The organism is Stenotrophomonas sp. GL_101, from assembly GCF_057835675.1.
Map to the genome: position 1 here is coordinate 1,243,803 of NZ_CM174432.1, position 908,617 is coordinate 2,152,419.

The window sequence follows — 908,617 nt, forward strand, 5'->3', positions numbered from 1 at the left end:
GGCGTGCCCGGGTGCGGGGCATCCAGGTCGAGGCGTTCGCCCATGCCCGGTGTGGCCAGTGCGATCGCACGTTGCGCAGCCAGCGCGCTGACCCGCTCGAACGGCTCGTCCCACTGATGCAGGGCCAGGTCGAAGGTGCCGTTGTGGATCGGCAGCAGCCAGTGGCCGCGCAGGTCCTGGTGCGCCTGTACGGTCTGCTCCGGCTGCATGTGCACGAACGGCCACTTGGCATCGTAGGCGCCGGTTTCGATGAAAGTGACGTCAAACGGGCCGTAGCGCTCGCCAATCTGCCGGAAGCCGTCGAAATAGCCGGTGTCGCCACTGAAGAACAGACGCAGGTCGCGGTCCAGGATCACCCACGATGCCCACAGCGTGCGGTTGCCATCGCGCAAGCCACGGCCGGAGAAATGCTGGGCCGGTGTTGCGGCAAAGCGCACGCCATCCACCTCGGTTTCCTGCCACCAGTCCAGCTGGCGGACGCGGTCGCGGGGGACGCCCCAGGCGATCAGCCGGTCGCCAACGCCCAACGGGGTGAGGAACACATCGGCGCGGGTGGCCAGGTATTTGACGGTGGCGCGATCGAGGTGATCGTAGTGGTCGTGCGACAGCAGCACGCCGCGGATCGGCGGCAGCTCGTGCAGGGCGATCGGCGGCGCGTGGAAACGCTTCGGGCCCATCCACTGCACCGGTGAGGCGCGTTTGGAGAACACCGGGTCGGTCAGCCACCAGCCACCGGCCAGCTTGATCAGCAGGGTGGAATGCCCGAGCCGGTAGAGGCTGTGCTCGGGGGCGTCGGCCAGTTCGGCGGCGCTGATCGACCGGACCGGCGGTGCCTGTGGCGGGGTTGTGCCGGCTGGGCGGTCGAACAGGAATTCCCACAGCAGCTTGAGCGTGCCGGTCACGGTTTCCTTGGGCTTGGGCGCAACGTTGCTGAAGTGGCCGGCACGCATCTGCGGCGATTGGTCATGGGGGGCGATGTTCACGGTGAAGGTCATCTCGAGAAGGGCGGTGAGGGCGAAGGCAGCGACAAGCAGGGGCAGGGCTCGCATGGGGGTGCCTTGGGTTGGTGAGTGTGTAGGCACTCATTTATAGGGGGAAAGAAAACGCTCAACGTTGGATCCCTTTCCAGAACAGGTCGAACCCGGCCTGCTGCAGCATCGGGCGCTGCGCTGGCTGGGCGACAATGGCTTCCAGCGTGGTTTCCAGCAGGTTGATCAGCACCGGGCCCAGGTAGAACGGCAGGCGCTCGCTGTCGATGTGCCCGGCCAGGCCGGTTTCCAGGCTGCGCAACATGCTGCCGAACAGGTCCGCGCACTCGGCGCGGGTCTGTGCGTCGATGCGTTCGCAGACCTTGAGCTGGCGCAGCGCCAAGCGGTCCACCGGATACGTGGTGCCCCAGGCGATCAGCGCGTTCCAGACGTACTGCAGCTGGCCGCGGGCATCGGCGTCGGCAGGGAAGTCGCTGGCGATGGCCCGCGACAGGCGCTGCTCCAGACGCACGAACACGGCGTTGAGCAGCGCGTCCTTGGTCTGGAAATAGGTGAACACCGTGCCTTCGGCCACCTTGGCCGCCCGCGCGATCTGTGCGGTCGAAGTGCCCACGCCCTGGACGGCCACCAGTTGGGCGGCGGCATCGAGGATCGCAGTGCGCTTCTGTTCGCTGAGGGGGCGGGCCATGAAAGTAGATAAGTGAGTGCTTGCTCATTTATAGGCGGATGGTAGCGCCGAGGCAAGTGCCGGGCCGCACCGCCACGGCTGCGGTTCAGCCAAGCCAGATGCCCGCGCCCGGCTTGCTCCGGCAGCCGTGCAGGCGTGACCATGCGGACCTGTTCCCGTTGGACTGCGCACATGCCTACCGCCGCCCCGGTCACGCTGCACACCCCGCGCCTGTGGCTGCGCGCACAGACGATCGCCGATTTCCCCGCCTACGCGGCCTTCCTGGCATCGCCGCGCGCGGCCGGCCTGGGCGGGCCGTTCAACCTGCGCGCCGCCTGGGGCATGTTCTGCCATGACCAGGCCTGCTGGCATTTCTTCGGCCACGGGGCGTTGATGATCGAGCTGGCCGACAGCGGCGAGTGCATCGGCCAGGTGGGGATCAACGACGGCCCGCTGTTTCCGGAGAAGGAGCTGGGGTGGCTGCTCTACGACGGCCACGAGGGACGGGGCCTGGCGACCGAAGCGGCCGCGGCGATGCGCGCGTGGGCGATGACCACGCTTGGCCTGGATACCCTGGTCAGCTACATGGCTGCCGACAATGCCCGCTCGGCGCGGGTCGCCCAGCGGCTCGGCGGTCAGCTGGATCCTGCGGCGGCGCGCAGCGATCCCGATGATCAGGTGTACCGCTACCGGCGTTGAGTCGCCAGCAGCATTCCATCGGCACGGTGGCATGCGCAACAGGATTGGGCAAAGATGCAAGGCTGCATGGCGGACGCAAGGCCGCCTTGCCGGCTTCCCCTTTGAAACTGGATCTGCCTGTGCTGAGTGTTGTGGGTGTGTTGCTTGCGCTGTATGTCGTGTGGCGTTTGATCTGGCCGTTGCAGGTGTCGCTGTCCCTGCGCGGTCCACTGGGCCTGCTGGTGATGGCGCTGGCGCTGCACCACCGGATCGTGGCCCGTTTCGCCGGCACCATGGCGTCGCCGGAGATTCCCACCGTCGCGCTGGTGATCCTTGCGACCGGCTTTACCGCCGTGCTGCTGTGCGGCTTGATGCTGGTGCTGCTGGACGTGTTGCTGCTGGACGTGTTGCTGCTCGGTGCACGGGTGCTGCGGTGTCCACGTGCGACGGCGGCACTTCGCGCTGCGTGGTTGCGTCCTGCCGCGATGGGCGTGGCGTTGCTGCTGTCCGCGTATGGCATCTGGCAAGGGATGGCGGTGCCACAGACCCGGCAGATCGAGGTGGCGATCAAGGACCTGCCGGCGCAGTTCGATGGCTATCGCGTGCTGCAGTTGACCGACCTCCACGCCAGCCGGCTGTTGACCGGGCGCTGGGTGGCCAAGGTGGTGGCCAACGGCAATGCGCTGCATCCAGACCTGGTGGTGATCACCGGCGACCTGGTCGACGGCACCGTTGCGGCGCGCGTGGCCGAGGTGGCGCCGTTGGCCCAACTGCACGCGCCTGACGGGGTGATTGCGATCACCGGCAACCATGAGTACTACGCGCAGTACGCCGCGTGGATGCAGGCCTTCCGTGAGCAGGGCATGCAGGTGCTGGAAAACCGCCATGTCCAGCTCACCCGCAACGGTGCCGTGCTGACCATCGCCGGTGTCACCGACCCGGTCGCGGCCCGCTACGGGCTGCCGCTGCCGGACCTGACGGCGGCCTTGGCCGGTGCCGATCCGCAGGCGCCGGTGATCCTGCTCGATCACCGGCCGGGTGCGGCGCGTTCCAATGCCGCGCACGGCGTCGCGCTGCAATTGTCCGGGCACACCCACGGTGGCCACATCGTGGGCATGGACCAGTTGGTGAAGTACGCCAACGGCGGGTATGTCTCCGGCCGCTACGACGTCGATGGCATGGCGTTGTACGTGAGCAATGGTGCCGGCCTGTGGCCGGGCTTTGCCGCACGCATCGGCGTGCCGTCGGAGATCACCCTGATCACCCTGCGCCGGGAGGCACCCTGAATGGTGCCGGTGGCAGCGGTCGCCAGCGTGGTGCTGGCCGATACCGACGCGTGGAGCGTGCAGGATCCGCTCGGGCGCGATTACCCGGTATGGGTCGCGCTGCCGGCCGGGTATGCCGACCAGCCGCATCGCCGGTATCCGGTGCTGTACCTCACCGATGCGCTGTATACCTTCCCGCTGGCACGCAGCGTGCGCGACCTGGTCGGGCTGGGCGGCGCCAACCTGGAGGATGTCATCCTGGTCGGGCTGCCGCCGCAGCAGGGCCTGAGTTCGCGGCAGAGCCGGTCACGCGATTACACCCCGAGCACGCCCGTGCGCGCGCCTGGCGACGCCTACAGCAATGAGGTCAGCTACGGGGGCGCGGCACATTACCGCGACTTCCTCGCGGATGGGGTGCTACCCGCCGTGGACGCGCGCTATCGCACCGATCCGGCGCGGCGTGCCTTTGCCGGGCATTCCTACGGAGGGCTGTTGGGCACTTACATGCTGCTGACCCGTCCGGCAATGTTCCAGACCTACCTGCTGTCCAGCCCTTCGCTGTGGTTCGATCACCACATCATCGACCAGCTCGAGCAGACCTTCGCGCAGCAGCACCGTGCACTGCACGCGCAGGTGCTGTTTGCCGTGGGTGGCAAGGAAACCATCGCTCCCGGTGCCGTGGACGCACCGCGCAACGACCTGCTGCGCGATACCCGGCAGTTTGTCGAGCGGCTGCGCCAGCGCGGTTACGAAGGCCTGCAGCTGGACAACCAGGTGATCGATGGCGAGGACCACCTGACGGTGTTTCCCGGCATGCTGACCCGCGCGCTGTTGCAGTTCTTTCCAGGGAGTGGCAGGCGCTAGGCCAGCGCCGCATCCTTCTGCATTGCAGGCGTTGCCAGCTCCAGCTCCAGCTCCAGCTCCAGCTTCGGTGCCAGTGCATGGGCCACCGCCATGCGCAGCAGGGTGGGAGTGACGTGGCGGTGGTGCACGCCGCGGATGGCGGCCAGGTAGCACCGCCCGAAGCGATTGTGGGTACGCACCCGCGTACCCAGTGCAATCGTGGCCGTCCCGTCCTCGCGCATCTGTACCCGCACGCAGGAACGGAACTGCAGGTGGCGATCGTCCGCGCCGAGCAGCACTTCGGCACTGCGATCGGCGGCATCCACCGCCTGGGCATGGACCGGGAAGCGCTGCGCGAACACTTCGCGCCGATCCTGCGACAGCAGCGAGGATACCGGGCAGCCCAAAGTCGAGGTACGCAGCCGCAAAGGGGCCACCAGGACGTTGCGCAGGGCCATCAGCCGGCCCACGCTGCGCGGTGGATTCAGCACGAACCCGTCCAGCACCGCTTCCAGCAGGGCGCGCGCGGAACGGCCGACGATGCGTTGCGCAGGCAAGGTGAGCGTCGCGTAGTCCTGGTGCTCGAAGCCGTCGGCAAGCGCCTGCTGCAACAGGGAGTCGAGCGGCACGGCCGGTTCGGCATGCACCGGGTAGACCGCCGGGCGATGCCCGACGTATCCCTGCGCGGGGCGCAACCGCGCCAGCCCCGTACGTAACCGCCCCATCCACTCGCGGCTGCGTGTGCACACCCGTGCCAGTATCGATGGCGAGGGCACGTGCAACGACAGGGCGACCACCGGCAGCTGGGCCAGGTCGGCCTGGTCCAGCAGCAACTGCAGCGCCGGCGGCAGGCTGTCGGTGAGGCTGGGGATATCGGCGGTGCCGGCCTCCACGCGCGCGCGCTGTGCCTGGCTCAATGCACCGCCGTGCTCGTTGGGATGGCAGGACAACGCGAACAGCGCCGGGTGGCGGTGATGCCGGGGAACGAACTGATGCCAGGTACCGTTGCCGAAGCGCACCGTGAACAGGCAGTCCGGCGGGATGTCCACGCAGTGCAGGGCGTGCAGGAACGCGGCAGGATCCTGCTGCAGCTGGGCATCAGAGGCCGTGCAGAAACGCAGCTGTGCACCGCCGCTGCCGGAGATCGCAGTGAACATGCGCGGCCCGGCATGGCGGTGGAAGCGGTGGCCGCGCCGGCCGACCGAAAACGAGTACAGCGAAGACGCATCCCCCTGCGCCAGGTGCATGCCGCCCAGGCGGGCCGAGGGCTCGTCCAGCGCATCGATGAAGTGCGGGTGTGCGGCCTGGCGGATCCCGGCGTCATGTACCAGCCGGTCACCGGCGCCGACCCCGAGCTGGGCAATCAGCGCCACTTCGACCGGACTGCCACCGCTATGGGAGGGCAGGCTGACGCTGGGAAACGAACCACTCGCGCGGGTAATGCCGATCATGCCGGTCTCCTTGACGTACGGCAGAACGAATCAGGTAGCAGGCTTGCGCCGCGCACGGGCGCGGCTTTCGCGTTGCAGCGGGCCACCCACCGGGCAGACTTCCGCCGCCCAGGCAAACAGCGTGTTGGTCAGTTTGTCCGGCACCTGGCGGAAGTACACGAACTGGCCGCGTTTCTCGCGCTCGATCAGCCCGGCATCCTCCAGGATGCGCAGGTGGCTGGACAGCGCCGGCTTGCTGAAGTCGAAACGCTCGCCCAGCTCGCCCGCGCTCAACTGGCCACCATTGAGGTAGGCCAGGATCTGGCGGCGTGCGGTGGAGGCGAGGGCTTCGAAGATGCGGTCCATGGTGGTTAGTTAACTAATTCGTTAACTGATGGTGTTCCCGTCCGGGCTGCTTGTCAAGCGCCGAGGGTGCAGCGGCATCGCGCCCGATCACCGGGCGCCGGTGCAGCCACTCGCTGCGGCGCACGTCCTGCACGGCGGCCGGTCGTGACGCCGCGTGCAGATCCGCTGACGTACGCTCGCCCACTGGATGAGCGCAAGCAGCGGATACACACAGATGCCAGACCCCACCCCCTTCGCCGTGCTGGGCCGATGCCACGTGCAGCGAGAGCGTCAACGATGACGGTGCAGGCGGTGCCACCGCGCACCCGGTCGATGATCGTCGCCGGGCTGTCCACGGTGGTGGAGTGGTACGACTTCACCCTGTACCTGTACCTGGCCACGGTGTTGTCGCGGGTGTTCTTCGGCGGTGGCGAGAATGCGCTGCTGGCGACCCTGGCTGGATTTGCGGTGTCCTACCTGATGCGTCCGTTGGGTGCGTTGTGCTTTGGCCATCTGGGCGATCGCTTCGGCCGGCGCTACATGCTGCTGGCCTCGATGCTGCTGATGACTCTGGCGATGCTGGCCACCGCGCTGTTGCCCACCTTCGACAGCATCGGTGCCACGGCCGGCGTGCTGTTGCTGTTGCTGCGCTGCGTGATGGCGTTCTCGGTGGGGGGCGAGTACACCGGCGTGGTGGCCTACCTGCTGGAAACCGCGCCCACGCGCCGGCGCGGGCTGGTCACCTCGCTGGCATCGGCGGCGAGCGAAGTGGGCGCCTTGTTGGCGGTGGCGCTCTCGGCGCTGACGGTGGCCTTGTTGAGCACCGCGCAGCTGGATGGATGGGGCTGGCGGATTCCGTTCTTCGTCGGTGCGGCGCTGGCAGCGGCGATCCTGCTGGCGCGTTCGACCATGCATGAATCGCCGGAGTTCGAGCGGCAGAAGGCCGCCGGCACGGTGCCGGTGGCGCCCATCCGCGACACCTGGCGGTATCACCGTGGCGCGGTGGCGCGCACGTTCGCGATCTCCGCGCTGGGCTCGATCACCTACTACGTCGGCATCACCTATGTACCGGCGTTCCTGGGCTCGGCCGGCGAAGTGGGGGAGTCCGAAGCGTTGTGGTTGTCCACGTTGGCCGCGGTGGCGGTGATCGCGGTGACCCCGCTGGCCGGTGCGTTGTCCGACCGGGTCGGGCGGCGCCCGGTGCTGATCGTGCTGGCGCTGCTGTGCGCGTTGCTGCCGCTGAGCATGTTCGCGCTGATGGCCGGTGGCAGCACGCTGCAGATCGGCGCGGCGGCGGTGGTGCTGGCCTGCCTGGCCGGTGGGGTCAGTGCAGTGGCCGCGCCGGCCACCGCCGAGCAGTTTCCCGGCGAAGGGCGTCTCAGCGGGCTGGCACTGGGCGTGACCATGGCGACCGCGTTCTTCGGCGGGGCCACGCCCCTGTTGGCCGAACTGCTGGTGCGCCACACCGGCTGGTCGGCGGTGCCCGGCGCGATGATCGCGGTCGTGGCGGTGTTGGTGCTGCCGGTCATGTGGACCCTGCGCGAGACACGCCCCATCGAAGACGGCACCGGGTAGGCGGCGATCCCTTGCTTCAGCGCCCGCCTTCGGTGGGCAGCGGCGCGGGCACGTTCAGCAGGCCGCCGGCGGCGACGTAGGCGGCCAGCGCCTGGCCCTGGCTGAGCAGATGCCCTTCCATGGTGCGCTCGGCACCCAGCGCATCGCGACGGCGGAAGCAGTCCATCAGTTGCCGGTGCTCGGCCAGCGACTGCGCGGTGCGCCCGGGGGTCAACAACTGGCGGCCGCGATGCATCTTCAGAATGCGGTGCAGGTCGTGGGTGATGCGGATCAACCAGGGGTTGCCGGCGTAATGCTGCACGGTTTCGTGGATGAGATAGTTGTTGCGGTAGTACTCGGCGATGTTGCCGTCGGCGGCGGCCGCTTCCATGGCTGCATGCAGGGCTTCCAGCTGTTGCACGCCGGCATCGTCGATGTGCGTCACCGCTTCGTGCGCACAGCGGCCTTCCAGCATCGCCATCACCGGGAACAGCTGGTTCAGGTCTTCCAGCGTCAACCGGGTCACCCGGCAGCCGCGACCGGCATCGATCTGGACCAGGCCTTCGGCGGCAAGCAGCTTCAGCGCTTCACGCAGCGGCGTGCGGCTGATACCCAGTTCCTCGCACAGGGCCGGCTCATCGATCCATTCACCCGGTGGCAGCCGGTAATCGTAGATCCGCTCGCGCACGTGGTCGGCCACTTCTTCGTACAGCGGCGCGCGCTTCTTCGGTGATCGGGCGGCGGGAGCAATGGCCATGCAGCGATTGTAGTCGTTCTGTTGGGTGACAGGTCCTGACGGGATGCTTGCGGGGGAAACCGCCCCCTGAGCCAGGGGGCGACCGCAACGCGGCCCTTACATCCAGCCGGGCACCACGAACACCAGCCAGGCCAGCAGTGGTCCGAACGCCACCACCAGGCCGCTGTAGATCAGGAACTGGCGGAACAGCGATTCCCGCTCTTCCTTCGCCGCCGAGGCCACCACCAATGCACCGTTGGTGGAGAACGGGCTGACATCCACGATCGTGGAGGACACCGCCAGCGCGCAGATCACGCCGGCCGCACTGAGATGACCCTGCATCAGGAACGGCACCGCCAGTGGAATGGTGGCACCGAGCACGGCGGCCGATGACGCGAACGCCGACACGATGCCACCCACGTAGCAGACCAGCAGCGCACCCAGCAGCGGGATGCCGATTTCCGAGACGCCATTGCCGATGAAGTCGACCGCGCCGGCCTGCTGCAGGACACCGATGTAGGTCACCACGCCGCAGATCAGCAGCACGGTGGACCAGCTGATCCCGTCCACCGCGCCCTTCTGGCCTTTCGGTGCCAGCAGCGCCAGGGCCACCGCGACGGTGATGGACACCAGGCCCACGTTGAGGTTGTAGATCAGCGCCGCCACGCCCAGGCCGAGCAGGCCAACCAGGGTGAACAGCCGTTCGCGGGTCAACCCGACCGCTTCCAGTGCGTCGGGATCGGTGGACAGCGTGCCGCCACCGGCCGAGACCAGTGCGCCATGGCCCTCAATGGAGAACTGCCGCGACGAGGCCTGCTGGCCGCCGGCCAGCGCCATCTCCGCAGTGGCCACGCCACCGCCCACCGCTACCGCGCCGCGACGCAGCAGGGCCACGCCACCGAAGGCGAAGAAGCAGATCACCGCCATCATGAAGTTGAAGCCCAGGCTGGTCAGGAACACCGCCATCTCGGTGACTTCCAGCCCCGCCTTCTGGACGACGCCGTTGGTGATGCTGCCGTACACGCTGATCGGCGAAAAACCACCGGCCTGCGCACCGTGGATCACCAGCAGGCCCATCAGCAGCGGGTTGATCTTGTACTGCTTGGCGAACCGCAAGGCCACCGGGCCGATGATCGCCACCGCCGCCGGGCCCAATGCGCCGAACGCGGTGAGCACGGCGGTGATGATGAACATCACCCAGGGAATGGCCACGATGCGCCCGCGCACGGCACGCACGGCCCAATGCACCAGCAGGTCGATGGTGCCGTTCTTCTGTGCGATGGCGAACAGATAGGTGATGCCGACCAGGGTCAGGAACAGATCCCCCGGGAAGCCGGCAAGGACCTCCTTGCCATCCATGCCGACGTACACCGCGCCGATGATGAACGCCAGTGCGAAGGCCACCGCGCCCATGTTGATCGGCATGGCGGTGGCGACGATGAACATGATCACCAGACCGATGATCGTTGCAATTTGTGGACTCATGCGCCCTCCCAGACACGTGCTTCGCTTACGGCTCGGATGGAAACCCGCCATCCCGGGTTACGGCGTGGTGCGGTATCGCTTGGGTTACGTCAACGCATCCGCTGCAGGGCGGCGTTGACCCACGCGGCCGCCCCATCCAGATGCTGGAATTCTTCAACCGCGCGTACCTCGCAGCAGGGATAGGCACCGGCCCCCATGCGTGCCAGCGCGTTGCCCGGGCCCAGCTGCAGGAACACCCGCGCACCGCGCTCGAATGCCTGTCGCATCACCTGTGCCCATTCGATGGTCTGCGCCAGTTGTGCCGACAACGTGTGCACGGTGGCCGCGCGATCGCGTACCGGGCGCGCATCGATGCCGGCCAGCACCGTCAACGATGGGCGTTGCCATGCGATGGCGTCCACGGCGGCGGCGAAGGCCGGCACGGCAGCGGCCAGCAACGGCGTATGCGCCGGAACATGCACCGGCAGCAGGCGCGTCTCCGCGCGCTGGGCGCGGGCGTCGCGGGCCAGCGCCTGTAGGGCCGTCAGCGCACCGCCGACGATGAAGTGATCGTGGCCATTGGCGATGGCCACATGCACGCCGTGCGCCGCACACAGCGGCTGCAGCTGCGTGCGATCCAGCCCGAGCACGGCCTGCATGCCGGCATTGGCAGGACTGGCGGCATCCATGAACGCGGCGCGCTGCGCCGACAGTGTCAGGCAGGTGCCCGCATCGAGACTGCCGGCGATGGCATGCGCGGCCAGCTCGCCGATGCTGTAGCCGGCAACCACTGCGGGCAGGGGCAGCGCCGCGCGCAGGGCCTGCCAGTGCGCCAGGCTGGCCGCGCACAGCAGCGGTTGCGCCTGCGCGTTGTCGAAGCGATCGTCGGCGGCGGCTGCGGCCAGCACGTCGCGGCCGAGTACCGCGCTGGCCGTCTGCAGCAGCGTGCGTGCGTCGGCGCTGTCGCGCACGCGGTCGAACATCGCCGGGTGCTGCGCGCCTTGGCCGGGGCAGAGCAGGGCCAGGCTCATGCCGCCTCCTGTTGCAGCAAGAACCAGCTGCACGCGAGCAGGTCGGCACTGCCACCAGGACTGAGCCGGCGCGCGACGAAGGCCGCGCCAAGCGCCTGCAGCCGCGTGCGCCAGTGCGGTGCGAAGACGCCGCCCTCGGCGATGAACGCGGTCGCCTGCGCACGGGCCCAGGCCAGGCCGGGGGCGCCGCCGCGATGCAGCAGGTTGAGGTCGTCCACCTGCGCGACCAGCTGCATCAGCGTATGGCACAGCGCGGCCTCGCGCGGCAGGCCGGCGCGCATCGCCTGGCGCAGCGCGGGCAGTGCCACCTCACGCAGCAGCGGGTAGCCGGCCATCGCCTGCTCACGCACACCGGCCACCCCGTAGCGCGCCCGGGCGCGCTGGCCCGGGCTGTTGGAATCCAACGGCGCCTGCTGCAGGGCCGGGGCCCAGCGCTGTACCGCCAGGCAGACCTGTTCGGCGCGGCCCGGGTGGCCCAGGTTGCGTTGGCAGGCGGCAGCGGCGGCCACCAGCAGCCCCAGGCTGAAAATCGCCCCGCGATGGGTGTTGACGCCAGCGGTGGCGCGCAGCATCGCCGCCTCGGCCGCCATGCCATGCGTGCGCAGCACCACGAAGGAGGCATCGTCGGCGCCGGCCCGGGCCATGTCGAGGAAGTAGTGGCGCAGTGCAAACAGGCTGCGCAGAAACAGTGCCGCATCCATGTCGTGGTGGCTGCCGCTGTCAACCGGGGTCACCAGCCCAGGCTTCGGCGCACAGGCCAGCTCGGCATGCAGGCTGGCAATGGCCAGCCGACCCAGGCGCATGCCATCGATGCGCACGGCATGCGGTGGGCAGGGCTGCAACACGGCGTTCATGCGACCGCGCCTGGCAGGGCGAACAAATTTTCGCGCGCTTCCAGCAGCGCACCGTCGATACGCTTGACCAGCACCTGTCGCGCGCGGCCGGCGTACTCGCGCCAGTTCACCGCGCTGCCACTGGCCAGGCACAGCTCGCCATCCACGCGGCGGTCGAATTGCGCTTCCCATGCCAGCAGCCGGGCGGCCAGCGCGTCGGCCTGCGCTGCGCTGTGGACCGACCAGAGCAGGTCGATGTCCGAGCGCGCGTGCACATAGTCCATGCCGGTCAAGGCCTGCCACGCGAACGCACCGTACACGCGGGCCGGTGCGAGCGCCGACAATGCCTGCAGCGGCGTCCGCCAGTCCGCCGGAATCCGCGCGGCCGGGGTGTCCAGCAGCGGCGCCAGCGGCAAGGGCGGCTGGCGCCGGGCCAGGTGCTGCACGGGCACCCGCAGGCCCAGCCGCTGCTTGCCTTCGCAGGGCGGCAACGGCACGCCCAGGCGCACGCGCACATCCGGATCGTCGGCGGCACGACGTGCGACCACGGCAGGCCAGCCCTGGGCAAACCATGTGGCAAGACGCGGGTCCTGTGCGGCCACGTCGGCGCGCCAGTCGGCTTGTGCCGACAACCAGACCAGCGTGTGGCGGGCCAGCTGCTCAGCCATTGCCGGCCGCCACCGCCGCAGCTACCGAAGCGGCCAGGGTACGGCCGCCACGCGCTGCGCCGAGCAGCGCGCGGCGATCGCCGTCGGCCGGGGTGCGCAGTGCCAGCAGCAACGCCTGCGCGAGGTCGCCGTCCCACAGCGATTGCACCGCCCCCATGGCCACGTAGTTCTCCACGCCGGGGGCGAACACCGGCGAGGTTTCGCTGAGCGCCTGCAGTTTCTCCAGCGGCTGCTTGATCACCCGGGCCATCGCCCGCAGGTCCATCACCCGTACCTGCGCCTCGGGCAGGGCATGGATATGGTCGGCCATCAGCCCGAAGGACAGGAAGCCGCCGCTGACCGATTCGCCGTACACCAGCGTGACCAGGCGCGCACCACGGCGGCGGGCCAGGTCCAGGCTCTGCGCCAGATGCGCGAAGTAGCCGTTGATGCCCAGCAGTTCATCGCGGCGGGACAGGCGCTGGCCAGCGGTATCGACCAGCATCACGATCGCCCGATGCGGGTGCGCAGCGGTGCTGGCCAGCACGGTCTCGGCCAGTGCCAGCGCGTGGTCCACCCCGACTTCGAGCTTGTCGGTGGTGCCGATCACGGTTACCTCGCCGTCGTCGGTGCTGGCGCTGCCGGTCAGTACACCCTCGCGTACCGCGATGGCATGGCCACGGGGGAACAGCGCTTCCAGCAGGGTGTTCAGCGGAACGGTCATGGCAGGCTCCGTTGCGCGGTGGCGGCAAGGAAGGCATCGGTTTCCAGCAGCGGCAGGCGCTGTGGATCGGCGATGCCCAGGCGGGCCCAGATTTCCAGGCCATCGCGACAATCGCCCCACGCGGTGGCGCGTGCTTTCAAGGCTGCATGCCGGGCCTGCAGCGCGGCCAGCGCGGTGTCGGGATCGGTGCTGGCGGTGTCCGGCTGCAGCGCGTCGAAGGCGGCCTGCGCAAACGCACTGATCGCATCGGGGACCAGTACCTGCGCCTGGTCGATCAGGTAGCGGTGTTTGCCACCGGTCACCCGCCAGACCAGCGCACGGTCGCGCGCATCGAACTCTTCCACGCCGCGCACGGTTTCGATCACTTCCGGGCCGGACAGCGACAGCCGGCCTTCTTCGGACATGATCACCGTGCTGCAGCAGCGCGCCACGATGCCCATGCCGCCGAACGCGCCGTTGCCGCTGCCGATCAGCGCCAGCACCGGCACGCCGGCTGCACGCGTGGCCAGCGTGGCACGCATGATTTCGGAGATGGCGATCAGCCCGGCGTTGGCTTCGTGCAGGCGCACGCCGCCGGTGTCGAGCAGCAGCAACACGCCTGCCGGTGCGGTCTGCGCGGCACGCCGCAGCAGCCCGGTGAGCTTGGCACCGTGCACTTCGCCAACACCGCCGCCCATGAAGGCCCCCTGTTGCGCGGCCACCAGCACCTGCGTGCCCCGTAGCAGGCCTTGGCCAACCACGATGCCGTCGTCGAAGGCGGACGGTTGATCCAGCTGCGCCAGGTGCGGGCTCATCGCGCGCTGGGCCGGGCCCATCCATTCGTTGAAGCTGCCTGCATCGAGCAGCGCGGCGATGCGTTCGCGCGCATCGGCTTCGTAGTAACTGTGGCGCGGGGCGATGCTCATGCGTTGTCTCCGGCATGCAAGGTTTCCACTGCCTGGTCCAAGCGCAGGCTGACCACGGCAGGCGTTGCCCCGGCGTCGTTGATCGACACGCGGACATCGCGCAGCGGATGGCGCAGGGCAAAATCGCCGATCACCGCCTGCCAGATGCCGCCAAAGCCACTGGCGGCGGTGACGATGCGCACCGTCATCGCGCCATCCAGCGCGGCCGGCTCCAGCAGGATTTCCAGGTTGCCCGACGCCAACACGCCGACCAGCACCGCAGCGCCGCCGAAGCGCACGGGGGTGGTGCCGTCGAATCGATACTCGAGGGTTTCCATTGTCGTTCCCTTACCAGTTGCGGAAGCGCTTGGGCGGGTCGTACAGACCGCCGGACCAGCGCACCAGGTCTTTCACCGAACGGGCGGCGAGCAGGTCACGGCTGGCGTCGCGCACGTTGATGCCGAGGTCGTCCGGGCGCTGGATCACGCCGCGGTCGCGCAGGTTTTCCACCATCGCCCGGTCGCGTCCCAGCCCGACGGCGGTGTAGCCGGCCACGCCGCGGATCGCCTGTTCGCGTTCTTCGGCGGTGCGGCACAACAGCAGGTTGGCGATGCCTTCTTCGGTCAGCACATGGCTGACATCGTCGCCGTAGATCATCACCGGCGGCAGCGGCATGTTGGCGCGCTCGGCCAGGTCCCAGGCGTCGAGGCGGTCGACGAAGGCCGGCGCCATGTGCTCGCGGAACGTCTCCACCATCTGCACCACCAGCTTGCGCCCGCGCGGCATGTCGCCGGGCCGCGCGGCCTGCTGCCCGGCCTTGATCCAGGCCGCGCTGGCATGCCGGCGTCCGCGTGCATCCGAGCCCATGTTGGGCGCGCCACCGAAGCCGGTGATGCGGTCGCGGGTGGCGGTGGAACTGTTGCCCTGCAGGTCGATCTGCAGCGTGGAGCCGATGAACATGTCGCAGGCGTACAGGCCGGCGGTCTGCGAGAACGCGCGATTGGAGCGCATCGAGCCGTCGGCACCGGTGAAGAACACATCCCCGCGCGCGGCGATGTACTTCTCCATGCCCAGTTCCGAGCCGAAGGAGTGCACCGATTTGACGAAGCCCGACTCGATCGCCGGGATCAGCGCCGGGTGCGGGTTGAGTGCCCAGTGCTGGCAGATCCTGCCCTTCAGCCCGAGCGATTCGGCGTAGGTGGGCAGCAGCAGTTCGATGGCGGCGGTGTCAAAGCCGATGCCATGGTTGAGCCGGTTGACGCCGTACTCGGCGTAGATGCCCTTGATGGCCATCATCGCCATCAGTACCTGAATTTCGGAGATCTGCGCCGGGTCGCGGGTGAACAGCGGCTCGATGTGGTTGGGTTGTGGTGCCTTCACCACGAAGTTGACCCAGTCGGCGGGGATGTCCACGCGCGGCAGGGTGTCGACGATCTCGTTGACCTGGGCGATGACGATGCCACCGCCGAATGCGGTGGCCTCCACGATCACCGGGGTGTCTTCGGTGTTGGGGCCGGTGTAGAGATTGCCGTGGCGGTCGGCGGCGTGCGCGGCCACCAGCGCCACGCGCGGGGTGAGGTCGATGAAGTAGCGGCCGAACAGTTCCAGGTAGGTGTGGATCGCCCCGATCTGGATGCGCCCCTCGGCGACCAGGTTGGCCAGCCGCACCGACTGCGGGCCGGAGAAGGAGAAATCCAGCCGCGAAGCAATCCCGCGCTCGAACACGTCCAGGTGCGAGGGCAGCGACAACACCGACTGCACCATGTGCAGGTCGTGGATGCGGGCAGGGTCCAGCTCGGCCAGGCACTGGGCCAGGAAATCGGCCTGCTTCTGGTTGTTGCCCTCCAGGCAGACCTTGTCGCCCGGTTCCAGCAGCGCGTGCAGCAGCGCGGTGACATCGGCGGCGGCAACCTCACGCCCATGCGCCCAGGGCCCCGCCCGTTCCAGCCGCGCCTGGCGATCGCGCTCCACGGTGTCCCAACTGGGGTTCATTGACTGGCCTCCGACGCTCGTTTCGATAATTACGCCATAATTATGACGTGGGCCGCAACTCGCAGTGCAGCAAAAAGAAGGGCCCGCGCAAGGCGGGCCCATTCAGGTTGAAGCGCGGCGGGCGACCCGTCGAGGCGGCTCGAACCGGTCAGAACTTCCAGCGCAGGCTGGCCGACACGAAGCGCGGTTCGCCGTAGTTGTTGTAGTCCAGGTTGGCCCAGTAGGTCTTGTCCAGCGCGTTGCGCACGCTCAGCGTGGCCATCCAGTTGTCGCTGATGCGGTAGTTGGCGTTGAAATTCACCAGCAGGTAGGCGGGCTGATTCACGGTGACGCTGCCGCCGGGGGGATAGGGAATGTTGAAGCCCTGCACCTTGCTCTGCCACGAGAAGCCGCCGCCGATGCTCAAACGCTCCAACGCACCGGGCAACTGCACGCTGGTGTTGAGCTGCAGGAAATCTTCGGGCAGGTTGGCATAGATCAGGTCGGTGGCCGCGCGCGTGACCTTGACGTGGGTGTAGCCGGCGTTGACGGTCCAGCCCGGGCGGATCTCGCCATTGATGTCCAGCTCCCAGCCGCGTGACTTGGTGCCGTTGACGCCGATATAGGCCGAGCTGCCATCGCTGAGCGAACCGTCCGGCAGGCTCATGTCGCGCACCGCGTAGTTGTCCTGCTTGGCTTCGAAGATCGCCGCGTTGGCGGTCAGGCGGCCCTCGAACCACTGCGACTTGATGCCCGCTTCCAGGTTGGAGCCTTCGACCGGGGCGAGCAGGTTCTCGTTGCGATCCTTGTAGTTCTGCGGATTGAAGATCTCGGTGTAGCTGGCGTACACCGAGAAGTCCGGCACGATGTCATACACCACGCCCACATACGGGGTGAGCGCGTCGGTGACTTTGTACTGACCGCTGGTGGCGGTGTATGCGCCCTGCGTGTTGTAGGCGCGGGTCATGGTTTCCCAGCGGCTCAGGCGCGCGCCGGCAATCAACGACAGCGGCTCGGCCAGGCGCAGGCGGGTGGAGGCGTACACGCCGCTCTGGCGGGTGCGGGCGATGCGGCGCGCACCGGTACGGGGGGCGGTCAGCTCCGGAATGTCGCCATCCCAGGCATGGATGTCGGGAATGTCATAGCGCCAGCTGTTGACCGGGGTCAGCGTCCAGGTGGTGGCTTCCACGTCCGACCAGCTGCCGCCCACGACCACATCGTGTTGCTGGCCGAACAGCGGGAAGGTGCCCGACAGAAACACGTCCACGCCGTTGCGGGTGTCTTCGGCATCGCCGGCACCGGCCAGCAGGTACACGCCCGCGCCGGTCACCGGATCGGGGTTGCCGCTGCCGTAAACGCGTATGTTCTGCACGTTGCCGCGGGTGTGCGCGGCATTGACCTTCAGCAGCCAGTCCTCGCCGAAGCGCTGCTCCAGGTTGGCGAATGCGGTGCTGGTCTCACGTTGCCAGTAGCTCCACCTGGGGGCCATGTTGGTGGAGCGCGGCAGGTGCGCGAAGGTGCCATCGCTGTTGAAGAAGGGCACCGTGCCCCAGGTCGAGCCGACCGGGTTGTTGTCCTGGCGCTGGTAGCCCACGGTGACCGTGGTGGAATCGGTGAGGTCGCCTTCCAGCACCGCCATGCCCGACATTTTGTCTTCGGTATAGCGGTCGTAGTAGTAATCGCGGTCCTGGTAGGCGGCGACCACGCGGCTGCGGAAGCGGCCATCGCGGGTCAGCGGGGCATTGACGTCCATCTCCATGCGGCGGAAATCCCAGCTGCCGGCACTGACCGCGAACGAGGCGTCGAAATCACGCCCTGCGCGCTTGCGCAGCAGGTTGACCGTGGCCGAGGGAATGCCGGCGCCGCTGAGCAGGCCATTGGCACCGCGGATGACTTCGACGCGGTCATAGAAGGCGGTGTCGTACTCCTGGTTGGTCGAGCCGCTGTAGGTGGGCAGGCCATCCACCTGGAAATCGGTGATGGTGAAACCGCGCGCGTAGTACAGCGGGCGCTGGGTGTCGTAGAAGGAGACGTTGACGCCGGTGATGTTGCGCATCACGTCGTTGATGCTGAACAGCGATTCGTTCTGCAGCCGCTGCAGGCCCAGCACGCTGGTGGACTGCGGGGTTTCCTGCAGGGTGATCGGCAGGCGGGTGCTGCTGGACGGCGCGGCGCGCGCGCCGACCACGCTGACCTTGTCCAGGGTCTTGGCGTCCGTGTTGGCCACCTCGGCGGCGGCAGTGCCGGCCAGCGCCAGTGCAGACAGCAGGGCCAGGCTCAGCGGGGCGCGGCGGAGGGAGCGGGGCGGAGCATCGCGGAAGGACATGCGCAGGTCTCGAATCGGTGTGGAGGGGGGCGGCAAGTGAGCAGGCACAACAGGCCGGACGCGGACGCCTGGCGGTCAGTTCCTTTTGGGAGGCGAGCCACATCAACGGTGGCTGCCATCGCGGCTGGCCGGTACACCCGCAGGCCCGGCGGCAACTCCTTGCGCACGTCCGGGCCCGCGCCGGCAGCGCAGGGTCGTAAATGTAAATCGTTCTCACTCGCTTTACAATTACTGAATGCGCCGGAAGCGACAGGCTCCCCTTCGGGGTCGCGGTGTGCGCCTTGTCGCGTTTCCTTTCACGCCACTGCGGCCCAGCCTGGGAGCCGATGACAAAAGCTGCTTGTGCCTTTCCCCGATTACCGCGAAGAACAAAAAAAATCCGGCCCCCGCGAAGGGGCCGGATTTTTCGGGCACTACGGCTGACGCCGTCGGCCGTCGGCCGTCGGCCATCGGACTTACAGCGCCTGCAGTTCCTCTTCGGCGTTGCGCGTCTTCCGCGCCGGCACGGGGGCCGGCGGCGGGGTCAGCATCACCGCCGGGGAAGTCTCCACCGGCACGTCCAGGTACGGCAGCTTCAGCGTATCGCTGGTCTGGCGACGGACTTCGTTGGTCAGCGCCGGGCTGTCGTTGAGCTTGCGTCCGTAGGACGGCACGATCTGCTTGAGCTGCGCCTCCCAGCCGGCGGCCATCTGCTGCGGGAATGCCTTCTTCAGCAGGTCCAACATGATTGGCGGCGAGGTCGATGCCCCCGGCGAAGCGCCCAGCAGCGCGGCGAGGGTGTGGTCCTGATCGGTCACGATCTCCGTGCCGAACTGCAGGATCGGGCCCTTTTCCGGGTCGCGCTTGATGATCTGCACGCGCTGCCCGGCAGTGACCAGCGTCCAGTCCTCGCGCTTGGCCTTGGGGAAGTACTTGACCAGCTCGGCCTGGCGGTCGGCGTCGTCCAGGCGTGCCTGGCCCATCAGGTACTTCACCAGGTCCAGGTTTTCCACGCCCACGTCCAGCATGCCCACCACGTTGTTGTGGTTGACCGAGGAGTACAGGTCGAACCACGAGCCGTGCTTGAGGAACTTGGTGCTGTACAGCGCGAACGGTCCGAACAACACCACCGGCTTGCCATCCAGCTTGCGCGCATCCAGGTGCGGCACCGACATCGGCGGCGAGCCGGTTTCGGCCATGCCGTAAGCCTTCACCGAATGGCGTCCGGCGATCTGCGGCGACTGGAACGCCAGGAACTGGCCTCCGACCGGGAAGCCGGCATAGTTCTTCGATTCCGGAATGCCTGACAGCTGCAGCAGCTTGAGCGCGGCGCCACCGGCACCGATGAACACAAAGCGCGACTTGATCGTGGACTCGTTGCCGGACTGGAGGTCCTTGACGGTCACGTTCCAGGTCTTGTCTTCGTTCTGGCGCAGCGCGCCCACTTCATGCTTCAGGTGCAGCTGGAAGTTGGGGCTGCGCTGCAGGCCGTGGGTCAGCTGCCGGGTGATGACGCCGAAATTGACGTCGGTACCCAGCGGCATCCAGGTGGCGGCCACCTTCTGCTTCGGGTCGCGACCCTCCATCAGCAGCGGTGCCCACTGTGCGATCTGCGCGGCATCCTCGGAGTACTCCATGCCATAGAACAGCGGGTTCTTCACCAACGCCTGCTGGCGCTTGTGCAGGTAGGCGATGTTGTCATCGCCCCAGACAAAGCTCATGTGCGGGGTGGGATTGATGAAATCCGACGGCTGGCTGAGCCGGCCTTCCTTCACCTGGTGCGACCAGAACTGCCGCGAAATCTCAAACTGCTCGGCGATGCCGACCGCGCGCTTGGTCTCGATGCTGCCATCGGGCAGTTCCGGGGTGTAGTTCAGCTCGGCGAACGCGGAGTGGCCGGTGCCGGCGTTGTTCCAGCCGTCCGAGCTTTCCAGTGCAACGCCATCCAGGCGTTCGTACAGCTGGATGTTCCAGTCCGGCTGCAGTTCCTGCAGGAAGGTGGCGAGGGTAATGCTCATGATGCCGCCGCCGACCAGCACGACGTCGACGGGCTTGTCGTTGCCGGCCGCCGGGACCGAGCGCTGGTGCAGCGGCCAGTACAGGAACACCGCCGCTGCCAGCAGCAACAGCACGAGCAGGCCGAGGACGACCTTGGCGAATTTTTTCATGGGGATCTCGGAGGGGGGAGATGTGAACAGGATGCCGACGCGACGGGGAGCGCCTGTGAAGACAGGGCGCGTAGCGGCTCCTTGCGACGAATTCTAGCCCTTTCCGGTACGGATTTGGTGCAACGCAGCATCCGACGGGGTGTCGGTATCGGCCTGCACCCGATAAACTGAATGCGCAAAGCCGCTCTCGAACGCAAAGGTAAGTAATGGCAAGGATGCTGGTCGTGGTCGGTGACCACCTTCATCTGGGGGGCACGGTCGTCGCCGGCTCGCCCTTCACCGATATCGACGGACGCGCCGTCGCCCGTATCAACGACCCCGTGGTGTGCAAGGTGCACGGCCCCGGGGTGATCGCCAGCGGCGACAGCACGCTCATCATCGACGGCAACCCGGTCGCCCGCCACGGTGACAAGGCCAGCTGCGGCTGCACGCTGCTGGCTGGCCAGCAGGCCACGGTCAGCGTGGAAGCCGGCGGTGGCGGCGGATCAAAAAGCGGCGGCGGAGCAGGCAACGCCGCTGCGGTGATCGCCGCGGCCGTGTCCCTCGCCGGGGCGCTGCTGAAAAAGCCGGAAAGTCCCGTCTCGCCGCCCGCCGACGCCCCCGCGCCGCCGCAGTGCTGGGTACGCGACCACCAGGCGCAGATCGCGGTGGATGCCGATGGCCGCTACTTTGAAACCCTCGACCCGCACGGCAGCAAGTACGAAGGTCCGTTCCCGGTGTCGTATCACATCGCCGTGCCGGCTCAGTCCGGTGGCGACGTGGTGGTGTCGATCAAGGCCCGGGTCACCGCGCTGGCCGGGGTGACCCCCGGCGATGTCACCGGCGCCAAGCTGCGCATGATGGAAGGCGTGGCCGGCCACTGGAACGGCAAGTTCACCCTGGCGGTGAACGACCCGCAGTGCGGCACGCGTTCCTTCCCGATCCGCTACGAGATCCACTGGGTCGATGCCGGGCAGGATTACACGCTGCTGCTGCACAAGGACTACGATCGCGAGATGGTCGATCCGCCCACGGTCTACGTGGCCACCACCACCGATGGATGGACCTACGCGCACGAGTTCGCCCACTGCCTGGGCTTGCCCGATGAGTACTCCGAGAACGAGGACGACGCGCCGGACACCGTCCGCTATGTCCGCCCGGATGGCAGTTTCGATCCGGCCACGGTGGAGGCGCTGGCGTTCCGCGACAGCACCGATCCGCTGGCCACCATCATGTCCACCTACCATGGCACCGGCACCCATCCCAGGCATGCCTGGAACATCGCTCGCGAGGTGCAGGAACTGCTCAGTCGCGACCTTGGCCGGGAGATAACATGTACCGTTTCCTGAGTGTGTTGATTAGCCTGTTTGCCGCGTCACCCACGTTTGCCCAGAATCCGGAACCTGCCCCCATGATCGAACTCCACGCCCGCTGCATCGACGATGCCCAATGCCGTTTCCTTGGGGAAGACGTCCGCGTCGAGCTGGAACTGCGCAATGGCGGCCGCACCGCGGTGGCGCTGCCGGTGGCCTTCCTGCGCAAGCGCGGGCCGGCCGTGCGCCTGGTGGATCGCCATTCGGGCAAGGAAAAGCAGCTGCGCCGCAATCCGGTCGACGGCCTGATGCTCAAGGACCTGCAGACCCTGGCGCCGGGCCAGTCGGTGCGTTTCACCTGGCCGATCACACCGAAGGAAATCACCGATTTCGCGCTGCGCCCGGTGGATCTGGATGCGGTGTTCGGCTTGAACATCACCCCTGAACGCAAGGGAGCCGAGGCCACCATCGTGCGCGCCAAGCTGCATATCGTGGACGGCCGGGTGGGCGACGGCGCCCGCTGATCGGCGCTACGCGCGCTTCTTGCGCACCAGCGTCGCCGACGCCGCCAGCACCGCGCGGGTCAGCAGCGCCATCGTCTGGACATCGCCTTTCCAGTGCTGCCAGTACAGCGGCACGTCTTCCCAGGCGCGTTGCTTCATGTGTACCAGCCGGCCGGCGTCCAGGTGCCGTTTGACCAGCGGCAGCGGGTTCATGGTCCAGCCCAGCCCGCCCAGGTTGGCCTGCACGAAGGCGCGGGTCGAGGGAATCCACCAGGTCGGCGCGGTCAGCGGCAGGTCGTTGCCGGCCAGGCGGCGGGCGAAACGCGCCTGCATGTCATCCTTGCGGTTGAATACCAGCACCGGCGCCTGCGCCAGCGACTGCGCGTTGACCCCCTTGGCGAAGTGCTGCTCATGGAAGGCCGGGGTGCAGGTGGCGGCGTAGCGGATGCTGCCCAGCGCGTGGATCTGGCAGCCCTGCACCGGTTCGTCCAGGGTGGTCACCGCACCCAGCACCGCGCCCTGGCGCAACAGCGCCACGGTGTGGTCCTGGTCTTCCGAACGCAGGTCCAGGGTGGTACCGGTCTGCCGGGCGAACTGCAACGCCGCCTCGGGGAACCAGGTTTCCAGGCTGTCGTGGTTGACCGCCACCGGGATGCTGGCGTGCGGCAGGTCCTCGTCGGCAATGCCCATCCGGTGCAGGGCATCGTGCTCGAGCAGCGCGGTCTGCTCGGCCAGCTGCACCAGCACCTGGCCCTCGGGGGTGGCCACGGCCGGCGAGGAGCGCTTGACCAGCAGCCGCCCGATCCGGTCCTCCAGCGCCTTGATCCGCTGTGAGACCGCCGACGCGGTGACGTTGAGCGATTGCGCGGCCCGCTCGAAGCTGCCTTCGCGGACCACCGCGGCCAGGGCGCGGAGCTGGGCATGGTCGATACGCATCGTCTTAAGTCCTGCTAAAGATGGTTAAGTAAGTTTAGCTCTACTTTTTAATGCTGCAGCGCGACAATACACGCCATCCGGTGCTGTACGCCTTGGCGAGGCACCGCTCCCCCAGTATTACAAGGCGGTACCCCATGTTCTCCATCATCTCCGGCGGCCCCGGTCTGGCCGCATGGTTCAGTGGCGCGGCGGCTGGCATCGGCCTGTTCGCGGTGGTCGGTGCGCAGAGCGCCTTCATCCTGCGCCAGGGCATCCTGCGCAAGCACATCGTGCCGGTGGTGGCCACCTGCGCGGCGATCGACGCCATCTTCATCTTCGCCAGCGTGGCCGGCCTGAGCACCCTCACCAAGGCGCTGCCGTGGTTGACCACCGTGGTGCTGTGGAGCGGCGTCACCTTCCTGGTCTGGTACGCCTGGCAGTCGGCGCGACGCGCACTGGCGGGGGGCGGCGGCATGCAGGTGGACGACAACGACACCAGCTCGCGGCGCGCGGTGCTGACCGCTGCGGTCGGCTTCTCGCTGATCAACCCGCATTTCTGGCTGGACATGATGGTGATTGGTTCGATCGCCGAAAACTTCGGCAACGAGCGCATGGCCTTCGCGGCCGGTGTTGTCACCGCCAGCTGCCTGTGGCTGACCGCGCAGGGCCTGGGCGCGCGCATGCTGGCCCCGTTGTTCACCAAACCCAAGACCTGGCGGATCCTGGACGGCACCATTGCGGTGATCCTCTCGATCCTGGCCCTCAGCCTGGCGTTCCGCGGCGTGCATTGATCTCTCTCTCCATCAATGCATTCCTTAAATGGCACCGTTCGCGGTGCCATTTTTCTTTCTGTCGCGTGCCACTGGCAGCCCGCTCCTGCTTCTGTCTAGAATCGCGCAGCCGGACAAGGTGTCTGGAGAACGGGGGGAAGGATGCGCAAGTCAGCATGGATGGCGATGATCGCCATGGGGTTGGTGGCCGGTCAGGCCGCAGCAGTGGATCTGGAGCGCTATCTCAAGCGCGATGATTTCACCGATATCAAGATTTCACCGGACGGCAGGTACTTCGCCGCCACGGTTCCGTTGGAGGACCGCACCGGGCTGGCCATCCTGCGCCGCTCGGACAGCAAGGTCATCGGTTCCTTCGTGCCACCGGCGAAGAACCATGCGTCGGATTTCAACTGGGTCAACAACGAGCGGGTGCTGATCGGGCTGTCGGAGAAGATCGGCACGCTGGACATGCCGCGCCCGACCGGCGAGCTGTATGGCATCAACGCCGATGGCGGCCGCGGTGAGCTGCTGGTGGGCTACCGGGTGCAGGGCAATGGGCCGGGCACGCGCATCCAGCCCAAGAAGGTCGAGGCGGTGGCCGCTTTCATGTTCGACGACCTGCCGCAGGACGACCGCACCGTACTGGTGTCGGTCTGGCCGTTCCAGGACGATCCGTTCACCCGCGTCGACCGCCTCGACGTGATGAGTGGCCGCCGCCAGTCCATCGCCATGTCGCCGGTGCGTCGTGCCGATTTTGTCAGCGACAACAACGGCCAGGTGCGCTTCGCCCATGGCGCCGGCACCGACAACGTCAACAAGCTCTACTATCGCCAGGGCAGCGGCGACAACTGGAAGCTGGTCAACGATGAAGCCCTCAATGGCCGGATCGAACAGGCCATCGGCTTCTCGGCCGACAACACCCTGGCTTACCTCATTTCCGAGCAGCCGCAGGGACCGGATGCGATCGTGTCGTGGGATCCGGCCACCGGCCAGCGCGCCACCGTATTGCGTGACCCGCAGGTCGACCTCAACCGGGTGATCGTGCGCCCGGGCACCGCAATCCCGGTGGGTGCGCTGTACCTGGGCGACAAGCCGCGCACGCGCTTCTTCGACGAAACCTCGGCCGATGCGCGCCTGTACCGCAGCCTGGAAGCGGCATTCGGTGGCGATGCGATCTTCATCACCTCCAGCACCCGCGACGGCAAGCAGCTGCTGATCCAGGCCTGGTCGGGGCAGAATCCCGGCGATTTCTACCTCTTCGACACCGAGTCCAAGAAGGCCGACCACGTCATCAGCCGCAGCAGCTGGGTCGATGCACGCGCAGCGGCCAAGGTGCTGCCGGTGGCGGTAAAAGCACGCGATGGGCTGGACCTGCAGGGTTTCCTCACGGTTCCGGCCGGTCGTGACGCGCGCAAGCTGCCGATGGTGGTGATGCCCCATGGCGGTCCGTTCGGGGTGTTCGACGAAGGCAGCTACGACACCGAAACCCAGTTGCTGGCGGCGGCCGGCTACGCCGTGCTGCAGGTCAATTTCCGCGGTTCGGGCAACTACGGCCGTGCCTTCCACCAGGCCGGCGCGCAGCAGTGGGGCGCGGCCATGCAGGATGACATCACCGATGCCACCCGCTGGGCGATCGCCCAGGGCCACGCCGACCCGTCGCGCATCTGCATCTACGGCGCCAGCTACGGTGCCTATGCCGCACTGATGGGCGCGGCCCGGGAGCCCGGCCTGTACAAGTGCGCCGCCGGTTATGTTGGCGTTTACGACCTGCCGCTGATGTTCACCACCGGTGACATCCAGCGCCGCGGTTCGGGCGAAACCTACCTGAAGGAATGGATCGGCGATCCACAGAAGCTTGCCGCGGTGTCGCCGGTGAACCTGGCATCGCAGATCAAGGTGCCGGTGTTCCTGGCCGCCGGTGGCGAGGACGAACGCGCCCCGATCAAGCACACCCAGCGCATGGAAGCGGCCTTGAAGAAGGCCGGCGTACCGGTCCAGTCGCTGTATTACCCCACCGAGGGCCACGGCTTCTACACCGATCCGCATCGCCGTGAGTACTACACCCAGTTGCTGGCCTTCCTTTCCCGCAGCCTGGGCGGGCAGACCGCCTCGGCCACTGCCGCCAGCACGGGCGACAAAGCGCCATAAGCGGGCAGGGGCCCCCGCCAAGGGGCCCCGATGGTCCGGCAGCATGGCTGCCGGGCTCTACTTCACCCCGTGCATCATCTTCTTCAGCAGCGGCGAACAGGCCAGGGCCACCGCCGCGCAACCCAGGCCGATCCACATCAGCAGCCAGAACAGGTGCTCGTAGCTGGCCGCTGCAGCGGCGATGTTCATCGTCTCGCCCTCGGGCACCTCGATGGCTGCCAGCTTGCCGAACAGCGCGGCCAGGGTTTCCGAGAACGCCGTAGCCAGGAACCAGGTGCCCATCATCAGGCTGACCACGCGCGGCGCGGCCAGCTGGGTCACCGCCGACAGGCCCACCGGCGACAGGCACATCTCGCCGATCTCCAGGATCAGGTAGGCCAGCACCAGCCACCACACGCTGGCCATCTGCCCGGTCGCGCCCACGTGCTGGGCGGCCAGGGCCAACGGCACGAACGACAGCGCGGCGAAGATCAGCCCGAACGAGGACTTCAGCGGTTTGGACGGGTCCAGCCGGCGCTTGTCCAGCCACGCCCACAGCACCGCGAACAGGGGAGCCAGCACCACCAGGAACAGGCCGCCCAGGTAGGTCAGCGAGCCGGCGGTCTGCGGAATCACCAGGCAGTCGCGCACCAGCATCACCAGCATCAGCGCGACGATGGCGATGAACAGGTTGCGCGGCGCCGACGAGGCCGGGTTGCGTTCGGACAGGCGCGCGGCCACCACGAAGCCCAGCGGTGCCAGCAGCAGCGAGGCGATCGACCACGGCAACGGCGTACCGCCCCGGATCACCAGTGACGGCACCAGGTCCTTGGTCAACAGGCGGTCGGTGAAGGTCACCCACGAGCCGTAGGTCTGCTCGTACAGGGTGAAGAACACCAGCGCCATGAAGATCAACGCCATCAGCGCGATCATCTGCTGGCGCTGCACCGGCGTGCAGCGGGTGCCGGTGAACCAGGCAAACCACACCAGCACGCCGCCCAGCACCACGATCATCAGCATCAACGCCAGGCTGATTTCGCCGCCCAGCGCGAACGCGCCATTGGCCGCGGCCCACATCAGCGCGGCGACCGGAATCACGCCCAGCACGGCCACGACATAGATCAACCATTCGCGGCGCATCCCGATTACCCGCTGGCGCAGGGCCGGCGCGTCGGACGGTTCGGCGTGGCCCTGCAGGTACTTCTGGCCCCACAGGAACATCGCCAGGCCGATCACCATGCCGATGCCCGCCGCGCCGAAACCGTACTTCCAGCCGTAGGCTTCGCCGAGGAAACCGCACACCAGCGAGGCGAACAGCGCGCCCAGGTTGATGCCGGCATAGAACAGCGAAAAGCCCGAATCGCGGCGCGGATCGTTTTCCGGATAGAGCTTGCCGACGATGGTGGAGATATTGGGCTTGAGGAAGCCCACGCCCATGATGATCAGCGCCAGCGACAGATAGGTGATGCCCAGCGCGGCGTCATCGCGCACGATCTCACCGTTGATACGGGTCGCCGCATGGCCTTCGAACGCCATGCCCAGATGGCCCAGCACCAGCAGCACGCCGCCGAACACCACCGCCTTGCGCATGCCCAGCCAGCGGTCGGCCAGCAGCCCGCCGAACACCGGGATGCAGTACACCAGGCCACCGTAGGCGCCGAGCAGGTCCAGCCCGGCCTTGTCGCCGAACAGGTGGTACTTGGTGAGGTACAGCAACAGCAGGGCCTTCATCCCGTAGAACGAGAACCGCTCCCACATCTCGGTGAAGAAACAGACGTAGACGCCTTTGGGATGGCCGAGGAAATCGTCGGTGGCGGTCGAAGCAGGGGCGGGCAGGGCGGCTGCGGTCATCGGAGTCTGGGCCGGCGGACAAGGCCGGCAGTATAGGCGCGTCCTATGGCCCCGGCCTTGCCGGACAGGGCGGAACGGATGCCTTCGGGTAGGTCACGACCGTTGGTCGTGACGATCCCGGCAGGTCACGACAGACGGTCGTGACACCCGCTACCAATAACGCAACCACGCCACGTCCCGCCGCCGCGCCTTCAACCGCGCAAACGCGCGGGTGGGCCAATACAACGCCAGCGCCAGCACGGCGGTGATCGCCCACAGCGTGGCCACCTGATTCACCGCGAAGTACCCGCCATGGGGGGCCCCCCACGTTGTCTCGGCCAGTACATACAGCAGCTTCGACACATACAGGTGCAGCAGGTAGAAGAACATCGGCGCCGCGCCGATGGTGGCCAGTGGCGCCAACGCGCGCGCCACGCCGGGATGCTCGTACAGACGCAGCAGCAACAGCCCGATGCCCAGGGTCAGCAGCAGGAACAGCAGCGACGGCGGGTACTTGGTGACGTTGAGGAAGCTCATCAGCGTCTGTCCGCCGCTGCCCATCGCCTGCCAGGCGGTGTCGCCATACACGTTGGCCGCACGCAGCAGCACGAAACCCAGCACCGCCGCGCTACCGGCCAGCAGCAACCGCCGCTGCCGGGCCGCCGCGGCGCCCGCGCGCGCGAACCACGGCCCGATCACCCAGCCCAGGGCGATCACACCTATCCACGGCAGCACCGGGTAGGAAGTGCGCAGGCGCAGGGCGCCGCCGATCTCGATCCAGTCGCGCTGGTGCAGCACTTTCCACAGCACCGCCAGCGGAGCATTGCCATCCACGCGCACGCCATCGAGCAGGTTGTGCCCGGCGATCAACGCCAGCGCCAGTGCCGCCAGCACGCCGCGCGGCAGCCACAGCAGGCCGGCCAGGGCGATCATGCTCAGCCCGATCGCCCAGATCACCTGCAGGTAGACCACGCTCGGTGGGAACTGCAGGGTCCAGGCAAAGTTGACCACCAGCAGTTCCAGCAGCACCAGGAACAGGCCGCGCTTGAGCAGGAACGCCGACGCCGCGCGGCGTCCATCCGGCTGGCCGCTGGCATACAACCACGCCGACAGCCCGGTCAGCAGCACGAACACTGGCGCGCACAGATGCGCCAGCAGGCGGCTGGCGAACAGCGCCGGTTCGGTCTGGTCCACCAGCATCGGATCCGGCACCTGCTGGTGCATGTAGAAGGTCTCGCGCACGTGGTCGAGCAGCATCAGCACCATCACGGTGCCGCGTAGCTGGTCGATGGAGGTCAGGCGGGGAAGCGTCGCAGCCACGGGCGGCCCTGTGCGTAATATGATGAGATATAACATAACAGTTTAGGCTGCGAGAAGATGCGCAGCCGATGGGTTTGCCGAAGACGGCGGTACGCGTGCAGTGATGCCCGGGGGCGCGCGCAGCGCCCGGTTGCCGGGTAGAACCCGGCACTACCTGCACTGGACTTGCCTGGACATGAACGCTAGCGTGAGGGGGATTTTTTGCCAGCAGGGGCTTTCATGAACAACGACGCTGCGCCACGCCAGCTCACTTTCCGCGCGGTGGTGCTTGCCATCGTGCTGGCGGTGATTCTGTCGGCCGCCAACGCCTACCTCGGTCTGTTCGCAGGCCTGACCATCGCCACCGCGATTCCCGCGGCGGTCATTTCCATGGGGGTGCTGCGCCTGCTTGGCGGCGGCACCATCCTGGAAAACAACATCGTGCAGACCGGTGCCTCGGCCGGCTCGTCGATCGCCGCCGGTGTGATCTTCACCATCCCCGCGCTGGTGATCATGGGCTACTGGCCGGACTTCAAGTACTGGTGGGTGCTGGGCATTGCCGGCCTCGGTGGCCTGCTGGGTGTGTTGTTCTCGGTGCCGCTGCGGCGCTCGATGATCGTCGAAGACCCGCTTCCCTTCCCCGAAGGCAAGGCCGCCGCCGAAGTGCTCAAGGCCGGTGAGAACCCCGGTCCGGGCCTGAAGATCCTGGCCGTGTCGGCGGTGATCGGTGCGTTCGTCAAGCTTGCCGCCGAAAGCGGCCTGCGGCTGATCCCCGATGCGTGGGCCACCTCGGCCTACGTGGGCAGCTCCAAGATCACCGCCTTCATCGGCACCAACCTGTCGCCGGCACTGCTGGGCGTGGGCTACATCGTCGGCCTGAATGTCGGCATCGTGGTGGTGTCCGGCTCGATCCTCACCTGGCACATCGCCATTCCGCTGTACCAGGCGTTCTTCATGAACACCGATCCGGCGCTGGCCGCCTCGCTCGCCACGGTGTCGTCCACCGAAGCCGCGTTCGCCATCTGGGGCGCGAAAATGCGCTACCTGGGCGTCGGCGCGATGCTGATCGGCGGTGTGTGGACGCTGATTTCGCTGCGCAAGTCGCTGCTGAGCGGGGTCAAGAGCGGCTTCGCCGCCGCGCGCAAGAGCGGCGGCCCGGCGCTGGCGCACACCGAACGCGACCTGCCGATGAAGTGGATGCTGGTGGCGCTGGTGGTGTTCACCCTGCCGCTGCTGGCGCTGTACCAGGCCATCGTCGGCCAGTGGCACGTGTCGATCCCGATGACGCTGATCATGATCGTCGCCGGCTTCCTGTTCGTGTCGGTGTCGGCGTACCTTGCCGGCCTGATCGGCTCGTCCAACAACCCGGTGTCGGGCATCACCATCTCCACCATCCTGTTCGCCTCGGCGGTGCTGGTGGTGTTGCTGGGCGCCGACGGCCTCAAGCCGGTCGGCGTTGGCGGTGCCCCGTTGGGCGCGGTCGCGGCGATCATGATCGGCGCGGTGGTGTGCTGCGCGGCGGCGGTGGGTGGCGACAACCTGCAGGATCTCAAGGCCGGCTACATCGTCGGTGCCACGCCGTGGAAGCAGCAGCTGATGCTGGGCATCGGTGCGTTCTCGTGCGCACTGATCATGGCCCCGGTGCTGAACCTGCTGGCCACCGCCTATGGCATCGGCGTCAAGACCGACCTGCATCCCAACGCGCTGGCCGCACCGCAGGCCAACCTGATGGCGTCGGTGGCCAAGGGCCTGTTCGGCGGTGAGCTGCCGTGGACCTTCATCGGCATCGGCGCGGTGGTGGGCGCGGCGATCATCGCGTTCGACAGCTGGCTGAAGTCGCGCAACGCGCGCTTCCGCGTGCCGGTCCTGGCCGCGGCCATCGGTATCTACCTGCCGCTGGAACTGATGGTGCCGATCTTCCTCGGTGGCCTGATTTCCTACCTGGTGGAGCGCTTCCACAAGGTGCGCGCCGATGACGAAGAAGGCCGCGACCGCGTGCACAAGCCGGGCGTGCTGTTCGCCGCCGGCCTGATTACCGGCGAGGCGCTGATGGGCATCGCGATCGCGGTACCGATCGTGGTCAGCAGCCGCGCCGACGTGCTGGCCCTGCCGTTCCACCTGCCGGCCGCGCAGTGGATCGGCCTGGCCGTGCTGTCCGTGGTGGGCTGGCTGATCTACCGCACCGGCAAGCATTCGGGCGGCAAGGTCTGATCGGGGGAGCGCTTCCCTGAAAGACTACGCTTTGGCGTAATGCTGTCCACGTAAGAAGAACGCCGCGATTCCGTTGAGGATCGCGGCATTTTTTTTGGTTCTTTCCCCCGTTGAGGGAAGCGGTTCACTGCAACGGGCGATAGCCGCGGGCGTGTGCGGCTTCGTTTGGTTGCAACGCGAGCTTGCGGGGCCCCTTGGCGGCCGGCAGGCCCTTGCGCAAATGTCCCCCGGCCGACGCCTGCGGCGACGACCTCCTCCTTTATTTTGCCAAGGACCCGCCGGCCGCGAAGGGGCCCCAACGCTCGCGGCACACCCCAACGACGCCGCCCGACCTCCCCATCCGACCATGACCCATGGCCTTTGCACCGGCCACCCCTGCGGCCCTACCATCGGCGTTTTGCCGTCCTGCGGAGACCCCGATGAAACTTCGTTACGCCCTGCTGCCGTTGTGCCTGCTGACCGCGCTGCCGTCGCTGGCCGCCACGCGTGGCCTGGATGTGCGCGACATGATCGCGCTGGATCGGGTCTCGGCCCCGCTGCTCACCGCCGACGGCGGCAACGTGATCTTCGCCAAGCGCGTGGTCGGTGCCGACAGCAAGGCCAGCACCGGCCTGTTCATCCGCAACCTGCTCACCCGCGATGCCGCACCGCCCAAGCCGCTTACCCCGGCTGGCTGGAACGTCAACTCGGCCGCGCTGTCGGCCGATGGCCAGACCGTCTACTTCCTCAGCGCCAAGGCCGGCAGCCAGCAGCTGTATGCGATGCCGGTCGCCGGTGGCGCACCGCGCCAGCTGACGGACTTCCCGGTTGATGTGGACAGCTTCCACGTCGCCCCACAGGGCGACCGCGTGGCTTTCAGCAGCGGCGTGTTCCAGGACTGCGGTTCGGACCTGGCCTGCACCAGCCGGAAGCTGGACGCACACAAGGCGCGCAAGAACACCGGTGAGGTGTTCGACAACCTGTTCGTGCGCCATTGGGATACCTGGAACGATGGCCGCCGCAACACCCTGTTCGTCGCCCCGCTGCCGGCGGCCAAGGCCGGCGCGGTGAAGGGCGCCTCGGCCATCAGCGCCACGCTGGCCGGCGATGCGCCGTCCAAGCCGTTCGGCGGCAATGACGATTTCACCTGGTCGCCCGATGGCAAGACCGTGGTCGCCGCGATCCGCGTGGCCGGCAAGCAGGAGCCGTGGTCGACCAACTTCGACCTGTACCAGCTTGATGCCGAGGGCAAGCAGGCGCCGCGCAACCTGACCGCGTCCAACCCGGCCTGGGATGCCGGCCCGGTGTTCAGCGCCGATGGCAAGACCCTGTACTACCGCGCGATGAAGCGCCCGGGCTTCGAAGCCGACCGCTACGGCGTGATGGCGCTGGACCTGGCCACCGGCAAGACCCACGAGATCGCCCCGACATGGGATCGTTCGGCCGGCGAGATCGTGCTGTCCGACGACGGCAAGAGCTTCTTCACCGGCGCCGATGACCTGGGCGAGCACCGCCTGTTCAACATCGACATCGCCACCGGCAAGGCCACGGTCGTGGCCGAAGGCGGCAGCATCGGTTCGCCGGTCATCGCCGGTACCACCCTGGCCTACACGAAGAACAGCCTCAAGAGCGGCGACCAGATCGTGGTGGCCAGCGCCGACGGCAGCAGCCCGCGCGAGATCACCCCGAGCGCCTCGCAGATGCTGCCCGACGTGGCCTTCGGTGATTACGAACAGTTCGAGTTCAAGGGCTGGAACAACGACACCGTGCACGGTTACGTGGTCAAGCCGTACAACTACCAGGAAGGCAAGACCTACCCGGTCGCCTTCCTGATCCACGGTGGCCCGCAGGGCAGCTTCGGCAATGGCTGGAGCTACCGCTGGAATCCGCAGACCTACGCCGGCCAGGGCTACGCGGTGGTGATGATCGACTTCCACGGCTCCACCGGTTACGGCCAGGCATTCACCGACGCGATCAGCCAGCACTGGGGCGACCGCCCGCTGGAAGACCTGCAGAAGGGCTGGGCCGCCGCGCAGAAGCAGTATTCCTTCCTCAACGGTGAGAAGGCCTGCGCACTGGGTGCCAGCTACGGCGGCTTCATGGTCAACTGGATCGCCGGCAACTGGAACCAGCCGTGGAAGTGCCTGGTCAACCATGACGGTGTGTTCGACCAGCGCATGATGGGCTACGCCACCGAAGAGCTGTGGTTCACCGAGTGGGAGCAGGGCGGCACGCCGTACGACAAGGCGGCCAACTTCGAGAAATTCAACCCGGTCAACCATGTGTCCGACTGGAAGAAGCCGATCCTGGTGATCCACGGCCAGCTTGATTACCGCATCCCGGTCGAGCAGGGCCTGGCCGCGTTCACCGCCGCCCAGCGCCAGGGCATCGAGTCCAAGTTCCTGTACTTCCCGGACGAAAACCACTGGGTGCTCAAGCCGCAGAACAGCGTGCAGTGGCATGACACCGTCAACGGCTGGCTGAAGCAGCACATCGGGGAATAAGTCCGATGATGACGCCGCCCTACGGGGCGGCGTTTTGTCATCGCCTTTCCTCGTAGAGCCGACCGTTGGTCGGCTGCCCGTCGAACCAACCGCTGCTCGGCTGCTCCACCGCCCCCGGAGTGCACCGATGCGGCGGTGTTCCGGTAGCCGACCAACGGTCGGCTCTACGGCGCGTTGCGACCGTCCGTTCCACGCCCCCACTCCAGGCATTCCCTTCTCGTGAAAGCACCCGCCCTGATCCAGAACGACATCGTCGTCTTCGGCCTGATCGCCGCCACCCTGGGCGCCGTGTTCTGGACCGCTTCACGCCAGCAGGGGCTGTGGAAGCGCTTCTACTCGGTCGTGCCGGCGCTGCTGCTGTGTTACCTGATCCCGGGCATCTACAACACGTTCGGGTTGATCGACGGGCAGAACACGCACCTGTACAACCCGGTCGCGCGCGACATCCTGTTGCCGGCCGCGCTGGTGCTGCTGACCCTGGCCGTGGACATCAAGGGCATCCTGCGGCTCGGCCCGAAGTTGATCCTGATGTACCTCGGTGCTTCCTTCAGCATCATGCTGGGGGCGGTGGTGGCCTTCCAGTTGATGAAGTGGCTGCACCCGGAAACGGTGGCCGGCGATACCTGGGCGGGCATGGCGGCGTTGGCCGGCAGCTGGATCGGCGGCGGCGCCAACATGCTGGCGATGCGCGAGGTGTTCGACGTCAACGCCACCACCTTCGGCCAGTTCGCGGTGGTCGATGTGGGGGTGGGGTATGTGTGGATGGCGGCCTTGATCTTCCTGGCCGGGCGCTCGGCGAAGATCGACGCACGCAGCGGTGCCGATACGTCGGGCATCGATGCGTTGAAAGCGCGCATCGAGAAGTTCCAGAGCGAACATGAGCGCGTGGCCAGCCTGACCGACCTGATGCTGATCGTGGCGGTGGCGTTTGGCACGGTGGGGCTGTCGCACGCGATTGCCGGACCGGTATCGGCGTGGTTCAAGGGGCACGTGGCGTGGGCGTCGCAGTTCAGCCTGGATGCGCCGTTCGTATGGGTGGTGGTGATTTCCACGACGTGCGGGCTGGCGTTGAGTTTCACCCGGGCGCGCACGCTGGAAGGGGCCGGGGCATCCAAGCTGGGCTCGCTGCTGCTTTACTTCCTGATTGCCTGCATCGGCATGCAGATGGATCTGCTGGCGCTGCTGGATCGGCCGTGGTTGTTCCTGCTGGGCATCATCTGGATCGCGGTGCACATCGTGCTGCTGTGGGCGTTGGCGCGGGTGTTGAAGGTGCCGTTCTTCTATTTCGCCATTGGTTCGCAGAGCAACATCGGTGGGCCGGCGTCGGCGCCGGTGGTGGCCGCTGCGTTCCATCCTTCGCTGGCCCCGGTGGGGGTGTTGCTGGGGACGATGGGGTATGCGACGGGAACCTATCTGGCTTACATCGTGGGGATTACGTTGCGGGCGATGGCTGGGCAGTGATTTATTTTTCTGCGTCTCTTTTTAGCGTTTTGTTGCTGAGGGACGTGGTGCGGGACGGCAGGGGGCAGCGGGGCACGCGTAAATCCGTCCGTGGAGCTCGTCGCAGCATCCATGCTGCTCAAGGCCCCGCTGCCCCCTGCCGTCCCGCACCCAGACAGGTCGACGCGGGCGGTGGGAAGGGTAGAGCAGGAGCAGGTGGCGCTTGGTCGCGCGCTGCATGCAGACAGGTGGTGTGAGCCGTTTTGCTTGGCTCTCTTTCTCTTATTGAGAACACACAGCGCATGCATGTAGCGTCTTTCAACGCGTCGGCGGTAGCGCAATACGCGCTGTTGCTCTTCTTTGCTCTTGAGTGTTCTGCTCTGTGCTTATCGATCCGGTCGCAGCAGAGAACAGGGGCGCGAGGGAGGGGTATCCCCCGGCGGGACCATGAGCAGCATGGATGCTGCGATGAGCCCCATGGATGGGTTCACGCGTGTCCCGCCGGGGGATACCCCTCCCTCGCGCCTCAAGCAGACGGCGAACAGAAGCGCTTCAAAAGGCTCTTAAGCGGCCAACAACCCACGCTCGATCAACCAGGCGCGCGCATCTTCTGCGTCCTGCTCGAACCACGCGCGCGTGGAGCCCAGGCGGTAGGTATAGCCCCACGCATCCATGTCCAGCATCAGACGATCGCTGCCCATGCCCGGCAACTGCCCGGCCAGCACGATCTGCAGGTAACAGGTTGCGTCTTCTTCGGGCACCGAATCGGTCGCATCGGTATGCACCAGTGCGCGTCGCTCCGGCGGCAGCACGATCAGGTGGCAGGCCTCGTGCAGCATCGAATGCACCGGCGTGTCATCGCGCACGTACACATCGCTGCCGATGATCCCCGCCTCCGGCTCGCCCCAGTAGCTGCCTGGAATCGGCGCGCCATCGGCCACGCGGTGCAGGCGCAACGCATGGGACGCCAGCAGGGCCAGCGCATCCTCGAAATGGATATCGCCAACGCAGGTCACCTGCGCGTCGGCGTGGGAAACATCAGTGGTCATGCATGCGCTTCTTTCTTGCATCGCCCCCTCCCGACAGGAAGGGGCGATGACGGCTTTACTGCTGCGGGCCTTCCGGCAAGGCTACGGAAATATCGAGCACATCGTGCTCCCCGTCCTTCACCAGATCCACCCTGACGGCGTCCGCATCGATGTTCACGTACTTCTTGATCACTTCCAGCAGCTCACGCTGCAGCAGCGGCAGGTAATCCGGGCCGCCACGATGACTGCGTTCCTGCGCGATGATGATCTGCAGGCGGTTCTTGGCCGTTTCGGCAGTGGTCTTCTTCCGGTTCAGGAAATCGAACAGTCCCATGCTTACCCTCCGAACAGCTTGCTGAAGAAGCCTTTCTTCTCCACGGTGGTGAAGCGCATCGGACGCTCTTCGCCAAGAATACGGCCTACCGCATCCTCGTAAGCCTGGCCCGCCGCCGATTCTGGATCCAGGATCACCGGCTCGCCCTTGTTGGACGCATTGAGCACATCGCCCGACTCCGGTACCACGCCGATCGCCTTCAGGCCCAACACCTCTTCCACGTCGGTGATGCTAAGCATCTCCCCGCTCTCAACCCGCACCGGGCTGTAGCGCGTCAGCAGCAGGAAAGCCGGCACGTTCTTGCCCGCCTCGGCCTTGTGCGTCTTCGAATCCAGCAGCCCGATGATGCGGTCCGAATCGCGGACCGAGGACACTTCCGGATTCACCACCACCACGGCGCGGTCGGCGTAATACATCGCCAGGAACGCACCCTTCTCGATGCCTGCCGGCGAATCACAGATGATGTACTCAAAGCCATCGGCGGCCAGATCGTCCAGCACCTTGCGCACGCCTTCCTGGGTCAGCGCATCCTTGTCGCGCGTCTGCGATGCCGCCAGCACGTACAGGTTGTCGAAACGCTTGTCCTTGATCAGCGACTGCTTGAGCGTCGCCTCACCGTGCACCACGTTCACGAAGTCGTACACCACGCGGCGTTCGCAACCCATGATCAGGTCGAGGTTGCGCAGGCCGACGTCGAAGTCGATCACGGCCACCTTCTTGCCACGCCGCGCCAGGCCGCACGCCAGGCTGGCGCTGCTGGTGGTCTTGCCCACGCCGCCCTTGCCGGAGGTGACTACGATGATTTCAGCCAAAGGACTTCTCCTGGTTCTAATTTTTTAGGGGCTGGATCAATCCAGCGCCGCGATCTTGATCTGGTCCTGTTCCAGCCACACCTGCACGGCCTTGCCGCGCAGGGTGTCCGGGACATCGTCCAGTACCTTGTAGTGGCCGGCAATTGCGACCAGTTCAGCGTGGAATTCACGGCAGAAAATGCGCGCCGTGGTGTTGCCTTGGGCACCTGCCAGGGCACGGCCCCGCAGCGTACCGTAAATGTGGATGCTGCCGTCGGCGATGACTTCAGCGCCCGCGCCAACCGTGGCCATCACTGTCAGGTCGCAGTTTTCGGCATACAGCTGCTGGCCCGACCGCACGTTGCTGGTCTGCATGCGGCCCGGCTGCGGTGGCTTGGCCGGGTCGACCGATGCCGCAGCGGCCGGCGCCGGCGCGGCAGCGCGCGCACGGCGGGCCGGCGGCTCTGGTGCGGCCGGCGGCGGTGGCGGGGCGGCCTGCACGGCCTCCAGCTCGGCGCGCTCGTACTGCGCGCGGAACTTGGCCAACAGCGGCAGGCCCAGCTGCTGGGACAGCAGCTCGGTTTCGGTGGTGCCGTAGGCCAGTGCCACCGGCAGCACGCCGGCGCCGCGCAGCCCATCCAGCAAGGCCCGTGCGGTGGCCACGTCGGGAATCTGGCTGAGGCCGCCGAAATCCAGGATCACCGCCGCGCGCCCGAACAGCTTCGGCGCACGCGCCACGCGGTCGTGCATTTCACGGGTGAGGCGTTCCACGTCCAGGGTGCGGATACGCAGGTTGGCAATGCCCACCTGGCCGATCTTCAGCTCACCGGCCTGCTCGAAATCCATGTTCGCCGCCACCTCAGGTCCCCGTCGGTCGATGCGCGCGCAGCGGCTCGCGACGATGGCCCACCCAGGGCACGTCCGGCAACTGGTCGCCGTAGGTGTCATGCACCCACTGGTAACTGCACAGGTCCTTGAGCAGCATGCTGGCACGCACGTCCACGTGGGCCATGTTGTTCTGCCCGACCTCGCGGAAGCCGAAGCTGCCATGGAACAGCAGCGCCGCGTCGGCACCGTGGTCCAGGAATACCTCGCAGGTCATCTGCGGGTAACGCAGCTCGGCGTAACTCTGCGCATCGGCATAGAACGCACGGCCGACGCCACCGCCGCGGCGGCGGCTGGCCACCACGATGCGGTCGATATAGAAGAATTTGCTGTGCAACTGCTGCTGGAACCAGGCGAAGTTGCTGCTGTCGTGCTGGCTGTCGCTGCCAAAGCCGATCAGGAAGCCGGCCAGGTTGCCGTCGCGCTCGGCGACGCGGAAATACTCAGCGGTTTCATAGAACAGGCGCAGGCGGGCGGCATCCAGCGGCAGGATGGCCAGACCGGCATTGTTGTTCAGGGCCAGGACGGAATCGAGCTCGTGCTCGCGCACGTCGCGGATGACAATCGACATTGTGACTCCGTGGGGTAACGCGGTTGGCCCAACCAGGGGCCCTGGGGCCGATTATTGCATGGGTGGCCGACGCGGGCACGTCCGGGCCCATTACTTATGTCCGAGTGCAGGGGCGCAGGTTCAGCCTAAGATGCGTCCATGCTGGGATACCTGAGCCAAACCCGAGTACTGCGACTGGCCGGCCTGTTCACCTGGGTCATGGTCGGCCTGCCCGTGGTCTACACCCAATACGAGTCGTTGCTGCGCCGCGGCGGCGACGGCGTCGATCGCTGGGCGTTGTGGCTGTTCGCGGCCTACCTGGCCTTCGGCGGCTGCTACTTCTGGCTGACCCGTGGCCTGCGCGATGGCGGCCATTCGGCCTGGTACGACCGCGCCATCCTGCTGGTGCTGACCGTCTGCGCGCTGGCGGTGAGCTTCCTCAGCGGCTCGGGCCTGGGCAGCATCCTGATGATGGTGGCCGCCGGGGTCATTCCCTGGTTGCTGCAGGTGCGCAGTGGCGTGATCTGGCTGTTGCTGAGCCAGCTGGCGGTACTGCCGGTCTACTACCTGATCCTCAACATGCCGTTGTTCGAGGCGGCCATGCAGTCGCTGCTGTACGGCGGCTTCTCCATGTTCATCTTCGTGACCAGCCTGGTCGCGCGCCAGCAGACCGACGCCCGCGAGGAGCAGCGCCGGCTCAACACCGAACTGCGCGCCACCCGCGTGCTGCTGGCCGAAAGCGCCCGGGTCAACGAGCGCACCCGCATCTCGCGCGAGCTGCACGACCTGCTGGGCCACCACCTCACCGCGCTCAGCCTGAACCTGGAAGTGGCCGGGCACATCACCGAGGGCCAGGCCCAGGAACACGTGCACCAGGCCCATACCCTGGCCAAGCTGCTGCTCACCGATGTCCGCGAGGCGGTCAGCCAGCTGCGCGACAGCGGCGCCATCGACCTGGCCGCCGCGCTGCGCCCGCTGACCGCGCAGGTGCCCTCGCTGGATATCCACCTGGACATCGAAGAACCGCTGAACGTGGAAGACCCCGAGCGCGCCCACGTGCTGCTGCGCTGCACCCAGGAAATCATCACCAATGCGGTGCGCCATGCCAACGCGCGCAACCTGTGGATCCAGGTCCGGCGCGAAAGCGAGGGCGAAGTGGTCATCCAGGCGCATGATGACGGGGTGGGCGCCGATGCCATCGTGGTCGGCAATGGCCTGCGCGGCATGCGTGAACGCCTGTTCCAGTGCGGCGGCGAGCTGCAGATTGAAACCCGTCGGGGCCAGGGCTTCCGCCTGCGCGCCTCGGTTCCCGGTGTCCCAGTGCTGATGCTGGCCACCCTTTGAAGGAGTGCGTTGATGATTCGCGTCTGCCTGGTCGACGACCAAACCCTGGTGCGGCAGGGAATCCGCTCGCTGCTGGCGCTCGACGCCGGCATCGAAGTGGTGGCCGAAGCCGCCGATGGCCGCCAGGCGGTCGAGGTGGTGCCCCAGGTACGCCCGGACGTGGTGCTGATGGACATGCGCATGCCGGTGATGTCCGGGCTGGAGGCGCTGCAGATGCTGTCGCGGCTGGGCCAGCTGCCGCCGACCATCATCCTCACCACCTTCGATGACGACCAGCTGGTGCTGGCCGGGCTGAAGGCCGGCGCAAAGGGCTACCTGCTCAAGGACGTCACCCTGGACCAGCTGGTCGGCGCGATCCGCACCGTGGCCGACGGCGGCTCGCTGGTGCAGCCGGCGGTGACCCAGCGCCTGCTGTCCGGGCTGGAGCACATGCGCAACGAGTTCGTCAGCCTGGACCGGCCGGACCCGTTGACCGACCGCGAGACCGAGATCCTGCGGCTGATGGCCAGCGGCTTCTCCAACAAGGAGATCGCCAATTCGCTGGGCGTGGCCGAAGGCACCATCAAGAACCACGTTTCCAACATCCTGTCCAAGCTCGGCGTGCGCGACCGTACCCGCGCGGTCCTGAAGGCATTCGAGCTGCAACTGGTCTGAGGCGCGCCGGGGCGCTCGGCGGCACGGTTACCGGGCGCCTTTCGGCGATAATCTGAATATCTGCGAAATCCCTTGTGCGACAAGGGATGTGACGGGTAGAGGAGGGCGTCTGGCCGAATTCGGCAAAGAAATATTGCCTATCCGCTACGTGCTGACACGCGCGATACGTTATCGTTCCGCTCCTTGTCTATGCAAAACCGCAGCTGGCATGGAAACCGGTGCGCCAATCCTGATCAACAACACCCGCGAAGCCTGCTAGGATTGGCGCTTCGCTTCAATCAACCCGGCCGTGGGATCGGCCCCGGAGACTTCTGAATGACCCGTATTATCGAGTTCCTGATCGCCTTTGGGATCGTGGCTGGCCTGTTCGTCATCATTGGCGTATGTCTGCCGGGCGAGCGCCATATTTCCGAAAGCATCGAGACCAACCGCAAGATGACGATCGTGTACGACACGGTCAGCAGCCTGCGCCGCTTCAAGGACTGGAACCCGCTCTTGCTGCGCGATCCCGCCGTTGAACTGAAGCTCTCCGGCCCGGCCACCGGTGTCGGTGCCCGTCTGGACTACAGCTCCAAGGACAGTTCGCTGGCCCAGGGTAGCTGGGTGATTACCGACGCCGAGCAGAACAAGCGCGTGGCGATCGACATCGAGGACGCCACCAAGGGTCACGACAAGAAGACCAGCTTCACCCTCGAGCCGACCGGCAAGGGTGGCCGCAACGTCAAGATCACCCAGGACTACAGCGTCAAGTACGGGTTCAACCTGTTCGGTCGCTACGCGGGCCTGTATGTCAGCCGTCACATCGGCGACGACCTGAAGCTGGGTCTGTCGCGCATGGCCAACATGCTGGCGACCGTGCCGAACATCGACTACCGCACTGCCGAAGCCCCGCTGACCGACCTGGCCATCGTGGATGTCCCGGTCGAAGACCTGCTGGTGGTCACCGCCGGCAACGTGGACCGCGGCCAGGACACCATCACCAAGTCCATCAAGGACAACCAGGAGTGGGTCAAGCGCATCATGGAGGCCAACAACCTCGAAGCCGCCGGTCCGTTCCGCATCATCACCACCGATTTCGGTGCTGAGAAGTACGCCTTCGACGTGGCCCAGCCGGTCAGGAAGAAGGGTACCGAAGGTGCGTCGACCGAGGCCTTGACGGTGAAGATCGACGGAGGTGCCCCGGTCAAGTACGTGCACGTTGCGCCGCATCGTTCGGCCCATGCCGCCTTCACCGGCCATATGGCCGGCCTGGATATCGCCCGCAACGCCCTGCGTGCGTGGGCGGTGACCAACGGCAACGAAGTGATCGACCGTCCGTACGAGTCCTGGAAGGATGGCGTGGACAAGTCGTTCACTGCCGACGGCACGTACGACATCTACTGGGCCGTCAAGTAAGCCGACGGCTGCCGTGATGTAACGCACGACTGAAAACGCGCCGCTTCCTGCGGCGCGTTTTTTTTTGCTCCGCCTGCGGAGCACACTCTCCGAAGGATGCACGCATGCTCAACCTGGAACGACGCGCACGCAAACCCTCCCTTCTGGCCTGCCTGGGCGGCCTGCTGGCGGCGACCGCCGTCGGTCTGTCGGCCTACGCCTCGCATGGCATCGCCGACCCGCTGGCCCAGTCGCACGTCAACACTGCCGCGATGTATGCGTTCGGCCATGGCGTGGCGCTGGCCGTGCTCGGCCCGACCCAGCAGAACAGCGTGGGCAAGTTGTCGCTGTACGTGCTGCTGCTGGGTACGCTGCTGTTCTCCGGCAGCCTGGTGGCCGGTGCCCTCTGGCAGCGCAGTACCGGGCTGGCGCCGGTCGGCGGCACGGCGTTGATGCTGGGCTGGCTGGCGTACGGCTTCAACGCGCTGCGGCGCTGACATGCCACGCTTCCGACGCGGCTTCGATGTGCAGGAGGCCCACGACTGGCTGAGCCGTCGTGATCGGCGGCTGGGCACCTGGATGAAGCGGCTGGGGCCGATCGATGCGCCGCCGGGCTGGGCCCGGTCGTTCGATCCGGTGGATGCGCTGGCGCGCGCGATCCTGTTCCAGCAGCTCAGTGGCAAGGCGGCGTCGACGATCGTGGGGCGGGTGGAGGTGGCGATCGGCAGTGCCCGCCTGCATACCGATACGCTGGGTCGCATCGACGATGCGGCGCTGCGCATCTGTGGTGTGTCGGGAAACAAGGCACTGGCGCTGCGCGACCTGGCCCGGCGCGAAGCGGCCGGCGAGATCCCGGACCTGCGCCGGATGTCGGTGATGGAGCACGACGCCATCATCGAGGCACTGGTACCGATCCGCGGCATCGGCCGCTGGACGGTGGAGATGATGCTGATGTTCCGCCTGGGCCGGCCGGACATCCTGCCCATCGACGACCTGGGCATCCGCAAGGGCGCCCAGCGCGTGGACAAGGCCGAGGTCATGCCCACGCCGAAGGAGCTGCATGCCCGCGGCGAGAAGTGGGGCCCGTTCCGGACCTACGCCAGCCTGTACCTGTGGCGGATCGCCGATTTCAGCGCGGACGCCAAAGAAACAACCAACCGCTCGCAGGACTGATCAGCCGTATGCCGGGCTCTGCCCGGCAGCTTCATGCCAGCCAAGAGCAGCCGGGCAGAGCCCGGCGCTACGGGGTTCAGCGCATCGCGGTCCCGGCGCGCCAGCACCAGTGCCAAGGCTCGTAGACGATGCCGTGCGGGTTGTCGCGCGGGTAGCTCAGCTGGAAGCCGAACCGCCCGGCATTGTCTTGCAGCCACGCAAACGCCGCGGTGTGTTCGAAACTCTCTTCGGCCGGCGGTTCGCCGGGCGTGCCGATATCCAGCGCGAAGCCGCTGTGGTGTTCGCTGTAGCCGGGGGCGGCATTGACCTGGAGGATGTCGGCCACGGCCAGCCCGCGCGCGCGCTTGCGCTCGAAAATGCCCAACTGGTAGGCATGGCTGCGGTAGCCGGAAATCGCATCCAGCGCGACGCCTTCGGTGGCGGCCGCCAACTGCAGGCGTTGCCAGCCGCGTGCGGCGGACCGGCGCAACCACAGGGGACGCCGGTAGCGATCGAACCCGGCCAGCTGCAGCTGCGCCGGTTCGGCCTCCAGCGCCAGCCCGGTGGCGTCTTCATAGCCGTGTGCATCGATGCCCAGCTGCGCCAGCCGTTGCTGCAGGCCGCTCAGTGGCAGCAGCGTGCTGTCGGCCACCGCGCTGCGGCCATGGGCCAGCGTGTGATGGTCCAGCGCGTCGAGCGCGGCTTCAATCCCGTCCTCGCGCATCAGCCGCGGTAGCAGTGGCAGCACGCCGTGCGCGGTGGCCACGGCCAGGTAACGGCCATCGCGCTTGCGCCGCAGCACCCAGTGCGCCTGGGCCAGCGCGCGCGCGTCGGCATTGCTGCGCGCGCGCAGCAGGCCGCCGGGCCACAGCTCGATGTCGGCGGTGTTGATCAACAGGGCAGGGGATCGGCGCATGCGCCCAGCTTAGTGCGTGCCGTGGGATGCGGCCAGCGCCTGCAGGGCGTGCAGCAGGGCGCGTGGCTGTTCCGGGCTGAGCACCAGCGCGCTGCCGTCGCGCAGCGGCAGGTACAGCACGCGGCTGGCGTCGGTGAGCAGGCAGAAGGCTTTGCTGCGATCACGCATCCGATAGTGGCCGGACTGGAAACCGGGCATGCCGTAGCCGTTGCTCTTGACCAGCGGCTTGAGGCTGCCGTGTTCGGCCAGGTCGACCACGCGCGCCTCGTCCAGGCGCATGTCCTGCACCGGCACGCGTTTGCGGTAGAACGTGCTCACCACGTCCAGCGTGCCGTCGTGCAACTGCAGGCGGCGGCGGAAGAACGCCCCGCTCAGTGCGGCGCCTACCAGCAGCACGAAGGGCAGCGTCAGCCACAGTTCGTGCGGGGTGCGCTGCGCGGCCTGCAGCGTGGTGAGGGCGATGCAGGCCATGACCAGCAGCAGCGGCACCCACAGCCACAGCAGGCGCCAGAGGGGAGCCGGGGCCACGGCGAAGTCCTTCGCCGACGCAGAGGCAGTGCTCATCGTTGCGCCTCGATCCAGGGGGCCATCTCAGGCCTCCTTCTTGAACACCAGCACCGCCGGGTGCATGGGGCCGGGCACGGTAACGGTGACCAGCTCCCATCCCAGCTGGCCCTGGCGGGTCAGCTCGGTCTGGATGTCGTCGGTCTTCATGGCGCCGCCCCAGCTGCACTTCACTTCGATGGCCAGGTAATTCCAACGGGTGCTCATCAGTTGCGCTCCTTGCTTGACTCGGATTTGGGCATGCGCCCGGCTTTGCGCAGTGCATCGCGCAGTACGTATTCGATCTGTGCGTTGGCGCTGCGCAGTTCGTCATCGGCCCAGCGCTGCAGAGCCGCAAGTACGTCGGCGTTGATGCGCAGCGGATAGGCTTTCTTCTCGGCCATGGCTCAGTACAGCGAACCGGCGTTGATCACCGGCTGGGTGCCGCGGTCCGAGCACAGCACGGTGAGCAGGTTGCTCACCATGTGCGCCTTGCGCTCTTCATCCAGCTGCACCACGCCGTTCTTCTGCAGTTCGGCCAGGGCCATTTCAACCATGCCCACCGCACCGGCCACGATCCGGGTGCGCGCGGCGATGACCGCGTTGGCCTGCTGGCGCTGCAGCATCGCCTGGGCGATTTCCGGTGCGTAGGCGAGGTGGCTGATGCGTGCATCCAGCACCTGTACGCCGGCATCGGCCAGGCGTTCGGCCAGCTCGTCCTTGAGGTGCTGGGAGATCTCGCTGGCATGGCTGCGCAGCGAACGCTGCCCCTCCTCATGCTGGTCGTAGGGGTAGCTGGTGGCCATCGCACGCAGCGCCGATTCGGACTGGATGTGCACGAAGCTCTCGTAGTCGTCCACGTTGTAGACGGCCTCGGAGGCATCCACCACCTGCCAGACGATCACCGCGGCGATCTCGATCGGGCTGCCGTCCAGTTCGTTGACCTTGAGCTTGCCGCTTTCGAAGTTGCGCACGCGCTGGCTGACTTTCCGTTTGCTGAAGAACGGGTTGTTCCAGCGCAGGCCGTTGTCCTTGACCGTGCCGACGTACTTGCCGAACAGGCTCAGCACCACCGCCTGGTTGGGTTGCACGGTGTACAGGCCGGTCAGGCTGAGCAGGGCCAGGAAGGCCAGCAACAGGCCACCGACGATCAGCGCCGGATTGGGGTTGCCGCGCTGCACCCCGGCCACGAACAGCCAGATCGCCAGCGCGGTCAGGGCCAGCACCAGCAGCAGGAAGGGCAGGCCGGACAGCGAGCGGAGAGGCTTCTCTTTCATGGCAGGGCGTCCTTGGGTGGTTTTCATTGAAGATATCAAACTGATATCAGTCCGCAAGTGCCGCCAAGCCACGCGTCGCCGCCAGGCCGTAAAATGCCCCCCCGCCCCTGATGCCCGGAAATCGCCATGACCACGCTCGGCACGCCGCTGTCTCCCTCCGCCACCCGCGTCCTGCTGCTGGGCTCGGGCGAACTGGGCAAGGAGGTCGCCATCGAGCTGCAGCGACTGGGCGTGGAGGTGATCGCCGCGGACCGCTACGCCGATGCCCCGGCCATGCAGGTCGCGCACCGTTCGCATGTGATCGACATGCTCGATGCGATGGCGCTGCGTGCATTGATCGCCCAGGAACAGCCGCACCTGATCGTGCCGGAGATCGAGGCCATCCACACCGAAACCCTGGTCCAGCTGGAGCAGGAAACCGGGCAGCGGGTGATCCCGACCGCCCGTGCCGCGCGCCTGACCATGGACCGCGAGGGCATCCGCCGGCTCGCGGCGGAAACGCTGGGTCTACCCACCTCGCCGTACCGTTTCGTGGATACCGAGGCGGAGTACCGCGCGGCGGTGGCGGCCATTGGCCTGCCGTGCGTGGTCAAGCCGGTGATGTCCTCCTCGGGCAAGGGCCAGAGCACGCTGCGCAGCGAAGCGGACGTCGCCCCGGCCTGGGAGTACGCGCAGACCGGTGGCCGTGCCGGCGCCGGGCGCTGCATCGTGGAAGGCTTCATCGACTTCGAGTACGAAATCACCCTGCTGACCGTGCGGCATGCGGCCGGCACCGCGTTCTGCGCACCGATCGGGCACTGGCAGAAGGACGGCGACTACCGCGAAAGCTGGCAGCCGCAGCCGATGTTGCCGCGCGCGCTGGCCCGCGCCGAGGAAATCTCGCAGGCGATCACCGACGATCTAGGCGGGTGGGGCCTGTTCGGCGTGGAGTTGTTCGTGAAGGGCGAAGAGGTATGGTTCAGCGAAGTGTCGCCGCGTCCGCACGATACCGGCCTGGTGACGTTGGCCTCGCAGGAGCTGAGCGAGTTTGCCCTGCACGCGCGCGCCATCCTCGGCCTGCCGATCCCGCTGATCCGCCAGAACGGCCCGTCGGCATCGTGCGCCATGCTGGCCCATGGCGAAGGCGTGCCGTTCTTCAGCAATGTCGCCGAGGCGTTGGTGCACCCCGATTCGGCGCTGCGCCTGTTCGGCAAGCCCAGCGTGCACGGCCACCGCCGCGTGGGGGTGACCCTGGCACGCGCGGAAGACATCGATACGGCGCGCAAGATCGCGCGTGAGGCCGCGGAAGCGATCGGGATCGAGCTGCGCTCCTGAGCCATGACAACGGCGGGCAATGTCCGCCGTTTCCGGGCCTGCGACGGGGCCATCGCCATACGTCCACGTCCACGTCCACGTCCACACGACCAACGGTCGTGTGCTACCGGGTTCGCGCATGCCCTACCGACGTTGACGCGGCGCGCCCGGTAGGTGCCGACCGTTGGTCGGCACGTTGGTAACCGAGGTCAGCGCACGTCCACCCACACCAGGTGGTGGTCGCTGCCGTCGGCGATCTTCGCTTCCGGGCTGTTGTTGTCCGGCCAGAACACGCCGCTGCCGACATACTCAAACCCGGTGGAGGGCAGCACGTAATCCAGTCGCATCGTGCCCGATTTCGGGCCGAAATCACCGGTGGCGTGGAATGGCGCCCCGCGCCGCACGATGCCCTTTTCCGCATACGCCAGGCTGGTCTGCTCGGCGCCCACGCTGCGCGGGGTCGGGTAGCGCAGCACGCGCGGGTTCTCGATCAGTTCCACGATCGCCTCGTGGCGGCCATCGCCGTCGACCGGGTCGTTGTTGAGGTCGCCCAGGATCACGAAGCGGGCGTCCTGCTGCAGGCCACCACACTGGCCCTTGTCGTCACACAGCCAGGGTTTGCTGCCGGCCGCCAGGTATTCCTGCCACAGCCGCAGTTCGTCGTGGTTGCGCGCGGCGTTGCGCTTCTCCGGGCCGTCGAACACCGGCGGGGTGGGGTGGGACACCAGCGCATGCACCACGCCGTTGGGCGTGGTCACCGGTACGTCCCAATGCGACTTGGACGACAGTCGCAGCTTCGACCAGACGTGGTCGTTGTAGAAGGACTTTCCAGTGCGCGGGTCGATCGGGCGCAGCGCGCCGGGCAGCGTGCTCCACTCCAGCAGCTGGAAGCTGCGCACCTTGGCTTCGTCGATGGGATAGCGCGACAGCACCAGCATGCCGTACTGACCCGGGTGCAGGCCGTAGCCCCACGCATCGTTGCCACGCGCGCGGCCGTCGCCGCCGATCTGCCCGTTGTTGTCCAGGTCCAGCCCGCTCTGCACGCCGGTGTTGACCGGGGCCAGGTAACGGTAGGCGTAGTGCAGCGGTTTGCCGCCGCCGGGTTGGGCGGTTTCCAGGTAGCGCTGCTGGAACAGGTCGGCGGCGCGGTGCGCGTCGTCGTAGTCGAACTCGTTGAGCAGCACCAGGTCCGGGCGGACCTGCTGCAGCACTGCGGCGATCTTGCGGGCGTGTTCGCTGTCGCCTTCCAGCTCGGCAATCAGCCCGCCGGTCTCGTCGCTGTACAGCGAGGTGTTGTAAGTGGCGATCCGCAGCGGCGCGGGGGCAGCTTCCTGCATGGCGGTCTTGGCGGGGGTCTGGGCGCAGGCGCTGCACAGCAGGGCCAGGGCAAGGATCAGGGGATGGGCTTTCATGCGCCTATTCTGCACCCAAGCCGGTGTCAGGGATGCGTCAGCCCCGACTTGTAACCAGAAATGTGCTGGACAGGATCCCACCCGGCCATACTATCCTCCGAGACGGGCTGTCGCTCGAATCGCCCATTCTTCAGGATATAGCGGCGATGCAATTCGGGGGGCCGCGCGCGGGTGTATTCCAGAACATTGCCCGCGCGATCCCGACGCTCTGGGTGGATGTTTGCATAGGCGACAGTCAGTCCCATGTCGTCCAGCGTCGCATCTTCCAGCCAAAGGCTGCTCTCATTCGTCAGGTAGAGCGAGATCTGAGGAACGTAATCCGATACACGGCCTTCCGTGTTGAACATAACGGCTGATACCGCCACCACATATTCTCCCGCGAGGGAGCTTTCGATCATCCGATGCGCGTACAGCACCAGGAAGTTGCCGGTCTTCAGACGAAGGGCGCGTATGGGATGCAGGTCGCCGGGCTTGGCCGTCCTGCGCCTGATGTCACCCTCCGCGTCGCGTTCATAGACGTCGAATGTGAAGGCAGCGACGGCAAGCAGTCCGGCGAAATGTTCACCCGGTGCAACCGCCGCACATCGACGGCATCAAAGTCTTGGGCGTCGTGCAGAGCGCCTGGACGTGGCGGATAGGCATTGAACATGCGGAATATGCTGACGGTCTCCCGCACCCGCGGCGCCCGTGCATGCGCCTTCAGCGAGGCAAGGCACGCCTTGGTATCGGTCACGGCCAAGGCCTGGACAGGCGACGGTTCGGCCGCCGGGACGATGGCCGGATCGACGTCGACAGGTTCGGGAATGGCCGCAGGGCTGGCGACCGTGGCTTCGGTGGGCGCAATCGAGGCAGAATCGCCATCATTGCCGCCGCCGCTACCACAACCACTCAACAACAGCAGCGCGGATGCTGCCAGATACGGTACTCGCTGCATGGTGTTAGCCGGTGCGGTAAATGCTGCCCACTTTGCCCAGCCAAGGCGTGTGGGCCAAGGCTGGATGCGACAGCTGCTGCACCTGCAGGTCGTCGCGTTCATGCAGGGCGGCGTCAGCGCCCTTCCCGGGCGTCGTCGAATTCGTGCCAGCGGCGCCCGTCGTAGGCCTCCAGTGGGCGGAACCGGCGCTTGTAATCCATCTTGCGGTGGTCGCGGATCCAGTAGCCCAGGTACAGGTGCGGCAGCTGCTCGCGCCGGGCCCAGGCAATCTGCTGCAGGATCGCGAACGTGCCCAGGCTGCGGTGGGCGTGCTCGGGGTCGAAGAAGGTGTACACCGCCGACAGCCCCTGCGGGGTGACATCGGTGACCGCGACTCCGAGCAGCTCGCCGCGCCTGCCGGCCTGGCCGGGCGCGCGCAGTTCCATGAAGCGGCCCTGCGCCCACTGCCCGATCAGGAACTGGTCGAATTCGTGCGGGCCGTGCCCGTCCATGCCGCCCTGCGCGTGGCGGTGGGTGAGGTAGCGGTGGTAGAGCGCGAACTGCTCTTCGGTCTGCTCGGCCGCCACGATCCGCACTTCAAGATCAGCGTTGCGGGCCAGGCAGCGGCGCTGGCTGCGGTCCGGGGCGAAGCGTGCCACCGGAATGCGCACCGACACGCAGGCGTGGCAGTTGGCACAGTGCGGCCGGTACACCAGGTCGCCCGAGCGCCGGAAACCCCAGCTCAACGCCATCGGGTACAGCGTGCCCAGCCGCGTGTCCTGCGGGTCCAGCACCAGGTCGCGCGCGGCCCGTTCCGGCCAGTAACCACAGGGGTGGTCACCGGTCTGGAACAGTCGCAGCTCGTCGTCGCGGTCGCCATGAATTGCCATGCCCACAGCATAGCGCCGGGGCGTCGCAGCGGGCGCGACTGTCCGCCAGATGAACATGGCCGGCCCGGCTGTCAACGCCGCCGCCGACAGCGCGTTGTTGTAGGCGTGGGTGCCGATGCACCGCACGCCGATTTCCCCTACCGGAGTGACCCATGCGCAATCGCAAACCCCTTCTGCTGCTGGCCCTGCTGCTGTCCACCGGCGGCGCCGGCCTGGCCATGGCCGCCGACGTGCCGCCCCCGGCCGGCGCACCGCCCCGCGCCAAGCTGGACACCAATGGCGATGGCGTCATCGACCGTGCCGAAGCCGCCAAGGCCCCGCGCCTGGCCGCGCAGTTCGACACGCTGGACAAGAACAAGGACGGCAAGCTCTCGCGCGACGAACTGCCGCGTTGGCACGGCGCACGCCATGGTCGCGGCCCGGGTGGCCGTGGCGAGATGATGGCCAAGCTGGATACCAACAAGGACGGCCGCATCAGCCGCGAGGAAGCCAAGGCCGACCCGCGCCTGGCCGCGCGCTTCGACCAGATGGACGTCAACAAGGACGGCTACCTGGACAAGGCCGACCGCGAGCTGGGCCGCAAGCAGCACCGCGATGCGTGGTTCGCCGCGGCCGACACCAACAAGGACGGCCAGCTGACCAAGGCCGAGTTCGATGCGGCCAAGGGGCCGGTCGGCGGCCCGCGTGGTGGCCACCGCGATGGCAAGCCGCCGATGCCGCCGAAGGCACCGGCCGCAAAGTAAGCCCTCGCCGTACTACCCACGGGCGCCGGTCATCGACCGGCGCCCGTGTCGTTCAGAGCCGCCCGGTGCGCACCAGGCTGTACAGCACCAGCGCGGCCACGCCCAGGGTGACCAGCACCACCGCCCAACGGCCGTACATCAGCTGGAAGGTCCAGCTTGGCCCGCTGCGGCCATGGCGCGCCGCATCGCGTGCCAGCATCGGCGCCATCACCTTCTGCAGCGGGAACAGGCACTGGTAGTTGACCGCGGCCATGCCAAGCGCCATCGCCGACAACAGCATCCAGACCGGCGCTTGCAGCACGCTCAGCATCAGCACCGACACGCACATCACCATCGCGGTGACGCTGCTCAGCACCACGAACCGGCGGATCTGCTCCCGTTCGCCGGACGATTCGGCATACGACAGCAGGTAGCGCCCGCCGAGATAGCTGCCCAGCATGCCGCCGACCAGGCCGCCGATGACCGCGCCCAGGCTCAGCATCTGGTCCGGGGTCGCGTTCTGGCTGAGCGCCGCGCTGAGCGAGCCCAACGCCGTGCCGCCTGAGACCGTGGCCCCGCCCAGGCCGAGCTTGCCGGTGCCCAGCCCGGTGCCGAGCAGGATCGCGGCACTGGCGGTGCCGGGGGCGGCGACCATCAGCACCGAGGCAATGGTGGTGGCGAACGCGGCGCTGGGGGCGCTGCTGCGCGCGAAATCGCCGAAACGGCGCAGCATTTCCTCACGCACGCTGGCGCGGGCGCGCGACAGGCGCTTGCGCACGGCGGCATCGCTGAGCCCAAGCAGGTCGGCCACCTGCTGTGAGCGCTGGCCCTCGCGGTAGTACAGCAGCAGGGTTTCGCGGGCGTCTTCGGGCAGGGCCGAAATGATCTCTTCGGCCGCCAGTTCCTCTTCCACCCGCTGCAGCCGCTCGGGTGCGGTCGGGCCGGGATCGGCGGCCATGCTGATCGCGATCTCGGCTGCTTCGCCGGACAGCGGGCGGCCGCGGTTGGCGCGCAGCCAGTCGCGGGCCAGGTTGCGGGTGATCTGGCGCAGCCACGGCAGGAAGCTGGACGGATTGCTCAGCTGGTTGAGCTGCTGCCAGGCCTTGATGAAGGCCTCCTGCGCGATGTCCTCGCTGGCCTGCACGTCGCGGGTGATTGCCAGGGCGATCGCAGTGACGGTGTTCTGGCAGGCCAGCACGATGCGCCCGTAGGACTGGGTGCAACCAGAGGCAGCCGCGGGCAGTTCGCGTTCCAGGGTGGCAGTCAGCTGGGGCGTCATGGCGTCGTTTCCGGAGGTGATCCGAGTATGACGAGGGCCGCGAAAGAATGTGACCGGGTGGGGGTCGGCCGGTCGCCTGTGACCGGGTAGTGCCGGCCGCTGGCCGGCTCTGCATGGATCTGGCCGCAGGAGCAGCCGGGCAGCCGGGCAGCCGGGCAGAGCCCGGCTCTACGGGATCGGGGTGCGAGCCGGGCAGAGCCGGGCGTTATGGGATCGGGCCGGGCAGCGCCCGGCAGGGCCGGTTACTTCGCCGGTTGGATCCGGACCCGCACTTCTTCGTCTTCCGGGGGCGCGGGCTGGGCCGGGGCTGCGGCCGGGGCCTGCTGTATGGCGGGAGCCGGGGCCACGGGCGGGGCGCTGCGGTGGCGCATCACCACCACCATCGCCACGGCCGCAATCACCAGCAGCAGGCCGATACGGATGCGCCAGGCCCAGTTGCGGCGCGGGGCCACTTCGCCCACCTGGTCGCGGAAGGCGAACTCGGCGGTGGGGTGGTCGCGCCGGGTGGTTTCCAGCAGGCGCGCGTCGCGCAGGATCTCGCGCGCACGCGGCTGGTCATTGGCGTGCACCACCCACAGCGTGGGATGGGTGGTGGCCTTGCTGGTATCCAGGTAGCTGAACTGGCTGCCTCGCTTGCTGTGGTACGAGCGGCCGTTGGTGATGCGCACCTCGATACCGGCCTCGCGCAGCAGCTGGGCCACGCCTTCCACGGTTTCCACGCGCTGGCTGTTGAAAATCTGTCTCATGTCAGTCCTTGGCCGGTACGGCGGCGGCCGCGGCACTGTCGGGTACCACGCGGATCAGGCCTTCCTGGGCGGTGCTCGCCACCAGCAGGCCATCGCGGGTGAAGAACTGGCCCCGGGCCAGTCCGCGGGAATCCTGCGCGCTGGGGCTGTCCAGCGAGTACAGCAGCCAGTCGTCGGCGCGGAACGGGCGATGGAACCAGATCGCGTGGTCGAGCGAGGCCATCTGTACGTGCGGCTGGTAGTAGCTGATGCCGTGCGGGAAGGTCGCCGTGCCCAGCAGGTGGAAGTCCGAGGCATAGGCCAGCAGCGCCTGGTGCAGCTCCGGCGCGTCGCCGACGCGCTCGTTCAAGCGCAACCAGACCTGGTGGTAAGGCGGGCGCTTGGGCGGGTGGAGTTCATCGCGCGGGTAGACGTGGCGGAATTCGAACGGACCACCGCGCGAGAGCCAACGCTGCACCTTGATCGGCAGCCGTTCCAGCACCTCTGGCGGCAGCGGGCGGCTGGGCTCGATGTCTTCGGGCTGCGGCACCTCGGGCATCTTGTGCTGGTGCTCGGCACCGCTTTCGGCCTGCTGGAACGAGGCCGCGCAGAAGAAGATCACCTTGCCATGCTGGATCGCGGTGACCCGGCGGACCGAGAAGCTGCCGCCGTCGCGGGTGCGGTCCACGTCGTAGACGATCGGGTGGTCGATGTTGCCGGCGCGCAGGAAATAGGCATGCAGCGAGTGCACATGCCGACCGTTCTCGACGGTGGCCTGCGCGGCCGACAGGGCCTGGCCCAGCACCTGGCCGCCGAACACGTACTTGGTACCGATATCGCGGCTCTGGCCGCGGAACAGGTTGTCTTCCAGGCGTTCAAGCGTGAGCAGGTCGATCAGCTCGGAGACGACGGGTTCGTGCGTGTCGGACAAGGGAAGCAACCGGCAGGGGGCGGACCCGAATTATATCGTTCATCGCCTGGTTGCCGGCCAGCGGCCGGCACTACCGCCCCGTTGGCGTTTACCGGGCTTCAGCCCTTGCCGAGCCTGGCCACCAGCGTGTGCAGCGCCTGCTGTGCATCCGGGGCGTACCAGGCCTCGATGAAGCGGTCGAGGTGGATCAGGTCCGGGTGCAGGGCCTCATGCAGGTCGGCGCGGGCGGCGGCGCGGGTCAACAGCATCGGCTGGCGCGGCAGCTTGAGCAGGCGCTGCAGCCAGGCCACCGCACGCGGCACCACCTGGGCGGCGTCGGCCAGTTCATCCACCAGCCCGATCTCCAGGGCGCGCTCGGCCGGCACCATTTCACCGCCCACCAGCAGCAGCGAGGCGCGATGGTGGCCGACCACGCGCCGCATCAGGCGCTGGATGCCTTCCGGTGCCACCAGCCCCACCTGGACCTCATTCAGGCCGATCACCGTGGGCTGGGCGGGGTCCGGGCTGCGCGCCAGGATCCGGTAATCGCAGCACAGCGCCAGCACGCAGCCACCGGCCGGGGCGTGCCCGGTCAGCGCGGCCACCACCGGCACCCGGCATTCGGCCAGGGTGCGCACCGCGCCGAAGAACGCCTGCCAGCTGTCCAGCAGCTTGTGCTGGTCATCGCCGTGGCCGAGCAGGTGCGGCACGTCCATGCCGGCGCTGAAGATGCGCTCGCTGCCCGACAGCACGATGCCGTGCACGTCGTCGGCCATGGCCTGGTTGAGCGCGTGGATCAGGTGGCGGCACAGCTCGGTGTCGAGCGCATTGACCGGGGGCCGCGCCAGGCGCAGTTCGCGGATGGGGCCGTGGTTGATCAGCTCGATAAGCGTCGTCATGCTGCGATCTCGTTGCGGGCAGGGAACGGAGACGATGATAACCAAACCATTCGTGTGCGTATTGTTGGGGTTGTGTGCGTTCGCAACATCGGCTGCCGCGGCCGAGCCGGCATGCGTGAGCGTGCGCGACGGCTGGGTACGGCTGCCGCCGGGTGCGATGCCGATGGCGGCCGGTTACGGCCAGATACGCAACGACTGTCGCGTCGGCGTGGTGGTGGTGGGCGCGGGCAGCAAGGCGTTTGGCGAGGTGTCGCTGCATGAAACCACGCTGGTGAACGGGGTCAGCCGCATGCGCGCGGTGGAGCGTTTGCCGATCGCGGCCGGTGCCAGCGTGACGCTCAAGCCCGGCGGCCTGCACTTGATGCTGATGCAGCCGGAGGTGGCGTTGAAGGAAGGTGCCGCGCTGCCGTTGCGGCTCAGCCTGGAAGACGGGCGCAAGGTGGATGGCACGCTGCAGGTACGCAAGGCGGCGCGTTGATGTGGCGTGCGATGCTGACGCTGGTCGCTGCCCTGGCGCCCACAACCGAACTGCCCTTGCTGCCCGCGCAGGCGTCCGGTCGGATCGAGCCTCTGATGTTCAATCGCGGTCCCGTAGGAGGCGACATACCCGCCGGATGCATGCCACTGGCGCTACAGGTGGACGCGCAGGGCAGGGTGGTCCGTGTGCGGATTCTGCAGTCAACGCGCATGCGGGAGATCGACAGCGCGATCATGCGTGGCGTCTCCCTCCACCGGTTCGACCCTGCGCTGCGGCTGGCCTCCGTGGAGCAATGGCAGGCATTCGCAAACTGGTCGATGAATGGTCGCCATGCGGGGTTGGCGGATCGATGCGCCCCGATGACGGATGTTCCGGCGTAGCGACCTCCGCCAAGGGCGTGTTCGGGACGCCTGCACCTGGTGATGGCCGGCTGGGCGTTGGGCGGGGTTGCCTGCGCCGGCGGGTGGTGCAGTCAGGTCCAGTCGTAGGAAAACAGCACGGTGCGGCTGTGCGGTTCGTAGAACATCAGGATCGCATCGGCGCCGGCGGCGCACCAATGGTAAGCGGCGACGCAGGCGACCGGGAAAAACGGCTGGCCGTCGCGGCTGATGCGGATGCCGTCATCGGGCAGATCATCGCTGTCGTTGCGGATGCTCAACCGGCCGCGCCGGGTGTAGCCGGCCAGGTCTTCAAACAGCAATCCGGACGGCAGCGGCTCGTACTCGGTCCAGTTACCGTACCAGAACGGCCCACCGAGGCTATCCAGGAACGGTTCCCCGATCATGTCGTCCACGTCGTCCATGCCGGCGCACAGCCGACCATGCTGCAGGAATGCCGCGCGGGCCTGGGTATGGCTGTCGCGCATTTCCGTGGCGTGTTCGCGCAGGTCCGCATCCAGTCCCTGCGTGGCGACGTTCTGCGGCGCGCGCTGGAAGTAGCGCTCGTTGCCGAGAAATCGCAGCCGATTGTCCTCGGTGAGTTCAAAAGACAGCCAGTTGCGACTGGTAAAGGCGGTGTGGTGCGCCTCGGTGCCCTCGCCCAGACAGCCTTCATACGGCTCGATCGGGCACAGCATCGTGGCCACGGTGCCGGCCAGTTCTGGTCGCAGCAGGCCCAGGTCGATGCTGATCAACGGCAGCAGGTGGTCGGCCAGCCAAGGCTGGTCGGGTGTGAACACATCGGCCGGAAAGGGGGTGAGGCCCGGTTGCAGCGTGCGGATATCGGTCTGGTGGAACATGGCCATCCTTTGCAGAAAAACGCTGATGCCGGCCGCTGGCCAGTAACAATTACGGTAGTGCCGGCCGCTGGCCGGCAACCATGAACATCCGTCCGGCGTCATGGGGTTGCCGGCCAGAGGCCGGCATCACCCTCAGCTGGACGCGTTGCGGATCGCGTCCGGCAACGGCGCACTCCTGCCGGTCTGCGTGTCCATCCACACCACCACCACGTTGCCATCGGAATACAGCTTGGTATCGTCGTTCTGGTCCACGATGCGGTGGCCGATGGTCACGCTGCTGTTGCCCAGTCGCTCCACGAACAGCTCCACCAGCACGTCGTTGGGCCAAACGATCGGCAGCCGGTAGTTGACGTTGGTGGCAGCCACCACCGGGGCGATGCGGTCGCTCATCGACACCCCTTCCACGCCCAGCATCCAGCGCACGCGCGCTTCTTCCAGGTAGGAAATGTACTTGGCGTTGTTGACGTGGCCCATGCTGTCCATGTCGCGCCAGCGCACGCTGATCGGTACGCGGGCGAGGATCTTGTGGTCGGCACCCATCAGGCGTCCTTCTTCTTGCTGGCTGCGCCGGTCTTGCTGGGCTTGGCCGGGCTCTTGGCGGCCGCCGCCTTGCGGGCCGGCTTCTCCGGCTTCACCTTGCGTGGCGGGCGTGCGTCGGGCTTGTTGGCTACCGCCGCAGGTTGTTCCGGACGTGCGTGGGTAGAGGGCAGCATCTTGGCCAGGAACTGGCCGGTGTACGAGGTCGGGCACGCGGCCACGTCTTCGGGCGTGCCGGTGACCAGGATGGTGCCACCGCGATGGCCGCCTTCCGGACCCAGGTCGACGATCCAGTCGGCGGTCTTGATCACGTCCAGGTTGTGCTCGATCACCACCACCGTGTTGCCCTCGTCGCGCAGCTTGTGCAGCACGCCGAGCAGCGCTTCGATGTCGTGGAAGTGCAGCCCGGTGGTCGGCTCGTCGAGGATGTACAAGGTGCGCCCGGTATCGCGGCGCGACAGTTCCTTGGACAGCTTCACGCGCTGCGCCTCACCGCCGGACAGCGTGGTCGCGCTCTGGCCCAGCTTGATGTAGCTCAGGCCCACGTCGACCAGCGTTTCCAGCTTGCGCGCGATGCTCGGTACCGGCTCGAACAGCTTCAGCGCGTCTTCGACGGTCATCTGCAGTACGTCGCTGATGTTGTAGCCCTTGTACAGGATCTCCAGCGTCTCGCGGTTGTAGCGCTTGCCGTGGCAGACATCGCACGGCACGTACACGTCGGGCAGGAAGTGCATCTCGACCTTGATCAGGCCATCGCCCTGGCACGCTTCGCAACGGCCGCCACGCACGTTGAAACTGAAACGGCCCGGCGAATAGCCGCGCGCGCGCGCTTCGGGAACCTGCGCGTACAGCTCGCGCAGCGGCGTGAACAGACCGGTGTAGGTGGCCGGGTTCGAGCGCGGCGTGCGGCCGATCGGCGACTGGTCGATGTCCACCACCTTGTCGAACAGGTCCAGCCCGACCACTTCCTTGTACGGCGCGATCGGGTGCGAGGCACCGTTGATCTCGTTGGCCGCCAGCGAGAACAGGGTGTCGTTGATCAGGGTCGACTTGCCCGAGCCGGAGACACCGGTGATGCAGGTCAGCAGGCCCGACGGAATATCCAGGTCCACGCCCTTGAGGTTGTTGCCGCTGGCCCCGCGCAGGTGCAGGGTCATCTTCGGGTTGGGCTTGTGCCGGCGCGCCGGGATCTTGATGGCACGCTTGCCCGACAGGTACTGGCCGGTGAGCGAACGCGGCGCATCCAGGATGTCCTGCAGCGTGCCCTGGCCGACGATCTCGCCGCCATGCACGCCCGCGCCCGGGCCGATGTCCAGCACGTAGTCGGCCAGCCGGATCGCGTCTTCGTCATGCTCGACCACGATCACCGTGTTGCCCAGGTCGCGCAGGCGGGTGAGGGTGCCGAGCAGGCGCTCGTTGTCGCGCTGGTGCAGGCCGATGGACGGTTCGTCGAGTACGTACATCACCCCGACCAGGCCCGCACCGATCTGCGAGGCCAGGCGGATGCGCTGCGCTTCGCCACCGGAGAGGGTGTCGGCCTTGCGCTCCAGGGTGAGGTAATCCAGGCCCACATCGACCAGGAAGCCGAGGCGTTCGCCGATCTCCTTGACGATCTTGGTGGCAATCTCGCCGCGCCAGCCGGGCAGGGTCATGCTGCTGAAGAACTTCAGCGCTTCGTCGATCGGCAGCACCACCAGTTCCGGCAGTGCGCGATCGGCCACGAACACATTGCGCGCGGCCTTGTTCAGGCGCTGGCCGTGGCATTCGGGGCAGTCGCGTTCGCTGATGTACTTGGCCAGCTCTTCGCGCACCGCCGACGATTCGGTTTCCTTGTAGCGCCGCTCCAGGTTCGGAATGATGCCCTCGAACCGATGCTTGCGCTGGGTGCGGCCACCGGCTTCGGTGAAGTAGGTGAAGGTGATGGCTTCTTCGCCGCTGCCATACAGCACCGCCTGGCGCACGTCCTCGGGCAGGGTCTGCCAGACCGCGTCCACGTCGAACTTGTAGTGCTTGGCCAGCGAGGCGATCAGCTGGAAGTAATAGGCATTGCGACGGTCCCAGCCACGCACCGCACCGGCCGACAGCGACAGCTCGGGGTGCACCACCACGCGCGAGGGATCGAAGAACTCGGCCATGCCCAGCCCGTCGCAGCCCGGGCAGGCGCCGACCGGCGAATTGAACGAGAACAGGCGCGGTTCCAGCTCGGGCAGCGAGTAATCGCAGACCGGGCAGCTGTACTTGGACGAGAACAGGTGGGCGGGCGCATCCTCCGCATCCAGCGACTGCACCGACACCATGCCATCGCCCAGCTTCAGCGCGGTTTCAAAACTCTCGGCCAGGCGCTGCTTGATGTCTTCGCGCGGGCGGAAGCGGTCGATCACCGCTTCGATGGTGTGCTTCTGGCGCAACGCCAGCGGCGGCACCGCGTCGATTTCGTACAGCGCACCGTCCACCCGCACGCGCACGAACCCCTGCGCGCGCAGCTGGTCGAAGACCTGGGCGTGTTCGCCCTTGCGCTCGCGGATCACCGGGGCCAGCAGCATGTAGCGCTGTTCCTGGTCCAGGGAAAGCACGTGGTCGACCATCTGGCTGACCGTCTGCGCTTCCAGCGGGTAGCCGTGGTCGGGGCAGCGCGGGCTGCCGACGCGGGCGTAGAGCAGGCGCAGGTAATCGTAGATTTCGGTGATGGTGCCCACGGTCGAGCGCGGGTTGTGCGAGGTCGATTTCTGCTCGATCGAAATGGCCGGGGACAGGCCCTCGATGTGGTCCAGGTCCGGCTTTTCCATCACGCTCAGGAACTGCCGGGCATAGGCCGACAGCGATTCCACGTAGCGGCGCTGGCCTTCAGCGTAAATGGTGTCGAACGCCAGCGACGACTTGCCCGACCCGGACAGGCCGGTGATGACAATGAGCTTGTCGCGGGGCAGGTCGAGATCGATGTTCTTGAGATTGTGCGTCCGCGCGCCGCGGATGCGGATGAAGTCCATCGCCATGGGGGGATCCGTTGTGAGGCTTCGACCGGGTGGGGGTCGGCAAGCGGGTGGGGCAAGCGGAGACGCCAATCGGTCAGCCTACCGAGCTTGGGATTTGGGGGCAATCGCGCACATTGCCAGCCCCGGATCTCACCCTTTGAGACCTGCCAGGGGCTTACCTGAACAGGATTCAGGTCCAGGCGGGGCAAGCCGAGGGGTGGGTTGACCCGGCCCGGGGGCGCCCTTTAAAATCCCGCTTCTGTCTGCCCTCGATGGCAGCAGCCCATAGACCACAATAACTACAAAGGAAGTCTGGTCATGTACGCAGTACTGGTAACCGGCGGTAAGCAATACCGCGTGGCGCAGGGCGAAAAGCTCCGCGTTGAAAAGCTCGAAGTCGAAGTCGGCAACGAGATCAAGTTTGACAACATCCTGATGCTGGGTGACAGCGATGGCATCAAGATCGGCGACGCACTCAGCGGCGCTTCGGTCACCGCCACGGTTCTGTCCCAGGGGCGTGCTGACAAGGTCCGGATCATCAAGTTCCGTCGCCGCAAGCACAGCATGAAGCGTCAGGGTCACCGTCAGTACTACACCGAAATCGAGATCACCGGCATCGCCGGTGGCAGCAAGTAATCAGGAGAAGCAGTCATGGCACATAAGAAGGGCGTAGGCTCATCGCGCAACGGTCGCGACTCCAACCCGAAATACCTCGGCGTCAAGATCTTCGGTGGCCAGGCCATCGATGCCGGCAACATCATCATCCGTCAGCGTGGCACCCAGTTCCATCCGGGTACCGGCGTTGGCCTCGGTCGTGACCACACCCTGTTCGCGCTGGTCGACGGCAAGGTGGAGTTCTCGGTCAAGGGTCCCAAGAAGCGTCGCACCGTCAGCGTCGTCGCCGAAGCCTGATCTTCGCGATACGCAGGCGCCCACGCCTAGGCGTGGGGCCGCTGACGAAAGCCCCGCTTCGGCGGGGTTTTTGTTTTTATTGAACCACTATCGGGCGGGATCTTTCCCGCCACCGTCCCGGGATCGCACCGGGGACGTTAGACTCTGCGGTCGGGCGCATTCGCGGCCCATCGCCTCCAGTTGGCATCCAGAATCATGAAACTTGTAGACGAAGCAGAAATCCAGGTCACCGCCGGCAATGGCGGCAACGGCTGCGTCGGCTTCCGTCGCGAGAAGTTCATTCCGCTGGGTGGCCCGGACGGTGGTGACGGCGGCAATGGCGGCAACGTGTGGATCCGTGCCGACGCCAACCTCAATACCCTGGTCGACTTCCGCCATGACCGCATCTTCAAGGCGCAGCGTGGCGAGAACGGCATGGGCCGGCAGGCCTATGGCAAGGGCGGCGAAGACCTGGTCATCACCGTGCCGGTGGGCACGGTCATCATGAACGTAGCCACCGATGAAGTGATCGGCGACCTGACCCAGCACGACGACCGCCTGCTGGTGGCCAAGGGCGGCCGCGGCGGCCTGGGCAACATGCATTTCAAGAGCTCCACCAACCGCTCGCCGCGCCAGGCACTGCCGGGCGAAGAGGGTGAAGAGCGCCTGCTCAAGCTGGAGCTGAAGCTGCTGGCCGACGTCGGCCTGCTGGGCTTCCCCAATGCCGGCAAGAGCACGCTGATCCGCGCGGTGTCCGCCGCCACCCCGAAGGTGGCCGATTACCCGTTCACCACGCTGTACCCGAACCTGGGTGTGGTGCGCGTTGAAAATTACCGCAGCTTCGTGATTGCCGACATTCCCGGCCTGATCGAAGGTGCCGCCGACGGTGCCGGGCTGGGCGCGCAGTTCCTGCGCCACCTGCAGCGCACCCGCCTGTTGCTGCATCTGGTGGACATCTCGCCGATGGAAGGTGGCGTGGAAGACGTGTCGCCGATCGAGCAGGTCCGTGCGATCGAGCGCGAGCTGGAGAAGCATGATCCGGAGCTGTTGAACAAGCCGCGCTGGCTGGTGCTGAACAAGGCCGACCTGATGTTCGAGGACGAGGCCAAGGTCGCTGCCGAGAAGATCATCGCCGAGCTGGGCTGGACCCAGCCGTGGTACCTGGTCTCGGCGCTGGGCCGTGAAGGCACCTGGCCGATCATGACCAACATCATGGCCTTCTTCGACCGCCAGAAAGAAGACGAGGCGCAAGCGCGCGATGCGTACTGAGGCAGCTGCCTCGACGCTCAGAAACCCGGCTCCGGCCGGGTTTTTCTGTGGGGTGCTCGCGCGGCGTGGGCAACGCGTCGTAGAGCCGGGCTCTGCCCGGCTTGCGTCCGACGTGCAGGGTGCCGCCGCGAAGGGCCGCCGGGCAGGGCCCGGCGCTACGGTTCCGGGGTTTTTGCGCCCAACAAAAAACCCAGCCAGGGCCGGGTTTTTCTGTGTTGCCTGGTCGAAGCCACGCAGGGCGTGGCTCCACCGCAACCGCTTCGCCGTATCAGGCGGCCTTGATGGCCTTGATGCGCGCGGTCAGGCGGCTCTTGTGGCGAGCAGCCTTGTTCTTGTGGATCAGACCACGCGAGCTGAAACGGTCGAGGATCGGCTGGGCAACAGCGAAGGCTGCCTCGGCGCCGGCGGCGTCATTGGCATCCAGAGCCTTGATCACCTTCTTGACAGCGGTGCGCAGCATCGAACGCTGAGCCGTATTGCGCGCGTTGCGCACGACGGTCTGCTTGGCGCGCTTCTTGGCGGACTTGATATTGGCCACAGTGGTGGTTTCCTGAAAAATCGGTGTAATGGGAACAGCAAGCTGGAAAGTATGATGGCTGGGAAAATGTACGTCAAGTCAATTGTCAAGAGGGAACACGGGTGAGTTCACCAAGGATGTTGCGGGGCCTGCTGTCGTTCAGCAGTATGACCATGATTTCGCGGGTGCTGGGGCTGGTTCGCGACCTGGTCATTACCACTACCTTCGGCACCAACGCGGTGACCGATGCCTTCTGGGTGGCCTTCCGGGTGCCCAACTTCCTGCGCCGCCTGTTCGCCGAGGGCTCGTTTGCCACCGCGTTCGTGCCGGTGTTCACCGAAGTGAAGGAAACCCGTTCGCACGCCGAACTGCGCGAACTGATGGCGCGAGTGGCCGGCACCCTGGGCGGGGTGCTGCTGCTGGTCACCGCGCTGGCACTGATCTTCGCCCCGCAGCTGGCCACGCTGTTCGCCAGCGGGGTGGACACCGACCCGGCCAAGCACGGGCTACTGGTGGATCTGTTCCGGCTGACCTTCCCGTTCCTGCTGTTCGTATCGCTCACCGCGCTGGCGGGCGGGGCGTTGAACAGTTTCCAGAAATTCGCGATGCCGGCGCTGACCCCGGTGATCCTCAACCTGTGCATGATCGCCGGCGCGCTGTGGCTGGCCCCGCGGCTGGGTGGCACCCCGGAGAAGCAGATCCTGGCGCTGGGCTGGGCGGTGCTGGCTGCCGGCCTGTTGCAGCTGCTGTTCCAGCTGCCCTCGCTGAAAGGCATCAACCTGCTCACCCTGCCGCGGTGGGGCTGGACCCACCCGGGCGTGCGCAAGGTACTGACCCTGATGGTGCCGACCCTGTTCGGCTCGTCGGTGGCGCAGATCAACCTGCTGCTGGATACGGTGATCGCCGCCAAGCTGACCGACGGCTCGCAGTCGTGGCTGTCGCTGGCCGACCGCTTCCTGGAACTGCCGCTGGGCGTGTTCGGGGTGGCGCTGGGCACGGTGATCCTGCCGGCGCTGGCCCGCCACCACGTCAGCACCGACAAGGCCGGGTTCTCCAGCGCGCTGGACTGGGGGCTGCGGACCACGCTGCTGATCGCCGTGCCGGCCATGCTGGGCCTGATGCTGCTGGCCGAGCCGCTGATCGCCACGGTGTTCCAGCACGGGCAGTTCACCGCGTTCGATACCCGCATGACCGCCTTGTCGGTGTATGGCCTGAGCTTCGCGCTGCCGGCGTTCGCGCTGCTCAAGGTGGTGCTGCCGGCGTTCTACGCCCGCCAGGACACCCGCACCCCGGTGCGCGCCGGCCTGATCGCCCTGGTGGCCAACATGGTCTTCAACTTCGCCCTGCTGGCGGTGCTGTACCACGTGATGGTGCCCGAGGCGCTCAAGGCACAGGGCGTGTGGGTGGCGCTGGGCAAGCAGCCCGGCCTGCACCTGGCGCTGGGCATTGCCAGTGCGCTGTCCAGTTACCTGAACCTGGGCCTGCTCTGGTACTGGCTGGGCAAGACCGATGTTTACCAGCCCAAGCCCGGCTGGGCCGGCTATGCCACCCGGCTGGGCCTGGCCTGCGTGGCGATGGTGGCGGTGCTGCTGGGCCTGCTGCACGGGATGTCCGGCTTCACCGCGATGGACAAGTGGCACCGCATCGGCAACCTGGCGCTGCTGGTCGGCGGCGGTGGCCTGACCTACCTGGTGGCCCTGGTGGCGATGGGCTTCCGCCCGCGTCACCTGCGCGAGCATTGATCCTTGGACACCCCGGCTATACTTCATGGCTATCCCCTGCAACACATCGGTCCTGGTGGGCCGGACTCCCAGTTGATGAGCACGTTGTTTAGAAACATCGAAGGCGGGCCGCTGTTCCCGCACGGAAGCGTGGTCTGCATCGGCGCGTTCGACGGCCTGCACCTGGGCCATCGCGCCCTGGTGCGGCATGCGGTGGCGCGTGCGCGCGCGCTGGGCGTGGCGGCCGTGGCCGTCGCGTTCGAGCCGTTGCCGCGTGAGTATTTCGCCCAGGGCGAGCCGCCGCCGCGGTTGACCCTGGCCCGCGACAAGGTCGCCATCCTGCGCGAACTGGGCGTGGATGCCGTGGGCCTGCTGCGCTTCGATGCGCGCATGGCCGCGATGCAGCCGGAAGACTTCGTCCAGCAGCTGCTGGTACAGCGCCTGAGCGCGCGCGAGGTCTGGATCGGCCCGGAGTTCTGCTTCGGCAACCGCCGTCGCGGCGACCTGGCCCTGCTGCAGTCGATGGGCGCGGCGCTGGGTTTTTCCGCGGGCGAGATCGAGCCGGTGGACCTGCATGGCGAGCGCATCTCCAGCACCCGCATCCGCCAGCTGCTGCGCGCCGGCGACTTCGCCCATGCCAACGACCTGCTCGGCCGGCCCTACGCGATCGGTGGCAGGGTCGTGCGTGGGCGCCAGCTCGGCCGTACGCTGGGCTTCCCGACGGCCAACCTGCGTTTCCCCAAGACTCCGCCGTTGTCGGGCATCTACGCCACCTGGGTGCACGGGGTGTTCGACCAGCCCTGGCCGTCGGTGTCCAGCTTCGGCACCCGCCCCACCGTGGACGGGGTGGAGCCGCTGCTGGAAGCGCACCTGTTCGATTTCCAGGGCGACCTGTACGGTCGCCACATTGAAGTGGAATTTGTCGCCAAGTTGCGCGATGAAGAGAAGTTCCAAGATCTGGCCGCCTTGACCGACCAGATGCACCGTGACGCCGACCAAGCGCGCCACATCCTTTCCGAACACAGATTGCGAGCCACTGCGTGAGCCAGGACTACAAAGCCACCCTTCATCTGCCGGCAACACAATTCCCGATGCGCGGCGACCTGCCCAAGCGCGAGCCGGGCATTCTGTCGCGCTGGGAAGACCAGGGCCTGTACGCCCGCCTGCGCGAGAACGCGCAGGGCCGCCCGCTGTTCGTGCTGCACGACGGCCCGCCGTACGCCAACGGCCAGATCCACCTGGGCCATGCGGTCAACAAGATCCTCAAGGACATCATCGTCAAGTCGCGCTACCTGGCCGGCTTCGATGCGCCCTACGTGCCGGGCTGGGATTGCCATGGCCTGCCGATCGAGATCGCGGTCGAGAAGAAGTGGGGCAAGGTCGGGGTCAAGCTCGATGCCGCGCAGTTCCGCCAGAAGTGCCGTGAATTCGCCGAAGAGCAGATCGAACTGCAGCGCCGCGATTTCAAGCGCCTGGGCGTGATCGGCGACTGGGACAACCCGTACAAGACGTTGAGCTTCGATTTTGAAGCCAACGAAATCCGCGCGTTGTCCAAGGTGTTTGCCAACGGCCACATCGTGCGCGGCGCCAAGCCGGTGCATTGGTGCTTCGATTGCGGCTCGGCCTTGGCCGAGGCGGAAATCGAGTACCAGGACAAGACCTCGCCGGCGATCGACGTGGCCTACGTTGCGCGTGATTCGGCGCAGCTGGCGTCGCGCTTCGGCGTGACCCTGCCGGCCGATGTCGAGGTGGCCGTGCCGATCTGGACCACCACCCCCTGGACGATGCCGGCCTCGCTGGCGGTGTCGCTGGGCGCGGACATCCAGTACTCGCTGGTCGAAGGCCCGGCGCACAATGGCACGCGCCGCTGGCTGGTGGTGGCCGCCACGCTGGCCGAGCGCGCGCTGCGCCGCTACGGCGTTGAAGAGGTGGTGGCGCATGGCCACGCCGCCGGTGCGGCGCTGGAAAACCTGCTGCTGGCCCACCCGTTCTACCCCACCCGCGACATCCCGCTGCTCAACGGCGCGCATGTCTCCGACGAAGACGGTACCGGTGCGGTGCATACCGCCCCCGGCCACGGCCAGGAAGATTTCGTGGTCAGCCAGCAGTACGGGCTGATGGACAACTACAACGCCGGCCAGATCAATCCGGTCGACGGCCGTGGCGTGTACCTGCCGTCGACCCCGCCGGCAGGCGATGTCGAACTGGCCGGTGTGCACCTGTGGAAGGCGCAGCCGTTGATCGTCGATGTACTGCGCGCCAGTGGCGCGCTGCTGGCCTTCGTCGAGATCGTGCACAGCTACCCGCACTGCTGGCGGCACAAGACCCCGGTGGTGTTCCGCGCCACCCCGCAGTGGTTCATCTCGATGGACAAGGCCAACCTGCGCAACGACGCGATGACCGCGATCGACAACGTCGGCTGGTTCCCGAGCTGGGGCAAGGCGCGTATCGGCAGCATGGTCGATGGTCGCCCGGATTGGTGCATCAGCCGCCAGCGTACCTGGGGCGTGCCGATCGCGCTGTTCACCCACCGCGAAACCGGCGAGCCGCACCCGCGCACGGTGGAACTGATGCAGCAGGTGGCCGACCGCGTCGAAGCCGAGGGCATCGACGTGTGGTATTCGCTGGACAGCGCCGAGCTGCTCGGCGATGAAGCGCCGCATTACGAGAAGGTCACCGACATCCTGGATGTGTGGTTCGACTCGGGCGTCACCCATGAAGGCGTGCTGCTGGCCCGTGGCTTCGGCAAGCCGGCCGACCTGTACCTGGAAGGCTCGGACCAGCACCGCGGCTGGTTCCAGTCCTCGCTGCTGACCGGCGTGGCGATCGACAAGCATGCCCCGTACAAGCAGTGCCTCACCCACGGTTTCACCGTGGATGAGAAGGGCCGCAAGATGTCCAAGTCGCTGGGCAACGGCATCGAGCCGCAGGACATCATGAAGACCCTGGGCGCGGACATCCTGCGCCTGTGGATCGCCTCGGCCGACTACAGCAACGAGATGTCGCTGTCGCAGGAAATCCTCAAGCGCAACGCCGACGCCTACCGGCGCCTGCGCAACACCGCGCGCTTCCTGCTCGGCAACCTGGACGGCTTCGACCCGGCCCAGCACCTGGTGGCCCCGGCCGACATGGTCGCGCTGGACCGCTGGATCGTGCATCGCGCCCATGAAGTGCAGGAGAAGATCAAGGCGGCCTACACCGGCTACACCATGGCCGAGATCGTGCAGCTGCTGCTGAATTTCTGCAGCGTCGACCTGGGCTCGCTGTACCTGGACGTCACCAAGGACCGGCTGTACACCATGCCGGTGGACTCGCGTGGCCGGCGTTCGGCGCAGACCGCGATGTACCACATCGCCGAAGCATTCACCCGCTGGATTGCCCCGATCCTGAGCTTCACCGCCGACGAGCTGTGGGACTACCTGCCGGGTGAGCGCAAGGACAACGTGCTGATGGCCACCTGGTACGAAGGCCTGGCCCCGCTGCCGGCCGATGCACCCCTCAATGCGGCCGATTTCGATCAGCTGCTGGCGCTGCGCGAGCAGGTAGCCAAGGTGCTCGAGCCGATGCGTGCCAACGGCGCGATCGGTGCCGCGCTGGAGGCCGAGATCACCGTGGCCGCCAACGAGGAGACCGCCGCACGCTGGCAACCGCTGGCCGAGGAACTGCGTTTCCTGCTGATCAGCGGCGATGTGCAGGTGCGCCCGGCGACCACCGACGAGGTGTTCGTCAGCGCCCAGCCCACTGAAAAGACCAAGTGCGTGCGCTGCTGGCACTACCGCGCCGATGTGGGCAGCGTGGCCGCCCATCCCGAGCTGTGCGGCCGTTGCGTGACCAACATCGACGGGGCCGGCGAAGACCGGCGGTGGTTCTGATGGCCGCCGCCCGCCCGCGCCCGAGCGCGCTGATCTGGCTGCTGCTGTCGGCGGCGATCATCGGCCTGGACCAGTGGAGCAAGGCATGGGTGCTGTCCAGCCTGCCCGAGTACCAGCCGGTGGTGGTCATCGAGGGCTTCTGGAACTGGTTCCGCACCTACAACACCGGTGCGGCCTTCAGCTTCCTGAGCGACGCCGGGGGCTGGCAGCTGTGGTTCTTCACCGCGCTGGCGGTGGGCATCAGCGGCCTGATGGCGTTCTGGCTGTCGCGCACCGCACGCGGCCACTGGCGCAGCGCCGTGCCCTATGCACTGGTCATTGGCGGGGCGATCGGCAACGTGATTGACCGGTTGATGCACGGCCATGTGGTGGATTTCATCCAGTGGTACGTCGGCGAGCACTACTGGCCCTCGTTCAACATCGCCGACGCGGCGATCGTGTGCGGGGCGGTCGGCATCGCCCTGTTCGGGCTGTTTGACGGCAAGGCCCAGAAAAAAGCGGGATAATTCCCCCCTGTTACCAGCACTGAACCGGCGTTGCGCCGGCCGGAGTATCTGATCGATGGACGTGTTGCTCGCCAATCCGCGTGGTTTTTGTGCCGGTGTCGATCGTGCGATCGAGATCGTCAAGCGCGCGATCGAAACCCTGGGGGCGCCGATCTATGTGCGTCACGAGGTGGTGCACAACCGTTTCGTGGTCGATGACCTGAAGCGGCGCGGTGCGATCTTCGTCGAGGAACTCGATGAAGTGCCCGATGACAATACGGTGATCTTCAGCGCCCACGGCGTCTCCCAGGCGGTGCGCCAGGAAGCCGAGCGCCGCGGCCTGAAGGTGTTCGATGCGACCTGCCCACTGGTCACCAAGGTCCACCTGGAAGTGGCGCGGCATTGCCGCGCTGGCCGTGACGTGGTGTTGATCGGCCACGCCGGGCACCCGGAAGTGGAAGGCACCATGGGCCAGTGGAGCCGCGAGCGCGGCACCGGCCGCATCTACCTGGTGGAGGACGTTGAAGACGTCGCCACGCTGGAGATCGACCAGCCCGAGAACTTCGCCTACACCACCCAGACCACGCTGTCGGTGGATGACACCCGCGGCATCATCGAGGCCATGCGCGCCCGCTTCCCGGCGATGCAGGGCCCGAAGAACGATGACATCTGCTACGCCACGCAGAACCGCCAGGACGCCGTGCGCGACCTGGCCAAGCGCTGCGATCTGGTGCTGGTGGTGGGCTCGCCGAACAGTTCCAACTCCAACCGGCTCAGCGAGCTGGCGCGTCGGGAAGGCGTGGAGTCGTATCTGATCGACGGTGCCGACGAGATCGACCCGGCCTGGGTGCTCGGCAAGCAGCACATCGGCCTGACCGCCGGCGCCTCGGCACCGCAGGTGCTGGTCGACGGGGTGATCGCACGGTTGAAGGAGCTCGGTGCCAGCGGCATCGGCGAACTCGACGGCGAGCCGGAATCAATGGTGTTCGCCCTGCCCAAGGAACTGCGGCTGCGCCTGATCAGCTGATCGGGCGCGACGACCAACGGTCGTCGCCTACCGGCGTTTCGTGGCAATGGCCGCGTCGGTTTCCGCCGGATGCCGTGTCCATCCCCGGGTCCGATTCCGACGGATGCCGCGTCCATCCCTGCGTCGGTTTCCGACGGACACCGTATCCATCCCCGCGTCGGTTTCTGACGGACACCGCGTCCATCCCGGCGTCGGTTTCCGACGGACACCGTGTCTATCCCCCGCGTCGGATTCCGACGGACGCCGCATCTATCCGCGCGTCGGTTTCCGACGGACGCCGCGTCCATCCCCGCGTCGGTTTCCGGCGGACACCGCATCCATCCCCGGGTCCGATTCCCACGGACACCCTGTCCACCCGGTAGGTACCGACCGTTGGTCGGTACAAATGCATCACCGCCCGACGACTGTCCAACGCCACCACCGCACGCGTGGCAACGCTTTGCCGTTTCTGTCCACATCCCCACGCATGACCTTTGGCCATGGGGCAGGGCAGGAGCGAGGTCTAGCATCGGATGTTTCACCGTTGGAGCCTTGCCGATGAACATGCGTGCCACCGTCCTGTCCGTGCTGCTGGCGTTGACGGCCACCAGCGTGCAGGCACAGACCCCGCCCCCTCAGGATGTTGCATGGCCGGGCGTGCTGCGCATCGATGTGGACGCGCGCGATATCGGTCGGCGCATCTTCAAGGTCAAGGTGGCCCTGCCGGCCAAGCCCGGCCCGCTGACCCTGCTGTACCCGCAGTGGTTGCCCGGTGCGCATTCGCCCAGTGGCCCGATCGACAAGCTGGCCGGGCTGGTGGTGTCGGCCAACGGCAAACCGCTGCAGTGGACCCGCGATCCCTACGACGTGTACGCCTTCGGCGTGGTGGTGCCGCAGGGGGCCAGCACGGTGGTGGCCGAGTTCAAGTTCCTGTCCTCTCAGGGTGGCAGCCAGGGCCGCGTGGTGATGACGCCGGACATGCTCAACCTGCAGTGGAACGCCAACTCGCTGTACCCGGCCGGCGTGGTCACCCGCAACCTGCAGGCCCAGGCCAGCGTGACCCTGCCTGCCGGCTGGGAGTACGCCACGGCATTGGAGACCGAGCGCCGCGAGGGCGACACCGTCGTGTTCAAGCCGATCAGCTACGACCACCTGGTGGATTCGCCGCTGTTCGCCGGCCGCTATTACAAGCAGTTCGACCTGGACCCGGGTGCCAAGGTGCCGGTGCATCTGAACGTGTTCGCCGACGATGCCAAATCGCTGGTCGCCACGCCCGCGCAGCTGCAGGCGCACCGCGCGCTGGTGCAGCAGATCTATAAGCTTTACGGCGCACGCCACTTCGACCATTACCAGTTCCTGCTCGCACTGACCAGCAAGCTGGGCGGCATCGGCCTGGAACACCAGCGCTCCAGTGAAAACAGCGCCGAGACCGGCTACTTCACCGACTGGGACAAGACCTGGCTGGGTCGCGACCTGCTGCCGCACGAATTCAACCACTCCTGGAACGGCAAGTACCGCCGCGGTGCCGACCTGAGCACGCCCAACTTCAACGTGCCCATGGGCGACAGCCTGCTATGGGTGTATGAAGGCCAGACCCAGTTCTGGGGCCAGGTGCTGGCCGCGCGCTCGGGCCTGTGGAGCGTGCAGCAGACCCGCGAAACCCTGGCCAATGTGGCGGCCACCTACGATCGCGGTCGCCCGGGCCTGGCCTGGCGCAACCTGCAGGACACCACCAACGATCCGACCATCGCCCAACGCCGCGCCTTGCCATTCCGCAACTACCAGATGAGCGAGGACTACTACTCCGGCGGCCAGATGGTGTGGCTGGAGGTGGAAGGCAAGCTGCGTGCGCTGACCGGCAACAAGCGCAGCCTGGATGATTTCGCCAAGGCTTTTTTCGGCATGAACGATGGCGACTGGAACGTCAATCCGTACACGTTCGACGACGTCGTGAGCACCTTGAACGGCATCGCGCCGTTCGATTGGGCTACCTTCCTGCGCCAGCGCCTGGACGGGAAGGGGCCGTTGACCGGCGGCCTCGACGCGGCCGGCTGGAAGCTGGTCTACACCGATACCCCGAGTGAGACGGTCAAGGCGCAGGAGACCCGTGGCAACAACGCCAACCTGGTGTACTCGTTGGGCGTGACCGTGGCCAACAGCGGTGCACTCACCGACGTGCTGTGGGACAGCCCGGCCTTCAATGCCGGTCTTACCCCGGGCATGACCGTGCTGGCGGTCAATGGCCGCGTTTACAAGGCCGACGCACTCAAGGACGCGGTCACCGCCGCCAAGACCGACAAGGCCCCCATCAGCCTGCTGGTGCGCAGCTTCGATCGCATCGATACGGTGACCCTGGAATACCACGGCGGCCTGCTGTATCCCTCGCTGGAGCGGATTGCCGGCAAGCCCGATCGCCTGGCCGAACTGTGGAAGGCGCGATGACCTCGCGCCGCTGATCACGCGGCATCTGTCGCCGCGCTGAGAGGGCGGCCCGCATTGGCGCGGGCCGCCGCGTGCTCAGGTCTGGTCGTCGGTGGTAGCGGTGGGACCATTGGTCTTCACCGACTGGATGCCGGTCTCGCGCGCGGTCACCGAGGAGTACGCCTCGCTGGTGCCGATGCGTTCGCCATTGGCGGCCTTGAGGTTGAACATCGGTTTGCCACTGGAGGTGTCCTTGCGTTCGTATCGGGTATCCAGCGGCGCGTTGGTCTTGACCGATTCGATGCCGTTCAACGCGCTCTGCCGGGTGGTGTAGCTCTCGCTGGTGAGAATGGTTTCGTTGTTTCCGGCCTTCAACACAAACCGGTACTGACTTCCTGCGCCACTCAGTACATAACGTGCTGCCATATCGGAATTCCCCTGGTTGATGGGTAGGGTGCCCGGGTGGGCGCAATGAGCCTTTTCCGACAGCGAGTAAATTGGTATCAGGAAATGTCCTGCTGGGCTGTAGGGAAAAGCCTCAATGCACCTGCAAGGTCAGCAGGAAGTACCGGCCCAACGGGTCATCCAGGCCCAATGCCAGGCCGCCGTTGCCGCTCAGGTAGTTGACCGGTTGTGCGTCGCGCAGGTTGTGCACGTCCAGCGCCACGCTTAGCCGTGCCCCCAGTTGCCGGCCCAGGTGCAGGTTCCAGCGCAGCTGGTCGGGGTTGCTGCAGCGATCCTGGTCGCGCTGCAGGGTCGGGCAGGATTCGCCGGGCAGCCAGGCGCGGGTACTGCCCACGTAGTTGGCGCGCAGTGCAATGTCCCAGCGCTCGTTCTGCCATTGCGTGGTGAGTACCGCGGCCAGCGAGGGCGTCGCATGCCCGCGCAGGTCCACCGCCTCGCCATGGCGGCGGAAACGACGCAGTTCCTGCTGTTTCAGGGTATCCAGCGCCAGCCGCCATTGTCCGTGCGCACGCGTCTCGTAGTGGTAGTCGCCGCGCAGCACCCAGTTGCGCGACCGGGTCCGCCCGATGTTGTCGAACGACAGGTGCAGTGCCTGGAGATTGCCGGCGGGGTCAAGCTCGCGGGTATCGCGGTTCCACAAGGCATCTTCGGGGCGCAGGGCGAGGATCTCGTTGCGCAGCTCGATGATGTGGTGGGTGAGCGACCAGGACAACGCCCCGGTGGGCGACCAGGTCACGCCCAGCGAGTGGCTGCGCGTGGTTTCGGCCTTCAACGTGGTGTTTTCCTGCACATGCACGTCCACCACGCAGCCGCCCTGCGTGGTGGGGAAGGCACAAGGAGGCAGCAGCGAGGACGGTGGCAGCGTTACCGGCTCGAAATAACCGGGGGGACGGCGACGTTCAAACAGGCTTGGCGCGCGGTAGCCGCGGCCGCTGGAGAACAGCAGCGACCAGTGCGGTGACGGATTCCAGCGCAGGCCGGCGCGGGGAGAAAACGCGGTATCGCCGCCATCGCGATCCCAGCGGGCGGCAAGATCCATCCGCAGGCTGGGCGCCAGCGGCAGGCCCAACTCGCTGTACACCGCGCCGGACGCCTGCGACAGCCGGCGTCGTTCCATCGGCAATCCCAGCGCCAGTTCGCCTTCGCCCAGCAATGGGTCGGGATGGGAGGTCCAGGCTTCGTGGCGCAGGTCGGCGCCGCTGGCCAGCTGCACCGCACCGCCGGGCAGGCTCCACAGATTGCGTTGCACGCCCCACCACGCCTGCCACTGATCGGTGCGGCCGCGATTGCGGATGGAAGGGAACAGCTCTGCGGCCAGCGTCGGCTGCAACGCGGTGAAGCCGGGCAGGAAGCCCCTGCGGGTTGCGTCGAACAAGCGCTGCGTACGCACCGCACCTTCGGTGGTCAGCGACACCGCGCTGCGCTGGCCGCTGATCCCCAGCTCCCAGCTATGGCCAGGAAGGTCGCGGCCGGTGCCGGCACTGGCGTCGAACTCGGTTGCCCGCACCCGTGGGCGCACCACCCCGCCTTCCTGGAACACGTGGTTGATCAACAACCCGCCGCCGAGCGGCACCGCAGCAGCGGTGGAGCCGAGTTCGAAACGCTGGCGGGTCTGGTTGCTGCGCACCTCGGCGTAGGCATAGCGACCCTGGCCCAGGTCACGTCGATAACGCGCATAGGCGGCGAGGGTCGAGGCCGCCGGCTGCAGCGAGCGCGGGCGGGAACTGTCATACCAGCAGCCGTCCTCGTCGCGCTGCAGCGGTGCCGGGCACAGCCAGGCGGGCAGGTACTGGCCGTCGTCGGTGAGCAGCCCGATCTGGTAGCGCTGCTGCTCGCCGTGCCAGGCACGGCTGTCGCCGGCCACATGCTGGGTACGCTGCAGATCCAGGCCGGTGAACCAGCGGTCGCCATTGTCGCGCGTACCGCCGCCGGCCAGCTGCAGCCGCTGCTGGTCACCGTCGCCACGGCTGCTCACCCCCGACTGCAGCATCGCTTCGGGGCCGTCGGCCTGGTCGCGCAGGATGATGTTGACCACCCCGGACATCGCATCGGCACCATAGATGGCCGATGCGCCGCCGCGGACCATTTCGATACGCTCGACAAAACTCAGCGGGATGCCGCCCAGGTCGGTCAACGCGCCTTGTTCCAGCGACACCATCGGGTAGCGCGGCAGCCGCCGGCCATTGACCAGGAACAGCGTGGCGCGCGGTCCCATGCCGTCCAGGCTGGTGGTGGCCGCCGCGCCCACCGGCAGGTACAGCGAATCGCCACCGCGTGAGGTCGACAGCGGCGAGTGGCCGTTCATGCCGGGCAGGTGGCGCAGCAGGTCGAACAACGACCCGTAGCCACTGCGCAGGATTTCGTCGCGCTCGATGACCGTGACCGGCAGGGTGGCCTGCACCGAGCTGCGGGGCAGGCGGCTGCCGGTGACATGCACCGGGGCCAGGTCCACCTGGGCGACGGGGGCAGGCAGCAACGGTTCGGGCGTGTGTGCCGTTGCGCGCACGCGCCTGGACGGCGGTGCCGCGCGGCGCGCCACGAACACACCGGGTGAGGTCTGCAGGATCCGCACCGGCAGGTCCTGGACCAGTCGCTGCAGCGCGGCGGCCGATGCCAGCCGACCGTCGACGCCGGGCGAACGCAACCCGGCCAGCTCGTCGGCATCGAACAACAGGGTCTGCCTGCTCTGGCGTGCCCACTGCCGCAACGCATCGGCCAAGGGGCCGTGCTCGATGCGGTAGATTGCCGTGGCAGGCGGGTCGCGCGGTGCTGCCAGTGCCGGTGGCACCGGCAGCGCCAGTGCAAACCCCAGCGCGGTCCTGCGCAACCACATCAGCAGCGAATCAGCCCCCGGTATGGACATCGCATTCAGTGCAGGCGGTGCAGTTCCAGCGCACCATCCTTGCCTTGCCGCGCGCTGATCGACCAGCCCTGGTGCAATGCCGACAGCAGCGCATCGGCGTCGCCGGCCTGGAAGGTGCCGCTGACCGCCAACGACGCGAGCGCCGGATCACTGATCACCATCGGGATCGTGCCGTAGCGGTTCATCCGCTCCACCACCGCCTGCAACGGGGTGGCATCGAACACCAGCTGGCCGTGCAGCCAGCCTTCTGCCGCCGGTCGCGACAGCGCCGGGCCGGGCTGGATCTGCCCGGACGGTTGCACCTGCAGTTGCTGCCCTGGTTGCAGGGTGTGCCGGTTGGCGCTCGGCCCGGTACTGGTGACTTCCACCAGGCCGTCGAGCAGGGCGACGTCGACCCGGCCATCGTCCCGGCGTTCCACCTGGAAGGTGGTGCCGATGTCGCGGATGCTGCTGTTGCCAGCTTGTACGCGCAGCGTCCTGGACGAAGGCGCTACCTGCAGCTGGATGCGGCCGCGCTCCAGCGCGATGCGGCGCCCACGCCAGCCAAAGCGGGTGGCCACTGCCGCGCCGGCATCCAGCGTGACGGTGCTGCCGTCGTCCAGCACGCGCTGCTGCGGCAGGCCACTGGTATTGGCGTAATGGCGTGGCACTGGATTGCCATCGATGGCGACCATCCAGCCGCTGCCCAAGGCAAGGCAGAGTGCGGCGGCGGTTGCCACGCGCGGCCACCATCGCCGGGCGGGTACCCGCGCAATGCGGGCGGTACTGGCCCGCACCCAGGCGTCATCGGCCAGCTGTCGGGTCTGCTGGTGCAGGGTTTCGGCCCGTGCCCAGGCATGCACGTGTGCGGGGTCTTCGGCGAGCCAGTCTTCAAATGCATCGCGCTCCTCGCCGGTGCAGTCTGCCGCCTCCAATCGTGCGATCCATTCGCTCGCGCGCTGGAATGCCGTCTCGGCGGCAACGTGCTTGGCAGCACTCATCATGATTCTCCGTCCTTGCCGAAGGTATCCGGGTCCAGTTCCTTGCGCAGTCCCTGCAGGGCACGGGCGATGTGTTTTTCCACCGTCTTGGCGGTGATGCCGCAATGTTGGGCGATCTGTGCATAGCTCATGCCGCTGATGCGGTTGAGCAGGTATACCTCGCGGCAGCGGTCAGGCAGCTTGAACAGCGCCTGCCGCAACATCGCCAGCATCTGTCCGGATTCGGCCTGGCGCAGCGGACCGGCGGTGGTGGAGGACGGCTCGCTGCCGGCCGCGTCATCCAGCAGCGGCACATGCGCGCCCGCTTGTGGCGAACGCCCGCGGTCGGCCAGGCGATTGCGCGCGATCCGGTACAGCAGCAGGCGCAGTTCGTCGGTGGAATGGGCTTGGTAACGGATCAGGCGTTCCATGCAGTCCTGGGCGATGTCCTCGGCGTCTTCGCTACTCACGCCACGGGTGCGCAGGAACGCGCACAACGGCCCGCGCTCGCCACGTACGAACGCAGTGAAGGTCTCCGGCGCCGGAAGTGGATCCGGTGCGCTGCAGATCAGGGGAGACGGGACGGACAGAGCAGTACCTCGAACGGCATGGGGCAACGGACGATCGAGTATTGCGCGACGTTGACAGGATAAGGAAGAGCGCATGTCAGCTCCGGTCAAAACTGAATGCATTTAGATTTCCATCCGGGCGTGGATGGGGGAGGTGGGCGCCCTGCACCGTTTTGTTTCGGGTCCCGCGTACTGCGGGGGCAGACCCTTTCTGGAGAGAGAGCTAATGAAGTATTCGGTGTTGAGTGTGGCGCTGGCAGGTGTACTGGGCGTGGCAGCGATGGGGGCGGCCGGTGACGCCGCCGCGATGAACTACCACCTGCAGGGCGATCGCATTTTCCTCAGCGGCGGGGTGACCTACGCCGACGTGGTGTCGTTGCCGGCGCTGCTGGCCAAGGCGCAGGCCGAAGGCCGTCCGATCCGCGAGGTGGTGCTGCGCACCTCCAATGGCGGCGCGCTGATCGCCGGTGAGTGGCTGCAGGGTATCATCCGCACTGCCGGGCTGAACACCATCGTGTCCGGCCACTGCATCTCCTCCTGCTCGATCATGCAGTCCGGCGGCGTGGAGCGTTACCTCGCCGGCGATCTGCCGATCGTGGATTCGGTGCAGATCCATGCCGCCAGCAGTGGCGGCACGGTGATCTACACGCCGTCGCCGCGCATGACCCAGATCTACACCGGCAACTACGGCGGCGGCATGGACCCGGCGCTGCTGCACAAGGCGATGTACGAAGTGGTCGAGTCCAATGGCCTGCTCGCGTTCGCTGATCCGGCACGCACCCGTGGCAACTCGGTCAGCTTCGATCCCGATGGCAGCGGCAGCAAGCGCGAAACCTTCGCCGGCCAGGACATCTACACCAACAACATCGTGACCGCAGCGGGCTACCGCGATCCCGGCGACACCTTGAATGTGACCGCCAATGTCAGCGGTGATATCAATGCCGGCTACCTGCGTACCGGCCGCCAGCTGCAGACCTTCGTCGATGACGATTTCGCGCGCTGGAACACCAACATGCAGTCCACCTACATCAGCCTGGCGCAGGGCATCTACAACGCCTCCAGCCGCGGCCTGCAGGGCATCGGCACCTACTCGGTGCAGGACTACCTCAACGACGCGGGCTACCAGGCCGACCTGTTGTCCAGGCTGCGTCTGGGTGATCTGGCGGCATCCACGCTGGACGATTCCATGGGGGTGATCCGCGTGGCCAACGGTGCCACCTGGCGCACTGCGGCCACCACCGGTGCGGACTTCATGCTGGTCGAGAACGGCACCATCGCTCTGGAGGGCGGTGCGCTGCGTGCCTCCGAAGTGCGCGTGCTGGGCGCCGGCATGCTGGTGGGCCACGGCGACGTGGCCGGCACCGCGATGGACCGGGACGCGCTCTTCGACGGCAGCGGCCCCTCCTGGCGCGAAGACGGCTTCAACCGCCTGCGCGTGTACGGCACGCTGATGCCGCGCGGGGGCGACCTGGTCACCCACGGCTACGTCAACATCATGCCGGGCGGCAAGGTGTTGTTCGATGTGACCGAGAACGGAGGCGCCGCGAGTGGCCGGTTGCGCGTGGGCACCTTCTTCGATAACCAGCAGTCCGACGGCGCGCTGGTGATCTCCACCGGCGCCTACCTGGAATTGAACGTGGCCAAGGGCTTCTACGGCCAGGAATTCCGCCGCGATCTCGTCGAAGGTCCGATCTACCAGCAGGGCTTCCAGGATGCAGTGCGGCTGGGCGACACCGGCTACACCGCCAGCATCGCGGACGGTGAGGTGTTCCGCCCGCGGCACAACTCGTTGCTGAGCTTCAACCTCACGCAGACCGCCGATGGCCTGTGGCTGACCGCCAATCCCGGCTTCGATCAGCTCGGCCTGTTTGCCAATGCAGGCGCCGGCGACGGCCTCGGCCGCGCGCTGGCCAGCGCCGCCAGCGGCAACAACGCCGCGCTGAAACCCCTGTTGGCATCGCTGCAGTTCGCCGACCGCGACGTGATCCAGCAGCAGGCCGGCAGCCTGCGCGGCGATGCACATGCCACCCAGCGACTGGCCGATACCGCCCTGGTGGGCAGCATCGGCAACGTCGTCCAGCAACATCAGTTCGCCATGCGCAGCGGCGGCGGAGATGCCGACGGCCTGGCGGCACAGGCCGCGCAGTCGGCCTCGGCGCAGCCGGGCGTGACCAACGGCAGCCTGTTCAACCAGCTGGCGATGCACCTGGTGCAGCCGGGCAATGACGGCATGGGTGCCACCACCGACAGCAGTGGCCGCAATGCGGGCGTGTGGGGCAGGGGCTTTGGCAGCCAGGGGCGGATCGAGGGCGCCAACGGCGTCGCCGGGATGACCCACACCACCGGCGGCATCGTGCTGGGTGCCGACACCCGCCTCGCCGACGACCGCGTCACCCTGGGCGTGAGCGTGGCCGCCGCCGACATGTCGACCAAGGCGCGCGACGGGGCGGCCTTCACCGGCGATGTGCGTGCCCTGGATGTGGGCGGCTACCTGGATGCCACCTACGCGCGCGGCTTCCTGGCGTTCTCGGCCCGCTACACCGACCTGCGCCACGACACCCGGCGCAGCATCAGTGGTATCGAGGGGCTGGAAGCGCCGCTGAAAGCCAAGTACAGCAACAACGCCGTGTCGGCCCGCCTGGAGCATGGCTTCTCGTTCACCACCGCCGCCGGCGTGGTCATCCAGCCGCTGCTGCCGGTGGTCGATTACGCCCGCACCTCGGCCACCCGCTTCGACGAAGGGCAGGGCGCTGGCGCGCTGCTTGGCCGCAGCGGCAGCCTGGAAAGCATCCGCGTGGGTGCCGGCCTGCAGCTGTACAAGACCTTCAACGGACGCAACGGCGAGAAGATCACCCCGCACGCCCGCGTGGTCTGGCAGAAGGAGCTGGGCGATACCCAGGCGCAGTACAGCAACGCGTTCAGCGCGGCCCCGGACCTGGTCTTCGGCGCCGCCAGCCAGCAGGTCGGTGAGCGCGTGTTGACCTGGAACGTGGGCGTCACCAGCCGCGCCAGCGAGCACCTGTCGATCATGGTGGACTACGTGGGTGAGCGTCGCGATGGGCAGGACCAGAACGGGGTGATGCTGGGCCTGGGCTACCGGTTCTGAGGGAAGGGGCGGCCCCGGCCCGGTAGCACCGGCCGGAGCACCGTCCTGCGGCGCGCTGCCCGGAATTGACCATTCCGGTCGCCGCCCCGTAGAATTGCCTGCTCAGCCGGAATAGCTCAGTTGGTAGAGCGGCGCATTCGTAATGCGTAGGTCGTAGGTTCGATTCCTATTTCCGGCACCAGATACAGCAAAAAGCCCCGGCCTTGGTCGGGGCTTTTTGTTTGGTGGCTGACCCGTCCTGAATTGAGTTGACACCTTTTCCCACAGGAAGAGGAATGTTCAATGAATTCAACAATCAGGCGCAGCCAGCGGGATTACTCGCTGGCCTTCAAGTTGTCGGTGGTGGACCAGGTCGAGCGTGGGGAGCTGACCTACAAGCAGGCCCAGGAGCGCTACGGAATCCAAGGACGGAGCACCGTGCTGTCGTGGCTTCGGCGACATGGTCGGCAAGACTGGTCAGGTGGGGCATCATCTGCCCCCATGACCACAGCTCCCAAGTCCGGAACGGCCAAGCCGCTGACACCGGAACAACAGATCAAAGTCCTGCAGGTTCAGCTGCGGGAGGCGACCGAGAAGGCGCAGCTTTTCGAGGCCATCGTGGATGTGCTCAAGGAAGACTACGGGGTGCGCATCGTAAAAAAGCCTTCCGGCAAGTCCTCACGCAAAGGCGCCTCCAAGGCGTAAGCGTGGCAAGGGCTTGCCGGCATTTTGGTATCAGTCGCCAAGCGTACTATCAGGCAGGCCATCGTCAGCAGCGGCAATTGGCCGACGGTGCTCGGGCGCTCGCGCTGGTAGGTGGCTATCGAGCGCGCCAGCCGCGCATCGGCACGCGCAAGCTGCATCATCTGATTGGACCGACGCTTCAAGCATCGGGAGTGGCAATGGGGCGCGACCGTCTGTTTGGCGTCCTTCGTGATGCCCGGCTGCTGGTCCCCATGCGGCGGGCGTACCACAAGACGACCGACAGCCATCACCGCTTCCGGCGGCACCCCAATCTTCTCAAGCCCGGCGAAGGGCGCGTGGTACCGACCGGCAGTGAGCAGGTCTGGGTAGCCGACATTACCTACCTGCCCACGCAGGGGAAATTTGTATACCTGAGCCTGATTACCGATGTGTGGTCGCGCAGGATCGTGGGCTGGAGCGTGCACGACACCCTGCAGACCGAACAGGTCGCCCAAGCACTGCAGATGGCGCTGAAGGAACGAAAAACGCGGCAGCAGCTGATCCATCACTCCGACCGGGGTATCCAGTACTGCTCGGACTACTACCAGAAGATCCACGCCAGGCATGGGGTGACCTGCTCGATGACCGATGGCTACGACTGCTACCAGAATGCGCTGGCCGAACGGGTCAATGGAATTTTGAAGGGCGAGTTCCTGCTGCACCGGCCTCGGGACCTGCTGCAGGCACGCCAGATGGTCGCCGAGTCGGTGGGGATCTATAACGCCGAGCGGCCGCACCTGTCGCTTAAAATGCAAACGCCCGATGCGGTGCATCGGGCGTCTCTGGCCGCCTGACGGCGGCCAGATCATCCGCCACAGGTGTCAACCTATGGCAGGACGGGTCAGGCTCGCTTGGTGGTAGTGCCGGCCGCTGGCCCGCTGCTTCAGTAGGGCCGGGCGATGCCCGGCTGCTTTATATGGTGGTTCTCCGTAGCCGGCTCTGGATGGATGCCAGCTTCAGTCACGCTTGGCGCCCAATTTGGGCCGACAGGAGGTGGCGTAGTTAGCTTGAATGCCTGCCTGGCATTCCCCGGTGCTGGCTACCGTGCTATGAATGCCAAGCCTTGCTTCAAGGCTCTTTCAGGGATTGGAAGGATGCGCAGGTTTGGGAGAACTGCAGGCGGTGGGTCTACCCGTCTCAAGGGATCTACAAAGAGTTTCAGGAAGCTGAGTGGCTTGAGCGCTTGGCTCTGCTGCATGCTGCTGATCGGTCTGTCGTCAGTCTCGCCTGCAGGTGCGCAGGAAACAGTCACCTACATGCACACCGATGCCTTGGGCTCGGTAGTGGCCGAGTCTGCTACGAACGGCAACGTGATCAAGCGGTTCGACTATGAGCCCTATGGTGCGGTGGTCGGCGGACAGGTTGCGGATGGTCCGGGCTACACGGGGCATGTGAGCGATGCGGCGACTGGGCTGAGCTACATGCAGCAGCGGTATATGGATCCGCAGTTGGGTGTGTTTCTCTCCGTTGACCCGGTGACGGCGTACGCGCAGCCGGTGGGGCAGTTCAATCGGTATCGGTATGCGAACGGGAATCCGTATAAGTTCACAGATCCAGATGGGCGGGCCGTTACGTGCGATGAGAATCGGTGTTCTGGTGAGGTCAAAACCATAGGGGATGCTTTAGCGCTCCCGATCATTCTAACGGTACATTACGGGGGTCGGTTGCTGTCAAACGCAATCGATTCGGCTCAGCGAAACGAGGAGGTTGATCCGTCCGACTCTGCGGCAAGACCCAGTAGCGCCACCCCCCCCGGCCTTGCCAACAGAATTGGTCGGTGATCAGAGTAGCCCCTTGGCAGGGACGAGCAAGAATGGGACGCGGCATACGAGCGGCAATCTAAAGCCGGAGTTCGGTGGAACGGGGAGCTATGGCGACGATCTCAAAACGCTCGCTGGAGACACAAGACCTGCGGTTCGTGGAGACAGCGCCCCTCCTGGGGCACAGATCGGAGAGAATGGCGTCTTTGGTCGCCAGACAAACAGCTCAGGTGGCAAGAGTATCGACATTCCTGCAAACGATGGTAAGCCGCATGAAACCCTACACTATGATTGAACAGCTTTCTGGCGGTGTGCGCTATCTGCCGATGCAATTTGAAGGTACGCAGCCGAACAGACTTGCCGCGTTACTCAAAGGGTGTCAGCTGCTCACTTGTAAAGTTCCCCGGCTGCAAGTAGGAAGAGCGGTGTGGCAGGCCATCTTGAGTTTTGACTCAGATATCACCCTTGAACTGACGTGCTCCAGCACCCTTGCGTATGGGTGGGACGAATTTGGAACGATCAACGTCGAATTATTATCCGGGGGCGCGTCAGAGCCGACTTGTGAATGGCGCAATTTGGAGCTGCCGGAAGGACTTGAGGTTGCTGGGGTCGAGATCATTCGTTGGCAAGGCAATGGCTTGATGGTTGATGCGGGATTAGGTTTGCATTTCGCCGATGGTAGAAATTTCTCTGCTGTGGCGTTGGATGTGCCAGGCACATTTCTCCTGACCGTGCCGGGAGAGGCTGCTTCAAGTGCTTGGCAGTTCCCGGTAGGTGAATATTCTTTCGTGGAGATTGAATAGGGGAGGTCCGTTCGCCAATCCTGGAAGGCCCTGGCTGTTTCAGGCAGCCATCAATTGCGTAGGTCGTAGGTTCGACTCCTATTTCCGGCACCAGATGCAGCGAAAAGCCCCCGCCTTGGGTGCCGGCTTCAGTCACGCTTGGCGCCAAGTTTCGAGGCGGCAGAAGGTGGCGTAGTTGACTTGAATGCCTGCCTGGCATTCCCTGCTGGTGGCTGCTGTGTTATGAATGCCAAGCCTTGCTTCAAGGCTCTTTCAGGGATTGGAAGGATGCGCAGGTTTGGGAGAACTGCAGGCGGTGGGTCTGCCCGTCTCAAAGGATCTAAAAAGAGTTTCAGGAAGCTGAGCGGCTTGAGCGCTTGGCTCTGCTGCATGCTGCTGATCGGTCTGTCGTCAGTCTCGCCCGCAGGTGCACAGGAAACAGTCACCTACATGCACACCGATGCCTTGGGCTCGGTGGTGGCAAAGAGCGATGCCAACGGCAATGTGATCGAGCGCATCACTTACGAGCCCTATGGCGCTGTCGTAGGTGCGCCGCTTGCTGATGGCCCGGGGTATACGGGACATGTGAGCGACTCGGCCACCGGGCTGAGTTACATGCAGCAACGGTACATGGATCCGCAACTGGGGACGTTCCTCTCGGTGGATCCGGTGACGGCGGATGGCGGCGATTCGAGACACTTTAATCGCTACTCATACGCGTACAACAATCCATACCGTTTCACTGATCCGGATGGTCGCTGCCCCGTTTGTCCTGTAATTGTCTTCTTCGTTGTAGCCATGACGCACTCCGAGTCGGCGAATGCACCAGCTCCTGGCGAGGCGGTTCAACGTGCACCAGTAGGCGATGCATTCGATGCTATTCCGGGTGGTGGTGCGGCGGTCCGGGGCGTCAGGACGACCGCTAACATGGTCGATAAGACGTATACGACCTACACCCGTGACCATCCGGCCAAGCCTACATACTCGGGAAAAACGAGCGGGACGGGGACACCTGAGCAGCAGGTGGCAAAGCGTACAGCTCAGCCAGATCATCAAGCCAAAACTGCAGATGGGTACCGTCCCGCCACGGTGGACAAAAACTCTTCAAATCCTGATGCAATCGCCGGACGCGAGCAGCGCCTGATTGAAAGTAATGGTGGGGCGCAGTCCCAAGGAGGGGCGTCAGCCAACAAGATCAATGCGAGCTCTCCCAGCAATCCAAGACACGAGGCCCGAATGGAGGCGTGCAATAGGGAGTTCGGGTGTTAGCCGTCAGAAAAAAGAGGCGCGACTGGTGTGCCTTGCCCGACCAACGGACGCACTGAACATTGAACCCAAGTGCATGAATTGGCAATTGGGGCTCAATGTACGGTATGGCTAGTTAAAGCGAGAAGGCTGTACTAGTAGGTCCAGCTCCGGCTTCGCCAATATCCAGTCGACATCGTACTCCATCTGATATTCCCACTCGCGCAGACCATCTGACGTGGAAATCAGACGTTGCAATATCTCATTCGCCTTTTCGGGCTCATTCACTCGATATAGGAGTACGCGTTCTCCACGGGCCGTAATTCGAGCGAGAAAAATAGCATTGTGATCAACCTCAAGTGCGGGCGCAATTTTTTCCTCCAGCCGGGCAAGGGCTTCAATCTCTTCCTTGGTCGGCATGCCGTTCACGCCTTGCAGCTTGCAATTTACTCCAATCCTCAGGTGCCACGGAAAGGCATCACGTCCCGTAAAAGTCAGCAACGTGGAATTGACAACTATGATAGCCGGATCGCTACCGATGGAAGTCTCAATCAAGCTATAGCAGGGAACAGGGAAATCTCTCATCCGTCTATCCATCTGGCGCCGGTGTAAATTCTAGCACTTCGCTGGTTAGGAGCCTCGGGCTCGGTAGTGGTCAAGAGGGTCCTGCCCCGAAATTACGGACGGTTGTGAACGGGTTGAGTACTTAAAATCGCGCCTGGCGATCCTTCGTCGCATCCGGCGGTTGCGGAAATGCTCGATGGATTCAAGCACATCGGCCTTTGCTGCATCGAATGTTGGTTAGCTCATCCGATGTATCCGCTTGCGCTTGAGCATCCCGAAGAAGCCTTTACATGCAGCATTGTCACCGCAATGTCCGACTGCGCTCATCGAGCACACCAACGCATTGGCTTTCAGGTCGCTCTGTAAGTTGCCACTTCGGAATTGGCTGCCACGATCGGAGTGCAGGGTTACCAGATGGTGGCGTTAACGCGGCTAGGCAGCCATTTGCACCGCTCGAATCACCATCTGCCGCTCTTGGCGGTGATGCATCGACCAGCCCACGACACGTTGGTCGAACAGATCCAGGACGACACACAGATACAGCTTGTTCCGCTGCGTCTTGATCTCGGTGATATCGGTGACCCACTTGGTTTCCGGCTCCAACGCAGTGAAGTCCCGCTCCAACCAGTTAGGCGCGCCCGGGGGCGTCAGCGTGGCCCAGCTGCGCTGGTCGCGACGCTTGAACCGCGGCCAACCCTGCAGGCCATTGCCTGCCATCAACCTAGCCATGCGATCAAGGCTGGCAGTTTCAACATCATCGACCAAGTCTCCCGCATCCAGCCTGCGCCCAGCAGGCCAAGGCTGTCTTCGTGCGGTTCACGGATGTGACCGGGCAAACGCTCGTTGTCGAGCTGGCGGGCGCTGGTCAGGCGCTTACTCCAATCGTAATGGCCGCCGACTGATACCTGCAGGCACCGGCACATCAGTCGAACCGGAAACGCATCGCGACAACGTTCGATCACCTGATACCTCAGGATGATTCCTTGGAAAAGAACGTCGCCGCTTCTCGCAAAAAATCCCGTTCCTTCTTCACCTGAGCCAGCTAGCGCTTGAGGTGGGCCAGCTCTTCGTCCCCGGGGCGTACCCGTACCTGCAAAGGCCACTGAACCCTGGCTCTGAGCCTCACGCTTCCAGCGGGTCAGCTGAGTGTCCCGAATCCCCAACTCCCGAGCAAACTAGGCACTACTGACGCCCGGATGGTTAGCCTGTTCAACCGCACCGCGCTTGAACTCTGCACTGAACTTCCTTCACTTCGACATGAACGCTCCTCAAGGCCTCGGTCGGCCTTCTCGTAAGTGTCCGTGAAAACGGGGGATGAATAGGTTGTGCGGCTTGAGCGTTTGGCTCTGTTGGCGTTGCTGATCGGGCTGTCGTCGATCTCGCCTGCAGGCGCCCAGAAAACTGTCACCTACATGCACACCGATGTCTTCGGTTCGGTAGTGGCCGGGTCCGATCCGAACGGCAACGTGATCAAGCGCTGCGACTATGAGCCCTATGGCGCGGTGGTCGGCGGAAAGGCTTCCAATGGCCCGGGCTATACGGGGAATGTGAGTAATGCGACCACTGGGCTGAGCAACATGCAGCAGGGGCCGAAAATTGCGTGTGATCGGGAATGCTATGGTCAGATTTTTCTGACAGGCGCCTGCGAGTTGTTCGTGATAAGTTCGCCTGCAGTATCGTCGGCCAAGGTGATTGTGGTTCGACGAAGGGGCAGGGATGGTGCAATGCCAGTCCTGAGGAAGCTGTAGCTATCTACAAAGGAATGCGTAGTGATCGGTGCATTGTTGCGTCATGGATCCATGCGTTGGCTCATCCTGTTTGTCAGTTTGGCAGGTGTGATGTGTGCTGCTCCGGTGCTGGCGCAGTCGGTAGCCGATGGCATTCATCCTTACTTGGAGTACCAGAAGCGGATCAAATCCGCCGAATCGCTCTCGGCGCTGGACACCGGCCTGTTCGGTGAAGCTGTCAGCTTGTATGACGGCAGTACGCAGTTCCGGGTCGTCGAGATTGACCTGCCCGGAAACAATGCTCTTCCTGTGCAGCTCGCTCGCAGACTGAGTGTCCAGCTGCAACCGCAGGGCTCCATTCGGGACCACGACGCCAGGCTGCTCGGATTGGGCAACTGGGACGTGGAGGTTCCCTATGTGGCGGCGACCTATGCAAGTTCGACTGGTCTTCCTGCGCGGGTTTGCACACAGGGAAGCGTGCCGAGTGGCGGAGCCTTCAGTGTCCGCGAATTTTGGAGCGGGTTGAATGTGCATCTGCCGGCACGCGGCGACACGGCCATGCTTTCCATCGTTTCGGGCACACCGCTTCCAACAAGTGGAGCTGGTGCCCGACTGACGACCAAGGAACGAGATGCTATCGATTGCATTGGCATGGGCGACGGCAGTCGCGACGGATTCCGGCTGACGACGACCAACGGTGAACGCTACTATTTCAACCAGCTTGCCACCCGACCGGAAGCGCCTCTGCAGAAGATGGTGCCGACCAATGACGGGAACCCACCGATCAGCATGATTCTTGAGCGCACCCGCTACTATCTGCTGGCGACCCGCATCGAGGACAGGTTCGGCAACACGGTTCAGTTTTCGTACAACGCCGATGGTCATCCCACCCGAATTTGGAGCAACGACGGTCGCGAGATCACCATTGTCTACAGTCAGGGACGTATGACCAGCGCCACAGCCAATGGAAGAACCTGGGGATTTGATTACCAGGCGCTCTTTCCTGATGTTCAGCTGACAGCGGTGACCCGTCCGGATGGGAGCTCTTGGCGTTATGCGTACTCGGGCACGCTTCTTCCGTCCGCGCCGTTGGACACCGATGCACTCCCGGCACTTCCCTGGTGCAGGAGCGCACAGATACCTCTTTCTGCAGGGTATGCCATTACCGCGACTCATCCTGCCGGCGCCGTGGGCGCGTTTTCCTTCTCAAATCGGCGTCACTGGCGACATGGCGTCCATCAGACCGAGTGTCATCAGAAGGGTCCTTCGCTGGATCCGGAGTACGTGCTCGATGTGCCTCACTACTTCGATGTGCTGAGTATCGTGGCCAAGTCGATCTCCGGCCCCGGACTGCAGGTGATGCAATGGAAGTACGACTTTGGCGGATCTCCGTCAACGTTCTGGGGTACCCAGAACGAGGCTGCAAACTACCCTTGCACAACTTGCACACAGACCAAGTTGGTGCAGGTCCAACGCCCGGACGCGACGTCCCAGCGCCTGACGTTCGGCAATGTCTACATGCTCAATGATGGTCGCGAGCTTCGTGAGGAAGTGGTGGACGCACAGGGCAGCGTCGCGCAGACCCGGTCCAGCGACTATCTCGCCGACACCGCAGTTTCCGGTCAGCCCTTCCTTGGCGAGTACGGTGGCATTCTCGGCGGCCTGAGCGATCCTGCGACGGTTCGTATTCGACCGATCATCCAGACTCTGTTGCAGCAGGATGGCACGAACTATATCTGGCAGGCCGCTGCATTCGATCGCTTTGCCCGGCCCACGGAGCGGGTGCGTACCGGCCCCAGTGGTGCGGTGCGTGAGCGGCTTGACTATCACGACAGTACAGATCGGTGGGTGCTGGGGCAGCTGTCCCGTGTAACCGATGTAGGTAGTGGTGTGGTTGTTGCTGAGGCTGCATTCGACGCAAATGCCATGCCGGTGCAGACCTTTGCATTCGGAAGGCGCACACAGGCCCGGACCTATAACGCCGACGGCACTGTAGCCACGCTCAGCGATGGGAACGGCAATATCACCACGCTATTGGAGTGGAAGCGTGGCATTCCTGGAATGGTGCGGAACCCAGATGCGACCACATCCCGAGTTGGAATCGATAACAACGGTTGGATTCTCGACGCCACAGATGAGAACGGATTCACAACGAGCTATGGCTACGACGCACTCGGTCGTGTCTCCAGTGTCACCTATCCAGCTAGCGATACCACCGCTTGGACGCCGCTATCCCGTTCGTTCCAGCAGATATCGGTGGATGAGTACGGCGTGCAGCCGGGACACTGGCGACAAGCAGTAGCAACGGGCAACGGACGCACGGAGACCGTCTACGATGCCCTGTGGCGTCCCATTGTTACGCGTGAGTATGACAGCGGCAGCGTGGCCGGGACGCAGCGGATGCAGCGCTTTGCTTACGACCATGAGGGGAGGCAGTTGTTCGCTTCCTATCCAGGCAGCAGTGCCAATCTGACGACCGGTACCTGGAGTGAGTACGATGCCCTTGGCCGGAACACCGCGACGGCCCAGGACAGTGAGTTGGGTTCGCTCATCGCGATCACCGACTATCTGTCTGGGTCCAGGACTCGGGTCACCGACCCCCGGGGTAAGCAGACTGTCACTGCCTATCAATCATTCGATCAGCCTGAGTACTCGGCGCCTACGCTCATACAGCGGCCGGCGAATGTCGTTCTGGATATTCCCCGTAACGTGTTTGGCCGACCCCTGAGCATCACCCAGCGCAGTGCCGACGGTACAGTCTCGCTGACACGTCGCTATGTCTACGATGCGCACCAGCGACTGTGCAAGAGCATCGAGCCGGAGGTAGGGGCGACTGTCCTTGCCTATGACGGTGCGGATAACACCATCTGGACCGCGGCTGGCCTGGCGTTGCCAGCAGTTGGATCGTGTGATGCCACGGGCGCCTATTCCTCCGGTCGGCGTGTGGATCGGACCTATGACGCTCGCAACCGTTTGAAGGCCTTGGTATTTCCAGATGGAAACGGCGATCAGACATGGGCCTATGCGCCGGATGGCTTACCTGCGCAGGTATCGACAAAGAACGCGATTAGCCCCATTCCAGTCGTCAATACATATGCTTACAACAAGCGGCGTCTGATGACGAGCGAGGGCAGTGCGCTCGAGGGCACGTTCAGTTGGGCACTGGGCTATGGGTACGACGCCAGAGGAGTGCTGGCCAGCATCCAGTATCCGAGTGGCCTCCCGGTGGACCTGGCACCCAACGGACTCGGGCAAGCCACGCGCGTGAGCGCATACGCCCTCGGTGTGGCCTACCACCCCAACGGGGCCATGCGCCAGTTCACGTATGGCAATGGGGTTGCCCATACCATGTCCCAGAATGCACGTCAGTTGCCGACGCGAGTGGTGGATACCCGAGGCGCGCTGGATAATACGTATAGCTACGATGCAAGTGGCAACGTTACGGCCATCGGTGATGCGCTCGATACTACGCGTAACCGGTCGATGCAGTATGACGACCTTGACCGTCTGACCCGGGCAACCTCGCCGGCATTTCGCGGCGATGGCGTTGTCAATTACAGCTACGACGCACTGGATAATCTGCGCACGGCACGATTGGCTGGCATCAAGGATCACAGCTACTCGTACGACAACAGCAATCGGCTGACGAACGTACGGGCTTCGGACGGCTCTACCACCATGGGCCTGGCTTATGACGTGCAGGGTAATCTTGCGACCCGCAATGGTCAGCCGTTCCGTTTTGATTTTGGCAATCGATTGCGTGAGGTCGACGGTGTAGAGAAGTATGCCTACGATGCGCATGGGCGTCGCGTGGTCAGTCAGTCTCAGGGCGGCGATATTCTCTCGCTGTATGACAACCAAGGCGTGTTGCGTCGGCAGGAGAGCCAGCGCACTGGTGAGAATACCGAGTACGTGCATCTCAATGGCAGCTTGTTGGCCAAGCTGGTTACAACAGTGGCTCCGGGCGTGCCAGTCATCCAGGTGCCTTCGTTCAGCAGCAACGGAAGCTACACGGTGACTTGGTCAGCGGTCTCTGGCGCAACGTCCTATGAGCTTCAGCAGCAGGCAGGGCAGGGCAGCTGGGCATCAGCGTACTCAGGGGCCTCACTATCCTGGTCTGCCAGCGGCCGACCGTCCGGCGCCCATGGTCATCGGGTCCGCGCCTGCCGGGCGGCCCTGTGCGGCAGTTGGAGTGCGACGGCAAGTGTGGTGGTGGAGCTTGCTCCGGGCAGTGCACCAACCATCAGCGCTCCTGCCATCGCCGCAGGCGGCAATTACGCGGTGACCTGGACGGTGGTCACAGGTGCGACTTCCTACCGGCTTGAGGAGCGCAAGGGAACCGCTGCATGGGTGGAGCTGCAGAATGGCGCGGGCCGTAGCAGATCCTTCACCTCGGCACCGGTAGGTACGTACGGCTATCGTGTTCGTGGCTGCAACGCCAGTGGTTGCGGACCATACTCCGCCGCTGGCAACGTTGAGGTTGTTTACGTGCCGACGGCTGCTCCTGGTCTGACCGCCCCGGCGAAGTCTCTCGGTCCCGCCTATAGCCTGAGTTGGACTGGGGTAGGCAATGCGGCTTCGTATCAACTGGAAGAGCGCGTCAATGGCGGAGCCTGGGGGGCGATATCCACTGGCGCGTCGTTAAGCTTGGCCATTTCCGGGCGGACATACGCGGCATACGAGTATCGAGTGCGTGGCTGTGCATCGGTGGGCTGTGGCCCTTACTCCGTTGTTTCGCGAGTGGAGGTCATTCTTGCGCCCACCGGCGTCCCGGCGTTGAATGCACCGGCGGCGAGCAACACGGGCAGCTTCACCGTGAGTTGGACAGCCGTTGCATGGGCAAATAGGTATCTGCTGCAGGAGCAGGTCAACGGCGGTGGATGGGCGAACATCCAGAACGATGGCTCCAGTCAGCGCGCTATCGCAGGCAAAGGCAATGCAAGCTATGGCTACCGGGTGGCGGCCTGCAATGAAGCTGGTTGCGGAGGGTACTCGGGAACAGTCACGACGGTGGTGAATGTGCCGCCGCCGGTGCCGGCGGCTCCACAGCTGCGGGAAGCTTGGTACTACTACTCGGAAGGCGATACTACCTACCGGGGGGGCTGGACAGCGGTAGCTGGCGCGACACGCTATGAGTTCAGCGGCTCGACAAGCTGCACAACGACTCTGCTGTTCTGCTCCGCCATTGCCAGAGGTCAGCCGAAGATCACAGCATTCCGCGTGTATGCCTGCAACGCCAGTGGCTGTTCGGTTCCCTCCAATGCGTTGGTGGTGCAGGACGGGTTCGAGCGATGAAGGGAGTCATGCAGGCGAGATGGAAGACGCTGCAAATGCGAGAGGGGAAATCGATGAGCGCGGGAAGGAGCATTGCCAGGCTGATAGGTGTGGTCGCTCTCTTGATGTGCTGCTTCGGCACCAACGCGCAGGTGGTCACCTATGTCCATACGGATGCTTTGGGCTCGGTGGTGGCTGAGTCGGATGCTAGCGGTGCTGTGATCAAGCGATATATCTACGAGCCCTACGGGGCCGTAGTCGGTGGCGTTGTCACTGATGGTCCGGGCTATACAGGGCATGTCAGTGATGCGGCAACTGGGCTGAGCTACATGCAGCAGCGCTACATGGATCCACAGTTGGGGAGGTTCCTGTCCGTGGATCCGGTTGGAGTGAGTCCGATCAGCGGGCTTAATTTCAACCGTTATTGGTACGCTTCAAACAAACCATACAAAAATACTGATCCAGATGGGCGCTGTGATGGCCCTTCGACGTGCGCGATTGATCGTGATATAGCCGCTATGAATAGTGGTGAGATGACAACGGATCAGTTCAATGAGCGATCAGAAGCCCGCGCCACCGGTGCTGTCATTGGAGCTGTAGCCGGCCCCTTCATTTTAGTGACCGGGGGGCGCATTCTTCCCGCAACCGCTAGATTGCTCAGAATCGCTGAGAGGCGTGAGCTCAGTCAGGAGTCAAGGAGGGGGGTTGCTTCATTGGAGAAGAGGATCGCGGAGCATCAGAAGAAGATGCAAGATTTCAAAGACAATCCTACCGTCAGGCCTGGAATGGAGAAGTTGCCGAGGGAAGTCATCCAGCGGCAACAGCAGCGTCGTGTTGAACATTTGGAGCAAGAGATAAAGGCTTTCAGGGGCAATATAGAGAAGCTCAAAAACCCTCCTCCTCCCCCTCCCCCTCCGAGTCCCGTGTGATGATTATTGAATTTGATGGTCGAGTAATATTGGTGGGCGGCCTTGGGGTGGTTCAGGAAACATTGGATTTTATCAAGGGTCGGCAGTTTGCTCTATTGTTGCCTGCTTATACGATTTCCGAAAGAGAATCATCTTTTAGAATGGCAGTCTCATTGACGGCTGCTGGATGTAGAGAGGTTTGCTGCGTGGGTCAACTGTCGATGGAGCTGGAGGACGCTCTGGATTCGGCATTGGAGCTGGATAACAATATCGATGTCGTAACGACTTCGTTCTGCGATGGTGACGAGGCTGTCGAGTATTTTTTATTTGCGGCCGGAGGTGCCACAAGAGACCTTGGCCTGATTGCAGCGATCGAGGCTCACGTTGATCTGAAGCGTTCGCTCATCTCATTCACTAGCTAGAGGTGCCCAGCTAGCGTAAGTCACGCGTTCTCAACACAATGATGAGGGTGACAGTCGCAGCGGAAAAGGTACCCACACCGGTTTGGAGCCAAATCCCCATAACTCCACTTCTTAGGTCACCGCAAGGAACGAGCCCACAACCTGGCGCGCACGCTTCCCGGCATCAAACATCGAGACACTGCCGCACGTCGCCGAGACCGGCGCCTCGTCCTGCAGAACATCCCAATGCTCGGCCAGCAACCCCTGCTGGATCCGGAACAGATCGACCACTACCTGCGGTGCATCCGCCCAACCGCGGATGGCGACGAATTCGCCCTCGGCGACCATCAGGCCGGGCTCGTAGTAGACGTCCTTCGGCAGCTCGGCGACCAGCGCGTGCAGCGCATCGCGACCTTGCGACGTCCCCCCAAAATGGGGTGTTCCGGTTCAACGGTGTGTCTTCTCCTGTGGAACAGATCGGGAAGTAATATGAAAGCAAAAAGCATGATCTCCTTGGTAGTTCTGTGCGGCCTCCCTCTTCTCATCAGCGCTGGATGTAGTCAGCGCGACCAGGTTGGATCCATAGATTTCGAGCCTCTAGACGCATGCTATTACCGAATCAAGGGTTCAGATCGGTGCAACACCAGCTTTCAGCGGCTGATGGCGAACCCCGTGTCTGCTGTGGATAGGCAGGTAACGCTTGTTGGGTTCTTGGCGCCGAGGAATGGCGTGGTTCTGCTCTTTCCCGGCGAGCAGGACTACCTTCACGATGTCGTAGTCAACGCGATCGCGTTAAGTGGGGGCGATTTGTCCCTCCTTGAAGACAAGTGGTACCAAGTCGTCAGGGTCCGGGCAGAGTTTGGTCTAGCGAAGGACTCCATTGCCCCATGGTTTGGAGTCATGAGTTCGCTGGCAGCGGTTGACGTAGTGGTGGCTGTAGAAAAGGTGGGGCCAGTGGTTATTCATGACGAGGTGGGCGTGGCTTCAGATCACAAGGAATAGAGGGTCTCGGGGCGACCTCCATGCTCTGCTGGCGAATTCCTGGACGATGCCAACGGGAAGTGCAGCGGCTTTCAGTTGAGGCGGGTACTGTGAAGGCTGCTGGGCAGGTGGATGGCGGTGGAAGACCCGGAATTCAGAACGAAGGAAAGACCAGGGGTGATTTCAAGCCAAATGGAGAGTGATGAGTAAATCTGACGAAGAGTATCGTGTGCTGAAGGCGGCCAGGCTGATGGCTGGTCAGGCTCGTGAGCAGTTGGCCCTTCGTCAGCGTTACGCGCCTGATTTCGTTGCGGCGGTTAACGATAGTATGCAATTGAACCTGTCCTTATCTGATTTCATAACCAGTTATGACTGTCAGCAGGTCGTGTGGCCAAAGGACATTAGGTCGGCTCCGGGTCTCGTATCCGCATACATTGATCGCAAGGCCGCAGAGAAGATCGTTGCGTGCATCGATAGCATTGTTGGGCGAGTCGACGGCTTCATTCACTTAGACGGAAAGCACTATCTAGGTGGCGCGAAGGTGCACGATGTAAAGGTCAGTGGATTGCTTGGTCTGGCTGCCAAAACGGAGGGCTCGCCGGTTTTTTCAGTGAATGATCCCGCCGGCCTTGTGATGGTTGACTGCTACCTGATGGGCTCCGTTCCTCAGTTCACTGTATTGGTCCAAGGAGCCGTACTGGTTGACCAGCTCGGGGATTGTTTTGGCTAGTAAAAAAGACGCTCTAGGGACGCTGGCCTGCATGTGGCTTCGTGATGCTTAGTGCGTGGGGCGTGGGTTCGATTCCCATTTCCGGCGACGTCCCCAAAGATGGAGCAGCGCACCGGTTTGGAGCCACCCCCCAAAGCCCCACCTCTTGAAGGCCAGGTCACGGCAAAGTACGAGCATCCACAACCTGGCACGCACGCTCCCCGGCATCAAACATCGAGACACCGCCGCCAGTCGCCGAGACCGGCGCCTCGTCCTGCAGAACATCCCAATGCTCGGCCAATAGCCCCTGCTCGATCCGGAACAGATCGACCACTACCTGCGGTGCATCCGCCCAGCCGCGGATGCGGCCGTGGATGGCGACGAAATCGCCCTCGGCGACCATCAGGCCAGGCTCGTAGTAGACATCCTTCGGCAGCTCGGCGACCAGCGCGTGCAGCGCATCGCGACCTTGCGCAATGCCGGGATTGTGCTGGATGTAGTTGGCTGCGTAGAGGCGCTCCACGGCGCTGGCATCATGGCGTTGGAACAGGGCGGTCATCGCGTCGAGTACCAGCGCCTTGTTGCGCTGCGGGCGATCATCGATGGCACGTGCAGCAGGCCGGGTTATCGCCATCGTCCCGCCCATGCGCAGGAAGCGGCCATCGGGCAGCGTTGCGAAGGAATGAACCTGGCCGCGATCGTAATCCTGGAGATTGGTGACGGTAGCGCCATCGTGCTCCTGCCAGCTCGACGTCCCCCCGGCTTGAGTAGTGGGCGGGTTTAGAGTCCGGTGCTGATGTTATCTTTCTTCGCCGCCAACTGGGCGGCGTACTGGACGGGTGTTAGACCGCCAAGCGCTCTTTTGGGTCTTTCTTCGTTGTAGTCGCGCCGCCAGCTTTCGATACTGGTACGGGCATGAAGCAACGTCGGGAACCAGTGCTCGTTGAGGCATTCGTCGCGCAGCCGTCCGTTGAAGGACTCGACGTACGCATTCTGGTTCGGCTTGCCCGGTTCGATCAGACGCAGGGCAACATCCTTTTCGTGAGCCCAGGCCACCATCGCCTTACCGCAAAACTCCTTGCCGTTGTCTGTCCTGATCACTCGTGGCAAGCCGCGCTGCATGGCCAGTCTGTCCAGTACCCTGGACACGCCTTGCCCGGAAATTGCCCGCTCCACTTCGATGGCCACAGCCTCGTGGGTGGCGTCGTCGACGATGGTCAGGCACTTGATCACCCGGCCTTCCGCGGTGCGGTCGAACACGAAGTCCATCGACCACACCTCATTGGCAGCGGACGGCCGCAGGAGAGGCTGGCGCTCGCCTATCGGCACCTTCTTACGCTTTCTGCGACGCACCTGCAGGCCCGCTTCCTGATACAGGCGCTCCACTCGTTTGTAGTTCACGACAAGCCCTTTCTGCCGCAGTTTCAAATGGATCATGCCCACCCCGTAGCGTCTGTGCCGATGCGCCAGCGCAGCGATCTGCTCGCGCAGCTCAACGTTGCGGTCGGCCCGAGGCTCATAGCGCAGCGCGCTGGCGCTCATCCGCACCACCGTCAGCGCTCGCCGCTCGCTCAACCCCTTCTCGACCATGCTCCGCACCAGCAGCCTGCGCGCCGGGGCGGTCACCACTTTTTTCGCAACGCATCCTTGATGACGTCGTTCTCGAAAACCTGCTCTGCCAGTAGTTTCTTCAGGCGCGTGCTCTCAGCCTCCAGGTCCTTGAGCCGCTTGGCGTCGGGCACACTCATGCCACCGAACTTGCTGCGCCACAGGTAGTACGAAGCCTCGCTGAAGCCGTGCTGACGGCACAGGTCCTTGATGGGCATGCCGGCCTCTGCTTCGCGCAGGAAGCCGATGATCTGTTCTTCGGAAAAGCGTTTCTTCACGTCCAATCTCCTTGTCACTGAGGATTGGACTCCAAACAGCTGCGCTACTCAATCTTGGGGGGACGTCGAGCTGACCGCGTACAAGCTGTTACCCAGCGGCACGATCTGGATATCGACAACCTCGGTACGGGCGAACGGTCCTTCCTTGATCTCGAATTTCAACTGCGTAGTGGACAACAGCGTGAGGCTGACCTGGAAGCTCGGGTAGCAGACATCCATCTCCAGCCCGACGGGAAAACGATCCAGTGAGATTTTCATGGTTCCTTCAAATGGTCAGATGGCTCGCAGCAGCTCGCAGCCCAGGCCTGGCACCTCCCTTGAGAGGGGGAGGCCGGGCCGGGCCAAGGGAAGCGCCCGCACGACTGCTCGCGGGGGCGCCAAATCATCCCTGCCTGGGATCAGGCTGCCGGGCCCGGTGCCGGCGTGTTGAGCAACTGCTGCTCCCACAGGTAGGCGATGCCGCTCCCTGCGGCGTGGTACTTGATCACTTCATTGAGCGCGGCGATGTGTTCAGAACGCGCCCAGTCCCGTTGCCATTCGGACGCCAACGCCAGCCAGGTCATCATGTTGGCACCCGCGGCGATCATCCGCTGGATGGCAACCTGGTGGGCTTCCACCGACGTGGCACCGGACGCATCGGTAATCACGGTCACGTCCCAGCCTTCGCCAAGCGCTTGTATCACCGGCATTGCCACGCAGATTTCGGTCCACAGGCCGGCGATGATCAGCTGCTTGCGGCCGGTGGCCTTGACCGCGTCCACCACCTTGTTGTCTTCCCAGGTGTTGATGAACGTGCGGTCGATCACCTCCTGCCCGGGGAACACATCGGTGATCTGCGGGAAGATGAGACCCCCGCGGCTGGCAATCACGCTGGTCAGGATGGTGGGAACGCCAAACACGTGGGCGGTCTTTGCCAGCGCAGTGGTGTTGTTGACCACGGCCTGCGGGTCGTGGCTGTTCAGGTTGGCGAGCTGGTACGGCTGGTGATCGATCAGAACGAGAACCGAGTCCTCGGGGCGAAGCAGCGAATCAAGGCCGTTACGGAAGGTCATGGCTACATCCTCATGGTGCAGGGGTGGGTGATCAGGTCTGCGCCTGCGGGCATGGAATTCCGCGTGCAGCGCTGGGTACAGACCTTGTCATTCCGCCCGGCGAGGCGGTAGTAGCGGCTCCGGCCACGCTGTGTCGCACAACGGGGAACGCCGGGTCCGAAACGGTTATGGCAAGCTGTGTCGCGAAGAGGGGCGCGCAACAGCAGGAGGGCCGGGATGGATATCGAGGAACTGCGGACATTCGTGGAAGTCGCCGACGCGGGCGGCGTCTCTCCTGCGGCGCGCCGCCTGGGCGTGTCCAAATCGATCGTCAGCCGGCGGCTCGGCCGGCTGGAAGCGGAGCTGGGTATCCAGTTGCTTGCGCGCACCACCCGTGGCGCCGCGCTCACCGAGGCCGGGGTTACGTTTCGGGAACATGCGAGCAAGGCCTGCAACGAAATCGATGTGGCCCGGGAAACCCTGCTGCCGGCCGGCGAGCTGTGTGGCCGGTTGCGGGTTGCCGCGCCGCTGTCCTTCGGTCCCGATCAGTTCGCACCGGTCCTTGCAGAAATGGCGCGACGCCACCCGAAGCTGCATATCCACACCTGCTACAGCGATACCTTCGTCGACCTCATTTCGGAAGGATTCGATTGTGCGATCCGGGTAGGGTATCTACAGACCTCCAATCTGATTGCACGGCGCGTCGGGCCGCTGTTTGGAAAGCTCGTCGCAAGTCCCGGCTATGTCAGGTTGCACGGTTCCCCCGAAACACCCGCCGACCTTGCCCAGCATGAGGCGCTCATGCAGGGAACCGAAGCCTGGCAGTTCATGGACAACAGCGAGATCGTCACCGTGCATCCGCGAGGCCGCTTCAAGGCCGACAATGCAGGCGCGCTCGCGGCGGCGGCCCTTGCCGGGCTCGGTGTGGCCTGGTTGCCCGATTACATCACCGATGCGCATGTCACCTCCGGCGCCCTCGTGCCGCTCATGACGCGCTATCCGCCCCCGCCTGCGGGCATCTACGTCATCCGCCCGCCCAGCCAGCACCCGGTGCGGAAAGTGCGGGTACTCACCGATCTGTTGATCGAGTGCTTTGAGCAGGTGCCGGCGCTGACGCTGGCCAGTGGTTCCCCCGCGTAGCGGCCGACCTCGGTGATACCCGCGCGGCGAACCAGGCCCGGCATGGCGGGAGCATCCCGGGCTTTCAAGGTATCGTCGCAGCAGATTTCTCCGAGGCAGCTCACATGCAGATCGCCGTTTTCAGCGCACGCCCCTACGACCGTCGCTTCCTGGACGAAGCAAACCTGGTTGTCGGCCAGTCTGCCGGGGCGGGGCAGGGGATCGAGTTCGCCTACTTCGATGCGGCCCTGGATGTGTACACCGCAGCGCTCGCCCAAGGCTGCGAGGCGGTCTGCGTGTTCGTCAATGACCGCCTCGACGCGCCCGTCCTGCAGGCGTTGCATGGCCTGGGGGTAGACGCGGTGCTGCTGCGTTGCGCGGGCTTCAACAATGTGGACCTCGCCGTCGCCCAGCAGCTGGGCCTGTTCGTCGCGCGGGTGCCGGCCTATTCGCCCGAAGCCGTCGCCGAGCACACGCTCGCGCTGGTGATGACCCTCAACCGGCATACCCATCGGGCCTACAACCGGGTGCGCGAAGGCAACTTCATGCTCGACGGCCTGTTGGGGCGCACCCTGCATGGCTGCACGGTCGGTATCGTGGGAACCGGCAGGATCGGCCTGGCCACCGCGCGGATCTTCAGGGGCATGGGCTGCACCGTGCTGGGTTACGACCCGTATCCGTCCCCGGATTTCCTGGCGCTCGGTGAAGCGGTCGCGCTGGACGCGCTGCTGGCCCGGTCCGATATCGTCTCGCTGCATTGCCCGCTGACCGAGCAGACCCACCACCTGGTCAACGATGCCTCGCTGGCCCGGATGAAGCCCGGCGCGATGCTGGTCAACACGTCGCGGGGTGGGCTGGTGGATACCCACGCAGTCATCGGCGCGCTCAAGTCGCGGCAATTGGGCCATCTGGCCATCGATGTCTACGAACAGGAAAGCGCGCTGTTCTTCCAGGACCGGTCCGGGGAGATCATCGACGACGATGCGTTCCAGCGCCTGATGACCTTCCCCAATGTGCTGGTCACCGGGCACCAGGGCTTCTTCACGGTGGAGGCGCTGCGCGAGATCTCCGCCATCACGCTGCGCAATCTGGCCGATTTCACCACCGGTGCCGCCTGCCCGAACCGGGTGCCGGCCGCCTGACCCGTTCATGTCTATACAAGAGCGCGTTCATCTTGCCGATCCGGGCGTCTTGCCCGCAGTGCGACAACGTGTCGCAGCCCAAAACAGGCCTTTCCTGCGTCGGATCATTGTCAATGCCTTTCTTAAATGGTGCGTGACGGCATAAAATTAGAGGGCTGACATGATCGTCTCGTATACCTGTCCCCTGGGCCGGTACAACCGGCCTTGGCCGGGACGGGACGCGCTTGACCTGGCATTCCCTACGCAATTGGATCGACCGATGATTCCGTTGAACCCCCTTGGACGCTTTTTGCGTCCGGGTCTGCTGTTTGCGTTGTCCGTGTTCCTCACGGGCTGCAATTCGGCCATCCTCAACCCCAAGGGCCAGATCGGCCACGATGAGAAGACGCTGCTGATCACGGCTACCGTGCTGATGCTGCTGGTCGTCGTGCCGGTCATCGTCATGACCCTTGCCTTCGCGTGGAAGTACCGTGCGACCAACACCAAGGCCCGTTATGAGCCGAAGTGGTCGCACTCCACCGCGATCGAAGTGGTGGTGTGGTCGATCCCGTGCATGATCGTGCTGGTGCTGGCCGTGCTGACCTGGCGTTCCTCGCACGCGCTGGACCCGTACCGTCCGCTGGAGTCGGACAAGCAGCCGGTGGTGATCCAGGCCATCTCGCTCGACTGGAAGTGGCTGTTCATCTATCCGGAAGAGAAGATCGCCACGGTCAACGAGATCACCTTCCCGGTCGATACCCCGCTGAACTTCAAGATCACCTCCGATTCGGTGATGAATGCATTCTTCATCCCGCACCTGGGCAGCATGATCTACTCGATGACGGCCATGGAGACCAAACTCCACCTGATCGCCAACGAGACCGGTGAGTTCCCGGGCATGTCCTCGCACTACAGCGGCGCGGGCTTCAGCAAGATGCATTTCACCGCGCACTCGGTGACCGACGAGCAGTACCAGCAGTGGCTGGCCAAGGTCCGCGGCGACGCGGCGACCCTGGACAAGACCGCCTTCAATGCGCTGGTGGCCGAGAAGAACCACGACTGGCACCCGGTGACCTACTACGGCACCACCGAAGCCGGCCTGTTCGACTGGGTCATCGCCAAGCACATGGGCGACAACCAGCACTACGGCATGAAGCACGACCACAACGCGATGGGCCATGACGGCGCCGCGGGCGAAAGCCACGCCGGCCACGACATGCCTGCCGCTGCAGGTCCTGCCCCGGCGGACGTGCACGCCGACGACACGCATGCGGCGCACGCCGCAGATGCTGCCGCCGAGCACGCCGAACACACTGCAGACGAGCACGCCGCCGCCGGTCACGCCGGTCACGCAGGCTCGGGAGAATAAGCATGAATCTGTTGGGTAAACTGACATTTGCCGACATCCCGCATGACCCGATCATCATCACCACGTTGATCGGTGCGGGTATCGGTGGCCTGCTGGTAATGGCCCTGGTCACCAAGTTCAAGCTGTGGGGCTATCTCTGGAAAGAGTGGTTCACCTCGGTCGACCACAAGAAGATCGGCGTGATGTACCTCATCATCGCCTTCGTCATGCTGCTGCGCGGCTTCGCCGACGCGATCATGATGCGCGTGCAGCAGGCCATGGCTGCCGGGGGCAACGAGGGCATCCTGCCGCCCCATCACTACGACCAGATCTTCACCGCCCATGGCGTGATCATGATCTTCTTCGTGGCGATGCCGCTGATCACCGGCCTGATGAACGTGGTGGTGCCGCTGCAGATCGGCGCACGCGACGTGGCCTTCCCGTTCGTCAACTCGCTCAGCTTCTGGCTGTTCGTGGCGGGCGCGGGCCTGGTGATGATCTCGCTGGGCGTGGGTGAGTTCGCGCAGACCGGTTGGCTGGCCTTCCCGCCGTTGTCGGGCAAGGAATACAGTCCCGGGGTCGGTGTCGATTACTACATCTGGGGCCTGCAGGTCGCCGGCCTGGGTACAACGCTGAGCGGTATCAACTTCTTCATTACCATCCTGAAGATGCGTACCCCCGGCATGAAGCTGATGCAGATGCCGATCTTCACCTGGACCGCGCTGGTCACCAACGTGCTGATCATCGCCGCCTTCCCGGTGCTGACCGTCACCCTGGTGCTGCTGACCCTGGACCGTTACCTGGGCACGCACTTCTTCACCAATGACGGTGGCGGCAACGCCATGCTGTACATCAACCTGATCTGGATCTGGGGTCACCCGGAAGTCTATATCCTGGTGCTGCCGGCCTTCGGCGTGTTCTCCGAAGTGATCGCCACGTTCTCGCGAAAGGCGCTGTTCGGCTACAAGGGCATGGTCTACGCCACCGCCTGCATCGGCGTGTTGTCGTTCCTGGTGTGGCTGCACCACTTCTTCACCATGGGCTCGGGTGCCAACGTCAATGCCTTCTTCGGCATCACGACGATGATCATCTCGATCCCGACCGGCGTGAAGATCTTCAACTGGCTGTTCACCATGTTCCGCGGTCGCGTGCAGTTCACCACCCCGGTGCTGTGGACGATCGGCTTCATGGTCACCTTCACCATCGGCGGCATGACCGGCGTGATGCTGGCGATCCCGGCCATCGACTTCGTGCTGCATAACAGCCTGTTCCTGATCGCCCACTTCCATAACGTCATCATCGGCGGCGTGGTGTTCGGCATGTTCGCCGGCATCAGCTACTGGTGGCCGAAGATGTTCGGCTTCCGCCTCAACGAAACCTGGGGCAAGCGCGCGTTCTGGTGCTGGTTCATCGGCTTCTACGTGGCCTTCATGCCGCTGTACATCCTGGGCTTCATGGGCATGACCCGCCGCATGCAGAGCTACCCGAACATGGAATATCAGCCGCTGCTGATCATCGCCATGTTCGGTGCCTTCATCATCGGCGCCGGCATCCTCTGCCAGGTGATCCAGATCGCCGTGTCGATCCGCGACCGCAAGAAGACCGCCGACCTGACCGGCGACCCGTGGGACGCCCGTACGCTGGAGTGGGAAACCTCTTCGCCGCCGTCGTTCTACAACTTCGGCATGCTGCCCAAGGTCAACGAGCTGGACGAGTTCTGGGAGCGCAAGCAGCGTGGTGAGGCGTGGGAACGCCCGGCCAAGTACAGCGACATCCACATGCCGCGCAACACCGGCACGGGCGTGGTGATCGGTGCGTTCAGCCTGGTGCTGGGCTTTGCGATGATCTGGCACATCTGGTGGCTGGCCATCGTCGGCATTGTCGGCATGATCGGTACCTTCATCTGGCGCACCTTCGACAAGGACACCGATTACTACGTGCCCGCCGCCGAAGTGGAGCGGATCGAAAATGAGCACCGTCGCCATCTCGTGGCGCAGGGCCTGGTGAAAGCGGAGCTGAAGGCATGAGCAGCGATATCTCCAACACCATGAACCATGGGCACGCCGCGCACGCGGCGGCCCACGGCCATGACGAGCACGAGCACCACGACACCGGCGGCAACACCGTCTTCGGTTTCTGGGTGTACCTGATGAGCGACTGCCTCATCTTCGCCAGCCTGTTTGCCACCTACATCGTGTTGTCCGGTGGCACCAACGGCGGCCCCGGCCCGAAGGACCTGTTCGACCTGTCCTTCGTGGCATGGGAAACCACGCTGCTGCTGGTGTCCTCGCTGACCTTCGGGCTGGGCATGATTGCCCTGCACAAGCACAAGGTTGGCCAGATGTACCTGTGGCTGGGCCTGACCTGGCTGTTGGGCTTCGGTTTCATGGTCATGGAAGTGTGGGAGTTCAACCACCTCATCCATGAGGGCTATGGTCCGGACCACAGTGCGTTCCTGTCGGCGTTCTTCGCGCTGGTCGGCACCCACGGCCTGCACGTGAGTGCCGGCCTGCTGTGGCTGCTGATCATGTTCATCCAGATCAAGCAGAACGGCCTGACCCCGACCAACAAGACCCGCATGGCGTGCCTGAGCCTGTTCTGGCACTTCCTGGATCTCATCTGGATCGGCGTGTTCTCGGTCGTCTACCTGAAGGGAGCGCTGTAATGTCCGCACACGACAACCATGCCCACGACCACGGTGCCGGCGGCGAAAGCCACGGCAGCGTCAAGTCCTACCTGGTCGGCTTCCTGTTGGCGGCCGTGCTGACCATCATCCCGTTCTGGCTGGTGATGCACGGCAACCTGCCGACCTTCACCACCGGGGTCATCATCGTGATCGCCGCGGTGCTGCAGATCCTGGTGCACCTGGTGTTCTTCCTGCATCTGAACCGCTCCTCCGAGCAGCGCTGGAACGTCAGCGCGGCAGCCTTCACCGTGGTGGTGATCGGCATCATCGTGGCCGGTTCGCTGTGGGTGATGCACAACATGAACGTGCACATGATGCACTGACGTCCAAGGACGTTGCTGCATACGGAAAGGCCGCCTTCGGGCGGCCTTTTTCGTTGTCCGATTGCTGTTGGACGTAGCGCCGCCCGGCGGCAGCAGTGCGGTTTACTGCAACGCGTGGTCACAGCGAGGGTGTGCGTCTTCGCTTGGCTACTGTGCGAGCGTCCGGTGCCCCTGGGCGGCCGGCACGCCCTTGCGCAAATGTCCCCCGGCCGCCTGCGGCGACCTCCTCCTTTATTTTGCCAAGGACATGCCGGCCGCCAAGGGGCTCGGCTTTCGGTGGGCGGTAGGTCACCACCGTTGGTGGTGACGCTGTCGCGGGGCCCAACGCTTGCGGCATGTCCAAACGACACCGCGGCCGTTCAAGGGAATGCCGCTACGCAGTCGCCGAAGGCGTTACGGCGCCTGCGCCATGCGCAGGAACTCCTCCGCGCCCACCGGCCGGCCCAGGTGGTAGCCCTGCAACAGGTCGCACCCCAGGTCGCTCAAGTACTGGCGCTGGCCTGCGGTTTCCACCCCTTCGGCGACGATCTGCAGCTGCAGCGAACGGCCCAGCGCGATGATCGAGGAGACGATCGCCGCGTCCTCGGCGTTGTCTTCCAGGTCGCGTACGAAGGCCCGGTCGATCTTCAGCTCGGTGGCCGGCATGCGCTTGAGGTAGAGCAGGCTGGAATAGCCCGTACCGAAATCATCGATGGAGATGTTCACCCCCATTGCGGTCAGGCCGTGCAGGATCAGCAGGCTGGCCTCCACATCCTTCATCGCGGTGGTCTCGGTCACTTCCAGGGTCAGGCAGCGGGGATCCAGCCCATGCCGCTCCAGCGTGCCGCGCACGGTATCAAGCAGGGTGCTTGAGCCGAACTGCAGCGGCGACAGGTTCACCGCCATCGACCAGCCCGGGTTGCCCGCGTCGTGCCACTGGCGCAGCTGCGCGCAGGCCTGGTCCAGTACCCAGTCGCCGATCTGCAGGATCAACCCGCTGCGCTCGGCCAGTGGAATGAAGGCATCCGGGCCAAGCAGGCCCAGTTCGGGATGTTGCCAGCGCACCAGTGCTTCCGCGCCGATCAGCGGCGGGCCGCTGGCCGGGAACTTGGGCTGGTAGTGCAGCACCAGTTCCTTGCGGATCACCGCCTTGCGCAGCTCCTGCAGCAGCTTCAACTGGCGGTTGGCGCTGACATTGAGCGAGGGCGTGAAGAAGGTATAGCTGTTCCGCCCCGATTCCTTGGTGTGGTACATCGCCGCGTCGGCGTGCGCCATCAGTTCGCGCTCGCTGGTGGCGTCGGCCGGGTACAGGGCGATGCCGATGCTCGCGCTGACCTGCAGTTCCAGCGCATCGACCATGAACGCCTCGGACACCGTGGCCAGGATGCGCTCTGCGACCACGGCGGCATCCTCCGGCGCTTCCACCTGGAACACGATCACGAACTCATCGCCGCCCAACCGCGCGAAGGTGTCCTGCGCGCGCAGCAGCGCCAGTACCCGTTCGCTCATCTGGATCAGCAGCTGGTCGCCGATCTGGTGGCCGTAGGCGTCATTGATGGCCTTGAAGCCGTCCAGGTCGCAGAACATCACCGCGAACGTGATCTGATGCCGCCGAGCCTTCTCGATGGCCTGTTCGATCCGGTCCTGCAGCAGCATGCGGTTGGGCAGTTGGGTCAGCGGATCGTGCAGGGCCGCCTGCATCAGTTTTTCATTGGCCTGGGCCAGCGAGTCGGCGAGCATCCCGGTACGGGTGCGCATCTGCCGGTCGAACACCGAGGCGATCAGCGCGATGCCCAGGGTGGCCAGCGTGGTGACGATCACCAGCACCGCCAGCCACTTGCTGTCGATGCCCTGGCCGTACGCCGCGCCGCAGATGGCACCGGCGGGGAAGCGGGCGGCGGCCATGCCGGTGTAGTGCATGCCGACGATGGCCAGGCCCATCACCAATGAGGCCAGCCCGCGCAGCAGGTACGGGTGACGCTGCTCCAGCCGCAGCCGGAAGGCGATCCACAGCGCTGCGCCGGCCGCGCCGATGGCGATCAGGATCGAGGCGGTGAACCACAGCGGGTCGTAGTCGATGCCGGGCTGCATGCGCATCGCGCTCATGCCCAGGTAATGCATGGCCGCGATGCCCAGGCCCATCAGCATTGCGCCGGCAACCAGTCGCTGCCAGGGCAGCGCGGCACGCGACACCAGCCACAGCGCGTAGGCCGAAGCGCCCACCGATACCGCCAGCGAGTAAAGGGTCAAGGCCAGGTCGTAGCCGATCGGGATGGGCAGGTCGAAGGCGAGCATGCCGATGAAGTGCATGGACCAGATCCCCAGGCCCATCGCGCCTGCGCCGCCGGCCAGCCACCAACGCGCCACGCGGCCCCGGGTGCTGGCCAGCCGCCCGGCCATGTCCAGCGCCGTATAGGAAGCGAGGATGGCGACCAGCAGCGAGAATACGACAAGACTCTGGCTGTAGGTGCCGGTCATGGAAATGCCTGGGGGAGGGGAGGGGAAAGCGCGGTGGCCCGCCGCAGTATCGGCGACCGCGCGACAATCTTGAGGATATGGACGGGCACATGTCTCCGCTGCTGCGACCCGGCTCGGCTATCCTGCCCGACAGTCGATGAAGTGGAACGGGACATGGCCAAGCGGCTTACCGCGTACGTCTGCAGTGAATGTGGCGCTGAATATGGCAAGTGGCAGGGGCAGTGCAACGAGTGCGGCGTCTGGAACGTGCTTAGCGAGATCACGCTGGAAAGCGCGACCCCCACCAAGACGTCGCCGGCCGCCCGCCGCTCGGGCTGGGCCGGCAAGGTCGACGCGCCAAAGATCATGGCGCTCAAGGATGTCCAGCAGACCGAACACCTGCGGGTCAGTACCGGCATCGGCGAGTTCGACCGGGTGTTGGGCGGCGGCCTGGTCGAAGGGGCGGTGGTGCTGGTGGGCGGCGACCCGGGCATCGGCAAGTCCACCCTGCTGCTGCAGGCGGTGGCCAAGATGGCCGCGGCGCTGCCGGTGCTGTACATCACCGGCGAAGAATCGCTGTCGCAGGTGGCCGGCCGCGCGGTGCGGCTGGACCTGCCGCTGGACAACGTCAACGCGCTGGCTGAAACCCAGGTCGAGGCGATCCTGCAGCACGCCAGCGTGGCCAGGCCGAAGCTGATCGTGGCCGATTCGGTGCAGACCCTGTGGACCGAGTCGCTGACCGCCGCACCCGGTTCGGTCAGCCAGGTCCGCGAGAGCGCTGCGCGCCTGGTGCGCTTCGCCAAGGAAACCGGCACGGCGGTGTTCCTGGTCGGTCACGTCACCAAGGAGGGCGGCATTGCCGGCCCGCGCGTGCTGGAGCACATGGTCGATGCGGTGCTGTATTTCGAAGGCGAGAGCGGTAGCCGTTTCCGCCTGCTGCGCGCGTTCAAGAACCGCTTCGGCGCGGTCAACGAGCTGGGGGTGTTCGCGATGGGCGAGAAGGGGCTCAAGGAAGTCTCCAACCCGTCGGCGATTTTCCTCTCCGGGGGCAGCACCCGGCAACCGGGCAGCTGCGTGATGGTCACCCGCGAGGGCACCCGGCCGCTGCTGGTGGAAGTGCAGGCGCTGGTGGATGCCTCGCCGCTGTCCAATCCGCGCCGGGTCGCGGTGGGCCTGGAACAGAACCGGCTGGCGATGCTGCTGGCGGTGCTGCATCGCCATGGTGGCGTGCTGGTCGGCGACCAGGACGTGTTCGTCAATGTGGTCGGTGGCATCCGCGTGCAGGAAACCGCGGTGGACCTGCCGGTGCTGCTGGCGGTGCTGTCTTCGCTGCAGGACCGGCCGCTGGCCGAGAAGACCATTGCCTTTGGCGAGGTCGGCCTGTCCGGCGAGATCCGGCCGGTGCCCAATGGCGAGGACCGGCTGCGCGAAGCGGCCACGCATGGTTTCAAGCGCGCCATCGTACCCAAGGCCAATGCGCCCAAGACCGGCAGCGTGAAGGGCATGGAGGTGATCGCGGTGGAGCGGTTGTCCGAGGCGATCGACGCGATCTGAACCCGGCGCAGGCACATGTCACCGTGCCTGTGCTAATTTTTCCTGCTGCCCCCTCGTTCCAGCCCGTGTCTCCCCGGAGCCACGCACGCCAGAGAAAACGATTACATGCACGACACGACCCTCGACGCCAGCGGCGCCACTGAAATCCGCCGCGCCGGCGTCGATCTCAACGGATTGATGACGGTCCTTGGCAAGCACCTGTATTCCACCCCGGTGGTGGCACTGCGCGAACTGGTCCAGAACGCGCACGACTCGCTGGTCCGGCGTCGCCTCGAACAGCCCGGCTGGAGCGAGCCCGGCCGCATCGAAGTGCACGGCGAGGTCGGCAGCGGCATCGTCCGCATCGTCGATACCGGGGCCGGCCTGACCCAGCAGGAAATCCACGATTACCTGGCGACCGTCGGAGTCGGCTACACCCGCGGCCTGCGCCAGGCCGGCGAGGATGACGAAGGCCTGATCGGCATGTTCGGGCTGGGCTTCCTGTCGGCGTTCGTGCTGGCCAAGCGGGTCACCGTACGCACCACCTCCTATCAGAATCCTGCGCTCGGCCATTGCTATGTATCCAGCAATGCCGAGCAGTACACGGTGTCGCCGATGCCCGCGCGTGCGGTCGGCACCGAAGTGCTGCTGGAACTGCACACCGATTTCCAGCACCTGGCCCAGGAGGCGAACCTGCGCGACATCCTCGGCCGCTACTGCGCACTGCTGGGCGAGCCGATCCACATCGGTCGCGATGCGCAGGCGATCAATCCCGAGCCGCCGCCGTGGCGTCCGCGCGATGGCGTGCTGCTGCATCCGCTGCAGGCGCAGCGACGCGCGGTGGAGTTCGCAGCCCGCTTCGAGCCTCATTTCGAGCCGATCTGTGCGGTGCCGGTGCGTGCGGCCGCCGGCAGCGATGCGGTCGGCCTGCTCTGGGTGCAGGACGGCGCCACCTATGGCACCAGCGACAACCGCAACCTGTCGGTGTTCGTGCGCGGCATGCTGCTCGACGATGACGCCCGCGACCTGCTGCCGCCGTGGGCCGGTTTCATCGGCGGGGTGATCGAATCGAACCGCCTGACTCCCACCGCCAGCCGCGAGGACCTTCAGCGCGATGAGGCCTATGCATCGGTCCAGCATGCCTTGGGCGAGGCGCTCATCGACGGCCTGGCCGAGGTGGCGCGCCAGCAACCGGAAGCCTGGCGGCGTGTGCTGGTGCGGCACAACGAAGCGCTGCTCGGTGCGGCGCTGTGCGATGACCGGCTGTTCCAGCTGCTGATGGACCACGTGCGCCTGCCCACCTCGCAGGGCGACATGAAAGCCAGCGAGCTGCCGGCGCGTGGCGCGGTGCATGTGATCCTGGACAGCGGTGGTGGTTTTGAGGAAATGCTGTTCCGCGCGATGGGCATACCGGTCGCGCACGGCAACCGCTACGCGGTGGTGCCGTTCCTGCGTCGCTGGGCCCAGGCCCGGGGCATGCGCCTGGTCGAGCTGGGCACCGAGCAGGGCAACCGCGCGCTGTTCCAGACCGATACGCTGCCGGCCGAAGACCTTGCCTGGCTGGAGCAGCACCTGGGCGATGGCGAACAACTGCTGCCTGCGCATTTCAATCCGGTCGAGCTGCCGGTGGTGGTGGTGCCCGATCGCGAGGCCGAACTGAAGCAGCGGCTGGAGAGCGATGACAACGACAAGCGCGTGTCGATGGCCGCGCTGCGTCTGGCGCGGCAGTTCACCGCACGCATCCCGGTGCGGCCAACCTCGCGCCTGTATCTCAACCTGGACAACCCGGCCGTGCAGGCACTGCTTGCCGCCCGGCGCGCCGACAACCCGCAGGCGGTGGCAGCCGCGCGCCTGCTGCGCTCGCTCAAGGTCATTGTCGGTGCGCAGGCGCGCGGCCAGGACGGTCGCGACGCCAGCGCCGACCTCAACCGCGCCTTCGGTGACATTGCCGCCGCCCTGCAGCAGATGCTGCAGGCACCGCGCTGAGCTCTTCTCTTTCAACTCGCTTCAACAGGACAGTACGAACCGCATGGATATCTGGAATTGGGTGGGAAAACTGCAGGATGACCTGGGCCAGGCCGGCCAGCCGCAGAGTGCGGAGCTGCTGACGCGGCTGACCGATGAAGTCTGCGAACTGCGCATGGATCGCGTCGATGCCCTGTTGCCTGAGGCGCGTGCGCTCGGCAAGACGCTGGCCAATCCGTGGCTGGAGGTGTTCGTCGGCCATTGGGAAATGCGCAACCGGGTCGGCAACCGGCTCGAAGGCGAGGCCGCACTGGGCGATGCCGTGGCACTGTTCGAGCGCGCGCACCGCGCCGATGCGGCTGAGTGCCCGCAGAGCATCTGCGTCACCCAGGACCTGGCCGCGTGCTACGGCAACATCGATGGTCCCGGCTGGGTGCCTGAGCGCGTGGAGGTCTGCGATGAAACCTTGGCGCGGATCGATCCGAGCTGGGCGTGCTACCAGTGCCTGAGCTGCGAGAAGGCCGATGCGCTGCTCGACGATGGTCGCAGCAATGACGCGCTGGCCTATCTGGAGACCCAGGCCGAGACCGTGTTGGCGCACGGCGGCAAGGTGTACGACAGCTTCCCGGAAATGCGCATCAAGATTCTGCTGGCCAGCGGCCGTGCGCAGGAGGCGTTGGCGCTGATCGGGCAGCGCGAGGCCGAGGTGGCCGCCGAAGGCGATTACGAGCCGGCCAACTGCACCATTCCGCGCAAGCTCTCCAAGGCCTGGGCGCTGGCCCAGCTCGGTCGCGACGACGAGGCGATGGCCTCGATGGTGCCTTTCGCCCAGCTCTCGCCAAACTACCGGCGCATGTGGGCGCATGTGGTGGCGCTACTGGTGCGCAACGCGCCGGAGAGCAACAGCTGGGACCTGGGCCGCCGTCTCAACGTGACCCTGGCGCATTTCGCCGAGGTCGGCGCGCACCGCTTTGTGATCGAGATCGCCGGGCTGTGCGTGGACATGGCCCTGCAGCGCGGGGCGGTGTGGATGGCGCGCCGTCACCTGGCGCTGGCCCAGCGCCACCTGGGGCAGCTGCGGCAGGACCGCGGCGCCAGCGGACAGGTCGCGCAGATGGCCGCGCGTATCGATGGCGCGCCGGCGCAGGCGGCGTTGCCGGTGGCAGCCGATGCACTGATGGACTGGCTGGCCGCCCAGGGCGAGGCCGGCAACCCACGCGATCCCGAGCGCGAAGCGCAGTGGCTGCTGCAGGCCGTGGCCGAGCGTCCGGACGATGCCGCCCTGGTCGATGTCGCCGCCTCGGCGTTGAGTGCCTGTGGCGCTGAAGACGATGCGATCGCGCTGCTGTGGGGGTTCGTCGAGCGGCATGCCGACGAAGACGCCATGCCGGCCTACACCTTGATGCGGCTGCTGGTGCAGGGCGGCGACGAGACCGGCCTGGCGCGGCTGGTGAAACACTACCAGGCCAGCGTGCCGGTGTTCGCGCTGTGGTGCCAGGCCCAGCTTGCCCATCGTCTGTTGGACTGGGCCGCGTTGGAACAGGCCTGCACCGCGTTGCTGGAACGCTCGCCCGGGTCGCACGGCGCGCGGGGTCTGTTGGCCACCGCGTTGATGGCGGTCAAGCGCTTCGACGATGCCAAGCAGCAGTACCGCCACCTCACCGGGATACTGGAAGAGCCGCGCAGCGCCCATTGGGATCACATGACCGCTGCCAGCGCCGCGCGCGACTGGGAGGCGGTGCGGCATTCGGCCGCCGCGATCGGCATGGAACTCAGCGATGGGCCTGGCCCGGTCGAAGAGAATTTCGGCTGGGTGATCATCCGTTGCATGGATGACGGCGAGCCGATCGAGTACTACGCGCGCCGCACCGGCCCGGTCACCGCGCGCATCATCGAGAACGCCCCGGCCAACCGCCCGCAGCGCGTCGACGACTGGGTGGTGTTCGATGCCGAACTGGTGCACCCGGCACCGGAGAGCGAGGAAGAGCGCGAGCACTTCATGCCGACCTATGCGCAGGTGCATCTGCTGGAAAGTGGTGGGCATGCCGCCAGCTGGCTGGTCGATGGCGTCGACCCCGGCGAGGATACCTGGACGGGGTTCACCGAAGCAGTCGAAGCGCGCGGCTGGAAAGTGTGGAAGCACAGCCGCGACGACTACCAGTTGACCGACCCGGACCAGCAGGATGCGCAGTTGCCCGGCGTGCTGTTCACAGTCGCCCAGCCGCAGGAGCAGCCGCCGCTGGCCCTGCATCGCTTCCTCAGCGAGGCGACCGCCGCCTGGGCGCATCCGCTGTGCTGGCTGCGTCTGGCCGAAGCCTGCGACCAGGACGAACAGCGCCATCTCGACGTCATCGAACGTTACGGCCTGTAACCCTGTTGCGCCGGGCGTTGCCCGGCCGATTCAACCTCACCCGGCGTCGGGCAGTGCCTGGCGCCGGGTCAGCGGCCGCGCCCGAACACCAGTTCGATCACGAACTGGCTGCCGAAGAACGCCAGCAGCAGCAAGGCCATCGCCGTCAGCGTCCAGTGCACCGCCTTGGCACCGCGCCAGCCGTAGCGGCGACGGCCGATCAGCAGCGTGCCGAACACGATCCACGACAGCACGCTGAGTACCGTCTTGTGCACCAGCTTCTGTGCCAGCAGGTCATCGACGAACAACACGCCGGTTACCAGGGTCAGGGTCAGCAGCGCGAAGCCGACGGCGATCACCCGGAACAGCAACGCTTCCAGGTCGGCCAGCGGCGGCAAGGCGCGCAGCCAGGGGCGGAAGTCGCGGCGGCGCAGTGCGCGCTCCTGCAACCACAGCATGATGGCCAGCAGCGCGGCAACGCTCAGCGTGGCGTAGGCCAGCAACGCCATCCAGGCATGCGTGGCCAGCTGCCAGCCCAGCGGCCGGCTCGGCGCGTGGCCGTAGGCGTGGTAGACGCACAGCACCACCGCCGCCATCGGGAACACCAGCACGCCCAATGCGGCCATGCGCCCGCGCGCGGCCACCAGCGAGGTCAGCCAGGCCATGCCCAGCCCGACCAGCGACAGCGCGGCGAAGAAATGCATGTCCGGGCCGCCGTCGGTGCGTATCGCCACCAGGACGTGGTACCCGCCGTGCAGCAGCATCGCCGGCAGCGCCGGCCACAGCCACGCCGGTGAACGCACGGCATCATCGCGGCTGACCGCACGCACCAGCAGGGCGGTGGCGGCCAGGTACAGCAGGGTCGCGATGAGAACGATTGTCATCGTGTCAGTTTCGCATACCCCTGCGGTGCTGGCGATGCCTGCGGCCCGGGGCCGGGGCCGCCAGCCGGGGAGCCGGGCGGACCCGCTATACTGTTCGCCTCTTTGTCTTTCGTTCTGAACAGGTTGCCTCCATGTTCGAGTCCCTGACCCAGCGCCTCTCCGGCACCATCGAGCGGCTGCGTGGCCGTGGTCGCCTCACCGAGGAAAACATCCGCGAGGCCACCCGCGAAGTCCGCATCGCGCTGCTGGAAGCCGACGTCGCGCTGCCGGTCGTGCAGGCGCTGGTGGAGCGCATCAAGGTGCGCGCGGTTGGCCAGGAAGTGCTCAAGTCGCTGACCCCGGGCCAGGCGCTGATCAAGATCGTGCGCGACGAGCTGACCGCGGTCATGGGCTCGGCCGCCTCGGACCTGAACCTCAACGTGCCGGCCCCGGCGATCATCCTGATGGCCGGCCTGCAGGGCGCGGGCAAGACCACCACGGTGGCCAAGCTTGCCAAGCACCTGAAGGAAAAGCGCAAGAAGAAAGTGATGGTGGTGTCGGCCGACGTTTACCGTCCGGCCGCGATCGAACAGCTGCAGACCCTGGCCGAGCAGGTCGGGGTGCTGTTCTTCCCGTCCAGCGCCGACCAGAAGCCCGAAGCGATCGTGCGCGCGGCCATCGACGATGCCCGCAAGTCGTTCGCCGATGTGCTGATCGTCGATACCGCCGGCCGCCTGGCCATCGACGACGCGATGATGGCCGAGATCAAGGCGCTGCATGCGGCGGTCAACCCGGCGGAAACGCTGTTCGTGGTCGATGCGATGACCGGCCAGGACGCGGCCAACACCGCCAAGGCCTTCGGCGATGCGCTGCCGCTGACCGGCGTGGTGCTGACCAAGACCGACGGTGACGCCCGTGGCGGTGCTGCGCTGAGCGTGCGCTACATCACCGGCAAGCCGATCAAGTTCGTTGGTGTCAGCGAAAAGCCGGAAGGCCTGGACGTGTTCCACCCGGACCGTATCGCCAGCCGCATCCTGGACATGGGCGACGTGCTGTCGCTGGTGGAGCAGGTTGAGCAGCAGGTCGACAAGGACAAGGCGCAGAAACTCGCCGAGAAGGTCGCCAAGGGCAAGAAGTTCGACCTCAATGACATGCGCGACCAGCTCGAGCAGATGCAGAACATGGGCGGCATCGGCGGCCTGATGGACAAGCTGCCGGGCCTGGGCCAGATCCCCGAGCATCTCAAGGCGCAGGTCAGCCAGGGCAAGGAAGTGCCGCGCATGATCGCCATCATCAACTCGATGACCAAGAAAGAGCGCCGCAACCCGGGCCTGCTCAACGGCTCGCGCCGCGCCCGCATCGCGCGCGGTTCCGGCCTGACCCCGGCCGACGTCAACAAGCTCATGAAGCAGTTCCAGCAGATGGAAAAGATGATGAGCAAGATGGCCGGCGGTGGCATGAAGGGCATGATGCGCAGCATGAAGGGCATGATGGGTGCGATGGGTGGCCGCGGCGGCATGCCGTTCCGCTGAGTACAGGCATGAACGTCATCGGCAGGCGCCGATGACGCTTGCCACGCTCCTCGGCGTGGCTGACTATCTCGCCAGACCAAATCAAAGGAATGCTTGTGAACAAGTCGATCGTGGTGATGGCGCTGGCCCTGGGGCTGGTCGCATGCAAGGACGACGCATCCATGTCGCAGAAGGCAGGTAGCGCACTCAGCGGTACTGCCGCCGATTTCGTCGCCGGGCTGGGCGAGGGCGTCGACAAGAAAATGAACGTGTCGCTGCAGGCCGATCCGGGCCTGGCGGCCCGTGGCCTCACCGTCACCCTGGGCAAGAGCCGCGGCATGGGCTCCAAGGAGGCGGCGGTGTATGTGGTGGCCGACAAGGCCTTCACCGGCAAGCTGGTGGCGCGCGCGCTGGATGCCGAGGGCACCGAGATTGGCCGCGCCGTGGCCGAGGAAGAATTCGCCGCCGATGATGCCCGCTACGTCACCTTCCACTTCAATGCGGAAATGGACAGCCAGCTGGTACGCACCTACGCGGTGTCCGCGCGCTGAGCAACGGCAGCCAGGCAATGGCAGCCGACCCGCGCAGTACGCACCCGGCAGGGCGATCGTAGCGCCGACCGTTGGTCGGCTGCTCCTGCGGCGGCGTATGCTGGCCCGGTCCGATCCCACAGGTGCGCCGCGCGTGAGTCTTTCGCCGATCCTCGAACGCGCCGACAGCTTCTGTCGGCGTTTTGCATTGCAGGCCCCGATCCTGCTCGCACCAATGGCCGGTGCCTGCCCGGTGCCGCTGTCAGCGGTGCTGGCCAACGCCGGCAGCATGGGCGCGATGGGCGCGGTGCTGTCCCAGCCGCAGGACATCGTGGCGTGGATGGAGGCCTTCCGGGCGCAGTCGTCCGGCCCGGCCCAGGTCAACGTGTGGATCCCCGATCCCGCGCCCGCGCGTGATCCCGCTGGCGAAGCGGCCACGCGGGCTTTCCTGCAGGCGTGGGGGCCGGAGGTACCAGCCAGCGCCGCTGATGCCGGCCCGGCCGATTTCGACGCGCAGTTCGATGCGCTGATCGCCGCGCGTCCCGCGGTGGCCTCGACCATCATGGGGGTCTTCTCGCCCGCGCAGGTGCAGCGACTGAAAGACGCTGGCATCGCCTGGTTCGCGTGTGCCACCACCTTGTCCGAAGCCCTGGCCGCGCAGGCCGCCGGTGCCGATGCCGTGGTCGCCCAGGGCGCTGAGGCCGGTGGACATCGCGGCGCCTTCGACCCGGCGGCGGCCGAGCGCCAGTGGGTAGGGCTGTTCGCACTGCTGCCGCGGCTGGCCGATCACCTGCAGGTCCCGGTGGTGGCTGCCGGCGGCATCGCCGATGGTCGCGGCATCGCCGCGGCATTGATGCTGGGCGCCAGCGCGGTGCAGGTGGGCACGGCGTTCCTGCGCACGCCCGAATGTGCGATCGACCCGGCGTGGTCGCAGGCGCTGGCCGATGCCGAGCCCGAAGACACCTGGGCCACCCGCGCCTTCAGCGGTCGGCTCGGGCGTGGCCTGGCCACCGCCTATGTGCGCGCCGCTGCCGCTGCCGATGCGCCCGCGCCGCGTCCGTACCCGGTGCAGCGCGGGCTGACCGCGCCGATGCGCACACGCGCCACGGCCGAGCATCGCATCGACGCCATGCAGGCCTGGGCCGGGCAGTCGGCGTGGATGGCACCGGCGCGCCCGGCGGCGGCGGTGCTGGCCACGATGTGGTCCGATGCGCGGGCGCTGCTGCGATGAGCCTTTACTGCAACGGCCACCGCGCCACGGCCGACGACCTGGCCGGCGCGCTGACCAACTACGGCCACTTCACCTCGCTGCAGGTGCGTGGCAACAGCGTGCAGGGGCTGGACCTGCACCTGCAGCGGCTGCAGCAGGCCACGGTCGAACTGTTCGGCACCGCACTGGATGCCGCACAGGTGCAGGCGTGGATGCAGCACGCATTGCAGGTCGAAGGCATCGCCGATGCCTCGCTGCGGGTAACGGTGTTCTCGCGGCACTTCGATTTCCGCCAGCCGCTGCAGCCGGTCGCGGTGGATGTGCTGGTGTCCGTCGCGCCGCCGGTGGCGCTGCCGGCCACGCTGCGCCGGCTGCGCTCGGTGGGTTACCAGCGTGAACTGCCGCACCTCAAGCATGTGGGCACCTTTGCGCTGTTCGAGCAGCGTCGGCGTGCGCTGCAGGACGGGTTCGACGATGCCTTGTTCGTCACTGGCACCGGCCAGGTCAGCGAAGGCACCACCTGGAACATCGCCTTCCAGCAGGGGGAGCAGGTCATCTGGCCGGATGCGCCGGCCCTGCACGGCACCCACCAGCGCCTGTTGCAGGCCGGGCTCGGCCCGGCGCAGCAGGTACGGCCGGTGGCACTGGCCGAGCTGGCCGGGTTCGATGCGGCACTGGCCTGCAATTCGGCCGGGGTGTGGCCGTTGGCGTGCGTCGATGCGGTGGGGTTTACCCGGTCCGAAGCGCTGTGCCAGCGGGCCCGGGAGGTCCTGAGCGCCACCCCGTGGCAGCCGCTGGGCGCCTGAACGGTGCCAGGGCAGGGGGCTTGTTCAGCGTGCCGGGTCTTCACAGGCTTGGAATGAACGGGAAGCGCCGCTATAATCGCCGGCTTACCGCGCCATCCTGGCGACTGGGCAATAGAGGATTTACACCATGGTCAAGATTCGACTGACCCGCGGCGGCGCCAAGAAGCGTCCCTTCTACCACATCATCGTGACCGACTCGCGCAGCGCGCGCGACGGCCGCAACATCGAGCGTCTGGGCTACTACAACCCGGTTGCCCAGGGCGCCGAAGCCCGCATCGTGCTGGACCTGCCGCGCGTTGACGCGTGGGTTGCCAATGGCGCCCAGCTGACCGACAAGGTTCGCAACCTGTACAAGGAAGCGACCAAGGCCCAGACCGCCCCGGCGGCCTGATCCTGAAGGGCCGCGCCTGGCGCGGCCCATCGGTCTATACAGATGAAAGATACTGAGCGCCGCATCCTGCTGGGCAGGATTGTCGGCGCTTTTGGTGTGCGAGGCGAGATCAAGCTCGAGTCCTGGACCGAGCCGCGTACCGCCATCTTCAACTATCAGCCCTGGATCCTGCGTACACCCGCCGGCCAGGAGAGCACCTTCAAGGGCGCGCGCGGTCGTCAGGCCGGCAAGCACTTGATTGCGGTGTTTCCCGATATCACCGACCGCGATGTGGTCGAGTCGATGTACGGAACCGAAGTCTATGTCGCGCGCAGCGCGCTGCCGCCTCCCAGGCCCGACGAGTACTACTGGGTCGATCTGGAAGGGCTGCAGGTGCGTACCGTTGACGGCGTCGAACTGGGGCGGGCTTCGCACCTGTTCTCGACCGGCTCCAACGACGTACTGGTGGTGCAGGGCGACCGCGAGCGGATGATTCCGTTCGTGCAGCCGGAGTTTGTGAAGTCGGTGGATTTCGAGGCCAACCTGATCGTGGTCGACTGGGACCCGGAGTTCTAGCCCGATGCGTATCGACGTGGTCACGCTGTTCCCCGAGTTCATCGCACAGTCGGCCGCGCTGGGCGTGGTCGGCCGTGCACAGGAGCGCGGCCTGCTCGACCTGCACGGCTGGAATCCGCGGGATTACGCCGAAGGCAACTACCGCCGGGTGGACGACCGTCCCTTCGGTGGTGGCCCGGGCATGGTCATGCTGATCGAGCCGTTGCGCACCTGCCTTGCGGCGGCCAAGGCGGCCGATCCGGCGCCTGCGCCGGTGATCTACCTCAGCCCGCAGGGGCGGCCGTTGACCCAGGCGAAAGTGCGGGAACTGGCGGCATTGCCGCGGATGATCCTGCTGTGTGGGCGCTATGAAGGCGTCGACGAACGCTTCCTGGGCGCCGAGGTCAGCGAGGAAATCTCCATCGGTGATTACGTCCTGTCCGGCGGTGAGCTGGGCGCGGCGGTGATCGTCGATGCCGTCACCCGGCTGCAGGACGGGGCCCTGGGCGACGCCGAATCGGCGGTGCAGGACAGTTTTGAAGGCCCGCAGGGGTTGCTGGACTGCCCGCACTACAGTCATCCGGCCCAGCATGAATGGGGCCAGGTGCCTGACGTACTGCGCTCGGGTAACCATGCCGCCATCGCCCGCTGGCGTCGGCAGCAGTCGCTGCTGCGTACCGCGCTGCGGCGGCCGGACCTGCTTGACGAACGCCAGTTGTCCAAGGCTGACCGGATCCTGCTGGAGCAGGCCCGCCAGGCCGAACCGAAGGACCCGAGCCCCTAGCGCAGGGGCCGGTTCTTGGTTAGAATGCCGGATTCCCATCGGGCCTTTGGGCCAGATGGTGGAATCCCTACAAAAAACGTGCAGCACAGTCCGGTGACTGCATGAGCCCACGTTGTCGAACGACACGACCACCCGAACACTATCGGTGCACCCATGAGCAAGCTGAACAAATCCATCCTCTCGGACTTCGAATCCGCCCAGATCACCCGCGAGCTGCCGAAGTTCAGCCAGGGCGACACCGTCGTGGTCAACGTGAAGGTGAAGGAAGGCAACCGTGAGCGCGTGCAGGCTTACGAAGGCGTCGTGATCGGCACCAAGAACGCCGGCCTGAACTCCGCGTTCACCGTCCGCAAGATCTCGCACGGCTACGGCGTCGAGCGCGTCTTCCAGACCCACAGCGCCATCATCGACTCGGTCGAAGTGAAGCGTCGTGGCAAGGTCCGCGCCGGTAAGCTGTACTACCTGCGTGGCCTGGAAGGCAAGGCTGCCCGCATCAAGGAAGATCTGGCCGCCGCTGCGCAGGCCAAGCAGGCCCGCCTGGCTGCTGCCAAGGCTGCCCAGTAATACCCGCGCCGACGACCTCGGTTGTCGCGCACAGCAAACGGCCACCTTCGGGTGGCCGTTTGCGTTGGGGCCTACGCACCCACCCAGGGTGGGCGTCTACCGAGGAGAGGGTGGCGCTGGCGCGACGGTCGGTGGTGCGTCTGGGTCCAGGTCGGCCACCGGCGAGGGGGGCATCGCCGGGACTTCGGACGGGACGGCGATTTCCTCGCGATGGGTGGGCAGCATCCGCGCCTTGCGCCAGCCCCCCCAGCGGTAATACGCCAGCGACAGCAGCATCGCGCACAACGAGCTGACCGGGAAACTCCACCACACCGCATCGGCGCCCAGGCGGTCCTGCAGCAGTTCGGCAAACGGTACGCGGATGCCCCACAGCGACACGGCCAGGATCAGCAACGGGGCGATCACCGCACCGGTGGAGCGGACCACGCCGGAGATCACGAAGTTGACCCCGAAGAACAGGAATGACCACACCGCGATGTGGTTCAGATGCCGCGCCACGTCCAGGGCCTGGCTGGAGGCGGGCAGGAACAAAGCCAGCGTGTAGCGATCCAGCAGGATCAGCGGCAGGATCAGCGCACCGGTCAACATGAAGTTGTACAGCACGCCACTGCGCGCGGTACCGCGCACGCGCGCCCAGTTGCCGGCGCCCACGTTCTGCGCAGCCATCGACGAGCAGGCCGCGCCGATCGCCATCGCCGGCATCTGCACGTAGGTCCACAACTGCAGTGACGCGCCATAGGCGGCGGCGGTGTCGGTGCCGTAGCTGTTGACCATGCTCATCATCATGATCATCGACAGCGAGATCAGCACCATCTGCAGGCCCATCGGCACGCCTTTGACCACCAGCGCGCGCAGGATCTCCCGATCGATCTTGAACAGCGCCATGTCCTTGCGGCCCAGCCACAGCACATGCCGCTTGTTGCGCATGTACCAGAGCAACCCGGCCAGCGACAGCGTCTGGGCGATCAGCGTGGCCCAGGCCGCGCCGGCGATGCCCAGTTGCGGGAACGGGCCGAGGCCGAAGATCAGCAGCGGATTGAACACGATGTCCAGCAGCACCGACAGCAGCAGGAACCGGAACGGCGTGCGCGAATCGCCCACGCCGCGCAGCGCCGAACTCAGGAACGCGAACGCATACAGCGTCGGTGTGGCCAGGAAGATGATGCGCAGGTAGGCCTCGGCCAACAGCAGCGATTCGGCCGGGGTGCCCATCGCCGCCAGCAGCGGGTGCGACAACCACCAGCCGGCAATGGCGATCACCACCGACAGGCCGATGAAGAAGGTGGCACTGGTCCCCATCACCCGCCGCGTCTGCGGGATGTCGCGCGCGCCGATCGACTGGCCGATCAGGATGCTGGCGGCCATGCCGATGCCGAACACCGAGCCGATCAGGAAGAACATGATGCTGTTGGCGTTGGCGGTGGCGGTCAACGCCGACTCGCCGAGGAAACGCCCGACCCAGATCGCATTCACCGACCCGTTCAGCGACTGGGCGATGTTGCCGGCCAGGATCGGCAGCGCGAACAGGAACAGATTGCGCCCGATCGGGCCGGTGGTCAGGTCAAGCGGCGCTTTGGCCATGTGCTCTGGAGATCACGCCCGGGGAGAGGCACACTAGCACCAAGCCTGTCTGCGGGATATCGCGATGCGACCGCTACACACTGAAGGTGGGATGGCTGCGCTGGCTGGGCGGTTCATGCCCGTCGCGGCGCTGCTCTTGATTGCCGCCACGTTGCCCGCATGTTCGAGTACGGACCGCCTGGGCGATGCGCAGGTCCGGCCCATGGACCGACCGGAATGCCAGGTCGGCAGCCAGCGCCGCGATCTGGATGCGGGGGTGCCCGCGTTGATCGGCGGCACCGGGTGCCGAGGCAATCCGGACGCACCGCAACCGCTGAACCGACGACCGGGTGATGCCGGGGAGCCAAGCAAGCCGCATGACTGAAGCACAACCGTTTGTTGCCGCCGTGCGGCTGGACGTGTGGCTGTGGGCCGCACGCTTCTTCAAGACCCGCAGCCTGGCCAAGCAGGCCGTGGAGACCGGCAAGGTCGATGTGGCCGGACAGCGGCCGAAATCCTCGCGCGCGGTGCGCGTAGGCGAGCAGCTGCAGATCAGCCGCGGTGATGAAACCTGGGACATCCAGGTGCGCGGCCTGAGCGAAATGCGCGGGCCGGCTCCGGTGGCGCAGCAGCTGTATGAAGAAAGCGAGGCCTCGCGCGCGCACCGCGCCGAGCAGCGTGCGCAGCGCGCGGCGACCCGGAATGGCTACCAGCCGCCCGAGCATCGGCCGGACAAGCGTGCGCGTCGGCTGATTCGTGCGCTGGGCGATCTGGATGCGCTGTAACTGAGAACCCTGCCGGATCGATAGAAAATGACAGCGGCTGTCCACGCTGTATCTGATCCCGGTCACGACCTGTAGGGGCAGAGGCGGCCATGCTGGCAGTCCGATCCTTGCCGAGTGCTCCCGATGTCGTTTCCTTTGCTGTTGCGCTCGTTACGGCGTTCAGGCTGTTGCCTGCTGTTGGGCTGCCTGCTGGTGGCCGGCAGCGCGCAGGCCGGTGACATTACCTTCTGGGATACCCCGCGCCACGGCGGCAACAGTTTCAACCAGGTACCACCGGACCGCGCCTATTTCGACGCGTTGCGTGCCACTGGCGCCACCTGGGTGCGGCTGAGCTACGACAAGTGGCCGGCGCACCAGCGCGATTTCCTGATCGGCAACGCCGACCACTACCGCAGGCTCGACACGACCGATCTCACCCTGCTGCGCCGCGTGCTCGACGATGCGCATGCAGCGGGTCTGCAGGTGGTACTCACGCCGCTGTCGTTGCCGCTGCTGCGCTGGTCGCAGAACAACGGCGGCCAGCACGACAGCCGCTTGTGGCGCAGCCTGGACACGCAGCAGCCGGCCGTACGCTTCTGGACCGATCTGGCCACGGCACTGAAGGATCACCCGGCGCTGGCGGCCTACAACCTGATCAACGAACCGGCACCCGAACTGGGCCAGGTGGCCGAACACGCCGAGCCGGCCGAACTCGCGCGGTGGTACGCGGGCGTGCAGGGCAGTGGGCGCGATCTGCCGGCGTTCTACACCCGCCTGATCGCCGCGGTACGCAGCACTGACCCGCGCACGCCGATCATGCTGGATGCGGGCTGGTACGCCGCCGCCGATGCGTTCTCGTACTGGCCGGCGGCGCTGGAGGATCCTGCATTGCTGTACAGCGTGCACATGTACGAGCCATATGCCGCGACCAGTGCGCCCAACCAGAAACGGAGCAAGCCGTATGGCTATCCTGCCGAGGTGCCGTTTGCCGGCGGGACCACGCACTGGGATGCCGCGCGGGTGCGCCAGTACCTGATGCAGCCGATGCAGTGGGCGCAGGCCAAGGGCATCGCGCGCAACCGGATGGTGGTGGGCGAGTTCGGCTGCATGCGGCGCTGGTCGGGTTGCCCGGCCTACCTGCATGACGTGCTGGCGGTGCTCGACGACACCGACGTGCATTGGGCGTTCTACGCATTCCGCGAGGATGCCTGGGACGGCATGGATTACGAGCTGGGCGACACGCCGCTGCCGTGGACCTACTGGAAGGCGCAGGAGGCGGGCGGAGTGCCCACCCCACCCCGTGCCGAAACGCCGTTGTTCGCTCCTATCCTGCAGCGCCTGCGCGCTGACCCGTAGACCCCGGGGCGGTTGGCGCCGAGCCATGCTCGGCGCCTTTCCCTGCGCTCAACCATGCAGGTCGTAGCGGTCCAGCTCCATCACGCGTGTCCAGGCGGCAATGAAGTCCTGCACGAACTTGCGATCACCGTCGGCACTGGCATAGACCTCGGCCAGGGCACGCAACACCGAATTGGAACCGAACACCAGGTCGGCACGGCTGCCGGTCCAACGCTGTGCACCGCCACTGCTTTCATAACCGTCGCCGCTGGCCTTCCACTGCGTGCGCATGTCCAGCAGATTGACGAAGAAGTCGTTGCTCAGCGTGCCCGGGCGGTCGGTCAGTACGCCCTGGGTATTGCCGTCTACCGTGGCACCCAGGACGCGCAGGCCTCCTACCAGGGCTGTCAGTTCCGGTGCCGTCAGCGTCAGCAGCTGGGCCTTGTCGATCAGCAGCACTTCGGCCGGCACGCTGTAGCGACCCTTGAGGTAATTGCGGAAACCGTCGGCATAGGGCTCCAGCACGGCAAACGAGTCCACGTCGGTCTGCGCCTGGCTGGCATCGGTGCGGCCGGCGGTGAACGGCACGCTGACGTCATGGCCGCCGGCCTTTGCCGCCTGTTCGATACCGACGCCACCGGCCAGCACGATCAGGTCGGCCAGCGAGACCTGCTTGCTGCTGCTGCCGTTGAAGCCTGTCTGGATCTTCTCCAGCGCGGCCAGCACCTTGGCCAGCTGCTGCGGCTGGTTCACCGCCCAGTCCTTCTGCGGGGCAAGGCGGATGCGTGCGCCGTTGGCGCCGCCGCGCTTGTCCGACCCGCGGAAGGTGGATGCCGAGGCCCAGGCGGTGGAAACCAGCTCGGCCACGCTCAGGCCTGCGCCGGCAATCTGCTGCCTGAGCGCGCTGATGTCCTGGGCATCGATCTGCGGAGACGTTGCTTGCGGTACCGGATCCTGCCAGACGAATTCCTCGGCCGGAATCTCAGGGCCCAGGTAACGTGCGCGCGGACCCATGTCGCGATGGGTCAGCTTGAACCAGGCCCGGGCGAAGGCGTCGGCGAACGCCTGCGGATCGGCCAGGAAGCGACGTGAGATCTTTTCGTAGGCCGGGTCCACGCGCAGCGACAGATCGGTGGTGAGCATGCTGGGGCGATGTTTCTTCGACGGATCATGCGCGTCGGGAATGACTGCGTCGCTGTCCTTGGCGACCCACTGGTGGGCCCCGGCCGGGCTCTTGGTCAGTTCCCACTCGTGCTTGAACAACAGCTCGAAGAAGTCATGGCTCCACTGCGCCGGGGTACGCGTCCAGGTCACTTCCAGGCCGCTGGTGATGGTGTCGCCGCCCTTGCCGCTGCCGTAGGCGTTGGACCAGCCCAGGCCCTGGCTTTCCAGACCGGCCGCTTCCGGTTCGGCCCCGACGTTGTCGGCCGGGCCAGCGCCGTGGGTCTTGCCGAAGCTGTGGCCGCCGGCGATCAGCGCGACGGTTTCCTCATCGTCCATGGCCATGCGGCCGAACGTATCGCGGATATCGAAGGCGGCCTTCAGCGGGTCCGGGTTGCCGTCGGGGCCTTCGGGGTTCACGTAGATCAGGCCCATCTGTACCGCTGCCAATGGGTTTTCCAGCGTGCGCGAATGCACATCGCCATCGGCATCGTCGTCGGAGACCAGCACCCCGCCGGCCTTGTCCACGCCTTCGGAGCCGTGCGCATAGCGCACGTCGCCACCGAGCCAGGTGGTCTCGCGACCCCAGTACACGTCCTGATCCGGTTCCCAGGTATCCGGGCGGCCACCGGCGAAGCCCAGCGTCTTGAAGCCCATCGACTCCAGCGCGACATTGCCGGTGAGGATCAGCAGGTCGGCCCAGGAGATGTTCTGGCCGTACTTCTGCTTGATCGGCCACAGCAGGCGCCGTGCCTTGTCCAGGCTGACGTTGTCGGGCCAGCTGTTGAGCGGGGCGAAGCGCTGTTGCCCGCGCCCGCCGCCGCCGCGCCCGTCACCGATGCGGTAGGTGCCGGCGCTATGCCAGGCCATGCGGATGAACAGGCCACCGTAGTGGCCGAAGTCGGCCGGCCACCAGTCCTGCGAATCGGTCATCAGTGCCTTCAGGTCGGCCTTCAGCGCGGTGTAGTCAAGCTGCTCGAAGGCGCGCGCGTAGTCGAATCCGTTGCCCAGCGGCGTGGAGCGGTTGGAATGCTGGTTGAGCAGGTCAACACGCAACTGTTTGGGCCACCAGTCACGGTTGGTGGTGGCATCGCCGACCAGGGCGTGATTGAACGGGCACTTGGCTTCGCTTTTCATGGGTATCTACCTGTGTACTTGCGAACGTGAAACCCTCTGCGGCCAGCGTCGCGGACGACGTGGGGGCTGGGCGTGGGCAGCAACATCTCGCGACCATGGCCCCGATCCGGTTGGACGGGGCGTGCCGTGAAGGCATGGGGACACGGTAAGCATTCCCGTTCATTCGGTAAAATCGAACGAATCAACCGAATTGATAGCCTTTGTCTATTCTGGCGAGTCGCATCGGGCGTACGCCCGACTCAGCGCTTGCCGAGCAGGCCGCCACCGAGCTTGAGCAGATCGCCGATGCCCAGCTGGCCGTCGCCATCCTGGTCCAGCACCGAGGTCAGCAGCCCGCCACTGCCGCCGGCGGCCTGGGCTTCCTGGCCGAGCGCCTGGCCGAGCTGGTTGGCGTTGCCGCCCCCGGCGAAACGCTGTGCCAGGTAGGACATCACGATCGGGGCGAGGATGGCCAGCAGCTGGCTGGTCTTGCCGCTGTCCAGCCCGGTGGCCTGGCTCAGGCCCTGTGCGGCGCGGTCGCTGTTGCCGCCAAACACGTGGCCGAGGATGCCGGCACCGTTGGTGGCATTGCCGCCGCCACCGCCGTCGAGCACGCTGCCGAGCAGGCCGCCCAGGTCGAAGCCGCCGCCGGCGGCGGGCGCATGGTCGCGTTGCAGGGCACCCAGCAGGGCCTCAGCGCCCTGCGGCTGCTGCGCGTTGCGGCCCATTGCGCCCATCAGCAGGGGCAGGGCGGCACCGATCGCGGTACTGGCCTGGCTCTGGTCGATGCCGAGCTGCTGGGACACCTGCTTCAGGCCGTCGCCTTGCTGCAGCTGCTGGAAGAGGGATGCGGCGATCGATTCGGTATTCATGGCGGACTCCGGCAGGGTGGGTAACCGCCCGAGCATAACGCCGCGTATACGACGGCAATGCGAAGGCTTCACGCGGCCGTGGGCAGGGCAATCCGGTCAAGCGTTCCCCCCGACCAACGGTCGGGGGCTACCCGGGTCGGGCCCGCGGTAGGTCACGACCGTTGGTCGTGACTGGTGTGAACCGGAGCGCCGGGCCCGGTCAGATCAGCGCCTTCAACCGGTACAACGCTTCCAGCGCCTGCTTGGGGGTCAGTTCGTCCGGGTCGATCGCGGCCAATGCCTCCTGCGCGGCGGTGTTGGGCGCATTGAACAGCCCGAACTGCTGCGGTGCGTCCAGCGCCTGCGGCGCAACCGCGGCGGCATGGGTTTCCCCACCGCGTTGTTCCAGCTCGGCCAGGCGGCGCCGGGCCTGGGCGACGGTGGTCTTGGGCAGGCCGGCCAGCGCGGCCACCTGCAGGCCGAAACTGCGGTTGGCCGGGCCGTCCTTGACTGCATGCATGAACACCAGGGCGTCGCCATGCTCGACCGCATCCAGGTGCACGTTGGCGATGCCGCTGGGGCCGCCTTCATGCTGTTCGTCGGCCAGTGCGGTCAGCTCGAAGTAGTGGGTGGCAAACAGCGTGTAGCAGCGGTTGGCATAGGCCAGGTGGCGCGCGACCGCGTCGGCCAGCGCCAGGCCGTCGTAGGTGGAGGTGCCCCGGCCGATCTCATCCATCAGCACCAGCGACTGCGCGCTGGCGTTGTGCAGGATGTAGCTGGTTTCGGACATCTCGACCATGAAGGTCGATTGCCCGCGGGCAAGGTCGTCGCCGGCACCGATGCGGGTGAGGATGCGGTCGATCGGGCCGATCACCGCGCGGCTGGCCGGCACGAAGCTGCCGATGTGGGCCAGCAGCACGATCAGCGCGTTCTGGCGCATGTAGGTGGACTTGCCGCCCATGTTGGGGCCGGTGATCACCAGCATGCGGCGGTCCGCATGCAGGTCCAGGTCGTTGGGTTCAAAGGGCTGTTCGCGCACTGCCTCCACCACCGGATGGCGGCCGCGTTCGATGCGCAGGCACGGGGCGGTCTCCAGCTCGGGGCGGGCCCAGTCCAGGGCCTGCGCGCGTTCGGCGAAGCCGGCCAGCACGTCCAGTTCGCTGAGTGCGGCGGCGCACTGCTTGAGGGGTTCCAACTGGCCGCCCAGGGTGTCGAGCAATTGTTCGTACAGCAGCTTCTCGCGTGACAGCGAGCGCTCGCGCGCGGACAGCACCTTGTCCTCGAACGACTTCAGTTCTTCGGTGATGTAGCGTTCGGCATTGGTCAGGGTCTGGCGGCGGGTGTAATGCACCGGCGCCTTGTCGCTCTGGCCCTTGCTGATTTCGATGTAGTACCCGTGCACGCGGTTGTAGCCCACCTTCAGCGTGGCGATGCCGCTGCTGGCGCGCTCGCGTTGCTCCAGCTCGATCAGGAACTGGTCGGCATGGGTGGACAGGCGGCGCAGTTCATCCAGTTCGGCATCGAAGCCTTCGGCGATCACCCCGCCATCGCTGAGCTTCAGCGGCGGTGTCGGCGCGATGGCCGATGCCAGCAGGTGCGCGCATTCGTCGTGCGAGCCCAGTGCATCGCGCAGCGCGACCAGGCGCGGCGAATCCAGCGGTGCCAACACCGTGCGCACGTCCGGCAGCAGGCCCAGGCCATCGCGCAGGGTGGAAAAATCGCGCGGGCGCGCCGAGCGCAGCGCCACCCGGGTGAGGATGCGTTCCAGATCGCCCAGCGCACGGAACGCATCACGGATGTCGCCGTCGGCACCGCGGTCGATCAGCGTGGCCACCGCGTCGTGGCGGTGTACCAGCACTTCGCGCAGGCGCAACGGGCGATGCAGCCAGCGTCGTAGCAGGCGTCCGCCCATCGGGGTGATGGTGGTATCGAGCACGCCGAGCAACGTGTTGCGGGTATCGCCATCAACCCGGGTGTCCAGCTCCAGGTGGCGGCGGGTGGCGGCGTTCATCGCGATCGCTTCGTTCGCGGTTTCAGTGGCGATCGCGGTCAGGTGCGGCAGCCGCTGTTTCTGGGTTTCCTCGACATAGCCCAGCAGCGCGCCGGCCGCGGCGGTGGCGCGTGGCTTGTCGTCGATGCCGAAACCGGTCAGGTCGTGCAGCTTGAAGAACGCCAGCAGCTGGCGACGGCCACTGTCGGCGTCGAACAGCCACGGCGCGCGGCGGCGCACACCGCTGCGCTGGGCGAGGAACGCCGGCCAGTTTTCCTCATCGGGCATCAGCAGCTCGGCCGGCTCCAGCCGGGCCAGTTCGGCTTCCAGCGCATCCTCCGAATCGACTTCGTTGACCAGGAAGCGGCCGCCGGCCAGGTCGGCCCAGGCCAACCCGTAGCCCTGCTTGCCTCGCGACAGCGCCATCAGCAGCGTATCGCGGCGCTCGTCCAGCAACGCCTCGTCGGTGACCGTGCCGGGGGTGACGATGCGCACCACCTTGCGTTCGACCAGGCCCTTGGCCAGCGCCGGGTCGCCGATCTGCTCGCAGATCGCCACCGACTCGCCCAATGCCACCAGCCGCGCCAGGTAGCCCTCGTAAGCATGCACGGGCACGCCGGCCATCGGAATCGGCGCACCGCCCGAGCTGCCGCGCTGGGTCAGGGTGATGTCCAGCAGCCGCGCCGCCTTGCGGGCGTCGTCGTAGAACAGCTCGTAGAAGTCGCCCATCCGGAACAGCAGCAGCAGGTCCGGATATTCGGACTTTGCGGCGAAGAACTGCTTCATGAGGGGGGTGTGTTCGGGCTGCTTTTCGGTCACGCGGGGTCCATCAACGTCGGGGGCGGGCGGAAAGGCCGCCGGAACGACCATTGTAGGGGAGGGCGCGGGGACGGCGAAGCGCGTCTGGCCTCAGCTGGGTACAAGTGTCACCTGCGGGTGTGCAGCGAACACGTCCAGCACGATGTCGAAATAGGTCTGGCCCTCGCCACGTTCCAGAGCACCCAACTGGGCGCTGATCGCCACACGATTGAACGTTCCCGGCTGCTCCAGCTTGGCCAGCAGCCAGGCGCGTGTAGCATCCACGCCCAGTGCGGCGCGACTGTGCGCGATGTCCTTCCACAGCAACTGGGCCGGCGCGGCACCGGCCAGGACGCCGTAAGCACCGTAGAGCATGTCGTCCAGCGCATCCAGGCTGGTCCCAAGCTGCCAGTCCTCGTCGGCCATGAACACCCGGTTGATCTCGGCATACAGGCTGTCGATATCGGTGATCGCGCTGCCTTCCAGGACCAGACGGACGCGGTGCACGGATCAGCCCATCGCCTCGGAGGCCCAGTCGGTCCAGGGCACACACGCAGGCCGCCGCGTGGTCCCGGTCATGCCGCTCTCATTGTTCATGCCGAAAGGCCCGTAGCCGCTGCTGTTGGCGGGACTGTAGCAGCCTGCCGATCCCGCCGCCTGCGTGCCTGCAACGACAGTGGAGGGGCGTGAGGCACCGACGTCCGGCGCTGGCAGGGTATCCGCGCGCTGAACACAGCGACGACTGTTGACGCGGTGTGGACATGATTTCACCGGCTGTTGCGCGCGCCGGGAAGACACTGCTGCCACGTACTGCGCAGTGAGGAAATCCCATGAAGATCATCCAACGCCTGTTGTGCGCCGCCGCACTGGCCGCTGCCTCGTTCGGTGCCGTCGCACAGACCTACGGTCCCAAGGACGAAGGTCGCCGCTTCAATGACGGCAGCAAAGTGGTCTGCAAGAACGTGGAAGTGCAGCGCAACGCCAAGGACCCCAATCGCATCGCCGGCACCGCCACCGGTGCGGTGGTGGGTGGGTTGCTGGGCAACCAGGTGGGCGGTGGCAACGGCAAGAAACTGGCGACCGTGGCCGGTGCCGTGGCCGGCGGTGCCGCGGGCCGCACCATCCAGGGCCGCAGCCAGCAGAACAATGGTGATCGCGTGGTTGAACGCCGCTGCGAGCGCCGCTATCCCTGAGCGGATGGGTAATCGGGGGAGTAGCACCGCGACGCCGGCCACTGGGGCGGCGTCGTCGCATCCGGGGTGGGCGGGGTATTGATGTCGATCAAGGCATGCGCGACACCATTGCGTCACCGTGCCCAAAGGACGGTGGTGCTACCGTCGGTACAGGGCCGTGAACGGCCATGCGATTCCCCTGCAGACCCACAAGGAAATGGTCCAATGACCCGGCAGCCCGCGCAGTCCGCAACCCGCCCCGCATCGGCCGCGTTCGATCACGAGCCCGATGGCAGTGGTACCTACTGGTCCAACCAGCCGCTCAATACGCTGCCGCCGCCGGACATGATGGGCGCCTACATGCGCAATCGTCCGCTGCCGCCGGAAGGCATCGCCCAGCGTCGCGCCTACATCATCGGCACCGGCATTGCCGGCCTGGCCGCAGCGTTCTATCTGATCCGTGATGGTGGCATGCCGGCCGCCAACATCACCCTGATCGACAGCCTGGACATCGAAGGCGGTTCGCTCGATGGCGCCGGTAATCCGGAACAGGGCTACCTGGTGCGCGGCGGCCGCGAGATGAACTGGAACTACGACAACTTCTGGGATCTGTTCCAGGACGTTCCGGCGCTGGAGTTGCCCGAGGGGTTCAGCGTTCTGGACGAGTACCGTGCGGTGAACGACCACGACCCGAACTGGTCCAAGGCGCGGCTGCTGCACAAGCAGGGAACGATCCAGGATTTCTCCAGCTTCGGACTGAGCAAGGGCCAGCAATGGGAACTGCTCAAGCTGCTGCTCAAGCGCAAGGAAGAACTGGATGACGTGACCATCGAAGCGTATTTCAGCGCGGGTTTCCTGCAGACCAACTTCTGGTTTTTCTGGCGCTCGATGTTCGCCTTCGAGAACTGGCAGAGCCTGCTGGAAATGAAGCTGTACATGCATCGCTTCCTCGATGCGATCGACGGGCTGAACGACATGTCCGCGCTGGTGTTTCCCAAGTACAACCAGTACGAGAGCTTCGTGGTGCCGCTGGCACGGATGCTGCGCGCGCAGGGCGTGCAGGTGCAGTTCAATACCCGCGTGCACGACCTGGAGATGGCCGTCGAAGGCGAGGCGCGTACCGTCACCGCGATCCGCTGCAAGGTGGGTGGGCGCGATGAGCGTATCGCCGTTGCCGCTGGCGACCTGGTGTTCGCACTGACCGGCTCGATGACCGAAGGCACCGCCTACGGCGACCTGGATACCGCCCCGGTGCTGCAGCGCGACCGCCACGAGCCCGGTGATGACAGCGATTGGGCACTGTGGCGGAACCTGGCGCGGCAGTCGCCGATCTTCGGCAAGCCGCACAAGTTCTACGGCGACATCGACCGCTCGATGTGGGAGTCGGCCACCCTGACCTGCAGTCCGTCAGCGCTGGTGGAGAAGATCAAGCAGCTGTCGGTCAACGATCCCTACTCGGGCAGGACCGTAACCGGTGGGGTCATCACCATCACCGATTCGAACTGGGTGCTCAGCTTCACGGTGAACCGCCAGCCGCATTTCGTCGACCAGCCGAAGGATGTGCTGGTGGTCTGGGTGTATGCGCTGCTGATGGACCAGGAGGGCAACCACATCAAGAAGCCGATGCCGGCCTGCACCGGCCGCGAGATCCTGGCCGAGCTGTGCCACCACCTGGGCATCGGCGACCAGCTTGATGCCGTGGCTGCCGCGACCAAGGTGCGCTTGGCGTTGATGCCCTACATCACCGCGCAGTTCATGCCACGCGCGGCCGGCGATCGCCCGCACGTGGTGCCGGCCGGCTGCACCAACCTGGGCCTGCTCGGCCAGTTCGTGGAGACCCGCAACGATGTGATCTTCACCATGGAGAGCTCGATCCGCACCGCGCGGGTGGCGGTGTATACGCTGCTCGACCTGGACAAGCAGGTGCCGGACATCAGCCCGGCCCAATACGACATCCGCAACCTGCTCAAGGCCGCGCGCGCACTCAACAACAACGAACCGTTCCCCGGTGAGCGGGTGCTGCACCGGTTGCTGGGCAAGAGCTATTTCGCCCACATCCTGCCGCCGTTGCCCGCCGCTGGGCATGGCAAGGACAACGACCCTGCCGGTTTCATGGACGACGAGCTGTCATGGCTGTCGGGCAAGGGCAGCCAGGCGCTGAAGGCACTGTCGGCCCGGCTGGATCGTCTCGGCGACACGCTGGGCAAACGGTAGGCGAGCGGCGGTGATCGGTCCGTTTGCCGCGCGTGCCCCATGCGCGCGACCACCAACGGTGGTCGCCTACCTGCTCCGTCGCCGACCTCACCGCGTTGGCGGGTTTCCCGCGATCGTACGAGCGCCGGTGATGATCATGCGCAGCATCTGCGACAGCTGCTCGATCAGCTCGGGGTCTTTCTCCGGCGGCTGGTCGACGGCGGTGGCCCCCATCGCAAACACCAGCCGGGTGATCGCCTTGGAGGCCAGCGCCGGTTCGTGCAGCACCGCGCCGCCATCGGCGTCGGCCAGGCGGATCAGGTCCACGCGCAGTTCGTCTTCGAAGTAGTTCAGCTCGCGGTCCACGGCGTGCTTGAACGCGTCCGAGCCGGCGCTGCCTTCGCGCAGCAGAACGTGCAGCAGCTTGTCGTCGGCGCGCAGCTGTTCGAAGAAGGTTTCCACCGACAACCGGATCACGCTGCGCTCGGACGACGCCGCGCGCTGGCGGGCGGCGCCGATGATGGTGCGCAGCGAACGCCCGGCCAGATCGATCAACGCAACGGTCAGTTCGTCCATGTCGCGGAACTGGCGGTAGAACGAGTTCGGGGCGATCCCGGCCTCACGTGCCACCTCGCGCAGGCTCAGCGTGGAGACGCTGCGGTGCGGGCCGATCAGGGCCAGGGCGGCGGCCAGCAGGTCGTCGCGCGAGATCGCGGCTTTGCGCGCCGGATGGGCGTCATCGGCGGCCGGAAGAGGCAGGTCTGGGGAGGTCATCGGGGGCAGGGCGGTCAAGTCCCTGAATCATAGCCCGTCTATACGGTGCACAAGTGTATACACGGTTGTATGTGCGTGCGTATAGTTGCCCGATGAGCGCTCTTCCACGCCCCCCGTCCCGTCGCCGCAACCCGATCTCGCCCCGTCATTGGGTGCCTGAGGCCGTGTTCGATTTCTGGGCCGGCCGTCTGCATCCGTTGTGGACGCTGCGCCGCGTGCGCGCCCGGCTGGTATCGCGCGACGCTGCCAGCGTCGATGCGGTCACCCTGGTACTGCGGCCGAACCGCCATTTCGGTGGCCTGCTGCCCGGCCAGCACATCACCCTCGGGGTGGAGGTGGACGGGCGTCGCCTGAGCCGCAGTTACAGCCCGACCCTGCTGGCCGATGGCCGCTTGGCGATCACGGTCAAGGCGATCGAAGGCGGCAAGGTCAGCCAGCATCTGGTCCACCACGCCGCGCTCGGTGAGACCTTCGAACTGGGCCAGGCCTTCGGCGACATGACCGTACAGCCGCAGGCCGCGCAGCCGCTGCTGCTGTTGGCCGCCGGCAGCGGCATCACCCCGATGCGCGCGCTGCTGCGCCAGCTGGACAGCGCTGGCATGCCCGCCCGGGTGGAGCTGGTGTACTGGGCGCGCCGCCGCGAAGAACTGTGCTTTGCCGACGAACTGGCCGGGTTGGCCGCGCGCCACCCGAACCTGCGCGTGCACCTGGCGCTGACCCGGGATCCGCTGGCCCCGTCCCCGCGCGTGGATGGCTTCGCCTTTGACGCGCTGGGCGATCTCTCCGGCGTGCAGGCGTTGGTCTGCGGCCCGGGCGGTTTCGTCGAAGCGGCGCGAACGCGCCTGGACGGCCGCGTCGCCGGGCTGCAGTTCGAGGCGTTCACCCCGCCGGTACTGCCGGATGCGGAAACCGGCACGGTGCAGGTCCAGCTGCGCCGCAGCGGCCGCACCCTGCAGGTCCCGCGTGGTACCTCGCTGCTGCTGGCGCTGGAAGCCGAGGGGCTGCGCCCGGCCAGCGGCTGCCGCATGGGCATCTGCAATACCTGCGTGTGCGGCAAGGCCTCCGGGGTAACCCGGCACACCTTGACCGGCGATTACGCCGACGAACCGGCCACGCAAGTGAAGCTGTGCGTGAACAGCGCCAGCACCGACCTGATCCTGGAGCTCTGACCATGTCTTCCGTGCAGAACCGTGCGCTGTCCGCAGCCGAGCTGCAGTCCTTCGGCGATGAACTCGATGCGCTGCGCGCCGGTCAGCTGGCCACGCTTGGCGCCGCCGATGCGCGTTACATCCGCCGTGTCGTGGCCGGCGTGCGCTGGACCGGCGTGGCCGGGCGCGCGTTGCTGTTCCTCGGTGCGTTCGTGCACAGCGTGCTGATCCCGGCGTGGATCGCCGGCGTGGTGCTGCTGGCGCTGTCCAAGATCCTGGAAAACATGGAGCTGGCGCACAACGTCATCCATGGCCAGTACGATTTCATGGGCGACCCGCAGCTGCAGGGCAGCACCTATGAGTGGGACATCGCCGGCACCGCCGACAACTGGCGCAAGACCCACAATTTCCGCCACCACACCTACACCAATGTGCGCGGGCTGGACGATGACATCGGCTACGGCCTGCTGCGGATCTTCCCCGAGCAGCGCTGGCGCCCGTTCTACCTGATGCAGCCGGTGGTGGCGGTGGTGTTCGCGCTGTTGTTCGAATGGGGCATCGCCATCCAGGACCTGCGCCTGGGCCGGTTGTTTGCCGGCAAGATGACCCTGCGGCAGCTGGCCGCGCAGTTCCGCCCGGTCGGCCGCAAGATGGGCCGGCAGGTGTTCAAGGACTACCTGCTGTTCCCCGCGTTGGCCGGCCCGTTCTTCCTGCCGGTGCTGCTGGGCAATGTGGTCGCCAACCTGATCCGCAACGTGTGGACCTACGTGATCATCTTCTGCGGTCATTTCACCGCCGACGCCGAAACCTTTCCCAAGGAATGCGTGCGCGATGAAAGCCGTGGCCACTGGTACCTGCGCCAGCTGCGGGGGTCGTCGAACCTGACCGGCGGCAGGCTGATGAACGTGATGTCGGGCAACCTGAGCCACCAGATCGAGCACCATTTCTACCCGGACATTCCGGCCAACCGCTACGCGGCGATCGCGGTGGACGTGAAGGCGATCTGCGCCCGCTACGGCCAGCATTACAACACCGGTTCGCTGCCCAGGCAGTTCGGCCAGGTGATGTGGCGGATCGTGCGGCATGCCTTCCCGAGCAAGCCCGGGCGCCGCACGGCGTTGGCGGCGGTCGGCGCCGGCAGCACCCAGCCCGGCTGAGCCGGTCGGCGCTTCACAGCTGCTGCTCCCACTGCAGGCGCCACAGCGGTGCACCGCGCCGGCGTTGCTGCAGGCGTTGCCCGCCCTGTGCATCCCATAGCGTTTGGCCGGACACCAGATCCTGGTGCAGCAGATTGTTTGCGCTGAACCTCAGTTTGCTGTGCGGGCCGAGCGTCCACAGCGCATACAGATCCAGTTCGCGCTGGTAGGCGTCGATGTCGATCTGGTTGGCGTTGATGCGTACCGCGCCGCCGCTGCGGTAGGTGTAGTTCAGCCCGGTGGTCCAGCGCGGGGTGATGCGATAGTCGGCGCCCAGCGTGCCGGTGAAGCGCACCTGCCCGTCCAGGCGGTTGTCCGGCCCCGGCACGTCATCCACGCGCGACCAGTTGCGCGTGGCGTTGAGGCGCAGCGCCACATCCGGTGCCGCGTCGATCCAGCGTGCCAGCGGCATCCGCGCATCCAGTTCCACGCCCCAGCTGGTGGCATCGCCGCCGTTGCGCGGCGTGGCGACCCAGCGCCCGGCCTGCAGTACCGTTTCGGTGCGCACCACGTCCTGGATGCGCCGTGCGTAGGCGCCCAGGCTGAGTTCGGTGCCGTCCTTGCCGCGGGTTTCGTAAGCGATGTCCATGCCGCTGGCCAGCTCCGGGCGCAGCGCCGGGTTGCCCTGTTCGTCCGGATTCAGTGGCCGGTTGTTGGTGGACGTGTACGGGCGCGGGATCAGCGATGCCAATGCCGGCGACTTGTAGGTCCGGCTCAGCGCGACGCGCAGCTGGTCATCGCCGCTGCCGGGCAGTTTCCACAGCGACTGCAGCACCGGCGACACCACGTCGTCGCGTTGCTGGATGGCGGCAAATCCGCTGCCCGCGCTGCGCGTCTGGATGCGTTCCCAGCGCATGCCCAGGTACATCGACCAGCGCGGGGTGAGCTGCAGGTCGTCCTGGCCATACAGCGCCAGGCGGCGTACGCGCGCGTCGAAAGACAGGTCGCTGACGCTGCCGGGCTGGCCGGCGACCGGCAGCAGCTGTTGCAGGCGGGTTTCATCGCGACCATCGATGCTGCCTTCCCAGCCCAGTTCCAGGGTATGCCGGCCGTGCGTCGGCAGCGCGTACTTGCCGGTGCTGTTGAGGGTGTGCACGTGCAGGCGTGCATCGGTATGGTCATCCAGGTTGCGTTGGCCGTCGCTGGCCTGGCCCTGTTCGCGGTAGCGGTAGTCCTCGCGGTTGCCACCCACCGCCAGTTTGCTGGTGAAGCTGCCGCCGGCGTCGAACCCGTGCGTCCAGCTGGCACTGCCGTTGAGTTGGACAACCGCGATGCGGGTCTGCTGGCGGTACTGGCGGGTCTGCAGTGGCGGCCCCTGCCAGGTGTCCCACGCGATGTCGGTGCTGCGCTGGAAGCGGCTGGCATCGGCGAAGGCCTGCAGTGCCAGGGTGTCGCCATTGCCCAGGGTGAGGTCCAGGCTGGGCGCCACCGACACCACTTCGCGCGAGCCGGTGGCGCGCAGCTGGCTGGTCCGCAGCAGCTCGGATTGTCCGCTGCTGCCTTGGGCCGATTCGATGGCGCCTTGTTCCACCAGGAACTCGCGGCGTGAGGCGCTGGCCGTGATCGACTGGCTGCGTTGTCCATCGCGACGGCTGCGCTGCCAGGTCAGTGACGGGGTAGTGCGGGCATTGGAGAGACCCCATGCCAGTGTCAGCGATTCGGTATTGGCGCGCGCGCCGGCCACCAGCACGATGTTGAGGGTGCCGGCGATCGCTTCGGAGCGCAGGTCGGCGGTCGGCGCACGCAGGATCTCGACGCGTTCGACCATCTCCGGGGTGAGCGAGTCCAGGTCGAAACCCAGGGGCGCCTTCTGGCCGTTGATCAGGATCTGGGTGTAGCCCGCGCCCAGCCCGCGCAATGAAACGGTGCCGGCGCGGCCGGGTGCCCCGGTGCTGACGCTGACCCCGGGCAGGCGCTTCAACGCATCCAGCAGGGCCGGATCGCCGTACTGACGCAGTGCCTGCGCGTTGATTACGATCCGCGTGGCGGTGTCGTCGCGACGCGCATCGTAGGGTGCAGCCTGGACCTGCACGGTCTCCAGTTCGGTGGTGGCGGGAAGCGGGCTGTCGCCCGCGGCAGACTGGGCCCAGGCCGGTGTGGGGATGCACAGCGGCAGCAGCAGTAGCAGGGGGCGGGAAGCGGGCAGGGGCATGCAATCGGTCCTTGGGGAGCAGCCGGGAAGGCATTGCGTCGGGCAACAGCAGCCCCTCCTGCGACCAGGAAGACGAAATGCAAGGGGAATCAACCGGGGGTGGCGCGGGTCAGCGGCTCATTGCAGGCGACGCTGCGGATCGACGCGTTCGCCGTTGAACAGCATCTCCATGTGCAGGTGCGGGCCGGTCACCCGCCCGCTGCGCCCACTGTGCGCGATCAGCTGGCCACTGCGGACCTGTTGTCCGACCTGCACATCGGCGCGGTCCAGGTGGGCAAACAGCGTCTGCCAGCCGTCGCCGTGGTCCAGCACCACCACGGTTCCGTACTGTGCGCCATCGGGATAGCGCGAGGTCGCGGCAATCACCGTGCCATCTGCCGGCGCGCGTACCGGTGTGCCGACCCGGGCGCTGAAATCGGTGCCGCGGTGCGCACGCTGGCGGATGCCGCCGGTGTCGCCGAAGTGACCGGTGATGCGCGCCTGGGCAAGCGGCGCGGTGAAGCGCATGCTCGCGGCGAGCAGCGGCGCTGGATCGTGGGCGCCGGCGGTCGGTATCGCGGCCACTGCAACGATGCCCAGGGGGCGCGGCGTCGCCGCGGTACCGGCCTGGACCAGCACCAGCATCGCGCCGCCGGCCAGCGCGGCCGCGCCAAGCAACGTGCGCGCGGCGAGCGACAGCCGGCGGCCGCCGTCGCCCTGCAGCATGTGCTGGAGGCGCAGCCGGTGGCCGGCGGCGTCACGCTGGGTCAGCGCGCTCAACGGCGTCGGCGCGGCACCGTGCCCGGCCAGGCGCAGCGCCTGCACATAGGCGCTGGCAAACTCACGCCGGGCGGCGCTGTCGGTGGCCAATGCCAGCGCGTCGCACCGCAGCTCGGCGGCCATCTGCACGCGCGTCGCGATCAGGCGCACGAACGGGTTGAACCACAGCAGCGCGCCGACCATCGCCATCATGCCGGCACGCTGCGGATCGCGACGCGTCAGGTGCGCCTCTTCGTGGCGCAGCACCAGGCGCAGTTGGCGGTCGTTGAAGTGCTGCAGCGCGGCGGCGGGCAGCACGATGCTCGGGCGCGGCCAACGCACCGCGAACGGACTCATCGACTGCGCGGTGAGGCGCACGCGGATGCCGTCCTGTTCGAGGCGCCGGGCCTGATCGTGGCTCAACGGGCCGGGCCATGCCGTGGGGGCGACCGCAGTGGCGCTGCGTACGATCCGCGCGGTGGCCAGCGTGCCGACCAGCAGCCGCAGCAGCACGGCGCCGGCACCGGCCAGGTACGCCACGGCCAGCAGCAGCGATAGCGATGGCCACGCCAGCCCGGCCGCTGCGCCGCCCGCCATCGTGGTGCCGCTCGCGCCGGTGTCCAACGCGATCGGCAGCGCCAGCGGCATCGGCATCGCGCCGATCTGTGCCGGAGCGCTGATCGCCAGCGCCGCCGCCAGCAACGGTGGAAGGGCCGCCAGCAGCCAGATCCCCAGCCAGTAGCGCGACGCCGCCGGCGACACCTGCAGCAGCCGTTGCAGCGCATGGCCCAGGCCCCAGGCCAGGCCGGCCCCCAGCAGGCTGCCGAGCAGGTACACCAGCCACGATTCCAGCGGTGGCAGCATCATGGCGAGGTGTCCTGGTCGGGTGCCCGCAGCAGCGCTTCAAGCTGCTGGATCTCCTGCTCGCTGAGCAGGCGGCTGTCGGCGAAGGCCTGCACCGGCAACGCGCCGTCGATCTCCAGCACCCGGCGGGCGAAGTCCGCGCTCAGTGCCGCCAGCGTGGCGACCTTGCCGACCTTGGCCCGGTAGACGTTCAGGCCGTGCTCGGCGGTTTCCTCGACCAGGCCTTTGTCGACCATCCGCTCCAGCGTCTTGCGGGTGGACGAGTACGACCACGCCAGCGTGGCAGCAACGCCGTTGTGCAGCTCGCGGGCGCTGCAGGCGCTGTTGCGCCACAGGCACTTGAGCAGTTCCAGCTCGGCATTGGACGGGGTGGGGGTGCGGGCCATGGCAACGACAGCGGCAGTGGATGGTGTCGCAAGTGTGCGACAACTGTCGCGCGTCGTGCAAGTGCCCTCGCGCAGCGTTGCCTCAAGCGTTGCCTCAGTCGTCCAGGCCCATGGTTCCTTCCACCAACGGCACCCGTGAACCGTCCAGCAGGCCGCGGCTGAGCGTGCCGTCTTCGATGAACAGCAACTCGCCGTTCTCGCCCTTCTTGATGCTGCTGTCGATGGCGATGATGCGATCGCCGTGGAAGCTGCTCACGTGCGGCATCGAGGTGTGGCCCACCACGATGCGCGTGAGCTGAAGCTGTTTGAGCAGTGCATCGACCTGCGCAGTATCCATGCGCCCATCGAAATAGCCGCGATACCAGATCGGGCTGGTCTTGCCGTCGAACAGGCGCGCGCTGTCCGGCGCGGCCTTGACCTGCTCGCGTGGCAGCCCGACCGACGCCTGGTAAGCAGCGTTGGTGGTGTCCATGTCGCGGACCAGGTCCAGGTTCTCCGGTGCGATGCCGCCGTGCAGGAACAGCGTATCGCCGATCTTCAACAGCACCGGGCGGGTACGCAGCCACTGGCCGATCACCGAGTCGGCCCCGTACAGGGCCGGATAGGTGCGGCCGAGCAGCTGCGCGCTCTTGAGATACTTCGGGTTGACGTAGCGCAGGTCGTCGTACAGCACCATGGTCTCGTGGTTGCCGAGCACGAAATGCACCGCGCCACCGGCCGCGGCCGCCTGTTGCTGCAGGCCGTACAGCAGCCAGAATGCCTCGGTCACCTGTGGGCCACGGTCGAACACATCGCCGGCCACCACCAGCGTGGCATCGCCCAGCGACCAGCGGTCATCGGCATCGATCACATGGTGCGCGCGCAGCAGCCTGACCAGCAGCGCGTACTGGCCGTGGATGTCCGACAGCGCCACGATCCGCGGCGTGGCCGGAAACTGCGCCACGCCGGCGCTGCGCGGTGGCAGCACGGTCACCGGGTGCGGGTAGCCGCACTCGGGCAGCACCACGCTGGCATCGCCACGGGCCGGCAACTGGCGGCGTATGACGTGGTCGTTGCAGACCCATTGGGCCTCATGGCCGTGCGCGGTGACGAACACGTAAGGACCGTCGGCATCGACGTGTTCGGCCGGCTCGGCGACGTCGCGCGCGCCCACTGGCGGGGCGGCCAGCAGCAGGATGGCAGACAGCAGCGGAAGCAGCAGGGGCAGGCAGCGACGGTGCGGCATCGAAAGTAAATCCTTGGCAGGCAGGAGCAGCGCGGAGGCATCCGCCGGCTGATCCTACGCCGACAGCGCCACCATCGACATGCGCGTTGGGGGCAGGTGTTGTGCGTGAACAGGCCATTGGCAGCAACGCCATGGCCGTCAGCCGCGCTGCAAGGCGGTGCGCCCCGGCGCGTCGGGCAAGGCATCATCGGCCAGCACCACGCGGTTGCGACCCTGCTTCTTGGCCTGGTACATGGCTGCGTCGGCACGGGCCATCAGGCGTTCGTAATCCGGATGGCCGTCGTGCGTTGCCACCCCGATGCTGGCGGTAAGCGCCAACGCCGCGCCATTGGCCAGCTGCGCCGGGGTCTGCGCGATCTGGTGGCGGAGATGCTCGGCGATCACCTGCGCCTGGGCGCCGGTAGCGGCGACCAGGATCACCACGAATTCCTCGCCACCGTAGCGGAACAGGTAGTCGCTGCCACGGGTGAGCTGGCCAAGCAGGGCCGCCACGTGCTGCAGGGCGCGGTCGCCGCCATCGTGGCCGTGGCTGTCGTTGATCGCCTTGAAGTGGTCCAGGTCCAGCAGCAGTATCGAGAACGGCGTGCGGTGCGAGGTGGCCAGTTCGATTTCACGGCGCAGCACGGTGGGCAGGAAGCGCCGGTTGAGCAGGTTGGTCAACGCGTCGCTGCCGGCATCGAGTTCGCCGATCCGCTCGAACAGCATGCTCATCAGTGCCCGAATGCGTGCCAGCTGCTCGCGGATATCCTGCAGCGCGCCCCGTCGCGCCCCGGCATCGGCATCGGCCAGTGCCGCGTGCAGGCGCGCATCGACACTGTCGATCAACGTACCCACCTGCGCCGTCTCGCTGCTCTCGCCAAAACTGGGGATGCCTTTGTGGGTGAACCACAGGCCGAATTCGGAATGGGCCAGGTCGACGGTATCGGCCGCGCTGCCCTGGCTGGCGATCGCATACAGCAGTGCATTTTCCCAATCCAGCAGCAGCGCGCGCTGGCGTTCGCGTTCGGTACTGACGTTCTGCACCAGCGAGAACAGACGGTAGGCGGCATCGGTGCGCGAGGAACGCTCGCGCGCATGCGTGTAGGCCAGCGTCATGCCTTCCAGCGCGATATCCACCGATGCGCTCAGGCTGCTGATCGCCGCGAAGGCGATGCTGTGATGGGTTGCCTGGGCGAGGATGCGCTCGAACAGGCGCTGCTTCAGCACGCGCGCACCGCGGCTGACCAGATCGACCGGAATGCCCACGCGCGCATGCACGTCGCCGATCACCCGCTGCGCGGCGACCAACGCCGGAATGCTGGCCGGCGTGGCGGTCAGCAGTTGCGCCAGCCAACGCTGCATGGCTGGTTTGAGGCGCAGCCGCACCTGGTCGTGGGACAGGAAACGGCTGGCGCGCGGGTCGACCAGCAACACGTCATAGAAGTGATGGGCCAGGTCCGGCGGCGACTGCGCCGCCAGGTCGGCCAGCAGGGCCGCCGCTGCTGCGCTGGTGCCCTGCAGGGTCTGCTGCCAGGCGTCGGCCAGCGGTTGGCTGGCTTCATCCAGGGTTGGAACGTTTTCCACGATGGTTGCTCTTCCCGCGGCTCAGGCCGTCGAACATTAGCGGCCGTGCGCGCTTGTAATGAAGTTACAGAATGAACGCTGGCCCAAGTGTAATAGTCTCCGCAGGCGGCGCTGCCTAACCTGCAGCCACTGTTACGGAGACACCCCCATGGGTCACGACCACGATCACCTGCCCAGCGAGATCCGCCACGAGAAACCCTTGTGGTGGGCGCTCGGCCTCACCTCCACCTTCCTGCTGGTGGAAGTGGTGGGCGCGTTCTGGACCAACAGCCTGGCGCTGCTGTCCGATGCGGCGCACATGGCCACCGATACGCTGGCCTTGATGATCGCGCTGGTAGCGGTACGGCTCAGCCGGCGCCCGCCCGACGCCAAGCGCACCTACGGGTATGCGCGGCTGGAAGCGCTGGGTGCGATGATCAACGGCGCGATGCTGTTCGTGGTGGCCGGCTACATCCTGTGGGAGGCGATCGCACGGTTCCGCCAGCCGCAGGAGATCGCCTCGACCGGGATGCTGGTGATCGCCGCGATCGGCCTGGTCATCAACCTGATCTCGATGCGCCTGCTGCGCGCCGGCAGCGGCGAAAGCCTCAACGTGAAGGGCGCGTACCTGGAAGTGTGGGCCGACATGCTGGGCTCGGTCGCGGTGATCATCGGTGCGTTGCTGATCCAATGGACCGGCTGGAAACCGATCGATCCGATCCTGGCCGTGCTGATCGGGCTGTGGGTGTTGCCGCGGACCTGGGTACTGATGCGCGAGGCGATCAACGTGCTGCTCGAAGGCGTGCCCAAGGGCATGGATGTCAATGCCGTGCGCGACGCACTCCGCGCGCAGCCCGGCGTGGTCGACGTGCACGACCTGCACGTGTGGGCACTGGCCTCCAGCACCCCGGCGCTGACCGTGCACGTGGTGATGGCCGACGGCATCGACGCCGACCCCTTGCGGCGCACCCTGGGCGCTCTGCTGCATGAGCAGTTCGGCATCGACCATGTGACCCTGCAGATTGAAGCGGACCACTGTGGCGACCCGTGCAGCGTGGGCAGCCCGCGCGCGTCCGATCCGCACGACCATGCCGGGCATGACCACGCCGGTGCCACCGAACAGCGCCGCAGTGCACCGGATGCGCAGGGCCACCACGGCCACCCGCACCCTTGAACCGGCGTGGGGCAGGGCAGGTGGGCTTGCCGTTACAATGGCCGCCTGCCTTGCCTACCTGTCGGAGAGACTGCAGTGACCCGTAAACTCGTACTGTTGCGCCACGGCCAGAGCCAGTGGAACCTGGACAACCGCTTCACCGGTTGGGTGGACGTGGAACTGACCGAGCAGGGTCGCCGCGAGGCCGCCGCCGCCGGCCGCCTGATGCGTGAAGAAGGCCTGCAGTTCGATGTGGCGCATACCTCGGTGCTCAAGCGCGCCATCCACACCCTGCAGGGTGCCTTGGCCGAGCTGGACCAGGACTGGTTGCCGGTCAGCAAGAGCTGGCGCCTGAACGAGCGTCACTACGGCGGCCTGCAGGGCCTGGACAAGGCCGAAACCGCGGCCAAGCACGGCGAGGACCAGGTCAAGATCTGGCGCCGTTCCTACGATATCCCGCCGCCGGCGATGTCGCTCGATGACCCGGGTCACCCGATCCACGACCGTCGCTACGCCGGCCTGGACCGCAACGCGTTGCCGGGCACCGAGTCGCTGGCCACCACGCTGGAGCGCGTGCTGCCGTACTGGTTCGATGCGATCGCCCCGCAGCTGAAGGACGGCAAGACCGTGCTGGTCACCGCGCATGGCAACTCGCTGCGTGCGCTGTACAAGTACCTCAACAACGTCTCGCAGGAGGCCATCCTGGAGCTCAACATTCCGACCGGCATCCCGCTGCTGTTTGAACTCAACGACGACCTCACCGTGCAGTCGTTCCGCTACCTGGGCGACCCGGAAGCGGCGCGCAAGGCCGCCGAGGCCGTGGCCAACCAGGGCAAGGCGAAATAACAACGAAAGGCCGGCGCACGCCGGCCTTTCCATTGGCGTATGCCCCGGTGTGCGGACCAACGGTCCGCACCTACCCCCTGTGACCTTTGGCCGGTCCCCCGCCGCCGCTCCCGCGTTACGCTGGTCCATTGCCCGTCGTCCGGGTGATGCATCCATCTGTAGCCGGAGAGTCGAATGAAGTTTTCCAAGCTGGTCCCGCTGGGCCTGACCGTCGCCATCGCCGCCTCGCTGGCGTCCTGCGGCAAGACCGATACCGCACCGACCGCTGCGGCCGATGACACCCCGGCCTTCGATCTGTCGCAGATCAAGACCCCGCTGATCTCGCTCGACAGCGCCGACCTGGACCCGGCCATCGCCGCCTGTACCGACCTCAACGGCTTCGTCAACAGCAAGTGGTTGACCGCCAACCCGGTGCCGAACGACCAGACTACCTGGGGCAGCTTTGAAATCCTGCGCGAGCGCTCGCTGGAAGTGCAGCATGCGCTGGTCCAGCAGGCCGCAGGCAGCAAGGCCGAGGCCGGCTCGGTGGAAGCCAAGATCGGCGACATCTGGAAGACCGGTTCGGACGAGGCGAAGATCGAGGCGGCCGGCATCACCCCGCTGCAGCCGCAGCTGGACAAGATCGCCGCGCTGGGCGACACCGCCGCCATCACCCAGTACCTGCGCGACAGCCAGGCGCAGGGCCAGGGCGTGCTGTTCTCGCTGTCTGCCAATGCCGATTACAAGGATTCGGCCAACGTCATCGCCTACGTCGGCCAGGGTGGCCTGGGCCTGCCGGAGAAGGGCTACTACGTTGACGATGCGCAGGCCAAGATCCGCGACGCCTACGTGGCCTACATCGCGCAGGTGCTGACCTTGTCCGGCGTGGACGCCGAACAGGCCAAGACCCAGGCCAAGGCCGTGCTGGACTTTGAAACCCGCCTGGCGAAGGCCTCGTTGTCGCGCATCGAACTGCGCGACCCGGCCAAGCGCTACAACCCGGTCAGCGCGGCCGAGGCGGACAAGCTGACCCCGAACTTCAGCTGGACCGCATTGTTCGACACGCTCAAGGTGCCGGCCGCGCAGAAGTTCTCGCTGGCCCAGCCGGCGTTCTTCGGCGAAGTGGACAAGATGCTCGCCGAGGTGCCGGCCGCGACCTGGCAGGCCTACCTGCGCTTCCACACCATCGATGACGCCTCGCCGTACCTGAGCAGCGCTTACGAGAAGGCCAACTTCGACTTCTACAGCACCACCCTGCGTGGCCAGAAGGAAATGCAGCCGCGCTGGAAGCGCGTGCTGGAATCGGTCAACGGCGCAATCGGCGAAGGCCTCGGCCAGCTGTACGTGAACGCGGTGTTCCCGGCCGACTCCAAGGTGCAGATGCAGCACCTGGTGGAGAACCTCTCGGTGGCCCTGAAGGCGCGCCTGGAGAAGCTGGAGTGGATGGGCGAGGACACCCGCAAGAAGGCGCTGGAGAAGTGGGCCAGCTTCACCCCGAAGATCGGCTACCCGGACAAGTGGCGCGACTGGTCGGGCTTTGAGACCAATGCCGACAGCTACCTGGGCAACATGCAGGCCGCGCGCGCGTTCAACTACCGCTTCATGTTGAACAAGATCGGCAAGCCGGTGGACAAGACCGAGTGGGGCATGACCCCGCAGACCGTCAACGCCTACTACAACGCGACCAAGAACGAGATCGTGTTCCCGGCGGCGATCCTGCAGGCGCCGTTCTTCGACGCCAAGGCCGATCCGGCGCTGAACTACGGCGGCATCGGCGCGGTGATCGGCCACGAAATGATGCACGGCTACGACGACTCGGGCAGCCAGTTCGCGGCCAACGGCAACTTCGACAACTGGTGGACCGATGCCGACCGCAAGGCCTTCACCGGGCGTACCGACCAGCTGGTGGCGCAGTTCGACGGCTATGAATCGCTGCCGGGCGTGCACGTGAAGGGCAAGCTGACCCTGGGCGAGAACATCGGCGACCTCGGCGGCCTGACCGTGGCCTACGACGCACTGCAGATGGCGCTGAAAGAAGACCCGAAGGCCAACGTGGCCGTCGATGGCCACAGCCAGGACCAGCGCTTCTTCATGAACTGGGCCACCGTGTGGCGTCGCAACTTCAACGAAGGCGAACTGCGCGTGCGTCTGAACACCGACCCGCATGCACCGGCCAATTTCCGTGCCAATGGCGCGCCCTCGAACATGCCGTCCTACGCGGCCGCGTTCGAGTGCAAGGCCGGCGATGCGATGGTGCGCGCCGACGACAAGCGCGTGGTGCTCTGGTAAGCGCAGGCGGTTGAGTGAAACGAAAAACCCGGCGCACGCCGGGTTTTTTCATTTCACCAGGATGCCAGCGCCGACGTTCGCGGAACGTCGCCGCAGCCAATACAGATGCAGGTGCACGCGCGATGCCGAGTATCCAGAGCGAGGCTCAAGGCGGCGGGATTGGCGCGGACGTTTCCAGACCGAGCCCCGCTTCCTCAGCGACGACGCGGGTAACAAAGTCCATCACGGCACGCACCGGTGCAGAGCGCCGCAGATCGCGGTGCACCACCAGCCAGATGTCGCGCGAAAACAGGGCGCCGGCAGGGTCCAGTCGGATCAATCCGGGCGCTTCATCACCCAGAAAGCAGGGCAGGCCGGCCACGCCGGCCCCGGCCCGCGCCGCCGCCAGATGGCTGCTGATATCGCTGAGCTCGCAGCCTACGCGGCGACTGCCGGCGATCCCCAGCAGCCACTGCTGTTGGGGCATGTCGACGAACTGCGCGTCGTAGGCAATGAACGTCCAGTCTTCGGGGCGGTGCGTGGCCACGTAATCGCCACTCGCGTACAAGGCAAAGGGCATCTGCCCGAGTCTGCGCACCACGCTGCTGGATTCCTTGGGGCGCACCAGCCGCAGTGCCACATCGGCCTCCCCGCGGCTGAGCGACACCTGCCGTGCTTGTGCGGAAACAGAAAGCTGGATGCCCGGGTATTGGTTGCAGAAGTCGGCCAATCGGCCTGCCAACAGGTGGGTCACCAGCACCGGCGGGGCGCTGAGCGTCACCGTTCCATTCAGCGGTTCCTGGCTGGCGCGCGCCAGGCGTTCCACCGTGAAGGCTGCGGTTTCCATTGCCTTGGCCTGCTCGTAGATCTGCAGGCCCATGGGGGTGAGCCGACAGGAGCGTGGCAGACGTTCCACCAGCGGGATCTGCAGCGCCGCTTCCAGCGCCATCAGGCGACGGCTGACGGTGGCATGGTCTACGTGTAGGGTCCGGGCCGCGCCGGACAGGGTGCCGACACGGGCAACCGCCAGGAAATGACGAAGGTTCTCCCAGTCAAGCATCGGTGCATTTTCTCCAGTCTGGATGGCGTTTTTAGAGAATTTACGCCAGCAGTTGCCCAATCTAGCATCGATAGCCATCGGCTCAACCGGATGCTTTCCATGTTGTCTCCTTCCCCCTCCACGCGCGGCACACTGCTGGCGGCCGCGCTCGGCTTCGTGGTCGTCCTGCTGGATGTCAGCGTCGTCAATGTGGCGCTGGATGCCTTGCGCCATGAACTGGCCACCGATGTGGCCGGCCTGCAATGGGTGATCAACGCCTATACGCTGGTCTTTGCCGCACTGTTATTGACCAGCGGCGCACTCGGCGACCGCTACGGTGCGCGGCGGATGTTTCTGCTCGGATTCGGGGTGTTCACGCTGGCGTCGGCCGCTTGTGGCTTGGCGAGCAGCCTACCGATCCTGGTCATGGCCCGGCTGGTCCAGGGCCTGGGCGCGGCGCTGCTGGTCCCCAATTCGCTCTCCATGCTGCAACAGGCATTCCCGGACCGCGAGCAGCGCAGCCGTGCAGTGGGCTGGTGGGGTGCCTGCGGCGGCATCGCCCTGGCAGCCGGTCCTGTGCTGGGCGGGCTGCTCGTGACGCACGTGGGCTGGCGCAGTATTTTTCTGATCAACCTGCCGATCGGCTTGGTGGGGATCTACCTGACGCTGCGCTGCGTGGCCCCGCAGGGTGGCAGCCATCGGCGCGGCCTGGATTGGGGCGGCCAGGGCACCGCCATCCTGGCGCTGGCGGCGCTGACGATGGCGTTGACAGAGGCGGGCCCTCTCGGCTGGCAACATGGCGTGGTGCTGGGCAGCCTGCTGTTGGCCATCAGTGCAGCGCTGGCGTTCATCGGGATCGAAGCACGCAGCCGTTCGCCGATGTTGCCCTTGGCGCTGTTCCGGATTCCGACCTTCGCGGTGGCCTCGGCGGCCGGCGTGGTGGTCAATTTTGCCTATTACGGATTGATCTTCGTGTTCAGTCTGTTCTTCCAGATCCAGCAGCATCGTTCCGCCCAAATGACGGGGCTGGCCTTCCTGCCCATGACGGTCGTGCTGATGGCAGTCAATGTGCTCGCCGGCCGCCTGATCACCCGGCTGGGTGCCCGGGCCTTGATGGTCGCCGGCCTGACGCTGGCCGCCCTGGGTTACGCGCTGCTGATGCCGGTGCGCGTGGAGGGCAGCTACTGGCTGTTGGTGGTGCCGATGTTGCTCGCCGCCAGCGGGATCGCCCTGATGGTGCCGACCCTGACCAACGCAACGCTTTCATCGGTGGACGCCTCGCGCGCGGGGATCGCTTCGGGCGTTCTCAATGCTGCGCGGCAGGTCGGTGGGATGCTCGGCGTGGCCATCTTTGGTTACCTGGTACGCGATACCGCACCGGATGCCTTCATGCGCGGCATGCATCTGTCGATTGGCATTGCCGTGGTACTTCTGCTGTCGGGCAGTGTTCTGTGCTGGTTTGGTGTCCGATCTGCTCCGTCCACCGTTTGACGGAGCAGCAGCGAAACCGCACGTCGGGCAGTCGCCGCTCTCGCGCAGGCCCAGTCGCCACGCATCACGCCAACGCAGGTTGGCGTTTCAGCAGGTCCTGGAAGCTGCCCAGCACATACGGGTCGATCATCCCGCCGGTCGCGTCATCGAGGATGCGCATGGCCCGCTTGCGGTCCATCGCGTCGCGATAGGGCCGGTCGCTGGTCATTGCATCCCAGGCATCGGCAATTGTCAGGATGCGCGCGCCCAGCGGTATCGCCTCGCCGCGCAGGCCATCGGGATAGCCATTGCCATCGAAGGCTTCATGGTGCGCACGGATCAGTTGTGCCACCTCGGCCGCGTCGCTGCGCCCGGTGGCCAGGAAGATGCGCTCACCGTGCAGCGGATGCTGGCGCATGATCGCCTGCTCGGCGGCATCATGCCGGCCGGGGCTGAGCAGCACATCATCGGGAATGCCGATCTTGCCGATGTCATGGAAGCAGGCGGCCAGTTCGATGCGGGCGCAATGCTCCGGATCCAGATCGCACTGGCGCGCCAATGAATAGGCCAGCAGGCCGACGCGGTCGCAGTGGTGGCGGGTATAGGCATCGCGCAGCTGCAGGGACAGCGACAGTGCGTCGATGGAACAGTCCAGCGTATCGCTGGCAGGGAGCGGGGAGGAATCGGTCACGGCTACTTCTTGCAGCGTGCCCCGGCCGCAGGCGGCCAGGGCACGGTGGGGTCAATGTTTCTGCAGCTGGATGCCGTGCTTCTTGGCGAAGGCGTCCTGGGCCGTATCCAGGGCCTGCATCTCCACGTCCATGCGGTTGCCAACGGTCTGCAGCTTCTCGGCCAGCGGCATGATCTGGTCCTTGCTGTAGCCCTCCGGCAGCGCCGCCATTTCCAGCAGGATGCCGAACATCTCATCGGAGCTCTGCACGTAGGTGCGCAGCTTGCCATGCACGTCCTTGGCATCCTCGGCCGGCGGCATCTGGTCGATCATGGTCAGGTACTGCTTCATCTCGGCGCTGGCGCCCTGCAGGCCGCTCTTGAACGTGGCCAGGCCCTTGCCGTCGGCCAGCGACTTCTGCAGCTCTTCACCGCGTGCACCGATGGTCCACTGCTGCACGGTGCTGGCGGTACCGTTCCACAGCGCGACGTTCTCGGTCAGGTACTCGCTGGAGGTCATGCCGCTGCCGCCACTGCAGGCGCTGAGCAGGGCAATGCTGGCGGCCAGCAGCAGGGTATGGAATCGTTTCAAAGCAACTCTCCTTGTCGCGGGCAGGTAACAGGGAAGACCCTCCGGCCCGCAGAAGCGGAGGGTCGTCAGGGGAACAGGTCAGCGTGGCGACAGCGTCAGCAGCAGGCCCTTGGCGGCACTGAAACGGTCTTCGGGCAGTGGCAGCGGGTGCTTGATGCGCAGCTTTTCCGGGCCGTCCATGCTGTACAGCCTGGGCTGCTTCTGGATCATCTGGATCACCGCCATCGGGTCGATCGTCGGCTTGGCTTCGAACACGATGCGGCCGCCGTTTTCACCCAGCTCCAGCTTGCGGATGCCCAGCGCATTGGCCTGCAGCTTGAGTTCGGCGATGGCGAACAGATGCTTGGCCGGGTCGGGCAGCAGCCCGAAGCGGTCGATCATCTCCACCTGCAGCTCGCGCAGCGCATCGGGATCGCGCGCGCTGCTGATGCGCTTGTACAGCGTCAGGCGGGTATGCACGTCGGGCAGGTAGTCATCGGGGATCAATGCCGGGACATGCAGTTCGACCTCGGCACCGCGCACTTCGTCGCCGCTGTCCAGGTCCGGCAGGTTGCCCAGCCGGATGCTGCGCACCGCGCGTTCCAGCAGCTCGGTGTACAGGCTGAAGCCAACCTCGGCCATCTGCCCGCTCTGGTCCTCGCCGAGCAGTTCGCCGGCGCCACGGATTTCCAGGTCGTGGGTGGCCAGGGTGAAGCCGGCGCCCAGTTCGTCCATCGAGGCGATGGCGTCCAGGCGCTTTTCCGCATCCGGGGTCATCGAACGTTTATCCGGCACCACCAGGTAGGCGTAGGCACGATGGTGCGAGCGACCGACGCGGCCGCGCAGCTGGTGCAGCTGGGCCAGGCCGAAGCGGTCGGCGCGGTTGATGATGATGGTGTTGGCGTTGGGGATGTCGATGCCCGATTCGATGATCGTGGTTGACAGCAGCACGTTGTAGCGCTGCTTCTGGAAATCCAGCATCACCCGTTCCAGCTCACGTTCTGGCATCTGCCCGTGGGCGATGCCGATGCGTGCCTCGGGCACCAGTTCGGCCAGGTCGCGCTGCATGCGGACGATGCTTTCCACATCGTTGTGCAGGAAGTACAGCTGGCCACCACGGGCCAGTTCGCGCTGGAAGGCTTCGCGCAGCAGCGCGTTGTCCCATGCGGTGATGAAGGTCTGTACCGCCAGCCGGTTCGGCGGCGGGGTGGCGATGATCGACAGGTCGCGCAACCCGGCCATGGCCATGTTGAGCGTGCGCGGGATCGGCGTGGCGGTGAGGGTGAGCAGGTGCACGTTGGCGCGCATTGCCTTCAGCGCTTCCTTCTGGCGCACGCCGAAGCGCTGCTCCTCATCGACCACCACCAGGCCCAGGTCCTTGAATTTCACGTCCGGCTGCAACAACCGATGGGTACCGATGATCACATCGATGGTGCCCGCGGCCACCTTCTCCAGCTCGGCCTTGATTTCCTTGGTGCTCTTGAAGCGCGACAGCACTTCCACCCGCAGCGGCCAGTCGGCGAAGCGGTCGCGGAAGTTGCGGTATTGCTGTTCGGCCAGCAGCGTGGTCGGCACCAGTACGGCGACCTGCTTGCCGGCACTGGCGGCGGCGAACGCGGCGCGCACGGCCACCTCTGTCTTGCCGAAGCCGACGTCGCCGCAGACCACCCGGTCCATCGGCTGGCTACTGGCGAGGTCGCGCAGGGTGGCGTCGATCGCGGCGAGCTGGTCGGGGGTTTCCTCGAACGGGAAACCGGCGGCGAACGGCTCGTACATCGACCGGTCCACATGCAGCGCCAAACCGGCGCGCGCACGTCGGCGGGCCTGGATTTCCAGCAGTTCGGCGGCCACGTCGCGGACTTTCTCGGCCGCCCTGCGCTTGGCCTTGGTCCACTGCTCGCCACCCAGCGAATGCAGCGGCGCCGTCTCGGCCGAGGCCCCGGAGTAACGGCTGATCAGGTGCAGCTGGGCGACCGGTACATACAGGCGGTCGCCCTTGGCGTATTCGATCTCGAGGAATTCGCCGGGCATGCCGCCGGCATCGAGCACGATCAGCCCGCGGTAACGACCCACGCCATGGTCTTCATGGACGATCGGTGCGCCTTCGGTCAGCTCGCCCAGGTCGCGGATGATCGCTTCCGGTTCGCGCCCGACACGCCGACTGCGGCGGGTGGTGCCGGCGCGCTCGGGGAACAGCTGGCGCTCGGTCAGCACCGCGATCTGCGGTGCGTCCAGCGCGAAACCGTCTTCCAGCGGCGCCACGGTGATGGCCAGACGGGTGCCGGTGTCGGCCAGGAAGGCCGGCAGGTCGCCCACCACTGGCGGTTTCAGCTCGGCGGCCTGCAGCACTTCCAGCAGCGCCTCGCGACGGCCGGGCGAATCGGCGGCGATCAGTACCCGGCCCGGGTAGTGGCCGATGAAGGACTTCAGCGCTTCGCCCGCCGGGGCATCGCGGGCGGCCACCGGCAGTGGCGGCAGCGGCTGGTCGCCCAGCGGCTGCGCGTCCTGGATGCGCGCGTGGTCGGCGTTCCACACCTCGATGCGGGGCAGGGCGTTGAGCGTGCCGTTGAGCGCCTCGGGGCTCAGATACAGCTCCTGCGGGGCCAGCAGCGGGCGTTCCAGGTCATGCCGGCGCTGCTCGTAGCGGTTGCCGGTCTGCGCCCAGAAGGCCGCGGCCGCGTCGCCAACGCCCGCGCCGATCACCGGCAGCGCGTTGGGCTGCAGGTAGTCGAACAGGGTGGCGGTGGTATCGAAGAACAGCGGCAGGTAGTACTCGACGCCGGCCGGGGCCAGCCCGGACTTGAGGTCCTGGTACAGCGCGCTGCGCCGGGTATCCACGTCGAAGCGCTCGCGCAGGATGGCCAGCACCCGCGATACGCTCAGCTCGTCCAACGGCACTTCGCGGCCGGGCAGCATCCGTACCGCGTCGACCTTGTCCAGCGAGCGCTGGCTTTCCGGGTCGAAGGCGCGGATCGAATCGATGTCCTCGTCGAGCAGTTCGATCCGCAGCGGCGTCTGCGCGCCCATCGGGAACACATCGAGCAGGCCGCCGCGCACGGCGAAATCACCCGGGTCCATCACCTGCGGCACGTTGCGGTACGCCGCGCCTTCCAGGCGTCGTTTCTCGGCGTCCAGGTCCAGGCGCTGGCCAACCTTCAGGTCGAAACTGCCGCCGACGATGTACTTGAGCGGGGCCAGCTGCTGGAGCAGGGTCTGCACCGGCACCACCACGATGCCACGGGTGAGCGCAGGCAGCCGGTGCAGCGCGGCCAGGCGCTGGGAAATGATGTCCGGGTGCGGGCTGAAGGCATCGTAGGGCAGGGTTTCCCAATCCGGGAATGCCACCACCGGCAGGTCCGAGGCGCTGCCCAGCAGGGTGCGCAGGTCGGCTTCGATCTGGTTGGCGGTGTGGTTGTCGCGCGCGATGAACAGCAGCGGCCCGTCATGGGCCTCTGCCGCGCGTGCGACATACCACGCCAGCGCCGTGGCCGATGCGGGAGCGCGCCACCAGGCGCGGAGCTGGCCGGCACGCGGCAGCGGAGGAGCGGGATAGGAGGTGCGAGACATGAACCGCCGATTTTAGCAGACGGCGCGCCCGCGCCCGCACCGGCCACGAAACAACGGCAGTGCCGACCGTTGGCCGGCAATCCCGTCAGCTGTCCAGTTCAAGCACCATGCGCACCAGCCCGGCGGTGCCATTGGGGTGTGGGACCGGTTTGAAGCCCAGCGAGGCGGCCAGCTGTTTCATCGGCTCGTTCTCTTCGGCGACGTTGCCGTACAGGCGGTCCAGGTACTTGCCACGGGCCCATTTGACCAGCTTGCGCATCAGCTGCCGGCCCAGCCCCTGGCCGACCAGGAAGCGGCTGACCAGGATGGCGTACTCGGCTTCGCGGGTGCCCTGGATGATCGAGGCCCGCGCCACTGCGCCCACGACGGCCTCACCGGCGGGCAGGGACTCGGCCGCGACCAGGGTGATTTCGCTCTTGGGATTGGGGTGGGTCAGGCGCTGGGTGGTTTCCGGCGACAGCTCGGTGACCGACTGCAGGAAACGATCGCGGATCTCTTCGGGTCCGAACAGACTGAACGCGGCATGCAGCGGCGGGCCGTCTTCCGGTCGGATCGGGCGGATCAGCAGCTCATGGCCGCTGGGTGCCTTGAAAATCTCGTGCCAGGGCGGCATGCGGTTACGGGTAGCCATACCGGTGATTCCTAGGTGGTCTTCGGATTCTCGCATCCCCGGGGCCGCGTTCCGTGAACGGAACGCTCACACCGCGCGGGGTGCGCTCGGGGCAGGGCCGGAAGGTGCCGGCCCGTGCCTGCGGCGGTTATTCAGCCTGCTTGAGCCACTGCAGGCGGGTGTTGGCACCGGCTTCGCCCAGGTACTGTTTCAGCGCCGGCATGGCCGGGGCCAGCACCTGGTCGAACTGCCAGGGCGGGTTGAGCAGCAGCATGCCGCTGCCATTGAGCCGCAGCGGCGAGTCGTCCGGGCGCACCAGCAGTTCGGCGGTCAGGACCGACTTCACCGGCAGTGCGCAGGCCTTGCGCAGGAAGTGCAGCACCGTCCGGCGCTGTTTGATCGGGAACCAGATCGCAAAGGTGGCCTGCGGCCAGCGCCCGAGGATTTCGGTGATCGAGGCCAGGATCGCCTGGTACTCGGCATCCTGCCCCTCGTAAGGCGGGTCGATCAGCACCAGCCCGCGGCCGATCTTCACGCCATTGGCCTTGGGCGGCAGCAGCTTGCGGTTCTGGGCATAACCATCGGCGTGCAGCACCGTCACCCGGCTGTCGTGGGCGAACAGCGCCTTGAGCGAGGCGGCTTCGGCGTCCTGGGTTTCGCACACCGCCATGCGGTCCTGCTCGCGCAGGGTCTGGGCGGTCAGCAGCGGCGAGCCGGGGTAGCTGACCATCGCCCCGACCGGATTGTCGGCCTGCACGGCCTTGAGGTAGCGCTCGACCACCGCCGGCAGCTTGGGCTGAGCCATCAGGCGCATCACGCCGTCTTCGGCCTCCAGCGTCTTGCGGCTCTCCTCGCTGGCCAGCAGGTAACGGCCGGCGCCGCCGTGGGTGTCCAGCACGAAGAACGGGCTGTCCTTGCGCTTGAAGGTGTCGAGCAGGGCAAGCTGCACGATGTGCTTGAGCACATCGGCATGGTTGCCGGCATGGAAGGCGTGGCGGTAATTCATCGGCGCAGTGTACGGCGCGCCGGGCCCAGCGGCTATGCTGCGCGCATGAGCCAGCCCCTGCACAACGTCCTGGTGGTCGAAGACGAGACCGCCATCGCCGATACCGTCCTGTATGCCCTGCGCAGCGAGGGTTATGGCGCCCGGCACTGCCTGCTCGGCAGCGAGGCGCTGGCGCTGGTACGCCAGCAGGCCTTCGATGTGGTGGTGCTGGACGTGGGGCTGCCGGACATGAGCGGTTTCGAGGTCTGCCGCACGCTGCGTACCTTCAGCGAGGTACCGGTGATCTTCCTGACCGCGCGCAACGAGGAGTTCGACCGTGTGCTGGGCCTGGAGCTGGGCGCCGACGACTACATGGCCAAGCCGTTCTCCCCGCGCGAGCTGGTGGCCCGCGTGCGTGCCCGGCTGCGCCGCGCCGGTGCCGTGGCCGACAGCGCCGGCTGGCAGCAGCAGGGCCGCTTCGCTATCGACCGCGAAGGCAGCCGCATCCGCTATGCCGAACAGCCGCTGGAACTGACCCGCTACGAGTACGCGCTGATGGCCGCGCTGCTGCAGCGCCCGGGCGCCATCCTCAGCCGCGCGCAGCTGATGGACCGTGGCTGGGATAGCGATGCCGACAGCGCCGACCGCACCGTAGACACGCATGTAAAGACACTGCGTGCCAAGCTGCGCGCGGCCGGCGCCGAGCCCGATCCGATCCGCACCCACCGCGGGCTCGGCTACGCGCTGGAGGTGTGAGCGATGCGGCTTGGCCTGAAGCTGTTCCTGGGTTTTTTCCTGATCGTGGGCATCGCCGCGTTCTTCGTGATGCGCATCTTCGTCAACGAAGTAAAGCCCGGTGTACGCCAGGCGATGGAATCCACGCTGGTGGACGCGGCCAACGTGCTGGCCGAGATGGCCGCCGCCGATCTCAAGGCCGGCACCCTGCGCAATGGCGCCTTTGTTGCCAACCTGGCCCGGGCGCAGCGCCGCGATCCCAAGGCGATGGTGTGGCGCTTCCCCAAGCGCACCCTGGACTACCGGGTGACCATCACCGATGCCAAGGGCATCGTGGTGTACGACTCGGCCGGCCGCGACCTGGGCCGCGACAACTCGCGCTGGAACGATGTCTACCGCACCCTGCGCGGCGAGTACGGTGCGCGCTCCAGTCCGGAGACGCCCGGTGACGACACCCAGTCGGTGATGCACGTGGCCGCGCCGATCCATGACCCGGCCGATGCGAGCCGCCTGATCGGCGTGCTCAGCCTGGCCCAGCCCAACCGCAGCATCGACCCGTTCATTGCCGCCAGCCAGCGCGCGATCATGCAGCGCGGGGCATGGTTGATCGGCCTGTCGGCGTTGATCGGGCTGCTGATGACCGCCTGGCTGATGCACGGGGTGAACCGGCTCAACCGCTATGCCAAGGCAGTCAGTGCCGGCGAACCCGTGCCGCCGCCCAAGCCGCGCCGCGACGAGATCGGCGACCTCGGCCAGGCCCTGGAAACCATGCGTCGCAAGCTGGAGGGCAAGGCGTATGTGGAGCAGTACGTGCAGTCGCTGACCCACGAGATGAAAAGCCCGCTGGCTGCCATCCGCGGTGCCGCCGAGCTGCTGCAGGAGCCGCTGCCCGATGCCGACCGCGTGCACTTCGCGCGCAGCATCCAGGGCCAGGAACAACGACTCACCGAAACCATCGACAAGCTGCTCGCGCTGGCCGAAGTGGAACAGCACGGTTGGCTACAGAAGCGCGAGCCGATCGAACTGACCCTGTTGCTGCCGGCCGCCGCCGATGCGGTGGCGATGCGCGCGCAGGCCGCAGGCGTGGGCATCGATATCGAGGTGCCCGAGGGCATGGTCCTGCAGGGCGACGGCTACCTGCTGCGCCAGGCCCTGAACAACCTGTTGGAGAACGCATTGGCCTTTGCCAGCGCCGGCAGCCGCATCCAGCTCAGTGCCGCGCGCGAGGGCGAGGGCGTGGCCCTGCGCGTGGCCGACCGTGGCAGTGGTGTGCCCGATTACGCCCTGGAGCGCGTGTTTGAACGGTTCTATTCGTTGGCGCGTCCGGCCACGGGTCTGCGCAGCTCCGGGCTGGGGTTGTCGTTCGTGCAGGAAGTGGCGCGCCTGCATGGGGGCCGCGCGCAGCTGCGCAACCGCGAAGGCGGCGGCGCGGTGGCCGCGTTGTGGCTGCCCTGGCGCGATCCTGCCGCGCCGATCCGGCGCTGAGCGCCGCTGCGCAACGACTTCACACAGACTTCAAGCACAGCACAAACCCCGCACACCGACGGCACCGAAGCTGGCCCCCTCCCAACCGAGGACGGGCCATGAAATCCCTGCAGATGCTGTTGCGCTTCGCCATTGTCGGCGGACTGATCCTGTTGTTGCTGGTCCCGCTGACGATGATCAAAGGGGTCATCAGCGAACGTGAGGCGTATCGCGACCAGGCCTACCTGCGGGTGTCGCAGAGCCGTGCCGGCGCGCAGACCCTGACCGGCCCGGTGCGCGTGGTGCCGTGGACGGAAACCCGCGAAGTGGAAGTGGTGGATGCGGCCGGCAACAAGACCAAGGGCGTGCAGACCGAGCCGGGCTACTGGTTGCAGATGCCGTCGACGCTGACCGTCGATGGCCGCATGCAGCCGGACGAGCGCCGCATCGGCCTGTTCCGGGTGCCGGTGTACAGCTGGAACGCCAAGGTGACGGCCGAGTTCAGCGACGACGATTACCCGATCAAACGCGGCCGGGTCTACGGCACCCCGTACCTGGCGGTGGGTATCGCCGACGTGCGTGGCCTGGTCGGCTCGCCGACGCTGAGCGTGGATGGCGCCGCGCTGACGCTGCAACCGGGCATCGGTGCGGTCAACGGCATGGGCAAGGGCCTGCACGTGCCGCTGCGCGGGTTCGACGACACGGCGGGCGGCATGCTCAAGGGCAGCAAGGTCGACCTGGGGCTGGTCCTGGATGGCACCCGCTCGCTGGCGGTGGTGCCGGTGGGCGATGACAGCCGTATCGCGATCCAGTCGCCGTGGCCGCATCCCTCGTTCGGCGGCAGCTTCCTGCCCAACCAGCGCGAGGTGGGCGAGCAGGGCTTCAAGGCGGAGTGGGCGGTGTCCTCGCTGGCCTCCGAAGCACAGCGCCAGCTGCGCGACAACCGCGACATCGATCCGGAAACGGTGAGCGTGGAACTGGTCAACCCGGTCGACATCTACACCCAGGCCGACCGCGCCAGCAAGTACGGCATCCTCTTCATCCTGCTGACGTTCGTGGGGTTCATCCTGTTTGAACTGATCAAGCGCCTGCGCATCCACCCGCTGCAGTACCTGATGGTGGGCCTGGGGCTGGCGATCTTCTTCCTGTTGCTGCTCAGCCTGTCCGAGCACATCGCGTTCTGGTTGGCCTATGTGGTCTCGGCGACGGCGTGCATCGCGGTGCAGGCGGTCTACCTGTCCGGCGTGCTGAAGAGCTGGACGCGTGGCCTCGGGTTTGCCGGCATGCTGACGGTGTTGTACGGCGCGCTGTATGGCTTGCTGATCTCGGAGAACAACGCGCTGCTGATGGGCTCGCTGCTGCTGTTCGGCGTGCTGGCCACGGCGATGTGGGTCACCCGCCGCATCGACTGGTATGAAGTCGGCGCGACTCTCAAGTAAGGCGATGACGATGAACGGGCATCGCCGTTTGCAGGAACGCGCCAGCCGGGTGCTGCCGGCCCGGTTGGGGCGCTGCGCACTGCTGGCCGGGGAGGGCGGCGACGCCTTGCCTTCGCCGTTGATGGCGCTGCCGGGGGCTCGCATCGCCCCCGGGCAGGTCCGCTTCGCGTTGGCCGCCGATACCTGCGCAGCCCTGCGGCGGCAGGGGCTGGCCTACCTGCAGGGCGCCCACCAGGCGCGTGGTCCTTTGCCGGCCGCCACGGCCGGCTACCGGCCCTGGCGCGAAGGCCCCGCTGCACTACGCGAGATCGGCATCGTCGGGTTGCCGGTGGACTGGCCACAACACACCCCGGTCTTTGCCGCCGCGTCACAGGACGACAACCACTGGCTGTTGCTGCTGCCCGAGCGCGGGCAGCTCTGGTATGGATGGCGCCGCTGACAGGGTGCGTGCATCCCGTCGACCATGACTCTTGGCCCGGGGGACACCGGCATCGGCTCGCTAGACTCCAGGGTTGATCGCGGGGTCACCGCAGGCGAGGGGTGTGAGTTGAATCGGAGCATGTTCAAGCGTGGCACGATGAAGTGCGGCATGGTGGTGTTGGCGCTGGTAGCAAGCAGCATGGCCGCGGCGGCCCCGGCCACCGAACCGGTGGACCTGGACATGGTCAGCCGGATCCGCCAGGAAGCCTTCCACCGCTCGCAGGTGATGGCTACCTTCAGCCACCTCACCGAACGGATCGGTCCGCGCCTGACCAACTCGCCGGCGATGGGGGAGGCCAACCGCTGGAGCCGCGGCAAATTCACCGAGTGGGGCCTGGTCAACGTGCATGACGAAGGCTTCGACGCATTCGGCCGTGGCTGGGAGTTCAGCAATGCCAGCGTGGAAATGCTCAGCCCGCGCATCGCGCCGCTGTATGCGCTGCCCAAGGCGTGGACGCCGGGCACCGGCGGCCCGGTCGAGGGTGAGGTGATCAAGGTCGAGATCAAGAAGCTCGCCGACCTGGACACGTACAAGGGCAAACTGGCTGGGAAGATCCTGCTGCTCAACGACGCGCGCGACTACGAACGCGCCAGCAAGTCCGATTCGCATCGGCATGACGAGGCCGGCCTGGCCGAACTGCAGGTGTTCGCGGTCCCCAAGGACGTGGCCGATGCCAAGGCCGAACGTGCCAAGAAGGCCAAGGAGTACCTGGAAAAGCAGGATCTCACCCGTGCCACCAACGCGTTCTTCGCCGAGCAGGGCGTACTGGCCACGATCAGCATCAGTGGCTGGGACAACGGCATCATCCGCGTCGGCGGCGGCGGTTCGCGCAAGGCCGGCGAACCGGTTGGCGTGCCGGAACTGGCGATGATGGCCGAGCATTACAATCAGCTCGCGCGTGCCGTCGAGCAGAAGCAGCCGGTGAAGCTGCGGGTCAACGTGGCGGCACGCTTCACCGACGAGACCGACCAGCCCGGCTACAACACGCTGGCCGAGATCCGCGGCAGCAGCAAGGCCGATGAAATCGTCATGCTGGGCGCGCATATGGATTCCTGGCACACCGGCACCGGTGCGGCCGACAACGCCGCCGGCGTGGCGGTGATGATGGAAGCCATGCGCATCCTCAAGGCGGTGGGCGCCAAGCCAAAGCGCACCATCCGCGTGGCGCTGTGGAGTGGCGAGGAGCAGGGCCTGGTCGGCTCGCAGGACCACGTGTCCAGGCACTTCGCGCATTATCCCGAGCCGACCGACCCGGCGCAGAAGAAGCTGCCCGCCTCGATGCGCGAGCCGACCGGCGCGCTGCAGCGCCAGCGCGATTACGACAGGTTCTCGGTCTACTTCAACATGGACAACGGCTCGGGCCGCTTCCGCGGCATCTACGCCCAGGAGAACCTTGCTGCGGTGCCGATCTTCGAGGCGTGGCTGGCCCCGTTCCATGACGTGGGCGCCACCACCGTGGCCACCCGCAATACCGGCAGCACCGACCACATCGCCTTCGACCGCGTCGGCCTGCCCGGTTTCCAGTTCATCCAGGACCGCCTGGACTATTTCACCAACGTCCATCACAGCAACCTGGACACCTGGGACCACGCCGAGCCGGAAGACCTCAAGCAGGCCGCCGCGATCGTGGCCTCGTTCGTGTACAACGCGGCGATGCGCGAGGAAAAGATGCCACGCAAGCCCCTGCTGGCGCCCTGAGCCGACCCGGCGCGGGCGGGTTGACGGCCGCCCGCGCCCTGGCTGACGGCGATTCCCCGGTTTCCAGCCGGGGCGGGTAAAATTGCCGGGATTCCAGATTCCCGCCCCGAGCCCTCCATGACCTGCCGCACCCGTTTCGCCCCCAGTCCTACCGGCTACCTGCACATCGGTGGTGCCCGCACCGCGCTGTACTGCTGGCTGGAGGCCCGTCACCGTGGCGGCGAATTCGTGCTGCGCATCGAAGACACCGACCGCGAGCGCAGCACCCAGGGCGCGATCGACGCGATCCTGGAGGCGATGGCGTGGCTGGGCCTGGACTACGACGTCGGTCCGATCTACCAGACCCAGCGCGTGGCCCGCTATCTGGAAGTGGCCGAGCAGCTGGTCGCCGACGGCAAGGCCTATTACGCCTATGAGACCAAGGCCGAGCTGGACGCCATGCGCGAAGCGGCCATGGCCCGGCAGGAAAAGCCGCGTTACAACGGTGCCGCGCGCGAGCTGGCGTTGCCGCACAAGGACGACCCGAACCGGGTCATCCGCTTCAAGAACCCGCTCGAAGGCAGCGTGGTGTTCGACGACCTGATCAAGGGCCCGATCGAGATCGCCAACAGCGAGCTGGACGACATGGTGATCTTCCGCCCGGACGGCTTCCCCACCTACAACTTCGCGGTGGTGGTGGACGACTGGGACATGGGCATCACCGAGGTGATCCGCGGTGACGACCACATCAACAACACCCCGCGCCAGATCAACCTGTACGTGGGCATCGGTGCCCCCGTGCCGAAGTTCGGCCACATGCCGATGATCCTGGACGAGCAGGGCGCCAAGCTGTCCAAGCGGACCGGCGCGGCCGATGTCATGCAGTACAAGGACGCCGGTTACCTGCCCGACGCGCTGCTGAGCTACCTGGCCCGGCTGGGCTGGTCGCACGGCGACCAGGAGCTGTTCAGCCGCCAGGAGCTGATCGACCTGTTCGACGTGACCAACTGCAATTCCAAGGCTGCGCGGCTGGACATGGCCAAGCTGGGCTGGGTCAACCAGCACTTCCTGAAGACCGAAGCGCCGGCCAGCATCGCCCCGCACCTGGTCTACCAGCTGGACGCGCTGGGCCTGGACCTGGCCGCCGGCCCGGCCCCGGCCGATGTGGTGGTGGCGCTGCGCGACCGCGTGCACACGCTGAAGGAAATGGCCGAGAAGGCGGTGGTCTGGTACCAGCCGTTGACCGAGTACGACGACGCGGCAGTGGCCAAGCACTTCAAGCCGGGTGCCGAACTGGCGCTGGGCAAGGCGCGCGCGCAGTTGGCGGTGGCCGCTGAATGGACCGTCGAGAGCGTCTCGGCGGCGCTGCACGAGGTGGCTGCCGCGTTGGAGATCGGCATGGGCAAGGTCGCCCAGCCGCTGCGCGTGGCCATCACCGGCACCCAGGTCAGCCCGGACATTTCCCAAACAGTGTTCCTGGCCGGACGTGAAGAGGCCTTGAAACGCATCGACGTCGCACTTACTAAAGTACCGACGGCCTGACCACAGGAGACCGCGCATGCCTGCCAAAACCGCTTGTACCGCCCCGCACCACCACGTTCACGACGCCTCTGACTTCGTGAAGGTGGTCGAGCGCGTGTGCACCGAACGCGGGCTGCGCCTGACCCCGATCCGGGCTAACGTGCTGCGCCTGATCGCCGAGGCCGGCAAGCCGGTCAAGGCCTACGAGCTGCTGGAGTGGGTGCGCAACGGCAAGGGCGTCGGTGCCGATGCCCCGCCTACGGTGTACCGCGCGCTGGATTTCCTGATGGCCAATGGCTTCGTGCACAAGCTGGAGTCGGTGAACGCCTTCGTGGCCTGCCACCATCCCAGCAGTGCGCAGCACTCGGTGCCGTTCCTGATCTGCAACAGCTGCCACAGTGCGGTGGAACTGGAAGACCGCGAAATCGTCAGCCAGCTGGAGAAGCGGGCCAAGGAGCTGGGCTTCCAGCCGCAGGCACAGACCCTGGAAGTGCATGGGCTGTGCGCGCGCTGCGCGGGCTGAAACCCCGGTAGCTACCGGCCGGTGGTCGGTACGCTGTGTTTGACGAAAATGCCGCACTCTGCGCGGCATTTTTCATGGCGCCGGTTCACGACCCGCGTCCGCCGTCTCCACCCGCACCACCACCGACATGCCCGGCCGCAGGCGCTTGGCCAACGGTTGATCGGGGTCGATCGCGATCCGGATCGGCAGGCGCTGCACCACTTTGGTGAAATTGCCGCTGGCGTTGTCCGGGCGCAGCACGCTGAATTCCGAACCGGTGGCCGGGGCGATCTGTTCGATATGGCCGTGCAGCCGCTCACCGTCGAAGGCATCCACCTTGAACGATGCCGGTTGGCCGATGCGCATTTTCCAGGTCTGGCCCTCCTTGAAGTTGGCCACCACCCACAGCGTGTCCGGCACCAGGAACAGCAGCTGCGACCCCGCCGTGACGTATTGGCCCAGGCGCACCGACGCTTCGCTGATCTGGCCGTCGCGCGGGGCGTGGATGACCGTGTTGGCCAGGTCGATCCGGGTCAGCTCCAACTGCGCCTGCGCGGTTTCCACGCGCGCTTCCAGGCTCTTGCGTGCGACCTGGGTGGAGGTCAGGGTTTCTTCGGCGATGCGGATCTGCGCCTGCGACTGCAGCACCGCCGATTGCGCCGATTGCGCGCCGGTGCGGAACTTGTCGCGGTCGTTGAGCGCCACCAGCTGCTGCGCCGCCAGTGCTTCATAACGCTTGAGTTCGCTGCGCGCGCGCGACCGTTCGGATTGCCCGGCGGCCAGGTTGGCCTGCGCGGCGGCGATCTGCGCGCGGTTCTGCGCCTGGGTCTGGTCCGAATTGGCCAGCGCTGCGTGTGCGCTGTCGAGATCGGCCTGGGCCTGGGCGACCTTCTCCCTGTAGATGCGGTCGTCGATGCGGACCAGGGCGTCGCCCTGTTTGACGTGCTGGAAGTCCTTGACCAACACCTCGGTGACGTAGCCGTTCACCTGCGGCGCCAGCACGGTGATCTGGCCGCGCACATAGGCGTTGTCGGTGCTGACCAGGGTGCTGTCGAACGGCCACAGCGACCACGCGCGCAGGATCAGCGCAATGCCGAGCAGGGCGATCACGATCATCACCACCACGCTGCGGGTGCTGGGCTTGAGGTACTTGGGCACCGTCGGAGCGGCATTGGCCGGCACCGGGCCGGGCGCCGGTGCGGCGTCGGTGGGCGGTGGCGGATTGACGTCGTCGGGCGCGGCGTCGTCGCGCGGTGGTGGAGTGGGCATGTCGGGGCTCATCGGCGGGCCGCGCCAGCGGCGGCAGGAACGGAAAGGACGGCAGCGTGGCGCTTGCGCCATTGCTTGAGGACGGCGGTGCGCACCGACAACAGCAGCAACCAGCCCAGGAAGGCCAGGGCCACCGTGCCGCTGAGGGTGAACACGTCGTTGTAGGCGCGCACGTTGGCCTCGCGGCGGGTGGTCAGCGCCAGCTGCGCGGTGCCCTGCGCGCTGCGCTGCACCGGGTCGGTGATCAGGCCGGCATACAGCTGCTGCTGTTGCTTGAGCCGTTGGGCGACCACGCCGTCGGCCGGGTCGAGCTGGCTGACCAGCGCGCTGGAATACACCTGCTCGCGATGCAGCTGGTAGGTGCCCAGCACCGCCGAGCCGGCCAGCCCGCCCAGGGTCTGGGTGATCGACAGGGTGACCAGGAAGGTGATCATGTGGTCCACGCCCTGTTTCAGCGCCTGGGTGATGCCGAGCATGATCAGCGGGCCCATGAACATGCCCGCGCCCACCGACGCCAGGAACTGGCTGAGGAAGAAGTCGTGCGGGCGGTCCAGGCTGGTCCGGCCCTGGTCGGCGAAGGCGGCGCTGCCCAGCAGCAGGATCGCCATCAGCAGCTGCGGAATGATCCGCTTCGGGCCGAAGGTCAGTGCGCTGGTGGCGATGCCGGTCACCACCCCGGCCAGGATCACCGCGAACAATGGCCGCATCTGGTCGGGCCCCATCCCCAGCTGGCGCATCAACCCGACCACGCCGTAGGTCTGTTCGGCAGTGAGGAAGCGGATCAGGAAGGCGCCGACGATGAAGTGCAGCACCGGCAGACTGGTCAACCAGCGGATCTGCAGCAGGGGGTTGCGCCGGTAGTACTCGATGACCACCGCGGTGGTGGTCAGCGCGATGGAGGCCACCAGCGCCCAGCCCAGCCACGCGGTATCCATCCACCAGCGCGTATAGCCCTGGGCCAGCACGACCACCAGCAACCCCACCGCCGGGGCGAGCAGGGCGAAGGTGAGGAAGTCGAGCGGCTCGAAGGCCTTGATCTGCATTCCCGGCGGCAGTTTCAACACCACCACCGCCGCGAACGCACACAGCGCCAACCCGGCTTCGAACAGGTAAAGGTTGTGCCACTGGCCGGTATCGACCAGGCCCGGCGAGACCAGCCAGGCGATCGGAATGGCCAGCTGCGAAATCCCCACGCCGACCACCAGCAGGTTGCCGGTGAACCGGCGCGGCAGCGACTGCAGCATGTACAGCGTGCCCAGCGTGCTGCAGGCCGCGCCGGCGAAGCCGCTCGCCGCGCGGGTGAGCAGAGTGGTTTCGTAGCTGCCGACAAACAGATGCACCACCGCGAGTGCGGCATACAGGCCCAGCCCGATTTCGGCGAACAGGCGGATGCCGTATTGCTGGCGGAACTTGAAGGCCAGCAGGTTGGCGGTGACGTTGACCATCGCGTAGGCGGCCACCAGCCAGCTGCCCTGGGCCGGGGTCAAGCCGAGCTGGCCCTGCATGAAGGGCAGGTTGGCGGTGACCAGCGCGTTGCCCAGCCCACCGGTGATGCCCACCAGCAGCGCCACCAGCGCATAGGCCACGCGCCGGTGCGGCGGATGCCACGGCATCGACGCCGACCCGGGCAGGGTCGGTCGTTCGTGGTCTTCCCAGTCTGGAATCGGTTTGAGGTACGACGGCATCACACCTCCCCGTGGACAGCTCCCTGCAATCCGCCGCGCAGCAGTTGCAGCGCACGCGTGGCCAGTTGTGCGCGTTCGTCGCGGGTCTTGCCCCGCAGCGCGGCTCCCAGCATGCCTGAGATCAGTGAAATGTCCGTCACCTGCAGGTCCGCGCGGCACAGGCCGGCGGCGATCGCACGCTGCATCGGCGCTTCGAGCAGGTTCCAGATGGTCTGCCGGGCGGCCTTGATGGTGGGTTCGTCCGGGTCCACCGCGCGCCAGTAGTCCGACAGCGCCGGCGACTGCACGATGCGCGCAGCCATGCCGTTGAGCACTTCAAACAGCGCATCGTCGCGGTCGCCCAGGGTCTGCACCTGGCGTGCGATCCGCGCCACCGTGCGTTGCAGCAGGGCTTCGACCAGCGCGGTGCGGTCGGGGAAGTTGCGGTAAAGGGTGGCGCGCCCGACCTGCGCGCGTTCGACCACCAGGTCCAGGGGGGCGGTTACGCCATGCTGGCCGAAAACCGCATCGGCAGCGTCGAGGATGAGTGCGCGGCGAGCAGCCGCGTCGGCACGTTGGCTGGGCATGGGCCATCATCGGACAAAGGTGTCCGAATGAAAAGGCGGCACCCGCCAATCAGTCGGGTGCCGCAGGGGAAGATCAACAGCCTGTGAACGTCACGCGGTGGCTGCTGCCATGCGCGGCATGCGGGCTTCACGGATGGGCAGGTTGACCACCGCGGCCAGTGCGGCCAGTACCATGTCTGCGTACCACATCCATTCAAAACTTCCCGACTGCGCCAATGCCACGCCGCCGAGCCACGCGCCGAAGAAGCCGCCGAGCTGGTGCGAAAGCAGGGTCAGCCCGAACAGCGTGCCCAGGTAGCGCGGGCCGAACAGTTTGCCGACCAGGCCCACGGTGGGCGGTACCGTGGCCAGCCAGGTGAAGCCCAGCGCGGCGGAGAACAGGTAAAAAGTCATCGGGGTGGGCGGTGCCAGCAGGTACAGGCCGATCATCACCGCGCGGCTGGCGTACATCCAGAACAGCAGGTACTTCATGCGATAGCGCTGGCCCAGCGCGCCGACGATCAGGCTGCCGGCGATGTTGAACAGGCCGATCAACGCGATCGAGGTGGAGGCGACGGTCGGCGACAGGCCGCACAGGGCGATCTCGCCGGGCAGGTGGGTGACCAGGAAGGCGATGTGCAGGCCGCAGGTGAAAAAGCCCAGGTGCAGGCACCAATAGCTGCGGTCGCGCAGGGCGATGCGCAGTTGAGCGCGCAGGCCGCCATCGTCGATGGCATTGGCGGCCGCTGGGTGGTCATCGGCGCGACGGCGCAGCGGCCATGCCAACGGCAGCGAAAGCAGGGTGACCACGGCCATGGTGACCATGGCGCGCGCCCAGCCGGCGCTGCCGATGATCCATTGCACCAACGGAGCGAACACGAACTGGCCCAGCGAGCCGCCGGCATTGATGAGGCCGGCGGCGAACGAGCGCTTCTCGGCGGGCAGGCGATGCGCGGTGGCGCCGATCAATACCGAGAAACTGCCCGCGCCGGCACCGGCGGCCATCAGCAGGCCCAGGGTGAAGCTGAGCCCGAGCGGGCTGGTCAGCAGTGGCGCGAGCAGCAGGCCGGCAGTGAGCAGCACCGCGCCGAACACCAGCACCGGCAGCGCGCCGCGCTGGTCGGCCACGGCGCCGAACACCGGCTGCACGGCCCCCCAGACGAACTGCCCGATGGCCAGTGCGAAGCTGATCTCGACGACGCTGACGCCGGTGCTGCGATGGATGGGATCGACATATAGGCCGCTGGTCTGGCGCACGCCCATGGTGACCATCAGGATCGCGGAGGCGGCGACGAGCAGGCCCCAATGCATGGACGGTGCACGTGCAGGGCTGGAGGGAGTGCTCATGCGCCGGCTCCGGCCGCCAGGGCGTGGTCGAGCTGGTCGAGCAGGGCGTTCAGGCGGGTGGTAGAGGCGGTACCGAAGTCGGTTTCAACGTGATCCTGTGCACGTTGCCACAGCGGTCGGGCGCGGCGCAGGAGGGCCTTGCCGGCGGCCGTGATGACGATGAGGCGCTGGCGCGCGTCGTCACCGCGCTGTTCGTCCAGCCAGCCGGCCTGGAGCAGCGGCTTGAGGTTGCGGGTAAGGGTGGTGCGGTCCATGCCGAGGGCGTCGGCAAGCTCCCCGAGCAGGCGTGGCTGCGGGGCACGACGGAGGATGGAATAGGCGTTGAGGCTGAGCCCGAGCGGGGCCAGGTGGTGGTCATAGATCTGCGAGAGCTGGCGCGCGGCGCGGCGCAGGCGGAAGCAGGTACAAGGGCTGGCGGTGAGCAGGTCCATGGGGGCAAGCCGGGTGGGATGGCTGGATGATACGTGTATATGCACGTAAAAGGGTGGCTGCCAGTGCCTGCAGGTAAAAGAAAGGTTCTTCGCACGACGGCGGGGAAGGCACGAGGCGCCTCGCTCCTGGGCTGGGCCGGGGTGGGCGGGTTCACGGGACACGCTGCAAGTACGTCCATGTAAGCTCCTAAGCCGCATCCATGCGGCTCAGGGTCCCGTGAACCCACCCACCCCGGCCCTCGACAGTTGATTGGTGGCCTTGGGCAGAGCCAAGTGCAACAAACTGGTGTCCTTTCGACGCGTTAGAGGCGACAGAGTGGTTCCTGCGTTTTGATGGAGCAGCGGCAATTTGCCTGCAGATGCACTGGAAGCCTCGCTTTCCTGTGCGCGCCAGGAACGTGTCAAGGGCAGGTGCGGGTGGGTTTGCGGGACCCTCCACCGCATGGATGCGGTGGCGGAGCTTACACGGACGTACTTGCAGCGTGTCCTGCAAACCCACCCGCACCTGCCCAATCCAGTTCACGCATGCACTCACTGCGGTTGCTCTGGACTTGCTTCGGTGTTCAGCAGTCCCCGCAGTTGGGATAAGAACCAAAAAAGGGGGCCTTGCGGCCCCCTAAGGGTAAGAACAACGACTCCAGTGGTGAAACCGGTGGCTCAGAAGAACGCGCGGATACCGAAGGCGACGCCGCGGCCGGGCAGTGGGGAGTAGTCGCGCAGCAGCGAGGTGTGCGGGCGCACTTCGCGGTTGGTCAGGTTGCTGCCATCCAGGAACACCTCGTAGCTGTTGCTGTCGTTGCGGTCCCAGCGGTAGGCCAGGTGGGCATCGACCAGGGTGTAGGCATTGCTCGGGTCTTCGTTCTGGGCCACGTCCTTCTGGCTGCTGTAACGTACCGCGCCCACCGAGGCGCGCCAGCCGTCCTTGTTCCAGCGCAGGTCCGCGCCGACCCGGGCCGGCGCGATGCGCGGCAGGTAGCCGGTGTTGGCCAGTTCCACGCTGTAGTTGTGGTTGTGGTCGCCATGCGGTACCGCGATGTCCACGTTGCGGCTGCCGTTGCCATCCAGCTCGGCCTTCACGTAATCGCCGAACACGCGCAGGTCCCAGTCGCCGGCAGTGCCTTCAAACAGATGCACCAGCGCCTCGGCTTCGGCGCCCTTGAAGGTCGCGTCCTGCTGCGTCCACAGGCGCACCGGCAGCGACTCGACCACGCCGGTGTCGGCCAGGTAGATGAAGTCCTTGAACCGGGTCTGGTAGATGGACGCGGAGAAATCGACGCGCTCGCTGTGCGTATGGATGCCCAGTTCGATGCGCTGGCCACGTTCGGTCTTCAGGTTCGCATCGCCGATTTCCAGCGAGCGCGTCGCGATGTGCGCACCGGCGGCGTACAGCTCTTCATTGGTGGGTGCGCGCTCGGAGCTGTCCACGCCAAAACGCAGATCGACCGCCTCGTTGAGCGTCCAGATGCCGGCGGCCGACAGGTTGGTGGCGTCGAACTTGCGGGCGCGGTAGTCGCCGGTTGGATCCAGCTTGACCTGGTCGTGGCGACCGCCCAGTTCCAGCTTGAACGGACCGAACTGCTTTTCCTGCAGCACGAACAGCCCGATGTTTTTGGTGCCGGTATCCGGAACGAAGGCTTCTTCGCCCTTGGCGCCGAAGTCGCTGTTGCCGACCTGCAGGCCGAACGCGCCGTCCCAGCCGCCGATCTGCTGCTGCACCGCTTCCAGGCGGCCTTCGATGCCACGGTTGGTGAAGCGGGTGGCGGGGGTGCCCGCTTCCAGCTCGGTGTGCTCGTAATCGGTGTAGCCGGCGCGCAGGTTGATGTTCTTCAGGAACGACACCGGGTTGTAGATGCCGCCCTTCACTTCGAAGCGGTTCTGCACCATGTCGATCCGCACATCGTGCTCGTCGCCCTCTTCTTCATCACCATGGTCATGGTCGTGATCATGCCCGTGGTCATCGTCGGCATGCACATGCGCGCCGTTGGGAATGCCGTAGTTGGTGCGGTAGGTGCTGGCCGAGGCGCCGAGGTAGCCGCCGTCGCCCAGCCAGGTGGCACCGACGCCGCCGGCGCGTGTGCGGATGGAGCTGTTGTCCAGGCGGCCACGACGTGGTTCGTCGCTGTCGCCGGCGTCGTGGCCGTGGTCGTCGTGGTCTTCCAGGCCGTCGATCACCGCGTAACCGGGGATGCGGTAGTCATCGCCATTGCGGACCAGGCCGTCCACGTGCAGCACGACATTGCCGCTGACCCCGTCGAGGCGGAACATGCCGCTGCGCTCGTCATTGACCGAGTTGCCGCGCAGTTCGGCACGGCCGCTGAGCGGACGGTCCGGCAACTCGCGTGCGATGCGGCCATCGACCACGTTGACCGCGCCGCCGATCGCGCCGCTGCCGAACAGCAGCGTGGCCGGGCCCTTCAGCACTTCGATCTGGTCGGCCAGGAACGGTTCGATGCTGGTGGCATGATCGGCGCTGACCGTGGAGGCATCCATGTTGCCCATGCCATTGGACAGCACCGCCACGCGCGGGCCTTCCTGGCCGCGGATGATCGGGCGGCCGACGCCGGGACCGAAGAAGGTGCTCTGCACGCCGGGCAGCTTGGCCACGGTATCGCCCAGGGTGCCGGCCTTCTGCTCGTCAAGGCGTTCACCGGCCAGTACATCGACCGGGCGTGCCAGCGATTCGGCATCGCCCTGCAGTGGCGAAGCGGTCACCTTTACCGTGGACAGTTCCGTCAGGTGGTGGCCACGAGGGCCGGCATCGTCGGCGGCCAGCGCCAGTGAGGGAATCAGCGCGGCGGCGAGCGCGAGGGACAGGGCGTGCGGCGGAAGCGAGCGGGTAGGGCGCATGGGCAGTAGGTCCGTCAGTCGATTGTTACAATATATCAATGGTGGGGCGCGCGATTCCCATGGAACGAGACGTTGCAGAGGGGAGGAGGGGAGAGGGGCGGTGCGCGCGGGGATTGATGTTATATTATTCCATAACGCTCGCCGACCCTGCTGGAAGTCATGCCCCTGTTTGCTCGAGTCCGTCATCTGCTGGATCGCTTCGGTGCCACCGGTTCGCTGCTGTGTGCGGTGCACTGCGCCGTGCTGCCGGTGCTGCTGGCCGCTGCGCCGTCGCTGGGCCTGTCGGTCTGGCTGGGCGATGGGGTGGAACTGGCGCTGGTCAGCTTCGTGACCCTGCTGGGCCTGTTCAGCCTGTTCTGGGGCTATCGCCGCCACGGCGCGCTGCGCGCGCTGGGGTTTCTGGTGCCCGGCTTGGCCGCCTTGTGGCTAGGCCTGCTGTATGCCCCGTTGCACCATTCGGTGGTACCGCACGCGGTGGTGATGACCTTGGGCGGTGTGCTGGTGGGGGTCGCGCACCTGGTCAACCTGCGCTTGAACCACGGCCACGTCCATGACGCCAGCTGTGCGCATTGAGGCGCTGTGGTAGGCTTTCTGATCGTGCGCGGGGGCGCCTGAGAGGGCGGCCCCGTCGAACCCGTGTCAGTACGGGGATTAATCAGATTTCAGACTAAGGAGTTGACGACATGGGTAAGGGTGACCGCAAGACCGCCAAGGGCAAGCGCTTCAATGCCAGCTACGGCAATTCGCGCTCGCACGTGGTGAGCAAGGCGGCCGTGGGCGCAGCAGCGCCGGTCGCCAAGAAGACCGTTGCCAAGGCACCGGCGAAGAAGGCCGTTGCCAAGAAGGCTGTCGCCAAGGCCGGTTGATTCCGCCTGGCGGGTCAAAAAACGCGGCGCTTGCGCCGCGTTTTTTTTGGTTCGTCTCCCATCAGTGGGAAAAACACTAAAGCGCGTTTGGGTTCCTGCATCTGGCCAGGCAGGGGTGGGGTGAGTTCAGCGTCACCACCAACGGTGGTGACCTACCTCCGCAAGGGGCCCCGGACGCTCGCGTCATAGCCAGGCGAAGCCCCCTCAAGCTGCTGCCGCCCGTTGGCTGAGCCTCTCCCCTCACAGAGGAGAAGAACCTTTTTTCTTCCCGCGCCGCCTTGAAGGTCGCTGTACGCAGCGCGAGGCAAGGCGCGGGTTGCCTTCAGCGCAGTGCCGGCAGCAGCGTGGCCGGATCGCCATCGTTGGGCGCGGCCGGTACCCCCAGCAGGCGCGCCAACAGCGGATACACATCCACGTTGTCGAACCCGGGCAACGTCTGGCCCTGCCGGAACGAGGGACCGCGGGCGATGAACACCGCGCGCATCGACGGCAGCAGGTTGTCGTACCCATGCGAGCCGCGGATACCCGGCTCGCGCGTGGCGACGCTGGCGCGGCTCAGCGCATTCCAGCCTTCATGCATCTGGCACACGATCGGCGGGATACGCGGGTTGCTGCCGTACTGCCAGCGCGCCGGCAGCGTCTGCCGCGTCCAGCAGTCGTAACGGGCGTGCGCGCCGAGCAGGATCTTCTCGGCCTGGGCGTGCTTGCCGGGCAGTGGCGCAAAGCCGATCGACTGGCCCATCGATACGTCCGTGGCGATGCTGGGGTCGATCATGTCCTCGATGGCGATCGTGTGGCCGTCGGCAACGGTAGCCATGCCGTGGTCGGAGACCACGATGATGTTGGTGCCCGCGGCCAGGCCGCGCGCCTGCAGCCCGTCCAGCAGGCGGCCGATGGCGAGGTCCACCTCGGTTATCGCGGCCGCGTACTCGGGCGAATCGGGGCCATGGCCGTGGCCGGCGTGGTCAACCTGCTCCATGTACAGCGTGACCAGGCGCGGCGCCTGCGGGTCGGTCCGGCCCACCCAGCCCAGCACCTGGTCGACCCGGTCGGGCAGGGGCACGCTGGTATCAAAGGTGCGCCATTGGCTGGGACGCACGCCCTGGATGGCCGCTTCGCTGCCCGGCCAGGACCAGGTGGCCGTGCGCACGCCCGCCTTCTCCGCACCGACCCAGATCGGTTCGCCGCCCCACCAGCGCGAATCGGTGACCGCCTCGCGCCGGTTCAGGCGGAAGCTGCCCAGCTCGGCTTCGTGCATGCTGTTGTGGATGATGCCGTGGTGGTCCGGGCGCAGGCCGGTGACCAGGGTGTAGTGGTTGGGAAAGGTCAGCGACGGATAGGACGGGGTCATCCAGCGCGCGCGGACGCCCTCGTTGACGATCCGCGACAGGTTCGGGGTGATGCCGCGGTCGAGCATGTCCGCGCGCAGGCCGTCGATGGAGACCAGCAGCAGCTTGGGCGTGGCGGCCGGGGGTGTTGCCACGGTGGCCGCGGCGACCGTGGCCGACGGAGCCGACGGTGTGGTGGTGCAGGCGGCCAGGCTGAGTGCGGCCGCCAGGGCCAGCGGAAGGCGTACGGAGATCATGCGGCCATCATAGTGCGCCGCGGTGACGTGACGAAGACAGCAGCTGCGGATGGGCAGAACCTGGCGCTAGGCGAACAGTGAATCGCGCGGGGCTTCCAGCTGCAGCAACGCCGCCTTGGTGGGCAGGCCGCCGCCGAAACCGGTCAGCGCGCCGCTGCTGCCGATCACGCGGTGGCAGGGCAGCACGATCGGCAGCGGGTTGCGGCCGTTGGCCGCGCCCACCGCACGGCTGGCGGTGGGGTGGCCGATGTGTCGCGCCAGATCCACGTAGCTCCAGGTCTGGCCAAACGGGATGTCGGCCAGCGCCTTCCACACCCGCAGCTGGAACTCGGTGCCGTGCGGGGCCAGCGGCAGCTCGAAGTGCTGGCGCTCGCCGTGCAGGTACTGCAGCAGTTGCTTTCGTGCATCGCGTAGCGCATGCGCATCGTGCTGCCAGTGCTCGCGCCCCTTGGCGTCGTAGCGGTTGTTTTCAAACAGGATGTGGTGGATGCCCTGGCTGTCGCCGGCCACGGTCAGCGCCCCGATCGGGCTGTCGAAGGTGTCGTAGAACAGGTTCATTGGTTGGCTCCGGAAGTGGGGGTGGACAGATGCCACAGGTGCAGCACGGCATAGGCGCGCCATGGGCGCCAGGCCTGCGAGCGCGCTTCGGTGGCGCGTTCGCTCAAACGGGTGGTGCCGCCCAGCACCTGTTGCAGTACCAGGTCGCCGGCGGGGAACGCATCGGGCAGCGCCAACGCACGCAGGGCCATGTAGTGCGCGGTCCACCGGCCGATCCCGGGCAGCGCCACGCAGCGTTCGACGAAACTTTCCAGGCGCTGTCCGGCCGCGAAGTCGAGGCGGCCGTCGGCGACGGCAGCGGCCACCGCCCGCACGGTGGCGGCGCGGGATCCGGGCAGCCCGATGGATTCCAGCGGTGCCTCGGCGAGCACCTGCGGGGTGGGGAACAGGCGGTCCAGGCCTTCCGGCATATCCGCCAGTACCTGGCCGAAGCGATCGACCACGCGGCGCGCCAGGGTGGTGGCCGCGGCCACGCTGACCTGTTGGCCGAGTACCGCGCGCACCGCCACTTCAAATCCGTCCCATCCGCCCGGTACGCGCAGGCCGGGACGTTGCGCGATGCCTTGGGCCAGCAGTGGTTCCTGCGCCAGCGTGGCGTGCACGATGCGCAGGTCGGCATCGAGGTCGAAGATGCGCCGCACCCGCCGTACGATGCCGGGGATCGCGCGCGGATCCACCTGGCCCAGCTGCAGCTGCAGCTCGGCGCGGGTGGGATGCGCGCTGACCCGGAGCACCGTGGGGCGCTCGGCGGGGCCGATCACGCGCTGGTAGCTGTCCGCGCCGATGCACTCGATGCCGGGCAGGGCACGCCGGCGCAGGAAGCCCAGCATCGCGGCGAAATCCAGCGGCGGGCGATAGCCCAGGCGCAGGGTGAGCGCACCTGCATCGAGCGCGCCGCGCTGGCGGCGGATGGCCGTCGGTGGCATGCCGCAGCCTTCCAGGAAGGCGGCATTGAAGCGGCGCAGGCTGTTGTAGCCCGATGCCATCGCCACGTCGGTGACCGGCAGGGCGGTTTCGGTCAGCAACTGCTTGGCCAGCAGCAGCCGGCGGGTGGCGTGGATCTGCGCCGGGGCTGCGCCCAGCCGGGCCACGAACAGGCGCTGCAGCTGGCGCGCGCTCAGGCCCAGCCGCACGGCCAGCGCGGCAACCGGGGCGTCCTGCAGGAAGCCGTCCTGGATCAGCGCCAGCGCGCGCTGCAGGGTTTCGTTGTTGAGTGCGTCCTGCGCCTCCGGCGCCAGCTCCGGCCGGCAGCGCAGGCAGGGGCGGAACCCGGCGGCAGCAGCGGCAGCGGCGGTGGGGTAGTAATCCACGTTGCGCGGCTTGGGCGGGGGTGCCGGGCACACCGGGCGGCAGTAGATGCCGGTGCTGCGCACGGCGGTGAAGAACACCCCGTCAAAGCGCGCATCGCGGGCCAGCCGGGCGCTTTCGCAGGCGGTGTAGTCCAGGGGCAGGGCGGTATCCATGGGGCCCAGTCTATGCCCGCCGGCTGGGGCAGGCTCGCCGTTTTCGGACAGCAATGCGGGGGTGGGACGGTGTGGTTCAGGACCGGTTCGCGCGGCAGCGGTCGCGCGCACTAGACTGTGCATTCACGTGCCGCTGCGCGCGCTCCTTCGTACAGGTCCCGGATCGTTCATGTTGCTCAAGTCGTGGTGGTTGTCATTGTTGTGCCTGGGCCTGGCGGCGTGCAGCCCGCTGGAAAACCCGGGCAATGTCACCGCCGCCGACAAGGCGGTGCGCGCGCAGACCGCCGATGGCGACCACATGGTCTCGATCAACGCCGCCGACGCCCCTGCGCCGGCACCGCCGCCGCCCAAGCGCGGTGACCAGGGCTGGCCGGAGGCGGCGCTGGAAAATGGCAAGGCCTGGGTCAGCTGCGATACCGACTACGCCGCCGAGGGCGGCGACGGCACCGCGCTGGACGCCCTGGACCGCGACAGTATCGATGCCGCGCTGGCACCGTGCGCCGAGCGTGGCCTGGTGCGCGTGCGCTATGTGGGCAAGATCAATCCCGGCTTTTCCGAGCTGGTGGCGCGGTTGGCGGTGGTGGCCGACGCACAGCGCATCTCCAAGCGCATCCTCGACCTGGATTCCAGCGGTGGCCAGGTGGAAGCGGCGATCGTGGCCGGCGACCGCATCGGCGAATCCAACTGGACCATCTGGATCCGCGAGGGCTCGGTGTGCCACAGCGCGTGCGTGTTCGTGCTGGCCGCCGGCGACAACCGGCTGGTGGCCGGCAAGGTCGGCATCCACCGGATGATGCGGATCAGTTCCAAGGCGACCTCGCGTGCCGAGCTCAACCGCGAGCTCCACGAGGTGTATGACAACGTCAAGGACTACCTGCAGCGCAATGGCGTAGCGGTGGGCGTGGCCGACCTGATGATGACCGTGCCCAACCGCAGCCTGCGCCTGCTGACCAGCGACGAGCTGCGCCAGTTCGGGCTGGACGGTACCAACGCGGTGCAGGACGACCTGGAGCGGATCAAGCAGATGCGCAAGTGCGGCGATGATTTCGTGCGTCGCAAGGATGCCTTCCTGGTCGCCTTCGACCAGGAGTGCAAGCACGAGGGCAGCGAACTGGACGCGGTCAACAGCTGCGGGCAGACGCTCAAGCAGCGGTTTGGATTCCCTGATGCGACCTGCCCGGACGAAAGCCCGTTGTCGGAAATCGATGTCTCCACGTTGTTGCCGTCCCGCCTGGCACCGGGGCGCGAGGCGCCGGTCGAGCGCACCGCCAGTGATGCCGGCCAGCCGCCGGCGGAAACCGCCGAACGCAACTGACGGACCACTCACGGGGTTCCCGTAGACTGGCGCGGTCATCTTCACAGCCAACGGTGTCCTGATGCGTGTTCCGCTGCTGCTGTCTTCGCTGTTGCTTGCCACTGTCGCCCAGGCGCAGACCCCGCCGCCACCGGCAACGCCGGCCCCGGCGCCCGCCCGGCCCGCACCTGCTGCCGCGCCTACGCCTACGCCTGCGCCAAGCGCGCGCCCGGCACTTACCCCGGCGCAGCAGGCGCAGGCGCACAAGCAGGATGCGGAGATGACCGCTGCGGCCGTGCAGGTGGCGCAGCTGGTGGACGCCAACCGCGCCGCCGAAGCGTGGCAGGGCGCGTCGGCCGTGGCCAGGAAGTCGGTTACCGAACAGGCCTTCGTCAACCAGCTCGGTGCCGATCGCAAACGCCTGGGCGCGCTGGCCGCGCGTGGCCAGCCGGTGGTCACCCGGGTCAAGTACGCCGCTGGTGCGACCGTGCCGGAAGGGCTGTACATCAACGTCAGTTTCCCCACCCGTTTCGCCAACAGCGCCCAGCCGGTGCGCGAGCTGGTGTCCTTCCGCCTCGACGAAGACCGGGTCTGGCGCCTGGCCGGTTACAGCGTGCGCGCGGCCGCGCCGTGATTTTCCCGTTCCCTTTGCTGCAAGGAGCGTGACATGAGTATCGAGATCCAGATGCTGGCGTGGTCGATGGTGCTGGGCGTGGTGCATCTGTTCGCCGCCTCCACCGCGGTCACCCGCGAACGCGGACTGCACTGGAATGCTTCCGCGCGTGATGGCCAGAATCCGCCGGTACGGCCACTCACCGGGCGCCTGCAACGGGCCCAGGCCAATTTCATGGAGACCTTTCCGTTTTTTGCCGCCGCGGTGCTGGCGGTGGTGCTGACCCAGCGCCAGGATGGGCTGACCGCGCTGGCCGCCCAGCTGTATTTCTGGGCGCGGGTGATCTACCTGCCGCTGTACGCGGCCGGGGTGCCGTACGTCCGCAGCCTGGTCTGGCTGGCGTCGCTGATCGGTATCGTGCTGTTGGTGTGGTCGCTGCTCCACTAGCGGCGGTGAACCGATGCCGACGCGCCTGATCCAGATCAAGGCGGCGCGCATGCGGACACGGGTAAGCTGGCGGTGACTTGCAACCGCAGGACCTGACATGTCGGATGGAAACCCTCAGGCGCAGTGCGCCACGGAACAGGCGGTGGATGTAGTGGTGGTGGGAGCCGGGCCGGCCGGGCTGTGTTTTGCGCGCTCGCTGGCGGGCAGCGGCCTCAGCGTCACCCTGGTTGAGCAGCAACCGCGCGCCGCGCTGGCCGAGGCCGCCTACGATGGCCGCGAAATTGCGTTGACCCATGCATCACGGCAGATCCTGGCGTCGTTGGGCATCTGGTCGCGCCTGGACCCGGCCGAGATTTCGCCGTTGCGCGATGCCAAGGTGATGGATGGCGGCTCGCCGTTCGCGCTGACCTTCGCCGCTACCCAGCGCGATGGCGGCGACCTGGGGTGGCTGGTGCCCAATCACCTGATCCGGCGTGCCGCCTGGGACAGCGTGCAGGACCAGCCGGGGGTGCAGGTGCTGGATCAGTCGCAGGTGGCCGCGATCAGCCCAGGGCCCGCGCGCAGCACGGTGACCCTGGCCGATGGCCGGCGGCTGGCCGCACGCCTGGTGGTGGCGGCCGACAGCCGTTTCTCCAGTACCCGGCGCCTGCTCGGGATCGGTGCGCGCCTGCGTGACTTCGGCAAATCGATGCTGGTATGCCGGATGCAGATCGAGGTGCCGCACCGGCACACCGCGTGGGAATGGTTCGGCTACGGGCGCACGATGGCGCTGTTGCCGCTCAACGGTGACCAGGCCTCGGCGGTGATCACCCTGCCACCGCGCCGGATCGAGGCGTTGATGGCCCTGGACGAGGCAACCTTCGGCCAGCATATCGGTACGCTGTTTGAGCACCGGTTGGGCGCGATGTGGCCGCTGGCCAAACCGATCGCCTATCCGCTGGTGGGGGTGTACGCCGATGCCTTCGTGGGGCAGCGCTGCGCCTTGATCGGGGATGCCGCCGTGGGCATGCACCCGGTGACCGCGCACGGCTTCAACCTGGGCCTGCAGAGCCAGCATCGGCTGGCCAGCGTGCTGCGCAAGGCCGCCGCGCAGGGGCGCGACATCGCCGCCCCGGCCGGCCTGGCGGCCTATGAGCGTGGCCATCGGCGGGCCTCGCGTCCGCTGTATGAAGCCACCAACGCGATTGCCGCGCTGTACACCGATGACCGGCTGCCGGCGCGGGTGCTGCGCCGGGCCGGCCTGCGGCTGGCGCAGGGGGTGGCCCCGTTCCGCCAGTTGATCGCCGCCCACCTGACCCAGCGCGGCGACGCGCGGGTCTGAGCCGGCTCAGGGCGCGTCGGTATCGGCCAGTACGTTGATGGTGGTGTCGCCGAACTGCACCACCTGGCCCCCGCGGATCTTGCAGGCCTTGCGCAGTTCCACCTCGCCGTCGACCCGCACCTGGCCGTCGCCGATCACGGTCTTGGCTTCACCTCCACTGGTGACCAGGTCAGCCAGCTTGAGCAGCTGCTTCAGTTCGACGTAGTCGTTGTCAAGTTCGAATTCGAGGGTCTGCATGGCACTATCAACTGGAAATGGTGGCCATTGTCGTGGATACTGTGCGCGGCCGATAGCCTGCCCGAACGCTGATGGAAGAGTGCACATGGTCCTCATCCGGTCAGGGCTAGCCTGTTCCTGAACGGAAAGTGCGCGTCAGGCGCGACAGGACGCCGCGCAAGGCGCACAATAGACACCATTTTTAGCACGCCTGCATTCGCGGCGGTGCCCCCGGAGTTACCCAATGTCCCAAGAATCCCCCGCGCCGCTGCTGTTCGCAGATCTCGGCCTGTCCGACGCTGTGATGCAGGCCGTCGCCACCGTTGGCTACGAATCGCCTTCGCCGATCCAGGCCGCCACCATCCCGGCGATGCTGGAAGGCCGTGACGTGCTGGGCCAGGCCCAGACCGGTACCGGCAAGACCGCCGCGTTCGCGCTGCCGGTGCTGTCCAAGCTCGATTTCAACCAGACCAAGCCGCAGGTGCTGGTGCTGGCGCCGACCCGCGAACTGGCCATCCAGGTCGCCGAGGCGTTCCAGACCTATTCCTCCGGCATCCCCGGTTTCCGCGTGCTGCCGGTCTACGGCGGCCAGCCCTACGGCGTGCAGCTGGCCGCACTTCGCCGTGGCGTACACGTGGTGGTGGGTACCCCGGGCCGGGTCATCGACCATCTCAACCGCGGCACCCTGGACCTGTCCGAGCTGAAGACGCTGGTCCTGGACGAAGCCGATGAAATGCTGCGCATGGGCTTCATCGACGACGTCGAAGCGGTGCTCAAGAAGCTGCCGGAAACCCGCCAGGTGGCCCTGTTCTCGGCCACCATGCCGTCGCAGATCCGCCGCATCGCGCAGACCTACCTGCAGAACCCGGCCGAAGTCACCATCGCGACCAAGACCACCACCTCGGCCAACATCCGCCAGCGTTACTGGTGGGTGAGCGGCATGCACAAGCTCGACGCGCTGACCCGCATCCTGGAAGTGGAACCGTTCGACGCGATGATCGTCTTCTCGCGGACCAAGGCGGCGACCGAGGAACTGGCCGCGAAGCTGCAGGCACGCGGCCTGGCCGCTGCCGCCATCAACGGCGACATGCAGCAGGCCCAGCGCGAGCGCACCATCGCCCAGCTCAAGGAAGGCAAGCTGGACATCCTGGTAGCCACCGACGTGGCTGCGCGCGGCCTGGACGTTGAACGCATCAGCCACGTGCTGAACTACGACATCCCCTACGACACCGAAAGCTACGTGCACCGCATCGGTCGTACCGGCCGTGCCGGCCGTACCGGTGATGCGATCCTGTTCGCCACCCCGCGCGAAAAGGGCATGCTGCGCGCGATCGAGCGCGCCACCCGCCAGCCGATCGAAGAAATGCAGCTGCCGAGCGTGGATGCGGTCAACGATACCCGCGTGACCAAGTTCATGAGCCGCATCAGCGATGTGCTCGATGCCGGTGGCACCGAGTTCTACCGCGACCTGCTGCAGCGCCTGGAAACCGAAAAGAACGTGCCGGCGATCGACATCGCCGCGGCGCTGGCCAAGCTGCTGCAGGGGGACTCGCCGTTCCTGCTGACCGCGCCGGTGCGGGGCGCGCGTGAAGAACGTGCACCGAGCCCGCGCAACGACCGTAACGATCGTGGTGACCGCGGCGAGCGTCCGGCCCGCTTCGAGCCGCGTTTTGAGCGTGGCCCGCGTCGTGAAGACGACCGTGGCCCGCGTCCGCCGCGCCCGGAAGGCGATTTCGGCAACGACAGTGGCGCTGAACGGGCGCCGCGCCGTGACATCGCTCCGCGCGGTGCCGCCGAGCAGGGCATGGAAACCTTCCGTATCGAAGTGGGCCATGTGCACGGCGTCAAGCCGGGCAACATCGTCGGCGCGATCGCCAATGAAGCAGGGCTGGAAAGCCGCTTCATCGGCCGCATCGACATCCACGACGACTTCTCGGTGCTGGACCTGCCGGCGGAAATGCCGCAGGACCTGCTGACCCACCTGAAGAAGGTGTGGGTGTCCGGCCAGCAGCTTCAGATGCGCAAGGTCGAGCCGGGTGAAGACCTGACCCCGTCGGCGCGTCCGCCGTTCAAGCCGAAGTTCGGCCAGGGCAAGCCGGGCGGCCCGGGTGGCCATCGCGGTGGTCCGGGCGGCAACGACCGTCCGCCGCGTCGCGACGGCTTCAAGCCGCGCGGTCCGCGCAACGGCTGACGCCACATCGCTCCACGATGATCCAGACAACGCCAGCCTTCGGGCTGGCGTTGTCGTTTCAGCGCCGGCTTTCGCACGGCGTCAACATTGCCCACTCTAGCCTGAGCGTCGGCTACATCGGACTTGACACCCAATCCACGGTTCCGGGGGGATCCGCGATGCTGGCAACTGGCAGGGACGTTGGTGCGACGGCGGTTCCGTATCCCACGCGGGGGCTGACCCTGCGCTTTGTATTGCTGACCGGCATGGCCATCGGCCTGGTGGGCATTTCCGCGCTGATCCAGGAACTGCAGGCGGCCTCGACTGCCTGGATCGTCGGCCAGAGTCATTGGTCGCGCAGCCAGCAGCAGGCCACCTTTGCGCTCAGCCGCTACATTCATCATGGTCGCCCGCGCGACCTGGCCGAAGCGCGGCAGGCGCTGGCCGTGCCCTTGGGCGACCTGGACGCACGTCGCGCGCTGGAACAGCCCGATGCCGATCTCGAGCGTGCACGACGCGGATTCCTGGCCGGCGGCAACGCACGCAGCGACATCAACCGGTTGATCGTGTCGTTCCGCTACCTGGGCCATCTGGGGTATTTCAAGGAGGCCGTGCGGCTGTGGCGGCAGACCGATGGACCGCTGCTGCAACTGACCGGCCTGGTCGGTGCGGCGCAGGCGCTGCATTCGCGCAGCGAGGTGGAACCGCTGACCCAGGCGCTGCTGCTGGACCAGGTGCAGGCACTGGACCGGGACATGCAGGCACGCGCCCTGGCGTTCTCGATGTCGCTGCAGCACACCGCCTCGGTCGTACGCATGACCACGCTGGTGGTGGGCGGCTTGTCGGTGTTGTTGATCACCGTGATGGCGGTGATGCTGTCGCGACGCGTGCGCCGCGACCTGCTGGAGCAGGAAAGCCGGTTCCGCGCCGCGTTCTACCAGGCCACCGTGGGCATGCTCAAGCTCGACCACGCAGGCGGGATCATCGAAGCCAACCAGGCCCTGGCCGATATCCTCGACCACCGCCGCGAGGCGCTGCTCGGACTGCATCTGCAGGACCTGCTGGAGGAGGGCGAACTGGTGCTGGACGACGCCGGCCGGATTGACTGGTCGCGCCAGCTGCGCCCGGCCGAACTGCGCTTCCGGCGCGCCGATGGCGGGTTGCTCTGGGGGCGCTGGAGCGGCACGGTGGTGCGCACGCCGGGCCGCGAGCCGGCTGTGTTTGCGATTGTGGAGGACGTCTCGCAGAACCACGCGCTGGCCCGCGAGGTCGAACACCACGCCAGCCATGATCCGCTCACCGGGCTGGTCAACCGCCGCGAGATCGAGCGGCTGCTCGAGCAGGCGTTGCTGGAGGTGCGCGCGCACGGCGGCGTGCACAGCCTGTGCTACATCGACCTGGATTACTTCAAGCTGGTCAACGATGCCAAGGGCCATGCGGTGGGCGACCAGATGCTGCGCACCTTTGCCGATTACCTGGTCGGGGCGGTACGCGATGGCGATTGGGTCGGACGCATGGGCGGGGACGAGTTCGCCCTGTTCCTGGCCAACGCCGGGCAGGACGACGCCAAGCAGGTACTGCAACGGATCATCCGCACGCTCGGCCAGGCCAGTTCCCAGTACGGTGACGGCAGCCTGCGGATGAGCTGCAGCATCGGCGTGGTCGAGGTGACGGCCGAGGCCGCCGACGTCAACTGGTTGATGAGCGCGGCCGACAGCGCCTGCTATGCGGCCAAGGAGGCCGGGCGCAATCGCGTGCACTGCTTCAACGAAAGCCGTCTGGCCCTGGATGAGCGCCGGCTGGAGGCCGACCGGCTGGCGCGGGTGTCCAGTGCGATCGCCGAGAACCGCATGCTGCTGTATGCACAGCGGATCGAGCGGGTCGGCGATCCGGCGTTCCTGCATTACGAAGTGCTGGTGCGCATGCGCAGCCCCGACGGCCTGCTGCAGGGGCCGGGTGACTTCATGCCGGCGGTGGAGCGCTATGGCATGGGCATGGCCTTGGACCGGCACGTGCTCGGCCTGCTGTTCCGCCACCTGCAGGTATGCCCGGCGCATGTACAGCGGCTGGGCCTGTGCAACGTCAACGTGTCGGCCCAGTCGATTGCCGAGCCCAGCTTCCTGGCCTTTGTCTGCGACCTGCTCGAGCGCAACCGTGGCGTGGCGCGCAAGCTGTGCTTCGAGGTGACCGAAACCGCGGCGATCAGCAGCCTGGCCCAGGCCCGCAGCTTCATCGAAGCGGTCAAGGCGCGCGGCTGCCGGGTGGCGCTGGATGACTTCGGTTCGGGCCTGTCCTCGTTCGGCTACCTGCGCCAGCTGCCGGCGGACATGCTCAAGATCGATGGTGTGTTCGTCCGCGACATGGACATCGACCCGGTCAGCCGGGCCGCGGTGCGCGCGATCACCGAAATCGGCCGCGAGCTGCACATGACCGTGATCGCCGAATGGGTGGAGTCGGACGAGGTGGCCGCGCAGCTGCAGGTACTCGGCGTGGATGGCCTGCAGGGGTATGCGATCGAACGCCCGATGCCTCTGGAACGGCTGACCCAGCCGACTCTGTGGGCCACGCGCGCGGGCACCGCCGCAGAGGGCCGTCCGGGTCCGCCATGAGGTCCGGTACCCGATTGCCGGCGGCCCGACGGCGGTCCGACCTTGCTGCGGCGTGAAAACGGCAGGATCTTGCGATAATCCCGGCCAAGGGTGGTACGCGGTGTGCGTATCGGCGGAACCGATGGGCGGACAGGATGTGAGGGACGGGGTCGGCAGATGCAATGAAGCAAGGGTAGTGCGTGTGCTGCTGGCGTGGCTGTTGCTGTGCTTGCCCGGCCTGGTGCTCGCCCACGGCGTGCCCGGCGCATCGCCGAAGGTGGGCACCGATGTGCTGCTGCTGGGGGCCGCGACGGCCGAGCAGGCACCGCAACGGGCCTGCGCCGCCGACGTGCTGGCGCGGCACCAGCAGGTCCTGGCGATACCGGCGCCGGCTGCGGGCTGGTCGGGAAAACCACAGGCGGTGGACGTGTTCGGCGTGCTCTCCGGCGAAGTCCGGATCAGCCATGGCGATCGCCAGATCTGCGGCAGCATGCATGACGCCCGCACGCGTGATTCGCGCTTCCGCGCCGGGGTCGGGATGGTGGTGGTACCGCAGGCAGGCGAACACGAGCCGATCGTGGTGTCCTGGGCGACCCCGCTCAAGCCGCGCTGGATCCCCACGGTGCAGCTGGGCGCGCCCAGCCCGGTGCAGCAGAACGACACCGCGCGTCTGCTGGTGCGGGCGGCCTGCATTGCCGTGGCGATCGCGCTGTGCCTGTCCGCGCTGATGGGGTATGTGACTGCCAAGGACCGTTCGTTCCTGGTGTACGTCGTGATCTGCGTGTTGTTCGTGTTGTGGCAGGCCGTGCTGGGCGGGCTCAGCGGATATCCCGAGCCGTGGTTGCCGGTCCACGACCGCGCCTCCTGGTGGCTGGTGGCGCTGGGCGCGTTCACCCACGGCGTGCTGCTGCCGGTGTTGTGGCGGCTCAACGGTGGCGACCGTCTGTGGCCGCGTTCGCGCGGGGCGCAGCATGCGGTGCTGTGGGCCTCGGTGGGGGTCGGTCTGTGCGTGCCCTGGATGGGGCTGGCGGCGCTGGCGTGGTGGGCTGGCACCCTGGAGTTCCTGTTCGTGCTGGGCTGCCTGTTGTGCCTGGGGGTCGGGGTGTGGGCCGTGCTGCAGCGCGATCGTTATGCATTGGCCGGGCTCAGTGCGCTGGTCCCGTGCTGGGTGATGATCAGCGCCGATGCGCTGCATGCGCAATGGCTGGTGGCCTACCGGATCGAGTGCCTGCAGCTGGCCGCGACCTGGTTCCTGATGATGGCCGCCTACGCGCTCAACCTGCGCCTGGGCCGGTTGCGCCGGCAGCGCGATGAAATGCGCCAGCTGGCCGACACCGATGCGCTGACCGGGCTGCCCAACCGCCGCGCCGGCCTGCGCCTGCTTGCCCAGTACCTGGCGCGTGCGCGCCAGGACGAGCAGCCGCTGGCGATCGGGTTCCTGGACATCGACCTGTTCAAGGACATCAACGACCAGTTCGGCCATGACGTGGGGGACCAGGTGCTGGTGGCCGTGGCACGTGGCCTGCGCGGCTCGGTGCGCAACCACGACGATGTGATCCGCATGGGCGGCGAGGAGTTCCTGGTGCTGCTGCCCGGGGCCAGCCGTGCCGGCGCCGTGGCACGGCTGGAAAGCGTGCGCCAGCAGGTGCAGGCGGTGACCCAGGTGCTGGCCATCCCCGGCCTGGGCGTGTCGGCCAGCATCGGCCTGGCGGTGCTGCGTGGCGACGGCGACGACCTGGCCTCGCTGCTGCGCCGGGCCGACCACGCCATGTACCGCGCCAAGCGCGCCGGCCGCAACCAGGTCTATGACGCCGAGCGCAGCGCACCGGCGGACGCCCCGCGGGCGGTGTGAACGATGGCGGCCCTGCGCGACCCGGGTTTGCCGGATAATAGGCCGATGACAATCCGACTCAACAAGCACATCGCCGACACCGGCTTCTGTTCCCGTCGCGAAGCCGACCGCCTGATCGGCGAGCGCCGCGTTACCGTCAACGGCAAAGCGGCCGGTACCGGCGCGGTGGTCGGCGAGGGCGACGTGGTCCTGGTCGACGGCCAGCCGCTGCGCGCCCGTGAAGCGAAGAAGGCCGGCGGCCGCAAGCATGTCTACATCGCGCTGAACAAGCCGGTGGGCATCACCTGCACCACCGAAAGCACGGTCAAGGGCAACATCGTCGACTTTGTCGGCCACGAGCAGCGCATCTTTCCGATCGGACGCCTGGACAAGGATTCCGAAGGCCTGATCCTGATGACCAGCAACGGCAACATCGTCAACCAGATCCTGCGCGCCGAAAACGGCCACCAGAAGGAGTACATGGTGGCGGTGAACAAGGCGGTCACCGACGAGTTCCTGCGCGGCATGGCCCGTGGCGTGCGCATCCGCAATGAAACCACGCTGCCATGCCGGACCAGCCGCCTGGCAAAATTCGGCTTCCGGGTCATCCTCACCCAGGGCCTGAACCGGCAGATCCGCCTGATGGCTGCCGCGTTCGACTACCGGGTCACCCAGCTGCGCCGCGTGCGCATCGACAACATCAAGATCGGTGCGCTCAAGCCCGGCCAGTGGCGCAACCTTACCGACGCCGAGCTCAAGGGCCTGCTGCCACAGCAGCAGGAGTGGTGACGCCCGGCCTCACGCGGTGATGGGGCGCCCCTGACGATGGGCTGGCGGACAGGCATCGACGGTTGATCGATGCCTGCCGCTCAATCGACGATGTTGCGTGCTTCGGCGGTGGCCAGGATTTCCGGATGCTGCACCTTGCGACGGCGATTGAGCAGGGGGTGCAGGAACACCGCGCCGAGGATGATCGCCACGCCCGCATAGAAGGTCGGGGTGAGTTCGCGCTGTTCGTTGAGCAGCACCATCGCCAGCAGGATGGCGTAGACCGGTTCGAGGTTGGTTACCAGCTGCGAGGTGTAGGCGCTGATGTGCCGCAGCGCGACCAGTGCCAGCGCGAACGGCAACAACGTGCACAACCCGGACAGGGCCAGCAGCAGCAGGCCGTCGCGCAGGTCGGGCAGCACCCACAGCGGGCTGGCCAACGGCGGCAGCAGGAACGGCAGCGCCGGCGCCAGCAGGGTCAGGGTCAGGGTGCCGGCGCCCAGTTCCAGCGCGGTCACCGTCAGTGGGTCGGCGTGGCTGACCAGGCGCTTGTTGAGCGAGCCGAATGCCGCCACCAGCAGCGCCGACAGCGCACCGATCAACACGCCCAGGCGCATGCCATCGGGCACGCCGCCCACCACCAGCCCCACGCCCGGCAGCACCGCCAGGCCGAACGCCAGTTCGCGCATCTGGAACGGCCGCTTGGCCACCCACGGCTCGATCACCGCGGTGAATACCGGCGCCAGCGCGATGCACGTCGCTGCGACCGAGGCGTTGGCCAGCTTCACCGCGCCATAGAAGGTGAGCCAATGCAGCGCAACCAGCGCGCCGATGCCGCAATAGCCGGCAAACAAGCCTGGCGACAATTGCCGCAGCCCGCGCCATACCCGCGGCACCAGCGCCAGCATCGCCACCACCAGCAGCATCCGCCACCACACCAGCGGCAACGCGGGCAGGGTGATCAGCTTGCCGAGGATGGCGGTGATTCCCCACAACAGGACACAGAAGTGGATCTGCAACAGGGCTTTGCGCGTATCGGTCATCGGCATAGTGTGCGGCAAGCCGGTCGCTACGGCGATACATGCACGCCAGCGTCGAACACCCGTGGCATCCTGCGCCGATGGATACCCGCCCGAGCGATGGCACCGCCCGCCCACCGATCCCCTCCACGCGCGCCCGCGCCTGGGCAGCCCTGACCGCACTCACTGCCGTGGCTGCGGTGGCGCTGCAGTACGCCTTGCTGCTGCAGGCGGTGGGTGCAACGACCGGTACCGGCCAGGCGATCCTGCGGCTGCTGGGCTATTTCACCATCCTCAGCAACATCGGCGTGGCCGCGGTCTGCCTGGCCCGGCTGCGCGGCCGCCACGACGGCATGGCCGCGCCCGGCCCGAGTGCCGCCATTGCGCTGTACATCGGCATCACCGGGCTGGTGTATGTGTTGGTGCTGCGCCCGTTGTGGCATCCGCAAGGGTGGCAATGGTGGGCGGACAGCGGCCTGCACTACGCCGTGCCGGTGCTGTACCTGGCCGGTTGGTGGTGGGGGCCGCATGGTTTCCTGCGCGGGCGCCAGCTGGGCCTGGCGCTGCTGTTCCCGGCGCTGTACCTGGGCTGGGCGCTGCTGGTAGGCCGTTGGAGCGGGCAGTACCCGTATCCGTTCCTGGATCTGGACGCACTGGGTGCGCTTGCGGTGGCGCGCAACGTACTGGGGGTCGGGCTGGTGTTCGTGGCGTTCGGGGCGTTGTTGTGGCGGCTGGATCAACGGCTGCATCGTTGGCGGCTACCGCGGTAGATCCACGCCGTGCGTGGGTGCGCAGGGGATCAATCTACCCGGCGCCCAGCCGCCGCAACTGCTCGCGCAAGGCCATCGCCGCCGCCGGATTGCGCTGCTTGGCCGCGCCGATGAACAGCACATAGACATCGCGCGCAGGCGTGGGCGCGGCATCGGAGAGGACATGCGGCAGGTCCGGGTTGTCCTCGCCGCGGGCCCAGCGCATCGCCCGCAGGCACCACTGTTCCAGCGCACGCTCGGGATAACCGGCGCGCAGGTTGGGGCGCGCCTGCATCAGCCGTGCATAGACGAAGTCGGCGGTGGGGTCGGCGAAGCTGGGGTGCTCGTTTGAACCGCTGAACACCAGCGCCGCATTGCGCGCCCGTGCCACCGCGACCAGCTCGGCGGTCCACGCGGCCGGATTGCGCACTTCCAGCGCGTGCTGCAGGGTGCGCCCGCCGGCCTCACGCGGCAGCCGCTGCAGGAACGCATCGAACTCCACTGCGCCGGCCGGGTGGGTCTGGCCGAACTGCCAGACCAGCGGTCCGAGCCGATCCTGCAAGGTGGCGATGCCATCAACGAATGCATCCACCCGCGCGCCGACCGTGCCCAGGTCGTGGACCTGGGTGATGGTGCGCGGTGCCTTGGCCGAAAAGCGAAAGCCGGGCGGGGTCTGCTCGCGCCATTGCGCGTACACCGCCGGCTTCTGCGCGCGGTAGAAGGTGCTGTTGATCTCGATGCAGCCCAGCACGCCGCTGGCATGCGCCAGTTCCTCGCGCTGCACCAGCCCGGCCGGATAGAACGTGCCGCCGCGCCAGGCGGGAAACACCCAGCCGCCGATGCCGGTGCGGATCGTACCGGGGGCCGTGCTCATGCGTCCGCGGCGTGCGCGCGCCACGGATCGTAGCTGCCGAACCACCACAGATGGCCTTCCAGATCGCGGCAGGCGTAACCACGGCCGCCATGGACCTGGTCGGCGATATCGATCACCAGCTCGGCACCGGCGGCCACCGCGCGCGCGTAATGCGCATCCGGATCGGCCACGATCACGCAGGCGCTCTGGGTCTGGCGGCCGCCTACTTCATCGGGCTGCACGCTGTGGCGGCCCCACTCGCTGCCGTTGTCCACCGACCCCAACATGATCATGCCGTTGCCGAAGACCAGCTGTGCGTGGTGGACGATATCGCCCTCGGCATACACCGCCTGCGCCGCGAAGCCGAACGCGCGCTGCAGCCAGTCGATGGCGGCGCGTGCGTCGCGGTAGCGCAGGCACGGAATGACGGTGGACACGGTGTCGGCGGGGGCGGTCATGCGGGTCTCCCAGAGGGGCTGCTTCTGGCACAGGCGAGCCTGCCGGGGGCCGCGTTACCATCGTGCGAAACCGGCGCCCGGCAGCCCCCTGCCGATCTCAACGCCCCCACGACATGCACTTGGAGACACTGTTTGAACAGATCCTGGATCGGAGGTTTCGTGCTGCTGGCATGTGCGCCCCTGGCGTCGGCGTCGGTGCCGACGGAACTGCAGCGGCTCGACGCCACCGTCGAGCGCGTACGCAGCCAGTTCGAGGTCCCCGGCATCGCCGTGGCCGTGGTCAAGGACGGCCAGGTGGTGTTCGAGCGCGGCTACGGGGTACGCGAGCTGGGCAAGCCGGCTCCGGTGCAGGCCGATACCCTGTTTGCGATCGCGTCCAACACCAAGGCCTTCACCGCCACCTCGCTGAACCTGCTGGCCGAACAGGGCAAGCTGAAGATGGATGACCGGGTGATCGACCATCTGCCCGGCTTCCGTATGTCCGACCCGTACGTCACTGGTGAAATGCGCATCCGCGACCTGCTTTCCCACCGCAGCGGGCTCAGCCTGGGTGCGGGCGACCTGCTGTTCTGGCCCACCACGTCCTACAGCAACAAGGACGTGGTGCAGCGGCTGGCCAAGGTGCCGCTCAAGGCCGGGTTCCGCGATCGCTACGCCTACGACAACATCCTGTACGCGGTGGCCCAGCAGGTCATCGAACAGGTGTCCGGGCAGTCCTATGCGCAGTTCCTGCAGCAGCACATCTTCACCCCGGTCGGCATGGCCGGTACCCGCTACAACGCCGACCAGCTCCAGCCCGGCGACAGCGCCGCGGTCGGCCATGCCAAGTACGATTTCAGCCAGCTGCGCACCGTGGCACCGCTGACCTGGTCCAACAACGCCGGTGCCGGGGGCATCTACTCCAGCGTGCACGACATGGCGCGCTGGATGAACGTGCAGCTGGCCCAGGGCACGCTGGAGAACGGCACCGCGCTGTTCAGTGCCAAAAGCCAGCAGGGCATGTGGCAGATGATCACCCCACAGACGGTGCCCGAACCGAGCGTGCCGCAGCTGGCCGCGGCGCGACCGAACTTCGCCGGTTATGGCGAAGGCTGGAGCCTGAGCGATTACCGTGGCAGCAAACTGGTCTGGCACACCGGCGGCTGGCCGGGCATGGTCTCGCGGGTCACCCTGGTGCCCGAGCAGAAGCTGGGCATCGTGGTGCTGACCAACCAGGAAGTGGGCGCGGCCTTCAACGCGATCACCATGGAGGTGCTGGACGCCTATCTGAAGGCACCGCCGACCGACTGGGTGGCCGCCTATGCCGCCGCGGTGGCCAAGGCCCAGGACAAGGCCGACGAGGGCTGGGCGAAGCACCAGGCCGCGCGCGATCGCCACTCGACGCCGTCGCTGCCGCTGGCCGGTTATGCCGGCGGGTATCGCGATGCGTGGTATGGCGATGTGGTCGTCGCGCGCGAAGGCGGCAAACTGCGCCTGCGTTTCGGCAAGACCGCGCAGCTGGTGGGGACGATGGAACACTGGCAGCACGACACCTTCATCGTGCGCTGGGATGACCGCTCGCTCAACGCCGATGCGTTCGTCAATTTCAGCCTGGATCCGGATGGCAAGGTGCGTGAGGTGCGTATGCAGGCAATCTCGTCGTTGACCGATTTCAGCTTCGATTTCCAGGACCTGCTGCTGGTCCCGATCGTGGCCGAGGCGAAGGGCTGAACCGTGTGCGCGGTGTGAGCTGCAGGTAACGGCAGGAAGCAGGCCACGGTGGGATAATCGCGGCCTGTGTTTGCTTGGGAGTAATGGAATGTTCCGCTGGTTCGAGTCGCTGATTCCGGTGTTCCCGCCGATCGACGCGCGCATGCCGCCGCGCACGGTGGTGCCGTTCTACATCCACTACCTGCGCCCGGTATGGCCGGTGCTGCTGGCGACGTTGGTCGCCGGGTTGCTGCTGGCCCTGGTGGAAGTGGCGATGTTCGACTTCCTCGCGCGCATCGTGGACATGGTCGCCGAGCAGCCCGGCGCGGATTTCTTCCAGCGCCATGCCGATGACCTGTTGTGGATGGTCATCATCACCGTGGTGGCGCGGCCGATCCTGGTCGGCCTGCACAACCTGCTGGTCAACCAGGCCATCGTGCCCGGGCTGAGCAACCGCTCGCGCTGGCTGATGCACAACTACGTGGTCCGGCAGAGTCTGTCGTTCTTCCACAACGATTTTGCCGGCAGCATGGCCAACCGGGTGATGCAGACCGGCACCTCGTTGCGTGAATCGGCGGTACAGATGGTCGATTCGCTCTGGTACATCGTGGTCTACACCGGTACCGCGCTGTACCTGTTCGCGCAGGCCGACTGGCGGCTGATGATTCCGCTGATGCTGTGGATGGCCGCCTATGCGGGCATCATGTGGTACTTCGTGCCGCGGGCGAAGGAGCGCGCCTGGATCGCCTCCGAAGCGCGCTCCAAGGCGATGGGCCGCATCGTCGATGGCTACACCAACATTCCCACGCTCAAGCTTTTCGCCCACGGTGGCCGCGAGCAGGCGTACGTGGCCGAGGCGATCGAGGAACTGGCGGTCAAGCACCGTCGCCAGACCCGGGTGACCACCGGCATGGACCTGACCATCGCCATCGTCAACGGCTTCCTGATCGCCGGCACCTGCGGGCTGGCGTTGTGGCTGTGGAATGGCGGGCACATCACCGTGGGCGCGATCACCCTGGCGACCGGGCTGGTGATCCGCATCCACAACATGTCCGGCTGGATCATGTGGACCATCAACGGCATCTTCGAGGACATCGGGACGGTGCAGGATGGCATCACCACGATCGCCCAGCCGTTGACGGTGCAGGACCGCGCCGACGCGGTGCCGTTGCAGGTACATGCCGGCGAAGTGCGCCTGGATCACATCCATTTCCACTACGGCAAGCGTGGCGGGGTGATCGCCGGGCTCGACCTGGCGGTGAAGCCGGGTGAAAAAATCGGTCTGGTCGGGCCGTCCGGCGCGGGCAAGTCGACGCTGGTCAACGTGCTGCTGCGGTTGTACGACCTGGAAAGCGGGCAGATCCGCATCGACGGGCAGGACATCGCGGCGGTGACGCAGGAGAGCCTGCGCCGGCAGATTGGTGTGGTCACCCAGGACACCTCGCTGTTGCACCGTTCCATCCGCGACAACCTGTTGTACGGTCGGCCGGATGCGACGGACGCCGAACTGCAGGCGGCGGTGGCCAAGGCGCGCGCGGCGGGGTTCATCGATACCCTGCGCGATGCTGAAGGCCGCCAGGGTTACGATGCCCATGTAGGCGAACGCGGGGTGAAGCTGTCCGGCGGCCAGCGCCAGCGCATTGCCATTGCGCGGGTGTTGCTGAAGGACGCGCCGATCCTGGTATTGGACGAGGCAACCTCGGCGTTGGATTCGGAGGTGGAAGCGGCCATCCAGGACAATCTGGATGAGCTGATGGCGGGCAAGACCGTCATCGCCATCGCGCACCGCCTGTCCACCATCGCGCGCATGGACCGGCTGGTGGTGATGGACCAGGGCCGGATCGTGGAAACCGGTACGCACGCCGAGCTGATTGCAGCCGGCGGGTTGTATGCGCGCCTGTGGGCCCGGCAGACCGGTGGGTTCGTGGCCGCCGACGCGTAGAGCCGACCGTTGGTGGGCTGCATCTGTTTTTGCTTTTGCCGTTGCCGTTGAGGTCCAGGGCAGCCGACCAACGGTCGGCTCTACGGGGTTGGCGTGGCGCGGTGATGGACGTGGTAGGCCTTCAGGTTGAACTTCGCCGCCTGCTTGTCCTGCGCGGCCTTGTGGGTATCGACGTGTTCCTGAGCCCCTGAGCCTGCAAGGTGATCACTGACCATGAGCGGCTCCACCCACCGGCAGACGGTTGTCTGAAGAGGGCGGAAGCTGCACCTGTCTAGTGGCATCATTCCGCTTCCAGTGTTGTCAGATTCCGACAGCGCTACTTCCGGCCTGAAAATGGATTTCGTAAATGAAGAAACAGTTGATTGCGCTTCGTGGTACTAGCAATTCGGGAAAGAGTTCGGCGCTTCTTGCGCTGTACAGGCTGCTGGCGGCTGATCCTGCCACCAGGATCATTGCGTTCGAAGCCATTGGTTACAAGCTCGACTTCAGTGCCATCGTCCAGATCAACGGTTGCAAGGTGGGTATATTCAATCGCGGGGATGTTTCCGAAACTGTGGATGGGCTGATTGACGAACTGGTACAGGCCAGCTGCAGGGTGATCGTATGCGCTGCCCGTTCAAAGGGCGACGTTGGCGATGTGCTTGCCTCGTACGAGCGCAAGTATCAGCTACAGGAAGTACCCAAGAAGACGGGTGGTGAGGATGAAGCCGGTTTCGCGCTGGTCAACCTTGGCGTGGCACACGATCTTGCCGCACGCGTTTATTCGTCGATCATGGCCTGAGCCCGGCGTTTCGATATCGGAATAGGCGCGCAAACAGAACAGCCCGGGTTTCCCCGGGCCGTTTGTGGTTGCACCTGGCACCGGGGCTGCCCGGCGACATCGCTTACTCGATCGGCTGGTCCAGCATCAGCTGGCGCGCGAAGCGCACCGGCGGGGCGCCGTAGGACAGCATCTGGTCGTGGTAGGCCTTCAGGTTGAACTTCGCCCCCTGCTTGTCCTGCACGGCCTTGCGCGTATCGAAGTGTTCCTGCGCGCCGACGAAGTAGGTCGGCAGCTGCGCCGAGGTGAGCTGGGCGCGGACCCACTTGCCCGAGGCTTCGCTTTCCTGCTGGAACGCATCGTGGGTCATCAGCTGCATGGCCTGCTCGCGCGTCCAGTTGTCCACGTGCACGCCCTGGTCGAGGATCGCGTTGGAGATGGTGCGCAGGTAGAACTTCAGCTGCACCAGGTGGAACAGCGGATCGTTGTCCAGGTAGCCCTGCTCCTGCATCATCCGCTCGGTGTAGACCGCCCAGCCCTCGGCGAACAGTCCCGAACGCAGCACCGCGCGCAGCGTGGAGGGGAACTTGCCCGAATGCCAGCCTTCCAGGTAGTGGCCCGGGGTGCCTTCGTGGATGCTCAACAGGTGGATCATGCGGCTGTTGTATTCGCGCAGGAACGAATCGACCTGCTTGTCGGTCCAGTCGTCGGGAATCGGCGAGACCGCGTAGAAGGTCTTCAGATTCTTGTCCAGCGGACCGGGCGAATCGCAGTAGGCCACCGCCACGCCACGCTGGAACTCGGGCATCAGGATGATGTCCACCGGCGAGTCGGGCAGGGTCATCAGGTCGTGCTTGCGCACGAACTCGGTGGACTGCGCCAGCGCGGCCTTGGCATCGTCGACCACCTTGTCGCGGGCCGGCTTGTCGGCGTAGGCCAGTTCCAGCGCGGCTTCGATGGCGGCCTGCTGCTGCTCGTCGCTCGGGTTGGCCGGCAGGGCCGGGGCACCGGGCTTGTCCTTGAGCACGGTCTGGGCGATGCCGTACATGTCCTGGCGCACGCGCTTGAGCTCGGCGCGTGCACGCTCACCGATCTCGGCGCGCGACAGCGAGGAATTCAGCGCGAACTTCAGCTTCTGGTCGTACAGCTCCGCGCCGATGCGGAAGTCGCCCTTGGCATTGGGCACCAGGGTCTTGTCCAGCCAGGTCTGCTGCTCGTCGACGGCCTTCTTGAGGCCCTCGATGGCCGCCTGCAGGCGCTTGCCGTCTTCGGCCGGCAGTTCGCCCACGTGCGGGGCGATGAAGGTATCGACGATGCTGAGGATGCCGCGGTTCTGCTTGGCCACGGTCTCGGCGTGGATCCTGGGCACGCGTGCCGGATCCAGGTTGGCACGGGCCTGGGCGAAGATCTGCGGCAGCTTCTCCATCCGCGCGGTGGCCGCCTTGAGCCGGTCAGGCAGCGGCGCGAACTCGCGGGCCATCAGCCCGTACAGGGCGCTGCCAGCCATGCCGTTGTAGATCTGCGGGTCCCACTTGGACGACTGCAGCACCTCGGCGTTCCAGATGTCCGACTGCAGCTGGTTGCGCAGGATTGCCGCGTCCACCTGGTTCTCGCGCGACAGCTTGCTGACGTCGATGCGGTCCAGGTCGGCGACCAGGCCCTTGTAGGCGGTGAGCATCTTCTGCTGGCCGGCAACGCTCAGGTCGTCGATCTCGCTGTCGTAGCGGTGGTCGCCGATCTGGGTGGCGCTGATCGGGGAAAGCTGCATCCAGCTGTCGAGGGCGCGCTTGGACAGGTCGGCGAAGGCCGCATCCACGGCGGCATCGGCGGCGGAGGCGGGCGCCTGGGTGCCGGCGGGGGCAGACGACGGGGCATCGGCCTGCTGGCAGCCGCCGAGGGCGGCGATCAGGGCGAGGGCGAGAAGATGCTGGCGCATCGGCGATCCTGTGCAGTTGGTCAATCCCCGAGCATAGGCCGATGTGCCCGGCCGCACCCGTGCCATTGGATTACCATGGCCGCATCCACCGGGAGGGCGTGCCATGCAGTACGAAGGGAGCTGTCATTGTGGCCGGATCGCGTTCGTGGTCGAGGCCGCCGAGCCGATCAACGAAGCGCTGGACTGCAACTGTTCGCTGTGCCGCCGCCGGGGCGGGTTGCTCTGGTTTGCGCCGCGCGCCGCGCTGACCCTGAGCACCGAGCCGGCCGAGGTCGCCACCTACCGCTTCAACAAACAGCACCTGGAGCACCACCACTGCCGCACCTGCGGCACTGCCCCGTTCAGCGAGGGCGTGGACCCGCGCAGCGGGCAGCCGATGGTGGCGGTGAACGTGCGTTGCCTGCCGGGCCTGGACCTGGATGGGCTCAAGATCAACCGATTCGATGGAGCAAGCATGTGATCAACAGGACGACCTGGCACCGCACCGGTGCCCTGGCAGGGATGCTGGTACTGGCACTGGCCGGTTGCGCCGCACAGAAGCACGGTGAACAAGGCGGTGCCTCTGCCGCCGGCGCGGTGGCTTCGCCGGAGGGGGCGATGCTGGCCTATGAGCATGACCTGGACATCGCGCTGGACGCGGCACAGATCGGTCCGCGGGTGAAGCAGATCGCCGACGCCTGCCAGTCGGCACGGTTCGGCGACTGCGCGGTGCTGCAGGTCGGCCAGCAGGGCGGGGAGTATCCCAGCGGTTCAATCAAGGTGCGGATCGCCCCGAAGGGCGTCGAACCGCTCATCGGTTTGGCCGGGCAGGGTGGGGAAGTGTCCTCGCGCAACACCCATGCCGAAGACCTGGCCCAGCAGGTGGCCGATACCGCACTGACCCGGGCACGCCTGCAAAAAGAGCACGAACGCCTGCTGGCCTACCAGGACAGCAAGGACATCAAGCTGGCCGACCTGCTCACCATCACCCAGCGCCTGTCGGAAATCGAAGCCGGCGTGGAACAGGCCACCAAGGAGGCTGCCCAGCAGCGTCGGCGCATCGATACGCAGCTGGTGACGATGCAGTTCCGCACGCCGTCCGGGCAGCGCAGCCGCAGCGACATCGGCCAGGCGCTCAGCGAGTCCGGCGCGATCCTCACCACCAGCGTGGCGTTCCTGATCCGCGCCGTGTCCGCCGTGCTGCCGTGGGCGGTGTTGGGCTGGGTGCTGGGCTGGTCCGGCCTGAAACTGTGGCGGCGGCGCAAGCGCCGGATCGCCGCGCAGAGCGGCTAGGCGATCGGGCGGTGCCGGCCGGGCCGGCACCGCCTGCGCGTCACCCTTCGTCGTGTTCGTACTCGACGAACACATCCAGTTCCAGCGCCAGTTCCTGCACGGCATCGCGCACGCGCTGGGCGGTGTAGGCATTGCCGACTTCCACCTCCAGCTCGTGGGTGCCCGGGCCGATGTCATCGGACAGGCCTGCCGAGCTGGAATCGTCATCGTCCATGTGCGGCATCAGGTCGTCGGTTTCTTCGATGTGCTCGATGCCGTCGATGCTTTGCAGCAGGTCGCTGATGGCACGCGCATCGTCTTCGGTGCCGGTGATTCGGAGTCGCAACAGGGCCATGGAATGCGCCTCGGGGGAAAGGAGCATCCAGCCTAGCCAGCGTGCGGATAAGGGCGGGTGATGATCCGGCGAGGGAGCGCGCGTTCGGCGCTACGCCTGCGGAACGTCGGCAGGGGGGCGCCCCAGCAGTTCATCCGGCAGCGCCGGGATCGGCGTGCGCTCGTCCTGCGCCTCGCGCTTGAGCCAGTCCATGAAGGCCAGCGCGGTGGGGCTGAGCGGGCGGTGTTCGGCATGCACCACGTAGTAGGCGTAGCGCGCCTTCAATGCGGGGCCGGGCAGGCGCACCAGTTCGTAGCGCTGCAGGTAGGGCTGGGCGATGTGCTTGCGCGCCAGCACCGCTCCGATGCCGTACACCGCCGCGCGCATCGCATCGGTGCTGTCACTGAAGGTGTGCAGCGAGGGCAGCTCCAGGGCGCGCACGCCAGCCGCACGGAACCAGTCGCGCCAGCCTTGCGGGGACATGTCGCTGATCAGCGGCAACGCTGCGATCTGCGCCGGTTCGCGCAGGACCGCCACCCCCGGCAACGCCGGCGAGGCCACCGGGCAGAGTTCGTCGTCCATCAGGTGGTGGGCGCGCAACCCCGGCCATTGGCCCAGGCCGTAGCGGATGCCCAGTTCCGGCCCGTTCTCGTCGAAACGCACCAGTTCGGTGCTGGTCTGCAGCTCGATGCGCAGTTGTGGATGGGCGTGGGTGAAGCGCGGCAGCCGGGGCACCAGCCAGCAATAGGACAGCGAGCGGATCGTGGTCACCCGTAACGGCACGATGTCCGCATGCGGGTGCAGGTTGCCGGCCACTGCATTGAGGTCGCTCAGCGCAGCGGCTGCTGCGTCGGCCAGCTGGCGCCCTTCGGCGGTCAATCGCACCCCGCGTGCATGGCGCTGGAACAGCACCGTGCCCAGCACGTCTTCCAGCTTGCGCACATGGTGGCTGACCGCGCTGGCGGTCAGGTGCAGTTCCTGGGCGGCATGGGCGAAGTTCTGGTGGCGCGCGGCAACCGCGAACACCCCCAGCGCAGGCAACAGGGCAGGGCGCAGAATCATGGTCGAGACCCAAACTAAATTTGTGGCTTGCCCGGATACTACGCGCTTGTCGGCCGTTGCCGGTAGGCGGAAGCTATCTCCCTGTCCCCCGGAGTCTGCTCATGATGTCGCCCGAAAACGCCTGTCAGCCGCGCATCTGCCTGTTGTCCGGGAGCCGGCCATGAGCGGCGTCCCGGTCGCCGGGGCGGTGGTCGAGCGCGATTGGCGCACGCCGTTGGAGTTGACCGTGCTCGGCGCGATCTGGGGCTGCTCGTTCCTGTTCATGCGCGTGGCCGTGCCGGCTTTCGGCCCCTATGCACTGGTGGAAGTACGCCTGCTGCTGGGCGCGTTGGTGCTGCTGCCGTTCCTGTGGCAGGCGCGCGCGCATTTCCCGGCCCGGCGCTGGCTGTGGCTGGCACCGATCGGCATCATCAACTCGGCCATTCCGTTCGTATTGTTTGCCTGGGCCGCGCAGCGCGCCCCGGCCGCGATCGGCGCGATCTGCAACGCGATGACGGTGCTGTTCGCCGCGCTGATCGCGTTCCTGTTCTTCGGCGAAAAGATCGGCATGCGCCGCGCCATCGCGCTGCTGGTCGGCTTCGCCGGCGTGGTGGTACTGGCCACGGCCAAGGTCTCCGGCCTGAGCATCGGCGCGGCGGTGGTGGCCGGCGCGCTGGCCGCGCTGCTGTACGGCCTGGGCGTGAACCTGGTGAAGCGGCACATGACCGGCCTGCCGCCGGCCGCCTCGGCCGGTGCCACCCTCGGTTGTGCGGCCATCGCGCTGTTGCCGATGGCGCTCACCCATTGGCCGACTACGCCGATTCCCACCCTGTCCTGGGCCTGCGCCATTGCCCTGGGCGTGGTCTGCACCGGCCTGGCGTTTCTGATGTTCTACCGCCTCATCGCCCGCATCGGCCCGGCCCGCGCCTCCACCGTGACCTACCTGGTGCCGATGTTCGGCGCGCTGTTTGCGTGGTTGTTCCTGGGGGAGGCAGTGACCTGGGCGATGGTGCTGGCCGGTGTGTTGATCCTGGGAAGCGTCGCCGCCTCGCAGAAGCGGTAGGCAGCGCGCTGCCCGCCGGCCCTTACCGCACCGGCACCGCGATGTTGCACAGATCGATATGCCCGGCCGGACGCTTGTAGAAATCATCCACGCGGTTGCGCCGCGCCTCCACCGTATCGGCGAAGGTCTTTGAATCGGTGCGCAGCACCTGCAGCGTCGGCCGCTGCGCCGCTGGCACATCGCTGGCGCGCTGGATCGAACGGATCGGCGTGCGCTGATCGGCCTGTGCATAGAAGCCCATCGGCGCCGGTCCGCGCGGCAACGCACTCAACAGCTCCATGCCCTGCAGCACCCGGCCCACCACGGTGATGTTGCGGTCCAGCTGGCGGGGTGACTGCCCGGTCACCACATACAACTCCGCCCCGATGCTGCTGTCTTCCTCGTTGCTGCGCCCGGCACCCAAAGTGCCATAGCAGTGCGCCAGCCAGGTCTTGCCATCCTTGCGGTCCTGGCCCACGGCGAAGCCATCGACGAACCCGGTCTGGTCGGCCCAGCCATCGCGATCGGGCAGCACGCTGACCTTCAAGCCCTTGCTGTCGTGCTGGAACTCGGCCGGCAGCGCACGCTTGGCCGAGCCCAGCGATTTGGCCTTGCCTGCCTCGTCGGCATCGGCGTCGCCGAACTGGGCCACGAAATTGTCCTGCACCCGGTAGATGCTTTCCCCGTCCCAGAAATGCTCGTGGGCCAGGGTCTGGATATTGGCCACGTGCTGCGGCGCGAAGGCCGGTGCCAACTCGATGGTGACCCGCCCGGTGTCCAGGGTCATGTACAGCACGTTGGCCGGGTCCGGCGTACGCCAATCGGTGGCCGGCGAGGCATCAAGGATCTGCTGCGGGCTACGGTAGGGCGTGGCGGCGGTGGCCACGACAGGCAGGGCGCAGGCCAGGGCAAGGGCGAGCAGGGCAGGATGACGTGGCGACATGGCGGACCCGATCAGGAATGTGCCCTGATTCTGCGTGAATGCAGCGCCCGACCGCCACCCATGCCCGCAGGCAGGGTGACTAACGACACATTCGCTATAGCGGACTTCACACTAGTGTTGACTTCAACGTAGTGGAGAACCGGTCATGGCCGACGACGACGCCTACTTGAAGAAGTTCCAGAAAGAGCTCAGCGCCGGCACGGTATCGCTGGCCCTGCTCGCGGTGCTGGCCAAGGCCGGCGAGCCGTTGTACGGCTACCTGATTGCCAAGGAGCTGGAGCGGGTGGGCGAGGGGGTGCTCAGTGGCAAGCAGAGCGCGCTGTACCCGGTGCTGCGCAACCTGGAAGGGGCCGGGTTGCTGGAGAGCCATGTCGAACCGTCGATGGCCGGCCCGCCACGGCGCTACTACCGCATCAATGAACGTGGCCGTGGGGTGCTGGAGCAGTGGATCCAGGCCTGGCGCGCCACCCGCGATTCCGTCGATTCCGTGTTGGAGGGGGTACTGCAATGAACGATCCGACTCTGGCAGGCAACAGCCTGCCCACCACCATCCCGCAGTACCTGGCACAGCTGCGTGCCGCCTTGCATGACGCCGACCCGGCGATGGTGCAGGACGCGCTGTACGACGCCGAAGAGTACCTGCGCTCGGAACTGGCCGCGCAGCCGGGCCGCAGCGAGGCCGAGGTGATCGCCGATGTCGCCGGCAGCTATGGCGCCCCGGAAGAAGTGGCCGAGATCTATCGCGAAACCGAGATCACCGTGAACCGCGCACTGCGGGTTCCCAGTGCGGGCGCGCGCCCGATCGCCCGCACGGTGCCGGTCGCGGTGGCCGCCGTCGGCGCAGCGGCCGCTGCCACCGCCAGCGCCAGCCCGCCGCCATCGGCCGCCGCGCCGCGTTCGCTGCTGGCGCGCTTCTTCGGCGTCGCGCTGGAGCCGCGCACCTATGGCGCGTTGTTCTACATGCTGCTGTCGCTGGCCACCGGCATCTTCTTCTTCACCTGGGTGGTGACCGGCCTGTCGCTGTCGCTGGGCCTGATGGTGCTGATCATCGGCATTCCGCTGACGGTGTTGTTCTTCGGATCGGTACGCGGGTTGTCGCTGCTGGAAGGGCGGTTGGTGGAAGCCCTGCTGGGCGAGCGCATGCCGCGCCGGCCGACCTATTCCGACCGCAGCCGCAGCTGGCTGCAGCGGATCGGCGACATGTTCACCGACGGCCGCACCTGGCTGACCCAGCTGTACTTCGTGCTGATGCTGCCGCTGGGCATCGTGTACTTCACGATCTTCACCACGCTGCTGTCGATCTCGCTGGCCTTCATCTGGTCGCCGATCGCCGCGCTGATGTTCGACAACAAGTACTGGGGCATCTGGATCGACGGCCAGCAGATGATGCCGATGTGGGTGACCCCGCTGCTGGCGATCGTGGGCGTGGTGCTGCTGTTTGCCACCCTGCACCTCGCACGCGGCATCGGCCGCCTGCACGGGATGATGGCCAAGCACCTGCTGGTGCGGTTGTAAGGGTGCGGCGGTGACGACCAACGGTCGTCACCCACCGGAGCGGCAAAGGTAGGTACCGACCGTTGGTCGGTACGCGTTTACCCCGCCTTGCGCCGCAACGGGGTCACGTTGCTGGCGATCTTGGCGGCCTTTTTCGGCTTGGCCGTGGCCGGCTGCGCATGGGTGGCGAAGAAATCGCGCACCTTCGGGTAGACCGTCTCGCGCCAGCGGCGGCCGCTGAAGATGCCGTAGTGGCCAGCGCCCTCGACGATGAAATGCTCGCGGCTTGCCGCCGGAATGCCGGTGCACAGCGACTGCGCCGCTTCGGTCTGGCCGAGCCCGGCGATGTCGTCCAGCTCGCCTTCGATGCTCAACAGCGCGGTGCCGGTGATCGCACCGGGGTCCACGCGCTCGCCGTTGACGATCCACTCCCCGCGCGGCAGCAGGAACTCCTGGAACACCACCCGGATGGTATCGAGATAGTACTTGGCCGGCATGTCCAGCACGGCGTTGTACTCATCGTAGAACTGCCGATGCGCATCGGCGTCTTCCATGTCGCCCTTGACCAGGTCGGCATAGAAATCCCAATGCGAACTGAAATGCCGGCTGGGGTTCATCGACAGGAATCCGGCGTGCTGCAGGAAGCCCGGATACACGCGCCGGCCCGCGCCGGGGTAGGTACCCGGCACGCTGTGGATCACATTGTTTTCAAACCACGACAGCGGGTTCTGCGTGGCCAGGTTGTTCACCGCGGTCGGGCTGCAGCGTGCGTCGATCGGGCCGCCCATCATCACCAGCGTGCGCGGGGTAGGTTCGCCACGGCTGGCCATCAGCGATACCGCGGCCAGCACCGGCACGGTCGGCTGGCAGACGCTGACCACATGCAGTTTTTCGGCACCCAGGTGGCGGATGAATTCCTGCACGTAGGCGATGTAATCCTCCAGCCCGAACTCGCCCTCGCTGCCGGGCACCATGCGCGCATCCACCCAGTCGGTGACATACACGCGATGGTCGCGCAGCAGCGTGCGCACGGTATCGCGCAGCAGCGTGGCGTGGTGGCCCGAGAGTGGCGCCACCACCAGCACGAACGGCTGGTTGAGCATGGTGTGCAACTGGTCGGCTTCGTTGCTGTGGCGCTTGAAGCGCAGCAACTTGCAGAACGGCTTGCTGACTTCTTCGTGCACCACGATCGGCACGCGCTCGCCATCGACCTCGATTTCGTTGATGCCCCACTCGGGCTTCTCGTAATCCTTGCCGATGCGATGGAACAGCTCGTTCACCGCCGCCAGGCGATCGGCGCCGGGCATCTGCGACCACCAGTGGCCCTGGTTGGCGAAGAATTTGGCGTTGGCCTGGGCCTGGTGCACCCACGGGGCGAGCATGTTGCGGGTCAACTCATGCAGTTGGTAGAGCATGACGTCCGAATATGTATGGTCTTATGTTGCCGCGCAGCATAACGCACCGCCGGGGTCGGCGCCTTAATACGGGGGGGGGTCTCATTTGTTGTCGAGACTCAGCGCTCGGCGCGCTCAAGGGCGGCGGCGTGTCCGGCCCGTGCCGGCCCCAGCCAGCAGTGCGATCCGAGCCCGCTGAAACCGGCGGCCTTGAGCTGGCTGCGGTACCAGCGTGCCGGGCGGGACTGGAAACCCTCGTGGTCGCCATCGAACTCGTCCTCGGCGGTGAACGCCTCCAGGAAGGCGATTCCGCCGGTGAGTTCGGCAAACCCGTGCAGGGCCGGGCGCAGTTCGCGGCTGGGGACGTAGTGCATGACATCCGAGCAGACCAGCAGGTCGACCGGGGCACACGGCCGCAGCCAGGCGAAATCACCCACCTTGCCCGGGCGCAGGTTGCGGCTGCGGCCATAGCGCTGTACTGCATAGTCGCTGCTGTCAAAGCCCAGGTACTGCACGCGCGGGCGCAGCTTGAGCAGCGGTGCGCGCCAGGCGCCTTCACCGCAGCCGATGTCGAGCACGCTGCGGATCGGCCGCTCGAGGTAGTACTCGGCGCTGGCCACGGCCAGGGCGACCTTGCGTGCCAGGCGCGCGGCGCCACCGGCCTGGTCGGCCTGGTACCAGCGCTTGAAATAGTCGGCGTCGTAGGTCTTGTCCACGGGCATTGGGCACAGTCATGAAAACGGCGCCTATCGTACGGCCTGGCGCCCCCCGTGCGTGGCTGCGGTGTGGCGAAATGTCGCGCCAGACCCTCATGGGGTAGCTCTACCGGGGCGTGCGAGAATGACGGTCGACCTACGCCAGCCGCCGGAGCGAGCACATGCAGAGCTATTACTGGGTAAAGACCTTCCATCTGCTGTTCGTGGTGGCCTGGATGGCGGCGGTGTTCTACCTGCCGCGGATACTGGTCAACCTGAGCGAAACCGCCGGCCAGCTGCCGGTGACCGAGCGGCTGCAGCTGATGGGCCTGCGCCTGTACAAGTTCGGTCACATGATGTTCGGCTTCGCATTGATCCTGGGCCTGGTGCTGTGGCTGGGCTACAAGGTCATCCCCGATTTCCCCACCATGGTCGCCCCGGGCGCGGCCGCCTGGCTGCACGCCAAGCTGGGGTTGGTGGTGCTGCTGCTGGTGTACTACTCGTGGACCGGGCGGCTGTTGAAGGGCAACGTGCGCGGCAAGCCGCTGCCGACCTCGCGCGCGCTGCGCTGGTTCAACGAGCTGCCGCTGGTGCTGTTCATCGGCGTGGTGTGGCTGGTACTGGCCAAACCGTTCTGAGCGCAGGCCGGCCTGCGGCCGATATGCGTCACCACCAACGGTGGTGACCTACCCAAGGGCGTGACCTACGCGTTCCGCAAGCCGCGCCGCTTGGCGGCCGGCAGGTCCTTGGCAAAATAAAGGAGGAGGCCGGCGCTGCAGGCGTCGGCCGGGGGACATTTGCACAAGGGCCTGCCGGCCGCCAAGCGGGCCGGACGCGCGCGTCATAGATGGACGAAGACCCCCCGCTCGCCGCTGTTGCCCTGCGGGTGAAACCATCCCCGCACAGGGGAGAAGAGCCCAAAAAAAACCGGATGCGTTGGCATCCGGTTTTTCCATGCCCGCAGCCGGACGCTTACACCGTCTCGTAAGTGCCGTAACTGCGCAGGCGCTCGTAGCGCTTGGCCAGCAGCTCGTCCACCGACAGCTTCTGCAGTTCGTCCAGCTCGTTGAGCAGGACCGCCTTCAGGCGCTTGGCCATCTGGGTCGGGTTGCGGTGGGCGCCGCCGGTCGGCTCGCGCACCATCTTGTCGATCAGCCCCAGGCTCTTCAGCCGCGGGGCGGTCATGCCCAGCTGTTCGGCCGCTTCCTTGGCCTTGCCGGCATCCTTCCACAGGATCGAAGCGCAGCCTTCCGGGGTGATGGTCGAATACACGCTGTATTCCAGCATCACGGTGCGGTCGCCCACGCCCAGCGCCAACGCGCCGCCGGAGCCACCTTCACCGATCACCGTACAGATCACCGGCACCTTGAGTTCGGCCATTTCCATCAGGTTGCGCGCGATCGCCTCGGACTGGCCGCGCGATTCGGCATCGATGCCCGGCCAGGCGCCGGCGGTGTCGATCAGGGTCAGCACCGGCAGGCCGAAGCGTTCGGCCATCTTCATCAGGCGCAGCGCCTTGCGGTAGCCCTCCGGCTTGGGCATGCCGAAGTTGCGCTTGATCTTTTCCTTGGTATCGCGCCCCTTCTGGTGGCCGATCAGCATCACCGAACGGCCGCCGATACGGGCCAGGCCGCCCATGATGGCCTTGTCGTCGGCAAAGGCACGGTCACCGGCCAGTTCCTGGAACTCATCGCAGAAAATGCGGATGTAGTCGGCGGTATACGGGCGCGAAGGATGCCGAGCCAGCTGCAGCACCTGCCAGGAGTTGAGGTTGCGGAAGATCTGCGCGGTGCGCACCCGCAGCTTGTCCCGCAGGGCATGCACCTCGGCCTCGACATTGACCGCAGGGCCGGCGCTGGCGCTGCGCAGGTCCTGGATCTTCGCCTCTAGATCAGCGATGGGTTGCTCGAAGTCGAGGTAGTTCGGATTCATCGGAAACCGTCGTGAAGTAAAGAGGGAAAGTGTAGCCGAATGCGCCGGAATGCCCCGTACGCCGTCGTCTGGAAACCGACGGTAGCGTAGTGGGGCAGAACGTACCAGCCAGGCGGCCGGCGGGATCAGGGGACGATCAGCGCGGCCCGGGCCATCAGCTGGCGGCGGGTGGTGACAAAGTCGCTGCAGGCGGCGTTGGCCGCCACCGGAAGGTGGGCGCCCAGCGAAGCGGTGGCTGCAGTGAAGGCCATCTGTGCCTGCGCGGCCTCCTGCTGCAGCTGCAGCTGGGCATCGGCGGTGGTGGCGTGCAGGTAGCGGCGGTACAGCTCGCGCAGCGGGCCGGCATGCGCCTCGAATGCTGGATCCAGCGCCGGCAGGCTGGCTGGCGCGGTAGCCACGGTGAAGGTCGGGGCCACGTAGCCGCCGGCTTGCCCGCGGAGATGCGCACCGAGCCGGTCGCCGCTGGCTTCAAGGTAATCGATGAAGTCGACCGCGGTGAAGATCTTGGTAGTGACCCGGTCGCCGCCCGCCTCGATCGGGGCCACGGTCTGTTGGTCCGGGAACGGCTCGCGCACGCCCAGCGACCAGTCCCGGTCGATGAACAGGTCGTGGGTTATCCGGTAGGGGCCTTCAACGGTCACCTCGCCCAGCGCGATGCGCTGCGGGGGTGCGGTGGTCGTTCCGACGTTGTCCGGTTCGTCGGCGTGGTCCTGGCGGGCGATCACATACTCGCCCAGGGTCGGATTGATCAACCCGCCGTTGCCGCGGGCATAGACGATGAAATGCACCTTGCCCAGCTGTTCGGTCTGCAGGTGGTGCTCACCGGGTTTCAGCCGCACCGGGCGTGAGGCGTGCGCGGCGATCGGCAGTTCGTTGCCGTCGATGCGCAGGGTCAACGGCGCGTCGCCCGGATTGTCGATCTCAAAGGTCTGGGCGGGGCTGGAGCAGCCGGCAATGGCAACGGCTGCAAACAGCAGCACAGCAAAACGCTTGATCAAAACTAGGTACCTGTAGAACGGGTGGAGCGGATCAGTTGGCCCACGGTGGGCTGTAACGCACCTTGACGGTACGCACGGCGGGGTCGGCGCGCAGGGCGTCGACCAGTTGGCTGTCCACGCGCACGGCAATGTCGCCGCCCACGTCGAGCATGCCGGCCACCGGCCCCTCGGCAGAGGCCAGCAGCAGGTCCATGCGCAACGGCGTGCGGCCGGGGCGGTGGCGGTCGAGCAGCGCGTTCACGCGTGCCCAGACCGGGCCGTCCTGGCGCAGGTCCACGCGCAGCGACAGGCGCGTGGCGTAGTTGGCGCAGACATCCTGGTAATCCCAGCACTGGCGGATGCGCAGGGCATAGCCGCCGTTGAATTCGTCTTCGCGCAGGCCGCCCTTGACGATCAGGATGCGGTCCTTGGTCATCAGATGGCCGAACTCGGCCAGGCCATCGGTGAACGCGCTGCACTCCACCCGGCCCTTGCTGTCTTCGAGCTGCATGAAGACCTGGCTTTCGCCCTTGCGGCGTACGCCGACCACCTGACCGGCCAGGATCACCGGGGTTTCCTGGCGCCAGGCGCGCTTCTCGCCATCCTTGCTGGGCCGTGCCGGCGGAATCAGTTTCTCCAGCATGCCCAGGTCGGTGCCGACCAGTTCCTTGACGTCGTCGGCATAGGGGTCGAACGGATGGCCGCTGAGGTAGAAGCCGAGCGTGTCGCGCTCACCGTCCAGCAACTGGCCGAGCGCCCATTCCTTGGCTTCGGGCAGGTCCAGCTGCAGCGCGGTGGACTGCGGGCTGGGCGCGCCGAACAGCGAATTCTGGCCGGAGGCCTTCTCGCGCGCCATCTGGTCGGTGGCCTTGAGCACTTCGGGCAACTGCAGCATCAGCGAGGCGCGGTTCTTGCCCAGGCCATCCATCGCGCCGCAGTTGATCATCGCTTCGAGGGTGCGGCGGTTGAGCTTGCCGGACTCCGAGCGCATGCAGAAATCCAGCAGCGATTCGTAACGACCGCCCCGCAGGCGCTCGTCCACGACCGCTTCGCACGCGCCCTGGCCGACGCCCTTGATCGCGCCCAGGCCGTACTGGATGGTGTCGGCGGTGGCCGCTTCGAACATGTACGCCGAGTCGTTGACCCGCGGCGGCAGCACGGTCAGGCCGAGGTTGCGCACTTCGGCCAGGAAACCGACCACCTTGTCGGTGTTGTCCATGTCCGAGGACAGCGTGGCGGCCATGAACTCAGCCGGGTAGTGATGCTTGAGCCAGGCAGTCTGGTAACTGACCAGCGCATAGGCAGCGGCGTGCGACTTGTTGAAGCCGTAGCCGGCAAACTTCTCCATCAGGTCGAAGATTTCATCGGCCTTGGGGCCGTCCACGCCCCCCTTGGCCGCACCTTCGCGGAAGATCTCGCGGTGCTTGGCCATTTCGGCCGGCACCTTCTTGCCCATCGCGCGACGCAGCAGGTCGGCGCCACCGAGCGAGTAACCGCCGACGATCTGCGCCATCTGCATGACCTGCTCCTGGTACACCATGATGCCGTAGGTGTCTTTCAGGATCGCTTCGGTGCGCGGATCGGGATAGATGATTTCCTGCTGGCCATGCTTACGCGCATTGAAGTCCGGGATCAGGTCCATCGGGCCGGGGCGGTACAGCGACACCAGCGCGATCAGGTCTTCGAAGCGGTCGGGCTTGGCGTCCTTGAGCAACCGGCGCATGCCCGAGGATTCAAACTGGAACACCGCCCCGGTGTTGCCCGAGGCGAAGATGTTCTTGTAGGTCGGGGTGTCGTCGAGCGGGATCGCGGTGATGTCCACCGGCGGGACGCCGGCGCGCGCGTGGCGCTTGTTGATCGCCTTGACCGCCCAATCGATGATCGTCAGCGTACGCAGGCCGAGGAAGTCGAACTTCACCAGGCCGATTTCTTCGACGTCGTTCTTGTCGAACTGGGTGACCGGGTTGCGGCCGCGGCCGCCTTCGTCATGCTCGGCGAACAGCGGGCAGAATTCGGCCAGCGGCTCGGGTGCGATCACCACGCCACCGGCATGCTTGCCGGCGTTGCGGGTGAGGTCTTCGAGCTGGCGCGCCAGGTCGATCAGGTCGCGGACATCGTCTTCGTTCTGGTAGCGCTGGATCAGCTCGGGCGAGGCCATCTCCGAGTCCTTGCCTTCACCCATCGCATCCTTGAGCGAGATGCCCAGGATGTTGGGGATCAGCTTGGACACGCCGTCGACCAGGCCATACGGGAAGCCGAGCACGCGCCCGGAGTCGCGCACGACGGCCTTGGCGGCCATGGTGCCGTAGGTGATGATCTGGCTGACGCGCTCACGGCCGTACTTGCGTGCGACGTAGTCGATCACTTCGTCGCGGCGGTCCATGCAGAAGTCGATGTCGAAGTCGGGCATCGACACGCGTTCGGGATTGAGGAACCGCTCGAACAGCAGGTTGTACGGGATCGGGTCGAGGTCGGTGATCTGCAGCGCCCAGGCCACCAGCGAACCGGCGCCGGAACCGCGCCCGGGGCCGATCGGGATGCCCTGGTTTTTGCCCCACTGGATGAAGTCGGCCACGATGAGGAAGTAGCCGGGGAAGCCCATCTTGATGATGGTGGCCAGTTCGAACTCGAGCCGTTCGACGTAGTCGGCGCGGGTCTTGCCGTCGGCCAGCGGGTTTTTTTCCAGGCGCGTTTCCAGGCCCTTGCGCGCTTCGCTGCAGATCCAGCTGTCCAGCGTTTCGTTTTCGGGCACCGGGTAGTTGGGCAGGAAGTAGGTGCCCAGGCGCATTTCGATGTTGCAGCGTTCGGCCAGCGCGAGGGTATTGTCGATCGCGTCGGGAATGTCGGCGAACAGCGCGCACATTTCCTCGGGCGACTTGAGGTACTGCTGGTCGCTGTAGTCGCGCGGGCGCTTGGGGTCGTCGAGCACGCGGCCGGAGGAGATGCACACGCGCGCTTCGTGGGCGCTGAAATCTTCCGGCTGCAGGAAGCGCACATCGTTGCTGGCGATCACCGGCAGGCCGCGTTGGCCGGCCGCGTGCAGGGCAAACTGGTTGAAGGCTTCTTCGCCGTCGCGGCCGGTACGGGTCAGTTCCAGGTGCAGGCCGTCGCCGAACACGCGCTGCCAGTCGGCGAGCTGTTGCTCGGCCAGGTCGTGGCGGCCGTCGTTGGCCAGGCGGCCGGCGAGGCTGTCGCGGCCGGCCAGGGCAAACAGGTTGTGGCAGCCGGCCTTGAGCCAGTCCGGGTGCACGGCGACGCCGCCTTCGGGACGGTGGCCTTCCATCCAGGCGCGGGTGAGCAGGCGGGAGAGGCTGAGGTAGCCCTCGCGGTCGCGGCACAGCAGGGTCATGCGCCAGGGGGTCATGCCCTCTTCGGCGATCATGATGTCGGCGCCGGCGATGGGCTTGATGCCCACCGTTTCGGCGGCTTTGTAGAACTTGACCAGGGCGAACAGGTTGTTCAGGTCGGTGACCGCCAGGGCGGGCAGCTTGAGTTCCACCGCGCGGCTGAGCAGGTTGGCCTGCTTGGCTTTCTTCGGGTCAGCCTGCTCCGGCTTCGCCGGGACACGGATGGTCGAATCCGCCAGCGAAAACTCGGTGTGGACGTGGAGATGTACGAAACGGGAAGTGGTCATGCCGGGCCAATGTAATGCCCGGTCAGGGTAGCGGCGCGGGCCTGACCGAACAAGGCTTGACAGGGGTGTTACAGGGGGCGGGAAGAGTTTCGGGGTTCAGGTTGGTTTTTCTTTTTTGGAGCCAACGTCAACGTCAACGGCTGCAAGCCCTGTGTGCGGGTGCTGAAGGGCTGGGGCGGTGGAGGCAGGGTCGTGGGGCACGCTGCAAGTACGTCCGTGTAAGCTCCGTCGCCGCATCCATGCGGCTCAGGGCCCCACGACCCTGCCTCCACCACCCCCGACAATGTGGCGGTGCGCATGGGCGAGCAGGGGCCAAGGCGAAGCCGAAGCCGAGGCCAAGGCGCGAGCCGGAGTGGAAGCAGAGCAGGGCAGTTGGGTGGGTCAATTGGGGGAAGGAGAGCAGTGCCGAGCAACGCTCGGCACCTCCAAATCCAACACCAACAACAACACCCAACACCAACTATCAGATATCAACGTGCACTGCCGGCCCAAGTGAGGTCACCAGCTAGGCGCAAACTGCGGTTATCCGCTGTTGACTGCCCATGCGCACAGATGCGCTATCGGGGGGCGGTACGGTTGGGTTGGCGGGACCGTTGAGCGCCATGGATGGCGCGAACGAGCTTACAGGGACGTACTTGCAGCGTGTCCCGCCAACCCAACCGTACCGCCCCCGCAGGGAGCAGCCGACCGCCGGGCCGTTGCAGTTGCTCCGGCTTCGGCACTGGCCTTGGCCCTGGCTTCTGCCATGCGCAGCATAAAAAAACCTAAACCACCTCATAACAAGCGCGAACCGGCGCAAAGCTGCGCCGATGCTGCGGACAGGGACCGTGCGCCCGCAACGCCGCCAGGTGCGCCGGCGTCCCATAACCCTTGTGCTGATCGAACCCGTATTCGGGATGCTCCGCATGCAGCGCCAGCATGAAACGATCGCGAGTCACCTTGGCCAGAATCGACGCCGCCATGATCGCCCGGTCCAGCCCATCCCCACCCACCAGCGCCTGCGCCGGGCAGGGCAGCCCCTTTGGCACCACGTTGCCGTCGATCCGCGCGAACTGCGCCACGTGCGCCACCCCTTCCACCGCGCGCCGCATGCCCAGCAGCGTGGCCTGGTAGATGTTGAGCGAATCGATCTCGCCCACCTCCACCATCACCACATGGAAGGCCAGCGCACGGTCCAGGATCCTGTCGAACAACTGATCGCGGCGCAGCGCCGTCAACTGCTTGGAATCGTCCAGCCCGTTCAGGCGCGGACGCTCCGGGCAGAACACCACCGCCGCCACCGCTACCGGCCCGGCCAGTGGACCGCGCCCGGCCTCGTCCACCCCGGCCACGTAGCGCGGCGCCACCGTGGCCAGTGCCGCCCCGTCGAACAGCGCCAGCGAAGCCGCTGCCGCATGTCGCCGGCTCATGCCGTCGCCTTGCGTGCCAGCAGCTCGGCCACCGCGTCGGCGGCGCGCGCCGAAGCATCCTGGCGCAGCTGCAGATGCAACTGCCGGTAGGTCTCCTGCAGGTCGATCGCCCGTTGCGGATGATCGAACCACTGCAGGATCGCCGCGGCCAGTTTGTCCGGCACGCAATCGTGCTGGATCAACTCCGGCGCCAGGTCCTTGCCGGCCAGGATATTGGGCAGGGCGAAGCGGTTGACCTTGATCAGCCCCAGCGCCTTGACGATCCGATAGGTCAGTTCCGCCACGCGGTAGCCGACCACCATGGGGCGCTTGACCAGCATGGTTTCCAGTGTCGCCGTGCCCGATGCCAGCACCACCACGTCGGCGGCGATCATCGCGTTGCGCGCGTCCCCATCGAGCAGGTGCGAATAGGCCACCGGCAACGCCGAGCGCGACAACTGCTCGCTGATCAACTGGCGGCAGGCCGGGTTGGCCGCTGGCACCACCACGTGTAGGCCGGGGATGCGCTCGGATACCTGCCAGGCGGCTTCAAAGAACGCCTCGCCCAGCTTGCCGATCTCACCCAGGCGGCTGCCGGGCAGCACTGCCAGCACCTTGGCGTTGGCGGGCAGGCCCAAGGCCATGCGCGCTTCGTCGCGGTCGCTGTGCAGCGGAATATCGTCGGCCATCGGATGCCCGACAAAACGCGCATCGATACCGTGTTTTGCATAGATCGGCGGTTCCATCGGGAACAGGCACAGCACCAGGTCGGCGCTGGCCCCGATCTTCTCCGCGCGCTTCTCCCGCCACGCCCAGACCGACGGGCTGACGTAGTGCACGGTGGTGATGCCGCGTTGCTTCAGCCAGCGCTCCACGCCCAGGTTGAAGTCCGGTGCGTCGATGCCGATGAACACATCCGGCTGCCACGCCAGTGCACGCGCGCGGAACTGCCCGCGCAGCGTAAGCAGGCGCGGCAGGTGGCGCAGGATTTCGGTCAGGCCCATCACCGCCAGTTCGCTGGCATCGAACCAGGTCTGGCAGCCGGCGTTGCGCATCGCATCGCCGCCGATGCCGGCAAACTCGGCATTCGGGAAGCGCGCCTTGAGTTCGCGTATCAGGCCGGCGCCCAGCAGGTCGCCGGACGCCTCACCGGCCACCAGTGCGATCCGCAGCGGGCGGTCGGAGGCATGCGCCAGCGCGGTTGGGGTCACGCTGCCGGCCACCGTGGCCAGGGTGATGATCTCCGCGGTGCTGCCGGCAGCGCCGTGCGGGCCGGTACCGGTCATCGCAGCAGCGGCCTCTCGGCGTGCTCGATGAAGTCCAGCAGGTCCTTCACGTCGGCGCTGTGCTCGGCCTGTTCGGCCAGCTGCAGCTTGGCTTCGGCCAGCGGCAGCCCGGCCACGTACAGCGTGCGGTAGGCGCGCTTGATGCTGGCAATGCGCTCGGCATCGAAGCCGCGGCGCTTGAGGCCTTCGCTGTTGATCCCGCGCGGGCGGCCCAGCGAGTCGCTGCCGACCATGGTGAACGGCGGGACGTCGCCGTTGGTCAGTGCGCCCATGCCGAGGAAGGCATGCGCGCCGATCCGGCAGAACTGGTGCGCGCCAGCGAAGCCGCTGATGATCACGTAGTCGCCCACGGTCACATGGCCGGCCAGCGTGGTGTTGTTGGAAAACACGCAGTGGTCGCCGACGTGGCAGTCGTGTGCGACGTGGGTGTAGGCCAGCATCCAGTTGTCGTTGCCGACCGTGGTGATGCCGCCGCCGCCCTCGGTGCCACGGTTGATGGTGACGAACTCGCGGATGACGTTGTCGTCGCCGATCCGCAGTTCGGTGCGCTCGCCCTTGTACTTCTTGTCCTGCGGCTCGCCACCGATCGCGGCGTGGCCGACGAAGTGGTTGTTGCGGCCGATCCGGGTCGGGCCGTGGATCGAGCAGTGCGGGCCGACCACCGTGCCGGCGCCGATGTCGACATCGGCACCGATCAGGGTGAAGGCGCCGACCTGGACGTCGTTGGCCAGGCGCGCGGACGGGTCGACCACTGCGGTGGGGTGGATCCGTGGTGCGTTGTCAGTCATTCCTGCCTCCGTGGTGGCTCAGCCCTTGGCGCCGGCGCACATGACTTCCGCGCTGGCCACGATTTCGCCGTTGACCCTGGCTTCGCCGTAGTACCAGCCCATGTTGCGGATCAGGCGCTTCATCTGCACGTCCAGCATCAGTACGTCGCCGGGGATGACCTGCTTGTTGAAGCGGGCGTTCTCGACCTTGACCATGTAGAACAGCTTGGACTGGGCATCGCGGCCGAGCGTGAGCTGGGTCATCACGCCACCGGCCTGGGCCAGCGCTTCGATGATCAGCACGCCGGGCATGATCGGACGGCCGGGGAAATGGCCCTGGAAGTACGGTTCGTTGTAGCTGACGTTCTTCTGGCACAGGATGCGCTTGGCCTCGACGTCGAGTTCGACGACCTTGTCCACCAGCAGGAACGGGTAGCGGTGGGGGATCAACTCCTGGATCTGGGTGATGTCGATCGGGAGCTGCAGGGTGTCGTTCATTCTTTCTCCTTGCCAGCGGCCAGGACGCGGCGTGCCAATGCGTCCAGCTGCTTGAAGCGCGCGGCGTTCTTGCGCCACGTGCGGTTGTCGGTCAGGGGGGTGCCGGAGGAATACTCACCCGGCTCATGGATGGAATTGCGCACCACCGATTTACCGGTGATGACGACCTTGTCGCAGATCTCGAGATGGCCGACCACGCCGACGTGCCCGCCCAGCAGGCAGTAGCGGCCGATCTTGGCGCTGCCGGCGATGCCGGTGCAGCCGGCGATGGCCGAGTGGGCGCCGATCTGGACGTTGTGGGCGATCTGCACGAGGTTGTCCAGGCGGACGTCCTCGTCGAGGATGGTGTCTTCCAGCGCGCCGCGGTCAACGCAGGTGTTGGCGCCGATTTCGCAGTCGTCGCCGATGCGCACGCCGCCCAGCTGGGGCACCTTGATCCACTTGCCGGCATCCATGGCCAGGCCGAAGCCGTCCGCGCCGAGCACGGCGCCGGGGTGGATGCGCACGCGCTTGCCCAGCGTGACCCGGGTGACCAGGGTGACCCGGGCGATCAGCTCGCAGCCGGCGCCCAGGTGGCAGTTCTCGCCGATGATGCTGCCGGTGCCGATGATGCAGTTCTCACCGACGCTGCTGCCGGCGCCGATGCTGACGAACGGGCCGATGTGGGCGCTGGCGGCGACCTGGGCGCTGGGATCGATCACGGCACTGGGGTGGATGCCCGGCGGCCGCGTGGGCGCGATGTCGAACAGCGCGCCGATCTTGGCGAAGGTGGTGTAGGGGGCCTTGGCGATCAGCGCCGCGCCGGGGGCGGCCTCGGCATCCTCGGCGCGCAGTACGACGATGCCGGCCTGGCTGTCGGCCAGCAGGCCGCGGTAGCGCGGGTTGGCCAGGAAGGTGAGCTGGCCGGGGCCGGCATGGGCAAGCGTGGCCACGCCATGGATGGCGGTGCTGCCGTCACCATGGACCTGCAGGCCGAACTGCTCGGCGAGTTGCTGGGCGGTATAGGTAGGAGTATTCACGGCGCGAGTTTACCGTGTGGCGCCGGTTCGGTCATGCAGGGGAGGGGTCGGGCTGTCCGCCTCTGCCCAGACAGTGGGTCGCATGCGCGGCCAGGGAGGTGCAGACGCGGCCAGGGAGGTGCCGACCGTTGGTCGGCACGGAAGGTGGAGGGTGGGCTGGGCAAGAGCGTACCGACCAACGGTCGGTACCTACCACGGCGCACAAACGAAAACGCCGGGCAAAGCCCGGCGTCTCGTAGTGCGTCTGGTGGAGAGCCCCCCTTCTGTTAAGGGGGGCGCGCCAACGGCGCGGGGGATAGGAAGCCGTGCGGGGCCCAAGGTTTGCCAGGCAAACCTTGGGTTACCTTCGGTGGTCAGAACTGACCACCGAAGGTAAATTGCAGGCGCTCGACTTCGTCGCCGTCTTCTTTCTTCAGCGGGAACGCATAGCTGATCGAGATCGGGCCGACCGGGGCGCGCCACAGCAGGGCCACACCGGTGGAGACGCGGAGTTCGTTGGCCTTGAAGTTCTTGGTGCCGTTGTAGACGTTGCCGAAATCGACGAAGGCCGAGATGCGGGCCGACGGGCTGTCGAACAGGCGCGGGAAGTAGGCTTCGATCGAGCCGACGGTCTTCAGCGAACCACCCAGCGGCTGGCCGTTGTAGTAGCTGGCGTTCTGCTCCGAACGCGGGCCCAGGGTGTTGTCTTCAAAGCCGCGCACCGAGTTGGTGCCGCCGGCGTAGAAGTTCTCGTAGAACGGCAGGCCCGTCGCGGTGACGGTCTTGACGTAGTCAGCCGAGGCGGAGTTGCAGTTCACCGTCTGGGTCGGATTCGGATTGGCCGCGGTCGGTGCGGTGTAGCAGAGGTCGCGGGTGATGTCCTTGCCGTAGCTGTCGCCGTAGCCGATTTCCGCGCGGGTATTGATGACCAGCGACGGCAGGATCGGCCAGTACTTGGAGAACTGATAGTTCAGCTTGTAGTACTCGATGGTTGAGCCCGGCAGGGTGGTTTCCAGGCCGACACGCTGGTAGGTACCGCGGGTGGGCATGAAGTAATCGTTACGGGTGTCGCGGGCCCAGCCCAGCTCGGTGCGCCAGGAGTGGAAGGTCTTGCTGCCGATGGCATCGATGTAATCGATGATCGACTGCGGGGTTGAGCCCTGGTAGGTATTGATCTGGTTGCTGTCGATGCCCACCATCAGCGAAACGGTGTCGTTTTCGGTGATCGGCACGCCCAGCACCACCTGCGCGGAGCGGTTGGTGCTGTTGTACTGCGCGGTATTGAAGTCGGAGTAATCCAGCTCGCGCCAGGACAGGTTGTAGCCCAGCGACACGCCGCCGTCGGTGAAATACGGGTTGGTGTAGCTGAAGCCGTAACGCTGCAGGTAGCTGCTGCGCGAGGCTTCGACCGACACGCGGTTGCCGCCGCCGAGGAAGTTGTTCTGCGACAGCTGCACCGAGGTGGTCATGCCGTAGGACTGCGAATAGCCCAGGCCGAACACGAAGCTGCCCGAGGTGGTTTCCTTGACGTTGTAGACCACGTCGACCTGGTCGTTGCTGCCGGTGACCGCCGGGGTCTCCACCTCGACCGATTCAAAATAGCCCAGGCGCTGCAGGCGGATCTTGGAACGGTCGATCGCGGCCTGGGAGTACCAGCTGTTTTCGAACTGGCGCATTTCACGACGCAGCACTTCGTCGGAGGTCCGGGTATTGCCGCGGAAGGTGATGCGACGCACCTGCACGCGCGGGCCCGGGACAACCTGCATGTTGATCGCCACGGTGCGGTCGGCACGGTTGCTGGTCGGGATCGGGTTGACCTTGGCGAAGGCGTAGCCGATGTTGGACAGCGAGTTGGTGATCGCATCCGAGCTGAATTCCAGCAGCGCGCGCGAGAACGTGTCGCCGGACTTCTGGATCACCATGCGCTCGACATCTTCCTGCGGGAGGATGGTGTCGCCGGTGACCTTGATGTCGGAGATCTTGTACTGCTCGCCTTCGGTCACCCCGGCCGTGACGAACATGTCGCGCTTGTCGGGGCTGATCGAGACCTGGGTGGAATCGATGCTGAAGTCCACGTAGCCACGGTCCAGGTACCAGGCGTTCAGCTTTTCCAGGTCGCCGGACAGCTTTTCCTTGGAGTACTGGTCATCGCGGCGATACCACGAGGCCCAGTTGTGCTCCTTGGATTCCCAGGTCTCCAGGATGTCTTCGGAGGCGAACTTGTCGGTGCCGACCAGGTTGACGTGCTGGATCTTGGCGGCCTTGCCTTCCTTGATCGCGATGGTGATGTCCACGCGGTTGCGGTCCAGCGGGCTCACCGTCGGGGTGATCTCGACGTTGTATTTGCCACGGTCGTTGTACTGGCGGCGAAGTTCCTGGGTGACCCGGTCCAGGCTCAGGCGGTCGAAGGTGCCGCCTTCGGTCAGGCCGATGTCGCTCAGGCCCTTGAGCAGCTGGTCGCTCTTGATGTCCTTGTTGCCGGTGACGGTCAACTTGTTGATCGCCGGACGCTCCTTGACCGTGACCACCAGGATGTTGCCCTGGCGGTCCAGCTGCACGTCTTCAAAGAAGCCGGTCTTGTACAGCGCACGGATGCTCTCGCCGACCTTGTTGTCGGTCAGGGTTTCGCCGCGTTCCACCGGCAGGTAGGTGAATACGGTGCCGGAGGTGATGCGCTGCAGACCATCGACACGGATGTCGCTGACGGTGAAGGGCTCGGCAGCCTGGGCCAGGGCGGGCGCGCCGAAACCGGCGGCGAGTGCAAGGGCCAGCAGGCGGCGATTGGGGAGTCGCGTCATGTCACGTCCGGTTGGAGTCGAATGCAATGTTGCAGGATGCCGGCGCATAAGACGACGACAAAAGGGAAAAAGTTCATCGCGTGGCCAGGCCGAGGATGTCGTTGTAGAACGCCAAACCCATCAGCCCGGCCAACAGCGCCAGACCAACGAACTGGCCGGCAGCCATGGCACGCTCGCTCAGCGGGCTGCCCTTGACCAACTCGATAAGGTAATACAGCAGGTGCCCGCCGTCCAAGATGGGGATGGGCAACAGGTTGATGATGCACAGGCTCAGCGACAGCAGGGCCAGGAAATACAGGAACCAATCCAGCCCACGCTGGGCCGAGACATTGGCCACCCGGGCAATGGTGACCGGTCCGGAGATGTTCTGCAGCGAGGCGTTGCCGGTCACGATGCGGCGCATCATGCCCAGTGAATCGCCTGCCATCTGCCCGGTTTCGCGCAGCGCCGCCGGCAGTGCCGCCAGCGGGCCGTACTTGAGCTGGGCATCATAGGCCGGGGCGTTGGTCTCGGAGAAGCCGATGCCGACCTGCCAGATGGGCTGGCCCTGGCCATCCTTGCCCTGCCGTGGGGTGATTTCCAGGGCCAGGCGCTCGCCGCCGCGCAGCACTTCGATCATGCCCACCCCGCCGCGCCTGCCCAGCACCTGGACCTGCGTGTACACCTGATCGGCGCCGTCGATACGCTGGCCGTCCACGGCCACGATCAGGTCGCCGGGCATCAGAACGCCTTGGGCTGCGGTGTCGGGAGCGACCTTTTCGACCAGCGCCGGCTGCACCCAGAACTGCCAGGTCAGCCCGGCCAGGATCGGCACGCGGCGTTCATCGAAGCCGCTGGGCAACTGCGACAGCGGCAGTACGCGGGTCTGCGGGCGGTCCTGGGCATCGAGCACGTCCAGCCGCGCGTCGTGGCGGTCCATTGCCGCGGTGGTCAGGGCCATGCTGGCCTGGCCGGCAGTGGCGACGTTGCGGGAATCCACGCTGACCACGCGGTCGCCGGCCTGCAGCCCGGCGGCCTGCGCCATGCCGGTGGTGCGGCCGATGGTCGAGGAATAATCCTGCTTGCCCAGCACGAACATGGCCCACAACAGGGCGATGCACAGCAGCAGGTTGGCGGCCGGCCCAGCGGCGACGATCGCGATGCGCTGCCAGACGGTCTTGTTGTTGAAGGCCAGGGTGCGCTCGGCCGGGCGCACCTCGACCTCGCGTTCATCGAGCATCTTCACGTAGCCGCCGAGCGGGATCGCGGCAATGGCGAACTCGGTGCCGTCGCGGTTGCGGCGCATCCACAGCGGGCGGCCGAAGCCGACCGAGAAGCGCAGCACCTTCACCCCACAGCGGCGGGCTACCCAGTAATGGCCGAATTCATGGAACGTCACCAGCACGCCAAGGCTGACGATCATCCACCAGACAGAGCCGATGAATTCACCCATGGTGGAGGTCGCTGGAGAAAGGCGGGACAGGCATTCAGGCGTCGTCGATGGCGGCTTGGGTGAGCTGGCGGGCGCGCTGGTCGGCAGCCAGCAGGACCTCCAGTGTATCGGCGGAGTCCGCAGACAGTGTTGACAGAGCGTTAGCAACCAGCGCTGGAATGGCTAGGAAAGCGACCCGCCCCTGAAGAAATGCTGAAACAGCGATTTCATTGGCCGCATTGAGGATCGCCGGGGCGGTGCCGCCGGCGGCCATGGCCTGCCAGGCCAGGCCCAGGCAGGGGAAGGCATCGTTGTCGGGGGCCTCGAAATCCAGCCGGCCCTGGCTCAGCAGGTCCAGCCCGGCCACCCCCGACTCGATCCGTTGCGGCCAGCCCAGGCCGACGGCCAGGGTGGTGCGCATGTCCGGCAGGCCCATCTGCGCCAGGGTGGAGCCGTCGACGAATTCGACCAGGGAATGCACCAGGCTCTGCGGGTGCACCAGTACCTCGATGTGCGCGCCGGGCACGCCGAACAGGTGGTGGGCCTCGATGACTTCCAGGCCTTTGTTCATCAACGTCGCCGAATCGACCGAGATCTTCGGCCCCATCGACCATTTCGGGTGGGCCACGGCCTGGGCCGGGGTGACCTGCGCCAGCTGCGCACGGCTGCGGCCACGGAACGGGCCGCCGGAGGCGGTCAGCAGGATCCGGCGCACGCCGGCGCCGTCCAGGCTGGCATCGCGCGAGCGCAGGCACTGGAAGATGGCGCTGTGTTCGCTGTCGATGGGGATGATCTCGGCGCCGCCGTTGGCCGCCTCGCGCATCAGCAGTTCGCCGGCCAGCACCAGCGATTCCTTGTTGGCCAGCAGGATGCGCTTGCCGGCCGTGGCAGCGGCCAGTGTCGAGGACAGCCCGGCAGCGCCGACGATTGCCGCCACCAGGGTCTGGCAATGCTCGCTGGCGGCCAGCTGGTCCAGCGCGGCCGCGCCGGCATGGGCCTGGGTGGACAGGCCGGCGTCGCGCAGGCCGTCGCGCAGGTCGCCAAACAGCGCCTCCTCGGCGATGACCGCATGCGCCGGCCGGTGCACGGCGCACAGCGCGACCAGCGCCTGCACCTGGCGCCCGGCAGCCAGCACGCTGACCTGGTAGCGATCGGGGTGGCGCGCGATCACATCCAGCGCGGAGGCACCGATCGAGCCGGTGGCGCCGAAGACGGCGACCCGGCAAGGGGCGGAAGCACTATCCATGTTCAGAATCCGAAAATTTCCTTGCCCAGCGCGAACACGGGCAGGGCGGCGAGGACGCCGTCGATGCGATCCAGCACGCCGCCGTGGCCGGGGATGATGTGGCCCGAATCCTTGGCGCCGGCATGGCGCTTGATCAGGCTCTCGTACAGGTCACCCAGCACCGAGGCGAACACGGTGACCACGGCGGTGACGACCAGGCCAATGACGTGGGCGTTGTCGATGCCGGCGATGTAGCCAAAGCCCAGCGCAACCGCCAGGCCCGCCAGCATGCCGCCGGCCAGGCCTTCCCAGGTCTTGTTGGGGCTGATGCGCGGCGCCAGCTTGGTGCGGCCAAAGGTACGGCCGGCGAAATAGGCGCCCGAATCGGCGGCCCACACCACGGCCAACGCGGTCAGCAGCCACAGGTGGCCGTTGTCGCCGCTGGCATGGATGAGCACCAGCGAGGCCCAAGCCGGGACGATCGCCAGGCTGCCAGCCAGCAGCTTCAGGGTACGCGCCGGGCGGCTCGGGCTGGCCCCGAAGGTGAAGAAGCGCAGCCACAGCAGGGCCAGCAGCCACCAGCCGATGCCGACCAGCGCGGCGATCTGGTACAGCACCAGGGTACCGGCGTCGGCCCACACGATCAGCACCATCAGCACCAGGTTCAACACCAGCAGCACGGTGCGGGCGAGGGTGTCCTCGACGTCGGCCAGTTTCAGCCATTCCCACAGGCCGATCAGGAACACGGCGGCGGCGGCGGCGGCCAGCCACTGCGTCTCCAGCAGCAGGATGGCCGCGATGGCGACCGGCGCCATGATCAGCGCGGCGATGACTCGGGTTTTGGTCATGGGGTGGACGTCTCGGTGGCCAGGGCGGCGATCTGGGCGCTGGTCAGGCCGAAGCGGCGTTCACGGGCGGCGTAGGCGTCGAGCGCCTGCTGCAGGACGGTGGCGTCGAACTCGGGCCACAGTACGTCGGTGAACCACAGTTCGGTATAGGCCAGCTGCCACAGCAGGAAATTGCTGATGCGGGTGTCGCCACCGGTGCGGATGAACAGGTCCGGCGGTGGCAGGTCGGCCAGGGCGACGCGGCTGGACAGCATGGCTTCGTCGATCTGCTCGGGAAGCAGGCGGCCGGCGGCCACTTCGGCGGCCAGTTCGCGCGCGGCGCGGGCGATGTCCTGGCGGCCGCCGTAGCTGGCGGCGATGTTCAGGGTCATGGCGCGGTTGTCGGCGGTGCGCTGCTCGGCCAGCTGCATGCGGCTGACCAGCCCGGCGCCGAAACGCTCGCGTTCGCCGATGAAACGCACGCGCACGCCACGCCGGTGCAGCTCGTCCACTTCACGGTCGAGTGCATTGAGGAACAGCTTCATCAGCGCATCGACTTCGTCGCTCGGCCGGCCCCAGTTTTCGCTGGAGAAGGCGAACAGCGTCAGCGCGGCGATGCCGCGTTCGAGGCAGAAATCGATGGTGCGGTTGACCGCACGCGCACCTGCGCGGTGGCCGATCAGGCGCGGGCGGCGTCGTTTCTGCGCCCAACGCCCGTTGCCATCCATGATGATGGCAACGTGGCGCGGCACCGGTGCAGGCATGCGGGAGGATGGGGCCTGGGTCATGGGGCTCAGACCGACATCAGTTCCTTTTCTTTCTCGGCCACGACACTGTCCACGTCCTTGATCGACTTGTCGGTCAGCTTCTGGATGTCGTCTTCGCCGCGCTTCTTGTCGTCTTCGCTGATCGCCTTGTCCTTGATCAGGGTGGCGATGGCCTTGTTGGCATCCTGGCGGATGTTGCGGACGGCGATCTTGGCGCCTTCGCCTTCCTTCTGCACCTGCTTGCCCAGTTCCTTGCGGCGCTCTTCGGTCGGCGGCGGCAGGTTCAGGCGGATCACGGTGCCGGCGACGTTCGGGGTCAGGCCAAGGTCGGAGGCGTAGATCGCCTTCTCGACGTCCTTGATCATGCCCTTGTCAAACAGCGTGATGACCAGCGAGTGGCCCTCGGAAACGCTGATCGAGGCGACCTGGTTCAGGGGGGTGTCGCTGCCGTAGGCCTTGACGGTGATCCGGTCCAGCAGCGCCGGCGAGGCCCGGCCGGTGCGGATGGAGGTCAGGGTGTGCTTCAGAGCGTCGATGCTCTTGGCCATGCGCGTCTGCGCGTCCTGCTTGATTTCGTTGAGCATCGCCCGAATCCTGGATGTAACTGGTAATCGGACGATTATAGGCGAAATCGGGTGAATCGACCCCGGCGCGCGTGACGAGCCGCGGTCGTCCATGGAATGCACCGGCGTGGGTGGGCGGGGGCGTGAGGACATGGAGCGTGACGACCAACGGTCGTCACCTACCGGGCAGGACAACCGTGGGTCGTCACCAGCCGGGTAGTGGACGACCGTTGGTCGTCACCAACCGGGTAGCGGACGACCGTTGGTCGTCCGGGGGAGCCGGCCGATCAGCTGGCGTCGCGGCCGCGGACCAGGGTGCCGATATTGCTGCCGTGCAGGATCTTCAGCAGTTCGCCCGGCTGGCCCATGTCGAACACGCGCAGCGGCAGGTCGCTGTCGCGCGCCAGCGCGAAGGCGGCGGTGTCCATCACTTCCAGGCCACGGCGGATGACTTCGTCGTAGGTCAGGCTGTCGAAGCGGACCGCGTCGTCGTACTTGTTCGGGTCCTTGTCGTAGACGCCGTCGACCTTGGTGGCCTTGAGCAGCAGGTCCGCGCCGATTTCGATCGCACGCAGCGCGGCGCCCGAATCGGTGGTGAAGAACGGGCTGCCGACGCCGGCGGCGAAAATCACCAGGCGGCCTTTTTCAAGGTGGCGGATGGCGCGGCGGCGGATGTAGTCCTCGCACACGTCGTTTATTTTGATCGCGCTCATCACGCGCGCCTTGGCGCCGAGCTTCTCCAGCGCGTCCTGCATGGCCAGGGCGTTGATGACCGTGGCCAGCATGCCCATCTGGTCGCCGGTGACCCGGTCCATGCCGCCAGCGGCCAGGCCGGCGCCACGGAAGATGTTGCCGCCGCCGATCACCAGCGCCACTTCCGCACCGGCCTGCTGGGCCTCGATCACTTCACGGGCCAGGCGGTTGATGACCTTGGGGTCGATGCCGTAGTCCTCGTCTCCCATCAGCGCCTCCCCGGAAACTTTCAGCAGGATGCGGCGATAGGCAAGACTGGACATGGTGACCTCTGGATACGTGGAAAACGCGGGAATTCTACTGGAAGCCGGCGCGCGGGGCAGATTTATTTTGTGGCGTTGCCGCGTGCGAACCCGCCGCTCGCCCGGTCATCGCCGCACCCGCCGCTCAGGCCGGAGTGGTACCCGGAGAGCGAGCGATGACGCGGTTGCGGCCCAGGTTCTTGGAGCGGTAAAGCACGTCGTCGGCGGCCTTCAGCAAGTCCTGAACATCGGCGAAACGCTCGTAGCCGCCCTGGGTGGCCACGCCAGCGGAGAAGGTGACGAACAAATGGCCATCGGCCACTTCGGCCATGGGCGTGGTGACGATGTTGGCCAGCACCCGACGGACGACTTCAAGGGCGACCGGTTCGGTGGTATTGGGCAGCAGGGCGATGAATTCCTCGCCGCCGAAACGGGCCACGGTATCGCTGGTGCGCAGCTGTTCCTGCAGTTTTCCGGCGAAGGCGCGCAGCACCTGGTCGCCCATGAGGTGGCCGTGGGCATCGTTGATTTTCTTGAAGTCGTCCAGGTCGATGAAGGCGACCGAGAGCGGCCAGCCATGCCGGGTGGCGCGCAGGAACTCCTGTTCGAGCACCGCCTCGAGCTGGCGGCGGTTGAGGACGCCGGTGAGGGCGTCGCGGTGGGCTTGTTCGGCAAGACGGTTGGCGCGGGCCTCAAATTCGTCGGCACGCTGGCGGGCCAGGGCGGCATCCTGCATTTCGCGCAGGTTGCGCAGCGTGGCCAGTTCCTGGGCGTGGTCGATCAGCTGCTGCACGCGCGAGGGCGAGAACAGGGTGGTTTCAAACAGGGCGCTGATGTCGGGCAATACGTCGCTGATGCGGGCCAGGACCTGGTCGAACTGGGCGCTGTCCAGCTGCAGTTTTTCATTGACCAGCTGGAGGGCGTGTTCGCGGGCGGCATCGGCGTCGGGAGTCAGCCAGATATCGGCAACGGCGCCGGACAGGGCCACGCAGGCCTGGAAGTTGTCTTCGGTGGCGGCGGGGGTCTCGCTGCGGGCGATGCTGTCCACCAGGTAGCGCGGCAGGTCCCACTGCTCGGCCATCCAGGCCCCCACCTCGGCATGGCTGCACTGCAGGTGCTCGCGTTCGAGAGCCACCAGAGCGTCGTTGTCGGTGGCCTGGCGCAGCAGGGGCAGGTAGCTGTCGGGCTGGGCCTGGGCCAGGACGAGCACGCCGAGATCCTGGAGCAGGCCGGCGAGCATCAGTTCTTCGGCCTTGCGCAGGCCGCGGGCCTGGCCCAGCAGGCTGGCGGCAAGGGCACTGAGGATGCTGCGCCGCCAGGCCCGCTCACGCAGGTCCTGGCCGTCGCCGGAGGCGGTCAGGCCCTGGGTGACGGTGAAGCCCAAGGCGAGGCTGACGGTGGCGTTGAGGCCGAGCATGGTCAGTGCCTGGCCGAGGTTCTCGATGCGCCGTCGGCTGGCGTACAGCGAGGAATTGGCGATGCGCAGCATGCGCGCGCTCAGTGCCATGTCGATGGCGATGATGTCGGCGGCGGTGGTGATGTCCGCTTCCGGGTCCTGGGCCAGTTCGATGATGCGCAGGGCAATACCGGGCGGCGAGGGCAGGTTGCGGCAGAGCGCCAGGGCGGCTGTCAGCTCGGGAGGCATGGCGGGGCTATTGGTGTGTTGTGGCAAGAATACATGGAGTGCGTCACAGATTTGATCATTGATTCTTGCGTCGTTACCGAGCCTGGCGTGGGCGCCGCCGTACTGACGCGCCATGCGGGGCAAAACCAGTGGGCAGATGACGACGCGCGTGGTTGCTGCGCCTTTGGTACCACATCCACGGGCATAGCGGGAGGGCGGGGTGGTGGCCGATGGGCGGCGGCGTCCGCAGGCAGGCCGGTGGGGCTACCATTTGCGATCCACCTACAAGGAAGCGCGAACATGGCTGTGAAGTCGCTGCAGGAGTTTCTGTCCACCACGCGCGAGAAGGATGTCAGCGCCGAGGCGTTCGAGCTGGAAAGCCCGCACCTGCTGGAGGTTCGGGTGGATGGGCGGGTGTGGGCCAAGGCGGGGTCGATGGTGGCGCGCAAGGGCGGCGTCAAGTTCACGCGGCAGGGCATCCTGGAGCAGGGGCTGGGGACGTTGCTGAAGAAGATGGTGACGGGCGAGGGGCTTCAGTTGATGAAGGTCGAGGGCCAGGGCCGGGTGTATCTGGCCGATGCGGGCAAGCAGGTAACGCTGTTGCGGTTGGCGGGCGAGTCGATTTTCGTCAATGGCAATGATGTGCTGGCATTCGAGACCGGCATCGAGTCCAAGATCACGATGATGAAAAAGGTGGCGGGGATGCTGTCGGGCGGGCTGTTCAACATCAAGTTGAGTGGTCACGGGATCGTGGCGATGACCTCGCATTACGAGCCGATGACGTTGCCGGTGACGGCACAGGGCGGTCCGGTGTTCACCGATCCGAATGCGACGGTGGCCTGGTCGGGGTCGTTGACGCCGGAGATCGTGGCGGACATTTCGCTGGGCACGTTGGTGGGGCGCGGGTCGGGCGAGAGCCTGCAGATGCGGTTCGCCGGCGAGGGCTGGGTGGTGGTGCAGCCGTACGAGGAAGTTTCCTTCCAGGCCAAGGGGTAAGGGTGGGGGTGTTTTTTGCGCTGGCGCGCGGCTGAGTGCAACTTCAACATCAACATCAACATCAACATCAGCGCTGCGGTGCTGCTGGCTGGGTCGGTGCGGGTGGGTTGGCGGGACACGCCGTGAATCCATCCCTGGAGGCTCGTGGGCGCCATCCATGGCGCCCAACGGTCCCGCCAACCCACCCGCACCAACCCCCGACAGAGTGCGGGTGCGGTTGGGAAGGCGGTAGCCGGTGGCCGGGGGGCTGACGGTGTGCTGTTGGTTGGTGGCCGGCGGGTGGGTAGGTGAGTGAATTGGGGGGGGATTCATTGAGAGATGGGGGGGGGTAGAGCCGACCGTTGGTCGGCTGCTCCGAACCACCCAATATCCCACCCAATATCCCACCCAAATCAAAAACCATCCAAACCATCCAAACCATCCAAACCATCAAATCCAACTAGTAGCACCGACCAATCGACCAACCGACCAAGCCCCAATCAACGGCAAAAGCACAGCCCCGCTGCTTCCCATCCATCCGTTGGCGACACAACGTCGGGGCTGGCAGGCTTACCCCCTGCCGGGACCGTTGGGCGCCATGGATGGCGCCCACGAGCCCCCAGGGATGGGTTCACGGCGTGTCCCGGCAGGGGGTAAGTCTGCCAGCCCGCACGGAAACGCAAACAGCAAATAAGCCAGCTTTGCGCTCTGAGCTCTGCGCTTTACGCTTCGAAAAAAAACAACCACCCACAAAAAAACCCGACCGAAGCCGGGTTTTTTCGTTATCGCACCAGCGCCGAAACGCCCGTGGGAATCATCAGGCCAGACCGGCCTGCTTCATCACTTCGGCGGCGTAGTCTTCCACCACCTTCTCGATGCCTTCGCCAACGGCCAGGCGCTTGAAGCCGACCACGTCGGCGCCGGCGGCCTTCAGGACCTGCTCGACCGACTGGTTGGTGTCCAGCACGTACGGCTGGCCGTACAGCGTGACTTCGTTGACGATCTTGGCGATCTTGCCGCTGATGATCTTTTCCAGGATGTCGGCCGGCTTGGACTTGTCCTTGTCGGTCATCTTGGCCAGCTCGATTTCCTTTTCCTTCGCAACGAACTCGGCCGGCACATCGGCGGCCTTGTTGTGCGGCGGGTTCATCGCAGCCACGTGCATGGCCAGGCCACGGGCCAGCTCGGCGTCGCCGCCGGCCAGTTCCAGCAGCACGCCGATGCGGCCGCCGTGCACGTAGGAAGCGACGTTGTTGGTCGACTCCAGGCGCACGATGCGACGCACGTCGAGCTTCTCACCGACCTTGGCGATGACTGCGGCGCGGGATTCCTCGATGGTCTCGCCGGTCGGCAGCTTGGCCGCCTTCAGCGCGTCGATGTCGGCAGCGCCCGAGCTCAGCGCGGTAGCGCCGACGGCCTTGGTGAAGTCCAGGAAGTTGTTGTCCTTGGCCACGAAGTCGGTTTCCGAGTTGACTTCGACCAGCACGGCCTTGTTGCCGTCCTGCGCCGCCACGATGATGCCTTCGGCAGCCACGCGGTCAGCCTTCTTGTCGGCCTTGGCCAGGCCGGACTTGCGCAGCCATTCGGCCGAGGCGTCGATGTTGCCGCCATTTTCGACGAGTGCCTTTTTGCACTCCATCATGCCGGCGCCAGTGCGCTCGCGCAGTTCCTTGACCAGGGAAGCAGTGATTTCCACGGGATTTCCTCACGAAAGAAAGGGATTGGGCCGGCATGGTGGCCGGCCCGTGTGACAGTGTCCTGTCGTCGCGCCGTCGGCAGCGGACAGGAACGGTGGGCGCGTGGCGCCCACCATGGGCCTGGATCAGGCCTGGGCTTCGCCAGCCTTGTCGGCGGCAGCTTCAACGGCCTTGTCGGCAGCGGCTTCAACGGCCGGGGCTTCAACAGCCTTGTCGGCAGCAGCGGCCTTCTTGGCCGGGGCGCGGCGAGCCGGCTTGGCTTCTTCGCTGGCAGCAGCGTCGGCGAACTCTTCTTCACGGACGGTGGCAGCATGCGGAGCAGCGGCCTTGCCTTCCAGCACGGCGTCGGCCGCAGCGCGGGCGTACAGCTGCACAGCGCGGATGGCGTCGTCGTTGCCCGGGATCGCGTAGTCGACCAGTTCCGGGTTGTAGTTGGTATCGACCACGGCGATCACCGGGATGCCGAGCTTCTTGGCTTCCTTGATGGCGATGTCTTCGTGGCCGATATCGATGACGAAGATCGCGTCGGGCAGACGGTTCATGTCCTTGATGCCGCCCAGCGAGGCTTCCAGCTTGTCACGCTCGCGACGCAGGCCCAGCACTTCGTGCTTGACCAGCTTCTCGAAGGTGCCGTCGGATTCACCGGCTTCCAGTTCCTTCAGACGGGCAACCGACTGCTTCACGGTACGGAAGTTGGTCAGGGTGCCGCCCAGCCAACGCTGGTTCATGAAGGGCATGCCGCAACGCTCGGCTTCTTCGCGGATCGACTCGCGGGCGCTGCGCTTGGTGCCCAGGAACAGGATGGTGCCGCGCTTCTGCGCAACGCTGGAAATGAAGTTCATCGCGTCATTGAAGAGCGGAACGGTCTTTTCCAGGTTGATGATGTGGATCTTGCCGCGGGCGCCGAAGATGTACTGGCCCATCTTGGGGTTCCAGTAACGGGTCTGGTGGCCGAAATGGACGCCGGCTTCCAGCATCTGACGCATGGTGACCTGGGGCATTGCAGTAACTCCTGATAGGGAACCGGCCGCCACGGGTAATAGATGGGCGGTCCGCCGTGAGGCGGGAGGTTCCGGGGTTTGGCTTCCCTGTCGCTTCCGTGACCGAACTCCTTGCGGAGCACCCCGGCACGGATATGGGCGGCAGGTGTGGATTCACCGGTGACGTCCGGTGTTGACGGTTTCCCAGCGCCGGGGCGCCAGAGATCCAGTCGATTATAGCCCGCGGGTGGCTGCCGGTGCAATTGGCGGGCCGGGCGGGTCCAGTGCGGCTTCGGCGGCGTGGTCGAGCCGGGCCCTGAACTGGCCACCGGCGTAGCCGTCGGCGCGGGCCGGCAGCGGCCAACGGCGGTGCTGGCCGGGCAGGACATACCCGGCCAGGCCGTCGATCAGCCGGTGCCGGTGGCCGTGGCGGTCGATGAACACCAGGTCGGCCAGGTGGGCGTGGCCACCGCCGGCATTGTAAAGCAGCAGCTGCGGGGCCGGCCCGGGCTGCAGCGTGGCCTGCAGCGAAGCCGCCACGGGGAGCGCGGCGAGCGGTTGCAGGAACACCGGCAGTGAGTAGCGCGCTGCAGCAGGCAGGGCCGGGTCGGGGCTGATCACCAGCCGGTAGGCCTGCTGCGCCTGCCCGGGCGGGGCCGACAGGCGCACCACGCGCAGTCGCTGGCGTTGACCGGCGGGAATCTCCAGTTGGGTCGGGCTCAGGGCCACGTCCTCGGCCGGGCGCAGGCGTTCCTCCTGTTCCTGCTGGTCCCAGCGGTACAGCCGGGCCTGGCCGGTCCACGCGGCCGGGCCCGGGTTGTCCAGCCACAGCTCGGTGTCGGCACGCTGGGCCGGCACGAGCACCGTGGTGGCAGAGAGCTGCAGGCCGTGCGCGCCGGGTACGGGCAGCGCCAGGGCCAGCGCCAGCAGGGCGCGGCGATACATCAGTAAGTCACCGTCACGCGGTCGGGCCGGCTTTCGGCGTCCGGCTCGGACGGGGTGAGGGCCTGCACCTGCGGGGGTACCGGGTGGGAAGCATCGCTGCGTTGCTCGGCCGGTAGGCAGGAGGTGCTGCCGGGCGCGGGGTGGGCGGCGGGGCGGCAGTTGGCGAGGATCTGCACGGCGATGCGCAGGTTGCCCGTCGGGCGCGCGGAGGTCTGTGCAGCGACGGCCCCGCACAGGGCAGCACCGCAGGCCAGGGTGAAAAGAGGCCGACGCAGGGTCATCGCACATCACAGGACAGGGGATGGAGCCGGTATCGGCACGTGCGCGCCAGGCTTGAGCGGCCCTGCCTGGGGCGTTTCAGTAGGTGATGGTCACCTGGATCAGGTCGTTGTAGGTGCCCTCGGCCGGCAGGCTGCCACTGGTGGGCGGGGCGCGGCCATAGACGGTGAGCGTCTGCGCCGCGCCATTGCCGGTACCGGCCACGGTGTCGGTGTTGATCGTGTTGCCCCAGCGCAGCGAGCGGGCGCTGTCGCGGTACAGCTCGTAGGGGATGAAGTACGCCGGGTTGGTGGTGTGGCGCATGCGTCGGGTGGTGGTGCCGAGCACGTTCTGGCCGTTGTTGAGCCCGATGGTGTAGGCGGTGCGGTTGATGCAGGTCAGGCCAAGGGTGGAGGTGCGGTCGATGTTGCTGGCGATCGCCCCGGCATTGCTGCCGAAGTCCATGTCGGTGGTGACGTAGGTGCTGCACTGTGGCAGCACGTTGGCGGTGGCGTTGAAGGGGAAGCCGCCGGTGGCCGATTTGTTGCCGGTCGCCCCGGCCCCTGCGGCGGTGGTGCAGGCCGCCGGCGGGGTGGCCGTGCCCAACAGCACTTCGTTGTAGGCATAGCGCAGGGTCACGGCCGCCCCGCTGAAGGCGCTGCTGAAGCTGCCGGCCGAGAGGACCTGCGCGGCGGGCACCTGTCCGTAGATGGTGGCCGTCGCCGCACCGCTGCCGCCGATCAGCGGGACGTTGTAATTGAGGGTCACCGACAACGGGGCAGGGGTGCTGCCCGGAGTGAGTCCCCACACCGTGCTGCGGGTGGCGTTGGTGTACAGCTGGAAGGCCATCACATCGCTGTTGGCGTTGGTCATGCTGCGCGTGGGAACAATGGCGGCGCCGCCGCTGCCGCTGGCAATCCCCAGGCAGGCGCGCACCGAGGCGGTGGCCAGCAGGCTCAGTGCGGTGGTGCTGCAGGTGAGGGTAAAGGTGGTCATGGTGTTGGTGACCCCGGCCGCGCCATTGGTGATCGGGCCGAACGCCAGCGTCACCGGGGCAGTGGTGATGGTGCAGGTGGTGTCCGCGCGTGCGCTGCCGCTGCCGAGCAGTGCCAGCAGACCCAACAGCAGTGCCACCGCGACGCGTCTCATCGGACCGGCTCGGCCACGCAGCGCAGCGGGCCGATCCGGTGCGCGGGTGCACCGCCAAGGGGGGCGGCCGGCACGCTGACGCGGCAGCGGCCGTGTTCGGTGGTGACCTGCAGGGTGACCGGCATTGCCACGTCTTCCAGGTAGGTTTCGCCGTCGTAGCCGACGATGGCCGTGCGTCCCTCGGGCAGCGATACCTGGCTGCCGGCCGGCACCGGCGCGTCATCGGCATCGTGCAGGATCACGGTGAACGCGCGGGTGCGGCGCAGGCCGAAATCCACGCCGATGCCCGCGCTTTGGCGGGGGGTGACCCAGCGGTCGACCTCGGCGGCGCGGACGTCGGCGGGCAGGTCCAGGGTGTCGATCGACAGGCGGTTGCGCTGCCAGGACAACAAGGGCGTCACCAGCAGCATGCCGTTGCGGTCGGTGGTGCCGATCAGCCGGTTCTCCAGTCGCACCGGGATGCCACCGAAGCTGCCGGTGGAGACCACCGCGAAGGCATCGGGGACCTCGCGCGCGGCGAACGTGTGCCCGCCCATCCAGACCAGGCTGCCGCTGGCGCTGGCATAGCCGTAGTCGCTGTCGCCCTGGCGCGAGTAACCCAGCGCGTAGCGACCCACCCGGTTGAGCCAGCCCACTTCGCCCAGTCCGCCGCCGCCATCGTCGCCGCCGCGCGCCTGCAGCCGCCAACCGACGCCGCCCTGGCTGCCATCGCCCGGGACCGGTTGGGACAGGTCGGCGATGTAGCCGGTGGTGTCGCCATTGCGCTGCGCCGACACGCTGGCCTGGCGGTTGCGGCCCAGGCTGGCCGACAGCGACAGGTAAAGGCTGCGGTCCTGGCTGTCGGACAGGTTCTGGTTGACCGACAGGTAGGCCGACCAGTGCTGGGCGAAACTGCGCGACCAGAACAGGCTGGCATAGCGGTTGTCGTCGCCCTCGCGGTAGCGCAGCCGCAGGTAGCTGGCGCTGATCGCGCCCAGCGCGTCCAGGTTCACCCCCAGTGTCGCCTGCTCGCTGATCCGTGCGGGCAGGCTGTCCTGCAGCGCGCCCAGGTCGCGATAGTCGCCATGGCTGCGGCGGCTGGACAGGTTGACGTTGAGGCGGCGGTTGTTCCAGCTGTAACCCAGTGCGTACTGGCCGCCCTGGCGACCCTGGAAACGGCTGTGCACGTAGGCGGCATTGAATACCCCCGCACCGCCCAGCAGCCACCAGCCGCCGGCGCCGGCATTGGCCACGCCGCCACCGCCTTCGGCGTGCAGTTCGGCGGTGAAGCGGTCGCTGGCGCCGTAGCGCCAGGTGCCGCTGGCGAGGGTCTGGTCGTCATAGGCGAACGAGCGGATGCCGTAGTCGCGGCGCATCCGGCCCACGCCCAGCGACCAGTCCGACAGGCCCTGGGCAAGCAGTTGCTGGGTGCCATAAAAGGCGAAATCCAGCGTCTGCATGCGCCCGAACGCGTCGGTGATCACCACCTGGGCATTGCCGGTGCCGCTGATGCCCGGCTGCGCGGCCAGCTGGAACGGGCCGACCGGTACCTGGCCGTTGTACTGGCGCAGGCCATCGACATACAGCTCGACGTTGGAGGGCACCACCGCTTCGCCGAGGAAGGTGGGGGTCGGGGTCAGCAACCGGTAAGGTTGCAGGCCGTAGTTGCGTCCGATCTGGATGCCCCCCATGCGCACCGGCCGGCTCCAGTCGACGAAGCCGCTGTAGAAATCGCCCACCGTCAGGGTCATCGCCGTGTCGGGGAAATCGAGCTGCCAACGGCTGTCCAGGCGTACGCTGTCGCCGCGCCACTGGTGTCCGGTGTCCTGGTAGGTGCGTTGCAGGGTGCGGTTTTCCAGCACCCCACGGCCGAGCCCGAACAGGCGCACTTCGCTGGTCAGGGCGAGGTTGCCCCCGCCTTCGTTGTGGCTGCCATACAGGTCGTAGTTGAGCAGCACGCCGGGCGACGCGGCCGCGGTCGGCGCGGTCTGGGCGGCGCGCTCGAGGCGGGTGGTCGGCAGCTCGAGCTGGTCCAGCGGGACGTCCAGCGACAGGGTCTGCAGCGCGGCGTCATAGCGCAGCACCACCCCGGCCAGCCGGTCCAGCGCAACCGGTGCCTCGCCCCGGGCAGGAAAGCCCAGTTGACGCAGCGTGGCCGGCGCGGCCAGCAACCGGCCCTGTTCCTGGGTGAACGGCAACAGCCCGCGCGGGGCGCGGTTGAGGGTGACCTCCAGGTACAGGGTCTGCCCGGCGGTCAGTGGCGTGGGCGGGGGTAATGCGGCCTCCCCATAGGCGGTCGCCGCTTCCACGCCGCCCTCCGCCGCGCAGGTTGTCCAGGGCAGCAGGCTGGCGCTGAGCAGCAGGCGCATGCAGGCCTCAGCGAGCCGGTGGCGCGGTGGGCAGTGGCGTTTGGGCCGACTCGCCATTGATCCTGGCCATGAAGGTGGCGCCCGCAATGCGGGCCGGGGGTACATCCAGCGGCCAGCGCATGGTCTGTCCGCCAAGCACGTAGCCAAGCAGCCCGGGATGCAGGGTCTGCGGGTGTTCTGCGCTGCCGATGGCCAGGTCGGCCAGTTGCGCGTATGCGGTGCCGTGGTTGTGCACCTGCAGGGCCGGGCGTCCATCGTCCAGGGTGATCAGCTGGGCCTGCAGGCGCAGCTGCCCGGCATCGGCAGGCTGCACGAACACCGGCACCGAATAGCGCAGCACGAACTGCATGCCACTGCGCGTGGGGTCCAGCGTCGGCAGTTCATCGACAATGACGCGGTAGGCAAGCTGCTGTGCGGGCGCCTGGGGATCGGTACGCACCACCCTTACCAGCTGCTGCTGGCCGGCGGCGAGGGATTGCATCGGCGGGCTTACCTGCAGTTCGTCGGTGGGCTGCAGTTGGTCGGTTCCCGAGGCCTGGGTCCAGCGGTACACGCGCATCTGCACCTGGACCGGCGCGGTGCCACTGTTGCTGATCCACAGCGCATCGGCGTTCTGCCGGGCAGTCAACTGCAACGAGGTCGGGGCGACCTGCAGGCTGGCAGCCAGGCAGGGGGCGATCGGCAGGACGAGCAGGCTGAACGCCACTGCCCAGCCCCGCCAGGCGCGGACCCGTGCGGTCATCGGCATGGCGGGCCTCAATAGGAAATGGTGGCGGTGACCGTGTCCTGGTAGTTACCCGTGGCAGCGTTGTAAACGCTCGGGTTGGCGATCTGGCCATACACGTTGTAGGCCACCGGCAAGCCGGTGCCGGTCGCCGCGACCGTATCGGTGCCGGTGGTGGCGCCCCACACGGTGGCATGGCCGGCATCCTGGTAGAGCTGGTAGCCGACGTAGTTGTTGGCGGTGACCCCGGCGTCGGTGTTCTTCATGCGGCGGGTCGCGACATCACTGGGAGTGGACGCGTTGGAGCCGGCATTGAGCGCGATGGTGTACGGGGTCAGCGCCGAGCACTGGGCGGTGATGGTGCCCTGGGCGTTGGACGGGGTGGTCGCGGTGGACAGCGCCGAGCCGAAATCCACATCCGTGGCCGCCGCCGCGGTGATGGTGCAGGCTTTGGTGATGATGATCTTGACGTTGAAGGTCGTGGTATCTGCGGCCCATGCCGGGGAGGCGAGGGCAACCAGGCCGATACTGAGCAGGAGAGGGCGGAGGGATCGCATGGCATGCTCCTTGGACGGGGTCCTGGATGAACAAGTCGATTACTGCCGTACTGCAGGGGTGGCGCGCGAAGGCGCTATTCCGCTTATAGGCAGGCCATCGTCGGGGCGGCGTGAGGAGAATTGGCCGTTTTTCTCGTTTTTCACCTCGCCACGGGGTGGGCGCCGCGACCTCCCGGCCGAACCTGCGCTGTCAGCGTTCCATCCGATTCGGTTCAGACCGGCCCCGGATCGGCGATAATGGTCGCCATGAGCGTGAATCTGAAAACCCCAGAGGAAATCGAACTGATGCGCATCGCCGGCCGGTTGGCCAGCGAAGTGCTCGACGTGGTCGCCCCGTTCGTGAAACCGGGCGTGACCACCGAAGAGCTGGACCGCATCTGCCACGACCACATCATCAACGTGCAGAAGGCCACGCCGGCCAATGTCGGCTACCGGGGCTTCCCGAAGACGGTCTGCACGTCGGTCAACAACGTCATCTGCCATGGCATTCCCAGCGAAGCCAAGGTCCTCAAGGACGGCGACATCGTCAACATCGATGTCACCGTGATCAAGGACGGCTGGCACGGTGACACCAGCCGCATGTATTACGCCGGTACGCCCTCGACGATGGCCAAGCGCCTGGTCGATACCACTTACGAGGCGATGTGGGCCGGTATCCGCGCGGTCAAGCCGGGCGCGACGCTGGGCGACATCGGCCATGCGATCCAGAGCCTGGCCGAAGGCGAACGCTTCAGCGTGGTGCGCGAGTACTGCGGGCACGGCATCGGCAAGGTCTACCACGATGAGCCGCAGGTGGTGCATTACGGCCGTCCCGGCCAGGGCCTGGTGCTGCTGCCGGGCATGACCTTCACCATCGAGCCGATGATCAACGAGGGCACCCGCTACAACAAGGTGCTGCCGGACGGCTGGACCGTGGTCACCAAGGACCGGAAACTGTCGGCGCAGTGGGAGCACATGATCGCGGTCACCGAGACCGGCGTGGACGTGCTGACCCTCTCGCCCGGCGAATCGCAGGTCTGAGCATGCTGCCGGCGAGCCCGATGCTGGACGCGCCGGCAGCGTCCATCACCGACCTGGAATGGTCGGCGCTGGCGCGCCAATCGCTGCAGCAGACCGATGCGCGCCTGTACCGCCGCTTCGACCAGGGCGACAACATCGAGCGCCTGCTGGCGCTGCGGGCGCGCGCGGCCGACCACCTGATCCGGCTGGCCTGGCAGCGCTGCCTGCCGGCCGCCAGCGGGTTGGCGCTGTTTGCGGTGGGCGGGTACGGGCGCGGCGAGCTGTTCCCGCGTTCGGACATCGACCTGCTGGTGTTCGGCCCGGCCACGCAGCAGCGCCAGCATGAATCCCATCTGGCGCGCCTGTTCGCGCTGCTTTGGGACTGCAGTCTGCCGGTCAGCCACGCCGTGCGTTCGGCCGCCGAATGCATCGATGCCAGTGCCGACCAGACCGTGATGACCGCGCTGATCGAATCACGGCCGCTGGTGGCCGACGATGCCGCGCGGCACGGCTTGAAGGCGGCCGTGAACACCGACGGCCTGTGGCCGCCGCGCGCGTTCTTCCTGGCAAAGCGCGAGGAGCTGCTGGCCCGTCACCAGCGTTTCGGCGACACCGCCGACAACCTGGAGCCGGACATCAAGGATGGCCCCGGTGGGCTGCGCGATCTCAATACGCTGGGCTGGATGGCGTTGCGCGCGTTTGGCGTGCGCGACCTGGAAGCCCTGGTCGGGCTGGGCCACCTGGGCGCGGACGAGGCCGCCGCGCTGCAACGCGAACGCTGCGCCTTGGCGCGCCTGCGCTTCGGCCTGCACCTGGTGGCCAACCGCCCCGAAGAACGCCTGCGCTTCGATTACCAGAAGACGCTGGCGGCGCGGCTGGGCTTCGAGGACGACCTCGAAAGCCTGGCCGTGGAAAAAATGATGCAGGGCTTCTACCGCAGCGCCAGCGTGGTGCGCCGGATCAGCGACCGCCTGCTGCAGCGCTTCGAGGAACAGTTCGATGGCGAAGCGGTGCCCGAGCCGGTCAGCGTCGGTTTTTCGCTGCGCCGTGGCTACCTTGCCGCCAACGATGCGCGCTGGCCACAGGGCGACATCGAGCAGGTGTTGGCGCTGTTTTCCAGCTGGGCCTACAACCCCGACGTACGCGGCCTGCATTCGCTTACCGCACGCGCGCTGGCCGAAGCTCTGCCGGACCTGCCGGCCTACACCGATGCCAGCGCCGCGGCGCGCGAACAGTTCATGACGCTGCTGCGCAGCCCGCGCGCGGTCGACAGCTTGGCCCGGATGGCGCGGCTGGGCGTGCTCGGGCAGTGGATCCCTGCGTTCGCGCAGGTATCCGGGCGCATGCAGTTCGACCTGTTCCATGTCTACACCGTCGACCAGCACACCTTGATGGTGCTGCGGAACATCGGCCTGTTTGCCAGCAGCCGTGCAGACGAACGTTTTTCGATCGCCCATGAGGTGTGGCCGCGCCTGCGCAAGCCCGAACTGCTGTTGCTGGCCGGGCTGTTCCATGACATCGCCAAGGGCCGCGGCGGCGACCATTCCGAGTTGGGGGCGGTGGACGCGCGCGCGTTCTGCCAGGCGCATGCGCTGAGCACCTCCGACACCGAACTGGTGGCCTGGCTGGTCGAACAGCACCTGCGCATGTCCATCACCGCGCAGAAGCAGGACATCTCCGACCCGGACGTGATCCATCGCTTTGCCACGCTGGTGACCAGCCGCGACCGCCTGGACTACCTCTACCTGCTGACCTGCGCGGACATCGCCGGGACCAGCCCGAAGCTGTGGAACGCGTGGAAGGACCGCCTGCTGGCCGATCTGTACTTCGCCGCACGGCGCGCACTGCGCGATGGCCTGGAAAACCAGATGCCCGCCGCCGAGCGCGTGGCCGAAGCGCGCGACTCGGTGCGCGCGCTGGTTCGCGAGCGCGGCTACGACGATGCCACCATCGATCGCCAGTTCACGGTGATGCCTGATGAAAGCTTCATCCGCCTGCGCCCGGAGCAGTTGGCCTGGCAGGCCGCTGCGCTGGTGCCGGTGAAGCAGGGCCAGACCCTGGTCAAGGTGCGCCGGATCACCCCGGATGACCACGCGCTGGAAGTGTTCGTGCATTCGCCCGACCGCGATGGCCTGTTCGCGGCGATCGTGATGACGCTGGACCGCAAGGGCTATGGCATCCATCGCGCCCGCGTACTGGACGGCCCGGCCGAGACCATCTTCGATACTTTCGAGGTCACCCCCGCCGACAGCTTTGCCGACGGTGATGCACAGCGGCTGGAGGTGGGACTGCGCGACGCGCTGTCCGGTGACCTGACCCGCCTGCGCCCGTCGCGCCGGGTGATTCCGCGCCAGCTGCGGCACTTCCGCTTTGCCCCGCGCATCGAATTCCGCGACGGCGGCCAGGGCAGCCACGGCACGCGTTTCAGCCTGGTCGCCCCGGATCGCCCCGGGTTGCTGGCCGACGTAGCCTTCGTGCTGCGTAACCAGCGCCTGCGCGTGCATGATGCGCGCATCGCCACGTTTGGCGAGCGCGCCGAAGACATGTTCGTGATCAGCGACGAACACGACCACCCCCTTACCGAATCCGCCAGGCAGCAGCTGCACGATGCGATGCTGGCCTGCCTGGACCCTGATCGAAACGCCGGAGACCCCCACTGATGGCCACCAAGCCTGCCAAGAAGCCCGCTGCCAAGACCCCGGCGGCGAAGAAGACCGCCACTGCCCGGACCGCCCCGGTGGCCGCCAAGCCGGTGGTCGTGAAGAAGGCCGCGGGGGTCAAGCCGCCCGCGGCGAAGAAGCCGGCGGCGAGCAAGGCGGCCAGCCCAGCGGAAAGCGCCGCCAAGCGCAGCGCCAGCCGCGAGGCCACCATCGCGCGCAAGTCGCTGCGCAGGCCGGCCACCCCGGGCGTGGAAGAACTGAAGTTCGGCATTGAAAGTGCCTTCGAACGCCGCGCCCAGCTGACCCTGCATGAGCTGGAAGGCTCGACCAAGCCCTTGGTCGGGCGGGTCATCGACGGCCTGGAAACCGGTGAGTTCCGTGTCGCCGAGCCGGATGGCCAGGGCGGCTGGAAGGTCAACGAATGGCTGAAAAAGGCCGTGCTGCTGTACTTCCGCGTCAACGACATGGCCGTGGTCGATGCACAGCCGGCGCCGTTCTGGGACAAGGTCGAATCGCGCTTTGCCGGGTTCGATGAAGCCGGCTTCCGCCGCGCCGGCGTGCGCGTGGTGCCCGGTGCGATCGCGCGCCGTGGCAGCTACTTCGGCAAGGACGTGGTGCTGATGCCGAGCTTCACCAACATCGGCGCGTACGTGGGCGAAGGCACCATGGTCGATACCTGGGCCACGGTGGGGTCGTGCGCGCAGATCGGCAAGCACTGCCACCTGTCCGGCGGTGCCGGCATCGGTGGCGTGCTCGAGCCGCTGCAGGCCAGCCCGACCATCATTGAAGACCATTGCTTCATCGGCGCCCGGTCGGAAGTAGTGGAAGGTTTCGTGGTCGGCCACCACAGCGTGATCGGCATGGGCGTGTTCCTGGGCCAGAGCACCCGCGTCTACAACCGCGCCACCGGTGAGGTCAGCTACGGCTCGGTGCCGCCTTACAGCGTGGTGGTGTCCGGCCAGCTGCCGTCCAAGGATGGCTCGCACTCGCTGTACTGCGCGGTGATCGTCAAGCAGGTGGACGCCAGGACCCGCAGCAAGACCAGCGTCAACGACCTGTTGCGCGGCCTGGCCGACTGAACGCTGCGATGACCACGACCGTATACGGATTGAAGAACTGCGACACCTGCAAAAAGGCCACCAAATGGCTGGACCGCGTCGAGGTGCCGTATGTTTTCGTCGACTACCGCGACGCCAAGCCATCGCCGGAGACCCTGGTGGACTGGGCCGGTCAGGCCGGTGGCTTTGCTGCGCTCATCAATAAATCCTCCACCACCTGGCGACAGCTGCCGGACAACCGCAAGGCGGCCGCGTCCGATGCCGAATGGAAGCTGTTGTTGCGCGAGCATCCGCAGTTGATCAAACGCCCGGTGGTGGTCACCGCCGATGGCACGATCAGCCAGGGGTTCTCGGACAACGCCTTCAAGCAGCGCTTTGGAGTGGGTGCGTGAGCGATGTGCTTGCCTTGACCTGCGCGCTGATCGCGCGGCCGTCGGTGACGCCCGACGATGCCGGCTGCCAGGCACTGCTCGCCGAACGGCTGGGCGCGGCCGGCTTCCACTGCGAACACCTGCGCCTGGGCCAGGTCGACAACCTCTGGGCCACGCACGGGCAGGGCGCGCCGGTACTGGTGCTGCTGGGCCATACCGATGTCGTCCCGACCGGGCCGGTAGAGGCATGGACCAGTGCTCCGTTCGATCCGCAGATCCGCGATGGCGTGCTGTACGGGCGCGGCGCGGCGGACATGAAAGGCAGCGTGGCCGCGTTCGTGGTGGCCGCCGAGCAGTTCGTCGCCGCCCATCCCCATCATCCGGGCACGCTGGCGGTCCTGCTGACCAGCGATGAGGAAGGCGATGCCATCGACGGCGTGCGCCGCGTGGCCGACCTCTTCGGTGAACGCGGGCAGCGCATCGACTGGTGCATCACCGGCGAGCCGTCTTCCACGGCGATGCTCGGCGATCTGCTGCGGGTGGGCCGACGCGGCAGCCTGTCGGCCACGCTCACCGTCAAGGGCGTGCAGGGCCACGTGGCCTACCCGGACAAGGCGCGCAACCCGATCCACCTGGCCGCTGCGGCGCTGGCCGAGTTGACCGCACGGCACTGGGATGACGGCTATGCGAGCTTCCCGCCGACCAGCCTGCAGGTGTCCAACATCCACGCCGGCACCGGGGCCAACAATGTGATCCCCGGCGACCTGCAGGTGCTGTTCAACCTGCGCTACAACCCGCACTGGGACGCGCCGAAACTGGAGCAGGCGGTCGGCGTGCTGCTGGATCGCCATGCGCTGGAGTACACGCTAAGGTGGCATCGCAGTGGCGAGCCGTTCTACACCCCCGAAGGCACGTTGCGTCGGGTGGCCCGCGAGGTGCTGGGGGAATTTGCCGGTGCACCGCCGGAAGAAAGCACGGGCGGCGGTACCTCCGATGCGCGCTTCATCGCGCCGCTGGGCGCGCAGTGCATCGAAGTGGGGCCGGTCAATGCCAGCATCCACCAGGTCGACGAGAATGTTCGGGTGTCGGATCTGGAAAAGCTGCCAGCGCTGTACCAGCGGCTGATCGAGCGGCTGCTGGGCTGAATCCAGCGGCCGGCACTACCGGATGGTCGCGCTGCGCCGACCAACGGTCGGCGCCTACCGAGTCAGGTAGGGACCGACCGCGTCAGGTAGGGACCGACCGTTGGTCGGTTCGACGTTACGCCACGATCAACCCGAACGCGGCCAGCGCCGCGGCCGCCTGGCGCTGCGAAATCACCGCCTTCTTGAACAGCTTGGCATCCATCACGTTGAGCCCGCTGATGTCGGTGTCACGCAGGTCCGCACCTTCAAAGCGGGTCAGTCGGGTCTGCGCGTTGCGCAGGCTGCCGCCGATGAACACCGCATCGCGGAAATCGCAGCCGGACAGTTCCGCGTCGGAAAAATCCATGCCGTGCAGCTGCGCTTTGCGGAACGACAGCCCGCGCAGGTCGGCACTGACCAGCAGGCAATCGCGGAACTCCAGTGCCCAGCCCGTCACTTCCTGCAGGTGCGCGCCGGTCAGCTTGCAGTCGTGGAACTGCACCGAGGACAGCGTGGCGCGCCGCCAGTGACTGTTGTTCAGATCGCAATGGGAAAACTGCGCATCGCCGAGCAACGCCGCGCTGAAATCGGCGTGGCTGCCGCGGCATTTGCTCCAGCGGGTTTCTTCCAGCGAGGCCGCCAGCCAGCTCGCGTTGGCCAGCGAACACTGGTTGAACTGGAACCCATCCATGTCCAGCCGCGAAAAGTCGCCGCTGTCCAGACAGCAGTTGTCGAAGATCGCCGCGCGCGGATGCGCGGCGATGATCGTCTGCATGCGCTCGCGGGTTAGGGTTTCATCGCGGAAAGTGGCAGTCGTCATGCCGCCATTGTGGGCGATGCACACCGCATGCGGCAGTCTTGAAGGCAGCCACGGAGTGTGTACAACCGCACCGGCCGTAGAGCCGACCGTTGGTCGGCTGCCCTTAATGCCGGCGCGGCAGCCGACCAACGGTCGGCGCTACGGGTTTCGTTCGGGGTGGCGCGGCAGCCCGCCAGCTGCCGGGTCAATCGAAGGTCCAGAACGGCGGTTTGATCCGCTCGCGCCAGTACGATTCACCGGCCAGGTAGAACTGCTGCGCCTCGGCCTTGGCAAACCAGCGTGCGGCCGCGTCCAGATCGCGTGTCACCCCCGCGCGGCCGCGCCCGAGCAGCAGGCCGCTGAAGTACTGGCCATAGACATTGCCCTGGTCGGCCGCGCGCCGGTACCAGCGCAGTGCCTCCGCGCCGTCGCGCGGCAGGCCGCCCATCCCGGTTTCATACAGCGTGCCCAGGTCCACCTGGGCGTCGGCGTTGCCGCGTTGCGCGCGCCGCTGGATATCCACCACCAACGGCGGCAGGACACCGTCCTGCGCGGCGATCCCCTGCGGCAGGCGCGATGATTCCGATGGCATGTGGTGGTAGATCGTCGCGCGCAGGTCCCAGCGCAGGGCGCTGGCGGGCTGGCCGTGTTCGCGATGGAACCTGGCCAGCATCAGCATGGCCATCGGGTTGCCGTGCTCGGCCGCGGCGCGATACCAGCGTTCGGCCTTGCGCGGTGAGGCGCGCAGCGCAGTGCCCTGGTTGATGTTCGGGCCGGTGCCATGCAGCAGCTCACCGTCGGTCCAGATCCGGCCCAGCGCCTCTTCGGCCTGGGGGTTGTGGAAGGTCCACGGGGTGACGGCGGCAGCACGCTCGTACCAGGTCACCGCGCGCGGGTCGTTGAAGGTTTCGTAGGTCCTGGCTGCGTCCCAGGCACTGTCGAAGCGGCCATCGGCCGCCTTGGTCTCGACCGACTGCACGATGCTCGCCGGCGTCCGTGCAGGGGCGGTGCTGCAGGCGACCAGAGCCAAGGCCAGGGCGATGCCGCCCAGGCGTGAAGCGAAGCGTCCGAAGCGAAGGATCATGCCAGCCAGGGGGTGCAGAAGGGCCGAGATTATCGCCCGGCGCCGGAGCCCCGGCTTGTCCGCAGCGGTCGGTTTGGTTGCCATCGCAACAGTTGCACTGCCGCCAAAACCCGGTTACGGTCGATCCATGCCCTCGTTCCTGGCCACCGCCGTCACCAATACCAACCGCAGCAATCTGCGCGCGAATAATCGTGCGCGGCCGATGCGGGACTGCGACCAGGGCTAGAAACAGCAACACGCCCGGACTCCAGAAAACCCGCATCGGCCGATGCGGGTTTTTTTATGGCCGCTCGAACGCATGTACCCCGTGTATTCCCCCATCATCAGGAGCTGTTCCCATGTGTTCGATCTTCGGTATTTTCGGCCTGCAGGCCGGTGACGACCTCCCGGCGCTGCGCCGCCACGCGCTGGACCTGTCGCAGCGCCAGCGCCACCGTGGCCCGGACTGGAGCGGGGTGTATGTCGACGCCGGCGCCATCCTGGTCCACGAGCGGCTGGCCATCGTCGACCCGGCCGGCGGCTCGCAGCCGCTGCTGTCGGCGGACGGCCAGCTGGCGCTGGCGGTCAACGGCGAAATCTACAACCACACCGAACTGAAGGCCGAGCTGGCCCAGCCCTACGCCTTCCAGACCGGCTCGGACTGCGAGGTGATCAACGCGCTGTACCGGGAAGACAGCCCGGCCTCGTTCCTCAACCGCCTCAACGGCATCTTCGCCTTCGCGCTGTGGGACCGCGATGCCAGGCGCGTGTTGATCGCGCGCGATCCCATCGGGGTGGTGCCGCTGTACTGGGGCCACGACAAGGATGGCCGCCTGGTGGTGGCATCGGAATTGAAATCGCTGGTGGACAGCTGCGCCGATGCCGCGCAGTTCCCCCCCGGCCACTGGTACGACAGCGCTACCGATACGCTGACCCGCTATTACGAGCGGCCTTGGCGTGACTACGACGCGGTCGAAGGTATCCAGGCCGACCGGGTCGAACTGCGCGAAGCATTCGAGCGCGCCGTGCATCGCCAGCTGATGACCGACGTACCCTACGGCGTGCTGCTGTCCGGCGGGCTGGATTCGTCGCTGGTGGCGGCCGTGGCCGCGCGCTACGCCCGCCATCGCATCGAGGATGGCGACCAGAGCGAAGCCTGGTGGCCGCGCCTGCATTCGTTCGCCATCGGCCTGAAGGGCTCGCCCGACCTGGCCGCCGCGGCCATCGCCGCCGAGGCCCTGGGCACCGTGCACCACGGCTTTGAGTACACCTTCGAAGAAGGCCTGGACGCGCTGCCGGAAGTGATCCGGCACGTGGAAACCTACGACGTCACCACCATCCGTGCGTCCACCCCGATGTTCCTGCTGGCGCGCCGGATCAAGGCGATGGGGGTGAAGATGGTGCTGTCCGGTGAAGGCAGCGATGAAATCTTCGGCGGCTACCTGTACTTCCACAAGGCCCCCAACGCGCGTGAATTCCACGAAGAGCTGGTGCGCAAGCTCGACGCATTGAACAACTACGACTGCCTGCGCGCCAACAAGTCGATGATGGCCTGGGGCGTGGAACCGCGCGTGCCGTTCCTGGACCGTGAGTTCCTCGACGTGGCCATGCGCATCGATGCAAAGCACAAGATGGTCGGACAGGGGCCGCAGGGTGCGCGCCGGATCGAGAAGGCGGTGCTGCGCGAAGCGTTCGAGGGCTACCTGCCCGAGTCGATCCTGTGGCGGCAGAAGGAGCAGTTCAGCGACGGTGTCGGCTACGGCTGGATCGACGGGCTCAAGGCGCACGCCGCGTCGCAGATCAGCGACCGGGTCATGGCGGCGGCCGACAAGCGCTTCGTGCACAACCCGCCGCAGACCAAGGAGGCGTATTACTACCGGCATGTCTTCGAGCAGTACTTCCCGACCCAGGCCGCGGCCGAAACTGTGCCCGGCGGCAAGTCGATCGCCTGTTCTTCGCCGGCGGCGATCGCCTGGGATGCCAGCTTCGCCACCATGGCCGACCCCTCCGGCCGTGCCGTGGCCGGCGTGCACGAACAAGCGCTGGCCTGACCGCGACCCTCCGCGCAGCCCGTATCATCGAGGGCTGCACAAGGGGGCTACAGATGGATGCACAGACCGGGGGCGGGGTGCCACGGATGAAATGGGGCTGGCACTACCTGGCCTGGGCAGGGGTGCCGCTGTTGATCGGCCTGCTGCTGGCCCGCTATGCCGGCCCGGCCGTGCCGGCCGTGGCTGCCAAGGCCGGCATGGTTGCCGGCACGGCAGTGGCGCATCCCCTGTTGTCGCCGCTGGGCCTGTTCCTGCTGCAGTTGCTGGTACTGCTGCTGGTCGCCAAGGGTGCCGGCTGGCTGTTCCGTCGCTTCGGCCAGCCGGGGGTGATCGGCGAAATGGCCGCGGGCCTGATGATGGGTCCGCTGGTGCTGGGGGCGCTGCTGCCGCAGCTGCAGGGCGCGCTGTTCCCGCCGGCGTCGCTGGGCTCGCTGGGGCTGCTCAGCCAGCTGGGCGTGCTGATGTTCCTGCTGGTGGCCGGTGCCGAACTCGACCTGGGGGGACTGCGCGGGCGACGTCGGTTCGCCTTCGTGGTCAGCCATGCCGGTATCGCCGTGCCGTTCGTGCTCGGCGTGGCACTGGCGATCTGGCTGTATGACGCGCATGCGCCGCGCGGCGTTGGCTTCACCGGGTTTGCCATGTTCGTGGGGATCTCGCTGAGCATCACCGCCTTCCCGGTGTTGCTGCGCATCCTCGCCGACCGTGGCATGACCGCGACCCCGCTGGGCCAGACCGCCATCGCCTGCGCCGCGCTGGGCGATGCCACCGCGTGGTGCCTGCTGGCGCTTGTCGTGGCGGCAACGCAGGCACAGGGCTGGCTGCCGACGACGATCAACCTGGTCTGCGTGGTGCTGTTCGTGGCGGTAATGCTGGCCTGGGTGCGGCCCTGGTTCTCGCGCCGGGTGATCGTGGCCGGGCAGGAAGGGCGCTGGCTGCTGCTGATGCTGTTGCTGACGCTGGGGTGTGCGCTGGTGACTGAAATGCTGGGTATCCACGCCCTGTTCGGTGCCTTCGCTGCGGGAGTGGCGGTATCGGGCAATGCCACGTTGCGGCAGACGGTGGCCAGCAAGGTGGAGCCGTTTGCGGTGACCCTGCTGTTGCCGTTGTTCTTCGCCATGACCGGGTTGCGCATACGCGCCGATGCGCTGCAGGCCGGCGACCTGCTGTTGTGCCTGGTGGTGATCGCGGTGGCGACGCTGGGCAAGTTGTCCGGTACCTGGGGGGCAGCGCGCAGTGCCGGCATGGCAAGCCACGAGGCCTGGAAGCTCGGCGCGCTGATGAATACCCGCGGTCTGATGGAGCTGATCGTGCTCAACCTGGGCTATGAACTGGGGTTGCTCGGCGACCGTCTGTTCGCGGTGCTGGTGATCATGGCGCTGGTGACCACGGCGATGACCGGGCCGTTGTTGAGCGCGATGGAGCGCTGGCAGCGGAGGTGATCGATGCGTGAAGGGTTCTGCAGGCGCAACTGCAACTGATTCCGATTAGATCATTGGATTTCTGGATGGGGCACCATGGCCTCCATCGATTCACCAGGAAGCTCCCCCATGAAAGGCAATCCGGACGTCATCGCCTGCTTGAAGGAACTGCTGCGCGGCGAACTGGCCGCGCGTGACCAGTACTTCATCCACTCGCGCCGTTATGAAGACCAGGGTCTGTTCGCGCTGTACGAACGCCTCAACCACGAGATGGAAGAAGAGACCGGGCATGCCGATGCGCTGTTGCGCCGGATCCTGTTCCTGGGCGGCACGCCGGACATGCACCCGCATGCCTTCGAGCCGGGCGTGACCGTGGAAGAAATGCTGCAGAAGGACCTGGACACCGAGTACAGCGTGCGCAACAACCTCGCTGCCGGCATGAAGCTGTGCGAGCAGCACCAGGACTATGTCAGCCGCGACATGCTGCTGGTACAGCTGAAGGACACCGAAGAAGACCATGCCTGGTGGCTGGAACAGCAGCTGGGCCTGATCAAGCGGATCGGGTTGGCGCTGTACCAGACCAGCAAGATCGACTCGAAGGGTTCAGTGGCGCATTGATCGCGCCGCGGTTTCTGCACGCCCGCCAGCCTTCGCCAGCACGCCGCAGGAACGTATCGTCCGCCCGCCAGCAGATGCCAGCCAGCGACGAATGAAAAAGCCGGGGATTCCCCGGCTTTTTCGTGTCCAACGGCGTCCGGATCATCCAACGACGTAGAGCCGACCGTTGGTCGGCTGCACGCGGTGCCGGAGCGAAGCGCAGCCGACCAACGGTCGGCTCTACGGGTTCGCCCCGGGGCGGGCTCATTCCACCGCCAACCCTTCCACCTTCTGCCAACCCCGCGGCAGCAGGTGGCCGCGCGTGGCACGCGTGCCCAGGTACGTTTCCAGGTCCTTGAACGACAGGTTCATGGTGCGCGCACCGCTGCGTACCAGCAGCGTGTTGCCCGGGCCCACCGCCACCACCGCCACCACGCGTTCGGTGGCGAGCTTGGCCTTGGGGATGTCGATGATCTTGTTGCCCTTGCCCTTGTCCAGTTCCGGCAGGTCGGTGGCCGCGATGGCCAGCAGGTTGCCCGAGCTGGTCACCGCCACGATGCGGTCGGTGGCCGGGTTGGCCACTACCGCCGGGGTCAGCACCTTGGAGCCGGAGGTCAGGTTGAGCATCGCCTTGCCGGCCTTGTTGCGCCCGGTCAGGTTCTCGAAGCGGGTCACGAAGCCATAGCCATGGGTGGATGCCAGCACGAAGCGGGTGTTGTTCTCACCGCTGGCCAGGGTCATGAAGGCACTGCCGGCGGCCGGCGAGAAGCGGCCGGTCAGCGGTTCGCCGTTGCCACGCGCCGAGGGCAGCGTATGCACCAGGGTCGAGTAGGCACGGCCTTCGCTGTCCAGGAACGCCACCTGCTGGGTGCTGCGCGCGCGCACCGCCCCCAGCAGCGCGTCGCCGTCGCGGTAGGACAGCGTGGACGGGTCCATGTCATGGCCCTTGGCCGCACGGATCCAGCCCTTCTCCGACAGCACCACGGTCATCGGCTCGCTCGGCACCAGCTCGGTCTCGTCGATCGCCTGGGCCGCGCCACGCTGCACCAGCGGCGAGCGGCGGTCGTCGCCGAACTTCTTGGCGTCGGCCACCAGTTCGTCGCGGATCAGCTTCTTCAGCTTGGCCTTGCTGTCCAGGATCGAGAGGATCTTGTCGCGCTCCTTGGCCAGTTCGTCCTGCTCGCCGCGGATCTTCATTTCCTCCAGGCGGGCCAGCTGCTTGAGCTTGGTTTCCAGGATGTACTCGGCCTGGTCGTCGCTCAAGCCGAAGCGTGCGATCAGCGCCGCCTTGGGCTCGTCCTCGGTACGGATGAGGTGGATCACTTCATCCAGGTTGAGGAAGGCCACCAGCAGGCCTTCCAACAGGTGCAGGCGGCGCTCGACCTTCTGCAGGCGATGGGTGAGCCGGCGGGTCACGGTGGTGGCGCGGAACTGCAGCCACTCCGACAGCAGCACCTTCAGGTTCTTCACCTGCGGGCGGCCGTCCAGCCCGATCACGTTGAGGTTGACCCGGTAGCTGCGCTCCAGGTCGGTAGTGGCGAACAGGTGGCCCATCAGCTGATCGGCATCGACGCGGTTGGAGCGCGGCACCAGCACCACCCGCACCGGGTAGGCATGGTCGGACTCGTCGCGGATGTCTTCCAGCCACGGCAGCTTCTTGGCCCGCATCTGCGCGGCGATCTGTTCGATCACCTTCGACGGCGAAACCTGGAAGGGCAGCGCGTTGATGACGACGTTGGTGTTTTCCTTGAAGTACGTCGCGCGCGCACGGACGCTGCCGTAGCCGGTTTCATACATGTTCCGCAGGTCGGCCGGCGCGGTGATGATCTCGGCGAAACTGGGGTAGTCCGGGCCCTTCACATGCTCGCACAGCTCGGCCACGCTGGCATCGGGATCGTCCAGCAGGTGCAGCAGCGCGCTGACGATCTCGTTGAGGTTGTGCGGCGGTACGTCGGTGGCCATGCCCACGGCGATGCCGGTGGTGCCGTTGAGCAGCAGGTGCGGCAGGCGGGCCGGCATCCAGGTCGGCTCTTCCAGGGTGCCGTCGAAGTTGGGGGTCCAGTCGGTGGTGCCCTGGTTGATCTCGCCCAGCAGCACTTCGGCGATCGGGGTCAGCTTGGACTCGGTGTAACGCATCGCCGCGAAGGACTTGGGATCGTCGGTGGAACCGAAGTTGCCCTGGCCTTCGATCAGCGGGTAGCGGTAGGAGAAGGGCTGGGCCATCAGCACCAGCGCCTCGTAGCACGCGCTGTCGCCATGCGGATGGTATTTACCGATCACATCACCCACGGTACGCGCGGACTTCTTCGGCTTGGAGCCGGCATTCAGGCCCAGCTCGCTCATCGAATAGATGATGCGGCGCTGCACCGGCTTGAGGCCGTCGCCGATGAACGGCAACGCGCGATCAAGCACCACGTACATCGAGTAGTCCAGGTACGCCCGTTCGGCGTACTCGCGCAGGGGCAGCTGTTCAAAGCCGTGGAAGGCGGGGCGGGCAAGATCGGTCATGCGGGATTGTTACCTGTGGCAAGGGACGGCGACGGCTGTCGCCCTCGCAGGCGGTCGATTATCCGGATGCGGCCGGGGATGCCAAGCCGCGTGTTGGATTCAGGGGCTGGCCGGTGCGTGCCAGGTAGCGCCCGGGCGGGCAGCCGAAGTGGCGACCGAACACCGTGACGAACGCGCTGGGGCTGCTGAAGCCCAGTTCGTGGGCGATATCGGACACGCTCTGGCCGTCGGACAACCGGCGCAGGCCCTCGGCGAGCCGGGCCTGCTGCCGCCACTGGGCAAAGCTGAGGGTGGTTTCATCGCGGAAGTGCCGGGTCAGGCTGCGCGGCGACAGGCCGGCCCATTGCGCCCATTGTTCCAGGCTGCGCCCGTCGGACGGGTCGGCGATCAGCTGCGCGGCGATCCGCAGCAGGCGCCGGTCCTGCGGCATCGGCAGGTGCATGCGCTGGCGCGGCGCGTTGCGGATCTCGTCGAGCAGCACCTCGATCATGTGTTGCTGGCGCAGAGTGGGGGCCGCCGTCGGCAGCCAGCGGGCCACGCGCCGGGCCAGTGCCTGCAGCAGGTCGGAAATGGCCACCACGCAGGGCTCATCGGGCAGGTCATGGGCCATCTGCGGGGTGATGATCAGGCCCCAGCCGCGCAACGGCCCGGAAATCTCCACCGTGTGCGGTTCGCCCGGGGGCATCCAGCCGGCACAGCCCGGTGGCAGCGACCAGGTGCCGTGGCGGGTGCGCGTGGTGAGCAACCCGGCCTCCACGCAGATCAGCTGGGCCCGGTAGTGCTGGTGCCAGTCGATCTCCCGATTCAGCCCGCGCGCGCTTTCGATCTGGAAGCCGAGCACGCTCAAACCGTCGTCGCGTTCGATCCAGTCCAGCACATCATTGCGGACCAGGGGCGGGGTGAGGATCGCCTCCTCTGGCCTGAATATGTTATCCATTGTCCAGATTGTAATACCGGGCCAGCCGGAAGCGCCATTAAGGTGGCGTCTCCCATTGTTCTGTTTGCTGCAACACAGCATTTGCTTCCAAGTTGAATATTTCCATTGAGAAATATATTTTATGGAAGTAAAGTGCGCCCCCATGATGATCTGTCCTGAAGCCACGCCTCCCAGCTTCGGCCTGCTGTTGCGCCAGGTGCGCGACGGGCTGGTCCGTCAGCTAGACACGTCGATGGCCGAGGAAAACCTCGGCATTGGCTTCACCCACTATCTCGGTTTGAAGGTGCTCTCGGCCAAGGCCCCGTGCACCGCCAACGAGTTGGCCCAGGCCCTGGACCAGGTGCCCAGCGCGGTGACCCGCCTGCTGGACAAGCTGGAAGCGATGGGCTGTGTGCGGCGCGAGCCGCATGAAAAGGACCGCCGGGCGTTGCAGATCGTGCTGACCGAGCAGGGCCGCCAGTTGTGGGTCCGGCTGAAGCAGCGCGGCGACCAGACGATGAACGATGCGATGCGCGATCTGTCCACCGACGAGCGCGCGCAGCTGCTTTCCCTCATGACCCGTGTACGTGACTCCCTCAATACGCCATGACTACTTTCCTAGATCGCACCACTTCATTGCGCCCGCTGCGGCCGCTGCTGCTGACCGCGCTGGCGCTGGCCCTGGCCGCCTGTGCCAGCAGCCGCGGCCTGCAGCCGCAGGGCACGCTGCTGGATGCCGACAGCCTGCAGACCCAGCGTACGCTGGCCGCCGATGGCCTGAGCCAGCCCGGCTGGCCGGCGTCGGACTGGTGGCGCGCGCTGGGGGATCCCCAGCTCGACGCGCTGATTGCCGAAGGCCTGCAGCGCAACCCCGGTCTGGATGCGGCCGATGCCCGCCTGCGCCAGGCCCGCGCGCAGATCGGGACCGCCCACGCCGACCGGCTGCCCAGCCTGTCGGCCTCCGGTGGCTACACCGGCGTGCGCCTGCCCGAGTCGATGGTCGGTGAAGAGCGCGGCGGCAGCTATGCCGGCAGTGGCCAGGCCTACCTCAGCTTCAGCTATGGCATCGACCTGTGGGGCGGCAAGCGCGCGGCCTGGGAAGCGGCCGTGGACAGCGGCCACGCTGCCGAAGTGGACGCGCAGGCCGCGCGCCTGAACCTGTCGGCCGGGATCGCCGAAGCCTATGCGCAGCTGGGGTACGCCTGGCGCCTGCACGATGTGGCCAGCGAAGAACTGGCGCGCTCGCAGAAGACCCTGGAGCTGACCGCCCAGCGCCGCCGCGCCGGCATCGACAGCGACCTGCAGATGCGCCAGGCCGAGGCCCGTATTCCTGCCGCGCAGCAGCAGCAACAGGCCGCGCAGCAGCAGATCGACGAGGCCCGCACCGCGCTGGCGGCGTTGGTCGGGCAGGGCCCGGACCGCGGCCTGCAGATCGAACGCCCGCAGCTGCTCAATCCGCTGGCGCTGCAGCTGCCCGGCGTGCTGCCCAGCGCACTGCTCGGCCGTCGCCCCGACATCGTGGCCGCGCGCTGGCGCGTGGAAGCGGCCGGGCGCGAGATCCATGCGGCCAAGGCGCAGTTTTATCCGAGCCTCAACCTGACCGCGCTCGGCGGCGTGGTCTCCAGTGAAGTGGACCAGCTGCTCAAGAGCGGCTCCACGTTCGCCTTCCTCGGCCCGGCCCTGAGCCTGCCGATCTTCGACGGTGGCCGCCTGCGTGCCAACCTGGACAAGACCGACGCGCAGTACGACCTGGCCGTGGCCGATTACAACCAGTCGGTGGTCAACGCCTTGCGCGACGTCGCCGACCAGGTCAATGCCGTGCGTTCGCTGGCCGGCCAGGCGGCCGCGCAGCAACAGGCCGTGGACACCGCCAAGGCCGCCCACGACCTGGCCGAGCAGCGCTACCGCGCCGGCATCGGCAGCTATCTGGAGGTGCTCAGCGTGGAAGAACAGCTGCTGCTCGCCCAGCAGCGGCTGGCGTCGCTGCAGTCCCAACAGATTCTTGTATCGGTACGGTTGAGCCAGGCGCTGGGCGGGGGCTTCATCCCCTCCAGCGACACCGCCACGCTCGCCCATTCCCCTGATTCCACGCATTCCTGAGACACATTCCATGAGCCAGACATCCGCTCCTGCTGCCGCTCCGGCAGCCCCGTCCCGTCGCGGCAAGCTGCTGCGCGGCCTGTTGGTCATCGTGGTGCTGCTGCTGGCCGCGGTGGCGCTGTGGTACTTCATGTTCGGCCGCTGGTTCGAAGAAACCGACGACGCCTACGTGCAGGGCAACCAGGTGCAGATCACCCCGCTGGTGGCCGGTACCGTGGTGGCGATCAATACCGATGACGGCATGCGCGTCGAGCGTGGCCAGCTGCTGGTGCAGCTGGACCCGGCCGATACCGAAGTGGCGCTGCAACAGGCCCAGGCCAACCTGGCCAAGACCGTGCGCCAGACCCGCGGCCTGTACCGCAGCGTGGAAGGTGCGCAGGCCGAGTTGAACGCCCGCCAGGTGACCCTGAAGCGCGTGCGTGAGGACTTCAACCGCCGCAAGGGCCTGGCTGCCAGTGGCGCCATTTCCAACGAAGAACTGGCCCATGCGCGTGACGAACTGGCCGGTGCCGAAGCGGCCGTGGCCGGTTCGCGCGAGACCTTCGAGCGCAACAACGCGCTGGTGGACGACACCGTGATCGCCACCCAGCCGGACGTGCAGGCCGCCGCCGCGCAGTTGCGCCAGGCGTTCCTCAACAACGCCCGGTCCGGCATCGTCGCCCCGGTCAGCGGGTTCGTGGCGCGTCGCTCGGTGCAGGTCGGCCAGCGCGTGCAGCCGGGCACCGCGTTGATGGCGGTGGTGCCGACCGAGCAGATGTGGGTGGAAGCCAACTTCAAGGAAACCCAGCTGCGGCACATGCGCCTGGGCCAGGAAGTGGAGCTGCGCTCGGACCTGTATGGCGGTGATGTGACCTACAAGGGCCGCATCGACAGCCTGGGCCTGGGCACCGGTTCGGCGTTCTCGCTGCTGCCGGCGCAGAACGCCAGCGGCAACTGGATCAAGATCGTGCAGCGCGTGCCGGTCCGCATTGCCATCGACGCCAAGCAGCTGGCCGAACACCCGCTGCGCATCGGCCTGTCGATCAAGGCCGAAGTGAGCCTGCGCGACCAGAAGGGCACGGTACTGCCGAGCGCGGTGGCCAAGGGGGCGGTGTTCGACACCGATGTCTATGCCAAGCAGCTGCACGATGCCGATGATGTGATCCATTCGATCATCCAGGGCAACCTGCCGCAGCCGGCCAAGGCGAGCTGAGGCGACCATGTCCGCACAAGCTCCAGCAGCGCCGGGTGCGGTCGCCGGCTTCCTGCCACCGAGCATCGCCTTATGCACCGTGGGCCTGGCGATGGCCTCGTTCATGCAGGTGCTCGACACCACCATCGCCAACGTGTCCCTGCCCACCATTGCCGGCAATCTTGGCGCCAGTTCGCAGCAGGCCACGTGGGTCATCACTTCCTTTGCAGTCAGCATGGCCATCGCGCTGCCGTTGACCGGCTGGCTGAGCCGCCGCTTTGGCGAACGCAAGTTGTTCATCTGGGCCACGCTGGCGTTCGTGGCCACATCGCTGCTGTGCGGGCTGGCCCAGAGCATGGGCATGCTGGTGCTGTCGCGCGCGCTGCAGGGTTTCGTGGCCGGGCCGATGTACCCGATCACCCAGTCGCTGCTGGTCTCGATCTATCCACGTGAGAAACGCGGGCAGGCGCTGGCGCTGCTGGCGATGATCACCGTGGTGGCGCCGATCTGCGGGCCCATCCTGGGCGGCTGGATCACCGACAACTACAGCTGGGAATGGATCTTCCTGATCAACGTGCCGTTGGGCATCTTCGCGGCCCTGGTGGTGGGTAGCCAGCTGAAGGGCCGTCCGGAGCAGACTGAAAAACCGAAGATGGACTACGTGGGCCTGGTCACCCTGGTGATCGGCGTGGGCGCGTTGCAGTTGGTGCTCGACCTGGGCAACGACGAAGACTGGTTCGCCTCGATGAAGGTCGTGGTGCTGGCCTGCGTGGCCGTGGTGTCGCTGGCGGTGTTCCTGATCTGGGAACTCACCGACAAGGACCCGATCGTGGACCTGCGATTGTTCCGGCATCGCAACTTCCGCGCCGGTACGCTGGCGATGGTGGTGGCGTATGCGGCGTTCTTCAGCGTGTCGTTGCTGATCCCGCAGTGGCTGCAGCGTGACATGGGCTACACCGCGATCTGGGCGGGCCTGGCGACGGCACCGATCGGCATTCTGCCGGTGATCATGTCCCCGTTCGTGGGCAAATATGCCTCGCGCTTCGACATGCGCTGGATTGCCTCGTTCGCGTTTGTGTTCCTGTCCTTCACCAGCTTCCTGCGCTCGGGCTTCAACCTGCAGGTGGACTTCAACCATGTGGCGATGGTGCAGCTGATCATGGGCGTGGGTGTGGCGCTGTTCTTCATGCCGGTGCTGCAGATTCTGTTGTCGGACCTGGACGGGCGCGAGATCGCGGCCGGCTCGGGCCTGGCCACGTTCCTGCGCACGCTGGGCGGCAGCTTTGCCGCATCGCTGACCACCTGGCTGTGGGCACGCCGCACCCAGGAGCATCACGCGCACCTGACCGAGCACGTGTCCACTTACACGCCGGGCATGCAGGAGCAGGTGGCCGCGATGGGGCAGGGCAACCTGCAGCATGGCGCGGCGGCGCTCAACAACATGATCAACCACCAGGCCTCGCAGATGGGCTTCAACGACATCTTCTTCCTGCTGGGCTGGGTGTTCCTGGCGATCATCGCGTTCCTGTGGCTGGCCAAGCCACCGTTCGGTGCAGGGGCGGGTGCGGCATCGGCCGGCGGGCATTGAGCCTGGCGTGAGGTGAAACGAAAAACCCGCCGAAAGGCGGGTTTTTTCATGGGTTCGTCTGTCCGCGGCGGATGGAAAAATGCAAACCAACGGCCCGCGTAAGCACGGGAGGCGGGACACGCTGCCCCTCCGGGTAGAGCCGACCGTTGGTCGGCTTCCCCCAGCGCCCAGGGATATCAACGTCAGCCGACCAACGGTCGCAAAGCACACCAGCACCCGCGCCTACACCACGCCGGTTGCGACGCCTCAACGTGGAAGCCACCCAGGACAGCATCATCCGCACTGTGGTGCAGTGGCCCGTGCACGTGCCGGTAAAGATTCCCGGGAAGGTGCAGCGCGCCGCCCGCGAAGCCGCAGTCACGCAGCAGAGCAAGGGGAAGCATCCAGGCGGTGTTGTAGGACGCGTTCGCTGAGCCGGCAGGCTCTGCCAGGCGACATCCATTAGGCGAGGGCGGCTGCAGAGGCCTTCTGCCACCGGCAATAGTCCGTCGAAGGCAGGCATCGAGTGATCAAGGTCACAAGCAACGGCCGGCTCCACCGCGTAATGCCGCGCGCCATTTGCCGCAGCGGTGGGCAAACCGCGGGCATGAAAAAACCCGCTTGCGCGGGTTTGATCATTGCCTGAGTCATGGTGCCCAGAAGAGGACTCGAACCTCCACGAAGTTGCCCCCGCTAGCACCTGAAGCTAGTGCGTCTACCAATTCCGCCACCTGGGCGACTCAGGAGGGGAATTCTGCGGGAGAAGCGCAATTGTGTCAACAGGATTTCGCGGGAAGTTTGTTTGTCGCGCGTTGCTGCGTCATCGCGGTCGATGCCGCGCGAATCGTGCGTGGTGCGTGGTGGACCGCAGAAACGAAAAAACCCGCTTGCGCGGGTTTGATCATTTTCTGAGTCATGGTGCCCAGGAGAGGACTCGAACCTCCACGAAGTTACCCCCGCTAGCACCTGAAGCTAGTGCGTCTACCAATTCCGCCACCTGGGCGACTCAGAACGAGAATTTTGCGGGAGAACCGCGATTGTGTCAACAGGATTTCGCAGGAAGTTCGTTTGTCGCGCGTTGCTGCGTCATCGCGGTCGATGCCGCGCGAATCGTGCGTGGTGCGTGGTGGACCGCAGAAACGAAAAAACCCGCTTGCGCGGGTTTGATCATTTTCTGAGTCATGGTGCCCAGGAGAGGACTCGAACCTCCACGAAGTTACCCCCGCTAGCACCTGAAGCTAGTGCGTCTACCAATTCCGCCACCTGGGCGACTCAGGACGCGAATTCTGGGCATGTGGCCCACGCTTGTCAACGGTTTTGTGAAAATTCTTCACAATCCTGCACAGGTGACGCGCGCTGACCGGATCTGCACACCGCCAGCGGTTATCATGGAGGCCAATGAAACCAACGAAACCGACCCAGGGCGCGAAAGCCCCCAAGTCCCCGGCGCCCAAGCAGGCAGCCGGTCCGTCGGGCAAGCCCCGCGCTGCCGCCAAGAAAGCCGGCAAACTGCCGCCTTGGATGCCCGAATCCATGACTGCGCCTGCGCCACCGCGCGGTGGCAAGCGTTCGGGCCCCAAGCCGGATGCCGGCCCGCCGGTCCCGACCCGTCGCCGGCCGCATCCGACCACCGCCCCGGACATGAACGTGCTGGATCCGCACGCGGCACGCGAGGCCGAGCGCTATGCGCAGCCGATCGCCAGCCGCGAGGCGATCCTGCAGCTGCTGGATCGCTGCGATGGCCCGCAGACCGGTGAAGAAATCGGCCTGCACCTCGGCCTGACCGAACCGGACCGTGCCGATGCGCTCGGCAAGCGCCTCGGCGCGATGGTCCGCGACGGCCAGCTCGTGCAGAACCGCCGCGGCGGCTTCGCGCCGGTGCAGGCGGTCAACCTGATCACCGGCGTGGTCATCGCCAACCCGGAAGGCTTCGGCTTCCTGCGCCCGGTGGAAGGCGGCGACGACCTGTTCCTGCCGCCGTATGAAATGCGCAAGGTGCTGCACGGCGACAAGGTGCTGGTCAACGTGACCGGCATCGACCGCCGGGGTCGCCGCGAGGGCAGCATTTCGCGCGTGCTCGAGCGCGGCATGACCCGCCTGATCGGCCGCTTCAGTGTTGAGTTCGGCATCAATTACGTGGTGCCCGACGACAAGCGCGTGCAGCGCAACGTACAGATTCCGCCGGACCAGACCGGTGATGCGCGCGACGGCCAACTGGTGGTCTGCGAGCTGACCCAGGCCCCGGACACCCGGCGCCCGCCGATCGGCCGCATCATCGCGGTGCTCGGCGACAAGCTGACCGCCTCGCTGATTGTCGAGACCGCCATCCACGGCCACGAGCTGCCGTTCGAGTTCCCGCAGGACGTGCTCAACGAAGCCTCGGCCGTGCCGCTGGTGGTCGAGGCGGAAATGACCGGCGGTCGCGTGGATCTGCGCAGCACGCCGCTGGTGACCATCGACGGCGAGGACGCCAAGGACTTTGACGACGCGGTCTACTGCGAACCCAACGCCGAAGGTTTCCGCCTGGTGGTGGCGATCGCCGACGTCTCCAACTACGTCCGTCCCGGTACGCCGCTGGACGATGAAGCACAGAAGCGCGCGACCTCGGTGTATTTCCCGGGCTTCGTGGTGCCGATGTTGCCCGAGACGCTGTCCAACGGCATCTGCTCGCTGATGCCCAAGGTCGACCGCATGTGCTTTGTCTGCGACATGCAGGTGAACCGCGAGGGCGAGGTGATCCACTCGCGCTTCTACGAAGCGGTGATGAATTCCCATGCACGCCTGACCTACAACCAGGTCTGGCAGGCGGTGGGCGAAAACGATGTGGCCACGCGCAATGATATCGCCGCGGTGCTGCCGCAGGTCGAACGCCTGCACCAGCTGTACAAGGTGCTGGCCAAGGCGCGTACCCGACGCGGGGCGATCGAGTTTGAATCCTCCGAAGTGCGCTTCGTGCTGGACAACACCGGCGAAGTCACCCAGGCCGGGATGATGGTGCGCAACGATGCGCACAAGCTGATCGAAGAATGCATGATCGCCGCCAATGTGCAGGCGGCGCGCTACCTGTTGAGCAAGCACGTGCCGGCACCGTTCCGCGACCATGCCAAGCCGCCGGAAACCAAGTACGACGACCTGCTGGAGTTCCTCAAGGAATTCAAGCTGAGCCTGCCGGCCTGGTCCAAGGTGCAGCCGGGCGATTACACCAAGCTGCTCAAGAAGGTGCGCGAGCGCCCCGATGCAGCGCTGCTGGAATCGGTGCTGCTGCGCAGCCAGAGCCTGGCGGTGTACTCGCCGGACAACCAGGGCCACTTCGGCCTGTCGCTGGATGCCTACGCACACTTCACCTCGCCGATCCGCCGCTACCCCGACCTGCTGGTGCACCGTGCGATCAAGCACGCGCTCAGCGGCAAGCCGCTGGAGAAGTACACCTATTCGCAGCGCGAGATGGCAGCGCTGGCCCTGCAGTGTTCCGAACGCGAACGCCGTGCCGACGAGGCCGAGCGCGAGGTCGACGAGCGCTACCGTGCCGCGTGGATGGAAAAACACGTCGGCGGCCAGTTCGATGGCGTGATCAGTGGCGTGACCAGTTTCGGTTTGTTCGTGGAACTGGACGAATCCAAGGTCAATGGCCTGGTGCACGTCACCCAGCTGCCGCACGACTATTACCAGTTCGATGCGGTACGCAAGACGCTCAACGGCGAACGCCGTGGCAAGGCTTACCGGCTGGGCGATCGCGTCCGCATCCTGGTGCTCAAGGCCAGCATGGAAGAGCGCAAGATCGACTTCCGCCTGGTCGAAGAGAAGGACGACGAGGTGGCCGAACTGCCGCCGCGCGGCCAGCCGGCCAAGCGCAAGAAGCAGAAGTACTGAGATGTGCTGCCGACCCACGGTCGGCAGCTACCCGGCCGGTACATGACCGGCCGGCACGTACCCACCCGGCGCATGACCGGCCGGTACGGAACCCACCCGGTAGGTACCGACCGTTGGTCGGTACCTACCGGCCGGCTCCACCCGGACCCGATGCGGAGCGACCATGCCTGCACTCCCTGAATACAGCGGCGGCTGCCAATGCGGCGCGATCCGCTTCCATGTCCGCGGCGAACTCACCGACAGCTCGATCTGCCACTGCCGCATGTGCCAGAAGGCGTTCGGGGCTTACTACGCGCCGCTGGTCTCGGTGCGCGGGGTCGCGTTCACCTGGACCCGGGGCGAGCCGCGCCGGTTTGCCTCCTCCAACCGGGTTCAGCGCGGCTTCTGCGCGGACTGCGGCACGCCGTTGACCTATGAAGCGCCGAACGGCATGGCGATCGCCGCGGGTGCCTTCGACCAGCCGGCCCGCCTGCCACCGACCGTGCAGTACGGCACCGAGGCCAAGGTACCGTTCGTGGACACGCTGGGCGCGCTCCCGGCCATCGCTGACGAGGACGACCCTGAGATGGCCCTGCTGCAGGGCCTGGTCAGCCACCAGCACCCGGACCGCGACACCCCGTGAACGCCCGGCAGGGCAGGCCGGGCCTTGATGCTCTACCATTACCACCCCCTGTACCGGTCCCGCCCCGCAATGAGCAAGCAAAGCCAGTGGATCGTCGGCGTCAACGCCGTCGCCTCTTCGATCGAAAACGATGCCGAGAATGTCCGCGAAGTCCTGATCGAAGCCGGGGCGAAGAATCCGCGGCTGACCGAGATCGAAGAGAACGCGCGGCGCAAGGGCATCGACGTGCGCAAGGTCAACACCCAGGCGCTGGACGGCGTGGGCGGTTCGGTGCGCCACCAGGGCGTGGCGGCGCGTTACCAGGCCGCACGCACCTACGGTGAGAACGAACTGGAAGGGCTGATCGAAGCGGCCGAGGGCAAGGCCCTGCTGCTGGTGCTGGACGAGGTGCAGGATCCGCACAACCTCGGCGCCTGCCTGCGCAGCGCTGCGGCAGCCGGTGCCACGGCGGTGATCATTCCCAAGGACAAGTCGGCCACGGTCAACGCCACCGTGCGCAAGACCTCGGCCGGTGCGGCCGACCGTATCCCGGTGGTGGCGGTGACCAACCTGTCGCGCTGCCTGAAGGACCTGCAGAAGCTGGGCGTGTGGATCTACGGCCTGGCCGGTGAAGCCACCGCATCGCTGTACTCGATCGACCTGCGCGGCAACGTGGCGCTGGTGCTGGGCGGCGAAGCGGACGGCCTGCGCCGGCTGACCCGCGAAAACTGCGACAGCCTGGTCAAGATCCCGATGCCGGGCGACATCGAAAGCCTCAATGTCTCGGTGGCCACCGGCGTCAGCCTGTTTGAAGCGGTACGCCAGCGCGCGGGGTAACCGCGCGCGTAGAGCCGACCGTTGGTCGGCTGCCGCGCAACGCGCGGCAATGGGTCCTGCGTTCGTGGCCCCGGACGCAGCGCAGCCGACCAACGGTCGGCTCTACGCGTCTGCGGTGGATCTGGCGTGCCCGGGGTAGAGCCGACCGTTGGTCGGCTGCCGCGCAACGCGCGGCAATGGGTCCTGCGTTCGTGGCCCCGGACGGAGCGCAGCCGACCAACGGTCGGCTCTACGCGTCTGTGGTGGATCTGGCGTGCCCGGGGTAGAGCCGACCGTTGGTCGGCTGCCGCGCAACGCGCGGCAATGGGTCCTGCGTTCGTGGCCCCGGACGCAGCGCAGCCGACCAACGGTCGGCTCTACCCCGCGCTGCCTCCCAGCGCCTTGAACAACGTCACATCGTTGATCAGCTGCTTCTGCTTCACCGACGCCAGCGACAGTTCGGCGTCGCGGCGGGTCTGCTGGGCTTCCAGCCAGGTGCGCAGGTCGGTGGCGCCGACCCGGTAGCGCACTTCGTACATCCGCTCGATCTCCACCGCTTCGTCGTAGGACGCCTGCGATGCCGCCACCTGGGTGATGAACTGCTCGCGTGCCGACAGCGCGTTGTCCACTTCCGACAGCGCGGTATACAGGGTGCGGCGGAAGCTGTTGGCCGCGATCTGGTAATCGGTCCCGGCCAGGCGCGTGTTCAACTGCGCCTGGCGGAAGTTGAGGAACGGCAGCGACACTCCCGCGCCCAGGGTGGCCACCGGGTTCTTCAGTACGTCTGACAGCGACGTGGAACCGCTGCCGACGCCGCCGCTCAGACTCAGCGCCGGGTAGTACTGGGTTGCGGTCACCTTGATCGTCTTGAGGCTGTTGCGCAGGCGCAGCTCGGCCGCACGCAGGTCCGGCCGGCGACCGAGCAGCTCGGCCGGCAGGCCTTCGGCGATCACCGGGCGGCGGCCATCCAGCAACTGCCGGGGCTCCTCGTCCAGCGCCAACGGCTGGCCATCGAGCAGCACGGTCAGCGCATTGCGGCTGGCCACCCGCTGCTGTGCCAACGCACTCTGCACGGCGCGTTGCGCCTCCAGGCTCTGGGTGGCCTGGCGCACTTCCAGCCGCGATACCGCGCCGGCGTCGAAGCGGGCCTGCACCAACTGCTGGGTCCGCTGTAGGCGTTCCAGGTTGGCCTGGCCGGCGGCGATGGACTGGTTGAGGAATGCCAGGGTCCAGTACTGCGTGGTGACATCGCCGATCACCAGCAGCGCGGTGTTCTGCAGGTCCTCGGCACTGGCCTGGGCCTCCCATTGGGCGATGTCGCGCTGGGTGCGCAGGCGCCCCCACAGATCGATCTCCCACTGCAGCGACACGCTGGCCGAGCTGCTGCGGCTCCAGTCCGCGGCGTGGTCGATCGGGCGGTTGCCGCCACTGCTGACGCTGCCCGAAGGCTGCGGCCACAGCGCGTTGTCGGCCAAGCCGGCCTGCAGGCGCGCGCGCTGCACGGCCAGCCCGGCCGAGGCCAGGTCGGTGTTGGCGATCAGTGCGCGCTCAACCACCTGGTCCAGGCGCGGATCGCCAAACAGGGTCCACCAGGGATCGTTGCGGACATCGCTGCCGGTCGCCTGTGGCAGGGTGTCCACGGCGTCGACGGGCGCGTTGCGCGCGGCATCGCCGCGGCCATAGCTGGCCGGTACGGTGGGGGCATCGGCCGGGTAGTGGCCGGTACTGACGCAGGCCGACACCGCCAGCGTGGTGGCGCAGGCCAGGGCGAGCGGGCGCAGGCGGGACAGCATGGGCAGGAAAGGACGGTTCATCATTCGCGCGCCAGCGCCTCCACGGGATCAAGTTGGGCGGCATTGCGCGCCGGAAGGAAGCCGAACGCCACGCCGATCAGGCTGGAGCAGGCGAACGCCGCGACGATCGACGCGGTCGAGAACAGCATCTGGAAGTCCGGGGCGAACTTGCCGAACAGCCAGCCCACCACCAGCGACAGGCCCACCCCCAGCAGGCCGCCGAGCAGGCACACCAGCACCGCCTCGATCAGGAACTGCTGGCGGATGTCGCTCTGCCGCGCGCCCACGGCCATGCGCACGCCGATTTCGCGGGTGCGCTCGGTCACCGACACCAGCATGATGTTCATCACCCCGATGCCGCCTACCAGCAAGGCGATCGCGGCGATGGCGCTGATCAGCAGGGTCATGGTGCGGGTGGTCTGTTCGATGGTTTCGCGGATCTCGGCGCTGTTGCTGAGGAAGAAGTCCTCGGTGCCGTGACGCATGACCAGCAGCTTGGAAATGGCCGCCTGCGCGGCATCCATCGGGGTGCTATCGTCCACCCGCACGGTGATGCTGGAGACGTAGGTCTGCCCGAGCATGCGCGACATCACCGTGGTGTAGGGCACCCACACGCCCAGGCTGGTGCTGCCGCCAAAACCGAAGCTCTGCCGCTGCGCCACGCCGATCACCCGCACCGGCACGTTGCCGAGCAGGATCACCTGGCCGATCGGATCTTCGCCGCCGGGGAAGAACTGGGTCCGGGTGTTCTCATCGATGATGGCCACCTGGGCCAGGCCCCTGACCGCATCGGCCTGGAAGAAGCTGCCTGCGGTCAGGGTGACGCCCTTGACCCGGAAGAACTGCTCGCCCACGCCGCTGACCTGGGCGGTGGCCGACTGGTTGCGGTAGCGTGCGGTCACCGACGAAGACACGCTGGGCGTGGCGCTGTCGACGTAACTCTGCCGCGCCAGCGCATCGGCATCGCTGGCCTTGAGCGTCTGCACCCGGGCCGAGCGCATGTCGCCGAAACCGCGGCCGGGGTAGACATCGATGGTGTTGGTGCCCAGCGCGCTGATGTTCTGCAGGATCTGCTGCTGCGAACCATTGCCCATCGCCACCACCGACACCACCGAGGCGATGCCGATGATGATGCCGAGCATGGTCAGGAAGGTGCGCAGGCGGTGGGCGTTCATCGCCAGCAACGCCATCCGGAACGCTTCGGTGAAACGGTCGCGCGCGGCCCGCCAGCTGTGGCCTGTGGCGGCGGCCACGGTTGGCTGGCGCTGGGCGCGGTATTGGGGCGCATTGGGATTGCTGCGGTCGGCGATGATTTCCCCGTCGCGGATTTCGATGATGCGCTGGGCGTGTTCGGCCACGCTCATGTCATGGGTGACGATGATGATGGTGTGGCCTTCGGCATGCAGCTCGCCGAGGATGCCCATCACTTCTTCACCGGCGTGGGTGTCCAGCGCGCCGGTCGGTTCATCGGCCAGGATCACCTCGCCACCGTTCATCAGGGCGCGGGCGATCGACACGCGCTGCTGCTGGCCACCGGAGAGCTGGCCGGGTTTGTGGTTCATGCGGTCGCCCAGGCCCAGGCGTTGCAGCAGTTGCTCGGCACGCGCGGTGCGCACCGGCCCTGGGCTGCCGGCATAGACGGCCGGTACGGCAACGTTGCCGCGCGCATCGAGGTCGCCGAGCAGGTGGTAGCGCTGGAAGATGAAGCCGAAATGCTCGCGGCGCAGCTCGGCCAGTTCGTCCGGCAGCATGCTGCCGGTTTCTCGCCCGGCCACCTGGTAGCTGCCCCGGGTGGGGCGGTCCAGGCAGCCGAGGATGTTCATCAAGGTTGACTTGCCCGAGCCGGACTGGCCGACGATGGCCACGATCTCGCCCGCGGCGATGTCCAGGTTGACGTCGCGCAGCACCGCGATGGTGTCATCGCCGGCCGGAAACTCGCGGCGCAGGTCGCGCAGCCGCAGCAACGGCACGCCGGTGGCGGCGGGGCTCATCGGCGCGATCCGCCCATGCCCGGGCCGCTCATGCGGATCTGGGCACCGCCCCGGTTGCCACCGGACGCCGCCGCCGCACCCCCTTCACCGACCACCACCTTGTCGCCTTCCTCAAGCCCGGACACCACCTCGGCATTGGCACCGTTGTTGATGCCGATGCGGACCTTGCGCGGGGTCGGCAGGCCGTCCTTGCCGACCACGCGCACCATGTGCTGGCCGTCGCGGGTCTTCGGCCCCAGCGCCACCGCCGGAACGGTCAGCACGTTCTTGGCCTGCTTGAGCATCACCGACACCTGCGCGGTCATGTCGATGCGCAGCGTGCCGTCGGTGTTCTCCACGTCGAACAGCGCGTTGTAGTACACCGCCGTGCTGGCGCTGGAACTGGACGAACTGGAACTGGAGGAACTGTCGTTGGCGATCGACGACGGCGCCGGGTTGATCTGCCGCAGCGTGGCGGTATAGCGGCGGTCCGGATCGCCCAGGGTGGTGAAATACACCGGCATGCCGGCCTTGATCTTGACCACGTCCGCCTCGGAGACTTCGGCATTGACCGTGACCAGGTCCAGCCGCGCCAGCATCACGATGGTCGGTGCGGTCTGGTTGGCGTTGACGGTGCGGCCTTCCTCGGCGACCACCGCCACCACGGTGCCGTCCATCGGCGCGGTGATGCGGGTGTAGGCCAGGTTGGCGCGGGCGGTGTCCAGCTCGGTCTGGCGCCCCTTGATCTGCGCGTCATAGGACTGGATCTGCGCGTGAGCGGTCTTCAGTTTGGCATCGGCGGCGTCGTACTCGGCGCGCGAGGTGGCTTCGGCGGCCAGCATCTGCTGCTGGCGGGCGAACTCCAGCTCGGCCTCGCGCAGGCTGGCCTGCTGTACCGAGCGCTGTGCCTTGACCTGGTCCAGCGTGGCCTGCGCATTGAGCACCTGGTTCTGCTGGGTGGTCGCGTCGATCTCGGCGATCAGGTCGCCTTCCTTGACGGCATCGCCCAGCTGCACCTTCAGCGATTTGATCTGGCCGGAGGCCTGCGCACCCACGCTGACCAGCTTGTAGGCATCGATCACCCCGGTGGCCTCCACGGTCTGCTCGATGTCACCGCGGCTGACCGGGCTGGTGGCCAGGGTCGGGGCGGCCGGCTTGCGCAGGTACCATGCGACAATCGCGGCAAGCACGACCACGGCAGCAATCAACAGCAGCACGCGGCCGCGACGGGTGGTGGGCAGGTGGGGCTTCACGAAGGTCGTCAACTCGGCAGGCCGTCGATGCGGCGTTGTCAGCATTGTGAAGACCGTTACCCCGGCGCTCAACACTTGCCGTGTGTCGCGGCGTAACCGGCGCGGCGTTTTTGTATGTCGCCGTGTGTCGGTTGCGGTGTTTGAAACATGCGTACGCAAACCACTGGATGCGGTTCAGCTCCCGACAGGGGATCATGGCCGCATGGAGACTCCCAACCCGATGCATCGACTGCTGATCGTCGACGACGACAACGACATCCGCCAGCTGCTGGCCGAGCAGCTCGGCCGTGCCGGCTACCAGGTCAGCACCGCCGGCGACGGCCATGGCATGCGCCAGGTACTGGAGCGCGAGCACGTGGACCTGATCGTGCTCGACCTCAACCTGCCGCGCGAAGACGGCCTCACCCTGTGCCGCGACCTGCGCGCACGGTCGAGTACGCCGGTGATCATGCTCACCGCGCGCAGCGAACCGATCGACCGCGTGCTGGGCCTGGAAATGGGCGCCGACGATTACCTGGGCAAACCGTTCGAGCCGCGCGAGCTGCTGGCGCGCATCCGCAATGTGCTGCGCCGTACCGAAGCCCTGCCGGCCAACCTGGAGCCGCTGGCGATCCGCCGCGCGCGCTTTTCGCAGTGGATCTTCGACCTGGAGCACCGCCACCTGCTCGATCCTGACGGCCGCGTGGTGGTGCTGTCCGGTGCCGAGTTCCGCCTGCTGCGGGTATTTGTCGGACACGCCAACAAGGTGCTGTCGCGAGAACAGCTGGTCGCGTTGAGCAGCGGCCGCAGCTACGAATCGCAGGACCGCGCGATCGACCTGCAGGTCAGCCGGCTGCGCAACAAGCTGGCCGACGATGGCGGCAGCGACGGGCTGATCAAGACCGTGCGCAACGAAGGGTATGTGCTGGCCACGGCGGTAACCCTGGAATGAATCGCCTGCGCCGGTTCTTCGCCTCGATGGTGGGGCGCCTGTTCGTGATCCTGCTGCTGGGCATGAGCGTGGCGGCGATCGGCGCGACGATGCTGGCCAGTGCCAAGCGCCAGCAGGAATTCGAGCGACAGAACCTCAACCGCATCGCCGACCGGTTGCAGGGCTTCGTCAACCTGCTGGACGACAACCCCGAGCTGCGCGCACGGCTGCTCGACAGCGGCGGGCCGAGCGTGCGGCGCTTGCCGCCGGACGCACGGGTAGGGCGGCCGGATGCGGCGCTGATGGAGGTGCTCGATGACCGCCCGGGCCCGGTGGCCAGCAGCCAGGTCGCCTTTACCTCGTTCCGTTCCTGCCTGCCACGGCTGCCGGTGTTCCCGCACAAGGACAAGTCGCGCAAGGGTCCCCCGCGTGAGCGCGACCCGGCCTTCATCCCGCCCAAGTGCCGCATGGTCGCGCTGCGCCTGAGCGATGGCACCCCCCTGCAGCTGGCGCTGGATTCACCGGCGGTGGCGCACAACGGCATCCTGGCGGTGGACCCGCTGTTCCTGACCCTGCTGGTGATGGCGATCGCGATATTGGCCTACGTGGTCGCGCGGATTGCCAGCGCGCCCCTGCAGCGGCTGGCCTCGGCCGCCGCGGCCTTGGGCGATGACCTGCAGGGCGCACCGATGCCGGTGACCGGGCCGCTGGAGGTACAGCGTGCTGCCGAGGCCTTCAATGCGATGCAGAAGCGCCTGCAGCGCCACCTTGGCGAGCGCACGCAGATGTTGGCGGCGATCACCCATGACCTGCAGACGCCGGTGACCCGGCTGCGGCTGCGGCTGGAGAATGTCACCGATGAAGCGCTGCGCGAGCGCCTGGTCGGCGACCTGGCGGCGATGCAGGCGCTGATCCGCGAAGGCCTGGAACTGGCGCGCAGCGCCGAGAGTGCCGAGCAGCGGGCCGCGTTGGACCTGGACTCGCTGCTGGAAAGCATCGTGGAAGATGCGGTGGAAGCCGGCGCCGACGTCTGTTTCGAGCGGCCCAGCGGCGCGGTGCTGATGCTGCGCCCGCTGGCCATGCACCGGTTGTTCTCCAACCTGGTCGACAACGCGGTGACCTATGGCCAGTCGGCACGCGTGAGCGTCGAGCAGGACGCCGGCAACGTGGTGGTGCGCATCCGCGACAGCGGCCCGGGCCTGGCCGAGGACGAGCTGGAGGCGGTGTTCGACCCGTTCGTGCGGCTGGAGACCTCACGCTCGCGCGAGACCGGCGGTGCCGGATTGGGCCTGACCATCGCGCGTGCGCTGGCCGAAAAGGACGGCGCGCGGCTGCAGCTGCGCAACCACCCGCAGGGTGGGCTGGAGGCGGTGGTGGAATTGCCCGCGGCCCTGCGTGCGCCCGGTAGCCGCCCGATCGGGGCGTTGTAGACACAAACACAGGCGGTTTTGCCTACTATGATGGGCAACCCCACAGCTTTCTTCCGCATGAGCGCGTCTTACTCCGCCGGTTGCTCCCCCGTTGCACCGCCGCCTGTCGCCCCGCCCCCCGCCCCGTTTCCGGCGGGTCGTCACGGATGATCCCAGCGGGACACGTCAACCGGGGGGAGCCGGTCCGCGCCAACGTTTTCCAGCGTATCGGCGCCGCCTGGCTCTGGCTGTGCCTGTTGTGCGTGGTGGCGTGGCCGCTCGCCGCCCAGGATGGGCCGCCACCGCTGCGTGACTACGCCATCGACGTGTGGACCTCGAGCAATGGCCTGCCGCACAACTCGCTGCGCGACATCGCCCAGACCCCTGAAGGCCATCTGTGGTTCGCCACCTGGGAAGGCCTGGTGCGCTACAACGGGCTGGATTTCACCGTGTTCGACCGCAGCACCCGGCCCGGCCTGCGCGACAACGGGGTCGGTGCGTTGCTCGTTGACCGCGACGGCGGCCTGTGGATCAGCGATTCGCGCGGCAACGTCACCCGGCGCGGCACCGATGGCCGCTGGCACGTGTATGAGCACCAGGCCGATACGCCGCAGGTGCTGATCCAGGCCATGCAGATGGACAGTCACGGTCGTCTGTGGCTGCTGTACGAAGGCAACGGCATCGGCAGCCTGACCCCGGACGGGCGCATTCACTACGAAAAACCACCGGCCGGCGTGCCGATGGCGATGAGTTTCACCAAGCTGGTGGTGGACGCGCAGGACCGGGTCTGGGTGGGCACCCTGGACGGGCTGGTGGTGCGCGACACCGACGGGGTGATGCGGCGTGCACCGGAAGCGTTCGGACTGGGGCGTGGCCTGGTCTGGCCCTACCGCGCGCCCGACGGGGTGATGTGGATCGTCGCTGGCGAGCGCATCTACCGCATGCAGGACGGTACGCCGCAGCTGCAGCATCGGCTGCCAGGCGTGGCGCATATCACTGCGATGTTGCAGGACCGGCATGGCGACCTCTGGCTGGGGACCGAGAACCAGGGCCTGCTGCGGCTGTCGCGGCATGGGATGGAACGCCTGCCCAACGGCCTGTCGTTGCCGGGGGGGCGCGTGGTCAGCCTGCGTGAGGATGCCGAGGGCAGCATCTGGGTGGGCGCCAACGGCGGCCTGTATCGCCTGCGCGAAACCCTCTTCAGCAGCTACACCGAGCGCGATGGACTCAGTGGCGACTACGTGCGCACGGTGCTGGAAGACCAGCGCAGGCAGCTGTGGATCGGCAGCGCCAGTGGCCTGGACCGCCGCGACGTGGAAGGCCGTTTCTCGCCGGTGGCATTGCACAACCGCAGTGGCAAGACCCCCTCGGTGCTGAGCCTGGCCCAGGACCAGCAGGGCGGCTTGTGGGCCGGTACCTTCGGCGACGGCGTGTTCCACCTGGATGCCGAAGGACGCACGTTGCGCAGCTATGGCACCGACGATGGCCTGCCCGGTGGCAACGTCCGCGCGATCAGCGTGGACCGCGCCGGCGCGGTTTGGATCGGCACCCAGAAAGGCGTGGTACGCATTGATCGCCACGGCGTCGAGGTGCCCCACGTCCCGGGCATGCCCGGTGGGTTGATCACCGCGTTGGCGCACGATGCCGATGGCGGGTTGTGGATCGGTACCATCGAAGGCATCCGCGTGCTGCGTGGCAATCGCGTGCAGTCCATCGACCTGGCCCCGTTGGGTGGCGGTCGCAGCGTGTTCGGTTTCCAGCAGATCGGCGATGCGATGTGGGTCAGCAGCGACCGGGGCCTGTACCGCTGGCAGGATGGCCGGCTTGCGCGGGTCGGGCTGGAGCAGGGCATGCCGGTGGATACGGTGTTCCAGCTGGTACCCGACCGCATCGGCTATGTCTGGATCAGCAGCAACCGCGGCGTGCTGCGCACCGACATGGCGATGCTCAACGAGGTTGCCGACGGCCGCATCCGGCGGATCGAGGTGGAGCACTACAACGAAATCGACGGCATGGCCAACGCACAGGCCAACGGCAGTTCCGGGCCATCGGCGATCCTGCGCCAGGACGGCACCTTCTGGGTGGTCACTGCCGGCGGCCTGAGCATGGTCGACCCGCTGCGCCTGCAGCGCTTCCGTGATCGCCTGGCGCCACCGGCAGTGATCGAAAACGTGCAGGTCGATGGCCGGCCGCTGCACTGGCAGGGCGCCGACCACAACAGCATTCCCGGTGGCCGCCGGCTCAGCGTGAGCTATGTGGGCCTGAGCTACCTGATGTCCGACCGGATCCGCTACCGCACCCGCCTGTCTGGCCTGGACAGTGGCTGGATCGAACGCGGCCAGCAGCGCAGCGTGGAGTTCATCGGGCTGCCGCCCGGCGATTACACCCTGCACGTATCGGCGGCGCATCCGGGCGGCAGCTGGAGCGACAGCGAGGCGGTGTGGGCGTTCACGGTCGAGCCGTTCCTGTGGCAGCGGCACAGCGTGCAGCTGGCCGCGCTGCTGTTGTTGCTGGCCGGGCTGGTCGCGTTGTACCTGTACCTGATCAAGCGCTACAAGGCCAGCAACATCCGCCTGGCGCGGCTGGTGGACGAAGCCACCCGCGACCTGCAGGCGCAGACGGTGAACCTGCAGGCATTGAACCAGGAAAAGACCGAGCTGGCCGACCGGCTGGCCGTGCAGGCCGAGCAGTTCGAACGGCAGGCGCGCGAGGACGCGTTGACCGGGCTGCCCAACCGCCGCGCGTTCGACGAGGCCTTTGCACGCGACTTCGCCCGATCCCAGCGCAGCCGGCATCCGTTGTGCCTGGTGGTGCTGGACATTGACCACTTCAAGGAGGTCAACGACAAGCACAGCCACAGCGTGGGCGATGTGGTCCTGGTTGAAGTGGCACGGGTGATCGCCTCGGCCTGCCGCGACTCGGACATGCCCGCGCGTACCGGCGGTGAAGAATTCACCCTGTTGCTCAACGACACCCGGCTGGCCGAAGCGGCGCAGGTGTGCGCGCGGCTGCGCGGGTTGTTCCATGACCACCTGGACTGGGCCGGCGTGCCGGGGCTGCGGGTGACCTTCAGCGCCGGCCTGGTCGAACTGGACGCTGCCGACCGCACCCCGATGTTGCTGTACCAGCGCGCCGACCGCGCGCTGTACCGCGCCAAGAGCGAAGGGCGCGACCGTACCGCGATCGGGTGAGGCGCACGGTAGTGCCGGCCGCTGGCCGGCGCCTCGCGATGCGTGATGTGCAGAAAGAAAAGGCAGCCGACCAACGGTCGGCTCTACGTTCGGGGGGGCGTGGTGCGCTTACCGGGGCCAGGCGTTGGCGATGGTGCAGAACAGCTTGGCGGTCTGCTCGGTGTCATACACCGCGCTGTGTGCTTCGTCGGCATCCCAGCCCAGGCCTGCCGCGGTGGCCGCACGCGCCAGCACGGTCTGGCCGTAGGCGATACCGGCCATGGTGACGGTGTCGAAAACGCTGAACGGATGGAAGGGATTGCGCTTGTGGCCCACCCGGTTCACCGCGGCATTGACGAAACCAAGGTCGAAGTGGGCGTTGTGCCCGACCAGGATCGCGCGCTGGCAGCCGTACTTTTTCACCGCCGCGCGCACCGGCGCGAAGACGTGGTCCAGCGCGTCCTTCTCGGACTTGGCCAGGCGGAACGGGTGGTCGAGGATGATGCCGGTGATCTCCAGCGATTTCGGGTCGATCTCCAGGCCCTCGGCCGGAATCACATGGGCGCTGACGGTCTGGCCGGGAAACAGCAGGCCCTGGTCGTCCATTTCGATCGGCACCGCGGCAATTTCCAGCAGGGCATTGCGATTGCAGTCGAAGCCGCCGGTCTCCACATCGATCACCACCGGCAGGAAACCCCGGAAGCGGGTCGACATCAGGCGCTGGGCAAGGGAGGGCGAAGCGGCAACGTCTGCCGGCGGGGCGGCAGACAGGGGGAGGTCGTCAGTCATCGCGGAAGTCTAGCAGAGCGGGTTGAAGGCCCTGTTTCAGCCCAGTGTTGCGTTCCCGCGCCGTGATGCGGGCTTGCACCCGGTTCAGCCCGGCGGGCCGCCCCTGCTCCCACCACGCCCGCGGCCACCATCTGTGCCAGTAGCGCGCGCCCGTCCGCTTCGATCGCCGACAAGGCCAGGCCGTTCTGGTCGGCCAGCTGCTGCAGGTGGTCGGCACCGGTGCGCGCCGGCAGGGTGTCCAACTGCTGCAGCAACTGCCAGGCCATGGCACTGACCTGCGAGAACACCACGGCCCCGTCCGGGCCACGCCGCACCAGCACGAAGGTGGGCAGTGCGGGCGGCTGCCCGGGCTGGTGATCGCGCCCCAGCTGGGACACCGGCCAACGGTAGGCCAACGGCCAGGCCAGCGGGGAACGCTGCAAGGGGCTTTGCCATGGATCGAAATCCTCGGCCACCGCGTCGAGGGTGGCGGCATCGGCTCCCAGCAGCGCCTGCTCGATCCATTCGTAATGCGCCAGTTCGGCCAGGAACGGGCGCGGCAGGCTGGGCAGGGTCTGCAGCCACGCCACGAACTCCCCGGCCACCTCGGTGAACAACGGTGAGGTGCAACGGTACTCAACGAGGTAGCGCCGGCACAGCGCGTTCCACTCCTCGTTGTCCAGCACCTCCAGCAGCACCGGGAAACTGGTGGCCAGCAATGCCTGCAGGTTGTTGAACAACAGCTCGCGGTAAACCTGCACGCGGCGTTCCTCCAGCCCGGCCGGGGCCGGCTGATGCTGCGGATCGCGCAGGTGCCTGGTCAAGGCCCATTGCTGCGCGCGCAGGGTGTCGCTCATGCCGGGTCCAACTGCGGGTTGTCGTCGAGGATCTTCCGCACCTGTCGCAGTTCCTGTTGCAGCTCGGCGTAGGGCGGGAAGTTGAAGTCGCGTTCCAGCACCGTCGGGCGTGGTCCGAAGCGCGCGCAGGCCTGGCGCAGCAGGCGCCATACCGGGTCGATCACCGGGCTGCCGTGGGTATCGATCTTCAGGTCTTCCGCTTCATCATAATGCCCGGCCACGTGCATGCAGGCGATCCGCGCGGCGGGCAGCCCGGCGATGAAGGCGCTGGCATCAAAGCCATGGTTGATGGCGTTGACGTAGACGTTGTTGACATCCAGCAGCAGGTCACAGTCGGCCTCGGCCAGCACCGCGCAGGTGAAATCCAGCTCACTCATGGCCGCATGCGGGGTGAGGTAGGACGACACGTTTTCCACCGCGATGCGCTGGCCCAGGCGATCCTGGACCTGGGCAATGCGGGCGGCGGTGTGGCGCACGGCTTCCTCGGTGAACGGCAGCGGCAGCAGGTCGTACAGATGGCCGTCGTCGCTGCAGTAACTCAGGTGTTCGCTGTACAGCACGGCACGGTGCCGGCGCAGGAAACGACCCACCTGGTCGATGAAATCAACATCCAGCGGGGCGCTGCCGCCCAACGACAGCGACAGCCCGTGGCAGCTCAGCGGGTAGCGCGCACTCAGGGTTTGCAGGCGCTCGGCCCACGCACCGCCCAGCCCAAGCCAGTTCTCAGGGGCGCATTCGAGGAAGTCGATGTCGCCGGCCGGCGCGTGGTCCAGGTCATCCAGCAACGCCCGGCGCAGCCCCAGCCCCACCGTCGCTGCAGGCAGCGAGGAGGGGACCGGGGCGCTCACGCGGCCGCTGAGGTCAGTGCTTGGCACCGCACTTGCCTTCGCCACACTTGCCCTCGGCGGCCTTTTTGTCACCGGCCTTGGGCGCGGCGGCGGGTTTGGCCTTGTCCTTGTCGGCACCGCACTTGCCTTCGCCGCATTTGCCTTCTGCGGCCTTCTTGTCGCTGGCCTTGGCCTTGTCAGCCCCACACTTGCCTTCGCCACATTTGCCTTCGGCGGCCTTGGCCTCGGTCTTCGGCGCAGCCTGTGCGGCCAGCGCATAGCCCTGCACCAGGTCGGTCATCGACAGTGCCGAGGCGGTGCCGGCAGCGCCGAGGGTGCCGGCCAGTGCGGCACAGGTCAGCAGGGAAACACGCTTGCAGGTCTTGTTCATGCAGAAACTCCTTGGGATGGCACGGAGGCCGGGGGTCTTGCCAGCGGAGCATGCCCGATTGCCGGCACGCGGGGAACATCAGGCCAGGTATTCGCGCGCCATGACGCGGGCGCGGTGCAACCGGGCCTTGATGGTTTCGGGGGGGGTGGACAGCTGGGCGGCCATCTCGGCGATCGACAGGCCCTCCAGGTCGCGCAGCAGGATCACATCGCGGTAGTGCGCCGGCAGCGATTCCAGCGCGGCGGCGCAGTCACGCCGCAGGTCGAGGTCCTCGCGCGGTACCGGCGGCAGGATCTCTTCACGCAGTTCTTCATGCCGCCATTCGCAGCGGGCGCGCTTGAGCCGGTTGCACTCGCGCTTGACGATGCGGAACGCCCAGGAAGTGAAGCATTCGAGCAGGCGCAGGTCGGCCAGCCGCCGCGACAGCGTGATCAGGCTTTCCTGGACGGCATCTTCGACGTCGTTGATGACGCAGTGGTATTCGGCATACCGGCGCAGGTGCTGGCGCGAATGCAGCAGCACGCGCTCGAGGGCGTCGCGGTCGCCGCGGTGGGCGGCGGCAAGTTCGTGCTGGCAGAGGGTACGCATCGCGGAGGTGGGTTCCTGTCGTTGACGATCACAGGATAAGAGCCTTGCCACGTGGGAAGGGATGCGCGGGGCGCGGAAGGAAGACAGCGGGGATTCAGCACAAAAGCACCGTTGGCGACAATCGGGCCGATCCTGGCAGGCCCAGAGCCTGCCCCGGGCGCAGATACGACAGAGCCGGGCAATGCCCGGCTCTGCTGGTGGCGCGGTGAACCGTCCGAGCGGTCAGGGCAGTTCGGTGTTGCTGGTCTCGTCGCGTTTCTCACGCGGCGGCAGTGCCTGTTCGCCATGCACCAGGAACCACACGTTCTCGGCGATGTTGGTGGCGTGGTCGCCCACGCGCTCCAGGTTCTTGGCCATGAACAGCAGGTGCGTGCACGGGGTGATGTTGCGCGGGTCTTCCATCATGTAGGTCAACAGCTCGCGGAACAGCGCGGTGTACTGCGCGTCCAGCCGCGCATCATCGTCGCGCAGCGCCAAGGCGGCATCGGCGTCGTTGTCGCGGTAGGCCTCGATGGCGCGGCGCACCTGCTGCGCGGCCAACCGGCCCAAGGCGCGCAGGCCCTGGATCTGCGGCAGCGGCGGCACCTTGCTCAATGCGATGGAACGCTTGGCCACGTTGGCGGCGTAGTCGCCGATGCGTTCGATGTCGGCCGGAATGCGCAGGCCGGCGAGGATCTCGCGCAGGTCGCGCGCCATCGGGCCGCGCAGCGCCAGGCGCATCACGTCGTGGCTGATCTGCTGTTCGAGGCCATCGATGGCTTCGTCATTGGCGATGATGCGCTGGGCGGCGTTCTCGTCGCGCTTCTCGATGACATCCATCGAGGCGTCGAGCTGGGCTACTGCCATCTCGCCCATGCGCACGATCTCGGCCACCAGCCGCTGCTGCTCTTCGTCGTAGCTTTTGACGATGTGGTCGTTGGGAAGGTTCATGTGAGTTTCCGTAGAGCCGGGCTCTGCCCGGCTGCAAGAAGGTGGATTCCGCTGAATCAGCCAAAGCGACCGGTGATGTAGTCTTCGGTCTGCTGCTTGTTGGGCTGGGAGAAGATCACTTCGGTGCGGTCGTGTTCGATCAGGTCGCCCAGGTACATGAAGGCGGTGTAGTCCGATACGCGCGCGGCCTGCTGCATGTTGTGGGTGACGATGACGATGGTGTAGTCGTTCTTGAGTTCTTCGACCAGCTGCTCGATGCGGCTGGTGGAGATCGGGTCCAGCGCCGAGGTCGGTTCATCGAGCAGCAGCACGTCCGGGCGCAGCGCCACCGCGCGGGCGATGCACAGGCGCTGCTGCTGGCCGCCAGACAGGCCCAGCGCGCTCTGGTTGAGCTTGTCCTTCACCTCGTCCCACAACGCGCCCTGGCGCAGCGCCTGCTCGACGCGCACGGTCATGTCGGCCTTGGACAGCTTTTCGTGGTGGCGGATGCCGTAGGCAACGTTCTCGAAGATGGTCATCGGGAACGGCACCGGCTTCTGGAACACCATGCCGACCTTGCTGCGCAGGCGGTTCATCGGGTACTTCGGCGACAGGATGTTCTCGCCATCCAGCAGCACTTCGCCACGCGCTTCCAGCTTGGGGTACAGCGCGTAGATGCGGTTGAAGATACGCAGCAGGGTGGACTTGCCGCAGCCGGACGGGCCGATCAACGCCGTCACGCGCTTCTCCGGCACTTCCAGCGAAATGTTCTTCAGCGCATGGAACTTGTCGTAGTAGAAGTCCAGCCCACGCGCGGCCAGCTTGATCGGTGCCGGGGTGTGCAGGCTTTCATGCGAGGCCGGGACCACGATGCGCTGCATCGGCACGGCGTTGGAAAGATCGTTCATGGCGATGTCCGCGGAAAGGTCAGTCATGGGAGATACGATTGCGCAGCAGGATGCCGCGCGCAGAAAGGCTGACCAGCAGCACGAACACGGTCAGCACCAGTGCGCCGGCCCAGGCCAGCACTTGCCAGGATTCATACGGGCTGCCGGCGAACTGGTTCATCACCACCGGCACCGAGGCCATCGGCTGCAACACGTTGCTGTTCCAGTACTGGTTGCCGAAGGCGGTGAACAGCAGCGGCGCGGTCTCACCGGAGATGCGCGCCAGGGCCAGCAGGATGCCGGTGAGGATGCCGGCGGCGGCACTGCGGTACAGCACCTGCACGGTCACCTTCCACTGCGGGATGCCCAGCGACAGGGCCGCTTCGCGCATCTGCGAAGGCACCAGGCGCAGCATTTCATCGGTGGTACGGACCACCACCGGCAGCACGATGAAGGCCAGCGACAGCGCGCCGGCAAACGCCGAGAACTGCCCGCCGGTCTGCATCACATACAGGGTGTAGACGAACAGGCCAAGCACGATCGACGGTGCCGAGAGCAGGATGTCGTTGACGAAGCGGACCACGGTACCGGCCTTGCGGGCGTTGCCGTACTCGGCCAGCCAGGTGCCGGCCAGCACGCCCAGCGGCGTGCCGATGGCGATGGCCAGGCCGCACATCACCGCGCTGCCGAAGAACGCATTGGCCAGGCCGCCTTCCTGCATCGGCGGCGGGGTCATCTTGGTGAACAGGTTGATGTTGATGCCGGCCAGGCCCTTGGACGCCAGCGTCCACAGGATCCAGCCCAGGAAGAACAGGCCGAACAGCGCGGTCAGGCAGGACAGCAGCAGCGCGACCACGTTGACGATGCGGCGGCGCAGGTACAGCGGCTGGGAAGAACTCGTAGCGACGGCGGACATCAGTTGCCCTCCTTGCGGGCCAGGCGCATCAGCATCAGGCGGGCGATGGCCAGCACCACGAAGGTGACGATGAACAGCACGAAGCCCAGCAGCAGCAGCGCCGAGCGGTAGGTTTCGGTGGCTTCGCCGAAGTCGTTGGCGATCAGCGCGGCAATGGTGGTGCCCGGTTCCAGCAGCGACGGCGACAGGCGCACGCTGTTGCCGATCACGAAGGCCACCGCCATGGTTTCACCCAGTGCACGGCCCAGGCCCAGGAAGATGCCGCCGATCACCGCCGACCGCGTGTAGGGCAGCACGATGTCCCAGCTGACTTCCCACTTGGTGGAGCCCAGCGCGTAGGCCGATTCCTTCAGCCGGGTGGGGACGGTGAGGAACACTTCGCGCATCACCGAGGAGATGAAGGGGATGACCATGATCGCCAGCACGAAGCCGGCGGTGAGCACGCCGATGCCCAGCGGGGGGCCCTGGAACAGTGGGCCGATGATCGGCAGCGTACCCAGGTGGTCGTTGAGGGCCGGGGTGACGTACTCGGTCATCACCGGCACCAGCACGAACAGGCCCCACATGCCGTAGATGATCGAGGGGATGCCTGCCAGCAGTTCGATGGCGGTGCCGACCGGGCCGCGCATCCAGCGCGGAGCCACTTCGGTGAGGAAGAAGGCGATGCCGAAGCTCACCGGGACGGCGATGACCATCGCGATCAGCGCGGTGACCAGGGTGCCGTAGATGGGCGCCAGCGCGCCGAATTTGTTCTCGACCGGATTCCATTCGGACGAGTAGAAGAAGCTCAGGCCCTGCTCCTGCAGGGCATGGCGGCCGCCCCACAGCATCGAGAGCGCGGCACAGGCCAGAGCGACCAGCACCACGATGACGGTGGCGACCAATACCCAGCGGAACAGTGTGTCGTTGCGGGCATCACGCAGGTCGCGGATGGACGGTGCGGGAACAGGCTGGGCGATGGCATTCATGGGAAAGGCAGGGGCCCGAAAAGAGAAGAGGTAATGCCGGGCTTTGCCCGGCAGCACGCTTGGTTACAGCCGGACGTAGTGCCGGGCTCTGCCCGGCAACACGCTCGATTCACAGCCGGGCAGAGCCCGGCGTTACTTGAACTCGGCGGTCCAGTAGGTTTCGATCTGGGTTACCAGGGCGGCCGGCAGCGGCACGTAGTGCAGTTCGTTGGCCTGGGCCTGGCCGTTTTCGAAGGCCCACTTGAAGAACGCCAGGGTCTGCTTGCTGCGCTCGGCATCCTTGGGCTGCTTGTGCATCAGCATGAAGTTGGTGGCGGTGATCGGCCATGCCTGGTCGCCCGGGGCGTTGGTGATGACCAGGTTGAAGTCCTTGGCGCTGGCCCAGTCGGCGCTGGCAGCGGCGGCGGCGAAGGTGTCCGCGTTCGGCTGCACCCAGTTGCCGGCGGCGTTCTGCATCGCGGCGTAGGGCATGCCGTTCTGCAGCGCGTAAGCCAGTTCGACGTAGCCGATCGAGCCCTTGATCTGCTTCACGTACGAGGCCACGCCTTCATTGCCCTTGCCACCCACGCCGTCGGGCCACTGCACCGAGGTGCCTTCGCCGACCTTGCTCTTCCAGTCCGGGCTGACCTTGGACAGGTAGTTGGAGAAGTTGAAGGTGGTGCCCGAGCCGTCGGAGCGGTGGACCAGGGTGATCTTGCCGTCGGGCAGCTTGACGCCCGGGTTGGCGGCCACGATGGCCGGGTCGTTCCAGGTCTTGACCTTGCCCAGGAAGATGTCGGCCAGCAGCGCGCCGCTGAGGCGCAGCTTGCCCGCTTCCAGGCCTTCGATGTTGACTACCGGGACCACGCCGCCGATCGCCGACGGGAACTGGCCGAGGCCGGCCTGGGCCAGCTCTTCGCTGCTGAGCGGCTTGTCGGAGGAGCCGAAGTCGACGGTACCGGCCTTGATCTGGGCGATGCCGCCACCGGAGCCGATGGACTGGTAGTTGATCTTGGCGCCGGTGGCGGTGTTGTAGTCGGCCGACCACTTGGACACCAGCGGGAAGATGAAGGAGGCGCCGGCGCCGGAGATTTCAGCGGTGAGGCGATCGCCTGCAGCGGGTGCAGCGGCGGGGGCATCGGTGGCCGGGGCGGTGGCCTGGCCTTCAGCGCCCGGCTTGCAGGCGGAAAGACCCAGCGCGATGGCCAGGGAAAGGGCGGTCAAGCCAGCCGTGTGCAGTTTCATCGGTCACTCCGTAGCGGGATAGGGGCCGGTGTCTCCGGCGACGCTGCTATGAAATGATGTTTTTGTTACAACCGTATGACGGTGTGACCGGAGGCACGGGAAAGGCCCGTGGGGCGGGGGTGGTGGGTGGGCTTGAAGAGCGGAGAGCAGGAGCCGGAGCGCAGAGCCGGAGCGCAGAGCCGGAGCCAGAGCCGTTGCCGGAGCCGGAGCCGGAGCCGGAGCCAGAGCCGTTGCCAGAGCCGTTGCCAGAGCCAGAGCCGTTGCCGCTGGGGCCGTGGGAGGGCGGGGGAGTATGGGTTCACGGGGGCACGCTGCAAGTCCCCCTCCGGGGCCCGGCCACGCCGCATGGCGGCGCGGCGTTCAGTCGTGCGCGAGGCAGTGCCTCGCAAGCGCACGCCTTCACCCATGTAAGCTCCGCCACCGCCGACCTCCGACCTCCGACCTCCGACCTTGGACCTCAGAGTCCAGACTCTCAGGGCCCAGACCCCAAATTCCAAATTACGAATCCAGAGATCCAGAGATTCAGAGATCCAGTCTTGGATGCTTGAGGTGTCATGGGCCGTGTGAGCGCGACACCGCGGGCGCTTTCCCCAGGGCAGCCGTGAAAGTGTCGGGGGCTGGTGGGGGTAAGTGGCCGGGGCCCTCCATCGCATGGATGCGATGGCGGAGCTTACAAGGACGTACTTGCAGCGTGCCCCGGCTACTTACCCCCACCAGCCCAGCCGACGAAAGTGCACCGCCGTCAGCTCTGGCTCTGGCTCTGCGCTCTCAGCTTTTATAAAAACAAACCACCCCCACAAAAAGAAAAGGCGCGGATCTTTCGATCCGCGCCCGGAAGCGGCAAGGGGAGAGAGGACCTGCCGCTGCCATTTGCTCTTTGCCGGTCGGCTGCGCCGCGATGCGTACCGACCAACGGTCGGTACCTACCGGTAGGTCACCACCGTAGGTGGTGGCCCTTCAGTACTTCAGGTTCTGGGTCCAGTAGGTTTCGATCTGCTTCACCAGCGCGTCCGGCAGCGGCACGTAATCCAGCTGCTTGGCCTGCGCGTCGCCGTTCTTGTAGATCCAGCGGAAGAACTCCTGCGTGGCCTTGGCATTGGCCACGTTCTTGGGCTGCTTGCGCACCAGGATGAAGTTGGTCGCCGTGATCGGCCACGCTTCGGCACCCGGGGCATTGGTCATGACCAGATAGAAGTCCTTGGCGCTGGCCCAGTCGGCACTGGCGGCGGCGGCGGCGAACGAAGCATCGCTCGGCTGCACGATCTTGCCCGACGCGTTCTTCATCGATGCGTAGGACATCTTGTTCTGCAGCGCGTAGGACAGCTCGACGTAACCGATGCCGCCCTTGATCTGCTTCACGTACGCGGCGACGCCTTCATTGCCCTTGCCACCGATGCCGACCGGCCACTGCACCGAGGTGCCTTCGCCAACCTTGCTCTTCCACTCCGGATTGACCTTGGACAGGTAATTGACGAAGTTGAAGGTGGTGCCCGAACCGTCCGAGCGGTGCACCACGGTGATCTTGCCGTCGGACAGCTTCACACCCGGGTTCAACGCGGCGATCGCCGGGTCGTTCCAGGTCTTGATCTTGCCCAGGAAAATGTTGGCCAGGGTCGGGCCATCCAGCTTCAGCGCGCCCGGGGCGATACCGGCCACGTTGATCACCGGCACCACGCCGCCGATCACCGAGGGGAACTGGGCCAGGCCGGCAGCGGCCAGCTCTTCGGGCTTGAGCGGGGCATCGGAGGAGCCGAAGTCCACCGTGGCCGCCTTGATCTGCGCGATGCCGCCGCCGGAACCGATCGACTGATAGTTGACCTTCTTGCCGGTGGCGGTGCTGTAGTCGGCCGACCACTTGGACATGACCGGATAGATGAACGAGGCGCCCGCGCCGGTCACATCGGCGGCATTGGCGGCGAACACGGACGACGCGGCGAGGACGGCAACAGCGGCGCGCGACTTGAAGGCGTGGATCACGGGGTGGCTCCTGGGATGGATGATGGTGCGGGGTGTCCCGCCCGGTGCTCATTCCATAACGGTTCGATGACAGCGCAGCGTCTGTCATATGACGGCATCGTGACATGCGTGATGGAGGAGTCCGGTCGGGCGTGAACCTGCCGCGCATGGGGCAAGGTTGCAGCGCACCGGGCAGCACAGTCCCTGCGTGCGCCGGCCTGCGCACGGGCGGGCAGCGCGGCGGGCGGGGGCACCGCATATGCACCGATGCCGGTGCCTGCCGTTCGCGCGCGTAGAGCCGACCGTTGGTCGGCTGCCGTTGATTGGCCATGATTGGCGCGCATGCCAGCAGCAGCCGACCAACGGTCGGCGCTACGCGGCAGGAACAAAAAAGGGCGCAGCCCAAGCTGCGCCCTTCCGGTCACACGGTCACACCATTACCGCAGCGCTTACCAGAAGAACTGCAGGCGCGCTTCCAGGATGTTCGGATCGTCGTTGACGAACGCACGCGCAGTCGAGTTGTACTTTTTGCTGTCCACCATCACGTAGTTCAGCGCGACCTTGGCGTTGGAGCGCCAGTAGTAGTTCACGCCCACCGTCCAGATGTCCATCTTGCCGCCGAGTACGCCGTCGACGATCGGCGGGCGCCCGGCCACCGGGTTGGCGTTGACGTTGCCGTCGTTGAGGTCCATGTGGTCGTAACGCGCACCCAGCTGCCACATGCCACGGCCCGGCTCGTCCGGCAGGCCGGTGCTCGGGGTGCCGCCCTTGTAGCCCCAGGTTTCGCCGGTGATGTTCCACAGGCCGCTGACGTAGTAGCCGTCGCTGGTGTAGTTGTCGCGGGTGTAACGCTTGGCCTTGCTGGTGTAGTACTCGGCCTGGGCCTTGAACGGGCCGCCGATGTACATCGCTTCGGCGCCGATCGTGCTCACCCGGTCGGTGTCCACCAGGTTGCCGCTGTCCACCAGGCGCGCGGTGGCGAGGTCGGCGTTGGGGCGGGCCCGCACGCGCAGGGTGTCCGCGTCGGTGTCGTAGTCCACATAGCTCAGGCCGAAATGCAGGACCTGGCCCTTCTCGTTGATCGGCGCCCAGGTACCGCGCGCGCCGTAGCCGCTGCCGTGGGCCAGGTTGCGGGTCAGCTCGCGGCCGAACGCGCTGGCGGTGACCGACCAGTTGTTGTCGCCGACGCTGTAGCCGGCGCCCAGGCGACGGGCCACGGCGTAGGTATTGGTGACCGCCGCCTTGGAGATGAAGTCGTTGTTCTTGGTGCTGGACAGTTCTTCCAGGCTGTTGGGCTGCTTGAACTGGCCGAACTGCACGAAGTGGTTGGCGTTGCCGGCCAGCTTGTACTTGATGTTGGTGTCCAGGAACTTGTCGGCCTTGGCGTCGTAGCCGACCACCCACTCGATGTTGCCCGGGCCCTTGCCCTTGAGCACCAGTTCGGCGCGACGCAGTTCAAACTCGCTGTTCTTGCCGTTGCCGGCGTCGCCGCCGTTGAGGTCGGTGAGGTCGTTGTCGTACCAGTTGCCGTCAGCCTGGACCAGGCCTTCGAAGGTGATCTCCGAGCCGCCGATCACATCGATGGCCACTTCGGCGTGGGCAGCCGGGACGAACAGGGCAGCCGCAACGGCCGCGGTCAGGAGTTGGCGATGCAGTTTCATGGAGAGCCTTGCAGGCAGGTGGGAAGATGCTGCGCAGGCTAATTAGTGAAGATTGCGTAAATGTGACAGTTTCGGACAAACCGACGGCCGGCGCGGAGCCGGCCGTGTCAGGGGTTGCCATTGATGCCCGCCGCAGATGACCGCCCGGTTGCGTACAGATGGCAATCCCGGCCGAGTGTTCAGGCCGCGGTTTTCTGCTTGAAACGGCACAGGTCGCCAATCACGCATTGCGGGCAGTCCGGCTTGCGTGCCTTGCACACGTAACGGCCATGCAGGATCAACCAGTGGTGTGCATCGAGCAGGAAGTCGGCCGGGATCACCTTGACCAGCAGGTCCTCGACCGCGCGCACGTCCTTGCCCGGGGCCAGCCCGGTACGGTTGGACACCCGGAAGATGTGGGTGTCCACGGCCATCACCGGTTCGCCGAATGCGGTGTTGAGCACCACGTTGGCGGTCTTGCGGCCCACCCCGGGCAGGGCTTCCAGCGCGGCCCGGTCGCGCGGCACTTCGCCGCCATGCTGCTGCACCAGCAAGGCGCACGCGGCGATCACGTTCCTGGCCTTGGCGTTGTACAGGCCGATCGTGGCGATGTACTTCTTCAGGCCTTCCTCGCCCAGCGCCAGGATCGCCTGCGGCGTGTTGGCTACCGGGAACAACCTGCGCGTGGCCTTGTTGACGCCAACATCGGTGGCCTGCGCGGACAGGGTGACCGCCACCAGCAGTTCGAACGGTGAGCGGTACTCCAGTTCGGTCTTTGGATGCGGGTTGAGTTCGCGCAGCCGGGTGAACATTTCGACCACGTCGGCCTTGGGCATGCGCGCACTGCGCGGGGCGGGCTTTGCAACGGCACTCATCAGGACGGTTTTCCAGCGGCCCTGGCCTTGGCGCGGGCGAGGATCGCCGCCGCCGCGGGAGGCAGGGCCGGCTTCAGTTCGGGGGTGGGGGCCGGTGGTGCGCGGCGTGCCTGGCGTTCGGCGGCGCGCTGCGCCAGGCGCTGCGCGCGTTGCCGGTGGCGTTCGCGCGCCGCCCACGCACGCTGCAGGTGGCGCTGGGCCTGCAACAGGCGCGTGGGCAGTTCCGGGTGGCCCGGCAGCAGGCGGTCGTCGCCGGCGACGGGCACGTAGGCCATCAGGCCGGCCGCCACTGCGGCGTCCAGGTTGTCCTCGAGCACCAGCTGCAGCAGCCGGGCGGGCAGGGGCGTGTCGGCGTGCGGCATGGCTCAGCGATTCTGGAAGACCGGCGGGCGGCGGGCCAGGAAGGCCGCCGTGCCCTCGCGCATGTCGTCGGTGGCGAACATCAGGCCGAACTGCGCGCTTTCATACTCCAGCCCTTCGCCCAGTGCGCACTCACCGCCGATATGGATGGCATCGAGGATGCCGCGCAGCGCCAGCGGCGCGGCCTTGGCCAGATGCGACGCCAGCTCGGCCACGCGTGCGTCCAGCGCATCGGCGGCGACCACCTCGTTGACGATGCCCAGCTGCAGGGCGCGCGCGGCGGTGATCGGGATACCGAGCAGGCACAGTTCCAGCGCCGCGGCGCGGCCGCACAGGCGTAGCAGCCGCTGGCTGCCGCCGAAGCCCGGGATCAGGCCCAGCTGGACCTCCGGCTGGCCCAGCCTGGCCGTGTCCGAGGCGATGCGCAGATGGCAGGCCATGGCCAGTTCCAGCCCGCCGCCCAGCGCAAATCCGTTGATCCGGGCGACCACCGGCTTGGGCATGCGTTCGATGCGGCGCATCAATTGCTGGCCCAGCAGGGAGAAGTCACGTCCCTGAACCGGGGTCAATCCGTTCATTTCCGCAATGTCGGCCCCGGCCACGAAGGCCTTGGGACCGGCCCCGGTCAGCACCACCACGCGCACGTCCGGGTCGGCGGCGGCCGCGGCAAAGGCCGTATCCAGGGCTTCCAGGGTGGCGCGGTTGAGCGCGTTGAGCTTGTCGGGGCGGTTGACGGTCACGGTCCGCAGGCCGCCGTCGTCGGAAATAGCGATCGGGGCGATGGCGATCGGGGTGTCGGCCACGGCAGGCTCCTGAAAAACGTTAAAAAAAAGTGATGTTGAACTCTTGAAACGAAGTCAGGTCAGAGGCTGCGTCGTTAGTGGCGGTTCAACGTTGCGACGGCTATCCTAACCCGTCGCCTCAGGGCGGCCCAACGCGTCCTGAGTTACCACCCCTGGAGAAACGTTTGATGAAGTTGCGTTCTATCGCGGTCGCCGTTGCGGCCCTGGCCCTGACGGGCAATGCCTTCGCCCAGGACACCTCGTCCGAAAAGGGCAAGCTGAGCTATTACTTTGGCTACGACTACGGCAACAACCTGGCTGAGCTCACCGGCCGCGGCGAGCAGCTGGACATCAACGCAGTGGTCAAGGGCCTGCAGGATGCCTACGCCAAGAAGCAGCCGTCGATCACCGCCGATCAGCTGAAGCCGGCGGTTGAAGCCTTCCAGAAGCGCGAGCAGGGGCGTGCCCAGGCCGCCAAGGCCGAGTACGACAAGGCCGCTGCCGAGAACAAGACCAAGAGCACCCAGTACCTGGCCACCAACAAGGCCAAGGCCGGCGTGCAGTCGCTGCCGAGCGGCGTGCAGTACCGCGTGATCGAAGCGGGCAAGGGTGCCAAGCCGACCCAGGCCAGCACCGTGCAGCTCGAAGTCGCCGGTCCCTACCCGTGGGGCACCCGTCCGGCCGAAGCGCGTCCTGCGCAGCAGATCCCGGCGATCAAGGTCAGCGAAGTCGAAATGAAGGCCATGCGCGAAGCACTGCTGCAGATGCCGGCCGGTTCCAAGTGGGAAGTCACCCTGCCGCCGGAACAGGCCTACGGTGCCGACCCGCGGACCCCGTTCCCGCCGAACGTGGCCGTGCAGTTCGAGATCAAGCTGGTCAGCGTCAAGTAAAGCAAACCGCTGGAAAACAACGCGCCGGTGGCAACACCGGCGCGTTGTCGTTTCCGTCATTGCAACGGCCGCTACCTGCCGCGCACATCCCCTGCATTCGCGCTACTGTGGCCCGGTGCATTCCACGGAAACCTCCTCGCGTGCGACACCCACTCCCTGCATCGGTACCTGCGCGCTGGATCGTGCCGGCCTGTGCACCGGATGCCTGCGCACGGTGGATGAAATCACCCGCTGGTCAACCATGAGCCGATCCGAACAGAAGCACGCGATGCAGCACACGTTGCCGTTGCGCGAGCAGTTGCGGCAATCGCTGCGTGGCTCGCTGGCCGAGCACGAGCGCCTGTTGCGCGCGCTGCATCCGCTGGACCGGCCGCCGGCCGGGGACGGCTGGAACCGCAGCGAACTTGATGACCTGCTGCCGCCGGGACCCCCGGTGGAAGCGGCGGTGCTGGCCGGGATCGTGCCGCGTGCCGAGGGCGCGCAGGTGATCCTCACCCGGCGTACCGAAACCCTGCGCCAGCATGGTGGCCAGGTGGGCTTTCCCGGCGGGCGCACCGAGCCGGACGATCGAGATGCCGTTGCGGCGGCGCTGCGCGAAAGCGAAGAGGAAATCGCACTGCGCGCCAGCCAGGTGCAGGTGCTTGGCTACCTGGATCCCTTCGTGACCATCACCGGCTACCGCGTGATGCCGGTGGTGGCGGTGATCGACCCGGCCTTCGTGGCCGTGCCGCAGCCCGATGAGGTGGCCGAAGTGTTCGAGGTGCCGCTGGCTTACCTGATGGAGCCGGCCAACCTGCACCAGATCCAGATCGACGTACGCGGCCGGGTCCGCCATGTCCTTGAATATGGCTGGCCGGGCCAGCGCATATGGGGCGCCACTGCCGCCATTCTTTACAACCTGCGTCGCCGCCTGGAGCAGACCCGATGAGCACCGTCACTCCCGAATGGACCACCCTGGTCGATGTCGCCGCCCTGGCCGCCGCGCTGGCGCAGGAGGCGACCTGCGTGATCGACGCGCGCGCGACCGCCAGCACGGCGGTGCGCGTGGTGGACGCGCGGTTTTCGCTGGCCGATCCGCAGTCCGGCGCGCAGGCCTACGCGCAGGGACATGTTCCGGGCGCGCTGCATGCCGACCTCAACGTTGACCTGGCCGATATGACCAAGCGCGGCCAGGGCCGCCATCCGCTGCCGGACAGCGAGGCGTTCGCTGCCCGCCTGGGCGCATGGGGGATCGGCGCGCAGACGCAGGTCGTGGTCTATGACGCCGGCGATGGCAGCATGGCCGCCGCGCGGCTGTGGTGGCTGCTGCGGCTGATCGGCCATCGCCGGGTGGCGGTGCTCGACGGCGGGCTGGCAGCCTGGCAGGCCGCCGGCCTGGCGTTGTCCGGCGAGGTTCCTGCGTTGACCGCACTGCCGCCGTATCCGGGCCGGTTCGATCCTCGCCAGGTGGCCTCGACCGAGGAACTGGCCGCACGCCTCACGCACACGCCGGGCTGGTTGCTGGATGCGCGCGCAGGTGAGCGTTTCCGGGGTGAAGTGGAGCCGCTCGACCCGGTCGCCGGGCACGTCCCCGGCGCGCTCAACCGGCCCTTCGCACTCAACGTGCACGAGGGCCGGCTGCGTCCGGCGGCCGAACTGCGCGCCGCGCTGCAGCCGTTGATCGGCACGCACGCCCCCGAGCTGGTGGTGTTGATGTGTGGTTCCGGGGTGACCGCCTGCCATCTGTTGCTGGCGATGGAAGTGGCCGGGCTGTCCGGCGCGCGCATCTATGCCGGATCGTGGAGTGGCTGGGTCAGCGATGCCTCGCGGCCGGTGGCTACCGGCCAGGCGTAACGCCGGGCGCTGCCCGGCAACCCCGGGTCAGCCGCGCAGTTCCTGCAGCGGCACCGCCGCCAATACCCGCGTCCACGGAAACAACGGGCCGGGATCGCGTTTGCGCGGCACCCGCCGCTCGGGGTCGTCACTGGCCACTTCGTCGCGGGTATCCAGCCATTCGTGGCCGGCGATGTGGCGCAGCGCCGGCAGCGTGCCGCACAGGTGCTGCAGCAGGTCTATCAACGCAGCGATCTGGATATCCGGGTAGGCCTCGTCCATCGCCTGGTGGCGTGAATCCAGCCAGTGCGGATAGCGTCCGGTATTGACCAGTTCGATGCCGACCGATCGCGGGTTGTAACCGGTGACGTGATGGGCGATGCGTTCCACCGCGACGTACTGGACGATGCGGCCATCGCGGTCGATGTAGTAATGCCCGCTGTTGCCGCTGCCACTGGCGTACAGCACGCGCTCGCCGTAGCTGCGCGCCATCGCCAGGTCCGGCAGTTCGGTGCAGTGGATCACCGCCAGGTCGATGTCCGCGCACGCACGCACGCCCAGCAGGTCCACGTAGGGCAGGGGCTGCAGGGCGATCAGCGGCGGGGGGCGGTCGGGCATGCGGCGATGCTAGCATTCGGCCATGAATGCTCACCTTGAATTCCGCCGGGCGCGTGCATGAGCCGCGGCCACTGCATCCTTTCCCATGGGTTTGAAAGCGGCCCGGACGCCACCAAGGTGACCGCGTTGGCCGAGGTCGCCCAGCGCCTGGGCTGGACCCACGAACGCCCGGACTTCACCGACCTGGACGCGATGCGCGAGGTCAGCAGCGTCGGGGACGTGCACGCGCGCCTGCAGCGCTTGATCGGCCTGGCGGCCAAGGCCGCAGGACAGGGCCCGGTGGTGCTGGCCGGCTCCAGCCTGGGCGCGTACATTTCGGCACTCGCCTCGCTGCAGGTGTCCACCCGGGGCCTGTTCCTGATGGTGCCGCCGACCCGCATGGGCCCGATGCCGGCGCTGGACGCCGCGCGCGTGCCGATCAGCGTGGTCCATGCCTGGCATGACGAACTGATTCCGCCGGGCGAGGTGATCGCCTGGGCCCAGGCCCGCTCGGCGCGGCTGCTGCTGGTCGATGACGGGCACCGGCTGAACAACCATGTGGAGGCCTCGGCCAGGGCGTTCGAAGCGTTGCTGTTGCAGCTTCGGTAGCGGCCGACCGTTGGTCGGCAGGGCGCCATGGGCGCAGGCCCAGGATTCATGGGGCATGCTCCCGGTCACGTACAATGCCCCTCCTGGCGCCTGCGCCGGGCCGCTTGCCGTGCCCGTGGGCACCCCCTTTCCGCTGACCTGCGATACCGATCCTGTGAAATTCTTTGTTTCCTGCGCCAAAGGCCTCGAGTACCTGCTCGCCGACGAACTGCTGGCGCTCGGCCTGGACAAGGCCACTGCCACCATTTCCGGGGTCAACGCCGAGGGCGAGCTGCCGCAGGCGCTGCGGGTGGTGCTGTGGTCGCGGCTGGCCAGCCGCGTGCTGTGGCCGCTGGCCGAGTTCGATTGCCCCGACGAGGGCTCGCTCTACCAGGGCGTGTCGGCGATGGCGTGGGACAAGCACATCAGCCCCGAGCTGACCTTGTCGGTGGATGCGCATGTGTCGGGGACCGAAATCACCCACGCGCGCTTTGCCGCGCAGCGGGTCAAGGACGGCGTGGTCGACAGCCTGCGTGCGCAGGGCCTGGAGCGGCCGTCGGTGAACACCGAGTTCCCCGATGTGCGCATCAACCTGTCGCTGCGCAAGGGCCGCGCCAGCATTTCCATCGACCTCGGTGGCGGCCCCATGCACCGCCGCGGCTGGCGCATGGCGCAGAACGAGGCCCCGTTGAAGGAAAACCTGGCTGCCGCGGTGCTGCTGCGCGCCAACTGGCCCAAGATCCAGGCAGAAGGCGGTGGCCTGCTCGACCCGATGTGCGGCAGCGGCACGCTGCTGATCGAAGGCGCGCTGATGGCCGCCGACGTGGCCCCGGGCCTGCAGCGCCACGGCAGCATCCCGCCGAGCCGCTGGCTGGGTTTCGACCTGGACGCCTGGAACGGTCTGATGGCAGACGCGCGCCTGCGCGAAACCGCCGGTCGGGCTGCGCTCAAGCAGGTCATCCATGGCAGCGACATCGACCCGCACGCGATCCGCGCAGCCAAGGACAACGCCGAACGCGCCGGGGTCGCCGAGGCGATCTGGTTCGGCGTGCGCGATATAACCGATCTGCAGGTACCGCCGCAGGAAACCGGCTGCGTGGTGTGCAATCCCCCCTACGATGAGCGCCTGGCCGCCGATGCCGTGCTCTACCGCCGCCTCGGCGACGCGCTCAAGCGTGCGGTGCCGCAGTGGCGTGCCAGCCTGCTGTGCGGCAGCGCCGACCTGGCCTTTGCCACCGGCCTGCGCGCCAGCAAGAAATACCAGTTGTTCAACGGCGCCATCGAATGCGCGCTGATCGTCTGCGACCCGATCACGGTGCCGCAGCGCGAGAACACCGGGCAGCCGCGTGAGCTCAGCGAAGGCGCGCAGATGGTGGCCAACCGGCTGCGCAAGAACATCAAGAAGTTCAAGAACTGGCGTGCACGCGAAGGCATCACCTGCTACCGCGTCTACGATGCGGACCTGCCCGAATACGCCGCCGCCATCGATGTGTATGAAGAAGATGGCGGCGCGTGCCGCACGTTCCTGCACGTGCAGGAATACGCCGCGCCGGCGACCATTCCCGATGTCGATGTGCGCCGCCGCCGCAACGAATTGCTGTCGGCCGCCCGCGAGGTGTTCCAGCTGCCGGCCGACCAGGTGGCGCTGAAGTCGCGCGAGCGTGGCAAGGGTGGCAGCAAGTACGGTCGATTTGAACAGCGCGGCGAGTTCGTGCTGGTGCGCGAGAACGATGCGCTGCTGCGCGTGAACCTGTTTGATTACCTGGACACCGGCCTGTTCCTGGACCACCGTCCGCTGCGCTGGCACATGGCGCAGGAAGCGATCGGCAAGCGTTTCCTCAACCTGTTCGGCTACACCGGCGTGGCCACCGTGCAGGCGGCGGTGGCCGGTGCGGCGACCACCACCAGCGTGGACCTGTCCGGCACGTACCTGCAGTGGTGCGCCGACAATCTCGCCTTGAACGGCAAGGGTGGCAGCCACCATCAGCTGATCCAGGCCGATGCGCTGGCCTGGCTGGAAGCCGAACGGCACCGCTTCGACGTGATCTTCTGCGATCCGCCGACCTTCTCCAACTCCGCGCGCGCCGAGGATTTCGACGTGCAGCGCGAGCACGTGCGCCTGCTGCGTGCCGCCGTGGCGCGCTTGAGCCCGGAAGGCGTGTTGTATTTCTCCAACAACTTCCGTCGCTTCAAGCTGGACGAAGAAGCGATCAAGGAGTTCGCCGAGTGCAAGGAGATCTCCGCGGACACCATCGGCGATGATTTCGAGCGCAACCCGCGCATCCACCGCGCGTGGGAACTGCGCCGCTACGGCGCCTGACCGGCAGCGGCCAACATGGACGACAGCCGCATCCACGCCGACGGACTCCTGCTGCGTCCCTTCGAGGACGCCGACGCCGCTGCGTTTGCCGCGGCGGTGCGGGAGTCGGCCGACGGCATGCGGCGTTGGATGCCATGGTGCTCGGCCGACTACGGCATCGACCAGGCGCTGCAGTGGTTCCAGGCATGCCGCAGTGCCCGGATGGCGGGCACGGCGTACGAGTACGGCGTATTCGACCCGGAAACCGCTGTGTTCCTGGGCGGGGCAGGGCTGAACGAGATCCGTCACGATCATCGGTTCTGCAACCTGGGTTACTGGGTGCGGCAGTCGTGGCAGGGCCGGGGCATTGCCACCGGCGTCGTGCACGCGCTGGTGGCCCACGCGTTCGGGTCGCTGCACCTGCAGCGGGTGGAGATCGTCGTGGGGGTGGGTAACGTGGCCAGCGAACGGGTGGCGGTGAAGTCTGGCGCGCTGCGCGAGGGCGTGGCGCGCAACCGTCTGCTCATCGACGACCGTGCCGTATCGGCGCACGTATTCTCGCGGGTTCCCTGACCCGCCGCCTCGCGCCTCAGTACAGCGCCACCGCCGCACCGATCACCGGCAGCGCGCACGCCAGCGGCGCGATCCAGCGCGGCCGGTACGGATACAGGCCGAAGGCGATCAGCATGCCGCCGAGGGTCATCGCGCCCAGCCACAGCACCGGGCCGATCGCCCAGCCGTGGTCCCACACGCACAGCCCGAACGCGACCGTCAGCAGCACCCAGCCGAGCCAGCGCCACAGGCGCCTGCGCGATGCGCTGGCGTGCGCCTTGCCGTGCAGCTCCAGCTGATGCTTCTCCATCGCCAGCGACAACGCGGTGAACGCGGAGAAGCTCAAGGTGATCGCCAGCAGCATCATGCGCTGGCCTCTGCATCGACGCGGGGCGTGGCGGCAGCGGCAGCGGCAGCCTGGCGCTTCTTCTTCTCCGCAGCACTCAATGCGGGCTGCCAGCGCTGCATGCGCAGGCCGCAATAGGCCAGCATCGCGCCGAAGGCGAGCATCACCAGGTCGAACCCGGCCAGCACCCAGTCACCTGCGGGCACGGTCACGCCGAGGTGCGCCTGCGTGGTCAGCGCATTGACCACCGGGATCAACGCGAACATCGCCGCGCCCAGGTACAGCTGCCACGCCCACATCATCCGCTTGGGCCAGAGGAAGGCGGCCAGCAGGGCGGCGCCCCACGCATAGAAGAACACGTTGACTTCGGCATCGGCGCGTTCGGCCAGCTGCAGCGGCAGCAACCGGTTGCCCCAGAAGTAGGCCGCGAATGCGATCGGCAGGCCCGCCACCGCGCCGATGTTGAGCGCATCGACCAGACGCAGGCCGAAGCCGATCCTGCCGGACTTGGCGTGCTTGGGGCGCTCCTTGACGGCCCACAGCACCACGCCGCTGGCCACCATCAGGCAGCCGATCAGGCCGGACAGGAAGAACAATGCCCGCAGGCCCCAGTCGGCGAAGCGGGCCAGGTGCAGGCCGTACATCACCCCACGGGTCTGGGTGGCGCCACCGGAGGCCGGGCTGGCCTCGATCAGCGCGCCGCTCACCGCGTTATAGCGCAACGACGGGGTATCCACCGACAGCCGCTTGCCGTCACGCTGCTGGATGTCGATCACCGCATTGGCCGCGCCCGGGTGGTACAGGGTGAAGCCGCCCACGTCGGCGCCGTTCCACTGGCGACGCGCGCTGTCCAGCAGTTGCTGGATCGGCAGCGGGGTCGCACGGCCTTCCGAAGGCGTGTCGATGTCGGCCAGACGCGCGAACGCCTCGCTGAAGAACGCATCCTCGTCTTTCGGGTAGGCCACGCTCACCCCCCACGGCAGGTACATGAACATCAGGGTGACGATGCCGGTGTAGGTGATCATCGCGTGGTAGGGCAGGGCCATCACCGCGCTGACGTTGTGGAAGTCCAGCCAGGAACGCAGCGCCTTCTCTTTGCGGAAGGTGAAGAAGTCCTTGAAGATCTTCTTGTGGGTGATCACCCCGGTGATGATCGCCACCAGCATGAACATCGCGCAGAAGCCGACCAGGTAGCGCGCCCACAGCACCGGGATGTAGTGCAGGTCGAAGTGCAGCCGGTAGAAGAAGTCACCGCCGCGGGTTTCACGCGCGGCCACTTCTTCACCGCTGTTGGGATCCACCGTGGCATCGCCGAAGCGGCCACCGCCACGACGTTGGCGCTTCTCGCCTTCCACCGGTGGCTTGACCATCGATTCGGGATTGCGCCAGAACATGCGCATCGCCGGGTTGCGCGGGTCGGGCAGGCTGACGTTCCAGCTTTCGGCCTGTGGCGCCTTGTGCTGCAGGAACGTCAACGCGCGTTCGGCGGCGACATCGGCACTGACCGCGCTGCGCGGCAGTTCCGGGCGCATCCAGCGGCTGATCTCTTCGCGGTAGTAGCTGGCCGTGCCGGCCATGAAGATCAGCAGCAGCAACCAGCCCACCAGCAGGCCGGTCCAGGTGTGCAGCCAGGCCATCGATTGGCGGAATCCGTTCTTCATGCGCTGGCCCTCAGCAATACGGTGCCCAGCCAGAACAGGCCGGTGGGAATGAGGATGCCGACCCACGCGCGCAGTGCGGTACGGGTGGCGAACGCCCACAGCGCGGCGCAGGCGCACAGCACGATGGCGACCATCATGCCGGTCAACACGGCCTGGCCGCGTGCGATTGGCAATGCCACCGCGAAGAACATCGAACAGGTCGCGGCCAGCGCGTAGCCGCCCACGATGGCGGCCAACGAGCGCGACAACACGCCCAGCCAGGGGCGGGCGAAGAAACGTCCGAAGCGGTTGAACCAGCTGGCGTGAGGCGTGCTGTCCACGGGGAACCTACGATGTCGGGTCGATCAACGGACATCACCGGCCGCAGCCGGTGATGCATGGAATAGTGGCCATCCGTGGCCGTGTCGTTGCGCGTGGCAACGCTCCCTGGAGAATGGTTACAGCTTCCAGCGCAGGTTCAACATCACGTTACGTGGCTCGCCCCAGTACACGCCCTGGTAGAAGCCGACGTTGCTGTAGTACTTCTTGTCGAGCAGGTTGTTGATGTTGAGCTGAGCTGAGAAGTTGTCGTTGAAGCGATAGCCGGCGAACACGTTGACCAGGTAGAACGCATCCTGGGTGATCCGTGCGGTCTCGGTGCGGCCACTGCTGGAGTAATCGGCGCGCGGCTTGGCGCTGTTGCGCCAGATGCTGCTCTGCCAGGTCACCCCGCCGCCCAGCGACAGGCGGTTCCATTCACCGCTCGGGCGCCAGCTGGTGTTGAGCCGCAGGGTATCGACCGGGTTGGTGGTGTTCTGCGCCACGCCGGCCTGGTTGCGGATGGTGGTGTGGGCAAACCCGGCCGACAGGTTCCAGTTTTCGCTCAGGCTGCCTTGGGCTTCCAGTTCCCAGCCCTTGACCTTGTTGCCCTTGCCGGTGGAGCGGTAGGCGCTGCCGCCATCGGGCAGCGAGCTCGGCGCCACCGAATCGTCCAGCTCGGCCACGTTGTCCTTCAGGCCCTTGAACACGGCCGCGGAGGTATTCAGGCGGCCACCGAAGAATTCGGCTTTGACGCCGGCTTCCCACATGTCGCCGACCACCGGCTCCAGGTACTGGTTGTTGCGGTCGCGATAGTTCTGCGGCTGGAAGATGTCGGTGTAGCTGACATAGCCGCTGAACTGCTCGGTGAAATCATAGATCAGCCCGGCGTACGGGGTGAGCGTGTTCTCCGGCTTGTAGCCGGACAGTCGGGTACCGGTGAGGGTGCCGGCGGCGTCGCGGTCATAGGTCCAGCTGCGGGTTTCCCAGGTGCTGTATCGCGCGCCCAGCACCGCCATCAACGGGTCGGCCAACTGCAGGCGAGTGGCCAGGTAGGCGCCCTTCTGCTTGAGCTCGTCACGCGAGCCCAGCCAGCCATGGCGGATCAGCGGCAACGGAGCGACATCGCCGCTCCAGTTGCGCCAGTCCGGCACCTGGCTGTAGCCGTCCGGAAGGGTGTAATCCGAGTCGGGGTACTTGCCCTTGCGCACCGACTGCCCCACGCCGACCACCAGTTCATGCTCGCGGCCGAACAGTCGGAAGGTGCCGCCTGCATTGAGGTCGAACACGTTCATTTCACTGTCTTCAGCGAAGTGGCTGATGAAGGCTGATACCCCGGTGCCGTCGGCACGTGGGTAACCGGATGCGCCGTACCACACGCTTCCATCGGTGCTGCGTTTGGCCTGGGTGGCGCTGGCCTTGAGCGACCAGCCGTTGCCCAGCTGCTGCTCCAGCCGCGCGAAGGTGGTCTTTTCCACGATTGGCCAGCTGCTCCATTCGGCGGACAGGTTGGTCGAACGCGGCAGGTTGGCCGGGTTGCCGTCGGCGCCCCAGTACGGCACCACGCCCCAGGTGACGCCCATGGTTTTCGGCGACTGGTACTCGTAACCGAGTTCAAACAGGGTGCTGTCGCTCAGGTCGGCCTGCACGATCCCGTAAAACACGTCCTTGTCCAGTCGGTACACATCGCGGAACGAATCGCTCTGCTGTTTGGCGGCGACCAAGCGCGCGCGCACGCGGCCATCCAGAGCGACCGGGCCGCCGATGTCCGCTTCCAGGCGCTGGTTGCCCCAACGGCCGAGGGTGAGGTTGGCGCTCATGGCCACCGCGTCGGTCGGGCGCTTGCGCACCATGTTGATGGTGCCCGACGGATCGCCGGCACCGGTGGTCAGGCCGGTGGCGCCGCGGACCACTTCGATACGGTCGTAGATGGCACTGTCGGTGTTGGTCTTGATCGACCCACCGAAGGTGTTGAGCATGCCGTCGATCTGGAAATTGGTGATGCTGTAACCGCGCGAGATGTAGTTGATGCGCTCGCTGTCGGTGACCGCCACATGCACGCCGGTGACCTGGCCCATCACATCGGACAACGCGTACAGGCCCATGTCGTCCAGGCGCTGGCGGGTGACCACCGTGACCGACTGCGGGGTGTGGCGCAGCGACAGGTCCAGCTTGGTCGCGGTGCGCGCCTGCTTGACCGTGTAGGAGTTGGGGATATCGCCGCCGGCGGTGACCTTGACTGTGTCCAGCGTGGTGGCATCGCCCGGATCGGTGTCGGCCAGTGCAAGCGGGGCGTGGCCGGCAAGCGCGGCGAGCAGCGCCAGGGACAGCAGCGAAGGGCGGGACAGCGGCGCGGCAGTGGGAGCAGACATGTAGCGGGTTCCTGGAGGGTGATGCGGCATGCAATCCATGGCGGGCCGCGCGGAACGCGATACCACGTGACAACCGGGGTGAAGCAGGCGCGCCTGCGGCTCCTGTCGGATGGGTCACGGGCATGGCGCTGCAGCCATCAGCTGCACGCAGGCACGGGATCGATTCTCAGGGGCGTACGCGGGGCGTGGGCCGGGAAACGCGGGGCGCATCCTTGGCCGGTGGAGCTGGGCGTACAACCAATGCCGGAATGATAGTCATTATCATTTCGTTATTCAAGCGTTTGCCTATCGATCGGTAGTTGCGTCCGAAACCGACCGTCGCTGCGCATCGGCACGCGCCGCCCCGCCACCGGTAGCGGGGCGGCGACGTCATCGTTGCTGCGTACCGGTGTCACCGACCGGACACATCGCGTGCACAGACTGCGCACGCGTTTCGGGCTGCTTGCGCCCGCCACGCGCCCCTTTCCGTGGTTACTGGAGTGGTATGTGAAGCGCAGTGCGTTGGCGGTTGCCGTTGTGTCCGTAATGTCCCTGGTCGTGGCCGCCGAAGGGCGCGCCGAGACCGCCCCGGCAGGGATTGCCGCGGCCCCCGCCACCCTGGACACGATGATCGTCACCGGCACGCGCGGCAGCAACCGCACGCAGTTCGATACGTTGGCACCGGTCGATGTGTTTTCGCAGGAAGAGATCCAGGCCATCGCCTCCACCGACCTCAACGACGTGCTGGCGCAACTGGTGCCCTCGTTCGTGGTGCAGCGCATGCCGATGAACGACGGCCTGGTGTTCGTGCGCCCGGCCACGCTGCGCGGATTGTCGCCGGACCAGACGCTGGTGCTGGTCAACGGGCGCCGCTTCCATCGGTCGGCGCTGCTGGGCGCGCGCGGCGCGCAGGGCCCGGATCTGGCGCAGATCCCGGTGCACGCGATCCAGCGCATCGAAGTGCTCCGCGATGGCGCCTCGGCGCAGTACGGCTCCGATGCGATTGCCGGGGTGATCAACATCATCCTGGACGATCGTGTCGGTGGTGAACTGTCGCTGGGGCTGTCCGAGTACAGCGAAGGCGACGGTCGCGCCAGGAAGATCGGCGGCCGCCACGGTATCGCGCTGGGCGACGCGGGCAGCCTGTCGTTGTTCGCCGACTGGGACAAATCCGATGCCACCTCGCGCAGCCGCCAGCGTGCCGATGCGATCGCGTTCCAGAACGCACACCCGGACCTGTCCGTGCCCGATCCGGTACAGCGCTGGGGCCAGCCGGACCTGGAAAATCGCCATATGGGGTTCAACCTCGCTCTGGCATTGAACAAGCGCATCGACCTGTATGGCTTCGGCCTGTACGGGCACAGCGAAGGCGTCAGCGATTTCAACTGGCGCAACCCCGATGGCACCGCATCGGTCTACACCCCCAGCCGGGTCTTCCCGGGCTGGAATGCGCGCAACCTGTATCCCACCGGTTTCAGCCCCCGCTACGGCAATGAGCAGGATGACCTGCAGGGCGTGCTCGGCCTGCGCGGGGTATGGGGCGAGCGCTGGCGCTGGGATGTGAGCGGCTCCTATGGGCGCAACCGCATCGACTACACGCTGGGCAATTCGATCAACGCCTCGCTCGGCCCGGACAGCCCCACCGCGTTCTACCTGGGCCGGCTGTCGCAGGAGGAAAAGAACCTCAACGCGGATATCGTCTATTCGCTGCCGGTCAGCGCGCTGGCCGCCCCGATCAACATCGCCTTCGGGGCTGAAACGCGCGAGGAAACCTACGGTGTGGATGCCGGCGACCCGGCCTCCTATGCGATCGGTCCGGGCGCGGTCACCGGCCTGGCCGGCGGCGCCAACGGTGCGCCGGGCTTCAGCGCGGCCAATGCCGGCCGCTGGAGCCAGCGCAGCCGCGCCGGCTACCTCGATGTGGAAGCGCCGATCACCGCGCGCTGGACACTGGGCGCAGCGGCACGCTATGAGCATTTCTCCGCTTTCGGCGAAAGCGTCGATGGCAAACTGTCCACCCGCTTTGAAGTCACCCCCGACCTGGCCCTGCGCGGGTCGGTGTCGACCGGCTTCCGCGCGCCCACCCCCGGCCAGCTGTACACCCAGAGTACCCAGCAGGGGTTGGATACGGTGACCCTGCAGGTGTTCACCACCGGCCGCCTGTCGCCCGGCGACCCACTGGCGATCCAGTTGGGTGCACAGCCGCTGAAACCGGAGCAGTCGCGTACCGCCTCGCTCGGCCTGACCTGGAAGAACGACCTGGGTCTGTCCGGTTCGGTGGATGTGTATGACATCAAGGTCACCGACCGCTTCAGCCAGTCGGCGTCGTTCGCGGTCCCGGCCGGCGTGCCCAACCCATTGGGCTTCACCTCGGTGAGCTTCTTCACCAATGATTTCGACACCACCACGCGCGGTATCGACATCGTCGCCAGCCATGCCGCCGCGCTGGGTGCCGGGCGCCTGAGCACCACGCTGGGCTACAACTACAACCAGACCCGCGTCGATGGCGGCCGCACCGGCGTGGCCACCAACCCGAGCCAGCGGCGGATCTTTGAAGAGCGCCTGCCCGAGCACAAGGCCACCCTGAGCAGCAGCTACGCGCTTGGCCGCTGGAGCCTGCTTGGCAAGCTGCGATACTACGGGGCATGGACCGATTCTTCCGGCAATGCCACCGGCGATGTTTTCCAGCGCTTCGGTGCGATGCAGTTCGTCGACCTGGCCGTCAGCTTGCGCGTGACCGATCAACAGACCCTGCGGGTCGGCGCGGACAACCTGTTCAACCGCTATCCCGACGAGGCCAGCTTCCAGGCCAGCCGCGGCTTGATCTATTCGCGGAACGCGCCGTATGACACCGACGGCCGCAATGTCTACGCCGAATACCGGGTGCGCTACTGATGGACCGGCAACGCAGGCACCTGTTGCGCGGCGCGCTGGCGCTGCCGGTGGCCAGCGCTGCCTTCGGGGCGGCCATGGCCGCTGACACCACCATGCTGCCGGCGCTGGCCGGGCGCACGCCGGAGCAGTTGGCCGGCGACGAGGCCTGGTGGGGCCAGGTACGCGCGCTGTACGACCTCACCGACGAGGTGGTGATGCTCGACAACGGCTACTGGGGCGCGATGGCGCGCCCGGTGCTGCAGGCCTACCAGCAGGCCACCGCCACGGTGAACGCCGGCAATGCCTGGTTCGGGCGGCGGGCGTTTCCGCCGCTGTTCGAGCAGGCGCGGGTGCGGCTGGCCCAGGTACTGGGCGTTGAGACCGATGAAATCGCCCTGACCCGGGGCGCGACCGAAGCAATGCAGGCGCTGATCGGCGGCTACCGCCGGCTGGGCCCGGGTGATGGCGTGATGTACGCCGACACCGACTACGACAGCATGATCGGCGCGATGCAATGGCTGCACGCGCGCCGCGGCGTGGACGTGCAGCGCATCGTATTGCCCGAGCCATTCGACCACGATGGCATCATCGACGCTTACCGGCGGGCGCTGGCGCGTTACCCGCGCACGCGCCTGCTGCTGCTCACCCAGGTCAACCACCGCAATGGCATGCTGCTGCCGGTGGCAGCGATCGCCGCGCTGGCCAAGGCGGCCGGGGTGGAGGTGATGCTCGATGCCGCCCATGGCATCGGCCAGGTCGACACGCCGCTACGCGAGCTGGGCGTGGATTTCATCGGCATCAACCTGCACAAATGGTTCGGTGCCCCGGTGGGAGTCGGTGCGATCTACGTGCGCCGTGGCCGCGTGCGCGATCTCGACCCGTATATGGGCGAGGCCGACCACGACGATATCCGCACCCGCCTGCACACCGGCACGGTCAATTTCGCCGCGTACATGGCGTTGCCCGTCGCACTCGACCTGCACCAGAACATCGGCGTCGCCAACAAGCGCGCCCGCTTGCTGCGGCTGCGCAACCACTGGCTGGATGCGCTGCGCGATGACCGGCGCATCCAGCTGCTGGCCTCGGCAGACCCGCGCCTGTCCAGCGCCATCGCCTCTTTCCGCCTGCCGGGGCAGGCCACGATGGCGGCAAACGCGGCCACTGCCGAACGCATGCTCAAGCAGTCCGGCGTGTTCGTGGTCCCGCGCGAAGGGCTGGCCTCCGGCGCCTGCCTGCGCGTCACCCCGGGCATCTTCAGTACCCCGGCGCAGATGGACGCCCTGGTGGGCGCGGTACGCGCGGTGGCGGGGTAACCGGTTAGGTTGTCCCGGGCGGGCCCAGCGGTGCGATGACCAGGCGCACACCAAGCGCCCCAAGGACGCGTTGGACGGTGTCGAAACGCGGGTGCGCCCCTGGTTTGAGGGCCTTGTACAGACTTTCGCGGCCGAGACCGGCAGCCTCGGCAATCTGTGCCATGCCGCGCGCGCGCGCGACCACCTGCAGCGCGTCCTGGAAGTGCATGGCGTCATCGGCCGCCAATGCCTCGGTCAGGTACGCCGCGATGGCAGCATCGTCGATCAGATGATCGGCGGGGTCGAAGGTGAGTAGTCGTGGCTTGCGCATGGGGGATCCTGAAGAGAGCAGCGTGGCGATCCGCGTTAGAGCTGGGCGGCAATCCGTTGCGCCTTCTGTATGTCCAACCGCTGGCTGTCCTTGTCGCCGGCGCATAGCAGGATGATCAACTGCCTGCCACGCCGCGTGAAGTACACGCGGTAGCCCGGGCCATGGTGGATCCTGAGTTCGCTGACGCCGGCACCCACCGGCTTGGCGTCACCGGGAAGGCCATTGGCCAAGCGCCGGATGCGTTCGGCGATGACCGCGCGGGCGCACGTGTCGCGCAATCGGCGCAGCCACCGGTCGAAATCCTCGGTTGCCTGGACCGATGCCATGGAAATCGAGTGTATCCATATGGATACGAAATGCAAGCGCGATTATTCATCGCTGCCACCGGCACCGGGCCAACGCTTCGCGCACGGCATCCGGCGCTTGTCATCCAGCCGCGCCGGCCGTCCTACCAGTGCATCCACACCGTCAGGGCATGCAGCAACAGCCCGATCAAGCCACCGACCAGGGTGCCGTTGAAGCGGATGAACTGCAGGTCGCGGCCGACGCTCAGTTCCAGTTGCTCGACCAGGTGGCGTTCGTCCCAGCCCTTGACGGTCTGTGCGATGTGCTGGGTGACGCCGTCGCGCAGGCGGCTGGTGAGTCGCTCGGCGCCGTCCATCAGGTGCTGGTTGAGTGCCTCGCGCAGCGATGGATCGTCCTGCAACGCCTGGCCGACGGAGGCCAGGCTGCGGCGGAGGTGGCCGGCCAGTGCCGAGTCCTCGCTGGACAGGTCCGCGCGCAGGCTGGCGTGGATGCGCTCCCACAGGCCCTGCACGTAGTCCTGCACGGCGGGGTGGTCGATCAGCTGCTGCTTGATCTGGTCGATCCTGTCGGCCAGCGCCGGGTCGCTGCGCAGGCGCTGGATGTAGTCGGCCAGCCAGGTTTCATAGTCGCGGCGCAGCGGATGCTCGGGCTGGGCCAGGATCTGCTGCAGCTCGGACAGGATCGCGTGCGCCATGCGCTCGGCCAGGCTGTCGCCGATCTCGTCGATCGGCTTGACCCAGTTCACCGTGCTGGCCAGCTTGGGCCACTCGCGCTGGATGTAGCGCACGATCAGTTCAGAGGCGCGTTGCTTGACCGGATCGGTGTCCAGCCATTCGCTGACCCGGGTCAGTCCTTCGTCGAGCACGCGCTGGTGGCGGTTGTCGGCGGTGAGCAGGCCGAGCAGTTCGCCGGCGGTGGCCGCGGCGTTCCATTGCCGCAGCTGCTGGATCACAAACCCCTGGATGCTGCGCCGTACCGCCGCTTCGTCGAGGAAGTCCAGCGCCTGCAGCGCCCAGCCGCGTGCCATGTCGGCCAGCAGCCGCGAGCGCGCCGGATCGGCCAGCCAGCTGCCGAGCCGGCTGGCCGGGTCGAACACCTGCAACCGCGCCAGCAGCGCCTGCGGTTCCAGGAACTGGTCGCGCACGAACACCGCCAGGCTGTCGGCGATGCGGTCCTTGCTGTGCGGGATGATCGCGGTGTGCGGGATCGGCAGGCCCAGCGGGCGGCGGAACAGCGCCACCACCGCGAACCAGTCGGCCAGTGCGCCCACCGCGGCCGCTTCGCAGAACGCCGAGACCCAGGCCCAGATGCCGCGTTCGCCCTGCAGGTGGCTCACCACAAAGCCGGCCAGCATGACCAGCAGCATGGCCAGCGCGATCAGTTTGAGGCGGCGCAGCTGCGCGCGGCGTGGGTCGGCAGTTGAAATGGCTGTCATGCCGGCAGTCTACCCATCCACCGATGATCAGATCGTGGTGCCGGCCAACGGCCGGCACCCCCGGGGTTACGCGGCCAGCTGCCTGCGCAACGCCGCCAGCTGCTGGCGCAGCGCGTCGTTGTCCAGGGTCAGCGCAATCACCCGCTGGCGCAGCTCGGCCGGGCCTTCACCCAGCGCCGTGAGCGCATCGGCAATCTCGGCCTCGCGGTTGGGGTCCACCTCGCGTTCGTCATCGGCGCGGTGCAGCACGTCCTGCACCGGCTTGCGCGGCTTGCGCTTGGCCTCGCGCACGCGCTTGGCGGCCTGCTTCAGCTCGTCCTTGCCGCCTACCGCTGCGGCGCGTTGTTCGTCTTCGGGCAGTGCCGACACCGCCGCCGCGGCACTGATCGAGATCACCCCGGTCTTGACCGCTTCCACCAGCTCCGGCGCGGCCTGCTTGTGGATGCGCTCGATCATCGTCACCTGGCTGTTGCTCAGACGCGCCTGGCGAGCCATCTCGGCGCGGCTGACCTTGGGCGCGGGCGCCCACGGCGGGCTGTCCGCGTCGTTTTCAGTGTTCGCACTGGCAATGTCACCGTCGCTTTCCTGCTGCAACAGGGCCTGCTCGGCGCGGTGGCGCTCGGCCAGGATGTCGCGCTTGCGCAGGGCCAGCACGCCGCGCTGGAAATCGGACACGCTGCGCCGGCCCAGGTGCTGCTCGATCATCCACAGGTGCACGTCATCCATCGACTGGAAGCGGGTGTTCTGCACGGTCTGGAAAGGCAGCCCGTGTTTCTGGCAGATGCCGTGCCGGTTGTGCCCATCCACCAGCACATCCCCCCACAGCACCAGTGCATCGCGGCAGCCTTCGGCCAGGATGCTGCGCTCCAGTGCGTCGTGCTCATCGGTGGTCAGCGGGTCGATGTAGGCCTTGAGTTCTTCTTTGACAACAATGTCCATGCAATCCGTACGCGAGCGGAACGTGACCGACCATTGTAGTGGGGTGGGGGGAGTGGCGTCCCGGTCGGCAGGTTCAGGCGCCGGCTCAGCCGGTCGCGTTGATCATGTCGCCCAGGATCTCCACGATCCGGTCGATCTGCGCCCTGTCGATGATCAGCGGCGGCGACAGGGCGATCACGTCGCCGGTACAGCGCACCAGCAGCCCGCCATCGCGGAAGCAGCGCTCGAACACTTCGTAGCCGCGCGCCCCCGGGGCATCCTTGCGCGGGGCCAGCTCGACCGCGCCGATCAGGCCGAAATTGCGGATGTCGATCACGTGCGGCAGCCCGCGCAGGGAGTGCAGGGCCGATTGCCAGTACTCGCCCAGTTCGATGGCGCGCTCGAACAGGTGTTCGTCGGCATAGGTGTCCAGCGTGGCCAGTGCGGCGGCGCAGGCCAGCGGGTGCGCCGAATAGGTATAGCCATGGAACAGCTCGATCGCTGCCGGCGGGCCCTGCATGAAGGCCGCATGCACGGTGTCGGAGACCAGCGTGGCGCCCATCGGCACCGCGCCGTTGGTCAGCCCCTTGGCCAGCGTCATCAGGTCCGGGGTGACCCCGAAACGCTGCGCAGCGAACGCATTGCCGACCCGGCCAAAGCCGGTGATGACCTCATCGAACACCAGCAGGATGCCGTGCTGGTCGCAGATTTCGCGCAGCCGCTGCAGGTAGCCGGGCGCAGGCAGGATCACCCCGGCGGAACCGGCGATGGGCTCAACGAACACTGCGGCGATGGTGGAGGCATCGTGCAGCGCGATCAGCCGTTCCAGGTCGTCGGCCAGCGCGGCGCCGTGGCGTGGCAGGCCGGGGCTGAACGCATTGCGCTCCAGATCCAGGGTATGGCGCAGGAAATCGCTGCCGGCCAGCAGCGAACCGAACTGCTTGCGGTTGTTGGGCAGCCCGCCGATCGACATGCCGCCGAAGCCGACCCCGTGGTAGGCCTTCTCGCGGCCGATGAAGCGGGTGCGCTGGCCTTCGCCGCGCAGGCGGTGGTAGCCCAGCACGATCTTCATCGCGGTATCCACCGCTTCGGAGCCGGAGTTGCTGAAAAACACATGGTTGAGCGAGGCCGGCGCCAGCGCAGCCAGGCGTTGCGCCAGCACGAACGGCAACGGCGTACCCATCTGGAAGGGCGGGGCGAAGTCCAGCGTGGCCGCCTGCTGCTGGATCGCCTGCACGATGCGCGGGCGGGCGTGGCCGGCGTTGCAGCACCACAACCCAGCGGCCGCATCGAGGATCGGGCGGTCATCGACATCGTGGTAGTACATGCCCTCGGCGCGTACCAGCAGGCGCGGGGCGGCCTTGAACTGGCGGTTGGCACTGAACGGCATCCAGTACGCGTCCAGCGCGTCGGGACGCTGCTGGGACAAGGATGACAAGGGGCTTTCGGCACGGCGCATCGGCAACTCCGCAGGGAACCGGTTGGTCACGACTCTATCGCAGATGCGTCACGGCGCGCCGTGAGGGCGACGGGTATAAAGGAGGCCGGAATCCGTTGCTGGAGTACCTGATGACCGTGCCCCGTACCCGCGAAGAATGGCAGCGCCAGGCCGACGTATTGGCTGTAAAGGGCCAGGCCTTCATCGATGGTCGCTACGTGGACGCCACCGAGGGCAAGCGCTTTGCCTGCATCAGCCCGATCGATGGCCGCGTGTTGGCCCAGGTGGCCGACTGCAGCGCGGCCGATGTGGAGCGTGCCGTGGCCGCGGCACGGCGTAGCTTCGAGGCCGGCCACTGGTCGCGCGCTGCGCCGGCGCAGCGTAAGCGCGTCCTGCTGCGGCTGGCCGAGCTGGTCGAGCAGCATGCCGACGAGCTGGCGCTGCTGGAAAGCCTGGACATGGGCAAGCCGGTGCGCGATGCGCGCGAGGGCGATCTGGCGGGCGCGGTGCGCTGCCTGCGCTGGACCGCCGAGGCGATCGACAAGGTGTACGGCGAGATTGCGCCGACCGCACTGGATACGCTGGGCCTGGTCAGCCGTGAACCGGTGGGCGTGGTGGCGGCGATCGTGCCGTGGAATTTCCCCCTGCTGATGGCCTGCTGGAAGATCGCCCCGGCGCTGGCCGCGGGCAATTCGTTGATTCTCAAACCCTCCGAGCGCTCCCCGCTGAGTGCGATCCGGCTGGCCGCGCTGGTCGCCGAGGCCGGCGTGCCCGACGGCGTGTTCAACGTGCTGCCCGGTGATGGCAAGCGCACCGGCGAACCGCTGGCCCTGCACATGGACGTGGACGCGCTGGCGTTCACCGGCTCCACCGCCGTGGGGCAGCGGTTGCTGCAGTGCGCCGGGCTGTCCAACCTCAAGCGCACCTGGCTGGAATGTGGCGGCAAGAGTCCGAATCTGGTGTTCGCCGATGCGCCGGACCTGGACAAGGCCGCCAAGGCGGCTGCCACGGGTATCTTCTACAACCAGGGGGAAGTGTGCACGGCGGCCTCGCGGCTGCTGGTACAGCGCTCCATCCAGGACGAATTCGTCACTCGCGTGCTGGCCCATGCGCGGCACATGCAGCCGGGGCATCCGTTCGATCCGGACGCTTCGATGGGCGCGCTGGTCGACAACGCCCATGCCGAGCGGGTGCTCGATTACATCAACCGCGGGCAGGCCGAAGGCGCACGGCTGTTGCTGGGCGGCAAACGGGTGGAGGTGGTGGCCGGCGGCAGCTACGTGCAGCCGACGGTGTTTGATGAGGTCGATGCCGCCCACGTCATCGCGCGCGAGGAAATCTTCGGCCCGGTGCTGTCGGTGCTGGGATTCGACCACGAAGAGGACGCGCTGCGCCTGGCCAATGATTCCCGCTACGGGCTGGCGGCCGGCCTGTGGACGCGCGACCTCGGCCGTGCCCACCGTGTGGCCCGCCAGCTGCGCGCGGGCAGCGTCTGGGTCAACCAGTGGGACGGCGGCGACATGACCGCCCCGTTCGGGGGCTACAAGCACTCGGGCAACGGCCGCGACAAATCGCTGCATGCCTTCGACAAGTACACCGACCTCAAGGCCACCTGGATCCACCTCGGCGATTGACCCGGCCCCGGCCGGCTGCCCGCGACCCACCGCGCGATTGACCCGGTAGAGCCGACCGTTGGTCGGCTGGCGCAAACGGTCTCCCCTGCAACCATCAACCGCAGGCCGCCATGGCCATGGCAGAATCCGACTGCTGCCCCTTTTCGTGTGCCCGATGTCGACTCCCACCGCACCTGCCGTCAACTCCCCCCGCCGCATCCTGCTGGCCAGCCTGATCGGCACCACCATCGAGTTCTTCGACTTCTACATCTACGCTACCGCGGCGGTGCTGGTGTTCCCGCACCTGTTCTTCCCCGACAGCAGCGATGGCGCAGCACTCCTGCAGTCGCTGGCAACCTTCGCGGTGGCCTTCATCGCGCGCCCGGTCGGGTCGGCGGTGTTCGGCCATTACGGTGACCGGATCGGGCGCAAGGCCACCCTGGTGGCGGCCTTGCTGACCATGGGCATTTCCACCGTGGCGATCGGCCTGCTGCCCACCCATGCCAGCATCGGCATCGTCGCGCCGGCGTTGTTGGCGCTGTGCCGGTTCGGCCAGGGCCTTGGGCTGGGCGGGGAGTGGGGCGGGGCGGTGCTGCTGGCCACCGAGAATGCGCCGCCGGGCAAGCGCGCCTGGTACGGCATGTTCCCGCAGCTGGGCGCGCCCTTGGGCTTCCTGCTTTCGGCCGGCATCTTCCTGCTGCTTGGGCGTGCCATGAGCGAGGCCGACTTCCTGCAATGGGGCTGGCGGGTGCCGTTCCTGGCCAGCTCGCTGCTGGTCGCCGTGGGCCTGTGGGTGCGCCTGAACATCCACGAGACCCCGCAGTTCCAAGCCGCGCTGGACCGCAACGAGCGGGTCAAGCTGCCGATGCTCACGGTGATCCGCGAGCACCCGATGGCGCTGGTGCTGGGCACGCTGGGGGCGTTCGCCACCTTCGTGCTGTTTTACCTGATGACCGTGTTCACCCTCGGCTATGGCACCACGGTGCTGCACTACACGCGCGAACAGTTCCTGCTGATGCAGATGGTCGGCATCCTGTTCTTCGCGCTCGGCATTCCGCTGTCGGCGCGGTATGGGGATCGCTGGGGCACCCGGCGCACGATGATCGTGGCCAGTGGCCTGATCATCGCCTTCGGGGTGGTGTTCGCCCCGCTGTTCCAGGCGGGCAGCCCGTGGATGGTGCTGGGCTTTTTGTCACTGGGGCTGTTCCTGATGGGGCTCACCTACGGCCCCTGCGGCACCTTCCTGGCCGAGATCTACCCGGTGCAGGTGCGCTATACCGGCGCTTCGTTGTCGTTCAACCTGGCCGGCATCCTCGGCGCGGCGCCAGCGCCGTACGTGGCGACCTGGCTGGCCGAGCGCTTCGGCTTGCTCGCCGTCGGCCTGTACCTGTGCCTGACCGCGGTGGTCACCATCCTGGCATTGCTGGCGATGGGCCGGCACGCGACGCGACCGCGCTGACCGGCACCGCGATCAGCGGAAGAAGCGCTTCAGCGTGCGCCCCAGCCAGCCGCCCTGCTGATGCTCGCGGGCGAACTGGTTCAAGTGCAGTTTTACCTGCGGTGCGTAAGCCTTGTCGTCGCCGCGGATATGGTTGAACAGCCAGCGCGAGAGCATCGTGCGCAGCTCGTCGCTGATGTCCTCACCGGCCTGGAAGCGCAGCCGGTACTCGCCCACGCGCTTGATGAAAATCTCGTGCACGCGCTTGTGCGCCGCGCAGAACGGGTAACCGGCTTCCTCCATCAGCTCTTCCTCGAAGGCGAAGTGCGACATGGTGTAATCCACCAGTTCGTCGATCACCTCGGCCACTGCCAGCCGCTTCAGGCTGGTCTGGGCGACATGCAGGTGGTTGAGCATCTCCACGATCCGCATATGCTGGTGGTCGATGACGTCGATGCCGATGTTCAGGTCGTCCTGCCAGACCAGAAGTGCCATGGTGCGTTCCCCGCGCTGTTCAACTGGGCGCGACTCTAGGGCGATTGCGACAGGCCTGCGTTGATCTCGATCAAGGCGCCAGGGCAAGCGCACGCGCGGCCACCGCCACGCGGGTACAGCTGACCTGGTTGCGGCCGCCGGCCTTGGCCAGGTACAGCTGGCGGTCGGCTTCGGAGATCAACCGGTGCAGCGAATCATGCTGTGGCCGCAGGCAGCACAGCCCGATGCTCACGGTCATCCGCAACGTGGTCTCGCCGCGTTTCACCTCCAGCGCGGCAATGCGCTGGCGCAGCAGCTCGAAGTAACCGCGGGCCTCATCCTCCTCCAGCCCCGGCACCAGCAGGCAGAACTCCTCGCCGCCGAAGCGCGCGACCAGGTCCTGCTCACGCGCGTGCGCGGCCACCGCGCCGGCCACCGCGCGCAGTGCATCGTCGCCGGCCTCGTGGCCATGGGTATCGTTGATGTGCTTGAAGTGGTCGATGTCGATCATCGCCACCGCCACCAGTTCGTCGTTGTGCTGCAGCTGGGGCAGCTGGCGCTGGCTCTGTTCCAGGAAGCAGCGCCGGTTCGGCAGCCCGGTCAGGAAGTCGCGGGTGGCCAGGTCCTGCAGCGTCCCGATCAGTTCCAGCTGGTCCACGTTCTGCGAGACGCGGCAGAAGAATTCCTCGCGCGAGAAGGGCTTGCGCAGGAAGTCGTTGGCGCCGTTCTTGAGGAAGCGGGGGATCAACGAGGGGTCGGTATTGCCCGAAATCCCGATCACCGCCACCTTGTCGCGCGAGCGCAGCGTGCGCAGCCGCCGGGTGAACTCCACGCCCTCCATGCCCGGCATTTCCTGGTCGACCACCGCCAGCCGGATCGCCGGGTGCGCTTCGATCGCCTTGAGCCCCTCGGCGCCATCGGCCGCCTCGTACACCTCGTGCCCGTACATGCGCAGCAACGATGCCGCGTACATCCGCGCCGACATCGAATCGTCCACCACCAGGGCGGCGATACGCCGGTTGCGCTCCAGCCGCTGTACCAGCCACACCAGGTAGTCGACGCTGCCGGGGGTGTTCTTCAGTACGTAATCGATGATCTGCTGCTGCAGCACCCGCTTACGCAGGTCCTCGTCATAGACCCCGCTGACCACCACCGTGGGCAGCCCGCGCGAGACGAAGAACGCCACCACCTTGTCGCGGTCGCCGTCGGCCAGCACCAGCCCGGTCAGCACCAGGAACCAGCCCTGTTCCTCATCCAGCAGCCGCCCGGCCTCGGCCAGGCTGGTGGCCACCGATACCGGCAACTCCAGGCGCTGCTCGATCGCCTCGCGCAGCATGCTGGTGAAGGTGCGCGAGTTTTCCACCAGCAGGATCCGCTGGGGCAATACATCCGCGGGGGCGCTGTCGAAAGCGCCCTGAAGCAGTGCCGACATGTGGCGTGCGCTCGATTCCGAGTGGGTCTGCAGGGATAGCGGCGTTTTCACGTGCAACTTTAGGGTGGGTTGGCGCTGTCTGCAGCGTTGGTGGATCATCGCCGGCGATGGGGTGGGGGCCGTGGCGTCGAGGCGACCTGCCGCCCTTGTTTCAGGTCACCTCCGTGCTTTACCTGCCATGGACAAGACGCTATATGGCAAATATGCCAATAGGTGTCGTGATATGCACGGGATGTTACGCCTGCACCCTGAGTATCGAACCAGCCATGAAAAATGGTTCAGTGGTCCGGTGATTCGGGGTTAGTATCACTGAAGTTCCTCTCGACAATTTCGACTTGGAGGTGGATGTGCGACATTCATGTTTTGGCCGTGCTGCCGGTATTCTGGTCATGGCTTCGATTCCCATGCTGGCACTCGCCCAATCGGATTTTCATGGGCGCCCCTTGGCACAGCAGGGGTTGGGCCAAGCGTTCCCATCGGCAATCAACCTGAGCCAGGATCCAAACTGGCTTGTGTATGGATTCCAGCGCGATGGAATTGCTTATTTCCAGGTTAATGACCTGGCCGGGCGCGTGCAGGTGATCATTGGCAGCGCCGATGATGTGTTCTGGACACTCCCCGCCGGTGAAAGCCTCGCCAAAGTGTCATTGCCGACGCAGCGTATCCAGCTGGCCGGAAATGTGACTCGAACGGAGGTCTATCGGGCGGCTGAGTTCTCGTTGGTACGCTACGGAACGGGTACCGGTGGCGTATGGTCCGTTGAACTGCGGGCTGACGGCAACTAGCAAGCCGACGGGGGCCTTGGGCAGCAGGACGATGCTGCGCACGGTAAGGCGAGCCAGGCGCGGATTGATCCATCTGTGCCTGCGCTTCGCAGACGGAGTCACTCGCCTGGCAGACCTTCCCTCAGGACCGGGCTGGCTGGCTGTTCCACCCACGGATCCCGGCGGCATCAGACGCGCCTGGGTAGATGGGACTGCTGGGGCAGTTTGCCTGTGTCTCCTTCAACAGCATCCTGATCCGGTTGCGGTGGCACCGTACGACACCGCCGTAGGCGATGGTTCTACCAGCAAGCCGCTCGAGGGCCATCGCTGCGGTGTCTGGGGCGAGGCTGCGATACGCGTCAAGAAGTGCCACGGTTACCAGTATTCCGCGATGCTGGCCAAACCGACCGCAACGTGCGCGGACCCGGATCTGGCCGGATTCACTCTTTAGAAGAAGTGATACTGCTTCAGTCAATGCGCGATAGGCAGCGAGTTGCAATCCGATACTCATCTGGCAGGGATCACCCGTCAGATGAGGGCGAGTCACTCGCTCGGTAGTATCCCAGGCTTCACGAACGCCTCCTGCCTGCAGCACGACATAGAGGCCGACCTGTTCAAGTGCTGTCGGATAGACCATGCTCGCCTGCTCGCGGAACATCCGTGAGTGCACGGTGGATGTATGCAGAAGACTGTTTGCAATCGTATTGTGGCCTTGCTGATTCAGCCAATTGACCACTTCACCGAGAGACAGATCCATGCCATCTCCAATCTTCCTCAGGTGCACTGCGCGTTCGCGAAGATCCATCTCACTCGCGATGTGAGAACTTCTAGCGAGGTTTATGGCGTTCTTCTCGCCTACTTCACGAAGTCTGTACCGATGGTAATAGTGCGTGATGCGTGAGCCCAGTACGAGCAGCGCCACGCCAGCGATTGCCATGATCAACTGGGTAGTAAACGTCGCGGGGTCAAATGACGACGGGTAGGGCTTAGGCGTTGTAAGGCCGATGATCAGGTTCAGTGCAGGCACCGCGATGGCTGCTCCGCGCCAGCCGAGCAGGCATGTCAGTGCAATGGCTGGTAGTGCCATCAACAGTTGCAAACTGGACCGGGTGGTTGCCGTCTCCGCAGGAATCAGCGCAGCAGAGACCCCCAACAACACCATCAGCGACAGCGCGGCGAGGGTGGGTCTGAGCGAACGGGTCATCCATTCCCGCTCGTCGCGTCGTCTGGCCCAAAGCAGAGCAAGCGGGGCAATCGTCAGTATGCCGATGAAGTCGCCAACGACGAGGCGTGCCACGCTGGCCAGTAGGGGCAACTCCGGCGGCGTCGGCCAGAGCAGGTGGGCGAGCGAGAGATTGAGGAGCGTAATCAAAACAGCGGACGTTGCGGATACGGAAACAAGCCACGCATTTTTCGTGGCTTTCATCATTCCGCGATGTAGTCGCACGACCAGCATCACGGTAGGCATCAGGCTGGCAGAGGCGAGAATCACCCAGGTCAATCCGTACTTTTCCACCATCGGAAACCGCATCTGGGCAAAGTAGGCGTACTCACCCAGAAGCAGGTAGGGCCAAAGACGGGGCGGGCAGAGCAGTACAGCGGCGACGCGAACGCCGGCAGGCAGATAGAACTGATCAAGCGACAGTTGGCGAGCAGCCCAGCTGGCGATGGCATAGAGCAGTGCAAGCGCAAGTCCAGCCGGGCGAACGCGAAAATTCAGCTGAAGACCCTCCTTCCACCAACCCGATTGCACGCGCTCACTCCTGTTCATTCCAAATCGGCATCCATTCGATCAAACATTCCCTTCCAGCCGGACGTTATCGGCAAGAACCGGATTATGCAATCGCAGTGATGGATTATAGGAATCGAATGAGGGTGGAGTATCAATTGCATTGGCGCAGTGGCAGCTTGTCCGTGATGCTTATCCCAGATCCGAACGATGCTGTACTCGCTTCACCACAGCGCATCACGCAGCTTGTACCAGGACATCGCCGCCACCAGCAGGGGCGTACGCAACCAACGCCCGCCCGGGAAGCGCCGGTGCGGTATGCGTTCAAACACATCCAGCCGCTGCGCCCGCCCGGCGATGGCCTCGGCCAGTACCGCCCCGGCCAGCCCGGTCGCGGCCACGCCGTGCCCGGAAAAGCCCTGCGCGAAATACACGTTCGGCGTCAGCCGGCCCCAATGCGGGGCGCGATTGCGGGTGATGTCCACATACCCACCCCAGACCTGCTCCATGGCCACGTCGGCCAACTGCGGAAACACCTGGTGCATGCGCCGGGTCATCACTCCGCGCAGGCCCGGCGGCGGCAGTGCCGAATAGCTCGCGCGCCCGCCGAACAACAGCCGGTGGTCGGCACTGAGCCGGAAATAGTCCAGCGCCCAGCTGACGTCGGCCACGGCCATGTCGTTGCGGATCAGTGCCCGCGCCCGCTCCGCACCCAGCACCGGCGTGGCACCGATATAGGTACCCACCGGCATGATCTTCGACTCCAGCGCCGGCGCGATGCCCTGCAGCCAGGCATTGCCGGCGATCACCACGTGGTCGGCACGCACCGATCCGGACGCGGTGCGCAGCACCGGTTGCGCGCCGCGAACCAGTTCCACCACGGCCGACTGCTCGTGAAGGGTAACGCCCAGACTTTCGGCGGCCCGCGCCAGCCCCTGCGCATAGGCGAGGGGGTGCAGGTGCCCGCTGGCGGCATCGAACATCGCGCCGCGATAGCGTGGGCTCTCCAGTTGCCCGGCCAGCTGCTGCCGGTCCCACCACTGCAGTGGATAGTCGTAACGCTCGGCCAGCGCCAGCATCCCGGTGCGCAGCGCACGCTCCTGGCGCACCGTGATGGGGACGCTGGCATGGCCATCGCGCCAATCGCAGTCGATCGCATAGTGGTCCAGCCGATGACGCAGCAGCGCCATGCCGTCGCGGGAGAAGTCGAACAGCAGCCGCGCGTCCGCTGCGCCGACCAACCGCTCCAACGTATCCACCTCGCAGCCGTAGCCGACGATGGCCTGGCCGCCATTGCGCCCGGACGCGCCCCAGCCGACCCGCTGGGCCTCCAGTACCACCACCCGGAAGCCACGCTCGGCCAGCGACAGGGCAGTGGAAAGGCCGGTATAGCCGGCACCCAGCACGCACACATCGGCGCGGCAATCGCCTGCCAGCGGTGCGCGTACGGGCTGCGCCGGCACGCTGTCGGCGTACCAGCTGGGGATGTGATCCTGGCCGGTGCGGCTCACGGCGTGCGCCGGCAGGGAACGGGGACAACAGTATTCATGGTGACAGCATGCCAGCAACCGGGCGCGGGAAAACAGCCGACAGTCTGTCGCAGCCTCGGCGGCGGGTACGTGACGAGGGTGACGCCTGCGCCGGCGTGTTGCGCCACGTGGTGGCACGGCGGTAACGTGGCCGCAGGTCATCCGGGCATGACGCATGGTCTCGCCTCCCTGGGTCGGACTGCCGACCGACAGTACGCTGCTGGGCCACCACCGTTTCGCGATCGCTGGCGAGAAGTACGTCCGTGCGCTGCACACCGCCGCCGGGGTGACCCCGGTGCTGCTGCCCAGCCTGCAACCACCGCTGCCGGCTGGCGCGTGGTTGGACCGCCTCGACGGCCTGTTGCTGACCGGCGCGGTCAGCAATATCGAACCGCACCGCTACGGCGGCCCGCCGAGCGGGCCAGGCAACCTGCATGATCCTGCGCGCGACGCCAACGCGCTGTCGCTGCTGGAGGCCGCGCTGGCGCGCGACCTGCCCATCCTGGCGATCTGCCGTGGTTTCCAGGAGTTGAATGTCGCCCTCGGCGGTACCCTGCATGCCCGCGTGCACGAGGTGCCCGGCCTGGCCGACCATCGCGAAGATCCCGCCGCGCCGGTGGAGCAGCAGTATGGCCCGGCGCATGCCGTGCAGCTGGTCGCAGGCGGTTGGCTGGCCGGGTGGGCCGGTGCCGGCGCGGTGCAGGTCAATTCGGTGCACGGGCAGGGCATCGACCGCCTGGCGGCCGGCCTGACCATCGAGGCGCGTGCCGACGATGGGCTGGTCGAGGCGGCCCGCAGCCACGCGCACCACTTCGTGCTCGGGGTACAGTGGCATCCGGAATGGCAGGTGTCCGAGCACCCGTTTCATCACCGTATGTTCCAAGCCTTCGGCGATGCTTGTCGCCGCTACTCCAGCAAAGCAGACCGGTCATGACCACCCGAACGCGTTCGCGCAAAGCCGCCACCCCGCGCAAAGCGGCCTCTTCTTCGCGCAAGGCCGCCGCGCCGCCAGTGCCCGAAGAAAGCGCGCTGCTGCGCTGGCTCAAGGAGCGGCGCATCACCGAGGTGGAGTGCCTGGTGCCGGACATCACCGGCAACGCACGCGGCAAGATCATCCCGGCCGACAAGTTCTCGCACGACTACGGCACGCGCCTGCCCGAAGGCATCTTCGCCACCACCGTCACCGGCGAATTCCCTGATGATTACTACGAGCTGACCTCACCGTCGGACTCGGACATGATCCTGCGCCCGGACCCGGACACCGTGCGCATGGTGCCGTGGGCCACCGACCCCACCGCCCAGGTCATCCACGACTGCTACACCAAGACCGGCGAGCCGCACGAACTGGCCCCGCGCAACGTGCTGCGGCGGGTGCTCGATGCCTATACCGAACTGGGCCTGCGCCCGGTGGTGGCACCGGAGCTGGAGTTCTTCCTGGTGCAGAAGAACACCGACCCGGACTTCCCGCTGCTGCCGCCGGCCGGTCGCTCCGGCCGCCCGGAAACCGCGCGCCAGTCCTACTCCATCGATGCGGTGAACGAGTTCGACCCGATCCTGGATCTGATGTACGACTACTGCGACGCGATGAAGCTGGATGTGGATACGCTCATCCATGAATCCGGCGCTGCGCAGCTGGAAGTCAACTTCACCCACGCCAACGCCATGGACCTGGCCGACCAGGTGTTCCTGTTCAAGCGCACCATGCGCGAGTCGGCGATGCGCCACGGGATATACGCCACGTTCCTGGCCAAGCCGATGGAAAACGAGCCCGGCAGCGCGATGCACATCCACCAGAGCCTGCTGCGGATCAGCGACGGCCAGAATGTGTTCACCGGCGAACACGGTGGCGAGGATTTCAGCCCGTTGTTTGGCCACTACCTGGCCGGGCTGCAGAAGTACGTGCCGATGGCGATGGCATTCTTTGCGCCGAACGTGAATTCCTACCGCCGCCTGATGTTCGGCGAGGTCTCCCCCAGCAACGTGCACTGGGGCTTCGACAACCGCACCTGCGGCCTGCGCGTGCCGCTGGACACGCCGGACAACATGCGCGTGGAAAGCCGTTTCGCCGGCTCGGACGCCAATCCCTACCTGGCCATGGCCGCCACCCTGGCTGCCGGCCTGCTGGGGATCCGCGAGCAGGGCTCGCCCACTGCGCCGATCAGCGGCAGCGCCAAGGAACTGGGCTACGACCTGCCGCGCTCGCTGGGCGAGGCGCTGGACGGGCTGGAAGGCTGCCCGGCGCTACGCGAGATGCTCGGCGAACGCTTCTGCCGGGCCTACGTTTCGGTCAAGCGCAAGGAATACGAGACCTTCTTCCGGGTGATCAGCTCGTGGGAGCGCGAGTTCCTGCTGCTCAACGTCTGAGTGGCCGGCGCGGCCGGGTCCGGCATGGCCGTGAGGGCCATGTGCTGGGAAAATGCCGGCCCGCCCGTTAGGCTTGCACCCGTCGTGCCGGTCTGGCCGGTTCCCCCATCCCGCACCTGACCTGTGGAGAGTCCAATGAAGCTGCGAATCCTTACCCTCGGCATTGCCGTATCCGTGCTCAGCGCCTGTAGTGGCGACAAGGCCGAGGACAGCAAGGTGCTGAATGTCTACAACTACAGCGACTACATCGCCGAAGACACCATTCCCAACTTCGAAAAGGCCACCGGCACCAAGGTTACCTACGATGTGTTCGACAGCGATGAAATGGTCGAAACCAAGCTGCTGGCCGGCAACAGCGGCTACGACGTGGTGGTGCCGACGCTGAATTTCTTCGGCCGCCAGATCCAGGCCGGCGTGTTCCTGCCGCTGGACAAGAGCAAGATCCCGAACCTGGCCAACCTGGACCCGGAGGTGATGAAGCGCATCGCCCAGCAGGACCCGGGCAACCAGTACGGCGTGCCGTACATGATCGGCACCACCGGCATCGGCTACAACGTGGAGATGCTCAAGCAGCGTTTCGGCGGCAGCACCGACATCGCCAACAGCTGGGACCTGATCTTCAAGCCCGAAAACATCGCCAAGATGAAGGACTGCGGGATCACCATCCTGGACACGCCATCGGACATGATTCCGATCGCGCTGCACTACCTGGGCGAGGATCCGCACAGCAAGGATCCGGCCACGCTGCAGAAGGCGGCCGACCTGCTCAAGAGCATCCGTCCGTACGTGCAGAACTTCCACTCCTCGCAGTACGTGGGCTCGCTGGCCAACGGCGGTACCTGCCTGGTGGTGGGCTGGTCGGGCGACATCATCCAGGCCCGCGACCGCGCCGCCGAGGCCGACAACGGCGTGACGGTGGCCTATTCGATCCCGCGCGAGGGCGGCCCGCAGTGGTTCGACATGCTGGCCATCCCCAAGGATGCCAAGCACCCGCAGGCCGCTTACGCCTTCATCAATTACCTGCTGGAACCGAAGGTGGCGGCGGCCAACACCAACTTCATCCACTACGCCAACCCGGTGACCACGGCCACCCCGCTGGTGGACGAGGCGATCCGCAACGACCCCACCATCTACCCGCCGGCCGAGGTGGCCGCCAGGATGTTCACCTACTCGATCAACCCGCCGGAGGTGGACAAGCTCTACACCCGCTTGTGGACCGAGGTGAAAACCGGGCGCTGATCGCCCCCTGCGACGCCGGCCCCGGGGCCGGCGTCGTCGTTTCAGGGCCCCGGCAGCGCCAGGGCGGGGCAGGGGCCTGCCGCCCACCCGGGCACTGCATGACACCGCCACGACCGCTAAAATAGGATCCTCCCCCCGTCCCTGCCGCCGCTCCTGGAGCCGCCCCCCATGCCATTTGATGCCAAGCCGGAAGGCGAGGTCGTGCCGGTCCTCGAGCCGGGCTATCTGTCCATCCGCGCGCTGCGCAAGGAATTCGACGGCTTCGTCGCGCTCGACGATGTCAGCCTGGACGTGCGCAAGGGCGAAATCTTCGCCCTGCTCGGCGGTTCGGGCAGCGGCAAGTCCACGCTGCTGCGTTGCCTGGGCGGGTTCGAAACCCCCACCAAGGGCAGCATCGAGCTGGATGGCCAGCGCATCAACGACCTGCCGCCGTACCAGCGGCCGATCAACATGATGTTCCAGTCCTACGCGCTGTTCCCGCACATGACGGTGGAACAGAACATCGCCTTCGGGCTGAAACAGGACGGCCTGGCCCGCGATGCGATCCGCACCCGCGTGGGCGAGATGCTGGAGCTGGTGCAGCTGGGCAAGCTGGCCAGGCGCAAGCCGCACCAGTTGTCCGGTGGCCAGCAGCAGCGCGTGGCGCTGGCGCGGTCGCTGGCCAAGGGGCCCAAGATGCTGCTGCTGGACGAGCCGATGGGCGCGCTGGACAAGAAGCTGCGCTCGCAGATGCAGCTGGAGCTGGTCAACATCATCGAAACCTCCGGGGTGACCTGCGTGATGGTCACCCACGACCAGGAGGAGGCGATGACCATGGCCACCCGGATCGCGGTGATGGATGCCGGCTGGATCCAGCAGGTGGGCAAGCCCGATGAAATCTACGAGCAGCCGGCCAACCGTTTCGTGGCCGAGTTCATCGGCTCGGTGAACCTGTTCGACGGCGTCATCGACGAGGATCTGCCCGAGTACGTCACCGTGCGCACACCGCTGTTCCCGGCGCCGATCTACGTCGCCCACGGCATCACCGGCTACGAAGGCCAGCCGGTGGCGTTCGCGCTGCGCCCGGAGAAGGTGATGATCGGCAAGGACGAGCCGGCCGGGGACACCAACAAGGCGCAGGGGGTGATCGAGGAGATCGCCTACTTCGGCAGTCATTCGGTGTATCACGTGCGTCTGCCGAGCGGGGCCAAGGTGCTGGCCAATTTCGCCAATTCGCAGCGTTGGGCCAGTGATGGGCTGACCTGGGGCGACAGCGTGTGGGTGCACTGGCGCGACAACGACGGCGTGGTGCTCACCGCATGAACGCGACCGGCTGGAAGCGCTGGCTCCCCGGTACCCGCGGCAGCGTGATCGCCGCGCCCTACCTGTGGCTGCTGCTGTTCTTCGCGGTGCCGTTCGTGATCATCCTGATGATCTCGTTCGCGCGTACGCAGGTGGGCTCGCCGCCCTACACCTGGTTGCTGGAATACGTGGACGGTGCGTTTTCGCTGAAGCTCAACCTGGGCAACTATGCGGTGCTGATCAAGGACAGCCAGTACGTGCTGGCCTACCTGAGCTCGATCAAGATCGCGGTGATCGCCACGTTGCTGACGCTGCTGATCGGCTACCCGATGGCGTATGTGATCTCGCGGATGTCGCCGGCTGCGCGCAACGTGGCGATGATGCTGGTGGTGCTGCCCTCGTGGACCTCGTTCCTGATCCGGGTGTATGCATGGATCGGCATCCTGGACCGCAACGGGCTGCTCAACCAGCTGCTGTTGAAGATCGGGTTGATCGATGCGCCTTTGCAGATCCTGTACACGCCCACAGCGGCCTACATCGGCATCGTGTACTGCTACCTGCCGTTCATGGTGCTGCCGCTGTACGCCAACCTGGTCAAGCTGGACAACCGCCTGCTGGAAGCGGCCTACGACCTTGGCGCGCGGCCGTGGCAGGCGTTCCTGCGGATCACGTTGCCGCTGTCGCGCACGGGCATCATTGCCGGCTGCATGCTGGTGATGATCCCGGCGGTGGGCGAATTTGTGATCCCGGAAATGCTGGGCGGGCCGGACACGCTGATGATCGGGCGGGTATTGTGGGGCGAGTTCTTCAACAACCGTGACTGGCCGACGGCATCGGCGGTGGCGATCGTGATGCTGCTGTTGTTGCTGGTGCCGATCCTGCTGTTCAACCGGGTGCAGCAGCGTGAGCTGGAAGGAAAGCTGGCATGAGCATGGTGCGCGGCAGCCGTTGGCTGGGGTGGTCGGTGCTGGGGCTGGGCTTTGCGTTCCTGTACCTGCCGATCCTGCTGTTGATGGTGTACTCGTTCAACGCATCCAAGCTGGCCACGGTGTGGTCGGGTTTTTCGACGCGTTGGTACGGGGAGTTGTTCAACAACCGGCAGATCCTGGATGCGTTGTGGATCAGCCTGAAGGTGGCGTTCTGGACGGCCTGTGCGGCCACGGTGCTGGGCACGATGGCGGCGATGGTGATGACGCGGTTCAAGCGCTTCCCGGGCAAGACCGCGTTCGGGGCGTTGATAACCGCGCCATTGGTGATGCCCGAGGTGATCCTGGGGTTTTCGCTGATGACGCTGCTGGTGGCGATGGGCGGCATTCCGGGTTTCCCGAGCCGTGGGGTGACCAGCATCTGGATCGCGCATGTGACCTTTACGCTGTCGTTCGTGACGGTGGTGGTGTCTTCGCGGCTGCAGGAGCTGGACCGGTCGCTGGAAGAGGCGGCGATGGACCTGGGGGCAGGGCGGTTGAAGGTGTTCTTCCAGATCACGCTGCCGATCATCGCGCCGGCATTGGTGGCCGGCTGGCTGTTGGCCTTTACGTTGTCGCTGGACGACGTGGTGATCGCCAGTTTCGTGGCGGGGCCGAATTCGACGACCTTGCCGATGAAGGTGTTCGCCTCGGTGCGGATGGGGATCAAGCCGGAGATCAACGCGCTGGCGACGCTGATGGTGCTGGCGGTGTCGATCGCGACGGTGGTCGGCTGGTTCATCACTGCGCGCAGTGAGAAACGGCGCCAGCGCGATATGCAGATGGCGTTGCAGGACAAAGGGTGATGTGAGGGCGGCGGCAACGTCAACGTCAACGTCAACGTCAACGGCGGGGTCGGTTGCGCCGGTTGGCGTTGGTGTGGGTGGGTTGGCGGGACACGCCGTAAATCCATCCTTGGAGGCTCGTGGGCGCCATCCATGGCGCCCAACGGTCCCGCCAACCCACCCACACCAACGCCCGACGCATTGCTGGCCCCTTGGGTGAAAGCGACAGCGCAAAGCGCTTGCCGCTTGGTGTTGGGAGGGTGGAGCGGGGCGGTGGGACACCGCCCCAAGCCGGGCAGAGCCCGGCTGCTCTTTCTCCCATACACCGGCCATGCCCGCTCTGGATCTCAATGCGGCGACCAATCAACTGTCTGGGCAGGGGGCGGGTAAGTTGCCGGGGCCCTGAGCCGCATGGATGCGGCGACGGAGCTTACATGGACGTACTTGCAGCGTGCGCCGGGAACTTGCCTGCCCCCTGCCAACCTCAGAAAGTACAGATTCGCTCCGCCTCTGCTTCAAAGAAGCATGGCCTCCAGCCACTCCGGCAACATCCGGCTCACAAACGCAGGCGCAGAATGCGGGTCTGTCTTCCGGAGTACCACGATGACCGTTGAAATCGTCAATCCCGCGACCGGCCAGGTCAGCTACCGCCACGAACTGCTGGATACCGCGCAGATCGAACAGCGCCTGGCTGCGGCTGCCGGTGCCTTCCCGTTATGGTCGGCGCGCTCGCTGCAGGAACGCGGCGTGATCCTGCGGGGTATCGCCGCCCAATTGCGTGCGCGCAAGGGCGATATCCAGCAGGCGATGACCGGGGAGATGGGCAAGCTCAAGGCCGAGGCATTGGCCGAAGTGGAAAAGTGCGCGCAGGCCTGCGAGTTCTACGCCGACCACGCCGCTGATTATCTCAAGCCGCAGCTGATCGACACCGAAGCCCAGCGCAGTTACGTGCGCTATGAGCCGATCGGCTGCGTGTTCGCGGTCATGCCCTGGAATTTCCCGATCTGGCAGGTGTTCCGCTTCCTGGCCCCGGCATTCATGGCCGGCAACGTGGCCCTGCTCAAGCACGCCAGCAACGTACCGCAGTGCGCCGACCTGATCCTCGCGGTGTGCCGCGATGGTGGCCTGCCCGACGGTGTGTTCAACGTCCTGCATATCGACAACGACCAGGCCGCTGACGTGCTGCGCGACAGGCGGGTCAAGGCCGTTACCCTCACCGGCAGCGAACGCGCGGGGCGCGCAATTGCTGCCAATGCCGGCGACCAGCTCAAGAAGTGCGTGATGGAACTGGGGGGCAGCGATGCGTTCGTGGTGCTCGACGATGCCGACCTGGACAAGGCCGTGGCCGCTGCGGTGAAGTCGCGCTTCGACAATGCCGGGCAGACCTGCATCGCCGCCAAGCGCTTCATCGTGGTCGATGCGATTGCCGATGCCTTCGTGGCGAAGTTCGTCGCCGCCGCCGCTGCGCGCGTCTATGGCGATCCGCAGGACCAGAAGACCACGCTGGCGCCGATGGCCCGCGCCGACCTGCGCGATGAACTGCACAAGCAGGTCCAAGCCAGTGTCGCGCAGGGGGCCAAGGTGGTGTTGGGCGGTGAACCGGTGGTCGGCTCGCATGCGGGTTACCCCGCCACCATCCTGGACAACGTCGGGCCGGGCATGCCGGCCTACGAGGAAGAACTGTTCGGCCCGGCCGCCGCGATCCTGCGCGTACGCGATGATGCCGACGCCTTGCGGGTGGCCAACGACACCACCTTTGGCCTTGGCGGCAGTGTCTGGAGTGGCGACCCGGTGCGTGGCGAAGCAATCGCCAAGCGGCTGGAGTGCGGCGCGGCGTTCGTCAACGCCATCGTCAAAAGCGATGTCCGCCTGCCGTTCGGCGGCACCAAGCGCTCCGGTTTCGGCCGTGAACTGGCCGACCATGGCATCCATGAGTTCATGAACATCAAGACGGTTTATGTCGCCTGACGGTGTCGCGACGACCAACGGTGATCATTCGGTAGGAGCCGACCGTTGGTCGGCTCGGCGTGATAACGACCAATGGAGCGTTACCTACAGCCAGCGCACCCGTTTGAACAACCGGTACAAGCCTACGCAGATGGCCCCCACGCCGACGATCATCGCCGGGTAGGCCCACGGTTGGCTCAGCTCGGGCATGTGGGTGAAGTTCATGCCATACCAGCTGGTGATCAACGTCGGTGCGGCCAGCAGCGCAGCCCAGGCGCCGAGGCGCTTGACCGTTTCGCCCTGGGCCAGCGTCACCAGCGACAGGTTCACGCTCAAGGCGGTGCCCAGCATCTCGCGCAGCGTATCGATCACATCGCTGATCCGCACGGCATGGTCGTGCACGTCGCGCAGGTACAGCTTGACCTCATCGGGCACCAGGTCGCCCTGGTAGCGCTTGATCTGCGCCAGCATGTCCTGCAACGGCGCCACCGCCATGCGCATCTTGTTGAGCTCGCGCTTCAATTCGTACAGGCGCACCACGGTCTGGCGCTTGTAGCTGTCCGAGAAGATGTCCTTCTCCAGCAGCTCCAGTGTGTCGCGGTAGCGCTGGATGATGGGCAGGTAGTTGTCCACCACGAAATCCAGCACCGCATACAGGCAGTACGACGGCCCCATCGTGCGCAGCAGCTCCGGCTCGCGCTCCACCCGAGCGCGCGGCGCGGCGTAGGACAGCGATGCCCCGTGGCGCACCGTTACCAGGAAACGCGGGCCGAGGAAGGCATGGGTTTCGCCGTACTGGATGCGCTCGTCCACCATCTGCGCGGTGGTGACCACCACGAACAGCGAGTTGCCGTACGCCTCCACCTTGGGCCGCTGGTGGGCGTTGCGCGCATCCTCGATGGCCAGCGAGTGCAGGCAGAATTCCTCCTGCAGTTTCAACAGCACGCTGTCGGCCGGCTCGTACAGCCCGACCCAGACAAAGCCGTTGCCGCTTTCGATCACGTCACTGATCGCATCCAGGCTGATGTCGTGACGCGTGCCCTGGTCGTCGTAGTGCACGCAGTTGATGACGCAGGCCGGATTGGCGGGAGGCGTGGTGGGAAGGGGGTTTTCCATGGGCGGCATCGTGCGTCAGCGGGCCGTGACGGGCAAGTCACGACGGCCCAGCACCCAGGCCAGTGCCACGTGTACCGGCAGCAGCAGCACGATCCACTGCAGGTTGACCTGCGCCTGCAGGGTCAGCCAGTGCAGTACCAGCCCCAGTGCCGACAACAGCGCTACCGCCCACAGCACGCCACGGAACCACGCGCGCGGGGTGCGCCCGCGCAGCAGGGTGATGGCACCGGGCAGCAACAGTAGGCACAGCGGCGACAGCTGCAGCAGGTTGCGGTTGGCCCACGCGGCCTGGTGTGCGCTGAAGCCCCACAGGTAGGTCAGCAGCGCCCCGCCAATGCCGCAGAACAGCCACAGCGGCAAGGCGATGCCACCGAGCAGGCGCGGACGCTGGCGCAGCGCAAGCAGGCCGGCGGCGGCCAGCACGCCGCACAGCAGCCACGGCCACCAGCGGCGAGGCGACTCGGTCGGTTCGGCGGCGATCCGGTGCGGCAGCAGCTCCTGCTCGGCCTGGACCAGCGGGCGGCCCTCGCTGTTGCGGGCCTGGCGCAACGCATCGGCCAGGCGCATCGGCACGAACGCTTCCTGCCAGCGCGACAGCGGCTGGTCGGCGAACGGGCCCAGGCCGATATCGAAGCCGAGCCACATCCACGGCGATGGCGAGGCCAGTCGTACCGATTCACTGCGGTAGGTATTGCCGCGCGAGCGCCCGGACAGCTGCGAGTGCAGCCCGCCGCCCAGCGCCTGGTCGAGCGTGTCGCGGACCATCGTGGCGCAGTTGGCGGTGTAGTAATCGTAGTGGTAGCGCGCGTTCTCCGGCTTGGCCCGCTCGGCCAGCGCCGCGGCAAGGGTGCGCGCCTGCCGTGGGTCCAGGTCCAGCCACTGGATGCTGGCGCCGCGACCGCTCTGGCGGTAGTACGCCATGTCCTCGTCCAGCGGCAGGGCCACCAGGTAATACATCATGTCGCCGCGCACGAAGCGGCCGACGAAATCCTGTTCACCGGGATCGAAGTAGCCGAAATTGTACGAGATCGCCTGCCCGTTGACCGGGTCCAGCACTACCAGCGCGTCGTGGCCGAAGCGCTCGAAGAAGATCTCGCCGGGCTGCATCGTCACCACGCCGATGCGCGGTGCGGGAAGCGCTGTCTCGCCAACCGGCGATGCCACTGGCGTGGCAGGGGACGCCGCAGCTTCAACGGCAGCGGCCTCCTGGGCCAGTACTGGGACGGGCAGGCTGGCCAGGGCCAGCAGCCACGACAGGAACAACAGGCGGCGCAGCGGCCACCGATCAAGCAGGGGCCGCATGGCGGGGGTCAATCCTCGTTGGTTGTGTCAGGTGGCAGCACGGTCACGTGGAACGCCTGCACGCGGCGGGCATCGGCACGTGCCACCCGGAACACGAAGCGGTCCAGGCTGAGTTCGTCGCCGGTTTCGGGCAGGTGGCCGATCGCCTCGGTGACCAGGCCGCCGATGGTGTCGTAGTCGTCATCGGAGAACGTGGCGCCGAAACGCTCGTTGAAATCCTCGATCGGGGTCAGCGCGTCGACCACGTACTGGCCGTCGGCCTGGATCGCGATCTGCGCGGTGTGGTCCTCGGCTTCGTCGTGCTCATCGTCGATCTCGCCGACGATCTGTTCCAGCACGTCCTCGATGGTGACCAGCCCGGCAACACCGCCGTACTCGTCGACCACGATGGCCATGTGGTTGCGCGACAGCCGGAATTCCTTCAGCAGCACGTTGAGCTTCTTGGCCTCCGGGATCAGCACCGCCGGGCGCAGCAGCTCGCGCACGTTGGCCGGACCGTGGTCGGCAACCACGCCGCGCAGCAGGTCTTTGGCCAGCAGGATGCCAAGGATGTCGTCCTTGTTATCGCCGTGCACCGGGAAGCGCGAGTGGCCGGATTCGACCACCTGCTTCATCAGGTCGAGGAAGGGCGCTTCCACCGGCAGCGAGACCATCTGCGAGCGCGAGATCATCACGTCGCCCACGGTCAGCTCGGCGACGGAGATCGCACCTTCCATCATGCGCAGGGTATCGGCGGCGATCAGCCCATCTTCGTGCGCGGTCTGCAGCACGGCCACCAGCTCGTCGCGGGTGTGGGGTTCGCCGGAGAAGGCAGCGGTCAGGCGTTCAAGCCAGCTGCGCTTCTTCTCATTGGGCTCCTGGACGGAGCTACTACTGTCGTCTTCAGACATCTCTTGAAAAAAAGGCACCCGGCGAACCGGGCGTTGGCTGCGAGTCTAGCAGGATGCGGGCCGCTGTCAGCGCCCGGCCACCGGGGCCGTATTCACCCGCCGGCCGGGGCCGCGGCGGGCGCGGCGGTCCCTGCGGCGGGCGGTTCCTCCGGCGGCAGGTCCAGGCTGTAGGTACAGCCGGCCAGGGTCTTGCCCGGGTGGGTCTTGACCGTGGACAGGCTCAGAATCACCGACTCGATCATCGGTTCGCCGGTCCTGGGGTCGGTCACGTCCCGGCTGACCAGCTCGCGCCCGGCCATGAACTTGTCCGGGTTGTCGACCCCGTCCTCCAGCGCCAGCGCCTTGGCCAGCGGGCGCGGGTCGGGCAGGTCGAGGATGGCCATGATGCTGGCCCCGGCCACCGCGATCTGTTCGGTGCGCTGGCCGAACACCGTCATCGGCGTAGCCAGCCGGAACTCGCTCATGAACTGGTTGCCCTGCGGCAGCGGCTGCAGGCCGTTGGCCACGGCCTTGAGCGGGTCGGCCACCACCGGCGCCACCTGGTTGTACTCGGCCAGGCCCTGGCGGCACTCGATCAGCGCGGCCAGGTCGAGCGGGGCGGCCCAGGCCGCAGCGGGCCACAGGGCCAGCAGGCCCAGGCAGGCGATTCTCGGTGCGGTCATGGCAGGTCCGTCTGGCGGGCGGCTGTCACCGGCTCACTGCTCGTTGGCGTAGGGGTCATCGATGCCCAGCTCGGCCAGGATCTCGCGCTCCAGCTGTTCCATCGCCTCGGCCTCCTTGTCGTCCTCGTGGTCCCAGCCCAGCAGGTGCAGCACGCCGTGCACGGTCAGGTGTGCGTAGTGGGCGTTCAGTGCCTTGTCCTGCTCGTCGGCCTCGCGCGCCACCACCGGTGCGCAGATCACCAGGTCGCCCAGCAGCGGGAACTTGACGCCCTTGGGCAGCCCCTCGGGCAACTCGGCCGGAAAACTGAGCACGTTGGTGGCGTAGTCCTTGCCGCGATAATGGCGGTTCAGCGAATGGCCCTCCTTGGCATCGACCAGGCGGATGGCCAGGTCCGCTTCACGGATACGGCCCTTGAGGGCCGCGGCCACCCACTTGCGGAAGCTCACCGCCGAAGGCAGCCCGGCGCGGGGCAGGGCGTAGCTGACGGCTACATCGAGGCGGACGGGGCCCTTGGTCATGGCGATACCGGCAATTCAGATCAATCAGGAGGGCACAGTATCGCGCGTGTCGCCTTTCACTGCGACTTCCGCGCGTCGCGCCCCGGCTTACTCGGCGCCTGGCTTGAGCTGCTGCAGGTCGCGGCGGTCGTAGGCGCTGACGATGCGCGCCACCAGCGGGTGGCGAACCACGTCGCGGGCCTCGAAGAAGGTAAAGCTGACTCCGTCCACCTCGCGCAGCACCTCGACGGCGTCGCGCAGGCCGGATTTGACGTGCTTGGGCAGGTCGGTCTGGGTCAGGTCGCCGGTGACCACGGCGGTGGAGCCGAAGCCCAGCCGGGTCAGGAACATCTTCATCTGCTCCACGGTGGTGTTCTGCGCCTCGTCCAGGATCACGAACGCATCATTGAGCGTGCGGCCGCGCATGTAGGCCAGCGGTGCGATCTCGATGACGTTCTTTTCCAGCAGCTTGAGAACTTTCTCCACGCCCAGCATTTCATACAACGCGTCGTACAGCGGGCGCAGGTACGGATCCACTTTCTGGCTCAGGTCGCCGGGCAGGAACCCGAGTTTCTCGCCGGCTTCCACCGCCGGCCGCACCAGGATCAGGCGCTGTACGCGCGATTCGTTCAGCGCTTCCACCGCGCTGGCCACCGCCAGGAACGTCTTGCCGGTACCGGCCGGGCCAATGCCGAAATTGATGTCGTGGGTGGTGATCTGGTGCAGGTAGCTGGCCTGGTTGGCTCCCCGCCCGCGCACGGTGCCGCGCTTGACCTTGATGGTCACGTCCTGCGCCTCGTACGCGCGCTGCACCACGTGTTCGACGTTGGCCTGGTTCAGGCGCAGGTGCACGGCGTGGCTGTCGAAGCTGACCTCGCCGGCTTCGATATACAGCGCCTCGATCAGCTTCTGGGCTTCCTCGGCCACCCGCTGGGGGCCGGTCACGCGGAACACGTGGCCCCGGTTGGCGATTTCCACGCCGAGTTTGAGTTCGATCTGGCGCAGGTGCTCATCGAACGGGCCGGCCAGGTTGGCCAGGCGTTCGTTGTCTTCCGGTTCCAGGGTGAAGTCGCGTTGGGACAGTGCGGTCATTGCATCCGGCAGCCGTCGATCCAGGGACCGGGCCGCAAGCTGGGAAAGGAAGAACAGGGTAGCGCGCAGGTCCCGTACCCGCCACAGCGGCGGGGGTGTCCACACCCCGGTGCGGGGGCGTTCCCGGCGAACCGGTGGCTATCCATCGTCCGCCCTGGCCAGGCGGTGGGTCGCCGCGCAGGCGCTGTGTCTTGGCGCCAGGCGGGGTAGGAAGTTTCTGACTATGTCGTAGGGGTTTTTGCGGATGCCGTGAAAGCCACTCGGGTGAGTTACCATCCCGCTCAACCGCGGGGCCCTTGGGCAGGCCTGCTGGGCGGCGGAGTTTATCAACGGATAATGTACCTCGCCACGCACGCATTATCGCGTTGATTCTGGCGGGGCAAGGATGCGCACGCGGTCATGCCGGAGCTGTCGGCACGCCGGTTGCGTCGATGGATTCTGGACATGCCGGTCGGCCCGATGGCCGCCAATGGATGGGTACGATGCAGGATGCAGGCACGCTTTTTACCGCGTTGACCGGTGTGGTGGGCATGGAAGGCGAAAGCCGTCCGCACCGCCTGGCACTGGGCGATGACGCTTCGCTGCTGGTGGAGCGCTGGTGGGGGCACGAGCAGCTGTCCGACGGTTTTGAATGGTGGGTCGATGTACTGGCCCACGATGCCGGGCGCGACGTGGACGGCTGGCTGGGCACATCGGCCACCCTGTCTTCGCGCCAGGCCGGGGGCCACGACGTGGTGCGCAGCGGCCTGGTCCGCGAAGCGGCATGTGTCGCCGCCGATGGCGGGCTGGCGCGCTACCGGCTGTGCCTGGTGCCGTGGACCTGGGTGATGGGGCAGGGTCGCCATAGCCGGGTGTTCCAGGAACGCGCGTTGCTCGACATCCTGCAGGCGGTGTTTGACGGCTACGCTGCCCATGCCGCCTGGCGGGCCAGCGACGAAGTGGTGGAGTTCCTCGCCGCCGTGCCGCTTCGCAGCTACTGCGTGCAGTACCGCGAATCGGACCTGACGTTCATGCAGCGGCTGCTGGCCGAAGAGGGCCTGGGCTGGCGGATTGAAGAAGACGCAGAGGCACCGGCCGGGCATGTGCTGGTGATCTTTGCCGACAGCAGTGCGCAGCCGCAGGATTCCACCTCCGCACGGGACGGCGGCCTGCGCTTCCATCGTGCCGATGCCACCGAGGCCACCGACAGCGTGCTCACGCTGGGGCGTGCGCGCCGCATCGGCTTGACCCAGCTGGTGCTGGCCAGCGATGACTATGTATCGCGCCAGGGCCGGCAAGGGCAGACCCCGGTACTGTCTGCACAGCGAGGCGCTACCGTGCTGGAGTCCTATGCGCCGGCCGGTGCCTACGCCTTCGCCAACCGCGCCGCTGCGGACCATTACAGCCGCGTGGCCGCGCAGGCGCACGAGGCGCGCAGCGCCGCCTGGCTGGGCACCAGCACCGCCCCCAGCCTGCGTGCAGGCACCTGGGCCAACGTACGCCAGTGGCCGGCAACCGACCGCGGCGGCGCACCGGTGGTACTGGTGACACGTGTGCTGCACCACGGCAGCAACAACTTCCCGATGGCCGCACGCGAGGGCTTGCAGCAGCGCCTGGGCGATGCGTTGCCGGGCAGCGCCACCGATCCCGGCGTACACCTGCGCCATGCCGGGCTGCGCGCGCGCGCGGAGTCGCTGGGCTATGCCAATGCTTTCGATGGCGTGGACCGTGCCTGCCCATGGCGGCCAGCGCTTGAAGACGGCACCGGCCTGCGTCTGAATCCCCGTCCGTTGGCATCGGGCTACCAGACCGCGCGGGTGGTACCGGCCGACGGCAGTGACAGCGGCGAGGTGTCCTGCGACGACCTTGGCCGGATCAAGGTGCGTTTTCATTTCCAGGCCGATGGCAGCACTGATGACGGCAGCAGCTGGCTGCGCGTGGCACAGCGCTATGCCGGGCCCGGGGTGGGCGCCCAGTTCCTGCCGCGCGTGGGGCAGGAAGTGCTGGTCGCTTTCCTGGAGGGCGACATCGACCGGCCGCTGATCGTCGGTGCGCTCTACAACGGACGCGGCGAGGCGGGCGTCGCCGCCACCCCAGCCGGTGCCGCAGCGGATTCCGACCTGGGAAGCTACGCGCAGGCCGGCGACACCCGCAGCAGCGCCCAGGCCAACCTCGCCGGCGGCCATGCCCCGGCATGGCACGCAATGGGCGCGGGCGAAGACGCCCACCGCAATGCGGCCGCGCTGTGGGGCATCCAGTCCCGCGAATGGCATGGGCAGGGGCATTCACGGCTGTTGTTCGACGACAGCGACGGCCAGCTGCGCCTGCAGCTGGCCACCACCCACGCCAGCAGCCAGCTCAATCTGGGCCATCTGATTCACCAGGCAGACAACTTCCGAGGCAGCCTGCGGGGCGAAGGCAATGAACTACGCACCGACGCCTGGGGAGCGGTGCGCGCGCGCGCTGGCCTGTGGTTGAGCGCACAGTCGCATGCCGCCCAGGCCCCGGCGGGCGAAGCGGTGGCCCCCGCCGCGCTGCTGACCCAGCTGCGCGAGCTCGGCAAGGTCCAGGACCAGGCCGCCAACACGCACCGCAGCGTCGTGCTGGCAGGCAACACCGGCGTGGCCGGGCAGGCCGATGCGCCCGCGCCGCTGGCCAACCTGCTGCGCAGTACCCGCACCACGGTGGCCGGGAACGCGTTCGAGCGTGGCCGCGCCGATGCCGCCGACTATGCCAGCGACGCCGGCCAAGGGCGCCTGCCGCATACCGGCGAACCCACCCTGGGCCTGTCCGGCAGCGATGGCCTTGCCCAGGTGGCCGGGCAGAGCCTGCAATGGGCGGTCGGCGAGGTGCTGACCCTCGCCAGCGGGCAGGCCTCGGAGACGGTGGTGCTGGCCGACACCCGCCTGCATGGCGGCCAGGCCATTGGCGTACTGGCCGCCACCATGGGGACGCCTGCGGGCAACACCCTGAGCGTGGTGGCAGGGCTGGGCGAACTGGTGGTGCAGGCGCAGGACCAGTGCATCCTGGTGCAGGCCCGCGCCGGCCTGCGTGCGGCCAGCGCCTCGGCCGCGGTCGAACTGGCCGCGCCTACCACGGTGCACATCGCCACCGCCGGCGGTGCCAGCATCACCCTGGCCGGTGGCAACCTCACGGTGACCTGCCCGGGCAACATCACCGTGCATGCCGGCAGGAAGTCGTTCGTCGGCCCCACCAACCTCACCTATCCGCTGCCGACCATGCCGCGCAGCGAATCGCCCGACGTGCTGCCCAGCTTCGCCTTCCGCCTGCAGGATATTCCCGGCCCGCAGGGCATCGCGCTGGCCGGCCAGTCGTGGAAGATCGTGCGCACCCGCCAGTCGGCCAGCGATACCCCCGACAACCTGCATGCGGTCGATGCCGACCAGTGGGTGGAAGTACTCAAGGAAGGCAGCGCCGACGACGACGGCAAGGTCGCGCTGAGCGATACCGACTGCAAGGCGGTCTGGGATGCGGTGGCCCGTTTCCCCGGGCGCCTGTACCTGGTGCACGGCATCGACGCCATCCCGCTGCAGATGCGTCAGTTCAGCACCGGCCCGGGCGTGCGCGAGATCGTCGAAACGCTGGATGCCAACAACTACAGCAAGGACCTGCAGCACCTGCCCGACAGCGACGCGCTGCGCGCCATCCGCCACCGGGTCGAATACGAGTTCCAGTCCCTGCTGACCACCACGCCCAAACAGCGCAAGGAAATCTGAGCCATGGCCGACGGCACCACCACCAGCACCGTCGCGCGCAACGCGCTGACCTGCCAGTCCGGCCAGCTGGGCACCTCCAGCGGCGACTATTACGCGCCACCGGATCGCCAGTTCGCGCCGGTGCGGCATGGCAATGCGGTGCGGTCCTACACCGACGGACGGTCGGCCATGCATGCGATGGCCGAGGCGATCCGGGGCGCGCAGAAGTTCATCTTCATCGCCGATTGGCAGATGAACTTCGATACGGAGCTGACCGGGCGCGGGGATGGATCGCATCGCGGGCGGCTGAGCGAGCTGCTGTTCGATGCGATCAACGCGCGTGGCGTGGATGTGCGGGTGTTGCTGTATGACAGCGTGGAGGCGGCTGCGTACACCCATGAAAATGAGGCGCGCACCGCGCTGTACAAAATGCGGGACGACCGCACGTTGGGTAACGTGGAAGTAGGGCTGCACAACCCCGCCACGGGCCGGAAGGATGCCTTCAACATCGGTTTTTCCCACCACCAGAAGATCCTGGTGGTGGACGGCCGCATCGGGTTTGTCGGAGGACTCGATGTCGCGCACGGACGCTGGGATGACGGCAACTTCGACGTGGTCTGCGATCCATCACTTCACGTGATCAATGATCATTACAACAACAGCGTTTCAAAAGCACGCGGAATGACTGGGGACGAGCTGAAGCTCACTTACGACGCCCCGGACGACAGTCCAGACGCCGCTGGCCGGCTACGCCCAGGGTTTGCGCAGGCCTATCTTCCGGGTATGGCTATTGCGATGGACCGCATGCGTGAGCAGTGGGACAACGGCGCAGCGCTGGCCGAACTCCTGGACTACGCAGACAAGTTGGCGGTGCCCGATTGGTTGGAGAAGGAGGGCCTGAGGAAGCTGGCGGAGTATGTCGTTCCTGGCTACGGTCCGACGATGAAAATCGTGAGGACAGTGGCGGGCGTTCTGGATTCCATCCAGGTGAATCTTGACGCGGCCGAGCTTAAGTATGCCGAAGTAATTGCGGCTGCCAATCGCTCCGTGGACGAGGCAGCCAAAGGCAATGGTGGCGCTTCAGCGGATGCAGCGTTGCGAGCGGTGGAAGGATACTTGAGCATCAAGGCCAAGGATTTCGATGCATGGATGGCCGAAAAGCGTGCCACGGTAGAATCTACCTTGGGTACTGCCGGCAAGATCGTTGATCGGATTGGTGACTACGTCGAGAATCCCTCGGCGATAAGCGAGGACGTGGCAACCGCGCGGAAAGCGATTACCGATGCACTCAACCGTGCACTCGAAGCCTGGAAGTCATTTGAGACCTGGTTGAAAACCCCAGTGGGGCGGGAGCAGATGCTGCTCGACAGTGGTCGCCACGCGCGCATGCCCTGGCAGGATGTTCATGCGCGTCTTGAGGGGCCGGCGGTGTTCGATATCTGTCGAAATTTCATGCATCGATGGAATGCAATGATGTGGCAGAACCAGGGCGGCGATCGTGCAGGCGGCACCTACATCAGGGACAAAGTCAATAAAGGCATCGGGCAGGTCAACCGACTGCCGGGCGTTTCGCTTCCCGAACAGCGCACGTTCGCCCGAGGCCAGGAGTTGACTGCCTTGAACGACGCCTGGTTACAGGCCATGGGAGGAAGCACACTGTTCGGAGAGTTGGGCAGACCGGGGTCGGCCGGGAACATCAGCGTCCAGATCGTGCGCTCGTCTGGCACCGCCCTGCATTCCATGGAGAAAAAGGCCTGCGGAAAAGTTGGACTGGCGTTGGATGACGGCAGTTGCCTGACGTCCTACTGGGAACGCGACCAGCCCATGCACTCCATCCAGGATGCGATGCTGAACTGCATCGAGTCTGCCAAAGCGTATGTCTACATTGAGACGCAGTTCATGATTTCCGATTGTGGGTATTCCGATCGTGAGCCTGGGAATCGACTGGAAACGGTCATCCGCGGCGGCAGACGCGGGCCCTCCACGGATGCTGAGAAGAAGAAAGAGAAGAATGCCGGTCGGGTACTCGGCGCAACGCAGGGTGCAGCAGACAAGGTTTTGCCGGGCACGCCCGTGGCCGATATGCTCGCGTTCCAGCAGGGCGTGCGCTCGGCGGCACGCAATAAGCTCGTCCCGACCATTGCCGCGCGCATAAGCAAGGCGATCCGCAGCGGGCAGGCGTTCCACGTCTACATGACGTTGCCGGTCCATCCCGAAGGCAGCCTGTTGGATGGTGCCGTGCTCAAGCAGCATTACTGGGCACAACAGACCTTGCTGCGGGGGCGCGACAGCCTCATTCGCCGCATCTGCCGGGCGCTGGTTGCAAAACGGCTGGCGATTCGCGAGGAAAGCGTCTATGAGGAGGACATCCGCAAAGAGGTAGTTGCGGGCGGCTGGAAGGCCTACCTCACTGTCTTGAACTTGCGCAGCTACGGTGTGCTTAAGGATAAGAATCACGATCAGTACAAAAGCGCGCCGCCCACAACGGGCGGCAGCGCGGCAAGCCCGCCGTTGTATCTGGTTACCGAGCAATGCTATGTGCATTCCAAGTTACTGATCGTTGATGATGCGGTGGCGATCATTGGAAGCGCAAACTGCAATGACCGGAGTCTGGAAGGGACGGGCGACACCGAGATTGCCGCGGTGATCGTTGACAGGGACGCGCTATTGCTTGATCTTGGCAACGGCACGAAAGTGGCGACGCGCAAGTTCGCCCGTGACCTGCGAATCCAGCTGTGGAAGAAGTTCCTCGGCACGTCGATCCAGACCGGACGGCTGGCCGGTCGTGTCGATAAGCCACAGGGTTACACCGACGCCAGCGGCGGCGCGCATCACCCGCCGATGTCTCCCCAGTCGCACCCGGGGCTGGATCTTGATCGGCCGGCAGACCCTAAAACTGTGAGGTACATTCAAGATCTTGCTGCTGCGAACGCCGCCAGCTATGAGGAAGTCTTCACAAACGTGCCGCGAAACTCAATGGCTCGCTATGATGCGGTCTTCACGGGATTTGCGACTGCCGGCTGGAGTGAGGAGAAGAAGGCGGTACTCCGTTATCTTTACGCTCAACCGGCCGATCTGCAGGGTCCCTATATGGAGGTTGCGAGCACGATGAGCGGCGATGTCACCCAGACGGTAGGGCGCCACAACGTGGCCAAGGCGTTGTCCCGTCTCCGTAACGGTGGCGCTGGACAGGAGCCGGTCAAAGGCTTCTGGGTCACGATGCCGTTGGAATGGGGGCACGGCATGGATGATCCCTCGGCCGCCATGCCGGTCGAGTTGATCGCGTTGCAGACTCCCGATACCCCAGGGCGCTCGGACCAGGCCTTGGCGGCCACCGGTACGACGACCCTCCACCCAGGGCAGGAGCAGGCATGAGCGTGCCACGCAGGATCGGGGTGGTGGCGGCTGGCGTATTCGGCATCCTCGCCTTCAGCGCGAACGCCTGTACCGATCGGGCAGATCCGTTGGCATCCCCCGTAACAGGCGTGGAGCTGCGATTTGCGGCCACGGGCGCTGGACGCGTCTGGCTGGAGGCGCCACAGGTGCTCCCGGACGGCTCTCTCCGGCCCCCGCAATTGTTGCCTGCAGTCGCTGACATCCCGGCGGGGAAGTTCGACGCGCTGGGGGGGCGCGTACTGTTCCTTGAATCGGATGAAAAGGGCGGCAAGCGTTTGTGCCGTGCAGAAACCTGGGAAAGCCGCATCCACGATCCGCTCGCCCCTGCAATGCCTGACGGCTCGCTGGGAAAGTGGCAGAGCGATGGCGGCAAGCCGCAGGTGGTAGCGTATCGGGCGGGCGGCGTGCAGGAACGCAACCCGGTTTTGGCCACGCTGGCGCCGCACTATTTCCTCCGTTCCGCGGAAGCCTATTACTACGATCGTGCGGGGCATCTGGTCGAAGTGCGTCGACATGGCTCGGCGGAGATCAATACGCTCAAAGATCGCAGGCCGGTAAAGGTAGTCGGCGACGAGGTCGCTTACTGCATGGCCTACCAGGGAAGTCGGTTGATGCAGACCGCTGGCTTCGAGCACGCGGGTGGCTTTGTCAGCAGTTCCCAAGGCTTCGATTGCCATCGGCTCGAGGACGCGAAAGTCACCCTCACCCGCTATCGCTACAACGCCGACGGGACCGTCCTTGCCGAGCTGCGCACAAACGCCAGCATTGAAGTAGAGGACACCCTGTCTTCGACCACGCGGGACGCTCGCGCGCCAGATAGCGGAGAAGGGGCGGTGTGGCTGGCACCCACAGCAGGCGGTGGGGCGCGCCCCCGTGCGGTAGTCCAGTACTGGCCGGTCCACGGGCTTTCCGACCTCAGTACAGAGGACATGGACGCGTTCCAGAGCGATGCGCAGCCGTTGTACCAGGAACGCTCGCGGGATGGCAGCGCCACTTTGCGGTATCGCTTCCCCTCCCAGCCGGTCCCGCTTACCGTCATCGACACCCACTTCACCACGCTTGGCGGCTACGCGCGGCTGCGGACCTACCCGCACCGCAGCGGGATGCATATTACCGAGGTCTTCGACGCGGGCATGCGTGTGCCGCGGCAACGCCAATGGCGCAGCCTGGACCTGAACCGACAAGAGATGTTCGATGCAAGGGGTAAGCTCACCCGTGTGATTCACTATGGCGCGGCGCCCCGCGACGGCTATCAGGAAGACCTCAAGCGTTATGCAGAAAGTGGCGTCTTGAAGGTCACGCCGACCACCAGCGGCTACGCGAGCTACCGTGTGTACAACTACGATGCCACGGGCAAGGAGCACCTGGTGCTGGTCTGCTGGCAGCATGACGTGCCCAACAACACGCCGCTGCGTCACTTCCCCTGGTGGACACCAGGCCCTCAGCCCAAGCGCAGCAAGGAAGATGCGCTCATCTACGGCATGAAGAATGTCGCCAATCGCTGCGGTACACCAAGCGGAAAGATGTTGGTCGAGGGTCTTTCCCCGATCAACAAGTACATGGCAAAAACCTATGGCTATGACGTCGAAAAATTGAGCTATGGCGAAGAGCGCTGAGTGGACACGTGTCGCACCCGCTGATCTCGCCAGCCAAGCGCCTGTGCCCAAGGCCATTGGCACCCTCTCGCAGCACATGGAATCGGCCTCAAGGATGAGAAAGCAATGATCCCCCTCAGGCTCGCAGTCGTTGCCACACTCGGTATCCACGGGCTCCTGGTCGCACCGATTGCCAGCGCGTGCGCTGGCGATCCCGATGATCTGTTTGCCTCGCCGGTCATCCCGGAGAAGGGCAGCATCATCACCGCTGCGGTATCGGACGGTTTCGTGGCCCGGATCAACGGGTTCGGCACCGATGACAGCAACCAGCCGGTGCTGCCATCGGTTGACGTCCCCTACACCGTGCAGTCCAAGCCCACTACCCCGTTTGCAGAGGACGGCGGGGTTTTAGTTTTCCTGGAGCCGGTCGGCACCACCCAGCGGGTGTGCCGGGAAGAGCGATGGGAAAGGTCCGCAGACGGCGCAGTCGCGACGAAGGCGGGGAAGGGCGCAAGCAATCAGGATGCCGCCTTGCAGAAGGTGACCCACGGCTATTCCCTGGTCGCAGTCCGCGCCTATCGGTATGACCCCGCGGGCCGTCTGCTGGAGGTTCGTGACGTCGTAAGCGCCCAGGAATCCCCCAGTGCAACGCCGGCCTGGCTGGCTCCCCAGCCCGGGCTGGTGTTCTGCGCACGCTACGACCAGCAGGGGCGCATGCTGTGGTCTTCTGACAGTCTAAAAAGCGCGCGCCCTGCCTCCGCCGAGGTGCAATGCGCCGATTTCAGCGAGGACAACGCTGACTCGCGCCGGGTGGTCTATGCAGAAGATGGCAGCGTGCAGGCACTGCTCGATACCACGTCGTCCCCGCTGCCGGAGGGCTCGATGGTGGCGTTGGTCAGTCCGGATGGATATGACGATTCTGGCTGGGGTGGCAAAGCCACCTTCCTGTTGCCACCGAAGAAGGGCGTCGAGGCCATTCTCAACAGGGTCGACGCGCGCATCGCGCAGGGCCGTGGCTTGGCCTCGCTTTACACCAGCCTTGAGTCATTCGCTGCCGACGATGCGCAGCCGTTGTACCTGCAACGGCCCCAGGCAGGCAGCAGGTTCGCTCCCAAGGTGTATTACGAGTTCCCGGAAGGCGAGGTTCCTCTGTCCGCCGCCGCCACCGGCTTCTCCGCCCTTGCCGATCATCCGCGCATCCGTAGCTACGACTACGGGACGGAGGCGCGGGTGGGCGAAGTGTTCGGCGCGCACTCGCATGTCATGAAGCAACGTATATGGCGCTCCCGATTTGCCCGGCGGCAGGAGGATTACGACGCCGCCGGCCGTCTACGGCAGGTGGCGCAGTATGGCCAGGCATCCCCGCAGACATACGCCGAGGACCTCCACGCAGCAGGGCGCAACGCCGGCTTCAAACCGGGCCTGCTGGACACCGAATACCGCGTGTATCGTGTGGACAGAAAGGGCAGGGAAGCGCTCGTGTTTGCCTGCTGGGCGGGGGGGGCTGATGCCGATGGCAGCCCGCGTCAAACCCAGTGCGGCGGCCCGGATGGCAACGTTCTGGCCACCGGCAGCCGGGATATCGAAGCGTTGTTGCAGCAGACGTACGGCTGGTCTGTCAGGCGTTTGATTTACAGTCCGTTCTAACGCCGCACCGCGCTGCGTTCTGCCGGGTATCCACTGTCCATCGAGAGGATCGCGCATGAACATCGGCGACACCCGGAGCGATGCACCGCCTGCAGTGCGGCAGCGCCTTTCCCGCACCACCCGGGTCTCCTTGGTGCTGGGCATCGCAGGCCTGCTCGTCACCGCAGGGCTGGCCATTGCGGTGTGGGTGATCGAAGTGAATTGGCGCATTGCAGGCGTAGTGGGTACGGTCTTCTGGACCGTCCTGTCACTGCCCCTGGTGTTCGGTGTGGGCCTGCTGGCAGGTGTGGTTGCCTTGTTCCAGCGCGTGCCGCACGCGCGGCCGGCAACGCTGGGTATCGTCATGAACCTGGTGGGCCTGCTAGGGCTTTTCTTCATCGTCCAGGCATTGTTGGGCATGGCCATGAGCGCCGCGGTGACCGGAACGCAAAGCGCGCTGTCGGATCTGATGGACCTGCTACGGTGGATTTTTCCGCCGCAGTAGTACGCGCTTCAACCTCGATGCCTCGTCTTCACAGGCGCCCATGGTCGCGCGAGGCAACATGAATGGACCCGGTGCTGCCTGGAACCCCCTGATGCCGTCGCCCATCGTGTGCTCTCGCAGGATCGTGTTGTGCACGGTGGCGGCCCTGTTGTTCGCCGGTTGCCACGCTGCACCGCCCGAGGCATTGGGCACCCTGGAGTGGGACCGGATCACGGTACCGGCACCGGCCGCCGAAACCATCGTGGCGGTCTCGGTGGTCGAGGGCCAGCGTGTGCCGGCGGGCGCGCCGCTGCTGCAGTTGGAGACCACCCGCACGGCCGCGCAACTGGCGGCGTTGCAGGCGCAATCGCAACGTGCCGGGCAGGCGCTGGAGGAACTGGAACACGGGCCGCGGGTGGAGGACATCGCCCAGGCGCGGGCCAACCTGGCCGCCACACGTGCACAGGCGGCCGATGCAACGGCGTACTACGCACGCCTGCAACCGCTGGGGCGGCAGCGCCTGGTGGCCGCAGCGGATGTCGATCGTGCCCGCGCGGCAGCCGGCAACGCACAGGGTGTGGTGCACGCCGCCGAGCAGGCCTTGTTGGCGTTGGAACATGGCACACGCAGCGAACAGATCGGGCAGGGCGCGGCATCGCTGCAGGCCGCGCAGGCGCAGCAGGCCGAACAGGCGGTCAGCCTGGGCAAGCTGGCGTTGCTGGCACCGCGTGCGGGTGTGGTGGATGCCTTGCCCTATCGCCTGGGCGACCAGGCGCCGATCGGTGCGCCGCTGGCGGTGCTGCTGGTGGGCGACCATCCCTATGCGCGGGTGTACCTGTCCGCAACCCTGCGCCCCTCGGTAGCGGTGGGGCAGGTTGCCCAGGTGCACCTGCAGGGCCGTGAGGGCGCGTTGGCCGGTAAGGTGCGCGCAGTGCGCAGCGACCCGGTGTTCACCCCGTACTACGCGCTCACCGGTGAGGACGCGGCGCGCCTGAGCTACCTGGCCGAAATCGAACTGACCGATACCGACCTCGCCGCGATGGCACGGCTGCCGGCCGGCGTGCCGGTGCGGGTCACGTTCTGATGGCCACTGCCACGGTCGCGCCTGCCGACAACGGCGAGGAAGACCTGGCGATCCGTGTGCGCGGGCTGAGCAAGCGATTCGGTACCCTGCTCGCGGTGGACCATGTCGACCTGCGCGTACCGCGCGCCAACGTCTACGGCTTCCTGGGCCCGAACGGCTCGGGCAAGTCCACCACCATCCGCATGTTGTGTGGCCTGCTCACCCCCAGCGAGGGCGACATCGAGGTGCTCGGCCTGCGCATTCCCGAGCAGGCCGAGGCGCTGCGCCGGCGCATCGGCTACATGACCCAGCGCTTTTCCCTGTTTGAAGATCTTACCATCCGCGAAAACCTGGAGTTCCTTGCCGCGGTGCAGGACATCCCGCGCGCCAAGGCACGGCAGCGCATCGACGCGCTGGTCGAGCAGTACCATTTCCAGGACCGCCAGAAGCAGTTGGCCGGCACCCTCAGTGGCGGGCAGAAGCAGCGCCTGGCGCTGGCCGGTGCGGTGATCCAGCAGCCGGAGCTGTTGTTTCTGGACGAGCCCACCAGCGCGGTCGATCCCGAGTCGCGGCGCGATTTCTGGGAGAAGCTCTTCGACCTGGCCGATGCCGGTACCACCCTGCTGGTCTCCACCCACTACATGGACGAGGCCGAGCGCTGCCATCGGCTGGCGATCCTCGATCAGGGCGCGCTGGTCGCCGATGGCAGCCCGGCCGAGCTTACCGCCGCCCTGCACGGGCGCACGCTGGAGGTGAGCGCGCAGCAGCCGCGGCAGGCCCAGCGCCTGCTTGCGGGCCTGCCGGGGGTGCTCAGCGTGGCGCAGATCGGCAACACCCTGCGGGTGCTGTTGGCGCGCGAGGACGACGGGGAGGAGCGGGTCCGCCAAGCCCTGCGTGCGGGCGGGCAGGGTGCGGACGTCGCGCGGGTGGTGGCCAATCTGGAAGACGTGTTCGTGTCGGCCACGCGCGGGCGTGAGGATCCGGCCACCGCCGGCGCGCCGCGATGAGCCTGCGCCGGCTTTGGGCGATCGTGCTCAAAGAACTGCGCCAGATGCGCCGCGATCGCATCACCCTGGCGATGATCGTCGGTATCCCGGTCATGCAGCTGGTGCTGTTCGGCTATGCGATCAATCTCAACCTGCGGCATCTGGATACCGGTATCGCCGACCAGGCCGATACCTCGGCGTCGCGCGCGCTGTTGATGGACATGGTCGCCACCGGTGTGATCACCCCGATCCTGCGCGTGGACACGCCAGAGCAGTTGATGCAGGCGCTGCGCGAGGGACGGATCAGCATCGGCGTGGTGGTGCCGCCGGACTTCGAGCGGCGTCGCTTCGAAGGGCGCGAGGCGGTGCAGGTGCTGGTCGATGGCAGCGACACCGTGGTGCAGAGTGCAGCGGTGCAGTTGGCGCAGGTGCCGCTGGACACCCAGCCGCAACGCAATGACCGGCCGCTGCGCACCGGTGCGATCGGCAGCGCGGGGCAGATCAGCGTGGTGGCGTTCTACAACCCGCAGCGGCGCTCGGCGATCAACATCGTCCCGGGCCTGATCGGCATCATCCTGACCATGACCATGGTGATGTTCACCGCCGTGGCGATCGTGCGCGAGCGCGAGCGCGGCAACATGGAACTGTTGATCGCCACGCCGTTGACCCGCAGCGAACTGATGATCGGCAAGGTGCTGCCGTATGCGGTGATCGGGCTGGTCCAGACCACCCTGGTGCTGTTGCTGGGCATGTGGTTGTTCCAGGTGCCGGTACGCGGCAGCGTACTGGATGTCTACCTGGCGGCGATGCTGCTGATCACCGCCAACCTGGCCTTGGGCCTGCTGATATCGACCAAGGCGCAGTCGCAGTTCCAGGCCATGCAGATGACGATGTTCGTGTTCCTGCCGTCGATCCTGCTGTCCGGTTTCATGTTCCCGTTCGCCGGCATGCCCCGGGTGGTGCAATGGCTGGCCGAGGTGCTGCCGCTCACCCATTTCCTGCGCCTGGTACGCGGGATCATGCTGCGCGGCGCGCGTTGGTGGGAGATGTGGCCGGAGGTGCTGGCGCTGCTGGCCTTCATCGTGGTGATGATGACCCTGGCGATCGTGCGGTTCCGCAAGCGGTTGGATTGACGCCCATGCCGACCAACGGTCGGCATCTACCGGGGGATGTGCCGGGGCGATGGGCATGCCGACCGGGGGCATGTGCGTGCCCTGGTAGGTGCCGACCGTTGGTCGGCACGCTGTCAGGCCACAGCCATCCGTGCGCGCAGCGAATTGCTGTAGGCCTCGGTGATCACCACATCCACGAACTGGCCAATCAGGCGTGGGTGGCCGGGGAAATTCACCGAGCGCATGTTCTCGCTCTTGCCGGTCAACTCGTTCGGATCGCGCTTGGACGGGCCTTCGACCAGCACGGTCTGCACGGTGCCGACCATCCTGGCGGAGATCGCCGCGGCCTGTTCGTTGATCCGCGCCTGCAGGCGCGACAGCCGTGCGTGCTTTTCGGCATCGCTGATCGTGTCTTCAAGATCCGCTGCCGGGGTACCCGGGCGGCGCGAATAGATGAAGGAGAAGCTGTGGTCGAACCCGATGTCCTCGATCAGCTTCATGGTCTTCTCGAAATCGGCGTCGGTCTCGCCGGGGAAGCCGACGATGAAATCCGAGCTGATCGAGATGTCCGGGCGGACCGCGCGCAGCTTGCGGATCTTGGCCTTGAACTCCAGCGCGGTGTAACCGCGCTTCATCGCCGACAACACCCGGTCGCTGCCGGCCTGCACCGGCAGGTGCAGGAAATTGGCCAGCTGCGGCACATCGCGGTACGCATCCACCAGCGAATCGCTGAACTCCAGCGGGTGCGAGGTGGTGAAGCGGATCCGGCCGACCCCGTCGAGCTCGGCGATGGTGCGGATCAGCAGGCCGAGATCGGCGAACTCCCCCTCGCCATACGGGCCACGGTAGGCATTGACGTTCTGGCCCAGCAGGTTGATCTCGCGCACGCCCTGCGCGGCCAGCTGCGCCGCTTCCACCACCACGTCCTCGAACGGGCGGCTGACCTCGGTGCCGCGGGTATAGGGCACCACGCAGAACGAGCAGTACTTGGAGCAGCCTTCCATGATCGACACGAACGCCGACCCGCCCTCGGCACGCGGCTCGGGCAGGCGGTCGAACTTCTCGATCTCCGGGAAGCTGATGTCCACCTGCGACTTGCCCGATTCACGGCGCTGACGGATCAGCTCCGGCAGCCGGTGCAGGGTCTGCGGCCCGAATACCAGGTCCACATGCGGAGCGCGCTTGATGATGGCCTCGCCTTCCTGGGATGCCACGCAGCCGCCCACGCCGATGATCACGTCGCGGCCGTTGTTCTTGAGCGCCTTCCAGTAACCCAGCTGGCTGAACACCTTCTCCTGCGCTTTTTCGCGGATCGAGCAGGTGTTCATCAGCAGTACGTCGGCTTCGGCCGGATCATCGGTCAGCTCCAGCCCTTCCTCGGCGGCGAGCACGTCGGCCATCTTGGTCGAGTCGTACTCGTTCATCTGGCAACCGTGGGTCTTGATGTACAGCTTGCCGCGTACCGGCCCGCTCACCTGCGGCCTGGCGCCGGGCAAGGGAATCAGGTCGGGGCGGGGCGAAGAGGTGGCAGGGGCAGAGGCAGGCAAGGCGGAGCCGGCCGAAGTCGGCGCGGTCGTAGCTGGCGTCCCGGTCATGGCGCTTATTCCAGTCGGGTGGGCGGGCGTGCAGCCGGGTGGCTGCGATGAGCCGCCTATTGTATGCCCGAAGCCGCTGCCGGGCCGGTTCAGGGCCAGGCCCCCCTTGGCAACCCTCCCCGAAGTTGCAACACTCGCGCCCATGAAGGGGATCTTGGGGATCTGTGCGCTGGCCTTGGCTGCGCTGACCGCGCTGCCGGCCAGTGCGGGCACGCTGTACAAGTGTGTCGGCGCCGATGGCATCCCCAGCTATGTCAGCAAGCGCGTCTCCGGTGCCAGCTGCAGCGTGGTCAGCAACTACCGTCCCGACCGCAGCGCGCCGCGCCGTCAGGTGGCGCCGCCAGTACCAGCGCCGGCCCCGGTACCCGCAGTGGCCGTCGCCGCCGCCAGCCTGGCCCGGTCAGACGGCGCCGGGGTCGGGACTGCCTTGACCGCCAACGCCCCGGTCCAGCCGGCAACCGTGCTCACCGCGCCGTCGGCCCCCGTTGCACGGCCCGGCAAGGCCCAGCGCGTGGTCACCGGCCAGGTCTATTCCTATATGAAGGACGGGGTGCGCCATTACACCAGCGCCCGCCCGGCGCAGATGGCCAGCCTGGGCCAGGTCCGCACCATCCATTACAGCTTCATCGAGCGCTGCTACGCCTGCGGCGCCAACCCGGGCGTCAATTTCGGCTCGGTGCGGCTCAATACCACCGCCTTCCAGGCCGAGATCGCCGCCGCCGCCCGCGAGTTCGGCGTGGAAGAGGCGGTGGTCCGCGCCATCATCCATGCCGAGTCGGCCTACAACCCCACCGCGCTGAGTCGTGCCGGCGCACAGGGCCTGATGCAGCTGATGCCGCCGACCGCGCGCCGCTTCGGCGTCACCGATTCCTATGACGCCGCGCAGAACATCCGCGGTGGCGTGCAGTATCTGTCCTGGCTGCTCAAGCGCTTCAATGGCAACCTCACCCTGGCCGCGGCGGGGTACAACGCAGGCGAGGGGGCGGTAGACCGCCACGGTGGCGTACCGCCCTACAGCGAGACCCAGTACTACGTGAAACGGGTGGCGCAGCTGGCCGACCGCTATCGCGGCGCGCAGGCCAGTACCCAATGATCCATCGCACCCATGGCGCCGGCGGCCGCAAATGCCGTAATGTCTGTCTGTAGTGTTGTTCCGTAGTAACGCGTTGTGTGGCCGACTTCGGTTCAGCTACACTCGTGACTGATTCAATGTGGACTGGCCCCCACCGGTCCACTGGCAGCCTCTAGCTACCTAAATCTATATCGGAGTGCCGGATGGCCAACGATGGGGTAAACGATCCAGTCAACACCGGACGTCGACGATTCCTTTCAGCAACCACTGCGGTGGTCGGAGCGGTCGGCGTCGGATTTGCAGCGGTACCGTTCATCAAGTCCTGGAATCCCAGTGCCCGCGCCAAACTGGCCGGTGCCCCTGTGATTGCCGATATCAGTGCATTGCAGGAAGGCCAGCGTCTGGTCATGGAGTGGCGTGGCCAGCCGATCTGGATCGTCAAGCGCTCCAAGGCCATCCTGGAAGCGCTGCACGGCCTGGACGGGCGGCTGAAGGACCCCGAGTCCGGCGAAAAGGACCAGCAGCCCGAGTACGTGCTCAAGCAGAATCCCGAATTCCGGTCGATCAAGTCCGATGTGTCGGTGCTGGTCGGGCTGTGCACGCACCTGGGCTGCTCGCCGGAAATGGTGGCCGAGATCCGGCCCGAGCCCTATGACCCACAGTGGAAGGGCGGCTATTTCTGCCCCTGCCACAAATCCCGCTTCGACATGTCTGGTCGCGTGTTCAAGGATGTTCCGGCGCCGATCAACCTGCTGGTGCCGCCGCACCATTACCAGGACGACAACACCATCATCATCGGCGTTGACCCGCAGGGGGCGGCTTGAGCATGGCCAACATCCTTACCCGCACCGCCACCGGCGTCGCCGACTGGGTCAATGCCCGCGCGCCCGGCCTGATGCCGGTATACCGCAAGCATGTCAGCGAGTACTACGCGCCGAAGAACTTCAATATCTGGTACTACTTCGGCTCGCTCGCGCTGCTGATCCTGGTCAACCAGATCGTCACCGGCATCTTCCTGACCATGCACTACAAGACGAACGCCGCCGAAGCGTTCGCCTCCATCGAATACATCATGCGTGATGTCGAATGGGGTTGGCTGATCCGTTACATGCACTCCACCGGGGCCTCGCTGTTCTTCATCGTGGTCTACCTGCACATGTTCCGCGGCCTGCTCTACGGCAGTTACCAGAAGCCGCGCGAGCTGGTGTGGATCCTTGGCATGCTGATCTACCTGGTGCTGATGGCCGAAGCCTTCATGGGCTACGTGCTGCCTTGGGGCCAGATGTCGTTCTGGGGAGCCAAGGTGATCATCTCGCTGTTCGGCGCCATCCCGGTGATCGGCAACGGGCTGACCGAGTGGATCATGGGCGACTACCTGCCCAGCGACGCCACCCTCAACCGCTTCTTCGCCCTGCACGTGATCGCCCTGCCGCTGGTGCTGCTGTTGCTGGTGGTGCTGCACCTGGGCGCGCTGCACGAGGTGGGTTCCAACAACCCCGACGGCGTGGAGATCAAGAAGGGCCCCAAGGGCAACCGCTGGTCGGCCACCGCGCCCACCGACGGCATCCCGTTCCACCCGTATTACACGCTCAAGGATGGGGTGGGCGCCGGCTTCCTGCTGGTCATCGCGGCCTTCATCATCTTCTTCGCACCGGCCTTCGGTGGCCTGTTCCTGGAGCACGACAACTTCACCGAGGCCAACCGCCTGGTCACCCCCGAGCACATCAAGCCGGTGTGGTACTACACGCCGTACTACGCGATGTTGCGGGTGGTGCCCAACAAGCTGGGGGGCGTGCTGGTGATGTTCTCGGCGATCGCCATCCTGTTCCTGGTGCCGTGGCTGGATCGGGCGCGGGTCAAGTCCTACCGCTACCGGGGCGTGCTGTCGCGGGTGCTGCTGGGGGTATTCGCGGTGTGCTTCGTCTGGCTGGGCGTGATCGGTTCCGGCCCGGGCACCGATGCGCACGAGACCTACGTCGGCCGCGTGCTGACCTTCCTGTACTTCGCCTTCTTCATCACCATGCCGATATGGACCAGGCTGGACAGGACCAAACCGGTACCGGATCGGGTGACCACGCATGACTGACCACTGGATTGTCCGGCTGGCCTGCGCGGCCGCCCTGATGCTGGCCAGCAGCCTGGCCGGCGCCGCCGAGGGCGGCAAGACCCTGCAGGCCGGCAACGACCTCAGTGACCGCGCCTCGCTGCAGCGCGGTGCACAGCTGTACATGAACTATTGTTCCGGCTGCCACGCATTGAAGTACCTGCGGTACTCGCGCATGGCCGAAGACCTGGGTCTGAGCGAGGAAGAGGTGATGAACAACCTCAACTTCACCGGTACCCCGATCGGCGAGCAGATTCCGGTCTCCATGCCCAAGGCCGAGGCGGAAAAATGGTTCGGCAAGATGCCGCCGGACCTGAGCCTGATTGCCCGCGTGCGGGGCAGCGACTGGGTCTATACCTACCTCAAGTCGTTCTACGTGGACCAGACGCGCCCGCTGGGCTGGAACAACAGCCTGTTCCCCAATGCCTCCATGCCCAACCCGCTGTGGGAGATGCAGGGCCTGCAGCACGCCATCCACGGCAAGTCCGAAGCAGCAGGCCTGGACCCGCCGGTGATCGGGTTGAAGGTCGAGCAGCCCGGCAACGTCGACCCGGCGCAGTACGACCAGTCCGTACGTGACATCACCAATTTCCTGGAGTATGCCGGTGAGCCGGCCGCGCTCAAGCGACAGAAGCTCGGCGTCTGGGTGATCCTGTTCCTGGCCCTGCTGACCTTCCTGGTTTACCTGCTGAAGAAGGAATATTGGAAGGACGTGCACTGAGCATCCTCGCGCCGCACGGCGAAGATCGATCTGGCCCGGGTTCGATCAGCCTATTGGCTTTTGTGATGGGCGGTTGCACACTCGGGTACTGTGACGACCGTCGGCAATGGGCTGGCGGCGCCGATGCGACCGGCGGTTACCGGACGTTGGAGAGCCTTTGATGGCGGCGAGCGTACGCATGCGGAATACCCTGACGCTGTTTTCCTCGAACGACGATGTCCTGTGCCATCGCGTACGGCTGGTACTGGCGGCCAAGGGCGTCACCTACGATTTCGTGCCGGTCGATCCGCAGAATCCGCCTGAGGATCTCATCGATCTGAACCCGTACCACTCGGTGCCCACGCTGGTCGAGCGCGAGTTGGTGCTGTACGCGGCGTCGGTGGTCAGCGAGTACCTGGACGAGCGCTATCCGCACCCGCCGTTGATGCCGGTGGACCCGTTGTCGCGCGCGCGCATCCGCCTGGCGATGCTGCGCATCGAGCACGACTGGGTGCCGCAGGTGCAGGCCATCCAGCTTGGCAACAAGACCCAGGCCGAAGCCGGGCGCAAGCGCCTGAAGGAATTGCTGACCAGTGCGGTGCCGCTGTTCAAGGCCAGCAAGTTCTTCCTCAACCCGGAAATGAGCCTGGCCGATTGCGCCATGGCGCCGATCATCTGGCGCCTGCAGTCGCTGGACATACCGCTGCCCAAGGATGGCAAGTCGATCGAAGACTACGGCAACCGGATCTTCCGCCATCCCGGTTTCATCCGCAGCCTGACCGACCAGGAAAAGAAGCTGCGCGACCTGCCGGGTTGATGGTCCTGCATCGGCCGCCGCAGGGGGCCGGTGCGCTGAATGATTCCGCTTCGGCGCGGCGCAGGCCGCCCGGGGTGGCTGACCGGCGGGTATGCGGGCGCGTACACTTGTCGCTGCGCAATCGGATCCAAGACAGCAGGGCACGGCCCCGCGCCACGATATGACTGAAGACACTTTTCGCATGACCAGCCACCGTCCGTACCTGTTGCGGGCCCTGGTGGAGTGGATCAACGACAACGACCTGACGCCGCACATTCTGGTCGACGCCGGCATGCCCGGCGTGCAGGTGCCGCAGAGCGCGGTCAAGGATGGCCGGGTGGTGTTGAACATCGCCGAACGCGCGGTGGTGCAGCTGCACATCGACAATGACAGCGTGAGCTTCTCGGCGCGGTTCTCGGGCAGCAGCTACCCGGTGCAGGTACCGATTTCGGCCGTGCTGGCGGTGTATGCCCGCGAGACGGGGCAGGGCATGGCGCTGCCCGATGACATCCCCGGCCACGAGCCCGGTCCGGACGATGAACTGCCGCCCGACGACAGCCCGAGCCCACCGGACGATGCGCCGCCCAAGCCCAGCGGCCGCCCGCACCTGCGCGTAGTCAAATAATCAATTACCGCCCGTAGAGCCGACCGTTGGTCGGCTGGCCTTCAGCTGGCCTTCGCCGGACCCCGCCACAGCCGACCAACGGTCGGCTCTACCTGTGGGGCAGCAGGACCCTGGCGCTCCAGGGCTCAAACGTCTTCGGCATCGCTCGTATCGATGTCGCGCCGGATCTCGCTGATACGTGCCGCCGACGGGCCCACGAACGCCACCAGTTCGTCGCCGCGCAGCACCATGCGACCGCTGTGGCGGTCCACGCCGTCGTGCGAATACTCGAACTTGAACGTGCGCTCCCAGCCCAGCCAGCCGCTGGGCTTGCGGCATACGCGCAGCCCGGTGGCGTGTACCGCCTGGTCCAGCCATTGCACGTCGGCGGCGCGGCAGGCATTGCGGCCCAGCTCGCCGGCACGCTCGGCGGCGGCGCGCGAAGAGTTCCAGAACGCGTAGGCGAAGGCGCCGGCAATCATCAGCAGGATCAAACTGGGCATCGGTGACTCGGTACGTTCTGAGCGGTTGGAAGCTCCAAGATGGCGGCGAACCTCGCACGGATCAAGCCAGCCACGCGCCCGTCACCCGCTGTTGCGTGGCGTGGCCCCGGGCAACGCCACGGGAGGCTGGGGCGGCGTAGCCGGTAACGACGACGGCCGTGCCGGGATCGGTGCCGCCCCCGGCGCAGCAGGCGACACCGGCAACGGGCGTGGTGGCGGCAACGGCTGGGCGGGTCCCGGTGGCACGCCCTCCGCATCCGGTGGCGGGGTTGTGGGCGAGGGCGGGAGCGCCGCAGGCGCGGTCGCCACCAGCTTCAGTAGTGCGGCCCAGTCCTGCCGGTTGAAGTTGCATTCCTCTTCGCGGCCCGGCGTGCACCCCAGTTCCATGCCATCGCTGGCATTGGCCTTGGCCGGCGGCAACTCGATACGACCGCTGCGGTCCAGCGACAGCTTGCGCATCGCCACGGTGTTCATCACGTTGCCGCCGATCAGGTACAGGGTGCGGTCGCCGCCCATGTTGGCCGCGATCACCACCTCGCAATGCGACTTCCAGTGGTTCACCGCACCACTGCCCAGCGACTGCACCAGGCCGCTGTAGCTGAGCGCTTCCCGGCGATCGCGCAGGTAGCACAGCAGGTCGCCCGGCGCGGGCTTTTCAACGGCCGGGTCGGTCATCCGGTACGGGCCATTGTTCTGGTACGCCGCGCGGATGTAGTCGATGTGCCGGGGAGAGCGGGTAAAGCCCGGCACGCTGGCGCGGGTCATCACCCAGGAAATGAAGGCGGCCGACCACGGGTTGTCGATCAGGAAGGCCCGGCAGTCGGTGTCGGTGTAGCGCGTGCCCGGCGGGGCCATGCAGCTGGATGCACCGGGCTGGCCGCCCATCGGCGACAGTGTGCCGCTCTGGCGCCAGTACCCCACCACGCGTTGCCAGGCGACCATGCCGTTGTCGGCGAGGTGCACATCCTCGGCTTCGGTTGCGCTGATGCTGGCCACGCGGCCGTCGCGGTCGATGAACGGCCGATACCAGAGCCGATGTTCGTTGCAGGCGGTCTGCACGATGGTTACCGCCAGGGGGCTCAGCCCGAACCGGGGCGGGATGTCGCAGACCTCGGCCGCGGACGCGGTGGCCGGCAGCAGCGTCGCCAGCGGCGACAGGCACGCAAGCAGGAACAAGGGGCGCATGCGCGCTCTCCGGGTGGGGGCAGGGCAAGCCTCGCAGACCCGGTCTGCCGATCCTGTGAACACCGCACGTCGATGCCGCACGACCAACGGTCGTGCGCTACCGGCGGGGTAGGTAGCGACGGTTGGTCGGCACGCGGCTCAACCCGGCGGCGGGCCCAACTTCAACGACAGGTCGATGGCGTGAACGTGCTTGGTCAACCCGCCGATCGAAATGCAGTCCACGCCGTCCTCGGCGATCGCGCGCAGGCCTTCGAGGCTCACGCTGCCGGAGACTTCCAGCGGAATCCGCCCGGCCGCAATGCGCACGGCTTCCCGCCGCATCCCGGCATCGAAATCGTCGATCAGGATGCGCTCGCAGCCCACCACCAGCGCTTCGCGCAACTGCTCCAGGTCTTCCACCTCGACCACCAGCGGCAGCTGCGGCCACTGCGCGCGTGCGGACTGCACCGCCGCGGTCAACGAACCGGCCGCACGCAGGTGGTTTTCCTTGAGCATCACCGTGTCGAACAGGCCCATGCGGTGGTTGTCGCCGCCGCCGCAGCGCACCGCGTACTTCTGTGCCACGCGCAGCCCGGGCAGGGTCTTGCGGGTATCCAGAATGCGCGCGCCGGTGCCGGCCACGGCGGCGACGTAAGCGGCGGTGGTCGTGGCAGTGCCGGACAGTGTCTGCAGGAAATTGAGCGAGGTGCGCTCGGCACTCACCAGGCTGCGGTTGCGCCCGTGCAGGATCGCCAGCACCGTGCCGGCGGCGACCGCGTCACCTTCGGCTACCTGCCACTGGATCCGGACATCCCGGTCCAACGCCTGGTGGGTGGCATCGAACCACGGCCGCCCTGCAATCACCGCCGCCTGCTTGCACAGCAGGTAGGCGCTGTCTGCGTGGTCGGGCAGCAGGGCAGCAGTAACGTCGCCGCTGCCGATATCCTCGGCCAGCGCACGCGCCACGTCGGCGGCCACTACGGCGGCATCCGGTGCCGCAACCCTGGGCGGACTCATTTTTCGGGGAAATCGGCGATCTGTGCGGTGGCGATGGCCTCTTCGGCCAGCAGCACCGGAATGCCGTCGTCCACGCGGAACACCTGCTTGCGGTCGCGGGTCAGCAGGGCTTCGCGCAGGGGCTGGGCCTGGGCGCTGCCATCGGCCTTGGCCACGCTGCCGGCGCCGATCGCGCGGTTGAGTGCCTCCAGGCCCTTGGGGTCGAGCAGGGACAGGGACTGGCGGGTGTCCGGCGAGCACAGCAGGTCGAGCAGCTTGCGATCCATGGATTCTTCGTCTTGCGTGGAAGACGGCTAGAATACGTCTTTAAGGCAGGTGACGGCCAATGACCCCCAACCAATCCGCGCCGCTCGTCGGCATCGTCATGGGTTCCCGCTCCGACTGGGAAACCATGCAGCACGCCGCGCAGAAGCTTGATGCGCTCGGCGTTCCCTACGAAGTGAAAGTGGTTTCGGCGCACCGCACGCCGGACGTTCTGTTCACCTATGCCGAACAGGCCGGCCAGCGCGGTCTGCGCGCGATCATCGCCGGTGCCGGCGGTGCGGCCCACCTGCCGGGCATGATCGCAGCCAAAACCGCCGTGCCGGTGCTGGGCGTGCCGGTGCAGTCCAAGGCGCTCAACGGCATGGACTCGCTGCTGTCGATCGTGCAGATGCCGGCGGGCATTCCGGTGGCCACGTTTGCCATCGGCAATGCCGGAGCCTCCAATGCCGCGCTGTTCGCCGCCGCGATGCTGGCCCCGGAGCAGCCGGCCATCGGCCAGGCGCTGGACGCCTTCCGCGCCCGCCAGACCGAAGACGTCATGGCCCACGACGACCCGCGTCAATGACCCCCAGGACCGTTGGCATCCTGGGCGGCGGCCAGCTCGCCCGCATGATGGTCCTGGCCGGCGCACCGCTGGGCCTGCGGTTCGAGCTGTTCGACCCGGCCGCTGATGCCTGTGGCGCCCAGGTGGCGCCGCTGCAGGTGGACGCGTTCGAGGATGAGGCCGCGCTGGCCGCGTTCGCCGCCCGCGTGGACGTGGTCACCTTCGATTTCGAGAACGTGCCGGCGCGCAGCGCCCGGTTCCTGGCCGAGCGCGTGCCGGTGTATCCCCATCCGGATGCGCTGGCCGTGGCCCAGGACCGGCTCAGCGAAAAGACCCTGTTCCAGCAGCTGGGCATTCCGCTGCCGCCGTTCGCCGATATCGGCAGCCGTGAGGAACTGGCCGCCAGGGTCGCCGAATTCGGCATGCCCTGCATCGTCAAGACCCGCCGCCTGGGCTACGACGGCAAGGGCCAGTTCCGCATCCGCAGCGATGCCGACATCGACGCCGCGTGGGCCGCCCTGGGCGACTACGTCGAGAAAACCGGGCTGATCCTGGAAGGTTTCGTGGCCTTCGATCGCGAAGTCAGCGTGGTGGCCGTGCGCGGTCGCGACGGTGAATTCCGTGCGTGGCCGGTGACCGGCAACTGGCATGTCGAGGGCGTGCTCTCGGCCAGCCTGGCGCCGGCCGGGTTGAGTCCGGTCCAGCACGAGGCTGCCATCGGCCACGCGCGCGCGTTGGCCGAGCACCTCGATTACGTGGGGGTGTTCGCGCTGGAGCTGTTCTGCCGCGATGGTGAGCTGCTGGTCAACGAGATGGCACCGCGCGTGCACAACTCCGGCCACTGGACCATCGAAGGCAGCGAGACCTCGCAGTTCGAAAACCACCTGCGCGCCGTGCTCGGCCTGCCGCTGGGCGACACCCGCATGCTGGGCCATGCCTGCATGCTCAACTGGCTGGGCACGATGCCCGAGGCCGGTGCGGTGCTCGGACAGCCCGGCGGGCACTGGCATGACTACGGCAAGCAGCCGCGCCAAGGCCGCAAGGTAGGGCATGCGACCCTCCGCGATGACGAGGCCGACACGCTGGCCGACGCACTGGAAGCGGTGGGCAGCCAGTTGGACCGTGCCGCCCAGGTCGCCCCGGTAGTCGCCGCGCTGCGCCGATAACACCGGCCCACAGCCCGGAGGTACCGACCGTTGGTCGGTACGACAGCCACCCAGATCCCGGTAGGTACCGACCGTTGGTCGGTACGCCTCTCGGTACGGCTCGTCAATCGCGCAACTGCGCGGCCGCGAAATCCCAATTGACGATTTTCCAGAACGCCTCCAGATAGCGTGCCCGCTCGTTCTGGTAGTCGGTGTAATACGCGTGCTCCCACACATCGCAGGCCAGCAGGGGAATGCTCTGCCCGGTCAGGGGAGTACCCGCGTTACGGGTGGTCTGGATCGCCAGCGCGCCGGTCGGGTGCTGAACCAGCCACACCCAGCCCGAGCCGAACAGGCCCAGCGCAGCGCGGTCGAAATCCTCGCGCAGGCGCCGCACATCGCCAAAATGGCGGGTGACCAGCTCGCCGAGCCGATCCTTGGGGTCACCACCGCCGCGCGGATGCAGGCACTGGAAGTAGAACGCGTGGTTCCAGGCCTGGGCGGCCGCATCGAACAGGCTGCCCTGGCTCTGGCGCACGATATCCTCCAGCGGCAGGTCGGCCAGTTCCGTGCCTTCGATGCGGGCGTTGACCGCATCGATGTAGGCGCGGTGGTGGCGACCGTGGTGCAGGTCAAGCGTTTCGGCCGACAGATGCGGCTGCAGGGCAGTGCGGTCGTAGGGCAGGCGGGGCAGGTCGAGGGGCATGGCTCGCAACGGTTTGGGGACGGGGCGCCGGAGGCAGGCCCGGAAGGCTTACAATGGCGGTGAGGGAAGTCTAGCCGACCGGCCAGGTCCGGTTGTCCCAACCCGCAGGGAGAGTCGTTGTGGCGGTGATGCAGCAGATCCAGTCCGAAGTGGAGCGTTACCCCCTCGTGTTGTTCATGAAGGGCACCCCGCAGTACCCCATGTGCGGTTTTTCCAACCGCGCCATCCAGGCCTTGATGGCCGCCGGCGCCGTTGCGCTGCGTACCGTCAACGTGCTTGAAGAGCCGGAGGTTCGCGCCAACCTGCCGCGCTACTCCAACCTGCCCACCTTCCCGCAGTTGTTCATCCACGGTGAGTTGATCGGCGGCTGCGACATCGTGCTGGAGCTGTTCGAGTCCGGCGAGCTCAAGCGCATCGTCGAAGAGGCATCGCAGCCATGAGCGCGGTCCCGACCGTCGTGGCCGGGACTGCAGCGCTGGCCGACCGGGCCATCCTCATTGCCGGGGCGGGCGGCGGCTTCGGCAGTGCCGCGGCAGTGGCCTGTGCCCAGGCCGGTGCCACCGTGGTGCTGCTGGGGCGCAAGCCGCGCCGGCTCGACCGGGTCTACGCCGCCGTGCAGGCGGTCGGGCCGGAGCCGTTGCTGTACCCGTTGGACCTGGAAGGCGCGACCCCGGACGACTATGCCGTGCTGGCCGAGCGCCTGCAGGCCGAGCTGGGGCGGCTGGACGGGTTGTTGTACTGCGCTGCCGATTTCGCGGGGTTGACCCCGTTTGAACTGACCGACCCGGCGGTCTTCGCACGCGCGGTGCACGTCAATCTCACCGCGCCGGCGTGGCTGGCCCAGGCCTGCCTGCCGCTGCTGCGCCAGCGCGAGGACGCGGCACTGGTGTTCACCGTGGACGACCCGGCGCGGGTAGGGCAGGCGTACTGGGGCGGTTATGGCGCGGCCCAGCATGGCGTGCGCGGGCTGATCAGTAGCCTGCACGACGAACTGGGGCGCACTTCCGTGCGGGTCAGTGGCTTGCAGCCGGGCCCCATGCGCACGGCGCTGCGCGCCCGTGCATTCTCGCTGGATGAAGACCGCAGTGCCCGCGACCCGGTCGATTGCGCCGCCGCGGCCGTGCTGTTGCTTTCCGGCGCTGGCGCCATCCATCGCGGACAGGTCCTGGCCGCACGGTAATGCCGGTCGCTGGCCGGCTTCCGGCCATTGCCGAGCGGTGGCCTGGCAAACGGCCGGCGCCTGTCACGACGCTGCCATTGCTGCAGCGCACACTAAATGTGAAGAAAACGTCACGATACCGTTGTGATGGCGTGTGTTCTGACTCCAAACCGTCACAATTCGCCAGTACCGTGTTAATCTAGTGTTAACCGTTGCGGCTGAATCCAGCACGCGGCTAGGGAACCCAGATCAAAGTCCAGTCAGCCGCCAGCAAGGCTGCTTGGGCGCGCTTTTTTCTCCGCCATCCCCAATCTCGCATCGAGGCTACCCCAAAATGACCCACCCACTCCGGATGTCCAAGCTCGCTCTTGGTCTCGTGGCCGCACTTGCCGCCGCTCCCGCCTTCGCCCAGAGCACCTCTGCCGGTGTTGGCGGCCAGGTCACGTCCGCCGCAGGTACGCCTGTCGCCGGCGCCGAAGTCACCATCACGCACACCGAGTCGGGCACGGTCAGCCGCTCCACCACCGATGCATCGGGCCGTTACAGCGCGCGCGGTCTGCGCGTGGGTGGTCCGTACACCATCACAATCAACAAGTCCGGTGAAGGCACCAAGACCGAAGAAGGTGTCTACCTGAACCTCAACCAGGTCAACACCATCAACGCCAGCTTGGCCGGTGATGTGGCCGGTGCTACCAACCTCGATGCCGTGCAGGTCGTGGCCGTGGCCGGTGGGTCGGAAATTTTCAGTGCCTACAAGATGGGCACCGGCACCAACGTCACGCGCGAGAGCATCGAATCGCTGCCGTCGGTGAACCGCAACATCCAGGATTACATCCGCCTGGACCCGCGCATTTCGCAGGTCAGCAAGGCTGACGGCGCGATTTCGGTCGGTGGCCAGAACACCCGTTACAACGCCATCCGCATCGACGGCATCGGCGCTGGCGATCCGTTCGGCCTGGAATCCAACAACCTGCCGACCGAGCGTCAGCCGGTGTCGATGGATGCGATCCAGGAAATCAACATCGACATCGCCAACTACGACACCACCATTGCTGGTGGTACCGGTGCGGTGATCAATGCGGTGACCAAGTCGGGTACCAATAATTTTGGCGGCACGGTGTACTACGCGTACCGCGACAAGGACATGGTCCGCAAGGATCTGGAAGGCGTCCGCTTCAACGGCTTCGATGACGAAAAAACCTACGGCATGACCCTGGGTGGCCCGATCATCAAGGACAAGCTGTTCTTCTTCGCCAACTACGAAAAGATGGAGCGCTCGGCGCCGGGCGTCAGCCTGACCGACTCGCCGTACGGCAAGGGCACCGTCACCGATGCCGACATCGCCCGTGCGCAGCAGATCGCCACCGGTTACGGCTTTGACGCCGGCTCGCTCAACGCGCCGTCCAACAAGACCGAAGTGGAAGAGTACGCGCTGAAGATCGACTGGAACATCAGCGACAACCACCGTGCCGCCGTGCGTTACAACAAGCTCGAGCAGAACGTGGTCCGCTTCCCGCAGATCAGCAACAGCGCGGTGTCGCTGAGCAGCTTCTGGTACCAGCAGCCGAAAACCTACGAATCCTGGATGGGTGAGCTGTTCAGTGACTGGTCCGAGAACTTCTCGACCGAGTTCAAGCTGTCGCACAAGGAATACACCTCGATCCGCACCACCCCGTCGAGCCTGCCGCAGATCCAGATCCGTGGCTTCGGCGCCAGCGGCAACGATTCGCTGTACTTCGGCACCGAGCAGAACTCGCACGTCAATGCGGTCGAGAGCAAGGAACTGAGCGCCTTCGGTGCTGCCACCTGGTACGTCGGTGACCACACCGTCAAGTTCGGCTTCGATTACTCCGACAACGACCTGATGAACTACTACGGTCGTAACGTCAACGGCGCGTACACCTTCTCGAACCTGGAAGACTTCGCCAACAACCGCGTGAACCAGTACGTGGTGCGCGCCCCGCGTGCCGGCGGCAGCTACGACGACATCCCGGCCAAGTACACGCTGAAGAACACCGGTGTGTTCATCCAGGACAGCTGGGCTGTCAACAGCAACCTGACCCTGCAGGGTGGCGTGCGTATCGACATGCCGGACTTCAGTTCGCAGAAGCTGTACAACCCGCGCATCATGGAACTGTACGGGTATGACAACACCCAGCTGCCCGACCAGAAGCTGGTGCAGCCGCGCTTCGGCTTCAACTACACCTTCGACAGTGACCGCCCGACCCAGCTGCGCGGTGGTGTGGGCCTGTTTGGTGGCGCCGCCCCGAACGTGTGGCTGGCCGGTGCGTACCAGAACACCGGTCTGAACTACATCGAGTACACGGTCCGCAACCAGAACGGGATCTTCACCCCGGAAACCGATCCGCCGTACATTCCGAGCGCCGGTGCGGGTGCGCGCCAGAACGTGGACATTGCCGCGCCGGACCTGAAGCTGCCGTCGGTGTGGAAGACCAACCTGGCCTTCGATCACGAACTGCCGTGGTACGGCATCGTTGCGTCGGCTGAATTCCTGTACACCAAGGTCAACAACGGCATTTACTTCGAGCGCCTGGACCTGCGTGGCAAGAACGGCGACGTTGCGGCCACTCGCATTGGCCAGGATGGTCGTGAGCTGTATTGGAATGCTGGGGGCTACGTGCCGTGCGTAGGCGTCAACTGCTCGATCCGCGAAGGTGGTGCGGTCGGTGGCAAGGCCAACCGTCCCGATGACATCGGCGACGTGCTGCTGATGAAGAACACCGACAAGGGCAGCAGCCGTCAGTTCACCGTTGGTCTGAACAAGCCGCTGGCCGAGAACTGGGGCTGGTCGCTGGCCTACACCTACACCGCCGCGAAGGAAGTCAGCCCGCTGACCAGCTCGCAGAACACCTCCAACTGGGGCAGCACCCTGATCGGGACCGCCAATGAGAACGTGGCCTATGACTCGCGCTACGCGATCAAGGACCGTATCACCGGCTCGATCAACTGGAAGAAGGCGTTCTTCGGCGACTACAACACCACCGTCGGCCTGTTCTACGAAGGCCGTTCGGGTCGTCCGTTCAGCTACATCTACTACAACGACATGAACGGCGATGCCGCCGCCGCCACCGGTGCCGGTTACTTCAACGACCTGTTCTACGTGCCGAACGGCCCGGGCGACGTCAAGTTCACCGGCGGCGCGGCGATGGAAAAGGCCTTCTTCGATTGGCTGGCCAACAACCCGGAACTGGGGGCCTACCAGGGCCGTATCGCCCCGGCGAACGCCTTCCGTACCAAGTGGACCAACAGTTTCGATGTGCACATCGCGCAGGAATTCCCGGGCTTCATGAAGGAGCACAAGGGTGAACTGGCGCTGGACATCATGAATGTCGGCAACCTGATCAACAAGAAGTGGGGCAAGATCGAGGATTACGGCTTCAACTCCACCGCTCGTGTTGCCAGCTACGCCGGTATCGATCCGGCCACCGGCAAGTACATCTACAACTTCAACACGGTTGATGAGCCGGCGATCCAGGAAAACAACAACGACAAGGGCAACACCGGCGTGTCGCGCTGGTCGATGCAGCTGACCCTTAAGTACAAGTTCTGATCCATCGAACTTGATGCGTAAGTGAAAATGGCCGGGGAAACCCGGCCGTTTTCCGTTGTGGGTCGATACGTGGTCGCTCTGCTTGTGCTCCTGCAGCCAGTAATGTATTGTCGTCTGGTTGCGCGCTGCTTGGCGCGCCGCTGCGGCCCAAATCACCGGCTGCAGGAAAAACACATCCAACGGTCGGGTTTCCCGGCCGTTTTGCTTTTTAAGGGGGCAGCAGTAAAGTCGTCTACCTTGAGGAAGCGAAAAAAATGGAAATGACGATCACCGAAAAGCCGGCGCGTACGCTGCCGGTGCAGGACGCGCGGATCTACCCGCGCGGTGGACTGGACGTGTTGTCCCGGGCCGAGGTGGCGCGCCTGCGCGATGCCTCTGGTGGTGGCATGCACGAGCTGCTGCGGCGCTGCGCGCTGGCGGTGCTCACCAGTGGCAGTGCTTCCGACGATCCGCGCGCGGCGCGCGATCTGTACCCGGACTTCGACATCCAGGTGGCGCAGCAGGATCGCGGCGTACGCATCGACCTGGCCAATGCGCCGGCGATGGCATTTGTCGACGGCGAGATCATCCGCGGCGTGGCCGAGCTGCTGTTCGCCGTGGTCCGCGACCTGGCCTACATGGCCATCGAGATGGGCCCGCAGTACGCAGCCGAACTGGAATCGTCCGAGGGCATCACCAATGCGGTGTTCGGGCTGCTGCGCAATGCGCGCATCCTCAACCCGGGCGACCCGAACCTGGTGGTGTGCTGGGGTGGCCACTCGATCGGCCGCGATGAATACCTGTACACCAAGCAGGTCGGCTACGAGCTGGGCCTGCGCGGCCTGGACATCTGCACCGGCTGCGGCCCGGGCGCGATGAAGGGCCCGATGAAGGGCGCCACCATCGCCCATGCCAAGCAGCGCAAGACCGTCACCCGCTACATCGGCCTGACCGAGCCGGGCATCATCGCCGCCGAGTCGCCGAACCCGATCGTCAACCACCTGGTGATCATGCCGGACATCGAGAAGCGTCTCGAAGCGTTCGTGCGCATCGGCCACGGCATCATCGTGTTTGCCGGTGGCGTCGGCACCGCCGAAGAGATCCTGTACCTGCTGGGCATCCTGCTGCGCGAGGAAAACAAGGACCTGCCGTTCCCGCTGATCCTGACCGGCCCGACCGTGGCGGCGCCGTACTTCGAGCAGATCGACCGCTTCATCCGCCTGACCCTGGGCGATGAAGCGGCGTCGCGTTACGAGATCATCATCGGCGACCCGGTGGCCGTCGCACGGCGGATGTCCGCCGGCATCAAGCGCGTGCGCGAGCACCGTCTGGCGCAGAAGGATTCGTTCTTCTTCAACTGGTCCATCGAGATTCCGTGGGACTACCAGCAGCCGTTCGTGCCGACCCACGAAGCGATGGCCGCGCTGGACCTGCACCACGGGCGCCCGCCGCATGCGCTGGCCGCGGACCTGCGTCGCGCGTTCTCCGGCATCGTCGCCGGCAACGTCAAGGAAGACGGCATGCGCCGCATCGAGGAGTTCGGCCCGTTCGAGATCCACGGCGACGCGGACATGATGCAGGCCCTGGACGAGCTGCTGCGCGGCTTCGTCGAGCAGCGCCGGATGAAGATTTCCGGCGAGTACCAGCCCTGCTACAAGGTGCTGGCCTGAGCTGAGTGGCCGGGCGGACTGGATCGAACGATCCGGGCCGCCCGCTGACGCCTGGCCGGTCGGCCGGGCGGGGGTGGCGGGGGTGGCAGGGAGCCATCCCCCTTTTCACCGCCCATGGGCGTCAACCGGTTGACGCCCGTCGCCCCCGGGCGACCGTTCGTCCTGCCGCTGCTTGCTGCCGGGGGGAGCCTCGTCCATCTTCTGTGTCATCACGCTGGGGAGCGTTCCATGTCCGTCCGTCGATCCAAGGGCTTCACGCTGGTTGAGTTGATGATCACGTTGATCGTGTTCTCAGTGCTGGCCGGTATCGCGTATCCGAGTTTCACCGGAATGATGCGCTCCAACCGGATCAGCACCGGCAACAACGAACTGCTCGGCCTGCTGTCGCTGGCCCGCAGCGAGGGCATCCGCAACAACACCGGTGGCGGGGTCTGCGGCAGCACCGACGGTACCGCCTGCGATGGCGACTGGGCCGATGGCGTAATGGCCTGGGCTGATGCCGATGGCGATGGGGCATTCGGCGCGGGCGATACCGTGTTGCGCTACAGCGCTGGCAACAAAGGCCTGAGCGTCGGCGCGCCGGACCCAGCGGTCATCGCCTTCGATCCGCGCGGCCGCCGCCGCGCCGTCAGCGATCAGTCGATCACGCTCGCGCCGGCGGACTGCAAGAGTGGCGAGACCCGCCGCACCCTTACCGTGAACCTGTCCGGTCAGGTTCGCTCCACCAACGGAACCTGCTCATGATGCGCAACCGCTCCGGATTTTCCGGCCGCCGTCGCAATGGCGGCTTCAGCCTGCTGGAAGTGCTGGTCGCGCTGCTGGTGCTGGCGTTCGGCCTGCTGGGTTTCGCCCTGCTGCAGACCATGAATGTGCGTTTTGTGCAGAGTTCGGGGCAGCGTACCCAGGCCACCAACCTGGCGTCGGACCTGATTGAATTGATGCGCGTACAGCGCACTGCCACGCTCAATGGCGGTGACTACACCACTGCATCGTTCGGCGCCGGTGACGTGGCCGTGGCAGCCGCGCCGTGTACCTGGCCGGTGGGCACCGATGCCACTGCCGAGTCCAGCAACATTACCCGCTGGCAGTGCCAGGTGGTCAAAACCCTCGGGGACAAAGCGAGCGCCAACGTCAGCGTCATCGATGGCCTGGTCACCGTAGGCATTGGCTGGGGCGACGAGCGCTGGGATGCCGACAACGCCGATACCACCACCACCTTCACTCTGGTCACGCGTCTATGAGCCGCTCCTCGTTCCGCGCTGGTCGCACAGCTGCCGGCATGTCGCTGGTTGAACTGATGGTCGCCATGGTCATCGGCCTGGTCCTGATGCTGGGCGTGGTGCAGATCTTCATGGCCTCGCATGCGGCCTCCCGGCTGTCCGAGGGTGCGGCGCGCACGCAGGAGAACGCGCGTTTCGCGCTGGATTTCCTTGAGCGCGATATCCGCATGGCCGGGCACATGGGGTGCGTCAACGACCAGGGCCATGTGATCAAGGATGGGAAGAGCATTCGGGTCAACATCGCCGGCATCACCGAGGGCGACGGCAGCCCGCTGGATTTCTCGGTGCCTATCCAGGGCTACGAAGCTGACGGCACCGCACCGGGCGATGCGCTCACCATTGGCGGTACCTGGTCGGCTGCAGGCAGCGTGCCGAGTGCGATCAGTGGCCTGACACCGGCACCGATCGGTGGCAGCGACATCCTGATGATGCGGTATCTCACCTCGGAAGGGTCGCCCGTACTGAACATCACCAACGGCACCGATTCTGAAGTGACCGTGGCCTCCGATGCCGCCGCGCGCCTGTCCGCCGGTACGGCCACGACGCCCTCCCTGTTCGCCGTTTCCGACTGCAGTCGGGTCGATGTGTTCGCGGGCAGCCTGGCGGCCAACACGATAACTGCCTCGGCCACGTCGCTGGCCAGCTACGCTGCCAACAATGCCGTCACCATGGTCTACCGTGCTGAAGCGGTGGCGTATTACGTGGCGACCAACCCGGCCAACGAGCCGGCGTTGTACCGCGCGCGGGCCAATGGCGGTGGCACCTTCGAGAACGGTGAGGAACTGGTCGAGGGTATCGAAAGCCTGCAGTTCCTTTACGGACTGGACGCCGAGCCGAACATCAGCAGCGTCGCCCCGCCGACGGGCAGGATTACCGTCCAGCGCACCGCCGCCGATGTCAGCACGGGGACCGACGCCAGTGCGGTGGCGGAGTGGCGGCGGGTCGGCATGGTGCAACTGGGCATCCTGGTGCGCAGCCCGCAGCCGGCCTCGGCTGAGCAGGCCGACGTCGCTGTCGCCCAGCTGGGCGTACTCGGCGTGGGCTTCAATCCACCTACGACCAATGATCGCCGTTACCGCGCCTCATACGAGGTGTCGGTGGCACTGCGCAACCGACTGTTCGGAAACTGAGCCATGACCCTTTCCGCCCGCCGTCAGTTCAAGGTACCCGCACGGCAACGGGGTGCGGTGCTGTACATCGCGCTCATGCTGCTGATTCTGCTCTCGCTGCTGGGCATCGTCGGCATGCAGGTGGCAAGCATGCAGGAGCGCATGTCCTCCAATTACCGGGCCGTGAACGTCGCGTTCCAGGCCACTGAGCAGGCGGTGCGCGACACCGAACGTTCGATCGAGGCAATTGACAACAAAACCGGCGATGGCGGGGCGCTGAGCGCCGATGACATCAAGCGCATCTGCGACGATGGCTACGACCCCACCCGCTGGGTCGGCGAACAGGCCCTGGCCGATGCGCCGGCAGTCAACGTGCGCCGCATCGAAGGTTGCATCCAGGGGGAGGCGGCGCTGGACATGGGCGCACCGGAAAGCGAAGAGCCCACCCGCGTCTACCAGATCACCGCGTACGCGTCCGACCGCGACGACGCCAACAACAACGAAGGCACCTCATCGGCTGCCATCGATACTGTATTCAAGCTCTGAGGACCCCCGTCATGCTCACCCGAAAGACCAAGGTTTTCACTGGCTCGGGCCTGCTGCTGGTGGCAGCGGCCGGCTGGTTGGCGTACTCGCTGTTCGCCGCGCAGGGGCAGGGCAGCCTGGCCCAGGCGCCGCTGAATGTGAAGGTGTCGGCCACCCCTTCCTTCATCATGGCCGTGGATGATTCCGGCTCGATGACGTTCCAGACCCAGTTCCCCGGGCAGGATGGCACTGGCTGCTGGAGCTCGTCACGGCAGAGCTTCTTCACCGCGGCGGGTGCGCTCAATACGCCGGCGACGATCAGAAACAATAACAACACGGCCAATTTGGGCGAATGCAGCTACTTCTACGTGTTGCCGGGGCCGCGCATCGGCGTGGGCTACGTGGGCCTGCCGCAGCTGGATCTGTACGGGTTCGCGCGTTCTGCCACCTACAACCCCACCTTCTACGACCCCACGGTGCAGTACGAGCCCTGGCTGGGGGTATTCACCTCCAACGGCGTGGAGAGTGTGTCGCCGTACCCGGCCGCATCGCCGACCAGCACCAAGATCGATCCGCGCAGGAACGACGTGGTCGTGCTCGGGGCGGCCTACCTGGGTACCGGTGATGGCGACGTGTCGCGCATGCAGAACGGAATGACCATTCCCGCAGGCACGCCCTATCGAACGGCGACAGCCAACTATGACCGCAACGGCAACTTCACCGGTTTCAGTTTTGGTGGCGTGGTTACCAATCGTAACGGTGCAACGTATAACAGCACTGGGTACGCGAGCATTCAATACACGCCCTCCACGTTCTTCATGCCCTGGAGCGGCACGGGCGATGCGCGTCCGCAGCTTACGGGCACCACCGGCGCTTACGCCAACGTTGCCAGGACGAAGATCGATAACGCCTGTGGCAGCGGTTGCCATATGTGGAAGTACACCATTGCCAGCACGGACACGGCGGCGATGCAGAACTTTGCCAACTGGTATTCGTATTACGGTAACCGCAACCGCGCCATCATCGCAGGCATGACCCGCGCCCTCGACGTCAACAACATGAACGTCGGGTACTTCCGCATCAACGATCACGGCGACTACAACAGCGCCACCGAGACGAACAAACGGCTGGCGATCCGCAATATGGCCACGCCTGCGGAGAAGGTTGCGCTGTACAAGTCGATGATCGCCCTGACCGCCAGTGGTGGTACGCCCAACCGGCAGGCGGTGAACTCGGCGGGCATGCAGTTCCAGCGCACTGATGCCAACGCACCCATCAAGCTGTCGTGCCAGAAGAATGCGGTGATGCTGTTCACCGATGGCTACAGCAACGGCGGTGGTCCGGACGTCGGCAACATCGATGGCGCGATGGGGGCGCCGTTCACCGATGGCAATAGCGACACGATGGCCGACATCGTGTCGCAGTATTACCTCAGCCCGCTGCGCACCGACGCACTGATGCCGCGCGGCCAGGTGCCGATCCCCCAGGCGTGTGGTGTTGGCGGTGATCCGTCGCTGGACTGCAACAAAGACCTGCACATCAACTTCTACGGCATCACCCTGGGCGCGCGCGGCAATCTGTACGACCCCAACCGCAGCCAGAATCCGTACACCACCCCGGCCATCTACAACAACTGGCCGTCCCGCCAGAACGACAACCCCAGCACCGTCGACGATATCTGGCATGCCGCCACCAATACCCGTGGCGAGTACATCAACGCGCGGACCCCGGCTGACATCACCGCCGCGATGCGCCGCGTGCTGTCCTCGGTGACCGCAGGCGCTGCACCGTCAGGCAGCCTGGCGCTGACCGGCGCACGTATCGGCACCGGTTCGTTGTCGGTCACCCCGACCTTCGAGATTGCCAACGAAGAGACCGACTGGTTCAGTCGCCTCACTGCCTCGCGTCTTCAGGTCAATGATGACCGTGAGGCCGAGTACGTTACCGTGTGGGAGGCGGCGGCCAAGCTCGGCGCGCAGACGAACCGAAACATCGTGGCGACCAAGGGTACGGGTGCGGTTAGTTTCAACAGCACCAACATCACCTTTGCTGATCTGTGCGGCAAGCCAAATTCTCTTTACAACGACATGGTGCTGTGCAGTGCGGCTCAGATTGAGGCGTTGGGGGGCGATATCGCAACGGCCATGGCGTACCTGCGCGGCAATACGTCTCGCGAAGTGCGCAACACCAATGGCATTTACCGTACCCGCACCACAGTGCTGGGCGATATCGTGAACTCCAGCCCGTTGATCAGCTCGCCGACCGATGACTATGGTTACCAGCGCATCAGCGCCGCGTTTGCCTCCTCGTACGCGGACTATCTGAAGACCAAGGCAGACCGGGGCCGTTACATGGTCTACGTCGGCGCGAATGACGGCATGCTGCATGCCTTTGATGGTGGCATGGATGGCGCAGGTACCGCTGACAGCGCAGGCGGTACCGAAACATTTGCGTATGTTCCCGGTACGGCGCTGGGCCACATGGGCAACCTGCTGTATCCCTACAAGGCGTCGGACAAGACCGACCAGAAGTTCCGCCATCGCTATTACGTCGATGGCCCCCTTGCCGTGGCCGACGTGCAGTTGGGCAGCAGCTGGGCGACCGCGCTGGTGGGCACTGCGGGTGCTGGCGGACGTGCTGTATTCGGGCTCGATGTGACCACCCCGTCCAGTTTCGGCACGGGTAGCCGCCTGTGGGAAATCAGTGACGTCAATACGCAGCTTGGTGCACCGGTGCGTGCCAACATCGGCCACGTATTGGGCAAGCCGGTGATCGTGCCGGTGAAGTCGGGCAATGGCGTGGCATGGAAGGCGATTTTCGGTAACGGTTACGGCAGTGCTGATGGCAAGGCGGTTCTGTTCGTCGTGGATATGAGTGATGGCAGCACCCGCATGATCACCGCCACGGAAGCCGAGGCCACCGCGCCATCAGGTAGCAATGGCCTGGGTAACATCGTGGTGATCGATCGTTTCCGCCCGAAGCCGGCCGCCAATCCGCCGGTCGGTGAGGAGTCGATCAATGGCCGTGATGGGCTGGCTGATACCGTGTATGCCGCCGATCAGCGCGGTGCCCTGTGGAAATTCAACCTGGAAGATGCCGCCGATACGGTTTCTGTTCCGGTGTTCACCACGGCCCGCCAGACCGCCCCCAACTCCGCACAGGTGTTCCGCCAGCCGATCACCGGCGGCATGACCACGGTGACCGGGCCCGCCGGCGGCGTCATGCTGCTGTTCGGCACCGGCAGCTTCTCCTTCAACAGCGACCCGCTCGATGTGGCTTCGCAGTCGTTGTATGGCGTCAATGATGTCAGTGAGCGCCAGCCGGCCGCGACGCTGGTCCCGGCAGACCTGGTCACCTACACCGTGACCACGACGGACGGAGTGCGGTCGATCGAAGCGGCCGATTTCTCGGGTGTGGCAAGCGGTTGGAACGTGGTCCTGCCCGGCAGTGGCGAGCGTTTCGTCGGCAACCCTTCGGTTGCTGCTGGCGTGGTCTTCATGCCCACCTACCTGCCCAATTCCGGTGGCGAAGGCTGCTCCACCGAGGGCTCCAACTGGCTGTTCGGCTTGAGCCCGGTCAGTGGTGGGGCCGCAATGGAGCAGGCGCGCGTCGGCTCGCCCGGGGGAGACCCCTACGGCACCGGCGTTGCTGCGACCAGTCTCAATACGGGCGGGACGGCGCCGGTGAAGGATGTTGGCGTAGCGGTGGTTCCGCGCCTGACAGGCGGCGGTGGCCCTGGTGATCGCGCCTGCTGGATGGTGGTCAATGTTGCCGGCGCCCAGCCGCTGTATATCCCGTACCCCTGCGGTCGCCAATCCTGGCGCCAGATCCAGTAACGCTCCGGAACCTTGGACATGATGAACAACAGCAGCGCCCTTCGGGGCAAGGCCAATGCCGCAGGCTTCACCTTGATCGAACTGATGATCGTGGTCATCGTCATCGCGATCCTGGCGGCCATTGCCTATCCGTCCTACCAGCAGTACATGCTCAAGACGCGGCGTGCCGTGGTGAAGGCGGACATGGTGGAGTACGCACAGCGGGCCGAGCGCTACCACTCGGTCAACAACACCTATGCCAATTTCACCTTGCCGTCTGAAATATCGCCGCGCGAGGGTGGGACAACGCGCTATCAGCTCGAATTTGACGGCGATGGTTCCAGCTTCACGATCAATGCGGCGCCGCAGGGCGAGCAGGCCAAGGACAAGTGCGGCACGTTGAGCGTGGACCAGGCCAACCGCAAGACCAACAGTACCGGTGAACTGGCGGACTGCTGGTAAGGTTTGGTTGGCTTGCATGGGTGCAGCAAGGTGTTGCCCTCCGGCAAAACCCCCTTTACAATGCGCCTCCCCGCCCGAATAGCTCAGCCGGTTAGAGCACTTGACTGTTAATCAGGGGGTCGTTGGTTCGAGTCCAACTTCGGGCGCCATATTTGAAGAAGCCGCGAGAAATCGCGGTTTTTTCATGGGCGAATGTACTTCAGCTCAAGCCGGTTTCCGTCTTCAGTCGGCGCACTTGCCCGGCTCGTCCAAGCGCTCCGAGCGTATTCGTCCGCTGTTGTTGACGATCACCTTGCCATGCAGGTGGTTGCCACGGCAGATCCGCAGGGTCTGGTTGCTGCCGTAGGCGCGGCCGTTGCCAAGGTAACGCAGCCGGACCCGGCCTTCGGTGGCCTGGATGCGCCATCCCCGGCGGGCACTCCATTGCTGAAAGCGGAGAATGTCGCCCTTGGCGGGAGCCTGTGCGCTGTCATTCTGCGCCAGGTATGACATCCAGCCGTCGCTCCAGTCCACCCCGGGCGTGCAGTGGCGGCCATCGCTGCTCGGACAGAGCGCAACCGTGGCATTGCGCTGGATCGCGGTCATTCGCGCCGAGGCGAAATGACTGCTCAGCAGGTGGCGGGCGCCAGCTGCGCGCTGGCGGTCCATCAGCCCGCTGAACCCGGGTAGCGCGACCGCCACGCAAACCGCCAGAACCAACAGCGTCACCATCAGCTGCAACAGGGACAGGCCGCGATAGCCCCGACGGGACAGGCGCAGCTGCATGGGGAAGAGCATCGTGCCACCGCACAGGGGAGGGCTGGGAAACCCAGCCTGCGCGGTGGTTCATGCCGGGGGAATAGGTGGGTTGCCTGCTTGGGCATCGTCCAGCCCCTCAGCCAGCCGTCACCCTTGCCCTCGGTATACTGGAGGGCCCGGGATTTGGCGGCACCATGAGCGATCGCTTCGAACTTGTCTCCCCGTATTCGCCGGCCGGCGACCAGCCTGCGGCGATCGAGAAGCTGACGGCCAACTTCGAGGCCGGTATCGCCAAGCAGACCCTGTTGGGCGTGACCGGCTCGGGCAAGACCTACACCATCGCCAACGTCATCCAGAACGTGCAGAAGCCGACGCTGATCATGGCGCCGAACAAGACTCTGGCCGCACAGTTGTACGGCGAGTTCAAGTCGTTCTTCCCCAACAATGCGGTCGAGTATTTCGTCAGCTATTACGACTACTACCAGCCCGAAGCCTACGTGGCGTCATCGGACACCTTCATCGAGAAGGACAGTTCGATCAACGAGCACATCGAGCAGATGCGCCTGGCGGCAACCAAGACCCTGCTGTCGCGCCCGGATGCGATCGTGGTGGCCACGGTGTCGGCGATCTACGGCCTGGGCGCGCCGGAAGACTACCTGTCGCTGCGCCTGATCCTGTCCACCGGCGAGCGCATCGACCAGCGCGACCTGATCAACCACCTGACCTCGCTGCAGTTCACGCGCAACGAGTACGAGCTGCAGCGCGGTACGTTCCGCGTGCGCGGTGAAGTGATCGATGTGTTCCCCGCCGAGTCCGACAGCGAGGCGGTACGCATCGAACTGTTCGACGGTGAAGTGGAGCAGATCAGCATGTTCGACCCGCTCACCGGTGAGAGCCTGCGCAAGCTGATGCGCTACACGCTCTATCCCAAGACCCATTACGCCACCACCCGCGAGCGCGTGCTGGCGGCGGTGGAAACCATCAAGGCCGAGCTCAAGCCGCGCCTGGAACAACTGTACGAACAGAACAAGCTGGTGGAAGCGCAGCGCCTGGCGCAGCGTACCCAGTTCGACCTGGAGATGATGGCCGAGGTCGGCTTCTGCAACGGCATCGAGAACTACTCGCGGCATCTCACCGGCAAGGCACCGGGCGAGCCGCCACCGACCCTGTTCGACTACCTGCCCGCCGACGCGCTGCTGGTGATCGACGAGTCGCACGTGACCATCCCGCAGATCGGCGCGATGTTCAAAGGGGACCGCTCGCGCAAGGAAACGCTGGTCGAGTTCGGGTTCCGCCTGCCCTCTGCGCTGGACAATCGGCCGCTGCGGTTCGAGGAATGGGAGGCGCGCTGCCCCCGCAGCATCTACGTGTCGGCCACGCCGGGCCCGTATGAGCTGCGCGAAGCGGCCGATGAAATCACCGAACTGGTGGTGCGCCCGACCGGCCTGATCGATCCGGTGGTGGAGATCCGCCCGGTCGGCACGCAGGTGGACGACTTGATGAGCGAGGTCAACGAACGCATCAAGCTCGGCGACCGCGTCCTGGTCACCACGCTGACCAAGCGCATGGCCGAGAACCTGACCGAGTACCTGACCGAACACGGCATCCGCGTGCGCTACCTGCATTCGGACATTGAAACGGTCGAGCGCGTGGAGATCATCCGCGACCTGCGCCTGGGCAAGTTCGATGTACTGGTGGGCATCAACCTGCTGCGCGAGGGCCTGGACATGCCCGAGGTGTCGCTGGTGGCCATTCTCGATGCCGACAAGGAGGGTTTCCTGCGCTCCACCGGCTCGCTGATCCAGACCATCGGCCGTGCCGCACGCAACCTGCGCGGCAAGGCGATCCTGTATGCCGATCGCATGACCCGCTCGATGCAGGCGGCGATCGACGAGACCGACCGCCGCCGCGCCAAGCAGGTGGAGTACAACCAACTGCACGGCATCACGCCCAGGTCGGTGCTGCGCCCGATCACCGATGTGCTGGAAGGCGCACGCTCGGAGGCGGCCGACAAGGAATCGCGCGGCAAGGGCAAGGGCCGGGGCGGGCGGGTGGCCGAGGAAGCGGTGGACTACCGGACCCTGGCGCCGGCCCAGATCGCCAAGCGCCTGCAGGCGCTGGAGCAGAAGATGTACCAGCACGCGCGTGACCTGGAGTTCGAGGATGCGGCCAATGTCCGTGACCAGATCCGGCTGCTGAAGGAGGCCAGCCTGGGCTGAACGACGCGTTGTGAATTATCTTCACAAAAGTATTGCGCTTGCCTGGGGACGTCCGTAATATACGCGGCCTGCACCGACGCATTCGCAGCGGTTCAGAGAGTAAGAAACGGGCGGTTAGCTCAGCGGTAGAGCACTACCTTGACATGGTAGGGGTCACAGGTTCGAACCCTGTACCGCCCACCACTCCAGTCCCGGAGACTGCGGTGGAACAACAGGAAAGCCGGCCATCAGGTCGGCTTTTTTGCTTTCTGCGCATCGCATCACATCGATGACGAATGCGTCGGCAATCCCCCACATCAGCTCGGCGCGCTGACCGATGGGAAGGATGTGCGGCAATACCGATCATGGTGCTTTAGCCCGGGCCGATCACATGTTGCGCAGGCGTGGCCTCGCCACAGCGGGCCGTCTCAATGCACTTCCCCTGTTCGGCAAGGCCTGCGCCGTCGGCATGGTCGCTGGTATTTGCCTCACCGTGTTCGCGCCGGTACTGCTGCCGCGCTGGGCGGTGTTGCTGGCAATGTTCGTCGGCCTTGCGTGCTGGGCCTGGCCATCGCAGGGGCGTTGCCTGGGCACGGCGCTGTGGGGGCTGGGTTGGGCTGGGTTGCAGGGACATATGGCGTTGGCGTCGCAACTGCCGGCGCACGCGCTGCCTGTCGACTATGCCGTGCAGGGCAGGGTGGTCAACCTGCCCGAGCACGGGCCGCGCAGCACGCGCTTCCGCTTCCGTGTCGACGACGTGGCTGCGTTGCCACGGGAGGTGCGTGGCCGTGAGTTCGCGCTGAGCTGGCATGACCTGCGCAACAGCGACCAAGCACCGCCGCGCCGGCAATTGCAGGCCGGCGCCCGTTGGCAACTGAGCGTCCGCCTGCGCCCGCCGCGCGGGCTGCTCAATCCCGGGGGATTCGACGCCGAACGGCATGCGCTGCTGCAGCGGCTGGCGGGCAGTGGCTATGTGCGCGAGCCCGCTTCGGCCCGGCCATTGGGCCCGCCCATCGGCCTGCCGGCCTGGCGCGAGCGCATGGCCACGGCGATCGCCACGCAGGTACAGGGGCAGGGCATGCGTTTCGTACAGGCGTTGGCACTCGGGGACACCCGAGGCCTCACCCAATCGGATTGGGATGACCTGCGCGCGCTCGGCCTGACCCATCTGGTGGCCATTTCCGGCTTCCACGTGGGGCTGGTCGCCGGCTTCGCCGCCTGGCTGGCTGCGCTGGCCTGGCGGTTGTGGCCGCCACTCGGACGGGGGCTGCCACGGCCGCTGGCGGTGGCGATGGCCGCCGTACTCGGCGCGGCGGTGTATGCGGCGGTGGCCGGGTTCGCGTTGCCCACGGTGCGCACGGTGCTGATGATCGCGGTGGTGGCCACTGCCCGCTGCGCGCGCCGCCCGGCCACGGTGGGGCAGGCGCTGAGCTTGGCGGCATTGGTAGTGTTGCTGGTCGATCCGCTGGCGGTGCTGGCGCCGGGGTTCTGGCTCAGCTTTGCCGGGGTGCTGTGGCTGGTGTGGTGCCTGCCTGGCCGCGACCCGCACTGGCTGCGTACCTTCCTGGGGGCGCAGGGCGTGGCCACGCTGGCATTGCTGCCGCTGACCGTGGCGTTGTTCGGCCAGGCCTCGCGGGCCGGGCCGCTGGTCAACCTGCTGGCGATCCCCTGGTGGAGCCTGGTGGTGGTGCCGCTGGCGCTGCTCGGCACCGGGCTGGAGGCGGTGTGGGCCGGCGCCGGACACTGGCCGTGGCAGCTGGCGGCGCGGTGCTTCGAGGCGAGCTGGTGGCTGTTTGGCCATGCCGCGCGCAGTGCGCTTGCCCTGTGGTGGCTGCCGCAGGCCGACCGCTGGGCATTGCTGGCGGCATTGCTGGGCGTGTTCTGGTTGCTGTTGCCGCGCGCTGGCGGGGCCCGGCTGCCGGCACTGCTGCTGTGCCTGCCGTTGCTGTGGCCGGCGCAGCAGCGGCCAGGGCCGGGCGAGGTCGAACTGCTGGTGATGGATGTGGGGCAGGGTCTGGCGGTGTGGGTGCGTACCGGCCATCACCGGATGCTCTACGACGCCGGGCCCGCGGCCGACGGCGGCTTCGATGCAGGGGAGCGGATCGTGGTGCCAACGCTGCGTGCGCTGGGCGAGGGGCGCCTGGACCGCTTCGTGCTCAGTCATGCCGACCGCGACCATGCCGGCGGTGCGCAGGCCGTGCGTCGTGCCTTCGCCGATCCGCCGCTGCAGGCGCCGGTGGGCGCGGTGGCCGGGGTCATGCAGCCATGTGCGTCCGGCACCGCCTGGGTGTGGGACGCCGTCGAGTTCCGTTACCTGCATCCAGCGCCCGGCCAGCGCTATGTCGGCAACGAGAGCAGTTGCGTGCTGCGGATCGGCACCGCGCATGGCGCGATCCTGCTGGCCGGCGATATCGGCGCCGGGGTGGAGGCGGTGCTGTTGGCGCAGGAGGCTGCCGCGCTGCGCGCCGAGGCGGTGGTCGTGCCCCATCACGGCAGCGCCGGCTCGTCGAGCGCGGCCTGGGTGCAGGCGGTGTCGCCCCGGCTGGCGGTGGTGTCGGCCGGGCATGGCAACCGGTTTGGTCATCCGCGCCCGCCGGTGGTGGAACGTTGGCAGGCGGTAGGGGCCGAACTGCTGAACACCGCCGACAGCGGCGCGGTGCGCATCTGGCTCGGACGTGAAGGTCTGCAGGTGCGTGAACAGCGGGTTTTTCAGCCGCGTTGGTGGGATGCCGCAGAGCGGGCGCGGTCGGCTGCTATTCTATCGGCGGTGAAACAGGCGGCCAATGGGCCGGAGGGTTGAAACGTGTGGGAACTGGTCAAGGCCGGTGGCTGGCCGATGGTGCCGCTGCTGCTGTTGGGCGTACTGGCTTTGGCGATAGTCCTGGAGCGTTTCTGGACCTTGCGGCGTAACGAAGTCCTGCCGCCCGGGCTGGGCCAGGAAGTGCGCAACTGGGCCGCGCGCGGCAAGCTGGACCCGAGCCACATCCAGTCGCTGCGGGCCAACTCGCCGCTGGGTGCATTGCTGGCCGTGGCGCTGGAAGCGCGCAATCGTCCGCGCGACCAGATCCGCGAGCGCATCGAAGATGCCGGGCGGCACCTGGTGCACCGCATGGAGCGCTTCCTCAATGCGCTCGGTACGATCGCCTCGGCCGGTCCGCTGCTGGGCCTGCTGGGCACCGTGGTGGGCATGATCCAGATGTTCCTGGGCATCCTCGACCACGGCGTGGGCGATGTGAACCAGTTGGCCGGTGGTATCGGCAAAGCGCTGGTATGCACCGCCACCGGCATGATCGTGGCGATCCCGGCGCTGATGTTCCACCGTTATTTCAAGGGCCGCATCAGCGGCTATGTGATCGAGATGGAGCAGGAAGCCGGCGCGCTGCTGGATGCGCTCGACGGTCGCCCCGGGGTGATGAACCCCGCTGCCCGCGCCTCCGCAGCGGCTGCGTCCGCCGCGCCCGTCACGGCCAAGGGCTGACGGATGCGTATTCGCAATGACCGGGTCCAGGACGAGCCGCATATCGATCTGGTCCCCCTGATCGACGTGATCCTGGTGCTGATCATCTTCTTCGTGATCACCACCACCTTCGATGCGCGCTCGACGCTGCAGCTGCAGCTGCCGACCGCCAGCCAGCAGGACTCCGCCGAACCACCGCGCTCGTTGAGCGTGCTGGTCAACGCCGAAGGCCGCTATTTCATCAATGACCAGGAAGTGCTGCGCACCGATGTCGAGTCGGTCAAGCAGACCATCGCCGCCGTCGCCGGCAGCGACCGTGAACAGACCGTGCTGTTGCGTGCCGATGCACGCACCCCATACCAGGCGGTCGTCACTGCCCAGGATGCCCTGGGCCAGCTCGGCTTCCGCCGCATCGCCATCGCTACCGCGCCGGAGGTGCGTCCATGAATAAACCCCACGCCCCCATCTGGCCGATCTACAAGCGCCTGCTTGGCTATACCCAGGCCTACTGGACCTTCATGATCGCCGCGGTGATCGGCATGGTGGTCGAGGCCGTGGCCGGCTATCACTTCACCAAGTTGATGGAACCGCTGGTCAACCGGGGCTTCGTCAACCCCGAGCCGCGCATGGCGGTGATCCTGCCGCTGACCATCCTGGGGCTGTTCATCGCGCGCAGCGCAGCGACCTTCGTCAGCGACTACACGCTGGCCCGGACCGGCCGCAGCGTGGTGCGCGACCTGCGCCAGCAGGTGCTGGAGAAGTACCTGCACCTGCCGTCGTCGCATTTCGACACCGAATCGACCCCGGTGATGGTCAGCCGGCTCAACTACGACACCGAGCAGGTGACCCAGGCCAGCGCCGATGCGCTCAAGACCCTGGTGGCCGATACGCTCACCATCATCGGCATGCTCGCGGTGATGCTGCAGATGAGCGTCAAGGTGACCGTGGCGATGCTGGTGGTGGTGCCGATGATCGGCCTCATCGTGTCCTACGTGGGCAAGCGCTACCGGCGCATCAGCCGCGGCATCCAGGATGGCATGGGCACCATGGCCGCCACTGCCGAGCAGTCGCTGGCCGCGCAGCAGGAAGTGAAGGTCCATGGCACCCAGCAGCAGGAGATCGGTCGTTACGCGCGGCTGGCCAACCGCATGCTGGGCCTGAACATGAAGGTGGAAACCACCCGCGCGGCGGCGTCCAGCATGGTCCAGTTCCTGGCGGCGCTGGCCTTGGCCGTGATCGTCTGGGTGTCTACCCGCGAAGCCCTTGCCGGGCGCCTCAACGCGGGCCAGTTCATGGGCCTGATGATCTCGATGACCGCGATCATTCCCTCGCTGCGCCGCCTGACCAGCGTGCAGTCCTCGATCGCCCGTGGCGTGGCCGCGGCCGAACGGCTGTTCGGGATCCTCGACATGCCGGTGGAGCGCGACAAGGGCGTGGCGAAGATCGAGCGTGCGCGCGGCGAACTGGCGTTCGAGCACGTCATGCTGCGCTACCGTGAAGACACCGGCGTTGCCCTGGACGACGTCAGTTTCGTCGCCAAACCCGGCACGGTGACGGCGATCGTCGGCCGTTCGGGCAGTGGCAAGACCAGCCTGATCCGGCTGGTGCCGCGCTTCTACGAACCCAGTGGGGGGCGCATCACCCTGGATGGCATGCCGCTGGATGATTATCCGCTGGCCGACCTACGCCGCCAGGTGGCGATGGTCGGGCAGAAGGTGATGCTGTTCGACGACACCGTCGGCGCCAACATCGCCTATGGCATGGACGCCACCGACGAACAGATCCGCGCGGCGGCCGAAGCGGCCAATGCGTGGGAGTTCATCGAACGCATGCCGCAGCAGCTGCAGACCCCGGTCGGTGAGAACGGGGCGCTGCTGTCCGGTGGCCAGCGCCAGCGCCTGGCGATCGCGCGCGCGATCCTGCGCGATGCGCCGATCCTGATCCTGGATGAGGCCACCGCCGCACTGGACAACGAATCGGAGCGCCTGGTGCAGGATGCGCTGCAACGGTTGATGCCCGAACGCACCACGCTGGTGATCGCCCACCGCCTGTCCACCATCGAACATGCCGACCAGGTGCTGGTGATGGACCACGGCCGCATCGTCGAGCGCGGTACGCATGGGGAACTGCTGGCGCTGGGTGGTCTGTATGAGCACCTGCACAAGATGCAGTTCCGCGAAAGGCAGGCTTGATGGCGGCCAAAGGTACCCGCACGCCGTCGTACTGGTATGACGGCAGCCCGATCCCGTTGCCGGCGCGCCTGCTGGCGCCGTTGTACGCCGGTGCCATCGCGTTGCGCCGCCTGCTGTACCGGCGGCGCTGGCTGAAGCGGCACGCATTGCCGGTGCCGGTGATCGTGGTCGGCAACGTCACGGCGGGGGGCACCGGCAAGACGCCGCTGACCATCGCGCTGGTCAACCGCCTGCGTGAGGCCGGTTGGAAGCCCGGCGTGGCCAGCCGCGGTTATGGCCGTGAAGAACCGAAGGTGGCGCGCTGGGTCGATACCACCACGTCCACCGCCCTGGGTGGCGACGAGCCAGTGCTGATTGCCTGGAAGACCGGCGTGCCGGTGCGCGTGGATGCCGATCGGGTGGCCGCGGGCAAGGCGCTGGCGGCGGCCGGTTGCGACATCATCGTCTGCGATGACGGGCTGCAGCATTACCGGCTGGCGCGCGACATTGAAATTGAAGTGGTCGACGCCCAGCGCCGTTATGGCAATGGCCGGATGATCCCGGCCGGTCCGCTGCGCGAGCCGGCCAGCCGCGCGCAGGACTGCGATTTCCGCGTGGTCAACATGGGCCAGGCCAGCGATGGCGTGGGCGCGCAGCCGGCCTGCGGTTTCGGCGAATGGCCGATGCAGCTGCACATCGACAGTGCGCAGCCACTGAGCGGCGGCCGGGCACGCGCGTTGGCGCATTTCCGTGGGCAGCGCGTGCATGCCGTGGCAGGCATCGCGCATCCACAGCGCTTCTTCGACATGCTGCGTGCGCACGGCATCGGCGTGGTGCCGCACGCCTTCCCGGACCACCACGCCTACCAGGTGGCCGACCTGCGCTTCGGCAGCGAGCTGCCGGTATTGATGACCGAGAAGGACGCGGTGAAGTGCAAGGTGTTCGCCAACGAGTGGCATTTCGCCGTGCCATTGTCGGCCGACCTGCCCGCCGCGTTCTGGGTGAACCTGCTGGACCGGGTCGACAAGCTCGGCAAGCGTTGACCACCGCCTTCCCGTACTACCCGTCATTGCAGAGAGTCCCCGCATGAGCCAAGCCATCGATTTCGTTGTCGCCATCCCGGCCCGTTACGCCGCCTCGCGCCTGCCCGGCAAGCCGTTGCGCCCGCTGGGCGGTGAGCCGCTGGTGCTGCGCGTGGCCCAACGCGCGCTGCTGGCCGGTGCGCGCGAAGTGTGGGTGGCCACCGACGACGCCCGCATCGCCGATGCCCTGCAGGGGCTGTCGACGGTACGGGTGGCGATGACCTCGGCCGCGCACGCCTCCGGCACCGATCGCCTGGCCGAGTGCGCCACCCAGGCCGGCTGGAGCGACGATACGGTCGTGGTCAACCTGCAGGGCGACGAACCCTTCGCCCCGGCCGAAGGCATCCGCGCCGTGGCCGAGGCGCTGGTCTGCAGCGGGGCGGACATGTCCACCCTGGCAACCCCGGTCGAAGACGCCGACACCCTGTTCGATCCGAACGTGGTCAAGGTGGTGCGCAAGCAGAATCTGGACGCGCTGTACTTCAGTCGTGCGCCGATCCCGTGGCACCGCGATGCCTTCGCGCGCTCGCGCGACACCCTGTCCGGCCCGCATTGGCTGCGCCACATCGGCATCTACGGCTACCGCGCCGGCTTCCTGCGCCAGTTCGCGGCGCTGCCGGCCGGTGCGCTGGAGCAGCTGGAATCGCTGGAACAGCTGCGGGCGCTCGAAGCCGGCCATCGGATCAGCGTGGCACTGACCCCGGCCGAGTTCCCGCCCGGCATCGATACCCCCGACGATCTTGCGCGCGCCGAGGCCTGGCTGGCCGCCCATTCCTGAGCCGACGGGAAGCCGGCGCCAGCGTGCACCGGCACGACGGTTGCATGACGCCGACTCCGGCATAATCGGGGCATGAACGTACAGCCTGTCCAGGACCTGCCGGAATTCGCCACGTGGCTCAACGCCGCCCCCACCACGCTGACCGAGCTGCGCGGGCGGCCGGTGGTGCTGGCCTTCGTCAATGCCGCCTCGGTGTGGTGCGCACAGCGCCTGGCCGAACTGGCGCAATGGCAGTCGCGCAACCCGGGCAAGCTGCAGCTGTTGGTGCTGCAGGTCCCGCGCTTCGACTGTGAACGCGACCCGGAGCAGGCGCTGAAGCTGCTGCGCCGCCAGGGCCTGGGCGCCCCGGCGCTGCTCGATGCCGACTGGGATGGCTGGCGCCGCTTCAACATCACCGCGTGGCCGACGCTGGTACTGCTGGATGCGCAGGGTCGCGAACGCGAGCGCCTGGTGGGCTTCGGTGGCGAACTCGAACGCGCGCTCAACGCCTTGTGCGAAGGCGGCTCGCGCCCGGCCGACGGCGAGCTGTCGCGGGCCCGCGAACTGCATCCCGAGCCGCGCCTGCCGCTGCTGTTCCCGACCGGGCTGGTGGCGACCACCGAGCGCCTGTATATCGCCGACAGCGGCCATCACCGCGTGCTCGAATGCAGCCACGGCGGGCGCGTGCTGCGCCAGTTCGGGCTGGGCACGGCCGATTTCATGGATGGTGGGCCGGGCGAGGCCGCCTTCAACCGGCCGCAAGGGCTGACCCTGGAACGCGAGTCGCTGTATGTGGCCGACACCGGCAACCATGCGTTGCGCCGTATCCACCTGCTGACCGGGCAGGTCGACACCCTGGTCGGCACCGGCCGTCCCGGCGAACCGATCGAAGGGCATGTCGCCCAGCCGCGCCTGGTTGCACTGAATCACCCGCAGGGCCTGGCCGTAGCCGACAACCAGATCCACATTGCCATGGCTGGCGACAACCGCATATGGAGCTATCACCTGGGGCAGCGCACGCTCAACTGGCGCGCCGGCTCCGGTGCGATCGACGAGCGCGACGGCAGCGGCCACCTGGCCGCGTTCGCGCAGCCGGCCTCGCTGGCCGCCGTGCAGCAGGTGCTGTACGTCTGCGATGCGCTGGGCTCATCGATCCGCGCCATGCAGCTGCGCGGCGATCTGGTGCAGACCCTGGTCGGCCAGGGCCTGTGGTCGTTTGGCGAACAGGATGGCCCGCGCACGCTGGCCCAGTTGCAGTACCCGCAGGCGATCGCGCTCAGCCCCGACGCGCCGCTGCTGTGGATTGCCGATACCGGCAACGGGCGGCTGCGCACCCTGCGGCTGGGTGGCGGCGAATTGAGCACGCTGGAACTGCCGCGGCGCCTGCACGGCCCGGCGGGGCTGGCGCTGGGCGGTGGTGCGGTGTGGATTGCCGAGACCGATGCGCATGCCGTGCTGCGGTTCGACCCGGTCAGCGGCGTACTGAGCGACGTGCCGATCAGCGAATGACTGCGTCCACCGTTCCGGCCTTCGATGGCAAGGCATTTGCGGCCCACCTGAGCACGGCTCCCGGCGTGTACCGCATGTACGCCGCCGACGACACCCTGTTGTACGTCGGCAAGGCGCGCGCGCTGCGCAACCGCGTGGGCAGCTATTTCAGCGGCACGCCCAAGACCACCCGGATCATGTCGATGCTGTCGCAGGTGGCGCGCATGGACGTCACCGTGACCCGCTCGGAGGCCGAGGCCCTGCTGCTGGAAAACCAGCTGATCAAATCGCTGTCGCCGCGCTACAACGTGTCCCTGCGCGATGACAAGACCTACCCGCACGTGCTGCTGACCCGCGAGGAGTGGCCGCGCATCGCATTGCATCGTGGGCCGCGCGCGGTGCCGGGCCGCTACTACGGGCCGTATCCGGGGGTGACCGCGGTACGCGAGACGCTCAACCTGATGCACAAGCTGTTCAAGCTGCGCAGCTGCGAAGACAGCGTGTTCCGCAATCGCTCGCGGCCATGCCTGCAGTACCAGATCGGCCGCTGCAGCGCGCCCTGCGTGGAACTGGTCAAGCCCGACGACTACGCCGAATCGGTCCGCCGCGCCTCGATGTTCCTGGAAGGCAAAAGCGACCAGCTGGCGCGCGAACTGGGCACCCAGATGCAGGCCGCCAGCGAAACGCTCGAATTTGAACAGGCCGCGCGCCTGCGCGACCTGATCACCGCATTGCGCAGCATGCAGACCCGCCAGTATGTCGACGGTCGTGCCGCCGACCTGGACGTGCTGGCCTGTGCCACCCAGGGGGCCAATGCCTGCGTGATGCTGCTTGCCTTCCGTGATGGCCGCAACTTGGGCACGCGCCCGTTCTACCCCCGCACCAACGGCGAAGATAGCGCCGAGGAAGTACTGGGCGCGTTCGTTTCCCAGTACTACGCCGAGCATTCACCGCCGCGCGAGATCCTGCTCGACCGTGAGATCCCCGACGCCAGCCTGATCGAATCGGCGCTGTCGGCCTCGGCCGAGTACAAGGTGCAGCTGAAATGGAACGTGCGCGGCGAACGCGCCGGCTATGTCGACCTGGCCAGCCGCAACGCGCAGATCACCCTGGTCAGCGAACTCACCAGCCGCAGCGCCCAGCACGCGCGCAGCGAAGACCTGCGGGTGATGCTGGGCCTGGCCGAACAGGTCAAGCGGGTGGAGTGCTTCGATATCAGCCACACCATGGGCGAGGCCACCGTGGCCTCGTGCGTGGTGTTCGACGCCAGCGGCCCGGTGCGCAGCCAGTACCGACGTTTCAACATCAGCGGCATCGAGCCGGGCGATGATTACGCCGCCATGCGCCAGGCGATCGAACGTCGCTTCCGTCGCGCGGTTGAAGAAGACGGCGTGCTGCCGGACCTGCTGCTGATCGACGGTGGCGCCGGCCAGCTGGGCCAGGCCCAGGCCGCGCTGGCCGATCTCGGCGTGGAAGGGGTGATGCTGGTCGGCGTGGCCAAGGGCGTGGAGCGCAGGGCAGGGCACGAAGCCCTGGTGCTGCCCGACGGCCGCGAGCTGCGCCCGGGCGCGGCCTCGCCGGCCCTGCAGTTCATCCAGCAGGTGCGCGACGAAGCCCACCGCTTCGCCATCACCGGCCACCGCGGGCGCCGCCAGAAGGCGCGCATGACCAGCAAGCTGGAAGACATCGCCGGGATCGGCCCGCGCCGACGTGCCAGCCTGCTCAAGCATTTCGGCGGCCTGGTGGGCCTGAAGGCCGCTGGCGAGGCGGAAATCGCGAAAGTGGACGGCATCAATGACGCCCTCGCTGCACGCATCTACGCTAACCTGCATGGACTGCCCACGCCCGACGCGGCGGGCGAGTAGAGAGACGCAATGAAGTTGACCCTCCCCACCTGGCTCACCCTGCTGCGGATCCTGATGATCCCGGTACTCGTGCTGGTGTTCTATCTCCCCTACAAGTGGACCAATTTCGCCTCGGCGGCGATCTTCGGCCTGGCTGCGATCACCGACTGGCTGGATGGCTGGATCGCGCGCCGCTACGACCTGGCCTCGGCGTTCGGCGCCTTCCTCGACCCGGTCGCGGACAAGCTGATGGTGGCCGTAGCGTTGTTCCTGATCGTGCAGGGCCATCCCACTGCCTGGATGGCGGTGTGGGCGGCGGTGATCGTCGGCCGTGAAATCGCCGTGTCCGCGCTGCGCGAATGGATGGCCGAACTTGGCCAGCGCGCCAAGGTGCGCGTGGCGATGATCGGCAAGGTCAAGACCACCGCACAGATGGTGGCGCTGCTGTGCCTGCTGTATTCGGTGGCCCCGCATACGCCGATGCAGGATATCTGGATGGGTACCACCGTCTTCCACATCGGCGACTGGACACTGGCGATCGCCTCGGTCCTTACCCTGTTCTCCGGCCTGCAGTACCTGCACGCGGCGTGGCCAAGCCTGCGCGAGGACGAGCGCGCCGCACGCGAAAGTACGCGTGCAAAAAAGAATGGCTGAGGGCTGTTGACAGCCCCCGGTTTGGCTGTAGAATCTCGCCTCCCAAGCGGGAATAGCTCAGTTGGTAGAGCGCAACCTTGCCAAGGTTGAGGTCGCGAGTTCGAGTCTCGTTTCCCGCTCCAGATACGGTGTTCGCGGCGGTTTTCAGTGCTGCCGATACCAACGAAAAAGCGACCTCCGGGTCGCTTTTTTCGTTGGTCTGGCGTCCGCGCGCTCAACGCCGCCGTCCCTTGCGCGCATCGCACCAGGTAGCCACCGCATTGGGATCAAAGCCGGGGCAGGCGTTGTTCACCGGGATGTACAGGTACGGTGCCGGGTACTGGTAGGTAAAGTAGTAGTAGTACCTGCGGTCCTTGCCATACAGCCAGTAGTTCGATGACCCCGGGTTGATGAGATACGGGTCGAAGCTGAAGATCGATGACTGTTCAGGGATGAAGTTGTCCCGGTCGAGCAACAACATGATTGTGTTCGACCCCAGGTTCGTCGCCACGCTGGCCATCAACAGACCTGCGGCGGCGAGGAGGCCAATCATGCTGCGGAATGCCGGTTTCATGCGTCTCGGTTCGATGCGGTATTCCTGTTCCGGATCATACGCGCGGGGTGGCGCTTCATGCCCACTTCACCGGTACTTCATCGCCTCCCCGTGGGTGGCGTTGACCCTGTGGTCCTTCACCATGCAGGGCCACCGAGATGCAGAACACCTCCGCGCACTACGACTGGGACCTGGTCATCGTCGGCGCCAGTTTCGCCGGCGCGGCATGTGCGTTGGCGGCGGCCCAGTATGGGCTGCGCGTCTGCGTGCTGGAGCGCAAGGCCGACCCGGGGGCGCGCCTGCACACCACCGGGATACTGGTCAAGGAAGTGGTGGAACAGACATGGCTGAAACGACTGCCGGCCGAACTGGTACAGCGGGTCGAACAGGTACGGCTTTACGCGCCCAACCTGCGTAGCGTGCGCCTGGCCGCGCCCGGGTACTACTTCATGACCACCGACACGCCCAACCTGATGCGCTGGCTGGCCGAGGAACTGCGCGCCAATGGCGTGGACCTGCGATTGCAGCAGTCCTTCACCCAGGCACAGCGCGAGGGCGACGGTTGGCAGGTGGATGGAGCGGGGCGCACGCGCTACCTGGTCGGTGCAGACGGCGCGCGGTCGCGCGTGGCCCAACGCACCGGGCTGGGGCAGGTGCGCGACAACCTCTACGGCGTCGAACACGAATTTGCCGGCCTGCAGCTGGCCGAGCCGGGGGCGCTGCACTGTTTTGCCAGCAAACGTTTCGCGCCGGGCTATATCGGCTGGGCGGCGCAGAATCCGACCGGGATCCAGATCGGCCTGGCCCTGCGGCATGACCCACGGCACGTCCGGCAACCGGACCTGCAAGGCTTCCTGGCGCACGTGCGCGATGTCGTGGGGCTGCCCGCCAGCGCGATGCCCAGTGCCACCCGCGCCGGGCTGGTGCCCTGCGGCCTGCCGGACGGACCGATCACCGCGCCGGGGCTGATGCTCACCGGCGACGCGGCCGGTATCGTCTCGCCACTGTCCGCCGGCGGTATCCACTCCTCGTGGCGCCATGGCTGGACGGTCGGGGATGCGGTGGCACTGCACCTGCGTGGCAAGGGGCCGCCCCCCGAGCCGGTTGCGGCCCGCGCGGCTCCCACCTTCCGCCGCAAGCGGCTGATGCGCTGGGCAATGGATCATCTGCAGATGGATTGGCCGCTCGATCTGATGCTGCAGTCCGGGGTGATGCGACGGGTGGCCGAGCAGGTCTATTTCCATCGACGCGGCATGCGGGTGTGACCCGATGCATCGGCTGAACAAGCTTATTGACGGCGTGAAGGAATCCCGACACAATAGCGCTCCTTCGACGCAGGTCGATGGGCCGGCAGTCTCCAGCACCCAGGGTGTAGAGACGTTGGAGCAAGCAGAAATTCTGCGGGAATAGCTCAGTTGGTAGAGCGCAACCTTGCCAAGGTTGAGGTCGCGAGTTCGAGTCTCGTTTCCCGCTCCAGATATCGACAGGGCCCCGGTGGGGCTTTGTTTTTCTCCGCGGTGGCACGCGGGCATCCGGGGTCGGCACGGTCGACGGGGATGCAGGAAAAAGTGTGAAAAGGCTGGTGTGTTACCTGCGGTTTCGGTAAGATACGTGGCTGATTTTGCGGGAATAGCTCAGTTGGTAGAGCGCAACCTTGCCAAGGTTGAGGTCGCGAGTTCGAGTCTCGTTTCCCGCTCCAAATCCTGACCAGGCCCCGTTCTCGGGGTCTTGTCATATCGGGGTATGATTTCCCTGATTGGCGGTAGGGTCACCGGCCTGGTGGCAGAGTGGTTATGCACCGGACTGCAAATCCGTTGAGATGGGTTCGATTCCCGTCCAGGCCTCCAGATTGAAATAAGCATGAAGCCCGCGGAAGCGGGCTTCATGCGTTTTCCGGCGTCGAGTTCGTCGCACGGGGTACTATCTGAACCCTTCATTCGGTCACTTTATTCATCTGGCTGAAGGTGACAGCATTGGCCCTTATCCCGAGGACTCCGCCCATGCCCCTTCGTGCGATCGCCTACGTCAGCGAGGCCTCCGCCGGCTTGTCCAACGCCGGTCTGGACAGCCTTGTGCAGGACGCCGCCCGATTCAACCAGCTGGCGGGCGTCACCGGGGTGCTGCTGTTTGATGGCCAACGGTTCCTGCAGTACTTCGAAGGGCCTGAAGACGGCGTAGCGGCGGTGTATGAGCGGGTGCTGCAGGCGCACAGCCATCAGGCGGTGGTCGAGCTCAACCGGGGGCGCGTGGAACAACGCTGGTTTCCTTACTGGGGCATGCGCTGGTTGAGCGTGGATCCGGCGCTGATCCAGCAGCTTTCCGAGGGCGACTGGGCTGGCTTTACGCAGCGGGTCAACGGTGATCCCGCAGCGGCCACCGGCCTGGACCGCTTGTTGAAAGTGGTGGCCCGATATCTGGATACGCCGCCGGAGACGAGTGCGGCGCATTGAGGTTGATCCCTCCGGCGGATGCTGCGCCTGAGGGAGGATTATGTGAACGGTTCAGCGAGCTTATCGCGAGAGTGATCGTGCCGATTGACTTGGCGCGAAGACCGTGCAAATTTTAGGTTAACCGCAAGTGAATCCTTTGTTGTCTTTGCTGGTATTGCGCGACAAGCTGAAAACAGGGTGGTTGCTCGTCTCCGAAGCAGGGCAAGTCCAAGGGAGGTCGTATGCATTACGGCGTACATGACTTGGCTGATGGCGTGCGCACCGAGCTGGAAGCCAGTTACTGCAAGCATGGCTGCGGCCCGGAATTCTGGACTACCTATCAACAGGTACTGGAACGGTTGGTGCCCAAAGGCCGCAGCCGTACCCAGGTCACCAACGAGCTGGCGTTGATCATCGAGCAGCTCGGCATTGTCCGGCGCGCGCAGATGGTGCCGCCAAGGACCACGCGCGCGCGCTGACACCGGTTGGGGGACCGGTGCCCTCCGGCGATGGCAGCGTGACGCGGGGTGGGTGATCTACAACCGATACAGGCCGATACCCGGCAGCATCAGCAGGCTGGCCTGACGGCACCCCGTGCGGAGTTCGCGTGCGCGCACGATCTGCGCGCACATTGATCCTTATCAAGGCGCTGCACCGCCGCCTGGCCGATGCTGGGCGCCGTCGACCCTGGAGCACCGCCATGCTGGACCCGTCTGCCCCTGCGCTGCCGACGCCGTCACTGGACCTGTGCAGCGAGCAGGAGGTGACCCGGCTCGTGCACGATTTCTACGCGCGCGTGCGCCTGGAGCCGCGTCTTGCGCCGGTGTTCGCCGCGCGGGTGGAGGACTGGGACGCGCACCTGGCGCAACTGGTCGATTTCTGGTCGGCGATGCTGCGCGGCACGCGTCGCTTCAGTGGTGCGCCGATGCCAAAGCACATGGCCATGGACGAACTGGACCGCGATCTGTTCGATCGCTGGTTGGCGCTGTTCCGGCAGACCACCGCCGAGGGTGCCAATCGGCCGATGCAACGATTGGCCGATGACGTGGCCACGCGCATCGCCGATACCTTCTGGCGGCGTTTCCAGATGCTGCGCTGGCCGAGCCTGCCGATGGCCGGTGCTCCCGGCCGGGATTGATCCTGCTCAATGCGCGCGCCGACGGACTGGCGCACGCTGGTGGCATGGATACGATCCCGCCTGCCGCCGCCGGGCTTGCCTGGCATTTCGACCCGGACCTGCTGCGCCGCCACGACCGGCCCGGCCCGCGCTACACCTCCTATCCGGCCGCCCCGCATTTCCACGATGGCTTTGGCGCGCAGCAGCTGCGTGCGGCGATCCTTACCAGCAACCAGGGCGCGGCCAGGCCGCTGTCGCTGTACGTGCACGTGCCGTACTGCAGCAGCCCGTGTTTCTACTGCGGCTGCAACCGGGTCATCACCCGCGACCACAGCAAGGGTGCGGCCTATGTTGCACGCGTGCTCGGCGAAGCGGACCGGATCGCGCCGTTGTTCGACACCTCGCGCGAGGTCATCCAGCTGCACCTGGGCGGCGGCACTCCGAACTTCCTTGCGGCCGCGCAGATGCACGAGCTGGTTGAAGGCCTGCGTCATCGCTTCGCCTTCAGTACGGCGGCCCACCGCGACTTCTCCATCGAACTGGACCCGCGATTTGTCAGCCGCAGCGATATCGCCACGCTGGCCGCGCTCGGCTTCAACCGCGCCAGTCTCGGCATCCAGGATTTCGACCCGGTGGTGCAGCGGGCGATCAACCGCGAACAGGACGTTGAACAGACCCTGGATATCCTGCGCGCGTGCCGCGAGTACGGGCTGCGCTCGGTCAATGTCGACCTGATCTATGGCCTGCCGCACCAGACCCCGGCCGGCTTTGCGCAGACCCTGGAAACGGTGCTGCGCGAGCGCCCGGATCGGCTGGCGATCTATGGCTATGCGCACCTGCCGCATCTGTTCAAGGCACAACGACAGATTCCCGAGGCGGCGTTGCCCAGTCCCGAACAGAAGCTGGCGCTGCTCGGGCTGGCGGTGCGCCGATTGTCGCTGGCCGGTTACCAGTACGTGGGCATGGACCACTTCGCGCTGCCCGACGAAGACCTTTCCCGCGCGCAGCGCGCCGGCCAGCTGCACCGCAACTTCATGGGCTACACCACCCATGCCGACACCGACCTGGTTGGGCTGGGTGCCAGCGCCATCAGCCATATCGGCGACACCTACAGCCAGAACCCGCGCGATCTGCCCGGCTGGGAGGCGGCGGTGGATGCCGGGTGCCTGCCGGTGTGGCGTGGCCTGCAGCTGGATGCCGATGACGTGTTGCGTGCCGAGCTGATCGGCCAGCTGATGTGCCAGGGCGAGGTGGACGGGCGTGCGCTGGCGGCACGGCATGGGGTGGTGTTCGACACCTGTTTCGCTGATGCGCTGCAGGCGCTGCAGCCGCTGGTGCGCGATGGCCTGGCCGAGTATGCAGACGGCGTGGTCCGCGCTACCGAGCGCGGTCGTCCGTTGCTGCGGCTGCTGGCGATGTGTTTCGACCGGTACCTGGCCCGGGCCGATCAACCGGTACGGTATTCACGCGCGATCTGAGGGCGCGGCACTGCGCATTCCCAAACCGGGCGCGATCAGGCACCCTATGTGCGCCGTGGCCCGGATGGCGAAACTGGTAGACGCATCGGACTTAAAATCCGCCGGAGGCAACTCCATGCCGGTTCGATTCCGGCTCCGGGCACCATCGGCCATTTCTCAAGGGATCCGTGCGCCGCTATGGGCAGGTGCTGGTGAAGGCGATTTTGGGTTGACTGTGGGGGATGACCCAGGGTCGACTCTCCCTTGGCGCAACCTTTGCGACCGCCGGTCGTTGTTCTCGCTGAGGTTCAGGTGGGGGACGCATCTGTGGTGCTTCGCCAGACCATTGCGACGAGCCAAAATGAGAACAATTGAACGATGTCGTCCGCCGTGGTCTCACACTCCACGCGTGCTTTGCGAGTGAGGGGATGCTCAGGTTCAATGGTGCCAACCACAGCATCCCCGAGGAGTATGTCGTAGCCTCGTGTTATCAAGGTCTGTTGCTTTAGGACAAAGGCATTACCTCCCCAGGTCAGATCGAACGAGTGACCCATCACACCGCGTTTTCTCGCGACGGCGACAATGTTATCGCCCTGTTCAAGGGTCCAGCATGCATTTACCCATCCCTTCTTTCGGACACCGAGCTTGACGTCATTGAATACGATGATGCCCTGATCGGATAATGGCTCGAACATGATCTGCGCGTCGCCAAGCGCAAGACCAGAAACCTCATAGTTCCACGAAAACACCGAGTGCGGTGTGCATCTCAGCATCGGATCTGACCTCGGCACTGCGGAGTTGCAGTATCCCCCGTGCGACCCCGGCTAGTGACTGAACAACGAAAGTAATTTCGCGGTTGCCTGGGGGATTACCCTCGGTCGTCGCCCCCTGACATAGCCACCTGGACTGGGCTCTGGCTACTTCAGCGAGCCGGGCGGCTGGCTGCTCGACGAGGCGATCGGAGCTTCCTGCCGCAGACTTGGCAGGATTTCCCCAGGATCGCTCAGAAGCCCTGTGTCACAAGGGGGGGCTGATTCCGGCTCCGGGCACCATCACGTCGGCGTGCCTCCACCAAGGCAGGCCTGCGCCAGCGAGGCGTCTTTGGTTAGCATGAGCGCTCCCTTCCTGCGCGTGCGGCCACCGCCATGCTTACGCTCCATATCGGCAACAAGAACTACTCGTCCTGGTCGATGCGCCCATGGGTGCTGATGACCCAGGCGGGCATCGGGTTCGACGAAGTGCTGCTGCGTTTCGACAGTTTCGATGCCGGTTCGCAGTTCAAGCGCGAGGCGTTGGCATTGTCTCCCTCCGCTACCGTGCCGGTGCTTGTCGATGGCGAGCAGGTGATATGGGATTCGCTGGCGATCGCCGAGTACCTGGCCGAGCGCTTCCCCGCGTTGCAGCTGTGGCCAGCCGCCGCCGACCAGCGTGCGCAGGCCCGTTGCGTGACCGCGGCGATGCACAGCGGCTTCAGCGCACTGCGCCAACACTTCCCGATGAACGTCGAGGCGCACCTGCCCGAGGTCGGCGCGCGCGTACTGCGCGAGCAGCCGGCGGTCGTGGAGGATGTGCAGCGGCTGCAGGCACTCTGGGAGACCGTGTTGGCCCGGCATGACGGCCCGTTGCTGTTTGATCGTTTCAGCATCGCCGACGCGTTCTTCGCGCCGGTGGTGATGCGGCTGAAGACCTATGCGGTGCCGGTGTCCCTGCGCGTGCAACGCTACATGGACGCGGTACAGGCATTGCCAGGCGTGCAGCACTGGGTGGCCGGCGCGCTGGCCGAACACGACTTCCGACCCTTCGAAGAGCCTTACCGCACGGCGCCGGACCGGGCCTGACAGAGGGGTGCCGGCCGGCACTACCGGCGCGCAATGGGCCCCGATACGCTGCCGGCGGCGCGAGGTGCGCGCGACAGGGAGCAAGCGCGGCATGAAGGCAGCAGCCAGGTGGTGGGTGGGATGTTTGGGATGGTCGCTGTCGATGCCCGCGCTGGCCTTCGACCCTGCTGCGCTGGCCGCGCGCGTCAGCGGTCCCAGGACCGAGGTGGCGACGCTCGGCACGGTGCACCTGTCGCAGATGCCGGCCGGTTTCCGCGCCGCCTCGCTGCAGCCCTTGCTGGACCGCCTGGCCGCGTTCGGCCCCCAGGTAATCACCGTGGAGGGCCTGTCCGGGCTGCAGTGCGATCACCTGGCCCGGCACCCCACCGTGTATCCGGAGGCCGCGTCCAGCTTCTGCAGCAGCCCAGGCGTGGCACGCCAGTCGACCGGCCTGGATGCGGTCAGTGCAGCCGCCAGGATGGACACGATCCTCGCCGCATGGCCCGCGGCGCCGACCCCGGCGCAGCGCCGGCAGCTGGCGGGCGTGTTTGCCGCCGCCGGCGAGGCGTCCTCGGCCGTGGTGCAGTGGTTGCAGCTGCCTGCCAGCGAACGTCGAAGCGGTGATGGGGTGGACGCGGCGCTGGTGAAAACGCTGGACCGGTTGGCCGCCCACCCCAACGAGAATTTCCAGATCGGTGCGGCACTGGCGGCCCGGCTCGGGCTGCAGCGCGTGTATGCGGTGGACGACCACAGCGCCGACAGCATCAAGCGCAATGCCAGCGCCGAGTACGAGGCGACCATCCAGGCCATCTGGACGGCGGCATCGCCGAGCTTCGGGCCACGCCAGACCGCGCTGGAGCAGGGCAGCGACATGCTGGCGCTGTACCGCTTCATCAATGCTCCGGACGTGCTGCAGGAAGCGGTGCAGATGGACTTTGGTGCCGCGCTCGCCGAGCCTTCGCCGCAGCGTTTCGGCCGCCAGTACGTCGCATGGTGGGAAACCCGCAACCTGCGCATGGTGGCCAACGTGCGCAGCGCCTTCGCCCAGGTGCCCGGGGCGCGTGTCCTGGCGATCGTGGGCGCCTCCCACAAGCCGTACTTCGACACCTACCTGGGCGCCATGCACGATGTGGACATTGTCGACGTACAGACGCTGCTGACGCCCTGACCTGCGGCGGGCACTCGGCTTTCCGTGCCCGCCACCACCACGCGCAGCGCGCGGCTCAGGCCGGCGCCACGCCCAGCACCTGCAGCGCGTGTGCGTACTTTGCGACCAGCCGCTGCGCGACCTCGCTGGGCAGGTGCACCAGGCGGCCGGGATCGCTGTTGTCGGCGATGTCGGCCAGCTTGACCTTCAGCGCCAACGGATTGGCACGGATGGCCGCGTAGTACGCATCGGCAGGGAGGTCCTTGCGCCGGGTCAGGCAGGACACCGCCACACGGATGGGCAGGGGGAAGTCATCCACTTGGTCGGCGAATGCCGGACAGTCTTCGACGACATCGTGCAGCCAGGCCACGGCTTCGGCGTCGGCATCGCCCTGCACGCGGGCGGCCACGCGGGCGACATGGCCGATGTAGGGCAGGCCGGCCTTGTCGAACTGACTGGCATGGGCACGGCGGGCGAGGGCTTCAGCGCGGTGAAGGGTATCGATGGGGCATCTCCTTGGGATCGATGCAGGCAGTATGCGCGCCGGCCATCAACACCTCGTCCACACCGAACGCAACCTTTACGCGGCCGCCTGCGCGACCTCGTAGGCTGCGCACGACCCCATCACAGGCAAGGCACCATGGCGAACGCAGCACGGGCAGGGAAGGCAGTCGCCTTGGCGATGGCACTGGCATGGGGGGCGGTCGCGCAGGCGCAGCAGGCGCCCGGGGCGGCATCGACACGGCCGGCGGTCGTGGACATGGCGCCGGTGCTGGTGTCCGGCGTGCAGCCCGGCCCGGGCCTGTGGAAAATCACCGGGCCCGATGGCCACGTGTTGTGGATACTGGGCACGGTATCGCCGTTGCCGGCCAAGCTGGACTGGCGCGCCGACGAGGTGCAGGCGGTGATCGCCCAGGCCGACCAGGTGTTGGGGCAACCCGGCTGGACGCTGGATGCCGATGTCGGCTTCTTCAAGGGCTTGACCTTGTTGCCGTCGGCAATGAAGGCCGCCCACGACCCGCAGGGGCGCCGCCTCGAGCAGATCCTGCCGGCCCCGCTGTATGCGCGTTGGTTGCCGCTGAAGCAGCGCTATCTGGGGCGTGATCGCGGGGTGGAGAAGGACCGCCCGCTGGTCGCCGCCATCCGTCTGTATGCCGAGGCGTTGAAGTCGGTCGGGCTGGGCCGTGGCACGCCGGTGTCGACGGTACTGGACAAGGCTTACAAGGCGCGCGGGTTGAAGCCGGTGGTGACCCGGGTGGCGGTGAAGATCGATGACCCGCGACAGGCACTGAAGGAAGTGCGTGGTGGCACGCTGCAGGATACGCAGTGCTTCGAGCGCACCCTGGACGTGGTTGAACGCCAGTTGCCGCTGCTGGTCGAGCGCGCCAATGCATGGGCTGTGGGCGATACCGAGGCATTGCAGCGGCTGGCCGTGCAGAGCCAGTACGACGCCTGCCTTGGGGCGGTGTCCGACAGCGCGTTCGGCCAGCGTCGCGGCCTGGCGGGAGTGGAGCAGCAGGCGGCGGAAAAATGGCTGCGCGCCGCACGCACGGCACTGGCAGGCAATGCGACCACCTTTGCGGTGGTGCCAGTGCAGATGCTGCTGCAGCCAGGCGGTTATCTGGCCCGGCTGGAGCAGGCCGGCTACGCGGTCGAGGCACCTTGATGCCTTTGCAGATCGCCGTCGATTCGTGCGTGCTGTCGCGCACAGTTCTTACCTATCTAGACGTGAAGGTTCATGGCATAGTCAGGTAAGTTCACAGGGGAGTTTCATCCGCATGTCGTTGCGTGCGATTGCATATACCAGCGTCGCCGTTGAAGGGATCCAGGCATCGGATATCGATCGGATCCTGCTGGCGGCGTCCAGTTTCAACAAGGTGGCCGGGGTCACGGGCGTGTTGATGTTCGATGGCACCCGGTTCCTGCAGTACTTTGAGGGCCCGGAGGACGGCGTGGACTCGGTGTACCAGCGCGTGCTCAATGCGCGCAGCCATGCGCACCTGCGCGAGCTGGCGCGGGGGCCGGTAGCAACCCGGCACTTCCCGCGCTGGACGATGACCTCTGCGGCGATCGAGCCGGAGGTACTGACCAGCATGGTGCAACACCACTGGGAAGGGTTCAGCGCGGCGGCACCGGTCAACGGTCAGCCGCGGATTGGCTTCGCACGCCTGTTGGAACTGTGGACCGGGGTGTCCGGCGAACTGGAACCGGCGGCGGTGATGTTGGGCTCGTAACGCAATGGTTCTCTGCACGTAACACGATTCTCACGGGGGTTGCCCTAGCATTGACCTACCAGCTGTGACCGGTCGTGCGGAGATTCCGCCAGGCCGTCTGAAAGGGTAGTAACCGCAGCTGGACCACTTATTGGCCGTCGTCCGTACTCTCCGCGGGCGGCGGCTTTGTTCTTTGTGGCGCGGGCACTCCCGCGTTAGGCTTGCGCCATGTATTTTCCTGGCGCCCCTCAGATGAGTCCCTCCTGCCTGCCGCGTTGTCCCGTCCGTGCCCACGCCCTGCGGAGGCGCAGTTGATGGCCGCTGGCATCGGCGCCGCCACGCAGGCGCGGCTGGCGGTGATCGGGCTGGGCTATGTGGGCCTGCCACTGACTGTGGCGTTCGGCAGCCGGCAGCCCACGCTGGGCTACGACATCGACCATGCGCGGGTGGAGGAGCTGCAGCGCGGCCACGACCACACCCTGGAGATGGAGCCGCACGAACTGGCCGCCGCGCGGCACGCCCGCTACAGCGTCGATCCGGCCGACCTGGCCGGGTGCAACGTGTACATCGTGACCGTGCCGACCCCGATCGATGCATTCGAGCAGCCCGACCTGGGGCCGCTGCGCAGCGCATCGACGTTGATTGCCGGGGTCCTCAAGCCAGGCGACCTGGTCATCTACGAATCCACCGTGTACCCGGGCACCACCGAAGAGGTGTGCGTGCCGCTGCTCGAGGAAATCTCCGGGTTGCGCTTCAACCAGGATTTCTACTGCGGCTACAGCCCGGAACGGATCAACCCCGGCGACCGCCAGCGCCGCCTGCCGGACATCCGCAAGATCACCTCCGGCTCCACGCCCGAGGTGGCCGCGCTGGTCGATGCGTTGTACGCGGGCATCATCACCGCCGGCACCTGGCCGGCACCATCGATACGTGTCGCCGAGGCGGCCAAGGTGATCGAAAACATCCAGCGCGACGTCAACATCGCGCTGGTCAACGAACTGGCGCTGATCTTCGACCGGCTCGGCATCGATACCCAGGACGTCCTCGACGCGGCGGGCAGCAAGTGGAACTTCCTGCCGTTCCGCCCCGGCCTGGTGGGTGGCCACTGCATCGGTGTCGATCCGTACTACCTGCTGCACAAGTCCGAAAGTGTCGGCTACCACCCCGACCTGATCCACACCGCGCGCCAGGTCAACAACCGGGTCGGCGCGCACGTGGCCGAACGGGTGCTGGCGCTGCTGGCGGCGCGGGACAAACGGCCGGCGTCCACGCATATCCTGGTGCTCGGGGTGACCTTCAAGGAGAACTGCCCGGACCTGCGCAACAGCCGCGCGCTGGAGCTGGCGCAGGCGCTGCAGGCCAGCGGTGCACGGGTGGACGTGCAGGACCCCTGGGTGGGGCCGGCGGCCCTGGCCGACAGCGGCGTGCACTGGGTGGAACGCGCCGATCCCGGTGCGTTCGATGCGGTGGTGCTGGCCGTGGCCCACGATGAGTTCCGGGCGTTCGACAGCGCCAGCATCCGCGCGCTGCTGAAGCCGGACGGGGTGGTGTACGACGTCAAATCAGTGTGGCCGCGGGACGTGGTCGACGACCGGTTGTAGACTTCACTGCGTTATTGATCAAGGAAAGCCATGCATCGCTATCTGGTCTACGTGCTCGCCATCCTGCTGTTCCCGGTCTGCCTGTGGCTGGCCACGCTCTGGCCGGCCTGGTACTGGGGGGTCGGCACCACCGCAGCGCTGGCGCTGCTGGGCACCTGGGACCTGGTGCAGAAGCGCAGCACGCTGCGGCGCAACTACCCGGTCATGGCGCATTTCCGTTACGGGCTGGAGTCGATCGGCCCGGAGATCCGCCAGTACTTCGTGCAGAGCGACCTGGAAGACGTGCCGTTCTCGCGCCAGCAGCGCGCGCTGATCTACCAGCGCTCCAAGAATGAAATGGACGTAGTGCCCTTCGGCACGCTGCGCAGCACCTACGCGGTCGACTATGAGTGGATCAACCACTCGCTGGCGCCCACCGAGATCGCCCACAGCGACTTCCGCGTGCTGATCGGCCCCAACTGCGCCAAGCCCTATTCGGCCAGCGTATTCAACATCTCGGCGATGAGCTTTGGCTCGTTGTCGGCCAATGCGATCCGCGCACTCAATGAAGGTGCGCGGCGCGGCAGCTTTTACCATGACACCGGCGAAGGCTCGATTTCACCCTACCACCGCGAGATGGGCGGCGACCTGGTGTGGGAGATCGGGTCGGGCTATTTCGGCTGCCGCGCCGATGAGGGCGGCTTCAGCGAAGAGAAATTCGTGGCCAACGCCACCCACGACCAGGTCAAGATGATCGAGATCAAGCTGTCGCAGGGGGCAAAGCCCGGCCACGGCGGCGTGCTGCCGGCGGCCAAGGTCAGCGCCGAAATCTCGATCACCCGTGGCGTGCCGATGGGCGTGGACTGCGTGTCACCGTCGAAGCACTCTGCGTTCAGCACGCCGGTTGAGCTGCTGCAGTTCGTCGCACGCCTGCGCGAGCTGTCCGGCGGCAAGCCGGTCGGCTTCAAGCTGGCGATCGGGCATCCGTGGGAGTGGTTCGGCATCGCCAAGGCGATGCAGGAAACCGGTTTGCTGCCGGACTTCATCGTCGTCGACGGCGCCGAAGGTGGCACCGGTGCGGCACCGGCCGAGTTCATCGACCATGTCGGCGTACCGATGCACGAGGCGCTGCTGCTGGTCCACAACACGCTGGTAGGGCTGGACCTGCGCGAGCGGATCCGGATCGGCGCAGCCGGCAAGGTCACAAGTGCGTTCGAAATCGCCCGCACCATCGCGCTTGGCGCGGACTGGTGCAACGCCGGCCGTGGTTTCATGTTCGCGCTGGGCTGCATCCAGTCGTTGAGCTGCCACAGCGACAAGTGCCCCACCGGCATCGCCACCCAGGATCCGGCGCGCTGGCGCCATCTGGACGCGACCGACAAGGCCACCCGCGTGCACAGCTACCACGACAACACGGTGCGCGCCCTGCGCGACCTGTTGTGCGCGGCCGGCCTGAACCATCCGGCCGAGCTGGGCCCCGAACACATCCTGCGCCGCGTTTCGCCGGTGGAGATCCGTTCGCTGGCCTCGCTGTACCGCTACCTCAGCCCCGGTGAACTGCTGCGGCAGGTACCCGACCATGCGGTATTCCATGATTACTGGAGCGACGCGCGCAGTGATTCGTTCCAGCCGCCGGCGCGCATCCAGGCGCTGCGCGCGAGCAAATCACGTTAAGAGGGCTGGGCATGCGGTTACGCCGTGGACGCGAGGAGGAAGCCGATAGCCTGTGGGAGTTGCGCACGCGTTGCGTGCGCGAGCTGTGCAGCGCGGCCTATCCGCCGGAAGTGATCGAACCGTGGTCGGCATCGCCGCCGCCCGCGCACTATCGCGCGTTGCTGGCGCAGGGAGGCTGCATCGTGGCCGAAACGCAGGACGGGCGCCTGCTGGGCTATGCGGTGATCGACCAGGCCGGCAACGAGATCGATGCATTGTTCGTTGATCCGGACTGCGGCGGGCGTGGCATCGGCCAGCAGCTGATGCTGGCGATGGAGGCCCTGGCCGATCCGGTTCGGCCGTTGCGGTTGTCGGCGTCGCTCAACGCGGTGCCGTTCTACCGGCGATGTGGATTTGAAGCGCTGCGCGAGGAAATCTACCCGCACCCCAGCGGGGTCGCGCTGGCATCGGTGCGCATGCAGCGCCCCGCACCCGGGTCCTAACCGGCGCTGTCCAGCCATGCCACCGCGCCATGTCCGGCACGCAGGCCGCTGGCGTAGCACGCGGTCAGCAGGTAGCCACCGGTCGGGGCTTCCCAGTCCAGCATCTCACCGGCGCAGAACGTGCCCGGCAGGTCGCGCAGCATCAACTGGGCGTCCAGCGCTTCCAGGCGCACGCCACCGGCGGTGCTGATCACCTCGGCGATCGGCCGCGGACGCAATGGCGCCAGTGGCAGGCGTTTGAGCGCAGCGGCGATGCGTTCCGGCGGCAGTTGCCCCGCTTCCTTGCCGAGCACTTCAAACAGCAGCGCCGATTTCACCCCGCCCAGCCCCAGTTGGCGGCGCAGGTGCTCGCCGAAACTGCGGCCCTGGCGGGAGCGCTGCAGCTTGTCCAGCAGCTGTGCCTCGGTCTGCCCTGGCAGCAGGTCCAGCTGCAGCTCCACCTGGCCATCGCGGGCGAGGGAGTCGCGCAGGTCGGCGGCCATCGCGTAGATCAAGCTGCCCTCGATGCCGTCGGCGCTGATCACGAACTCGCCCTGCAGCGAACGCGGCTGGCCGTCCAGCGCGGTCCAGTACGCCACCACCGGCTTCAACGGCGCACCGGCCTGGCGGTCGCGGAAATACGGGCTCCAGTCCAGGTCGAAGCCACCATTGGCCGGCTGCAGCGGGGCGATATCCACCCCGCGCGCGGTCAGCGGCGCCACCCAGGCGGCATCCGAACCCAGTTCGGGCCAGCTGCCGCCGCCCATCGCCAGCACCACCGCGTCGGCCGTGACGGCCACCGCGCCGTCCGGTGTTTCAAAGCGCAGTGCCCCGTCGCCCTGCCACCCGGTCCAGCGGTGCTGGACATGCAGGCGCACGCCCTGTTCCTTCAGTCGTCGTACCCAGCCACGCAGCAGCGGGGCGGCCTTGCGATCCACCGGGAACACCCGGCCGGAACTGCCCACGAAGGTCTCCACGCCAAGCTCGCGCGCCCAGTCGCGCAGCGCCGGGCCATCGAAGTCGGCCAGCCACGCGCCCACCTCGGCCGCACGTTCCCGATAGCGCGAGACGAACAGGTCATGCGGGTCGGAATGGGTCAGGTTCAGGCCGCCTTTGCCGGCGACCAGGAACTTGCGCCCCGGTGACCCCTTGGCCTCATAGATGTCGACCTGGTGGCCGGCGGCGCGCACGGTCTCGGCCGCCATCAGGCCGGCCGGGCCGCCACCGATGATCGCAACGCGATGCGTGCGCTTGTGCTGGTCGGTCATGCAGGGATCAGCGTGGCTTGACGTCGAGCAGCTCGACATCGAACACCAGCGAGGAACCGGGCCGGATCGGGCCGGCACCGCGATCGCCGTAGCCGTACTCGGCCGGGATCATCAACGTGCGCTTGCCGCCGACCTTCATGCCGGCAAAGCCTTCGTCCCAGCCCTTGATGACCTGGCCCTGGCCGAGGTCGAAGTGGAAGGGTTCGCCGCGATCCACCGAACTGTCGAATTTGTCGCCGTGCTTGTCGGCGCTGCGTTCGTCATAGATCCAGCCGGTGTAGTGCACGGTCACCTTGCTGCCCGGGGTTGCCTCGGCACCGGTGCCGGGCTGGGTGTCGATCTTCTCGAACTGCGCGATGCTGCCGCCCGGGGGCGGGCCGGGCGGGGTGCAGCCGGCGAGCGCCAGCAACATCAAGGGAGCAAGCAGGTAGGCGGGCAGGCGGCGCATGGCGGCTCCGGATCGGAAAAACGGGACGCAAGGGTAGCGCATCGCCGGGCGCTATCATGGGCGCATGTCGAAACTGCTGCTCAACCTGCGCAACGTCGCAGACGATGAAATCCAGGACGTGACCGCCCTGCTGGACCAGGCGGGCATTGCCCATTACCGCACCGAGCCCAGCCCGTGGGGGATCTCCTGGGGCGGGATCTGGATACGCGACAACGAGGACCTGCCGCGGGCCAAGGCGTTGATGGCACCCTATCAAGAGGCCCGCGGGGCGCGCGTGCGGGCCGAGCGCGAGGCGGCATTGCGCGATGGCACGGCCGAAACGTTCGGCAGCCTGCTGCAGCGCCGGCCGCTGTTCGTGGTCGCGGTGCTGCTGGGCATGGTCGCCGCGGCGGCGCTGGTGTTCCTGCCGTTCGTGTTGCTGCGCGGCTGAACCGGGGCGCCGGGCAGCCCCCCGCCGGTGCGCTAAAATGCGCCGATGATCGCCAATACCGCTGCCTACCACTTCACCTCCATCGCCGACCCGGATGCGCTGCGCGCGACCCTGCTGGAGCGCGCCAGCGCGGCCGGCCTGCGCGGCACCATCCTGGTGGCGGGCGAGGGCATCAACCTGTTCCTGGCCGGCAGCGAGGCGGGCATCGCCGACTTCTACGCCGCGCTGCACGCCGATCCGCGCTTTGCCGGCATGCGGGTCAAGACCAGCCACAGCCAGATGCAGCCGTTTGCGCGGCTCAAGGCCAAGGTCAAGCCGGAGATCATCAATTTCCGCCTGGATGACGGCCAACCGCTGGCCTACCCGCGCGCGCCCTCGGTCGACCCGGCCACCGTGCAGCGCTGGCTGCGGCAGGGCCATGACGACGCCGGCAAGCCGGTGGTGATGCTGGACACCCGCAACACCCAGGAAATCGAGTATGGCACCTTCCAGGGTGCGCTGGTGCTGCCGATCAGCAAGTTCACCGACCTGCCCGACGCGCTGGCTCCGCACCGGCAGGCGCTGCGGGACAGCACCGTGGTCAGTTTCTGCACCGGCGGAATCCGCTGTGAGAAGGCTGCGCTGTGGATGCGCAACGACGGCATGGACAACGTGCTGCAGCTCGACGGCGGCATCCTCGGCTACTTTGAAGCGGTGGGGGGCGAAGGCTACGAGGGCCGCTGTTTCGTGTTCGACGAGCGCGTGGCGCTGGATGCCGAGCTGAAACCCCTGGTGGACCAGGCCGCCGAGTGAGGTGAGGGGCCGCGACCGGGCCGTACAGGAATCACCATTCCGCCGGTGACCCTCGTACTGCCTTGGTCCAGCCCCCATTGCCAACGCATACCTTTTAGGGAACGCGTTCATGCACCTGTCGATTCTTGATCTGGCCCCGGTCTGCGAAGGCAGCGATACCACGCAGGCGTTCGGCAATATGCTGGACCTGGCCCAGCATGCCGAAGGCTGGGGATACCACCGGTACTGGCTGGCCGAGCACCACAACATGCCCGGCATCGCCAGCGCCGCCACGGCCGTGCTGATCGGCCACGTGGCCGGCGGGACCCAGCGCATCCGCGTCGGCGCCGGCGGGATCATGCTTCCAAACCACTCGCCGCTGCAGGTGGCCGAGCAGTTCGGCACCCTGGCCTCGTTGTATCCGGACCGCATCGATCTTGGCCTGGGCCGCGCGCCCGGTACCGACCAGCCCACCGCGCGTGCACTGCGCCGTTACTTCGACAGCGCCGATCAGTTCCCGCAGGACGTGCGCGAGCTGCTGCACTACTTTGAACCGGCCCAGCCCGGCCAAGCGGTCCGCGCCGTGCCCGGTGCGGGCATCCCGGTGCCGGTCTGGCTGCTGGGCTCCAGCCTGTTCAGCGCGCGCCTGGCCGCCGCGATGGGGCTGCCGTTCGCGTTCGCCTCGCACTTCGCCCCCGATGCGATGGACGAAGCGCTGGCGGTGTACCGCCGCGAGTTCCGCCCTTCCCAGTATCGGCAGGCGCCCTACGCGGTGCTCGGGTTGAACGTGGTCGCCGCCGAATCCGACGCCGAAGCCCGGCGCCTGTTCACCACCCAGCAGCAGGCGTTCGTCAACCTGCGCCGCGGCAGGCCCGGCCTGGTCCCGCCGCCGATCGAGGACATCGAGGCATTCTGGGAACCGCATGAAAAGCAGGGCGTACAGAATGCGCTGGCCTGCGCGGTGGTTGGCGACGTAGGCCAGGTGGGCGAGGGTATGGCCGCCTTCGCCGCCCGCCACAAGCCCGACGAACTCCTGCTCACCGCCAACATCTTCGACCACGGCGCACGCAAGCGTTCGTTCGGGCTGGCGATGCAGGCCTGGTGCGCGAAGGTGGCGTGACCTCCCGATCACACCGTCGTAGCCATGGATCGGCTGTGATGGTGGACCCCGATCAAGGAGTCACCCGATGGCAGAGCACGACCGCCAACAGCACATCCGGCAACTGGCCGACATGATCGGCGATGTGGACATCGCCATGTTCACCACCGTCGGAGTCGACGGGCGTCTGTACAGCCGCCCGCTGGGCACGCAGGACGTCGAGTTCGACGGCGACCTGTGGTTCGCCACCGAGGCGGACAGCCCCAAGGTCGCCGAGATCGCGTTGCATCCGCGCGTCAACGTGTCCTATTCCTCGCCCTCGGGAAACACCTATGTGTCCGTCGCGGGCACCGCCCGCATCGTCAATGACCGCGCGAAGATCGACGCGCTCTGGTCGCCGGCCATGAAGCTGTTCTTTCCCGGCGGCAAGGACGATCCCAACCTGCGCCTGATCCACGTCAGCGCCGAATCGGCCGAGTACTGGGACGGCCCAGGTGGCTTGCTGGGCAAGGCGCTGTACTTTGTGTTGTCGGCGGTCACCGACGATCCGGGCACGTTGTCGGACACCGGCACCGTGGACCTTAAACCAGGGGCGTGATCGCTACGCAGTCGAAGCGGTCAGCAATCCATGGCGATCAGCGTCACCACCAACGGTGGTGACCTACCGAAGGTTATCGGTGCGCGCGTGTCTTCGCCTACCGCAAGCCGAGCCCCTTGGTGGCCGGCAGGCTCTTGGGCAAAATCAAGGAGGAGGCCGTCGCCGCAGGCGTCGGCCGGGGGACATTTGCGCCAAGGGCCTGCCGGCCACCAAGGGGCTCACACGATCGAGGAGCACCCGAACGAAGCCACCACCGCACCGGGCCGTTCAAAACCAGCGCTGGAACAGCTCCACCGTGTAGCTGACCAGCTGCCCCGAGCTGAAGCCGAAGAACAGCACGGCGGCGACCGCGCCGATCCAGTTGAGCAGCATCAGCACCCCATCGCGTTCCAGCAGTGCCAGCGCGAACAACAGCAGCTGGAAGCCGAACAGATAGTTGGTGAACGGGATCGGCAGCGACAGCAGGACCCCGACCAGGATCAGCAGCAGCCCGGTGAACGCATGTGCCGGCCGCGGGGCCAGCAGGGCCGGCAGGCGCGGCTTCAACAAGCGGTCCAGGCGCCGCAACGGCCCGTCGATGCGGGCCAGGAACTTGTGCATCGTCCCGCGCCTGGGGCCCCGGCTGGCGATGAAGCGTGGCAACCACGGCCGCCGCAGCCCGAACAGCATCTGCGCACCGATCAGCAGGATCAACGGCCCGCTGACCGCACCGCCCACGCCCGGGATCGGGATGAACGCCGGCAGGATCGCCACGAACAGGAACACGCCGAACGCACTCTGCTGCAGGTCGCGCAGGATGTCCCCGAGCAGCAGCCGATGCGCCGGATCGCCGTGGTCGAACATCGCCAGCAGCGTGCGGATACCTTCGTTGCGGTACTCCGGCCGCCCCGGGGTGGGGGCGGATGGATCAGCCGGTGAGCTCATCGGCCTCTTCCTCGGACAGCGTGCGCAGCAGCAGTTTGTCTACCCGGGCTCCGTCCAGGTCCACGATCTCGATACGCCAGCCGGACCAGTCGAAGTACTCGCCCGCATGCGGGATGCGCCCGAAGAAATGGATGCACATGCCGGCCAGCGTGTAGTAATCGCCATCCTCGGCATCGGGCAGGTCCACGTTGCCCATCAGCTCGCGCAGGTCCTCGATCGACAACGAACCATCGACCAGGAACGAACCGTCCTCGCGCCTCACCACCAGCGCATCCTCGTCGACGTTCTCCACCGACTGCAGCCGCCCGACCACCGCGCCCATCAGGTCGCTGATGGTGACCACGCCCTGGATTTCGCCGTACTCGTCCACCACCAGCGCCATCGACTGCTGTTCCTCGCGGAAGATCTCCAGCAGCTTCATCGCATGGGTGGAGTCGGACACGTACAGCGGCTCGCGCAGCTGCTGGAACAGCGAATGGTCGTCGCGGACCAGCCGCGTCACCAGGCTCTTGACCTCCAGCACGCCGACGATGTCCTGGTCGTTGTCGCGGTACACCGGGTAACGCGAGAACTCGTTCTCGCGCATCGTGGTGAGGTTCTTCTCCGGGTCGGCCAGCGTGTCCAGCCAGGCAATCCGGTTGCGCGGCGTCATCAGGCTGTCGGCGGTACGGTCGCCCAGGCGCATCACCCGGTTCATCATGTCGCGCTCGTGCGCATCGATCACGCCGGCCTCGTGGCTCTCGGCCACCAGCATGCGGATCTCTTCTTCGGTCACCGACGCCGACTCGTCCTTGCCCAGGCCCAGCAGGCGCAGCACCAGCCGGGTGGTATGGGACAGCAGCCACACGAACGGGAAGGCGATCCGGGCCAGCCAGCTCATCGGCAGCGCCACCAGCCCGGCGATGTCCTCCGAGCGGGTCAGTGCCAGCCGCTTGGGCACCAGCTCACCGAAAATCAGCGTCAGGAAGGTGATCAGCACCACCGCCAGCGCCTTGCCGACCCCGTCGGCGTAGGCGAAGGCCGGGAACAGGCCATGCAGCCAGGTGGCGATGGACAGGCCGATCGCCTCGCCACCGAAGACACCGGTCAGGATGCCGATCAGGGTGATGCCGATCTGCACCGTGGACAGGAAGCTCTCGGGCTTCTCGGACAGCTCCAGCGCGCGTTCGGCGCGCTTGCTGGTGCCGGCCATCTGCTTGAGGCGGCTCTTGCGCGAGGTCATGACCGACATTTCGGACATGGCAAAGAAGCCGTTGAGCAGGATCAAGGCCAGGACAATAATCAGTTCAAACACGGGCGTCGTCCCCGGTTGGTGGCAGGGAGGGCGTGTTCAAGCGGTGGCGGCTACCGTAGGGCGCGTGAGCGCGGCGGTGCGGCGGGGGGGTAGGGTCGTCGTCCATAGAGTGCGCCCGAAGGCGCCTGCGTATCTTAACAAAAGGCCAGGGCAGGGAAGCAAGAAGAGTCGTTCAGACAGGGCCTTTCCGGCGTGAAGATCGGGGGAGTACCCGCAACGGACATCAAACCGTCATAATTCCGCCCTGTGCCGTCCTTCCTCGACGGCGGATAGGTTTCTCAATGTTCTCTCTGCAGACCATTTTCGGCTCCGGCAAACAGTTCTACACCTTGCTGGACGAGGCTGCCCAGGCCGCCCAGGACAGCGCCAAGGCGCTGCACGCCATGCTGCGCGATTCGGACCGCCAGCCGGCCCTGGACGCCTTCAAGCTGGCCCGCCTGCGCGAACGCGCCGCCTCGGACAAGATCAGCCAGGCGCTGGTGGACAGCTTCATGACCCCGATCGAGCGCGAGGACATCGAGGCGCTCGGCTCGGCGCTGTACAAGATTCCCAAGCAGGTGGAAAAGTTCGCCGACCGCTACTCGCTGGCCACCGCCCACCTGGAGCACATCGATTTCGCGCCGCGCGCGGCGATGCTCGAGCAGGCCGCCAGCGTGGTGGTGGAGATGGTCAACGACCTGCGCCACATGAACCTGGACCGGATGACCGCGCTGAACGAGAAGCTGCGCTCGCTGGAGAACGAAGCCGACCGGCTGATGCTCGAGCTGTACCGCGACATCTATTCCGGCCGCCTGGACAACCTGCAGATGTTCCTGCTCAAGGAGTTCTTCGAGATCCTGGAAAAAGCCATCGACCGTTGCCGCGAAGCGGGCGTGGTGGCGTACCAGATCGTGCTCAAGAACAGCTGACGGACGCCACAGCATGCTGACCCTTGTCCTGGTGGTGATCCTGGCCGCGCTCATTTTCGAGTTCATCAACGGCTTCCACGACACCGCCAACTCCATCGCCACCGTGGTGGCGACCAAAGTCCTCTCGCCCGGCTGGGCGGTGATGCTCGCCGCGGTCATGAACCTGATCGGCGCGCTCACCGGTACCGCCGTGGCGCTCACCATCGCCTCGGGCCTGCTCAACACCAACGTGGTGGATGTGACCCCGCAGGTAATCCTGTGTGCGCTGCTGGGCGGCATCATCTGGAACCTGATCACCTGGTGGAAGGGCCTGCCGTCCTCGTCCTCGCACGCGCTGATCGGAGGCCTGTGCGGTGCCGGCCTGGCGGCCGCCCACAACAACTGGGATGCGCTGATCTGGTCCGAGCGCATCGGCACCTGGGCCCAGAACAAGGGCCTGTTGTGGAAGGTGTTCCTGCCGATGATCACCTCGCCGGTGGCCGGCTTCCTGCTGGGCATCGTGGTGATGCTGCTGCTGTGGGCGATCATCGCCGGCATGGCCAAGGCCGGTGGCTGGCTGGGCCGCATGGCCCGCCCGCGCATCGTCAATGCGTTCTTCGGCAAGGCGCAGATCGTGTCGGCCGCTTACATGGGCTTTGCCCACGGCCACAACGATGCGCAGAAGACCATGGGCATCATCGCCATGACCCTGATCGGTGCCGAGGCCACCGGTGCGCTGAACGACCTGCCGTCATGGCTGGCCTTCATGCACCCGGACGCGAGCACCGGTGACGGCATCGCGATGTGGATCGTGCTGACCTGCGCGGTGGTGATGGCGGCCGGTACCGCCTCGGGCGGCTGGAAGATCATCAAGACCCTGGGCCACAAGATGGTCAAGCTGCATCCCATCCATGGCTTCGCCGCGGAGACCAGCTCGGCCACCATCCTGACCGTGGCCGCACACTTCGGCATGCCGGTCTCCACCACGCACAGCATCTCCACCGCGATCATGGGCGTGGGCTACGCCAAGAACCCGCGGTCGCTGCGCCTTGGCGTGATCGAGCGCATCGTCTGGGCATGGATCCTGACCATCCCGGCCGCCGGTGGCTGCGCCTACCTGATGTTGCGTCTGTTCGAGATGTTCGGCTGGGCGTAAGCACGCCGCTGCAACGAACGGCCCGCCGCAAGGCGGGCTTTTTCGTGGGGGGGCCTGGTGGGCGTCAGCCGGGCCTGGTCGGCGCGACCCGGCCGGTCACCGTGCGACCGGCACCGCGCGGTCACGCGCCAGCAATCCATACAACGCCGAATCGGACAGTTCGCCCGCCACGCACCAGCGCTCGCGCAGCAGTCCTTCGCGCTGGAAGCCGATCCGCTCCAGCACCTTGGCCGAGGGCACGTTGCGTGGGTCGATCTCCGCTTCCAGGCGGCGCAGCCCACGTTCGTCGAACAGGTAGCTGACAAAGCGTTCCAACGCCTCGCCCATGTAACCCTTGCCCTGCGCCTGGGGGGAAAGGTGGTAGCCGATTTCCGCGCGCCCGGAGGCCACGTCGATGGCGAACACCACGCAGATGCCCTGCAGGGGGCCGTCAGCGCGTTCGCGGATGGCCAGTTTCAGCTGCACGCCGGTGTTCTGGGCACCGAGGTCGTCCAGGATCTGTGCATACGCCTGCTTCATGGTGGTCCAGGCCGCATGGTTCCAATAGCGCATCACCGCCGGATCGGACTGGATCGCGAACAACGCGGCCGCGTCGCCCGCACGGATCGGGCTCAGCACCAGGCGGTCGCTGTGCAGCTGCAGGGTATCGGCGAATTGCATGGCATCTCCTCAAAACGGTCAGGCAGGCTGGCAGCTCACAGGCGGGCAAGGCGCATATGCAGCAGCGGGTGTGGCTGGCCTTGCCCATCCAGCGGCGAACGCCCGGTGACGATGAAGCCCTGGTGCTGGTAGAAGCCGACGGCCTGCGGATTCTGCTCGTTGACGTCCAGTGCGTTGGCGCCGAGGTCCTCGACGGCATGTCGCAGCAGCCGCGCGCCGATCCCGGCCCCGCGTGCCTGCGGTGCGATGAACAACATCTCGATCTTTTCCCCGGCCACGCCGAGGAAGCCCTGCAGGGTGCCGCGGGCATCGTCGTAAACGCACAGCTGCACCGCCAGCAGGTAGTCGCCAATCAACGGGCGCAGCGCGCTGATTGCCGACGCAGGCAGGAAGTCGTGGGTGGCGCGCACCGAGGCCTCCCACACTTCGGTGATGCGGGCGTGATCATCGGGCCGGGCAGGGCGGATGCCTTCCATGTCAGCTCCAGCAGGGAAAAGTGGCGCTCGATTATCACCCGGGCAGGCTACGAAAAAACCCGCCAAAAGGCGTAATGCTGTTCGCTTAAGCAAAGGCTCCGCCTAATGGAAGGAAATGCGGAAGGCGGCTTCTGTCATCGGCTTCCAGGCTGGGCAGGGGTGGGTGGGTTCACGGGACACGCTGCAAGTACGTCCATGTAAGCTCCGTCGCGCCATCCATGGCGCTCAGGGTCCCGTGAACCCACCCACCCCTGCCCTCGACAATTGGCTGCTGGCCTGGGCCAGAACCAAGTGCAACAACACGGGGCCCTTTCGGCGCGTTAGCGGCGACAGGATGGCAGTCTGCGCTTTGGTGGACCGGCAACCGTGAGCCTTCAGGTGCACGGGAAGCCCTGCTTTCCTGTGCGCCCCAGGAAAGTGTCGAAGGGCAGGTGCGGGTGGGTTTGCGGGACCCTCCACCGCATGGATGCGGTGGCGGAGCTTACAAGGATGTACTTGCAGCGTGTCCCGCAAACCCACCCGCACCTGCCAAACCAGTACAGGTACGCACTCGCCGCCCTTGCTTTGCGGGCGTTGGCTTGAGCAATCCCCGCAGTCGGGAGAAAAACCAAAAAACGCCGCAATCCCTGATGGGATCGCGGCGTTTTTCTTAAGTGGCTATCGTGCCGGTGCAGCGCAGGGTCAGGCTTCCAGTGAGGCAAGGTCGCCCTTGTTCTCCAGCCACTGCTTGCGATCGCCAGCCCGCTTCTTGGCCAGCAGCATGTCCATCAGCGAATGGGTCTGCTCACCATCGTCGATGGTCAGCTGCACCAGGCGCCGCGTGTCGGGATGAATGGTCGACTCGCGCAGCTGGGGCGGATTCATCTCGCCCAGGCCCTTGAAGCGGGTGACACTGATCGCACCCTTGATCTTCTCACGCTCGATCTTGTCCAGCAGGCTGCGCTTTTCTTCTTCGTCCAGCGCGTAGAACACCTGCTTGCCCACGTCGATGCGGAACAGCGGCGGCATCGCCACGAACACGTGGCCGGCATCCACCAGCGCCGGGAAATGCTTCAGGAACAGCGCGGTCAGCAGGGTGGCGATGTGCAGGCCGTCCGAATCGGCGTCGGCCAGGATCACCACCTTGCCGTAGCGCAGGCCGGAAATGTCGTCCTTGCCCGGGTCGCAACCGATGGCGATGGCCAGGTTGTGCACTTCCTCCGAGGCCAGCACGCTGCCCGAGGACACCTCCCAGGTGTTCAGGATCTTGCCGCGCAGCGGCAGGATCGCCTGGAAGTCCTTGTCGCGGGCCTGCTTGGCACTGCCGCCGGCCGAGTCGCCTTCGACCAGGAACAGCTCGGTGCGCGACAGGTCCTGGCTGATGCAGTCGGCCAGCTTGCCGGGCAGGGCAGGGCCTTGGGTGACTTTCTTGCGGACTACCAGCTTTTCGGTCTTCAGGCGCGCGCTGGCACGCTCGATGGCCAGCTGGGCGATGCTCTCGCCGAGCGCCACGTTCTGGTTGAGCAGCAGGCTGAAGGCATCATGGGCGGCGCCTTCGACGAAGCCGGCAGCCTGGCGCGAGGACAGTCGCTCCTTGGTCTGGCCACTGAACTGCGGGTCGCTCATCTTCAGCGACAGCACGAACGAGACCCGGTCCCAGACATCTTCCGGGGCCAGCTTGACCCCGCGCGGCAGCAGGTTGCGGAAGTCGCAGAACTCGCGCAGCGCCTCGGTCAGGCCGGTGCGCAGGCCGTTGGCGTGGGTGCCGTGCTGGGCGGTCGGGATCAGGTTGACGTAGCTTTCCTGGACCAGCTCGCCTTCGGGCAGCCAGGCCACCGCCCAGTCCACGATTTCGTTGTCTTTCTTCAGCGTGCCCACGAACAGGTCTGCCGGCAGCATCTCGCGCTCGCCCAGTTCGGCGCGCAGGTAATCGCTCAGGCCATCCTCGAAGTACCAGCTGTCCTGTTCGTCGGTGGCTTCATCGCGCAGCTTGACCGTCAGGCCCGGGCACAGCACGGCCTTGGCGCGCAGCAGGTGGCGCAGCGCGCGCAGGTTGTACTTGGGCGTATCGAAATACTTCGGGTCGGCCCAGAAGCGCACGCGGGTACCGGTGTTCTTCTTGCCGACGCTGCCCACCACTTCCAGCGGCGTGGCGCGATCGCCATTGCGGAAGGTGATGCGGTGTTCGCTGCCGTCGCGGCGAATGTGCACTTCGACCAGGGTCGACAGCGCATTGACCACGCTGACGCCCACGCCGTGCAGGCCGCCGGAGAAGGTGTAGTTCTTGTTGTTGAACTTGCCGCCGGCGTGCAGGCGGGTCAGGATCAGTTCGACACCGGGGATCTTCTCCTCCGGGTGGATGTCCACCGGCATGCCGCGGCCGTCATCGGTGACCTCGCAGCTGCCATCCTTGTACAGGGTGACCTCCACGGTACGGGCGTGGCCGGCCAGGGCTTCGTCGACGGCATTGTCGATGACTTCCTGGGCCAGGTGGTTCGGGCGCGAGGTGTCGGTGTACATGCCTGGGCGGCGCTTGACCGGGTCCAGGCCGGACAGGACTTCAATATCGGCGGCGTTATAGCGGGCGTTCATCTGTCTTCATAAAGCGCAAAGCGACGGCGAAGTTTGCGGTCTGGGCGGCTTTTTTGCACGCCACATGTTCAAGCCGGGCGTTCAGGGGCCGGCCGACCGGGATTGGATAGACTGTGCGTGGTGGAAACCGTCACCGGTGACCCCATCCCAAGCCGATATCGCGAGGAGTGCCCCATGAAGAAGTTGCTGACCATCGTTGCCATTGCCGCCGCCGTCGTGGCCGTGCCGCTGGCACTGGCCCAGAACGCCGGACAGGGCCAGCCCACCCCGCAGCAGGGCGAGCAGGCCGACAAGGCGCAGTCCGAGGCGGACGCCAAGGCCAAGCGCCGTGCCCAGGCCACCGCCGAGATGAAAGCCAAGGGCGAACAGGCCCCGCAGAAGGAAGAAGAAGAGGAAGCCCGCAAGAAGCGCTGAGCCCTCTTCTGCTGCCATGGGCGCCCCGGCCTTGCCGGGGCGTTTTTTTTGGTTCTTCTCCCATTTGGGGGAAAAGCACGTTGGTACCGCGTGTCGGGAACCCCGGCGGCCCATGGCAAGCATCGGAGTGCGCCTATACGCACCGCAAGCCGAGCCGCTTGGCGGCCGGCACGCCCTTGGCAAAATAATGGAGGAGGCCGTCGCCGCAGGCGTCGGCCGGGGGACATTTGCACAAGGGCCTGCCGGGCGCCAAGCGGCCCCGAATGACCGCCTGTGATCTTTCACGCCGTTGAAAAATGAACTCTTTTCCTGTGAAGTCGCCGCCAGCGCTTGGGCTTGCGGCCTTCAATCTGTAAACTAGCGCTTTCCGGGAGCAGTACGTGTCATCCATCAGCGAATGGACTGGTTCGGTCGTGCGCGATCGCCAGCAGGGTAGGCAGGAGGTGACGGTCTCTACAGTGGCCGGCACGGCTGACCCGACGTCGCTGACCGGCCCCTCGCGTGCCTCCCCCCCGATCCCGTCCCCGGCGCGTGCGTTTCCCGCAGCCCCCGGCGTGATCCTCCCCGATTTCCCCTTCACGTCGACCGTCGCCTCGCGCGCCGGCGTCGTTTTCCCCTTCCTGACAGGACACCCCCAGCCATGACTCCCTTGATCTTCGTAACCGGTGGCGTAGTGTCCTCGCTCGGCAAAGGCATTGCCGCCGCGTCGCTCGCTGCCATCCTCGAAGCCCGTGGCCTGAAGGTCACGATGATGAAACTCGACCCGTACATCAACGTCGACCCGGGCACCATGAGCCCGTTCCAGCACGGCGAGGTGTACGTCACCGACGACGGCGCCGAGACCGACCTGGACCTGGGCCATTACGAACGCTTCGTCCGTACCCGCCTGAGCCGCAAGAATTCGGTCACCACCGGCCGCATCTACGAGAACGTGATCCGCAAGGAACGTCGCGGCGACTACCTGGGTGCCACCGTGCAGGTCATCCCGCACATCACCGATGAGATCCGCCGCTGCATGGACGAAGCCACCGAAGGCTTCGACGTGGCGCTGGTGGAGATCGGCGGCACCGTGGGCGACATCGAATCGCTGCCGTTCCTGGAAGCGATCCGCCAGGTGCGCACCGAACGCGGCCCGGAGAAGGCGCTGTTCATGCACCTGACCCTGGTGCCCTACATCGCGGCCGCCGGCGAATTGAAAACCAAGCCGACCCAGCATTCGGTCAAGGAACTGCGCTCGATCGGCATCCAGCCGGACGTGCTGCTGTGCCGTTCCGAACAGCCGGTGCCGGAGTCCGAGCGCCGCAAGATCGCCCAGTTCACCAACGTTTCCGAGCGCGCGGTGATCAGCGTGCCCGACGTCAACGTGCTGTACCGCATCCCGATGGGCCTGCACGAACAGGGCCTGGACGACATCGTGGTCAACCAGCTCAAGCTGGGCGACAAGGCCGGCCCGGTCGATCTGTCCGAATGGGAAGCGGCGGTGGATGCCACCCTGCACCCGCTGGACGAGGTCACCATTGCGGTGGTCGGCAAATACATCGACCACCAGGACGCCTACAAGTCCGTCGGCGAGGCGCTCAAGCACGGCGGCCTGCGCCAGCGCACCAAGGTCAACCTGAGATGGCTGGAGGCGCAGGAGCTGGAAGGCACCGACATGACCGCGCTGGAGGATGTCGACGGCATCCTGGTGCCGGGGGGCTTTGGCGATCGTGGGTTCGAAGGCAAGGTGCTGACCTCGCAGTTCGCGCGTGAGCAGCAGGTGCCGTACTTCGGTATCTGCTATGGCATGCAGGCCGCCGTGGTCGATTACGCGCGTCACGTCGCCGGCCTGGAAGGCGCCAACAGCACCGAGAACGACCGCCAGTCGCCGCACCCGGTGATCGGCCTGATCACCGAATGGCGCACCGCCAGCGGCGAAACCGAAAAGCGCGACGAGCGTTCCGACCTCGGCGGCACCATGCGGCTGGGCCTGCAGGAGCAGCGCCTGAAGCCGGGTACGCTGGCCCGCGAGCTGTACGGCAAGGACGTGGTGTCCGAGCGTCACCGCCACCGCTACGAATTCAACAACCGCTACCGCACCCAGCTGGAAGACGCCGGTCTGGTGATCGCCGGCAAGTCGATGGACGACACCCTGGTCGAAGTGGTGGAACTGCCGCGTGACCAGCACCCGTGGTTCCTGGCCTGCCAGGCCCATCCGGAGTTCCTGTCCACGCCGCGCGAGGGGCATCCGCTGTTCATCGGCTTCATCGGTGCTGCGCGCAAGCGCAAGGCCGCTGGCGCATCGCTGGCAGCGGGCGCCTGACCGCCCCGCGCTTGGGCCGCCGCTGCCGGCGGCCGGCATGAGCCAGGATCCCTGGGCGGCACTGGACGCCCGTCGCCAGCGCCGCCACTGGCGGGCCTGGCCATGGGGGTGGGCGGCACTGCTGCTGTCGATCGGTGCCTGGGCCTGCGCGTTCATGCTGACGGTGCTGGTCCTGGCCAGTGTCGGCATGCCCGGCGATGGCAGCCATGCCATCCAGGCCACCGCCCCCTACCTGTACCTGACTCTCGCGCTGGGAGCGGCCGCACTGCTCTCGGCCGTGGTTGCCGGCGTGCTGTCCATCCGCCTGCGCCGCCAGCCGGCCGGTGGGGTCTGCGCGTTGCTGCTGCTGGTGCTGCTGCTGGCGGTCCTGTGCGTGCCGGCGCTGTTCTGAGCCGGCCGATTTGGCAAGCGGCAGGCTGACGGGGATAATCACGCGGCACGTTTTTTTGGCGTCACTTTTTCGCGTTCCCCCTTCCTGAACTGGTAACCGGCCCGCTATGACCACGATCCGCAGCATCCACGCCCGTGAAATCCTCGACAGCCGTGGCAACCCCACGCTGGAAGCCGATGTCATCCTGGAGGACGGTTCGTTCGGCCGCGCCGCGGTTCCGTCGGGCGCCTCGACCGGCAGCAAGGAAGCGGTGGAGCTGCGTGACGGCGACAAGACCCGTTACCTGGGCAAGGGCGTGCGCAACGCCGTGGCCAACGTCAACACCACCATCGCCACTGCGCTGGCCGGCTATGACGCGGCCGACCAGGAAGGCCTCGACCGTCGCCTGATCGACCTCGACGGCACCGAGAACAAGGGCCGCCTGGGTGCCAATGCGCTGCTGGCCGTTTCGATGGCCACCGCGCACGCCGCCGCTGCCGCCAGCAAGCAGGCGCTGTGGCAGTACCTGGCCGGCAAGACCGGTGTGACCCCCTCGTTGCCGGTGCCGATGATGAACATCATCAACGGCGGCGCGCATGCCGACAACAACGTCGACTTCCAGGAATTCATGGTGCTGCCGGTCGGCTTCAGCTCGTTCTCCGAGTCGCTGCGCGCGGGTACCGAAATCTTCCATTCGCTCAAGTCCGTGCTCAAGGGCCATGGCCTGAGCACTGCGGTGGGTGATGAAGGCGGCTTCGCGCCGGACTTCCGCAGCAACGTCGAAGCGCTGGACACCATCCTGGAAGCGATCGGCAAGGCCGGTTACACCGCCGGTGAAGACGTGCTGCTGGGCCTGGACGTGGCTTCCAGCGAGTTCTACGAGAACGGCAAGTACAACCTGGTGGGCGAGAACAAGCGCCTGACCTCCGACCAGTTCGTCGATTTCCTGGCCGACTGGGCCGCGCAGTACCCGATCATCAGCATCGAAGACGGCCTGGCCGAGAACGACTGGGCCGGCTGGAAACTGCTGACCGACCGCATCGGCAGCAAGGTGCAGCTGGTCGGCGACGACCTGTTTGTGACCAATCCGAAGATCTTCAAGGAAGGCATCGAGTCGGGCACCGCCAACGCGATCCTGATCAAGGTCAACCAGATCGGCACGCTGACCGAGACCCTGGAAGCCATCGCGATGGCGCACAGCGCCAACTACGCCGCCGTGGTCTCGCACCGTTCGGGCGAAACCGAAGATACCACCATCGCCGACATCGCCGTGGCGACCACCGCCACCCAGATCAAGACCGGCTCGCTGTGCCGCAGCGATCGCGTGGCCAAGTACAACCAGCTGCTGCGCATCGAGGAAGCCCTCGGTGCCGGCGCGCGTTACGCCGGGCGTGATGCGTTCGTGTCGTTGAAGCGCTGATCCCATGCGCAACTGGCGCTGGATGCTGCTGCTGCTCGCGCTGTTGTTGGCGTGGTTGCAGTATCGCTTCTGGTTCGGCCCGGGCAATTCAGGGGAAGTGATGACCCTGGAGGCCCAGGTCGCCAACCAGCAGCGCGACAACGCCGGGCTGCAGCAGCGCAACGATGCGCTGGCCGCCGAGGTCAAGGACCTCAAGGAAGGCCAGGCGGCCATCGAGGAGCGCGCACGCAGTGAGCTGGGCATGATCAAGCCTGGCGAGAAGTTCTACCGCGTCGTGGAAGACGCCCCGGTCGCGCCACCGCGCGCGCCGGCGGCGGTCGATCCCGATGCCCCGCACCAGGACGTACCCTGATGGGCAGCGTCTGGGCGGTGGTGCCGGCGGCCGGTCGGGGTGCCCGCTTTGGCGGGCCCACCCCCAAGCAGTATCTGCTCGCAGGCGATCGGGTGCTGCTGGCGCATACGCTGGAAGCCCTGCTGTCGCACCCGGTCGTGGCCGGCGTGGTGGTGGTCATTGCCGACCAGGATGCCGACTGGCCGGGCTGGCAATCGCTGGCCGACAAGCCGATCCTGACCTGCATCGGTGGCGACACCCGCGCCGGTTCGGTACTGGCGGGCCTGCAGGCGCTGCCTGACAGCGTGCGTGCCGATGATTTCGTGCTGGTCCACGATGCCGCACGGCCCAACCTGGCCACCGCCGACCTGGGCCGGCTGCTGGAAGTGGGGCGCAATGATCCGGTCGGGGCGATCCTGGCCGCACCGGTCCGCGACACGCTCAAGCGGGCCGGTGATGATGGTGGCATCGACGCCACCGAACCCCGCGCACGCCTGTGGCGCGCGTTGACCCCGCAGCTGTTCCGCCGCCATCAACTGGCGCGCGCGCTGCAGGAGGCGGCCGCTGCCGGCGTGGAGGTCACCGACGAAGCCATGGCGATGGAGCGGCAAGGGCTGCGTCCGTTGCTGGTGGAAGGCAGCGAGGACAACTTCAAGGTCACCACCCCGGCCGACTTGTCCCGCTTTGAATTCGAGCTGTCGCGTCGCGGGCACTGAGTCCGCGCGCGCTGGCCACAACTGCAGGTTTTTGCCATGAACACCCCCGCATTTCCCCCGGTCCGGATCGGGCAGGGTTACGACGTCCACGCCTTTGGCGAGGGCGACCACGTCATGCTCGGTGGCGTCCGCGTCGCGCACAGCTGCGGCGTACTTGCCCACAGCGACGGTGATGTGATCCTGCACGCGCTGTGCGATGCGATGCTCGGTGCGTTGTCGCTGGGCGACATCGGCGTGCACTTCCCGCCCTCGGACATGCGCTGGAAGGGTGCCGACAGCGCGCATCTGCTCGACCATTGCAACGGCCTGCTGCGTGAACGCGGCTGGCAGGTCGGCAATACCGATATCACCGTGATCTGCGAGCGCCCCAAGGTTGGGCCACATGCACTGGCCATGCGCGAGCGCATCGCCGCGGTGCTCGGGGTGGCGCTGGACTGCGTGAGCGTCAAGGCCACCACCTCGGAAAAGCTGGGCTTCACCGGGCGTGCCGAAGGCATCGCCGCACAGGCCGTCGTGCTGTTGGTGGCGCTGTGATTCCCTTGCCGCTGGCCTATGGCGCGCCCCTGTTGAGCGCCAAGATCCGCACGACCCCGGAAGATTTCCAGGTGGACGAACTGCCCGCGTTCGAGCCGAGCGGGGAGGGCGAGCACTTGCTGCTGACCCTGCGCAAGCGCGGCGCCAACACCGCGCATGTCGCCAAGGTGCTTGCCCGGTGGGCCGGCCTGCCCGACATGGCGGTCAGCTACGCGGGCATGAAAGACCGCCATGCAGTGACCACCCAGCGTTTCAGCGTACACCTGCCCAAGCGGATCGCGCCGGACCTGGCGTTGATCGGCGCCGATGAGATCGAGGTGGTCGAGTCGACCTGGCACAACCGCAAGCTGCAGCGCGGCGCGCTGGCCGGCAACCGCTTCAAGCTGGTGCTGCGCGATGTGCAGGGCGATGCCGCTGCGATCGACGAGCGCCTGTCGCTGATCGCCGCGCGGGGCCTGCCGAACTGGTTCGGTGAGCAGCGCTTCGGCCGCGACGGCGGCAACGTACCGGCCGCGCTGGCGATGTTCGGCGGCCGTCGGCTGCGCCCGGACCAGCGCTCGCTGCTGCTCTCGGCCGCGCGTTCGGCACTGTTCAACCAGGTCCTGGCCGCCCGCGTCGAGCAGGGCAACTGGGACGCGCCGCTGGACGGTGAGGTCTGGATGCTGGATGGCAGCCGCAGCGTGTTCGGCCCGGAGCCGTTCACCGACCTGTTGGCCGACCGCCTGGCGCGTTTCGACATCCATCCCAGCGGCCCGTTGTGGGGCGAGGGCGAGCTGCGCAGCACCGATGCGTCAGCGGCACTGGAACTGGGCGCGATCAGCGACGAACAATCGCTGGCGTTGCGCACCGGGCTGGAAGGCGCGCGCCTGAAGCAGGAGCGCCGCGCGCTGCGCCTGCGCCCGTCAACGCTGCAGCACCAGTGGCTGCAACCTGACGTACTGGAACTAAGCTTCGCGCTGCCGCCAGGGTGTTATGCCACCGCCGTGCTGCACGAACTTGGGCCGGTGGAAGACGCCAGCCAGGCCACGTAGAGCCGACCGTTGGTCGGCTGCATTCCGTTCCGGCACCGAAAAGCCATGCCGCGCGTGCAGCCGACCAACGGTCGGCGCTACCGCGTGCGGTGCATGGCGATGATTTCGCGGCGGGCAATCATGTAGAGCCGACCGTTGGTCGGCTGCATTCCGTTCCGGCACCGAAAAGCCATGCCGCGCGTGCAGCCGACCAACGGTCGGCGCTACCGCGTGCGGTGCATGGCGATGATTTCGCGGCGGGCAATCACATAGAGCCGGCCGTTGGTCGGCTGGCCGCGCCGGTTACCGGTTCGCCAACAACACCAGCACCGCACCGGTGCCGCCTTGCCCGGCGGGCGCCGAATGGAAGGCCAGCACGTCGTTGCGCAGGCGCAACACGCGGTCGACCAGGTTCTTCAGTACCGGCGCACCGCCATCGGACTGCAGCCCCTTGCCATGGATGATGCGCACGCAACCGTGTTCATGCGCATGCGCTTCGAGCAGGAACTGGCGTAGCAGGGTTTCGGCCTGGGCGACGGTGGCACCGTGCAGGTCCAGTTCGTCCTGTACCGAATACTGGCCGCGCTTGAGTCGCTGGAACATCCGCGCCGGCAGGGTGTCGCGGCGATAGCTGGCGGTGTCGCCGGCTTCCAGCGGGCTGCTGTCGCGCAGCAGCCGCGCAAATTCGCCCCGCGCCTGCTCATCGTCGCGTTCAGCCATGCGCGCACGGGGTTTCGGCTTGGGCGTGGCCGGCGGTACGGCAGCGGGCTTGCGCAGCGGTTTGACCTCGCCGATGGCCGAGCGGAACAGCGCAGCGGGATCTTCGTCTTCAGGATGTGACATGGCGCTAGCCTAATGCGCCTGACGGCGGCTGCCTACCGTCAGCGGGGTAGGACGATCTGCCCGCTTGCGGCACAATAGCGGACGCACTTGCGCGGTCGATGTTCCCCGGGCGGGGAGCGGCCGGCCCCGCCAACGCTGGAAAGTGATGGAATCGAAGTCTTGAAAAATCAAGCGGTTAAATCGCAGATGCGGATTCTGGTCAGCAACGACGATGGTGTCGATGCGCCAGGCATCAAGATGCTCGCCTCGGTACTGCGTGACGTCGGTCATGAAGTGACGGTGGTCGCCCCGGATCGTGACCGTTCCGGGGCCAGCAATTCGCTGACCCTGGACCTGCCCATCCGCATGCGACGCATCGACCACTACACCTGCTCGGTGGCCGGCACGCCGACCGACTGCGTGCACCTGGCGTTGACCGGCATGCTCGAGTACGAGCCGGACATCGTGGTGTCGGGGATCAACAACGCCGCCAACCTGGGCGATGACGTCATTTATTCCGGCACCGTGTCGGCGGCGATGGAAGGTCGCTTCCTCGGCCTGCCGGCGGTGGCGATGTCGCTGGTGACCCACAACCACGAGCCGAAGAACTTTGAAACCGCCGCCCGCGCGGCGGTGGAGATCGTGACCCGGCTCAAGGCCGACCCGTTGCCGGCTGACACCATCCTCAACGTCAACGTGCCCGACCTGCCGTGGAGCGATATCCGCGGCTTCGAGGTCACCCGCCTCGGTAACCGGCATCGCGCCGAGGGCTGCATCGCGCAGCGCGATCCGCGCGGCAACGAGGTGTTCTGGATCGGCCCGGCCGGGCGCGAGCAGGATTCGGGCCCCGGCACCGATTTCCACGCGGTGCGCAACGGCTTCATTTCGATCACCCCCATCCAGGTCGACCTGACCCGCTACCAGGCCCTGGAAAAGGTCGCCAGCTGGGTCGGTGGCCTGACTGCTGCGCTGGATCGCCCGGCATGAGCCAGCGCCTGCGCCTGCAGCCCGAAGCGGTCGGCATCGGCATGACCTCGCAACGGGTCCGCGACCGTCTTGTCGACCGCCTGCGCGACGCCGGCATTGTCGATGAGGACACCCTCAACGCGATCCGGGTGGTGCCGCGGCATCTGTTCATCGACGAGGCGCTGGCCTCGCGTGCCTATGAAGACACCGCGCTGCCGATCGGCCACGGGCAGACCATCTCCCAGCCCTGGGTGGTGGCGCGGATGACCGAGGCGGTGCTGCAGTCCGCGCCCAAGCGGGTGCTGGAAGTAGGGACCGGTTCGGGCTACCAGGCCGCGGTGCTCGGGGCGCTGGGGCTGGAGGTATATACCGTCGAGCGCATCGGCGACCTGCTGCGCCAGGCGCGCAAGCGGTTCCGCGCGCTGGGCATGAACATCCGTACCAAGCACGACGACGGCCGGGTGGGCTGGGCCGAACACGGCCCGTTCGACGCGATCGTGGTGACGGCTGCAGCGCCGGCGCTGGTCGATGCCCTGGTCGAGCAGCTGGCCGTGGGCGGGCGCCTGGTCGCGCCGGTCGGTGGCCCGGGCGCGCAGTCGCTGGTGCAGTTGACCCGTCGCGAGGACGGCAGCATCGAACAGCAGGTACTGGCGCCGGTCACGTTCGTGCCGCTGCTGTCTGGCATGCTGGATTGATCCACAGGAGCGTTACGTCATGAAGATATTTGGCCCGCTGTACGAGCGGGCGATGAAGTGGGCCGCGCACGAGCGGGCGCCTACCTACCTGACCGTGTTGAGCTTCATCGAGGCGATCATCTTCCCGGTGATGCCCGAGGTGATGCTGGCGCCGATGTGCGTGGCCCAGCCCAAGCGCGGTTGGTGGTTCGCTACATTGAGCCTGTCCGGGTCGATGGCCGGTGCGCTGGTGGGCTATGCACTGGGCCACTTCGCCTTCGAGGCGCTCAAGCCGGCCTTTGCGGCGCTGGGCATGCTGTCGGGCATCGAAAGTGGCATCGCGGTGGTGCAGGCCAAGATGGCCGAGTCGCCCTGGGCGGTGTTCACCTTCCTGGTGCTGGGCGGCTTCATGCCGATCCCGATGAAGGTCTTCACGTGGGCATCGGGTATCGTCGGGGTACCGCTGCCGCAGTATTTCCTTAGCATGTTGATCGGCCGGGGCAAGCGCGTGTTCGTGCTGGCGGCGGTGATCCGTATTGGTGGACCGCGCGCGGAAGCTGCGTTGCGGCGTTGGATTGAACCGCTGGGCTGGATCGCGACCGTGCTGGTCGTGGCGCTGGTCGCCTGGCTAGTCTGGAGGTCGAAGTTCGCATGAGTGCTGATCGTTTGAGCAAGGGGCTGCGCGCCACTGCAATGTTGCTGGTGGTGTCCACGCTGGCCGGTTGTGGCACCGCGACGGTGGTCAAGCCGGGGTCGGGGGGTACGGTCCACACAACGCCGCAGTCGTCGGTGGCCAAGCCGGGCCAGACGGTGGTGATCCGCCGTGGCGATACGCTCTATGCGCTGGCGCGGATCCACAACATCACCCCGCGCGACCTGGCCGGCTGGAACGGGTTGTCCGAGCCGTACACGATCTATCCGGGGCAGACGCTGCGCCTGTATCCGGGCGGCAGCGCGCCAGGGCGCGCGCCCACCACGGTGGTGACCGCGCCGCGTCCGGGGACGACGGCCCCGGTGACGGCCCCGACGCCGTCGCCGACCACGGCGATCAAGAGCAGCATCAACTGGCGTTGGCCGGCAGACGGGGCACTGGTAGGCCGTTTCGTTGGCGCCGACGTGACCAAGCAGGGCGTGGACATCGCCGGTACCAGTGGCCAGCCGGTGCGGGCGACCGCGCCGGGCGTGGTGGTGTACTCGGGCGCCGGCCTGGTCGGCTTCGGTGAGTTGATCATCATCAAGCACAGCGACCAGTGGTTGTCGGCGTACGGGCACAACCGCAAGCGCCTGGTTAACGAAGGGCAGAGCGTGAAGGCGGGCGAGCAGATCGCCGAGATGGGCCGCACCGGCACCACCCGCGACATGTTGCACTTCGAGATCCGTTACAACGGCAAGCCGGTCGATCCGCTGCTGTACCTGCCGCCGAAGTAGAGCCGACCGTTGGTCGGCTGCTCCTGGACGCCGCGCCGACCGACACAACGGCAGCCGACCAACGGTCGTACTGCGGCTCACTTGAAAAACGCCTCGCTCCCATCAAGGATTGAGGCGTTTTTTGGTTCTTTGACCCGTCCTGAATTGAGTTGACACCTTTTCCCACAGGAAGAGGAATGTTCAATGAATTCAACAATCAGGCGCAGCCAGCGGGATTACTCGCTGGCCTTCAAGTTGTCGGTGGTGGACCAGGTCGAGCGTGGGGAGCTGACCTACAAGCAGGCCCAGGAGCGCTACGGAATCCAAGGACGGAGCACCGTGCTGTCGTGGCTTCGGCGACATGGTCGGCAAGACTGGTCAGGTGGGGCATCATCTGCCCCCATGACCACAGCTCCCAAGTCCGGAACGGCCAAGCCGCTGACACCGGAACAACAGATCAAAGTCCTGCAGGTTCAGCTGCGGGAGGCGACCGAGAAGGCGCAGCTTTTCGAGGCCATCGTGGATGTGCTCAAGGAAGACTACGGGGTGCGCATCGTAAAAAAGCCTTCCGGCAAGTCCTCACGCAAAGGCGCCTCCAAGGCGTAAGCGTGGCAAGGGCTTGCCGCCATTTTGGTATCAGTCGCCAAGCGTACTATCAGGCAGGCCATCGTCAGCAGCGGCAACTGGCCGACGGTGCTCGGGCGCTCGCGCTGGTAGGTGGCTATCGAGCGCGCCAGCCGCGCATCGGCACGCGCAAGCTGCATCATCTGATTGGACCGACGCTTCAAGCATCGGGAGTGGCAATGGGGCGCGACCGTCTGTTTGGCGTCCTTCGTGATGCCCGGCTGCTGGTCCCCATGCGGCGGGCGTACCACAAGACGACCGACAGCCATCACCGCTTCCGGCGGCACCCCAATCTTCTCAAGCCCGGCGAAGGGCGCGTGGTACCGACCGGCAGTGAGCAGGTCTGGGTAGCCGACATTACCTACCTGCCCACGCAGGGGAAATTTGTATACCTGAGCCTGATTACCGATGTGTGGTCGCGCAGGATCGTGGGCTGGAGCGTGCACGACACCCTGCAGACCGAACAGGTCGCCCAAGCACTGCAGATGGCGCTGAAGGAACGAAAAACGCGGCAGCAGCTGATCCATCACTCCGACCGGGGTATCCAGTACTGCTCGGACTACTACCAGAAGATCCACGCCAGGCATGGGGTGACCTGCTCGATGACCGATGGCTACGACTGCTACCAGAATGCGCTGGCCGAACGGGTCAATGGAATTTTGAAGGGCGAGTTCCTGCTGCACCGGCCTCGGGACCTGCTGCAGGCACGCCAGATGGTCGCCGAGTCGGTGGGGATCTATAACGCCGAGCGGCCGCACCTGTCGCTTAAAATGCAAACGCCCGATGCGGTGCATCGGGCGTCTCTGGCCGCCTGACGGCGGCCAGATCATCCGCCACAGGTGTCAACCTATGGCAGGACGGGTCACTTCTCTATCTGAGAGGAGAGGCTCACTTCAACGGGCGACGACGGCGAGGGGGTGCGTCCCCGATTGCGTGCGACGCGAGCGTCCGGGCCCCTTGGCGGCCGGCAGACCCTTGTGCAAATGTCCCCCGGCCGACGCCTGCGGCGACGACCTCCTCCTTTATTTTGCCAAGGATCTGCCGGCCACCAAGGGGCTCGGCTTGCGTATGGCTGTATTCCGCGATGAACCTTTTTTGCGCGCAGGTACCGATGCCCGTACGAAGGTAGGTGACCACCGTTGGTGGTCACGCCAATCTATCCCACGCGCGGGCAAACGATTGCGGCCTACCAGAACCATTGGAGTGCTCTACGTTCCGAACGCCGAGCCCCTTCGCGGCCGGCAGGCCCTTGGGCAAAATAAAGGAGGAGGCTGCCGCAGGCAGCCGGGGGACATTTGCACCAAGGGCCTGTCGGCCGCGGAGGGGCCCGAACGCTCGCGGCATGCCTGAGCGAATCCGCGGCTGTTTAGTGAACCGCATAACCAGCAACGGTCGGTGATACGTGGCGGAGTGACCCGTCCTGCCATAGGTTGACACCTGTGGCGGATGATCTGGCCGCCGTCAGGCGGCCAGAGACGCCCGATGCACCGCATCGGGCGTTTGCATTTTAAGCGACAGGTGCGGCCGCTCGGCGTTATAGATCCCCACCGACTCGGCGACCATCTGGCGTGCCTGCAGCAGGTCCCGGGGCCGGTGCAGCAGGAACTCGCCCTTCAATATCCCATTTACCCGTTCGGCCAGCGCATTCTGGTAGCAGTCGTAGCCATCGGTCATCGAGCAGGTCACCCCATGCCTGGCGTGGATCTTCTGGTAGTAGTCCGAGCAGTACTGGATGCCCCGGTCGGAGTGATGGATCAGCTGCTGCCGCGTTTTTCGTTCCTTCAGCGCCATCTGCAGTGCTTGGGCGACCTGTTCGGTCTGCAGGGTGTCGTGCACGCTCCAGCCCACGATCCTGCGCGACCACACATCGGTAATCAGGCTCAGGTATACAAATTTCCCCTGCGTGGGCAGGTAGGTAATGTCGGCTACCCAGACCTGCTCACTGCCGGTCGGTACCACGCGCCCTTCGCCGGGCTTGAGAAGATTGGGGTGCCGCCGGAAGCGGTGATGGCTGTCGGTCGTCTTGTGGTACGCCCGCCGCATGGGGACCAGCAGCCGGGCATCACGAAGGACGCCAAACAGACGGTCGCGCCCCATTGCCACTCCCGATGCTTGAAGCGTCGGTCCAATCAGATGATGCAGCTTGCGCGTGCCGATGCGCGGCTGGCGCGCTCGATAGCCACCTACCAGCGCGAGCGCCCGAGCACCGTCGGCCAATTGCCGCTGCTGACGATGGCCTGCCTGATAGTACGCTTGGCGACTGATACCAAAATGCCGGCAAGCCCTTGCCACGCTTACGCCTTGGAGGCGCCTTTGCGTGAGGACTTGCCGGAAGGCTTTTTTACGATGCGCACCCCGTAGTCTTCCTTGAGCACATCCACGATGGCCTCGAAAAGCTGCGCCTTCTCGGTCGCCTCCCGCAGCTGAACCTGCAGGACTTTGATCTGTTGTTCCGGTGTCAGCGGCTTGGCCGTTCCGGACTTGGGAGCTGTGGTCATGGGGGCAGATGATGCCCCACCTGACCAGTCTTGCCGACCATGTCGCCGAAGCCACGACAGCACGGTGCTCCGTCCTTGGATTCCGTAGCGCTCCTGGGCCTGCTTGTAGGTCAGCTCCCCACGCTCGACCTGGTCCACCACCGACAACTTGAAGGCCAGCGAGTAATCCCGCTGGCTGCGCCTGATTGTTGAATTCATTGAACATTCCTCTTCCTGTGGGAAAAGGTGTCAACTCAATTCAGGACGGGTCAGAGGCACAAAAAAGGCCGCCCATGGCGGCCTTTTCTGAACAGAAAAATCGCATTTCAGCCGGTCAGGATGAACGCTGCGGCTACCCGACGGCCTTCGCCGGCCAGGATGTTGAAGGTGCGCGCGGCGGCCGGGTTGTTCATCACTTCCAGGCCGATCCCACGGGTCAGGCAGGCGGCCATCACCGCGGCGGACGGAAACACCTGGGTCTCCCCGGTGCCCAGCACCACCAGCGCCGGGTTCAACGCCAGTACCGGCTGCAGATCCTCCGGGGTCAGCGTGGCGACGCTGGCGACCGGCCAGGCATCCACCAGCGTGTCCGGGGTCAGGATGAAGCTGCTGGCCAGGGTGCGGTCGTTCACTTTCGCGGTGCGGCCATCGGCAGCACGCAGCGAGTAGGCGTAGTCAGGCAGTTCGTGGCTCAGCTGCATCGGCGGTTCCGGTTCCGGCTCAGCCGCGCGGCAGCACGATCTGGCGGTGTTCCTTGCTTGGCCGGTACAGCACGGCAACGTGGCCGATGCGCTGCACCAGGGCACTGCCGGAAACGGTGGCAAGCTCGGCGATCATGGCATCACGGGCGTCGCGGTCGTCGGCGGCTACCTTGATCTTGACCAGCTCGTGGCGTTCCAGCACTTCTTCGAGTTCGGCCAGGAAGGCCGGCGTGACCCCCTTGCCGCCGATCTGCAGCAGGGCTTTCAGATCATGGGCATGGCCGCGGAGGAAGCGGGTTTGGGCAGAGGTCAGTGCGATAGACATTCAGGAACAAGCGGTTAACTGGGGCGATCAGGGTATCATGACCACCCCGTCCGGCCCTATTTCCAATGGCTTCCCGTAGCAAAAGCAGTCAACGCTGGTTGAAAGAACACTTTGCCGACCCCTTCGTGAAGAAGGCCCAGGCCGAGGGCATGCGTTCGCGCGCCGCTTACAAGCTGGAGGAGCTGCTCGAGCGTGACCGGCTGCTGAAGCCGCACATGGTGGTCGTGGACCTCGGTGCCGCCCCGGGCGGGTGGTCGCAGCAGATCCGCCGCCAGATCGGCGACACCGGCCGGGTGCTGGCCCTGGACATCCTGGAGATGCCGCCGTTGGCCGGCGTGGAGTTCCTTCACGGTGACTTCAGGGAGCAAACCGTCCTATCGGAGTTTGAAGCCATGCTGGGGGATCAGCCGGTAGACCTTGTGCTATCGGATATGGCCCCCAATAAAAGTGGCATGGACGCGGTCGACCAGCCGCGGATGATGCACCTGGCGGAGCTGGCGATGGATTTCGCCGACCAGCACCTCAAGCCCGGTGGCGCGTTCCTGATCAAGCTGTTCCAGGGCGTGGGCTTTGACGACTACGTGCGCGAGATGCGCCGTCGGTACGACAAGGTGGTGATCCGCAAGCCGGAAGCGTCCCGCAAGCGCTCGTCCGAGGTATATGCCTTGGGGCAGGGCAAGCGTGCACAGATCAAGTAAGCTCAACCATACCAATTGCGTCAGGAATTAGAGGAACACCGGAGCCGATGAGGATGAACGACTTGACCAAGAACCTCCTGCTATGGGTGGTGGTCGCCGTGGTGCTGATGGTGGTGTTCCAGAGCTTCTCGCCCAAGAGCAGTGGCGCTGGAGCCCAAGGGGCAACCTACTCCCAGTTCCTGGACCAGGTGGACAGCGGCAACGTCCAGAAGGTGACCTTCGCCGGCGAAGTCCGCGGCGGTACCAGCCAGCTGTCCTACACCACCCGCGGCGGCCAGAGCGCCACCATCACTGCGCCCTACGATCGTGACCTGATCAACGTGCTGCGCGGCAAGAACGTGGAAATTGTCCAGGAAGAGCCGTCCAGCGGCATTTCCCTGGGCGCGATCCTGATGAACTTCCTCCCGGTGATCCTGATCATCGGCTTCTGGTTGTTCATCATGCGCCAGATGCAGGGCGGTGGCGGTGGCACCAAGGGCGCGATGTCCTTTGGCAAGTCGCGCGCCAAGCTGCAGGGCGAAGACCAGATCAAGGTCACCTTCGCCGATGTCGCCGGGTGCGACGAGGCCAAGGAAGAAGTGGGCGAACTGGTCGACTTCCTGCGCGATCCGACCAAGTTCACCAAGCTCGGCGGCAAGATTCCGCGCGGCGTGCTGATGGTCGGCCCGCCCGGTACCGGCAAGACCCTGCTGGCACGCGCCATTGCCGGCGAAGCCAAGGTCCCGTTCTTCTCGATCTCCGGTTCGGATTTCGTGGAAATGTTCGTCGGCGTCGGCGCCAGCCGCGTCCGCGACATGTTCGAGCAGGCCAAGAAGCAGTCCCCGTGCATCATCTTCATCGATGAAATCGACGCGGTCGGCCGTCATCGCGGTGCCGGTCTGGGCGGCGGTCATGACGAGCGCGAGCAGACCCTGAACCAGTTGCTGGTCGAGATGGACGGCTTTGAAGGCGGGGAAGGCGTGATCGTGATCGCGGCCACCAACCGTCCCGACGTGCTGGATCCCGCGCTGCTGCGCCCGGGCCGTTTCGACCGTCAGGTCGTGGTCGGCCTGGCCGACGTCAAGGGCCGTGAGCAGATCCTCAAGGTGCACATGCGCAAGCTGCCGCTGGCAGACGATGTCGAGCCGATGGTGATCGCGCGCGGTACGCCGGGCTTCTCCGGTGCCGATCTTGCCAACCTGTGCAACGAGGCGGCCCTGTTTGCCGCGCGCAACAGCGAGAAGGAAGTCCGTATGGACCACTTCGACCGTGCGCGCGACAAGATCCTGATGGGCGCCGAACGCCGTTCGATGGCCATGAGCGAAGAAGAAAAGACGCTCACCGCCTACCACGAAGCCGGCCACGCCATCGTCGGTCGCCTGGTGCCCGAGCACGACCCGGTCTACAAGGTCACCATCATTCCGCGTGGCCGTGCGCTGGGTGTGACGATGTACCTGCCCGAAGGCGACAAGTACTCGATCAACCGCGTGGCGATCCAGTCGCAGTTGTGCTCGCTGTATGGTGGCCGCGTCGCCGAAGAGCTGATCTTCGGGCCCGACAAGGTCACCACCGGTGCCTCCAATGACATCGAGCGTGCCACCAAGATGGCCCGCAACATGGTCACCAAGTGGGGCCTGTCCGAGACTCTCGGCCCGATCGCCTACGGTGAAGAGGACGATGAAGTGTTCCTCGGCCGTTCGGTGACCCAGCACAAGAGCGTGTCCAACGACACCGCGCGCCGTATCGATGAGGAAGTGCGCAGCATCCTGGACAAGGCCTACGCCCGGACCACCGAACTGCTCACCGCCAACGTCGACAAGCTGCACTCGATGACCCAGCTGCTGCTGCAGTACGAAACCATCGACGCGCCGCAGATCGACGCGATCATGGAAGGTCGCGATCCGCCGCCGCCGATGGGCTGGAACAAGTCCAACAAGAGCGATGGCGGCAGCAACAACGACAAGGGTGGCGACGCCCGTCCGGTGCCGCCGATCGCCGGTCCTGCCGAACAGTTGTAAGCAGGCGGGGATGTGAATGACAAAGGCCGGGGCGACCCGGCCTTTGTCGTTTCCGCGCGATAATGCGGCACTCGTTCCTGTCTTCTGTTCTTCTGTCGCGGAGTTGCCATGTCCACCACACCCCCTGCACCGGTTTCGCACACCGCCGAGATGGTGATCGCCACGGTCATCGGCGTTGGCATCGGCCTGTTCCGTGACAACTTCCTGCTCGGTGCCGGCATCGGCATCGCGCTGGGCATCCTGCTCAGCATCGCCAAGACCCTGTACGTGGACCGCCAGCGTCGGCGGTAGTGCCTGGCCCTACCCAGGCCGGTGCCGCAGGTCAGCGTAAACTAGGCGTTGGCGTACTTCCTGGACCTGCCCATGTTCGATCTTTCTCCCTCGCTGGACTGTGGCGGTCGCCGCTTGCGGCTGGACCGTCCGCGCGTCATGGGCATCGTCAATGTCACCCCGGACTCGTTTTCCGACGGGGGCGCGCATGACAGCGTGGACGCAGCCGTCGCGCACGGCCTGCAACTGGTCGCCGAAGGGGCCGACCTGCTCGATATCGGCGGCGAGTCGACCCGCCCGGGCAGCGGCCCGGTGCCGGAGGAGGAAGAGCTGCGCCGGGTGATTCCGGTGATCGAGCGTCTCGCACGCCAGACCACGGTGCCGATCAGCATCGATACCTTCAAGCCGGCAGTGATGCGCGCCGCCGTTGCGGCCGGCGCCGGGATGCTCAACGACATCCACGCGCTGCGCCAGCCCGGCGCGTTGGCCGCGGCCGCCGAACTGGGCGTGCCGGTGGTGCTGATGCACATGCAGGGCGAGCCGGGCAGCATGCAGGACACGCCGCATTACGACGACGTGGTCGGTGAGGTGCACCGCTTCCTGGTCGACCGCCTGTTTGCCGCCGAAATGGCCGGCATCGCCAAGAAGAACCTGGTCATCGACCTGGGCTTCGGCTTTGGCAAAACCACCGAGCACAACATGATCCTGCTGGCGCGCTCGGCCCGGTTCATCGAGCTTGGCGTACCGATGCTGGCGGGGTTGTCGCGCAAGCGCAGCCTCGGCGAGCTGACCGGCCGCGAGCAGCCGCGCGACCGGGTGGCCGGCTCGGTGGCGGCACATCTGATTGCCGCCCAACGCGGTGCGCTGCTGCTGCGCGTGCACGATGTGGCCGCCACGGTCGATGCGCTGAAGGTGTGGGCGGCGGTGGACGCGGTGCCGATGCCGCGTGTGGACGCAGCACCGGCGATGCCGCGCTGGCCGGACGAGGATTGATGGCTGCCGACCAGCGACCGCTGGCGATTGCGGTGATGGGCCCGACCGCGTCGGGCAAGACCGCCACCGCGATCGCGCTGGCCCGGCAATTGGGCGGGGAAATCGTCAGCGTCGACTCCGCGCTGGTCTACCGTGGCCTGGACATCGGCTCGGCCAAGCCCGACGCCGCCGAGCGAGCGCAGGCGCCGCACCACCTGCTCGACCTGCGCGACCCGTGGCAGACCTACTCGGCCGCCGAGTTCGCCGCCGATGCCGCGCGCGCGGTGGCCGATATCCTGGCGCGTGGCCGCATGCCGATCCTTGCCGGCGGTACCGGGCTGTATTTCCGTGCGCTGCTGCAGGGCCTGTCGCCGATGCCGCCGGCCGATCCGGACACCCGCGCGCAGCTCGCCGGGGAAGCCGCCGAGCGGGGTTGGGCCGCACTCCATGCCGACCTGGCCGGTGTCGACCCGGTGGCAGCCGGGCGCATCCATGCCACCGACCCGCAACGTATCCAGCGCGCGCTGGAGGTCTACCGGCTCAGTGGCACCCCGATCAGCGAATGGCAGAAACTGCCTGGCGTGGACCGGCTGCCCGTGCGCACGCTCAAACTGGTGCTGGCACCGCGCGAACGCAGCGTGCTGCACCAGCGTATCCAGGCCCGGTTCGACGCGATGCTGGCACAGGGCTTCCTGGGCGAAGTGGAGGCGCTGCGTGCGCTGCCGCCGATGGCCCGGGTGGCCGCACCGCTGGACCTCCCGGCGATCCGCGCGGTGGGCTACCGGCAGGCCTGGGAATATCTGGACGGGCAGGGCACTGCCAGTCAGTTCCGCGACCGCGCCATCCAGGCCACCCGTCAACTGGCCAAGCGCCAGTTGACCTGGTTGCGCGGCGAGCTTGATGTGCGCTGGTTCGACCCCCATCTCCAACAGACTTCCCTGGCAGATGCGGTGTCGACCTTCGTCGCACGCTGAGTCCACGCCTTCCCCCCTCCGGCCCGTGTACCATCAAGGATTCCGGTGGGCGGCGGGGTCCGTGGCAACGGCCGGAAAACCATAAAAACAATAATCAGGAGTGTGCAATGTCCAAGGGGCAATCGCTGCAGGACCCGTTTCTGAATGCACTTCGGCGCGAACGCGTGCCGGTTTCGGTGTATCTGGTCAACGGCATCAAGCTGCAGGGGACGATCGAATCGTTCGACCAGTTCGTGGTGCTGTTGCGCAATACCGTGAGCCAGATGGTGTACAAGCACGCCATCTCGACCGTGGTGCCGGCACGCAACGTGCGGGTCGGCCCGGGTGGCGGGTATGTGCAGTCCAATGAAGGAGGTGCCGAAGGTGCCGAAGGCGAAGATGTCGTTGAGTGACACGTTGCGTGGCGCGTTGAAAAAATCTGGAGAACCGCGTGTTTGACCGTTCCAAGCGAGGCGAACATGCGCTCCTGATCCAGCCCCATACCGGCCGGCTCGAAGAAGACGTGCTTGAAGAATTCACCGATCTGGCCCGGTCCGCCGGCGCCAGTATCGCGGCTACCTTGACCGCACGCATCGATCGACCCAATCCGTCGATCCTGATCGGCACCGGCAAGCTGGACGAGGTGAAAGCCGCGGCCGAGGCAACCGGTGCCGACCTCATCCTGGTCAACCATTCGCTCTCGCCGGGGCAGGAACGCAACCTGGAGCGTTTCCTGGAGCGCCGGGTGATCGACCGTACCGGCCTGATCCTGGATATCTTTGCCCAGCGTGCGCACAGCCACGAAGGCAAACTGCAGGTGGAGTTGGCGCAGCTGCGGCACATGGCTACCCGCCTGATCCGCGGCTGGACCCACCTGGAGCGCCAGCGCGGTGGTGCGATCGGCCTGCGTGGCCCGGGTGAAACCCAGCTGGAGACCGATCGGCGCTTGCTGCAGAAGCGGGTGGAACAGCTGCAGAAGAAGCTGGAGAAGGTCGAAGTACAGCGCACCCAGATGCGTCGCGCGCGCCTGCGCAGCGAGCTTCCGCGCGTGGCCCTGGTGGGCTACACCAATGCCGGTAAATCGACCCTGTTCAACGCCTTGACCGGCGCCGAGGCGTACGCCGCCGACAAGCTGTTTGCCACCCTGGACCCGACCGTGCGCCGCATCGCGGTGCCCGGCGGTGCCGTGGTGCTGGCCGACACCGTCGGCTTCGTCCGCGACCTGCCGCACGAACTGGTCGCCGCGTTCCGCTCTACATTGAGCGAAGCGCGCGAGGCCGACTTCCTGCTGCACATCGTCGATGCCGCCGATCCGCACCGCGAAGAGCGCATTGCCCAGGTCGATGAAGTGTTGACCGAGATCGGCGCGGGAGACCTGCCGCAGCTGCTGGTGTTCAACAAGATCGACCGGATCGAGGGCAGCGAGGTCCGCCACGACGGGCAGGACGGCATTCCCGATACGGCGCGTCGCGAGCGGGTGTGGATTTCCGCGCGCGATGGGCTCGGCTTGCCGCTGCTGGAGTCGGTGCTGGGCAAGCGGTTGGGCCTGCAGCACGTGTCCGGTGACCTGCGGCTGCCGCCCAGCGCCGGTCGCCTGCGTTCGCGCCTGCACCAGCTTGAAGTGGTGCGGGGCGAACGGGTGGACGAAGACGGCTGGCTGCTGCAAGTGGAGATTCCGATTGCTGAAGCGGAGAAGCTGGCCGCAGGCGAGGGCGGTGAACCCATCCGCGCCCTGCTGCCGGAGAAGCTCCCGGAGTGGTAGCGCCGGACCGATACCGCCGGCACCTGGCGGTATCGGGCATGCCGCGACATCCGGGCGCACCGACGACACACGACAGCCGCGTCGATTTCGGCTAAAACAGGCGCTGCACGTCCCCCCGATGCAGGATTCCCCATGAGCGTACCCACCGATGCCGACCTCGGCGTCCTCGCCCGCGATGTTGGCCAGCGCCTGCAGCAGGCCTCGCTGCAGCTGGTCAGCGCCGAAAGCTGCAGCGGCGGCTGGATTGCCAAGGCCATGACCGACGTCGCGGGTTCTTCGGCATTCTTCGACTGCGGGATGGTGGTTTACAGCTACGAAGCCAAGCAGCGCCTGCTCGGCGTGCGCGCCCAGACCCTGGAACAGTTCGGTGCGGTCAGCCGCGAGACGGTGCTGGAAATGGTCTCCGGGGCGCTGGTCAATTCCGGTGCCGGCGTTGCGGTGGCGGTGACGGGAATTGCCGGCCCGGGCGGTGGCAGTCCGGACAAGCCGGTGGGCAGCGTCTGGATCGGCTGGAAGCAACGTGGCGGCTACGCGCGCGCGCAATTGTTCCAGTTCGACGGCGACCGCGATGCCATCCGCCGGCAGACCGTGCAACAGGCACTGACGGGAATTTTCGCCCCGGTGTGACATCCTGCCGAAGTGCGTTGACAGGAGTTGTACCGATGTGGGAAACGCTGGGAACCGTGCGCGACCTCGGCCGATTGCAGGAAATCGCCTCGGTCCTGATCCGCTATGGCTTTGGCGACCTGGTGCGCCGGATCGGCCTGGCCGACGTCCTGGAACGCGCCGGGCGGCTGCTGCACTGGAACGACACCCGGATCCTGCGCATGACCGCGCCGGTACGGGTACGCCGTGCGATGGAGGATCTCGGCCCGACCTTCGTCAAGCTCGGCCAGGTCCTGGCCACCCGCGTGGACCTGTTCCCGCCGGACTGGATCGCCGAATTCTCCGAACTGCAGAATGCCGTGCCCGCCTTGCCCTACGCGCAGGTGCGCGAGCAGCTGGAGGCCGACCTGGGCGCCCCGGCCACCGAGGTATTCGCCTGGCTGGATGAAACCCCGATGGCCGCCGCGTCGCTGGCCCAGGCCCACCGCGCGACCCTGCACGACGGTAGCGCCGTGGTGTTGAAGATCCGCCGACCCGGCATCCGTGAGGTGATCGAAGCCGACCTGCGCCTGCTCACGCGGCTGGCCGAGATCGTCGAGGCACGGCTGCCCGACCTGCAGCGCTATCGCCCGGCCGAAGTGGTGCAGCAGTTCCAGGTGTCGCTGCGCCGCGAACTCGATTTTGCCGCGGAATGCCGCAACGCCGAACGCATCGCGCGCCACTTCCAGGGCCGCCAGGACATCCTGATTCCGCGCGTGCACTGGCAGTGGACCTGCGAGAGCCTCAACGTGCAGGACTTCGTCGACGGCATTGCCGGCCGTGACCTGCTGGGCGTGGATGCTGCCGGGCTGGACCGCGTGCAGCTTGCACGCACCGGTGCGCGCATCGTGCTCAAGATGGTGCTGGAAGACGGTTGTTTCCACGCCGATCCGCACCCGGGCAACATCATCTACCTGCGCGACGGCCGCATCGGCGTGATCGATTTCGGCATGGTCGGCGCGATTTCCGAGCAGCGCCGCTTCCAGGTCGCCCAGCTGCTGCACGGCCTGGTGAGCCAGGAGCCGGAACCGGTGGCCGACATCCTGCTCGACTGGGCCGGTGGCGTGGACGTGGACGAGTCACGGCTGCAGCAGGACATCAGCGTGTTCGTCGACCAGTACCGGGGCGTGCCGCTGAAGGACCTGCACATGGGCTTGATGCTGGGCAACATCACCACGTTGCTGCGCCAGTATTCGCTGACCCTGCCGGCGGACCTGGCGCTGATGATCAAGACCTTCCTGACCCTGGAAGGCATGGGCCGCCAGCTGGACCCCCAGTTCGACATGGCCAGTGCCGCGCGTCCCTACCTGGAACGGGTGATGTGGCAGCGCTATGCCCCCGGCGCGGTGCTCAAGCGCGGCAAGCGCAGCCTGGTCGGGGTGATGGACCTGCTTGGCGACCTGCCGCGCGACGTACGCCGGCTGTTGCAGATGGCGCGACGCGGGCGGCTCCAGCTCAACGTCGAAACCACCGCACTGCAGGGTTTCGGCGATCAGGTCAATCGCGCCGCCAATCGGCTGGTGATGGGCATCGTCACCGCCGCCTTGATCATCGGTTCCTCGATCGTCATGCACAGCGTCGGCGGCATTTCCAGCCGCTGGCTGCTGGCGCTGGGCGTGGCCGGGTTCGTCGGGGCCGGTTTCTGCGGAGTGTGGATCCTGTTTTCGATCTGGCGCAGCGGCAAGAACCCATAGGGTTCTTGCCGCCGGGATCGGCACGATCCCCGCCATCCCCCGCCCGTGGCGGCGGATGGCGTGTAGAGCCGACCGTTGGTCGGCTGCGCCGTCAGGCGCGCGGCCACCAACCATTCTTCGACGGCCCCGGTAGAGCCGACTGTTGGTCGGCTGCGCCTTCAGGCGCGCGGCCACCAACCAATCTTCGACAACCCCGGTAGAGCCGACCGTTGGTCGGCTGCGCCGTCAGGCGCGCGGCCACCAACCAATTTTCGACGACCCCGGTAGAGCCGACCGTTGGTCGGCTGCGCCGTCAGGCGCGCGGTCACCAACCAATCTTCGACAACCCCGGTAGAGCCGACTGTCAGTCGGCTGCCCGCACACCGCGCAGCACCGTCCGCCCGGATCATGGACGCCTGATCGCCAGGTTCAGATCGTCTAAACGTCGGAAATGGGGGTGGAACCGACACGCCGCCGCTGCGCCAGGCATTGCCGCGCTGCGCGCGGTCGCCGACCAACGGTCGGCGGCTACAGAGTTGCTGGTGGCTTCGGCGGGGCTGGATCATCCCCCTTTTATCTGCTGTTCTTCTGCGGGCACTTGCGTGCCCGCATCGTTAGTAGTAATACTACTAACCATGGACCTGACCGACACCCAGCAGGCGATCCTGCAGTTGATCGCCGAGCGTATCGAGACCGATGGCGCACCGCCGTCGCAGACTGAAATCGCACGCGCCTTTGGCTTCAAGGGCGTACGTGCCGCGCAATATCATCTGGAAGCGCTCGAGCAGGCCGGGGCGATCCGTCGCATCCCCGGCCAGGCGCGCGGCATCCGGCTGGTGCAGGCGCCCGCCCTGCAGGACGGCTTGCCGGCCTCGCTGTCCGTACCGGCGCTGCCCGACCACGTGCTGCGCTTGCCGGTGCTCGGCCGGGTCGCCGCCGGCCTGCCGATCGGCGCGGACATCGGCTCGGAGGACTTCGTGGTGCTCGACCGGGTGTTCTTCTCGCCCGCACCGGACTACCTGCTGAAAGTGCAGGGCGACTCGATGATCGACGAAGGCATCTTCGACGGCGACCTGATCGGCGTGCACCGTACCCGCGATGCCCGCTCGGGGCAGATCGTGGTGGCCCGCATCGACGACGAGATCACCGTCAAGTTGCTGAAGATGGGCAAGGACCGCATCCGGCTGCTGCCGCGCAACCCCGACTACAAGCCGATCGAAGTGCTGCCCGACCAGGACTTCGCCATTGAAGGCCTGTATTGCGGCCTGCTTCGACCGAACCGCTAACCCCCTTTACTACGCTTCACCTGCACGGTCTTTTGTGGCGATTCTCTGGTTCCACTGAGGTTGGTACGGATGTCCGATAATTTTTTTCCGAACGCCGGGCAGAATCTCAGCCTGTGCGATACGCCAGCCTTAAAGTGACCCCATGGCCAAGAAGACTTCCAAAGACAGCACCTCCACCGACACGACCTCTGCAAGGACCACACCGATGGACGAAAACAAAAAGCGTGCCCTCACCGCCGCCCTGAGCCAGATCGAAAAGCAGTTCGGCAAGGGTGCTGTGATGCGCATGGGCGACCGTGTCGTCGAAGCGGTCGAGGTCATTCCCACCGGTTCGCTGATGCTGGATATCGCACTCGGCATCGGTGGCCTGCCCAAGGGCCGCGTCGTGGAGATCTACGGTCCGGAGTCCTCGGGCAAGACCACCTTGACCCTGCAGGCAATCGCCGAATGCCAGAAGAAGGGCGGCACCGCGGCCTTCATCGATGCCGAGCACGCCCTGGACCCGATCTACGCCGCCAAACTGGGCGTCAACGTGGACGACCTGCTGCTGTCGCAGCCGGATACCGGTGAGCAGGCGCTGGAAATCGCCGACATGCTGGTGCGGTCGAGCTCGGTGGACATCGTGGTGATCGATTCGGTCGCCGCGCTGACCCCCAAGGCCGAAATCGAAGGCGAAATGGGCGACCAGCTGCCGGGTCTGCAGGCCCGCCTGATGAGCCAGGCGCTGCGCAAGCTGACCGGCAACATCAAGCGCTCCAATACCCTGGTGGTGTTCATCAACCAGTTGCGCCACAAGATCGGCGTGATGATGCCGGGCCAGAGCCCGGAAGTGACCACCGGCGGCAACGCATTGAAGTTCTATGCCTCGGTGCGCCTGGACATCCGCCGTATCGGCGCGATCAAGAAGGGCGACGAGATCATCGGCAACCAGACCAAGATCAAGGTCGTCAAGAACAAGATGGCGCCGCCGTTCAAGCAGGTCATCACCGAGATCCTGTACGGCGAAGGCATCAGCCGCGAAGGCGAACTGATCGACATGGGCGTGGAAGCCAAGCTGGTCGAGAAGGCCGGCGCCTGGTACAGCTACGGCGAAGAGCGCATCGGCCAGGGCAAGGACAACGCCCGCGGCTACCTGCGCGACAACCCGCAGATTGCCCAGCGCCTGGAAGCGGAACTGCGCGAGAAGTTCCAGCCGGCAGAGGCACCGCGCGAGGCCGGCCAGAACGACGAAGACGACGCCGAGTGAGTTTCCTGCGGGGCAGGGCGGCGCCGTCAGTGACGCTCGCCCTGTCCCGCGGTTTCAGTATTTCCCCGACGGGGGGAAGCGCCAGGGACGGCGCATTTGATTGAGAACCGCCATGCAGGATTCAGACGCGCCGGTACCGCGCCGCAAGCGCCGCGTTCAAGAGCAGACCCCGGTGCAACGCGGCCTGGCATTGCTGGTACGCCGTGAGCATTCGCGGAAAGAACTGACCCGTAAGCTTCAGGCCCGCGGCATCGAGACCGATGACGCCCGCGCTGCCGTGGACAAGCTGAGCGAGGCCGGCTGGCAGGACGACACCCGCTTCGCTGAGAATCTGGTCCGACTCCGCGCCAATGGTGGATATGGACCCCTCCACATCCGCGCCGAACTGGGCACCCACGGCTTGGACAGCGAGCAGATTGCCCTGGCCATGGACACCTTCGAGGGTGATTGGACCGAAAACGCGCGCGATCTGATCTGCCGCCGCTTTGGCCAGGCAGGCCCCCAGGAGCTCCCGCAGCGCCGCAAGGCAGCCGATCTGCTGGCCCGGCGTGGGTTCGCTGGCGACAGCATCCGCCACGCCACTCGTTACGACCCGGAGGACTGAGCGGCCCGGGCCTGATACCCTTTGTGGTTTCGGCGGTCCTGTGTTGACACCCGGCCATTGGGGCTGCGTGCCAAGGATCGACCGGCCCGCATGAAGCCAGCCCCCATGACCGCATCCGCCAAATTCACCACCTCCCAGATCCGCAGTGATTTCCTTGAGTTCTTCAAGGGCAAGGGTCATACCATCGTGCCCTCGGCACCGCTGGTGCCGGGCAATGATCCGACCCTGCTGTTCACCAACTCCGGCATGGTGCAGTTCAAGGACGTGTTCCTTGGCGCGGAGAAGCGCAGCTACGTGCGCGCCGCGGACGTCCAGCGCTGCCTGCGTGCCGGCGGCAAGCACAACGACCTGGACCAGGTCGGTTACACCGCGCGCCACCACACCTTCTTCGAGATGCTGGGCAACTGGTCCTTCGGTGACTACTTCAAGAAGGATGCCATCGCCTGGGCCTGGGAGCTGCTGACCGGGGTCTGGAAGCTGCCGGCGGATCGCCTGCTGGTTACCGTCTACCAGACCGATGACGAGGCCTACGCGCTGTGGCGCGACATGGTGGGCATTCCGGAAGCGCGCATCGTGCGCATCGGTGACAACAAGGGTGCCCCGTTTGCCTCGGACAACTTCTGGCAGATGGCCGAAACCGGCCCGTGCGGCCCGTGTACCGAAATCTTCTATGACCACGGCGACCATATCGCCGGCGGCCCCCCGGGCTCCCCGGATGAAGACGGCGACCGTTTCATCGAGATCTGGAACCTGGTGTTCATGCAGTTCGATCGCCAGCCTGACGGCACCCTGGTACCGCTGCCTGCTCCGTGCGTGGATACCGGCATGGGCCTGGAACGCCTCGCCGCGATCCTGCAGCACGTGCACACCAACTATGAAATCGACCTGTTCCAGGCGCTGATCCGCAAGGCCAGCGAACTGACCGGCATGGCCGACCTGGAAAACAAGTCGCTGCGGGTGATCGCCGACCATATCCGTGCCTGCTCGTTCCTGATCGTCGATGGCGTGCTGCCGTCCAACGAAGGCCGTGGCTATGTGCTGCGCCGGATCATCCGGCGCGCGCTGCGCCATGGCTGGATGCTGGGCGTACGCCAACCGTTCTTCAGCAAGCTGGTGCCCACCCTGGTCGAACAGATGGGCGTGGCCTATCCGGAACTGCCGGCCCAGGCCGATACCGTCACCCGCGCCCTGCAGGCCGAGGAAGAGCGCTTCGCTGAAACCCTCGACTCGGGCATGAAGATCTTCGATGACGTTGCCGCCAAGGTCACCGATGGCGTGATCCCGGGCGTGGACGCGTTCCGTCTGTATGACACTTACGGCTTCCCGGTCGATCTCACCGCCGATATCGCCCGCGAGCGCGACATGCGCGTGGACATGGACGGCTTCAACGCCGCCATGGACACCCAGCGCGAAACCGCGCGCGCGGCCGGCAAGTTCGGCGGCGGCGTGACCCTGTCCGCCGATCTGGTCGCCACGCTCAAGCCGACCGTGTTCCTGGGCTACGACCGCCTGCAGGCCGACGGCCTGATCGTGCTGGCCCTGCTCAAGGACGGCCGTCCGGTTGCCTCGGCGCAGGTCGGTGACCAGGTGATCGTGATTACCGACCAGACCCCGTTCTACGCCGAATCCGGCGGCCAGGTCGGTGACATCGGCCTGCTGGACGGCAACGGTGTGCAACTGCAGGTCAGCGACACGCAGAAGTTCGCCGGCCAGTTCCATGGCCACGTTGCCACGCTCACGCAAGGCAGCCTGAAGGTCGGTGACGTGCTGTCCGGCCAGGTCGATGGCCAGCGCCGTGGCGCCACCATCCTCAACCACTCGGCCACCCACCTGCTGCATGCGGCCCTGCGCGACGTGCTGGGCACCCACGTGCAGCAGAAGGGGTCGCTGGTGGCGCCGGACCGCCTGCGTTTCGACTTCGCGCACTTTGCCCCGATCAGTGCCGACGACCTGGCGCTGGTCGAGCGCAAGGTCAACGCGCAGGTGCGGGCCAACAACGCCGTCGAAGTGCACAACATGGCCATGCAGGAAGCGCTGGACTTCGGTGCGATGGCGCTGTTCGGCGAGAAGTACGGCGAGAACGTCCGCGTGCTCAAGATGGGCGACTACTCCACCGAGCTGTGTGGCGGTACCCATGCCGGTCGCACCGGTGACATCGGTCTGTTCAAGATCACCTCCGAGGGCGGTGTGTCGTCCGGCGTGCGCCGCATCGAGGCGGTGACCGGGCAGGGCGCGCTGGACTACGTCGCACACGAAGAGGCCCAGTTGGCTGAGGCGGCGGCACTGCTGGGCGGCAACGCCGGCGAGGTGGTCGACAAGATCCGCCAGCTGGGCGAGCGCCAGAAGAAGCTTGAACGCGAACTGGAGGCAATCAAGGCCAAACAGGCCGCCGGTGCCACGGCCGATCTCGGCGCGGCGGCCGTGGAGGTCAAGGGCATCAAGATCCTCGCCTCGCGGCTGGAAGGCTTCGACGCCAAGGCCCTGCGTGACGCAATCGACCGCCTCAAGCAGCAGTTGGGCGATGCGGTAATCGTGTTGGCTGGCGCCCAGGATGGCAAGGTCGCGCTGGTTGCCGGGGTGAACGGCAGTGCAATGGGCAAGGTCAAGGCAGGGGAACTGTTGTCCCATATCGCCAGTCAGATCGGGGGCAAGGGCGGCGGCCGTCCGGATCTCGCCCAGGGTGGTGGCGAGGACGGGCCCGCCCTTGCTTCTGCCCTTGGTGCAGTCGTCGAGTGGGTCACCCCGCGTATCTGAACAACCTGAGGCCTCCTGCTCCTTGAAGGCGCGGGAGGCCAGACGTTACTATGGCTGATCCTTTCCCTTTGTCGTGGTGCGCTCCTTGGCTGGGCGCCAAGCCGGTGGGGAAAATTCACCGGTTCCCTGGAGACTTGCAAAAATGTTGATCCTGACTCGCCGCGTAGGCGAAACCCTGATGATCGGTGATTCGGTCAGCGTGACCGTGCTCGGCGTCAAGGGCAACCAGGTACGTATTGGTATCACCGCTCCCAAGGACGTGGCCGTGCATCGCGAAGAGATTTACCAGCGGATCCAGCGCGGCGATGAGCCCAATGCATCCGGAAGTGAAAATTCTTCGGATTAAGGCTTTACCAACGGGTGCGAAAAAAGTTATTCTTCGCGCCCCCGCTGAGATGAAACAACGCAGCGGCGGAACAAGAACACTGGAGCGGTGCCCGAGTGGCTGAAGGGGCTCCCCTGCTAAGGGAGTATAGGGCTTAAAACTCTATCGAGGGTTCGAATCCCTCCCGCTCCGCCAGATGTACGAAAAGCCCCTGGAGACAGGGGCTTTTTGTTTTGCAGCAAGCGCGGTCGATCCCTATTGCCCGGTAGGGTTGAGGTACATGCGCGCGCCGTCCGATTCACGTCGTCCCGACCAGCGCCCCGCGCCGCTTTGGCGGAATCTGCCGATGACGGTGTTGTTGGTGTCGGTGATCAGCAGTTGGTGGCCTGACAGCACCCAGCGAGTGGCCTGGAAAAATCCGTCGGGGCATCCGGCCGGCACGTAGGCGCCGTGGCCGCCAAACCATTCGGTGTCCTTCAGCTGGATCGTGCAGGTGTTGCCGCTCTCCTTGCCCAGGGTCCAATTGCCGACCATGTCGGTTTCCCAGGGCGAGCGGTTGCCTCGATCGTCGTCATGACGCCAGTCGTCGTCGCCAACGTCGATATCGACCGAGCTGCTCCTGCGTTCGCTTCGGGTCTCCGAATGGGAGGTGCCGGTGCTGCTGGTCTGCGCGTTGGCCGAGCCCAGGTTGCCGAACGCGGCGTCCCCGTTCTGGTCCGTGCTGGTGTTGCCGTCCTGGGGCAGCGAGCCGGTGGACTGCAGGGTGGTCGTGGTTGAGCTGGAACTGGACCCTGTCTGCTCGCTGGTGGTGGTCTGTTGCCCGACGTTGAAGGAGACATCCTGCCCGTAACTGAAAGCGGAGGGGAGGGCCAGAACGCACACCGCCAGAAGACGGGGGTGCCAAACGCGGATTGCCATCGCTTGCTCCTCGAATCAGACCACGGGGAAAGTTCGATCAGGTAGGGCTCGGACAAGCGCACAGCGGAGCACAGGGGTCGTGAGAATCCCGCGAAAGGTCCCCGGCGCAGGACCGGCGTTGCCTGGCTCCAGCGCGCTGCCTGCTTCCGCTGGGGCCGTGGATGCGGCATCATGCCGCCCATTCCTTGCCTCCAGCCGCCGCCAGAGGATTTCCTTCCTGCTGGAGGTAGTGCCGTGTCCGTCGTTTCGTTCCGTATCGCCCCGACCCGTACGGGTCGGCGTCGTGCTTTGCCCCGGGTCTCTCCGCTGATGCAGGCGATGGGCTGCGCGTTGGGCCTGGCCCTTTCGGCCCCGGTCGTCGTCCACGCCGAGGAGGCCCCGCCCGCACCGGGCCCGGCGAAGGATGCCGCGCAGACGCTGCAGACCGTGCAGGTCACCGCCAATCAGCTGGGGACGGTCACCGAAGGCAGTGACTCGTATACGCCCGGCACCATCGCCACGGCGACGCGGCTGGTGCTCAGCCCGCGGCAGACGCCGCAGTCGATCAGCGTAATCACCCGGCAGGAAATGAACGACTTCGGCCTCAATGGCATCGATGACGTCATGAAGGTAACGCCGGGCATCAGCATCGTCACCTACGACAGTGAGCGCACCGAGTACTACGCGCGCGGCTTTGCGGTGCAGAACTTCCAGTACGACGGCATCCCGATGGCGCGCGACTCGGCCTACTCGGCCGGCAATACGCTCAGCGACATGGCCATCTACGATCGTATCGAGGTGCTCAAGGGCGCCACCGGGCTGTTGACCGGCATGGGCGATCCGGGCGCGACCATCAACCTGGTGCGCAAGAAGCCGACCCGTGAACTGGCCGGCAGCGCCACGGTGGGAGTCGGCTCCTGGGACAGCTACCGCGCCGAGGTCGATGTCGGCGGGCCGCTGACCGACAGCGGTCGCGTGCGTGGCCGCGCGGTGGCTGCCTACCAGGACAAGCATTCCAATACCGATCACTACCAGCGCAGCAACCAGGTCTTCTACGGCATCCTCGAGGCCGACATCGGCGAGGCCACGTTGCTGACGGTGGGCGCGGACTACCAGGACAGCGATCCCAAGGGATCCAGCTGGGGCGGCATCCCGCTGCTCGATACCCGCGGCAATTTCAATGACAAGCCGCGCTCGTTCAACAACGGCGCGCGCTGGAGCCGCTGGGGCCAGTACAGCCGTACCGGTTTTGCCACGCTGGAACACACCTTCAGCAACGACTGGGTGGCCAAGCTGCAGCTCAACCACCAGGTCAACGGTTACGACGCATCGCTGGGTGCGGCCGCCGGCGGCAATCCCGATCCGGTGACCGGCGAAGGCGTCAGCCTGTGGCTGGGCCAGTACATCGGCAAGACCACCAGCAATGCAGCCGATCTGTATGTCAGCGGGAAATTCGAATGGTTCGGCCGGCAGCATGAGCTGGTGGTCGGTGGCAGCGCGTCGCGCAAGCGCTGGGTCAACAATGGCTATTCCCCGCAGCCGGGCTATTCGACCAGCGTGGCCGACTACCGCCAATGGAATGGCGACATCCCCGAGCCGGACTGGCAGTGGGGCTATGGCGACAACCAGGTCACCCGCGAAAGTGGTGCCTACGTGGTCGGTCGCTTCGATCTGGCCGACCCGCTCAAGCTGATCCTCGGCAGCCGCATCGCCAACTACACCTCGCCGGACACCGACGAGAGCGGCGTGTTCGTGCCTTACGCGGGCGTGGTGTACGACCTCAACCGCAACTTCTCGGTGTATGCCAGCTACAGCACCATTTTCAAGCCGCAGGGCAATCAGGACGAGCAGGGCAAGGCGCTCGATCCGATGGAAGGCAACAGCTATGAAGCGGGCTTGAAAGCGGAGTTCTACGACGGCCGCCTCAATGCCAGCGCTGCGCTGTTCCAGTTGGAGCAGGACAACTTTGCGCAGGCCACCGGCGGCCTGACGCCCAGCGGCGGCATCGCCTATCGCGGCTTGATGGGCGTGCGTACCAAGGGCTACGAACTGGAGGTGTCGGGCCAGTTGGCGCCGGGCTGGCAGGTGCAGGGTGGCTTCGCGCACAAGATCGCGCGCCAGCAGTCCACCAAGGTATCCACGCTGGAACCGGAAGACCAGTTCAGCGTGCACACCAGCTATCGCCTGCAGGGCGGCTTGCAGGGCTGGAGCGTGGGCGGTGGTGCGCGCTGGCAGGGCAGCACGTTCGGCACGATCACCAACCCGGTCGACGGTGGCAGCCTGGTCCACCGTACCGACCCCTACTGGGTGGTCGATGCGATGGCACGCTATGAGTTCAGCCCGAAACTGTCGGCCACGCTCAACGTCAACAACCTGCTGGACAAGCATTACTACACGATCTTCAACTGGTACAGCACTTACACCTGGGGCGAACCGCGCAACGTGCGGCTGACGCTCAACTACAAATTCTGATCCACGCAACGAACGACACCCCGGGTAACCGGGGTGTCTGCGTTTTTCGCCTCGTTATTACAGCGCCACGTCGAACACGATGACTTCCGCGTCGTTGGCGTTCTCCAGCGTCAGCTGTGCCTCGTCGCTGACCTGCAGCGCATCGCCGGTCTCCAAGGTGATGCCGTTGACCTGCAGCTGGCCACGGGCGACCTGCACATAGGCACCGCGACGCGGGGCCAATGGCAGCTGGACGCGATCGTTGCCGTTCAGAACGGTGGCGTAGATGTTGCTGTCCTGGTGGATCAGCAGCGACCCGTCGCGGCCATCCCGGGAGGCGATCAGGCGCAGCTGGCCACGCTTGGTGTCCGGGGCGAAATGGGTTTCCTGGTAGCTGGGGGTGATGTTCTCCTGGTCGGGGAACAGCCAGATCTGCAGGAAGTGCACCGCTTCGGTGGCCGAGTGGTTGAATTCGCTGTGGCTGACCCCGCTGCCGGCGCTCATGCGCTGTACGTCGCCATAGCGCAGGACCGAGCCGGTGCCCATCGAGTCCTTGTGCTCCAGCGCCCCGCCGAGCACGTAGGAGATGATCTCCATGTTGCTGTGGCTGTGGGTGCCAAAGCCCTGGCCGCCCTGCACGCGGTCTTCGTTGATCACCCGCAGGGGGCCGAAGCGGGTGTAGCGGGGGTCGTGGTAGTTGGCGAAGGAGAAGGTGTGCATGGAGTTCAGCCAGCCATGGTCAGCCTTGCCACGGGTGGTGCTCTTGCGGATCTGCAGCATGTGGTTCTCCTGGGGTATTCGATGATTTCGATGGTGGTGGGGGAGGCCTTCATGGCTTCCCTTTCCTGTTGGTGCCAGTATCGGCTTGCACCTTGGGTTTGAAAAACGGATAGTTTCGCAAGCCATCATCGAAAAATTCGAATGCTCAAACTCAGCCTGGATGCCCTGCAGATCCTGGATGCCATCGACCGGCGCGGCTCATTCGCGGCCGCCGGCAAGGCGCTGCACAAGGTGCCGTCGACCATTTCCTACACCGTGTCCAAGCTGGAGCAGGACCTGGGGGTGCAGCTGTTCGATCGGATCGGGCCGCGCGCGCAGCTGACCGCCGCCGGCCAGGCGCTGCTGGAGGAAGGGCGGCACCTGCTGCGGGCGGCGCGCGAGCTGGAAATGCGCGTGCGCCGGGTGGCCTCGGGCTGGGAGGCGGAGCTGACTGTGGCGGTTGATTCGATGTTCCCGCCGGCGCTGCTGGGCGAGGACGTGCGCGCCTTCACTGCGGTGGCCGAGCAGACCCGGGTGCGCTTGATCAGCGAGTCGCTCTCGGGCACCTGGGAGGCGTTGCTGGATCGACGCGCGGACCTGCTGGTAGGGGCGGCCGGCGAAGGCCCCAGTGGCGGTGGCTATGTGGTCGAGCCGATGGGGGTGGTGGCGTTCGTGTTCGCGGTATCGCCCTCGCATCCATTGGCGGCCGTCGAGGGCCCGCTGGGGCGCGAGCAGTTGGCGGAGCATTGCGCCATTGCGGTGGCCGACTCGGCACGGCGGCTGCTGCCGCGTACCGTCGGCCTGCTGCTGGGGCAGGAAACGGTGACGGTGCCCGATACGGTCAGCAAGTTCCGCCTGCAGTGCGCGGGGCTGGGTTTTGGGTTCCTGCCCGAACCCTACGTCCGGCACGCGGTGCAGCAGGGGCGGCTGGTGATCCGCCAGGTCGAGGAGCCCAAGCCGGACGAAACCTTCTGGCTGGCCTGGCGGCCGGGCGAGGAGGGCGCTGCATTGCGCTGGTGGCGCGAGCGCATGCGGCGGCCGCAGGTGATGGCGGGTTGGTGGCCGATGATGGAGCGGTGGCTGGGGGTGTAAATCTCCGTCGTTGAAACTGAATCCCGCCTGCGCTGTCATCGGATGGTCATGAGGGTGCGGTAGAGCCGCACTCCCGGCCCCGCTACCCTGCGCGGCTCATCGTGAATCGACCCTACTGCCCATGAAGCGCCTGCTGCTGTTGCTGCTGGCCGGGGCCGGCCTGTGGCTGGCCGCCTGCTCCTCGCTGACCCCATCCCCTGCCGCAACCTCGCTCAGTGACCGGCTGGTGGCGCCGGGCGGGGTGTCCTCGTTGCTGGATACCGCGCGCATCGCCGAGGCGGTGGACAGTGTGCCCAATCGCCACGGGTTCGTGACCGGCCGCGCCGGGGTGCCGATCTTCTGGCGGGCGTTCGACCCGGGCCAGTACGGGCTGCGTTATCACTACCTGCCCCAGCAGCACGACAATGGCCTGCCGCTGCAGACCGGGCTGAGCCTGGCGGTGCCCACGCCGTTCCGGGCGCAGTCGCCGCGCGGCACGGTGGTGCTGCTGCACGGCTGGATGATGAACGGCGACGCGATGCTGCCGTGGTCGCTGCAGCTGGCCCAGGCCGGTTACCGGGTGGTCACCATCGACCTGCGCAACCACGGTCACTCCGGTGCGGGCCCGGCCGGTTACGGCACCTTTGAATCGGATGATGTGGTCGATGTGATCGATGCCCTGCAGAAGCGCAATGAGGTGGTGGGGCCGCTGTACCTGTTCGGGGTGTCCTACGGTGCGGCCACGGCGGTATTCACCGCCGACAAGCTCGGCGACCGGGTGACCGGGGTGGTGGCGATGGAGTCCTTCGCCAATGCCGGCGATGCCATCCGCAGCATGATTCCGCACCTGATGTCGTTGCAGCCTTCGGGCTGGAAGGCGCAGGCCATCGCGTCCTACGCACGCTGGCGTTACGGCGGGCAGGATATCGACCAGGTGATCGCCGCGGCCAGCCAGCGCCTGGACGTGGATCTGGATGCGGTGGATGTGTCGCGCGCACTGGCCGATACGCGCGCCTGCGTGTTGCTGTTGCACGGCCAGGATGACCAGCACGTGCGCGTGGACCAGGGGCGGCGCCTGGCCGCGGCCAGTTCGCGGGTGCACTACATCGAGATGCGCGGCGAAGACCACATCACGCTGCCGCTGCGACTGGACCTGCTGGGCGGGGTGGTGGACGACTGGCTGGCAGAGGACGCCCATGCCGGTGATCGTTGCCCGGCACCGGACCTGCCGCGCGTTTGATCGGCACGTAACAGGCAAAAAAAAACAGCAGCCGATGGCTGCCGTTCCTGTCCATGCAATGGTGCGCCCGGAGAGATTCGAACTCCCGACCGCCTGGTTCGTAGCCAGGTACTCTATCCAACTGAGCTACGGGCGCATTTGCATTGTCTGGTTGTACTGCATCGATGTAATGGTGCGCCCGGAGAGATTCGAACTCCCGACCGCCTGGTTCGTAGCCAGGTACTCTATCCAACTGAGCTACGGGCGCATGCTTACATCGATGTTTGTGCTGCTGGTGCTGGTGCCGGCGGCGGAGCCGAAACCCTGTTGATGGTGCGCCCGGAGAGATTCGAACTCCCGACCGCCTGGTTCGTAGCCAGGTACTCTATCCAACTGAGCTACGGGCGCGTCAACAGGAGCGGAATTATGCGGATGCAGGCCGCATTCGTCAACGCTTTTCGTGAAGGTCTTCATTCAAATGAATGAAAAAGCACGTCGACAACGGCCTCCGGCGACTTCATCCAGGCGAAGTGATCGGCGCGCGTGCCCAGCGCCGCGGCCGACAGTACGCTGAGCGTTGCACGGGTCTGCGGCAGCTTGGCCAGCAGGGCCTGCATGGACGTGGGCGGGGCCAGCCAGTCCTGTTCCATCACCACCGCCGTGGCCTGGCCGCCGATACCACGCAGGCCTGCCTCCAGATCCTCGGCGATGCCCACGCCGGCGTAATGGTTGTTCAACCCCACCTTGGCCCAGTCGTGGATCAGCCCGCGCGCCTCGGTGCCGCCAAAGCCCAGTCTGCGACCGTGCAGCACACCTTGTCGCTGCGCCAGCCACGGCAGGAAGCGGTACAGCAGCGGCAGGGTCCAGCCGCGCGGGCCGGGAAACGCGCGCCAGTAGGGCGTGCCACTGGCCACCAGCCACAGGCGCTGGAACAGCGCCGGGTGCTGGCCGGCAAAACAACAGGCCAGCTGCCCGCCCAGGCTGTGCCCGCCAATGATGCAGGGGGTGCCGGCAACGGTATCCAGCTGGGCCAGGCTGGCGGGCAGGTCATGCCCGAGGATCTCGCGGTAGCCCCAGTCCTGCGCGCGCGACGGCCGCAGGCTGCTGCTGCCGTTGCCGCGCCATTCGTGCAGGTACACCGCCACCCCACGCGCCGCCAGTGCATCGGCCAGTGGCAGGTAATGGCGTGCGGCCACACCCAGCGCCGGCAGCCACAGCAACTGGGCGCGCGGTTGTGCCGGCAACCGCGCCAGGAGTTCGAAGCGATGGCCATCGGTGGTGGCCACAGGCAGCGTCCGCGCGTCGATCATGCCGGTCGCGCGGCGCCGAAGTGATCGATCACCAGCACGTCGCCGCGGCCCGGATGGCTGCCGCCCTGCAGGCCGCGCGCGACGTAATCGATGGCCGCTTCACAGGCGTTGGGCAGCGAGAGCCCCTGGCACAGTTGCGCGGCGATGGCCGAGGCCAGCGTGCAGCCGGTGCCGTGCGCATCGACAGGCAGGCGCGCGTGTATGAACTCTTCGCGGGTGACGCCATCGAAGTAGCGGTCGATCACCCGCGTGCCTTCCTGCAGGTGGCCGCCTTTGAGCAGCACCGCGCCGGCGCCGAGGTCCAGCAACGCCACGGCGGCATCCTCGGCGTCTTCGGCGGTGACGATGCGGCGGTCCAGCAGCAGCTCGGCCTCGGGAATATTCGGGGTGAGCAGCGTGGCCATCGGCAGCAGCCGCGTGCGCATGGCCTGCAGCGCGCTGTCTTCCAGCAGCTTGGCACCGCTGGTGGCCACCATCACCGGGTCCAGCACGATGTGGGTCGGGCGATAGGTCTGCAGCGCGGTGGCGACCAGTTCGATCACCTCGGCGTTGGCGAGCATGCCCAGCTTCACGGCATGGATGTCGAAATCATCGAAGCAGGCATCGATCTGCGCCTGCAGGAAGTCCAGCGGGGGCACGTGCACCGCACGCACACCGCGGGTGTTCTGCGCGGTCAGCGCGGCAATTGCCGACAGCCCGTGCACCCGATGCGCGGCGAACGCCTTCAGGTCGGCCTGGATGCCGGCACCGCCGCCGGAGTCGGAACCGGCAATGGTCAGGGCGGAAACGGGCGTGGTTGGGCTCATGCAGCGATTGTGCCGGGGTCCCCCGCATCCCGGTAGTGCCGGCCGCTGGCCGGCTACCCGCGGATCGCCTGCGCACACGATCAGTGGCGCCAGCCAGTCCATTGCCGCCGGCCACGCACGACAGGGCGACCGCGCCAATCCAGACCCAGGTCGGAAGCCGGATGCTCATCCGGCGTGCGCAGGCGTGGCCACGCTACGGTCAGGGGCCGCCGAGCGAGCCGTTGAACCGCACATCGGAAAAACTGCCGCTGGCCGGGTCGAACACCGCACCCCAGAACTGCGCGCCGCCATCGCAGACCCGGATCGCGGTGCGGGCCGGATCGATGTCGCTGGCATCGGGAAGGTGGAAGGCGTTGAGGTAGATCCGCTGCTTGCCGTCCATCTCGATGCCCACGTACTGGCGGTCGAAGTCGAGCACCTTGGGCACCTGCGATTCAAGCGACGGCAAGCTGGCTTCCAGTTGTTCCACCTGCTGGCGGCTGGGGGCCCAGTAGCCGGTGACGCGCCCCGGCTCGCGGCCGGGGCTGGAGCGTGAGCAGGTATCGAGCACCTGGGCGGCGATGATCGGGCGGGTCACCACCCAGGACTGGCCGGTCTTGATCGCGGTGGGCACGGTAGCGCCCGGGCGCGTGTTGGCCGGTGTGCAGGCCGCCGCCAGCGCAGCGAGCGCCAGCGGCAGGACGGCACGGGACAGGGAACGGTTCACAACACCTCCGAGGCGTAATCGGCCAGGCGCGAACGTTCGCCACGGCGCAGCGTGACGTGCGCGCTGTGCGGCCAGTTCTTGAAGCGGTCCACCGCGTAGGTCAGGCCCGAGGTGGTTTCGGTCAGGTACGGGGTGTCGATCTGTTCGACGTTGCCCAGGCAGACGATCTTGGTGCCGGGGCCGGCCCGGGTGATCAGGGTCTTCATCTGCTTGGGGGTGAGGTTCTGTGCTTCGTCCAGGATCAGGTAGCGCGACAGGAAGGTGCGCCCGCGCATGAAGTTCAGCGAGCGGATCTTGATCCGGCTGGCGATCAGGTCGTTGGTCGCCGCACGGCCCCAGGCGCCGCCTTCCTGGGTGTGGGTGAGCACTTCCAGGTTGTCGGTGAGCGCGCCCATCCACGGGGTCATTTTTTCTTCTTCGGTACCGGGCAGGAAGCCGATGTCTTCGCCGACGCTGACCGTGGCGCGGGTCATGATGATTTCGCGGTAACGCTGCTGGTCCATGGTCTGGGCAAGGCCCGCGGCCAGCGCGAGCAGGGTCTTGCCGGTGCCGGCGGTGCCCAGCAGGGTGACGAAATCGATCTCCGGGTCCATCAATGCGTTGAGCGCGAAGTTCTGCTCGCGGTTGCGCGCGCTGATGCCCCACACCGCATGGCTGCCGTGGCGGAAATCGTTGACCAGCGACAAGGTGACCTTGTCGCCCTCGACCTTGGCCACGCGCAGTTCCACTTCATCGTCGCCGGGCAGGTAGGCGTACTGGTTGGGGTGCCAGCTCTCGTCTTCGCTGGCGATGATTTCGTAACTGGTGCGGCCCTTGTCGCTCCAGCTGCGCAGGTTGTCGGTGTGCTTCTTCCAGAAGTCTTCCGGCAGCTCGGTGGCACCGGTGTAGAGCAGGCTGAAATCGTCGAGCGCGCGGTCGTTCTCGTAGTCTTCGGACACGATCCCGGCGATGGCCGCCTTGATCCGCAGGTTGATGTCCTTGGAGACGAACACCACCGGAATTTCCGGCACCAGTTCCTTCAGCGCGAGGATCGCGCCGAGGATGGCGTTGTCGGGGATCACCGCGCCGAAGCTCTTGCCGGCGTCGAAGTGACTGGTCTGGAAGCGCAGCAGGCCCACGCTCTGCTTGCCGCGCAGCTGCAGCCCGTTGGGACGCTGCAGCGGGATGCCGTCGGCCAGGTTGTCCAGCCCGGAGGCCTGCACCAGCTCATTGAGGAAACGGCTGACCTGGCGTGCGTTGCGGCTGGCTTCGGTGGTGCCCTTCTTGCCGTTGTCCAGCTCTTCGATCACCTGCATCGGCAGGTAGACATCATGCTCCTCGAACTTGAACAGCGCGGTCGGATCGTGCATGAGCACGTTGGTATCCAGAACGTAGATGCGCTTGCCTCGGGTCATTGTCATTTCCTGGTGGCAGAACAGGGACAAGCCATCACGACCTGCGGGGCAGGGTGATGGCCATTGGGGGGTGCGGATTGGTCACTGGGTTTTCGCGGCCTTCAGGGCTTCAAGGACGGTGTCTGCGTGGCCGGCGACTTTCACCTTGCGCCACGCCTGCACGATACGACTGTCCGGCGAAATGAGGAAGGTGCTGCGCTCGATGCCACGCACCTGCTTGCCGTACATGTTCTTCAGCTTGATCACCTCGAACGCGCTGCACAGTGCTTCGTCGGCATCGCTGACCAGCGGAAAGGCGAAGCCCTGTTTGGCGCAGAAGTTATCGTGGGATTTGACCGAGTCGCGTGACACGCCGAACACGCGTGCGCCGGCGCGCCTGAACTGCGGCAGCAGGGCGTTGAAGTCGATGCCCTCGGTGGTGCAGCCCGGGGTGCTGTCCTTGGGGTAGAAGTACAGCACCAGCCACTGGCCGGCCAGCTCGCCGAGGGTGGTGGTCTTGCCGCCGGAAAGCGCCAGCGGCAGGGAGAGAGTGGTGCTGTCCAGGGTATCGCCGATGTTCATGAGGTCCTTTTTCCGGAGCCTGGGTTATTTCTACTACAACTGCATGAAACGCCGTGCGCCCGTGACGAACGCGCGAAGTTTCAGAACTTCATCGGATCCATGATCGCGTCCAGGTTGAGGTGGTCGCAGAATTCGAGGAAATCGTCGCGCAGCGCGGCGATGTGCATGTTGGCCGGTACGCCGATGGTGACCTGCGCGCTGAACATCTCCGCGCCGGTCTGCATGGCGCGGTAGCGGGTGCTCTGCAGGCTTTCGATGGTGATGCCCTGGCGGTCGAAGAAATCGGCCAGCTGGAACAGGATCCCCGGCTTGTCGGCGGCGATCACTTCCACGATGTACGGCAGCAGGTTGGACTGTGCCTGCTTGGCACCGGTGCGGTACCAGACCAGCTTGAGGCCTTCTTCGCGCTCAAGCCGGGTCAGCATGGCTTCCAGCTTGGCCACTGCGTCCCACGAGCCGGTGGCCAGGGCGGTCACCGAAACATCGCGGCCCACGGTGGCCAGGCGGGCATCGACCAGGTTGCAGCCGCTGTCGGCGATACGCCGGGTGACGGGCAGCAGGGGGGACTCCGGATGCGTCGTGTAGGCGTTGATCAGGAGATGGTTTTCGGTCGGCGCAGGCCGCGGCGTGGTGTCGGTCAAGATGGTTCCGGGTGATACAAGTCAAGTCTGAACGGCCGACGACGGCACGTTCGCCGGAGTCCAGCATACTTGCCCGCGCTTTCGACCCGCAAGTAACATGCAACGTACAACCGGCCGGCGTTTACCCGGGCCGGGCTTCCCCCTTCTTCCGAGCAACGTTTCCTTGTCCCTTTCCGGTCTCATCACCGCGCTGGCCACGCCTTTCCAGGCCAATGGCGCATTGGATCCCGACGGTTGGCAGCGCCTGCTGCACCTGCAACTGGAGGGTGGTGTTCACGGGGTGGTGGTGGCCGGTTCGACCGGCGAGGCCGCCGCCCTGTCCGATGACGAGTACGACCAGCTGCTGCGCAGCGCGGTCAAAACCGTCGCCGGGCGCATCCCGGTGCTGGCCGGCACCGGCCTGTCCGGTACCGCCAAAACCATCGAGCAGACCCGTCGCGCGGCGACCAACGGGGCTACCCACGCGCTGGTGGTGACCCCGCCGTACGTGCGCCCGACCCAGGCCGGACTGATCGCGCATTACCGCGCGGTGGCCGACCAGGGGGGGCTGCCGGTGGTCCTGTACAACGTCCCCGGCCGTACCGGCTGCGACATGCTGCCAGGTACCGTGGCCGAACTGGCCGCGCACCCCAACATCGTCGGCATCAAGGAAGCGGTGGGCGATGTGGGCCGCGTGCAGGCATTGCTGGCGCTGCGCTCGGCGCACTTTGCCCTTCTCAGCGGCGATGACGGCACCGCCGCACGGTCGATCCTGTCCGGTGTCGACGGGTTGGTCTCGGTGGGGTCCAACGCCTTGCCGGGCGCCTATCGGCGCATGTGCGACCTGGCTGCGGCCGGCGAGCACGCGGCGACCGGGGCGTGGGATGCACGGCTGGAGCCGTTCCATGAATTCTGCGGCGTGGAGTCCAATCCGATTCCGGTGAAGGACCTGCTGCGCCGGATCGGCATCGGCCACGGGCTTCGCCTGCCGCTGCTGTCCCTCTCGGCGGCCCATCACGCCGCTGCCGAACACCTGGCCGCCGACATCGGTGCGCTGGAAGCACTATCCAACCACTGATCTCAGTGGTCACCCAGGAGATTCACATGCGTCAATCCGTTTCCGCCATCCGCGTGCTGTCCTTCGCGATCCTGGCCACTGCCACCCTCGTGGGTACCACGGGTTGCTTCAAGCGCGGCGCGAAGGGCGATTACGCGCTCGCCCCGGAAATGCGTCCGCTGGAAGTGCCGCCGGACCTGAACGCCCCGGGCGGCAGTGCAGCAGGGCAGGTCCCGGTACTCGCCTCGCAGGTGGCCAAGCCGGCGCCGGCCGCGGCCACCCAGGCCGCGGCCAACGCGGCCGGTTTCACCGTGCCGGGCGGCAAGGACGAGGTGTTCGGCAAGGTCGGCACCGCGCTGGAGGCCGTCGAGGGCGTGAAAATCGCCAGCAAGGCCCAGCTGCTGGGCTCCTATGACGTGGCCTACGAAGGCAGTGACTTCCTGGTCCGCGTCGTGGCGGTGGAAGCCGGCGCCTACATTTCGGCCGTCGACCCGCGTGGCCTGCCGGCCACCGGCGCTGCGCCGACCAAGCTGCTGGGTGAGCTGAAGGCCAAGCTCGCACCGTAAGCGGGCTTCTCGGTAGCTACCATCGCACGCCCGGGTAGCTACCGACCGTTGGTCGGTAGAGGCAGGGCAGGTAACCCCAACCCGGTAGCTACCGACCGTTGGTCGGTAGGCAAGCAAACCTCACCCGCACGCAAAAAGGGCGCCATTGGCGCCCTTTTTCGTTCCGGCATCGCGTGAAGCGGCTCAGCGCTCCAGCAGCGGCAGCTTGTCCGGTTTGCCATCCCATTCGCCGGCATCAGCGGGAGGATCCTTGCGCACGGTCAGCACCGGCCAGGCCTTGGCCAGCTCGGCGTTGAGGCCTACGAACACTTCCTGCCCGGCGGGCACGTCGTCTTCCGGGAAAATCGCGTTGACCGGGCACTCCGGTTCGCACAGGGTGCAGTCGATGCACTCATCCGGGTCGATTACCAGGAAGTTCGGGCCTTCATGGAAGCAATCCACGGGGCACACTTCCACGCAATCGGTGTGTTTGCACTTGATGCAGTTTTCGGTGACGACAAAAGGCATGGCTGGATCTGGATCCGACAGTAAGCCGGACAATTCTAGAACAGGTTGGCCGCTGGCGCCGAAGTGAATATCACCTTGCGTCCGTGGCCCGGGTCCCGCCGAGCCGGAACGTCGATCAGAACGGTGGTCGTGCAGGGCGCCGCAGCGGTGATGGCCGCTGGCCATGGCGCTGGCGGCCCCGGCTGTGCGACGCTGCGCAAACTCCCGTGGTCGCGCGGTCGGGCGACCTTCCTGTATCCCGGCCCGGTGCTCACATGACCACAGCGCTTCCCCGACCCAACGCGGGCGAAAACACCGCCTTCATCATCCTGATCAGCTGCGTGGCCACGATTGGCGGCTTTCTGTTCGGTTTCGACAGTGGGGTGATCAACGGCACCGTCGATGGTCTCAAGCAGACCTTCCAGTCCAGCCAGGCCGGGATCGGCTTTGAAGTGGCCTCGATGCTGCTCGGCTGCGCGATTGGCGCGTTCTTCGCCGGCCGCCTCGGCGACCGCCTGGGTCGACGCGGGGTGCTGATCATCGCCGCGGTGATGTTCCTGGGTTCGGCGCTGGGTGCCGGGGCCGCGCACAGCTCGATGGCATTCGTGCTGGCGCGGGTGGTCGGCGGCTTCGCGGTGGGGGCGGCCAGTGTGATGTCGCCGGCCTACATCGCCGAAGTCGCCTCGGCACGCTATCGCGGCCGCCTGGCCACGGTGCAGCAGATGGCCATCATCAGTGGCTTGTTCTGTGCGTTCCTAAGCAATTACCTGCTCGCGCGCGCGGCCGGCACCTCGACCGAGCCGCTGTGGCTGGGCCAGGAAGCCTGGCGCTGGATGTTCTGGATGCAGGCGCTGCCATCGGCGCTGTTCCTGCTGCTGTTGCTACGCATTCCCGAAAGCCCGCGCTTCCTGGTGGTCAAGGGCCGGCATGCGCAGGCGCTGGAGGTGCTGACCCGCCTGTACGGCAGCGCGGAGGCCCACGCCAAGCTCGCCGAGATCCACGGCTCGCTCGCCGGCGACGAGCACCGGCCGCAGTTGTCGGACCTGGTCGACAAGGGCACCGGGCGCCTGCGGCGGATCGTCTGGATCGGCATCGGCCTGGCGGTGTTCCAGCAACTGGTGGGCATCAACGTGGTGTTCTATTACGGTGCCGTGCTATGGCAGGCGGTGGGCTTCTCGGAGAGCGATGCACTGCTGATCAACGTGATGTCCGGTGCGCTGAGCATCGGCGCCTGCCTGCTGACGGTGGTGCTGATCGACCGGATCGGGCGCAGGCCGCTGTTGTGGATCGGCTCGATGGGCATGGCCGTATCGCTGGCGCTGGTCACCGTTGCCTTCGCCAGCGGCACCCTCGACGGCGGGCGCCTGCAGCTGTCCGATGGCATGGGAAGGCTGGCACTGGTCGCGGCCAACGTCTACGTGGTGTTCTTCAACATGTCCTGGGGCCCGGTGATGTGGGTGATGCTGGGCGAGATGTTCCCCAACCAGATCCGCGGCTCGGGCCTGGCCGTGGCCGGGGCGGCGCAGTGGACCGCCAACTTCGCCATTACCGTCAGCTTCCCGGTGTTGCTGACCGGGATCGGCCTGGCCGGGGCCTATGGCCTGTATACGCTGGCCGCAGCGATCTCGATCGTCTTCGTCCTGCGCTACGTGCGCGAAACCAAGGGGCGGGAACTGGAGCAGATGGAGGGATGAGCCTGCCGGCCCACCACCCGGACGCAAAAAACCCCGCCGGGGCGGGGTTTTTGGCTTTCTGCACCGCGACTGGTGCTCCCTAGGGGACTCGAACCCCTGTTTTAGCCTTGAGAGGGCCACGTCCTAACCATTAGACGAAGGGAGCAGGCTTTGTCGCGAACTGCGCAGCGCGCTAGTATATGGACCTAGATGCCATTGGGCAATCCCGAAAACTCAACCGGAAGCGCCAACATCAATTCTTCTGCTACATCTCCGTTCAGCCTGCGCGTGATCCCGCGCGACCAGCACACCATCTCCCGCAAGGACATCAGCCCCAACGCCTTGCGCGTTCTGTACCGGCTGCGTGATTCCGGGTTCACCGGCTATCTGGTGGGCGGCGCCGTGCGCGACCTGCTGGTCGGCGGCAACCCCAAGGATTTCGACGTGGCCACCGACGCCACGCCGGAGCAGGTCAAGGCGCTGTTCCGCAATTGCCGCCTGATCGGCCGCCGCTTCCGCCTCGCCCACGTGGTGTTCGGCCGCGAGATCATCGAAGTGGCCACCTTCCGCGCCAACATCGATGACGGCAGCGGCGACCGCGAAATGGAAAACGGCATGCTGGTCCGCGACAACGTCTACGGCAGCATCGAAGACGACGCGATCCGTCGCGACTTCACCTGCAATGCCCTTTACTACGCAATCGAAGACTTCTCGGTGCGCGATTACACCGGCGGCTTCGAGGACGTGCAGGCGCGCCTGATGAAACTCATCGGCGACCCCGAGAAGCGCTACCAGGAAGACCCGGTGCGCATGCTGCGTGCGGTACGGCTGGCGGCCAAGCTCGGTTTCCAGATCGAAGACGCCACCGCCGAGCCGCTGCCGCGCCTGGCCAGCCTGCTCAACGAAGCCGCGCCGGCGCGGTTGTTCGAGGAAGTGCTCAAGCTGTTCCTGTCCGGGCACGGCGTGGCCAGCTTTGAAGGGCTGGAGCGCTACGGGCTGTTTGCGGTGATGTTCCCCGAAAGCGCCGCCGCACTGAACAGCAACCGCAGCGGTGCCTTGCGCCGGATGGTCATCGAAGGCCTGCACAACACCGACCTGCGCGTGGCCAATGATGAGCCGGTATCGCCGTCGTTCCTGTTCGCACTGCTGCTGTGGCCGGCGTTCTGCCGCGCCCTGGCCAGCCTGCAGAAGCAGGGCGTGGCGCTGGAGGAAGCGCAGCGGCGTGCCGCCGATCGCGTCACCCTGCACCAGCTGACCACCATCGCGCTGCCGCGCCGCTTCTCGCTGCCGATGCAGGAAATCTGGCTGCTGCAGGGTCGCTTCAGCTCGCGCCAGCGCAAGCGCGTGCTGCGCACCTTGACCCATCCGCGCTTCCGCGCCGCCTACGACTTCCTGGTGCTGCGCCAGGTGGCCTCCAGCGAGCACAGCGCCGATGTGGAGTTCTGGCGCGAAGCCCAACTGCAGTCGGGCAGCGAGCTGGATTCGGCACTGGATGCCGCGCACGCCGATGGCGATGTCGAGGGCGAAGGCGAAGACGGTGCACCGCGCAAGCGTCGCCGCCGCCGTCGTCGTCCCGGTGGGGCTGTGGCGGGCGAGTAAGGCGTGGTCCAGGCCTGCATTGGATTGGGTGCCAACCTGGGCGACGCCGCGCAGACCCTGCGCGACGCGTTCACTGCGCTGGCGGCACTGCCGCAGACCACGCTGCGGGCGCGCTCGCAGCTGTACAGCACGCCGGCCTGGGGCAATGAAGACCAGCCGGCGTTCGTCAACGCGGCGGCGGTGATCGACACCACCCTGAGCGGGCCGGACCTGCTGGATGCCCTGCTGGCGATCGAGCGCGGCTTCGGCCGTGTCCGCGAACCGGGCGTGCACTGGGGGCCACGCACGCTGGATCTGGACCTGCTGTTGTATGCCGACGACGTGATCGATCTGCCACAGCTCAAGGTGCCGCACCCCTACCTGCACGAGCGCGCGTTTGCGCTGTTGCCGCTGGCCGAGATCGCACCCGATGCGGTGATTCCCGGGCAGGGCCGCGTGCGGGATGCTGTGATGCGGGTCGAGGCCTGCGGGATCGCTCCAATAGGGGGATAATGCCGGGCTTATCGCCACCGGTTATCAGCTCATGAGTACCCACGCAGACAGCAAGCCCTGGACCGTCCCGGCGTTGGCCGAGGCCAAGCGCAATGGGCAGAAGCTGGTGATGTTGACCGCCTACGATGCCGGTTTCGCACGGGCCTTCGATGCCAACGGCGTGGACCTGATCCTGATCGGCGACTCGCTGGGCATGGTGGTGCAGGGACATGATTCGACCCTGCCGGTGACCACCGATGACATGGTCTACCACACCCGCGCGGTGGCCCCGGTGCTGCAGCGTGCGCTGCTGGTGGCCGACCTGCCGTTCGGCGCTGACGCCACCCCCGAGCGCGCGCTGGACGCCTCCGTGCGCCTGCTCCAGGCCGGTGCGGAGATGGTCAAGATCGAAGGTGCCGGCTTCAAGCTGGACATCATCCGCTATCTGGTTGAACGCGAAATCCCGGTCTGCTCGCACCTGGGCCTGACCCCGCAGTCGGTGCTGCGCCTGGGCGGTTACCGCGTGCAGGGCCGTGGCGATGCCGCGCAGCAGCTGCGCGACGACGCCAAGGCCGCGGTCGAGGCCGGCGCCACCTTGATCGTGCTCGAATGCGTGCCGACCCCGGTGGCCACCCAGGTGACCGCCGAGGTGGCGGTGCCGACCATCGGCATCGGTGCCGGCCCCGGCTGCGATGGCCAGGTGCTGGTGCTGCATGATTTCCTCGGCCTGGACAGCGGCCACCGCCGGCCCAAGTTCGTCAAGGATTTCCTTGCCGAAGGCGGCTCGGTGGCCGGCGCCGTCCGCGCTTACGCCGACGCCGTGCGCGACGGTTCCTTCCCTGACGCAGAACACGCCTACGCCTCATGATCGATACCGTCACCGAACTGTCCCGCCTGCGCGCGGTCGTCAACGGCTGGAAGCGCGAGGGCCTGCGCGTCGCGCTGGTCCCCACCATGGGCAACCTGCACGCCGGCCACTATTCGCTGGTCACGCTGGCGCGGCAGTACGCCGACCGCGTGGTCTCCAGTGTGTTCGTCAATCCGACCCAGTTCGGCCCCAATGAGGACTTCACCCGCTACCCGCGCACGCCCGAGGCCGATACCACCGGCCTGGAGCAGGCCGGCTGCGACGTGTTGTGGTTGCCCACGGTGGAATCGATGTACCCGTTCGGCGTCCCGCTGGCGGCCAGCATCCATGTGCCTGGCATCAGCGGGCTGCTGGAAGGGGCGCACCGCCCGGGCCATTTCGATGGCGTGTGCACCGTGGTCTCGCGCCTGTTCAACCAGGTCCAGCCGGACGTGGCCGCCTTCGGCAAGAAGGATTACCAGCAGCTGGCGGTGATCCGGCAGATGGTGGAAGACCTGGCGTTCCCGATCCAGATCGTCGGCGGGGACATCGTGCGTGAAGACGATGGCCTGGCGATGAGTTCGCGCAACCAGTACCTCAACGCCGAGCAGCGTCCGGTCTCCATCGTGATCCACCAGGTGTTGCTGGGCATGCGCGAAGGCTTCATCGCCGGCAAGAGCCGCAGCGTGATCGAGGCCGATGCCGCCGCCGCGCTGCAGGCGGCCGGGTTCCAGGTCGACTACGCGGTGGTGCGCCTGTCGGATCTGTCCGAGCCGGCCGATGCCAGCGACGGCACCCGGGTGGCGCTGATCGCGGCCCGGATCGGCACGACCCGCTTGATCGACAACCTGGAATTCTGAGGCCCTGTTGCCGCAGCGTTCCACACGCAGCCGCCTTCGGGCGGCTTTTGCGTTTCCGGGGCAAGGCTATGGCCCCAAGTCCTTGATCTGCCTGAACCACCGGTAGTACCAAAGCGTGGCCGCCGCCGCTGGCGCTGCCGTCCCGCCAGTGGGTGCTAGAATTTCGCTTTCCGTTACCGTTGCGCCGTTGCCATGCACCTGTCCCTGCTCAAGACCAAGATCCACCGCGCCACCGTCACTCACTCCGAGCTGAACTACGAAGGTTCCATCGCCATCGATGACAACCTGCTGCAGGCCACCGGCATCCGTGAGTTCGAACAGGTGAACATCTGGGACGTCACCAACGGTGCGCGTTTCTCCACCTATGCCATCCGCGCCGAAGCCGGCAGCGGCGTGGTGTCGCTCAACGGTGGCGCCGCGCGCCACGTGCAGGTGGGCGACATCATCATCATCGCCGCCTTTGCCAGCATGAGCGAAGAAGAAGCTGACAGCTTCAAGCCGAAGTTGGTATATGTGGACGGCAACAATCAGATCTCCCACACCAACGACACGATCCCGACACAGGCCGCATGACACAGCACAACGGATTCGACCCGCTTCATTCCCATGCCCAGCGCCTGCGTGGCGCGAGCATCCCTTCGTTGATCGCCGCCGAACCGGGCCGCGCACAATCGCTGGGGCTGCGGGTCGGTCCGTTGTACGTCAATTTCGCGCGGCAGAAGTACGACCGCGCGGCGTTGGACGCACTGCTGCTGCTGGCTGCCGAGCGCGATGTCGCCGGCGCGTTCCAGCGTCTGTTCCGCGGTGAAACGGTCAATGTGACCGAAGGCCGCGCGGCGCTGCATACCGCGTTGCGCGGGGACCTCAGTGGCGCTCCCGTGGCCCACGATGCGTTCGCCACCGCCGTGCCGGTCCGGGCGCAGATGGGGCAGCTCATCGCCGCGCTGGAAAAAACCAACGTCACCGACATCGTCAGCGTCGGCATCGGCGGCTCGGACCTCGGTCCGCGCCTGGTCGCCGATGCACTGCGCCCGGTCAGCGGCGCGCGTTTCCGCGTGCATTTCGTTTCCAACGTCGACGGCGCCGCCATGCAGCGCACGCTGGCCACGCTGGACCCGGCCACCACCGCCGGCATCCTGATCTCCAAGACCTTCGGTACCCAGGAGACCCTGCTCAACGGGCAGATCCTGCACGACTGGCTGGGCGGGAGCGAGCGCCTGTATGCGGTCAGTGCCAACCCCGAACGGGCGGCCAAGGCCTTCTCGATCGCCGCCGGCCGCGTGTTGCCGATGTGGGACTGGGTAGGCGGGCGTTATTCGCTGTGGTCGGCGGTCGGTTTCCCGATCGCGCTGGCGATCGGCTTCGAGCGTTTTGAACAGCTGCTGGCCGGTGCCGCGCAGATGGACGAGCACGCGCTTACCGCACCGCTGCAGCAGAACCTGCCGGTACTGCATGCGCTGACCGATATCTGGAACCGCAACTTGCTCGGCCATGCCACCCATGCGGTGATGACCTACGACCAGCGCCTGGCGCTGCTGCCGGCCTACCTGCAGCAACTGGTGATGGAAAGCCTGGGCAAGCGCGTACAGCTCGATGGCAGCCCGGTCGCCAGCGACACCGTGCCGGTGTGGTGGGGCGGGGCGGGCACCGACGTGCAGCACAGCTTCTTCCAGGCACTGCACCAGGGCACCAGCGTGATTCCGGCCGATTTCATCGGTTGCGTGCACAACGATGACCCCTATGTGGTCAACCACCAGGCATTGATGGCCAACCTGCTGGCGCAGACCGAAGCGCTGGCCAATGGCCAGGGCAGCGATGATCCGCACCGCGAGTATCCCGGCGGCCGTCCGAGTACGTTGATCCTGCTCGACGCGCTCACCCCGCAGTCGCTGGGCGCGCTGATCGCGATGTACGAACACGCGGTATACGTGCAGTCGGTGATCTGGAACATCAACGCGTTCGATCAGTTCGGCGTGGAGTTGGGCAAGCAGCTGGCCAGCCAGTTGCTGCCGGCGCTGCAGGGTGACGCGCATGCGATCACCGACCCGGTGACGCTGGAGTTGTTGGTGCAGTTGAAGGGGTGAGGGCGATTCGCGTACCGACCAACGGTCGGTACCTACCGGGGGATTCGGTGTCCCGATCAGCGGTAGGCGACGACCGTTGGTCGTCGCAGCCGAGGTGAATCGGCGTAGCGGTCGACATTCATTGCAGCGGTAGGCGACGACCGTTGGTCGTCGCGCACGCAACCGCAACCGACATCGGGTTACGGCCGCTCCGGGCTCGGCCGCTTGGCCAGCTTGCGCTGCAGCGAACGCCGGTGCATGCCGAGCAGGCGTGCGGCCGCGGACACATTGCCGCCGGTTTCATGCATCGCCTGCTGGATGTGCTCCCATTGCAGGCGGCTGATCGGGGTCATCGCATCGGGCGGTTCCAGCTCGCCGTCGTCGGCCGGGCCGTCGTCTTCCTCGCCCAGGGCGCGCAGGATCATCGGCACCGTGGCCGGTTTGGGCAGATAGTCGTCGGCCCCGAGCTTGATCGCCTCCACCGCGGTGGCGATGCTGGCATAGCCGGTGACCAGCAGGATCCGCATGTCTTCGCGTAGCGCGCGCAGCGGCTGGATCAGCGACAGGCCCGATTCGGACCCCAGCTTCAGGTCGATCAGCGCATAGGCCGGCGGGTGCTGGCGGGCCAGCATCAGCGCCGAGGCAATATCGCTGGCCGTCACCGTTTCCAACCCTTTGCGGGCCAGGCTGCGCTGCAGGGTGCGCAGGTACAGTTCGTCATCGTCGACCAGCAGGCCATGGCTTGCCGCGTGCGAGTGGGGGAAGGTCATGCGGAAGTCTCCGGGGGGCTCAGCGGCAGGCGGAAGCCGACGCGGGTGCCGGCACCGTTGGCCGGGCGCATCCACAGCTCGCCGTCGAGGCGTTCGATGGTGGCATGGGACAGGGCCAGGCCCACGCCCATGCCCTGGGTTTTGCCGCTGTTGAACAAGGTGCCGGGCAGTACCGCCTGGCGCGCATCGAAGCCGTGGCCGTAGTCGCGCACCTCGCCGATCAGGTCATCGCCTTCGATGCGCACGCTCAGGTCCACCTGGGGGCGCTCGGCCTTTTCGCCGGCATCGGCGGCGTTGTTGAGCAGCACCATCAGCAGATGGCCGATACCCGGGTCCAACGGCAGCTTCAACGGCGCGTCATCGTTGCGGTTGAGGGTGATCGTCGGGCGTACCAGCCGCCACTGTTCCAGTACCTGCGGCAGGGTGACGTGGTCGCGCCCGGGCGCGTCGCCTGCGGCCGGCTTGGCCAGCGCCAGCACGCGCTCGCGGCACTGCACCAGCAGTTCGCGCAGGGTTTCCACGTCGTCGCGGACTTCGCTGCTTTCGGACTGGTCGGCGATGTCGTCGGCGAGCAGGGTCATGGTCGCCAGCGGTGTATTGAGTTCATGCGCGACCGAGGCGGCGTGGGTGGCCAGGGCGACGATGCCTTCGTTGCGCACGAAGCGCTCGCGCAGCAGGGCCAGTTCGTGTTCGCGCTGGCGCAGGGCGATCGCCAGCCGGGTCGCGAAGACCAGCACCACCGTGGCCGAGAGCAGGAAATTGCAGACCACGCCCCACTGATGCATCTGCATCGCGGTGAAGTAGCCGCTGGGCAGCGGCAGGCCGAACACGCCGCTGGCCGCGTAGCCGATCAGGCAGGCCGCGGCCACCGCCAGGGTCCAGCGCAACGGCAGGGCCAGCGCCGCCAGGGCGATCAGGATCAGGAACAGCGAGCCGAACGGATTGCCGATACCGCCACTCCAGCCGACCATCCAGGTCAGGATGGCGACATCCACCAGGATGTGGCTGAACGCGGTGACCGGCGCGGTATCGGCGCCGTGCACGCGCAACTGCGCGTACAGGTTGAACAACGCCAGTGCGGCCACGCCGGCCCAGAGCGGCCGCTGCGGCAGTTCCAGGCCCAGCACCCAGCTGGCCACCAGGATCGTGGCCGCCTGGCCGGCCACGGCCAACCAGCGCAGGCTGCACAGAGTGCGGAGAAAGGGGGCGTCGGTACCGGTCATCACCGCACATCCTATGCGCTCGCGGCACGGCCTGCCTGCGACAATCGGCCGCATCGGCGCGGTTGCCCGGCCCGCAGATGAATGGGAGTGGCGTAATCGCCATGCGGCAGCGCTAAAATGCGGGGATGCATGACGCCGTGACCCAACCGACCCAACCGTCCGACACCACCGTGTGGGCCCGCCGCCAGACCCAGGCCGTCCGCATCGGCGGCGTGGTCGTGGGCGGAGGCCAGCCGGTGGTGGTGCAGTCGATGACCAACACCGACACCGCCAACGTCGCCGCCAGCGTCAAGCAGGTCGCCGAGTTGTGGCGGGCCGGCTCGGAGATGGTGCGGCTGACCGTCAACAACCCCGAATCGGCCGCGGCGATCCCGCGTATCCGCGAGAAGCTGCTGATGATGGGGGTCGATGTCCCGCTGATCGGCGACTTCCACTACAACGGGCATCAGTTGCTGACCCAGGAACCGGCCTGCGCCGAGGCGCTGGCCAAGTACCGGATCAATCCGGGCAACGTCGGTTTCGGCAAGAAAAAGGACACCCAGTTCGCGCAGCTGATCGAATTTGCGATCCGCTACGACAAACCGGTGCGGATCGGCGCCAACTGGGGCTCGCTGGACCAGTCGCTGGCCGCACGCCTGATGGACGAGAACAACCACCGCCAGCAGCCGTGGGATGCCGGCCGGGTATTGCGTGAGGCGCTGATCCGCTCGGCGCTGGATTCGGCCCAGACCGCCGTCGAGCTGGGCCTGCCGCGCGATCGCATCGTGCTGTCGGCCAAGGTCAGCGGCGTGCAGGAGCTGATCGCGGTGTACCGCGACCTGGCCCAGCGTTCGGACTTCGCCCTGCACCTGGGCCTGACCGAGGCCGGGATCGGCAGCAAGGGCATCGTTGCCTCCTCGGCGGCGCTGGCGGTGCTGCTGCAGGAAGGCATCGGCGACACCATCCGTATTTCGCTGACGCCCGAACCGGGCCAGTCGCGCACGGCCGAGGTGATCGTTGCCCAGGAACTGCTGCAGACCACCGGGCAGCGTGCGTTCACCCCGCTGGTCACCGCGTGCCCGGGCTGCGGCCGCACCACTTCCGAGTTCTTCCAGGAGCTGGCCAAGGTGGTGCAGAACCACGTACGCGAAAAGATGCCGACGTGGAAGGTCAGCCACCCGGGTGCGGAGAACATGACGCTTGCGGTGATGGGCTGCATCGTCAACGGGCCGGGCGAATCGCGCCACGCCAACATCGGCATCTCCTTGCCCGGGACTGGTGAAACGCCGGCCGCGCCGGTGTTCATCGACGGCGAGAAGTCGGTGACGTTGCGCGGCGAGAACATCGCGCAGGATTTCGTGGCCCTGATCGACGATTACGTTGAACGCAAGTATGTCCGAAGCATCGGATAAGCCTGCGGTACTGGCCACGCCTGAGCCAGCCGCCGGTTTCCGCCAGTGGATGGCGCACAACGCCTGGCGTTTCGTGCTGCTGTTTGCCGGGGTGCTGTTGCCGCTGGCCGGGTTTGTCGCGCTGGCCGATGAGGTCCACGAACTGGAGGTGGTGTACTTCGACGCCCCGCTGCTGTGGACCCTGCATGGCCTGCATGCGCCGGCCTTGGACCGGTTCTTCGTGCTGTTGTCCAAGCTGGGCTACGAGTGGTTCCTGATTCCAGCCGATGTGTTGATCGTGCTGCTGCTGCTGTGGCGGCGGCGCTGGCGCGAGGCCACGTTCGTGGCGATCAGTTTCGTCGGTTCGGCCTTGTTGAACCTGGGCAGCAAGCAGTTCTTCCAGCGTGACCGGCCCAGCCTGTGGGAGTCGATCGCCCCGGAAAGCACTTTCAGCTTCCCCAGTGGACACGCGATGGGCTCGATGACCCTGGCCGCCACCCTGGTGCTGCTGGCCTGGAACACCCGCTGGCGGTGGCCGGTGCTGGTACTGGCACCGTCGTTCAGCGTGCTGGTCAGCGTTTCCCGGGTCTACCTGGGGGTGCATTACCCCTCCGACATCCTGGCCGGATGGTGTGCGGCACTGGTTTGGGTGGTAGGGTGCTTCCTGGTCATGTTCCGCCGCCGGTACCCTTGGCGGCGCCGGCAGTGAGCCGAGTGGAAAAGGGCCCGGCCGATCGCGTCAGTACGTCGACGTAGACTGATAGGGCCGGTAAACCGAAAGGGCCTGGGGTGAAAGGCTTAAGGGGTGGGGCAACGCAGCGTCGGTGTGATGCAGGCACCAGAACGTGCCGGTAGGGGGTTTTCTGCCTTGTTATCGCCCAATCCCGCCGCTAGGCTTGCCCCCGTTTGCAGCGTTTGAAGAGGTGCGTGGATGACGATTCGAGTGTATCTGGTGGACGATCATGCGCTGGTGCGAACCGGCATGAAGATGATCCTGTCCAACGAGACCGATATCGAGGTAGTCGGTGAAGCGGACTCTGGCGAGGTGGCACTCCCTGACATCCGTCAGTTGCGCCCCGATGTGGTGCTGTGCGACCTGCACCTGCCGGGCGTGAGCGGGATGGAGGTTACCGAACGGGTGGTGCGTGGCGACCATGGCACCCGCGTGGTGATCGTCTCGGTCCTCGAAGATGGGCCGATGCCCAAGCGCCTGCTCGAAGCCGGGGCCTCCGGCTATATCGGCAAGGGCTGCGATGCGCAGGAACTGCTGCGCGCCGTGCGCGACGCCGCGCTGGGCCGACGTTACCTGGGCAGCAGCATCGCGCAGAACCTGGCGCTGTCCAACGTGGAAGGCACCCAGTCGCCCTTCGACACCCTGTCCCCGCGCGAACTGGAAGTGGCCTTGCTGCTCACCCAGGGCCTGCGCCAGGAAGATATCGCCAAGCGCCTCAGCCTGAGCGCCAAGACGGTGAACACGCACAAGGCACGGCTGTTCGAGAAGATGGGCATCCACGACAACATCGCCCTGGCACGCATGGCCAGCCAGTACGGCCTGGTGGACCCTGCGCGACCGATGTGATGCCGCGCGAAGATAGATGAAAAAACGCCCGGGCATACCCGGGCGTTTTTCGTTGCAGCGTCAGTGTGCGCGCACCCGCGCCACGATCTTCGCCGCCTGCGCGGCGCTCTCGCGCACCTTGTCCCACTCGCCGCGCTCGATCCAGCCACCGGGCACCATCCACGAGCCGCCAATGCAGACCACGTTCTTCTGCTCCAGGTACTCCGAGGCCGTGGTCTCGGTAATCCCGCCGGTCGGGCACAGCTTCAGGTCCGGAATCGGACCGGCCAGGCCCTTGATCATAGCCAGCCCGCCCACGGCCGATGCCGGGAACAGCTTGCACACCCGGAAGCCTCGCGCATACAGCGCCAGCATTTCAGTCGGCGACGCTGCGCCGGGCACCACCGGCAACGGCGCGGCCGCCAGGGCATCGGCCATGTGCGCCGGCGTACCCGGCGTCACCAGGAAATCCGCACCGGCATCAATGGACTGCTGCATCTGCTCCACGGTCAACACCGTGCCGGCGCCCACCACCACATCGGGCAGCTCGCGCTTGAGCATCGCCAGCGCCTCCATCGCCACCGGCGTACGCAGGGTCAACTCAATGGCCGGCAACCCGCCTTCCAACAGCGCCGCACTGACCGCACGGGCCTGATCAAGCGTATGCACCGTCACTACCGGCAGGATGCCGGCAGCATGTAGCAGGGTTTCAGCGCGTTTCTGGTGTTCGGCGATGCTCATGTGTTTTCTCTCTTTCTCAATGACTGCAGCGCAAATGACGCGCCGAATTGTGTCCGAGGGCAGCGGATCGCCCTGGCCGGGACCGTTGAGCGGCATGGATGCCGCTCACGAGCCCCCATGGATGGGTTCACGGCGTGTCCCGGCCAGGGCGATCCGCTGCCCTGGCCCGTACCGCCGCGCTTTGCGCTTCAGGCGTCCTTGCCTTCATGCGGCGCATCCGCCGCCGCCGCGTCATGCCCCAGATCGTATTCCGCGTCGTAATTCCAGATATCACCCTCGGCCGTCGCCGGCCCGCAGGAAATCGAAATCGCGCCCTGATCGGCCGGACCCACCACGCGACGGTTCAACGCAAACAGATTGCGCCCCATATCGTGCGCTGCCGGTGCGGTATTGGGGGCCGGCGCACGCGCGGCGAACTCCGCCGCGTCCACCAGCAATTCCAACGTGCCGGCCTCACCATCCAGGCGGATCATGTCGCCCTCGCGCACCCGCGCCAACGGACCGCCGCGCGACGCTTCCGGGGTCATGTGGATCGCCGCCGGGAACTTGCCCGACGCACCGGACAGCCGACCATCGGTCACCAACGCAACGCGTCGGCCCTGGTTCTGCAGCAGGCCCAGCAACGGCGCCAGCGAATGCAGCTCCGGCATCCCGTTCGCGCGCGGCCCCTGGTAACGCACCACCGCCACGAAATCGTGCGGCAATACCCCTGCGGCATGCAGCTTGTTCAATATCTGCGGCGCATCCACCACCACCGCCGGCGCCTCGATCGTCCGGAACGGCGGTTTCACCGCCGACAGCTTGATCAACGAACGCCCCAGGTTGCCGCGCAGCAGCCGCAGCCCACCCTGGGCCTCGAACGGCTCGGCCACCCCGCGTACCACCTCGCGGTCGGCACTCTCACGCACACCGTCCACGTAGGTCAGCGTGCCCTCGCGCAGTGCAGGCTCCTGCCCATACTGGCGCATCCCGCCCTCGGCCACCGTCTGCAGGTCGGCATGCATCAGCCCGGCATCCATCAGTTCGCGGAACACGAACGCCGTTCCGCCGGCAGCGGCGAACCGATTCACGTCCGCCTCGCCGTTCGGGTAGATCCGCGCCAGCAGCGGAACCAGCTGCGACAGCTGGTCCATGTCGTCCCAGGTCAGCACGATGCCGGCCGCACGCGCCACCGCGATCCAATGGATCGTGTGGTTGGTCGAGCCACCGGTGGCCATCAGCGTGACCACCGCATTGATGATCGCGCGCTCGTCGATCAACCGCCCGAGCGGACGGAAATCATCGCCCAGCGCACTGATCTCCAGCGCACGCACCGCTGCCTGGCGGGTCAGCGCATCGCGCAGCGGCGTATCGGGATTGACGAACGACGCGCCGGGCAGCTGCACGCCCATCGCTTCGAGCAAGGTCTGGTTGGAGTTGGCCGTGCCGTAGAACGTGCAGGTGCCCGCGCCGTGGTAGGACGCTGCTTCTGCTTCCAGCAGTTCCTCGCGGGTCGCTTCGCCGGCCGCATAGCGCTCGCGCACTTCGGCCTTCTGCTTGTTCGGAATGCCCGGTGTCATCGGCCCGGCCGGCAGGAAGATCGCCGGCAGGTGGCCGAAGGCCAGCGCACCGATCAACAGACCCGGCACGATCTTGTCGCACACGCCCAGGTACACGCTGGCATCGAACATGTCGTGGCTGAGGCCGATCGCGGTGGACTGGGCAATCACATCGCGCGAGAACAGCGACAGCTCCATGCCCCCCCGGCCCTGGGTGACGCCGTCGCACATGGCGGGCACGCCACCGGCAACCTGCGCGGTGGCGCCGAGGTCGCGTGCGGCCTGGCGCAGGATTTCCGGGTAGTACTCGAACGGCTGGTGCGCCGAGAGCATGTCGTTGTAGGCGGTGATGATGCCCAGGTTGGGGGTGACGCCGCCACGCAGGCGCGACTTGTCGGTCGGCCCGCAGGCGGCGAAGCCATGGGCCAGGTTGCCGCAGCTCAGGCGCGAGCGGAACGGACCATCGCGCATGGCGGCATCGATGCCGGCCAGGTAGGCCGCGCGCGAGGCCGCGCTGCGCTGGATGACACGCTGGGTGATGGCATGGAGTTGGGGATGCAGGCTCATTGGCTACCGGCTATGAGAGGGCGGACGAACCACACCGGGGACAGGTCAGTCACACCAGTGGACGCGCAGCTTGGCGCCGTCGAGGTCGATCGCGTTGAGGATGGGATACAACTGCGGGTTGTTGCTTTCCAGCGCCTGCCTGAGCACTTCCAGCTTCTGCTTGCCACGCAGCAGCAGCAGCCGTTGGCCGCTGTGCTTGAGCCCATGCGGGGTCAGCGTGATGCGCAGCGGCCACTGGTTGGCACCGGGGCAACCGGTGGCGTCCAGGGCGGCGTAGGGCAGGGTACTTTCCAGTGCACGAGCCAGGTCCCGGGAACCGGGGAACAGCGAGGCGGTGTGGCCGTCGTTGCCCATGCCCAGCACGCTCAGGCACGGCGGTTGGCTGTGCTGGGCCTGCAGGTTGGCGGTGTACACACACTCGGGCAACGGCTTGCCGACCCGCACCAGCGGATCGAAGTGCGCGCCGTCGGCACGGTTGAGGAAACTCTCGCGGACCAGCCACGCATTGCTGTCGCGATCCTGGGGCGACAGCCAGCGCTCGTCGACCAGGCTCACTTCGACCCGGTCCCAATGCACGTCCAGCTCGGCCAATGCCTGGTAGACCGGTGCCGGCGTGGTGCCGCCGGAGAGCAGCATGCGCGCACGCCCGAAGGTGGTGATGTCCTGGTTGAGCGCCTGCGCCATTTCAGCGGCGATGGCCTCGATCCAGCCATCGGCGTCGCCGTGGCGGACCAGGGTGAAACGATCGGAATTGTCCAGGGTGTTCATGCGTTGCCTCCCGGCAGGTCACATTCGGCATCGGCGGCATAGGCCGCCGCACCGAGCAGGCCGGCGTGCGGATGCATCACCGCCAGCGATGGCACGCGGGCCATGATCGAAGAGAAACGACCCTTGTGTTCAAAGCGCTGGCGGAAGCCGGAATGCTGCAGGGAATCAAGCATCTTCGGCGTCAGCCCGCCGGTCAGGAACACGCCGTCCCAGGCACCCTGCATCAGCACCAGGTCACCGGCGATGGCGCCGAACACCGCGCAGAACACATCCACCGTGCGCATCGCCTGCGGATCGCCGTGCAGCGCGCGCGCGGTGACGTCCACCGGTTGCAGCTGGCCGGGGTCGATGCCGGCCATCTCGCAGACCGCGCGATGGATGTTGACCAGGCCCGGGCCGCAGATCAGGCGTTCGTTGGAGACGCGGCCGAACTGCTCGGACAGGATTTCCAGGATGCGGATTTCCTCCGGCGTTCCCGGCGGGAAGCTGACGTGGCCGCCTTCGGTTTCCAGCGGGTAGCAGCGGCCGTGGCGCAGGATCAGGCCACCCACGCCGAGCCCGGTGCCCGGGCCGATCACCGCGTAGTTGCGCGGTTGGCCGGGCTTGCCCGGTACCCAGGCGGCGCCACCGACCTGGATGACGTCGTACGGCTGCAGCAGCGAGATCGCCATGGCCTGCGCGGCGAAGTCGTTGATCAGGTGCAGCTCGTCGAACCCCAGCATCTGCGCGGTGCGCATCCGCGAGATCACCCACGGATGATTGGTGATGCGCGCCTCGTCACCGTCCACGCGCCCGGCCACGGCGAACACGCCGCGCCTGGCTTCCGCACCGACCTGGTCCAGGTAGTGGCGCGCGGCGTCGCCGAGCGAGGGGAAATCGGCCACCACGAATTCGCGGATGCTGTCCTGCTGCAGCGGTGCCGCCTGGCCGGTGTCGGCCAGGGCGAAGCGGGCGTTGGTGCCACCGATGTCGGCGACCAGCACCGGTTGAGTCTGCAGCGTCATGCGTTGCTGTCCTGGCGGCCGGCGTCGGCGTCCACATCGGCAGGCAGGAAATCAACCGCCTGGTCCGGGCCCCATTGGCCGGCCGGGTAGGGCTGCAGCGGCAATGCGGCCTCCTTCCAGGCGTCGCTGACGCTGTCGATCCACGCCCAGGCGGCGCGCACTTCGTCATCGCGCACGAACAGCGCATGGTTGCCGTTGAAGGCATCCAGGAACAGGCGTTCGTAGGCGATGCGGCGATGCAGGCCGGTCGGTACCGACAGCTCCAGCTCCAGCGGATGCAGTTCCAGCGCGCCCCATTCCGGGCCGGCCAGGCTGCTCATCAGGCCCAGCTCGATGTTTTCCTGCGGCTGCAGCTGGAAGGTGATGCGGTTGGGCGTGGCATTGCGGCGGTGCGGGCGCTCGAACAGCCAGTGGGTGACCGGCTTGAGCGTGACCACCACGCGGGTGGTGCGCTCGGCCAGGCGCTTGCCGGTGACCAGGTGGAACGGAACGCCGGACCAGCGCCAGTTGTCGATGTGCGCGGTGACCCCGGCGAAGGTTTCCACATCGCTGCCTTCCGGCGGCTGGTAGGCCTGCGCAGGCTGGCCGTTGATGGTGCCGGCGGTGTAGCGGCCGCGTACGCTGTCACGCGCGGCGTGCTTGGCATCGAGCGGGCGCAACGCGCGCAGCACCTTGACCTTCTCGTCGCGGATGCGGTCGGCTTCCAGCGAGGCCGGCGGTTCCATCGCCACCAGGCACAGCAGCTGCAGGATGTGGCTCTGGACCATGTCGCGCAGCGCGCCGGAGCGTGCGTAGTAGGCATCGCGGCCGTCCACGCCTTCGCTTTCGGCGACCAGGATGTGCACCGACTCGATGTAATTGCGGTTCCACACCGCTTCCAGCAGCGTGTTGCCGAAGCGCAGCGCGATCAGGTTCTGCACCGCGGCCTTGCCCAGGTAGTGGTCCAGGCGGAACACGCGGTCTTCGTCGATCCACGCACCGATGGTGGTCAGGATCTCCTCGGCGCTCTTGCTGTCGCTGCCGATCGGCTTCTCCAGCATCAGCCGTGCCGGTGCGGCCAACGCGCCGCCCAGGGCCAGGCCTTCGCAGGTGGAGATGTACAGGCCCGGCGGAATGGCCAGGTAGCTCACGCACTTGCGGTCGACCAGGTCGCGCACCGATTCGGCGACCGATTCGGGATTGCGCAGGTCCACCGAGCGATAGTCGATGCGTGACAGCAGCGACTGGATGTCCTCCTGGCTGGCCAGCGGCATGGCCTGCTGCAGGCGTGGGCGCAGGATCTCGCGGAAGCCCTCGGTGTCGTGCGGGGACAAGGCCAGCGCACGGACCTTGAAGTCCTCCGGCAGCAGTCCGTCGCCAAGCAGGCGCAACAGGGAGGGGAACAGGTAGCGCTGGGCGAGATCGCCGGTGGCGCCGAACAGGAAGAGGGTGTCGTGCATGGCTCGAGTTTCAGATCCGGGTGACATCGTTGTCAATCGCTTCTCGTCTATGTTCTCGGGGGGCTCGCCCAGCGCGGTGTCCGATGCTGCAGGTGCAGCATGAACAGGCGCGCGGCCGCTCATCATGGGGCATGTGCCGGGCCGATCGGGAGACGATGTGCCTGCCGATGCGTCGCGGTCATGACCGACCAACGGATACTGCCACGTGAAAACGTTTACATGGCAGAATGAGCAGACTGTATTCGATTGCAGTGGTCGCCGTCATGCGGCACCACGCCATCGACCTGCCATCGGGAGGGCCGAAGGCAGTTCCGCACAACAGCCCGGCAGCGGGCGGACTGGAATGGGTGACATGGCAAAAGTGCAGTTGCAGGGCGTGCGCAAGGTCTACGACAACGGCCAGGTGGCCGTCCAGGGCGCGACCTTTGAAGTGGCCGATGGCGAATTGATGGTGCTGGTCGGGCCGTCCGGGTGTGGCAAGTCGACCTTGCTACGCATGGTCGCCGGGCTGGAAGAGATCAGTGCCGGAACGCTGAGTATCGGCGACCGCGTGGTCAACGACGTGGCGCCCAAGGACCGCGATATCGCCATGGTGTTCCAGAGCTACGCGCTGTACCCGCACATGACCGTGGCCGAGAACCTGGCCTTCGGCCTGAAGCTGCGCGGCCACGACAAGGCCACCATCGTCAAGCGCGTGGACGAAGCCGCGCAGACCCTGGGCCTGACCGACATGCTCGACAAGCTGCCCAAGGCGATGTCCGGCGGCCAGCGGCAGCGCGTGGCGCTGGGCCGCGCGCTGGTGCGCGAGCCGGCGGTATTCCTGCTGGATGAGCCGCTGTCCAACCTGGATGCCAAGCTGCGTCACAGCGTGCGCACTGAAATCGCGCAGCTGCACCGCAAGCTCGGCACCACCATGATCTACGTCACCCACGACCAGGTGGAGGCGATGACGCTGGGCCAGCGCATCGTGGTGCTCAAGGACGGGGTGATCCAGCAGATCGACACCCCGATGGCGCTGTACGACCGCCCGACCAACCTGTTCGTGGCCGGCTTCCTTGGCAGCCCGGCGATGAACGTGCTGCGAGGTACCCTGGAGCAGGGCAGCACCGGCCTGGTGGTGCGCGAAACCGCCCTGACCGCGCCGCTGGGCCAGGCCGCGGTCGACCTGGCGTGGATCGGCAGGCCGATCGCCGTGGGCGTGCGCCCCGAGCACCTGCAGCCGGCGGCCGCCGAGGATGCAAGCGCATTCGATGCGGTCATCGACGGCATCGAGCCGGTGGGCAACGAAATCTTCGTCAACATGACCAGTGGCAGTCAGTCGCTGGTGATGCGCGTGGCGCCGCAGGCGTTGCCGGCGGTAGGCGGAACGATCCGCGTGGCGATCCATTCGCCGGCGCTGCATTTCTTCGATGCCCAGACCGGCGAGCGGTTGAACGCAGGGTAGGTCACCACCGTTGGTGGTGACGCGGGGAAATCATCGGCGCCGCACGCATCGACCAACGGTCGATGCCTACCGGGCGAGGCTGTCCAGCAGCGGCAGCTGCGCCGCCTGCGCATCAGCCACCTGCAGCGGCTCGGCGCTGATCTCCAGCGGCAGCACCGCCAGGGCCAGATCGCCGGCCACGCTGGCCACGGTGCCGATCACCGTGCCGTTCTGCATCACCTGCGCGCCGCTGGCCACGCCCTCGGCCACGCGCAGCAGTTGCAGCGCACGTTTGGCCTTGCCCAGGAAATGGGTGCGCGCCACGATTTCCTGGCCGGGGTAGCAGCCCTTTTTGACGCTGTACCCGTTCAAACGGTCCAGCCCCAGCTGCTGCGGCGTCCACTGCTCGCGCTGGTCGGCGGCCAGGCGCGGCAGCCCGTAGCGCAGGTCGGCTTGCCGCCAGGCCAGGGCGAAGCCGCTGTCGTCCACCGTCGTATCGCCATGTACCGGCCCGATGCGCAGGGTGCGCGGCAGCGCATCGCTGCCCATATCCAGCTCCAGATCCGCGCCATCCTGCGCGATGGCTGCGCCAGAGGCGGCTTCCGGCGCGGTGAAGCTGCCCGCCACGCCGAGGTCGTCGCGCCGCGTGATCTTGACCTTGCGGCGGAACACAAAACGCTGCAACTGCGACGCAATCGCATCGCCGTCACCGTCGGCGAGCACCAGCAGCACGTTTTCCGCGTCCACCCGGATCAGCTGGAACACAGCAATGGTGCGGCCTTTGGCGCTCAGCCAGGCACTCCACTGCCAATGCCGCAGGGGCAGGGCGGTGACGTCGCTGGAGAACTGGGCATGCGCGAACGCCGCCGCATCCACGCCGTCCAGGCTGAGCAGCTGGTGACCGGAGAGGCGCGGAAAACCGTCAAATTCGAGGGGCAGGTTGTCAGGCACGTGAACGGGGTCTAAAATTTGTGCGTTGCGAGAACACCCATGATAGGCCAAACAACCCCCACTCCCGAATCCGAATCCAACGCCCCGCAGGTCGACCAGGAGCAGCCGCTCCCCGAGACCCCTGTGGTGCCCGTGGAAATCGGTGGCCGCGGCGGACTTGATCCGGTGCGGTATGGCGATTGGGAAAAAAACGGACGCTGCATCGATTTTTGATCAGCATTGAGCCAACGCGGCATTGCGCCGCCCAGCCGAGACAACGAGCCCAGCGAATGGCCGCCAGAGAACGTCCCCTTTCCCCGCACCTTCAGGTGTATCGCTGGCAGATTCAGATGGCCACCTCGATCCTGCATCGAGCGTCCGGCATCTTTCTGTCTGTTGGAGCCTTGATCATCGCCGGCGGCCTGCTCGCCCTGATGATGGGCCCCGAATCCTGGAACTGCTTCACTTCCCACGCCGGTAGCTGGTATGGAAAGGTGTTCCTGTTTGCATGGACGTGGGCGTTCGCCTACCACCTGTGCAATGGCCTGCGCCACATCGTGCAGGACTTCGCCATCGGCTTCAGCATTCCCGCCTTCGTGCGCAGCAGCTGGATCTCGGTGTTCGCCAGCCTGGTGATCACCGCGCTGATCTGGGCTTATGTCTTCGCCGGAGCCGCCGCATGAGCAATTTCCGTACCCCGCTGAAGAACGTGCGTGGCCTCGGCGCAGCCAAGACCGGTACCGAGCACTTCGTGATGCAGCGCCTGACCGCCACCGCGCTGGTCGGGTTGACCGTGTGGTTCCTGGTGTTCGTGCTGAGCCTGATCGGTGCCGATTACGTGACCGCCACCGACGCGGTGTCCAAGCCGTGGAACGCGGTGCTGCTGGTCGGCTTCCTGGTGGCGATGTTCTGGCATGCCCAGCTCGGCCTGCAGGTCGTGCTGGAAGACTACATCCATAATTCGTTGCTGGCCCTGGCGCTGCAGACAACGGTGAAGTTCATCGCCGTGCTGGGCGCGATCGTCAGTGTTTTTGCGGTCGCCCGCATAGCGCTCGGCGTTGCCTGAGTCCAGGCACCAAGACAGGAATCCAGAGTAGATGTCCGCTTACAAGATTACCGAACACAAGTACGACATGGTCGTGGTCGGCGCCGGCGGTGCCGGTCTTCGCGCCACCTTCGGGCTGGCCGCCAAGGGCCTGCAGACCGTCTGCCTGACCAAGGTGTTCCCGACCCGTTCGCACACCGTGGCCGCGCAGGGCGGTATTTCCGCCGCGCTGGGCAACATGGGCGAGGACGACTGGCGTTACCACTTCTTCGACACCATCAAGGGGTCGGATTGGCTGGGCGACCAGGACGCCATCGAGTACATGTGCCGCGAAGCGATTCCGGCCATCATCGAGCTGGAGCACTACGGCGTGCCGTTCAGCCGTACCGAAGAGGGCAAGATCTACCAGCGCCCGTTCGGTGGCATGACCACCAAGTACGGCGAAGGCCCGTCGGCGCAGCGCACCTGCGCGGCGGCCGACCGTACCGGCCACGCCATGCTGCACACGTTGTACCAGCAGTCGCTGGCGCACAACGCGCGCTTCATGATCGAGTACTTCGCACTCGACCTGATCTTCGATGACGAAGGCGTCTGCCGCGGCGTGCTCGCGCTGGACATGGCCGACGGCTCGCTGCATCTGTTCCGCGCCCACGGCGTGGTGCTGGCCACCGGCGGTTACGGCCGCGCCTACTTCAGTGCCACCTCGGCGCACACCTGCACCGGTGACGGCGGCGGCCTGGCCATGCGTGCCGGTATCGCCATGCAGGACATGGAGTTCGTACAGTTCCACCCGACCGGTATCTACGGCGCGGGCTGCCTGATCACCGAAGGCGTGCGTGGCGAAGGCGGCATCCTGCGCAACAGCAACGGCGAGCGCTTCATGGAGCGCTATGCACCGCACTACAAGGACCTGGCCTCGCGCGACGTGGTATCGCGTTCGATGACCATCGAAATCCGCGAAGGCCGCGGCGTCGGCGAGCACAAGGACCACATCCTGCTCGACCTGACCCACCTCGGCCCGGGCGTGATCGACGACAAGCTGCCGGGTATCGCCGAAAGCGCGCGCATCTTCGCCGGCGTGGACGTGCACAAGCAGCCGATCCCGGTCATCCCGACCGTGCACTACAACATGGGCGGCATCCCGACCAACTACCACGGCGAAGTCGTGCGCAAGCTGGGCGACAACAACGATGCCGTGGTCCCGGGCCTGTACGCCATCGGCGAAGCGGCCTGCGTGTCGGTGCACGGTGCCAACCGCCTGGGATCCAACTCGCTGCTGGACCTGGTGGTGTTCGGCCGTGCGGTGGCCAACCGCTGCGCCGAGACCATCAAGTCCGGCGCGCCGCACAAGATGCTGCCGGCCGATGCGTGCGACAAGGCGCTGGGCCTGCTGGACAAGCTGCGTTACGCCGACGGCGACACCCCTACCTCGGTGATCCGCGACAACATGCAGCGCACCATGCAGAACGACGCGGCGGTGTTCCGTACCAGCAAGACGCTGGAAGAGGGCTGCAGCAAGATGGCCGGGATCTTCGACTCCTTCCAGGACGTCAAGGTCAGCGACCGTTCGCTGGTGTGGAACTCGGACCTGATCGAAACCTACGAGCTGAACAACCTGCTGCTCAACGCGGTGGCCACGATCAACTCGGCCGAACAGCGCAAGGAAAGCCGCGGCGCGCACGCGCACGAGGACTTCCCGGACCGCGACGACGTCAACTGGCAGAAGCACACGATGGTCACGGTGGATGACCAGGGCAAGTGCAGCTTCGACTACCGCCCGGTGCACATGTACACGTTGAGCAAGGACGTGGACGTGGTGCCGCCGAAGCCGCGCGTTTACTGATCGCCCGCGGCATGACCACCGGCCCCGCAGCGCTCGCCGACACCTCCACCCGCATGGGTGGGGCAGGGCGTGCGCCGCGGTCCGGCGGTGTCGACTTCCTCACCTTCCGTGCTAGCCGCGCCTGCATCGCAGCGCGAGCCGCCTGAGCCAACGAGAACAGCCATGGCAGAGTTTTCCCTCCCCAAGAATTCCAAGATCGGAAAGGGCAAGCACTTCCCCGCCGCGAGCGGTGCGAAGAATACGCGCACTTTCAAGATCTACCGCTGGAATCCCGACGACGACAGCAACCCGCGTACCGACACCTACGAGATCGACCTGGACAGCTGCGGCCCGATGGTTCTGGACGCGCTGATCAAGATCAAGAACGAGGTCGATCCGACCCTGACCTTCCGGCGTTCGTGCCGCGAGGGCATCTGCGGTTCGTGCGCGATGAATATCGACGGCACCAACACGCTGGCCTGCACCCGTGCCATCGCCGACTGCGGCAAGGCCGAAGTGCCGATCTACCCGCTGCCGCACATGAGCGTGGTCAAGGACCTGGTGCCGGACCTGACCCACTTCTATGCGCAGTACGCCTCGATCAAGCCGTGGATCCGCACCCAGACCCCGCCGCCGCCGGACCGTGAGCGCCTGCAGTCGCCGGAAGACCGCAAGAAGCTGGACGGCCTGTACGAGTGCATCCTGTGCGCGTGCTGCTCCACCAGCTGCCCGAGCTACTGGTGGAACGGCGAGCGTTACCTGGGCCCGGCGATCCTGCTGCAGGCCTACCGCTGGATCATCGATTCGCGCGATGAAGACACCGGCGCCCGCCTGGACGAGCTGGAAGATCCGTTCAAGCTGTACCGCTGCCACACCATCATGAATTGCTCGCGGACCTGCCCGAAGGGCCTGAACCCGGCGCTGGCCATTGCCGAGATCAAGAAGCTGATGATGGCGCGCCGCGCCTGATCTGGTAGAGCGGGGCTCTGCCCCGCTGCATGCAAGGTCACCCATCACGTAGAGCGGGGCTCTGCCCCGCTGTCCGCGGGCCCCCGCTGCACCAAAGGCCGGGCAACGCCCGGCCTTGCCGTTCCAGGAGCCCTGCCAATGGACGAAGCCACTGAACTGAAGAAGCTGCGCTGGCGTTGCCGGCGCGGCATGCGCGAGCTGGACCAGCTGTTTGGCCGCTACCTTGACCGTTGCTGGCTGCAGGCGCCTACCGACGAACGCGAGGTTTTCCTGTTCCTGCTGGAGAGCGAGGACGATAAGTTGTGGCGATGGTTCATGGGTTACGAGGAGTGCCCACATGTCCAGCCCGCCGCGCTCATCGCCCGCATCCGCGCCCTGCCGGCTTGAATGGCGGCCCTCGCGCTGGCAGTTTGCCGCGCACCTGCTGATCACCGCGCTGGCGCCCTGGGCGCTATGCGCCACCGATCTCTCGCCGGCCCTGCGTTGGCCAGCGTCGCTGCTGGTCCTGGCGTTGGGCGGGGCCGAGGCCTGGTGGTACTGGCAACGCCCGGTGCAGGCGTGGCTGATCCTGCCCGGTGACGGGCAGGCGCGGTGCGACGGGCAGCCGGTCGAGGACCTGCAGCTGTCTGACCGCGGGTGGTTGCTGCAGCTGGCCTGGCGCCAGCAGGGGCGCCGACGGCGTTGCCTGTTCTGGCCCGATACATTGCCGCCGGCGCAGCGACGTGAACTGCGACTGGCCGTACATGCACGGCGCATTTCCCGTTCAGCCCCGGCGATGGCACCATAGCCTGAATTGTCCGGCGCACCTGCATGTTCAAACCCATCCCTGTTTCCATTGGCCTGCGCTACCTGCGCGCCAAGCGCCGCAACGGCTTCATCTCTTTCATCTCGATGGCCTCCATCCTCGGCATCGCGCTGGGCGTGACCGTGCTGATCACCACGCTGGCGGTCATGAGCGGTTTCCAGAAGGAAATCCGTGACCGCCTGCTGCAGATGACCGCGCACACCACCATCACCAGCGACGGCGCGCCGATGTCCGATTGGCAGCGTGCGGTGGACATCGCCAGGAAGGATCCGCGCGTGGCCGGCGCTGCGCCGTACATCGAGATCCAGGCCATGCTCAGCGGCCCACGCGTGCAGGGAGCGATCGTGCAGGGCATCGATCCGGCGCTGGAGCCGGGCGTGTCGGTGATCAACCAGAAGGTGCTGAAGGGCAAGGGCAGCTTCGACAGCATCACCCCGGGCAGCTACAACCTGCTGATCGGCAAGGAACTGGCGATCTGGCTCGGCGTGGATGTCGGTGACAGCGTGCTGGTGACCCTGGCCGAAGTGCAGGGCACCCCGGTCGGGGCGATGCCGCGATTGAAGCGCTTCAAGGTCAGCGGCATTTTTGAAGCCGGTTACAACGAAATCGACCGCGGCGTGGCCTACGCCAACATGGCCGATCTGGAGCGCGTGCTGCGCATGGACGGCGTTACCGGCGTGCGGCTCAAGCTGCATGACATGGACAAGGCGCTGGAGGTGGGGGTAGATCTGGCGCACGACCTGGGCGGTGCCTACCGGGTCAGCGACTGGACCCAGCAGAACGCGAACCTGTACCACTCGCTGCGCATGGAAAAGGTGGTGATGGGCATCCTGCTCTCGCTGATCATCGCCATGGGCGCGTTCAACCTGGTGTCCTCGCAGGTGATGCTGGTCACCGACAAGCAGGCCGACATCGCCATCCTGCGCACGCTCGGGCTCAGCCCCGGCGGAGTGATGCAGGTGTTCATGGTGCAGGGGTCGTTGATCGGCATCATGGGCACGGTGGCCGGGGTGATCGGCGGCATCACGCTGACCTTGAACCTGGAGCGCATCCTCGGCGCCATCGAGACGGTGTTCAACGTCAAGCTGCTGCCCGAAGACGTGTACTACATCACCGGCCTGCCTACCGACATGCAGACCCCGGATATCGTCATCATCACGGTCATTGCGCTGGCCATGAGCTTCCTGGCCACCTTGTACCCCGCGTGGCGCGCCGCCCGCACCCAGCCGGCAGAGGCCCTGCGCTATGAATGAGCCGATCAATCGCGGCGACGAAGTGATCCGCGCCGATGCGCTGGCCAAGACCTATGCCGAAGGCCGGATGCAGACGCCGGTGTTCCATGGGCTGGACCTGAGCGTGTCGGCCGGCGAGACGGTGGCCATCATCGGCGCCTCCGGGGCCGGCAAGAGCACACTGCTGCACCTGCTGGGCGGGCTGGATACGCCGACCGCAGGCGAGGTGTACGTGGCCGGGCACCGGATGTCCGGGCTGTCGGACGGTCAGCGCGGCCAGCTGCGCAACCGCGCCCTGGGCTTTGTGTACCAGTTCCACCACCTGCTGCCGGAATTCACCGCGCTGGAAAACGTGATGATGCCCGGGCTGCTGGGCGGCGAAGCCGTGGCCAGTGCGCGTCAACGCGCACGCGCGCTGCTGGAATCGGTCGGGCTGGGCCATCGCCTGGACCACAAGCCTGGCGAGTTGTCCGGCGGCGAACGCCAGCGTGCCGCCGTTGCGCGCGCGCTGGTCAACCAGCCGGCCTGCGTGCTCGGCGACGAGCCCACCGGCAACCTGGATGACAAGACCGCCGCAACCGTGTTCGAGCTGATGCTGGAGCTCAACCGCGCCCACCACACCAGCCTGGTGCTGGTGACCCACGACCGCAGCCTGGCCCGCAAGCTGGACCGGGTACTGGAACTGCGCGAAGGGCGGCTGCACGCGCTGGCCCACAGCCAGGTCTGAGCCGGTGGCTGAATGGCCGGCGCGATCCTGTCGCCGGCCTCACACGATAGGCGCATGATCGGCGCAGTCATCCCCATTGGAGGCGCCATGAAGACCCTGATCGCAGCCACTGCGCTGTGCCTGACCCTGGTGGCCTGTGCCACCACCGGCCGCCTCACCAGCGAGCAGCGGCTGGCGCTGTACCGCGCCCATGCCGCTGCGCCACAGCCGAACCTGCAGTACTTTGGCTCGCTCAACGGCTGGACCGAGCTGGGCGACAGCGCGCTGGCGGTGTGGACCCGGCCCAGCGAGGCCTATCTGCTGGAACTGCGTGGCCCCTGCCAGGGGCTGTCCTTTGCCAGCGCCATCGGCCTGACCAGCCAGATGGGCCAGGTGTCGTCGCGGTTCGACAAGGTACTGGTACGCGATGGCAGCCCCGGCCCGAGCCTGCCGTGCTTCATCGGCAGCATCCGCAAGCTGGATGTCAAGGCGTTGCGCGCCTCCGAGCAGGAGCTGCGCCAGGCGCAGGTGCAGGAGCGCGAAGAAGGCCAGCCTGCCGCACGGTAGGCCACGACCGTTGGTCGTGGCGCGCGGGATCGAGGCCGTTGATGCGGTGTACCGACCAACGGTCGGTACCTACGGGCCCGGGGTGGGTGCCACGAATCCGGCCGGCGCTTCGGCGCCACCGCCGAACAGGAACTTCACCAGCTCCGCTTCCAGGAAGGCACGGTGCTGGGGGTCGCGCGGGGACAGCCGGTTCTCGTTGATCAGCATGGTCTGGTGCGCCAGCCAGGCGCTCCAGGCGCTCTTGCCGGTGCCGTTGAAAATGCGCTGGCCCAGTTCGCCGGGATAGGGCACGAAGTCCAGGCCGTCGGTATCGCGTTGTTCGTACTGGCAGAAAACGGTGCGGGGCATGAGGCTCACTCGGGGTCTTGGAATGTCGCTGCGCGGGGCATTGTACGGCGCTTGGGCAGGGGGGGCGGCGCGCCGGTTTCCAGCAGCTTGCGGATCGGTGCGGGCAGGCCCAGCGTGGAAAGCGTTTCAGCGGCGACCCAGCGCAGTGCCGGGTCGTCGCGACGCAGGCCATCGACCTTCCGCGCCAGCACCTGCAGATGCAGGCGGTAATGGCTGAAGGTGTGCTGCAGGACCGGCAGCGGTTCAGCGTCTTCCAGCGAGCCGTCAACGTGTGCGTCGAACCAGTCCTGCAGCGCGATGCCGTTGTCGGCCTGCGGCAATGTCCACAGTTGTGCCCAGATGCCGGTGTCCGGACGTTTCTGCAGCAGTACCCGGCCCTGGCCATCGCGCAGCAGCAGGGCGACCGCCTCGCGTTCGGGCAGGGTCTTGCTGGGCTTGGGTGTGGGCAACTGGTCGCTGCGGCCCTGGCGGCGGGCAACGCAATCGACCTGCAGAGGGCAGATAACGCACGCCGGCTTGCTGCGGGTGCAGACCGTCGCGCCCAGGTCCATCTGCGCCTGGGTGTAGTCGGCCTGGCGCGTGCTCGGCACGTGCCGCGCATGCGTCTCGGCGAGCGCCCACAGCACTTTCTCCACCGCCGGCAGGCCGGGGAAGCCGTCGATGCCGTGGTAACGGGTCAGCACACGCTTGACGTTGCCGTCGAGGATCGCGGCGCGATCGTTCCAGGCCTGGCTGAGTATCGCCGCCGCCGTGCTGCGGCCAATGCCGGGCAGCGCCTGCAGCGCCTCGACATCGCGCGGCAGGTCGCCGCCGTGCAGGGCCACGCAGTGCTGGGCGGCAGCGTGCAGGTTGCGGGCACGTGCGTAGTAGCCCAGCCCGGCCCACTGTGCCATCACCGCGTCGTTGCTGGCGGCGGCCAGCGCCGGCAGGGTGGGGAACACCTGCAGGAATTTCAGGAAGTACGGGATGACCGTGGCCACCTGGGTCTGCTGCAGCATGATCTCCGACAGCCATACCCGGTAGGGCGTGCGCGGATGTTGCCAGGGCAGGTCGTGGCGGCCGTGGCCATCGAACCACGGCAGCAGCCGTGCGACGAAGGCATCGTCGACGGTGGCAGGAGCGCTGGCGGCAGGCTGGCGTGGCATCGCGTTTCCATTACGGGGGGAGCGCCACCCCAGCGGTGGCTGCGACCGTGCAGGGTCGCCGATTGGCCAGCCCGGGTAGCGCGGCCACCCATGGGCGGCGCGACCGAGGGCGGCGCGTTGTCAGCCGCCCAAGGCTTCGGGCAGCAACGCGTCGACGAAGGCTTCCGGATCGAACACGCGCAGGTCTTCCGGGCGCTCGCCGATGCCGGCAAAGCGGATCGGAATGCCGAACTCGCGCGCCAGTGCGAACACCACGCCGCCCTTGGCGGTGCCGTCCAGCTTGGTCACCACCAGGCCGGTCACGGTCACCGCAGCGTGGAACTGGCGCAGCTGCGACAGCGCGTTCTGACCGGTGGTGCCATCGATCACCATCAGCACTTCATGCGGCGCGCTGGGGTCGATCTTGCCGAGCACGCGGCGGATCTTGCCCAGTTCGTTCATCAGCCCGCCTTGGGTATGCAGGCGGCCGGCGGTATCGGCAATCAGCACCTCGATGCCGCGCGCCTTGCCGGCCTGCAGTGCATCGAAGGCCACCGATGCGGCATCGGCATTTTGCCCCTGCGCGATCACGGCCACGCCGTTGCGCTCGCCCCAGGCCTGCAACTGGGCCACGGCGGCGGCGCGGAAGGTATCCCCGGCGGCCAGCATCAGGCTGTGGCCCTCGTCCTTGAAGCGCTTGGACAGCTTGCCGATGGTGGTGGTCTTGCCGACGCCATTGACGCCGACGGTGAGCACCACGAACGGCTTGGCCGTGCGGTCGATGACCAGCGGCTTGGAGACCGGCTGCAGGATCGCGATCAGGTCGCTACGCAGCGCGGACAGCAGTTGCCTGGCATCGGCGAATTCGCGTGCCTTCATGCGCTTGCGCAGGCCTTCAACCAGTGCCGTGGTGGCACCGACACCGACGTCGGCGGTGATCAGCGCGGTTTCCAGTTCGTCGAGCAGGTCATCGTCGAGCTTGGGGTTGCGCGAGAACAGGCCGCCGAAGCTGCGGGCGATGACGCTGTTGCGCAGGCGGTCGCGCCAACCGGTCTTGCCGGCCGCCGCGGGGGCGACATCGGTGCCCGGCTCGCTGGCCAGCGGCTGCGCGGCCTGCTGGGTGATTTCGCTGGCCACCAGTACCGGGGCGGGCAGGGGGGCGGCGATCGGCTCGGCGATGTGTACCGGGCCCGGGGTATGCAGGGGTGTTGCGATGACCGGTGCGGGCGCTGCGACGACCGCGGCCGGCGCCACGACAGGCTCCGGCCGGACCGGTTCCGATGCGACCGGCGCTGCAGGCGCAGGTGCTGCTGCAACCGGCGCGGGCGTGGCAGCCGCGGCGACGCCGGCAGTCGGTGTCGGCTCTACCGGTGCCGCCGGGGCATCCTGGCTGGCCGACGGGAATGCCGCGGCCAGTTCTTCAGCCGAATAATGCTGGGTCTTGGGCGCGTCCTGCGGAGCGTCCTGGGGCTTTTTGCGACGGAAGAAGCTGAGCATGGGCAAAAGACGCTTAAATTCAGTGGGATATGCTACCACCCGGGCTTGTGCGGCCCGCGTGCACTCAGGGTGGCGGCCCGCAGGCCGCTGGTTCGGCCAATGCCGCGCTGATCCGGCGGCGCCACGACCTGGTGGGGGCGTTGCGGGGCATGCGCGCCTGACGGCGTGGGTCGACCAACGGTCGACCCCTACCGGGTGCGGGCCGTCCCCGCATGCCCGGTGCCGCTGGCCTTACGCGGACAATTCCAGCAGCAGCTTGTTGAGCCGGCGCACGTAAGCGGCCGGGTCCTTCAGCGTGTCGCCGGCGGCAAGCGCGGCCTGGTCGAACAGCACGCGGCTGAGGTCGTCAAAGCGGGCGGCGTCCGCTTCCTGGTCCAGCTTGCCGATCAACGGGTGGCCGGGGTTGAACTCGAACACCGGCTTGCTGTCGGGCACCTTCTGCCCGCTGGCCTCCAGGATCTGACGCATCTGCAGGCCGAGGTCCTGTTCGCCGATGGCCAGGATCGCCGGGGAATCGGTCAGGCGGTGCGAGACGCGCACGTCGGCCACTTCCTCGCCGAGCGCGGCTTTGATGCGATCGACCAGGCCCTGCTTGTCCTTGGCGGCGTCTTCCTGGGCCTGCTTGTCCTCGGCGCTTTCCAGCGCGCCCAGGTCCAGGTCGCCACGGGCGACGTCGACGAACGACTTGCCGTCGAACTCGGTCAGGTATCCCATCAGCCATTCATCGATGCGGTCGGTGAGCAGCAGCACTTCGATGCCCTTCTTGCGGAACACTTCCAGGTGCGGGCTGTCCTTGACCTGGGTGTGGCTGTCGCCGGTCAGGAAGTAGATCTTGTCCTGGCCGTCGATCATGCGGGCGATGTAGTCGGCCAGTGCCACGCTCTGCTCGCCGCTGGCCTCATGGGTGGACGCGAAGCGCAGCAGGCCGGCGATCTTCTCGCGGTTGTTGGCGTCCTCGGCCGGACCTTCCTTGAGCGCTTGGCCGAACTGCTTCCAGAAGCCGGCGTAGACCTCGGGCTTGTCCTTGGAGAGCTTTTCCAACATGTCCAGCGAACGCTTGGTCAGGGCTGATTTCATCGAGTCGATGACCGGGCCGGACTGCAGGATTTCGCGCGAGACATTCAGCGAGAGATCGTTGGAGTCGACCACGCCCTTGATGAAGCGAAGGTACAGCGGCAGGAACTGCTCGGCCTGGTCCATCACGAACACGCGCTGCACGTACAGCTTCAGGCCCTTGGGGGCGTCGCGGTGGTAGAGGTCGAACGGGGCATGACCGGGCACGTACAGCAGCGAGGTGTACTCCAGCTTGCCTTCGACCTTGTTGTGGCTCCAGGCCAGCGCGTCCTGGTGGTCGTGGGCGGCGTGCTTGTAGAACTCCTGGTACTCGGCATCGGTGATGTCGGTACGCGGGCGGGTCCACAGCGCGCTGGCGCGGTTGACGGTTTCCCATTCCACCTCGGCCGGGGTGTCCTCGCCATAGGCTTCCTTGACCATCTGGATCGGCAGGCCGATGTGGTCCGAATACTTCTTGATGATGCCGCGCAGGCGCCAGCCGTCGGCGAAGTCGCGCTGGTCGTCCTTGAGGTGCAGGACGATGCGGGTGCCACGCTCGGGCTTGTCGATGGCGGCGACGTCGAACTCACCTTCACCGCGCGAGGACCAATGCACGCCATCGCTGGCGGGCAGGCCGGCGCGGCGGGAGTAGACGTCGACCTGGTCGGCGACGATGAAGGCGCTGTAGAAGCCGACGCCGAACTGGCCGATCAGCTGGGAGTCCTTCTTCTGGTCGCCGGAGAGCTGGCTCAGGAAGTCGCCGGTGCCGGATTTGGCGATGGTGCCCAGGTGGGCGATGGCATCTTCACGGCTCATGCCGATGCCGTTGTCGTCGATGGTGAGGGTGTTGGCGCCGGCATCGAAACTGACGCGGATGCGCAGGTCGCCGTCGGCTTCGAGCAGGCCCGGCTGGGTCAGCGCTTCAAAGCGCAGTTTGTCCGAGGCGTCGGCGGCGTTGGAGATGAGCTCGCGAAGGAAGATTTCCTTGTTGGAGTACAGCGAGTGGATCATCAGCTGCAGCAGCTGCTTTACTTCGGTCTGGAAGCCCAGGGTTTGCTTTTGGGTCTGCTCGGTCACGGTGGCGATGCTCCTTGGTCGATGCCGCGCTTGGCGCGGCGGCTGGCTCAAGGGGTAGGGGTGGTGGGGTGGGTTTTCAAGAGCGTGGGGGCAGAACGTGGAGCCTGGGCCAGAGCGTGGAGCCTTATTGCGTGGGCGGCGGAGGCGGTGGACAGTGGCGGGCCTTCAACGTCGATGGGGGCGAGGTGGAGCGCGTCCGCCTGAAGTGGTCGCGCTTCACCGCCATTTTTAATGAGGATCACACTATTTACTCAACATCCCAGGTCGTATTCCTTTGCTGGTGATGCGGCTTGCCAGCTGGTAGGCATACTGGGACTCGGGAACAAGTGCGTTTCCTTCAGTTGACAGTCACCGAGCCACTATCAGCGCCGCATAGCTGGGGGACGCAGCCTTCCATTTTCGTTGATATCCTTCTCGGCTCATGAACGATGCAGATTGCGGTCGCGATATGGTTTCCGCTGAACGGGCCATTGTAATATTGTGAGAAATCGGTTGCGCATTTGCCGCTATCGACTGAAACGCTTCCTCGCATTGAGCCGGAGCTTGAGCTGCTGTAGCGAATGGTGCCCGTGGAGTGGAAGTTGACGCCGGCGCTGGCGGAGCCATTCGGTGCATTTGCAAAAACATAATCGGATGATCTATCCAGATGCTCTTTTGATGCCGGCGGCCGTTGAGGGCTGATCGCTTCTGGGTCGAGCGCTTCATCCCCGTCGCTCAGCTCGCATATCCAGGCCGCGATGCTGCCTTTTAGCACTGCCTCGCCTCCAGCCGGCCTGGCGTTCTTTTCGAGGCAAAATGCCTCGTGGTAAAGCTGTGTTGCCCTGCTTTGGCGAGAATACTGATAGGTGGGATTCCCGTCCTCGTTCATCAATAGGCGCTGTTCTACAGCGATAAGGCCTCCTTCGAAGTCTGGCCACTCAGAGGCCCTGATCAGTGTCCTCTGCCCACTTGTATTCATTTCAACCCGATCCTGGGGAGAGGGAGGGGGAGGAGGGGTTGCGGATACTGGAAATGCAATTATCAGGGCGAATGCAAGTTTCTTCATTGTGAGTGTCCTGGTGGCCGCTGATGCGGCATTTGGATTCTCATTAGTTAAAGGAGGCTATGCAGGGTGCCCCGTCTCGAAAATGCCAGTCAGGCGCGGAATCATTTGCATTGATTCTTGCGTGGTCATTGGCACGGTGAATGGCGGACTGTCGTGGCGCGCTGATTTCCTGCTCAGCGGGTAGCCCATTCCTGAAAGGTGATTCGATGCCGCGCTCTGTGCCCATCCGAGCAGAAACGCCCGCGGCGGCTGGAGGAGCAGAACCGGGAGTTCAAGTCGCTCGTCACCGAGGTGAGCCTGGATGAGGCAATGATGGAGGTGGGCGGAATTTGTCCGCCGTCCACTGAGGGAGGCCATGTGTCGCTTTTGGTGCATGGAGACGCGTGCGCCCGGCATCACCGCTTAGAATGTTGGCTCGAACCGCCTGCCCTGCGTGCCCATGACCTGTTTCCGCCTGATCGCTCCTGCCACCCTCGTTTTGCCCGGGAGCCGCGCATGAAGCCGCGCCAGCCAGTGGGTGCGCCGGTCGGCCAGGTGCGGATCATCGGTGGCAAGTGGCGCGGGACCAAGCTGCCGGTGCCGTTGCTGCCTGGGCTGCGGCCGAGCAGTGACCGGGTGCGGGAGACGCTGTTCAACTGGCTGGCACCGCGACTCGGCGGGGCGCGGGTGCTGGATCTGTTTGCCGGCAGTGGCGCGCTGGGGCTGGAGGCGGTGTCGCGTGGGGCGGTGCGGGCCACGCTGGTCGAGCGGGATGCGGGATTGTCCCGGCAGTTGCGCGATTCGGTGGGCAAGCTGGGCGCGCAGGGCCAGGTCGAGGTGGTCCAGGCCGATGCGCTGCAGTGGTTGCGGCAGGCGCCGACAGGGCAGGCCGATATCGTGTTCGTCGACCCGCCGTTCGCCGATGGGGTATGGGCCGAGGTGATGGCCGGGCTGGGGCCGCACCTGGCCGCCGATGCGTGGCTGTACCTGGAGTCGCCGGCCGCGCAGGCGCCGCGGGTGCCAGCGCCGTGGCTGCTGCATCGGGAGGGCGGCACCCGGGAGGTGCGTTTTGCCCTGTACCGCCGCGCCGCTGCTACACTTTCACCAGATCACAACGCGTAGCTACCGTATGACCGTGGCCAACCGCCGCATTGCCGTGTACCCGGGCACCTTCGATCCGATTACCAATGGTCATATCGACCTGGTGAACCGGGCCGCGCCGTTGTTCGAGAAGGTCGTGGTTGGCGTAGCGCAGAGTCCGTCCAAGGGCCCGACGCTGCCACTGGAACTGCGCGTGCAGCTGGCGCGCGACGCGCTCGGCCACAACCGCAACGTGGAAGTGTGCGGCTTCGATACCCTGCTGGCGCATTTCGTGCGTTCGGTGCAGGGCGGGGTGCTGCTGCGCGGGCTGCGCGCGGTGTCCGATTTCGAGTACGAATTCCAGATGGCCAGCATGAACCGCCACCTGATCCCCGAGGTCGAGACCCTGTTCCTGACCCCGGCCGAGCAGCACAGCTTCATTTCGTCTTCGCTGGTCCGTGAGATCGCCCGCCTGGGGGGCGACGTGTCCGGCTTCGTGCCGGCCTCGGTGCTCGAGGCGCTGCGCAAGGTCCGTGAAGCGAAGTCGGGCCCATCGTAAAACCCGTCAGACCCATACATACCAAGATTTACCAAGGGAGGAATTCCATGAACAACACCATGCGTGCCATGTTGATCGCGTCGTTCGCGCTGGCCTTCACCGCCTGCAAGAAGGAAGAAGCCGCACCGGTCGCCGACGCCCAGCAGGCGCTGGTCGCCCCGGACGCCAATGACGATGCCGGCTGGAAGAAGTACCTGCAGTCGGTGGCGGTGCAGAACATGGGCAACATCACCAACAGCCCGTTCCTGTACTACCTCGCCCCGGAATCGGACCCGGACTTCGCCGCCAAGTACGAGCGCCAGGTCGAGAGCGCCACCCAGGCCGTGGCCCGTGGCATCCAGCCGGGCAACATGCTGGCCTTCGGTTCGTCGGCCTCGGCGAAGATGGCCGACATGATCCAGGTGGTGTTCAAGGACGTGTCGCCGGACTCGATGAAGGGCGTGCGCGTGGTGTTCATCGGCAAAGCCGCTGACAACGCCCGCGTGCAGGCCATCGTGCAGCCGACCGGCGCCGAGTACATCTTCGTAGAAGCCAAGTAACCCATGCAGTGGCGGCCGCGCTTCTGGCGCGGCCCGGGCGGCTTCCGGCCAGGGAGCCGCCGGACACCGGCCCGCGCCAGCGTGGGCCGGTCTTCATCCGCCGGCGTGGGCGTGGAGCAATACCGCCATGTCGCTGAAAATCAACGAGCTCTGCGTCAACTGTGACGTCTGTGAGCCCGCCTGCCCCAACCAGGCCATTTCGATGGGTGACACCATCTACGTGATCGATCCGGCCCGCTGCACCGAGTGCGTGGGACACTTCGACGAACCCCAATGCGTGGTCGTCTGCCCGGTCGAATGCATCGACCCGGATCCGGACCTCCCGGAAACCCAGGACGCCCTGCTGGCCAAGTTGTTCGGCCTGCAGCGCGACCATCCCGAACTTTATGCGGAGCCCCCATCCGAATGAACATGCTGTCGCCTCGCTGGTTGCTGCTCGTCCTGTTGTGGTCCCCGATGGCAGGCGCCGCCGCGCCGGCACAGGCCCCCCTGGCCAAACATCCGCAGGGTGCGGCGATTGCCAGCGGCCACCACCTGGCCACCGAGGCCGGCATGGAAATCCTAACCCAGGGCGGCAATGCGTTCGATGCGGCCGTGGCCGTGTCTTCGGTGCTGGCCGTGGTCGAGCCGATCAGCTCAGGGCTTGGCGGCGGCGGTTTCTTCCTGCTGCATGACGCGGCCACGGGCAAGGATGTGATGCTGGATGCGCGCGAGACCGCGCCGCAGTCCGGCACCGAGGCGGCCTACCTGGACAAGAACGGCGCACTGGATCGGGACCGCTCGGTCAACGGCCCGTGGTCGGCCGGTATCCCCGGCCTGCCGGCGGCGCTGGTGGAGCTGTCGAGCAAGCACGGCAAGCTGCCGCTGCGCACCTCGCTCGGCCCGGCGATGCGCATCGCCCGCGATGGTTTCCCGGTGTATGCGCGCATGGCCAAGGGCTATGCCTCGCGCCGCGAAGTGATGGAGCGCTACCCTGGAACACGCGAGGTCTACCTGCGCAACGGCAGGGCGATCGCCGAAGGCGACCTGTTCCGCCAGCCGGAACTGGCCGCCACCTTCGAGCGCCTGGCCGAGCAGGGCTTCGATGGCTTCTACAAGGGCCAGACCGGCAAGCTGCTGCTGGCCGGGGTGAAGCAGGCCGGTGGCAAGTGGACTGCCGAGGAGCTGGCCGGTTACCGGGTCAAGCTGCGCGAGCCGATCGTGTTCAATTACCGCGACTGGAAGATCACCACCGCCTCGCCGCCTTCGTCGGGCGGCATCGCGCTGGCATCGATGCTGCAGATCCTGGAGGGCTGGGACATCAAGGCGATGGACCCGGCGCACCGTACGCACCTGGTGGTGGAAGCCATGCGCCGCGCCTACCGTGACCGTACGTTCTTCCTGGGCGACCCGGATTTCGTGGCCATCCCACAGAAGGTGCTGACCAGCAAGGACTACGCGCAGGGGCTGCGTGCGACCATCCACCCGGAAAAGGCCACCCCCAGCGACCTGCTGTCGGGCAACCCGACGCCGTTGGAAGACGACGAAACCACCCATTTCTCGATCATCGACCGCGAGGGCAACCGCGTCGGCGCCACCCAGACGGTGAACCTGCTGTACGGCTCGGGCCTGATTCCCAAGGGCACCGGCGTGCTGCTCAACAACGAAATGGACGACTTCGCGCTGAAGCCGGGCACGCCCAATGCATTCGGTGTGATGGGGTATGCGGCCAACGCGCCCAAGCCGGGCAAGCGCATGCTCAGTTCGATGACCCCGACCTTCATGGAGTCGGCCGACAAGGTGGTCGTGCTGGGCACCCCGGGCGGCAGCCGCATCATCACCATGGTGCTGCTGGGCATCCTGGGCTATGACGATGGCCTGGACGCGCAGCAGGTGGCCGCACTGCCGCGTTACCACCACCAGTGGTTGCCGGACCTGATCGAGGCCGAGACCGATGCGTTCGATGCCGGCACCATCAAGCAGCTGCAGGCGATGGGCCACAAGATCGACCTGCCCGGTGACAGCGCCGCCGGCGGGCGCGGCTCCAGCCATGTCTGGGGCAACCTGCAGACCGTGGAATGGAACCGTGCGACCAACGTGCTCAGCGGCGGCAGCGACCCGCGCAACCCGGTCGGCAGTGCCGCGGTGACCCCGCCCTGACCGGTGGTGCCGGGCTTTGATCTCAACCCCGCCACCCGGCGGGGTTTTTCATGACAGGCGTCATCGCCACTAGCGAATATTTAACGCGGTTCGCCGGATAATTTACCGATGAAACTATGGTCCATACGCGGCAACTCCCAGAAGCTCGACGGCGGTGCGATGTTCGGCAACGCGCCGCGTGCGGTCTGGGAAAAATGGGCGGCACCGGATGATCTCAACCGCATCGAACTGGCCTGCCGGGCGCTGCTGGCCAGCCCGCTTGCCGGCAAGACGGTGCTGTTTGAAACCGGCATCGGCGCCTTCTTCGAGCCCAAGCTGCGTGAGCGCTACGGCGTGCAGGAACCGCGCCATGTGCTGATGGAATCGCTGCGCGAGGCCGGCTTCGAGCATGAGGACATCGACGTGGTGGTGCTCAGCCACCTGCACTTCGACCATGCCGGTGGGCTGCTGGCGCAATGGAGCGAAGGTCGCGGGCCCGAGCTGCTGTTCCCCAATGCCACCTTCCTGGTCGGCGCCGAGCATTGGCAGCGCGCACTGCATCCGCATCCGCGCGACCGCGCCAGCTTCATCCCCGAGCTGCCGGCGTTGCTGCAGGCCAGTGGCCGGCTGGAAATCGTCGACGGGCCGTACTCCAAGGCGCTGGGCCAGAGCGTGCGTTTCAGTTTCAGCGACGGCCACACGCCGGGGTTGATGCTGGCCGAGATCGTCGGCCCCGAGCAGCAGGCCGACGGCCAGTCGCGCGGGGGCGTGGTGTTCTGTGCGGACCTGATCCCCGGACGTTCCTGGGTGCACGTGCCGATCACCATGGGCTACGACCGCAATGCCGAGCTGCTGATCGACGAGAAGCGCAGCTTCCTGGAAGACAAACTGGCGCGCAACGTACACCTGTTCTTTACCCACGACCCGCAGTGCGCGCTGGCACAGGTGGCACGCGATGAGAAGGGCCGCTTTGGTACCGTCCACGAACAGGGTGAGCTGAAGGCGCGCGCGCTGGCCTGACCCGCACGGTAGCTGCCGACCGTTGGTCGGCACGGCTGGGTTCCCATGCGATAAACCCCGGCGCGTTGCGCCGTCGCCCGACCAACGGTCGGGCGCTACCGGGCGGTGGCGAAATGCGCCGCCGCCCTAATGCGCCTTCAAACAGCCACTCATGAACGTCTTGCGCGCATCACCGGCCAGCTTCTTGCTGGCGGCATCGGCGTTGCAGCTTTTCATGCGTTCCTGCGGCGTGGTAGCGGCCGGCGCGGGCGCGCTGAGGCAGGCCTTCTGCGAGGCCTTGTAGTCCTCGCCGGTCTTGCCTTTGTTCTTGGCCGAACAATCGGCCATGCGCTGTTGCTGCGGGGTGGCGGCGCTGGCGATCATGGGGCTGCTGATCAACAGCAGACAGGCCAGCAGGGACACGGTCTTCATCGGGCAGTTCCACGCGCGGGTTGAGGTTGCGCGCAGCTTCTGCCTGTCGATGCGTAGGCCGCGTGAATACCGGGGCCGTCACGCGCAAGGGCAGGCCGCGTGCACGGCCCACCCCTCGTGCAGGGGCTGTCAGCCGACCACGCGGGTGCCGAAGATGCGGTCGCCGGCATCGCCCAGGCCCGGCAGGATGTAGCCCTTCTCGTTGAGCTGGGCATCGATGGCTGCCGTGTAGATTTCCACGTCCGGGTGTACGGCCTGCACGGCGGCGATGCCTTCGGGCGCGGCCACCAGGAAGATGCCCTTGATACGGCGTGCAGCGGCGCGCTTGAGCATGTCGATCGTGGCGATCAGGGTGCCGCCGGTGGCCAGCATCGGATCCAGGATCAGCGCGTCGCGCTCTTCCAGGCGGCCGGTCAGGCGTTCGAAGTAGGGCACCGGCTGCAGGGTTTCCTCATCGCGCTGCAGACCGACCACGCTTACCCGGGCGGCCGGGATCAGCGACAGCACGCCACTGAGCATGCCCAGCCCCGCACGCAGGATCGGCACCACGGTGATTTTGGCGCCGGCGATGCGCTGCACCGTCACCGGACCGGCCCAGCCGGCCATGGTGTGGGCTTCGGTATCCAGGTCGGCGGTGGCCTCGTAGGCCAGCAGGCCGCCAAGCTCGTTGGCCAGCTCGCGGAAGTCCTTGGTACTCAGGGACGCGTCGCGCATCAGGCCGATCTTGTGCTGCACCAGCGGGTGGCGGACTTCGACAATTTTCATGGCAGGGGCAGGGGAGCAAGGAGAGGCAGATAGTGTGCCCGACCGCTCCCCAATCCCAAAGCGCAGGGCCAGTACCTGCCCGGATGTCATGCCCATGAAACCTGCCGGACATACCGTCCTGACCCAATCTTTACGCCGTTGGGGATAGCCGTGCAGAAGAAAACCTCGCTGGGGCTGGCAATCAGCCTGTCATTGCTGGTCACCACCAGTCCATCGGCCTTTGCCGCCGAAGGCGCCGCCACCGACCTGGACCGCGTCGAAGTCCGCCCCCAGCTCGAATCGCAGACCCGCGCGGTCGATCTCAAGCGCAGCAGTGACGCCATCGAGGACGCGGTATCGTCCGATGCGATGGGCGTCTATCCGGACAAGAACGTGGCCGAATCGCTGCAGCGCCTGCCCGGCGTCAGCGTCACCCGCGACCAGGGCGAAGGCCGCTTCGTGGTGATCCGTGGCCTGGATGCCAACCTCAACAGCGTCAGCGTGGACGGCATCGCCATCGGCACCCCGGAAGATTCCAGCCGCGCCGCGCCGCTGGACGTGATTCCGTCGGACTCCACCGAGCGCCTGCGCGTGGTCAAGTCGCCGACCCCGGACATGCCGGGCGATGCCATCGGCGGCGCGATCCTGGTCGAATCTGCCTCGGCCTTCGACCGTGATGGACGCAGCCTGCGCGGCAAGATCGAAGCCAGTCACCAGCAGTTGTCCGGCGAAACCAGCCCGAAGGCCGCGTTCAATTACAGCGATGTATTCGCCAACACCTTCGGTGTGGCGCTGGGTGTGAACTACCAGAAGCGCACGTTTGAATCGGACAACACCGAGGTCGAGTACGACGGTGAGGAGGATGCCGCACCGGGCGATGTCACCGCCATCAACCTGCAGCACCGCAAGTACGAGATCGAGCGCAAGCGCATCGGCGCCAACCTCAACCTGGACTGGCGCCCCAACGACGACAGCCGCTACTACCTGCGCACGCTGTACAGCCAGTTCGACGACGCTGAAACCCGCCAGCGCACCATTTTCAATTTCGATGATGCCGACATGGTGGCGACCGGCACCGACCAGTTCCGCCTGGACGACATGCCGGCCGATGCCATCCAGAAGCGCATGCGCTACCGCACCAAGAAGGAAAACACGCTGGCCCTGAGCCTGGGCGGCGAGAACCGCCTGGCCGGTGCGGTGGTGGATTACAAAGTGGGCTACACCAAGACCGAAGAACGCGTGAATGACGAAATGGAAGCGCGCTTCGAACTGGACGGTGACGACCTGTCCGGCACGCTCGACCAGCGCAGCCGCCTGCCGACGTACACGCTGGGCGACAGCACCTGGATGGACAACGCCAACTACGCCTTCGACCGCGTGGTGCTGTCGCCCAAGCAGGTGGATGACACCGAACACAGCGCGCAGGTCAACCTGCGCTTCGACGGCGACAACGCCAGCTACAAGGTCGGCCTGCTGGGCCGCTGGCGCGACCGCGACGTCAACACCGACGAGACCGAGCTGCGGCGCGGCCCGGCCATCAACCTGGCCGACTGGAGCACGTCCAGCCCGGAGCATCGGCACGGTTCGCTTGGCCAGGGCATGAGTTCTGACGCCATGCGCCGCTACTGGGCCCAGCGTGGCGGCGAGTACAGCGCCCGCCCGCAGGAGGCCGGTGGCAACGCAGTGGCCTCGCTGGAGGAGGACTACATCGCCAGCGAGGACATCTTCTCCAGTTACGCGATGGGCACCTGGGACATCGGTGCGCTGCGCATCATCGGCGGCGTACGCGTGGAGAACACCCAGTTCAAGGCCACCGGCAACCAGGTCGATGTTGCCGAGGATGGACGCAGCTATACGGTTGCCCCGGTGGTGGCCAACCGCAGCTACACCAACGTGCTGCCGGGCCTGCACCTGCGCTACGACGCCGGCGACGACTGGGTGTTGCGCGCATCGGCCAACAAGACCGTTTCGCGCCCGTCCTTCGGTGACATTTCCCCGCGCGTGGGCTACAGCCGTGGCGACGAAGAAGTGCGCCTGGGCAACCCGGATCTTGATCCTTACGAGTCCCGGAACCTCGACCTGTCGCTGGAAAAGTACCTCGGCAACTCCGGCATCCTCTCGCTGGGCCTGTTCCACAAGTCCATCGATGGCTACATCGTGGAGACCGTGCGCAGCAACGACCCGGCCTACGATGGTTACGATGTGACCCAGCCGATCAACGGCAACAAGGCCACCGTGCGCGGTGCCGAATTCAACTGGCAGCAGCAGTTGACGTTCCTGCCCGCCGGCTGGGACGGGCTGCTGGTTGGCGCCAGCGGTACCTGGCTGGATACCGAGTTCGATGCCGGCATCGCCGACCGCGCCGGGGAAGATTTCATGCTGCCGCGTGCGTCCAAGCACGTGTACGGCGCCCACATCGGTTACGAAAAGGCCGGCCTGAGCACCCGCCTTGCCGCGGTGTACCGCAGCGAGTACCTGGACACGCTGGGCAAGGGCCGCGCGTATGACATCTACGTGGCCCCCAACACCCAGCTGGACTTCTCGCTGGACTACAAGTTCACCCCGCGCGTCAGCATGTACGTCGAGGCCCAGAATCTGCTGGACAAGCCGCTTGAGCTTTACCAGGGCACACGGTCGCGCACCCTGCAGATGGAAGAATATGGCCGCACCTACGCCCTGGGCCTGAAGGTGGCACTGTGATGCGCGCGCCCCGCCTGCCCGGGCTGCTGGGCCTGGCCATTGTCGCCGTGCTGGCCGGCTGCAAGCCGGCACCGGAAACCACGGCGGCGACCGCGGGCGCGCCAGCGGCCAGTGCCCCGCGTTCGGTTACGACCGTGGCCGAAGCCTTCCTGACCCCGATGACCCCGGCCGACAACATCGATTCGCCGGCCAGCTGGACCGCGCCCGATGGCAGGACGTGGTTGATCGCCACGGCCAAGGCGACCGACAAACTGGTCGTCTACGACGGCCAGAGCGGCGCGCACCTGCGTGACGTGGGCAGTACCGGCACCGGCCCGGGCCAGTTTGACCGGCCCAACGGCATCGCCGTCATCGACGACCTGGTGCTGATCGTCGAGCGCGACAACCATCGCGTGCAGGTGCTGCAGTTGCCCGACTTCACACCGCTTGGCACGTTCGCCGCCGGCGACCTGCGCAAGCCCTACGGCCTGTGGGTCAACAAGCAGCGTGAAGGCTACGACGTGTACGTCACCGATTCCTATGATGCCGGTGAGGACGCGCAGGGCAATGACGTGCTGCCGCCACTGGCTGAACTGGACAAGCGCGTGCGTCGCTATGGGTTGACCCTGAAAGACGGCGCGCTGGACGCACGGCTGGTATCGAGCTTTGGCGACACCGGTGAGGCCGGCGCGCTGCGCGTGGTCGAGTCGATCTGGGGCGACCCGGTCAATGACCGGCTGCTGATTGCCGAGGAAGACGAAACCTACGCCAGCGAGTTCAAGGTCTACACGCTGGAAGGCCGCTTCACCGGCACCACCTTCGGCCGCGATGCGTTCAAGGCCCAGGCCGAAGGCGTGATGCTGCGCCCCTGCGGCAAGGACGGCTGGTGGATCACCACCGAACAGGGCAAGCAGCGCAGCGTCTTCCACCTGTTCGACCGGCACACGCTCAAGCATGTCGGTGCGTTCCAGGGCAACACGGTGGCCAACACCGACGGCATCTGGATGGATTCGACCGCGTCGGCGCGCTTCCCGCAGGGGGTGCTGTATGCGGTGCATGACGACCAGGGCGTGGTGGCGTTCGACTGGGCCAGCGTGGCCAGGCAGTTGTCGCTGCCGCTGGAATGCGCGCCATGAGCGGCGCACGATCTTCGTTGACCACCCTGGCACTGGTGCTGCTGCTGTGCAGCGGCGCGGCACTGGCCAAGCCGGCCGATGGCACCGTCGAACCCAACACCCAGGTGCCGGCGGGTGATCGCCATTATGCCGCCAGCGGTTTCCCGGACCGCATCGTTGCCTCGCCGGCGCAGGATGCCGCGCAGGGGTTCGCGGTGGCCTGGCGCACCGATGCCACGGTCAGCACGCCGCTGCTGGAGGTGGTGCTGGCCGGTGATTCGCCCGACGTGGGAACACCGACCCGGGTTGTTGCCAGCACGCGCCCACTGCAAACCGAAACCGGTAGCGCGCACTACCACCGCGCCGACATCGCCGGCCTGCAGCCGGACACGCTGTACCTGTGGCGCGTGCAGGGCCAGGGTAGCTGGAGCGCGTGGAACCAGTTGCGCACCGCCGGCACGGCCGAGCAGCCGCTCACCCTGCTGTACTTCGGCGACACCCAGAACAAGAATCTCAGCCACGTTTCGCGCGTGTTGCGGGCCGGCCTCAAGGCCGCTCCGCAGGCGCGCTTGAGCCTGTTTGCCGGCGACCTGGTCAGCGGTGGCGATGGCCAGGACGACAGCGAATGGGGCGAATGGTTTGCCGCCGCCGGTTGGCTGCCGCAGGAAACCGTCGTGGCTCCGGCGATCGGCAACCATGAGTACTTCGAGGAGTTCGAAGATACCCCGCAGGAACGCCGCGTGCTGGGCCGCCATTGGCCGGTGACCTTCGCCCTGCCGCGCAACGGCGTGGACAGTGCGGATACCAGCACCTACTGGTTCGATTACCAGGGCGTGCGCATCGCGGTGCTCGATGGCACCTCGGCGCTGGACCTGGGTACGGCCAAGGCACAGGCCGCGTGGCTGGACAAGGTACTGGCCGACAACCCGCACCCGTGGAGCATCGTGCTGCTGCACCAGCCGTTCTACTCGCCGCGCGAGGGGCGTGAGAACGCCGAGCTGCGCGATGTGCTGTTGCCGGTGGTGCGTCGCCACCAGGTGGACCTGGTGCTGCAGGGGCACGATCACACCTATGGCCGCCGTGGCGAAGGCCAGGCTGCCACGCCGCAGTACATCGTCAGTGTCGCCGGGCCGAAGCAGTACCGCCTGTCCGACCAGGCGCGCGCAAGCATGGCGCCGGTCGGGGAGGACACCCAGCTGTTCCAGGTGCTCACGATCGATCCACGCCAATTGCGCTACGAAGCGCGTACGGTGACCGGGGGGCTGTACGACGGTTTCACACTGACCCGCCAGCCCGACGGCCGCAAGCACAAGACCGAAGTGACGCAGGGACGCATCGCCCCCCGCGACTGTACGCGCACGCAGACCCTCAAGGGCCGCGCCGACCGTTGCTGGGAATGATGACCCGGCCGGCCCCGTCACCGGGTCCGGCCATCCACGGAGATCATGATGGACACGCGACGTATCATTCCGCTGGCCGCCATTGCCGCCGCATTGCTGCTGCTCACCGGCGCTTCTGCGGCCACCAACGCGATCCTGCATCCGTTCCTGGCCGCCCAGCCGAGGGAGGCGCCGGAGGAAGCCAACCTGGCGGTGGAGATCCCGGCCGGCAGCGTCACCAAGTATGAAATCAAGGAAGACGGGCTGGTGCACGTGGACCGCTTCCAGTCGATGCCGGTGGCTTATCCGGCCAACTACGGCTCGATGCCGCGCACGCTGGCCGGCGACAACGACCCGCTCGACGCCCTGGTACTCACCCGCGAACCACTGTATCCGGGCGTGATCGTGCGGTTCCGTCCGATCGGATACCTGAAGATGGTGGACAACGGCGAGCACGACGAGAAGGTGATCGGGGTGCCCACCGACAAGCTCGATCCCACCTACGCCAACATCCGTGACCTGCAGGATCTGCCGCAGATCGAACGCCAGCGCATCGAAGCGTTCTTCCGGGTCTACAAGGACCTGCCGGCAGGGCGCAATCCGGTGCAGCTCAATGGCTGGGGCAATGCGGAAGAAGCCAAGGTATTGATACGGGACTCGATGCAGCGCTTTGATGCCAGGCAGCGGCGCGCCAAGGGCGATTGAACCGGCGCTCTGAACCTATGGGAGGGGGTCGAAGGGCAGAGTAATTGGATCTGCTTCACCGGGCTGTGTGTCGTGGCGCTGGTGTGGAGCCTGATTGCACTGCACAACAACGGGTTGCTCGGCTAGGTGCAGGCCAGTCATGCGGCCGGCAAGTGTGTTTTCAGTGCGCGCCGCAGGAACACGCTCATTTCCTTTTCGGCCTGCTTGTCACCCTTGCGCTGCGCCACGTCGATGCCGTGTTGCCAGGCCGCTGCAGCGGCGCGGTTGTCGCCTGCGGCCAGGCAGGCCTTGCCCAGCAACTTCCACCCGGCGGAGTAGTGCGGGTCCTGCGCGATGCAGTGGCGCAGATGGTCCACTGCCTGCGCGGCCTGGCCAGCATCGAGCAGGGCCTTGCCCAGGCTGAAACGGAGCAGCGGGCTGTCGCGGCCCTGGCCGAGCATGCGTTGCAGTACGAGGAGGTCCATGAACGGTATCCAGGGCATGTTGGGGGTGATCAATAGCCCTGCACGCGTGCGTAGCGACCGCGGTGGAAGGCGAGGGTGTCATTCGGTGTGGTGTTGGCCTGCAGGACCTGGCCGATGATCAGCAGGTGGTCGCCGGTAACCATGGTCTGTTGAACCGCGCAGACCAACCGGACGACTGCACCGGTCACCAAGGGCACGCCGTCGATCCCATCCAGCAGCGCGATGCCCGCGGCGGAGCGGCGTCGTGATGGATCGGCGAAATGGCGTGCCACCTCGACCTGTGCGGTCGACAGGATGCTGATGCCGAACCGGGCAGCATCGCGATAGGCGGGCAGGTCGAGCGAACGCTCGCCGATGCTCCACAGCACCAACGCCGGATCGAGCGACAACGAGGCGAATGAGTTGATGGTCATGCCAATCACGCCGCGCTGCGGATCGACCGTCGTGGCGATTGCCACGCCGGTGGGGTACTGGCCGAACAACTGGCGCAGCGCGGTGGGGGGCAGCACGCTGTGCTGCGCCGGGTGCGGCCCGGTCGACGGCGCGTGCAGTGATCGTTCCTGGGCTGCACCGCCGGGTACCGGGCCGGTGCCCATCAGCGCCCGCCTGCGGCCTGGAAGCGACGCGCCACTTCAGCCCAGTTGATCAGGTTGAAGAACGCTGCAATGTAGTCCGGGCGGCGATTCTGGAAATGCAGGTAGTAGGCGTGTTCCCACACGTCCAGGCCAAGGATCGGCGTGCCGCCGGACATGCCTGCGAAGTCGCCCATCAGCGGGCTGTCCTGGTTGGCGCTGCTTTCGACCTGCAGCGTACCGTCGCGACCCAGCGTCAGCCAGGCCCAGCCGCTGCCGAAGCGGGTCTGCGCTGCCTTGGTGAACGCCTCCTTGAAGGCATCGTAACCGCCCAGATCGCGGTCGATCGCCGCCGCCAACGCACCGTCGGGGCTGCCGCCATTGGCACTGAGCACGGTCCAGAACAGGCTGTGGTTGGCATGCCCGCCGCCGTGGTTGCGCACGGCGTTGCGTACCGCTTCGGGCAGCGCCGGGATATCGCCGATCAGCGTCTCGACCGGCACCGCTTCGATGCCGGCATCGGCCAGTGCCGCGTTGAGGGTGTTGATGTAGGTCTGGTGGTGCCGCGCGTGGTGGATTTCCATCGTGCGCGCATCGAAATGCGGTTCAAGCGCGTCGTAGGCGTAGGGCAGGGCGGGGAGGGTGTAGGACATCGAGCGGCGCTCCGGGTTGGGGGAGCGCGCATGATCGGACCTCAAGCTGGGTTGAGGTCAAGTGCAAGGGGTGGCAGCGTTCAGGCGCGTGCGCGATGGCGGCCCAGGGCCTGGCGATTTGGCCAGCTCACCAGTCCAGCGTAGTGAAGAACGCCTTCGCCGCCTGCCTGCTGCCCAGTACCTCGGTGGCGGCACGCAGTGCTGCGGCATGATGGGCAGGGCGCACTTCGTCGTCCTCGCCATGCAGGTCGTCGTCGGCATCCAGGTAGACCGTGCCCACCGCTGCCAGCACGGCGACAAACGTGGCCAGGTCCGGCGCAAGCGGCTCGGCGTCCCAATGCCCGGCCCCCTGCCTGGCAAACAGGATGCGACCGCTGTCGATGTCCAGCAGGATCGGGTCTGCATACTGGTCGGCGATCACCAGCCAGGCCGCGGGCCAGCCGGCAAGGGGCGTTTCGTCGACGCCCTCCCAGCGATAGCCGGCCTGCCGTGCCCACAGGCGCTCCAACGCGGGAATCTCAACATTCACCCCTGGCACGCACAGGCCCACCGGACCGATGTGTGCGTGCAGGGTGTCGCCGTGTGGGCCCACGTCCTGGTAGAACTGCGCCAGCGCCGCAGGCAGTGCGAACGGGCCCTTCCACAATGCGGGCAGCTGCGGCCGCAGCGGGTCGAAACGTGCGAACGCAGGACGCAGTGCAGACAGGGAGGTCATCTGGGATCGTTGCCGGTAGCAGGGAAACCCCAGCCTACCCCACGCGCGCGGCATGCGCCTTGACACGCTGCAGGTGGGCGCCGCGCGCGCGGTGTTCACTGGGCGTGGCTATGATGGCGGCATCTGAATATCGAGGGGCTGATTGTGTCGGTAGCGTTGGTATGGTTCCGCCGGGATCTTCGGCTGCAGGACAACCCGGCATTGCAGGCGGCGCTGGAGGCCGGCCACCTCCCGGTGCCGGTGTATATCCACGCGCCGCATGAAGAGGGTGACTGGACCCCGGGCGCCGCCTCCGATGCCTGGCTGCACCGTTCGCTGGGCGCGCTGGGTGCCGATCTGCGCGCACGGGGGTCTTCACTGGTGCTGTGCCGGGGCGACAGCCAGGCTGTGCTGGAGCGATTGATCGCGCAGACCGGCGCGCAGGCGGTGTACTGGAACCGCAAGTACGAACCGGCCACCCAGCCACGCGATGCGACGATCAAGCGCGCGCTGCGCGAACAGGGCATCGACGCCCAAAGCCACAACAGTAGCCTGATGGTCGAGCCGTGGGACATCACGACCCTGCAGGGCGGCCCGTACAAGGTGTTCACGCCGTACTGGCGCAATGCACTGACTCGCCTGCAGGTGCCGGCACCGACGCGTCTGCCCGCCTGCCTGCCAGCGCACGGGGTGGAGGGCGATGCACTGGACGCCCTCGGCCTGGCCCCCACACTGGGCTGGGACACGCCGTTCTGGACGCACTGGCAACCCGGTGAAGCCGGTGCCCACGAGGCGCTGACGGTATTCATCGACGGCGCGCTGAACGGCTACCGGCAGCAGCGTGACCTGCCGGACCGGGTGGGCACCTCGCTGCTCTCACCGCACCTGCACTTCGGTGAGATCGCGCCATGGCAGATCGTGCGCCGGTTGCAGGGCGAGCGCAGCGCCAGTCGCGACGCCGATATCGACGGCTACCTCCGTGAGCTGGGCTGGCGCGAGTTCTCATATCACCTGCTGCACCACTTCCCGCAGACCACCGACCACAATCTCAATCCACGCTTTGACAGCTTCAAATGGGCTAGCCGCAACGAGGCACAGCTGCATGCCTGGCAGCAGGGCCGCACCGGCATCCCCATCGTCGATGCCGGGCTGCGCGAACTGTGGGCCACGGGCTACATGCACAACCGGGTACGCATGCTGGTGGCCAGCTTCCTGTGCAAGCACATGCGCCAGCATTGGCTGGAGGGCGCGCGCTGGTTCTGGGACACGCTGGTGGATGCCGACCTGGCCAACAACACGATGGGCTGGCAGTGGGTAGCGGGCACCGGCGCCGATGCCGCGCCCTATTTCCGCATCTTCAACCCGGTGACCCAGGCCGGGAAGTTCGACCCACAGGCGCGCTACATCACCCGCTGGGTGCCGGAGCTGGCCGCGCTGCCATTGAAGGCGCGCTTTGCACCGTGGCAGCACCCGCAGCTGTTGGCCGCGTACGCGCCTTCGTATCCCCGCATGCCGTTGGTCGACCTGGCCGCCGGTCGCGATGCGGCACTGGACGCTTACCGGCACACCGGCAGCGCGTAACGCCCGTGGCGAGGACGCTGCTTAGAAACCTGAACGCGGGGCAGATGGCCGTGTGCGTCGTCATCCCGGCATCGCGTCAGGCTGTTTATGCTCTGGGCGGCCCGCAAGCCGGTCACCCGGTAACCAAGGAGAACACCATGATCCGACCCGCAACCCGTAACGTGGCACTGGCCCTGATGACTGCCGTCGCCTTGTCGGCCTGTGCTACCGGTGGCTCGTACACCCAGTCCGACCCCTACGGCAATCCCACCGAGCAGCAGAACAAGACCGGCCGCAACGCGCTGATCGGTACCGCCGTTGGCGTGGCCGCCGGCCTGCTCAGTGGCAACAGTGCCACCGAGCGCCGCCAGCACGCGATGATCGGTGCCGGTATCGGCGCGCTCAGCGGTGCGGCGATCGGCCAGTACCAGGATCGCCAGGAACGCGCGCTGCGCGAGCGTACCGCCAACACCGGGATCGACGTTTCCCGCGATGGCGACAACCTGACCCTGAACCTGCCCGACGGCATCACCTTCGATTTCGGCAAGGCCACGCTGAAGCCGCAGTTCTACGGTTCGCTCAATGGCGTGGCCAGCACGCTTGCCGAGTACAACCAGACCATGATCGAAGTGGTTGGCCACACCGACAGCATCGGCAGCGATGCGGTCAACAACCGTCTGTCCAAGCAGCGTGCCGATTCGGTGGCTGCCTACCTGACCGCCCAAGGCGTGCAGGGTGCCCGTATCGAAACGCTGGGTGCCGGCAAGGCTTACCCGATCGCCGACAACAGCACCGACGCTGGCCGCGCGCAGAACCGCCGCGTGGAAATCCGGGTGATTCCGCTTCGGCAATAACGCGTAACGCGCAGCGTTACGGCTCCGGTCACCGGCCGGAGCAAAAATGCCGCCCTTGCAGGCGGCATTTTTGTGGGTACCGGCCGTTGGCCGGTACGCCATGAACCCACCTGCCTGAGCATCCGTCACCAGTCGTACTGCACCTGCAGCCGGGCGTAGCGCGGGGTGGTGTTGTAGCGCGCCTTGCCGTAGTTGAAGTAGTCGGTCACCGTGCCGGCCGCATTGACGTCATAGCCGGTCTCGTAGACCTGCACCGGCTTGACGGAATTGAACAGGTTGATCACCGACAGCTGCACGCTCAGCCCGGCCAGCGCGGCCGGCGAATACACCACGTTCGGGTTGAAGGTCGCCGTCCACGGCGTACGGCCGCTGCTGCCCAGCTTGGCGATGTCGTCCTCACCCACGTTGCAGGTGTGGAATACCCCGCGGTAGCCGAATTCCGTGCCGAAGGTGCCGTTGCCGCCGCCCAGGCAGCTGATCGGCGTGCCCGACTGCACCAGCAGGTTGGCGCCCACCTGCCACTGCGGGCTCAACTGGTAGCTGCCGAACAGCTTGATGCTGTGGCGACGGTCGTTGAACAGGTAGCCGTCGGCGCCGTAAGACAGCTCCTTGAAATCGAAGTCCGAGGTGGTGCCGGTGTCATCCTGGCCGTTGGTGCTCTTCACCAACCCTTCGTAGTTGCCGTGCAGCTTGGCCCACGTGTAGCTGGCACTGGCATACCAGCGTTCGGTGCGCTTTTCGGCGGACAAGGTCAAGGAGGTGTAGCGGCGCTTGGCTTTCGGTCCCAGGTCTTCGCCGGGGACGCGGATGCTGTCGGGCGTACCGTCGCCGTCCACGTCGATGTCCAGCACCAGGTCGCTGCCCGGGTTGTACAGCCAACAGCCGGGCAGGCCGCCGGGCACTTCCCACTCACTGTCCCAATGCGAGACGTCGTAGCCGGCCGCCTTGGCGGCGGTGTAGAGCGCGCGGGAATCGCAGGTGTCATCGATTACCTGGTTGATCCGGCGCAGGGTGAGCTTGGCGCCCAGGGTCCAGCCATCGATCCAGTCGTTCCCCGAGTGCAGTTGCCGCTGGTAGCCGAGGATGAACTCGTCCTGGGTATACGGCTTGAGCCCCTTGGAGGCGACCGCACGCGGGTTGGGGGTGCTCCCGTCGGCGCCGTTGACTACGCCGTCGGCGCTGCCATTGCGGTAGGAGCCGGTGATGTTCGGCTTGCCCGTTACCGGGTCGTACCCGTCGTAGGTGAAGTAGTCCATCGTGTAGTAAGAAGCTGTGGCGGCGCGCAGCGCCACGTTGGCCGCGATCGGCAACGAGTAGCGGCCGAGCGAGGCGTACAGCTTGCTGTCGCCGTCACCGGTGGGATCCCACGACAGGCCCAGCCGTGGCTGCCAGATGTTGTCCTGTTTGACGAACGTGGCGCCGCTGCCGTTGCGGTTGTCGAACGAGTCGTTGCGCAGCCCGGCGTACAGCATCAGCCGGTCGTTGACCTGCCAGTGGTCTTCCAGGTACCACGACGCCTGTTTGACGCCGATCGTGCCGCCGGTGCGGAAGTTGATGCGCTGGGCGTAGTTCGCGTAGAGGTTCCAGTATGCACCGCTGGAGTACGCAGTGCCTTGCACCGAGGTCCAGTCTTCCTGGCTGTAGCCGCCGCCGAGCTGGTGGTTGCCGAGTTGCCAGACCAGGTCGGCCTGAGTGGTGCGGCGTTCGTTGCTGCCGCTGCGCAGGCCCAGCTGGCTGTCCACTGCACAGCCCACCTGCTTGCCGAGTACGCGGTCCACCACGTACGGGCATTCACCGTCGGGAGCGTTGATGTCGCCCTCGTAGTCGCCGCGCTTTCCGTCCGGGCTGAGCGTGTACTCACCCGTGTGGTTGCGCATGCGGCCATGCTGCACGCTGGCGGTGAGGTCATCAGTGAGTTGGCCGGTCCACTTGAATACATGGGTGGTGCCACCGGCGCGACCTTCCTTGCGGCCGCGATAGTCGCTTTTGCCGGGCTCGGCATCGGGCTGGTCGCTGCTGTAGTCGGCGTCGTAGTAGTCGTAGCGGTAGCGTTGGCGGTTGTCGAAGCCGGTGTATTCCAGGTGGTTGCGGTCATTGAGGTACCAGTCCAGCTTCAACAGCCAGTACGGGTCGCGCGAGCGGTAGTCTTCCGCCGATGCCGACAGCGAGGCGGGCGGAACCGGCGTATCCGGATCGCTGGCCCGACGCGGGCCGCTGGCCGTGCGGCCACCGAAGGCGGTTCTGTCCGAGCGGCTCAGGCTGCCCAGCGCGAACACGAACAGTGTGTCCTCGATGAGCGGGCCACCGGCCCAGGCGCTGGCCACGTCGCTGGACCTGCTGTTGTTGTCGTACGAGCGCAGGATGCTGCCATCGCTGCGCAGGGTGTCCGGTGCATTCTCCCGTAGCGCAGAAGGCTCGGTGGTCCAGCTGAGCCCGCCTTTCCAGGTGTTGGTGCCGCGCTTGACGTTGACGCTGGTCACGCCGCCGGTGGAGAACCCGTAGCGTGCGCCATAGCCGCCGGTCTGCACGTCCAGCTGGTCGATGGCCTGGAACGGCACCTCGGAGAAGGACAGGCTGTCGAACAGGTTGGTGACGTTGAAGCCATTGACGTAGTAACTGTTTTCAGCCGCCGAGGCGCCACCGAACGAGGCCGGGCCAAAAAAGCTGCTGCTGGCCACGGTGCCTGGTGTCAGCAGCGAAATGCTGGTGATGTCGCGTGCCACCGGCAAGGTGTTGAGCTGCTCGGCGGTGAAAGTGGTGCGCGTTTCCACGCTGCCCAGGTCGATAGGGGCGGCGGCAATGGCGCGCACCTTGACCGTCTCCAGCGTGGCTGCCCGGGCGAAGTCCGCCTGCGTGGTCTGGCCTGCCACCACGGTTACCCGGCGTTGCTCGCTGCTGCCGTCGGCACGGGTGATGCGGACCTCGTACTGGCCGGTGGACAGCGCCGGCAGGCGGAAGCGGCCGTCAGGGTTGATCCGGGTCTCACGCGTGGTGCCAGCGTCCAGGTGCCGGATCTGCACCGTGCCCTGGGTGGCCCCGGGCACATGGCCAAGGATGTCCCCGACCGTGCTTTGCGCCAGCGCAGGCAGCGGCGACAGCAGGGCCACCAGCAACAGGGAGAGGGGGGTCTTGCGCGGTTGGATCCGTGCGCGGAACGGGTGGTGCATGTCTCGCCTCCAATGCATCCGGCCGGGCTGGCCAGGTCACGTGGGGCGGAACCTAACGCCGCGTAGACAGTGGAAGTGCGCAGTGGTTCGCGGCAGCGCTCGTCAATGTGACGCGGGTTGGAGAAACAGCGATTGGAATGATCAAAGGTGTGATGCAGTTCGCGCTGAAGGCCTCCGCAGGAGTGCGATGGATGCAGTGCGCAAGGGCGCCAATCACGACAATTCGCGCAGGCAGGGACAGATGCGACAAGGCCGCCCGGAGGCGGCCTTGTGCGGCAGTGGTTCGACAATCCACCGCAGGGAAAAAACCCGCGATCAGGTCGCGGTGACCGTCTCCAGAATCCGCTTCCCAGTGGCCTGCAGTTCCTCTTCGGCCTGCGCATTCTGCTGCTTGGCGAACTTCGCGTTCGGGCACTGCGCCAGCATGTAGTTGGCGTCGAAGTCGAGCTTGGCCACCAGGAAATCGACGAACGCACGCACCTTCGGCGAGACCAGCCGGCCGCCGGCGAACACCGCGTTGAAGTCCACCTCGGGGCCGGTCCAGCCCGCCAGTACGCGGCGCACCATGCCCGATTCGACGAACGGCTTGGCCATCACGTCACCGGTCAGCAGCAACCCTTCGCCACACACCAGCGCGCCGTTGAGCGCAGACGGGTCATTGGCCACCAGCAGTGGATTGACCGGGAAGTCGCGTAGGTCGCCGCCGTTCTCGCCCAGCTGCCAGAAGAAGCGGTTGTTGTTGAGGTTGCGCGCCTTGCGCATGGCCAGGATGCGGTGGAACTGCAGTTCGTCCGGATGCAGCGGCTCGCCGTAACGCTCGATGTAAGCCGGGCTGGCGAACACCTGGGTGCGCAGGCTGCCCAGCTTGCGCGCCACCAGGTTGGAGTCGGGCAGGGTGCCCACGCGCAGCGCGAGATCGGCTTCGCCTGCGATCAGGTCCAGCTTCTCGTTGCCCAGGTGCATGTCCAGCTGGATTTCCGGGTACTGCGCATGGAACTCGCCCAGCAGCGGCGCGATCCAGGTGATGCCGATCGAATAGGGCACGGTGAAGCGCAGCCAGCCGCGCGGGCCGGACTGCAACTGGTTGACTGCACCTTCGGCTTCTTCCAGCTCGCGGGCGATGCGCTGGCAATGCTCGTGGTACACCGACCCGGCCTCGGTCAGGCCCAGCCGGCGCGTAGTTCGATGCAGCAGGCGCGCGCCCAGCCGCGTTTCCAGTTCCTGCACCTTGCGGCTGACGGTGGTCTTGGGCAGGCCCAGTGCAGTGGCCGCGGCGATGAAGCTGCCTTGCTCGACCACCTTGACGAAGATCAGTGTGTCGTTGAGATCGTGTGCCATGACGGGTCCGAAGTCGGGGAGGGGATAGGGTGCCCGAAAGATTGTGCCGGGTACGGGACGATTATTCCCCTTAATCCGGACTAATCAAGTGGGAGTTTGAGGGCTAATGTGGCGCCATTCCCGAAACGAAGGACCTCAGCCATGTGGTTGCGGAACATTCTTGGCCGCGTACTGACCGGCCGCACCGCCTCGCTGGACCTGGCGATGACCGTTGAGAAACGGCCCCCGTCCTTGTCCTACAAGGCTTTCCGTGAGTTCACCCCGCCGGCCAAGATGCAGCGTGGCGGCAGCCTGCGCCTGGGTACCGGCAATCTGGAGCGACTGGGTCGGATTGGGATTATCCCGGCGACGGGAGTGAAAGTCCCATGAGCGGGACGCTGGCCCCCGAGGTCCTGGTTCTGGGCGGCACCGGCAGTGTCGGCCAGGGCATCGTGGCTGCGCTGCTGGAGGCCGGCAGCCCGGTTCTGGTGGTTGGCCGCGACCCCGGGCGGCTGGCGGCCCTGCACGAACAGTTCGCCGATGAGCCCGGGCTGGAAACCCTGCTGGGTTCCTTGGGCGACGATGCCTCGGCGCGCACCGTGGCCGAGCGCATCGGGCCGCGCCGGCGCGCGTTGTCGGCGGTGGTCGATGCGATGGGCGGGCCCTACCACCGTGGCCGGGTTACCGACCGCAGCGGCGATGCGTTGCTGGAGGCGCTGCAGGCCGACCTGATGCCGCACGTGCACGCCGCGCGCCACCTGTTGCCGCTGCTGCGCAGCGACACCCATCCACGCCGCTATGTGCTGCTGGGCGGCCCGGCCGGTTTCAAGCCGTGGGCCGGGCACGGTGAATCGTCCATCACCATGTCCACCACCCGCATGTACGCGCAGGTGCTGCACCAGGAAGCGCAGGCGCTGGGCGTGCGCGCGCAGATGCTGGAAGTGTGCAACCCGGTGTGTACCCCGGCCAATGCGGCCAACGCCTGCATCGAATGGCCCAGCGCCTTGTTGGTGGGTCGCCGGCTGGTGTCGCTGCTGGACAACTGCAGCGACAACCGCGCCATCGTGCGCTGCGATACCCGCGATGCCGAACTACCGCGCGGGCTGCTGCACCGGGATTGGCCTCCCCCGCTGTCGCGCGATACCGCCGGCGCTGCTTGACCTCTACCAAGGTTGAGGTCGCAGGATACGCCACCCGCCTTTTGCACTACCCCCGATTTTCGAATACCACCCCTACGTACGGATGCATGTCATGACTTCCTCCAATTCCACTTCGCATCGCTTCACCCGACGGCTGGCCATGGCCAGCGTGTCGATCCTCGCCGCCGCCGTGCTGGCTGCCTGCAGTGGTGGCCACGCCGAAGAAGCCGGCATGCCGCCGCCGCCGCAGGTAAGCGCCGCGCCGGTACTGATCAAGCCGGTCAACCAGTGGGACGACTTCAGCGGACGCGTCGAAGCGGTGCAGAGCGTTGAACTGCGCCCGCGCGTGTCCGGCTACATCGACAAGGTCAACTACGTGGAAGGCGAGGAAGTGAAGAAGGGCGATGTGCTCTTCACCATCGACGCGCGCAGCTACCAGGCCGAGTACGATCGCGCCCGTGCTGAACTGGCCCGTGCCCGTACCCAGTCCACCCTGGCCCGCAGTGAATCCGAGCGTGCCAAGAAGCTGTCCGAACAGCAGGCCATCTCCACCGAAACCTGGGAGCAGCGTCGTGCTGCCTCCGACCAGGCCGGTGCGACGGTGCAGGCTGCGCAGGCCGCGCTGGACGCGGCCGCGCTCAACCTGGAGTTCACCAAGGTACGCGCGCCGATCAACGGCCGTGCGGGCCGTGCGATGGTCACCGCCGGCAACCTGGTCACCGCCGGCGACAGCGCCAGCGTGCTGACCACGCTGGTGTCGCTGGATACGGTCTTCGTCTACTTCGATGCCGACGAAGGTACGTTCCTGCGGTACGCGCAGATGGCACGCAAGGGCGAGCGCCCGAGCGAGCGCGACAGCGACCTGCCGGTCAAGGTCGGCCTGTCCGGTGAAGAAGGCTACCCGCATGCGGGCAAGGTCGACTTCCTCGACAACCAGGTCACCCGCAGTACTGGCACCATCCGCGTCCGCGCGCTGCTCGACAACGCCGACCGCACCTTCACCCCGGGCCTGTTCGCCCGTGTGCAGCTGCTGGGCAGTGGCCAGTTCCAGGCCATGCTGATCGACGAGAAGGCCGTGCTCACCGACCAGGACCGCAAGTATGTGTATGTGGTCGACAAGGACGGCAAGGCCCAGCGCCGCGACATCCAGCTCGGTCGCAATGCCGAGGGCCTGCGCATCGTGCAGCAGGGCCTGACCGCAGGCGACCGGGTGATCATCGACGGCGTGCAGAAGGTCTTCATGCCCGGCATGCCGGTGCAGGCCAAGGTGGTTGCCATGCAACCGGCCGCTGCTGCGGCTGCGCCGGCGGCTGCACCGGTTGCGTTGAATTAAAGGCAGCCGACTGACAGTCGGCTCTACCGTGTCTGCCAGCGCCCCGTGCAGGGGAGCCCGCCACCGCTGTCGCCTGCGACAGCGGCCAGGGTCGTGCACGTCGGCGTTGGTGAAAACCCAGGAATCCACCCATGGACTTTTCCCGTTTCTTCATCGACAGGCCGATTTTCGCGGCGGTGTTGTCGATCGTGATCTTCGCCGCCGGCCTGATCTCCATCCCGATGCTGCCCATCGGCGAGTACCCCGAAGTGGTGCCGCCGTCGGTGGTGGTGCGTACCGTGTATCCCGGCGCCAACCCCAAGGTGATCGCCGAAACCGTGGCCACGCCGCTTGAGGAAGCCATCAACGGCGTTGAGGGCATGATCTACCTCAAGTCGGTGGCCGGCTCCGACGGCGTGCTGCAGATGACCATCACCTTCCGCCCGGGCACCGACCCGGACGAGGCGGCGGTGAAGGTGCAGAACCGCGTCGCCCAGGCGTTGGCGCGCCTGCCCGAGGACGTGCGCCGGCAAGGCGTGACCACCCAGAAGCAGTCGCCCACCTTCCTGATGGTGGTGCACCTGACCTCGCCGAAGGGCAAGTACGACACCCTGTACCTGCGCAACTACGCACGCCTGCACGTCAAGGACGCGCTGGCGCGCATCCAGGGCGTGGGCGATGCGCAGATCTTCGGCGGCGGCGACTACGCCATGCGCGCGTGGCTGGACCCGGACAAGGTCGCCGCACGCGGCCTGACCGCCAGCGATGTGGTTGGCGCGATGCGCGAACAGAACGTGCAGGTCTCCGCCGGCCAGCTCGGCGCCGAGCCGATGCCCAACAGCCAGTTCCTGACCCTGATCAATGCGCAGGGTCGCCTGCGCAGCGAGCAGGAGTTTGGCGACATCGTGCTCAAGAGCGGCACCGACGGTGAAGTGGTGCGCTTGTCCGACGTGGCCCGGGTGGAACTGGGTGCCGGCGATTACACCCTGCGCTCGCAGCTGGACGGCAAGAATGCGGTCGGCATCGGCATCTTCCAGGCTCCCGGCGCCAACGCGCTGGAGATCCGCGATGCGGTGATGGCCACCATGGAAGACATGCAGAAGACCTTCCCGGACGACGTCAAGTTCGAAGCGGTGTATGACACCACCATCTTCGTGCGTGATTCGATCAAGGCCGTGGTCACCACCCTGCTCGAAGCGATCGCGCTGGTGGTGCTGGTGGTGATCCTGTTCCTGCAGACCTGGCGCGCCTCGATCATTCCCTTGATCGCAGTGCCGGTGTCGATCGTGGGTACGTTCGCCGCGCTGTATGTGCTGGGCTTCTCGATCAACACGCTGAGCCTGTTCGGCCTGGTGCTGGCGATCGGCATCGTGGTCGATGACGCGATCGTGGTGGTGGAGAACGTTGAACGCAACATCGAAGAAGGCTTGACCCCCTTGGCCGCGGCCCACCAGGCCATGCGCGAAGTGTCCGGGCCCATCATCGCCATCGCGCTGGTGCTGTGCGCGGTGTTCGTGCCGATGGCCTTCCTGTCCGGGGTCACCGGTCAGTTCTACAAGCAGTTCGCGGTCACCATCGCCATTTCCACGGTGATCTCGGCGATCAACTCGCTGACCCTGTCGCCGGCCCTGGCCGCGCGCCTGCTCAAGCCGCATGGCGCGCCGAAGGATGCGCCGACCCGCATCATCGACCGTCTGTTCGGCTGGGTGTTCCGTCCGTTCAACCGCTTCTTCAAGTCCAGCTCGGAAAAGTACGAGCGTGGCGTGTCGAAGATCCTCGGCCGCCGTGGTGCGGTGTTCGTGGTGTATGCGGTGCTGCTGGTAGGGACCGGTTTCATCTTCAAGCTGGTCCCGCCGGGCTTCATCCCGACCCAGGACAAGCTGTACCTGATCGCCGGCGTGAAGTTGCCCGAAGGTTCCTCGATCGCGCGTACCGATGAAATGCTGCGCAAGGTCGCCAAGATCGCCCAGGAAACCGATGGCGTTGCCCACACCATCTCCTTCCCGGGTCTGAATGCACTGCAGTTCACCAACACGCCCAATACCGGTGTGGCGTTCATTCCGCTCAAGCCGTTCAACGAGCGTCATGGCCGCACGGCGGCGCAGATCAATGCCGAGATCAACCAGAAGATCGCCGGGCTGCAGGAAGGGTTCGCGTTCGCGATGATGCCGCCGCCGATCCTTGGGTTGGGCAACGGCAATGGCTACCAGATGTTCATCCAGGACCGTGGCAACCTGGGCTACGGCGCGTTGCAGAACGCGGTGCAGTCCATGCAGGGCGCGGTGGCGCAGACCCCGGGCATGGCCTTCCCGATCACCAGCTACCAGGCCAACGTGCCACAGCTGGATGCCGAGGTGGACCGGGTCAAGGCCAAGGCCCAGGGCGTGCAGCTGACCGAGCTGTTCGATACGTTGCAGACCTACCTGGGGTCGTCCTACGTCAACGACTTCAACCAGTTCGGGCGTACCTGGCAGGTGATCGCCCAGGCCGATGGCCAGTTCCGTGACAGTGTCGAGGACATCGGCAAGCTGCGGACCCGCAACGACCGTGGCGAGATGGTGCCGATCGGCTCGATGGTGACCGTCAAGGAAACCTTCGGCCCGGACCCGGTGCTGCGCTTCAACGGCTACCCGGCCGCCGACCTGGCCGGTGAAGCCGACCCGCGGATGCTGTCGTCGGCCGAAGCGATGACCAACCTCACCGCCATCGCCGCCAAGGTGCTGCCGGTCGGCATGGCCACCGAATGGACCGACCTGAGCTACCAGCAGGCCACCCAGGGCAAGGCCGCCTTCATCGTGTTCCCGGTCGCCATCCTGCTCGCGTTCCTGGTACTGGCCGCGCTGTATGAAAGCTGGTCGCTGCCGCTGGCGGTGATCCTGATCGTGCCGATGACGCTGCTGTCGGCGTTGTTCGGGGTGTGGATGACCGGCGGTGACAACAACGTGTTCGTGCAGGTCGGCCTGGTGGTGTTGATGGGCCTGGCGTGCAAGAACGCGATCCTGATCGTCGAGTTCGCCCGCGAGCTTGAGATGGGCGGCAAGGGCATCGTGGAAGCCGCGCTGGAAGCGTGCCGCCTGCGTCTGCGACCGATCGTGATGACCTCCATCGCCTTCATCGCCGGCACTGTGCCGCTGGTGCTGTCGCATGGCGCCGGCGCGGAAGTGCGCTCGGTCACCGGCATCACCGTGTTCGCCGGCATGCTCGGGGTGACCCTGTTCGGCCTGTTCCTCACTCCTGTGTTCTACGTGGCGCTGCGCAAGTTCGTCAGCCGCAACGGCGGTGGCCAGCTGGTCACCCACGGCGAACCGACCATCCACCATTGATCTACTCCCCCGCGAGGTTCATGCAATGAATACTGCTACCCAGAAAATCGCCCTGGTCACCGGTGCCACCCGCGGCATCGGCCTGGAAACCGTCCGCCAGCTGGCCCAGGCCGGCGTGCATACGCTGCTGGCCGGGCGCAAGCGCGACGTCGCCGTCGCCGAAGCACTGAAGCTGCAGGCCGAGGGCCTGCCGGTGGAAGCGGTGCAGCTCGATGTCGGTGATGCCGCCAGCATCGCCGCCGCCTTGCAGGCCGTGACCGAGCGTCACGGCCGCCTGGACATCCTGGTCAACAACGCCGGCATCCTGCTGGACGACATCAAACTGCCGCCGTCGGCGCAGTCCCTGGAGACCTGGCGCAACACCTTCGACACCAACGTGTTCGCCGTGGTCGCGGTGACCCAGGCGTTCCTGCCGCTGCTGAATGCCTCCCCGGCAGGCCGCATCGTCAACGTGTCCAGCATCCTCGGCTCGCTGACCCTGCACAGCCAGCCGGGCTCGCCGATCTACGGCTTCGCGGTGCCGGCCTACAACGCCTCCAAGAGCGCGGTGAATGCCTGGACCGTGCAGCTGGCGTTCGAGCTGCGCGACAGCACCACCAAGGTCAACACCGTGCACCCCGGCTATGTGAAAACCGATATGAACGGTGGCGAGGGTGAGATCGAAATCAGCGAAGGCGCGCGCTCCAGCGTCGGTATGGCGTTGATCGGTGCAGACGGCCCCAACGGCAGCTTCACTTACCTGGGCGAGGTGCTGCCATGGTGATCCGCCTGTTGACCGTGGCCGTGACCAGCGCGCTGCTGGCCGGCTGCGTCAGCGTCGGCCCCAACTACAAGGCGCCGCCGGCCGAGCCGGTGACGCTGCAGGGGGCCGCCGCGCCGGTGTTCAGCAGTGTTTCGCCGGTGGCCAGCTGGTGGGCGCAGTTCGACGACCCGGTGCTTGAGCAGCTTGTGCATGACGCCTTGGGTGCCAACCTGGACCTGCGCATTGCGATGGCCCGCGTGCGTGAAGCGCGCGCGGTGTTCGTCGAACAGCGCCTGGACCAGCTGCCGCACGTGACCGCCGGCGGCAGCTACGACCGCCGCAAGCAGCCCGATGCCACCGTGGGCGGCGAGCGGGTCTTCAGCGAAACCTACCAGCTCGGCTTCGACGCCGGCTGGGAGCTGGACCTGTTTGGCCGCCAGCGCCGTGCCGCCGAAGCGGCGCGCGCGGACCTGGGTGCCGAGCAGGACAACCTCGCCGATGTCCAGGTCACCGTGGCCGCCGAAGTGGCGCGCAACTACTTCGAACTGCGTGGGTCGCAGAAGCGCATCGACGTGGCCAAGCGCACCCTGGTCAACCTGCACGACACCCAGCGCCTGACCGAGGCACGCTGGGAGCTGGGTGCCGGTAGCGAACTGGACGTGCAGAGCAGCCGTGCACGGCTGAAGGCGATCGAAGCGGACATTCCGCTGCTGGAAGTGGCCGAAGTGCAGTCGCGGCATCGCCTGGCGGTATTGCTGGGCAAGCGTCCGGATGCACTGGACGACCTGCTGCAGCCGCGTGAAGTGCCGGCTTATGCCAAGCAGCTGCCGCTGGGCGATACCACCAGCCTGCTGCGCCAGCGTGCCGACGTACGCAGTGCCGAACGCCGGCTGGCGGCTGCCACCGCGCGGGTAGGCGTGGCCACCGCCGACCTGTTCCCGCGGATCAGCCTGAGCGGTTTCGTCGGCTTCCTGTCCGGCGATGCCAGCGGCCTGGTCAACGGCAACAACAAGGCGTGGTCGGTGACCCCGTCGATCAGCTGGGCCGCATTCGACTTCGGTACCGTCAAGGCACGTTTGCGCGCAAGCAAGGCGCAGGCCGACGGCGTGGCCGCCGAGTACGAAAAGGCGGTGCTGTTGGCGCTGGAAGACACCGAGAATGCGCTCACCCGGTATGCCAAGCAGCAGTCGCGGCTGGCGATCGTCGCCGAGCAGGCGCAGGCCGCGCGGCGTGCCGCGCAGCTGGCGCAGATCCGCTACCGCGAGGGTTCGGAAGACTTCCTGACCCTGCTCGACGCGCAGCGTACCCAGCTGGCGGCCGATGACGCACTGGCGGCGGCCGAATCCACGGTCAACGTCAGCGTGGTGGGCGTGTACAAGGCCCTGGGTGGTTGGGGGCAACAGCAGGACGCAGTGCCGGTGGCCGTCGCCGGCACGCTGCGGTAAGTGGGTGGGCGGGAGGACGTGCTGGCGTCCTTCCGCCCGGTTGCCGAGGTGACAAGCCAGAAACTCCCCGCGTTGTTGTGTAAGGAAACCGGCCATTGACGGGTTTGCCACTGCAACAGCCGACGGTGTCGATGTACAAGAGTTCCCTTCAAACAGGGAGCCGGGCGAGATGGAACGAGCAAGACGGGCACATGGCCTGCAAGGGGACGTGGACCCACCTGCGGCATCAGCGCTGTCGACAAGAGTGATCATCCTGCTGGTACTGGCCGCGCTGGTCGTCGCGCTGGGCTTCGCACGGCTGCCTGACAACCTGCTGCACATCGGCGTGGTGTTGGCCGGTGTGTTCCTCGCGATCGGCGCCCGGATCTTCCAGGCGCGCGATCAGCACCTGGCCTTGTGCCGGCTGTTGGGTGAGGCCGGTCCCGGGCGCGGTAGCTGATCACTGGCAAGCGCCAGGCCACCACCGCGTGTCGCCGTGGGGGCCCGTGCGCATTCGCGGTCAGTGCGTGGATGCTGCCGGGAAGCGCAGTTCGGCCTGCACCGGGTAGTGGTCCGATGGCAGCACGCCGCCGGGCTTCTGGTCCAGCGTGCTGAAGCGATCCACTGTGAAGCCACGCACCAGGATCCAATCGATCTCCACGGTGGGCTTACCGCTGAAATCATGGAACGTCAGGCGCGGCCCGTCGACGCGGGTGGCCAGCTTGCGCGCATCCCCAAGCACGCGGGTGAAGGCCTTATAGGTGCCGCTGCCCGGTTCGCTGTTGAAATCGCCGGTGACCACCACCGGAACCTGCTGGGGCAGCTTGCCCAGACGTTCGGTGATCAGCCTGGCCCCCAGTACGCGGCGCGGCTCATCCTCATCGCGATAGGGCAGGTGGGTGTTGAGCAGGTAGAAGCGCTTGCCATCGGTTACGCGCTCGAACAGTGCCCAGGTCACCATGCGTGGCATCAGGTTGCCCCAGGTGATGCTGCCAACCACGTCGGGTGTATCGGACAACCAGAAGTCGCCGGATTCAATCACCGTCAGCTGCGTGCTGTCGTAGAACACGCCCATGTGTTCATCGCTGTTGCCGCCGCGCCGGTCCTTGCCGAACCAACGGTAATCGGGCAGCTGGGCGACCAGGTAATCGGCCTGCTTCTGCACCAGTTCCTGCGTGCCGAACACCGCCGGATGCTGCTCGCGCAGCAGGGTGACCATCGCATCGCGGCGGTCGTCCCAGCGGCGGCCCGGTTCGGTATCCACCGGGGTGCGTACGTTGAACGACATTACCCGCAGCGGTTCGGCATCGTTGGCCCATGCGGCGCCGACGGGAAGCGACAGTGCAACCAGTGCCAACAGTGCGCTACTACGAAAACGAGACAACATTGGAATCCCTCCATCCCATGAATACGTTTCCCAAAGGGTCGCATGGAACAGGGCAGGGGGGAATTGCGCGCGTTGGCGACTGAGTAAGGCGGCGCGGCATATCGCGGTCAGGAGGTGCCCGGCACTCACCCTCACATCCAAGTGTTGTGGGTGGCGCCAGGGAGGGTAACCTTGTCGGTCCCCTTCTTGAATGGCAGGCCCCGATGGATTACCAGCTTGTGATCAAGTTCTGGCGAAAGTCGCTGGACGACGAGGCCTTCCTGGCCACCCTCGAGGCAGAGCTCAGCCAAGCCTTGGGCAGCGCTGCGACGCTGGACGGCCATGACATCAGTGCCAAGGAGATCAATCTGTTCCTGTTCACCGCCGAACCGCGCCCGACCTTCCGGCGGGCCAAGGACGTACTCGAGCGGCTCGGGGTGCTGCACAGCGTTTCGGCGGCGTACCGGCTGGTGGGCGGCGCCCAGTTCACCTCCGTGTGGCCCCTGCGCATGGCCCGGAAGTTCACCTTGCCATGAGCGCACCGGCCCCAATGCGCGACAGCCTTCCGTCGTCCGGGCACCCCGAGGTCAGCTTGCGCCTGCTGCTGCGGGCAGATGCCGCGCAATGGTATGCCTGCCTCATGCGACCGGGCGTGCTCGAACACACCAGTTGGCAGGTGTCGTCGGTGGACGACCTGGCATCGGTCTTCGATGCACTGGAGGTTGCGGTGCTGCCCAGCCAGATGCGCATGGCGGTGGTGAATGGTCGCGGCGCAGTGGTAGGAAGCATTGGCTTCCACAGCATCCAGTGGCAGCACGGCACGGCTGAAATCGCCTATGAGCTCATTCCGGCCTGCTGGGGGCGCGGTATCGCCAGTGCCCTGTGCCAGTCGGTGAGCCGCTGGGCACTGGACGCGTTTGCTTGGCATCGGATCCAGGCCTGCGTGCTCGACAGCAACGCCGCCTCCGCGGCGGTGCTGCGCAGGTGCGGTTTTGCGCATGAAGGTCGGCTGCGCAACTTCCGGCAGGTGCGCGGCGTTCCCAGGGATTTCGATATTCATGCACTATTGCCCGCAGACGGCGAGGTTGGCCGGATGCCGTGCCCGTAGGGGCTGAGGCGCACTGCTGGGCTTGGCCTGCAACGACACCGTGGGAACCGTCCTGGAATCAAGCCAACCCCACGGGTGACGACGAGCAAGGCCGCATATTCGTGATGGACATTCGACAAGCGACAACGCAGGACCTCGACGCGCTGGTGGCTATCGACACGGTCGCCATGCAGGACCCGGAGCGCGCGGACCAGATCCGCGCCTGGGTACGGGCCGGCACCTGCCATGTGCTTACCGTGGCCGGACGCGCCGCTGCCTACGGCGTGCTGCACCACCACTTTTTCGGCCACGGGTTCATCGAGATGGTGATGGTGGCGCCAGAGCGCCGCCGGAACGGACTGGCCCGCAGGCTGGTTGAGCACCTGAAGGCGATCTGCCCTCGGCCCAAGGTGTTCACCTCGACCAACCAATCCAACACGCAGATGCAGGCATTGCTTATGCAGGCTGGCTTCGAGGTTAGTGGGCACATCGACAACCTTGACCCCGGCGATCCCGAGGTGGTGTTTTGCTGCAGGTTGGCTGCCGTCTGAAGTGGCCACGGTGGTGACCGGTATCGATCGGCACACGTCCGTGATCCAAGCCCGGAATCCGATACCGCGCAGGCGCGTCAAAGCCCGTGACCCGTCCTGCCATAGGTTGACACCTGTGGCGGATGATCTGGCCGCCGTCAGGCGGCCAGAGACGCCCGATGCACCGCATCGGGCGTTTGCATTTTAAGCGACAGGTGCGGCCGCTCGGCGTTATAGATCCCCACCGACTCGGCGACCATCTGGCGTGCCTGCAGCAGGTCCCGGGGCCGGTGCAGCAGGAACTCGCCCTTCAATATCCCATTTACCCGTTCGGCCAGCGCATTCTGGTAGCAGTCGTAGCCATCGGTCATCGAGCAGGTCACCCCATGCCTGGCGTGGATCTTCTGGTAGTAGTCCGAGCAGTACTGGATGCCCCGGTCGGAGTGATGGATCAGCTGCTGCCGCGTTTTTCGTTCCTTCAGCGCCATCTGCAGTGCTTGGGCGACCTGTTCGGTCTGCAGGGTGTCGTGCACGCTCCAGCCCACGATCCTGCGCGACCACACATCGGTAATCAGGCTCAGGTATACAAATTTCCCCTGCGTGGGCAGGTAGGTAATGTCGGCTACCCAGACCTGCTCACTGCCGGTCGGTACCACGCGCCCTTCGCCGGGCTTGAGAAGATTGGGGTGCCGCCGGAAGCGGTGATGGCTGTCGGTCGTCTTGTGGTACGCCCGCCGCATGGGGACCAGCAGCCGGGCATCACGAAGGACGCCAAACAGACGGTCGCGCCCCATTGCCACTCCCGATGCTTGAAGCGTCGGTCCAATCAGATGATGCAGCTTGCGCGTGCCGATGCGCGGCTGGCGCGCTCGATAGCCACCTACCAGCGCGAGCGCCCGAGCACCGTCGGCCAATTGCCGCTGCTGACGATGGCCTGCCTGATAGTACGCTTGGCGACTGATACCAAAATGCCGGCAAGCCCTTGCCACGCTTACGCCTTGGAGGCGCCTTTGCGTGAGGACTTGCCGGAAGGCTTTTTTACGATGCGCACCCCGTAGTCTTCCTTGAGCACATCCACGATGGCCTCGAAAAGCTGCGCCTTCTCGGTCGCCTCCCGCAGCTGAACCTGCAGGACTTTGATCTGTTGTTCCGGTGTCAGCGGCTTGGCCGTTCCGGACTTGGGAGCTGTGGTCATGGGGGCAGATGATGCCCCACCTGACCAGTCTTGCCGACCATGTCGCCGAAGCCACGACAGCACGGTGCTCCGTCCTTGGATTCCGTAGCGCTCCTGGGCCTGCTTGTAGGTCAGCTCCCCACGCTCGACCTGGTCCACCACCGACAACTTGAAGGCCAGCGAGTAATCCCGCTGGCTGCGCCTGATTGTTGAATTCATTGAACATTCCTCTTCCTGTGGGAAAAGGTGTCAACTCAATTCAGGACGGGTCACCGGAATTAAAAAAGCCCGGGAACCCTTGTGTAAGGATTCCCGGGCTTCTTTCGGATTCTTTCGAACCCGTCGTATGGTGGAGGTGGGCGGAGAGGTCTCAAAAGACCTGTAACTCACTGATTCCAATAATTATCTTGGGGTGGCGAGCTTTGGCGCGACGATACCTCAAACGATACATGATCCTAATTCTGTCGGGTGGCGCAGCGCAAGCCTTGGCATCGGCGATACTGAGAGCAACGCCAATACATCTGCAAGGACGCCATGCGAGCACTGAGATTCCTCCCCGTGTTCGAGAGGGGGGAACAATATCTTGGCCGTCCCACCTAGCTCCGGAGGTATCCACAGCCCGGATTTGTGTCCTGTGGCGTATCTGAGGTCAATCCAGGATGCGAGTAGGGGGAATGCTGTAGTGGCTCGGATTGGGTGGGTAATCCCCCCGCTTTTAGCGGTCGCCAAAAGTGGAACTACGCTGCCAGTGCAAGCTTCTGCATTGGCGTGATGCCGCCGAGCGCCATGTTCGGGCGCTCGTGGTTGTAAGTCCATAGCCAACGGGTGGCGATGTCCTGGACCTGCTGGATGTCATTGAACAGATTGCTGGCAAGCCAAGCGTAACGCACGGTCCGGTTGTAGCGTTCGATGTAGGCGTTCTGCTGAGGATTGCCTGGCTGGATGTAGAGCAGCGCAATGCCTTGCTGCTCGGCCCATGCTTGCAGCGCTCCGCTGATGTACTCGGGCCCGTTGTCGCAGCGTATGGCGCGAGGCTTTCCGCGCCATTGAATGATCTGTTCCAAGCTGCGGATAACGCGCGCCGCAGGCAAGGAGATGTCGACCTCCATCGCCAGACCCTGCCGGTTGAAATCATCCAGTACGTTGAGCATCCGGAAGCTGCGTCCATCAGCCAGTTGGTCGTGCATGAAATCCATCGACCAAGTGTGGTTCGCCGCCTTCGGAACCGCTAGCGGCGCCGGCACTTCTCGGACGATGCGCTTACGCGGCTTGATGCGCAGGTTCAGCTCCAAATCGCGATAGATCCGATACACGCGCTTGTGGTTCCAAGCGAAGCCCTTCACGTTGCGCAGGTGTAGGAAGCACAGCCCAAAGCCCCAATCGCGGTAGGCGCTGGTCAGCCTGAGCAACCAGTCAGCGATGATCGCATTTTCTTGGCAGGCCTTGGCCTGATAGCGGTAGCAGGTCTGACTCACCTCGAACGTCCTGCACGCATGAACGATGCTGGTGATGCCTGCCTGGACCGCCAGTCTGGCCATCTCGCGACGCTGAGATGGCCTCACCATTTTTTTGAGAGCGCTTCCTTCAGCAGCTCGGCACTGAGCTGGGCATCGGCGTACATCTTCTTCAGCCGCCGGTTCTCGTCCTGCAGTTCTTTTAGCTGGGACACCATGGACGCATCCATGCCGCCGAACTTGCTGCGCCACTTGTAGAACGTCGCTGAGCTGATGCCATGCTGTCGGCAAAGGTCCGGGACAGGCGTGCCGGCCTCGGCCTGCTTGAGTACGGCGATGATCTGGCTGTCGGTGAATCGTGATTTCTTCATGGGATCTCCTCGGGTTAGGTTACGAGAAAATTCCACTTCTGGCTGCTACTAACCTGCGGGGGGATTACCCCATGACCACATTGCCTTGGACCTCGGCAGGGACACTATCTGGATTCGGGACCCCGTGAAGGGCGAGCGCTATCTGCGGCGGGCTGAAGTGCTCGCTATCCGCACTGGGGAATACAACTACAAAGGCGTCGTCACCCATCGCCTGGAAGTCCAGGTGCGGGATGTTGTTCACCCGCTCTGGCTGGTTCCCTTCGTGCGCCACTCCGACCGCTGGCTTAGGAGCACAGCGGTCAATGAAACTGAGCGAGATGAGTGGTTTGCTAGGATGAAGGCTTGGTTGTCCTAACCGAGCCTACTCGTCTGCCGTCTCGGCTTCGGTGTTGATTGGGTCTATCGGGGAGATCGGAAGGTTGCTGACTTCACATGACGCTATGAAGGATCGAGTCCGCTCATAAAGCACGGAGTTCTGCTCCCTGAAGTTGGCGTAGTAAAGGATCGCGCTAATTGCAATCCGTTGTTTAAGAGGATCCCAGATGCGAACGCGCTCGATAAGATCGTCTCTCGAAAGTGGCTCCAGCCCCATTTTCGCGATCTTCTTGGCAGCATTTCCCCTGAAACCCAGTGCTACGACAAGTCCCAGTGCTTGGTGTTGAGAGATAAGCTTGGAGAACTCACTGAACTCGCCAATGTCATCTTCGTCAACGACATACTGCTTCACCTCTGCAGAGAGGACTAGCTTTTCGCCGTCGCGGGCGTCAATGTCGCCGACGCGCTTCTCTCGCTTGGAGCCCGTCCTAACTTTGCCGACTTCGACTTGTAGATGCGGAGCATCAGCACGGATATAGCCAAACACTGTGCCCTGATACGCAGCGCCAGTCGGTTCACCTGCACGGCTGGTCATGTCAAACGACTGTAAGTACTGCAAGAATAACGGAGGATCTCGCTTGACTGTGGTTGGGTCAATTGCTTGAGATGGCAGTGCTCCTAGAACGTAGTCGATAACCTCCTGCTCAAGCTTGTCCAGCGAGTCGTCGCTAAACGAGAGAATGGCTTCAATCCATGAAACATAGTCTCGCCAAGCCTGCGTCGCGTGTGGTGCTGAGCTTGGGAAATCATAGCGATGGTTGTCATTCCGAAAGAAGTTGGCGATTGCGTCGTAATCCTTCCGGATTGTCAGATCCCTTCCATCTGCAGTGACCATGAAGGTATTTACGCCAGCACCATTTTTCTTCTGGGTGACGAGCGGGAAGTGCTCGTGGAACTCAGCCAGGCTTGAGTATTTCCCTCCCGTCGCGTTCAGTCTGCGCAAGAAACGAATGATTGCAATTAGGAGGCCTGGAAGAAACTTGCGTTTCTGGCCTCCAAAAAAGTTCGCCTTAACATTCGTTAAAATGAGATCCGGTGTAATTTGCTCGGAGCTCATGGCAGCTTCGCCAGCTTCTGGATGGCTTCTGAAGCCATCGCAAAGTAGATTGGGTCTCGCTCTGTCCCCACAGCCTTTAGCCCTAGATGACTGGCAGCGGCCAAAGTGGAGCCGCTGCCCGAAAATGGATCATAAATGATGCCCTTCCCGAGAGGGAGGACGCCCCGAACTATGTAGCGCATTAGTTTTTGCGGCTTTATAGACGGATGCGGCGCAAGCGCCCTTTCCGGGTCCCTGGCCGGAGCGACCTCGATTAAATCGCGGAAAGGCTCATCCTCAGAGACGCGCCTGAAACCGCCAGTGCCCCATTTGCGAAGGTTCGCAGCGACTGTAGGTTGGTCAATAGGCTTGCGAAAGATTCCCCAGGGTTCCCAGCAGGAGCGCGGCATCACGGACACGTCTGTATATTCTTCCTCGTGACCTTTCGGGCGATCTCCGCCGCGCAGTGTTTTCACAACCCGGATCAGCTCACCCCGCTTTTCAAAACCAGCCGTTTCAATCGCCGCAAATGTGGTGGTCGATAGCAGCGGGTTTGACGCAATCACTATGTGCCCGCCGGGCACCAAGATGCGTCCCGCTTGGTATGCGAAAGCCTTAAAGAACGTCGTAAGCCGCTCCCTATCCTTGGCCGTCAGTGTGGTGAAACGTGGCAAGGGCCCGCGCTTTGCCCCGTCAAAGGATGGCGGAATGCGCCAGACTCCTCCAGAACCACCGCGAAGCTTGTCTACATGCTTTTCGTCGAACTCGACAAGGCCATAGGGCGGGTCAGTGACAATTGCATGAATCGAGCATTCCTCGCGCTCGGCCATCCACTGGAGAGCGTCTGCCAAGTAGAGCTCGGCGTGCTTGGTGGGATTCGTATGCGGAAAGTGAACGCGTGATGCCTCGGCTGCTTTGAGCGCCGAGGGCTTGTTAGTACGATTGACGGTAGACATCTGCTTCTTCGTGGGACGGAGCGGAGGCATTGTCCAATTCCCTTGTCTCATGCCAGGAGACGGCCGAGGCCATCCTATTCCCTATTAGGCCATTGGCTCGCTGGATAGGGAAGGGGTTGAGACGGCCCGGCCGTGCCACGAGGCTGATGGGCCTGTTCTTCGCCTTGGTGTTGTGGGTGTCTCGCCGTGCAGCCCGATCCGCAAGGACAGCGGAGCGCTCGCCGAGGTCGGGATGGGGGACTTGGGAGGCTCAGGGCCTTCCCACTGCGGTTAGGAATCAACAGGCATGCATTTGATGATTTCTGGCGGGTGAATTCTTAAACGCAAGAGCGCACTTAGGCATTGCCCTTCCGGCAATGCGTGCGCAAGAGGCTGTGCCCCTTGACCCCCTAGAAAAGCGCTTGCCAAAGCCTAAATCTTAGGCATAAAGGCAAGTGCGGGGGCCAGAACAAGGAGCATCAATGGCCATTTATCACACCAGAGTAAAGACCTTCAGCCGTGCCCAGGGGCACGCATCCACCGCTGCAGCGGCCTATCGCGCAGGCCTTCTCATCCTCGATGACCGCACCGGTCTCCGGCACGACTACCGAAGGCGTGGGGGCGTTGTCGAAACCCGCTGCCTGGCGCCGGATGAGGCGCCTGACTGGGCTTTCGATCCTCGGCAGCTCTGGCCCGCAGCCGAGGCCTCGGAGCGCCGAAAAGACGCTACCGTTGCCCGCGAGTTCGAGGTGGTGCTGCCACACGAACTGAGCAAAGAGCAGCGTTCCGATCTGGCGGCTGAGATTTCGCGCTGCTTGGTCCAGCGTTACAGGTTCGCTGTCCAATCCAGCATCCATGAGCCGCAGACCGCTGACGGGCTCAACTATCACGTCCACATCCTAGCCACGACCAGGCGTATGGACGCAGAGGGACTGAAGGACAAGACCAGAGAGCTTGATGGTGGCCCTTCGGGTCGAGGGGAAGTCGAGTGGATCCGGGCAATGGTAGGGAAAGCCATCAATGCTCACCTTGCTGCTGCAGGTATCTCGGCCCGTGTCGATCACCGCAGCTTGAAAGAGCAGGCAGCTGAGGCCGCAGAGCAAGGGGATGAGCTGACAGCGGCGGAGCTTTCCCGAGCTCCAGGACTTCATATGGGCAAAGACGCCACTGCCTTGCACCGCCGAGGTATGGATACAGATTTGAAGCAGGGCAATGACGGGATTGCACAGGCTAACAATGCTGCTTGGGATCGCGCCGTGGTCCAGATGGCAGGAGAGGGCAGGTTGATGGACCCCGCATCCGATCAGGCAGTGCCGGTTGGCTCGCGCCAGGTTCCACTGGGCCCCGCCATCCAACCAATGCTGTCTTCCGACGTGGTGAGCTCTGTGATTGAAGCGGTGGAGGGAGGCCTGCCAGTTGAAGCGGTTGCCGATGACGGGGCGCGGCAGCCGCAGGCCACAGCATCCAAGCAGGCGTTGAAGGCTGTGTTAGAAATTTGGGCCGAGGCGTGGATAGAGGCGTTGCGAGATAGGCTCAAATTCACGCGCAGGTTGCTGCGCAACAGTGCCGCCTTGATATCCGCTCATGTCGCAGCGCCCAGGCTCCGTGGCGACCTGGAAGAACTGCTCGCGCGACTGAAGAAGTTGAAGCGGGATGCTCTTCGCTTCAAGCGTAGGCTGAAAGTTGAAGATCGTGCCCAGCACGTATTGGCCCAAGCAGAATTTGCCTTGGAGAACTTCGAAAGCCAGAACCCAAGGCCGGGCCTCTTGAATCGCTCAGACTGGTCGCGGCGTCGGGCACGCCGTGTCAGGGCTGTCGAGCTGGGACGCGAGGAGTATCAACGCGCTCACGAAGCCACTGGCCCGAAGGCTCAGGAAGACTACAACCGTCGAACAGATGAGTCCCTCTCACAGCTGGAACGCTGGAGCGAAGTGTTGCTTCGGAGATATCCGGTGTTGGAGGATGCGCCCACTGACGCTCCTGCAGCGACTATTCCTGCTGATGCCTTGCTGGCAATGAAGCAGAGCAAGGAGCCTGGAGCCCGGTTGCACTGATAGGCAAGCGAAGGCCCCGGCGAACCGGGGCTTTAGCCAACTCTGGTCTCATTGCCATCAGTGGTAGGTAGGCCCGCGAGTGGGCTTGGACACTGCGCCACGGCGTTCTGAGATCATGTCGCTCAGCTGCACCTGATCGCGTTCTACCACGGCTTCTCTGACCCTAACGGCAGGTTTCAGAGTGTGGTCGTCAGCCGGGGGTTTTGGAGCCATGCATCGGTTGATCAGCTCGTCGGCGATTTCGAGGGCATGGATGATGTCCTCTATCCGCTCCTGCGTGTCTCGGGTCCGGTCTTGGGCAATCAACGGGCACAGCACTCGACTAGCGATAGCCAGCTTTCTTTCTAACGGCATATGAAGCTCCTAACGTGGGGGAGCTTTCATAAAACCACCATTTGCGTTGATCGCAAGGCTCCGGCCCCGAATCTTGGGTGCCTAGAGTGGTTGATGGCGTTGCCTAATCATTGTCGCCGCGATCCCCCGGGCGCTACGACGCCTTCGATGGCTTCCTCACGCGACTTGCTGGCGTCTTGGCGCGCGCGCCTTTGGCGAGAGCGACTGCTTTTCGTTCACGTGCAGCCGCATTGACTGCCCTCCGCTTCGCTCTCAGTTGCGCTTGCCTGAGAGACTGCGCAGCCTCTCCGGGCTGATAGACCGGCAAACCTTCGGGAACGGGGAGAAGCGCCACTGCGTCTGCGCGCGATTGGAGTGTGGGCACATCTACATAGGTTCCGAGCTCGCCGGGCATGTGCGCCTTGTGCCCCGTAATGGCGGCGGCAATAGAGCTAAGCACCCCCGCATAGAGAAGCCGGGTGCTCGCAGTATGTCGGAACGAGTGGAAGCCCATGCCGGGCTGCATCATGCCCAAGCCAACAAGATAGGCGCGGAACTGATCTCCGAGGGCATCCCCGTAGCCTGCCTTCTTATGCCAAGGCAGGTGGGGAAACAGGCGCTCATGGCCTGCCTCCATGACATCACGGGCATAGGTGAGGATCCCAGCATCCAAGAGGCGGGGATGTAGTGGAATGAAGCGCAGCGAGTTGGCGTTCTTCAGCTTCTGGTCGCGATGGACGGCGCGGATGTGGATCCCCCAGATGCCGTTCACTTCTGCAACATCTTCCGTATAGAGCTGGCCAACTTCGTTCACTCGCGCCCCGGTGCCTGCCGCCAGCAGCACGCCCCAGTAGCGATCAGGTCGCCCTTTAGCCCAGGGCAGGAAATTCTCAGGCTCAAAGATCTTGTTGATCTCTTCAATCGTGAACTGACGGCGGGGCAGGGCAGCCACAGATTGTGCCGAGTTCTGCCGTTTGATCCCGTCCAAGGGCGAGCGCGCGATGATGCCGCTGGCCACTTGTGCGTTAAAGAAGCTGGCAAGGCGGTCTCGGTGCTTTCCGAGGGTCCGATCTGAGAGACCGGCAACAACGATGCCCTTATCTCTCTGCTGCCTGACCTTGGCCATGATCTGTGGTGCAGTCAGCTCTTTATAGTCACTCTTCTTCCTGGCATTGCTTGGCCAGTGATGGAGACCCGTCAGAAACGCTCTGACTTGAGCTTCCCCGACCTTCGACATCAGCAGGTCAGGTCCCGCGACTTCCTGGAAGATGATGAGCGTGTTCTCACTATCCAGAAGATTGCCGGGTGAGGTTTTGGCATTCCTCAGGTCCGCCAGATACAGGGCGATGCGGTCGGATAGCGTGAAATCTGCGCGGTTGGGTCCATTGAGCAGTCCCACATCCGAGAGCCCAGGCAACGCCAAGCCTCTGATCGTATCCAGAAGTGTTTGAGCATCTTCTCGCCCATTGACGTTCAGACCGGTGAGCTTGGTCCCATTCGGCAGCTGGATGTTTCCGGTCCACTGATTGATAGAGCCGCTGACTACTTTCAGCAGGTCCTCTCTGTCCTTGTCATCCATGCCGCTACGCCTCCAGCGCTCGAATGCTTCGGAGAGTGCCACAGCCATGCGGGCCGCGACGAGGCGGGCAAGGTCAACAGCGGACGGCGGAAGGCGGCGGACCAAGAAGCGTGAGCCGATAGCCTCGCGCAGGTCTACAGGAACAAGAAAGCGGACATGAAGTCCGCTAGGTCGGCGTAGAAGATAGGGCTTGGGCAAGGGGCGATACCTCAAAAGATCCTTTTGGAAAGATCGTTTTTCGGTATCGCGCCCTGCCAAAACCCAACAGAATCAGCAAGATACAGCTGAACTGCTTACAGATGGTGGAGGTGGGCGGAATTGAACCGCCGTCCGAAGGCACTCCATCCCCGGTACTACATGCTTAGCTCACCGTTGGATCTCATCCTGTGGCAGCACGGTGTGCAAAGCGCACCCCAGGACCAGCCTGCTTTAGTTAAGTCGTGACTGACAGGCAGCCATCACAACCGGTTCCGTGATAATGACCCTACATCTACGAGCACGGGCACAAGTAGGTTCGGGGGTTCGCCTTAGGCGGCTGTAGAACTAAACGCTAAAGCTGTTTTTAGGCAGCGATTGCGAAGTCGTTCGAACCGTAGTTGTCGTCGTTGGCAACTAAAAGTTTGCTGCTGGATTAACGAGGAAAGCTGCCCCCTCGGCATGCACCAAGTAACTTCACAACCCCCGTCGAAACCAGTGCACCCCCGGTTTCTTCAAGAACCGCAAGACATCTGGCGACCCAGATGCTACTTGACGGTTCCGATGCTACTCCGATCCAGCTGAATAGTCACCTGGACGGCCCGGCAGCCCCGTATTCAGGCGCCCCGGTGCGTTCAGCCCCGCAGGGGCCGGCCGCTCCATCGGGGCAGCCAGCGGCGCGCCGGCGAACCGATCAGCGCTTGCCTTCGCGCTCGCGACGGCTGTCGGCCTGGTGTTTGGCCTTCTGCTTGCGCAGGTGGTTCTGCTCGTTGCGCTGGGTGATCGCCTGCTTTTTCACTTCCGGCGCCACCTGGACCATCAACGCCTCGATCCGCGCCACCAGCCGGCGGTGGGCGAGGCTGTCATAGGTTTCATTGGCCGATGCATCCCGCTTGGCGTTGCGCAGCAGGTAGCTCAGCACCTTGTGCAGGGCGGCCGGATCCATCGCGCGGGCCAGTTCGGCGAAGATCGCCTCGTAGGCGGCAACCTCGGCCTGCAGGTCAACGGGGAGGTCTGCGCCTTGGGCGTCTGCTGGGAGGGTTTCCTGGGTCACGCGTTGCTCCGGGTACTTTGTAATAGGCGGCGATTCTGACAGTTGTGGGTGCGCTGCGGTGAATCGCCGTGCAGGGCCACCTCGTCAGAGCGTTTTGCGCAGGTAGATCCGCTGGTGGCCGCGCGGGAAGTCCGGCAGCCGCCCAAACACCTCGTAGCCCTGCTTCAGGTAGAAGCCTTCGGCTTGCCAGGAAAAGGTGTCCAGCATCGCTGAATGCGCGCCGGCCTGCCGTGCCTGGCGCTCGGCGTCTGCCAGCAGGGCCTGGCCCAGGTCCCGGCCGCGTTGGCTGTCGTGTACCCACAGCGCATGGACCATCAACCAGCCGCCGTAGACATCGGCTGCCAGCCCCGCTACCGGCTCGCCCTGCGCATCGCGCACCACCCGGTTCAACGGCTGGTCGTCCAGGGCGTTGCCGCAGGCGGCGCGGTTGAACGCGCGCAACCCGGCGAACACCGCTGCGGTCTCATCGGCCGTAGCCGGATCGATCCGGGGCGGTGGAGCAGGGTGGGGCATCAGGCGTCGCGGTTGTGGCGGCGCATGGTCCGCGACTTCTCGCGGGCCCAGTCGCGGTCCTTCTCGGCATCGCGCTTGTCGTGGGTCTGTTTGCCCTTGGCCAGCGCGATCTCGAGCTTGATGTTGTTCTTGCTCCAGTACATCGCGGTCGGCACGATGGTGTAGCCGTCGCGCTGGACCTTGCCGATCAGCTTGTCGATCTCGTTGCGGTGCAGGAGCAGCTTGCGCTCGCGCCGGTCGTTGGCCACCACGTGGGTGGAGGCCTGGATCAGCGGGGTGATCTGCGCGCCGATCAGGAAGATCTCGCCGTCACGCACATAGGCGTAGGCATCGACGATGTTGCCGCGCCCGGCGCGGATCGACTTGACCTCCCAGCCCTGCAGGGCCAGGCCGGCCTCGACGCGATCCTCGAGGTGGTACTCGTGACGGGCACGCTTGTTGAGCGCGATGGTTTTGTTGGCCGTCGCGTTCTTTGCTTTATCCTTGCCGCTGTTCTTGCTCATTTCCGTATTGTCTCCGATTCGGGCCTGCCCGGTCGATCCATCAGCACTGACGTCATGCCAACTATCCGCCGTAGCGCCCTGGTCGAACATTCGGCTGCCCGCATGTTTGACCTGGTCAATGATATTGACGCCTATCCGCGCCGCTTCCGCTGGTGCTCGGCGTCGCAGATCCTGGAATCCGGTCCGGAGCGCCTGGTGGCGCGGCTGGACCTGGGCCTGGGCTCGTTTTCGACCTGGTTCATGACCGAAAACACCCTGCAGCGCCCCAGCAGCATCGATATGCAGCTGCGCGACGGGCCGTTCAAGCGCCTGCACGGGCGTTGGGAATTCCATGTACTGGCCGAGGATGCCTGCAAAGTCACCCTCACCCTGGAGTTCGAGCCCACCTCGCGCCTGCTTGGCCCGGCGCTGGCGCTGGGTTTCCAGGGCTTGGCCGACCGCATGGTCAATGATTTCGTCCGCGTCGCCGACGAGCAGGACTGAACGATGCTCCGGGTGGAGGTCATCCTGGCCTGGCCGGACCGGGTCGCCTCATGCCAGCTGCAGCTGGCCGCCGGTGCAACGGTGGCCGATGCCGTGGCCGCCGCCGCGCTGGAAGGCAGTGCCGATTGCCCGGCACTGGCCGTGCACGGAGTGCTGGCCAAGCCGGGGCAGCCGTTGCATGACGGCGACCGGGTGGAACTGCTGCGGCCGTTGCTGGCCGACCCCAAGGACAACCGCCGCCGGCGCGCCCGCGCCGGCCGCTGAATCCGCTGCTGGCCTCAGCGGCCGCGCTTCTTCTTGTCCTTGGCCAGGTTGCGGCCGAACTGGCGCACGCTGGTCTTGGCCAGGTCGGCATCCTGGTTGGGGAAGTACTCGCCGTCCCAACGGGTGACCTGGTCATTTTCGAAGAAGACCGTGAAGTTCTTCACTTCGGTCTTGCCCACGCGGTTCACGCGTTGGCTGGCGGTGTAGTCCCAGCGCTGGGCATGGAACGGATCCGGGATCGAGGGGGTGCCGAGCAGAGCGTTGACCTGCTGCTTGCTCTGGCCCACCTGCAGCTGACCGACGGCCTGCTCCCGGATCAGGTTGCCCTGATAGATGGGTTGCTTATAGATGATGCCGCAGCCCGTGGTGGACAGGGCAACGGCGGCGACCAGCAGGAGATTGCGCATCAGGAATGGCGTTTTGGGAAATCCAGTCGATGATACACTCACGACGCGTCGCCGCGACCCAATCCGAGGCAGCTGGCGCTAAATCGCCAATGAACGGAGAACTATGGAAACCCACGACCTGCGCAAAGTCGGCCTGAAGGTGACCCATCCGCGGATGCGGATCCTGGCGCTGCTGGAGCAGCGCACTGCCCATCACCACATGACTGCCGAAGACATTTACCGCCAGCTGCTGGAGCACGGCGACGAGATCGGCTTGGCCACGGTGTACCGGGTGCTGACCCAGTTCGAGGCCGCCGGCCTGGTGCTGAAGCATAATTTCGAAGGCGGCCAGGCCGTCTACGAACTGGATCGTGGTGGCCATCACGACCATATGGTCGACGTGGACTCGGGCAAGATCATCGAGTTCGAAAGCCACGAGATCGAAGAGCTGCAGCGCAAGATCGCCACCGACCACGGCTACGAGCTGGAAGAGCACTCGCTGGTGCTCTACGTGCGTAAAAAGCGCCGGTAAATCCCTGCCGTGGGGCCGGGATGCCGCCGCGACGACCAACGGTCGTCACCTACGACGGTGGGCAATTCCGGTAAATCCCTGCCGTGGGTCGGGATGTCGCCGCGACGACCAACGGTCGTCGCCTACGGCGGTGGACATTCCCGGTAGGTCCCGACCGTGGGTTGGGGGGCCTCGCGACGACCAACGGTCGTCGCCTACACCTGCAGCAGCTTGCGCGCCGCCGCGCGGGCTTCCTTGCTGACTTCCACGCCACCGAGCATCCGCGCCAGTTCTTCTTCGCGCGCCTTGCTGTCCAGTTTTTCCACCGCGCTCTGGGTCATGCCATCCACCGGTGCTTTGCTGACCCGGTAATGGGCGTGGCCCTTGGACGCGACCTGGGGCAGGTGGGTCACGCACAGTACCTGTCGCTTTTCGCCCAGGGCGCGTAGTTTCTGGCCAACGATGTCGGCCACGGCGCCGCCAATGCCCGAATCCACTTCGTCGAAGACCATCGTCGGCACGGCGTCCAGGCCCAATGCGGCCACTTCGATCGCCAGCGAGATCCGCGACAGTTCACCGCCCGAGGCTACCTTGCGTAGGGCGCGCGGCGGCTGGCCGGCATTGGCGGCAACCAGGAACTCCACCCGCTCGGCACCGTTGGGGTCCGGTTTGGTCACCGCCTGCGGTTCGATCTCGATCAGGAACTGCCCGCCGCCCATGCCCAGTTCGCCGATCAGGGTGGTGGTGGTGACCGACAGCGCTTCGGCTGCCTGGCGGCGGCTGCCGCTGAGCACCGTGGCCACGGCCTGCCATTGGCCGGCCGCACGTTCGATCTCGCCGGCCAGTGCCTGCAGCCGGGTATCGGCGCCCCGCAGCTGTTCAACCTCGGCCTCCATCGCGTCGCGATGCTCGCCCAGTGCCTCCATCGGCACCCGGTGCTTGCGCGACAGGTCGTGCAGGCGGCCCAGCCGGCGCTCGATGTCCTCGAACTGCTCGGGGTCGGCGTCGAGGTCGTCGTGGACCCGGTCCAGCAGGGCCAGTGCTTCATGCAGCTGGATGCTGGCGCTGTCCAGCAAGGCGTCCACCTCGCCCAGGCGCGGGTCGTGCTCGGCCACCCGCGACAGTTCATGGCGGGTCTGCTGCAGCAGCTGCAGCGCCGAGGTGTCTTCATCGCCATTGAGCCGGGCCGCGGCAACATCGCACGCGGCGATCAGCGCGCTGGCGTGGGCCTGGCGGCGGTGGTTGCTGCCCATCTGCGCGATCGAGGCCGGGTCGAGGTCTTCGCGATGCAGCTCGCCCAGCTGGTGTTCCAGGTAGCCGATGCGGTCGCTGACGTCGCCCTGGCGCGACAGCGCCTCGGCCTCGTCCACCAGCGCCTGCCAGCGGGCCGCGGCCTGGCGGACCTGGCCGCGCTCGGCATCGTTGCGGGCGAAGGCATCCAGCAGGGCCAGCTGCGACGGGCGTGACAGCAACGCCTGCTGCTCATGCTGGCCGTGGATTTCAACCAGCCGGGCGGCCAGTTCGGTGAGCTGGGACAGGGTGACCGGGCGGCCGTTGATCCAGGCCCGCGAGCCGCCGTCGGCGCGGATGATCCGGCGCAGCTGGCACTGGTCTTCATCGTCCAGCTCGTTGTCGCGCAGCCACTGCCGGGCCGGGGCATGCTCGCCCGGGGCGAATTCGGCCGACAGCTCGGCGCGGGCGGCGCCATGGCGGACCACGCCGCTGTCGGCGCGCAGGCCGGACAGGAAGCCCAGCGCGTCGACCATCAGCGACTTGCCGGCGCCGGTCTCGCCAGAAACCACGGTCATGCCCGGCCCGAATTCGAGTTCGGTGGCACGGACGACGGCAAAATCCTTGATCGATAGATGTCTGAGCATGTTCTTGGGTTCCCGAGCCGCGCAACGCTAGCATGGGTAGCAGGCAGCTCCAATGACTTGCCAACGCGCGATGCAGCCATTATCTAATGTGGCGTCTCACAGGCTGATTCCATGCACCCTTCCGTTCCCCCGCTTGTGCCCCGTGCCCGCCACCTGCTGCGGACGCTGATCGCGCGGCACATCCAGGACGGCGAGCCGGTCGGCTCGCAGACCCTGGCGCGGCTGGCCGGGCTGGATGTCAGCCCGGCCACCATCCGCAACATCCTGGGCGACCTGGAAGACCTGGGCCTGCTCAGTTCCCCGCATACCTCGGCCGGGCGGGTGCCCACCGCGCACGGCTACCGGGTATTCGTGGACAGCCTGGTGAAGATGCAGCCCCCCGGCGAGGGCGAACTGAACCGGCTGCGCACCGAGCTGGCCACCGGCACCGGCACCCAGGCGTTGCTGGGCAGTGCCTCCGAGCTGCTGTCGGCAATGAGCCATTTCGTCGGCGTGGTCAGTGCGCCGCGCCGCGAGCAGTTCGCCTTCCGGCACATCGATTTCGTGGCGCTGGACGCGCGCCGGGTGCTGGCCATCCTGGTGTTTGCCGACAACGAGGTGCAGAACCGGGTGATCGAACCGCGCCACCGCATCAAGCCGGGCGAGCTGGAGCAGGTGGCCAACTACCTCAACGCCAACTGCGCCGGGCGCCCACTGGCCGAGATCCGCCAGCGCCTGCTGCTGGAGCTGCGCGATGCGCAATCGGAAATGGAGCAGCTGCTGGCCCACGGCATCGAGCTGACCGAACAGGCACTGGTGCCGCCGGCCGATGACATGGTGCTGGCCGGGGCGACCCGGCTGATGGGGGTACAGGACCTGTCCGACCTGGACCGGCTGCGTGAGCTGTTCGACGTGTTTGCCAGCAAGCGCGAGATCCTGCAGCTGCTGGAGCGCACCATCCAGGCGCCGGGCGTGCGCATCTTCATCGGCGAGGAGACCGGGGTGATGCCGCTGGAAAGCGTCTCGCTGGTCACCGCGCCGTATTCGGCCGATGGCCAGGTGCTGGGCGTGCTGGGGGTGATCGGGCCCAAGCGGATGGCTTACGACCGCATGATCCCGCTGGTGGAGGCCACCGCCCAGGTGCTGGGGGCGGCGCTGGGCTCGACCGCTGGCGGCGGATTGTCCCGCGATCGGACATAAAGCGGCCCGCTACTCTTGAAACCGGAATCGACGCCCACATAGGGGTGGGTGGAGGCGGAGAGTCACCGCCAAGGATCCGGAAATGAACCAAGATCAACCTGATATCGCCGCCCAGGCCGCTGGCGAACCCGCCGCGGCCGAATCGCTCCAGCAGCAGCTGGAGAGCCTGCATAACGAAGTGGCCCTGCTGCGTGCCGAGTCGCTGCGCGAGCGCGCCGACCTGGACAACCAGCGCAAGCGCGTGGCCCGCGACGTTGAACAGGCGCGCCGTTTTGCCAACGAGAAGCTGCTGGGCGAGCTGCTGCCGGTGTTCGACAGCCTGGACGCCGGCCTCAATGCCGCCGGTACCGAGCCGAGCCCGCTGCGCGAAGGCCTCGAGCTGACCTACAAGCAGCTGCTCAAGGTCGCCGCCGACAATGGCCTGGTCCTGCTCGATCCGACCGGGCAGCCGTTCAACCCCGACCACCACCAGGCGATCAGCCAGGCCGATGCGCCCGGCGCGGCGCCGGGCAGCGTGGTGCAGGTATTCCAGAAGGGCTACCTGCTCAACGACCGCCTGCTGCGCCCCGCGCTGGTAGTGGTCGCCCGCGATTGACCCCGTGGTGCCGGGCGTGCCCGGCGCAGGGCGGTGCGGCCAGGTCCCTCCCGGCCAGAGGCTGAATACGTTGTGCCGCCGACGGACACAGCGTTTGGTTGATGGCTTGAATGTGATCCCGCCGTCCCCCACATCCCATTCATAACCCGGCAGCAGCCGGATGTTCCCAGAACTTTCAGGAGTCTCCCTCATGGGCAAGATCATTGGTATCGACCTCGGCACCACCAACTCGTGTGTGGCGATCATGGACGGCGGCAAGGCCCGCGTCATCGAAAATTCCGAAGGCGACCGCACCACGCCTTCCATCGTCGCCTACACCAAGGACGGCGAAGTGCTGGTGGGCGCCTCGGCCAAGCGCCAGGCGGTCACCAACCCGAAGAACACCTTCTACGCCGTCAAGCGCCTGATCGGCCGCAAGTTCACCGACGCTGAAGTCCAGAAGGACATCGCGCACGTGCCTTACGGCATCCTGGGCCACGACAACGGCGATGCCTGGGTGCAGACCAGCGACGCGAAGAAGATGGCGCCGCAGGAAATCTCCGCCCGCGTGCTGGAAAAGATGAAGAAGACCGCCGAAGCCTACCTGGGCGAGACGGTCACCGAGGCGGTCATCACCGTGCCGGCCTACTTCAACGACAGCCAGCGCCAGGCGACCAAGGACGCCGGCCGCATCGCCGGTCTGGAAGTCAAGCGCATCATCAACGAGCCGACCGCGGCCGCACTGGCCTATGGCCTGGACAAGGGCGACAACAAGGATCGCAAGATCGTGGTGTACGACCTGGGCGGCGGCACCTTCGACGTCTCGGTGATCGAAATCGCCAACGTCGACGGTGAGAAGCAGTTTGAAGTGCTGGCCACCAACGGCGACACCTTCCTGGGTGGCGAAGACTTCGACAACCGCGTCATCGAGTACCTGGTCGACGAGTTCAACAAGGACCAGGGCATCGACCTGCGCAAGGATCCGTTGGCCCTGCAGCGCCTGAAGGACGCTGCCGAGCGCGCCAAGATCGAGCTGTCCAGCGCGCAGCAGACCGAAGTGAACCTGCCGTACGTCACCGCCGATGCGTCGGGCCCGAAGCACCTGAACATCAAGCTGACCCGCGCCAAGCTGGAAGCGCTGGTGGAAGAGCTGATCAAGAAGTCGATCGAGCCGTGCCGCGTGGCGTTGAACGACGCCGGTCTGCGCTCAAGCGATATCAACGAAGTGATCCTGGTCGGTGGCCAGACCCGCATGCCGAAGGTGCAGCAGGCGGTTACCGAGTTCTTCGGCAAGGAACCGCGCAAGGACGTCAACCCGGATGAAGCGGTGGCACTGGGTGCGGCGATCCAGGGCGGCGTGCTCGGCGGCGACGTCAAGGACGTGCTGCTGCTGGACGTGACCCCGCTGTCGCTGGGCATCGAGACCATGGGTGGCGTGTTCACCAAGATCATCGAAAAGAACACCACCATCCCGACCAAGGCCTCGCAGGTGTTCTCCACCGCCGAGGACAACCAGTCGGCGGTGACCGTGCACGTGCTGCAGGGTGAGCGCGAACAGGCCCGCTTCAACAAGTCGCTGGCCAAGTTCGACCTGTCCGGCATCGAGCCGTCGCCGCGTGGCATGCCGCAGGTGGAAGTGTCCTTCGACATCGACGCCAACGGCATCCTGCACGTGTCGGCCAAGGACAAGAAGACCAACAAGGAACAGAAGGTCGAGATCAAGGCCGGTTCGGGTCTGTCCGAGGACGAGATCGCGCGCATGGTCGCCGATGCCGAAGCCAACCGCGAAGAAGACAAGAAGTTCCACGAGCTGGTCCAGGCCCGCAACCAGGCTGACGCGCTGATCCACGGTACCCGTACCGCGATCACCGAGCACGGCAGCAAGGTCGGCGGCGATGTGATCGGCAAGGTGGAGGCCGCCCTGGCCGATCTGGAAACCGCCATGAAGAATGACGACAAGGCGCAGATCGAAGCCAAGTCGAAGGTGCTGGAAGAAGCCGGCCAGGCGCTGTTTGCCGCCTCCGCGTCGGCCGAGCAGGGCGGTGCCGCCCCGGGCCCGGATGCCGGTGCCAACAACGGCGCGCACGACGATGTGGTCGACGCCGAGTTCACCGAGGTCAAGGACGACAAGAAGTCCTGATCCGGACAAGGCACGGGACGTTGCGCAGGCAACGTCCCGTTGTCGTTTCCGCTAGGTCCTGGCAGCCGCACCACGGTTTGTCCGGGCGCCCCCGGCGAAAGAGCGGACCTGGTTCCGCTCTTCCGCTTTGACGAATCCCGACTTCCGGATACTGATTCAAGACCATGAGCAAGCGTGATTACTACGAAGTGCTGGGCGTGTCCCGCACCGCCAGCGAAGAAGAGCTGAAGAAGTCCTATCGTCGCTGCGCGATGAAGTTCCATCCGGACCGCAACCCGGGTGACGCCGCGGCCGAAGCCTCCTTCAAGGAGTGCAAGGAAGCGTATGAAACCTTGTCCGACAGCAACAAGCGCCGGATGTACGATGCCCACGGCCACGCTGCGTTCGAGCATGGCATGGGCGGTGGCGGTGGCGGTGGCGGTGGCCCTGGTGGCCCGGACATGGGCGACATCTTCGGCGACATCTTCGGCAACATCTTCGGTGGGGCCGCCGGCGGTGGCCAGCGCCAGGCACGTCGCGGCGCCGATGTCGGTTACGTGATGGAACTGGACCTGGAAGAAGCGGTGATGGGCGTGGAGCGCCGCATCGAGATTCCGACCCTGGCCGAGTGCGACGACTGCAATGGCAGTGGTTCCGAAGACGGCAAGGTGGACACCTGCAACGTGTGCCATGGCCACGGCCAGGTGCGCATCCAGCGTGGCATCTTCGCCATGCAGCAGGCGTGCCACAACTGCAACGGCCGCGGCAAGATCATCCAGACGCCGTGCAAGACCTGCCACGGCAATGGCCGTGTGGAGGAAGACAAGGTGTTGTCGGTGAAGGTGCCTGCGGGTGTCGACAGCGGCGACCGCATCCGCCTGTCGGGCGAGGGTGAGGCCGGTCCGGCCGGGACCCCGCCGGGCGATCTGTATGTGGAAGTGCGGGTGCGCGAGCACGCGATCTTCCAGCGCGATGGCGACGACCTGCACTGCGAAGTGCCGATCCGCATCTCGCAGGCCGCACTCGGCGACACCGTGCGCGTGGCGACCCTGGGCGGTTATGCGGAAATCCGCATCCCGGCCGAAACCCAGACCGGCAAGCTGTTCCGCATGCGTGGCAAGGGCGTGCGCTCGGTGCGCAGCCGCACCGAGGGCGATCTGTACTGCCGCGTGGTGGTGGAAACGCCGGTCAACCTGACCACCGAGCAGCGCAAGCTGCTGGAGCAGTTTGAAACCACGTTCACCGGTGAGGACGCGCGCAAGCATTCGCCGAAGTCGGCGACGTTCCTGGACGGGGTGAAGGGTTTCTGGGATCGGATGACCTCGTAAGCGGGGCGCCTTGGTGTGTGATGTTGAGAAGGGCCTCCTGGTAACAGGAGGCCTTTTCCATTTCTCCCAAGGCAGAGCCCGCGTTTGGGGCCCCTTCGCGTCCAGCAGGCCCCTGGTGCAAACGTCCCCCGACCGCCTGCGGCGACCACCCCAGATCAGCGTCACCACCAACGGTGGTGACCTACCTGAGGGTATTGGTGTCGCCGCGTGCAGAGAGGTGCAGCGCACATACAAAACAGCGGAGTGGGCCGTTGCGTACCGAGAGCCGAGCCCCTTGGCGGCCGGCAGGCCCTTGGCAAAATCAAGGAGGAGGTGACGGCCGCAGGCCGGCGCCGGGGGACATTTGCGAAAGGGCCTGCCGGCCGCCAAGGGGCCCCGGACGCTCGCGTTGCAACCCACCGAAGACGCACACACGCGCTACTGTCCAATCCACCCGGGGCCGTCGCGCCCTGCACGCCACCGCGATCTCTTGCATCTGCAAGCATCTTCGCCAACCGCGGTGGCGGGCGTAAAATGCCCGCCATGAACGAACCCCTCGAAAGCCACCTGGTTCACGGTCGCCGCCAGCGCCCGGACGGTCCGTCGCCGGTCGACGTTATCTCGGTACAGTCGCAGCTGGTCTACGGCTATGCCGGCAACAGCGCGGCGGTGCCGCCGCTGCGCGCGCTGGGCGTGCGCGTGGCCGAAGTGCCCACCACGCTGCTGAGCAACGCGCCGTTCTACCCGACCACGCGCGGCCGCGTGCTGCCTGCGGACTGGTTCGCCGAACTGCTGCAGGGGGCGGGCGAACGCGGCCTGCCGCAGCGGGCGCGGATGCTGGTGTCCGGCTACTTCGGCAGCGTCGGCAACGGGGCTGCCTTCGCCGACTGGCTCGATGAGGTGCTGCCGGCCTCGCCACAGCTGCGTTACTGCCTGGACCCGGTGATCGGCGATACCCATACCGGCCCCTATGTGGAACCCGGGCTGGAAGCCGTGTTCGCCGAGCGCCTGCTCCCGCACGCCTGGCTGGTCACCCCCAATGCGTTCGAACTGGGCCGCTTGACCGGCATGCCCAGCCTGGAGGAGGGCGATGCCATCGCCGCCGCGCAGGCGCTGCTCGCGCGAGGTCCGCAGTGGGTGCTTGCCCATAGCGTCGGCGGCGAGCCGGGCCAGCTGGTCACCCTGGCGGTCAGCCGCGAGGCGATCTGGCGCTGGTCCTCGCCGCACCTGCCGGTGGACGTGGCCGGCACCGGCGATGTGCTGATGTCGCTGCTGGTAGCGTTCCTGCTGCGCGGCGAATCGATCGAGCAGGCGATCTCGCGTGCGATCGCCGGCGTGCACGTGGCGCTGGAAACCACCCTGGCCAACGGCCATGAAGAGTTCGATGTATTGGCCGCCGCACCGGCCGCATTGGCCCTGCCGCAGCGCTTCGTGCCCGAGCGGCTGGCGTGAGTGCAGCACCGGTCGTGGTGGGCATCGTCGGCAGCGCCGGTACCTACGGGCGCTGGCTGCGCGGGTTTCTGCAGCAGCGCATGGGCCTGCAGGTCATTGGCCATGATCCGGCCGACCCGCACTCCGATACGCCTGACACCCTGCTGGAACACGCCGATGTACTGGTGTTCTCCGCGCCCATCCGGCATACCCCGGCACTGATCGCCGACTATGTGCGCCGCTCTGCCGGCCGCGAAGCCGGCCGCCTGTGGCTGGACGTGACCTCGGTCAAGAGCGAACCGGTGGCTGCGATGCTGGCCTCCCAGGCCGAGGTGGTCGGCCTGCACCCGATGACCGCGCCGCCCAAGGCGCCCACCCTGAAGGGCAGGGTGATGGTGGTCTGCGAAGCGCGGCTGTCGCGCTGGCAGCCGTGGCTGCAGCAGTTGTGCGATGCACTGGAAGCCGAATGCGTGCGCGCCACGCCCGGGCACCATGACCAGGTCATGGCGTTGGTGCAGGCGATGGTGCATGCCACCCACCTGGCCCAGGCCGGCGTACTGCGCGAATACGCACCCCTGCTGGGGGCGCTGCCGACGCTGATGCCGTACCGCTCGGCCTCGTTCGAGCTGGATACCGCGATCATGGCGCGCATCCTGTCGTTGAACCCGGCCATCTACGAAGACATCCAGTTCGGCAATCCGCACGTGGCGCCGATGCTGGACCGGTTGCTGGGCCAGTTGCAGCAGCTGCGCGCGCAGGTGGCGCAGGGCGATGATGCGGCGCGGGCTGCATTCCGCCAGCAGCTGCTGCTGGACAACCGCGACAGCCAGGGCGCGGCCGTGCTGGCCGAGGGCAACTACACCTTCGAGCGGGTGGGGTACCTGTTGGCCGACCTCACCGAGCGCAATGCGATCAGCGTGCACCTGCCCGAAGACCGGCCCGGATCACTGCGCGAGCTGCTGCACGTGTTCGAGCGCCACGGGGTCAGCCTTGCGTCGATCCATTCGTCACGCGCCCCGGGCGGGGAAGTGCATTTCCGTGTCGGCTTCGTTGCCGGCAGTGACGGCCTGGCCCTGCAGCGGGCGGCGGTGGAGATCGATGCCAGCGGCATTGGCCGGGTCCTGCCGCGCTGAGGGATGCACGGCCACACTCATCCACAGGGGGTGTGGATGAGTGCCGAACAAACATGTGGATAACCACGCGCAGCCGTTGCCTGCCAAGGCTGTCAAGACGTTTGGCGATAAAATCACCAGCCTTTCGCAATCTTTTTTCGCCGGCCCGTTCATCGGCTGGCGGCGGCTCAGGTGCGGAGCGTCAACTCGCCGCCGTTGGTGCGGAACTCGCGGCCGTCGCGCACCAGCGGGCGACCGTCGGCCAACTCGTAGCGCGGTGAGGACGGGGCAGACGACGCATCGCCGGGTTGTTCGTCCTTGAACTCGATGATGACGTAGCTTTCGCCCACCGCATCGGTGGCGGGAAACTGTCGGAACGACATGCAACACCTCCTGCAACAGCATGGACCAGTGACCTGCGCACCATGCGACCGATCGCGTTAGCGGTGTGTCATCAATCGATGAACTGCAGTTTTGCCAGCTCCGCGTACAGACCGCCTTCGGCCAGCAGCTGTGCGTGGGTGCCCTGCGCGACGATGCGGCCGTGGTCCATCACCACGATGCGATCGGCCTTGAGCACGGTGGCCAGGCGGTGGGCGATGACCAAGGTGGTGCGCCCGGCCATCAGCCGTTCCAGGGCCTGCTGTACAGCGCGCTCGCTCTGCGCATCCAGGGCGCTGGTGGCTTCATCCAGCAGCAGGATCGGCGCGTCCTTCAGCAGCGCCCGGGCGATGGCGATGCGTTGCTGCTGGCCGCCGGACAGGCGCGCGCCACGTTCGCCCAGTTCGCTCAGGTAGCCATCGGGCAGCGCCTGCAGGAATTCATCGGCTTCGGCTGCTTCGGCGGCACGCTGCACGTCGTCATCGCTGGCCTCCAGCCGCCCGTAACGGATGTTTTCCAGCGCGGTGCTGGCAAACAACGTCGGCTGCTGCGGCACCAGCGCCATCTGCGCGCGCAGCGCGGCCGGCTCCACCGCGCGCACGTCGACACCATCGACCAGGATGCGGCCCGCGGCGGGATCGTGGAAACGCAGCAGCATCGACAACACCGTGCTTTTGCCGGCGCCGGACGGGCCGACCAGGGCCACGGTCTCGCCGGGGCGCACATGCAGGTCGAAATGCGCCAGTGCAGCGGTATCGGGGCGTTGCGGGTAATGGAACACGACGTCGTCGAAACGGATCTCGCCCCGCAGCGGCAGTGGCAGCGGCAGCGGGTTGGCCGGGGCGAGGATCTCGATGTCTTCCTGCAGCAGCTCGGCAATCCGGCCCATGCCGCCGGAGGCCCGCTGCAACTCGTTCCAGACCTCGGCCAGTGCGCCCACCGAGCCCCCGCCGATCAATGCATACAGCACGAACTGGCCCAGCGTACCGGCGCTCATGAGGCCATCGTTGACATCGTGCGCGCCCAGCCACAGCACCCCGACGATCGCCCCGAACACCAGCACGATGGCCGTGGCGGTGACGATCGACTGTGCGCCGATACGCCGCCGCGCGGCCTTGATCGACTCGCCCAGCGCAGCGTTGAAGCGGCCGCGCTCGTAGGGTTCGCGTGCATGCGCCTGGACCGTGCGCACCGCGCCGAGCGTCTCGGCGGCCAGGGTGTTGGCATCGGCGACCCGGTCCTGGCTGGCGCGCGCGATGTTGCGCAGGCGGCGCGCGCCGATGATGACCGGCAACACCGCCAGTGGAATGCCCACCAGCGACCACATTGCCAGCCGTGGGCTGGTCACGAACAGCATCACCAGGCTGCCCACCACGGTGATGCTGCTGCGCAGGGCCACCGACATGGTCGAGCCGATTACGCTGCGCAGCAGCTCGCTGTCGGCGGTCAGGCGCGAGACCAGCTCGCCGCTGCGGCTGCGGTCATGGAAGCCGGCACCCAGTGCAATGAGGTGGGCGTACAGGCGGCTGCGCAGGTCGGCGACGACTTTTTCGCCCAGCAGGGACACGAAAAAGAAGCGCGCGGCCGTGGCCAGCGCCATCACCACGGCCACCAGGAACAACAGCGCGAAGGCCTGGTTGATCTGGCCATTGTTGTTGAAGCCGTGGTCGATCATCTGCTTCACCGCCGGCGGCAGGCTCAACGTGGCAGCCGATGAAATAGCCAGCGCGACCAGCCAGGCGGCGAACAACCCGGAGTGCCGGCGCACGAACGGCCACAGCGTGCCAAGGCTGCCAAGCCGACGGACCGGGGTGGCCGGCGGGGAAGAAGTGTCAGTCATCAAGGTGGCCCGGGTCGGTATGCGTTTCAATGCGGATACGATCACGTGTGGCGTCGCGGAGGCGGTTTTTCAACGGGTCAACCTGATCGGCAGGCAACTGCAGCTGCAGTTCCACCCCGGCCGGAGTGAAGGTTTCGCCGAGTTTTTCGGCGCCGTGCCCGGCCAGTGCCGCATGCAGGGCGCCAAGATCCTCGAAGCCGGCCAGCACGCGGATCTGCGAGAGCTGCACCAGGGGCAGTCGCGGGGCGCTGCGCAGGCATTCGGCGGCCGTGCCGCCGTAGGCCCGGACCAGCCCGCCGGCCCCAAGCTTGATCCCGCCATACCAGCGGATCACCACCACCATCACCCGATCGAACCCCTGGCCGTCGATCGCCGCCAGGATCGGCCGGCCGGCGGTGCCAGCCGGTTCGCCGTCGTCGCTGGAGCGGTACTCACTGCCATGCCGGTAGGCCCAGCAGTTGTGCGTGGCATCGGCAATCGCCACCTGCTGCAGGAACGCCAGCGCGGCGGCGGCACTGTCGATCGGCGCGGCATGCGCGATGAAACGGCTGTGCTTGATTTCCAGGCTGTGGCTGGCGACGGTGGCGAGCGTATCGGGCATCCCCACCATTGTAGGTGACGACTGTTGGTCGTCACATGCTCGTCAGTTGTCCAGCAGCTGGCGGACATCGCGCGGGACGCGCGCTTCCGGATACTGCACCAGGTAGCGCTCCAGGCTGGCGCGCGCGGTGTCCAGGTCGCCGGCATCGCGGCGCTCACGAATGCGTTTAAGCCATTGTTTGCGGGGCAGCGCGGCATCGGCGTCGACGGCGGCATCGACCGCGCTGGCTGACAGTTCGGCACTGGCCGGTGCCGACTGGGCGCGTCGCATCACACCGGCGGCGCCGGTCATGCTGCGTGCCGAGGACTTGGCCGCTGCGCCAGCCTCCGGCGCGGCGGCATTGGATTGCCTGGCGTCACCGGTGGGGGTGACGATATCGGTTGGTCGTGGCTCGGCGATGTCCATCGCGTAAGCCTGCGGGGCCGCCGCGACCTGCGCGGGCGGTACCGGCGGTGCTGGCGGTGCCTGCATCACCGGCGCTGGCATCACCGGCGCGGGCTTGGGCAAGGCCGGTGGGGTGGGCGTGGTCCGTGCCCGTGGGGCGACTGCCCCGGCAGCATTCTGCGCGGCAGCGGGTGTCTGGGCAATCTCGGCAGCGGCGGCGGATGCCGCCGACGTGTCGCTGGCCGCGGGCGCGGCGTCGAGCGCCGGCGCGTCCTCGACAACCGGCGCGGTGGCGGCCATCGGTGGCGGTTGTGGCGGTTCCGGCTTGAGCTGCCAGGCGATGCCAACGGCGAACACCACCGACGCCGCCAGGCCGAGCGCGGCCGGCAGCCGCGACCGGCGAGGCCGTTGCACAGGTGCCGCGGTCGTCCCGGGGGCGATCACCGGGGCGGCCGAAGTCACCGGCTGAGGCTGCACGGCGGCCCGCGCGGCGGCCAACACCGCCTCGTCGAGTGCGGCCGACGGCGTACTTGGCGCACCGCGACCGAGCAGGCGTGCCAGTTCGCGTTCTTCCGGGGTCAGCGGTTCGATGTGGTTCATTCGGTCAACCCCGCGCGCAGCTTGTCCATCGCGTAGCGCAGCCGCGATTTAACCGTTTCGCGGCCGACGCCGGTGATCTGGGCGATCTCTTCCAGGCTCAGTTCCTGTTCCAGCCGCAACTGCAGGACCTCACGCTGTTCTTCCGGCAACTGCTCCATCGCCAGCTGCAGCTGGCGACGCTGCTCGAACTCGGACAGCTGCGTTTCCGGCGTCCGCGTATCACTCATGCGTGCGACCCGCTCATCGGCGTCGCCCGGCGCGGGCGGACGATGCCGGGCGGCGCGCCAATGATCGTTGAGCCGGTTGTGGGCAATCCGGAACAGCCACGTAGTGAAGGCAGCGTCGGGTTGCCAGCCGGCACGCGCGGCGATCACCCGCTGCCAAACGTCCTGGAACATTTCGTCGGCCAGCGCCGCATCGCGCAGCTGGCGCAGCAGAAAGCTGTACAGGCGGCTGCGATGGCGCGCGTACAGCGTTTCAAACGCATGCAGTTCGCCGCCGGCCCAGGCCAGCATCAGCGATTCGTCGGTTGGCAGGGCAGCGGCGTCCACGGCGCACAGAGTAAGCGCTGGGCTGGCTTGCGCATAGCAGGGCGTGGTGGCGGCGATCACGGGCGACAACATGGCGGCATGGCGGGGGAGACAGGGGTTCAAACGTCCAGCGGCGCTGAACGGGGTTGCGGGCTTCCATTGCCCCCCGGGTGCCGCGCTATGCTCGCAGCACAGGGGAGGTGCCGGGTACCCGGGACCAGAAGAGATGAACATGTTGTCCAACCAGCTGGTGACGTCCTTGGGGCATCCGGAAGGTGACGCGGTGGTTGCCGCCTCGCTCGCGCGGGCATTGTGTGCCCTGCTGCCGCAGGGCGCGCAGGTTGCCCTGGCGTGGTCGGACCCGGGCCTGGGGGAAGGATGCCTGGCGCAGCCGCCGGCAACGCTGCCGCCGGCCGAGGCGCTGGCGGCGTTGCTCGGTGGCGGCGCAGGGCCGCAGGCGACAGTGCGCCGTTGGCAGCATCAGGGCAGTGACCTGGTCGTGCAGGCGGTGGCTGCCGATGGCGCGGTGCCTGATCCGGCGTGGTGGGCGATTGCCCGGCAGTCGTTGCAGGACGCGCTGGCGCTGGCGCGGCAACGCGAACAGATCAATCTGTTGGAGAACTCCGAGCGGTTGCAGCAGGCGCTGTACGAGATCGCCGATTTGGCCGGCGCGGACCTGGAAATGGCCGAGATGCTCCGCCACTTCCATCGCGTGCTCAATTCGTTGATGTACGCACAGAACTGCTACATCGTCGAATACGACGACGTGCTCTGCCGGGTGCGCTTCCTGTACTTCGCCGACCAGCGCGACAGCTTTGTCGCCGACCCGGACCGGAGTTACCAAGAGCACGAAATGCCGCGCAGCCTGACCTTCGCGCTGCTGCGCCACGGCCAGCCGCTCAGTGGGCCGTCCAACGAGCTGCTGGCGGCGATGAACGACGAGTACGACCCGAGCCGCGGTCCGGAAAGCCTGGATTGGCTGGGCGTGCCGATGCTGCGCGACGGCCGCGTGTGCGGGGCGATCGTGGTGCAGAGCTACGAACAGCGCGTGCGTTACAACGAAGCCGATCGCACCTTGCTGGGTTACGTGGCCCAGCACATCCTCACCGCGATGGACCGGCGCCAGGCGCAGGTGCAGCTGGAGCGCCAGGTGGAGCGGCGGACCTTGGAACTGCAGCGCGCCAACAGCAGCCTGCAGGATGAGGTGGTCGAGCGCCGCCGCGCCGAGAAGCTGCAGCTGGCACTGTTCAACATCGCCGAGATGGCAATGAGCGCCGAGAGCCTGGCCCAGTTCTACGTGCAGGTGCATGGGGTGGTGGGCACGCTGCTGGATGCACGCAATTTCTACATCGCGCTGGTCAACGAAAACGGCGATGGGCTCGACTTCGTCTACTCGGTGGACGAATACAATGCGTCGCGCGCGCCGCGACCGTTCAGCGAGGGGCTGACCGAATTCATCGTGCGCAATCGGCAGCCGCTGCTGGCCACGCGCGGGCACATCGATGCCCTGCGCGATTCCGGCCGCGTGCGCGAATTCGGCGCGCGCTCGCACTGTTGGCTGGGCGTGCCGTTGCTCAGCGATGACGATGTGGTGGGCGTGATCGTGGTGCAGAGCTATTCGCCGGAGGTCAGTTTCACCGCGCATGACCAGCGGCTGCTGACCTTCGTGGCGCAGAACATCGGCAACGGCCTGGCCCGCCAGCGCGACCAGGAGCATCTGCGCAACGCGCACGCGGAGTTGGAAAAACGGGTGGAAGAACGCACCCGCGAACTGGCCGAGGTCAATGACAAGCTGCTCGGCCAGATCGGCGAGCGTCTGCGCGCCGAGCAGCGGCTCACCCACCAGGCCATGCACGACGCCCTGACCGGGTTGCCCAATCGCCTGCACCTGCTGGACCGCCTGGAGGATGCGATCGCGCACGCGCGGCTGCCTGACGGGCCGTTGTTCGCGGTGCTGTTCCTGGACCTGGACCGGTTCAAGCTGGTCAACGACAGCATCGGCCACGCCGCCGGCGACCAGATGCTGGTCGAGGTGGCCAAGCGGATCGTGTCGATGGTCGGCAGTGGGGATGTGGTGGCGCGGCTGGGCGGCGACGAATTCGCGATCCTGCTGCAATGCGAGCAGGGGCTGGAAACGGCGCATGAATTCTCGCAGCGGATGCTGATGGCGCTGGAAGAGTCGATGTGGGTGCAGGGGCGCGAGCTGTTCCCGTCCGGCAGCCTGGGCATCGCGATGTGGAACCCGCGCTATCGCAATGGTGAAGAACTGGTCCGCGACGCCGATGCGGCCATGTACCGGGCCAAGGCGCAGGGCAAGGATCGCTGTGCGGTGTTCGACGAAGCCATGCGCGAGGAGGCGATGCGCAGCCTGGACCTGGAGGCGGACCTGCGCCGGGCGATCATCAACCGCGATTTCCTGCCGTATTACCAGCCCATCGTGCGCTTGAGCGATGGCGAACTGATCGGTTACGAAGCGCTGCTGCGCTGGCAGCACGAGCGCCGGGGCCTGCTGCTGCCCAGTGCGTTCCTGGACCTGGGCGAGGAAAGCGGGCTGATCGAACAGGTGGACTGGCTGCTGTATGAGGAGGTGATCGGGCAGTTGGCGCGAGGCGGTGAGGGTTACCTGTCGGTCAATGTGTCGCCGCGGCATTTTCGTTCCGCCGACTTCAGTGCGCGGCTGTTCGGGCTGATCGAGGCGGCCGGGGCGGACCCGCGGCGCCTGCGCCTGGAGATCACCGAGGTGGCGCTGCTCGACGACGGCCCGCGTACGCTGCGTATCCTGCAGGCGTTGCGCGAGCGCGGCGTGCTGGTGCAGCTGGATGATTTCGGCACGGGGTTTTCGGCGCTGTCCTATCTGCACCGCTTCCCGATTTCGACGTTGAAGATCGACCAGAGTTTCATCGCCGGCCTGCACGGGCAGGACATGCAGAGCACCTACGCGCTGGTGCAGGGGGTGTTGTCGCTGGCGCGAACGCTGGGCATCGAAACGGTGGGCGAGGGCATCGAGAACGAAGCCCAGCGCAGCACGTTGCTGCAGCTGGGCTGCGATTACGGCCAGGGCTACCTGCTTGGCCGGCCGGCACCGATGGAAACCTTCGTACGATGATGCAGCGGGGCAGAGCCCCGCTCTACGTCAGCGCAGCGCGTTGCGCCGCTTCTCGTCGATCCACTTGGACGCCTGCGCCGGCTGGTAGGCCCGCATCCAGTCCAGCATGGCGTCGATATCCGAGCCGTACCAGAGGTCGGCACGCTGTTCGGGGTGCAGGAAGCGCTCGTCGACCATGCGGTCGATCATGCCGATCAGCGGTGCGTAGAAGCCGTCCACATCCAGGAACGCGCACGGCTTGTTGCCGATACCGAGCTGGCGCCAGGTAAGCATCTCGAAGATCTCTTCCATGGTGCCAAAGCCGCCGGGCAGGGCAACGAAGGCATCGGACAGGTCGAACATGCGCGACTTGCGCTCGTGCATCGAGCCGACGATTTCCAGTTCGGTCAGGCCGCGGTGGGCCACTTCCCAGTCGGCCAGCTGCTTGGGGATCACGCCGGTGACTTCGCCGCCGCCCTCCAGCACGGCGTTGGCCACGGTCCCCATCAGCCCGACATTGCCGCCGCCATAGACCAGGCGCAGGCCGTCACGGGCGATGCGGTCGCCGAGTGCGATGGCGCGTTCGGTGTAGATGGGCTTGCTGCCGGCGTTGGAGCCGCAGTACACGCAGATCGACTTCATTGACTCTTCCTGTGTTCGGGAGGATGCCACCCAGAAACGCAAACGCCCCGCCGCGGACCGGTGTTCTGGTCGCATGACGGGGTGTGGTTTGGCGGTGCAAGCGGCAATTATCTCCCTTTCACGCGGCCGGGGCCAATCGGGGCATCATGCCGCGCGATGCGCGGGTACCGACCCACGGCCGGTACCCACGAAATGCCACCTGGTCGCGGCCAGCAATGGATCGGTCAGGCGGCCTGCGATTGCTCCCGACGCGGGCCTTCCTTCAACGCCCGGCCGACCAGGCCCACCAGCAGGTCCAGCTCGTCGCTGTCCATGCCGAAGTGCGGGGTGAAGCGCAGCGAGTTCTCGCCACCGTGGATGACGTTGATGCCGTGGTTGCGCAGCCACTCTTCGGTGGAGCCGGTGCCGTAGCACTTGAACTGCGGGGCCAGTTCACAGGAGAACAGCAGGCCGGTGCCCTGGACCTTGGTGATCAACCCGCCGAGTTCACTCTTGAGCTGTTCCAGTTTGCGCACGGCTTCCTCGCCGCGCACACGGATGTTCTCGCGCACCTGCGGGGTGAGCAGGGACAAGGTGGCCCAGGCCACGTCCAGTGCACGCGGGTTGGAGGTCATCGTGTTGCCGTAGATGCCCTTGCGGTACAGCTGCGCGGCATGGTCGGTGACGGCCAGGACCGAGAGCGGGAACTGGGCGGCATTGAGGGCCTTGGAATAGGTCTCCATGTCCGGCGCGTCCAGGCCTTCAAAACCGGGGTAGTCGACGATCGACAGCACGCCATGGGCGCGCAGGCCGGCCTGGATCGAGTCGAGCAGCAGCAGGCTGCCGTGCTGGCGGGTCAGTTCGCGGGCCACGGCATAGAACGACGGCGGCACCGAGCGGCCCGGATCGCCTTCGCCCATCACCGGCTCCAGGAAAATCGCTTCGATGAACCAGTGATTGGCCTCGGCGTCGGCGAACACGCGCTTGAGGGCGTCTTCGTCATACGGGGCGATGGCGATCACCGAGTCTTCGCCACGGTAGCTGGCCAGGTGCTGCAGGTAGGTCTTGCGGCTGGAATCGGAATACAGGCCGGGGCGGTCGGTGCGGCCGTGGAAGCTGCCCTTGACCACCACGCGCTTGATCTTCGCGCCGGCATGGCGGGCGCCCGGATCGGTCTGCAGCTTGGCGTTGACGTCGGCGATGCGCGCAGCCAGGCCCACCGCTTCGGAGCCGGAGTTCAGACACATGAAGCGGGCGAACGGGCACCCGCCACGACGATGGCCGATTTCCTGCCGCAGGGCCTTGATGAAGCGCTGCTGCGACAAGCTCGGGGTCATCACGTTGGCCATCACCTGCGGGGCCGCCATGGCCTCCATCACCGCCGCGGGGGTGTGGCCGAAGCCGAGCATGCCGTAGCCGCCGGCGTCATACAGCACGGCTCCTTTTAGAGTGACCACCCAGGCGCCACGGGCGGCGAGGGCGACATAGGGGGTGATGGCGTCGTCGGCATAGAAATTGACGAAGCCGTCCTGCATCGCATCGATCTGGGCGCGTTCGTCCAGCGCCAGGAGGTCGCCGAGCTCGGCGCGGACGCGCTCGAATTCGGCAACGGCAGCGTCGATCGCGGCAACCAGCTGCGGGTGGCCGGTGGCCAGGCGTTCAAGGGTGGCGTCATCCAGGCCGGTGGTAAGGCGGGTGCCGGGCTGGGCGCGAAGGGGGGCGAGGCGTTCGGTGAAGCTCATTGCAGATCTCCTGACACGATTGGCGGCACGGCGGAAATGCAAAACGCGCGTCTATTCGCGCGCGCTCGGGGGATTCCTGCTCGTGCATCTGACTTCCGACCCGATGCTATCACGCGGCTTTTCGCGCGATAACCCCGTGAAAAACTGTTGCATAGCAGCATTTTGCGCGACGTTCGCCAAATCCTGCATTGCTACCGAAGGCCAGTCGTACAATGCGCGACATTGCCTACACGTTGTCGTGCGCTCCCTTGAAGAAGTCCGATTTCAACTATGAACTGCCGCCCGAGCTGATCGCGCAGGCGCCCTTGGCCGAGCGTTCGGCCAGCCGCCTGCTGCTGGTGCCGGCCGCCCCGGACGCGTTCGAGCATCGCCATGTGCGCGACCTGCCCACGCTGCTGCGCGCCGGCGACCTGCTGGTGTTCAACGATACCCGGGTGATTCCGGCGCGCCTGTTCGGGCAGAAGGCCAGTGGCGGCCGGGTCGAAATCCTGATCGAGCGCCTGCTCGGTGCCCAGCAGGCGAGGGCCCAGGTGGGCGCCAGCAAGTCGCCCAAACCAGGCAGCCGGATCGGCCTGGACGCCGGGGGTGAGGCTGAAGTGCTGGGCCGCGATGGCGAGTTCTATGTGCTGCGGTTCCACGTGCCCGAGGCGCTGGAGCAATGGCTGCTGCACGCCGGTCGCCTGCCGCTGCCGCCCTATATCCAGCGCGAGCCCGGCATGGACGACCGCGAGCGGTACCAGACCGTGTTCGCGCGCGAGATCGGCGCGGTGGCCGCGCCCACCGCCGGCCTGCATTTCGACGAGGCGCTGCTGGCCGCGCTGAAGGACACGGGCGTGGACTTCGGCCATATCACCCTGCATGTGGGCGCCGGCACGTTCCAGCCGGTACGGGTGGATGACCTGAAGGAACACGTCATGCACCGCGAATGGCTGAACGTGGGCGCCGAGCTGGTCCAGCAGGTGCGCCGCACCCGGGCCGCCGGAGGCCGGGTGATCGGCGTGGGGACCACGGTGGTGCGGGCGCTGGAAAGCGCCATGCGCGACGGCGAACTGCTGCCTTACTCCGGGGAGACCCAGATCTTCATCACGCCCGGCTACCGTATCCGCAGCGTCGATGCGATGGTGACCAACTTCCACCTGCCCGAAAGCACGTTGTTGATGATGATTTCGGCGTTTGCCGGCCAGGACCGGGTGTTCGAGGCCTATCGCGTGGCGATTGCTGAAAAGTACCGGTTCTTCAGCTACGGCGATGCGATGTTGCTGTTCCCGCAGGCGTGATCTGAGGGCAGCCGACCAACGGTCGGCCCTACGTGGGTCGGGACGGGTTGGCGTACCGGTAGGTACCGACCGTTGGTCGGTACAGATGGGTGGGTCGGTACGTGCCCGTCCGGCCACCGGTCGCCACGGCGGGGCATGTCGGGCGCATTTCGGCGATAATCGGCAATTATTTGCCCGAATCCCGCTCCATGTCCCGACTCCAGTTCCAGCTGCAGACCACCGACGGCCGCGCCCGCCGTGGCCGCCTGACCTTCCCGCGCGGCACCGTGGAAACCCCGGCCTTCATGCCGGTGGGCACCTATGGAACGGTCAAGGGCATCCTGCCCGAGCAGGTCCGCGCGCTGGGCGCGGAGATCATCCTGGGCAATACCTTCCATCTCTACCTGCGCCCGGGCCTGGAGGTGATCGCCGACCACGGCGGCCTGCACGGCTTCGCGCGCTGGGACGGCCCGATCCTGACCGACTCCGGTGGCTTCCAGGTGTTCTCGCTGGCCCATCGCCGCAAGATCACCGAACAGGGCGTCACCTTCGCCTCGCCAACCGACGGCGCCCGGGTGTTCCTGGGCCCGGAAGAGAGCATGCACATCCAGAAGGTGCTGGATTCGGACGTGGTCATGATCTTCGACGAATGCACCCCGTACCCGGCCACCGAGCCGGTCGCGCGCACCTCGATGGAGCTGAGCCTGCGCTGGGCCCAGCGCAGCCGCAATGCCCACGACGAACTGGGCAACGATGCGGCGCTGTTCGGCATCGTCCAGGGCGGCGTCCACCACGACCTGCGCAGCCGCTCGGCCGAGGGCCTGCAGCAGATCGGATTCGACGGCTACGCCATCGGCGGCCTGGCCGTGGGCGAGCCCGAGCACGAGCGCAACGCCATGCTCGACCACCTGCACCCGATCCTGCCGGCCGACCGCCCGCGCTACCTGATGGGCGTGGGCCGCCCGGAAGACCTGGTGGAAGGCGTGGCCCGGGGCGTGGACATGTTCGATTGCGTCATGCCGACCCGCAACGCCCGCAACGGCCACTATTTCACCTCGTCTGGAACCGTGCGTATCCGCAATGCGCGCTACCAGCGCGACATGGACACCATCGAGCCGGGCTGCGGCTGCCATGCCTGCACCAGCGGCTATACCCGGTCCTACCTGCGCCACCTGGACCGCTGCAACGAAATGCTGGCGCCCATGCTGGGCACGATCCACAACCTGTATTACTACGAGAAACTGATGGCCGACATGCGCGCGGCCATCCGGGCGGGAACCTTTACCGCCTTCCGCCAGTCCTTCTACGCAGCCCGTGGCATGGCCACGCCGGCGCTGTAAGGGGCAGGCAGCCCCCTGATCGGCGCGCGAACCCTGCCAAACGGCCCAAGGACGAACTCCCGGGGCCATGGCATACTTCGTGGCTGCATCCCGTTTCGCGGCGTGCCCGGCCTTTCAGCGGGGGCGCCTCCCAACCCAAGGACTACAAGATGAACCTGATCGCTTTCCTGATTCCCGCCGCCCACGCCCAAGCCGCTGGCGGCCAGCCGGGCGGTGGTATGGGTCTGACCACCCTGCTGTTCCCGATCATCCTGATCGCGATCATGTATTTCCTGATGATCCGCCCGCAGATGAAGCGCCAGAAGGAACACAAGGCGATGCTGGAGAAGATCAAGCGCGGCGACGAAGTGCTGACCAACGGTGGCATCGCCGGCGTGGTCACCGACATCGGCGACAGCTTCATCACCCTGGAAGTGGCCGACAACGTGCGCATCCGCGTGCAGAAGGGCGCCGTGGGCAACGTGCTGCCGACCGGCACGCTGAAGTCGGCCAACTGAGCCACTCCTTTTCCGATGCACAACCGCGGCGCCGGGACGGGCGCCGCGCGGGACCCAAGCAATGCTCGAATTTCCACGCTGGAAGTACTTCGTCATCCTGATCGTGTTGGCGCTCAGTGCGCTGTACTCGATGCCCAACATCTACCAGAAGAACCCGGCCGTCCAGATCACCGCCAACCGTGGCGGGCAGATCGACGAGGTCCTTCGCGACCGCGTGCTGGCCGACCTCAAGAAGGCCGGGATCAACACGCTGGGGGTGGAGAAGGAAGGCGACAGCCTGATCGTCCGCCTGTCGGACCTGCAGTCGCAGGCCGCCGCCAGCGACACGTTGCGCGACAGCGTGGGTGAGGATTATGTGGTGGCGCTGAACCTGGCCTCGACCGTGCCGGACTGGCTGGCCAGGCTGGGCGGTCGCCCGATGGTGCTGGGCCTGGATCTGCAGGGCGGTGTGCATTTCGTGCTGCAGGTGGACCAGAAGGCCGCCCTCGACAAGCGCCTGGATGCCTACGCCGAAGACGTGCGTACCAGCCTGCGCGATGCCCGCATCGCCTACCAGTCGGTCGAACGTCGCCCGGACAACAGCATCCTCGCCACCATCAGCCCGTCCGCCGGCGCCGACGCGATCGATCGTGCCCGCGACGTGATGGCCAAGGCGCAGCCGACGCTGGGCTATGAAGTCACCGGCAACCGCATCGCGGTGAAGGTGCCGGAGGTCGAACTGAACCAGATCGCCAACGGTGCGATCGAGCAGAACATCAACACCCTGCGCAACCGCGTCAACCAGCTGGGTGTGGCCGAGCCGATCATCCAGCGCCAGGGTGCCGACCGCGTGGTCGTGCAGCTGCCGGGCGTGCAGGACACCGCCGAAGCCAAGCGCATGATCGGTGCCACCGCGACGCTGGAGTATCGCGCAGTGGTGGATGGCAATGCCCAGGATGCGATCACCAGCGGCCGCGTGCCGCCGGAAGCCAAGGTCTACCAGCGCCGCGACAGTGGCGGCCCGGTGCTGCTCAACAAGCGTGTGATCGTCACCGGTGACCAGATGGTGGCCGCGCAGGCCACCACCGACCAGAACGGCGCCGCCGCGGTCAGCGTGACGCTGAACAACGTCGGCGGCCAGCGCATGTTCGATTTCACCAGCGCCAACGTGAACAAGCCGATGGCGGTGGTCTACACCGAGCGCATTCCCACCGTGACCGAGGTCGATGGCAAGGAAGTGCGCAGCTTCCGGGTCAAGGAAGAAGTGATCTCGGTGGCCAACGTCAACGGCGTGTTCGGCAAGAACTTCCAGACCACCGGTCTGGAGAAGAAGGAAGCCGAAGACCTGGCCAAGCTGCTGAAATCCGGCTCGCTGGCCGCCCCCATGGACTTCGTCGAAGAGCGCGTGGTGGGCCCGAGCCTGGGCAAGGAAAACGTCGAGAACGGCATCACTGCCGTGGTCTACGCCTTCCTGTTCACGCTGGTGTTCTTCAGCATCTACTACCGCATGTTCGGCGTGATCACCTCGCTGGCGATGCTGTTCAACCTGCTGATCGTGGTGGCGGTGATGTCGATGTTCGGCGCCACCATGACCCTGCCGGGCTTTGCCGGCCTGGCGTTGTCGGTGGGCCTGTCGGTGGACGCCAACGTGCTGATCAACGAGCGTATCCGTGAAGAGCTGCGCGCCGGCATGCCGGGCAAGACCGCGATCGTCACCGGTTACGAACGTGCCAGCGGCACCATCCTCGACGCCAACCTGACCGGCCTGATCGTCGGTGTGGCGCTGTACGCGTTCGGCACCGGTCCGTTGAAGGGCTTCGCGCTGACCATGATCATCGGTATTTTTGCCTCGATGTTCACCGCGATCACCGTTTCTCGTGCTCTGGCGACGCTGATTTATGGCCGTCGCAAGAAGCTCCAGAACGTGGCCATCTAACGGGACGACTCGCACATGAAACTGTTTCCGCTGCACATCCTCCCCAACGACACCAAGATCGACTTCATGCGGTGGCGGCATGCCGCCATGGTGGTCACCCTGCTGCTGTTCGTGGGTTCCATCGCGTTGATCGCGACCAAGGGCTTCAACTACGCGCTGGACTTCACCGGCGGCACCTTGATCGAAGCCCGCTACGAGCGCCAGGTGGACGTCGAAGACGTCCGTGCCAAGCTCGAAGCCAATGGCTTTGAAGGCGCGCAGGTACAGAGCTTCGGTGGCAACACCGACCTGCTGATCCGCCTGGCGCCGCAGGGCGAGCATGCCCCGGGCACCGGCGACTCGGCCAGTGACAAGCGCACGGCCGATGCGGTGGTCAAGGCGATCTCCAGTGCCGACAACAAGGCAACGGTGCTGCGCAACGAGTTCGTCGGCCCGCAGGTGGGCAAGGACCTGGCCATGAACGGGCTGTACGCCACGCTGTTCATGCTGGTGGGCTTCCTGATCTACATCGCGTTCCGCTTCGAGCTGAAGTTCGCCATCACCGCCAGTATCGTGGCGCTGTTCGACCTGCTGCTGACGGTGGCCTTCGTGTCGGCCACCGGGCGTGAGTTCGACCTGACCGTGCTGGCCGGCCTGTTGTCGGTGATGGGCTTTGCCATCAACGACATCATCGTGGTGTTCGACCGTGTCCGCGAAAACTTCCGCAGCCTGCGCGTGGAGCCGCTGGAAGTGCTGAACCGTTCGATCAACCAGACGCTGTCGCGCACGGTGATCACCGCGGTGATGTTCTTCCTGTCCGCGCTCGCCCTGTACATGTACGGCGGCACCTCGATGGAAGGCCTGGCCGAAACCCACATGGTGGGTGCGGTGATCGTGGTGTTGTCCTCGATCCTGGTGGCCGTGCCGATGCTGACCATCGGCTTCCTGCGCGTGAGCAAGCAGGACCTGTTGCCGAAGGCCAAGGACATCGAGGCGCTGGAGCGTCGTCCGTAAACCATCGGCGCCAGGCGCCGACTGTTTACGGATCGGGCATGCCGCCTTATCCCCGCGCCGTTGGCGCGCCCCCTTGAACATCAAGGGGGCTGTCCTCCAGCCGGGGTTGTCGATCCCTGCAAAGCCGCGCATTGCGCGGCTTTGTTTTTTTCCACCGTACCGGGGCGTCGGTTGTGCTGGTGCCTGTGGCGGACTACGATTTCAGGGTTGCGCGAGGCCCTCCTTCCGGCTGCGCCGTTTCCATCGAGGTCTTCATGGTCATCAAACCGCGTGTGCGCGGCTTCATCTGCGTCACCACCCATCCTGTCGGCTGCGATGCGGCCGTCAAACAGCAGATCGATTACATCCAGGCCAAGCCGAAGATCGTCAACGGTCCGAAGAAGGTGCTGGTGCTCGGCGCCTCTACCGGCTACGGCCTGGCCGCGCGCATCACCGCCGCCTTCGGCAGCGATGCCGCCACGCTGGGCGTGTTCTTCGAGCGCCCGGGCACCGAGAGCAAGCCCGCCACCGCCGGCTGGTACAACACCGCAGCCTTCCACAAGTATGCCGGGCAGGCCGGCCTGTACGCCAAGAGCGTCAACGGCGATGCCTTCTCCGATGAAGTGAAGGCCAAGGTCATCGAACTGATCCGCCAGGATCTGGGCCAGGTCGACCAGGTGGTGTACAGCCTGGCCGCGCCGCGCCGCAAGCATCCCAGGACCGGCGAGATCATCAGCTCCACGCTGAAGCCGATCGGCGCGCCGATCACCCTGCGCGGGCTGGATACCGACAAGGAACGCATCACCGAAACCACCATCGAGCCGGCCACTCCGGAAGAGGTTGCCGGCACCGTGGCCGTCATGGGGGGCGAAGACTGGCAGATGTGGATCGATGCGCTGCTGGAGGCGGGCGTGCTGGCAGAAGGTGCCACCACCACCGCCTTCACCTATGTTGGCGAAGAAATCACCCAGGCCATTTACTGGAACGGCTCGATCGGCGCCGCCAAGAAGGACCTGGACGAGAAGGTGATCGGCCTGCGTTCGACGCTGGAGAAGATCGGCGGCGATGCGCGCGTGTCCGTGCTCAAGGCCGTGGTCACCCAGGCCAGCTCGGCCATTCCGACCATGCCGTTGTACCTGTCGCTGCTGTTCAAGGTGATGAAGGCCAAGGGCACCCATGAAGGGTGCATCGAGCAGCTCGATACGCTGTACGACATCCTGTACGGCGGCAAGGACGTGGGCACCGCCAATGAGCGCCTGCGCCACGACCTGGTCACCGATGACGGCCGCCAGGTGGCGTTGATCGACGAGGCCGGCCGCCTGCGCGCCGACTACAAGGAAATGGCGCCGGACGTGCAGGGCGAAGTAGTCGCGCTGTGGCCGACGGTGACCAACGAGAACCTGTACGAGATCAGCGACCTGGCCGGTTACAAGGCCGAGTTCCTGCGCCTGTTCGGGTTTGGCGTGGAGGGCGTGGATTACGACGCCGATGTAGCCACCGACGTGCAGATTCCAAACCTGGTCGACATGGCCTGACCCAGGGCGCCCGACCAGGGCACGCCTGAGCTGCACTGCAAACGCCGGGATTACCCGGCGTTTGTCGTTTCCGTCCGCCGCGGCTGCCCACGTGCGGTCAGCACCGCCGCCAGAATCAGCGCGGCGCCGGCACAGCCGGCCGACGTCCACAGCATGGTGCTCAGTCCCGGCCCGTCCATCAGCTGGCCGCCGCTCCACGAGCCCAACGCGATGCCCACGTTGAATACGCCGACATACAGCGCGCTGGCCATTTCAACGGCGTGCGGCGCGGCCCGCATCACCCAGGTCATCAACGCCACCGACACCCCACCGTAGGCCAGCCCCCAGACCAGCAGCACGGCGGTGCCACCGGCGACCGTGTCGCCGATGGTGAGGAACAGCACCGGCGTGAGCAGAAGGCCCAACGCAATGGCCGCGACGGTCGGTGCCGTGCGACGCGCAGCCGCGGTGCCAGCGAGGAAATTGCCGCCGCTGCCCGCGATGCCGTAGCCGAACAGCACCGCACCCATCCAGCGCGGATCGATGCCGGCCATGCTGACCAGCAGCGGCCGCACGAAGGTGAAGGTCATGAAGTGGCCGCCGACCAGCAGCAGCGTCAACAGCAACCCTGCCTGCAATGCCCGGTTGCCCAGCTGCCCGCACAACTGCCGCAGCGTGGGCGAAGACGCTACCGGCAGCGCGGGCATCGCCAGAAGATGCAGCGCCAACACCGCCGCGCTGAACAGCGCCATGCCGGCAAAGGCCCATCGCCAGCCGGCCAGGTCGCCGATCCAGGTACCCAGCGGCACGCCCAGCACCGACGCCGCCGCGACACCGCCGAAGATGATCGACGTGGCCATGCCCACGCCCTCGGCCGGCACCAGCCGCGCCGCCAGGCCACCGGCGATGGCCCAGATGCCGCCCATGCAGAACCCCACCAGCACCCGGGCGGCGAGCAGCCAGTAAATATCCACCGCCAGCGCGGAGGCCAGGTTGGCGACCACCAGCAGGGCAAGCAAGCCCGCCAGGATCCAGCGGCGGTCAATGCCCCCGGCGCCGATCACCGCGATCGGGGCGAACAACGCGGCCAGCAGCGCCGGTAGCGAGAGCGTCAGACCCACGGTGCCGGTGCGGGTGCCCAACTGTTCGGCGATGCTCGACAGCAGCCCTACCGGCAGCATTTCGGTGGTGACCACCGAGAACGTGGCCAGGCCGGCAGCCACCACCGCCAACCATGGACGCGGTGCGAAGGAGGGGGCAATGGAAACGCGGGTCATCGGTCGGATCCTGCAGCAAGGGAGGCGGGCGCTTCGGCCGCATCGGGTGCGGTGCCAGTCTTGCCGGGCAGCCGCTGATGTACCCACAGCGTGGTGATCACCACCAACGCAGCACCGGTCACGGCGACCCCGAACCCTGCGCGTGCACCGGCGATATCCACGATCTGGCCAGCACCGGCCGCACCCATCGCCACGCCCACGTTGAGACCGGCCAGCAGCCAGGTCATGCCTTCGGTCAGCCGATGCGCAGGCACCAGCCGTTCCACGATCGACATCGCCACGATCATGGTCGGGGCGAAGAACACCCCGGCCACCAGCACGGCCACCGCAAGCGCGGCGATGCTGTCCACCTGCAGCAGGGGCAGGGTGGACAGCGCGGTTGCCATGCCGCCCAGCAACAGCAGCCGCGGCAGTGGCCAACGCAGCGACACCGCACCGAACAAGAGGCCGGCCACGCACGAGCCCAGTGCATAGGCGGACAACACCACGCTGGCGGCACCGGGCACGCCGCGCTGCTCGGCGAAGGCGACACTGGTGATGTCCACGGTGCCGACAATCACGCCCATCGCCACCATCAGCAACGCCAGCAGACGCACGTTCGCCACGCCGAGCGCGGACCCGTGGCGGTCCCCCGCATCGATGGGCTGCAGCGGCGGTTCGCTGCCGCGTTGTACGACCAGCGCAGCGACGCCCAACGCCAACAGCACGGCGGCGACGAACAGGCCGGCCAGCGGATCGATCGCCACCGACAGCCCCACCGCCAGCGGCGGACCGGCAATGAAGGTCACTTCGTCCAGCACGGTTTCCAGTGAGTAGGCGGTCTGCAGGCGCGGTTGCCCCCGGAACATCGCGGCCCAACGCGCGCGCACCATCGCCGACATGCTCGGCATGGACCCGGCCAGCACCGCCCCGGCAAACAGTGTCCATGCCGGTGCCTGCCGCCAAGCGGCCGCGAGCAGCAGCGCCATGCCCAACACACTGATCGCCGTTGCGACCGGCAGCACGCGCGATTGCCCGTGGCGGTCCACCAGGCGTGAGATCTGCGGCGACAGCAGCGCGTAGGTGAGGACGAAGGTGGCGGCCACGCTGCCGGCCAGGGCGTAGCTGCCGCGCAGTTGCGCAAGCAGGGTGATGATGCCGATGCCGGTCATCGGCAGGGGCAGACGCGCCAGCAGCCCGGCCAGGGCAAAACGCCCGGTTCCGGGGGCGGCGAACAGAATTCGGTACGGGGCGAACATCGGGTTTCTCCAGGATTCGGCCGTCCGCACGATGGGCGGACGAACATACATACGACATGTATGAATAAAATCCTATATACATACGAGGTGAATGTAAATAATCATACGTACCGTATGTAAGGAGCTGATCGGATGGCCCGCCGTACCCGTGCCGAGATGGAAGAAACCCGCGCGGCCCTGTTGGCGACCGCGCATGCGGTGTTTACCGCGCAGGGCTATGCGGACGCCTCGATGGACGATCTGACCGCGCAGGCCGGGCTCACCCGGGGCGCGCTGTATCACCACTTCGGCGACAAGAAGGGATTGCTGCAGGCCCTGGTGGCGCAGCTGGACGCCGCCATGGACGCCCGTCTTCAGACGATCTCGGCCACTGCGGCCGACCCATGGGACGGGTTCCGCAGCCGCTGCCATGCCTACCTGCAGATGGCGCTGGAGCCGGATATCCAACGCATCGTGCTGCGCGATGCGCGCGCGGTGCTGGGCGGGGCATCACCGGAGGCGCAGCGTCATTGCGTCGCCTCGATGCAGGGCCTGATCGAGAACCTCATGCGCCTGGGCGTGGTGGCGGACGCCAACCCGCAGGCGCTGGCCTCGCTGATTTACGGCAGCCTGGCCGAAGCGGCGTTCTGGATTGCCGAGGACCCCGAGGCGACCGAACGCCTGCGCCAGGCACAGGCCGCGCTTGATCTGCTGCTGCGCGGCCTGCTAGCCACCCGGTAACGGGCGGTGCGGGTAGGTCACGACCGTTGGTCGTGACGCCCCTTACCCGAAATCGAAATTCATCAACGGCCCGGCCGGGCCCACGAACTCGCCCTGCACGTAATCCACGCCGGCACTGAACAGCAGGCTCATCGAATTGGCATCGGCGACGAACTCGGCGATGGTGCGGATGTTGGCCGACTGCGCGCGCGCGGTGATTTCGCTGATCTTCGCGCTGTGCTCGCGGGTGCGGGCAACATCGCAGGTGAAGTCGCGGTCCAGCTTGAGGAACTGCGGCTGGAAATGCGCCAGCAGCTGGAACGAATCCAACCCCGACCCAAACTGTTCCAGCCCGATCCGGCACCCCAGCGGCGCTACGTCGGCGAGGAACTGCTGGGCGTTGCGCAGGTGGGTGAACACCTTGGCTTCCGGCGCATGCAGCCACAGCCGCTCGCCGGGCACGCCGTGTGCCTGCAGTTCGCGCTTCAGGGTGGCGACCATCTGCGGGTCGTTGAACGACTCCGGGGTGATCTTGACCATCATCTGGGTCGGGTGGCCGGCACGCTCGCGCTGGCCCAGCACGCTGATCGCGTGTGCCACCACCCAGCGGTTGATGTCGGCCATCAGCCCGTGTTCCTCGGCGATGCCCAGGAACGCGGTCGGGCTGAGCAGCTCGCCGTTGTTCTCCAGCCGCAGGTAGGCCTCATACAGTTCCAGCGACTCACCCTGCAGGTTCAGCACCGGCTGGTAGTGCAGCTGGAAGCCGTCGCCGGCCAGGGCTTCACCGATGCGCGCCACCCAGCGCTGGATGCGCTCCTCCTCGACCCGGTCGACTGCGGCCGGATCGAAGATGCGCGTGGTGTTGCCCAGTTCGGAGGCCGCCTGCTGGCACTCGGTGGCGCGCGCCAGCACCTGGCCGATGCTGGCGATCTTTTCGCCCACCTGCACGCCGCCGATGCTGACGGTAACCGTGGCCGACCGTTCGCCGATGCTGAATACCTGCGCGGCGAACGCCTCGCGGATCTGGTCGGCCAGGGCCACCGTCTGCGCGTAGGCACCCTCGGTGAGTACCGCAAAACTGTGCTCGCCGAAACGGGCCACCTGCACCGGCTCGCCGACACTGCCGGCCAGCACGCGGGCGAGGGCACCGATCAGCACGTCGGCCGAATCCAGGCCGATGTCCGGCAACAGGCGCGCGTAGTGGTCCGGCTCGATCAGCAGCAGACCGAACTGGCCTTCGCTGCGACCGGCCTGGGCCACGGCGTTTTCGACGTGCAGCATGAAGGTCGGCCGGTTCAGCAGCCCGGTAACCTGGTCGCGCTGGCGCAGGTCCTCGACCTCGCGCGCCAGCTCCGGGTCGAACTCCATGCGGCGGCGGCGGAACACCACCTGCAGGCAGGATTCGCCCTCATAACTGGCCTGGGTGAATTCCATGGTGGCCGGGAACACCGCGCCGTCCTGGTTGCGGGCGTCCACCTGGTACTGCGGCGGCGGCGCTTCGCCCTTGCTCAGTGATTTGAGCAGTTGCTTGAAGCCATCCACGTGCTGTGGCGCGACCATGTCCAGCAGCGAGATGCCTTCCACGTCATCGAACGATTCGTAGCCGAACATCTCCAGGTACGCCTCGTTGGCACGGATGTGCATGCCTTCGTGGACGTAGGCGATGGGATCGCGCGAGGAGGAGATCAGCGCATCGCAGCGGCGTTCGGTCTCGCGCATCTGCGCTTCGATGCGGCGCAGCCCGCGACGCGCGTGCAGGTCGGTCCATTCGTTGCGGACCACCGCCAGCAGGTGCTCGGGACGGTTGCGCAGGGCGACGGCGCGGATGCCATTGGCGCCGGCCTCCACCCATTCGTTCTCATCGATCGTTTCGGCCAGCAGGATCATCGGGATGTCCTTGCCGCTGGCGGCGATCTGCTGGGTCACCTGCAGCAGCGGGATGCCCTGCGCGGGCGCGGCCAGTACCAGGTCGATCGGCTGGCTGCCCAGGATCTGGGCCAGCTCCTCGGCGTGCTGCGGGCGCGCCGGGCGCACGGCGATGCCGCTGTTGCGCAGCATGCTGACGATGGTTTCAGCGTTCTCGCCGCTGTCATCCACGATCAGCAGGCGGACGGTGATGTCATTCGCGTTCTGCATTCACTACTCCCCGGACTGCAAACTTGATACACGATGCGTGTGGCTACGTCCATGCGGCAAACGGTAGCCGGTCACGGATCCATGCGTTGCTCAGACCACCTGGCCGGCGGCGTGCCCACTGGCCCACGCCCACTGGAAGTTGTAGCCGCCCAGGCACCCGGTGACATCCAGCACTTCCCCCACGAAGTGCAGGCCGGGGACGAGGTGGGATTCAAACGTGCTTGAGGACACCTTGCGCGTATCCACCCCGCCCAAGGTGACCTCGGCGGTGCGGTAGCCCTCGGTGCCGCTGGCCACCAACGGGAAATCCTGCAGCAGGGCAGCGGCCTCGCGCAATTGGCGCTCGTCGATCTGGCGCACGGGCCGATCGGGCAGCCAGTGCTCGCACAGGCGCAGTGCCAGCCGCCGCGGCAGCACCTCGGATAGCACCGTGCGCAGTTCGGCCGCGCCGCGGTCGCGTTTCATTTCGCGCAGCCAGGCCTCGGCATCCTGGCCGGGCAGCAGGTCCAGGCGCAGGTCGTCGCCGGGTTGCCAGAACGAGGAAATCTGCAGGATCGCCGGGCCGCTGATGCCGCGGTGGGTGATCAACATCGCGTTGTGGAACGCCACGTCGTTGCAGCGCGCGGTGATCGGCAGTGCAACGCCGCTGAGGTCGTGGAAGCGCTCCTGGTGCGTGCCGCTCAGGGTGAGCGGCACCAGCCCGGCACGGGTCGGCAGCACCTCGTGGCCGAACTGGCGGGCCAGTTCATAGCCGAAGCCGGTCGCGCCCAGACTGGGAATGGACAGCCCGCCGCAGGCCACCACCAGCGAGGCGGCATGGAAGAGGCCCTGCGCGGTCTGCACGCGGAAGCCATCGGCACCGCGCTCGACCTTCTGTACCGCGCAGTCGGTACGCACCTGCACGCCCGCGGCCTGGCATTCGTCCAGCAGCATGCGCACGATCTGCTTGGACGACACATCGCAGAACAACTGGCCGAGTTCTTTTTCGTGATAGGCGATGCCGTGGCGCTCGACCATGTCGATGAAGTGGTACGGCGTGTAGCGCGCCAGCGCCGACTTGCAGAAATGCGGGTTGGCCGACAGAAAGTTGGCCGGGGTGGTGCCGGTATTGGTGAAATTGCAGCGGCCACCCCCGGACATCAGGATCTTCTTGCCCACCTTGTTGGCATGGTCGATCACCTGCACCGTGCGCCCGCGCTGACCGGCGGTCAGCGCACACATCAACCCCGCCGCGCCGGCGCCGATCACCAGCACATCGCAGGCAATGATGGTCATCGCCAGGTTCATTCCTTGGCGCGCTTGCGCCAGGTCGGGATGACGTCCAGCTGCATCTGGTCATTGATCAGCTGCACTTCGCCATCCTGGATCAACACGCTCCAGCGCATGGCACGCTGGATCTGCTCGCTCCAGCGGTCCACGAAGCCGCCGTCCAGGTCCAGCACCGAGAGCGTGTCGAAACGCTCCAGCGCCTTGCCCTGCTTGCTCCACCACACATCGGAGGCATTGCCGGCGAAGGTGACCACCTGCACCCGCCGGCTGCGGTTGCAGGCCTTGCGGATGCGCGATTCATCCGGATGGCCCAGGTCGATCCACTGCAGGATGTCGCCGGTGTAGTCGCGGTGCCACAGGTCCGGTTCGTCATCGGTGCTCAGGCCGCGGCCGAATTCGAGACGCTCTTCGGCGTTCAATGCGAAGGCCAGCAAACGCACCATCAGGCGTTCATCGTTTTCCGAGGGGTGCTGGGCCAGGGTCAGGTTGTGGGTCGCGTAGTAGCCGCGGTCCATGTCGCTGATCTGCAGCTCGGCCTTGCGGATGGTGGCGGTGAGGGCCATGGGGATACCGGAAACAAAGAGGACCATGATAGTGGTTTGCCCGGAGGGTGTCCGGTACGGGGTGTTTGCCGGGGCCGATAGATGGCACGCTTGTCGCCTGGTATTTCAGTGAGCCTCCTGCGGCATGCCACGTTCCCGTCCCCGTCGCCTGCAGATCGGCGCTGCCACCTTCACCTGCAGCATTCGCCAGACGGCCCCGGGCGAGGTGGCGGCCACGATGTTCGCCGCGTACGGCGACGGCTGGGCGCTGCTGGAGGCGGCAGTGCTGCCTGTCGACAGCGGCGCTGACGATGCCGTACCGACATGATCGCCGCCAGCCGCCTGCAGTTGCCGCCGGGCAACTGGGCCTGCCTGCTCGACGGGCTGTGCGCGCGCTTTCCGCGCATCGATCGTATCCAGTGGGAAAGCCGATTCGCGCGCGGCCTGGTGCGCGATGCGCAGGGCAGGGCGCTTGCGCCCGGGCAGGCGTGGCAGGTGGGACTGGAGATCCAGTACTTCCGTGAGGTGGCCGATGAGCCGGTGATTCCGTTCGTGGAGCGCATCGTGCACCAGGACGAGCACCTGCTGGTGGCCGACAAACCGCATTTCCTGCCGGTCACCCCGGCCGGTGGCCACGTACGCGAGACGCTGCTGGCCAGGCTGATCGCGCGCACCGGCAACCCGGACCTGGTGCCGCTGCACCGATTGGACCGGCTGACCGCCGGGCTGGTGCTGTTTTCGACCCGGCCGGCATCGCGCGACGCCTACCAGCGCCTGTTCCGCGAGCGCCGCATCGACAAGACCTATCAGGCTCTGGCGCCGGCACTGCCGGCGCTGAGGTTCCCGCTGGAACGCCACACCCGGCTGGTACCGGGCGAGCCGTTCTTCCGCATGACCGAAGCGCCCGGCGCACCCAATGCACGGACCCGCATCGAGGTGATCGACGCGCAGGGCCCGTCATGGCGCTACCGGCTGCTGCCCGAGACGGGCCGCAAGCACCAGCTGCGCGTGCACCTGGCGGCACTGGGGGCGCCGATCCTGGGCGATGACCTGTACCCGGACCTGCGCGTGGCGCCGGAAGAGGACGCACAGCCGCTGCAGTTGCTGGCGCAGGCGCTGGCGTTCGACGACCCCCTGACGGGCCAGCGCCGCCAGTTCAGCAGTGAACGCAGCCTGCCCGGCGCAGGCTAGTGCTGGCCGGGTTTTGTTCATTTGCATGAATGAAGCGCCAGCCAACGGTCCAGTTCGGCGGCGAACGCCTGCCGGTCGCGCGGGCCCAGCGGCGGCGGCCCGCCGGTCTGCACGCCCGCCCCGCGCAGTTCCTCCATGAAATTGCGCATCGACAGGCGCTCGGCCATGTTGTCGGGGGTGTACAGCTGGCCGCGCGGGTTCAGCGCCACGGCCTGCTTTTCAGCACCAGCGCGGCCAAGGGGATGTCCTGGGTCACCACCAGATCGCCGGCGGCGACCCGTTCGACGATGGCGCTGTCGGCCACGTCCAGTCCCGCAGGCACCTGCACGAAGCGGATGACGCGCGAGGGCGGGATGCGCAGCCAGTGGTTGGCGACCAGGGTCAGCGGGATCTTCACGCGCTCGGCGGCGCGGAACAGGATCTCCTTGATCACGCCGGGGCAGGCGTCGGCGTCGACCCAGATGTGGGGATGGGCAGAACTTGAATCGGGCATTTGGCTGATCTTAAGGTAGGAAAATTCTGAATAGGGGGGGCTGAAATCGTGTAAGATTGACCAATCCCTTGTCGCGTCAGGCGGGACAAGGGAATGAATGAATAAATTGGCTATCGCTTTTTCGGTAAAACACGAGTATCGTCCCCTCACTGTGTTTGCTAGGGTCACCGTGAATCGTGGCCTGGTGCAGTTGATCTCACGATCTGCTCATCGATCCGCTTTACCAACGCCTGCAACTCAGTCTCGGCCCCGATTCCGGGAGCCGCGATTTTTCCAACTTATGTTTCAGGAGTTAGTACATGTCTGATCGTCAGACCGGCACTGTCAAGTGGTTCAACGACGCCAAGGGCTTCGGCTTCATCACCCCGGAAAGCGGCCCGGACCTCTTCGTCCACTTCCGCGCCATCCAGGGCACCGGCTTCAAGTCGCTGCAGGAAGGCCAGAAGGTCACCTTCGTCGCCGTCCAGGGCCAGAAGGGTATGCAGGCTGATCAGGTGCAGGCGGCCTAATAGGCCCCCCGCTACCGTCAGGTTGCAATGAAACGCCGGGAGCGAAAGCTCCTGGCGTTTTTTTATGGGCGTTTCCTGGTGCCGTTTGGGTATGCCGGCCGCGAAGGAACTCGGCTTGAGGACGGCAAGGTAAAACCCGCTTCATCTGGTCTGCCAGCATTGTGGCCACGCAGGCGTGGGTGCGAGGAGCGTCACCACCAACGGTGGTGACCTACCTTGGTGCGGCCATCGATGCGCGCACGCCCACGCCAACCATCGACGTGCGCCGTTGCGCTCAACAAGCCGAGCCCCTTGGTGGCCGGCAGGCCCTTGGCAAAATAAAGGAGGAGGTCGGCGCCGGAGGCGTCGACCGGGGGACATTTGCACAAGGGTCTGCCGGCCACCAAGGGGCCCCGGACGCGCGCGTTGTCGCCAAGCGAAGACGCACCCGCTCGCTGCTGTCGCCCGTTGTGGGAAAGGGCCTGCCGATGCCCACGCGCACCTTGCTGATAACGTCATCCATCACCGTCGCCGGTTACGATCACGCTTTGACCTACCGGACCCGTCGATGATCAAGGTGCACCATCTGGACCACTCGCGCTCGCTGCGCGTGCTGTGGATGCTGGAAGAACTCGGCCTGCCTTACCAGGTGGTCAACTACCAGCGCGATCGGACGACCTGGCTGGCGCCGCAGTCGCTGCGCGACATCCACCCGCTGGGCAAGTCACCGGTGCTGCAGGACGATGCCCTGGTACTGGCCGAGTCCGGTGCCATTCTGGAGTACTTGGCCGACCGCTACGACAGCGCCCGCCAGCTCTCGCCCGAACCGCTGCCGGCGCAGGCCCCGGAAAAGCTGCGCTACCGCTACTGGATGCATTACGCCGAAGGCTCGGCGATGCCGCCGCTGCTGATGAGCCTGGTGTTCGCGCGGGTGCGCAAGGCGCCGATGCCGTTCTTCGCCAAGCCGATCGCCCGCGGCATCGTCGACAAGGTGATGAAGGGCTTTGTCGGCCCGCAGCTCAAACTGCACCTGGCATGGATGGAGCGCGAGCTGGGGTCGTCGCCGTGGTTTGCCGGCGAGCGCTTCACTGCCGCCGATATCCAGATGAGCTTCCCGATCCAGGCGGCCGCGTCGCGTGCCGGCAGCATGGACGCCTACCCCAAGCTGCAGGGCTTCCTGCAACGCATCGAGCAGCGCCCGGCCTATCAGCGCGCCAGCGAGCGCGGCGGCGCGCTGGATCTTGGCGCTGGCGCCGCCTGAGCTTGCGGGGGCGTCGCGGCGCCCCCAGATAGGCGGCATGAATACCGACCTGCTGCGCTTCGACAACCGTTTCATTGCTGAACTGCCCGGCGATCCGGAAACCGGCGCGCGCGTGCGCGAGGTGCGCGGCGCGGCATGGTCGTCGGTGCTGCCCACTCCCGTCGCCGACCCGCGCGTGCTGGCCATCTCGGCCGACGTCGCCGCGCAGCTTGGTTTCGGTGCGGACCTGCTGGACAGCGCGGACTTCCCGCGCGTGTTCGGTGGCAACGCGCTGTATGCCGGCATGCAGCCCTGGGCGGCCAACTATGGTGGCCATCAATTCGGGCATTGGGCCGGCCAACTGGGCGATGGCCGCGCGATTTCGCTGGGCGAACTGCTGGCCGCCGATGGCGCGCGCTGGGAGCTGCAGTTGAAAGGGGCCGGGCGCACGCCGTATTCGCGCGGTGCCGATGGCCGTGCCGTGCTGCGTTCGTCGATCCGCGAATTCCTGTGCAGCGAGGCCATGCACCATCTCGGCGTTCCCACCACCCGTGCGTTGAGCCTGGTCGGCACCGGCGACCGCGTGGTCCGTGACATGTTCTACGACGGCAATGCGAAGCCCGAACCGGGCGCGATCGTATGCCGCGTGGCACCGTCGTTCATCCGCTTCGGCACGTTCGAGCTGCCGGCGTCGCGCGCTGATCACACCTTGCTGCGCGCGCTGGCCGATGTCTGCATCGCACGCGACTTCCCGGCCTTGGCCGATCTGGGCGACAGCCGCCACGCCGAGTGGTTCGCGCAGGTATGCGAACGCACCGCCCGGATGGTGGCGCACTGGATGCGGGTCGGCTTCGTGCATGGGGTGATGAACACCGACAACATGTCCATTCTCGGCCTGACCATCGACTACGGGCCGTATGGCTGGGTGGACGACTACGACCCCGACTGGACCCCCAACACCACCGATGCGCAAGGCCGGCGCTACCGCTTCGGCACCCAGCCGCAGGTGGCGTACTGGAACCTGACCCGCCTGGCCCAGGCGCTGGCGCCACTGTTCGACGACGCCACGCCACTGCAGGATGGACTGGCGCGGTTCCAGCGCGTGCATGGCCAGTGCGAACGCGAGGACATCGCCGCCAAGTTCGGGCTGGACCAGTGTCGCGACGAGGATGTGGCGATGATGGCCGCCTGGCTGCAGATCCTGCAGGACGGCGAGATGGACATGACCTTGGCCTTCCGGGGGCTGATGCAGCTGGATCCGGTCGCACCGTCGCTGTCGGTGTTGGACGCGGCGTTCTACAGCGACGCACGACGCCAGGCGGTGCTGCCCGAACTGCAGGCCTGGCTGCAGCACTACGCCGCCAGGCTGCGCGGCGATCCGCTGGATGGGCAGGCCAGGTGGCAGCGCATGGAGCGCGCCAACCCGCTGTACGTGCTGCGCAACTGGCTGGCACAGGAGGCGATCGAGCAGGCCGAGCAGGGCGACCTCAGCGGCGTGCACACCTTGTTGGAGGTGCTGAGGCAGCCGTATTCGCAGCAGCCCGGGCGCGACCATTACGCCGGCAAGCGCCCGCACTGGGCGCGTGACAAAGCCGGCTGCTCGATGCTGTCCTGCAGTTCGTGAACAGGCCCATGGGTGGGGCATTCGCGTTGCCGGGGTAAACTGTGCCACCCCCTGCGCTGTGCCGACCATGACCGATTCCACCGCTGCGCCTGCCTGGGCCTCGCGCCTGCGTGACGTCGCCGATTTCCCCAAGCCGGGCATCCTGTTCAAGGACATCATGCCGCTGCTGGCCGATGGCGAGGATTTCGCCGCAGCGGTCGATGCCATGGTCGCCCCCTGGCGCGATGCCGGCCTGCAGGCGGTGATGGGTATCGAGTCGCGCGGCTTCATCCTGGGCGCGGCGATGGCCCGGGTGCTGGGCGTGGGCTTCGTGCCGGTGCGCAAGCCGGGCAAGCTGCCGGGCCGCACGCTCAAGCAGGACTACACGCTGGAATACCGCACCGACAGCATCGAAGTGCATGCCGATGCCTTGCCGGCCGGCGCGCGCGTGCTGGTGGTCGATGACGTGCTGGCCACGGGCGGCACGTTGCTGGCAGCGTTGTCGCTGGCCCGGCAGTTGCAGGTTGAGGTGGTGGGCGCGGCCGTGCTGGTGGAACTGGCGGGGCTGGGCGGGCGCGAGCGCTGGGACACCGGCGTGCCGCTGTTGGCGAACCTGGTGTATTGAGCGTAGCGCCGACCGTTGGTCGGCTGTACGGGTAGGCAGCCGACCAACGGTCGGCCCTGCGCTATGCAGCCGACCAACGGTCGGCTCTACCGTTGCGTTACATCGGGCGCACGCGGAAACGACGGCCCTTGATCTTGCCCGCTTCCAATCGCGCGATCGCCTTGCCGACGTGCTCGCGGGCAATGGCCACATACGAACGCGTGGCGTAGATATCGATCTTGCCGATCACCTTGGCCGACAACCCGGCCTCACCGGTCAGTGCGCCGAGGATATCGCCCGGGCGCAGCTTGTCGGTCTTGCCGCCGTCGATGCGCAGGGTTTCCATCGCAGCCTGCGGCAGCACCGCCGGGCGGGCGGTGGCCAGTGGCGTCTTCTGCCAGTCCAGCGGCTTGCCCAGTGCCGCTTCCAATGCGTCGGCGCGGTTGCGTTCGCGGCCGGTCACCAGGCTGATCGCCAACCCGGAAGCACCGGCACGGCCGGTGCGGCCCACGCGATGCTGGTAGGTCTCGATATCGGTGGGCAGTTCGTAGTTGATCACGGCCGCCAGGTCCTGCACGTCCAGCCCACGCGCGGCCACGTCGCTGGCCACCAGCACGTTGCAGCTGCGGTTGGCGAAGCGCACCAGTACTTCATCGCGGTCGCGCTGCTCCATTTCGCCATGCAGGGGCAGGGCGGAGAAGCCGAACTGCTGCAGCGAAATGGCCACGTCATCCACGTCGCGGCGGGTGTTGCAGAACACGACCGTCGATTCGGGGGTGTACTTCAGCAGCAGGCCGGCCAGCGCCTTCTGCTTGCTGGCCAGGTCGACCTCGCAGAACAGGTGGTGGATCGCCGGGGCATGGTCGGCACCTTCGACGGTAACCTCGACCGGATCGCGCAGCAGTTCGCGCGCGATGGCGCGGATTTCGTCGGGGTAGGTCGCCGAGAACAACAGCGTCTGCCGGTCCTTGCTGGTGCGGCCGGCAATTTCGCGGATGGGTTCTTCAAAGCCCATGTCGAGCATGCGGTCGGCTTCGTCCAGCACCAGCGTGGTCACTCCGCCCAGCTTCAGCACGCGCTTGCGTCCCAGTTCCTGGATGCGTCCGGGCGTGCCCACCACCACATGCGGGTCGTGCGCTTCCAGCGAGGCCAGCTGCGGCGCCAGCGGCATGCCACCGGTGAGCACCACCAGTTTCAGGTTGGGGATGCCGGTGGCCAGCTTGCGGATCTGCTTGCCGACCTGGTCGGCCAGTTCGCGGGTCGGGCACAGTACCAGGGCCTGGGCGCGGATCACCGCCGGATCCAGCGCCTGCAGCAGGCCCAGCCCGAACGCGGCGGTCTTGCCACTACCGGTAGGGGCCTGGGCGATCAGATCGCGGCGCTCGAGGATGGCCGGCAGGCTCTGCGCCTGCACGGGGGTCATCTGGGTATAGCCCAGCGCGTCGATGCCCGCCGCCAGCGAGGCCGACAGGGGCAGTTCGGAGAATTCGTTCATGGCGCATTCTACCCGCTGCGCCGCTCGCCGGGCGGGGTGCCGGCATGGCTCAGTCCAGATCCAGCGCCCGCAACCCCTCCATCAGGGCGGTGTACTGGGCGTAGCTGAGCTCGCCCACGCTGTCGCTGAGATCCAGTATCACGCTGTGGAACCAGGGGTTGGGATGGGTGATGTCCTGGTCCCAGCGCACCGCAACGGGGGCGCCCAGTACCCGATGCACCAGATCGAGCAGGTCATCTTCGGCTTCATCCACCGCACCGTAGCGCTCCAGCACCCGTCGGTACGGCATGTGCAGGCGGCTGCGATCAACCGGGGCGATGCGCTCACGCTTCATCGCTGAAGTGTTGCATGCAACCGGCGCTCATCCCAGCAGCGCATGCACGCCCAGGTTGATGCCCAGGCCACCGGCCAGCAGCCAGCCAAACAGCAGCAAGGCCAGCAGCAGCGGCTTCATGCCGGCCTCGCGCAGCGCCGACACGTGGGTGGTCAGGCCGAGCGCGGCCATCGCCATCGCCAGCAGCACCGTATCCAGGTCGATCGCTGCATTCACCACTGTCGAAGGCAGCAGCTGCAGCGAATTGACCCCGGCCACCGCCACGAAGCCGAAGGCGAACCACGGCACCACGATCTTCGCCCGGCTGCCGCCCGTCGTTGCAGGCTGCCCGCGCGCCAGCAGCAGCGACAGCGCCACCAGGAACGGCGCCAGCATCATCACCCGCACCATCTTGGCGATCACCGCCGTGTCGGCCGCCGCGGCGCTGACCGCGCGGCCGGCGGCGACCACCTGGGCTACTTCGTGCACCGTCGAACCGGTGAACACCCCGTATGCCGAAGCATTCATCGGCACCCAGCCCTGCGCCAGGTTGAGCTGGTACAGCAGCGGGTACAGGAACATCCCCAGCGTGCCGAACACCACCACCGTCGATACCGCCACGGTGACCTGCTCGGCACGCCCGCGCACCACCGGTTCGGCCGCCATCACCGCCGCGGCGCCACAGATCGAACTGCCGGCGCCGATCAACAGCGCGCTGTTGCGGTCGATCCCGAACCAGCGGGTGCCGGCCCACCAAGCCAGGCCAAACGTACTGACCAGCACCAGCGCGTCGATCAGCACCCCTGCCACGCCTACCTGAGCGATGTCCTGGAAGGTCAGGCGCAGCCCATACAGCACGATGCCGGCGCGCAGCAGCCACTGCTTGGAGAACCCCACGCCGGCAGCGGCGGCCGGTGCCAGCGGCCGATACAGGCTGTTGCCGAGCACCATGCCGAGCACGATCGCCAGGGTGAGCGCGCTGATCCCGTGCGACTGCAGCCAGGGCACGGTGGCCAGCGCCATCGACGCGGCGGCGACCACCGCGGTGAGCAGCAGGCCCGGCACGTGGCCGCGCCAGCGCTGGCGGGCAGTGGGCGAGAGCAGGGCGGGGAGGGACACATTCACGGCAGATCTCCAACGGGACAGATGCCAGCCTGCGCCGCCTCGATAAACCTGTAAAACGAATTGTTTACATAATTTCAACCTGATTTATGGGTTAATTGAGGAATGCATCTCAGTCTTCGCCAGTGGCAGGTTTTCGTGGCCATCGCCGAGGCCGGCACCACCGCGGCCGCTGGCGAACGGCTGGCGCTGTCGCAGTCGGCCTCCAGCGCTGCCCTCAATGAACTGGAAACGCAGCTGCCCGCGCCGCTGTTCGACCGCATCGGCCGGCGGCTGGTGCTCAACGCACACGGTCGCGCGCTGCTGGGGCCGGCGCGCGCGTTGCTGGTGGCCGCTACCGAGCTGGAGGCCGAGGCCGGCGTCGGCCGCTCTACCGCCGGGCTCCCGCTGCAACTGCGCATCGGCGCCAGCACCACCATCGGCAACTACCTGCTGCCAACCCGGGTCGCCGCCCTGCTGGCCGCCAACCCGCAGGCGCAGGTGGACCTGCGCATCGGCAACAGCGCCGAGGTGGTGGCGGCGGTGCAGCGGCTGGAAGTGGACCTGGGCCTGATCGAAGGGCCCTGTCACGAGAGCGGCCTGCAGGTGCTGCCGTGGCAACGCGATGCACTGGTGATCGTCGCGGCCACCCACTCGCCACTGGCCAACCCCGCCAGTCTGTCGTCGCTGGCGGCGGCACGCTGGCTGCTGCGCGAACCGGGCTCGGGCACCCGCGAGGCGGTGGAGCAGGCGCTGCTGCCGCACCTGCACCACTTTGTCCGCGCGATGCAGCTGGGCAGCACCGAGGCGATCAAGCAGGCGGCCGCGGCCGGCATGGGGCTGGCCTGCCTGTCACGGCATGCGGTGGCCGACCTGGTCGCGCTGGGGACGCTGCGCATCCTGGACACACCGCTGCCGCCGCTGTCACGCCAGCTGTGGGTGGTGCGCCACCCCGGCAAGCGCGTGCCACCCCCGCTGGCTGAACTGCTGGCGCTGCCAGCGGATGTTTTTGCACAGGGTTGAGCGACGCCGGATGCCGCCAGACCGTACAATGGTCGGATGCCTCTGATTACTCTGCAAAACGTCGACTTCAGCGTCGGCGGCCCCTTGTTGCTGGAAAAAGCCGAATTGTCGATCGAGCCGGGCGAGCGTATCGCCCTGATCGGGCGCAATGGCGCCGGCAAATCGACCCTGCTCAAACTGCTGTCCGGCGACCACAAGCCCGACGACGGTGAAGTCCGCGTGCAACAGGGGGTGCGCATCACCCGGCTGGAGCAGGAGGTGCCGCATGGCGCCGCCGGCAGCGTGTTCGACGTCGTCGCCGAAGGCCTGGGCGAGCTCGGCCAGTGGCTGGCCGAATTCCATCATCTGAGCGTCGCCGAAGAATTCGACGGCGATGCGCTGTCGGCCGTGCAGGCCAAGATCGATGGCGCCAACGGCTGGGGCCTGGACCAGCGCGTCAGCGAAACCCTGACCAAGCTTGACCTGGATGGCGATGCCGAATTCGGCCGCCTGTCCGGCGGCATGAAGCGCCGCGTGCTGCTCGGCCGCGCGCTGGTGTCCGCACCGGACCTGCTGCTGCTGGACGAACCGACCAACCACCTGGACATCGAAGCCATCGACTGGCTGGAAATGTTCCTCAAGAACTGGAACGGCAGCGTGGTCTTTGTGACCCATGACCGTCGCTTCCTGCGCGCGCTGGCCACTCGTATCGTCGAGATCGACCGTGGCCAGGTCACCAGCTGGCCAGGCGACTGGGCCAACTACGAACGCCGCCGCGAGGAGCGTCTGAACGCGCAGGCACAGGAAAACGCCCGTTTCGACAAACTGCTGGCGCAGGAAGAAATCTGGATCCGCCAGGGCATCAAGGCCCGCCGTACCCGCGATGAAGGGCGGGTGCGCCGGCTCAAGGCGATGCGCAACGAGCGCTCGGATCGGCGCGAGCTCGGCGGCAACGTGCGCATGGAAGCGGCGCAGGCGGAGAACTCCGGCAAGAAGGTCATCGACGTCAAGGACATCTCTTTCGCCTTCGGCGAGCGGAGGATGGTCAAGGATTTCAACACCGTCATCCTGCGCGGCGACCGCATCGGCCTGATCGGCCCCAACGGCAGCGGCAAGACCACGCTGCTGAAGCTGCTGCTGGGTGACCTGCAGCCGCAGAGCGGTGAAGTGCGCGCCGGCACCAACCTGCAGATCGCCTATTTCGACCAGTACCGTGCGGTGCTGCGCGAAGACTGGACCGCGATCGAGAACGTGGCCGAAGGCCGCGATTTCATCGAGTTCAACGGCAAGCGCAAGCACGTGCATGCCTACCTGCAGGATTTCCTGTTCTCGCCCGAGCGCGCGCGCGCGCCGATCACCCGCCTGTCCGGTGGCGAGCGCAACCGCCTGCTGCTGGCCAAGCTGTTCGCGCAGCCGTCCAACCTGCTGGTGATGGATGAACCGACCAACGACCTGGACGTGGAAACGCTGGAGCTGCTTGAAGAGCTGCTGAGCGACTATGCCGGCACCCTCCTGCTGGTCAGCCATGACCGCGACTTCCTCGACAACGTGGTCACCTCCACGATGGTGATGGAAGGCGATGGCGTGGTGGGCGAGTACGTGGGCGGCTACAGCGACTGGCAGCGCCAGGCCGCGCGCGTGGCGGCAGCGGCCGCCGCCGCACCGGTGGTGGCGGGCAAGCCGGCCACCGCGGTTGCCGCAGCCCCGGCTGAAGCGGCGGCCGCCAAGCGCAAGCTGAGCTACAAGGATGCGCGCGAGCTGGAACAGCTGCCGCTGAAGATCGAAACGCTGGAAAAGGACGTCGAGGGCCTGAGCGCGGCGATGAACGACCCCGCGTTCTACCAGCGCAGCGCACCGGACATGGCCGCCCACAACGAAAAGCTGGGCAAGGTGCAGGCTGAGCTGGATGCCGCGTATGCGCGCTGGCAGGAGCTGGACGCCTGAGGCACAGCGCCGGGCTCTGCCCGGCGTGCGTCAGGGGTTGGTGACGCCCGATGGAGCAGCCGACCGTTGGTCGGCTCCAGGGCCGCGTAGAGCCGACCGTTGGTCGGCTGCACGTAACCTTGGCTGCACACGATTTCCCGGCGAAGCGCAGCCGACCAACGGTCGGCTCTACTTCAGGCCGTGCAGGTCCCGCAACTGGCTGGGCCGGGACCCGAAATACGCGGCCAGGTCGGCGATGTCCTGATCGCTCAGGTCGGTCGCCTGCGGGGTCATCAGCGCGTGCTGGCGGTCTCCCGCGCGGTAGGCCTGCAACGCATGCGCCAGGTAATCCCCGTACTGCCCACCCAGCTTCGGGTAGCTCGGGTCGATCGGCTTGTTGCCGTCGGCACCATGGCAGTCGATGCAGCTTTGACCGGTGGCTTTGCCCTTGACCTGGGCGCGGGCTTCACCGGCAGCGATGCGGCCGGCCGGCAGGCCAGCGGACGAACCGGATCCGTGCTCGCCACTGGCGTGGCCCGGATCGGCGGCGGAATCTGCACTGTTTTCCACCTGCGACTGCGAACAGGCAGCCAGCAGCAGGGCAACGGACAGGGCGATGGCATAACGCTTGAAGGGCGCGGCTTTCGTCATGGGCGGTGCTTACTTGACGGTGGACAGGTAAACAGCGAGATCGGCGATCTCCTGTTCGCTGAAACTCATGGACTGCGCCTGCATCGTGGGATGCCTGCGCTTGCCCTGGCGGTATTCGCTCAGCGCCTGGCTGAGGTACTGCTGGGTCTGCCCGCCGATCTTGGGCACCCGGTAGCTGGGGTAGGCGTTCTTGTAGCCGGTGATGCCGTGGCACCCCTGGCAGGTGTAAGCGAGCACACGCCCGTTGTCCAAGCTCCCGGTGAGGGCGACAGGGGCAGGCGCGGCAGGGGCGGGAACAGGTGCTGCGGGTACTGCTGGAGCAGTTGCGGCCTGTGCGGCGGCCCCGAGGGGCAGGAGGACGGCCAGAAGACAAGCGGCGAGCGGCTGCGAGCGCATGATGTCCTTTCCGGTGTACGGGTCTGGTCGTTCCGGCGTGGGGTACGGAACTGGCCCGAGTATAGCCTGCGTTTTCATCTTGCTGAAACCGGGGCGGTGAGCGGGCGCCGCAGGTCACCATGACCTTTGGGATATGGTGTAGTCGTGACGTGGTGCATTACTTTGCTACCACACCTGCCCACGCATCCCTCAGGGACCTGACGATGTCGCGAAACTCCTTCCTGCACGGCCGCACCGGAACCTGCGCCGCTGCTCTGTTGATGACTTCCTGCCTGCTGCTCAGCGGCTGTGGCGCCGGCGGCGGTAGTGCCGAAGCGCAAGCGGCGGAAAAGGATCCCAAGGCCGAAAAGGCCGTCGAGGCCGTACCGGTCGAGGCCGTCGCCGCGACCCGTCGCGCGGTCGCCGCCAGTTACACCGGCACGGCGGCGCTGGAAGCGCGCGCCGAATCGCAGGTGGTGGCCAAGACCTCCGGCGTGGCACTGGCCGTGCTGGTCGAAGAGGGCCAGGCGGTCCGTGCCGGACAGCCGCTGGTGCGGCTGGACCCGGACCGCGCGCGCCTGGCCGTCGCGCAGAGCGAGGCGGTGATGCGCAAGCTGGAGAACAACTTCCAGCGTGCGCAGAAGCTGGTGGGCCAGCAGATGGTCAGCATCGAGAATGTCGACCAGATCCGCTACGACCTGGAAAACGCCCGTGCGCAGTACCGCCTGGCCACGCTTGAGCTGTCCTACACTACGGTGGTCGCGCCGATCGCCGGAGTGATCGCCTCACGTTCGATCAAGACCGGCAACTTCGTGCAGATCAACACGCCGATCTTCCGCATCGTCGACAACTCGCGCCTGGAAGCCACCCTCAACGTGCCCGAGCGCGAACTGTCCACCCTGCGTGCCGGGCAACCGGTGACGTTGCTGGCCGATGCGTTGCCGGGCAAGTCGTTCCCCGGCGTGGTCGATCGCATTTCCCCGGTGGTCGATGCCGGCAGCGGCACCTTCCGCGTGGTCAGCGGCTTCGGCGAAGATGCCGCCGGCCTGCAGCCGGGCATGTTTGGCCGCATCCGCATCGATTACGACCAGCGCGCCGATGCGCTGGTGGTGCCGCGCCTGGCGCTGCTCGACGATGGCGAACCGGCGGTGTTCCGCGTGCGCGACGGCAAGGTGGCGCGCGTGCGGGTCACGCTGGGCTACGCCGAGGGCCCCTGGGTGGAAATCCGCGAGGGACTGGCCGCTGGCGACCAGGTGGTGACTGCCGGCAAGGTGGCGTTGCGTGACGGGACAGCCGTGCAGGTGATCGGCGCCAAGCCGGTGGCCAATGCCGCCGCGCCGGCAAAGAAGGCGGAGAGCCGCCAATGACCTCGGCCGGCAACGACCACGGCAACGACCCGCACCACGGCGATCGACCGGGCGCCCATGGCGGCGGCCTGGTGGAGTTCGCCACCCGCCGTCGCGTCACCATCGCCATGTGCACGGTGACGCTGATGCTGTTCGGCTTCATCGCGCTGGGCAACCTCAAGGTCAACCTGCTGCCCGACCTGAGCTATCCCACCCTGACCGTGCGCACCGAGTACACCGGTGCGGCACCGACCGAAATTGAAACCCTGATCAGCGAACCGGTCGAAGAGGCCGTGGGCGTGGTCAAGAACCTGCGCAAGCTCAAGTCGGTCTCGCGTACCGGGCAGAGCGACGTGGTGCTGGAGTTTGCCTGGGGCACCAACATGGACCAGGCCAGCCTGGAAGTGCGCGACAAGATGGAAGCGCTGAACCTGCCGCTGGAGGCCAAGGCCCCGGTGCTGCTGCGCTTCAATCCGTCCACCGAACCGATCATGCGCCTGGTGATCTCGGCCAAGCATGATCCGGGGTCCGATGCCGATGCGGTGCGCCAGCTCACCGAGCTGCGCCGCTATGCCGATGAAGACCTGAAGAAGAAGCTGGAGCCAGTGGCCGGCGTGGCCGCGGTCAAGGTGGGCGGCGGCCTGGAAGACGAGATCCAGGTCGACATCGACCAGCAGAAGCTGGCCCAGCTCAACCTGCCGATCGACAACGTCATCAAGCGGCTCAAGGAAGAGAACATCAACATTTCCGGCGGCCGCCTGGAAGAAGGGTCGCAGCGTTTCCTGGTGCGCACCGTCAACCAGTTCGCCGACCTGGACGACATCCGCAACCTGCTGGTCACCACCCAGGGCAGCAACGGCAGTGCCGCCGACGCGGCCATGCAGCAGATGTTCGCGATTGCCGCGTCGACCGGCTCCGATGCCGCCGTCGCTGCGGCCTCGGCCGCGCAGAGTGCTTCCAGCAGCAGCTCCTCCACGATTGCAAACGGCATACCGGTGCGGCTGAAGGATGTCGCCAGCGTACGCCAGGGGTACAAGGAGCGCGAGGCGATCATCCGCCTGGGCGGCAAGGAAGCGGTCGAGCTGGCGATCTACAAGGAAGGCGACGCCAACACCGTGGCCACCGCAGAAGCACTGCGCACCCGCCTGGAGCAGATCAAGGCGCAGGTGCCCGGCGATGCCGAACTGACCACCATCGAAGACCAGTCGCGCTTCATCGAGCACGCCATCAGCGACGTCAAGAAAGATGCGGTGATCGGCGGCCTGCTGGCGATCCTGATCATCTTCCTGTTCCTGCGCGATGGCTGGAGCACGTTCGTGATCAGCCTGTCGCTGCCGGTCTCGATCATCACCACGTTTTTCTTCATGGGCCAGATGGGCCTGAGCCTCAACGTGATGTCGCTGGGCGGCCTGGCGTTGGCCACCGGCCTGGTGGTGGATGATTCGATCGTGGTGCTGGAGAGCATCGCCAAGGCCCGCGAACGCGGCCTGGGCATCCTGCAGGCCGCCATTGCCGGCACCCGCGAAGTGAGCATGGCCGTGGTCGCCTCCACCCTGACCACCATCGCGGTGTTCCTGCCGCTGGTGTTCGTGGATGGCATCGCCGGCCAGCTGTTCCGCGACCAGGCGTTGACCGTGGCCATTGCCATTGCGATTTCGCTGCTGGTGTCGATGACCCTGATCCCCATGCTGAGTTCGCTCAAGGGGCGCCCGCCGCTGGCTTTCCCGGAAGAACCCGCGCACGACCCGTGGCAGCCGCAGCACCGCTGGCTCAAGCCGGTGGCCGGTGGTCGCCGTGGCATCGGCGCACTGGTGCGCTGGAGCTTCTTTGCGGTGGCCTGGACGATCATCCGGATATGGCGGGGTGTGGTGGCCGTGGTCGGACCAGTGATGCGCAAGGCCAGTGACGTGGCGATGAAGCCCTATGCCGGGGCCGAACGTGGCTACCTCAAGCTGCTGCCGGGGGCCTTGCACCATCCAGGCAAGGTGCTAGGCCTGGCCGCGCTGGCGTTCGTGCTGACCATGGCGCTGGTACCGATGCTGGGTGCGGACCTGATCCCGCAGCTGGCCCAGGATCGTTTTGAAATGACCGCCAAGCTGCCGGCCGGTACGCCGCTCAAGCAAACCGATGCGCTGGTCCGTGAGCTGCAGCTGGGGCATGCCAAGGACGCGCAGATCGCCTCGCTGTACGGTGTCAGCGGTAGCGGCACGCGGCTGGATGCCAGCCCGACCGAAAGCGGTGAGAACATCGGCAAGCTGACCGTGGTGATGGCCGGTGGTGGTGATGCACGCACCGAGGCTGCGATCACCGAACGCCTGCGCGACTCGATGAAGCAGCACCCGGGTGTGCAGGTCGATTTCGCGCGGCCGGCGTTGTTCAGTTTCTCCACCCCACTGGAAGTGGAGCTGCGCGGCCAGGACATGGCGACGCTGGAACATGCCGGGCAGGCATTGGCCGCGATGCTGCGCAACAACCCGCACTACGCCGACGTCAAATCCACCGTTGAAGAGGGCTTCCCGGAAATCCAGATCCGCTTCGACCAGGAGCGTGCCGGTGCGCTGGGCCTGACCACGCGGCAGATTGCCGATGTGGTGGTCAAGAAGGTGCGTGGCGATGTGGCCACCCGCTACAGCTTCCGCGACCGCAAGATCGACGTGCTGGTGCGTGCCCAGGAAGGTGACCGCGCCAGCGTGGACAGCATCCGGCGCCTGATCGTCAACCCGGGCAGCAGTCGTCCGGTCACCCTGGATGCGGTGGCAGAGGTGGTGGCCACCAACGGCCCCAGTGAGATCCACCGTGCCGACCAGACCCGCGTTGCGGTGGTCTCGGCCAACCTGCGCGACATCGACCTGGGCGGCGCGGTACGCGAAGTGCAGGACATGGTCGGCAAGCAGCCGCTGGGTGCCGGGGTGGGCATGCACATCGGTGGGCAGGGCGAGGAACTGGCCGAATCGGCACGCTCGCTGATCTTCGCCTTCGGCCTGGCGATCTTCCTGGTCTACCTGGTGATGGCCTCGCAGTTCGAATCGCTGCTGCACCCGTTCGTCATCCTGTTCACCATCCCGCTGGCGCTGGTCGGTGCGATCCTGGCGCTGATGCTGACCGGCAAGCCGATCTCGGTGGTGGTGTTCATCGGATTGATCCTGCTGGTGGGCCTGGTGACCAAGAACGCGATCATCCTGATCGACAAGGTCAACCAGCTGCGCGAGTCCGGCGTACCCAAGCAGGAGGCACTGGTGGAAGGCGCGCGCTCGCGCCTGCGGCCAATCATCATGACCACTTTGTGCACGCTGTTCGGCTTCCTGCCGCTGGCCGTAGCGATGGGCGAGGGCGCCGAAGTGCGCGCGCCGATGGCGATCACCGTGATCGGTGGCCTGCTGGTGTCCACCCTGCTGACCCTGGTGGTGATCCCGGTGGTGTATGACCTGCTTGATCGGCGCGGCGATGCCTACTACCGCGAACGTGGTCGCACGCATGCCGGGAGGACCGCGCCGGTGCACACCGCTGCTGGCGGTGATGACGCACAGGAGCCGGCATGAGCGTCGCCGAGTTCTCCATCCGTCGCCCCATCACCACCATCATGTGTTTCATCTCGCTGGTGGTGGTTGGCCTGATCGCCTCGTTCCGGCTGCCGCTGGAAGCGCTGCCGGACATTTCCGCGCCGTTCCTGTTCGTGCAGGTGCCCTACACCGGCTCCACTCCGGAAGAGGTGGAACGCAACATCATCCGCCCGACCGAAGAAGCGCTGGCGACCATGACCGGGATCAAGCGCATGCGCTCCTCGGCCACCTCCGAAGGCGCCAGCATCTTCATCGAGTTCACCGACTGGGACCGCGACATCGCCATCGCCGCGTCCGACGCGCGCGAGCGCATCGATGCGATCCGCAGCGACCTGCCCGACGACCTGCAGCGCTACAGCGTGTTCAAGTGGTCCAGCAGCGACGATCCGGTGCTGAAGGTGCGCCTGGCCAGCAGCACCGACCTGACCGGCGCGTACGACATGCTCGACCGCGAGTTCAAACGGCGCATCGAGCGCATTCCCGGCGTGGCCCGGGTGAACATCTCCGGCGCGCCGCCGAACGAAGTGGAAATCGCGATCAGCCCGGACCGGTTGACCGCGCACAACCTGAGCATCAACGAGCTCAGCGACCGCCTGCGTACGCTGAACTTCTCGATCTCTGCCGGGCAGATCGACGACAACGGCCAACGCGTGCGCATCCAGCCGATCGGTGAAATCACCGACCTGCAGGAGCTGCGCGACCTGGTGATCGACACCAAGGGCCTGCGCCTGGGCGACATCGCCGAGATCCGGCTCAAGCCCAGCCGCATGAACTACGGCCGTCGCCTGGACGGCAATCCGGCGGTCGGCCTGGACATCTACAAGGAACGCAGCGCCAACCTGGTGGAGGTATCGCGCGCGGCGCTGGCCGAGGTGGAATCCATCCGCACGCAGCCTTCGATGCGCGATGTGCAGATCAAGGTCATCGACAACCAGGGCAAGATGGTCACCTCCTCGCTGCTGGAGCTGGCCGAAGCGGGCGCGGTCGGCCTGCTGTTGTCGATCACGGTGCTGTTCTTCTTCCTGCGCCATTGGCCGTCCACGCTGATGGTGACGCTGGCGATCCCGATCTGCTTCGTGGTCACCCTGGGCTTCATGTATTTCGTCGGGGTCACCCTCAACATCCTGACCATGATGGGCCTGCTGCTGGCCGTGGGCATGCTGGTGGACAACGCGGTGGTGGTGGTGGAGAGCATCTACCAGGAACGCGAGCGCATGCCCGATCAGCCGGTACAGGCGTCGATCATCGGCACCCGCAACGTGGCCATCGCGCTGAGCGCCGGCACGCTGTGCCATTGCATCGTGTTCGTGCCCAACCTGTTTGGCGAAACCAACAACATCAGCATCTTCATGTCGCAGATCGCGATCACCATTTCGGTGTCGCTGCTGGCGTCCTGGCTGGTGGCCGTCAGCCTGATCCCGATGTTGTCCGCGCGCATGCAGACACCCAAGCTGGTGCATTCCGACTCCGGGGTGATCGCGCGGTTGCAGCGGCGCTATGCGCGCCTGCTGCAATGGACCCTGGAACACCGCGGCTGGAGCGTGTTCGGCATACTGATGGTGGTGCTGATCAGCCTGGTGCCGATGAAGCTGACCAAAATCGACATGTTCGGTGGCGAGGGCGGCCATGAAGTCTTCATCGGCTACAACTGGAAGGGCGCTTTCACCTACGGTCAGATGTCCGACGAGGTCGCGCGGGTCGAGCGCTACCTGGAAGTGAACCGCGAGAGGCTGCACATCATCCAGGTCTATTCCTGGTACAGCGAGCAGGAAGGCAGCAGTACCACGGTGACCTTCGACCCCAAGCACGCCGACAACCTGCCGGCCGTGCAGGAAGCGCTGCGCAAGGGGCTGCCGCGCTCGGCACGTGCCGACTACATCGTCGGCAACCAGGGCGGTGACGGCGGTGGCAGCGGCAACCAGTCGGTGCAGGTGCAGCTGGTCGGTGACTCGACCAAGATGCTGCAGGAGATCGGCGAGGAGGTGGTGCCGTTGCTGGCCCAGCGCAAGGAGCTGCGCGATGTGCGTATCGACAACGGCGAGAAGGGCAGCGAGCTGGCCGTGCATGTCGACCGCGAGCGTGCGGCGGCATTCGGGTTCAATGCCGAGCAGGTGGCCAGTTTCGTCGGCCTGGCCCTGCGTGGCGCACCGCTGCGCGAGTTCCGTCGTGGTGACAGCGAGGTGCCGGTCTGGGTGCGTTTTGCCGGCGCCGAGCAAAGCAGCCCGGAGGACCTGGCCAGCTTCACCGTGCGCACCGGTGATGGTCGCTCGGTCCCGCTGCTGAGCCTGGTCGATGTGTCGATCAAACCCGCCGCCACGCAGATCGGCCGCACCAACCGCCAGACCACGTTGACCATCAAGGCCAACCTGGCCGAGAAGATCACCGCACCGGAAGCGCGCAAGGCGATGGAGGAGACGCTCAAGCCGATGAGCTTCCCGGCCGGCTACACCTTCACCTTCGATGGCGGCGACTATGGCGACGACAACGAGGCGATGCAGCAGATGCTGTTCAACCTGCTGATCGCGCTGGTGATGATCTACGTGGTGATGGCGGCGGTATTCGAGTCGCTGCTGTTCCCGGCGGCGATCATGAGTGGCGTGCTGTTCTCGATCTTCGGCGTATTCTGGCTGTTCTGGCTGACCGGTACCTCGTTCGGGATCATGTCCTTCATCGGCATCCTGGTGTTGATGGGGGTGGTGGTGAACAACGGCATCGTCATGATCGAGCACATCAACAACCTGCGCCGGCGTGGGGTGGGACGTACCCAGGCACTGGTGGAAGGCTCACGCGAACGCCTGCGCCCGATCATGATGACCATGGGCACGGCGATCCTGGCGATGGTGCCGATTTCGCTGACCGACACCCAGCTGCTCGGCAACGGCCCGCCGTACTACCCGATGGCCCGTGCCATCGCCGGTGGCCTGGCGTTCTCCACGGTGGTCAGCCTGCTGTTCCTGCCGACCATCTACGCGATGCTCGATGACATGAGCAGTGCGGTGTCGCGGATCGTCCGCCGCGCGCGTGGACTGCCGCCCAAGGATGCGGTAATCACCCCCGCGTAGAGCCGACCGTTGGTCGGCTGCAGACAATCACGGAAGAAGAACGCCTCGATTCCATCAGGAATCGAGGCGCTTTCTTGTTTCTTCTGCCCGTTGAGAGGATGGATTCGTTTCAACCGGCTGCAGCAGCGAGCGGGTGCGTCTTCGATTGCGTGCAGCGCGAGCGTCCGGGGCCCCTTGGCGGCCGGCAGGCCCTTGGTGCAAATGTCCCCCGGCCGCCTGTGGCGGCCTCCTCCTTGATTTTGCCCAAGGACCTGCCGGCCGCCAAGGGGCTCGGCGTGCGGAAAGCAGAGGCACAGTGCAATGCGAGGGCATGCTTGGCTGGGATCAGCGTCACCACCAACGGTGGTGACCTACCCGTGGGTATCGGTGCCCGCGTGTCGAGAACCACCGTGAACCCATGCATCCACGCCATGCGTGGATACCGCTCCTGGCGCACCGCAAGCCGAGCCGCTGGGCGGCCGGCAGATCCTTGGCAAAATAAAGGAGGATGCCGTCGCCGCAGGCGTCGGCCGGGGGACATTTGCACAAGGGTCTGCCGGCCGCCTAGCGGCCCCGGATGCTCGCGATATGGCCGAACGAAGATGCCACCGCTACCCCCACCGTGCGCCAGCTTTTTAGCCGAGCCGTACGTCCAGCATTCATAAGCCCCGGTCGAAGGGCAGCCGACCAACGGTCGGCTCTACGGGCGGGGTGTCAGCCGGCGACCTTGCCCCACACCTGCAGGCCGGTCAGCCACAGCCCGAGCATGCTGCCCAGGTTGGTCAGCATGAAGGTCAGCACCACCCGGGTGACCCGGTTGCGGTACCAGCCCTTTACACTCTGCGCGTCATCGCGCAGCTTCAGGAAATCTTCGTAGGCCGGCTTGCGCAGGCGGGTTTCCACCAGCGCGGCGAACGCACCGGTAGGAATGCTCAAGCGGAACGGCTTGAACGGGGCCACCACGATCGCGGTGAGGATGCTCAACGGATGACTGCCGGCCAACAGGCAGCCCAGCCCGGCCAGCCCGCCGGTATACATCGCCCAGGTCAGCAGCAGCTCGCCGCCCATGCCCAGCCCGCCACGGTAGAAACCCACTGCGATGCCGGCCAGCACCACCGCCAGGATGATCAGCGTGATCCACGGCAGGTTGCGCTTCTTCGGAACCTCTTCCAGCGACTCGCGCAGCGGACCGGGCGCATCGGTATCGGTTTCCAGATACTTCGCCAGGCCGGCCAAATGGCCCGCCCCGACCACTGCCAGCACTTCGCGCTGGGCCGGGTCGTGTACTTCGCGCAGGCGCGTGGCCATGTAGCGGTCGCGCTCGCCGATGATGGTTTCATACAGCGCCGGGCTCTCGCTGGCGAACTCGCCGAAGCTCGCTTCCAGCATATCGCCCTGCTTGAGCTTTTCGATCTCGTCTTCGCCGACCTCGTCCGAGGCAAACAGGCCTGCGCCCAGGCCCATCACCAGTTTGATCCGGCCGAAGAAGCCCAGCCGCTGCGAGGCGCGCTTGAAGGTCAGGCCCACTTCGCGGTCGATCAGGTGCACCGGTAGCTGGTGTTCGTTGGCCAGCGTGACGGCGCGCTTGAGCTCGGCGCCCGGCTCGATGCCCAGTTGCTCGGCCAGTCGGCGCTGGTAGGCGGCCAGCGCGAGGTTGGCGGCGAACAACGCCACGCGTCCCTTGCGGATCACCTCGACCAGATCCAGCTTGCCCAGCGCATCGGGGTTGGTCAGCGCCTGCAGGCGCTGCGCATCCAGCTCCACGGCGACCGCATCGAAGCGGCCGCTGCCGATCGCGCGCTCCACTGCTTCCACGCTGGCCTGGGAGACGTGCGCGGTACCCAACAGGGTGTAGCGCACGCCGTCGCGTTCGACCACGCGCACAGGCTGGCCGGCGAACAGGGTGTCGCCGGTATCATCGATCTGGGTATCAGTCATTGCTTCATTCATTGGAAGGGGCGCTGTCGGCACCATCGCCGAGCGCGCGCTGCATCTGGACGGTGTCCAGCCAGCGGCCGTGCTTGCGGCCGAGGCCGCGGAAAATGCCCACGGTATGGAAACCGAAGCGCTCGTGCAGTTTGATCGAGGCGGTGTTGGTCGGTTCGCCGATCACCGCCACCATCTGCCGGTAACCGCGCGCCACGCACGCATCGATCAGTCCCTGCATCAACGCGGTGCCGACGCCGCGGCCCTGGAAAGTCTGATCCACGTAGACCGAGTTCTCCACCGTCCACTGGTAGGCGATGCGGCCACGATAGGTGTTGGCATAGGCATACCCGGCCACCTGGCCATCGATCTCCGCCACGAGGTAGGGAAAGCCGCGGCCGAGCATGTCGTGCATGCGCCGCAGCATCTCGCCGGCATCGGGGATGTCGTACTCGTAGGTGTTGACCAAGTCGGTCACCTCCACCGCGTAGATCGCGGTGATGGCGTCGATGTCGGTGTCGCAGGCGTCGCGCAGCAGCACGGTCACGGGGCAGGGGTCCTGTCGGCTCAGTCGATGTAGCGCTTGGTCAAATCGCCATACGCATCGATGCGGCGATCGCGCAGGAACGGCCAGATCCGGCGCACGTGTTCGCTGCGCTGCAGGTCGACCTCGCAGAGCAGCACGGTGGGATCGCCGCCGGCCTCGGCGATGAACTCGCCCTGCGGGCCCAGCACGTGGCTGTTGCCCCAGAACTGGATGCCCGAAGCACCCAGCGGCGAGGCTTCATGGCCGACGCGGTTGCAGCTCAGCACCGGCACGCCGTTGGCCACGGCATGGCCGCGGTGGCTGAGTACCCACGCATCGCGCTGGCGGTTCTTCTCGTCCTGCGCATCGTCGGGGTCCCAGCCGATCGCGGTGGGGTAGAGCAGCAGTTCCGCACCGGCCAGCGCCATCAGACGCGCCGCTTCGGGGTACCACTGGTCCCAGCACACCAGCACACCGAGGCGGCCCACCGAGGTGTCGATCGGCTTGAAGCCGATGTCGCCCGGGGTGAAGTAGAACTTTTCGTAGAAGCCCGGGTCGTCCGGGATGTGCATCTTGCGGTACTTGCCGAGCAGCGTGCCGTCCTTTTCAAAGACCACCGCCGTGTTGTGGTACAGGCCGGCGGCGCGGCGCTCGAACAGCGAGCCGACGATGACCACGCCATGCTTTTTGGCCAAGGCGCCCAGGCGTTCGGTACTGGGGCCGGGAATGGGTTCGGCCAGGTCGAACTCGTCGACCGACTCGTGCTGGCAGAAATACGCGCCGTTGTGCAGCTCCTGCAGCAGGATCAGCTTGGCACCCTGCGCGGCCGCTTCCGCCACGCGCGTTTCGATCACGGCCAGATTGGCGGCGGCGTCACCGTGGTTGCGCTCCTGGATCAGGGCGACGGAAAGGGGGTGGCGTGAGCTCATCCGGGTGCGGTCCTGCGGGGGAATGGCGCAGTTTATCGCGGATGCGTGCACGCAGCGTGCTGCGCGCTAAATGCGCGGTGCCGCCGCGCACCCGTGGCACCGGGCTCTGCCCGGCTGCTTCATGCTGTTGGGCGAAAAGCACCCTCGGCTGGCGCATCCCTGGGCAGGGCCGTCGGGCACGGGGGTTCGGTGGACACTGGAAAGCCAGGGCAACGGCGACGCGCTTCTGCCGTTCCTGCCGCCGTACGGAATCCATCGAGGGAGGTTGGCGCGCAGCCCCCGCAGGGACGCTCCAAAACATGGATGTTTTGGAGCAGCCCCCAGGGATGGGTTCACGGCGTGTCCCGGAGGGGGCTGTGCGCCAACCTCCCTGCCAGGAAAAACAGAGGCGCAGCTTCGGGCGTTGCCGGGCAGAGCCCGGCACTACGCATCAGTTGCCGGGCTCTGCCCGGCGCCACGTTTTAAGCCAGCAACCCTTCCGGCAACTGCATGGTGATGCAGTGCAGGCTGCCGTTCTGCCAGATCAGCGAACGGCAGGGTACCTGCACGATCTCGTGGTCCGGGTAGGCCGTGGCCAGTACGTCGCGTGCGGCATCGTCGGCCACATCGCCATAAGCCGGCATCAGCACCGCGCCATTGAGGATCAGATAGTTGGCGTAGGATGCGGCCAGGCGGCGGCCCTGGTCGATCACCGGCTGTGCCCACGGCAGCGGGAACAACCGGTACGGCTGTCCGTCGGCAGTGCGCAGCGCGGCCAGCTCGTTGCCCATCGCCTGCAGTTCGGCGTAATGCGAGTCGCTGCTGTCATCGCAGGCCTGGTAGACGATGCTGTCCACCGAGGCGAAGCGCGCCAGCGTGTCGATGTGCGCGTCGGTGTCGTCGCCTTCCAGATAACCATGGTCCAGCCACAACACACGATCCTGATGCAGCCAGTTGGCCAGGTCGGCACTGAGCGAGGCCCGGTCGCGGTCCGGGTGGCGCTCGTGCAGGCATTGCCAGGTCGTGAGCAGGGTGCCGGCACCATCGGTCTCGATGCCGCCGCCTTCCAGCGCGAACGGAATGCTCTGCACCTCCGCACCGGGCGTGAACACGCCGGCTGCGTGCAGTGCACCCACCAGCTGGTCGTCCAGGCTGGCCTCGAACTTGCCGCCCCAGCCGGTGAAGCGGAAGTCGAGCAGGCGGAAGCTGCCGTCGGCGCGGCGCAGCGTGATCGGGCCGGAGTCCCGCAGCCAGGTGTCGTCATAGGGCGCACTGACGAAACGAACGCGGTCCACGTCGATCCGGTTCGAGCGCAGGCGCGCATCGGCGTAGGCCTCGATGTCGTCGTCGGCGACGATGATCACTACCGGCTGGAAGCGGGTGATGGCAGCGACCAGCGCGATGTAGGTGTCCTCGACGTTACCCAGGCGGTCGGCCCAGTCGGTGTCGGCGTGGGGCCAGGCAATCAGGATGGCGGACTGGGTTTCCCATTCGGCCGGAAAGCGGAGCGTGTCGTTCATGATCTCGGTGCGATGGCCCGCCGGGTGGCGGGCGGTAAGGGGTGGGCCGGGCCGCAAGGCCCGATCAGCGGATCGGTGGCTTCGGGCCGACCTCGTTGGCATCGGCCTTGTTGGCCACCACGTCGATCACCTTCTGCTTTTCAAAGTAGACGGTGAACTGCGGGTAGACCCAGCGGTTGATGGTCGGCCACTGGTGCTTCTGCCCGCCGCGCGGTTCCAGGCGCTCGCCCGGATCGCCGAACCGGGCCTGGACCTGCTGCATGCTCTGGCCGCGGACGGGCAGGGCGGTGGCGGGCTTTTCCTGGCTGCGGTCGATCAGCAGGGTGTCGGCGTGGGCGCTGGATACCGCCAGCAGGGCCAGCAATGGCAGGGTGGTCAGGTAACGCTTCATCTCGATCTACTCCCCAGTGGTCAAGAAAGGTGTCACGGCAACGGCGTCACGACCAACGGTCGGGACCTACCGCGCGATTACAACAGAGGCGTCACGACCAACGGTCGGGACCCACCTTGCGATTACAACAAAATTGGCAATAAAAAACCGCCCGGAGGCGGCTTTTCATTCAGGCGGGTCGCGACCGGAGGTCGTGACGCCCTTCGGCTCAGCGCTGGCGAGCCTTGAAGCGCGGGTTCGACTTGCAGATCACGAAGATCTTGCCGCGACGACGAACGACCTTGCAGTCGCGGTGACGGGTCTTGGCCGACTTCAGGGAAGAGAGAACTTTCATTGCATACCTCGGCGTAAACGTTGGATTCGGGTGGAGCGCGGCCGCGATATGCAGATGACAATCGGCAGGTGACGCCCGTTCAAGCCCGCCATTCTACCGGTCTTTTTTCCATCCTTTCAAGTGGTTGCGCCAAAAAAGTCTCAGGCGGCCCCGGGCGGGGGCTAGAATGGGCGGTCAATTCCACAGGGAACCCCATGAACCAGCTTCCTCCCGTGCTCACCATCGACGGCCCGTCCGGGGCCGGAAAAGGCACTGTCAGCCGCATTGTGGCACGCCGCCTGGGCTGGCATTACCTCGATTCGGGCGCCCTGTACCGCGCCGTGGGCGTGGCCGCCAGCTGGGCCGATATCGACACTTCCGACGCCTCGGCGCTGGTCCGCTGCACCTTCGACACCCATGTCCGCTTCGTCGAAGCGGCCGACGGCGGCTTGCGGGTGATCGTGAACGATACCGATGCCACCGACGAGCTGCGCCTGGAGACCACCGGGGCCCTGGCCTCGGCGATTGCCGCCATTCCGGAGGTCCGTGCGGCACTGAAAGAGCGCCAGCGCGCATTCAGGATGGAGCCGGGTCTGGTCGCCGACGGTCGCGACATGGGCACGGTCATCTTCCCGGACGCCCCATTCAAGGTCTTCCTGACCGCCAGTGCCGAGGAACGCGCCGAGCGCCGGCATAAGCAGTTGAAAGACAAGGGGGTTTCTGTTAACTTTGAAGACCTCCTGCGCGAGATCATGGCCCGCGACGCCCGTGATGCACAGCGCACAGTGGCGCCCCTGAAGCCGGCAGACGATGCCGTCATCATCGACACCAGTGGTATCGGCATCGACGCCGTCGTTGCCAACGTGTTGGATCTGCTTCCGGTTTCGGGTGCCTGATCCGTTGTACAGGAGTACCGCCAACGCATCGGCGGTTGTCGCACCATCGCAAGGCAACAACAGCTCCGTCCCGCAATAGTGCGTGGCGGTTTTCCTACTTAACACACGACCTGCCATACCGGGGTCGACCAACAGGCGGGCAGTAAACGGAACCCTTCGGGGACCAATGCCCATGTGTCCAACAGAGTAAATCTAATGACCGAATCATTTGCCGAACTGTTCGAAGCCAGCCAGGCCCATCTGGCCAAGCTGAAGCCGGGCTCCATCGTCAGCGGTGTTGTTGTTGAAGTCCGCGGCGACGTCGTGGTGATCAACGCCGGGCTGAAGTCCGAAGGCATCGTGCCGATCGAACAGTTCCGTAACGACGCTGGTGAGATCGACGTCGCCGAAGGCGACATCGTCAAGGTTGCCCTTGACTCGATCGAAAACGGCTTCGGTGAGACCGTTCTGTCGCGCGAGAAGGCCAAGCGCGCGATGGTGTGGGACGAGCTGGAAGAAGCGTTGGAAAAGAACGAAACCATCACCGGCCGCATCAGCGGCAAGGTCAAGGGTGGTTTCACCGTGGACATCAAGGATGTCCGCGCGTTCCTGCCCGGTTCGCTGGTGGATGTGCGCCCCGTGCGCGATCCGGCCTACCTGGAAGGCAAGGAGCTGGAATTCAAGCTCATCAAGCTGGACCGCAAGCGTAACAACGTCGTGGTTTCGCGCCGCGCTGTCGTCGAAAGCGAGCACTCGGAAGAGCGCGAGCAGCTGATGGACAAGCTGCAGGAAGGCGCGATCCTGAAGGGTGTCGTCAAGAACCTGACCGATTACGGCGCATTCGTGGACCTGGGCGGTATCGACGGCCTGCTGCACATCACCGACATGGCCTGGAAGCGCGTGCGCCATCCGTCCGAAGTCGTGAATGTCGGCGACGAGCTGGACGTGCGCGTGCTGAAGTTCGACCGCGAGCGCAACCGCGTTTCGCTGGGTCTGAAGCAGCTGGGCGAAGATCCGTGGGACAACATCGCCCGTCGTTACCCGGCCAACAGCCGCGTGTTCGGCAAGGTCTCCAACGTGACCGATTACGGCGCATTCGTCGAGATCGAGCCGGGCGTGGAAGGCCTGGTGCACGTGTCGGAAATGGATTGGACCAACAAGAACGTCAACCCGTCCAAGGTTGTGCAGGTCGGTGACGAAGTTGAAGTCATGGTCCTGGACGTCGACGAGGAGCGTCGCCGCATCTCGCTGGGCATGAAGCAGGTTGCCGCCAATCCGTGGGAAACCTTCGCTGCCATCCACAAGAAGGGCGACAAGGTGTCGGGCCAGATCAAGTCGATCACCGACTTCGGCATCTTCATCGGCCTGGACGGCGGTATCGATGGCCTGGTGCACCTGTCCGACATCAGCTGGAACACCACCGGCGAAGACGTTGTGCGCAACTACAAGAAGGGCGACAACCTGGACGCAGTGGTCCTGGCCGTCGATCCGGAGCGCGAGCGCATCAGCCTGGGCGTCAAGCAGCTGGAGCAGGATCCGTTCGGCCAGTACATGGCTGCCAATCCGAAGGGTTCCAAGGTCGAAGGCGTGGTCAAGGAAGTGGACGCCAAGGGCGCAACCATCGAACTGGCTGACGGCATCGAAGGCTACGTGGCTGCACGCGACGTTGCCAACGAGCGCGTCGACGACGCGACCCAGTTCCTGAAGGTCGGCGACAAGGTCGAAGCCAAGTTCGTGGGCATGGACCGCAAGGGCCGTACCCTGCAGCTGTCGATCAAGGCCAAGGACGATGCGGAAATGCGCGAAGTGCTGGAGGAATACCAGTCCTCTTCGGCGTCCAGCGGCACCACCCAGCTTGGCGCGCTGCTGCGCGCTCAGCTGAACGGCAACAAGTCCGAGTAATCGGCCTTACGCTGTAGTCGTTTCCTGGACGGCCCGGACACTAGTCCGGGCCGTTTCAGGGTCTGAGTTCCCCCCGAAGAGCCCGTAATGACCAAATCCGAGCTGATCGAAATCCTGGCGCGCCGACAGGCGCATCTGAAGTCGGACGATGTCGATCTGGCAGTGAAGTCGTTGCTGGAAATGATGGGTGGGGCGCTGGCTGGCGGCGATCGTATCGAGATCCGCGGATTCGGCAGTTTTTCCCTGCACTACCGGCCGCCACGGCTGGGGCGCAATCCCAAGACCGGGGAATCGGTCGCATTGCCGGGCAAGCATGTCCCGCACTTCAAACCGGGCAAGGAGCTGCGCGAACGCGTCAGCGCCGTGGTGCCGCTGGAAAGCGACCCTGCCTGACTACTGCTGGCATCCGCTGCGCGGATGCATGATTTCCCCCGGATGGACCCGTAGAGTGGACGTGTAGAGCGGACATGTAGAGCGGACATGTAGAGCGGACTGTTAGTCCGCTACCCTCCAATATTCCGCTACTCTCTAAGCCTCCCGGAACTGGAGCTGCTGCATGAAAGTCGTACGTCTGCTGGTTCTACTGGCGGTTCTGGTCGCCGGGCTCATTATCGGTGCGCTCAACTCGGACAAGATGGTTCTCAGTCTGGGCTTCACCCAAATCACCACTACCACCGGCCTGGCGATCATCATCGCCCTGCTGTCCGGTGCCATCATCGGCGGCGGCCTCGTTCTGGCCAGCCTGGTGATCCCGTTGTACGCAAAATTGCGCAAGGCGCAGAAGCCGCCCGCCGTCGTGGTGGCCGCACCCGTTGCACCCCCTTCTTCTACTTTCGACGGACGCTGAGCGCCGATGGAATTTGTCTCCGAGTGGTTCTGGTTCTTCCTGTTCCTGCCGTTGGCGGCCCTGTCCGGCTGGGTGATCGGCCGGCGCGGCGGGCAGCGGCATGGCGACAACCAGGTCAGCCGCCTGTCCAGCACTTACTTCCGGGGCCTGAACTACCTGCTCAACGAGCAGCCCGACAAGGCCATCGAGCTGTTCCTGCATATCGCCGAGCTGGACAAGGAAACCTTTGAAACCCAGGTCGCGCTGGGGCACCTGTTCCGTCGTCGTGGCGAAGTGGACCGGGCGATCCGCCTGCACCAGGGCCTGGTCAACCGTGCCGACCTGACCGATGCGCAACGGGTCCAGGCGCTGTTGGCGCTGGGCGAGGATTACATGAAGTCCGGCCTGCTGGACCGCGCCGAGACCGTGTTCACCGAGCTGGCCCAACTCGACCAGCGCGCCCCGCAGGCGCTCAAGCACCTGATCGGTATCTACCAGGCCGAGCGCGACTGGGAAAAAGCCATCGACAACGCCAGCCGTTACGAGGAAGTCACCGGCGAGCCGATGGGCAAGCTGATCGGGCAGTTCGAGTGCGAACTGGCCGAGCGCTTCCGTGGCGCCGGCAAGAACGACGAGGCGAGGGCGGCCATTGCCCGTGCCTACCAGGCCGATGCGATGTCGGTGCGTGCCGGCATCATCGAAGGCCGGCTGGAAACCGATGCCGGCAATGCCGAAGCCGCCGTGCGCGCATTCGAGCGTGCCGCGCGCAACGATCCCGAATACCTGCCCGAAGTACTGCAACCGCTGATGCAGAACTACCGCAAGGTCGGCGACCTCGGTGGCGCGCGTGCCTTCCTGTCGGAAATGACCGAGCACTACCGGGGCATTGCCCCGGTCCTGGCCCTGACCCAGTTGATGGAAGAACAGGAGGGTGTCGCCCCCGCCCGTGCCTATCTCGGCCGCCAGCTCAAGGACCGCCCTTCGGTGCGTGGCGAATCGGCACTGATCGACCTGACCCTGGCCGACGGCGCCGATGCCACCGCAACCCTGCACGACCTCAAGCACATCACCGACCAGTTGTTGGTGCGCAACCCTGCCTATCGCTGCACCCGCTGCGGTTTTGGCGCGCGCACCCACCACTGGCAATGCCCCAGCTGCAAGGAATGGGGTACGGTCAAGCCGCTGCTGAACTACGCGGTGCTGTAAACCATGCCCTTGGCCTGGATGATCGGATTGCCGGCGGTGCTGGCCGTGGCGGCCGCGCTTACCTGGGTGGCCCGGCATTACGCCCTGCGCCGCAACCTGCTGGACCAGCCCGGCGAACGTCGCAGCCACGGGGTGGCGACCCCGCGCGGCGGCGGTATCGCGATCGTTCTGACCTTGCTGCTGGCCATTGCCGCCGCCGCCATGCTGTGGCCGGCGGCCCACACGCCGCTGGGGGTGTTCGGGTTGGGCCTTGGCCTGGTTGCAGGCATTGGCTGGTGGGACGACCACCGCCCGTTGCCGGCCGCGCGCCGCCTGCTGGTGCACCTGTTGGCCGCGCTGATGCTGGGCGGCCTGGTCTGGCAGGCCAGCGGCAATCCCTGGCAGGCGCTGCTGGCGGTGTTGTTCACGACATCGTTGATCAACATCTGGAACTTCATGGATGGCATCAACGGCATCGCGACGACCCAGGCGATCCTGGCCGGGTTGGCGTTCGCCCTGGTGATGCCGGCCCCGTTCGCGCTGGCCGGGTTGGTGCTGGCCTGGGCGTGCCTGGGCTTCCTGCCGTTCAACTTCCCGCGCGCCCGGATCTTCATGGGCGATGTGGGCAGCGGTGCGCTGGGCTACGCCATTGCGGGCCTGGTCTGCCTGGCCAGCGTGGTGACCGAGGTCAACTGGCTGCTGCTGCTGGTGCCGCTGACCGCCTTCCTTGTGGACGCGGGCTTCACACTCCTGTCGCGCATGCTGTCTGGGCAAAGATGGATGGAACCCCACACCCAGCATCTCTACCAGCGCGCGGTGAAAGGTGGTGCAAGCCACACTTTCGTCACCGGGATGTATTTTGTTTTTGGCGTGTTCAGTATTACAGTGTTTAATGCTTGCAGCGATCTGCAGCCGAGGTGGGAGGCTGTCGTGGCCGTAGCGTGGATGATCCTCGCAACCGGTTTGTGGCTCCTCCTGCGCAAAGGAATGCGCAACTAGAAGGATTGTTTGATTTATGGCGCCTTGGCTGGACCGTGTCACCAGTTTGATTCCGCGAGCAGCGATCGTGGCCCACGACCTGTTCATGGTCTGGGCCTGTTGGCAGCTGCTGCATGCTGGCCGCTATTCGATGCTGGCCGATGCGCCATCCCTCCCGCTGTGGAACATCGACACCTCGCTGGTGCTGGTCATCCAGGCGGTGGTGTTCTGGCGCGTGGGCCTGTATCGCGGCCTGTGGCGGTTCGCCAGCGTGGCCGACCTGCTCAACATCTTCAAAGCCAGCTTCATCGGCCTGCTGGCCATCGTCGTGGTGCTGGCGTACAAGCGCTTCAGCGGCGTACCGATGTCGGTGCTGGTGATTTATCCGTTCGCGCTGTCGGCGCTGCTGGGCGCGCCGCGCCTGCTGTACCGGGCCTGGAAGGATTATCAGTCGTTGCAGTCCGACGCCACCGCGCGCCGGGTGCTGATCCTCGGCGCCGGCCAGGCCGCCGAAGCGCTGGTCCGCGACCTGCGTCGTTCGGGCAACTTCGAACCGGTCGGCCTGCTCGATGACGCGCCGCACCTGCAAGGGGCCAAGCTGCAGGGCCTGCCGATCCTGGGCACGCTCGACGATGCACCGGCGGTGGTGCGCGAAACCGCTGCCAAGCTGCTGGTGATTGCCATTCCTTCGCTGGATGCCGTGGGCATGCAGCGGGTGGTCGCGCTCTGCGAAGCCACCGGCGTGCCGTTCCGCATGGTGCCCAAGCTCAACGACGTGCTGCTGGGGCACTCGCTGCCCGGCGAGTTGAAGGAAGTGGCGATTGAAGACCTACTGGGACGCAAGCCGATCCTGCCGGACTGGTCGTTGATCCGGGGCTGGCTGGGCGGGCGCACGGTGCTGGTGACCGGTGCCGGCGGTTCGATCGGCTCGGAGCTGTGCCGCCAATGCGCGCGCCATGGCGCCGGGCGCATCGTGCTGCTGGAGATGAGTGAGCTGCTGCTGCTGACCATTGAAGCCGAGCTCACCCGCAGCTTCCCCGACCTGGTCGTGGAATCGGTGCTGGGCGACTGTGGCGATCCGGCGGTGATTCGCCATGCGTTGTCGCTGTCCAATGTCGATGCCGTGTTCCATGCCGCCGCCTACAAGCAGGTGCCGGTGCTGGAGCGCCAGCTGCGCGAGGCGGTACGCAACAACATCCTGTCCACCGAAACGGTGGCGCGGGCCTGTGTCGAAGCGCGCATCGAGCATTTCGTGTTCATCTCCACCGACAAGGCGGTCGACCCGGTCAACGCGCTGGGTGCGAGCAAGCGCTACGCGGAGATGATCTGCCAGAGCCTGGACCAGAAAACCAGCCACACCCGGTTCGTGACCGTTCGCTTCGGCAACGTGCTCGCCTCGGCCGGCAGCGTGGTGCCGCTGTTCCGCGACCAGATCCTCAAGGGCGGCCCGGTCACGGTGACCGACCCGGAAGTGACCCGCTACTTCATGACCATTCCCGAGGCCTGCCAGCTGATCCTGCAGGCGGCCGCGTCGGCGTCGCATGGGGCCATCTACACCCTGGACATGGGCGAGCCGGTGCCGATCCGCGTGCTGGCCGAACAGATGATCCGGCTGGCGGGCAAGCAGCCCTACAAGGACATCGCGATCATCTACACCGGGCTGCGCCCGGGCGAGAAGCTGCACGAGACCCTGTTCTATTCGGACGAGGACTATCGCCCGACGGCGCATCCGAAGATTCTCGAAGCCGGTGTGCGCACGTTCGCCCGCGATCAGGTGCTGGGCAATGTGCCGCGCCTGCGCGAGGCCATCGCCTCCTATGACACCGATGCGATCAACACCATCCTGTTCGCGACGATGCCCGAGTTCTCGCCGCTGCAGCAACAGGACAATAACGTCGCGTCGGCTAAAGTGCTTCCCTTTCCGGCTCGAGAGGCCAACAGGCTGTGACGAACAAGCGTATTCGCAAGGCGGTTTTTCCGGTGGCAGGGCTGGGTACCCGGTTCCTTCCCGCGACCAAGACGGTACCCAAGGAAATGCTGCCGATCATCGATCGACCGCTGATCCAGTACGCCGTTGACGAGGCGATCGAAGCAGGCTGCGACACCCTGATCTTCATCACCAACCGCTACAAGCATGCGGTGGCTGATTACTTCGACAAGGCCTACGAACTGGAGCAGAAGCTCGAGCGCGCCGGCAAGCTGGAGCAGCTGGAGCTGGTCCGTCATGTGTTGCCCAATGGCGTGCGCGCGATCTTCGTCACCCAGGCCGAGGCGCTCGGATTGGGCCACGCGGTGCTGTGCGCCAAGGCCATCGTCGGCGACGAGCCGTTCGCGGTACTGCTGCCCGATGACCTGATCTGGAATCGCGGCGACGGTGCGCTCAAGCAGATGGCCGATGCCAACCAGGCCAGTGGCGCCAGTGTCATCGCCGTGGAGGATGTTCCGCACGACAAGACCGGTAGCTATGGCATCGTGGCGACCGAGGCCTTCGACGGCCGGCAAGGCCATATCAGCGCCATTGTCGAAAAGCCCAAGCCGGAGGACGCACCCAGTGACCTGGCCGTGGTCGGCCGTTACGTGCTGAGCCCGAAGATCTTCGAGCTGCTGGAAGCCACCGGCACCGGTGCGGGCGGTGAGATCCAGTTGACCGATGCCATTGCCGAACTGCTCAAGAGCGAGCGCGTGGATGCGTTCCGTTTCGAGGGCACGCGTTTCGATTGCGGCACCCATCTGGGCCTGGTGGAAGCGACCATCCGCTTCGCGCTGAACAACGAGAAGCTCGCCGGACCGGCGCGCGAGATGCTGCAGAAGGCCCTGGCCGAAGGTTGATCGCCAACCCGAGCAACCGGTAGGTACCGACCGTTGGTCGGTACGCCAGGACCAAGGTAGGTACCGACCGTTGGTCGGTACGCACCAAAACGAAAAGGGCAGCCTCGCGGCTGCCCTTTTTGCGTTCCGTATCGACCAACGGTCGATACCTACCGGTGCGATGTGTACCGACCAACGGTCGATACCCACCCTCCGGTGCCGACGTGTTGTCGGCACCCACGCGGCATCACAGCGACTCGAAAATGCCCGCTGCGCCCATGCCGGTGCCGATGCACATGGTCACCATGCCGTACTTCTGCTGGCGACGACGCAGGCCGTGCAGCAGGGTGGCGGTGCGGATCGCGCCGGTGGCGCCCAGCGGATGGCCCAGCGCGATGGCGCCGCCCAGCGGGTTGACCTTGGACGGGTCCAGGCCGCAATCGCGGATCACCGCCAACGACTGCGCGGCGAAGGCTTCGTTGAGCTCGATCCAGTCCAGCTGGTCCTGGGTCAGCCCGGCCTGCTTGAGTGCCTTGGGAATGGCGGCGATCGGGCCGATGCCCATCACTTCCGGACGTACGCCGGCCACCGAGAAGCTGACAAAACGTGCCAGCGGCGTCAGGCCGTAATCCTTCACGGCCTGCTCGGAGGCCAGCAGCACCGCGCCGGCGCCATCGCTCATCTGCGAGGAATTGCCGGCGGTGACCGTGCCGCCGAACTGGCCGTTGCGGAACACCGGGCGCAGCTTGGCCAGGCCTTCGGCGGACGAATCCAGGCGCGGGCCTTCATCGGTGTCGGCGATCGTGTCGCGGGTGATGATGCGGCGACCGTCGGCCAGGTCGGGCTGGCGGGTGCGGATGTCGTAGGGGCTGATCTCATCCTTGAACTCGCCGTTCTGGATCGCGGCGATGGCCTTCTGGTGCGAGGCGAGGGCGAAGGCATCCTGCTCCTCCCGCGAGACCTTCCACTCTTCGGCGACCTTCTCGGCGGTGATGCCCATGCCGTAGGCAATGGCGACGTGGTCGTTGTCGAACACGCTCGGCGCCATTGCGATCTTGTTGCCCATCATCGGCACCATCGACATCGACTCGGTGCCGCCGGCCAGCATCAGGTCGGCATTGCCCAGGCGGATCTGATCGGCGGCCATGGCCACCGCCTGCAGGCCGGAGGAGCAGAAGCGGTTGACCGTCTGCGCGGCGATGGTGTCGGGCAGGCCGGCCAGCAGCACGCCGATGCGCGCCACGTTCATGCCTTGCTCGGCCTCGGGCATGGCGCAGCCGATGATGGCGTCGTCGATGCGGTTGACGTCGATGCCCGGGGCCTGCGCGACCACCGCGCGGAGCACGTGGGCGAGCATGTCATCGGGACGGGTGTTGCGGAACATGCCCTTGGGCGCCTTGCCAACCGGGGTGCGGGTGGCGGCGACGATGTAGGCGTCCTGGATTTGCTTGGTCATTGCAGTGATCTCTTTGAAAGGGTCAGTTACGCAGCGGCTTGCCGGTCTTGAGCATGTGCGCGATGCGGGCCTGGGTCTTTTCCTGCTGGGCCAGTTCGACGAAGTGCTTGCGCTCCAGGGTCAGCAGCCACTCTTCGTCCACCAGCGTGCCGCGATCCACTTCGCCGCCGCACAGCACGGTGGCGATGCGCACGGCGATTTCGTAGTCGTAGGGGCTGATGAAGCGGCCTTCCAGCATGTTGACCAGCATCATCTTGAAGGTGGCGATACCCACGTCGCCGGCCACCTGGATGCGGCGTGCCGGCATCGGCGGACGGTAGCCGCCTTCGGCCAGCGCCTGTACTTCGGCCTTGGCGATGTACAGCGCCTCGAAGCTGTTGAACACCACCTTGTCGGTGGCGCGCATCAGGCCCAGTTCCTGGGCATTGATCGCTGAGTTGGAGACCTTGGCCATGGCCACGGTTTCAAAGGTCTTCTTCAGCTCGGCGAACACGTCGCCACCGGGACCGGCGGCCTGCGAGGCACGCACGGCCAGTTCCTTCAGGCCACCACCGGCCGGCAGCAGGCCGACGCCGGCCTCGACCAGGCCGATGTAGCTTTCCAGTGCGGCCACGCTCTTGGCGCTGTGCATCTGGAACTCGCAGCCGCCGCCCAGGGCCAGCCCGCGCACGGCGGTCACCACCGGCACCAGCGAGTACTTGATCGCCTGGCTGGTGCGCTGGAAGTTGTGCACCATCTCTTCGAACTGGTCGACCTTGCCGGCCTGCAGCAGGCCGAGTGCGCCGGCCAGGTCGGCACCGGCGGAGAAGGGTTCCTTCTGCTGCCAGATCACCAGGCCCTTGAAGTCTTTTTCAGCGCGCTTGATCGCGTCCTGCAGGCCGTTGAGCACGTGGTCGGACACGGTGTTCATCTTGGTCTTGAAGCTGACCACGGCAATGCCGTCGCCGTCGTGCCACATGCGCACGCCGTCGTTCTCGAACACGGTTTCGCCCGGGCTGAACTGCTCGCCCAGCAGCGGATCGGGGAAGCGCTGGCGCTGGTACACCGGGAGTGCCGAGCGCGGCAGCTTGGCATTGCGCGACGGGCTGTAGCTGCCTTCGGCGGCGTGCACGCCATCGCGGCCATCGAATACCCAGTCCGGCAACGGCGCATTGCTCATGCTCTTGCCGGCGACGATGTCATCGGCGATCCACTGCGCCACCTGCTTCCAGCCGGCGGCCTGCCAGGTTTCGAACGGGCCCAGCGACCAGCCGTAGCCCCAGCGGATGGCCAGGTCCACGTCGCGCGCGGTTTCGGCAATGTCGGCCAGGTGGTAGGCGCTGTAGTGGAACAGGTCGCGGAAGGTCGCCCACAGGAACTGCGCCTGCGGGTGCTGGCTGTCGCGCAGCTTGGCGAACTTCTCGGCCGGGTTCCTGATCTTCAGGATCTCGACCACTTCCGGCGCGGCGCTGCGGTCGGCGGCGCGGTAGTCCTGCTTTTCCAGGTCCAGCACCACGATGTCCTTGCCGACCTTGCGGAAGATGCCGGCGCCGGTTTTCTGGCCCAGCGCGCCCTTGGCGATCAGCGCGTCCAGCCACTTCGGCGACTTGAAGAATTCATGCCACGGGTCATTGGGCAGGGTGTCGCCCATGGTCTTGATCACGTGGGCCATGGTGTCCAGGCCAACCACGTCGGAGGTGCGGTAGGTGGCTGACTTCGGGCGGCCGACCAGCGGGCCGGTCAGGCCGTCCACTTCATCAAAGCCCAGGCCGAACTGCTGGGTGTGGTGGATGGTGGACAGGATCGAGAACACGCCGATGCGGTTGCCGATGAAGTTCGGGGTGTCCTTGGCGTACACCACGCCCTTGCCCAGGGTGGTGACCAGGAACGCTTCCAGGCCTTCCAGCACGGCGGCATCGGTGGTGGTGGCAGGAATCAACTCGGCCAGGTGCATGTAGCGCGGCGGGTTGAAGAAGTGCACGCCGCAGAAGCGGTGGCGCAGCTGCTCGGGCAGCACGTCGGCCAGCTTGTTGATGCCCAGGCCGGAGGTGTTGGAGGCCAGCACCGCGTGATCGGCCACGAACGGGGCGATCTTCTTGTACAGGTCCTGCTTCCAGTCCATGCGCTCTGCAATGGCTTCGATGATCAGGTCGCAGTCGCGCAGCTGCTCCAGGCCGCTGCTGTCATCAGGCGTGCCGTAGTTGGCCGGGGTGATCCGTTCCGCGTAGGACTTGCTGGCCAGCGGGGCAGGGCTGAGCTTGCCCAGGTTGGCGATTGCCTTGAGCACGATGCCATCGGCCGGGCCTTCCTTGGCAGGCAGGTCGAACAGCACGGTGTCGACGCCGGCGTTGGTCAGGTGGGCGGCGATCTGGGCGCCCATGACGCCGGCACCCAGCACGGCGACGCGGCGGACTAGCAGGGAATTGGACATGTCGATAAGCCTTTGTTGGTCTGGCAGTCGGGCAGCGCCCGGCTCTACGGGGTGGAAAGGGAGGTCGTCGCAGCATCGGTGCCCGCGCTGGCGCGGAATCCGGCTTCGGCGAAATGAATGAGTTCGCGGGCGGCATGGGCACGATGCGCCCCTTCGGTGACACCGGCAGGGCGCTTGATCAAGCCGAAATCGGCCATCGCATAGGTCAGCGAGCCGGCCAGGAAATCCAGCCGCCAATACAGCTCTTCCTTGCTCAACGCCGGCACGCAGGCGCCGATGGCCTTGCCGAAGTCGCGCAGGACGTGGCCGTAGTGGTCGGACAGGAACTTGCGCAGGTTGTCGTTCTTCTCCGCGTAGGCGCGGGCGATCACCCGCACGAACGCGCCGCCGGTCTGTCGGTCCTGGGCCATCGCCAGGGCCGGTTCGACGAAGGCGGCCAGCACCGGGTGCAGCTCGCCGGGGTGCTCGCGGCGGGCGCTATCCAGCTGCGACAGCCGCGCGGCGGTCATTTCGTCCATGCGCCGGCGGAACACCTCGTTGACCAGATTTTCTTTGGAGCCGAAGTGGTAATTGACCGCGGCGATGTTCACGTCGGCCTGGCTGGTGACCTGGCGTAGCGAGGTGCCGGCGAAGCCATGCTGGGCGAACAGCTCTTCGGCGGCGCCGAGGATGCGGTCCTTGGTGGAGAAATGAGCGGGCTTGGCCATGGGTCGGGCAGGGTTCAATCAAACGATTGTTTGATATTAGACCTGTGGCAGCGCTGGCGCATTGTGCGACGCACAATGGGCCGCGGGATTCGTTCATCTGCCCGGTAGTGCCGGCCGCTGGCCGGCAACCCGACAATGCCTGAACGGGGGCGCTTCGCTTGCGGTTCATGGGCTTGCCGGCCAGCGGCCGGTACTACCGCATGGTCGGGTTACACGTTAGAATTGCCTCACGTATATCAGGCTAAGCCCGCGTTTTGACGCGGGTTTTTTTCATGTTAATCTCGGGCCGATCAGTGGCCCGCCCAACGGAGTATTCCCATGGCGCTGGAGCGCACCCTTTCCATCATCAAGCCCGACGCCGTCGCCAAGAACGTCATCGGTGAAATCTACGCCCGCTTCGAAAAGGCCGGCCTGAAGGTCGTCGCCGCCAAGTACAAGCAGCTGTCGCGCCGCGAAGCCGAAGGCTTCTACGCCGTGCACCGCGAGCGTCCGTTCTTCAACGCGCTGGTCGAGTTCATGATCTCCGGCCCGGTGATGATCCAGGCCCTGGAAGGCAGCAACGCCGTCCTGGCCCACCGCGACCTGCTGGGCGCCACCAATCCGAAGGAAGCGGCTGCGGGCACCATCCGCGCCGATTTCGCCGAATCCATCGATGCCAATGCCGCCCACGGCTCGGACTCGGTTGAGAACGCCGCGATCGAAATCGCCTACTTCTTCGCCGCCACCGAAGTCGTCTCGCGCTGAGAGTAATGCCGTGAACGAGGTCGTACAGACAACCGCCATCCCCGTCGTGCTCGTCCCGAGCGCGACTGTGGCCAAGCAGAACCTGCTCGACCTCGATCGCGAGGGTTTGGAGCGCTTCTTCGCCGAGACACTCGGCGAAGCGCGCTACCGTGCCCACCAGGTAATGAAGTGGATCCACCATCACTACGTCACCGATTTCGATGAGATGACCGACCTGGGCAAGGCGCTGCGCGCCAAGCTCAAGCAGCACGCCGAGGTCCGCGTCCCGAACATCGTGTTCGACAAACCGTCCACCGACGGCACCCACAAGTGGCTGCTGGCGATGGGCACCGATGGCAAGAACGCCATCGAAGCGGTCTACATCCCGGACAAGAACCGCGGCACCCTGTGCGTGTCCTCGCAGGTCGGCTGCGCGCTGAACTGCACGTTCTGTTCGACCGCCACCCAGGGCTTCAACCGCAACCTCTCCACCGCCGAGATCATCGGCCAGGTGTGGGTGGCCGCGCGCCATCTGGGCAACATCCCGCACAAGCAGCGTCGTCTCACCAACGTGGTGATGATGGGTATGGGCGAGCCGTTGATGAATTTCGACAACGTCGTGCGCGCCATGAGCGTGATGCGCGACGACCTGGGCTACGGCCTGGCCAACAAGCGGGTGACCCTGTCCACCTCCGGCCTGGTGCCGCAGATCGACCGCCTGTCCACCGAAAGCGATGTGTCGCTGGCGGTGTCGCTGCACGCCGCCGACGATGCGCTGCGCGAGACCCTGGTCCCGCTCAACAGGAAGTACCCGATCGCCGAGCTGATGGCATCGTGCGCACGCTACCTGCGCGCCAACAAGCGCCGCGAATCGGTGACCTTTGAATACACCCTGATGAAGGGCATCAACGACCAGCCCGAACATGCCCGCCAGCTGGCGCGGCTGATGCGCCAGTTCGACAACGCCGTGCAGGCGGCGCACTCGGGCAAGGTCAACCTGATTCCGTTCAATCCATTCCCGGGTACCCGCTACGAGCGCTCCGGCGACACCGAAATCCGCGCCTTCCAGAAGATCCTGCTCGATTCCAAGGTGCTGACCATGGTGCGGCGGACCCGTGGCGACGATATCGATGCCGCCTGTGGCCAGCTCAAGGGCCAGGTGATGGACCGCACGCGCCGCCAGGCCGAGTTCAATAAAACGCTGCAGGATGGGAAAAGCCGGGATGCTGCTGCCTGACCTGCGCTTGCCAGCCGTTGTTTTCATCGCGCTGGCAGTGGTCGGCTGCGGCAAACAAGGCATGAAGCCCCCCGCCTCGAAGCTGGGGGTAGCGCCTACCTATGAGGTGCGTGACAACGCCGCCACCCGCCGCAGGTTCAGTTACCAGGACCAGATGACGTTGGCGTCCGAGGCTTATCGCTCCGGCGCTCTGGAGGCGGCGGAAAAGAAGTCCAAGGCGGCGCTGAAGCTGGATGCTGACCGTCCCGAGGCCTATCTGATGCTGGCGGTGCTGGCCACCCGGCGCGGTGCCGATACCCAGGCCGGGCCCTTGTACCGCAAGGCGGCCGAGCTGGCGCCCGAGCGCGGTGACGTCCTCAACAATTATGGTGCCTGGTTGTGTACGCATGGCCGCGCAGCCGAGTCGCTGCTGTGGTTCGACCGGGCCCTTGCGGCGCCGGGATACACCACGCCGGCCTCGGCGCTGGCCAATGCCGGCGGCTGTGCGCTGGAGGCTGGCCAGGCCGAACGGGCTGCCCGCGACCTGCGCGCGGCGCTGGAAAGCGACCCGGGCAATGCCTATGCGCTGGAGTCGATGGCGCGCAGCGAGTACGCCCAGGGGCGTTATTTCGAGGCGCGGGCCTTCTCGCAACGGCGTCTGGCGGCTGCACCGGCCACGCGATCCGTGTTACAACTTGCGTCTCAGATCGAGGTGCAGCTCGGCGATCCGGTGGCATCCGGTCGCTATCTGCAACGAATCCGCGACGAATTTCCGCAGGATGCGGCACCTAATCCCCGGGGTTGAAGCATTGTGATTGATGACCAGACTGTGAACGCTTTTGATGCTGCAGCCGGCTGTGGGGCTCGTCTCCGCCAGGCGCGCGAAGCGGCAGGACTGACGCTCGAAGCGGTGGGGCAGCAGTTGCGCATGCCGATGCAGGTAGTGAAATCGCTTGAGGAAGAGCACTGGCAGCGCCTGGGCGCACCGGTGTTCGTGCGCGGCCAGCTACGCAGTTATGCGCGCCTGCTCAAGATCGACCTGGGCGATGCGTTGGACCAGGCCCAGATCGGGCCGGTAGTGCCGCCGCAGCTGGTCAGCCATACCCATACCCCGCGTGCCCGACGCATCGCCGAAAGCCTGGGCCGCCGCGCACTGTATGTCGGTATCACCGCCGTCCTGGCGGTTCCGGTGTGGTTTGCCACCCGTGGTCATTTCGATGCCACCGGCTTGCCGAGCACCGCTTCGCTGGATGTGATCCCGGCGGCAGTCCCGGTCGGTGATGGCACGCCCCCGGCGGAATCGGCGGGCCCGGCCCCCATCGTGCCCGGCGCGGCATCGGCGAGCCCGTCGGCACCGTACCTGGCCTCGCTGACGCCGGTCCCGCGACCGGCCAGCACCGCACCGGCGCCGGCCGGTGCGCTCAGCCTGCAGTTCAAGGGCGACAGCTGGGTGGATATTTCCTCACCCGACGGCAGCACCGTGGAAAAAGCCCTGGTCAAATCCGGCGAAGCGCGCAGCTTCACCCCGGGTCAGGTCGGGCGCATGGTGCTGGGCAATGCATCGGCGGTCGAGGTTCAGCAGGCCGGCACTATCGTCGACCTTTCGCCGTACCAGCGAGCCAACGTGGCACGCTTTACGGTATCCTCTGACGGCTCCGTAGCCCCAGTTCCGCACTGAGCTGCGTTTCCCAATCCAATTCAAACAGCTCCTCCTTACGGGCGGGGCGAGAGTACGCATGGCGATCGACGACCTGCTCGACGAGCACGAACAAAGTGAACGCGTCCGCGGCTGGCTGCGGAAGAACGGTGTCAGCATCCTGGCGGGTGTGGCGATCGCGATCGGCGGCATCGCCGGTTGGCAGTGGTGGCAGAAGGAGCACAGCAACAAGCTTGCCGGCGCCAATGTCCAGTACCAGATGGTGCTCAAGCACCTGCAGGACAAAGACCTGGCGCAGGCCGTCACGGGCGTGAAGGCGCTGGACGAAGGCAAGGCGAGCATCTATTCCGACCTGGCCGCGCTGCAGCTGGCCAAGGCCCAGGTCGAGGCCGGCAAGAACGATGACGCACTGGCAACGTTGCGCGCGATCAAGGCCGACCCGGAGTTCCAGCCGGTCATCGAGCAGCGCATCGCGCGCCTGCTGGTGGCCACCGGCAAGACCGACGAGGCCATCAAGGCGCTCAACGGTGCCGCCGACAGCGCCAGCCTGGAGATCCAGGGCGATGCGTTGATGGCGCAGGGCAAGCGTGATGCGGCCCGCGAACAGTATGAGAAGGCGCTCAAGACGCTGGACGTGGCAGCGCCGCAGCGGCGCCTGCTGGAAACCAAAGTGATGGATGCCGGTGGCACCGTCACCGATGCTGCGGAGTCGGTGTAATGAAGCAGATGGTCATGATCAAGCGCGTTGCCACCCTGGTCCTGCTGGGCGTGGCGCTGTCGGGCTGCACCACCGTCAAGGGCTGGTTCGCCGGCAAGGACGCGGCGGCCAAGAAGGCACTGGAACCGGCGGAGCTGGTGAAGTTCGAGCCGACCGCCAAGGTCGACCGGATCTGGAGTGTCAACGTCGGCAAGGGCGAAAAACGCATCGGCGTGCGCCAGGGCCCGGCCGTGGCCGACGGCAAGGTGTACGCGGCGGCCATCTACGGCGGCGTGCATGCCATCGACCTGCAGACCGGCAAGAAGGTCTGGACCTGGGAGCCGGCCAAGGAAAAGAAGAAGCCCAAGCTGCGCCTGTCCGGTGGCCCCGGCGTGGGCGACGGCCTGGTGGTGATTGGTACGCTGGACGGCCAGGTGATCGCGCTGGACGCCAACGACGGCGCCGAGAAGTGGCGGGCCAAGGTAACCGGCGAAGTGATCTCCGCGCCGGCCGTGGGCCAGGGCATGGTGTTTGTGCGCAGCAACGATGGTCGCGTGACCGCCCTGGATGCCGAAAACGGCACCCAGCGCTGGTTCAACCCGCGTGAGCTGCCGGCACTGACCGTGCGCGGCAACGCACCGGTGGTGGCGGGCCCGGGCGTGCTGTTCATCGGCAACGATGATGGCAGCGTGGCGGCACTTGGCATGCAGGATGGGCGCACGGTGTGGGACCAGATGGTTGCCAACGGTGAAGGTCGTACCGAGCTGGAGCGCATGTCCGATGTGGACGGCGCCCCGGTGCTGGAAGGCAACACGCTGTTTGTGAGCAGCTTCAAGAGCCAGACCATGGCCATTGAAGGCCCGACCGGTCGTCCGCTGTGGTCGCGCGATCATGGCGGTGCCGGTGGCATCGCCCTGACCTCGGGCAACGTGTTCGTCACCGACAACAAGGGCGGCGTGTTCGGCCTGGACAAGAACAGCGGTACCGCGATGTGGTCGCAGAATGGCCTGGCACGGCGTTCGCTGACCGGTCCGGCGGTGCACGGCGACTATGTCGTGGTAGGTGACTACAAGGGTTACCTGCACTGGTTGCGTACGGATAACGGCGAGTTTGCGGCTCGCGCCAAAAGTGGCGGCGACGCCCTGCTGGCGCAGCCGGTAACCGCCGATGGGATTCTGCTGGTGCAGAACGTTGATGGAAAGCTGACCGCATTCCGGTTGGCACAATAAGGAGTTACCGCGATGCTGCCCTTGGTCGCCCTGGTTGGACGGCCGAATGTCGGCAAGTCCACGCTGTTCAATGCGTTTACCCGTACGCGCGACGCGCTGGTCCATGACCAGCCCGGCGTGACCCGGGACCGTAATTACGGTGTTTGTCGTCTCAATGAAGACCACCATTTCCTGGTGGTCGATACCGGTGGTATTGCCGGTGAAGAAGAAGGTCTGGCCGGTGCTACCGCGCGCCAGGCCCGCGCTGCGGCCGCCGAGGCGGATCTCATCCTGTTCGTGGTGGACGCCCGCGAGGGCCCGATGGACGATGAGATCCTGGCGTGGCTGCGCAAGCTGGCGCGTCCGACGGTGCTGCTGATCAACAAGATCGACGGCATGAACGAGGATACCGTGCGTTCGGAGTTCGCCCGCTACGGCTTCAGCGAAATGCTGACCGTGTCGGCCGCCCATCGCCAGGGTCTGGATGATCTGCTGGACGAAGTGGTCGAGCGGTTGCCCGAAGAGGGCAGTGCCGAGGTGCTCGACAACGATCCCAATCGCGTGCGCATCGCCTTCGTCGGGCGTCCCAACGTGGGCAAGTCGACGCTGGTGAACCTGCTGCTGGGCGAGGAGCGCATGATCGCCTCCGAAGTGCCCGGTACCACCCGTGACTCGATCTCGGTGGACATGGAGCGCGACGGTCGCGAGTACCGCTTGATCGATACTGCCGGGCTGCGTCGCAAGGCGCGCGTGGAAGAAGTGGTCGAGAAGTTCAGCGTGATCAAGACGCTGCAGGCGATCGAGCAGTGCCAGGTGGCCGTGCTGATGCTGGACGCCGGCGAAGGCGTGACCGACCAGGACGCCAGCGTGCTGGGTGCGGTGCTCGATGCCGGGCGTGCGTTGGTGGTGGCGATCAACAAGTGGGACGGGCTGACCGACTACCAGCGTGAGCAGGCCGAAGCACTGGTCTCGCGCAAGCTGGGGTTCGTGCCGTGGGCCGAAGTGGTGCGGATCTCGGCCAAGCATGGCTCGGGCCTGCGCGAGCTGTTCCGCTGCGTGCATGCGGCGCATGCCTCGGCGACGCACGAGTTCAGCACCAGCGAAGTCAACAAGGCGCTGGAAGTGGCTTACGAGACCAACCCGCCGCCGGCGATTCGCGGTCACGTATCCAAGCTGCGTTACGTGCACCCGGGCGGCTCCAATCCGCCGACCTTCATCGTGCACGGTACGCGCCTGAAGGACCTGCCGGAGTCGTACAAGCGCTATCTGGAGAATTTCTTCCGCAAGCGCTTCAAGCTGGTAGGCACCCCGGTGCAGTTCATCTTCCGCGAGGGTGTGAACCCTTACGAAGGCAAGAAGAACGTGCTCACCGAACGTCAGGTCAAGCGCAAGCGGCGCCTGATCAAGCACGTCAAGGGCCGGTAGAGTCGACCGTTGGTCGACTGACCGATACCCCCCCGTAGAGTCGACCGTTGGTCGACTGCCGGGATCCCGACGAAACGCAGCCGACCAACGGTCGGCTCTACGGGTGGATGCGCCACCCGGGTGAGCGATTGGCCGATAATGCCGGCATGCGCCCGATCCCCGAACTCACCCCCGCCCAGGCCCGCCAACGTCTCACCCACGGCGCCCTGCTGATCGACGTGCGCGAACCGCATGAGCGTGCCAGCGGCATGGCCGAAGGCGCGCTGGGCATCGTCATGGGCGATCTGCTGGCCGCACCGGCCACGCATCTGCCGGCGACCGACCGCGAGGTCGTCCTGATCTGCCAGAGCGGCAAACGTTCGATGGACACCGCGCAGGGATTGGCCGGGCAGGGCTATGCCAACGTGTACTCGGTACACGGCGGCACCACGGCGTGGCGTGCCGAAGGGCTGCCCCTGGTGCAGCCGTTGCAGAGCGATGCCGAGCGCGATTTCAACGCACGGTACTCGCGCCACCTGCTGCTGCCGCAGGTGGGCGTGCGCGGTCAGCAGGCGCTGCTGGCCTCGCGCGTGCTGGTGCTCGGTGCCGGTGGCCTGGGAGCGCCGTCCAGCTTCTATCTGGCCGCCGCCGGGGTCGGGCACCTGCGTCTTGCCGATGATGACGTGGTGGAGCGCAGCAACCTGCAGCGGCAGATCCTGCATACCGATGCCAGCGTCGGCCAGCCGAAGGTGCACTCGGCGCGTGAGCGCCTGCTGGCACTGAATCCGCATCTGGATGTGGAGGCGGTGCAGGTGCGTGTGGATGCGTCCAACATCGACGCGCTGCTGGACGGCGTGGACGTGGTGCTGGATGGGTCGGACAACTTTCCGCTGCGCTACCTGCTCAACGATGCCTGCATCAAACATGGGATCCCGCTGGTATATGGCGCGGTGGAGCGCTTCAGCGGCCAGGTGAGTGTGTTCGATGCCGGCCGCCAGCGCGGCCAGGCGCCGTGTTACCGCTGCCTGTTCCCGGCGCCGCCGCCGGCCGAGTTTGCCCCGAACTGTGCCGAGGCCGGCGTGCTTGGCGTGCTGCCGGGCATGGTCGGGCTGCTGCAGGCCACCGAAGTGCTCAAGCTGCTGCTGGGGATCGGCGAGCCATTGGTGGGCCGCCTGCTCAGCTTCGATGCGCTGGGCATGCGGTTCCGCGAAACCCGGCTGACCCCGGATCCGGCGTGCCCGCTGTGTGCACCGGGCAGGGCATTCCCCGGTTACATCGATTACGCCGCGTTCTGCAGCGCGCCCTGACCTGCGGGCGGCCGCCCCGATGGGGATAGCCGACCAACGGTCGGCTCTACGGGGCGTGCGAGGCAGCCGACCAACGGTCGGCTCTACGGACATTTTCAGGACGATGTGGCGGATGATGCGCGATATCGTTCTGTTTTCAGCACAAAAATACCCAGCGCCGATGCTATTGCCGTCAGACGCTTTGCCCTATCGTTGAGGCATCGTTTGTAGTCCGGGGAAGCAACCGCATGGCGGTCGAAGCAGGTGCCAGTGAACTGGTGAAGGTAGTGGCGCTGTTGGGCGCAGCGGTGGTGATGGTGCCGCTGTTCCGTCGGCTCGGGCTGGGGTCGGTGCTGGGGTACTTCGCCGCCGGCCTGGCGATCGGCCCGTTCGGCTTCGGCTGGTTCTCCGATCCCCAGGCCATCCTGCATACCGCCGAACTGGGCGTGGTGATGTTCCTGTTCGTGATCGGACTGGAAATGCGGCCCTCGCACCTGTGGAGCCTGCGCAACGAGATCTTCGGCCTGGGCACCCTGCAGATCGTGGTCTGCGGCGCGGTGCTCACCGGCATCTGCATGCTGTTCGGTTTCCCCTTGCCGGTGGCCTTCATCGGCGCGTTCGGTTTCGTGCTCACCTCCACCGCGGTGGTGATGCAGCAGCTGGCCGAGCGCGGCGACATCGCGTTGCCTTCCGGGCAGAAGATCGTCTCCATCCTGCTGTTTGAAGACCTGCTGATCGTGCCGCTGCTGGCGGTGGTGGCGCTGATGTCGCCGCTGCATACCGAGGCGGGCGACAGCTCGCGCTGGGTCAGTGTCGGTATCGGCGCCGGTGCGATCGTCGGCCTGGTGCTGGTGGGGCGGTTCCTGCTTAATCCACTGTTCCGGATCCTGGCGGCGGCCAAGGCGCGTGAAGTGATGACCGCCGCTGCACTGCTGGTGGTGCTCGGTGCCGCGCTGCTGATGCAGCTGGGCGGGCTGTCGATGGCGATGGGCGCGTTCCTGGCCGGTGTGCTGCTCAGCGAATCCACCTTCCGCCACCAGATCGAGGCGGATATCGAGCCGTTCCGCGGCATCCTGCTGGGCCTGTTCTTCCTCAGCGTGGGCATGGCGCTGGACCTAACCGTGGTGGCCAACAACTGGCCGCTGATCCTGTCCGGGGTGCTGGCGCTGATGCTCACCAAGGGCGTGTGCATCTACGCGGTGGCGCGGATCATGGGCAGCGACCATCGCCAGGCCGTGGATCGCGGGGTGATGATGGCCCAGGGCGGCGAGTTCGCCTTCGTGCTGTTCTCCGCCGCCGCGACAGCGGGGGTGATCGGCGTGGAAATCAACGCCAACCTGACCGCGATCGTGGTGTTGTCGATGGCGCTGACGCCGCTGTTCGTGCTGCTGCACGATCGCTTCACGCCAGAGCGCGAAGTCTCGATGGACGGCATCGACGCTGCTGATGGGTTGTCCGGCAGCGTGTTGATGATCGGCTTCGGTCGGTTCGGCCAGGTCGCCAGCCAGTCGCTGCTGGCGCGCGACGTGGACGTGACCATCATCGACAACGACATCGAGATGATCCAGAGCGCCGAGCGTTTCGGTTTCAAGATCTACTACGGTGACGGCACCCGGCTGGATGTGCTGCATGCCTCTGGTGCCGGCTTGGCACGCGCCATTGCGGTGTGCGTCAACGACAGCGCCCAGGCCGACCGCATCGTCGAACTGGTGGCCCACCAGTTCCCGCAGGCCAAGCTGCTGGTGCGCTCGTTCGACCGCGAGCATTCGCTGCGGCTGATCCATGCCGGTGTCGATTTCCAGATCCGCGAGACCTTCGAGTCAGCGGTGGCGTTCGGTGAGGCCGCGTTGATCGAGCTGGGGCTGGACGAAGAGGATGCCGCCACCATCGCCGGTGAGATCCGCCGCCGCGACGCCGAACGTTTCGAGCTGGAAATGGCCGGTGGCGGGCTGACCGCCGGGGCGCACATGGTGTACGGCAGCGCGCTGCCGGGCGTGCCGACGCCGACGCCGTTCACGGCGCCCAAGCGCAAGGCGCGCACACTCAATGCGGACGAGCTGCCCGAAGAGGAATGACGATCAGGTAGTGCCGGCCGCTGGCCGGCAACCAGGCAAAGGCCGGCCTAGTAAACGTGATTGCCGGCCAGCGGCCGGCACTACCGGTGGGCGGGACAGACCGAATCAGGGACAATGGACGACCGTCGCCCCCACGCCTGCCGCCCTCGATGAGCTCATTGACCCCCGCTACCGCTACTTCCGCCCGTATCCTGGACGGACGCCGCATCGCCGAAGACCTGCTGGACAGCCTGAAGGTGCGCGTTGACGCCCGCCTGGCGGCAGGGGGCAGTCGGCCCGGCCTGGCGGTGGTACTGGTGGGCGGCGACCCGGCCTCGACCGTGTATGTACGCAACAAGCGCCGTGCCGCCGAGAAGGTCGGCATCGAAGCCTTCGACTACGACCTGCCGGCCGGCACCAGCGAAGCGCAGCTGCTGGCCCTGATCGACCAGCTCAACAACGATCCGAAGATCCACGGCATCCTGGTGCAGCTGCCGCTGCCGGGCATCCCCGACGCCAGCCGGCTGATCCACCGCATCGACCCGCGCAAGGACGTGGACGGCTTCCACCCGGAAAACGTCGGCCACCTGGCGCTGCGCGAGTTCGGCCTGCGCCCGTGCACCCCGCGCGGCATCGTCACCCTGCTGGGCCACACCGACCAGCCGGTGCGGGGCCGCAACGCCACCATCGTGGGGGTCAGCAACCACGTCGGCCGTCCGATGGGGCTGGAACTGCTGATCGCCGGCTGCACCGTCACCAGCTGCCACAAGTTCACCCCGCGCGAAGTGCTTGAGCGCAGCGTGCGCGATGCCGACATCCTGGTGGTCGCCGTTGGCCGCCCGGGCATCGTGCCGGGCGAGTGGGTGAAGGCCGGCGCGGTGGTGATCGATGTGGGCATCAACCGCCTGGACGATGGCCGCCTGGTCGGCGATGTCGGGTTCGAGGCGGCTGCCGAGCGCGCCAGCTGGATTACCCCGGTCCCGGGCGGGGTAGGGCCGATGACCGTGGCCACGCTGATGCAGAACACCCTGGAAGCGGCCGAAGCGTCGGTCTGATCCGGGCTGGGGCCCGCCTGGGCGCCCGCTGACTGCGTGACGACCAACGGTCGTCACCTACCGGTCGCGCATTGCCGGTAGCGCACGACCGTTGGTCGTGTGGCCCCACGGCCGATTACCCACCGGTCCCATGAACCGTCCCGCCCCGCGCGACACAGCGTCGCACCGGCCCCCTGCCCAAGCGGGCCGAATCAGGGTAAAATGTCGCGCTTCCCCACATCTCGGGTATGCCGATGCTGCGCATCCAGGCTGAAGCTCTCACCTACGACGACGTCTCGCTCGTCCCCGCTCATTCGACCATTCTGCCCAAGGATGTCACCCTCGAAACGCGGCTGACCCGCGACCTGAGGCTGAAGCTTCCGATTCTTTCCGCTGCCATGGATACCGTCACCGAAGCACGCCTGGCCATCGCCATGGCCCAGCTCGGCGGCATGGGCATCATCCACAAGAATCTGAGCGTCGAACAGCAGGCTGCCGAAGTGGCCACGGTCAAGAAGTTCGAGGCCGGCGTGATCCGCGATCCGATCACGGTCGGGCCGGAAACCACCATCCGCGACGTGCTGGCGTTGACCCAGGCGCGCAATATTTCCGGCGTGCCGGTGGTGGATGGCGGGGGCCAGCTGGTCGGCATCGTGACCCACCGCGACATGCGCTTTGAAACCGAGCTGGACGATCCGGTCCGCCACATCATGACCAAGAAGGATCGCCTGATCACGGTCAAGGAAGGCGCCGCGTCGGACGAAGTGCTGCACCTGCTGCACCGCAACCGCATTGAAAAGGTGCTGGTGGTCAATGACGAATTCGCCCTGCGCGGCCTGATCACCGTCAAGGACATCCAGAAGAACACCGACTTCCCCAACGCTGCCAAGGACACCGCCACGCGACTGCTGGTGGGTGCCGCGGTCGGCGTGGGTGGCGATACCGATCGCCGCGTGGAAGCGCTGGTCGCCGCCGGCGTGGACGTGCTGGTGGTGGACACCGCGCACGGCCATTCGCAGGGCGTGCTGGACCGCGTGCGCTGGGTCAAGAAACACTTCCCGCACGTGCAGGTGGTTGGCGGCAACATCTGTACCGGCGAAGCGGCGCTGGCGCTGCTGGACTGCGGTGCCGATGCGGTCAAGGTCGGTATCGGCCCGGGCTCGATCTGCACCACCCGCGTGGTTGCCGGTGTCGGCGTGCCGCAGATCACCGCGATCGACCTGGTGGCCGAAGCGCTGCAGGACCGCATCCCGCTGATCGCCGACGGTGGCATCCGCTACTCCGGTGACATCGGCAAGGCACTGGCGGCCGGCGCATCGACGATCATGGTCGGCGGCCTGCTGGCCGGTACCGAGGAATCGCCCGGCGAGACCGAGCTGTTCCAGGGCCGTTCGTACAAGAGCTACCGTGGCATGGGCTCGCTGGCAGCGATGGAGAAGGGGTCCAAGGACCGCTATTTCCAGGACGCTTCGAGTGCCGACAAGCTGGTGCCCGAAGGCATCGAAGGCCGCGTTCCGTACCGCGGCCCGGTCGGCGGCATCATCCACCAGCTGATGGGCGGCCTGCGCGCCACCATGGGTTACGTGGGCTGCGGCACCATCGAAGACATGCGCAGCAAGCCGAAGTTCGTCAAGATCAGCGGCGCCGGCCAGCGTGAGAGCCACGTCCACGACGTGCAGATCACCAAAGAGCCGCCGAACTACCGCGCTTGATGCGTAGATGAGCAAAGAGGAACGAGGAAGCTGATTCCCGTTCCTCTTTCTCTATCCGCCGCCGGTTTCATTTTTTCGTTTTCACTCCTGCATTGCCCGGGCGCCATGACCAACATCCATAACGACAAGATCCTCATCCTCGATTTCGGCGCGCAGTACACCCAGCTGATCGCCCGCCGCATCCGCGAGATCGGCGTGTACTGCGAAATCTGGGCGTGGGACCACAACCCGGCCGACATTGCCGCGTTCGGCGCCAAGGGCATCATCCTGTCCGGTGGCCCCGAATCGACCACCCTGCCGGGCGCGCCTGCCGCACCGCAGGAAGTGTTCGACAGCGGCCTGCCGGTGTTCGGCATCTGCTACGGCATGCAGACCCTGGCCGCCCAGCTCGGGGGTGCCACCGAAGCTGCCGACCAGCGCGAGTTCGGCCACGCCGAAGTCAACGTGGTGCACCCCGATGCGCTGTTCAAGGGCTTGAGCGACCACGGCGGCGAGCCGCGCCTGAACGTGTGGATGAGCCATGGCGACCACGTTTCCGTGGCGCCGCCGGGCTTCACCGTCACCGCTACCACCGACCGCATTCCGGTGGCCGCGATGGCCAACGAGGAGAAGCGCTGGTACGGCGTGCAGTTCCACCCGGAAGTGACCCACACCCTGCAGGGCCAGGCGCTGCTGCGCCGCTTCGTGGTGGATGTGTGCGGTTGCCAGGCGCTGTGGACCGCCGCCAACATCATCGATGACCAGATCGCCCGCGTGCGCGAGCTGGTGGGCGATGACGAAGTGATCCTCGGCCTGTCCGGTGGTGTCGATTCGTCGGTGGTGGCCGCGCTGCTGCACAAGGCGATCGGCGACAAGCTGACCTGCGTGTTCGTCGACACCGGCCTGCTGCGCTGGCAGGAAGGCGACCAGGTGATGGCGATGTTCGCCAGCGAAGCCGAGAACGGCGGCATGGGCATCAAGGTGATCCGCGTGAATGCCGCCGATCGCTACTTCGACAAGCTTGAAGGCGTGAGCGACCCGGAAGCCAAGCGCAAGATCATCGGCAACCTGTTCGTGGACATCTTCGATGAAGAGTCCAACAAGCTGAAGAACGCCAAGTGGCTGGCGCAGGGCACCATCTACCCTGACGTGATCGAGTCGGCCGGCAGCAAGACCGGCAAGGCCCATGTGATCAAGAGCCACCACAACGTGGGCGGCCTGCCCGAGCACATGAAGCTCGGCCTGGTGGAGCCGCTGCGCGAGCTGTTCAAGGACGAAGTGCGTCGCCTCGGCGTCGAACTCGGCCTGCCGCGCAGCATGGTCTACCGCCATCCGTTCCCGGGCCCGGGCCTGGGCGTGCGCATCCTGGGCGAAGTGAAGCGTGAGTACGCCGAACTGCTGGCCAAGGCCGATGCGATCTTCATCGACGAACTGCGCAAGGCCGACCTGTACGACAAGACCAGCCAGGCGTTCGCGGTATTCCTGCCGGTGAAGTCGGTGGGCGTGGTCGGTGATGCGCGTGCGTATGAGTGGGTGATTGCGTTGCGTGCGGTGGAGACCATCGATTTCATGACGGCGCATTGGGCGCATCTGCCGTATGACTTCTTGGGCACGGTGAGCAACCGGATCATCAATGAGCTGCGCGGGGTGTCGCGGGTTGTGTATGACATCTCGGGAAAGCCGCCGGCGACAATCGAGTGGGAATGAGTTGACAAGACAAGGGCGCCGAGAGGCGCCCTTGTTGTTTCTAAGGGCGGTGGCGTTGACGTGCGAGGGAGCGTGGCGGCCCGATTGCCGGTACGCTACATGCAGAGTCGAATGGAATCCGGTGCAATGAGCGACATCAAGCTTTTCAGGCTGGTGGATGGCAAAGCGACAGAGCTGCAAGGGAATTCCTCCGACTTGGAGAAACCCCTGCAGTCGCTTATTGAGGCCAATCTGCTGCCCATGCTGGGCATCCGCTTCGTCGCCACTGAGTACGCGACGGGTAAAACCCATGGGGGGCGTATCGATTCGCTGGGCCTGGATGAGAACAACAGCCCCGTCATTCTCGAGTACAAGCGTTCCGTTGGTGAAAACGTGATCAACCAGGGGCTCTACTACCTGGATTGGTTGATGGACCACCAGGCCGAGTTCAAGCTTCAGGTGATGGATGCGCTCGGCATGGACGCGGCCACACAGATTGATTGGAGCTCGCCCCGGGTTCTCTGCATCGCTGCTGATTTCACCAAGTTCGATGCGCATGCGGTCCAGCAGATCAATCAGAGCGTGGAATTGATCCGCTACCGTCGCTTCGGCGCCGACCTGCTGCTTTTCGAGCAGGTCAACGCGGTCAGCAGCAGTCGATCTACCAAGTCACGGTCCCGTCTCTGGGAGGCCGAGGCGCAGCCCGCCAGTGCACTGCGGCCGGTCGGAACGACCGGCGACCGGAGTTATGCGGAGTGGATGGCGTTGCTTGGGGAGGACATGAAGGAGCTGGTCAGTTCATTGGATGACTTCATCGGGTCGCTTGGCGATGATGTCCAGCGTAAGGAACTGAAGTTGTACATGGCGTTCAAACGCTTGAAGAACTTCGCGACCGTTGTGCCGCAGAAGAGTCGTCTGCTTCTGTTCCTGCATGTCGACCCCGATCTGCTCATGCCACTGGCACCCAACATGCGTGATGCGAGGACGTTTGGTCACTGGGGCACCGGTGATCTGGAAATTGCCATCGCCAATTTTGGCGACCTTGAGCAAGCCAAGCCGTTGATCGCTCAGGCATACGAGGGTCGGGGCTGAGGACTTCATGACGGTGGCCAACGCTGCCCGCAGCGCCCTGCTGGCGGTTGGCTGATCAGAAAAATGTTTGACAGATCGGAAATCTCTTTGTAATCCTGCGAAGGTCGTCCTTTCTGGATTCCCGCCGTGCTCGTGATGCCGCTCCACTGCAGGTTGGCAACGTCCACTGATCGCGAGGTAAGCGCATGAGCGCCTCGCACGCCTCTCGCAGCGTCGCCCACTACACGCTGCCACTGCTGTTGCTGAGCATCCTCGTCGCTGTCTGGTCGGCCTGGAGCGCCCAGAAGACGCCGCCCGCGCAGCCGGCCAGCATCGCCGCCACCGAATTCTCGGCCGCACGGGCCATGCAGCACCTGAACTGGGTTGCCGCCGAACCGCATCCCACCGGCTCGGCCGCGGCCGCACGGGTTCGCGATGGCCTGGTTGCGCACCTGCAGCAGGCGGGGCTGGAGGCGTCGGTGCAGCGCGCACATGCGGCGGCGGAGTACGGCTCAGGCGACGGTCGCGGGGTGCGGGCGGCCAATGTCGAGAACGTCGTTGCAGTGCTGCCCGGTCGCGATCGCAGCTTGCCGGCGGTGCTGTTGATGGCGCACTACGACACCGTCGCCCAGTCGCCCGGTGCGGCCGACGATGGCCTCGGCGTGGCGGTGATGCTGGAAATCGCCCGTGCACTGCAGAAGGATGCGCGGCAACGCGACGTGGTGTTCCTGTTCACCGACGCGGAGGAGGCCGGGCTGCTCGGTGCCCGCGCGTTCTTTGCCTCGCACCCGCTGGCCACCCGGATCGGCACGGCGATCAATCTGGAGGCACGCGGCAGCAGCGGCCGTGCGGTGTTGTTTGAAACCGGCCCGGGCAACGCCGCGCTGCTGAGCACCTTCGCCAAGCAGGCGCCGCAGCCGCTGGGCAACTCGCTGACCGGTTTCGTCTACCGCTACATGCCCAATGGCACCGACTTCACGGTGCCGGCCAAGCAGGGCATTCCCGGGGTCAACTTCGCCATCATCGGCCGCCAGTTCGACTATCACGCCGCCAGCGCCAGCGTGGCCAACCTGGACCCGGGCAGCGTGCAGCACATGGGCGCACAGGTGCTGCCGCTGGTGCGTCGGCTGGCCACCTCGGCGACCCTGCCGGTCTCTACCCATGATGCGATCTACAGCGATCTTCCCGGCGGCTGGATGATCAGCGTGCCGACGTGGTCGGGCTGGTGCGTGCTGGCATTCGGGCTGCTGGCGATCGTGGTGGTCGCACGGCGCGCGAGCTTCGGCCAGGGCGGCTGGCGCGGCGTGGTCAGCGGCGTGGCCTGGTGGCCGCTGGCACTGCTGTCCGTCGCACTGGCGGTCCGCGTGTCGTACCGCTTGCTGGGCGGCGGCGATGCCACGCTGGTGAACAACCGTGACCTGCTGGCGGCGTTCTCCACGCTGGCGGCGGGTGAGGGACTGTGGGCGATCGGCGTGGTGCTGGCGTTGGGTGCACTGACGCTGTGCAAGGCGGCGCGCAAGCCCGCCGCCGTGCTCGCATTGCTGGCCGGAGCGTGCGCCTCTCTGCGGGGTGGGTTCGATGTCGTGGGGGTGGTGTTGGGTGTGGTGGTGGCGCTGCTGGCCTGGACCAGCGCGGGCACCGCCGTGCGCGGGGAAAGCGTGCGCTTGGGTGCATTGCTGGTGGCCTGGATCATCGGGGCGGTCGTGCAGGTGCTTGCGCCGGAATTGGCACCTCTGTTGCTGTGGCCATTGCTGGCGCTGGCTGCGGTTACCTGGCTGCTGCCGGCGCACACGCCGCTGACCGCGCCGCGTGTCATCGCTGCAGCGCTGATCACCGCGTTCGCCTTGGCGCATGTCTTCCACTTCGCGCTGCAGCTGTTCGAGGCGATCGGATTCGGCACCCCCGAGGTGCTGGCGTTGCCGTTCGCCTGGCTGGCCGCGTTGCTGCTGCCGTGGGTGCGTGCGGTCGATGGCGGGCGCTGGCTGGGCATCGCCGCCATTGTCACGGGGCTGGTGGCCGCGGGCGTACTGACCGCCGCTGCGTTCAACCGCGCCGATCCAGAGCGCTATCCGGCGCTGTCCCAGGTGATCTTCGTGGCCGATCCGGAGAACCAGCAGTACCACCGCGTCAGCGTGCTGCCGCAGCTGTCGGACTGGAGCCGGCGTGCATTGGGCGTCGCGCACGGCGAGCCAGCCCGCCTTCCCATACCGGTACTGGATTTGACCAAGGCATGGGCAACCCAGGCCGATGCGATCGCGGTTGCCGAACGGGTGCGTTTTGAACAGTCGCAGGATGCTGCGACGGGCCAGTCGGTGCTGCGCATACGGGCACCGGCCGGTACCCGCGATCTGCGCGTGCGCCTGATGAGCGCTGCGGCGGTGCCCAAGGTGCAGTTGCAGGGCGAAGACGCGCCGCTGCTGGACGAGGCGGGACGTTGGTCGCGGCTGCGCTGGCAGGCACCGGGCCCGGACGGGATCGAACTGCGCTGGCCGGCCGATAGTGGCCCGATCCAGGTGCAGGTCGCAGCCGGGATCGATGGCTGGCCGCGGGATGCGTCGCCGTTGCCGGCGAGGTCGTCGCACATCGTGCCGTGGGCCACCTCGGACATGACCTGGATAGTGGGCTCGACCCGCGTGGCCCCGCAAGGCGGCTCTCGCTAGTCGCCGGTTGGGGCAGGGTGCATCGTCACCGCGTTTCGATTCGTGCAAACGACACAGACAAACGGCCCGCAGTGCGGGCCGTTTGTTTTATTGCCTGGGCACAGGGCGCCTCAGATATGCAACGCATGCCCCAGCGCACGCAGTGCCGCTTCCTGCACCGCCTCACCCAGCGTCGGGTGGGGATGGATGGTGCCGGCGATGTCCTCCAGCGTGGCGCCCATCTCGATGGACTGCACGAAGGCGATCGACAGTTCCGACACCTGCACGCCCACGGCCTGCCAGCCGAGGATGCGGTGGTCGCTGCTGCGCGCAACGACGCGCACGAAGCCATCGGTGGACTCCAGCGACATCGCACGGCCATTGGCGGCGAACGGGAACAGCGCGACCTTGGTCTCGATGCCCTGTGCCTTGGCCTCGTCCGGCGACAGCCCGACCACGACGATCTCCGGGTCGGTGAAGCACACCGCCGGAATCGCGGCCGGCACGAAGTGGCGCTTCTTGCCGCTGACGATCTCTGCCACCAGTTCGCCCTGCGCCATCGCCCGGTGCGCCAGCATCGGCTCACCGGCCACGTCGCCGATGGCCCACACATTGCGCATCGAGGTCTTGCACTGGTCGTCGATCCTGATCGCCTTGCCGGTCAGATCCAGCTGCAGCGATTCGAGATTGAAGCCGTCGGTCTTCGGGCGACGACCCACCGCGACCAGAATCTGGTCGGCGTCCAGCGCGATTTCGTTACCGTCCTTGTCGCGCACGCGCAGCTGGCCGTTGTCGGCCAGGCCGAGCACGCTGTGCCCGGTCAGCAGCTTCACGCCGGATTTCTCCAGGTGCGTGGCGACCGGCTTGGTCAGCTCGGCATCGTAGGCCGGCAGGATGCGCTCCTGGGCTTCGACGACGGTGACCTCGCAGCCGAGCTTGCGGTACACCGTGCCCAGCTCCAGGCCGATGTAACCGCCACCGACCACGATCAGCTGTTTGGGCAGCGTGGTCGGCGACAGTGCTTCGGTGGAGGACACGACCTTACCGCCAAACGGCAGGAATGGCAGTTCCACCGGCACCGAGCCGCTGGCAATCAGCAGGTGCTCGCAGGTGATCCGCAGCGTGCCGCCGTCTTCGCCGGCGCCGGCCACATCGACGGTCTTGCCGTCGACGATGGTGGCCCAGCCCTTGATCAGCTGCGCGCCGTTCTTCTTCAGCAACGCGCTGACCCCACCGGTCAGCCGCTTGACGATGCCGGCCTTCCACGCAACGGTCTTGGCCAGGTCCAGCGCCGGGGCCTGCACGCTGATGCCCAGCGGCGAGGTGCCCGCCGCATAGGCGGTGACCTTGGCGAATTCCTCGGCGGCATGGATCAACGCCTTGGACGGAATGCAGCCGATGTTGAGGCAGGTGCCGCCCGGGTTGACGCCCTCCACCACGATGGTCTTGACGCCAAGCTGGCCGGCGCGGATGCCGGCGATGTAACCGCCGGGGCCGCCGCCGATGACCAGCAACTGGGTTTCAATGGTATTGGACATCGCTTACTCCACGAACAACAGGGCCGGGGCTTCCAGGCGGGTACGGATCGCCTGCACGAACTCGGCCGCGTCCATGCCATCGACGATGCGATGGTCGAACGAGGACGACAGGTTCATCAGCTTGCGGGCGACCACCTGGCCGTCGCGGAACATCGGACGTTCGATGATGCGGTTGACCCCGACGATCGCCACTTCCGGATGGTTGATGATCGGCGTGGACACCACGCCGCCGATCGGGCCGAGGCTGCTGATGGTGATGGTCGACCCGGACAGCTCCTCGCGGGTGGCCTTGCCCACGCGCACGGCGTTGGCCAGGCGCGCGATCTCGGTGGCGGTCTGCCACAGGTCGAGCGACTCGGCGTGTGCGACCACCGGCACCGACAGCCCGACCTCGCTCTGGGTGGCGATGCCCAGCTGCACGCCCTCATAGCGGGTAACGATGTTGGCCTGGTCGTCGAAGCGGGCGTTCATCTGCGGGAAGTCACGCGCGGCCAGCACCACCGCACGCGCCAGCAGCGGCAGCAGGGTGAGCTTGCCGCGCTCCTTGCCCCAGCGCTCGTTGAGCTTGGCACGCAGGGCCTCCATTTCGGTGACGTTGATTTCTTCCACATAGGTGATATGCGGAATGGTCGACCACGACTGCTGCATTTTCTGCGCGATCTTGCGGCGCAGGCCGATGATCGGCACCTGCTGCTCGCCGGTACGCCGCGCGTAGCTGCTGCCGCCGGCACTGCCGCCTACCGGCTGGGCCTTGCCGCCCGCAGCGGCATAGGCCTCCAGGTCGGCCTGCAGGATGCGGCCGCCCGGGCCGGTGGCCGGCACGTAGCGCAGCTCGATGCCCAGGTCCCAGGCGCGGCGGCGCACGGCTGGCGAGGCGAGTGGGGCTTCACCGGCATTGAGCACGCCGTTGGTGACCGCGCCGCGCTCGTCATGCTTCACCGTAGCGGCGGGTGCAGCGGCGGGCTTGGCAGCGGCTGCGGCCGGCGTAGTCTCGGCGGCGGGCGCAGGCGCAACGGCCGGCGCTGCAGCCTTCGGCGCCACTACCGGTTCGGCAGCCGTGGCCGCGGCCGGTGCGCTGGCGGCGCTGGCATTGCCGGCGCCTTCGACCTCCATCCGGATCAGCTCGCTGCCGACGGCCATCATCTGGCCGGGAACACCGCCCAGCGAGACCACGGTACCGGCGACCGGCGAGGGGATCTCGACCATCGCCTTGTCGGTCATGACCTCGGCCACGACCTGGTCTTCGGCAACCTGGCCGCCGACCTCCACTTTCCAGGTGATCAGTTCGACTTCGGCGATACCTTCACCGATGTCGGGCATCTTGATGACGTGATGTCCCATGGTTCAGTCCTCCAGCACGCGCTGCATTGCATCGATGACCCGGGACGGGCCCGGGAAGTAGTCCCATTCCTGCGCGTGCGGGTAGGGGGTGTCCCAGCCGGTAACGCGTTCGACCGGGGCCTGCAGGTGGTAGAAGCAGTGCTCCTGCACCAGCGCGACCAGCTCGGCGCCGAAGCCGCAGGTGCGGGTGGCTTCGTGCAGCACGATGCAGCGGCCGGTCTTCTTGACCGAGCTGACGATGGCCTCCAGATCCAGCGGCCACAGGCTGCGCAGGTCGATCACTTCGGCATCGATGCCGGCATCTTCGGCGGCGGCCTTGGCCACCCACACGGTGGTGCCGTAGGTGATGATCGTCAGCGCCTTGCCTTCGCGGGCGATGGCGGCCTTGTCCAGCGGCACGTTGTAGTAGCCCTCCGGCACCAGGTTGTCCGGGTACTTGGACCAGGCGGTGACCGGGCGGTCGTGGTGGCCGTCGAACGGGCCGTTGTACAGGCGCTTGGGCTCCAGGAAGATCACCGGATCGTCGTTTTCGATCGAGGCGATCAGCAGGCCCTTGGCGTCGTACGGGTTGGACGGCATCACCGTGCGCAGGCCGGTGGCGTGGGCGAAGATCGCCTCCGGGCTCTGGCTGTGGGTCTGGCCGCCGTAGATGCCACCGCCGCACGGGGTGCGGAACACCAGCGGCGAGGTGAACATGCCGCCGGAGCGATAGCGCATGCGCGCCGCTTCGGACACGATCTGGTCGTAGGCCGGGTAGATGTAGTCGGCGAACTGGATCTCCGCGACCGGGCGCAGGCCGTAGGCGGCCATGCCGATCGCCGCGCCGGCGATGCCGTTTTCGGAAATCGGCGCATCGAACACGCGCTGCTTGCCGTACTTGGCCTGCAGGCCATCGGTGCAGCGGAATACGCCGCCGAAGTAGCCCACGTCCTGGCCGAAGACCACGACGTTGTTGTCGCGCTCCAGCATCACATCCATCGCCGAGCGCAGCGCCTGGATCATGGTCATCGGCGATCCGCCGGAAGTGTGTAGTTCAGTCCCGCTCATGGTGTTCAGACTCCCAACTGCTGACGCTGGCGACGGAGGTGCTCGGGCATGTCCTTGTAGACTTCTTCGAACATGAGCGCCGCGCCGGGACGGTTGTCGCTGCCGAGCAACCCGTGGGTCTCGGCTTCCTTGAGGGCACGCAGGACCTCGGCATCGAGCTCGGTGCGGGCCTGTTCGTGCTGCTGCTCGCTCCACAGCCCGCGCTTGATCAGGTGCTGCTTCAGGCGCTCGATCGGATCGCCGAGCGGGAAGTGCTGGGCGTCGTCGGCGGGGCGGTACTTGGACGGATCGTCCGAGGTCGAATGCGGACCGGCGCGATAGGTAACCCACTCGATCAGGGTCGGGCCAAGGTTGCTGCGGGCGCGTTCGGCCGCCCAGCGCGAGACGGCGTAGACGGCCAGCAGGTCGTTGCCATCCACGCGCAGCGACGGAATGCCGTAGCCGACGCCACGGGCGGCGAAGGTGGTGTTCTCGCCGCCGGCAATGGCCTGGAAGGTCGAGATCGCCCACTGGTTGTTGACCACGTTGAGGATCACCGGCGCGGCGTACACATGGGCGAAGGTCAGCGCGGCGTGGAAATCGCCTTCGGCGGTCGCCCCGTCACCGACCCAGGCGGTCGCAATGCGGGTGTCGCCCTTGATCGCCGAGGCCATCGCCCAGCCCACCGCCTGGATGTACTGGGTGGTCAGGTTGCCGGAGATCGAGAAGAAACCATGGTCCTTGTAGGAGTACATGATCGGCAGCTGGCGGCCCTTCAGCGGGTCGGCCGCGTTGGACAGCACCTGGCACATCATGTCCACCAGCGGCACGTCCCTGGTGATCAGGATGCCCTGCTGGCGGTAGGTCGGGAACTGCATGTCGCCATCGCGCAATGCCAGGGTCTGGCCGACCGCGATGGCTTCCTCGCCCAGGCACTGGATGTAGAACGAGGTCTTCTTCTGGCGCTGGGCGATCAGCAGGCGCGCGTCGTAGGCACGGGTCTTGAGCATGGCGTGCATGGCACGCAGCAGCACCGCCTCGTCGATATCGGCCGCCCACGGGCCGATGGCCTCGCCCTGGTCATCCAGAACCCGGATCAGCTGGGCGGTCATGGGCGCGGTCTGGCTGGCGCTGACGTCCACGGCGGGTTTGTCGACGGCGCCGGCCGGGCTGAGCTTCAGGTAGGAGAAGTCGGTGGCCTGGCCAGGACGCGCACTGGGCTCGGGAACGTGCAGGCGCAGCGGTTCGCTCGCGGCTGGAATCTGGGGTGATGACATGTCAGGGGCCTCGCTGGGCATGGTCATGGAGTTGCAGGCATGCCGCCGGTGGGGGGCGACGGCAATGGCGATGGTGACGCGTTCGATATCCGGGCAGGACGTTGCCGCGACAGGGTGTGTGGGGGAGCGCGATGTGGTGGGGGCGCAGTACATCCATGGTGAAGGCTAGAGGCAGCGCCGTGCATCGTAAATGTGTTTAATTGACTATGAGGTATTGTTTATTCAGATATCTTCGCCCGCCAGGAGCCGTGCATGCAAATTCCCGCCAACATGTCCCTGCGGCAACTGCGCTATTTCGCCGAGGCGGCCGAACTGGGGCAATTTTCGCAGGCCGCGCGCAAATTGCACGTCTCCCAGTCGGTGATCACCACCGCCGTGGCCCAGCTGGAAGCCCTGCTGGGGCTCAAGCTGTTTGATCGACTCCCGCACGGGGTCGTCCTGACCGCCGAGGGGCACCGCTTCCACCAGCATGTACGGCACGTCCTGGACACGCTGCAGGACGCGCTCAGCGAGCCGATGTTCCTGGCCAACACCTTGCCGGGGACGGTCAGGGTGGGCGCGTCGTACACGGTGCTCGGCTATTTCCTGCCTAGCCTGTTGGCACGTTTCAAGCGCTCCTACCCGCAGGTGGAGATCGAGCTGCACGACATGGACCGGGTCGCCATCGAGCGCGGCGTGGCCCAGGGCGAGCTCGACCTGGGGTTGTGCATCATTTCCAACATGGCCGAGCCCTATGTGCTGAAGCGGCAGGTGCTGATCCGTTCGCGCCGCCAGCTGTGGCTGGCCGAGTCGCATCCGTTGTTGCAGCTGCCGGTGATCGGCCCGGCCGACGTGGCGCCGTATCCCTACATCATGCTGACCGTCGACGAGGGCCAGGCGTCGGCGATGCGCTACTGGCGATCGGTGGGGCTGGACCCCAACGTCGCCTTCAGCACCTCCTCGCTGGAGGCGCTGCGGGGCATGGTCGCCTACGGTTTCGGGGTCACCATCCTGTCGGACATGGTCTATCGGCCGTGGTCGCTGGAGGGGCGCAGGATCGACGTGCGTACCTTGTCCGACGCGGTGCCGCCGATGGAGGTCGGCCTGGTCTGGCGACCGGACCAGGAGCTGCCGGCGCCCGCGCGCGCGCTGCATCGGTTCCTGGTCTTTGCCTGTGGCGGATGAGGGCCGGTAACGCATGCGAGGGCAGGGCGCGGACCGATGCCTAGTCCGCGGGCCGCTGGAATGCCTGCTCCCGGCGTGTCCACCCCTGCCACAGCGCGTACGCCAGCAGCGGCACCACGTAGGTGGCCAGGATCGCGTAGGCCAGAAGCCGGTAACCCTGCGCGATCAGCGCGACCAGGCCGATGGCATCGGCAAGGAACACCGCCACGAGCAGCAGCGCGGCGATGATCGCCACGCGGATGCCGCGTCCTGGCGGGGCACCGGTGCGCTCTTTCCAGTTGGCCCCGATGCGGCCGTCCACCGACGCCATCAGGGTGACCCCGGTTTCCACCAGCGCCACCATGATCATCAGGCGGAACAGCCACTGGAACCACGGCAGCCCGAGCTGGCCCAGCATCAGGTCCGAGGGCAGCGCGGCATCGGCGATGTCCGGCAGGAACGCGATCATGCAGAGGTAGAACACGATCGCCGGCAGGATCGCCAGCGGGCCGGCCAGGGCCCCGGCGATCACCGCGTCGCGCCGGTGCAGCAGATGGCGCACCACCAGCAGGATGGAGACCGCCGCGAACATGTTGTAGCCGGCGTAGGTCACGCCGTTGAGCACCCAGCCCGGGCCGAGATCATGGGTGCTGGAAAGCTGCGTCATCGTGCCGCCGCCGAAGCGGTACAGGATCAGGCAGGCGGCAATGGCGTAGACCAGGTACATGAAGGCCGACATCCATTTGAACATCCGTTCGACTGCCGTGGTGCCGGCCTGCACCACCGTGGTGATTACCACCACCAGCAGCAGGGTGCCGACGATCCGCGGCGATCCGAACATGGTGGCGGCCAGTTCGCCCGCTGCTGCGCCGAACACCGCCAGCACCACCACCACCAGCGCCAGGTAGGCCACCTCGAAGGTCCACCAGCCACGGCCCAGCAGATGCCGGAAGAAGGTGCGGTAGTCGTTGGCACCGATGGCCCGTGCCAACAGGAACGTCAGGATGCAGATCACGCTCCAGATCACCATCGACAACAGCATCGCGGCCAGGCCACCCCATGGTCCCGATGGCAGGAAGAACTCCGCCAGCTCACGACCGGTGGCGTAGCCGCCACCGATCACCGCCGACTTGAACGCCAGCCCGGGCAGAAGATAACGCTGGAACCGGCTGGCGGTGGCGGTCATTTCCCGGAGGCCTTGGGCTGCAGCAGGTAGAAGTCGCGCACGGTGCGTGCGATCTCGGCGATGACGCGCTCGCGCTCGCTGCGCGGTGCGGTGCTGGCCTTGACGAACACCGAGATGGCAAACCGGCTGCCGTCGGGCAGGGTGACCACACCCACGTCGTTGACGGTGCCCGCCACGGTGCCGCTCTTGTCGGCCACCTTGGTGCCCGGCGGCAGGCTGCCGCGCAGGCGTGCGCTGCAGGTACGGCACCGCTCCAGTACCTGCACCAGTACCTCGGTGCTGGCCGGGCTCAGTGCCTTGCCCGTGAACAACCGGGTCAACAGCGTGGACATCGCACGCGGCGTGGAGGTGTCGCGCGGATCGTTGTCGAATGCCGCCATGCCCGCCGTCCTGCGCTTGGCCACTTCCGGGTCGAGCTCCAGTTCGGCGACGCGTTCCTTGGTCAGCGGTCCCTTGCCCAGGCCGAAGATATCGATCAGCAGCTGCTGGGTGTTGCGATCCAGGCGCTGGTCCTGGATGCCCTGCGCGCGCAGCCAGGCGGTGACCGCGGCCGGTCCGCCGGCCTGTGCCACCAGTACGTCGGTGGCGGTGTTGTCGCTCTGGGTCAGCATCACCTCGAGCAGGTTGTGCACCGACAGGGCGACCCCTTCGTGGATGAAGCGGTCGGCGATCACTTCCGAATCGACGTAGAACGACTTCGGTACCGGCACCATCGTGGTCAGGGCCAGGTCGCCCGCATCGACCTTGGCCAGGATCGCCGCGGCCACCGCGACCTTGAACGTGCTGGCCATCGGGAACCCCTCGTCGGGGTTGAGGTGGACCTGCTCGCCCTGGCCGTCCAGGCGCCAGGCCGAGACACCGACCTTGCCGTCGATCAGGGTGGCCAGGCGTGCCACTTCGGTTTCAACCGGGCGGGGGCCGGCGCTGAAGGCGGCAAGCGGGCTCAGGCCCAGCAGGAGCGCGACACACAGGCGCAGGGTTGGGGACGTCATCTTCATGCGATACAAGCCTCCAGCAGGCGATTGAAACCACTAGTGTCCCGCATCGGGTCCGCCGCAGGCAGGCCAAGACGCGCGGTCACCTCGGCACAGGCGGCCAGTGCGGCCTCCTCGGTCATGCCGTGGGTGTTGAGACTGACACCGATGCAACGGATGTCCGGATTGGTACGGCGCCCCAGCTGCACGGTCAATGCGATCACATCCTCGATCGACGGCAGCGCGTAGTCGGGATAACCGAGCACATGCCTGCGGCCGGGCTGGTGGCAGACCACGAACACGTCCGGCTGGCTGCCGTGCAGCAGGCCAAGGCTGACCCCTGCGTAGGCCGGATGGAACAGCGAGCCCTGGCCTTCGATGACATCCCAGTGGTCGTTGGCCGCGTCCGGGCTGAGCAGTTCGGCGGCACCGGCGGAAAAATCGGCGACCACCGCGTCCATCGGAATGCCGCTGCCGGCGATCAGGATGCCGGTCTGGCCGCTGGCGCGGAAATCGGCATCCACGCCGCGTTCGCGCAGGCCCTGGACCAGCGCCAGCGCGGTGTACTTCTTGCCCAGCGCGCAGTCGGTGCCGACGGTCAGCACGCGCTTGCCGCTGCGCTTGCGGCCATTGCCGACCGGAATGCCGCGTGGTGGCACGCGCACGTTGATCAGCTGGCGCCCGGCACGTTCTGCGGCCGCGGCCAGCTCGGGGACATCGCCGAGCTTCTGGTGCATGCCGCTGATCAGGTCCAGGCCCTGTTCCAGCGCTTCCACCAGCGCCGGCAGCCACGCCGCGGTGATCACCCCGCCGCCGTTGGCCACGCCGATCACCAGCGCGCGGGCGCCGGCCTCGCGGGCCTGGGCCGGCGACATCGTCGGCAGGCCGGTGGTGATCGGGCAGCCCGGCAGGCTCCATTCGGCGACGCAGCGTTCGGGGGCCCAGTCGTGCAGGCCGATCGCGGTCTTGGCGAAACCGGCCTCGGTGGTGTCGCCCAGGAACAGCAGGTACGGCTGCGGGAGGGCGGCAAGTGCGTGCACGTCAGCGGTGGGGGTCGAGGTCATGACGGGGTCCAGTAGTCAGGAGGGCGGAAAAACGCGGAGGGGCGGTAGTGGGGCGTCATCGGACGGCTCCCCTCGGTGTTGTATAGATCCTAATTAGAGAATATTCAACCTAATTAGGATATTTATTTCCGTTACGCACCTGGCGCAAGGACGCGCCGGGTGCGTTGTACCCCTCTGTCCGCACTCAGTAGCGATAGTCGATCGACATGCCGATGGTGCGCGGCTGCAGCGGCACGCCGGTGACCGCGACATAGCGGTTGAGCGCATCGCGCACCGCGCCGGTGGAGACGTAGGCGCGTTCGTCGGTGGCATTGCGCGCATACAGGCGCACGGTCCAGGTCATGTTGGTCAGCTCGGCATGCAGGTCCAGCGCGTTGTAGCTGTCGATTTCGTAAGCACCGGCCACACGTTTGCCGGTGACGCGGTAGCCGGCACCGATCCGGCCGTGCCACTGGTCGCTGACATCGATGTCGTAGTCGATGGTGCCCGACCAGCTCAGCCGCGGGGTCATCGGCATGCGGCTGCCCGAGACCAGGCCGCTGGAGGCCGGCACGTCGCCAATGGTCGAATCGATGTAGGCCGCGTTGAGGCCCACGGTCAGGCGATCGGCCGGACGGACCATGAAGCTCAGCTCCGCCCCCTGGCTGCGGGCGCTGCCGGCGTTGCCCATCCAGCTCAGGCCGTTTTCGCTCACGCGCACCTGGATGTCGTCCCAGTCGATGCGGAACAGCGCCAGATCGATCATCGCGCGGCGGTCCCAGAAGTGCGATTTGAAGCCGAGCTCAAGGTTGTCCAGCGTGTCGGCCTTGGTCATCGGCACCACGCCGGAGGTGGACACGTTCGGGCCCCCGGGACGGTAGCCGGTTGCGTAGCGGGCATACAGCATCGCGTTGTCGTTGAAGTGCCAGCGCGAGGCCAGCTTCCAGGTGGTCACGCTGTCATCGGCCGAATCGGCCAGGTCGATCGGGCGCGGGCCGTACAACAGGCCGACGCTGTGCTGCTGGAAATCCTGCTGGTTGCGCGCATGGCGCACGCCGGCGGATAGGTCCAAGCGCGGGCTGAACTTGTAGGTGACGTCGGCGAAGATCGCCTGCTCGTCGTAGGTGCCGGGCAGGCTGGCGGTGCCGGGGTTGAACGGCAGCGGCCCGCCGCTCGCATCGTAGGCGCTGACCTGCTGGCGGTTGGCGCTCTTCTCACCAGTGAAGAAGGTACCCAGCAGCCATTCGAAGCGTTCGTCCTGTTTGGAGTTCAGGCGGAACTCCTGGGTCCATTTGCGGGTGCCGAGGAACACGTCGAACTGTGCCTGGCCCGCCGGATACGGGGTCAGCAACGGCCACGCCGCGCCATACACGAGGGTGGAATCCTGCACCTCGTCCATCCGCGATTCGGAGAAGCTGGTCGCCGACACGAAATCGACCTTGCCCAGATCCCAGTCCAGGATCGCCGAGTAATAGTCGGTTTCCATCCGGTACGGCGTGGCGCGTTTGAGGATGCCTTCGAGCGGGCCGCGGATCGGTGCGAGCGTGGGGTAGGTCAGGCCCACCGCGCTGGAGTTGTCGGCATCCACTACCTGCGACAGGGCCTGCACGCGCAGGTTGGCGTTGTCGTTGATGCGCCAGGTCAGGGCCAGGCGCGAGGCCCGCTGGTAGTAGCCATTGCTGTCCTTGGCGTCACTGCCACTGAGATCGGGCTGGTCGACATAGCCGGGGGTGCCCTGGCGCGAGAAACTGGCACGCAGGCCGACCTTGCCTTCGACCAGCGGCACGTTGAACGAGGTGCGCACGCCGGTGCCCACGTCGCCAGCTTCCTTGGTTGCATTGACGTCCATGCCGGCGCGGAACTCGACCGCATCCGGGTCGGCCGCCTTGGTGATGTACTTGAACAGGCCGCCCATCGAACTGGCGCCGTACAGCGTGCCCTGCGGACCCCGCAGGACTTCCACGCTCTGGATGTCGTAGGGCAGCAGGTCCAGCGCATAGGTGGTCGCGCGCTGCTTGTTGCTGCTCGGGCCGATCGGGGTTTCATCGATGTAGGTGCCGATGATCGAGCCCCCGCCGAGCGGTGCCACGCCGCGCAACGCCATCGTGGTCTGGCCGGGCGCACCGCCGCTGTCGACCTGGAAGCCGGGCACGTAGGCGGCAAAGTCGTTCAAGCGGGTTGCGCCGAACGCTTCCAGGCGCTCTTCGCTGATCACACTGACGCCGGCGGCCACTTCCATGACGTTCTCGCTGCGCTTCTGTGCCGTCGCCACCACGCGGTCCAGCTCCACCACATCCGGTACCTTGGCGCTGCCGTCGGCCTCGGCCTGCTGTGCTGTGGCCGGGGTTGCCAGGGCCATGCAGCACAGGGTGATGGTGGTGGCGAGGATCGAACGGTTCATCGTCGTGCACATGTGGCGGGCTCTCCGGAATCAGGGACAGGGTCAGGCGGTGGCGCGTGCATCGGGTTACCCGCAAGCAACACGCGTGAGCGTCGCTCCAGGTGCAGCAGCAGGGCGGCGACCAGCAGGCAGGTGCCGGCCATCAGCGAGAAGAAGGCGGTGCTGGAGAGGGTCGACCACAGCGTGCCGACCGCACCGGCCAGCAGGTTGCCGCCGAACGAGGCGAGGAACCAGAACGCAATGATCGTTGCGCCAAAGCCCACCGGCGCCAGCCGCGCGAACAGGCCCAGCCCGACCGGCAGGATGAACAACTCGCCGAAGGTGAAGATCGCAAAGAACAGCGCGGCCCAGAGCCAGCCGACCTTGGCCGACGGCTCGCCGCCGAGTACCGCCACCAGCGCGAACGACAGGCCAACCACGGCTGCGCCGATCGCCATCTTGGTCAGCGCCGCCGGCTCGCGGCCATTGCGCGCCTGCCGGGTCCAGTGCTGGACCAGCAATGGGGTGATCACAAACACCAGCAGCGGATTGAGCGAGAAGAACCAGGTCATCGGCACGGTGAAATCCGCGCTCAGCGCGCGATCGACGCCGGTGTCCAGCCAGATTGCGATGGTATTGCCGATCTGTTCGTAGGCCAGGCGGAACACCACGATCAGACCGGCGACCATCGCCATCAACTGCAGCAGCGGGCGATAGGCCGGTTGCCACAACGCCGACAAGGGCAGCGTGGCGCCTTTGCTGCGCGGCGGATCGGGCGGCAGGTGGCGGCGGCCGGCGATGTAGATCCCCAGGCCCAGCAGCATGCCGATGCCCGCAGCGGAGAAGCCGACGTGCCAGCCATACACTTCGCCCAGCGTGCCGCAGATCAGCGGGGCGAGAAACGCCCCGAGATTGATGCCGACGTAGTACACATTGAACGCCGATCCCCGGCGCGGGTCCTCGCGCCGGTACAGGTCGCCGACCTGGCCGGGCAGGGTCGGCAGGAACAGGCCGTTGCCCAGCACGATCGCCAGCAGTGCCGGATACAGCAAGGCGTCGAAGGCCATCAGGAAATGGCCGAAGGCCATCACCGCGCCGCCGATGATCACCGCACGCCGCTTGCCGAGCCAACGGTCGGCGAGCAGCCCGCCGAACACCGGGGTCAGGTATGCCAGCGCGGTGTACAGGCCATAGACCATCGACGCCTGTTCCTGCGAGAACAGCAGCTGTTTGGTCATGTAATAGACCAGCAGCGCACGCATGCCGAAGTAGGAGAATTTCTCCCACATCTCGGTCAGGAACAGGATGGTCAGGCCTGGCGGTTGCCCGAACCAGGCCTTGCAGGGGTCATCGACGGTCATCACTGGGGCGTCCCTTGCTCAGAGCTGCACACCGGTGCTGACCAGGCGCTGGGTGATCGCCACGAACGCCATGATCAACCCGGCCGCGGCGACCGCCCAGGACCCGATGCGGCGCACGCGTGGCCAGCTGGCCGGCATACGGATCGCGATCCACGCCAGTGCAACGCCCGCCAGCACGCTCACCCAGGTCAGCGCCTGCAGCAGGATCAGCGGGGCGTTGCTGTAGCTGGAGATCGCGCCGGGTGCGGCGATCGACTTCACATACAGCGCCCAGGCAACCACGGTGCCCAGCAGGATCGTGATCGACAGCGTCTGCAGCCGGCGCAGGCCGCGTCCTTCGGCCGGTGCGCTGGCGCGGTAATAACGGCGCACGAACACGCTACCGATGCGCAGCAGCGCCGACAGCGTCAGCATGCCCAGTGCGATGAACAATGCAGGCCGCAGCCACGCCGACGACCGCCAGCCGGGCATCGGCTCGAAGCCGAACACCGAGGCGAATGGCCCCGCGGAGAAGTACACCGGGCGGCCATCCTCGATCTTTACTTCGAGCAGGCCGCGGCCGTTTTCCTGCTGCCACAACCACGGCGACACCTCGCGCCAGCGCAGCAGCTGGCCATTGAGGCCCTTCTGGCCATCGACGGTGATGCTGCCGTCGTCCTGCGGATGCACGCGCACCGGCGCGAACAACGGCACCAGGCGCAGATACGAGCTATCCGAGCGGCGCGTGTTCTGCCAGGTCACCCCTGCCAGCGTGGCGGCGTGCGCGCGGGCGGTGTCGGCATCTACGCCCGGGCCGGCGGCTTCGACCGGGAGGGTCGGCAGGAAGTTCTCGACGAAGCGCTCCCATACCTGGGCACGCAGCGCCGAGCCGGCGGCGTCACGGCCGACGCTGTTGGTGGAGATGAACACGCCGATGTTGCGTTCGGGGATCATCCACAGCCACGAATAGAAGAACAGCATCGTGCCGCCGTGCGAGCGGGTGTCGTAGCCGCCGGTGTCCGATGCCATCCAGCCCAGCGTCATGCGCGGCAGATGCGGCAGGATCGCCGCCTGCGGAGTCAGCATCCGGGCGGTGGTGTCCTCGCCCAGAATGCGCTGGCCGTCCAGTTCGCCATGGTTGAGCGTGGCCATCATGAAGCGCGCCATCGCCGAACCGGAGGCATACAGACCGCCCACGCCCGGCGCGGTGTTCTTCTCGGCGGGGTAGCTCTTGCCCGAACCCAGCAGGTAGCCCTTGGCTGCGTGCGGCAGCAGGTCGGCCGGCAGCTTCTGCTGGAAGCTGGCGTACTGCATGCCCAGCGGCTGCAGGATGTGCTGCTCGGCGTACTCCTCGAACGATTGGCCGCTGACGCGCTCGACGATGTAGGAGGCGATGCCGGTGGCGTAGTTGGAGTATGCCGGCCGGGTGCCGGGATCGAAGATCTGGTTCGGCACCCATTCCTTGAGATAGTTGTCGCGGTTGGCCGGATGGTCCGGACCCAGCACGATCAGGTAGCGCATGCGCTCTTCCAGGCCGCTGGTGTGGGTCATGATCTGGCGCAGCGTGATCGGCTTGCCCTTGGCCGGGACCTTGATGTCCAGGTAGGTGTTGATGTCGGTGTCCAGGTCCAGCTTGCCCTGTTCGACCAGCTGCATCACCGCGGTCCAGACGAACAGCTTGGAGATCGAACCGGGGCGGAACAGGGTGGTCTTCGGATCGACCGGCGTGCGCTTTTCGACATCGGCATAGCCGAAGCCGCGTTCGGTGACGACCTTGCCGTTCTCCACCACCGTGACCACCGCACCGGCGAGATCGCCCTGGGCCATCAGATAGGGCACCAGGCCATCCAGGAAAGTATCGACCCGCGCAGCATCCAACGTGCCGGCGGCGACCGCGGAACTCGTGACCACGGCAGGCGTCGGGTCGGTGGCGGGCGTCGGGACGGGCGCCGGTGTCTGCGCCTGCAGCGGCGACAACGCCGCGGTCGAGGTCAGCAGCAGGGCGCAGGCCACGCGGCACCAGTGGCGCATGCGGGGGCGATGCACGCTCATGCCTGCACCCCCTTGCCCCAGACGGTGTCATCGCAGTGCACCAGGCCGTGGTCATAGCGCACGCCCGGGACGCGGTCGTTGCTGAGCACCAGCGGGCCATCCAGGTCGACCACGTCGCAGTGCTGGCCGACGATGTAGGCCGGGCCCATCGCCCAGCTGCTGCCGATCATGTTGCCGACCATCACCTGCATTCCCAGTGCGCGCGCCTTGTCCACCATCGCCAGGCTTTCGGTCAGGCCGCCGGCCTTGTCGAGCTTGATGTTGATCACATCGAACAGCCCCGCCAATGCCTCGATTTCCGCGGCGTCCTGCACGCTCTCGTCGGCGGCGAACGGCAACGGCCGCGCGAATCCCTGGAGGTCGGCTTCGCGGCCGCGCTGCAGCGGCTGTTCAAGCAGTTTGACCCCGTTGTCCATCAACACCGGAATCAAGGCATCGAGCACGTCCACGCTGTAGCCCTGGTTGGCGTCCACGCCGATCCACACGTCCGGGCGTACCCGGCGTACCGCACGCACGCGTTCGATGTCGATATCCAGATCGCCGCTGAGCTTGAGCTTGAGTGCCTGGGCCGGCGCATAGCGGCCGGTCGCGATCGACTGCATCGTTGCCGGGTCTTCGGCACCGAGCGTCCAGGTCGTCAACAGCGGACGCACCTGCGGCAGCCCGGCCAGCGCCCAGGCGGGCTTGCCGGCGCGGCTGGCGTCAAGATCCCACAGCGCGCAGTCCAGCGCATTGCGCGCCCCGCCGCGCGGCAGCAGCTGCTGCAGTTCGGCGCGGCTGATGCCGGCTTCGACCTGGGGACGCAGCGCTTCCAGCGTGGCCAGCATCTGCTCGGGCTTGTCATCCAGGTAGTACACGCCGCTGGCTTCGCCACGGCCACGATGGCCGCCATCTTCCAGTTCCACGCGCAGTACCGGCGAATGTTCGAACACATAGCCGCTGATCCGGAACGGAGCCAGCAGCTGCAGCAGGTCGATCTGCAGAGTCAATTTCACAGGAGTCTCCAGCCCCGTTGCGGGGCAACGGGTCAGTAATTGAGAGCGAAGTCGGCCAGGCCCATCAGCACGATGGCGTAGGCAAGCACACCGGCCGATACCAGCAGCAGTGCCGCCCAGAGCCGCGCCAGCCAGCCGCGTCCAGCGCGGACGGTCTGCAGCAGATTCCACGCCGTCGCGGCGATTGCGCCGATGATCGCGATCACCGAGGCGATGCCCAGGGCGATGATGGCCGGGTCGAGGCGGTCGTCAAGGCGGGCAAAATCCGCCGACGCCCACGCCATCACCGCCATCGCCGCCACCGGTACCGCCAGCATGAACCCGCAGGCCAGGCGGCTCAGGCGATAGGCCCGCAGCGCGCTGCGCGGCCAGCCCAGGACGCGGCCATGTCGACGACGCAGCACGGCCGCGATCGGCCATGCCAGCACGGCCAGTGCAAGCACCGCCACGGCAGCGGTCAGCGCCGGCTTGAGCCACAACGCGGAGCGGTAGCCTTCAGCGCGCAGGAACACGTTGTACGGTGACGAGGAGTCGACCGCGAAGCCCACCGGCTGCCCGTCCTTGAGGATCGCCGCCAGGCGCAGCTCGCTGTGGGTTGCCTGCCACAGCCACGGTGCGATCGGCTTGAAGGTGCTGGGCTGCCCGTTGGGCTGTTTCAGCCGCGCCAGGCGCAGCCCGCCGTCGTCCAGGGCCTGCAGTCGCGTCTGCGACAGGATGCCGGTGCGGCCGATGCCGGTCTCGGCACGGCGTGACTCGAGATAGCTCGGTGCGGCCAGCATGCGTGCCTGCTCCCTGGCCAGCGCCAGGTCGGCGACCGGTGCGGGCGCGGGGCGGCTGACCGGGAAATAGCGATCGGCGAAGTTCTCCAGCAGTTCGCGCCGGATCGGGCCGGTGATGCCATCGGCACCGGCGCTGTTGAGTGCGACGAACACGCCGACGTTGTGGTCGCGGAACAGGAACAGCTGGGAGTGGAACGAGAAGGTATCGCCGGCATGGGACACCACGCGCTGGCCGTTGACGTCGATCTCGTAGAAGCCCAGCGCCATCGTGTTCAACGGCGGTGCGAAGCGGGTCTGCGGGGTCAGCATCTGCTGGCTGGTCGCTGCTTTCAGCAGCGGCGTGTCGGCGCCGCCGGCAGCAGCCAGGTGGGCGATCATGAAACGCGCCATGTCGGTACCACTGGCGGACATGGCACCGGCCGGTGCGGCAGGGGTGACTTCAAACGCCCGCGGGGGCCCCGATCCCAGCGCATAGCCCTTGCTGACCAGCGCACGCAGCGCCGGCGGCAACGGCTGGCGGAAGCTGGAGTGCTGCATCTGCAGCGGCGCGAAGATGTGCTGCTCCACGTAGTCGGCGAAGGGCTGGCCGGAAACGCGCTCGACGATGTATCCGGCCACGCTGGTGCCGTAGTTGGAGTACGCCGGAACGGTGCCCGGGGCGAAAATCTGGGTCGGCACGCGGCGCTTCAGGTACGGGCCCAGGTCGATGCCACCGGCCTCGGCGACCGCTTCGCTGGTCCACATGTACTTGATGTTGGCTTCGAAGCCGCCGGTATGGGTCATCAGCTGCCGCAGGGTGATCGGCAAGCCGCGTTCGGGCACCTTGAAGTCCAGGTACTGGTTGATGTCCGCGTCCAGGTCCAGCTTGCCGGCCTCGACCAGTTGCATCACCGCCGTCCAGGTCATCAGCTTGGAGACCGATGCCATCCGGAACAGGGTGCGGTCCGGGTCAACCGGGGTCTGCTTCTGCACGTCGGAAACGCCGTAACCACGACGGACCAGGATCTGGCCGTCCTTGACCACGGTAACCACCGCGCCGGCAACATCGCCACGCGCGATCGCATAGGGCATGTAGCCATCCAGCCAGGTGGTCGCATCCTCGGCGGTCAGCCGCGGGCTGCCGTCGGGGCCGGGCGCGGGCGCCGCGGCGGGCGACGAGGGTGGTCGCTGTGCGTCGACCGGGAAAGACAGCAGAACTCCACAACACAACGCGACAAGCCATGACCACGAACGCATGCGACGATCCCCTCTGGAGCTGGAAGACAGTGCACCCCCAAGCGACCGCTTCGAAGTGCAAAACTATCTCAATCAGACAACAATATTCCTGATTAGAGAAATGTCAAACATTCGTCATCTCGTCCGATCCGGGATCGGACCCCCTGATTTGACCTTTTGGTCCTCCGAAGGCCGCTTCCCGGGGCGACGCCGCAGTAGACTTGCGCGGGTACCGGAGTTGCAGGGCTTCTGAAAGAGGCAATAGCGTCGAGAAAGCATCCTGATCAGGATGGCATTCATCTGCACGTAGTATCGTAGCCACAACTTCACTGGCAATAGCCCAAAGGTCCTGTCGATGAGTCCGAAGAGCCCCACGCTCGGTACCCTGCTGCGCGGCCTGCGCACGCGCAAGGGTTGGACGCTCAAGGAAATGAGCGAACACACGCAGATTCCCCTGTCGACCCTGTCAAAGATCGAGCACGACCGCTTGACCTTGACCTACGACAAGCTCCAGCACCTGTCGCAGCGCTTGAACCTGCGCATGTCCGAGCTGTTCTCCGAGCCGGACACCGACAACGCGCCCAAGCCGGTGACCGCCCGGCGCAGCCTGGGAACGCTGGACAAGGCACTGCGGGTGCAGACCGACAACTACGATTACTTCTATCTGTGCACCGAATTGCGCCGCAAGCGGATGATTCCGATCATCACCAAGGTGCGCGCCAAGACCACCGCCGAGTTCGGTGAGCTGGTCCGCCACCCGGGCGAGGAATACGTGCATGTGATCGAAGGTCGCATCCAGGTGCATACCGAGTTCTACGATCCGGTGGTGCTGGAGACCGGGCAGGGCATCTACATAGACAGCCAGATGGGGCATGCGTACATCGTCGACCAGGGCTGCGAGGAGGCCGTGTTGCTGGCGGTCTGCGCGAGTGCGGATGAGGACCTGATGGAATCGCTGATCACCCTGCATGAGCATGAGGGCAGTCTTTGACGGCCGTCATGGCCGTGGCAGGTCGCCGCGGCAGGCAGTGACAGACGACAGGGCACCGAAAGGTGCCCTTGTCCGTTGCGGTGCGCGCGGCCGGCGCTGCCGCTGGCCCGGACGCAACGGTTGACTGGGAGTCTACCTACTAGTAGGATGAAGTATCCGGTTGCGCCATCCAGGCGCCGCCTGGCCGATTGTAGATGGAGCAGGATATGAACGATGCAGCGCTTTCGCCCAAAGCGGCCGAGATTGTCGGTTACGCCCGGAGCTTGCTGGAAACCGGCGGCTACAACGGCTTCAGCTATGCCGACATTGCCGCGCGGGTGAACATCAGCAAGGCCAGCATCCACCACCATTTCCCCAGCAAGGCCGAACTGGTTCGCGTGGTGGTGGTGCTCTATCGTGCCGAAGCGAGGGCCGGCCTGGCCGTGCTGGATCGTCAACTGGCCGACCCGTTGCAGGAACTCAACGCCTACGTGGACTATTGGTCCAGCTGCATCCGTGGCGGTACCTCTTCGTTCTGTATCTGCGCGATGCTTGCCGCGGAATTGCCGCTGATTCCGCCGCAGATCGCCGAAGAAGTGCGCGGGCATTTCCTGGATCTCAGCGGCTGGCTGACAGTGGTGCTCGAGCGCGGTGTTGCCAAGGGGCAGTTCCGCCTGCAGGGCACCGCGGCCGAGGAGGCGACAGCGTTCATGGCGTCGGTGCATGGCGCCATGCTGGCCGCGCGTGGTTTCGGGGATGCTGAAACCTTCATCGGACTGGCCCGGCTGGCGATTGCGAGACTGACCTCTCCCGCCTGAGCGAGTTACAGGACCCGGCAGAAGCGGGTCATTTTTTTGCGCCATTTGCCTACCTACTAGTAGGTTCATTCATTCCATCGACGAGGTCACCCATGAGTCACGCCCTTTCGCCGCTAGGCGCACTGCACACCGCCATCAGCCTGATTCCGCTGGTCGCCGGCATCTACGGGTTCGTGCGCCATCGGCGCATCGATACCGGTACCCGTTCGGGAAACCTCTATCTGGTCGGGCTGGTGTTGTCGGTGCTGACCTCCTTTACGGTGTCCAGCACGGGAGGACTCAACCCCGGTCACGCCTTCGGCGTGGTGATTCTGGTAATCGCCTTCGCGGGCGCGCTGGTTGATCGGCTGCACGCCCTGGGCAGGGTCGGTCCCTATCTGTCCACTTTCGCGCTGTCCTTCAGTTTCCTGCTGTCACTGGTACCGGCGACCAATGAAACCCTGACCCGCTTACCGCTCTCCGAACCGCTGGCCGCTGCACCGTTGGCACCGGTCGTGCTGGGTACGCTTGCCGTCTGGTTCGCAATGTTCGTCGTCGGCTTCATTGCACAGTGCTGGATGATCCATCGGCGCAATCGACGGACGACAGCGACGGGCTGAACCTCCGGCCCTAGCGGCTCAGACTGGCGGCCACGTGCAGGGCCGCTCCGATCAGGAACACCGCGCTCAGGGTGAGCGACAGTCGATGCCGGGTCGGGAACAGCACCGGCTGGAGCACGGCCCGGAGCAGCCAGAAGCCTGCGCCTGCCACGGCCAGAATGCGTGCGCCTTCCCCTGCCGGCATCCACAGCAGCGCAAATGAGTAAGCGAACAGGCAATAGATCAACATCGCGTTGAGCGTCTGCGAAATCGCGGTGTTGAGGGTGCCGGAGGCCCCCAGGGTCGCCGGCCATCCGAACAGGCGCCAGAACGCCAGGTGGAACAGCGCAAAGCCGAGGTCGAACACTGCGCTGGCGGTGATCAGGGGCAACATGCGGATGTCCTGGGGCAGGGGATTTGCCGCGCTACTATCCCACCATTGTCGATGCGCTGTGCTGGCCGCTGGCGGCTCCTGCGAGCCCGTGCTGGGCAGCCCGGAGCGCGGCGCCGGGCATCAACAACGTCTTCGACAAGCGCATCGGTCCCCTACCACTGCGCCTCCAGCGTCCGGAACGGCTGCTTCAACAGCATTCCCTCGGCGTCGTAATCGCCAACCACGCGCCCGTCCACGCGCACGCTTTTTGGCAACGTACGCGAGGGCCACCACACGCGCACGGCGGTGCCCTTGCGCAGTCCGTCGCCCAGGCTGACCTGCAGCATGCCCCCACGCTGCCTGGCCTGCAGCTTCAAGGTGCCATAGGCGGTGGGCAGGCGATCAATGGCCAGCCCCTCACCGGCCACCCAGGACGGCGGGGTGCCCGGCAACAGGGACAGCGCATCGTCGTCCTCGCGCATCAGCATGCCGAACAACGTGCGCCCGTACTCCGCGCCGATCCAGGTATGCGGCATGTCGCCGAGATAGCGCGGGAAGCGCAGTCGCGAGTGGACCACTTCGGCCAGCACCTGCCACTCCAGCGGGCGACGGTCATGCAGCAATCCCTGCAGAAGTTCGTCGGCCGCTTCCGGCTGGCCCAGGTGCACGTAGCTGAGCACGTTGCGGATTTCATACGGGGTGTAGGCGTACAGCGCGCCGGGCTGGTTGCGCTTGCGGACATCTTCCAGGTAGCGCGCGAAGGTGGTGCGCAATGCCTCCGGTGGCAGTACATCCTGCGCGCCGGTCGGGTCGAGCGCGATCGACACGCCGGTCGGATCGCCATCGCCGAGGTCGGCGGAGGAGGGGATGAAGTCGATGCCCTTCCAGGCCATCGTCGCGCGGATCGAGGCGGCCAGCGCATCGTGCAGGGCCGTGTACTGCTCGCGCGCCCATGCCGCCGTGTCGTGGTCGCCCAGCGACTCGGCCAGCCATGCGCCGTCGTGCCAGCCTTTCAGCCCCCAGTAGTCATCCCAGTAACTGTGCGTGGGCGAGGGATAGCCTTCGTGGCTGATCGACGGGGCCAGGATCCCGGCGAAGCGCTCCGGCGAGGGCTGGCTGGCCATGTAGCCGGGTACCAGCGTGCGCTCGCGCAGTTCCTGCAGGAAGCGCATCGCGGCCTTCACCTTGGGCAGGTAGGCACGCACCGATTCGGGGCCGCCATCCAGCCGGGCAACGTCGGCGACCAACGCGATGTACTGGCCCTGGCTGTCGTACTCGATGTCCGAGCCGAACCCGGTGTTGACGCTGCCATCGTCGTTGAGGATCGGCGAGACCAGGCCATTGGGGTGCACGCCGTGCTCGCTGTACCAGGCCAGGTAATCGCGCGCGACCTGGCGCTCGCCCATGCGCAGCAGCACCGCCGAGGTCGCCATGCCATCGCGGATGAAGGAGCGGTTGTAGTTGCGCGGGCCGGGCTGCATGGCCGGCCCGGTCTGGTTGATCAGCATGTAGGCGGCCTGCGCGCGCAGCATGTCCACCAGTGAAGGATCGGGCAGGCGCAGGCCGACATGGCCGAGCCGTTCCTGCCAGTCGGCCGAGGCGCGGCGGGCAAGCGCCTCGAAGGCGGCGTCGGCGTCGCGGGGGACGTTGCCCAGGTCCAGCGCGGGGGCGTCGGCCAGCGAACCATCGGCGGCCGTTGCGGCCGTGCCGAGCGGGAAGGCCACCACCACCGACTGGCTGCCCCCCGGTGCCAGCTGTATCGGGTAGCCCAGCGCCGCAGCCGCCAGGCCCTCGGCGTCGTGCGACTGGCGTGCAGCAGGCAGGCGGCCTTCGGCGATGGCGGCAGTGATTTCACTGCTGCCATCGGTCCCGAACGGCGCGGTACCCGCAGTGTCGAACGGGGTCAGCGACTGCAGCAGCGGGCGGCCGTTGATGCGCACGGCCTGGCCGTCCACCGCGACGTCGCGGATCGGCGACAGGCCGCCGTTCTGCCACGGCGGATTCATCTGCATCGGCCGCACCGCCAGGGTCAAGGTGCCGTTGACCGGCGTCGCCCCGGTGTTGCGCAGGCGATGGCGGACCAAGGTGACCGGTTGGCCGCCCAGTTCAATGGCGAACGCCTCGCTGCGCAGTTCCAGCCCCGGCTGCGGCGACCACGTGGCCGAGGGCATCGGCTTCCAGCCATCGGCCAACGCGTGCTGCACCGGCTGCTCGGCCGCACCGGCGGCATGGCCATCGGCGTTGCGCCAGATCGGCTGCACCAGTGGCGCGCCCTTGTAGGCTTCGATATTGCCGTACTCATCGAAAATCGATTTCTGCCGGCCGGCGTGCACGCCCACGGCGGTCCAGTAGGTCTGCTGCCGGTGCAGCGAGGCCGGGAACAAGGCGCGCTGCGCGCCGCCTGCCGCGATCTGGTAGCGCTTCATCGGCGTCATCACCGCCGCCGGACCGAGCAGGCGGATGCGTGCCATCTGCGGTGCGTTGCCATCCACGCTCAGTCGCAAGGCCTTGACGGTTACCGCGGTGCTGGCGGCCAACCAGCTCTGTTGGCGGCTGCCCGCCTGCGGGTCGCGGGCCAGCTCGATCCAGCGGCCATTGGTGTCCTGTGCCTGCAGCCGTGCCGCCCCCTGCGCGCCGGCCCAGTCCACGGCCAGGCCGGTGGTGGATTGCGCGCGTGGCAGGGTGATGTCGAGCACATGCGTGTTGCCGGGGCCGGCCGGGATCGCAACCGCGCCGCCGCCCTGCCATACCGCTGCCGCCTGGCCGGCGTCGAGCCCGGCGACGCGGGCACTGGTGGTGGCATCCAATGGCTCCATCTCGAAGATCGACACGCCCCAGTCGGAGGTGCGCTCGGGGCTGGCCAGGCGCAGGTAACGGGCCGGACGCGGTGCGAAGAACAGCGTTTCGATGCCGCCGAGCGAGTCGCCCATGACGTAGGCGGGCTGCCACTGTTTGCCATCCAGCGAGGTCTGCAGGCGGTAGCCCTCGGGGTTGGAGACATCCCAGGTAATGCGGACGCCGCCGAGCGTACTGGGCTTGCCCAGGTCGATCTGGAACCAGTGGCCGGGGCTGAAGGCGCCGCCGGTCACGGTCTTGGGATCGCCATCGATCAGGTGGCTGACCGCCATGGCCGGCACCTGCTGCGACGAACTACTGGCCTGCCATTGGCTGCGTGGTGGCAGGTCCTGGGCAAAACAGGTCGAGGCCAGGGCCAGCGCAGGGAAGAGCAGGGCACGCGCCATGCCGGAATACGGCCTGTGCAGGACAATCCAGCGGTCAACATGCAACCCCATCAACGCTCTCCCGGTCTCGTCGGCCTCGACAATGAGGTCCGGGCACACGCTAGCAGGGGATGTAATCGTTTACATGACGCATCGCAATACTGAACAGGCAGCGCTGCCGGTCAGACCGCCAGGGAGGCCACGATCTGCTCGCGCAGCCACCGGTGCGCCGGATCGCGATGCACGCGTTCGTGCCAGAGCATCACCATCTCAAACCCCGGCACGTCCACCGGCGCGTCCACCGCCTTCAATGCCGGGTCCAGCGCGACCAGCCGCGAGGGCATCATCGCGACCAGGTCGGTATGCAGCAGCACGTTGCGCAGGAACAGGAAATGCGGCACCGACAGCACCACGTTGCGACGTGCGCCCACATGCGCCAGCGCGCTGTCGGTGTTGCCGTGGAAGCCGCCGCCGCTGGGCGACACGATCACGTGCTCCAGCGCGCAGAACTGCTTGAGCGTGGGGCGGCGCTTCAACCGGGGGTGGTTGCGGCGCCCGGCCAATACGTAGCGTTCCTGGAACAGCGGGCGGTGATGCAGGCTCGGCGGCGCTTCGGAGGTGATGTGCAGGGCCAGGTCGATCTCACCGCGCTCGGACTGGTGCACCATCTGCCCGGGCACCAGCCCCACCACCGCCATGCGCGTTCCGGGGGCGGCATGGCGCAGGCCCGGCAGGGCCGGCAACACCACGACGGTTTCGCCGAAGTCCGAGGCCATGATCCGCCAGGTCAACGTCGCACGAGCCGGGTCGAAGGGCTGCGTGGGTGCCACCGCGCGCTGCAATGCGCTCAGGGCGTCGGCCAGCGGCTCACGCAGCGCGTCGGCGCGGGCGGTGCTGCGCATGCCACGCGGCCCGGGCAGCAGCAGCGGGTCGTCGAACAGATGGCGTAGACGGGCGAGCTGCACGCTGACCGTGGGCTGGGCCAGGTGCAGGCGCGCGGCGGCGCGGGTGACGTTCTGTTCTTCCAGCAGCGCGTGCAGGGTGACCAGCAGGTTCAGGTCGAGCCGACGCAAGGTATTGTCCATGGCAATGGCGACAATTAGCGGAATTCATTTCCACTATAACGCCTGCGTGCCTACCGTGGCACCAATTCCCACCCCGGTACGCCCATGAACATCCTCCTTGTCCACGCCCATCCCGAACCGACCTCGCTCAACGGCGCCTTGAAAGACTTCACCGTGGCGCGTCTGCAACAGGCTGGCCACAGCGTGCAGGTATCGGACCTGTATGCCATGCAGTGGAAGCCGCAGCTGGATGCCGACGACCATGTCGGTCGCGATCCCTCGCTGCCCTTCCATGCCTCGCTCGACTCGCGCCAGGCCTATGCAAGCGGCCGACAACGCGCGGACATTGCCGCCGAGCAGGCCAAACTGCGTTGGGCCGACGCGGTGATCCTGCAGTTCCCGCTGTGGTGGTTCTCGATGCCGGCCATCCTCAAGGGCTGGGTGGATCGCGTTTACGCCTATGGGTTCGCCTATGGGGTCGGCGAACACTCGGACACGCATTGGGGCGACCGCTATGGCGAAGGTGCGATGGCCGGCAAGCGCGCGATGCTGGTGGTGACCACCGGCGGCTGGGAGTCGCACTACGGCCCGCGCGGGATCAACGGATCGATCGATGATGTCCTGTTCCCGATCCAGCACGGCGTGCTGTTCTACCCCGGCTTCGATGTCCTGCCACCGCATGTGATCTATCGCAGCGGCCGGGTGGACACTGCAAGCTACCCGGCAGTGCTGGCGCAGCTGGGCGAGCGTCTGGATGGGCTGGCCAGCGACCCGGTGATTGCCTACCGGCGCCAGAACGGTGGCGACTACCTGATTCCAGCGCTGAGCCTGCGCCCGGAACTGGCCGAGGGCGAAAGCGGGCTGGGCATCCACGTGGTGGGGTGATTGCCACAGGGCTTGCGCTGGCCAGGGGGATCCCCAACATCAGGGCGATGGATCGCCCGCCTTCCGAATGCCTCGATGACCCTGGCCTGCGCCTGCCGCAGGGCTGGCGCTTACCCCTGGCCGGCGCCTGCATCGTGCGACAGGCGATCGGCAGGTCGCGCGCGGACGTATTTCGGGTACGTCATGGCGAGGGCGCGGACCGGTTCCTCAAGTCCGAACCGGTCGATACCTGCAGCGAGCTGGGCGATGAGGTCGCCCGGCTGCGCTGGTTGCGGGCACAGGGCGTGGCTGCGCCGGAGGTGGTGGACTGGACCGAGGATCACGGCCGGCATTGGTTGTTGATGACGGCCGTGGCCGGTGCCGACCTTGCCTCCTCGCCAGACCTGGCACCGGCGCAGATCGTGGTGATCCTCGCCGATGCGCTGACGCAGCTGCATGCACTGCCCATTGCGTCGTGTCCGTTCGATCATCGGCTGCCCCTACGGCTGGCGGCCGCGCAGGCGCGGGTACAAGCGGGTCAGGTGGACGCATCCGATTTCGATGACGAGCGCAGTGGCCAGTCGGCTGCGCAGGTGTTGGTCTCGCTACTGGCGCAACCGCCGTTGCAGGCCGATCTGGTGGTCACCCATGGCGATGCCTGCCTGCCCAACGTGATGGCAGCGCAGGGCAGGTTCAGCGGCTTCATCGACTGTGGCCGGCTGGGTGTCGCCGATCGGCATCAGGATCTGGCATTGGCCGCGCGCAGCATTGCCGATCATCTCGGCGACGCCTGGGTACCGGCATTCTTCCAGCGTTACGGCACAGCACCGGATCCGCACCGCCTGGCCTTCTATCGGCTGCTCGATGAGTTCTTCTGAGCGGCCGCTGTTTCGCAGCGGGAAATGCCGGAGTTCGTGACCGGTTGCGCTGTGTGGCCGCGTGCGTTTCTGCGATAGTAATGCCACGTTCGTGCGACAGGCGGATTGATGCTGCATCCACAGGAATTGTCGTCTCCGCAGATTGGGGCTGCGCTCGCGCAGGCATGGGGTGTGCAGGTGGAGCTGGTGGTACAGCGACCGGCCGGCGCCGATGCCGGGGCCACCGTCTATCAGGTGATCGCCCGCAATGGTTCACGCTGGTGGTTGAAGTGCCGTCGCTACGCCGTTGAAGACACCGTGTGGAACGTGCTGCAGTACCTGCGCAGCCACGTCGGCCTGCTGGAAGTGGCCGCACCCCAGCCAACCCTGAACGGCGCGCCGGCATTGCGCGCGAGCGGCCTGCAATGGACCTTGTTTTCCTACGTGGAGGGCCAGTCCGGATTCGAGTCGGCGCTTTCCCAGGCACAGTGGCGGCGGCTGGGGGAAGTGCTGCGGCAGGTTCATGCCACGCGCTTGCCCCAGGTGCTCACCGCTGGCCTGGCACAACCGGGCTTCGACGATGACACCGCCGTGGAACGCGTCGGCGCATGGCTGCAGCGGGGCGACGCGCGCTGGCCGGTGCCCGATGCACTGGCCGACGCCTACCTCGCCTCGTGGCTACAGCATCGGCCGCGTATTGCCGAAGTCTGGCAGCGCTGCGTGCTGCTGCGCGGGCAGCTGCAGGGCAGGTCGTGGTCGCGGGTGCTCTGCCATGGCGACCTGCATGCCGGCAACCTGCTGCTGCGTGAGGACAGCCGGCTGTGCCTGATCGACTGGGACGACATGATGCTGGCCCCGCGCGAGCGCGACCTGATGTTCGTCGGTGCTGGCGTAGGCGGGCGTTGGGGGCGTGAAGACCCACCCGGTTTCCGTGCCGGGTACGGCGATATCGTGGTCGATGCCGCGCGGCTGGCCTACTACCGGCACTGGCGGATACTGCACGACGTGCAGGAATTCCACGACCTGCTGCTGGAACCGGGCGCTGCGGCACGTTCGCCGGTGCAGCGCCGCCAGGCCCTGCGCTTCATGGACGAGCAGTTCGCACCGGGCAACGTGGTCGACAGTGCCGCGCGCAGCTGGGTGGCGGCCAACGCCTGAGCGGGCCGCGATCCATCCGGTAACAGTAGGAGTGGAAAAAGGCGCGCGCCAGGCCCGGGGTTACTCGCCGGGCTTCGCGCCCGCCGTGGCGGCCAGCGATTTCGCCCGCCGTGCCAGCACGGCCTCGCGATGGGCGATGTAGGCATTGGCAGCGAGGATGATGCCGGCGCCGATCACCGTCCAGCGGTCGAGGACTTCATCAAACAGCAACCAGCCGAGCAGGGCCACCAAGGGCAGCTGCATGAAGCTGATCGGGGTCAGTGCGGATACTTCCCCCAAGCGTAGCGCGCGCGTCCACAACAGCTGCCCGATGGTGCCGAACAGCCCGGTCGCGGCCAGCCACACCCAGGCCATGCCCGTGGGCCACGTCCATACGAACAGGGCCGGCACCAGCGACAACGGCACCCAGAACACATAGGTGTACAGCACCACCGCATCGGCGCTGTCCACACGGGTGAGCTGCTTGATCTGGATCGCCACCAGCGAGCTGAGCACGGCGGCCAGCACCGCCACCAGCGTGCCGGGGGTAAAGTTGGCCGAGCCCGGGCGTACGATGATCAGCACGCCGATGAAGCCGATGATCACCGCCGCCCAACGGCGCATGCGCACCGTTTCCCCCAGCCACAGCACCGCCGCGATGGTGACGAACAGCGGGGTCGAGTAGGACAGTGAGATCGCCTGCGACATCGGCAGGTGCCCAATGGCCCAGAACGCGCACAGCATCGAGGCCAGGCCGATTGCGCTGCGCACGAAGTAACGCGGCAGTTGTTGGGTTTTCAGCGAGGCGCGACCCGGGCGCAGCAGTATCGGCAGCAGCGCGAGCAGGCCGAAGGCGTTGCGGAAGAACGCCACTTCCTGGGTAGGCACATAACGCGTGGCGTAGCGGATCGCCACGGCCATCAGGCCAAACGCCAGCGTGCTGCCCAGCATCAACAGTGCCGCACGCAAGGGGGTGGGAGGGGACAGGGCGAGTGGCGGGGTCACCACTGCGCGCCGATCAGGCGTGGCTCCGGCTCGATCGGCACGCCGAACTTCTCCAGCACCGACGCCGAGATCTGCCGCGCCAGCACCAGCAGCTGCTCACCGCTGGCGTTGCCATGGTTCACCAGCACCAGTGCGTGATGTGCGGAAACACCTGCGTCGCCCTCGCGGAAGCCCTTCCAGCCGCAGGCCTCGATCATCCAGGCCGCCGACAGCTTGCGCCGGTTGTCCTGGTCGGTCGGATACACCGGCAGTTCGGGGAAGTGCTGCAGCAGCACCTCGACCTGCTCCAGCGGCAGCACCGGATTCTTGAAGAAACTGCCTGCATTGCCCAGCACGTCCGGATCGGGCAGCTTGCGGCGGCGGATGTTGATCACCGCGTTGGCCACATCGGCCGCCACCGGCAGCTCTACGCCCATCGCCTGCATTTCCTCGTTGATCCCGGCATAGCCCAGGCGCAGATCGTGAAGCAGCGGCAGGCGCAGCTCGATGGCGCTGATCAGGTAGCGGTCCGGCGCATGCTTGAACACGCTGTCGCGGTAACCGAACTGGCAGGCGTCGGGGTCCAGTCGTACCCAGTCGTTGGCTTCACGGTCCCAGGCCTCGACGGCCTGGATGAATTCGTCCATTTGTGCGCCGTAGGCCCCGATGTTCTGGATCGGGGCGGCCCCGGCCGTGCCGGGAATCAGCGCCAGGTTTTCCAGCCCGGACAGCCCGTTCTGCAGCGACCACATCACCAACCCGTGCCAGTTCACGCCCGCGCCGGCACGGACCACGGCGTGGTCGGCACGATGTTCCAGGATCTGGATGTCGGCATTGGCGAACACCAGCACGGTGCCTTCCACGTCGCCTGCGAGCAGCACGTTGCTACCGCTGCCGAGCACCAGCAATGGGCCGGCGGTAACCTGCGGCAGTGCCAGCACCTCGGGCAGCAGTGTCGGCTCATGCAGCGTCAGCAGCCGGGCGGCGAAGGCCTCGACATGGAACGTGTTGAGCGCCTTCAGCGAGGCGTTTTCGGTAAGGGTCCAGGTGGGCATTGCGTTACTCATAGGGGGGCGACCGCACCGCGGCTGGGGGCTTCGCGGCGGCGGCGGATGGCCTCCACGCAGTCGCTTACCAGGGCGGGGCCGCGGAAGATCAGGCCGCTGTAACACTGCACCAGCGCGGCGCCGGCAGCCATCTTGGCCACCGCATCGGCGCCGGACTGGATGCCACCCACGCCGACCAGCGGCATCGATTCGGGCAGGCGTGCGCGCAACCGGCGCAGCACCAGGGTGGATTGGCCCAGCAGCGGCGCACCGGACAGCCCGCCGGCCTGCGTGGCCGCCGGGTCATCGGCCACCGCGCTGCGGTCGATGGTGGTGTTGGTGGCGATCACCCCGTCCACGCCCAGCTCACCGAGCACGCGCGCGGCGGCATCGATATCGCGGTCGCTCAGGTCCGGTGCCACCTTCACCAGCATCGGTACCCGCTTGCCATGCCTGGCCGCCAGCTGCTCCTGGCTGTCGCGCAGCTGCGAGACCAGCTGGCGCAGTGCGTTCTCTTCCTGCAGTTCGCGCAGGCCGGCGGTGTTGGGCGAAGAGATGTTGACGGTGATGTAGTCGGCCAGCGGGTACACCTTCTGCAGGCAATGCTGGTAATCGTCGAACGCCCGCTCGTTGGGGGTGTCCTTGTTCTTGCCGATGTTGATGCCCAGCAGGCCGTGGCGGCGCTTGGCACGTTCGACGTTGCGCACCAGTGCATCCACGCCGAGGTTGTTGAAGCCCATGCGGTTGATGATGGCCTGGTGGGCCGGCAGCCGGAACAGCCGCGGCTTCGGGTTGCCTTCCTGCGGTCGTGGCGTGATCGTGCCGATCTCCACCGAGCCGAAGCCCAGCGCCAACAGTGCATCGATGTGCTCGCCGTTCTTGTCCAGCCCGGCCGCCAGCCCGACCGGGTTGGGGAACTCCAGGCCGAAGGCCCTGGTCGGCAGCGGGGCGATGCGGCCGGCCAGCAGCGGCGCGGTGCCGGTGCGGTAGGCCAGCTCCAGGCCACTGAGGCCCAGGCCGTGGGCGCGCTCGGCATCGAAGGCGAACAAGAAGGGGCGGGCAAGCGAGTACATGGCGTTCAATCAGTCCAGCGTGCCGACAAAGGCACGGGTTTGGTATTCAAAGGCAACCTGGCCATCAACGGCGTGGGCATCGAACAGCTGCTGCAGCGCATCCAGCATCAGCGCGTGGCGGGGGTGCCCGGCCTGCGGTGCGTAGGACGAGGACAGCAGCCGGCCGCGCAGACCGGAGAAATCCATGCGCTGCACGTTCGGGAAGCTGGCGATGCCGCGCAGACCGGCGCCGAACCAGGCGCGCATGGCGTCATCGTCCTGGTAGCGCTCGGCGACCTGGGTGTAGTCGGTGCCGAACTCCAGCAGCAACTGCTCGTAGCCGATCAGGAACGGGGAGGCATCCAGCAGGCGCGAGTTCCAGAACACCAGCGCCAGGCCGCCCGGGCGCAGGATGCGCGACCATTCGCGGCGCACCGCGGCGGTGTCGAACCAATGGAAGGCCTGGGCAGCGGCCACCAGCCCCACGCTGTCGTCGGCCAGCGTGGTGGCCTCGGCGCTGGCGTCCACCAGCTTGAGGCGCAGGTAGTCCGGGGCCAGCCAGTGTTCGGCGGCCTCGCGCATCGGCGCGTTCGGTTCCACCGCGATGACCGGGTGGCCGCTGGCCAGGAACAGGCGGGTGGAAATGCCGGTGCCGGCGCCGATATCGGCCACCAGGGTCTCGGCAGGCACGCCGATATCGTGATGCAGCCAGTCCAGCAGGGCCGGCGGGTAATCGGGGCGATAGCGGACGTAGTCGGCGACGCGGCTGCTGAAGCGTTCGGTCGAATCCGATGCGCTCATGGGGACCTCACGATTGGGATGCGGCAAACAGGGCCAGCCCACCGAAGAACAGAAGGAAGCCGATCACCACCAGGATGCTGCCGATAACCGCGACCCAGCCCAGGATCAGCCCGGCCACGGCCAGGCCGTCGCCGTCCAGTGAGTGGCTGCTGCGACGGATCTCGCCGCGCGCCATGTGCCCGGTGACAATGGCCACCAGGCTGCCCACGAACGGGAATACCGTCCAGCCGACGATGCCCATGATCAGGCTGACCACGGCCAATGCACTGGTTTGACGGGGTGGTGGGTTCATCCGGGTCCTCCGTGGCAAGGCCACCATGATAGTGCCTGCGCCCGGATTAGCCCATCGGCGCGGGCGCAGGGGCGGTGCTGCCGCTCAGCCCATCAGGACCTGGCCACCGTCCACGTTCAAGGTGTGGCCGGTGATCCAGCGCGCCAGCGGCGAGCACAGGAACAGGGCGGCGTTGGCGATCTCCTGCGGCTGGCCAAAGCGGCCGAACGGAATCTTCGCCAGGGTGCCGTGGTACAGCGCCGGATCCTGCTCGCGGCGACGTGCCCACAGCCCGTCGTCGAACTCGATCGAGCCCGGGGCGATGGCATTGACGCGGATCCGCTGCGGGGCCAGCGCCAGTGCCTGGGAGGTGGTGTAGTGCATCAATGCGGCCTTGGCCGCCGCATAGGGGGCGCCGCCCGGCCGCGGCTGCTGCGCGGCGATCGAGGCCAGGTTGAGGATGCAGGCGTCGGCCGATTGCCGCAGCCAGGGCAGGGCCAGCCGCGAGGCGCGCACCGCCGACATCAGATCGATGGTGAGGCTGGCCTCCCAGCCGGCCTCGTCATCGCCCATGCCGTAACCGGTGGCATTGTTGACCAGCACGTCGATGCCGCCGAGCACCCCGGCGGCATCGGCCAGCCAGCGGCCGATGTCATCGAGCACGCCCAGGTCGGCCGCATGCGTGTGGATGTCCAGGCCCAGCGCCTGGGCATCGGCACGCAGCGCGGCGAGCCCAGGCGTGCCGCGTGCACAGACCGACACGCGGGCGCCCGCCGCAGCGAACGCCAGCGCCATCGCGCGGCCGATGCCCTTGCTGCCACCGGCAACCAGTACCCGGCGCCCGTTGAACGTCAGGCGTGGGCCCAGTTCCGGCAGGCATCCGGTATCGGCAGCGCTCACAGGTCGAACTTGATGCCCTGGGCCAGCGGCAGCGAATCGGAGTAGTTGATGGTGTTGGTCTGGCGGCGCATGTAGACCTTCCACGCATCCGAACCGGACTCACGACCACCGCCGGTATCCTTCTCGCCACCGAACGCGCCGCCAATCTCGGCGCCGGAGGTGCCGATGTTGATGTTGGCGATGCCGCAGTCCGAACCGGCCGCCGACAGGAAGCGCTCGGCGGTTTTCAGGTTGGTGGTGAAGATCGACGACGACAGGCCCTGCGGCACGCCGTTCTGCATGTCGATGGCTTCATCCAGCGTGCTGTACTTCATCACGTACAGGATCGGCGCGAAGGTTTCGTGCTGCACCACTTCGTCGCTGTTCTTCAGCCCGGTCACGATCGCCGGCAGCACGAAGTTGCCGGCGCGATCGATGCGCGTGCCGCCGGTCTGGATGGTGCCGCCGCTGGCCTTGGCCTTCTCGATGGAGGCCAGGAACTGCTGCACGGCACCGTCGCTGTTCAGCGGGCCCATCAGGTTGGCCGGATCGGTCGGGTCGCCGATCTTGCTTTCCAGCTGCTTGTACGCCTTGACCAGCGTGGCCAGCACGTCGTCATGGAGGGATTCATGCACGATCAACCGGCGCGTGGTGGTGCAGCGCTGGCCGGCCGTGCCGACCGCACCGAACACGATGCCCGGGATGGCCAGTTTCAGGTCCGCCGTTTCGTCCAGGATGATGGCGTTGTTGCCGCCCAGCTCCAGCAGGCAGCGGCCGAGGCGGTGCGCGACTTTCTCGGCGACCTGGCGGCCAACCTGGGTCGAGCCGGTGAAGCTGATCAGCGGCACGCGCTTGTCGGCCACCATCTTCTGCGACAGTTCCACCCCGGCATCGTTGACCAGGAAGAACAGGTCCGGGAAACCGGCGCCGCGCAGCGCGTCGTTGCAGATGCGCATCGATGCGATCGCGGTCAGCGGGGTCTTGTTGGACGGCTTCCACAGGCACACATCGCCGCAGATGGTGGCCAGGAACGAATTCCATGCCCACACGGCCACCGGGAAGTTGAACGCGCTGATGATGCCGACCAGGCCGAGCGGCTGGTACTGCTCGTACATGCGGTGGCCGGGGCGCTCGGAATGCATGGTGTAGCCATAGAGCATGCGGCTCTGGCCCACGGCGAAGTCGGCGATGTCGATCATCTCCTGTACTTCACCGTCGCCTTCGGGCTTGCTCTTGCCCATTTCCAGCGCAACCAGCGAACCCAGCGCATCCTTGTGCGTGCGCAGCGCTTCGCCGCACAGGCGCACGGCTTCGCCACGGCGCGGGGCCGGGGTGGTGCGCCAGACCTTGAAGGCCTCCTGGGCGCGCGCGATGATGGTTTCGTAATCAGCGTCGGTGGTGGCGTGGACCTGGGCGATGGCCTCGCCGGTGGTCGGGTTGACCGAGGTGATCACGCCGGCACTGGTGGCCGAAGACCACTCACCGTTGCCGAGGTAGGTGCCAGCGTTGGTCGCGTCCAGGCCGAGGGCCTTGAGCAGATCAGAGGACATGCAAACTCCTGTTGCGTTGCGTTTGTAAGGCGCTGGCCGCTGGCAGGGTGGGGGCGGCTAGCTGAACCGGTGATGGTAGCAGAGGGCGGCGGCGCGGCTTGCGGTCTTCGAACCGCGTATTCATGCGCTCGCTTCTCTTGGCGGAGCCGCTCAACTTGAGCAATCCATTGATCCAGAAGAGAAAAAGGATCGGGACGGATGTGACAGGAACGGTCACATTGTGATATTTTTACGGATCAAATGGCGTCATCCGATGCCGTGGGTGCTCGTAAAAAAGCGCTATGGGCCTTTAGAGAGCGGGTGCACGGGCGGGGGGCCGGGTTGCCTCGACGGGTGTTTCAATATGGAGATGGCGCTTTGCTACATGGATCCGTGGATCAATTGCCCGTGCGACGTGGTCGCCAGCGTGTAACTGCCGAGGCCCGCGCGGCCCTTGATGTGTCACTGCGCATTTCCGACCTGCTGCTGGCGCCCGGTGCGGCGATTCTGGCGCATGTTCTGTGGTACGGCTGGACCCCGGCGACGCACGAACAGCGGGTAGTGTTTGGTGCTGTGCTGCTGTGCAGCGTGATCTGCTTCGCGATTGCTCCTGTTTACCGCAACTGGCGCGCTCGTGGGCTGGTTGTCGAGCTATGGACGCTGTTCCTGGCTTGGACCGGCGCGTTCGCATTGTTCTCGATGTATTCGATGTTGATCGATGTCGCCGATGCGGTGCCTGCAAGTTGGCTGGTGAGCTGGTATGGGTTGGGCCTGGTTGGCATGAGTGCGAGCCGGCTCGCGTTCCGTGTACGCCTGCACAGTCTGCGCCAACGCGGGCTGGATCGGCAGCGGGTACTGCTCATCGGCCTGCGTGCCCCTGCACTCAAAGCCCACCGTCTTCTGTTGAGCCGTCCGGAAATTGGCAAGGAAGTCATCGGCTACTTTGCGGGGCCCGACGACATCGCAACCCGGCGCGACCGTGGTGACGCGCCGCGGCATCTGGGCGCGCTGGATGAGCTGGAACCCTATCTTGATCAGCATCGTGGCCAGATCGAGCATATCTGGGTGTCGCTGCCGCTGGGTAGCCGGGTGCAGCTGAAGCAGGTGCTGAAGCTGCTTGAGCGTTACCCGGTGCAGGTGCGTCTGGTGCCGGATACGACCGGCCTTGGCGCCCTCAACCCCGGTGTGCACCAGGTGGGGCAGGTGCCGATGATCGGCGTGCGGCAAGGCATGGTTGAGCCGCATATGCTGATGCTCAAGCGCATCGAAGACGTTGTCGTGGCTACCGTTGCGGTGGTCGCGCTGTCGCCGCTGTTCGTGCTGCTCGCGCTGGGGGTAAAGCTGAGCTCCCCGGGCCCGGTGCTGTTCCGCCAGCGTAGGCATGGATTGGACGGCAAAGAGTTCAGGATGCTGAAGTTCCGCTCGATGCGTATCCATCAGGAAGGCACCGGTGGTGTTACCCAGGCCACCCGCAATGACCCGCGGGTCACCCCGTTCGGTGCCTTTCTGCGGCGCACCAGCCTGGACGAGCTGCCACAATTTTTCAACGTGCTGGGCGGCAGCATGTCGGTAGTGGGCCCCAGGCCGCACGCCGTGCAGCACAACAATCAATACGAGCGATTGATCGAGCGTTACATGCACCGTCATTACGTGAAGCCAGGCATCACGGGGTGGGCCCAGGTCAATGGTTTGCGGGGTGAAACCCCGGAGCTGCGGTCCATGCGCAAGCGGGTTCAGTACGATATCGACTACATCCGCCGCTGGAGCCCGTTGTTCGACCTGCGCATCATCGGGCTGACTGCGTTCAAGGTGTTGGGGCAGAGGGCGGCATACTGATGGGGATGAAGCAGATTGCGCGCGGTTCAGCAGTCACCTTGCTTTCAAGGGGTGTACATCGCCTGCTTCCAGGGTTTGGGGCAGGTTGATCGGTTATTCTGCTCGGCCGGACGGCAGCCCCCGCACCGGCGGGCTGTCCATCGCTACCTACCCGCAGCACATCGGAACTAGCACGTAGTGTTCAAGAATATTCTTTTCGTCTGTATCGGCAACATCTGCCGCAGCCCTTCTGCCGAGGTGATGATGCGTGATGCCTTGCAGGGCAGGGGGATTCACATCTCTTCGGCTGGCCTGGGTGCCCTAGTGGATCATGGGATCGATCCAACGGCACAGGAGCTGCTGGTGGAGCGGGGGCTGGATGGCAGTGCGCACCGCGCGCGCCAGATCACCTCCGGGATGCTCTCCGCCGCCGATCTGGTGCTGGTGATGGAAAGGAAGCACCTCAAGCGGATCGGTGAGATCGCGCCGGAAGCCTCCGGGAAGTCCTTTCTGCTGGGCAAATGGCAAGACGACAGCGAGATTCCCGATCCCTATCGGCAGCAGCGCCCGGCATTTGAACACGTGTATCGGCTGATGGCCGAGGGTGTGGATGCGTGGAAGCGCTACATCTGATCCCTTCGGGCCCCTTTTTGAGTGACAGCTGATTCTGTCGCCGTCTTTTTAAATTACAGCAGCGATCTTCTATGACAAGCCAAGAGTCCCGAGTTCCTACCTCCGACGATGCCGATGAAATTGATCTGCGCCAACTGCTGGGCACGTTGATCGATCACAAGTGGTGGATCGGTAGCGTCACCGGGATCTGTTTCGCAGCCGCATCCGCCTACGCACTGCTCGCTACGCCGATCTATCGTGCCGATGCGATCGTGCAGGTCGAATCGAAGATGCCATCGTTGCCGGGATTGGCAGACCTGAGCCAGTCGCTTGGCATGGGCACCGGCAGCGCCGAAGCGTCCACTGAAATTGCGCTGATCACATCGCGTTCGGTTCTCGGCAGTGCGGTCGATGAGCTTAAGTTGGACATCGGTATCGAGCCCAATCGCTTTCCGCTGATCGGTGGCTACTTTGCCCGCAAGGCAGAGCGCTCGGCGCCGGATCAGCTGGCTGAACCCCGATTTGGAATGACCCGTTTCGGCTGGGGTGGCGATGAGCTGAAAATCTTCCAGCTGGACGTTCCCAAAGCGCTCGTGGACACGGATCTGACGGTGGTTGCTGGTCCGCAGCCGAATACGTATTCGCTGTATGACGAAGATGACACTCTGGTCCTGAGCGGCGTTGTCGGTCAGCCGGCCAAGGCCAAGGGCGTCACCATGCAGGTGTCTGCGTTGCGTGCACACCCCGGCATGAGGTTCCAGGTTACCCGGCTGCGTCGGTTGAGTATCGTCGGCGACCTGCAGACGAAGGTGAGCGTTTCCGAGGCAGGAAAGGACTCAGGAATACTCTCCCTTGCTTACGAGAACGCAGACCCCGAGCTTGCGCAGGCATTCCTGCAGCAGGTCGCCCAGGCCTACGTCCGCCAGAATGTGGACCGCAACTCGGCGGAGGCCTCCGCGCAGCTCTCCTTCGTCAAAGAGCAGTTGCCCAATATCCGCAATCAGGTCGATGCGGCACAGGATGCCCTCAGTGCGTATCAGACGCGTGCCAACTCGGTGGATATTTCGCTGCAGACCAAGGGGTTGCTCGATCAGGAAGTAGCGGTTGAAACCAGCATCCAGCAACTGCGTATGCAGCAGGCTGAGATGGATCGTAAGTTCACCCGTGATCATCCTGCGTATCAGGCGCTGCTTCACCAGCTCAACGATCTGCAGGGCCGCAAGACGGGCTTCCAGAACCAGGTCAAGCTCCTGCCCGATGCCCAGCAGGAGCTGTTGAAGCTGACCCGTGAGCTCAAGGTCGGTAACGAAATCTACACCGGGATGTTGAACCAGGCCCAGCAGCTCGACGTTGCCAAGGCCGGTACCGTTGGCAATGTACGCATCGTCGACGCGGCAGCGGTAGACGCCACCACTCCGGTCAAGCCCCGCAAGCCACTGATCGTGCTGATCGGCATGCTGTTTGGTGCGCTGGTTTCGATCGGCTTGGTGTTGCTTAAGCAGGTGTTGAACCGAGGCGTGGAAGATCCGTCGCAGATCGAGGAGCTGGGCCTGCCGGTCTATGCGTCCATTCCGGTCAGTCCCAAGCAGGAGTCCGATTCGGTGCGAGGTGCATTCCGCGCGGATGGCAAGCTGCACCTGCTTGCGATAAAAGACCCCGCCGATCTCGCCATTGAAGCGGTGCGCAGCCTGCGTACCAGCCTTCACTTCGCACGGCTGGAAGCGAAAAACAACATCGTGCTGATTTCCGGCTCCAGCCCGAATGCCGGCAAGACGTTTGTTTCCTCCAACCTCGCCGCCGTTATCGCACAGGCCGGTCAGCGGGTCCTGATTATCGATGCGGACATGCGCAAGGGTACGTTGCACAAGGCAATGGGGGCGAAGCAGGCACCGGGCCTGTCGGATGTACTGGTTGGCAAGGTCACGGCCAAGGACGCAATCCAGGTCCTACCCGGGCTGGAACAATTGAGCTTCCTCACCCGGGGTGATGTGCCGCCGAACCCATCTGAGCTGCTGATGCATGAGAACTTCACCAAGCTGCTCGAAGCGATCGCCAGTGATTACGACCTGGTAATCATCGATACACCGCCGATCCTGGCGGTGACGGATGCGGCGATCATCGCGCACCATGCGGGGACCTGCCTGCTCGTAGCCCGTTTCGGGCTCAACCAGCCCAAGGAACTTGCGTTGGCCAAGAAGCGCTTCGAGCAGAACAACGTGAAGCTGAAGGGCGCGATCTTCAATGCGGTCCAGCGACGCGCAACCGGCTACTACAGTTACGGCTACTACGAGTACAAGTCGGCCCAATGAACGGGCCGCGGGCAGGGTGCCAACCAGCGCCCTGACCGACAGGGAAGTCACGGCAGCTGCAGGGGGCAGGTCCGCGACGCATTTCGAGATACTGCGGAGAAATACATGAAAGTTCTGATCACTGGTGGTGCGGGTTTCATTGGCAGTGCGCTGGCACGCGCGCTTGTCGCACGCGGCGACGAGGTCACTGTCCTGGACAACCTTTCCCCCCAGATCCATGGCGATAATCCGGAGAACTCCGCGCTGCTGGCATCGCTGCCCGCGGACGTCGTGGTGGTGAAGGGTGATGTCCGCCAGCGTGAAGACTGGTTGCAGGTTCTACCCGGCCAGGACGTGGTGGTGCACCTGGCGGCCGAAACCGGTACCGGCCAGTCCATGTATGAGATCGACCGCTATGTCGACGTCAACGTGCGCGGGACGTCGTTGTTTCTCGATCTGATCGGCAACAAGGTGCAAGGCTGCGAGTCGGTCAAGCGGGTGGTGGTGGCCTCTTCCCGCTCCATCTATGGCGAAGGCAGGTACAAGGGCGGAAACGGCCCGGTATACCCCGGCGCGCGCGTCGATGCCGATCTCCGCGATGGCGTGTTCGAGTGCCGCGACCCGCAGACTGGCGAGCTGGTGGCACCCCTGCCGACCGATGAAGACTCCCGCATCCACCCCAGCTCCATCTACGGCATTACCAAGCAGGTCCAGGAACAGTTGGTCCTGGTTGGCGCCTCCGCCATCGGCATCCAGGGTATCGCCCTGCGCTACCAGAACGTGTATGGACCGGGCCAGTCGCTGAAGAATCCGTACACGGGCATCCTGTCGATCTTCTCCACCCTGCTGTTGCAGGGCAAGGGCGTGAACATCTTCGAAGACGGCAAGGAAACTCGCGATTTCGTGTTCATCGACGACGTGGTGGCAGCCACCGTTGCTGCCATCGACGCCGACGTCAGCGGCCAGGCATTCAACGTGGGTACCGGTGAGGCGACCGATGTGATCACCGTCGCCAGCGCGCTGAAAGAGGCGTATGGCAAGGGCGGAGAGATCAGTATCTCCGGCAACTATCGTATCGGCGATATCCGCCATAACTTTGCCGACCTGAGTCGCGCCGAAGCCGCCTTGGGCTACCGCCCGCGTGTCACGTTTGCAGAGGGCGTGAAGCGATTTGCGGCGTGGGTGTTGACCCAGCAGATCGAAGATTCCGGCTACCAGCGGTCGGTGGACGAGATGCGGGCAAAAGGGCTGTTGAAGTGAATCACGCCTCGCGGCTGGAGCCTGCGGCATGAGCGAGTCGCTGACGGGCAAGCGCGTGCTTTTCATCGCCCCGATGTTCTTCGGCTATGAAAAGCTGATCAAGGGCGAGCTCGAACAGCTGGGGGCGGTGGTCGACTATTTCAGCGACAGGCCGGGCGCGGACTTCGTGACCAAGGCCTTGATCAGAGTGGACCGCCGCTTTCTTGCGAGGAAGATCGAGCGCTACTACGGTGACATCATCGAGGAGACTCGAGGTCGTGATTACGATCTCGTGCTGATCATCCGCGCCGAGGCCGTGTCCGGCAGCATTCTTGATCGACTGCGCAGCATTCATTCGCGTGCGAAGTTCGTGCTGTACCTTTGGGATTCAATGCACTACAACCCGAATGCCCGCAAGGTGTTGGGGAAGTTCGACGCCGTCCTGTCCTTTGATCGTGCCGACGTCGACGCGAACCCGCAGATTCAATTCCTGCCACTCTTCTATGGCAGGGAGTTCGAGCGCGCCGCGAGCTGGACCGGGGAGTTCAAGTACGACGCATGCTTCATCGGGACCATCCATACCGATCGGTATAGGGTCCTTGAGCAGATCATCGATCAGCTTGAGAAAGATGGCATGAAGGTGTTCGTCTACTGCTACTACCCTTCCCGCATGCTCTTTCGCTTGCGATCCCTGTTCGATGCGGGCTTTCGGCGATTTGCCCGGAAGTATGTCGATTTCAAGGGCATTCCACTTTCTGAAGTTGTCGACCGTATTGCAGAAAGTCGCGCTGTGATTGATGTGAACAGGCCCGGTCAGCTTGGCCTTACGATGCGGACCATCGAAGCGATTGGCGCGCAGCGTCTTCTGGTGACCACGAATGAGGACATCGTCAATTACGACGTCTACTCGAAACAAGGCGTGTGCCTGATTGATCGAAGCGCGCCGAAAGTGGACAGGGAATTTCTCCACATTGAAGGTGTGCCGCATGCCGAGTCAGTCCGCGTCGGGCTTTCTGCCAGGAACTGGCTGCTGCGCGTTCTTGGTACCTAATCGGGCCGTCGCTGCAGTTCGCTGCCGAGCCCCTCACTTTGAAAGCACTCTCAATTCACTCGGCCGCGCATGAAGTACCTTACCGTCGTCTACTACGATACGTTCGCCCGTTTCTTTTCTGCAATCGAAGATGAAGTCAAGGCACGGGACAGTGAGGCTGAATTTCTTCACCTCGCTCTTTTTCCCAGTGCTTACCTCTACCTGCTGAGTGAGAGGCGGTCGGTGCGTCTGCTTCCCTGGGAAGCAACAAAAGCACGCCCGGCAGGCGCATCGCTTGCGGATGCTGAGCTGGATCGCATCGGTGCATACCACGCCTACATTCTCTCGGGTGCGGGTAGACAGGAGAATGCACGTGTTCGCGAACGAGCGGCGAAGTATGTCGATGCTGTGTCCAGCATTCTTCAGGAGTTTCGTCCTGACCGCGTGATCATGTCTGGCGACACTCGCATTGCCTGCGAGTCGCTGCTCTTCTGCCTTGCGCGCGATTGGCCGGATATTCCGAAATTCCATTTCGAGCAGGGGCCTGGTGGCACGACGATCCTTGATCGCTGTGGCGTCAACGCAAATTGTTCATTCAGGTTCGAGGCCGCTGGGCTCACCGGCGAGGGCTACTCGGCAACGGCGCTCAACAAGCGCAGTCGTTTCAAGCGCAATCGGGTGTTCAGGGCCGTCGATCATCTGTTGTCCCGCTCGTTGGGGGCGATATCGCGGCTCCCGGTCGAGTGGGAGGTATTGCCGATGCCCCGGTGTTCGGAGCAACGTTACGCTGCCTGCCTGGGACCGATGCCGACCGTCGATGCACGCGGTGGGCCGCGTGTGCTCGTGGCGCTGCAGGTTCCGGACGACGCAAACAACATTCATCACAACCCGCTGGGTCTTGGTGATGCGCAGTTTGTCGAGTGGGTAGTACGCGCGGTTCAACAGTTGGGCGGACGTGTCCTGGTCAGGGAACATCCCCTGTATCGGCGCAAGTACAGTGCCGAGCTGTACGAACTGATTTCCCGCACTCCTGAAGCCGTGCTTTCAAATGCAGAATTGAAGGACGACCTGTCAGTGGCGACAGTCGTGGTGACGGTCAATTCCATGACTGGGTTCGACGCCTATATGTCCGATGTCCCCGCCATTTTGCTGGGGCGTGCGTTCTATGATCACCTCCCGGGGATCGTGCGGGTTGAAGGCGATACGGACCTCGTCGCTGCCATCGACTCAGTGCAGGGGAAGGCGGTATCCGATCTTATCGACGGCCGCGATCCCAAGGCGATCTTCGCGCAGATGAGGGATCGCCATTTCATCGAGGGACATTGGCTTGACGCTGAGTTGGTTGCGCCGGCCCACATCGCCGATATCGTTGTGAATGCCCATAGCGAGGTCGTCAGGGGAAATCCAGTCGTTTCCAGTCAGGCGACGATCGAATGACGGTCAAGGGAATCTATCTGGGGGTGGCGTCCAACCTGCTCGGCAACGCGCTGATGCTCGGGGCGACGCTCTGGCTGACCCGGCTGATCAGTCCTGCTGAGTTTGGTGAGTTTCGTGTGGGTGCCAACTTTTCCACGTTGATGATTCCCTTCCTTGCGTTGGGTGGCGAGCGGTTGATCAGCCGCTTGATCCAGAAGGGTGACGCAGCTGGCGTTGCCAGGACCGTACGGATGGTGATGACGGTCGCCTTGGTCGGCAGCGGCATCCTGCTCCTTGCCTACCCAGTGCTCGCCCGGTATGCCTTCGCCGGGACAGTAGGATTTCCAGTCTTCGCGCTGGGCGTACTGCTTGTTCCGTTGACCATCTGCTACAACCTCGCGAACACGATCTGGCGGCACACCGGCTCGCCTGCCCATGCGCAGATCCACCTGAACTTCTATCAGCGGCTTCTACGTGCACCGCTTCTGATTGCATTCGCGTGGTTGCATCCAACGGCGGTCTCCGCGTCTGCTGCGATGTTCATTGCGCAGGGAACATCGCTACTGCAGCTATGGAAGCACGTCCGATCGGCGCTGAAGGGCGGGGCGGGTCCTGCTCTGCCTTCGCCCGGGAGCAGGTCGGTGATTGGCGAAATGCTGGTGATCGGGCTGCCCGTTGCACTACTTGCCGCTGTCGACCGGATCGACGTCTTGATCATCAATGCAGTCATGGGTGTAGAGACGGCTGGTGAGTACGACCTGGTCTACATGCTGGCACTCACCGCCATGTTTCCGGCCATGGCGATGTCCAAGACGTCCGAGCCGCTGCTGCTGTCTCTGAAGGAAGATTCCGATCGGCAGCGGCGCGTCAGATCGCTGCAGATTCGAGCGCTGGCGCTTTCCTGCGCCGCGCTGATTGGAATTGCGGTGATTTCACCATTCATTCCAATGGTGCTTGGAGTGGCCGGGCCGGACTTTCCTGCTGCGGTACTGGTTCTGTCCGCGGGCCTGGCGCTCTCCAGCGTGTGCGGGCCCGTGCTTGAATACATGCAGATCAATGGCCGGGCCAGGGTTGCGCTGCTCTTGGCAATGTCTCTCATGGGTTTATTTGTCTGGATGAAATGGCTAGCTGCAACTGCAGACAGCCTCGTACTGTTTGCATTCCTCGGTGGACTCTTCTATTTTGCTCTTCGCCTCTCGCTGGCTATCTATATCTACTTCGCTGATCGCGTGCTGCTCACGAACCCTTACATGCTTGCAGTTTCCGTCGCCTCTTATGGTCTTGTTGCAGCTTGGGTCATTGGAGGTCAGGAATGAGCGCTCGCAGATTGATTGATCTTGGATTTGGAGTTTTCTTTGTCGTCAGCATGCTGGTCAGCGATGGCTTGTTCGGTAGCGTTGTAGTCCCCATCGCTCTGATCGCATATCACTTCGTCAAGCTGCGCGATCTTTCGAGCTCGATTGAGTTTTCATTTCTCCTCCTTTTCTCGATCACGTATCCTATATTCTGGATTTTCTCTGTTCTGCTCGGTGTGGACATTCACTATCTGTATTGGAACGTAAACTCTGGTTTCATTGCTCAGGCGTTTTGTGTTCAGGGTCTATTTCTTGCCAGTCTCTTCTTGGTGATGGGTAGTTCCAGGCCATTTACCGTGGTTGATTATAGGCGGCGCAACAGTGCCGTTGTTTTTTGGGCGGCCATTGTCGCAATGGTCGCTTGCCTCGTTGTGGCGGCAAGTTCCATCCAGGGGAGTATATTCGAGCAGTCTTATGATTATGAATTGAGTGGCTCTTCCATTCTTTTCGAGTACGTACTCATCCTGATTCTTGTGGCCTATTGCTACTCCGGAGAAGGTGTCATCCGGCGTCGCGTGCTGATCTTTGCTGCAGCCATGTTTGTTATTACTCCGCTGTACTTCGGTAAGCGTTTGCCGGCCTCGATGGTCGCCTTCGCTGTACTTCTTCTCTATGTGCGACCCAGAAATATTAGGCAGGTTATTCTTATATTCGGTGCAGGGTTTGTTGCTCTTTCGTTGCTTGCACTATTCCGTGTAGGGGATTCGGGCCAGAGTTTTGCGCAGGTCATCTTCAACATTAGTGAAGATGGCTCCATGCGCAACAATCAAGGTGGGGTTATTTACTCGTCCGCGGTGTACATGAAGCTCGTGCACGATGGGATATTCGACGTGCACTTCGCGATTTCGTCGATGCTTAATGTGGCACTTTCAATATTCCTACCATCTTCTATGGTGGACGATTCTGCCTACATCAACTTTGCAGCAATGAAGCATATTCCCATTCCCGGTAACGGCGGATTTCCTGGTGTGACTTTCTTCGTTTGGGGGGGGGTTCCGGGTGTAGTCCTTGCCGGTTCGTTGTTCGGTTGGGTGATGAGGCGCAGCGGTCGCTATCCTCTGCTCGCTGTGTACGGAACCTTTCTGTTCCTCACTTTTCCTCGCTGGATGGCTTATAACGTCAACATCATGTTCAAGGCGGGAACGCTGTTGTTGATTGCCTTCGTCATCGTCCGGCTGGTTTCTGCTGCGAGCAAGGGCCCGAGTCGTGCTTCCCTTCCCTGATGCCAATTTCTTCGTCTGGAGTTCCTGTGCACCGACTTTACAAGCTGGCGTGGGTCGTTCGCGCGATTCTCTTCAAATTCTTCTTCAGGTCGTTCGGAATGCCGGGTTATCTTGGGAGGCCCACATTCATTCTTGGCGCTGCTCGGATGTCGTTTGGAGTGAAGGTGCGAATATTCCCGGGAATGAGAGCGGAGTGTTTCGAGGGCGGAGCGCTGAAGATTGGTGACGATGTGTCTATTGGTCAAAATTTTCACGTCATCTGCAGTTCCGAGCTTTCCATCGGCTCGGGCTGTTTGATTTCTTCGGGTGTTTTCATCACTGATACCGACCACCAGTACGGTGATATCTTGCTGCCAGTATCTCACCAGCCGGTTACGGTTAGGAGCACTCGAATCGGAGATAACTGCTTTATTGGAGTTGGTGCGCGGATTCAGGCTGGAACAACGTTGGGAAAAGGATGCGTTGTCGGTGCTAACGCGGTAGTGCGGGGCGATTTTCCCGATCATTGCGTTATTGCAGGCATGCCTGCACGTATCATCAAACACTATGACTACCAGGCAGCCAGTTGGCTGCGCGGGTAACGTAAATATATAGCAGCAGGAGAAACCATGAAAGTCGAGACTGTGAAGATTTCAGCGGGTGTGACGGTCGGCAACGACAAACCTTTTGTCCTGTTCGGCGGCCTGAATGTCCTGGAGGACCTCGACTCCACGCTTTTCGCTGCCGAGGAATACGTCAGGGTGACCCGCAAGCTGGGGATTCCCTATGTCTTCAAGGCTTCGTTCGACAAGGCGAACCGCTCTTCAATCAACTCCTTCCGTGGCGTTGGCATGGAAGAGGGGCTGCGGATCTTCGAAGAGGTAAAGCGACGATTCGACGTGCCGGTGATCACCGACGTTCATGAGGTTGCCCAGGCCGCGACGGTCGCCGAGGTGGTCGATGTACTGCAGATCCCCGCATTCCTGGCGCGACAGACCGACCTCGTCGTGGCAATCGCGCAGACCGGTCGTGCGGTGAACATCAAGAAGCCGCAGTTTCTGAGCCCGACGCAGATCAAGCACATTGTTTCCAAGATCCGAGAAGCCGGCAACGAGAAGATCATCCTCTGCGAGCGGGGTTCCCAGTTCGGGTACGACAACCTGGTGGTGGACATGCTGGGCTTCCGCGAGATGATCGAGGCCACCGGCGGCCTGCCGGCCATCTTTGACGTGACCCACAGCCTGCAGCGCCGCGATGCCGGCAGCGAAGCATCGGGTGGCCGTCGCCGTCAGGTGGCCGAACTTGCAAGATCTGGCATGGCGTTGGGCCTGGCGGGACTTTTCCTGGAAGCGCATCCTGATCCGGACAACGCCCGCTGTGATGGCCCCAGCGCGCTGCCGTTGGCTGCCTTGGAACCGTTCCTGGCCCAGATCAAAGCGGTAGACGACCTCGTCAAGAGCCTTCCGGATTTGAAGGTGGATTGATCCGATGCAGACGACCTACGCGGGTCCGGTGAAGCTGGTGCTTTTCGACGTTGACGGGGTGCTGACCGATGGTGGCCTCTATCTCGGCCCGAACGGAGAACTGGTGAAGAAGTTCAATGTTCGGGATGGACTGGCGGTGTCGTTGCTGCGTTGCCATGGCATTCGCAGTGGCGTGCTGTCTGGCAAGAGCAGCGAGCCACTGGACTTCCGCATACGGCAGTTGAAATTCGATGTTGCCGTTACGGGGCGACTCGACAAGCGTGACGCCTATCGAAAGATCAAGCGGGACCTGGGCGTCGAAGATGCGGAGGTGGCCTACGTTGGCGACGATGTCGTTGACTTGCCGCTTCTCGGTCAGGTGGGGTGTTTCTTCGCCCCCAGCGATGCACATGCAATGGTCCTTGCCCGGGCAGACCACGTAATGGCCGCGCGCGGTGGTGGTGGTGTGGCAAGGGAAGTGGCAGAGCATATCCTGCTGTCCGGTGGCCTCTCCCTGGAGCAGGCCTACCAGCCTCTCATGGAAGGATGGAACGAACTACACGTCGTGCAGTGATCTGCGCCCATACCCACGGTTGACGTGGCGCAGTGGGCTGCATCGGTTGTGCTAATTGTTTGTTCGTATGGTTATTCGAGGAGTTTGTGATGAGTAAAGTTGAATCGGCTGCCACGGATTACCTGGCTTCGGCCCGGCGCGTTTTTCAGATCGAGGCAGACGCCGTCGCAGGACTGGCACAGAAGTTGGACCAGAACTTCCAGTCGGCAGTGCAGCATATTCTGCGATCGAATGGCCGCACGATCATCTGCGGCATGGGCAAGTCGGGCATTATCGGCAGGAAGATTGCGGCAACGCTCGCCAGTACCGGAACACCGAGCTTCTTCATGCATCCCGGCGAGGCCTATCATGGCGATCTGGGTATGGTGACCGCCTCCGATGTCTTTGTCGCGCTGTCCTTCTCTGGAGAGACCGACGAGGTGGTCAAGCTGCTGCCGTTCCTCAAGGAGAACGGCAACGTGCTGGTTGCGGCCACCGGTAATCCGGCCTCTACGCTTGCGAGAGCCGCCGACTGTCATCTAGACGTGGGCGTTCCGCTTGAAGCGTGCCCGCTCAAACTGGCCCCTACCGCATCCACCACTGCAACCCTTGCGATGGGCGATGCCCTGGCGGTGACGCTGATGGAAGCGCGTGATTTCAAGCCAGAGAACTTCGCACGATTTCATCCCGGCGGGTCGTTGGGGCGTCGGCTGCTTAGCCGGGTCGAGCATGAGATGGTGGGCGGTGAGCTTCCGATCGTCGATGCGGGTGCCGATATCATGGGGGTCATCAATGCCATCACGCGCTCCAGTCTTGGTTTGGCGATCGTGAGGCAGGAGAGCGGTTGGGCGATCATTACCGATGGTGACGTTCGACGCGCGGTCGAGAGCCATGGCAAGGACGTCTTCGAGAAGACCGCGCAGGATCTGATGAGTCCGAACCCGGCAAGCGTGAGCATTGGCACGCGCGTCGAAGATGCGCTGGAGCTGATGGAGCGTCGGCGTATCTCCGCGCTCCTGATCTTTGACCGGGAAACCCTGGTGGGCGTGTTCAAGAAGTAGGCGTTGCGGGGATGGGATGGATACTGGGCGCGCAACGCGCCCAGCATCCTTCCGCGCTACTTGCTGATGGCATCCAGGTTGTCGTAGAAGAACTCCGGGTCGCGCTCGGAGGTCGCCTGGTACAGGCTGTAGGTGTGGCCCACGCGGGCGCCACCATCACGGTACAGCGGGCTCCACTGGAAGTTGGCGCGTGCGCGCGTCGATCGGGGCAGCAGGAAGTCGAACGGCACCGACACGTAGATGCCCTTGTCGAAGCTGCCTTCGCCAAAGTCCCTGGAGGAGACATCGGTCTTGGTGGCGTAGGCGCCCATGGTCACGCCATTGTCGAACGCGCGCGACACCGCCAGCGTGGCGCCCCAGTCCTTGGCCAGGTAGCGACCGGCACTGAGTACGCTGACCACCCGGCGCTCTTCGCCCCACATGTAATAGAAGCTGGCATGGCCGGTAGCGACGCTGTAGTCGCGGAAGCTGAAGCGCTGGTCGAAGTCGCGCTGCTTGACCCAGTTCGCTTCCACGCCAACGGCCCATCGCTCGTTGAGGGGGCGATACAGCACTTCACCGCCGGCACCGGCATACATCGACTCAAGCAGGCCGGCATACGCCATGCCATACAGGTCGCGACCCAGCTGACGGGTGCCGGTGAGCTGCAGGTTGGGCAGGGTCAGGTCTTCGGTGGTCATGTACCGGCGGATATTGGTACGTACCCGCGGCAACCGACTGGGGGCGTCGTAACGGAACTTGTCGTAGTTGTTGTAGGCGTTGTAGCTGACGGCGCCGCTGAGCCACAGGTTGCGGTTGAAGTACAGGTTGGCGTTGTAGGTGCCGGCCACCTGGAACAGCACGAATCCATCCGGGCCACCGAGCGACTGCAGGTAGCCGATGTTGAACGCACCATCGAAGCGTCGCTCGGGTGCCTTGTACAGGGTCTGGCGACGCTGCATCGCCGGAGGCGAAAGTTCGATGTGCCCGGCCAGGTTCCCCAGGTCCGTGCGATGGTCGATGTAATTGGCAAATGCCGCGCGGTCCATGCTGGATTCGACGATCGGCATCCCGAGGCGGGTATTCTGGACCGTGATCCAGTCCACCTCCTCGGAGAGGTGGCTGTCCAGCACGCGGGCGGTACGGCCCAGGCCCTGCGCGGGGAAATAGAAGCGTCGTTGCTCGCCGGTCACGATGATCTCGGCGCCGCGCTGGCTGATGCGCTGCACGCGCAGGCCTGCATTCTGCTCCAGCTGGTGCGAGATGCTTTCCCAGTCGAGGGGGGTAGCCTGGGTATCCGCGGAGGAGGCAAGCTGGCCGTCTTCGGAGGGGGGGGCCGCAGCGTGCTGCTTCAACGGTACCGGGAGCGGATCCAGCGTTTTCGGCATGGACCTGGCCTGCGCCAGGTTGGTGCGCAGGGTGACGCCGAACATGGCCAGATCGCCGCGTTCCCAGCCCAGGTGCAGCTGCACGTTGCGGTTCACCGCATAGGAGGCGCCCAGATTGATCGGACTGCGTTGGCGCTGGTTGTTGCGCTGGGGCTCGTGCTGGTAGTCGTTGCCGTCGTATTCCAGCTTGAGCTGCAGCGGCTCCCATGGCGTCTGATAGGCGACGCCGCCGAAAACGCCGACGGGCCCACGGAACATGCTGCTGCTGTTGAGATTGCCGGTGCCTTCGGGAGGTGGTCGAGTCTCGAATTTGTCATCAAGGGCCGACAACGGGTTCTTGAAGTCACCGCGGTTGCCGATGTAGCCCGTTGCAATGCCAAGGCTGGCATCGACCGGGCCAAAGCGCTTGCTGGCGACCAGGTACTCGCTGGAGAACAACCCGGTGCCGCCGAAGTCGCGGAAGCCCGCCGATACCTCGGGCACCCAGCGGCCTTCCTGCAGCAGGCGGATCTTCAGGTCGATCGACTTGTCTTTATAGTTCTGGTCGCCGCTGAGCCATACCGAACCGTACCGACGGTTGGCAACGGAGACATAGCGGAACGCGCCCTCCATCCAGGGCAGCGGTTGCAGCACCAGGTTGTAGCGGCTGTAGGGCGAGGTATGGCTGGCGGTGAAGGCAAGTTCGCCTTCATCGGCCATGCGTGCGGTCGGTGTCTGCAGCAGTCCGATGCCACCCCAGTCGCTCGCGGTGGGCAGGGGGGCGGACTGCGCATGCAGGGCGGCGCTGATACTGAGGCCGAGCACGGCCAGGCCTGCCCGCGCGAAGGGGGTGCGGTACAAGTAAGTCAAAGCGAAACTCCGGGCGCATCCAGCACCTGGGTGGCGAGGAAGCGGGCAACGTCCTCGTTGAGATCGGGGTTGATCTGTTTGATGGAACTCGCACGCAGCGGCACGTAGATCACCGCGCCGGGAGCCAGCGTGCTGGCCGGGGAGCGGTTCCACAGGGCGATGCCGAGCTTCTCGACGTGGCCGTCTGGCTGCACCACGTACAGATCGTCCTTGCTGGCGGCCGCCAGGGCAGGGCAGGCCGGCACGTAGTGGCGGGGTTCCTGTCCGGGGACATGCGGCACCTGGCATGGCTGGATAACCGCGCCCATGACCGTGACGGTGCCGGGCCGTGCCGGATAGACCAGTCGATCGCCGTCGGCGAGCGGTCGGTTGCGCGCTTGGGCGGCCTCGATCTGGCGCGCTGCAAGCAACGCGGGCAAGCGCCCGGTCACCGGCATGCTCTCGATCTCGCGGGCCAGCCCGGTGGCGGCAGCAGCGCCCTCCCGATCCTGGTCTTCATGGCCTTCAAGCTGTTCGAGGTCGAACAGAACGCCGGCCTTCAATCGGGTTTGCACCAGCGCCTCGGCGGGACGCAGCCATGCGGCGGCCAGCGGATAGGCGTTGGCCTGTGGCTGGGCCGCCAGTGCGGCGTCGCTGAGGCGTGACCCTGCAGGCAGGGTGAGCACGCCGGGCTGGTTCACGTAACCCAGCACTTCCACCGACAGGGAGGGCGCTGCGATGCAGGGGCTGCTGATGGCCAGGCCGAGCGCAAGGGCGAACAGTCGCAGCTTCATCGGCGTTGCAGATCCAGGCTGTAGGGCTTGAGTTGGGTGATCTCCAGGCTGGCGCCCGGATCGATGGCCTGGCGGCTCTTCCAGATGAAGCCGTTGGCCGGATCCACCCAGTAGTGGTTCTCGCCCTTCCAGTGCTCGCCCCGCAGGGTTTCGCGGACATGGACGAGCATGCGCGCCTTGCCGAGGATGTCGATCGATTCGGTGCCCAGCCGCTCCAGTGTTCCTGTTACCTGCACGCCATAGCGATAGCCCGGCATCAGGTCATAGCGACGTTGCACGCTTACCGGCCCTTCGAGCCGATGCAGCGCATGGAACGGGTTGTCGCCCTCGATCCACATGTTCTGGAGTTCGGGGGTGCCGCCGTGGGTGCCGACCAGCAGCCCGTCCTGCAGGAACACGATGCTGCGTTCGCTGCTGTACCACGCCTGGCGGCCAGCATCGATGTTGCCCAGGACCAGCACCGCACCGCCCTCGGGGCCGGTGACCTTGATCTGCGGGTATCGCTTGGCCGCGACGTCCGCCGCGGTGGGCTGTACGTCAGGCTTGCCCTGCGTGGCCAGCTGTACCGTTTTCAAGCTGGTGCGACCCACTACGCCACAGCCGGACAAGGCAATGGCGATCAACAGCAGCGCGGCAATGCCACGCTGCGTCCGGGGTGGCGCGATGAGAGCGCTCCTGCTCATCCGTGGCCTCCCGTCAGTTGTCGAGATCGTTGCGTGCGCTGGCAGCGTTGCTGATGATCGAGGTGAAGGGCAGCAGCTGGTTCACGAAGCGGCTCCAGCGGGTGACGCCGGCAGCGCCGACGAACACCACGTCGCCGGGAAGCAGCTCGAACTGACTGGCCACGGCAAACGCCGCCGGTGACTTGGCTTCCAGGTGGTACACGGTGGACGGCATGCTCTGCAGATCCTGCGAGCCGCGAATCACGTAGACCGCATTGCCGTTGGACGTGCTTTGTTGCAGGCCGCGGGCGCGACCCAGCGCCTGGCTCAGCGAAATATCGCTGGTCTTGAAGCTCATCGCGCCGGGCTGATTGACTTCGCCAACCACGAAGACTTCCTTGCGGTCCAGGTACGGCACGTACAGGTGATCGCTGGATTTGAGGAAAATGTTGGTCGCACCGCCGCCCTGGCGGCCGAGCCGGTCAAGATCGATGGTGTAGGTGACCCCGTCGCGGGTCAGGCGTACGCCGGAGAGGTCGGCCTGCGCCGCGTCCAGTCCCGACTGGCTGATCGCATCGCCCAGGGTGAGCGGGGTCACCGTCAGCGGAACCGTGGCGGCCTGGCGCGAGGCGCCGGTGACCCAGACGCGCTGGCTGGCGTAGGTCAGGATGGACACGTCCACCTGCGGCGATTCGATGTAGCGCGCCAGTTTTCTGGTGAGTTCTTCACGCAGCTGGCCGGGCGTCATGCCGGCGGCCATGACCTTGCCCACGTAGGGGTAGAAAAGCGTGCCGTCAGACTGTACGGGGCGGCCAGCAGCATTGAGCTGCTGCTGTGGGCCGGCGGGCACGGTCAGTTCGGGGTGATCCCAGACGGTGATGTACAGGACATCGCCTGCGCCGATCTGGTAATCACTGGGCTGGTAACTGGTCAGTGCAGTGGGCAGACCGGGGACGTCGCGCGCGGCGCGGTCCATGGCGATCAGCTTGGGGGTAATCGGGATCAGCTCGATCTGGTCGTTGCCGACCGGCTGATCGTCACGGGCCAGTGCGCTGGAGCGCATGTGTTGACCGGGCGCGAACACGCAGCCAGACAGGGTGAGGGCGAGTGCCAAAGTGGCGCCGAGACGCTTGCAGTCCATCGATGATTCTTCCTGGCCCTGTCGGGCAAAAACAAAAAACCCCCGCCGGACCTGCGCCCGGCGAGGGCGTGATGACTTTGGTCCGACTAGCGGATCAATTGGTGCCGGTGGTGCCGGTGGTACCCGTCGTACCGGTCGTGCCGGTCGGCGGAGGCGTGGTGCCGCCACCGTTGTTGTTGCCGGCGTCATCGCTGCTGTCGGCAATGAGGCTGTAGGCAACAGCGGCCGCTGCAATGCCGCCGCCGATCTGGGCTGCGGTGGTGAGGCTGCCTTCGGCGGCGCCGGTGGCACCGGTGGTGCCAGCGACTTCGGCGGTGGCGACTTCCTGGTTGTTTTCGACCGGGGCTTCCTGGGCGATAACCGGGGACGACAGGCCCAACAGGGCCAGTGCGGCAATAATCTTCTTCATTACGGGGTCTCCTACTCCGTCAGGTAAATTTTCACCGCAATGGTGGCTTTTTTATCTATTCAGTGTCAAGGCGCAGTTCGCCCGGTCATCCTGCTCAGTGGTGGCGTGTGTAGACGCTTTCCCGCCCGGACAGGCTGGTCGCCAGCCGCATGACCAGATCGTGCGTGCGCAGCGAGGGCATCAGCAGCGGCATCAACAGCCCTGCGCAGGCGGCCAGCAGCAACGTACGCATGGGAGTGGCAACGGGCGCACGCGTTGCCGCCGCCAAGGCAAATGCCGACGCGGCAGCGCCCAGCAGCCAGCCACTGACAACCTCCGACACCGAATGGGCATGGAGAGGAAGCCGGGAATAGGCGATGGCGGCGGCAAGCACGGCGCCTGCTGCCGCCCAGGCCAGCGGCAGGCGGCTTCGACCCTGCGCGGCCAGGTAGAACACCACCGGATAGACCGCCGTGCTCATCGTGGCATGCCCGCTGAAACCGGTGAAATCCAGCCGCGCCCAGCCCAGCCCCCAGCCGAGGTAAGCCAGTTTCGAGGCCAGGGTGAGCGTTGCGGCCAGGCCCAGAGCAAGTGCCCAGCGCCACCGCAGCGACGCGCTTTCACGCGGCGCGGCCAGCAGCAGCACCACGCTGAGGGGCAGCAGCCAGCGGCTGTCACCCAGTTGGGAAAGATGTGCCCACACGGCAACGTCCGTTTCACTTCAGGGGAGGCGCAGCATAGGGCGGCGGTCATGTACCGCTCCCGGCTGCCGGCGGGGCCGTCGGGTCGCCGGCATGTTCGACGCCTGTCATGCGGCCTAGAATGGGGTATTGATCGGAGCCAGGGCTCCGGCGCACGGTGCCTCCAGGAGTCAGAATGAACGTTACTGTTGCAGAAGGTGTGGTTGTCGGGAATCGTCTCCCGTTCGTGTTGTTTGGCGGCCTGAACGTGCTGGAGGACCTGGATTCCACCCTGCATGCTGCCGAGCACTTCACCACGGTGACCGCCAAGCTGGGGATTCCCTACGTGTTCAAGGCGTCGTTCGACAAGGCCAACCGGTCCTCGATCAACTCCTATCGTGGCGTTGGGTTGGACGAAGGCCTGCGCATCTTCGAAGAGGTCAAGCGCCGCTTCGGAGTGCCGGTGATCACCGACGTGCACGAAGTGGCCCAGGCCGCCCCGGTGGCCGAAGTGGTGGACGTGCTGCAGATTCCGGCCTTCCTGGCCCGCCAGACCGATCTGGTGGTGGCCATCGCGCAGACCGGCCGCGCGGTCAACATCAAGAAGCCGCAGTTCCTCAGCCCCACCCAGATCAAGCACATCGTGTCCAAGATCCGCGAGGCCGGCAACGAGAACATCATCCTGTGCGAGCGGGGTGCCCAGTTTGGTTATGACAACCTGGTGGTGGACATGCTGGGTTTCCGCGAAATGATCGAATCCACCGGCGGCCTGCCGGCGATCTTCGATGTGACCCACAGCCTGCAGCGCCGCGACGCCGGTAGCGAAGCCTCGGGTGGCCGCCGCCGCCAGGTGGCCGAGCTGGCGCGTTCAGGCATGGCGCTGGGCCTGGCCGGCCTGTTCCTGGAAGCGCACCGCGACCCGGACCACGCCCGCTGCGATGGCCCGAGTGCACTGCCGTTGGCGGCGCTGGAGCCGTTCCTGGCCCAGATCAAGGCGGTGGATGAGCTGGTCAAGGGTTTCGACGAACTGCACGTTGGTTGATCGGCACGGGGCACCCGCGGCGCAAGCGGCCTTGGTCACTTCGCTGAATGTGGGTATCCTTGTCTGCTGCATCTGCCCTGCGCGGATGCAGCCTGCGGTTCTGGCGGTATCCTGCCAGCCGCACATGGCCCCGTAGCTCAGCTGGATAGAGCGTCCCCCTCCTAAGGGGAAGGTCGCCCGTTCGAATCGGGCCGGGGTCACCACATCATCATTGCCCGGGCGGTTCCGCCCCGCGCCTCTGCCACACCGCCTTTTCGCCGATGCCGGTTGCCATGTCACCGTGGCAACGCTGCTGCGAGTGCCCGGAGTGCCTCCGCAACGGTGGGACGGGGTGTGATGGACCTGGTTCGGATGCTGCTGCGCTGGCTCGATGAGTTTCTCTACGCGCTGGTCGGCTGGCCGGTATTTGATCCGCGCACGCCGGCGCGGATTCTCCAGCCTGCCGCCGTGGCGCGTTACACCCAAGCGTCGCATCGTTCCTCGCCCGGAGTTGACGCGGTCTGCGTCAGGTTGCGTAGATCCCAACCGCAGATGGAGTGATGGAATGAACGCATCCGTGCCCGACCCGACCCATGAGCCGCTGCCCACGCCTGCCCCCGTGGAGTCGCCGGTAGTGCCCGATCCGCCGGCGCAGGAACCTCCCACCGAGGTGCCGCCGGAGAACGACCCGTCGCCTGCAACGCCGCCGGTTGAAGAGCCGCCGTCGCCGGCACATTGATCGGGTTGCGTCTGCCTGTATGCATTGCCGGCGTGATGCAGTGGCGTACGCATCGTGACGAATGCACAGCGCCGCGCACACAGTATCCAGACATGCATTTTTCCGCGCGTATACGTCGCTGAATCCTGTGTTTTGAAGGTCACGCGCACTTCATTGCCGTTCCGCAAAGGTGGATTCACCCAAACACGGGCAAGCCCCGAATCACAGGAGTAGATCGACGTGACCACCGAATCCAAGACCACCCACAGCTTGAACGACCTGATCGAGATCGCCCGCGATGGCAAGGACTTCTACACCGAGGCCGCCGGCAAGGTGGAAGATGCTGAACTCGCCGCGCTGTTCACCCGCATTGCCGGGGTGAAGGATGAGATCGTGCGCTCGCTCAGTGCCACCGTGCTGGCGGCGGGCGGAACACCGGCCGAGCATGGCACCGTGGTGGGCTCGATGCAGAAGTTCTACGGCAAGGTGCGCGCCACCCTGGGTGACAAGCAGTACGGCTACGTTGCCGAACTCGAAGAATCCGAAGACCGTCTGCTTGGTGCGTTCAAGGACACGCTGACCGATGCGGATACGCCGCCGGCCGCGCGCCAGGAAGTACAGCGCCTGTTGCCGCAGGTGCAGGAGTGCCACGCGGTGATGCGTGACCGCAAGCATGCAATGAAGCACTGATCGCTTTCGGCGTCGCCGCCAGGCGGCACGCCAGGTGAACAGGCAGGCAGCCCCGGCACGTCCGGGGCTGCCTGTTTGTGGGGTCCGAACGGCCGCGTACGGGTATCGGGGTTTTGGTGCATACTCGATCGAAAGGGCCGATTGGATTTTGTTATGGAACACATGCGTTGGCTGACGCTTCGCCTTGGCAACAATCAATCCATCGGCCCCAAGGTGCTGCTGGACCTGTGGGCGAATGCGTGTGAGAGCAACCAGTCGACGGTGACGCGCGACACGCTGCCCGGCAAGTCCACCTCGTATGCGCTGCACGCGCCGCTGTCGCTGGCCTACCCGAAGCGGGCCGAGCTGCGTATGCGCAAGCTGCTGGAAGAAGCCGGTTACACCTTCACCCTCGGCTCGCTGGCCGATCGCCCTGCGGCGCAGCCGACGCGGGCGCTGCGTTGATCAACCGGGCATCACGTCCCGACGCATGATGCGGACCGGGAAACCGCCCGCATGCTGGATCAATTCCAGCGGTTGCCACCCCAGTTGTCGATACAAGCCGCCGTCATCGGCTTCGGTCTGCAGGTAGACCTCGCGCACGCCCAGTGCGCTGGCGCGCTCCAACAGCTCGTTGATCAGGACCGTGGCAAGGCCTTTACCGCGGTGTTCGGCCGCGACGTAGACACCTCCCAGCCAGTGCAGACGCTCCGGTCGCTCCGTGCGCTCATGGAATTTCAACTGCGCCGCCGCGATTGCGTAGTCGTCCTGTATCGCGATGAGCAGCAGGGGCAGCTCGCCCGATTGCAGGAACACTTCCAGCCGTTGCTGCTCATCGGCGAGGGTCACGCCGGGCACATGGCGGCCCCATTCACCGTAATACCAGTCGGCCAGCACCGGTAAAAGGTCGGGGCGCTCACTCAGGGCAATCAGCTGCATCTTGCTTCCATGTAGACGTCGACCGCCGAGAATATCCGGATCCAGGGAGCGCTGTCGTGTTGGGGTTGGGGGTAAGGTCTGGTCGCGGCAGCGAAGGGTGCCTGCTCAGCCGGCCGGGTATACGGCCATGATGTCGCAGCGGTCACTGATCCGGTTGATGCTGGTGGAGGCCAGGTGGCTCTGCGTCGGTCCATCGCTCAACGCTTCGATCATGGGGTCCACGATCGGCAGGATCTCGATGCGGTCGCCCGGATTGCCGCAGATCACGCCTGAATTGAACCCGGAGTGGAAGCGCAGCTGCGGCGAGTGCACCAGTGAGCGGCACATGGTGCCCACTTCGACCACGTAATAACGGTGCCCGCCGGAACGCTGCGGATGGGTCTCCACGGTGATGCCCTTCGCGTTTTCACTCCAGCCGCGCACGTGGCGGGTGCTGAAACAGTAAGACGGCGAGCCGCGGAACGAGCGCCGCGCTTCGGTGACGTTGACCGTCCCCAAGGTGGGGACCAGACTCTTGCCGCCCTGCCGGGCGTCCTGCGAAAAATCGCGGCGGGTGATGCGCTCGACCGCGCGGACCTGGCAGCTGCGGTCGCCGGTCATCACCCGGGCCGGACTGCCGCTGCAGACCCAGCTTTCCGGTGCTGCCACGCGCGCGTCGGCGGCGTCGATGACGCCCGGGCAGGCCCCGGCGAAACTGAGCCGCCAGGTGGACTGGTCGGCGGCCAGCAATGAAAGGGTGTCTGGCTGGGGCTGGTTCATTTCCAGCAGGCCCTTGGCATCCATGCAGTTCGGGCCGGGTGCGACGCGTGCGGTGGCCGGGGCGGTGGCGTTCTGTGCGGTCGCCAGGGGGACGCAGGCAATGGCCAGGGCCAGCAGGGCGGGACGGTGCCACTGCCACCTACGAGCGGTCTTGCGGAAGATTGTCACGGCGCGCACTCCTTGCTGACTGGACGCTTCGACTATAGCACCGCCCCTTGTTTTTCCCGTTGCGACAACCGGGTGGGGCAGGCAGACTCTCCGCTCCCTTCGGTCTCCGGTCTCGCCTGGCCCCGCTGCCATGTCTGCTGCTGCCTTCAACCTGCGTCGTTACGGCCGCGCCTCACGCGTGGATCGGCACGACTTCGCGCAATGGGTGGTGCCGGTCCGGGGGGAGCTGGCGTTCGAGCTGGAAGGGCGCGGCGCGCGACTGGATGTGTGGCAGGGCAGCTTCGTCGCGCCATTGGCCGGGCACGCGCAATGCGCGCTGGAACAGGACTGCTTCCTGATCGTGGATTGCCCGGCCGATCTGTTGGACGATGACAGCCTGCAACGATTGCATGCGCAGCCGGTGTTGGCGCTTCCTGCCCAGGTACGGAGCATGGCGCGGCGGGTCTGTGCCGGGATGCCGGCGCAGATCGACGCGGTCACCGTGGCCGCTGAGATGCCGCTGCTGTTGCAGGCGTTTTCGCTGGCTGGCAGCGCTACCCGGTTGCAGGCGGTGTGTGCGCGTATCGAGCAGGCGCCGGGGCAGCCCTGGCCGGTGGAGCGGATCGCGGCCGAGGTCGGGGTCAGCGGGAGCCGGGTGCATGCGCTGTTCCGCGCGGCATTTGGGCGCGCTCCGCAGGCGTGGCTCAGCGCGTGCCGGCTGCGCTGGGCACGTGGCCAGCTGGCGACCGGTGATCTGCCGATCGCCACGATTGCCCAGCATGCCGGCTATTCAGAGCAGAGCGCGTTGACCCGTGCGTTGCGCCGGGAGTGGGGCATGACCCCGGCCGACTACCGGCGCGTGCATCGGCAATAGCCTGGGTCAAGATCCGGGTCGTTCCGCTGCCTACACTGGCGCATTCTTTCCGGCAACAGCCCCGCAGGCGCAGATGAATCGATCAATGGGGGTGGGCATCGCCAACGGTATCGCTGCCGGCGCGTTGTGGGGCGTGGTGTTCCTGGCGCCGGCGATGCTCAGCCCGTTCAGCGCGGTGCAGTTGTCGGCGGGGCGCTACCTGGTTTACGGGCTGATCGCGGTGCTGCTGCTCGCACCGCGCTGGCGCGAGCTGCGCATGCGCATCGGCGCGGCCGAGTGGCGCGGCTTGCTGTGGTTGAGCCTGGCCGGCAACCTGGTCTATTTCGTGCTGTTGGCCAATGCGGTGCAGTGGGCGGGCGGCGCGGCGGCATCGCTGATCGTGGGCCTGATTCCGGTCGTGGTCACGCTGGTGGGCGTACGTGAGCAGGGCGCGGTACCGCTGCGGCAACTGGCGCCAGCACTCCTGCTGTGCCTGCTCGGGGTTGGCCTGGTGGGGTATGAAACGCTCCAGGCCGAGCACGCGCAGGGCTCGGCCGGCCGCCGTCTGCTGGGCCTGCTCTGTGCGGTGGGGGCGTTGTTCTCGTGGGCGCTGTACTCCATCGGCAACAGCCGCTGGCTGGCGCGTCGCCCGGACATTTCCGGGCATGACTGGTCGCTGCTGACCGGGGTGGCCACCGGCGGGTTGTCGCTGTTGCTGGTGCCCAGCGCGTTCCTGTTGTCACCGGGCCACCACGCCGGGATGGACTGGGGCTGGTTCTGGGTGATCAGCGCCGGCGTGGCGGTGGTGGCCTCGGTACTTGGCAACGCCTGCTGGAACCGGGCCAGCCGCAACCTGCCGTTGACCCTGACCGGGCAGATGATCGTGTTTGAAACCCTGTTTGCATTGCTGTACGGGTTTGCCTGGCAGCAGCGCTGGCCGACGATGATGGAGACGTTGGCGATCCTTTGCCTGGTATCGGGCGTGTTGATGTGCGCGCGGGCGCATCGTCCACCGCGGGCGATTGCCGAACATCCCGGCTGATCGCGCCTGATGTGGCTGGATGGTCTCAATCGCAACTTGTTTGCCGACGTTGCGGACAGATCGCTCCCTCGTTGTTTTTGCACTGCAACACTTGACAAGCCCCCCGGCGGCGTAGTTTTCTTCACCCATGGTCCTTCTCGCCGCCACCGCCCAGCATTCCGTCGCCGCCCTTGCGGTCGGTCGGAGTGTGCCGGGTCGGCACACCGGCAGCAGCACCGTCACCACCACCATTACCACCGTCACCACTCGCCTGGTGCGGCCCGTCGTCTTCGCGTAATTTCCGAAAACAACGGCCCCGCACCCGGAACAGGTTGCGGGGGAGCGCCTTCAACCTGACCCGACGCGGGGCCTCGAATCGAGGTCAACATGTCTTCCGTCGCCGTCAACCCCGCCCCCGCTGATTCCGCCGTCGCGCTGCGCGCCGGTACCTCCACGATCGTGCACAAGTTCGGCGGCACCTCGGTGGCCGATGCCGAGCGCTACCGCCATGTCGCGCAGCTGCTGCTGGCGCGCGGGGAGGCGGTGCAGGTGACCGTGGTCTCGGCGATGAAGGGGGTGACCGATGCACTGATCGCCCTGGCCGGATTTGCAGCCGACGACAGCCCGCAATGGCGCGACCACTGGCATGCGCTGCGCGCCCGCCATCGTGGCGCGGCGGTGGCGCTGCTGGGGGAGCATGCGGGGCCGGTGGTGGAGTGGCTGGATGCGCGCTTCGACCACCTTGCCGAGGTGCTGGCGGCGCTGGCGGTGATCGGCGAACTGCCGGTGGAGGTGCTGGACCGTGTGCAGGGGTTGGGCGAAGTGTATTCGGCGCAGTTGCTGGGCCAGTACCTGCAGTCGCTGGGCGAGGACTGTGCGGTGCTGGACGCGCGCGAGGTGCTGGTGGTCGACCGTGGTGAGCTGGGCGTGGACGTGGACTGGGTACAGAGTGCGCAGCGCCTGGCCCGGTGGCGCGAGGCCCATCCCGGCCCGCGCGTGGTCGCCACCGGATTTGTCGCGCGCGATCGCCGCGACCGCATCACCACCCTGGGGCGCAACGGCAGCGACTACTCCGGTGCGATCTTCGCCGCGCTGTTCAACGCCGATGAACTGCACATCTGGACCGATGTCGATGGGGTGCTGTCGGCCGATCCGCGCGTGGTGCCCGAAGCGGTGCAGCTGGACGCCCTGAGCTATGACGAGGCCTGCGAGCTGGCCTACTTCGGCGCCAAGGTGGTGCATCCGCAGACGATGTCGCCGGCCATCGAGCGTGGCTTGCCCATCATCATCCGCAATACCTTCCGGCCGGATCATCCGGGCACGCGGATCACCGCCGAGCGCACCGTGTCCGGCCCGATCAAGGGCCTGACCCTGAGCCCGGACCTGGCCCTGCTGAACCTGGAGGGCACCGGCCTGATCGGCGTGCCCGGTACGGCCGAGCGGGTGTTCGCGGCGCTGCGCAATGCGCATGTGTCGGTGGTGATGATCTCGCAGGGCTCGTCGGAGCATTCGATCTGCTGCGTGGTCAAGCAGGCCGAGGCAGCCCGCGCGCGCGATGCGCTGTTGCAGGCATTCGCGCATGAGCTGGTGCTGGGACAGGTGCAGCGCGTGCAGCTCACCGACAACGTCAGCGTACTGGCGGCGGTGGGGGACGGCATGGCCGGGCAGCCCGGCGTGGCCGCGCGCCTGTTTGAATCGCTGGGCCGTGCCCAGGTCAACATCCTGGCGATCGCGCAGGGTTCGTCAGAGCGCAACATTTCCGTGGCGGTGGACAGCGGCCATGCCACCAAGGCACTGCGCGCGGCGCATGCTGGCTTCTGGCTGTCGCCGCAGACCTTCTCGGTGGGCGTGATCGGGCCGGGCAATGTCGGTGCGGCGCTGCTGGACCAGCTGCTGGCCGCGCAACCGCAGCTGCTGTCGCGTGCCAACGTGGACCTGCGCCTGCGTGCCGTGGCATCGCGCAGTGGCATGCTGCTGGACACGCGTGGCCTGCAGGGCCCGTGGCGCACGGCCTTGGCCGGCGCGATGGCGCCTACCGACCTGGAGCGCTTTACCGAGCACCTGTTGTCGGCGCACCTGCCGCACGCGTTGATCATCGATTGCAGCGGCAGTGCCGATGTTGCCGACCGCTATGCGGGTTGGCTGGCTGCCGGTATCCATGTGGTGACTCCGAACAAGCAGGCCGGGGCGGGCCCCTTGCCGCGTTACCACGCGATCCGGGAAGCGGCGGCCGCCAGTGGCGCGCGCTTCCGCTACGAGGCCACCGTGGGCGCCGGCCTGCCGGTGATCACCACCCTGCGCGACCTGGTGGATACCGGTGACGAAGTGCTGGCCATCGATGGCATTTTTTCCGGCACGCTGGCGTGGCTGTTCAACAAGTACGACGGTCAGGTGCCGTTCTCCGCGCTGGTCGCACAGGCGCGGGGCATGGGTTATACCGAACCGGATCCGCGCGATGACCTGTCCGGGGTGGACGTGGCGCGCAAGCTGGTGATCCTGGCGCGTGAGGCCGGGCGCGAGCTCAGCCTGGAGCAGGTGCGCGTGGAAAGTCTGGTGCCCGAAGTGCTGCGCCAGGCCAGCGTGGAGGATTTCATGGCCGGGCTGGACGCGGTGGACGCGGTGTTTGCCGAGCGACTGGCACAGGCGCGCGCACGCGGTGGGGTGCTGCGCTACGTGGCACGGCTGTCGGCCGACGGCGCCGAAGTCGGGTTGGTCGAACTGCCTGCCGGGCATGCATTCGCCACGCTGCGGTTGACCGACAACGTGGTGCAGTTCACCACGCGCCGGTACTGCGACAACCCGTTGGTGGTGCAGGGGCCTGGCGCGGGGCCGGAAGTGACCGCCGCCGGGGTGTTCGCCGATGTGCTGCGGGTGGCCGTGGGTGAAGGAGCGCGCCTGTGAGCAGGGCTTCTGATGGGGTCGCGCGCGCTTTCTCGCCGGCCTCGGTGGGCAACGTTGCCGTGGGATTCGACATCCTCGGGCATGCGATAGCCGGGGTGGGCGATACGGTGAGCGTGCGCCGTATCGATGCGCCGGAGGTGCGTATCGCCGCGATTCGAGCTGCTGCGTTCGACTTGCCCCTGCATGCGCCGGACAACACTGCCGGGGCTGCCCTGATTGCGCTGCGTGACGCGCTGGCGTTGCCGTTCGGGTTTGAACTGGAGATCGACAAGGGCATTGCGCTGGGCTCGGGCATGGGCGGTTCCGCCGCCTCGTGCGTGGCCGCATTGGTGGCGGCCAATGCGCTGCTGGATGCGCCATTGGCACGCGAGGCGCTGTATCCGTTCGCGCTGACCGGCGAGGCGGTGGCCAGTGGTGGCCGGCATGGCGACAACCTCGGGCCGATGCTGTTGGGAGGGCTGGTGCTGAGCACGGCCGAGCAGCTGGTATCCATTCCGGTGCCGGAGCCGTGGCACAGCCTGCTGGTGCATCCCGAGGCGGTGCTGGAAACACGCCGTGCGCGCGCGGCACTGCAGGGCAGCTACGCGCTGCACGAGTTCGTCGCGCAGAGCGCGAACCTGGGGTTGGTGCTCAGCGGCTGCTTCCGGGCCGATGCAGCGCTGGTGCGCGCCGGACTGCGTGACGTGCTGGTCGAGCCGCGCCGTGCAGGATTGATCGGCGGGTTTCATGCCGCGCGTGACGCGGCGTTGGCCGCCGGTGCGATGGGCGCCAGTATTTCCGGTGCCGGGCCGAGTGTGTTTGCCTGGTTTGAACAGCGCCAGGCCGCGCTGGCGGCGCAGGCGGCGGTGCAGGCGGCCTTTGCCGCCGCCGGTTTCGACAGCCAGGGCTGGGTGTCGCCGTTGAATGCGCCGGGTGCGCAGCTGCTGTGAGTCATTCTTCTTCTCTGCCAGGACAGCCGATGAACTTCGTTTCCACCCGTGGTACTGCGTCGCCGGTTTCACTGAGCCAGGCCATCGCGGCCGGCCTGGCCCCCGATGGGGGGCTGTATGTGCCCGGCCAGCGCCCCTCGGCACGTCGATGGGAGGCGCAGGGCACGCTCGCGCAGGATGCTGCTGCGGTGCTCGCACCTTACTTCGCCGGGGATGCGCTGGCACCACAGCTGGATGCGTTGTGCGCACAGGCCTTCGATTTTCCCGCGCCGCTACGCCCGTTGAGTACACCGGGCGATCACGTGCTGGAACTGTTCCATGGGCCGACGGCGGCATTCAAGGATTTTGGCGCGCGATTTCTCGCTGCCAGCCTCGCCCAGTTGCAGCAGGAGCGCGAGCGACCCCTCACCATCGTGGTGGCTACCTCCGGGGATACCGGCGCGGCGGTGGCGGCGGCGTTTCATCGCCAACCCGGCATCCGCGTGGTGGTGCTGTATCCCGATGGCCGGGTGTCGCCGCGCCAGGCGCATCAGCTGGGTTGTTTCGGCGACAACATCCAGACCCTGCGCGTGGCCGGTTCATTCGACGATTGCCAGGCGATGGTCAAGCAGGCGTTGGGCGACCGCGAACTCCAGGTGCAGGTGCCCTTGAGTTCGGCCAACAGCATCAGTCTGGGCCGCTGGTTGCCGCAGATGAGCTATTACGCGCACGCCGCGTTGAACCACCATGCGGCCACCGGCGAGGTGCTCAACCTGGTGGTACCGACTGGCAACCTGGGCAACGCGATGGCCGCCGTGCTGGCCCGTTCGATGGGGCTGCCGTTGGGGCGTATCGCGCTGGCGACCAATGCCAATGACGTACTGCCGCGTTTCTTCCACGGCGGTGCGTATCAGCCGGCGACCAGTGTGGCGACGCTGGCCAATGCGATGGACGTGGGCGCGCCGAGCAACTTCGAACGCCTGCGCTGGTTGTATGCCGGCGATGATGCGGCGCTCCGCGCGGGGTTCCGCGTGGAAGCGGTGGAGGATGCTGCGATCGGCGCGCTGATTGCCCGTCGCTGGGCACAGGCCGGCGAGGTGTTCTGCCCGCACACGGCGACCGCGGTGGCGCTGCTGGAAACATTGCGCGCCGAGGGTGTGCGGGGCGATTGGGCGGTAGCGGCGACTGCGCATCCGGCCAAGTTCGACTCGGTGGTGGAACCGTTGGTTGGCCACACCCTTGCGGTGCCGGATTCGCTGGCGGCGCTGCTGCAGCGCCCCGCGCATGCCGAACCCTGCGCACCGGCCTATGCGGCGCTGCGCGAGGTGTTGTTGGCGGGGTGACGCCGCGGCTATTCGCCGGCGAGCGTCTGCAGGCCGGCTTCGTCGAGGATCTCGACGGTGTTCAGGTGGGGCAGGGCGATCAGGCCCTGCTGGCGCAGCTTGGTGAAGGTGCGGCTCACCGTTTCCATGGTCAGGCCGAGATGGTCGGCGATGTCGCCGCGGCCCATCGGCAGGGTGACGCGCAGGCCGTTCGCACCCAGCCGGGCTTCGCGCGCGGCCAGCCGCAGCAGGAAATCGGCTAGTTTCTCCGCAGGCTGCAGGCGGCCCAGCGCCAACGCGGCATCCTGGGCGGCATCCAGTTCCTGGCAGGCGCGCTGCAGCAGTTTGCGTTCCAGGTGCGGAAAACGCGCGCGCAGGTCTTTCATCTGCGGCAATGCGACGCGGCACACGCGGCTGTCGGCGATGGCTTCGACGTCGTAGCGGTGATGGTCGCTGCCGCTCAGGCCGAGGTAGTCGCCGGGCAGGACGAAACCGCTGATCTGGCGACGCCCGTCGGCCAGGGTGCGGACCAGGCGCAATGCGCCGGCGGTCAAGGTATAGACATGTTGGCGTGGCTCGCCGGCACGGGCCAGGGTGGTGCCCAGCGGCAGCGGCTGGGACAGGGTGACCCGTTCCAATGCCTGGACCTCGTCCGGCGCCAATGCCGAGCACACCGCCAGATGGCGCACCGAGCAATGCAGGCAGTCGCGCAGCGGTGCGCAGCCCGGGCTGGCGGGATCGTCAACGGCAGATAACGGGGTGCCGGAGTGGGGCCGGGTCATGTCGAACCAGTGGAGCGGGGCCTGCCTATGATACGTCATGCGGCCAGCGGCCCGGACCGGCGCGATCGACACCGGCCCGTCGGGCTGGCTGCGGCTAGAATATGTCCCACGCTCATCCCCCCGTTCCGCAGGAGTTCCGCAAGTGATCAAGCCCCGTACGCCGCCCGGCATCATGGAATTGCTGCCGCGCGAGCAGATCGCGTTCCAGCGCATGCTGGACGTCATCCGCCGCAACTACGAGCGGTTCGGGTTCCTGCCGGTGGAAACCCCGGTGTTCGAGCTGTCCGACGTGCTGTTGACCAAGTCCGGCGGCGAGACCGAGCGCCAGGTGTATTTCGTGCAGTCCACCGGCGCCTTGGCCAATGCCGCCGAGGCCGGCGACACATCGCTGCCCGAGTTGGCGCTGCGCTTCGACCTGACCGTGCCGCTGGCGCGCTACGTGGCCGAGCACGAGCATGACCTGAGCTTCCCGTTCCGTCGTTACCAGATGCAGCGCGTGTACCGCGGCGAGCGTGCCCAGCGCGGCCGCTTCCGCGAGTTCTACCAGTGCGACATCGATGTGATCGGCAAGGACACGCTGAGCACGCGTTACGATGCCGAAGTGCTGGCGGTGATCCACGCGGTGTTCGCCGAACTGCGCATTGGCGATTTCTCGGTGCAGTTGAACAACCGCAAGCTGATGCGCGGCTTCTTCGAAAGCCTGGGCGTGGCCGATGGCGAGCGCCAGATGGCGGTGCTGCGCGAAGTGGACAAGCTGGACAAGCGCGGCCCTGACTACGTGCGCGAGACGCTGGTCGGTGAAGGCTTTGCGATCCCGGCCGAGCAGGTCGAGCGCATCCTGGCGTTCGTCGCGGTGCGGTCCAGCAGCCACGCCGATGCGTTGGCGCAGTTGGATGCGCTGGTAGCCGATGGCGCGGCCAGCGAGACGCTGACCCTGGGCGTGGCCGAGTTGCGCGAGGTGCTGGAGCTGGTCAAGGCACTGGGCGTACCGGAAACCGCGTACTGCCTGAATTTCTCGATTGCGCGCGGCCTGGATTACTACACCGGCACCGTCTACGAGACCACGTTGACCGACCACCCGCAGATCGGCTCGATCTGCTCGGGCGGCCGCTACGAAGACCTGGCCAGCCATTACAGCAAGTCCAGGCTGCCGGGCGTGGGTATTTCGATCGGGCTGACCCGGTTGTTCTGGCAGCTGCGCGAAGCCGGGCTGATCGCCGGTATCGAGGACAGCAGCGTGCACGCACTGGTGGCGCTGATGGACGACGCCAGCCTGCCACAGTCGCTGGATATCGCCCGCCGCCTGCGCGCCGGTGGCATCAATGCCGAAGTGCAGATGGAACCGAAGAAAATCGGAAAGCAGTTCCAGTATGCGGCCAAGGCCGGCATCCGCTTCGTGGTGCTGGCCGGTGAAGACGAGCTGGCGCGCGGCGTGGTGGCGGTCAAGGACCTGCTGCGGGAGCAGCAGTTCGAGGTCTCCCGTGACGAACTGGCCAGCACGTTGCAGGTGGAACTGGAGCAGGCCAAGGTCATGCCGTGAGGCAGCTTGGGGCGGCGGCAGCGCTGCTGCTCCTGTTGACCGCGTGCCGGACCGATCCTGCGCTGCACAGCCAGCGGATCGGTCCGGGCCAGTACCGGTTGAGCGTTGATCGCTGCCACGTGATCGACCGGGAGCAGCTGCAGCGCGACCTGCGCGGGCTGGCCCGGCAGAAATGCCCGAACGGGGCCGGGCCGCTGGACGCTGTGGCTCCCATTCCCAGCCAGCAGGGCAGCCTGTTCGGCGAATGCCTGCGCCGCGGTGCGTTGCGCGCCCAGGTGCAATGCAGGTAGGTACCGACCGTTGGTCGGTACGGCTGCAACGCATCCAGATCCAGCACAACGCCCGCCCATGCCGTAGCAGCGAGCGTGTGCGTCTTCGCCTGGGTGTATCGCGAGCGTTCGGTGCCGCTTGGCGGCCGGCAGGCCCTTTCGCAAATGTCCCCCGGCCGACGCCTGCGGCGACGGCCTCCTCCTTTATTTTGCCAAGGACCTGCCGGCCGCCAAGCGGCTCGGCTTGCGGTGCGCAACGGCGCACGCCGAGGGTTGGCGTGGGCGCTGCGGTTTTCCGCGCGCGGGCACCGATGCGCTTACCCAGGTAGGTCACCACCGTGGTTGGTGACGCTGATCGCAGCCCCGAATGCCTGGCCAGATACCGGAGACCACAGAGGTCGGCGGCTGGGTCGAGCGCTGGGCAGAACACGAGCGGTCCACCAGAAGCGTGGGATTGCTCCCGCCTTCGGCAAGCCGAGCCCCTTCGCGGCCGACAGGCCCTCGGTGCAAATGTCCCCCGGCCGCCTGCGGCAGCCTCCTCCTTTATTTTGCCCAAGGGCCTGTCGGCCGCGAAGGGGCTCGGCTTGCCGAAGGCCCGAACCACGCCGCGGCCGCTTGAGTGAACGGCATTACGCCCATGCGGGCGTTGTTGGTTTCCAGCCCCTGAACCGTTCCGTTCCGCCCGTGCGGCCGGTTTGACGCCACGCACCAGGTTGCGCTAATGTATTAGCACGCTATTACATTGATACGATGAAAATCCGCCCGATCCCCCGCGAAAAAGATGCCCAGGCTGACCTGGCCCGCCTGGCCGGCGCCTTCGCCGCGCTGTCCGACCGGCAGCAGGTCACCGCCTTCCTGCGTGACCTGTGCACCCCGGCCGAGCTGGAAGCGCTGTCGGACCGTTGGAAGGTGGTGCCGTTGCTGCAGCAGGGCGTGCCGTACCGCGAGATCCACGAATTGACCGGTGTCAGCGCGACCACTACTGGCCGCGTGGCGCGTTCGTTGGAGCATGGCAACGGCGGCTATGCCGCCGCGATTGCCGCGACCACCGCGCCCACCTCCCCCGAATCCGAGTAGAGAGCCTCCCCCATGAGTGCAACCCAGACCGCCCCGGCACGTGACCGGTTGCGCATCGCCATCCAGAAGAACGGCCGGCTGGCAGAGCCGGCGCGCAGCCTGCTTACCGCCTGCGGGCTGAGCTGGCGGCAGAGCCGCGACAAGCTGTTCTGCTATGGCGAATCGCTGCCGGTGGACCTGCTGCTGGTCCGCGACGACGACATTCCCGGGTTGATTGCCGACGGCGTCTGCGACTTTGGCATCGTCGGCCGCAACGAGCTGGACGAGCAGGGGGCGGCGCGCCGCCGGGTCGGCCTGCCCGATGCCTACCAGGCGCTGCGTGGGCTCAATTTCGGCCAGTGCCGGTTGATGCTGGCCGTTCCCGAGGAATGGCAGTGGACCGGCGTGGAGCAGTTGGCCGGCAAGCGCATCGCCACCAGCTACCCGGCGATCCTGGCTGACTGGCTGGCGGCGCGAGGCGTGGATGCGCAGGTGGTGGAACTGTCCGGCTCGGTGGAGATCGCGCCACGGCTGGGCACCGCCGAGCTGATCTGCGACCTGGTCTCCAGTGGCGCCACCCTGGCCGCCAACCAGCTCAAGCCGGTGGAAACCCTGCTGGAAAGCGAGGCGGTGCTGGCCGGCCCGGTATGCACCCCCGATGACGCCCGTGCCGGGTTGATGGCCATGCTGCTGCGCCGCCTCGATGGCGTGGTGAAGCTGCAGGACAGCAAGCTGTTGATGTTCCGTGCCGAAGCGGACCGGGTCTCCGACCTGGTCCGGTTGCTGCCCGACGCCGACCCGCTGGTGCAGCTGCCCGACGACGGCGGTCACCTGCGCCTGCAGACCATGTGCCACGGCGCATTGACCTGGCAGCGCCTGGAAGACCTGGAGCGCGCCGGTGCCCAGGGCCTGATGGTATTGAGCGTGGAGCGGTCGCTGGCATGAATCGTCTGCAATGGTCCCAACTGGATGACAACGCGCAGGCGCAGGCATTGCAGCGCCCGGTGCAGGCGGTGGCGGCGCGAACCCGCGAATCGGTGGCCGCGTTGATTGCCGCGGTGCGTGCCGATGGCGATGCCGCGCTGCGTGAGATCAGCCTGCGTTTCGATGGCGTGGCGCCGGCCTCGTTTGAAGTAAGCGCCGCCGAATTTGCCGCCGCCGAACAGGCCGTGTCGGCCGAGCTGCGGCAGGCGATGGTCGATGCCGCCGCACGCATCGGTGTGTTCCACAAGGCCGGCATGAGCCAGGGCTATGCAGTGGAAACCGCGCCGGGCGTACGCTGCGAACGCGTGGTACGCCCGATTGGCCGGGTCGGCCTGTATGTGCCGGCCGGCAGTGCGCCGTTGCCGTCCACCGCCTTGATGCTGGGCGTGCCGGCGCAGTTGGCCGGCTGCCGCGAAGTGGTGCTGTGCACCCCGCCGCGCAAGGACGGTAGCGCCGATCCGGCGGTGTTGGTGGCCGCGCGCCTGACCGGCGTGAGCCGCGTGTTCAAGCTCGGCGGTGCCCAGGCGATTGCCGCCATGGCCTACGGCACCGAGAGCGTACCCAGCTGCGACAAGCTGTTCGGGCCGGGCAACAGTTTTGTCACCGAAGCCAAGCAACAGGTCGCCCAGGACGGTGCCGCGGCGATCGACATGCCGGCCGGTCCCTCTGAGGTGCTGGTGATTGCCGACGCCGGTGCCAACCCGGCGTTCGTCGCCGCCGACCTGCTGTCGCAGGCTGAACATGGCCCGGATTCGCAGGTGCTGCTGCTCACCGATGATGCGCTGATGCTGGCGCGGGTCGAGGCCGAAGTAGAGGCGCAGCTGGCGCGGTTGTCGCGCGCGGAAATCGCCGCGCAGGCGCTGCAGGCCTCGCAGTTGATCCTGGTGGAGTCGCTGCCGCAGGCGTTCCAGATCAGCAACCGTTACGCACCCGAACACCTGATCCTGGCGCTGCGCGAACCACGTGCGTGGCTGGCGCAGGTCGAGGCAGCCGGGTCGGTGTTCCTGGGCGACTACACCCCCGAGGCACTGGGTGACTACTGCAGTGGCACCAATCACGTGCTGCCCACCGCTGGCGCCGCACGTGCCTACAGCGGGGTCAGCGTGGCCAGCTTCCAGAACATGATCAGCGTGCAGTCGGCCACCGCGCAGGGCATCGCGGCAATCGGTAGCTGTGCACGCGTGCTGGCCCGCGCGGAAGGACTGGATGCGCACGAAAATGCGGTCACCCTGCGCATGGAGGCTGCCGCATGAGCAGTCAAGTATCGGTAATGTCCCTGGTGCGCGCCGACCTGCAGGCGTTTGCCGGCTATTCCTCGGCGCGCAGCAGCGCGCTGGTGGGTGATATCTGGCTCAATGCCAACGAATCGGCCTGGGCCAACCCGGCCGACGCTGAAGGCCGCGCACGCCGCTACCCGGACCCGCAACCGGCAGCGCTGCGGGCCGGCCTGGCCGACCTGTACGGCTGCACGCCGGAGCAGTTGCTGATCGGCCGCGGTAGCGATGAGGCGATCGACCTGCTGGTCCGCGCGCTGTGCGAACCCGGCCGCGATGCGGTGCTGGTGACCCCGCCGGTGTTCGGCATGTATGCGGTGTGCGCACGACTGCAGAATGCGCCGCTGCTGGAGGTACCGCTGCGTGACCAGGGCGATGCGCTCACCGCCGATATCGATGCGGTGATTGCCACCGCGTTGGCCGGCAATGCCAAGGTGGTTTTCCTGTGCTCGCCGTCCAATCCGGCCGGCAGCGCGATCCCGCTGGCGCAGATCGAACGGGTAGCCGGTGCCTTGCAGGGCAGGGCGCTGGTGGTGGTGGACGAGGCTTACGCCGAGTACTCCACGGTGCCGTCGGCGGTGCCGTTGCTGGCCAGCCATGACAACCTGGCGGTGTTGCGCACCTTGTCCAAGGCACATGCGCTGGCCGCCGCACGGATCGGCAGCCTGATCGCCGCACCGGCACTGATCCAGCTGCTGCGCCGTTGCCAGGCGCCTTATCCCATTCCCGGTCCCTGCGCCGAGCTGGCGCTGGCCGCGCTCAGCGACAGCAGCCTGCAGCTCACCGCCACCCGGGTGGAGCGGATCAAGGCCGAACGCAGCCGCCTGCAGCGCGAGCTTGCCGTCATACCGGGGGTGACCCGCGTGTACGCCTCCAATGGCAACTACCTGCTGGTGCGCTTCAGCGATGCGCAGCAGGCCTTCGATGCGCTGCTGGCCGCTGGCGTGGTGGTGCGCGACCAGCGTGCCGCGCCGCAGCTGGCCGATGCGCTGCGCATCACCGTGGGCAGTACCCTGGAGAACGACTGCGTGCTCAGTGCGCTGGCTGCACGGAGGGTGGCGGCATGACCCCGATCCTGTTCGTCGACCGCGACGGCACGCTGATTGAAGAGCCTGCCGATTTCCAGATCGATGCCTTCGACAAAGTCCGCTTCGTACGCGATGTGATCCCGGCGATGCTCAAGCTGCGCGATGCCGGCTACCAGTTCGTCATCGTCAGCAACCAGGACGGACTGGGCAGCGAAGGCTACCCGCAGGCCAGCTTCGATGGCCCCAACGACCTGATGCTGCAGATCTTCGCCAGCCAGGGCATCGTCTTCCGTGACGTGCTGATCGACGGCAGCTGGCCGCACGACAACGCACCCACCCGCAAGCCGGGCATCGGCATGCTGCTGCCCTACCTGCAGGACCGCAGCATCGACTGGGCCCGCTCGGCCATGGTGGGCGACCGCCCCACCGACATCCAGTTCGCCGACAACATGAAGATCCGTGGCTTCCAGCTGCGCACCGCACAGTTCGGCGGCGAGTGGGACTGGAACGGGATCGCGCATGCCCTGGCCGATGCACCGCGGCAGGCGATCGTGCAACGCAATACCAAGGAGACGAGGATCCGCGTCGAGGTCGACCTGGACCGTACCGCCGAGCCACAGACCCACACCGGGCTGCCGTTCTTCGACCACATGCTGGAGCAGATCGGCAAGCACGGCGGCTTCGCGCTGAGCGTGCAGGCCGAGGGCGACCTGCACATCGATGAACACCACACCATCGAAGACACCGGCCTGGCGCTCGGCCAAGCGCTGCGCGAGGCGCTGGGCGACAAGCGTGGGATCGGCCGCTATGGATTCACCCTGCCGATGGATGAAACCCTGGCCAGCGCGGCGCTGGATTTCAGCGGCCGGCCGTATTTCGTGTTCGACGGCGACTTCAAGCGCGAGCGGGTGGGCGACATGCCGACCGAGCTGGTGCCGCACTTCTTCCGTTCGCTGTGCGATGCAGCCGGGTTGAACCTGCACCTGAGCGTGCGCGGCGACAATGACCACCACAAGGTGGAGGCCTGCTTCAAGGCACTCGCCCGCGCCTTGCGCCAGGCGCTGCCGCGGCAGGGCACGGCGCTGCCCAGCACCAAGGGCGCGTTGTGAGCACGGTTGCGCTCATCGATGCCGGCGGCGCAAACCTGGGCTCGGTGCGTTACGCACTGGAGCGGCTGGGCGTGCAGGTGCGGCTGGTGCGCGACGCGAAGGGCCTGCAGGGTGCCGAACGGGTGATCCTGCCCGGCGTGGGCGCGGCCCCGCACGGCATGGCGCGCCTGCATGCGCAGGACCTGGTGCAGCCGTTGCGCGACCTGCAGGTGCCGTTGCTGGGCATCTGCCTGGGCATGCAGCTGTTGTTTGAAGGGTCCGAAGAGGGGCATGTGGAATGCCTGGGGTTGATGCCCGGGGTGGTCCGCCACCTGCATCCGGCCACCGGCATCCGGGTGCCGCACATGGGCTGGAACCGGCTGCTGCCACTGCAGGACTCGGCGCTGTTGGCGGATGTGCCGCCGCGCGCCAGTGCGTACTTCGTGCACAGCTACGCCGCGCCCTTGGGCGAGCACACCGTGGCGGCCTGTGACCACGGCGGGTTGTTCGCGGCGGTGGTCCAGCGCGGCCGCCACAGCGGCGCACAGTTCCATCCCGAGCGGTCTGCCGCCACCGGCGCGCAGATCCTGCGCAACTTCATCGAGAACCAACCGTCATGAGTTTCACCGTCTACCCCGCCCTGGATATCCGCGAAGGCAGCGTGGTGCGGCTGCTGCAGGGCGACTACGCGCAGCAGACCACCTACGGCGATGACCCGTTGCCACGCGCCCAGGCCTTCGCCGACGCAGGTGCCACCTGGATGCACCTGGTCGACCTGGATGCGGCCCGCGCCGGCGGCTACACGCTGGCACCGCTGTTGTCGGCGATCGCCACGCAGGCAGGGCTGCAGGTGCAGACCGGCGGCGGCATCCGCAAGCGCGACAACGTCGCCCGGCTGCTCGATGCGGGCGCTGCACGGGTGGTGGTCGGCTCGGTCTCGGTGCGTGCACCGGACACGGTGATCGGCTGGCTGCAGGAGTTCGGTGCCGAGCGCCTGACCATCGCGCTGGATGCACGCCAGGCCGAGGATGGCCGTTGGCTGCTGCCGGTGCATGGCTGGACCGAAACCGCCGATGCCACGCTGGACGAACTGGCCCAGCGCTACGCCCAGGCTGGCATGCGCCACCTGCTGTGCACCGACATCGCCCGCGATGGCATGTTGTCCGGGCCCAACATCGGCCTGTATCAGCACCTGTCCGCGTTGCTGCCGGGGGTAGCGGTGCAGGCTTCGGGAGGAGTGCGCAGCGCCGCCAACGTCGCCGAGGCCAAGGCCGTGGGCTGTGGCGGGGCGATCCTCGGCAAGGCGCTGCTGGAAGGGCGCATGTCCTTGCAGGAGGCGCTGGCATGTTGAGCCGCCGGCTGATTCCCTGCCTGGACGTGCGCGATGGCCGCGTGGTCAAGGGCGTGCGCTTCCGCGACCACGTCGACATGGGCGATATCGCCGAGCTGGCGCTGCGCTACCGCGACCAGGGCGCCGACGAGCTGGTGTTCTATGACATCGGCGCCAGCCCGGAGGGGCGTGCGGTGGATGTGGCGTGGATCGAGCGCATCGCGCGCCTGATCGACATCCCGTTCTGCGTGGCCGGCGGCATCGCCGATGTGGACACCGCGCGGCGGGTGCTGCATGCCGGTGCCGACAAGATCTCGATCAACTCCCCGGCGCTGGGCCGCCCGGCCCTGATCGAGGAACTGGCCGATGCGTTCGGCGTGCAGTGCGTGGTGGTCGGCATCGATTCGGTGCGCGAGCCCGATGGGGAATGGCGGGTGCGCCGTTTCAGCGGTGATCCGGACAAGACCCAGGCCGTGCCGTTGCGCACGCTGGACTGGGTGGTGGAAGCCCAGCGCCGCGGCGCCGGGGAGATCGTGCTGAACTGCATGGACAACGACGGCGTGCGCCGCGGCTACGATGTAGCCCAGCTGCGCCAGGCCCGCGCGCTGTGCCAGGTGCCGTTGATCGCCTCGGGCGGTGCCGGCGGGATGCAGCATTTCGCCGATGTGTTCGACCAGGCCGACGTCGACGGTGCGTTGGCCGCCAGCGTTTTCCACAGTGGCGCCATCGCCATACCCGCGCTCAAGCAGTTCCTGCGCGAACAGCAGATCGAGGTTCGAGATGTCTATTGAAGTACTGCCCTCGCTGGACGCATTGACCGGTCTGGACTGGACCAAGGGCGAGGGTTTGCTGCCGGTGGTGGTGCAGGACACCGACACCCTGCGCGTGCTGATGCTCGGTTACGCCACTGCCGCCTCGTTGCAACAGACCCTGGCAAGCGGCCACATGACGTTCTACAGCCGCAGCAAACAGCGTTTGTGGACCAAGGGCGAGTCGTCGGGGAATGTGTTGGTGGTGACCGCAGTGCGCATCGACTGCGACAACGACACCCTGCTGGTAAGCGCCCGCCCGGCCGGGCCCACCTGCCATACCGGCAGCGAGAGCTGCTTTGCGCAGGCACCGGGCAATTTCCTGGGTCGCCTGGATGCGTTGGTGCGCGAGCGTGAAACGCAGCGCCCGGCCGGCAGCTACACCACCTCGCTGTTCGAGGCGGGCATCCGGCGCATCGCGCAGAAGGTGGGCGAGGAGGGCGTGGAGACCGCGCTGGCCGGCGTGGTCCAGGACGATGCCGCGCTGCTGGGCGAGTCGGCCGACCTGTTGTTCCACCTGACCGTGCTGTTGCGCGCCCGCGGCCTTGCGCTGGACGATGCGGTGGCGGTGCTGGCGTCGCGTCACGCCGGCTGAGCGACCACAGCCACGTTTAACGTCGGTGAAACGCGGCACAGGCGATGATGTGCCGCTCTACAATCACCTACCCCCAACGGACTGCCCTGATGACCCGCACTGCTGCCTGGCTGGCCTGCCTGCTGTTGACGACCACGCCTGCCTGGGCCGCCGGGGTCACCGTAACCGGAAAGGTCTACCAGGAGCGCGACGGCAAGCCCGGGCGTGGCCCGACTGATCCCGGCCTGGCCGGCGTCCAGGTCTCCAATGGGGAAGTGATCGCGCGTACCGCCGCCGACGGCAGTTACAGCCTGCCGGTGCGCGATGGCCAGACGGTGTTTGTGATCAAGCCCGACGAGTACCGCTTCCCGGCGGCCGCCAACGGGCTGCCGTCCTACTGGCGCCACTACGCGCCGCAAGGCTCGCCACGGCTGAAGTACGACGGCATCGACGCTACCGGCAGCAACACCCGCAACTGGGATTTCGCGCTGGAGCCGGCCAAGGGCACCGAGGCGGCGCGCGCGGGGTTTGAGATGCTGGTGTTCACCGACTCGCAGACCGCCAGCCGTCAGGACATCGATTACTACCAGCGCGCCATTGTCGAGCCGATCATCGGCAAGCACCCGGCGCGCCTGGGCACCACCCTGGGCGACATCGTCAACGATGACCTGCGCCTGTACCCGGCCATCAACAAGGTCACCGCGCAGCTGCAGGTGCCCTGGTTCCACGTGCCGGGCAACCACGACCTGGATGTCGATGCCGGCGACGATCGCCACTCGCTGGACAGCTGGCGCGCCGTGTATGGGCCCGATACCTATGCGGTGGAAGAGGGCGGTGCCAGCTTCGTGTTCCTCGACGACGTGGTCTACGACCCGGCGGCCAAGCCGTCCTACGTCGGTGGCCTGCGCCCGGATCAGTTCACCTTCCTGGGCAACTACCTCAAGGGCCTGCCGCGCGACCGGCTGGTGGTGCTGGGCATGCACATCCCGTTGTTCGATGCCGCGCCGGGTCGAGAGACCTTCCGCCACGCCGATCGCGCGCGCCTGTTCGGCTTGCTCAAGGACTTCCCCAACGTGCTGGTGCTCAGTGGCCACAGCCATACCCAGCAGCACTATTACCACGGTGCCGCCGAGGGCTGGCAGGGCAGCAAGCCATTGCACGAGTACAACGTCGGCGCGGCCTGCGGTGCGTTCTGGTCCGGGGTGAAGGACAGCAGCGGGATCCCCGATGCGACCATGAGCGATGGCACCCCGAACGGCTATGCGCTGCTGTCGGTCAAGCCCGGCGGTGACTACAGCCTGCGCTACTTCGTGGCGCGCGCGCCCGACGATTACCAGATTTCGCTGCACGCCCCGACCGTTCTGCGCAAGGACGCCTACCCGGCGTGGGGCGTGTACGCCAACGTGTTCATGGGCCAGGCCGATACGCTGGTGGAGTACCGCGTGGACAACGGCGCCTGGCAGACCATGAAACGGGTGGAGCAGCCCGATCCACGCCTGCTGGTGGAGAACGTTGCCGACGACCAGGCCGAGCGCCTGCGCGGCTTTGATCGCTCGCCCGAAGCCACGCCCTCACCGCACCTGTGGCGGGGCGCGCTGCCAACCAACCTGGCGGCAGGCGCGCACAAGGTAGAGGTACGCGCGATGCATGCCGATGGCCCGACCGCCACCGCCAGCACCAGCTACCGCCTGCAGGTGGCAAAGCCTTGATAGCGGGCCTGCGGGGCATGGCGCGGCATTCGCATACGCCCCTGTACGGCATTGCCTGCTTTGCAAACTCCGGTGGATCACCGAAAATCGTGCGGATTGATTTGATCCCAGCCAAGGCCTGCGAGTGAGCGTTGCGTCACCGTTTCCGGACTCCGTTCCGGCCCCCTCCGACGCGGTGCCTGCAGGGACGCCCGGCCGCAACCGTCGTGTTGAACCGCTCATCGTCGCCGACGTGGGCGGCACGTTCGCGCGCCTGGCCCTGGCCGAGGTAAGCGAAGGCCAGGCGCCGCGCCTGAGTGGGATGCGCCGCTACAGCTGCGCCGAATTTGCCAGCCTGGCCGCGATCCTGGCTGATTTCATGCGCAGCACGGCGCGGCCGCTGGAGACCGCCGTGGTGGCCATCGCCGGGTTGTTGGAAGGCGATGACCTGGTCAACACCAATCTGCCCTGGCCGGTAGCGGTAAGCAGCACGCGCGACGCGGCCGGGCTGCGCTCGCTGGCGCTGATCAACGATTTCGAGGCGGTCGCCTACGCCATTCCACATGTGCAGGCCGATACCCTGGTGGCACTGAACGGCGAGCCCGAGGGCGCTTCGCGCTGGCCGGCGCTGGTGCTGGGCCCGGGGACCGGGTTGGGTGCGGCGCTGCGCTTCCACGGGGGCGAGCAGCCGGTGCTGGCCAGTGAAGCGGGCCATGCGGCGCTGACTGCCGGGAACCCGCTGGAGCTGGAAATCCTGCGCCAGATGCAACAGCGCTGGGAGCACGTCGACCAGGAGCGGATCCTGTCCGGCAGCGGCTTGATGAACCTCTATCCCTGCCTATGCGGCATCCGCGGTGCCGTCCCGCGCTGGCAGACCACCGAGCAGGTGATCGCCGCCGCGCACGCCGGTGAGGACAGGCTGGCGGTGGAAACGCTGGAGGTGTTCAGCGCCTGGCTGGGCAGCCTGGCCGGCGATCTGGCGATTACCTTCGGCGCACGCTCGGTGTATCTGGCTGGCGGTATTCCCACCCGCATCGCGCCGTTCCTGCACGCCGGGGGCTTCCGCATGCGTTTCCTGGCCAAGGGCGTGATGGCGCGGGTGCTGGCGCAGGTGCCGGTATGGCGGGTGGAACACGGCGAGCTGGGCATGCTCGGTGCGGCGGTGTGGCATGCCGCACGCCGACAGCGCGCCGTCGCATGACAGACCCTGCCCGCACCGCGGGCAGGCCGATGACCGCAGTTGCAGGGGAGGGTTCGCATGACCGATCGCAGGCAGTTCCTTCAGGCCGGTGCACTGGCCGCCGGCGCGGTGCTGGTGCCGCGCGTAGGCGCGCAGGGCCCGCGCGGCGCACGGGTGGTCTCCACCTGGGATTTCGGCGTGGGCGCCAACCAGGCCGCGTGGAAGGTGTTGTCCGGTGGTGGCAGCGCCCTGGACGCGGTGGAGGCCGGCGCGCGCTGGGCTGAGAGCGAGCTGTGCAACCCCACCGTGGGCCGCTGCGGCAATCCCGACCGCGACGGCGTGCTCAGCCTGGACGCCAGCATCATGGACGGCGATGGCCGCTGTGGCGCGGTGGCGGCGCTGACCGACATCCTGCACCCGGTCTCGGTGGCGCGAAAAGTGATGGAAAACACCCCGCACGTGATGTTGGTGGGCGAGGGTGCGCAGCAGTTCGCCCTGCAGCAGGGATTCGAACGGCAGAAGCTGCTCACCCCGGCGGCGGAGAAGGCGTGGCGGGAATGGTTGAAGACCGCCCGCTACACGCCGGAGATCAATGCCGAGCGACGCGGGCGCCCTGGCGACAGCAGCAACCACGACACCCTGGGCATGCTGGCAATCGATGCCCATGGCCAGCTGGCGGGTGCCTGTACCACCAGTGGCATGGCCTGGAAGCTGCATGGGCGGGTCGGTGACAGCCCGATCATCGGCGCGGGCCTGTACGTGGACCACGAGGTCGGTGGCGCGACAGCATCGGGTGTCGGTGAGGAAATGATGCGCAATGCCGCCTCGTTCCTGGTGGTGGAACTGATGCGCCAGGGCCGCTCACCGGCCGCTGCCTGCCGCGAAGCGATCGCACGGCTGGTGCGCAAACGCCCGGAAGCCAGCAAAACCCTGCAGGTGTGCTTTCTGGCGTTGGACAAGCATGGAGAGGTAGGGGCGTACGCGCTGCACCGTGGTTTCGTCTACGCCGTGTGCGACAAGGACCGCCAGGATGACCTGCGCGAGTCGGCGTCGGTCTACACCAGCGAGCAGACCTGAGCATGGCGCGCCACGTGCTGGAGATCGCCTCCAACTCGGTGGCCTCCGCGCTGGCCGCCCAGCAGGGCGGGGCGGACCGCATCGAGCTGTTCGACAACCTGGCCGAGGGCGGTACCACGCCCTCGCACGGCAGCATCGCCGTGGCGCGCGAGCATCTGGCGATGCCGTTGTTCGTGTTGATCCGTCCACGTCCGGGCGACTTCCACTACAACGCGCTTGAAGCGCAGGTCATGCTGCACGACATCGCCCACTGCCGGGCCATGGGGTGCGATGGGGTGGTGATCGGCGCGCTCGATCCGGATGCGGGCATCGACATGGCGCTGTGTCGCGCCTTGGTCGAGGCGGCCGGCCCGATGCAGGTGACCTTCCACCGTGCATTCGACGCGGCACGCGACCTGCCGCAGGCGCTGGAGCAGGTGATCGCGCTGGGTTGCCAACGCGTGTTGACCTCCGGCGGGCAGGCCAGCGCCGATGCTGGCGCGGACGTGCTGGCCGCCTTGGTAGCGCAGGCCGGCGATCGCATTGGCGTGATGGCCGGGGCTGGGCTCACGGCCCGCAACATCGCCCGAATCGCGGCCCGTACGGGCTGCCGCGAGCTGCACGCCTCGGCCAAGACCGTGCAGCATTCAGAAATGCGGCATCAGAACCCGGCATTGATCGGACTGTCGCCGCACTGGACTGGCACCGACCCTGACGAAGTCTCGGCGTTGCGCACCGCCCTCGACCGGTAGGCGCCCACCGTGGGTGGCCACGCTCGATTGGCGCACGTGGAAAGGGTGCTGTTCACGGCCGCACGACCAACGGTCGTGCGCTACCCGGGTAGGCGCCCACCGTTGATGGGCACGGCAGATCGGTTCGAGCGGTAGGTGCCCACCGTTGGTGGGCACGGCAGATCGGTTCGACCGGTAGGTGCCCACCGTTGGTGGGCACGGCAGATCGGTTCGACCGGTAGGTGCCCACCGTTGGTGGGCGCGGCAGATCGGTTCGGCCGGTAGGTGCCCACCGTTGGTGGGCACGGCAGATCGGTTCGGCCGGTAGGTGCCCACCGTTGGTGGGCACGGCAGATCGGTTCGACCGGTAGGTGCCCACCGTTGGTGGGCACGTTCCATCGGCGTGCGGGGTGCCGGCGCATGAAAAACGGCAGCCACCTGTACCAGCGCAGCTGCCGTGGAGGACCGTTTCCCCTGCCCGAAGGCAGGGACGGGTGATGCTTAGAACTTCCAGTTCACGCCGAAGTACAGCTGGCGGCCGGTGTAGCTGTTGGACAGCAGGCGGGCCTTGCTGTCGCTGCCTAGATGGATGCGCTGCTCAGATTCGGTGAGGTTGAGCACCGAAGCGGTGAAGGTCAGCGCGTCGGTGAAGTTGTAGGCCACGTTGAGGTCGAGCTGGTCGTACGGCTCGGAGTACTGGGTCAGGCCGTTGATCAGGCCGCCCACGATCTCGCCGCGACGGTTGTACGAGGCGCGCGCCAGGAACTTCTGGTTCTCGTAGAACACCGTCACGTTGGCCTGGTTCTTGGCACTGCCCACCAGCGGCGAGGAACCGATGTTCTCGCCGTCCAGCACGATCGCAGCCAGGTTGGTGTCGTTGTAGGTGTAGTTGGCCTGGATGCCAAAGCCCATGTCGAAGGTGTACTGGCCGTACAGTTCCACGCCCTGCGAAACACCGTCGCGGCCATTGGCCTCGGTTTCGTACTTCTGCACCGTGACCGACTCGCCGCCGACCGTCATCTGCTGGTCGCGCACCACCGGCACCGTGAAGTTGTCCACGTTCTTGCGGAACAGGCCTACCCCCGCCACCGCACCGGGCTGGAAGTACCACTCCAGGCCGATGTCGACCTGGGTAGCCTCGAACGGCTCCAGGCTCTTGTTGCTGCCGTGGCCATACCAGCCGGGCGTATCGGTACCGCCGGCGACACGACGATCGTTGCTGTACTCCTCGCTGATGTAGTTCAGCGCACCCGGTGCGGCAATGCTGGTGTAGCCCGGCCGTGCGATGACCTTGGATGCCGCGCCACGCAGGACCAGGGTGTCGGTGATATCCCAGGCGATGTTGAAGCTGGGCAGGAAGTCGGTGTAGGTCCTGTCCATTGAACTGAACGCATAGGTCTTCTCACGCGCCTGCGTGTCGGGCAGGCGGACGAAACCGCTCTGGCAGACGTAGCCGGTGTTGGAGGCGATCAGCGGTGCGGCGGCCGGGTCGTTGCAGCCCATCGGCGCGCCGGCGGCGTTGTCCTGGAAATAGTCGTTGAACTTCTCCACCGAGTCGCTGGACTCGGCGAACTGCCGGGTGCGTACCACCCGGACGCCAACGTTGCCGCGGACGCGTTCGGTGCGGAAGTTCGCCTGGAAATAACCGGAGAAGATCTTCTCGTTGACGTTGTAGACGAAGTCTTCTTCCTTGCGGCTGTGCGAACCGCCGTAGGTGTCGTTGAGATGGTTGATGTAGGCCGGGAAGTCGATGCCGGGGAACACGTTGGCATTGAAGCCGCCGGCGATGTTGCTGATCGGATTGGACAGGAAGAAGCCCGGCTGGGCAACGCCGGCGTTGGAGTCGCAGCCGGACTGGTAGCGGTTGTTGTCGTAGTCGGCCGGGTCCTTGCCCTGGCACACCCAATAGGTGTTGCCGGTGTTGCGGTGCACTTCGCCGTCACGGTACTTGGTGCCGAACTGGATGGAGTCCAGCCAGCCACTTTCGAACTGTTTGGTGACGTCGACCTGGAAGTAGTTCTGCTTGACGCTGGTCTGCATCCACGACGAGCCGGTCGAGCCGGTGTCGACCTCGGCGATGCCGGCCATCAGCTGGTCCTGCAGGTTGGGCGAGAACGTGGCGGTCGGCGTGCCGGTCAGGTCCCATGCGCTGTAGGAGTTGCCGGACTGCCACACGCCATCGACCTGGCGACGCGGCTTGGCCGACATGCTGAAGTTCATCGACGGACCGCCCTCGGACCAGGTCCGGCCGCCGGTGAAGGAGGCCTTCCACAGCGGGCTGATGTCCCAGTCGATGGTCAGGTCGGCGGTCTGCGACAGCGCCTTTTCCTTGCTGTAGGTGCCGGTCAACTGCGGGGTGGGGATGGTGCAGTCGTCCGGGCCCCAGCCGCCGGGGGCCTTGCCGGCCGCAGCCGCCTGCTCTTCGCTGCAGTAATAGGTCTTGCCGGCCAGCTTTTCATACTGGGCGCCGGTGACGATGCTGCCGCTGGGATCGAAGCTGAGCCCGTTGAGCAGGCGTCCGCCGTCCCAGTTGCCGTCGCCGTTGAAACGCGCCAGGTTCCATTCCGGAATCTTCAGCATGTTCTGGGTGTAGTTGCCTTCCAGCTCAAAGCGGAAGTAGTTGGCGGTCAGGGTCAGGTTGTCCAGCGGTTTGAACTGGAAGGTCAGCTGCCCACCCGTGCGCTTGCGCTCTTCTTCCTTCACCGCGAAGTTGACCGAGGTAGGCATGAAGAATTCGCTGTAATTGCGCCCGCTCTGGTCGTTGAAGCCGGACTGGCCCCACCAGTAGTGGATGCCGTCCTGCGGCAGCACGTTGCCATGGGCATCCACCGCGTCGGTGCCGTTGCCGTACCACTGATAGTCTTCGGTGCTTGCCGTCATCGTGCGGCTGGTGCGGGTCTGCTTGGTCGCGCCGACCAGTACGCCGAAGCGTTCGTCCTTGCTATGCCAGGAGTACAGCGCCGATGCCTGTGGGTCGACGTCGTGGTTGGTGTCCGAGGAGGTGCCTTCCAGGTTGACGTAGCCGGAGTTGGCTTCCATGTCGAGCGGGCGGCGGGTGTGCAGGATCACCGTGCCACCGATGCCGCCTTCGTCGATACGGGCTTCCGGCGACTTGAACAGCTCGGCGCTGGACAGCATGTTGGCCGGCAGCAGGGTGTAATTGAACGAACGCGTGGCCTCGTTGTTGGTTTCCGAGGTCGCCACGTAATTGCCGTTCAACTGGGTCAACGTCAGGTCCGGGGCAAGGCCGCGCACGCTGACGGTCTTGCCTTCGCCGCCGCTACGCTCGATGACCACGCCCGGCACGCGCTGCAGCGCATCGGCCACGTTCTTGTCGGGGAACTTGCCAACGTCCTCGGCGGTGATCACTTCGACCACCGCGTTGGCGTCGCGCTTCTGCTGCAGGCTCTTTTCGATGGCGTAGCGATAACCGGTGACCTGGACGCTGTCCAGGGTAGTGGCATCGGGTTGTGCGGCGGGCGCTGCAGCAGGGCTGGCCTGTTGCGCGAAGGCGCTGGCCGGAACCAGTGCGGCGGCGAACAGCGCGGCGGTGATGGCTGCCGACAGCGTGTCGCGATTGCGCGTGCGGGACATCTTGTTCATTCCACTCTCTCCCTCTCCTGGATTGAAACGGTGGCGATACATAATTAAATCGATCTAATGATTGAAGGCGCTGTTGTCAGCGTCGAGCTACCGTACGTCCCGCATGCATCGCGCAGTGAGCCCCCACCCACCACTCCGACAATCGTGACCGTTTGAAGTTGGATCGATCTAAACGATTGGCGCGGAATTTTTAACACGGGTTGGCGGGCGACGCATGCTGCTCCGCAATATGGCCAGTACCCATCGAGCGGGTGGCGCCGGGCGGCACGCGGTGAAAACGTTTTCGTGCGCGATTTGCGAGGCGGGGCAGGCACACCGGGCCCCGCCGAGGGCGTGGGGTTGCGCGGCGACCGGCCCCGGATCAACGCCGGCCGGGCGCCAGGGCGGCGCTGCCCGGGCGCAATGGGTGTGGTCAAACCGGCTGATCAGCGCCGCCGACAGGGCGTTCATGTTGCGCCGCAGAATGCATCCGGCGAAATCCGCGTGCTTTACTTGAATCGATCTAAATTCAGCTGAACGTGGTCCTGGGAGCGTGGGCGAAGGGGGCCCGCCCACGCCGCTGCGCCTTCGCCCTTGCATCGACATCGACCTACAGGAATCCGTACATGCGCCGAATGCCGTCCGCCTCCGCCGTCCCGTTCCTTCGCCGTCCGCTGGCCGGCCTGGCCTGCCTGCTGGCGTTGTCGCTGGCCCCGGCGCTGCAGGCCGCCGCGCCAGCCGCGCTGGAGCGCGAGGTCAACACCTTCATCGGCAGCAAGGATGACGGCAACACGTTCCCGGGCGCTTCGGCGCCGTTCGGCCTGATCCAGGTCAGCCCGATCGGCGAGCACTACGCGGGCTGGCGGTACGACGATCCCAAAATCCGCGGTTTCGGCCATTCGTTCCTGTCCGGGGCGGGGTGCTGGGAGCAGGGCGGGCAGGTCTCGGTGCTCCCGGTCACCGGCACCATCGGCAAGGGCGGCAGCTTCAACACCGACGATGCCACGAGCTTCGACCACAAGCGCTACGCCTCCCCCTATACCCACGACGGTGAGATCGGCCAGGCGGGCTACTACAAGGTGCGCCTGACCGGTTACGGCGGCATCGACGCCGAGGCCACCGCACGTACCCGTGCCGCTGCCGAGCGCTACACCTTCCCGGTGGAGGCCGGGACCGGCCACGTGCTGGTCAACGTCGGTCAGGCCAACGAGCGTCATTCGGTGATCGGCAGCGTGATCGACGTGGTCGGCGACCGCGTGGTCGAGGGCAAGCTGGTCACCAAGAGCTTCTGCGGCGGCCACCAGTACACCACCTGGTTCCGCCTGGAGTTCGACCGCCCGTTCAAGGCGTTCGGTACCTGGGGCGAAGAGGGTGGCCTGGCCGATGCCCGCCACCGCATGGAAGGCGAGCAGAAGCCCAGCGGCGCGTGGCTGAGTTTCGATGTGGGCAAGGACCGCGCGGTTACCGCGATCAGCGCGATCTCGCACGTGGATGCCGAAGGCGCGCGCAACAACCTGCGCAGCGATGGCATGCAGGGCGGCAAACTGCTCGGGTTCGAGCAGATGCGCACACAGGCGCAGCAGCACTGGCGCAAGGAACTGGCCACCACGCGCGTGCAGGGCGGCAGTGCCGATGACCGCACCGTGTTCTATTCGGCGCTGTACCACGCGCTGCTGCAGCCGCTGACCGGCAGCGATGCCGACGGCCGCTACCGCGGCTATGACGATGCCATCCACCGCGCCGACGGCTGGACCTACTACGAGTACTTCTCGCTGTGGGATACCTACCGCGCGCAGAACCAGTGGCTGGCGCTGACCCGCCCGGCGGTGGCGCGCGATATCGGCCGCAGCCTGCTGGCGATCAACGCGCAGGGGGGCTGGCTGCCGCGCTGGGGCTATGCCAATTTTGAAACCAACATCATGACCGGCGACCCGGTCACCCCGTTCCTGGTCGACCTGTGGCGCTTCGGCGCACTGGCCGGGCGCGAGGAGGAGGCCTACACCGCGTTGCGTCGCAATGCGTTCGAACAGCCACCGCTGAACTCGCGCCATGCCGGCCGCTCGGGCAACCCGGGCTACGTCGACAACGGTTACGTCGCCTACGATCGCGCCTTCCCCTCCAAGGGCATGGACGTCGACCCGCACCACGGCGGCTCGGCCACGCTGGAATACGCGCTGGCCGACTGCGCGCTGGCACAGATGGCCGACGGTCTTGGCCATGCCGCCGATGCCGGCACCCTGCGCGCACGCGGCGGCAACTGGCACAAGGTGTGGGACCCGCAGGTGCGCGATGAGGACACTGGCATGAGCGGGTTCCCGCGCCCGCGCATGGACGATGGCAAGTGGTACGTCCCGTCCGATGGCCACTACAGCCCGCGTTCGCACCATGGTTTCCATGAGGGCACCGCGTGGCAGTACCAGTGGCTGGCCCAACAGGACATGCCCGGGCTGGTCCAGGCCATGCATGGCCGCGAACAGGCCGGCAAGCGCCTGGATGCGTTCTTCGCCTATGACGCGCTGGTGCAGTCGCCGTTGACCGCCGCGCGCAAGGAATGGGTGGTGGGGCCGTACAGCTATTACAACCAGTACCGCTACAACCCCAACAACGAGCCGGACCTGCACGCGCCGTGGATGTACACGCTGATCGGCCAGCCGTGGAAGACCGCCACGGTGGTGCGCGCCGCGCAGCAGTTGTTCACCAACGCGCCCAACGGGGTGACCGGCAACGACGACCTGGGCACGATGTCGGCGTGGTACCTGTTCAGCGCGATCGGCTTGTATCCGGCGGTGCCGGGCAGCGGCCAGTTCCTGCTGCATACCCCGCGTTTCAGCAAGGTCGAGGTGGAGCTTGGGCAGGGCCAGACCCTGACCCTGGCCGCCAACGGCGCCGATGGCCGCGCCCTGCAGTACGTGCAGGGCGTGCGCGTGGACGGCAAGGAGCACGCCCCGGTCTGGCTGGATTGGAGCCGGCTGCAGCAGGGCGGGCGCATCGAGTTCGTGCTGACCGGCCAGGCCCCCACCGATGGCTGGGGTACCGGGCTGGACGCGCTGCCGCGCTCGTTCTGCGCCACCCCGGGCGCGGTGCTGGAATGAACCGTTGCATCGCCGGCAGCACGACCCTGACCACCGGCACGGGCGCGGTCCGCTCGCCATTGCGATCGTTTAGGCTTGCCGGATGACAAGGACCGGGCGGACACGATGAACGACAAGGCCAGAACAGCGGGCAAAGGCGCGCGCGCGGTAACCGTGACCGACATCGCCGAGGCGATCGGGGTGTCGCGTGCAACCGTGTCACTGGTGCTGCGTGGCAGCCCGCTGGTCAATGTCGACACCCGCGCCCGGGTCGAAGCCGAACTGCGGCGGCAGCGCTACGTCTACAACCGTGGCGCGGCCAACCTGCGGCGGCGGACCTCGTCCAGCGTGGCACTGGTGATCAACGACCTGTCCAATCCATTCTTCGCCGAATTCGCGTCCGGCGTGGACGAGGCGCTGGGTGCCAAGGGCTTTGTGACCTTGCTGGGCAGCACCGGTGAGTCGCCGCAGCGCCAGCACGCAGTGCTCACCACATTGATGGAACACACGCCCGCCGGCCTGATCCTGTCGCCGGCCGAAGGCAGTGACGCGGCCGAACTGCGCCAGGTACTCGGGTTCAATGCCAACGTACTGCTGTTCAACCGTGAACCGCCGGGTGCCGACTGGGATTTCCTCACCCTGGACAACCAGCAGGGCGCCTACCTGGCCACCCGCCACCTGATTGAACGGGGCCACGAGCGCATCGCCTTCTTCGGTGGCCACGCCGATTCCAGCTCGTGCCACCAACGCCGCCTGGGCTATGTGCAGGCCCTGGCCGAGGCGGGCAGGGACGTGCAGGACGCGTGGCTGATCGAATCGGCACCCAACCGTCTCGAAGCGGCCGAACGCAGCGCCGAACTGTTCGCCCGTGATCCCGCCCCGACTGCCGCGGTCTGCTACAACGACAGCGTTGCGCTGGGCCTGATGTTGGGCCTGGCCTCGCGCGGGGTGCGCCCGGGCGTGGATTTTGCAGTCACTGGATTCGACGATATCTCCGAGGCGGCGGTGGCATTGCCGCCCCTGACCACGCTCACGGTCAACCCGCGCGAGCGCGGCCGGCAAGCGGCCGAACTGCTGCTGCAACGGCTTGACCACCCTGAAGCGGCGCCCCAACGCACCGTGGCGCCGGTACAACTGCGCATCCGCGCCAGCAGCGGCCCGGTGGCTGCGTGATGGCGTTTCCTTTTACCTGCTCGCGCAATGAGGCGCGTACCTGATGCCCATTTCTCCAACGCCCCGACTGCCGTCTTCGTCTGCGTCCGCGCCCGTGGTCAACACGCGCATGGCACTGGCCGTGGCAACCACGATCTTCTTCATGTGGGGCTTTCTGACCTGCCTCAACGACATCCTGATTCCGCACCTCAAGGCGGTGTTCGAACTGAACTATGCCAAGGCGATGCTGGTGCAGTTCACTTTCTTCGGCACTTACTTCCTGATGTCGCTGCCGGCCGGCCGGCTGGTGGCGCACCTGGGCTACAAGAAGGGCATCGTGGCGGGGCTGGCGATCGCCGCGGTCGGTGCACTCGGCTTCTGGCCGGCGGCCGAGCTGCGCGTGTATGAAGCCTTCCTAGGCGCCTTGTTCGTGCTGGCCACCGGCATCACCGTTCTGCAGGTGGCGGCCAACCCGTACGTAGCGTTGCTGGGGCCAGAGCAGACCGCGTCGAGCCGCTTGACCCTGGCGCAGGCACTGAACTCGCTGGGCACCGCGATCGCACCGATCTTCGGCGGCCTGCTGATCCTAGGCAACACGGTCAAGAGTGCAGATGAACTGGCCGCGCTGCCCTCGGCCGAACAGATCGCCTACCGCGTGCAGGAAGCGCAGTCGGTGCAGGGCCCGTACGTGGGCCTGGCCATCGCGCTGGCGTTGCTGGCGGTATTTGTCTACCTGTTCCGCCTGCCGGCGCTGACCGAAACCACCGAGCAGGCCGACAGCGGCAAACACACCCTGCTCGATGCGCTGCGCCACAAGCATGTGTTGTTCGGCGTGTTGGCGATCTTCTTCTACGTGGGTGCCGAAGTGTCGATCGGCAGCTTCCTGGTCAATTACCTGTCGATGCCGACCATCGGCGGCTTCAGCGAAAAGGAAGCCACCCATTACGTGTCGGCCTACTGGACGATGGCGATGATCGGGCGCTTTGCCGGCTCGGCGATCATGACCCGGGTCTCGCCGCGCGTGCTGTTGACCGTGTTCTCGGTGATCAACGTGGCCCTGCTGGCCATCACCATGCTGACCCAGGGCCAGCTGGCGCTGTATGCGGTGGTGGCCATCGGCCTGTTCAACTCGATCATGTTCCCGACCATCTTCGCACTCAGCATCGAACGCCTCGGCCCGCTGACCAACAAGGCCTCCAGCCTGCTGATCATGGCCATCGTGGGCGGCGCGGTGGTGCCGTACCTGCAGGGCCTGCTGGCCGATCACATCGGCCTGCAGCCGTCCTTCATCCTGCCGCTGGTGTGCTACGGCTACATCATTTTCTATGGCCTGTCGGGTTCGCGCCCGAGCGCCGCATTCCGCCAGGGAGCCTGAGGCCCGAATGAGCAAGATTGTCTGTTTCGGCGAGATTTTGATCGATCTACTCGCCCAGCCGCCGGCCACCTCGGACACTCCGCGCGCCTTCCTGCAATACGCAGGCGGCGCGCCGGCCAATGTTGCCGTGGCCGCCGCACGGCTCGGGGCCGACACCCATTTCGCCGGCATGCTCGGCCAGGACATGTTCGGCGACTTCCTCGCCGAGAGCCTGGCCACGGCCGGGGTGGCCACCGACTGCATCGTGCGCACCGACGCGGCCAAGACCGCGCTGGCCTTCGTGGCGCTGGACGCCCAGGGCGAGCGCAGTTTCAGCTTCTACCGGCCGCCGGCAGCGGACCTGCTGTTTCGCAGCGAGCACTTCCACCCCAACTGCTTCGAGGCTACCCGCAGCTTCCATGTGTGCTCCAACAGCCTGACCGAAGCGGAGATCGCCGCGGTCACCCTGGAGGGCATGCGCCGTGCGCGGGCGGCAGGGGCGATGGTCAGCGTGGACCTCAACCTGCGGCCGGCCCTGTGGCCGGTCGGCATGGACCCGCTGCCGCGCTTGTGGGAAGCGCTGCAGCTGGCCGACCTGGTCAAGCTCTCGCGCGAAGAGCTGGACTACCTGGCGGCCGCGCAGGAAGGCGGCGAAGACGCGGTGATCGCGCGCCTGCTGGCCGCGCAGGCGCAGGCCGTGGTGATCACCGATGGCTCTGCCCCGATCCGCTGGCATACCCGCCAGCAGCACGGCGTACTGAGCGGCTTCAGGGTGCAGACAGTGGACTCCACCGCCGCCGGGGATGCGTTCGTCGGCGGCCTGCTGTTCGGCATTGGCGAGCGCGGCGGCGATGGCAACAGCTTTGCCGGCTTCTGCCAGAACCCGGCACAGCTGGTCGATGCGATCCGCTTCGGTGCCGCCGTGGGCGCGCTGGCCGTTACCCGCAAGGGTGCGTTCGCGGCCATGCCCAGCCTTGAAGAAGTCCAGCAACTGCTACAGCAACAACAGGACACTGCCGCATGACCCCGCCCGTCGCACCGACCCCCGATTTCCGCTCGCCCGCGTTCCTGCGCGCTCACATCGCGCAGACCATGGCCTTCTACCAGCCGCACGAAATCGACCCGGCGGGGGGGTTCTTCCACTACTTCCGTGACGATGGCAGCGTCTACGACAGCGGCCACCGTCATCTGGTGAGCAGCACGCGCTTCGTGTTCAACCACGCGATGGCCTACCGCGAGTTCGGCAAGCCCGAAGACCGCGCGGCGGTCGAGCATGGGCTGCGCTACCTGCGCGAGGTGCACCGCAATCCGGTCACCGGCGGCTATGCCTGGACCCTGCGCGATGGCGCGGTGGAAGACGCCACCAACCACTGCTATGGCGTGGCCTTCGTGCTGCTGGCCTACAGCTGCGCGTTGAAGGCCGGCATCGGCCAGGCGCGCGCGTGGATGGACGAAACCTGGAAGCTGCTGGAGCTGCATTTCTGGGAGTCCGAGTACGGCCTGTACAAGGACGAAGCCGATGCCGACTGGGTCTTCAGCGACTACCGTGGCCAGAACGCCAACATGCACATGTGCGAGGCGATGCTGGCCGCGTTCGAGGCCAGCGGCGAAGACCGCTACCTGCAGCGCGCGTTGCTGCTGGCCGAGCACATGACCCGGCGCCAGGCCGCGCAGGGCGAGGGCCTGGTGTGGGAGCACTACAACCGGCAGTGGCAGATCGATTGGGACTACAACCGCGACAATCCCAAGCATCTGTTCCGTCCCTGGGGTTTCCAGCCCGGCCACCAGACCGAGTGGGCCAAGCTGCTGCTGATCCTGGACCGGCACGTGCAGGCCGACTGGCTGGTGCCCACCGCGCGCCATCTGTTCGACGTGGCGGTGGCGCGTAGCTGGGACCCGGTGCGTGGCGGGTTGTATTACGGCTTTGCCCCCGATGGCAGTGTCTGCGATGACGACAAGTACTTCTGGGTGCAGGCCGAGTCGCTGGCGACGGCGGCATTGCTGGCCAAGCGTACCGGCGAGGCGGTGTACTGGGACTGGTACGACCGGCTGTGGGGCTACGCTTGGCAGCACATGATCGACCACCGTCATGGCGCGTGGTATCGCATTCTGGATGCCGACAACCGCAAGTACAGCGACGAAAAGAGCCCGGCGGGCAAGACCGATTACCACACCATGGGCGCGTGTTACGAAGTGCTCAACGTGGTGCGTTGATCGTAGAGCCGACCGTTGGTCGGCTGCTCCTGGCGGCATCCAACAGCAACAGCAGCCGACCAACGGTCGGCTCTACGTCACCCCACCAGGCAGGTCTTCATGCGCGCCCATCGCTCCTTCCATGTCCTTCAGCGTGCCTGCTGGCTGTTGCTGGTGCTGATGGCGGCATGCGCACTCCCCGCGGCGGCCGCCCCGCTGGCGGCAGACTGGTCGTTCCGCATGCTTCCCGGCAATGCGCAGGGCACGGCGCACCCGGGCCTGCAGCAGTGGCGGCCGGCGCAGGTGCCCGGCGCGGTGCATACCGACCTGCTGGCGCAGGGGCTGATTGCCGACCCCTACGTGGGCGCGCCCGAGGCCGGGCTGCAGTGGATCGGCCTGGCCGATTGGGAATATCGGGCGCGCTTCGACGTGGACGCCGCCACCTTGGCCCGCGCACAGGCAGAGCTGGCGTTTGAAGGCCTGGATACGTTCGCCACGGTCACCCTCAACGGTGCGCCGCTGCTGCAGGCCGACAACAGCCATCGCACCTGGCGTGCGCGGGTGGAGGGAAAGCTGCGCGCGACCGGCAATGAGCTGCGCATCGTGCTGCGCTCGCCGATCACCACGCTGTTGCCGGGCGTGCAGGCGATGCCGCACAAGATCGCCGGCAACTACCCGTCACCATATGGCGATGAACCCAAGGAGGCGATGGTCGGCAACTTCGTGCGCAAGCCCGGTTACCACTTTGGCTGGGACTGGGGCCCGCGCTACGTGACCGCCGGCATCTGGCGCCCGGTGCAGCTGGTCAGCTGGGATGCGCAGCGGTTGGTCGACGTGGCCGTGCACACGCGTGCGCTGGATGCCGACCGGGCCGCGCTGGACGTTGCCGTGCAGGTGGACAGCGCCGCAGCGGGCAGGGCGGCGTTGCGGGTGGAGCTGCTGGACCCGGATGGCAGGTCGGTCGCGCATATCGATCGCGACGCCGTGCTGCAGGTGGGCGGGAACACGGTTGTGGTGCCGGTTGCCCTGCGCAAGCCACGCCGGTGGTGGCCGGCCGGGCAAGGCGAGCAGGCACGTTACACCGTGCGCGCCACGCTGGCGGCGGGCACCACAGGCGCTGCCCGCATCGAGCAACGCATCGGCCTGCGCACCGTCGAGCTGCGCCGCGAAGTGGACCGCCAGGGCGGGCAGGGGTTCGCGTTCGTGATCAATGGCGTGCCGATCTTCGCCAAGGGCGCCAACGTGATTCCGTTCGACATGTTCGCCGCGCGGGTCGACCCGGCGCGGATCCGTCGCGAACTGACCGCTGCACGCGATGCCAACATGAACATGCTGCGCAACTGGGGCGGTGGCTACTACGAGGATGATGCGTTCTTCGATATCGCCGACGAGCTGGGCCTGCTGGTCTGGCAGGACTTCATGTTCGGCGGCGGGATGCAGCCGGGCTATGACCCTGCATTCCGCGCCAACGTGGTGGCCGAAGCGCGCGACAACGTGCGCCGCCTGCGCCACCACCCCAGCGTGGTGCTGTGGTGTGGCAACAACGAAGAAGAGACCGCGTGGAAGGACTGGGGCCACGGCCGCAACCTGACCGCAGCCGATCCGGCCTTCGCGGCCAAGGTCTGGCAGGGCTACGTGGATCTGTTCGGCAACGACCTGCGCAAGGTAGTCGCCGATGAAGGCCTGGGCGTGCCGTACTGGTCCAGTTCGCCGAGCAACGACCTGGACGAAAAGGCCAACGACTCCGCCCGTGGCGACAAGCACTACTGGCAGGTGTGGGGTAACCCGGCGCTGCCGGTCAGCGCCTACCTGCGCGAGACCCCGCGCTTCATGTCCGAGTACGGGCTGCAGGCATGGCCGGTGCTGCGCACGCTGGACGGCATCATTGCCGCCGATGAGCAGCGCGTGGACAGCCCCACGGTGCGCGCGCACCAGAAATTCATGGCAGGCGAGGGCAACCAGCGCCTGCTCAAGTACATCGAGGAGGAGTACGGTACGCCGCGTGACTTCGCGGCATTCGTGTACCTCAGCCAGGTCATGCAGGCCGATGGCATCCAGCTGGCGGCACTGCATCACCGTGCTTCGCGGCCGTACACGATGGGCTCGTTGTATTGGCAGCTCAATGACGTGTGGCCCGGAGCGTCATGGTCGAGCATCGACTACGCAGGCCGCTGGAAGGCGCTGCATTTCCACGCCAGGCGTTTCTTCGCCGACCAGGCGGTGGCGGCGTTGCGCGACGAAGGCGTGACCCGGGTGAGCCTGCTCAACGACCGCCCGCAGGGACTGCAGGCGACATGGCGGCTGCGGGTGATGGACATCGACGGCACCCTGCATCAGCAGCAACGGCATACGGTGAACGTGCCACCGGGATCGGCACTGGAGGTCGGCCGCTTCAGCGACGTGCAATTGCTGGGCGACAAGGATCCGGCCCGGACGGTGGCGGTCGCCGAATTGTTCGAGGGTGATCGGCGCCTGTCGCAGCAGGTGGTGTATTTCGTTGCGGCCAAGGCGCTTGTGTTGCAGCCGGTGAAAATCGATCAGCAGTGGCAGGCGGACGGGGACGGTTACCTGCTGGAACTGCGCGCGCCGCAGCTGGTACGTGCACTGTGGATCGACTTCGATGGCCTGGATGCCACGCTGGACGACAATGCGCTGGATCTGCTGCCGGGTGAAACGGTGACGATCCGGCTGCGCGCGGATGCTGATCTGGCGACGCTGCGCAAGGCGCTGCGCCTGACCTCGTTGGCGAGGTGAGCCGGATCCGGTAGAGCCGACCGTTGGTCGGCTGCGCCATCCCGATCGAAGCTCAGCCGACCAACGGTCGGCTCTACGGGATCTCGCTCAGCCGACCAACGGTCGGCTCTACGGGATCTCGCTCAGCCGACCAACGGTCGGCTCTACGTCAGAGGGCGATCTGCTGGAAGTTTTCTACCCGGTCATGGCCATGGGTGGCCTCGCCGGTGCGCGGCAGCGGGTAGTCGTCCAGGCGATCGAGCAGCCGGGTCTGCAGGCCCGCGTCGCGGGCGGCGTCGAGTTCTTCGACGACATCGGACAGGAACACGATCTGGCCGGCCGGCACGCCGATGGCGTCGACGATGTGGCGGTAACTCGGGGCCTCGCGCTTGCCACCTACTTCGGTGTCGAACCAACCCGAGACCAGTCCGGTCAGGTCACCGGCCTCGCTGAAGCCGAAGAACAGCTTCTGTGACGGCACCGAGCCGGACGAATACACGTACAGCGGCTTGCCTTCGGCGTGCCAGCCGTTCAGTACGGCGGCCACTTCCGGATAGAAGTGCGCCTTGTAATCGCCGTTGCGGTAGCCGCTTTCCCAGATCATGCCCTGCAGCGCCTTCAGCGCGGTGTGCTTGCGGTCCTGGTCGATCCAGCCCTGCAGCGTTTCCACGATCACGCTGTCCTGGCAGGCCCCGCCGATTTCCACGGCCACCGCGTCCAGCCAGCGACGCACCTGCGGCTGTTGGCCGTGTTCGGCCACGAACGCCGGCAACGCCTTGCGCGCATACGGGAACAGCACGTTCTTGACGAACGAGATGCTGCTGGTGGTGCCTTCGATATCGGTAAGGATGACGGTCGGGTGCGGCATGGGTCAGTCGGCCTGGTGCTGTGCGGGGTGGTAACGCGGGAACTGCTGGGCGATGTCGCTGCCGGTGAAATGGCCCACCCAGCCGTCGGCTTCGGTGAAGAAGCGGATAGCCACGAAACTGGGCGCCTCGCCCATGTCGAACCAGTGGGTGATGCCATCGGGCACGGCGATCAGGTCGTCCTTGACGCACTCGATCTCGTACACCTTGCCGTCCAGGTGCAGGGTGAACAGCCCGGAGCCGGCGACGAAGAAGCGTACTTCGTCTTCCTTGTGGAAGTGCTCGTCGAGGAACTTCTTCCGCAGCTCGGCGCGGTTGGGGTTGTCCGGGGCGATCGAGGCCACGTCCACGCTCTTGAAGCCGTGCTGGGCCACCAGGCGGTCGATATCGGCCTTGTAGGCGGCGAACACCTGCTCCTGGCTGGCGCCCGGCGCGACGTCCTGGGTGGCCTGCCAGCGCTCGAAGGTGACCCCGATCTTCTGCAGTTCCGCGGCAATGGCAGCGCCATCGCGGCTGTCGAACAGCGGGGTATCCGGGGCGGTGTCATTGAAAATGCGAAGTCGGCTCATGGCGATGGCAGCGAGGCGAAGGGGGAAGGAAAGGGTACCAGCGCAGCGCCGGGGAAGGGACCGCATGCTGAGGGTGAAGGCGGAATACAGATTCCCTTCAGGAATCTGGAGGGTCCGCAGGGGCTCGCCCGGTAGTGCCGGCCGCTGGCCGGCTCCTCATGAACGCTGGAAGATCTGGAAGAGCCGGCCAGCGGCCGGCACTACCGGGGATTGCGTGGAGCCGGCCGGCGGTACCGTTCAGCCGCGCAGCTTGCGCAGTTCCAGCTCGCAGTGGAACAGGAACTCGAACGCTTCCAGGTGCCGGCGCGCTTCGGCCATGTCGCGGCCCCAGGCATACAGGCCGTGGCCGTCGATCAGGTAGCCCCACAGGCATTGCGTGTCGAGCAGGGCATCGACCTGGGCTGACAGCACGTCCATGTCCTGGGTGTTGGCAAACACCGGCACCTCGATGGCCATCTCGTGGGTGCTGTTGCCCTGGAAGGCCTTCAGCAGCTCATAGCCTTCCAGGCGGATGTGGCCCTGCGGTGCATACAGGCGCGAGGCGATCGTCTGCACCGGCGAGTGGGTATGCAGCACGCAGCCGATTTCCGGGAACCGGCGGTACAGCTGGGTGTGCAGCAGGGTCTCGGCGGAGGGGCGCAGTGGGCGGCCGACGGCCTTGCCGTCGAAGTCCACCACCATGATGTCGTCCTCCACCAGTCGACCCTTGTCCTTGCCGGACACGGTGATCGCCGCATGGCGGTCATCCAGGCGGTGGGAGAAGTTGCTGCTGGTCGCCGGCGTCCAACCGGCCTGGGCCAGCTCGCGGACGTTGTCGATCAGTACCTGGGCCAGGTCGCTCAGGTGCGCGGTGTCGTAGGGGAAGGTGGTCATGGCTGGCATTGTAAATGCTTGAAAGCAGGTACTGCGAGAGCCGTTTTCCTGGCTGGGCTGGGCGGGGTGGGGGAGAAAAAGCAAAGCCGGCCAGTGGCCGGCTCCAGAGCGTGACGACCAACGGTCGTCACCTACCGCCAAGGCGGCTGTGGCGGTAGCCGTAGCCGAAGTAAACCGCGAAACCCACCGCCGTCCAGACCCCCATCAACATCCAGTTATGCGCGGTCATCGCGGTCAGCAGCGCGATGCAGCTGAGCACGCCCAGGCTGCAGATCAGCCACGCCATCGGCATCCGGAACGGGCGCGGCAGGTCCGGCTGGGTGCGGCGCAGGATCAGCACCCCGGCGCACACCGCGGCGAAGGCGATCAGCGTCCCCATCGAGGTCAGCTCGCCGAGGATGTCCAGCGGGAACAGCGCCGCCAGCAGGGCAATGCCGATGCCGGTGATTACCGTATTGATGTGCGGCGTGCGGTACTTCGGGTGGATCTTGGTGAACACCGGCGGCAGCAGCCCGTCACGGCCCATGATCATGAAGATGCGCGGTTGCCCGATGATCATCACCAGCACCACCGAGGACAGGCCGATCAGCGCGCCGATCTCCACAATGATGCGCAACCAGCCCAACTGCGGGTGCGCGGCCACGGCCGTCACCACCGGCTCGTCGGTGCCGAGCAGCTGATACGGCACCAGGCCGGTCATGACCGCGGCCATGGCGATGTACAGCACGGTGCAGATCACCAGCGACAGCAGCATGCCGATCGGCATGTCGCGTTGCGGCCGGTGCGATTCCTGAGCGGCCACCGACACCGCCTCAAAGCCGATATAGGCGAAGAACACCATCGCCGCGCCGCGCAGCACGCCGTCGAAGCCGTACTTGCCGGGGCCCTCGTTGTCGGGGATGAACGGGGTCCAGTTGGCCGGGTCCACGTATTTCCAGCCGGCCACGATCACCAGCAGGATCAGCGCGGTCTTCAGCACCACCATCGCCATGTTCATGGCCGAGGATTTGCTGATGCCCACGTAGCAGAGCCAGGTCAACAGCAGGACCAGCACCGCGGCGGGGAGGTTGGCGATCGCCCCGGTCGGACGCAGCTGGCCGTCCAGCGGGGCGCTGACCAGCGCCGCCGGAAGATGGATGTCGAAATGACTGAGCAGGCTCAGGAAATAGCCGGTCCAGCTGACCGCCACCGCCGAGGCCGAGACGCCGTATTCCAGCACCAGCATCCAGCCGATGAACCAGGCCGCCAGCTCGCCGAAGGTGGCATAGGTATAGGTATAGGCGCTGCCCGACACCGGCACCATCGCCGCGAATTCGGCATAGGCCATCGCACAGAACGCGCAGCAGATCGCGGCCAGTACGAAGGACAGCATGATCGCCGGGCCGGCGTGGTTGGCTGCCGCCTGGCCGGTGATGACGAAGATGCCGCCGCCGATCACCGCGCCGATGCCCAGCGCGGTCAGCCCCCAGGGGCCGAGCGTACGGCGCAGGCTGAGCCCGTTGGCGTCTTCGTGGGCGGCGTGCGGGTGCTTGGTGGCCCAGAGTTGCTTGAACATGGTTTGGATTTTCTTGTGTGGTGCGACGTGTCGAACGACCGGGCCGGCGCGATGCCGGCCCGGCAGCACTCAGGCGGAGGTCTTGTTCAGCTTGCTGTGGCGGATGCCGTAGCCGAAGTAGATGCACAGGCCCAGCAGGGTCCAGCCGACGAACAGGTGCCAATGCACCACGAACGCCTGCCAGAACAGGAACAGGCACGACAGCGCGCCCAGCGGGCAGATCAGCCACACCAGCGGCACGCGGAACGGGCGGTGCAGTTCCGGGCGCGAATAGCGCAGTACCAGCACGCCGATGCAGACCGTGGCGAAGGCCAGCAGGGTGCCCATCGAGACCAGCTCGCCGAGCACGTTCAATGGCACCGTGCCGGCCAGCGCGGCGGCGATGACGCCCACCACGATCGTGGCCCAGTACGGGGTACGGAAGCGCTTGTGGACCTTGCCGAACAACTTCGGCAGCAGGCCGTCGCGGGAAATCGTGTAGGCGATGCGGGTCTGGCCCATCATCATCACCAGCACCACCGAGGACAGGCCGGCGATCGCGCCGATCTCCACGGCGGTCTTCAGCCAGGACAGCGAGGCATACGGCTCCAGCGCGGTGGCCACCGGCTTGTCGGTGCCCAGCAGGTGGTACGGCATCATCCCGGTCAGCACCGCGCAGACGATGATGTAGACCACGGTGCACACCGCCAGCGAACCGAGCAGGCCGATCGGCATGTTGCGCTGCGGATCCTTGGTTTCGCCGGCCGCGGTGGATACCGCATCGAAGCCGATGTAGGCGAAGAACACGATGGTGGCCGCACGGAACACGCCGCTCCAGCCGAACTCACCCGGCACGCCGGTGTTTTCCGGGATGAACGGGGTCCAGTTGGCCATGTCGATGTGCTGGGAGCCAAAACCGATGAACAGGCAGATCACGGTGACCTTGATCGCCACGATGATCGCGTTGATGAAGGCCGACTGGGTCACGCCCACGTACAGCAGGCCCGACACCGCCGCCACGATCAGCACCGCCGGCAGGTTGAACAGCTTGCCGGAGCTGATGAACTCCGAGCCGGTCCAGGCGATGGGCGCGGCGCTGAGCGCGTCCGGGAAGGGCATGTGCAAGGTGGTGGTGATGAAGCTGATCAGGTACGCCGACCAACCCACCGCGACCGAGGCCGAGGCGAACAGGTACTCCAGCACCAGGCACCAGCCGATGAACCAGGCCATGCCTTCGCCCAGGGTGGCGTAGGAATAGGAGTAGGCGCTGCCGGAGACCGGCATCATCGCGGCGAACTCGGCGTAGCACAGGCCCGCCAGGGCGCAGGCGAAGCCGGCGATCACGAACGACAGCATCACCGCCGGGCCGGCATGGTTGGCCGCCGCCTGGCCGGTGAGCACGAAGATGCCGGCACCGATCACTGCGCCGATGCCGAGCATGATGAGGTGTTTGGCTGTGAGGGTCCGTTTCAGTGTGGGCTCGCCGTCCAGGCTCCCTTCGATCGGTTCACCGGCATCGATGTGCGCGGACGGTGCAACCGGTTTGACCCTCAACAGAGACTTCAGCATGCAGTGCTTCCCTAAATGGACAAAGGTGAGGTGCGCGGTACATTGCCGCGCACCTTGATGGCAACTGGGCGCCCAGCGGTGCAGGGCCCGCTGTACCTTAGCCAAAGCTGAAGCCTGCGCACAAGCACAAATGCAGCATTGGCCGGGCGATAATCGACAAATTCCCGCCCATCCCCCTGTTGCCATGACGCTGAACCCTGAATCCATTGCCGTTGCTGACGCTGAACTGCGCGCCCAATTGGTCGGATACGCCTTGCGCCAGCCGCAACACGCCGCCCTGGCTGACGAATTCAGCACATTGCTGGATGACCCGGAAAACCCCTTCCTGCGCGAGCGCCTGGCCGGCCATTTCACCGGCAGCGTCTGGCTGGTCAGTGCCGACGGGCAGCGGGTGCTGCTCACCCACCACCGCAAGCTGGACCGCTGGCTGCAACTGGGCGGGCATGCCGACGGTGACCGCAACCTGGCCCGGGTGGCGCTGAAGGAGGCCGAGGAGGAGTCCGGGCTGTCCGGCCTGGTGCTGGAGGACGCCGAACTGTTCGACATCGACAAGCACTGGATTCCCGAACGCCGCGACGTGCCCGGCCATTGGCATTACGACGCGCGCTACGTGGTGCGTGCGCTGGGCAGCGAGCAGTTCGCGGTCAGCGAGGAATCGCTGGCGCTGGCCTGGCGGGAGATCACCGACGTGGCCAATGCGGCGATCGAGACCCCGGACGGCGATGATTCGCTGCCGCGCATGGCGAAACGATGGCGGGCGCGGTAAGGCCCCGTATCGACCAACGGTCGATACCTACCGGGTAGGGAACGACCGTCGGTCGTACCGCGACCATGCCCCGGTAGGGGACGACCGTTGGTCGTCCCGCGACCATCCCCCGGGTAGGGGACGACCGTTGGTCGTCCCGCGACCATCCCCCGGGTAGGGGACGACCGTTGGTCGTACCGCGACCATGCCCCGGTAGGGGACGACCGTTGGTCGTCCCGCGACCATCCCCCGGGTAGGGGACGACCGTTGGTCGTCCCGCTGTCCCTGGCTCAGTACAGCACGCGGGTGCGCAGCGTGCCCGGGATGGCGGCAAGCGCTTCACGCACCGCGCTGGCCTGGGCTTCGCTGGCGGTGATGTCGATCACCACGTAGCCCACCTTCGGGTCGGTGCGCAGGAACTGACCGTCGATGTTGACGTTGTGGCGCGAGAAGATCTCGTTGACCTTGGACAGCACGCCCGGCACGTTCTGGTGGATGTGCAGCAGGCGCAGGCTGTCGGCGTGCTCGGGCAGGGTGACTTCGGGGAAGTTGACCGCCGACAGGGTGCTGCCGTTGTCGCTGTAGCGCACCAGTTTGGCCGCCACTTCCACGCCGATGTTGTCCTGCGCCTCCAACGTGCTGCCGCCCACGTGCGGGGTCAGGATGACGTTGTCGTGCGCGGTCAGCGGCGACACGAACGCATCGCCGTTGCCCTTGGGCTCGACCGGGAACACGTCCAGCGCCGCGCCACCGATGTGCCCGGCACGCAGTGCCGCGTCCAGCGCGTCGATATCGACCACGGTGCCGCGCGCGGCATTGATCAGGTGCGCGCCCGGACGCATCCGGGCCAGCTGTTCGGCACCGATCAGCCATTGCGTGGCCGGCGTTTCCGGCACGTGTACGGTGACGATGTCGGCGCGGGCGAGCAGGTCGTCCAGGCTGATCGCGGCGCGCGCGTTGCCCAGCGACAGTTTGGTTTCGACGTCGTGGAAGATCACCTGCATGCCCATCGCCTCGGCCATCACCCCGACCTGGGTGCCGATGTGCCCATAGCCGATGATGCCCAGCGTCTTGCCGCGGACTTCGTGGCTGCCGGCCGCCGATTTGGACCAGCCGCCGCGATGGCATTCGGCGTTCTTCTGCGGGATGCCACGGGTCAGCATGATCGCCTCGGCGATCACCAGCTCGGCCACGCTGCGGGTATTGGAGTAGGGCGCGTTGAATACCGGGATGCCGGCCAGTTCGGCCGCGTCCAGGTCCACCTGGTTGGTGCCGATGCAGAAGCAGCCCACTGCCATCAGGCGCTTGGCGTGGCTGAGCACCTCGGCATTGAGCTGGGTACGCGAGCGGATGCCGACGATGTGGGCTTCGGCGATGCGCGCCTTCAGCTCGTCCTCGGGCAGCGCCTTGCTGTGCAGTTCGATCTGCGAGTAACCGGCCGCGGTGAACACGTCGATCGCGGTCTGGCTCACCCCCTCCAGCAACAGTACGCGGATATCCTGCTTGGGGAACGAGGTCTTCTTCGGCGACATGGGCGGCGTGCGGGGTGGTGGGCGGGAGCACTCAACTATGCCAGAACGGGGCGGGCATTGTGCAGTGCGCCAAACCCGGGCGGGATGGTTTCAGATGCATCTTTTGGTGGCGGCGCACGGGTCGGGTGCCACGGCAAGGGCCAGACCACCAACGGTGGTCTGCTACGCTTGGGGATTCCCCGTTTCCTGTCTGATGCCATGACCGATCCGCGCCTCTCATCGTTGTTGCAGGACTGCCCGGGGCTGCGGGTCAAGACCGAGCCGGCCGACCTGGAGCACTACGGGCGCGACTGGACCCGGCGCTGGACCCCCGCGCCGCTGGCGATCGCACTGCCCGGCAGCGTCGAGGAGGTGCAGGCGATCCTGCGCTGGGCGTCGGCGCAGCAGGTGGCGGTGGTGCCGTCCGGCGGCCGGACCGGTCTGTCGGGCGGCGCGGTGGCAGCCACCGGCGAACTGGTGCTCAGCCTGGAGCGGATGAACAAGCCGTTGGCCTTCGACCCGGTCGACCGCACCCTGACCGTGCAGGCCGGCATGGCGCTGGAGGCGGTGCACAACGCCGCGCTGGAGCACGGCTTGATCTACCCGGTGGATTTCGCCGCACGCGGCTCGTGTTCGATCGGCGGCAACATCGCCACCAATGCCGGCGGCATCCGCGTGATCCGTTACGGCAACACCCGCGAGTGGATCGCCGGGCTCAAGGTGGTCACCGCCGACGGGGCGCTGCTGGAACTCAACAAGGGCCTGATCAAAAATTCCAGCGGCTACGATTTCCGCCAGCTGCTGATCGCCTCCGAAGGCACCCTCGGGGTGATCGTGGAGGCCACGCTGCGGCTGACCGAGCCACCGCCGGCCAGCAACGTGATGCTGCTGGCGTTGCCCAGCTTCGAGGTGCTGATGCAGGTGTTTGCCGCGTTCCGTGAGCGCATGCAGCTGCAGGCCTTTGAGTTCTTCACCGACCGCGCGCTCGAACACGTGCTGGCCCATGGCGCGCAGGCCCCGTTCGATACGGTGCACCCGTTCTATGTGGTGACCGAATTCGCTGCCGGCGATGAAGCGCAGGAAGCGGCGGCGATGGCCGCGTTCGAGGCGTGCATGGAACAGGGCTGGGTCAGCGACGGCGTGGTCAGCGCCAGCGATGCCCAGGCCCAGCAACTGTGGCGGCTGCGCGAGGGCATCACCGAAGCGGTGGCGCGATACACGCCGTACAAGAACGACGTATCGGTGCGCATCTCGGCGATGCCTGCGTTCATGGCCGAAACCCAGGCATTGATCGGCCAGGCGTATCCGCAGTTCGACGTGGTCTGGTTCGGCCATATCGGTGATGGCAACCTGCACATCAACGTGCTCAAGCCCGATGCCACCGCCGACGCCGACTTTCTCACCCAGTGCGAGCACGTCACCACGCTGCTGGCGCAGGTACTGGCCCGTTTCGACGGCAGCATCTCGGCTGAACACGGTATCGGCCTGGTCAAGAAGGGCTACCTGGACAGCACCCGCAGCGCGCCGGAAATCGCGTTGATGAAGGCGGTCAAACGTGCGTTTGATCCCCAAGGGCTGCTGAATCCCGGCAAGCTGTTCGACCTGTAGCCCGCGACAGGATTTCACGCAGCCTATACGCTCTGTGCTTTCCACCTCGAACGACACCCTGATGATGCGTCCGATCCTGTTGCTCGCTGTCCTTGCCTTGCCGCTGTCGGCACTGGCGTCCAGTTTTGCCGGTTCTTCCGCCGGTTCCGCGTCCGGCGCATCGTCGGCGGGCTCGTCCAGCTCGGGCGATGACAAAGTCGTGCTCGACGCGCGCGAGGATGCGGCAGCCTTCGTCGCCAGCAACGGCGCCATCCGTGGCGCGCGCCTGGAAGCGGCGCTGCTGCACCTGCGTGAAGCCGATGCGGCGCAGCGCGAGGTCAGCGACCTGGCCCTGGCCCGGTCCGTACTGGCTCGTTGATGCACATGCGCCGTCAGGCCCGCCGCTGGCGTTGGGCGGCCCTGGCGGTGTTGTTGGGCGCCCCCGTGGCGCAGGCGGCGATGCAGCTGGAGCTGCAGCCGCAAGGGCTGGATGCGCCCGAACAGCGCGCCGCACGTCGCGTGCTGGCCGAGGTGCAGGCGCAACTGCCACCGCGCTGGCAGGCGCGTTTTGATCGCCCGGTGCAGGTGCGCTGGGTCGATACGCTGCCCGCACAGGTACACGGCCGTGCCCGCAACGGGTCCATCAGCCTGCGTCGTGACCTGCTTGACGGTGTGCGCGAGGGGCAACCACTGCCGCGCGCGGTACAGGCGGCATTGATCCACGAGTTGACCCACGTGCTGGACCGTTCGGCGCAGGGCGGCTGGTCGCGCACCGCACGTTGGCGCGATCTGAGTGGATGGCAACGCCGACCGTGGCGGCTGGGCCGTACCGGAAACCACTTCAGCGAACGCAGCCCGGACCCGTATGAACGCAGCAGCCCGGCCGAGTTCCTAGCGGTCAATGCCGAGCACTTCCTGCTGGATGCCGACTATGCCTGCCGCCGCCCCGCGCTGAACGCCTGGTTCGTGCAGGCGATCGGTCCACGTGGCCCGGCGCCGGCGTGCGATGCGCGGCTGCCGCTGGTGCAGGCCGAGGAAACCACCGGTGCCGCGTCGCTGCTGGAACTGGACCCCGCGCGGATCTACGCCGTGGACTACCTGCTGGCCGAAGGCAACGACCGGCTGATGAGCCGCTGGGGCCACAGCATGCTGCGGCTGGTGATCTGCGCGCCGGGACGCCCGCCGGGGCCGGCCTGCCGGATGGACCTGGCCGATCACCGCGTGCTGTCGTTCCGCGCCTTCGTGGGGGACGTGCAGATCAGCAGTTGGCAGGGGCTGACCGGCGCGTATCCGTCGCGGCTGTTCGTGCTGCCGCTCAACCAGGTGATCGACGAATACACCCAGCTGGAACTGCGTGGCCTGTCCTCGGTGCCGTTGCGGCTGCAGCCGGACGAGATCGCCACGTTGCTTGAGCGCGTGGCGCAGGTGCACTGGAGCTATGACGGGCGGTATCTGTTTGTCAGCAACAACTGTGCGGTGGAGACCGGCAAGCTGCTGCAGGAGGGCGTACCCCGGCTGGCGACGCCGGGCCTGAACCGGCTCACGCCACGCGGGCTGCTGGCGCGGCTGGAACGCGAGGGGATCGCCGACGGGACGGTGTTGGCCGATCGCGACGCGGCCATGCGGCAAGGCTATTACTTCGCCTCCGCCCAGGATCACTACCAGCAGTTGTTCGACGTGGTGCGTGCCGAACTGCCGCTCGGTCAAACCCGGGTGACCGCCTGGCTGCAGCAGCCCGCCTCCCAGCGTGCGGCCTGGGTGGAGCAGGGCGGGCTGCGCGCGACCGCGGCCCTGCTGTTGCTGGAACAGGCGGCCCGCCAGCGCGAGGAGCTGCGCGCGCGCGACCTGCTCAAGCGCACGCTGGCCGCACCGGACGCCGGTACGCGTGCCGCACGCAGCCGGTTGTTGGCGCTGCTGCAGGACGCCGGGCAACTGGTCAGTCCCGCAGCGCTGGTGGCCGGTACCGGGTATGGGCTGCCACTGGCCGCCGAGCGCACCGAAGCGAGCGCCGCCACGGCCCGTCTCAGCGCCCGCGGTACGGATGGCTGGCAGCAGCTTCAGGGGCAGATGCGGGCGCGCCTGCCCGCGGCCCAGCAGCAGGAACTGGCCACCCTGGATCGCAACCTGGACCAGCTCGGCACGCGGATGCGGGCGCTTGCCCGCGAGGAAACCGCTACTGGCGCGGCAGTTCGATGACGAATCGCGCACCGCCCAGCGGGCTGGCGGTGCACGCTACGTGGCCCCCGTGCGCATCGGCGATCGCCTTGACCACCGCCAGGCCCAGGCCACTGCCACCGCGCTGGCGCGAGCGCGAGCCGTCGCCGCGCATGAACGGGTCGAAGATGTGCGCGCTCAGCGCCGGGTCGATGCCCGGGCCTTCATCGTCGACCGATACCTGTACGTGGGTGGCGGTGTCGTGCACGGCGATACGGACCCGTCCCGGCGTGGCATAGCGCCGCGCGTTTTCAAGCAGGGCCATCAGTGCCTGGCGCACGCGGGTGGGGTCGCAGTGGGCAGGATGCTCGCCACGCGAGGTTTCCAGTTCCAGCACGAAACCGCCGCTGCGGAAGCCGGGATCGACCAGCGTCATCACCGAATGCACCTCGTGGACCACGTCGCTGCGCGCGCGGCGCACGTCCAGCCGGGCGTTGTCGGCCAGGCTGAGCACGCGCAGGTCTTCGATCAGTCGCGAGAGTCCTTCCACCTGCGCCAGCAGGCTGCGGAACTGCGCTTCATCGGGCTGGAACACGCCTTCGGCCAGGCCTTGCAGGCGACCACGCAGGATCGTCACGGGGGTGCGCAGTTCGTGTGCGATCGCCGCGTGCCACATCACCCGGTCAGCGTCCATGTTCTGCAGGCGCCGCGCCATCGCGTTGAAGTCGTCCACCAGCAGCGCCACCTCGCCCAGCGAGCGGTCGCTGGCGGCGGCCCGTGCGCCAAGGTCGCCCTGGGCGAGCCTGCCGATGCTGTCCACCACCGAATTGAGCGGGGTGAGGATGCGTTGCGACAGCCGCACCGAGGCCGCCACCGCCAACCCCAGGCCGATCAGGGTGATGCAGGCCATCCAGATCAGCTCCGGGCCGGTCGGCGCCCAGCCGGTGGGTTCCTCCGCCAGCGGATAGAAGTTCAGCAGCACCGCATACAGCAGGTACGAACTGAGGATCACCATCACGATCACCGCCAGCACCATCAGCGACATCGAAATGAAGATGTGCCGGCTCAAGCCCGGGCGGCGCATCAGTGGTCGGCCGCGAGGCGGTAGCCGACGCCGCGCACGCTGGCGGGTACGTTTTCCAGGCCGACGTCGTCCAGCTTGCGGCGCAGCTTGCTGACGTGGCTGTCCACCGTGCGTTCCAGTGCCTCGCTTTCGGGCAGGCATTGGAGCATGAGTTCGCTGCGGCTGAAGATCCGTGACGGCGCCACGGCCATGCAATGCAGCAGCTTGTACTCGGTCAGGGTCAGCAGCAGCTCATGGCTGTAGCCGTCGCCTTCGACGTGCACGCTGTGGGTTTCCGGATTGATCACCAGCGTGCCCACGCGCAGGATGCCCGGCTTGGCCTCACCGCGCACGTTGAGCGTACGCCGCAGCACCGCGCGCACGCGTGCGGCCACTTCGGCCGGGTTGAACGGCTTGACCACGTAATCGTCGGCGCCCATGCGCAGCGCGGTGAGCTTGTCCAGGTCCTGGTCCAGTGCGGTCAGCATGATCACCGGCGTGTCGCCGCGCTGGCGCAGCGTGTTGAGCACGGTCCAGCCGTCCATGCCGGGCATCTGCACATCCAGCAGGATCAGGTCGGGACGGGCGCTGCGGTGCAGCGCCAGGGCATTGATCCCGTCAAGCGCGCGCAGCGTACGCAGGCCTTCGCGCTGCAGGTAGGCCGCGACGATATCGGCGATCTCCGGTTCGTCTTCCACGATCAGGACCAGCGCGTTGAGCGAGCGGTCCCAGTGCGCCGCGGCGCTGGGTGAATCAGTGGCGTGCATGCAGGGCAGGGCCAGAAGGTGCTTGTGCTCCATCGTATCTCCACAGTTCCTCCATCGAAACCCCACGCAAGCCGCGCAGACTTCGCCATTCATGATTCTGGCCGGGCATCCGGCCCTTGTGCAGCAGATGACAACCAACAGGATCCAAGCCACCGCATGGGTGGTGATGATGGCCGTACTGACGGCCTGTGCCAGGGAAGCGGAGGTGCCGATGGCGGCGCCGGAAGTGGGCGTGCTGGCGCTGTCGCCGGCGATCGTGCAGCGCGACGACGAACTGCCTGGCCGCGTGGCAGCGGTGCGGACCGCGCAGATCCGTGCGCAGGTCGGCGGCATCGTGCAGAAGCGCCTGTTTGAACAAGGCGCGGAGGTGCGCGCCGGGACGCCGTTGTTCCAGATCGACCCGGCCGCCTACCGCGCCGACCTGGACAGTGCGCAGGCACAGCTGCAGCGCGCCGAGGCGGCATTGTTGCGTACCGGTGTCCAGGCCGAGCGGCTGCAGTCGCTGGCCGCCGCGCAGGCGGTCAGCCAGCAGGCCCGCGACGACGCCCGCGCCGAACACCAGCAGGCGCGTGCCGACGTGGCGCAGGCGAAAGCCACGGTGGCGCGGCGCCGCCTGGACCTGCGCTATGCGACGGTGGAAGCGCCGATCGCCGGGCGCATCGACCAGGCCCTGGTCACCGAAGGCGCGCTGGTCACCGCTGCCGATGCCACGCCGATGGCGGTGGTGCAGCAACTGGACCAGGTGTACGTGGATGTGCGCCAGCCGGCCGCGATGCTGGAGAGCATCCAGCGTGCCGTTGTCTCCGGCCAGCTCGACAAGGCCGTCGGCCTGCCGGTGACGCTGGTGGGCAGTGGCGGCAAGGTGCGCGCCGAGCAGGGCCGCATTCTGTTCTCCGGCATCAACGTGGATGCCGAAACCGGTGACATCGTGCTGCGCATCCTGGTCGACAACCCCGACCGTCACCTGTTGCCCGGCATGTTCGTGCGTGCCCGGGTACCGCGCGGCGTGCAGCCCTCGGCATTGCTGCTGCCGCAGCAGGCGGTGCTGCGCAGCACCGGGGGCCAGTCCTATGCCTGGGTGGTGGGCAAGGACGGCAAGGCGGTGATCCGCACCCTTGAAGTGGACGGCCAGGTGGATCGCCAGTACGTGGTGAAAAGCGGTCTGCAGGCCGGTGAGCGCGTGGTGGTGGAGGGCCAGGAGCGCTTGCAGGAAGGCCTGCGGGTCACCGCCCGGCCCTGGCAGCGGCCGCCGGCAACGGCTGCACTGGGCACGCCCTGATTTCTCCCTTGGACAATGCGGTCGCGCGGACCGCCCTGAGCCGCCCGCGCGACCCTGGAAGGACGTTGCATGCCGCATTTTTTCATTGATCGCCCGGTGTTCGCCTGGGTGCTGGCGTTGTTTGTGGTGCTGGCGGGCGCGCTGGCCATTCCGCGCCTGGCCATCGAGCGCTATCCCAGTGTCGCCCCGCCCAGCGTGAGCATCTATGCCAGCTACCCCGGTGCCACGCCGCAGACCATGAACGATGCGGTGGTGGGCCTGATCGAGCGCGAGCTGTCCGGGGTCAAGCACCTGCTGTACTTTTCCTCCTCGGTGGATACCTCCGGGGAGGCCTCCATCACCGCCACCTTCCGCCCGGGAACCGACCCCGAACTGGCCCAGGTGGACGTGCAGAACCGGATCAAGGCGATCGAGCCGCGGCTGCCCCAGGTGGTCCGGCAGAACGGGCTGGGCGTGGAAGCGGCCGGCTCGGGGTTCCTGATGCTGGTCGGGCTGCGCTCCACCGACGGGCGCCTGGACGAGGTCGCGTTGAGCGACTACATGGCGCGCAACATCGTCGAAGAGCTGCGGCGTATCGACGGCGTGGGCCGGGTGCAGTTGTTCGGTGCCGAGCGTGCGATGCGGATCTGGGTGGACCCGGCACAGCTGGTGGCATACCGCTTGACCCTGGGCGACCTGGCGACGGCGATCAACGAACAGAACGTGCAGATCGCACCGGGCCGGGTCGGCGATTCGCCGTCGGTACCCGGCCAGCGGGTGACCATTCCGCTTACCGCCGAAGGCCAGTTGACCACCCCCGAAGCGTTCGCTGCGATCGTGCTGCGGGCCACCCCCGATGGCGCCAAGGTGGTGCTCGGTGACGTGGCCCGGGTTGAACTGGGCGCGCAGAGCTATGCCTGGTCCACGCGCGAGGACGGCACGCCGGCAACGGCGGCGGCGATCCAGCTCTCACCCGGTGCCAACGCCGTGAAGGTGGCCTCGGCGGTGCGCGCGCGCATGGCCGAGCTGGGCCCCACGCTGCCGGTCGGCATGCAATCCACGGTGCCCTTCGACACCGCGCCGTTCGTGCGGATATCGATCCAGAAAGTGCTCATCACCCTGGTCGAGGCGATGGTGCTGGTGTTCGCGGTGATGTACCTGTTCCTGCAGAACCTGCGCTACACGCTGATTCCGGCGATCGTCGCGCCGATCGCGCTGCTGGGCACCTTCGCGGTGATGCTGGCGGCCGGCTTCTCCATCAACGTGCTGACCATGTTCGGCATGGTGCTGGCGATCGGCATCATCGTCGACGATGCGATCGTGGTGGTTGAAGGGGTGGAGCGGATCATGGCCGAAGAAGGCCTGCCGCCGCGCGAAGCCACCGCCAAGGCGATGAAGGAACTGACCGGGGCGGTGATCGGCATCACCCTGGTGTTGACGGCGGTGTTCATTCCGATGGCGCTGGCCGATGGCTCGGTGGGGGCGATCTACCGCCAGTTCAGCCTGGCGATGGCCGTCTCGATCCTGTTCTCGGCGCTGCTCGCGCTGACCCTGACCCCGGCGCTGTGCGCGACCCTGCTCAAGCCGAGCACGCGTGGGCACCATGGCCGGGGTGGGTTCTTCGGCGCGTTCAACCGCGGTCTTGCGCGCATGACCGCCGGCTACCAGGGCCACGTCGTGCGCATCCTGCAGCGCGGCGGGCGCACCATGGCCGTGTTCGCTGCACTGGTGATGGCGCTTGGGCTGGGCCTGCACCTGCTGCCGGGCGCGTTCCTGCCCGAGGAGGACCAAGGCTACTTCATGACCTCCATCCAGTTGCCCGCCGACGCCACCGCCGAGCGCACCCTGGAGGTGATGCAGCGCTATGAGGCGCACATCGCCTCGCGCCCGGGCATCGCCTCCAACCAGGCCATCATGGGCTACAGCTTCGCCGGTTCCGGGCCGAACGCGGCGATGGCCTACACCATGCTCAAGGACTGGGGCGAGCGCGCCGGCAGCAGCGTCGCCGAGGAAGTGGAACGTGCACAGGCGGCGATGGTGGCCGCGCCGGAAGGGCAGGTCATCGTCGTCACCCCGCCGGCGATCGACAGCCTGGGCAATTCATCCGGCTTCGACCTGCGGCTGCAGGCGCGTACCGGCCAGGACCAGGCACAGCTGCGGGCGGCCCAGCAGCAGTTGCTGGCGCTGGCCTCGGCCAGCCCGCTGTTGCGCGATGTGCACGCCGAAGGCCTGGCCTCGGGCAGCACCGTGCGGCTGCAGATCGACCGCGACAAGGCCGGCGCGATGGGCGTGGGTTTCGCCGCGATCAGCGATACGCTGTCCGCGGCGATGGGCTCGCAGTACGTCAACGATTTTCCCAATGCCGGACGCCTGCAGCAGGTGATCGTGCAGGCCGATGCGCCGCACCGCATGCAGGTCGACGACGTGCTCAAGCTGCATGTGCGTAACGCCAGTGGCGGCATGGTAGCGCTGCATGAACTGGTGACCCCGGTGTGGTCGCAGGCACCGCTGCAACTGGAACGCTACCAGGGCTTTCCGTCGTTGAGCCTGTCCGGCAACGCCGCCGAAGGCGCCTCCAGCGGGCAGGCGATGGCCGAGATGGAGCGGCTGGCGCAACAGTTGCCGGCCGGCTTTGCGCTGGCCTGGACCGGGCAATCGCTGCAGGAGCGCGCGTCCGGCGCACAGGCGCCCTGGTTGCTGCTGCTCTCGATGCTGGTGGTGTTCCTGGTGCTGGCCGCGCTGTATGAAAGCTGGTCGATCCCGGCGGCGGTACTGCTGGTGGTACCGCTGGGCCTGCTGGGCGCAGTGGCGGCGGTGTTGCTGCGCGGCCTGCCCAACGATGTGTTCTTCAAGGTCGGCATGATCACGGTGATCGGGCTGTCGGCAAAGAACGCGATCCTGATCGTGGAGTTCGCCCGACAGCTGCAGCAGCAGGGCCACGGTCTGGTCGACGCGGCCATCGAAGCAGCACGGCTGCGGCTGCGGCCGATCCTGATGACCTCGCTGGCATTCGCGCTCGGCGTGGTGCCGTTGATGCTGGCCAGCGGCGCATCGGCGGAAACACAGCACGCGATCGGCACGGGAGTGTTCGGCGGCATGCTGACGGCAACGGTGTTGGCGGTGTTCTTCGTCCCGCTGTTCTATGTCCTGGTGCAGGGCGCTCGCCATTGGCGGGCCCCTTGGCGCCGCCGCAAAGGAAAACCGGAATGAGTGACACCTTGTGTGATGCACGCATCGAGCAGGCCGAACAGGCGCTGCTGGCCGCGCTGCGCGGGCACGATGCCGAGGGGTTGAGTGGCTGGCTGTCGCCCGCGCTGTTCTTCACCGACCCGCAGGGGCAATGGGCCGGTGCGCATCCGTGCGTGGACGCCTGGGCCCGGCACGAGCTGCGCCTGGTCGATATCGAGCAGGGGCCGGTGGAGCGCCTGTTGTGCGGGCAGCTGGTGCTGGTCTCCAGCGACGTACGCCTGCGCTACGCCACCGCTGCCGGGGAACAGCAACGCGCGCTGCGCCTGTTGCGGGTGTGGGCCAGCTGCTCGTCAGCGGCCGGCCTGCATCTGTTGTCGGTGGGCGTACTGCCGGGCGGCGCGATGAATTCGCACGGACGATGAACGAGCACGCGCCAGCGTCGGCCTGCTTCACCTGCCCTTATGCAGCGACGGATTATCATTCGCTGTTGATTGAGTAAACCGCAAGGAGTTGAACATGCGTGCATCCCCCTGGCTGTTGAGCCTGGCGATCATGACCGCCTTGAGTGCGTGCCAACCTGCCGCGCAGGACGCAGGCGGGAGCGCGGCGGCCAGCGCCGAAGCACCGCCGTCCGCCGCCGACGCCACTTCCGACGAACGCAGTTTCAGTTTCCAGTGTGGCGATCTTGCCGTGCACGCGACCTACCGTGGCCAGGACTCGGCGACGGTAGTGGTGGGTGACCGCACGTTTGCCATGGCGTCGCAGGTATCGGCCTCCGGGGCCAAGTATGGCGACGAGCAGGGCAATGTGTTCTGGACCAAGGGCACCACCGACGGCATTCTCACCCTGAAGGGCGAGAAGGACCGCAACTGCACCGGCTCGGGCGAGGAAGGCGTGCCAGCACCGGTGCCTGCCGCCAGCGCCAGCGCCGACGGCGGTGGTTTCCGTGCGACCGGCAACGAGCCGGGCTGGCTGGCCGAGGTGGGCGCGGGTGCCACGCCGACGCTGCGCGTGGAAACCGACTATGGCGAGCGCAGGTTCGACATCGCCGCGCCTACCCAGGGCAGGGATGGCTGGTCGGGTACGGCCACCGATGGCACGCCGGTCAAGCTGAGTTTCCAGCGCACCGTGTGCCAGGACAACATGAGCGGCCAGGCGTTCGGCGCCACCGCGATGCTCACCGTGGGCGCGCGCCAGTATCACGGCTGCGGTGATTTTGCCGGCGCGCCGTCGCTGGCCGCCAAGCCGTAAGCAGCGGCGAGGTCAGCGCACGTCCTGCGGGCGGCAGTAGTCCTGTGCATCGGCATCGGTGAACAGGTCGTAGCGCCTGCCCACGCCGATCAGGAAGTGGCGGATGACGCAATCGTCGTAATGGCGTTCGTAGAGGTCGGAGAAGCGCTGCTCGCGGCCACTGCACAGGTCGTCGATCGCGGTGTCCAGCGCCTGCCGACGGGCCGGGTCGTAGGGTTCTTCGCCGAGGAAATGCTGGCAGTTGGCCTCGCGCACCAGCAGCGTGCGCACGTCCTCGGGCAGGGTGCAGTAGCCGCCTATGTCGCCAAGGTCATCCAGGTCGGCCGGCACCGCGCAGCCGGCCTGTGCACGGGCGCGTTGCAGTTGCTCCAACGATGGCGTGGGGCTGGCCGCCTCGACGGCAGCGTCGTCCTGTCCGGCCGGTGTGGGCGGCGACGTCGATGCGACGACGTCAGCGCCGGCGTCGACGGCATCGGCCACCGCCGGCGGGCTGCCCGTGTCCGCTGCCCGCGGCGAACACGCCGCGAGCAGCGCCAGGCAGGTCACCAGCGCGAAGCGTTTAGTCGGCACGGCCAGCGAATTCGCCGGTGGCGGTGTTGACCAGCACGCGCTCGCCGTTGGCGATGTACTCCGGCACCATGATTTCGATGCCGGTGCTGAGCTTGGCCGGCTTCGGGCGCTTGGTGGCGGTGCCGCCCTTCAGCTCCGGCGGCGTTTCCACCACTTCCAGGACCACGCTGGCCGGCATCTGCACGGCTACCGGCACGTCGTCGATGACCTGCACGTAGAGGCCGGTCAGACCGTCGGTGATGTAGCCGGCGTCATCGCCGACCACCTCCGCGTCGAGCGTGTACGGGGTGTAGTCCTCGTCGTCCAGGAACACGAACGCATCGCCATCCTTGTACGAATAGGTGGACAGGCGGCGCAGCAGTTCGACCTCGGGCAGGTTGTCGTCGGCGTCGAAACTGGCGTCGAGCTTGTTGCCGCCCGGCACGCTGTACATGATGAAGCGGAAGCGCACATTGCCGCCGCGGCCCTGCGGCGAGCTGCGCTCGATGTCGCGGATCTGGTAGACGCCGTTGTTGTACTCGACGACGTTGCCTTTCTTGATGTCGTTGGCTTTCATGGAAATGAAGGTCGGTTCGTGGGAGGTGGCGGGCGCCATGCCGGGCGCCCTGCGGTGTCGGCCGAATTGCGGGCCGGTGTTACTTCGGTGCCAGGCGCACGCCACCGTCCAGGCGGATGGTCTCGCCATTGAGGTAGGTATTGCCGAGGATGTGGCCGACCAGGCCGGCGAAATCCTCCGGTTTGCCCAGGCGCGGCGGGAACGGAATGGAGGCGGCCAGCGACTCCTGCACGGCCGGCGGCATGCCATCCACCATCGGCGTCCAGAAGATGCCCGGTGCAATGGTCATCACGCGGATGCCGAAGCGCGACAGCTCGCGTGCCATCGGCAGGGTCATGCCGACCACGCCGCCCTTGGACGCGGCGTATGCGGCCTGGCCGATCTGGCCCTCGTAGGCGGCCACGCTGGCGGTGTTGATGATCACGCCACGCTCGCCGTCTTCGCCGGGGGCGTTGTGCTGCATGCGGTTGGCGGCGGCCTTGGCGACATTGAAGCTGCCCACCAGGTTGACCATCACCGTGTTCTGGAAGTTGGCCAGCGGCATCGGCGCCTCTTTGCCGAGCACGCGCCCGGCACCGAGGATGCCGGCGCAGCTGATGGCGGCGTTGAGCCCGCCGAGGAAGTCGTGCGCGGCATCGATCTGCGCGGCCACGGCGGCTTCATCGCTGACATTGGTGCTGAAGTAGCAGGCATTGGCCTGGCCGAGCTCGGCCACGGCGGCCGCACCCTTGGCATCGTTGAGGTCGAACAGGGCCACCTTGGCGCCGTTGGCCACCAGGTACTGGGCCACGGACAGGCCGAGGCCGGAGACGCCACCGGTGATGACGGCACGGACAGAAGACAGCTGCATTGCACGGTTCCGCTGGTTCAAGAACCACCGATTCTAGCGGATGCGAGGGGCGCTACCGTTGTGCAGTGCGCGCAGGCGCTCAGCGGTGCTGGCGCAGGCGGGAGGCGAACTCGTCCGGGTGCAGGCCCGGGGCGAACAGGAAGCCCTGGCCTACCGCCACCCCCAACGACTGCAGGAAGTGCCGCTGCGGTTCGGATTCGACACCCTCGGCAACCAGGCCCAGGCCCAGGCTGCGTGCGATCCCGCAGACCGCCTCGCAGATGGCCACGTCCGAGCGGTTGCCGGGGACGCCCTCGACGAACAGCTGGCTGAGTTTGAGGCCGTGGATGGGCAGGCGCCGCAGGTAGTTCAGCGCGCTGTAGCCTTCGCCGAAATCGTCGATGGTCAGCAGGACGCCCATTTCGCGCAGGCGCGCGAAGGTCTGCAGGGTGTCGGGCGCATCCTCGATCAACACCCGTTCGGTGAACTCCAGCTCCAGCGCGCTGCCGGGCAGGCCGAATTCGTCCAGTACCTGGCGCACATGCCGGGCCAGGTCTTCGCCGACGAACTGGCGGTAGGACACATTGACCGCCACCCGCACGATACCCAGCCCGTCATCCTGCCATTGGCGGATCTGCCGGCAGGCCTCGCGCAGCACCCACAATCCGATCCGCACGATGTCGCCGGTATTCTCGGCATGGCCGATGAAGATGTCCGGGCGCAGTTCGCCCAGCTGCGAATTGCGCCAGCGGATCAGCGCTTCGGCCGCCACCAGGGTGCCGGTGCGCAGGTTGACCTGAGGCTGGTAGACCAGGTGGAACTCGTCATCGTCCAGCGCACGGTGCAGGCGGCTCTCGATCTGCAGGCGGTCGTGCTGGCGCTGCGCCAGTTCAGGCGAAAACACCTGCCAGCCGTTGCGGGTGCGCCGCTTGCAGTCGTACATGGCGATGTCCGCGTTCTGGATCAGCTGCTGCGGGCGCAGCCCATGCTCGGGTGCACGTGCGATGCCGATGCTGGTGGTCACCGCGAATTCGTCGCTGCCAAACCGGAACGGCGTACTGAACCCAAGGGTGATCGCATCGGCCAGGCGCTCGGGCTGGTCGGCCTGGTCGCGGGTGTCGCAGACCACCAGGAATTCGTCGCCGCCAATCCGCGCCAGCAGTCCCTCGGTGCCGATCGCGGTGGCGATGCGGCGGGTTGCGTCGATCAGCAGCTCATCGCCGGCATTGTGGCCGAGCAGGTCGTTGACCGATTTGAAGCGGTCCAGATCGATGTACAGCACCGCCACCCGGCAGTGGGTGGGGTTGGCCATGCGCGCGGCAAGGTCGTTGAGTACCGCGTCGCGGTTCATGATGCCGGTCAGCGGATCGGTACGCGCCTGGATCCGCAGGGTTTCCTCGGCCTGCTTGCGCGTGGTGATGTCCTGCAGGGTGCCGGCAATGCGCGCGGCAGCCACATCGCCGGCTTCGGCCTCGCCGATCATCCGCACCCAGAACGAATGGCCATCGCTGCGCTGTCCCTGCAGTTCCAGCTCGAACGGCAGTTGACGGTCGATCACGTCCAGCAGCGCCTGCTGCAGCAACGATCGGTCGTCCAGGCGCAGGCAGTCCAGCAGGTGCGCCATGTCGTGCAGCGGCAGTTCCTGGCCGAGGATGCGGCTGGCCTCGTCGGTGAGGTACAGACGCTGCAGGCCGCGGTCCCATTCCCAGCCGCCGATGTGCGCCAGCGATTGCGCGCGGTCGAACAGGGCGTTGTTGCGCTTGAGCTCGGTGATGTCGCTGAACAACCCGAACACGTGGTCCGGGCAATCGCGACCGGTGCCGTACACCGGCACGTTGGTGGTGGATATCCAGATCATGCGCCCGCGGGGGCGGTGGTACAGGCCGACGATGGTGCTGCGGATGATCCGTCCGGTCTGCAGCGCCACGCTGGCCGGCCACTGTTCGCGGGTCAGCGGGTGGCCGTGCTCGTCCACGCTGATCCAGTCATCCGGGGCCAGCATCGATTGCAGGCTGTTGCCGTTGCCGGGCATGCCCAGGATGCGGTGCGCGGCCGGGTTGGCCGAGACCACGCGCAGCTGGCGGTCGAACAGGACCACCCCCTTGTCGATCGATTCCATCAGCAGCCGGTAGCGCGATTCAGCCTGCCACCGGCTGCTGAGGTCGCGGGCCACCGCGACGATGCAGTGCTCGCCCTGGTGCTCGAAACCGGCCGAATGCACCTCCACCGGGAAACGGCTGCCATCGCCGCGCATATTGGTGACTTCGATGACGTAGGTCTCGCCCCGGTGCAGGGCTTCCCAGACCGGGTCCAGGTGGTCGCCAGGCAGGTCCGGGTTCAACAGCTCGATCGGTTGCCCGACGATGTCCTCGCGCGCTCGCCCGTAGGCGCGCACGCCGGCCTGGTTGAGATCCAGCACCACCCCGGATTCGCTCAGGATGCTGACCGGATCGGGCACGGCATCAAACAGTGCCGCATACCGGCGCAGCGCCAGCTGGCGATCATCCATCGCTTCGTGCAGGGCCTGCTGCACCTTGCCCAGCAGGGTGTGCAGGTCATCGGCGGCCGGCGGGTGCTCGCGTGCGTGATCGAGTGCGGCCAGCGCGTGGACGTGGGCGGTGAGATGGTCACCGACCGCAACGTCCCTGCGCGGGCCGCGGCGGCTCACGTGGCCGCCAGGGCTTTGCCGGCCTTGCTGCCGGTTTCGCGGCCCAGCCGCCCGGCCAGCCAGCGGCCGGTGGCGGCCAGCGCGGGCAGGTCGATGCCGGTCCGCATGCCGATCCCGTGCAGCAGGTACACCACGTCTTCGCTGGCCACGTTGCCGCTGGCACCCTTGGCATACGGGCAGCCACCGGCCCCGGAAACCGCCGAGTCGACCACCCGCACCCCTTCGTCCAGGCAGGCATCGATATTGGCCAGGGCCTGGCCGTAGGTGTCATGGAAATGCACCGCCAGCGCGGCCATCGGCAGCTCGGTGGCCACGGCATGCAGCATCGCCCGCGCCTTGCGCGGCGTGCCCACGCCGATGGTGTCGCCGAGCGAGATTTCGTAACAGCCCATCTCGTGCAGGGCGCGGGCCACGCGGACCACCTCGCTGACCGCAACCTCGCCCTGGTAGGGGCAGCCGAGCACGGTGGAGACATAGCCGCGGACCTTGACCCCGTCGGCCCGGGCCCGTTCGAGGATCGGCGCGAAGCGCGCCAGCGATTCGTCGATGCCTGCATTGGTATTGGTACGGTTGAAGGTTTCCGAGGCGGCGGTGAACACCGCCACTTCCTCCACCCCCACCGCGCGCGCGCGGTCGTAGCCCTGTTCGTTGGGCACCAGCACTGGGTAGGCGATGCCGGGACGGCGTTCGATGCCGGCATATACCTCGGCGGCGTCGGCCAGCTGCGGCACCCAGCGCGGGCTGACGAAGCTGGTGGCCTCGATGGTACGCAGGCCGGTCAGCGACAACTGCCGGATCAACTCGATCTTGTCGGCGGTGGCGACCGGCTGCGCTTCATTCTGCAGGCCGTCGCGCGGGCCCACTTCGACGATGCGGACGAAATCATCCATGACGTGCCTCCCGGGGAGCGGGAAGACACACGGCCAGCAACAGGCAGGGAAGGGCTCGGATCACAGGGGTACCTGATGGAAGAAGGGCGGCCTGCGTTCCCCGGCGGGCCACGAAAAGGGGTTACGCGGGCTGGACGCTAAAGCGGCCAGCCTGCGCCTGGAAAGCGCAGGGGGTGCGTGGGGGCGAGCGTGGCCGATTCGGTCAGTCCTGGGTGACCCAGTGCGGAGCCCGCTTGTCCAGGAAGGCGCCGAGGCCCTCCTGGCCTTCGGCCGAGACCCGCAGGCGGGCGATCAGCGCGGCGTTGTCACGGTCCAGCCCGTCCCGGTCGCGGCCGGCGCTGACCCGGCGGACCAGCTCCTTGGCCGAGGAGGAGGCGATCGGGCCGGCCTTGTCGAGCAGGCCGAGCTGGCGCTGCACGGCTTCATCGATGCGTTCAGGTTCGATCAGCTGGTGGACCAGGCCGATCCGCCAGGCGGTGTCGGCGTCGAAGTGCTCGCCGGTGGCGAACCAGCGCCGCGACTGGCGCGGGCCGATGGCGTCGATGACATACGGGGAAATCACCGCCGGCAGCAGCCCCAGCCGGCTTTCGGTCAGGCCGAAGCGGGCCGTGGTGCTGGCAATGGCGATGTCGCAGCAGGCCACCAGGCCGACGCCGCCACCGAAGGCGGCACCGTGGACACGGGCGATGGTCGGCTTGGGCAGCTCGTCCAGCGTGCGCATCAGCCGGGCCAGTGCCATCGAGTCCTGGCGGTTGTCTTCTTCGCTCGCTGCGGCCATGCCGCGCATCCACTGCATGTCCGCGCCGGCCGAAAACGACGCGCCCTGGCCGGCCAGGACCACCGCGCGGACCTGTTCGTCGCGCCCGGCCGCTTCCAGCGCCGCGGTCAGCTGGGCAATCAACGCCGCATCGAAGGCGTTGTGCAGGGTAGGCCGGTTCAGCCAAAGGGTCAGCACCGAGGCGCTGCGTTCTATCTGTAATGCATCACTCATGGGGGACCTGCGGTTGCTCCATACATGTACAGATCATAGCGGGCCATTGGTCACCGGCCATGACGCGACGCGGCGATGGTAGAATTGATAACCATTCCTATCCCCCACAAGGCGCTCCGTGACGCTGTCCGATCTGCCGCTGCACAGCTCCGCCCTGGTGGAATCGGTGCAGGAACTGCACGCCAACGATGCCATCGCCCGCCGCCTGCAGGAGCTGGGTTTCGTCAGCGGTGAAGATGTGCGTCTGGTCGCCCGCGGTCCGGTCGGCGGCGAGCCGCTGCTGGTGCAGGTGGGATTCACCCGCTTCGCCCTGCGCCTCAGTGAAGCGGCCCGCATCGTGATCACCGCGCTGCCGGGGGGAGCACATCCATGAGCGCGGATGTCTCAATGCTGCGCGTGGCGCTGGTGGGCAACCCCAACAGCGGCAAGACCGCGCTGTTCAACCAGCTAACCGGCAGCCGCCAGAAGGTGGCCAACTACACCGGCGTCACCGTGGAGCGCAAGGAAGGCCGCCTGCGCGCGCCGTCCGGCCGCGAGTTTGCCGTGCTCGACCTGCCCGGCGCCTACAGCCTGCAGCCGGCCAGCCTGGACGAAGCGATCACCCGCGACCTGTGCCGGGGCTTCTACCCCGGTGAAGCGGCACCGGACGTGCTGCTGTGCGTGATCGATGCGACCAACCTGCGCCTGCACCTGCGCTTCGCACTGGAGTTGCGCGAGCTGGGCAAGCCGATGATCGTGGCGTTGAACATGGTGGATGCCGCCGAGCGGCGGGGCATCAAGATCGACGTAGAGGCGCTGGAACAGGCGCTGGGCGTGCCGGTGGTGGAAACCGTGGCCGTGCGTCGCCACGGCGCGGCCCAGCTGGTGGAACGACTGGATGCGATGGTCCCGCACCTGCAGGCGCCGGTGGCCGTGCCTGACCAGGGCGGTGATTACCACGCCCGCGTGCGCGGCATCCTCAACGCGGCGGTGAGCATGCCCACCCGTACCGCGAAGGTCGACGACGCACTGGACCGCTGGTTGCTGCACCCGGTGTTCGGACTGGTCACCCTTGTGGTGGTCATGTTCCTGATCTTCCAGGCGGTGTTCGCCTGGGCCACGCCGTTGATGGACGGGATCGAGGCCGGCTTTGGTTGGCTCGGCGAAAACGTCGGTGCGGTGTTGCCCGAGGGTCCACTGAGCAGCCTGCTCACCGACGGCATCATCGCCGGCGTGGGCGGGGTGGTGGTGTTCCTGCCGCAGATCCTGATCCTGTTCGCGTTCATCCTGGCATTGGAAGAATCCGGCTACCTGCCGCGCGCGGCGTTCCTGCTCGATCGCATGATGGCCTCGGCCGGCCTGTCCGGGCGTTCGTTCATCCCGCTGCTGTCCAGCTTCGCCTGCGCGGTGCCCGGCATCATGGCCACCCGCAGCATCCAGGATCCGCGCGACCGCCTGGCGACCATCCTGGTGGCACCGCTGATGACCTGTTCGGCACGCCTGCCGGTCTATGCGCTGCTCATCGGCGCGTTCATTCCGCAGAAGACCCTGTGGGGCTTCGTCAGCCAGCAGGGCCTGGTGTTGTTCGGGTTGTACACGGCCGGCATCCTCAGTGCGCTGGCGATGTCGTGGGTCATGAAGAAGTGGCGCCGCGACAAGAGCGAGCACCCGCTGATGCTGGAGCTGCCGTCCTACCGCATCCCGCATCCGCGCGACCTCGCCGTGGGCCTGTACGAGCGCGGCATGATCTTCCTCAAGCGCGTGGGCGGCATCATCCTGTCGTTGACCATCCTGCTGTGGGTGCTGCTGAAGTTCCCGGCCGCGCCGGCCAACGCGACCATGCCGGCCATCGATTACAGCTTCGCCGGCCAGATCGGTCACGCGATGACGACGATCTTCGCGCCACTGGGCTTCAACTGGCAGATCTGCATCGCACTGATCCCGGGCATGGGTGCGCGCGAAGTGGCGGTGTCCTCGCTGGCCACCATCTACGCGCTGTCGGCCGCCGATGACGATGCGGCGATCCAGGCACTGACGCCGGTGGTGGCCCATGGCTGGTCGCTGGCCACCGGGCTGTCGCTGCTGGTGTGGTTCATCTATGCGCCGATGTGCATTTCCACCCTGGCCACGATCAAGCGCGAGACCAATTCGTGGAAGCAGGTGGGCTTTGCCACCGTCTACCTGTTCGCCGCGGCCTACATCGCCGCGCTGGTCACCTACCAGGTGACCGTGGCACTGGGCGGCGGCTGATGAGCATCGGCCTGCTGCTGCAGTACATCGTGGTCGCCCTGATCGTGCTGGTCAGCGCGTGGGTGGTGGTGAAAAAGCAGTTCCCCGGCACCGTGCGCAAGACGCGCGGAGCCATCGCGCTGGAGCTGGTGAAGCCGCAGCGCGCTGCATGGGTGCAGGCGCTGGGGCGCAAGGTCGCGCCGCCGGCCAGCGGGGGTGCGGGCGCTTGTGGCGGCTGTGACAGTTGCGGGCCGACCAAGCCCAGGTAACGCACCACCGTGGGTCATGCGTGTATCGACCAACGGTCGATACCTACCGGAGGGGTGGCTTTTCCGCTAGCCTGCAGGCATGACTACCGCCCCTCTTCGTTTGCTCATCCACGGTGCGTCCGGGCGCATGGGCCAGGCCCTGTTGCGGCTGGCCGCCGACACCCCCGCGCTGCAGATCGTGGCGGCGGTGACCCGCCGTTCGCCGGTTCAGCGCGTGGTCGACGGGGTGCCGCACTTCGCCGCCAGCGAGCTGGCCGGCGCGCCGCCTTTCGACGTGGCCATCGACTTCAGCCTGCCCGAGGGGTTCGACCCGGTACTGGCGCTGTGCGTGGAGCGCGGTGCCGGGTTGGTCTCGGGTACCACCGGCATCAGCGAGGCGCAGCGCCAGGCACTGATCCAGGCCGCCGCGACCATCCCGCTGGTGTGGGCGTCCAACTTCAGCCTGGGCGTGGCGGTGCTGGATGAACTGGTGGAGCGTGCCGCGGCGGCGCTGGACGGCTGGGATTGCGACATCGTCGAATCCCACCACAGCCAGAAGCAGGACGCGCCCTCGGGGACCGCGCTGACCCTGGGCGCAGCCGCACAGAAGGGGGGCGCGCAACCGCATTACGCCAGCCTGCGCGCCGGCGACATCGTCGGGGAGCACCTGGTGCAGTTCACCGGGCTGGGCGAGCGCATCGAGCTGACCCATCGTGCCACCAACCGCGACATATTCGCGCGCGGCGCGCTGTTTGCCGCGGCCCAGCTGACCGGGCGGGCGCCGGGCAGCTACCGGGTCCGCGACCTGCTGGCCGGTGCCGGCCCTGCCGTTATTGGCTGAATGGGGGAGGGGTGACCCTGAACCCCGGGCTGGCCATGCGTGGCCGTACGTCAGCGATTGCATGTAAACGCTGGCGTCGCGGGGTGCTTGCCTTTACAATTCCCGCTCGCCGAATCACGACAGCCGGACCGGTCCCGCACCGCAGTCCGCGCTTTTTTGCAACCGCTTTTCCGTGAAGCGTGGCGTGACTTCGGTGACCCCTCGGTAGCCAAAGTGAGATTCCCGTGACCCAAGCCGCAATCCTCGTCCTCGAAGACGGCACCGTATTCGAGGGCGAATCCGTAGGCGCGCCCGGCCTGTCCGTCGGCGAGGTGGTGTTCAACACCGCCATGACCGGCTATCAGGAAGTGCTGACTGATCCCTCCTACGCCCGGCAGATGGTCACGCTGACCTACCCGCATATCGGCAACACCGGCATGACCGACCAGGACGACGAGGCCCACAAGGTGTGGTCGGCCGGTCTGATCGTGCGCGACGTGCCACGCCGTCCCAGCAACTGGCGCAGCCAGGTGTCGCTGCAGGACTGGCTGCTGCAGCGTGGCGTGGTGGCCATCTCCGGCATCGACACCCGCAAGCTCACCCGGATCCTGCGTGAGCGCGGCGCGCAGAACGGTGCGTTGATGGCCGGCGAGGGGCTGGACGTTGAACAGGCACTGGAAGCGGCGCGCAAGTTCCCCGGCCTGAAGGGCATGGACCTGGCCAAGGTAGTCAGCACCGACAAGGCCTATCCGTGGACCGAAGGCCAGCTGGACCTGGACCGCAATGAGTTCGTCAGCGCCGCACCCCAGTACAAGGTGGTGGCCTACGACTTCGGTGTGAAGCTGAACATCCTGCGCATGCTGGCCGAGCGCGGCTGCGACGTCACCGTGGTGCCGGCGCAGACCCCGGCCGCCGAGGTGCTGGCGATGAACCCGGACGGCGTGTTCCTGTCCAACGGCCCGGGCGATCCGGAGCCGTGCGACTACGCCATCGCGGCGATCAAGACCTTCCTCGACAAGAAGGTGCCGACCTTCGGCATCTGCCTGGGCCACCAGCTGCTGGCACTGGCCTCCGGGGCCAGGACGGTCAAGATGGGCCACGGCCACCACGGTGCCAACCACCCGGTGCAGGACCTGGACACCGGCAAGGTGATGATCACCTCGCAGAACCATGGTTTCGCGGTCGACGAAGCCTCGCTGCCGGCCACCTTGCGGGTCACCCACCGCTCGCTGTTCGACGGTACCAACCAGGGCATCGCGCGCACCGACGTGCCGGCGTTCTCGTTCCAGGGCCACCCCGAGGCATCGCCCGGGCCGACCGACGTCAGCCCGCTGTTCGATCGTTTCGTGACCCTGATGGCCGAGGCCAAGGCTTGATGCGCGCCAGTGCGCTGATGCTGGTGCTGTCCTGCGCGGTCGGTTCGGTGCATGCCGCGCCGGCCACCGATGCACAGGTGAGCCATGTGGTGCAGGCGTTGGGCATGGATTCGCTGGGCGCCAGCATGGCCCGGATGATGATCGACAACGTGCCGGCGCTGAAGGCACTGCCCGACAACGACCGCGCCTGCGCCGCGGGCCCGGTGCGCTCGCTGCTGGACGCCGAGTTCCGGCGCCAGCTGGTGGTTGGCCTCGGCGACGACGGTGACCAGGTGATGGCGCAATGGAAGGATTTCCTGGCCACCCCGGCCGGCGATGGCCTCAAGAAGGCCTTCGGCAACGCAAACCCGGAAACCGTGGCTGAAAAGGCCAGCGTCGACCTGGACCCGGCTGCGCGCGAGGCGCTGACCGCGTTCCTGGCCAGCCCGGCGTTCCAACGCTTCATCGCCACGCTCGACCAGGACATCGCCACCCCCGATGACCACGGGACGCGCCTGGCCAAGGACCTGCAGGACCAGTGCCGGATCGCGCTGACCCCCGACCAAATTTCCTGATCGACAGCAAGCGATCACCCCCATCCGCCACGCTGTCCAGACTTAGAGAAGACAATGCCCAAGCGCACTGACCTTAAAACCATCCTCATCATCGGTGCCGGCCCGATCGTCATCGGCCAGGCCTGTGAGTTCGATTACTCCGGCGCGCAGGCCTGCAAGGCACTGCGCGACGAGGGCTATCGCGTGGTGCTGGTCAACAGCAATCCGGCCACCATCATGACCGACCCGGAGATGGCCGACGCGGTCTACATCGAGCCGATCAACTGGCAGACGGTCGAGAAGATCATCGCCAAGGAAAGGCCCGATGCGCTGCTGCCGACCATGGGGGGCCAGACCGCGCTGAACTGCGCGCTGGACCTGGCCGACAACGGCGTGCTGGAGAAGTACAACGTCGAACTGATCGGCGCCAAGCGCGACGCGATCATGATGGCCGAAGACCGCGAGCTGTTCCGCGTGGCGATGAGCGAGATCGGCCTGGATTGCCCGGCCGCCGCAGTGGCGCACACGGTTGAGGAAGCCATCGAGATCCAGACCCGGGTCGGCTACCCGACCATCATCCGCCCCAGCTTCACCCTGGGCGGCAGTGGCGGCGGCATCGCCTACAACCGCGAAGAGCTGATCGACATCGTCACCCGCGGCCTGGAGCTGTCGCCGACCAGCGAAGTGCTGGTCGAAGAGTCGGTGCTGGGCTGGAAGGAGTTCGAGATGGAGGTGGTGCGCGACACCGCCGACAACTGCATCATCGTCTGCTCGATCGAGAACCTCGACCCGATGGGCGTGCACACCGGCGACTCGATCACCGTGGCCCCGGCGCAGACCCTGACCGACAAGGAGTACCAGCGCCTGCGCGATGCCTCCATCGCCGTGCTGCGCAAGATCGGCGTGGACACCGGCGGCTCCAACGTGCAGTTCGGCATCAGCCCGACCACCGGCCGCGTGGTGGTGATCGAAATGAACCCGCGCGTGTCGCGTTCCTCGGCGCTGGCCTCCAAGGCCACCGGCTTCCCGATCGCCAAGGTCGCCGCCAAGCTCGCCGTGGGTTACACCCTGGACGAACTCAAGAACGAAATCACCGGCGGCCTGACCCCGGCCTCGTTCGAGCCGTCGATCGACTACGTGGTCACCAAGATCCCGCGCTTTGCCTTCGAGAAGTTCCCGGCGGCCGACGCGCGCCTGACCACCCAGATGAAGTCGGTGGGCGAGGTGATGGCGATGGGCCGCACCTTCCAGGAGTCGTTGCAGAAAGCCCTGCGTGGCCTGGAAACCGGCAAGATCGGGCTTGACCCGACCGGCCTGGACCTGAGCAACGAAGACGACATCACCACGATCAAGCGCGAGCTCAAGGCCCCGGGCCCTGAGCGCCTGTTCTTCGTCGGCGATGCGTTCCGCGCCGGCTTCAGCGTCGAGGAAGTATTTGCGCTGTCGCACATCGATCCGTGGTTCCTGGACCAGATCGAAGCGATCATCCAGGCCGAAGCCCAGCTCGCCGCCGATGGCCTCGACGCGCTGGATGCCGCGCGCCTGCGCACGCTCAAGCGCGCCGGTTTCTCCGATGCCCGCCTGGCCGAGCTGACCGGTACCAACGAAGCGGCCGTGCGCGCGCTGCGCCGTGCGCACAAGGTGCGCCCGGTGTACAAGCGCGTGGATTCCTGCGCCGGTGAATTCTCCACCGGCACCGCCTACCTGTACTCGACCTACGAGGACGAGTGCGAAGCGGCGCCGAGCAACCGCGACAAGATCATGATCCTGGGCGGCGGTCCGAACCGCATCGGCCAGGGCATCGAGTTCGACTACTGCTGCGTGCACGCCGCGCTGGCACTGCGCGCCGACGGGTTCGAGACCATCATGGTCAACTGCAACCCGGAAACCGTCTCCACCGATTACGACACCTCCGACCGCCTGTACTTCGAGCCGCTGACGCTGGAAGACGTGCTGGAGATCGTCGAGCTGGAACAGCCGAAGGGCGTGATCGTGCAGTACGGCGGCCAGACCCCGCTGAAGCTGGCGCGCGCGCTGGAAGCCAACGGCGTGCCGGTCATCGGCACCTCGCCCGATTCCATCGACCTGGCCGAAGACCGTGAGCGCTTCCAGCAGCTGGTCGACCAGCTCGGCCTGAAGCAGCCGCCGAACCGCATCGCCCGCAACGACGAGCAAGCGCTGCTGCTGGCGCGCGAGATCGGCTATCCGCTGGTGGTGCGCCCGAGCTACGTGCTGGGCGGCCGCGCGATGGAGATCGTGTACGGCGAATCCGACCTGGCCCGCTACGTGCGTGACGCGGTCAAGGTCTCCAACGATTCGCCGGTGCTGCTGGACCGCTTCCTGGACAACGCGGTGGAAGTGGACGTGGACATCATTGCCGACAAGGACGGCAACGTGCTGATCGGCGGGGTGATGGAGCACATCGAAGAGGCTGGCGTGCATTCGGGCGATTCGTCGTGCTCGCTGCCGCCGTACTCGCTGTCGGCTGAAACCCAGGCCGAGCTGCGCCGCCAGGTGGTGGAACTGGCCAAGGCCCTGAAGGTGGTCGGCCTGATGAACACCCAGTTCGCGATCCAGGCCGGCGAAAATGGCGAAGACATCGTGTACCTGCTGGAAGTGAACCCGCGTGCCTCGCGCACCGTGCCGTTCGTGTCCAAGGCCACCGGCATGGCGCTGGCCAAGATCGCCGCGCGCTGCATGGCCGGCAAGACCCTGGCCGAGCAGGGCGCCACCAAGGAAATCGTGCCGGGCTACTACTCGGTGAAGGAAGCGATCTTCCCGTTCGCCAAGTTCCAGGGCGTCGACCCGATCCTCGGGCCGGAGATGCGCTCCACCGGTGAGGTGATGGGCGTGGGCCGCAGCTTCAGTGCCGCCTTCGCGCGCGCGCAGGAAGCCGGTGGCATCAAGGCGCCGCCGCTGGGCAAGGCGTTCGTGTCGGTGCGTGACCCGGACAAGCAGCGCGTGCTGCCGGTGGCCAAGCTGCTGCTGGAGCGCGGTTACACGCTGGTGGCCACGCGCGGCACCGGCGCCTGGCTGCAGCAGCACGGCATGGACTGCGAGATCGTCAACAAGGTGGTCGAAGGCCGCCCGCACATCGTCGACTCGATCAAGAACGGCGAGATCGTGTATATCGTCAACACCACCGAAGGGCGTGCGGCGATCAACGATTCGTTCTCGATCCGTCGCGAGGCGCTGCAGCACCGCGTCACCTATTCGACCACCATTGCCGGCGCCAAGGCGCTGGTGCAATCACTGGAATTCCGCGGGACCGGCCCGGTCTGGTCGCTGCAGGAACTGCACAAGGAGTTGGACGCATGAGAGCACCGATCACATTGAAGGGCGCGCAGCGTCTGCGCGAAGAGCTGGACCACCTGAAGTCGGACAAGCGCCCCAAGGTCATCGCCGCGATCGCCGAAGCGCGCGCGCACGGCGATCTCAAGGAGAACGCCGAATACCATGCCGCGCGCGAAGAGCAGGGCTTCATTGAAGGCCGCATCAAGCAGCTGGAAGGCGAGCTTTCGCATGCGGAGATCATCGACATCACCAAGCTCAATGCCGGCACCAAGGTGGTGTTCGGCGCGACGGTGAACCTGGCCGATGTGGAAAGCGATGAAGAAAAGCGTTACCAGATCGTGGGTGACCTGGAAGCCGACATCAAACTCGGCCTGATCGCGATTTCCTCGCCGGTGGCACGTGCGTTGATCGGCAAGCTGGAAGGCGATTCGATCGTGATCGACGCCCCGGCCGGCCAGCGAGAGTACGAAATCGTCAGCGTCCAGTACCTGGACTGATCGACGATGGCGACAGCGACGCTGCTGCTGCCCGCGCGCAGCCGGTTCCCGGCCGCGCCGTTGCCCGAAGATGTGGCGAAGGCGCTGGGACGGGCGGTTCGCAGCAGCGTCGAGCCCGGCGAGCGTGCCCAGCTGCAGCGGCATTTCCAGCTGCAGCCGGCGCACTGGCCGGTAGCCGCCTTGACCCGCCAGCTCGATGTCGGCGATGCCGCCGATGCGGTCTGGCTGCGTGCCGATCCGGCCTATGTGGTGCCGGATATGCACGGCGCACGGATGATGGGCCACGGCGACACGCTGCGGCCCGAACCGGAAGATGTCGCGCGGTTGTTGCCGGCACTGCAACCGCTGTTCGCCGGCTTCGGCTTCAGTCTGGACGCACCGCTGCCATCACGCTGGTACCTGCGGCTGCCGCCGGGAACCACGCTGCCGGCGTTTGCCTCGCCGGAAGAGGTGCTGGGCGATGACCTGTTCGCCCACCTGCCCGAAGGCGATGCCGGCCGCCGCTGGCGTGCCCTGTTGACCGAGGCGCAGGTGGTGTTGCACCAGCACGACTGGAACGCGCAACGCGTGGCAGCGGGCAAGCGGGCGATCAACTCGCTGTGGTTCTGGGGCGGTGGCGAGCTGCCGCAGCGCGTCAGCACCGCGCACGTGCAGGTGCGCAGCCGCGAGTCGCTGCTGCAGGCGCTGGCCAAGGCAGCCGGCGTACAGGCCGATGGCGACCAGCAGGTGGATGCGCTGGTCGACCTGCGCCAGCTGCGTTCGCTGGAACAACTGGGCAACGATGCGATCCGTCCGTTGCTGGCCGCACTGCAAGGCGGTGAACTGCGTCGGTTGGTGCTGGATTTCGAGGACGGCGCACGTTTCGAGATCGACAAGGCCCAGCGCTGGCAGTTCTGGAAGAAGCCGGCGCAACTGCACGACGCCTGATCCACCGCGCCGCATCCGAGGTGAAGAGATTCACTTACCCAGGTAGGTCACCACCGTTGGTGGTGACGCTTGAACGGGCGGCAGCGGCGAGCGTGTGCGTCTTCGCTTGGGTGTAACGCGGGCTTTCGGTGCCGCTTGGCGGCCGGCAGGCCCTTTCGCAAATGTCCCCCGGCCGACGCCTGCGGCGACGGCCTCCTCCTTTATTTTGCCAAGGACCTGCCGGCCGCCAAGCGGCTCGGCTTGCGGTGCGCAACGGCGCACACCGATGGTTGGCGCGGGCGCTGCGGTTTTCCGCGCGGGCACCGACCGATGCCCTTGCCAAGGTAGGTCACCACCGTTGGTGGTGACGCTCGCACGGGCGACAGCAGCATGGAATCTCCGCTGCCTTCAGCAAGCCGAGCCCCTTCGCGGCCGACAGGCTCTTGGGCAAAATCAAGGAGGAGGCTGCCGTAAGGCGGCCGGGGGACATTTGCACCAAGAGCCTGTCGGCCGCGAAGGGGCTCGGCTTGCTGAAGGCATGCCCGAGCAACGCCGCCGCCACTTCAGTGAACAGCATTCCAGGCACCTCCCGGTAGCAGGCAGGTATCATCCAAGGGTCTGCCAGTGGCAGCACCTCATACCCCGCGATCGAGCCTCACTTGTCTTCTTCCGATACCCCCCAGATCCAGCGCCGCCCCGTTGCGCCCACGGCCACCTGGCCGGTCGACATGCTGCCGCTGCTGCAGCGCCTGTACGCCGCGCGCGGCGTCACCGATGCGGCCCAGGCGCAGCCGAAACTGGCGCAGCTGCACGCGCCGGAACTGATGGGCAGCATGCAGGCCGCGGTCGACCTGCTTGCCGTGGCCATCGCCAACAACGAACGCATTCTGGTGGTGGGCGATTTCGACTGCGACGGCGCCACCGCCTGCGCGGTCGGCGTGCGCGGGCTGCGCATGCTCGGCGCGCGCGATGTGGTGCACGCGGTGCCCAACCGCATGCTGCATGGCTACGGCCTGTCGCCGACGCTGGTGGCCGACCTGGCGCCGCTGCAGCCGGGCCTGCTGGTTACCGTCGATCATGGCATCGCCTGCCATGCCGGTGTGACCGCCGCCAAGGCGCTGGGCTGGAAGGTGCTGGTCACCGATCACCATCTGCCCGGTGAGCAGCTGCCGCCGGCCGATGCCATCGTCGACCCGAACATCAACGGCGACGTGTTCCCGAGCAAGGCGCTGGCCGGTGTGGGCGTGATCTTCTACGTGCTGATGGCCCTGCGCCGCCACCTGCGCGAGCAGGGTGCGTTCGCCACGACCCGCGAGCCGGATCTGCTGACCCTGCTGGACCTGGTGGCGGTCGGTACCGTCGCCGATCTGGTCGTGCTCGATGCCAACAACCGCGCCCTGGTCTCGGCCGGTCTGCGCCGGCTGCGGGCCGGGCAGGGCTGTGTCGGCCTGCAGGCACTGATCGAAGCCAGCGGTCGTGATCCGGCGCGACTGAGCGCCACCGACATCGGCTTCGCATTGGGGCCGCGTTTGAACGCGGCCGGGCGTCTGGAGGATATGGCGCTGGGCATCGAACTGCTGCTCACCGAAGACCGCGCGCAGGCGCGCGAGATCGCCACCACGCTGGAGCAGATCAATGCCGAGCGCCGCGCGGTGCAGCAGCTGATGACCGAGGACGCCGAACTGGCGGTCTCACGCGCAGTGCTCAGCGCCGAAGGCGAGCGCCCGATCGCCGCCTGCCTGTTCGATGCGCAATGGCATCCCGGCGTGGTCGGGCTGGTCGCCTCGAAGATGAAGGACCGCCTGCATCGCCCGGTGATCGCCTTCGCCCCATCCGAGCCCGGTAGCGATTCGCTGCGTGGCTCGGCGCGTTCGATTGCCGGCTTCCACATCCGTGATGCGTTGGCGCTGGTCAATGCCGCGCATCCCGGGCTGATCGACAAGTTCGGTGGCCACGCCATGGCTGCCGGGCTGAGCCTGCCGCATGCGCGGCTGGACGATTTCCAGAAGGCGTTTATTGCTGTCGTCGAAGCGAGCATGGACCCGGCGTCGCTGCAACAGCAGTTGCTCAGCGATGGCGAACTGGCACCGGGCGAACTCGATTTCCACCACGCCGAGGCGGTGCGGCTGGCCGGTCCGTGGGGGCAGGGCTTCCCCGAGCCGTTGTTCGACGGTCATTTCCAGGTGGCACGCTGGCAGGTGCTGAAGGAGAAGCACCTCAAGCTCAGCCTGCGCCTCCCGGGCCGTGCCGAACCGATCAACGCGATCCACTTCAGTGGCTGGCACGGCACCGCCCCGGCCAACCACGTGCATATCGCCTACCGCCTGGTCAGTGACGATTACCGCGGCGGCGGGGCGATCCAGCTCATCATCGAGCATTGCGCCGACGCGTGAGGCGGTCTCAGGCCGGTGCGCCGGTTACTCCTGCACCTTGCTCACCAGCGTCGGCAGGTCCCACGGCCCGCCCGCGCTGACCAGGCGGCACAGTCCGGAGCTGGTCACCTCGGTCTTCACGAACTGGGCGCCGGTCCAGCCCCAGGTGGTGCTGTAGAAGCAGTCGCCCAGGCCGCGGCCCTTGTGCGATTCGCCGATGGTGCGTACGTCGTCGCCCGCACCCGAGGCAGTGACCAGCCTGGGCTGGTACGGGGCGCGGTCGTTGACCACCCAGTAGCCGTCGCCGGTGTTGTAGGCCGCGCGCCAGCAGGCCTGCGAGACCAGCAGCTTGTCCGCGCTCAGGCGCTGCACGGTGATTTCCTGCGGGCCTTCATTGGAGATCATGCCGTCGCCCGGATGCAGGGCTTCGCACTTGTCGGCCGAGGTGGCCGCTGCCAGCGCAGCGCGCAGCGCCTTCGATTCGCCCAGGGCTTCATCGGCAGCGCGGGTCGGCACTACCTTGGCCAGCTTCACCACCGGCATCGGCACGGCCGGCAGCACCGTGCTCTCCGCCTTGGTGCCCTTGCGGACCAGCGCCCCCGGTGTGCCCAACCGGCCCTGGAATTCATCCATCTTCAACAGTGCCGCCGCCGCGCCGCGATCGGACACGGTCCAGCGCTTGCCGTCGTTACCGGTCAGCACGATGCGGCTGTTGCCGGTCAGGCTGGTGAGCAGTGCACTGACCTGCGCCGGCGACAGCACGGCAGTGCCGTCTGCAGCGGTGTAGTTCAACGCGCCCAGCTTGGCGTCGTTGATCTGCAGCGACAGCTGCCTGGGCAGCTTGGTTTCGTCGTACTGGCCCAGCATCAGTTCGGCCTTGACCGGCTGGTTGGGGCCGGCCAGCCGGGTCAACAGGATCGACACCGGCAGATTGCTGCCCTCCTCATCGTTCTGGTACCCGGCCGCCCGGCAGGTGCGGGTGTTGTCGCAGGCCACGGTCCAGTCGTTGTGGCTGAAGCTCAGCCCGGCAACAGGGCCGGCGGCGTGGGCCGGCAACCCAGGGGCCAACAACAGCAGGGGCAGCAGGGCAGGCAGGCGCATCGGAACATCCTTGTGGTGGTGCTGGGAGGGACTGGCATCTTGGCGCACGCCAGTGAACCCGCCAAGCCCTGCGTCGCCTCAACCCCGTTTGCCGGCATGATCCGTTCAACCTGCTGTCATCGGATAAGGAGCGTCACATGCAACGCGCACTGGGTGGGATCGGCATGCTCTGCATGCTGCTGGGCATGCAGGTAGGAACGGCCGAAGCGCGCACGGTAGTCATGCCGCTGCCAACGGGGGCGCCAGTGCTGCAGGTGGCCGGCGCCGAGGTGCCGGTGCAGCTGCGCCAGGTACGCCTGGACAGCCGCGTGGTGGCCGGCCTGGGCGAGACCCGCATCGAGATGGAGTTCTTCAACCCCAACAATCGCGTGCTGGAAGGCCAGCTGGAGTTCCCGCTGGCCGATGGCCAGCAGGTGGCCGGGTTCGCGCTGGATATCGACGGCGTGCTGCGCGAGGCGGTGCCGGTGCCCAAGGCGCAGGGGCGGCAGGTGTTCGAGGCGATCGAGCGGCGGCGGGTCGACCCGGGCCTGTTGGAGCAGACCGCCGGCAACCAGTTCCGGCTGCGCGTGTACCCGATTCCGGCGCGCGGTAGCCGCACCCTCGTGCTGACCTTCCGCGAGACCCTGCCGGTGGACGCGCAGGGGCTGCGCTGGACCCTGCCGCTGCAGTTCGCGCGCAATGCGCAGCAGGTGACGCTGCGACTGGAGGCCAGTGGCACCGGCGCGCCGGTCGCCAGTGGCCGCTGGTCCGGCCGCTTCGATGCCCGCGACGGCGCCTACCGGATGCAGTGGCAGGGCCGTGGCGATGCCTTGCCGGCGCAGGCGCAGTGGCGCCTGCCGCAGGTACGCCAGCTGGACGTGGTCAGCGGCACACACACCGGCCAGTGCTATCTGCTGGCGCAGATTCCCGTGCCGGCGCAGGCCACGCCACGGGTATTGCCCAAGCGGGTCGGGTTGTTGTGGGACGCATCCGGTTCGGCCCGCCAGCGTGACCGTGCCGCCGAGCTGGCGGTGCTGGACCGCTACTTCGGTGCCATCGGCGAGGGCGAGGTGGTGCTGACCGTGCTGCGCGACCGCGCCGAGCCGGCGCGCAGCTTCCGCATCCGCGGTGGCGACTGGAGTGCGTTGCGCGCCCACCTGGCCGGCCTGCCGCTGGATGGTGCCAGCGCGCTGGGCGCGTGGACGCCGCGTGCGGACATCGCCGAATACCTGCTGGTCAGCGATGGACTGTCCAACTATGGCGCCGCATCCCTGCCGCCGTTGGCGGCCGGGCAGCGCCTGTACGCGCTGAGCAGCGCCGGTGCGCGTACCGACAGCGCGCGTCTGCGCGCGTGGACCGGTGCCCACCATGGGCAGGTACTGGTGGTGTCCGGCGTGGCCGAGGTCGACGGGGCGATGCCGCTGCTGCTGCAGCAACCGGCCGAGGTGGTCGCCCTGCGTGGCAACGGCGTGGACCAGTTGCTGGCCGACGCCAGTCGCGCCAGCCAGGGCTGGTTGCGGGTGTCCGGACGCGTACAGCGCAGCGATGGGCAGGTGGACGTGCAGCTGCGGCTGGCCGACGGCACCGTGCATGTGCAGCGCCTGCAGGTCGCCTCGGCGCGTGCGCTGGACGGCAGCCTGGTCGCGCAGGCGTGGGCCACGGCGATGCTGGCCCGTTACGCGGTCGATCCGGTCGCCAATGCCGAGGCGATCGGCACGCTCACCCGGCAGTTCTGGCTTGTTGGGGCGGACACCTCGTTGCTGGTGCTGGAAACCCTGGATGACTACCTGCGCTACGGCATCCGCGCCCCGGCACCGCTGCGCGCTGACTACGACCGCCTGCATGCGGTGCGCATCGACGACGAAAAGCAGGCGCGTGCGCAGCGCCTGGACCAGATCGCGCTGCAGTTCGCCGACCGCGAGCGCTGGTGGAACACGCGCTGGCCCAAGGACACGTCTGCCACCAAAGCGGTACTGACCAAGGCCGCGCCAATGGCGGTGGCCGCCGCCAGGACGCAGGACTACATGGAAGCACGCGCCAATGATGTGGTCACTGCTCCCTCACCGCCAGCACCCCCTGCACAGATGGCGCTGGCCGCGGCGCCGAGGGGAAACCTGGAGACCGCCGACGCCGCCACCAGCAAGCACAGCCAAAGCGCCAACAGCGGCGCCATCGCGGTCACCCTGGCTGCATGGGAACCCGATTCGGCCTATGCGCGTCGCCTCCGTGAGGCCGATCCCGCGCAGCTCTACGCCACCTACCTGGCCGAACGCGACCAGCACAGCGACAGCAGCGCGTTCTACCTGGACGTGGCCGACCTGCTGCTGGCCAAGGGCCAGCGCGAGCTGGCGCTGCGCGTGTTGTCCAACCTGGCCGAGATGCAGCTTGAGAACCGCCACGTGCTGCGTGTCCTGGGTTACCGCTTGATGCAGGCGGGCGCGCCGGAACTGGCGGTGCCGGTGTTCCGGCAGGTGCTGCGGCTGGGCGAGGAAGAGCCGCAGAGCTTCCGCGACCTGGGCCTGGCGCTGCAGGCCAGTGGCCAGTACCAGCAGGCGCTGGAGGCGTTGAATGAGGTCGTGGTGCGGCCGTGGGACAGCCGCTTCGATGGCATCGCACTGATCGCACTGGACGAACTCAACACCCTGGCCGCGCGCGAGCGCGTGGACACCCGCGCGGTGGACCCGCGCCTGCGCCGGCCGATGCCACTGGACCTGCGCGTGGTGCTCAGCTGGGACAGCGACAACAGCGACATGGATCTGTGGGTGACCGACCCCAACGGCGAGCGCGCGTACTACGGCAACCGGCTTACCTACCAGGGCGGGCAGATGTCGCAGGACTTCACCGGCGGCTACGGACCGGAACAGTTCTCGCTGCGTGAGGCCAAGCCAGGCAAGTACAAGGTGGAGGCCAACTTCTTCGGCAGCCGCGAGCAGCTGGTCACCGGCGCCACCACCTTGAGCCTGCGCCTGAGCACCCATTGGGGCACCGGCAGGCAGCGCGACCAGCAGGTCACGATGCGCCTGAAGGACCGGGCGGACACGGTGCTGGTGGGGGAGTTCGAGGTGCGCTGACAGCGCTGCCGCGCGGGAATGTGATGGGTGGTAGCCGCGCCGTGACCAACGGGGCGGCTACCATCGGCACTCCAGAGCATCCTGACCGGCCCTTTCGATGGACCCTGCCGTGCCCAAGGCCACACCCACCCGCTGGCGCCCCGCCACGCGCCTGCTGGTCTGGGCCACGATCCTGCTGGGCAGTGCGGTGGCCAACGCCTTCGTCGAGGTGATGGACGCCAGCCGCCGAGGCGAGGACCTTGCGCTGTGGCAGCCGATGATCTGGGAACTGAGCAGTGCCGGCATGATCCTGCTGACCCTGCCGCTGCTGTGGTGGGGCTGCCAGCGCTGGCCGCTGCATGCCGATACCTGGAAGCGGCGGCTGCCGCTGTACCTGCTGGCCAGCGTAGGCTGGTCGCTGCTGCATGTGGCGGGGATGATGGTGCTGCGCCACCTGGCCTACGCCAGCCTGGGCGAGCACTACGTGGATGGCTCCCACTGGGCGACGCGCCTGCTCTACGAGTACCTCAAGGACGTGCGCGCGTTCTTCAGTTTCGTGGCGATCGAACACTTCTTCAGCTGGTTCGGACGCCGTCGCCAGGGCGAGGCGCACCTGCTGGTCGCGCCGGAAGATGCGTTGCCGGTGGAGGCGGTGGAGCGCCCGGGGCGATTCCTGATACGCAAGCTGGGGCGCGACTTCCTGGTGGCCACCGATGACATCGAATACGCCCAGGCTGCTGGCAACTACGTCAACCTGCGCGTGCGCGGACACGACTATCCCCTGCGCAGCACCATGGCGGCATTGGAGGAGCGGTTGGACCCGGGGGTATTCGTGCGTGCCCACCGCAGTTGGCTGGTGAACGTGCGTCGGCTGGTGTCGATCGAGCCGCTGGACGGCGGTGAGGCATTGCTGCACATGGATGATGGTGCGCGGGTGCCGTGCAGCCGGCGGCAGTTGCCCGCGTTCCGGCAGGCGCTGGCCGTGCCGCCCGCGGGCTGAGCGCTGACGGGGCCGGCGTTGCGCCGGCCACCGGTCCGGCACCCTGGAGGCCAGGATGCCGGCAGCAGGCTCAGCGCTTGCTGTCTTTCTTGATCATCGCGTCGATGCGCCCGGCGCGGGCTTCCGAGCCCGGGTGCGAGGACATCAGGCCGCCTTCGCTGGAGAGCTTGCGGAACATGCTGGCCAGTGCGGCCGGGTCGTAGCTGTGGCGCTTCATGAAGCGGTAGCCGTACTCGTCGGCCGCGCTTTCTTCCTTCTGCGAGAACTGTGCATTGACGAAGCCCTCGGCCAGTTCGCCCAGCTGGCCCTGGGTCAGGTCGGCAACATTGGCGTTGCCCGAGGCGGCCAGGCCTTCGCGACCGGCCGAGGTCAGCATGGCGGTGCGCATCTTGGTCTTGGAGTGACCCAGCTTGACGTGGCCGATCTCGTGGCCGATCACGCCGCGCACTTCATCGTCGGAGGCCATGTCCATCAGGCCCGAGTAAACGCGCACGCAGCCATTGGCCATCGCCCATGCGTTGACGTCTTCGGTCAGGTAGACCTTGAAGTTCAGGTTCATGCCGTCTTCGTTGGCCAGGCCCTGGGTGATCTTGGCCAGCCGCTGGGTGTACGGGCTGTTGGCCGGGGCGACCTTGTTTTCCTTGTCCATGTACACGCAGGCCTGGTCGGCGGCCTTGGCCACGTCCGCATCGGACAGGGTCAGGGCCTGGCCGGCCTTCATGCCGGTGCTGGCGAGCGACTTCAGATCAATGGCCGAGGCGTTGCCGGCGGCCACCAGGGCGAGGACCAGCAGTGCGGCGGAGGATGACTTCCTCATCGGGTAGAACTCCATGTGGTTGAATTGGGGGCGCCGGGCGGCGGGGGCTGCAGGGCGCGGCAGAAGTCTACCGCCTGGACCGGCCGGCGTGTCCAGTGATGTCGCATCCAAGCCAACGGGCCGGCCGGCGGCGCGGGCCTCACCGCCGGAAAGGCCCGGATAGGCTATGATGCACAGTCTTTTTACACGCATCAATCGCCGACATGCTTGAGCTCAATCCTGTCCGCCAGCGCATCACCGATCTCACCGATCGCGTGGTATCGCTCAGGGGGTATCTTTGACTACGACGTCAAGAAAGAACGCCTTGAAGAAGTAACCCGGGAACTGGAAAACCCGGACATCTGGAACAACGCCGAGTACGCCCAGAACCTGGGCCGCGAACGCGCCAACCTGGAAAAGACCGTGGGCGGCATCGCCACGATCCTCGACGGCCTGGCCGAATCGGGCGAACTGCTGGAACTGGCTGAAAGCGAACAGGACGAAGAAACTGCCCTGGCCGTGGTCGCCGACCTGGACAAGTACCAGAAGCACGTCGAACAGCTGGAATTCCAGCGCATGTTCTCTGGCCAGATGGACACCGCCCCGGCCTTCGTCGACATCCAGGCCGGTGCCGGCGGCACCGAAGCCCAGGACTGGGCCGAAATCCTGCTGCGCATGTACCTGCGCTGGTGCGAATCGCGCGGCTGGAAGACCGAGCTGATGGAAGTGTCCGGTGGCGACGTGGCCGGCATCAAGTCGGCAACGCTGCGCGTGGAAGGCGATTACGCCTATGGCTGGCTGAAGACCGAGACCGGCGTGCACCGCCTGGTGCGCAAGTCGCCGTTCGATTCGGACAACCGCCGCCACACCAGTTTCACCTCGGTGTTCGTGTCGCCCGAAGTGGATGACAACATCGAGATCGACATCAACCCGGCCGACCTGCGTACCGACGTTTACCGGTCTTCCGGTGCCGGTGGCCAGCACGTCAACAAGACCGAGTCGGCGGTGCGTATCACGCACATTCCGACCAACACGGTCGTGGCCTGCCAGACCGGCCGCAGCCAGCACCAGAACCGCGACAACGCGATGAAGATGCTGGCCGCCAAGCTGTACGAGCTGGAAATCCAGAAGCGCAACGCCGAGCGTGATGCGGTGGAAGCCACCAAGTCCGACATCGGCTGGGGCAGCCAGATCCGCAACTACGTGCTCGACCAGAGCCGTATCAAGGACCTGCGCACCGGTATCGAACGTTCGGACACGCAGAAGGTGCTCGACGGCGACCTCGACGAATTCGTCGAAGCCAGCCTCAAGTCGGGCCTGGCGGTCGGCTCCAAGCGCGTCGATGCCTGAGGTCGGGCCAGTGGCAGCGGCATTGCCCGCTGCCCGGGCCCTCCGGCGCAGGACGTGGATGACGCCCTGCGCCGCGCGTGACGCCTGCAGGGCAGGGCGGTGATGCGCAGCGACAGCGAGCGCAAGGAGCTGGGCGGTTTCCTCAAGGCCTGCCGCGACCGTGCCGACCCCGTCACGCTGGGCCTGCCGGCCGGGCGGCGGCGTACCCCGGGGCTGAAGCGCGAGGAGGTTGCGCTGGCCATCGGGGTCAGCGTCAGCTGGTACACCTGGATCGAGCAGGGACGTGACGTACGTGCCTCGCCAGCGGCGCTCGACCGGCTGGCGCGGGTGCTGCGGATGAGCGATGACGAGCGTTCCTATGCCTTCGCGCTGTCCGGCTACGGCGTGCCGCTGGACTCCCCGGACGAGTCGGTCACCGAGGGGTTGCGCCAGCTGGTCCAGGCCATGCAGCCGATCCCGGCCTATGTACGCAACACCCGGCTGGACATCCTGGCCTGGAATCCGGCCATCGCCGAGCTGTTTGTCGACTACAGCCAGCTGGCGCCGCATGAGCGCAATACGCTGCGCTTGATGTTTCTGTACCCGGCCTACCGCACGTTGATCCTGAACTGGGAAGAGATGGCCCGTGGACTGCTCGCCAGTTTCCGCGCGGCAATGGCGCAGGCGCCGGACAAGGCGCCGTTCCTGGCCCTGGCCGAGGACATCGCCGCACACAGTGACGTATTCCGCCAGTGGTGGCCCGAGCACGATGTGCGTCGTTTCGACGAAGGCGCCAAGCGCTTGAACCATCCCACGCGCGGCCTGCTGGACCTGCAGTACGTAGCGCTGGTGCCGGAGAGCCGGCACGATCTTTCGCTGGTGACCTACCTGCCGCGCAGGTAAGGCGGGGGGGGCGCGCGGCCGGGCTGCGCCCGGCACCCGCAGAGGCTTTCAAGCCAGGGCGACAGCAACAACAACAGCAACCGCTGGCTTCCCGTGGGAAGGCGGGGCACTGTGGGTGTGCGGGGCCGCCGTGAACCCGTCCATGGGGGCTTGGTCGCGCCATCCATGGCGCTCACACCCCGCAAACCCACAGTGCCCCGCCTTCGACAGTTCTCCGCGCGGTCTGTCGTAGAGCCGAGCGTCGCTCGGCTGCTCTTCGCTTCAAATTCAGAATTCTCGAATGGATTGGAAATCGAATTTAGAAAGCGATCCGTGCGTGGCGTGGCTCTACTGAAAGTCGCGGAAATCTGTCGAAGGCGGGGTGGGTCCGGTTGCGGGGGTGTGAGCCGCATGGATGCGGCGACCAAGCCTACAAGGACGTATTTACGGCGCCCCCCGCAACCGGACCCGCCCCGCCATCCCACAGGAAGCCAGCTTTGGGCCCATTCAGACAGGTAACTGACAGTCACAGGATAAGCAGACGCCTTGTTGTCTGGGGGCAACGGGCCCACATTCCTGTAAGGAAACGGGCCACCGGTCCGTTGTCGAGACGACAGGAGAACCGCATGTCCGCTTCCCCCACCGTAACCGCCGCCATCTCACGCGATCCGGCTACCGGCCAGCAGATCGCCAGCCACCCCTTCATCAACGAGGCCGAGCTGGGCGCGATCCTGGATCGCGGTCGCGAGGGCTTCGCTGCCTGGAGTGCACAGTCGCTGGAGCAGCGTGCCGGCGTGCTGCGGTCGATGGCCGCGGTGCTGCGCCGCGATCGCGAGACGCTGGCGGCACTGGCCACCGCCGAGATGGGCAAGGTCCAGGTCGAAGCGCTGGCCGAGATCGAAAAGTGCGCCGTGCTGTGCGAGTGGTATGCCGACAACGGCGCGCAGTGGCTGCGCGACGAGGCAACCCCGGTGGCCGACAACAAGGCCTATGTGTCCTATCTGCCGCTGGGCGTGGTGTTGGGCATCATGCCGTGGAACTTCCCGTACTGGCAGGTGATGCGTGCGGCGGTGCCGATCCTGATGGGCGGCAACGGCTTCCTGCTCAAGCCGGCGGAGAACATCGTGGGCACCGCCAAGCTGCTCGATGCCGCCTGGCGCGACGCGGGACTGCCGGCGGGCACCTTCATCGCCGCCAACATCAGTCGCGAAGGCACCAGTGCGGCCATCGCCGATGACCGCATCGCCGCGGTGACCCTGACCGGCAGCGTGGCCGCTGGCCGCAGCATCGCCGCCCAGGCCGGGCAGGCGCTGAAGAAGGTGGTGCTGGAACTGGGCGGCTCGGACCCGTTCATCGTGCTGGCCGATGCCGACCTGGAGGCCGCGGCCGATGCGGCCATCGCCTCACGCTTCCAGAACGCCGGGCAGGTCTGCATCGCCGGCAAGCGCATCATCGTCGAGGCGTCGGTCTACGACCGCTTCGTGACGCTGTTCTGCGAGCGGGTGCAGGCGCTGACCGTCGGTGACGGCCGCGAGGCCGGCAGCCGCATCGGCCCGATCGCGCGCCAGGATCTGCTGGAACAGCTCGATGCACAGGTGCGGGCATCCGTTGATGCCGGTGCCCGATTGCTGGCCGGCGGCCAGCAGCTGGATCGCGCCGGCAGCTTCTACGCGCCGACCGTGCTGGCCGACGTTACACCGGGCATGCAGGCCTTCGATACCGAGACCTTCGGTCCGGTGGCCTCGATCACCCGCGCCCGCGACGCCGATCACGCGGTGGAACTGGCCAACCAGAGTGAATTCGGCCTCAGTGGCAACCTGTGGAGTGGCGACCATGAGCGCGCCAAGCAGCTGGCGCGCCGGCTGCAGACCGGGGGTGTGTTCGTCAATGGCTTCTCTGCCTCCGATCCGCGCGTGCCGATCGGTGGGGTGAAGAAGAGCGGCTTCGGTCGCGAACTGTCGCACTTCGGTATCCGCGAGTTCGTCAACGCGCAGACGGTGTGGTTCGACCGTCGTTGACGCCGGTCCTTGCCCTTATCTGCAACGCTTCATCACCACTTCCAGCGAGAAGGACGTCATTCCATGTCCAAGGGTTCCGATCTGCTCGTCGCCGCACTCGAAAACGAGGGCGTCGAGCGTATTTTTGGCATTCCCGGTGAGGAGAACCTCGACGTCGTCGAGTCGCTCCGCCATTCCAGCATCGAACTGGTCATCACCCGCCATGAGCAGGCCGCGGTATTCATGGCCGCCACCTATGGCCGCCTGACTGGCAAGCCGGGGGTGTGCCTGGCCACGCTCGGCCCGGGTGCGCTCAACTTCACCACCGGTGCGGCCTATGCCCTGCTCGGTGCCTGGCCGGTGATCATGATCACCGGGCAGAAGGGCATCGTCGCCAGCAAGCAGGCACGTTTCCAGATCGTGGACATCGTCGCCACGATGAAGCCGCTGACCAAGTCCGCGCGGCAGATCGTCTCGGCGCGCACCATTCCGACCATCGTGCGCGAGGCGTTCCGCACCGCGCAGGAGGAACGCCCGGGCCCGGTGCTGCTGGAACTGCCCGAGGACATCGCGGCGATGGAGGTGGAGGACGTGGCGCTGATCCCGCCGCACCCGGTCGACCGGCCGATCGCCAGTCCCGAGGCGCTGGAGCGCGCCGCAGAGATCATCCGCAACGCCCAGCGGCCGCTGTTGATGATCGCCTCGGCGGCATCGCGGCCGCAGTCGAGCGAGGCGCTGTCGGCCTTCGTGCTGCGTGCCGGCATCCCGTTTGTCACCACGCAGATGGGCAAGGGCGCGGTGACCGGTGGGTCGGGCCTGTACATGGGCACCGCGGCGTTGAGCGAACGCGATTACGTGCACATGGCCATCGACCAGGCCGACGTGATCGTCACCGTCGGCCATGAGGTCACCGAAAAACCGCCGTTCGTGATGCACCCGGGCGGGCCGACGGTGATTCATATCGGTTACTCGCAGGCGGCGGTGGAGCAGGTGTACTTCCCGCAGGTCGAAGTGATCGGCGATATCGGCCGCTCGCTGACCCTGCTGGCCGACCGCATCGAGGGCCGGGTGGCCCATGCCGATGCGCTGCTTCCGCTGCGCGCGACGATCCTGGAGCACCTCGGCGACCGCGCCGAGGAGGCCGCCTTTACCCCGCAGCGGCTGGTGCACGACGTGCGCCGGGTGATGCCGCCGGACGGCATCGTGGCGCTGGACAACGGCATGTACAAGATCTGGTTCGCGCGCAACTACCGTACCCAGGTCGCCAACACCCTGCTGCTGGACAACGCGCTGGCGACGATGGGCGCCGGCCTGCCGTCGGCGATCATGGCCTCGATCCTGTATCCGCAGCGACGGGTGCTGGCGGTGTGCGGCGACGGCGGCTTCATGATGAACAGCCAGGAGCTGGAAACCGCCCGCCGGCTGGGCCTGAACCTGGTGGTGCTGATCGTCAACGACGGTGCCTACGGCATGATCCGCTGGAAGCAGGCGGTGGATGGCTTCGCCGACTACGGCATGACCTTCGGCAACCCGGACTTCGTCACCTATGCACAGGCCTATGGCTGCAAGGGCCATGCGGTGACCGCCATCGAACAGTTCATCCCGACCCTGGAAGCGGCGTTCAACGAAGGTGGGGTGCACCTGGTGTCGGTGCCCATCGACTATTCGGAGAACCAGCGGGTGTTGGTGGAGGAGCTGCGCCAGGCGTTCCCGCCCGTGGCCGGCTGAGGCGTGCGGGGCGCAGCCGGGCCGCTCTGGCCCGGCTGCGGCAGGGTGGTTTTGGTATGCTGTTGGGCCGGCTGTGCCCGGCGTATTACCCCCCCCCTCACTACACGATTCCCGCAGATCCATGAGCGAAGCTACCGATACCCCCCCCGTTGACGAAAACAAGTTGATCGCCGAGCGTCGCGAGAAACTCAACGCATTGCGTGGGCAGGGGATCGCGTACCCGAACGACTTCCGTCGCGAGCACTTCGCCGGCCAGCTGCAGACGGAATTCGTCGATGCCGGGCAGTGGACCGCCGAGGCCCTCGAGGCCGCCGACCGTTCGGTGCGGATGGCCGGCCGGCTGATGGCCAAGCGGGTGATGGGCAAGGCCAGCTTCGCCCAGATCCAGGACGAGTCCGGCCGTATCCAGCTGTTCCTGCAGGGCAATACCCTGGGCGATGCCTACACCGCCTTCAAGGGTTGGGACGTGGGCGACATCATCGCCGTCGAAGGCAGCCTGACCCGCACCAGGACCGGCGAACTGTCGGTCAAGGCCACCAGCATCCGCCTGCTGACCAAGTCGCTGCGCCCGCTGCCGGACAAGTGGCATGGCCTGTCGGACGTGGAGCAGCGCTACCGCCAGCGCTACGTCGACCTGATTGTCACCCCGGAAGCACGCGAGGTGTTCATCAAGCGCTCGCGGATCATCCGCGCGATGCGTTCGTGGCTGGACAACCGCGACTTCCTGGAAGTCGAAACGCCGATGATGCATTACATCCCCGGCGGCGCCACGGCCAAGCCGTTCACCACCCACCACAACGCGCTGGACCTGGACCTGTACCTGCGCGTGGCACCGGAGTTGTACCTCAAGCGCCTGGTCGTGGGTGGCCTGGAGCGCGTGTACGAGATCAACCGCAACTTCCGCAACGAAGGCGTCAGCACCCGCCACAACCCCGAGTTCACCATGATGGAGTTGTACGAGGCCTACGCCACGTACAACGAAGTAATGGACCTGACCGAAGGGGTGATCCGCGACGTGGCCAGCCAGGTGCTGGGCACCACCACGGTGGACTGGGACGGTGCCAGCATCGACCTGGCCCCGGCCTTCCGCCGCTGGCGGATGGATGAGGCGGTGCGCCACCACAACCCGCAGATCAGTGCGGCCGACTGCACCGACCGCGACGCGCTGGCCGCGCATTGCGAGCGCCTGAAGATCCGGATCAAGCCGTCCTACGGCTGGGGCAAGCTGCTGCTGGAGATCTTTGAAGCTACCGTCGAGCACACCCTGATCCAGCCGACCTTCATCACCGATCACCCGGTCGAAGTCTCGCCGCTGGCGCGTGCCAATGATGACCAGCCCGGTTACACCGATCGCTTCGAGCTGTTCATCAATGGCAAGGAGCTGGCCAACGGCTTCTCCGAGCTGAACGACCCCGAAGACCAGGCCGCGCGCTTCCAGGCGCAGGTCACGGCCAAGGACGGTGGTGACGACGAGGCCATGCACTACGATGCCGATTACATCCGTGCGCTGGAGTATGGCATGGCCCCGACCGGCGGCCTGGGCATCGGCATCGACCGTTTGGTGATGCTGCTCACCGGCAGCAGTTCGATTCGTGATGTACTGCTGTTCCCCTACATGCGCCCCGAAAACTGAGACGTAGGTCCGGCTGTCCGCGTTGGGCAGCCCGGCCGGGGTTCCGCTGGCATGGCCGCGCGCGTATCGTTTCCACGTGGTCTTTCCAGTCGTCGCAAGGGTGGCCACGCACCATGGTCGGTCCAGGGGGATGCATGACATCGGCATCACACTGTGACTACGATCATGAACCGGGCGATCACGACGGGAGGCGGATCCATGCAAGGTGCCAGTGTGCAGAGTGGCGGAATCTCTTTTCCGCAGCATGTTCCAGTGTGGTCCAGAAAGACGGCGGAAGCAGCCTTGAATATTGTCATCGTCGATGATCAGACATCCGCGCGCACCATGCTGCGTCATGTCATCGAGGACATCGCGCCGGAACTGAGCGTGCGTGACTTCGGCGATCCGCTGACCGCGCTGGCCTGGTGCGAATCGCACCCGGTGGATCTGTTGCTGCTCGACTACCGCATGCCGGAGATGGACGGCCTGGAATTCGCCCGTCGCTTCCGCCGGCTGCCCAAGCATCGGGACATCCCGGTGATCCTGATTACCGTGGTGGGCGATGAGCCGATCCGCCAGGCCGCGTTGGAAGCGGGCGTGATCGATTTCCTGGTCAAGCCGATCCGTCCGCGCGAACTGCGCGCGCGCTGCTACAACCTGCTGCAGTTGCGACAACAATCGGAGACGGTCAAACAGCGCGCGTTGTCGCTGGAGCAGCGGCTGCTGGCCAGCATGCACGAAGTGGAAGAGCGCGAACGCGAAACGTTGTCGCGGCTGGCGCGTGCGATCGAGTTCCGTGATGCCGGCACCAGTGCCTATCTGGAGCGGATGGCGCACGTGGCCGGGTTGATCGCCGAACAGCTCGGCCTGCCCGAGGAAGAGTGCAAGCTGATCGAGATGGCCGCGCCGCTGCATGACATGGGCAAGATCGCCATTCCCGATGCGGTGCTGCTCAAGCAGGGCAAGCTCAACGAAGAGGAGCTGGTGATCATGCGCCGGCACCCGCGTATCGGCTATGAGCTGCTGAGTGGCAGCCAGAACCGCTTCATCCAGATTGGTGCGCTGATCGCGCTGCGCCACCACGAACGTTACGACGGCAGCGGCTACCCCGATGGCCTGATCGGCGATGCGATTCCGCTGGAAGCGCGGATCGTGGCGGTCGCCGATGTGTTCGATGCACTGATCTCGCCACGCCCCTACAAGGAAGCGTGGACGATGGAAGCCACGCTTGCCTACCTTTACGCCCAGCGCGGCCGGTTGTTCGATCCGCGTTGCGTGGACGCACTGTTGAAGGGACGCGAGCAGCTGGACGAGATCTGTGCGCAGCATTCGACGGCTTCCTCCCGACCGGGGATGTGAGGTGCGGCCCCTGTACCCGTGGCTGAAGCGTCGCCTGGCGCAACGTCCGGATACCGAGCACGGCCAGGCCACCGTGCGGGTGGCGCTGATCTCGCTGATTCTGCTGTACGTGCTGCTCACCGGCGCGCGCAACCACCTGCTGACCACCCAGTACCACGACGTCCTGGTCACCGCGGTGGTGGGCCTGGTGATGTCGTTGGGGTTGTTTGGCTGGCTGCTGTGGCGCCCACAACGCTCCGACCTGCGGCGGGTGGTGGGCATGCTGGCCGACTATGGCCTGATCGCCCTGGGCATGATCCAGATGGGCGAGCCGCTGGGCTGGGTGTACGCCGTGGTGATGTGGGTGACGGTCGGCAACGGCCTGCGTTATGGCAACCGCTACCTGGCCGCCGCGATCGTGCTGGCCATGCTCAGTTTTGGTGCAACCGCGCTGTTGACGCCCTACTGGGTGGCCAATGGCAGACTGGCTTTCTACCTGTGGCTGGGGTTGGCGGCGGTGCCGCTGTGCTGCTCGACCCTGCTGCGCCGACGCATGCGACCGACGACCATGAACGATATCCCGCAGGGCAATGTTGCCAAGGGCCACCTGCTGGCCCGGGCCAAGCGGCGCCTTTCCGGGCGTCCTGACAGCGAGCATGCGCAGAACCTGATCCGCCTGGCGATCACCACGCTGTTCATCGTCTACCTGGGCTGGCGCTACCTGGAAAACCACGGCGATACGCTGCTGGCCACCTGGCTGATCCTGGCCTTCGAGCTGACGGTCTCGGCCGGCCTGCTGGCCGCCATGCTGGTGCAGCCAGGGGTGTCGCACGTGCGGCGGGTGATCGGCATGGTCACCGACTACTCCTGCATGGGGCTGATCATGACCATCCAGGGCGAGCCGGCCGCGCCGCTGTATGCGGTGTGCCTGTGGGTCACCATCGGCAACGGCATGCGCTATGGCAGCAGCTACCTGCGCGTGGCCACCGCGATGGGGTGCCTGGCCTTCCTGTGCACCATTACGTTGTCGCCCTACTGGCAGCAGCACAGCTACCTGGCGTGGGGCCTGCTGCTGGGGCTGGGCGCGATCCCGCTGTACTTCGACTCGCTGCTGCACGCCCTGACCCGCGCAGTGGCCGAGGCGCGCCAGGCCAATGAAGCCAAGAGCCGCTTCCTGGCCAACATGAGCCATGAGTTCCGCACCCCGTTGAATGGCCTGGCCGGGATGACCGAGGTGCTGGCCACCACGCGGTTGGATGAGGAGCAGCGGGAGTGCCTCAACACCATCCAGGCCTCGGCCCGCAGCCTGTTGGCGCTGGTGGAGGAAGTGCTGGACATCTCGGCGATCGAAGCCGGCAAGGTACGGGTGGAGCGGCATGAGTTCGCCCTGGCCGATGTGCTGCAGGCGATCAACCTGATTCTCACCCCGCAGGCGCGGACCAAGGCGCTGGACTACCGCGTGGTCGTGGACGAACAGGTGCCGCCGCGCCTGTACGGCGATGCCGGGCACCTGCAGCAGATCCTGTTGAACCTGATGGGCAATGCGGTGAAATTCACCGACGCCGGGTTCGTGCAGTTGCGGGTGTCGGTGCTGGAGGGGCAGGGCGGTGAGCGGGTGATGCTGCGCTTTGAAATCCTCGACAGCGGTATCGGCGTGCCGCCGGCGCTGCGCGAGCGCCTGTTCGATGCATTCGAGCAGGCCGACGTCGGCTTGTCGCGCCGGCATGAAGGTACCGGCCTGGGCACCACGATCGCCAAGGGCCTGGTGGAATCGATGGGCGGGCGCATCGGGTATGCGCCCAGTACGACCCGGGGCAGCCTGTTCTGGGTGGAAATCGCGCTGGATGTGGCGACCACCCCGGTGCTGGCCGCCGACACCGCCGAAAGCGGCAACGTCATCGCCTTCTCCAATCCGTTCCTGCGCCATCGGGCACGGGTGCGCAGCCTGCGCATCCTGGTGGCCGATGACCACGAAGCCAACCGCATGGTGCTGCAGCGCCTGCTGGAAAAGGCGGGGCACAAGGTGTTCTGCGTGAACGGGGGCGAGCAGGTGCTGGACCTGCTGGAGCAGGCCGATTTCGATACCGCCATCGTCGACCTGCACATGCCGGGCATGAGCGGGCTGGACCTGCTCAAACAGTTGCGGGTGATGCAGGCCAGCGGCATGCCCTACCTGCCGGTGATGGTACTCAGTGCCGATGTCACCCCCGATTCGATCCTGCGGTGCGAGCAGGCCGGGGCACGTGCGTTCCTGGCCAAGCCGGTGGTGGCGACCCGGCTGCTGGACATCCTGGCCGACGTGGCCGCCAACATCCGCACCGAGCCGGGCCTCCCGTCGGTGCCGGCGGCACCGGTCATCGCCGGTGCGCTCGATCCTGCGGTACTGGACGAGCTGGCGGCATTGGGCATGGGCGATGGCTTTGAACAGCAGTTCGTGGCGCAGTGCCTGAATGACCTCGACGACTGCATGCTGCGCCTGCAGCGTGCCGGTGAAACCCAGGGCTGGGACCCGCTGCGTGAACACGCCCACGCGCTGCGCGGGGTGGCCAGCAATCTGGGCCTGGTCCAGGTGGCCAGTGGCGGTGGCGAACTGATGCGCATGCCCGACTGGCAGCTCAAGGCCGAGTGGAGCGCACGCAGCGCGCACCTGGCCAACGCCCTGCGCCAGGGAAGGAAGGCACTCGACGCCCGTGCTGTCGCCCAGCGACAGCAGGACGGCGGCGAGTGCACGCCCTCCTGACCACGACGCCGGATCAGCCGGCGTCGCCGCTCCGCCGTCCCTGCGCGCGGACCAGGCGATCCATGGTCCGCAGCGACTTCTCACCCAGCTGCATCGCCGTATCGACCCAGATTTCGGTGATCCGCATCATCTCGTGCAAGGGCACCATCGTGGCCACCTCGTTGACCTCGCGCATGGCCGCCCACGCGTGCGGGATGCGCTTGCTGTCCTTGATCACCTGTTCGACCGCGGCCACGCCTTCACCGGCCGGGACCACCACGTCGACCAGACCCATGTCGAACAACTGGCGGGCGCTGTAGAGGTTGCCCTCGAGCATGATCTTCTCGGCCAGGCGCGGGCTGATCCGCTGGCACATGAAGGAATACGCGCCCATGCCGGGGAACAGGTCGAACAGCACCTCCGGCAGGCCCATCAGGACGCCTTCCTCGGCCACGATGGTGTGGCAGCTCAAGGCCGCCTCGAAGCCGCCGCCGAGGGCGTTGCCCTGCACCAGGGCGATGCTGTGCGCACGCACGCCCAGGCCGGCATGGAAGGCGTGCACGCCACGCACGCAGCGCTGGGCATAGTCGAGCAGACGCGGGCGATCACCGTCGCGGATCAGGCGGCAGAACAGTTCCAGGTCGCCGCCGAGGTTGAACACATCGCTGTCCGAGGCCAGCACCACGTGCGGCGACAGCGCATGGGAAATGCTCAGGCGCTCCCCCAGCTCGCGCTGGTAACCGACGATGTCGTCCACCAGGCGCGAGGCGAAGCACGGGCGCCCCGGTTGGTTGACCAGGTTGGCGTGCATGTGGATCCAGTACACGTCGCGCTGCGGCTCTTCGGTGATGCGCAGGGTCGGGTGCAGCTGTGGGCGGGGGGCAAAGGGATGGACTGCAGACATGGGAGTTCTCCGTGGGACCGTCCGGCCCACCGCAGAGCGGACGGAGAATGAAGGGGGGAGGGAGCTGAGCGTGCGGCGGCGAGTGATTCTATGCGCGGGATGTGAACCGCCTGCAAGCGCCGGTCCGGCCCGGTGTGTTCCGGAACGCAAAAGGCCCCTGCCGTCGCCGGCAGGGGCCTTGGGTCGTTCGGGGGCGTGAAAGCCTTATGCGGCGGGGGGCGGAGCGTCCCGCAGCTCCCGTCGCAGGATCTTGCCGACGTTGGTTTTCGGCAGTTCCTTTCGGAATTCAACGATTCGGGGGTGCTTGTAGCCGGTCAGGTTGGCGCGCGCATGTTCCTTGACCATCTCGGCAGTCAGGTTGGGGTCCTTCTTGACGATGACCACCTTGACCACTTCACCGGACTTCTCGTCCGGCACGCCCACCGCGGCGACCTCAAGCACGCCGGGCATCATCGCGATGACGTCTTCCACTTCGTTGGGGTACACGTTGAAGCCGGACACCAGGATCATGTCCTTCTTGCGGTCCACGATGAAGAAGAAGCCCTGCTCATCCATGCGCGCCATGTCACCGGTGTGCAACCAGCCCTCGGCATCGATCGCCTGGGCGGTTTCTTCCGGACGCTGCCAGTAGCCCTTCATCACCTGCGGGCCCTTGATGCACAGTTCGCCCACTTCGCCCGGGGTCAGGGTCTTGCCGTCGTCATCCTTCACGCAGGCGTCGGTGGACGGGATCGGCAGGCCGATCGCGCCGTTGTACTCGGCCAGGTTGAGCGGATTGATGCAGGCCGCCGGCGAGGTCTCGGTCAGGCCATAGGCCTCCACCAGGGTTACCCCGGTGGCCTTCTTCCAGCGCTCGGCCACCGCGCGCTGCACGGCCATGCCACCGCCAAGGGTGAACTTGACCGAGGAGAAGTCGATTTCCTCGAAGCCCGGTGTATTGAGCAGGCCGTTGAACAGCGTGTTGACCCCGGTGATGGCGGTGAAGCGGGTCGCCTTGAGTTCCTTGACGAAGCCCTTCATGTCGCGTGGATTGGTGATCAGGTGGTTGCAGCCACCGAACTTCATGAAGACCAGCCCGTTCGCGGTCAGCGCGAAGATGTGGTAAAGCGGCAGGGCGGTGATGATCACTTCCTTGCCCGGCTCGATGCCCGAGGTGGACAACCATGCCGAGGCCTGCTGCATGTTGGCGATCAGGTTGCGGTTGGTCAGCATCGCCCCCTTGGCCACGCCGGTGGTGCCACCGGTGTACTGCAGGAAGGCGACGTCGTCGTGGTCGATCTCCACTTTGGGCAGGGTGTGGGCGCTGCCCAGCTTGAGCGCCTGGTTGAAGCGCACCGCACCACGGATGGTGTAGTTGGGCACCATCTTCTTGATGTACTTCAGTACGAAGTTCACCAGCACGCCCTTGGCACCGAGCATGTCGCCCAGGCCGGTGGTGATCACCTGCTTGATGGGGGTGTCGGCGAGGACCTGCTGGACGGTGTCGCCGAAGTTGTCGACCACCACCAGCACGGCCGCACCGGAATCCACCAGCTGGTGTTTGAGTTCGCGGGCGGTATACAGCGGGTTGACGTTGACCACGGTCAGGCCGGCACGCAGCACGCCGAAGGTGGCCACCGGGTACTGCAGGCAGTTGGGCATCATCAGGGCGACGCGATCGCCCTTTTTCAGCTGCAGCTCACCGAGCAGGTAGGCAGCGAACTGCTCGACCAGGGCATCGGTCTGGCCGTAGGTGAGCTGCTTGCCGAAGCTGGAGTAGGCGGGACGGTCGCGGTACTTGGCCACCGAGGTGTCGAACACGGCGGAGACCGAAGCGAACTCGTTGACGTCGATTTCGGCGGGTACGCCGGCGGGATAACTCTGCAGCCAGGGTCGTTCCAGACTCATATTCCCCCTCCAGGAATCGTTGATGAAATGACGCGATGACAGAGAGTATCCGTCAGTTCACGTCCCGGCAGCATACCGTTCCGAATGGAAAACGCGAAGGGGGTGTGAAAACGGCGCGCGGCCGCTGTTGCCTACCGCCCCGACCATCGGTCGGCGCCTGCCGATTGGCACCTGCGCCAACGGCTGCCCCTGCCGACGGCACATCCCCGGGTAGGTCACGACCGTTGGTCGTGACGCCGTTGTGGTTGGTCGTGACGCGGCGGTGGTTGGTCGTGACGCCGCTGTGGTTGATCGCGACGCCGTAGCGGTTGATCGGGGCGCATTGACGGCCACCCCGACCAACGCTCGGTGCCTACCGGCCGGCCAACTGCCGCAGCACGTACTGCAGCAGGCCGCCGTGCTTGAAGTACTCCACTTCCTTCGGGGTGAGCAGCATCACGTGCACCTGGAAGGTCTTGGTGGTGCCGTCGGTCTTGCTTGCGGTGACCGTGGCGGTCTTGCTGGCACCGTCGTTCAAGCCGGTGATGTCGATACGCTCCGAGCCATCCAGGCCCAGGCTCTGTGCATTCTCGCCGGCCTTGAACTGCAGCGGCAGCACGCCCATGCCCACCAGGTTGGAGCGGTGGATGCGTTCGAAGCTTTCGGTAATCACGGCCTTGACGCCGAGCAGGTTGGTGCCCTTGGCCGCCCAGTCACGCGACGAACCGGTACCGTATTCCTTGCCGGCGAACACCACCAGCGGAACGCCGTCGGCCTTGTACTTCATGGCCGCGTCGTAGATGGCCAGCTTCTGCGGCTGGCTGCCGTCGGTGGGGAAGTACAGCGTGTTGCCGCCTTCTTCGCCGCCGAACATCAGGTTCTTGATGCGGATGTTGGCGAAGGTGCCGCGGACCATGACGTCATCGTTGCCGCGGCGGCTGCCGTAGCTGTTGAAGTCGGCCGGCTGCACGCCGCGTTCCTGCAGGAAGCGGCCTGCCGGCGAATCCTTCTTGATGTTGCCGGCCGGGGAGATATGGTCGGTGGTGATCGAATCGCCGAACAGACCCATCACCCGCGCGCCATGCACGTCGTCGATGTGCCCGACCTGCATGGTCATGCCGTCGAAGTAGGGCGGGTTCTTGATGTAGGTCGAGTTGCCATCCCAGGCGTACAGGTCGCCGTCGGGCGACTGGATGGTGTTCCAGCGGGTGTCGCCCTTGAACACGTCGGCATAGTTCTGCTTGAACATCTCCGGCCCGATGGTGGCGGCGATGACGTCGCCGATTTCCTTGTTGGTCGGCCAGATGTCGCGCAGGTAGACCGGGTTGCCGTCGGGGTCGTTGCCCAGCGGCTCGGTGGTCAGGTCGATGTCGGTGGTACCGGCGATGGCATAGGCCACCACCAGCGGCGGGCTGGCCAGGTAGTTCATCTTTACTTCGGGGTGCACGCGGCCCTCGAAGTTGCGGTTGCCCGACAACACCGAGGTCACCACCAGGTCGCCGCTGGCGATGCCGGCGCTGACTTCGGTAGGCAGCGGGCCGGAGTTGCCGATGCAGGTGGTGCAGCCGTAGCCGACCACGTAGAAGCCGATCTTCTCCAGCTCGGTGAGCACACCGGCCTTTTCGAGATAGTCGGTGACCACGCGCGAACCTGGGCCGAGCGAGGTCTTCACCCACGGCTTGCGGTCCAGGCCCTTGGCCGCGGCATTGCGGGCGAGCAGGCCGGCACCGATCATCACCGCCGGGTTGGAGGTGTTGGTGCACGAGGTGATCGCGGCGATCACCACCGCGCCATCCTTCAGCCGGAAGCGCTGGCCGTCCACCTCGATATCGGCATAGCCACGCGCCAGCTGCTCGTTGCCAACGGCCGCACCACCGCCTTCGTTGACGAACTTGGAGACATCGTCGGTACGCTTGTCGCGGTTGGTGATGAGCCCGCCGAGGTTGTCGCGGTAGTTCTGCTTAACGTCTTCGAGCAGTACGCGGTCCTGCGGGCGCTTGGGACCGGCCAGCGACGGCTTGACCGTGGCCATGTCCAGTTCCAGCGTGGCGCTGTAGCTGGCGTGCGCGGTCTGCGCGTCGTGCCACAGGCCCTGGGCCTTGGCATAGGCCTCCACCAGGGCGATCTGCGCCTCGCTGCGGCCGGACAGGCGCAGGTAGTTCAGCGATTCGTTGTCGATCGGGAAGATGCCGCAGGTGGCACCGTACTCGGGGGCCATGTTGCCGATCGTGGCGCGGTCGGCCAGCGGCAGGTGCTGCAGGCCTTCACCGAAGAACTCGACGAACTTGCCGACCACGCCGTGCTTGCGCAGCTGCTGGGTGACGGTGAGCACCAGGTCGGTGGCGGTAGCGCCTTCGGGCAGCTTGCCGGTGAGCTTGAAGCCGACCACCTGCGGGATCAGCATCGAGGAGGGCTGGCCCAGCATCGCCGCTTCCGCTTCGATGCCGCCCACGCCCCAACCGAGCACGCCGATGCCATTGATCATGGTGGTGTGGCTGTCGGTGCCGAACACGGTGTCGGGGTAGGCGACCGCCCGGCCGTCCTTGTCGGCGGTCATCACCACCCGGGCCAGGTTCTCCAGGTTGACCTGGTGGACGATGCCGGTGTTGGGCGGAACCACCTTGAAGTTGTCGAAGGCCTTCTGGCCCCAGCGCAGGAAGCCGTAGCGCTCCTGGTTGCGCTGGAATTCGATCTTGCCGTTGAGGTCCAGCGCGTCCGGGGTGCCGAACACATCCACCTGCACCGAGTGGTCGATGACCAGTTCGGAGGGAATCTGCGGGTTGATCTGCTCCGGGCGGCCGCCGAGCTTGACCACCGCATCGCGCATCGCGGCCAGGTCGACCACGCAGGGCACGCCGGTGAAATCCTGCAGCACCACGCGTGCGGGCATGAAGGCGATTTCGATGTCCGGCTCGGCCTTCGGATTCCACCGGGCCACCGCTTCGATGTGGTCGCGGCCGACGGTGGCGCCGCCGTCCTCATGCCGGAGCAGATTCTCCAGCAGGATCTTCATCGAATAGGGCAGGTGGGAGATGTCGAACTGCTGCCCGAGCTTGGGCAGGCTGAAGTAGTCGAAGGTCGTGCCGCCGACGTCCAGCTGGCTACGGGTGGAGAACGAATCGCTCATGTGGGATGACTCCTCTTGCGGATGGCTTGCATTGGCCCGCCCGAGGCAGGCCTGCTTGCGTTTGCCGGTGGCCCTGAAGCTCCGGATCGCCTCCAGTATGAAGGATCCGGTGCCGCTCCAAGGCAGGTCTGGCATGGGACGCAAGGTTACACAGGTGCATGTAGCGTGGATGTCATCGACATGGCCGGAAAATGCAACCGCCCCCCGGCGCTGCCCCGGTCACGGCTTGCCGCGCCACCGGCTCATCAGCATCTGCAGGAAACGCTCGGCACTGGGCGAGAGCAGCGCGCCGCGACGGCGCACGATGCCGATGGTGCGCGACACCACCGGGTTGCCGATCGGGCGGGTGACCAGGGTGGGGTGCTCCCCGTCGGGGGTGGCCATCTTCGGCAGGACCGACACGCCGATGCCCGCTTCCACCATGCCCAGGGAGGTGGACAGGTGGGTGACTTCGTAGTGCCAGCTCAGTTTCAGGTTCTCCCGCGCCAGTGCACCATCGAGCAGCGTGCGGTTGCCGCTGGTGCGGTGCACGGTGATCAGCTGGTGCCGGGCCAGGTCGGACCACTCCACCTTGCGCTTCCTGGCCAGCGGATGGTCGCGGCGGCAGGCCAGCACGAAGGGGTCTTCGGCAAGCACGTCGAAATCCAGGTTGGGATCGTTGGCGCCCATGAAGTTGATGCCGAACTCGACCTCGCCGCGCTCCACCGCCTGCAGGCCTTCGATGGCGGGAATATCCAGGATGCGGAAGCGCACGTTGGGGTGCGCTTCGTGGAAGCGTGCCATGACGCTGGGCAGGAAGTAGAACGCGGCCGTGGGCAGGCAGGCGATGGTGACCGTGGCGCCGCGGCTGTCATCGCTTCCGCGCAGCGAAAACAGCGAGCCATCGAACTCCTCCAGCATGCGCCGCACCAGCGGCAGCAGGTTCTCGCCCACGGCGGTAGTGCTGACGCTGCGGGTGGTGCGCTCCAGCAGCGGTGAACCCACCGCCTGCTCCAGTTTCTGGATACGCCGGCTCAGCGCGGGCTGGGACACGTGCAGGGCTTCGGCAGCGCGGTGGAAGCTGCGTGTCTCGGCCACCAGCAGGAACGCGCGCAGGTCGAGGATCTCGCAATTGATGCTCATTTGGTATTAATCATCCAAAAAACAGCAATTCACAGATTAATCCGTGTCATGCCAGTATCGAATCACCGGGGGATATTGATCCTCAATACGCATCAATCTATCACACGTATGTCCAACGATCTCCCCAGCATTCCCTGCGTGCTCATGCGCGGCGGCACCTCCAAAGGGCCGTTTTTCCTGGCCACCGACCTGCCGGCCGACATCGCCGCGCGCGATCGCCTGTTGCTGGAGGTGATGGGCTCGGGTCATCCCTTGCAGATCGATGGCATCGGCGGCGGCAACGCGCTCACCAGCAAGGTCGCCATCATCGATACCGCCAGCCGCCCCGATGCGGATGTGGACTATCTGTTCGCCCAGGTCCGGGTGGAGCAGCAGGTCGTGGATACCTCGCCGAACTGCGGCAACATGCTCGCGGCGGTGGGGCCCTACGCCATCGAGAGCGGGCTGGTGAAGGCCCGCCACCCACGCACCGAGGTGCGCATCCACAACGTCAACACCGGCAAGCTGATCGTGGCCACGGTGGAAACCCCGGGCGGCCAGGTGGTGTATCGCGGCGACACCCACATTGCCGGCGCGCCCGGCGTCGCCGCGCCGGTGCAGCTGGCGTTCCTGGATGCCGCCGGGTCGCGCACCGGGCACCTGCTGCCGACCGGGCAGGCCATGGAGCAGATCGATGGCGTCACCGTGAGCCTGGTCGATTGCGCGATGCCGATGGTGATGATCCGCGCGCTGGACCTGGGCGTGCAGGGCGGGGAATCGGCGGCCGAACTGAATGCGAACCCCGCCCTGCTGCAGAAGATCGAGGCGATCCGTGTCCAGGCCGGTGCGCGGATGGGCATCGCCGATGCCGGCAGCAAAGTCATTCCCAAGCCGGTGCTGCTTTCTGCACCGCAACACGGCGGGCACCTGCAGGTGCGCTACTTCATGCCCCACCAGTGCCATACGGCGCTGGCGATCACCGGCGGGGTGGGTATCGCCACCGCGGCGGCCACGGCGGGCACGCTGGCCAACACTTTTGTCGGGTGTGTGCCGATGCCCGGCCGGATTACTCTCGAACATCCGAGCGGTGCCCTGGACGTGGGCTTGAGCCGCAGTTCGGAGAACGCCCCGATCGTCGCCAGCGTGGTCCGTACCGCACGCCGGTTGTTCGAAGGCCGGGTGTTCGCCACCACGCCCCTTTCCACCGACGCTGCCGCATGGATATCGGCGGCATGACCTGAGCCAGGACACGGCCGACCCAACAGAAACAGAACAAGAACGCTCCACATCCTGGGAGGGATAGATGTACAAGCACTTCTTCACCGCCGCGCTGGTCGCGGCAACCCTGGCCATGGCCGGTTGCGGCAAGGGCGGCGCCGACGGCACCGCTGCCAACGGTGGCGACAGCGAGCCGGTCCGCATCAGCGTGGGCTCCTACAACCTCAACAACCTGCCGTTCTTCATCGCCGATGCCAACGGCTACTTCGACCAGGTCGGCCTGAAGGTCCAGACCGAGAACTTCGCCCAGGGCGGCTCGAAAGTGCTGCAGGCGCTGGTGGCCAACTCTACCGACGTGGCCGTGGGCTTCTACGACCACACCATCCAGATGCAGGCCAAGAACAAGGACGTGGTCGCCTTCGTGCTGCTGTCGCGCAACTCGGGCCTGGTGATGGCCGGGCGTGACGGCACCACCTTCGATCCGGCCAGGCCGGCGACCATCAAGGGGCAGAAGGTCGGCATCACCGCGCCGGGCTCGTCCTCGGACTTCTTCGTGCGCCATTTCCTGGCCCAGCATGACATCCCGGTCGACAGCATCTCGCTGATCGGCGTGGGCTCGGGCGCGGCGGCGGTGGCGGCGCTGGAGCAGGGCAAGATCGACCTGCTGGTCAACTATGATCCGGCCGCCACGCTCATCACCGAGCGCAAGGTCGGCCGGATCATCCTCGATGCACGCAGTGATGAAGGGGCGCGGCAGGTCTACGGCGGCCTGTACCCGACCTCGGTGATGTATGCCAACCGCAGTTTCCTCGACAAGCGCCCGCAGGCGGCCGAAAAGATCGCCCGCGCCGAGCAGATGGCGCTGAAGTTCATCGCCGACAACAGCGCCGAGGACATCGTTGCGGCATTGCCGGACAGCTATGTCTCCGGCGACCGCGCCACCTACGCCCGTGCGGTGGAGAATGCCCGCGCCATCTTCACCACCGATGGGCACTTCACCCCGGCCGACCTGGAAACGCCGCTGAAGGTACTGCGCGAGTTCAACAAGGATGTCGCCAACACCGACATCGACCTGTCCAAGACCTACACCAACGCCTTCGTCGAGCGCGCCAGCGCCACGACGAAGGCGGCCCAACGTTAAGCGGAGGTAATCCCATGGCCCTCAATGCCAGCGTGCGCCACCTCAACGGCGCGCCGCAGCTGGAACCTGCACAGACCATGGTCGCCATCAACAAGGTGACCATGTCCTTCGGCGAGTTCACCGCCGTGCGCGATGTCGACATCCAGGTCGCCGACGGTGAGTTCCTCGCCATCGTCGGTCCCACCGGTTGCGGCAAGAGCACCGTCCTCAACTCCGTGGCGGGGCTGTTGACCCCGACCTCCGGCGACGTGGCCATCGACGGGCGGCCGGTCAATGGCGTGCAGGAGTCGGTCGGCTATCTGTTCCAGCAGGATGCACTGCTGCCCTGGAAGACCGCCTACCAGAACGTGGAGCTGGGGCTGCGCTTCCGCGGCGTGGCCGAAGCCGAGCGCCGGCAGAGGGTCAACGCCTGGCTGGCCAAGGTCGGCCTGACCGGTTTCGAGCACCGCTACCCGCACCAGCTTTCCGGTGGCCAGCGCAAGCGCGTGCAGATGGCGCAGGCGCTGATCGTCGAGCCGAAGGTGATGCTGATGGACGAGCCGTTCTCGGCACTGGATATCCACACCCGCCACCTGATGCAGAACGAACTGCTGCGCCTGTGGCAGGAGGATCGCCGCTCGGTGATCCTGATCACCCATGACCTGGAGGAGGCCATCGCGCTGGGCGACCGCGTGGTGGTGCTGTCCTCGGGGCCTTCCAGCCGCGTCGTGCGCAGTTTCGACGTGGATCTGGAGCGACCGCGCAACGTTGCCGAGATCAAGCTCGACCAACGTTTCACCGACCTGTACCGCGACATCTGGGCTTGCCTGCGCGGCGAAGTGGAGAAGAGCTATGCACGCCAAGACTGATCGGTTCATCCAGCTGGCCCTGGTGGTCGCCGTGTTCGGCGGCTGGGAGGGCGGCATCGCACTGGGCCTGATCGACCCGTTCTTCTTCCCGGCACCGAGCGCGATCCTTCAGCAGGCCTGGACGTGGTTGTCCGATACCTCGTTCTACCAGCACGTCTACATCACCCTGACCGAGACCGCGCTGGGCTACCTGATCGGGACCGCGCTGGGCGTGGCCGGCGGGGTGTGGCTGGGCCTGAGCCGACGCTCGGCGCGCATCCTGGACCCCTTCATCAAGGGCTTCAACGCGATCCCGCGCGTGGTACTGGCACCGATCTTCGTGCTCTGGCTGGGGCTGGGCCTGTGGTCGAAGGTGGCGCTGGCGGTGACGCTGGTGTTCTTCACCACGTTCTTCAATGCCATGCAGGGCGTGCGCGAAGTGAACCCGGTGGTGCTGGCCAATGCGCGCATCCTCGGTGCGGGCCGCAGCGACCTGCTGCGCCATGTGTACTTCCCGGCGGCGGCGAGCTGGATCCTGTCCTCGCTACGCACTTCGGTGGGCTTTGCGGTGGTGGGCGCGATCATCGGTGAGTACCTGGGCGCTTCGGCGGGCCTGGGGTACCTGATCGCGCAGGCCGAGGGCAACTTCAATGCAGTGGGCGTGTTCGCCGGCATCATGATCCTGGCCGCGTTCGTGCTGGTCATCGATGCGCTGCTCGACGTGGTCGAAAACCGCCTGATCACCTGGCGTCCCAACACCCAGGGCCAGGCCACCAGCTGAGCCTGGCTGGCGTGCCGCCGGACTGACCGGCGGCACGCCGCGCGACCCATCCCCCGCATCACGCAACAGGCCAGCGCCGGGCCAGGTGGCCGGCTGGCCGGAGAGAAGACATGCATACCCATCCCGTGCTGCCGCGTGCAGCGCTGACGGTCGCGCTCGGCCTGCTGTTGGCCAGCGGCCATGCCGGTGCCCAGGCCGCTTCGCCGCCGGCGCCCCTCAGTCAGGCCGAACTGACCGCCCTGGTGCAACAGCAGGCGCAGCAGATCCAGCAGCTGCAGGTACGTCTGGACGCCCTGGAAGGACCGGCCATGGCAACCGCCGCCGCACCGCCCTCGGGTACGGCCGCCCCCGTGTTGGAAACCCGTGTGGCCGCGCTCGAATCGCGCCAGTCCGCGCTGCCGAAGGTGTCCTGGTCCAAGGGCGCCCCGGAGTTCACCAGCGCCGATGGCGACGTGGCATTCCGTCCGCGCGGCCGCCTGTTCGTCGACGGCTCCAGCACCGACGGTGCCTCTTCAAGCGAGCGCAATATATCGGGGACCGAAATCCGCTCGGTGCGGCTGGGCGCGGAAGGCCGCTATGGCACCCTCGGCTGGGCGGTGGAAGGCGACTTCGCCGACAACGCGGTGGCCTGGAGGTCGGTGTACGCCACGGTCGACCATCGGCTGTTCGGCCTGGCCGCCGACCTGAGCGTGGGCAACCGCCTCAACGACCGCGGCCTGGACGGCTCCAGCAGCACCTCCAATACGCCCTTCCCGGACCGCAACGTGGTCGGCACGCTGATGCTTCCGCAGCGCGGCCTGTTCGGCGTCGGGCTGACCGAGCGGGTGTACGGCCGCAACTGGCACGCAAGCCTGTCGGTGGCCGGCAACGACCTCAACAACACCGGCGATGGCAACGACAGCCTCACCTGGGCCAGCCGCGTGCACTGGAACCCGCTGGCCAGCAAGGCCGCCACCGTGCACCTGGGTGCCTGGGCCTTCCACGAAGAGATTGCCGCCGGGGCCAGCGGGGTGCTGCGCAGTTCGGCCATTGCCGGCCACTTCAACGATCTGGTCAAGATCGCGCCGGGTGCGCTGGCCGGTGCCGAGCGCAGCAATGCCTACGGCGTGGAGGCGGCGGGCTTCTTCGGTCCGGCGTGGGCAACGGCGGAGTGGGGCACGCGCAGCCTGCGTGGCATCGATGCGCGCGGCCGCTACGACCTGGACCACCAGGCCTGGGCCGTGTCCACCGGCTGGTTCCTGGCCGGGGCGGCCCCGGCCTACTCGGGCAAGGCCGGGACCTGGGGCAGGGTAAAGGTGGCCGATCCGGTCACCGGCGGCGGCCCCGGCGCGTGGGAACTGAAGGCGCGCTATGAAGACGTGGATTACACCGAACTGCCCAGCGGCGGCACCGGCCATGCGTGGACGCTGGGCACGAACTGGTACCTGAACGATTTCAGCCGGGTGATGTTCGATGTGATCCGCTGGCAGACCGACAACCGCAGCGGGACAGCGCCGGGCAAGGATGCGGGTACGACCTTCAACACCCGGCTGCAGATAGCGTTCTGAGCCAGGCTGGCGTGGGGCCGGCCGCACTGGCCGGCCGTCCGCCGGGGCGGGCAGGGTGCAGGCAACGCGCCCGGTTCAGGGCCGGGCAGGGGAGATGCTGGCGGTATGGGCACTTAAGTATGTATAATTCGTACATACCGAAGAGAGCGTACCCATGGAAGCGACCGTTGCAGAACGTGGACAGATCACCCTGCCCAAGGCGGTCCGCGATGCGCTGGGCCTGACCAAGGGTACCCAGTTGAAAGTCGAACTGGACGGCAGCCGGATCATCCTGCGCAAGAGCGTGGACGATGCGATCTCGCGCGCCCGTGGCAAGTTCGCCCTGGATGGCTTCGATTCGGCGCAGGCCGCCGTCGACGCGGTCCGCGACGAGAAATGAGCCGCGCATGATCGCCGTCGATTCCCCGGTTCTGATCGAGCTGCTCAGCAACGGCCCGCAGGCCGACGCAGTGGAAGCCTGCCTGCGGCAAAGCCTGGTGGGCGGGCGCGTGGTGGTCTGCGGCGTGGTCCTGGCCGAGATATGCGCCGCCTTGCGTGGCGGGGCCGAGGTGCAGGAGGCGCTGGAGGAAATGGGCATCCATTTCAGCCCGTTGGAAGCCAAGTCCGCATTGCGCGCCGGGGAGATGCATCGCCGTCATCGCCAGCGCGGCACCGGCAAGCGTGGCCTGGACGATTTCATGGTCGGTTCGCACGCACTGCTGCAGTGCGACGGCCTGATCACCTGGAACGACAAATTTTATCGCGACTACTTCAAGGGCCTGAAGCTGATCGTGCCGCAAGCCTGAGCCCAAGCATCGTAAACCGCTGTATTCAACCGCAGTCTTTTCAAAGAATTTCCCGGGAGTTGTCATGTTGGAAGCCTACCGCCACCACGTAGCCGAGCGCGCCGCGCTTGGCATCCCGCCGCTGCCGCTGAGCGCCCAGCAGACGGCCGACGTCATCGAACTGCTGAAGAACCCGCCGGCCGGCGAAGCCGCGTTCCTGCTCGACCTGCTCACCCACCGGGTGCCGGCCGGCGTCGATGATGCCGCCAAGGTCAAGGCCTCCTACCTGGCCGCGATCGCGCTGGGCAGCGAAGTCAATCCGCTGATCAGCCGCGAGCGCGCCACCGAACTGCTGGGCACCATGCTCGGCGGTTACAACGTCGCCCCGCTGGTGCAGCTGTTGGACGACGCCGCCGTCGGCGCGATCGCCGCCGATGCGCTGAAGAAGACCCTGCTGGTGTTCGATGCGTTCCACGACGTGCAGGAAAAGGCCAAGGCCGGCAATGCCAACGCCCAGGGCGTGCTGCAGAGCTGGGCCGATGCCGAATGGTTCACCAGCCGCCCGGAAGTGCCGCAGAGCCTGACCATCACCGTGCTCAAGGTGACCGGCGAAACCAACACCGACGACCTGTCGCCGGCGCCGGATGCCACCACCCGCCCGGACATCCCGCTGCACGCCCTGGCGATGCTGAAGAACAAGCGCGATGGCATCGAGCCGGAAGAAGACGGCAAGCGCGGCCCGATCACGTTCCTGGAGTCGCTGAAGGACAAGGGCCACCTGGTCGCCTATGTGGGCGATGTGGTCGGTACCGGTTCCAGCCGCAAGTCGGCCACCAACTCGGTGCTGTGGTTCACCGGCGAAGACATTCCGTTCATTCCGAACAAGCGCTTCGGCGGCGTGTGCCTGGGCTCGAAAATCGCGCCGATCTTCTACAACACCATGGAAGATGCCGGCGCGCTGCCGATCGAGCTCGACGTGACCCAGATGAACATGGGCGATGTGATCGAGCTGCGCCCGTACGACGGCAAGGCCCTGAAGGACGGCGCGGTGATCGCCGAGTTCAAGGTCAAGTCCGACGTGCTGTTCGACGAAGTGCGCGCCGGTGGCCGCATTCCGCTGATCATCGGCCGCGGCCTCACCGCCAAGGCGCGCGAAGCGCTGGGCCTGGCCCCGACCGATCTGTTCCGCCTGCCGATGGACCCGCCGGACACCGGCAAGGGCTTCTCGCTGGCACAGAAGATGGTCGGCCGCGCCTGTGGCCTGGCCGAAGGCCAGGGCATGCGTCCGGGCACCTACTGCGAACCGAAGATGACCTCGGTGGGCTCGCAGGACACCACCGGCCCGATGACCCGCGACGAGCTGAAGGACCTGGCCTGCCTGGGCTTCTCGGCCGACCTGGTGATGCAGTCGTTCTGCCACACCGCGGCCTACCCGAAGCCGGTGGACGTCAAGACCCACCACACCCTGCCGGAATTCATCTCCACCCGTGGCGGCATCTCGCTGCGCCCGGGCGACGGCGTGATCCACAGCTGGCTCAACCGCATGCTGCTGCCCGACACCGTCGGCACCGGTGGCGACTCGCACACCCGTTTCCCGGTGGGCATTTCGTTCCCGGCCGGCTCGGGCCTGGTTGCCTTCGCCGCGGCCACCGGGGTGATGCCGCTGGACATGCCCGAATCGGTGCTGGTGCGCTTCAAGGGCACCATGCAGCCGGGCGTGACCCTGCGTGACCTGGTCAACGCGATCCCGCTGTACGCGATCAAGGCCGGTCTGCTGACCGTGGCCAAGGCCGGCAAGCAGAACATCTTCTCCGGCCGTATCCTGGAAATCGAAGGTCTGCCGAACCTCAAGGTCGAACAGGCCTTCGAGCTGTCCGATGCCTCGGCTGAACGTTCGGCCGCCGGTTGCTCGGTGCACCTGGACAAGGCGCCGATCATTGAATACCTCACCAGCAACATCACGCTGCTGAAGTGGATGATCGCCGAGGGTTACCAGGACGCCCGTTCGCTGGCGCGTCGCATCGAGAAGATGGAAGCCTGGCTGGCCAACCCGGAGCTGCTGGCCCCGGATGCCGACGCCGAATACGCCGCTGTCATCGAGATCGACCTGGCCGACATCCACGAGCCGATCGTGGCCTGCCCGAACGACCCGGATGACGTGAAGACGCTGTCGGACGTGGCCGGTGCGGCCATCGATGAAGTGTTCATCGGTTCGTGCATGACCAACATCGGTCACTTCCGTGCAGCGGCCAAGCTGCTGGAAGGCAAGCGCGACATTCCGACCAAGCTGTGGGTGGCCCCGCCGACCAAGATGGATGCCGCCGAGCTGACCAAGGAAGGCCATTACGGCACCTTCGGCAGCGCCGGCGCGCGCATGGAAATGCCGGGCTGCTCGCTGTGCATGGGCAACCAGGCGCAGGTGCGCGAGGGCGCGACGGTGTTCTCCACCTCCACCCGCAACTTCCCCAACCGCCTGGGCCGCAACTCCAACGTGTACCTGGGCTCGGCCGAGCTGGCCGCGATCTGTTCGCGCCTGGGTCGCATTCCGACCAAGGCCGAGTACATGGCCGACGTGGGCGTGCTGGATGCCAGCAGCAAGGACATCTACCGCTACATGAACTTCGACCAGATCGAGGATTACCAGGACGTGGCCAGGACGGTCGCTGCCTGATCCGCTGCCGGGCGCTGCCCGGCCTCGGGTAGCCATCGACCGTTGGTCGATGGACTGAATACAAAAACCCCGGTGCGAACCGGGGTTTTTGCTTTCCGCGTAGAGCCGACCGTTGGTCGGCTGCAGGTGATAAGCGGGGTGACCCAACGGCAGCCGACCAACGGTCGGCTCTACGCTGTCGGGTGCGGACCAGTGTCAGCGGGCGACAGCGCAGGTGGTAGAGCCGACCGTTGGTCGGCTGCAGGTGATACGCGGGGTGACCCAGCGGCAGCCGACCAACGGTCGGCTCTACGATGTCAGGTGCGGGCCAGCGCCATCAGTCGGTCGGCGATGCGTTCCAACGGCAGCATCTCTTCGGCGGCGCCGAGCTTGTAGGCCGCGCCCGGCATGCCCCAGACCACGCTGGTGGCCTCGTCCTGGACCAGGGTGGGCGCACCGGCGTTGCGCAGTTCCAGCAGGCCGCGCGCGCCATCGTCGCCCATGCCGGTGAGGATGGCACCGATGGCATTGCCGCCGGCGCTTTCGGCGACCGAGCGGAACAGCACGTCCACCGCCGGCTTGTGGCGGTTGACCGCCGGGCCGTCGTCCACCCGGCAGCGCCAGCGCGCACCGTCGCGGATGATCCGCAGGTGCTTTCCGCCGGGCGGCAGGTAGGCGTGGCCAGGCAATACGGCTTCGCCGTCGTGGGCTTCGCGCACGGACATGGCCGAGTGGCGGTCCAGGCGTTCGGCGAACGGGGTGCTGAAGCTGGCGGGCAGGTGCTGGGTCATCACCACGGCAGGGGCGTCGGCCGGCATACCTTCGAGCACCACGCGTAAGGCTTCAGTGCCGCCGGCCGAGGCACCGATGGCGATCAGGCGGTCGGTGGTGCGGAACTGGATGGTGCGTGGCGCGGCGAGCGGTGCCAGGGTATCCAGCGTGACCCGCGGGGTGATGGGGCGGGCCAGCGTACGTACGCGCGAGCGCGCGGCCATCTTGACCTTGCCGATGATTTCTTCGGCATAGCCCTGCAGCCCGCGCGCCACGTCGAATTTCGGCTTGGACACGAAATCCACCGCGCCCAGCGCCAGCGCCTGCAGGGTGGTGTCGGCGCCGCGTTCGGTCAGCGAGGAGATCATCACCACCGGCAGCGGATGCAGGCGCATCAGGTTTTCCAGGAACGCCAGCCCGTCCATGCGCGGCATTTCCACGTCCAGGGTGATCACATCCGGCGCCAGGCGCTTGATCTTCTCGCGTGCCAGCAACGGGTCGGCGGCGGTGCCGACCACCTCGATGCCGGGATCGCTGGCAAGGATTTCGCTGAGCATCTGCCGCACGACCGCCGAGTCGTCGACGATCAGCACGCGGCAAGGGCCGTTCTGGGTCATTCAAACAGCTCCACGCCACCGGTGACCGGGGCCTTGGACAGGCGCGCGCGCACCGCCGATTCGGTCGCGGCCACTTCGGCTTCGTGGGCATGCGGCAGGCGCTGCACGACCACCCGGCCGGTGGTGGCGAAGAACCACACCTTGCGCGGGTGGATGCCGCACAGGTCTTCGGCCAGCACCGGGATGTGCTCGGCCTGCAGGTACTGGCGCACGAACTCGGCGTTGCGGGTGCCGACCGGGTTGCTGGTGAACCCTTTGAGCACGTTGGCGCCGCCGAACACCTTGGCCTCCAGCCGCTTGCGGTGCGCGCCGCGCTTGAGCAGGTCGTTGATCAGCAGTTCCATCGCGTAGCTGCCGTAGCGAGCGGGCGCGCCGTCGCCGACGTTGCCCTCGGGCAGCAGGAAGTGGTTCATGCCGCCGATCTTGAGCACCGGGTCGCGCAGGCAGGCGGCCACGCACGAGCCCAGGGTAGTAGTCAGCGCGGTGTCGTCGTCGACCACCAGATACTGGGTAGGCAGCAGCTTGGCGGCGGTCACCTTGAAGCGGCTGTCGAAATAGCGCATCACCTCGTCGGTGCGGACCACCGCGTTCATGCCGGCGCTCCGGGCGCGTTTGTACAGGGTGCGCCCGCACGGCTGGATCAGGTCGGCGGCGTGCAGGTAGTTCTCCGAATGGCCGGTGTAGAGCAGGCCGTCATCGCCCATGTGCTGGATCAGCCGCGTCAGGATGCCGCGCTGGGTGGGCTTGTCGAAATAGATCATCACGTTGCGGCAGAACAGCGCATCGAAGGGGCCGCCGACGTCGTAGCGGGGCGCGAGCAGGTTGAGCGGGCGGAAGTCGATCAGCTCGCGCAGTGCAGGGTGCACCCGGCACTGGCCTTCGTTGGGGCCGCTGCCGCGCTGGAAGTAGCGCTTCTTGATTGCCGGGTCGAGCCCGGCCACCCGGTCGATGGCGTACACGCCCCGGCTGGCGGTGGTCAGTACCTGGGTGTCCACGTCGGTGGCCAGGATGCGCACGGGCGGCTTGAGCGTACCGAATGCCTCGCAGGCGGTGATCGCCATGGAGTAGGGCTCTTCGCCGGTGGAGGCCGCGCATGACCACAGCTGCAGGGTGCCGTGGCCGGCGCGCGTGCGCAGTTCGGCATCGAGTTTTTCAAAATGATGCGGCTCGCGGAAGAACGCGGTGAGATTGGTGGTGAGCGCGTTGGTGAACGCCTGCCACTCTTCGCCGCCGTCCTTTTCCAGCTGGTCCAGGTAGTCCTGGAAATTGCGCAGGCCGAGCGCGCGCAGGCGCCGCGACAGCCGGCCATAGACCATGTCGCGCTTGGCCGGGGCCAGCGAGATGCCGGCGCGCTGGTAGATCAGGTCGCAGACGCGGCGGAAGTCGCGGTCGGCGAACTCGAATTCGCGGCCGGTCTGGGAGGAAGCGACAGAAGCAGGAGGCGTGGACACGGGCGGACTCGCAGGAAAGGGATGAGCGGCGGACTGGACATCCGCCGCGATGACTTAGAACGCTTGCCAGTTGCCGTCGTCCGGCGTGGTGCTGCGCGGTGCGGGCTGCGCGCGCGCCGCGGTCGGTGCAGGTGCGCGCACCGGGCGATGCGCCGGCGATGCCAGCTGCACGCGCGCAGTGACCGCGCTGACCGCGGCGGCAACCTCGTTGTCGAGGCGGAAGATGGCCACGGCATCGGCAAGCTGGGTGGCCTGCTCTTCCATCGCACGGGCCGCCGCAGTGGCTTCTTCGACCAGCGCGGCGTTCTGCTGGGTGGTCTCGTCCATCTGCACCACGGTCTGGTTGACCTGCTCGATGCCGGCGGACTGTTCCTGCGAGGCCGCCGAGATCTCGGCCATGATGTCGGTGACGCGCTGTACCGAAGCGACGATCTCGCCCATGGTGGTGCCCGCCTTGCGCACCAGCGCCGAGCCGTCGGCGACGCTGGCGACCGAGTCGTCGATCAGGCCCTTGATCTCCTTGGCGGCGCTGGCCGAGCGCTGGGCCAGGGTGCGCACTTCGGAGGCGACCACGGCAAAACCACGGCCCTGTTCACCGGCACGCGCCGCTTCGACGGCGGCATTGAGCGCGAGGATGTTGGTCTGGAAGGCGATGCCGTCGATCACCGAGATGATCTCGGCGATGCGCCGGGAGCTGGCTTCGATCGCACTCATGGTGGTGACCACCTGGCCGACCACTTCGCCGCCCTGGGTGGCCACGCTGTGCGCGCCGATCGCCAACTGGTTGGCCTGGCGGGCGTGCTCGGCGTTCTGGCGTACGGTGGAGGTGAGTTCCTCCATGGACGCGGCGGTTTCTTCCAGGTTGGCGGCCTGCTGCTCGGTGCGGCGGGACAGGTCGCTGTTGCCGCTGGCGATCTCGCCGGCCGCCTGGCTGATGCTGCCGGTGGCGTCCTGGATCTGGCCGACGATCTGGGTAAGCTGGCTGACGGTCGCGTTGGCGCCATCGCGCATGCGGGCGAACACGCCCTGGAAGTCGCCCTGCATGCGCACGGTGAGGTCGCCTTCGGCGATGCCCGAGAGCAGCTGCGAGAGCTTGCCCAGGTTGTCGTCGCTGACCTGCATCATCGCGTTGAGGTTGGCGATCATCAGGCGGAAGTCATGGTCGAACTGGCGGTCATCGCCGCGCTGGCTGAAGTCGCCTGCAGCGGCGGCACCGGCCAGGCGCTTGATCTCGCTGTTGATGCTGCCGAGGTTGCGCTTGACGGTGTCCACGGTGGCGGTGATCTCGGCCTTCTCGCCCGGGTAGCGGGCGATGTCGGCGGCGAGGTCACCGACGGCATAGCGCTGCACCACGTGCAGCACGTCCTGCATGGTCTGCACGTGGGCGCCGACCAGGGTGTTGGTTTCATGCACCATCTGCCCGTAGTCGCCGGGGAAGGCGCTTTCGTCGATGCGGAAGGCGGTCTGGCCGGCCTCGTGCTGGCGGGCCATGTCGCGCTGGCCACTGATCACCGCGTGCAGCTGCTTCTGCATGCGTGCCATGCTTTCCAGCAGGCGGCCCGGTTCGTCGTGGGCCTGTTCGCCGATGCGGCTGTCCAGTTTGCCGGCGGCGATGCTCTCGGCAACGTGGGTGGCCTGGCGCAGGGGCAGGGTGATGCGGTTGCCGATCAGCCAGCTGAGTGCGAGCACGATCAGGACCAGTACGCCGCCGCTGGCGGCCATGATCGCGGTGAACACCAGGGCCTGCTGCTGCACGTCTTCCATGTAGACGCCGCTGCTGACGACCCACTGCCACGGCTGGTACAGGCCGGCATAGGACGACTTGTCGAACAGGCCGTCGGCGCCGGCCTTGGCCCACTTGTAGGAGACCACGCCGCCGCCCTGGCGGGCAACGGCGACCAGGTCGTGGAACAGCGCGACGCCGTCTTCGGAGCGGAACTCCTTCATGTCCTTGCCGATCAGGTCCTTGCGGAACGGATGCATCAGGACGCGGTACTGGGTGTCGTAGACGCTGTAGTAGTAGGCGTCGTGGTCGGCACGCATGCGGGCCAGTGCTTCCAGTGCGGCGGTCTTGGCAGCCGCTTCGGTCAGTTCGCCGGTTTCGGCCAGGCCGTGGTAATGATCGAGGATGCCGTAGGTGAGGTCGACCTGGACCTTCAGGCTGTCCTTGCGGGTCTCGGTCAGGTCCAGGTACTGCATGCGCGCGGCGATCACGGCCAGGGCGATGACGCCGACAGCGATCAACGCGGTCAGCAGGTTGAGCTTGCGCCTGACGGACAGGTTGGAGAAGTACTGGTTCCAGCGGCGGATCAGGGGCATGGGCAGGGCATCTTTGGTCGACGAACGTGTCGCGGCAATGCTGTTATCGGCCAATGGCAGCGGCTATTGAGGGCGGGTGGCTGAGCGTATTCAGGTTGGGGTGGGGTGCCCTCCAACCGGCCTCATCGGGTCACGCGACAGGTAGACACGTCCAAGTGCTGAGGCAGCCGCGGGCGGATCCGAGCCCGGCTACTGGCGTGGGCTGATGCAGGCGTTCGGCGCGGCCGCCATCGCCAGGTGTCGAATGCGACGTGTTGGCATTCCCATGTGTGAAAAAAATGCGGCGCAAGTTGCACTGGATGGCCGGTCTGGGTCACTGACGGCGAGTTGAAGGCGACCGCGCATGACGGATCAAGCGCGCTATAGGCCATCTATGCGTTTTCCGGTCGGATGCACATGTTCTTCCGAATGTTGACCGCCCGCGCTCGGTTCTACGCTTCGCCGCCACGCTCTCCCAATTGCAATTGAGTGGCCCGGCGGCAGTCTGGATATGGCCTCGCCGCTGGACCAACCACTACAGCAAGGACCTGCAGAACCTGCCGCGTGCCAACGCGCTGCGGCGACCAGCGATTGGGTGGAGTACGCGCGCCTGTCCTTGCCGAACACCACGCCCAAGCAGCGCAAGGAGCTCTGAATCATGGTCGATGGCAATTCCACCAGCACAGTCGCGCGCAATGCGCTGACCTGCACGTCTGGTCAAGTAGGCACCTCCAGCGGTGACTTCTATGCACCCCCTGACCGGCAGTTTGCCCCCGTGCGGCATGGCAATGCCGTGCGCGCGTTCACTGACGGCTGCTCGGCCATGCACGCGATGGCTGAGGCAATCCGTGGCGCGGAGAAATTCATCTTCATTGCCGATTGGCAGATGAACTTCGATACGGAGTTGACCGGGCGAGGCGACGGATCGCATCGGGGGCGTCTGAGCGAGCTGCTGTTTGATGCGATCAATGAGCGCGGTGTTGATGTGCGGATATTGTTGTATGACAGCATCGAGGCGGCGGCGTATACGCATGAAAATGAGGCGCGCGAAGCGCTGTACAAGATGCGCGATGAGAATACGTCGGGGAGAATCCAGGTCGGGCTGCATAATCCGGCCACCGGCCGCCGTGACACGTTCAACATCGGCTTCTCGCACCACCAGAAAATGTTGGTGGTGGACGGGAGGTTTGGCTTCGTCGGCGGCCTGGACATCGCCCATGGCCGCTGGGACGATGGCAACTTCGACGTGGTCTGTGACCCCAAGCTGCACGTACTCAATGACCACTACAACAACTGCCTGCTGAAACCCAGGGGCATGACCTTCCCCGAAATCAAGCTTACCTTTGACGTGCCGGTAGTAGCCCCGCACGCCAAGGGCCGGATACGTCCGGGCTTCGCGCCCGCGTACCTGCCGGGAATGACTATTGCCATCTATCGCCTGAAAGCCCAATGGCTGGCAGGCGCTGCGCTGGGTGAAATACTGGACTATGCGGACAAGACCGCGCTCAGCACTCAGGCCGAAGAGATGGGCGAGCGGATGCTGAGCGATGCGATCATCTCGGTGCTGGAGGAAATGGCCGACGTCAAAGGCGTCAAGGAGTTCGTCACCGCGGTGCGCACGGCAGGTAGCCTGCTGGAAGGGATCCAAATCGATCTGGACCAGGCCAGGCACAAGTATCGGGAGGTGACCGCTGCAAGTAACCGGGTGCTGGACGAAGCCGCCAAGGGTAATGTTGATGGGACATTTGATGCCGCCTGGGGCACCGTGGATGCGTTCACCGACGTTGTCGGCAAGGATGTGGACGACTGGTTGACCGAGAGGTCGGCGACACTTGAGCGCTATCACCGCCGATTCTTGAAGGCGATGGCACGATTGAACGCCTATTCCACTGACGCGTCCGAGGTGGTGGTGGATATCGAAAAAGGTAAGGCCAACGTGTTGGCAAAGCTCGATAGCGCCAAGCAGAAGTGGGCGGCATTCGAGGAATGGATCGCGGAGGGCGTCGATATGTCCCGGGCCCTTCTCGACAGTGGTCGCCAGCCGCGGATGCCGTGGCAGGACGTGCATGCGTGCATTGAAGGCCCGGCAGTATTCGACATCTGCCGGAATTTCATGCATCGCTGGAATGCCATGGTATGGCAGAACCAACGCGGCGCGGCCATGCCCGGCAAACTGGCTGTTGCCGGTATCAATGCCGGTATCGATCTTGCCACTGAGCACGGCAGGCAGATGCCGCTGCAGCGCTCCATCGGACGTGGCCTGGAGTTGACGCCGCTGGCAGATGACTGGGTGCAGGCCATGGGAGGCCCCCAGGCACTGTTCGGCGACCTCTGTGCGCCCGGAACCGCGGGTGGCACCAGCGTTCAGATCGTCCGGTCCTCCGGTACTGCACTACACGATATGGAGCGCAGGGCCTGCCGAAAGTATCGCCTGGACCTCGTTGACGGCAGCGAGCTGACGTCATACTGGGAGCGCGACCAGCCCATGCGCTCCATCCAGGACGCCATGCTCAACTGCATCGCCTCGGCGAAGGCCTTTGTCTACATCGAAACCCAGTTCCTGATTTCAGACTGCGGCTTCTCCGACGCCGAGCCGGGGCGGGCATTGGACAGGAGCGCTCGCAACAGCCGGCGCGGTCCGTCGACGGAAGCGGAGGAAAAGGGCGCCCGGCGCACCGCTCGGGGGCTGGGCATCGCTGGCGGGCCGCTGGATGCGGCGCTGCCGGGTACCCCTGTTGCAGACACGCTCGCGTTCAAGCCGGGTGTGCCATCGGCCGCCAAGAACACGTTGGTGGAAGTGATCGCCACCCGCATTGCCAAGGCCATTCGCAGCGGCCATGGATTTCATGTCTACATGACGCTGCCGGTTCACCCGGAAGGCAGCTTGAAGGACGGCGCGGTTGTCAAACAGCACTACTGGCTGCAGCAGAGCTTGTTGCGCGGCAACCATAGCCTGATCCGCCGCATCTGCCGCACGCTGGTGGCCAGGCGGCTGGATATCCGGGATGCAAGCGTCAGCGAGAAGGACCTTGCCGCCGAGGTGGCTGCGGGCGGATGGAAGGACTATCTGACCGTACTGAACCTGCGCAGCTATGGCGTGCTGCGGGATACCAATCACGACCAGTACGCAGAAGGCCCGCGCACTGCCGGCAGCAGTGGGGCCAACCCGCCGCTGTATCTGGTGACCGAGCAGTGCTATGTGCACTCCAAGCTGCTGATTGTGGATGACGCGGTGGCGATCATCGGTAGCGCCAACTGCAACGACCGTAGTCTGCAGGGCGATGGCGATACCGAGCTTGCGGCGGTGATCGTGGATACGGAAACGTCGCTGCAGGATCTTGGTAACGGGGTGAAGGTGGTGACGCGCGCGTTTGCTCGGGATCTTCGGATACGGCTTTGGAAGAAGTTTTTGGGGATGTCGATTGAGATTGGGGCTGTTGAGGGGCGGGTCGGCAAAAGCGAAGGCTATACAAATGTTCTATCCAAAAATGACAAGCGGCATCCCCCGATGGTGATGCAGTCTCATGAAGGCTTGAGCTTGGAAAAGCCCGTCGATAAGAGCACCATTACCTACATTCGCCGCCTTGCGGATCGAACGTCCCCCCGGCTTGAGTAGTGGGCGGGTTTAGAGTCCGGTGCTGATGTTATCTTTCTTCGCCGCCAACTGGGCGGCGTACTGGACGGGTGTTAGACCGCCAAGCGCTCTTTTGGGTCTTTCTTCGTTGTAGTCGCGCCGCCAGCTTTCGATACTGGTACGGGCATGAAGCAACGTCGGGAACCAGTGCTCGTTGAGGCATTCGTCGCGCAGCCGTCCGTTGAAGGACTCGACGTACGCATTCTGGTTCGGCTTGCCCGGTTCGATCAGACGCAGGGCAACATCCTTTTCGTGAGCCCAGGCCACCATCGCCTTACCGCAAAACTCCTTGCCGTTGTCTGTCCTGATCACTCGTGGCAAGCCGCGCTGCATGGCCAGTCTGTCCAGTACCCTGGACACGCCTTGCCCGGAAATTGCCCGCTCCACTTCGATGGCCACAGCCTCGTGGGTGGCGTCGTCGACGATGGTCAGGCACTTGATCACCCGGCCTTCCGCGGTGCGGTCGAACACGAAGTCCATCGACCACACCTCATTGGCAGCGGACGGCCGCAGGAGAGGCTGGCGCTCGCCTATCGGCACCTTCTTACGCTTTCTGCGACGCACCTGCAGGCCCGCTTCCTGATACAGGCGCTCCACTCGTTTGTAGTTCACGACAAGCCCTTTCTGCCGCAGTTTCAAATGGATCATGCCCACCCCGTAGCGTCTGTGCCGATGCGCCAGCGCAGCGATCTGCTCGCGCAGCTCAACGTTGCGGTCGGCCCGAGGCTCATAGCGCAGCGCGCTGGCGCTCATCCGCACCACCGTCAGCGCTCGCCGCTCGCTCAACCCCTTCTCGACCATGCTCCGCACCAGCAGCCTGCGCGCCGGGGCGGTCACCACTTTTTTCGCAACGCATCCTTGATGACGTCGTTCTCGAAAACCTGCTCTGCCAGTAGTTTCTTCAGGCGCGTGCTCTCAGCCTCCAGGTCCTTGAGCCGCTTGGCGTCGGGCACACTCATGCCACCGAACTTGCTGCGCCACAGGTAGTACGAAGCCTCGCTGAAGCCGTGCTGACGGCACAGGTCCTTGATGGGCATGCCGGCCTCTGCTTCGCGCAGGAAGCCGATGATCTGTTCTTCGGAAAAGCGTTTCTTCACGTCCAATCTCCTTGTCACTGAGGATTGGACTCCAAACAGCTGCGCTACTCAATCTTGGGGGGACGTCGCGCTGCACAAGGGTCACCGCTATGCAACGGTCGTGGTGGATCCGATCAGTCGCCAGGTACTTTGGCTGGGCAACGGGCGCTCCCGCGATACGGCGCGTGCCTTTTTTGAGCAGCTTCCCCCGGGCGTTTCCGAGCAATTGCGCGCCGTGGCGATCGACATGACGACGGCCTATGAAGTGGAGATCCGGGCCAACTGTCCCAATGCCGAGATCGTCTTCGACTTGTTCCATGTGGTGGCCAAGTACGGTCGCGAAGTGATCGACCGGGTTCGCGTGGACCAGGCCAACAAGCTCCGGCACGACAAGCCTGCGCGCCGTGTCATCAAATCCAGCCGATGGCTGCTACTGCGCAATCGCAGCAACCTGGACCGGCATCAGACGGTGCGGCTGGATGAGCTGCTGGAAGCAAATCAACCGCTCCTCACCACCTATCTGATGCGTGATGAGCTCAAGCGACTGTGGTTTTACCGCCATCCCGGATGGGCCAGGAAGGCTTGGAACCAGTGGCTGGAGCAGGCCCAGCGCAGCGGAATCGCCGCCTTGGCGCTGTTTGCACAACGGCTCAAAGCCTATCTGCATGGGATCGTGTCGCGTTGCCGACACCGCCTCAATACCAGCATCGTCGAAGGCATCAACAACACCATCAAGGTCATCAAACGCCGGGCCTACGGCTATCGGGATCAGGAGTACTTCTTCCTGAAAATCCGTGCAGCGTTCCCCGGTATTCCGCGATGAACCAAGAAAAAGGCCGTGATGCGTTATCTGCACGCGCAGCCGCCTGACCTTCAGCCGGCTTACATGGAGGTCCCCAGCGTCGTGCAGGGGGCGGTGACACGCACGGTTGGGCGTCATGCGGTGGCCAAGGCGATTGCTCGGCTTAGGGATGATAAGGACAGCAAGCCAGTCAGTGGCTTCTGGGTAACGATGCCGCTTGGGTGGGGGCATGGAATGGACGACCCTTCACCAGGTATGCCAGTCGAGCTCATTGCAGCGGTGCCGCCGCGTATGGGCCCGGGCCCAGGGCGCAGACAAGCGCTTGACCATCCCGATGCGAATACCCCTTCGGAGCAAGCATGATATTGGAACGATACTTTATCTCACTGGCGTTGATCGCTTGCGGCCTTGGCGTCGCCGGCGCAGCAGCTGCCTGCACAGACCGCAATGACCCACTCGCCTCGCCAACGACTGGGGTGGTATTGCGCTTCCAAGACCTGCTATCCCCAAATGCTTATGCCAGCAACCCGAGCGTGAACCGGGATGGAAGCGTGATGCTCCCCGTCATGCTGCCGGATGTTAAGGATTTGCCGTACGGGAGGTTTGATCAATGGGGTGGAAAAGTTCACTTTATCGAGTCGGATGGGCGTGGCGGTCAGCGCGTGTGTCGTGTAGAAACCTGGGAGAGCAGGACGATTGAACCAACGTACAAGGGCGATCGCGACGCCAGAGTGATCTTGCGTACGGACGATGATAGAAAGGTCGGTGTCATTTCGTACAAGCCGACATCCACCCAGAAGCGCAATCCGGCGCTGGCAAAGCTGCTTCCTTACTATTTCATGAGGAGTGCGGTTGGTTACTACTACGATCAGTTTAATAATATTGTGGAAGTAACCAGGTATGCGTCTCCTGAAATAAATTCAATGAGCAACAAGCGCTCCCAGAAGGTGACTGCGAGATGGGTCCAGGAGTGTTTCAACTATCGCGACGGAAAGCTGGTTAGAGATTCGGTGCCCAGGAATGATATTGCGGGTAGTCTTCCTGGCTTCTCCTGCGATCAATTAACTCGGGGTGATGCTCCATATCGAGAGTACAGATACAATTCCGACGGTACTTTGCGCGTAGGGTTGGTTTACAAAAAGAGGGCTTCGCCTGATGAGAGTGCGATGTCTACACCGGGTCACGGAGGCGGCGGTGGCACGGTGTACTTCGCGCATGGCTCAGAGCACAGGCCCGAGATAGACGCCTCCTTTGACTTCAGTGCGGCGAATTTTGTGACGAGCATATACACCAGGCAGACGGATCTCTTCATGGACGACGCGCAGCCCCTGTATGAGGAGCGCTCAACCGACGGCGGGGCAGAACTCACGTACAGCTTCCCTGACCATGCGGTTCCACTGACGGCTGTAGATAACAAGTTCGCCCATCTAGATCGCTACCCCCGGATCAAACGCTACCTCCATCGCAGCGGCATGGTCATCTATGAAATGTTCGACGCCGGCGCCCGCACGCCCCGTCAGCGCCAGTGGCGTGCGCTCGATCTGAACCGGCAGGAAATCTACGGCGCCGACGGCAAGCTCACGCGGGTGATCCACTTCGGATCGGCTTCGCCTGATGCCTACAATGAAGACCTCAGGGCGTACGCCGAAGCGGGTGTCCTTAAAGTCACCCCAACGACCAGTGGCTACGCCAGCTATCGCGTTTATGACTACAACGCGCAAGGGAAGGAGAGCCTGGTGTTCATCTGCTGGCAACACGACGGGCCCAGCAACAGGCCATTGCTGCACTTCCCTTGGTGGACGCCGGACCCAGCGCCGAAGCGCAGCGGCGAGGAGGCCCTGATCTACGGCATGACAAAGGTCAGCAACCGCTGTGGCACGCCCGGCGGAAGAATGCTGATCGAAGGACTGTCGCCTATCAAGAAGTACATGGCGGCCACCTACGGATACGATGTCGACAAGCTCAGGTATGGCGATAGGCGATGAGGGCAGGGCGAGCGCTGCGCGCCCTTGAGACGGGGTAGTGGCGTCGGATGCAGCCTTCCGGGAGGCCGTCCATGGACGCCACCAAGCACACGGTGCTTACGTGCATCGCAGGGCCAAGGTGCTGGTTTCAAGGTGTGGCATCTTCCGGTGTCGGCCGGTTGCTTGCGTTCAAGGCAGGGCTGTTGGCGACCGAAGCCCGTGGCTATTGAGCGGGGGTGACCGAGCGTATTCAGGTTGGACCTGTCCACGGCGGGTAGAGCCAACAAAAAGGCCCCGATGGGTATCGGGGCCTTCCGTCATGCCAGGTGGCTGAGCGCAGACGCGCTTAGAACTCCTGCCAGTCGCCGTCGGCCAGCTCGGTGGCGACCGAGCGTGCTGCGGGACGACGCGCCGGTGCCGGTGCGGCGGCAACCGCACGCATCACGCGCGGGGCGGGCGCCTTGACCACCGCGACCGGTGCCACGGCCTCGTACTCGTCCAGCGTGAAGATCGACACCGCATCGCTCAGCTGGCCGGCCTGTTCTTCCATCGAACGTGCCGCGGCGGTGGCTTCTTCCACCAGCGCGGCGTTCTGCTGGGTGGTTTCGTCCATCTGCACGACGGTCTGGTTGACCTGCTCGATGCCGGCCGACTGTTCCTGCGAGGCCGCGGAAATCTCGGCCATGATGTCGGTCACGCGCTGCACCGAGGCGACGATCTCGCCCATGGTCGCGCCGGCCTTGTGCACCAGTGCCGAGCCGTCGTTGACCTTGCCGACCGAGTCGTCGATCAGGCCCTTGATCTCCTTGGCGGCAGCGGCCGAGCGCTGGGCCAGGGTGCGTACTTCGGAGGCGACCACGGCGAAGCCACGGCCCTGTTCACCGGCACGGGCGGCTTCCACCGCCGCGTTCAGCGCCAGGATGTTGGTCTGGAAGGCGATGCCGTCGATGACCGAGATGATCTCGGCGATCTTCTTGGACGAGGTCTGGATCGCGCTCATGGTGGTGACCACCTGGCCGACCACCTCACCGCCCTGCGAGGCCACGCTGTGCGCGCCGATGGCCAGCTGGTTGGCCTGGCGCGCATGCTCGGCGTTCTGGCGCACGGTGGAGGTGAGTTCCTCCATGGACGCGGCAGTTTCTTCCAGGTTGGCGGCCTGCTGCTCGGTGCGGCGCGACAGGTCGCTGTTGCCGGTGGCGATTTCGCTGGCCGCCGAACTGATCTGCTGGCTGGAGTGCTTGATCCGGGTGACGATTCCGCTGAGCTGGTCTGCAGTGGCGTTGGCGTCGTCGCGCATGCTGGCGAACACGCCCTGGAAGTCACCGTGCATGCGCACGGTCAGGTCGCCCTGCGACAACGCGGTGAGCAGGCCGGAGATCTGTTCGATACTGGCGGCGTTGGCGTCGAGCAGGCCGTTGATCTGCTGGGCCAGCTGCAGGAAGAAACCCTCCTTGCCTTCGGCGCTGATGCGGCCGGACAGGTCGCCGGCGGCCGCCTGGGCGATCACCCGGGCCACTTCGATCTCGACCAGCGCTTCGGGGGTGCGGTCGCGCCATTCGACAACGTGGCCGACGGTCTGGCCTTCTTCGTTGGCGATCGAGGAGACCACCTGGGCGAACTGGGCGTCGCCGTACTGCATCGGGCGGCGGCTGACACCGTGCTGCTTGAGCTGGGCCAGGGTCTTCTGGTCCATTTCGTTGCCGTGCTCGAGCACGGTGACCGGCTTGCCGACCAGCGAGGCGGTGGCATCGAAGTCGGGCAGGTCCTTGCGGATTTCCGCTTCGTACTGGCTCAGGGTGTGCTGCATGGCGCGGTTGCTGTAGACGATGTTGAGGCTGTCGTCGGTCAGGTAGACGCCGGTGGAGCTGTAGTCCAGTGCGGTACGGATGCGCAGGTTCTCGCGGGCGATGGCCTGGTCGGTCTCGGTCCGCTCGCGCAGGTCGCGCTGCATGCGCTGCATGGCCTGCATGAGGTCGCCCACTTCATCCTTGCGGCGGATGTCGATATGGCCGTCGAGCTTGCCACCGGCCACATCGTTGGACACCGAGACGGCGCTGCGGATGCTGCCGACCAGCGAACGGGCAAACAGCCACACCAGCACCAGGCCCAGCGCAGCGCCGCCGAGCAGGGTGATGACGGTGAGGGTGGCCGAGGTGGCGTAGGTGGATTCTGCCTCTTCGCGCGAGGCGCGGGCGAGGCGGTTGTCTTCGGCGATCAGCGCTTCGAGTGCGGTGGACGCCTTGAGGTGCTTGGCGCGGGTTTCGCCAACGAAGGTGTCCACGGCATCATCGGGCAGGTCGAGTTCGAGCATTTCGGTGACGGCATCGTAGGACGCAAGCGAGTCCTTCCAATCCTTGGCGAAGGTTTCGAACAGCTTCTTCTGCTGGGCGTTGTCGATGAGCGCGGGATACTTCTTGATCGACGCGTCGATCTGGGTACGCAGGCCGGCGGCGCGGGTCTTGGCGTCGGCCTTGACGTCGTCGCTGGCGCGGATCAGGCCCTGGTAGGCCGAGTTGCGGTACTCCCCGACCATGCCGCGGATCTCACCGGCGGTACGGATGCTTTCCATCCGGTGGCCGGCCAGCTCGGTGGTGACATTGTTGAGTGAGTACAGGCCGCGATAGGCCACGATGCCCTGCAGCAGCATCACCAGCAGGAGGACACCGAAAGTCAGCATCAACTTCGGCATCAGTTTGAGGTTGTTGATCCAGGGCATGGGCGGTGCAATCTCCAGTGGCAAACGCGTCCGGGCGTGGTGCCCGGTTGCAGCGACCATGCCGGCCAGTGCCGGCATGGCAGGGGCATACGGCGGATTACTTGATGTTGGCGAGCTTGAGGCCGGCCGGCGAGCTGACTTCGATTTCTGCGCGCGAGGCGTCGCGGGCGATCTTGCCGATCACGCAGACGGTCTTGCCTTCGAGCGATTCCAGCGGGAAGCTGAACTTGCTGCGGTTTGCGCCGGCGATGCGGGCCGAGAAGGTGTGGCGGGGGAATGCGCCGCCCATGTACAGGAAGGTCGGCTGGCCTTCGGAGCCTTCGGCGTAGCGGGCCTTTTCGACCTTGCCGCAGACCATGCCGTCCTTGCCGACCGAGCGCGGTGCCATCTCCGGCGGGATCATGTCGGCCGACTGGGCGAAGGCGGTCGAGGAGGAGGAGGCGAGAACGGCAACCGAGAACAGTGCAAGCAGGGACTTCATCGGGAAAAATCTCCGGGGAAAATGGTCGAGTTGGCCCGGCCTTGGGCAGCCCAGTACGGCCGGGTCCTGAAGCAGCTATCGGCCGTGCCGGGGGGAACTGAAGAACTTTTTTCCGGCAGGGTCGAAGCGGCCGTGCCGGCGGCGCTCAGGCGGCGGCCTCTTCGACGGCGCTGGGCTGGCCCATGTCGGCGCTGTCCAGGAGGGTTTCGATGTCCAGCAGGATCAACATGCGATCGTCCTGGGTGCCGATGCCGGAGATGAAGCGGGTGTCGACGGCGGCGCCGAACTCGGGGGTCGGGCGGATCTGGTCGGCGCTGAGAGGGATGACGTCGGAGACGCTGTCCACGACGATGCCGACGACGCGGTTGTCCACGTTGAGCACGATCATGACGGTGAAGGCATCGTAGGTGGCATTTTCCAGGCGCAGCTTGAGGCGCAGGTCGATGACCGGGACGATGGTGCCGCGCAGGTTGATGACGCCCTTGATGTAGTCGGGCGCGTCGGGCACGCGGGTGACCGAATCGTAGCCGCGGATTTCCTGGACCTTGAGGATGTCCACGCCGTAGTGCTCGGCGCCGAGGGTGAAGCTGAGGTATTCGCCACCGCTGCTGGCGGCGTTGGGGTTGCTGTCGTTCATGGAGGGAATCCTGGGTCGGGCGTGGCGGTAGAAAACCGGGCGTCACGCTGGATATCGGCTTGGAGCCGGGCGACTTTAGAGGGTGGGGTTCTGGGGCAGCTATTCACTGCTGCTGCACGGGCTGGCGGTGCCAGGCCCCACCGGGACACGCCGTGAACCCATCCATGGGGGCTCGTAAGCGGCATCCATGCCGCTTACGGTCCCGGCGGGGCCTGGCACCGCCAGCCCTGACATGTTGCGGCGATCGGAGGGATAGAGACGCCTCGGTGGTGGGAGGGTAGTGCCGAGCGTTGCTCGGCTCCTCAATCCCCCACCATGCGCTGCGCCGCACTTGATCTCAACGCGGCGAAAGCCATCTGTCGAGGGGCGGTGCGGGTGGGTTGGCAGGACCGTTGGGCGCCATGGATGGCGCTCACGAGCTTACATGGGTGAAGGCGCACGCTTGCGAGGCACAGCCTCGCGTGCGACTGAACGCACAGCCGCCAGCGGCTGGGCCGGGCCCCGGAGGGGGACTTGCGGCGTGTCCCGCCAACCCATCCGTACCGACCCGCTCCGACAGCACCGAGCCGTCGCTGTTGCTGTTGCTTCAAAGAAAAGCAGCCCCTCAACTCTCCCCATTCTTGCGCGCACTGCGTTGGCGGTCGATGCGGAAAATGTAGCGCTGGATCGCGCTGTCGCCGCCGCGCGGCAGGCCGTCGAAGCGCATCCCGATCCGCTTCATCTCCACTCCGTTGGGCAGCTTTACCCCCAACTGGTTGCAGACAATCAGTGAAATCTGCAGTGGACCGCTTTCGGGCATGTCCAGGCGCGCGTGGTAGCGCTTCTGCAGCGTGAATACCTTGCAATCCACCGGTACCGTCACCGCCAGCCCGCCGCCGCTGATGTCCACCACGCGCAGGTTCAAGGGCTCGCTGCGGTCCTCGTTGACCGGGAACTGCAGGTGCGGGGAATCGGTGATCGGGGTCTCCAGCCGGTACAGCTCACGGCGCTGCAGGTGCACCAGCTCGGCCGGGAACGGCACGCGGAAGGCGACGTGGCCGCCGCCAGTGGTGCGTTCCAGGTGGTCCAGGCGGAAGCGCACCATCACCCGGTCCAGCTGCGCGAAACACAACAGGTGGCCGGCGGCTTCGGCGGCGCGGTTGGCCGGCTCGGACGGGCTGCCGTCCAGCAGCAACCAGTCCTCGTCCTCGTCCAGTTCCAGGATCGCCGTGGGGAAAGACTGATCGCGCCCCCCCAGGTGGGCATTGATCAACGAGCGCTGGTCGATCAACGCCTGCAGCAGCTGACGGATCTGCCGGGGATTGCGGACCAGGTAACGATCATCCGTGCCATCGTCCTGCGCGGCATGGGGTGCGTCGGGTGCGTCAAGGCTGCCTTCGGACATGGACTCGTGCTGGATTGGGCGGGCGCCGTCGGCACATGTCACCGAGGCTCTGTCGCTTTATCGGCACTGGATCACAATTATGTAGGGCGACATACACGACACCCCGCCGTAGCGGGGTGTCGTAGGGAACCGGCTCGGCAGGGCTTAGAACTCCTGCCAGTCGCCGTCATTGGCCAACACCGGCTCGCGCAGGGTTGCGCGTCGAACCGGGGCGGCCGGCATGCTGCGGCTGCGGGCCGGCGCCGTGACAACCGGGCGGGCCGGCGCGGCCACAGCCACCACCGGGGCCGCCTGGCCCTCCAGCTTGAACAGCGCCACCGCGTCGGTGAGGTGGCCGGCCTGTTCTTCCATGGAGCGCGCGGCGGCGGTGGCTTCTTCCACCAGCGCGGCGTTCTGCTGGGTGGTTTCGTCCATCTGCACCACGGTCTGGTTGACCTGTTCGATACCGGCCGACTGCTCCTGCGACGCTGCGGAAATCTCGGCCATGATGTCGGTCACGCGCTGCACCGAGGCGACGATCTCGCCCATGGTGGCGCCGGCCTGGTTGACCAGGGCCGAGCCTTCGGCAACCTTGCCGACCGATTCGTCGATCAGGCCCTTGATCTCCTTGGCGGCGCTGGCCGAGCGCTGCGCCAGGGTGCGCACTTCGGAGGCGACCACGGCAAAACCACGGCCCTGTTCGCCGGCACGGGCGGCTTCCACCGCCGCGTTCAGCGCCAGGATGTTGGTCTGGAAGGCGATACCGTCGATGACGGTGATGATGTCGGCGATGCGACGCGACGAGGCGTCGATCTCACGCATGGTGCTGACCACGCGGCCGACCACATCGCCGCCCTGCGAGGCCACGCCGTGCGCGCCGATGGCCAGCTGGTTGGCCTGGCGTGCGTGTTCGGCGTTCTGGCGCACGGTGGAGGTGAGTTCCTCCATCGAGGCGGCGGTTTCTTCCAGGTTGGCGGCCTGCTGCTCGGTGCGGCGCGACAGGTCGTTGTTGCCCGAAGCGATCTCACCGGCCGCGGTGCTGATGCTGCCCGAGGCCTGCTGGATACGGCCGACGATCTGGGTCAGCTGGGCGACGGTGCTGTTGGCATCGTCGCGCATGCTGGCAAAGACGCCGTGGAACTGGCCGTGCATGCGCGCGGTGAGGTCGCCGTTGGCGATCGACTGCAGCAGGTGCGAGAGCTGGGACAGGTTGCCGTCGGCCACTTCCATCATGGTGTTGAGGTGCTCGATCATCACCCGGAAATCGTGATCGAAGCGGGTCGCATCGCCACGCTGGGTGAAGTCGCCCGCAGCGGCGGCCTGGGCCAGCGACTGGATCTGGGTGTTGATCGACAGCAGGCTGGCCTTGGCCGCGTCCATCGATTCGTGCAGGATCGCGCGGCTGCCCGGCAGGCGGCGTGCGTCCGCGGACAGGTCGCCGGCGGCGTACTGGTTCAGGACTGCGATGGCGTCCTTGATCGAATCCAGGTGGTCGAAGACCACCGTGTTGGTACCCACGGCCAGTTCACCGTACACGCCGGGGAAGTCCACCGGCATCCGATGCGAAATGTCCGGGCCGGCGTGCATCGCTGCCATCTGCCGGGTTTCCTCGGAGTAGCGGCGCAGCATGTGGGTCATCTCGCCGGTGGCGGCCAGCATCTGCCCGGCTTCATCCTTGCTGGTGGCGCGGGTGGTGACGCTGAGGTCGCCGCGCGCGACGGAGGTAATGGCATGCACGGCCTGGCCCAGCGGACCGGTGATGACACGCGAGATCACCACGGCCAGCGCGGCGGCCACCAGCGACAGCAGCACCATGCACGACACGATCGCGATGACGCTGATGCGGTGGGTGTCGTTGGCGGCGGCGATCTTGCTTTCCATCAGGCCGTTGCTGAAGGCGCCCAGTTCCTTGAGGTCGTCGAACAGCTGGCGGCGTGCCGGGCGCGACTGCTCATCGGAAACCTGGCGGGCCAGTGCCCCGTCGGCGGCAGCCACGGCCGCGCGCAGGGCGGTGTTGGCGGCAAAGTAGCTGTCCACGTCGGCCGAGACCTTGCTGAACAGCGCACGCTCGCGATCGCCCGCCGGCAGTGCGGCATAGGCGGCCAGTTCATCGCGGACCAGTTTGGCGGTGGTGTCCATGCGCTTGTTGTAATCGGCCACCTTGTCGGGCTGGTCGAACATGCTCACCTGGGCCATCTCGTAGGTGCGGAACTCGCCCAGCTGCGAACGCACTTCACCCAGGTGCTGCACCGAGGGAATGTCGTTGCCGGCCATCGCGCGCAGCTCGGCGTTGGCGCCGTTGAGGCGGACCAGCGCGAAGGCGCCGAGGACGACGGTCATCAGGGTGGTGAGGGTGAACCCCACCGCCAGCTTGCGGGCAATGGGCAGATCGTGGAACCACTTCATGGTCGGAACTCCGGGCAGGGCGGGGGTGCACAGCCGTGGGGTGCTGGGCGACAGGTCATTGCGAAGGCGGGGCAGGGCGGGAGGGGCGTGACAGTGATGTCATCACTCTCCCGGGATAACGGCGCTGCATCGCCGCAACTTGAGCGTTCGATGTCACATTTTTTCGTGAATGCGTGGGGCGATGGATCCACCCGGAGGGGGTGCACAAGCAAGCAACGCCAAGGGTTTGCAAAGCGTGACAAACCCGGGGTGGGCGTACGCCCGCGCATGGCCCTGTTTCAACATCACAGTTTCAGGGCGTGCCTCGTTCACGCCTGCGGTAAGGCGATCACCGTGTTTGCATGGATCCAAGCCATGAGTGGCGACCACGCGAAACGCGGCACAGGCGTTTGAAGGCGGCGGGTGTCCCCGGCGCAGGCGTTCATTGCGCCGAAACCAGGCGCAATGAATGCACGACGTGGATCTGCGCGGCGAGGCGGCCATCCTGGCGATGCAACGAAATGCATCCACCGGATGCAGACCGGGCGTTGGCCGGCACGGAGGCGCTGCGGCGTTACGCCGCAGCAGGCATCCGCAGCGAGCGCACCAGGCCGCCGATATCCACGATCAGCGACACCCGGCCATCGCCGAGGATGGTGGCGCCGGACACGCCACTGATGCGGCGATAGTTGTTCTCGATGTTCTTCACCACCACCTGCTGCTGGCCGACCAGTTCGTCCACTTCCAGCGCGATCTTCTGGCCATCGCCTTCGACCACGACAACCAGCAGGTCGTCCTTGGTGCGGCCACCGAAACCGTAGTGTTCGCTCAACGAGAGAATCGGCAGGTACTCGCCCCGGACGCGCAGCACGCGGCCTTCGCCGGCCATGGTGCGGACGTCCTCGGGCTGCGGCTGCAGCGCCTCCAGCACGTAGGCCAGCGGCAGGATCACCGTTTCCCCGGCTACCGATACGGTCATGCCGTCGAGGATGGCCAGGGTCAGCGGCAGCCGGATCAGCACGCGGGTGCCATTGCCGGCCTTGCTTTCCAGTTGTACTTCACCGCCCAGTGCCTGGATGTTGCGGCGGACCACGTCCATGCCCACGCCGCGCCCGGACAGGTCGGTGACAGCATCGGCGGTGGAGAAGCCGGGCTGGAAGATCAGGTCCCAGACCTGCGCGTCGGTGGGGTTGTCGGGCACGCTCAGGCCACGCTCGAGCGCCTTGGACAGGATCTTGTCGCGGTTCAGGCCGCGGCCGTCGTCGCTGACTTCGATCACGATGTGGCCACCCTGGTGGGAGGCCGCCAGGGTGATGGTGCCGGTCTCATCCTTGCCGGCATCGCGGCGGATGTCGGGCATTTCCAGGCCGTGGTCGATCGAGTTGCGGACCAGGTGGACCAGCGGATCGGCGATCTTCTCGATCAGGCCCTTGTCCAGCTCGGTGCCCTCGCCGATGGTACGCAGGCGGACCTGCTTGCCCAACCGCGACGACAGGTCGCGGACCAGGCGTGGGAAGCGGCGGAACACCGCATCGACGGGCAGCATGCGCACGCCGATCACCGCCTCCTGCAGGTCGCGGGTGTTGCGCTCCAGCAGGTCCAGGCCGGCGAACAGCTGCTCGGCATGGACCGGGTCCAGTGCGTGCGAGACCTGCTTGAGCATGGCCTGGGTAATGACCAGCTCGCCGACCAGGTTGATCAGCGCATCGACCTTGTCGACGCTGACCCGGATGGAGGTTTCCGCTTCATGCGCGGCCGCGGCCGCCACCGGGGTAGCGACGGCGGCGGGAGCGGCAACAGCCGCGGCCGGGGCCGGGGTGGCCAGGCTCGGCGGTGCCGCCGGGCGGATGTCCAGTTCGCAGTCGTCCACGACCCAGGCGAAGGTGTCTTCGATCTTGCTGCGCGGCACCTTGCCCACCAGGCCCAGGTCCCACGCCAGGTGTGCTTCGAGCGGGTCGAGCTGGTCGAAGCCGGGCAGGCGTTCGATGCGGGCGGCGACCTGCAGTGAACCGAGGTGTTCCAGTTCGCGGATGATGCGCAGTGGATCGTTGCCGCTCATGAACAGCGAAGGCGAGGGCACAAAGCCGATCTGCCACGCTTCGGGGATGTCATCGACCTTGGCGGCAGCGACCGGCGCGCTGGCAGCGGCTTGGCCGGACAGCACTTCTTCCAGGCGTGCCTTGACCGCGGCGACCGCCTGCGGATCGGCCGGCTGGCCGTGTTCGGCCTCGCGCAGCAGGGCGCGCAGTACGTCCACCGACGAAAGCATGGCATCCACGGCGCTGGCTTCCAGCGCACGCTTGCCGGCACGCAGTTCGTCCAGCAGCGTTTCCAGCACGTGGGTGAGCGCGGCGATCGCATCGAAGCCGAAGGTGCCGGCACCGCCCTTGATCGAATGCGCGGCACGGAACACCGAATTGATGATCTCCGGGTCCTGCTGGCCCGATTCGAGTGCCAACAGGCCAGCCTCCATCGCATCCAGCCCCTCGCGGCTTTCTTCAAAGAACGTGGCGTGGAAACGTTGCAGATCCATGCTCATGGTGCGTGGGGTCCGGTTGCGAAGGGAAAAGGATGGAGCGGGAAAAGCCGGTGCGATCAGCCCAGGACTTTCTGGACCGTGGCGACGAGCTGTTCGGGGTTGAACGGTTTGACCAGCCAACCGGTGGCGCCGGCGGCCTTGCCTTCGGACTTCTTGTCGGCGGCCGATTCGGTGGTCAGCATCAGCATCGGCACGAAGCGGTAGTCGGCCAGCTGGCGCAGCTCGCGGATCAGAGCGATGCCGTCCATGTTGGGCATGTTGACGTCGGTCACCACTGCGTTGAAACGCTGGCCCTTGGCACGGCCGAGCGCGACGGCGCCGTCTTCGGCTTCTTCGACGGTGAAGCCGGCCGAGGTGAGGGCGAAAGAGACCATCTGGCGCATCGACGCCGAGTCGTCCACCACCAAGATACGTGCGCTCATGCAGCGTTCTCCACAGATTTCAGGTTGTCATGGGGTGCGTCCAGGCCCAGGGCCTGGGTGATGCCGAGCAGGCGCGCGGCATCACGGAAGGGGGCAGTGCAGCCGTCGAATCCGGTCGGGTGGCCTGCCTGGCGGCGGGCGGCGACGAATGCGCACAGGACCTGCATTGCTGCGGTATGGATACGGCCCACTTCGCTGGCATCCAGCGTCAGTGCGCCGGCCTGGTCCACCAAGGGGGCCAGACGGGTTTTCAGCTCGGTGCTGGTCTCGATGCCGAGATCAGTCCCCAGGGCCACAGTGCTCATCGTTGCTCCGGACAAACGGTTCCGTGATCTATAACGGCGCATTTCGGCGAACCTTTAGCGTGGGGCGCCAGGCGCATCCACACAGGGCGTGGATGCGGCCGCGTCGGCGCGATGCCCTCAGTTCAACAACTGCGTCGCATCCAGCAGGATCATCGGTTGCGCGGTGACCCGGGCGACACCCCGGAACAGGTCGTTGGAGATCTGGCAGATGCGCGCGGTGTCCGGCGGCTCGATCTGCGAATCGGTGAGGTTGGCGACATCTTCCACGGCCGATACCCGCAGGCCCATGGTTTCGCCGTTCTCTTCCAGCACCACGATGCGGGTGTTGGCGTCTTCCTGGGCCGGGCCGGCGCCGAGATGGAGGCCCAGGTCCATGACCGGTACCACCTGGCCACGCAGGTTCATGATGCCCAGCATCGCCGAGGCGGTGCCACGCAGTGGCAGCAGCGGTACCGGCAGTACCACTTCCTGCACCTTCAACAGTTCCAGTGCGTAGGCCTGGGCACCGCACCGCAGCCGCAGCCAGCGCGAGGTGCGCTCGCTGGCGCGCCGGTTCTCGCGTGGGCTCGAGGCCGGGTTGCGCGCCTGCGCCTGCAGCTCCTGCCAGCTGCCCGGGCGGCTGTGTGCCGAAGGCGCGGTGAAGACCGGCGTGGGAAGCGGGGCAGGTGTGGGCATGGCGCGGGCCACGGGAGCCGCTGGTGGGGCCGCGGCAGGCACCTGGACGGGGGGCTCGACCACTGCCGGTGCTGCCGGGACAGGGGCGTTGTCGTGCAGTACCTCGTCGGGCAGGTCGTCCCAACCGGGGCGCGCGTCGCTGGCGGCTACCACCGGGCCGAGCGCCGGGTCGTTCATCAGTTCATCGAGCAGGTCGAGGTTGCCGGGCGAGCCGGCAGCGGTGGGGGTATCGAACGTGTCCGGTTCAACCCGTGCCACCGCGTCGCCGAGCAGCTGCTCCAGGTAGTCGTCGAGCACGCCGATGGCGTTCATGCCGCGCGCTCCATCTGCAGCGCGTCGTCGGCGAGGATCCACTCCAGTGCGCGCCGGTAGGCGGCCAGGCCACGGCCGGGGTACTCCTCCGACTGCGAGGGCACGGTCAGGCTGGCGGCGTTGCAGATGCGCGTGTCCACCGGGATCGCGTCTTCCCAGACACGCAGGCCGTGCTTGTCCTGCATCTGCTTGACGGTTTCGTTACCGGCGCGGGTGCGGCGGTCGAACAGGGTCGGCAGGATCGACATCGGCAAGTCGCGGCGGCGCGAGCGCTCGACCATCTCTCCGGTGCGGACCATGCCGTCCAGCCCGTGCAGGGCCAATGGCTCGGCCTGGGTCGGGATGATCAGGCGGTCGGCAGCGGCCAACGCGTTGATCATCAACAGGCCCAGCGTGGGTGCGCAGTCGAGCAGGATGTAATCGTGCTGGCCTCGATGGCGTGCCAGTGCATTCTGCAAGGCCAGGCCAAGGCCAGGCTGGTTGGCGCTGCGGCGCTCCAGGGTGGCCAGGGCGGCCTGCGCGCAGATGTAGTCCAGGCCGGGGATGTTGCTGGGGCGGCTGAGCGTGGACAACTCGGCCGGTGGTGCGCCAAACAGTTCCAGCACGCCCGGCGGCGGCGGGTCCAGCGGCACGCCGAAGGCGCGGGTGAGCGAGGAGTGCGGATCGAGGTCGATCAGCAGCACGCGGTGGCCCAGCGAGGCCAGGCCGCGGCCGAGGGCCAGGCTGGTGGTGGTCTTGCCCACGCCGCCCTTCTGGTTGGCGATTGCCCAGATGCGCATTGGATTCACTCCTTCATTGCGGGGGAAACGGCGGCGCCAATGCGGCTGCCGGCCGGCACCGGTGGCAACTGCACCGGGGCGATGGGGGTAACGGTAGGGGTCTTGGGCCGTGCGGCCGGATCGGACTCGGCGGTCAGCTGCGGGCCGATCGGGTCCACGCCCTGGGCGGTATCGGCCAGGATGATCACCATCACCCGCCGGTTGCGGTTGCGGCCTTCGGCGCTGGCGTTGTCTTCGCGCGGGCGGAACTGGCCATAGCCGACCATCGCCAGCCGCGACGGCTGCAGGCCCTGGTCGGCGAACAGATGCACCACGCTGGCTGCGCGCCCGGCCGAGAGTTCCCAGTTGGAGGGAAACAGCGCGGTGGCAATGGGCACGTTGTCGGTATGGCCTTCCACGCGTACGCCGTTGGGCGCGTCGTGCAGTACCTGGGCCAGCTTGGACAGGGTGTCGCGCGCATGCACGTCCAGCGAAGCCGAGCCGGTGACGAACAGGATGTCGCTGTTGATCTCCACTTCGATCCACAGCTCGGTGCGGCGCACGGTGATCATGCCGCGCTCGATCAGCGGGGCGAGGGTGGCGGTGAGGCGGTCGGCAATGGTGTTGAGCTGGCGCTCGGCGCGCTGCAGCTGTTCCTGGTTGCGTACCGACACCGGCATGCGCATCTGCGAGGCCATCGCCGGCAGCAGGGTGGGGTCGTTGGAGGGGGCCGGTGCGGCCGGGCCGACACGGTTGCCGGCCTTGATCACCGACGGGCTGTCCCAGCCGCCGCCCTGCACCTGCTGGTTGCCCACCTGCACCGGGTTGATGGTGCGCGGCGCGCCACCGAAGGCGGTGGTGAGTGCGTCGGCCATGACCCGGTACTTGCCCTCGTTGAGCGAGGAAATGGCGTACATCACCACGAAGAAGGCCAGCAGCAGCGTCATCAGGTCGGCGTAGGGAATCGCCCAGGCCTCGTGGTTGGCATGCTCTTCGTGGTGCCTGCGACGGGCCATGTCAGTGCAGGAACCCGGACAGGTTGGTTTCGATGTTGCGCGGGTTCTCGCCCTGGGCGATCGAAATCAGGCCTTCGATGATCATCTCGCGGTCGCGGCTGTTGTGGTGGATCACGCTCTTGAGCTTGGCCGAGACCGGCAGGAACAGCAGGTTGGCCGAGGCGATGCCGTAGATGGTGGCGGTGAACGCGGCAGCGATGCCGTGGCCGAGCTTGCTCGGGTCGGCCAGGTTCTTCATCACCGCGATCAGCCCGAGCACCGCGCCGATGATGCCCAGGGTGGGGGCGTAGATGCCCATGCCCTCGAACACCTTGGACGCGGCCAGGTCCCGGTGCTCCTGGCTGCCCAGTTCGATTTCCATCATGTGCCGGATGGTTTCCGGCTCCACGCCGTCCACCAGCAGCTGCAGGCCCTTGCGCAGGAACGGGTCGCTCTGCGCGTCCACCTGTGCTTCCAGGCCCAGCAGGCCCTGGCGGCGCGCGATGTTGCTCCATTCGACGATCTGCTTGATCAGCGCGTGGCGGTCGCTGCTGGGCGGCAGGATCACCCAGCGCACGATCTTGAAGGCGTGCTTGAACACCGCCGGGGAGGTGTGCAGCAGGATCGAGGCGATGGTGCCGACGATGACGATCACGAATGCGGCCGGCGACCACAGCGACGCCAGGCCGGCCCCCTTGAGGATGCTGCCGCCGACCAGCGAGGCCAGGGCGAGGAAAAGTCCAATGAGGCTGAGTCTGTCCATGGGTCCGTTATCGGCTTGCGTGAAGGGGACTTGAGAGGCTGCGTCAGCGCAGGCCGTCCACGTCCAGGATCAGTGACATCCGGCCATCGCCGATCAGGGTTGCCCCGGCGTAGCCGCGCAGGCCGCGCAGGGCCTTGGGCAGCGGCTTGATCACCACTTCCTCGCGGCCCCGCACCTGGTCCACCACCAGCCCGAAGCGGGCTTCGCCGGCCTGCAGCACCACGATGGTGAGCAGCGGCGAGGGGGCCGGGTCGACCGCCAGCCAGTGGCGCAGGTCCACCAGCGGCAGGGTGTGCGACTTGCGGTCGAGCACGGCGCGGCCATCGAACCAGCCCAGCGAGGTGTTGGGGGCGTGCAGCACCTCCATCACCCGCGCCAGCGGCAACGCATAGACGTCTTCGCCGGCCTGCACCAGCAGGGTCGGCAGGATCGCCAGGGTCAGCGGCACGCGGATCATGAAGCGGCTGCCGCGGCCCAGCTCGGACTGGATCTGGATCTGGCCGCTGAGCTCGCGGATGCGCGACTGCACCACGTCCATGCCGACGCCACGGCCGGAAATGTCGGTCACTTCCTGCTTGGTCGAGAAGCCCGGCAGGAACACCAGGTGCAGGCATTCCTCACTGGTCAGGCGCGCGGCCGCTTCCGGATCGATCAGGCCCTTTTCGCGGGCCTTCTGCCGCAGGCGCTCCGGGTCGATGCCGGCGCCGTCATCCTGCACTTCGATGCTGACGTAGTCGCCTTCCTGCTGCGCCGACAGGCGCACATGGCCGCTGCGTGGCTTGCCCTGCGCTTCGCGCAGTTCCGGGGTTTCCACGCCATGGTCGATCGCGTTGCGCACCAGGTGCACCAGCGGATCGGCAAGTGCTTCGACCAGGTTGCGGTCCAGCTCGGTTTCCGCGCCGACCAGCTCCAGCTCCACTTCTTTGTTCAGGTTGCGGGCGACGTCGCGGGCCACCTTCGGGAAACGCGAGAACACCTTGCCCACCGGCTGCATGCGGGTGCGCATCACCGCCGACTGCAGGCGGGCGGTGGCGATGTCCAGGGTGGACACGGCACGGTCGAGTTCTTCGTCGTGCAGGCGCGCGCGCAGGGTCTTGAGCCGATTGCGCGACAGCACCAGTTCGCCGATCAGGTTGACGATCGCATCCAGGCGCTTGGTGTCCACGCGCACGGTATGTTCGGCTTCGGCGACCGGCTTGTTGGCCGCCGGCCGGGGCGCAACGGAGGGTGCACGCGCCACCGGCGCGGCCACGGCGGCCACGGCCGTGGTGCCCGGTGCGGCGCCGCCATGCAGCTGGTCCAGCAGCGCTTCAAATTCGTCTTCGCCGATCAGACCGTCATCGGTCTTTTGGGGGGGCGTCACGGCCGTGGGCGCGGCGCCGCCGTGCAACTGGTCCAGCAACGCTTCAAACTCGTCGTCGGTGATCAGCTCGCCGCCGGCCGGCGGGGTCGCAGCGACCGCGGCCGGGCTGGCCGGACCATTGACGTCGAACTGGGCGATCAGCGATGGCGGCGCATAGCCGGGCTCGGTGCCGGCCGACACCGAATCGAGCATCGACTGCAGGTAATCCAGGGATTGCTGGGCCGCATCGAAGTGATGCGCCTGCAACGTGGCCTTGCCCGAGCGTGCCATGCCCAGGGTTTCCTCGGCGGCGTGGCACAGCTCGACCATCGCCTGGATGCCCAGGAAGCCGGCACCGCCCTTGAGCGTGTGGAAACCGCGGAACACCGCGTTGAGCTGGTCGGCGTCCTGGGGCGACTGCTCCAGCGACACCAGCTGTTCGCCGAGGCGATCCAGGATTTCCTGGGCCTCGAGGATGAAGTCGGCCGCAATATCGTCTGGAACAGCACTCATGGTCTTACAACCCCAAATCGGAAAGCAGGTCGTCAGCGTCGACCTGTGATACCTGGTGGCGATCCAGGCCGGTCACGGCCGGGCCGGCCAGGCCGTTGTCGCGTTTGTGCGCGGCGTCTTCCTGCGGTGGCAGGCCGAGCGCGCCGAAACCCTCGTGCACGCGGCGCACGATCCCCACCACGCGGCGGATGATCTGGCCGGTGAGATCCTGGTAGCTCTGGGTGAGCGCGATCTCGGTGAGGTTGTGGCGGATCCGGTCCAGCTGCTGGTCCTGGTCGGCGGTGAGCCCGTTGGCGCGTACCTGCTCGGTCAGCGCCCGGCATTCTTCGGCCAGGTCCAGGGTGCGGTGGGTGGCCTGTTCGGTCATCGCCACCACGTGGTCCAGGCGCGCGCAGGCATCGTCCAGCTCGCCCGCTTCGCTGGGCAGGCTGGGCAGTTCGCCCAGCGCCTGGCCCAGTTCGCGGGCCAGCCGGTTGAGCCCGGCCATCATCGGCTGGGTGCGCAGGGCCGCCAGTGCGTCGATCTGCTGACGCCAGCCGGCTTCGTCACCGCTTTCCAGCGCTGCCAGCGCGTCCTGCAGGCGCTGCACCAGCGCGGATTTGTCGCTGAGGGTATCCATCAGGCGCTTGCTGCCAGTCGTTCGAAAATCTTGCCCAGTTTTTCTTCCAGGGTCTGCGCGGTGAACGGCTTGATGATGTAGCCGTTGACGCCGGACTGGGCCGCTTCGATGATCTGTTCGCGCTTGGCTTCGGCGGTGACCATCAGCACCGGCAGGGTCTTGAGCCTGGGGTCGACGCGGATCGCCTTGAGCAGGTCGATGCCGGTCATCACCGGCATGTTCCAGTCAGTCACCACGAAATCGAATGGCTGGCTCTGCAACATCGACAACGCGGCATGCCCGTCCTCGGCTTCGGCGGTGTTGGTGAAGCCCAGATCGCCCAGCAGGTTCTTGACAATACGACGCATGGTCGAGAAGTCGTCGACGATCAGGATACGCATGTTCTTGTTCAAAGCACTTTCCTCGGTATCAATGGTTCTCGAGGCCGGCATCGGCCGCCTCGAAGATCTTCAATCGGCCACGCAGGCGCAGGACGGCCTGGCCATGGATCTGGCACACGCGCGACTCGCTCACGCCGAGCACGGCGCCGATCTCTTTCAGGTTCAGTTCCTGCTCGTAGTACAGCGACAGCACCAACTGTTCGCGTTCGGGCAGCAGGCCGATCGCATGGCCCAGTTCACGGCCGAACTCACCGCGCTCCAGTACCTGCTGCGGGGTAGGCCCGCCCTGGGCGACGGTGTCCAGTTCGCCCTGGTCTTCAATCCGCGATTCCAGGCTCAGTACCTGGCCGCGTGCGGCGTCTTCCATCAGGCGCAGGTAGTCCGGCAGCGGCATGTCCATCGCCGCGGCTACTTCGGTGGCGCTGGCGGCGCGGCCGGTGCTCTGCTCGAGCCGGCGGATGGTGGAGGCGGCATCGCGGGCGCGGCGGTGCACCGAGCGTGGTACCCAGTCGCCGCGACGGATCTCGTCGATCATCGAGCCGCGGATGCGGATCGAGGCATAGGTTTCAAACGACGCGCCCTGGTCGGCGTCGTAGCTGCGCGAGGCTTCGATCAGCCCCATCATGCCGGCCTGGATCAGGTCATCGACCTCGACACTGGCCGGCAGTCGCGCGGCCAGGTGGTGGGCGATGCGCCGGACCAGGTCCGAATGCTGGGCGATGCATTCGTTGGCGGCAACGCGCTGCACTTCTTTGTATCGGGCGGCGCCTTTCATACGGTCACCCCACGTTGCTTGAGGATGCGTTCGAGGAAGAACTCCACCCCGCCACGCGGTTCGGTCGGGGCCTGCCAGCGCGCGGTGCGGCGGGCGATCTCGGTGATCGCCAGTGCGGCCGGGCTGGACGGATAGGCCTTCACCACCGGCTGCTGGCGCTGCACCGACAGGCGCAGCCAGTCGTCCTGCGGGACGCAGCCGAGGTAGTTGAGCGAGACATCGGCGAGGAACTTCTCGCAGACCCGGGTCAGCTTTTCGTACAGCACGCGGCCTTCGTTGGGGTCGCGGACCATGTTGGCCACGACCTGGATGCGGTCCACGCCACGCTCGCGCGAGAGCACCTTGATCAGCGCGTAGGCGTCGGTGATCGAGGCCGGCTCATCGCAGACCACCACCACGGTGTCCTGTGCGGCCTGGCAGAAGGTCAGCACGCCATCGGTGATGCCCGCGGCGGTATCGACCACCATGAAATCCAGCTCGCGCTCCAGTTCGGAGAACACGTTGACCAGACCGATGTGTTCGGCCGGCTGCAGTTCGGCCATGTGCCGGCGACCGGAGGCGGCCGGGACCACCAGTACGCCGCCCGGGCCTTCCAGGATCACTTCTTCCAGGGTGCAGCGCCCGGCGACGAGGTCGGCCAGGGTGACCTTGGGCTGCAGGCCCAGGATCACGTCGATGTTGGCCAGGCCGAGGTCGGCGTCCAGCAGCAGCGTGCGTTTGCCCATGTCGGCGAGCGCGACGGCCAGGTTGGCCGACACGTTCGTTTTGCCCACGCCGCCCTTGCCGCCGGTCACCGCGATGGTGCGCACAGGGCCCAGCGGCTGGCTGCGGGTGGCAGACAACGGGAAGGTCTTGGTCAACTTGGCGTACTCACGCGACGGCATGGTTCAACTCCGGGTTGCAGGGCATATCGGCCGCGCGGCGCAAATCTTCAAGGCGAAGTACAAGATTGGCGGCGCTGGCCCGGTGCAGGTCTTCAGGAACGTCCTGGCCATCGGTGACCCAGGTGATCGGCAGGCGGTGGTCGACCGCGACCGACAGGGCGGTGCCGAAGCGGCCGGTTTCGTCCAGTTTGCTCAGCACCACGCCCTGCGGGTTGGCCGCGCTGAAGCGGCGGACCACTTCGTCCATGTCGCCAAAGCTGGTGTTGGCCGGCAGCACCAGCAGGGTGCGGATCTGCTCGGCGGCGCGCAGCCACTGCAGCTGGGCGGCCAGCGCGCGGTCGCGCGGGCCCAGCCCGGCGGTGTCGATCAGCACCAGCTTGTAATCCTTCAGCCGCTCCAGCAGCTGGTTCAGGTCGCTGCCGCTGTTGGCCTCGTGCACCGCGATGCCGAGCTGGCGGCCAAAACCGTACAGCTGCTCGCGGGCGCCGATGCGGCCGGTGTCGGTGGTGACCAGGGCGACGTCACGGGCGGCATGCTTCTCGGCGAAGCGCGAGGCCAGTTTGGCGATCGTGGTGGTCTTGCCGGCACCGGTCGGGCCGACCAGGGCGATGACGCCGCCGGCCTCGAGCGGGTCGACCGGGGCGATCGGCAGTTTCTTGGACAGCAACCCCAGCATCAGCCCGCGGCCACGGTGGGCTTCGGTGTCCAGCGGGATCTGCATGGCCACGTCGCGGCTGATGCCGGCGTCGAAGCCGTACTCGTCCATCAGGTCCAGCGCGGCCGCGCGCACCGGCGAACCGCGCAGGCGCTCGTCGGTGAAGCGGTGCATCTCGCGCTCGATGACCTGGCGCATGCCGGCCACCTCGTGGCGCAGCTGGCGGATTTCTTCGTCATCGCGCGGCACCACCACCAGTTCGGCGACGGGCAGCGGCTGGGCCTGCGCCGGTTCACCGGCGGTGGCCGGTGCCGGATTGTCGACACGTGCTGCAACCGGCGCCTGCGCCTCGGCTGCCACGGCGGGCAAGGCCTGGACCGGGGCGGTCACGGTCACGCTGACCGGCAGCGGCGGCATCGCCACCGAGGCGGCCGGGATGTGCATCGGGTAGAGCGGCGCGTCGTCGTGCGGCGGATCGATGATGAAGCGCGCGCGGTTGATCGGGGCGGCAATCGCGACGGCCGGCTCGGCGGGGGCCGGTGACGCGGCAGCGGCCTGCTCGACGTTGAACGGGGCGAAGATCTGTTCCGGCAGCGCCGGCATGGCCGACGGCGGGGCCACGGCGGCGCGGGCCAGGGTGGCGGCAAAGCCGCTGCTGCCCGGCGGCGGCACGATTTCGTTGGCGGTGTCCAGGGTGCGGCCGGTGGCACCGACGGCCGCACGGGCCAAGGCAGCGACGGCCGAGGTGGTGGCTGCGACCGGTTCGGGCGCCGATGCCGGCGCCCGGCGCCGGGTGACCGCGGCGATCACCGCATCGGCAGCGCTGCGCGGACGCGGTGCCGGCGGCGGTGCCACGTCCTTGCGTGCGGCCTCCAGCGCGCGCTGCACTGCGCCTTCGTCGTAGTTCGCCGCGGCCACGATCTCGACGCCTTCCTCGATCCGCCGGTTGGACAGGATCACCGCATCAGGACCGTGTTCCTTGCGCACCAGGTTCATGGCCGAGCGCATATCGGAGGCGACGAAGCGTTTGATTTTCATGCTGTGGTACCGGGACTGGGGCGGCGGAGTAGTGGAAGGGAAGCGCTGGTTGTCGGTGGTCTGCACGGTCCGGGTTTCCCTCTATGTCCTGCTGCGGTGTTGTCGAAAAATGGGGTGTCTGTTTTCTGGCACGTTGCCGTCGGAGTTCCGGCTCAGCTGATCGTTCCGACCAGCTTGAGCCGCTTGTCCTCGGGCACCTCGCTGTAGGCCAGCACCGACAGCGAGGGGACGCTGTGGCGCACCAGCCGTGCCAGCGCGGCACGTACCGGGCCCGGCACCAGCACGACCGCCGGCTCGTTCTTCGCTTCCTGCTTGCTGACACATTCGGCCAGGCTCTGGTGCAGTCGCTCTGCGAGTCCGGGTTCCAGCGCGGCGCCGTTGCCCTGCGTGGACTCCTGCAAGACGCGTTCCAGTTGCGGGTTGAGGGTGAACACCGGCAGCTCCGCGGACATCCCGGCGATCTCCTGCACGATGAAGCGGCCCAGCGCGTTGCGTACCGCCGCGGTCAGCACGGCCGGGTCCTGGCTGGCCGGGGCGTTCTCCACCAGTGATTCGACGATTTTGCGCAGCTGGCGCACCGGGATGCGTTCGATCAGCAGGTTCTGCAGCACCCGCACCACCACCGACAGCGGCAGCGCCTTGGGCGTTAGGTCTTCGACCAGCTTGGGCGCGCTCTTGGCCAGGTTGGCCAGCAGTTGCTGCGCCTCTTCGTGGCCGAGAAGTTCCGGGGCGTGCTCGCGGATCAGGTGCGACAGGTGGGTGGCGACCACGGTGGCTGGGTCGACCACGGTGTAGCCCATCGATTCGGCATGCGCACGCTGGTGGGGCTGGATCCAGGTGGCATCCAGGCCGAAGGCGGGGTCCTTGCCGGCGATGCCTTCCAGCGCGCCCAGCGCGCTGCCCGGGTCCAGCGCAAGCTCGCGGTCGGGGTGGATCTCGGCGGTGGCCACCGGCACGCCGTGGATCAGCAGGCGGTAGGCCGTGGCCGGCAGTTCCAGGTTGTCGCGGATATGCACCGAGGGAATCAGGAAGCCGATGTCGTGGGTGAGCTTGCGGCGCACGCCCTTGATCCGCGCCATCAATTCGCCGCCCTGGTTCTTGTCCACCAGCGGGATCAAGCGGTACCCCACTTCCAGGCCCAGCGGGTCGACCGGGCGCAGTTCGTCCCAGGTCAGTTCGGCGGTGGGCGAGGGCGCCGCACCGGGCAGGCCGAGGGTGTCGCTGCGGCCGGCGGCCGGGGTTTCGGCAGTGCGTGCGGCGGCGGTGCTCTTTTTCCAGGCCTTCCAGGCGACGAAGCCGAGGATGGCCGCCAGCGTCAAGAAGGCGACGTTGGGCATGCCTGGCACCAGGCCAACCACGCCCAGGATCGCCGCGGCAATGGTCAGCGCCCGGTACTGGCCGAAGACCTGGCCCATCATCGCCTGCGCCATGTCCTGCGAGCGCGAGGCGCGGGTGACCAGCATGGCCACCGCCGAGGACACCAGCAACGCCGGCAGCTGCGCCACCAGGCCGTCACCGATGGAGAGCAGGGTGTAGGTGGCGGCGGCCTGGCCGAACGGCATGCCGTGCTGCATCACGCCCACGGCCAGGCCGCCGAGCATGTTGATGAACAGGATCAGGATGCCGGCGATGGCATCGCCGCGGATGAACTTGCTGGCGCCGTCCATCGCACCGTAGAAGTCGGCTTCCTCGCGGACTTCCTCGCGTCGGGCCTTGGCCTCTTCACGCGTCAGCAAACCGGCGTTGAGGTCGGCATCGATGGCCATCTGCTTGCCGGGCATGGCATCCAGGATGAAGCGCGCGGTCACTTCGGACACCCGGCCGGCACCTTTGGTGATCACCACGAAATTGATGATGGTGAGGATGGCGAAGACCACGATGCCGACCGCGTAGTTGCCGCCGATCACGAACTCGCCGAACGCGGCGATCACCTTGCCGGCCGCCTCGTGGCCGTTCTGGCCATTGAGCAGGATCACCCGGGTCGAGGCCACGTTCAGTGCCAGCCGCAGCATGGTGGTGATCAGCAGCACGATCGGGAAGATGGTGAAATCCAGTGGGCGCTTCACGTAGACCACCGCCAGCAGCACCATCAGCGAGATGGCGATGTTGAAGGTGAACAGCGCATCCAGCACCGGCGGCGCCAGCGGCACCACCACCATGGCCAGCAGCGCCAGCACGATCAGCGGCGCGCCGATGCCATGCCGGATCATGTCCAGCGCCTTGCGTACGTTCATGCCGGCACCGGCGGGCTGGGCGCTCATGCGCGGCCCCCCTTGCCGAATTCATCCACGTCGATGCTCGGCGCTGCCGGCATCGGGCCGCCGCGCCAGGTGCGCAGCTGGTAAACGTAGGACAGGACCTGGGCTACGGCCGAATACAGTCTCACGGGAATTTCCTTTCCAAGTTGACCTTCCCGATACAAGGCGCGTGCCAAAGGCGGCGCGGACACGATCGCGATCCTGTTGCCGTCGGCCACATCGCGGATGCGCAGGGCGGTTTCGTCCACGCCCAGGGCCACCACGGTAGGGGCGCCCATCTTGCCGCCCTCGTACTTCAAGGCCACCGCGTAGTGGGTGGGGTTGACCACCACCACGTCGGCGGTGGGTACCGCTTCCATCATCCGGCGGTTGGACATCTGTTGCTGCAGCTGGCGGATGCGGCCCTTCACTTCCGGGCTGCCCTCGCTTTCCTTCATTTCCCGGCGCAGCTCCTCACGGGTCATCTTCAGCTTGCGCATCCAGTTCCAGCGCTGGTACGGCGCGTCGATGGCGGCCAGCAGCATCATCGCCCCGCCGGTGGCCAGCATCAGCTTCAGGGTGAAGCCCAGGCCATGGACCATGGCTGCTTCCAGCGGCTGGTTGAGCAGGTCGCGCAGCGAGCGCACGCCGTGCCACACCACCAGCCCGGCGGCGGTACCGACAAAGGCGATGCGCAGCAGCGACTTGGTGAACTCGGCGATCGCCTCCGGGCCATACAGCCGCTTCATTCCGGCCAGCGGACTGAGCCGCTTGAAATCGGGCATCAGCGACTTGTTCGACCAGCGCAGCCCGCCCATCACCACCGGCGACAGGAAACTGGCCAGCAGGCACACCAGCACCAGGGGCCACATGCCCATCAGCAGTTGCAGCAGCAGATGCCCGAAGTGCCCGAACAGCGCCTGCGGATGCAGCCGCAGGCCCGGCTCCGGACTGAGCGCCAGGGTCATCCAGGCCTTGGCACTGCTGGTGATGCCGCCGGAGAACGCCATCAGCGCCAGCACCGCGGCGCCGAACACGGCCGCGGTGGCCAACTCACGCGAGCGCGGGATGTTGCCCTGCTCGCGGGCGTCGCGCAGGCGTTTTTCGGTGGGCTGTTCGGTTTTTTCGCCGGCTTGTTCGTTTTCGGACATCGTGGGCACGAAACGGGAGGATTACCCGGGTCGTGCAAGATCTGTTCCGTGACCGCGACCGGTGCTCAGGCCAAGGTTCCCGAGGGTGATTAGCCGCCCGTCGCGCCGGGCCGGGCGTGTGCCTTCCACCCTGCGGCCATCTCCACCCGCGGCCGCTTGTGGTCATGCAGCTGCATGAACCGCTCCGGGTCCACCGGCCTGCCCAGCAGATAGCCTTGCAGGTAGTCGCAGCCGAGCCGTTCCAGGTAGGCTCGCTGGCCGGCGGTTTCCACCCCTTCGGCGACGATGTCCATGTCCAGCGCATGGCCGAGGGCGACGATGGCCGAGACGATCACCACGTCTTCGGAGCTGTTTTCCAGGTCGCGGACGAACGCATGGTCGATCTTGATCTCGGTGGCCGGCAGGCGCTTGAGATAGAGCAGGCTGGAATAGCCGGTGCCGAAGTCGTCGATGGAGATGCCCACGCCGAGGCTGGCCATCGCCTGCAGCAGCTTGAGGCTGGCGTCGGTATCGCGCATGACCGTGCTTTCGGTGATTTCCAGTACCAGCCGGCGCGGCTCAAGGCGGTGTGTCTGCAGCACTTCGCGGACTTCCTGCAGCAGGTGCGGGGAGCTGAACTGGATCGGCGACAGGTTCACCGACACCGTCCAGCTGTCGTGGCCGGCGTCCTGCCACTGGCGCAGCTGGCGGCACGCCTGGTCCAGCGACCAGCGGCCGATCTCGTTGATCACCCCGCTGCGTTCGGCCAGGCGGATGAAGCGCTCCGGTGGAATCAGGCCCTGTTGCGGGTGCTTCCAGCGGATCAACGCCTCGGCACCGCTCACGCCTTGCCCGGCCACGCGGATCTTGGGCTGGTAGTGCAGGAACAGCTGGTCGGTGCCGATCGCCCGGCGCAGGTCGGCCAGCAGCTGGAACTGTTGCTCGGCGCTGTCGTTCATCCAGTCGGCGAACACCGCATGGCTGTTGCGCCCGGCCTCCTTGGCCTGGTACATCGCCGCGTCGGCGAAGGCCATCAACTGCCGCTCGCTGGCGGCGTGGTCGGGGCAGATCGCGATACCGATGCTGGCGGTGACCTGCAGGTCATGGTCGGGCAGCAGCGGCCCCCCGCCGACGGCCTGGATGATGCGGTTGGCCAGGGTGGCGATGTCTTCATCGTTGTCGATGCGCACCACCAGCACGAATTCGTCGCCACCGAGACGGGCCATCACATCGCTTGGGCGCAGCAGCTGGCGGGTGCGTTCGGCGACGGCCACCAGCAGTGCATCGCCGGTCTGGTGGCCGTAGGCATCGTTGACCTGCTTGAAGCCGTCCAGGTCCATGAACAGCACCGCGAAGCGGCTGCCGCGTTGTTCGGCCTCGGCCAGCGCCTGTTCGATGCGCTGCTGCAACAGCAGGCGATTGGGCAGGTGGGTCAACGGGTCGTGCAGCGCGGCCTGGGTGAGCTCCTGCTGGGCATCGTCGAGCGAGCTGCGCAGGTGTTCGTTACGCAGCCGCAGCAGCTGCGCCTGCATGCGCTGGTCCAGCCAGGACACGATCAGCACCACGGCCAGGATCGCGGTGGTCAACACCAGCACGATCGCCGCCAGCCACTGGGTGTGCAGGCCGGCGCCGGCCGCGGCGCCGCAGACGCTGTCGGCGGGGAAGCGGGCCGCCGCCATGCCGGTGTAGTGCATGCCCACGATGGCGCTGCCCAGCAATACCGCCGGCAGCAGCCGATGACGCAGGCGGCGCTGGCTGTGGCGCAGCCGGAAGGCCACGAACAGCGCGGTCCACGAGGCGGCCAACGCGATCAGCAGCGAGGCGGTGAACCAGATCGGGTCATAGTCGATACCCGGTTGCATGCGCATCGCCGCCATGCCCAGGTAATGCATCGATGCGATGCCGCTGCCCATCAACAGCGCGCCCAGCGCCAGCCGGGAATGCGGCAGCGTGGGCCGCGAGACCAGCCACAGTGCGAACACCGACGAGGCCATCGCCGCCAGCAGCGAGATGGCGGTCCACCCCACGTCATAACCCAGTGCAATGGGCAGCCGGAACGCCAGCATGCCGATGAAGTGCATCGACCAGATGCCCAGGCCCATCGCGCAGCCACCGCCGAACAGCCACAACGTACTCAGCCGCGCGGTGGGCGCGGTGGTGATCCGGTTGGCCATGTCCAGCGCGGTGAACGATGCGAGCATGGCCACCAGCAGCGAAACCACGACCAACCACGGTGTGTAGCTGCCGACGAGCATCAATGACTCTCCCTGGTCAGCACATCTGCGATGAAGTAGGCGATGCGGTCATCCCGCACCAGTCCCCGGTGCGATACGTGCAGCCTACCGCTGATGATGGGGGGTTCTGCAAGTGGCAAACGATGATTTTCTGCCAATGCGTGAAGCGCGCGTGATTGAAATAGCGCTACGACCGGGCCGAAACGCAGCGGCGTTCGGCTGTCGCGGCCAGCAGCCTCAACGGGTCACGCCGTCGGCAGCCTGGAAGGCCGCGTCGAACAGGCGCTGTACCGGCGGGCCCATTTCGCCGGCCAGCACGGTCAGCAGGAACAGGCCCAGCAACAGGGCGACCGGCAGGCCCAGCTGGATAGGATTCAATGCCGGTGCAGCGCGGGCCAGTACGCCGAAGGCCAGGTTGATCGCCAGCATCGCCACGGTCAGCGGCAGGGCCAGGCCGAGTGCGCCGCGGAACACCTGCAGGGCGAACGTGGGCGCAGCGCCGAGGAAGGCATCGATATCCGGCAGCTGTGCACCGATCGGCACGGCCTTGTAGCTGTCCATCAACAGCGAGATCAAGGCCAGGTGGCCATTGCTGGTGAAGAACAGCAAGCCGAACAGCAGGTAGAACCACTGGCCGATCACGCCGGAACTGCCGCCGCGCAGCGGGTCGCTCATCTGCGCGAAGGCCAGGCCGGTACCCTGGGCGACCAGTTCGCCGGCCATGGCGCCGGCTTCGAACACCAGCCGCAGCAGGAAGCCGATCGACACCCCGATCGCCAGCTCGCGGGCGATGCTCAACACCGTCGTGGCATCGAAACCGGTCCATTCCGGCACCGGCGGCAGCATCGGCGACAGCGCCACCGCCAGCGCGCCGGCCAGTACCACGCGCACCCGCGAGGGCACCGCACGGGTACCGATCAACGGCATGGCCATGATCATTGCGCCGATGCGCAGCATCGTCCACAGGATCGTGCCGATCATGCCGAAGGCCTGCAGGCCGTCGGCAGCCATCTGGGTGGCAGAGTCCATGCCGCTAGCCGATCAGGTGCGGAATGCGCTGGAACAGCAGCGTGGTGTATTCGACCAGCTGGCCGATCAGCAGGCTGCCAAGCGCGAACAGCACTGCGGTCAACGCGGCGGCCTTGGCGACGAAGGCGATGGTGGGCTCGTTGAGCTGGGTGGCGGCCTGCACCACGCCGACCACCACGCCGACGATCAGCACGGTCAGCAGCAGCGGTCCAGCGACCCACAGCACCACGATCAATCCGCCGCGCAGTTCGGTAAGGGCGAGTTCGGGCGTCATGGCATCAGACCGGATTGAAGCTGGCAGCCAAGGTGCCGACCACCAGCACCCAGCCATCCACCAGCACGAACAGCAGGATCTTGAACGGTGCCGAGACCAGCATCGGCGAGAGCATCATCATGCCCATCGACATCAGCACGCTGGCCACGACCAGGTCGATGATCACGAACGGAATGAAGATCAGGAAGCCGATCTCGAAGGCGGTCTTCAGCTCGCTGGTGACGAACGAGGCGACCAGCACCGGGAACGGGATCGCATCGGGACCGGCGTAGGTGCCGTGGCCGGCCATGCCGGCGAAGGTCATCAGGTCGGTTTCGCGGATCTGCGCCAGCATGAAGCCACGCAGCGGCTGGGTGGTGAGCGTCCAGGCGGTCTGGAAGTCGATCTCGCCATTGAGGTAGGGCGCCATGCCGGTGCCCCAGGCCTTCTGCCACACCGGCAGCATCACCATCGCGGTGAGGAACAGGGCCAGGCCCAGCAACACCTGGTTGGACGGGGTCTGGCCGGTGCCCAGCGCCTGCCGCAGCAGGCCCAGCACGATGATGATGCGGGTGAAGGCGGTCAGTACCAGCAGCATCGACGGGATCAGGGTGATCGCGGTCATCAGCAGCAGGGTCTGCAGCGGCAGGCTGACCGGCTGCCCGCCGATCTTGCCGACGTTCACGTCCGGCAGCGCCGGCGTACCCGGCAGGCCGGGGGCGGCCATGGCCAGCGCCGGCAGCGCGCACAACAACAGGATCAGCAGCAACGGCAGGTAACGGGTCCAGGAAACTTGGGGGCCACGCATGATCAGGGTTCCTTGCGCAGCCGCTGTTGCAGCAGCTGGGCGAAATTCGGCAGATTCTTGAAATCGGGCAGGCGCGCCGGGGTGGGCGCAGGCAGCGGCTCGGGCAGGCGGTGCAGGGTGTTGATGCCGCCAGCGGTAACGCCCAGCAGCAGCTGTTCACCGTTGACTTCCACCACCACCACGCGCTCCTTGGCCCCCACGTTGAGGCTGGCCACCACGCGCATGCCTTCGGCGGGACGGAAGCCGCTGCCGGGCATGCGCTTGAGCAGCCAGCCCAGGCCGACGATCAGTGCCAGCACCGCCAACAGCGCCAGCACCGCACCGAACATGCTCGGTGCGGTGGCCACGTGCTGGCCGACCGGGGTCGCCGGGGTCCCGGCGGCGATGAGCAGCGATGCGATCAACGCAGTCTCCGGATCCGTTCGCTGGGGCTGACCACGTCGGTCAGGCGCACGCCGAAGCGATCGTTGATGACCACCACTTCGCCATGCGCGATCAGGGTGCCGTTGACGAACACGTCCAGCGATTCCCCTGCGCCGCGTTCCAGTTCCACCACCGAGCCCTGGTTGAGCTGCAGCAGGTTGCGGATCGGCAGGCGGGCGCGGCCCACTTCCAGCGACAGCGTCACCGGCACGTCCAGGATCACGTCCAGGTTGAGCTCGCCCACGCCGTGGGCCTCTTCCGATTGCAGCTGGGTGAACTGTGCCGGTGCCGGGTCGTTGGATTCGATATCGTTCATTGCGGGTCTTCCTGCAGTACGGGAACGCGCGGGCGGGTGCCCGGGGGATGGGTGGCGGTGATCTTCACCGCGTTGAAGCCGTTGGCGACGCCGAACTCGCCGGTGAACACCGGCACGTTTTCCACGCACACCGGCACCTGCTTGGGCAGCTCGATCGGCAGCACGTCACCGACCTTCAGGCCGGTCAGCTCGCGCAGGCTCATGCGCTTGCTGGCGAGCACGCTGGTCAGGGTGACTTCGGCGATGTTGAGCTGCTCGCGCAGCATCACGCCCCAGCTGGCGTCGCGGTCGTTGCGATCGCTCTGGATGCCGGCATCGAGCAGTTCGCGGATCGGTTCGAGCATCGAGTAGGGCAGGGTGACGTGGATGTCGCCGCCGCCGCCGTCCAGTTCGACATGCAGCCTGCACACCACCACGTATTCGCGTGGCGTCACGATGTTGGCAAAGTGCGGGTTGATCTCGGAATTGATGTACTCCAGCTCCACGTCCATCACCGGCGCCCAGGCTTCCTGGAGGTCGGCGAAGGTCTGCTTGAGCAGCAGGTGGATCACGCGCATTTCCGTGGCGGTGAACTCGCGGCCCTCGATGCGGGTGGGGTAGCGCCCATCGCCACCGAAGAAGTTGTCGACGATGGCGAACACCAAGGTCGGTTCGAACACGATCAGCCCGGTGCCGCGCAACGGCTTGAAGCGGATCAGGTTGAGGTTGGTGGGCACGTACAGCGAGTGCATGTAATCGTTGAACTTGATTAGCTCGATGCCGCGCACCGACAGCTCGGCCGAACGCCGGATCAGGTTGAACAGGCCGATCCGCCACAGGCGCGCGAAGCGCTCGTTGACCATCTCCAGGGTCGGCATGCGCCCGCGGATGATGCGGTCCTGGCTGGCAAAGTCGTAGCTGCGGGCTTCGCCGGGGCTGGCAGCATCGTCCTCGGTTTCGACCGCACCGGAATCCACGCCATGCAGCAGTGCATCGATCTCATCCTGGGAAAGCAGGTCATTCATGGCATGCCCTTACTGGGTGACGAAGCTGGTGAACAGCAGTTCGTCGGCACTGTTCTTGCCGGTCTCGGCCTTCAGCAGCTTCTGCACTTCGGCCAGCGAGTCGGCCTGCAGGCGTTCCTTGCCGGCGCGGTCGGCGATCTGGGTCGGCTCGACCTGCGAGAACAGCATCAGCAGCTTGGCGCGGATGGCCGGGGCATGCAGCTTGATCGCTTCCATCGCGGCCGGGTCGCGGGTCATCAGCTGCACTTCGACCTGCAGGTAGCGCGGGCCGTCGAAGCTGCCGTTGAGGTTGACCACGAACGGCGGCTCCAGCCCGAAGTACTGCGCCGGGGCCGGTACGGCCTTGCTGGCGGTGGGCTTGGCCGGGGCCTTCTGGTACTGGGACTGGGCGAAGTACCACGCGCCCCCGCCGGCAAGGCCGGCGGCCAGCACCGCCACCAGGGCAGTGATCAACAACGGACTACGCGGTTTGGCGGCCTTGTCCTTGTCGGCGGATTTCTTGGTTTTGTCAGCGGCTGCGGCCACGTGGGGAAGCTCCATTGGATTGCTTCCTGGCTACATGCAAAGGCCGTGCCTGAATGGTGTCCGCGTCGGTTGCCGGAAATTTGACGGGCGGGTGCGGCGCGCACGCGGGCCATTCAACGGGCGACGGCAGCTGGCAGGTGCGTCTTCGATTGGGTGCGACGCGCGCGTCCGGGGCCCCTTGGCGGCCGGCAGGCCCTTGTGCAAATGTCCCCCGGCCGACGCCTGCGGCGACGACCTCCTCCTTTATTTTGCCAAGGACCTGCCGGCCGCCAAGGGGCGCGGCTTGTGGTGGGTAAATGCGGTATCCATGCGTGGTGTGGATCTACTGGCCGCCAGCGGTCCATGCACGCCCCTGCGGGGTAGGTCACCACCGTTGGTGGTGACGCCGGAGAAGGTAGGTCACCACCGTTGGTGGTGACGCTTACGCGTACGTATCCACCAGCCCGCGCTGGCGCATCAGCTGCGCGGGCGATAGGGTGATCTCGCTCAGCGCCGGTTCGCCGTCGCCGCCTGCGTGGCCGGCCTGGCCGCTGCCGGCCTTGCCGTCCTGCGCGGTGTGCTGCTGGCCGACATCGGCGTTGCCGAGCTGGAAGCCCTGTTCGCCGAGCATGTCACGCAGGCGCGGCATGTTTGCTTCCAGCGCGTGGCGCACCTCGGCGTGGGCGCTGCTGAAGCTGGCGTGCACCTTGTCGCCGTCGATCTGCAGGCGCACCTCGATCTGGCCCAGGTCATGCGGGGTCACCCGGATCACCGCGTGGCCGATCTTCTGGTCGGCCAGCCAGCCGATACGCGCGCTCATGGCATCGCCGAAGTCCTCGGCGCCCACGTCCGGGGTGGCCGTTGGGCTGCCGGTGAACGCGGCAGTCACCGCGGCGCTTTTGAGCTCGGCAGCGGCGTGCAGCGCATGCAGCAGCGGCGTGGCCGGAGCGTCGCCGCCGTCGGTGTTGGCCAGGGCATCGGTGACCAGCTTGAGCATCGGTGCGTCGTCGGCCACCGGCACATCGGCCGGCAGCGCGATGGCGCCAGCCGGTTCGGCGCTGGCAGCGGTGGCCGGCGCTGCCAGCGGCGCGGTCGGCGATGCCGTGGCCGGGGCCAGCAACGGATCGGCGCTGGCCAGCGGGGCGGTCACCACCGGCGTCGCGGCGGGGGGGAGGAGTGGCACCCCGGCCAAGGCCAACCCGGCCAGGCCGAGTGGAGGCCACGGCGCGCTGTCGTTGTCGTCGCCGGTGTCGGCGGCGTCCGTTGCCGCGGGCGGGGTGCTGCCCGCGGCGGTGCCAGTGCCGGCGTCGACAGCTTCATCGGAGGCGGGGCGCTTGGCAGAATCGGCGGCGGCGCCCGGGTCTGGAACGGTACCGGTACCGGATTTGGCAGCGGCGTCGGTCGCGCCCGCCTTGCCAGCCGGCCGTGCGGGGACTTTGACGGCAGGTGCGGTGTCGCCTTTGAGCAGGGCGTCAAAGTCCTGGCGACTGCTGCCGGGTGTGTCGGTGCGCGCGGTGCCGCCGGTGTTCTTGCTGGTGCTGGCAGCACTGCTGCCCGGCAATGCGGGGGGCATCACGCGGTGCCCCCGGTGTCGGCATCTTCGCGCCGCGCCTGACGGCTGCGACGCGCGCCGATGTCATCCATGTCACGTTGGTCGCGGCGGTCGGTCACCACTTTCTCCTGTGCGCGGTAGCTGGCGGCCAGTTGCTCCAGCACGGCCTTGTCGCGGCTGGCCAGGATCAGGCGCGCGCGTTCGGCTTCGACCTTTTCGCGGTTGCTGTCCACGGTCTGGCACTGCTGGGCCACGGCGCTGTCCAACCGGTCCAGGAAGGCGCGTCGATTGAGCAGCTGGGCCGGGCTGGTGGCGGCCATCTGTGCGTTGGCGTACTCGTCGGCGTAGCGGCGCAGTTCGTCCAGCCGCGACAGGTGGGTGTCGAGCGTGCGCTGGCGTTCGGCCAGGTCGCGTGCCACCTCGTCTTCGTGGTCCTGGGCCCGCTTGAGCAGGGGGTCGATGCGCTTGGATTGGGTCATGGCTTAGCTCTCTGGTTCCACCAGGCGCTTGAGCGCGGCCTGGCTGTGCGGCAGGTCGGCGGCCTTGCCGACGTCCTGGCCGAGGAATTCAACGATGTCCGACCAGCGTTCCAGCGCTTCGTCGGTGGCCGGGTCATTGCCGCGCTGATACGCGCCGATGGCGATCAGGTCGCGGTTGGCCGAGTACGCCGAGACCAGTCGCTTGAGCTTGCGGATACGCAGGCGCCACGGTTCGTCGGCGATTTCAGTGACCACGCGGCTGACCGAGGATTCGACGTCGATGGCCGGGTACAGGCCGCTGTCGGCCACCCGGCGCGAGAGCAGGATGTGGCCATCGAGAATGGCGCGGGCGGCATCGGCGATGGGGTCCTGGGGATCGTCGCCTTCGGTGAGTACGGTGTAGAACGCGGTGATCGAGCCTCGGCCCTTGGTGCCGTTGCCGGCGCGTTCCACCAGCGCCGGCAGCTTGGCGAACACCGACGGCGGGTAGCCGCGGGTGGTGGGCGGCTCGCCCACCGACAGGCCGATCTCGCGCTGGGCCTGGGCAAAGCGGGTCAGTGAGTCCATCAGCAGCAGGACATTCAGGCCCTGGTCGCGGAACCACTCGGCAATGGCGGTAGCGCGGTAGGCACCGTGCAGGCGCGCCAGCGGCGGGCGGTCGGCCGGGCAGGCCACCACCACCGCGCGGCGCAGGCCTTCCTCGCCCAGCGTGCTTTCAACGAAATCGCGCACTTCGCGGCCACGTTCACCGATCAGGCCGACCACGATCACATCGGCAGCGGTGTAGCGGGTCATCATGCCCAGCAGCGTGGATTTGCCCACGCCCGAGCCGGCGAACAGGCCCACGCGCTGGCCACGGCCGATCGGCAGCAGCGCGTTGATCGCGCGTACGCCCACATCCAGCGGTTGGGTGATCGGCTCGCGGGCGAGCGGGTTGATCGACACGCCGGCCATGCCGACCGTGTCTTCGGCGCGGATCGGGCCCTTGCCATCCAGGGGTATGCCATCGCTGTCGATGACCCGGCCGAGCAGGCCTTCGCCCACTTCCACGCCGCCGCGCCCGAGCACGGGAATGACCCGCGCATTGGGCAGCAGGCCATGCAGTTCGGCGCTGGGCATCAGGTAGGTGCGTTCACCGGCAAAGCCGACCACTTCGGCATCCACCCAGCCGCCATCGGCCACTTCCACCTTGCAGCTGGCGCCCATCGGCGATTCGCAACCGACCGCTTCCAGGGTCAGCCCGACCGCGCGGCGCAGCACGCCTTCGCGGATCAGGCCACGGCCATGCGCGCCATCGGGCTGGATGCCGTCCAGGCGCGCGGCCAGGCGCAGGTTGCGCGCGGCGGCCCAGTCGGCGGCGGGAAGTGGGACGGTCTCGGTGGTCATGGGGTGGCTCCGGACCTGCGCAGTACCGCGTCCAGCGCACCGCGCAGGCGCGCTTCCAGGCTGCCGTCGATGCGCACGGTTTCGGCGTGTACGCGCAGGTCGCCGCGGCTCAGGCTGAGGTCGGCGCTCAGGCGCTGGTTCGGCGAGAGCTGCAGCAGTGGCGTCAGCGCGGCGATGTCGTCCGGATGCAGGCGCACTTCGACTTCGCGGTTGGCACCGCCCACGGCATCCACCGCCTCATCCAGCAACTGCGCCAGCAAGGCCGGGTCGGCCTGGTAGGCACGGCCGACCAGGGTGCCGGCGATACGTACCGCCAGTTCGCCGAGCGCGGCCACCACTTCGTTCTCCAGCCGCACCAGCGGCCGGCTGAAATTGTCCAGGATGCCTTCGATCTGCGCGATCAGGCGGCGGACTTCGGCCTGGCCCTGGGCGTGTCCGTCGGCATGGCCACGCTCGAAACCTTCCTTCTCGGCGTCATCCTGGATCTGCTGGATCTCCTCCAGGGTCGGCGGTTGCAGCACCGGCTCCGGTTCGTGTTCCAGGTCGGCTTCGGTGAGTTCAAAGGGGTCTTCGGGCAGCGGTTCGGGCACCGCCAGCAGGTCCGGGGCAAGCCAGCGCACGGCGTTGTTCACAGCATCGCCTCCGCGTTGCCGCCAATGGTGACGGTGCCTTCATCGGCCATGCGCTTGACGATGGCGAGGATTTCGCGCTGCGCCACTTCCACGTCGGACAGGCGCACCGGGCCACGGGCTTCCATGTCTTCCAGCAGGATTTCGGCGGCACGCTGGGACATGTTGCGGGTGATCTTGTCGCGCACCTTGATGTCCGCGCCGCGCAGGGCCAGGCCGAGGCGTTCGCCACTGACTTCACGCAGCACCAGCTGCAGTTCGCGGTCGTCCAGGTCGACCAGGTCGTCGAACACGAACATCAGGTCCTGGATGCGGCCGCTCAACGGCGCATCGATGCGCGCGATCTCGCCCAGGATGGCCTGGTCCTGGCCGCTGTCCATGAAGTTGAGGATGTTGGCCGCGCACTGCACGCCGCCGATGTTGGACGACTTCAGGTTCTGGTTGCCGGCGAACTGGCGCTCCATGATTTCGTTGAGCTCGTTCAGTGCGTTCGGCGGAATGCCGTCCAGCGTGGCGATGCGCAGCAGCACGTCGACGCGGGTGCGATCAGGCAGCAGCTTGAGCGCTTCGGCGGCCTGGTCGGTTTCCAGATGGGCCATGACGATCGCGATGATCTGCGGGTGCTCGTTGCGGACCAGGTCGGCCACCGCGCGCGGGTCCATCCACTTCAGCGCGTCCAGGCCGGTGGTGTTGCGGCCCAGCAGGATGCGGTCGATCAGGCTGCCGGCCTTTTCGGTGCCCAGCGCCTGCACCAGCATGTTGCGGATGTAGTCGTCCGAACCCACGCCCAGCGAGGTCTTGGAGCCCAGCTCGACGCCGAACTGGTCCATGACCCGCTCGACCTGCTCGCGGGTGATGTCGGTCATGGTAGCCATGGCGATGCCGATCTTCTGCACTTCCTTGGGTTCCATGTGGCGCAGCACTTCGGCCGCGTCCAGTTCGCCCAGCGAGAGCAGCAGCACGGCGGCGCGCTGCACGCCGGTGAGTGGCGCGTGGGTGGTGTCAATCATTGGCCACCCAGCCCTTGACCACCTGGGCCACGCGCTTGGAATCGGTCTTTACAGCTTCACGCGCCATGCGCAGTCGTTCCTCGTAGGAGTCCACCGGCAATGCCAGTTGTTCATGTGCGGCAGCCCCGATGCGTTCGCTGCCCAGTACCGGCAGGCCCTCGCCATCGTCCACCAGCTGCACGTCGGCACTGTGCGGTTCGAGGGCGTCATCGCGGCCTTTCCGGTTCTGGCCGGTGATCGAGCGCAGCGCCGGGCGCAGCACGCCGAACACCAGGGCCAGCACCACGATCGCACCGAGCAGCAGCCTCAGGCCGTCCTGCACCTGCGGCAGTTCCCACCACTTGGGGCCTTCCACCGGGGTGACTTCGCGCACGAACGGGGCGTTCATCACCGACACGGTGTCGCCACGTTCGGCATCGAAGCCGACGGCCTGTTTGATCAGCGCTTCAACGCGGGTCAGTTCGGCGGCCGAGAGCGCTTGTTCGGTGGTCTTGCCGTTGGCGCCGGCGCGCGGCACGTTGTCTACCAGCACCGCCACCGAGACCCGCTTGATGCGGCCGGCCGGCTGGCGGGTGTGCTGCAGGGTGCGGTCCAGCTCGTAGTTGCGGGTGGCATTCTTGGACGATTCGGTCGGTGCCTGCGCGGTAGCGGGGGCGGCGGCCGGGCCCGGCGGGGTGTTGCTGGCGGCACCGGGCACGCCCTGGGGGCCGGGCACGCTGCTGCTGTTTTCGCTCATCTGCTCGCTGCGCAGTTTCTGCGGCTCGCCGTTGTACAGCTCGCGGGCTTCTTCGACGACCGAGAAGTCCATGTCCACGCTGGTTTCGGGATTGACGCGGCCCGGGCCGGTCATCGGTTCGAGCAGTTCGCGGATGCGTTGGTTGAACGAGGTTTCCTGGCGGCGCACCTGTTCAAACTGCGCGGCATTCATCGCCGCTTCGCTGTTCGGGTCGGACACGCTGAGCATGCGCCCGCTCTGGTCGACAACGGTGACACGCTCGGGGGCAAGGTCAGGGATGCTGGCGGCGACCATATGCACGATGGCATCGATCTGGCCGCGTTCAAGCTGCTGGCCGCCACGCAGTTCCAGCACCACCGAGGCGCTGGCGACGTCGCGCTGGCGGGTGAAGGCGCTGGGCTTGGGAATGGCCAGGTGCACGCGCGAATCGCGCACCGGGCGCAGGGTGTTGATGGTGCGCGACAGTTCGGTTTCCAGCGAGTGCTGGTAGCGCGCGTTCTCCATGAACTGGCTGACGCCAAAGCCGGGGTCGCGCTCCATCAGTTCAAAGCCGAGCCGGCCGCTGTCGGTGAGGCCCGAGCCGGCAAGCTTGAGGCGGGCGTCGTGCAGGTTCTTCTCCGGCACGGTGATGCCGCCGGTGGCCGGGTCCAGTTCAAAGGGAATCTGCGCGGTGCGCAGCAGGTCCGTGGCTTCGGCGGTGGCCTTCTGGTCCAGGCCGGTATACAGCGGGACCATGCCGGGTTTCTGCGACCAGAAGAACACGAACAGGCCTGCCGCGACGGCCACGGCGATCATCGCCATCAGTCCGAGCCGACGGGTGATCTGCAGGCTTTGCAGCCGGTCGAACCACTGGCCCGCCTTTTCGGCGTTCAGGGATTCTTTGGAGAGCGACAGGGCCATGCGTTTCTATCCTTACAGCGGCATGTTCATCACGTCCTGGTAAGCCTGGACGAGACGGTTGCGGACTTCCACGGTGGCGCGGAAGGCGATCTGGGACTGCTGCGAGGCGACCATGACTTTGGCCAGGTCGGCACCGGGTTCACCGAGCTCGAAGGCTTTGGCCAACGCGCCGGATTTCTGCTGCGCCTGGTTGACGCCGGCGATGGCGCTGCGCAGGGTGTCGGTGAAGCTGGGGCCCTGCACTTCGGCAGGGGACACCAGGCCCTGGATGGCAGTGCTCTTCGGCGCTTCCAACAGCGGGCTGACAGCAGGCTGCCCGATCTGGGTCTGGAACGAGCGGATCTGGGAAAGGACAGAGGTGACGGAATGGGACATCTGGAACGTTCCGAAGCTGGGAGGGGGTTTCGGGTGAATACGTTGCAAGCGCCGTGCCGAAACGGCTGAGTGGTTCAGTGTTGTCGATGGCACAGGGGCTTGCCGGTTCACGCGGCGGCGCACGTCGCCGCGCGGGCCGGGAGCGCGCGACGGAATATCGCTGCGGCGTTTTGACGCGCTGCGGATACGGGCGGGCGGGCGACGGAAAACTGGCGCAGCGCGGACATGTCTGGTTCTGCAGCGCAGCGTCGGACGATGGCAGGATCAACGTCACCACCAACGGTGGTGACCTACCGGGTACCGCAAGCCGAGCCCCTTGGCGGCCGGCAGGCCCTTGGCAAAATAAAGGGTTCATCGCGGAATAGCGTGGAGCTTTTGCCGGCTCCCGTTACCCTTGAAGCCTGAAATCAGGGCCTCAGGGGTCAGGTCATGCTGGATCGGAAGACGATTGAGAGGCTGGGTGGCTGGGAAGGCTACCGGGTGGAGCGGATCGCCTGGCCGGAAGGCGACAGCCGGACCGTCACTATCTACCTCAAACCCACGGCCCGCACGATGCATTGCGAGCACTGCGGGAGCCGATGCCGGCAAGTGCACGAGACGACGGTGCGCCGGGTACGCGATCTGCCCCTGATGGCATTGCGCGTTGCGCTGGTGGTGCCGCGACGGCGCGTCTGGTGCCCCCAGTGCGCTGGGCCGCGCCTGGAGAAGTTGAGCTGGCTTGGCCGCTACCAGCGGGTCACTGACCGGCTGGCCGAAGCGGTCAGCCAGTTGCTGGTATCCAGCAATATCCTGGCCGTGGCACGCTTTTTCCAGTTGGGCTGGCATACGGTCAAGGCACTGGATAAAGCCTTGTTGCGTGAGTCTGTCCAAGCCCCGGACTGGAGCCAGATCCACTACCTGGCGATGGACGAATTTGCGCTGCACAAGGGTCACCGCTATGCAACGGTCGTGGTGGATCCGATCAGTCGCCAGGTACTTTGGCTGGGCAACGGGCGCTCCCGCGATACGGCGCGTGCCTTTTTTGAGCAGCTTCCCCCGGGCGTTTCCGAGCAATTGCGCGCCGTGGCGATCGACATGACGACGGCCTATGAAGTGGAGATCCGGGCCAACTGTCCCAATGCCGAGATCGTCTTCGACTTGTTCCATGTGGTGGCCAAGTACGGTCGCGAAGTGATCGACCGGGTTCGCGTGGACCAGGCCAACAAGCTCCGGCACGACAAGCCTGCGCGCCGTGTCATCAAATCCAGCCGATGGCTGCTACTGCGCAATCGCAGCAACCTGGACCGGCATCAGACGGTGCGGCTGGATGAGCTGCTGGAAGCAAATCAACCGCTCCTCACCACCTATCTGATGCGTGATGAGCTCAAGCGACTGTGGTTTTACCGCCATCCCGGATGGGCCAGGAAGGCTTGGAACCAGTGGCTGGAGCAGGCCCAGCGCAGCGGAATCGCCGCCTTGGCGCTGTTTGCACAACGGCTCAAAGCCTATCTGCATGGGATCGTGTCGCGTTGCCGACACCGCCTCAATACCAGCATCGTCGAAGGCATCAACAACACCATCAAGGTCATCAAACGCCGGGCCTACGGCTATCGGGATCAGGAGTACTTCTTCCTGAAAATCCGTGCAGCGTTCCCCGGTATTCCGCGATGAACCAAATAAAGGAGGAGGACGCCGCCGCAGGCGTCGGCCGGGGGACATTTGCACAAGGGCCTGCCGGCCGCCAAGGGGCCCGGACGCTCGCGGAATGGTTGAGCGAAGACACCGTAGCTACCACCCGCCAGGAACCAGGACGCAGCGTAGGGCGATGGAGGGAGAAGCGTCACCACCAACGGTGGTGACCTACCTTCTAGGGTTTCAGCGTCCAACGGCCGGCGTTCTGACGGCGGGTCGGGGCGATCGGGCCGTCGTGCTGGGTGTAGACGAACATGCCTTCGGTGTCGGTCAGGCAGGTGAGCAGCAGGGTGTAGGCCGTAGTACCACCGGGATATGCCTCGCGCATCTGGATTTCAGCGAGGTGCGGGGCGTGGCGCTGGTAGTGGTAGCTGCCCTGCACGCTGATCGCAGTGCCCAGGATGTCCAGCAGGTAGTGATCGGCCGCGAAACGCACCGCCACCATCCGCCCGGCATTGGGATTGCCGGGGTGGTAGTGCGGGTCGCTGAGATTGGTGAACTGGCGCGCGTCCAACGACGCGGGCAGCCTGCAGGCCGGCGCGGCAATGGCGGCAGGGGGAAGCAGGGCAAGGCTGAGCAGCACGGGGAGCAGGCGCATCGGACACCTCGGGTGGGAAGTGCGTTTGATGCTAGTCAGCGCTGCGCGCGTGTCTGTAGGAAACGATGCAAATTGTCGCGGTGGATTGTCCGCGTTGGGGGTTGCCGGGCCGGGCAGAGGCTGCCGGGCAGAGCCCGGCACTACGGGGGATGGCGGGGCGGCCTTACCCGGCCAGTTCCGCATGTTCGCGTTCGATACCGTACTTGCGCAGCTTTTCCACCAGCGTGGTGCGGCGCAGTCCGAGCAGCTGGGCGGCATGGGCCACCACGCCCTGGGTGCGTTCGAGCGCTTCGTTGATCAGGTTCAATTCGATGCTGGCCATGTGGTTGCGCAAGTCCAGGCCGGCATCGGGCAGGGCCGGCGCGCGGGTGACCGGACCGATGCCGTTTTCCAGCGCCGGGCTGCTGCCCGGGGTGGGGGTGTGAAAGGAGAAACTGCGCAGGTCAAGACGCTCGTCGGCCGGTGCGGCCGGCATCGCCACCGCGGCAGGCGCCACGACCGCGAAGTCGCCGCGATAGCGGGCCGGCAGGTCCTGCACGCGGACGTTGCCACCGGGATGCAGCACCGCCAGGCGTTCGACCAGGTTGGTCAGTTCACGCACGTTGCCGGGCCACTCGTAAGTGGCCAGGGCCTGCAGCGCTTCGCCACTGAAGCGCACTTCACCGCGGCCGGTGCGGGCCAGCTGGTCGGCAATGGTGACCACCAGCGCGGGCAGGTCTTCGCTGCGCTCGCGCAATGCCGGCACGTCAATGGGGAACACGTTGAGGCGGTAGAACAGGTCCTCGCGGAACTTGCCGTCGGCAATCCGCGATTCCAGGTCGCGATGGGTCGCGGCGATGACGCGGACGTTGCAGCGGATGGTCTGGTTGCCACCGACGCGCTCGAAGCTGCGCTCCTGCAGCACGCGCAGCAGCTTGACCTGCATGGGCAGGCTCATGTCGCCGATTTCGTCGAGCAGCAGGGTGCCGCCTTCGGCCATCTCAAAGCGGCCCTTGCGGGCACTGAGTGCGCCGGTGAAGGCGCCCTTTTCGTGACCGAACAGTTCGCTTTCGAGCAGGTCGGCCGGGATCGCGCCGCAGTTGATCGCCACGAACGGACCATCCCGTCGCGGCGAGCGCTGGTGGATCGAGCGCGATACCACTTCCTTGCCCGTGCCCGATTCGCCCAGCACCAACACGGTGGTGTCGAACGCGGCCACCTGGTCGATCATCAGGCGCAGCGCACTGACCGCAGCGCCATCGCCGGTGGGGCCCTGTTCCTGCTCGGCACCGGCCTGGTGCTCGGCATCCAGGCGCTTGAGGCTGGCGCGGCGCAGCAACGCTTCCATCTGGGCATGCCGGAGCGGTGCTTCCAGCGGCCATACATTGGCTTCGTGCAGGCCATGCAGCCGGGCGAAAGCGCTGGCATCGCCGTCGATCAGCATCACCGGTGGCGGCAGCGAACCCTTGCCGGCCCAGGCAAACAGCGCCTCACTGCGCGCGCCCGGGTCGAGGCTGCCGATGATGACCGCCATCCAGTCGTTGGAGCGGTGGCGGCTGATGTCCAGGTCGGCCGCATCGGCTACCCAGCGCGGGTTGAAGTCCATGAATTCGAGCAGGGCGACGGTGCGCTCGGCACGCACGGCGTCGTTGTCCAGTACCAGGATGCGCGACTCACTCATGATCCATTCCCCTTCAGGCCTTCCAGGATCGGCATGACTTCCTGGATGTAGGACAGCTTGCTGACGAAGTTGTCGGCGCCGGCGCGCAGCGCGTGTTCCCGATGTTCGACGTCATCGAAGTGGCTGGCGATGACGATGTACGGTGCGTCGTCCTGCGACTTGATCAGGCGCGTGGCCTGCAGCCCGCCCATTTCCGGCATGGCCAGGTCCATCAACACCACCTGCGGGCGCAGCGCTTCGGAGCGCTCGATGGCTTCCAGGCCGTTGGCGGCGCTGCCGATCACGTCCAGCCAGTCGACCTTGCGGAAGTGGCGCATGGCGGCGTTGATGAAACCTTCGTGGTCATCGACCAGCAGGACGGTGAGCTTGTTCATGTCTTCCATTTCCTTCAGCCCACCCGGGCCAATAGCGGGGTGCGGGCATTGCCGCGGCGGCGTTCGCGGGCCGGGGCGATGTCCAGTTGTTCACGGTATTTTGCAACGGTACGGCGGGCAATGTTGACGCCCTGGCGCGACAGCAGCCCGGCGATGGCTTCATCGGCCAGCGGCCGGCCAGCCGGCTCGGCGTCGATCAGGCGGCGGACCATGGCCTTGACCGCCTGGCCGGAGACGCTGGCGCCTTCCAGCCGGACTGCGAAGAAGTGCTTCAGCTCCAGGGTGCCGCGTGGGGTCTGCAGGTACTTGCCGGTGGTGATGCGCGAGACGGTGGACTCGTGCATGCCGATCGCGTCGGCCACTTCCTTCAGGGTGAGCGGGGCCATCGCTTCTTCGCCCCGGGTCAGGAACCCGGCCTGGCGTTCGATGATCACCCGGGTGGTGCGCAGCAGCGTGTCATAGCGCATGGACAGGCCACGCGTCAGCCAGCGGGCTTCCTGCAGCATGTCGCGCAGCGGCTGGGCGGACTCGCCGGCGTCGGCCAGGGCACTTTCGTAGCCGGGGTTGATGCTCAGGCGGCGGCTGGTGGCCGGGTTCAGCGCCACCCGCCACTGGTGGTCCGCATGCCAGGCGATCACGTCGGGAATGACCACGCCGTTGTCATGCGGGCGCAGGCTGTCGCCCGGCCTGGGCTGCAGCGACAGGATCAGCCGCACGGCTTCGTGGATGTCGGCCACCTCGGCGTCGAGCTGGCTCGCCAGTGCGGGGTAATCATGCATGGCCAGCGCGGCCAGGTCGTGGTCGAGCACGCGCTGGGCCAGGTGGCGGGCCGGCACGCGGCCGGGCAGGGCGCGCAGCTGCACGCTCAGGCATTCGTGCAGGTCCTGTGCGGCCAGGCCGGCGGGGTCGCCATGCAGGATCTGCTGGCGTACCGCCTCTACTCCGCTGGCATCCACGTCGCAGCGCGCACTGGCCAGCAGCTGCAGTTGTGCCAGCGGTGCATCCAGGTAGCCGGCATCATCGCAATGCTCCAGCCAGAAGCTGGCCACGCCCAGTGCACGGGCATCCATCTCCAACGCCAGGCGCTGCAGGGCACGCAGCTGCGGGTCACTGGATTCGTCAGCGGCGATGCGCTGCATGCGGTCGTCGTCGCCGTCCTGCCAGCTGGCGCCGGGCACGTCCCACATGGCGCTTTCGGGCAGCTCGTCGAAGGCGGCCACTTCCTGGACGGTGGTGGTATCGCCGGTCTCGTCGGCGGGTGCGTCGGGGGCCTCGTCGATTTCGAGCAGCGGATTGGTATCCAGTGCGCGGCGGATTTCCAGTTCCAGCTGCATGCCGTCCAGTTGCAGCAGCCGGATCGACTGCAGCAATTGTGGCGTGAGGTGTAGCTGTTGACCCAGCTGGGTCGACATCGTCGGCTTCATTGCGATTTCCCCGTCGACACCGACTCCCCGGTGCGATCTGGAACACATCTTGCTTCTGATTACCCGAGACGGAAATCAGGGGGTTCCTGAGCGGGGTCGTTAATTTCCTGACACCTCGTCAGGAAAATCCCTACATCGATTCGGAATTTTGACGCTTCTGGCCGCCAAGTCCCTGTGTTTCCGGGGCTGCCGTGGCGGCGGGGCGTTCAAAATCCTGACAGCGCATTGCCTGAAGGCTTCAGGGTGTCGGGGAACCGTCGCCGGTTACTCCAGCTCGTGCTGGTGGCGCGCCGCCAGCAGCAGCAGGTCGTTGGCGCGGCGGCAGCCGAGCGACTCCATCATCCGCGCGCGGTGGGTTTCCACCGTCTTGACGCTGATGCCCAGGTCGGCGGCGATTTCCTTGTTGCTTTCGCCGCGGCCGATCTGGCGCAGGATTTCGCGCTGGCGCGGGGACAGGGCAGCCACGCCGACGGGTTTTTCCTTGCCCAGCATCGGTGCCAGCATCTTGGCCGAGATCTGCGGGCTCAGGAACACCTGGCCGGCATGCGCCGCGCGCAGGGCCAGTTCCAGTTCCTGCGGGGCGGCATCCTTGACCACGAAGCCGACCGCGCCTCGGTCCAGTGCATCGCGCACGTGCACCGCATCGTCGTGCATGGTCATCATCACCACGCGGGTGCCCGGTGCACGCAGCAGGATGTCGGTCAGCGCTTCCAGGCCGGTGCGACCGGGCAGCGACAGGTCCATCAGGATCACATCCGGGCTGTGCTGGAGCGCCAGCTGCAGCGCCTGTTCGGCGTTGCTGGCCTCGGCGGCCACTTCCACGTCGGCAAAGCCCTGGAGCAGGCGACTGAGGCCGGCGCGGACCAGGGTGTGATCGTCGACGATGAGAACGCGCACAGGCAGGAAAGATGTGAAGGGGAAGGCGCCACCTTAACGGAGTGGCGCGCTACCGCCAAGCCGAATCCGTCACGGTACCGCCGACTGACGGTCGGCAGCGCGTGGGTCACATCGCGATCAGGAGTCGATCGGACGCCGATCGGCCAGCCGTGCCTGGGCGATCTGGCGCCGGTGCAGGCGGAACAGATGGCGTTCCAGGGCCATTTCCAGCGCATCGCTCATCGGCTCGAAACGAAGCCAGAGGAAGTGAGCGCCGGCACCGGTGGCGGCTTCGGCCACCACCGCGACCGGCAGGTCGATGTGATCGGGCAGCCAGTCGCATGGTTGCAGGCGAATCACCCCCAGGCTGCCCGCAGCGGCGCCGCTGCGGGCGCCCTGTTCCAGGCGGATGCCGCGCCGCGACCAGCGCAACGGGCGCAGATCAAGGTCCTGCGTGCTCTGCCGGACCAGTCGGCCCAGCAGCACCATGGTCAGGTCCAGCTTGGCTTCCAGGCGCTGCAGCTGGGTACTGGACTCGCCACGCTCGTCGTGGCCGTCGTCGCTGCGCGCGTCTTCCACCAGGGCCACGCTGCGCAGCAGGGTCTCGGCAATGCCGGGGCGGATCACCGTGCTGCCCAGGCGGAACTCGGCAGGCAAGGCGACTTCGCAGCTCAGCGTTTCATCGAACAGCTCGCTTTCGGCCGGGTGATGGATGGCGCTGGGGCGCGTGTCGTTCATGCCAGCGATTCCGCAGTCAGGTAGGCGTGGGCGGCGCGGTGGGCGTTGACGCCGTTGCGCAGGTGGCGGCCGGCTTCGTCGCGCTGGCTCATCATCATGACCATGACGCGTTGCTGGCGGCCCTCCAGCGCGCTCAGCCCGGGGACGTCTTCCAGTGCGCCCGGCTGGGCCAGGAACCGCCCCTGGTTGACGTGCAGGGTGTCCAGGCAGGTGCTGGCCTGCTGGTGATCCTCAGCCAGCAGTGCCGCTTCCAGCAGGTCCAGTTCGGCGTTGAGGTCGGCCAGCGAAAGCAGGGTGGCGGCCATTACAGTGCAGCCTGCGCGGGGACGCGTTGGTCGCGCGGGATGGCATTCCAGGCGGCGTCGATTTCGCCCAGCAGCTCCAGCGATTCGCGCAGGGCCTCCGGGTCGTTGTGCAGGTTGGCTTCGGTCAACCGCTGCATCACATAGTCGTACAGCGCCGACAGATTGCCGGCGATTTCACCGCCGGCCTCGTGGTCGAGCGAGCCATTGAGGTGGCCGACGATCGCGCAGACTTCGCCGATCGCCTTGCCCTTGCGCGCCTGGTCGCCGCCTTCAAGGCAGGCCTGGGCCAGCCGCACGCGCTCCAGCGCACCGGCCAGCAGCAGCGCCACCAGCTTGTGCGGGTCGGCGTCGGTGATCGAACTCTGCACGCCGACCTTGCGGTACTGCTCGGTGAACTGACGGTTTGAACCGTACATCAATCTTGTCTCCTTCGTGCAGGGCCGCATGCCTTGCGAGGTCTGCGGCACCGGGTGGAGTGCTGCGTCGGTACCAGTATCGGCAGCGTGCGCGTGCAACTTGAGCAGGCATGCGCTGGTGCAGGGATCAACCACTCAACTGCGACAACTGGCTGCTCAGGCTGGTCATGGTCTGGCTCATCTTGCTCATCAACGCATCCAGCGCGAGGAACTGTTTCTTGTATCGCTCTTCCACACCGGTCATGCGCACATCCAGTGCCTTGCGGCGCTTGTCGATGTCGGTCAGGGTGGCGTTGATGCTCTTGGTGCGCGACACAAACGCGCCTTCCTTGCCCACGGCAGTGCTGGTGTAGCCCTCCACCATGGCAAACAGCTTGGCGGCCGCGCCGTCATCGCCAGTGAAGGCCTCGCGCACCGCACCGGCCTGGTTGGTCAACGCCGCTTCGAACTTGGTGGCATCCAGCACCAGGCTGCCGTCGGCATTGGGATAGGCGCGGGTCTGCAGCCCCAGCTTCTTGGGATCCAGGCCGGCGGCGGAAAGGTCCTTGAGCACGCCACTCATCATCGAGCGCAGCTGGCTGGACGCGCCGCGCATCTGCGCGTCACCGGTCAGCGAGGAGGGCTCCTTGTTCTCGATGTCGTACTTGGTAGCCGTGTTGATCGCCGAGATGGCACCGTTGTAGGCGGTGACGAAATCCTGCATCACTTTGCGTGCCGCGGCGATATCGGTACTTACCGTGATCGTGCTGTCACCGACCTTCTTCAGGTTCAGGGTCAGGCCGGGAACCACGTCGGTCACGGTGTTCTCGCTGGACACCACCTCGACCCCGTCGATGGTCAACTTGGCATCGGCGGCCGGGGTGCGCTCGGACAGGCTGGCGGCCAGTGCGGTCAGGTCCGCGTTGCCGCTGCCGGCGCTGAGCTTGAGCGTGTTGGCGGTGCCGGCCTTTTCCTGCGAGATCGACAGGAACTGGTTGTCGCCCGAAGCGATCAGGGTGGACTGCACGCCCAGGCTGCGCCCGGCCTTCTCGATCTTGGTGCGGATCGAGCTCAACGTGTCATCGGCCTCGACCTGGATTTCCAGCGACTTTTTCTTGTCGCCCACGCCCACGTCCAGCGTCAGCGTTCCGGCACCGAAGGTCTTGGTGTTGGGCACCGAGGTGTCGGCGATCCACTTGTTGGCCGTGGCCAGCTGGGTGACATTGACCACGTGGTTGCCGGTGGCCGCCGCGTTGGTGCTGCTGACGGTCAGGATGTCGTCGGTGCCGCTCTTGGAGGCGCTGACGATGCGGGCATCGAAGGCGGTGGAGGCCTTGAGCGTCTTCAGTGCGGTGTTGAGCACGTCGAATGCGGACTTCACCGTGCCCACGGCCGACAGCTGCATCTTGGCCTTGGACTGCTGCAGGTTCAGCGCATTGTCTGCAGGCTTGCGGTCGGCCGCGACCAGGCTGGCCACCATGCCGGAAATATCCAGTCCCGAACCGATGCCGCCGTAACCAAAGTCAGCCACGTTGTTTCTCCTGTCTATGAGCCGCCGCGGGAGGCCGCGTGGCCGTGCTGTCAACGAATGTAGCGGCCGTAGCCGCCGGGTCTTTAGAACCACGTTGATGCAGGAGTTGTGCCAGAGGCCTGGCGCGGAGGAATGGCACGCGCTTTGCAGGGGATCTCAGGGCTGGACGCAGTGCAGGTCCGGCCGGTGGTCGGTAAAAAACCCTCCTCCAATGTAGAGGAGGGCTCAGGCTACTGAAAAGCGGGGGGAGACGAAGCCACCCGGGATGTTCAGTCAAACTAACAGCGCTGATAACAGTTCTGCCGCAGGGGCGGGCCATGGCCACGGGGGTCTGGCTGCCGGGAGAGAGTCCGGCCCATGGCCATGGCCCGTTCCTGCGCGGGGTTTGAACGGATGTTGCGGGGTTTGCCCGCGCCGCCGGCAATGGCCGGCGGCGTGGACGCGTGGATCAGCGCAGCAGGCTGAGCACGTTCTGAGGCACCTGGTTGGCCTGGGCCAGCATGGCCGTACCGGCCTGCTGCAGGATCTGGGTGCGGGTCAGTTCTGCGGTTTCCTTGGCAAAATCGGTATCGCGGATACGGCTGCGCGAGGCCGACAGGTTCTCCGTGGAGGTCTGCAGGTTGGCCACCACCGAGGTGAAGCGGTTCTGGATGGCGCCGAGGTCGGCACGGGTGTTGTTGATCGCACCCAGCGCCTTGTCGACGATTTCCAGCGCCTGCTGCGCACCCTTGACGGTGGAGACGTTGATCGCATCGGCGAACTGCTTGGTGCCCAGGGTGACGGTGCCGGCACCGGCCACGTCGGTCGAGAAGACCGTGGCAACGCCGTCCTTGTCGACACTGTCCTTGACCGAGGTCAGGGTCACCGCACCGGCCGCATCGGCTTCGGCGTAGACGCCGGTTTCACCGATCTTGGCGTTGATGTGGGTCGCCAGCGCCTTGCCGGCGGCCACTTCGTTCTCGGCGCCGGTGCCGACGCTCTTCACGTCCAGCTTGTCGAACTTGACTTCGGTGCCCTTGCTGTCGGTGATGCTGAACGCGGTAATGGCCACGTCGGTATCAGCGGCGCCGGTCACCTTGGCAACGGTGGCGGTGGCGAACTGCGCGCCGCCCAGTGCGTTGGTCTTGGCATCCACCACCTTGTCGATGGCAATGGCCTGGCCGGCGTTGGCGCCGACCTGGAACAGCTGGCTGGAGAATGAGCCGTCCAGCAGCTTGGTGCCGTTGAAGTCGGACTGCTTGGCGACGCGGTCGATTTCGCTGACCAGCTGGGTCACTTCGGCCTGCAGGGCCTTGCGGTCGCTGGCCGAGTTGGTGGCGTTGGAGGCCTGCACCGACAGTTCACGGACGCGCTGCAGGTTGTTGCCGATTTCAGTCAGCGAACCTTCGGCGACCTGGGCCAGCGAGATGCCGTCGTTGGCGTTGCGGATGGCCACGTCGGTGCCGCGGATCTGGGTGCCGAAGCGCTCGGAGATCGCCAGGCCGGCCGCATCGTCCTTGGCGCTGTTGATGCGCGAGCCCGACGACAGGCGCTGGATGGTGGTGGCCAGGGAGCTGCCGCTGGTGCTCAGGTTGCGCTGGGCATTCAACGACATCGTGTTGGTGTTGATGACTTGTGCCATGGGGTTTCCTTCAGGCGTGCTTGGAGCATGGTGCGATGGAAGCGGCGCCGGTCGCCCGGCGCCTTCGGATCAAACGCGATCAGCGCAGCAGGCTGAGTACGTTCTGAGGCACCTGGTTGGCCTGGGCCAGCATGGCCGTACCGGCCTGCTGCAGGATCTGGGTGCGGGTCAGTTCTGCGGTTTCCTTGGCAAAATCGGTATCGCGGATGCGGCTGCGCGAGGCCGACAGGTTCTCCGTGGAGGTCTGCAGGTTGGCCACCACCGAGGTGAAGCGGTTCTGGATGGCGCCGAGGTCGGCACGGGTGTTGTTGATCGAACCCAGCGCCTTGTCGACGATTTCCAGCGCCTGCTGCGCGCCCAGCACCGAGCTGACGTCCAGCTTCTGCGCATTGGCGTCGGTGGCGGTGCCGGCGGTGTACACGCTGGTGGCCGCGGCGGTGCTCCAGTCGCTGGTGGCCGACTGGTAGTTGCTGCGGGTCAGGGCGACGTCGGCGGCAACCACCGCCTTGCCTTCCTTGACCGAGGACAGCTTCAGGGTGCCGTCGTCGTTGGCTTCGGCGTAGATGCCGGCTTCGCCGATCTTGCCGTTGATCGCGGTGGCGATCGCCTTGGCGGCGTCACCGACGCTGGCGCCGCTCTTGACCTCGACCGTGCCGATGTCAACGCCCATCACCGTACCGCTGAAGCGTGCATCGGCAGCCACTGCGGCAACCGCGGCGGTGGCGCCGCTGGCGAAGGTGCTGGTGCCCAGCGAGCCGACGCGGGCGTCGACCACCTTGTCGATGGCGATGGCCTGGCCGGCGTTGGCGCCGACCTGGAACAGCTGGCTGGAGAACGAGCCGTCCAGCAGCTTGGTGCCGTTGAAGTCGGACTGCTTGGCAACGCGGTCGATTTCACTGACCAGCTGGGTCACTTCGGCCTGCAGGGCCTTGCGGTCGCTGGCCGAGTTGGTGGCGTTGGAGGCCTGCACGGCCAGTTCACGGACGCGCTGCAGGTTGTTGCCGATTTCAGTCAGCGAGCCTTCGGCGACCTGGGCGAGCGAGATGCCGTCGTTGGCATTGCGGATGGCCACGTCGGTGCCGCGGATCTGGGTGCCGAAGCGCTCGGAGATCGCCAGGCCGGCCGCATCGTCCTTGGCGCTGTTGATGCGCGAGCCCGACGACAGGCGCTGGATGGTGGTGGCCAGGGAGCTGCCGCTGGTGCTCAGGTTGCGCTGGGCATTCAACGACATCGTGTTGGTGTTGATGACTTGTGCCATGGGAGTTCCTTCAGGCGTGGGTGGAGCGCGGTAGTTCGGCGTCGGCGCCGGTCAGACCGGCGCCGACGACACAGGCGTGGATCAGCGCAGCAGGCTGAGCACGTTCTGCGGCACCTGGTTGGCCTGGGCCAGCATGGCCGTACCGGCCTGCTGCAGGATCTGGGTGCGGGTCAGCTCTGCGGTTTCCTTGGCGAAGTCGGTATCGCGGATGCGGCTGCGCGAGGCCGACAGGTTCTCCGTGGAGGTCTGCAGGTTGGCCACCACCGAGGTGAAGCGGTTCTGGATGGCGCCGAGGTCGGCACGGGTGTTGTTGATCGAACCCAGGGCCTTGTCGACGATTTCCAGCGCCTGCTGGGCACCCTTGACCGTGCTCACGTCCAGATCGCTTGCGTACTCGTTGGCCGGTGCGGCGGCGGCCAGGGTGGCAGTAAAGGTCGGGGCGGCAGCGCCGCCGGCCCAGGTGCCGGGAGTGGCAGTGATCGCCTTGAAGGTACCGTCGGTGTTGACGCTGTCCTTGACCGAAGTCAGGGTCACGGCATCGCCGGCAGCGTTCACTTCGGCATAGACGCCGGTTTCGCCGATCTTGGCATTGATCGCACTGACCACGGCATCGCGCGACGCCTTGCCGGTGGCGGCCAGATCGGCGCCCTGCTTGACTTCCACAGCGGCGATGTCGACACCGTTGACCTTCATGCCGGAGATGCTGAAATCAGCATTGGCCGTCGGATTTGCCAGCGCCAGCGAATTGCTGTCGAACTTGGCGCCACCCAGTGCATTGGCCTTGGCATCGACCACCTTGTCGATGGCGATGGCCTGGCCGGCATTGGCGCCGACCTGGAACAGCTGGCTGGAGAACGAGCCGTCCAGCAGCTTGGTGCCGTTGAAGTCGGACTGCTTGGCAACGCGGTCGATTTCGCTGACCAGCTGGGTCACTTCGGCCTGCAGGGCCTTGCGGTCGCTGGCCGAGTTGGTGGCGTTGGAGGCCTGCACGGCCAGTTCACGCACGCGCTGCAGGTTGTTGCCGATTTCAGTCAGCGAGCCTTCGGCGACCTGGGCCAGCGAGATGCCGTCATTGGCATTGCGGATGGCCACGTCGGTGCCGCGGATCTGGGTACCGAAACGCTCGGAGATCGCCAGGCCGGCCGCATCGTCCTTGGCGCTGTTGATGCGCGAACCCGACGACAGGCGCTGGATGGTGGTGGCCAGGGAACTGCCGCTGGTGCTCAGGTTACGCTGAGCATTCAACGACATCGTGTTGGTATTGATGACTTGTGCCATGGGAAGAGGTCCTTGAGCGGTTGCACGTAAATTGGGTTAGACGCTCATGACGTGCTTCAGGAGCGGCTCATGTCAGCGCTGCAACAGGCTGAGCACGTTCTGCGGCACCTGGTTGGCCTGGGCCAGCATGGCCGTGCCGGCCTGCTGCAGGATCTGGGTGCGGGTCAGCTCTGCGGTTTCCTTGGCAAAGTCGGTATCGCGGATGCGGCTGCGCGAGGCGGACAGGTTCTCCGAGGAGGTCTGCAGGTTGGCCACTACCGAGGTGAAGCGGTTCTGGATGGCGCCGAGGTCAGCGCGCACGCTGTTGACCGATTCCAGCGCCTTGTCGACGATTTCCAGGGCTTTCTGCGCGCCGACGTAGGTCGACACATCCAGGTCCTTGGCGAAGGCCGAGGTGGCGGTGGCAGCGACCGAGCTGGGGGCGGCGGCGGTGGAGTCGGCCAGGCCCAGCTGGGTGGCGCCGTCGATCACCAGGTCGCGGTCGGCCTGCACCGAGGTCAGCTTCAGGCGCTGGGTGTCCGGCGTGCCGGCGGTGGTGACCACCTCGGCGTAGACACCGGCTTCGCCGATCTGGCTGTTGATCTGGGCAGCGGCCGAGGCGGTGAACTCGGCGGTGGTCTTGCCGCTGATGGTGCCGATGGTGGCGCCGTTGATGGTTACGCCGGACAGGTCGGTGATCGTGGCGATGTCGGCGGTGCTGTCGACCGGCGCGGCGAACTTGGCGTTGCCCAGCGAGCTGGCCTTGGCGTCCACCACGCTGTTGATGGCGATGGCCTGGCCGGCGTTGGCGCCAACCTGGAACAGCTGGCTGGTGAAGCTGCCGTCCAGCAGCTTGGTGCCGTTGAAGTCGGACTGCTTGGCAACGCGGTCGATTTCGCTGACCAGCTGGGTCACTTCGGCCTGCAGGGCCTTGCGGTCGCTGGCCGAGTTGGTGGCGTTGGAGGCCTGCACGGCCAGTTCACGGACGCGCTGCAGGTTGTTGCCGATTTCGCTCAGGGAGCCTTCGGCGACCTGGGCCAGCGAGATGCCGTCGTTGGCATTGCGGATGGCCACGTCGGTGCCGCGGATCTGGGTGCCGAAGCGCTCGCTGATGGCCAGGCCGGCGGCATCGTCTTTTGCGCTGTTGATGCGCAGACCGGACGAGAGGCGCTGGATGGTGGTAGCGAGCGAGTTGCCGCTGGTGCTCAGGTTGCGCTGAGCGTTGAGCGACATCGTATTGGTGTTGATTACCTGTGCCATGGGTCGTCTCCCTTAATGGAATCCCGGTGGTGAATGGAACGAAGCGCCGCCTGTTTTTTTGTTTGGCTGTGTGCTTCGCTGTTGCCAAATCAATAACGGCGCTTTGTCAACAACCTTTAGGCGGAAATCTCGCTGGGGCTGCTGGCGGTGCCGTCCGGGGCCCTGGCCGTGCTCCCCGATAAAAGGGTTAACGGCCCGAGAGGCTGAAATTGAAGGGGTTTTGGCATGCCTGCCGGGAGTGGGGCAGGGTTGGGGGATGTACGGCCGGCGAGGGGAGTGGCTTCGTCCGGGGGCGTCGCGGGTGTCAGGGCCCCGGGTAGAGCCGTCCCATGGGTGGCTGCGCGCGTACCGATGCCGCTGCGTTGGTAGCTCGCCACCGCTGGTGGTGAGGCCGGGCCGGTCCCAGCAGGCAGGGAGCGTGGTGGCGCTCGTGCACGCGGTGAGCCATGCCTGTCGGGTGGACGATCCGCGTCACCACCAACGGTGGTGACCTACGTAGAGCGTCTGCTGCCATGGATCCACGCCATGCACGGATACCGCTCTTCCCCCACCGCAAGCCGAGCCGCCTGGCGGACGGCAGGTCCTTGGCAAAATAAAGGAGGAGGGCGGCGCGCAGGCGCCGGCCGGGGGACATTTGCAAAAGGGCCTGCCGGCCGCCAGGCGGCCCCGGACGCGCGCACCAGGCTGGACCAGCAGACGCGCAAAGGAAAAAGCCGCGATGCTGTGCGCATCGCGGCCTTCGGGCCAACCGGTGTTTCGTAACGCGCTATCAGCGCAACGTATTGAACAACGACATCTGCTGCATCTGCGAGAACAAGGTCTGCGCGGCCTGCAGCGCCGTGCTTTCCAGCTGGTACTGGCTGATGGCATCGGCGTAGTCGAGGTCACGCATCTGCGACAGCGTGCCCTTGAGCGTGACCACGTTGGCTTCACGCATGTCCGCGGCGTTGTCGAGCGCCTTGAGCTGGGCGCCGCCGGCAGCGCGCGAGTCGATCATGCGCTCCGACGCACGGGCAACGTCGCGCAGGCTGCTTTGCAGCAGGTTCTGCTGGGCGGCGGACTGGGCGGGCGTGCCGGTGTCCATCTGCAGCGCGCCGATCAGGCTGTCCATCGTGCTGAAGATGTCGCGGCTGCTGGCCGCACTCACCGCGAAGGTGTCGCCAGCGGCTGGTTTGCCATCGATGTGCAGCTGCACGCCATTGAGCACCAGATCGTCGCCGGCCTTCATGGTGCCGGTGGAGACCACCGTACCGCCGGCGTCGAGCAGTTCGTACTGGTCGGCTGCGGTAAAGCGCACGCTGAAACCTTCGCCATTCCAGCTGCTGCCGGGGTCGCGGGTAACGTTGGTGAGCACCCCGGTGCCGGTATTGGCAGTGCCGGCGGCCGCATCGACATGGCCGTCGCCGGTGCCGATGCGCAGGAAGATCTCGCTGCCGGGCAGGGCGTCCAGCACGTAGGTGTCCGGGCCGACTTCCACCTGGCGCTGGTTCTGGTCGCCGTTGTAGACCACCTTGCCGTCGACCTGGCTGAAGGGCGGGCTACCGTCGGCGGTTCCGCCGAACAGATAGCGGCCGGTGCCGTCGGTACTGTTGGCCAGCGCCAGCAGGTTGCCGCGGATGGCCTCGATCTCGGTGACCATGGATTGCTTGTCGCTCGCCGCCAGCGCCGGATTGTTGGCGTAGACGGTCAACTCGGTGATCCGGCCCATCATGTCGCCCACCTGCGCCAGTGCGTTTTCCTGCAGGCCGAGCCGGTTCTGCACATTGCCGGCGTTGAGCTGCATGCGATCCAGTGAGGCCAGGGTGCGGTCCAGTCCAACGGCGGCGCCGGAGGCGACCGGATCGTCCTTGGCGGTGACCAGGCGGCGGCCGGTGGCGATCTGCTGCTCCAGGTGGTTCATCTTGGCCTGCTTGGCCAGCATCAGCGAGACCGACTGGTTGAACATCATCCCGGTGGAAATGCGATTGTTCATCGGCCTACGGCTCCCAGGATGGTCTGGAACATGTTGTCGGCGGTGGAGATCAACTGCGAGGCGGCCTGGTAGGCCTGTTGCAGGCGCAACATATCGGCGGCTTCTTCATCGAGGTTGACGCCGGAGAGCGTGTCGCGCGCGGCCTGCGCCTGGTCGGTGATCACCTGCTGGGCCTGCAGCGAATAGTCGGCAGCGCGCGCCGCTGCGCCGACCTGGGTGGTCAGTCCACCCAGCGCGCCGCCCAGGGTGACGGTGCCCTGGTTGAAGGTCTTGGCCTGTTCCACCTTGGACAGCAGCAGGGCGTTGCTGTTGTCCGAAGAGCCGGCCGGGGTCGGGCCGATGCTGAAGCTGTCGCCGGTCTTGGGGGCGCCGTCGAGGACGAAGCTCCAGCCGTTGGCGCTGATGGTCTGCCCGGCGGTGTAGGTGTACGGGCCGTTGCCGTCGACGGTGTACTGGTTGGCGCCGGTGAACACGATCGCCGCCGGGGTGCGCAGCGCGGCATGGTCGGGGTCGGTGACCTTGACCCCGGTCAGCTTGCCGGTGCCGGTATTGGCGAGCCCGGCGGTGCCCTTGATCGGCGCGGCGGCGGCGATGCGCGAGGTATCGGTGATTGCCACCGACATCGTGCCGGCCACGCCTGCGGTGGGCTGCAGCAGCATGCGGTCGTCCCTGGCCGGCGTGCCGGTCATCACCAGTTCCACGCCGTTGAGCACCAGCGGATCGGCCGCGGTGCCGGTGCCGGTCATCGGCACCGCTACGCCGGTGTCGGCGCGGGTGGCCTGCCATTGCGCCCCGTCGAATTTCAGCACCAGGTTCTGCCCGTCCAGCTGGGACAGGTCGCCGAAGCGGGCGCTCATGCTGGCCGTGCCGGCATTGTTGGCATTGCCGGTGACGCGCGGCGCGCCGATGTTGAAGAAGTCGCCGCCCAGGTTGCCGTACAGGTCCGCGCCTTGGCGGTGCACGTCGTTGAAGCTGCTGGCCAGGCCGATCGCCAGCTTGCCCAGCTCGGCCTGGGTGGGGGTGAGCACGGTGTCGCGGAACTCGAGCAGGCCGCCGATCTGGCCGCCGAGGGTCTTCGGCTCCAGGGTGATCTTCTGGCCGGCGCTTTCCAGCGCCAGCTGCAGGCGCTCGGGCATGTAGGGGTCGGTCACGGTGGTGACCTTGGATGCGGCGGTGCCCACCACCAGCGCCTGGCCGCCGGCGGTGTAGACGTTCATGATGCCGCCGTCCTGCATCACCGCGTTGCCGCCGGTGTAGCCGACAAGGTTGGCGATCAGCTGGTCGCGGCGGTCGAGCAGGTCCGGGGCGGCGTTGGCCGCGTTGCTGCCGATGGCGCCGTTGAGCTGGGCGATTTCCTTGGCCAGCCGGTTGATCTCGGTGGCGCCGGCGATCAGGCCGTTGTTGATCTCGCCGTTGAGGGTGTCCAGCTGGCCGTTGAGCTGCTGGAAGCGGCTGGCCAGGCTCTTGCCCCCGTCGAGCATGTTCTGCCGGTCGGAGGTGCCCGAGGCATTGGACGACAGGCCGCTGACGGTATCGAAGAAGCTCGACCAGACCCCGGCGACGTTGGTGGCGGTATCGGAGAACATCGCATCGACCCGGTCGGCCATGGTCGACAACTGCTTCAGCCGTGCCAGCTCGCCACTGCCATCGAGCAGCCGCGAGATCGCCAGCTGGTCGGCGACACGGCGGACGTCGGTGATGCGGGTGCCGTTGCCGACGTCGCCGTAGCCGAAGTTCTGCGGATTGGCGGTGGCGAAGTCGACCTTCTGCCGGCTGTAGCCGGGCGTGTTGATGTTGGCGACGTTATGGCTGGTGGTGGCCAACGCACGCTGGAAGGCGAGCAGGGCACTGGTGCCGGTGGAAAGTACGCTGGACATGGATTACCTCAACGACGGATGACACCCAGCCCGGTCGGGCTGGTGGTGCTGGCAAAGGTGCGGCCCAGGCGCTGGCTGGCATCGCCCACGGCGGCGATGGCGCGCTCGATGGTCGGGCCGCCGGCAATCGCGGCGATCTTGGCCGCGTAGCCCGGGTCGGTGGCGTAGCCGGCCTTCTGCAGGCCCTGGGCAAAGCTGCGGACATCGCCGCCGGCTTGCAGCGCGTTCTGGTAGCGCGGGCTGTTCTTGAGCAGTTTCACGTAGTCGGCGAAGCTCTCCCCGACCGAGGCATATGCACGGAAGCTGGCGGTTTCGTTGCGGCGGACGCCATCGACGAATTCGTGGGTGCCGGTGGTGGCGCGTTCACCGCGCCAGCCATTGGCCTTGATCCCGAACAGATTGTGCGAACTGCCGCCGCTGTCGTTGCGCTGGATCAGCTTGCGGCCCCAGCCGGTTTCCAGTGCGGCCTGGGCAACCAGCGCCTTGGCGTCCACGCCGAGCTCGCGTGCAGCCTGTTGGGCGTGGCCCCAGATGCTGGCGACGAAGCCTTCCGGGGTATGCGGCCCGAGCTGGGCGGCGGCGGTGCTGCCGGCCAGCGTATCGACCGCGCCGGGGCCACGCGCGGCCGCAGGAGGGGTGATGTCGCGCCAGCGGTCGTCGGCCAGCGCCGCCCAGTTTTCCCGGGTCGGATCATTGACGCGGGTCGACGCAGCGTAGGGGTCGTCGTGCCCGATCGCCGCATGCATCTGGCTGCTTTCGCGGCCGGCGATCAGGTCCAGCGCACGTTCCATCGGCTGCAGTACCGCCGCCGGATCGGCGCCACGCAGCTGCTGCAGCACGTCCGCCTCGCTCGGCGCGTTGGCCGGCATATCCGATCCGGGCAACGCCATCGGCGCCGCCGCCGGCGCATTGAGCCGATAGGCGCGCAGCGCGGCGGCCGGGTTCAAGGTGGTGTCGGTGGGCTTGGCCGCCTCCGCGTCGCCGCCGCCGAGCTGGCGGGTGATCATCGCCGACAACCCCAGGCCCCGCCCGCGGGTCATCGCCTCGGCGATCTTCTTGTCGTACATCTCGCGGAACATGGTGTTTTCAGCAGGAAACAGCGAATCGCCGAAGCTGGCATCACGCATGCTTTTGACCAGCATCTGCGCGAACTGGCCTTCCAGCTGCCGCGCCACCTTGTCCACCTTGGCCGGGCTGTTGGGCTGGGCCGGATTGAGTTCCAGTGCGGGCGTAATGCGCATGTCAGATCACCTCGAGTTCGGCACTGAGCGCGCCGGCCTGCTTGAGGGCTTCCAGGATGGCGATCAGGTCGCCCGGGGCGGCGCCAACGGCGTTGACCGCATGCACGATCTCATCCAGCGTGGTGCCGCCGGTGAACTTGAACATGCGGCTGCCATCGTTGGTGGCGGTGATGGTGGACTGCGGCGAGGCCACGGTCTGGCCATTGCTGAAGGCACCGGGCTGGCTGACGTTGGTGTTCTCGTTGATCGTCACCGTCAGCGAGCCATGCGAGATGGCGGCCGCGCCGACGCGCACCTGCGCACCGATCACCACCGTGCCGGTACGCGAATTGACCACTACCTTGGCCGGCGCGGTGCCGGGGGTGAGTTCGAGGTTTTCGATGCGCGCCAGCAGGCCGATGCGGGCACCGGGATCGCTGGGCGACTGTACCGCCACGGTGACCCCGTCGACCGCCCGTGCAGCACCGTCGCCGAAGGCGTTGTTGAGCGCGGCCACCATCCGCGAGACGGTGGTGAAGTCGTTCTTGTGCAGGTTCAGGGTGATGTCGCCGCCGGCGCTGAACACGTCAGGCAGGGCACGTTCCACGGTGGCGCCATTGGGAATGCGGCCGACACTGGGCACGTTCACCGATACCCGCGAGCCATCCTTGCCCTGCACGCCGAAGCCACCGACCACCAGGTTGCCCTGGGCAATCGCGTAGACCTGGCCATCGGCACCGCGCAGCGGGGCCATCAACAGTGAGCCGCCGCGCAGCGACACCGCGTTGCCGATCGAGGACACGGTGATATCGATGGGCTGGCCGGGTTTGGCGAACGGCGGCAGCTCGGCATGGATCGCCACCGCAGCCACGTTCTTCAGCTGCGGGTTGACGTTGGCCGGTACGTTGACGCCCAGCTCGCCGAGCAGGTTCTTCAGGCTCTGCACGGTGAAGGGTGCCTGGCTGGTGCGGTCGCCGCTGCCGTCCAGGCCAACCACCAGGCCATAGCCGACCAGTGCGTTGCCGCGCACGCCGCCAACCTGGGCCAGGTCCTTGATGCGCTCGGCGGATGCCGGGGCAGCGATCAGCAACAACGCAAACACCAGGCAGAGCGACGCCGCGCCCCATGACCGGCGCGCACCGGCCGGCGTGATGCGTCGCCATGCGCCAGCACCCGACCGCACCGCCTCCGGGCATACTTCGGGGCGTGGCGTGGCGCAAATGAGGAGAGGGGAAAAGGTCATGTCAGGCTCAGAACGGCGTCAACGCCGAGTTGAAGAAGCGGCTCAGCCAGCCCATCGCATTGGACTGCGCAACCGGGCCGCGGCCGCCATAGACGATGCGGGCATCGGCAACGCGGCTGGAGGGAATGGTGTTGTCCGGGAAGATGTCGGCGGCGCGCACGATGCCCTGCACCTGCACCAGTTCATCGCCCTGGTTGAGCCGCAGGTTCTTGGCGCCCTGGACCACCAGGTTGCCGTTGGGCAGGCGTTGGACCACCGTGACCGTCACGTTGCCCTGCAGGCGATTGCTCTGCGCGCTGGTGCCCTTGCCGGTGAAATCGCGTGAGCCGCCCGCGCTGGCCGCCAGGATGTCCTTGCCACCCAGGGTGACCGGCGCACCGAACAGCGTCGGCGTGCCGATGCTCAGTTCGGACTCCTTGGCCGTGGTGGTGTTGGCGGTGGTCTGCGCGGTGGTGTTCTCGGTGAGGGTGATGGTCAGCAGGTCGCCGACATCGCGCGCACGCCGGTCCGAGTACAGCTGCAGGCCCGGGCCGGCGGCGTAGATCGCGCCGGCGGTCGGTTCGACCGTGGGTGCCATGATCGGCGTGACCGGCGCCATCGCCGGATAGGGCCGGACATCGCCGGCGATGACGCAGCCGCCGAGCAGGGCGGTCACGGCGCTGGCAAGCAGCAGGTGGAGGGTAGGGCGCAGGGGCGACATGGCAGGATTCCGGTTCGACCGATCAGACGTTCTGGTTGAGGTAACCGAGCATGGCGTCGGTGGTGGAGATCGCCTTGGCGTTCATTTCGTAGGCGCGCTGGGTTTCGATCATCGACACCAGCTCTTCGACCACGTTGACGTTGCTGCCTTCCAGCGCGCCCTGTACCACGCTGCCCAGGCCATTGAGGCCGGGGTTGCCGTTCTGCGCCGGGCCCGAGGCGGTGGTTTCCAGGAACAGGTTCTCGCCGCGTGCCTGCAGGCCGGCCGGATTGACGAAGTCGGTGAGGGTCAGCGCACCGATCTCCACCGAGGCCGCGTCGTCGGCCATCTTCACGCTGATGGTGCCGTCGGTGCCGACCGTGAGCGACTGCGCGCCCTCGGGAATCTGGATGCCCGGCTGCACCGGGTAGCCGCTGTTGGTGACCAGTTCGCCCTGCTGGTTGCGCTGGAAGGAACCGTCGCGGGTGTACGCCGAAGAACCATCGGGCATCTGCACTTCAAAGAAGCCGCGGCCATTGACCATCACGTCCAACGCGCGCCCGGTCTGCTGCTGGCTGCCCTGCTCGAAGTTCTTCGAGGTGGCCACCACGCGCACGCCGGTGCCCAGCTGCAGGCCGGTCGGCAACTGGGTCTGCGCCGAGGAGGAACCGCCGGGCTGGCGCACCTGCTGGTACAGCAGGTCTTCAAAGCTGGCACGATCCTGCTTGAAGCCGGTGGTATTGGTGTTGGCGAGGTTGTTGGATACCACCGACATGCGCGTCTGCTGCGCATCCAGTCCGGTCTTGGCGATCCACAATGCCTGGTTCATGGCGATGTTCCTTTGTCTGTTGCGGGTGGCCGTCTGCGGCGGCCGTTACAGGGGCAATGCATGGCGCGTGCCAGAACCGCGCCAGAATTACGTCGGCGTCGCCGCAGCGGGCTCAACCGCCGAGGCGCAGCAGGCTGTTGGCGCTGCGGGCGTTGTCGTCGCCATGCTTGATCACCTTCACCTGCATTTCGTACTGGCGCTGCAGCTGGATCATCTGCACCAGCGCGCCGGCGGCGTCCACGTTGCTGCCTTCCAGCTGGCCGCTTTCCAGCGACTTGCCCTGGGCCTGCACGAACGGCTGCTGCGGGTCGCTGTTGCGCATCAGCCCATCCAGGCCGCGCTGCAGTCGTTCATCGGCCGCGGCCACCACGCGGATGCGGCCGATGTTGGCCATGGTCTGCGGGCCTTCGCCGAGCGGGATGATCGAGATCGTGCCGTCGTTGCCGATGTCCATCGCCTGGTGCGGTGGCACCGCGATCGGCGCGCCGTTCTCGTCCAGCACCGGATGGCCGCCGGCGGTCACCAGCTGGCCATTGGGGGTGATCGACAGCGCCGCACCACGGGTATAGGCTTCGCCGCCGCCGGCCGGGGCCTGCACGGCCAGCCAGTTGCCCGACTGCAGCGACAGGTCCAGCGGATTGCCGGTGATCTGCTGTGCGCCCATGCGCCGGTTGAAACCGGCGTCGACGTGCAGGGCATCCACGCGCGAGGCGTAGCCGGTTCCCTTGATCGGAAACGCTTCGGTATTGGCGAGCGCTTCCTTGAAGCCGGGGGTATCGGTATTGGCCAGGTTGTGCGAGAGCGTGCCTTGTGCCTGCAGCGAGGCACGTGCACCGGTCATCGCCACGTAGAGCGCCTTGTCCATCGTTGTAATCCCGTGATGCGGTCAGTGGCTCATCAACGGATGTTGATGATGGTCTGGGTGATCTGGTCCATGGTCGACACCATCTGCGAGTTGGCCTGGAAGTTGCGCTGGGCGGTGATCATGTTGACCAGCTGCTCGGTCAGGTCGACCGTGGAGGCTTCCAGCGAACCGGCCTGGACCTTGCCCAGGTCGGAGCTGTCCGGTGCACCGGTACGCGGGGTGCCGGAGGTGAAGCTTTCCACCCACAGGTTGTTGCCCTTGGCTTCCAGCCCCTGCGTGTTGTTGAAGGTGGTCAGCGCCACCTGGCCCAGTGCCTTGTCGTCGCCATTGGAATAACGCGCGTAGACCACGCCTTCTTCGGACACGGTGATCTCGTTGAGCTTGCCGGCGGCATAGCCATCCTGCTGGGTGTTGCGCAGCGCGAACTTCTCGCCGTACTGGGTGGAGCCGGCGATGTCCAGGGTCAGCGCGAGCTGGCCGGCGCCGGTGCTGGGGGTGAACGGGTCCAGGGTGATCTTGCCGTTGGCCGGCGAGGTCAACGCACCGGCGTTGTTGAAGGTCAGCGTGGTCGCCGCGCCGGCTGCCTGGCCATCCACGTAGTTGTAGACCTGCCATTCGTTGGGGTTGGCGGTCTTGACGAAGTACGAGGTCTGGGTGTGGCTCACGCCCAGCGAGTCGTACACGGTGATGCCGCCGGTGGACTGGCTGTAGCTGTTGGAGTCGGTGGGGCTGAACGGGTTGACCGTGGGTACTTTGGCGTCGGCCGGCAGGGTGAAGGCAACGTTGACGTTGCTGGTCTGCTTGGGCGGGCTGTCGGTGGTCAGCAGCTGCAGGTCGACCAGGCGGCCGGCATCGAAGCCGGTGCCATCGGCGTTCGGCGCGAACACCTGCAGGCGCGCGCCCTGCGGGTTGGTCACAAAACCGGCCTGGTCGGTCTGGAAGTTGCCGGCGCGCGAGTACACCCGCGAACCGTTCATGGTCATGGTGAAGAAGCCCTCACCGGAGATGGCCATGTCCAGGCTGCGCCCGGTCTGTTCGTTGTTGCCCTGCGAGAACTGCTGGGCAACGGTGGTGAGGCGCACGCCCTGGCCGACCGCGTTCTTGGACAGGCCGTAGCTGGTGGCCGAGAACAGGTCGGCGAACTCCGCGCGCGACTGCTTGAAGCCGGTGGTATTGACGTTGGCGATGTTGTTCGCGGTGACATTCAGATCGGCATTGGCAGCGTTGATGCCGGACAACGAGACGTTGAAGCCCATGGGATTGCTCCTGGTATGCGGGGTGGGGCGGCTCAGCTGATGCGGAGCACGTAGTCGATCGGGGCCGTTCCCAGGCCCTTGAGGTTGAGGTACAGGCCGTCCGAACCGACCGTGACGCTTTCCACCGGCGCTTCGACGTAGGTGTTGGTCTTGGTCTTGGTACCGGCGCTGTCGGTATGGGTGGCGGCGATGGTGTAAGCGCCCGGCGGCATGCGGTTGCCGTTGGCGTCCTTGCCGTCCCATTCAAAGGTGACTTCGCCGCCGGCCTTGGCTTCCACGCTGAGCGTATTGACCTTGACGCCGTTGGCATCGGTGATGTCCACGTTGACGAAGCCGGCGCCCGGCGCGGCAACCATGCCGCTGGTCTTGCCTTCTGCTTCCAGCGACCATTTGGTCGAGGGAATCAGCACGTCGTGGCCGACCAGGGCCGCGCCGCGCAGGATCTGGTCGCCGGACATCTGGTCCTGGAAGCCTTTCACCGTGTTGTTGAGGTCGGTGATGCCCTGCACCTGGGAGAGCTGCGCCATCTGCGCCACCATCTGGGTGTTGTCCATCGGCTTGAGCGGATCCTGGTGCTGCAGCTGCTCGGTCATCAGGCGCAGGAAATCGGCCTGGTCCAGGGTGCTCTTCTTCTTGCTGGTGTCGCTGTTGGGTGCGTTCAGGCCAAGCGCAGAATAGATATCGCTGTTCTGGCCGACGCCGCTGGTGCTGCTCATGACGGGATGTCCTGTGAAGGGGGGGGGGTCAGCGACCCATGGTCAGGGTGGCCAGCGCCAGTTCCTTGGCGGTGGTCAGCATTTCCACGCCGGCCTGGTAATTGCGCGAGGTGGAAATCAGATTGACCATCTGCGCGACCGGGTCGACGTCGGGCTGGTAGATGTAGCCGTCGCCATCGGCAAGCGGGTGGCCGGGCTCGTAGCGCTTGATCGGCGCCGCGTCGCTCTGGCTGATTTCCTTGACCTGGACGGTGGTGATGTTCGGGTCGGTGCGGCTGGTGACCGACTGGAAGATCGGTTCCAGCGGCTTGTAGACGGCCTCGGCCGAGCCGGCCACGGTGTCGGCGTTGGAGAGGTTGGAGGCGATGGTGCTCATGCGCACGGACTGGGCCTGGAGGGCGGAGCCGGCGATATCGAAAATGGGCAGGTTGCTCATGGCTTATTGGCCTGTGATCGCGGTGAGCATGGAGCGCACCTTGGATTCGACGAAGCTGAGCGAGGCGCGGTACTCCAGCGCGGCGCGGCCGTAGGCGGCACGTTCGGCGTCGGGGTCGACGGTGTTGCCGTCGATGCTGGGCTGGACGCCTTCCTTGATGATCTGGAACGGGTTGAGGCCGCCGCCGATGGCGTAGTGCTGTTCGCGGGTGGTGGTCAGCAGGCCGTTGCCGTCCAGGCCCTGGGCATTGCGCAGGGCGGAATCGAAGTCCAGGTCCTGGGCCTTGTAGCCGGGGGTGTCGGCATTGCTCAGGTTGCTGGCAATCAGTTTCATCCGCTGCTCGCGCAACGGCATGGCCTGGGCATGGACCCCCAGATAGTCGGAAATCAGATTGGGCATGACGCGCTCCCACGGGACGATGCCAGGGGCGGTGCAAGGGCTGTGCCAGTGGGTGGGCGGTGACGGATGCGGCGCTGGTCATTCCCGCGCGCGGCGAGAGGCGGTAGACCCTGCCGGGACACGCCGTAGACCCATCCATGGGGGCTCGTGAGCGCCTTGCTCGTTTGTGCAATCCTGCACAAACGGCAAGACCGGGGTTGGGCGTCCTGCCCAACCCGTCCGGCGCATGCGCCGGACCCATGGCGCCCAACGGTCCCGGCAGGGTCTACCGCCTCTCGCCCGGACAGGTCTGTATCGTCGGACGGAAATGCCACAGCCGGCTTCGGGAGGAGGGGTAGTGCCGGCCGCTGGCCGGCAACGCCTGCGACGCAGGCGAGGTAGAGCCGGGCTCTGCCCGGCTGCGGCACCCCGACGCCCACAAAAAAGCCCAGCAGGGGCTGGGCGTGATGATGAAACGATGCCGCGTTGTACCGGGGAACGGAATGGAAGGGGCGCAAGGTAGAGCCGAGCGCTGCTCGGCTGCTCTCTACCTACACCCGCGTTCGCCAAACAGGCGCCGACCCACTGTAAGCAGGCCGGGGCGGATGGGGTTGCGGGACCGTTGGGCGCCATGGATGGCGCTCACGAGCCCCCATGGATGGGTTCACGGCGTGTCCCGCAACCCCATCCGCCCCGGCCTGCCCACGCAAACGTGGCCGCCGCTTTTCGCGTGCGACCGCCGCTTCAAGCCGCCAACGCCACCTTCCGCAACCGATCCAGCACGAAATCGGCCAGTTCGTGTGGCGAATACTTGGCCACGAACGCATTGGCGCCCACCCGCTCGACCATCGCGTTGTTGAATACGCCAGACAGCGAGGTATGCAGCAGCACGTACAGCCCGGCCAGGCCCGGATGGCGACGGATTTCCGTCGTCAGCGTATAGCCGTCCATCGCCGGCATCTCGATGTCCGAGATCACCATCGCATAGCGCTCGGCCGGGTTTTCCCCCGCCGCATGGATCTGCAGCAGGTGGTCCAGCGCCTGCTTGCCGTCCGAGAGCAGGGTCGCGCCCACGCCCAACTGGTCCAGCACGCTGCGGATCTGCTGCCGGGCCACCCGCGAGTCGTCCACCACCAGCACCTGCAGCTGCGGGCCATCGGCGGGCATGGCCAACGAGGGGTCCAGCACCGCCTCGCCCCGCACCTGGGCGATGTCGGCCAGCACGCTTTCCACGTCGATCACCTGGATCAACTCGCCCTGGAAGCGCGTCACCGCGGTCAGGTAGCTCGACTCGGCGCCCAGCTCCGGTGGCGGGTGGATGTCCTCCACGGCGATGTTGACGATGCGCTCCACCCCGCTCACCAGGAAGCCCTGGATGGAGCGGTTGAACTCGGTCACCACCAGATAGCCCGGCGCCTTGTCCGCGTCCGGCTCGCGCTCGGGATGCCCGATCGCCAGGCCCAGGTCCAGCACCGGCACCGACCGGCCGCGGACATCGGCCACGCCGGCGAACTGGCCGGGCAGCCCGGGCACCTGGAACAGGTCCGGGCGGCGCAGCACCTCCTGCACCTTGAACACGTTTACGCCAAAAAGCTGGCGTCCGCCCAGCCGGAACAGCAGCAGGGCCAGACGATTGTGGCCGGCCAGGCGCGTGCGCTGGTCGATGCGGTTGAGCAGGTCATGTGACATGGGACTGGTATCGGCGCGGCCGCCATCGACTTGAGCGCTGTACTGGCCCGATTCCGGCACGACGCTTGCAGGATGCTGCGCATGTGCTTTGCCCGTGGAGTCGCCATGCGTTGGATCATCCTTGCCGTGCTTGCCCTGGCCGCGCTGCCCGCGTCCGCCGCCGGCGGCTGGCAGCCGGTGGACAGCATCCGCACCGCCGCCCTGTCCACGCTCCCGGCCGGCAGCGAAGGCGATACCACCCTGGATTCGGCGCTGCGCCTGCCTGCCTGTGGCCAGGGCCTGCGCGCCCAGCCCACCGGCACCAGTACCGTGGAAGTCAGCTGCCCCGATGCCGGTGGCTGGCGCCTGTTCGTCCCGGTCAAGATCCGGCGCAACCAGCAGGTGTTGATCCTCAATCGTGGCATCGCCGCTGGAGAAACCCTCGGCGCCGCCGATATCACGACTGCCCAGCGTGACGTGGCGCGTATCGCCGGCGCCGCGCTGGCCGATCCGGCCGCAGCGGTCGGGCGGGTGGCCCGGCGTACCCTGAGTGCCGGCAGCCTGCTCGCGGCCAATGACCTGGTCGCCCAGCGCCTGGTGCGCCGGGGTGACAGCGTGGCCCTGGTGTCGCGCTGGGGCGGGGTCGAGGTCCGCGTGGCGGGCAAGGCCCTGGCCGACGCCGGTGAAAATGAACGCGTTTCGGTGGAGAATCTGTCCTCGCGGAAGGTCGTGCAGGGCACCGTGGCCGCCAGTGGCGACGTTTTTGTGACGCGCTGAACACAATGCTGAACATCCTGCCCACAGCGGCAAAAAAAGCGCAGAACCCCCTAAAGATGGCGGTCTCCATGCCGTTATCCCTTGTGAACCGCACTCCCAGGACAACTTCATGAGCCAGAAAATCGACGGCAACCTGCAGGCCACCGCCCATCTGCGCAGCGTCGCGCTTGGCAGCAAGCCGACGGCCAGCGCCGATTCCCCGACGCGTCCGGTCGAAGCGGCCGACAGCCTGCGCCTGACCGGCGAGGCCACCAGCCTGCAGGCCATGCAGCGCGAACTGAGCACGGCACCGGCGATCGACGCCGGGCGCGTCCAGGCCGTGCGCGAGTCGCTGCAGAATGGCACTTACAAGATCAACCCCGATGCCATCGCCTCGCGCATGCTCGATCTGGACCAGCAGCTGCAGGGATGAACCTGGCGATGAGCGAGCCATTGCAGCGCCTCAGCGATGCCTTGGACGTCGAGCGCCAGGCGTTGGTGGAGCATGACGTGCATGCATTGATCCGGGCTACCGGCGCCAAGCTGGACGCGCTGCGCGCACTTGAAGCGACGCTGCCGGTGGGGCAGGGCGAACGCCTGCAGGAGCTGGCCGAGCGCAACCGGGCCAACGGCGTGCTGTTGTCGCGGCGCCGCCGCGAGGTCAACTGGGCGTTGCGCCAGCTCGGCCGCAGCGAGGAGTCCTCGGCCTACGACGCCAAGGGCCAGTCCCACACCCTGCACACGCGGCGGCCGCTGGCCGTCGCCTGAGCTGCACCGGGCCGCGCGGAAGCGGCCTGCATCCGCCTTGGCGGACAACGCGGGTATATTGGGCGCTTGTTTTGACTGCCCGATGTGACTGTGACCGCCTCTTCCAACCTTGTCACCGCGCCGCTGCCGCCGCAGCCGGTCCTGCTTGCCCTGTTCGAGCGGGTCAACGAAGGCATGCTGCTGTTCGGCGAAGACGGCAGCGTGGCCCTGGCCAATGCGGCCGTCAGTGAAATGATCGGCCAGGCCGAAGACGCCGTCGGGCTGGGCGCGGCGCAATGGCTGCGCCAGTTGCTGCCCCCCGATGCACTGGAACACACGCGCCAGCATGGCCACTGGAATGGCAGCCTGCCGGTGGGCGAGCGCATGGTCATCGTGCACCTCTACCAGCACGACGCTGCCGGCCAGCGCCACTACCTGGCACTGTTCCGCCGCATCGAAGGGCAGGAGGATTACGAGCGCGAGCTGCAGCAGCGCCATGCCGAGCTGCGCCAGGCGTACCTGCGCCTCAACGGCACCCAGGAGAAACTGCTGCAGTCGGAAAAAATGGCCTCCATCGGCCAGCTGGCTGCCGGCGTCGCGCACGAGATCAACAATCCGATCGGCTATGTGCACTCCAACCTGGGCAGCCTGCAGGAATACCTGCGCAGCCTGTTCACGGTGATCGAAGCCTACGAGCGCGCCCTGCGTGCGCCGGACCCGAAGGCACTGATCCCGGAAATCGACGACATCCGCAACCGCTTCGACATCGACTTCATCAGCCGCGACCTGCCGCAGTTGATGGCCGAGTCACGCGAGGGGATCGAGCGGGTGACCCGCATCGTGCGCGACCTGAAGGACTTCTCGTACTCCGGCCGCGACGAGTCGTGGAAGCTGGTGGACCTGCATTCCGGGCTCGAATCCACCATCAACATCATCTGGAACGAACTCAAGTACAAGGTCACCCTGCACCGCGAGTTCGGTCAGTTGCCGTTGGTGGAATGCCTGCCGTCCGAGCTCAACCAGGTGTACATGAACCTGCTGCTCAACGCCGGCCACGCCATTGCCGAGCGTGGCACCATCACCGTGCGGTCCGGTGTGGATGGCGATCATGTGTGGGTGGAATTTGAAGACACCGGCGGCGGCATCTCGCCGGAACTGCGCCAGCGCATCTTCGACCCGTTCTTCACCACCAAGCCGGTGGGCAGCGGCACCGGCCTGGGCCTGTCGATCTCCTACAGCATCGTCAACAAGCACCACGGCCGCATCGACCTGGACAGCACCCCCGGCGTAGGCTCACGCTTCCGGCTGGTGTTGCCGATCAAGCAGCCGCGTTAGCGGCTGCGGGTAGAGCCGACCGTTGGTCGGCTGGCCGCGCGCAGCGCGGCAATGATCGAAATCGGCTCTGCGCATGCCGACCAACGGTCGGCATCTACCTATTCGTCTTCCTGCGCCGGTATCGCCGCTGGTGGCGCCGTGTTCGCCCGGCGCTGTTCCTCGTGCGTGCGGAACGCCTGGTGGATGTGCTTGCGCAGCTCGTCGTCGTTCCAGGGTTTGGTCAGGAAGCGATAGATAGCACCGCGGTTGATCGCATCGGTCACCGTGTTGAGATCGGTATACCCCGACAGCACCAGGCGGATCGTGTCGGGGTACAGCATCTTCACCCGGCCCAGGAACTCGGTGCCGCTCATGTCGCTCATGCGCTGGTCGGACAGGATCACCTGCACATCGTTGATCGCCAGCAGGTCGAAGGCATCGCGGACGTTGCCTGCGGCCAGGATGCGGTAGCCGTCGCGACGGAACAGCCGCACCAGCGAGCGCAGCACGTTCTCTTCATCGTCCAGCAGCAGCAGGGTGCGGTCCGGGCGGGTTTCGGCGAACGCCTCCGGGCGCAGATAGCGGCGGCGCAGGGTCATCCCCGCCGCATCGGCCGACATCGGCTCGCCGAACAGGTAGCCCTGGAACACATCGCAGTCGTTGCGGCGCAGGAAGCCCAGTTGCGCCTGCGATTCCACCCCGTTGGCAATCACCGTCATGCCCAGCTGGTGGCCCATGGCGATGATCGCGCGCGCGATCGCCGCCTCGCGGTTGCCGGCCGGCGCGCTCTTGATGAAGCTGCGGTCGATCTTCAGCTTGTCCACCGGGTAGCGCACCAGCGCACTGAGGCTGGAGTCGCCGGTGCCGAAGTTGTCCAGGCTCAGGCTGATGCCTTCGTTGCGCAGGTTGACCAGGGTTTCATGCACGAAATTGACGTTGTTGGTCAGCGCGCTTTCGTTGATTTCCAGGGTCAGCATGTGCGCGGGCACGCCGGCGGCCTGCAGCACCGACATCACCTCGGCAAAGAAGTTCGGGCGCAGCAGCTGCAGGGTGGAGACGTTGACGGCGATGGTGAAGTCGTCGAAACCCTGGTCGCGCCAGAACCGCGCCTGCTTCAGCGCGCCTTCCAGCACCCACGTGCCGATCTGCACGATGATGCCCAGCCGTTCGGCGGTGCGCATGAAACGCTCCGGCACCAGCATGCCCAGGGTGGGCGACTGCCAGCGCAGCAACGCCTCCATGCCCACCACGTGGCCATCGCGGGCGCTCACCAGCGGCTGGTAGCGCAGCTTCAGCTCGCCATTGGGAATCGCATCGACGATCTGCCGCGCGATGATGCTCTCGCTGTGCGCGCTCGACGGCGTGTCCACCGCATGGATGCGCACCGCATTGCCGCCTTCGCGTGCAGCCTGGTGCAGCGCATCCTCGGCGTGGTCGAGCAGGCGCGAGGTACTGCTGGCATGCTCGGGGCACAGGCTCACGCCCAGCTTGCCGGTCATGAACAGCGTGTATGGCAATACCGACAGCGGCAGCTCCAGCTGCTGCCGGATCTCTTCGGCCAGGTCTTCGGGCAGCGGCACGTCGCTGCTGCGCGGAACCGCGATCAGGAATTCATCACTGCCGTGCCGCCACAACTTGCCACGCCCGCGCAGGTGGTGCTGCAGCCGCTGGGCCACCAGCACCAGCGCCTGGTCGCCCACTTCGGCACTCATGTTCTCGTTGACCGAGGCGAAATGATCGATATCCACGTGCATCAGCATCAACGAGGTGCCACCGGAGGCGGCGTCGCTGACCATGGCCTGCAGCTCGGGGTTGCCCGCGCCCAAACGCGGCGGCGCATCTTCGATGCTGACCAGGGGCAGGGAAGGGTTCCACATGTTCAGTGTTCCAAGGTATCGGGGGGCGCCGCAGCGCGGCTGCGATACGGCAGGTAAAGGTCGATCAGGGTGCCGGCACCGTGTGCCGACTCGATGCGCAGGGTGCCGCCCACGCTCTGCGCGCGCTCGCGCATCACGATCAGGCCAAGGCCGCGCGGGCCTTCCGGGTCGAAACCCTCGCCATCATCACGCACCTGGAGGTGCAGGCCGTGGTCGTCGACATCGCGCAGCTGCAGGCTCACCTGGCTGGCGCGCGCATGTCGCAGCACGTTGGTCAGGCTTTCCTGGGCAATGCGGAAACAGGCCTGCTCGATGTCGCCCGGCGGGCGTCGCGGCAGCGACTGGATGTCCGGCAGCAGTTCGGTGGCCGCCGAGCGGAACAGCACGCTGGCCTGCCAGCGCAGTGCCGCCTCCAGGCCCAATGCGTCCAGCTGCGGCGGCCGCAGCAGGGTGGAGATGTCGCGCAGCTTGCCGACCGTGGCGTCGGCCAGCTGGATGATCTGCTCCAGGTCTTCGCCGCGCCGTTGTGCATCGGCCTCGTCCTGCGCGGCATAGGCAGACAACTTCATCGCGGTGATCGCCTGGCCGATATCGTCATGCAGGTCGCGCGAAATCGCCCGGCGTTCGTCTTCCTGCAGCGAAAACAACCGTCCCGCCATCGCCTGCAGTTCGCGGTTGCTGGTTTCCATCGCCTCGCGGATGCGCTCGGAATCGCTCAGGTCGCGCACGATCAGCAGCTTGCAGTTGCGCCCGCCGTAGCGCACGTCACCCACCGCCAGCCCGGCAAGAAAGCGCTTGCCGTCCAGCCGGCGCATGCCGATCACCTCACCAGTGCCGGTACTGGGCAGCGGGATCGGCGCAAACAGCTGCGCACGCACCCGCGCGATGTCTTCAGCAGCGACCAGCGCGGCCAGTGGTTCGCCCAGCAGCGTGTGCTGGCCATAGCCGAACTGCGTCGCCGCACAGGCATTGGCGTACAGCACATGCTCGTCGGAAAGGATCACCACGCCATCGGGCAGCACCCGCACCAGTTCGCGGAACTGCTCCTCGCGCTCGCGCAGCAGGCGCCGCGACTGCTCGCGCTCGGTAACGTCCTGCAACGTTCCCAGAACGCGCGGCCGGCCCGCATCGTCATGGCCGCTCTCGGCGCGCAGGTGCACCATCAGTGCGCGCCCGTCCATGGCCAGCAGCGGCAGCAGTACATCGATCTGCACCGGGTAGCCGGCCAGGTCCTGCAACAGCTGCTCGGCCAGCGCGGCGGTGGCCGGGTCGGCCGGCACCAGCAGTTCCTCGAACCGGTGCCAACGCCGGGCCTCCGGCGGGCGTCGGCCCAGCAGGTGGTACACCTGGTTGGAATAGCGCCCCAGCCCGGTCGCCGGGTCGATCTCCCAGGCGCCGATACGGGCCATTTCGTGCGCTTCCTCCACCCGTGCCAGGGCCAGGTCGCGGCGCCGCAGCGCCTGGTCCTCGCGGGTGCGGTCGATGGCGATCAGCAGCCGCGCGCGGCGACCGCCGTAGTCCAGTACGCTGCTGCGCATCTCCAGCCGGCGGCGGCTGCCATCCTTGAGCATCAGGTCGCCGGTGACCACGCAGAGCTGCGCGGGGTCGGCGCGGATCTGCTCCAGCCGTGCGGTCAGTGCCGGCGCATCTTCCTGCGGCCACAAGGTGGTGATCGGCATCGCCAGCAGTTCCTCGCGGCTCCAGCCGAACAGCGCGCTGGCCGCCGCGTTGGCATCCAGGATCTGCAGCGCATCCAGGTCGTACACCAGGATCGGCCCGGGATTGCCCTGGAACATCTGCCGGTGGCGATCCTCCGAACACGCCAGCTGCGCATGGGCGTGCAGCACGTGCTGGGCCAGCGGGCGCAGCAGCAGGTAGACCAGCGCCGCGCTGGCCACCACGAAGAAGGCGCCCTTGGCGGTCTGCCAGCGGGCGGCGGTGGCCATGTCCTGGGTCAGCACCTGCACGGCCGCGTCGCTGCACAGAATCCATACCAGCGCCAACACCAGGTAGCCCAGCACCACCCGCCAGCGGTCGCGACGCAACGCCTGGGCGAGCGGGCGGGCGGGCGGGGGCGAGGCGGGTTGGCCGGACGGGGCGACAGGCATGGGCAGGGCAGGCACGGGGTCGGGGCGGGCGATATGCATCTTAGAGGGTGCGGTGCGGTTTGGGGGTGCACAGGCCCGGCCGCTCAACTATTGGCGAAATCCGCCGCTAACGTTTGCGTTCCCGGCTGTCGGGTGCGTTATCGGAGTCTTACCGCGTGGACCAAGGGATTATCGCCAGTCTGCTGCAACATCCATTGGCGTCGGCACTGGTCATCCTCGACCGCGCCGGGCGTCCGCTGGCGGCCAATCCGGCCGCGCGCGAGCATGGATTGCCGGCAACCGTGGCGGCCTACGGCGAGCTGCTTGAAGACCTGCGCCTGCTCGCCGCCGATGGCGGCGTGGTGCCCTGCCAGTTGCCCGGCGGCCCGCGCGGTCGCTTCGATGGGTGGATGCGCGCAGTGCACGATCCCGATGGCAACCTGCTTGCCTTCACCCTGAGCGTGCCCGAACCGGTGGCCAGCTATGCCGGCAGCCGCTGGGAGCAGGCGCTGGACCACGCCGGCCATGGCCTCTGGGACTGGGACCTGCCCGGGGATGCGGTGACCCGCTCGCGGCGCCGGGACGGCGCGTTGGCGTCGGCGTCGGAGGTGGCCCACGGCGATGCCAGCACGGCCCTGCTGGCCGCCATCCACCCCGACGACCAGCCCGCCGTGCGCGCGGCGCTGCAGGCGCACCTGCGCGGCGAGGGCGAGGTGTATTCGGCCGAGTACCGGCTACGCCAGCCCGACGGTCGCTGGCGCTGGGTGCTGGACCGGGGCGGGGTGATCGAGCGCACCGCCGACGGCCAGCCGCTGCGGATGGTCGGCACCCACACCGACATCCAGGCGCAGAAGCAGATGGAAGCCCTGCTGCTGGAGCAGCAGGTGCATCTGCGCGAAGCACAGCGGATCGCCAGCATGGGCAGCTGGTCGTGGGACCCGGCCGATCGACAGTTCTGGTGGTCGCCCGAGTTCCGTGCCCTGCTCGGTGTCGGCGATGATCCGCTGGCCGGGCGGCGGCGCTGGCTGCGCCAGCTCGAACCGCGTTCGCGCAGCCTGTTGCGCCACGCCTGGCGGCGCATGCTGCACGACGGCAAGCCGGCCACGCTCGAACTGGAACTGCCGCGTGAGCGCGAAGGCGCGCTGCACCTGCGCCTGTGGATGCAGCCGCTGCTGGCCGCCGACGGCCGCATCCAGCGCCTGCTCGGCCAGGTCCAGAACATCACCGAACAGCACCAGACCGATGCCCTGATCCGCTGGCGCACCGAGTTGCTCAACCGGGTCTCCGCGCTGGGCCGGATCGGCGGTTGCGAGATCGAGGTGACCACCCGCCACATGCAATGGACCGAGGAGTGCTACCGCATCCACGGCCTGCGCAAGGAGCCGATCAGCCTGGACCAGGCCTTGGCCCTGTACACCCAGGAATCGCGGGATGCGTTCAATGCCGCGCTGGCACGCATCGCCGATGGTGGCCTGCCCGAACAGCTGGACCTGTGCTTCTACCGGCAGTCCGGCTTGCGCATCTGGGTGCAGGTACTGATCGAACTGGATCGCCGCGATGGGCTGCCGACCCGTTTCGTGGTGCTGTTCCGTGACATCACCCGGGAGCGCGAAGCCAACGAGCGCATCGAGCTGCTGGCGCACTACGACCTGCTCACCGGTCTGCCCAACCGCATGCTGCTGCGCGAGCAGACCGCCGATGCGATCGAAGAGGCGCGCGACCGCGGCGCGCCGCTGGCGATGCTGTTCATCGACCTGGATGGCTTCAAGACCATCAACGACACCTTCGGCCATGCCACCGGCGACGCGCTGCTGAAGGCCGCCGCCACGCGCCTGCACCAGAACCTGCGCAACGCCGATCTGTTCGGTCGCTTCAGTGGCGACGAATTCATCGTGGTGTTGCGTGACCTGGCCGACCCCGAAGACGCCGGCCACGTCGCCCGCAAGCTGATTGCCTCATTGGCCGAGCCGCTGCAACGCGGCGAGACCACCCTGAAGGTAGGCGCCAGCGTGGGCATTGCGATGCTCGACGAAGGCCGTACCGACTTCGATTCGCTGCTGCGCGCCGCCGACGCGGCGATGTACGCGGCCAAGGAAGCCGGCCGCAACACATATCAGTATTACAGCCAGGATGCGCTGGCGCGGATCCAGCGCAAGCTGGAGATCGAGCACGCCCTGCTGGGCGCGATCGAACGCGAAGAGTTCACCCTGGCCTACCAGCCGCTGCTGCACGCCGCGCACGACCAGCCGCCGGCGATCGAAGCGCTGCTGCGCTGGCATCGCCCGGGGATCGGCTACTGCAGCCCGGCCGAGTTCATTCCGATTGCCGAGAAGTGCGGCGAGATCGTGCGCATCGGCGACTGGGTGCTGACCGAGGCCTGCCGCCAGGCGGCGGCCTGGGAGGCGGCCGGCCTGCAGTTCGACCGCGTGGCGGTCAACGTATCGGCCGTGCAGCTGCGCGATCGCGGTTTCGCCGAGCGTGTCATCGACATCTGCCACGCACATGGCTGGCCGCCACAGCGGCTGGAGCTGGAGCTGACCGAGTCGGCACTGATCCGCGACACCGACGTGCTGCGCCATTGCTTCGACGTGCTCGAGCGCCACGGCGTCCCGTTGGCGGTGGACGACTTTGGCACCGGCTTCTCCAACCTGCATTACCTCAACCGTTTCCCGGTCGGCCGCCTGAAGATCGACCGCAGCTTCGTCCAGGGCATGCTGCACGACACCGGCACTGCCGAAGTCACCCAGGCCATCGTCCATCTCGGCCACGCGCTGGGCATGAAGGTGGTCGCCGAAGGGGTGGAAACCGAGCAGGAAGAAGCCATGCTGCGCCGCCAGGGCTGCGACGAAATCCAGGGCTACCTGTATTCGCGTCCGCTCACCCCGCGCGACCTGGCGCAGTGGCTGAAGGCCGGCGGCGCGCAGATGGCGCCGCGCACGACCGTGGCCGCACTGACTCAGCTGGTTTGATCGCGCGCGACGGGTAGAGCCGACCGTTGGTCGGCTGTGCCTGGCCGCGGACGGACGGTAACCGACCAATGGCAGCCGACCAACGGTCGGCTCTACGGCAGATCCTGCTGCACGCGTAGAGTCACCGCCACGGGCCCGGTATCTCTGCCACCGTTTCACCCTCGTAGGTCTGCACGACGATGCGGTAGATGTCGGTCCAGCCGTCGTCGGGACCAGGTCCCAACCGGTGTCGGGCGCCGAACATGTAGAGCGTTTCGCCCAATGACAGGTGGCCGACCAGGTGCTGCGCGGCAGGACTGACCTGGAACTGGTGCAGGAACACCATCGGCTGCCCCTGGTGATACAGCCAGGCGGGTTCGCCCACCCAGTCCGGCTTGGCATCCATGTACGGAAAAGCATCGGCCAGGCGGGTGGTCAGCCACTTGCTGCGCTGCTTCGGCGCGCCTTGTTCGAGGTATTGGCGATAAAGCAGCTGAGCGAACGCTTCGGCGCCCTCCGCCTCCATCGAGGCGGCATGCCGTTGCGCCGCTGTCATCGCCTTGCCCCAAAAAACCATGAAATCGGTGAGTTCGGCCATGCTGTTCCTTGTTGACATCAGCGCCGCGACAGGCACTCAGAAAAATACAGGATAGCCCGGTAGCGTCGCATCCCGATCAATCGCGGTGAGATCACCCAACACCCGGTGGTGGCATGAGCACCAGCAAAAACAGCGTCCTCGGCCACCGCCGAGCGTGATCTACCTTCACTTGGCCGGAACTGCGCGCTCATTCCTCGGCCAGATCGCTGAGGTCCAACATCGACGGCTTGACGCTGTGCTCGACAATCGCGCGGATCATACCCGCGTAGGGACGTAGCGAATAAGCACACATAGTGCGAATGGGGTTGAATTCCAGCCAGGGACAGGAGGAGTGCCCCACGATGACGGGCAGGTTGAAATTCACGTCTTTGGGATCATCCAACGGCAGGGTCCATTGGCCACCGTACCGGTTCCGGACGTATTCCCCCAGATATCGGGCGAACACAATGCGCAGGGCAGAGCATTGGTCGTCATCCAGCGCCGGGACCAGGATGTCGTGCAGCTGCTCAAGTCGATCAAGGCTGTCCAAGCTGCCATCCAGCTCCATCCCGCTCACGTCGGCCTGGTCAACCAGCCATTCCAGCTGGTCGTCCATGATCATCAGAAAGTCATCGAACGCCTCAAGCGCACGCGTGTGGTCAAATTTCATGAGGCGTTCTGCTCAATCAATGCGCTGCCTGGTCGGAACTATCTTCGCCGGACGCCGGCGTCTTTCCGGTGGGCGGCAAGGCCAGGGCCAGCGTCTGCAGCGAAACAAAAACGGTGTCGAGATAGCCGCATTGCGGGTCGTCGATCGCCGACACCGTGCGGGCCTGACTACCGCAGCGCAGAAACACCGTGCCGGCCGGGGAACCCTCCCACGGGGTATCCAGCACGAGGTGATGCAACGAAGGCTCCTGACTCTCATCATCGAGACCGAACATGCGGGCCCCGCCGGCCAGCACGTGGGTGCCCACCTCGACTTCGCCTTCATCGTCGAAGTCAAGGCCCTCCGCGGGATAGTAAGGCAGCTGGTACTCCCCCCATGCGCAGGCAGCGCGACGCAGGGTGTCGAGGTCCTCGTCGGCGAGCACATAGGGAGTGTCGCAGCGCACCAGAACGAGCTGCGCGATATCTTCAAGCGAGTTGGATGTCATGGCGTTTAGCAAAAGGGGGAACGCCAGAATCGCGGTCGCTTTCACGAGGTGCAATGCAACAACTACGAATTCTGGTTCGTTGGGCACCGCCAAACTCAACGGACCGTCAGATCAAGGACGTTGAACCTCAGCAACGACCGCAATCATAGGTTCATCGCCCGCAACGAGGCGTAGCCGGGCATGGCCCGTCGCTACCGCGCCCGGGCCTTGCGGCGCTTCGCTGCCATGACCCGATCATCCAGTACCGTACACGCGTTGAACGCGGCAAACCGGTGCAGCTCCCCGCGCAACGCAGGCAGCAACGCCTCCCGGTCCAGCGTCACGTCCTCCCAGTGAAAACTGAGCACCTCCAGCCGTTGTTCACTCCGATGCGCCTTGCAGTCCATCCGTCCAACGAGGGTATCGCCGAACAGCACCGGCAGGCAGAAGTAGCCGAACACCCGCTTGGAGGCCGCCACGTAACACTCTATCCGGTAGTTGAATCCGAACAGCGCGCTCAGGCGATCGCGGTGGATCACCAGGTTGTCGAACGGGGAGAGGATCCTCACGCAGGGCGCAAGGTGATCTACCTGCTCCAGTGCGGCGACATCGACATAGCCACGCACGCCATCGCCCGCGTCCAGCGCGGCCACCGCACCCGCTTCAACCTGTGCATCCACCACCGCGCGCATGGCATCGCGCAGGGCATTTCCCGGTTGCAGGTGCAGGAGCTGTTTCCAGGTGAACACGCCATGGGCGCGCAGGGTGCTCTGGAACAGGTGCGCGGCGTACTCGTGAAGCGTAGGCACGCGCAGGTCGATAGCGTCGGGCAGGCAGCGTGAGGTGAGGTCGTAGGTCTTCTCCATGCCGTTGCGCTCGCAGACCATCAGGTCGCCACGCATGAACAAGGTTTCAAACGCCTGTCGCCCCGGCCCCTGGTTCCACCAGGCACCTTTTCCCCGGTTGCCCTGATCCAGATGGCGCATCCGCATGGGCCCGTCAGTGGTGATCCGGGCCAGGATCTCCTTCATCAGGCGCTTGTCGCCGTTGCGGAAATAGCGGCTTTCGCCCTTTCCGATGGAGATCATCCGTGGCAGCGCGAACCGGTAGTCGCGCATCGGCAGATAGGACGCGGCATGGTGCCAGTACTCGAAGATCTTCCGCTCGCCGACCAGCGCGTTCAGATGCGCCGGGTCGTAGCTCGGCACGCGATTCCACAGCACATGGTGATGGGCGCGCTCCACCACCGACAGGGTGTCGATCTGCACATATCCCAGATGGCAGATCGCGCGGTGGGTGGCGGCTAGGCCTTCACCGAACGGTTGTGGTGATGCCAGCCCCTGCGCATGCAACGCCAGATGCCGCAGTCGTGAGTTCAGTGCAGGGCGCATGCGGGATACGTCGGGAAGGGCTGAAGGAGTCGATGGATGGTATCGATCCCGGCCCGCACCCGAAAGCCGTCAAGGCCGGGTGGTTGCTGCCAATGCATCCGCGCTCAGGCCCAGGTCCCAGGCCAGCCCGACCAGCCCGTAATCGGCGCGGCCGGCCAGCGCAGTGGCCGACACCTCCACGCGCTGCTGCAGCAGCACCATCTCGGCCTGGGCCAGCTGTTCCAAGTGTCCGAGCAGCGCCCGGCCCTGCAGCGGCGCAACCGCGACCGCCATGGGCGAGGCCACCTCGGCGGTCATCGACGCCACGGCGTCAGGCGCGCTTATGGGGCAGGGCACAGTAGCAGAGGGGGCGGTGTTCAACAGCATCGGGTCATCTTCTGCAGCGAAGGCGGAAAGCGTAAGCACCACGGCCCCGGGGATGCCGGGGCCGTGGGCGGTGCCGGAGCCGGCACGCGTCATCTCAATCAGAACAGCTCGACCGCGCCGGCGGCCATGCTCTGCTGGCTCACCGGCTTGTGCGGCGGACGCTCCCACTCGCTGCGCATCTCACGCAGGCGGCTGCCGGTGCGCTGCAGTGCGTTGGCCACTTCCTCGTCGAACACGCCGCCATTGCGGTGCAGCAGCTCCTGCAGGCCCACCGCTTCGCGGTTGATCGAGGTCAGGCGATCGAGGTGGGTGTGCACGCCACCCAGGGCCTGGGTGGCGATGTCTTCAAACTGCAGCGAACGGACCGCTTCGGCCACGCTGGTATCGATTGCACGGCCGCACTCGGAGATTTCGCGCATGCCGTCACCCAGCGAGGCGTTGATCTGGGCCACGTTGTCCAGCATCTGCGCCGCTTCGTGGCGGGCTTCGCGGGAGCGGTCCATGTCGCGCGAGGCCATGTGCGACACCGTCTCGCGGACCTTGGCGATGGCGTCCTTGGAGCTGTGCGCCAGTTTGCGGATCTGTTCGTTGAACGTCGTCGAACGTTCGGACAGGTTGCGCACTTCGTCGGCGACCACGGCAAAGCCGCGGCCGGCCTCGCCGGCACGGGCCGCTTCGATGGCCGCGTTCAAGGCCAGCAGGTTGGTCTGGTCGGCGATCGACTTGAACGTCTTCCAGCAGCGCGAAAATGCCATCCAGGTGCTGCGCCATCTGGTCGATGTGCTGCACGGTGGTGCTGCTCTGGCCGCTGACCTGTTCCAGCGCCTCCACCAGCTGCTCCATGCGATGGCTGGCATGCTGGGCGAAACGGGCCACGTCCACGCCGGCGCCACCGTCCTCACCGGCACGGTCGACGATGCGAGCCAGTGCCTGGCTCTGCTGGCGCGACTTGCGGTTCATCGCCTCGAAGCTGCCGCCGAGGCCGGCAACGGCCTGGCGGATCAGGTCGCGGGCGCGTTCGATCTCACCGCGCGAGCCGTCGATTTCGTTGCCGACGAACGAGCGCAGCTCGGTCAGCAGCTGGTACTGCTCGCGCATCATGCGGGCATGTTCAGGCGAACGCCGGGTCTGCGCATGGCCGGTCCACCAGGCAAAGCCCAGCCAGCTGAGCGTCATCGTGGACAGGATCGCCCAGCGCAGGGCGGCCGGCCACTCGAAGCCGATGGCGAAGGGGAGCAGCAGGGTCAGGACCAACGGAGCGGCCAGACGGATGAAAAGGCGTGAGTACATGAACGTTCTCGGGGAGGTGCACGAAGAATGTATCGGCCGTACCCCCGTTTGCTTTAGTGCGCGGATGCACTTTCACCCCTGCCGGGCAGGTACCGCCCGGTGGGCGATACCCGTGTGCCGGCACCGAGCACCGGCGAACGCTCAGCGCAGCTGGCGGTCCACCGCTTCCACCATCGCCTTGCGCGAGAACAGGAAGTCCCAGTACTGCCCGCCGGTCTGGCGCCACAACACCGCCGAACGCACCGCGGCCAGCAGCAGGGCGCGGATCTCGGCCACGACCCCCGCCTGGGCCAGGTAGTGCGGGTTGCCCTGGACCATCACCCGCGGCTTCAGGTTGCTGATGGTGTCGGCATACAGGCCGCCAAGTGCAGCCAGCACGTCCGGATGGGCGCTGTCGCCCAGTTCGCCAGCCTGCCGCTGGGCCTGCTCGATGCCCTGGCTGACCGTGTCCACCACCGCATGCTCCCGAACGAAGCGGCGCTCCAGCTGCAGCACCGCCAGTGCCAGCCGCGGCAGCGACTCATCCTGGCCCTGGTTGCGGAAATAGTTGTGCAGCAGGCGCAGTCCCGGTGCCACGTTGGCGGGGCTGCCGTAGATGGCCTGCGGGCTGTCGGCGTCGATGCGGAACACGCTGTCGATCGCAGTACGCACTACGGCCGCCTCGGAGTGGCCGGTCTCGGCGATACGGCGCACCTGCTGCAGGGCCTGGGCAATGCCGGCCAGAGCAAGGACGCGGTCGTCGATGGAAAAACTCATGCAGCAGATACCTCGAAGGGGGAAGGGACGGTCCGCAGGCGCTGTTCCAGCGGTGCATCGGTGGCGGCGATCACCGCGCCACCCAGGCAGACCTCATCGTCATACAACACCAGCGATTGACCGGGGGTGACGGCGCGCTGGGGCTGGGCGAAGCGCACCAGCAGGGTGCCATCATCGTTGACCACCACCTCGCAGGCCTCGTCGGGCTGGCGGTAGCGGGTCTGGGCGGTGCAGGTGAAGCGGCGCGCGGGCGGGGCGCCGGCAATCCAGTGCGCCGGCTCCGACTGCAGCCGGGTGGAGAGCAGCCAGGGGCTGTCGTGGTCCTGGTCGACATACAGCACGTTGCTGGCCACATCCTTGCCCACCACGTACCAGGGCGCGGCCGGGCGGCCCCGCACGCCACCGATGTTCAGGCCCTCGCGCTGGCCCAGGGTGAAATAGAACACGCCGGGATGCTCGGCGATCAGGGTGCCCTCGGGATCGCGGATCTCGCCGGTCTTCGCCGGCAGATAGCGCCCGAGGAACTCGCGGAAGTCGCGCTCGCCAATGAAGCAGATGCCGGTGGAGTCTTTCTTGGCGTGGGTCGGCAGGCGCGCATCGCGGGCGATCCGGCGCAGGTCGTTCTTCTGCAGGTCGCCGATCGGGAACAGGGTGGCGGCCAGCTGTTCCTGCCCCAACTGGTGCAGGAAATAGCTCTGGTCCTTGCTGCGGTCGGCACCGCGCAGCAACGCCCAGCGCCCGCCCACCTGGGCCGTGCGGGCGTAGTGGCCGGTGGCGATGCGCTCGGCCCCCAGCTCGCGGGCGGCGTCCAGGAAGTGCTTGAACTTCACCTCGCGGTTGCACAGCACGTCCGGGTTCGGGGTGCGTCCGGTCGCGTATTCGGCCAGGAAGTGCTCAAACACCCCTTGCCAGTACTCGTTGGAGAAGTCGCGGAAGTGGAACGGAATACCCAGCAGGCCGCATACCGCGACGGCATCGCGGCGGTCGTCCTCGGCGCGACAGTCGCCGCTGCCGTCGTCGGCCCAGTTCTGCATGAACAGTCCGGCGACCGGTTCGCCCTGCTGCACCAGCCGCCAGGCGGCCACCGAGGAATCTACGCCGCCGGAGACGCCCACCATGATCCGAGGGGTACTCATGCCGTCTCCTTCACGATCGACAACGGATGGCGCTGGCCACCGAGGTAGTCGGCCACCACCTGCCAGACCAGCGGGCTGCGCAGGCGCGCGGCCTCGGCCTGCAGCGCGGCCGGGCTGAGCCACAGCGCCGCGGCGATGCCGGCATCCAGTGGCCGGGCCGGATCGTGGGCGATCGGCTCGGCGGCATAGGCAAAGCGCAGGAACGGGGTGCCGTCGGGTGCGGTCCACTGGTAGGTGCCGATGAAGGCGGTCAAACGCACCTCCCAGCCGGTCTCCTCCAGGGTTTCGCGCACTGCCGCCGCGGCCAGGCTCTCGCCCGGCTCCAGGTGCCCGGCGGGTTGGTTCAGCACGTGGCGGCCGTCGATGTGCTCCTCGACCAGCAACAGCTGCCCGTCCCGCACCACCACCGTGGCAACGGTGACATGCGGGGTCCAGCGCGGGTGCTGTGCGGCCGTCATCGATCAGTACTCGTCGGTGCCGGTGAGTTCGTTTTCCATCGCATCGGCAGTACGCATGGCCGCATCGATGGCATCGCTCAGCGAGGCCGAACTGGCATTGGCATCCACCTTGACCACGAACATGGCCAGCTGCTCCTGCTTGACCCACGCGCCGAGCTTGGCGTCCTGGGAGTCCTCCAGCAGGCGATTGGCCACGGCGGCCGGGAACTGCTTGCCCGGCGAGTTGTAACCGGGCGACCAGATCTCGCGGACCTTGTGCGAGCCGAATTCTTCCACTGCCGACCGCACGAACACCAGCTGGGTGCGATCCTCACCGGTATCGAAGACCATCTTGTAGTCCCCGTCCTCGTCGATCTCGTACGGGTAGTCCAGCTGTTTGAGCACACGGCCGACGGCCTTGTCGGCTTCAGCTTCGGCTGCGTGCGCGCCGAACACCGTGGCGGTCAGCAGCAGCGCGGTGACGATCCTTTTCATGAAATCCCTGTGAATGCGTGGTGGATGTGCAGATTGTGAAGGGGGACAGGGTCAACGTCCATTCCCGCTATAATGGTCGGATGCCCCGCGAGCCTTCCCACGACCCCCACCACGACCACGGCGTCCTGCTTGAGCCGGCCCGGCCGGAGGTGGCGCCGCCGCCGTTCTACCAGGTGATGCTGTTGAACGATGACTACACCCCGATGGATTTCGTGGTGACCGTGCTGCAGCACTTCTTCAGCCTGGACCTGGACAAGGCCACCCAGGTGATGCTCCACGTGCACACCCGCGGCCGCGGCGTGTGCGGGGTATTCACCCGTGAAGTAGCCGAGTCCAAGGTGGCCCAGGTCAATGAGTTCTCGCGCATGAACCAGCATCCGCTGCTGTGCACGATGGAGAAGACCGGCGCCTAGGCGCCCGCCTGGCCCAGCCGCCGCAGCGCCATGCCGGCCACCGCCAGGTCCACCCCGGCTGCATCGCCATCGGCCAGGAACCACACCGCCGACAGCCCCGCGCTGGCCGCGATCCAGCGCAGCAGGGTGGTGCGGTCCAGTCCGGCCAGCGCACTGACCTGGTCCAGCCGGCGTTCGAAGACCGCCTCGTCGGTGGCCACGTGGATGTCCGGGCCGCACAGGTCCGGGTTGGTGAACAGCACGGTGTAATCGAAGGCGCGGTCGCCGAGCACGCGCTTGGGGTCGATCGCCAGCCAGCCGCGGGTACCGAAATCCAGCACGTTGTCGTGGTGCAGGTCGCCATGCAGGGGGCGCACGTCGACCTGTGCGGCCAGCACTACCCGTGCCTGTGATCTGCACTGTTCCAGCAATGGCGACAACGGGAGGGGTGGGGCCAGCAGATCGCCAAACCAGTGCGTCAGTCCCACCAGGCCCTCCGGTATCGGGCCGCGTGGCCGGTGCAGGGTAGCCAGCACCCCGCACAGGAGCGAGGTGGCCTGCGCATCCTCGCCCCGGGTCGACATCGCGCGCAGCGACGGGCCCGGTACCGCCCGCTCGATCAGCACCGCCGGGCCCTCATGGGCCAGCAGCCGCGCCGCACCGTCGCCCTGCCACCAGCGCAGCAGCAGGTGGCCGTTCTGTTCCTCGGCATCGGTGCTTACCTTCAACATGGCCGCCGTGCCGTCGGGGAGCCGGACCGGCCATAGCCGGCCACTGGGCGTGGCGATGACGTCGCCATCACGTGCAAGCTGCCATTTCGTGAGCTGAAGTTCGGGCATGATGGAGTCGCTGGGAAGCATTCTGGTGGTCGAGGCGAGGATACGGGACTGCTAACGCCGTCTGAACGCACCGATCCGCTAGGGTGATGGAAATTGCGCAGCAAGGCCGCATATTGTTCCCACCTGCCGCCGGAGTAGAACATGTTCAGTAAAGACCTCGAACACACCATCGGTCAGTGCTACAAGCGCGCCCGAGAGGCCCGGCATGAATTCATGACGGTGGAACACCTGCTGCTGGCACTGCTCGACAACCCGTCCGCCCAGGCCGTATTGAAGGCCTGCGGTGCCGATGCCGAGCGCCTGCGCCAGGAACTGGAGCAGGCCATCGAGGCCTCGGTCTCGCGTCTGGCCGAAGATGACGGCCGCGACACCCAACCGACCCTGGGCTTCCAGCGCGTGCTGCAGCGGGCCGTGTACCACGTGCAATCCTCGGGCAAGAAGGAAGTCACCGGCGCCAACGTGCTGGTGGCCATCTTCGGTGAGAAGGATTCCCATGCGGTCTACTACCTCAACCAGCAGGACGTGACCCGGCTGGATATCGTCAACTACCTGTCCCATGGCATCGCCAAGCTGGGCGAAGACGGCGAAGTGCCACCCGCGGCCGACGGCGAGAGCCGCACCGAGGGCGGGGAGGGCGAAGGCAAGGGCGATGCCCTGGCCGAGTTCGCCAGCAACCTCAACGAGGCGGCCCGCCACGGGCGTATCGATCCGCTGGTCGGTCGCCGCGACGAAATCGAGCGCACCATCCAGGTGCTGTGCCGCCGCCGCAAGAACAACCCGCTGTACGTGGGCGAGGCCGGCGTGGGCAAGACCGCCATCGCCGAGGGCCTGGCCAAGCGCATCGTCGAAGGCTCGGTGCCGGAGGTGCTGGCCGACGCGGTGATCTATTCGCTGGACCTGGGCGCACTGGTGGCCGGCACCAAGTACCGCGGCGATTTCGAGAAGCGCCTCAAGGGCGTCCTGACCGCGCTGAAGAAGATGCCCAACGCGGTGCTGTTCATCGATGAGATCCACACCATCATCGGTGCCGGCTCGGCCTCGGGTGGCACCATGGATGCCTCCAACCTGATCAAGCCGGCGCTGGCCTCCGGCGAGCTGCGCTGCATCGGTTCCACCACCTTCCAGGAGTACCGCGGCATCTTCGAGAAGGATCGTGCACTGGCGCGGCGCTTCCAGAAGATCGACATCGTCGAGCCGACCGTGGGCGAGACCTACGAAATCCTGCAGGGCCTCAAGCCGCGTTATGAGGCGCACCACGGCGTGACCTATGCCGATGACGCGCTGCAGGCCGCGGTGGACCTGTCGGTCAAGCACATCGGCGACCGCCTGCTGCCGGACAAGGCGATCGATGTGATCGACGAAGCCGGCGCACGCCAGCGCCTGCTGCCGGCAGGCGAGCGCAAGGAACTGATCGACATCGAGGAAATCGAGACCATCGTGGCCAAGATGGCGCGGATCCCGGCCAAGCAGGTCAGTGCCACCGACAAGGATGTGCTGCAGCACCTCGAGCGCAACTTGAAGATGGTGATCTTCGGCCAGGACCCGGCCATCGAGACCCTGTCTTCGGCGATCAAGCTGGCCCGCTCGGGCCTGGCCAACCCGGAAAAGCCGATCGGCAACTTCCTGTTCGCCGGCCCCACCGGCGTGGGCAAGACCGAGGTCACCAAGCAGCTCGCGCTGCAACTGGGCATCGAGCTGGTCCGCTTCGACATGAGCGAGTACATGGAGCCGCATTCGATCAGCCGCCTGATCGGTGCACCCCCGGGCTATGTCGGCTTCGACCAGGGCGGCCTGCTCACCGAGAAGATCGTCAAGACCCCGCACTGCGTGCTGCTGCTGGACGAGGTGGAAAAAGCCCACCCGGACATCTTCAACATCCTGCTGCAGGTCATGGACCGTGGCGTGCTCACCGACACCAACGGGCGCGAAGCCAACTTCAAGAACGTGGTGCTGGTGATGACCACCAATGCCGGCGCGGCGCAGGCCTCGCGGCGTTCGATCGGCTTCACCCGCCAGGACCATGCCACCGATGCGATGGAGATCCTGCGCAAGAGCTTCACGCCGGAGTTCCGCAATCGCCTGGACGCGGTGGTGCAGTTCCAGCCGCTGGGCTTCGAGCACATCCTGCGCGTGGTCGACAAGTTCCTGATCGAACTGGAAATGTTGCTGCAGGAAAAGCACGTCAGCCTGTCGGCCACCCCGACCGCGCGCGACTGGCTGGCCCGCCACGGCTTCGACCCGTTGATGGGCGCCCGCCCGATGGCGCGGGTGATCCAGGACAAGGTCAAGCGCCCACTCGCCGACGAACTGCTGTTTGGCAAGCTGATCAACGGCGGCCGGGTCAGCATTGACGTGCGCGACGACGAGCTGTTCGTGGAAACCCAGGCCGAGCCGGAGCGCCGCCTCCCGGCCACCGTGTAGGTCACCACCGTGGGTGGCGACGCATCCCAGGTAGGTCACCACCGTTGGTCGTGACGCTTGAAAGAAGCCCCGAAAGGGGCTTCTTCGTTGTCACCCTTCAAATGAAAACGCTCAGCGCCGCCCACGTGCCCGGGTCGCAAACTGCTGCGGCGTGATCGGCTCCACCTTACTGATCACGCAGGTCTGCTTCTGGGTGTTCAAGCTGCTCACGCCACCGCTGCACAACTCGCCGTCGCGCCCGGCCGTGGCAAAGTCCAGTTTCGCCGACGTGGCCGCGCTGGTGCAGCTGTTGCGGAAATGCACGATGTAGTGCTGATCCGCATTGCGCAGCAGGACATCCTGGCTGGCGTTGGCGCGGACTACCTGCTGGTCGGCCGACAGGGTGATGCACTCGGCCGCTGGCGCTGGCGCGGGGGCCGGCTCGGCGGCGCGGACCGTGGCAGAAGCGCCGGCGACAGCCAGCAGGCTCAACAGGGACAGGATTTTCATGGCGGGGGCCGACAAGTGGCGATCCGGAGTGGATCGACTCACAGGGTGGGCGCTCGGCCGCCGGCGCGAATCTGCAGCAAGGCAGCCTGACCGACGTCAGGGTGCACACGGTCAGGGTGCCGCTCGGCACGGTAGCGACCAATATCGCGCCCACGCAAAAAGGCCAGCTCCTGGCTGGCCTTCTGGCGGGGCTTCTGTAGGGAAGCCGCCCCGAACCGCTTACTTCATGCGGTACGTAATACGACCCTTGGTCAGGTCGTAGGGCGTCATTTCGACCTTGACACGGTCGCCCGTCAGGATGCGGATGTAGTTCTTGCGCATGCGGCCGGAGATGTGGGCGATGATTTCATGCCCATTTTCCAGTCGGACGCGGAAAGTGGTGTTCGGCAGCGTCTCGCTGACGGTGCCTTCGAACTCGATGGAGTCGTCTTTCGACATGTAGTCCTGTGCAGTTCAGTAAACGGCCGAGCTGGCCTTAAGAGCGGGCATTTTACGCGCGTTCGCCCGTTCATGCAAAGTTTGCGTTAAGCGGCCTGATTTATCGGCGATTCACCCGCCGCGCACCCCGCACTTCCGGCCGCTGGCCGGCTCCCACCATCCCGACCGATCACCGGTAGTGCCGGCCGCTGGCCGGCTCCTCCTGGTTCTCGACCGCGCCAGGTACTGCCGGCCGCTGGCCCGCTCCTCAGGATCCCTGGTTTGCCAGCACCACCGCCGCCATCTCACCAAACCCCGTCGTCCAGCTGCCCACCGGCGCATCCCTCCGCACCTGCTCCCGCACCAGCGCCAGAAATCGCTCACGCGGCCAATGTTCGGCGCCCATGCTCAGCAGGTGATCGTTCTCCACCTGCGCATCGATCAGTGGCCAGCCCCACTGCGCCAAACGGTGGGCCAATGCAGCCAATGCCACCTTGGAGCCACCGCTGGCTGCGCTGAACATGCTCTCCCCGAAGAACATCTGCCCGATCGCCACGCCGTAGATGCCGCCCACCAGCCGCTCGCCCTCGAACACTTCCACCGAATGCGCGTGCCCCATCCGGTGCAGGGCCACATACGCGTCGCGCATCGCATCGGTGATCCACGTGCCGTCCTGGCCCGGGCGAAAGCTGGTCGCACAGGCGGCGATCACCTCGGCGAAGCAGGTATCGGCACGCACCACCCACGGGCTGGCACGCAGGCTGCGGCGGAACCGCGACGACAGGTGCACGCCGTCGGTGCGGAACACCATGCGCGGGTCCGGCGACCACCACAGCAGTGGCTGGCCGTCGGAGAACCAGGGAAAGATGCCGCCGGCATAGGCATTGAGCAGCCGCACCGGATGCAGGTCGCCGCCGATTGCGAGCAGGCCATCAGGTTCACGCAGGGCGGTCTCGGCCGGTGGGAAGGGCGCGTCCGGACGGTCGTCGAGACGCCAGGGCAGTCGCTGGCTCATGGGGTGTCGCTGGCCTTGAACGGGCTGTGTGCGCCCAGTTCCACTGCATAGCGCGCCACGTCGGCGCGTTCGTGCCGGCACCAGTCGGCCAGCGCGTCGGCGAACGCCGGCTCGGCAACCCAATGCCGGCTGCGCACAACCTGTGGCAGGAAGCCGCGGGCCAGCTTGTGTTCGCCCTGCGCGCCCGGTTCAAAGCAGGCCAGGCCCTCCCGCAGGCAGTATTCGATGCCCTGGTAGTAGCAGGTTTCAAAGTGCAGGCCGGGCAGGGTGGCGCCGCCCCAGTAGCGGCCGTACAGCGTGTCGGCGCCGCGCAGGCACAGAGCGCCGGCCACCGGCACGCCCTCCTGCAGGGCCAGGAAGATCACCAGCTGGCGCGGCATCGTGGTGGTCAGGTGCTGCAGGAACGGCAGGGTCAGCGCCGGCGAATTGCCGTACTCGGCGAAGGTCTGCAGGTAGAAGCCGTGCATGGCCTGCAGGTCGTCCGCGCTGGCGTCGTCGCCATGCACGATCCGATAGGTGATGCCGCTGCGCGCCAGCTTGGCGCGCTCCTGGCGGATGTTCTTGCGGCGCTTGTGGTCCATCGCCGCCAGGAAATCGCCGAAGTCGTGCCAGCCGCCCGGGTTGTGCCACTGGAACTGGATGTCCTCGCGCAGCATCCACGCAGGGTCGAATGCACTGTCTTCTTCGGCCGGATGGAAATTGATGTGGGCCGAGGACCAGCCCATCCGTTCCACCTCTGCCCGGAGCGCCTCCAGCAGCGTGGCGCGGTCGGCGTCGTTGCGGGCCAGCAGCCGCGGCCCGGTCACCGGCGAATACGGCACCGCGCCCAGCCACTTGGGGAAGTAGTCCAGCCCGTGCCGCGCATAGGCGTTGGCCCAGGCGTGGTCGAACACGAACTCGCCGTGCGAGTTGTCCTTCAGGTAGCCCGGCACGGCCGCGACCAGCGTGTCGCCGTCCCACAGGGTGAAGTGGCGCGGCCGCCAGCCCCATTCCGGGCGCAGGCAGCCGTGCTCTTCCAGGCCGGCCAGGAAAGCGTGGCTGACGAAGGGGTTGCTGCCGTCGTGCAGGGCGTCCCAGGCCGGGGCCGGGAGATCGGAAAGGCGATGCAGGAAGCGTGTATCGGGCATGGGGGAAGGATAGGGCAGTGCGATGGAAAGAAGGTGTATTGAAGCGGGATCAATGCCTTCTGACGGAATGATTGAAACGTTGCGCTACGACTTTCCGCACTTGGGCAGCAGTGCGCCGCTTGAGGCCGAGTTGGAGGGCAGGGTGGTCAGGCGCCGGTCTCATGAAGAGAGGCGCTCCACCTTCAACGTCAAGGAAATGAACATGATTACACCCCGTCTCATGCGTCGGGCCGCGCTGGTCCTGCTGGCCGCCTGTTGCGGTGCTCCCCAATCGGCACTGGCGCTACAAGGCGATGGCGATCCATCCCGTGTTGTTGAAAGTGATGTGGCACTGGATCTTCTGCTTACCAGGAAAGGGCAGCGCATTCTGGACAACTACCGGATGACACAATCGCTGCCAACCAATGTGACGGTCACGGCCGGGGCCGACATTGCCCGCAATCGACTGGTCATCAATTTTGGCCGCGGCTTCCTCCCTAAGGAGGACAACAGCTCCACCGAAGAGATCGAGCAGAACATCCGCAACACCCTCCGTTATGACATGGAGCGCGCTGTCCAGCAGGAGGTGGAAGTGCTGATCCTGTACGAAGGGCAACCGTTCGAGCACTTTTTCCCGTATCCGGTATCAGGGCAATTCGGGTCCCGAACAGCTGTTGTTGGCACCGTCCTTGTGTCGGCAAGCCATGGGTGGGTTCGTGTGCATCCCTCTGCAGCCTGGGCGCTGCAGCGACCACTGGCGCACGGAATCCGGGAGGATCTGATCACGCCTGGCTTCGCAGGGGTCCTGCAGCAAGTGCTGCAGGATCGAAGCGCGGCGACCGTGCATCGTGCCAGGCGCGGTGGGCAGGAGATGCACCCGGAGTCCATGCATCCTTGGGTCGAGATGTCGTCGCGCTACCACCTTAAGAGCCTGCTGCCTGATCGGACGGATATCTGGAACCATTTTGCAAACAGCACCGCACGTGACAGGGAGGTCAGTGACGACATCCGGGCTAGGCCGCACTATGCGAATCATCTCGAAGTCGAAGGAATGATCAGCCTTCATACCAACGGAAGCGAGAATTCACAGGTCCGAGGGGCAGAGGTGTATTACCACCCGTCCAAGCCGAATGACCGTGAGATGGCATCTTCGATGCTCTGCTACATGAAGGAGCTGATTCGGGCCCAAGAGGGCTACGAAAGCTTCCCGGTTAATAGTGCGGCGTCTACTGCAGACCACGGCGAAAACCGGTTTGCGACGATGCCGTCGGTAGTGGTGGAAGTGGCGTACCACTCCAATGCGCTGGATGCCGCCGCCCTGCAGGATCCAACATTCCGCACCGCCGCCATGAAAGGCGTCGAAAAGGGCTATCGCCTGTTCCGGGAAGGCAAGGACTGCAAGCCGCTCAAGGGTGACGCCATCGAGGCAGTCACCATGTACCAAGGCACCACCCGCGAAGTGGAGGTGCCGTTCGAGGGCTATCCGCAGTATCCCTTACGGGTCATCACCCGCAATGTCGGCTGCCCGCCCGGCTGGGTTTGCCACGGCACCGAGACCACGTTGGAAGCGCCACAGGCGGCGCCGATCACGGTTGGACTGGTCTGCAACAACAATGGCTCGGCACCGCTGTTCTGGGAAACCTCGCTGGTGGACGATGACGGGGTGAAGTCCGAACCGGTGCGGCATCGGCAGCAGTGCATCCGCAGTTCTTGAGGTGCTCCGGGACGGTGCCGTCCATTTCCTGGTGACTGACCCGTCCTGCCATAGGTTGACACCTGTGGCGGATGATCTGGCCGCCGTCAGGCGGCCAGAGACGCCCGATGCACCGCATCGGGCGTTTGCATTTTAAGCGACAGGTGCGGCCGCTCGGCGTTATAGATCCCCACCGACTCGGCGACCATCTGGCGTGCCTGCAGCAGGTCCCGGGGCCGGTGCAGCAGGAACTCGCCCTTCAATATCCCATTTACCCGTTCGGCCAGCGCATTCTGGTAGCAGTCGTAGCCATCGGTCATCGAGCAGGTCACCCCATGCCTGGCGTGGATCTTCTGGTAGTAGTCCGAGCAGTACTGGATGCCCCGGTCGGAGTGATGGATCAGCTGCTGCCGCGTTTTTCGTTCCTTCAGCGCCATCTGCAGTGCTTGGGCGACCTGTTCGGTCTGCAGGGTGTCGTGCACGCTCCAGCCCACGATCCTGCGCGACCACACATCGGTAATCAGGCTCAGGTATACAAATTTCCCCTGCGTGGGCAGGTAGGTAATGTCGGCTACCCAGACCTGCTCACTGCCGGTCGGTACCACGCGCCCTTCGCCGGGCTTGAGAAGATTGGGGTGCCGCCGGAAGCGGTGATGGCTGTCGGTCGTCTTGTGGTACGCCCGCCGCATGGGGACCAGCAGCCGGGCATCACGAAGGACGCCAAACAGACGGTCGCGCCCCATTGCCACTCCCGATGCTTGAAGCGTCGGTCCAATCAGATGATGCAGCTTGCGCGTGCCGATGCGCGGCTGGCGCGCTCGATAGCCACCTACCAGCGCGAGCGCCCGAGCACCGTCGGCCAGTTGCCGCTGCTGACGATGGCCTGCCTGATAGTACGCTTGGCGACTGATACCAAAATGGCGGCAAGCCCTTGCCACGCTTACGCCTTGGAGGCGCCTTTGCGTGAGGACTTGCCGGAAGGCTTTTTTACGATGCGCACCCCGTAGTCTTCCTTGAGCACATCCACGATGGCCTCGAAAAGCTGCGCCTTCTCGGTCGCCTCCCGCAGCTGAACCTGCAGGACTTTGATCTGTTGTTCCGGTGTCAGCGGCTTGGCCGTTCCGGACTTGGGAGCTGTGGTCATGGGGGCAGATGATGCCCCACCTGACCAGTCTTGCCGACCATGTCGCCGAAGCCACGACAGCACGGTGCTCCGTCCTTGGATTCCGTAGCGCTCCTGGGCCTGCTTGTAGGTCAGCTCCCCACGCTCGACCTGGTCCACCACCGACAACTTGAAGGCCAGCGAGTAATCCCGCTGGCTGCGCCTGATTGTTGAATTCATTGAACATTCCTCTTCCTGTGGGAAAAGGTGTCAACTCAATTCAGGACGGGTCAGACACATGAAAAAGGCCGGCGCATCGCGCCGGCCTTCAGAGAACGCAGGGATCAGCCTGGGCTCAGCCCAGATCGCCCTTCGCATCCAGATACCGCTCGGCATCCAGTGCGGCCATGCAGCCGAAGCCGGCCGAGGTGATCGCCTGTCGATAGTGCTGGTCGGCCACGTCGCCGGCGGCGAACACGCCTTCCACCGAGGTCTGGGTGGCGTTGCCGCCCAGGCCCGAACGAATGTCCAGGTAGCCGTTGTTCATGGTCAGCTGGCCATCGAACAGGCTGGTGTTGGGGTGGTGGCCGATGGCCACGAAGAAGCCATGGGCGTCGATGTCGCGGGTACTGCCATCCAGCGTGGACTTCACGCGGACGCCGGTGACGCCGCCTTCATTGCCCAGCACTTCGTCCACCTGATGGTGCCAGACGGTCTCGATCTTGCCGGCGGCAACCTTGGCGAACAGCTTGTCCTGCATGATCTTTTCCGCCTTGAGGGTGTCGCGGCGGTGCACCAGATAGACCTTGCGGGCGATGTTGGACAGGTATAACGCCTCTTCCACGGCGGTGTTGCCGCCGCCGACCACGACCACGTCCTGGTCACGGTAGAAGAAACCGTCGCAGGTGGCGCACGCAGACACGCCGCGGCCCTTGAAGGCCTCTTCGGACGGAATGCCCAGGTACTTGGCGGTGGCACCGGTGGCGATGATCAGGGCATCGCAGGTGTACTCGGCGCTGTCGCCGATCAGCCTGAACGGGCGCTGGGACACGTCGGCGGTATGGATGTGGTCGAAGATCACCTCGGTCTCGAAGCGCTCAGCGTGGGCCTGCATGCGCGCCATCAGGTCCGGGCCCATCAGGCCATGGGCATCGCCCGGCCAGTTGTCCACCTCGGTGGTGGTCATCAGCTGGCCGCCCTGCTGCAGCCCGGTGATCACCACCGGCTTGAGGTTGGCGCGGGCGGCGTAGACCGCCGCGGTCCAACCGGCCGGGCCGGAGCCAAGGATGACGAGCTTCTGGTGGCGGGAGGGCAGGGAATTGCTCATGTAGACTCGCAAAGAAGGTGATGGGGCGGGCGCTGGCGGGAATTGCCTGGCGCCTGATTCAAGCCATAGAGTGGCGGCAGGGGCGTAGTGATTCAAGGCGACCGGTGGAATGGCGTGACCTGAAAGGGCCGCCGCCGGGCCGGGCGCCGGGGTTTTGACGTCTGCCGCGCGGCCCTCGGGTGCTGGTTGTGGCCCAAGCAGGTACCGACCCAAGGTCGGCCGCTACCTTGGGGCCGGTCAGTCGTTTATTATCAAGCACTAACAGTGCATTCCCAAGGTGTGGTCTAAGGTGGCGAAGCAGCTCCCGGAACGATCCAAGTCTCCCGACAGCAAACCGTCGCGCAAAGCAGCGGCCGCGCCTGCGCCTGCCGACAATCCAGGTCGCCAGCGGCTGTGGCGCGACCTGGGGCTGATCGCCATCGCCCCGGCGCTGCTGTATCTGGTGGCCAGTCTGTTTACCTATTCGGCATCGGACCCGGGCTGGTCGCACACCGGCAGCGTGGTAGCGCCGATCCACAACATGGGGGGGCGGGTAGGTGCCTGGATCGCCGACGTGCTGCTGCAGCTGTTTGGCTACATCGCCTTCGTGCTGCCGATCGTGCTGGGCGCGCTGGCCTGGATTGCCATGTTCGGGCTCAAGCGCGAAAGCAAGGGCGAGCACGACCTGGACCCGGCGCTGCGGCTGGTGGGCCTGGTCGGCTTCCTGATTGCCGGCACCGGCTTCCTGCATGTGCGCCTGTTCACCGGCGATGTCGGCCATGCCGGCGGCATCCTTGGCCGGCTGGTCGGCAACTCGCTCAGTGCCGGTTTTGGCGCGCTGGGCGCCAATCTGTTCGTGCTGGTGCTGCTGCTGGCCTCGATCACCCTGGCCACCGGCATCTCCTGGTTCGTGGTGATGGAGAAGATCGGGCGCTGGGTGCTGTCGCTGCCGCCGCTGTTCAACAAGAAGAAGGAACAGGCCACCGAGTGGCAGCAGACCCGCGCGATGCGCGAGGAGCGCCAGGAAGTACGCAAGGTCGACGCCGAGGTCCGTGCCAAGCGTGAGCCGGTCAAGATCGAGCCGCGTCCCGAACCGGTGCTGGAAAAAAGCGACCGCGCCAAGCGCGAAACCCAGATTCCGATGTTCCGTGGCGTCAATGGCGATGGTTCGGACGTGCCGCCGCTGGCGTTGCTGGACGATCCCAAGCCGCAGCCCAAGGGCTACGACGAAGAGACGCTGGAAACCCTGTCGCGGCAGATCGAGTTCAAGCTCAAGGACTTCCGCATCGACGCCCAGGTCGTGGGCGCCTATCCGGGCCCGGTGATCACCCGCTTCGAGATCGAGCCGGCACCGGGCATCAAGGTCAGCCAGATCAGCTCGCTGGACAAGGACATCGCCCGCGGGCTGTCGGTCAAGTCGGTGCGCGTGGTCGATGTGATTCCGGGCAAGTCGGTGGTGGGCCTGGAAATCCCCAACGTCACCCGCGAGATGATCTACCTGTCCGAACTGCTGCGCTCCAAGGAGTATGACAAGTCGGCCAGCGTGCTCACCCTGGCGCTGGGCAAGGACATCGCCGGCCGCCCGACCGTGGCCGACCTGGCGCGCATGCCGCACCTGCTGGTAGCCGGCACCACCGGCTCGGGCAAGTCGGTGGCGGTCAACGCCATGGTGCTCAGCCTGCTGTACAAGGCCTCGCCGAAAGACCTGCGGATGCTGATGATCGACCCGAAGATGCTCGAGTTGAGCGTCTACCAGGGCATCCCGCACCTGTTGGCGCCGGTGGTGACCGACATGAAGGAGGCCGCCAACGGCCTGCGCTGGTGCGTGGCCGAGATGGAGCGGCGCTACAAGCTGATGAGCGCGGTGGGCGTGCGCAACCTGGCCGGCTTCAACAAGAAGGTCAAGGATGCCGAGGACGCCGGGCAGCCGATGATGGACCCGCTGTTCAAGCCGAACCCGGAACTGGGCGAGGCCCCGCGTCCACTGGAGACGCTGCCGTTCATCGTCATCTTCATCGACGAATTCGCCGACATGATGATGATTGTCGGCAAGAAGGTCGAAGAGCTGATCGCGCGGTTGGCGCAGAAGGCGCGTGCGGCCGGCATTCATCTGATCCTGGCCACCCAGCGCCCGTCGGTGGATGTGATCACCGGCCTGATCAAGGCCAACATCCCCACCCGCATCGGCTTCCAGGTCAGTTCCAAGATCGATTCGCGCACCATCCTGGACCAGTCCGGCGCTGAAACCCTGCTCGGCCACGGCGACATGCTGTACCTGCCGCCGGGCACCGCGCTGCCGGACCGCGTGCACGGTGCGTTCGTGTCCGATGAGGAAGTGCACCGCGTGGTCGAGCACCTCAAGGCCAGTGGCCCCACCGACTACATCACCGGCGTGCTGGATGAAGTGCAGATGATGGGCGATGGCGTGGTGGTGGGGGCCGGCGGCCTGCCCGAAGCCAGCAGTGGGGGCGGCGACGAGTCCGACCCGCTGTACGACGAAGCGCTGCGCATCGTCACCGAAACCCGCCGCGCGTCGATTTCCGGCGTGCAACGCCGGCTGAAGATCGGCTACAACCGTGCCGCGCGCCTGATCGAGGCGATGGAAATGGCCGGTGTGGTCAGCCCGCCCGAGCACAACGGCGACCGCAGCGTACTAGCCCCACCACCCCCCAAGTAGAGCCGGGTTCTACCCGGTTGCTGTCGATCTGCGTTACCCGGCTGCCGTAGATCGCCCATACCCGGCTACCCCGCACAAGGAACCCGCAATGAAGCCAACGGTCTGGATGATGGTGGGCGGCCTGGCCTTCGTGCCCCTGCTGGCACGCGCCGACGCGCCACCAGCATCACCCGCCGCAGCGCCGGCAGCAGCACCAGCCTCTGGCGCGCAGGCTGAGCCGGGCAGCGATGCCCAGGCCAGCAACAACTTCAGCTTCGTGCGCTACCGCGCCGATTACGTGGTGCGCGCCGATGCCGGCAATACGCAGACCGAAGCGTACGAAATCCTGCTGAAGACCAAGGCGGCAGTGGAGCAGTTCAGCCAGGTCCGGCTGAGCTACAGCGAGAAGATGGAAACGCTGGAGGTGCTGGCCGCCTATACGCTCACCGCCGACGGGCAGCGCCGTGACGTGCCTGCAGACCGCATCTACACCCAGGAAAGCTATTCAAGCGCGGCGGCGGCCATGTATGCCGACCGCAAGGTGCGGGTGGTGGTGTTCCCGAACCTGGCCCCGGGCACGCGCGTGGTCTACCAGACCCGCCGCACCCAGAACACGCCGTATTTCCCGGGCTACTTCGGGTTGTGGGAAACCTTCAGTGTGTTCACCCAGTACGACGATGCGCAGGTGACGCTCACCGCGCCGGCGACCATGCCCATGTACGTGCAGCAGCGGGGCGTGCAGGGCAGCGATGCGCCGACGATCGACAAGGGGCAGGCGCACTGGGCGTGGCACTACCGTCGCGACACGCCGATGCAGGCGCAGAACTGGTCCGCCGCGGCCTGGGAATTCAGCCCGACGATCATGGCCAGTACCTACCGCGACTGGGCGCAGGTGGCCAGTGCCTACCAGCGCAAGGGCGGCGAAGCGGCCACGGTGACCCCGGGCATCCAGGCCCTGGCCGACCAGCTCACCGCCGGCATCGATGACCGTCGCGAGCAGGCGGCCGCCCTGTATCGCTGGGTGTCGCAGAACATCCGCTACGTGGCGGTGTACCTGGGCAACGGCGGGCTGGAGCCGAACCCGGCGCAGAGCATCCTGGACAACCACTATGGCGACTGCAAGGACCACGTGGTGATCCTGGAGGCGTTGCTGGCCGCGCGCGGCATCCATAGCACCCCGGTGCTGATCGGCGCAGGCGGTGGTCCGACCCTGCCGACGATTCCGTTGCTGGGGCGCTTCAACCATGCCATCACCTATATCCCCGAATTCGACCTGTACCTGGATTCGACCAGTGCCTATGCGCGGTTTGGGCAACTGCCCGACGGTGATCTCAGTGCGCCGGTCCTGCTGACCCGCCAGGCCACGGTGGCGCGCACCCCGGAAAACGACGCCGCGCGCAATGGCAGCGGCTTGGACGTGACCTTCCGTTTCGACGCAGCCGGCAACCTGGCGGGGCGAACGCTGCTGCAGCCGCGTGAAGTCACCGAAATCGGCATGCGCGCGTCGTTCGCGCGGCTCAACGCGCAGAACCGCGCGCGGGTGGAGGAGTCGATCATGGCCTCGTCCGGCTTTGACGGCAGCGGCGAACTGACCCTGCTGGGCGATCCCCAGGATCTGCTCCGTCCGTTCAATTACCGCTACGACTTCCACGCCAGCGACTACGTGGATTTCAGCGTGGTCGGCGGCATGCCGCTGCCCGATGCGCCGGGTGGCGAATCGTTCCGTGACATCTACACCACCACCTCGGCACCGGACAACGCCACCCCGTTCTACTGCACCGACAGCCTGCGCGAAGAAACCTATCGGCTGGAGTTGCCGGCCGGGGTGCCGATCGTGGCCATCCCGCGCAGCCAACAGTTCCGCAATGCCGCCGGCGAGTACCAGCTGGACTGGAGCCGCGAGGGCAGGACGATCATCGCCCGGCACCGGCTGCACCAGAACGCCGTCCGTGGCGCGCAACAGCTGTGCGAACCGCAGGACTACGCCGCGTTCCGCGAGCTGTACCAGCAGGTGCGTCGCGGTTTCCGTGGGCAGGTGGTGTATGGCGACCTCAAGAGCGTTCAGGCCAGCCCGTAAAGCGCCGGCACGCGGGCATTCCCGTGGTGGCCGGGGCGGCGCATACTAGCCGTCTGATCGCCCATTCAGGTTTGACCGGGCACACTGCCATCCATCCTTCCTTCTTGCCTGGATACCCGCATGCATACCCCTCTTCGCCGCTATCTGGTTGCCGCCACCCTGATCGTGGCCAGCGTGGGCTCGGCGTCGGCCTGGGCCGGCGCCCGCGACGAACTCAATCGCTTCACCCAGGGCCTCAAGGGCCTGGATGGGCAGTTCAGCCAGCAGGTGTACGACAGCAAGGGCAAGGTCAAGGAAAATACCAGTGGTCGCGTGGCGCTGTCGGCACCGCGTCTGTTCCGCTGGGAGTACATCAAGCCGCACGAACAGCTGATCGTGGCCGATGGCAAAAAGGTCTGGGTGTACGAGCCGGACCTGGAGCAGGCCACCGTGCGTCCGCAGGGCGCCGAGGAGCAGAACAGCCCGCTCACCGCGTTGATCAACCCGGCCTTGCTGGACAAGCAGTACGACGTCAGCGAAGAAGCGGCCGCGCGCGATGGCCTGCAGTGGCTGTCGCTGAGCCCCAAGCGTGAGACCGATACCGCCTTCCAGTACGCCGCGCTGGGCTTCAACGCGCAGGGCCTGGCCCGGATGGAAGTGGTCGATGCGGTCGGCCAGCGCACGGTGATCAACTTCACCGGCTGGAAGCGCAACCCGGGCTTTGCCGCCGGCACCTTCAGCTTCACCCCGGCCAAGGGCACCGACGTCATCGGCGAGTAGAGCCGGGTGTACCCGGCTGCAATGCATCGCCAACGGCAGCCGGGCAGAACCCGGCGCTACGCTAGAATGCACAGGTGGCCAGAAACCGAACGACATTCAACGCGCCCGATCTGCTGACCGTGGATCGAGACAGCATGCGTCCGCTCGCCGAGCGGATGCGCCCGCAGACCCTGGATGAAATGGTGGGCCAGAAGCGCCTGCTGGCACCGGGCAGCGCGCTGCGCCGGGCGGTCGAGTCCGGCCATGTGCATTCGATGATCCTGTGGGGGCCACCGGGCTGCGGTAAAACCACCCTGGCGCTGCTACTGGCGCACTACGCCGATGCTGAGTTCCGTGCCATCTCGGCGGTGCTGTCGGGCCTGCCCGAGGTGCGCCAGGTGCTGGCCGAGGCCGCGCATCGCTTCGCCGAGGGCCGCCGCACGGTGCTGTTCGTGGACGAGGTGCATCGCTTCAACAAGGCGCAGCAGGATGCGTTCCTGCCGCACATCGAGCGCGGCACCATCGTCTTTGTCGGCGCCACCACCGAAAACCCCTCCTTTGAACTGAATTCAGCGCTGCTGTCGCGCTGCCGGGTGCACGTACTGGAGTCGGTTTCTCCCGCCGATATTGTCGAAGCGCTGGAGCGTGCGTTGCAGGACAGTGGGCGCGGCCTGGGCGGGGAGGGTGTCGAGGTGGCGCCGGAATCGTTGCTGGAAATCGCCACGGCCGCCGATGGCGACGTGCGTCGCGCGCTGACCCTGCTGGAAATCGCCGCCGAGCTGGCGGGCAGCGAGGGCGGGCGGATCGGCCCGGAGATGCTGCTGCAGGTGCTGGCCGACCGCACGCGTCGTTTCGACAAGGGCGGCGAGCAGTTCTATGACCAGATTTCGGCCCTGCACAAGTCAGTGCGCAGTTCCAACCCGGATGCGGCACTGTACTGGCTGACGCGCATGCTCGATGGCGGCTGCGATCCCTCCTACCTGGCGCGGCGGCTGACCCGGATGGCGATCGAAGACATCGGCCTGGCCGATCCGCGCGCGCAGTCGATGGCGCTGGAGGCATGGGACATCTACGAGCGCCTGGGCAGCCCCGAGGGTGAGCTGGCCTTCGCGCAGCTGGTGCTGTATCTGGCCAGTACCGCCAAGTCCAACGCCGGCTACGCCGCCTTCAACCAGGCCAAGCGCGAGGTCCGGGAAACCGGCACCCAGGAGGTGCCGCTGCACCTGCGCAACGCGCCGACCAAGCTGATGAAGGAGCTGGGCTACGGCAAGGAGTACCAGTACGACCACGATGCCGAGGGTGGCATCGCGCTGGACCAGACCGGCTTCCCCGATGCGATGGGCGAGCGCGTGTACTACCAGCCGGTCGCGCGCGGGCTGGAGATCAAGCTCAAGGACAAGCTGGATCGGTTGCGGGCGGCGCGCGAACAGGCGCGTGCGGACAAGGGGTCGACGTGATGGACGGGCTTACCGTGTGGTGGCAGCAACTGGGCGTGGTGATGGCTGGCGGCGCGCTGGGCGCTGCGCTGCGCTTCATGGTCGGTGACGCGATGCTGCGGCAGTTCGGCAATGGCTTTCCGTGGGGCACGTTGACGGTCAACCTGATCGGCTCGTTCGCGGCCGGTTACGTGATGGTCTGGCTGCACAGCCGCGGCAATGCGGCCCTCTACTGGCGCGCGTTCCTGCTCGTGGGGATCATCGGCGGGCTCACCACGTTCTCCTCGTTGATGCTGGAAACCCTGGTGTTTGCACGTACCGGTCGCGCGCCGATGATGCCGTTGTACTTGGGCGTGAGCCTGGCGGGCGGCATGCTGATGGTGTGGTTGGGCGCGCGCGTGGCCGAGGCGTGGCGCTGACGCGCCGCTGGATCGCGCAAAACGCTGGATTAAAGTGATGTCTCACGATATGGTGCGCGCCCCCGTTCGCATCCTCGTCCGTCATGCGCGATGAACAAGACCCCGGCACCCTGGAGCTGATGCTGCCGCGCAAGCGCGGCCGTCCGCCCAAATTCGGCTATGCGATGACCGATGCGCAGCGCGCTGCGCGCTACCGTGCGCGACGTGCCGGCGAGGCCGGTCATGCCGATGTGCGCATCTGCAGTGACATGGTGCTGCTGGACAAGATCCGCGCGGCGATCAGCAGCCGGGACCCCGAGCTGACCGGCTTCCTGGTCCACGTCCTGTGGCAGCGCTACCCGCTCCAGCTCAAGTAGGTGTCGCCTGGCCCATCGCCTGGATGCTGCGCTGCAGGTGGGCAAGCAATCGATCCACTTCGCTCCAGTCGGCATCCGCGTCCAGGGCAAGCTCATGCAGGTCTGCCGCGGTCCCGGCCAGTTCGGCTTGATCCAGCAGGTGGAGTACGCCGCTGAGGCGGTGGGCGTGGTAGGCCAGTGGCGCACCCTGGCGGTTGCCCTGGGCGCGCTGCAGGCCGGGCAGCTCGTCGCGCAGGGAATCCAGCAAGGGCAACCAGAGCGGATCGCCGCGGGCAAGCGTGCCGGTCCCGGCAGGGTCGGCGCTGTCCACGCCCAGTACCGCCAGCAGCTGTTCGGGGTCCAGTGGCTTGCCCAGCACCGCATCCATGCCGCTGGCACGGCAACGCTGCACATGGGCCTGCGAGGTGGCGGCCGAGAGCGCCACCAGCCGTGCGGCCGGGCGCGCCCGTGCGCGCTCGATGCGGCGCAGTGTTTCGGCCAGCTGGTAGCCGCTCATGTCTGCCAGGGTGCAGTCGATCAGCACGACGTCACTGGCCGCCGCCGCCTGCCGCCGCAGCGCGCTGGCGCCATCGCGACAGGAGCGCACCGAAGCGCCCAG

At 66.5% G+C, this 908,617-nt stretch carries 794 protein-coding genes, 17 tRNA genes, 1 other RNA gene and 7 pseudogenes (2 of these 819 only partly in view); 426 read left to right on the forward strand and 393 right to left on the reverse strand.

What is annotated here, in order from left to right:
- Both AC3IR9_RS05560 and AC3IR9_RS05565 read right to left on the reverse strand, forming a co-directional pair.
- Window positions 1-1,049 carry the 5' portion of an MBL fold metallo-hydrolase gene (locus tag AC3IR9_RS05560; RefSeq protein WP_489294583.1) on the reverse strand. 67 nt of this gene lie to the left of the window's left edge, so only the first 1,049 of its 1,116 coding nucleotides appear in the window; the start codon lies at window positions 1,047-1,049; its stop codon lies off the left edge, out of view.
- A 58-nt stretch (window positions 1,050-1,107) separates the two neighbouring features.
- Window positions 1,108-1,677 (reverse strand): TetR/AcrR family transcriptional regulator, encoded by a 570-nt coding sequence (locus tag AC3IR9_RS05565; RefSeq protein WP_489294584.1) that lies wholly within the window; start codon window positions 1,675-1,677, stop codon window positions 1,108-1,110.
- Window positions 1,678-1,848: 171 nt separating this feature from the next.
- Here AC3IR9_RS05565 and AC3IR9_RS05570 point away from each other — a divergent pair, with 171 nt between their 5' ends.
- The 3 genes from AC3IR9_RS05570 to AC3IR9_RS05580 all read left to right on the forward strand — a co-directional run bounded on the left by AC3IR9_RS05570 (window position 1,849) and on the right by AC3IR9_RS05580 (window position 4,463).
- A complete protein-coding gene (locus AC3IR9_RS05570) occupies window positions 1,849-2,355 on the forward strand; it encodes a GNAT family N-acetyltransferase (protein WP_489294585.1) in 507 nt (168 codons plus the stop codon).
- A gap of 119 nt (window positions 2,356-2,474) precedes the next feature.
- Window positions 2,475-3,620 (forward strand): metallophosphoesterase, encoded by a 1,146-nt coding sequence (locus tag AC3IR9_RS05575; protein WP_489294586.1) that lies wholly within the window; start codon window positions 2,475-2,477, stop codon window positions 3,618-3,620.
- Entirely contained in the window at window positions 3,621-4,463 is an 843-nt protein-coding gene (locus tag AC3IR9_RS05580; protein WP_489294588.1) for an alpha/beta hydrolase, read from the forward strand. It begins immediately after the preceding gene.
- Here the strand turns inward: AC3IR9_RS05580 and AC3IR9_RS05585 are convergent.
- Both AC3IR9_RS05585 and AC3IR9_RS05590 read right to left on the reverse strand, forming a co-directional pair.
- Window positions 4,460-5,893 carry a DUF2867 domain-containing protein gene (locus AC3IR9_RS05585; protein ID WP_489294589.1) on the reverse strand — a complete coding sequence of 478 codons (1,434 nt, stop codon included), beginning with the start codon at window positions 5,891-5,893 and terminating at the stop codon, window positions 4,460-4,462. The two genes, AC3IR9_RS05580 and AC3IR9_RS05585, sit on opposite strands and share 4 nt — an antisense overlap.
- Before the next feature lie 30 nt (window positions 5,894-5,923).
- Entirely contained in the window at window positions 5,924-6,238 is a 315-nt protein-coding gene (locus tag AC3IR9_RS05590; RefSeq protein WP_489294590.1) for a metalloregulator ArsR/SmtB family transcription factor, read from the reverse strand.
- 276 nt (window positions 6,239-6,514) lie between these two features.
- On the opposite strand from AC3IR9_RS05590, the gene AC3IR9_RS05595 reads away from it, so the two are divergent.
- Window positions 6,515-7,792 (forward strand): MFS transporter, encoded by a 1,278-nt coding sequence (locus AC3IR9_RS05595; RefSeq protein ID WP_489294592.1) that lies wholly within the window; start codon window positions 6,515-6,517, stop codon window positions 7,790-7,792.
- A 16-nt stretch (window positions 7,793-7,808) separates the two neighbouring features.
- Here the strand turns inward: AC3IR9_RS05595 and AC3IR9_RS05600 are convergent, their stop codons facing one another.
- The 11 genes from AC3IR9_RS05600 to mqo all read right to left on the reverse strand — a co-directional run bounded on the left by AC3IR9_RS05600 (window position 7,809) and on the right by mqo (window position 20,534).
- A complete protein-coding gene (locus tag AC3IR9_RS05600; RefSeq protein WP_489294594.1) occupies window positions 7,809-8,528 on the reverse strand; it encodes a GntR family transcriptional regulator in 720 nt (239 codons plus the stop codon).
- Window positions 8,529-8,624: 96 nt separating this feature from the next.
- On the reverse strand, window positions 8,625-9,992 hold the full coding sequence (locus AC3IR9_RS05605; RefSeq protein ID WP_489294595.1) for an SLC13 family permease: 1,368 nt from the start codon (window positions 9,990-9,992) through the stop codon (window positions 8,625-8,627).
- Between the two features lie 89 nt (window positions 9,993-10,081).
- Complete coding sequence (gene mdcH / locus AC3IR9_RS05610) at window positions 10,082-11,002, reverse strand: malonate decarboxylase subunit epsilon (protein ID WP_489294597.1); 921 nt, start codon at window positions 11,000-11,002, stop codon at window positions 10,082-10,084.
- Window positions 10,999-11,856, reverse strand: a complete 858-nt coding sequence (gene mdcB, locus AC3IR9_RS05615; RefSeq protein WP_489294598.1) for a triphosphoribosyl-dephospho-CoA synthase MdcB — start codon at window positions 11,854-11,856, stop codon at window positions 10,999-11,001. The genes mdcH and mdcB overlap by 4 nt, the downstream gene beginning before the upstream one ends.
- Window positions 11,853-12,503, reverse strand: coding sequence for a malonate decarboxylase holo-[acyl-carrier-protein] synthase (gene mdcG / locus AC3IR9_RS05620; RefSeq protein ID WP_489294600.1), 651 nt, complete (start codon window positions 12,501-12,503; stop codon window positions 11,853-11,855). The genes mdcB and mdcG overlap by 4 nt, the downstream gene beginning before the upstream one ends.
- On the reverse strand, window positions 12,496-13,206 hold the full coding sequence (gene mdcE, locus AC3IR9_RS05625; RefSeq protein ID WP_489294601.1) for a biotin-independent malonate decarboxylase subunit gamma: 711 nt from the start codon (window positions 13,204-13,206) through the stop codon (window positions 12,496-12,498). Before mdcE ends, mdcG begins: the two co-directional genes overlap by 8 nt.
- Window positions 13,203-14,111: a biotin-independent malonate decarboxylase subunit beta gene (locus AC3IR9_RS05630; protein WP_489294602.1), complete on the reverse strand. Its 909-nt coding sequence runs from the start codon at window positions 14,109-14,111 to the stop codon at window positions 13,203-13,205. The genes mdcE and AC3IR9_RS05630 overlap by 4 nt, the downstream gene beginning before the upstream one ends.
- A complete protein-coding gene (mdcC, locus tag AC3IR9_RS05635) occupies window positions 14,108-14,428 on the reverse strand; it encodes a malonate decarboxylase acyl carrier protein (RefSeq protein ID WP_489294604.1) in 321 nt (106 codons plus the stop codon). Before mdcC ends, AC3IR9_RS05630 begins: the two co-directional genes overlap by 4 nt.
- A gap of 10 nt (window positions 14,429-14,438) precedes the next feature.
- Window positions 14,439-16,082, reverse strand: coding sequence for a malonate decarboxylase subunit alpha (gene mdcA, locus AC3IR9_RS05640; RefSeq protein ID WP_489294605.1), 1,644 nt, complete (start codon window positions 16,080-16,082; stop codon window positions 14,439-14,441).
- Between the two features lie 148 nt (window positions 16,083-16,230).
- Window positions 16,231-18,387 (reverse strand): TonB-dependent siderophore receptor, encoded by a 2,157-nt coding sequence (locus tag AC3IR9_RS05645; protein WP_489294606.1) that lies wholly within the window; start codon window positions 18,385-18,387, stop codon window positions 16,231-16,233.
- Between the two features lie 455 nt (window positions 18,388-18,842).
- The gene (gene mqo, locus AC3IR9_RS05650; RefSeq protein WP_489294608.1) at window positions 18,843-20,534 is read right to left on the reverse strand and encodes a malate dehydrogenase (quinone); all 1,692 of its coding nucleotides are present in this window, start codon (window positions 20,532-20,534) and stop codon (window positions 18,843-18,845) included.
- 206 nt (window positions 20,535-20,740) lie between these two features.
- On the opposite strand from mqo, the gene AC3IR9_RS05655 reads away from it, so the two are divergent.
- Window positions 20,741-21,862, forward strand: a complete 1,122-nt coding sequence (locus tag AC3IR9_RS05655; RefSeq protein ID WP_489294610.1) for a PAAR domain-containing protein — start codon at window positions 20,741-20,743, stop codon at window positions 21,860-21,862.
- A 62-nt stretch (window positions 21,863-21,924) separates the two neighbouring features.
- Entirely contained in the window at window positions 21,925-22,350 is a 426-nt protein-coding gene (locus tag AC3IR9_RS05660) for a hypothetical protein (protein WP_489294611.1), read from the forward strand.
- Window positions 22,351-22,356: 6 nt separating this feature from the next.
- Here AC3IR9_RS05660 and AC3IR9_RS05665 read toward each other — a convergent pair whose 3' ends face one another.
- On the reverse strand, window positions 22,357-23,265 hold the full coding sequence (locus tag AC3IR9_RS05665; protein WP_489294612.1) for a LysR family transcriptional regulator ArgP: 909 nt from the start codon (window positions 23,263-23,265) through the stop codon (window positions 22,357-22,359).
- 134 nt (window positions 23,266-23,399) lie between these two features.
- Between AC3IR9_RS05665 and AC3IR9_RS05670 the strand changes: the two genes are divergently transcribed.
- Window positions 23,400-24,035 carry a LysE/ArgO family amino acid transporter gene (locus AC3IR9_RS05670; RefSeq protein ID WP_489294613.1) on the forward strand — a complete coding sequence of 212 codons (636 nt, stop codon included), beginning with the start codon at window positions 23,400-23,402 and terminating at the stop codon, window positions 24,033-24,035.
- A gap of 141 nt (window positions 24,036-24,176) precedes the next feature.
- Window positions 24,177-26,162, forward strand: coding sequence for an alpha/beta hydrolase family protein (locus AC3IR9_RS05675; RefSeq protein WP_489294614.1), 1,986 nt, complete (start codon window positions 24,177-24,179; stop codon window positions 26,160-26,162).
- A 57-nt stretch (window positions 26,163-26,219) separates the two neighbouring features.
- Here AC3IR9_RS05675 and AC3IR9_RS05680 read toward each other — a convergent pair whose 3' ends face one another.
- Both AC3IR9_RS05680 and AC3IR9_RS05685 read right to left on the reverse strand, forming a co-directional pair.
- On the reverse strand, window positions 26,220-27,992 hold the full coding sequence (locus AC3IR9_RS05680; protein WP_489294616.1) for a peptide MFS transporter: 1,773 nt from the start codon (window positions 27,990-27,992) through the stop codon (window positions 26,220-26,222).
- A gap of 150 nt (window positions 27,993-28,142) precedes the next feature.
- On the reverse strand, window positions 28,143-29,327 hold the full coding sequence (locus AC3IR9_RS05685) for an acetyltransferase domain-containing protein (RefSeq protein ID WP_489294618.1): 1,185 nt from the start codon (window positions 29,325-29,327) through the stop codon (window positions 28,143-28,145).
- A gap of 183 nt (window positions 29,328-29,510) precedes the next feature.
- Here AC3IR9_RS05685 and AC3IR9_RS05690 point away from each other — a divergent pair, with 183 nt between their 5' ends.
- From AC3IR9_RS05690 to AC3IR9_RS05700, 3 genes are all read left to right on the forward strand, one after another.
- Complete coding sequence (locus AC3IR9_RS05690) at window positions 29,511-31,481, forward strand: OPT family oligopeptide transporter (RefSeq protein ID WP_489294619.1); 1,971 nt, start codon at window positions 29,511-29,513, stop codon at window positions 31,479-31,481.
- Between the two features lie 419 nt (window positions 31,482-31,900).
- Window positions 31,901-33,964: a dipeptidyl-peptidase 5 gene (locus AC3IR9_RS05695; RefSeq protein ID WP_489294621.1), complete on the forward strand. Its 2,064-nt coding sequence runs from the start codon at window positions 31,901-31,903 to the stop codon at window positions 33,962-33,964.
- Window positions 33,965-34,183: 219 nt separating this feature from the next.
- Window positions 34,184-35,425, forward strand: a complete 1,242-nt coding sequence (locus AC3IR9_RS05700) for a DUF819 family protein (RefSeq protein ID WP_489294623.1) — start codon at window positions 34,184-34,186, stop codon at window positions 35,423-35,425.
- Window positions 35,426-35,967: 542 nt separating this feature from the next.
- On the opposite strand, the gene AC3IR9_RS05705 is transcribed toward AC3IR9_RS05700, so the two are convergent.
- From AC3IR9_RS05705 to AC3IR9_RS05725, 5 genes are read right to left on the reverse strand one after another with little or no spacing between them, the layout of a single operon-like run.
- Window positions 35,968-36,453, reverse strand: a complete 486-nt coding sequence (locus AC3IR9_RS05705; RefSeq protein WP_489294624.1) for a hypothetical protein — start codon at window positions 36,451-36,453, stop codon at window positions 35,968-35,970.
- Window positions 36,454-36,508: 55 nt separating this feature from the next.
- Window positions 36,509-36,766 carry a cell division topological specificity factor MinE gene (gene minE, locus AC3IR9_RS05710; RefSeq protein WP_489294625.1) on the reverse strand — a complete coding sequence of 86 codons (258 nt, stop codon included), beginning with the start codon at window positions 36,764-36,766 and terminating at the stop codon, window positions 36,509-36,511.
- Between the two features lie 2 nt (window positions 36,767-36,768).
- A complete protein-coding gene (gene minD / locus AC3IR9_RS05715; protein WP_489294627.1) occupies window positions 36,769-37,578 on the reverse strand; it encodes a septum site-determining protein MinD in 810 nt (269 codons plus the stop codon).
- Window positions 37,579-37,614: 36 nt separating this feature from the next.
- Complete coding sequence (minC, locus tag AC3IR9_RS05720; protein WP_489294628.1) at window positions 37,615-38,403, reverse strand: septum site-determining protein MinC; 789 nt, start codon at window positions 38,401-38,403, stop codon at window positions 37,615-37,617.
- Window positions 38,404-38,416: 13 nt separating this feature from the next.
- Window positions 38,417-39,013: a GNAT family N-acetyltransferase gene (locus tag AC3IR9_RS05725; RefSeq protein ID WP_489294630.1), complete on the reverse strand. Its 597-nt coding sequence runs from the start codon at window positions 39,011-39,013 to the stop codon at window positions 38,417-38,419.
- 138 nt (window positions 39,014-39,151) lie between these two features.
- Here AC3IR9_RS05725 and AC3IR9_RS05730 point away from each other — a divergent pair, with 138 nt between their 5' ends.
- The 5 genes from AC3IR9_RS05730 to AC3IR9_RS05750 all read left to right on the forward strand — a co-directional run bounded on the left by AC3IR9_RS05730 (window position 39,152) and on the right by AC3IR9_RS05750 (window position 43,537).
- Window positions 39,152-40,336, forward strand: coding sequence for a sensor histidine kinase (locus tag AC3IR9_RS05730; RefSeq protein ID WP_489294631.1), 1,185 nt, complete (start codon window positions 39,152-39,154; stop codon window positions 40,334-40,336).
- A gap of 12 nt (window positions 40,337-40,348) precedes the next feature.
- Window positions 40,349-40,990: a response regulator gene (locus AC3IR9_RS05735; RefSeq protein WP_489294632.1), complete on the forward strand. Its 642-nt coding sequence runs from the start codon at window positions 40,349-40,351 to the stop codon at window positions 40,988-40,990.
- Window positions 40,991-41,305: 315 nt separating this feature from the next.
- Complete coding sequence (locus tag AC3IR9_RS05740; RefSeq protein WP_489294633.1) at window positions 41,306-42,385, forward strand: polyketide cyclase; 1,080 nt, start codon at window positions 41,306-41,308, stop codon at window positions 42,383-42,385.
- A 104-nt stretch (window positions 42,386-42,489) separates the two neighbouring features.
- Window positions 42,490-42,861: a DUF423 domain-containing protein gene (locus AC3IR9_RS05745; protein WP_489294634.1), complete on the forward strand. Its 372-nt coding sequence runs from the start codon at window positions 42,490-42,492 to the stop codon at window positions 42,859-42,861.
- A 1-nt stretch (window position 42,862) separates the two neighbouring features.
- Window positions 42,863-43,537, forward strand: a complete 675-nt coding sequence (locus tag AC3IR9_RS05750; RefSeq protein WP_489294636.1) for a DNA-3-methyladenine glycosylase family protein — start codon at window positions 42,863-42,865, stop codon at window positions 43,535-43,537.
- 76 nt (window positions 43,538-43,613) lie between these two features.
- Here the strand turns inward: AC3IR9_RS05750 and AC3IR9_RS05755 are convergent, their stop codons facing one another.
- The 5 genes from AC3IR9_RS05755 to AC3IR9_RS05775 are packed head-to-tail and all read right to left on the reverse strand — an operon-like array spanning window position 43,614 to window position 46,252.
- On the reverse strand, window positions 43,614-44,432 hold the full coding sequence (locus AC3IR9_RS05755) for a M15 family metallopeptidase (protein ID WP_489294638.1): 819 nt from the start codon (window positions 44,430-44,432) through the stop codon (window positions 43,614-43,616).
- A gap of 9 nt (window positions 44,433-44,441) precedes the next feature.
- The gene (locus AC3IR9_RS05760; protein ID WP_489294640.1) at window positions 44,442-44,996 is read right to left on the reverse strand and encodes a PH domain-containing protein; all 555 of its coding nucleotides are present in this window, start codon (window positions 44,994-44,996) and stop codon (window positions 44,442-44,444) included.
- 27 nt (window positions 44,997-45,023) lie between these two features.
- Window positions 45,024-45,203, reverse strand: a complete 180-nt coding sequence (locus AC3IR9_RS05765) for a DUF4177 domain-containing protein (protein ID WP_489294642.1) — start codon at window positions 45,201-45,203, stop codon at window positions 45,024-45,026.
- Window positions 45,203-45,379: a type II toxin-antitoxin system antitoxin gene (locus tag AC3IR9_RS05770; protein WP_489294643.1), complete on the reverse strand. Its 177-nt coding sequence runs from the start codon at window positions 45,377-45,379 to the stop codon at window positions 45,203-45,205. The genes AC3IR9_RS05765 and AC3IR9_RS05770 overlap by 1 nt, the downstream gene beginning before the upstream one ends.
- Window positions 45,380-45,382: 3 nt before the next feature.
- Window positions 45,383-46,252: an SPFH domain-containing protein gene (locus tag AC3IR9_RS05775; RefSeq protein ID WP_489294644.1), complete on the reverse strand. Its 870-nt coding sequence runs from the start codon at window positions 46,250-46,252 to the stop codon at window positions 45,383-45,385.
- Between the two features lie 126 nt (window positions 46,253-46,378).
- Between AC3IR9_RS05775 and purT the strand changes: the two genes are divergently transcribed.
- Entirely contained in the window at window positions 46,379-47,566 is a 1,188-nt protein-coding gene (gene purT / locus AC3IR9_RS05780) for a formate-dependent phosphoribosylglycinamide formyltransferase (protein ID WP_489294645.1), read from the forward strand.
- Between the two features lie 188 nt (window positions 47,567-47,754).
- Here the strand turns inward: purT and AC3IR9_RS05785 are convergent, their stop codons facing one another.
- The 4 genes from AC3IR9_RS05785 to AC3IR9_RS05800 form a co-directional block, all read right to left on the reverse strand.
- Entirely contained in the window at window positions 47,755-48,957 is a 1,203-nt protein-coding gene (locus AC3IR9_RS05785; protein ID WP_489294646.1) for an endonuclease/exonuclease/phosphatase family protein, read from the reverse strand.
- 26 nt (window positions 48,958-48,983) lie between these two features.
- On the reverse strand, window positions 48,984-49,373 hold the full coding sequence (locus tag AC3IR9_RS05790) for a hypothetical protein (protein WP_489294648.1): 390 nt from the start codon (window positions 49,371-49,373) through the stop codon (window positions 48,984-48,986).
- A gap of 17 nt (window positions 49,374-49,390) precedes the next feature.
- Entirely contained in the window at window positions 49,391-49,891 is a 501-nt protein-coding gene (locus AC3IR9_RS05795) for a hypothetical protein (protein ID WP_489294649.1), read from the reverse strand.
- 113 nt (window positions 49,892-50,004) lie between these two features.
- Complete coding sequence (locus tag AC3IR9_RS05800; RefSeq protein WP_128097728.1) at window positions 50,005-50,760, reverse strand: arginyltransferase; 756 nt, start codon at window positions 50,758-50,760, stop codon at window positions 50,005-50,007.
- 152 nt (window positions 50,761-50,912) lie between these two features.
- Between AC3IR9_RS05800 and AC3IR9_RS05805 the strand changes: the two genes are divergently transcribed.
- Window positions 50,913-51,503, forward strand: a complete 591-nt coding sequence (locus AC3IR9_RS05805; RefSeq protein ID WP_489294651.1) for an EF-hand domain-containing protein — start codon at window positions 50,913-50,915, stop codon at window positions 51,501-51,503.
- A gap of 52 nt (window positions 51,504-51,555) precedes the next feature.
- Here the strand turns inward: AC3IR9_RS05805 and AC3IR9_RS05810 are convergent, their stop codons facing one another.
- The 4 genes from AC3IR9_RS05810 to AC3IR9_RS05825 all read right to left on the reverse strand — a co-directional run bounded on the left by AC3IR9_RS05810 (window position 51,556) and on the right by AC3IR9_RS05825 (window position 55,295).
- Window positions 51,556-52,761 (reverse strand): RNA polymerase sigma factor, encoded by a 1,206-nt coding sequence (locus AC3IR9_RS05810; protein WP_489294653.1) that lies wholly within the window; start codon window positions 52,759-52,761, stop codon window positions 51,556-51,558.
- 242 nt (window positions 52,762-53,003) lie between these two features.
- Entirely contained in the window at window positions 53,004-53,507 is a 504-nt protein-coding gene (locus tag AC3IR9_RS05815; protein WP_489294655.1) for a putative signal transducing protein, read from the reverse strand.
- A gap of 1 nt (window position 53,508) precedes the next feature.
- Window positions 53,509-54,417: an acyl-CoA thioesterase II gene (gene tesB, locus AC3IR9_RS05820; protein ID WP_489294656.1), complete on the reverse strand. Its 909-nt coding sequence runs from the start codon at window positions 54,415-54,417 to the stop codon at window positions 53,509-53,511.
- A gap of 98 nt (window positions 54,418-54,515) precedes the next feature.
- Complete coding sequence (locus tag AC3IR9_RS05825; RefSeq protein WP_489294658.1) at window positions 54,516-55,295, reverse strand: enoyl-CoA hydratase/isomerase family protein; 780 nt, start codon at window positions 55,293-55,295, stop codon at window positions 54,516-54,518.
- Between the two features lie 34 nt (window positions 55,296-55,329).
- Between AC3IR9_RS05825 and AC3IR9_RS05830 the strand changes: the two genes are divergently transcribed.
- Window positions 55,330-55,773: a copper chaperone PCu(A)C gene (locus AC3IR9_RS05830; protein WP_489294659.1), complete on the forward strand. Its 444-nt coding sequence runs from the start codon at window positions 55,330-55,332 to the stop codon at window positions 55,771-55,773.
- 11 nt (window positions 55,774-55,784) lie between these two features.
- A complete protein-coding gene (locus AC3IR9_RS05835) occupies window positions 55,785-56,153 on the forward strand; it encodes an energy transducer TonB (RefSeq protein WP_489294661.1) in 369 nt (122 codons plus the stop codon).
- Window positions 56,154-56,245: 92 nt separating this feature from the next.
- Here the strand turns inward: AC3IR9_RS05835 and AC3IR9_RS05840 are convergent, their stop codons facing one another.
- From AC3IR9_RS05840 to uvrA, 3 genes are all read right to left on the reverse strand, one after another.
- Entirely contained in the window at window positions 56,246-57,010 is a 765-nt protein-coding gene (locus tag AC3IR9_RS05840) for an enolase (protein ID WP_489294662.1), read from the reverse strand.
- Between the two features lie 132 nt (window positions 57,011-57,142).
- Window positions 57,143-57,550: an acyl-CoA thioesterase gene (locus AC3IR9_RS05845; RefSeq protein ID WP_489294663.1), complete on the reverse strand. Its 408-nt coding sequence runs from the start codon at window positions 57,548-57,550 to the stop codon at window positions 57,143-57,145.
- Complete coding sequence (uvrA, locus tag AC3IR9_RS05850) at window positions 57,550-60,540, reverse strand: excinuclease ABC subunit UvrA (protein WP_489294664.1); 2,991 nt, start codon at window positions 60,538-60,540, stop codon at window positions 57,550-57,552. Before uvrA ends, AC3IR9_RS05845 begins: the two co-directional genes overlap by 1 nt.
- 297 nt (window positions 60,541-60,837) lie before the next feature.
- Between uvrA and rplU the strand changes: the two genes are divergently transcribed.
- From rplU to obgE, 3 genes are all read left to right on the forward strand, one after another.
- Window positions 60,838-61,155: a 50S ribosomal protein L21 gene (gene rplU, locus AC3IR9_RS05855; protein WP_489294665.1), complete on the forward strand. Its 318-nt coding sequence runs from the start codon at window positions 60,838-60,840 to the stop codon at window positions 61,153-61,155.
- Window positions 61,156-61,170: 15 nt separating this feature from the next.
- Window positions 61,171-61,431 (forward strand): 50S ribosomal protein L27, encoded by a 261-nt coding sequence (gene rpmA / locus AC3IR9_RS05860; protein ID WP_256777127.1) that lies wholly within the window; start codon window positions 61,171-61,173, stop codon window positions 61,429-61,431.
- A gap of 195 nt (window positions 61,432-61,626) precedes the next feature.
- Window positions 61,627-62,679, forward strand: a complete 1,053-nt coding sequence (gene obgE / locus AC3IR9_RS05865) for a GTPase ObgE (protein ID WP_489294666.1) — start codon at window positions 61,627-61,629, stop codon at window positions 62,677-62,679.
- 268 nt (window positions 62,680-62,947) lie between these two features.
- On the opposite strand, the gene rpsT is transcribed toward obgE, so the two are convergent.
- Window positions 62,948-63,217, reverse strand: coding sequence for a 30S ribosomal protein S20 (rpsT, locus tag AC3IR9_RS05870; RefSeq protein ID WP_019184515.1), 270 nt, complete (start codon window positions 63,215-63,217; stop codon window positions 62,948-62,950).
- A 116-nt stretch (window positions 63,218-63,333) separates the two neighbouring features.
- On the opposite strand from rpsT, the gene murJ reads away from it, so the two are divergent.
- From murJ to AC3IR9_RS05900, 6 genes are all read left to right on the forward strand, one after another.
- Window positions 63,334-64,938: a murein biosynthesis integral membrane protein MurJ gene (gene murJ / locus AC3IR9_RS05875; RefSeq protein WP_489295719.1), complete on the forward strand. Its 1,605-nt coding sequence runs from the start codon at window positions 63,334-63,336 to the stop codon at window positions 64,936-64,938.
- A 75-nt stretch (window positions 64,939-65,013) separates the two neighbouring features.
- Window positions 65,014-65,961, forward strand: a complete 948-nt coding sequence (locus AC3IR9_RS05880) for a bifunctional riboflavin kinase/FAD synthetase (protein WP_489294668.1) — start codon at window positions 65,014-65,016, stop codon at window positions 65,959-65,961.
- The gene (gene ileS / locus AC3IR9_RS05885) at window positions 65,958-68,789 is read left to right on the forward strand and encodes an isoleucine--tRNA ligase (protein WP_489294670.1); all 2,832 of its coding nucleotides are present in this window, start codon (window positions 65,958-65,960) and stop codon (window positions 68,787-68,789) included. The genes AC3IR9_RS05880 and ileS overlap by 4 nt, the downstream gene beginning before the upstream one ends.
- The gene (gene lspA, locus AC3IR9_RS05890; protein ID WP_489294672.1) at window positions 68,789-69,295 is read left to right on the forward strand and encodes a signal peptidase II; all 507 of its coding nucleotides are present in this window, start codon (window positions 68,789-68,791) and stop codon (window positions 69,293-69,295) included. The genes ileS and lspA overlap by 1 nt, the downstream gene beginning before the upstream one ends.
- A 55-nt stretch (window positions 69,296-69,350) precedes the next feature.
- Window positions 69,351-70,301 carry a 4-hydroxy-3-methylbut-2-enyl diphosphate reductase gene (gene ispH, locus AC3IR9_RS05895; protein WP_489294674.1) on the forward strand — a complete coding sequence of 317 codons (951 nt, stop codon included), beginning with the start codon at window positions 69,351-69,353 and terminating at the stop codon, window positions 70,299-70,301.
- 537 nt (window positions 70,302-70,838) lie between these two features.
- A complete protein-coding gene (locus tag AC3IR9_RS05900; RefSeq protein WP_489294675.1) occupies window positions 70,839-72,722 on the forward strand; it encodes a M61 family metallopeptidase in 1,884 nt (627 codons plus the stop codon).
- Between the two features lie 75 nt (window positions 72,723-72,797).
- On the opposite strand, the gene AC3IR9_RS05905 is transcribed toward AC3IR9_RS05900, so the two are convergent.
- From AC3IR9_RS05905 to AC3IR9_RS05920, 4 genes are all read right to left on the reverse strand, one after another.
- Window positions 72,798-73,127, reverse strand: a complete 330-nt coding sequence (locus tag AC3IR9_RS05905) for a YegP family protein (RefSeq protein ID WP_489294677.1) — start codon at window positions 73,125-73,127, stop codon at window positions 72,798-72,800.
- A 112-nt stretch (window positions 73,128-73,239) separates the two neighbouring features.
- Entirely contained in the window at window positions 73,240-75,999 is a 2,760-nt protein-coding gene (locus AC3IR9_RS05910; RefSeq protein ID WP_489294678.1) for a TonB-dependent receptor plug domain-containing protein, read from the reverse strand.
- A gap of 35 nt (window positions 76,000-76,034) precedes the next feature.
- On the reverse strand, window positions 76,035-77,009 hold the full coding sequence (locus AC3IR9_RS05915) for a FecR family protein (protein WP_489294679.1): 975 nt from the start codon (window positions 77,007-77,009) through the stop codon (window positions 76,035-76,037).
- On the reverse strand, window positions 77,009-77,485 hold the full coding sequence (locus tag AC3IR9_RS05920; RefSeq protein WP_489295720.1) for an RNA polymerase sigma factor: 477 nt from the start codon (window positions 77,483-77,485) through the stop codon (window positions 77,009-77,011). Before AC3IR9_RS05920 ends, AC3IR9_RS05915 begins: the two co-directional genes overlap by 1 nt.
- A gap of 298 nt (window positions 77,486-77,783) precedes the next feature.
- Here AC3IR9_RS05920 and AC3IR9_RS05925 point away from each other — a divergent pair, with 298 nt between their 5' ends.
- The 6 genes from AC3IR9_RS05925 (at window position 77,784) to AC3IR9_RS05950 (ending at window position 85,197) form a co-directional block, all read left to right on the forward strand.
- The gene (locus AC3IR9_RS05925) at window positions 77,784-80,663 is read left to right on the forward strand and encodes an autotransporter domain-containing protein (protein WP_489294681.1); all 2,880 of its coding nucleotides are present in this window, start codon (window positions 77,784-77,786) and stop codon (window positions 80,661-80,663) included.
- 105 nt (window positions 80,664-80,768) lie between these two features.
- Window positions 80,769-80,844: transfer RNA gene (locus AC3IR9_RS05930), tRNA-Thr, on the forward strand.
- 101 nt (window positions 80,845-80,945) lie between these two features.
- A protein-coding gene (locus tag AC3IR9_RS05935; protein ID WP_489291031.1) for an IS3 family transposase occupies window positions 80,946-82,180 on the forward strand; the annotation gives its coding sequence in 2 pieces (ribosomal slippage) (window positions 80,946-81,297 and window positions 81,297-82,180; 1,236 coding nt in all).
- Window positions 82,181-82,582: 402 nt separating this feature from the next.
- Window positions 82,583-83,167 carry an RHS repeat-associated core domain-containing protein gene (locus tag AC3IR9_RS05940; RefSeq protein ID WP_489294683.1) on the forward strand — a complete coding sequence of 195 codons (585 nt, stop codon included), beginning with the start codon at window positions 82,583-82,585 and terminating at the stop codon, window positions 83,165-83,167.
- A gap of 251 nt (window positions 83,168-83,418) precedes the next feature.
- Window positions 83,419-83,949 (forward strand): hypothetical protein, encoded by a 531-nt coding sequence (locus AC3IR9_RS05945; RefSeq protein ID WP_489294685.1) that lies wholly within the window; start codon window positions 83,419-83,421, stop codon window positions 83,947-83,949.
- Window positions 83,950-84,318: 369 nt separating this feature from the next.
- A complete protein-coding gene (locus tag AC3IR9_RS05950) occupies window positions 84,319-85,197 on the forward strand; it encodes an RHS repeat-associated core domain-containing protein (protein ID WP_489294687.1) in 879 nt (292 codons plus the stop codon).
- Window positions 85,198-85,305: 108 nt separating this feature from the next.
- Here the strand turns inward: AC3IR9_RS05950 and AC3IR9_RS05955 are convergent, their stop codons facing one another.
- Together AC3IR9_RS05955 and AC3IR9_RS05960 are read right to left on the reverse strand one after the other, a co-directional pair.
- A complete protein-coding gene (locus AC3IR9_RS05955) occupies window positions 85,306-85,758 on the reverse strand; it encodes a DUF695 domain-containing protein (RefSeq protein ID WP_489294688.1) in 453 nt (150 codons plus the stop codon).
- A 45-nt stretch (window positions 85,759-85,803) separates the two neighbouring features.
- A pseudogene (locus AC3IR9_RS05960) lies at window positions 85,804-86,984 on the reverse strand (IS3 family transposase); the annotation flags it as partial.
- Between the two features lie 102 nt (window positions 86,985-87,086).
- On the opposite strand from AC3IR9_RS05960, the gene AC3IR9_RS05965 reads away from it, so the two are divergent.
- The 4 genes from AC3IR9_RS05965 to AC3IR9_RS05980 are packed head-to-tail and all read left to right on the forward strand — an operon-like array spanning window position 87,087 to window position 94,068.
- Window positions 87,087-87,485 carry a hypothetical protein gene (locus AC3IR9_RS05965; RefSeq protein ID WP_489294690.1) on the forward strand — a complete coding sequence of 133 codons (399 nt, stop codon included), beginning with the start codon at window positions 87,087-87,089 and terminating at the stop codon, window positions 87,483-87,485.
- Window positions 87,486-87,506: 21 nt separating this feature from the next.
- The gene (locus AC3IR9_RS05970) at window positions 87,507-92,759 is read left to right on the forward strand and encodes an RHS repeat domain-containing protein (RefSeq protein ID WP_489294692.1); all 5,253 of its coding nucleotides are present in this window, start codon (window positions 87,507-87,509) and stop codon (window positions 92,757-92,759) included.
- The gene (locus tag AC3IR9_RS05975; RefSeq protein WP_489294693.1) at window positions 92,756-93,667 is read left to right on the forward strand and encodes an RHS repeat-associated core domain-containing protein; all 912 of its coding nucleotides are present in this window, start codon (window positions 92,756-92,758) and stop codon (window positions 93,665-93,667) included. Before AC3IR9_RS05970 ends, AC3IR9_RS05975 begins: the two co-directional genes overlap by 4 nt.
- Window positions 93,667-94,068, forward strand: coding sequence for a DUF7684 family protein (locus AC3IR9_RS05980; protein WP_489294695.1), 402 nt, complete (start codon window positions 93,667-93,669; stop codon window positions 94,066-94,068). Before AC3IR9_RS05975 ends, AC3IR9_RS05980 begins: the two co-directional genes overlap by 1 nt.
- A gap of 111 nt (window positions 94,069-94,179) precedes the next feature.
- On the opposite strand, the gene AC3IR9_RS05985 is transcribed toward AC3IR9_RS05980, so the two are convergent.
- Entirely contained in the window at window positions 94,180-94,395 is a 216-nt protein-coding gene (locus AC3IR9_RS05985; protein WP_489294696.1) for a hypothetical protein, read from the reverse strand.
- Window positions 94,396-94,551: 156 nt separating this feature from the next.
- On the opposite strand from AC3IR9_RS05985, the gene AC3IR9_RS05990 reads away from it, so the two are divergent.
- Window positions 94,552-95,049 (forward strand): hypothetical protein, encoded by a 498-nt coding sequence (locus AC3IR9_RS05990; protein WP_489294698.1) that lies wholly within the window; start codon window positions 94,552-94,554, stop codon window positions 95,047-95,049.
- A 181-nt stretch (window positions 95,050-95,230) separates the two neighbouring features.
- The gene (locus AC3IR9_RS05995; protein WP_489294700.1) at window positions 95,231-95,758 is read left to right on the forward strand and encodes a hypothetical protein; all 528 of its coding nucleotides are present in this window, start codon (window positions 95,231-95,233) and stop codon (window positions 95,756-95,758) included.
- Between the two features lie 157 nt (window positions 95,759-95,915).
- Here the strand turns inward: AC3IR9_RS05995 and AC3IR9_RS06000 are convergent, their stop codons facing one another.
- The 5 genes and pseudogenes from AC3IR9_RS06000 to AC3IR9_RS06020 form a co-directional block, all read right to left on the reverse strand.
- Window positions 95,916-96,383, reverse strand: coding sequence for a nuclear transport factor 2 family protein (locus AC3IR9_RS06000; protein ID WP_489294701.1), 468 nt, complete (start codon window positions 96,381-96,383; stop codon window positions 95,916-95,918).
- Window positions 96,381-96,473: pseudogene (locus AC3IR9_RS06005) on the reverse strand (MoaF-related domain-containing protein); the annotation flags it as partial. The pseudogene AC3IR9_RS06005 and the gene AC3IR9_RS06000, both read right to left, overlap by 3 nt.
- 44 nt (window positions 96,474-96,517) lie before the next feature.
- Window positions 96,518-97,623 (reverse strand): IS3 family transposase gene (locus tag AC3IR9_RS06010; RefSeq protein ID WP_489291038.1). Its coding sequence is split into 2 segments (ribosomal slippage): window positions 96,518-97,365 and window positions 97,365-97,623, totalling 1,107 coding nucleotides; the frame shifts between segments, so codons are not numbered across the junction.
- A 48-nt stretch (window positions 97,624-97,671) separates the two neighbouring features.
- The gene (locus AC3IR9_RS06015) at window positions 97,672-97,881 is read right to left on the reverse strand and encodes a MoaF-related domain-containing protein (protein WP_489294703.1); all 210 of its coding nucleotides are present in this window, start codon (window positions 97,879-97,881) and stop codon (window positions 97,672-97,674) included.
- A 140-nt stretch (window positions 97,882-98,021) separates the two neighbouring features.
- On the reverse strand, window positions 98,022-98,675 hold the full coding sequence (locus AC3IR9_RS06020) for a hydrolase (RefSeq protein ID WP_489294705.1): 654 nt from the start codon (window positions 98,673-98,675) through the stop codon (window positions 98,022-98,024).
- Between the two features lie 216 nt (window positions 98,676-98,891).
- Here AC3IR9_RS06020 and AC3IR9_RS06025 point away from each other — a divergent pair, with 216 nt between their 5' ends.
- From AC3IR9_RS06025 to cyoD, 6 genes are all read left to right on the forward strand, one after another.
- Window positions 98,892-99,794: a LysR family transcriptional regulator gene (locus AC3IR9_RS06025; RefSeq protein WP_489294706.1), complete on the forward strand. Its 903-nt coding sequence runs from the start codon at window positions 98,892-98,894 to the stop codon at window positions 99,792-99,794.
- A gap of 104 nt (window positions 99,795-99,898) precedes the next feature.
- Window positions 99,899-100,915 carry a 2-hydroxyacid dehydrogenase gene (locus tag AC3IR9_RS06030; protein WP_489294708.1) on the forward strand — a complete coding sequence of 339 codons (1,017 nt, stop codon included), beginning with the start codon at window positions 99,899-99,901 and terminating at the stop codon, window positions 100,913-100,915.
- 259 nt (window positions 100,916-101,174) lie between these two features.
- Window positions 101,175-102,263: a ubiquinol oxidase subunit II gene (gene cyoA, locus AC3IR9_RS06035; protein WP_489294710.1), complete on the forward strand. Its 1,089-nt coding sequence runs from the start codon at window positions 101,175-101,177 to the stop codon at window positions 102,261-102,263.
- Between the two features lie 8 nt (window positions 102,264-102,271).
- On the forward strand, window positions 102,272-104,269 hold the full coding sequence (cyoB, locus tag AC3IR9_RS06040; protein WP_489295722.1) for a cytochrome o ubiquinol oxidase subunit I: 1,998 nt from the start codon (window positions 102,272-102,274) through the stop codon (window positions 104,267-104,269).
- Complete coding sequence (gene cyoC / locus AC3IR9_RS06045; RefSeq protein ID WP_489294711.1) at window positions 104,266-104,907, forward strand: cytochrome o ubiquinol oxidase subunit III; 642 nt, start codon at window positions 104,266-104,268, stop codon at window positions 104,905-104,907. The genes cyoB and cyoC overlap by 4 nt, the downstream gene beginning before the upstream one ends.
- Window positions 104,907-105,251 carry a cytochrome o ubiquinol oxidase subunit IV gene (cyoD, locus tag AC3IR9_RS06050; protein WP_489294713.1) on the forward strand — a complete coding sequence of 115 codons (345 nt, stop codon included), beginning with the start codon at window positions 104,907-104,909 and terminating at the stop codon, window positions 105,249-105,251. The genes cyoC and cyoD overlap by 1 nt, the downstream gene beginning before the upstream one ends.
- 393 nt (window positions 105,252-105,644) lie before the next feature.
- On the opposite strand, the gene AC3IR9_RS06055 is transcribed toward cyoD, so the two are convergent.
- Window positions 105,645-107,708 carry a putative bifunctional diguanylate cyclase/phosphodiesterase gene (locus tag AC3IR9_RS06055; protein ID WP_489294715.1) on the reverse strand — a complete coding sequence of 688 codons (2,064 nt, stop codon included), beginning with the start codon at window positions 107,706-107,708 and terminating at the stop codon, window positions 105,645-105,647.
- A gap of 153 nt (window positions 107,709-107,861) precedes the next feature.
- Here AC3IR9_RS06055 and radA point away from each other — a divergent pair, with 153 nt between their 5' ends.
- The 3 genes from radA (at window position 107,862) to AC3IR9_RS06070 (ending at window position 113,556) form a co-directional block, all read left to right on the forward strand.
- The gene (gene radA, locus AC3IR9_RS06060; protein WP_489294717.1) at window positions 107,862-109,241 is read left to right on the forward strand and encodes a DNA repair protein RadA; all 1,380 of its coding nucleotides are present in this window, start codon (window positions 107,862-107,864) and stop codon (window positions 109,239-109,241) included.
- A gap of 105 nt (window positions 109,242-109,346) precedes the next feature.
- Window positions 109,347-111,206 carry an ATP-binding protein gene (locus tag AC3IR9_RS06065; RefSeq protein WP_489294718.1) on the forward strand — a complete coding sequence of 620 codons (1,860 nt, stop codon included), beginning with the start codon at window positions 109,347-109,349 and terminating at the stop codon, window positions 111,204-111,206.
- 43 nt (window positions 111,207-111,249) lie between these two features.
- Window positions 111,250-113,556: a hypothetical protein gene (locus tag AC3IR9_RS06070; protein WP_489294720.1), complete on the forward strand. Its 2,307-nt coding sequence runs from the start codon at window positions 111,250-111,252 to the stop codon at window positions 113,554-113,556.
- A 68-nt stretch (window positions 113,557-113,624) separates the two neighbouring features.
- Here the strand turns inward: AC3IR9_RS06070 and AC3IR9_RS06075 are convergent, their stop codons facing one another.
- On the reverse strand, window positions 113,625-114,419 hold the full coding sequence (locus tag AC3IR9_RS06075; protein WP_489294721.1) for a cytochrome C assembly family protein: 795 nt from the start codon (window positions 114,417-114,419) through the stop codon (window positions 113,625-113,627).
- 131 nt (window positions 114,420-114,550) lie between these two features.
- On the opposite strand from AC3IR9_RS06075, the gene ffh reads away from it, so the two are divergent.
- The 8 genes from ffh to rplS all read left to right on the forward strand — a co-directional run bounded on the left by ffh (window position 114,551) and on the right by rplS (window position 120,728).
- Entirely contained in the window at window positions 114,551-115,930 is a 1,380-nt protein-coding gene (gene ffh, locus AC3IR9_RS06080; RefSeq protein WP_489294723.1) for a signal recognition particle protein, read from the forward strand.
- A gap of 95 nt (window positions 115,931-116,025) precedes the next feature.
- A complete protein-coding gene (locus AC3IR9_RS06085; RefSeq protein WP_489294725.1) occupies window positions 116,026-116,460 on the forward strand; it encodes a hypothetical protein in 435 nt (144 codons plus the stop codon).
- A 133-nt stretch (window positions 116,461-116,593) separates the two neighbouring features.
- On the forward strand, window positions 116,594-117,670 hold the full coding sequence (locus AC3IR9_RS06090; protein ID WP_489294727.1) for an NAD(P)H-dependent flavin oxidoreductase: 1,077 nt from the start codon (window positions 116,594-116,596) through the stop codon (window positions 117,668-117,670).
- Window positions 117,667-118,455, forward strand: a complete 789-nt coding sequence (locus tag AC3IR9_RS06095) for an aminotransferase class IV family protein (RefSeq protein ID WP_489294729.1) — start codon at window positions 117,667-117,669, stop codon at window positions 118,453-118,455. Before AC3IR9_RS06090 ends, AC3IR9_RS06095 begins: the two co-directional genes overlap by 4 nt.
- Before the next feature lie 127 nt (window positions 118,456-118,582).
- The gene (gene rpsP, locus AC3IR9_RS06100) at window positions 118,583-118,846 is read left to right on the forward strand and encodes a 30S ribosomal protein S16 (RefSeq protein WP_489294731.1); all 264 of its coding nucleotides are present in this window, start codon (window positions 118,583-118,585) and stop codon (window positions 118,844-118,846) included.
- Window positions 118,847-118,888: 42 nt separating this feature from the next.
- Window positions 118,889-119,401 (forward strand): ribosome maturation factor RimM, encoded by a 513-nt coding sequence (gene rimM, locus AC3IR9_RS06105; protein WP_489294733.1) that lies wholly within the window; start codon window positions 118,889-118,891, stop codon window positions 119,399-119,401.
- 4 nt (window positions 119,402-119,405) lie between these two features.
- Window positions 119,406-120,164 (forward strand): tRNA (guanosine(37)-N1)-methyltransferase TrmD, encoded by a 759-nt coding sequence (gene trmD / locus AC3IR9_RS06110; protein ID WP_489294734.1) that lies wholly within the window; start codon window positions 119,406-119,408, stop codon window positions 120,162-120,164.
- A gap of 153 nt (window positions 120,165-120,317) precedes the next feature.
- Window positions 120,318-120,728: a 50S ribosomal protein L19 gene (gene rplS / locus AC3IR9_RS06115; RefSeq protein ID WP_314403272.1), complete on the forward strand. Its 411-nt coding sequence runs from the start codon at window positions 120,318-120,320 to the stop codon at window positions 120,726-120,728.
- Between the two features lie 96 nt (window positions 120,729-120,824).
- Here rplS and AC3IR9_RS06120 read toward each other — a convergent pair whose 3' ends face one another.
- Window positions 120,825-122,309 carry an MATE family efflux transporter gene (locus AC3IR9_RS06120; RefSeq protein WP_489294736.1) on the reverse strand — a complete coding sequence of 495 codons (1,485 nt, stop codon included), beginning with the start codon at window positions 122,307-122,309 and terminating at the stop codon, window positions 120,825-120,827.
- A 91-nt stretch (window positions 122,310-122,400) separates the two neighbouring features.
- Here AC3IR9_RS06120 and AC3IR9_RS06125 point away from each other — a divergent pair, with 91 nt between their 5' ends.
- The 3 genes from AC3IR9_RS06125 (at window position 122,401) to AC3IR9_RS06135 (ending at window position 124,408) form a co-directional block, all read left to right on the forward strand.
- A complete protein-coding gene (locus tag AC3IR9_RS06125) occupies window positions 122,401-122,673 on the forward strand; it encodes a hypothetical protein (protein ID WP_489294737.1) in 273 nt (90 codons plus the stop codon).
- Entirely contained in the window at window positions 122,666-123,073 is a 408-nt protein-coding gene (locus AC3IR9_RS06130; protein ID WP_489294739.1) for an RNA-binding S4 domain-containing protein, read from the forward strand. The genes AC3IR9_RS06125 and AC3IR9_RS06130 overlap by 8 nt, the downstream gene beginning before the upstream one ends.
- A gap of 123 nt (window positions 123,074-123,196) precedes the next feature.
- Complete coding sequence (locus AC3IR9_RS06135; protein ID WP_489294741.1) at window positions 123,197-124,408, forward strand: glycoside hydrolase family 5 protein; 1,212 nt, start codon at window positions 123,197-123,199, stop codon at window positions 124,406-124,408.
- A 48-nt stretch (window positions 124,409-124,456) separates the two neighbouring features.
- Here the strand turns inward: AC3IR9_RS06135 and katG are convergent, their stop codons facing one another.
- The 4 genes from katG to AC3IR9_RS06155 all read right to left on the reverse strand — a co-directional run bounded on the left by katG (window position 124,457) and on the right by AC3IR9_RS06155 (window position 130,810).
- A complete protein-coding gene (katG, locus tag AC3IR9_RS06140) occupies window positions 124,457-126,685 on the reverse strand; it encodes a catalase/peroxidase HPI (protein ID WP_489294742.1) in 2,229 nt (742 codons plus the stop codon).
- A 239-nt stretch (window positions 126,686-126,924) separates the two neighbouring features.
- Window positions 126,925-127,551 (reverse strand): DUF937 domain-containing protein, encoded by a 627-nt coding sequence (locus tag AC3IR9_RS06145; protein WP_489295724.1) that lies wholly within the window; start codon window positions 127,549-127,551, stop codon window positions 126,925-126,927.
- Between the two features lie 184 nt (window positions 127,552-127,735).
- The gene (mutS, locus tag AC3IR9_RS06150) at window positions 127,736-130,291 is read right to left on the reverse strand and encodes a DNA mismatch repair protein MutS (RefSeq protein ID WP_489295726.1); all 2,556 of its coding nucleotides are present in this window, start codon (window positions 130,289-130,291) and stop codon (window positions 127,736-127,738) included.
- Window positions 130,292-130,414: 123 nt separating this feature from the next.
- A complete protein-coding gene (locus AC3IR9_RS06155) occupies window positions 130,415-130,810 on the reverse strand; it encodes a barstar family protein (RefSeq protein ID WP_489294743.1) in 396 nt (131 codons plus the stop codon).
- A gap of 323 nt (window positions 130,811-131,133) precedes the next feature.
- Here AC3IR9_RS06155 and AC3IR9_RS06160 point away from each other — a divergent pair, with 323 nt between their 5' ends.
- Window positions 131,134-131,496, forward strand: a complete 363-nt coding sequence (locus AC3IR9_RS06160) for a glycine zipper 2TM domain-containing protein (protein WP_489294745.1) — start codon at window positions 131,134-131,136, stop codon at window positions 131,494-131,496.
- A 204-nt stretch (window positions 131,497-131,700) separates the two neighbouring features.
- On the forward strand, window positions 131,701-133,689 hold the full coding sequence (locus AC3IR9_RS06165) for an oleate hydratase (RefSeq protein WP_489294746.1): 1,989 nt from the start codon (window positions 131,701-131,703) through the stop codon (window positions 133,687-133,689).
- 87 nt (window positions 133,690-133,776) lie between these two features.
- Here the strand turns inward: AC3IR9_RS06165 and fabR are convergent, their stop codons facing one another.
- Window positions 133,777-134,442, reverse strand: coding sequence for an HTH-type transcriptional repressor FabR (gene fabR / locus AC3IR9_RS06170; RefSeq protein WP_489295728.1), 666 nt, complete (start codon window positions 134,440-134,442; stop codon window positions 133,777-133,779).
- A gap of 92 nt (window positions 134,443-134,534) precedes the next feature.
- Between fabR and AC3IR9_RS06175 the strand changes: the two genes are divergently transcribed.
- Both AC3IR9_RS06175 and AC3IR9_RS06180 read left to right on the forward strand, forming a co-directional pair.
- On the forward strand, window positions 134,535-135,611 hold the full coding sequence (locus AC3IR9_RS06175) for a ferredoxin reductase (protein WP_489294747.1): 1,077 nt from the start codon (window positions 134,535-134,537) through the stop codon (window positions 135,609-135,611).
- A 2-nt stretch (window positions 135,612-135,613) separates the two neighbouring features.
- Window positions 135,614-136,747, forward strand: coding sequence for a fatty acid desaturase family protein (locus tag AC3IR9_RS06180; protein ID WP_489294748.1), 1,134 nt, complete (start codon window positions 135,614-135,616; stop codon window positions 136,745-136,747).
- A 13-nt stretch (window positions 136,748-136,760) separates the two neighbouring features.
- On the opposite strand, the gene AC3IR9_RS06185 is transcribed toward AC3IR9_RS06180, so the two are convergent.
- From AC3IR9_RS06185 to AC3IR9_RS06205, 5 genes are all read right to left on the reverse strand, one after another.
- Window positions 136,761-138,938 carry a TonB-dependent receptor plug domain-containing protein gene (locus AC3IR9_RS06185; RefSeq protein ID WP_489294750.1) on the reverse strand — a complete coding sequence of 726 codons (2,178 nt, stop codon included), beginning with the start codon at window positions 138,936-138,938 and terminating at the stop codon, window positions 136,761-136,763.
- Window positions 138,939-139,055: 117 nt separating this feature from the next.
- Complete coding sequence (locus tag AC3IR9_RS06190; RefSeq protein ID WP_489294751.1) at window positions 139,056-140,543, reverse strand: peptidoglycan DD-metalloendopeptidase family protein; 1,488 nt, start codon at window positions 140,541-140,543, stop codon at window positions 139,056-139,058.
- Window positions 140,540-140,926, reverse strand: a complete 387-nt coding sequence (locus AC3IR9_RS06195) for a BlaI/MecI/CopY family transcriptional regulator (RefSeq protein ID WP_489294753.1) — start codon at window positions 140,924-140,926, stop codon at window positions 140,540-140,542. Before AC3IR9_RS06195 ends, AC3IR9_RS06190 begins: the two co-directional genes overlap by 4 nt.
- Window positions 140,927-141,020: 94 nt before the next feature.
- The gene (locus AC3IR9_RS06200; protein WP_489294755.1) at window positions 141,021-142,151 is read right to left on the reverse strand and encodes a metallophosphoesterase; all 1,131 of its coding nucleotides are present in this window, start codon (window positions 142,149-142,151) and stop codon (window positions 141,021-141,023) included.
- A 138-nt stretch (window positions 142,152-142,289) separates the two neighbouring features.
- Window positions 142,290-143,714, reverse strand: a complete 1,425-nt coding sequence (locus tag AC3IR9_RS06205; protein WP_489294756.1) for a GGDEF domain-containing protein — start codon at window positions 143,712-143,714, stop codon at window positions 142,290-142,292.
- A 148-nt stretch (window positions 143,715-143,862) separates the two neighbouring features.
- On the opposite strand from AC3IR9_RS06205, the gene AC3IR9_RS06210 reads away from it, so the two are divergent.
- The 3 genes from AC3IR9_RS06210 to AC3IR9_RS06220 all read left to right on the forward strand — a co-directional run bounded on the left by AC3IR9_RS06210 (window position 143,863) and on the right by AC3IR9_RS06220 (window position 147,960).
- Window positions 143,863-144,867, forward strand: a complete 1,005-nt coding sequence (locus tag AC3IR9_RS06210) for a cation diffusion facilitator family transporter (protein ID WP_489294758.1) — start codon at window positions 143,863-143,865, stop codon at window positions 144,865-144,867.
- A gap of 75 nt (window positions 144,868-144,942) precedes the next feature.
- On the forward strand, window positions 144,943-145,692 hold the full coding sequence (gene gpmA / locus AC3IR9_RS06215) for a 2,3-diphosphoglycerate-dependent phosphoglycerate mutase (RefSeq protein ID WP_489294759.1): 750 nt from the start codon (window positions 144,943-144,945) through the stop codon (window positions 145,690-145,692).
- A gap of 174 nt (window positions 145,693-145,866) precedes the next feature.
- A complete protein-coding gene (locus AC3IR9_RS06220) occupies window positions 145,867-147,960 on the forward strand; it encodes a M13 family metallopeptidase (RefSeq protein WP_489294761.1) in 2,094 nt (697 codons plus the stop codon).
- Between the two features lie 145 nt (window positions 147,961-148,105).
- Here the strand turns inward: AC3IR9_RS06220 and AC3IR9_RS06225 are convergent, their stop codons facing one another.
- The gene (locus AC3IR9_RS06225) at window positions 148,106-148,999 is read right to left on the reverse strand and encodes a LysR family transcriptional regulator (RefSeq protein WP_489295729.1); all 894 of its coding nucleotides are present in this window, start codon (window positions 148,997-148,999) and stop codon (window positions 148,106-148,108) included.
- Between AC3IR9_RS06225 and AC3IR9_RS06230 the strand changes: the two genes are divergently transcribed.
- Window positions 148,973-150,469, forward strand: coding sequence for an MFS transporter (locus tag AC3IR9_RS06230; RefSeq protein ID WP_489294763.1), 1,497 nt, complete (start codon window positions 148,973-148,975; stop codon window positions 150,467-150,469). The two genes, AC3IR9_RS06225 and AC3IR9_RS06230, sit on opposite strands and share 27 nt — an antisense overlap.
- Before the next feature lie 64 nt (window positions 150,470-150,533).
- On the opposite strand, the gene AC3IR9_RS06235 is transcribed toward AC3IR9_RS06230, so the two are convergent.
- The 5 genes from AC3IR9_RS06235 to AC3IR9_RS06255 form a co-directional block, all read right to left on the reverse strand.
- A complete protein-coding gene (locus tag AC3IR9_RS06235) occupies window positions 150,534-151,139 on the reverse strand; it encodes an HD-GYP domain-containing protein (RefSeq protein ID WP_489294765.1) in 606 nt (201 codons plus the stop codon).
- Window positions 151,140-151,190: 51 nt separating this feature from the next.
- Entirely contained in the window at window positions 151,191-151,709 is a 519-nt protein-coding gene (locus AC3IR9_RS06240) for a hypothetical protein (RefSeq protein WP_489294767.1), read from the reverse strand.
- A gap of 78 nt (window positions 151,710-151,787) precedes the next feature.
- Window positions 151,788-155,255 carry a transcription-repair coupling factor gene (gene mfd / locus AC3IR9_RS06245; RefSeq protein WP_489294769.1) on the reverse strand — a complete coding sequence of 1,156 codons (3,468 nt, stop codon included), beginning with the start codon at window positions 155,253-155,255 and terminating at the stop codon, window positions 151,788-151,790.
- An 85-nt stretch (window positions 155,256-155,340) separates the two neighbouring features.
- Window positions 155,341-155,886, reverse strand: a complete 546-nt coding sequence (locus AC3IR9_RS06250) for a GNAT family N-acetyltransferase (protein ID WP_489294771.1) — start codon at window positions 155,884-155,886, stop codon at window positions 155,341-155,343.
- A gap of 127 nt (window positions 155,887-156,013) precedes the next feature.
- Window positions 156,014-156,871: a 23S rRNA (adenine(2030)-N(6))-methyltransferase RlmJ gene (locus tag AC3IR9_RS06255; RefSeq protein ID WP_489294773.1), complete on the reverse strand. Its 858-nt coding sequence runs from the start codon at window positions 156,869-156,871 to the stop codon at window positions 156,014-156,016.
- A 45-nt stretch (window positions 156,872-156,916) separates the two neighbouring features.
- On the opposite strand from AC3IR9_RS06255, the gene creB reads away from it, so the two are divergent.
- The 7 genes from creB (at window position 156,917) to AC3IR9_RS06290 (ending at window position 164,690) form a co-directional block, all read left to right on the forward strand.
- Window positions 156,917-157,606, forward strand: coding sequence for a two-component system response regulator CreB (gene creB, locus AC3IR9_RS06260; protein WP_489294775.1), 690 nt, complete (start codon window positions 156,917-156,919; stop codon window positions 157,604-157,606).
- A gap of 3 nt (window positions 157,607-157,609) precedes the next feature.
- Complete coding sequence (gene creC / locus AC3IR9_RS06265; protein WP_489294777.1) at window positions 157,610-159,070, forward strand: two-component system sensor histidine kinase CreC; 1,461 nt, start codon at window positions 157,610-157,612, stop codon at window positions 159,068-159,070.
- Between the two features lie 98 nt (window positions 159,071-159,168).
- The gene (gene creD, locus AC3IR9_RS06270) at window positions 159,169-160,488 is read left to right on the forward strand and encodes a cell envelope integrity protein CreD (protein ID WP_489294779.1); all 1,320 of its coding nucleotides are present in this window, start codon (window positions 159,169-159,171) and stop codon (window positions 160,486-160,488) included.
- A gap of 10 nt (window positions 160,489-160,498) precedes the next feature.
- Window positions 160,499-160,927, forward strand: a complete 429-nt coding sequence (locus AC3IR9_RS06275) for a hypothetical protein (RefSeq protein WP_489294781.1) — start codon at window positions 160,499-160,501, stop codon at window positions 160,925-160,927.
- A gap of 120 nt (window positions 160,928-161,047) precedes the next feature.
- Window positions 161,048-162,667, forward strand: a complete 1,620-nt coding sequence (locus AC3IR9_RS06280) for a M28 family metallopeptidase (RefSeq protein ID WP_489294783.1) — start codon at window positions 161,048-161,050, stop codon at window positions 162,665-162,667.
- Window positions 162,668-162,784: 117 nt separating this feature from the next.
- Complete coding sequence (gene gltX / locus AC3IR9_RS06285; protein WP_489294785.1) at window positions 162,785-164,188, forward strand: glutamate--tRNA ligase; 1,404 nt, start codon at window positions 162,785-162,787, stop codon at window positions 164,186-164,188.
- A gap of 16 nt (window positions 164,189-164,204) precedes the next feature.
- Window positions 164,205-164,690 carry a transcriptional repressor gene (locus AC3IR9_RS06290; RefSeq protein ID WP_489294787.1) on the forward strand — a complete coding sequence of 162 codons (486 nt, stop codon included), beginning with the start codon at window positions 164,205-164,207 and terminating at the stop codon, window positions 164,688-164,690.
- A gap of 72 nt (window positions 164,691-164,762) precedes the next feature.
- Here AC3IR9_RS06290 and AC3IR9_RS06295 read toward each other — a convergent pair whose 3' ends face one another.
- From AC3IR9_RS06295 to AC3IR9_RS06320, 6 genes are all read right to left on the reverse strand, one after another.
- Window positions 164,763-165,938, reverse strand: a complete 1,176-nt coding sequence (locus AC3IR9_RS06295) for an HlyD family secretion protein (RefSeq protein WP_489294789.1) — start codon at window positions 165,936-165,938, stop codon at window positions 164,763-164,765.
- Between the two features lie 8 nt (window positions 165,939-165,946).
- On the reverse strand, window positions 165,947-167,626 hold the full coding sequence (locus tag AC3IR9_RS06300; RefSeq protein ID WP_489294791.1) for an MFS transporter: 1,680 nt from the start codon (window positions 167,624-167,626) through the stop codon (window positions 165,947-165,949).
- A complete protein-coding gene (locus tag AC3IR9_RS06305; RefSeq protein ID WP_489294793.1) occupies window positions 167,623-168,189 on the reverse strand; it encodes a TetR/AcrR family transcriptional regulator in 567 nt (188 codons plus the stop codon). Before AC3IR9_RS06305 ends, AC3IR9_RS06300 begins: the two co-directional genes overlap by 4 nt.
- Before the next feature lie 90 nt (window positions 168,190-168,279).
- Window positions 168,280-169,515, reverse strand: a complete 1,236-nt coding sequence (locus AC3IR9_RS06310; RefSeq protein ID WP_489294795.1) for an MFS transporter — start codon at window positions 169,513-169,515, stop codon at window positions 168,280-168,282.
- On the reverse strand, window positions 169,512-169,946 hold the full coding sequence (locus AC3IR9_RS06315) for a MarR family winged helix-turn-helix transcriptional regulator (RefSeq protein WP_489294797.1): 435 nt from the start codon (window positions 169,944-169,946) through the stop codon (window positions 169,512-169,514). The genes AC3IR9_RS06310 and AC3IR9_RS06315 overlap by 4 nt, the downstream gene beginning before the upstream one ends.
- A 657-nt stretch (window positions 169,947-170,603) precedes the next feature.
- Window positions 170,604-172,793, reverse strand: coding sequence for a TonB-dependent receptor (locus AC3IR9_RS06320; RefSeq protein ID WP_489294799.1), 2,190 nt, complete (start codon window positions 172,791-172,793; stop codon window positions 170,604-170,606).
- Between the two features lie 159 nt (window positions 172,794-172,952).
- On the opposite strand from AC3IR9_RS06320, the gene AC3IR9_RS06325 reads away from it, so the two are divergent.
- Together AC3IR9_RS06325 and AC3IR9_RS06330 are read left to right on the forward strand one after the other, a co-directional pair.
- Window positions 172,953-173,366 (forward strand): MerC domain-containing protein, encoded by a 414-nt coding sequence (locus AC3IR9_RS06325; RefSeq protein ID WP_489294801.1) that lies wholly within the window; start codon window positions 172,953-172,955, stop codon window positions 173,364-173,366.
- 110 nt (window positions 173,367-173,476) lie between these two features.
- Window positions 173,477-173,659: a 30S ribosomal protein THX gene (locus tag AC3IR9_RS06330; protein WP_489294803.1), complete on the forward strand. Its 183-nt coding sequence runs from the start codon at window positions 173,477-173,479 to the stop codon at window positions 173,657-173,659.
- 322 nt (window positions 173,660-173,981) lie between these two features.
- Here the strand turns inward: AC3IR9_RS06330 and AC3IR9_RS06335 are convergent, their stop codons facing one another.
- From AC3IR9_RS06335 to AC3IR9_RS06345, 3 genes are all read right to left on the reverse strand, one after another.
- The gene (locus tag AC3IR9_RS06335; protein WP_489294805.1) at window positions 173,982-175,244 is read right to left on the reverse strand and encodes an alkaline phosphatase family protein; all 1,263 of its coding nucleotides are present in this window, start codon (window positions 175,242-175,244) and stop codon (window positions 173,982-173,984) included.
- Window positions 175,245-175,310: 66 nt separating this feature from the next.
- Window positions 175,311-175,802, reverse strand: a complete 492-nt coding sequence (locus AC3IR9_RS06340) for a methylated-DNA--[protein]-cysteine S-methyltransferase (RefSeq protein ID WP_489294807.1) — start codon at window positions 175,800-175,802, stop codon at window positions 175,311-175,313.
- Window positions 175,799-177,265 carry an AlkA N-terminal domain-containing protein gene (locus AC3IR9_RS06345; protein WP_489294809.1) on the reverse strand — a complete coding sequence of 489 codons (1,467 nt, stop codon included), beginning with the start codon at window positions 177,263-177,265 and terminating at the stop codon, window positions 175,799-175,801. The genes AC3IR9_RS06340 and AC3IR9_RS06345 overlap by 4 nt, the downstream gene beginning before the upstream one ends.
- A 169-nt stretch (window positions 177,266-177,434) precedes the next feature.
- Here AC3IR9_RS06345 and AC3IR9_RS06350 point away from each other — a divergent pair, with 169 nt between their 5' ends.
- The 4 genes from AC3IR9_RS06350 to ubiM all read left to right on the forward strand — a co-directional run bounded on the left by AC3IR9_RS06350 (window position 177,435) and on the right by ubiM (window position 180,940).
- A complete protein-coding gene (locus AC3IR9_RS06350; RefSeq protein WP_489294811.1) occupies window positions 177,435-178,580 on the forward strand; it encodes a COG3904 family protein in 1,146 nt (381 codons plus the stop codon).
- Window positions 178,581-178,638: 58 nt separating this feature from the next.
- On the forward strand, window positions 178,639-179,193 hold the full coding sequence (locus tag AC3IR9_RS06355; RefSeq protein ID WP_489295731.1) for a DUF4019 domain-containing protein: 555 nt from the start codon (window positions 178,639-178,641) through the stop codon (window positions 179,191-179,193).
- Window positions 179,194-179,226: 33 nt separating this feature from the next.
- Window positions 179,227-179,619, forward strand: coding sequence for an MAPEG family protein (locus AC3IR9_RS06360; protein WP_489294812.1), 393 nt, complete (start codon window positions 179,227-179,229; stop codon window positions 179,617-179,619).
- 97 nt (window positions 179,620-179,716) lie between these two features.
- Window positions 179,717-180,940, forward strand: a complete 1,224-nt coding sequence (gene ubiM, locus AC3IR9_RS06365; RefSeq protein WP_489294814.1) for a 5-demethoxyubiquinol-8 5-hydroxylase UbiM — start codon at window positions 179,717-179,719, stop codon at window positions 180,938-180,940.
- Between the two features lie 6 nt (window positions 180,941-180,946).
- Here ubiM and AC3IR9_RS06370 read toward each other — a convergent pair whose 3' ends face one another.
- Window positions 180,947-181,177, reverse strand: coding sequence for an RNA-binding S4 domain-containing protein (locus AC3IR9_RS06370; RefSeq protein ID WP_489294816.1), 231 nt, complete (start codon window positions 181,175-181,177; stop codon window positions 180,947-180,949).
- Between the two features lie 223 nt (window positions 181,178-181,400).
- Here AC3IR9_RS06370 and AC3IR9_RS06375 point away from each other — a divergent pair, with 223 nt between their 5' ends.
- The 4 genes from AC3IR9_RS06375 (at window position 181,401) to AC3IR9_RS06390 (ending at window position 188,534) form a co-directional block, all read left to right on the forward strand.
- On the forward strand, window positions 181,401-183,347 hold the full coding sequence (locus AC3IR9_RS06375; protein ID WP_489294818.1) for a DEAD/DEAH box helicase: 1,947 nt from the start codon (window positions 181,401-181,403) through the stop codon (window positions 183,345-183,347).
- A gap of 158 nt (window positions 183,348-183,505) precedes the next feature.
- Window positions 183,506-185,935: a putative bifunctional diguanylate cyclase/phosphodiesterase gene (locus tag AC3IR9_RS06380; RefSeq protein WP_489294820.1), complete on the forward strand. Its 2,430-nt coding sequence runs from the start codon at window positions 183,506-183,508 to the stop codon at window positions 185,933-185,935.
- A 121-nt stretch (window positions 185,936-186,056) separates the two neighbouring features.
- Window positions 186,057-187,766: a sensor domain-containing diguanylate cyclase gene (locus AC3IR9_RS06385; RefSeq protein WP_489294822.1), complete on the forward strand. Its 1,710-nt coding sequence runs from the start codon at window positions 186,057-186,059 to the stop codon at window positions 187,764-187,766.
- A gap of 45 nt (window positions 187,767-187,811) precedes the next feature.
- On the forward strand, window positions 187,812-188,534 hold the full coding sequence (locus AC3IR9_RS06390) for a pseudouridine synthase (RefSeq protein ID WP_489294824.1): 723 nt from the start codon (window positions 187,812-187,814) through the stop codon (window positions 188,532-188,534).
- Between the two features lie 80 nt (window positions 188,535-188,614).
- Here AC3IR9_RS06390 and AC3IR9_RS06395 read toward each other — a convergent pair whose 3' ends face one another.
- Entirely contained in the window at window positions 188,615-189,562 is a 948-nt protein-coding gene (locus tag AC3IR9_RS06395; RefSeq protein ID WP_489295732.1) for a DMT family transporter, read from the reverse strand.
- A 71-nt stretch (window positions 189,563-189,633) separates the two neighbouring features.
- Between AC3IR9_RS06395 and AC3IR9_RS06400 the strand changes: the two genes are divergently transcribed.
- Window positions 189,634-190,302: a Pr6Pr family membrane protein gene (locus AC3IR9_RS06400; protein WP_489294826.1), complete on the forward strand. Its 669-nt coding sequence runs from the start codon at window positions 189,634-189,636 to the stop codon at window positions 190,300-190,302.
- Between the two features lie 34 nt (window positions 190,303-190,336).
- Here AC3IR9_RS06400 and AC3IR9_RS06405 read toward each other — a convergent pair whose 3' ends face one another.
- Entirely contained in the window at window positions 190,337-191,155 is an 819-nt protein-coding gene (locus AC3IR9_RS06405) for a DUF72 domain-containing protein (protein WP_489294828.1), read from the reverse strand.
- Complete coding sequence (locus AC3IR9_RS06410; protein ID WP_489294830.1) at window positions 191,152-191,592, reverse strand: VOC family protein; 441 nt, start codon at window positions 191,590-191,592, stop codon at window positions 191,152-191,154. Before AC3IR9_RS06410 ends, AC3IR9_RS06405 begins: the two co-directional genes overlap by 4 nt.
- A 132-nt stretch (window positions 191,593-191,724) precedes the next feature.
- On the opposite strand from AC3IR9_RS06410, the gene AC3IR9_RS06415 reads away from it, so the two are divergent.
- Window positions 191,725-193,302 (forward strand): serine hydrolase, encoded by a 1,578-nt coding sequence (locus AC3IR9_RS06415; RefSeq protein ID WP_489294832.1) that lies wholly within the window; start codon window positions 191,725-191,727, stop codon window positions 193,300-193,302.
- A gap of 88 nt (window positions 193,303-193,390) precedes the next feature.
- On the forward strand, window positions 193,391-195,223 hold the full coding sequence (gene smrA, locus AC3IR9_RS06420) for a multidrug efflux ABC transporter SmrA (protein WP_489294834.1): 1,833 nt from the start codon (window positions 193,391-193,393) through the stop codon (window positions 195,221-195,223).
- 80 nt (window positions 195,224-195,303) lie between these two features.
- Here smrA and AC3IR9_RS06425 read toward each other — a convergent pair whose 3' ends face one another.
- A complete protein-coding gene (locus AC3IR9_RS06425) occupies window positions 195,304-195,438 on the reverse strand; it encodes a hypothetical protein (protein ID WP_489294836.1) in 135 nt (44 codons plus the stop codon).
- Between the two features lie 131 nt (window positions 195,439-195,569).
- On the opposite strand from AC3IR9_RS06425, the gene AC3IR9_RS06430 reads away from it, so the two are divergent.
- The gene (locus AC3IR9_RS06430) at window positions 195,570-196,004 is read left to right on the forward strand and encodes a hypothetical protein (RefSeq protein WP_489294838.1); all 435 of its coding nucleotides are present in this window, start codon (window positions 195,570-195,572) and stop codon (window positions 196,002-196,004) included.
- A gap of 103 nt (window positions 196,005-196,107) precedes the next feature.
- Here the strand turns inward: AC3IR9_RS06430 and AC3IR9_RS06435 are convergent, their stop codons facing one another.
- Entirely contained in the window at window positions 196,108-197,919 is a 1,812-nt protein-coding gene (locus AC3IR9_RS06435; RefSeq protein ID WP_489294840.1) for a DUF885 domain-containing protein, read from the reverse strand.
- A gap of 103 nt (window positions 197,920-198,022) precedes the next feature.
- On the opposite strand from AC3IR9_RS06435, the gene AC3IR9_RS06440 reads away from it, so the two are divergent.
- Both AC3IR9_RS06440 and AC3IR9_RS06445 read left to right on the forward strand, forming a co-directional pair.
- Complete coding sequence (locus AC3IR9_RS06440; RefSeq protein ID WP_489294842.1) at window positions 198,023-198,379, forward strand: GFA family protein; 357 nt, start codon at window positions 198,023-198,025, stop codon at window positions 198,377-198,379.
- A 41-nt stretch (window positions 198,380-198,420) separates the two neighbouring features.
- Window positions 198,421-199,191, forward strand: coding sequence for a DUF4349 domain-containing protein (locus AC3IR9_RS06445; RefSeq protein WP_489295734.1), 771 nt, complete (start codon window positions 198,421-198,423; stop codon window positions 199,189-199,191).
- A 40-nt stretch (window positions 199,192-199,231) separates the two neighbouring features.
- On the opposite strand, the gene AC3IR9_RS06450 is transcribed toward AC3IR9_RS06445, so the two are convergent.
- Both AC3IR9_RS06450 and AC3IR9_RS06455 read right to left on the reverse strand, forming a co-directional pair.
- Window positions 199,232-199,525: a hypothetical protein gene (locus AC3IR9_RS06450; RefSeq protein ID WP_489295736.1), complete on the reverse strand. Its 294-nt coding sequence runs from the start codon at window positions 199,523-199,525 to the stop codon at window positions 199,232-199,234.
- Between the two features lie 90 nt (window positions 199,526-199,615).
- Window positions 199,616-200,566, reverse strand: a complete 951-nt coding sequence (locus AC3IR9_RS06455; protein ID WP_489294844.1) for a LysR substrate-binding domain-containing protein — start codon at window positions 200,564-200,566, stop codon at window positions 199,616-199,618.
- Between the two features lie 160 nt (window positions 200,567-200,726).
- Between AC3IR9_RS06455 and AC3IR9_RS06460 the strand changes: the two genes are divergently transcribed.
- A complete protein-coding gene (locus AC3IR9_RS06460) occupies window positions 200,727-201,608 on the forward strand; it encodes a DMT family transporter (protein ID WP_489294846.1) in 882 nt (293 codons plus the stop codon).
- 22 nt (window positions 201,609-201,630) lie between these two features.
- Here AC3IR9_RS06460 and AC3IR9_RS06465 read toward each other — a convergent pair whose 3' ends face one another.
- Window positions 201,631-202,530: a peptidylprolyl isomerase gene (locus AC3IR9_RS06465; RefSeq protein WP_489294848.1), complete on the reverse strand. Its 900-nt coding sequence runs from the start codon at window positions 202,528-202,530 to the stop codon at window positions 201,631-201,633.
- Window positions 202,531-202,675: 145 nt separating this feature from the next.
- Between AC3IR9_RS06465 and AC3IR9_RS06470 the strand changes: the two genes are divergently transcribed.
- Together AC3IR9_RS06470 and AC3IR9_RS06475 are read left to right on the forward strand one after the other, a co-directional pair.
- Window positions 202,676-203,041, forward strand: coding sequence for a PadR family transcriptional regulator (locus AC3IR9_RS06470; protein ID WP_489294850.1), 366 nt, complete (start codon window positions 202,676-202,678; stop codon window positions 203,039-203,041).
- Entirely contained in the window at window positions 203,038-204,045 is a 1,008-nt protein-coding gene (locus AC3IR9_RS06475; RefSeq protein WP_489294852.1) for a sensor domain-containing protein, read from the forward strand. The genes AC3IR9_RS06470 and AC3IR9_RS06475 overlap by 4 nt, the downstream gene beginning before the upstream one ends.
- A gap of 77 nt (window positions 204,046-204,122) precedes the next feature.
- Here AC3IR9_RS06475 and AC3IR9_RS06480 read toward each other — a convergent pair whose 3' ends face one another.
- Together AC3IR9_RS06480 and AC3IR9_RS06485 are read right to left on the reverse strand one after the other, a co-directional pair.
- A complete protein-coding gene (locus AC3IR9_RS06480; protein ID WP_489294853.1) occupies window positions 204,123-205,439 on the reverse strand; it encodes a polyhydroxyalkanoate depolymerase in 1,317 nt (438 codons plus the stop codon).
- Window positions 205,440-205,537: 98 nt separating this feature from the next.
- Window positions 205,538-206,134 (reverse strand): class I SAM-dependent DNA methyltransferase, encoded by a 597-nt coding sequence (locus tag AC3IR9_RS06485; protein WP_489295738.1) that lies wholly within the window; start codon window positions 206,132-206,134, stop codon window positions 205,538-205,540.
- Between the two features lie 161 nt (window positions 206,135-206,295).
- Between AC3IR9_RS06485 and AC3IR9_RS06490 the strand changes: the two genes are divergently transcribed.
- Window positions 206,296-206,751 (forward strand): CopD family protein, encoded by a 456-nt coding sequence (locus AC3IR9_RS06490; RefSeq protein ID WP_489294854.1) that lies wholly within the window; start codon window positions 206,296-206,298, stop codon window positions 206,749-206,751.
- 334 nt (window positions 206,752-207,085) lie between these two features.
- On the opposite strand, the gene AC3IR9_RS06495 is transcribed toward AC3IR9_RS06490, so the two are convergent.
- The 16 genes from AC3IR9_RS06495 to AC3IR9_RS06570 form a co-directional block, all read right to left on the reverse strand.
- A complete protein-coding gene (locus AC3IR9_RS06495; RefSeq protein WP_489294856.1) occupies window positions 207,086-208,045 on the reverse strand; it encodes an acetyl-CoA carboxylase carboxyltransferase subunit alpha in 960 nt (319 codons plus the stop codon).
- Between the two features lie 125 nt (window positions 208,046-208,170).
- Complete coding sequence (locus AC3IR9_RS06500) at window positions 208,171-209,025, reverse strand: hypothetical protein (RefSeq protein WP_489294857.1); 855 nt, start codon at window positions 209,023-209,025, stop codon at window positions 208,171-208,173.
- 49 nt (window positions 209,026-209,074) lie between these two features.
- The gene (dnaE, locus tag AC3IR9_RS06505) at window positions 209,075-212,656 is read right to left on the reverse strand and encodes a DNA polymerase III subunit alpha (RefSeq protein WP_489294858.1); all 3,582 of its coding nucleotides are present in this window, start codon (window positions 212,654-212,656) and stop codon (window positions 209,075-209,077) included.
- 764 nt (window positions 212,657-213,420) lie between these two features.
- Window positions 213,421-214,065, reverse strand: coding sequence for a ribonuclease HII (gene rnhB / locus AC3IR9_RS06510; protein ID WP_489294859.1), 645 nt, complete (start codon window positions 214,063-214,065; stop codon window positions 213,421-213,423).
- Window positions 214,062-215,330: a lipid-A-disaccharide synthase gene (lpxB, locus tag AC3IR9_RS06515; RefSeq protein WP_489294860.1), complete on the reverse strand. Its 1,269-nt coding sequence runs from the start codon at window positions 215,328-215,330 to the stop codon at window positions 214,062-214,064. Before lpxB ends, rnhB begins: the two co-directional genes overlap by 4 nt.
- Entirely contained in the window at window positions 215,327-216,118 is a 792-nt protein-coding gene (lpxA, locus tag AC3IR9_RS06520; RefSeq protein WP_489294862.1) for an acyl-ACP--UDP-N-acetylglucosamine O-acyltransferase, read from the reverse strand. Before lpxA ends, lpxB begins: the two co-directional genes overlap by 4 nt.
- 18 nt (window positions 216,119-216,136) lie before the next feature.
- Window positions 216,137-216,595 carry a 3-hydroxyacyl-ACP dehydratase FabZ gene (fabZ, locus tag AC3IR9_RS06525; RefSeq protein ID WP_489294863.1) on the reverse strand — a complete coding sequence of 153 codons (459 nt, stop codon included), beginning with the start codon at window positions 216,593-216,595 and terminating at the stop codon, window positions 216,137-216,139.
- Window positions 216,592-217,614 (reverse strand): UDP-3-O-(3-hydroxymyristoyl)glucosamine N-acyltransferase, encoded by a 1,023-nt coding sequence (gene lpxD, locus AC3IR9_RS06530; RefSeq protein ID WP_489294864.1) that lies wholly within the window; start codon window positions 217,612-217,614, stop codon window positions 216,592-216,594. Before lpxD ends, fabZ begins: the two co-directional genes overlap by 4 nt.
- 353 nt (window positions 217,615-217,967) lie before the next feature.
- The gene (gene bamA / locus AC3IR9_RS06535) at window positions 217,968-220,391 is read right to left on the reverse strand and encodes an outer membrane protein assembly factor BamA (RefSeq protein ID WP_489294866.1); all 2,424 of its coding nucleotides are present in this window, start codon (window positions 220,389-220,391) and stop codon (window positions 217,968-217,970) included.
- 73 nt (window positions 220,392-220,464) lie between these two features.
- Window positions 220,465-221,823 (reverse strand): RIP metalloprotease RseP, encoded by a 1,359-nt coding sequence (gene rseP, locus AC3IR9_RS06540; protein ID WP_489294867.1) that lies wholly within the window; start codon window positions 221,821-221,823, stop codon window positions 220,465-220,467.
- A gap of 34 nt (window positions 221,824-221,857) precedes the next feature.
- Window positions 221,858-223,048, reverse strand: a complete 1,191-nt coding sequence (gene dxr, locus AC3IR9_RS06545; protein ID WP_489294868.1) for a 1-deoxy-D-xylulose-5-phosphate reductoisomerase — start codon at window positions 223,046-223,048, stop codon at window positions 221,858-221,860.
- A 2-nt stretch (window positions 223,049-223,050) separates the two neighbouring features.
- On the reverse strand, window positions 223,051-223,875 hold the full coding sequence (locus tag AC3IR9_RS06550) for a phosphatidate cytidylyltransferase (RefSeq protein WP_489294870.1): 825 nt from the start codon (window positions 223,873-223,875) through the stop codon (window positions 223,051-223,053).
- Window positions 223,872-224,642, reverse strand: coding sequence for a polyprenyl diphosphate synthase (gene uppS, locus AC3IR9_RS06555; RefSeq protein ID WP_489294871.1), 771 nt, complete (start codon window positions 224,640-224,642; stop codon window positions 223,872-223,874). Before uppS ends, AC3IR9_RS06550 begins: the two co-directional genes overlap by 4 nt.
- 5 nt (window positions 224,643-224,647) lie before the next feature.
- Window positions 224,648-225,205, reverse strand: a complete 558-nt coding sequence (gene frr, locus AC3IR9_RS06560) for a ribosome recycling factor (protein ID WP_489294872.1) — start codon at window positions 225,203-225,205, stop codon at window positions 224,648-224,650.
- Window positions 225,206-225,471: 266 nt separating this feature from the next.
- Window positions 225,472-226,200, reverse strand: a complete 729-nt coding sequence (gene pyrH, locus AC3IR9_RS06565; protein ID WP_489294873.1) for a UMP kinase — start codon at window positions 226,198-226,200, stop codon at window positions 225,472-225,474.
- A gap of 124 nt (window positions 226,201-226,324) precedes the next feature.
- Window positions 226,325-227,824, reverse strand: a complete 1,500-nt coding sequence (locus AC3IR9_RS06570; RefSeq protein WP_489294874.1) for a GGDEF domain-containing protein — start codon at window positions 227,822-227,824, stop codon at window positions 226,325-226,327.
- Window positions 227,825-228,103: 279 nt separating this feature from the next.
- Here AC3IR9_RS06570 and AC3IR9_RS06575 point away from each other — a divergent pair, with 279 nt between their 5' ends.
- Complete coding sequence (locus tag AC3IR9_RS06575; RefSeq protein WP_489294876.1) at window positions 228,104-228,799, forward strand: AIM24 family protein; 696 nt, start codon at window positions 228,104-228,106, stop codon at window positions 228,797-228,799.
- Between the two features lie 796 nt (window positions 228,800-229,595).
- On the opposite strand, the gene tsf is transcribed toward AC3IR9_RS06575, so the two are convergent.
- The 8 genes from tsf to AC3IR9_RS06615 all read right to left on the reverse strand — a co-directional run bounded on the left by tsf (window position 229,596) and on the right by AC3IR9_RS06615 (window position 237,436).
- Window positions 229,596-230,474 (reverse strand): translation elongation factor Ts, encoded by an 879-nt coding sequence (gene tsf / locus AC3IR9_RS06580; protein ID WP_489294877.1) that lies wholly within the window; start codon window positions 230,472-230,474, stop codon window positions 229,596-229,598.
- Between the two features lie 126 nt (window positions 230,475-230,600).
- Window positions 230,601-231,476: a 30S ribosomal protein S2 gene (gene rpsB / locus AC3IR9_RS06585; RefSeq protein ID WP_489294878.1), complete on the reverse strand. Its 876-nt coding sequence runs from the start codon at window positions 231,474-231,476 to the stop codon at window positions 230,601-230,603.
- 213 nt (window positions 231,477-231,689) lie between these two features.
- A complete protein-coding gene (locus AC3IR9_RS06590) occupies window positions 231,690-232,400 on the reverse strand; it encodes a fimbrial biogenesis chaperone (protein ID WP_489294879.1) in 711 nt (236 codons plus the stop codon).
- A complete protein-coding gene (locus AC3IR9_RS06595) occupies window positions 232,400-232,681 on the reverse strand; it encodes a hypothetical protein (RefSeq protein WP_489294880.1) in 282 nt (93 codons plus the stop codon). Before AC3IR9_RS06595 ends, AC3IR9_RS06590 begins: the two co-directional genes overlap by 1 nt.
- Before the next feature lie 76 nt (window positions 232,682-232,757).
- Complete coding sequence (locus AC3IR9_RS06600; protein ID WP_489294881.1) at window positions 232,758-233,807, reverse strand: Csu type fimbrial protein; 1,050 nt, start codon at window positions 233,805-233,807, stop codon at window positions 232,758-232,760.
- Entirely contained in the window at window positions 233,804-236,155 is a 2,352-nt protein-coding gene (locus AC3IR9_RS06605; protein WP_489294882.1) for a fimbria/pilus outer membrane usher protein, read from the reverse strand. The genes AC3IR9_RS06600 and AC3IR9_RS06605 overlap by 4 nt, the downstream gene beginning before the upstream one ends.
- A gap of 7 nt (window positions 236,156-236,162) precedes the next feature.
- Window positions 236,163-236,903 (reverse strand): fimbrial biogenesis chaperone, encoded by a 741-nt coding sequence (locus AC3IR9_RS06610; RefSeq protein ID WP_489294884.1) that lies wholly within the window; start codon window positions 236,901-236,903, stop codon window positions 236,163-236,165.
- Window positions 236,904-236,911: 8 nt separating this feature from the next.
- A complete protein-coding gene (locus tag AC3IR9_RS06615) occupies window positions 236,912-237,436 on the reverse strand; it encodes a Csu type fimbrial protein (RefSeq protein WP_489294885.1) in 525 nt (174 codons plus the stop codon).
- Between the two features lie 246 nt (window positions 237,437-237,682).
- Between AC3IR9_RS06615 and map the strand changes: the two genes are divergently transcribed.
- From map to dapE, 5 genes are read left to right on the forward strand one after another with little or no spacing between them, the layout of a single operon-like run.
- Window positions 237,683-238,456: a type I methionyl aminopeptidase gene (gene map, locus AC3IR9_RS06620; RefSeq protein WP_489294886.1), complete on the forward strand. Its 774-nt coding sequence runs from the start codon at window positions 237,683-237,685 to the stop codon at window positions 238,454-238,456.
- A 2-nt stretch (window positions 238,457-238,458) separates the two neighbouring features.
- Complete coding sequence (locus AC3IR9_RS06625; RefSeq protein WP_489294887.1) at window positions 238,459-241,095, forward strand: [protein-PII] uridylyltransferase; 2,637 nt, start codon at window positions 238,459-238,461, stop codon at window positions 241,093-241,095.
- Entirely contained in the window at window positions 241,095-242,174 is a 1,080-nt protein-coding gene (gene dapD / locus AC3IR9_RS06630; RefSeq protein WP_489294888.1) for a 2,3,4,5-tetrahydropyridine-2,6-dicarboxylate N-succinyltransferase, read from the forward strand. Before AC3IR9_RS06625 ends, dapD begins: the two co-directional genes overlap by 1 nt.
- An 8-nt stretch (window positions 242,175-242,182) precedes the next feature.
- Window positions 242,183-242,545 carry an arsenate reductase gene (locus tag AC3IR9_RS06635; protein WP_489294889.1) on the forward strand — a complete coding sequence of 121 codons (363 nt, stop codon included), beginning with the start codon at window positions 242,183-242,185 and terminating at the stop codon, window positions 242,543-242,545.
- Complete coding sequence (gene dapE, locus AC3IR9_RS06640) at window positions 242,542-243,669, forward strand: succinyl-diaminopimelate desuccinylase (RefSeq protein WP_489294891.1); 1,128 nt, start codon at window positions 242,542-242,544, stop codon at window positions 243,667-243,669. Before AC3IR9_RS06635 ends, dapE begins: the two co-directional genes overlap by 4 nt.
- A 115-nt stretch (window positions 243,670-243,784) precedes the next feature.
- On the opposite strand, the gene AC3IR9_RS06645 is transcribed toward dapE, so the two are convergent.
- Both AC3IR9_RS06645 and AC3IR9_RS06650 read right to left on the reverse strand, forming a co-directional pair.
- Window positions 243,785-244,468 (reverse strand): pentapeptide repeat-containing protein, encoded by a 684-nt coding sequence (locus AC3IR9_RS06645; protein WP_489294892.1) that lies wholly within the window; start codon window positions 244,466-244,468, stop codon window positions 243,785-243,787.
- A gap of 184 nt (window positions 244,469-244,652) precedes the next feature.
- On the reverse strand, window positions 244,653-245,531 hold the full coding sequence (locus tag AC3IR9_RS06650; RefSeq protein WP_489294893.1) for a tetratricopeptide repeat protein: 879 nt from the start codon (window positions 245,529-245,531) through the stop codon (window positions 244,653-244,655).
- 338 nt (window positions 245,532-245,869) lie between these two features.
- On the opposite strand from AC3IR9_RS06650, the gene asnB reads away from it, so the two are divergent.
- From asnB to bfr, 3 genes are all read left to right on the forward strand, one after another.
- Window positions 245,870-247,561, forward strand: coding sequence for an asparagine synthase B (gene asnB, locus AC3IR9_RS06655; RefSeq protein WP_489294894.1), 1,692 nt, complete (start codon window positions 245,870-245,872; stop codon window positions 247,559-247,561).
- Window positions 247,562-247,614: 53 nt separating this feature from the next.
- Window positions 247,615-249,000 carry a cation:proton antiporter gene (locus tag AC3IR9_RS06660; RefSeq protein ID WP_489294895.1) on the forward strand — a complete coding sequence of 462 codons (1,386 nt, stop codon included), beginning with the start codon at window positions 247,615-247,617 and terminating at the stop codon, window positions 248,998-249,000.
- 108 nt (window positions 249,001-249,108) lie between these two features.
- Window positions 249,109-249,597 carry a bacterioferritin gene (gene bfr / locus AC3IR9_RS06665; RefSeq protein WP_489294896.1) on the forward strand — a complete coding sequence of 163 codons (489 nt, stop codon included), beginning with the start codon at window positions 249,109-249,111 and terminating at the stop codon, window positions 249,595-249,597.
- A 243-nt stretch (window positions 249,598-249,840) separates the two neighbouring features.
- Here bfr and parC read toward each other — a convergent pair whose 3' ends face one another.
- Together parC and AC3IR9_RS06675 are read right to left on the reverse strand one after the other, a co-directional pair.
- Window positions 249,841-252,084, reverse strand: coding sequence for a DNA topoisomerase IV subunit A (parC, locus tag AC3IR9_RS06670; protein WP_489294897.1), 2,244 nt, complete (start codon window positions 252,082-252,084; stop codon window positions 249,841-249,843).
- Window positions 252,085-252,142: 58 nt separating this feature from the next.
- Complete coding sequence (locus AC3IR9_RS06675) at window positions 252,143-253,021, reverse strand: AraC family transcriptional regulator (RefSeq protein ID WP_489294898.1); 879 nt, start codon at window positions 253,019-253,021, stop codon at window positions 252,143-252,145.
- 145 nt (window positions 253,022-253,166) lie between these two features.
- On the opposite strand from AC3IR9_RS06675, the gene AC3IR9_RS06680 reads away from it, so the two are divergent.
- Genes AC3IR9_RS06680 through AC3IR9_RS06695 form a run of 4 tightly spaced genes read left to right on the forward strand, consistent with a single transcriptional unit; the run spans window position 253,167 to window position 257,859 of the window.
- Window positions 253,167-253,610, forward strand: a complete 444-nt coding sequence (locus tag AC3IR9_RS06680) for a MarR family winged helix-turn-helix transcriptional regulator (RefSeq protein WP_489295740.1) — start codon at window positions 253,167-253,169, stop codon at window positions 253,608-253,610.
- Window positions 253,607-255,100, forward strand: coding sequence for an efflux transporter outer membrane subunit (locus tag AC3IR9_RS06685; RefSeq protein WP_489294899.1), 1,494 nt, complete (start codon window positions 253,607-253,609; stop codon window positions 255,098-255,100). The genes AC3IR9_RS06680 and AC3IR9_RS06685 overlap by 4 nt, the downstream gene beginning before the upstream one ends.
- 10 nt (window positions 255,101-255,110) lie before the next feature.
- Window positions 255,111-256,292, forward strand: coding sequence for a multidrug efflux MFS transporter periplasmic adaptor subunit EmrA (gene emrA / locus AC3IR9_RS06690; RefSeq protein ID WP_489294901.1), 1,182 nt, complete (start codon window positions 255,111-255,113; stop codon window positions 256,290-256,292).
- A gap of 7 nt (window positions 256,293-256,299) precedes the next feature.
- Window positions 256,300-257,859: a DHA2 family efflux MFS transporter permease subunit gene (locus tag AC3IR9_RS06695; protein WP_489294902.1), complete on the forward strand. Its 1,560-nt coding sequence runs from the start codon at window positions 256,300-256,302 to the stop codon at window positions 257,857-257,859.
- 629 nt (window positions 257,860-258,488) lie between these two features.
- Here the strand turns inward: AC3IR9_RS06695 and AC3IR9_RS06700 are convergent.
- The 3 genes from AC3IR9_RS06700 to AC3IR9_RS06710 all read right to left on the reverse strand — a co-directional run bounded on the left by AC3IR9_RS06700 (window position 258,489) and on the right by AC3IR9_RS06710 (window position 259,107).
- Window positions 258,489-258,575: transfer RNA gene (locus tag AC3IR9_RS06700), tRNA-Leu, on the reverse strand.
- Between the two features lie 179 nt (window positions 258,576-258,754).
- Window positions 258,755-258,841: transfer RNA gene (locus AC3IR9_RS06705), tRNA-Leu, on the reverse strand.
- Window positions 258,842-259,020: 179 nt separating this feature from the next.
- A tRNA-Leu gene (locus AC3IR9_RS06710) sits at window positions 259,021-259,107 on the reverse strand.
- Between the two features lie 129 nt (window positions 259,108-259,236).
- On the opposite strand from AC3IR9_RS06710, the gene rnr reads away from it, so the two are divergent.
- The 3 genes from rnr to rlmB all read left to right on the forward strand — a co-directional run bounded on the left by rnr (window position 259,237) and on the right by rlmB (window position 263,146).
- Entirely contained in the window at window positions 259,237-261,708 is a 2,472-nt protein-coding gene (rnr, locus tag AC3IR9_RS06715) for a ribonuclease R (RefSeq protein WP_489294904.1), read from the forward strand.
- Window positions 261,709-261,871: 163 nt separating this feature from the next.
- Window positions 261,872-262,330 carry a GFA family protein gene (locus tag AC3IR9_RS06720; protein WP_489294906.1) on the forward strand — a complete coding sequence of 153 codons (459 nt, stop codon included), beginning with the start codon at window positions 261,872-261,874 and terminating at the stop codon, window positions 262,328-262,330.
- Between the two features lie 69 nt (window positions 262,331-262,399).
- Entirely contained in the window at window positions 262,400-263,146 is a 747-nt protein-coding gene (rlmB, locus tag AC3IR9_RS06725) for a 23S rRNA (guanosine(2251)-2'-O)-methyltransferase RlmB (protein ID WP_489294907.1), read from the forward strand.
- 356 nt (window positions 263,147-263,502) lie between these two features.
- Here the strand turns inward: rlmB and AC3IR9_RS06730 are convergent, their stop codons facing one another.
- From AC3IR9_RS06730 to AC3IR9_RS06740, 3 genes are read right to left on the reverse strand one after another with little or no spacing between them, the layout of a single operon-like run.
- On the reverse strand, window positions 263,503-264,939 hold the full coding sequence (locus tag AC3IR9_RS06730; protein WP_489294908.1) for a TolC family protein: 1,437 nt from the start codon (window positions 264,937-264,939) through the stop codon (window positions 263,503-263,505).
- Window positions 264,939-266,909 (reverse strand): MacB family efflux pump subunit, encoded by a 1,971-nt coding sequence (locus tag AC3IR9_RS06735; protein ID WP_489294909.1) that lies wholly within the window; start codon window positions 266,907-266,909, stop codon window positions 264,939-264,941. The genes AC3IR9_RS06730 and AC3IR9_RS06735 overlap by 1 nt, the downstream gene beginning before the upstream one ends.
- Window positions 266,906-268,186 (reverse strand): efflux RND transporter periplasmic adaptor subunit, encoded by a 1,281-nt coding sequence (locus AC3IR9_RS06740; protein WP_489294910.1) that lies wholly within the window; start codon window positions 268,184-268,186, stop codon window positions 266,906-266,908. Before AC3IR9_RS06740 ends, AC3IR9_RS06735 begins: the two co-directional genes overlap by 4 nt.
- A 157-nt stretch (window positions 268,187-268,343) precedes the next feature.
- Here AC3IR9_RS06740 and AC3IR9_RS06745 point away from each other — a divergent pair, with 157 nt between their 5' ends.
- The 3 genes from AC3IR9_RS06745 to AC3IR9_RS06755 all read left to right on the forward strand — a co-directional run bounded on the left by AC3IR9_RS06745 (window position 268,344) and on the right by AC3IR9_RS06755 (window position 273,651).
- Entirely contained in the window at window positions 268,344-269,072 is a 729-nt protein-coding gene (locus tag AC3IR9_RS06745) for a response regulator (RefSeq protein WP_489294911.1), read from the forward strand.
- Complete coding sequence (locus AC3IR9_RS06750; RefSeq protein ID WP_489294912.1) at window positions 269,069-270,481, forward strand: ATP-binding protein; 1,413 nt, start codon at window positions 269,069-269,071, stop codon at window positions 270,479-270,481. The genes AC3IR9_RS06745 and AC3IR9_RS06750 overlap by 4 nt, the downstream gene beginning before the upstream one ends.
- A gap of 146 nt (window positions 270,482-270,627) precedes the next feature.
- On the forward strand, window positions 270,628-273,651 hold the full coding sequence (locus AC3IR9_RS06755) for a two-component regulator propeller domain-containing protein (RefSeq protein ID WP_489294913.1): 3,024 nt from the start codon (window positions 270,628-270,630) through the stop codon (window positions 273,649-273,651).
- A 108-nt stretch (window positions 273,652-273,759) separates the two neighbouring features.
- Here the strand turns inward: AC3IR9_RS06755 and rnt are convergent, their stop codons facing one another.
- The 15 genes from rnt to AC3IR9_RS06830 form a co-directional block, all read right to left on the reverse strand.
- Window positions 273,760-274,344: a ribonuclease T gene (gene rnt, locus AC3IR9_RS06760; protein ID WP_489295742.1), complete on the reverse strand. Its 585-nt coding sequence runs from the start codon at window positions 274,342-274,344 to the stop codon at window positions 273,760-273,762.
- Between the two features lie 71 nt (window positions 274,345-274,415).
- Window positions 274,416-275,255 (reverse strand): HvfC family RiPP maturation protein, encoded by an 840-nt coding sequence (locus AC3IR9_RS06765; protein WP_489294914.1) that lies wholly within the window; start codon window positions 275,253-275,255, stop codon window positions 274,416-274,418.
- Window positions 275,252-276,130 (reverse strand): HvfB family MNIO-type RiPP peptide maturase, encoded by an 879-nt coding sequence (locus AC3IR9_RS06770; RefSeq protein ID WP_489294915.1) that lies wholly within the window; start codon window positions 276,128-276,130, stop codon window positions 275,252-275,254. The genes AC3IR9_RS06765 and AC3IR9_RS06770 overlap by 4 nt, the downstream gene beginning before the upstream one ends.
- The gene (locus tag AC3IR9_RS06775; protein ID WP_489294917.1) at window positions 276,117-276,473 is read right to left on the reverse strand and encodes an HvfA family oxazolone/thioamide-modified RiPP metallophore; all 357 of its coding nucleotides are present in this window, start codon (window positions 276,471-276,473) and stop codon (window positions 276,117-276,119) included. Before AC3IR9_RS06775 ends, AC3IR9_RS06770 begins: the two co-directional genes overlap by 14 nt.
- 78 nt (window positions 276,474-276,551) lie before the next feature.
- Complete coding sequence (locus AC3IR9_RS06780; RefSeq protein WP_489294918.1) at window positions 276,552-277,061, reverse strand: RNA polymerase sigma factor; 510 nt, start codon at window positions 277,059-277,061, stop codon at window positions 276,552-276,554.
- A 222-nt stretch (window positions 277,062-277,283) separates the two neighbouring features.
- Complete coding sequence (gene phoU, locus AC3IR9_RS06785) at window positions 277,284-277,991, reverse strand: phosphate signaling complex protein PhoU (RefSeq protein WP_489294920.1); 708 nt, start codon at window positions 277,989-277,991, stop codon at window positions 277,284-277,286.
- A 56-nt stretch (window positions 277,992-278,047) separates the two neighbouring features.
- Window positions 278,048-278,878 carry a phosphate ABC transporter ATP-binding protein PstB gene (gene pstB, locus AC3IR9_RS06790; protein ID WP_489295743.1) on the reverse strand — a complete coding sequence of 277 codons (831 nt, stop codon included), beginning with the start codon at window positions 278,876-278,878 and terminating at the stop codon, window positions 278,048-278,050.
- Window positions 278,879-278,897: 19 nt separating this feature from the next.
- Window positions 278,898-279,773 (reverse strand): phosphate ABC transporter permease PstA, encoded by an 876-nt coding sequence (gene pstA, locus AC3IR9_RS06795; RefSeq protein ID WP_489294921.1) that lies wholly within the window; start codon window positions 279,771-279,773, stop codon window positions 278,898-278,900.
- The gene (gene pstC / locus AC3IR9_RS06800) at window positions 279,773-280,741 is read right to left on the reverse strand and encodes a phosphate ABC transporter permease subunit PstC (protein WP_489294922.1); all 969 of its coding nucleotides are present in this window, start codon (window positions 280,739-280,741) and stop codon (window positions 279,773-279,775) included. Before pstC ends, pstA begins: the two co-directional genes overlap by 1 nt.
- Before the next feature lie 132 nt (window positions 280,742-280,873).
- A complete protein-coding gene (gene pstS / locus AC3IR9_RS06805; RefSeq protein WP_489294923.1) occupies window positions 280,874-281,965 on the reverse strand; it encodes a phosphate ABC transporter substrate-binding protein PstS in 1,092 nt (363 codons plus the stop codon).
- A gap of 957 nt (window positions 281,966-282,922) precedes the next feature.
- Entirely contained in the window at window positions 282,923-283,942 is a 1,020-nt protein-coding gene (pstS, locus tag AC3IR9_RS06810) for a phosphate ABC transporter substrate-binding protein PstS (RefSeq protein ID WP_489294924.1), read from the reverse strand.
- Between the two features lie 428 nt (window positions 283,943-284,370).
- Window positions 284,371-285,582 (reverse strand): OprO/OprP family phosphate-selective porin, encoded by a 1,212-nt coding sequence (locus tag AC3IR9_RS06815; RefSeq protein ID WP_489294925.1) that lies wholly within the window; start codon window positions 285,580-285,582, stop codon window positions 284,371-284,373.
- A 179-nt stretch (window positions 285,583-285,761) separates the two neighbouring features.
- Complete coding sequence (gene nth, locus AC3IR9_RS06820; protein WP_489294926.1) at window positions 285,762-286,436, reverse strand: endonuclease III; 675 nt, start codon at window positions 286,434-286,436, stop codon at window positions 285,762-285,764.
- Entirely contained in the window at window positions 286,436-286,798 is a 363-nt protein-coding gene (locus AC3IR9_RS06825; RefSeq protein WP_489294928.1) for a hypothetical protein, read from the reverse strand. The genes nth and AC3IR9_RS06825 overlap by 1 nt, the downstream gene beginning before the upstream one ends.
- 3 nt (window positions 286,799-286,801) lie before the next feature.
- Entirely contained in the window at window positions 286,802-287,584 is a 783-nt protein-coding gene (locus AC3IR9_RS06830) for an enoyl-CoA hydratase-related protein (protein WP_489295744.1), read from the reverse strand.
- 182 nt (window positions 287,585-287,766) lie between these two features.
- On the opposite strand from AC3IR9_RS06830, the gene AC3IR9_RS06835 reads away from it, so the two are divergent.
- The 3 genes from AC3IR9_RS06835 to AC3IR9_RS06845 all read left to right on the forward strand — a co-directional run bounded on the left by AC3IR9_RS06835 (window position 287,767) and on the right by AC3IR9_RS06845 (window position 290,301).
- Window positions 287,767-288,468, forward strand: coding sequence for an FKBP-type peptidyl-prolyl cis-trans isomerase (locus AC3IR9_RS06835; protein ID WP_489294929.1), 702 nt, complete (start codon window positions 287,767-287,769; stop codon window positions 288,466-288,468).
- 115 nt (window positions 288,469-288,583) lie between these two features.
- Window positions 288,584-289,396 (forward strand): CoA pyrophosphatase, encoded by an 813-nt coding sequence (locus AC3IR9_RS06840; RefSeq protein WP_489294930.1) that lies wholly within the window; start codon window positions 288,584-288,586, stop codon window positions 289,394-289,396.
- Window positions 289,393-290,301: a sulfurtransferase gene (locus tag AC3IR9_RS06845; protein ID WP_489294931.1), complete on the forward strand. Its 909-nt coding sequence runs from the start codon at window positions 289,393-289,395 to the stop codon at window positions 290,299-290,301. Before AC3IR9_RS06840 ends, AC3IR9_RS06845 begins: the two co-directional genes overlap by 4 nt.
- A 27-nt stretch (window positions 290,302-290,328) precedes the next feature.
- On the opposite strand, the gene AC3IR9_RS06850 is transcribed toward AC3IR9_RS06845, so the two are convergent.
- Window positions 290,329-290,898 (reverse strand): N-acetylmuramoyl-L-alanine amidase, encoded by a 570-nt coding sequence (locus tag AC3IR9_RS06850; protein WP_489294932.1) that lies wholly within the window; start codon window positions 290,896-290,898, stop codon window positions 290,329-290,331.
- Window positions 290,899-290,955: 57 nt separating this feature from the next.
- Between AC3IR9_RS06850 and AC3IR9_RS06855 the strand changes: the two genes are divergently transcribed.
- The 3 genes from AC3IR9_RS06855 to AC3IR9_RS06865 all read left to right on the forward strand — a co-directional run bounded on the left by AC3IR9_RS06855 (window position 290,956) and on the right by AC3IR9_RS06865 (window position 294,337).
- A complete protein-coding gene (locus AC3IR9_RS06855) occupies window positions 290,956-291,486 on the forward strand; it encodes a hypothetical protein (protein ID WP_489294933.1) in 531 nt (176 codons plus the stop codon).
- Between the two features lie 154 nt (window positions 291,487-291,640).
- Window positions 291,641-293,785: a bifunctional 23S rRNA (guanine(2069)-N(7))-methyltransferase RlmK/23S rRNA (guanine(2445)-N(2))-methyltransferase RlmL gene (gene rlmKL, locus AC3IR9_RS06860; protein ID WP_489294934.1), complete on the forward strand. Its 2,145-nt coding sequence runs from the start codon at window positions 291,641-291,643 to the stop codon at window positions 293,783-293,785.
- Window positions 293,786-293,800: 15 nt separating this feature from the next.
- Window positions 293,801-294,337: a GNAT family N-acetyltransferase gene (locus AC3IR9_RS06865; protein WP_489294935.1), complete on the forward strand. Its 537-nt coding sequence runs from the start codon at window positions 293,801-293,803 to the stop codon at window positions 294,335-294,337.
- 16 nt (window positions 294,338-294,353) lie between these two features.
- On the opposite strand, the gene AC3IR9_RS06870 is transcribed toward AC3IR9_RS06865, so the two are convergent.
- From AC3IR9_RS06870 to AC3IR9_RS06885, 4 genes are all read right to left on the reverse strand, one after another.
- Window positions 294,354-294,683 (reverse strand): DUF3325 domain-containing protein, encoded by a 330-nt coding sequence (locus AC3IR9_RS06870; RefSeq protein ID WP_489294936.1) that lies wholly within the window; start codon window positions 294,681-294,683, stop codon window positions 294,354-294,356.
- Window positions 294,680-296,323, reverse strand: a complete 1,644-nt coding sequence (locus AC3IR9_RS06875; protein WP_489294937.1) for a PepSY-associated TM helix domain-containing protein — start codon at window positions 296,321-296,323, stop codon at window positions 294,680-294,682. The genes AC3IR9_RS06870 and AC3IR9_RS06875 overlap by 4 nt, the downstream gene beginning before the upstream one ends.
- The gene (locus tag AC3IR9_RS06880) at window positions 296,320-296,643 is read right to left on the reverse strand and encodes a DUF3649 domain-containing protein (RefSeq protein WP_489294938.1); all 324 of its coding nucleotides are present in this window, start codon (window positions 296,641-296,643) and stop codon (window positions 296,320-296,322) included. Before AC3IR9_RS06880 ends, AC3IR9_RS06875 begins: the two co-directional genes overlap by 4 nt.
- A 117-nt stretch (window positions 296,644-296,760) precedes the next feature.
- Entirely contained in the window at window positions 296,761-298,992 is a 2,232-nt protein-coding gene (locus tag AC3IR9_RS06885) for a TonB-dependent siderophore receptor (protein ID WP_489294939.1), read from the reverse strand.
- A 486-nt stretch (window positions 298,993-299,478) separates the two neighbouring features.
- Between AC3IR9_RS06885 and AC3IR9_RS06890 the strand changes: the two genes are divergently transcribed.
- On the forward strand, window positions 299,479-301,866 hold the full coding sequence (locus AC3IR9_RS06890) for a TonB-dependent receptor plug domain-containing protein (protein ID WP_489294940.1): 2,388 nt from the start codon (window positions 299,479-299,481) through the stop codon (window positions 301,864-301,866).
- Window positions 301,866-303,158, forward strand: coding sequence for an aminotransferase class V-fold PLP-dependent enzyme (locus AC3IR9_RS06895; protein WP_489294942.1), 1,293 nt, complete (start codon window positions 301,866-301,868; stop codon window positions 303,156-303,158). Before AC3IR9_RS06890 ends, AC3IR9_RS06895 begins: the two co-directional genes overlap by 1 nt.
- 4 nt (window positions 303,159-303,162) lie before the next feature.
- Here AC3IR9_RS06895 and AC3IR9_RS06900 read toward each other — a convergent pair whose 3' ends face one another.
- The 5 genes from AC3IR9_RS06900 to aptA all read right to left on the reverse strand — a co-directional run bounded on the left by AC3IR9_RS06900 (window position 303,163) and on the right by aptA (window position 307,586).
- A complete protein-coding gene (locus tag AC3IR9_RS06900; RefSeq protein ID WP_489294943.1) occupies window positions 303,163-303,468 on the reverse strand; it encodes an addiction module antidote protein in 306 nt (101 codons plus the stop codon).
- 35 nt (window positions 303,469-303,503) lie between these two features.
- Window positions 303,504-303,794, reverse strand: a complete 291-nt coding sequence (locus AC3IR9_RS06905; RefSeq protein WP_489294944.1) for a type II toxin-antitoxin system RelE/ParE family toxin — start codon at window positions 303,792-303,794, stop codon at window positions 303,504-303,506.
- A 122-nt stretch (window positions 303,795-303,916) separates the two neighbouring features.
- Complete coding sequence (locus AC3IR9_RS06910) at window positions 303,917-305,209, reverse strand: DUF445 domain-containing protein (protein WP_489294945.1); 1,293 nt, start codon at window positions 305,207-305,209, stop codon at window positions 303,917-303,919.
- 66 nt (window positions 305,210-305,275) lie between these two features.
- Entirely contained in the window at window positions 305,276-306,148 is an 873-nt protein-coding gene (locus tag AC3IR9_RS06915; RefSeq protein WP_489294946.1) for a ParB N-terminal domain-containing protein, read from the reverse strand.
- Between the two features lie 85 nt (window positions 306,149-306,233).
- Entirely contained in the window at window positions 306,234-307,586 is a 1,353-nt protein-coding gene (gene aptA, locus AC3IR9_RS06920) for an omega-aminotransferase AptA (protein ID WP_489294947.1), read from the reverse strand.
- Between the two features lie 110 nt (window positions 307,587-307,696).
- On the opposite strand from aptA, the gene AC3IR9_RS06925 reads away from it, so the two are divergent.
- Together AC3IR9_RS06925 and AC3IR9_RS06930 are read left to right on the forward strand one after the other, a co-directional pair.
- Entirely contained in the window at window positions 307,697-309,199 is a 1,503-nt protein-coding gene (locus AC3IR9_RS06925; RefSeq protein ID WP_489294949.1) for an aldehyde dehydrogenase, read from the forward strand.
- A gap of 154 nt (window positions 309,200-309,353) precedes the next feature.
- Complete coding sequence (locus AC3IR9_RS06930) at window positions 309,354-310,637, forward strand: MFS transporter (RefSeq protein WP_489294950.1); 1,284 nt, start codon at window positions 309,354-309,356, stop codon at window positions 310,635-310,637.
- A 12-nt stretch (window positions 310,638-310,649) separates the two neighbouring features.
- On the opposite strand, the gene AC3IR9_RS06935 is transcribed toward AC3IR9_RS06930, so the two are convergent.
- On the reverse strand, window positions 310,650-311,111 hold the full coding sequence (locus tag AC3IR9_RS06935; RefSeq protein ID WP_489294951.1) for a bacteriohemerythrin: 462 nt from the start codon (window positions 311,109-311,111) through the stop codon (window positions 310,650-310,652).
- Between the two features lie 70 nt (window positions 311,112-311,181).
- On the reverse strand, window positions 311,182-312,522 hold the full coding sequence (locus AC3IR9_RS06940) for a diguanylate cyclase (RefSeq protein WP_489294953.1): 1,341 nt from the start codon (window positions 312,520-312,522) through the stop codon (window positions 311,182-311,184).
- A 389-nt stretch (window positions 312,523-312,911) separates the two neighbouring features.
- Between AC3IR9_RS06940 and AC3IR9_RS06945 the strand changes: the two genes are divergently transcribed.
- Window positions 312,912-313,307, forward strand: coding sequence for a hypothetical protein (locus AC3IR9_RS06945; protein WP_489294954.1), 396 nt, complete (start codon window positions 312,912-312,914; stop codon window positions 313,305-313,307).
- 121 nt (window positions 313,308-313,428) lie between these two features.
- On the opposite strand, the gene AC3IR9_RS06950 is transcribed toward AC3IR9_RS06945, so the two are convergent.
- Both AC3IR9_RS06950 and AC3IR9_RS06955 read right to left on the reverse strand, forming a co-directional pair.
- Window positions 313,429-315,057: an MASE1 domain-containing protein gene (locus AC3IR9_RS06950; RefSeq protein WP_489294956.1), complete on the reverse strand. Its 1,629-nt coding sequence runs from the start codon at window positions 315,055-315,057 to the stop codon at window positions 313,429-313,431.
- Between the two features lie 182 nt (window positions 315,058-315,239).
- On the reverse strand, window positions 315,240-316,526 hold the full coding sequence (locus tag AC3IR9_RS06955; RefSeq protein ID WP_489294957.1) for an NAD(P)/FAD-dependent oxidoreductase: 1,287 nt from the start codon (window positions 316,524-316,526) through the stop codon (window positions 315,240-315,242).
- Between the two features lie 193 nt (window positions 316,527-316,719).
- Between AC3IR9_RS06955 and AC3IR9_RS06960 the strand changes: the two genes are divergently transcribed.
- The 7 genes from AC3IR9_RS06960 to AC3IR9_RS06990 all read left to right on the forward strand — a co-directional run bounded on the left by AC3IR9_RS06960 (window position 316,720) and on the right by AC3IR9_RS06990 (window position 325,146).
- Window positions 316,720-317,478 (forward strand): gamma-glutamyl-gamma-aminobutyrate hydrolase family protein, encoded by a 759-nt coding sequence (locus AC3IR9_RS06960; RefSeq protein ID WP_489294958.1) that lies wholly within the window; start codon window positions 316,720-316,722, stop codon window positions 317,476-317,478.
- Entirely contained in the window at window positions 317,475-318,908 is a 1,434-nt protein-coding gene (locus AC3IR9_RS06965; protein WP_489294959.1) for a glutamine synthetase family protein, read from the forward strand. The genes AC3IR9_RS06960 and AC3IR9_RS06965 overlap by 4 nt, the downstream gene beginning before the upstream one ends.
- Before the next feature lie 135 nt (window positions 318,909-319,043).
- Window positions 319,044-320,147 carry a polyamine ABC transporter substrate-binding protein gene (locus tag AC3IR9_RS06970; protein WP_489294960.1) on the forward strand — a complete coding sequence of 368 codons (1,104 nt, stop codon included), beginning with the start codon at window positions 319,044-319,046 and terminating at the stop codon, window positions 320,145-320,147.
- 168 nt (window positions 320,148-320,315) lie between these two features.
- Entirely contained in the window at window positions 320,316-321,449 is a 1,134-nt protein-coding gene (locus AC3IR9_RS06975) for an ABC transporter ATP-binding protein (RefSeq protein WP_489294961.1), read from the forward strand.
- Window positions 321,446-322,357, forward strand: coding sequence for an ABC transporter permease subunit (locus AC3IR9_RS06980; RefSeq protein WP_489294962.1), 912 nt, complete (start codon window positions 321,446-321,448; stop codon window positions 322,355-322,357). Before AC3IR9_RS06975 ends, AC3IR9_RS06980 begins: the two co-directional genes overlap by 4 nt.
- Window positions 322,354-323,199, forward strand: a complete 846-nt coding sequence (locus tag AC3IR9_RS06985) for an ABC transporter permease subunit (RefSeq protein ID WP_489294963.1) — start codon at window positions 322,354-322,356, stop codon at window positions 323,197-323,199. The genes AC3IR9_RS06980 and AC3IR9_RS06985 overlap by 4 nt, the downstream gene beginning before the upstream one ends.
- Before the next feature lie 582 nt (window positions 323,200-323,781).
- Entirely contained in the window at window positions 323,782-325,146 is a 1,365-nt protein-coding gene (locus AC3IR9_RS06990; protein WP_489294964.1) for an NAD-dependent succinate-semialdehyde dehydrogenase, read from the forward strand.
- Between the two features lie 84 nt (window positions 325,147-325,230).
- On the opposite strand, the gene AC3IR9_RS06995 is transcribed toward AC3IR9_RS06990, so the two are convergent.
- From AC3IR9_RS06995 to AC3IR9_RS07020, 6 genes are all read right to left on the reverse strand, one after another.
- Entirely contained in the window at window positions 325,231-326,241 is a 1,011-nt protein-coding gene (locus AC3IR9_RS06995; protein WP_489294965.1) for a magnesium and cobalt transport protein CorA, read from the reverse strand.
- A 15-nt stretch (window positions 326,242-326,256) separates the two neighbouring features.
- The gene (locus AC3IR9_RS07000; RefSeq protein ID WP_489294966.1) at window positions 326,257-327,543 is read right to left on the reverse strand and encodes a lipoprotein N-acyltransferase Lnb domain-containing protein; all 1,287 of its coding nucleotides are present in this window, start codon (window positions 327,541-327,543) and stop codon (window positions 326,257-326,259) included.
- 8 nt (window positions 327,544-327,551) lie between these two features.
- Window positions 327,552-328,433 carry a CorC family transporter gene (locus AC3IR9_RS07005; RefSeq protein WP_489294967.1) on the reverse strand — a complete coding sequence of 294 codons (882 nt, stop codon included), beginning with the start codon at window positions 328,431-328,433 and terminating at the stop codon, window positions 327,552-327,554.
- 92 nt (window positions 328,434-328,525) lie between these two features.
- Entirely contained in the window at window positions 328,526-329,095 is a 570-nt protein-coding gene (locus tag AC3IR9_RS07010) for a hypothetical protein (protein WP_489294968.1), read from the reverse strand.
- A 33-nt stretch (window positions 329,096-329,128) separates the two neighbouring features.
- Window positions 329,129-329,614, reverse strand: a complete 486-nt coding sequence (gene ybeY, locus AC3IR9_RS07015; RefSeq protein ID WP_489294970.1) for an rRNA maturation RNase YbeY — start codon at window positions 329,612-329,614, stop codon at window positions 329,129-329,131.
- Window positions 329,615-329,701: 87 nt separating this feature from the next.
- Window positions 329,702-330,685, reverse strand: coding sequence for a PhoH family protein (locus AC3IR9_RS07020; RefSeq protein ID WP_489294971.1), 984 nt, complete (start codon window positions 330,683-330,685; stop codon window positions 329,702-329,704).
- A 431-nt stretch (window positions 330,686-331,116) separates the two neighbouring features.
- Here AC3IR9_RS07020 and AC3IR9_RS07025 point away from each other — a divergent pair, with 431 nt between their 5' ends.
- From AC3IR9_RS07025 to AC3IR9_RS07060, 8 genes are all read left to right on the forward strand, one after another.
- Window positions 331,117-334,401: a type VI secretion system Vgr family protein gene (locus AC3IR9_RS07025; RefSeq protein ID WP_489294972.1), complete on the forward strand. Its 3,285-nt coding sequence runs from the start codon at window positions 331,117-331,119 to the stop codon at window positions 334,399-334,401.
- A gap of 3 nt (window positions 334,402-334,404) precedes the next feature.
- Window positions 334,405-337,755 carry a phospholipase D-like domain-containing protein gene (locus tag AC3IR9_RS07030; RefSeq protein WP_489294974.1) on the forward strand — a complete coding sequence of 1,117 codons (3,351 nt, stop codon included), beginning with the start codon at window positions 334,405-334,407 and terminating at the stop codon, window positions 337,753-337,755.
- The gene (locus AC3IR9_RS07035) at window positions 337,752-339,392 is read left to right on the forward strand and encodes a hypothetical protein (protein WP_489294975.1); all 1,641 of its coding nucleotides are present in this window, start codon (window positions 337,752-337,754) and stop codon (window positions 339,390-339,392) included. Before AC3IR9_RS07030 ends, AC3IR9_RS07035 begins: the two co-directional genes overlap by 4 nt.
- Before the next feature lie 105 nt (window positions 339,393-339,497).
- Complete coding sequence (locus AC3IR9_RS07040) at window positions 339,498-341,018, forward strand: hypothetical protein (RefSeq protein ID WP_489294976.1); 1,521 nt, start codon at window positions 339,498-339,500, stop codon at window positions 341,016-341,018.
- 55 nt (window positions 341,019-341,073) lie between these two features.
- Window positions 341,074-341,502 (forward strand): hypothetical protein, encoded by a 429-nt coding sequence (locus AC3IR9_RS07045; protein WP_489294978.1) that lies wholly within the window; start codon window positions 341,074-341,076, stop codon window positions 341,500-341,502.
- A 91-nt stretch (window positions 341,503-341,593) separates the two neighbouring features.
- Entirely contained in the window at window positions 341,594-342,565 is a 972-nt protein-coding gene (locus AC3IR9_RS07050; RefSeq protein WP_489294979.1) for an HlyD family secretion protein, read from the forward strand.
- Window positions 342,565-343,551, forward strand: coding sequence for an ABC transporter ATP-binding protein (locus AC3IR9_RS07055; protein WP_489294980.1), 987 nt, complete (start codon window positions 342,565-342,567; stop codon window positions 343,549-343,551). The genes AC3IR9_RS07050 and AC3IR9_RS07055 overlap by 1 nt, the downstream gene beginning before the upstream one ends.
- Entirely contained in the window at window positions 343,548-344,663 is a 1,116-nt protein-coding gene (locus tag AC3IR9_RS07060; RefSeq protein WP_489294982.1) for an ABC transporter permease, read from the forward strand. Before AC3IR9_RS07055 ends, AC3IR9_RS07060 begins: the two co-directional genes overlap by 4 nt.
- Before the next feature lie 113 nt (window positions 344,664-344,776).
- On the opposite strand, the gene miaB is transcribed toward AC3IR9_RS07060, so the two are convergent.
- Window positions 344,777-346,237 carry a tRNA (N6-isopentenyl adenosine(37)-C2)-methylthiotransferase MiaB gene (gene miaB / locus AC3IR9_RS07065; protein ID WP_489294983.1) on the reverse strand — a complete coding sequence of 487 codons (1,461 nt, stop codon included), beginning with the start codon at window positions 346,235-346,237 and terminating at the stop codon, window positions 344,777-344,779.
- A gap of 142 nt (window positions 346,238-346,379) precedes the next feature.
- On the opposite strand from miaB, the gene AC3IR9_RS07070 reads away from it, so the two are divergent.
- The 6 genes from AC3IR9_RS07070 to AC3IR9_RS07095 all read left to right on the forward strand — a co-directional run bounded on the left by AC3IR9_RS07070 (window position 346,380) and on the right by AC3IR9_RS07095 (window position 351,534).
- Window positions 346,380-347,330, forward strand: coding sequence for a lytic transglycosylase domain-containing protein (locus tag AC3IR9_RS07070; protein ID WP_489294984.1), 951 nt, complete (start codon window positions 346,380-346,382; stop codon window positions 347,328-347,330).
- Between the two features lie 182 nt (window positions 347,331-347,512).
- Window positions 347,513-348,133, forward strand: coding sequence for a ubiquinol-cytochrome c reductase iron-sulfur subunit (gene petA / locus AC3IR9_RS07075; RefSeq protein WP_489294985.1), 621 nt, complete (start codon window positions 347,513-347,515; stop codon window positions 348,131-348,133).
- A gap of 2 nt (window positions 348,134-348,135) precedes the next feature.
- Window positions 348,136-349,395, forward strand: coding sequence for a cytochrome b (locus AC3IR9_RS07080; RefSeq protein ID WP_489294986.1), 1,260 nt, complete (start codon window positions 348,136-348,138; stop codon window positions 349,393-349,395).
- A 37-nt stretch (window positions 349,396-349,432) separates the two neighbouring features.
- A complete protein-coding gene (locus AC3IR9_RS07085; RefSeq protein ID WP_489295746.1) occupies window positions 349,433-350,134 on the forward strand; it encodes a cytochrome c1 in 702 nt (233 codons plus the stop codon).
- A 160-nt stretch (window positions 350,135-350,294) separates the two neighbouring features.
- A complete protein-coding gene (locus AC3IR9_RS07090) occupies window positions 350,295-350,930 on the forward strand; it encodes a glutathione S-transferase N-terminal domain-containing protein (protein WP_489294987.1) in 636 nt (211 codons plus the stop codon).
- 160 nt (window positions 350,931-351,090) lie between these two features.
- Window positions 351,091-351,534, forward strand: a complete 444-nt coding sequence (locus AC3IR9_RS07095) for a ClpXP protease specificity-enhancing factor (protein ID WP_489294988.1) — start codon at window positions 351,091-351,093, stop codon at window positions 351,532-351,534.
- A 125-nt stretch (window positions 351,535-351,659) separates the two neighbouring features.
- Here AC3IR9_RS07095 and AC3IR9_RS07100 read toward each other — a convergent pair whose 3' ends face one another.
- From AC3IR9_RS07100 to AC3IR9_RS07115, 4 genes are all read right to left on the reverse strand, one after another.
- The gene (locus AC3IR9_RS07100; protein WP_489294989.1) at window positions 351,660-352,016 is read right to left on the reverse strand and encodes a DUF3301 domain-containing protein; all 357 of its coding nucleotides are present in this window, start codon (window positions 352,014-352,016) and stop codon (window positions 351,660-351,662) included.
- An 81-nt stretch (window positions 352,017-352,097) separates the two neighbouring features.
- Window positions 352,098-353,201, reverse strand: a complete 1,104-nt coding sequence (locus tag AC3IR9_RS07105; protein ID WP_489294990.1) for a DUF2272 domain-containing protein — start codon at window positions 353,199-353,201, stop codon at window positions 352,098-352,100.
- A gap of 138 nt (window positions 353,202-353,339) precedes the next feature.
- Window positions 353,340-354,197, reverse strand: a complete 858-nt coding sequence (gene nadC, locus AC3IR9_RS07110; RefSeq protein WP_489294991.1) for a carboxylating nicotinate-nucleotide diphosphorylase — start codon at window positions 354,195-354,197, stop codon at window positions 353,340-353,342.
- Window positions 354,194-354,463 (reverse strand): Trm112 family protein, encoded by a 270-nt coding sequence (locus AC3IR9_RS07115; protein WP_489294993.1) that lies wholly within the window; start codon window positions 354,461-354,463, stop codon window positions 354,194-354,196. Before AC3IR9_RS07115 ends, nadC begins: the two co-directional genes overlap by 4 nt.
- Window positions 354,464-354,522: 59 nt before the next feature.
- On the opposite strand from AC3IR9_RS07115, the gene purE reads away from it, so the two are divergent.
- Window positions 354,523-355,026: a 5-(carboxyamino)imidazole ribonucleotide mutase gene (gene purE, locus AC3IR9_RS07120; RefSeq protein ID WP_489294994.1), complete on the forward strand. Its 504-nt coding sequence runs from the start codon at window positions 354,523-354,525 to the stop codon at window positions 355,024-355,026.
- A complete protein-coding gene (locus AC3IR9_RS07125) occupies window positions 355,023-356,171 on the forward strand; it encodes a 5-(carboxyamino)imidazole ribonucleotide synthase (protein WP_489294995.1) in 1,149 nt (382 codons plus the stop codon). The genes purE and AC3IR9_RS07125 overlap by 4 nt, the downstream gene beginning before the upstream one ends.
- A gap of 103 nt (window positions 356,172-356,274) precedes the next feature.
- Here the strand turns inward: AC3IR9_RS07125 and AC3IR9_RS07130 are convergent, their stop codons facing one another.
- Window positions 356,275-356,856 carry a superoxide dismutase gene (locus tag AC3IR9_RS07130; protein ID WP_489294997.1) on the reverse strand — a complete coding sequence of 194 codons (582 nt, stop codon included), beginning with the start codon at window positions 356,854-356,856 and terminating at the stop codon, window positions 356,275-356,277.
- A gap of 119 nt (window positions 356,857-356,975) precedes the next feature.
- Between AC3IR9_RS07130 and grxD the strand changes: the two genes are divergently transcribed.
- From grxD to AC3IR9_RS07185, 11 genes are all read left to right on the forward strand, one after another.
- The gene (gene grxD, locus AC3IR9_RS07135) at window positions 356,976-357,296 is read left to right on the forward strand and encodes a Grx4 family monothiol glutaredoxin (protein WP_489294998.1); all 321 of its coding nucleotides are present in this window, start codon (window positions 356,976-356,978) and stop codon (window positions 357,294-357,296) included.
- Window positions 357,293-358,036, forward strand: a complete 744-nt coding sequence (locus AC3IR9_RS07140) for an SDR family NAD(P)-dependent oxidoreductase (RefSeq protein WP_489295000.1) — start codon at window positions 357,293-357,295, stop codon at window positions 358,034-358,036. The genes grxD and AC3IR9_RS07140 overlap by 4 nt, the downstream gene beginning before the upstream one ends.
- A 313-nt stretch (window positions 358,037-358,349) precedes the next feature.
- Window positions 358,350-361,586, forward strand: a complete 3,237-nt coding sequence (locus AC3IR9_RS07145; RefSeq protein ID WP_489295001.1) for a TonB-dependent receptor — start codon at window positions 358,350-358,352, stop codon at window positions 361,584-361,586.
- 260 nt (window positions 361,587-361,846) lie between these two features.
- Window positions 361,847-363,235 (forward strand): nucleotide 5'-monophosphate nucleosidase PpnN, encoded by a 1,389-nt coding sequence (ppnN, locus tag AC3IR9_RS07150; protein ID WP_489295002.1) that lies wholly within the window; start codon window positions 361,847-361,849, stop codon window positions 363,233-363,235.
- 228 nt (window positions 363,236-363,463) lie between these two features.
- Window positions 363,464-363,979, forward strand: coding sequence for a GspH/FimT family pseudopilin (locus tag AC3IR9_RS07155; RefSeq protein ID WP_489295747.1), 516 nt, complete (start codon window positions 363,464-363,466; stop codon window positions 363,977-363,979).
- On the forward strand, window positions 363,979-364,476 hold the full coding sequence (pilV, locus tag AC3IR9_RS07160; RefSeq protein ID WP_489295749.1) for a type IV pilus modification protein PilV: 498 nt from the start codon (window positions 363,979-363,981) through the stop codon (window positions 364,474-364,476). Before AC3IR9_RS07155 ends, pilV begins: the two co-directional genes overlap by 1 nt.
- Complete coding sequence (locus AC3IR9_RS07165) at window positions 364,473-365,645, forward strand: PilW family protein (RefSeq protein WP_489295004.1); 1,173 nt, start codon at window positions 364,473-364,475, stop codon at window positions 365,643-365,645. Before pilV ends, AC3IR9_RS07165 begins: the two co-directional genes overlap by 4 nt.
- Window positions 365,646-365,648: 3 nt before the next feature.
- On the forward strand, window positions 365,649-366,170 hold the full coding sequence (locus AC3IR9_RS07170) for a pilus assembly PilX family protein (protein WP_489295005.1): 522 nt from the start codon (window positions 365,649-365,651) through the stop codon (window positions 366,168-366,170).
- 11 nt (window positions 366,171-366,181) lie between these two features.
- The gene (locus AC3IR9_RS07175) at window positions 366,182-369,985 is read left to right on the forward strand and encodes a pilus assembly protein (RefSeq protein WP_489295006.1); all 3,804 of its coding nucleotides are present in this window, start codon (window positions 366,182-366,184) and stop codon (window positions 369,983-369,985) included.
- Window positions 369,986-370,003: 18 nt separating this feature from the next.
- On the forward strand, window positions 370,004-370,426 hold the full coding sequence (locus tag AC3IR9_RS07180; protein ID WP_489295007.1) for a type IV pilin protein: 423 nt from the start codon (window positions 370,004-370,006) through the stop codon (window positions 370,424-370,426).
- 72 nt (window positions 370,427-370,498) lie between these two features.
- A tRNA-Asn gene (locus AC3IR9_RS07185) sits at window positions 370,499-370,575 on the forward strand.
- Window positions 370,576-370,648: 73 nt separating this feature from the next.
- On the opposite strand, the gene AC3IR9_RS07190 is transcribed toward AC3IR9_RS07185, so the two are convergent.
- Entirely contained in the window at window positions 370,649-371,191 is a 543-nt protein-coding gene (locus tag AC3IR9_RS07190; protein WP_489295008.1) for a GspH/FimT family pseudopilin, read from the reverse strand.
- A gap of 167 nt (window positions 371,192-371,358) precedes the next feature.
- Here AC3IR9_RS07190 and uvrB point away from each other — a divergent pair, with 167 nt between their 5' ends.
- Both uvrB and AC3IR9_RS07200 read left to right on the forward strand, forming a co-directional pair.
- Entirely contained in the window at window positions 371,359-373,383 is a 2,025-nt protein-coding gene (uvrB, locus tag AC3IR9_RS07195) for an excinuclease ABC subunit UvrB (RefSeq protein WP_489295009.1), read from the forward strand.
- 108 nt (window positions 373,384-373,491) lie between these two features.
- Window positions 373,492-373,566: transfer RNA gene (locus tag AC3IR9_RS07200), tRNA-Val, on the forward strand.
- Here AC3IR9_RS07200 and AC3IR9_RS07205 read toward each other — a convergent pair.
- Window positions 373,537-373,719: a hypothetical protein gene (locus AC3IR9_RS07205; protein WP_489295010.1), complete on the reverse strand. Its 183-nt coding sequence runs from the start codon at window positions 373,717-373,719 to the stop codon at window positions 373,537-373,539. The two genes, AC3IR9_RS07200 and AC3IR9_RS07205, sit on opposite strands and share 30 nt — an antisense overlap.
- Window positions 373,720-373,831: 112 nt before the next feature.
- Between AC3IR9_RS07205 and AC3IR9_RS07210 the strand changes: the two genes are divergently transcribed.
- From AC3IR9_RS07210 to AC3IR9_RS07255, 10 genes are all read left to right on the forward strand, one after another.
- A complete protein-coding gene (locus tag AC3IR9_RS07210; protein WP_489295011.1) occupies window positions 373,832-376,162 on the forward strand; it encodes a DNA internalization-related competence protein ComEC/Rec2 in 2,331 nt (776 codons plus the stop codon).
- A 3-nt stretch (window positions 376,163-376,165) separates the two neighbouring features.
- Complete coding sequence (locus AC3IR9_RS07215; protein WP_489295013.1) at window positions 376,166-376,840, forward strand: MotA/TolQ/ExbB proton channel family protein; 675 nt, start codon at window positions 376,166-376,168, stop codon at window positions 376,838-376,840.
- A gap of 3 nt (window positions 376,841-376,843) precedes the next feature.
- On the forward strand, window positions 376,844-377,266 hold the full coding sequence (locus AC3IR9_RS07220; protein WP_489295015.1) for an ExbD/TolR family protein: 423 nt from the start codon (window positions 376,844-376,846) through the stop codon (window positions 377,264-377,266).
- Window positions 377,263-379,011, forward strand: a complete 1,749-nt coding sequence (msbA, locus tag AC3IR9_RS07225) for a lipid A export permease/ATP-binding protein MsbA (RefSeq protein ID WP_489295017.1) — start codon at window positions 377,263-377,265, stop codon at window positions 379,009-379,011. The genes AC3IR9_RS07220 and msbA overlap by 4 nt, the downstream gene beginning before the upstream one ends.
- A complete protein-coding gene (gene lpxK, locus AC3IR9_RS07230) occupies window positions 379,011-380,033 on the forward strand; it encodes a tetraacyldisaccharide 4'-kinase (protein WP_489295019.1) in 1,023 nt (340 codons plus the stop codon). The genes msbA and lpxK overlap by 1 nt, the downstream gene beginning before the upstream one ends.
- 43 nt (window positions 380,034-380,076) lie before the next feature.
- A complete protein-coding gene (kdsB, locus tag AC3IR9_RS07235) occupies window positions 380,077-380,850 on the forward strand; it encodes a 3-deoxy-manno-octulosonate cytidylyltransferase (protein ID WP_489295021.1) in 774 nt (257 codons plus the stop codon).
- 72 nt (window positions 380,851-380,922) lie between these two features.
- The gene (locus tag AC3IR9_RS07240; RefSeq protein ID WP_489295022.1) at window positions 380,923-382,338 is read left to right on the forward strand and encodes a hypothetical protein; all 1,416 of its coding nucleotides are present in this window, start codon (window positions 380,923-380,925) and stop codon (window positions 382,336-382,338) included.
- The gene (gene uvrC / locus AC3IR9_RS07245; protein ID WP_489295023.1) at window positions 382,335-384,182 is read left to right on the forward strand and encodes an excinuclease ABC subunit UvrC; all 1,848 of its coding nucleotides are present in this window, start codon (window positions 382,335-382,337) and stop codon (window positions 384,180-384,182) included. The genes AC3IR9_RS07240 and uvrC overlap by 4 nt, the downstream gene beginning before the upstream one ends.
- Before the next feature lie 9 nt (window positions 384,183-384,191).
- The gene (pgsA, locus tag AC3IR9_RS07250) at window positions 384,192-384,815 is read left to right on the forward strand and encodes a CDP-diacylglycerol--glycerol-3-phosphate 3-phosphatidyltransferase (protein WP_489295025.1); all 624 of its coding nucleotides are present in this window, start codon (window positions 384,192-384,194) and stop codon (window positions 384,813-384,815) included.
- A gap of 46 nt (window positions 384,816-384,861) precedes the next feature.
- Window positions 384,862-384,937: transfer RNA gene (locus AC3IR9_RS07255), tRNA-Gly, on the forward strand.
- 92 nt (window positions 384,938-385,029) lie between these two features.
- On the opposite strand, the gene AC3IR9_RS07260 is transcribed toward AC3IR9_RS07255, so the two are convergent.
- Window positions 385,030-385,368 (reverse strand): hypothetical protein, encoded by a 339-nt coding sequence (locus tag AC3IR9_RS07260; protein ID WP_489295027.1) that lies wholly within the window; start codon window positions 385,366-385,368, stop codon window positions 385,030-385,032.
- A 137-nt stretch (window positions 385,369-385,505) separates the two neighbouring features.
- On the opposite strand from AC3IR9_RS07260, the gene AC3IR9_RS07265 reads away from it, so the two are divergent.
- The 9 genes from AC3IR9_RS07265 (at window position 385,506) to AC3IR9_RS07305 (ending at window position 390,516) form a co-directional block, all read left to right on the forward strand.
- Window positions 385,506-386,612 carry an NAD(P)/FAD-dependent oxidoreductase gene (locus AC3IR9_RS07265; protein WP_489295028.1) on the forward strand — a complete coding sequence of 369 codons (1,107 nt, stop codon included), beginning with the start codon at window positions 385,506-385,508 and terminating at the stop codon, window positions 386,610-386,612.
- A 135-nt stretch (window positions 386,613-386,747) separates the two neighbouring features.
- Window positions 386,748-386,823, forward strand: a tRNA-Gly gene (locus tag AC3IR9_RS07270).
- Window positions 386,824-386,970: 147 nt separating this feature from the next.
- Window positions 386,971-387,046 (forward strand) — tRNA-Gly (locus tag AC3IR9_RS07275).
- Window positions 387,047-387,120: 74 nt separating this feature from the next.
- A tRNA-Cys gene (locus AC3IR9_RS07280) sits at window positions 387,121-387,194 on the forward strand.
- Window positions 387,195-387,347: 153 nt separating this feature from the next.
- Window positions 387,348-387,797, forward strand: a complete 450-nt coding sequence (locus AC3IR9_RS07285; RefSeq protein WP_489295029.1) for a BLUF domain-containing protein — start codon at window positions 387,348-387,350, stop codon at window positions 387,795-387,797.
- A gap of 221 nt (window positions 387,798-388,018) precedes the next feature.
- Window positions 388,019-388,255 carry a hypothetical protein gene (locus AC3IR9_RS07290; protein ID WP_489295031.1) on the forward strand — a complete coding sequence of 79 codons (237 nt, stop codon included), beginning with the start codon at window positions 388,019-388,021 and terminating at the stop codon, window positions 388,253-388,255.
- Between the two features lie 221 nt (window positions 388,256-388,476).
- On the forward strand, window positions 388,477-388,914 hold the full coding sequence (locus AC3IR9_RS07295) for a group III truncated hemoglobin (protein WP_489295032.1): 438 nt from the start codon (window positions 388,477-388,479) through the stop codon (window positions 388,912-388,914).
- Between the two features lie 44 nt (window positions 388,915-388,958).
- On the forward strand, window positions 388,959-390,371 hold the full coding sequence (gene hemN, locus AC3IR9_RS07300) for an oxygen-independent coproporphyrinogen III oxidase (RefSeq protein ID WP_489295033.1): 1,413 nt from the start codon (window positions 388,959-388,961) through the stop codon (window positions 390,369-390,371).
- Window positions 390,372-390,429: 58 nt separating this feature from the next.
- Window positions 390,430-390,516 (forward strand) — tRNA-Leu (locus AC3IR9_RS07305).
- Between the two features lie 142 nt (window positions 390,517-390,658).
- On the opposite strand, the gene AC3IR9_RS07310 is transcribed toward AC3IR9_RS07305, so the two are convergent.
- Window positions 390,659-391,099 (reverse strand): hypothetical protein, encoded by a 441-nt coding sequence (locus AC3IR9_RS07310; RefSeq protein ID WP_489295035.1) that lies wholly within the window; start codon window positions 391,097-391,099, stop codon window positions 390,659-390,661.
- Window positions 391,100-391,495: 396 nt separating this feature from the next.
- On the opposite strand from AC3IR9_RS07310, the gene AC3IR9_RS07315 reads away from it, so the two are divergent.
- Entirely contained in the window at window positions 391,496-392,188 is a 693-nt protein-coding gene (locus tag AC3IR9_RS07315; RefSeq protein ID WP_489295036.1) for a glutathione S-transferase family protein, read from the forward strand.
- Between the two features lie 142 nt (window positions 392,189-392,330).
- Entirely contained in the window at window positions 392,331-393,335 is a 1,005-nt protein-coding gene (locus AC3IR9_RS07320; protein WP_489295037.1) for a DUF5694 domain-containing protein, read from the forward strand.
- 55 nt (window positions 393,336-393,390) lie between these two features.
- Here AC3IR9_RS07320 and AC3IR9_RS07325 read toward each other — a convergent pair whose 3' ends face one another.
- Entirely contained in the window at window positions 393,391-393,723 is a 333-nt protein-coding gene (locus AC3IR9_RS07325) for a phosphohydrolase (protein WP_489295039.1), read from the reverse strand.
- Window positions 393,724-393,954: 231 nt separating this feature from the next.
- Here AC3IR9_RS07325 and AC3IR9_RS07330 point away from each other — a divergent pair, with 231 nt between their 5' ends.
- The 5 genes from AC3IR9_RS07330 (at window position 393,955) to AC3IR9_RS07350 (ending at window position 399,263) form a co-directional block, all read left to right on the forward strand.
- Window positions 393,955-394,980, forward strand: a complete 1,026-nt coding sequence (locus AC3IR9_RS07330; protein WP_489295040.1) for a TraB/GumN family protein — start codon at window positions 393,955-393,957, stop codon at window positions 394,978-394,980.
- 112 nt (window positions 394,981-395,092) lie between these two features.
- Window positions 395,093-395,548 (forward strand): BLUF domain-containing protein, encoded by a 456-nt coding sequence (locus AC3IR9_RS07335; protein WP_489295042.1) that lies wholly within the window; start codon window positions 395,093-395,095, stop codon window positions 395,546-395,548.
- A 293-nt stretch (window positions 395,549-395,841) separates the two neighbouring features.
- Window positions 395,842-397,128 (forward strand): nucleotide sugar dehydrogenase, encoded by a 1,287-nt coding sequence (locus tag AC3IR9_RS07340; protein WP_489295044.1) that lies wholly within the window; start codon window positions 395,842-395,844, stop codon window positions 397,126-397,128.
- Window positions 397,129-397,158: 30 nt separating this feature from the next.
- Window positions 397,159-398,781, forward strand: a complete 1,623-nt coding sequence (locus AC3IR9_RS07345) for an FMN-binding glutamate synthase family protein (protein ID WP_489295046.1) — start codon at window positions 397,159-397,161, stop codon at window positions 398,779-398,781.
- Between the two features lie 11 nt (window positions 398,782-398,792).
- Window positions 398,793-399,263, forward strand: a complete 471-nt coding sequence (locus AC3IR9_RS07350) for a GNAT family N-acetyltransferase (protein ID WP_489295048.1) — start codon at window positions 398,793-398,795, stop codon at window positions 399,261-399,263.
- On the opposite strand, the gene AC3IR9_RS07355 is transcribed toward AC3IR9_RS07350, so the two are convergent.
- On the reverse strand, window positions 399,260-400,510 hold the full coding sequence (locus AC3IR9_RS07355; protein ID WP_489295050.1) for a TIGR03862 family flavoprotein: 1,251 nt from the start codon (window positions 400,508-400,510) through the stop codon (window positions 399,260-399,262). The genes AC3IR9_RS07350 and AC3IR9_RS07355 overlap by 4 nt on opposite strands.
- Before the next feature lie 7 nt (window positions 400,511-400,517).
- Complete coding sequence (locus AC3IR9_RS07360) at window positions 400,518-400,958, reverse strand: FKBP-type peptidyl-prolyl cis-trans isomerase (protein WP_489295052.1); 441 nt, start codon at window positions 400,956-400,958, stop codon at window positions 400,518-400,520.
- A gap of 64 nt (window positions 400,959-401,022) precedes the next feature.
- Between AC3IR9_RS07360 and AC3IR9_RS07365 the strand changes: the two genes are divergently transcribed.
- The 4 genes from AC3IR9_RS07365 (at window position 401,023) to AC3IR9_RS07380 (ending at window position 403,856) form a co-directional block, all read left to right on the forward strand.
- Window positions 401,023-401,388, forward strand: a complete 366-nt coding sequence (locus AC3IR9_RS07365) for a DUF6164 family protein (protein ID WP_489295053.1) — start codon at window positions 401,023-401,025, stop codon at window positions 401,386-401,388.
- Between the two features lie 45 nt (window positions 401,389-401,433).
- Window positions 401,434-402,180: a sulfurtransferase gene (locus AC3IR9_RS07370; RefSeq protein WP_489295054.1), complete on the forward strand. Its 747-nt coding sequence runs from the start codon at window positions 401,434-401,436 to the stop codon at window positions 402,178-402,180.
- Window positions 402,181-402,289: 109 nt separating this feature from the next.
- Window positions 402,290-403,279: an LLM class flavin-dependent oxidoreductase gene (locus AC3IR9_RS07375; RefSeq protein WP_489295055.1), complete on the forward strand. Its 990-nt coding sequence runs from the start codon at window positions 402,290-402,292 to the stop codon at window positions 403,277-403,279.
- Window positions 403,280-403,346: 67 nt separating this feature from the next.
- On the forward strand, window positions 403,347-403,856 hold the full coding sequence (locus tag AC3IR9_RS07380; RefSeq protein ID WP_489295057.1) for a pyridoxamine 5'-phosphate oxidase family protein: 510 nt from the start codon (window positions 403,347-403,349) through the stop codon (window positions 403,854-403,856).
- Window positions 403,857-404,123: 267 nt separating this feature from the next.
- Here AC3IR9_RS07380 and AC3IR9_RS07385 read toward each other — a convergent pair whose 3' ends face one another.
- Together AC3IR9_RS07385 and AC3IR9_RS07390 are read right to left on the reverse strand one after the other, a co-directional pair.
- A complete protein-coding gene (locus tag AC3IR9_RS07385) occupies window positions 404,124-404,780 on the reverse strand; it encodes an exopolysaccharide biosynthesis protein (RefSeq protein ID WP_489295059.1) in 657 nt (218 codons plus the stop codon).
- A complete protein-coding gene (locus AC3IR9_RS07390) occupies window positions 404,764-406,074 on the reverse strand; it encodes a hemolysin family protein (RefSeq protein WP_489295061.1) in 1,311 nt (436 codons plus the stop codon). The genes AC3IR9_RS07385 and AC3IR9_RS07390 overlap by 17 nt, the downstream gene beginning before the upstream one ends.
- 281 nt (window positions 406,075-406,355) lie before the next feature.
- On the opposite strand from AC3IR9_RS07390, the gene AC3IR9_RS07395 reads away from it, so the two are divergent.
- Both AC3IR9_RS07395 and AC3IR9_RS07400 read left to right on the forward strand, forming a co-directional pair.
- Complete coding sequence (locus tag AC3IR9_RS07395) at window positions 406,356-406,982, forward strand: DUF47 domain-containing protein (RefSeq protein ID WP_038689176.1); 627 nt, start codon at window positions 406,356-406,358, stop codon at window positions 406,980-406,982.
- Between the two features lie 13 nt (window positions 406,983-406,995).
- Window positions 406,996-408,117 carry an inorganic phosphate transporter gene (locus AC3IR9_RS07400; protein WP_489295063.1) on the forward strand — a complete coding sequence of 374 codons (1,122 nt, stop codon included), beginning with the start codon at window positions 406,996-406,998 and terminating at the stop codon, window positions 408,115-408,117.
- 96 nt (window positions 408,118-408,213) lie between these two features.
- On the opposite strand, the gene AC3IR9_RS07405 is transcribed toward AC3IR9_RS07400, so the two are convergent.
- The 3 genes from AC3IR9_RS07405 to parE form a co-directional block, all read right to left on the reverse strand.
- Window positions 408,214-408,777 carry a GNAT family N-acetyltransferase gene (locus tag AC3IR9_RS07405; RefSeq protein WP_489295065.1) on the reverse strand — a complete coding sequence of 188 codons (564 nt, stop codon included), beginning with the start codon at window positions 408,775-408,777 and terminating at the stop codon, window positions 408,214-408,216.
- Window positions 408,778-408,812: 35 nt separating this feature from the next.
- Complete coding sequence (locus AC3IR9_RS07410) at window positions 408,813-409,253, reverse strand: acetyltransferase (protein WP_489295066.1); 441 nt, start codon at window positions 409,251-409,253, stop codon at window positions 408,813-408,815.
- Window positions 409,254-409,934: 681 nt separating this feature from the next.
- Window positions 409,935-411,824: a DNA topoisomerase IV subunit B gene (gene parE / locus AC3IR9_RS07415; protein ID WP_489295067.1), complete on the reverse strand. Its 1,890-nt coding sequence runs from the start codon at window positions 411,822-411,824 to the stop codon at window positions 409,935-409,937.
- A gap of 174 nt (window positions 411,825-411,998) precedes the next feature.
- On the opposite strand from parE, the gene AC3IR9_RS07420 reads away from it, so the two are divergent.
- The 8 genes from AC3IR9_RS07420 (at window position 411,999) to truD (ending at window position 418,942) form a co-directional block, all read left to right on the forward strand.
- Window positions 411,999-412,238, forward strand: coding sequence for a hypothetical protein (locus AC3IR9_RS07420; protein WP_489295069.1), 240 nt, complete (start codon window positions 411,999-412,001; stop codon window positions 412,236-412,238).
- A 640-nt stretch (window positions 412,239-412,878) separates the two neighbouring features.
- Window positions 412,879-414,540: a CTP synthase gene (gene pyrG / locus AC3IR9_RS07425; protein WP_489295071.1), complete on the forward strand. Its 1,662-nt coding sequence runs from the start codon at window positions 412,879-412,881 to the stop codon at window positions 414,538-414,540.
- A gap of 37 nt (window positions 414,541-414,577) precedes the next feature.
- Entirely contained in the window at window positions 414,578-414,931 is a 354-nt protein-coding gene (locus tag AC3IR9_RS07430; RefSeq protein WP_489295073.1) for a hypothetical protein, read from the forward strand.
- 106 nt (window positions 414,932-415,037) lie between these two features.
- Window positions 415,038-416,330, forward strand: a complete 1,293-nt coding sequence (gene eno, locus AC3IR9_RS07435; protein ID WP_489295074.1) for a phosphopyruvate hydratase — start codon at window positions 415,038-415,040, stop codon at window positions 416,328-416,330.
- A gap of 4 nt (window positions 416,331-416,334) precedes the next feature.
- Window positions 416,335-416,682: a cell division protein FtsB gene (gene ftsB / locus AC3IR9_RS07440; protein ID WP_489295076.1), complete on the forward strand. Its 348-nt coding sequence runs from the start codon at window positions 416,335-416,337 to the stop codon at window positions 416,680-416,682.
- Window positions 416,679-417,377 carry a 2-C-methyl-D-erythritol 4-phosphate cytidylyltransferase gene (ispD, locus tag AC3IR9_RS07445; RefSeq protein WP_489295751.1) on the forward strand — a complete coding sequence of 233 codons (699 nt, stop codon included), beginning with the start codon at window positions 416,679-416,681 and terminating at the stop codon, window positions 417,375-417,377. Before ftsB ends, ispD begins: the two co-directional genes overlap by 4 nt.
- Before the next feature lie 36 nt (window positions 417,378-417,413).
- The gene (gene ispF / locus AC3IR9_RS07450) at window positions 417,414-417,911 is read left to right on the forward strand and encodes a 2-C-methyl-D-erythritol 2,4-cyclodiphosphate synthase (protein ID WP_489295077.1); all 498 of its coding nucleotides are present in this window, start codon (window positions 417,414-417,416) and stop codon (window positions 417,909-417,911) included.
- A complete protein-coding gene (gene truD, locus AC3IR9_RS07455) occupies window positions 417,908-418,942 on the forward strand; it encodes a tRNA pseudouridine(13) synthase TruD (RefSeq protein WP_489295078.1) in 1,035 nt (344 codons plus the stop codon). The genes ispF and truD overlap by 4 nt, the downstream gene beginning before the upstream one ends.
- Window positions 418,943-419,224: 282 nt before the next feature.
- Here truD and AC3IR9_RS07460 read toward each other — a convergent pair whose 3' ends face one another.
- Window positions 419,225-419,764, reverse strand: coding sequence for a Smr/MutS family protein (locus AC3IR9_RS07460; protein ID WP_489295080.1), 540 nt, complete (start codon window positions 419,762-419,764; stop codon window positions 419,225-419,227).
- Window positions 419,765-419,950: 186 nt separating this feature from the next.
- On the opposite strand from AC3IR9_RS07460, the gene surE reads away from it, so the two are divergent.
- The 5 genes from surE (at window position 419,951) to AC3IR9_RS07485 (ending at window position 424,229) form a co-directional block, all read left to right on the forward strand.
- Complete coding sequence (gene surE / locus AC3IR9_RS07465) at window positions 419,951-420,730, forward strand: 5'/3'-nucleotidase SurE (RefSeq protein ID WP_489295081.1); 780 nt, start codon at window positions 419,951-419,953, stop codon at window positions 420,728-420,730.
- Entirely contained in the window at window positions 420,727-421,404 is a 678-nt protein-coding gene (locus AC3IR9_RS07470) for a protein-L-isoaspartate(D-aspartate) O-methyltransferase (protein WP_489295083.1), read from the forward strand. Before surE ends, AC3IR9_RS07470 begins: the two co-directional genes overlap by 4 nt.
- A gap of 19 nt (window positions 421,405-421,423) precedes the next feature.
- On the forward strand, window positions 421,424-422,038 hold the full coding sequence (locus AC3IR9_RS07475) for a YqaA family protein (protein WP_489295084.1): 615 nt from the start codon (window positions 421,424-421,426) through the stop codon (window positions 422,036-422,038).
- Window positions 422,035-422,811 (forward strand): peptidoglycan DD-metalloendopeptidase family protein, encoded by a 777-nt coding sequence (locus tag AC3IR9_RS07480; RefSeq protein ID WP_489295086.1) that lies wholly within the window; start codon window positions 422,035-422,037, stop codon window positions 422,809-422,811. The genes AC3IR9_RS07475 and AC3IR9_RS07480 overlap by 4 nt, the downstream gene beginning before the upstream one ends.
- Window positions 422,812-422,994: 183 nt before the next feature.
- Window positions 422,995-424,229, forward strand: a protein-coding gene (locus tag AC3IR9_RS07485) for an IS3 family transposase (RefSeq protein WP_489291031.1) whose coding sequence is annotated in 2 segments (ribosomal slippage) — window positions 422,995-423,346 and window positions 423,346-424,229 — 1,236 coding nt in all. Because the reading frame shifts where the segments join, the coding sequence is not laid out codon by codon here.
- Between the two features lie 646 nt (window positions 424,230-424,875).
- On the opposite strand, the gene AC3IR9_RS07490 is transcribed toward AC3IR9_RS07485, so the two are convergent.
- The 3 genes from AC3IR9_RS07490 to yhbY all read right to left on the reverse strand — a co-directional run bounded on the left by AC3IR9_RS07490 (window position 424,876) and on the right by yhbY (window position 426,917).
- Window positions 424,876-426,110, reverse strand: a protein-coding gene (locus AC3IR9_RS07490; protein WP_489291031.1) for an IS3 family transposase whose coding sequence is annotated in 2 segments (ribosomal slippage) — window positions 424,876-425,759 and window positions 425,759-426,110 — 1,236 coding nt in all. Because the reading frame shifts where the segments join, the coding sequence is not laid out codon by codon here.
- A gap of 107 nt (window positions 426,111-426,217) precedes the next feature.
- Window positions 426,218-426,592, reverse strand: coding sequence for an Mth938-like domain-containing protein (locus tag AC3IR9_RS07495; RefSeq protein WP_489295087.1), 375 nt, complete (start codon window positions 426,590-426,592; stop codon window positions 426,218-426,220).
- Window positions 426,593-426,611: 19 nt separating this feature from the next.
- The gene (gene yhbY, locus AC3IR9_RS07500; protein ID WP_489295088.1) at window positions 426,612-426,917 is read right to left on the reverse strand and encodes a ribosome assembly RNA-binding protein YhbY; all 306 of its coding nucleotides are present in this window, start codon (window positions 426,915-426,917) and stop codon (window positions 426,612-426,614) included.
- A 65-nt stretch (window positions 426,918-426,982) separates the two neighbouring features.
- Between yhbY and rlmE the strand changes: the two genes are divergently transcribed.
- From rlmE to AC3IR9_RS07575, 15 genes are all read left to right on the forward strand, one after another.
- The gene (gene rlmE, locus AC3IR9_RS07505) at window positions 426,983-427,615 is read left to right on the forward strand and encodes a 23S rRNA (uridine(2552)-2'-O)-methyltransferase RlmE (RefSeq protein ID WP_489295089.1); all 633 of its coding nucleotides are present in this window, start codon (window positions 426,983-426,985) and stop codon (window positions 427,613-427,615) included.
- Window positions 427,616-427,668: 53 nt separating this feature from the next.
- The gene (gene ftsH / locus AC3IR9_RS07510; RefSeq protein WP_489295090.1) at window positions 427,669-429,612 is read left to right on the forward strand and encodes an ATP-dependent zinc metalloprotease FtsH; all 1,944 of its coding nucleotides are present in this window, start codon (window positions 427,669-427,671) and stop codon (window positions 429,610-429,612) included.
- Window positions 429,613-429,720: 108 nt separating this feature from the next.
- Window positions 429,721-429,903, forward strand: coding sequence for a hypothetical protein (locus tag AC3IR9_RS07515; RefSeq protein WP_489295091.1), 183 nt, complete (start codon window positions 429,721-429,723; stop codon window positions 429,901-429,903).
- 72 nt (window positions 429,904-429,975) lie between these two features.
- Window positions 429,976-430,875 (forward strand): dihydropteroate synthase, encoded by a 900-nt coding sequence (folP, locus tag AC3IR9_RS07520; protein ID WP_489295093.1) that lies wholly within the window; start codon window positions 429,976-429,978, stop codon window positions 430,873-430,875.
- Window positions 430,875-431,828 carry a tRNA (adenosine(37)-N6)-dimethylallyltransferase MiaA gene (gene miaA / locus AC3IR9_RS07525; protein WP_489295094.1) on the forward strand — a complete coding sequence of 318 codons (954 nt, stop codon included), beginning with the start codon at window positions 430,875-430,877 and terminating at the stop codon, window positions 431,826-431,828. Before folP ends, miaA begins: the two co-directional genes overlap by 1 nt.
- Window positions 431,829-431,935: 107 nt before the next feature.
- Window positions 431,936-432,220: an RNA chaperone Hfq gene (gene hfq, locus AC3IR9_RS07530; protein ID WP_489295096.1), complete on the forward strand. Its 285-nt coding sequence runs from the start codon at window positions 431,936-431,938 to the stop codon at window positions 432,218-432,220.
- Between the two features lie 38 nt (window positions 432,221-432,258).
- Window positions 432,259-433,569, forward strand: coding sequence for a ribosome rescue GTPase HflX (gene hflX, locus AC3IR9_RS07535; RefSeq protein WP_489295098.1), 1,311 nt, complete (start codon window positions 432,259-432,261; stop codon window positions 433,567-433,569).
- Window positions 433,570-433,701: 132 nt separating this feature from the next.
- Window positions 433,702-434,196, forward strand: a complete 495-nt coding sequence (locus tag AC3IR9_RS07540; RefSeq protein WP_489295099.1) for a CinA family protein — start codon at window positions 433,702-433,704, stop codon at window positions 434,194-434,196.
- 35 nt (window positions 434,197-434,231) lie between these two features.
- On the forward strand, window positions 434,232-435,908 hold the full coding sequence (gene ubiB, locus AC3IR9_RS07545) for a 2-polyprenylphenol 6-hydroxylase (protein WP_489295100.1): 1,677 nt from the start codon (window positions 434,232-434,234) through the stop codon (window positions 435,906-435,908).
- Between the two features lie 614 nt (window positions 435,909-436,522).
- Window positions 436,523-437,173, forward strand: coding sequence for a transcriptional repressor LexA (lexA, locus tag AC3IR9_RS07550; RefSeq protein WP_489295102.1), 651 nt, complete (start codon window positions 436,523-436,525; stop codon window positions 437,171-437,173).
- Window positions 437,174-437,378: 205 nt separating this feature from the next.
- Window positions 437,379-438,419, forward strand: coding sequence for a recombinase RecA (gene recA / locus AC3IR9_RS07555; RefSeq protein WP_489295103.1), 1,041 nt, complete (start codon window positions 437,379-437,381; stop codon window positions 438,417-438,419).
- A 112-nt stretch (window positions 438,420-438,531) separates the two neighbouring features.
- Window positions 438,532-439,023: a recombination regulator RecX gene (gene recX, locus AC3IR9_RS07560; RefSeq protein WP_489295104.1), complete on the forward strand. Its 492-nt coding sequence runs from the start codon at window positions 438,532-438,534 to the stop codon at window positions 439,021-439,023.
- Window positions 439,024-439,128: 105 nt separating this feature from the next.
- Entirely contained in the window at window positions 439,129-441,777 is a 2,649-nt protein-coding gene (alaS, locus tag AC3IR9_RS07565; RefSeq protein WP_489295105.1) for an alanine--tRNA ligase, read from the forward strand.
- A 142-nt stretch (window positions 441,778-441,919) separates the two neighbouring features.
- On the forward strand, window positions 441,920-442,123 hold the full coding sequence (csrA, locus tag AC3IR9_RS07570; protein ID WP_019183311.1) for a carbon storage regulator CsrA: 204 nt from the start codon (window positions 441,920-441,922) through the stop codon (window positions 442,121-442,123).
- A gap of 81 nt (window positions 442,124-442,204) precedes the next feature.
- Window positions 442,205-442,297, forward strand: a tRNA-Ser gene (locus AC3IR9_RS07575).
- A 60-nt stretch (window positions 442,298-442,357) separates the two neighbouring features.
- Here the strand turns inward: AC3IR9_RS07575 and AC3IR9_RS07580 are convergent.
- On the reverse strand, window positions 442,358-443,020 hold the full coding sequence (locus AC3IR9_RS07580; protein WP_489295107.1) for an AprI/Inh family metalloprotease inhibitor: 663 nt from the start codon (window positions 443,018-443,020) through the stop codon (window positions 442,358-442,360).
- A 309-nt stretch (window positions 443,021-443,329) separates the two neighbouring features.
- On the opposite strand from AC3IR9_RS07580, the gene AC3IR9_RS07585 reads away from it, so the two are divergent.
- Window positions 443,330-445,471: a TonB-dependent siderophore receptor gene (locus AC3IR9_RS07585; RefSeq protein ID WP_489295753.1), complete on the forward strand. Its 2,142-nt coding sequence runs from the start codon at window positions 443,330-443,332 to the stop codon at window positions 445,469-445,471.
- 57 nt (window positions 445,472-445,528) lie between these two features.
- Here AC3IR9_RS07585 and AC3IR9_RS07590 read toward each other — a convergent pair whose 3' ends face one another.
- The gene (locus AC3IR9_RS07590) at window positions 445,529-446,230 is read right to left on the reverse strand and encodes a pirin family protein (RefSeq protein ID WP_489295108.1); all 702 of its coding nucleotides are present in this window, start codon (window positions 446,228-446,230) and stop codon (window positions 445,529-445,531) included.
- Window positions 446,231-446,371: 141 nt separating this feature from the next.
- Between AC3IR9_RS07590 and AC3IR9_RS07595 the strand changes: the two genes are divergently transcribed.
- Both AC3IR9_RS07595 and AC3IR9_RS07600 read left to right on the forward strand, forming a co-directional pair.
- The gene (locus tag AC3IR9_RS07595; RefSeq protein ID WP_489295110.1) at window positions 446,372-447,301 is read left to right on the forward strand and encodes a LysR family transcriptional regulator; all 930 of its coding nucleotides are present in this window, start codon (window positions 446,372-446,374) and stop codon (window positions 447,299-447,301) included.
- Window positions 447,302-447,422: 121 nt separating this feature from the next.
- On the forward strand, window positions 447,423-448,520 hold the full coding sequence (locus AC3IR9_RS07600) for an alpha/beta hydrolase (protein ID WP_489295112.1): 1,098 nt from the start codon (window positions 447,423-447,425) through the stop codon (window positions 448,518-448,520).
- Window positions 448,521-448,579: 59 nt separating this feature from the next.
- Here AC3IR9_RS07600 and AC3IR9_RS07605 read toward each other — a convergent pair.
- The 10 genes and pseudogenes from AC3IR9_RS07605 to AC3IR9_RS07650 all read right to left on the reverse strand — a co-directional run bounded on the left by AC3IR9_RS07605 (window position 448,580) and on the right by AC3IR9_RS07650 (window position 453,917).
- A tRNA-Arg gene (locus AC3IR9_RS07605) sits at window positions 448,580-448,656 on the reverse strand.
- A 34-nt stretch (window positions 448,657-448,690) separates the two neighbouring features.
- A tRNA-Arg gene (locus AC3IR9_RS07610) sits at window positions 448,691-448,767 on the reverse strand.
- 63 nt (window positions 448,768-448,830) lie between these two features.
- Window positions 448,831-448,907 (reverse strand) — tRNA-Arg (locus AC3IR9_RS07615).
- 62 nt (window positions 448,908-448,969) lie between these two features.
- Window positions 448,970-449,809 (reverse strand): alpha/beta hydrolase family protein, encoded by an 840-nt coding sequence (locus AC3IR9_RS07620; protein WP_489295114.1) that lies wholly within the window; start codon window positions 449,807-449,809, stop codon window positions 448,970-448,972.
- Complete coding sequence (gene thiD / locus AC3IR9_RS07625; RefSeq protein ID WP_489295115.1) at window positions 449,806-450,615, reverse strand: bifunctional hydroxymethylpyrimidine kinase/phosphomethylpyrimidine kinase; 810 nt, start codon at window positions 450,613-450,615, stop codon at window positions 449,806-449,808. The genes AC3IR9_RS07620 and thiD overlap by 4 nt, the downstream gene beginning before the upstream one ends.
- Window positions 450,616-450,703: 88 nt before the next feature.
- Window positions 450,704-450,784: pseudogene (locus AC3IR9_RS07630) on the reverse strand (DUF1275 domain-containing protein); the annotation flags it as partial.
- Between the two features lie 30 nt (window positions 450,785-450,814).
- The gene (locus AC3IR9_RS07635; RefSeq protein WP_489295117.1) at window positions 450,815-451,321 is read right to left on the reverse strand and encodes a hypothetical protein; all 507 of its coding nucleotides are present in this window, start codon (window positions 451,319-451,321) and stop codon (window positions 450,815-450,817) included.
- Window positions 451,318-452,715, reverse strand: coding sequence for a PhoH family protein (locus AC3IR9_RS07640; RefSeq protein ID WP_489295118.1), 1,398 nt, complete (start codon window positions 452,713-452,715; stop codon window positions 451,318-451,320). The genes AC3IR9_RS07635 and AC3IR9_RS07640 overlap by 4 nt, the downstream gene beginning before the upstream one ends.
- Window positions 452,716-452,796: 81 nt before the next feature.
- Complete coding sequence (locus tag AC3IR9_RS07645; RefSeq protein ID WP_489295119.1) at window positions 452,797-453,276, reverse strand: peroxiredoxin; 480 nt, start codon at window positions 453,274-453,276, stop codon at window positions 452,797-452,799.
- Window positions 453,277-453,356: 80 nt separating this feature from the next.
- Window positions 453,357-453,917: a glycine cleavage system transcriptional repressor gene (locus AC3IR9_RS07650; protein WP_489295121.1), complete on the reverse strand. Its 561-nt coding sequence runs from the start codon at window positions 453,915-453,917 to the stop codon at window positions 453,357-453,359.
- Between the two features lie 163 nt (window positions 453,918-454,080).
- Between AC3IR9_RS07650 and dapA the strand changes: the two genes are divergently transcribed.
- Both dapA and AC3IR9_RS07660 read left to right on the forward strand, forming a co-directional pair.
- On the forward strand, window positions 454,081-454,974 hold the full coding sequence (gene dapA, locus AC3IR9_RS07655) for a 4-hydroxy-tetrahydrodipicolinate synthase (RefSeq protein WP_489295123.1): 894 nt from the start codon (window positions 454,081-454,083) through the stop codon (window positions 454,972-454,974).
- A 26-nt stretch (window positions 454,975-455,000) separates the two neighbouring features.
- Complete coding sequence (locus tag AC3IR9_RS07660; protein ID WP_489295125.1) at window positions 455,001-455,519, forward strand: hypothetical protein; 519 nt, start codon at window positions 455,001-455,003, stop codon at window positions 455,517-455,519.
- 183 nt (window positions 455,520-455,702) lie between these two features.
- On the opposite strand, the gene fdxA is transcribed toward AC3IR9_RS07660, so the two are convergent.
- Window positions 455,703-456,026: a ferredoxin FdxA gene (gene fdxA / locus AC3IR9_RS07665; RefSeq protein WP_108764771.1), complete on the reverse strand. Its 324-nt coding sequence runs from the start codon at window positions 456,024-456,026 to the stop codon at window positions 455,703-455,705.
- A 254-nt stretch (window positions 456,027-456,280) separates the two neighbouring features.
- On the opposite strand from fdxA, the gene AC3IR9_RS07670 reads away from it, so the two are divergent.
- Window positions 456,281-457,699 carry a sugar porter family MFS transporter gene (locus AC3IR9_RS07670; RefSeq protein WP_489295127.1) on the forward strand — a complete coding sequence of 473 codons (1,419 nt, stop codon included), beginning with the start codon at window positions 456,281-456,283 and terminating at the stop codon, window positions 457,697-457,699.
- 70 nt (window positions 457,700-457,769) lie between these two features.
- On the opposite strand, the gene AC3IR9_RS07675 is transcribed toward AC3IR9_RS07670, so the two are convergent.
- Window positions 457,770-457,844 (reverse strand) — tRNA-Glu (locus AC3IR9_RS07675).
- A gap of 50 nt (window positions 457,845-457,894) precedes the next feature.
- Between AC3IR9_RS07675 and pcnB the strand changes: the two genes are divergently transcribed.
- The 6 genes from pcnB (at window position 457,895) to pgi (ending at window position 463,539) form a co-directional block, all read left to right on the forward strand.
- The gene (gene pcnB / locus AC3IR9_RS07680) at window positions 457,895-459,277 is read left to right on the forward strand and encodes a polynucleotide adenylyltransferase PcnB (RefSeq protein ID WP_489295755.1); all 1,383 of its coding nucleotides are present in this window, start codon (window positions 457,895-457,897) and stop codon (window positions 459,275-459,277) included.
- A 3-nt stretch (window positions 459,278-459,280) separates the two neighbouring features.
- On the forward strand, window positions 459,281-459,769 hold the full coding sequence (gene folK, locus AC3IR9_RS07685; RefSeq protein ID WP_489295128.1) for a 2-amino-4-hydroxy-6-hydroxymethyldihydropteridine diphosphokinase: 489 nt from the start codon (window positions 459,281-459,283) through the stop codon (window positions 459,767-459,769).
- 31 nt (window positions 459,770-459,800) lie between these two features.
- Complete coding sequence (gene panB, locus AC3IR9_RS07690) at window positions 459,801-460,616, forward strand: 3-methyl-2-oxobutanoate hydroxymethyltransferase (protein WP_489295129.1); 816 nt, start codon at window positions 459,801-459,803, stop codon at window positions 460,614-460,616.
- A complete protein-coding gene (gene panC, locus AC3IR9_RS07695) occupies window positions 460,613-461,455 on the forward strand; it encodes a pantoate--beta-alanine ligase (protein WP_489295131.1) in 843 nt (280 codons plus the stop codon). The genes panB and panC overlap by 4 nt, the downstream gene beginning before the upstream one ends.
- A gap of 192 nt (window positions 461,456-461,647) precedes the next feature.
- Window positions 461,648-462,028 (forward strand): aspartate 1-decarboxylase, encoded by a 381-nt coding sequence (gene panD, locus AC3IR9_RS07700; RefSeq protein ID WP_489295133.1) that lies wholly within the window; start codon window positions 461,648-461,650, stop codon window positions 462,026-462,028.
- Entirely contained in the window at window positions 462,025-463,539 is a 1,515-nt protein-coding gene (gene pgi, locus AC3IR9_RS07705; RefSeq protein ID WP_489295134.1) for a glucose-6-phosphate isomerase, read from the forward strand. Before panD ends, pgi begins: the two co-directional genes overlap by 4 nt.
- Window positions 463,540-463,718: 179 nt before the next feature.
- Here the strand turns inward: pgi and AC3IR9_RS07710 are convergent, their stop codons facing one another.
- A complete protein-coding gene (locus AC3IR9_RS07710; RefSeq protein WP_489295136.1) occupies window positions 463,719-464,288 on the reverse strand; it encodes a response regulator transcription factor in 570 nt (189 codons plus the stop codon).
- Window positions 464,285-465,511: an ATP-binding protein gene (locus tag AC3IR9_RS07715; RefSeq protein ID WP_489295137.1), complete on the reverse strand. Its 1,227-nt coding sequence runs from the start codon at window positions 465,509-465,511 to the stop codon at window positions 464,285-464,287. The genes AC3IR9_RS07710 and AC3IR9_RS07715 overlap by 4 nt, the downstream gene beginning before the upstream one ends.
- A gap of 125 nt (window positions 465,512-465,636) precedes the next feature.
- Between AC3IR9_RS07715 and ispG the strand changes: the two genes are divergently transcribed.
- The 3 genes from ispG to AC3IR9_RS07730 all read left to right on the forward strand — a co-directional run bounded on the left by ispG (window position 465,637) and on the right by AC3IR9_RS07730 (window position 468,460).
- Complete coding sequence (gene ispG / locus AC3IR9_RS07720) at window positions 465,637-466,902, forward strand: flavodoxin-dependent (E)-4-hydroxy-3-methylbut-2-enyl-diphosphate synthase (RefSeq protein ID WP_489295139.1); 1,266 nt, start codon at window positions 465,637-465,639, stop codon at window positions 466,900-466,902.
- The gene (locus AC3IR9_RS07725) at window positions 466,883-467,590 is read left to right on the forward strand and encodes a phosphatase PAP2 family protein (RefSeq protein WP_489295141.1); all 708 of its coding nucleotides are present in this window, start codon (window positions 466,883-466,885) and stop codon (window positions 467,588-467,590) included. The genes ispG and AC3IR9_RS07725 overlap by 20 nt, the downstream gene beginning before the upstream one ends.
- A 222-nt stretch (window positions 467,591-467,812) precedes the next feature.
- On the forward strand, window positions 467,813-468,460 hold the full coding sequence (locus AC3IR9_RS07730) for a response regulator (protein WP_489295142.1): 648 nt from the start codon (window positions 467,813-467,815) through the stop codon (window positions 468,458-468,460).
- Window positions 468,461-468,520: 60 nt separating this feature from the next.
- Here the strand turns inward: AC3IR9_RS07730 and eda are convergent, their stop codons facing one another.
- The 5 genes from eda to zwf all read right to left on the reverse strand — a co-directional run bounded on the left by eda (window position 468,521) and on the right by zwf (window position 474,496).
- Entirely contained in the window at window positions 468,521-469,180 is a 660-nt protein-coding gene (gene eda, locus AC3IR9_RS07735; RefSeq protein WP_489295143.1) for a bifunctional 4-hydroxy-2-oxoglutarate aldolase/2-dehydro-3-deoxy-phosphogluconate aldolase, read from the reverse strand.
- A 188-nt stretch (window positions 469,181-469,368) separates the two neighbouring features.
- Window positions 469,369-471,285 (reverse strand): phosphogluconate dehydratase, encoded by a 1,917-nt coding sequence (edd, locus tag AC3IR9_RS07740; RefSeq protein WP_489295145.1) that lies wholly within the window; start codon window positions 471,283-471,285, stop codon window positions 469,369-469,371.
- Window positions 471,286-471,330: 45 nt separating this feature from the next.
- The gene (pgl, locus tag AC3IR9_RS07745; RefSeq protein WP_489295146.1) at window positions 471,331-472,053 is read right to left on the reverse strand and encodes a 6-phosphogluconolactonase; all 723 of its coding nucleotides are present in this window, start codon (window positions 472,051-472,053) and stop codon (window positions 471,331-471,333) included.
- Window positions 472,050-473,057 (reverse strand): glucokinase, encoded by a 1,008-nt coding sequence (glk, locus tag AC3IR9_RS07750; RefSeq protein ID WP_489295147.1) that lies wholly within the window; start codon window positions 473,055-473,057, stop codon window positions 472,050-472,052. Before glk ends, pgl begins: the two co-directional genes overlap by 4 nt.
- Window positions 473,054-474,496 (reverse strand): glucose-6-phosphate dehydrogenase, encoded by a 1,443-nt coding sequence (zwf, locus tag AC3IR9_RS07755; RefSeq protein ID WP_489295148.1) that lies wholly within the window; start codon window positions 474,494-474,496, stop codon window positions 473,054-473,056. Before zwf ends, glk begins: the two co-directional genes overlap by 4 nt.
- A 352-nt stretch (window positions 474,497-474,848) precedes the next feature.
- Here zwf and AC3IR9_RS07760 point away from each other — a divergent pair, with 352 nt between their 5' ends.
- Window positions 474,849-475,940, forward strand: coding sequence for an ABC transporter ATP-binding protein (locus tag AC3IR9_RS07760; RefSeq protein WP_489295149.1), 1,092 nt, complete (start codon window positions 474,849-474,851; stop codon window positions 475,938-475,940).
- Between the two features lie 66 nt (window positions 475,941-476,006).
- Here the strand turns inward: AC3IR9_RS07760 and ygfZ are convergent, their stop codons facing one another.
- Window positions 476,007-476,870 (reverse strand): CAF17-like 4Fe-4S cluster assembly/insertion protein YgfZ, encoded by an 864-nt coding sequence (gene ygfZ, locus AC3IR9_RS07765; protein ID WP_489295151.1) that lies wholly within the window; start codon window positions 476,868-476,870, stop codon window positions 476,007-476,009.
- A 39-nt stretch (window positions 476,871-476,909) separates the two neighbouring features.
- On the opposite strand from ygfZ, the gene AC3IR9_RS07770 reads away from it, so the two are divergent.
- The 10 genes from AC3IR9_RS07770 to AC3IR9_RS07815 all read left to right on the forward strand — a co-directional run bounded on the left by AC3IR9_RS07770 (window position 476,910) and on the right by AC3IR9_RS07815 (window position 483,995).
- Entirely contained in the window at window positions 476,910-477,083 is a 174-nt protein-coding gene (locus tag AC3IR9_RS07770) for a DUF1674 domain-containing protein (RefSeq protein ID WP_489295153.1), read from the forward strand.
- Between the two features lie 56 nt (window positions 477,084-477,139).
- Window positions 477,140-477,532: a succinate dehydrogenase, cytochrome b556 subunit gene (gene sdhC, locus AC3IR9_RS07775; protein WP_489295757.1), complete on the forward strand. Its 393-nt coding sequence runs from the start codon at window positions 477,140-477,142 to the stop codon at window positions 477,530-477,532.
- A complete protein-coding gene (gene sdhD / locus AC3IR9_RS07780; protein ID WP_489295154.1) occupies window positions 477,529-477,915 on the forward strand; it encodes a succinate dehydrogenase, hydrophobic membrane anchor protein in 387 nt (128 codons plus the stop codon). The genes sdhC and sdhD overlap by 4 nt, the downstream gene beginning before the upstream one ends.
- 31 nt (window positions 477,916-477,946) lie before the next feature.
- A complete protein-coding gene (gene sdhA, locus AC3IR9_RS07785; protein WP_489295156.1) occupies window positions 477,947-479,737 on the forward strand; it encodes a succinate dehydrogenase flavoprotein subunit in 1,791 nt (596 codons plus the stop codon).
- A 162-nt stretch (window positions 479,738-479,899) separates the two neighbouring features.
- Window positions 479,900-480,685, forward strand: a complete 786-nt coding sequence (locus tag AC3IR9_RS07790) for a succinate dehydrogenase iron-sulfur subunit (protein WP_489295158.1) — start codon at window positions 479,900-479,902, stop codon at window positions 480,683-480,685.
- A 138-nt stretch (window positions 480,686-480,823) separates the two neighbouring features.
- Window positions 480,824-481,072, forward strand: coding sequence for an FAD assembly factor SdhE (locus tag AC3IR9_RS07795; protein WP_489295159.1), 249 nt, complete (start codon window positions 480,824-480,826; stop codon window positions 481,070-481,072).
- Window positions 481,023-481,472 (forward strand): hypothetical protein, encoded by a 450-nt coding sequence (locus tag AC3IR9_RS07800; RefSeq protein ID WP_489295160.1) that lies wholly within the window; start codon window positions 481,023-481,025, stop codon window positions 481,470-481,472. The genes AC3IR9_RS07795 and AC3IR9_RS07800 overlap by 50 nt, the downstream gene beginning before the upstream one ends.
- A 23-nt stretch (window positions 481,473-481,495) precedes the next feature.
- A complete protein-coding gene (locus AC3IR9_RS07805) occupies window positions 481,496-482,743 on the forward strand; it encodes a lipoprotein-releasing ABC transporter permease subunit (protein WP_489295162.1) in 1,248 nt (415 codons plus the stop codon).
- Window positions 482,736-483,449, forward strand: coding sequence for a lipoprotein-releasing ABC transporter ATP-binding protein LolD (lolD, locus tag AC3IR9_RS07810; RefSeq protein WP_489295164.1), 714 nt, complete (start codon window positions 482,736-482,738; stop codon window positions 483,447-483,449). Before AC3IR9_RS07805 ends, lolD begins: the two co-directional genes overlap by 8 nt.
- 87 nt (window positions 483,450-483,536) lie before the next feature.
- Window positions 483,537-483,995, forward strand: coding sequence for a DUF6491 family protein (locus tag AC3IR9_RS07815; protein WP_489295165.1), 459 nt, complete (start codon window positions 483,537-483,539; stop codon window positions 483,993-483,995).
- A gap of 69 nt (window positions 483,996-484,064) precedes the next feature.
- On the opposite strand, the gene AC3IR9_RS07820 is transcribed toward AC3IR9_RS07815, so the two are convergent.
- The 5 genes from AC3IR9_RS07820 to AC3IR9_RS07840 form a co-directional block, all read right to left on the reverse strand.
- Complete coding sequence (locus AC3IR9_RS07820) at window positions 484,065-484,343, reverse strand: oxidative damage protection protein (protein ID WP_489295166.1); 279 nt, start codon at window positions 484,341-484,343, stop codon at window positions 484,065-484,067.
- Between the two features lie 5 nt (window positions 484,344-484,348).
- Entirely contained in the window at window positions 484,349-485,488 is a 1,140-nt protein-coding gene (gene mutY / locus AC3IR9_RS07825; RefSeq protein WP_489295167.1) for an A/G-specific adenine glycosylase, read from the reverse strand.
- A gap of 120 nt (window positions 485,489-485,608) precedes the next feature.
- Complete coding sequence (ftsY, locus tag AC3IR9_RS07830; RefSeq protein ID WP_489295169.1) at window positions 485,609-486,964, reverse strand: signal recognition particle-docking protein FtsY; 1,356 nt, start codon at window positions 486,962-486,964, stop codon at window positions 485,609-485,611.
- Window positions 486,965-487,195: 231 nt separating this feature from the next.
- Entirely contained in the window at window positions 487,196-489,094 is a 1,899-nt protein-coding gene (gene htpG / locus AC3IR9_RS07835) for a molecular chaperone HtpG (protein WP_489295170.1), read from the reverse strand.
- A gap of 337 nt (window positions 489,095-489,431) precedes the next feature.
- Entirely contained in the window at window positions 489,432-490,139 is a 708-nt protein-coding gene (locus AC3IR9_RS07840) for a hypothetical protein (protein WP_489295171.1), read from the reverse strand.
- 495 nt (window positions 490,140-490,634) lie between these two features.
- Between AC3IR9_RS07840 and rsmD the strand changes: the two genes are divergently transcribed.
- From rsmD to AC3IR9_RS07870, 6 genes are all read left to right on the forward strand, one after another.
- Window positions 490,635-491,240: a 16S rRNA (guanine(966)-N(2))-methyltransferase RsmD gene (gene rsmD / locus AC3IR9_RS07845; RefSeq protein ID WP_489295172.1), complete on the forward strand. Its 606-nt coding sequence runs from the start codon at window positions 490,635-490,637 to the stop codon at window positions 491,238-491,240.
- 7 nt (window positions 491,241-491,247) lie between these two features.
- Window positions 491,248-491,757 carry a pantetheine-phosphate adenylyltransferase gene (coaD, locus tag AC3IR9_RS07850; protein ID WP_489295173.1) on the forward strand — a complete coding sequence of 170 codons (510 nt, stop codon included), beginning with the start codon at window positions 491,248-491,250 and terminating at the stop codon, window positions 491,755-491,757.
- A gap of 47 nt (window positions 491,758-491,804) precedes the next feature.
- On the forward strand, window positions 491,805-492,296 hold the full coding sequence (locus tag AC3IR9_RS07855) for a hypothetical protein (protein ID WP_489295174.1): 492 nt from the start codon (window positions 491,805-491,807) through the stop codon (window positions 492,294-492,296).
- 127 nt (window positions 492,297-492,423) lie between these two features.
- A complete protein-coding gene (locus AC3IR9_RS07860) occupies window positions 492,424-492,705 on the forward strand; it encodes a YfhL family 4Fe-4S dicluster ferredoxin (RefSeq protein ID WP_489295176.1) in 282 nt (93 codons plus the stop codon).
- Window positions 492,702-494,435, forward strand: a complete 1,734-nt coding sequence (gene ggt, locus AC3IR9_RS07865; protein ID WP_489295178.1) for a gamma-glutamyltransferase — start codon at window positions 492,702-492,704, stop codon at window positions 494,433-494,435. The genes AC3IR9_RS07860 and ggt overlap by 4 nt, the downstream gene beginning before the upstream one ends.
- Before the next feature lie 108 nt (window positions 494,436-494,543).
- Window positions 494,544-495,434, forward strand: a complete 891-nt coding sequence (locus AC3IR9_RS07870) for an MBL fold metallo-hydrolase (protein ID WP_489295179.1) — start codon at window positions 494,544-494,546, stop codon at window positions 495,432-495,434.
- 126 nt (window positions 495,435-495,560) lie between these two features.
- Here AC3IR9_RS07870 and AC3IR9_RS07875 read toward each other — a convergent pair whose 3' ends face one another.
- Window positions 495,561-495,845, reverse strand: coding sequence for a PsiF family protein (locus AC3IR9_RS07875; RefSeq protein ID WP_489295180.1), 285 nt, complete (start codon window positions 495,843-495,845; stop codon window positions 495,561-495,563).
- 129 nt (window positions 495,846-495,974) lie between these two features.
- Window positions 495,975-496,610 (reverse strand): uracil phosphoribosyltransferase, encoded by a 636-nt coding sequence (gene upp, locus AC3IR9_RS07880; protein WP_489295181.1) that lies wholly within the window; start codon window positions 496,608-496,610, stop codon window positions 495,975-495,977.
- 150 nt (window positions 496,611-496,760) lie between these two features.
- Here upp and AC3IR9_RS07885 point away from each other — a divergent pair, with 150 nt between their 5' ends.
- The 4 genes from AC3IR9_RS07885 to AC3IR9_RS07900 are packed head-to-tail and all read left to right on the forward strand — an operon-like array spanning window position 496,761 to window position 502,467.
- Window positions 496,761-499,289 carry a TonB-dependent receptor gene (locus tag AC3IR9_RS07885; RefSeq protein ID WP_489295183.1) on the forward strand — a complete coding sequence of 843 codons (2,529 nt, stop codon included), beginning with the start codon at window positions 496,761-496,763 and terminating at the stop codon, window positions 499,287-499,289.
- Window positions 499,289-500,404: a YncE family protein gene (locus AC3IR9_RS07890; RefSeq protein WP_489295185.1), complete on the forward strand. Its 1,116-nt coding sequence runs from the start codon at window positions 499,289-499,291 to the stop codon at window positions 500,402-500,404. Before AC3IR9_RS07885 ends, AC3IR9_RS07890 begins: the two co-directional genes overlap by 1 nt.
- Window positions 500,401-501,783, forward strand: coding sequence for a purple acid phosphatase family protein (locus AC3IR9_RS07895; RefSeq protein WP_489295186.1), 1,383 nt, complete (start codon window positions 500,401-500,403; stop codon window positions 501,781-501,783). Before AC3IR9_RS07890 ends, AC3IR9_RS07895 begins: the two co-directional genes overlap by 4 nt.
- 45 nt (window positions 501,784-501,828) lie before the next feature.
- Window positions 501,829-502,467, forward strand: a complete 639-nt coding sequence (locus AC3IR9_RS07900; protein WP_489295187.1) for an inorganic diphosphatase — start codon at window positions 501,829-501,831, stop codon at window positions 502,465-502,467.
- 137 nt (window positions 502,468-502,604) lie between these two features.
- On the opposite strand, the gene AC3IR9_RS07905 is transcribed toward AC3IR9_RS07900, so the two are convergent.
- From AC3IR9_RS07905 to AC3IR9_RS07920, 4 genes are all read right to left on the reverse strand, one after another.
- A complete protein-coding gene (locus AC3IR9_RS07905) occupies window positions 502,605-502,931 on the reverse strand; it encodes a tetratricopeptide repeat protein (protein ID WP_489295189.1) in 327 nt (108 codons plus the stop codon).
- 29 nt (window positions 502,932-502,960) lie between these two features.
- Window positions 502,961-503,527: a flavin reductase family protein gene (locus AC3IR9_RS07910; protein ID WP_489295190.1), complete on the reverse strand. Its 567-nt coding sequence runs from the start codon at window positions 503,525-503,527 to the stop codon at window positions 502,961-502,963.
- Entirely contained in the window at window positions 503,527-504,156 is a 630-nt protein-coding gene (locus AC3IR9_RS07915) for a superoxide dismutase (RefSeq protein ID WP_489295191.1), read from the reverse strand. Before AC3IR9_RS07915 ends, AC3IR9_RS07910 begins: the two co-directional genes overlap by 1 nt.
- Window positions 504,157-504,283: 127 nt before the next feature.
- Complete coding sequence (locus AC3IR9_RS07920; protein ID WP_489295192.1) at window positions 504,284-504,871, reverse strand: hypothetical protein; 588 nt, start codon at window positions 504,869-504,871, stop codon at window positions 504,284-504,286.
- A 144-nt stretch (window positions 504,872-505,015) separates the two neighbouring features.
- Here AC3IR9_RS07920 and AC3IR9_RS07925 point away from each other — a divergent pair, with 144 nt between their 5' ends.
- Together AC3IR9_RS07925 and AC3IR9_RS07930 are read left to right on the forward strand one after the other, a co-directional pair.
- On the forward strand, window positions 505,016-506,431 hold the full coding sequence (locus tag AC3IR9_RS07925; RefSeq protein ID WP_489295193.1) for a cryptochrome/photolyase family protein: 1,416 nt from the start codon (window positions 505,016-505,018) through the stop codon (window positions 506,429-506,431).
- Between the two features lie 137 nt (window positions 506,432-506,568).
- Window positions 506,569-507,264: a YiaD family glycine zipper/OmpA-like lipoprotein gene (locus tag AC3IR9_RS07930; RefSeq protein ID WP_489295194.1), complete on the forward strand. Its 696-nt coding sequence runs from the start codon at window positions 506,569-506,571 to the stop codon at window positions 507,262-507,264.
- A gap of 125 nt (window positions 507,265-507,389) precedes the next feature.
- On the opposite strand, the gene AC3IR9_RS07935 is transcribed toward AC3IR9_RS07930, so the two are convergent.
- Both AC3IR9_RS07935 and AC3IR9_RS07940 read right to left on the reverse strand, forming a co-directional pair.
- Window positions 507,390-510,431 (reverse strand): TonB-dependent receptor, encoded by a 3,042-nt coding sequence (locus tag AC3IR9_RS07935; protein ID WP_489295195.1) that lies wholly within the window; start codon window positions 510,429-510,431, stop codon window positions 507,390-507,392.
- Between the two features lie 315 nt (window positions 510,432-510,746).
- Window positions 510,747-511,769: a LysR family transcriptional regulator gene (locus AC3IR9_RS07940; RefSeq protein WP_137189201.1), complete on the reverse strand. Its 1,023-nt coding sequence runs from the start codon at window positions 511,767-511,769 to the stop codon at window positions 510,747-510,749.
- Window positions 511,770-511,910: 141 nt separating this feature from the next.
- Between AC3IR9_RS07940 and AC3IR9_RS07945 the strand changes: the two genes are divergently transcribed.
- The 7 genes from AC3IR9_RS07945 (at window position 511,911) to AC3IR9_RS07975 (ending at window position 520,148) form a co-directional block, all read left to right on the forward strand.
- The gene (locus AC3IR9_RS07945; protein WP_489295196.1) at window positions 511,911-512,138 is read left to right on the forward strand and encodes a hypothetical protein; all 228 of its coding nucleotides are present in this window, start codon (window positions 511,911-511,913) and stop codon (window positions 512,136-512,138) included.
- Window positions 512,135-512,908, forward strand: a complete 774-nt coding sequence (locus tag AC3IR9_RS07950; protein WP_489295197.1) for an SDR family NAD(P)-dependent oxidoreductase — start codon at window positions 512,135-512,137, stop codon at window positions 512,906-512,908. The genes AC3IR9_RS07945 and AC3IR9_RS07950 overlap by 4 nt, the downstream gene beginning before the upstream one ends.
- Window positions 512,909-512,999: 91 nt before the next feature.
- Complete coding sequence (locus tag AC3IR9_RS07955; protein WP_489295198.1) at window positions 513,000-514,220, forward strand: efflux RND transporter periplasmic adaptor subunit; 1,221 nt, start codon at window positions 513,000-513,002, stop codon at window positions 514,218-514,220.
- Between the two features lie 131 nt (window positions 514,221-514,351).
- Window positions 514,352-517,522, forward strand: a complete 3,171-nt coding sequence (locus AC3IR9_RS07960; RefSeq protein WP_489295199.1) for an efflux RND transporter permease subunit — start codon at window positions 514,352-514,354, stop codon at window positions 517,520-517,522.
- 25 nt (window positions 517,523-517,547) lie between these two features.
- Window positions 517,548-518,285, forward strand: coding sequence for an SDR family oxidoreductase (locus AC3IR9_RS07965; protein WP_489295200.1), 738 nt, complete (start codon window positions 517,548-517,550; stop codon window positions 518,283-518,285).
- Window positions 518,279-519,709 carry an efflux transporter outer membrane subunit gene (locus tag AC3IR9_RS07970; protein WP_489295201.1) on the forward strand — a complete coding sequence of 477 codons (1,431 nt, stop codon included), beginning with the start codon at window positions 518,279-518,281 and terminating at the stop codon, window positions 519,707-519,709. The genes AC3IR9_RS07965 and AC3IR9_RS07970 overlap by 7 nt, the downstream gene beginning before the upstream one ends.
- A 244-nt stretch (window positions 519,710-519,953) precedes the next feature.
- Entirely contained in the window at window positions 519,954-520,148 is a 195-nt protein-coding gene (locus tag AC3IR9_RS07975; protein WP_489295202.1) for a hypothetical protein, read from the forward strand.
- A 60-nt stretch (window positions 520,149-520,208) separates the two neighbouring features.
- On the opposite strand, the gene AC3IR9_RS07980 is transcribed toward AC3IR9_RS07975, so the two are convergent.
- Complete coding sequence (locus tag AC3IR9_RS07980) at window positions 520,209-521,075, reverse strand: endonuclease/exonuclease/phosphatase family protein (protein WP_489295203.1); 867 nt, start codon at window positions 521,073-521,075, stop codon at window positions 520,209-520,211.
- A gap of 203 nt (window positions 521,076-521,278) precedes the next feature.
- On the opposite strand from AC3IR9_RS07980, the gene AC3IR9_RS07985 reads away from it, so the two are divergent.
- From AC3IR9_RS07985 to AC3IR9_RS07995, 3 genes are all read left to right on the forward strand, one after another.
- Window positions 521,279-521,590, forward strand: a complete 312-nt coding sequence (locus tag AC3IR9_RS07985; RefSeq protein WP_489295204.1) for a hypothetical protein — start codon at window positions 521,279-521,281, stop codon at window positions 521,588-521,590.
- A gap of 56 nt (window positions 521,591-521,646) precedes the next feature.
- The gene (locus tag AC3IR9_RS07990) at window positions 521,647-522,162 is read left to right on the forward strand and encodes a GNAT family N-acetyltransferase (RefSeq protein ID WP_489295205.1); all 516 of its coding nucleotides are present in this window, start codon (window positions 521,647-521,649) and stop codon (window positions 522,160-522,162) included.
- 104 nt (window positions 522,163-522,266) lie between these two features.
- A complete protein-coding gene (locus AC3IR9_RS07995; protein WP_489295206.1) occupies window positions 522,267-522,692 on the forward strand; it encodes a GNAT family N-acetyltransferase in 426 nt (141 codons plus the stop codon).
- A 137-nt stretch (window positions 522,693-522,829) separates the two neighbouring features.
- Here the strand turns inward: AC3IR9_RS07995 and AC3IR9_RS08000 are convergent.
- Window positions 522,830-524,064 (reverse strand): IS3 family transposase gene (locus tag AC3IR9_RS08000; RefSeq protein ID WP_489291031.1). Its coding sequence is split into 2 segments (ribosomal slippage): window positions 522,830-523,713 and window positions 523,713-524,064, totalling 1,236 coding nucleotides; the frame shifts between segments, so codons are not numbered across the junction.
- 518 nt (window positions 524,065-524,582) lie between these two features.
- Window positions 524,583-525,670 (reverse strand): IS3 family transposase gene (locus tag AC3IR9_RS08005; protein WP_489290575.1). Its coding sequence is split into 2 segments (ribosomal slippage): window positions 524,583-525,418 and window positions 525,418-525,670, totalling 1,089 coding nucleotides; the frame shifts between segments, so codons are not numbered across the junction.
- A gap of 124 nt (window positions 525,671-525,794) precedes the next feature.
- Here AC3IR9_RS08005 and AC3IR9_RS08010 point away from each other — a divergent pair.
- The gene (locus tag AC3IR9_RS08010) at window positions 525,795-526,025 is read left to right on the forward strand and encodes a hypothetical protein (RefSeq protein WP_489295207.1); all 231 of its coding nucleotides are present in this window, start codon (window positions 525,795-525,797) and stop codon (window positions 526,023-526,025) included.
- A gap of 6 nt (window positions 526,026-526,031) precedes the next feature.
- On the opposite strand, the gene AC3IR9_RS08015 is transcribed toward AC3IR9_RS08010, so the two are convergent.
- The gene (locus AC3IR9_RS08015; RefSeq protein ID WP_489295208.1) at window positions 526,032-527,102 is read right to left on the reverse strand and encodes a hypothetical protein; all 1,071 of its coding nucleotides are present in this window, start codon (window positions 527,100-527,102) and stop codon (window positions 526,032-526,034) included.
- On the reverse strand, window positions 527,099-528,037 hold the full coding sequence (locus AC3IR9_RS08020; protein WP_489295209.1) for a DNA-methyltransferase: 939 nt from the start codon (window positions 528,035-528,037) through the stop codon (window positions 527,099-527,101). The genes AC3IR9_RS08015 and AC3IR9_RS08020 overlap by 4 nt, the downstream gene beginning before the upstream one ends.
- A gap of 461 nt (window positions 528,038-528,498) precedes the next feature.
- Between AC3IR9_RS08020 and AC3IR9_RS08025 the strand changes: the two genes are divergently transcribed.
- Window positions 528,499-530,070, forward strand: coding sequence for a MobA/MobL family protein (locus AC3IR9_RS08025; protein WP_489295210.1), 1,572 nt, complete (start codon window positions 528,499-528,501; stop codon window positions 530,068-530,070).
- A 487-nt stretch (window positions 530,071-530,557) separates the two neighbouring features.
- Here AC3IR9_RS08025 and AC3IR9_RS08030 read toward each other — a convergent pair whose 3' ends face one another.
- From AC3IR9_RS08030 to smpB, 5 genes are all read right to left on the reverse strand, one after another.
- Window positions 530,558-531,982, reverse strand: coding sequence for a site-specific integrase (locus AC3IR9_RS08030; RefSeq protein ID WP_489295211.1), 1,425 nt, complete (start codon window positions 531,980-531,982; stop codon window positions 530,558-530,560).
- 300 nt (window positions 531,983-532,282) lie between these two features.
- Window positions 532,283-532,685: a transfer-messenger RNA gene (gene ssrA, locus AC3IR9_RS08035) on the reverse strand.
- A gap of 186 nt (window positions 532,686-532,871) precedes the next feature.
- Window positions 532,872-533,231, reverse strand: a complete 360-nt coding sequence (locus tag AC3IR9_RS08040; protein WP_489295212.1) for a hypothetical protein — start codon at window positions 533,229-533,231, stop codon at window positions 532,872-532,874.
- An 84-nt stretch (window positions 533,232-533,315) separates the two neighbouring features.
- A complete protein-coding gene (locus tag AC3IR9_RS08045; RefSeq protein ID WP_489295213.1) occupies window positions 533,316-533,744 on the reverse strand; it encodes a GNAT family N-acetyltransferase in 429 nt (142 codons plus the stop codon).
- Window positions 533,744-534,247 (reverse strand): SsrA-binding protein SmpB, encoded by a 504-nt coding sequence (smpB, locus tag AC3IR9_RS08050; RefSeq protein ID WP_489295214.1) that lies wholly within the window; start codon window positions 534,245-534,247, stop codon window positions 533,744-533,746. The genes AC3IR9_RS08045 and smpB overlap by 1 nt, the downstream gene beginning before the upstream one ends.
- Window positions 534,248-534,301: 54 nt before the next feature.
- Here smpB and AC3IR9_RS08055 point away from each other — a divergent pair, with 54 nt between their 5' ends.
- Together AC3IR9_RS08055 and AC3IR9_RS08060 are read left to right on the forward strand one after the other, a co-directional pair.
- The gene (locus AC3IR9_RS08055) at window positions 534,302-534,730 is read left to right on the forward strand and encodes a type II toxin-antitoxin system RatA family toxin (RefSeq protein ID WP_489295215.1); all 429 of its coding nucleotides are present in this window, start codon (window positions 534,302-534,304) and stop codon (window positions 534,728-534,730) included.
- Between the two features lie 3 nt (window positions 534,731-534,733).
- The gene (locus tag AC3IR9_RS08060; protein ID WP_489295216.1) at window positions 534,734-534,994 is read left to right on the forward strand and encodes an RnfH family protein; all 261 of its coding nucleotides are present in this window, start codon (window positions 534,734-534,736) and stop codon (window positions 534,992-534,994) included.
- Window positions 534,995-535,008: 14 nt separating this feature from the next.
- Here the strand turns inward: AC3IR9_RS08060 and AC3IR9_RS08065 are convergent, their stop codons facing one another.
- Window positions 535,009-535,401 carry an outer membrane protein assembly factor BamE gene (locus AC3IR9_RS08065; protein WP_489295217.1) on the reverse strand — a complete coding sequence of 131 codons (393 nt, stop codon included), beginning with the start codon at window positions 535,399-535,401 and terminating at the stop codon, window positions 535,009-535,011.
- A 103-nt stretch (window positions 535,402-535,504) separates the two neighbouring features.
- Between AC3IR9_RS08065 and fur the strand changes: the two genes are divergently transcribed.
- Complete coding sequence (gene fur, locus AC3IR9_RS08070) at window positions 535,505-535,912, forward strand: ferric iron uptake transcriptional regulator (protein WP_489295218.1); 408 nt, start codon at window positions 535,505-535,507, stop codon at window positions 535,910-535,912.
- A gap of 194 nt (window positions 535,913-536,106) precedes the next feature.
- Here fur and recN read toward each other — a convergent pair whose 3' ends face one another.
- Window positions 536,107-537,768 carry a DNA repair protein RecN gene (gene recN, locus AC3IR9_RS08075; protein WP_489295219.1) on the reverse strand — a complete coding sequence of 554 codons (1,662 nt, stop codon included), beginning with the start codon at window positions 537,766-537,768 and terminating at the stop codon, window positions 536,107-536,109.
- A gap of 111 nt (window positions 537,769-537,879) precedes the next feature.
- Here recN and hrcA point away from each other — a divergent pair, with 111 nt between their 5' ends.
- The 6 genes from hrcA (at window position 537,880) to AC3IR9_RS08105 (ending at window position 545,511) form a co-directional block, all read left to right on the forward strand.
- Window positions 537,880-538,947, forward strand: coding sequence for a heat-inducible transcriptional repressor HrcA (gene hrcA, locus AC3IR9_RS08080; RefSeq protein ID WP_489295220.1), 1,068 nt, complete (start codon window positions 537,880-537,882; stop codon window positions 538,945-538,947).
- A gap of 82 nt (window positions 538,948-539,029) precedes the next feature.
- Entirely contained in the window at window positions 539,030-539,542 is a 513-nt protein-coding gene (gene grpE, locus AC3IR9_RS08085; RefSeq protein WP_489295221.1) for a nucleotide exchange factor GrpE, read from the forward strand.
- A 190-nt stretch (window positions 539,543-539,732) separates the two neighbouring features.
- Entirely contained in the window at window positions 539,733-541,661 is a 1,929-nt protein-coding gene (gene dnaK, locus AC3IR9_RS08090; protein WP_489295222.1) for a molecular chaperone DnaK, read from the forward strand.
- Between the two features lie 164 nt (window positions 541,662-541,825).
- Entirely contained in the window at window positions 541,826-542,968 is a 1,143-nt protein-coding gene (gene dnaJ, locus AC3IR9_RS08095; protein ID WP_489295223.1) for a molecular chaperone DnaJ, read from the forward strand.
- 522 nt (window positions 542,969-543,490) lie between these two features.
- Window positions 543,491-544,399, forward strand: a complete 909-nt coding sequence (gene pdxY, locus AC3IR9_RS08100) for a pyridoxal kinase (RefSeq protein ID WP_489295224.1) — start codon at window positions 543,491-543,493, stop codon at window positions 544,397-544,399.
- Complete coding sequence (locus tag AC3IR9_RS08105; protein ID WP_489295225.1) at window positions 544,396-545,511, forward strand: prephenate dehydrogenase; 1,116 nt, start codon at window positions 544,396-544,398, stop codon at window positions 545,509-545,511. The genes pdxY and AC3IR9_RS08105 overlap by 4 nt, the downstream gene beginning before the upstream one ends.
- Window positions 545,512-545,678: 167 nt before the next feature.
- On the opposite strand, the gene AC3IR9_RS08110 is transcribed toward AC3IR9_RS08105, so the two are convergent.
- From AC3IR9_RS08110 to AC3IR9_RS08130, 5 genes are all read right to left on the reverse strand, one after another.
- Window positions 545,679-545,873: a hypothetical protein gene (locus AC3IR9_RS08110; protein ID WP_489295226.1), complete on the reverse strand. Its 195-nt coding sequence runs from the start codon at window positions 545,871-545,873 to the stop codon at window positions 545,679-545,681.
- A 71-nt stretch (window positions 545,874-545,944) separates the two neighbouring features.
- Window positions 545,945-547,711 (reverse strand): ABC transporter transmembrane domain-containing protein, encoded by a 1,767-nt coding sequence (locus AC3IR9_RS08115; protein ID WP_489295227.1) that lies wholly within the window; start codon window positions 547,709-547,711, stop codon window positions 545,945-545,947.
- Window positions 547,704-548,312 (reverse strand): IMPACT family protein, encoded by a 609-nt coding sequence (locus AC3IR9_RS08120; protein ID WP_489295228.1) that lies wholly within the window; start codon window positions 548,310-548,312, stop codon window positions 547,704-547,706. Before AC3IR9_RS08120 ends, AC3IR9_RS08115 begins: the two co-directional genes overlap by 8 nt.
- 42 nt (window positions 548,313-548,354) lie before the next feature.
- Window positions 548,355-549,296, reverse strand: coding sequence for a hypothetical protein (locus tag AC3IR9_RS08125; RefSeq protein ID WP_489295229.1), 942 nt, complete (start codon window positions 549,294-549,296; stop codon window positions 548,355-548,357).
- Window positions 549,293-549,811: an RNA polymerase sigma factor gene (locus AC3IR9_RS08130; protein ID WP_489295758.1), complete on the reverse strand. Its 519-nt coding sequence runs from the start codon at window positions 549,809-549,811 to the stop codon at window positions 549,293-549,295. The genes AC3IR9_RS08125 and AC3IR9_RS08130 overlap by 4 nt, the downstream gene beginning before the upstream one ends.
- Window positions 549,812-550,052: 241 nt before the next feature.
- On the opposite strand from AC3IR9_RS08130, the gene AC3IR9_RS08135 reads away from it, so the two are divergent.
- A complete protein-coding gene (locus AC3IR9_RS08135; protein ID WP_489295230.1) occupies window positions 550,053-552,932 on the forward strand; it encodes a bifunctional diguanylate cyclase/phosphodiesterase in 2,880 nt (959 codons plus the stop codon).
- Window positions 552,933-552,959: 27 nt separating this feature from the next.
- On the opposite strand, the gene AC3IR9_RS08140 is transcribed toward AC3IR9_RS08135, so the two are convergent.
- Window positions 552,960-553,553 (reverse strand): LOG family protein, encoded by a 594-nt coding sequence (locus AC3IR9_RS08140; protein WP_489295231.1) that lies wholly within the window; start codon window positions 553,551-553,553, stop codon window positions 552,960-552,962.
- A 224-nt stretch (window positions 553,554-553,777) separates the two neighbouring features.
- Window positions 553,778-555,274, reverse strand: coding sequence for an aminotransferase class III-fold pyridoxal phosphate-dependent enzyme (locus AC3IR9_RS08145; protein WP_489295232.1), 1,497 nt, complete (start codon window positions 555,272-555,274; stop codon window positions 553,778-553,780).
- 212 nt (window positions 555,275-555,486) lie between these two features.
- Between AC3IR9_RS08145 and queA the strand changes: the two genes are divergently transcribed.
- The 6 genes from queA to fabV all read left to right on the forward strand — a co-directional run bounded on the left by queA (window position 555,487) and on the right by fabV (window position 562,789).
- Window positions 555,487-556,551 (forward strand): tRNA preQ1(34) S-adenosylmethionine ribosyltransferase-isomerase QueA, encoded by a 1,065-nt coding sequence (queA, locus tag AC3IR9_RS08150; protein WP_489295233.1) that lies wholly within the window; start codon window positions 555,487-555,489, stop codon window positions 556,549-556,551.
- A gap of 188 nt (window positions 556,552-556,739) precedes the next feature.
- Window positions 556,740-557,870 (forward strand): tRNA guanosine(34) transglycosylase Tgt, encoded by a 1,131-nt coding sequence (tgt, locus tag AC3IR9_RS08155; protein WP_489295234.1) that lies wholly within the window; start codon window positions 556,740-556,742, stop codon window positions 557,868-557,870.
- Between the two features lie 149 nt (window positions 557,871-558,019).
- On the forward strand, window positions 558,020-558,367 hold the full coding sequence (gene yajC, locus AC3IR9_RS08160) for a preprotein translocase subunit YajC (RefSeq protein ID WP_489295235.1): 348 nt from the start codon (window positions 558,020-558,022) through the stop codon (window positions 558,365-558,367).
- Window positions 558,368-558,428: 61 nt separating this feature from the next.
- On the forward strand, window positions 558,429-560,282 hold the full coding sequence (secD, locus tag AC3IR9_RS08165) for a protein translocase subunit SecD (protein ID WP_489295236.1): 1,854 nt from the start codon (window positions 558,429-558,431) through the stop codon (window positions 560,280-560,282).
- 15 nt (window positions 560,283-560,297) lie between these two features.
- Window positions 560,298-561,275: a protein translocase subunit SecF gene (gene secF / locus AC3IR9_RS08170; protein ID WP_489295237.1), complete on the forward strand. Its 978-nt coding sequence runs from the start codon at window positions 560,298-560,300 to the stop codon at window positions 561,273-561,275.
- 254 nt (window positions 561,276-561,529) lie between these two features.
- The gene (fabV, locus tag AC3IR9_RS08175) at window positions 561,530-562,789 is read left to right on the forward strand and encodes an enoyl-ACP reductase FabV (RefSeq protein ID WP_489295238.1); all 1,260 of its coding nucleotides are present in this window, start codon (window positions 561,530-561,532) and stop codon (window positions 562,787-562,789) included.
- 50 nt (window positions 562,790-562,839) lie between these two features.
- Here fabV and AC3IR9_RS08180 read toward each other — a convergent pair whose 3' ends face one another.
- Both AC3IR9_RS08180 and AC3IR9_RS08185 read right to left on the reverse strand, forming a co-directional pair.
- Entirely contained in the window at window positions 562,840-564,045 is a 1,206-nt protein-coding gene (locus tag AC3IR9_RS08180) for an MFS transporter (protein ID WP_489295239.1), read from the reverse strand.
- Window positions 564,042-565,283 carry an MFS transporter gene (locus AC3IR9_RS08185; protein WP_489295240.1) on the reverse strand — a complete coding sequence of 414 codons (1,242 nt, stop codon included), beginning with the start codon at window positions 565,281-565,283 and terminating at the stop codon, window positions 564,042-564,044. Before AC3IR9_RS08185 ends, AC3IR9_RS08180 begins: the two co-directional genes overlap by 4 nt.
- A gap of 132 nt (window positions 565,284-565,415) precedes the next feature.
- Between AC3IR9_RS08185 and AC3IR9_RS08190 the strand changes: the two genes are divergently transcribed.
- A complete protein-coding gene (locus AC3IR9_RS08190) occupies window positions 565,416-566,003 on the forward strand; it encodes a TetR/AcrR family transcriptional regulator (RefSeq protein ID WP_489295241.1) in 588 nt (195 codons plus the stop codon).
- 42 nt (window positions 566,004-566,045) lie between these two features.
- Here AC3IR9_RS08190 and AC3IR9_RS08195 read toward each other — a convergent pair whose 3' ends face one another.
- The 3 genes from AC3IR9_RS08195 to AC3IR9_RS08205 all read right to left on the reverse strand — a co-directional run bounded on the left by AC3IR9_RS08195 (window position 566,046) and on the right by AC3IR9_RS08205 (window position 569,950).
- Entirely contained in the window at window positions 566,046-568,118 is a 2,073-nt protein-coding gene (locus AC3IR9_RS08195) for an EAL domain-containing response regulator (protein WP_489295242.1), read from the reverse strand.
- Window positions 568,119-568,208: 90 nt separating this feature from the next.
- Window positions 568,209-569,393, reverse strand: coding sequence for a BaiN/RdsA family NAD(P)/FAD-dependent oxidoreductase (locus AC3IR9_RS08200; protein ID WP_489295243.1), 1,185 nt, complete (start codon window positions 569,391-569,393; stop codon window positions 568,209-568,211).
- Between the two features lie 8 nt (window positions 569,394-569,401).
- Window positions 569,402-569,950 (reverse strand): YaeQ family protein, encoded by a 549-nt coding sequence (locus AC3IR9_RS08205; protein ID WP_489295244.1) that lies wholly within the window; start codon window positions 569,948-569,950, stop codon window positions 569,402-569,404.
- Window positions 569,951-570,074: 124 nt separating this feature from the next.
- Here AC3IR9_RS08205 and AC3IR9_RS08210 point away from each other — a divergent pair, with 124 nt between their 5' ends.
- Together AC3IR9_RS08210 and AC3IR9_RS08215 are read left to right on the forward strand one after the other, a co-directional pair.
- A complete protein-coding gene (locus tag AC3IR9_RS08210) occupies window positions 570,075-570,257 on the forward strand; it encodes a hypothetical protein (RefSeq protein ID WP_489295245.1) in 183 nt (60 codons plus the stop codon).
- Complete coding sequence (locus tag AC3IR9_RS08215; protein ID WP_489295246.1) at window positions 570,254-571,120, forward strand: pseudouridine synthase; 867 nt, start codon at window positions 570,254-570,256, stop codon at window positions 571,118-571,120. The genes AC3IR9_RS08210 and AC3IR9_RS08215 overlap by 4 nt, the downstream gene beginning before the upstream one ends.
- A 17-nt stretch (window positions 571,121-571,137) precedes the next feature.
- Here the strand turns inward: AC3IR9_RS08215 and AC3IR9_RS08220 are convergent.
- Window positions 571,138-571,613 (reverse strand): annotated as a pseudogene (locus AC3IR9_RS08220) (YaiI/YqxD family protein).
- A gap of 299 nt (window positions 571,614-571,912) precedes the next feature.
- Between AC3IR9_RS08220 and AC3IR9_RS08225 the strand changes: the two are divergent.
- The 4 genes from AC3IR9_RS08225 to AC3IR9_RS08240 all read left to right on the forward strand — a co-directional run bounded on the left by AC3IR9_RS08225 (window position 571,913) and on the right by AC3IR9_RS08240 (window position 575,569).
- Window positions 571,913-572,122, forward strand: coding sequence for a cold-shock protein (locus AC3IR9_RS08225; protein WP_145477885.1), 210 nt, complete (start codon window positions 571,913-571,915; stop codon window positions 572,120-572,122).
- A gap of 547 nt (window positions 572,123-572,669) precedes the next feature.
- Window positions 572,670-573,362 (forward strand): glutathione S-transferase, encoded by a 693-nt coding sequence (locus tag AC3IR9_RS08230; protein ID WP_489295247.1) that lies wholly within the window; start codon window positions 572,670-572,672, stop codon window positions 573,360-573,362.
- 37 nt (window positions 573,363-573,399) lie between these two features.
- Window positions 573,400-574,965 carry a protein adenylyltransferase SelO gene (locus AC3IR9_RS08235; protein ID WP_489295248.1) on the forward strand — a complete coding sequence of 522 codons (1,566 nt, stop codon included), beginning with the start codon at window positions 573,400-573,402 and terminating at the stop codon, window positions 574,963-574,965.
- A 67-nt stretch (window positions 574,966-575,032) separates the two neighbouring features.
- Window positions 575,033-575,569 carry an adenine phosphoribosyltransferase gene (locus tag AC3IR9_RS08240; protein WP_489295249.1) on the forward strand — a complete coding sequence of 179 codons (537 nt, stop codon included), beginning with the start codon at window positions 575,033-575,035 and terminating at the stop codon, window positions 575,567-575,569.
- Window positions 575,570-575,666: 97 nt separating this feature from the next.
- Here the strand turns inward: AC3IR9_RS08240 and dbpA are convergent, their stop codons facing one another.
- Genes dbpA through AC3IR9_RS08255 form a run of 3 tightly spaced genes read right to left on the reverse strand, consistent with a single transcriptional unit; the run spans window position 575,667 to window position 578,481 of the window.
- Window positions 575,667-577,043, reverse strand: coding sequence for an ATP-dependent RNA helicase DbpA (gene dbpA / locus AC3IR9_RS08245; protein ID WP_489295250.1), 1,377 nt, complete (start codon window positions 577,041-577,043; stop codon window positions 575,667-575,669).
- A gap of 49 nt (window positions 577,044-577,092) precedes the next feature.
- Window positions 577,093-577,377, reverse strand: coding sequence for a hypothetical protein (locus tag AC3IR9_RS08250; protein WP_489295251.1), 285 nt, complete (start codon window positions 577,375-577,377; stop codon window positions 577,093-577,095).
- Between the two features lie 27 nt (window positions 577,378-577,404).
- Window positions 577,405-578,481 carry a YeiH family protein gene (locus tag AC3IR9_RS08255; protein WP_489295252.1) on the reverse strand — a complete coding sequence of 359 codons (1,077 nt, stop codon included), beginning with the start codon at window positions 578,479-578,481 and terminating at the stop codon, window positions 577,405-577,407.
- Between the two features lie 102 nt (window positions 578,482-578,583).
- Between AC3IR9_RS08255 and AC3IR9_RS08260 the strand changes: the two genes are divergently transcribed.
- Window positions 578,584-579,480 (forward strand): LysR family transcriptional regulator, encoded by an 897-nt coding sequence (locus tag AC3IR9_RS08260; protein WP_489295253.1) that lies wholly within the window; start codon window positions 578,584-578,586, stop codon window positions 579,478-579,480.
- Window positions 579,481-579,516: 36 nt separating this feature from the next.
- Window positions 579,517-581,403: an ATP-binding cassette domain-containing protein gene (locus AC3IR9_RS08265; protein WP_489295254.1), complete on the forward strand. Its 1,887-nt coding sequence runs from the start codon at window positions 579,517-579,519 to the stop codon at window positions 581,401-581,403.
- Between the two features lie 168 nt (window positions 581,404-581,571).
- On the opposite strand, the gene AC3IR9_RS08270 is transcribed toward AC3IR9_RS08265, so the two are convergent.
- Together AC3IR9_RS08270 and AC3IR9_RS08275 are read right to left on the reverse strand one after the other, a co-directional pair.
- Window positions 581,572-582,033 carry a c-type cytochrome gene (locus AC3IR9_RS08270; RefSeq protein ID WP_489295255.1) on the reverse strand — a complete coding sequence of 154 codons (462 nt, stop codon included), beginning with the start codon at window positions 582,031-582,033 and terminating at the stop codon, window positions 581,572-581,574.
- A 9-nt stretch (window positions 582,034-582,042) separates the two neighbouring features.
- Window positions 582,043-582,429 (reverse strand): c-type cytochrome, encoded by a 387-nt coding sequence (locus tag AC3IR9_RS08275; protein ID WP_489295256.1) that lies wholly within the window; start codon window positions 582,427-582,429, stop codon window positions 582,043-582,045.
- 203 nt (window positions 582,430-582,632) lie between these two features.
- Here AC3IR9_RS08275 and AC3IR9_RS08280 point away from each other — a divergent pair, with 203 nt between their 5' ends.
- From AC3IR9_RS08280 to AC3IR9_RS08290, 3 genes are read left to right on the forward strand one after another with little or no spacing between them, the layout of a single operon-like run.
- Window positions 582,633-583,775 (forward strand): efflux RND transporter periplasmic adaptor subunit, encoded by a 1,143-nt coding sequence (locus AC3IR9_RS08280; RefSeq protein WP_489295257.1) that lies wholly within the window; start codon window positions 582,633-582,635, stop codon window positions 583,773-583,775.
- Entirely contained in the window at window positions 583,772-587,293 is a 3,522-nt protein-coding gene (locus AC3IR9_RS08285; RefSeq protein ID WP_489295258.1) for an efflux RND transporter permease subunit, read from the forward strand. The genes AC3IR9_RS08280 and AC3IR9_RS08285 overlap by 4 nt, the downstream gene beginning before the upstream one ends.
- Window positions 587,290-590,376 carry an efflux RND transporter permease subunit gene (locus AC3IR9_RS08290; RefSeq protein ID WP_489295259.1) on the forward strand — a complete coding sequence of 1,029 codons (3,087 nt, stop codon included), beginning with the start codon at window positions 587,290-587,292 and terminating at the stop codon, window positions 590,374-590,376. The genes AC3IR9_RS08285 and AC3IR9_RS08290 overlap by 4 nt, the downstream gene beginning before the upstream one ends.
- Before the next feature lie 693 nt (window positions 590,377-591,069).
- On the opposite strand, the gene AC3IR9_RS08295 is transcribed toward AC3IR9_RS08290, so the two are convergent.
- The 6 genes from AC3IR9_RS08295 to ykgO all read right to left on the reverse strand — a co-directional run bounded on the left by AC3IR9_RS08295 (window position 591,070) and on the right by ykgO (window position 595,960).
- Entirely contained in the window at window positions 591,070-592,305 is a 1,236-nt protein-coding gene (locus tag AC3IR9_RS08295; protein ID WP_489295260.1) for a TraB/GumN family protein, read from the reverse strand.
- A complete protein-coding gene (locus AC3IR9_RS08300) occupies window positions 592,298-592,828 on the reverse strand; it encodes a GNAT family N-acetyltransferase (protein WP_489295261.1) in 531 nt (176 codons plus the stop codon). The genes AC3IR9_RS08295 and AC3IR9_RS08300 overlap by 8 nt, the downstream gene beginning before the upstream one ends.
- A 20-nt stretch (window positions 592,829-592,848) precedes the next feature.
- Window positions 592,849-593,736, reverse strand: coding sequence for a carbon-nitrogen hydrolase (locus tag AC3IR9_RS08305; RefSeq protein ID WP_489295262.1), 888 nt, complete (start codon window positions 593,734-593,736; stop codon window positions 592,849-592,851).
- A gap of 461 nt (window positions 593,737-594,197) precedes the next feature.
- Complete coding sequence (locus tag AC3IR9_RS08310; protein ID WP_489295263.1) at window positions 594,198-595,235, reverse strand: agmatine deiminase family protein; 1,038 nt, start codon at window positions 595,233-595,235, stop codon at window positions 594,198-594,200.
- A gap of 64 nt (window positions 595,236-595,299) precedes the next feature.
- Window positions 595,300-595,626, reverse strand: coding sequence for a hypothetical protein (locus AC3IR9_RS08315; protein WP_489295264.1), 327 nt, complete (start codon window positions 595,624-595,626; stop codon window positions 595,300-595,302).
- Window positions 595,627-595,834: 208 nt separating this feature from the next.
- The gene (ykgO, locus tag AC3IR9_RS08320; protein ID WP_057628212.1) at window positions 595,835-595,960 is read right to left on the reverse strand and encodes a type B 50S ribosomal protein L36; all 126 of its coding nucleotides are present in this window, start codon (window positions 595,958-595,960) and stop codon (window positions 595,835-595,837) included.
- A 194-nt stretch (window positions 595,961-596,154) separates the two neighbouring features.
- Between ykgO and cmk the strand changes: the two genes are divergently transcribed.
- The 8 genes from cmk (at window position 596,155) to galU (ending at window position 604,534) form a co-directional block, all read left to right on the forward strand.
- On the forward strand, window positions 596,155-596,835 hold the full coding sequence (gene cmk / locus AC3IR9_RS08325; RefSeq protein WP_489295265.1) for a (d)CMP kinase: 681 nt from the start codon (window positions 596,155-596,157) through the stop codon (window positions 596,833-596,835).
- Between the two features lie 195 nt (window positions 596,836-597,030).
- Window positions 597,031-598,716, forward strand: coding sequence for a 30S ribosomal protein S1 (rpsA, locus tag AC3IR9_RS08330; protein WP_489295266.1), 1,686 nt, complete (start codon window positions 597,031-597,033; stop codon window positions 598,714-598,716).
- A gap of 87 nt (window positions 598,717-598,803) precedes the next feature.
- Window positions 598,804-599,109, forward strand: a complete 306-nt coding sequence (locus AC3IR9_RS08335; RefSeq protein ID WP_017355596.1) for an integration host factor subunit beta — start codon at window positions 598,804-598,806, stop codon at window positions 599,107-599,109.
- A 163-nt stretch (window positions 599,110-599,272) separates the two neighbouring features.
- Window positions 599,273-599,563 carry a hypothetical protein gene (locus AC3IR9_RS08340; protein ID WP_489295267.1) on the forward strand — a complete coding sequence of 97 codons (291 nt, stop codon included), beginning with the start codon at window positions 599,273-599,275 and terminating at the stop codon, window positions 599,561-599,563.
- A gap of 6 nt (window positions 599,564-599,569) precedes the next feature.
- Window positions 599,570-600,748 (forward strand): lipopolysaccharide assembly protein LapB, encoded by a 1,179-nt coding sequence (lapB, locus tag AC3IR9_RS08345; RefSeq protein WP_489295268.1) that lies wholly within the window; start codon window positions 599,570-599,572, stop codon window positions 600,746-600,748.
- Between the two features lie 3 nt (window positions 600,749-600,751).
- Window positions 600,752-601,726, forward strand: coding sequence for an MraY family glycosyltransferase (locus tag AC3IR9_RS08350; RefSeq protein ID WP_489295269.1), 975 nt, complete (start codon window positions 600,752-600,754; stop codon window positions 601,724-601,726).
- Between the two features lie 16 nt (window positions 601,727-601,742).
- On the forward strand, window positions 601,743-603,653 hold the full coding sequence (locus AC3IR9_RS08355; protein ID WP_489295270.1) for a polysaccharide biosynthesis protein: 1,911 nt from the start codon (window positions 601,743-601,745) through the stop codon (window positions 603,651-603,653).
- Window positions 603,650-604,534: a UTP--glucose-1-phosphate uridylyltransferase GalU gene (gene galU / locus AC3IR9_RS08360; protein ID WP_489295271.1), complete on the forward strand. Its 885-nt coding sequence runs from the start codon at window positions 603,650-603,652 to the stop codon at window positions 604,532-604,534. Before AC3IR9_RS08355 ends, galU begins: the two co-directional genes overlap by 4 nt.
- A 226-nt stretch (window positions 604,535-604,760) precedes the next feature.
- Here galU and AC3IR9_RS08365 read toward each other — a convergent pair whose 3' ends face one another.
- Genes AC3IR9_RS08365 through AC3IR9_RS08375 form a run of 3 tightly spaced genes read right to left on the reverse strand, consistent with a single transcriptional unit; the run spans window position 604,761 to window position 609,086 of the window.
- Window positions 604,761-605,969 (reverse strand): acetyl-CoA C-acyltransferase, encoded by a 1,209-nt coding sequence (locus AC3IR9_RS08365; RefSeq protein WP_489295272.1) that lies wholly within the window; start codon window positions 605,967-605,969, stop codon window positions 604,761-604,763.
- Between the two features lie 22 nt (window positions 605,970-605,991).
- Window positions 605,992-608,379 (reverse strand): 3-hydroxyacyl-CoA dehydrogenase/enoyl-CoA hydratase family protein, encoded by a 2,388-nt coding sequence (locus AC3IR9_RS08370; RefSeq protein WP_489295273.1) that lies wholly within the window; start codon window positions 608,377-608,379, stop codon window positions 605,992-605,994.
- Between the two features lie 44 nt (window positions 608,380-608,423).
- Entirely contained in the window at window positions 608,424-609,086 is a 663-nt protein-coding gene (locus tag AC3IR9_RS08375; protein WP_489295274.1) for a TetR family transcriptional regulator, read from the reverse strand.
- A gap of 318 nt (window positions 609,087-609,404) precedes the next feature.
- Here AC3IR9_RS08375 and ndk point away from each other — a divergent pair, with 318 nt between their 5' ends.
- The 14 genes from ndk (at window position 609,405) to AC3IR9_RS08445 (ending at window position 627,473) form a co-directional block, all read left to right on the forward strand.
- Window positions 609,405-609,830: a nucleoside-diphosphate kinase gene (gene ndk, locus AC3IR9_RS08380; protein WP_489295275.1), complete on the forward strand. Its 426-nt coding sequence runs from the start codon at window positions 609,405-609,407 to the stop codon at window positions 609,828-609,830.
- Between the two features lie 10 nt (window positions 609,831-609,840).
- Complete coding sequence (gene rlmN / locus AC3IR9_RS08385; RefSeq protein WP_489295276.1) at window positions 609,841-611,046, forward strand: dual-specificity RNA methyltransferase RlmN; 1,206 nt, start codon at window positions 609,841-609,843, stop codon at window positions 611,044-611,046.
- Entirely contained in the window at window positions 611,033-611,830 is a 798-nt protein-coding gene (pilW, locus tag AC3IR9_RS08390; RefSeq protein ID WP_489295277.1) for a type IV pilus biogenesis/stability protein PilW, read from the forward strand. The genes rlmN and pilW overlap by 14 nt, the downstream gene beginning before the upstream one ends.
- Before the next feature lie 6 nt (window positions 611,831-611,836).
- Window positions 611,837-612,703: a RodZ domain-containing protein gene (locus AC3IR9_RS08395; protein WP_489295278.1), complete on the forward strand. Its 867-nt coding sequence runs from the start codon at window positions 611,837-611,839 to the stop codon at window positions 612,701-612,703.
- A 58-nt stretch (window positions 612,704-612,761) separates the two neighbouring features.
- Window positions 612,762-613,400 (forward strand): YfgM family protein, encoded by a 639-nt coding sequence (locus tag AC3IR9_RS08400; RefSeq protein ID WP_489295279.1) that lies wholly within the window; start codon window positions 612,762-612,764, stop codon window positions 613,398-613,400.
- Window positions 613,400-614,608, forward strand: a complete 1,209-nt coding sequence (gene bamB, locus AC3IR9_RS08405) for an outer membrane protein assembly factor BamB (protein ID WP_489295280.1) — start codon at window positions 613,400-613,402, stop codon at window positions 614,606-614,608. The genes AC3IR9_RS08400 and bamB overlap by 1 nt, the downstream gene beginning before the upstream one ends.
- Before the next feature lie 12 nt (window positions 614,609-614,620).
- Window positions 614,621-616,012: a ribosome biogenesis GTPase Der gene (der, locus tag AC3IR9_RS08410; RefSeq protein ID WP_489295281.1), complete on the forward strand. Its 1,392-nt coding sequence runs from the start codon at window positions 614,621-614,623 to the stop codon at window positions 616,010-616,012.
- Window positions 616,013-616,119: 107 nt separating this feature from the next.
- Complete coding sequence (moeB, locus tag AC3IR9_RS08415) at window positions 616,120-617,298, forward strand: molybdopterin-synthase adenylyltransferase MoeB (RefSeq protein ID WP_489295282.1); 1,179 nt, start codon at window positions 616,120-616,122, stop codon at window positions 617,296-617,298.
- 227 nt (window positions 617,299-617,525) lie between these two features.
- On the forward strand, window positions 617,526-619,352 hold the full coding sequence (locus tag AC3IR9_RS08420) for a monovalent cation:proton antiporter-2 (CPA2) family protein (protein ID WP_489295283.1): 1,827 nt from the start codon (window positions 617,526-617,528) through the stop codon (window positions 619,350-619,352).
- Window positions 619,353-619,501: 149 nt separating this feature from the next.
- Window positions 619,502-620,386: a bifunctional methylenetetrahydrofolate dehydrogenase/methenyltetrahydrofolate cyclohydrolase FolD gene (gene folD / locus AC3IR9_RS08425; protein ID WP_489295284.1), complete on the forward strand. Its 885-nt coding sequence runs from the start codon at window positions 619,502-619,504 to the stop codon at window positions 620,384-620,386.
- A 233-nt stretch (window positions 620,387-620,619) separates the two neighbouring features.
- Window positions 620,620-622,077 (forward strand): IMP dehydrogenase, encoded by a 1,458-nt coding sequence (gene guaB / locus AC3IR9_RS08430; protein WP_489295285.1) that lies wholly within the window; start codon window positions 620,620-620,622, stop codon window positions 622,075-622,077.
- A gap of 105 nt (window positions 622,078-622,182) precedes the next feature.
- Entirely contained in the window at window positions 622,183-623,763 is a 1,581-nt protein-coding gene (gene guaA / locus AC3IR9_RS08435; RefSeq protein ID WP_489295286.1) for a glutamine-hydrolyzing GMP synthase, read from the forward strand.
- 126 nt (window positions 623,764-623,889) lie between these two features.
- Window positions 623,890-624,834, forward strand: a complete 945-nt coding sequence (locus tag AC3IR9_RS08440) for a DUF5655 domain-containing protein (RefSeq protein WP_489295287.1) — start codon at window positions 623,890-623,892, stop codon at window positions 624,832-624,834.
- 185 nt (window positions 624,835-625,019) lie between these two features.
- Window positions 625,020-627,473 carry a M20/M25/M40 family metallo-hydrolase gene (locus tag AC3IR9_RS08445; RefSeq protein ID WP_489295288.1) on the forward strand — a complete coding sequence of 818 codons (2,454 nt, stop codon included), beginning with the start codon at window positions 625,020-625,022 and terminating at the stop codon, window positions 627,471-627,473.
- 110 nt (window positions 627,474-627,583) lie between these two features.
- Here AC3IR9_RS08445 and lpdA read toward each other — a convergent pair whose 3' ends face one another.
- Genes lpdA through AC3IR9_RS08465 form a run of 4 tightly spaced genes read right to left on the reverse strand, consistent with a single transcriptional unit; the run spans window position 627,584 to window position 632,634 of the window.
- Window positions 627,584-628,990, reverse strand: a complete 1,407-nt coding sequence (gene lpdA, locus AC3IR9_RS08450; protein ID WP_489295289.1) for a dihydrolipoyl dehydrogenase — start codon at window positions 628,988-628,990, stop codon at window positions 627,584-627,586.
- A gap of 3 nt (window positions 628,991-628,993) precedes the next feature.
- Complete coding sequence (locus AC3IR9_RS08455; RefSeq protein WP_489295290.1) at window positions 628,994-630,331, reverse strand: dihydrolipoamide acetyltransferase family protein; 1,338 nt, start codon at window positions 630,329-630,331, stop codon at window positions 628,994-628,996.
- 3 nt (window positions 630,332-630,334) lie between these two features.
- A complete protein-coding gene (locus AC3IR9_RS08460; protein WP_489295291.1) occupies window positions 630,335-631,339 on the reverse strand; it encodes an alpha-ketoacid dehydrogenase subunit beta in 1,005 nt (334 codons plus the stop codon).
- 44 nt (window positions 631,340-631,383) lie between these two features.
- Window positions 631,384-632,634, reverse strand: coding sequence for a 3-methyl-2-oxobutanoate dehydrogenase (2-methylpropanoyl-transferring) subunit alpha (locus tag AC3IR9_RS08465; protein WP_489295292.1), 1,251 nt, complete (start codon window positions 632,632-632,634; stop codon window positions 631,384-631,386).
- A 252-nt stretch (window positions 632,635-632,886) separates the two neighbouring features.
- Between AC3IR9_RS08465 and AC3IR9_RS08470 the strand changes: the two genes are divergently transcribed.
- Window positions 632,887-633,798 carry a LysR substrate-binding domain-containing protein gene (locus AC3IR9_RS08470; protein ID WP_489295293.1) on the forward strand — a complete coding sequence of 304 codons (912 nt, stop codon included), beginning with the start codon at window positions 632,887-632,889 and terminating at the stop codon, window positions 633,796-633,798.
- 40 nt (window positions 633,799-633,838) lie between these two features.
- Here the strand turns inward: AC3IR9_RS08470 and AC3IR9_RS08475 are convergent, their stop codons facing one another.
- The 8 genes from AC3IR9_RS08475 to AC3IR9_RS08510 all read right to left on the reverse strand — a co-directional run bounded on the left by AC3IR9_RS08475 (window position 633,839) and on the right by AC3IR9_RS08510 (window position 645,597).
- On the reverse strand, window positions 633,839-634,963 hold the full coding sequence (locus AC3IR9_RS08475; protein ID WP_489295294.1) for a YkvI family membrane protein: 1,125 nt from the start codon (window positions 634,961-634,963) through the stop codon (window positions 633,839-633,841).
- Entirely contained in the window at window positions 634,960-635,961 is a 1,002-nt protein-coding gene (gene bla / locus AC3IR9_RS08480) for a class A beta-lactamase (RefSeq protein ID WP_489295295.1), read from the reverse strand. The genes AC3IR9_RS08475 and bla overlap by 4 nt, the downstream gene beginning before the upstream one ends.
- Window positions 635,958-637,001: an N-acetyltransferase DgcN family protein gene (locus AC3IR9_RS08485; RefSeq protein WP_489295296.1), complete on the reverse strand. Its 1,044-nt coding sequence runs from the start codon at window positions 636,999-637,001 to the stop codon at window positions 635,958-635,960. Before AC3IR9_RS08485 ends, bla begins: the two co-directional genes overlap by 4 nt.
- Before the next feature lie 184 nt (window positions 637,002-637,185).
- Window positions 637,186-639,381, reverse strand: a complete 2,196-nt coding sequence (locus AC3IR9_RS08490; protein ID WP_489295297.1) for a TonB-dependent receptor — start codon at window positions 639,379-639,381, stop codon at window positions 637,186-637,188.
- Entirely contained in the window at window positions 639,378-640,721 is a 1,344-nt protein-coding gene (locus AC3IR9_RS08495) for a peptide MFS transporter (RefSeq protein WP_489295298.1), read from the reverse strand. Before AC3IR9_RS08495 ends, AC3IR9_RS08490 begins: the two co-directional genes overlap by 4 nt.
- 18 nt (window positions 640,722-640,739) lie before the next feature.
- Window positions 640,740-642,752, reverse strand: coding sequence for a serine hydrolase (locus AC3IR9_RS08500; protein ID WP_489295299.1), 2,013 nt, complete (start codon window positions 642,750-642,752; stop codon window positions 640,740-640,742).
- On the reverse strand, window positions 642,749-643,747 hold the full coding sequence (locus AC3IR9_RS08505) for a dipeptide epimerase (protein WP_489295300.1): 999 nt from the start codon (window positions 643,745-643,747) through the stop codon (window positions 642,749-642,751). The genes AC3IR9_RS08500 and AC3IR9_RS08505 overlap by 4 nt, the downstream gene beginning before the upstream one ends.
- Before the next feature lie 32 nt (window positions 643,748-643,779).
- A complete protein-coding gene (locus AC3IR9_RS08510) occupies window positions 643,780-645,597 on the reverse strand; it encodes a serine hydrolase domain-containing protein (RefSeq protein WP_489295301.1) in 1,818 nt (605 codons plus the stop codon).
- A 499-nt stretch (window positions 645,598-646,096) separates the two neighbouring features.
- Here AC3IR9_RS08510 and AC3IR9_RS08515 point away from each other — a divergent pair, with 499 nt between their 5' ends.
- The 3 genes from AC3IR9_RS08515 (at window position 646,097) to AC3IR9_RS08525 (ending at window position 648,128) form a co-directional block, all read left to right on the forward strand.
- Complete coding sequence (locus AC3IR9_RS08515; RefSeq protein ID WP_489295302.1) at window positions 646,097-646,732, forward strand: helix-turn-helix domain-containing protein; 636 nt, start codon at window positions 646,097-646,099, stop codon at window positions 646,730-646,732.
- Window positions 646,733-646,938: 206 nt separating this feature from the next.
- Window positions 646,939-647,529 carry a TetR/AcrR family transcriptional regulator gene (locus AC3IR9_RS08520; RefSeq protein WP_489295303.1) on the forward strand — a complete coding sequence of 197 codons (591 nt, stop codon included), beginning with the start codon at window positions 646,939-646,941 and terminating at the stop codon, window positions 647,527-647,529.
- Between the two features lie 92 nt (window positions 647,530-647,621).
- Window positions 647,622-648,128, forward strand: a complete 507-nt coding sequence (locus AC3IR9_RS08525; RefSeq protein WP_489295304.1) for a hypothetical protein — start codon at window positions 647,622-647,624, stop codon at window positions 648,126-648,128.
- A 10-nt stretch (window positions 648,129-648,138) separates the two neighbouring features.
- Here the strand turns inward: AC3IR9_RS08525 and AC3IR9_RS08530 are convergent, their stop codons facing one another.
- The 3 genes from AC3IR9_RS08530 to AC3IR9_RS08540 form a co-directional block, all read right to left on the reverse strand.
- A complete protein-coding gene (locus tag AC3IR9_RS08530; RefSeq protein WP_489295305.1) occupies window positions 648,139-648,501 on the reverse strand; it encodes a hypothetical protein in 363 nt (120 codons plus the stop codon).
- 152 nt (window positions 648,502-648,653) lie between these two features.
- A complete protein-coding gene (locus AC3IR9_RS08535; protein ID WP_489295306.1) occupies window positions 648,654-651,773 on the reverse strand; it encodes a galactose-binding domain-containing protein in 3,120 nt (1,039 codons plus the stop codon).
- Window positions 651,774-651,883: 110 nt separating this feature from the next.
- Window positions 651,884-652,786, reverse strand: coding sequence for a LysR family transcriptional regulator (locus AC3IR9_RS08540; protein ID WP_489295307.1), 903 nt, complete (start codon window positions 652,784-652,786; stop codon window positions 651,884-651,886).
- Window positions 652,787-652,870: 84 nt separating this feature from the next.
- Between AC3IR9_RS08540 and AC3IR9_RS08545 the strand changes: the two genes are divergently transcribed.
- The 3 genes from AC3IR9_RS08545 to AC3IR9_RS08555 all read left to right on the forward strand — a co-directional run bounded on the left by AC3IR9_RS08545 (window position 652,871) and on the right by AC3IR9_RS08555 (window position 655,644).
- Window positions 652,871-653,650, forward strand: a complete 780-nt coding sequence (locus tag AC3IR9_RS08545) for an NAD(P)H-dependent oxidoreductase (RefSeq protein ID WP_489295308.1) — start codon at window positions 652,871-652,873, stop codon at window positions 653,648-653,650.
- A gap of 47 nt (window positions 653,651-653,697) precedes the next feature.
- Entirely contained in the window at window positions 653,698-654,507 is an 810-nt protein-coding gene (locus AC3IR9_RS08550) for an APH(3')-II family aminoglycoside O-phosphotransferase (protein WP_489295309.1), read from the forward strand.
- Between the two features lie 108 nt (window positions 654,508-654,615).
- Window positions 654,616-655,644, forward strand: a complete 1,029-nt coding sequence (locus tag AC3IR9_RS08555) for a phosphotransferase enzyme family protein (protein ID WP_489295310.1) — start codon at window positions 654,616-654,618, stop codon at window positions 655,642-655,644.
- Window positions 655,645-655,704: 60 nt separating this feature from the next.
- Here AC3IR9_RS08555 and AC3IR9_RS08560 read toward each other — a convergent pair whose 3' ends face one another.
- The 7 genes from AC3IR9_RS08560 to amaB form a co-directional block, all read right to left on the reverse strand.
- Window positions 655,705-656,592 carry a DMT family transporter gene (locus AC3IR9_RS08560; RefSeq protein ID WP_489295760.1) on the reverse strand — a complete coding sequence of 296 codons (888 nt, stop codon included), beginning with the start codon at window positions 656,590-656,592 and terminating at the stop codon, window positions 655,705-655,707.
- 32 nt (window positions 656,593-656,624) lie between these two features.
- Entirely contained in the window at window positions 656,625-657,674 is a 1,050-nt protein-coding gene (gene murB / locus AC3IR9_RS08565; protein ID WP_489295311.1) for a UDP-N-acetylmuramate dehydrogenase, read from the reverse strand.
- Entirely contained in the window at window positions 657,671-658,726 is a 1,056-nt protein-coding gene (locus AC3IR9_RS08570) for a quinone-dependent dihydroorotate dehydrogenase (RefSeq protein ID WP_489295312.1), read from the reverse strand. The genes murB and AC3IR9_RS08570 overlap by 4 nt, the downstream gene beginning before the upstream one ends.
- Before the next feature lie 9 nt (window positions 658,727-658,735).
- Window positions 658,736-659,506, reverse strand: a complete 771-nt coding sequence (locus AC3IR9_RS08575) for a class I SAM-dependent methyltransferase (RefSeq protein ID WP_489295313.1) — start codon at window positions 659,504-659,506, stop codon at window positions 658,736-658,738.
- 7 nt (window positions 659,507-659,513) lie between these two features.
- Window positions 659,514-659,798, reverse strand: a complete 285-nt coding sequence (locus AC3IR9_RS08580; RefSeq protein WP_489295314.1) for a DUF4190 domain-containing protein — start codon at window positions 659,796-659,798, stop codon at window positions 659,514-659,516.
- 84 nt (window positions 659,799-659,882) lie between these two features.
- Window positions 659,883-660,677: an SDR family NAD(P)-dependent oxidoreductase gene (locus tag AC3IR9_RS08585; protein WP_489295315.1), complete on the reverse strand. Its 795-nt coding sequence runs from the start codon at window positions 660,675-660,677 to the stop codon at window positions 659,883-659,885.
- Window positions 660,674-662,206 carry an L-piperidine-6-carboxylate dehydrogenase gene (amaB, locus tag AC3IR9_RS08590; RefSeq protein WP_489295316.1) on the reverse strand — a complete coding sequence of 511 codons (1,533 nt, stop codon included), beginning with the start codon at window positions 662,204-662,206 and terminating at the stop codon, window positions 660,674-660,676. The genes AC3IR9_RS08585 and amaB overlap by 4 nt, the downstream gene beginning before the upstream one ends.
- Window positions 662,207-662,578: 372 nt before the next feature.
- Between amaB and AC3IR9_RS08595 the strand changes: the two genes are divergently transcribed.
- From AC3IR9_RS08595 to AC3IR9_RS08650, 12 genes are all read left to right on the forward strand, one after another.
- Window positions 662,579-664,021: an undecaprenyl-phosphate glucose phosphotransferase gene (locus AC3IR9_RS08595; protein WP_489295317.1), complete on the forward strand. Its 1,443-nt coding sequence runs from the start codon at window positions 662,579-662,581 to the stop codon at window positions 664,019-664,021.
- Window positions 664,022-664,198: 177 nt separating this feature from the next.
- On the forward strand, window positions 664,199-664,633 hold the full coding sequence (locus AC3IR9_RS08600) for a low molecular weight protein-tyrosine-phosphatase (RefSeq protein ID WP_489295318.1): 435 nt from the start codon (window positions 664,199-664,201) through the stop codon (window positions 664,631-664,633).
- A 71-nt stretch (window positions 664,634-664,704) separates the two neighbouring features.
- Window positions 664,705-666,921, forward strand: a complete 2,217-nt coding sequence (locus AC3IR9_RS08605) for a polysaccharide biosynthesis tyrosine autokinase (RefSeq protein WP_489295319.1) — start codon at window positions 664,705-664,707, stop codon at window positions 666,919-666,921.
- A gap of 105 nt (window positions 666,922-667,026) precedes the next feature.
- The gene (locus tag AC3IR9_RS08610) at window positions 667,027-668,160 is read left to right on the forward strand and encodes an NAD-dependent epimerase/dehydratase family protein (protein ID WP_489295320.1); all 1,134 of its coding nucleotides are present in this window, start codon (window positions 667,027-667,029) and stop codon (window positions 668,158-668,160) included.
- A gap of 28 nt (window positions 668,161-668,188) precedes the next feature.
- Entirely contained in the window at window positions 668,189-669,190 is a 1,002-nt protein-coding gene (locus tag AC3IR9_RS08615; RefSeq protein WP_489295321.1) for a WaaS/CpsH family glycosyltransferase, read from the forward strand.
- Between the two features lie 69 nt (window positions 669,191-669,259).
- On the forward strand, window positions 669,260-670,606 hold the full coding sequence (locus AC3IR9_RS08620) for a capsular polysaccharide export protein, LipB/KpsS family (RefSeq protein ID WP_489295322.1): 1,347 nt from the start codon (window positions 669,260-669,262) through the stop codon (window positions 670,604-670,606).
- A complete protein-coding gene (locus tag AC3IR9_RS08625) occupies window positions 670,603-671,901 on the forward strand; it encodes a lipopolysaccharide biosynthesis protein (RefSeq protein ID WP_489295323.1) in 1,299 nt (432 codons plus the stop codon). Before AC3IR9_RS08620 ends, AC3IR9_RS08625 begins: the two co-directional genes overlap by 4 nt.
- Window positions 671,898-673,163, forward strand: coding sequence for a hypothetical protein (locus tag AC3IR9_RS08630; RefSeq protein ID WP_489295324.1), 1,266 nt, complete (start codon window positions 671,898-671,900; stop codon window positions 673,161-673,163). The genes AC3IR9_RS08625 and AC3IR9_RS08630 overlap by 4 nt, the downstream gene beginning before the upstream one ends.
- 26 nt (window positions 673,164-673,189) lie before the next feature.
- On the forward strand, window positions 673,190-673,744 hold the full coding sequence (locus AC3IR9_RS08635) for an acyltransferase (protein WP_489295325.1): 555 nt from the start codon (window positions 673,190-673,192) through the stop codon (window positions 673,742-673,744).
- A 27-nt stretch (window positions 673,745-673,771) separates the two neighbouring features.
- Complete coding sequence (gene kdsA / locus AC3IR9_RS08640) at window positions 673,772-674,626, forward strand: 3-deoxy-8-phosphooctulonate synthase (RefSeq protein WP_489295326.1); 855 nt, start codon at window positions 673,772-673,774, stop codon at window positions 674,624-674,626.
- A gap of 4 nt (window positions 674,627-674,630) precedes the next feature.
- Window positions 674,631-675,179 carry a KdsC family phosphatase gene (locus AC3IR9_RS08645; RefSeq protein ID WP_489295327.1) on the forward strand — a complete coding sequence of 183 codons (549 nt, stop codon included), beginning with the start codon at window positions 674,631-674,633 and terminating at the stop codon, window positions 675,177-675,179.
- A gap of 89 nt (window positions 675,180-675,268) precedes the next feature.
- Window positions 675,269-676,219, forward strand: a complete 951-nt coding sequence (locus tag AC3IR9_RS08650; protein WP_489295328.1) for a KpsF/GutQ family sugar-phosphate isomerase — start codon at window positions 675,269-675,271, stop codon at window positions 676,217-676,219.
- Between the two features lie 56 nt (window positions 676,220-676,275).
- On the opposite strand, the gene AC3IR9_RS08655 is transcribed toward AC3IR9_RS08650, so the two are convergent.
- The 6 genes from AC3IR9_RS08655 to AC3IR9_RS08680 form a co-directional block, all read right to left on the reverse strand.
- Complete coding sequence (locus tag AC3IR9_RS08655; RefSeq protein ID WP_489295329.1) at window positions 676,276-678,435, reverse strand: YjbH domain-containing protein; 2,160 nt, start codon at window positions 678,433-678,435, stop codon at window positions 676,276-676,278.
- Window positions 678,432-679,208, reverse strand: a complete 777-nt coding sequence (locus AC3IR9_RS08660) for a capsule biosynthesis GfcC family protein (protein WP_489295330.1) — start codon at window positions 679,206-679,208, stop codon at window positions 678,432-678,434. Before AC3IR9_RS08660 ends, AC3IR9_RS08655 begins: the two co-directional genes overlap by 4 nt.
- Window positions 679,205-679,891 (reverse strand): YjbF family lipoprotein, encoded by a 687-nt coding sequence (locus AC3IR9_RS08665; protein WP_489295331.1) that lies wholly within the window; start codon window positions 679,889-679,891, stop codon window positions 679,205-679,207. Before AC3IR9_RS08665 ends, AC3IR9_RS08660 begins: the two co-directional genes overlap by 4 nt.
- A gap of 13 nt (window positions 679,892-679,904) precedes the next feature.
- Complete coding sequence (locus AC3IR9_RS08670; RefSeq protein ID WP_489295332.1) at window positions 679,905-681,011, reverse strand: polysaccharide biosynthesis/export family protein; 1,107 nt, start codon at window positions 681,009-681,011, stop codon at window positions 679,905-679,907.
- Between the two features lie 94 nt (window positions 681,012-681,105).
- A complete protein-coding gene (locus AC3IR9_RS08675) occupies window positions 681,106-681,420 on the reverse strand; it encodes a hypothetical protein (RefSeq protein WP_489295333.1) in 315 nt (104 codons plus the stop codon).
- 94 nt (window positions 681,421-681,514) lie between these two features.
- A complete protein-coding gene (locus AC3IR9_RS08680) occupies window positions 681,515-682,102 on the reverse strand; it encodes a phosphatase PAP2 family protein (protein ID WP_489295334.1) in 588 nt (195 codons plus the stop codon).
- A gap of 173 nt (window positions 682,103-682,275) precedes the next feature.
- Here AC3IR9_RS08680 and kdsA (AC3IR9_RS08685) point away from each other — a divergent pair, with 173 nt between their 5' ends.
- The 6 genes from kdsA (AC3IR9_RS08685) (at window position 682,276) to AC3IR9_RS08710 (ending at window position 684,952) form a co-directional block, all read left to right on the forward strand.
- Complete coding sequence (kdsA, locus tag AC3IR9_RS08685; RefSeq protein ID WP_489295335.1) at window positions 682,276-683,121, forward strand: 3-deoxy-8-phosphooctulonate synthase; 846 nt, start codon at window positions 682,276-682,278, stop codon at window positions 683,119-683,121.
- A 126-nt stretch (window positions 683,122-683,247) separates the two neighbouring features.
- Window positions 683,248-683,324 (forward strand) — tRNA-Arg (locus AC3IR9_RS08690).
- Between the two features lie 148 nt (window positions 683,325-683,472).
- Window positions 683,473-683,661, forward strand: a complete 189-nt coding sequence (locus AC3IR9_RS08695; RefSeq protein ID WP_489295336.1) for a hypothetical protein — start codon at window positions 683,473-683,475, stop codon at window positions 683,659-683,661.
- A gap of 4 nt (window positions 683,662-683,665) precedes the next feature.
- A complete protein-coding gene (locus AC3IR9_RS08700) occupies window positions 683,666-683,839 on the forward strand; it encodes a hypothetical protein (protein WP_489295337.1) in 174 nt (57 codons plus the stop codon).
- A 219-nt stretch (window positions 683,840-684,058) separates the two neighbouring features.
- A complete protein-coding gene (locus AC3IR9_RS08705) occupies window positions 684,059-684,508 on the forward strand; it encodes a PA2169 family four-helix-bundle protein (RefSeq protein ID WP_489295338.1) in 450 nt (149 codons plus the stop codon).
- Between the two features lie 162 nt (window positions 684,509-684,670).
- Entirely contained in the window at window positions 684,671-684,952 is a 282-nt protein-coding gene (locus AC3IR9_RS08710) for a hypothetical protein (protein ID WP_489295339.1), read from the forward strand.
- On the opposite strand, the gene AC3IR9_RS08715 is transcribed toward AC3IR9_RS08710, so the two are convergent.
- Complete coding sequence (locus tag AC3IR9_RS08715) at window positions 684,953-685,426, reverse strand: GNAT family N-acetyltransferase (RefSeq protein ID WP_489295340.1); 474 nt, start codon at window positions 685,424-685,426, stop codon at window positions 684,953-684,955.
- A 105-nt stretch (window positions 685,427-685,531) separates the two neighbouring features.
- Window positions 685,532-686,353 carry a DUF6491 family protein gene (locus AC3IR9_RS08720; protein WP_489295341.1) on the reverse strand — a complete coding sequence of 274 codons (822 nt, stop codon included), beginning with the start codon at window positions 686,351-686,353 and terminating at the stop codon, window positions 685,532-685,534.
- Between the two features lie 130 nt (window positions 686,354-686,483).
- On the opposite strand from AC3IR9_RS08720, the gene AC3IR9_RS08725 reads away from it, so the two are divergent.
- The 5 genes from AC3IR9_RS08725 (at window position 686,484) to thrC (ending at window position 693,358) form a co-directional block, all read left to right on the forward strand.
- On the forward strand, window positions 686,484-687,206 hold the full coding sequence (locus tag AC3IR9_RS08725) for a helix-turn-helix transcriptional regulator (protein ID WP_489295342.1): 723 nt from the start codon (window positions 686,484-686,486) through the stop codon (window positions 687,204-687,206).
- Between the two features lie 73 nt (window positions 687,207-687,279).
- Window positions 687,280-688,227, forward strand: coding sequence for a DMT family transporter (locus AC3IR9_RS08730; protein ID WP_489295343.1), 948 nt, complete (start codon window positions 687,280-687,282; stop codon window positions 688,225-688,227).
- Window positions 688,228-688,593: 366 nt separating this feature from the next.
- Window positions 688,594-691,107 carry a bifunctional aspartate kinase/homoserine dehydrogenase I gene (gene thrA / locus AC3IR9_RS08735; RefSeq protein WP_489295344.1) on the forward strand — a complete coding sequence of 838 codons (2,514 nt, stop codon included), beginning with the start codon at window positions 688,594-688,596 and terminating at the stop codon, window positions 691,105-691,107.
- The gene (locus AC3IR9_RS08740; protein ID WP_489295345.1) at window positions 691,104-692,036 is read left to right on the forward strand and encodes a homoserine kinase; all 933 of its coding nucleotides are present in this window, start codon (window positions 691,104-691,106) and stop codon (window positions 692,034-692,036) included. Before thrA ends, AC3IR9_RS08740 begins: the two co-directional genes overlap by 4 nt.
- Before the next feature lie 29 nt (window positions 692,037-692,065).
- Window positions 692,066-693,358 carry a threonine synthase gene (gene thrC, locus AC3IR9_RS08745; RefSeq protein WP_489295346.1) on the forward strand — a complete coding sequence of 431 codons (1,293 nt, stop codon included), beginning with the start codon at window positions 692,066-692,068 and terminating at the stop codon, window positions 693,356-693,358.
- Window positions 693,359-693,366: 8 nt separating this feature from the next.
- Here thrC and AC3IR9_RS08750 read toward each other — a convergent pair whose 3' ends face one another.
- Window positions 693,367-694,119, reverse strand: a complete 753-nt coding sequence (locus AC3IR9_RS08750; RefSeq protein ID WP_489295347.1) for a Crp/Fnr family transcriptional regulator — start codon at window positions 694,117-694,119, stop codon at window positions 693,367-693,369.
- A 142-nt stretch (window positions 694,120-694,261) separates the two neighbouring features.
- On the opposite strand from AC3IR9_RS08750, the gene hisS reads away from it, so the two are divergent.
- From hisS to AC3IR9_RS08825, 15 genes are all read left to right on the forward strand, one after another.
- On the forward strand, window positions 694,262-695,659 hold the full coding sequence (hisS, locus tag AC3IR9_RS08755) for a histidine--tRNA ligase (protein WP_489295348.1): 1,398 nt from the start codon (window positions 694,262-694,264) through the stop codon (window positions 695,657-695,659).
- Window positions 695,656-695,949, forward strand: a complete 294-nt coding sequence (locus AC3IR9_RS08760) for a hypothetical protein (protein WP_489295349.1) — start codon at window positions 695,656-695,658, stop codon at window positions 695,947-695,949. Before hisS ends, AC3IR9_RS08760 begins: the two co-directional genes overlap by 4 nt.
- A gap of 729 nt (window positions 695,950-696,678) precedes the next feature.
- A complete protein-coding gene (locus AC3IR9_RS08765) occupies window positions 696,679-697,005 on the forward strand; it encodes a YerC/YecD family TrpR-related protein (RefSeq protein ID WP_489295350.1) in 327 nt (108 codons plus the stop codon).
- Window positions 697,006-697,017: 12 nt separating this feature from the next.
- Window positions 697,018-697,929, forward strand: a complete 912-nt coding sequence (gene hisG, locus AC3IR9_RS08770; RefSeq protein WP_489295351.1) for an ATP phosphoribosyltransferase — start codon at window positions 697,018-697,020, stop codon at window positions 697,927-697,929.
- Window positions 697,926-699,221, forward strand: a complete 1,296-nt coding sequence (gene hisD / locus AC3IR9_RS08775; RefSeq protein ID WP_489295352.1) for a histidinol dehydrogenase — start codon at window positions 697,926-697,928, stop codon at window positions 699,219-699,221. Before hisG ends, hisD begins: the two co-directional genes overlap by 4 nt.
- Entirely contained in the window at window positions 699,218-700,309 is a 1,092-nt protein-coding gene (hisC, locus tag AC3IR9_RS08780; protein ID WP_489295353.1) for a histidinol-phosphate transaminase, read from the forward strand. The genes hisD and hisC overlap by 4 nt, the downstream gene beginning before the upstream one ends.
- Window positions 700,306-701,379 (forward strand): bifunctional histidinol-phosphatase/imidazoleglycerol-phosphate dehydratase HisB, encoded by a 1,074-nt coding sequence (gene hisB / locus AC3IR9_RS08785; protein WP_489295354.1) that lies wholly within the window; start codon window positions 700,306-700,308, stop codon window positions 701,377-701,379. Before hisC ends, hisB begins: the two co-directional genes overlap by 4 nt.
- Window positions 701,376-701,978 carry an imidazole glycerol phosphate synthase subunit HisH gene (gene hisH, locus AC3IR9_RS08790; RefSeq protein ID WP_489295355.1) on the forward strand — a complete coding sequence of 201 codons (603 nt, stop codon included), beginning with the start codon at window positions 701,376-701,378 and terminating at the stop codon, window positions 701,976-701,978. Before hisB ends, hisH begins: the two co-directional genes overlap by 4 nt.
- Window positions 701,975-702,709 (forward strand): 1-(5-phosphoribosyl)-5-[(5-phosphoribosylamino)methylideneamino]imidazole-4-carboxamide isomerase, encoded by a 735-nt coding sequence (hisA, locus tag AC3IR9_RS08795; protein WP_489295356.1) that lies wholly within the window; start codon window positions 701,975-701,977, stop codon window positions 702,707-702,709. Before hisH ends, hisA begins: the two co-directional genes overlap by 4 nt.
- Entirely contained in the window at window positions 702,703-703,479 is a 777-nt protein-coding gene (hisF, locus tag AC3IR9_RS08800) for an imidazole glycerol phosphate synthase subunit HisF (protein WP_489295357.1), read from the forward strand. The genes hisA and hisF overlap by 7 nt, the downstream gene beginning before the upstream one ends.
- Window positions 703,469-704,092 carry a bifunctional phosphoribosyl-AMP cyclohydrolase/phosphoribosyl-ATP diphosphatase HisIE gene (gene hisIE / locus AC3IR9_RS08805; protein WP_489295358.1) on the forward strand — a complete coding sequence of 208 codons (624 nt, stop codon included), beginning with the start codon at window positions 703,469-703,471 and terminating at the stop codon, window positions 704,090-704,092. Before hisF ends, hisIE begins: the two co-directional genes overlap by 11 nt.
- Before the next feature lie 89 nt (window positions 704,093-704,181).
- Entirely contained in the window at window positions 704,182-705,780 is a 1,599-nt protein-coding gene (locus tag AC3IR9_RS08810) for a calcineurin-like phosphoesterase C-terminal domain-containing protein (protein ID WP_489295359.1), read from the forward strand.
- A gap of 124 nt (window positions 705,781-705,904) precedes the next feature.
- On the forward strand, window positions 705,905-706,960 hold the full coding sequence (locus AC3IR9_RS08815; RefSeq protein WP_489295360.1) for a glucokinase: 1,056 nt from the start codon (window positions 705,905-705,907) through the stop codon (window positions 706,958-706,960).
- 57 nt (window positions 706,961-707,017) lie between these two features.
- A complete protein-coding gene (locus AC3IR9_RS08820) occupies window positions 707,018-708,016 on the forward strand; it encodes a glycosylasparaginase (RefSeq protein WP_489295361.1) in 999 nt (332 codons plus the stop codon).
- Between the two features lie 2 nt (window positions 708,017-708,018).
- On the forward strand, window positions 708,019-708,747 hold the full coding sequence (locus AC3IR9_RS08825; protein ID WP_489295362.1) for a copper homeostasis protein CutC: 729 nt from the start codon (window positions 708,019-708,021) through the stop codon (window positions 708,745-708,747).
- 480 nt (window positions 708,748-709,227) lie between these two features.
- On the opposite strand, the gene AC3IR9_RS08830 is transcribed toward AC3IR9_RS08825, so the two are convergent.
- Window positions 709,228-712,329: a TonB-dependent receptor gene (locus AC3IR9_RS08830; RefSeq protein WP_489295363.1), complete on the reverse strand. Its 3,102-nt coding sequence runs from the start codon at window positions 712,327-712,329 to the stop codon at window positions 709,228-709,230.
- Window positions 712,330-712,934: 605 nt separating this feature from the next.
- Between AC3IR9_RS08830 and AC3IR9_RS08835 the strand changes: the two genes are divergently transcribed.
- The 6 genes from AC3IR9_RS08835 to AC3IR9_RS08860 all read left to right on the forward strand — a co-directional run bounded on the left by AC3IR9_RS08835 (window position 712,935) and on the right by AC3IR9_RS08860 (window position 722,832).
- Window positions 712,935-715,400 carry a GH92 family glycosyl hydrolase gene (locus tag AC3IR9_RS08835; RefSeq protein ID WP_489295364.1) on the forward strand — a complete coding sequence of 822 codons (2,466 nt, stop codon included), beginning with the start codon at window positions 712,935-712,937 and terminating at the stop codon, window positions 715,398-715,400.
- A 105-nt stretch (window positions 715,401-715,505) separates the two neighbouring features.
- Complete coding sequence (locus AC3IR9_RS08840) at window positions 715,506-716,552, forward strand: LacI family DNA-binding transcriptional regulator (protein WP_489295365.1); 1,047 nt, start codon at window positions 715,506-715,508, stop codon at window positions 716,550-716,552.
- 43 nt (window positions 716,553-716,595) lie between these two features.
- Complete coding sequence (gene fucP, locus AC3IR9_RS08845) at window positions 716,596-717,906, forward strand: L-fucose:H+ symporter permease (RefSeq protein ID WP_489295366.1); 1,311 nt, start codon at window positions 716,596-716,598, stop codon at window positions 717,904-717,906.
- A 7-nt stretch (window positions 717,907-717,913) separates the two neighbouring features.
- The gene (locus tag AC3IR9_RS08850) at window positions 717,914-718,909 is read left to right on the forward strand and encodes a carbohydrate kinase family protein (protein ID WP_489295367.1); all 996 of its coding nucleotides are present in this window, start codon (window positions 717,914-717,916) and stop codon (window positions 718,907-718,909) included.
- The gene (locus tag AC3IR9_RS08855; RefSeq protein ID WP_489295368.1) at window positions 718,906-720,099 is read left to right on the forward strand and encodes an AGE family epimerase/isomerase; all 1,194 of its coding nucleotides are present in this window, start codon (window positions 718,906-718,908) and stop codon (window positions 720,097-720,099) included. The genes AC3IR9_RS08850 and AC3IR9_RS08855 overlap by 4 nt, the downstream gene beginning before the upstream one ends.
- Before the next feature lie 99 nt (window positions 720,100-720,198).
- A complete protein-coding gene (locus AC3IR9_RS08860) occupies window positions 720,199-722,832 on the forward strand; it encodes a beta-mannosidase (RefSeq protein ID WP_489295369.1) in 2,634 nt (877 codons plus the stop codon).
- 148 nt (window positions 722,833-722,980) lie between these two features.
- Here the strand turns inward: AC3IR9_RS08860 and mtnC are convergent, their stop codons facing one another.
- From mtnC to AC3IR9_RS08885, 5 genes are all read right to left on the reverse strand, one after another.
- On the reverse strand, window positions 722,981-723,679 hold the full coding sequence (gene mtnC, locus AC3IR9_RS08865) for an acireductone synthase (RefSeq protein ID WP_489295370.1): 699 nt from the start codon (window positions 723,677-723,679) through the stop codon (window positions 722,981-722,983).
- A 3-nt stretch (window positions 723,680-723,682) separates the two neighbouring features.
- Complete coding sequence (locus AC3IR9_RS08870) at window positions 723,683-724,246, reverse strand: 1,2-dihydroxy-3-keto-5-methylthiopentene dioxygenase (RefSeq protein ID WP_489295371.1); 564 nt, start codon at window positions 724,244-724,246, stop codon at window positions 723,683-723,685.
- A gap of 237 nt (window positions 724,247-724,483) precedes the next feature.
- Window positions 724,484-725,128, reverse strand: a complete 645-nt coding sequence (locus AC3IR9_RS08875) for a methylthioribulose 1-phosphate dehydratase (RefSeq protein WP_489295372.1) — start codon at window positions 725,126-725,128, stop codon at window positions 724,484-724,486.
- 118 nt (window positions 725,129-725,246) lie between these two features.
- Window positions 725,247-726,674: an amino acid permease gene (locus tag AC3IR9_RS08880; protein WP_489295373.1), complete on the reverse strand. Its 1,428-nt coding sequence runs from the start codon at window positions 726,672-726,674 to the stop codon at window positions 725,247-725,249.
- Between the two features lie 69 nt (window positions 726,675-726,743).
- Window positions 726,744-728,222: an amino acid permease gene (locus AC3IR9_RS08885; protein ID WP_489295374.1), complete on the reverse strand. Its 1,479-nt coding sequence runs from the start codon at window positions 728,220-728,222 to the stop codon at window positions 726,744-726,746.
- Between the two features lie 184 nt (window positions 728,223-728,406).
- On the opposite strand from AC3IR9_RS08885, the gene AC3IR9_RS08890 reads away from it, so the two are divergent.
- Entirely contained in the window at window positions 728,407-728,988 is a 582-nt protein-coding gene (locus AC3IR9_RS08890) for an NUDIX hydrolase (RefSeq protein WP_489295375.1), read from the forward strand.
- A gap of 269 nt (window positions 728,989-729,257) precedes the next feature.
- Here the strand turns inward: AC3IR9_RS08890 and serA are convergent, their stop codons facing one another.
- Window positions 729,258-730,499 carry a phosphoglycerate dehydrogenase gene (gene serA / locus AC3IR9_RS08895; RefSeq protein ID WP_489295376.1) on the reverse strand — a complete coding sequence of 414 codons (1,242 nt, stop codon included), beginning with the start codon at window positions 730,497-730,499 and terminating at the stop codon, window positions 729,258-729,260.
- Between the two features lie 198 nt (window positions 730,500-730,697).
- On the opposite strand from serA, the gene AC3IR9_RS08900 reads away from it, so the two are divergent.
- From AC3IR9_RS08900 to AC3IR9_RS08910, 3 genes are all read left to right on the forward strand, one after another.
- Entirely contained in the window at window positions 730,698-732,086 is a 1,389-nt protein-coding gene (locus AC3IR9_RS08900; protein WP_489295377.1) for an FAD-binding oxidoreductase, read from the forward strand.
- A 61-nt stretch (window positions 732,087-732,147) separates the two neighbouring features.
- Window positions 732,148-732,444 carry a DUF2388 domain-containing protein gene (locus AC3IR9_RS08905; RefSeq protein ID WP_489295378.1) on the forward strand — a complete coding sequence of 99 codons (297 nt, stop codon included), beginning with the start codon at window positions 732,148-732,150 and terminating at the stop codon, window positions 732,442-732,444.
- Window positions 732,444-734,261 carry a DUF7844 domain-containing protein gene (locus AC3IR9_RS08910; protein ID WP_489295379.1) on the forward strand — a complete coding sequence of 606 codons (1,818 nt, stop codon included), beginning with the start codon at window positions 732,444-732,446 and terminating at the stop codon, window positions 734,259-734,261. Before AC3IR9_RS08905 ends, AC3IR9_RS08910 begins: the two co-directional genes overlap by 1 nt.
- Here AC3IR9_RS08910 and AC3IR9_RS08915 read toward each other — a convergent pair.
- Complete coding sequence (locus AC3IR9_RS08915) at window positions 734,239-735,303, reverse strand: ATP-binding protein (RefSeq protein WP_489295380.1); 1,065 nt, start codon at window positions 735,301-735,303, stop codon at window positions 734,239-734,241. The genes AC3IR9_RS08910 and AC3IR9_RS08915 overlap by 23 nt on opposite strands.
- Entirely contained in the window at window positions 735,303-736,049 is a 747-nt protein-coding gene (locus AC3IR9_RS08920; RefSeq protein WP_489295762.1) for a response regulator, read from the reverse strand. Before AC3IR9_RS08920 ends, AC3IR9_RS08915 begins: the two co-directional genes overlap by 1 nt.
- A gap of 127 nt (window positions 736,050-736,176) precedes the next feature.
- On the opposite strand from AC3IR9_RS08920, the gene AC3IR9_RS08925 reads away from it, so the two are divergent.
- The 4 genes from AC3IR9_RS08925 to AC3IR9_RS08940 all read left to right on the forward strand — a co-directional run bounded on the left by AC3IR9_RS08925 (window position 736,177) and on the right by AC3IR9_RS08940 (window position 741,747).
- Window positions 736,177-737,328, forward strand: coding sequence for an efflux RND transporter periplasmic adaptor subunit (locus AC3IR9_RS08925; RefSeq protein WP_489295381.1), 1,152 nt, complete (start codon window positions 736,177-736,179; stop codon window positions 737,326-737,328).
- Window positions 737,329-737,397: 69 nt separating this feature from the next.
- Window positions 737,398-740,517, forward strand: a complete 3,120-nt coding sequence (locus AC3IR9_RS08930; protein ID WP_489295382.1) for a multidrug efflux RND transporter permease subunit — start codon at window positions 737,398-737,400, stop codon at window positions 740,515-740,517.
- Window positions 740,514-740,918, forward strand: a complete 405-nt coding sequence (locus tag AC3IR9_RS08935; protein ID WP_489295383.1) for a nuclear transport factor 2 family protein — start codon at window positions 740,514-740,516, stop codon at window positions 740,916-740,918. Before AC3IR9_RS08930 ends, AC3IR9_RS08935 begins: the two co-directional genes overlap by 4 nt.
- A 94-nt stretch (window positions 740,919-741,012) precedes the next feature.
- Window positions 741,013-741,747 (forward strand): MliC family protein, encoded by a 735-nt coding sequence (locus tag AC3IR9_RS08940; RefSeq protein WP_489295384.1) that lies wholly within the window; start codon window positions 741,013-741,015, stop codon window positions 741,745-741,747.
- Window positions 741,748-741,759: 12 nt separating this feature from the next.
- On the opposite strand, the gene AC3IR9_RS08945 is transcribed toward AC3IR9_RS08940, so the two are convergent.
- From AC3IR9_RS08945 to AC3IR9_RS08970, 6 genes are all read right to left on the reverse strand, one after another.
- A complete protein-coding gene (locus AC3IR9_RS08945) occupies window positions 741,760-742,317 on the reverse strand; it encodes a hypothetical protein (RefSeq protein WP_489295385.1) in 558 nt (185 codons plus the stop codon).
- A complete protein-coding gene (yeiP, locus tag AC3IR9_RS08950; protein WP_489295764.1) occupies window positions 742,307-742,873 on the reverse strand; it encodes an elongation factor P-like protein YeiP in 567 nt (188 codons plus the stop codon). The genes AC3IR9_RS08945 and yeiP overlap by 11 nt, the downstream gene beginning before the upstream one ends.
- A 79-nt stretch (window positions 742,874-742,952) precedes the next feature.
- Window positions 742,953-743,723 carry an SDR family NAD(P)-dependent oxidoreductase gene (locus AC3IR9_RS08955; protein WP_489295386.1) on the reverse strand — a complete coding sequence of 257 codons (771 nt, stop codon included), beginning with the start codon at window positions 743,721-743,723 and terminating at the stop codon, window positions 742,953-742,955.
- A 79-nt stretch (window positions 743,724-743,802) separates the two neighbouring features.
- Window positions 743,803-746,370 (reverse strand): sensor domain-containing protein, encoded by a 2,568-nt coding sequence (locus AC3IR9_RS08960; protein WP_489295387.1) that lies wholly within the window; start codon window positions 746,368-746,370, stop codon window positions 743,803-743,805.
- A complete protein-coding gene (locus tag AC3IR9_RS08965; protein ID WP_489295388.1) occupies window positions 746,367-747,260 on the reverse strand; it encodes a hydroxymethylglutaryl-CoA lyase in 894 nt (297 codons plus the stop codon). Before AC3IR9_RS08965 ends, AC3IR9_RS08960 begins: the two co-directional genes overlap by 4 nt.
- 202 nt (window positions 747,261-747,462) lie before the next feature.
- Window positions 747,463-748,251 carry an enoyl-CoA hydratase-related protein gene (locus AC3IR9_RS08970; RefSeq protein ID WP_489295389.1) on the reverse strand — a complete coding sequence of 263 codons (789 nt, stop codon included), beginning with the start codon at window positions 748,249-748,251 and terminating at the stop codon, window positions 747,463-747,465.
- A gap of 118 nt (window positions 748,252-748,369) precedes the next feature.
- On the opposite strand from AC3IR9_RS08970, the gene AC3IR9_RS08975 reads away from it, so the two are divergent.
- From AC3IR9_RS08975 to recJ, 10 genes are all read left to right on the forward strand, one after another.
- A complete protein-coding gene (locus tag AC3IR9_RS08975; protein WP_489295390.1) occupies window positions 748,370-748,624 on the forward strand; it encodes a FeoA family protein in 255 nt (84 codons plus the stop codon).
- Window positions 748,621-750,480, forward strand: coding sequence for a ferrous iron transporter B (gene feoB / locus AC3IR9_RS08980; protein WP_489295391.1), 1,860 nt, complete (start codon window positions 748,621-748,623; stop codon window positions 750,478-750,480). Before AC3IR9_RS08975 ends, feoB begins: the two co-directional genes overlap by 4 nt.
- Window positions 750,480-750,728, forward strand: a complete 249-nt coding sequence (locus AC3IR9_RS08985; protein WP_489295392.1) for a DUF6587 family protein — start codon at window positions 750,480-750,482, stop codon at window positions 750,726-750,728. The genes feoB and AC3IR9_RS08985 overlap by 1 nt, the downstream gene beginning before the upstream one ends.
- A gap of 79 nt (window positions 750,729-750,807) precedes the next feature.
- Window positions 750,808-751,548, forward strand: coding sequence for a 4-hydroxy-tetrahydrodipicolinate reductase (gene dapB / locus AC3IR9_RS08990; protein WP_489295393.1), 741 nt, complete (start codon window positions 750,808-750,810; stop codon window positions 751,546-751,548).
- Between the two features lie 224 nt (window positions 751,549-751,772).
- Window positions 751,773-752,903, forward strand: coding sequence for a glutamine-hydrolyzing carbamoyl-phosphate synthase small subunit (gene carA, locus AC3IR9_RS08995; protein WP_489295394.1), 1,131 nt, complete (start codon window positions 751,773-751,775; stop codon window positions 752,901-752,903).
- Window positions 752,903-753,457 carry a hypothetical protein gene (locus tag AC3IR9_RS09000; RefSeq protein ID WP_489295395.1) on the forward strand — a complete coding sequence of 185 codons (555 nt, stop codon included), beginning with the start codon at window positions 752,903-752,905 and terminating at the stop codon, window positions 753,455-753,457. The genes carA and AC3IR9_RS09000 overlap by 1 nt, the downstream gene beginning before the upstream one ends.
- Window positions 753,458-753,511: 54 nt before the next feature.
- A complete protein-coding gene (gene carB, locus AC3IR9_RS09005) occupies window positions 753,512-756,754 on the forward strand; it encodes a carbamoyl-phosphate synthase large subunit (RefSeq protein WP_489295396.1) in 3,243 nt (1,080 codons plus the stop codon).
- A gap of 8 nt (window positions 756,755-756,762) precedes the next feature.
- A complete protein-coding gene (greA, locus tag AC3IR9_RS09010) occupies window positions 756,763-757,227 on the forward strand; it encodes a transcription elongation factor GreA (RefSeq protein ID WP_489295766.1) in 465 nt (154 codons plus the stop codon).
- A gap of 6 nt (window positions 757,228-757,233) precedes the next feature.
- Window positions 757,234-758,154 carry a phosphoglycerate mutase gene (locus AC3IR9_RS09015; protein WP_489295397.1) on the forward strand — a complete coding sequence of 307 codons (921 nt, stop codon included), beginning with the start codon at window positions 757,234-757,236 and terminating at the stop codon, window positions 758,152-758,154.
- A gap of 638 nt (window positions 758,155-758,792) precedes the next feature.
- Entirely contained in the window at window positions 758,793-760,526 is a 1,734-nt protein-coding gene (recJ, locus tag AC3IR9_RS09020; protein WP_489295398.1) for a single-stranded-DNA-specific exonuclease RecJ, read from the forward strand.
- 24 nt (window positions 760,527-760,550) lie between these two features.
- Here recJ and AC3IR9_RS09025 read toward each other — a convergent pair whose 3' ends face one another.
- Complete coding sequence (locus tag AC3IR9_RS09025; RefSeq protein ID WP_489295399.1) at window positions 760,551-761,606, reverse strand: DUF1176 domain-containing protein; 1,056 nt, start codon at window positions 761,604-761,606, stop codon at window positions 760,551-760,553.
- Between the two features lie 137 nt (window positions 761,607-761,743).
- Between AC3IR9_RS09025 and AC3IR9_RS09030 the strand changes: the two genes are divergently transcribed.
- Together AC3IR9_RS09030 and AC3IR9_RS09035 are read left to right on the forward strand one after the other, a co-directional pair.
- The gene (locus AC3IR9_RS09030) at window positions 761,744-764,656 is read left to right on the forward strand and encodes a DUF2135 domain-containing protein (protein WP_489295400.1); all 2,913 of its coding nucleotides are present in this window, start codon (window positions 761,744-761,746) and stop codon (window positions 764,654-764,656) included.
- A gap of 97 nt (window positions 764,657-764,753) precedes the next feature.
- Window positions 764,754-765,635: a LytTR family DNA-binding domain-containing protein gene (locus AC3IR9_RS09035; RefSeq protein WP_489295401.1), complete on the forward strand. Its 882-nt coding sequence runs from the start codon at window positions 764,754-764,756 to the stop codon at window positions 765,633-765,635.
- 70 nt (window positions 765,636-765,705) lie between these two features.
- On the opposite strand, the gene AC3IR9_RS09040 is transcribed toward AC3IR9_RS09035, so the two are convergent.
- On the reverse strand, window positions 765,706-766,452 hold the full coding sequence (locus AC3IR9_RS09040) for a M48 family metallopeptidase (protein ID WP_489295402.1): 747 nt from the start codon (window positions 766,450-766,452) through the stop codon (window positions 765,706-765,708).
- Between the two features lie 203 nt (window positions 766,453-766,655).
- Here AC3IR9_RS09040 and prfB point away from each other — a divergent pair.
- The 7 genes from prfB to AC3IR9_RS09075 all read left to right on the forward strand — a co-directional run bounded on the left by prfB (window position 766,656) and on the right by AC3IR9_RS09075 (window position 778,057).
- Window positions 766,656-767,781, forward strand: a protein-coding gene (gene prfB / locus AC3IR9_RS09045) for a peptide chain release factor 2 (protein ID WP_489295403.1) whose coding sequence is annotated in 2 segments (ribosomal slippage) — window positions 766,656-766,730 and window positions 766,732-767,781 — 1,125 coding nt in all. Because the reading frame shifts where the segments join, the coding sequence is not laid out codon by codon here.
- Between the two features lie 99 nt (window positions 767,782-767,880).
- Window positions 767,881-768,663 (forward strand): helix-turn-helix transcriptional regulator, encoded by a 783-nt coding sequence (locus tag AC3IR9_RS09050; protein ID WP_489295404.1) that lies wholly within the window; start codon window positions 767,881-767,883, stop codon window positions 768,661-768,663.
- Window positions 768,664-769,268: 605 nt separating this feature from the next.
- A complete protein-coding gene (locus AC3IR9_RS09055; protein WP_489295405.1) occupies window positions 769,269-770,660 on the forward strand; it encodes an NAD-dependent succinate-semialdehyde dehydrogenase in 1,392 nt (463 codons plus the stop codon).
- 63 nt (window positions 770,661-770,723) lie between these two features.
- Window positions 770,724-772,367: an acetolactate synthase large subunit gene (locus AC3IR9_RS09060; protein WP_489295406.1), complete on the forward strand. Its 1,644-nt coding sequence runs from the start codon at window positions 770,724-770,726 to the stop codon at window positions 772,365-772,367.
- A gap of 121 nt (window positions 772,368-772,488) precedes the next feature.
- Window positions 772,489-774,000, forward strand: a complete 1,512-nt coding sequence (gene lysS / locus AC3IR9_RS09065; RefSeq protein WP_489295407.1) for a lysine--tRNA ligase — start codon at window positions 772,489-772,491, stop codon at window positions 773,998-774,000.
- A gap of 198 nt (window positions 774,001-774,198) precedes the next feature.
- The gene (gene rpfG, locus AC3IR9_RS09070; protein WP_489295408.1) at window positions 774,199-775,338 is read left to right on the forward strand and encodes a cyclic di-GMP phosphodiesterase response regulator RpfG; all 1,140 of its coding nucleotides are present in this window, start codon (window positions 774,199-774,201) and stop codon (window positions 775,336-775,338) included.
- Window positions 775,339-775,885: 547 nt separating this feature from the next.
- Complete coding sequence (locus AC3IR9_RS09075) at window positions 775,886-778,057, forward strand: response regulator (RefSeq protein ID WP_489295768.1); 2,172 nt, start codon at window positions 775,886-775,888, stop codon at window positions 778,055-778,057.
- A gap of 13 nt (window positions 778,058-778,070) precedes the next feature.
- On the opposite strand, the gene rpfF is transcribed toward AC3IR9_RS09075, so the two are convergent.
- From rpfF to AC3IR9_RS09095, 4 genes are all read right to left on the reverse strand, one after another.
- The gene (gene rpfF, locus AC3IR9_RS09080) at window positions 778,071-778,940 is read right to left on the reverse strand and encodes a diffusible signal factor synthase RpfF (RefSeq protein WP_489295409.1); all 870 of its coding nucleotides are present in this window, start codon (window positions 778,938-778,940) and stop codon (window positions 778,071-778,073) included.
- Window positions 778,941-779,144: 204 nt separating this feature from the next.
- Window positions 779,145-780,827, reverse strand: coding sequence for a long-chain fatty acid--CoA ligase (locus AC3IR9_RS09085; RefSeq protein WP_489295410.1), 1,683 nt, complete (start codon window positions 780,825-780,827; stop codon window positions 779,145-779,147).
- A gap of 352 nt (window positions 780,828-781,179) precedes the next feature.
- A complete protein-coding gene (gene acnA / locus AC3IR9_RS09090; RefSeq protein ID WP_489295411.1) occupies window positions 781,180-783,933 on the reverse strand; it encodes an aconitate hydratase AcnA in 2,754 nt (917 codons plus the stop codon).
- Between the two features lie 219 nt (window positions 783,934-784,152).
- Window positions 784,153-785,055, reverse strand: a complete 903-nt coding sequence (locus AC3IR9_RS09095) for a LysR family transcriptional regulator (protein ID WP_489295412.1) — start codon at window positions 785,053-785,055, stop codon at window positions 784,153-784,155.
- Window positions 785,056-785,163: 108 nt separating this feature from the next.
- Between AC3IR9_RS09095 and AC3IR9_RS09100 the strand changes: the two genes are divergently transcribed.
- From AC3IR9_RS09100 to acnB, 8 genes are all read left to right on the forward strand, one after another.
- Window positions 785,164-786,270 carry a 4-oxalomesaconate tautomerase gene (locus AC3IR9_RS09100; protein ID WP_489295413.1) on the forward strand — a complete coding sequence of 369 codons (1,107 nt, stop codon included), beginning with the start codon at window positions 785,164-785,166 and terminating at the stop codon, window positions 786,268-786,270.
- A gap of 67 nt (window positions 786,271-786,337) precedes the next feature.
- Window positions 786,338-787,393: an ABC transporter substrate-binding protein gene (locus AC3IR9_RS09105; RefSeq protein ID WP_489295414.1), complete on the forward strand. Its 1,056-nt coding sequence runs from the start codon at window positions 786,338-786,340 to the stop codon at window positions 787,391-787,393.
- Between the two features lie 14 nt (window positions 787,394-787,407).
- Entirely contained in the window at window positions 787,408-788,241 is an 834-nt protein-coding gene (locus AC3IR9_RS09110; RefSeq protein WP_489295415.1) for an ABC transporter ATP-binding protein, read from the forward strand.
- Entirely contained in the window at window positions 788,225-789,001 is a 777-nt protein-coding gene (locus tag AC3IR9_RS09115) for an ABC transporter permease (protein WP_489295416.1), read from the forward strand. The genes AC3IR9_RS09110 and AC3IR9_RS09115 overlap by 17 nt, the downstream gene beginning before the upstream one ends.
- Before the next feature lie 110 nt (window positions 789,002-789,111).
- Window positions 789,112-790,548, forward strand: a complete 1,437-nt coding sequence (locus tag AC3IR9_RS09120; RefSeq protein ID WP_489295417.1) for an OprO/OprP family phosphate-selective porin — start codon at window positions 789,112-789,114, stop codon at window positions 790,546-790,548.
- A 154-nt stretch (window positions 790,549-790,702) separates the two neighbouring features.
- The gene (locus AC3IR9_RS09125) at window positions 790,703-790,927 is read left to right on the forward strand and encodes an AbrB/MazE/SpoVT family DNA-binding domain-containing protein (RefSeq protein ID WP_489295418.1); all 225 of its coding nucleotides are present in this window, start codon (window positions 790,703-790,705) and stop codon (window positions 790,925-790,927) included.
- A 7-nt stretch (window positions 790,928-790,934) separates the two neighbouring features.
- Window positions 790,935-791,333, forward strand: a complete 399-nt coding sequence (locus tag AC3IR9_RS09130; protein WP_489295419.1) for a type II toxin-antitoxin system VapC family toxin — start codon at window positions 790,935-790,937, stop codon at window positions 791,331-791,333.
- A 64-nt stretch (window positions 791,334-791,397) separates the two neighbouring features.
- On the forward strand, window positions 791,398-793,983 hold the full coding sequence (acnB, locus tag AC3IR9_RS09135) for a bifunctional aconitate hydratase 2/2-methylisocitrate dehydratase (protein WP_489295420.1): 2,586 nt from the start codon (window positions 791,398-791,400) through the stop codon (window positions 793,981-793,983).
- Window positions 793,984-794,279: 296 nt separating this feature from the next.
- On the opposite strand, the gene AC3IR9_RS09140 is transcribed toward acnB, so the two are convergent.
- From AC3IR9_RS09140 to AC3IR9_RS09155, 4 genes and pseudogenes are all read right to left on the reverse strand, one after another.
- Window positions 794,280-795,350 (reverse strand): protein-glutamate methylesterase/protein-glutamine glutaminase, encoded by a 1,071-nt coding sequence (locus tag AC3IR9_RS09140; protein WP_489295421.1) that lies wholly within the window; start codon window positions 795,348-795,350, stop codon window positions 794,280-794,282.
- A complete protein-coding gene (cheD, locus tag AC3IR9_RS09145) occupies window positions 795,347-795,943 on the reverse strand; it encodes a chemoreceptor glutamine deamidase CheD (protein ID WP_489295770.1) in 597 nt (198 codons plus the stop codon). Before cheD ends, AC3IR9_RS09140 begins: the two co-directional genes overlap by 4 nt.
- Window positions 795,944-796,801: pseudogene (locus AC3IR9_RS09150) on the reverse strand (CheR family methyltransferase); the annotation flags it as partial. It lies immediately after the preceding gene.
- Window positions 796,802-796,855: 54 nt separating this feature from the next.
- A complete protein-coding gene (locus AC3IR9_RS09155) occupies window positions 796,856-799,120 on the reverse strand; it encodes a methyl-accepting chemotaxis protein (protein ID WP_489295422.1) in 2,265 nt (754 codons plus the stop codon).
- 637 nt (window positions 799,121-799,757) lie between these two features.
- Between AC3IR9_RS09155 and AC3IR9_RS09160 the strand changes: the two genes are divergently transcribed.
- Window positions 799,758-802,715, forward strand: a complete 2,958-nt coding sequence (locus AC3IR9_RS09160) for a phospholipase D-like domain-containing protein (RefSeq protein WP_489295423.1) — start codon at window positions 799,758-799,760, stop codon at window positions 802,713-802,715.
- A gap of 9 nt (window positions 802,716-802,724) precedes the next feature.
- Here AC3IR9_RS09160 and AC3IR9_RS09165 read toward each other — a convergent pair.
- Window positions 802,725-803,830 (reverse strand): IS3 family transposase gene (locus AC3IR9_RS09165; RefSeq protein WP_489291038.1). Its coding sequence is split into 2 segments (ribosomal slippage): window positions 802,725-803,572 and window positions 803,572-803,830, totalling 1,107 coding nucleotides; the frame shifts between segments, so codons are not numbered across the junction.
- A 61-nt stretch (window positions 803,831-803,891) separates the two neighbouring features.
- Between AC3IR9_RS09165 and AC3IR9_RS09170 the strand changes: the two are divergent.
- Both AC3IR9_RS09170 and AC3IR9_RS09175 read left to right on the forward strand, forming a co-directional pair.
- Window positions 803,892-804,632 (forward strand): annotated as a pseudogene (locus AC3IR9_RS09170) (ISL3 family transposase); the annotation flags it as partial.
- A 338-nt stretch (window positions 804,633-804,970) separates the two neighbouring features.
- On the forward strand, window positions 804,971-806,596 hold the full coding sequence (locus AC3IR9_RS09175; protein ID WP_489295424.1) for a hypothetical protein: 1,626 nt from the start codon (window positions 804,971-804,973) through the stop codon (window positions 806,594-806,596).
- Between the two features lie 325 nt (window positions 806,597-806,921).
- On the opposite strand, the gene AC3IR9_RS09180 is transcribed toward AC3IR9_RS09175, so the two are convergent.
- The 35 genes from AC3IR9_RS09180 to fliE all read right to left on the reverse strand — a co-directional run bounded on the left by AC3IR9_RS09180 (window position 806,922) and on the right by fliE (window position 844,137).
- Window positions 806,922-809,291 (reverse strand): methyl-accepting chemotaxis protein, encoded by a 2,370-nt coding sequence (locus tag AC3IR9_RS09180; protein ID WP_489295425.1) that lies wholly within the window; start codon window positions 809,289-809,291, stop codon window positions 806,922-806,924.
- A 97-nt stretch (window positions 809,292-809,388) separates the two neighbouring features.
- On the reverse strand, window positions 809,389-809,772 hold the full coding sequence (locus AC3IR9_RS09185; protein WP_489295426.1) for a hypothetical protein: 384 nt from the start codon (window positions 809,770-809,772) through the stop codon (window positions 809,389-809,391).
- 145 nt (window positions 809,773-809,917) lie between these two features.
- Window positions 809,918-810,409 (reverse strand): chemotaxis protein CheW, encoded by a 492-nt coding sequence (locus AC3IR9_RS09190; RefSeq protein WP_489295427.1) that lies wholly within the window; start codon window positions 810,407-810,409, stop codon window positions 809,918-809,920.
- A gap of 604 nt (window positions 810,410-811,013) precedes the next feature.
- A complete protein-coding gene (locus AC3IR9_RS09195; protein WP_489295428.1) occupies window positions 811,014-811,793 on the reverse strand; it encodes a flagellar brake protein in 780 nt (259 codons plus the stop codon).
- A gap of 144 nt (window positions 811,794-811,937) precedes the next feature.
- Window positions 811,938-814,178, reverse strand: a complete 2,241-nt coding sequence (locus AC3IR9_RS09200) for a methyl-accepting chemotaxis protein (RefSeq protein ID WP_489295429.1) — start codon at window positions 814,176-814,178, stop codon at window positions 811,938-811,940.
- 553 nt (window positions 814,179-814,731) lie between these two features.
- Window positions 814,732-816,696: a chemotaxis protein CheA gene (locus AC3IR9_RS09205; protein ID WP_489295430.1), complete on the reverse strand. Its 1,965-nt coding sequence runs from the start codon at window positions 816,694-816,696 to the stop codon at window positions 814,732-814,734.
- 56 nt (window positions 816,697-816,752) lie between these two features.
- On the reverse strand, window positions 816,753-817,118 hold the full coding sequence (locus AC3IR9_RS09210; RefSeq protein WP_489295431.1) for a response regulator: 366 nt from the start codon (window positions 817,116-817,118) through the stop codon (window positions 816,753-816,755).
- Window positions 817,115-817,423 (reverse strand): STAS domain-containing protein, encoded by a 309-nt coding sequence (locus AC3IR9_RS09215; protein WP_489295432.1) that lies wholly within the window; start codon window positions 817,421-817,423, stop codon window positions 817,115-817,117. Before AC3IR9_RS09215 ends, AC3IR9_RS09210 begins: the two co-directional genes overlap by 4 nt.
- Before the next feature lie 117 nt (window positions 817,424-817,540).
- On the reverse strand, window positions 817,541-818,410 hold the full coding sequence (locus tag AC3IR9_RS09220) for a chemotaxis protein CheW (RefSeq protein WP_489295433.1): 870 nt from the start codon (window positions 818,408-818,410) through the stop codon (window positions 817,541-817,543).
- On the reverse strand, window positions 818,407-819,189 hold the full coding sequence (locus AC3IR9_RS09225; protein ID WP_489295434.1) for a ParA family protein: 783 nt from the start codon (window positions 819,187-819,189) through the stop codon (window positions 818,407-818,409). The genes AC3IR9_RS09220 and AC3IR9_RS09225 overlap by 4 nt, the downstream gene beginning before the upstream one ends.
- Window positions 819,190-819,194: 5 nt before the next feature.
- Window positions 819,195-820,184, reverse strand: a complete 990-nt coding sequence (gene motD, locus AC3IR9_RS09230; RefSeq protein WP_489295435.1) for a flagellar motor protein MotD — start codon at window positions 820,182-820,184, stop codon at window positions 819,195-819,197.
- A gap of 1 nt (window position 820,185) precedes the next feature.
- The gene (locus AC3IR9_RS09235) at window positions 820,186-820,926 is read right to left on the reverse strand and encodes a flagellar motor protein (protein WP_489295436.1); all 741 of its coding nucleotides are present in this window, start codon (window positions 820,924-820,926) and stop codon (window positions 820,186-820,188) included.
- Between the two features lie 43 nt (window positions 820,927-820,969).
- Window positions 820,970-822,781, reverse strand: coding sequence for a chemotaxis protein CheA (locus AC3IR9_RS09240; RefSeq protein WP_489295437.1), 1,812 nt, complete (start codon window positions 822,779-822,781; stop codon window positions 820,970-820,972).
- Window positions 822,782-822,785: 4 nt separating this feature from the next.
- The gene (locus tag AC3IR9_RS09245) at window positions 822,786-823,400 is read right to left on the reverse strand and encodes a protein phosphatase CheZ (RefSeq protein ID WP_489295438.1); all 615 of its coding nucleotides are present in this window, start codon (window positions 823,398-823,400) and stop codon (window positions 822,786-822,788) included.
- Window positions 823,400-823,792, reverse strand: coding sequence for a chemotaxis response regulator CheY (cheY, locus tag AC3IR9_RS09250; protein ID WP_489295439.1), 393 nt, complete (start codon window positions 823,790-823,792; stop codon window positions 823,400-823,402). The genes AC3IR9_RS09245 and cheY overlap by 1 nt, the downstream gene beginning before the upstream one ends.
- 16 nt (window positions 823,793-823,808) lie before the next feature.
- Window positions 823,809-824,555 (reverse strand): RNA polymerase sigma factor FliA, encoded by a 747-nt coding sequence (locus AC3IR9_RS09255; protein ID WP_489295440.1) that lies wholly within the window; start codon window positions 824,553-824,555, stop codon window positions 823,809-823,811.
- A complete protein-coding gene (locus tag AC3IR9_RS09260) occupies window positions 824,552-825,439 on the reverse strand; it encodes a MinD/ParA family ATP-binding protein (protein WP_489295441.1) in 888 nt (295 codons plus the stop codon). The genes AC3IR9_RS09255 and AC3IR9_RS09260 overlap by 4 nt, the downstream gene beginning before the upstream one ends.
- Window positions 825,426-827,132 (reverse strand): flagellar biosynthesis GTPase FlhF, encoded by a 1,707-nt coding sequence (gene flhF / locus AC3IR9_RS09265; RefSeq protein WP_489295442.1) that lies wholly within the window; start codon window positions 827,130-827,132, stop codon window positions 825,426-825,428. The genes AC3IR9_RS09260 and flhF overlap by 14 nt, the downstream gene beginning before the upstream one ends.
- Before the next feature lie 152 nt (window positions 827,133-827,284).
- Entirely contained in the window at window positions 827,285-829,393 is a 2,109-nt protein-coding gene (gene flhA / locus AC3IR9_RS09270; RefSeq protein WP_489295443.1) for a flagellar biosynthesis protein FlhA, read from the reverse strand.
- A complete protein-coding gene (flhB, locus tag AC3IR9_RS09275) occupies window positions 829,390-830,520 on the reverse strand; it encodes a flagellar biosynthesis protein FlhB (protein WP_489295444.1) in 1,131 nt (376 codons plus the stop codon). Before flhB ends, flhA begins: the two co-directional genes overlap by 4 nt.
- 89 nt (window positions 830,521-830,609) lie before the next feature.
- Complete coding sequence (locus AC3IR9_RS09280; RefSeq protein WP_489295445.1) at window positions 830,610-832,754, reverse strand: putative bifunctional diguanylate cyclase/phosphodiesterase; 2,145 nt, start codon at window positions 832,752-832,754, stop codon at window positions 830,610-830,612.
- 216 nt (window positions 832,755-832,970) lie between these two features.
- Window positions 832,971-833,762: a flagellar biosynthetic protein FliR gene (gene fliR, locus AC3IR9_RS09285; protein WP_489295446.1), complete on the reverse strand. Its 792-nt coding sequence runs from the start codon at window positions 833,760-833,762 to the stop codon at window positions 832,971-832,973.
- Window positions 833,763-833,766: 4 nt separating this feature from the next.
- On the reverse strand, window positions 833,767-834,036 hold the full coding sequence (locus tag AC3IR9_RS09290; RefSeq protein WP_038688486.1) for a flagellar biosynthetic protein FliQ: 270 nt from the start codon (window positions 834,034-834,036) through the stop codon (window positions 833,767-833,769).
- Window positions 834,037-834,040: 4 nt separating this feature from the next.
- Complete coding sequence (fliP, locus tag AC3IR9_RS09295) at window positions 834,041-834,823, reverse strand: flagellar type III secretion system pore protein FliP (RefSeq protein ID WP_489295447.1); 783 nt, start codon at window positions 834,821-834,823, stop codon at window positions 834,041-834,043.
- Between the two features lie 2 nt (window positions 834,824-834,825).
- Window positions 834,826-835,227 (reverse strand): flagellar biosynthetic protein FliO, encoded by a 402-nt coding sequence (gene fliO / locus AC3IR9_RS09300; RefSeq protein WP_489295448.1) that lies wholly within the window; start codon window positions 835,225-835,227, stop codon window positions 834,826-834,828.
- Window positions 835,224-835,562, reverse strand: a complete 339-nt coding sequence (gene fliN, locus AC3IR9_RS09305) for a flagellar motor switch protein FliN (RefSeq protein WP_489295449.1) — start codon at window positions 835,560-835,562, stop codon at window positions 835,224-835,226. Before fliN ends, fliO begins: the two co-directional genes overlap by 4 nt.
- Complete coding sequence (gene fliM / locus AC3IR9_RS09310) at window positions 835,559-836,566, reverse strand: flagellar motor switch protein FliM (protein ID WP_489295450.1); 1,008 nt, start codon at window positions 836,564-836,566, stop codon at window positions 835,559-835,561. The genes fliN and fliM overlap by 4 nt, the downstream gene beginning before the upstream one ends.
- Window positions 836,567-836,575: 9 nt before the next feature.
- The gene (locus AC3IR9_RS09315) at window positions 836,576-837,091 is read right to left on the reverse strand and encodes a flagellar basal body-associated FliL family protein (RefSeq protein ID WP_489295451.1); all 516 of its coding nucleotides are present in this window, start codon (window positions 837,089-837,091) and stop codon (window positions 836,576-836,578) included.
- Window positions 837,092-837,512: 421 nt separating this feature from the next.
- The gene (locus AC3IR9_RS09320; protein ID WP_489295771.1) at window positions 837,513-838,643 is read right to left on the reverse strand and encodes a flagellar hook-length control protein FliK; all 1,131 of its coding nucleotides are present in this window, start codon (window positions 838,641-838,643) and stop codon (window positions 837,513-837,515) included.
- Window positions 838,643-839,101 carry a flagellar export protein FliJ gene (gene fliJ / locus AC3IR9_RS09325; RefSeq protein ID WP_489295452.1) on the reverse strand — a complete coding sequence of 153 codons (459 nt, stop codon included), beginning with the start codon at window positions 839,099-839,101 and terminating at the stop codon, window positions 838,643-838,645. The genes AC3IR9_RS09320 and fliJ overlap by 1 nt, the downstream gene beginning before the upstream one ends.
- A 3-nt stretch (window positions 839,102-839,104) precedes the next feature.
- A complete protein-coding gene (locus AC3IR9_RS09330) occupies window positions 839,105-840,487 on the reverse strand; it encodes a FliI/YscN family ATPase (protein WP_489295453.1) in 1,383 nt (460 codons plus the stop codon).
- Window positions 840,484-841,119, reverse strand: a complete 636-nt coding sequence (locus tag AC3IR9_RS09335) for a FliH/SctL family protein (protein ID WP_489295454.1) — start codon at window positions 841,117-841,119, stop codon at window positions 840,484-840,486. Before AC3IR9_RS09335 ends, AC3IR9_RS09330 begins: the two co-directional genes overlap by 4 nt.
- Window positions 841,116-842,126, reverse strand: coding sequence for a flagellar motor switch protein FliG (gene fliG / locus AC3IR9_RS09340; RefSeq protein WP_489295455.1), 1,011 nt, complete (start codon window positions 842,124-842,126; stop codon window positions 841,116-841,118). The genes AC3IR9_RS09335 and fliG overlap by 4 nt, the downstream gene beginning before the upstream one ends.
- Window positions 842,119-843,762, reverse strand: coding sequence for a flagellar basal-body MS-ring/collar protein FliF (gene fliF, locus AC3IR9_RS09345; protein ID WP_489295456.1), 1,644 nt, complete (start codon window positions 843,760-843,762; stop codon window positions 842,119-842,121). The genes fliG and fliF overlap by 8 nt, the downstream gene beginning before the upstream one ends.
- Before the next feature lie 12 nt (window positions 843,763-843,774).
- Window positions 843,775-844,137 (reverse strand): flagellar hook-basal body complex protein FliE, encoded by a 363-nt coding sequence (fliE, locus tag AC3IR9_RS09350; protein WP_489295457.1) that lies wholly within the window; start codon window positions 844,135-844,137, stop codon window positions 843,775-843,777.
- 429 nt (window positions 844,138-844,566) lie between these two features.
- Between fliE and AC3IR9_RS09355 the strand changes: the two genes are divergently transcribed.
- A complete protein-coding gene (locus AC3IR9_RS09355) occupies window positions 844,567-845,787 on the forward strand; it encodes an ISL3 family transposase (RefSeq protein ID WP_489291085.1) in 1,221 nt (406 codons plus the stop codon).
- A 196-nt stretch (window positions 845,788-845,983) separates the two neighbouring features.
- Here AC3IR9_RS09355 and AC3IR9_RS09360 read toward each other — a convergent pair whose 3' ends face one another.
- The 25 genes from AC3IR9_RS09360 to AC3IR9_RS09480 all read right to left on the reverse strand — a co-directional run bounded on the left by AC3IR9_RS09360 (window position 845,984) and on the right by AC3IR9_RS09480 (window position 872,265).
- Window positions 845,984-846,406: a hypothetical protein gene (locus AC3IR9_RS09360; protein WP_489295458.1), complete on the reverse strand. Its 423-nt coding sequence runs from the start codon at window positions 846,404-846,406 to the stop codon at window positions 845,984-845,986.
- 163 nt (window positions 846,407-846,569) lie between these two features.
- Window positions 846,570-848,066 carry a sigma-54 dependent transcriptional regulator gene (locus tag AC3IR9_RS09365; protein ID WP_489295459.1) on the reverse strand — a complete coding sequence of 499 codons (1,497 nt, stop codon included), beginning with the start codon at window positions 848,064-848,066 and terminating at the stop codon, window positions 846,570-846,572.
- The gene (locus tag AC3IR9_RS09370; RefSeq protein WP_489295460.1) at window positions 848,063-848,440 is read right to left on the reverse strand and encodes a response regulator; all 378 of its coding nucleotides are present in this window, start codon (window positions 848,438-848,440) and stop codon (window positions 848,063-848,065) included. The genes AC3IR9_RS09365 and AC3IR9_RS09370 overlap by 4 nt, the downstream gene beginning before the upstream one ends.
- Before the next feature lie 14 nt (window positions 848,441-848,454).
- Complete coding sequence (gene rpoN, locus AC3IR9_RS09375; protein WP_489295461.1) at window positions 848,455-849,864, reverse strand: RNA polymerase factor sigma-54; 1,410 nt, start codon at window positions 849,862-849,864, stop codon at window positions 848,455-848,457.
- Window positions 849,865-850,128: 264 nt separating this feature from the next.
- Complete coding sequence (locus AC3IR9_RS09380; protein WP_489295462.1) at window positions 850,129-850,761, reverse strand: response regulator; 633 nt, start codon at window positions 850,759-850,761, stop codon at window positions 850,129-850,131.
- 117 nt (window positions 850,762-850,878) lie between these two features.
- Window positions 850,879-851,478 carry a PilZ domain-containing protein gene (locus AC3IR9_RS09385; protein ID WP_489295463.1) on the reverse strand — a complete coding sequence of 200 codons (600 nt, stop codon included), beginning with the start codon at window positions 851,476-851,478 and terminating at the stop codon, window positions 850,879-850,881.
- The gene (locus AC3IR9_RS09390) at window positions 851,475-851,783 is read right to left on the reverse strand and encodes a hypothetical protein (RefSeq protein ID WP_489295464.1); all 309 of its coding nucleotides are present in this window, start codon (window positions 851,781-851,783) and stop codon (window positions 851,475-851,477) included. The genes AC3IR9_RS09385 and AC3IR9_RS09390 overlap by 4 nt, the downstream gene beginning before the upstream one ends.
- On the reverse strand, window positions 851,783-852,199 hold the full coding sequence (gene fliS, locus AC3IR9_RS09395) for a flagellar export chaperone FliS (RefSeq protein ID WP_489295465.1): 417 nt from the start codon (window positions 852,197-852,199) through the stop codon (window positions 851,783-851,785). Before fliS ends, AC3IR9_RS09390 begins: the two co-directional genes overlap by 1 nt.
- 127 nt (window positions 852,200-852,326) lie before the next feature.
- The gene (fliD, locus tag AC3IR9_RS09400; protein ID WP_489295466.1) at window positions 852,327-853,709 is read right to left on the reverse strand and encodes a flagellar filament capping protein FliD; all 1,383 of its coding nucleotides are present in this window, start codon (window positions 853,707-853,709) and stop codon (window positions 852,327-852,329) included.
- 448 nt (window positions 853,710-854,157) lie between these two features.
- Window positions 854,158-855,330, reverse strand: coding sequence for a flagellin (locus AC3IR9_RS09405; RefSeq protein ID WP_489295467.1), 1,173 nt, complete (start codon window positions 855,328-855,330; stop codon window positions 854,158-854,160).
- A 79-nt stretch (window positions 855,331-855,409) separates the two neighbouring features.
- Window positions 855,410-856,588 carry a flagellin gene (locus AC3IR9_RS09410; protein WP_489295468.1) on the reverse strand — a complete coding sequence of 393 codons (1,179 nt, stop codon included), beginning with the start codon at window positions 856,586-856,588 and terminating at the stop codon, window positions 855,410-855,412.
- An 81-nt stretch (window positions 856,589-856,669) separates the two neighbouring features.
- Window positions 856,670-857,866, reverse strand: coding sequence for a flagellin (locus AC3IR9_RS09415; protein ID WP_489295469.1), 1,197 nt, complete (start codon window positions 857,864-857,866; stop codon window positions 856,670-856,672).
- A gap of 72 nt (window positions 857,867-857,938) precedes the next feature.
- On the reverse strand, window positions 857,939-859,105 hold the full coding sequence (locus AC3IR9_RS09420; RefSeq protein WP_489295470.1) for a flagellin: 1,167 nt from the start codon (window positions 859,103-859,105) through the stop codon (window positions 857,939-857,941).
- Window positions 859,106-859,874: 769 nt separating this feature from the next.
- Window positions 859,875-861,077, reverse strand: a complete 1,203-nt coding sequence (gene flgL / locus AC3IR9_RS09425) for a flagellar hook-associated protein FlgL (RefSeq protein ID WP_489295471.1) — start codon at window positions 861,075-861,077, stop codon at window positions 859,875-859,877.
- Window positions 861,074-862,954: a flagellar hook-associated protein FlgK gene (flgK, locus tag AC3IR9_RS09430; RefSeq protein WP_489295472.1), complete on the reverse strand. Its 1,881-nt coding sequence runs from the start codon at window positions 862,952-862,954 to the stop codon at window positions 861,074-861,076. Before flgK ends, flgL begins: the two co-directional genes overlap by 4 nt.
- 8 nt (window positions 862,955-862,962) lie before the next feature.
- Complete coding sequence (locus AC3IR9_RS09435; protein WP_489295473.1) at window positions 862,963-864,195, reverse strand: glucosaminidase domain-containing protein; 1,233 nt, start codon at window positions 864,193-864,195, stop codon at window positions 862,963-862,965.
- A gap of 1 nt (window position 864,196) precedes the next feature.
- Window positions 864,197-865,396 carry a flagellar basal body P-ring protein FlgI gene (locus AC3IR9_RS09440; RefSeq protein ID WP_489295773.1) on the reverse strand — a complete coding sequence of 400 codons (1,200 nt, stop codon included), beginning with the start codon at window positions 865,394-865,396 and terminating at the stop codon, window positions 864,197-864,199.
- Between the two features lie 28 nt (window positions 865,397-865,424).
- Window positions 865,425-866,117 carry a flagellar basal body L-ring protein FlgH gene (gene flgH / locus AC3IR9_RS09445; RefSeq protein ID WP_489295474.1) on the reverse strand — a complete coding sequence of 231 codons (693 nt, stop codon included), beginning with the start codon at window positions 866,115-866,117 and terminating at the stop codon, window positions 865,425-865,427.
- Window positions 866,118-866,139: 22 nt separating this feature from the next.
- Window positions 866,140-866,925, reverse strand: a complete 786-nt coding sequence (gene flgG, locus AC3IR9_RS09450; protein ID WP_489295475.1) for a flagellar basal-body rod protein FlgG — start codon at window positions 866,923-866,925, stop codon at window positions 866,140-866,142.
- Between the two features lie 112 nt (window positions 866,926-867,037).
- Entirely contained in the window at window positions 867,038-867,790 is a 753-nt protein-coding gene (locus AC3IR9_RS09455; protein WP_489295476.1) for a flagellar basal body rod protein FlgF, read from the reverse strand.
- 32 nt (window positions 867,791-867,822) lie between these two features.
- The gene (flgE, locus tag AC3IR9_RS09460) at window positions 867,823-869,046 is read right to left on the reverse strand and encodes a flagellar hook protein FlgE (protein WP_489295477.1); all 1,224 of its coding nucleotides are present in this window, start codon (window positions 869,044-869,046) and stop codon (window positions 867,823-867,825) included.
- A gap of 32 nt (window positions 869,047-869,078) precedes the next feature.
- A complete protein-coding gene (locus AC3IR9_RS09465; protein ID WP_489295478.1) occupies window positions 869,079-869,762 on the reverse strand; it encodes a flagellar hook assembly protein FlgD in 684 nt (227 codons plus the stop codon).
- A gap of 28 nt (window positions 869,763-869,790) precedes the next feature.
- Window positions 869,791-870,198 (reverse strand): flagellar basal body rod protein FlgC, encoded by a 408-nt coding sequence (gene flgC / locus AC3IR9_RS09470; protein ID WP_489295479.1) that lies wholly within the window; start codon window positions 870,196-870,198, stop codon window positions 869,791-869,793.
- 3 nt (window positions 870,199-870,201) lie between these two features.
- On the reverse strand, window positions 870,202-870,597 hold the full coding sequence (gene flgB, locus AC3IR9_RS09475; RefSeq protein ID WP_489295480.1) for a flagellar basal body rod protein FlgB: 396 nt from the start codon (window positions 870,595-870,597) through the stop codon (window positions 870,202-870,204).
- 723 nt (window positions 870,598-871,320) lie between these two features.
- A complete protein-coding gene (locus AC3IR9_RS09480; protein WP_489295481.1) occupies window positions 871,321-872,265 on the reverse strand; it encodes a chemotaxis protein in 945 nt (314 codons plus the stop codon).
- A gap of 105 nt (window positions 872,266-872,370) precedes the next feature.
- On the opposite strand from AC3IR9_RS09480, the gene flgA reads away from it, so the two are divergent.
- The 4 genes from flgA to AC3IR9_RS09500 all read left to right on the forward strand — a co-directional run bounded on the left by flgA (window position 872,371) and on the right by AC3IR9_RS09500 (window position 875,082).
- Window positions 872,371-873,021, forward strand: coding sequence for a flagellar basal body P-ring formation chaperone FlgA (gene flgA, locus AC3IR9_RS09485; protein WP_489295482.1), 651 nt, complete (start codon window positions 872,371-872,373; stop codon window positions 873,019-873,021).
- Between the two features lie 109 nt (window positions 873,022-873,130).
- Window positions 873,131-873,433, forward strand: coding sequence for a flagellar biosynthesis anti-sigma factor FlgM (gene flgM / locus AC3IR9_RS09490; RefSeq protein ID WP_489295483.1), 303 nt, complete (start codon window positions 873,131-873,133; stop codon window positions 873,431-873,433).
- A gap of 2 nt (window positions 873,434-873,435) precedes the next feature.
- Window positions 873,436-873,768, forward strand: coding sequence for a flagellar protein FlgN (locus AC3IR9_RS09495; protein WP_489295775.1), 333 nt, complete (start codon window positions 873,436-873,438; stop codon window positions 873,766-873,768).
- An 84-nt stretch (window positions 873,769-873,852) separates the two neighbouring features.
- Window positions 873,853-875,082, forward strand: a complete 1,230-nt coding sequence (locus AC3IR9_RS09500; RefSeq protein WP_489295484.1) for an ATP-binding protein — start codon at window positions 873,853-873,855, stop codon at window positions 875,080-875,082.
- A 98-nt stretch (window positions 875,083-875,180) separates the two neighbouring features.
- Here the strand turns inward: AC3IR9_RS09500 and AC3IR9_RS09505 are convergent, their stop codons facing one another.
- Window positions 875,181-876,938 carry an EAL domain-containing protein gene (locus tag AC3IR9_RS09505; protein WP_489295485.1) on the reverse strand — a complete coding sequence of 586 codons (1,758 nt, stop codon included), beginning with the start codon at window positions 876,936-876,938 and terminating at the stop codon, window positions 875,181-875,183.
- Window positions 876,939-876,940: 2 nt separating this feature from the next.
- Window positions 876,941-879,046 (reverse strand): sensor histidine kinase, encoded by a 2,106-nt coding sequence (locus AC3IR9_RS09510; protein WP_489295486.1) that lies wholly within the window; start codon window positions 879,044-879,046, stop codon window positions 876,941-876,943.
- Between the two features lie 155 nt (window positions 879,047-879,201).
- On the opposite strand from AC3IR9_RS09510, the gene AC3IR9_RS09515 reads away from it, so the two are divergent.
- Window positions 879,202-881,994, forward strand: a complete 2,793-nt coding sequence (locus tag AC3IR9_RS09515) for a bifunctional diguanylate cyclase/phosphodiesterase (protein ID WP_489295487.1) — start codon at window positions 879,202-879,204, stop codon at window positions 881,992-881,994.
- 121 nt (window positions 881,995-882,115) lie between these two features.
- Here the strand turns inward: AC3IR9_RS09515 and AC3IR9_RS09520 are convergent, their stop codons facing one another.
- The 10 genes and pseudogenes from AC3IR9_RS09520 to AC3IR9_RS09565 form a co-directional block, all read right to left on the reverse strand.
- Window positions 882,116-882,571 (reverse strand): hypothetical protein, encoded by a 456-nt coding sequence (locus AC3IR9_RS09520; protein WP_489295488.1) that lies wholly within the window; start codon window positions 882,569-882,571, stop codon window positions 882,116-882,118.
- Window positions 882,572-882,758: 187 nt separating this feature from the next.
- A complete protein-coding gene (locus tag AC3IR9_RS09525; RefSeq protein WP_489295489.1) occupies window positions 882,759-883,220 on the reverse strand; it encodes a hypothetical protein in 462 nt (153 codons plus the stop codon).
- A gap of 16 nt (window positions 883,221-883,236) precedes the next feature.
- Window positions 883,237-883,752 carry a hypothetical protein gene (locus tag AC3IR9_RS09530; protein WP_489295490.1) on the reverse strand — a complete coding sequence of 172 codons (516 nt, stop codon included), beginning with the start codon at window positions 883,750-883,752 and terminating at the stop codon, window positions 883,237-883,239.
- A 146-nt stretch (window positions 883,753-883,898) separates the two neighbouring features.
- Window positions 883,899-885,077 (reverse strand): winged helix-turn-helix domain-containing protein, encoded by a 1,179-nt coding sequence (locus AC3IR9_RS09535; RefSeq protein WP_489295491.1) that lies wholly within the window; start codon window positions 885,075-885,077, stop codon window positions 883,899-883,901.
- 69 nt (window positions 885,078-885,146) lie between these two features.
- Complete coding sequence (locus AC3IR9_RS09540; RefSeq protein ID WP_489295492.1) at window positions 885,147-885,443, reverse strand: hypothetical protein; 297 nt, start codon at window positions 885,441-885,443, stop codon at window positions 885,147-885,149.
- Window positions 885,444-885,541: 98 nt separating this feature from the next.
- Window positions 885,542-886,809: pseudogene (locus AC3IR9_RS09545) on the reverse strand (methyl-accepting chemotaxis protein).
- 65 nt (window positions 886,810-886,874) lie between these two features.
- A complete protein-coding gene (gene hflD / locus AC3IR9_RS09550; protein WP_489295493.1) occupies window positions 886,875-887,489 on the reverse strand; it encodes a high frequency lysogenization protein HflD in 615 nt (204 codons plus the stop codon).
- Complete coding sequence (gene mnmA, locus AC3IR9_RS09555) at window positions 887,486-888,625, reverse strand: tRNA 2-thiouridine(34) synthase MnmA (protein ID WP_489295494.1); 1,140 nt, start codon at window positions 888,623-888,625, stop codon at window positions 887,486-887,488. Before mnmA ends, hflD begins: the two co-directional genes overlap by 4 nt.
- Window positions 888,622-889,083 carry an NUDIX hydrolase gene (locus AC3IR9_RS09560; protein WP_489295495.1) on the reverse strand — a complete coding sequence of 154 codons (462 nt, stop codon included), beginning with the start codon at window positions 889,081-889,083 and terminating at the stop codon, window positions 888,622-888,624. Before AC3IR9_RS09560 ends, mnmA begins: the two co-directional genes overlap by 4 nt.
- Window positions 889,084-889,086: 3 nt before the next feature.
- Complete coding sequence (locus tag AC3IR9_RS09565; protein ID WP_489295496.1) at window positions 889,087-889,557, reverse strand: hypothetical protein; 471 nt, start codon at window positions 889,555-889,557, stop codon at window positions 889,087-889,089.
- An 80-nt stretch (window positions 889,558-889,637) separates the two neighbouring features.
- On the opposite strand from AC3IR9_RS09565, the gene clpS reads away from it, so the two are divergent.
- Window positions 889,638-889,970 (forward strand): ATP-dependent Clp protease adapter ClpS, encoded by a 333-nt coding sequence (gene clpS, locus AC3IR9_RS09570; RefSeq protein ID WP_489295497.1) that lies wholly within the window; start codon window positions 889,638-889,640, stop codon window positions 889,968-889,970.
- On the opposite strand, the gene AC3IR9_RS09575 is transcribed toward clpS, so the two are convergent.
- A complete protein-coding gene (locus tag AC3IR9_RS09575; RefSeq protein ID WP_489295498.1) occupies window positions 889,967-890,788 on the reverse strand; it encodes an aminoglycoside phosphotransferase family protein in 822 nt (273 codons plus the stop codon). The two genes, clpS and AC3IR9_RS09575, sit on opposite strands and share 4 nt — an antisense overlap.
- A gap of 141 nt (window positions 890,789-890,929) precedes the next feature.
- Between AC3IR9_RS09575 and clpA the strand changes: the two genes are divergently transcribed.
- Window positions 890,930-893,209: an ATP-dependent Clp protease ATP-binding subunit ClpA gene (clpA, locus tag AC3IR9_RS09580; RefSeq protein ID WP_489295499.1), complete on the forward strand. Its 2,280-nt coding sequence runs from the start codon at window positions 890,930-890,932 to the stop codon at window positions 893,207-893,209.
- A 111-nt stretch (window positions 893,210-893,320) separates the two neighbouring features.
- Here clpA and AC3IR9_RS09585 read toward each other — a convergent pair whose 3' ends face one another.
- From AC3IR9_RS09585 to AC3IR9_RS09600, 4 genes are all read right to left on the reverse strand, one after another.
- A complete protein-coding gene (locus tag AC3IR9_RS09585; protein WP_489295500.1) occupies window positions 893,321-893,698 on the reverse strand; it encodes a hypothetical protein in 378 nt (125 codons plus the stop codon).
- Between the two features lie 219 nt (window positions 893,699-893,917).
- Entirely contained in the window at window positions 893,918-894,136 is a 219-nt protein-coding gene (gene infA, locus AC3IR9_RS09590; protein ID WP_005409596.1) for a translation initiation factor IF-1, read from the reverse strand.
- 247 nt (window positions 894,137-894,383) lie between these two features.
- The gene (aat, locus tag AC3IR9_RS09595; protein ID WP_489295501.1) at window positions 894,384-895,130 is read right to left on the reverse strand and encodes a leucyl/phenylalanyl-tRNA--protein transferase; all 747 of its coding nucleotides are present in this window, start codon (window positions 895,128-895,130) and stop codon (window positions 894,384-894,386) included.
- Window positions 895,127-896,257 carry a GNAT family N-acetyltransferase gene (locus AC3IR9_RS09600; protein ID WP_489295502.1) on the reverse strand — a complete coding sequence of 377 codons (1,131 nt, stop codon included), beginning with the start codon at window positions 896,255-896,257 and terminating at the stop codon, window positions 895,127-895,129. Before AC3IR9_RS09600 ends, aat begins: the two co-directional genes overlap by 4 nt.
- Window positions 896,258-896,309: 52 nt before the next feature.
- Between AC3IR9_RS09600 and AC3IR9_RS09605 the strand changes: the two genes are divergently transcribed.
- The gene (locus tag AC3IR9_RS09605; protein WP_489295503.1) at window positions 896,310-897,950 is read left to right on the forward strand and encodes an N-acetylmuramoyl-L-alanine amidase; all 1,641 of its coding nucleotides are present in this window, start codon (window positions 896,310-896,312) and stop codon (window positions 897,948-897,950) included.
- An 86-nt stretch (window positions 897,951-898,036) separates the two neighbouring features.
- On the opposite strand, the gene AC3IR9_RS09610 is transcribed toward AC3IR9_RS09605, so the two are convergent.
- Both AC3IR9_RS09610 and trxB read right to left on the reverse strand, forming a co-directional pair.
- Window positions 898,037-899,271, reverse strand: a protein-coding gene (locus AC3IR9_RS09610; protein ID WP_489291031.1) for an IS3 family transposase whose coding sequence is annotated in 2 segments (ribosomal slippage) — window positions 898,037-898,920 and window positions 898,920-899,271 — 1,236 coding nt in all. Because the reading frame shifts where the segments join, the coding sequence is not laid out codon by codon here.
- A 115-nt stretch (window positions 899,272-899,386) separates the two neighbouring features.
- Complete coding sequence (trxB, locus tag AC3IR9_RS09615; protein WP_489295504.1) at window positions 899,387-900,358, reverse strand: thioredoxin-disulfide reductase; 972 nt, start codon at window positions 900,356-900,358, stop codon at window positions 899,387-899,389.
- A 289-nt stretch (window positions 900,359-900,647) separates the two neighbouring features.
- On the opposite strand from trxB, the gene AC3IR9_RS09620 reads away from it, so the two are divergent.
- From AC3IR9_RS09620 to AC3IR9_RS09645, 6 genes are all read left to right on the forward strand, one after another.
- Window positions 900,648-903,014 (forward strand): DNA translocase FtsK, encoded by a 2,367-nt coding sequence (locus AC3IR9_RS09620; RefSeq protein WP_489295505.1) that lies wholly within the window; start codon window positions 900,648-900,650, stop codon window positions 903,012-903,014.
- A gap of 88 nt (window positions 903,015-903,102) precedes the next feature.
- Window positions 903,103-905,070 carry a DUF3857 domain-containing protein gene (locus tag AC3IR9_RS09625; protein ID WP_489295506.1) on the forward strand — a complete coding sequence of 656 codons (1,968 nt, stop codon included), beginning with the start codon at window positions 903,103-903,105 and terminating at the stop codon, window positions 905,068-905,070.
- 120 nt (window positions 905,071-905,190) lie between these two features.
- Window positions 905,191-905,829, forward strand: a complete 639-nt coding sequence (gene lolA, locus AC3IR9_RS09630; RefSeq protein WP_489295507.1) for an outer membrane lipoprotein periplasmic chaperone LolA — start codon at window positions 905,191-905,193, stop codon at window positions 905,827-905,829.
- A 134-nt stretch (window positions 905,830-905,963) separates the two neighbouring features.
- Complete coding sequence (locus tag AC3IR9_RS09635; RefSeq protein ID WP_489295508.1) at window positions 905,964-907,265, forward strand: replication-associated recombination protein A; 1,302 nt, start codon at window positions 905,964-905,966, stop codon at window positions 907,263-907,265.
- Window positions 907,265-907,663, forward strand: a complete 399-nt coding sequence (gene crcB / locus AC3IR9_RS09640; protein ID WP_489295509.1) for a fluoride efflux transporter CrcB — start codon at window positions 907,265-907,267, stop codon at window positions 907,661-907,663. Before AC3IR9_RS09635 ends, crcB begins: the two co-directional genes overlap by 1 nt.
- 83 nt (window positions 907,664-907,746) lie before the next feature.
- Window positions 907,747-908,019, forward strand: coding sequence for a hypothetical protein (locus tag AC3IR9_RS09645; RefSeq protein ID WP_489295510.1), 273 nt, complete (start codon window positions 907,747-907,749; stop codon window positions 908,017-908,019).
- On the opposite strand, the gene AC3IR9_RS09650 is transcribed toward AC3IR9_RS09645, so the two are convergent.
- On the reverse strand, window positions 908,012-908,617 hold the final stretch of the coding sequence (locus AC3IR9_RS09650) for an ATP-binding protein (RefSeq protein ID WP_489295511.1). It continues 1,668 nt past the right edge of the window; the window shows 606 of its 2,274 coding nt (coding positions 1,669-2,274); its start codon lies beyond the right edge, outside the window; it ends in the stop codon at window positions 908,012-908,014. The two genes, AC3IR9_RS09645 and AC3IR9_RS09650, sit on opposite strands and share 8 nt — an antisense overlap.

Excerpts from the sequence above, each read along its gene's own strand:
- AC3IR9_RS05565 (WP_489294584.1), bottom strand. The coding sequence starts at position 1,677 with ATGGCCCGCCCCCTCAGCGAACAGAAGCGCACTGCGATCCTCGATGCC.
- AC3IR9_RS05570 (WP_489294585.1), top strand. The coding sequence starts at position 1,849 with ATGCCTACCGCCGCCCCGGTCACGCTGCACACCCCGCGCCTGTGGCTG.
- AC3IR9_RS05580 (WP_489294588.1), top strand. The coding sequence starts at position 3,621 with ATGGTGCCGGTGGCAGCGGTCGCCAGCGTGGTGCTGGCCGATACCGAC.
- AC3IR9_RS05585 (WP_489294589.1), bottom strand. The coding sequence starts at position 5,893 with ATGATCGGCATTACCCGCGCGAGTGGTTCGTTTCCCAGCGTCAGCCTG.
- AC3IR9_RS05590 (WP_489294590.1), bottom strand. The coding sequence starts at position 6,238 with ATGGACCGCATCTTCGAAGCCCTCGCCTCCACCGCACGCCGCCAGATC.
- AC3IR9_RS05595 (WP_489294592.1), top strand. The coding sequence starts at position 6,515 with ATGACGGTGCAGGCGGTGCCACCGCGCACCCGGTCGATGATCGTCGCC.
- AC3IR9_RS05600 (WP_489294594.1), bottom strand. The coding sequence starts at position 8,528 with ATGGCCATTGCTCCCGCCGCCCGATCACCGAAGAAGCGCGCGCCGCTG.
- AC3IR9_RS05605 (WP_489294595.1), bottom strand. The coding sequence starts at position 9,992 with ATGAGTCCACAAATTGCAACGATCATCGGTCTGGTGATCATGTTCATC.
- mdcH (WP_489294597.1), bottom strand. The coding sequence starts at position 11,002 with ATGAGCCTGGCCCTGCTCTGCCCCGGCCAAGGCGCGCAGCACCCGGCG.
- mdcB (WP_489294598.1), bottom strand. The coding sequence starts at position 11,856 with ATGAACGCCGTGTTGCAGCCCTGCCCACCGCATGCCGTGCGCATCGAT.
- mdcG (WP_489294600.1), bottom strand. The coding sequence starts at position 12,503 with ATGGCTGAGCAGCTGGCCCGCCACACGCTGGTCTGGTTGTCGGCACAA.
- mdcE (WP_489294601.1), bottom strand. The coding sequence starts at position 13,206 with ATGACCGTTCCGCTGAACACCCTGCTGGAAGCGCTGTTCCCCCGTGGC.
- AC3IR9_RS05630 (WP_489294602.1), bottom strand. The coding sequence starts at position 14,111 with ATGAGCATCGCCCCGCGCCACAGTTACTACGAAGCCGATGCGCGCGAA.
- mdcC (WP_489294604.1), bottom strand. The coding sequence starts at position 14,428 with ATGGAAACCCTCGAGTATCGATTCGACGGCACCACCCCCGTGCGCTTC.
- mdcA (WP_489294605.1), bottom strand. The coding sequence starts at position 16,082 with ATGAACCCCAGTTGGGACACCGTGGAGCGCGATCGCCAGGCGCGGCTG.
- AC3IR9_RS05645 (WP_489294606.1), bottom strand. The coding sequence starts at position 18,387 with ATGTCCTTCCGCGATGCTCCGCCCCGCTCCCTCCGCCGCGCCCCGCTG.
- mqo (WP_489294608.1), bottom strand. The coding sequence starts at position 20,534 with ATGAAAAAATTCGCCAAGGTCGTCCTCGGCCTGCTCGTGCTGTTGCTG.
- AC3IR9_RS05655 (WP_489294610.1), top strand. The coding sequence starts at position 20,741 with ATGGCAAGGATGCTGGTCGTGGTCGGTGACCACCTTCATCTGGGGGGC.
- AC3IR9_RS05660 (WP_489294611.1), top strand. The coding sequence starts at position 21,925 with ATGATCGAACTCCACGCCCGCTGCATCGACGATGCCCAATGCCGTTTC.
- AC3IR9_RS05665 (WP_489294612.1), bottom strand. The coding sequence starts at position 23,265 with ATGCGTATCGACCATGCCCAGCTCCGCGCCCTGGCCGCGGTGGTCCGC.
- AC3IR9_RS05670 (WP_489294613.1), top strand. The coding sequence starts at position 23,400 with ATGTTCTCCATCATCTCCGGCGGCCCCGGTCTGGCCGCATGGTTCAGT.
- AC3IR9_RS05675 (WP_489294614.1), top strand. The coding sequence starts at position 24,177 with ATGCGCAAGTCAGCATGGATGGCGATGATCGCCATGGGGTTGGTGGCC.
- AC3IR9_RS05680 (WP_489294616.1), bottom strand. The coding sequence starts at position 27,992 with ATGACCGCAGCCGCCCTGCCCGCCCCTGCTTCGACCGCCACCGACGAT.
- AC3IR9_RS05685 (WP_489294618.1), bottom strand. The coding sequence starts at position 29,327 with ATGTTATATCTCATCATATTACGCACAGGGCCGCCCGTGGCTGCGACG.
- AC3IR9_RS05690 (WP_489294619.1), top strand. The coding sequence starts at position 29,511 with ATGAACAACGACGCTGCGCCACGCCAGCTCACTTTCCGCGCGGTGGTG.
- AC3IR9_RS05695 (WP_489294621.1), top strand. The coding sequence starts at position 31,901 with ATGAAACTTCGTTACGCCCTGCTGCCGTTGTGCCTGCTGACCGCGCTG.
- AC3IR9_RS05705 (WP_489294624.1), bottom strand. The coding sequence starts at position 36,453 with ATGACCACTGATGTTTCCCACGCCGACGCGCAGGTGACCTGCGTTGGC.
- minE (WP_489294625.1), bottom strand. The coding sequence starts at position 36,766 with ATGGGACTGTTCGATTTCCTGAACCGGAAGAAGACCACTGCCGAAACG.
- minC (WP_489294628.1), bottom strand. The coding sequence starts at position 38,403 with ATGGATTTCGAGCAGGCCGGTGAGCTGAAGATCGGCCAGGTGGGCATT.
- AC3IR9_RS05725 (WP_489294630.1), bottom strand. The coding sequence starts at position 39,013 with ATGTCGATTGTCATCCGCGACGTGCGCGAGCACGAGCTCGATTCCGTC.
- AC3IR9_RS05730 (WP_489294631.1), top strand. The coding sequence starts at position 39,152 with ATGCTGGGATACCTGAGCCAAACCCGAGTACTGCGACTGGCCGGCCTG.
- AC3IR9_RS05735 (WP_489294632.1), top strand. The coding sequence starts at position 40,349 with ATGATTCGCGTCTGCCTGGTCGACGACCAAACCCTGGTGCGGCAGGGA.
- AC3IR9_RS05740 (WP_489294633.1), top strand. The coding sequence starts at position 41,306 with ATGACCCGTATTATCGAGTTCCTGATCGCCTTTGGGATCGTGGCTGGC.
- AC3IR9_RS05745 (WP_489294634.1), top strand. The coding sequence starts at position 42,490 with ATGCTCAACCTGGAACGACGCGCACGCAAACCCTCCCTTCTGGCCTGC.
- AC3IR9_RS05750 (WP_489294636.1), top strand. The coding sequence starts at position 42,863 with ATGCCACGCTTCCGACGCGGCTTCGATGTGCAGGAGGCCCACGACTGG.
- AC3IR9_RS05755 (WP_489294638.1), bottom strand. The coding sequence starts at position 44,432 with ATGCGCCGATCCCCTGCCCTGTTGATCAACACCGCCGACATCGAGCTG.
- AC3IR9_RS05760 (WP_489294640.1), bottom strand. The coding sequence starts at position 44,996 with ATGAGCACTGCCTCTGCGTCGGCGAAGGACTTCGCCGTGGCCCCGGCT.
- AC3IR9_RS05765 (WP_489294642.1), bottom strand. The coding sequence starts at position 45,203 with ATGAGCACCCGTTGGAATTACCTGGCCATCGAAGTGAAGTGCAGCTGG.
- AC3IR9_RS05770 (WP_489294643.1), bottom strand. The coding sequence starts at position 45,379 with ATGGCCGAGAAGAAAGCCTATCCGCTGCGCATCAACGCCGACGTACTT.
- AC3IR9_RS05775 (WP_489294644.1), bottom strand. The coding sequence starts at position 46,252 with ATGAAAGAGAAGCCTCTCCGCTCGCTGTCCGGCCTGCCCTTCCTGCTG.
- purT (WP_489294645.1), top strand. The coding sequence starts at position 46,379 with ATGACCACGCTCGGCACGCCGCTGTCTCCCTCCGCCACCCGCGTCCTG.
- AC3IR9_RS05785 (WP_489294646.1), bottom strand. The coding sequence starts at position 48,957 with ATGAAAGCCCATCCCCTGATCCTTGCCCTGGCCCTGCTGTGCAGCGCC.
- AC3IR9_RS05795 (WP_489294649.1), bottom strand. The coding sequence starts at position 49,891 with ATGCAGCGAGTACCGTATCTGGCAGCATCCGCGCTGCTGTTGTTGAGT.
- AC3IR9_RS05800 (WP_128097728.1), bottom strand. The coding sequence starts at position 50,760 with ATGGCAATTCATGGCGACCGCGACGACGAGCTGCGACTGTTCCAGACC.
- AC3IR9_RS05805 (WP_489294651.1), top strand. The coding sequence starts at position 50,913 with ATGCGCAATCGCAAACCCCTTCTGCTGCTGGCCCTGCTGCTGTCCACC.
- AC3IR9_RS05810 (WP_489294653.1), bottom strand. The coding sequence starts at position 52,761 with ATGACGCCCCAGCTGACTGCCACCCTGGAACGCGAACTGCCCGCGGCT.
- AC3IR9_RS05815 (WP_489294655.1), bottom strand. The coding sequence starts at position 53,507 with ATGAGACAGATTTTCAACAGCCAGCGCGTGGAAACCGTGGAAGGCGTG.
- AC3IR9_RS05825 (WP_489294658.1), bottom strand. The coding sequence starts at position 55,295 with ATGACGACGCTTATCGAGCTGATCAACCACGGCCCCATCCGCGAACTG.
- AC3IR9_RS05830 (WP_489294659.1), top strand. The coding sequence starts at position 55,330 with ATGATAACCAAACCATTCGTGTGCGTATTGTTGGGGTTGTGTGCGTTC.
- AC3IR9_RS05835 (WP_489294661.1), top strand. The coding sequence starts at position 55,785 with ATGCTGACGCTGGTCGCTGCCCTGGCGCCCACAACCGAACTGCCCTTG.
- AC3IR9_RS05840 (WP_489294662.1), bottom strand. The coding sequence starts at position 57,010 with ATGTTCCACCAGACCGATATCCGCACGCTGCAACCGGGCCTCACCCCC.
- AC3IR9_RS05845 (WP_489294663.1), bottom strand. The coding sequence starts at position 57,550 with ATGGGTGCCGACCACAAGATCCTCGCCCGCGTACCGATCAGCGTGCGC.
- uvrA (WP_489294664.1), bottom strand. The coding sequence starts at position 60,540 with ATGGCGATGGACTTCATCCGCATCCGCGGCGCGCGGACGCACAATCTC.
- rplU (WP_489294665.1), top strand. The coding sequence starts at position 60,838 with ATGTACGCAGTACTGGTAACCGGCGGTAAGCAATACCGCGTGGCGCAG.
- rpmA (WP_256777127.1), top strand. The coding sequence starts at position 61,171 with ATGGCACATAAGAAGGGCGTAGGCTCATCGCGCAACGGTCGCGACTCC.
- obgE (WP_489294666.1), top strand. The coding sequence starts at position 61,627 with ATGAAACTTGTAGACGAAGCAGAAATCCAGGTCACCGCCGGCAATGGC.
- murJ (WP_489295719.1), top strand. The coding sequence starts at position 63,334 with ATGTTGCGGGGCCTGCTGTCGTTCAGCAGTATGACCATGATTTCGCGG.
- AC3IR9_RS05880 (WP_489294668.1), top strand. The coding sequence starts at position 65,014 with ATGAGCACGTTGTTTAGAAACATCGAAGGCGGGCCGCTGTTCCCGCAC.
- lspA (WP_489294672.1), top strand. The coding sequence starts at position 68,789 with ATGGCCGCCGCCCGCCCGCGCCCGAGCGCGCTGATCTGGCTGCTGCTG.
- ispH (WP_489294674.1), top strand. The coding sequence starts at position 69,351 with ATGGACGTGTTGCTCGCCAATCCGCGTGGTTTTTGTGCCGGTGTCGAT.
- AC3IR9_RS05900 (WP_489294675.1), top strand. The coding sequence starts at position 70,839 with ATGAACATGCGTGCCACCGTCCTGTCCGTGCTGCTGGCGTTGACGGCC.
- AC3IR9_RS05905 (WP_489294677.1), bottom strand. The coding sequence starts at position 73,127 with ATGGCAGCACGTTATGTACTGAGTGGCGCAGGAAGTCAGTACCGGTTT.
- AC3IR9_RS05910 (WP_489294678.1), bottom strand. The coding sequence starts at position 75,999 with ATGTGGTTGCGCAGGACCGCGCTGGGGTTTGCACTGGCGCTGCCGGTG.
- AC3IR9_RS05915 (WP_489294679.1), bottom strand. The coding sequence starts at position 77,009 with ATGAGTGCTGCCAAGCACGTTGCCGCCGAGACGGCATTCCAGCGCGCG.
- AC3IR9_RS05925 (WP_489294681.1), top strand. The coding sequence starts at position 77,784 with ATGAAGTATTCGGTGTTGAGTGTGGCGCTGGCAGGTGTACTGGGCGTG.
- AC3IR9_RS05940 (WP_489294683.1), top strand. The coding sequence starts at position 82,583 with ATGCTGCTGATCGGTCTGTCGTCAGTCTCGCCTGCAGGTGCGCAGGAA.
- AC3IR9_RS05945 (WP_489294685.1), top strand. The coding sequence starts at position 83,419 with ATGAAACCCTACACTATGATTGAACAGCTTTCTGGCGGTGTGCGCTAT.
- AC3IR9_RS05950 (WP_489294687.1), top strand. The coding sequence starts at position 84,319 with ATGCTGCTGATCGGTCTGTCGTCAGTCTCGCCCGCAGGTGCACAGGAA.
- AC3IR9_RS05955 (WP_489294688.1), bottom strand. The coding sequence starts at position 85,758 with ATGAGAGATTTCCCTGTTCCCTGCTATAGCTTGATTGAGACTTCCATC.
- AC3IR9_RS05975 (WP_489294693.1), top strand. The coding sequence starts at position 92,756 with ATGAAGGGAGTCATGCAGGCGAGATGGAAGACGCTGCAAATGCGAGAG.
- AC3IR9_RS05980 (WP_489294695.1), top strand. The coding sequence starts at position 93,667 with ATGATTATTGAATTTGATGGTCGAGTAATATTGGTGGGCGGCCTTGGG.
- AC3IR9_RS05985 (WP_489294696.1), bottom strand. The coding sequence starts at position 94,395 with ATGGTCGCCGAGGGCGAATTCGTCGCCATCCGCGGTTGGGCGGATGCA.
- AC3IR9_RS05990 (WP_489294698.1), top strand. The coding sequence starts at position 94,552 with ATGATCTCCTTGGTAGTTCTGTGCGGCCTCCCTCTTCTCATCAGCGCT.
- AC3IR9_RS05995 (WP_489294700.1), top strand. The coding sequence starts at position 95,231 with ATGAGTAAATCTGACGAAGAGTATCGTGTGCTGAAGGCGGCCAGGCTG.
- AC3IR9_RS06000 (WP_489294701.1), bottom strand. The coding sequence starts at position 96,383 with ATGGGCGGGACGATGGCGATAACCCGGCCTGCTGCACGTGCCATCGAT.
- AC3IR9_RS06015 (WP_489294703.1), bottom strand. The coding sequence starts at position 97,881 with ATGAAAATCTCACTGGATCGTTTTCCCGTCGGGCTGGAGATGGATGTC.
- AC3IR9_RS06020 (WP_489294705.1), bottom strand. The coding sequence starts at position 98,675 with ATGACCTTCCGTAACGGCCTTGATTCGCTGCTTCGCCCCGAGGACTCG.
- AC3IR9_RS06025 (WP_489294706.1), top strand. The coding sequence starts at position 98,892 with ATGGATATCGAGGAACTGCGGACATTCGTGGAAGTCGCCGACGCGGGC.
- AC3IR9_RS06030 (WP_489294708.1), top strand. The coding sequence starts at position 99,899 with ATGCAGATCGCCGTTTTCAGCGCACGCCCCTACGACCGTCGCTTCCTG.
- cyoA (WP_489294710.1), top strand. The coding sequence starts at position 101,175 with ATGATTCCGTTGAACCCCCTTGGACGCTTTTTGCGTCCGGGTCTGCTG.
- cyoC (WP_489294711.1), top strand. The coding sequence starts at position 104,266 with ATGAGCAGCGATATCTCCAACACCATGAACCATGGGCACGCCGCGCAC.
- cyoD (WP_489294713.1), top strand. The coding sequence starts at position 104,907 with ATGTCCGCACACGACAACCATGCCCACGACCACGGTGCCGGCGGCGAA.
- AC3IR9_RS06055 (WP_489294715.1), bottom strand. The coding sequence starts at position 107,708 with ATGACCGGCACCTACAGCCAGAGTCTTGTCGTATTCTCGCTGCTGGTC.
- radA (WP_489294717.1), top strand. The coding sequence starts at position 107,862 with ATGGCCAAGCGGCTTACCGCGTACGTCTGCAGTGAATGTGGCGCTGAA.
- AC3IR9_RS06065 (WP_489294718.1), top strand. The coding sequence starts at position 109,347 with ATGCACGACACGACCCTCGACGCCAGCGGCGCCACTGAAATCCGCCGC.
- AC3IR9_RS06070 (WP_489294720.1), top strand. The coding sequence starts at position 111,250 with ATGGATATCTGGAATTGGGTGGGAAAACTGCAGGATGACCTGGGCCAG.
- AC3IR9_RS06075 (WP_489294721.1), bottom strand. The coding sequence starts at position 114,419 with ATGACAATCGTTCTCATCGCGACCCTGCTGTACCTGGCCGCCACCGCC.
- ffh (WP_489294723.1), top strand. The coding sequence starts at position 114,551 with ATGTTCGAGTCCCTGACCCAGCGCCTCTCCGGCACCATCGAGCGGCTG.
- AC3IR9_RS06095 (WP_489294729.1), top strand. The coding sequence starts at position 117,667 with ATGAGCCTTTACTGCAACGGCCACCGCGCCACGGCCGACGACCTGGCC.
- rpsP (WP_489294731.1), top strand. The coding sequence starts at position 118,583 with ATGGTCAAGATTCGACTGACCCGCGGCGGCGCCAAGAAGCGTCCCTTC.
- rimM (WP_489294733.1), top strand. The coding sequence starts at position 118,889 with ATGAAAGATACTGAGCGCCGCATCCTGCTGGGCAGGATTGTCGGCGCT.
- trmD (WP_489294734.1), top strand. The coding sequence starts at position 119,406 with ATGCGTATCGACGTGGTCACGCTGTTCCCCGAGTTCATCGCACAGTCG.
- rplS (WP_314403272.1), top strand. The coding sequence starts at position 120,318 with ATGAGCAAGCTGAACAAATCCATCCTCTCGGACTTCGAATCCGCCCAG.
- AC3IR9_RS06120 (WP_489294736.1), bottom strand. The coding sequence starts at position 122,309 with ATGGCCAAAGCGCCGCTTGACCTGACCACCGGCCCGATCGGGCGCAAT.
- AC3IR9_RS06125 (WP_489294737.1), top strand. The coding sequence starts at position 122,401 with ATGGCTGCGCTGGCTGGGCGGTTCATGCCCGTCGCGGCGCTGCTCTTG.
- AC3IR9_RS06130 (WP_489294739.1), top strand. The coding sequence starts at position 122,666 with ATGACTGAAGCACAACCGTTTGTTGCCGCCGTGCGGCTGGACGTGTGG.
- AC3IR9_RS06135 (WP_489294741.1), top strand. The coding sequence starts at position 123,197 with ATGTCGTTTCCTTTGCTGTTGCGCTCGTTACGGCGTTCAGGCTGTTGC.
- katG (WP_489294742.1), bottom strand. The coding sequence starts at position 126,685 with ATGAAAAGCGAAGCCAAGTGCCCGTTCAATCACGCCCTGGTCGGCGAT.
- mutS (WP_489295726.1), bottom strand. The coding sequence starts at position 130,291 with ATGAAGCAGTTCTTCGCCGCAAAGTCCGAATATCCGGACCTGCTGCTG.
- AC3IR9_RS06160 (WP_489294745.1), top strand. The coding sequence starts at position 131,134 with ATGAAGATCATCCAACGCCTGTTGTGCGCCGCCGCACTGGCCGCTGCC.
- AC3IR9_RS06165 (WP_489294746.1), top strand. The coding sequence starts at position 131,701 with ATGACCCGGCAGCCCGCGCAGTCCGCAACCCGCCCCGCATCGGCCGCG.
- fabR (WP_489295728.1), bottom strand. The coding sequence starts at position 134,442 with ATGACCTCCCCAGACCTGCCTCTTCCGGCCGCCGATGACGCCCATCCG.
- AC3IR9_RS06175 (WP_489294747.1), top strand. The coding sequence starts at position 134,535 with ATGAGCGCTCTTCCACGCCCCCCGTCCCGTCGCCGCAACCCGATCTCG.
- AC3IR9_RS06180 (WP_489294748.1), top strand. The coding sequence starts at position 135,614 with ATGTCTTCCGTGCAGAACCGTGCGCTGTCCGCAGCCGAGCTGCAGTCC.
- AC3IR9_RS06185 (WP_489294750.1), bottom strand. The coding sequence starts at position 138,938 with ATGCCCCTGCCCGCTTCCCGCCCCCTGCTACTGCTGCTGCCGCTGTGC.
- AC3IR9_RS06190 (WP_489294751.1), bottom strand. The coding sequence starts at position 140,543 with ATGATGCTGCCACCGCTGGAATCGTGGCTGGTGTACCTGCTCGGCAGC.
- AC3IR9_RS06195 (WP_489294753.1), bottom strand. The coding sequence starts at position 140,926 with ATGGCCCGCACCCCCACCCCGTCCAATGCCGAGCTGGAACTGCTCAAG.
- AC3IR9_RS06200 (WP_489294755.1), bottom strand. The coding sequence starts at position 142,151 with ATGCCGCACCGTCGCTGCCTGCCCCTGCTGCTTCCGCTGCTGTCTGCC.
- AC3IR9_RS06210 (WP_489294758.1), top strand. The coding sequence starts at position 143,863 with ATGGGTCACGACCACGATCACCTGCCCAGCGAGATCCGCCACGAGAAA.
- AC3IR9_RS06220 (WP_489294761.1), top strand. The coding sequence starts at position 145,867 with ATGAAGTTTTCCAAGCTGGTCCCGCTGGGCCTGACCGTCGCCATCGCC.
- AC3IR9_RS06230 (WP_489294763.1), top strand. The coding sequence starts at position 148,973 with ATGACGAAGGTTCTCCCAGTCAAGCATCGGTGCATTTTCTCCAGTCTG.
- AC3IR9_RS06225 (WP_489295729.1), bottom strand. The coding sequence starts at position 148,999 with ATGCTTGACTGGGAGAACCTTCGTCATTTCCTGGCGGTTGCCCGTGTC.
- mfd (WP_489294769.1), bottom strand. The coding sequence starts at position 155,255 with ATGTCTCGCACCTCCTATCCCGCTCCTCCGCTGCCGCGTGCCGGCCAG.
- AC3IR9_RS06250 (WP_489294771.1), bottom strand. The coding sequence starts at position 155,886 with ATGGCTACCCGTAACCGCATGCCGCCCTGGCACGAGATTTTCAAGGCA.
- AC3IR9_RS06255 (WP_489294773.1), bottom strand. The coding sequence starts at position 156,871 with ATGAATTACCGCCACGCCTTCCATGCCGGCAACCATGCCGATGTGCTC.
- creB (WP_489294775.1), top strand. The coding sequence starts at position 156,917 with ATGAGCCAGCCCCTGCACAACGTCCTGGTGGTCGAAGACGAGACCGCC.
- creC (WP_489294777.1), top strand. The coding sequence starts at position 157,610 with ATGCGGCTTGGCCTGAAGCTGTTCCTGGGTTTTTTCCTGATCGTGGGC.
- creD (WP_489294779.1), top strand. The coding sequence starts at position 159,169 with ATGAAATCCCTGCAGATGCTGTTGCGCTTCGCCATTGTCGGCGGACTG.
- AC3IR9_RS06275 (WP_489294781.1), top strand. The coding sequence starts at position 160,499 with ATGAACGGGCATCGCCGTTTGCAGGAACGCGCCAGCCGGGTGCTGCCG.
- AC3IR9_RS06280 (WP_489294783.1), top strand. The coding sequence starts at position 161,048 with ATGTTCAAGCGTGGCACGATGAAGTGCGGCATGGTGGTGTTGGCGCTG.
- gltX (WP_489294785.1), top strand. The coding sequence starts at position 162,785 with ATGACCTGCCGCACCCGTTTCGCCCCCAGTCCTACCGGCTACCTGCAC.
- AC3IR9_RS06290 (WP_489294787.1), top strand. The coding sequence starts at position 164,205 with ATGCCTGCCAAAACCGCTTGTACCGCCCCGCACCACCACGTTCACGAC.
- AC3IR9_RS06295 (WP_489294789.1), bottom strand. The coding sequence starts at position 165,938 with ATGCCCACTCCACCACCGCGCGACGACGCCGCGCCCGACGACGTCAAT.
- AC3IR9_RS06305 (WP_489294793.1), bottom strand. The coding sequence starts at position 168,189 with ATGCCCAGCCAACGTGCCGACGCGGCTGCTCGCCGCGCACTCATCCTC.
- AC3IR9_RS06310 (WP_489294795.1), bottom strand. The coding sequence starts at position 169,515 with ATGAGCACTCCCTCCAGCCCTGCACGTGCACCGTCCATGCATTGGGGC.
- AC3IR9_RS06315 (WP_489294797.1), bottom strand. The coding sequence starts at position 169,946 with ATGGACCTGCTCACCGCCAGCCCTTGTACCTGCTTCCGCCTGCGCCGC.
- AC3IR9_RS06320 (WP_489294799.1), bottom strand. The coding sequence starts at position 172,793 with ATGCGCCCTACCCGCTCGCTTCCGCCGCACGCCCTGTCCCTCGCGCTC.
- AC3IR9_RS06325 (WP_489294801.1), top strand. The coding sequence starts at position 172,953 with ATGCCCCTGTTTGCTCGAGTCCGTCATCTGCTGGATCGCTTCGGTGCC.
- AC3IR9_RS06330 (WP_489294803.1), top strand. The coding sequence starts at position 173,477 with ATGGGTAAGGGTGACCGCAAGACCGCCAAGGGCAAGCGCTTCAATGCC.
- AC3IR9_RS06335 (WP_489294805.1), bottom strand. The coding sequence starts at position 175,244 with ATGATCTCCGTACGCCTTCCGCTGGCCCTGGCGGCCGCACTCAGCCTG.
- AC3IR9_RS06340 (WP_489294807.1), bottom strand. The coding sequence starts at position 175,802 with ATGAACCTGTTCTACGACACCTTCGACAGCCCGATCGGGGCGCTGACC.
- AC3IR9_RS06345 (WP_489294809.1), bottom strand. The coding sequence starts at position 177,265 with ATGGATACCGCCCTGCCCCTGGACTACACCGCCTGCGAAAGCGCCCGG.
- AC3IR9_RS06350 (WP_489294811.1), top strand. The coding sequence starts at position 177,435 with ATGTTGCTCAAGTCGTGGTGGTTGTCATTGTTGTGCCTGGGCCTGGCG.
- AC3IR9_RS06360 (WP_489294812.1), top strand. The coding sequence starts at position 179,227 with ATGAGTATCGAGATCCAGATGCTGGCGTGGTCGATGGTGCTGGGCGTG.
- ubiM (WP_489294814.1), top strand. The coding sequence starts at position 179,717 with ATGTCGGATGGAAACCCTCAGGCGCAGTGCGCCACGGAACAGGCGGTG.
- AC3IR9_RS06370 (WP_489294816.1), bottom strand. The coding sequence starts at position 181,177 with ATGCAGACCCTCGAATTCGAACTTGACAACGACTACGTCGAACTGAAG.
- AC3IR9_RS06375 (WP_489294818.1), top strand. The coding sequence starts at position 181,401 with ATGTCCCAAGAATCCCCCGCGCCGCTGCTGTTCGCAGATCTCGGCCTG.
- AC3IR9_RS06380 (WP_489294820.1), top strand. The coding sequence starts at position 183,506 with ATGCTGGCAACTGGCAGGGACGTTGGTGCGACGGCGGTTCCGTATCCC.
- AC3IR9_RS06385 (WP_489294822.1), top strand. The coding sequence starts at position 186,057 with ATGGGCGGACAGGATGTGAGGGACGGGGTCGGCAGATGCAATGAAGCA.
- AC3IR9_RS06390 (WP_489294824.1), top strand. The coding sequence starts at position 187,812 with ATGACAATCCGACTCAACAAGCACATCGCCGACACCGGCTTCTGTTCC.
- AC3IR9_RS06395 (WP_489295732.1), bottom strand. The coding sequence starts at position 189,562 with ATGCCGATGACCGATACGCGCAAAGCCCTGTTGCAGATCCACTTCTGT.
- AC3IR9_RS06400 (WP_489294826.1), top strand. The coding sequence starts at position 189,634 with ATGGATACCCGCCCGAGCGATGGCACCGCCCGCCCACCGATCCCCTCC.
- AC3IR9_RS06405 (WP_489294828.1), bottom strand. The coding sequence starts at position 191,155 with ATGAGCACGGCCCCCGGTACGATCCGCACCGGCATCGGCGGCTGGGTG.
- AC3IR9_RS06410 (WP_489294830.1), bottom strand. The coding sequence starts at position 191,592 with ATGACCGCCCCCGCCGACACCGTGTCCACCGTCATTCCGTGCCTGCGC.
- smrA (WP_489294834.1), top strand. The coding sequence starts at position 193,391 with ATGTTCCGCTGGTTCGAGTCGCTGATTCCGGTGTTCCCGCCGATCGAC.
- AC3IR9_RS06425 (WP_489294836.1), bottom strand. The coding sequence starts at position 195,438 with ATGGTCAGTGATCACCTTGCAGGCTCAGGGGCTCAGGAACACGTCGAT.
- AC3IR9_RS06430 (WP_489294838.1), top strand. The coding sequence starts at position 195,570 with ATGAAGAAACAGTTGATTGCGCTTCGTGGTACTAGCAATTCGGGAAAG.
- AC3IR9_RS06435 (WP_489294840.1), bottom strand. The coding sequence starts at position 197,919 with ATGCGCCAGCATCTTCTCGCCCTCGCCCTGATCGCCGCCCTCGGCGGC.
- AC3IR9_RS06440 (WP_489294842.1), top strand. The coding sequence starts at position 198,023 with ATGCAGTACGAAGGGAGCTGTCATTGTGGCCGGATCGCGTTCGTGGTC.
- AC3IR9_RS06445 (WP_489295734.1), top strand. The coding sequence starts at position 198,421 with ATGCTGGTACTGGCACTGGCCGGTTGCGCCGCACAGAAGCACGGTGAA.
- AC3IR9_RS06450 (WP_489295736.1), bottom strand. The coding sequence starts at position 199,525 with ATGGCCCTGTTGCGACTCCGAATCACCGGCACCGAAGACGATGCGCGT.
- AC3IR9_RS06455 (WP_489294844.1), bottom strand. The coding sequence starts at position 200,566 with ATGATTCTGCGCCCTGCCCTGTTGCCTGCGCTGGGGGTGTTCGCGGTT.
- AC3IR9_RS06460 (WP_489294846.1), top strand. The coding sequence starts at position 200,727 with ATGAGCGGCGTCCCGGTCGCCGGGGCGGTGGTCGAGCGCGATTGGCGC.
- AC3IR9_RS06465 (WP_489294848.1), bottom strand. The coding sequence starts at position 202,530 with ATGTCGCCACGTCATCCTGCCCTGCTCGCCCTTGCCCTGGCCTGCGCC.
- AC3IR9_RS06470 (WP_489294850.1), top strand. The coding sequence starts at position 202,676 with ATGGCCGACGACGACGCCTACTTGAAGAAGTTCCAGAAAGAGCTCAGC.
- AC3IR9_RS06475 (WP_489294852.1), top strand. The coding sequence starts at position 203,038 with ATGAACGATCCGACTCTGGCAGGCAACAGCCTGCCCACCACCATCCCG.
- AC3IR9_RS06480 (WP_489294853.1), bottom strand. The coding sequence starts at position 205,439 with ATGCTCTACCAACTGCATGAGTTGACCCGCAACATGCTCGCCCCGTGG.
- AC3IR9_RS06490 (WP_489294854.1), top strand. The coding sequence starts at position 206,296 with ATGCAGAGCTATTACTGGGTAAAGACCTTCCATCTGCTGTTCGTGGTG.
- AC3IR9_RS06495 (WP_489294856.1), bottom strand. The coding sequence starts at position 208,045 with ATGAATCCGAACTACCTCGACTTCGAGCAACCCATCGCTGATCTAGAG.
- dnaE (WP_489294858.1), bottom strand. The coding sequence starts at position 212,656 with ATGACCACTTCCCGTTTCGTACATCTCCACGTCCACACCGAGTTTTCG.
- rnhB (WP_489294859.1), bottom strand. The coding sequence starts at position 214,065 with ATGAGCCGGCGACATGCGGCAGCGGCTTCGCTGGCGCTGTTCGACGGG.
- lpxB (WP_489294860.1), bottom strand. The coding sequence starts at position 215,330 with ATGACCGGTACCGGCCCGCACGGCGCTGCCGGCAGCACCGCGGAGATC.
- lpxA (WP_489294862.1), bottom strand. The coding sequence starts at position 216,118 with ATGACTGACAACGCACCACGGATCCACCCCACCGCAGTGGTCGACCCG.
- fabZ (WP_489294863.1), bottom strand. The coding sequence starts at position 216,595 with ATGAACGACACCCTGCAGCTCCCGATCGACATCACCCAGATCCAGGAG.
- bamA (WP_489294866.1), bottom strand. The coding sequence starts at position 220,391 with ATGACGCGACTCCCCAATCGCCGCCTGCTGGCCCTTGCACTCGCCGCC.
- rseP (WP_489294867.1), bottom strand. The coding sequence starts at position 221,823 with ATGGGTGAATTCATCGGCTCTGTCTGGTGGATGATCGTCAGCCTTGGC.
- dxr (WP_489294868.1), bottom strand. The coding sequence starts at position 223,048 with ATGGATAGTGCTTCCGCCCCTTGCCGGGTCGCCGTCTTCGGCGCCACC.
- AC3IR9_RS06550 (WP_489294870.1), bottom strand. The coding sequence starts at position 223,875 with ATGACCAAAACCCGAGTCATCGCCGCGCTGATCATGGCGCCGGTCGCC.
- uppS (WP_489294871.1), bottom strand. The coding sequence starts at position 224,642 with ATGACCCAGGCCCCATCCTCCCGCATGCCTGCACCGGTGCCGCGCCAC.
- frr (WP_489294872.1), bottom strand. The coding sequence starts at position 225,205 with ATGCTCAACGAAATCAAGCAGGACGCGCAGACGCGCATGGCCAAGAGC.
- pyrH (WP_489294873.1), bottom strand. The coding sequence starts at position 226,200 with ATGTCCAGTCTTGCCTATCGCCGCATCCTGCTGAAAGTTTCCGGGGAG.
- AC3IR9_RS06570 (WP_489294874.1), bottom strand. The coding sequence starts at position 227,824 with ATGCCTCCCGAGCTGACAGCCGCCCTGGCGCTCTGCCGCAACCTGCCC.
- AC3IR9_RS06575 (WP_489294876.1), top strand. The coding sequence starts at position 228,104 with ATGGCTGTGAAGTCGCTGCAGGAGTTTCTGTCCACCACGCGCGAGAAG.
- rpsB (WP_489294878.1), bottom strand. The coding sequence starts at position 231,476 with ATGCCCCAGGTCACCATGCGTCAGATGCTGGAAGCCGGCGTCCATTTC.
- AC3IR9_RS06590 (WP_489294879.1), bottom strand. The coding sequence starts at position 232,400 with ATGTATCGCCGCGCCCTGCTGGCGCTGGCCCTGGCGCTGCCCGTACCC.
- AC3IR9_RS06595 (WP_489294880.1), bottom strand. The coding sequence starts at position 232,681 with ATGACCCTGCGTCGGCCTCTTTTCACCCTGGCCTGCGGTGCTGCCCTG.
- AC3IR9_RS06600 (WP_489294881.1), bottom strand. The coding sequence starts at position 233,807 with ATGAGACGCGTCGCGGTGGCACTGCTGTTGGGTCTGCTGGCACTGCTC.
- AC3IR9_RS06605 (WP_489294882.1), bottom strand. The coding sequence starts at position 236,155 with ATGCGCCTGCTGCTCAGCGCCAGCCTGCTGCCCTGGACAACCTGCGCG.
- AC3IR9_RS06610 (WP_489294884.1), bottom strand. The coding sequence starts at position 236,903 with ATGCCGATGACCGCACGGGTCCGCGCCTGGCGGGGCTGGGCAGTGGCG.
- AC3IR9_RS06615 (WP_489294885.1), bottom strand. The coding sequence starts at position 237,436 with ATGCGATCCCTCCGCCCTCTCCTGCTCAGTATCGGCCTGGTTGCCCTC.
- map (WP_489294886.1), top strand. The coding sequence starts at position 237,683 with ATGAGCGTGAATCTGAAAACCCCAGAGGAAATCGAACTGATGCGCATC.
- AC3IR9_RS06625 (WP_489294887.1), top strand. The coding sequence starts at position 238,459 with ATGCTGCCGGCGAGCCCGATGCTGGACGCGCCGGCAGCGTCCATCACC.
- dapD (WP_489294888.1), top strand. The coding sequence starts at position 241,095 with ATGGCCACCAAGCCTGCCAAGAAGCCCGCTGCCAAGACCCCGGCGGCG.
- AC3IR9_RS06635 (WP_489294889.1), top strand. The coding sequence starts at position 242,183 with ATGACCACGACCGTATACGGATTGAAGAACTGCGACACCTGCAAAAAG.
- AC3IR9_RS06645 (WP_489294892.1), bottom strand. The coding sequence starts at position 244,468 with ATGACGACTGCCACTTTCCGCGATGAAACCCTAACCCGCGAGCGCATG.
- AC3IR9_RS06650 (WP_489294893.1), bottom strand. The coding sequence starts at position 245,531 with ATGATCCTTCGCTTCGGACGCTTCGCTTCACGCCTGGGCGGCATCGCC.
- asnB (WP_489294894.1), top strand. The coding sequence starts at position 245,870 with ATGTGTTCGATCTTCGGTATTTTCGGCCTGCAGGCCGGTGACGACCTC.
- AC3IR9_RS06660 (WP_489294895.1), top strand. The coding sequence starts at position 247,615 with ATGGATGCACAGACCGGGGGCGGGGTGCCACGGATGAAATGGGGCTGG.
- bfr (WP_489294896.1), top strand. The coding sequence starts at position 249,109 with ATGAAAGGCAATCCGGACGTCATCGCCTGCTTGAAGGAACTGCTGCGC.
- parC (WP_489294897.1), bottom strand. The coding sequence starts at position 252,084 with ATGACCGATCTTGCCCGCCCCGCCTTCCACGGCTTTGAACAGCTGCCC.
- AC3IR9_RS06675 (WP_489294898.1), bottom strand. The coding sequence starts at position 253,021 with ATGGATAACATATTCAGGCCAGAGGAGGCGATCCTCACCCCGCCCCTG.
- AC3IR9_RS06680 (WP_489295740.1), top strand. The coding sequence starts at position 253,167 with ATGATCTGTCCTGAAGCCACGCCTCCCAGCTTCGGCCTGCTGTTGCGC.
- AC3IR9_RS06685 (WP_489294899.1), top strand. The coding sequence starts at position 253,607 with ATGACTACTTTCCTAGATCGCACCACTTCATTGCGCCCGCTGCGGCCG.
- emrA (WP_489294901.1), top strand. The coding sequence starts at position 255,111 with ATGAGCCAGACATCCGCTCCTGCTGCCGCTCCGGCAGCCCCGTCCCGT.
- AC3IR9_RS06695 (WP_489294902.1), top strand. The coding sequence starts at position 256,300 with ATGTCCGCACAAGCTCCAGCAGCGCCGGGTGCGGTCGCCGGCTTCCTG.
- rnr (WP_489294904.1), top strand. The coding sequence starts at position 259,237 with ATGAAACCAACGAAACCGACCCAGGGCGCGAAAGCCCCCAAGTCCCCG.
- AC3IR9_RS06720 (WP_489294906.1), top strand. The coding sequence starts at position 261,872 with ATGCCTGCACTCCCTGAATACAGCGGCGGCTGCCAATGCGGCGCGATC.
- rlmB (WP_489294907.1), top strand. The coding sequence starts at position 262,400 with ATGAGCAAGCAAAGCCAGTGGATCGTCGGCGTCAACGCCGTCGCCTCT.
- AC3IR9_RS06730 (WP_489294908.1), bottom strand. The coding sequence starts at position 264,939 with ATGAACCGTCCTTTCCTGCCCATGCTGTCCCGCCTGCGCCCGCTCGCC.
- AC3IR9_RS06735 (WP_489294909.1), bottom strand. The coding sequence starts at position 266,909 with ATGAGCCCCGCCGCCACCGGCGTGCCGTTGCTGCGGCTGCGCGACCTG.
- AC3IR9_RS06740 (WP_489294910.1), bottom strand. The coding sequence starts at position 268,186 with ATGCTGACAACGCCGCATCGACGGCCTGCCGAGTTGACGACCTTCGTG.
- AC3IR9_RS06745 (WP_489294911.1), top strand. The coding sequence starts at position 268,344 with ATGGAGACTCCCAACCCGATGCATCGACTGCTGATCGTCGACGACGAC.
- AC3IR9_RS06750 (WP_489294912.1), top strand. The coding sequence starts at position 269,069 with ATGAATCGCCTGCGCCGGTTCTTCGCCTCGATGGTGGGGCGCCTGTTC.
- AC3IR9_RS06755 (WP_489294913.1), top strand. The coding sequence starts at position 270,628 with ATGATCCCAGCGGGACACGTCAACCGGGGGGAGCCGGTCCGCGCCAAC.
- rnt (WP_489295742.1), bottom strand. The coding sequence starts at position 274,344 with ATGTCGACCCGCTTCCGGGGTTTCCTGCCGGTGGTGATCGATGTGGAG.
- AC3IR9_RS06765 (WP_489294914.1), bottom strand. The coding sequence starts at position 275,255 with ATGAGCGACACCCTGCGCGCGCAGCAATGGGCCTTGACCAGGCACCTG.
- AC3IR9_RS06775 (WP_489294917.1), bottom strand. The coding sequence starts at position 276,473 with ATGAACAAGACCTGCAAGCGTGTTTCCCTGCTGACCTGTGCCGCACTG.
- AC3IR9_RS06780 (WP_489294918.1), bottom strand. The coding sequence starts at position 277,061 with ATGCGTACCCTCTGCCAGCACGAACTTGCCGCCGCCCACCGCGGCGAC.
- phoU (WP_489294920.1), bottom strand. The coding sequence starts at position 277,991 with ATGAACCTTCCCAACGACCACATCGTCAAAAGCTACGACGAAGAGCAG.
- pstB (WP_489295743.1), bottom strand. The coding sequence starts at position 278,878 with ATGAACGATCTTTCCAACGCCGTGCCGATGCAGCGCATCGTGGTCCCG.
- pstA (WP_489294921.1), bottom strand. The coding sequence starts at position 279,773 with ATGTCCGCCGTCGCTACGAGTTCTTCCCAGCCGCTGTACCTGCGCCGC.
- pstC (WP_489294922.1), bottom strand. The coding sequence starts at position 280,741 with ATGAATGCCATCGCCCAGCCTGTTCCCGCACCGTCCATCCGCGACCTG.
- pstS (WP_489294923.1), bottom strand. The coding sequence starts at position 281,965 with ATGAAACTGCACACGGCTGGCTTGACCGCCCTTTCCCTGGCCATCGCG.
- AC3IR9_RS06815 (WP_489294925.1), bottom strand. The coding sequence starts at position 285,582 with ATGAAACTGCATCGCCAACTCCTGACCGCGGCCGTTGCGGCTGCCCTG.
- nth (WP_489294926.1), bottom strand. The coding sequence starts at position 286,436 with ATGAGTGCCGTTGCAAAGCCCGCCCCGCGCAGTGCGCGCATGCCCAAG.
- AC3IR9_RS06825 (WP_489294928.1), bottom strand. The coding sequence starts at position 286,798 with ATGCCGCACGCCGACACGCCCCTGCCCGCCCGGCTGCTGCAGCTGGTG.
- AC3IR9_RS06835 (WP_489294929.1), top strand. The coding sequence starts at position 287,767 with ATGAAGTTGCGTTCTATCGCGGTCGCCGTTGCGGCCCTGGCCCTGACG.
- AC3IR9_RS06845 (WP_489294931.1), top strand. The coding sequence starts at position 289,393 with ATGAGCACCGTCACTCCCGAATGGACCACCCTGGTCGATGTCGCCGCC.
- AC3IR9_RS06850 (WP_489294932.1), bottom strand. The coding sequence starts at position 290,898 with ATGCCCGACCGCCCCCCGCCGCTGATCGCCCTGCAGCCCCTGCCCTAC.
- AC3IR9_RS06855 (WP_489294933.1), top strand. The coding sequence starts at position 290,956 with ATGAGCCGCGGCCACTGCATCCTTTCCCATGGGTTTGAAAGCGGCCCG.
- AC3IR9_RS06865 (WP_489294935.1), top strand. The coding sequence starts at position 293,801 with ATGGACGACAGCCGCATCCACGCCGACGGACTCCTGCTGCGTCCCTTC.
- AC3IR9_RS06870 (WP_489294936.1), bottom strand. The coding sequence starts at position 294,683 with ATGATGCTGCTGGCGATCACCTTGAGCTTCTCCGCGTTCACCGCGTTG.
- AC3IR9_RS06875 (WP_489294937.1), bottom strand. The coding sequence starts at position 296,323 with ATGAAGAACGGATTCCGCCAATCGATGGCCTGGCTGCACACCTGGACC.
- AC3IR9_RS06885 (WP_489294939.1), bottom strand. The coding sequence starts at position 298,992 with ATGTCTGCTCCCACTGCCGCGCCGCTGTCCCGCCCTTCGCTGCTGTCC.
- AC3IR9_RS06895 (WP_489294942.1), top strand. The coding sequence starts at position 301,866 with ATGGACCGGCAACGCAGGCACCTGTTGCGCGGCGCGCTGGCGCTGCCG.
- AC3IR9_RS06900 (WP_489294943.1), bottom strand. The coding sequence starts at position 303,468 with ATGCGCAAGCCACGACTACTCACCTTCGACCCCGCCGATCATCTGATC.
- AC3IR9_RS06905 (WP_489294944.1), bottom strand. The coding sequence starts at position 303,794 with ATGGCATCGGTCCAGGCAACCGAGGATTTCGACCGGTGGCTGCGCCGA.
- AC3IR9_RS06910 (WP_489294945.1), bottom strand. The coding sequence starts at position 305,209 with ATGACAGCCATTTCAACTGCCGACCCACGCCGCGCGCAGCTGCGCCGC.
- AC3IR9_RS06915 (WP_489294946.1), bottom strand. The coding sequence starts at position 306,148 with ATGGACATTGTTGTCAAAGAAGAACTCAAGGCCTACATCGACCCGCTG.
- aptA (WP_489294947.1), bottom strand. The coding sequence starts at position 307,586 with ATGCGCCGTGCCGAAAGCCCCTTGTCATCCTTGTCCCAGCAGCGTCCC.
- AC3IR9_RS06925 (WP_489294949.1), top strand. The coding sequence starts at position 307,697 with ATGACCGTGCCCCGTACCCGCGAAGAATGGCAGCGCCAGGCCGACGTA.
- AC3IR9_RS06930 (WP_489294950.1), top strand. The coding sequence starts at position 309,354 with ATGTCGACTCCCACCGCACCTGCCGTCAACTCCCCCCGCCGCATCCTG.
- AC3IR9_RS06935 (WP_489294951.1), bottom strand. The coding sequence starts at position 311,111 with ATGGCACTTCTGGTCTGGCAGGACGACCTGAACATCGGCATCGACGTC.
- AC3IR9_RS06940 (WP_489294953.1), bottom strand. The coding sequence starts at position 312,522 with ATGTCGGCACTGCTTCAGGGCGCTTTCGACAGCGCCCCCGCGGATGTA.
- AC3IR9_RS06945 (WP_489294954.1), top strand. The coding sequence starts at position 312,912 with ATGGCTTCGATTCCCATGCTGGCACTCGCCCAATCGGATTTTCATGGG.
- AC3IR9_RS06950 (WP_489294956.1), bottom strand. The coding sequence starts at position 315,057 with ATGAACAGGAGTGAGCGCGTGCAATCGGGTTGGTGGAAGGAGGGTCTT.
- AC3IR9_RS06960 (WP_489294958.1), top strand. The coding sequence starts at position 316,720 with ATGGTCTCGCCTCCCTGGGTCGGACTGCCGACCGACAGTACGCTGCTG.
- AC3IR9_RS06965 (WP_489294959.1), top strand. The coding sequence starts at position 317,475 with ATGACCACCCGAACGCGTTCGCGCAAAGCCGCCACCCCGCGCAAAGCG.
- AC3IR9_RS06970 (WP_489294960.1), top strand. The coding sequence starts at position 319,044 with ATGAAGCTGCGAATCCTTACCCTCGGCATTGCCGTATCCGTGCTCAGC.
- AC3IR9_RS06975 (WP_489294961.1), top strand. The coding sequence starts at position 320,316 with ATGCCATTTGATGCCAAGCCGGAAGGCGAGGTCGTGCCGGTCCTCGAG.
- AC3IR9_RS06980 (WP_489294962.1), top strand. The coding sequence starts at position 321,446 with ATGAACGCGACCGGCTGGAAGCGCTGGCTCCCCGGTACCCGCGGCAGC.
- AC3IR9_RS06985 (WP_489294963.1), top strand. The coding sequence starts at position 322,354 with ATGAGCATGGTGCGCGGCAGCCGTTGGCTGGGGTGGTCGGTGCTGGGG.
- AC3IR9_RS06990 (WP_489294964.1), top strand. The coding sequence starts at position 323,782 with ATGACCGTTGAAATCGTCAATCCCGCGACCGGCCAGGTCAGCTACCGC.
- AC3IR9_RS06995 (WP_489294965.1), bottom strand. The coding sequence starts at position 326,241 with ATGGAAAACCCCCTTCCCACCACGCCTCCCGCCAATCCGGCCTGCGTC.
- AC3IR9_RS07000 (WP_489294966.1), bottom strand. The coding sequence starts at position 327,543 with ATGCGGCCCCTGCTTGATCGGTGGCCGCTGCGCCGCCTGTTGTTCCTG.
- AC3IR9_RS07005 (WP_489294967.1), bottom strand. The coding sequence starts at position 328,433 with ATGTCTGAAGACGACAGTAGTAGCTCCGTCCAGGAGCCCAATGAGAAG.
- AC3IR9_RS07010 (WP_489294968.1), bottom strand. The coding sequence starts at position 329,095 with ATGACCGCACCGAGAATCGCCTGCCTGGGCCTGCTGGCCCTGTGGCCC.
- ybeY (WP_489294970.1), bottom strand. The coding sequence starts at position 329,614 with ATGACCAAGGGCCCCGTCCGCCTCGATGTAGCCGTCAGCTACGCCCTG.
- AC3IR9_RS07020 (WP_489294971.1), bottom strand. The coding sequence starts at position 330,685 with ATGACCGCACTGTCCCAACGCGACTTCACCCTGGAACCGGAAGACAAC.
- AC3IR9_RS07025 (WP_489294972.1), top strand. The coding sequence starts at position 331,117 with ATGGATTCTGGACATGCCGGTCGGCCCGATGGCCGCCAATGGATGGGT.
- AC3IR9_RS07030 (WP_489294974.1), top strand. The coding sequence starts at position 334,405 with ATGGCCGACGGCACCACCACCAGCACCGTCGCGCGCAACGCGCTGACC.
- AC3IR9_RS07035 (WP_489294975.1), top strand. The coding sequence starts at position 337,752 with ATGAGCGTGCCACGCAGGATCGGGGTGGTGGCGGCTGGCGTATTCGGC.
- AC3IR9_RS07040 (WP_489294976.1), top strand. The coding sequence starts at position 339,498 with ATGATCCCCCTCAGGCTCGCAGTCGTTGCCACACTCGGTATCCACGGG.
- AC3IR9_RS07045 (WP_489294978.1), top strand. The coding sequence starts at position 341,074 with ATGAACATCGGCGACACCCGGAGCGATGCACCGCCTGCAGTGCGGCAG.
- AC3IR9_RS07050 (WP_489294979.1), top strand. The coding sequence starts at position 341,594 with ATGCCGTCGCCCATCGTGTGCTCTCGCAGGATCGTGTTGTGCACGGTG.
- AC3IR9_RS07055 (WP_489294980.1), top strand. The coding sequence starts at position 342,565 with ATGGCCACTGCCACGGTCGCGCCTGCCGACAACGGCGAGGAAGACCTG.
- AC3IR9_RS07060 (WP_489294982.1), top strand. The coding sequence starts at position 343,548 with ATGAGCCTGCGCCGGCTTTGGGCGATCGTGCTCAAAGAACTGCGCCAG.
- miaB (WP_489294983.1), bottom strand. The coding sequence starts at position 346,237 with ATGACCGGGACGCCAGCTACGACCGCGCCGACTTCGGCCGGCTCCGCC.
- AC3IR9_RS07070 (WP_489294984.1), top strand. The coding sequence starts at position 346,380 with ATGAAGGGGATCTTGGGGATCTGTGCGCTGGCCTTGGCTGCGCTGACC.
- petA (WP_489294985.1), top strand. The coding sequence starts at position 347,513 with ATGGCCAACGATGGGGTAAACGATCCAGTCAACACCGGACGTCGACGA.
- AC3IR9_RS07080 (WP_489294986.1), top strand. The coding sequence starts at position 348,136 with ATGGCCAACATCCTTACCCGCACCGCCACCGGCGTCGCCGACTGGGTC.
- AC3IR9_RS07085 (WP_489295746.1), top strand. The coding sequence starts at position 349,433 with ATGCTGGCCAGCAGCCTGGCCGGCGCCGCCGAGGGCGGCAAGACCCTG.
- AC3IR9_RS07090 (WP_489294987.1), top strand. The coding sequence starts at position 350,295 with ATGGCGGCGAGCGTACGCATGCGGAATACCCTGACGCTGTTTTCCTCG.
- AC3IR9_RS07095 (WP_489294988.1), top strand. The coding sequence starts at position 351,091 with ATGACTGAAGACACTTTTCGCATGACCAGCCACCGTCCGTACCTGTTG.
- AC3IR9_RS07100 (WP_489294989.1), bottom strand. The coding sequence starts at position 352,016 with ATGCCCAGTTTGATCCTGCTGATGATTGCCGGCGCCTTCGCCTACGCG.
- AC3IR9_RS07105 (WP_489294990.1), bottom strand. The coding sequence starts at position 353,201 with ATGCGCCCCTTGTTCCTGCTTGCGTGCCTGTCGCCGCTGGCGACGCTG.
- nadC (WP_489294991.1), bottom strand. The coding sequence starts at position 354,197 with ATGAGTCCGCCCAGGGTTGCGGCACCGGATGCCGCCGTAGTGGCCGCC.
- AC3IR9_RS07115 (WP_489294993.1), bottom strand. The coding sequence starts at position 354,463 with ATGGATCGCAAGCTGCTCGACCTGCTGTGCTCGCCGGACACCCGCCAG.
- purE (WP_489294994.1), top strand. The coding sequence starts at position 354,523 with ATGACCCCCAACCAATCCGCGCCGCTCGTCGGCATCGTCATGGGTTCC.
- AC3IR9_RS07125 (WP_489294995.1), top strand. The coding sequence starts at position 355,023 with ATGACCCCCAGGACCGTTGGCATCCTGGGCGGCGGCCAGCTCGCCCGC.
- AC3IR9_RS07130 (WP_489294997.1), bottom strand. The coding sequence starts at position 356,856 with ATGCCCCTCGACCTGCCCCGCCTGCCCTACGACCGCACTGCCCTGCAG.
- AC3IR9_RS07140 (WP_489295000.1), top strand. The coding sequence starts at position 357,293 with ATGAGCGCGGTCCCGACCGTCGTGGCCGGGACTGCAGCGCTGGCCGAC.
- AC3IR9_RS07145 (WP_489295001.1), top strand. The coding sequence starts at position 358,350 with ATGACCCACCCACTCCGGATGTCCAAGCTCGCTCTTGGTCTCGTGGCC.
- ppnN (WP_489295002.1), top strand. The coding sequence starts at position 361,847 with ATGACGATCACCGAAAAGCCGGCGCGTACGCTGCCGGTGCAGGACGCG.
- AC3IR9_RS07155 (WP_489295747.1), top strand. The coding sequence starts at position 363,464 with ATGTCCGTCCGTCGATCCAAGGGCTTCACGCTGGTTGAGTTGATGATC.
- pilV (WP_489295749.1), top strand. The coding sequence starts at position 363,979 with ATGCGCAACCGCTCCGGATTTTCCGGCCGCCGTCGCAATGGCGGCTTC.
- AC3IR9_RS07165 (WP_489295004.1), top strand. The coding sequence starts at position 364,473 with ATGAGCCGCTCCTCGTTCCGCGCTGGTCGCACAGCTGCCGGCATGTCG.
- AC3IR9_RS07170 (WP_489295005.1), top strand. The coding sequence starts at position 365,649 with ATGACCCTTTCCGCCCGCCGTCAGTTCAAGGTACCCGCACGGCAACGG.
- AC3IR9_RS07175 (WP_489295006.1), top strand. The coding sequence starts at position 366,182 with ATGCTCACCCGAAAGACCAAGGTTTTCACTGGCTCGGGCCTGCTGCTG.
- AC3IR9_RS07180 (WP_489295007.1), top strand. The coding sequence starts at position 370,004 with ATGATGAACAACAGCAGCGCCCTTCGGGGCAAGGCCAATGCCGCAGGC.
- AC3IR9_RS07190 (WP_489295008.1), bottom strand. The coding sequence starts at position 371,191 with ATGCAGCTGCGCCTGTCCCGTCGGGGCTATCGCGGCCTGTCCCTGTTG.
- uvrB (WP_489295009.1), top strand. The coding sequence starts at position 371,359 with ATGAGCGATCGCTTCGAACTTGTCTCCCCGTATTCGCCGGCCGGCGAC.
- AC3IR9_RS07210 (WP_489295011.1), top strand. The coding sequence starts at position 373,832 with ATGGTCGCTGGTATTTGCCTCACCGTGTTCGCGCCGGTACTGCTGCCG.
- AC3IR9_RS07220 (WP_489295015.1), top strand. The coding sequence starts at position 376,844 with ATGCGTATTCGCAATGACCGGGTCCAGGACGAGCCGCATATCGATCTG.
- msbA (WP_489295017.1), top strand. The coding sequence starts at position 377,263 with ATGAATAAACCCCACGCCCCCATCTGGCCGATCTACAAGCGCCTGCTT.
- lpxK (WP_489295019.1), top strand. The coding sequence starts at position 379,011 with ATGGCGGCCAAAGGTACCCGCACGCCGTCGTACTGGTATGACGGCAGC.
- kdsB (WP_489295021.1), top strand. The coding sequence starts at position 380,077 with ATGAGCCAAGCCATCGATTTCGTTGTCGCCATCCCGGCCCGTTACGCC.
- AC3IR9_RS07240 (WP_489295022.1), top strand. The coding sequence starts at position 380,923 with ATGAACGTACAGCCTGTCCAGGACCTGCCGGAATTCGCCACGTGGCTC.
- uvrC (WP_489295023.1), top strand. The coding sequence starts at position 382,335 with ATGACTGCGTCCACCGTTCCGGCCTTCGATGGCAAGGCATTTGCGGCC.
- pgsA (WP_489295025.1), top strand. The coding sequence starts at position 384,192 with ATGAAGTTGACCCTCCCCACCTGGCTCACCCTGCTGCGGATCCTGATG.
- AC3IR9_RS07260 (WP_489295027.1), bottom strand. The coding sequence starts at position 385,368 with ATGAAACCGGCATTCCGCAGCATGATTGGCCTCCTCGCCGCCGCAGGT.
- AC3IR9_RS07265 (WP_489295028.1), top strand. The coding sequence starts at position 385,506 with ATGCAGAACACCTCCGCGCACTACGACTGGGACCTGGTCATCGTCGGC.
- AC3IR9_RS07285 (WP_489295029.1), top strand. The coding sequence starts at position 387,348 with ATGCCCCTTCGTGCGATCGCCTACGTCAGCGAGGCCTCCGCCGGCTTG.
- AC3IR9_RS07290 (WP_489295031.1), top strand. The coding sequence starts at position 388,019 with ATGCATTACGGCGTACATGACTTGGCTGATGGCGTGCGCACCGAGCTG.
- AC3IR9_RS07295 (WP_489295032.1), top strand. The coding sequence starts at position 388,477 with ATGCTGGACCCGTCTGCCCCTGCGCTGCCGACGCCGTCACTGGACCTG.
- hemN (WP_489295033.1), top strand. The coding sequence starts at position 388,959 with ATGGATACGATCCCGCCTGCCGCCGCCGGGCTTGCCTGGCATTTCGAC.
- AC3IR9_RS07315 (WP_489295036.1), top strand. The coding sequence starts at position 391,496 with ATGCTTACGCTCCATATCGGCAACAAGAACTACTCGTCCTGGTCGATG.
- AC3IR9_RS07320 (WP_489295037.1), top strand. The coding sequence starts at position 392,331 with ATGCCCGCGCTGGCCTTCGACCCTGCTGCGCTGGCCGCGCGCGTCAGC.
- AC3IR9_RS07330 (WP_489295040.1), top strand. The coding sequence starts at position 393,955 with ATGGCGAACGCAGCACGGGCAGGGAAGGCAGTCGCCTTGGCGATGGCA.
- AC3IR9_RS07335 (WP_489295042.1), top strand. The coding sequence starts at position 395,093 with ATGTCGTTGCGTGCGATTGCATATACCAGCGTCGCCGTTGAAGGGATC.
- AC3IR9_RS07340 (WP_489295044.1), top strand. The coding sequence starts at position 395,842 with ATGGCCGCTGGCATCGGCGCCGCCACGCAGGCGCGGCTGGCGGTGATC.
- AC3IR9_RS07345 (WP_489295046.1), top strand. The coding sequence starts at position 397,159 with ATGCATCGCTATCTGGTCTACGTGCTCGCCATCCTGCTGTTCCCGGTC.
- AC3IR9_RS07350 (WP_489295048.1), top strand. The coding sequence starts at position 398,793 with ATGCGGTTACGCCGTGGACGCGAGGAGGAAGCCGATAGCCTGTGGGAG.
- AC3IR9_RS07355 (WP_489295050.1), bottom strand. The coding sequence starts at position 400,510 with ATGACCGACCAGCACAAGCGCACGCATCGCGTTGCGATCATCGGTGGC.
- AC3IR9_RS07360 (WP_489295052.1), bottom strand. The coding sequence starts at position 400,958 with ATGCGCCGCCTGCCCGCCTACCTGCTTGCTCCCTTGATGTTGCTGGCG.
- AC3IR9_RS07365 (WP_489295053.1), top strand. The coding sequence starts at position 401,023 with ATGTCGAAACTGCTGCTCAACCTGCGCAACGTCGCAGACGATGAAATC.
- AC3IR9_RS07370 (WP_489295054.1), top strand. The coding sequence starts at position 401,434 with ATGATCGCCAATACCGCTGCCTACCACTTCACCTCCATCGCCGACCCG.
- AC3IR9_RS07375 (WP_489295055.1), top strand. The coding sequence starts at position 402,290 with ATGCACCTGTCGATTCTTGATCTGGCCCCGGTCTGCGAAGGCAGCGAT.
- AC3IR9_RS07380 (WP_489295057.1), top strand. The coding sequence starts at position 403,347 with ATGGCAGAGCACGACCGCCAACAGCACATCCGGCAACTGGCCGACATG.
- AC3IR9_RS07385 (WP_489295059.1), bottom strand. The coding sequence starts at position 404,780 with ATGAGCTCACCGGCTGATCCATCCGCCCCCACCCCGGGGCGGCCGGAG.
- AC3IR9_RS07395 (WP_038689176.1), top strand. The coding sequence starts at position 406,356 with ATGTTCTCTCTGCAGACCATTTTCGGCTCCGGCAAACAGTTCTACACC.
- AC3IR9_RS07400 (WP_489295063.1), top strand. The coding sequence starts at position 406,996 with ATGCTGACCCTTGTCCTGGTGGTGATCCTGGCCGCGCTCATTTTCGAG.
- AC3IR9_RS07405 (WP_489295065.1), bottom strand. The coding sequence starts at position 408,777 with ATGCAATTCGCCGATACCCTGCAGCTGCACAGCGACCGCCTGGTGCTG.
- AC3IR9_RS07410 (WP_489295066.1), bottom strand. The coding sequence starts at position 409,253 with ATGGAAGGCATCCGCCCTGCCCGGCCCGATGATCACGCCCGCATCACC.
- parE (WP_489295067.1), bottom strand. The coding sequence starts at position 411,824 with ATGAACGCCCGCTATAACGCCGCCGATATTGAAGTCCTGTCCGGCCTG.
- AC3IR9_RS07420 (WP_489295069.1), top strand. The coding sequence starts at position 411,999 with ATGAAGAAGTTGCTGACCATCGTTGCCATTGCCGCCGCCGTCGTGGCC.
- pyrG (WP_489295071.1), top strand. The coding sequence starts at position 412,879 with ATGACTCCCTTGATCTTCGTAACCGGTGGCGTAGTGTCCTCGCTCGGC.
- AC3IR9_RS07430 (WP_489295073.1), top strand. The coding sequence starts at position 414,578 with ATGAGCCAGGATCCCTGGGCGGCACTGGACGCCCGTCGCCAGCGCCGC.
- eno (WP_489295074.1), top strand. The coding sequence starts at position 415,038 with ATGACCACGATCCGCAGCATCCACGCCCGTGAAATCCTCGACAGCCGT.
- ftsB (WP_489295076.1), top strand. The coding sequence starts at position 416,335 with ATGCGCAACTGGCGCTGGATGCTGCTGCTGCTCGCGCTGTTGTTGGCG.
- ispF (WP_489295077.1), top strand. The coding sequence starts at position 417,414 with ATGAACACCCCCGCATTTCCCCCGGTCCGGATCGGGCAGGGTTACGAC.
- AC3IR9_RS07460 (WP_489295080.1), bottom strand. The coding sequence starts at position 419,764 with ATGTCACATCCTGAAGACGAAGATCCCGCTGCGCTGTTCCGCTCGGCC.
- surE (WP_489295081.1), top strand. The coding sequence starts at position 419,951 with ATGCGGATTCTGGTCAGCAACGACGATGGTGTCGATGCGCCAGGCATC.
- AC3IR9_RS07470 (WP_489295083.1), top strand. The coding sequence starts at position 420,727 with ATGAGCCAGCGCCTGCGCCTGCAGCCCGAAGCGGTCGGCATCGGCATG.
- AC3IR9_RS07475 (WP_489295084.1), top strand. The coding sequence starts at position 421,424 with ATGAAGATATTTGGCCCGCTGTACGAGCGGGCGATGAAGTGGGCCGCG.
- AC3IR9_RS07480 (WP_489295086.1), top strand. The coding sequence starts at position 422,035 with ATGAGTGCTGATCGTTTGAGCAAGGGGCTGCGCGCCACTGCAATGTTG.
- AC3IR9_RS07495 (WP_489295087.1), bottom strand. The coding sequence starts at position 426,592 with ATGCAGCTGAGCCACGAACTGCCTGACTACGCCTACTCGCTGCGTGCT.
- yhbY (WP_489295088.1), bottom strand. The coding sequence starts at position 426,917 with ATGTCTATCGCACTGACCTCTGCCCAAACCCGCTTCCTCCGCGGCCAT.
- rlmE (WP_489295089.1), top strand. The coding sequence starts at position 426,983 with ATGGCTTCCCGTAGCAAAAGCAGTCAACGCTGGTTGAAAGAACACTTT.
- ftsH (WP_489295090.1), top strand. The coding sequence starts at position 427,669 with ATGAACGACTTGACCAAGAACCTCCTGCTATGGGTGGTGGTCGCCGTG.
- AC3IR9_RS07515 (WP_489295091.1), top strand. The coding sequence starts at position 429,721 with ATGTCCACCACACCCCCTGCACCGGTTTCGCACACCGCCGAGATGGTG.
- folP (WP_489295093.1), top strand. The coding sequence starts at position 429,976 with ATGTTCGATCTTTCTCCCTCGCTGGACTGTGGCGGTCGCCGCTTGCGG.
- miaA (WP_489295094.1), top strand. The coding sequence starts at position 430,875 with ATGGCTGCCGACCAGCGACCGCTGGCGATTGCGGTGATGGGCCCGACC.
- hfq (WP_489295096.1), top strand. The coding sequence starts at position 431,936 with ATGTCCAAGGGGCAATCGCTGCAGGACCCGTTTCTGAATGCACTTCGG.
- AC3IR9_RS07540 (WP_489295099.1), top strand. The coding sequence starts at position 433,702 with ATGAGCGTACCCACCGATGCCGACCTCGGCGTCCTCGCCCGCGATGTT.
- ubiB (WP_489295100.1), top strand. The coding sequence starts at position 434,232 with ATGTGGGAAACGCTGGGAACCGTGCGCGACCTCGGCCGATTGCAGGAA.
- lexA (WP_489295102.1), top strand. The coding sequence starts at position 436,523 with ATGGACCTGACCGACACCCAGCAGGCGATCCTGCAGTTGATCGCCGAG.
- recA (WP_489295103.1), top strand. The coding sequence starts at position 437,379 with ATGGACGAAAACAAAAAGCGTGCCCTCACCGCCGCCCTGAGCCAGATC.
- recX (WP_489295104.1), top strand. The coding sequence starts at position 438,532 with ATGCAGGATTCAGACGCGCCGGTACCGCGCCGCAAGCGCCGCGTTCAA.
- alaS (WP_489295105.1), top strand. The coding sequence starts at position 439,129 with ATGACCGCATCCGCCAAATTCACCACCTCCCAGATCCGCAGTGATTTC.
- csrA (WP_019183311.1), top strand. The coding sequence starts at position 441,920 with ATGTTGATCCTGACTCGCCGCGTAGGCGAAACCCTGATGATCGGTGAT.
- AC3IR9_RS07580 (WP_489295107.1), bottom strand. The coding sequence starts at position 443,020 with ATGGCAATCCGCGTTTGGCACCCCCGTCTTCTGGCGGTGTGCGTTCTG.
- AC3IR9_RS07585 (WP_489295753.1), top strand. The coding sequence starts at position 443,330 with ATGCAGGCGATGGGCTGCGCGTTGGGCCTGGCCCTTTCGGCCCCGGTC.
- AC3IR9_RS07590 (WP_489295108.1), bottom strand. The coding sequence starts at position 446,230 with ATGCTGCAGATCCGCAAGAGCACCACCCGTGGCAAGGCTGACCATGGC.
- AC3IR9_RS07595 (WP_489295110.1), top strand. The coding sequence starts at position 446,372 with ATGCTCAAACTCAGCCTGGATGCCCTGCAGATCCTGGATGCCATCGAC.
- AC3IR9_RS07600 (WP_489295112.1), top strand. The coding sequence starts at position 447,423 with ATGAAGCGCCTGCTGCTGTTGCTGCTGGCCGGGGCCGGCCTGTGGCTG.
- AC3IR9_RS07620 (WP_489295114.1), bottom strand. The coding sequence starts at position 449,809 with ATGATCGACGCGCGGACGCTGCCTGTGGCCACCACCGATGGCCATCGC.
- thiD (WP_489295115.1), bottom strand. The coding sequence starts at position 450,615 with ATGAGCCCAACCACGCCCGTTTCCGCCCTGACCATTGCCGGTTCCGAC.
- AC3IR9_RS07640 (WP_489295118.1), bottom strand. The coding sequence starts at position 452,715 with ATGACCCGAGGCAAGCGCATCTACGTTCTGGATACCAACGTGCTCATG.
- AC3IR9_RS07645 (WP_489295119.1), bottom strand. The coding sequence starts at position 453,276 with ATGAACATCGGCGATACCCTGGACAGCACCACTCTCTCCCTGCCGCTG.
- AC3IR9_RS07660 (WP_489295125.1), top strand. The coding sequence starts at position 455,001 with ATGCGTCAATCCGTTTCCGCCATCCGCGTGCTGTCCTTCGCGATCCTG.
- fdxA (WP_108764771.1), bottom strand. The coding sequence starts at position 456,026 with ATGCCTTTTGTCGTCACCGAAAACTGCATCAAGTGCAAACACACCGAT.
- AC3IR9_RS07670 (WP_489295127.1), top strand. The coding sequence starts at position 456,281 with ATGACCACAGCGCTTCCCCGACCCAACGCGGGCGAAAACACCGCCTTC.
- panB (WP_489295129.1), top strand. The coding sequence starts at position 459,801 with ATGAGTACCCACGCAGACAGCAAGCCCTGGACCGTCCCGGCGTTGGCC.
- panC (WP_489295131.1), top strand. The coding sequence starts at position 460,613 with ATGATCGATACCGTCACCGAACTGTCCCGCCTGCGCGCGGTCGTCAAC.
- panD (WP_489295133.1), top strand. The coding sequence starts at position 461,648 with ATGCACCTGTCCCTGCTCAAGACCAAGATCCACCGCGCCACCGTCACT.
- pgi (WP_489295134.1), top strand. The coding sequence starts at position 462,025 with ATGACACAGCACAACGGATTCGACCCGCTTCATTCCCATGCCCAGCGC.
- AC3IR9_RS07710 (WP_489295136.1), bottom strand. The coding sequence starts at position 464,288 with ATGACCTTCCCCCACTCGCACGCGGCAAGCCATGGCCTGCTGGTCGAC.
- AC3IR9_RS07715 (WP_489295137.1), bottom strand. The coding sequence starts at position 465,511 with ATGACCGGTACCGACGCCCCCTTTCTCCGCACTCTGTGCAGCCTGCGC.
- ispG (WP_489295139.1), top strand. The coding sequence starts at position 465,637 with ATGCATGACGCCGTGACCCAACCGACCCAACCGTCCGACACCACCGTG.
- AC3IR9_RS07725 (WP_489295141.1), top strand. The coding sequence starts at position 466,883 with ATGTCCGAAGCATCGGATAAGCCTGCGGTACTGGCCACGCCTGAGCCA.
- AC3IR9_RS07730 (WP_489295142.1), top strand. The coding sequence starts at position 467,813 with ATGACGATTCGAGTGTATCTGGTGGACGATCATGCGCTGGTGCGAACC.
- eda (WP_489295143.1), bottom strand. The coding sequence starts at position 469,180 with ATGAGCATCGCCGAACACCAGAAACGCGCTGAAACCCTGCTACATGCT.
- edd (WP_489295145.1), bottom strand. The coding sequence starts at position 471,285 with ATGAGCCTGCATCCCCAACTCCATGCCATCACCCAGCGTGTCATCCAG.
- pgl (WP_489295146.1), bottom strand. The coding sequence starts at position 472,053 with ATGAACACCCTGGACAATTCCGATCGTTTCACCCTGGTCCGCCACGGC.
- glk (WP_489295147.1), bottom strand. The coding sequence starts at position 473,057 with ATGACGCTGCAGACTCAACCGGTGCTGGTCGCCGACATCGGTGGCACC.
- zwf (WP_489295148.1), bottom strand. The coding sequence starts at position 474,496 with ATGCACGACACCCTCTTCCTGTTCGGCGCCACCGGCGATCTCGCCCAG.
- AC3IR9_RS07760 (WP_489295149.1), top strand. The coding sequence starts at position 474,849 with ATGGCAAAAGTGCAGTTGCAGGGCGTGCGCAAGGTCTACGACAACGGC.
- AC3IR9_RS07770 (WP_489295153.1), top strand. The coding sequence starts at position 476,910 with ATGATAGGCCAAACAACCCCCACTCCCGAATCCGAATCCAACGCCCCG.
- sdhC (WP_489295757.1), top strand. The coding sequence starts at position 477,140 with ATGGCCGCCAGAGAACGTCCCCTTTCCCCGCACCTTCAGGTGTATCGC.
- sdhD (WP_489295154.1), top strand. The coding sequence starts at position 477,529 with ATGAGCAATTTCCGTACCCCGCTGAAGAACGTGCGTGGCCTCGGCGCA.
- sdhA (WP_489295156.1), top strand. The coding sequence starts at position 477,947 with ATGTCCGCTTACAAGATTACCGAACACAAGTACGACATGGTCGTGGTC.
- AC3IR9_RS07790 (WP_489295158.1), top strand. The coding sequence starts at position 479,900 with ATGGCAGAGTTTTCCCTCCCCAAGAATTCCAAGATCGGAAAGGGCAAG.
- AC3IR9_RS07795 (WP_489295159.1), top strand. The coding sequence starts at position 480,824 with ATGGACGAAGCCACTGAACTGAAGAAGCTGCGCTGGCGTTGCCGGCGC.
- AC3IR9_RS07800 (WP_489295160.1), top strand. The coding sequence starts at position 481,023 with ATGTCCAGCCCGCCGCGCTCATCGCCCGCATCCGCGCCCTGCCGGCTT.
- AC3IR9_RS07805 (WP_489295162.1), top strand. The coding sequence starts at position 481,496 with ATGTTCAAACCCATCCCTGTTTCCATTGGCCTGCGCTACCTGCGCGCC.
- lolD (WP_489295164.1), top strand. The coding sequence starts at position 482,736 with ATGAATGAGCCGATCAATCGCGGCGACGAAGTGATCCGCGCCGATGCG.
- AC3IR9_RS07815 (WP_489295165.1), top strand. The coding sequence starts at position 483,537 with ATGAAGACCCTGATCGCAGCCACTGCGCTGTGCCTGACCCTGGTGGCC.
- AC3IR9_RS07820 (WP_489295166.1), bottom strand. The coding sequence starts at position 484,343 with ATGCCCCGCACCGTTTTCTGCCAGTACGAACAACGCGATACCGACGGC.
- mutY (WP_489295167.1), bottom strand. The coding sequence starts at position 485,488 with ATGCCACGCCAGCCTGCCGCCAGCGCTCCTGCCACCGTCGACGATGCC.
- ftsY (WP_489295169.1), bottom strand. The coding sequence starts at position 486,964 with ATGCTCAGCTTCTTCCGTCGCAAAAAGCCCCAGGACGCTCCGCAGGAC.
- AC3IR9_RS07840 (WP_489295171.1), bottom strand. The coding sequence starts at position 490,139 with ATGAAGAAACTTGCATTCGCCCTGATAATTGCATTTCCAGTATCCGCA.
- rsmD (WP_489295172.1), top strand. The coding sequence starts at position 490,635 with ATGAAGCCGCGCCAGCCAGTGGGTGCGCCGGTCGGCCAGGTGCGGATC.
- coaD (WP_489295173.1), top strand. The coding sequence starts at position 491,248 with ATGACCGTGGCCAACCGCCGCATTGCCGTGTACCCGGGCACCTTCGAT.
- AC3IR9_RS07855 (WP_489295174.1), top strand. The coding sequence starts at position 491,805 with ATGAACAACACCATGCGTGCCATGTTGATCGCGTCGTTCGCGCTGGCC.
- AC3IR9_RS07860 (WP_489295176.1), top strand. The coding sequence starts at position 492,424 with ATGTCGCTGAAAATCAACGAGCTCTGCGTCAACTGTGACGTCTGTGAG.
- ggt (WP_489295178.1), top strand. The coding sequence starts at position 492,702 with ATGAACATGCTGTCGCCTCGCTGGTTGCTGCTCGTCCTGTTGTGGTCC.
- AC3IR9_RS07870 (WP_489295179.1), top strand. The coding sequence starts at position 494,544 with ATGAAACTATGGTCCATACGCGGCAACTCCCAGAAGCTCGACGGCGGT.
- AC3IR9_RS07875 (WP_489295180.1), bottom strand. The coding sequence starts at position 495,845 with ATGAAGACCGTGTCCCTGCTGGCCTGTCTGCTGTTGATCAGCAGCCCC.
- upp (WP_489295181.1), bottom strand. The coding sequence starts at position 496,610 with ATGAAAATTGTCGAAGTCCGCCACCCGCTGGTGCAGCACAAGATCGGC.
- AC3IR9_RS07890 (WP_489295185.1), top strand. The coding sequence starts at position 499,289 with ATGCGCGCGCCCCGCCTGCCCGGGCTGCTGGGCCTGGCCATTGTCGCC.
- AC3IR9_RS07895 (WP_489295186.1), top strand. The coding sequence starts at position 500,401 with ATGAGCGGCGCACGATCTTCGTTGACCACCCTGGCACTGGTGCTGCTG.
- AC3IR9_RS07900 (WP_489295187.1), top strand. The coding sequence starts at position 501,829 with ATGATGGACACGCGACGTATCATTCCGCTGGCCGCCATTGCCGCCGCA.
- AC3IR9_RS07905 (WP_489295189.1), bottom strand. The coding sequence starts at position 502,931 with ATGGACCTCCTCGTACTGCAACGCATGCTCGGCCAGGGCCGCGACAGC.
- AC3IR9_RS07910 (WP_489295190.1), bottom strand. The coding sequence starts at position 503,527 with ATGGGCACCGGCCCGGTACCCGGCGGTGCAGCCCAGGAACGATCACTG.
- AC3IR9_RS07915 (WP_489295191.1), bottom strand. The coding sequence starts at position 504,156 with ATGTCCTACACCCTCCCCGCCCTGCCCTACGCCTACGACGCGCTTGAA.
- AC3IR9_RS07920 (WP_489295192.1), bottom strand. The coding sequence starts at position 504,871 with ATGACCTCCCTGTCTGCACTGCGTCCTGCGTTCGCACGTTTCGACCCG.
- AC3IR9_RS07930 (WP_489295194.1), top strand. The coding sequence starts at position 506,569 with ATGATCCGACCCGCAACCCGTAACGTGGCACTGGCCCTGATGACTGCC.
- AC3IR9_RS07935 (WP_489295195.1), bottom strand. The coding sequence starts at position 510,431 with ATGCACCACCCGTTCCGCGCACGGATCCAACCGCGCAAGACCCCCCTC.
- AC3IR9_RS07940 (WP_137189201.1), bottom strand. The coding sequence starts at position 511,769 with ATGGCACACGATCTCAACGACACACTGATCTTCGTCAAGGTGGTCGAG.
- AC3IR9_RS07945 (WP_489295196.1), top strand. The coding sequence starts at position 511,911 with ATGTGGTTGCGGAACATTCTTGGCCGCGTACTGACCGGCCGCACCGCC.
- AC3IR9_RS07950 (WP_489295197.1), top strand. The coding sequence starts at position 512,135 with ATGAGCGGGACGCTGGCCCCCGAGGTCCTGGTTCTGGGCGGCACCGGC.
- AC3IR9_RS07955 (WP_489295198.1), top strand. The coding sequence starts at position 513,000 with ATGACTTCCTCCAATTCCACTTCGCATCGCTTCACCCGACGGCTGGCC.
- AC3IR9_RS07960 (WP_489295199.1), top strand. The coding sequence starts at position 514,352 with ATGGACTTTTCCCGTTTCTTCATCGACAGGCCGATTTTCGCGGCGGTG.
- AC3IR9_RS07965 (WP_489295200.1), top strand. The coding sequence starts at position 517,548 with ATGAATACTGCTACCCAGAAAATCGCCCTGGTCACCGGTGCCACCCGC.
- AC3IR9_RS07970 (WP_489295201.1), top strand. The coding sequence starts at position 518,279 with ATGGTGATCCGCCTGTTGACCGTGGCCGTGACCAGCGCGCTGCTGGCC.
- AC3IR9_RS07980 (WP_489295203.1), bottom strand. The coding sequence starts at position 521,075 with ATGTTGTCTCGTTTTCGTAGTAGCGCACTGTTGGCACTGGTTGCACTG.
- AC3IR9_RS07985 (WP_489295204.1), top strand. The coding sequence starts at position 521,279 with ATGGATTACCAGCTTGTGATCAAGTTCTGGCGAAAGTCGCTGGACGAC.
- AC3IR9_RS07995 (WP_489295206.1), top strand. The coding sequence starts at position 522,267 with ATGGACATTCGACAAGCGACAACGCAGGACCTCGACGCGCTGGTGGCT.
- AC3IR9_RS08015 (WP_489295208.1), bottom strand. The coding sequence starts at position 527,102 with ATGAGCTCCGAGCAAATTACACCGGATCTCATTTTAACGAATGTTAAG.
- AC3IR9_RS08020 (WP_489295209.1), bottom strand. The coding sequence starts at position 528,037 with ATGTCTACCGTCAATCGTACTAACAAGCCCTCGGCGCTCAAAGCAGCC.
- AC3IR9_RS08025 (WP_489295210.1), top strand. The coding sequence starts at position 528,499 with ATGGCCATTTATCACACCAGAGTAAAGACCTTCAGCCGTGCCCAGGGG.
- AC3IR9_RS08030 (WP_489295211.1), bottom strand. The coding sequence starts at position 531,982 with ATGGATGACAAGGACAGAGAGGACCTGCTGAAAGTAGTCAGCGGCTCT.
- AC3IR9_RS08045 (WP_489295213.1), bottom strand. The coding sequence starts at position 533,744 with ATGCCCCACCCTGCTCCACCGCCCCGGATCGATCCGGCTACGGCCGAT.
- smpB (WP_489295214.1), bottom strand. The coding sequence starts at position 534,247 with ATGAGCAAGAACAGCGGCAAGGATAAAGCAAAGAACGCGACGGCCAAC.
- AC3IR9_RS08055 (WP_489295215.1), top strand. The coding sequence starts at position 534,302 with ATGCCAACTATCCGCCGTAGCGCCCTGGTCGAACATTCGGCTGCCCGC.
- AC3IR9_RS08060 (WP_489295216.1), top strand. The coding sequence starts at position 534,734 with ATGCTCCGGGTGGAGGTCATCCTGGCCTGGCCGGACCGGGTCGCCTCA.
- AC3IR9_RS08065 (WP_489295217.1), bottom strand. The coding sequence starts at position 535,401 with ATGCGCAATCTCCTGCTGGTCGCCGCCGTTGCCCTGTCCACCACGGGC.
- fur (WP_489295218.1), top strand. The coding sequence starts at position 535,505 with ATGGAAACCCACGACCTGCGCAAAGTCGGCCTGAAGGTGACCCATCCG.
- recN (WP_489295219.1), bottom strand. The coding sequence starts at position 537,768 with ATGCTCAGACATCTATCGATCAAGGATTTTGCCGTCGTCCGTGCCACC.
- hrcA (WP_489295220.1), top strand. The coding sequence starts at position 537,880 with ATGCACCCTTCCGTTCCCCCGCTTGTGCCCCGTGCCCGCCACCTGCTG.
- grpE (WP_489295221.1), top strand. The coding sequence starts at position 539,030 with ATGAACCAAGATCAACCTGATATCGCCGCCCAGGCCGCTGGCGAACCC.
- dnaK (WP_489295222.1), top strand. The coding sequence starts at position 539,733 with ATGGGCAAGATCATTGGTATCGACCTCGGCACCACCAACTCGTGTGTG.
- dnaJ (WP_489295223.1), top strand. The coding sequence starts at position 541,826 with ATGAGCAAGCGTGATTACTACGAAGTGCTGGGCGTGTCCCGCACCGCC.
- pdxY (WP_489295224.1), top strand. The coding sequence starts at position 543,491 with ATGAACGAACCCCTCGAAAGCCACCTGGTTCACGGTCGCCGCCAGCGC.
- AC3IR9_RS08110 (WP_489295226.1), bottom strand. The coding sequence starts at position 545,873 with ATGTCGTTCCGACAGTTTCCCGCCACCGATGCGGTGGGCGAAAGCTAC.
- AC3IR9_RS08115 (WP_489295227.1), bottom strand. The coding sequence starts at position 547,711 with ATGACTGACACTTCTTCCCCGCCGGCCACCCCGGTCCGTCGGCTTGGC.
- AC3IR9_RS08120 (WP_489295228.1), bottom strand. The coding sequence starts at position 548,312 with ATGCCCGATACGCTCGCCACCGTCGCCAGCCACAGCCTGGAAATCAAG.
- AC3IR9_RS08125 (WP_489295229.1), bottom strand. The coding sequence starts at position 549,296 with ATGAACCACATCGAACCGCTGACCCCGGAAGAACGCGAACTGGCACGC.
- AC3IR9_RS08130 (WP_489295758.1), bottom strand. The coding sequence starts at position 549,811 with ATGCTGGCCTGGGCCGGCGGCGAACTGCATGCGTTTGAAACGCTGTAC.
- AC3IR9_RS08135 (WP_489295230.1), top strand. The coding sequence starts at position 550,053 with ATGAACATGTTGTCCAACCAGCTGGTGACGTCCTTGGGGCATCCGGAA.
- AC3IR9_RS08140 (WP_489295231.1), bottom strand. The coding sequence starts at position 553,553 with ATGAAGTCGATCTGCGTGTACTGCGGCTCCAACGCCGGCAGCAAGCCC.
- AC3IR9_RS08145 (WP_489295232.1), bottom strand. The coding sequence starts at position 555,274 with ATGAGCTTCACCGAACGCCTCGCCCCCCTTCGCGCCCAGCCCGGCACC.
- queA (WP_489295233.1), top strand. The coding sequence starts at position 555,487 with ATGCGCGACATTGCCTACACGTTGTCGTGCGCTCCCTTGAAGAAGTCC.
- tgt (WP_489295234.1), top strand. The coding sequence starts at position 556,740 with ATGTCCCGACTCCAGTTCCAGCTGCAGACCACCGACGGCCGCGCCCGC.
- yajC (WP_489295235.1), top strand. The coding sequence starts at position 558,020 with ATGAACCTGATCGCTTTCCTGATTCCCGCCGCCCACGCCCAAGCCGCT.
- secD (WP_489295236.1), top strand. The coding sequence starts at position 558,429 with ATGCTCGAATTTCCACGCTGGAAGTACTTCGTCATCCTGATCGTGTTG.
- secF (WP_489295237.1), top strand. The coding sequence starts at position 560,298 with ATGAAACTGTTTCCGCTGCACATCCTCCCCAACGACACCAAGATCGAC.
- fabV (WP_489295238.1), top strand. The coding sequence starts at position 561,530 with ATGGTCATCAAACCGCGTGTGCGCGGCTTCATCTGCGTCACCACCCAT.
- AC3IR9_RS08180 (WP_489295239.1), bottom strand. The coding sequence starts at position 564,045 with ATGACCCGCGTTTCCATTGCCCCCTCCTTCGCACCGCGTCCATGGTTG.
- AC3IR9_RS08185 (WP_489295240.1), bottom strand. The coding sequence starts at position 565,283 with ATGTTCGCCCCGTACCGAATTCTGTTCGCCGCCCCCGGAACCGGGCGT.
- AC3IR9_RS08190 (WP_489295241.1), top strand. The coding sequence starts at position 565,416 with ATGGCCCGCCGTACCCGTGCCGAGATGGAAGAAACCCGCGCGGCCCTG.
- AC3IR9_RS08195 (WP_489295242.1), bottom strand. The coding sequence starts at position 568,118 with ATGCAGAACGCGAATGACATCACCGTCCGCCTGCTGATCGTGGATGAC.
- AC3IR9_RS08200 (WP_489295243.1), bottom strand. The coding sequence starts at position 569,393 with ATGACCATCATTGCCTGCGATGTGCTGGTGATCGGCGCCGGCGCGGCG.
- AC3IR9_RS08205 (WP_489295244.1), bottom strand. The coding sequence starts at position 569,950 with ATGGCCCTCACCGCCACCATCCGCAAGGCCGAGCTGCAGATCAGCGAC.
- AC3IR9_RS08210 (WP_489295245.1), top strand. The coding sequence starts at position 570,075 with ATGCCACGTTCCCGTCCCCGTCGCCTGCAGATCGGCGCTGCCACCTTC.
- AC3IR9_RS08215 (WP_489295246.1), top strand. The coding sequence starts at position 570,254 with ATGATCGCCGCCAGCCGCCTGCAGTTGCCGCCGGGCAACTGGGCCTGC.
- AC3IR9_RS08225 (WP_145477885.1), top strand. The coding sequence starts at position 571,913 with ATGTCTGATCGTCAGACCGGCACTGTCAAGTGGTTCAACGACGCCAAG.
- AC3IR9_RS08230 (WP_489295247.1), top strand. The coding sequence starts at position 572,670 with ATGATCAAGGTGCACCATCTGGACCACTCGCGCTCGCTGCGCGTGCTG.
- AC3IR9_RS08235 (WP_489295248.1), top strand. The coding sequence starts at position 573,400 with ATGAATACCGACCTGCTGCGCTTCGACAACCGTTTCATTGCTGAACTG.
- AC3IR9_RS08240 (WP_489295249.1), top strand. The coding sequence starts at position 575,033 with ATGACCGATTCCACCGCTGCGCCTGCCTGGGCCTCGCGCCTGCGTGAC.
- dbpA (WP_489295250.1), bottom strand. The coding sequence starts at position 577,043 with ATGAACGAATTCTCCGAACTGCCCCTGTCGGCCTCGCTGGCGGCGGGC.
- AC3IR9_RS08250 (WP_489295251.1), bottom strand. The coding sequence starts at position 577,377 with ATGAAGCGTGAGCGCATCGCCCCGGTTGATCGCAGCCGCCTGCACATG.
- AC3IR9_RS08260 (WP_489295253.1), top strand. The coding sequence starts at position 578,584 with ATGCATCTCAGTCTTCGCCAGTGGCAGGTTTTCGTGGCCATCGCCGAG.
- AC3IR9_RS08265 (WP_489295254.1), top strand. The coding sequence starts at position 579,517 with ATGCCTCTGATTACTCTGCAAAACGTCGACTTCAGCGTCGGCGGCCCC.
- AC3IR9_RS08270 (WP_489295255.1), bottom strand. The coding sequence starts at position 582,033 with ATGACGAAAGCCGCGCCCTTCAAGCGTTATGCCATCGCCCTGTCCGTT.
- AC3IR9_RS08275 (WP_489295256.1), bottom strand. The coding sequence starts at position 582,429 with ATGCGCTCGCAGCCGCTCGCCGCTTGTCTTCTGGCCGTCCTCCTGCCC.
- AC3IR9_RS08280 (WP_489295257.1), top strand. The coding sequence starts at position 582,633 with ATGTCGCGAAACTCCTTCCTGCACGGCCGCACCGGAACCTGCGCCGCT.
- AC3IR9_RS08285 (WP_489295258.1), top strand. The coding sequence starts at position 583,772 with ATGACCTCGGCCGGCAACGACCACGGCAACGACCCGCACCACGGCGAT.
- AC3IR9_RS08290 (WP_489295259.1), top strand. The coding sequence starts at position 587,290 with ATGAGCGTCGCCGAGTTCTCCATCCGTCGCCCCATCACCACCATCATG.
- AC3IR9_RS08295 (WP_489295260.1), bottom strand. The coding sequence starts at position 592,305 with ATGAATGAAGCAATGACTGATACCCAGATCGATGATACCGGCGACACC.
- AC3IR9_RS08305 (WP_489295262.1), bottom strand. The coding sequence starts at position 593,736 with ATGAGCTCACGCCACCCCCTTTCCGTCGCCCTGATCCAGGAGCGCAAC.
- AC3IR9_RS08310 (WP_489295263.1), bottom strand. The coding sequence starts at position 595,235 with ATGAACGACACGCTCCGCTTTCCGGCCGAATGGGAAACCCAGTCCGCC.
- AC3IR9_RS08315 (WP_489295264.1), bottom strand. The coding sequence starts at position 595,626 with ATGAAGCGTTACCTGACCACCCTGCCATTGCTGGCCCTGCTGGCGGTA.
- ykgO (WP_057628212.1), bottom strand. The coding sequence starts at position 595,960 with ATGAAAGTTCTCTCTTCCCTGAAGTCGGCCAAGACCCGTCACCGCGAC.
- cmk (WP_489295265.1), top strand. The coding sequence starts at position 596,155 with ATGAACCAGCTTCCTCCCGTGCTCACCATCGACGGCCCGTCCGGGGCC.
- rpsA (WP_489295266.1), top strand. The coding sequence starts at position 597,031 with ATGACCGAATCATTTGCCGAACTGTTCGAAGCCAGCCAGGCCCATCTG.
- AC3IR9_RS08335 (WP_017355596.1), top strand. The coding sequence starts at position 598,804 with ATGACCAAATCCGAGCTGATCGAAATCCTGGCGCGCCGACAGGCGCAT.
- AC3IR9_RS08340 (WP_489295267.1), top strand. The coding sequence starts at position 599,273 with ATGAAAGTCGTACGTCTGCTGGTTCTACTGGCGGTTCTGGTCGCCGGG.
- lapB (WP_489295268.1), top strand. The coding sequence starts at position 599,570 with ATGGAATTTGTCTCCGAGTGGTTCTGGTTCTTCCTGTTCCTGCCGTTG.
- AC3IR9_RS08350 (WP_489295269.1), top strand. The coding sequence starts at position 600,752 with ATGCCCTTGGCCTGGATGATCGGATTGCCGGCGGTGCTGGCCGTGGCG.
- AC3IR9_RS08355 (WP_489295270.1), top strand. The coding sequence starts at position 601,743 with ATGGCGCCTTGGCTGGACCGTGTCACCAGTTTGATTCCGCGAGCAGCG.
- AC3IR9_RS08365 (WP_489295272.1), bottom strand. The coding sequence starts at position 605,969 with ATGACCAAGCAAATCCAGGACGCCTACATCGTCGCCGCCACCCGCACC.
- AC3IR9_RS08370 (WP_489295273.1), bottom strand. The coding sequence starts at position 608,379 with ATGTCCAATTCCCTGCTAGTCCGCCGCGTCGCCGTGCTGGGTGCCGGC.
- AC3IR9_RS08375 (WP_489295274.1), bottom strand. The coding sequence starts at position 609,086 with ATGGCCAAGCCCGCTCATTTCTCCACCAAGGACCGCATCCTCGGCGCC.
- ndk (WP_489295275.1), top strand. The coding sequence starts at position 609,405 with ATGGCGCTGGAGCGCACCCTTTCCATCATCAAGCCCGACGCCGTCGCC.
- pilW (WP_489295277.1), top strand. The coding sequence starts at position 611,033 with ATGCTGCTGCCTGACCTGCGCTTGCCAGCCGTTGTTTTCATCGCGCTG.
- AC3IR9_RS08400 (WP_489295279.1), top strand. The coding sequence starts at position 612,762 with ATGGCGATCGACGACCTGCTCGACGAGCACGAACAAAGTGAACGCGTC.
- bamB (WP_489295280.1), top strand. The coding sequence starts at position 613,400 with ATGAAGCAGATGGTCATGATCAAGCGCGTTGCCACCCTGGTCCTGCTG.
- der (WP_489295281.1), top strand. The coding sequence starts at position 614,621 with ATGCTGCCCTTGGTCGCCCTGGTTGGACGGCCGAATGTCGGCAAGTCC.
- moeB (WP_489295282.1), top strand. The coding sequence starts at position 616,120 with ATGCGCCACCCGGGTGAGCGATTGGCCGATAATGCCGGCATGCGCCCG.
- AC3IR9_RS08420 (WP_489295283.1), top strand. The coding sequence starts at position 617,526 with ATGGCGGTCGAAGCAGGTGCCAGTGAACTGGTGAAGGTAGTGGCGCTG.
- folD (WP_489295284.1), top strand. The coding sequence starts at position 619,502 with ATGAGCTCATTGACCCCCGCTACCGCTACTTCCGCCCGTATCCTGGAC.
- guaB (WP_489295285.1), top strand. The coding sequence starts at position 620,620 with ATGCTGCGCATCCAGGCTGAAGCTCTCACCTACGACGACGTCTCGCTC.
- guaA (WP_489295286.1), top strand. The coding sequence starts at position 622,183 with ATGACCAACATCCATAACGACAAGATCCTCATCCTCGATTTCGGCGCG.
- AC3IR9_RS08440 (WP_489295287.1), top strand. The coding sequence starts at position 623,890 with ATGAGCGACATCAAGCTTTTCAGGCTGGTGGATGGCAAAGCGACAGAG.
- AC3IR9_RS08445 (WP_489295288.1), top strand. The coding sequence starts at position 625,020 with ATGAGCGCCTCGCACGCCTCTCGCAGCGTCGCCCACTACACGCTGCCA.
- lpdA (WP_489295289.1), bottom strand. The coding sequence starts at position 628,990 with ATGTCCAATACCATTGAAACCCAGTTGCTGGTCATCGGCGGCGGCCCC.
- AC3IR9_RS08455 (WP_489295290.1), bottom strand. The coding sequence starts at position 630,331 with ATGGGACATCACGTCATCAAGATGCCCGACATCGGTGAAGGTATCGCC.
- AC3IR9_RS08460 (WP_489295291.1), bottom strand. The coding sequence starts at position 631,339 with ATGACCATGATCCAGGCGCTGCGCTCGGCGATGGATGTGATGCTGGAG.
- AC3IR9_RS08465 (WP_489295292.1), bottom strand. The coding sequence starts at position 632,634 with ATGTCATCACCCCAGATTCCAGCCGCGAGCGAACCGCTGCGCCTGCAC.
- AC3IR9_RS08470 (WP_489295293.1), top strand. The coding sequence starts at position 632,887 with ATGCAAATTCCCGCCAACATGTCCCTGCGGCAACTGCGCTATTTCGCC.
- AC3IR9_RS08475 (WP_489295294.1), bottom strand. The coding sequence starts at position 634,963 with ATGACCGCCACCGCCAGCCGGTTCCAGCGTTATCTTCTGCCCGGGCTG.
- bla (WP_489295295.1), bottom strand. The coding sequence starts at position 635,961 with ATGAAGATGACGTCCCCAACCCTGCGCCTGTGTGTCGCGCTCCTGCTG.
- AC3IR9_RS08485 (WP_489295296.1), bottom strand. The coding sequence starts at position 637,001 with ATGACCTCGACCCCCACCGCTGACGTGCACGCACTTGCCGCCCTCCCG.
- AC3IR9_RS08490 (WP_489295297.1), bottom strand. The coding sequence starts at position 639,381 with ATGAACCGTTCGATCCTCGCCACCACCATCACCCTGTGCTGCATGGCC.
- AC3IR9_RS08495 (WP_489295298.1), bottom strand. The coding sequence starts at position 640,721 with ATGACCGTCGATGACCCCTGCAAGGCCTGGTTCGGGCAACCGCCAGGC.
- AC3IR9_RS08500 (WP_489295299.1), bottom strand. The coding sequence starts at position 642,752 with ATGAGCGTGCATCGCCCCCGCATGCGCCACTGGTGCCGCGTGGCCTGC.
- AC3IR9_RS08510 (WP_489295301.1), bottom strand. The coding sequence starts at position 645,597 with ATGCCCTATGCGATCGCGCGTGGCGATGTTGCCGGCGCGGTGGTTACC.
- AC3IR9_RS08515 (WP_489295302.1), top strand. The coding sequence starts at position 646,097 with ATGAGTCCGAAGAGCCCCACGCTCGGTACCCTGCTGCGCGGCCTGCGC.
- AC3IR9_RS08520 (WP_489295303.1), top strand. The coding sequence starts at position 646,939 with ATGAACGATGCAGCGCTTTCGCCCAAAGCGGCCGAGATTGTCGGTTAC.
- AC3IR9_RS08525 (WP_489295304.1), top strand. The coding sequence starts at position 647,622 with ATGAGTCACGCCCTTTCGCCGCTAGGCGCACTGCACACCGCCATCAGC.
- AC3IR9_RS08530 (WP_489295305.1), bottom strand. The coding sequence starts at position 648,501 with ATGTTGCCCCTGATCACCGCCAGCGCAGTGTTCGACCTCGGCTTTGCG.
- AC3IR9_RS08535 (WP_489295306.1), bottom strand. The coding sequence starts at position 651,773 with ATGGGGTTGCATGTTGACCGCTGGATTGTCCTGCACAGGCCGTATTCC.
- AC3IR9_RS08540 (WP_489295307.1), bottom strand. The coding sequence starts at position 652,786 with ATGGACAATACCTTGCGTCGGCTCGACCTGAACCTGCTGGTCACCCTG.
- AC3IR9_RS08545 (WP_489295308.1), top strand. The coding sequence starts at position 652,871 with ATGAACATCCTCCTTGTCCACGCCCATCCCGAACCGACCTCGCTCAAC.
- AC3IR9_RS08550 (WP_489295309.1), top strand. The coding sequence starts at position 653,698 with ATGGATCGCCCGCCTTCCGAATGCCTCGATGACCCTGGCCTGCGCCTG.
- AC3IR9_RS08555 (WP_489295310.1), top strand. The coding sequence starts at position 654,616 with ATGCTGCATCCACAGGAATTGTCGTCTCCGCAGATTGGGGCTGCGCTC.
- murB (WP_489295311.1), bottom strand. The coding sequence starts at position 657,674 with ATGAGTAACGCAATGCCCACCTGGACCCTTACCGAAAACGCCTCGCTG.
- AC3IR9_RS08570 (WP_489295312.1), bottom strand. The coding sequence starts at position 658,726 with ATGTACTCGCTTGCCCGCCCCTTCTTGTTCGCCTTCGATGCCGAGCGC.
- AC3IR9_RS08575 (WP_489295313.1), bottom strand. The coding sequence starts at position 659,506 with ATGAGCGCATCGGATTCGACCGAACGCTTCAGCAGCCGCGTCGCCGAC.
- AC3IR9_RS08580 (WP_489295314.1), bottom strand. The coding sequence starts at position 659,798 with ATGAACCCACCACCCCGTCAAACCAGTGCATTGGCCGTGGTCAGCCTG.
- amaB (WP_489295316.1), bottom strand. The coding sequence starts at position 662,206 with ATGTCCTCTGATCTGCTCAAGGCCCTCGGCCTGGACGCGACCAACGCT.
- AC3IR9_RS08605 (WP_489295319.1), top strand. The coding sequence starts at position 664,705 with ATGACAAGCCAAGAGTCCCGAGTTCCTACCTCCGACGATGCCGATGAA.
- AC3IR9_RS08610 (WP_489295320.1), top strand. The coding sequence starts at position 667,027 with ATGAAAGTTCTGATCACTGGTGGTGCGGGTTTCATTGGCAGTGCGCTG.
- AC3IR9_RS08615 (WP_489295321.1), top strand. The coding sequence starts at position 668,189 with ATGAGCGAGTCGCTGACGGGCAAGCGCGTGCTTTTCATCGCCCCGATG.
- AC3IR9_RS08620 (WP_489295322.1), top strand. The coding sequence starts at position 669,260 with ATGAAGTACCTTACCGTCGTCTACTACGATACGTTCGCCCGTTTCTTT.
- AC3IR9_RS08625 (WP_489295323.1), top strand. The coding sequence starts at position 670,603 with ATGACGGTCAAGGGAATCTATCTGGGGGTGGCGTCCAACCTGCTCGGC.
- AC3IR9_RS08630 (WP_489295324.1), top strand. The coding sequence starts at position 671,898 with ATGAGCGCTCGCAGATTGATTGATCTTGGATTTGGAGTTTTCTTTGTC.
- kdsA (WP_489295326.1), top strand. The coding sequence starts at position 673,772 with ATGAAAGTCGAGACTGTGAAGATTTCAGCGGGTGTGACGGTCGGCAAC.
- AC3IR9_RS08645 (WP_489295327.1), top strand. The coding sequence starts at position 674,631 with ATGCAGACGACCTACGCGGGTCCGGTGAAGCTGGTGCTTTTCGACGTT.
- AC3IR9_RS08650 (WP_489295328.1), top strand. The coding sequence starts at position 675,269 with ATGAGTAAAGTTGAATCGGCTGCCACGGATTACCTGGCTTCGGCCCGG.
- AC3IR9_RS08660 (WP_489295330.1), bottom strand. The coding sequence starts at position 679,208 with ATGAAGCTGCGACTGTTCGCCCTTGCGCTCGGCCTGGCCATCAGCAGC.
- AC3IR9_RS08665 (WP_489295331.1), bottom strand. The coding sequence starts at position 679,891 with ATGAGCAGGAGCGCTCTCATCGCGCCACCCCGGACGCAGCGTGGCATT.
- AC3IR9_RS08670 (WP_489295332.1), bottom strand. The coding sequence starts at position 681,011 with ATGGACTGCAAGCGTCTCGGCGCCACTTTGGCACTCGCCCTCACCCTG.
- AC3IR9_RS08675 (WP_489295333.1), bottom strand. The coding sequence starts at position 681,420 with ATGAAGAAGATTATTGCCGCACTGGCCCTGTTGGGCCTGTCGTCCCCG.
- kdsA (WP_489295335.1), top strand. The coding sequence starts at position 682,276 with ATGAACGTTACTGTTGCAGAAGGTGTGGTTGTCGGGAATCGTCTCCCG.
- AC3IR9_RS08695 (WP_489295336.1), top strand. The coding sequence starts at position 683,473 with ATGCTGCTGCGCTGGCTCGATGAGTTTCTCTACGCGCTGGTCGGCTGG.
- AC3IR9_RS08700 (WP_489295337.1), top strand. The coding sequence starts at position 683,666 with ATGAACGCATCCGTGCCCGACCCGACCCATGAGCCGCTGCCCACGCCT.
- AC3IR9_RS08710 (WP_489295339.1), top strand. The coding sequence starts at position 684,671 with ATGCGTTGGCTGACGCTTCGCCTTGGCAACAATCAATCCATCGGCCCC.
- AC3IR9_RS08715 (WP_489295340.1), bottom strand. The coding sequence starts at position 685,426 with ATGCAGCTGATTGCCCTGAGTGAGCGCCCCGACCTTTTACCGGTGCTG.
- AC3IR9_RS08725 (WP_489295342.1), top strand. The coding sequence starts at position 686,484 with ATGTCTGCTGCTGCCTTCAACCTGCGTCGTTACGGCCGCGCCTCACGC.
- AC3IR9_RS08730 (WP_489295343.1), top strand. The coding sequence starts at position 687,280 with ATGAATCGATCAATGGGGGTGGGCATCGCCAACGGTATCGCTGCCGGC.
- thrA (WP_489295344.1), top strand. The coding sequence starts at position 688,594 with ATGTCTTCCGTCGCCGTCAACCCCGCCCCCGCTGATTCCGCCGTCGCG.
- thrC (WP_489295346.1), top strand. The coding sequence starts at position 692,066 with ATGAACTTCGTTTCCACCCGTGGTACTGCGTCGCCGGTTTCACTGAGC.
- AC3IR9_RS08750 (WP_489295347.1), bottom strand. The coding sequence starts at position 694,119 with ATGACCCGGCCCCACTCCGGCACCCCGTTATCTGCCGTTGACGATCCC.
- AC3IR9_RS08765 (WP_489295350.1), top strand. The coding sequence starts at position 696,679 with ATGAAAATCCGCCCGATCCCCCGCGAAAAAGATGCCCAGGCTGACCTG.
- hisG (WP_489295351.1), top strand. The coding sequence starts at position 697,018 with ATGAGTGCAACCCAGACCGCCCCGGCACGTGACCGGTTGCGCATCGCC.
- hisD (WP_489295352.1), top strand. The coding sequence starts at position 697,926 with ATGAATCGTCTGCAATGGTCCCAACTGGATGACAACGCGCAGGCGCAG.
- hisC (WP_489295353.1), top strand. The coding sequence starts at position 699,218 with ATGAGCAGTCAAGTATCGGTAATGTCCCTGGTGCGCGCCGACCTGCAG.
- hisB (WP_489295354.1), top strand. The coding sequence starts at position 700,306 with ATGACCCCGATCCTGTTCGTCGACCGCGACGGCACGCTGATTGAAGAG.
- hisA (WP_489295356.1), top strand. The coding sequence starts at position 701,975 with ATGAGTTTCACCGTCTACCCCGCCCTGGATATCCGCGAAGGCAGCGTG.
- hisF (WP_489295357.1), top strand. The coding sequence starts at position 702,703 with ATGTTGAGCCGCCGGCTGATTCCCTGCCTGGACGTGCGCGATGGCCGC.
- hisIE (WP_489295358.1), top strand. The coding sequence starts at position 703,469 with ATGTCTATTGAAGTACTGCCCTCGCTGGACGCATTGACCGGTCTGGAC.
- AC3IR9_RS08810 (WP_489295359.1), top strand. The coding sequence starts at position 704,182 with ATGACCCGCACTGCTGCCTGGCTGGCCTGCCTGCTGTTGACGACCACG.
- AC3IR9_RS08820 (WP_489295361.1), top strand. The coding sequence starts at position 707,018 with ATGACCGATCGCAGGCAGTTCCTTCAGGCCGGTGCACTGGCCGCCGGC.
- AC3IR9_RS08825 (WP_489295362.1), top strand. The coding sequence starts at position 708,019 with ATGGCGCGCCACGTGCTGGAGATCGCCTCCAACTCGGTGGCCTCCGCG.
- AC3IR9_RS08830 (WP_489295363.1), bottom strand. The coding sequence starts at position 712,329 with ATGAACAAGATGTCCCGCACGCGCAATCGCGACACGCTGTCGGCAGCC.
- AC3IR9_RS08835 (WP_489295364.1), top strand. The coding sequence starts at position 712,935 with ATGCGCCGAATGCCGTCCGCCTCCGCCGTCCCGTTCCTTCGCCGTCCG.
- AC3IR9_RS08840 (WP_489295365.1), top strand. The coding sequence starts at position 715,506 with ATGAACGACAAGGCCAGAACAGCGGGCAAAGGCGCGCGCGCGGTAACC.
- fucP (WP_489295366.1), top strand. The coding sequence starts at position 716,596 with ATGCCCATTTCTCCAACGCCCCGACTGCCGTCTTCGTCTGCGTCCGCG.
- AC3IR9_RS08850 (WP_489295367.1), top strand. The coding sequence starts at position 717,914 with ATGAGCAAGATTGTCTGTTTCGGCGAGATTTTGATCGATCTACTCGCC.
- AC3IR9_RS08855 (WP_489295368.1), top strand. The coding sequence starts at position 718,906 with ATGACCCCGCCCGTCGCACCGACCCCCGATTTCCGCTCGCCCGCGTTC.
- AC3IR9_RS08860 (WP_489295369.1), top strand. The coding sequence starts at position 720,199 with ATGCGCGCCCATCGCTCCTTCCATGTCCTTCAGCGTGCCTGCTGGCTG.
- mtnC (WP_489295370.1), bottom strand. The coding sequence starts at position 723,679 with ATGCCGCACCCGACCGTCATCCTTACCGATATCGAAGGCACCACCAGC.
- AC3IR9_RS08870 (WP_489295371.1), bottom strand. The coding sequence starts at position 724,246 with ATGAGCCGACTTCGCATTTTCAATGACACCGCCCCGGATACCCCGCTG.
- AC3IR9_RS08875 (WP_489295372.1), bottom strand. The coding sequence starts at position 725,128 with ATGCCAGCCATGACCACCTTCCCCTACGACACCGCGCACCTGAGCGAC.
- AC3IR9_RS08880 (WP_489295373.1), bottom strand. The coding sequence starts at position 726,674 with ATGTTCAAGCAACTCTGGGCCACCAAGCACCCGCACGCCGCCCACGAA.
- AC3IR9_RS08885 (WP_489295374.1), bottom strand. The coding sequence starts at position 728,222 with ATGCTGAAGTCTCTGTTGAGGGTCAAACCGGTTGCACCGTCCGCGCAC.
- AC3IR9_RS08890 (WP_489295375.1), top strand. The coding sequence starts at position 728,407 with ATGACGCTGAACCCTGAATCCATTGCCGTTGCTGACGCTGAACTGCGC.
- serA (WP_489295376.1), bottom strand. The coding sequence starts at position 730,499 with ATGTCGCCGAAGAAGACCTCGTTCCCCAAGCAGGATATCCGCGTACTG.
- AC3IR9_RS08900 (WP_489295377.1), top strand. The coding sequence starts at position 730,698 with ATGACCGATCCGCGCCTCTCATCGTTGTTGCAGGACTGCCCGGGGCTG.
- AC3IR9_RS08905 (WP_489295378.1), top strand. The coding sequence starts at position 732,148 with ATGATGCGTCCGATCCTGTTGCTCGCTGTCCTTGCCTTGCCGCTGTCG.
- AC3IR9_RS08910 (WP_489295379.1), top strand. The coding sequence starts at position 732,444 with ATGCACATGCGCCGTCAGGCCCGCCGCTGGCGTTGGGCGGCCCTGGCG.
- AC3IR9_RS08915 (WP_489295380.1), bottom strand. The coding sequence starts at position 735,303 with ATGCGCCGCCCGGGCTTGAGCCGGCACATCTTCATTTCGATGTCGCTG.
- AC3IR9_RS08920 (WP_489295762.1), bottom strand. The coding sequence starts at position 736,049 with ATGCACGCCACTGATTCACCCAGCGCCGCGGCGCACTGGGACCGCTCG.
- AC3IR9_RS08925 (WP_489295381.1), top strand. The coding sequence starts at position 736,177 with ATGACAACCAACAGGATCCAAGCCACCGCATGGGTGGTGATGATGGCC.
- AC3IR9_RS08930 (WP_489295382.1), top strand. The coding sequence starts at position 737,398 with ATGCCGCATTTTTTCATTGATCGCCCGGTGTTCGCCTGGGTGCTGGCG.
- AC3IR9_RS08935 (WP_489295383.1), top strand. The coding sequence starts at position 740,514 with ATGAGTGACACCTTGTGTGATGCACGCATCGAGCAGGCCGAACAGGCG.
- AC3IR9_RS08940 (WP_489295384.1), top strand. The coding sequence starts at position 741,013 with ATGCGTGCATCCCCCTGGCTGTTGAGCCTGGCGATCATGACCGCCTTG.
- yeiP (WP_489295764.1), bottom strand. The coding sequence starts at position 742,873 with ATGAAAGCCAACGACATCAAGAAAGGCAACGTCGTCGAGTACAACAAC.
- AC3IR9_RS08955 (WP_489295386.1), bottom strand. The coding sequence starts at position 743,723 with ATGCAGCTGTCTTCTGTCCGTGCCGTCATCACCGGTGGCGTCTCCGGC.
- AC3IR9_RS08965 (WP_489295388.1), bottom strand. The coding sequence starts at position 747,260 with ATGGATGATTTCGTCCGCATCGTCGAAGTGGGCCCGCGCGACGGCCTG.
- AC3IR9_RS08970 (WP_489295389.1), bottom strand. The coding sequence starts at position 748,251 with ATGAGTGATGCATTACAGATAGAACGCAGCGCCTCGGTGCTGACCCTT.
- feoB (WP_489295391.1), top strand. The coding sequence starts at position 748,621 with ATGAGCGCGGATGTCTCAATGCTGCGCGTGGCGCTGGTGGGCAACCCC.
- AC3IR9_RS08985 (WP_489295392.1), top strand. The coding sequence starts at position 750,480 with ATGAGCATCGGCCTGCTGCTGCAGTACATCGTGGTCGCCCTGATCGTG.
- dapB (WP_489295393.1), top strand. The coding sequence starts at position 750,808 with ATGACTACCGCCCCTCTTCGTTTGCTCATCCACGGTGCGTCCGGGCGC.
- AC3IR9_RS09000 (WP_489295395.1), top strand. The coding sequence starts at position 752,903 with ATGCGCGCCAGTGCGCTGATGCTGGTGCTGTCCTGCGCGGTCGGTTCG.
- carB (WP_489295396.1), top strand. The coding sequence starts at position 753,512 with ATGCCCAAGCGCACTGACCTTAAAACCATCCTCATCATCGGTGCCGGC.
- AC3IR9_RS09015 (WP_489295397.1), top strand. The coding sequence starts at position 757,234 with ATGGCGACAGCGACGCTGCTGCTGCCCGCGCGCAGCCGGTTCCCGGCC.
- AC3IR9_RS09025 (WP_489295399.1), bottom strand. The coding sequence starts at position 761,606 with ATGCGCCTGCCTGCCCTGCTGCCCCTGCTGTTGTTGGCCCCTGGGTTG.
- AC3IR9_RS09030 (WP_489295400.1), top strand. The coding sequence starts at position 761,744 with ATGCAACGCGCACTGGGTGGGATCGGCATGCTCTGCATGCTGCTGGGC.
- AC3IR9_RS09035 (WP_489295401.1), top strand. The coding sequence starts at position 764,754 with ATGGACCCTGCCGTGCCCAAGGCCACACCCACCCGCTGGCGCCCCGCC.
- AC3IR9_RS09040 (WP_489295402.1), bottom strand. The coding sequence starts at position 766,452 with ATGAGGAAGTCATCCTCCGCCGCACTGCTGGTCCTCGCCCTGGTGGCC.
- AC3IR9_RS09055 (WP_489295405.1), top strand. The coding sequence starts at position 769,269 with ATGTCCGCTTCCCCCACCGTAACCGCCGCCATCTCACGCGATCCGGCT.
- AC3IR9_RS09060 (WP_489295406.1), top strand. The coding sequence starts at position 770,724 with ATGTCCAAGGGTTCCGATCTGCTCGTCGCCGCACTCGAAAACGAGGGC.
- lysS (WP_489295407.1), top strand. The coding sequence starts at position 772,489 with ATGAGCGAAGCTACCGATACCCCCCCCGTTGACGAAAACAAGTTGATC.
- rpfG (WP_489295408.1), top strand. The coding sequence starts at position 774,199 with ATGCAAGGTGCCAGTGTGCAGAGTGGCGGAATCTCTTTTCCGCAGCAT.
- AC3IR9_RS09075 (WP_489295768.1), top strand. The coding sequence starts at position 775,886 with ATGAACGATATCCCGCAGGGCAATGTTGCCAAGGGCCACCTGCTGGCC.
- rpfF (WP_489295409.1), bottom strand. The coding sequence starts at position 778,940 with ATGTCTGCAGTCCATCCCTTTGCCCCCCGCCCACAGCTGCACCCGACC.
- AC3IR9_RS09085 (WP_489295410.1), bottom strand. The coding sequence starts at position 780,827 with ATGAGTCTGGAACGACCCTGGCTGCAGAGTTATCCCGCCGGCGTACCC.
- acnA (WP_489295411.1), bottom strand. The coding sequence starts at position 783,933 with ATGAGCGATTCGTTCTCCACCCGTAGCCAGCTGGACGTCGGCGGCACG.
- AC3IR9_RS09095 (WP_489295412.1), bottom strand. The coding sequence starts at position 785,055 with ATGAGCATCAATTGCGAGATCCTCGACCTGCGCGCGTTCCTGCTGGTG.
- AC3IR9_RS09100 (WP_489295413.1), top strand. The coding sequence starts at position 785,164 with ATGTCCAACGATCTCCCCAGCATTCCCTGCGTGCTCATGCGCGGCGGC.
- AC3IR9_RS09105 (WP_489295414.1), top strand. The coding sequence starts at position 786,338 with ATGTACAAGCACTTCTTCACCGCCGCGCTGGTCGCGGCAACCCTGGCC.
- AC3IR9_RS09110 (WP_489295415.1), top strand. The coding sequence starts at position 787,408 with ATGGCCCTCAATGCCAGCGTGCGCCACCTCAACGGCGCGCCGCAGCTG.
- AC3IR9_RS09115 (WP_489295416.1), top strand. The coding sequence starts at position 788,225 with ATGCACGCCAAGACTGATCGGTTCATCCAGCTGGCCCTGGTGGTCGCC.
- AC3IR9_RS09120 (WP_489295417.1), top strand. The coding sequence starts at position 789,112 with ATGCATACCCATCCCGTGCTGCCGCGTGCAGCGCTGACGGTCGCGCTC.
- AC3IR9_RS09125 (WP_489295418.1), top strand. The coding sequence starts at position 790,703 with ATGGAAGCGACCGTTGCAGAACGTGGACAGATCACCCTGCCCAAGGCG.
- AC3IR9_RS09130 (WP_489295419.1), top strand. The coding sequence starts at position 790,935 with ATGATCGCCGTCGATTCCCCGGTTCTGATCGAGCTGCTCAGCAACGGC.
- acnB (WP_489295420.1), top strand. The coding sequence starts at position 791,398 with ATGTTGGAAGCCTACCGCCACCACGTAGCCGAGCGCGCCGCGCTTGGC.
- AC3IR9_RS09140 (WP_489295421.1), bottom strand. The coding sequence starts at position 795,350 with ATGACCCAGAACGGCCCTTGCCGCGTGCTGATCGTCGACGACTCGGCG.
- cheD (WP_489295770.1), bottom strand. The coding sequence starts at position 795,943 with ATGAACGCGGTGGTCCGCACCGACGAGGTGATGCGCTATTTCGACAGC.
- AC3IR9_RS09155 (WP_489295422.1), bottom strand. The coding sequence starts at position 799,120 with ATGCCCCTGATCCGCCGCTGGAACCAGTACTTCTCCAACCTGTCCGTC.
- AC3IR9_RS09160 (WP_489295423.1), top strand. The coding sequence starts at position 799,758 with ATGGTCGATGGCAATTCCACCAGCACAGTCGCGCGCAATGCGCTGACC.
- AC3IR9_RS09175 (WP_489295424.1), top strand. The coding sequence starts at position 804,971 with ATGATATTGGAACGATACTTTATCTCACTGGCGTTGATCGCTTGCGGC.
- AC3IR9_RS09180 (WP_489295425.1), bottom strand. The coding sequence starts at position 809,291 with ATGCCCTGGATCAACAACCTCAAACTGATGCCGAAGTTGATGCTGACT.
- AC3IR9_RS09185 (WP_489295426.1), bottom strand. The coding sequence starts at position 809,772 with ATGAAGTCCCTGCTTGCACTGTTCTCGGTTGCCGTTCTCGCCTCCTCC.
- AC3IR9_RS09190 (WP_489295427.1), bottom strand. The coding sequence starts at position 810,409 with ATGAACGACAGCAACCCCAACGCCGCCAGCAGCGGTGGCGAATACCTC.
- AC3IR9_RS09195 (WP_489295428.1), bottom strand. The coding sequence starts at position 811,793 with ATGTCCGAAGGCAGCCTTGACGCACCCGACGCACCCCATGCCGCGCAG.
- AC3IR9_RS09200 (WP_489295429.1), bottom strand. The coding sequence starts at position 814,178 with ATGAAGTGGTTCCACGATCTGCCCATTGCCCGCAAGCTGGCGGTGGGG.
- AC3IR9_RS09205 (WP_489295430.1), bottom strand. The coding sequence starts at position 816,696 with ATGAGCATGGATCTGCAACGTTTCCACGCCACGTTCTTTGAAGAAAGC.
- AC3IR9_RS09210 (WP_489295431.1), bottom strand. The coding sequence starts at position 817,118 with ATGAGCGCACGTATCTTGGTGGTGGACGACTCGGCGTCGATGCGCCAG.
- AC3IR9_RS09215 (WP_489295432.1), bottom strand. The coding sequence starts at position 817,423 with ATGAGCACTGTGGCCCTGGGGACTGATCTCGGCATCGAGACCAGCACC.
- AC3IR9_RS09220 (WP_489295433.1), bottom strand. The coding sequence starts at position 818,410 with ATGAACGCCATCGGCGTGCTCGACGACTACCTGGAGCAGCTGCTCGGC.
- AC3IR9_RS09225 (WP_489295434.1), bottom strand. The coding sequence starts at position 819,189 with ATGCGCATCTGGGCAATCGCCAACCAGAAGGGCGGCGTGGGCAAGACC.
- motD (WP_489295435.1), bottom strand. The coding sequence starts at position 820,184 with ATGGCCCGTCGCAGGCACCACGAAGAGCATGCCAACCACGAGGCCTGG.
- AC3IR9_RS09235 (WP_489295436.1), bottom strand. The coding sequence starts at position 820,926 with ATGGACAGACTCAGCCTCATTGGACTTTTCCTCGCCCTGGCCTCGCTG.
- AC3IR9_RS09240 (WP_489295437.1), bottom strand. The coding sequence starts at position 822,781 with ATGAGTGCTGTTCCAGACGATATTGCGGCCGACTTCATCCTCGAGGCC.
- AC3IR9_RS09245 (WP_489295438.1), bottom strand. The coding sequence starts at position 823,400 with ATGGATACCCTCAGCGACAAATCCGCGCTGGTGCAGCGCCTGCAGGAC.
- AC3IR9_RS09255 (WP_489295440.1), bottom strand. The coding sequence starts at position 824,555 with ATGAAAGGCGCCGCCCGATACAAAGAAGTGCAGCGCGTTGCCGCCAAC.
- AC3IR9_RS09260 (WP_489295441.1), bottom strand. The coding sequence starts at position 825,439 with ATGCCGTCGCGTGAGTACGCCAAGTTGACCAAGACCTTCCCGTTGTCT.
- flhF (WP_489295442.1), bottom strand. The coding sequence starts at position 827,132 with ATGAAAATCAAACGCTTCGTCGCCTCCGATATGCGCTCGGCCATGAAC.
- flhA (WP_489295443.1), bottom strand. The coding sequence starts at position 829,393 with ATGAGCGCCCAGCCCGCCGGTGCCGGCATGAACGTACGCAAGGCGCTG.
- flhB (WP_489295444.1), bottom strand. The coding sequence starts at position 830,520 with ATGTCCGAAAACGAACAAGCCGGCGAAAAAACCGAACAGCCCACCGAA.
- AC3IR9_RS09280 (WP_489295445.1), bottom strand. The coding sequence starts at position 832,754 with ATGCTCGTCGGCAGCTACACACCGTGGTTGGTCGTGGTTTCGCTGCTG.
- fliR (WP_489295446.1), bottom strand. The coding sequence starts at position 833,762 with ATGGACTCTGCCACCCAGATGGCTGCCGACGGCCTGCAGGCCTTCGGC.
- AC3IR9_RS09290 (WP_038688486.1), bottom strand. The coding sequence starts at position 834,036 with ATGACGCCCGAACTCGCCCTTACCGAACTGCGCGGCGGATTGATCGTG.
- fliP (WP_489295447.1), bottom strand. The coding sequence starts at position 834,823 with ATGCGTGGCCCCCAAGTTTCCTGGACCCGTTACCTGCCGTTGCTGCTG.
- fliN (WP_489295449.1), bottom strand. The coding sequence starts at position 835,562 with ATGAACGATATCGAATCCAACGACCCGGCACCGGCACAGTTCACCCAG.
- fliM (WP_489295450.1), bottom strand. The coding sequence starts at position 836,566 with ATGAATGACCTGCTTTCCCAGGATGAGATCGATGCACTGCTGCATGGC.
- AC3IR9_RS09320 (WP_489295771.1), bottom strand. The coding sequence starts at position 838,643 with ATGCCCCCCGCATTGCCGGGCAGCAGTGCTGCCAGCACCAGCAAGAAC.
- fliJ (WP_489295452.1), bottom strand. The coding sequence starts at position 839,101 with ATGACCCAATCCAAGCGCATCGACCCCCTGCTCAAGCGGGCCCAGGAC.
- AC3IR9_RS09330 (WP_489295453.1), bottom strand. The coding sequence starts at position 840,487 with ATGACCACCGAGACCGTCCCACTTCCCGCCGCCGACTGGGCCGCCGCG.
- fliG (WP_489295455.1), bottom strand. The coding sequence starts at position 842,126 with ATGATTGACACCACCCACGCGCCACTCACCGGCGTGCAGCGCGCCGCC.
- fliF (WP_489295456.1), bottom strand. The coding sequence starts at position 843,762 with ATGGCCCTGTCGCTCTCCAAAGAATCCCTGAACGCCGAAAAGGCGGGC.
- fliE (WP_489295457.1), bottom strand. The coding sequence starts at position 844,137 with ATGTCCCATTCCGTCACCTCTGTCCTTTCCCAGATCCGCTCGTTCCAG.
- AC3IR9_RS09355 (WP_489291085.1), top strand. The coding sequence starts at position 844,567 with ATGCTGGATCGGAAGACGATTGAGAGGCTGGGTGGCTGGGAAGGCTAC.
- AC3IR9_RS09360 (WP_489295458.1), bottom strand. The coding sequence starts at position 846,406 with ATGCGCCTGCTCCCCGTGCTGCTCAGCCTTGCCCTGCTTCCCCCTGCC.
- AC3IR9_RS09365 (WP_489295459.1), bottom strand. The coding sequence starts at position 848,066 with ATGAGTGAGTCGCGCATCCTGGTACTGGACAACGACGCCGTGCGTGCC.
- AC3IR9_RS09370 (WP_489295460.1), bottom strand. The coding sequence starts at position 848,440 with ATGAACAAGCTCACCGTCCTGCTGGTCGATGACCACGAAGGTTTCATC.
- rpoN (WP_489295461.1), bottom strand. The coding sequence starts at position 849,864 with ATGAAGCCGACGATGTCGACCCAGCTGGGTCAACAGCTACACCTCACG.
- AC3IR9_RS09385 (WP_489295463.1), bottom strand. The coding sequence starts at position 851,478 with ATGAACGACACGCGCCCCAGCGCCATCCATCACCCGGCCGAAAGCGAG.
- AC3IR9_RS09390 (WP_489295464.1), bottom strand. The coding sequence starts at position 851,783 with ATGGCCGCCACCCTGCTTTCGCTGGCCGACCTCAACGCCGAACTGGAC.
- fliS (WP_489295465.1), bottom strand. The coding sequence starts at position 852,199 with ATGTACGGTTCAAACCGTCAGTTCACCGAGCAGTACCGCAAGGTCGGC.
- AC3IR9_RS09405 (WP_489295467.1), bottom strand. The coding sequence starts at position 855,330 with ATGGCACAAGTCATCAACACCAACACGATGTCGTTGAATGCCCAGCGC.
- AC3IR9_RS09410 (WP_489295468.1), bottom strand. The coding sequence starts at position 856,588 with ATGGCACAAGTCATCAACACCAACACGATGTCGTTGAATGCCCAGCGC.
- AC3IR9_RS09415 (WP_489295469.1), bottom strand. The coding sequence starts at position 857,866 with ATGGCACAAGTCATCAATACCAACACGATGTCGTTGAATGCTCAGCGT.
- AC3IR9_RS09420 (WP_489295470.1), bottom strand. The coding sequence starts at position 859,105 with ATGGCACAGGTAATCAACACCAATACGATGTCGCTCAACGCTCAGCGC.
- flgL (WP_489295471.1), bottom strand. The coding sequence starts at position 861,077 with ATGAACAATCGCATTTCCACCGGGATGATGTTCAACCAGTCGGTCTCG.
- flgK (WP_489295472.1), bottom strand. The coding sequence starts at position 862,954 with ATGTCCAGCGTACTTTCCACCGGCACCAGTGCCCTGCTCGCCTTCCAG.
- AC3IR9_RS09435 (WP_489295473.1), bottom strand. The coding sequence starts at position 864,195 with ATGCGCATTACGCCCGCACTGGAACTCAATCCGGCCCAGCCCAACAGC.
- flgH (WP_489295474.1), bottom strand. The coding sequence starts at position 866,117 with ATGTCGCCCCTGCGCCCTACCCTCCACCTGCTGCTTGCCAGCGCCGTG.
- flgG (WP_489295475.1), bottom strand. The coding sequence starts at position 866,925 with ATGAACCAGGCATTGTGGATCGCCAAGACCGGACTGGATGCGCAGCAG.
- AC3IR9_RS09455 (WP_489295476.1), bottom strand. The coding sequence starts at position 867,790 with ATGGACAAGGCGCTCTACGTGGCGATGACCGGTGCACGTGCCTCGCTG.
- flgE (WP_489295477.1), bottom strand. The coding sequence starts at position 869,046 with ATGGGCTTCAACGTCTCGTTGTCCGGCATCAACGCTGCCAATGCCGAT.
- AC3IR9_RS09465 (WP_489295478.1), bottom strand. The coding sequence starts at position 869,762 with ATGAGCAGCACCAGCGGCGTCGGCCAGAACAGCGATATCTATTCTGCG.
- flgC (WP_489295479.1), bottom strand. The coding sequence starts at position 870,198 with ATGAGCAACCTGCCCATTTTCGATATCGCCGGCTCCGCCCTCCAGGCC.
- flgB (WP_489295480.1), bottom strand. The coding sequence starts at position 870,597 with ATGCCCAATCTGATTTCCGACTATCTGGGGGTCCATGCCCAGGCCATG.
- AC3IR9_RS09480 (WP_489295481.1), bottom strand. The coding sequence starts at position 872,265 with ATGTCACATGACCTGCTCAACCGCATCGACCAGCGCACGCGCCTGGCC.
- flgA (WP_489295482.1), top strand. The coding sequence starts at position 872,371 with ATGCGTTGGATCATCCTTGCCGTGCTTGCCCTGGCCGCGCTGCCCGCG.
- flgM (WP_489295483.1), top strand. The coding sequence starts at position 873,131 with ATGAGCCAGAAAATCGACGGCAACCTGCAGGCCACCGCCCATCTGCGC.
- AC3IR9_RS09505 (WP_489295485.1), bottom strand. The coding sequence starts at position 876,938 with ATGTGGAACCCTTCCCTGCCCCTGGTCAGCATCGAAGATGCGCCGCCG.
- AC3IR9_RS09510 (WP_489295486.1), bottom strand. The coding sequence starts at position 879,046 with ATGCCTGTCGCCCCGTCCGGCCAACCCGCCTCGCCCCCGCCCGCCCGC.
- AC3IR9_RS09520 (WP_489295488.1), bottom strand. The coding sequence starts at position 882,571 with ATGGCCGAACTCACCGATTTCATGGTTTTTTGGGGCAAGGCGATGACA.
- AC3IR9_RS09525 (WP_489295489.1), bottom strand. The coding sequence starts at position 883,220 with ATGAAATTTGACCACACGCGTGCGCTTGAGGCGTTCGATGACTTTCTG.
- AC3IR9_RS09535 (WP_489295491.1), bottom strand. The coding sequence starts at position 885,077 with ATGCGCCCTGCACTGAACTCACGACTGCGGCATCTGGCGTTGCATGCG.
- AC3IR9_RS09540 (WP_489295492.1), bottom strand. The coding sequence starts at position 885,443 with ATGCTGTTGAACACCGCCCCCTCTGCTACTGTGCCCTGCCCCATAAGC.
- hflD (WP_489295493.1), bottom strand. The coding sequence starts at position 887,489 with ATGAGTTTTTCCATCGACGACCGCGTCCTTGCTCTGGCCGGCATTGCC.
- mnmA (WP_489295494.1), bottom strand. The coding sequence starts at position 888,625 with ATGAGTACCCCTCGGATCATGGTGGGCGTCTCCGGCGGCGTAGATTCC.
- AC3IR9_RS09560 (WP_489295495.1), bottom strand. The coding sequence starts at position 889,083 with ATGACGGCCGCACAGCACCCGCGCTGGACCCCGCATGTCACCGTTGCC.
- AC3IR9_RS09565 (WP_489295496.1), bottom strand. The coding sequence starts at position 889,557 with ATGAAAAGGATCGTCACCGCGCTGCTGCTGACCGCCACGGTGTTCGGC.
- clpS (WP_489295497.1), top strand. The coding sequence starts at position 889,638 with ATGCCCCGCGAGCCTTCCCACGACCCCCACCACGACCACGGCGTCCTG.
- AC3IR9_RS09575 (WP_489295498.1), bottom strand. The coding sequence starts at position 890,788 with ATGCCCGAACTTCAGCTCACGAAATGGCAGCTTGCACGTGATGGCGAC.
- clpA (WP_489295499.1), top strand. The coding sequence starts at position 890,930 with ATGTTCAGTAAAGACCTCGAACACACCATCGGTCAGTGCTACAAGCGC.
- AC3IR9_RS09585 (WP_489295500.1), bottom strand. The coding sequence starts at position 893,698 with ATGAAAATCCTGTCCCTGTTGAGCCTGCTGGCTGTCGCCGGCGCTTCT.
- infA (WP_005409596.1), bottom strand. The coding sequence starts at position 894,136 with ATGTCGAAAGACGACTCCATCGAGTTCGAAGGCACCGTCAGCGAGACG.
- aat (WP_489295501.1), bottom strand. The coding sequence starts at position 895,130 with ATGAGCCAGCGACTGCCCTGGCGTCTCGACGACCGTCCGGACGCGCCC.
- AC3IR9_RS09600 (WP_489295502.1), bottom strand. The coding sequence starts at position 896,257 with ATGCCCGATACACGCTTCCTGCATCGCCTTTCCGATCTCCCGGCCCCG.
- AC3IR9_RS09605 (WP_489295503.1), top strand. The coding sequence starts at position 896,310 with ATGCCTTCTGACGGAATGATTGAAACGTTGCGCTACGACTTTCCGCAC.
- trxB (WP_489295504.1), bottom strand. The coding sequence starts at position 900,358 with ATGAGCAATTCCCTGCCCTCCCGCCACCAGAAGCTCGTCATCCTTGGC.
- AC3IR9_RS09625 (WP_489295506.1), top strand. The coding sequence starts at position 903,103 with ATGAAGCCAACGGTCTGGATGATGGTGGGCGGCCTGGCCTTCGTGCCC.
- lolA (WP_489295507.1), top strand. The coding sequence starts at position 905,191 with ATGCATACCCCTCTTCGCCGCTATCTGGTTGCCGCCACCCTGATCGTG.
- AC3IR9_RS09635 (WP_489295508.1), top strand. The coding sequence starts at position 905,964 with ATGCGTCCGCTCGCCGAGCGGATGCGCCCGCAGACCCTGGATGAAATG.
- crcB (WP_489295509.1), top strand. The coding sequence starts at position 907,265 with ATGGACGGGCTTACCGTGTGGTGGCAGCAACTGGGCGTGGTGATGGCT.
- AC3IR9_RS09645 (WP_489295510.1), top strand. The coding sequence starts at position 907,747 with ATGCGCGATGAACAAGACCCCGGCACCCTGGAGCTGATGCTGCCGCGC.